Raw genomic sequence first — 763608 nt, forward strand, 5'->3', positions numbered from 1 at the left:
AATTTATCATGTAGTTGATCTAGAAAAAGGCACTGCTCAAAAGCTCCTCAATGGTGAAAAAATCATGTACGCCACACTTTCTCCGGAAAATGACAAAGTCGCTTTTGTCAAAGACAATAATCTTTTTGTCATAGAATTGTCTTCAGACCAACTTACCCAAATCACCGACGACGGAAATTGGAACCACGTGATCAATGGCGCAGCAGATTGGGTTTATGAAGAGGAATTCTCGATGTCAAAGGCTTTTGCTTGGTCACCAGATGGGCAAAAAATTGCTTTTATCCGATTTGACGAGTCTGAAGTTCCTGAATTCAACATGCAGCTTTGGGGTAAATTATACCCTCAGGATTATAAATTCAAGTACCCAAAAGCAGGTGAATCCAATGCCAAAGTCAGTATCCATTTTTATGACCTTGCCAGTAAAAAAACAGTGAAAGCCGATACCGGCACCGAGACAGACATTTATCTGCCTAGGATATATTGGACTGGGGAAGCTAATACATTGGCATTTTTGAGGGTGAATAGATTGCAAAACCAGATTGACTTATTATATGCTGATGCTCAAACAGGTCAGAGCAAAGTCGTCCTGGAAGAAAAATCAGAGACTTACGTCGATCTCAATTACAATGACGACCTGAGGTTTTTGGAAGATAATAAAGGTTTTATAAGGACTTCCGAACAGGATGGATTCAAACATATTTACCATCATGATAACCAAGGTAACCTCATCCGGCAGATTACCTCAGGCAAATGGGAAGTGACCAATCTGGTCGGCGTAGACGAGAAAGGAAAAAAAATCTACTATATCTCAACCGAGGCGTCACCACTGGAGAGAAATCTCTGTGTAATCAGCTTAGATGGTAAAAACAAAAAAATCCTGACTCCTGAAAAAGGCACTTACTCCATTAACATGAGTAAAGATTTCAAATATTTCATAGCCAATTTTTCAAATTCGTCCACCCCGCTCAAAGTGACTTTGAACGAAGCATCCGGTAAACTTCTCAAAGTCCTCGAAGATAATCAGGAGCTAAAATCAAAGCTATCGACTTTTGCAATGTCAGGTAAGGAGTTTTTCAGTTTCAATACAGTCGATGGTACTCCATTGAATGGGTATATGATCAAGCCGGCGGATTTTGATCCAAACAAGAAATATCCTGTCCTGATGTATGTGTATGGAGGACCAGGTTCCCAAAATGTGACTAATGCATGGGGTGGAACAAGGGATTTTTGGCATCATCATCTTGCCGCAGAAGGTTTCATTGTGGCTTGTGTAGACAACAGAGGAACAGGTGCGCGAGGCAGAAACTTCAAGCATTCTACCTATGCGAATCTTGGTAAACTGGAAACCGAGGACCAAATCGCCGGAGCCAAGTACTTAGGTTCACTTCCTTTTATTGATAAATCGAGGATAGGAATCTGGGGCTGGTCATATGGAGGCTATATGTCCTCTCTTGCATTGATGAAAGGAAATGATGTTTTCAAAGCAGCCATTGCAGTCGCTCCTGTGACGACTTGGAGGTATTATGATACCATTTATACGGAGCGCTATCTTCAGACGCCTCAGCAAAATGCCGCCGGATATGATGACAATAGCCCGATCACCCATGTGGACAAACTGAAGGGAAATCTGCTGCTTATTCATGGAACAGGAGATGACAATGTGCATTACCAAAATGCAGTAGACCTTGTCGATGCATTAATCAAAGCTGACAAACAGTTTGAAACGATGTATTATCCCAACCGGAATCACGGGATTTCGGGAGGCAATACATCATGGCATTTGTATTCCCTGATGACAGATTTTATCAGAAGAAAGCTCTAAATAGAATCAATTTTGAGCTAAAGAAAGGTTGATACAATTTTGTAGATTTTTCAGAAAAGAAAAGACGCATAAATTGGTTTTTACCAATCATTGGCTTTTTCCAGTTTTCATTGAATATAATTGTGATGCCAATCAGCAATATGGCCAAGGCAAAAAACACCTTGGTCCTGGTTCTTAGTCGAATTAACCATTAATCGACTTCAATAGCCATCCGTGTTTATTTTGTTTTTTACGCCAAATAATGGCCTTAGCTTTCGGGTTCGGAACTTAATTCAACCTGTTCGGTTATTACTTGGTCAAGATGAAAAACAGTATGTTGTATTACAAAACTTACAGGCATTCTACCAGTAATGAATGGGTGGTATTCATTCATGGGGCCGGAGGCTCGTCCTCAATTTGGCACAAACAAATCAGGGAATTCAAACAGGAATTCAATCTTTTGCTCATTGACCTGCGAGGCCATGGTAAATCCGCTGAATCCATAAGAAATATCTGGAAGGAAGAATACACCTTTCCGGCGGTGACAAAAGACATCATTGAAGTCCTTGATCATCTTAATTTGCCACCGGCACATGTAATGGGAGTTTCTTTAGGGACTATTTTGGCAAGGCAATTGGCAGAAATGGAACCCCGCCGGGTAAAGTCCCTGATCATGGCAGGAGCTATTACTAGGCTGACCTTCACCTCTCAAATTCTGGTGACTTTAGGCAATACATTCAAAAGCGTGGTTCCTTACATGTGGCTATATAGCTTGTTTGCCTGGATCATCATGCCAAGAAGGCACCATGCCGAGTCCCGAAATTTGTTCATCAATGAGGCAAAAAGACTTTGCCAAAAGGAATTTATCAGGTGGTTTAAATTGACCAAGGACATCAATCCCCTGTTGAAATTTTTCAAAGAAAAAGACCTTTCGATCCCTACGCTTTACGTCATGGGTGAGGAGGATATTATGTTTCTCGAAGCAGTAAAAAAAATCGTTAAAGAGCATAAACTTTCTATTCTCAATATTGTCAAATCATGCGGCCATGTAGTCAATGTCGAACAGCCGGAAGTTTTTAATCAATTGTCGCTCCAGTTTCTAAGAAATCAACAACCAGCCTTAAATGGATTTTCAGATTAAATAGAATGAAAAAACAAACCAAAACCGTTTTAATTATAGCCATAATACTAGTATTGGCAGTGATTTTTATTTACCCAAGGTGGGATCAGATTATTGGAAATACCAAAGAGGTAGCCTCTTCCTCCCAGCCAGGTGGACCGCAGGGGTCTGGTCAGCCCATCCCGGTCAATGTGGTGGAAATCCGTCCGGAAAGACTGGAGAACAACCTCAGCGTCACGGGTACCATTATTCCCAATGAGAGTGTAAACTTAAGGGCCGAAATATCAGGCTTGGTAAAAAAGATTTCCTTCAATGAAGGGCAGTTTGTAAAAAAAGGAACACCGCTTATTTATCTCAATGACGATGAACTGAATGCCCAATACCAAAGACTTGACTTCACCAGGAAACTTTTCCAAAGTCAGGAAAACAGGCAAAAGCAACTATTGGCCAAGGAGGCAATCAGTCAGGAAGAATACGATATTGTCCTTAACCAGTTTAATACCAACCTTTCAGACATCAAATTGGTAGAGGCACAGTTGACAAAAACAGTGATCCGAGCGCCTTTTGATGGGGTTTTGGGTTTGAGGATGATTTCAGAAGGAAGTGTCATCGGACCATCAGATGTCATAGCAAATATTGTCAATATTGACCCGATCAAAATCGAGTTTTCCATTCCTGAGCGCTATGCAAACCAAGTGAGCGTCGGTTCCAAAATTATCTTTTCCAATGAATCCGAAGGCAAAGATGTTGAAGGAACCGTATTTGCCTTTGAGCCTACAATTGACACCGGAACACGAACTTTAAAAATCAGAGCGCAAAGCCCAAACCGAGAACGTAAGTTTTTACCGGGGATGTTTGTAAGGATCAAATATATCCTCGGTGTAGAAGAAAATGCGTTGATGGTTCCGGCGGAATCTGTCATTCCTGAACTTGCAGGATATAAAGTGTTTATCGTCAACCAAGAAAGTAAAATTGAAGAAAGAAAGGTATCTATCGGAACACGTACGGAGAGTTTTGTACAGATTGTTGATGGATTGAAAGAAGGTGACTTGGTATTGAGCACCGGAGTATTGCAAGTGAGAACAGGAATGCCTGTCACTTACACTAAAATCAATTAGAAGATGGCTAGTTTATCAAGTATCAGTATCAGCAGACCTGTTCTTGCCATAGTAATGTCATTAACAATAATGCTATTTGGGATTATTGGGATCAGTTTCTTGGGTATTAGGGAGTTTCCAAGCGTCGATCCACCAATTATCAATGTAAGGACGACTTATGTAGGTGCCAATGCAGATGTTATTGAAGCCCAGATCACCGAGCCTTTAGAAGAAGCCATCAACGGTATCGCCGGTATCAAATCGCTGACTTCAACAAGTAATGATGGTACAAGTAATATTACTGTGGAATTTGATGTAGGAGCTGACCTTGAAGCTGCTGCCAATGACGTTAGAGATAAGGTTTCGGGTGCCCAAAGAAACTTACCTCCAGATACCGAACCTCCGGTAGTTTCCAAGGCGGATTCTGATTCACAGCCGATTGTCTTTTTGGCTGTACAGAGTGCGACAAGAAACCTATTGGACCTATCGGATATTGCTTCCAATATTTTTAAGGAAAGGTTACAGACCATTCCCGGAGTGAGTACCGTACAGATTTGGGGAGAAAAAAGGTATGCAATCCGTCTCCGGATGGATCCCTTAAAAATGGCTTCCTATGGTGTGACACCACTTGATGTACTGAATAAGGTTCAGAGCGAAAACGTCGAATTGCCTTCCGGAAGAATTGAAGGAGAGGCCATCGAACTTTCTGTCAGGACTAAAAGCAGGCTGAGCACGCCTCAAGAATTTAATTCCTTGATCATCAAAGAGGACCAAAACAACATCGTCAGATTTCAAGATATTGGAGCTGCTGAGATGTCGGCTTTAAACGAACGGACTGTACTCAAAAGAGACGGTGTGCCCATGGTTGGGGTAGTGTTGGTACCGCTTCCCGGATCCAATAATATTGAGATCGTAGATGAGTTTTACAAAAGACTTGAAACTATCAAGAAAGATTTGCCAAGTGATATCAGGGTCGATATTGGTTTTGATTCCACCACTTTTATCAGAAGCTCTATCAAAGAGGTTCAGGAAACTATTTTTATTGCCTTCATACTTGTGGTGTCGATTATATTCTTGTTTCTGAGAGATTGGAGGACAACTTTCATTCCGGTTTTGACCATTCCCATTTCGTTGATTGGGGTGTTTTTTATTATGTATTTGATGGATTTCTCCATCAATGTGCTCACACTTTTGGGTATTGTATTATCTATCGGACTTGTCGTAGATGACGCCATTGTCGTACTTGAAAATATTTATTCCAGAATTGAAAAGGGCGAAAATCCCGATACGGCAGCAGCAAAAGGTTCTGAGGAGATTTTCTTTGCAGTTATTGCCACCACAGTTGCCCTTGCAGCGGTATTCCTTCCTGTTATTTTCTTGACAGGTACTACCGGTAGACTCTTTAGGGAATTTGGAATCGTGGTAGCAGGAGCGGTCATTATTTCCTCGTTTGTCGCATTGACCATGACCCCAATGCTAAGTGCCAAGCTTTTGAAAAAAAGAGAAAAGCATAATGCCTTTTACAATTGGACAGAGCCCTTCTTTGTCTGGCTTAACAATCTTTATGAAGGCGCATTGGATAAGTTCATGAAAGTGAGATGGAGTGCATTTGCCGTTATACTCGTCATGGTATTTGGGATTTATTATTTTTTCAAAGTTATCCCTACTGAATTGGCACCTGTGGAGGATAGGGGTGAAATGAGGGTCAATATTTCCGGTCCTGAAGGAGCGACGTTTGGATACATGGACAAAGTCCTCGATGAAATGACAGCTGATTTTATGAATCAGATTCCTGAAGAAGAAAGAGCAGGAATTACAACAGTCACCTCACCGGGTTTTGGAACCTCAAGTACCAATTCGGGTTTTCTTAGATTGATTTTGGTTGATGCAGCAGATAGAGAGAGAAGCCAAATGGAAGTTTTTGGTCAGGTATCCGGAATGATCAAAAAATATACAGCAGTACGGGCTTTTGTCACCCAACCGCAATCAATCGGTGACAGGAGAGGTGGATTGCCTGTGCAATACGTCATCCAAGCTCCAACCTTGGAAAAATTGAAAGAAGTCATTCCCACTTTTATGGAAAAAGCCGGTCAGAGTCCTGTATTCAGTTTTTCCGATATCAACCTGAAGTTTACAAAACCTGAAATCGAAGTTGAAATCAATAGAGAAAAGGCAAGAAATGTGGGTGTTTCTGTTCAGGAAATAGCCAGGACGCTTCAACTATCCTACTCAGGTCAAAGGTTTGCCTACTTTATCATGAATGGGAAACAATATCAGGTAGTAGGTGAAATGCAGCTCGCTGACAGGAATGAACCTATCAATTTGAGAATGCTTTATGTAAGGGCTGATAATGGTCAACTGATCCAACTGGACAACTTGGTCACCATCAAAGAAAAAAGCACTCCGCCACAATTATACCGTTTCAACAGATTTGTAAGTGCAACTGTTTCCGCGGGATTGGCTGATGGATATACCATAGGAGCTGGTCTTGATGAAATGGACAGAATAGCTGGAGAGGTCTTAGACGATACTTACAGCACTGATGTATCGGGTCTTTCCAAGGAATTCAGGGAAAGTTCAAACAGTTTGATCTTCGCCTTCCTTTTTGCATTAGTGTTGATTTACCTAGTCCTTTCTGCTCAGTTTGAAAGCTTCATGGATCCGCTCACGATTATGTTCACCGTACCATTGGCATTGTTTGGTGCCTTGTTCTCCTTATGGATATTTGATTTTACATTAAATATTTTCAGCCAGATAGGGATCATCATGCTCATAGGTTTGGTGACTAAAAACGGAATCCTGATCGTGGAATTTGCCAACCAGCGGAAAGCTCAAGGCATGTCTATAGATGAAGCAATCATTGGAGCATCTGCAGCCAGGTTCAGACCGATTTTGATGACGAGTTTGTCCACTATTTTGGGTATCCTGCCGATAGCCTTGGCTCTTGGAGCAGGTGCAGAAAGCAGGGTTCCTATGGGAGTTGCTGTCATCGGTGGATTGGCATTTTCAACGATACTGACACTATTTATTATCCCGGCCATTTATACCTATTTAACATCCAAGAAAGGAAGATTAGCAAGAGTCTAATGAGAAAGTTACTTTTATTATTGGTGCTCAGTACTTGGGCAACGTTTTCTCTTTTTGCACAAGATGGAGAAATACTTGATTTGGAAAAAGCAGTTTTGATGGGTCTGGAGAAGAATTATGGGATCAAGATAGCTGCAAACAATGTGGTGATTGCCGAAAGGGACGTAAAAATTGGTATTGGAAGTTTCTTTATGCCAGTCATAGATGCCAATGCCATCCGCTCATTCAGTAACGAGGATGTTGAGCAGACTTTCGTTACCAATCCCGAAAATCCTACCAAGATTGATGGTGCAAAATCCAATACCGAAAACTATTCAATTGTTGGTTTTTACGGTTTTCGGCCTGAAACAATTTATACCCTCAGGAGATTGGGAGTCATGGCCGATATGAGTGATCTTCAAGCCAAAGTATTGGTGGAAAACACAGTTGCGGCAATTTCGAGTGCGTACTTTAGATTGGTACTCGAATCTCAGCGTTATAATGTATTGAGAACAACACTTGATCTCTCTCAGGCCAGATTGGATATTGCCAAAGCAAGGTATGAACTTGGTGGTGCCGGTAGGAGTGATTTCCTTACAGCCCAAGTAGATTACAATGCTGATTTGTCATTGTTGACCAATCAGGAATTGATTATAAAAAATGCCAAAATCAATATCAACGAATTGTTGGCTTTGCCCCCATCTACCAACTTTGTGGTAAATGATACGATTGTGATTGAAACACATTTGGGATTGGAAGATCTTATTGAAAATGCTGCTATGAACAACAAACTGTTCCTTTTGGCCCAAAGACAAGAAAATGATGCTTTTCTTGCACTAAAGGAAACACAGGCATTGAGACTTCCGACCATTAACCTAAACGGTGCATATAATAACAACACACTTAAATCAGAGGCGGGGTTCTTACTTCAAAATCAGAGGCAAGGATTTAATTATGGAGCCACAGTGTCTTTGAATATATTCACAGGTTTTACTCTCAACAGAAGAATCCAAAATGCAAGAGTCCAAAAACTGAATGCCGAACTTGCAGTAAAGGATATGGAGATCATGATGAATTCAGATATCCAACGAGCCTACAATACTTACCTTACCAATAAAGAACTCCTTGAGATTGAATACGTCAATTATGAGGTTGCCACAGAAAATGCTGACATTGCTTTGGAAAGGTTCAGGTTAGGTATTTCCGACTACCTTCAATTCAGGGATGCACAGCTCAATTTATTGACTGCGGAAAACAGGTTGTTGACGGCAATTTTTAACATCAAAGAAATGGAAATTGAGTTGATGAGGCTTTCAGGAAGGATTTTTTTCCAAGAAGGGAAAGAAAATTTTCAATTAACCATTGATTAATCGGTTTGGCCATAAATAATTGAAAATCAATATTATATAACACCAATGATTTTTCATTGGTGTTTTTTTATGCAAAAAAATGTATTTCATAACGTAAAAAATTTGGTATGTAATTTGCTTTGAACGATCTTTGTGTAAACCAAAGTCCTGAAAGGGACACAAATGGAATGAAAAAGACAGGAATCAATTTACTGTTTTTGATAATATTGACGATTTTTGGGTTTCAATGTACCCTATTTGAAAGAACCGAAACAGAGGTTAGTTTTTGGGATAATCCCGTTCAGTTGGATTTGGATGAAATTAAAAAAAGAGGCTACATCAGGGCTGTTGTCGATAATTCTTCCACCAGTTATTATATCTACAGGGGAAGAAGGATGGGTTATGAGTTTGAAATGCTTAAGTCATTGGCATCTTCCCTTGGAGTTAGGCTTCACCTTATCGTCAAATCGGACATAGAGGAAGCATTTTATTTATTAAACAAGGGTAAGGCTGACATCGTTGCAATGAACCTTGCTGTAAACGAAGACAGGAAAAAATTTGCTTCATTCACTTCACCGATTGGAACCATGGGTACAGTTTTGGTTCAAAAGGATGGTCCTTCGAAAGTAAAAGACCCAAAGGAATTGAATGGAAAGTTAGTCTACATCCAAAAAGACGCCATTTTTAAGTCTCAACTTTGTGCCTTGCAAAATGACCTTGGCATCAGTTTTTCGGTATTGGAGGAAAAAGGCAACAGTGATTACTTTGTTCATAAAATCAACAAAGGGGAAATCGAATTCACTGTGGTGGATAAGGTAGTCGCTATGGTAAATGAAACCTATTACAATGACCTTGATATAGATGTGGAGATCAGTCCAAAAGCCGACGTTGCTTGGGCAATCAGAAAAAATGCACCAAATCTTGAAAATGAAGTCAATCAATGGATTGAGAAAAAGAATAAATCCGGATATATCAGGACCTTGTATGCCAAGTATTTTCAGAATTCGAAAAATCACTATTACAGGGCAAACAGTTCCTTCTCTTCACTAGGAGGGAATAAAATCTCCCAATACGATGACCTAATCAAAAAGGGAGCAGAAAACCTAGGTTGGGATTGGAGGATGTTGGCCTCGTTGGTGTATAAAGAGTCGGGGTTTGATACCACAGCCACTTCCTATGCAGGTGCTACAGGCTTGTTGCAGTTGATGCCGGTAACTTTGGAGCGCTTTGGTGTTGAAAATCCCAATGACCCTGTTCAAAGTTTAATGGGAGGAGTAAACTACCTTAAATACCTGGATAAGTTTTGGAAGGAAAAAGTGCCCGAAAGCAATGAAAGGATCAAGTTTATCCTTTCCTCTTACAATGTCGGTCATGGACATGTTCTTGATGCATGGAACCTAGCATTAAAGTATGGTGGCAACAATAAAAGCTGGAAGGAGGTTGCCCATTACCTGACTTTAAAGTCTGACCCACAATACTACAAAGATCCCGTTGTCAGAAGCGGATATGCCAAAGGACACCTAGCAGTATCATATGTAGAAGATGTTTTGACTCTTTACGACTCCTACAGGGTGTTGATAGAGCCTTAATTTCCAGCGTAAAGAACAAACACTACAGGAATTTTGTGCAGGTCCAGTTGGGATTTTCTCCACTCCGAAACAGGTTTGGTTAGGATCATTTCATCTGGACCTGTCACATTTTTTGCAATACATAACTTTGTATCAGGATTGAGTGTACTCTTCAAATCTTCCATGAGGTGATTGTTGCGAAAAGGCGTTTCCATAAAGATCTGTGTCCTATTGTTTTTAGCAGATTCAGTTTCCAGGTTTTTTATAGCAAGAATCCTATCCTTCTTTTCGATCGGCAAATACCCGTGAAAAGCAAATGATTGGCCGTTGAATCCGGAGCCCATCAGGGCCAAAAACATGGAACTTGGACCAGAAAGCGGGACGACCTTGATCCCTTTCCCATGGGCATAGGCTGCAGCTGCCGAACCCGGATCCGCAATCCCCGGACAGCCAGCCTCAGACATGACACCCACGTCCTGTCCTTCAAAAAGAGGTTTCATAATTCTTTCCAACTCTCCGCCTTTGGTGCTTTTGTCCAAAATTTCAAATCGCAATTCCTCGATATTTAGCCCAAGCCGAAGACTGCTGATATATCGCCTTGCAGTACGCGTATTTTCCACCAAAAAATAACTTAGATTCTTCACAGTTTCTTTTACCTGAGGGCTGATGACCTTGTCAGCCGTATTCTCTGCCAGCACAGTTGGGATCAAAAACAGTTTTCCTTTACTCATAAATTTTTGAAATGGGACTGACAAAGATGCGGAAAAACTTAAACCCGATTACCAAAACCTTCATTTCATTTACATGGTTGGCAATTTTTAAACCGATTTTATTCTCTAAATTTTAAACTTCAATCTATCCGTATTTTCCATGAAAACAATGATTTTGAAAAAGGCATTTCGGGCGGTGACCCTTTTGTTTTTTATTTCCTCCGGAGTCCAATCCCAAAACATCAAAGCTCTTGTCGGAGGCACCATGATCGATGGCTTTGGTGGTCCGCCACTCCGAAATTCTGTCATCATCATCGAAAATGACCGAATTAAAGAAATCGGGCAGGTCGGGACCTTGGCGATTCCATCCGGTGCCGAAGTGATTTCCACCGAAGGAATGTCGGTACTGCCCGGACTTTGGGACATGCACGTGCACCTGATGCTCAACGGGCACAGCAATTATACCCATTGGGACAGTACCTATATCGATATCTTTGAGTCGGTCATCATGCCGTCTTCTGCTCATCAGCTCCTGATGGCGGGAGTCACAAGTGCCCGTGAACTCGGTGCTCCGCTTGAAGCCAGTATCAATGTCAGAGACCGGATCAATAAAGGAGAAATCCCCGGACCGACAGTCTATGTCTCCGGACCTTTTATTCAAAAAAAGCCATATCCAAGAACAGAGGAATTCCGATGGGGAGTGAATGGAGTCCAGGATGCGCGAAACAAAGTCAAGATACTGGTTGATGCGGGTGTCGATGTCATCAAGCTGATCGATCAGGACGAGATGACTTTTGAGGAAGCAAAAGCAGTCGTAGATGAAGCGCATAAATATGGCAAACCTGTCGTCGGACATTCCCATCGGCCTGACGAAATCAGGGTTGGATTGAAAATCGGGATTGATTGTTTTGAACATACCGGACTTTCTTCTGCGCCAGAATATCCTGCCGATATCCTTGAAATGATCAAAGAACGGACTGCCAAGATGAACATGGGACCTTTGTTTTGGACACCAACTGTGGAAGGCCTCTACAACTATGAGTACATGCGCAATAATCCTGAAAAACTTGATGACCCCTCTTGGCACCTCGATTTGCCGGACTCGATCATCAGAGATATCAGGGCTTCTTTGAGGTATCCTGGAAGAATGCCGTATTTCCAATTGACACCGGTACGCAAGCCGACCTTGGAGAAAAAGATCAACCAGCTCAAGGATGCCGGGGTGGTCATGATGATCGGAACAGATTCGGGTATTCCCATGAAATTTCATAGCCAAAGTACATGGAATGAGTTGGATGTGTGGGTCAATGAATTTGGATTTGACCCGATGCTGACCATCAAAGCCGCTACTTATTGGCCGGCAGTTTCAATGCGCGTTGACCAAGATTACGGGACCATCAGTGAAGGAAAATATGCCGACATCATTGCTGTCCGCGGGGATGTTTTGCGCTACATCAGCTTACTCCAAAATGTGGATATGGTGATCAAGCATGGGAAGAGAGTGAAATAAGGAATCAGTTCACAGTCGATAGTCCACAGATGCTTGTTTTGAACTTCAGACCAAATTTTTGATAGACAGGATTTTTGGCAAATGTTAAACAAAAAAATTATTGAAATTTAATCACAAAAGGCACAAAAGAAATTTTTCTTTTGTGCCTTTTGTGGTTTATCCAATCAACCTAAAAAAGCCCGAACTGTCTCAATCACCGCAGCGGGCTGTTCGGCGTGAAGCCAATGTCCTGCATTTTTGATATAGATGATGCTACTGTTTGGAAAAAGTCTTGCAATATCAGCTTTGTCACTTTCTTGGATGTAATCCGAATTTTCCCCTCCCATAAACAAGGTCGGATTGTCAAAGGGATGGTCGGAGTCGATTTCTTCACCTACAATCTCAATTTTCTCTGTAATGGTTTTAAGATTGATTTTCCATTCAAATCCCCCTTTTTCATTTCTCCCTAGGCTTTTGAGTAGGAACTGTCTGATCCCCATATTCCGGATATACCCGGCAAGGATATCATCCGCATCTTTCCGCGATTTGATTTTGTCAACAGGAATTGCATTAAGTCCTTCCAAAATAACCTGATGGTGAAGGGGATAGTACCTTGGCGCGATATCGGCTACGATCATTTTTTTTACTTTTTCGGGAAATTGCAGGGCAAATGCCATGACGGTCTTTCCCCCCATGGAGTGCCCCATCAGATAAGCGGCATCAATTTTCTGATCATCCATCAGTTCCATGAGATCTTCTGCCATTACCTTGTAATTCCAATCCTCACTTTGGGGAGAATCACCGTGATTACGCTGGTCGACAAGGTATAAAGTATAGTCTTTCTCGAGTTCTTTGGCAATGCTGAACCAGTTGTCCGCAGATCCAAACAGTCCATGAAGGATTATCAGCGGTTCGCCGGTTCCGGTTTTTTTATAGTTGAGTTTCATACAATTTAAGATTTTACAAAAGTTATTTCTTGGTCAAATTCAAATTACAGAAATCACCTTCTATTCCCAATCCATACCCCAAAAATCACCGCCACTATTCCAAAGTAATGCCCGGGTAACAAAACCTCCCCATCAAGCAATCCCCACATTATGGCTACTACGGGAATCAGGTAAGTGACAGAACTTGCAAAAACTGGAGTTGCTACTTTCACCATGATATTGAAAAGGATCAGGGCAATCGCTGTACCGAGTACACCAAGTAAGGAAATATATCCGGCAGCAGCTACAGCACCTTCAACATGGAGTATTTTGAAGGAAAACTGCGTAAATGCAAACAGGTAAATCAAAGCTGCAGGTAATACCATTAACAGGGAAAGTGCGGTAATGGCAACAGGTTTCAATTCTACAAAACGGTACTTGATGATATTCAGGTTAAATCCATAACAAAGACATGCTAGCAGCACATAAAAAGCGTAGGAATTGATCTCTGAAAAATCCCCGAAATAGGTTCCTTCCTTGACCATCAAAAGTATTACCACTCCGACAAAGGCAATAGCCAATCCTATTCCGTTTCTCTTGGTGATCCTTGCATTAAAAAAAAGTGCTCCTATAATGACCACAAACAAAGGCGTCATGGCATTAAAAACACCTGTCAGCGAGGAACTGAGTTGTGTTTGGGCTTTGGCAAATAGAAAGGCAGGGATAAAACTTCCCATCAATCCGACGATGACCAGATTTTTGACCTGTCTTTTTTTCAGATTCTTCAGCCTTGGAAGAGAGAGCGGCAATAAAACCATTCCGGCTGCTACGATCCTAAAGGCCCCAACTTCACCGGGAGAAAAAATTTCCAGTCCTCTTTTGATCAAAATAAAAGAACTTCCCCAAATCAGCGCCAACACAATGAGAAATCCCCATGCCCTAAAGGCGCCTTCTGCTTGGATATCTTTAGTCATGTTTTGAAACTGGGGAGGTAAGGAATGATTTTGATGGGGAAAATCGGGAATTTTTTACTGAAATTCTGCTTTAAAATTGATAGTCGGCAAAAACTTCACCTACTTCTTCCAAAAGGGCAGCTACTTCTTCATAGGTTTCTGCTGTCACCATCTGGCTTCTGTATGGTTTGAAATTGGGCATGCCACGGAAGTAATTGGTGTAATGCCTTCTCATTTCCAGGATTCCCTGCTTTTCGCCTTTCCACTTCACTGAAAAGTCAAGGTGTTTTTTGGTGACATTGATCCTTTGTTCAAGGTCTGGTCCGGCTAGTTTTTCTCCTGTTTCTAGGAAATGTTTGATTTCGTTGAAGATCCAAGGATATCCAATTGAGGCACGGCCGATCATCATACCGTCCACATTGTATTTGTTTTTGTATTCCTGGGCTTTTTCAGGCGTATCTATGTCACCATTTCCAAAAACAGGAATATGTAACCTTGGATTGTCTTTGACCAGGTTCAGGTATGACCAATCAGCATCACCTTTATACATCTGCTGACGTGTACGGGCATGGATGCTGATGGCTTGGATTCCCACATCCTGTAGTCTTTCTGCAACCTCTACGATACGTATGGTATCATGTGACCATCCCAATCGGGTTTTGACAGTGACAGGGATATTTACCCTCTTTACAATTTCTGCGGTCATGGAGACCATTTTATCTATATCGAGCAAAATCCCTGCTCCGGCACCTTTGCAGGCTACTTTATGTACCGGACAGCCATAGTTGATGTCCAATATATCCGGACCGGCAGCTTCTGCAATGGCTGCTGCTTCTCTCATGGATTCTATTTCTGCCCCAAAAATCTGAATACCTACAGGACGCTCATATTCAAAAATATCCAGTTTTTGGATACTCTTGGCAGCATCTCTGATCAAGCCCTCAGAGCTGATGAATTCTGTATACATCAAGTCTGCCCCGTTGTCTTTGCACACAGCCCTGAACGGCGGATCGCTGACGTCCTCCATTGGCGCTAGCAACAACGGGAATTCCCCTAATTCTAAGTTTCCGATTTTAACCACTTCCTAATTCTAATTTTCGTGTAAATTTACCGCAATTATGGATATATATAAAACCCAAGTACCCATCACTTCCAAAAGTAATTGGCTTTTGTCTATTGTTGTGATGGTTTTAGTCACATTTGGCGTATTAATTTTGTTGCAAGGCCTTGGGCTTTTACTTCTTCCCTTCCTTTTTGGTATTCCCCTCGAAGAGCTGACAGCCTTATTTACTGCAGAATCTGAACATCCAAACGGCCGGATGGCTTTCCTTTTTGTACAGGGACTCGGTGGAGGACTTGGGTTTTTGGTATCGGGATTATTGATTTCCAAGGTGATAGATAAAGCTGACATTGGTTGGCAACAACAGATGTCAAGGTTTAAGTTCATGGGATTTGCCCTTACCTTGGTAATCATGGTAGGCTCGGTTTTGTTTAACAGCCTTTTGATTGACTGGAATGCCAAAATCGTATTACCGGAATTTCTCAGTGAACTGGAACAGATGATGAAATCCAAAGAGGATGAACTGATGGCTTTGACCAAATATCTGACAGACTTTGAAAATGTGGGTGAGTTTCTGATGGGAATTTTGGTAATCGGAGTTTTGGCAGGAATAGGAGAGGAATTTTTATTTAGGGGAGTGCTTCAGCCCAAGCTTCATTTATTCACTGGGAATGCTCATGTGGCGATCTGGTTATCTGCTTTTATATTTTCTGCCATCCATTTCCAGTTTTATGGTTTCTTTCCCAGAATGATGCTCGGTGCAGTATTTGGCTACCTTTACCTGTATTCGGGCAGTTTGGTTTATCCCATAGTCGGACATATTCTTAACAATACTTTTACTGTTGTTTTGGTTTATTTGAATAAATTGGGCCAAGTTGAATTCAATATTGAAGAGACAGATCAGGTTTCTTTGCCAATTGCCATTCTTGGATTGGTGATTTTGGTGGTTGGATTCAAGGTATTCAAGGATAAAACCCAACATATAAAAACTGATGGATAACTGGCAGAAAGTGTTCTCTGATGGCTCGCCTGTAAGGGCTGAGATCGTCAAATCAGTCCTGGAGGAAAACGGAATCCCTGCAGTCGTGATGAATAAAATAGAATCTGTCTACCGGATACATGGACAGTATGAGGTTATGGTACCCCAGGTTGAGTTTTCAAAAGCACTAAATATTGTCAAGAATGAGATCTCCTTTTAGAGTCAGAGACAGATTTAACATTAACAATTACAGTAATCTTGGCCAAAGGGTAATCACAGGAATCATCGGAGCAGGCATCATTGTGGCAGGCTCGATCATCAGTCCTTGGCTTTATTTCTTGATATTTGGGCTGATTCTTGCATTTTCCCAAATGGAGTTTTACAAGCTTTCAGGCCTTGACGGCATGTTACCCCTAAAAAGTTTCGGGACGTTTTTAGGCTTGAGTATTTTTACACTTTCCTTCTTTATTGGCATGGAGCACCTGAATGAGAAGTATTATTTCCTGATTTTCCCTTTGGCCTCTCTTGTTTTCTTCATCAAACTATATAGAAAATCAGACAAGAAACCATTCACTGGAATTGCATATACATTCCTTGGTTTGTTTTATGTGGCTGTGCCTTTCTCCTTGCTCAATGTAGCTGCATTTTCGGTAGATGATACATTTCACTATGAGGTGATCGTAGGATCTCTATTTATACTATGGGCTTCAGATTCGGGTGCATATTTTGCAGGTACCAAATTTGGGAAAACCAAACTGTTCGAAAGAGTTTCTCCTAAAAAATCCTGGGAGGGTTTCTTAGGAGGAGCAGCATCCGCATTTCTTGTGGCGTATTTTCTTGGCAAAAACTTCAAATCCATTGAGGAGTGGCAATGGCTTGGAATGGCGACTATCATCATCATCGCTGGGACATATGGAGATCTGATAGAGTCACTTTTTAAGAGAAGTATAGAAATCAAAGACTCAGGAAAATCCTTGCCGGGTCATGGTGGGTTTATGGACCGTTTTGACGGATTGTTATTATCGGCACCATTTATAGCCGCCTTTTTGAAAATCTTCTAATTTTGCCTATAGGATATTAAAAAACTCCTTAATATTGTACCATAATCAACAGTCAACTAAATAAACCCAATATGGCTTACATTGAACCGGCTCCGATCAAGGATAAAGAAAATCCGCTGGAGTCCATGATGGAAAGGTTTCACATTGCTGCAGAAAAATTAGGCCTATCTGAAGAGGTCTACAACGTGCTAAAAAATCCCGCCAAACAAGTTATCGTTTCCCTTCCGATTACCATGGATAATGGTAAAATCAAGGTTTTTGAAGGAATCCGCGTTATCCATTCCAACATTTTGGGTCCTGCAAAAGGTGGAATCAGGTTTGCTCCTGATGTCCATTTAGATGAGGTAAGGGCACTTGCTGCCTGGATGACCTGGAAATGTGCCGTAGTGGATATTCCTTATGGCGGAGGAAAAGGCGGAGTGAGGTGTAATCCGAGAGAAATGTCTGCCGGAGAAATTGAAAGATTGGTAAGAGCCTATACCTTGGCGATGATCGACGTATTCGGGCCGGATAAGGATATTCCTGCGCCGGATATGGGAACGGGTCCAAGAGAAATGGCATGGTTGATGGATGAATACTCCAAAGCTCATGGAATGACTGTAAATGCTGTCGTTACCGGTAAGCCGCTGGTATTGGGAGGTTCGTTGGGAAGAACAGAAGCCACAGGTCGAGGTGTCATGGTGACTGCTTTGGCAGCTATGCAGAAGTTAAAGATCAACCCTTTTCAAGCTACCTGCGCCGTTCAGGGATTTGGGAATGTGGGTTCATGGGCAGCTCTTCTTTTGGAAGAAAGAGGTTTGAGGATTTTGGCTATATCTGATATTTCAGGAGCATATTTCAATCCCAATGGGATCAATATCCAAGAAGCTATTGCTTACAGAGACAGTAACAAAGGGACTCTTGAAAATTTTACAGGAGCTGAAAAACTGGCTGACGCCATGGATTTGCTTGAATTAGAAGTGGACGTGCTTGTCCCTGCAGCCGTGGAAGATGTCATTACGATAGCCAATGCAGATAAAATAAAAGCCAAATTAATCGTAGAGGGAGCAAATGGCCCCACTTCCGCTAAGGCTGATGCCATTTTGAATGACAAAGGAATCATGGCAGTTCCGGATATTTTGGCCAATGCTGGTGGCGTTACTGTTTCCTATTTTGAATGGGTACAAAACCGACTGGGTTACAAGTGGACTGCAGAAAGGGTAAACAGAAGGTCTGACCGAATTATGAAGGATGCTTTTGACCATGTTTATGAGGCTTCAGTCAAATATAAAGTACCTATGAGAATCGCTGCATACATTGTAGCCATCGATAAAGTAGCAAAAACCTATACCTTTAGGGGAGGTTTTTAAGGTCGAAAAAAAGATTTTACTATATTTGGGGCGTGAAAGTCAGCTTTCACGCCCTTTCAATTTTATAGCCCATGAGTATTCATAGAGAAGGTAGGACATTGTTATTTTGGCTGTTGCTCATCTTAGTAGCAGTCAATTTTGGATTGAACAGGTGGATTCCGGAACAGGAAACTGTCCTAAATATCGTTTTGCTGGTCAGTATTGTTTTATACCTCTTGATTTTACAGTTTTTCAGGAATCCTTTTGTCCAACTTCCAAACGAAGAAAAATTAGTATTTGCCCCTGCTGATGGTAAGGTGGTGGTCATAGAGGAAACTACCGAATCGGAATACTTGAATGACAGGAGAAAGCAGGTATCCATCTTTATGTCACCGATAAATGTCCATATCAACAGGTCGCCTATCGCAGGTGTAGTGGAGTTTTTTAAATACCATCCCGGAAAATACCTCGTCGCGTGGCATCCCAAATCCAGTACTGAAAATGAAAGGACTACCATGGTCTTGACTCACAAAAGTGGTGTAAAAATTCTTGTTCGACAGATTGCAGGTGCTTTGGCCCGTCGCATCAAATGGTACGTCAAAGAAGGGACGCCTCTTGCCCAAGGAGGAGAATTCGGTTTTATCAAATTCGGTTCAAGGGTAGATGTCTTTCTTCCTCTTGATGCCGAAATCTTGGTAAGCTTAGAGGAAAAAACAAAGGGTGGTAGGACGCCAATCGCAAGGTTGAAGTGATTTTCAACTTTTTAATTTTTTCCAATTCAAAAAAGCCAATACGGCTGTACTCAGGAATAATATAAAAGTCAGCCACTCATAGGTTCTGCTTTCAGATTTTTCTTCGATTACTAAGCCTTCCTTTTCTTCCAAGGCTCTTTTGAGCATGGCTATTTCTCTTTCCTGCTTTTGGGAAATGAATTTGTAGTCATTTTTTTCGTAAGTGATTTCGGTTTTTTCGATCTCGCTGAGCATCTTCAGTTCTTCCATGATCTGATTATCTTTTTGGATGATTCTTTCCATCCATTCGTTGGTTTCGATCATGTCTTTCTTGGTCCTATTGCCAAAAATTCCTGTTTTTTTGGACTCTGAGTCTTTCCAGGCCGCATGCATTTTTGTCCTTTCGGAGACAAGTTTATCAAGTTTGGCTTGTGCAAAAAGTGATATGGGAGCTAGCAGCAAAACGATCAAAAGGTATCTTTTCAGCATTTCAAGTTCTTTTTACTTAATCTCTTTCAAAAGTTATGCCGATAGTCAACCTACCTTGTTTTTAATTTTGTTCCGGTTTTCCGCTTTAATGTTCCTCTTCTCCTTTTTCCGTTGGTATAGAAATTATACATAAAATTGATAGCGAAAACTGCAATTGTCAGAGGTATAAATATACCTGGAGCCATAATTTTGATTCCAAAAAGGATCAATAGGGAAGCCAAAATTCCTGTTTTGAAAGTGGTGTGGCTTTCAGGGTATACTTTCCCGATCAAATAAAGACTCAACCCTTCTATCAATAGGATAACGATAATCAGGTAAGTCAACATGTCTTTCATGGTGGTGTCATTGGACCAGACCACCCAGGCCAGTCCTGCTGCCACCAGGATTAAACTTGCAGATTGTATCGATACATTTAGTCTTTCTCTCATAGGTTTTTTTGGGTTTTTCTTGTTTGATTAAGTTAGGAATTTACCATATAAATTCAAAAATCTTGCATTCACTTTTACATCGAGCTGAAATAGGTTTTCTTTGATAAATATTCAAAACTGAAATGGATCTTCAATACCCTTTAGAACTGATCGGTACTTTTGTATTTGCCATCTCGGGTGCATTGGCAGTCCGGGATCGGGAGCATGATATTTTTGGAGCGGGATTTACTGGATTCATTACCGCCATTGGAGGAGGGACACTCCGGGATGTATTGTTAGGGGCTTATCCATTGGTTTGGATTGGGGATGTTTATTTTCTGTATGCAATATTTGCAGGGATTTTTACAGCATTTATTTTCCCCAGAATTATGTTAAAACTCAGGAGAACCATGTTTTTGTTTGATACCTTGGGGATTGCTTTTTTCACTGTTTTGGGTGTAGAAAAATCCCTCAGTCTCGGAGTAAGACCTGAAATAGCTGCCATCATGGGCATGTTTTCGGCAGTGATGGGCGGTGTCATCAGGGACACACTAGTCAATGAAATCCCCATACTTTTCCGGAAGGAAATTTATGCTTCAGCTTGTTTGGCAGGGGCAGTCTTTTATCTGGTGCTGAACTATTTCGGTTTGCACCGGGATGTCAATCTGCTGATTTCCATTTCGGTGATCATTAGCATCAGACTGATTGCTGTTAGGTACAAGTTGAGCCTACCGAGGTTGGATTGAGAGAATAATGGCAGGTTTGGTATGAAAGCAGATTTTTTTCAATAAATTATTGATCATTACCATTTTGAAATACTTTCAGTTTCCAAACCCAAATGATCAAAAACCTAGTCTGTTGTTTGTTGGTTCTCTTTTCCTTGCCTGCCTGCAAGCAGGCGGGATTAAAAACCGATCCTGAATACACCATGCGTTTTGGGCACCTGGCCAATGAAAACAACATTTGGCACAAGGCAGCCCTGAAGTTTGCAGAAGAAGTTTTTATCAAATCAGAAGGCAGGGTACAGGTCAAAGTCTATCCTAACGAACAGCTTGGAAAAGAGATGGACATGTTGACAGGCATCTTGGGGGGAAGTTTGGATATCATGATTACGGGTGAATCTTTGGAAAATTGGAGTCTGCCCTTGGCAATTCTTTGTGCTACCCCTTTTGCAATCAGAGATTCGGACCACCTTAAGAAAGTAGCTAGTGGACCCATCGGTAAAGAAATCGAAGCTCATATTACCGAAGTGGCAGGTTTTAAACCTATTGCATGGTTTGAGCGGGGAGCGAGAAACCTGACCACAAATGTGCCTATCCGACACCCTGATGACCTCAAAGGATTGATCATAAGGGTTCCAAATGTTTCCCTATACGTCGCCACTTGGAGTGCTTTAAGCGCCAAACCTACTCCTATGGCTTTTTCTGAAGTTTTCACTTCTTTGCAACAATCCACGATTCACGGACAGGAAAATCCTTTTGCTTTGATCCGGAATGCCGGTCTCTATGAAGTTCAGAAATACTGTAACCTGACCGAACATGTCAAAGGCTGGGCTTATGTGGTCATGGGAAATAAGAAATTTGAAAGTATGCCTCCGGACCTGCAGCAAATTATTTTGGAATCTGCCGAAATCATGCAGGCCTATGAACATGAATTGTACCTTGAACAAGAAGAATTGGATTACCGGTTCTTGAAAGAAAAAGGGATGGAATTTATTGAAGTAGACAAAGTGGCTTTTGAAAAACTTGCAAGCGCAGCAGTAATGGCGAGTTTTACCGAAGAACAAAAAATGCTGTATAAAAGGATTCAGGATGTGAAATGAAAACAGCCATCGATAAAATATTGGAATGGGCCGTCACCATCAGTTTTATGTGGATGATTTTGACGGTGGTCATTCAGGTTGTTGGCAGATATGCTTTGCCATGGTCTCCACATTGGACAGAAGAAATGGCAAGATTCTGTTTTATCTACATGGTAAGCTTGGGTGCGGGACTTGCGGTCAAAGAAAGGGCCTATATAAATGTGTCCATTTTTCTTCATGGATTAAATTCCAAATGGAAAATTTGGATGGATTCTATAATCCTTTTTTCCATTATGGTTTTGATGCTGTTCATGTTGGTTTCTAGCATTCCTTTACTGAAAATAGTCAGCCTTCAAGATTCTGCCTCCATGAGAATCAATATGGGATTTATTTATTTTTCTATGACCTGCATGTCTTTTTTTGTTGCTTATTATTCTTTACTCGAGCTTATGAAAAACCTTGGAAAAATTCTTAGAAACCGATGACCATTCTCCTCTTTCTGATTTTTCTGTTGTTATTGGTTTTGGGTATTCCCATCGCATTTGCATTGGGTTTGGCCTCTTTTGTTTATATTCTTTTTTCGGATTTGCCTTTTATCGTCATCCCTCAAAAAATGTATGCTGGGCTCGATGTCTTTGTTTTGCTTTCCATTCCGGGATTTATTTTGGCAGGTAATCTGATGAATGCCAGCGGAATCACGAACAGGATAATCCAATTGTGTAATGCACTTTTTGGACACATCCGAGGAGGTTTGGGCTTGGCCAATGTCGGGGCCTCAATGTTGTTTGGTGGAGTTTCTGGAACAGCCATAGCTGATACGGCAAGCATCGGTTCGGTAATGATTCCGGCCATGGAAAAAGAAGGATATGATACTGATTTTTCCTGTGCTGTGACAGCTACCTCCTCGACCATCGGGCCTATTATCCCTCCAAGTTTGCCCATGATCATTGCAGCAACTTTGACAGGATTATCGGTGGGAAAGCTATTCATCGCAGGGATTGTTCCCGGATTGTTATTGGGACTTGGATTGATGTTGGTCACTTACTTCATTTCGGTCAAAAGGAAATATCCAAAAAGGACAAAAGCTTCATTGAAACAAATGGCAATAAGTTTTTACCAGGCATTTTGGGCAATCTTGATGACGGTCTTAATTCTTTTTGGGATTATTGGTGGCGTCTTTACCCCGACAGAAGCTTCCATTGTTGCAGTGGTTTATGCTATGGCGATTGGGCTTTTTGTCTACGGAGAACTCAAACTCAGGATGATTCCAAAGATCATCCTTGAATCCGCAAAGATGACTGCTTCTTTGATGGTTTTGGTGGGGTTTGCAAATCTTTTTGCTTGGATCATGACTGTGGAGGAAATTCCCCAACTGATCGCCCAAAGCCTATTGAACATCACCGAAAATAAGATTTTGCTCCTGCTGCTGATCAACTTGCTGTTGCTATTTGTTGGTGCATTTATGGAGACCATTGCCTCTTTGCTGATTCTATTTCCTGTTTTCCTTGGTGTGGCAGTGCATATCGGCGTGGACCCGATTCAGTTTGCTATGATTATGGTGATGAATCTGGTCATAGGACTGACCACTCCTCCTGTGGGAGTCTGCCTTTTTGTGGCTTCCAGTATCGGCAAAATCCCGATGGAAAAAATTGCAAAAGCCGGAGTTCCTTTTCTTTTGGTGAGTTTGTTGGTCTTGATGCTCGTGACCTTTGTGCCCGGTATTTCTCTTTATCTGCCTTCTTTGTTTTATGATTGAAAAAGGTCCTTAGACCACGGTCGACTGTCCACAGCAAATAAATAGAACTTCAATTCGGGTTTTATATGGTTACTTGAAAAAAGAATTAAAACAACTTGGATTGAAGTTCATTGGCCGTTGCTGTGGACCATGGACTGTGGACCATGGACTTTTTTGACCTTCCCCCATTTCCTACACTTCATCCACCTAATCCTACACTTCAGTCAGCTTTAATTTTTTGGATTTGCCTTTCTCCACACTTTTGGATCAAATATCAAAGCAATGAAGGCACTTTTCACTATCTGTTTGTTTTTTCTCGTCAACCTTACTCTGGCCCAAACCACGATCAAGGGTATTGTCAAAGACAGCAAGGGAGAGACTATTCCCGGTGTGAATATTTTCTTGAAAGGAACCTACGAAGGGACATCCTCGGAGGTCGATGGAAGCTACGAATTGGCAACTGACGAAACAGGAAAGTTCATTTTGGTTTTTCAAGCCATGGGTTTCAAATCTCAGGAATTTGAAATCGACCTGAACGGGTCAGCCCAGACCTTCAATCCCATCCTCAAGGAAACCATCAACGAGATGACTGCGGTAACCATCACAGCCGGCGCAATGGAAGCTTCGGATGAGAAAAAAGCCGTGGTCTTGAGACCGATTGATATTGTGACTGTGCCCTCAGCTATGGGCGACATCATCGGTGCTTTTCAGACATTGCCCGGCACAGCCAATGTGGGAAATGACGGCCGCCTTTTTGTCCGTGGCGGCGATGCATCAGAAACTTCGATTTTTATCGATGGGATGAAAGTCGGAAATGCTTTTGGTACCACGGCTTCCAATGTTCCCACACGAACACGCTTCAATCCCAATCTATTCAAAGGCTCTTTCTTCAGCACAGGAGGCTATTCGGCAGAATACGGACATGCACTTTCGTCGGCTTTGGCACTCAATACGATAGATATGCCGATGAGAAACCAAGGCGACCTCAGTATCATGTCCGTTGGGTTAGGTTATTCGCAGATTTTGGTTGGGAAGAAAAACAGCCTCACAGCTACCGCCAATTACATGGACCTGTCGCCCTATCAGGCCTTGGTTACCCAGAATTTTGATTGGGAAAGAGCTCCTTACGGCTTTGACGCTGAAGTCTCTCTCAGACAAAAGTGGGGCAAAAGCGGCATGGTCAAGGCCTATGCCCACACCGAATCAGGAGGAATGAAAATCTGGCAGAAAATCCCCGGTTCAGAAGGACGTGGACAATTGGTTGACCTCAAAAACCATTACACTTTCACCTCCGGATCTTTCAAACAAATCGGAAAAAATGACTGGAGTTATTATGGAGGCATTTCCTATTCCAACAATGTGGATGGATTTACATTGGACCAGATAGCCATCAGAAACCAAAACCAGGTAGTCCATGGAAAAGCAGTGGCAGTGAAAGGTTTCTCAGATAAATTTTCGCTAAAGACAGGTTTAGAATCCTACCTTTTCACCTATGAGGAAGGATTGAAATCAGAAAATCTGGTCAGGGATTTCAATGATCTGCAGACCAATATTTTTACAGAGGCAGATTATTATGTCAGCAACAAGCTGATCTTCAGAGGAGGACTGAGGGCAGGACATAGCACTTTGGCAAATCAGACCTGGTTGGACCCAAGGTTTTCTTTGGCCTACAAATTCGAAAATGAAGGACAGCTTTCCTTGGCGGCAGGTCAGTTCAGCCAAATGCCTGTAGAGGAACTTAGGATCGCAAAGCCTGAAGTTCAAAACACCATTGCGAACCATTTGATCTTGAATTATTTCCTGACCAAAAATGGCAGGACCGTCCGCGCCGAGGCATTTTACAAGGATTACAAAAAGATCCTCACCTACGAAGGAACCCAATATTTCTACCGAAACATCCAGCAAAACGGTTCGGGCTATGCACAGGGTTTCGACGTTTTCTACAGAGATCAAAAAACTGTCAAAAACACGGATTTCTGGGTGACATACAGCTTTGTTGACAGCAGGAGAAAGTTTGCACAATTTACCGAAATGGTGCAGCCGGGTTTTGCTCCAAGACATAATGCCTCGATCGTAGTGAAGCATTTTGTATCGGGATTGAAATCCCAACTCGGAGGTTCCTTTGCGATCAATGACGGCTATACTTATACCGATCCGAATTTTGCAGGACAGATGAATGCGAAGACCAAAGGATTCCAGGATTTGAGTCTGAGTTGGAGTTACCTGCCAAAACCAAATCTGATTATCCATTTTGCCTGCTCCAATGTATTGGGAAGGGACAATATTTTCGGGTATCAATTTAGTCCCACACCAAATGAATCAGGCAAATACGAGAGTCTGCCCATCAGACAGACTGCGCCGAGATTCATATTTCTTGGCATATTCCTGACACTATCCAAAGACAAAACAGCAAACAATTTAAACAACTTATAAAACTAGAAACCATGAAAAAGTACACACTAATTATCGCATTGATGATGTTCGTTGCCACTTTTGCCAACGCCACAAATGAAGCCTACGAAAAGGCTATGATGAAAGAAATCCAGGCTTTGGGCAAGGCAGGACCTGTTGCAGAACTGCAGAAATCCGCCAATGCATTTGCAAGGATCGCTGATATGAATGCAGGAGAGTGGCTTCCGAATTACTATGCTGCCTTGGCTTATGCCAATATGGGATTCAGGACTGAAGGTGGATTGGAAGAAAAAGACGGATACTATGCCCAAGCCAAAAAACACATTGAAAAGGCCACTGCCCTTTCTCCAAACAATTCAGAAATAGTGGCAGTGCAAGGCTACATCATCATGGGTGAACTTGCAGCAGATGCGAATTCCAGAGGACAAAGCCTTTCTGGATTGGCGATGCAGACTTTTGGCAAAGCCATCGAACTCAACAGACAAAACCCGCGGGCAATCATCCTGATGGCACAGATGGAATACGGAATGGCTCAATTTTTTGGTCAGGGACCTGAAAAAGCCTGTGGCTTGGTAAATGCTAGTTTGGAGCTTTTTGCCAAAGAAGCTGCTGAAGCCAAAGAAGGAAACCTCAATCCGTCTTGGGGAAAAGGTATGGCGGAAGAAATGAAAAATAATACCTGTAAATGATAATCTGACCTTCCTGAAATGATTTCAGGAAGGTTTTTCTGATTTTCCTCAGATTTGTAAATTTCTGATTCCCATGAAAACCACACTACTTTCCCTAATGATCTTGCTGTTTTTTAGCTCTTTGGTTTTTGCCCAAAAGCAAAAAAAGCCCAATTCCGGTCTTGGAGTTGGTTTCCAGCTCAGTCAGTTTCAAGATGATTTTGCCTTTGGACTGAATATGACCAGTCCTGAAGTTTTAAATGGAAATGCGGCCTTTCGGCTCAAAGCCAATCAGGTCTATTTTGAGCACCTGTTGGATGGCGAGTATGTTTGGAGCGGTTACCAAAATGTCTCCTTGGGTTTTGTGGGATATGGAGGGAAAGTTGGCCAAGACATCCGCCTGTATGGTGAAGGAGGCTTGGTTGGCATATTTCCTTCCGACAGATTTTCCTCAGAATCCTTTAGGATGAGTACCTATGGAACTTTTGGCTTTGAGTTTTTCCCAACTCCGAGGTTCAACTACTTCCTAGAATTAGGAGTGATGACCTCCCGTGCCAGAGCCGACAAAATCGCAGGAAGCCCATTTTATTCCAATGGATTTGTGGCAAGTGTTGGGTTCAGAATTAATCTCAAAGATTGAAAAATACCTTTTTGTAAAAATGAAAATCTGAATTATCTATGTCCAGTCTATTCAGTAGTGAAATCGGTTTAATCCATTTTATCGCCTCCGTTTTGGCTTTGGTATTTGGCTCGGCAGTGTTGCTGATGACAAAAGGAAGCAAAAGCCATATCCGGATGGGGTATTTCTATGTGGGAAGTATGGTTGTCCTGTTGGTGACGGCCTTTATGCTCTACAACTTATTTGGCAAATGGGGGATTTTTCATTATTTCGCAGTAATCGCTTCTGTCACTTTGGCTTTGGGAATGATTCCGATTTTCCTGCGAAATCATATCAAAAATTGGGCTTATCTTCATTTCTCTTTTATGTATTGGTCGGTGATCGGATTGTATGGGGCATTTGTGAGTGAGATGATGACAAGGATTCCTGAAGTGCCCTTTTACAATATGGTCGGAGTAGCCACTGGTGGAGTGATGTTGTTCGGTGGGATTTTGTTTGCCATCAACAAACCCAAGTGGATAAAAATGATGGCCGCAATATCTAGAAATTAGACAAACGTAATTGTTCCGAACCTTAAGGAATTGAATGTGTCCTAAAATAAATTGACTATGAAAAAGAGCCTTTGGAATGTTAAGTCAGGCAATTTTCTGATTGCCGTTTTGCTGCTGATCCTTACATCTTCTTGCGCCGAGAATGTACCTATTGACGAATGTCTGACCGGAGAGACTCATGGGTTTTTTTGGGGATTGTGGCATGGTTTCATTGCGCCGATCAGTCTGGTGATCAGTCTGATTGACAAGGATGTTGCCATGTTTGCCGTGAACAATGACGGCTTTCTCTATGGATTGGGCTTCCTACTCGGCTCAGGAGGTTGGGGGATCTTGGCTTCCAAAGCAAAAAAGGATTGATACATTCAGATTCAAATAAGAAACCCTCATAATAACCCTCATTTCAAGGAAAAACCCATGAAAAAAAGTTTTTATTATTCGGCCACAATCTTCAATTCTGCCAAGCGGTTTTTCCTTTTGAATTTTGGGATTTCAACTGTTTTGATGGTGATTTCGTGTCCAAGTTGTTTTTTGTCATTGGAAGGAATATCATCCATTATTCCCGATTGGGTTTTTTCATTTTTGATGTCTTCAGCATTGAGTTTGGGGGGGTTCAAGGTGGAAGAGTATTTTGACAAAAGGATTTCTTGGATCGAAAAACCTGTTAAGAGACTTGTCTTGACAGCGGCTTCCTACATGATTTATTCTTTTATAGTCAGCTTTATTTTAGTGTTGGGGTATGTTTTGGTGACTGTGGAGGAGGTCACGCTCTCGAATATCAGTTGGATCCGGATGTTGAACAATACCCTGATGCCAACATCCATCGCTTTGGTCATCATTACTATTTTCATCTCCAGGTCATGGCTGTATGAGTGGAGATCTGCGGCCATCGAAGCCGAACAACTCAAATCCGAGAAATTTGCCAGCCAATACCAATCCCTCAAAGACCAACTCAATCCCCATTTCCTTTTCAATTCCCTGAATGTCCTTTCCAACCTTGTCTATGAAAGTGCCGACAAGTCTGCGGAATTTATCCAACAGCTTTCAAAGATTTACAGGTATGTGCTCGATGTCCAAAACAGGGAATTGGTAGGCTTGGAAAAGGAAGTGGTGTTTGCTGAAAACTACCTGAGTCTACAAAAAATCCGCTTTGAACAAAGCTTGGAATATTACATTGATGTCAATCAGATGAAAGGTTGGAACATACCGCCGCTTTCTCTGCAGCTGCTTTTGGAGAATGCCATCAAGCACAACATCGCGAGTATGGAGAAGCCTTTGAAAATCTTTATCCAACAAACTCCGGATTCGCTGATCGTCAGGAATAACCTCCAACCCAAACTCACCAAAGAAGTCGCTGATAGCGGGATTGGTCTGGAGAATATAGAAAAGCGCTATGCACTGCTTAGTGACAAAAGCCCCAAAATCACCAAGACCGGAACAGAATTTATCGTCGAGCTGCCTCTGCTCAAACTGGAAAAATCATGAAAATCCTGATCATAGAAGATGAGCGGCCTGCAGCAAATAGGTTGAGGCAATTGGTGTTGGATTTGCTGCCGAATGCGGAGATTTTTGGACACCTAGACAGCATCACTTCAGCTGTGAAATGGCTGGAAACAAATGTGTTCCCGGACCTCATTTTCTGTGATATCCAATTGGCCGACGGGCAGAGTTTTGAGATTTTTGAAAGGGTAAAAGTCAGTTCACCGATTATTTTTACCACAGCCTTTGACCAGTTTGCCATCAAGGCATTCAAGTTGAACTCGGTCGATTACCTCCTCAAACCCATCGATCCCAAAGAATTGGCGCAGGCCATCCAAAAATTCCAATCCCAACAAGTCAGACCGGGCATCGAACTCCAGCAGATTAGGGAATTGCTTTCCCCCAATTCTAACCATTATAAAAGTAGGTTTTTGGTGAAGTTTGGCGAAAAGATCCAAAGCGTGCTGACGGAGGATATTTCCATTTTTTACAGTGAAGAAAAAGTTACTTTCCTGCAGACTGTGGAGGGTAGAAAATATATTTTGGACTATACGCTTGACCAGTTGGAATCCATGTTGGACCCAAGGAAGTTTTTCAGATTGAACAGAAAATATATCGCTTCCTTTTCGGCCATCGCCGAAATCCACACCTACTCCAACAGCCGCCTCAAAATCAAATTGGCAAATTGTTGCGACAACGACATCCTGATCAGCAGGGAAAAAGTCGGGGATTTTAAGGATTGGTTGAATGGATGAAAGGGAAGTACGAAGAACCAAGTAGTAAAAGGTATGAAAGTACGAAGTACCATGTACCAAGTACCAAGTATCGGAACTGAAAGTGGTTAGAGATGAAATTAACCTCGCCTTGTCATACCGACCAAAGGGAGATTTCTTTTTGAGTACCTTGAACCAAGAACGAGTTAAACTTTTGTAACTGAATATAGGACTAGGTAAATTATCCGATAATTTATCTATTGGACTAGTAAAAATATCGGATAATTTACCTAGTGCACTAGTAAAAATATCAGGTTTTGCTATCTATGGTAGTTTGATTTTTGTGTTCTATATTTAATTCTGATCGATAGGATTTTAATTTTTTGAGGAATCAACAACTTTTAACGTTTTGATTTTTGGATTTCATTACGAATCCACTATTTTTAGTTTTATCCTAAATTTTATGAAAAACTACCTGATACTAATTTCGATTCTTTTTCTCTTTTCTTGCGGAAGCAATACCGAAAAGCAAGCTGATTTCTCTCAAATGTCTTTTTCCTTGGATACGGTGATGGTGGATTCGAAGGATGAAATACTCGATCTGAAATCAGGGCTTTGGACTTCTGATTTTTCTGAAGACAAAAAATACCTCTACAATTTCAACAGTAATGACCACAGCATAGAAAAAATTGATCTTGATTTGCTTGAATTTGTGGGGAGATTTCCATTTGAAAAAGAAGGGCCAAATGGAATTGGTGATTATATCGGACTGATCCAGTATTTACCAGAAGAGCGATTCTATATCAACTCCAACCTCAAAAATGGCATTTTCAATCTGCTGGGTGAGAAGGTTGGAGACTTGAATTTTAAGTACGAGGAGCTTCAAGGTGATTCCTTGCCGATTCAACAGCGGTTGATGTATGGTTTTGTTTTTGATGACGAGCCCAAAAAGATCTTTGGGGTATTCAGGGATTGGTTCAACAACAAAACTTCTTTTGGAATTTTGGATGTTGATAAAAAGACCTATCTGGACAAACCCATCCCAGAGTTTGATTTCTTAAAGGATTTTACAACTGTGCTAAACGGGGATCAAGGTTTCCCTATCGCTTTTTTAGGTCCCTGGGTTTGGGCAAACAACGATAACGGCAAGATAATTATCGGGAATAATGCTTCTTCTGATCTATATATTTATGATGTAGCTTCTGATTCCCTTTTGTTTGAAACCTTTGAAAGTAAATTGACAGCCAATAGAAAGACGGGGACTTATCCGGCTGAAGCGGCATCCAAAGAAGAGTTTGATGCTTTAAACAGGACTTTTGGTGAAGGAATTACTTTCATGAATCCTGTTTGGGATCCGGAAAAGCAGGTATATTTTAGGTTTTCCTATTTGCAAGAATTCGCAGAAGTGGATGGCAATGGTGTCAATGAGAAGGCCGAAGTCTATTTATCCATTTTAGATTTAGATTTTAATTTGGTCTCCGAAACAGTGGTTGATGGGTTGGACAAAAGACCTAACTTCCATTTCGCCAAAGACGGCAAAATCTGGATTTTTGAAAATATCGACGATGAGTTGGCTTTTGTCCGCTTAAGTATCGATTCCAACTAACCCTCCGATGGTTACAAACATTTGGAGGGTTTGCAAAAATCCAATCATCAAATCAAACCATCAAACCACACACTTATGAAAAACCTACTCCTCCTAATTTCTGTCTTTTGCCTTCTATCCTGCGGGACCAATACCGAAAAGAATGAGGATTTCTCCCAAATGACTTTTTCCTTGGATACGGTGATGGTGGACTCCAAAGGGGAGATTTTATTCCTCAAATGGGATTTGACCAACGCTTCCATTTCTGCTGATGCGAAAAAACTATATAATTTCAATTCAGAAACTTTTGCCCTCGAAATCATCAATTTGGAATCGCTTCAATTGGAAGCAATCAATAAGTTTGAGAAGGAAGGACCTAATGGTATTGGCAATAGCATTCATGGGATGATTGACCTGGGAAATGAAAGGATTTACATGGGTGCTTGGCCTAGTCCTTCAATATTTGACTTAGATGGAAGAAAAATTGGAGGTTATGAAAATCTTGCCTCCATTAAAGAAAAGTATTTGTCAGCAGAAGAGTATTTCATGTACGAGGTTATCGATCCCAAAAAAGAAAAAACTGTTTATGGTTTGGTCAATGAGTTCCCCGGCAAAAACTTTCAATTGGGGATAATTGATCTTGAGTCTGATTCCCTTAACACAATTCCATTAAATGCTTTTGAAAAAATGACAGGATTTACCATCACCTATGATGATGGACAGATGTATGACCTCATGGGCCCTAGGTCGTTCCTGAAAGTGATTGGAGACAAAGTTTTTATTTCCTCCGATATTTCAAATGAATTATATTGGTTTGACCCCAATCTTGACAGCCTTTTTTACAAATCCTATCAAAGCCGGCTTACCAAAAATGAAAAATCCGGCAAGCATCCCAACCTGGTGTCGGACCCCAAGCAATTCAATGCCTTGTATAGAAGTATTTATGGCGAGCCTTCCTTCCTAGCGCCTGTTTTTGATCCTATGACGGAGCTGTATTATAGATTTTCTTATGAAAGTACCTTTGAACCCGAGACCGCAGAAGAAGACATGTATCCTAAGTTGAAAGGTGCAAAAGTATATCTTTCTGTATATGACAGTTCATTAAACTTGCTGGCAGAAAAGGAAGTGCCGAAAATGAATAAAATCCCCGGTTTCCACTTCGTCAAAGACGGCAAAATCTGGATTTTTGAGAATATAGACGATGATTTGGCTTTTGTCCGCTTAAACATCGATACCCAATAATAACCCTTCAAATGTTCGAATTCCTTGGAGGATTTCCCATAAACATTCTTTAAAATAAAACCATCAAGGCTGCATCCCATGAAAAATATACTCTTTGTAATATTCATTCTTTTTATCTTTTCCTGTGAGAACACAGTCAAAGAAGAGGTCAAAGATTATTCCAAAATCACCTTGACAATGGATACAGTGATGGTAGATTCAGGAGATGAAATCATCAATCTGAAATATAAACTATATACCAGTACCATGAGTGAAGATAACAAATTCCTTTACCTGTGGAACAATGGTGAAACCACTTTGGATAAAATCAACCTAGAGGAATTGCGGTTGGAGAAAAAAATTCAATTTGAAAGTGAAGGACCTAATGGAGTAGGTAGGTATGTGGGTTGGTTAAGTTTTTTAAATGAAAATGAGATTTTATTATCCGGTTTCCCATCGCTCATGCTATTTGATATGGAGGGTAACAAAACCAGAGAATATCCAATAATCGAAAAAACTGATTTTAAAGAGGTAAATTATTTTGAAAGAAACCCAATCTTATTGGAAAATGGAGAAGTAATATATGGATATTTAGGCAATCGGTTTAACAATACTATGACTTTTGTGAAGTCTGATTTTAAAGAAAAGAAGCTTACAAAAATTGAATTGCCGGGGATTTCCGAGCTGCCTGACTATCGCATTTTATTGGAAACGGAAAACATGGGATCCCTTGCAATACCTGAGAAATTTGTGAAAAAAGTAGGTGATAGGCTCATCATTTCCAGCACTGCCTACAGCACCTTTTATGTGTTGGACCTGAAAAATGATTCTGTTTTTCAAGTCAGCTATACCCCTAAGCTTACTCCCAAAGAAAAGAAAGGAGGATATCCTGAAAAAGTTGAATCTTTGGAAAGATTCAGAGAATTAATGGCAGAGATTGATACCGAGATCAATTTTCAGTCGCCCGTGTGGGATGAACAAAACCGCAAATTCTACCGCTTCTCATTTGAAGCCCTTCCTAGCGAAATCAACGAAGGGCCGGTGTTTTTAAGTGCTGACCAAAGACCAATTTCCAAGGTTTATCTCAGTGTTTTTAATGAAAGCTTTAACCTTTTGGGAGAGACACTACTAGATGGACTCAAGAATGTCCCAAATACTGTATTCGTCCGTGACGGCCAAATATGGTCCTACGTCAATGTGGATGACGAATTGGGTTTTGTGAGGATGACCATCAATTATGAATAACTAAAACCAATAAATTTGAATCAAAATCCCTAACATATGAAACATATACTCTTTGTCCTTTCAGTTCTTTTTCTCTTTTCCTGCGGTGGAGAAAATGAGGAAAAATCAGCAGAAGATTTCAGCAACATCACCTTTTCCATGGACACTGTCATGGTGGATTCAGGAGAGGACTTTATCAATCTTAGTGGAGGTCTTTGGGTTTCGGCCATCAGCAAGGACCACAAATACCTGTACAATTGGAATCAGGAAGCTTCCGAACTTGATAGAGTCAATCTTGATCAGTTGGTCCTTGAAGAGAAAATCAAATTCGAAAAAGAAGGTCCAAATGGCGTTGGAAATTACATTTCCTGGATTTCCCTTATAGGAAATAATGAGATCGTCTTTGCTAACTTTCAGGATATGGCCTTGCTCAATTTTCAGGGAGAAAAGTTGAGAACTTACAAACTCAATGGAGAGAAGTTTGAGGGAGATTCACTTGAGGCATACGAGAGCTTCACCAGAAGGGCCATTATTTCGGATGATGGAAATATTATGTATGGCATTTTGGGCAATTGGACAGGGAAAAACTTCTACCTAGCCAAAGTCGATTACCAAAACAAAGTCTTGAAGAAACATGAACTTCCTGGATTTGAAAAATTGGCGGATTATTCAGTTACGCTCAAATCAGATCAAATGATGATGATTTCTGCTCCTGACCAATTTATCACTGAAGTCGAAGGCAAATTAATTATTTCGAATTCGGCCTTCAATACCATCCTTGTCTATGAAGTGGCAAATGATTCCTTGTATCAGGTGGACTATGATACCAAGCTAACCAGAACTGGCAAAACCGGCAAATATGTAACTGAGGTCGAATCTGAAAAGGATTTTAACAATGCGATGAATGAAATCAATCAGGAGATCAATTTCAGAAACCCGATTTGGGATAGTAAAAACCAACGTTTTTACCGGTTTTCATATGAAACCCTACCAAAAGAAAACATCCTGGATGAAGAGGAAAAACAAAAGAGCAAAGTGTACCTCACTATTCTGGACAAGGACTTCAAGGTTTTGGGAGAGACCTTGGTTAAAGAGCTTTCAAAATATCCTTCGACGCATTTTGTCAAAGACGGCAAAATCTGGATGTATGAAAATGTGGATGATGAATTGGGGTTTATAAGAATAGGAATAAATTGATAACCAAGCCTCCAAGGGATTTGAACTCTTGGAGGGTTATTATTTTTTGGAATTCCAAGGAATTGGAACAAAAAACACCATCAATCATTTCTGTATGAAATTTTTATTCTTTACAGTTTCAGTCTTTATTCTTTTTTCCTGCGGAGCGAAAAAACAGGAAAAGTCGACAGAAGACTTTAGCAACATCACCTTTTCCATTGATACTGTAATGATTGATTCCAAAGAGCAAATTTTGTACTTGGAGGAAGACCTGATTAGGTCTGATTACTGTCTCCAAGACGGGTTTCTTTATAACTTCAACGGATTTGACCACAGCATTGAAAAGATAGACCTAGACAGGTTAGAGTTGGTAGAAAAGTTTCCTCTGGAGAAAGAAGGGCCTAATGGAACTGGGTTTTATATTTTTGGTCTCACAGGTATTGGTGGAGGAAAGCTGTTCCTGACTTCGGAGACCGGAGGATCAATTTTTTCTTTGGAAGGAAAGCTGTTAAGGAAATATGATTGGAGTAAAGTTACGCCTGCAAATGGAGGTATTGCTGAGGATGAATATTTACAACAGCATATAATGAACCCCAATTTTGATGAGTTTGTTTTTGCATTGGCGATGGATCAAGTTTTAAACAAGGTTTCATTAAAGAAACTAAGCGCCGATGAAAAACTGATTTCTAACTATCGAATAGATCCCAATGAAAATTTCAAAAAATTCACTTTGGGAGATCTTACGACTTTTAACAAATGGATTCCAAGAGTTTTTATAGGCAGTCAACATGATCGGATTATTGTTTCCCATGAGTTTTCAAATGATTTTTATGTTTATTCTCCAGAAACAGACCTTCTCCAAACCGTTTCCTATTTCCCCAGTTTGACTCCAAACATGGTGACTGTTGCAGCGGAAGGCGATCTCATTAATTCCATTGATGATAGGATTCTAGCTCTCGAATCTTACCTCGGTCAAGTAAGTTTTGGACAGTTGGTCTGGGATACCCAAACAAGGAAATACTATAGACTTTCTTTCTCAAGTAAATTCAATGATAAAAAAAGAGAAAAAAGGTTGCTTCATGAAACGGTCAATGTCAAGGTATTTCTAACCGTATTTGATGAGCAGTTTAATTTTATTTATGAATTTGAAATTCCTGATCTCAAAATCCTTTCACCTTCAAAATACTTCGCCAAAGACGGTAAGCTTTGGGTTTATCAAAACTTCTCTGATGAGTTGGGGTTTGTAAGAATAGGAATAAATTGATAACCAAGCCTCCAAGGGTTTTGAACTCTTGGAGGGTTGCTAGTTATTATCCAAGTTTAAATCTGATCGGAACCCTCATACTCATCCTCACAGGTTCTCCATCCTTGGTCCCGGGATTCCATTTGTAAGGATATTTTGTGACCACCCGTAAAGCTTCCCTCGCCAATAGTTCGTGAACTTCCTCCGGATTTATAACTTCTGCCTCTTCTATATTACCTTCTTCATCCACAATAAAATGGATGTAAACTGTTCCCTCAAAACCGGCCCTTCTGGCATCAATCGGATAGATCAGGTTTTTGCCAAGGAATTCATTCCATCCTTCCAATCCTTTCAACGCCATTGGGCTTACAAAAATTGTAGGAGGTACTTGATTGCCCGATTCATCATAGTATGTTTCTTCAAATACTTCTTTATTCCTGGTCTTGGTGAGGGATCTAATGTTTCCACTTTCAAAGTATTCAGTTCTTACTTTTACTACTGATTTGATATTTTCCTGCTCGATATATTCTAACACTCCCTTGTCTGAATATCCTTTTTTTAGTGCTCTGATAATGTTTCCAAGACTATCCTTTGAGAAAACATTTTCTTCCACCATGATCTTTTCCATTGTAAACACTTTTTCAACCAAAGTTCTCTCTCCTCCATTTTCTTGTATCAAGTAAAATTGGGGTTCATATTTTTTGGTATCATAAATCGGCTTTCTGAATTTGTTCAGATATATCAATTCCTGGGCTGTTGAGCTGAAGATCAAGGAAAATGAAAATATAAAAATTGCTGCTATGTGAAAGATTTTCATTCGGATGGTATTTTTGAATTTTACTGTACTTTTTCTTCAATGTTTTTTTTCGCTTTCGGTGGCTTACAATCTTTGCAGAAATCTCCCAATTCAGCAATTTCAGCCAAGACTTCTTGATGAAGTTCTTTTAAAACTTCTGATTTTATTCCGAGATTGCTTACCTCCCCTGCCTCTGAATGCCTTTCATTCAATTCTGATTGGATTTCATTATAAATCGGTTGGAAAAAAGTCGGATTGGAAAAGGCTCCTTTATTCTCATATAATTTTTGTCTGAATTTCCTTGCATACAGTTCCACCAAGTCAAATTGGTAATTGGCAAATGCCAATAAACTGTTTGCAATTTCAAGATTCGGAGCAACCAATACAGCAGCATTTTTATTAAATGTATTTGTGACTTTTGAATTAAAGTTCTTGGTAAACATCCATTCATAATTAGTCATTTGGAATGAAAATCCCATTCCGGCAGTGGAATTGATCTGATAAGTATCCCCAAATCCGATTTTTGTTTTTTTGGAAAGAAAATCATCAAAAGTCAGTTCATATTCCGGGCTCCAATCAATGATCTGCTGGGCTATAGTAGAATAAAGAGTGACAAAAAAAAAGAACAGAACGATGAATGAATTTTTCATATTTTGGGGGATTAAAGGTGCCAATTTAGTTGAAAATTTGATATTCAAACAGTGTTGGATTAATTTTTTAATAAAGAGATAAAGCGATTTTAATTTGCCATTTTCTTGATGTAAAATGTGCTTTTATTGGAATTATTACTCTATCAGGCTAAATTCGGATAAACCGATTCCTATGGCAATTTTTCCTTCCAAAGCCCGCTTGGCGCATATTGTTTTTGAACATAACGACAGGGCTTCACGTAATTTTGATGTATTTATTTTGGTCTTGATTTTGTCAAGTGTGACGGTGGTCATATTGGATTCGGAGCCGTCGATCAACAAGAAATACCATGATATCCTTCATTTGTTGGAATGGATTTTTACAGCCTTATTCACTGTAGAATATATTCTGAGGCTATGGCTGAGCAATAGAAAATGGGGATATATCACCAGCTTTTATGGGATTGTTGACCTACTGGCGATTATCCCGAGTTACCTCAGTTTGTTTTTGTTGAACACGCAGTTTTTGGTCGTGATACGAGGGTTGAGGTTGTTGCGGGTTGTCCGGATCCTCAAACTTGGCCGCTATGTCAAGGAAGCAGAAACTTTGAAAAGTGCTTTGAGAAGCAGCAGGGCCAAAATCCAGCTTTTTGTAGGATCAGTTTTGACAATAGTATTGATAGCCGGGACCCTGATGTTTATTGTGGAAGGGCCGACAAGTGGATTTACCAGCATACCGATGGCGATGTATTGGGCCATCGTGACTTTGACTACAGTCGGTTATGGAGATATCACGCCGGTGACAGCTTTGGGCAAATTCATCTCCGCCGTCATCATGCTGTTGGGTTATGCGATAATCGCTGTACCCACAGGGATTGTGACCTCCGAACTGACCCAAGTCAAAAGGGACCAAGCCGATGGTAAAAAGAAAAAATGCGGTACATGCGGTAATTTCAATGAGGCAGATGCCAATTATTGCAAGGTATGCGGAGAGGGATTTTAGGCCTATTTAATCCATACTCAGGACTGTTCTCAGGTCTTTGATATGGCCAAATAGCAAAAGGATATCACCTTCTTCGATTTTGGTATTTCCCGTGAGTACGCCCTGTACTTTTTTTACTTTAGTTTTATTCCCAAAAATGTTAGCCTTTTCCTCCATTTTGATAATGGTGAGGATATTGATATTGTAATTTTGCCTGATTTCGGTTTCCGCTACAGTCAGACCCACGTAACGGGCCGGAGTTTTTACTTCAATGATATTGTAATCCTCTGAGACATCCAAAGAGTCCAAAACATCCTTCATCTGAAGTTTTTTTGCCATTCTTTCTGCAGAATCCTCTTCAGGATGAATGATTTCGTCCACACCGATAGCATTAATGACAGTTTCGTGGACTTTGTTGATCGACCTGCTGATCAGTCTTTTGACTTTCAGTTGTTTGAACAAAGCCGTCACCATGATGGAAGCACCAAAATCCTCTCCAATGGCGACAATGACTACATCCACATCTTTGTAGGGCAGGGTTTTGAGGGCTTGCGCATCGGTGGCATCCATCATGATGACGTGTGTGATGCTGTCCTTTAAAAATTCGATTTTTGATTCCCGGGTATCAATCCCAATCACCTCATGACCCAAATTAGTCAGACGGGTAGCGAGATAACCTCCAAAATTCCCTAAACCAACGATGATATATTTCATAACTAAAAGATTTAAATCAGCTTATATAGACACTTTCTTCAGGATACTTATAATTTTGGCTCCTCGCTTTTTTGACCACGGCCACGAGTACTGTCAGCGTCCCGACCCTGCCCAAAAACATGATCAGGGTCACCACGATTTTGCTGCCCGTAGACAAACCTGCAGTGATGCCCAAGCTTAACCCTACTGTAGAAAAAGCTGAAAATATCTCAAATGCTACATCTAGGATACTCATTTCCGGGTTGAACATCATCACCAAAAACACACCCATTCCAATAACAAGAAAGGAAAGCTGTATTACTGCAAATGCTTTTTTGATGGTGTCGCTGCTGATTTCCCTGCTGAAAACTTCCACCCTTTCTTTTCCTTTGGCCACACTTAGGGTGTTGAGAACGGCTACTGCAAAGGTACTCGTCTTGAGTCCACCTCCCGTGGAACCGGGAGAGGCACCGATCCACATCAAGATCAGATAGATTAATATTGTGGGTAAAGCCAAGGCTGACATGTCGACTGTGTTGAATCCTGCCGTCCTAGGAGTGACCGAACCAAAGAATGCAGTTACAAATTTCCCATATCCCGACAATCCCTTGAGGGTATATTCAGACTCGAAATAGTAGTAGGAAACAAAGCCAATACACAATAAAATGAAAGTAGTGTAGACAATCAACCTGATATTGATATTTACAACCCTTGGAACATGTTTGAATTCTGTGCCTTTGAAGATCCTTTTACTCGTGCCTACAAAAACATGCTTAAGATAATTGATATAGCCGACGACTACAGGAAATCCGATTCCCCCAATAATAATTGTCAGGGCGATGATCAGATGGACATTGTATTGTAGTCTAAATCCCGATTCATACAATCCATTCTGTAAGGTAGAAAATCCGGCATTGCAGAATCCGGATATAGTATGGAAAACAGAGAAAAACAGCCTGTCTCCCGCCCCTTGAAACAAGCCTTTGTCCACAAGAGAATACACAAGCAGTGCTGCGACTCCTTCAACCACAAGGGTAAATACGATGATTTTGACAAGGGTAGAATTGATTTTACCAATATTGTCCTCATTGATGTAGTCCTTGAGGAAAAGCTGGTTTTGGAGAGAATAGCCCCCTTTGAAAAAGAATCCAAAGAAACTCGTAAATGTCATCATTCCCAATCCACCAACCTGAAAAAGAACCATGATGATGAATTGCCCCATAAATGTAAAGTCCTTGGAAGTGTCCAACACGATCAGGCCGGTCACACATACTGCCGAAGTCGAGGTGAATAGGGCATCTACAAAAGAAATTCCATCAATAGTGGCATTTGGAAGCATCAGCATTCCCGTACCAATGATGATGACTAGAAGGAAACTCAAAATGAATACCACAGCGGGATGTACTTTCAGCTTATTTATAGCCAAACTCAACCTACTCAATTCGATCAGAAAAAGGATGAAGATAAGAAGGTTTACCAAAAAAGACTTTATCTGAAGATTTGCAATCCTAAAATCTTTATCAAGCTGAATACCTGTAAGGTTCAATACTGCTGCTGTAAGCAAAAAAAGGATAATGGATATTTCGATGATTAATCTGGGAGTCTTGTATTTTTCAGATTTTGAAAACAACCGGATGGTATAGCCTAGAGAAAGTACAATCAACAAGATATTATAAAAAACCGCGAGTTTCCCGCTTTGGACGACTTTACTAAAACCGATATCGTAGACCAAAATCCCAAAAGCCAAAAAACTCAAAATCTGTAATATCCGGTCGTTCCAATAAAATCCCTTTTTGGTAAGGTTGATTTTTTGGTCAGGACTTTGAAAAAAAGGCAATTCAGGCATAGGTTTGATAAGTCACGAAATGTAGAAAAAATTTGGGGAACACGTAGAGAAATGGCGGGATTAATGAAATCTCAGGTATTCATTGGGCTGGAGAAGTACCAGATTAATTATCTTCAATCAGTTCTCCAATGCCAAAAAAACCATTTTTTGATGGACACGATCAGTGTAGATATAGAGCTTATTCTTGTCAATTTCGTACCGGATGGCATTTTGCAAACCGGCAAAATATTCTTCATCAGAAGCCTCTTCTTCCAACGTAGTGAAGTCTAATTTGTCTACGTAGATTTTCTCAGTAATGCTAAAGGAAATCAGTGGTTCGTTTGATACATTATAGCAACCTGATATTTTGGTTTTGAAACCTGTGGTCTCAAATGTTGGGAAGTCCTTACATGCTGGATTTTCCCCGGAAAATTTAGAGGGTTTTATCTCAAGAATGATTTTATAGACATTTTTCTTGTCCTCTCCGTCAAAGAAGAATTTGGCCCAACGAGCCGTACAGGTCAGGTTATCCAATGTATTGGATCGGGTATCAAAAAAACCTGCAAATTCCCATTTTCCTTCAAGTTCAAAAGTTCCCGCTTTATCGCTTAAATCAAATTCACAGACATTGAATCTTGCAGGTTTTGGGATTTCGGTGATGATTTCTTCTGAAATAATTGGATCATTATCCCTGAGACAGGAAAAAAGTATAAATGCCAGAAAAAGAAATGATACCCGACTCATAGCTGATCAATCTTGATATAAGTAATAAACGTAAGTTTGTGTCAATTTATTACATTTTCATGTTAGCTCAAAAAAAATCCCTTCAGATCTTAATCTGAAGGGATTTTGAATCAAACATTTTCTTCGCCTTCTATAAACTGCTTCTGGATTTCATCTACTTCTTCTTCTTTCTTGGGAGCCAGTTCTTCCTTGAAAAACCGCCCTTGGAATATCAGAATGATAGTAACTCCTACAAATATCGAAGCATCTGCAATATTGAAAATCGGCCAAAGGGCAGTATAACTTCCACCCCAAACAGGTACCCATTCCGGAATAAAACCTTCCCAGATATCAATGTAAAACATGTCAATCACCTGACCGTGAAGCCAAGGGGTAGGGGCATTGTATGGCGCATTATTTAGCCACACACCATAAAATACACTGTCCACAAGGTTCCCAATTGCTCCTCCCAAAATCATGGAAATACAGACGATATAAGCAGGATGAAGATTTTTCTTGATGATGTAATAAAGGTAGTATCCTATCCCAAACATGGCGATCAACCGGAAGGAGGTCAGCAGCAACTTGCCGTATTCGGATCCTATCTGCATCCCAAAAGCCATCCCAGGATTGGTGGTATAATGCAACTTAAACCAATCACCAAATACCTTAATCTGACCCGGTGTCCCAAAATCCATCTCGTAATGGACAATCATTTTGACAGCTTGGTCAATGATAATCACCAATAGGGCGATTGCAAAATATTTCAAATACTTCATCGATAGCATTATAAAGCCACAGATTTAAGGAATTTTTGTAGAATCTCCCCTATCTGTGGCGTGTTAATTTGATTTTATACTTTCTCTACCTTGACTGTCAATTCAAAATCATCCATGTCAAGTTGGGTTCCGTCACTCAAAGAACCGTTCACTTCCAACGAGAGCGCCTGTGTTTCGGTTTGGATATAGGAGGCAAAATTTGCCAAAGCAGCATTTACCATGTCATCATGTTTGGCCACTTTGATGGTGATTTTGTCCTGAACTTCCAATCCCATGTCCTTTCGGAGATTTTGGATCCTGTTGACCAAGTCTCTCGCGATTCCTTCCTGCTTCAGTTCCTCTGTCAAAGTCACATCCAAGGCGACCGTCACCCCATTATCAGAAGCAACTGACCATCCCGGGATATCCTGAGAAGAGATCAACACATCCTCCAAAGTCAAAGCAACTGTTTCTCCATCTAGGTCAAGATAATAAGTGCCGTCTTTTTCGATTGCAGAAATTTCTTCTTTTCCCCAGGCATTGATCGCAGCAGATACCTGCTTCAATTTCGGACCAAATCTTTTGCCCAATAGCGCAAAATTCGGCTTTACGGATTTTACCAAAATACCGGAAGTATCATCTATGTATTCGATATCCTTGATGTTTACCTCAGATTTGATCAGGTCATCCACATGTTGGATCTGTGCTTTGGTTTTCTCATTCAAAACAGGAATCAACACTTTTTGCAAAGGCTGTCTTACTTTGAGTTTTTCTTTTTTCCTCAATGAATGGACCAATGAAGAAATATCCTGCGCCAACTGCATGCTTGCTTCCAGGTCTTCTTTGATCAGTTTTGGATCAGCTGCATTCCAATCTCCCAAGTGGACGGATTCAGGCAAAACCTGTCCAGCTTCCCTGCTGCTTTCCGTGAGGTTTTGGTACAACCAATCAGCGTAGAACGGCGCAAAAGAAGACATCAACTGCGCAAGGCTTGAGAGACATTCATACAAAGTCTCATAAGCTGCCTGCTTGTCCTTGTTGATTTCTCCTCTCCAGAATCTTTTCCTTGCCAATCTAACATACCAGTTGGAAAGCTGATCGACGGTGAAATTCATGATCGCACGGGTGGCCTTGGTGGCATCGTAATTGTCCATGGCCGCTTCCGTTTCGGAGATCAGTGACTGAAGCTTGGAAATGATCCATTGATCCAGTTCCGCTCTTTCGAGTACAGGTACTTTTTTGGTAGGATCATAGACAAAATGATCAAGGTTGGCGTAGAGCGCAAAGAAATTATAGGTGTTTTGGAGTGTACCAAAGAACCTTCTCTGTACTTCTGCCACGCCTTCAAGGTTGAATTTCAGGTTGTCCCAAGGATTGGCATTGCTCAGCATATACCACCTGAGCGCATCTGGGCCATATTCATTCAGGGTTTTGAATGGATCCACAGCATTGCCCAATCGCTTGGACATTTTGTTGCCGTTTTTGTCCAAGACCAAACCGTTGGCAATCACATTTTTGAATGCTACCGAATCGAAGAGCATCCCCGCAATGGCGTGCAAAGTAAAGAACCATCCCCTCGTCTGATCCACGCCTTCGGCAATGTAATCTGCAGGATAATTGGCTTTGAAGATATCCTCATTTTCAAAAGGATAATGCCACTGTGCATAAGGCATTGCCCCGGAATCAAACCAAACATCTATCAAATCCGGTTCACGGAACATTTTTTCACCTTTCGCAGAAACCAACACTACCTCATCCACATAAGGACGGTGGAGGTCAATTTCTTTTCCTTCAAAAGGAGAAGCTGTCATAAATCCTTTAGAAATGGACTTCGCCATTTCTTCATTCAGTTCAGCGATCGAACCGATGCATTTCTCTTCTGTACCGTCTGCTGTTCTCCAGATCGGAAGCGGAGTACCCCAAAATCTGGAGCGGCTTAGGTTCCAATCCACCAGATTTTCTAGCCAGTTGCCAAATCGGCCTGTACCCGTTGCTTCGGGTTTCCAGTTGATGGTTTTGTTCAGTTCTACCAATCTGTCCTTGTAAGCTGTGGTTTTGATAAACCAGCTTTCCAAAGGATAATACAGGATCGGCTTGTCCGTCCTCCAGCAATGCGGATATGTGTGCTCATATTTTTCTACTTTGAAAGCCTTGTTTTCATTCTTCAGAATGATGGAGATGATCACGTCGGTGTTTTTGTACTCCTTGTTGCTCTCATCGTCTTCGAGGTAATTTTTGACATAGAAATCATTCGCTCCCAATTCCTTGTGGGCGCTGATGCCATGTTCTTTCATTTTTGCAGCAAGGTATTCACCTACCACAGGCAGGAATTTTCCTTGTCTGTCCACGACCGGAATCTCATTTCCCAAGTCGTCTTTGACAAAAACTCCGGGTATATTTTGTTGTACCAAAGTCCTGAAATCGTCCGCACCGAAGGCTTTTGCCAAGTGCACGATGCCGGTACCGTCTTCAGTGGTCACATAATCGCCCGCCACTACCGTAAATGCCGGATGCGGCAATGCCAAACCTGCAATTGGAAATAGCTGCTCATATTCCCAACCCAAAAGGTCTTTGCCTTTGTATTCCTCTATGATCTCATAAGGGATCAATTTGTCTCCGGCCTTGAAATCGGCCATGGCGATTTCCTGCGCCTTTGGATTGAGGTAAGCACCCATCCTGGCTTTTGCCAATATGACATTTACCGGTTCGAAGGTGTATGGGTTGAAAGTCTTGACTTTGACATAGTCGAGTTTTTCGCCGATGGCCAAAGCCGAATTGGAAGGCAAGGTCCAAGGCGTGGTCGTCCAGGCAAGGATGTAGGTATTGTCCTGTCCTTTGACTTTGAACTGTGCCGTGATGGAAGTGTCTTTGACGTCCTTGTAAGTGCCAGGCTGATTGAGTTCGTGCGAACTCAGACCCGTACCCGCAGCAGGTGAAAACGGCTGAATCGTATAGCCCTTATAAAGCAAGCCTTTGTCATACAGCTTCCTCAAAAGGCTCCAAAGACTCTCAATGTATTTTGGTTCGAAAGTGATATAAGGATCATCCAAATCCACCCAATAGCCTATTTTCTCGGTGAGGTCATCCCATTCATGTTTGAAACGCATGACCGTCTCGCGGCATTTTTGGTTGTATTCTTCGACGGAAATCTTCTTTCCGATGTCTTCTTTGGTAATGCCAAGCTCCTTTTCTACCTGCAATTCCACAGGCAATCCATGCGTATCCCAACCGCCTTTTCTCTTTACCTGAAATCCTTTGAGCGTTTTGTACCGGCAGAAAATATCCTTCAGGGTCCTTGCCATCACATGGTGGATACCTGGCGTACCGTTGGCAGACGGTGGTCCTTCAAAAAAAGTGAAGGTTTCGAAACCCTCTCTGTTTTCCACAGATTTTTTAAAAATGTCATTCTCTTTCCAGAATTGGAGGATATCTACTCCTATTTTGGGATAATCAACTTGTTTGAACTCCTGGTATTTTTTCACGGTATTCCTTGGGGTTTTATTTTTTCCCACCCAAAACTCCAGATTTCTGAATTGATCCTTGGGTGGATTTGTCTATATGAAAAGAGTCAAATAACTAACCCTTTCAAAAGCAGGCACAAAGTTAAGAGATTTTGGGCGAATAGGGATAGCTTCCCGCAGAATTCAGGTTTTTGACAGATAATTTTTGGTTTGAATTAATTTTTCAAAATGAGAAAAGCTTAAATTTAGAATTGTAACATCCCTGATTTTTGTGAAAAAAAGTGTTTTTATCCAAACCGATACGCAACAGTTGATCGATCGAGCCCATAATTTGAATCCTGTTACGAAAGCCAATTGGGGTCTGATGACCGCTACCGAGATGCTTGTCCACTGTAATTTGGCCCATCAGGGAATTCTCAAAGCTACCAAATCTGACAAAAGTGCGACATTCAGGCAGCTGATGTTCAAGTTTGTATTCTTCCATCTAAGAAGTGAATTCCCAAAGCTGGCCAAAGGTCCAAAGAGATTTCAAACTGTAGGAAATGCCCCTGACGCTTCCTTTGAAGAAGAAAAATCAAAATTTATTCACATCCTGAGTAAATACCCTAAAATAGATTATGCTTTGGAAGCGTCCCATCCCGTTTTTGGTCCACTGACCCATCAGCAATGGGGAATATTTGTGTGGAGGCATGTGGACCACCACCTCAGGCAATTCGGAGTTTAAAGCGGTAATTTTTTTGTCCGAATCAGGTGGCCGGAAGTGAAATACCTTTTACTCTCCGGTAAAGGGATAGCGCGTACCTGTCCGTCATTCCTGAAATAAAATCCACCAAAGCCCGAAGCAACGGATAGGGATTGACTTTGATTTCCCATCCATCTAAAGGAAAATCTTCCGGCAGCAACCTCAGGATACTTTTGTCTTTGCCTGAATACAGTTCGGTCTGATAGAATTTATGGTTCAGTGCTTTTGAAAAAACTTCCAATAAACCTTCCAAAACCTGAAAACCTGCAGCTTCTTTTTCCAAAACAGGTTTGGACCGATAGATTTTTTTCACAGAAAGGTGGGAGATTTTTTCAAGTGGTTTGGCGGATGGAATAATGTCAGTGAGTGCCTTGTCAAAGTCACCGCTAAGAATCGCCTCTTCATTGGCACAAAAAGCTTCGACCGCTTCGCTGATCAGACTTCCGATCGTCATGGCCCGCAGAATGGCCAATTTTTGGGAGTCTGTTTTGTATTTCTCTAATTTTTCAGGTTTGAATTTGTCCCCCAATATCTCGGCAAGCAATTCAATGGTCTGCTCAATACTTACCAAACCCATGGTGCAACCGTCTTCGAGGTCAATGATACTGTAGCAGATATCGTCGGCTGCTTCCACCAAAAAAGCAAGTGGATGCCTCAACCAACATTCTGCATTTATTTTGGTCAGCCCCAATTCTGAGGCGAGTTGGGCGTAGTCTTTTTGCTGGTCGGTAAAGAACCCAAATTTCTTCTGACTTCTGCGGTTGTGGTCTCTTTTGAAAATGTGGGATGGCCTTGGATATTTTGTAAAGGCAGCCAAGGTTGCATACGAAAGTTTCAATCCGTTATCCTTGGAAACCAACATCCTAAAGCCCTGGGAATTTCCTTCAAAATTTGTCAAATCATCCCATTCATGGGGTTTGACATGGGTGCGCCAAATGAAACCATAAGGATGATGCTTGAAAAAATCAGAAATAGCTTCCTCACCGGCATGTCCAAAAGGTGGATTACCAATATCATGTGCCAATGCCGCTGCTGCCACGATGGCACCAAAATCAGAGGAATGGATACCTTTTTCGGCGAGATTGGGATATTTATTGATGAGGTATTCACCGGCGGATTTTCCCAAAGACCTGCCTACGCTGGATACTTCGAGGCTATGGGTAAGTCTGGTATGGACAAAATCATTTTCAGGAAGCGGAAAAACCTGGGTTTTGTCCTGAAGATTTCTAAACGGAGCAGAAAAAATGATCCGGTCGTAATCTATTTCAAACTCACTTCTAAAAGATTCAGGTGAGGAATTTTCTTTTTTCGAAGAATCAAACCTGTCCGAACTCAATAATTTTTCCCAATTCATCATCTCCAAAAATACTAAAGCTATGTGTTTTAAGACCAATCATCGTCAAAAAATTAACCAAGAAATCATCTTGGCACAATGATTGGAAGTATGGCTACAAGTTAAAACCCATTTAAATTTTAAATTTTATGAAAAAACACATTTATTCTATCTCAGCAATGTTGGCTACAGTGTTCTTTTTGGTCTCTTGTGATGACAAGGATGACATGCAATCCTCTGCTAATGCAAAAGTGAATGTTTACCTGATTGACGCACCCGCAGCTTATGATGAAGTGTGGGTTGAGGTATTGGGAGTCGAATTTCTTCCAAAAGGCGAAAGTGAAGAAAATGGAAGTGCATGGATTACTTTGGGACATGAAGGAGAAGATAAAAAGCTTAATCTTCTTTCTTTGGTAGCTGATAACCCATTTTACTTTGGAGAAATTGAAGTCCCTGCAGGGGAAATTTCCCAAATAAGGTTATTGCTAGGCGATGACAATTACATCATGGATGGGGAGCAGCGCATAGACCTTACCACTCCTAGCGCCCAACAAAGTGGATTGAAATTGAAAATCGACAAACCATTAGAGGCAGGAATTTCTTATGATTTGGTGATAGATTTTGATGCTTCAAAATCAATTGTGAAAGCTGGGAATTCAGGTAATTATATCCTTAAGCCTGTTTTGAGAGTGATTGCGGAAGCCTCAGCGACTATTGAAGGGACCGTGTTGCCGCTGGAGGCATTCCCAGTACAGGTTTCAGCCATCATTGATGAAGACACCGTGGGCACTTTCACAGACGAGAATGGCATGTTTATGATCAGAGGATTGAAAACAGGGAGTTATTCTTTGCTCGTAGAACCTAATGAATTGTATCAAGTCAAAAAAATTGAAGGAGTAGAAACCACAATTGGGGTGGTTACAAAGCCGGAACCTATCCAACTTGATTTGGTTGTAATTGATACAGAGGATTAATCCTCATCATCTCATATATTTAATGTGAAAGACAGAGAGCCCGAAGTTGAAAAACTTTGGGCTTTTTTATTTCGTAGATGTCAAACTCCCATTGTGATAACTTTTCCTATTTTTGAAGTGTGAAAAAATTCTCTTTATTCATCCAGATTTTTATTTGTCTGTTTCTAACTTCCTGCATGACAGATGGAGAAAGAAGTACTGCGCTTGTCAACGTATTTGTGATTGATGCGCCGGGAGATTTTGAAGAAGTTTGGGTGGAAATTTTGGGCGTGGAAGTCAAAACCACCGGTACAAGGGGTCAGGACAATGCAAATCCTATCTTTTTTGAAAATGTCCAAAGCAATAAACAGGTCAACCTTTCAAGCCTTATTTTGGATAAACAGTTTTTGGTAGGTAGGGGAGAATTATTAGTTGGAGCAATCACAGAATTGACCTTAAAGTTGGGGACCAACCATTATGTCGTCATTGATGGAGCAAGGATTCCTTTGGTGATTGAAAATATTGAGAATCAAAATCCTTCCTTAACAGTCAATTACCCTTTAGATCCAGGAATTTCTTATGATATCTTTATTGATTTTGAAGTTTTTAGATCAATTACAGCCTCACCCAATCCTGCCAATGGCTTTGTTCTGAAGCCCAAACTTCGTTCCTTCACTAGGGTAGATACCGGAGAAATAGCCGGTTCAATCCTTCCATTGAAGGAAAACGCGGTGGTATACGCCATTCAAGGTCAGGACACAGTTTCTTCCACCGCAATCGAACTTTCCACCGGTAAATTCAAATTGAGGGGGATATTGGGAAATCATACCGTTTCGATCATTCCTTTTAATTCAGCTTTTCAATCTGAGACGATCACCAATGTGAGGGTTGAAAGCAGAAAAATCACCCAAATAAATGAAATTACACTCCGTCCAAAACCGTAATTCAATGACTCAGGATGAATTATACATGCGGAGAGCCATCGAATTGGCGGAGTTTGGGAGAGGGAATGTAAGCCCAAATCCCATTGTCGGTTGTGTCATTGTGCATGAAAATACAATCATTGGGGAAGGATACCATCAGGTTTATGGAGGACCACATGCCGAACCCAATGCCATCAATTCGGTTACTTATCAGGATTTATTATCGGAATCGACTGTTTATGTATCCCTTGAGCCCTGCGCCCATTGGGGCAAAACTCCTCCTTGCGCCAATCTTTTGATAGAAAAAAAGGTGAAGAAGGTTGTGATTGCAGCGGTCGACACCAATCCTTTGGTGGGAGGAAAAGGGATTCAGCTTTTGAAAGAAGCAGGAATTGAAGTTCTTTCGGGTATTTTGGAAAAAGAGGCAAGGGAGCAGAACAAGCGCTTTTTTACTTTTATCGAAAAGAAGAGACCTTATGTTATTCTCAAATGGGCCCAAACCCGAGATGGTTTTGTAGCTCGGGAAAACTTTGATTCCAAATGGATCAGCAACCAATATAGCCGACAGCTTGTCCATAAATGGAGGTCGGAAGAAGATGCAATCCTAGTCGGGACATCCACTGCCAAATATGACAACCCGAAGTTGAACGTGCGAGACTGGGATGGCAAAAACCCGGTTAGGATTGTTTTGGACAGGACTTTGAAATTGGATTCAACCTTGGATCTTTTCGACCATAGCCAAAAAACGATTTGCTACAATCAGGTCAAAACTGAAAATTCAGAGAACCTTGATTTGGTAAAATTGGATTCAGGATTTGGCTTGGAGAAGGTTTTGGAGGATTTGTACCAAAGGAAAATCCAGAGCCTAATCGTTGAGGGAGGGGCACAGGTTTTGAAAAGTTTTATTGAAAATGAACTTTGGGACGAGGCTCGGGTTTTTACAGGTCAGGTCCAATTTGGAAAAGGCATTCCGGCACCCTTGATCAAAGGTAAATTGCTTTCCGAATCAGAAATCGTGGGGGATAGGTTGGCTGTCTGGGAAAGAAATTGAAAGATAATTCAAATTATTCCTGTAAATGTCATTTCAAGTTGATAAAAATGGTTTTACAGAAAGGGGGATTATTCTTGGTGTGGCGTCATCTTGAATCCCAGGTACGAGGATGAAAGATCTCAAAAAATTAGAGACTCTTCGCTTCACTCAGAGTGACGGCCGCGACAACATCAGCCAACCGTAATCGCTCAACATTTAGTTATACCCACAAATTGTTTTAAACCATGTCCGAATCACTCTACTTACCCGAAGTCGCCACGAAGGCAGAAAAATACCAAGCGATTCTTCCACAGATTGAGGCTTTGATCTCCTCAGAGTCAGATAGCTATGCGAATCTTGCCAATGTCGCAGCAGTGTTGCGGGAAGCTTTTGGTTTTTTTTGGGTCGGATTTTACATTGTCAAAGCGGAACATTTGGTATTGGGACCATTTCAAGGTCCTTTGGCCTGTACGAGGATAGCTTTTGGAAAAGGTGTATGCGGGACTGCTTGGAAAGAAGCCAAGACCCAATTGGTACCGGATGTGGATGCTTTTCCGGGTCATATTGCCTGCAGTTCTGCTTCCCGGTCTGAGATCGTAGTTCCGGGATTTAAAGAAGGGAAAGTTTGGATAGTCCTTGATGTCGACAGTGATCAATTAGACGATTTTGACCAAAGCGATGCTTTTTACCTCGAAAAATTGATGGCCTTGGTGGACCGATACTGTTAAGTGAAGCCTACTTCACCTCCCACTTTTCGATATACTTTGGTTCAAAAGAACTCATTTTATCCAACAGTTCTACAGGATCGCTGCTGACAATCAACAAGTCCAACTGTGCTTGATGCAAAAATCCTTCTTTTGCCGAATGCTTTAGAAAAGTAATCAACCCATCATAATACCCATTGACATTGTACAGTGCCAAAGGCTTACTGATATAAGCCAACTGGTTAAGGGTCATGATTTCAAACAGTTCCTCAAATGTCCCGATTCCACCAGGCATGGCGATAAAACCGTCTCCTTTTTCGGCCATCAGCCATTTGCGGTCGCGCATGGTTTCGACGACAGTCAGTTCGGTCAATCCTCGATGAGCTACCTCGATGTCCACGAGTTTCTGGGGAATGATTCCATAGACATCCATCCCTGCTTCTAGCATGGCATCGGCTATGACACCCATCAACCCGACATTCCCGGCACCATAGACCAAAGCCATGTTTCTTTTGACCATTTCCTTTGCCAAAGCTTTTGCGCCTTCTTCGTAAACAGGATTTTTACCTTTGTTCGAACCGCAGTAGATGGTGATTTTTTTCATAAGTTGATTTTTGGACAAAAGTAATTGTATTTACCCTATTCTGCGAAGGTCTTCGAAATCCGCGGGAGTAATTTTTTGAATTCTGAGTATTTAAAGTCCCGCAGACATCGCAGATGTCCGCAAAATAAATAGAAGGTGTCCCGCGAAGATGCCAAGAAAAAAATTTACCTCAGAGGACGTGGAGGGCACGGAGAAAAAAATCATGTATTATATCACACTGAGAAAAAAAGAGCAAAACCCCTAAGAAATGCACCTTCCGGTAATAGCTAAACCATTTGGGTCATTGCGGTAAAAATTTTCCAGAATATCCAATTATCATCTGTGAAAATCTGTGTTCATCAGTGGTAAATATTTTTTCCCGCAGACTACGCAGATGTCCGCAGAACTTTTTTGGTAAATAAATTTGGATATTTTAATTTTCTCTGCGCAGGTCAGCGAAATCTGCGGGTGAATTTTTCATTACTTTCCACTGTTTACCCTTTTTCAATAATTCTCTTTATTTTCACCCCCATGAAAATCTGTTTTGCCACCAACAATAAAAAGAAAATAGAAGAGGTAAAATCTGCCTTGGGTGATCATTTTACCATTGTTTCATTGGAAGAAATAGGCTGTAGGGAAGAGCTTCCCGAAACAGGTGACACCTTGGAACACAATGCCTTCCAAAAAGCCAGGTATGTCAAAGACAACTATGGGGTGGATTGCTTTGCTGATGATACTGGTCTGGAAGTGGAAGCCTTGGATGGCGCGCCGGGAGTGTATTCAGGGAGATTTGCCGGCGAACCGAGAAGTGATGAGAGGAATGTAGACCTGCTTTTGAGCAAAATGGCAGGAAAGGAAAATAGGAAAGCGAGGTTCAGGACCGTCATTGCGCTTATTCTGAATGGGGAAGAGCATGCCTTTGACGGCATTGCGGAAGGAGAAATTATTCAACAGAGAATCGGAACAGGTGGATTTGGATACGATCCTGTATTTGTACCCAATGGATTCAAAAAAACTTTTGCAGAATTGACTTTGGAAGAAAAAAACCAAATCAGCCACCGTGGCAAGGCTGTAAAAGCTTTGGCAGACTTTCTCAAATAAATTTTTAAATTTGTACCCCATGAACAAACCATTTATTCTAGGGATTACCGGGGGAAGCGCATCAGGCAAAACTTTATTTTTAGACAAGCTGCTGCATTCATTTGAACCCGGGGAAGTTTGTTTGATCTCCCAGGACAATTATTATAAACCAAGGCATCTTCAGCCTGTAGACGAGAAAGGAATCCATAATTTTGATACCCCAAATTCCATAGATTTTGGACAATATGCCGAGGATATCAAAAAAATCCGGGAAGGCGAAACCGTCTACAGACAAGAATATACTTTTAATAATCCCAACAAAAAGCCCAAAACACTGGAATTTGCTCCCGCGCCTGTAGTGGTAGTGGAGGGAATTTTTGTGCTCTATTATCCCGAGTTGGCGGATTTGTTGGATCTGAAGGTTTTTATCGATGCCAAAGAATATATTAAACTAAAAAGAAGAATTGTCAGGGATAAAGTAGAGCGTGGCTATGACCTCGATGATGTTCTGTACAGGTATGAGATGCATGTAATGCCTACTTATGAAAAGTATATCGAGCCTTTCAAGAATGATGCAGATCTGATCATACCAAACAACAGGAATTTTGACCATGCCTTGGATGTAATCAGGACTTACTTGAGGTTAAAAGCAAAATAAGCGGAAATGTCTAAGGGTCAGTTTTTTTTAGTGTAGGCCTTTTGTAATTGCAAAACTTTATATATTTGCTCCCCCGTGAGAAAAGCAACCAAAAATATCGGCTTATTTAGACAGAGAGCAACAATTTTGTTGGTCCTGTTCTTTTGCATGCTGGTAAGCGGTACTGAATATTTTCCAAAACCTGCAGATAACGACAATAAATCCAAGCAGGAAAAATCACAGGAATCAGATTCTTCATCAGAAAATCAGACTTTTTTAAATGTTGCCGTTGACGCTGTAGTCCCGTTTGTGACTGTGGTTTCTCAACAGGTTTTTTACCTGATTTATGAAACTTTCACTATTGAAAAGCCTACAGTAAACGGGGTCAGTGTTACCCTTCCATTGAATTTTCCCTATTGGGAGATCCTATTGGAAAGGATTATTTCACCCAATGCTCCCTGATTTTTTTCATCTCAGAATACCTGAGCCGCTATCGGCATATCCAAAAATCTTAGAATAAATAATCAAACAATCAAAAATCAATCATATGCGTAACCAAGGAGTCATTGTGTTTTTGACCGTGGTAGTCACAGCTTTGTGCCTGTATTACCTGTCATTCACTTTCGTATCAAACAATATCCAGCAGAAGGCCGTGGAATTTGCCACTGACGATGCAGGGAATCTGGATTTTGCAAAAAAGCAATCCTACCTCGACTCTATCTACAGAGAGCCGGTTTATAATTTTCTAGGTGCCAAATTCACCTATAAAGAAATCAAAGAAACTGAATTGGGACTTGGCCTTGACTTACAAGGCGGTATGCACGTTACCTTGGAAGTTTCTCCTATTGAAATCCTTAAAGGTCTTTCTGGCAACAGTAAGGACCCTGCCTTCAATACTGCACTTGAAGAAGCAAATCAAGCATCTAAAACGAGCAACAGCAAGTTTGTAGATCTGTTTTATGGAGCATGGCAAAATCAGGCTCCCGGTCAAAAACTGAGTGCAATATTTGCTACCGCAGCTAACAGGGGCCGAATTTCATTGGAATCTTCTGATTCTGACATTCTTCAGATCATCGATACAGAGGTTGAAAATGCCATCGAAAGGTCATTCAATATCTTGAGAACGAGGGTTGATAGATTTGGAACTTCTCAACCAAATATTCAGAGAATCCAAGGTTCCGGCCGGATTCAAATTGAACTTCCCGGAGTGGACAATGCTACCAGGGTGAGAAATTTACTTCAAGGAGTTGCAAAGTTGCAATTCTGGGAAGTGGCTGAGGTGAATGAGTATTTGTCAGAATTAGAAGCTGCGAACAGCCTTTTGGTAGCAGAAGCTCAAGCAAAAAAAGCTGCAGTTCAGCCTGAAATTGCCGAGACAGATTCAGCTAAAGCTGCTGCAGCATTATCAGAACTTGAAAAGCAATTGGCCGGAACAGCAGATTCTACTGACGTTTCTACTTCTGTTTCACCGATTTTTTCTTTGACCAAATCCCAGCAAGGATTGGTATATGAAATCAGGGATACTGTAGCGATCAACAGGATTTTTGCCAGAGAAGATGTGAAAGCCGTATTGCCTAGAGATGTGAAATTCCTTTGGTCTGTTAAACCTGAAGTAGCGGATAACCTTGAATTATTGGAGTTATATGCCATAAAAAAGAGCAGAACAGGTGATCAAGCACCTTTGGAAGGGGATGTCATCACAGATGCCCGCCAGACTTTAGACCAGACTTCCCGTCCTGCGGTAAGTATGCAGATGAACGCTGACGGTGCCAGAAGGTGGAGAAAACTTACGGGTGATAATATCGGTAGAAGAATCGCAGTTGTATTGGATGATTTCGTGTATACTGCACCGATGGTTCAAGGAGAAATTCCTTCAGGTCAGTCAGAAATCACAGGAAATTTCACCATTGAGGAAGCTAAAGATTTGGCAAACATCCTAAAGTCAGGTTCCCTTCCTGCACCCACAAAGATCGTAGAAGAAGCAATTATCGGTCCGACTTTAGGTAAAGAGGCTCAAAGCCAAGGTATCATCTCCATGGTGGCAGGTTTGCTTTTGGTTGTGGTTTTCATGGTAGCATATTATGCTAAAGGTGGATTTGTTGCCATTGCAGCTTTGATATTCAATATTTTCTTCATCCTTGGTATTTTGGCTCAGTTGGGAGCAGCATTGACATTGCCCGGTATCGCGGGTATCGTGTTGACGATCGGTATGTCCATTGATGCCAACGTATTGATATTTGAAAGAATCAAAGAGGAACTAGCCAATGGCAGCGGTTTGATAGCTGCTATCAATGAGGGTTATAACAAGGCATTTTCCGCGATTTTGGATTCAAACGTTACAACCTTCTTGGTTGGCGCGATTTTGTACGCAGTGGGACAAGGTCCTGTTAAAGGATTTGCCATCGTATTGATGATCGGTATTGCATCTTCTTTCTTCTCAGCTGTATTTATCACAAGACTGATTGTGCACCTGATGAGCAAAAAAGGTGATGATAGCAGTATCTCATTCTCTACTCCTTTGGCTAAAGGTCTTTTGAGTAACCTGAATATTGATTTCATGAGCAAAAGAAAAGTAGCATATATTTTCTCTACCGGGATTATTGTCATAGGCCTTGCCATTGCATTGATCAGCGGATTGAAATTTGGTGTTGACTTTACAGGTGGTAGGTCCTATATCGTGACCTTTGCAGAGCCTGTGGTCGCTTCTGAATTGAAAGTGGGTCTTGATGGAGAATTTGACGGATCAGTGGAAGTCAAATCCTACGGTGCCAGCAACATCATGAAAGTGACTACTTCATATTTGATCAATGAGGATGATGATGCCTCCAATGCTGAAGTGGAAAGCAAAGTGAAAGAAGGCATTGCAAACATAATGGGACTGACTTATTCTACAGATGCAGCAAATATTCAGGATGGTCAGTTTTCTATTACAGGCTCTTCCAAAGTAGGAGCCACAGTCGCGGATGATATAAAAAAATCCTCTGCAGAAGCCATGTTCTTCGCATTGGTAGCAATTTTCCTTTACATCCTTTTGAGATTCCGCAAGTGGCAGTTTTCTTTGGGAGCGATCATCGCATTGGCGCATGACGTACTTTTTGTTATCGCAGCCTTTGCCATTGCAAGTGCCTTCGGAGCTACTTTCGAAATTGACCAAGTATTCATTGCTGCAATCTTGACAGTGGTGGGTTATTCCATCAATGACACGGTAATCATTTTTGATAGGATCAGGGAAAACATTGAACTTAGAGGTACATCCAAGTTGGTAAAAATGTTCAATGATGCGATCAACCAAACCATGGCAAGAACATTGATCACTTCACTGACAACGCTTATTGTTGTCTTGGTACTCCTTATTTTTGGGGGTGAAGTTTTGAGAGGTTTCTCTTTTGCGTTGTTCATTGGTATTGTGGTGGGTACTTACTCATCAATTTATATCGCTTCACCGATTGTGGTGGATTTGATGAAAAAAGAAATCGAAGCAGAAAGCGCTCAGGAAGTAGCAAAAAAGACAGTTTAATTTAAAGAATTTCAAAAAAATATAAGGAGTCAAAGCGATTTGACTCCTTTTTTTTGCCTTTTCCATAAAAAATACCCCAATCACGGGATTTTTTGGCATTTCTATTACTTATAATTTTGGGGAATAAAAATAGCTGATATGTCAGGGACGATTTACCTACTTGTGATTGGATTGAGTGTATTGCTTTCGCTCATTAATTTTGGTCTGAAAAAAAACAAGACTAGAGGCCAAGGTATTATTTTGGGTTTATTGATTTTGGTATTGGTATTTGAATCAATCGGTAGCTATACTGCGGATTTGAATATCAACAATTCCTTGCTTTATAATATCTGTTGGGTTTATGTAGAATCCTTGCTCTTGGTCATGTATTTCTACAAGTTTGAAATAAGCAAAACCGCTAAAAGATATATCATCACCACTTCATTTCTTTTACTCCTTTGGGGAATTGCCAATTCAGTATTTTTCCAGTCTATTTCCATAGTCTTTCAATTTTATTCTTTTTTTCCCATCAGTCTTTTTATTCTTACTCTCTGTGTCCGGTTTCTTTACAATATGCTGAATCTCCGGATTTTTAAGGATTGGAATTTGATAACTCTTCCTCATTTTTGGATCTGTACAGGCATTTTGTTTTTTTATGTTGAAGCGATCTTTGTTTTTGGACTATACCAGTTTTCTCCTCAATTCGTGATTGAAAATGTAGCTGTAATTTTTGGGTTTAACAGGCTTATGGCGGGAACAATGTACCTGATCTTTGGATTTTCATTTTTAATTCCTAAGGTATTCAAATCTTATTTTGATGAAGGAAATTCAGTGGTAGCATTATAAAAATCTATTAATTTTTTCTTTATTGGATATGTAAATCTCAAATGAAAGAAAATGACCAAAGATCATGTGGAGGCCTTTAGATTGGCATATGCAAAATCTGTAAAAAATTGCCTCAAAGGAAAAGACAAAAATGGAAAGGATATAGCAGAACAATCTGATTGGGTATTTTTGAAAGGAAGTTGATTCCTTATTTGCTTGATATGTGCAACAACCCCAAAGGCGGCGGCTTCAAATTGTTTTTGCACTATATGAAAAAATATTCTCGATATTCTGCCGGTCGACAGAAAGGACAGGGATGATTATATTGGAAGGATTTCCATCGTGATCGCTGCGGCAAATATTATCGAAAGTGAACTGCGACATAGAGACAGAATCAAAAAAATTCAACTGATTTAGCCTTTGATTTCGGTGCTCCCACGAGAAATGGAGGCAAACTTTGTTCCCTTAACTGCAAGCCATAATTCATATGAACTTATTCAATTGGTATACCATAATGATCCTTACGGGCTTGCTATTGAGTATACCCTGTTTTTTTTTAGATCTAAAAAATTTCAAAAAAGGGCACCAAATGGTTTTTTTTATTTTGGCTTTGGTGTCGATTGTTGAATTTTCTGGAGCATTTCTAGCAAGGCAAGGGATTAGAAATCATTGGGTTTATAATATTGGATTTGCTTACGGAGAAACGATTTTAATTTTAATTTATCTTTCTCTGGTTTTGAATGGCCAAAAAAGCAAAGTGATTTTGAATTTTACAGCTTTGCTATTTGGAATTTTTGGGATTCTGAATTCTCTTTTTTTTACCCCGATTGATAATTTCCATAATTATAGCCTCACAATTGGAAGTATTCTGATCATTTTTGGATGTTTTTATTTTTTCTTTGCTGTCATGACGGAGGACACCTATTGGGATGAAAAATTATGGCAGGTTCCTGATTTTTGGTGTGTATCTTTTTTTCTTCTCTTTTACAGCGCATCGATGCTTTTTTTTACATTTTTGTACAACATCATTGAAATGGAAGATGCCATGTGGAAGCAGTTAAATTTTGTTTTAAAAGTCATCGGTGGTACTATGTATCTGGTTTTTGGATTGGTTTATTATATTCCTGCTTTTTCAAAAAAATAGCTCTTTGTATTTTAATGAATTTGAAAAGTCAGATTTTAGATTTTTATTCGTCTATCATCTTAAAAAGAGTATTTTAATTTGAAATACTGATCAAATCATTTCAAATTATTCGTTTTTATTTTCTTTCTTAGGTGGCTGAAAAACAAATCAAAAAAAATATGACTAAAGAAGAATTAAAAAATTTTGTTTCTGTATATAATAAATCGGTCCGGAAAGGAATCAAAGGAAAAAACAAAGAAGGCAAAGATGTACAAGAACAGACCTCTTGGGCTTTTTTTACCAGAGAGGAAATAGAAAGACTTTTGGAGATAACTGATCCTAAATCCGGAGGAATAAAGATTTATTTCGGACAATATGACAAGGAAAACCTTGATTTGGTACCAAAAGACAGAAAAGACCGCGAGGATTATATAGGAATGGTTTCTTTGGCACTTTCTGCTGCAAATCAAAAAGAAGATGGTATTTTTGATGTTTTTGATAACCAGTCAGAAGAGGTTTCAAATACAAATTCAATCGCCAATGGTGGCAAAATCTGTCCCCCATATTGCCAGCCTCCGATAAATATTTAATCAATGTCTGATTATTTATATTCTGCTTTCTTATTTATTGGGATGCTCCTTAGTGTCCCATTATTTTTTGTTAGGGATTTCGAGTTTAGGAAATTACACCGCATCATGTTTGTTGTCATCTTTTTGATAACGATCCTTGAAACACTCGGAACTTACACAGCAAGCAATGGAATGCAGAATGTAATCTATTATAATTTGGCATTTGTTTATTTGGAGACAATTTTGATCTTATACTTCTTTCAAATTGCATTCTTATCGGATAAGGCAAAAAAAATTGTCTCTTTAGCCATTGGAGGGTTTTTCTTTTGGGCTTTATTTTATTCCATTTTCTTCCAATCCTTGTTTGTTTTCCATAATGTCTCTTATGTCATAGGAGGAGTTTTGTTGATTTCTTTTTGTATGTATTTTTTTTATGGCCTGATGAAAGAAGATTGGTATCAAGATAAAAATTTGCTTATCCTCCCAATATTTTGGATAGTGACCATGATCATGTTTTTCTACTCCGGATCATTGTTATATTTCGCTTCATTTAGGTTTATCTCAGGAGCAAATATTGAATTGATGATAAAAATCAACTACATTATCCAATTCCTAAGTGTGTTGATGTATTGGGTGATGGGAACTGCCTTTTATATCCCTTTTTGGTTGGAAGGAAAGCAACCCAATGTAAATGGAGGATTAAATACCCCTACCGAAGTTTTAAAATAACTCTAAGAATTCCCCTACCAAAGTTTTTGTTTTGCCACAAAAGTCCCTTTGGTTTTCAAATATGATTCTGCAATTTTGGATTATTCATCTTTAGTTTAAAAAAACACCCATGGAAAATGACGGCTCTGATCTTTTTTTAATCATCCTATTGGGTTTTTTCTTAATGATTGTGATGGTGTCATTTATCGTGATTATGGTTGTTTTTCACCGACAGCGTCAGATCAAAAACCAACAATTGGTTAAGGAAATCCAAGCTGAATATGAAAAGACCATTCTGAATGTAGAAAAAGAACTGAGAGAAGATATCCTTTCTTATGTTGGGCGAGAATTACATGACAATGTAGGACAGTTACTTTCTCTTGCTAAAATGAATCTCTCAAGTTCCAAACCTGAGAAAGTCAGCGAAGGGAAGGGTATAGTCAACGAAATCATCCATGAAGTCAGAGCCTTGTCGAAATCCTTGAATCTTGACTGGGTGGAAAAGATTTCTTTGGAGGATTACATCCAAAGAGAGCTTAAAAAATTGGAATCTGCCGAATTCTGTAAAGTTGCATTTCACCAATCAGGCGATATGCTCCACTTAGAAAAAGACAAGAAACTTGTTCTGATCCGAATCATACAAGAAAGCCTTAATAATGCCATCAAGCACGCCCAACCCAAAATGATTGAGATTTCAGTCGATTCTGATTCATCCCGATCTTTGATCAAGGTAATTGATGACGGCAAAGGTTTTGACTACACCGGCGAATCCTCAGGATCGGGAATTTATAACCTAAAAAACAGAATGGCCACAATCGGTGGTGAGATGAAATTACACTCTATCCCAGGTAAAGGGACAGAAATAAAACTAATATTGCCAAATCAAAAAGCTTGATTTATCTTCCTGCAACAATAATAAAGTTATGATCCGTATTGCATTAGCAGATGACCATAAAATGTTTGCCAAAGGGATAGCAAGTCTTTTGGATGATGATGACGATTTAAGGGTTGAAGGTGTTTTTTCAAATGGACTTGAGCTGCTTGAGTTTCTGAAGTCCAATGAAGTGGATGTGATCCTTACGGATATGAATATGCCTTTTTTGGATGGTGCAGGTGTAATAGAATCTGTCAAAAGATTGATTCCGAATTCAAAAATCATTGTCCTTTCCATGTATGATGATGAGGCCATTTTTCTAAAATGTCAAAAACTTGGCGCCGACGCCTATGTCTTGAAAAACGCTGATTCAGACGAATTGATCTATACCATCAAGGAAGTTCACGAAGGAAACCATATCATGAGTTTCCAGAAAGTGCTCCAACAGAATATTGATGACGGATATTCAGATTTTTATAAAGAAAAATTCAAACTCTCCAAACGTGAATTACAATTGGTGAGAATGATCAAACAGGGATTGACCAACAAGGAGATTGCCAAAGAACTCCACCTGAGTGTACATACTGTCGAAGCCCACCGCAAAAAAATCCATGCCAAATTGGGTGTAAGTTCTGTGGCTGAACTTGTAAAAAAAGCTTTTGAAATCGGGATATGAGCAAAATCAAAACAGCACTTGTAGGATATGGTTCTGTGGCTGAAAATTTCCATGCACCTTTGATTTCAGTGTGTGATGATTTGGAGTTGGTGGCAGTAGTGGAAAGAAGCCAACAGAAATCAAAAATTAAATATCCTGGTGTTCAGGTCTTCAAAAGTCTGGAGGAATTATTGGAAAATGATGCAGCGGATTTGATCGTGATCGTCACTCCCAATGAATTCCATTTTTCACAGGCAAAATTGGCTTTAGAAGCAGGCAAGCATGTAGTCGTCGACAAGCCCGTCACCATCCATTCCAAAGAAGCCAAGGAATTGAAAGAGTTGGCAGAATCCAAAAATTTGATCCTGTCAGTATTCCAAAACCGCAGGCTTGATGGAGATATCCTGTCCATCAAAAAAATCCTTAGGGAGCAGATCTTGGGAAGGATAGTCCATTTTGAATCTCATTTTGACAGGTTTAGGCCGAATTTGGTAGACAATTGGAGAGAAAAGGAAGTTCCAGGAAACGGCATCACCTATGACCTCGGAACTCATCTGATCGATCAGGTAGTGATGCTTTTTGGTAGGCCTGCTTGGATTTATGCGGAAATTCTGAAGCAAAGGACCGGTGCCGTAGCGGACGATTTTTTTGACATTACGATGATGTATGATGGGATCAATGTGAGGTTGACGGCAAGTGTTTTGGCCAATGCACCGATTCCGAGATTTTTGATTTTGGGAGAAAAAGGTTCCTATGCCAAATACGGGTTGGATGTGCAGGAGAAAGCTTTCAAAGCCGGACAAATCCCTGTAGGAGTCAATTGGGGAATGGAAAATTCAGAAGCTTGGGGCAAACTTCACTTGGAAAAAGCAACCGTTTCCTATCCAACAGAAAGGGGAGATTACAGGATTTTTTACCAAAATATCGCTGATGCGATCCATGGTAAAACATCCCTGGACGTAAAAATGAGTGAAGCCATTGATGTACTGAAAATCATCGAAGCAGCTTTTTTAAGCAACAAAGAAGGAAGAAGGGTCTACAAAGAGGAAGTATTTAGGTAATTGGTCTTTTGTTTTTTATTCTTCCCCTTGCTATTCAGTCATTTTCTTTAATTTTGCGCCCATGGCAAAAATTGAATCCAACACAGAAAATACGCAATTGAAAGATATAATCGCACATGCCAAAGAATATGGCTTTGTGTATCCTTCCTCTGAAATTTATGACGGCCTTCAGGCAGTATATGATTACGGGGCTTATGGCGTAGAGTTGAAAAATAACCTGAAGCGCCTTTGGTGGGAAACCATGACGAGGCTCAACGACAACATCGTTGGGATAGATGCAGCGATTTTTATGCACCCGACCACTTGGAAGGCTTCCGGACATGTAGACAGCTTCAACGATCCGATGATCGATAACAAAGATTCCAAAAAGCGTTATCGTGCGGATGTGCTTGTTGAGGAGCATGCAGCGGTTTATGAAAGAGCCGGAGACATTGAAAAGGCCAATAGTTTGACAGGGGCTTTGGCAAGGTTGCTTGAAGCCGAAGATTTGGACGGAGTTAGGGATTTGATCACCAATGAAGGTATCAAGTGTCCGATCAGCGGAACTTCCAATTGGACTGAAGTCCGTCAGTTTAACCTGATGTTCTCCACGCAAGTTGGTTCCGTAGCGGAGGATTCCACGACGATATATTTAAGACCCGAGACAGCTCAGGGTATTTTTGTCAATTTCCTGAATGTCCAGAAAACCGCCAGGATGAAGGTTCCTTTCGGAATTGCACAGATTGGAAAAGCCTTCAGAAATGAAATCGTTGCCCGCCAATTTATTTTCCGAATGAGGGAATTTGAACAGATGGAAATGCAGTTTTTTGTACGTCCGGGTTCGGAACTGGAATGGTACAAAGTCTGGGCTGATACAAGGATGAGATGGCACAAGGCTTTGGGAATTCCTGAAGAAAAGCTGAGAAGACATGACCACGAGAAGTTGGCACATTATGCCAATGCTGCCATGGATATCGAATATGAGTTTCCTTTTGGATTCAAAGAAGTAGAAGGAATCCATTCGAGAACGGATTTTGATCTGAAAAGCCATCAGGAATATTCCAAAAAGAAGCAGCAATACTTTGATCCGGAGATCAACCAAAATTACATTCCTTATGTCATTGAGACCTCAATCGGGGCGGATAGGTTGTTTTTGATGACTTTGTGCAATGCTTTTGTTGACGAACAGTCAGAAGAAAAGCAGCGGACTTATCTTAAATTGCACCCTGCCATCGCTCCTGTAAAAGCTGCCATCCTTCCTTTGATCAAAAAGGATGGACTGCCTGAAAAAGCAAAAGAGATCGTGGAATTATTGAAGTATGATTTCAATATCATCTATGAAGAAGCAGCCTCCATAGGAAAGCGATATACCCGTCAGGACTTGATAGGAACGCCATTCTGTATTGCTGTCGATCATCAGACATTAGAAGACAATATGGTGACGATAAGACACAGAGATACCACCGAGCAGGAAAGGGTGCTGATCTCTGACCTTCATGCAAGATTAAGTCATGCATGCAGCTATAAAAGAATCTTTGAAAAGTTTTAAGAAAGCGAATTGTTAAAATAGATCCCTTTGGAAGGCAACTTGCAGAGGGATTTTTGTTTAAACCAATCAATAGCAAGATTTCAAATATCCTTTTCAGTTATTTTTTGTTCTTTTACTTGGGTAAAGAGTAATTGCAATATGAATAAAAAATCGATCATCATAGGATCAGGAATAGCAGGTTTGGCAGCTGCCATCCGTCTCAGAAACAAAGGTTTTGAAGTGAACGTTTTTGAAGCCAATTCTTATCCTGGTGGCAAACTTTCAGAAATTATAATCCAAGGTTATCGATTTGACGCGGGGCCGTCACTGTTTACACTTCCCGATCAGGTCGAGGAGCTTTTTCATATTTCAGGGAAAGATCCGAAAGCCCACTTTGACTACATCCGCCTGCCTGTTGCCTGTCATTATTTTTGGGAAGACGGGACACAGATCAAAGCCTTTGGCGATACCAAAAAATTTGCTGCCGAGGTCGAGTCCAAGTTGGGCGAACCCGCCTCGTATGTTTTTGAATCGCTTCAAAAATCGGCTTTTATCTATGACCACCTTGCGCCCTTATTTATGCATAAATCATTGCATCGGTTTGGGACTTGGGCAAATAAAGATGCGATAAAATGCTATTTCAAATTGGGCAAATTGGGGATTTTTTCGACCATGAATAAGGCCAATGAAAAGCAGTTTTCAAACCCAAAAATGGTTCAGCTATTCAATAGGTACGCTACCTATAACGGCTCCAATCCTTATGAAACTCCTGCCACGTTAAATATCATCCCCCACCTTGAATTCAATATCGGGGCCTTTTTTCCCAAAAAAGGCATGCATGACATTACCCTGAGTTTATACAGACTAGCTTTGGACTTGGGTGTCAAATTCCATTTCAACGCCAAAGTTGAGGAGGTCATTGTCAGGGACAAAAAAGCAATAGGAGTCATCGTTTCCGGCAATTCCCATTTTGCAGATGTCATAATCAATAACATGGACATGGTCAATGCCTACAAGACCATCCTTAAGAAAGAAAAGCAACCAAACCGATTGCTTGACCAGCCAAAATCAAGTTCTGCACTGATATTCTATTGGGGAATCAAAAAGGTATTCCCTGAACTCGACTTGCACAACATCCTTTTTTCAGAAAATTACAAAGAGGAATTTGACCATATTTTCAATAAAAAGTCCATCTACCAAGACCCCACAGTCTATATCAACATCACCTCTGTCAACAAGCCGGACGATGCACCCGAAGGATGCATGAATTGGTTTACGATGATCAACGTCCCCAATAACCAAGGGCAGGATTGGGACAGACTCATCCAAGAGGCAAGGAAAAGCATCATCCAAAAAGTCAACAGGATCCTAAAAACCGACATTGAGAACCTGCTCGAAGTGGAGGAAATCCTAGAACCCAGAACGATTGAATCCAAAACCTCAAGTGCAAACGGGGCACTCTATGGTAACAGTTCCAACAACAAATATGCTGCTTTTCTTCGGCATGCTAATTTCTCTTCGGAGATCAAAAACCTTTATTTCTGCGGAGGCAGTGTACATCCGGGGGGAGGGATTCCCCTTTGTCTGCTTTCTGCCAAGATCATGACTGATATGATTAAGGGATAAAAAAATCCTCCAAAGGTTTTTTCGCCATTGGAGGATTTAATTTAGGATATCCAAAATTATCTCGCTGTACCTGACTGAATAGTCTGTCCAAAGAAGATGGCATTCAAAAACAGTTTGTTAGTACCAAACCAGAATCCCCTGAAATTGGGATTGTCCACAAATCCGATTACCCTGCCTCTCCCAACTCCTGATACTCGTATCGCTCCGGAATTTTTGATCTGTTCAAGGTTACTCGGATGGATGTAACCACTTGCCAAAGGGTTGGCCGTATACACCATCGGATTGGCATAAGCGTTTTCAGAAGGAACCATAAAGAGGTTATCACCTCTGAATGTGAACATTTCCGGTTTTTCGTAACCATATCCTATTGGGTGTGTAATGTCAAGATGGACATTGAAAATCGCTCCTCCTGTTACTTTTGCCCCCATTGCCCTTTCAAAATCAGCATATTTTCTTTGCACCACGGTGTCTTTGCCCTCCTCATTTTTAAATTTGAAGGCTGCAATTTCATTTTGACCAAACCAGTTCAAAGCTCTTCCTGTTGCGATGGCAGTTCCTCCGGCCCTAACCCAATCTTTCGTTTTTTCGACGCCTGATTTTCCAAGTTGGTTGTAATTGCCGTCAGAGAAAACAATGACATTGTACCTGCTCAAATCTGTAAAATTGAATCGGTCAACCGGAAGAAGTGTCGCAGGCATTTGGAATCTTTGGTCTAACAAGTGCCAGACTTCACCTGCATCACTGCTGCTGACTCCTCCATCTACCAAGATGGCGATTTCGGGTTTTTGTAGTACATCTATACTCGGCGAACCGATATTGACTCCTCCTGTATACCCGGTGGTTACTGCATGGATTTCTATTCCGGATTCCTCAGCTAATTTTACCAAGTCATTGTATAATTGTTGGTCGGTAGCATCTGATTGTCCCTTACCCACGATGATACTTCCACGTTTCATTTTGACGTCATCAGGCAAAGTGATTTCCTCATGAGCTACCCTTACCAAATATCCTTTGTCCATCAGCGCATACGCTGCTTTTGGAGCATAATATTCGCTCCATCCAAACATGTAGCTATAGGCTCCAGGTTGACCAATGACTTTTCCTTTTGCTTTTGGTGAATTTTTCGGCACTTCTTCCACATTGGCAAGATTTAGAATCTTACTGCTCAGTGCCATATAGTCTAAGTTAAAAGCCATAGGCATTGTCCAAGCCGATACATCGTAAAACAAGCTGTCAGTAAACGAAGTCCGGGTTTCAAACAAAGACTTGATCAACCTATACTGTGGCTGGTTGAGGGGCACGATATAGGCTTTTTCCTTTTTGAATTCTACACCGTTTACAGAGATGTCCTCTTTGAGGCTAAATAAATCTATGTCGTGCTGAAGGATCAAATCTGCCAAGTGGTAGGTTCTTCCGGCATCTTCTTTGGCTCCGAAGATGTAAGCTTTATTGGTATCGGCATCGTACTCGGTCTTAGCTTCTTTGTAAAAATCTCTTAGGTAGGTATTCAATTCCACCCGCATTTCCCTTGAGGCTTCGAAAGAAGAAAGGGTAGTGGTGAACTGGTTTCTGATCGTAAAAGCAAAAGACAATGGGCCATAGATGGTTTCCTGAAGGTGTCCCCTTGAGCTTGCCTGCTCAAAAAGAATCCCGATCGAACCCTGCACATCTGGATAGGTAGATCCTTTTCCAAAGTAGAAATCATCAAAATTTTCCTGAGTGTAATACAAAGAACCGATCTTATCCAAATGCTTTGCATGGTATTGTCCGATTTTTTCGGTCAGTTCAAAACTCTTCTTTGGTGTCAAAGGATGGTTTCTAGCAGGAACGCCAGGCTGAAAGAAAAAGGTACTGTTTGCTCCCATTTCATGGAAATCAAGGTGTACGTTAGGGAGCCATTCCTGAACTTTGGCCACACGGTTTCTTGATTCGGGATGCTGTGCAGGCAGCCAATCCCTGTTCAGGTCAAACCAATAATGATTTGTTCGTCCTCTTGGCCAAGCTTCATTGAGTTCGCGGTTGACCGGATCTCCGTTCATGTTATAACTTTTGTGCGAATTGACCCAAGAGGCAAACCTGTTGACCCCATCTGGGTTCAGTGCCGGGTCCAAAAGAATGACAATGTTCTCAAGGTCCCCAGCAATTTCGTTCGCAGCTGCAAAGTGGTAAGCTGCCAAAAGGGAGGCATTTACCGCACTTGGTTCGTTGCCATGGACAGAATATCCCGCCCACATGACCAATGGCATTTTTTCAATATTCACATTGGACGAAGGGTCCCGGAGCTTTTTTCTTTCAGATTTGATCTGTTCCAACTTGCCATGATTGGCCGGAGAGGTAATAGTCAGGACGATTTGCGGACGCATTTCATAGGTTCTACCTATGACTTCAATGCTCACTCTGTCCGATGCCGCTGCGACTGCCTGCATGTACATGACCACCTGGTCATGGGTGGCATGCCAGTCTCCGACTTCAAATCCAAGGACCTGTTTTGGAGTAGGGATGGCAGGATTATAGGTGTATCCTTCTGGCAGGTAATAGCTTAAGCTATTTTGTGCCTGAACAGGTAAGATCATCCATGCCATTAAGGCAATCATAAAAATTTTGGTGGTTTTCATGCTACAATAGTTTTTGATTGGGACCCAATTTTAAGGTAATGTTTTCAGAAAAATGAGTAATTTCGTTTAAGAGGTAAAAAAATGATGTACTATGGTGATGTTTATTTTAAATTTTCCGGGTGGTCTGATGATATTCGGACTATTGTTTTTAGCATTTTGGATTTATGCTTTGGTGGATGTGGTGAAGTCAGATTTCAAAGATCCAAACATGAAATTGATTTGGATCATTGTATTGCTTTTTGCCAATCCAATAGGGCCATTTGTTTATTTTGGCTTGGCAAAAAACCAAAAAGGATCACGCCGTCGCAGCAATTACTTTAACAGATAAAATATGTTTGGACTGGGATTTCTTGGATTGGCAATATATGTCTACACCATTTATGATGTAGTGAGCAGTAAGTTTGCCGGCAATAACGACAAACTTGTTTGGGTTTTAATCGTGATTTTTCTTCCATTGATTGGAACGATACTTTGGTTTTTGATGGGCAGAAAGACGGCGAGTAGGTAATAGGATAGAGAAAAAGGAATTCATTTTAATTTATAAAACTCCATTTTTGTACGATAAAATACCGTACATTTGTGAAAACGATAATATCATGGAAACACAATCTTCCCTGAATAAAGATGAAAGAATTGAAATTCGGCTATCATCTTCAGACAAGCAAGTATTTATGAAAGCGCAAAAGCTTAGTGGGGATAAGACATTTAGTAGCTTTATCGTCAGAGTCGTCAAAGAAAAGGCAGAAGAAATTGTTGCAAAAAATGAATCAATAATTGCTAGCGAAAAGGATAAAGAGAAATTTTTTGAGGCGGTATTCGGAAACCCCCAACCAAACCAAAAATTAATCGACGCAGCCAATAAGTATAAATCACAAACAGCGTTGTTGTGAAAATTGAATTATTGGGAAAAACCCACAATAGACAGGAATTTAATTGTGAGGAAGCATCATTGACTGATTATATCAAAAACCAAGTTAGCCAAGATATTAGAAAGCGACTTGCGACTTGTTTCGTTTCAGTCGATGAAGGAGGAAAAGTTTTAGGATACTATACACTTACAAGTGAAAGTCTTGGAAGAGACCAAATACCAGAAAAATACATCAAACAAATTCCCAAAAGCTACAATGCACCTGTTATTTTGTTGGGAAGGTTGGCAAGAGATATTTCTCAAAAAGGTACAGGGCTTGGAGAATTTCTGCTATTAGATGCCTTGTTTCGTAGCTTTGTTTTATCCAACGAGAGTATTGGCGCAATGGCAGTTGTCGTTGATCCTATCAATGAAAAAGCCGTAAATTTTTATTCAAGTTATGGATTTGAACTGCTTTCAGATAGTGGAAAAATGTTTTTGCCAATGAAAGTAATTGAGAAACTAGTTTAAGTAAATCTTTTGATTCCCCAAAGCTTAAAATTTGGACATTTGAGTTTCTTTTTTTGCTAAAATTCCTCCTCACCCATAAACCCCCTTCATCGCCCCATCCAATTCGGGATATTTGAATTCAAATCCTGCGGTCTCGATTTTTTTCGAAGTGACTTTGTTGCCTCCCAAGACCATCATGGCCATTTCTCCCAAGATCAATTTTAAACCAAAACCGGGAACACCAAAACCGATAAAGGGTTTGCCTGCATGCTTCGCAGCAGCCTTGGTCAGTTCCGCATTGGTAGCGGGATTGGGTCCTACAGCGTTGTAAGTCCCTGAGATTTTTTCATTTTTGACAGCAAAAGAAAACATCCGCGCCAAGTCATCGATTACGATCCAACTCATCCATTGCTTGCCGCTTCCGAGTGGCGCGGCAATGGGGGGTTTCATCATTTCTTTGAGCGCACCGCCGTCTTTGTCCAAGACAATGCCGATCCTTAGCAAGACTGTCCTTAAACCCAAATTTGCCATTTTCTTCACTTCATTTTCCCAAGCTACCACAACCTTTGCAAGAAAGTCAGTTCCGGGTTTTTCATTTTCAGCCACAGTTTTGTCTCCAGTATCAAAACCGTAATACCCCACCGCCGACGCAGAGATAAAAGCTTTAGGTTTATTTTTCGCGTTTTTTATCGCTTCGTAAAGTAGGGCAGAGGATTGGGTCCTACTTTCCAAAATGGCTTTTTTTCTTTCATCCGTCCATCTTTTTTCGGCAACGCCTTCTCCCGCAAGGTGGATAATCCCATCCGCCCATTCGATGGCATCCTTGTCAATGGTGTTTTTATCTATGTCCCAAGCAAAAGATTTTTGGGTGTATTTCTTGGGATCCCTACTTAGCCAGGCGACAGATAGACCTTCCGATTCCAATTTTTGGGTGATTTTTTTCCCAACCAAACCCGAACCTCCTGTGATCAATATATTTTTCATGTTTCTTTTTCTCTAGGTTATAAACCAATTGAAGGGCTTTTGTTTACTATTTTTAACCTACTTAGTAAATTCTCTTTGCAACAACCCAATTCACTTCGTCAACACATATCCCAAAAACACAGCCAATATTCCAATAACCACGCTTCCAAGAATATATGTCAAAGCAGTGAGGTAATTTCCTGTTTGCAATAAATTCAGGTTTTCAGATGAAAAAGTGGAAAATGTCGTAAACCCGCCACAAAACCCGGTGATCAACAGCAAAGACCAATCATTTGGAATATGTTCATTTTTGGTAAAATAACCCATCAACAGACCGATCAGAAGGCAACCAATGATGTTTGCGGAAAAAGTAGCGAGGGGAATATCTTCAGAAAATCTCGCGGTCCATATTTTGATCAGGTAACGGAATATACTCCCGACACCGCCGCCGATTCCTACCAAAATGATTTGTTTCATGAACTCAAATTTGTGTGAATGATGATTTTTAAGAATGTAAAAAACCTGTATGGAATTAAAATTAGAGAAATTAAATGGAACAAAATCTAAAAATGGCACTGTCCTTCCTAGGTTCATGAAACATTTTCCCGAAATTTTGACTTGATTTATAGTCCAATATCCAAAAATCCAACATCAAAGATGAAGTTCAAAAATATATACCAAGTACTCTTATTCTTTTTTTTACCCATTTTCTCACTTTTTGCACAGAGCAACTTTGACCAAAAAGTACCGCTTGATCCAAGGGTGAAGGTGGGAAAACTAGAAAACGGCCTGACTTACTACATCCAACAAAACCCAAAGCCTCAAAACAAAGTGGAGCTTCGGCTTGCAATCAATGCAGGCTCTATCTTGGAAGAAGACGATCAATTGGGTTTGGCGCATTTTACCGAGCACATGGCATTTAATGGAACGAAGAACTTTGAGAAAAATGAATTGATCTCCTATCTCCAATCTATAGGGATTCAATTTGGTGGGGACCTGAATGCCTACACAGGATTTGATGAGACCGTTTATATCCTGCCTATTCCTTCTGAGGACGAAGAAAAACTGAGAAAGGGGTTTCTGGTTATGAGTGATTGGGCAGGGGGAATTCTGATGAATGAGGAGGATATCGACAGCGAAAGAAGCATCATTGTCGAAGAGTGGCGCACGGGTCAGGGGTATACCCAAAGAATGCGCGACCAATATTTTCCGGTCATTTTTCACAATAGCCGCTATGCGGAAAGACTGCCGATCGGGAAAATGGATATCATCGAAAACTTCCAATATGAAACCATCAGAAGGTTTTACAGAGATTGGTATCGGCCGGACAACATGGCGGTGGTGGCAGTTGGAGATGTGGCACCGGAAAGGTTGGAGGCTTTAATTCAGGAATATTTTGGTAAACTTGAAAACCCTGCCAATCCTAAAGAAAGAAAGCTTTTTGAAGTTCCCGAGCACAAGGAGACCTTCGTCAGTATCGTCACAGACAAGGAAGCCCCGGGAATCCAAATCCAACTTTTTTATAAACATAAAGCCCTTCCTACCCAAACCAAAGCAGATTACCGCAACTTTTTGTTACGTACATTTTATGGAGGAATGCTGACACAAAGATTGGATGAAATAAGGCAAAAGCCAGATGCACCTTTCATTTTTGCCGGAACAGGATATGGGAATTTTGTCCGTGACCTCGACTATTTCTCTGCATCGGGCGTGGTCGCCACAGGAAAAATCGAAGCAGGCATCCAATCCCTGATTGTGGAAAATGAGCGGGTGGCACAGTTTGGATTTACCCAAGCCGAACTCGACCGGGTGAAGCGTGCAGTGCTCAACAATGCCGAGAGGTCTTTCAAAGAAATGGACAAAGCAGAATCCCGGTCCATAGTGAACCGCTATGTCAACCATTTTTTGGAAGGAAATTTTGCAGATGGTGAAGCGTGGAAATATGAGTTTTACAAAGAGATCATCCCAAATATCACACTGGAAGAAATCAATGCCCTTGCCAAGCAATTGGTCAGGGATGAAAACCGTGTGATCGTCATCACTGCACCTGATTCAGAAAAGGAAAACCTGCCCTCCAAGGAAGCTGTTTTGGCGCTTTTCGATGCCATAGACCAAATGGACCTTGAACCCTACCAAGAAAAATTATTGGCAGACAAGCTGATCCAAAACCTGCCCCAACCGGGTAAAATCGTAGAAATCAAACATGTGCCTTCTATCGACATCCATGAAATCCTGCTTTCCAACGGTGTCAAAGTATTTGTCAAATCCACCGATTTCAAGAATGACGAGATCCTGTTTACAGCTACGGGAAAAGGGGGAATTTCCCTGTATGGGGAGGAAGATCACCACACAGCCTATTATGCAGGGGTCTTGGTGAATGTGATGGGAATCGGGGATTTTTCGCCATCGGACCTGAGAAAAGTTTTGGCAGGAAAAACCGTGTCAGTAACACCAAATATTGGACTGTATTCTCAGAATATTGCCGGTTCATTTTCACCAAAAGAAATGGAAACGGCCATGCAATTGATCCACCTGAATTTTACTGCTCCTCGAAAAGACCAAGAGCTCTTTGATGTCTATATCGCCAACCAAAAGACCCAATTGGCAAGTGCACAGGCGAATCCGGATTACCAGTTTTCAAAGCAGGTAAATAAAATTTTGGCAGACGGACACCCACGGGCAGCCGGGATTTTTGATCCGGAGGATTTGGATAAAATTGACTTGGACAGGGGTTTGGAAATGTATGCCGAACGGTTTTCAAATGCTGCAAATTTTGAGTTTTTCTTCACAGGAAATATTGATTTGGAGACCTTCAAGCCAATGTTGGAACAATATATCGGAAGCCTTCCTTCCAATCCTGATTCTCTTGATACATTCAGGGATTTGGGGATCCGCACGCCAAAGGGTAGGTCTGAAAGCATTCATGTCGGTACAGATGAAAAGTCTCAGGTTATCATGCTTTTCACAGGGGAGACGGATTACGACCGAAAGAAAGCTGCGGATCTTATTTACCTTGGAGAAATCCTGACCATCAAGCTGATCGAATCCCTTCGGGAGGAAATCGGCGGAGTTTATGGTGTGGGTGCCAATGGAAGCATGGGAATCTTTCCGGTGGGGAATTTTTCTTTTTCGATCGGTTTTCCTTGCAGTCCTGATATGGTGGACAAACTGATCGAAGCAGCTTGGACAGAAGTCGGAAAGATCCAGGAAAGCGGTCCGACAGACGAAGACCTGAACAAAGTCAAGGAGAAAAGAAGGATATCTTTGGAAGAAAACCTCAAGCGAAATAATTATTGGCTTGGACAGCTTTCTGCGGTGAGGACGTACAATTTGCCTTGGGAAGCATTGTTGGACGGGCAAAAAGCCATCGAGTCAATGACCAAGGAAAGGATCCAAAAAGCAGCACAGGAGTTTTTGACAAAAGAAAACCTGTTGGAGATCAAGAAATTTCCTGCATTGAAATAAACTACTTGGTCTCATAGTCTTTTTATACCTTAATTCGCTCTATGGATTTACAATGGATTTGGGAAGGAATGAAGGCGGGAGTCGCGCAGATGACCTGGCTGGAGGCTTTTGCAGTATTTTTTGGGATTGCGAGTGTGTATTATTCCATCAAAAAAAACATCCTTGTTTTCCCGACCGGCATGGTCAGCACGATCATCTATGTCTATATCTGCCTGAAGTATAAACTGTATGCAGACATGGGCATTAACGCATATTACTTTGCCATGTCGATCTACGGCTGGTATCTCTGGAGCAGACCTACTGATGGTAAGGAAGAGTTGCCGGTCACATGGCTGGACAAAAAGGGCATCATTCAATCTGTGTTACTGTTTTTCGGATCATACGCAGTACTTTTTTTGGTGTTGAAAAACATTACCGATAGCGATGTGCCGGCATGGGATTCTTTTACGACTGCTTCAGCCTTTGTCGGTATGTGGCTGATGGCCAAAAAGAAAGTAGAAAACTGGATTGCCTGGATCGTTACAGATATTGTTTCAGTGCCTTTGTATTTTTACAAAGGACTGATGTTGACTTCTTTTCAGTTTTTGTTTTTCACAATTTTGGCCGTCCTCGGTTTGATTGCCTGGATCAAAACTGCCAAAGTAGAAAAGGAGGCATATGCTTAAAAAAGTGGTCATCATCGGTCCGGAATCTACAGGAAAAAGCACCTTGGCAAAAAACCTTGCAGATCATTTTGGCTGCCTTTGGGTTCCCGAATTCGCAAGAGAATACCTTGACAACCTGGACCGACCCTACGCCTATGATGATCTGACTGAAATTGCAAAGGAACAGATTGGTCTCGAGGATGAATTTGGCTTGAAATCCAAAGATCTCTTGGTATGTGATACCGACCTGAATGTGATCAAAGTTTGGAGTAATCATAAATACGGAAGAGTTCATCCATGGATTGAGGATCAGATCAAAACCCGCAAATACGATTTATACCTATTGACGGACATCGATATTCCTTGGAAGGATGACCCGCAACGGGAGCATCCTGATCCTTTCATGAGGAAATATTTCTTTGACCTTTACCAAAAAATCCTTCTTGAATCCGGGGTTCCTTTTGCTCTCGTATCCGGAAATCAGGAAGATAGGATGCAACTTTCCATAGATTTTATCCACGAAAAATTGATTTGAGTCAGAATCAAAAATACGGGATTAGTCAAAATTTTTTCAAAGGATGATTTTTGTCAGGATAAAATTGTAATTTATGGAATAGTTTTGAAGACTTTAACCAGTATAAAACCTTATGGAACGGTCTGTTACCTAGTTTTTCAAAAACACTTTTAAACTAACCCAAAATGAAAAAAACCATCATTCTGATCTTTGCCTTGGGATTGATTTTTTCTACCCAAGTTTTTTCACAAGACAAACCTAATCCCACCGAACCATCCCGATTGACGGGATATTTCAGTGTGCTCAACCCCTTGGTCAAATTCAGTGGAGGGGAGACTACCAATAATTTTAGTGATGGCTATGTCATAGGATTTCCGTCAGGATTTGTATTGATGGGAAAAAGCAATAAAGCCGGTTTTATCTTTGAATTGGTTCCTTTGATCCAGTTCAGTGAAGGGTCAAGCAGAATGGCAAATCTGGTTTTCAATCCCGGTGTTCAGTTTCATTATCCAAAAGGATGGAACTTCAATGCCTTATTGTCGTTTGAATCTTCAGGAAGGTATGGCTTTACACCCGTAATCAGCAAAACCATCAAAACAGGCCAGTTTAGCAGTTGGTTTGTGACAGTACCGATGCCGGTGAGATTTGGAAATGATGATCCCGGTTCTCTGGAATTTGCTTTGCAATTGGGAGTCGCCTTTTGATCAAGTTAAAAATCCTAACTATAGCGCCACTCATCATTCTTAATTTAGAATTATAATAAATAAGCCTACCTTTACATTTAACTAACAGAATTTCACCTGTTTTATAAAAATAACAAATACAAATTCTACAATAAATCATTATGCGTCCGCCTCGATTTAGCACAGCAACTTCCTTTCATGCCGATCTGAAGTCCAGAATCAAAAATTACTTTACCGAAAAAAACCTAGAACCAACCGGCAACGGTTCACTCTACTTCAAGGCCATCTTATTTGTGGTGTTGTTTGTGGCTGTTTATGTCCATCTTGTTTTCTTTACCCCATTTTGGGCCATAGCACTTCTTGAAGCAATCTTGCTTGGAGGTTTGGCCTCCGCCATAGGATTCAACGTGATGCATGATGGCGCACATGGAAGCTTCAGTAAAAGAGAATGGGTTAATGAACTTGCTGGAGTCACCATCAATTTTCTTGGAGCAAATGTTTTCATGTGGAAGACAAAACACAACGTCGCCCACCACTCCTTCACCAATGTGGCAGACCACGATGATGACATGAATGCTAGACCTTTCTTGAGGTTAAACCCATCCCAAAAACACTTCAAAATTCACAAATACCAGCATCATTACTTCTTGTTTGTATATGCATTGCTATACCTGTATTGGGTATTTGTTACAGATTATAAAAAATATGTCCAGAAAAGAGTCGGTTCCGTACCCATCCAAAAAATGAGTTGGAAAGACCATGTTTCTTTTTGGGGATTCAAAGTAACCAACCTTTTCCTGTTCATTGCTTTGCCCATTTACATGGTAGGTTTTATGCCTTGGTTGGTAGGTTTCCTTGTTTTTGGTGTTTCAACCGGCGTCTTCCTAAGCGTAGTATTCCAATTGGCGCATTCCTTGGAAGAGACAGAATTTCCCTTGCCGACGGAGGCTAATAAACTTGAAGATGAGTGGGCTGTCCATCAGTTGAGGACCACGGCCAACTTCGCTACAAACAATAAAATTCTTTCTTGGCTTGTCGGTGGTTTAAATTTCCAGGTAGAACACCATCTTTTCCCAAACATCTCCCACGTGCATTATCCTGCCATCAGCAAAATCATCAAGGAGACTTGCCTGGAATACAATATTCCTTACCTAGAGCATCCAAAGATGAGATTGGCTTTCTCCTCTCACGTGAATCATTTGAAGCACTTAGGAAATAACTATTAAAATAACAAGTTTTTCTTTTGAGAAATATAAATCAAGCCATGGACCAAATCCATGGCTTTTTTCTTTTCATGAAATAGTAAGGAAGTAAAAACCCAAGAGGTTCCTTCCGGATTTTTTTTGCATCTGATGCATTTCCGATTACATTTGCGTAAAGATCATTAGGGGTGCCTTAACAAATCGGGCTGAGATCATACCCACAATACCTGATCCGGGTAGTGCCGGCGAAGGGAAATGAGTAACTCAAATTAAATTATTGAACATAGGGGACTAAAGTTCGGATTGGGATGATTCCTGTCCAAGCATGCATGCAAAACACTATGTCGATTTTTTTGATTTGGGTAAAAGGGTAAACACAAAACAGAAAATCTCCCCTGGTTTTCTGATGTTTAACCAAATGTTGCTCAGGCAATATGTATTAAATTAACCATGAAAAAATCAGTATTTATGCTAGCCATTTGGCTGGTATCATTGTCTGCCTTTGCGCAGTCTAGCCTCCGGGGAGTAGTCAAAAGCACTTCAGGAGAAGGATTATTGGGGGCCAATGTGGTCCTCTTGGGAACGGGAAGAGGATCCAATTCCGACCTCAACGGAAATTTTGAAATCAAAAATATTCCTGATGGAAAATACACGCTGAGAATTTCCTACCTAGGTTTTGAATCATTTTCGCAGGAAATCCAACTACCAAATCCTACAGAACTCCAGGTAGTCCTTTCTCCAAGCAGCTTGCTCACTGAGGAATTTATCGTGTATGCAACCCGTGCCTCCGAGAGGACTCCCACTACTTTCAAAATGGTGGATAGAAGCGACATAGCCAAACTCAATTTGGGTCAGGACATCCCTGTTTTGCTAAACTTCACTCCTTCGGTAGTCAGCTTTTCGGATGCAGGAGCTGGAGTAGGCTATACCGGATTGAGGATCAGAGGCTCGGACCAGACCAGGATCAACGTTACCATCAACGGTATCCCCTTGAATGACGCCGAATCCCATGGTGTATTTTGGGTCAACAAACCGGATTTTGCCTCGTCTGTAGAGAATATCCAGATCCAACGCGGTGTCGGAACATCCACCAACGGAGCGGCTACTTTTGGAGCAAGTATGAATATCCAAACAGACAGCCATGAGAAAGAAGCTTACGGGGAGGTGGACAATTCCTTCGGTTCATTCAATACCCGGAGGCATATGGTCAAAGTCGGAAGTGGTTTGATCAATAATCGATGGGGATTTGATGCAAGGTTGTCTCAGATAAGTTCTGACGGGTTTATCGACAGGGCGTTTTCTGATTTAAAATCCTATTTCCTTTCAGGCGGATATTATGGAGAAAACCATGTCGTCAAGCTGAACATCATTTCAGGCAAAGAGCAAACCTACCAATCTTGGGAGGGCGTTCCGGAATCACTGCTCCAGACCAACCGAACTTTCAATCCCTACACCTATGACAACCAAACTGACAACTACCAACAGGATCATTATCAACTGATTTATACCGGTACATTGGGGAGCAATTGGAAAGCAAATGCCGGATTGCATTATACTTATGGAAGGGGATATTATGAACAGTTCCGGGAAGATGATGAGCTTTCTGATTATGGATTGGACCCGATACAGATTGGAGGAGAAAGCATTTCAAGAACAGATATCATCAGAAGAAGGTGGTTGGACAATGACTTTTTTGGAGGTGTTTTTTCCTTCAATTATGTCACGGATGATGATAAATGGAATGTGATTTTTGGCGGTGGTGCCAACCGGTATGACGGAGACCATTTCGGGGAAATCATTTGGATGGGAACAGCAGGCAATACCCAAATCCGTGACCGGTATTATGACAATACTGCTGTCAAAGATGATGTCAACCTCTATGCAAAAGCCACATTAGAAGCTTCAAAAGGATTGTTTCTTTTTGCAGACATGCAATTCCGGGGAATAGATTACTCTTTTGTCGGCGTCAATGATGACAGGAGAGATATTGAGGGAGACTATCAGTTGAGATTCTTCAATCCCAAATTAGGCTTGTCCTTTGAAACCGGAAATGGAGAAACCTGGTATGTTTCGTATGCCGTTGCCAACCGAGAACCTGTAAGAAATGACTTTACCGACAGTCAGGTAGACCGAACACCCAAACATGAAAATCTTCAGAATATCGAAGCAGGGATCCGTACCCAAAAAGGAAATCTGAGCTACAACGCTAACTTCTTTTACATGAGATACAAAGACCAATTGGTTTTGACTGGACAACTGAATGATGTCGGTGCATATATCCGTGAAAATGTAGCCAATTCTTTCCGCACAGGAATTGAGTTGGATGCTGCCTATAGGTTATCGCCAAAGTGGACGATATCCGGTAACCTGACTTTGAGCAGGAATAAAATCCAGGAGTTTACCGAATACATAGACGATTATTCAGTGGAGGATTTCAGACAGGAAGTGATTGTCCACACCAATACGGATATTGCTTTTTCTCCCAATATCATCAGTGCAGCCATCATAGATTTCAGACCTTTCAAAAACTTTGAAGTAAGCCTTCTTAACAAATATGTGGGGAATCAATTTTTGGACAATACCCAAAATGAAAGCCGGATGTTGAATGCCTTCATGACCAATGACCTCAGGTTCAATTATGCATTGAGACCAAGGTTTGTCAAAAACCTTGAATTTACGCTTTTGGTGAACAATATCTTTAATCGGATGTATGAACCAAACGGCTATACATTCAGCTATTTCCTGCCACTTGAAGGAACGGCTGGAAGAGAATTGGTTACCGAGAATTTCTTCTATCCCCAAGCCGGCACCAATTTTCTTGCAGGGGTTAAAGTGAGGTTTTAGGATTTTTATTTGACCCCAAACACGGAATTGAATCTTCTGGTTTGGGGTCAATTTTCAAAAAGAAAAATCAATTGAAATTCCATTTGATTTGGGCAAGAAATTTATTTGGTTTTCCCAATCAACTTCTGATAATCTTCGATGGTTACCATCACCGCGTTTTTCTCCTTTTCATCCGCCCACAATGGTTCCCAATTGTCTATTTGCCAAACTTCAAATGTGGCATTATCGATGAGCAAAGGAGTAATTTGTTCTGCAAATTCAAAATGAGCAAATTTATCCCCACCTTCAAAGGTAATTTCCCCTTCCTGATTTTTTTCAGGACCAAGCCACTTAAGACGGATAGGAAGATCTTCAAAATTGGGTTCTAAAAATATATAGGCTTCGTCATTGACTTGATTGAGAATGATAGAAAAAACAAGGGTTGGCTCTTCTGTATTTTTCGCACGCTTTCCATGCCGGTAGACAGTCATTCTTGCATCTCTCCGGTTTTCTATATCATAATAAGCTGAACGGACATTTTTGAAGTATAACCTCTCGGCATCGGTTATTCTCATTGGACTCGGTTCCTTCCCTGAGTTGTTGGCTCTTTTCTCATTGAAAAATGACATCACCAAAACAAAAACCAAAGATCCTATTCCGAAGATTTTTAATAATCGAACCAGTTCCGGTGATAGGGTGTCTTTGTTATTTTTTGCCAATGGAATAAACTTTATTGGTACACTATTTTGGAAGAGTAAGGAAATTGGAATATCAAATTCAAGCAAATGATCACCCTGAATAATGCGATGGATTCTAACCTTATTTCAATTTATTTCTATTTATATCAACCTTATATCCCTTTAATGTACATAGGAACCGGCATTGATATCTATCGTGCAGCCGGTAGCATGGTCCGCAAGACCTGAGCATAATAAAGTCACCATCGGGGCAATATCCTTTGGTTCGGTTAATTGATTAAGGGCAATGTCGTTCAATGCAAATTCCTCACCATATTGAGAAAGGATTTCATTGGCCATGTCAGTCCTAGTAAACCCAGGTGCTATTAGAAAAGCCTTGATTCCTTCTTTTCCATAATACCTGGCGATTGATCTGGTATAACTCACGATAGCGGCCTTGGAAGCAGCGTAAGCCAGATAATCAGGCGTATCTCCTCTAAATGCCGCACGGGAAGAAATGTTTACAATCCTGCCGTTTTTGTTTTTGCGCGCATGCTCTATGAACTCTTTGCTGATAATTGCCAATGCATGGATGTTGACGTCCATGGTTTTTTGCCAGACATCCAACCATTCTGTGGTAGGCGCATTGTCGGGAATTCCAATGGCGATACCGGCATTGTTTACTACAGCATCAATTTTTCCATATGTTTTGATGAGTTCGGGAATCCACCCTTTGACAGATTCTAGGTCAGATAAGTCACAGGGTACAAGGTGGGAAGGGTTGGGTAAAGAATCTTGAAGTTTTTTTGCTTCAGTGATATTCTTGTTGAAATGGAGTAAAACTTCTGCTCCGGAGTTTGAAAGCTGGGAGGCGATCGCTGCTCCGATTCCTCGGGAAGCTCCTGTGACAAGGATTCGGTGGTTACTCAGATCGATGTTCATATGGGTTAAGTTCTAATTGTTAACTTCAAAATTTACGGTTTCCTGAGATACCAATTTGACGGTTTGAGTAAAATCAGGGTGCAGAGGATTGATCAAGAGGTTATGTTCATCAGGAAAAGAACTTGCAGGAATCCAGCCGGAAGGGATCTGTAATGCTACAGATGCCATCTGTCTTGCCCAGTAATTTCCCAATTGCTGTGTGTTGACCGGATGTGGACGCCTTCTCCAATCTGAAGGCCAGTCAGAAGGTTCTAAATAAGGGATTTCCCCTGAGATATCCATGGTAACCAAGGACCATGATGCTCGGCTTACAGTGGGACCTTTGATGCTGAGCAATTCCAAAAAGTTAAGGGAAATTTGGTTGCAGGCATAAATCAAAGGCGTGCCATAAGGATTCCATCTACCTGCACCCATTCCAAAGCCCAAGGGGCTTCTTCCGGGCAGATTTTCTATAAGTCGGAAATATTTCAAGATGGAGATTACATAAAATTACCCCAAGACATAGCCTCCAATGCCTCCTCTACCAACTCCAAACCATAAGGATTGCGCATCATATCGGCAGGAATCCGGTCTCCCAATGAAACATTCGATGTGTGGAGCCATTCAGAAAACAATGTCTCAGAGCCAAAAATCCGGACTCCTTTAAATACGATCTTGTCCATATCCATGATACTTTTGGTTAGCAATCGGGTCAATGTTTTGTCTTCTTTTTTCCAACGGGAAAGGGTACTTGGATCCACTTCCATCAGCTCTGCCACCTCATGCTGACTGTATTCCAAATAATCAAACAACGGCTTGGTATCTGCAAAAGACATGGATACCTCCATATAGGCACTTGGCTCTGCTACCTTATCACTTGGAGCTTTGAAAAAATATTGAGAAGCAAATAAATCCAGAACATTGGAAGTATCCCGGTATCCTGAGAGTGTATTAGAGAAACTGATGGTCATAGCTGATCCATTGATATCCTCTTCAAAGATAATAAGATTTTGTTATTTGCAATAATATTATATTGCATTTGCAATAAATTTACAGAATCTTCTTAATATCTTCTGATTGTAGGTTACAGTTGATCCAACCGCTGTCTAGTTCTGAACCATACTTCTGATAGAAATTGATTGCCGGGGTATTCCAGTCCAATACTTGCCACATCATGCCGGTACAATTGGCTTCGATGCATTTTAGCATCGTACGGTCAAATAACAATTTGCCTGCGCCATGACCTCTTTCGGTTTCTGTGACCACGATATCTTCTAGGTATAGCCGCTTTCCTTTCCAGGTACTGTAGCGGTAATAAAATATTGAGATACCAATGATTTCACCCGTGCTATTTTTTTCAGCTACAAAAAGCCCAAATATGGGATTTGGTCCAAAACCGTCTTCTTGCATCATTTCCAATGTGTTGGTTACTTGCTCGGGTGCTTTTTCGTAAAGTGCAAGTTCTTTGACCAGTTCCAAAACCCTTGGCAGGTCTTCTATTTTTCCTTCTCTGATGGTATACATGATGGAAAATTACCAAAAAACACAAAGGCAAAAAATCAATTTATATATTTGGATATATGGCGCTTTGGTAAGGCGCCATACACGAACCAGAATACCTAACCTTGATAGAAGCATGTTTTTAGCGATTGACGCCGGCAATACCAACATTACCTTTGGGTTTTTTGATGAAGATTTAAAAAAATGGATCCATGAATACCGGATCAATACCCTGAAGGAACTCACTGTTCTTCAGATTGAACGCGAAATCCATTTGTTTTTCCTAGAGAAAAGTATCAAAACAGATAAAATCACTGCCATCGGAATTTCATCGGTTGTTCCAGAGATTAACCCGATTCTGCAGCAATTCTGTAAAGAATACCTTGAAAAAAACTGTTATCTCATCCAAGGGAAGAGCTATCAAAAACTCCAAGTCAGTACTTCAAGGCCAAATGAAATCGGTAGCGACCTGATGTGTAACGTGACTGCAGCATTCGATAGATTCAAATCTGCAACTATTATCGTGGACTTTGGAACCGCCCTGACCTTTACTGTGGTCGGAAAAGAAGGAAAAGTTTTGGGAGTCAACATTGTCCCTGGACTGAAAACGGCGATCAAATCCTTGTTTGCCAATACTTCGAAATTGCCGGAAGTGGAGTTGAAATTGCCCGAATCCGCTTTGGGTAAAAATACCATCCATTCCATTCAGGCAGGAATTCTTTATGGTTATTCCGGTCTTGTAAAGGGAATGCTTGAAACCATTCAAAATGAATTGGGCTATTCCTGTCACATCATTGCCACAGGAGGACTCTCTTCCATCATGTCCACTTTGGAAGGATCATTTGAAGTTATCGACCGCAACCTCACCTTAGAAGGGATCCGCCTCATCACTTTAGCTAATCAATGACCGATTAGGATTGCAGGATCAGGACAGATTAATTTATATTTTTCAATATCCCGATGTGAACATACTCCCGGAAAATCACCATGATTTCCCATCAAGTCCCACATCAGTTGAAAATGCAAATGCGGGGGCCAATCTCCGTTTTCAGGATAGGGGCCGAGATGGCAAAATTTTTCTCCTTTGGAAATGGCTTGACCAATTTTTAGATGTACCAAATCACTTTTGGCTAAGTGACCATACAAACTGAAAAATACTGTCCCTTTGATTTTATGCTGTAAAATGATGGTCGGGCCATAGTTACCAAAACCTGCATTGTCATGGAAACTGTGGACCATGGCATCCAATGGCGCAAATACCGGGGTTCCTGCCTCCCCCCAGATATCCACGCCCATATGGATATCCCGGAAATCTGATTCTTGCGTTGCAAAAACTGCACTCCTGCTGTAAATGACACGGTGTTCGAAATATCCACCATGGCCAAACCTTTTTCCGGCCTTTTCCAGCAATCCAAAAACATAGCGGTTAAAAGTTTCTGTATTGGAAATATCAACAGTTGGCAATTCTTTATTTTTAGGAGAAAAGTCCATTTTGATGGAATTGGAAGCATCCAACCATTTTCCCATTACCGGAAAAATCGAAACATCCAACAGTAAGTTTTCTAAAGAAGGCATGGCTTTCATTTTGCTGCAAGATAAAAATTTTGTCAGTTTTAAGACCTTCGCTTATCTTTATTTCCATGAATGACATTACTGTGTTTCCCACCATAGATGATATCATGGCTGCGCATCAAAGAATCCAGCCATTTATCCACCGTACACCTATCCTGACATCTGAAGCCATCAACCAAATCGCGGGTTGTGAGATTTATTTCAAATGTGAGAACTTCCAAAAAGTAGGCGCTTTCAAAGCCCGTGGTGCTGCCAATGCAGTAATGAAACTGACTGACGAGCAAAAGGTAAACGGCGTAGCCACCCACTCCAGCGGCAATCATGCTGCGGCTTTGGCTAGAGCGGCTTCAGTCGCAGGGATCAAGTCATACATTGTCATGCCTTCGAATGCACCCGAAATCAAGAAAAAAGCGGTTGCAGGATATGGGGGAGAAATCATCGAATGTGAACCCAATTTGATTGCAAGAGAAACCACCCTGAAGGAAGTGGTGGCAAGAACTGAGGCGGTTTTTATCCCTCCTTATGACTATTTGGATGTCATCGAAGGACAGGCAACCTGCGCGTTGGAAATGTGGGAAGAAGGAATTCCCTTTGATACCGTGATGGCTCCCGTAGGGGGCGGGGGATTACTCAGCGGAACCGCGCTGACTACCAAGTATATTTCGCCAAGCACAATGGTCATCGCCGGTGAACCTGAAGGCGCCGATGATGCTTACCGTTCCTTCAAAGGCAAAGAACTGATTCCGATGGTCGGTCCTAAAACAATCGCTGATGGCTTACTTACTTCCCTAGGAAAGATCAATTTTGAGATCATCATGGAATATGTCGACGATATCCTTACGGTCAATGAAGCAGAAATCATCGAAGCGATGCGCCTTGTCTATGAAAGGATGAAAATCATCATTGAGCCGAGTTGTGCGGTACCATTGGCAGCATTGCTCAAAAACAAAGAAAGATTTCAGGGTCAAAAAGTAGGGATTATCCTTTCGGGAGGAAATGTGGATTTGGGAAAATTGCCTTTTTGATTTATCCCCTACAAAATTTGATTTTGTAGGGGAATTTATATCAATAGGAAGCTATTTTTTGGACTGAAAGCGCTAATATTTCCTTATTTATTCCATCCCAAAGGACTTTTCTTGCCTCAAGAGCTTCCTTTGCCGCCTGTTCTGCCTCATTCCATTTTTGGGCATCATTACCACAGAGTTGCTCGAGCATCCTAAGCGCAAGAGGCCCGTGGTGGTCTTCATCAAGATGAATGTGCCTGTCAAAATAATATTTCAAAGTAGAAAGTTCAGAGGGTTTTGTACTGATAAGGTCATTGACCAACCTGCGGAACATATCCGGTATCAATTCCTCCCTTCCCAAGGTAAAGGAAGCGGCTATTTCATGGGCTTTACCCTTTTTCACTACCCTGTAATTTACTTCCAAAAAATGAAGAATGTGCTCAGGCAAGTCAAGTTCCTCGACAACTTTCTCCAGCTCTTGTCCCTCTGTTAGCATGGATATTAGGTCGGTAATTTTCTCAGTATTTGCTCCTGCTTCTTTCATGGACCGGAGGTATAACTCAAAATGACTGCAATAGCCACCTTTGCCATCTTCATCACTTTCCTCTGCAAGTACGATATCATTGATCAATCTGGTGATTATAGGGTCTGATGAAGGTATCCAAGGAATTGATGTTCCGGTAAGTTTCATTTGTAAAGCCTTCAAGAGGGTCATGAAATCCCATACGGCAAATACATGATTTTCCATAAATACCCGAAAATCTTTTAGGTTCTTTATTTCATTATAGACAGGATGGTTTAATAGAACCGCTCTGTATGGGGTTATTTCATTTAAAATTCTTTGAATATTTAGATTCATAAGTAAAGTTTTTAGACAAGTTTAATACCCGATCACAACATGATTTTGAATTAAATCGATTTAAAAAACACTCAGAATCTTCTTCAAATGAATTAAATAGTAAATAAAAAGACATCGGTAACCAACGAATTTTTTTTAAGCTAAAATGAGGAGCCCGAAATATGTCAGCGACAATAACTCACATAAGACAAATGCCTACAGGTATATTTGGCTCCATCTCATTTGAAACTTAATGTTGATGTCCACCTTCACCATGCACATGACCGTGGTCGATCTCCTCAGGGGAAGCATCCCTGACGGATACGATTTCTCCTTCAAAGTATAGATCCAACCCAGCCAATGGCGAATTGAAATCCATATGGACTCCTCTATAATCAATCTTTGTTATTTCACCCCTTAGCTGATTGCCTTGGTCATCCTGCATCGGAATAACCTGACCGATCCGTAGGGAATTCTTGGCTTTTTTGCCGTCTTCTTTGAAGTTGGCCTTGGGTACAATTACTTTTTTACTTTCGTCATAGTCCCCATAGCCATGTTCATAATCTATAAAAACCTCAAACTTATCTCCGGCTTCTTTTCCTTCAAAAGCAGCCTCTAAGGCCGGTAGAACATGGCCTGTTCCAAAAAGGAAATGAAAAGCCTGTTCTTTTTTGACGCTTTCAAAATGCTCCTTCCCGTTTTCCCCGTCGTCGACATGTAGCTCATAGCTGATTGCTACAACTTTATTTTTCTCTATTTTCATGATATGGTAGGTTGACAATTTTTTTCAAATTAAGCCAAAAAGGAATAAACCAGTTCAGCAAATCCGGGAAATCATTGGATTTCATTTTTATCTTTATTTGAAATTGAAGTAAAGCAACAATGAGTTGGATTAAGTTTTCAAATGAAAGGACAAATTTCCTCATCAGGAACATCCTGAAAGGTTTTTTCTTTTTGGCAATTTTGATTTTGGTTTTTTACCTCCTGAGAAGTGGTACCTCTGAGGAGGACAGGATGGTGTGGTTTGGATCAATCTACAATAACCCCTATCTGGTATTGACAGTTTTTATTGGGTCAGAAGTAATTTTCGGCATCATTCCACCCGAGATTTTTATGCTGTGGTCTATGGAAACAGGGTTTCTAGGCCCTTATTTTCTGAGTATAGGTACACTTTCTCTTATCTCTTATGGCGCGGGATTTTTAAACTTTACTTTGGGAAAAATGCTCAAAGAAAATTCAAAATGGCTAAACGGCAAAAACAAATACCTCATAAAATACAAAGAAATGTTCAACCAATATGGAAGCTATTTGGTAATCGTGGCTTCCGTCACCCCGATTCCTTTTTCGGCTGTTGCCTTGCTCGCAGGAGCCGGTGGATTGAACAAAACAATTTACCTCCTCTATAGCCTTTTCAGGATATTGAGGTATTTTGTTTACGCTTATATACTTTGGAAGATTGAGATGTAAACTTTCCAACAAATTACCTTTTGAGCTGTTGTTTGGGTAACTTTGCATTTATGAGTGTAAGCACCGAATTTCAATCTCCTTCCATAGAAAACCTTGATCCCAAGGAATACATCATCATCAAAAATGCCAAGGTCAACAACCTCAAAAGCCTGAGTGTAGCCATCCCGAGAAACAAACTTGTGGTAATTACCGGACTTTCAGGTTCAGGCAAATCCTCTCTCGCATTTGACACATTGTTTGCCGAAGGCCAAAGGATGTATGTAGAAAGTCTGAGTTCCTATGCGCGTCAATTCCTTGGCAGAATGGAAAAACCCGATGTCGAATACATCAAAGGTGTCTCCCCGGCCATAGCCATCCAACAAAAAGCAAGTACCAAAAATCCCCGGTCAACAGTGGGGACGACAACCGAAATATATGATTACCTCAAGTTGCTCTCTAGCAGAATCGGCAAAACAATTTCTCCTGTCAGCGGAGATGAGGTGAAGCACCACACCGTCACAGACGTGGTGGATTTTATCCACACTTTTGAAGAAGGAGAAAAAGTAATGATCTCCTGTCCGCTGCAGCAGATGAATGGCCGGACGATGCTTAAAGAGATGGAGCTGCTGCTTCAAAAAGGATTTACGAGGGTTTTGGTAGATGGAGATGCCTACTTTGTCGAAGATTTGGTAAGTGCTCCCTCACTCCCTAAGGGAAGTTACCAGATTTTGATAGACCGGATTTCTATCCAGAAAGATGATGAAGACAACCACTTTAGAATTGCGGATTCGGTGCAAACAGCTTTTTATGAAGGCCACGGTGAGTGTTTGATTACCATTCCCGGTAAGGAAAAGAAAACATTCACCGATCGTTTTGAATTGGATGGGATGAGTTTTGAACTCCCATCAGTCAACTTTTTCAGCTTCAACAATCCCTACGGGGCCTGCAAAAGATGTGAGGGATTTGGGTCAGTACTAGGACTTGATCCGGATCTGATCATCCCTGACAAAAGCCTCTCCGTCTATGAAGGGGCCATCGCCCCTTGGCGTGGAGAAAGTTCAGGCAAGTGGCTTGAGCCATTGATCAAAAAGGGAATCTACTTCGATTTTCCGATTCATAGGGCATACGAAGATTTGGATGAAGCGCAAAAAGAACTTATTTGGACAGGGAATTCCTACTTCCAAGGTCTCAATGACTTTTTTGCTGACCTTGAAACCAAAACACATAAAATTCAATACCGTGTCATGCTTTCCAGGTTCAGGGGCAAAACAACCTGTCCGGATTGTAGGGGGACGAGATTGAGAAAAGATGCCTCCTATGTCAAAATCAATGGAAAGTCGATCACAGATATTGTCCTTTTACCAATTGAAAAGGCGTTTGACTTTTTCAAACATATTGAGTTGACCGAGGCAGAACATAAAGTAGCAAACCGTCTCCTCAAGGAAATTCTAAACAGGTTGGAATATATTGATAAAGTAGGGTTGGGGTATCTGACATTAAACCGTCTCACTTCCTCACTTTCAGGTGGGGAATACCAAAGGATCAAATTGGCGACTTCGTTAGGTTCGGCATTGGTTGGCTCGATGTATATCCTTGACGAACCAAGTATCGGCCTCCACCCAAGGGATACTGACAGGTTGATTGAGGTGTTAAAAGCCCTCAGAGATATGGGCAATACCGTGATCGTGGTGGAGCATGAAGAAAAGGTAATGAAAGCAGCTGATCAAATCATCGATATCGGTCCGGATGCAGGTGTTTTGGGTGGGGAGTTGGTCTTTCAGGGAGATCTTTCCGAACTGATGATCAAGGGAAATACCTATACCGCCCGCTATTTGAAAGGCGAAGAAAAAATCCAAAATAAGGCCCAGAACCGAAAGTTCAGGGATACGATTATCGTCAAAGGGGCAAGGGAAAACAACCTCAAAAACCTGACTGTCAAATTCCCATTGAACACCCTGACCTGTGTCACCGGAGTCAGTGGTTCAGGAAAATCCACTTTGATCAAAAAAGTATTGTACCCGGCTTTGGGCAAAACTCTCGGAACCGTCATTGACGAAACAGGAAAGTTTGACAAATTAGACGGAAGCTATAAAAAAATCACGCAGATAGAATTTGTAGATCAGAACCCTATAGGAAAATCCTCTCGATCCAATCCTGTCACCTATGTGAAAGCCTACGATGCCATCAGGACCTTGTACTCAGATCAGACTTTGGCAAAGCAAAGAGGATATAAGCCGGCATTTTTCTCTTTCAATGTAGATGGAGGAAGGTGCGAAGCCTGTCAGGGCGAAGGAACCGTGACTGTCGAGATGCAGTTTATGGCGGACATCCACTTAACCTGCGAATCTTGCCATGGCAAGAGATTCAAAAATGAAATCCTTGACATCAAATACCAGGAAAAAGACATCGCTGATGTGCTGGATATGACGATCGATGAGGCCATGGAATTTTTCAAAGGGAAAACCCAAATCATCAACAAACTCCAACCGCTGCAGGAAGTGGGATTGGGGTATATAGGAATGGGACAATCATCCAACACGCTTTCCGGAGGTGAAGCCCAAAGGGTAAAACTCGCTTCATTCTTGGGAAAAGGAGGTACCAAACCTGGCGATCACATCTTGTTTATTTTTGATGAACCTACGACAGGACTTCACTTTCATGACATCAGAAAGTTGCTCCATTCTATCAATGCTTTGATAGATCAAGGACATTCGGTCATCATCATCGAGCACAATACCGAGGTGATCAAAGCGGCTGATTGGGTGATTGATTTGGGACCTGAAGGGGGAGAAAAAGGAGGTTTCGTAACCTTTGAGGGAACGCCGGAAGCCCTAATGGAAACGGAAGATAACTATACAGGTAAGTACCTGAGAGAATCATTTATCTAAAAATGTCATCCTGTGGTTTTGTGCCACAGGATGATAAATTTATTTGGCAAAGATCTGACTTTCGTCCTGAAAGGATTTGAACTCCAAAGCATTGCCGCAGGGATCCAAGAAGAACATGGTAGCCTGCTCGCCAATTTCCCCTTTGAACCTGATATAAGGTTCAATCACAAATTCGATCCTGTAATCCCGAAGCTTGTTTGCGAGTGAATGCCATTCCTCCCAAGGAAGGATTACTCCAAAATGCCTCACCGGCACATTTTTTCCATCCACTTCATTGGCTTTAGCAAGGGTAAGTTCTTCAGGCTTGATGTGCGCCGAAAGCTGATGTCCAAAGAAATTGAAATCTATCCACTTGTCTGTACTTCTGCCGATGTCACAGCCCAATAAATCTCCATAAAACTGACGCGTTTCCTCGATGTCTCTGATAGGAAATGCAAGGTGAAAAGGCTTGAATTGACCCATAATTGCTTAATTTCGTTTTTCGAAATAGAAAAGTAGCATTCATTTTTCATAATTTATTTAAACCATGAGCAAAAAAACAGTTTCATTGGTACTATCAAGTGGCGGAGCAAGAGGAATGGCACATATCGGAGTCATTGAGGCGCTTGAAGAATCCGGATATGAAATTGCGTCAATAGCAGGCTGCTCTGCCGGGGCCCTGATCGGAGGCATGCATGCAAGTGGCAATCTTCCCAAATTCAAAGATTGGATATGTAACCTTGACCGAATAGATGTATTCTCCTTGATGGATTTTACACTTTCAAGCAAAGGGTTTATCAAGGGAGACAAAGTTTTTGCTGCACTCAAAAAAATCATTGAAGACAGATTGATAGAGGAATTGGACATTCCTTTTGTTTGTACCGCTGTAGAAATTCCCACAGGTAAAGAACATGTTTTCCGAAAGGGAAGCATGTATGCAGCTATCCGTGCTTCAGCATCGATTCCGACGGCTTTTACTCCCGCAAAAATCCATGGTAAAGAATTCATCGATGGAAGTATTTTGAATCCGATTCCATTGAATCTGATTCCCAAGGAGAAGATTGCTGACTTGGTTTTTGCAGTTGATTTGAACGGTCCCAAAACTGCTTTTGTGGAAAATTTAAAAGAAAAAGAAAAGAAAGAAAGTGAAAATTCTAAAGTTAAGCTTCCCAATTGGCTGACAGAATACCGGCAAAAGTTTTCCACCTATTTTTCTTCCAATGAGAAAGAGGAAAAAATTAAAGGAATGAGTTCCTTAGACCTGCTCAATTATTCTTTTGATCTTCTCCAGGACAAACTTTCGGAGTTGGTATTAGAAAGACACCAAGTAGATATAATTGTTGAAATTTCACGAACCCAGGCAGGAACTCTGGAATTTCACAGGGCAGCCGAATTGATTGAAATCGGAAGACAAAAGGCCTTTGCAGCCATAGAAAAATACGAAAATGGACATTAATTCCCTCAACCGACTTCTCGGCAATATTGACATCTATCTGCTTGACCAAATTCTGAAAGGGAGATTTACAAAGGAAATGAAGATCCTCGATGCAGGTTGCGGAGAGGGTAGAAACACGATCTATTTTCTGCAGGGGGGCTACCAAATATTTGGTGTAGACAGTAATCCTATTGCCATCCAAATGGCGCGGATCTATGCCCAGACCATACAGAAGGACTATGATGTTTTCAGGTTTCAGACATCTTTGGTAGGGAACATGCCATTTCATAAAGGAGCATTTGATGTTGTCATCAGTTCAGCAGTGATGCATTTTGCCACAAGTGAAACCCATTTTTTGACAATGATGGATGACATGATGAGTGTATTGAAGCCCGGAGGCATTTTTTTCTTGAGAATGACTACAGGCCAGGGAGAAATGCAGGAAAAATCTCCGCATTTAGGAGATGGGGTTTATTTGTTACCGGATGGATCGGAGCGGTTTCTTTTGACTGATTCATTGGAAAAAGAGATTGTTTCAAAATACAAACTCCAATACATAGAACCTGCCAAGAGTGTTTTGGTACATGGCCAAAGGGCAATGGGGGTTTTCGTTTGGGAAAAAGGTTGATCAAGTTTTTGTTTTTTTTAATCTGTTGATTTTCATATATTTATTTGATGGTCATTTTGGCTTTAGCTGACCATATTGGAAAGAGATTGTGTAATACAAAAAGCTCCTATATTTTGTAATCTTATGAAAACAGTACTTCTAAATAGATCCTTAGCCTTATTTTTCTTGGGCTTATTTTTTGGAATTTCAGGTTGTAAAATCACACTTGTCCCAAGTTATGATGCACAACTCAAAGAACAGATTGAAAGTACTTCCAAAGAGATTGACAGGTTTTACCTGAATATGATGGACATGACTTCCAATGCGGAAGGTGGGCGGGCTTATGACCAATTCAGGGAGGGATATATCAATATTGAAGTTGAATTGCTTTCCCTTCTAAATAAGAATAAGGTAAGGCCACTTAATACCCACTCCACTCGGATATGTGAGATCACATTGCAAATCTGGAGAAAATACAAACAGGAACACAAGGAAGACGATGCCATCCCTGATGGCTTGATCAAATTAAACATGCTGGCCATGAATGACCTCATGTATGCTATGCTGATTGCCGAAAAAGGAAAAGCAATAGCTGATAATCCACCAAATTAACCTCTTAGAAAATGAACTTTGATATCAATGAAGTCCTGTTTCAGATGACAGATGCCATCAAGCAAAATGTGGCCGAAAACTGGGATGAAGTAAAAACTCCTGCCAATAATTTTCTTCAAAACCGCAAGGAACGCTATACTTTATTAGCTGATCTGTTGATCAATAAAGAGATATCCCAAGCAAGATTTGACTCTCGCATGGAGGATGAAAAACTGATTGCCGAGGCGGAGTTTCATGCCATTGCTGTGATTTCGAAAGCCATAGCACAAAAAGCTGCCAATGCTGCCATAGACATTTTTCAAAATGCAGTAAAAGCGGCTATAACCGTGGCAACTTGATACAGTCAATCAAAATTGAGATTTTATTTTTCGCAAATCTGATTTTTAGAATACATGGCTTTAAAAGACCTTTTCTTATCCTCTGAGCAGCTTTCACAAATAGAAGACATGGAGTCTTCTCTCATACGTCGCAAAAAAACCAGTTCGGTAGCGGGTTTTCTCACGATTATACTTGCGGTTTTACAGGTGGTTTTTTTGCTTTTAGAAAAGGGCCAAGAGCTATTTGCAATCGGATTACAATGGAAAGATTTTTTGGATTCTTTCTCTAGTCCTTACCAAGTGGTTTTCCTAGTGCTTTTTTTATTTTCGGCTATCTATTTTTTCTTGGCCAGGTATACAGGCTTGTTGCTTCAGGAATCCAAAGAGCCGTTTAGATATACATTTTGGATTGAGGGATTTCAATATTTTGATTCCGAGCTTAAGGTAGCTTCGCTTTGCAAAGGTGCCGACCAATTGAGCCTTTACCTCCACAGAGACCTGATGGAAATGCTCAATGAAAGGATCAGAAGGTTTTCAATCTTAGTAAAAGAAAGTAATTCCGGTGTATCAGAAAAACTTTCTTCTAGAAATAGAAAGTCCTCACATATCCATGTTCATGGTTCATTTGCACTTAGGGAGGATTTGGAAGGGAACTTATTTGTCCAGGTCAGCCCCATGGTCAGGATAGGACCTGAAGATGCTCCTTCTACTTTGGCAAGTCCAGTAAGATTCAGAATCGCAGAAAAAGGAGATATTGACCCTGACCTTAGTCCATCTGAATACAAACAGATTTTGGAGAGGGTTTATTCCAGGGTTTCAACAGAGATTTATGCTAGGATAGAGGAAGATGTAAAGGAAAAGATCAAACTTTTTCCTACAGATTTTCTCAAAGCTCAGGCTTTGTACTTTGAAGCAGATGATTTTGCAAAGTCCAATACAATTGATGGATATGAAAAAGCCATCGGTCTATTCAAGGAGGCTTTAGATTTATATGCAATAATCGGGATACCTTCCCATTGGTTTAGGAGGTTTTTGAGGTTGAGATGGAATTCTATCATCCACCACATTGATTTCAGGCATGCAAGGGCAATGGCAGTTATCGGATATTGCAAATGCAGGATTTACCGAAATTCTCTTGCAGGCCAATCAGGACGAAAAAGAAACCCCATTTTTTCCCTTCCTGAACTCCTTGAACCTGTAATCGAAAATATCACTGAACTATATCAGCGCGATGGACAAGTCAAGGAGCGAACCAAACTTGAATTTCTTCGCCGAAGTCTCGAATTCGGAAAACAACAGAATAGAAGAGTTTCTAATATATTTCAAAAACATTCAGAAGTGCTTTTAGAAGCGCACTTGGTTGCTTCTATGGCATCTTGTTTTTTGAACTCCCTGGATAAAGCAAAGGCACATCTAGAGTGGGTCGAAGCAATTGGACCCAATAGGACTTCTATAAATCCAATGTATCAGTTGGTCAAAGGTCTCTTGGAATCTGATTCCAATATGAAGTTGATCTACTTTCAAAACGCTATAGACCTGGACAGGAATTTTCAGATGTCGCATTGGTTTTTGGCCAATCAACTGGATTTCAATTTTAGACGCAGGGGAGAAATCACCCTTGACAGGTCTAAGCGCGTGATTCAGGCTTTTGAAAGGGTAATAGAAATCAATGCAGGAAATATAGCTTCTTTGGGTGCTGCCGCAAACCTTCTTTGGCTTGCCGGTGAAAATGAAAAAGCCAGAAAAATCCTGATTGAAGCGATAGACATCAAAGCGATTACCTCCCAGACTTTTATCGGTGAGCTCAATTATAGGCTTGCTCGAATTGCTGCTGAGGAGGGTGACTTTATGCTCTGTAGGGCAAAGTTTCTGGAAGCTATCGCTACTGATCCTTCATTAGGCTCTTTTAGCCTCTCAGAATATGGCGGATCCCACAACTCAGATTATGATTCCATCAGTTCTGAAATGCTGCTGAGATATGAAAAATTTGGGAAAACAGTTTCCTCCCATCTTAAAGCTTTTAAAGAAGAATCGGACAGCTCTGACCAAAAATTAATTCCTGAAAATGCATTCAAAACGTCTGAAGCCTTTGTTTTGAACGACCTTGGCAATGCCTACCTTAGGTATTTTCATCATTTTGGGGATCAGTTGATGTTACTCAAAGCCAAAGAATTGTACGAAAAAGCCGAGAACCTTTCTCCTGAAATAGCAGCTGTGTGGTCCAACTTGATCAATGTATTTGATTGGTTGGGAGAGTGGGAAAAAATAAAACTTTGCTATGAAAACGCCAAATTGATAGCACCGCATTGGAAGATGTTGGCTATCAAATCTGCGCCATATATTACTTCAGCAGCTTCAGAAAAGCTAATAAAGCTCCAAAAAGCCATTGACGACTCGGAGTATCGAACAAAACAAGCCGAAGCTGAAATTGACAAAATTGAAAAAGAATTAAATGAAATTTCCGAAAAGGAAAGAAACCCTAAAAAAAGAGCGGCAACAGTTTCAATAGATCAGGGATCAGATATCAATAGGATTTCAGATTTAAGGATGGAAAGGATTGATTTGGATCAATCCTCAGAATCCAAAAAATTGGAAGAAGACAAAGTCAATCTGTCAATAAAAAAAGCGAATCTCAAAAGCGAAATCAAAACCCTGTCAGAAGAGACATTTAAGCATTATCAAGAAAAAGAAAAATTTGAAAAAGAAGCCAAATTAATATTTCAAGAAGCCAAAGAAACTATAAAGAAACACAGCCGATTATCTTCTTTAATGGTGGATGATGATAATCTGCTGGTGGATTACTTTGTAAATCTACCTTCAGAACAACTTATCGAAGATGATTTTTTGGTAATTGAATCCCTCATCAATGTACTTTCGGGATCATATCTTGAAAAAAGCCAGGATAATGTCATTGCGCTTTGCCACAGACTTTTGGCAATCACTCCCCAAAATCACAACATTATTTTATCCTTAAACGCCGCTATTGTTAAAAAAATCTTTTTCAGATTATTAGACCAGCTTGAGACCTTATCCAATAATTTCTCCATGGAATCAAAAATATCCAGTGAGGATATTAAAGACTTAATGCAAATCTGGGAGCGGGAGAAATCCTTTGGATTTGACTCTGGAAAATTTTTTATCATGGATTCCACAGTGAATTTTCTCCAAAACCATCGTCAGGGATTACAGACCAAAATAGCGACACCCGAAGAAAGCTTACCATCCCACAATGGGTCCGGGATTGATTTGGATAAAAAACTGATTGCTGTTTTCATGGAATTGAATAAAGTATTTGGAAGCCATTCAGGATCAAATAAAAATATCTCCAAATCTGTTGAAAAATTGTTTCAGGATTTCGAAATCAACCGTCGTGAAATTCTTTCAATTGTTCGCATATGGAAGAATACCGAAAACGGAAGCTTCCTAAGTTTGTTCTGGTATTTTTATTACAATGAAAACAGGCATGAATCAGAAATTCAGGAAGTTGTTTCCAAATACTCTTTCAAATCAGCTTCGGTTATTAAAAATATTTTGGGAAATGTCTATTTGAGATTTTATATCACAGCCCGGGGAGATGAATTCTTAAACAAGTCCATGTTATTTTTTAATGAAGCAATTGCTTTGGATGATTCTAGACCGGAATGCCACGTAAACCTCAGTACTGCTAATTTTTATAAACTCAGCTGGAAAGAAGCCGTATTTTCCTTACGGGAAGCAATTAAAATGGACAAGAAATATTCATACAAAAGTGTTTTGGAAAGTGAGTTGGCAAAATCAATCAATAGGGCTGGAAATCAGTATTATTCAAATTCAGAATTTGAAGATGCTATTGATAACTGGAAGAACGCTATAGAATTGGACGGATCCCAAAGTTCGTATTTCCACAATTTGTCATTGGGGCTAGAAAAAAGAAACCTTAATGAATACCCAAATTCCATCAATGAAAATATAAATGCGCTTCAAAGGGCGATTACTTTGGATGGGAGCTTAGAAAATTACCGACCTAAACTGAATCAATTTAGGAGGAGATTGAAACTTATGGATTCTATTGGCAACGGCCCCTTGAAATTGGTCCCAGTGGTAACCCCGATTTTAGTGGAATACCATCCTGACTTGGATATGCTGATCATGAAAAAATCAGGGATTGAATTGCAGGAAGAGGTCACTCAGAAATTAAAGGAATTGAGGAATAAAATTGAAAATCGGTATGGGGTAAGGATTCCGGGAGTTCTATTTAGGCCAAATATTTACCTACATCCTGAAACCACCATCATGATAAGTGTCAATGAAATACCCTTGGTAAAAAATTTCATTTATCCTGATAGACTTTGCGGAATCTTAAAAGAGGAGGAAATCGGCAATTACCAGGATAAAATTGAGGCATTCAATCCTTTGCAAAACGGGAAATCATTTTGGATTCCCAAAAGTGAAATTCAAGAAAATTCTGCCATGAATTTCCTTGACCCAATAGAATACCTTTTCCTTTATCTTGAATACGTTTTCATCAGGAATTTTGGTGACCTGATAATTCTGGAAGACATCAGCATCAAATGTGAATTCAACCCAAACCAAGAAATCAAAGCAATTGTAAATTCTCCTGATCAGCTAATTGGATTGAATGAAGTATGCAAAGCATTGCTTGTCGAGCGTGTACCAATTCTGGATTTTAATGAAATCGCAGAATTTTTCTTAAAACAATTTGAAAAATCCTCTTTGGAGGAAATAATTGAATCATTAAGGATCAAAAATTCCATAAAGAAAAGACTTCCGGGCAATGATTTAATGGAGACAGCAAGTTGGCTGGGTCCAAGGTTCGAAGAAGTATTGAAAGAGAATCTCAAATTCACAGGCAAATTCCATTACCTCGCGCTCGAACCCCAGCTTTGTCAAAATTTATTGCTGAGTTTCAGGGATGGTGTTTTGGATCAAAATCCTAAAATCATCATCGTAACCGACCACAAAATCAGGATTCATTTGAAAAAGCTAATAGAGCTAGAATTTCCTGATTTGTTGGTCATGTCCCAAAGGGAAATCATCGGGGATTATGTAGCTGAACCTTCTAAAGTCATAGAATTCAAAGATTAATTTTTTGTTTTAAACCCATCTGACTATGGCCGAATCTTCTATAAAAATTGAATTGCTCCTAAATCCTGATGTCTCCAAGGAGATTCACAAGACTGGTATCAGTGAATTGGAGGGGTACTTTGAAAGGGTCTGTTTGCAAATTTCTGAAGATATGGGAATTGAGGCACCTGTTAAACTGGAATTGAGAAAAATAAAGGACCAGTCGGAATCCCTTATCATCAGAATCAACGAATTGGATTGTAGGTTTTCTTATGGGTTTCGAAATATAACTGATATAGATTCTGATTTTTTGAAATCCGAAGTACCCAAAATACTTTTTCAAAACCGGGAAAGTTTCATCTCTTCTGAAATTTCTGATGAAATTCGAAAGAGTATTGGACAGTATCGGCTGGAGAACAAGTTTCCAAATCTTTCAAGAATGGAATTCAAAAATTACCTACGGTCTTTTGTCAGGTATTTTTTTTCCATAAGAAAAGGCTTGGAACCCATAGAGTCCAAGAACAATGTCATTTTAATGGAAAATGGTGAAGAAATTTATGAGCATATCTCCAATGATTTACGTTTCTTGAAACTCAAATTATTTTTACCCGAGGTAATAAAAAATAAAAAGAATAAGCAAAGAATGAGGTTTAATGAGATGGGACCTTTGATGCAAGATGGCTTGTTTTTTGAGTTAGGAGTACGCATCCCAAAGATTGAAATAGTGTGGGACACAGCCATACCTCATAATCATTTCTGTCTTCAAATCAATGACTTTCGATTTCCTCCTTCGAAGACTATCGGAGAACAAGATGTAGTCTCGGATATTCCTCTTGATGAATTGACCAAATACCAATTAGAAGGAATTCCGATCCTAAATCCTGCAAATAATAGGACTTTGAGCTTGGTCACTGATAATGGCGGATTGCAACAAATGCTTGAAAGCAAAGGGTATATGACTTGGGATTGGGCGGGTTATGTGATCCTAATGGTCAGTGCCATAATTAGAAAAAATATTTCTGCATTATGGAATATGGAATTGCAGGATTATGAAATCGAAAATTTAAGGCAAACATATCCTAATCTTGTACAGGCAGTTTTAAAAAAATCCTCCCTTTTGTTTTTGGTAAAAACCATTAGGAATTTGTTGGAAGACCAGATTTCGGTAAGGAACTATATTGAGATACTTGAAACCTATATTTCAATAGACCAGCCCATTTTGGTGGATTCTGCAAAATACATCACTTTTATTCCTTATCAGTTCAACCCAATACTTTCCAGCCTCAATTCCAAAACATATACTTCGAGTGATTATGCCGATGCCATCAGGGTAAAATCAAAAAGATATTTGTCAAATAAGTTATCTAAGGGAAACAATACCTTACTTGCGTATTTACTTGACCCGACTGTAGAAGATAAATTTTTGAAGGATGAATTAAATGAGGCGGATAAGGATGATATTTTTTATGCCATCAATTCTGAGCTTTCTCATTACCATGATCCCAATAATTTACCATGTATTCTGACGATGGTAGAAATCAGGAGAAAAATACAAGACCTGATCAAATTGGAATTTCCAGGCTTGGAAGTGTTAGCTTATCAGGAGCTTTCACCTGAACTAAATATCCAAGCTATTTCTAGAATCACCCTACTTTGATAAGATATCAAAACAGGATTTTGAAATCCCAAAATCATTACTGATTTTAGCAGCCTCAAATCGGGATCTTAGCTCAGTTGGTTTAGAGCGCTGCTTTGACAGAGCAGAGGTCATGGGTTCGAATCCCTTAGGTCCCACTTTTTTTATTGCTGAATTAGCATTGATTATTTTACTGTTATTCCCCCTTATTTCACTAGCTATCCCCCAATCTTTGTTCCTTCAATCCAATTCTTTTGCAGGGTTTTGCAATTCCCCTTATCTTACCGCCCATTACATTCAAATATTCCTTTATGAGAAAAATTTACGCTTTGGTATTGGTCCTTTTCCTGACCTTCTCCGCATTTGCCCAAAAAAGCCCTGAAGAATTCCTTGGGTACAAATTGGGTGATCGATTTACGCCCCACCACCGTGTTGTGGCCTATTTTGAGCATTTGGCAGCTACGCTACCCAATGTTAAGCTGGTTTATTATGGTGAAACTTATGAGCACAGACCGCTCTTTGTTGCCATGGTTTCCACTCCTGATAATATGGGTAAACTGGAAGATATCCGCAAAGATAACCTTCGCAGGACCGGGGTTTTGGAGGGTACACCTTCCACCAAAGTTGCCCTGAATTGGATGCAATACAATGTCCATGGCAATGAAGCAGTGGCAACAGAAGCCGCCATGATGACTTTTTGGCAAATAGCAGATCCAAAAAATACCCAATCCAAAGAATGGTTGAAAAACCAAGTACTGATCCTCGATCCCTGCGCCAATCCGGATGGGAAAGACAGGTATACAGTTTGGTATAACCAAAAACAAAACAACAGGCTTCAACCTGATCCACAGTCCATGGAACATTCAGAACCTTGGCCAGGCGGACGCCCAAACCATTACCTCCTGGACCTCAACAGGGATTGGGCTTGGCAGACCCAACAAGAAACGCAGCAAAGACTGAAATTGTACCACGATTGGATGCCGCATCTTTTTGTGGATTATCATGAGCAGGGGATCAATGATCCGTTTTATTTTGCCCCTGCAGCACAGCCGGTCCACGATCAAGTTTCCCCTTTTCAAAATGAATTTCAGGTCATCTATGGAAAGAATACAGCCAAAAAATTTGATGAGCATGGTTGGATGTATTTTACCAAAGAACGGTTTGATTTGCTCTATCCTTCTTATGGAGATACCTATCCCATGTACAATGGAGCAATCGGAATGACCATCGAAAAGGGAGGTTCTGGCCGCGCAGGATTGGGAATGCTCAATGCCCTCGGTGATACAGTAACCTTGAGAGAAAGAATCGAGCATCAGCATACGGCAGGAATTTCCGCTGTGGAGGTTACCTCACAAAATGCGGAAAGGCTTGCAGATGAATTTGCCAATTACTTCAAAACAAGCAGTAGCAATCCAAAAGCCAAATACAAAAGCTTTGTAATCAAAGGTGACCAAAAACCGGAGCGTGTCAAGACGCTTTTGGCCTTGCTTGACAAAAATAAAATCCAATATGGCTATGCCAAAGCGGCCTCAGGTCTGAAAGGTCTGGATTATAATACCGGTAAAGCTGCGACTTTTGCCGCTACAGACAAAGACATTGTGGTCAATGCTTACCAATCGAAGTCTGTTTTGACACAGGTATTGTTTGAACCTGAAGCCAAACTGCAGGACAGCATTACCTATGACATCACTAGTTGGGCTCTGCCTTATGCTTATGGCGTGCAGGCTTATGCCTTGGAGACAAGGTTGGATGCAGGAAAGAAATTTGAAAAGACGCCATTTGAAACCAATAAGGTAGACGGAACACCTTTGGCATACCTTGCCCCTTGGAATGCAACACAACATGCCAAGTTTTTGGCGGCTCTGATCAATCACAAAATCAGGGTGAGGTTTGCAGAAAAAGCCTTTGACATCAACGGGAAGTCCTATCCCATAGGGACTTTGATCATCCACCGAAACGGTAACCAATATGTTTCCGACTTTGATAAGAAAGTAACTGACATTGCTAACAAGTTCGAGATAGCTTTGGACAGGAGTAATTCTGCTTATGTGGACAAAGGAAGGGATTTTGGTTCTTCGGAAGTCAAAATCATAGTAGCACCAAAAATTGCCATCATGAGCGGTGCAGGTACTTCTTCTTTGAACTTCGGTGAACTTTGGTATTTCTTTGAGCAGGAGCTCGACTACCCTGTAAGCATCCTTGATGCGGATGGCCTTGGCAGATTTGACCTGAGCAAATACAATGTGATCATCCTTCCTTCAAGTTGGGGCAGTTACCTTTCCGAAAACAACATGAAAAAGGTGATGGATTGGGTCAGGGCAGGCGGTAAATTGATCGCCATGGAAAATTCGCTGAATGCTTTTGCCGACAAAAACGGATTTGACCTCAGCCAATACGATACCGAAGAGGAGAAAAAAGCTGCCGAAAAAGAACAAAAGGAAATCCAGAATGTGGAAAGACTCGAACCTTATCAGGAACGTGAAAGGATGGGAATTTCTACCACTGCCGCAGGAGCCATTTATCAGGTGAAAATCGATCCGACACATCCGCTGGGATTTGGAATGGATGGCAAATTCTATACTTTGAAAAACAACGGTTCCCGCTTTGCTTACCTTGACAACGGTGTCAATGTGGGAATAATACCCGATGCTGCTGCCTATAGATTTGGCTACATAGGAAATAAAATCAAACCAAAAATGCCAAAATCAATGGTCTATGGTGTAGAAAACCAAGGTCGTGGTCAGATAGTCTATATGGCCGACAATCCGATGTTCAGGGCGTTTTGGGAATCAGGAAAGCTCTTGGTAGCCAATGCTGTATTCTTGGTGGGACAATGATTTTGAAACAAGAGCCGAGAGGCGAGAAACGAGATTGAAAAACCCTGCTTTGTGAAGACAAAGCAGGGTTTTGCTTTTTATCCCGGTTTAATATGTTTCCCAAAATAATTGGGATTAAATACTAGAACAGTCTAGTAAGGAAGTGATATTATTTGACGTAACTTTATAAGACTTTATGGGAAGTTAATAGCTGATCTTAAACACTCCAAACCTACCTTCTGAACTTGAACTACCTTCAGTTTGTCCGTAAAAACCGCGTGATGGTGATTTTTGGAATCATCATGACTGCCTTGTCAAGTTTTGGACAGACATTTTTGTTGGCCATGTATGTCCCGTTTTTGATGGAAGAATTCAAGCTTTCCAATGGATTGTTGAGTACTTTTTATGGGCTTGCTACCATCGGTGCTGCGGTTGCCTTACCCAAATTAGGGAAACTCATTGATTCCGTTCCTCTACCAAGATTCACCTTGGCCACCACTGCGACTTTTGTCATTTCCTTGTTTTTTCTAAGTATTTCTCAGGCTTGGTGGTATATCCTTATTGCTTTTTTTGGATTGAGATTGGCAGGTCAAGGACTCTATAACCATATCGCGATCACCACCATGTCCCGGTATTTTGAAGAAAACAGGGGCAAAGCCATCAGCCTGGCTTCATTGGGGCATCCCTTGGGACAGGCGGTTTTGCCTGCGATTATCTTGATTGTGATAGCGAACATAGGGTGGCGGGAATCTCTTTGGCTCAATGCGGCTTTGGTCAGTATGGTAGTAACAGTATTTACCTTATTGGTTTTGAAACCTGAACATTTGGTAAGCGAGTCGGGAGAGGTGGTGGTTACAGATTCAGATGAAAAAAAGGTGGACCGTGTCAGACAAAGAGACATCATGAAATCAAAGCCGTTTTGGCTTTTGGCTCCAAATATCTTTTTTATCCCATTTGCAGTTACAGGACTTTTCTTTTACCAATTTGCCATCATTGACTTCAAAGGTTGGAATATAGGATTGGCTGCTGCGGGACTTACTTCCTATGCTGTCGCTAGTTTTTTGAGCATCCTGCTTTCGGGTCCGCTGATTGACAAGTATAAGGCTAAGACCTTCTTCCCATTTTATCTTTTCCCACTAATGGTCGCCTTGTTGATCATTTGGATGATCCCCAATGTCTGGGGAATTTTTGTTTACAATATCCTGATGGGTTTTTCAGTGGGTTTTGGGAGCGCTACTGTTGCAGCCCTTCAGGTGGAGTTTTTTGGCCAAACCTATATTGGCACGGTCAGGAGTCTTTTTACATCCATTATGGTGTTGAGTTCGGCAATAGGACCTGCATTGTTTGGGATTTTTCTTGATTTGGGTTGGGGATTCCAAACGATTTTTCCTGTGATTTTGGGAATTCAGGTTTTGATTATGGTCCAATCATTTAGGGCTGTTCCCAAACATTCATGGGCAAAGTGGAAATACAAATACAAAAAAGTAACAGGCAAAAAAAGGAAATCCCCAAACCTTAGGATTGGGGATCGTTTTTGATCAGAGACCTCTGTTAAACATCTGGATGACCCGCAGGATTTCTGCATCCATCTCTTTGTTTCTCATAACATATTTTTCTTTGGAAATATAACCTCCCTTGATGCTTATGTAGTACACCATTTTTGTTTTGGAAGGAGCAAAAGTCACCGAAAGGTTATTAGCAGACTCGATTTTCAGGATGTTGTCCGTACTTCCCGCAAAGGAATTCACTTTATCTGTGAGGATATTGAATTTAACTCCTTTCTTATAATCAGTGACACTATTAAGAGGAAAAGTAGATTCAAGGGATTTTGGATTCTTCCTGAGGTTATCCATAATCGAAAGTAAATGCGACCGCTGTGCATCTGTATTTAAATCCACCGTAATGGTTTTTTCCTTGTAGAAGCCAAATTCATTGTAGATTTCCATCAGGTAATCAAAGAAAGTTTGCCCTGAAGATTTCAATTGATTTTCTTTTTGGGCGATCTCCACTATGATTTTGGAAAAGCCCAAAGCGGAATGGCAGACCTGTTGATCGATATTGAAAGCACAGATTGGGCTATTTTCATAGACCTTTTGAACCTCCGCCATTTTTGTTCTCAAATCTCCCGGTTCAATGATTTCGCTTTGGAATTTCAAACCTGATCTAATGGCCATATTTTCTATCAAGTCCGAAGTATGGATGGATTTTAGGCAAACCATGTCTTCATATTTCCCTGAATCTTTCCAGATTTTCAATAAAATTGCTGCCAATTGGTGGCTGTTGAGGATTACAAATCCACTTTTTTCATCCTTTTTGACAGCTATAGTCACTCTTTCGTTTGTCAAATCCGTACCGATGATCAGGTTATACCCTAAGTCGGTCGCTTGCTCGATAGCAGGTTTTAGGTTCATGAAATTGAAAACGGGATTGGGGTTTTCTTTTCCAGCATCCAACAGAATCTGATCATAGACAAGCTCAGAATCGTCTAAGAGGTTTGTAATTGGATCAATTTTTTCAAATGAGGCAAATAAGATTTTGGCTGTATCCATTTCGACAAGCTCTTCTGTTAGTTCTTGAACTGATGCTAAATTCATGATTATTCTTTTTGAGACGTTGGAATTACTATTTCAGATTTATTTCAATTACTAGGCATTCAACATAGTTTTTGCAATAAAATCAGCAAATCCAATGGCGGCAATAGGTGTTGGAGGAGTACCGGTAAGCGTTAAAAAATTGATAAAAGGTGGACTTTCCTACAAGATCAAATTTGAATTTCAAGTGCTTACATGACGTAAAGATACCAAATCAGGCTTGTAGAAAAAAGGATTAATTGATTTAGCTTTGATTGACCCAAAGTTTTGATAAATGATTTATGGCTAAATCCACTCAATCAAGATAATACACACGCTTTACCCGGCTGCTGATATTGGTGAGCAATTCATAAGGGATGGTTCCGATCCTTTCAGAAAGTTCTTTCAGGGAAATTCCGGGGCCATAGATAATTACTTCATCCCCTTCATTGGCCTCGATTCCCGTGATGTTGATCATGGTCATGTCCATGCAGACATTGCCGATGACAGGCGCCTTTTTCCCATCGATCAAGACAAAACCTTTACCGTTGCTGAATCTCCTGTCATAGCCATCTGCATAGCCCAAAGCGATGGTTGCGATCTTACCGTCTTCATCCATTTTTCCCTTTCTGCTATATCCGATTGTTTGACCTTGGGGGATTGATTTGATTTGGGAAATGGTGGTTTTCAGCGTACTGATAGGCTTGAGATGGGTTTCAAATTTCCCCGACACCTCGACGCCATAGAGACCGATTCCCAACCTGACCATATCCATTTGGTATTCAGGAAATTGGATGATGCCTGCCGAATTGAGTGCATGCCTCATAGGCTTATAATCCAAAGTACCGCTGATGGTATCACACATTTCTACAAAACTGCGAAGCTGCGCCAATGAAAAATCCCTGTGGATTTCCTCGTCTGCACCCACTAGATGAGTGTAAATGCTCTCAATGATCAATTGTGGATAACTTTTGATCATTGAAATCAATTCTTGAACATGTTCCTGTTCAAAACCGAGCCTATGCATGCCCGTATCCATGTCCAAATGGACCTTCATGGAGATATTCCTGTTTTGGCAAAATTTACCTAACTGCCTAAAAAAATCAGGACTGTACACTACAGGTTCTAGATCAAACTTTTCAAGGTGGATAAAAGACTCCTGAACAGGATTGAGCACCATAATCGGCAGTCGGATGCCTTCTTCCCTGAGTGCCACTCCCTCGTCAGTATAGGCCACAGCAAGGTAATCTGCACGTAATTGCTGCAGGTGGTTGGCGATTTCGGCTGCCCCACCACCATAGGCAAAGGCCTTGACCATGACCATGACTTTGGTGTTTGGCAAGATTTGGGTTTTGTAAAAATTGTAGTTATGGGTCAAAGCATTAAGATTGATCTCCAATGTTGTCCCGTGTATCCTTTGTTGCAGCCTATTGACAACCGCCTCAAATCCGAATTTTCTGGCCCCTGTCACCAACATCAGGTCATTATCAAAATCCTCTTGGGAAATATGGGACATCAATGCATCCGTATTTGGGAAAAACACGGATTTACCTTGGTAGCTATTGGTGACCAATTTTATTTTCTCCCCGACCCCGATGAAGAAATCGATTTGGTGGAAGTTCAGAAGTTCGCCAACTTCTGCGTAAACGAATTCGGCATTTCCGACCTGAAGCATGTCAGAAAGGACAATGACTTTCCTTCTTTTTGGCCTTTGGGCAGCCATAAAGTCCAAAGCCAACCTCAAACCGGCCAAATCATTGTTATAGGTATCGTCGATAATCAGACAGTCATTGATTCCTGGTTTTAAAGTAAGCCGCATCTCGACCGCCTTGAGATGGTTAAGGCCTTCCTGAATCAATGCCTCACCTAGCCCCAAAGAGAGAGAGGCCACAATCACATGTCTGATATTTTCCAAAGAAGCTTGGTCTGCAAAAGGCACCGAAAAAGTAAAAACACTCAAATCCGGCTTCATCAGCAGGATTTTGGATCGGTCTGATTCCTTTTTGATTGAAAGTGTATAGTCTGCTCCTGCCGTATCTGACCAAGAGATGAGTCTGTTTGAATCATATTTGGAAGTAAGCAAATCATGAATTTTTGAATGTTCCTTTCTGTAGATAATAAACTTGCTGTTTTCAAAAAGTACAGCTTTCTCAGCCAATTTTTGATCTTGGGATTCAAAACCCTCCTCGTGTGCAGTTCCGATATTGGTAAAAATCCCAATTTCAGGCCTGAGAATAGCTTCAAGTTTCATCATTTCCCTAGGCTTGGAAATGCCCGCCTCCATGATAGCAACCTGATGGTTTTGCTCTATTCCGAACACCGAAAGAGGTACACCAACCTGACTGTTGTAGCTTTTTGGACTTTTTGCCACAGCAAATTTCTGCCCCAAAACCTGCCCAAGCCATTCTTTGACAATGGTTTTACCATTGCTTCCCGTGATTCCGACTAGAGGACCGGAAAAGAGGGACCGCTCATAAGCTGCTAACTTTTGTAAAGCTTCATGTGGGTTATCCACAACAATGAAGGTACTGTCTGTAGTCAAATTATCTAAAACAGGGTTTCCTTTCTGAATCAAAAAGCTTCTCACTCCTTCCTCATATACAGATTTGATAAAATCATGTCCATCAAACTTCGCCCCTTTGAGCGCTACAAAAAGTGTTTTTGACGGTTCAAGGATATTTCGGGAATCAATGGAAATCCAAGCCACAAGCCCTTGCCCGGATTGGGAAATCACTTCACCATCCACCAATCCACTTATTTGATGAGTTGTGAGAGATTGGATCATAGAATAATATTAAGGGTTTGGCTTTATTCTTCTTTCTTTTTGAAAAATACCTGCTTGATCCATCTTGGTAGAAAAATGGCTCCTAATATCAGATAAGGATAGTAAGAAAGCATTCTCCAAAGAATACTAGTGACAAAAGTGTAGCCGTTCAGGAACTCTGCAAAGAACTGTCCAAAGAAAAACTCCGCAGTGCCGCTGCTACCGGGGGTAGGGGAAATCATCATCACGATCCACATGATTACCTGTCTTGCAAAAATCACTACATGCTCCGAAATGCTCAATGATTCATAAGCCCCGATCAAAGCATTGAGCATAAGGTACCTTGAGCTCCAAATAAAGATAGTAGCCCCAACAATAGGTAGCCAATATTTGTAATTTTTTCCTATCAGTTCCTTTGAGGCTTCGATGATTTGATTGCCGTATTCATTGGCTGAATGCTTCCATTTTTTAAGCCACCTGATTGAATAAATCTTAAGTAAAACCCATTTGAATACCCTTGGCTTATAGAATAATGCCAGAGCCATCACAAGAGAATAGGAGGCATAAAGGCCATAACTTACCCAAAACAATACTTCAAGGCTTCTTCCTAGCCTCATTTCCATCATTCTACTCGCCGGAAATATATGGCCTTGGGCAAAATAAAGGATGATGGGTGCGCCAATCACAAAGAATAAATTATCCAAAATGGCAGTCACCATGACATAGGCGATGGCCTTGCCAAGTTTGATTCCTTCCTTGTTTAAAATGAAAATCGCCACAGCGGAACCTCCCACCACAGATGGCGTCACTGCCGAGGCAAATTCCCAGAGGATGATGACATAAAGTGCACGTCCCCAAGTGAGTTGTTGGTCTGTGACTGCCCTGATCCGGTATATATATCCCAAATCCCGAAACAAAATGACAACAATGGCTAACAGAATCCACCAGATCGATCCATCAAATACACCTTTTAAGGTTTGGGCATTGATATTGGGATCGAGATAAAACATCAAAAAAACTATTCCCAAACCAATAAGTATCGGAAACCAGACCTTATTTGGGTTGAGGGTTGCAAAAATCTGCTTGTTATCTAGTTTCATATCCTATACCGAAGGAACTGTTTCTTGCTTTTCTACCCAAAAATTGTTGAACCCTTCACCTATAGTAATGGTAACCATAGATAATTGTAATAATTCCAAAATCGCCAAGAAAGTGTAAATCACAAAGATTTTTTCAGGCTTGTAGCTGATAAACTCAGTAAAAGCGACTCGGTCTTTCCATGACATTTTTTCGAGGATAAAGTCTTTTTGCTGCTCAATGGTATATGGATACTGTATGACGGTATGTTTTGTTTCATCAGTTCTTGAACTGTACTTTGACATGACCTTTTGAAATACTTTCAAAAGCTTGTACAGGTCCAAATCTTGCATTTCTGCATCGACATCATCTGCCTTAGCCAGCTGTTTGAGTTCTGAAAGGATGTTCCCTCTCTGCTGTTTGGCAAGCCTCGCCTCTTCCAGTTTCCCTAATTCGAGGATGACTGATTTGTACTTTTTATATTCCAATAAATGCCGGATCAATTCTTCCCTTGGATCAATTTCTTCCCCATTTTCGTCCAATTCTGGGCGGGGAATCAGCATTTTGGATTTAATTTTCATCAATGTAGCGGCAAAAAGGATGAAATCACTTGCCACCTCGATTTCCATTTTTTCAAGATGATGGATATAATCAAGAAAATCCTGAGTGATTTTTGAAATCGGAATATCATAAATATCCAGCTCATCCCTTTCGATGAAAAACAGCATCAAATCGAATGGCCCTTCGAAAAGTGGTAATTTGATTTCAAAACTCACTGTAAACTATTTTATTTTCTTAATTTTGCGCATTAATCTTGTCCAAAGATATCCAAATAATGGTAATTTATTCATTTGGGACATAAAAAGACCCTTTTTCAATCCTGATAAAATTCAAAGAAAATTTTGAAAAACAATTGAGGTTGACAAATGTTAATTACCTTTATTAAGAACCGTATTGCTGATGATCATCAAACCAGGAAAATTACTCGCAAAGATCGATTCACCCGCCGATCTTAAAAAGCTTTCTAAAGACCAATTGGTACAGATCTGTGATGAACTGAGACAGTTTATCGTTGACAATGTGTCTGTTTATGGAGGGCATTTTGGTGCGAGCCTTGGTGTAGTGGAGCTTACAGTAGCGCTGCATTATGTCCTTAATACCCCAGAAGATCAGCTTGTTTGGGATGTAGGGCACCAGGCATATGGACACAAGATTTTGACAGGAAGAAAAGGTCAATTTCATACGAACAGGCTTTATGGCGGACTATCCGGTTTTCCCAAAAGGAAAGAAAGCGTATATGATACTTTTGGAGTTGGGCATTCAAGTACCTCTATTTCAGCTGCCTTAGGCATGGCAGTGGCATCCAAATACAAGGGAGATTCTAAAAAACAACATGTAGCCGTCATCGGAGACGGCTCCATGACCGGCGGTATGGCTTTCGAAGCGATGAACCATGCTGGAGTTTCAGATACCAATATGCTGATTATCCTCAATGACAACTGCATGTCGATCGACCCTAACGTAGGAGCATTGAAAGATTATCTGACTGACATTACCACTTCCCATACCTACAACAAAGTCAAAGACGAAGTTTGGAATCTGCTTGGCAAGATCTCGATGTTTGGTTCCTCGGCGCAGGATATTGTATCCAAAGTGGAAGGAGCCATCAAATCCGCCGTCTTGAAGCAAAGTAACCTCTTTGAATCATTGAATCTCAGGTATTTTGGACCGGTAGATGGCCATGATGTCCATCATTTGGTAGAAATACTTGCAGACATGAGAGATATTCCCGGTCCAAAAATCCTTCATTGTGTCACAGTTAAAGGCAAAGGTTATGCCCCTGCCGAGACTGGAAACAAAACCACTTGGCATGCACCCGGGCTTTTTGACAAAGTGACCGGTGAGATTTACAAAAAAATCCCTACCACACCACAGGCTCCAAAATACCAAGATGTCTTTGGCCATACCATCGTTGAGCTTGCCGAAGAAAACGATAAAATCATGGGGGTTACCCCGGCGATGCCATCCGGTTCTTCCATGAATATCATGATGAAAGAAATGCCGGATAGGGCTTTTGACGTGGGGATAGCAGAGCAACATGCCGTCACCTTTTCAGCAGGACTTGCCACTCAAGGATTGATTCCTTTCTGTAACATATACAGCTCTTTTATGCAAAGGGCTTATGATCAAGTGGTCCATGACGTTTGTCTACAAAACCTCCAAGTGGTGTTTTGCCTGGACAGAGCGGGATTTGCAGGGGCTGATGGTCCGACCCATCATGGTGCCTATGACATTTCTTTTTTCAGATGTATCCCCAATATTGTGGTTTCTTCACCCATGGATGAGGAAGAATTAAGAAACCTGATGTACACAGCCACCAAATTTGAGGGTCCATTTTCCATCAGGTACCCAAGGGGTCAGGGGGTGATGGTAGATTGGAGAACCCCGATGAGGGAAATTCCAATTGGTCAGGCTAGGATTATTCGTGAAGGAGAGGACATTGCGATTTTGACGATTGGCCACATAGGCAATTACGCTGTGACCGCCTGCGACATGCTCGAAAAAGAAGGCTTCAATCCTGCCCATTATGACATGAGGTTTGTAAAACCTCTAGATGAGGCAATGCTGCATGAGGTTTTTAGTAAATTCAAAAAAGTAGTGACTGTGGAAGATGGATGCCTCATGGGGGGATTTGGGTCTGCAGTTTTAGAATGGATGGTAGATAACAGCTACCAAGCTCAAGTCAAAAGATTGGGTATCCCTGATAGGGTAGTGGAACATGGTGAACAAATCGAACTCCACAGAGAATGTGGCTTTGATCCTGAAGGCATTGCAAATGCTGTAAAGCAAATGGCTGAAACTGCGGTAGAAAAGTAACCAAAAAATTACCCCTAAAATTTAAATCCCGGCCATAAGCCGGGATTTTGTATTTTTGGACATATGATCAAATTTGTTTCAAACGGCAAAGGCAACCCCATCATTCTAATCCATGGTTTCTGTGAATCCAAGGAAATGTGGATAACTTTTTCAAGGGAATTGGCAAAAACCCATATTGTTTATTGTATCGATCTACCCGGTTTTGGTGAAAGTCCTTTGCAACAGGATAGCATAACATTAGAGGAAGTTGCTGTTATGCTTCATGATTGGATGGAAGAAGAAGGTATCCAAAATCCAGCCGTCATCGGTCATTCATTGGGTGGGTATGTTACATTGGCTTTGGCTGAGTTGATTGGAAATGACTTGGCAGCAATCGGGTTGTTTCACTCTACTGCATTTCCGGATGATGAAGAAAAAAAGAAGACCCGAAACAAAACCATCACTTTTATCAAAAAACACGGTGTGGATAAGTTTATTGATTCTTTCGTTCCCCCACTTTTTAGCGAACAGCACCGCATTACCCATAAAAATAAAATTGAAGAATTGACTGCCTTGGGTAAAAAAAGTTCCAAGAAAGGAGTCCTTGCCTATTTGGCTGCCATGCGGGATAGAAAAGACCGTATGGAAGTTTGGAAGAACTTCAACGGGAAGAAGCTAATGATCGCAGGAGTTTTGGATGGGGCAGTCAAAATTGAAGGTAGCCGCATGCACAAACCCTATACCGACGATTACTTTGAACTCCAAGAGGTCGGCCATATGGGGATGTTTGAGGCTGAACAAGAAACCCTAATCATCCTCCAAGAATTTCTAAGGAAACTGGGATAGCTTTAATTTTTAATAGCCACCCCTTTCTCCCTAGAAAAGAAAGCTACAATGGGATGTGGATAATTTGCACCCAAATGAACGCCATAAGACTTAAGTTCATTTTTGGCCAGGGTATTCGGTTGATGGATATCAAAACCGGGAATTTTGCTCAGTTCAGGAATCCAATGCCTGATATACTCTCCTTTTTTATCATAATTGTTGGCTTGCTTCAGAATATTGAAATACCTGTTTTCTCTTGGGTCATTGCCGACTCCGGCAACATACATCCAATTTCCCCAATTGGAACAGACGTCATAATCTATCAGTTGGCTTTCAAAATACATGGCTCCCCATCGCCAATCAATTCCCAAGTCATTGACCAGAAACGAGGCCACATTCTGTCTCCCTCTGTTGGACATAAACCCCGTTGCATTGAGCTCCCGCATATTGGCATCTACAAAAGGAACCCCGGTCTTTCCCTCTGCCCATTTCCGGAAAAGTTTTTCATCTTTTCGCCAGTTATCCACATGATTCTTGATGCCTTGTAGTCGGAAAATTTTGCTGCCGTGTTTTTTGCTTACAAACCTGAAATAATCTCTCCAAATCAATTCAAAAATCATCCAATAAGTGGAATCGTTCTTTTTTCTTTCATTTTCATAGCGCCCCACTTCTTCATAAATGTACTTGGGAGAAATACAGCCCAAAGCTAACCAAGCGGAGAACTTACTGCTGTAATCAGGCCCCAACAAACCATTTCGGGTTTCTTTATAGGTCTTCAGACAATCATTTTCCCAAAAATAGCTTTGGAGCCGTTGAATCCCGGCATCTTCCCCTCCAACAAATGGTAAAACACCTTTTTTAACAACTGAAGGTTCACTCAATCCAAATGTGGATAACTCAGGGATTTTTCCCAATTCAATACCAATTTCAGGAAATTTGATCTTTCTAGGCTTTTCAATGGACTTTCTGACCTGGCTGAATTTTTCGCACTCTTTTCTGAATTGGGTAAAAACCTCCGGTGTCTGACTGATAGGGAATGGCAAATCCTCAATATGAAACAAGGTGCTTTGCCAAAAAGTCTTGGTTTCAATTCCTTTTTTCCAAACCGCATTTTCAAGATTTTTTTCAACGGATTTTTCTTCCTGAGTCACTTCCTCTGAGTAAAAAATAGCTTCGGCCTGAAATTCAACTGCCAATTCAGGAAGCAATTCTTCGGGTTTTCCAATTCTGACTATCAGGTTGGCACCTGCTTTAATCAGGTTTTGTCTCAAGTTATCCACAGCCTCTATCAGAAACTTCGCCCTGAAAGGACCTGTTTTTTGGATTCCCAAATCTACTTTTCCAAATTGCCTTGGGTCAAAGCAATACACAGGAATAATTTCAGAAGACTCTTTCCAAGCTGAAAATAAGGCTGCATGATCATGCAACCTTAAATCATTTTTAAACCAAACTATTACTCTATTGTACTTCATTTGTAGGATGAACAGCCTGTATAATAAAAGTGTTTGGGCAAAACCCGTATATTGTAGAAGAAATCGATATAAAGTTTTCTATTAGCCACCATTAATTTTCCTTATGAAACCGTACTTATTTCTCCTATTGATTTGTTTTTTGAGCTCCCAAATTTCAGCCCAAGATAAAGAAGCCAATCAGGTTTTTTGGGAGTCATTAACAAAACATTGCGGGAAATCCTATGAAGGAATAGTAACCACTCCCATCTCTGAAAATGATCCATTTGCCGGCAAAAAACTTGTCATGCATTTGGTAGATTGTGGAGAAGGATTTATCCACATCCCTTTTTTTGTCGGGGAAGATAAATCCCGGACATGGGTTTTGACCATGGATAATGGTTTGATGAAATTGAAGCATGACCACAGACATGAAAATGGGCTACCGGACAAAATTACCCAATACGGAGGGACTGCATCCAATACCGGAATGGCAGGGACACAGTTTTTCCCCGCAGACCAAGAGACTGGCGATCTAATACCGGCTTCAGCAACCAATGTGTGGTGGATAACTTTAGATGAAAGTTCTTTTACCTACAATTTGAGAAGGATGGGGACCGACCGGTTCTTTTCTGTAAAATTTGACTTGACCAAAGAAGTCAAAAGCCCGGGGCCAGCATGGGGTTGGGAAAAATGAAAGTTAAAAAAATGGAATATTAGTTTTTATTGAATCAAAAAATGAAAATACCTATCACCATTAAAATGGGTTTAATTTCATGTTTGATTTTCCTGGGAGGGAAATCCCAAGGATTATCACAGGATCTTAATCTTTTTGATTCGGAGGAAATCCTCGAAATCTCTATGAAAGGTGATTTTGACAGGCTTTTTAAAGACACCAAGGGGGAACCGCAGTATTTTGATTTTTCGTTATCCTATGTGGATAACTCCGAAAAGAGCCCTGATATCCCTTTGAAAATAAGAACAAGGGGCCATTTCAGAAGGGAAATGAATATCTGTAATTTTCCACCGCTCTTGCTGAACTTTGCGAAGGAAACTACCATAAATACCGTATTTGAGAAGCAGGATAAACTCAAACTTGTCATGCCCTGTAGAGGGGAAAAGTATTTGTTGCGAGAATTTTATGTGTATAAATTATACAACCTGATCACCGAACAGAGTTTCAAAGTGAGGTTGGTCAGGTTGACATTTGAAGACCTATCCTCCAAGCCAAAAGATTTTGAACCCGTTCTTGCATTTCTGATAGAAGATGAAGACCGGATGGCCGAACGCAACGGGATGACTTCAATCAACCAAGAACTCATCCGACCTGAAAGTATTCCTGCACCTGATTTTCTTAGGATGGCAGTATTTCAATATTTGATTGGAAATACAGATTGGTCCATCCAATACCGACAAAACATCAAATTGATCAATGTGGATAAAGCCTCCCTGCCCATTGCTGTCCCATATGATTTTGACCATGCGGGAATTGTGGAGGCACCTTATGCCAAGCCTGCCCCTGAACTTAAAATGCTCTCTGTAACAGAACGGAGATATAGAGGCTATTGCATGGAAGACATGAAAGTATTTGATGAAACCATTGCCCTGTACAATTCAAAAAAAGAAGCGATTTACAATTTGTATGCTGAAAGCAAGCTTTTGGATGAAAAAACCATCAAATCAACTGTTAAATATTTGGATGGGTTTTATGATTTGGTGAACAATCCCAAAAGACTTAAAACTGAATTTCAATATCCATGCCTTGAAGAAGGGACTGGAAATGTAGTTATCAAAGGCCTCAAAAAATAGACCCCAAAGTCAAATGAAAAAGTTATCCACAATATTCTTTTTATTTTTTGTAACCCTGTCTTTTGCGCAAGAAAGAACTTTGGCCGAAAAACTTGGCTACACCAAAACCGATAAATTACTCATCATCCATGCTGACGATATAGGTTTGTCCCATTCTGAAAATATCGCTACCATTTCCTCTATGACCGAGGGTTTTGTGAATTCCACCAGTATTATGATGCCCTGCGCTTGGTCTACTGAAGTGGGAGAACTGATCAAAGATCACCCAAACCTTGATATAGGAGTGCATATTACCTTAACCAATGAGTGGTTCAATTACAAATGGGGACCAATGGCAGACAATGTGCCGGGATTACAAGGGCCGGATGGCTACATGTACCCCGATTGCGCCTCAGTAGCCAAAAATGCAAGTCCCGCGGAAGTGGAAAAAGAAATCCGTGCCCAAATCGAAGCTGCTTTAAGAATCGGAATCAAACCTACCCACCTTGATTCCCACATGGGCTGCATCTTCTATGGCAGGCCTGAGTTTCTTCACTCTTACCTCAAATTGGCAAAAGAATATGGTTTCCCTGCGATGGTTGTTCCTGAAATGGTCGAATCCATTATAAAAACTAACCCCGAATTGTTCAAAGACATCGATGTGGATAACTTGCTTGTCATTGATCAGGTAGCTATTGCCTCTTCAACTATCTATGATGAAAAAGGAATGGAAGGATTTTATTCGGATTTGTTCAGCAACCTGGAATCTGGTATCACTGCACTTCTAATCCATGTCGCCTATGATGATGAAGAAATGAAGGCGGTCACCGTTCGTCACCTCTATTGGAATTCTACTTGGAGACAGGCAGATTACGATTTCTTCACCAGTGAAAAAGGCCGGCAATTGATCAAAGACAACAACATCAAACTCGTTACCTGGAGAGAAATCGCATCAGTAAACTAGCTTTTATGGAAATAATTTATTTGATTGGTATCGGATTAAGCTGGCTATATAATTCCAACTTCATCTGATAATTTTAATTTACTATCTCGCAAAATATTACGGTTATGTTTAGAAATTCATTTATCAACACCTTGGGTGTTGGATTGTCGTTGCTTTTGATCACCTCCTGCGAAACCACCTGTAAAGACACCCTCTTTGAATTGGAAGAATTGTCAATGGTTCCAAGGACTATTGATGGAGCAGGAAACAGTATTTGGTACAATGATGACGCACTTCCCATCGACAGGCTGATTGTCAATATCCGAATGGTAAAACCAGTTCAGGTACTATTTAATCCAAGTCCTGAATGTCCCTTGGTTTACAAAAACAGTAATCCTGTCACTTCTTTCCAATTGGTCAGCAATGAAGATTTCAATGATGCATATCCTGCCGGTTCGGATTTGTTTGAAGTTGTAAGTTTTTCAGATTTAACAAAGACCTATACCAAAGAGGAATTTGTAGATAACTTTGTAAATGAATCCAATTTTGGCACCTTCTATTTCACATTTACCGAAAGTCCTGAAGTTTCTGAAATGCATTCCTTGAAAATTATTGCCAGGTTTCAAGATGGTTCTACCAAACAATCCTCCATCATTCCGGTATTGCTGACGCCATAAAATGAGAGTAAATAGAATCTTATCCACAATTTTTTCAATCATTTTCTTCTTCCAGGTGTTACCTGTTTTGACCTTTTCCTGCATAGAGGATTGTTCGGGTCAAGCACTGTTCCTACGATATAGTGACTTGTCGGCCATGCCTTTGGAGTATATTCCAAGCAATCCTGGTTGGAGGGTAGATGAATGGTCAAATCAAAAAAACCTGACGACAGGGAAGCTGTTAATTATGTTTGACTTGACCTATGAATCAATAGCGGAAGTTAAACAAACCACCTCGACATCGGGGTTGCCTTTTGCTTTTGCCTGTGATCCGGCAGTCAACTTTGAATCTCCTGTCAAAACATGGGAATTGAACAGCAATAAAAATTTCAACGACAATTATCCGGCAGGCGCTGTATTTAATGACATCGTTTTAATTGCGCCTAGAATAGGAGGACAATTTTTTCCATTTTCTGAATATCTTGATCCAATATCGGGAAATAGGGGTTTGGGCACTTCATTTGTTCGATTTTCAGAGTTATCCACACAGACATCTCCCTTTGATCTCACTTGTACCATCACATTAGAAGATGGAAGGGTTTTTTCAAACACAGTAGAAAACATCGTATTGAGGGTTGAATGAAAAGGCTTAACTTTATTACTTAGCCAATAAATCCAACTTCTATGAATCTTCGACCTTTGCTGTTTTTATTTGGGTTATTGCCTCTGTTTCTTTTTTCCTGTACAAGTAAAACCACCGAAAAACCCTTATTTTCTCAGTTAAATGAAGTGGAGGGCCTAATTGGAAAAGCCGAATACTTGTCCTCACCCTATGTCACCGCCGGAGACCGTGTCTATATGGTCGGCCATCAAGATGGTACATTTCCGGATTTGGGATGGCATGTCAAAGGCGAAATGGGAGGGATCTGGAACCACCCCATCAAACTCATGGATGGCTTTACGGCAGCAATCATAGAACAAGACAATTCCTTTTGTCTCGATGCAGCTCATCAGTTCATCAATTATCCCTTTGCCAACAAACACCTTTTTCAAACTCATATCCCAGGCTTGGAAGTTGAGAGGTTTCAGTTTGTCCCGGAAGGAGTGCAGGGTTTGGTCATCGAATTCACGTTTAGGAATGTGGATAAGTCCGATATTTCATTTGATTTTGAGTTTTCAGGCCATACTGACCTCATGCCGGTGTGGTTGGGAGAAAAAGCAGGCATGGTTGATTTTGAGGACCAACTTTCATTTGATGAAAGTAGACAGGCTTGGCTTGGAAAGGACCAAGGCAATGAATGGTATGCGATGTTTGGGTCAAACCAAAAAGCAATTCCTTCTGAAGGTCCATCTGCAGTTTGTAATTATGAACCACAGGGAAAAGGAAAAGCTGCCAAGTTGGGTTATGAAATCAACTTAAAATCCGAATCCACTCAAAGTATCCGGTTTTTTATCTCCGGTTCTTACACCTCTAAAGCCGATGCAGAGGAAACTTTTGACAAACTCAAGCTGAATGCGGAAACCTACCTCAAAGACAAACAAAAGCATTACAGGCAGCTTGCTTCAAAAGCCAAAATCACCATCCCTGACAAAGAACTTGAAAAAGCTTTTGAATGGATCAAATACAATACAGAATGGCTCGTGAGGGAAGTGCCTGAGGTAGGAAGAGGACTTGGGGCAGGCATGCCCGATTATCCTTGGTGGTTTGGTGTGGACAATGAATACACCCTGAAGGGCGCCATTGCTACAGGTAGAAAGGATTTGGTCTACAGCACCATCGAACTTATCCACAAACTTTCTGAAACCAATGGAAACGGAAAAATAATCCATGAAGTGAGCTCAAACGGGGTGATTTTCAATCCCGGCAATATCAATGAAACACCACAGTTTGCCTCATTGATTTGGTGGGTGTACCAATGGACGGGTGATAGGGAGTTTTTGGCTACATATTACCCAACTGTAAAAAAGGGTCTTCAGTGGCTGATGGATGAAAATGACAAAGACGGAAACCTCTTTCCTGTTGGCTATGGCATGATGGAAATCCATGGTCTCCAATCAGAGATGATCGACGTGGCTTCTTATACCCAAAAAGCCTTTGCAGATGCTGCGCATATCGCTTCAGTAATGGGTGAGGATTCGGTTTCTGTAAGTTATCAACATACCGCGGACCTGATTAAAGAGAAAATCAATAAGGAATTTTGGGTCGAGGAATTCAATGGCTACGCTGACTTTATAGGAACTCCTGCTGAAGCCATCCACCTCGTGGAGGCGGCAATCATCAGGGCGGATACGCTCAATAAACCATGGGCTGTAGAAGAATTGAAAGCTACAAAAAGAAAGTTATCCACTTATCCTCCAAACAAAAAGCAAGGTTTTGTGATTTTTCATAATTGGGTAGTCAATACACCTATGGAAATGGGGATAGCCGATTCTGACAAAGCCATCAGGGCATTGGAAAAAGGCCGAAAATTCACCAATCCATTTGGCGTCTTCGTCACCGGAATCGACAGGGATGAATCTTCTGAGATGGCTGACGGGACATTTGTAGGCAGCAAAGCCTTTTCATATACAGGTGCTGTGATGACTTTGCCTACCGGCGTATCTGCCATAGGAGAAAACAATTATGGAAATCCGGATCAGGCGCTTGATTACCTGAAGCGGATGACCAAGTCATTTGGATTTGCTCTCCCGGGTTCAATCTATGAAGTTTCTCCTGATTATGGCATGATGGCGCAGGCTTGGAACCTATACAGTTTTGGTGTGCCTATCGTGACCCAGTTCTTTGGTATTCAGCCCGAAGCTGCGAATAAAGTTATCCACATATCACCTGCCTTCCCTACTGACTGGAAGGAAGCAAAAATTGAAAATGTAGAAATCGGTGACAATGCCATTTCTTTTGAATACAAAGTGAATGAACTTGGGCAGGTGGAAGCATATCTCTCTCAGGAAAAAGAAGACTGGAGTATTGTGTTCTCTTGGCCTGCATCCATACATACCAATGCTGACCTCAATGGAAATAAAATGGAAGTAGAAAACCAAAAAGACAAAAACAGGATTACATTTACGGGCAAGGGCAATAAGATCAGGTTATATTGAGTTCTTAGGGATTTGATAGATCCCACTTTTGCAACCGCATGTAATTAACCTGACAATTTGATTTAAAATCCATTGGGTCTGATTGTCGGAAAAATGAAATTTGGCCACTAATTTTGGTAATTGTCAAAATACCATTTCACCACAATCTTTAAGATTAAAAATGATAAACAGAAGCTTAAAAACGTTTGGAAATGTTGAAGTTTCTTTATTGGATAGGATAGTGGAAGTGTTAAGCCTTTTGGTGTTGATAGGCTTATGGTCCTTGACCTATTATTTCCAACATCAAAGTCTGGATATAGTCCCTGAAGGATATGATTTTTTCAGTAATCCAAATGAATATTGGGCAAGCAGGATGACCTATTCTGTTCCTTTTGTAGCCACCATTTTATATGTAGGGCTGACCCTCTACAACAAAAGGGTTCAACATGGAGATTATGCGGTAGAAATAAACAAAGAAAATGGGCCGGCATTAAGACAGATCAACAAAAGGCTTTGGAGATGGCTCAAACTCAATATCCTGCTGATGTTTGTAGTGGTCGAATACTTTTCGTTCCACACAGGTTCCAATGCAGGCTCAGGGATCACAGGTTGGTTTATTTTTGTTTTTCCGCTATTACTCTTTGGTCCTGTCATCTACTTTTTTGTAGAATTCTCTAAAAATCAATTGAAGTAAATTTGATACTATTTTAACGATAATTGCCTCATTATCTTTTTGTCCAAGCCTTTCTGATCTCGATATTAAATCTCTTAACATGCCTGTTGTGGAATTCTAAGCACCAGTTCAGGATTTTTGATAATTTGATTTCCTTTCCAGTATCAATCAATATCTATCTTCCACACCCTAATAACCATTAACTCATAAACCCTATAACCAATAACCCTATAACCCAATAACTAATAACCAATTAACCCCCTTTTAGATATTGAACCAATAATTCAGCTTCATGACCAAAGCCCGCTGTTTTGAAATAAAAGTAGAAGGGAAATAATTGTCCGTATACACAATAAACAAATCTGAGACAGGTGCATAGCGCCATTGCAACCTAGTATTGATGTTGATATTGTCAATCTGATTGTTGTACTGAAAGAAGGTTGTCCAAAAAAGACTTTTGGTGAAAGTCAGGTCAATCCTTGGCCCGATTAGGAACAGGTCTGCATCATTTTGTGGTTCCGGCAGCCTGATGTTATTGTAACTGAAATTCATGGAAATATTGGCAATATAGCCCATCCTCCAACTCATCGTCCCTTGTATGGTTTTGATATCCCCCGTGAAATATTCCCCAAAATCACCTCTCAATGACACATATACCTTTTTTCGGGGATTACTGATATACCGAAACCCAATCAGGGAATTGGAATAATCTGTCCCTGCTAGCAATGGCTCGCCTCCGGTCCTAGTAGGATCAAAATCCGAAAACAAATACGTGTACCTGTTTGATGCCGTCACAGTCAAGATGGAGAGAGATTGGAACCGAATCCTGTAAAATAGTGAGTGAAGTCCATCTGTCACTCCCAAATCTTCATTCCACAATGTCTCCGTCTCTACACCGGGACCATGCCGGTTGATAAGTGTGGATCTTGGGAAAAATTGATATTCAAAGGTTGCGAAGCCCCTTTTGTAATCGTTTCGAGGTGTAAAACCAACAGCAGGATTATAATTTTCTCCCACTTGGGAAAAAGCCACCGAGGCGGTGATGGCCGGAGTTGCATAATTCAATGCCGCATGGGCAGTGGAAGATTTATCTAAATCCTCTTTTTCAAATGTCTTGTGGTAAAAAAACTTGCCAGTCCATTTGTTATCCTTCGAGGCAAGGTTATAGTCCACCCCGAGCAGCCTGTTGGAAAGGCTGTCATTGAAGAGGGGAATATCCAATTCCTGATTCAAAGTTTCCCTGTTGACAAAGATCACCCCGATGTTTGATCGGGTAAAAACCTTCCTCTGTATGGCTGCCACCGAGAAGTTTTTGCCAGCGATGCCCCTTTCTTCATCATTGGCAGTCTGCATGTTCATCGCTCCGATCCGCCAGTTGTCGTCAAGCTTTCCACTCAGCCTGCCCCCAAATAGTATCTGGTTCTGTACATTTTGACCGGTAGTTTCATCCCTGTCTACTCCGATCCTTCGGGAGAAAAAAGGGCGGAGGTTAGTGGCTCCAAAATCCGCAAACAAATCAGCGTTTTCAAGAAAAAACTGCCTTCGTTCCGGGAAAAAGATCTCAAATCGGTCTAGGTTGGTCACCTGTTCATCCACTTCTACCTGCGAAAAATCCGGATTTACTGTCAAGTCCATGTTCATCGCCGGTCCAATACCAATCTTGGCATCACCGCCAAAAGTAGGAGTCAACGGATTGGAAGTGCCTGTAAGGAAGTTTCTGTCAGTAGCCATCGCCGCATAAGGAATCAGGGAGAGGTTCGTACTTTCTTTTTTAAGGGGTTCAGAGAATATCAATTTTCTGCTAAAAGCCAGGTTGATCACGTTGAAGTTTCTCGGAATCGGTGACCATGTGCTTCTTTCATTGTACTTGCTGTCGATCCTGTAAAAATTCACATTCCAATTGCTAGCACCGTCATTGTACCTCAGGGTTGAAAATGGAATAGCAGCCTCTATTATCCAATGGTCCTCGTAAATCTTGGCCTCCGAATACCACTTATTGTCCCAGGCGAGGTTAAGGTCAGAGGACTGCATGCCGCCATTGGCGATCAGGGACTCCCGCTGCACTCCGAAGGGATTGATCCCAAACTGAAATCCACTGCTGTAATCATTGAAAGTGTCCAAGACAAAACTGACACCGTCATTTTGCTCCCCTCGGTAATCCCTTCTCAGGGAGGTACTCACATATTCCTGTGGAGTGCGGGGACCAAGGTTATACATCACCGCAGCGATATAAAGAAATTTTTCATCAAAGGCGATTTTTACCCTTGTTTGGGCTTTGGCGAGAGAGGTATCTGAAGGGAAAAACTGCTGAAAATCTTCCGCCCATCCTTCCTGCTGCCAGATGGGTTCATCCAAAACCCCATCCAACTTGATTTCCATTTTGATCTTGTCCGCTATGAGACCTGGTAGCGCCTTATCAGAAGTCTGGGCGAAGGACATACCAATATGTACAAAAAAGAAAAAGGTGAAAATGCGTTTCATGCAGGGGACTTTGTTACCGAAAATAGCCCATGGAATGTTGGGGGCTCCCCTGATTTATACCAAAGGCAAAAAAAAAGCATTTGAGGTATTTTATAACATTTTGAAGGGCTCCCTCAATAAGGCAGGCCAATTTCATCTTCTGCAACAAAATGATACTGGAAGCCCAGATTTTCTGTTTTACTCGCCCATGGCTGTAAGGACGATATTTCTTGAGCCCCCTCGGTCTCGGAATTCACACAGATAAATCCCTTGCCAAGTTCCAAGATTGAGACTTCCATCTGTAATGGGAACCTGTAGGCTGTTGCCAAAAAAACTGCTTTTGATATGGGCAGGCATGTCATCGTCTCCCTCATAATTGTGGATAAACTTCGGATAGCCTTCTGGAATCAGTTCGTTGATAAAGGTCTCGAAGTCTTTTCTCACCGTCGGATCTGCATTTTCATTGATGGTCAATCCGGCCGAGGTATGTTGGATAAATATATGAAGGATACCCATCTTGATCTGTCGTATTTCTGGAAAATGCATTTCTATAATAGAAGTGATGAGGTGAAATCCCCTAGGAAAGGGTTTGAGGCTTATGGTTTTTTGGATGGTCATGAGTATAATTAGGCTAAGGCTTTTTTCTATGCTTCATAAAATTAAAAAAATCCATCTTCTTTCATTTTGAAGGATTGTTTTCAATGTATTGGGCAATTCTTTGATAAGCTCCCTCATCCCTGATGATATGGTCATGGTATTTGGATTGCCATCCAAATTCAAATCCCAATCTGTTGGCATGTTTTGTTACAGCAGATTTATAAGATCTCAATATTGATGGGAGAGAATCTTTCTTTGGGGAAATAGCAGCCATATGTTGGGAGAATTCTGTAATTATGGGAGATTCCTTTCCTTTAAGGAATCCCCTTGTGGAAGAGAAATCCAATGTGGAGTCGTTGCATGCAACGACTCCACATTGGATTTCTCTTCCTTATCTAGATTTCTGGAATCCCCATCTTTATCCTGATTTCTAAAATCCCCATCTTCCTGATATCTGGAATAATTTTTCCCATTTTCTTCCTTTCTCTGATCCTCCTTTCCAAAATCATTTTTTTCTTCTTCCCTTTTTTCATCCGGCTTATTGATGATCAATATTCCATGGATATGATTGGGCATCACTACAAAGGCATCCAATTCTACATATTTGTGGTGATTTTTGATTTCATACCAAAATACATCGGCAAGCACTCCGGCCCCGGAAAGAATCATTTTCCCATTGCTCACCTTTCCAAAATAATGCCGCCTGTTTAAAGTGCAGATCGTGACAAAATAGGCTGCATTCCAGGTATAATCCCACCACTTTGCCCGGAAAGATTCAGTTCGGTATTTGTTTTTATATTTTTCAGCCATAAAAAAGACAAGGAATAGTATACAATGCTCCAATTTACCCCATCCCCATTCCTTCCCCAAATCAACAGCCGATCTTAAACGTTTAAGTTGAAAGGCAAAACTCCAATCCAATTTTAATCAAGGTTTATATTACTTTTGGTAAAAATGGCCATCAAAAAGGACATGTGGATAACTACCGGCTTTTTATTTTTGGATTGAAAATAGTGTTTTCCAAGATTTGTATTTGACTGATTTTTCGCCCAACTTTTGTTCATAAATCTATTTGCCCGATGGCTTACAAAAAATCCTTTCTGATTGCATCGATAGTATTGTTTCTTCCATTTGTCTCCCACTCCCAAGTCCTACAGTATTTCAACAGACATTTTATAGCCATAAAGGATACTGCTGTATACAAGCCTGTGTATTACCTGCAGCTAAGCGAAGGAGAACCGGATCCAACTTCCAAGTATTTCAGAATGGACAATTCCCTTGCTTTGGAACAAACCAATGAAAAAGATGCATCAGGAAAACTCATTCGAAGGAATACCGCCCGTTTTGCGGAGGACGGGTACCTCATTAGCAAAACCTTCAGGGATTATGTCAGAGACAGTATCGTGGAATTCACCTTTTTTGCAAACGGCAATCTCAAATCCTCCAAAACCACAGTAAAAAACGAAGTCCTTGAAAATCTTTCTTTTGATGAAAAAGGAACTCCAAGAACTGCCCCGACCTACGAAAATGCACTCCCGGTGGGTGGGATGGGAGCATGGAGAAATTTCCTCATCCAAAACCTCAAGTATCCAGAGCCTCTAATCGACGCTGGGATAGAAGGCAAAGCAGATATTTTCTTTGAATTAAATGAAATTGGTGAAATCACTTTCTATGAGGTCATGAATGTGGAATATGTACATCCCGATTTGGCCAAGGAAGCAATGAGGGTATTTGCCCTTTTTGCCAAAAAACCTTGGAACCCCACTAAAGTGGATGGTATTGCCGTCAAATCAACCATGATTTTGCCGGTTACTTTTAAACTGGAAAATTAATTTTTCTTTGAAGTAATGGAGCCCATCTATCATTTCAATACCTGCATATTGCCCAAATCAAGCAATTATGTAATTCTTATTTTTTTTCTGTAAGCCATAGACTTTTGTTTTGAGTCACCTTTGCGCCACGGATAAGATTCCTTATTGTGGGAATTACCCGCCCAAAAAAACAAAACAAAAACTTATGAAATTTTACCTCATTGGATTCATGATGGCTTTCATCCTGACAAGCAGCGCATCAGCCCAACATATCAACATTGGTGTCAAAGGTGGCCTGAATGTGTACAACATCACTGATGGAAGCCAATACAATCCCAAAGCAGGACTCAACTTGGGTCTCCTTGGTCATATTCACTTGACTGACCAATTTGCACTGCAACCCGAATTATACTACTCCGGCCAAGGCGCAAAAATTGATAACCTCAATACCAACCTCAATCTTGATTATATTAATGTACCTGTATTACTTCAATACATGTTTGACAACGGATTCAGGGTTCAGGCAGGACCGCAACTTGGATTTTTGGTGGCGGCCAAAACAAAATCTGGAGACACCTCCATCAATGTCAATGACCAATTTGAAAGCATCGATGTGGGCTTAGGAATCGGCGCAAGCTATATCAATCCTGCAACCGGATTTGGAGTGGATGCAAGATACAACCACGGGCTGAGCAATATCAGGGCTTCTAGCAACTCCGAATCAAGAAACAGAGGATTCCAGTTGGGTGTCTTCTACCTCTTCAAACACAAAAATTAATCTATTTTGCAAGAATATAGGGACAGCATTAGCTGTCCCTTTTTTTGTGTTTAAATTTTCGAACTGAATAGCACTCCGATTGGAATTAACTATAAGAGCTCGAAAAGTAAAAAGAAACGTTCCCTTTAAAACAGTCAAAAACCCTCCCAATCCCTCACCATCCCATCAGGGATTTCTCAGGCTAAAGGGATTCTGTATTTTCGACTAAATTTCTGACTACTGAAAACTGACCACTTCCTACTTTCTCGCTTCTTAATTCCTATTCACCTTCCCGATCCCTGAAACCTTCTCGCTGATGATGGTTGGATTGCCGGTGTAGTTGACCACCCCGATGCCATCAACTTTCAGGGTCAACTCACCTTCGCAATGAACGGAAACAGCTCCTATCCCTGAACTCGTAAGATCCACATTTTGCACCGAAAAATCAGAGGCATCAATATTCCCGATGCCTTCGTTGACAAGCGTCATTTCATTTGCCCTTCCTTTCAGCGTCATGTTGCCGACGAAGTTCAGCCTTGCATTAAGACTTTGTGCATCGAGATCCAAGGATAAATTTCCGACTCCGTTTCCTGCAATCAGCATCTCACCCACATCCAAAGTTCCTGAATTCTTGATATTGCCCACTCCTTCAAACCTGATTTCACTCAAGTCAGTAATATCGAGGTCTATCTGAAGCTCCTCTTTCATAAAAAATGCACCCGACTCTTCTTCATCCAAAGTCAATTCCAAAAGGTCTCCCGTCTGCACCACCTGAAGTTTATTGACAAGATCCTCATTGCCTGAAATCACCATGGATTCCTTACCCCCCTGAGATATATTGACACTGAAAATTCCTTTAAGCTTTAGCTTGCTGACGCCTTCTATGGCTTTTTCCTCAGTGTAACTGTTGTTATTGCTGTTGCAGGAAAACAGAAACATCCCTGTCAGAAAATAAATGATCAAAATTCCTTTGGCTTTCATATTGCTGTGGTTTAAAATTTAAAACAATGTCATGAAAATAAGGAATATCTCTGAAAATCATTGAAGTTAATGGATTGAAATAGAAGAGAATCAAATCTTATCATGGAATTCAGACAAAATCCCTGCTTTCGAGATTGGAGATTACAAGGCAGTCAATGGAATGGTATTTGCACTGTTTAACCCAGTTAATGGATTTGTAACCTTAAACGAAAGTAACCATGAAAACCAATGAATTGATTACCAAACTTCAAGAATGTGCCAATGCTTGTTTTCATTGCGCAGATGCATGCCTGCATGAGGAGGATGTCAGTCATATGGCAGCCTGCATCCAGACGGATCAGGTCTGCGGGTCAATATGCCTGACTACCAGTAAAATTCTTGCCAGTAATTTCAACGATGTAAATGACTTGATTAAATATTGTGCTAAAATCTGTGGAATATGTGCTGAAGAATGTGCCAAACATGATCATGCCCATTGTCAGGCTTGTGCCAAAGCATGTAAAAGCTGCAAAGAAGCCTGCTTGTCTTATCTGAATAATTAAACCAAAAATTGGAGCCTGATCCTGAAAAGATCAGGCTTTTTTTTGTCCTTGATCCATTCAAAATCCTTAAAAACCGAAAATTCTAAAAGTGAAAAACTTATCCTTTTTCTTAAATTTAAAAAAAGTATCCCCTCATGTCCGATAAAGCACTTAATAGAAGAAATTTCCTTTCCCAAACCATGGCCCTCACCGGTGCCGGCATTCTTGCACCCTCATTTTCATTTGGAAGTACCCCCGGCAGCACAATACAAAAAGGCGAAAGTTCCAGGAAAGTTTTCAAAAACGTCAGGATGGAAACAGGCTTTGTCCGCGACGAGATTGAAGTCATTGCGACCAAAACAGCACTTTTTTCCATGGTTGTCGAAAATGGAAAAATCACCGAAATTCTACCCAACAGTTCTGACCCTTCAGCCATCGATGCCAAAGGTTTTCTGATGCTGCCTGCCATGAAGGACATGCATATCCACTTGGACAAAACCTACTACGGCGGACCTTGGAAAGCCCGGGAAAGCAAGTTCAGAACGGTCAAGGAACTCATCGAACATGAAAAAGTGGTGATTCCAACACTCTTGCCACATTCTACAGAAAGGGCCGAAAAGCTGATCCAACTCCTCCAATCCAAAGGGACAGACTATGCCCGTAGCCATGTCAACATTGAACCCACATCCCAACTCGATTCCCTGAAAAACCTTCAATTAGCCCTTGAAAACAAAAAAGATTCATTCGGCGCCGAGCTTGTTGCTTTTCCCCAACATGGCATTTACTATTCAGGTTCTCAGGACTTGATGCGAGAAGCTGCACAGATGGACATTGACTATATTGGTGGCGTGGATCCATTTTCTCTGGATGGTCAAATCGAAAAAACCATGGATTTCACCGTCCAACTTGCTTTGGACTACAACAAAGGCTTGGACATCCACTTACACGAATCAGGAGAATCAGGTCTCAAAACGGTTCAGTACCTGATCGCCAAAGTAAACGAAAACCCTGTCCTCAAAGGCAAAACCTACCTGAGTCATTGCTTTGTGATGGGAAAATTGGATGAGAAAACGCTGAAGACGACCTGTGAAGCCCTGGCCCACGCGGATATCGGAATCACTACCACAGTTCCCATCGGTTACAATGTGATGCCCATTCCTGCTATGTTGGACCATGGCATCCGGGTCATGTCAGGAACAGACTGTGTGACCGACCACTGGCAACCCTTTGGCACCGGAAGTATGCTGGACAAAGCCAAAAACATGGCCGAACTCTATCGCTACAACCACGAGTACGGATTGTCAAGATGCCTGGGCATAGGTACCAAAGGCCTGACACCATTGGACAATCAGGGCAATCAGGTTTGGCCCAAAGTCGGTGATGAAGCAAGTTTCAACCTGGTAAATGCCTCTTGTTCCGCTGAAACGGTGGCTAGACTGTCACCTATCATGCAACTGTATCACCACGGAAAACTGGTTTTTGAAAACAGTGTACGGTAAAATCAATTAGGCAAAAAAAATGGTTTTCAATTATGTGTATCCACTTTCTTTCACGTAGCCAAACAAAAATTGGTTATAGGATCGATTATAGGCTCAGTGGACTGTGGTCTGTCGTTCGTGGACGAGTATCCGCATTCGAGATAGTCTCTTATAGCCCAAGGTGCAACATTGCGGATACTCATATTTTTAATTAAGTAGCAAGACATAAAAGATATACCCCCATGAAAATCTTTATTCCTATTCTTCTTTTGTATACGCTGGTCTTCTTTTCCTGCAATTCTGAAAGCCAAAAAGATCTCCCCCCGCCCAACATCCTGTGGATTTCCACCGAGGACATTGATCCGGCTTGGGGATGCTATGGTGATGAATACGCTACTACACCCAATATCGACGGTCTGGCAGCGGATGGATTTGTCTTTACAAGAGCAAGCGCTAACTCTCCCATTTGTGCCCCGGCCCGCTCTACGCTGATTACTGGCATGTTTGCCACTTCCTTGGGAACCCAACACCTACGTTCCGATGTGCCCCTACCCAATGACCTGAAAATCCTCCCTGAAATCCTCCGGGAGCATGGCTATTATACCTCCAACAATGTCAAAACAGATTACAACTTCAGTGCCGATGGCCGTTGGGATGATAGCAGCAAAGAGGCCCATTGGCGAAACAGGAAAGAAGGTCAACCATTTTTCTCCGTAGTCAATTTCATGATTACCCACGAAGGCCCCACCAACAATGCCGACCCCGAATCAGTAAAAAAGGACCTCAAGCTCAGACATGACCCTGCAAAAGCACCCATTCCGCCTTATTTTCCCGACACACCAAAAATGCAGGAAATCATGGCCCATGCCTACGACCTGATCAGCATATTTGACCAAGGAGTAGGGGAACTTGTCCAACAGCTCAAAGACGACGGGCTGTATGACAATACCATCATCTTTGTATTTTCCGATCATGGCTTTGGCCTTCCCCGACACAAGCGTTGGCTTACCAATTCTGGATTACACATTCCCCTCGTCCTCCATGTTCCGGAACAATACCGACACCTGGTATCCAATCTGAAAACCCGACAGGTGGATGACCTGGTGGGTTTTGTGGATTTTGCTCCTACTGTCTTGGGCTTGGCAGGCATAGCCCCTTCTTCCTATATGGAAGGCAATAATTTCCTAGGGCCCAATGCAGTGAAAAACCAGTACAGTTTTGGCTTCCGAAGCCGTGCGGACGATTGCAATGAGATGTCGCGTTCGGTTTCGGATGGGCGATACTTATATATCCGGCATTACCTGCCCCAACTTCCCTACATTCAAAATGCCATCATCTTCACCCAAGGCAAACAGGCCATGGAGGAAATCTACCGGGCTAGAAATGAGAAGGCCTTGCCTAATCACTTGGAACAATACTTTCATACCAAAATGACAATGGAGTTGTATGACCTGGAGGAAGATCCTTATGAATTGAATAACCTGGCGATGAAGCCCGAACATCAGGAACGTATCGGTCTATTCCAGAAAGAGCTGGATCAATGGATGGTCAAACACAGGGATTCCGGCATGCTCAATGAATCTGAATACATGCTTCGGGCAAAGGGAAGTTCTGTCTATGAAATCTTAAGGGATGATACTCAATTCGATCCAGAGAAAACCCTTGAAGCAATGAACTTAGTGGGCCAGATAGATGGCGGATCAATCCTACTTCGAATGCAGGATCAGGATCCCCTTGTCCGATATTGGGGCTTGATTGCTTTGGAATATGCCGGGTTGAATTCCAGCTTGTTAGTTCAGGAACTGGAAAACATATTGGATGACCCTTCTCCAATCAATGCCATTCAGAGTGCCAAAATGCTTATCCAACTCAAAGAAGATCCCAAAGCCTATCAAACATTGGGGAAATACCTTCAGGCGGAAGAGGAAACCACCGTCCTCCATGCAGCCATTGCCCTAAGATTACTGGAAGAAAAAGCCCAACCTTTGATCCCTTTAGTCAAAGATGAAATCTTTCCCAAATATCAAGGAGAGGTATGGGGCAGGTACAAATCCTGGAGCTACCCCATGTTTATCGGCATGGCCTTGGACCAAGTCAGAATCAATTGCGGCGAAGAAATTGCGGTGAGAAACTAAAATGTCCAAAAAGTCAAAACCTGCCATCCCCAAACCCTATCCCTTACCCAAAATCACAGTCCCCGTATTCTGTGAGGAAAACGGCTTCTATACCACCAAGCAGCGGTCCTACAACATGTCCCAAATCAAAGGCAAGGACACCAAACCCGAAAAACTCCTCAAAAAAGCCCTTTGGCATGCAGGACTCAGGTACCGCAGCAACAAAAGAAACCTACCCGGTAAGCCCGACATTTCATTGATCAAATACAGGTTCGTGATTTTTATCGATGGAGCTTTTTGGCATGGCCACGATTGGGAAAACAGAAAGCAAACCATCAAATCGAACCGTGACTTTTGGATTCCCAAGATCGAAAGGAACATACAGAGGGACAGCGAAATCAACCATTTCTACCGATCCGGTGGTTGGACCGTCCTCAGATTTTGGGATTTTGAGGTGGAAAAGGAGTTGGGGAGATGTGTGAAGAGGGTGATGGACATCTTAAGTGGACATGTCTAACCATATGCCCATTTTTTTTTAATAAATGAACATATCAAGTTTTTGCGTCCATTTTAAGGAAAGCCTGATATATCAATTTCAAGTGGTTGATTTTTATAGATGGGGCATACTGGAATGGGTATGATCGGGCAATTCCCTAATCCACCATCATATCCCACCAGGACTTCTGACCTTCAAAAATTGAACTGAAAAGGAAAAGCCCGGAGATCCACCATTACTACCAACTGATCCAAAGTCCCGGTTAACATCGTAATTGAAATACTAGAAAAACAAACAATAGTTTAATCCTTAGGGTTAGACTAATAAGTAAAGTAAAAAACACATCAAAATCGACAGTAGATCTTGAGTGAAAATTTAAAAAAATTATAATCCCATGAAAAAGAATCTATTAATCAATCGAATCAGACAAGGAGCCATCCTACTCGCAATGGTTCTGACTTTTGCAGCTTGTACTGACGACCCAAACCCAACTATTGATCCCGAAACAATTTTGACGGGCCAAACAAAAACTTATGTCTTAAAAGCCGTAGGAAATTCGGGGATCAGTGGAACTGCCTTGCTGGAAGAAACTTCAACAGGAAATTCCAAATTGACTATCTCTTTAACTGGAACGCCTAATGGAGGGTCCCTTCCTGCACACATTCACTTCAATTCTGCTGCTCAAGGCGGTGGAATAGCGGTCTCTTTAACTCCGGTAAATGGAACAACCGGTATCAGTGAAACAACTTTTTCCAAAGAGGATGATGGAACTCCTATAAGTTTCAGTGATGTTTTGGCCTATGATGGTTATATCAATGTGCATTTAAGTGCCACTGACCTCGCAACTGTTGTCGCTCAGGGTGACATTGGGTCAAATGAATTGACAGGTACATCCAAAACATACACGCTGAATAGTGTTGCGGACCCATCTATATCAGGCGAAATAACTTTTGAAGAAAGAATCAATGGTTTTGCTTTAGCGACAATTTCATTGACTGGAACTCCAGACGGTGGATCACACCCTGCCCACATACATGCCAATTCAGCAGCTATAGGAGGTGGAATAGAATTTACTTTCAATCCTGTGAATGGAACCACAGGAATGAGCAAAACAGACACAAGGGAAGGAATAATGGATGGAGAAGATGGTTTTACATACGAGGAAATATTGGAAGTTGATGGATACGTAAATGTGCATTTGAGCGCGGATAATTTAGGAACGATAGTCGCTCAGGGTGACATTGGGTCTAATGAATTGACAGGTACGTCCATTACTTATCCTTTGAATAGTGTTGCTGTGCCATCAATATCCGGGGAAATAACCTTTGAAGAAAGAATGAATGGTTTTGCTTTAGCGACAATTACCTTAACAGGTACACCGTCAGATGGCATGCATCCTGCCCACATCCATGCAAACAGTGCGGCTGTGGGTGGAGGTATCCTATATACTTTTAACCCCGTCATCGGTGCCACAGGAATCAGTGTAAGTGATACGAGAAAAGGAATGATGGACAATGAAGCTACGTACACCTACTCGCAAATCTTGACTGTAGATGGTTATGTCAATGTGCATTTAAGTGCAGAGGATTTAGGCACCATAGTTGGTCAAGGAAATATTGGCGCAAACTTTGAATAATAAATTAACCTTTCAAATTTAATTTTGAAAACACCCACAGAACATTTTTAAAATTGGTCTGTGGGTGTTTTTGTGTGATGCTTCACCATTTTCTGATTTTTGTTATATTCCCCTTCTTCAAGGCCATATCCAAAAAATCAAACCCTGCCATCATCAGGATAGGCCTTATATCATGAGCAAGCCATCCAATCCAACCGTGACCTTTGGATTCCTAAGATCGAAAGAAACATGCAGCGGGATGCCGAGATCAACCATTTCTACCGCTCAGGCGGTTGGACCGTCCTGAGGTTCTGGGATTTTGAGGTGAAAAATGAATTGGGAACTTGTGTGAAAAAGGTAGTGTATGTACTCAGTAGGTGAGGCTTGGGATATGCATTATCCTTCCAAGATTTTAATCTTGTATCTTCCGGATTTGGTGGACATATTTTGATCATATGTCCAATTTTTTTAATAAAATGGACATATCTGATTTTTATGTCCAATAAAATGAAAGGATTACATAGCAATTCATTGGCCTAAACAGACCCCAAGGATCGCTAAATCAACCTAACTTACTTTTTACCAATTAAACAAAATATCTACTTGATTTTTTCGTTAATACATTTTAAGAACTTACAATTGAAAATAAAAACGCCTAACCTAGCCATCCTTGTCAAAAAAAAGCCATGAAAAAAATCTACCTGTTGTTCCTTCCCATACTGCTTTTTTCTTGTATGGAATCTTCAGAAAACGTCGAAATGGAAAGGCTTCTGGGGGTTTGGATGCATGAATTCTCAAATGAGGATGAAACTATTGAATCGACGATTTCCTTTATAGCCGATGGCACCTATATTATTGAAAATAGAAGGGTCCAAAGTTCAGAAGGTTTTAACCCAGGGCTTATAGACGCCTATAAGGGCAAGTTTAGCCTAGAGGCTGGAAAGCTCACTTTTTCAGATAAAATATTTTTCTTCACTGAGGATTTTGTAAATCCTCCTGCCACTATAGAAGCCCTGCGACAGGGGGAAAATGTTAAATATCCAAAGCAAACGGCGAAGGTTTCATTTGAAGAAAACAACAAAGTCATGGTCCTTTTATATGACTGCCCCGGTCCTGAACCTGAAGAAGATGAGGTATTAGTCGAATGCCTCGACTTAGGCCCTCTGCCTTACAACCAGGTAAAGAATTTTTAAGCTCATTTATTCAAGATTCCTTCAGTTCAAACCTTTAGCAACCCTGAATTTTTATTCCCAAAATCGAAAGAAACATGCAGCGGGATGCCGAAATCAACCATTTCTACCGCACCGGAGGCTGGATCGTCCTTAGATTTCATATCCCTTTTCAATCCTTTCCAAAAATTCAGTTACATCTCTTTTATCAGTAACTTCTTCATCTGTCAATTCAAATCCATCAAATTCGTGCCATTCGTGATCAATTTCAGGATCATAGGGATGATGGTGAAGCCTTGGCAAACCCCAGTCTTGTGGAACAAAAAACTCATTTGAGATCAATTTTTCTCTTAATATTTCTGAAGCCTTAGTTGGCGAAAGAAAACTTGGATTAGGGAAAATGACAGCCCCAAATTGTTTGTAATTAGCTCCATCTCTATATAAATAATTCAACTTAAGATTGAGAGTTGTTTTTGCATTACCTATCGGTAGCTTTTCCAAAAAATCATCTAAATCTTTCTCCGATTCGAAAGATACAACTGGTTCAATCCCTGATTCAAAAAATTGGATCAATTCAATTAAACTTTCAAAAAACCAAAAATGCTTCCCTTCATAATTGTAAATATAGACCTGTTTATTCTCCTCAAACCTAACCAAGTTTAAGATTTCTATGGTTCGGGAAGGTGAAATGTATTCGGTAGAGAGCGAGAAGATTTTGTTCATAAAGTGAAAAGTTGTTTTACAAAAGTAGCACTAATTCTTTTTTTGTAGACTATAGTCCGTGGTACAATAGGCTACATTTTTTCAGATTGCAAGATGGACATCAAATTAGCTTATGGCGAAAAAGTCAAAGCCATCAGAAAAAGTCAGAATGTATCTCAGGAAAAGCTTGCTGAACTAGCTGAGTTGGACCGCACATACATTTCTGATATTGAAAATGGGAAAAGAAATGTTTCGATTGAAACAGTTTTTAAAATCGCTAAAGCCCTTAATTCTCCATTGATAAATTTTTTTGAATTTTAAAATTTTAAGTAATAAATGGATAGAAGTTATTACTCAAATTCTGTATCCGACTTCTTAATTGATAATAGAGATAAGATACTTGGACAGTTAATTAGAAATCATGATTTTCCTGCTGAGAACTTACAGCGAAATGCTTGGATAAAACAAATCGACATACTTAAAAGCGCACTCAAACCCTTTACAAGGGGACGCATTTATTTTGAGTTCGCAATACCCAGAATGGGAAAAAGAGTGGATAATATTTTGTTAATCGATGACTTTATTTTTGTTATCGAATTTAAAGTAGGTGACTTAGAATATCAAAAGTATGCAGTTGAACAAGTAGTGGACTACTGTTTAGATTTACAAAATTTCCATGAGGGTAGTCACCATGAAAAAATAGCCCCTATCCTAATTTCAACAAAAGCACCTAGTTTAGAAAACACGATTTCAGTAAAGGACAATTTATTTGAACCATTAAAGTGCAATCAAGTAAATTTTACAAAATTAGTTTCAGAAGTGCTTTTCTTTAGCGATGGATATAAAATAAACCACATCTTATGGGAAAACTCTATTTATAAACCAACACCAACAATAATTGAAGCTTCTCAGGCACTTTACAGAGGACATTCTGTTGAAGAAATATCAAGACATGATGCAGGCGCAAAAAATCTTACAAAATCAACTGAAACTATCAATCGTATAATTGAAAATTCAAAATACAATCATACAAAATCAATTTGTTTCTTAACTGGGGTTCCTGGAGCAGGAAAAACTCTTGCAGGACTAAATATAGCAAATGAAAGAAGAAAAGCCGATAAAGATGAAAATGCGGTTTTCCTCTCAGGAAATGGTCCTTTGGTATATGTTTTAAGAGAGGCACTAATTAGAGACGAAGTTCTTCAGGCAAAAGAAAAAGGAGAGAAATTAACAAAGAAAAAGTCTGCAATAAAAGCTAATGCTTTTATTCAGAACATTCATCATTTCCGTGATGACAATTTAATATCAAATCAGGCACCTGATGAAAAAGTTGTTGTTTTTGACGAGGCGCAAAGAGCCTGGACAAAAGAAAAGGCAACTTCATTTATGAAATCAAGAGGTAAAGATTTCGAAATGTCTGAACCTGAATTTCTAATTGATGTCATGAATAGACACGAAAACTACTGCACAATAATATGTCTTGTTGGAGGTGGCCAGGAAATAAATACAGGTGAAGCTGGGCTTTCAGAATGGGTTTTCGCTTTAAAAAATCATTATCCAGATTGGCATATATATTATTCAAGTCTTATCACAGGGGATAGTGACTATTTAAATGACGATATCTTAAAAGAATGGTTAAGTGAAAATGGAACAGAAGAAGAACATTTACATCTTTCAGTTTCCGTTCGTTCCTTTCGTTCAGAAAAAATTTCCAGTTTTGTTCACGCGGTGATTGCCGGAAATGCTAGTCAAGCCAAACTAATATTATCAGAAATCAATAATTTGTTCCCCATCCTCATTACACGAGATTTTAATGTGGCGAAACACTGGCTTCGAAAAAACGCAAAAGGATCAGAAAGAATAGGATTAGTTGGGAGTTCAGGGGGAAGGAGATTAAGGCCATTGGGTATTGATGTAAAAAATGAGATTACAGCAGAGGATTGGTTTTTAAATGATTCTTCTGATGTTCGATCCTCTCACTACTTAGAATTAGTTGCTACCGAATTTGATATTCAAGGATTAGAGATTGACTATGTATGCTTGGCTTGGGATATTAACTTTTATTTCAAAAACGATGAATGGAATTATCAATCATTTGAAGGGACAAAATGGAAAGGAATTATTAGTGAAATAGACAAATCATATTTAAGAAATGCTTACAGAGTATTAATGACAAGGGCAAGACAAGGTTTTATTATTTTCGTTCCTTTTGGTGATGATTTAGATCATACAAGGCCAAAGGAATTGTATGATAGTACATTTAATTTTTTTAAGGAATGTGGAATCCCTTCAATTTGAAAATTTTCTCATAAAACACCACATCCCGCCTAGAAAAACCATCCGCTTAGGATTCCTAAAAAAAAGTTAACAATTCAAAAAAGGGAAATTTTATTCTTTATCCCAAAATTGATCAATCTTACTTGAAACACCCCACCACCCCAATCGCACCACCTTCCTTCAGGGTATAAGTTTGGCCATTGACCACATCGATAAACTTGATACCTACGATTCCCAAAATCAGTCTGTGGCTTTGGGGAGTTTCAAAGGACAGTACCTTTTCTCCCAAGACCGAAAGGCTTTGTCTCCCATCCAAAATCTCACTTTCCTGCCAAACCACAACAGTTTCCGCATCTTCTGACAGGGACACCAAGCCGAAAATGACCTGACGTTGACCTTGCTGTTTTCCGGTAGTTGCTGAAGCCGTGACCTCTCCAAAGTCGAAGCTATAGGATTTGCCTTTCTTTATTTCTGCCATAACTGGAAACCCTCCCAATACAGAACGCAAGTTGCTATCTGCCGTAAAATTGACACCCACCAATTGGCTAACATCTCCTGCAGTGACTTTCCGCATGCCTTTGGGATTGATGGGGTCTGTCCCCAAGATGGACACAAAAAGTTTGGTAAACCTACCATTGAAATTCGGGTCCACGTTGGGACACGGCTTAGATAAAATCGCCCTTCTAAGTTTCCCAGCCACGCTACTTGCCGTCCCAAATTCCGAAGCATTTTTCCTCGAATTTTCAAAGGCATCGTCATTTTTGAATTGTTCGGTCGTCGGACCTGTCTTTGTCCGAACCATATCCACCCCCTCGCTTTGGTAAAAATCGAGGCCACCCATTTTGCCTTTAAAGCGAAATATTCCTGTCTGTCTAGCCATAGTTCCGTATACTTTCCGTTATAGTTCCCCTATACTTCCGTTATAGTTCCCTTACCCATACTCCGTGTCTGAGTTACCGATACTCCGTGTCAGAGTAGGGGATACTCCGTGTTTGCCTTACCTTAGCCTTACCTTTGATACCATGTGAAACTGACCCAGAGTGCTTGTAGGGGTGATCAAGAAACTCTGATTACTATAAACCTAGTAAAAAATATTTGAAAATCAAATTTTGTTTATTGCCTTTGTATCTTTCAAACTATCCTCCTTTTTCTAATGCTATTTTTTTAATTAATCTTAATTGATAACAGCGCGGAGGAATGATCCTGTAGCTTCGGGAGGCCGGCCTAGGCCTTGTGGGTTGATAGGATTTTGCCGTCTTGACTTTTTGGGCTACTTTTTTTTCCAAAGCCTGCCCCGTATTTATCGGGGAAAAAAAGTAGCTGTAAAAAAAGAGTTTAATTAAACTAAAGGGTTTAGAATATTTTATGCCTGATATCCTATAACCCTCTACTTTCCTTTCAACTCATTTATGGTTATAAAAAAAATTTACACCTCAACATTTCTTGCCTTCTTCCCGTCATGGTTTCAAAATCGTGACCCTATGAAAAAATCCTTTCCAATGCTCGCCATTTGTTTCCTGCTTTTATCATGCATAGAACAGGAAACGCTTGAATTAGAATCCGGTGAATTTCCCCTCGGTACCTGGACCAATATCCAATTTGAAGAAACCGGTTTTACTATGGACCGCAGCAGCAAACTTCCTGAGAATACCTACGGCTATGTTTTCCAAAAAAACGGCAAACTTATCCACCGTGCCAATTCAGGTTTCTGCGGAACACCTCCAATTGTCACTGCAGATTTTGCAGGAAAATGGACCCTCAAAGGAGATATTGTCGAAGTGGAGGTAAATTTTTGGGGCGGAAAATACAGGCAGGAATGGAAAGTAACCCAGCTTTCAGGCAAAACAGTAAAGGTCGAGCTGCTCAAGCAGGAATATTTTAACGATTAGATATCGCTATCTAGTACCCACTTTTCCTGGAAAGACTAGGTAGAATTTTTCGGATTAAAACTGATCCTCGTATGTTCTAGGCGGGGAGGAATGATTCCCTTATCATTTTGTATTGGCTACTTTTTTTGTCAAGAAAAAAAGTAGCTATAAAAGAGACGGTCTTTTTCATTTACACAATAAGAATCAATTTTAAGTTTAATTAATATTGTTATTACGAACCCTACCCAAACATCACCCTCCCCAACTCCTCAAAATCCCCCACCACCCCATCACAACCCAAGGACAGCAAAGTTTCCTTGCTTTCTGACGTACTGATCCCAACAACCTGTAATCCACCACGCTTTGCCGCCAAGATCCCTCCTTGGGAATCTTCGATGACAAGGCATTCTTCCGGCCTCAACCTGGCCTTTTCCATACTCAGCAGGAAAATCTCCGGGTCGGGTTTGCCCTTGCTGACTTCATGCCCGCCGGTGGTAAAGGAAAAATAAGAACGGATCTCGAGGCTGTCCAAAGTAAAATCAATATTGGGTTGGTCACCCATGGTGGCCAAAAGGGATTGGAGGCCTTTGGCTTTTATGGCTTGGAGAAATGCGGTCAGACCATTTACTTCCTGGATATGGGGGCGGTACATTTCTCGATAGGTTCGTTCCTTCTCCTGCCCGAGTTCATATAGCTGATGCGGATCTTCGATTTGGGGAAAAAACCGCTGCATCATTTCATCGATCGTCCCATGGTTTTGTGCATGGAATTGAGATGAATTGAGGTGGATTCCATGTTGCTGCAAAAACTCCAGCCATGCATCCCGGTGATAAGGAATATTATCCACCAAGGTCCCATCCATGTCGAAAATAATTGCTTTGGGTAGTTTCATGTTTTTTAAGATTGGAGATATGAGACCTGAGACTGAATTCTGGTAAGGTTAAGAGAGATTGTAAAATAAGAGTTTTAAAGTTAAAAAGTTGAAAGGTTTTAAAGTTGAGTCCAAAGGTCATGTTTGTCGGGTCCGTCACTCTGAGTCCCCAACATTTAGAAAATGTTCAGAAAAGGAATGACGGTTGGTCTTGCGTCATCTTGAATCCGAGGTACGAGGATGAAAGATCTCAGAAAAAAGAGACCCTTTGCTTCACTCAGGGTGACGATCAAGAGATTCACGTCATTGGTGGTGCAGCGAAGAGTCCCACTTAAAGTATATGAGATCCTTCAGTCGTACCTCCTTCAGGATGACGGGTAATTCTCTCCACCTCGGATACTTTGTACTTGGTTCATGGTACTTCGTACTTTTCCCACCTTGTATATCCAATCTTCTACCAACCAAACTTTCTAACCTTGAAACCTTCCAACCTTAAAAATTTCCCAATCTTCCAATTTTCCAATTTTTCAATCTTCCAACCCCTTCCAAACCGGATCCAGACCTGCGTCTTTTTGTTTTTTGAAATCCTTCAGTGCTGCCAAAGCAGGTTTGCGGAGCAGCAGGATGGCGATGACGTTGAGCCAAGCCATCAGACCCACGCCGATATCACCAAATGTCCAGGCCAATTCGGCTGTGCGCACCGAACCATAAAAGGTCGCCACCAGAATCAAAACCCTCAAGACATAAGTCGGCCATTTTTGCTTTCCTTCTTTTTGTAAATAACTCAGGTTGGTCTCGGCGATATAGTAATACGCCATGATAGTCGTAAAAGCAAAGAACATCAAAGCCACAGCCACAAAACCTGCTCCTATGGAAGGGAAGTGGTGACTGATGGCATTTTGGGTGTATTCTGCTCCGATGGAAACCCCAGGCATATTTTCTACAATAAATCCCCCTTCGGGATTGATGACGTTAAACTGTCCCGTAAACAAAATCATAAATGCCGTAGCTGTACAGACAAACAAGGTGTCGATATACACCGAAAATGCCTGCACCAATCCCTGCTTGGCAGGATGGCTGACTTCGGCGGCAGCGGCAGCATGAGGCGCGGTGCCCTGACCGGCTTCATTGGAATATATCCCCCTTTTTACTCCCCAGGCGATTGCCATCCCAAACACACCGGAGTAGGTAGCTTCGAGGTTGAATGCCGATCCGACGATGAGGCGGAAGACATTGGGTATTTCGGAGAAATTAAGAAAGATGATCGTCTGCGCCATCAGAATATAGCCCAATGCCATAAAAGGGACGACGATCTCAGCTACTTTGCCGATCCTTTTTACCCCGCCAAAAATGATCAGGCCAAGCAGCAGGCAGATAATGCCTCCGGTGATTTCAACAGGAATGGAAAATGCGGATTGGACACTCAGGGCAATGCTGTTGCTCTGTACACCGGGCAGCAGCAGTGACATACTCAAGATGGTGACAAAGGCAAAAAGGATTGCGTACCACTTGATTCCGAGACCTTTTTCTATGTAAAATGCAGGACCACCTCTGTATTGCCCATCTTTAACCTCACGGTACAAAACCCCCAAAGTCGCTTCGATATAGGCTGAAGCTGCCCCCAAAAAGGCAATCACCCACATCCAAAAAACCGCTCCGGGTCCACCCATGGCAATGGCTGTTGCCACGCCGGCGATGTTTCCGGTTCCGATTCTTCCTGACATCGCTATCGCAAAAGCCTGAAAAGAAGAAACCCCTTTGGAGGAGGATTTACCTACAAAAAGCAGGCGAACCATTTCCTTGAAATACCGCACCTGCATAAAACGGGTAACAACCGAGAAATAAATGCCGGCACTGAGACAAAGAAGGATGAGGGCATTACTCCAGACAATGTCATTGATAGAATAAACGATTTGCTCCATAAAGGGAATTCTGATTTTTAATGAGGTATGGTTTTTTGGGGAGGCAGGGTCAAAGAATCATAAAACCCTTTTGAGTTGCATTCAAATATATCACCTTCCGGAATTAAATTCCTCAAAATATTCCAAAAGTCCCAAATCGGTAATTTTTAGGTTTTGATCAGATCAAAAAAGTAAAGAAAAAGAGGTTTCCCAACTTCTCACCCCTTCCTTAAGGGGTCGTCACCCTGAGTGATGCGAAGGGTCTCTTATGAATGAGATCTCTGTCACCTCTTACCCATTCAGAATACTTTGTACTTGGTTCTTCGTACTTCGTACATAGTACCTTCCCCACCTCTCACCACTTACCTTTCACCCTCCTTACTTCCAAACTTCCCAACTTCCTTCAATTCCCATAAAGCACGCCAATCCCCGCTTCCTGCAAGGATTTGTTATAAGCAGGTATCGCGGTCTTCAACAGCTTTTCTCCTCTGGTCTTCAGGACTTCCCATTCTTTGGTCAGTTCATCGAGGCGGTCTCTGGAACCTTGATTTACCCTTGGGATCGAGCTTTCGGTCTGATTAATCAGGTAAAGGTAGTTGGCAGTGAATTTATTGGGGAAGTTTTCGACATCGTCATAGGCCTTGGACTTGCGCTGTATCATGTCTTCATCCCAAGCCTGCATTTCCTTCAGTAGGTTTGCTCCGGCAGTATGCAGTTCTTTTTTGGCTTCATCGCCTTTGATTTTAGCCAAAAGGGGCTTCAGTTGCTGTTGGTAAGCCATGGCTTCATTGATCATGTTATGCATGGAGGTGAGCTCGGCTTCCATCTTGGACATAAAGGCGTGGTATTCCTGATAGTCAGCAGTACTCAGTCCAAAATCCGGATTGTCCACGATCTTGGCCGTGTTGGTACTTTCTCCCAAATCTGATTTAAGGTAAAGAGAATAGCTTCCCGGAATGGCTTTGTGGCCTGAGAAACTTGCTTCCAAGTAGGCAGAAGGCACACCCGGCATGGTTGGATGCCGCATGTTCCATACAAATCTGTTTACTCCTTTTTTGACAGTCAAAACAGGTTCTGGAGAAGGGCCTCCGTCATATCTGATGAATTTGGGGTCTTTCTTGCTAGAAAAAGTCCTTACTAATTCTCCTTTTTCATCCCTGATCTCCAAGGTCAGTGCTGTCGAGTCATTCACAGATTCCGGCAAATGGTAATAAATCACCACCCCATTGGCAGGATTGACGCCTTCAAAAGGATGGGTTCCTTTGAAGTCCTCACTGTTTCCATTCAACGGCGAAGACCAGCTCCCGAGCATCGCATCATCAGGTTGGTAGAGAAGTGGTTTATCCACAGAGGGTTGAATCCCGCGGACAACGTTGAGGTCATCCAAGATCCAATAGGACCTTCCCGAAGTGGCGACGATCAGGTCATTGTGGGCTACTTTCAGGTCAGTGATGGGAGTGACCGGCATGTTCAACTGGAAAGGTTCCCAGCTCGTTCCTCCATTTTGGGAGAGGTAGATGCCCGTTTCTGTACCTGAATAGAGCAATCCTTTTACCACGTTGTCTTCCCGCACTACTCTGGTAAACGCACCGTAGGGGATTCCCTTACTGATATTCGTCCAGGTTTTTCCGTAGTCGGTGGTTTTGTACATAGCAGGAATATAGTCATTGAACTTGTAGCGGGTAGTAGCAATGTAGGCTGTAGCCGGATCATGTGGGGAAACTTCAATGGCGTTGATGAGACATTCTGTCAAGCCTTTTGGGGTCACGTTGGTCCATGTCTTTCCATTGTCACGGGTCAGGTGAACAAGCCCGTCGTCACTTCCTACCCAGATATGTCCTTTTTCGTGGGGAGATTCTATGATGTAACTGATGGTACCATAATTTTCTGCACCTACTGCCTCATTCGTGTAAGGACCTCCACCTTTTCCCTGCTTTTCCTTTTCATTTTTGGTCAGATCGGGAGAGACTACTTCCCAATTTTGGCCCATGTCTTTTGTCCTCAGGACATACTGCGATCCATGGTAATAGGTGTCGGGTTCATGTTGTGACCAGATGATCGGGGCATTCCAGTTGAACCTGTACTTCATGTTGCTGGCATTTCTGCCAAGGTATTGGATCGGCGCGATCATGATATTGGTACTTCCCAAGGATTTGTGGTCAAGCACTTCGATGGTACCGAGGTAGCTGCCTCCCAGGACGTATCTCGGATCATCAGGATTGAAAGCCAGGAAGGCACTTTCTCCACCTGCGGAGTAATTCCAATGCTCTTGAGAAATACCACCCCTTCCCAAGGCCATGCTGTTGATGACCAAAGACGTATTGTCCTGCTGTCCGCCATAGATACGATAGGGGATTTGGTTGTCGGTATTGATCCGATACATCTGCGCAGTCGGCATATTGGCTTGTGTGGACCAGGTTTTGGCACCATTGAATGAAATGGCCGCACCACCATCGTCTGACATAACCATGTTTTTTGAGTTTTTGGGATTGATCCACAGGTCATGGTAATCACCATGTGCACTTGGAAGTACTTCCCAGCTTTTGCCACCATCGATGGAGCGGAGTGCCGGGGCACTGAGTACATACACAGTATGCTCATCTTGCGGATCCGCAAAAACTTCTATATAATACCAGGCTCTTTGAACCAGTCTGTTGTCACCGCTGACCATAGACCAGTCAATGCCACCATTTTCAGAAACAAAAAGTCCACCCTGATCTTTGTCTGAATCACTTTCTATCAAAGCATACACCTTATCTGAATTGGCTCTAGAAACAGCAATGGCCATTTTCCCTTTTTCTTTGGGAAGTCCGTTGGAAAGCATTTTCCAGGTTTTGCCTGAGTCTGTAGACTTGTAAAGACCGCTGCCCGGCCCTCCGCTGATGACTTTCCATGGAAGACGCTGATGCTCCCACATAGCGGCATAGAGTACTTCCGGATATTTCATGTCCATGGACAGTTCCACGGCACCGGATTTATTGTCTACAAAAAGTACCTTCTCCCAAGTCTCACCGCCGTTGCTGGATTTGTAGACACCTCGATCTTCATTGGGTGCATGGAGCGCCCCTTGTGCAGCGACATAGACAATGTCTGGATTGGTAGGGTGGATGACGATCCTTGAAATGTGTTGGGTTTTTTCCAATCCCATTTTCTTCCATGTTTTGCCGGCATCGGTCGATTTGTAGATCCCATCGCCATAGGAGGTCATCACGCCACGGGGTGCATGCTCACCCATGCCGACATAGACGATGTTGGGGTTGGATTCGGAGACGGACACCGCACCAACCGACCCTGTCGTAAAAAATCCATCAGAAATGTTATTCCAATGCTGTCCGGCATCTTCAGTTTTCCAGACACCTCCGCCAGTGGTTCCCATATAATAGGTCAGAGGATCGCTGACCACACCGGAAGAAGTCACCGACCTACCCCCACGAAAGGGGCCTATGTTCCTGTATTTTAGGGTGTTGTTGATTTCTTTGAAATCCTGTGCCGAGAGTTGGAAGGCGCCAAGAAGGAGGATGGCAAGAATGAGTTTTTTCATCAGAAGATAGGTGGGTATTGAAGGCATTCAAGATATATAAAAATGTCGGTTTTAGAATAGGGTATTTGATGGATGACTTTTGGAGTAAAAAATACCTTTGCTTTCAGTCGTACTTCCAACCTCCAACTTCGTACTTCAAAAGATATCTCCCTCTGGTCGATATGAAAAGGTGAAGGCTAAACTACCTTTCACCTCTTACTTTTTACCGCCGTGTGGACCAAAAAAACCTTTAAACTTTCTAATCTTAGAACCTTCGAACCTTTCAACCTTAAAACCCCTTTCATCCCTCAACCCCCAAAAGCCTTCACCTCTCCATCCTCTTCTATGTGTTTGATTCCTTTGACTTTCAATTCCTGAAGGCTGGATTCATCCCCAAATATTTCCCCACAAATTACCCCGGTAAAAGAGAGGATATTGGTGATTTTACAGCCTTTTCCTTCAAGGGCTTGGGCGATATTCTGAATATTACCGATTTCATTTTCCTCTATCGAGGCAATGAATTTTGTGGGATGCTTTGCCATTTTTTACTATATCTATCTGGTTAAAATTACTGTGGGCTTTGGACAAGTCCTGCCCCTACATCAGTTTGCGGCAATCCGATGGGTCTTGCCGAGGACACAAGCAAGTCCCAAATCTGCTTGGGAGTTGCGTTTGGGTTTTTCTCCCACAACTGGGCTGCCACCCCTGCCACAAATGGGGTTGCCATGCTGGTACCGCTGATCGAAATGTAGTTTTGAGGTGCTTTATATGCGCTCATCACCGATACCCCTGGCCCGGCAATATTGATTTCCCCTCCGTCACCGTTGATGGCGCCGCAGGAAAAATCAGCAACTTTGAGGAACCTGTCTATTGCTGCTACTGCCATGATAGAGGGGCAGTTGGCAGGATGGCCGACAGGTTGGATAATATTGGAAGACCTTCGGCTTTCATTTCCTGCTGCTGCGATAATCAATGTGCCTGATCCGAGCGCTTTTTTGGCAATATCCTCATAAATCCGGGAATAACTTTGGCCGGGTCTTGTGGCCGCCCCCAAAGACATCGAAATTACCTTACATCCATTAGCCATGGCCCAATCCATACCTGCCAAGATGCCCGAGTCCGAACCGGAACCCGCATTGGACAGGACTTTTCCTATAAAAATCTTTGCTTCTGAAGATACCCCATACCTGCTGTTGTTGGAACCCCGCAATCCTCCTGCAGCTATTCCGGTACAGTGGGTCCCATGACCATTGAGGTCATTGACATCCTCTGCCGAAATAAAGGATTTTGTCTGTATTGTTCTTGTCTGAAAATCAGGATGTGCAATCAGGAATCCAGTGTCAAGTATGGCTACAGGGATGTTTTTCCCTGTATAGGGACTGCTCAAAGCCCTTACCGCCTGTACCCCCCAATACGCTGAAGCATTATCCGAATAAGAGTCAGGAAGTTTGGGATCTACAGGCTTAGGGTCGCTGGGTGGAGTAGTGACCGGGGGTTTGGGGCCGAACCCCAATAACCTTAAAAGCCATTGCCAAAAACCGCCTCCACCCGAGGCCCCAACCTCCGCCAAGGCATAAACAAAGCGCTCAGGTTCATCATAAAGGAATACACTTTTTGTTCTGGAGGCTGTCGTCAGGGTATTGATCTTTGCTTCATGGTTTTCATTGATGACTGCGACACCGAATCTTTCAAAAACAATCCCATCTGCCTGATCAAATGCATTGATATAATCTTCCTCGTGGGATTTGTATTCTGTAGAATTTGCAAGACGGAGAGAGGCATCCTCGGCCTGTGAGGCGATGTCACTGAATTTTGCATCAGGAGCAAGCATCACAAGACGCCTTCCTGTAAATTCAGGTTTTGATTGGAGCAATTCTGGTTGATCTGACATGGCTATGGGATTGAAAAGTGAATAGAATTAAAAACAGATCTAATTTACAAAAAAATATTATATTATTGATAATCAGAGGTATAATTGAAATTTAAGGTATTCGATTTCATTTTACCTCAAAGGACCCAAAGGTATCTCAATGGAATTTACCACAGCTCACGAATGGCTCACAGAAAAATGAAAATATTTCACGCAGAGACAAAAAGAGCAAAGTCTCTAAGAAATTAATCTTGCGTTCTTAACTAAACCATTGCGCACATTGTGGTTAAACATGTACCGCGAAGGCGCAAAAACGCTAAGAAAAAGCCTTAATAAAACCACCTTGTGTTCATATCAAACCTTATCGATCATTGCAGTAAAAATTGTCCAATGTTACCTCTAAGCATCTGTGAAAATCTGTGTTCATCTGTGGTAAAGATTTTTTCCCGCAGATAGCGCAGATTTACGCAGAAAAAAAGAGAATGTGTCCTGCGAAGGCGCGAAGACGCAAACAAAAAATTCAGCTCAGAGGACGCGTAAGACACGGAGAAAAAACTATAATTTATATCATGCGGAGTTAAAAGAGCAAAGCCTCTAAGAAATTCACCTTGTGTTCTTAGCGAAACCATTGCGATCAATGCGTTAAAGATTTTCCAATGTTACCTCTAACCATCTGTGAAAATCTGTGTTCATCTGTGGTAAAGATTTTTTCCCGCAGATAGCGCAGATTGACGCAGAAAAAAAGAGAACGTGTCCCGCGAAGGCGCGAAGACGCAAACATTAAATTCAGCTCAGAGGACGCGTAAGACACGGAGAAAAAACTATAAACTATATCATGCGGAGTTAAAAGAGCAAAGCCTCTAAGAAATTCACCTTGGGTTCTTAGCGAAACCATTGCGATCAATGCGTTAAAGATTTTCCAATGTTTCTAATAACCATCTGTGAAAATCTGTGCTCATCTGTGGTTAAATCTATTTTTCTATCAACTAGGACACGGGCACAGAGATCACAGCGTTTTTGTTTTTTCTCGGTTCAAGCCCTGAAAGGGCGAGATACCAAAGGGATGGGTGCAGCCCATCCTTAAATTCAGATTAGATCCTCATGAGCCCTGAAGGGGCGGAATAATCTCTTAGTCAAATCTCGCCCTTTCAGGGCTGAAGGGATAGCCGCAATTATCTACCACCGAGGGCATGGCACAGTGGTCACAGCGTCCATTTAGCATTCTAAATTCATCATTTTTAATTCGAATTCCCCACCAGCCTCTGATACATTTCTTCCAGTTTGCTGACAGCAATAACCCGAATCTTGTACTTGTCTACATCCAAACCCTTGATGGCATATTTGGAAACCATAATCCGCTTGAAACCCAATTTCTCCGCTTCTGCAATACGGTTTTCAACCCTGTTGACAGCACGGATTTCTCCTCCCAATCCCACTTCCCCTGCAAAACAGATGTCCTCCGGAACAGGATTGTCTTCATAAGAAGAAACCAGAGAAGCACAGACCGCAAGGTCCAAGGCAGGGTCCTCAACTCGCATGCCACCGGCGACATTCAGGAAAACATCCTGTTGTCCCAAGCGCATTCCCCCTCTTTTTTCCAAGACTGCCAAAAGCATATTCAACCGCTTGGCATCAAAACCTGTACTGCTCCGCTGTGGCGTACCATAGGTGGCAGGGCTGACCAAAGATTGGATTTCTATCAAAAGGGGGCGGTTCCCTTCGAGCATGGCACCGATGGCGACACCGTTGAGGACCTCTTCCCTTTGCGTCAGCAAAATCTCTGAGGGATTGGCTACCTGTCGCAAGCCTTCGGCACGCATTTCATAGATGCCGAGCTCATTGGTAGAACCAAACCTGTTCTTCGAAGTCCGGAGAATCCGGTAGGAGAGGTGTCTGTCTCCTTCAAATTGGAGAACCGTATCTACCATATGTTCGAGGACCTTGGGGCCTGCGATGGAACCGTCTTTGGTAATGTGGCCGATCAGAAAGACAGGCACGCCTGTTTCCTTGGCGAATTTCATCAACTCAGCTGTGCATTCGCGGACTTGAGAAACTGAACCTGCAGCCGATTCCACATATTGACTATGCAATGTCTGTATGGAGTCAATGATCAAAAGTTCAGGCTGAAGGATTTCTATCTGTTGAAAAATCTGTTGGGTATTTGTCTCGGATAGCACGTAGCAATTATCCGATTTGAAAGCCATCCGCTCTGCACGCATCTTGATCTGGGCCTCGCTTTCCTCTCCCGAGACGTAAAGTACTTTTACTTTTGGCAATGAAAGTGCAATCTGCAACATCAACGTGGACTTCCCAATACCCGGTTCACCCCCAATCAACACCAACGAACCCGGCACGATTCCTCCGCCCAAGACCCTGTCCAATTCAGCATCATGGGTCACCGTCCTCGGCATCTCTTCAAAGTTGATTTCAGACAGGCGCTTGGGTGTGGAGGCCCTTTTTTCTCTTGTTCCTATAGCTTTCCAATTTCCCTTGCCTGCTTCTTCCTTTTGGATGACTTCCTCTACATAGGTATTCCATTCCCCACAAGCGGGACATTTCCCAATCCATTTGGGGCTTTGCGCGCCACAGTTTTGACAGAAGAAGGTGGTTTTTGTTTTAGCCATTATTTAAGATGTGAGACGCAAGATGTGAGACAAGAGACAGATTTCTCGTGAATTGAAGATTTGGTGTAAAAGAAATTGAAATTTTTGGTTTTGAGTTTTGTGTGGATTTCTTCAAGATTAGGGATTTCTAATTTATAAGATTGCTTCTATTCCTTCGTAGAAACTATCTCAAATCTCATGTCTCACATCTTATGTCTTGTTAATGTGCTTGCAGCCAATCTTTTCCTATTCCTGTCTCGACCTCAAGTGGAACATCGATTTTGACGGCATTACACATGAGTTTGGGGATTTCTTTTTGCAGCAATTCCACCTCGTCCTTGTGGGCATCAAAAACCAATTCATCATGCACCTGAAGGATCATCTTGGATTTGAGTTTTTCCTTTTTCATCCATTGGTAAACATTGATCATCGCGACTTTGATGAGGTCGGCGGCCGAACCCTGAAGCGGGGCATTGATGGCATTCCGCTCGGCAAAGCCACGCATGGTCATGTTGCGGGAATTGATATCTCTGAGGTAGCGTCTACGCCCAAGAATGGTCTCTACATATTCATTTTTCCTGGCCTTTTCGATCGCGCCGTCCATATACTCTTTTACAGCAGGAAATTCTGTGAAATAGGCATCTATGATTTCTTTGGCTTCTGATCTCGGGATAGCCAGTCTTTGGGAGAGGCCAAACACCGATATTCCATAAATGATCCCGAAGTTGGCTGTCTTTGCCTTTCTTCTCATGTCAGTAGTCACTTCTTCCAAAGGGACTTTAAAAATCTTGGCAGCAGTAGTAGCATGAATGTCCCTGCCCTGTTTGAAAGCTTCGATCATGGATGCATCTTGGGAAAACGCAGCCATGATGCGCAGTTCGATCTGAGAATAATCGGCCGATAGGATCACATGGTTTTCATCTCTCGGCACAAATGCCTTCCTGATTTCACGGCCTCTTGCAGTCCGGATAGGGATATTTTGAAGGTTCGGATTGATGGAAGAAAGCCTTCCTGTGGCGGCGACAAATTGGTTGTAGGTGGTATGAACCCTTCCTGTTTTTGGATTGATCATGGTCGGAAGTGCATCCACATAAGTGGATTTCAGCTTCACCATTTGACGGTATTCTAGGATTGCCTCCGCAATTTCATGTTCGTTGGCAAGCTTGCTCAAAATCTCCTCTCCCGTGGCATATTGACCGGTTTTGGTTTTTTTGGCTTTGGGATCGAGTTTGAGTTTTTCAAAAAGTACCTCACCCAACTGCTTTGGGGAAGCGAGGTTGAACCGAACCCCGGCCAATTCATAAACCCTTTTTTCGATGACTTTACTTTCTTCATCCAAAAGAACTGAGAGTTCAGCCAAACTTGCAGTATCTATTTTTACTCCCTCAAATTCCATATCTGTCAAGACTTCAATGAGGGGGTTTTCAACTTCATGGAGCAATTTTTCAAGGCCATTCTCTTTGATGATAGGGTCAAATTTTTGCTTCAGTTTTAGCGTAATGTCAGCATCTTCTGCTGCATAAGCGACCACTTCGTCCACTTCCACATCCCTCATGTTTCCCTGGTTTTTCCCTTTTTTGCCAATAAGGGATTCGATGGATACAGGCTTGTAGCTCAGGTATTGCTGCGCCAGCCAATCCATGGAATGCTTTCCTTCAGGTTCGATCAGGTAATGGGCAAGCATCGTATCGTAGAGTTTGCCTTTGACTTCCATGCCGTAGTTTTTCAACACAAGCATGTCATATTTGATATTCTGACCTATTTTGGTGATGTTTTCATTTTCAAATATCCCCCGGAAAAGCTCAAGTTGTTTCCTTGCTTTTTCCTGATCTGAGGGGAAAGGAATGTAAAATGCCTCACCGGGAACATAGGCAAAGGAAAGTCCGACCAATTCGGCCTCATTGGGATTGAGTGAGGTAGTTTCGCTGTCAAAACAGAATTCATCCTGAAGCTCCAGATAAGAGAGTAATTCCTTAATGGCTGTTTCTCCCTCCACTTTATGGTAATCATTTGCCGTAGTGAGGATACTGTCATAGACTTGAGGGACTTCCGGAGTAGGAACTTCTTCTTCTGTCAATTCTTCTTCTTCTATGGCTGGGGAAACAGTTTTTCCTGAATCCACAGGTCCGAATAATCCCAACTGCTCACTGACTTTTGCCGGAGCCTTTTTCATTTTTTCTCCAAACACCCTTTGTGTCAAAGTCCTGAATTCCAATTCAGCAAAAATGGCTTTGAGTTTTTCTTCATTTGGTCCACCATAATGAAGCGCCACTTCATCAAAGTCAACCGGAACATCAATTTTGATCGTGGCGAGTTCTTTGGAAAGCAATCCCTGTTGGGCAAAGTTCTCCACATTTTCTTTTTGCTTCCCTTTGAGTTTATCCGTATTCTGAAGCAATCCCTCTACGGAACCAAATTCCTTTAAAAATTTTACTGCAGTTTTTTCACCTATTCCGGGGATTCCGGGAATATTGTCCACAGCATCTCCCATCAGTCCCAAAATATCCCTGACCTGATCCACATGCTCGATGTCCCACTTGGCACAGACTTCCTTTGGACCCATGACATCAACTCCGTTGCCCATAAATGCCGGTTTGTACAGGAAAATATGATCATCTACAATCTGTCCATAATCTTTGTCCGGCGTCATCATATATACCACAAAACTTGTCCGCTCTGCTTTTTTGGCAATGGTACCGATGATGTCATCTGCTTCAAATCCATCCATTTCAAGGATAGGGATATTGAAACCTTCCACGATTTTCTTGACCCATGGAATACCCACTTCAATATCCTCCGGCTGCTCAAGCCTGTTGGCCTTGTAAGCCTCAAACTGAATATGCCTGAAGGTTGGTGCTTTGGTATCAAAAGCCACAGCGATGTGGGTAGGTTTTTCCTTCTCCAAAACTTCTAATAAGGTATTGGTAAAACCGAGCATAATGCCGGTATTTAGGCCTTTGGAATTGATTCTTGGGTTTTTGCTGAAGGCAAAATGGGCCCTGTATATCAAGGCCATGGCATCAAGCAAGAAAAGTTTTTTATCTCCTTTTGGGGACATGAGGCAATTGGGTTGAGGTATATATAAGGTTATTCTGAAAAACCGAGTTTCAAAGATTGGCTAAATTACAAATAATAATCAAACCTTAGGAACCAAAAAACGGGTGAATGGCCACTTAAAATTCATTTTACTTGATTCTTGTTTGGCTTAATTATTGAATTTTGAAGGGATAATTCTATATTCAAACTATCTTAAGGACTCAATTAAAATCTAATCAACATGAAAAAGTTAATGTATGTACTGTCTTTTTTTGTAATGGTTTTTGCATTTGAGGTGGAAGCCTCAGCCGCTTCCAACAAAAAAGTGAAGGAAGAATTGTCACCGGAGCAAAAAGAAAGACTTTCCGAAATCGAAGTGAGGGTAGAAGAAATCAAAGCGATGGATTTCTCCGAAATGAGCAAGGAAGAAAGAAAAGAAGTAAAAAACGAACTGAAGGATATGAAAGTGGAAGCCAAGCAAATGGGAGGTGGTGTTTACCTTTCAGTGGGGGCGATCATCATTATTCTATTGTTATTAATTCTGTTGACTTAGAACCATCTGGAAACAAAAAATCCCGCAGAGATTTTTTTCTGCGGGATTTTTTTTGGGTTAAGTGGATCAGTTGATTTTTCCGTTCATAGCATCCACCAGTTCTCTTTTGAGTTTGCGCTCCCTCTCCAGTGTATTTTTTCGATGTTGGTCAAATTCCTCCAATGTGTCTGAAAGGTCTTTTTGTGCTTTTGAAATCAGCTTGTGGCTTTGGCTGTATTTGAATAAAAAAAACAGAAATGCGGCAGTCAAAGCAGCGACAATAGTCCACATGAGGTTATTGTATGCAGATTTGGAGATTGGCATTCCAAAAAATTCAAAATTGTCTCTAGCCGCCTCTGCAGTACTGAGTTGAACTTTTGTATCGGCAATTTCTTTCTCAAGTCCTGCAATTTTAGCTTGCTGTTCCCCCAGGTTTTGGTTGACAGTAACCAATTGATTTTTGAAAACATTCAGGGAATCGATGACATTGGATTTGAATTTTTCAATGCTTGTTTTTTTGATGACCTTATAGTCTTGATAATTATTGGAAGATTTCATCAGGAAATCAAACTGACTGCTGATACTGCCATTGCTTGATGAACTGATTGAATCTGGTTGTTGGGCAAACAAGGGCATTGATAAAAAAATAAACAGCGCTAGATAGATAAGATTTTTTTTCATTGAAATTGGTGTTTATAACTTTCTTTATTCGATTTTTAACTTTTCCCAGTTGCAAAGATAAGCAATAAATATGCCTGTATATTTAAAGAAAAGCAAAAAACACGGGATTCAAAATCTTTTTTTCCTGCCAACTTGTAAGTTTTTACAGATTTTTGCCCAAAAGGATTCTGCAGACAATAAAAATGGTAGAATGTCTGAATCAGTTTGTCATTTTGTTGATAATTGAAAATCACAGATCTTTTGTCTGCCGACAAGCAAATTCGGCTTAAGGAAATTTAGCAAGCGATCCACAATCAATGGGTATATATAGTTTTTCGAAGAAATGATGTTAATATCTTTTTGATTATCAACAGTTTTTGTATATTCAATCCTATTTTTAACCAAAATTTTTATGGGTTTTAAGAACTTCAAAATTTGGGGAGTCTTTTTGGTGGCGATTGTTGTCATTGCCTTTCTACTTTTTCAACAGTCAAATACCAATAAATTAGAGCTTGAAGGTCAGGCCATCAGAAATATGGAACTGGTGAAAGGTCATTTCCAATATGCCTTCCAATCCAATTTGGATAAGGTTTTGTTTAGTCTGCAAGGGAGAAAAAGCCAATTTAAGGGTGTTGTAGAAATTGAACTTGTCGAAGATGGTAACAAAGTACCTGACATCAGCATAAAGAATACTGAATTTACTTTTCCACTAAACAACCTTTTTGTAAAAATTGACAGGCATCAGTTTTTTGAAAAAATATTTTTGGCCGACACTTCCGGAAAGGTGATTTTTCCGCAAAGCGAGGTAGGAAAAATGCTCCCGGATTTTGATAAAGTTGACGCTGATCCATTTAGATTACCTGTCATCAAGCATGAAATAATCTATAAGGATGAGGTTTATCTACTTTATTTCACTCCTGTGGTGATTGAAAATATGCGGTTCTTTTTGGCTGGAGTGATCAAAAAATCATATTACGACTCCATAGGCCGTCGGGTAGACTTTACTAACCTTACCATTTTGGTGTTTTTGCTAGCCTTGATGCTTTTTTCTCTTCCCATCATATCACTTTTTGGCCTCCAGAAGGGAGACAAGCTGACCAAATTCAGGGTTTATAATGTGGGCCTTTCTCTGATTGGTATAATGGTAATGTTGGGATTTGGGTTTTCTTTTTTCAAACAGCACCACCCCATCGAAGAAGAAATCCATGAAAGGAGTGTTCTTGAAGTTAGAGAGGGGTATTCATCCTATTTGAATGAAAGGAAAGGTACAATCGAATCTTGGGATTCTGATCGGGGTGGATTCAATGAATTGATAGAGATCAAAAATGACGGTATCGTGTCCCGGCTTTACATCAATAACTTTGGATTGATTGATGACCCTTCATTTATCAACCTGAATCAAAGGGCGTATTTTCTTTTTTTTGGTAAGAAATCCTTTCCGGGAGAATTTGAAAAAGGCAAGGACCGGGTCAATTATATCGGCTCTCATTATTCGCTTGACAGTGCTATTATCGAGTCTGTCATCAGTAAGCTTGACTTTAAAAAAAACAGGATTGAAGCAATTACTTTTTCATGGGATAAATACCAAAGCCCCTATGATTCCATCAGAAGGTATATTCTTTTTAAGGAAGATGGCTTGGTCATCCATAAAAGCCAAAAAATAGATGCGCCATTGGATAACCTCAAAGAAATGCTTTCAGAGACGAAATGGAGAGAAATCACTTCCATCATGAAAGGAAACAGTGACAATGAAAGTGCATTGGAACATAGTTGGGAAATTCCGCTATATCTCGATGGCCATGCCTATGAGGCGGTTCTAGTTCCTGTCAAAAAACGGAATGAATACGACCAGCCATTATGGATGATTTATTTGGTAGACGGTCATTTGGAGCATGTTTTTTCTTCTTTGATCACTTTTGAAACTATGATTCTTCTTCTGGTTTATCTTTCCATATTGGCGTTGATTTCCTTTTTCAATAAGCTGATCAAACCGGAATCCAAATACAAGCAGTGGGAAAAGTTTGCCTATTATTACCTGTTTCCCAAACAGAAAAAGTCCTTTGAATTTATGGTCATGATTGGGTTTTTTGTAGTCTATTCATTCCTTTTGGTTTATTTTTATAACCAGCCCAATTTCCATTTTTTTGCCATGTATGTCCTCATTATTTTGGGCGCACTTCATACCAAAATGTTGATGTATATATGGCTGGGTCCTGTATGGGGTGGACCAAACCACCGGCAAGCGGTCAGTAACATACTTGCTCTTACGTTGATTCTGGTATTTCCTTTCTGGGGTTTGTTTTTTTTGGTAGGTCCTGGCACATTTTGGTTTATCCTGATATTTGTAGCGCTAACCCTCGTTGGTTCTATTTATATCAGAAAAATGATAAACAATGAAAACCAAAAAGAGGAAAGGCCTTCCGAAGAAAATCATAACACACTCCCCAAAGATCAAAGGACTCATTCCCCCTTTCATAACCTCTATGTTGCCTTTTTTATAATGTGGATTTTCCTCATTGGATTTATTCCTGGCTATGTCTTATTTTCCAAGGTATACCAATATGAAAAAAATCATTGGGAAGCAACAAAAGATACCAGGGATTCAGTTCAGCCAAATAGGTTTTGGAACTCTTATGACGAGGCAAGGAGGCTTATTTTTGGAAGTTTATCCACACAATATGAACCTGTTATTTCAGATTTTATTGCTTTGGACAAGTTGAAGGTTCAGCCAGATCCTGAAGCAAAATATGAAAGGGCTTCATTTGGGTTTTTGGGTACTTACTTCCATAACATTTCCCATCAACCATTTTTGTTTCTTTTCGTGAGTATTGTCTTTTTCACTTTCATAGTACTTGCAGTTTGGCTGGTAAGGAGCCTGACCAATAAGATTTATTTTTTAGACTTTAATTTTGATTTGATAGATTCTGGAATACGATCGTCCCAAAAGCACTTATCGCAAATATTTATTTGTGGGCTTGACTCTGACTTAAACCAGGAATGGGTGGTGGAAAAATTCAACAAAAAGCCTACGGACATTTGGGTCATTGATGCCGTCCTTAATCCCACACTTGAAAGGGGAGGAGAGGTGGAAGAGAAAATGAAAGGTAAATCAATTTGGCTTATCCAAAACCTCCATTGTATTGATCTTGGTGAGGAGATGATCAGACTTTTGCCCATCATTATGGAAGAAGCTAGACAGCAAAACAAAATCTTGGTATTGGGTTCAGGAATTTCATGGAAGGAAATGAATAAAAAGCTTGTCGACAAGTCCCAACAAATCCGCTTTTCGCAAATATTCAGCAATTTTTATTTTGAATATATACCGATTATAGCTCCTCAAAATTTCCATGATGAATCGGTTCCTGAATCGATCCTTCTTACAAACCAAAGGTCAAACAAGGCATTCTATACCAATATCTGGTCGGAATTGAGTTTTGATGAAAGGAAGGTTTGTTACTATTTCAGTATGGAGGGGTTTTTCAATTTTTCCAACAAAGAAGTCATTATTGAATTGCTTCAAAAGGGGATTCTCGTAAGAACTGAGGAACATGAAATGCCCAAACTGTTTAGTAAAACTTTTAGGCATTTTGTCGTCAGCCATGTCAGCCAAGAAGAAATCCTGATATTTAAAAAAGACGAGCAAAAGAATGGCAACGTGAGGACAATCCAAATAGCAGTTTTCAGCTTTATCCTTCTGACAGTTGCCATGATCAGTTATTTTGATAAAAATTTCCTAGACCAGGCTACCACTTTTGTGACGGGGATTGCCGGCGCATTAGGTGGGTTATATTCAATGTTTAGCAAAGCCATTCCAACTTTGAAATTTGGCAGCGGTGAATAAATCATTTCAGCTATGTCGGGTGAATTACTGAAAATGGCAGACCATTTTTTCATAGTCTTTCATACATTTTTGATTTGTTTCAATTTGTTTGCCTGGATTTGGAAGCCACTTCAAAAGTGGCATTTGGCTGTTATTTCACTGACTTTGGCCTCATGGGTTTTTCTTGGTATTTGGTATGGTTGGGGATATTGCCCGCTTACCGAATGGCATTGGGAAGTTCTCAGAAAATCAGGGATTCAAGATTTGCCTGATTCATACATAAGCTATATCCTACAAAGGTTGTTTGGATTGAATTTCAAAAGCAAAACAGTGGATGGATTTACTTTGGTCTTTGCTTTATTGGCTTTTCTGGTTTCTATCAAAGTAAATTTCTTTTCGAAGGGGTTATAAATTTTATGTTTTGATTAAAACCTTAATTTCTAATAGTCAATAATTAAAGCAAAAGAGTCAGAAAGGAAGTTTTCTGACTCTTTTGCTTTTGCATTCCTTTTTTAAATCAATCTATTTTATCCGATTTAATTTTATCTGATTGTATAAACTTCATTGGAATTTATTTCTTTATGAATTTGAAAATCCTTTGGTATCCATCTGAATTTACAAAGAGAACGTAGCTTCCTTGTTTTAGACCTATCCTTGAAATATCAATTGTAAACCTCCCTTCTTCGGTTTGAAGTTCTTGGTCAAATAACTTCAGCCCCTTCATATCAAAGATATTGACCTGGATTATATCATGCTTGAAATCCGAAAGTTCAATATGAATGACATCATCTACAGGATTAGGGTAAAGTTTGGTTGCATGTGGAGAATCAAATGCCAAGACTTCCTTTTCATCGTCTAAAACGTCTGATATATCCATTTCAATGAAATCTTCCGAATCTTCTCCGTCATCCATCATTCTAAAGGCAATTGTTTGATTTGGTAATTTTGATACCTCAGTTGCAGTCAAAGCCCTGTTGTAAAGCCGGATTTCATCAAGAGCACCGCTCCATAAATTAGCACCTTTTCTTGCTCCAATTTGAAGTTCGGAGGTATTTGTTTTGATTGTGGTTGAAGAATATGTTTTTGAAATATCTTGAACGCCGTTAAAATATATAGTGGATTTGGTTCCATCAAATGTAGCGGTTACATGTAACCATGTTTTACCGTCACTTGGATAGTTTTTATTTGAGAGGAGGGAATATGTTGAACCATTGCTTTCTCTATTAAATCTAAACTCCACCTTTCCTGATGATCTTGTTAACAGTTCATAACCATCAGTTCCTCCTTTTGAAATTATCTGCCTACCCAATTTGTCTGCAGGTCTAATCCATGCACTGATCGTTATTTGCTTTGAAATATTGATGGTGGAATTATGTGGAACTCTGCCATATTGGGCAATTGACTTATTCAGCAAAAGTGCTAAGCCACTTTTTCCGCTGATCCAGTTCCAATTAGAAGTAGAAGATTTGCTGGCATTATTTCCATTTCCTGAATGATCAATGAGCGTATTCCCACTTCCTTCATCCAATTTCCAAAATCCAACGAGGCTGTTTGTTGTGAATGACCTCACCTGAGACCAACTGGAGGTCCCTTTTTCGTTGACAGCAGCGACTCTCCAATAATATGTGACGTTATTTGTCAATTTTGGAGTTTTAAAGGAAGTCCCTGTTAAGCCTGATACATTAGAAATAAAAGATGTAAAGCCAGAACTGGTGGATAGTTGAATTTTATATGTACTTGCATACTGTGTAGTAACCCATGTTAGGGTTGGCGAAATGCTTATTTCTTTTGCGGAATTAGCTGGAGAAGTAAGTAAAGGTGCAGTCGGAATAGGAATTCCTCCAGTGACCAATGTGTTAATCTCGACCTCTGATAGGACTCTATTATATAGTTTTACTTCATCTAGATCTCCTACCCACCGATTGATGGAAGACCTTGCACCAATTTGCAGTTCTGTGGTATTTGATTTTATTGCTGTTGGGGCAAATGTTGCGGAATTGTCTTTCACCCCATTGATATAGATATGGGAATTTGTCCCATCGAATGTTGCGGCCACATGCATCCAAGTAGTTCCGTCGGTTGGGTAATTTTGGTTTGAATAAAGTCTATAAGTACTGCCTGAACTTTCGCGGTTGATCCTGAATTCAAATTTTCCTGTTTCAAAAATACTGAGCTCATATCCGTCAGGACCTCCTTTTGATAGAATCTGTTTCCTTGCCAATCCTGAAGTCCTGATCCATGCAGTGATTGTAATTGCATTTGTCATGTTGAGACTGGAGTTGGATGGCACGGTTGCGAATCTGTTGGAATTTCCATTTAGATTTAAAGCAAGTCCGTCTTTTCCCTGTACCCATGATACTCCTGAGGTCGTATTTAGAATTACTGCATTATTCCCGTTTCCTGAACTGTCTAAAAGTTTTGATCCGCTCCCCTCATTCATTTTCCAATGACCTACCAAACCATTTTCGGTTACATTACCTGAAATTGCCCAATAGAAAGTTCTTGATTCTTGATTAGGTACAGGGCTATTAGAGTCTTTTACAGTTAAGGTAACCTGATATGGACTATTCGCCGATGCTCCTGATGCAATGGTTCCGTAAATTCTTCCATTTACATCTTCAATAGTAACTCCCGGAGGAAGGTTTACCGCACTGTAAAACAGCTGGCCCACACCTCCTGAAGCGGTAAAAAATAAATTGCCATCAAGTATATCTCCGGTTTTATTCAATTGGTTTTGAATTTCACTCGTGACTACCAATGGGGCAGAGGTTTGGGTATTAATAATCTCAATGGCATTTACCAATGGATTTTGGATTTTTTTAACAAACTCAATATTCAAAACACCATCGGTAACTGTAATGTTGAATTTTTCCATTCCTCCTTTTTGATGTCCAAATTTTGTAACCAAATCCACATCAATAAGAACGTTACTACTTTCTGCTTTCACATCGAAAACCCGAGTACCAGCTGTACTTGTACCTGAATAGGAATTTCCCATGTACAGATTTACCTGATAGTCTCCATTTAAAATAGGGATATTGTAGGCCATAACCGTGGCATTATTATTATGCCTTTCATTTTTAAAGATTGATTCAAAAGTTGCCTTGTCAATATAACTTGGTATAGAGGTATGCTTATTATCAAATAACAGATTCCCGCTGTATGTTGAACCATTGGTAACGGTATAACCATCACCTGAATACGAGCCATTGATCTCATTTGCTTTCCAATTTGGTGCACCATTCAAGCCTGCGACAGCCGTTCCTCCTGCATTTATTCTGAACAGGATTTGTTGAGCGGGAATTACATCTACATTAAATGTTTGTTCAATAAACAAGGTAGACAAATCAGTAGCCCGGATAGTGATGGCCCCGAAATTTGGCTGAGAAGGGAAAGACAATGTCAAGATTTTCCCAACAATTGAAGCTCCGATGGTGGAGTTGGTATTTTTCGAAACTGTAAATTTAAGATTTTCAATCCCATCGCCATCATTGAAATATTCTCCAAGGTCAATTTGAATGGATTGGGATCCGACTTGTTTTGAAATATCCGGCAAGGTTTGGATAACATAAGGTTGTCCCCCAATAACCTTAAAGAAATCATAAGTTGCCAAAAACTCGACTCCCTGTGAGGCTGTTGTTCCAAATACACCTATTGCAAGTGGCTTGGTAATTTGCTGGACGGATTCCAGGACTTTACCTGTCAAGGATTTTGTTCCTAAACTGATCAGGTTTCGGTTTCCAATTTTGACCATTGGTTCTACAGTCCCCTGAACAGGTTTTACTTTAAGGATGAAATCTATATTCTCAGAACCAATTGGTCGATTGGAAGTAGATATGGGATATGTCAATGGAGCCGGATCAGGAATATTATTGACTTCCAAGCCTGCTAAAATTTGCGTTTTTGTAAAAACAAGTTTGAAAAAATTGCTTTGTGTCCCATCACCCATCTGAATCCCAATTTCCCCATTATGGGTTACGTCATAAAATAATTGAGGACCTGTTAAGCTCAGTAACCTTCCTGTAATTATGAATTCACCTGTTTCGTTGCCAACGTTTGCCCCAAACTGAAATCCTTTTTGTTGATTATTTGCTGTTCCGTTGGCTGAACCACCTGTTATTGCTATTTGTATCGCTCCTGCTGCTCCACCAAATATATCATTTGGAAGTGGACCGGAATTTGGAACGTCAAGCCAATAAAGCCAATTTGGATTACTGGCACCGTTATTCATGAGTCCAGTTAATCCTAATCCTAAATAGCCTAGTGGACGGTTAAGTTCATCTGTTTTGTCAGAAAATAATTCATTTTCAATTGGTAGGCTAGTTGGATTTCCCAATTGAAATGGATCTATTGAATCAGATAATCCATCACCGTCATCATCCAAATCATTTAAATCAGAGATAAAATCTCCATCAAAATCACTTGGTTTTGAAGCTGCGGAGCAGATATCCGTTCCGTTGTCTAATTCGTCTTGGTTCTTGAACCCGTCGAAATCATAATCCGCATTTGGATCAAAATCAGGATTGGATTGAAGTATGCAATTTGTTGAAATCTGTGGAGTCAAAACATGGACTCTATTGTCAAAGGTGGTTACCCAGATTGTGCCTGGGAAAATTTCTGTATCCCCATTTGAAGTAATTCCCAGTGCATTTCCGGAATTTAAATTCCATTTATTAGCCTCTAATTGCTTTAAACTACCATCAGGATTGAGTGATAAAAGATGAATGGTCCCGTTACTTTTTCCTGCTATTAATGCCCCTTTGAGGGCTCCGTTAAAACTGGATGCTTTATATTCCGCTATTCCATTTGTATTTATAGGAAATATTGTAACCACTTGTTTTTTAGGTCCGTTGGGATTTCCAAGATCCGGTGACCGATAATCCGCCTCATTGGGATTTGCCATTGCTTTTGGAACAGGAGGCCAGTTCACCGGAAGAGAATTTGCAGCATAAGAATCAAAACCGGCTTGACCGGGTGCTATCGGGGCAAGAATTGAAGTCCTAAAAACCTGATTTGGAGTATATAAAGGAGTTAGAGTTGACCAATTGGCATCATCTCCCAAAGATCTTGTGAAAAGACCTGCCCCACCCGGATTGAAGGGAAATGAGGATCCTAAGGTATATGAATTTCCTGGATTTGCCCGAATGGGATTAGGATGACCACCATAATAAGAGCCAAATGAATAATTACTAATATCCGATGTAATCATCATGAGATGGTCCTTGTTTGACACATATTCTCCGCTTGGTGAGGGGTTTGTGGAATTATTACCTGGCTCAGTACTCAAATATCTATTGGTAATAGTCAAAGGATTCCCTTCATTTTCTGGGAGGCCTCCCCAATTGGAATTGGCACCATTATCAGTTACATAGACTTTCCCACTTTCAGTTACGACAAGATCATAGGTATTTCTGTACCCGGCTGAAAAAATTTGAACAGGACCACCGGAAACAATCATTCCCATATTTAGTCCATCATTACCTCCAAAAGGGTCTCCAAGATCAATACCATTATATCCTGATTGGTTTGGATTATATATTCCATTGGCATTTGGTCGGGAAGGATCATCCAAAGTCGGGATATCATATTTATATTTCCTCCCTGATTCGAGGTCTGTTTTCAGTGGCAGGGCATCAATGGCATTCAGATCAATACTCAATACGGCTGCTGAAAGAGCATATTCTCCTAAATAAGCAAAATTTAAACTCGGTGAACCTGCATTGGTATGCCCCCCACTTGTAAGCAAGAGATATGGTTTTCCATTAATAATTGTATACTCCAGACCATTTGGAGAATGGTTTTCTTCAGATCTCGGTAAACCTCGTACAAGGTCAACTACATCCCAAGTGCTCCCTGTCCAAGTCAACCTTGAAATTATTCCTGAATTTGTATCTAAGGCTTTATCACCAGAAGGCCCTCCCCATTTGGGATCACTAGAAGAAATATAAATTATTGGGTTGGTCGCGGTCCCCACCACTGTAATACCTGTAGATTGGCGGTTACTTCTACCGTCTTTTGCCCTAGTTCCAATGTCATCATGGTTTGGGATGTTTTGAATGTCCAAAAGGGTAGTGGAAGCGACGACTTTATATTCATTAGCTATGGTTTTTTGAATGGTATAGATTTTTATCTGTCCGTTGAGTTGGGCAAGATACAGTTTCCCATCAGGACCAAACTTTAATGCAGTACCTTTGGATGGTGGTGAAAATCCATTGAACTGCAAAGTATCTAGGCCAAAACTAATTGTTTGACTAAAAATTTCCTGACTTACTGCCATGAAAACAATAAGCGCAGCAAAACTAATTTTTCTGAATAAAGAAAATGATGAGGTACTCATATTTGGCTTGGTTTTTAAAGAATCGAAACAAAAAATCAAAAAAACAACGATATTTAGTTGAGGCGGTTATTGGAGATAATGAAAGGGTGTTACCTTCCTATTTGAAGAGTTTATTTCTTATTAAAACAGGAATGAATGTATAAATAATTGTTTTGAATACAAAAAAATGTTTCTAAAAAAGATTAGAAAATCCAAAAGCCAATTTAATCCTGATTAATGTCATGAAATAACCTCTTGAAAATAGATTTATTGATTATAAAACCGTTTTAGAACAATAGCTCATAAGAAAAATCAGAGGATATATATTGTATGTAAGGCTATTTTAATGGATCACCCAACAAATCCTTTCATAGCCTGAAGCAATTCTCTTTTGGTCATGATACCTCCTTTTCTCCAAAGAATTTTCCCCCGTTTAAATAGAATGTAGTGTGGGATAGACCTTACGCCAAACTGTAAGCTTACTTGAGGATTTTTTTCAACATTCAGCTTGTAGAGTTTGATTTTTCCATCAAGCTCTTGGATTACATCTTCAAGGACTGGATTCATCGTCTGACAGGGTCCACACCAATCTGCAAAAAAATTCACTAAGATAGCTAATTCAGATTTTTGAATTACTTCCTTGAACTTCTTTTTTGCCATGGCCAAATTTATTTTCATACAAATTAAGGTGGATTTGTTCAGTTTTTTTGTTACCTATATCACATGTTGTGATTTTCCATTGAGAAGATGTTATCGAAAGCAATGATAAGGTTATAAAAACAAAAGACCTGTCTCGGAAGAGACAGGTCTTTTGTTTTTGCTTGCCGTAAATTATTTGCCTGCAGGAGTTGCAGGAGCAGCCGGTAATTCAATTCCTAATTTGGCCAGTACCAATTCAGTGAATTTGTCCTCGTCTCTAGTGTAAAGCAAGATCGGAGATTGACCTGCTGATTCAGAGAAAACGTGCGAATAGTTATTCTCTGCAGCTACTGCGTTGATAGCATTAAAGACTTTTTGTTGAACTGGTGCAAGAAGTTCCTGAAGCTTATTTTGATAAGATACTTGTGCATCTTGCTCATACTTCTGGAGATCTTGCTGAAGCTTTTGAAGTTCTTGTTCTTTTGCAGCTCTTGCATCTTCAGTCATGGTAGGTGCAGCTTGCTGATAAGCCTGTACTTTTCTTTGAAAATCCTGTGCTTTTGTCTGGATATTAGTCTGAAGTTGGGCCTGATAATCCTGAACATCGGCAGCGATTTGTTCCATTTCAGGCATGAGGTCCATCAGCAATTCCACATTGGTATAGCCGATCTTCAATTCCTGGGCTTGGGCTACGAATCCTACGCAAAAGAGTGCTATTGCGGAAAGGACGACTTTAATTTTCATCATTTTCGTTATTGAGTTAATTTATTTGTTTTCTATTCCTAATTCTTCTAATACAAATTCTGAGTAATCATGCCTTGGGTCTGTGTAAATCATCAGTGGTCCTGCAGCCTTGTCAAAGAGAATTACCAAGCTGTTTCTCTTACTAACCCTGTCTATGGCATCATAGATTTTGGATTGTAATGGTTGCAGCAATTCTGCTTGTTTTTGGTAGTACTGTCCATTAATACCAAAAACCCGGTTGTTGAATGCAACTGCTTCTTTTTCCTTTTCTTTTATTGTCACCAATCGTTCCTGGTACATTTCCTCAGTCAGAAGTACTTCTTCTGCTTTCAGGTTTGCATACATTGTTTTTATCCCTTGTTCCAAATCCTGTGCCTCTTTTTTCCACTGATTGCTAATAGATGTTAATTCATCTTGAACCAGTTTGTAGTCAGGGTGTTTGTTTAGGATATATTCAGAGTCGATATATCCAAACTTTTGGGCTTCAACTGACGTGACAGATAGGGTCAAGCCAATTATGGTGCACAAAATTAATAATATAATCGGTCTTTTCACCATTATCTAAATTGTTGTCCGATGGTAAAGTGGAATTGCGCTCCACTCCTTTGATTGGAACCGGGAATTGCGTCAAATCCATATCCCCAATCCAAACCAAGGAGTCCGAATGCCGGCATAAATATCCTTGCTCCAAATCCGGCTGATTTCTTAAGGTTATACGGGTTAAACTCCGCATAAGATCCCCAGTTGTTTCCTGCCTCTGCAAATCCAAGTAGGAAAATAGTTGCAGAAGGATTAGGAGAAACGAGGAATCTAAGTTCCATCACGTGCTTATTATAGACTATACCTCCATATCCTTCGGTTGAATTGGGATCATTTCTTGATTCTCTTCCAGGGGTGATGGACTGGTTTTCATATCCTCTAAGCCCAATGATTTCTTGTCCCAAGGCAAAGTTGTTCATATTCATTCCATCCCCTCCCATGACAAATCGTTCCAAAGGAATAATTCCTATCCTGTCACCATATGAACCCAAGAAACCCATGTGTGTTCTTGCACTGATGACCCACTTGGTTGATCCAAACAATGGAGTGTAAAATGTTGCATCAAACATCCATTTGTGGTATTCCAACCATTTATATTTTTCTTCATCCGGTGATTCTCTATCGATGTTTGGATTCAAAGAAGCGTAAGGAGGGGTTAGGGAGGTAACCAAAGAAATATTTGAACCCATTCTTGGATAGATTGGATTGTCTACGTTATTTCTTGCGACTGTAGTATTCAGTGCAATACTATTTAAAGTACCTGTCGCAAAACTTAAACCAAACTGCCTTCCAAACTCGAAGAAATCATAGTTTTGGTAGGAGAGCGCAGTGCTAAACATAAAGTAATCATCAGGCCAAGTGACACGCTTGGAAAGTCCAAGTGTCACACCGGTAATTTTGAAGAATCCTAGTTCCTGACCTCCTGGGTTACGGAAATCTAACTGTCTTTGAACTGACCTATTCAAACTAAAGCTTAATGCATTTGGCTTTTTTCCTCCAAACCAAGGCTCAGTAAGGGAAATGCTATAATTTTGGAAAGAACGCCCATTTGCTTGCACCCTAAGTGAAAGTCTCTGCCCATCACCTACAGGAAGTGGTCTCCATTTGTCAAAATTCCCAATATTTTTTAGGGAAAAGTTATTGAAAACAAGTCCTACCGTACCTACAAATCCAAAGAAACCTCCCCATCCACCGGACAATTCAATTTGGTCATTTGGTCTTTCCTCAAGCTTAAAAGTGATGTCCACTGTGGCATTTTCATAATTTGGGCGCATGTCAGGTTCGATCTTCTCAGGATCGAAATATCCCAACTGTGACAATTCCCGAATGGTCCTTACCAACAAACTCCTATTGAATTTTTGTCCAGGCAAAATCCTGATTTCCCTCATGACCACATGGTCCGAGGTTCTTTCATTCCCTTGGACGGTGACGGAGTTGACAGTTACTTGGGGACCTTCGAAGACCCTCATTTCTATATCAATAGAATCTTCTTTGATTTTGACTTCAACGGGCTCTATGGTGAAAAACAGGTAACCGTTGTCTTGGTAAAGTGAACTGACATCATCTCCTTTTTGAGGATCATAATTCAGTCTTTTATCTAATTTTTCTTTGTCATAGACATCTCCTTTTGCTATGCCAAGACGGTCTTGAAGTACGCTGTTTGGGTGTAGATAATTACCCACAAAAGTAATGTTACGGTAATAGTATTTCTTTCCTTCTTCCAAGGAGATGTCCACATTCACTGTATTGTCAGAAAACCTGTAGACCGAATCCATAAGAATCTCAGCATCCCTGTAGCCTTTGGAGTTATAATAGGCGATGACTTTTTCCTTGTCCTCTTTAAATTCTTTGGAGACAAATTTGGAAGCATTTAAGAAGTTAAGCTTGAAATTTTTGTTGATATACTCCTTCACTTTGGCATCCTCGACAGGAGTCATGTGGAATATGGCGTCAGCTGCAGATTTTGGGGTAGTATTGGAAATCCGTGAAGCAATGTCTCTTCCAAGGTACATTCTTGGGTGTTCCTTTGTTTTCTTCATTTTGGACTTTACCTTTTTGGCATCTATGCCTTCGGCTCCAAAAACCCTTACTTCATTGATTTTGACTTTTGTTTTTGGATCGACCTCAAACCTCAGTTTCACACTGTTTGGTAAGGTGGTATCTCTTTCCTGAATGACTTTTACATCGGTATTGAGGTAACCTTTATCAACAAAATATTGTCGAATATTCCTTTGGGATGTATTCAATACGTCATCTCTGACCACACGTCCACGGATTTTGATTTTATCCTTTAACTCACTTTCCTGAGTTTTGTTGACACCTGTAAACTCCACCCTACTGAACCTAGGCCTTTCCGTGAGTTCCATCAGGAGATAGACATCATCACCTTCAATTTTGGTAACAAGAATTTTTACATCACCGATAATTCCCTGTCCCCAGATTCTTTTCAAGGCTGTCGAAATCGCATCACCCGGGATTGAAATGACATCGTCTACCCTAAGGCCGGACAAAGAAATAATGGCTACCTCATCCAAAGTGGTTAACCCAACCGCTTTGATTTCGGCTATCCTGTATTTTTGTGGTTTGGAATAATTCAATTCTAAAATATCCACAGGCCTGGCAGGGGTATAGCGGCTTTGACCCAAACGGATCTGGGCTTGGGCGCTAAGGACCCATATCATAAGGCAAAGGATAGTAAAACTCTTTTTCATCAAAATTAAGGTTTAATCTGAGCTCCCGTTTTGCCAAATCTTCTTTCTCGTTTCTGATAATCGAGGATGGCGTCCACGAGATGCTCTTTTCTAAAATCCGGCCATAACACCTCTGTAAAATACAGTTCTGTATAAGCCAATTGCCAAAGGAGGAAATTGCTGATTCTTATTTCCCCGCTTGTCCTGATCAGCAGTTCCGGATCAGGGATGTTTTTGGTATTCAAGTTTGCAGCAATTACTTCCTGCGTGATATCTTCAATATTGAGTTGTTTTGCTTCTACTTTTTTGACAATCGATTTGACCGCATCCTGAATTTCCCATCTTCCACTATAACTTAATGCCAAAACAACTGAAAGACCTTTGTTTTCAGATGTCATTGAAATCGCTTCCTTGAGTTTTTCTTTTGCTTTTCGCGGAAGACTATCTGTATCTCCTATGGTAAGAAGTCTGATGTTATTTTTCATCATGTTGGGAACTTCTCCCGAAATGGTATCTACGAGGAGTTCCATTAATGCAGTAACTTCATCTTCCGGTCTTGACCAATTTTCGGTAGAAAATGCATATAAAGTCAGGAACTTTACCCCAAGTTCAGCAGAACCTTCAATGGAATCTCTCACGGCATTTATGGCGTTTTTATGGCCAAAAACCCTCATGGCTCCCTTTTGTTGGGCCCAACGTCCATTGCCATCCATGATAATAGCGATGTGATGGGGGATTTTCTCTTTGTCTAATGATTCTTTCATTTCGTAGGGATACGAAAGGGCCTTCGTTTTTTGGAGGTACAAAAATGCTATTTCTTTTTCAATATTCTATTTTTGGCAGAAATTAATAAGAATAACATTTCACCGAACTGAAAGTGTAACTTAGGGTGATGCCCAAAAAGTAATACCAGTCTTTGTCACTGTAATTGCCATAGTTGTACCCAGTCAAGGTATTGGGGTTGTTGGGGTCTGGAAAGCGTGGGATAAATGGCTCCTCTCCATACAGCTTGTCCAGAGCATCGGTAAAGGTTGCCCTTGCACCAAATTCTGCCGCAAGAATCCACTTGTCAGACAGTTTGTATTTGATTCCGATTCCAAAAGGAATAACCGGAGTCCCTACGTTATAGCCTGTCGGGTTGGGATCATCTTCGAATTTTCTTCCTTTTCCTACAAATCCAGAAAAACCCAAACCCAGAAAACCATATGGTGAAAACCTGAATTGGGCGTAGCGGTTTGTAAAATCAAGGAAGTGATATTCCATGACAACGGAAGCTTCAAAAAGAGATCCGTTGAAACCCGCATTTCTGTAAGCCATAACCGGATCAATTGGATTGATACTATCCGCTGCATTGAGCCTTGCAAATGATAACCCACCTCGGAGCGACCATACATTGTCAAAATTTCGTCTGCCAAATAACGTCCCTTGAATTCCGATCTGATTTGGATCTAGTCCCCGGATAATGTCACCCGAATAGGTGGCTATACCAAGACCTCCGCCTGCATCATATTTTTGTGCGATTGAACTTCCGGGCTTCAAAAAAGCCAGAGAAACCAAAAGAAATGACAAAGACAAAATCCAAAACTTATTCTTTTTCAAGACGATGCAATTTATGAACTAGACAACGATATAAAAACCCGTATAAGTATTTGCGGGGTTAATTTTTGTTAATGATAAGAAGTGTATCGGGTGTACTAAAACCGTATAAAACACTGTTATATTGGATATTAATGCTAATTAAGTAGCAATTATTCTTTTAATTCCGCATATCAAAGCCCCAATTGAGTTTTTGGCGAAGCGTATCGAAATAACTGTAGGAAGCGAACTTGACTAATTTTGCTGAAAATTCAGCTTTTTTCACTTTCAATTTTACACTGGCATCAATGGGAGTCGACCTTGAATCCAACGAAATCAAAAACTTCTCACTCCTTCCCTCAATTTTAAAGCTGATTTCATTGTCATCTGAGACAATTATCGGACGGACATTCAGATTATGCGGACTTACAGGAGTAATGACAAAATTTCTAGCTCCAGGAGTAATCAGCGGACCACCACAGCTCAGGGAGTATCCCGTAGATCCTGTGGGTGTTGCCACAATCAACCCATCCGCCCAATAGCTGTTGAGGTAGAGGTCATTGATATAGGTATGTACAGTAATCATGGAGGAAGTGTCCCGCTTGTGAATGGTAAATTCATTCAATCCAAAATTTAGACCATTGAATAAGGGAATATCTGATTCTAGTTTTAAAAGAGACCTAGACTCGATGGAATAGGAGCCGGAAATCAATTCCCCAATGCTGTTTTCAATGTTTTCTTTTGCTACAGTGGCCAAAAAACCCAACCTACCGGTGTTGACACCTAGGATAGGGATCTCATTTTCCCCGACAAGACAAACGGAATCAAGCAAAGTACCATCCCCACCGATGGAAATTACAAAATCCGAATCTTTGATTGTGTCATTTTGATTGATGGATTGTAGACCTTTTGTCGGGAATCCATTTTTTTTGAGTGATTTTAGCAGGGATTCCGTGAGGTTGATGTCAACGTTTTTTTCCCTTAGGACTTTGAACAGAAACCCTATCTGAGGAAGAAACTCTTTTTGAACACCTATCCCGTGTAAAGTGATTTTCATTAAAGGATAGGATTAGATCTGTAAAAATCTGAAAAGATTGTCAATACGTTCCTGCTCACCGCTGATGCCTTCCTCCTCTTGGAAATGGTCAAGAATCCGATAGCCAAACCGCTCCAGCGTGGCTTTGACATGTCTGAGCTCTGTTTTATCCAGTTTTAATGTCAATTTTATTTTGGAGTCATCAAGCGGGTCGCTTGATAAAAAGCTGCTCAATATTTTCGTGTTTTCGGATTCAATGATCCGGGCTATTTCAAACAGACTGTAATCGGTCATATTCATAGAAAGAACCAAGACAGCACCGTTGGATTGAATAGAAAGAGAATCTGCAAAAGCGCTGATGGCATCTTCCATAGTCACCACACCAAGGTAATTGTTTTCTCTATCTACCACCGCTATCATATTGGAATGAAATTCGGAAGCGACTTTGATAACATCATATATATGCTTGTCTTGGTAAACAAAACAAGAAACGTTGTCTAGGGAAATTTCCGCAATGCTGGTTTCAGGGTTGTTGATGGTAAAAACCAAATGTTCTGTAATAAAACCCAAGAACCTGCTGTCTTCTACTACAGGCAGAATATCCGTTCTGATTTCTTCCATCCAGTTCAAAGCTAATTTGACCTTGTCTTTGAGTTTCAAAGGAGGGATGAGGTTATTGATAAATTCGTAGGCCTGCATGCAATAAATATATTAAATAGGATTCGAAATATAAAACGAAGGGAGAAGGCAACAAGTTTGAAAGTATCGGTAATTACAGAAACAACCTATGTAATCCTAAAATCGATTTTGCTACAGCTAAGCCAATTTTCTATTATTTCTTTTCCAAATTCAGTCAGATAAGCCTCCGGATGATATTGGATTCCAAGGATAGGCATTGTTTTGTGAGCCATGGCCATGATTTCACCTTGGCCGGTTTGCAGAAGTATTTGAAGGCATTCAGGAATATTTTTGATTTCTAGGGAATGGTATCTTGTAACTGAAAAAGTTTCAGGTAATCCTTTCAGCATTTTATGGCTCTGCAAAGTCTGAAAAACAGAGTGAACCTTCCCGTGTACTGGTTTTTTACTTTTTACCAATTGCGCTTCAAAGTGCTCGCCGATGGCCTGATGCCCCAAGCAAATACCCAAAATAGGGATCTTACCCACATACCAATCGAGAATTTTCATAAGATTCCCAGCTTTTGAAGGGGATTCAGGACCGGGTGAAAGAATCAGACCATCCCAGGATTTTGAGGTGAGTTGCTCTAAGTCAACATCGTTTCTGACTATTTCCAACTCAATCCCAGTCTGTCGCAAATAATCTGCAAGAATATGGGAAAATGAATCAAAATTGTCAATCAGCAAGACCATCTGCTTTATTTTTCACCAAATCTTGAATCGAAGATATGGTGTTTTTGATAATAGGGGTAAAGCCATCAAATGCATCGATTAAAACGGGCGCTATCGGCTCGAGGTAGGTATAGGTCTTGGAATCTTTTGTCCAATCCTTGGGTAGTGAATAGTCAAATGAATCTGCCAGCCAAACAAAAAAGCTGAGAATAAAGACTGTTTTGAATAACCCCAAAATCCCTCCTGCCATATTATCCACAGCACCCAATATGGTAAAATCCAAAGTCTTCTTCACCAAAAATGCCAAGCCCCTGATGATCAGTATCACTCCCAAAAAGATCAAAATGAATGCTGCAAATGGCAACAGGAATGTCATTTCATTTACTTGTTTGGCAAGAAGATTTGCCCCCCAATTCATAAAATGAAAGGCAAGTATAATGGCAAATATGAATGCCACTATAGAAAGCAGACCTATAAACAATCCCTCCTTGTATCCGCTGTAAGCACCCAAGGCCAAAAAAACCACTATAAATACATCCAGGATATTCAAGGCTTATCAGGATAAAAGTTCCTTGACTTTTTGTGAAATCGCTTTTCCGTCGGCTTTTCCAGCGAGGGCCTTAGAGGCAATGCCCATCACCTTTCCCATGTCCTTAGGCCCGGTCGCTCCGGATTCAGAAATGATGGCTTTCAATTCTTCCACCAGTTCTTCATCAGTCAACTGCTTCGGCAAAAACTCACTGATAATTTCCAGTTCTGCCATTTCGACTGAATAGAGGTCTTCTCTGTTTTGTTGCTTGTAAATATCTGCCGAATCCTTCCTCTGCTTGGCAGCTTTGGTCAACAGCTTCATTTCATCTTCATTGGAAAGCTCAGCGCCTGCTCCTTCTTTTGTTTCTTCCAAGAGGATCAGCGATTTGATAGCCCTCAATGCCCTCAACCTGTCTTTGTCTCTTGCGAGCATGGCATTTTTTATTTCACTTTCTACACTTGCCTTTAAACCCATTGTCTTGTTCTTTGTGTTATAGGTGTAAATTTGTCACAAAATTATCTTTTAATCTAGGAAAATGACCAAACTGAGCGTAAATATTAACAAAATCGCCACCCTCAGGAATGCACGTGGAGGCAATAATCCGAATGTTGTAAAGGTGGCTTTGGATGCTGAGCGTTTTGGCGCACAAGGGATTACCGTTCACCCAAGACCAGACGAAAGACATATCAGGTATCAGGATGTCATCGACTTGGCTAAAGTGGTTACGACAGAATTCAACATTGAAGGTTACCCTGACCAAAGGTTTATGGATTTGATCAGATTGGTGAAGCCTGCCCAAGCTACATTGGTTCCTGATCCTCCCCAAGCAATTACCTCAAGTAGTGGTTGGGATACCATCAAGCATCAACTCCTACTTAGAGACATTGTTGCTGAGCTGCATGAGTCGGGTACTAGAGTCTCCATTTTTATCAATCCCGAATCCAAATATTTTGAACCAGCAAAAAATACCGGAACTGATAGGGTTGAGTTGTATACAGAGCCTTATGCTACGGCTTATCCCTCAAACAAAGAGGAAGCTATTAGGCCATATGTTGAAGTCGCTTTGTTGGCTAAAGAGTTGGATCTTGGTCTGAATGCAGGTCATGATTTGGATTTGCACAACCTAAAATTTCTAAAGGAAAGTATTCCATTTTTGGATGAGGTTTCCATAGGTCATGCGCTGATTTGCGATGCGCTGTATTATGGATTGGAAAATACCATCCAGATGTATAGGAGACAGTTAGAAGTGTGAGGTTTAAAAATTGGCAATTTGATTTTGTATTGCCAATTCCTCACTTTCCTTCAAAATTCTTGATTTCTTTTTTTGTCATTTCCTTTGTGATCATTTCAATAGGATGAGTTGAAACAACTTTTTTCCCATTTTCGGCTTGAATTTCACCTTTTTCATTGTCGTAAAGTTTGACAGGAAAAGATTCCCATTTCAACTCATTGTCATATTTTTTCAATCTTGATTGGATCATCCTCACGTGGGGACCGGATTCATATTTTTCTCCTGAGGACTCTGTCAAAGGTTGACCCGGGAATACAGTATCTCCTAGTTTCACTTTCGCAGATCCGGGTTTCAAAACAGACAATCTGGTGAAGGTCCCATCTTCATGGTAAATTTCAATAAAGTTGTCTAGGGAACTGTAAGAATAATTTTGACCTTTTAATTCTTCATCAATCTTGATTTGGCTTATCACTCCCTTTCTTGGAGAACATATTAAGGTTGGATTTTCAAATCTGAAAGAAATTCCAACATAGTTATTGTTATTTGTTTCGCCTTTTAAGGTATTGTTGATATCAGTCATGGGTTGAATTGTGACTTCGACACCTTCTGATACAGGAATTAAATATGCAACCTCTTCTTTTGATTTAGCCGAGTAGCTTCCTCTGTAGGATGTGTATTTGTAATTATATCCAACTCCCTCATTCACATTTATTCTTTTTAATCTGGATACAGCACCTCTGCCTGGATTTGCCACCGCATAAGTAATTGTTCCTCCTGAGGATTGAAGATTATTCAAAGTGGTGAATTCAATTTTGACAGTGTAGGGGACCAAGTCAGTATTGGTGGCAATGAGGGTAACATTTTCATTGGCATCTTTTTCAGCCTCTAATTTGACTTGTGCAGATAAATCCAACCAAGTGAAACAAAACAAAAAGAGAAAATAGCGCATACGTTTTGAAATTAAGAACTACTAGATTTCAAAAAAAGAAAAAATCCTGTACAATTAAAAATATAATTCAGGAGATTTAGAATCCATCCTTCAGACTGTTTCTCCAGGCAAAGGCCAACATGGGTAATTGTTGGTAGCTGTTGATGCCCGCTTTGACGCCTTGAGTTTTTAGAAAAAGGTCATTTGATTTTCGACTGATTTCCAGGTTCAAAGGTTTGATTTTTTCATTTTCCTTCTGGATAGAAATCAGATCATTTCGGATACCTGGTGGCAAAGTTTTATAAAAATCTTTGAATAAATCTTTGGACATCCTGTACATGTCATTCATTTGGTATTTCAACAACCTGAGTTGGCCGGAATACTGCAACAAGGGATCATCAGAATTGGAACAGATAACCCAGGCTATGAAATTTGCCTCCCCTTCATCCGTGACGCCATAACTGTGCGCCATTTCGTGTGCAATAGTGAATGGTTTTTCGAGATGATGCAATGTCGGATCAATATAACTTTCCCCTGTAAAAGGGAAATAGATTCCCAAAATGCCCATTTTTCTCATGAAGCCTGCTGGATAAAATTGCTTTGTCCTGGGATTGCCTGTAAAATTCAGCCCCAATAAATAGAGGTTTTCCCGCATATTGGCCCTGACCAATTTTTCCAGATCTGGATATTCTATGGTTTTTTTTATGGCTATGGTGTCTTCCTCAATATTGTAGCGAAGTTGGCTGAGAATATTTCGGGTAAGTTCAGTTTCTTTGATCAGTTGTTCCTCATTGAGTGGAATCGGTTTCAGTCCAATCTGTTGAAATATCGGAATTCTCTGGTAATTGTATCCCCAAAGAATCAGGAAAAAGAAAACTATTGCTCCCAAATAATTGAACAAAGACCTGATGGAATAGCCTAATTTATATTTCCAACCCTGAGTTTGATTTAGGCGGTAGAAATAAAAACCGATGAAAAATATGAGGGAGGCGATGAATACATAAACCGTAGCAAAAGGAAGCAGAGATAGGGAAAGGTCAATGACATTCCTGATTCCCGGAAAAAAGGACCTCGAATAAATTGCTTCGGTTTTCTCGGGGTATTTAATTGCAAAATGCCTGACCAGAAGACTGATCAGGCCCAATAATGTCCAGGTCCAATTTCCTCGCAACATCGGGAACAATTAAATTCCTTCCGCCTGAACCTCTTTGACCTCAGGAAGCATTCGAGTCAATAGATTTTGGATTCCTGCTTTCAGTGTAATCGTACTTGATGGGCATCCCGAGCAGCTTCCCTGAAGCAGTACCTTTACAATTCCTTCATTGAAACTGTGAAAAACGATAGCACCGCCGTCTTGTTCGACTGCAGGCCGGATGTATTCATCAAGGATTCCTTTGATTTTTTTTACGGTTTCAGAATCATTTTCATTGAAAAGAGGATCCTTCTCAAATGATGCCATCACGACGGCAGATTTTCCTGCTTCCAGGTATTTTTTGATATGGTCACGAATGATATCCTGGATTTCAACCCAATCAATATCCTCTTTTTTGGTGACCGTCACAAAATTTGCTGTGATAAATACTCTGTCTACGGCAGCAAAATTAAATAATTCATTGGCCAAAGGTGAAGTTTCCGTGCTTGATTGATCAGGGTAATCAAAGCTTACACCTTCATCCGTCAACATGAAATTTACTACAAATTTCAAAGAATTGGGATTCGGATTAGCCTCCATATAGATATGGACCGGTCTTTTTTGAGCTTGCAGCATAATTGATTTGTTTTACTACTTACATACCACCAAAACAAGGGATAAGTTCCTTTGTTTTTTATTTTTGGGTTTTCAATTTTGCAACTCGGAACAAATAGGTCAAAGTAAGTTCGATATTGGTAGAATTCATATCAAAAATCCGGTCTAAAGTTTCAGGTCTGCCAAATTCATACGAAAACCTCAAATCAGCTTCCAAAGTACTTTTTCCAAATAATTTGGAAAGTCCTGCTCCGGCTGTAAGTCCATACATGAACTTTCTGGGATTATCCTCCGGCATCCCATATGTCGGCAAGAAAAGAGGGCCTTCAAAATCTCTCTGTACATCGGTTGCATTCAGTAAATAACCAAAGTGTGGGCCGATTTTGATGTGAAATCTTCCACCTTTCCCGGCATAAAAGTTAGAGAGTACCGGCATTTTCAAATAATTCAATTCTGTTTGATTGGTACCTACAAGCAAGGTATCAGTTTGGATATACCCTAATGTAAGGTATTGGATCTCAATCTGGATTCCGGCATTTTTTCCTGCAAAATGTTCCATGACAAAAGCAAAAGTAGGGGCAGAAATACCGCCGGTCCTTACTGCCGGTCTTCCTGCAGAATACCTGTAAGACATGGATGAAACGGAATATCCTCCCCTGATTCCAAAACTTGTCTGCCCATTGACCAATATTGGCAAACTAAGTAGTGCAATTATGGATATGGTGAAGATTAATTTTTGCATTGCCAAAAATAGGGATTAGAATTTCAATATCTGAGCAAAAATCATTTTCCTGCTGGGAGACTATATTTTGCCTTGATCGGTTTTCCATCTATCGATATTCCTTCGATAATTATAGATTTGGGACTTTGTATGTCATTCATAAAGAATTCGATTAGAAGGCTTCCATTTTCACCGTCAGTGATCAGATATGGATTCCAGTATAGCGTAGCCCGCTCATCTGCTCCTACCGGCAAAGATTCCTGATCATTTTCATGGCTTAAACTATAGAAATTATTGGGAACCGAAAATCCCTCAATGACAAGGGTGTTCGTATTAGCTGAAGAAGCATTTAGAATAGGAGAAGGTTGCCCTCCTTTTTTGAGGTAAATGGCGATGACGCCATTTCTTCCCATATCACCCATTATGGAAGCCATTCTTGTCACCACCTCGATTCTTTCTACATCATTTTGGTTGATGGAATTGATGTTCGAAGCGGCGCTATTGCCCGGAAGGATAGCACCGTCCACCATTACCATGGGTTCCAATGAATTTGTACCTGAGGTAGCACCTCCCCTTAAAGTTACCTGACCAAAGGAATTGACATTCATACCAGGAACGTATGGTTTTAGACTTAGCAAAAGATCGGTAGAATTACCTCCCCGCATGAGAACGTCTCCTTGGATGACATGGTCTGCTTTTCCATATATGGCCATTGTTTTGTCTTTGGGTTCGTCTTCATTCACAATTACCTGTTCGAGTTCCACTGTCTTTTCTTCGATTTTTGAAAAAATTGATTCATTTGTACCCGTTATTTTTGGCATTATTACCGATTCAGGTACAAAAAAGGGAGGTTTCAATGGCGTGATGATCTGAAATTTTCCAAATGAATTTCCTTTTTTGTCCAAGGCCATAAAAGTAAAATCAAGGGGCCCATAGAAGTCCATGTCCTCGAGACTGAATTTGCCTTCCGCATCGGACTGAAGTTCAAGAGAAGCTGAAAAATTATTGAAATAGGCAGTAAAAGGCATTGATTCAGGTTTTCCTTTTTCATTGAAAAATTGTCCCGATACATTCATGTCTTTTTCAAGTGAGTAGGTAAATTTTTCTGTAGAAATGTGCTTGGGGACTTCTTTTATGGCCAATCCATTAAAAATGGTTGGATTCAAGGAAATAGGAGTGACCAAGTAATCATCAGTCACAGCTACTGAAAGATTAGCAGCAACAGGATTTCCGTTTTGATCCTTCAGTTCAACCGTCAAGCTGACTTTCTCCCTGGTCCGGTATTCGTTTTTATCCGGTTTGAAAATGGCCTCAATCTTCGAAATGGGTTCTTCAGAAGAAACGGTTTCTGTAATCCTGTCAAAATGACTCAGGACCGGCAGTGCTTTGACAAAGTAAGCGTCAGGACCATAATTCCTATTCCAATTGGTATACGAACGCAAATAATACTGCTTCTGATTGAGTGTGTCAGGTAAAAATATGTCTCCGACAGCGAGTCCATTTTCAATTTTCAGTTTTTTCTGAATGATAACATCCCTATTCTCAGAAATCAATTCTACATACAAAATCTTGCTTAGTTCCTTCTTAAGCGTTGGATTGGTGTAGTTCAGATAAGCTTTGAAAAATAATTGATCACCCTGATAGTAAAATGGTCTGTCCAAGTGAAGGTAAACTTTCTCTTGAAGGCCATTGGCATCTTTTGCCATTTGGGTATTGGATTCCAATGAAAATGGAGGAGAATAATCCATTGGCAAAAGGGTAGCCACTTTCCTTTTGTCCATATCACCGGAGAAGGTCACATCTTTCTGGTTCAGGACAATGCCGTTTGAATTGACATTGACATAATTGCCGTTGACTTCTAACCATGATATGGGATATGGTGCATCTTTGTAGGTATTGATGGTGCTGTAGCCTTTTTCATAGTGGACCTCGATCCTGCCTTTAAGGTAAATTCTATACTCGCCAGGCCTTCTTCCTGGAGTCACAAGGTTCTCAGGGTTATAGACTATGACGGATTTTCCCAGTTCATTTGAAAAAACATCAGACCGCATATTCAATGTTTCCGATCCGCCAGGTTTGTTTCCATAAAGCATAAATCCCTCCTGATTATGTAAGTTTTGGATCATGGCCCTAAACATGTTTGCAGCTGACTTTTTGTAGGTTTCTTGTCGGTTTTTACCCCAAGTTTGTTTTACGGTTTGGACACTGGTATCCATTTCCACAAATCTTGTGGCTCCTGCGATGATGTAGTATTGCGGCGTAAAATAAAATTCCCTGAGATCAAAAGTGAGGTTATATCCTAGTCCATTATTCTTGATTTCTATAGGTTGGATAGCGGTGGCCCGGAAGCTGTTTGTAGAATTGTCTTCGGGAAATTCAATAACCCAAGGATTGAGGATTTCGCATTGTGCAGCGAGGTTGTCATTTCCCAAAAACAGGTTTTTGAATCTTTTTAATTCTCTTTCCCAAGCCTTATCTCTCGTTGCTTTGATTTCGACGTCTGAAAGTTCTTGCTCAGAGGAAACCAAAGTCACATTAAGAATAAATTGTCCGCCAGGTTTGATGGAAGCGGGTTTTTGTAAGGCCTGATAGCCAATAAAAGAAAAGGCAACTTCCACTTCTCCCTCTGGAACATTTGCCAAGCTGAAGGTCCCGTCCATGTCAGTGACGGTAGACAGTGTAGTATTGTTGATAAAAACATTACAAAATGGGAGCGGTTCTCCGGTCTTACTGTCCGTAACTTTTCCTGTTATTGTCCCCGTGGTTTGTGAAAAACCTGCTAATGAAATCAAAATCAAAAAAAATGCTATTGGAAAAATTCTCATATCAGAATGTACTAATGATTAAGGCGAAATATAAAATATAATACGGTTAAGGGGAAAGTTTGATGAAAAAAAATGCACAAAATCTAAAAGATTTTGTGCATTGGTGCATTCAAAGAATATTAGCTCAAGATTATTTTTTCTTTTTGCCTTTGCCTTCTTTGATTTCTTCGATGTCCTCTCTGTCTTTCAGCTTCTTGTCATCGACATTTTTATTCAGAAATTCATTGAGTTTGTCAATAGAGAAAGTGCTTGAAATCTCTCCAAAGGTGTCAATGTTCATCTTGAATCCTTCCAAGTCTTTGTGGACTTTTGCGATTTCTTCTTTTTTAGGTTTTTTAGCCATAGGAGATTGTGATTTTTGGGATTTGTCAAACTACCTGCAAAGTATCTAAGGCAAATTTAATCCTTTTGGAAAGCTCTTCCTTTCCTAATATACTGAATACAGCCATCAGATCAGGACCGGCACCTACTCCTGTCACTGCCAAGCGAACTGCCTGCATGACCTTTCCTAATTTGATGCCATTTGCTTCTGCTGATTCCTCAAGAAGGGCCTTTGCTTTTTCAGGAGTGAACTCAGAAGAATAAGACGCGAGCTTTTCAATATATGTACCCAACACCATAACTACTTCGGCGTTCCATTTTTTGGCTGCGATATCTGTATCAAATTCGGAAGGGGCAACCAACATAAACTTCCCTTCTTTCCAAAGGTCAGCCGGAAAAGTGGCTCTTTCCTTCATGACTGCAGCTATTTTAATTGCTTTTGCTTTGTCAATAGAAAGCCCATCTTTTTCAATATCAGCGATTAAATATGAAGCCAATTCCTCATCGGATTTTGCCCTGAGGTATTGTTCATTGAACCATTTGGCTTTATTAATATCAAATTTTGTTCCTGATTTTCCTATTCTTTCGATCGAAAATGCCTCTACCAATTCTTCTAAGCTGAAAATCTCTTTGTGATCTCCAGGATTCCAACCTAAGAAGGCGAGGAAATTCAACATTGCCTCAGGAAGGTAACCGCCTTCTCGGAATCCCATGGCTGTTTCACCTGAATTCGGATCTTTCCAATCCATCGGGAACACTGGGAAACCATGTTTGTCCGCATCTCTTTTGGAAAGCTTGCCATTTCCGTCAGGCTTCAGCAATAGCGGTAAATGCGCAAATTCCGGCATGGTATCTTCCCAGCCAAAGTATTTGTAAAGCAAAACGTGCAATGGTGCAGATGGAAGCCATTCTTCACCACGGATCACGTGTGTGATTTTCATCAGGTGGTCATCCACAATATTTGCCAAATGATAGGTCGGCATTCCGTCGGATTTCATCAAAACCTTATCATCCAAAGTGCTGGAATGAACCATCACCCAACCACGGATCAGGTCATGCAATCTTACTTCTTCTTTTCTTGGGATTTTGACACGGATGACATAAGCTTCACCCGAAGCCAATCTCGCTTTGACCTCATCCTCAGGAAGAGTAAGGGAGTTTTTCATCTGTGTTCTGGTGATGGAATTATACTGTGGGGATACAACCCTTGCTGCAGTGAGTCTTTCCCGCATGGCATCTAATTCCTCAGAAGTGTCAAATGCATAATAAGCATGACCTTTTTCGATCAAGTCAAGGGCATATTGCATGTACATCGGCTTCCTTTCCGACTGCCGGTATGGTGCACTTTCTGCGGGGTTCCATGGGCTTTCGTCAGGAGAGATTCCGAGCCAATCCAATGCATCTTTGATATATTCTTCAGCGCCGGGGACAAACCTGTTTTGGTCAGTGTCCTCAATTCTCAAAAGGAATTTACCCCCTGTTTTTCTAGCATATAGGTAATTGTATAAGGCGGTTCTGACGCCACCGATATGTAGAGCTCCTGTTGGAGAAGGTGCAAATCTCACACGTACTTCTTTGTTCATGGTATTGGATTATATTTTAACAACCCTTGATAGAACAAACGGTTGTAAGGTTCAATCTATTTTGAGGGTGCAAATATAGGAAAAGATAGGGATTGGTCTAAAAAAAAAGGGAACCCGTTTGGATTCCCTTTTTGTTAAAAAGACAATTAAGCGTCTTTTCTGTGTCTGATTTTTTCTTTGATTTTGGCAGACTTTCCTTGACGGCCTCTCAAATAGTACAATCTTGCTCTTCTCACTTTACCTTCTCTCATCAATTCGATTTTGTCGATGGCTGGAGAAATGATAGGGAAAATTCTTTCCACACCCACACCGTTTGATACTTTTCTTACAGTGAAAGTTTCTCCGTTTGTATTTGGATTTTTTCTCTGGATGACGGTGCCTTGGAATTGCTGGATACGCTCTTTGTTACCTTCAGTGATTTTCACGTGGACGTTGATGGTATCTCCTGCTTTGAAAGAAGGGAATTTGGCTCTCGCCTCGCTGTATTCCGCTTCTACAATTTTAAGTAGTTCGCTCATAGCTATATATTTTATGTGCTTATAGCGACTGCGCCTCAGCGCAATCTTTTGTTAGACTCAATGGTATTACTTTCTTACGTATATCGCCTCAGATTTCTTTTCCTTCGAGAAGGTCAGGTCTTCTTTCTTTTGTCCGGCGAACCGATGCTTCAAATCTCCAGGTATCTATTTTGGCCTGATGTCCTGACATTAATATTTCCGGTACTTTCATTCCCTCATAATCTGCGGGTCTGGTATATACCGGTGGGGCCAAAAGCCCATCTTGAAAGGAATCTGTCAATGCCGAGCTTTCGTCATTGAGAACTCCGGGAATCAACCTGATAATGGCATCCGTCACTACCGCCGCGGCCAATTCGCCTCCTGAGAGGACATAATCACCGATGCTGATTTCTTTGGTTATCCATTTCAGTCTGACCCTTTCGTCGACACCTTTATAGTGTCCGCATAGGATAATGAAGTTTTCTTTGAGAGAAAGTTCATTGGCCATTTGCTGGTCAAATTTCTTTCCGTCAGGTGTCATGTAAATGACTTCATCATACTCCCTTTCGCTTTTGAGTGCTTCTATGCACTTGGCGATGGGTTCTATCATCATGACCATTCCGGCACCGCCTCCAAATGCATAGTCATCGACTTGCTTCTGTTTGCCGCCGGCATAATCTCTCAGGTTGTGGACCCTTACTGTAGCCAAACCTTTTTCTTCCGCTCTTTTGAGAATCGAATGTGAAAAAGGGCCTTCCAACAATCCGGGAACAACTGAAATGATGTCAATGCGCATCAGTCTTCCAAATATATGTCAATCAATCCATCGGGCAGGGAGCAGAAAACTTTCTTTGCTGCTTTGTCGACTTTCCGGATGATCTGGTCTTGAATGGGTATCAAAACCTCTTTTCCTTTATGTTCGACGCCCAATAAATCCTGGGTTTCCATGTCATAAATGACTTTAACCTCTCCGATAAGTCCGAGGGAATCATCGACTACCTCAAATCCTACCAACTCATGGTAATAATACTGGTCTTCTCCAAGCTCTGGAAGTTCACTCACCGGAAGGTATAAAGCCGATCCTACGAGTTTGCTTGCATCATCTACTGTGTCAAAATCCTCAAACTTTGCTAACACTTTGTTATTCGGTTGAGAAACAAAATGCTCAATAAAGAAAGGGACCAACCTAGTTTTTTGCTCGATAAAGACATGCTTCAGTTCTTCATAATCCTCAGGAAAATCCACATCGAGGACTACCATAACCTCACCATGAAGCCCATGAACTTTGGACACGTAGCCCAATTGGAAACAATTGTCTTTGTTCATGGTGTAAAAGGGTATTAAGCTTGGGTTTCTTCTCCTTCAGCAGATGCTTCAGGTGCTTCAACCTCAGCCGCCGGAGCTTCTTCTACTTTTGGAGTAGCAGCAGCGATGGCGTCATCTTCTCTTTTCTTGATTGCATCAAGACGGGCTTGGTTTTTAGCTGTTTCAGCCTCAAATGCCTTGGTTTTTGCGTCTTCTTTTTCTTTGGTCAATCTGTCCACTTTACCGCCGATGGCAGCTTCTTTGGAAGATTTCCAAGTTTCGAATTTTGCATCAGCCTGATCTTGAGTGATCGCGCCTTTCAATACACCGATTTGAAGGTGTTTTTGCAACAATATACCTCTGTAAGAAAGCATAGCCTTTACTGTATCAGTCGGCTGCGCACCGTTCAACAACCATTTAAGAGCACGCTCATTGTTGATGTTGATGGATGCAGGGTCAGTGTTGGGGTTATAAGTCCCGATTTTCTCGATAAAGCGTCCATCTCGTGGAGCTCTAGCATCAGCTACTACAACGTCATAGATGGCCATTTTTTTTCTGCCTCTACGCGATAATCTGATTTTTACTGCCATATTAATTTGATATTTAGTGAATTGATGGATCCCGTCCATCTTAAATTTTGGACTGCAAAGATAGCGTATTAAAAATGAAATGAACAAATGACCCTAATATTATTTGCGGAAATGAAGGGAATTGATTTAACTTGCGACCTGATTTAGAAGCGAGAGAGTAGAAGCGAGAAGCGGGTGAAGAAACAAAGCCAGATTTACATAAGGACTTTTGGAATTTTGTTTTCAAACACAAATTGCAAATCTAGTATCTTGTATCTCAGATCTAGCGGTCTAAATATGGCTTCGTAGTTCAATGGATAGAATAGTTGTTTCCTAAACAATAGATATGGGTTCGATTCCCGTCGAGGCTACCAACAGAAAAACCCTTCAGAAATGATGGGTTTTTTTATGGCTTGATACTAAAAACTTCAAACTCCCCATCGTTTTTGACAAAGAGAATCCATCTTTCATTTTTGACCTTGATGGACCGGATATGTTTGATATCTCCTTGGATACCGAGTTCCCCATTTTCCATAATTGAAAATCCACCCTTTCCGTTTCCTTTTAAAGCCAATCCATGACTCCCCTGATAAGCACCAAAATAAGGCGAAACGGCTGTCATATTTCCCCCCAACAGCAAATCCAATATTCCATCACCATCCAGGTCTTCCATCAAAATTGCCTGAATTGGAGCAAATTGGGCTTCAGTGGGCAGGGGTTGAATGGTGAATCCTTTTCCAACATTATTGAATAAAATCACGGATTCGAATTTTTTTGCTTCGAAAAGTTTGGCTTCCGCTAACTTGAAGTTCTTGAAAATCTGCTTCACTGTTTTGCCGGCAAAGTCTGAATGCCTGACAAAGTCTTTTTTGAGTAAAGGAATCTGTTTTACCAATTCATCCCTTGTGGCGATGGTATATTCTTTGCCGTCTTTATGGTAAGTCAGGATTTGTTCCAAACTGCCGTTTCCATCAAAATCCTTGACATACATCCTGACGGGAGCTTCTTCGGAGGTTTTTAGCCGGCTGTTCAATCCAAGATTTCCCAGCACCAAGTCCGGGAAACCATCACCGTTCAAATCCCCAATTTCAACCGTATTCCACCAGCCTGAAGTATTGGCTAACCCAAATTTGTCTGTTTCATTAATCAACCTCCCATCTCGGTGCATCAAAATGGTGATTGGTATCCATTCACCCACGACAACCAAATCCATTTTTCCATCCTGATCCAAGTCTACCCACGATGCTGATTTGACCATTCCGATAGCGCTTAAGTCAGGCGCAATTTGGAGAGTGATATCTACATACGTTCCATTTCCGCTGTTCTTAAGGATATAGCTTCTGGGAAGCTGTCCATATTTCCCAATGACATTTCTTCCTCCTACAAATAAATCCTCCAAACCGTCGCCATCCAAATCATGTGGAAGAGCAACCGAATATTGGCTTTCAGGATCAATGGGAAGATCAAGGGTAGCGGAATACGAACTTTGATTTTGGTGTAAGAGAATTTTATTTGAATGAGTGCTTGAAGGGTTATTTCCTCCATTCAGCAAAAGTAAATCTGCGTTATCCTTTGATTCACGTTGCAAAAAGGCAGCATAGGTTTCTTCCGATTCCAGATCTTTTTTTAGAATCTCTTGTTCTGATTGAAGGAATTTTCCGTTTTTGTTTTGGATAAACAATCGGGACTCCTGACCCTTTGCTCCCCCAATAAAAATGTCTTCCAATCCATCCCCATTGGAATCGCCGATGGCAAATGCAAGCCCTTCTTGGGAAAGTTTGTGCGGCAGCAGCGGCTCTTTATTGAAATCATTGTAATAATCTTCTAAGTGCAAAAACTCTAAGCCTGTTTCCTTGGAACTGAGTTTTTGAAAAAATGGAAGCGGTTGTTTTGGATCAGGAATTGGGGCAAATAATGCATTTTCCTCTTTTACAGTAATCAGTTTGTTTACTTCCAAATTCAGTAAAGTTTCTCTTTTTCCTGATGGCCAAATAGCTTTTAGGGAATCGATGCTAGTGGCTTTTCCCAATCCCAAATTGATCTCCGGCGCAACGGAGGATTGAAAACCCCTAGCAGTGAAGTTTTCCTGAATGATTTTTGATCCATTAATGTAGGCCTCCACCCGTGCCCCGATTCCAAATTTATTGTTTCCTGATCCCTCAAACCTGATTTTAAGAAATGATTGTGTTTCTGTTTCTCCGGATTGATTCAACTTATTTTCAAAAACTGAGGAAATCTTATTGATATGATTGACAACCAAATCCAAGTCTCCATCATTGTCCAAGTCAGCATAGACCGCACCATTGGAAATCGTAGCTTCGGATATTCCCCAAGCCTTACTTACATTTTCAAATGTCAGGTTTCCTGAATTTTTGAAAAAATAATTGGGGACTTCACCGGGAGGCATCTGACCAGAAATTTTCAAATCGCTGATATCCGGTCTTTGAACCAATCCATCTTTGATTTCCGGATTGGTGATGAAGTTGATATAATCCATGTCATTGGGTCGCCGTGCAATGCCATTGGAGATAAACAAATCTTTCCATCCATCATTGTCAAAATCTGCAAACAAAGGTGACCAGCTCCAATCCGTGGCATTGATACCCGCCAATTGGCCGATTTCCGAAAAAGTACCGTTTGCATTGTTGAGCTGCAGACTGTTTCTTGTAGTTTGTCTTCCGTATCCGAAATTGAGTTTGAGTTGGTAAATTTCATAACTGTCTTCACCCGCTGACATTTTTTGGACGATTTCATTTTCTGGTAACATGTCCAGGCTGATAATATCAATCCAGCCATCATTGTTGAAATCAGCCAAGTCGTTGCCCATCGAAAACCTGCTCATGTAAGATAATGCATCTTGGCTTGATTCTTTGAAGGTCCCGTCTTTTTGGTTGAGATAGAGGTAGTCGTTTTCATTGAAATCATTGGAGACATAGATGTCTGGCCAATCGTCATTGTTGACATCGGCTATTCCGATTCCTAACCCGTATCCTATCTGGCTGGAAAAAATCCCTGCCTCATTGGTCACGGGAGTAAACCTCTGTTCTCCTTTTTCTGCGTTGTTTCTGAAGAGTCTGTCTCCTTCAGGACCGCTATCCATATATCGAAGAGTAGCCCTGCCATAACTATTCTCGGTATGTACGGCATGGTTGAGAAGGTACATGTCCAAATCACCGTCCCTGTCATAATCAAAAAATGCGGCTTGTGTACTGAATCCCTGAAAATCCAATCCATATTGATTGGCACTTTCGGTAAAGGTCAAGTCACCATTGTTGATGTAAAGTTCGTTTTTGCCTTTAATGCCTTTCCAATCTCCAAGCCGGCAGACATAGATATCAAGTAGACCGTCACCATTGATATCCGCCATACTGATTCCTGTTTTCCAAGGGCCAAATGAACCAATACCACTCCGGTCAGTAATGTCCTCAAAAACCATATTTCCTTTGTTCAAATAAAGTTTGTTGGGAAGCTGATTTGCAGAAAAATAGAGATCCAACAACCCGTCATTGTTAATATCCCCGACAGCTACCCCGCCTCCGTTGTAAAAATAAAGGTATTCGATGATATTGAACTCCTCCGTTTCGGTGAGTTGGTTGTTGAAATCTATTCCGGATTTCTCCGCACTTAATTCAACAAAAAGTGTGGTTTGCTTTAATGGGTCAGTTTTTTTGGAACATGCTGTCAGGATGAAAAAAGCAAAAATCAAAAATGGCAAACAGGCATATTTCATCTGATATTTTTTTCATTGATTAAATCCGTTTAAGTCAATTGGAAGGTTCTTTTTCCTCGAGTTGACTTTTTTCAAATTCTTCTTTGAGCCTTTTTTCCACTTTCAAATCTGAGAAAACAGCCTGTACATGCTGTTCGTCCTTGACAAATAAGTTGATTCTTCTTTTGCCGTCGATTTTGTAATAGACTTTCCCTTGGGTAGGATGGTTGATCAATTTAAAATCATCACCATAGACCTCTTTGTATTTCTCCAAAACTTTAGGAAGCAATTCTTCAGCCCAATATTGTCTGTTCCATGGTGCCCATGCTACGTAAGAATAGGTAACTGGCATCTCGAAAATTTTTTCTTCTATAAATGTTGGAAAAAACCTCATGCTGATTTCGCTGTCATATTCACCGACAATTCGATATTCAACATTGGTCGTTCCACCTGGCCCTTGTGTGATTTTTTGTTGTTTGTTCAATTCAGTACAATGGTCAAAAAAATCCTTTTGAGCCATGCCTAAGTGAAATCCCAAAAAAAGACTGTCTGATTTACTGAAACCATCATCGGCTGCGGTATTAAATGAAGAGTCGCAGCTTTGAAGAATTGTACAAAGTATAATTATAGGGAGTAAGATAAATCTGAAACTATGCATAGGTGTATAAGGCATCAATTTTCTAGACAAGATAAGCCTGTTTCTTTATTTTCGGGCTAAAATTAAATGAATTTGAATCTATTCTTCAATCCTATTTGAAAGAATTTTGGAGAATAAAATAAAAAAAAAGCAAGCTGAAATAAATCTTCAGCCTGCTTTTTAATAATATATCAAACCCTAATTAATTGTATCCTGGATTTTGCACCAATTTTGGGTTGGCAAGAAGCTGAGGTGCCGGAATCGGGAACAATTCCAAGAAGCTACCCGGAGTATGTACTCTTTTTGGTCTGTTCATACCTGCAAAAGGCCACCATGCATCTCCATACTTTTTGAATCTGATCAAGTCCTGTCTTCTGGTCATCTCCACATACATTTCTCTGCCTCTTTCTGCCAAAAGATTTTCATCTGTCAGGGTAGTGAAAGGATCAAGATTACCGGCCCTGGCTCTGATCTGGTTGACTAAAGCCAATGCTTCTGAAGTTTGTCCCAATCTGAATCTGGCTTCAGCCAAAGAAAGAATCACATCAGAAAGTCTGAAGACCACGAAGTCATTGCTCATATTATTGGTTCCACCTCTTTCAAATTCATATTTTGCAATTCTAGCACCCGCCTGACGTAGACCTCCCGGAGATATTTCGTTGAGATATGGCATGAAAGTAAGTGGCGGGCCATTTGGATCGCCGTTTCTTCCTGTAGGGTCAGTAGGTTCTACTCCCGGATCAATCAAAGTAGATCCATCTGCACGAGTTTGTGGACCAACCAAGAAATTACTTAACCTTCCATCTCTAGTACCTGTGGTTTGGGCCAAAGCCAAACCTGTCCAAACCGGTCCTTGTACCCCTGGATTTTTGACAGGGTCTACATAAGAGTTATAGAATTCTTCTACAGTCTGATATCCATTCCAAGGCTGTTGGGTGAGGTTGAAGGTTGATTGGCTGACAATGTGAAGTGTCATCATCACCCAGTTAAATCCACCTGCAAAAACCTTGTCATAAGGATAGACGAATATGTTTTCGGTCGATTGGCTGTTGTTGATAGCAAAGTTATCTCTGTATGATGGCATTAAGCTGTAAGGTCCACTGTTTATGATTTCAGAAGCATCAGCTGCAGCAAGTGCCCACTGTGCAGTACCGGTATATACTTCAGCGTTCAGGTAAAGCTTCATTCTGATCATCAGTGCACTCCACTTTGTCATCCTTCCATAGGTTGTACCATCTTTCGACACAGGTAGCAGAGGAATAATTTCATTCAGCTCGGCCAATATAAAATCATAAACCTCTTTCCTTGACTTAGTAGCAGGGGCTTCCAAATCAGTAAAGTCAGTTACAATTGGAACATTTCCAAAAGCATCCATTGCCCAATAGTAATATAAAGCCCTTAGGGCCCTTAGCTCGGCGATAAATGCCGGAGAGTTAGGGTTGTCCAATTGCTCAAAAGAAAAGATCAACCTGTTACAGGTATTGATCCCTCCAAAAAGGAAGTTCCATGAGTTTTGGAAGAAAGGATTATCAGGTTGGAATTCATGTTGGTGCAATTGTAAAAGCACGCCTCCGTCAAACCAGTCACCACCTTTGTGTGAGACTACAATTTCGTCAGAAGCAATTTCATTAATGGACCATAGGCCTGAGTGGTTACCTAATCCCCCTAAGGAAGTATAGGCTTGTCCAAGGGCAGAAATAAATTCTTCCTCAGTTTGGAAGAAGTTGTCGGCTGTGACCTCGCTGAAGACTTCCTCTTCTAAATCGACACATGATGAAGCGAAATAACACATTCCCAGGCCAATCAAGAAGTATCGTATGTTGATTAAATTTTTCATGATATCTTTTGTTTTAGCTTAGAAACTTAAATTAAGGCCGAAAGTAGTGATCGTGGTAGTGAAATAAGTTGCTCTACGCTCGATACCTGGAGCAAGCGGATCATTGCCTGATTCAGAATCACCATATCTTACCTCAGGATCTACACCGGTATATCCGGTGATCATAAACGGATTTTGAACAGAGAGGAAAGTTCTGATTCTTCCGATTGTTCTACCCGGACCCAAATTAAAGTTATAACCAAGCGTTGCGTTATCCAAAACCACAAAGTCAGCTTTTTCTACGTGAGTGCTGTTATATTCCGCTTTGGTGATTTTTGGATCGAAATATTTGGTGTTTACAATATTCCAGTTTTGTACTGTAGTACTTTCGGTATTTTCGTAGAAACCTCTGTAGCTATTGATCAGATAATGACCGAATGAACCTCTAAAGAAGAAATTCAAGTCCCAGTTCTTATAGTTAAAGGTGTTATTGAAACCAAAATTCAAAGTGGGATAAGCGGTTCCCAATTGGGTTCTGTCATCATTACAGTTACAATAAACAGGATTTCCATTGGCATCAACAGCAGTACCATTGATTACTTTCATGATTGGAGCACCGGAATCACTTACCCCCTCTTGGATTGGTCCCCAAATTTGCCCGAGTGGGCCATTTTCCTGGATTCTTATCAATTGGGTAAGGTTTTGTCCAGGAGAACCAAAGTTAGATCGGTAATTAACTTCTCCAAATGATAAATCTCCTGAAGATAAGCTTCTAAGATTTGTTTTTAATGTGGAGAAATTGACACCTGTAGTCCATCTAAAATTAGATTTTTGAATAGCCTTATAATTCAACATCACTTCTAGACCTGAATTCTGCATTTCACCAATGTTCAGTTGAGTGGTAGAGAATAGATTTGGTGGAACCGGTACATTGATCGGTAAAATCATTCCTGTAGTTACTCTTGAGTAATAATCAATGGTACCATCCAATTTGTTGTTCAGAATTACAAAGTCCAAACCCACATTGTATTCGTCTTTGGTTTCCCATGCCAAATCTGGGTTTGCATTGGATACCGGTCCATATGACGGTACAAATTGTCCGTTATAGAAGAAGTTACCCTGACGTCCAAATCTTAATAATGAAATGTAGGATTGACCTGGCTGTGTACCTGTTCTACCATAACTTGCTCTGAATTTCATAGCACTTACGCCTGTCATGTCAATCAAGTTGGCAATGTTTACACCCGCACTGATCGCAGGAAACAAACCCCATTTGTTGTTCTCTCCAAATCTTGATGATCCTTCATACCTTGCACTGACGGACAAAAGGTAAGTATCTTCAATGTTGAAGTTGGCACGGCCAAAGAATGCTACCAATCTGTTCGTATTGGCATAACTTGAAACTGTTGCCAAACCATTGGCAAAATCAAGAGCTGCACCGATGTTGTTATATGTAAATGCATCTGTCAAGAAATTTCCTGCTTGGGTGAAGTTACCCTGATTGAAAAACTCCTGAAAAGAATAACCTGCCAAGAAAGCCATTCCGACTTTGCCTACAGTTTCATCATAATTAAGAGTAGTTTCGAAAAGGTCATTTAGCCTCACATTATTTTCTATTGTAGCTAAACCGTTTCGTCCAAAACCTCCTCCAAATTTCGCAGTCTTAGGAGAATAAGATCCTCTCCAGTCTGTTTCTCTCTGGCTGGCATAGAATACTGCACCTCTAAATTTGCTGGTGAAATTATACTCACCACGAATACTTGCAAGAAGTCTGCTATCTCGTCCATCTGCAATATTCTGTTCTGCGATGGAAACAGGGTTGAACCAATCGAAAATATCCCGCTCATAATAACCTCCAAAATTTGGACTCTGTGGGTTTGGATCCCTAACAGGTACAGTTGGGTTGCTTATGATTGCATATCTGAAAGAGTTTTCGTTACCCAATTGTCTGTCGATGGAGGTGTTGGAAACGTTTACTGTAAAGATGGCTTTGTCCTTTAATGCTTTTTGGGTCAAATTGATCCTTGCATTCAATTGATCAAAACCTGAATTGATGCCTACACCATTTACATTCCTTGAGTTGATAGAAACCCGGTAGCTAGTACTAGCACTGCCACCTCCAAGTGAAAGGTTATTGATAAAGCTTAATCCTGTGTTGGTCACTTCATCCATCCAATCAGTATTTCCTCCAAGGTCTCTTGAACCTGCAATTTGCTTGTATTCTTCAGCATTCATTACACTGATGGTTCTTGCGACATTTTCTACGGCAGCACTACTGTTGAATTCAACAACGGTTCTTCCGGTTTTTCCGGTTTTGGTAGTGACCAAGATAACACCGGCTGAACCCCTAGTACCATAGATAGCAGCTGCCGATCCATCTTTTAGCACATCCATTGACTCGATGTCATTTGGATCCACGGTACTCAAAGAACCACCGATCACACCATCAATTACAACAAGTGGCTCGGCATTTTCTCCAATTGAAGAGATACCTCTTAAACGCATGTTGAAACCGGCGTTAGGATTGCCACCTGGTCTGGCGATGTTTAGACCTGCAACTTTTCCCTGGAGCAATTGACGGGGGTCATTTACTGTACCTTGGTTGAAATCCTCAGCCTTGACACTAGTCACAGCACTTGTAATTTCCTTTCTTTCTTGGGTACCGTAGCCGACGACAATTACTTCGTTGAGGGCTTGAACAGATACTGCCAATCCAACATTGATGACAGACCTGTTAGCGACAGGCTGCTCTGCGGTGACGTATCCGATAAAAGAGAAGACAAGAATTTCCTCAGCGGCGGCCGCTATAGAGTAATTCCCATCCAAATCTGTAATTGCACCTCGAGTTGTGCCCTTTACCAAAACACTGACTCCCGGGATTCCTTCTCCCGAATCAGCATCCGTTACTTTTCCAGTGATTTGACTTTGCTGTGCAAAACTGAGATTTGGGATACTCATGCACACAAGGCAAAACAAAAGGAAAACAAAATTCCATTGTTTTTTCATGGGTTAATGGGGTTTGATTGTTTGTTTTTTTAATTGATGCTTCCCTATCTTTTTTCATTTCAATAATCATTCAATTATGGATTTTAAAAGAGAAAGGATAGAAAATGCAGTTTAATTTGAAGTTAAAAATTCTTAAAAACAACAATTTGCAACAATAGATTTGCTTATGGCAAATTTAATACCACATTCTTTTCAAAAATAAAGCTTTAGCCAAAGATTATTTCGGTTAATAAAGCTTAATAATATGATAATTATCAATAATGAATAAAAATATAATATGTAATAAATAGTTTAATTACATTTAAATTAGAATAAATTTAATTAAAATTATTTAAATGTATTTTTGACATTTTTTTTATCTCGAAACTTTTAAAGTGCAAAAAAATGCAACCTGATTTTTCTCTATTCAAGCTCAATTTTTTCATTGGCATTCTTAAAAATGAAATGTTTAAAACAATTTTTTTTCTATTCTTGTAAACAGAATCCTAATCAAGGAAAAAGGGAAAAACATGGGATTATTTTCAGCAATATTAGGCAATGCAGGTCACGCAAATAAAGAGGATCTTATCAAAGATTATGGGAGATTACTGATCGATGGTGAGGAAATTGAAATGGGCTTCAAACTTATCAGAGATGTTTTTATTTTTTCTACCAAGCGATTAATTTTGATAGAAAAACAAGGAGTCACAGGAAGCAAGGTGGAATATAAGTCGATTTCCTACAAAAGCATTTCAAGATTTAGTGTGGAGACGACAGGCACATTTGATTTGGATGCCGAATTGAAAATCTGGGTTTCTAGCGAACAAGAGCCAAGCATCAAAAAACAATTCTCAAAATCGGTCAATGTCTATGAGGTACAGAAGGTTTTGGCTACTTATGTCCTGAAATAAATTGGGTTTTGGACCAATTAGCTTTTTTCCAAATCAGAAAATAATTCAAAAAGCTATTATGACCAAGCTTTTCTTAAAAATCCAAGCCAATTACCAAACATGACTTTTTCTATGTCCTGAGCAGAATATCCTCTTTTGGATAGCAATCCTGTAAGATTTTGGAGGTCGGCAATACTTTCCACATCATAAGGACATTGTTCCCTGCCAAATGCCCCATCCAGATCAGAGCCAATTCCTATATGGTTGGCATTGCCGGCAAGTTGACAGATATGGTCCATGTGCTCAATCATCTTTTCCAAATTGCAGCCCATTTCTTTTGGATTTGACTTTCCTCTGACCCAGTTTGGTACCATCATCCATGCATCCAAAGCACCACCGATTACTGCCCCCCTTTCAATCAATGCTTTGATCTGTTCATCGGAAAATTGTCTGTTATGATTGACCAAAGTCCTACAATTATTATGGCTTGCCCATACATGCCCATTGAAATGATCCAAAGCTTCCCAAAAGCTGTCATCGCAAAGGTGGGTAGCGTCCAGAATAATATTCAACCGCTCCATTTCTTTTAGCAGCTCCCTTCCGTTCTTTTCCAATCCACCTGTAGCATCTGTACCATTGGCATATCTGCCGGGACCATAATGTGCCGGACCCAAAGCCCGGAGTCCCGATTCATAAGCTTTTTCGAGGTAACTGACTTTTATTATTGAATCTGCGCCTTCAAGAGAAAGAATGTAGCCGATGGGTTTGGTGGTCCAAGGAAGTTCGTGTAACCAAAGGTGAAGGTGTTTTTCCAAACTTTCAAGATCTTTGATTTGGGTCATTTCTCCTTCATCCTCCATGGCTTTGTACCATGCCAACTGACCTTGAGTCTGTGCCCATGCCTGCTCCGGTGAGTGCCATCCCGGTAAAGGATTGCCTTTTGCAACATACCTAGCAATCTGTGTGGCAACTACCAATCCTATATTTCCTTTTCGAAGTTCAGGAAGTGAAACCACAGCATTTCCCCGATCGGGCTTATCTTTCAAACCTTTCTCCCGAGAATTGATCTCCGATATAGATTTTGTGAGGTCCCTGTTCCATTCAAGGGCATTCATGCTGAGATCGAGGTGGGCGTCTATTGTGAACATTTTTTTAATTAATAGAAATACTATGGAAATACAATGGGAATATTATTGAAATACAATGGAAATAAGGTAGAAATAAATTGAAATAGGTTTGGGTCTTAAGGTTTGAAAACGACCAATCATTTTTTCTAATTTAAAGTATTATTGAATTTCAATGAGCAAAAAACTTCAAATAGCGTTTGAATTAGGGCCTATATCCATTTATATCAACAAAATATCGTGCAGCATATTTCAAGGTATTTCACGAAGTATATATCCATTTATTTCGCAAAGCATATATCAAAATATTTATTCCAATTCAAAAAGTGCCTCAATCTCTACAGGAATATTATCCGGCAAAGAACCAAATCCTACAGCACTTCTTACGCCGATGCCGTTTTCAGTTCCCCAAACAGCTGCAAACAATTCACTGCAGCCGTTGATGACATATGGATGTCTTTCAAAATCTTGAGTACAGTTCACCATTCCCAATACTTTGATGACGCGTTTGACTTTATTGAGCGAACCGATATTGGCTTTAATCGTGGCCAACATGGCGAGGCCAACTTGTCTTGCTGCCATTTTCCCTTCCTCCATATCCATGTCTTTTCCTACACGGCCGATGATAAGGGTTCCGTCTTCCTGAACGGTACCGTGTCCTGAGAGATATAGGTATTTTCCATCAATCAGACAGGGCTTATATACACCAAGCGGCTTCGGGGGAGGAGGTAAAGTCAGGCCTAATGCGGCAAAGTTTTCTTCAGGGGTTTTCATGAATTAAGAATTGAGATTTGAGACAGGAGATTTGAGATTCGTGAAGTATGATAGAAATGAGGTGGAAATATTATTAAAACAAAGTTAAAATAAGGTAGAAATAAATTGAAATAGTGTCCAGAACTAAGCTTTGATTAGGATCAATCATATTTTTGAATCTAAAGTTTCATGAACTGAAATATCCATAAGCCAAAATCTTCAAATAGAATTTGATTCAGGACCTATATCAACTTTATATCGCGATACATCTAACCCTTTATATCAATTCAAACAAATATATCCAAGATCAATACCCCTCCCAAACCCACTACCGCTACAATGGTTTCCATCAGGGACCAGGATTTGATGGTATCTTTGACGCTGACATTGAAGTATTCTTTATACAGCCAAAAACCGGCATCGTTGAAATGCGAAAACATTAGACTTCCTGCTCCGATCGCCAATACCAACAAATTTGGATCAACATTTCCCCCACTGACCATGGGCGCAATGATGCCTGCGGTAGTCAGTCCTGCGACAGTCGCCGAACCCACGCAAACCCGGATGATGGCAGTGATCGACCAAGCCAAAATCAATGGATGGACATCCCATCCCTGAAGTGAATCAGCTATCGTCTGACTGACCCCTGAGTCCATCAATACCTGCTTCAATGCCCCTGCCCCTGCAATGATCAACAAAATCATAGCGACGTCTTTGGAGGCCACGACATACAAATCCATCAATTGGGGAATTTTAAAATTCATCTTAATTCCCAAGGTAAAAGTAGCTAGCAACAAAGAAATCAACATCACCATTCCCGGATCACCTACAAATTTGAAATAGGGGAAAAGCGGATTGTCCGGAGACATCTGTAAGCCGATAATGGTAGTACCTACCAAAAGGAAAACAGGGAAAAGCGCGGAAAAGAAACTGTTGAAGGTACCGGGTAAATCCACTTCATCCCTTTGTTTGGCCTGAAAGGTTTGCAATGGTTTTGCATCAATATTTTTCAAAAATTTAGCGAAAAACGGACCTGCGATGATGATTGTCGGGATGACGACGATAAGGCCATAAGCCAGGGTAAGTCCCATATTGGCCCCAAACTGAGCAACCAATGCTGCAGGCGAGGGATGTGGTGGCAAAAATCCATGCGTAACCGAAAGGGCTGCCAACATCGGTATGCCAACATACACAGCAGGCAATTTGTATCTGTACGAAACAGAGAAAACCAAAGGGATGAGAAGCACGAAACCCACATTGTAGAATAACGGGATCCCTACCACCAAGCCTGTAAGCATCATGGCCCAAGTCACGTTTTTTACTCCAAAAATTGACATGAGGGTGTCTGCAATTCTCTGTGCTGCACCGCTTTCCGCGACCAACTTGCCCAGCATAGCACCCATCACGATGACGATGACCAAATCCCCAAGCAATCCGCCAATGCCTTTTTGAATGGAACCTGCGATTTGTTCAGGAGGTATTCCCAATAGAAATCCTGCCAATATTGAGGAAATCAAAAATGCCAAAAACGGATTCAGTTTCAGCCAGGTAATCAATAAGATCAATACCAAAATGCTGACAAAAACAAACAATATGGTCATAGGTTTCAGTTGGGTTTGTCGGACAAGTTAAAAAATTAATCTGTATGGCGGCTTTAGCACTGATCCATAATTTTACAAATGGCAAAAAATCAGGATTTATTTCTTTATAAGCTTCAATACATACTTTTTCTCTAATGAGACAAACTCAATAAGGTATACGCCTGGTTGGATCTTTTCCAAAAATTCCTCCATTTGTATTTGGGAATATTCCTCAAATAGAAAATGCAGCCCTTTCATATCTGAAATTCTAACAGAAAATCCCTGCTTATGGACTTCCTCTGGAAGTTCGATTTGGATAGGACCGCTTTCATAGGGGTTGGGCCAAATTGTTGCTTTCATTTTTTGATTATTTTCTTTTTTCCCTTCAAGCTTAAATACCTTGCTGAAAGATTTTTTGCCATCAAAATCCACTTGCTCCAATTGGAAGTAAACATGCTTGGAAACTGTTTTTTCAAAATAAGAGAACTCATAGTGCTGAATTTCATCAGCATCTCCTTTTGAAGCTATTTCACCGATAGTCTCGAAATTTTCAATGGTTCCAATGGACCTATTAATATAAAATTTTTGATTATTTGATTCCTGAGCTGTGGACCATGATATTTTTATATCCCTTTGGTTGAATTCCGCTCTCATTTCCAGCCAATTCACCGGAAGTACAGAAAGAAGCCGGAAGCTTCCGACCGTAAATGTGTTGTTGTTTATAGCTCCGAATTCAATATCCCTTCTTGCCCAAAGCAATGAAGGATCCAATCCGGGTAGGTGATTACCCTGGGCAGCTAATCCATTACCGGTAATCCTCAAGTCATCGACGTCATCTACTATAAGATTATCAGCCGAAATCCGCATTTCAATGGGATTAGTACTCGGACTCAATCCCGAAAATTCAAAATAGCTGTTCAGCTGATATAGAATTGGAGTCCCGTCTATATCGTCATAATTAGGATCATCGTTTCGGCCGGGGATTTCTAAGAAACGGGCTGAAATATTTCCTCCTGGAGAATTACCAAGTAGCTGAATTTTTCTTGTTCCACCCTGATATAGGTCTTCAAAAGGAAAGGTGGCATTTTCTGCGGTCAAAATTGAAGGGATATTATTGTAGTACAAATGATTGAGGTTGAGCCATTTTCCTCCTTGGTAGGACAAGGATCCCCCTCCTGATGTATTCACATACAAGTCAAATCCACTGAAATCCACCTGACCGTTTTTCATGATGAAATTGGTTTTGGATTTGACATCAGCATAGAAAAGTAAACTTCCTGAAGGCTTATTGACCTCCAATTGGTTGATATCCATATCAAACCCTATCACCTGTTGTATCCCTGATCCCTGAAACCTGAGGTAGGAGGGATTTTCTACGATATTTCCTCCGGTCAACCTTGCAAAATCCCCGTTGAGAAAAAGTGAGTCCGGTAATAGTTTGTTAGATGGATTTTCAAAAAGGATGTTATTGTAGGTTTTCGGATTTCCTGAAGTAGCAAAAGTAGTCCTGACTAAGCGCTGGTTTCCGGAATTGGAGCGGTAATACACATTGCCCTCAAAACGGAATTCCGCAACATCCATGGTAGGGTCATTGGCCAATAAAACCAAATTTGCTCCGGGTTTTAAATGAAAAAGGGCGGCGGGGATAGATGTTGATCTCCTTATTATTTGGTCCAAGGGTGCATAACACTGAGAAATAAAAGTAGCCCCTGGTTCAATGACAAAATTTCCATAAGGGCCAGATCCGTTAAAAACAGCTTGATTATTGAAAGAAAAAGTTGAGCATGCAGCGATTCCCATGGTATTGACAGTTTGAATCACTGTTCCTGATTGAATGATAAATGCGTTGGCCTTGAAAGCAGAATTTACTGTTAATGTTGCTCCGGGATCAGGATTGAAAACTACTATAAACCTACTGTTTGTGTTTGTTGCACTCCAAGAAGGACGATCTACCACTGTTCTTGTGCTTCCTCTGAATACTATTTTGCCTGTTTCTGGATAAATCCAATCCGTTGAGGCATTAGTCACATTATTCAAAATAAAATCAGCTCCCAATCTTTCTATGGCCCGCAATGCCCCATAAACCTGTAATTCAAAAGTCTGAAGATTCAGTTTTCTGCCAGGGCTTGCTGCGCTGAATAAATATACGTTTTTGGCTTCCTCATTTGCTGTCAATCTCATTTCATGTCCCTGATCAATGAAAATATTATTGTTCCTTTCAGGCTTTGCACTTGCCGCAATCCAAGCCACCCCATCCCAAATCTCCCAAACTGCAGGATTGTTGTAATCTCCGGAAGCTATACTTTTGTAGTCATTGAGTTCGTGAATGATTTGTCCCTGTGCGATGATTGGATTTACAAATATGAAAAAACAGATTACAAGATTATTCCCATAAATTCGTGATGAATTTAATAAGGCAAAGACGGAAAAACGTTTGCAAAAAGCCATATTTGAAAAATTTTGACTTATCCATGAAATTTAGTTTTATGCCTGCTCAATTGAAAAAATTCTTACTCACTTATTCGTTTATTTATTCGACTATTTTTTTTGCCTCTGCACAGGATTACCAAATCAGTCTTTTGACCTGTGATCCTGGAGATCAGCTTTACTCTGCTTTTGGGCACAGTGCCATAAGGGTTTTGGAAAAATCTACAGGGGAGGATTTGGTTTTTAATTACGGCACTTTTGATTTTAATACTCCTTATTTTTATGTCAAATTCACACAAAGGACTTTGGATTATATGCTGAGCGTGTCGACGTATGAGCGGTTTATTGCGGAATATAATTACTACCAAAGAGATGTCAGGGAACAGGTTTTGGATCTCAGCCCAGAACAGATTGAAAGGCTTGTCGAGTTTCTCCAGATCAATTATCGCCCACAAAACAGGTTTTACCGCTACGATTTTTTCTATGATAATTGTGCCACAAGGATCAGGGATGTAATGGACAGGGTTTTGGGAAAACAGCTTGACTGGAACGAAGAGCAAAATCCCGAACGCAAAACCTTCAGAAACCTGATCGATGAATATGTATATCCTTTGCCTTGGGCAGATTTTGGGATTGACCTGGCCTTGGGGTCAGTGATCGATGTCAATGCTTCTGAAAGGGAAAAACAGTTCCTGCCGGATTATATGGAAGCGGCTTTTGGGAAAGCCTTGATTGTCGGTGATGGTCCAACAAGGTCTTTGGTCAAAGAAAACAAAGTGATCTTAGAGTTTCCTGAAAGGCAATCTCAAATGGACTTGTTCAACCCATACATTCTTTGGTGGGTTTTTTCAATTCTCGTGATGGCCTTGACCTATTTTGGCTTCAAAATGAAGAGACTTTTCATCGGATTTGATATCGGATTCTTTACGGTTTTGGGTTTATTGGGACTCCTGATAACCATGCTTTGGTTCTTCACTTTCCATTCCCAGACCAAATACAACTGGAATATCCTTTGGGCTTTCCCCGGACATTTGATTCTTGCTTTCATGCTAATGAGAAAATCCATTCCTGCTTGGGTGAAGAAATACCTGCTTTTTGCACTCATTTCGGCAAATGTCGGTTTGGTGTTTTGGATCTTTGGATGGCAGTCTTTTCATCCTAGCATTGTGCCTTTGCTTTTGGTTCTGATTCTCCGAACCAATTTCTTGTATTATAATCTGGAAAAATTCAGACTGAATCCGAAAGGATAAAATTTCAGGAATCAAAACTATTTACCACCTGAAACTTGTTATCCACTTTCAATTGAGATCAAATGGAATTCAAATTAGTTTCGGAATACAAACCAACCGGTGACCAGCCGCAAGCCATCGAACTTCTTACCCAAGGCGTCAATGCCGGCGAGCCATCTCAGGTTTTGCTTGGTGTAACAGGTTCCGGGAAGACTTTTACCGTAGCCAATGTCATCCAGCAAGTTCAGAAACCTACTTTGGTACTGAGTCATAACAAGACCTTGGCAGCCCAACTTTATGGGGAGTTCAAACAATTTTTTCCTGAAAATGCAGTAGAGTATTTCATATCCTACTATGATTATTACCAGCCCGAAGCCTTTATTCCTACCAGCGGAACGTATATCGAAAAAGACCTTTCGATCAATGAAGAAATCGAAAAACTGAGATTAAGCGCCACTTCGGCTTTGCTGTCAGGACGGAGAGATGTTATCGTCGTTGCCTCGGTTTCCTGTATTTATGGTATCGGAAATCCCGAGGAATTTGGGAAAAATGTGATCAGGCTTCAGGAAGGTGATAGAATTCCAAGGAACCAGCTGCTTTTCAAATTGGTGGATATACTTTACAGCCGTGTAAATCATGACCTCAGCCACGGCAATTTCAGGGTAAAAGGTGATACGGTGGATATTTTTGTTGCCTATGCGGATTTTGCTTACAGGATTTTCTTTTGGGGAGATGAGATCGAAGCCATCCAAAGGATCGATCCCGCCACCGGAAAGAAATTATCCGATGAAAAAATCATTTCCATTTTTCCCGCAAACCTGTTTGTCACAGGAAGAGATGTAATCGATACAGCAATCCACGAAATCCAGGACGACATGATGGCTCAGGTGGCGTTTTTTGAGCGGGACATGAAGCTGATCGAGGCTAAGCGATTAAAGGAGAGGACGGAATTTGACCTTGAGATGATCCGTGAATTGGGCTATTGCTCAGGGGTGGAAAACTACTCGAGGTATTTTGATAGGAGAAAACCCGGAACAAGGCCTTTCTGTCTTCTTGATTATTTCCCCGACGATTATCTATTGGTAGTGGATGAAAGCCACGTCACTTTGCCTCAGGTAAGGGGAATGTGGGGGGGAGACCGATCAAGAAAGGTGAATCTGGTGGAATATGGATTCAGGTTGCCTTCGGCATTGGACAACAGGCCTTTGAATTTCGATGAGTTTGAAAATCTTATCAACCAGGCAATTTATGTCAGCGCCACGCCGGCGGATTATGAGCTGACCAAAACCGAAGGAATTGTGGTGGAACAGATTATCCGTCCGACAGGTTTGTTGGATCCGATCATCGAAGTGAAGCCAAGTGCCAATCAGATCGATGATCTGTTAGAAGAAATAGATGAACGAATTAAAGCTGGTGACCGGGTTTTGGTGACAACTTTGACCAAAAGAATGGCCGAAGAACTTCAGAAATTCCTCGAAAGAGCAGGAGTAAACAGCCGCTACATTCACTCTGAGGTCAAACCACTGGATCGAGTTGAGATCTTGCGAGAATTGCGTCTTGGGATTTTTGATGTGTTGGTCGGTGTGAATTTGTTGAGAGAAGGATTGGATTTGCCTGAAGTGTCTTTGGTGGCGATTTTGGATGCAGACAAAGAGGGCTTCCTAAGGAATGAAAGGAGTTTGGTACAGACCATCGGAAGGGCAGCAAGGAATGAAAATGGCAAAGTAATCATGTATGCTGATAAAGTCACTGACTCCATGCAGCTTGCTATTGATGAAACCAAAAGGAGAAGAAGCCTTCAGATTGCCTACAATACTGAGCATGGGATTGTCCCCAAAACCATTAAAAAATCGAAAGAAAAAATCATGGGTCAAACCACCGTGGCCGATAACAAACGAAATGCAAAACTATACGAAGATTCCATCGATTCTCCATCATTGATTGCAGCCGATCCACTAGTACAATATCTCAGTAAGGACAAATTGGAAAAACTCATTACCCAAACCCAAAAGCAGATGGAAAAAGCAGCCAAAGAACTCAACTTTATGGAAGCTGCAAGACTGAGAGATGAATGGCAGGGAATGAAAAACAGGTTAGAGGATCTGAATAGGGGAGTTTGATGAGAGAGACTAGAGGTTAGAAGCGAGAGACGCGAAGGCAGAAATTCGGATTTTTGAACCAAGTACAATGTACCAAGTACCAAGATCGGGGTATCCCTATAACTTGACAACCAGACATTGCGAAGCAGACAACAATTAAAACCACAACAACAATTACAACTTATCTCACTTCGTACTTCCAACTTCCCACTTCTTAAATGACCCTCCAAGAAATCCATAAAATTGCCCAACAAGGAGAAGGCTTGAAGGTAGAGTTCAAGAAAAAAGCTGCTTTTCCTGAAAAAATCGTCAGGGAAATCATTGCATTGGCTAATACTGAAGGAGGATATTTATTGATTGGTGTTGACGATGATGGGACAGTAAGTGGACAGCGGTTTATTGAAGAGGAAGTTTTTGTGATGCAAAAAGCTATAGCACAACACCTTCAGCCCAAGTTGGAGTATCAAGTGGAGATTATCAAACTCAATCCCAAAAAGGGAGTTGCTGTTTTTAGCATTCCAAAATCCGCGGATCGCCCACATTTTTTGATGGAAGAGAATAGGAGAAAAGCCTTTGTCAGGGTCAAAGACCGCAGTATCCAGGCAAGCAAGGAAATGTGGGAGATATTGAAAAGAGGGAAAAACCCAAAAGATATGGTTTTCACTTATGGGGATAAGGAGAATATCCTGATGAAATTCCTAGGAGAAAAAGAAAAAATCACTTTGAATGAATTTCAGTTTTTGGCCAAATTACCTAGATTTTTGGCATCAAAAACTTTGGTCAGGCTTGTTTTGGCCAATGTCATCAAAATCGTCCCCCAAGAGAAAGAAGACATTTTTATACTCAAAGAATCATAGGGGCAAGGAAGTGCCCAGCCGTTGGTTAAATCCTGCGATCCCTTGCAAGCCTCCTGAATGAATAGCCAAAATATGGGATCCTTTCTCAAAAAAATCCTTTCTGATCAGGTCAATAATCCCAAACATCATCTTTCCTGTGTAAATAGGGTCCAAAGGAATTTGGGTCTCCGAATAAAACCATTTTATAAAATCAAGCAGTTCAGCTCCTGACTTTCCATATCCCCCAAAATGGTATGCGTCAAAAATGCTGTATTTCCCTAAAGGATTGATGAGGTTTTCCTCTAGCAGGTGATTTGTTTCCGAATGGATAAAATCCCCTTTCAAGGAAGAAAATCCCAACAAATGTTGGTGAGACAGTATACTTTCTGCCAAACCTGCGAAAGTTCCTCCTGTTCCGATAGAACAGCCAATGTGGGTAAATTCTGCATCTTCCTTTCCCAAGATTTCCTTTGTTCCTTTTATCGCCAAGGAATTTGTTCCTCCCTCGGGGATCAGATAAAAAAACCCGAATTTTTCTTTCAGTTTTTCAATAAATGAATCTTCTGCCTTTTTTCTATAATCCTCCCTGTTTATAAAGTCGAGTTGCATGCCTTCCGACTTTGCAAAAGATAGGGTTGGGTTCGAAGGGATTGTTTCTTCGCCTCGGATGATTCCAATTGATTTGAATCCTTCAACTCTTGCTGCTGCGGCTGTTGCATGGATGTGGTTGGAAAATGCCCCTCCAAAAGTCAACACGGTGGAAAATCCCGACTTTTGGGCTTCTTCAAGGTTGTATTTCAGTTTATAGAATTTGTTCCCGGATACGAGGTTATGGACCTGATCCAACCTCTTGATTGAAAGCCTGATTCCATTTTCCTCAAGGAGAGGTAGATGAATTTCTTGGGTTGATATGGGATTTGGGAGAAGCAATGTTTTTTCAATATTCCTGCAAATAACCAAATCTTTGGCAAATGCCCTTATTTTTGCAGGATGGCAGACATGATGGATCAGGATAATTTTGATGAGGAAGAGTTGGAAGTAGAACTCTTTGAGCACTTTAGTTTTACGATTGACAAAGGCCAGACCCCGACTAGGGTAGATAAATTTTTAACTGACAGGTTGTCAAATGCCACCCGAAACAGGGTTCAGAATGCAATAGACGCAGGTTTTGTTCAGATCAATGGGAATCCAACCAAGGCAAATTATAAGGTTAAGCCTTTGGATGAAATCAAGGTTTTTCTTGAAAAACCGCCTCGGGACACTGAGGTCATTCCGGAGGATATTCCTTTGGACATTGTATTCGAAGATGAGTACCTGATGATTATCAACAAACCTCCTGGGATGGTCGTCCATCCTGCTCATGGCAATTGGACAGGAACTTTGGTCAATGCTTTGGTTTACCATTTTAACCAACTACCTACCATGCCTGGTAATTCTGGTAGGCCTGGATTGGTCCACCGGATAGATAAAGACACTTCCGGATTGCTTGTGATTGCAAAATCTGAAACTACCATGACAGATCTTGCCAAGCAGTTTTTTAACCATGATATAGACAGGACCTACTTGGCTTTGGTATGGGGAGAACCTGAGGAGGACCAAGGGACTATCATCGCCAATGTGGGTAGGAGTGTCAAGGACCGAAAAGTGATGGACACTTTTCCTGATGGTTCTCAGGGAAAGCATGCGGTAACCCATTGGAAAGTGATCAAAAGGCTGCGCTATGTGACCTTGGTGCAATGTAACCTGGAAACAGGCCGTACCCATCAAATCCGCGCCCATATGAAATATTTGGGTCACCCTTTATTCAATGATGCCATGTATGGTGGAGACAAAATCCGAAAAGGGACGCAGTTTTCGAAATACAAAATGTTTATCCAAAATTGCTTTGACCTCATGCCAAGGCAGGCTTTGCATGCGATGTCCTTGGGATTTATCCATCCCGTGACCAAAAACAGGATTTACTTCGAAACCCCGCTTCCTGCAGATTTTTCGGCTGTTCTTGAAAAATGGGAGAACTATGTCAAATATGAAGAGTAATTTTTCACTATTGTCCTGTTTTGGAGGGACTTAATTTGCCTTTTCCTTGCATAATTTGATTTTAAGCTTGACGATTTGACTAAAATCCGGAAGAAAAATATGGAGTCATTATGTTTGAAGTGGAAGAGGTTGGGTAAAAAAATTATAAAAGTGGACGGTAATTACATGAAAATTTAATAATTGGTTGGTTGGAAACCCAAAACCCATTATCAAGTATTCAAAAAACTGGTTTCCGCAATCGATGTAGATTAATGAATGATTAAAAAATGTATCTTAAAATAAATATACTGTAAATTTTTAGCTAAATATTTATATTATTATTAAAGAATCAGATTAGGTGTTAATTTTGTCATGTAATCAATTGGAAAAAAGTCCAGTTGTATTGTAGGATTGAAAGAGTGGTGGGGATTTCCCCGGAGGTTCGAATCCTTCTCCTACATCTGGTTATTTTGGGTTTATTGTTAATTGACTAAAGCTGTGAGATTTTGTTTCACAGCTTTTTTGATTTTTAGGCCGTTAAAGATTCTTCAATAAAATCGAATAAATCGCTTCAAGATTGTTCAATTGGTAATTATTTATATTTAATTTTAAATAAAATATAAAAAAACGTATATTTATTTAAATTAATTTTAATAAATGGATCGGTTTGTTAATTTTGACCCGCTACAAAGCAAAGGGCTTTGAAAAATTACATCTTGTAGGATGTTGAAACTGGCAGACATGCCCTCCTGTCTCGGGGGTGGAGTACCTGATTCTTATCAGGATTGGACAAAGCACACAAAGAGCTCTTTTGTTGCCTAACTTCTCCGTGGAGGTTCGAATCCTTCTCCTACAGCATCATTTATATTTGGGCTATTTAATTATTGAGACACTCGCGATTAGTCAGCAAATATCGGATTGTCTCTTTTTTTGTCCTTTAGGAAGTGTATCCTTTCATTTAAAAAATTTATCAATAGGTGCTTTTTTTCGCATTTTTGACTTCGAAATCATTTTTTTTTAAATCAGAATTGCATTTCACTTTATCGCTTTCTAATTATCGGGGATATCAAAATCTCTCCTAGAGTCGGATTATTTTCTGATCCTTTTGTATTACTTTTAGTAACTGTTTTAGGTTTATGGAAGAAAATCAAAATCAAGAATCTCTGCCTCCAAAAAGGAAAAAAAAGTACTTGCGCTTGGCAGGAATAACCCTTTTGGTTTTGTTTTCACTTCAGGTAGTTTTTTACTTCGGTTCTGATCTTTTACTTCGCAATTTCCTAAAAGAAAAAGTCAACGTTGCCTCCGGAAATAAATATGAGATTGACTTTGAGGAGTTTCATATTTTGTTTTTGCAAAGGGGAATTACCTTCAAAGGATTGAAGTTGAATCCGGTCGAAGGTCAGTTTCAAGACTTAGACGATATCCCATATTATCGGATTTCAATTCCTGAAATAGACATTACAGGACTCAATTACCGTTTTTTTAAAAAGGAATTTATCATTGGGACCATAGAATTGGTCAATCCTGATGTGGATTTTAAGTTGGTTAAAAAAGATACTTCCGATGTTTCAAAGCCTACCGTGTCACCTATTTCCATACTTCAGGAGGAAATCAGGAAGTCATTTTTGAGTTCTCAAGTCAAGGAAATAAGGATCAACAGGCTAAAAATAGACGAGGCAGACTTACTTTTAAAAAATTTCATTTCCCAAAAGGCCATCAAAGCTGAGAACACAAGGCTTTTGATGGAGGATATCCAACTTTTGCAGGAGAGAGTACCGGCCACACCTTTCAATGCCAAGGGTTTTTCTTTTGGCTTTGATAATTTTGAAGTTTTGTTGGCTGACAGCATCCATACTATCCAGGCCAAAACGGTCAATGTATCTTCCCTAGAACAGTTCATCAATGCGAAGGAGGTCAAAATTATTCCTGATTTCAGCAAAACAACAAAAACTTATTTTCAACTTGATCTCGATGAACTGCTGTTGAAAGATGCGGATATCAATAGGGTTTTTTATACTTCAGAGGTTGCCGTGGGGCAATTGAAAATCGAAAATCCTGAATTTAACCTTTTCACCCGAGAGGTCTTAAAACAGGACCGGGGTACGGAACCCTTTGATTTATACGCTTTGATTGATGGTTTTTTGGCTTCTATTCAGATCCAAGATTTAGAGATTGAAGAAGGGAAGTTTGGTAAGAGATTGGCTGAGGACAGGGATACCTACATGATAAAGACAGACCGGATTGACTTCAAAATGGAGGACTTCTATGTCGGTCCCGATATCTCTAAAAAACAGGATCAGTTTTTTTACGCTGACAATGCTTCTGTAGAATTACATCAGGTTGAATTTGCTCTCAATGACAGCATCCACCTGTTGGTGGGAGATTTTGTCAGACTTTCCTCTTTCGATGACAGGATAGAGATTGATGGATTTAAACTTTACCCAAAAGAAGGACTTGAATTTGATGGTAAAAAGGCACATTTGGATATCAGCGTATCTAGCTTGGCTATTTCAGATGCCAATCTTAAGAAAGTCTACAATCTTGGCATTGTAGATTTGGAAGAAGTGATATTAGACGAACCGGAAATATTTCTTAGGAACATAAAAGGCGGAAAAGAGAATGAATCAAAATTGGATCTCAATGAGATTTATAAAGAATACCTTGACGGGATTTATGTAGAAAGATTTGAAATTCGGCAAGGATCTCTCGTTCTTGACAACAGGGTCAGATTGAGACAGGACAGTCTTTCTTTTGGAAAAATAAACCTGGTCTTGGAAAATTTTGCACTGGACGAAAAGACTGAAAATGCTGAATCCAAAGGCGTGTTTTTGGCAGAAAACCTACAGCTTGAAATTGAGGATTATGCCCTCAAACTTGCTGATAACCTACATATCTTCAAAGCAGACAGGATTTTTTTGGATACCAAAGGATATTTGATCGAAATCGACGGTTTTGCAATCCGGCCACTTTATCAGACACAGATTCAAAAGACTTTGGATAGATATGGCAAAAGTGCGACTTTGGATATTTATGTTCCAAAATTTATGGCCAAAGGAGTGAATATTCCCCAAGCGTATTTTGATGGCATTTTGAGGATCAATGAGATTTTGATTCCTTCTCCTGACATTAAACTCTATCGATACAAACAAAAAATTCAGGATGGAGATGGAAATGAGCTAAGGAGAGGAGAAATTTTAGAGTTGTTGACAAATTATTTTTCTGAAATCAAGGTGGACTCGATCAATGTCAAAAAAGCAAAATTGAATTACCAAAACTTTATCGCCGATAAGACAAGAAGCTTTTCAGAGGATGAATTAACGGTTTCTGTCAAGAATTTTTTTATAGATGAGTCAACCGTATCTAACAAAATTAACTCCTTTTTTTCTGAAGAATTTGATCTGAATTTGAGCAATTATGTTTTCACCGTAGGAAATGGGAAATATACCATTCAGGCTGATGGGATCAACTTTAACACAGCAAGGGAGGAGATCATTACGAGGAATGTGAGGTTAAGTCCAAGCAGTAACTTCTCTGATAAAACCAAAGTGACAGCTAAAATCCCTGTACTTTCTTTCAAAGGAGTGGACTTGGAGGCCTTTCTTTTTGACAATTCACTAAGACTTCAAAAACTTGGATTGCTTGGGTCTTCGGTGGAATTGCTTATTGACAATGATTGGAAAGAAGAGGAAAATCAAGCCATTAAAAACAGAGTTAGAAAAGAAAGAAACCTTCCAAAAAACATTGGAAATGTTGCTATTGATACCATTGAGACTATCGACGCCAAATTCAGTTTGGGATTTAAGGAACAAGGCACACAAAGCGAACTTATAAATACCCAAATTAACCTGAATGTGTTTGATTTTTTGCTGGATTCAGCAAACATCCAAAAAGGAGAAATTGCCGGATTTTTTGACGGAATTACATTGGAATTGGATGAATTTTGGTTGACACTGAACGACAGTGTCCATCAGGTGACTTTTTCGAAAGTTGAACTGGACACCAAATATGATGGGATTTTGGTAAATAACTTCAGGGTGATTCCAAGGGACTTGGGTGGAGTTCCGGGATTTCCGGTTTTTTCAGGCCATATTCCAACAATCCTGATTAAAGCAAAATCACTATCAGAAATACAGGGAAGCAAAGATCTTTGGCTCAAACAACTCAGGTTATACAAGCCCGATATGGAAGTGTTTCTTGATGAAGTAAAAATGCCCAAGAAGGAAAAACAACAAAAGGAAGACAATAAGGGATTGTTTGAGTTTTTTATGGTAGATGACTTTGAAATAGTGGAAGGAAATTTTTCGGTTTTTGATAAAGACGGTTCGAAAAAACCCACAAAATTCGCTGCCGCCAATTTTGAGGTATTCGGAACCAAGATAGATTTACAAAATCTGGATAAGCTCGATAAAGCCTCCCTGATAAAACAAGACTTCAAATTTTCCCTTCCCAATTACGAAATCCTGTTGAAAGACAGTCTAAACAAACTTAACATAGGACTGATATCAGTTGATAACAATCAAATAAAAATAAATGACCTGGTTTTCTCTCCAAGGGTAGGTAGGTACCAATATGGACGGGCAGTTGGAAAACAGACTGATGTCATGAATATCCATGTCCCTTTATTGGTTTTGGACAAACCTGATTATAACAGGTTTCTAGAAGAAGAGATTTTGGCTGCCAAATCCCTAAAAATAACCGATGTCGCTGCTACCATGTTTAGGGATAAAAGATATCCGCGGGAGGAAGGTATTTTCCGTCCCATGCCACAGGAGTTGATGAGCAAAGCAGATATCGAATTAAGGCTTGATACTTTTGTGATTGAAAATGCCACCATCAGGTATTCAGAGTTTTTTGAAAAGGGAATGGTACCTGGAGAACTTTATTTTACAGACATCAACGCCGGCTTGTATCCATTTCATTTGTCCAAAGGTGAAAATGCCTATCCTTTGGAGGAATCTTTCTTGCTAGCTACTACGAAATTAAATGGTGTGGCTGAATTGAACCTTCAAGGCCATTTGTTTTTCCAAGAGCCATATCCGATGAGAATCAATGCACAGCTTGGGGAATTTGACATGAGGACATTAAATTCAATTTTAGAAACCAATGCTTTTGTTACCATCAAAAGAGGCACAGTAAAAGGTGCGGATTGGTCATTTGTCGCTGATAATGACAAAGCTGTGGGTCAGATGGAGTTTTTATACTCGGATTTGCACCTGATTTTATTGAATCACAGGACTCTTGAAAAAGCAAAAGGCAGAGATGCGATCCTGACTTTTGTTTTGAATTCATTTGCCGTAAGGTCAAACAATCCAAGAAGATACCTCAGAAATCCGATAGATGGGAAGATTTATCAAGAACGGGATAAAGAAAAATTCATTTTCAATTATTGGTGGAAAACAACTTTTAGTGGCCTCAAAGGAAGTCTAGGTCTTGGGCAGGCAAAACCTGAAAAGCCGAAAAAGGAACCTAAAGGAAAAAAGAAAAATGAAGGGATAAAGGAGGAGGAGTGATCCGAGTCAGTTGACAGTATTCGGTCGCAGTGGTCAGTTTGCAGTTTTCAAATCCAAAATACAGTGGTGGTGAAGGACCTAACTTTTTAACTTTAAAACCTTCCAACTTTCCCAACTTTCAACCCTTAGTCCCTCTCACCATCTCGTTTTTTCCCGGAGGGCCGGGAAGGGTTTCGACAGTCAGTCCCAATTCTTGAAGATCCCGTTTGAGTTTTCCTGTCGCACTGTAAGTGACAAAAATTCCACCCGGATTCATCGCGTCAACTACCTTATCCAAAATTTCTTTCGTCCAAAGCTCAGGTTGCTTTTTGGGTGCAAAGGCATCGTAGAAGACCAAATCAGAAGGATAAAGAACTGCTTTTTCTAAGGTAGTCTGGTCCTTTTTCATGTTGAAATATTCTGAGTATACCAAACCCTGGTCCCAAGGTGAAAGGTGCAGTTTCTTGAAAAAATGGGCATAATGGTAAATAGTAGTATCTACCTCGGTATAATTCAGTTGCTCAAAAATCTCTTTTTCCAAAGGAAATGGCTCTATGGAATGGTACAAAACAGGGACTTTGTATTGCTCGGCCCAAACAAGTGTCAGCCAGGCATTGAGACCTGTTCCAAACCCTACCTCAAAAATCCGGATTGGAAATCTGTCAGGATTGCGCATAAACCAAGCCTCGAGTCCATAGAGCATAAAAACATGGATGGATTCCCTGTATGCTCCATGAAAAGAATGGTAGGATTCCTTCAGTTCAGGTAGATAGAGTGAGTGCGAACCGTCCTCGGTAGTGATGATTTTGACCTCTCTTCCCATGTATTAGACTTTATGGATAAGTACCACACAATAAGCGGAAATTCCCTCTTGCCTTCCTACAAATCCCAACTGTTCAGTGGTAGTGGCTTTGATAGAAATATTTGAAATGGGTGTTCCCATCACTTCAGCAAGGCAGGCTTTCATTTCGGGAATATGCGGGTTCAGTTTTGGAACCTGAAGACAGACAGTGGAATCTATGTTACCCACTTCGAATCCTTCATTTCTGACCAGCTGCATGACCTCTCTGAGGAGAATTTTGCTGTCGATCCCTTTGTATTTGGGGTCTTTGTCTGAAAAATGGTATCCAATGTCCCTCAAATTCGCCGCACCCAAAAGTGCATCACAAATTACATGGATGAGTACATCTGCATCTGAGTGCCCTACAGCGCCTTTTTCGTGTTCCAATTTGATACCTCCCAGCCAAAACTCGTAGCCTTCCCGGAGTTGATGCACGTCATAGCCGAAGCCGATTCTGAAGTTTGTCATAAAATAGACTTTAGATGTTAGACTTGAGACACAAGATAAAACCTAGTTACTTTCTTTTTTGGCTTTGTAATAAACTACGGAAGAGTTTTCTTCTACAAGGATTTTATTCGCCTGATTAATAATTTCCTCCGAAGGAATCTTGATTTTCTTTTCGTATTCCAATTGTTGGTAATCAGGGTTGCCGAGGTGGGCATTATACGCCAGACTCATGGCCCTGTTCAAAAGTTGCACAGATTCATAGGTTTTCATGGCCTCTGCCTGATTTTTGATTTTGATCAGGGTGTTTTCAGAAACTGTCGAACCGAGAAAGTTAGCCACGACTTCATCCAAAGCCTTTTCGGCAAGTTCCGCAGGCTGGCCTTTTTCCATTTTGCCTGAAAAAACCAACAATCCCGGGTCCACCGTTCCGAAGATATAAGCCCCGATGGAGGCAAACAGATTCCCGTTTTTGACCAATTTCTGTTCAAGAATGGAAGATCTGCCTAACCCAAGAATATCTGTAATCAGATCGGACTCAAGAAACCCATCCTGTAATTTTCCCGGCATGTGATACACTTTGTATAAGGCATCTGTGGGAACATCAGCTTCCACGTATTTCACTTTCTTTTTTATCTGTGGAGGTTCCTGAACAACAATATTTTTTTGGATTTTTCCTGAGGGAATATCCCCAAACCATTTTTCAGACAAAATTCTCACCTGTTCCAAAGTCACATCACCTGCCACCACCATGACTGCATTATCAGGCCGATAATGCGTGTAGTAGAAATCTTCAACGTCTTCTTTTTGATAATTAATGATATCCTCTAAATTTTTGCCGATCGTTGGCCATTGATAAGGATGCTTTTCGTATGCCAAGCTACGTATATGGTGGTGGACATCTCCATAAGGTTGGTTGATATACCGCTGCTTAAACTCCTCTATGACCACTTTCCGTTGTGCTTCAATGGTTTTTTCAGAGAGATTGAGTTGGAGCATCCTGTCAGATTCCAGCCAAAAGGCGGTTTCGATATTGGACGCAGGCAGGGTGATATAAAAGTTGGTAATGTCTGTATTGGTAAATGCATTACAGGAACCGCCCACCTTTTCCAGTTCTGTGTCAAATACTGGGACATTCTTTGAACTACCAAACATCAGGTGTTCAAAATAATGCGCAAGCCCTGTTTTTCCTGCAACTTCATTCCTTGACCCTACTTTGTACAGAATGTTTAGCACGGCGATTTTTGTACTCCTGTCCTCATGGACGAGCACTTGAAGGCCATTATCCAGTACAAATTGTTGGTAGTTGATCATTTCAAATTTTGGGCAAAGCTAAGAAATAAAAGCAATTTGGAGGTCAATTGTTTTAGGAAAGCAGTTCTCCTTTGTATCCGGCGGTTTCAAGTGCATGAATGATTTCAGTAGCACCTTTTTCACTTTCTACCGTGAGGATTCTGTCTGGATGGGTCAAGTCCACCTGCCAAGATCCGGCTGCGATTTTTTCCATTTCCGGAGTGATGGTAGCCACACAGGCACCGCATTTGACGTTAGTTTTGAATTGCTTTTTCATATTAATAGATTAAAGATTTGAGACCTGAGATTTGAGACAAGCCCTTCGGTTTCGCCTAGGGACCGAAAGGTCCAAGAAATCGGATGGCTTGAGACAAGTCTTCGGATTATTTTCTAAGCCGAAGACTATTGCTGACTACTGAGACCGAACTCAGTGCCATTGCTGCCCCTGCAATCATGGGATTGAGCAGGAATCCGAAGGCGGGATACAAGATTCCCGCCGCAATCGGAATTCCAATAATATTGTAAATAAAAGCCCAAAAGAGATTTTGACGGATTATTTTGACTGTTTTTTTCGTGAGATGAAGGGTTTTTGGAATTTGAGAAAGGTCTGAATGGACCAAAGTAACTTCTGCAACTTCCATCGCAATATCGGTTCCCTTCCCCATCGCAATGCTTAAGTCCGCTAGACTCAATGCCTCGCTGTCATTAATCCCGTCCCCTGCCATGGCCACGTGAAGACCTTTACTTTGTAATGCTTTGAGGTAGGAGGCTTTATCCTGAGGTAACATTTCTGCTTTGAAATGTTCTATTCCTGTTTCTTTTGCTACCCAAGAAGCTGTTTTGGTTTGGTCTCCGGTGAGCATGTGGATGTTTATTCCCATTTGTTTCAATTCCTGAATGGCCTGAATCGATGTTTGTTTGATCGGATCAGCGATTTTGAATACTGCAACCAATTCCCTGTTTTTTGCAGCAAAAACCACAATAGCACCCTCTTCCAAAGCTTGGGAAGATTCTTTAACCAAAGGTCCGGTCATCTCCACTTGCAATGATGAAAGCCATTTGGAAGTTCCGATATGGAAGGTGTCTTCACCGCTCTTGGCACTGACTCCTTTACCTGTTTCACTCCTGAATTCTGACAAATTGTTTTCGGGGATTGTTTTCTCAAAATAATCCGAAATGGCAATAGCCAAAGGGTGCTCGCTTTTGGATTCTATGGCTTTGATGGCGGAAGCATCTTTTTCATTCCAGTTTTCACTGAAATTAGTGCCGATGACTTTTGGATTTCCTTCGGTAATAGTCCCTGTCTTGTCCAGGATTAGGGTATTTATGGATTTTCCTTTTTCCAAACTTTCGGCATCTTTGATCAAAATCCCCATTTCCGCTCCTTTGCCCATTGCGGCCATTATTGCGGTAGGAGTAGCCAAACCCAAAGCGCATGGACAGGCAATTACCCAAACAGTAATCAGAGCCAGCATTCCTCGCAGCCAGGAATCTTGTACTCCGCTGAATCCCCAAACAAAAAATGTCAGGAGCCCGATTGCCAAGACTACAGGAACGAAAATTCCAGCGACTTTATCTACCGTTTTTTGAATAGGAGCTTTGGATCCCTGTGCTGACTTTACCCTTTGGATGATTTGGGCAAGAAAAGTTTCGCTTCCAATTTGCTCAGCAACAAAAGTGAAACTACCGGTACTGTTAATGGTTCCGGCAAAAACCTTGGCATCTTTTTCTTTGAGAACTGGAAGTGGTTCACCGGTAAGCATACTTTCATTGACATAGGAAGAGCCCTCTAAGACTTTGCCATCCAAGGGAATTTTTTGACCTGGTTTGATCAGAACAACTTCACCGGTTCGGACTTCTGCGGTCTTTTTAGGGATTTCTTTTCCTTCTTCCAAAACTATGAGGTCGCTTGGCTGAAGGTCCATCAGCTTTTTGAGTGCTGCTCCTGTTCCGGCTTTTGCGCCGGATTCAAGGGTTTTTCCCAAAAGAATAAAAAAAATGATCACTGAGGCTGCTTCAAAATACACATGTACCTCTAGTCCTTTTGAAGCAAGGAATTCAGGGAAAAAGGTGTTGAAACTACTGTATATATAAGCTATACCAGTACTCAGGGCCACGAGTGTATCCATATTGGCTTGTCTGTTTTTTGCCAATTTCCAGGCTTGGATAAAAAATTGCCTTCCCATGACCAGTAAGACCGGTGTAGTCAAGGTCCACATAATGTAATTGCCATAAGGCATTTCCATCCAAAACATGCCGATCAGAAAAACAGGCAATGCAAGTATTCCTGCATAGGTTGTTTTTTTCTTAAGCTTTTGGTAGGCTTCGAGCTGCATTTTTTCCAGGTCTTCACGCAATACGTCTTCGATCATCAAGCCATATCCTGTGGATTGGATTTCTTTTTGAAGTTTTTCCAAAGACACTACCTCTTCTTCCCATTCCAGCAATGCTACATGGTTGGCATAATTCACAGAGGCTGATTTGACTCCAGGACTATTGGAAAGCGTTTTTTCTACAGAAAGTGCACAAGCCGCACAACTCATTCCCGTAACCGGTATTTCTTTCTTTTTCATTTTCTTTAAATTTTACAAACAGTCCCAAATCCTCAACTTCCCACTTCCTAACTAGTACTTCATACTTTCACCTTCCTACTTCATTAACTCGTAACTCGTACTTCATAATTCACTTCCTTCCTTTACCCTTCACCCTTTATTCTCACAAATTTAGCCTATCAAACCTGCAGGGATCTCATATAATTTTTGAAAAAATTAAACAGTAAATCTGCCGTTCTTGTATTAAGAAAAAAAATGCGAACTTTATCATTTGTTGCGAAGTTACACTGACTTGTATCGCCAAAGAGAACGTTGAACCCCAAATCCATGATAAAAAGCACAGTTGATCCGGATTGTACCGGACAATTTTCGGCCTTATTTTTAGATTATATCCATCAAAAGCCTGAGGTTTCCCCATTTTTTAATCAGTATCCAACAATCGGAAATTTCAAAAAACTGATGGATGGGAAGAAATTCAAAGATTCTCACAGGAAAGTTTTGTTGGAGCGCCTCAACTTTCAATACCAAGGAATTAAGCTTTCTGAGGTTACAGATCGACAAATTCAATCGTTGGCAGATTCTACCACCTTTACAGTAACAACAGGACATCAGCTCAACCTGTTCACGGGCCCGCTTTACTTTATATATAAAATTGTATCGACGATCAACCTCGCTGATCAATTGAATCAGGCGTATCCTGAAAAGCATTTTGTGCCTGTTTATTGGATGGCAACTGAAGACCATGATTTTGATGAAATCTGCTATTTTAAACTTGATGGTAAAAAATACCAATGGAAAACCAACCAAAACGGAGCTGTAGGTGATTTTGAATTGGATGAAAGTTTCAAAGCGTTTTTCAAGGATGTTGTCGGGTTTGTTCCTGATTTTTTTAAAGAGGCTTATCAAAGCTCTGAGAAATTATCGGAGGCTGTCAGGAAATATGTCCATCATTTATTTGGGGAAAAGGGTCTCTTGATTGTAGATGGCAATGATGCTGCATTGAAAAAGATTTTTGTACCCGTGATACAGGAAGATTTATTCCAGCATACGCCACAGGTACTCGCAGATACCCAAACAAAAAAACTGGAAGAACTTGGATATAAAAGCCAGATATTTCCCAGGGAAATCAACCTTTTCTACATGGATCAGGGGATTAGGGAAAGAATAGAAAAATCAGGCACTATATATAAGGTGTTGAATTCAGAGATTTCCTTCACTGAAAAAGAGTTGATGGAACTCGTGGAGACAAATCCGGAAAGGTTCAGTCCAAATGTGGTTCTTCGTCCCATTTACCAGGAAATGATCCTTCCAAACCTTGCGTATTTGGGCGGTCCTGCAGAAGTGGTGTATTGGCTTCAGTTGAAAGGGATCTTTGACCATTTTGAAGTTCCATTTCCTGCTTTGATGCCAAGGAATTTTGCTGTTGTTTTAGATGGGGCTATTGATAGGAAAATCCAAAAACTTGGGCTTTCAGATGAAATGCTTTTTCAGACTGTAGAAGAATGGAAAAAGAATTTCATTTCAGCACACGCTTCCATGGATATCAAACTTAAACATGAAAAAGAAGCGTTGAGCTTGGTTTTTGGGGAAGCAGGAAAAACAGCCTCAGTACTAGAGAAAAGTCTTGGAAGTGCATTTGAAGCTGCTGAAGTAAGGGCCCTTAAGATTTTGGATCAACTTGGCCAAAAAGTAAGAAAAGCAGAAGAAAGAAAGTGGGACATTAAAATCAAACAGAGAGAAGCAATCTTCGCTTACATGAATCCGGGTGGAAGTCCGCAGGAAAGGGTGGAAAATTTCATCAGATTTTATCTTGAGGATCAGGATTTCATCCCAAAACTCCATGAACTTTTTGATCCTTTTGATTTTTCATATATGATATTAAAGCCGGATCATGGATAAATCAGCCATCAGAAAAGAACACCACGAACTGAGAAAGGCAATTTCAATTGAAAAAAGAGAGGATTTTTCTGAAAAGATTTCCAACAAGGTACTGGATTATCTCAAAGCGAATTCCTCCATCAGGCATATCCATATTTTTCTTACCATTTCGAGACTGAACGAAATCAACACTTTCCCATTAGTAAAAAAGCTAAAAGATTTGGGATACTTTTTGTATACCTCTTATGTCAATCCAGAAACGGGCGTTTTGGACACATTGGATATCACTCATTCCAAAGAATTTAAATCAGATGCTTTTGGTATTCCACTTCCATCAGATTTTAAAAAAGGACAAAATGCAAACATTCAATTGGTCCTAATTCCCCTTTTGGCATTTGACGTGAAAGGCAACAGATTGGGTTATGGCAAAGCTTACTATGACAAATTTTTAGCCACCTTTCATCATAAAATAATTAAGGCAGGTTTGTCGTTTTTCCTTCCGGTTAAAGAAATCCCCACTGAAGCACATGATATTGGGCTTGATATTTGCATTACACCCGAAAAGACATACTATTTTAACCATCTTTGATGGAAATTATTTAAAGAATTAATTTAATTCGCCCATTCTTAAACTTAAATCCATTTGAAAATTTATGAAAAAGTCCATTCTATTTCTCGCTGTTTTGATTTCCTTGGCTTTTGTCAATGAATCCATGGCCCAGTATAATACCGGTATCGGGCTTAGACTCGGTTCAGGAAACGGTATCACTGTAAAGCATTTTATCCAAAATGGAGCTGCCATCGAAGGTATTCTCTATACAAGGTGGCAGGGTTTTATCATCACCGGCTTGTATGAGGTACATAAGGATATTGATGGCGCAAAAGGTTTACAGTGGTTTTATGGTGGTGGTGCCCATATCGGTTCTTGGAATTCAACCAAGCGCAATACACCTTGGGGTGATAATGGAACAAGTTCAACAGTAGTAGGATTAGATGGCATCATTGGTTTGGATTATAAATTTGATAATGCACCCATTAACCTTTCACTAGATTGGAAGCCTGCATTCAATATCAGCGACAATGGAGGACTTTGGTGGGATGAAGTGGCATTATCAGTGAGGTTTGCTTTTTAATTGAAGTAGAAATTATAGGAATTACACTTTCTGAAATTAATAAGGATAAAGTATAAGCCGTATTGCTTGTACTTTATTTTTTTGTTCTAAAGTGTACAAACAGGTTCATTTTTCGATGAATGTATTTCCAAATTTTATTTTGTCGTTTTGTGGGTTATTTTTTGACTTATCTTCTGATTCTAGATTCAAAATTGAACCTTCATTTTCCTGAATTTTAAAAAAAATTAATCTGAGGTAAAAATATTACCCCGAAATACATTTTTCTGTGGATTATTCTAAAAAACATGATGGAAAACGCCATAATTCATCAGGGGATAAAAAATTTTTTGCAATATGTAAATCAAAGAATGATTCTTTTTTATTCTATTGGTTCTGATTTTATGGAAAATAAGAAATATCCCTAAAAAATTATCAATTAGTTAAAATTTAGCCTTATACAATAACAAATATGTATTTAAAGTAATTTTTTTTTAAAAAAAGCAAAATAATTTTTTCAAACTTATTCAGAATAAAATTTTGCGTATTGATCCTTGAATCTATTTTAATAAAACTGATCGTTCGAAATAAATTTGATTTCCAAATTTTCCACTTTTTTGACTGCTTTTGTAAGTATTTACCCTAAGGGATCATTTTAAATTCATTAATTTAACTTTAACAATAATTAACATTGATGATATGGACTTAAAATATGTTAAAATATTAAATAAACAATAAAAAGATATACAAAACAAATATAAATTTATGGATTTGACTCATTTTGAAATGTGGAGGAAATAAATTTTCTTTACACATCAACTAAACTAAAATACCTTATGAGAAAAGCTTTACTCTTTGTTATTGCGCTTTTCACCATGACACTCAGTATCGAGGTGTCGGCGCAACAACGGGTAATTACCGGAAAGGTAATTTCCGATGAAGATGGTCAGGGCCTCCCAGGCGCTACCGTCCTCGTGAAGGGTACAACAGTAGGTACTACCACCGATTTGGATGGTAATTACTCTATTAATGTACCGGAAGGATCTAATGTATTGATTTACTCTTTTGTGGGTTTGAAAACCCTTGAAGAAGCGATCGGTAACAGATCCGTTATCAACGTAACGCTCACTACTGATGCGTCCCAACTATCCGAAGTGGTAGTTACGGCAATCGGTATTGAGAAAGAAAAGAAAGCCTTGGGCTACGCGGTAACCACTGTAGGGGATGAGCAAATCCAAAACAGACCGGAAGCTGACGTTGCAAGGGTTCTTCAAGGTAAAGTGGCAGGTGTGAATATCACTGCTACTAACGGTAACTCAGGTGCTGGTACAAACATCATCATCAGGGGTTATTCTTCAGCCACAGGTTCTAACCAGCCTTTGTTTGTTGTAGATGGTGTTCCATTCAACACAAATACTAACGCTCAATCAGGATTTGGTTCAGGTGGTGCTACTACTTCAAGCCGTTTCTTGGATATCGATCCAAACAACATTGAAAACATCTCCGTGTTGAAAGGTCTTTCTGCTACAGTATTGTATGGTGACCAAGGTAGAAACGGTGTTATTTTGGTAACCACCAAATCAGGTTCCAGAAAAAGAAAGCAAGCTGAAGTAACTGTTAACCAGTCTTTGTTCTCAAACAACGCTGCTTCACTTCCTACTTTTGGTCAGGTATATGGTAATGGTTTCCAGCAGCAGCCAGGTTTGTTCTTCTCTAACTTCGGTCCTAGATTGGACATTGGTTTGCAGATCAATCACCCTGTAGCCAACTCTTCATTATCAAGTATTAGAAGTGCTTTCCCTGAGTTTTTTGAGAAAGATGCCAATGGAAATCCTACAACTACGCCTATTAAGTATGATTACAAGGCGTATGATGATCCTAGCAAAACTTTCTTCCAAACTGGATTGGTAAGTAATACTTCCGTACAGATCCAAGGCGGTTCTGAAAGCACAGGTTACAGTGCATCTTTTGGTTACACTTCAGACGAAGGTTTCCTTCCTGGTAACAAGTTGACCAAGTACAACTTTGGTTTGGGTATCAACTCTGCTATCAGCGAGAAATTCACCATCAACTCTTCCTTTACTTTTGCTAGAACAGGTGTAGATTCTCCTCCTGTAAACGCGGCGTTTGGTTCAGGTCCTAATGGTGGTATCCCTTCTGCGTATGCCCACATTTTGTTTTCTCCAAGATCCCATGACTTGGGAGGCTTGCCTTTCGAAAACCCTGTGGATAGAAGCTCTGTTTATTATAGAGCAGGTAATGATATCCCTAACCCACTTTGGGTAGTGAAGAATTACAAGAATACATCTGAAGTAAACCGTTTCTTCAACTCTACTTCTTTGAACTATGACTTCAACGACAACTTCTCAGTAACTTACCGCTTAGGTTTGGATACTTATACTGAAGTACAGGAAGCTAAATATAACAAAGGTGGAGGTGCAGGTGTAGCTTTGGAAGCAAGACAAGGTTATTACAGAACTATCAATATCCAAAATACCATTTGGAACCAGGATTTGATTTTGAACTGGAGAAAAACAATTTCTGAAAAAGTGGGAGTAAGTGCACTTTTGGGTGGTAACTCAAGATATGACAACTACCAGCAGAACGGTATCTCTTCAACAGGCCAATTGGCTTTTGACCTTTTCAGACACACTAACTTCCTGACTTCTGCAAACATTGACCCACTTGGCGCAGGCCGTATGGATTATTTGGTAGAAGAAAGAAGGATGGGTGTTTATGCCAACTTTACTTTTGATTACAGCAACTATTTGTTCTTGAATGTTTCAGCTAGAAATGACTGGACCTCAACAGTAGAGCCTGAAAACAGAAGAATCCTTTATCCAGGAGCTTCAGTTTCATTTATTCCTTCTGATGCTTTCAATTGGAATTCATCCACTGTGAATGACTTGAAATTGAGATTGGGTTATGGAACCTCAGCAGGTTTCCCAAGACCATATCAGACAAGAAATATTTTGGGTCAGTCTTCAAGAGCCTTCCAAAATTCTGGTGGAACTTTATTCCAAACACAATCTTTGAGCAACACTTTAGGTAATCCAAACTTGAAGCCTGAATTGCATGAGGAATTGGAATTTGGTATCGAAACAGCCATGTTCAATAACAAAGTGAGATTTGACATCTCTTTGTACCAGAAGAACACCAACAATTTGATCACTTCTTCACCTATTGATCCTTCAACAGGTTTTACCAACACAACCATCAACATCGGTAAAATCAGAAACAGAGGTATAGAATTCCAAGGTACTGCCACTCCAGTGACTACTGCAAGTGGATTTAGCTGGGAGACTATCGTAAACTGGACTGCTTACAGAACGGTTACCATGGAGTTGGGTGAAGGTCTTGAAGAAGTTGTTTATGCAGGTTTTACCAACTTGGGTAACTTTGCAATCCCGGGACAGCCTTTCGGTATCATCAAAGGAACTGTTTTTGCCCGTGATGAGCAGACAGGTCAGCCTATTGTTGATAACGTAGGTACTTACCTTGAAGATACTGAAATCGGAATCTTGGGTGATCCAAACCCTAAATGGACTGGATCATGGATCAACACCTTGAGATACAAAGGTTTCTTCATGAACTTCATGTTGGAATACAGAAGAGGTGGTATCATCTTCTCTAACACAGTTACTGCTACACTTGCTAGAGGTGTGACCAAAGATCCAGTGGTGGACAGAGAGATGAGTTTCATCCTTCCGGGTGTGAAGAGAGACGGTACTCCAAACGATATTCAGATCACTGCTTCTAACTATTTCTTTGATGGATACCACGTAGGTGCTGATGAATCAAACGTATTTGATGGTTCAGCTGTGAAATTGAGAGAATTGTCATTCGGATATGACCTTCCATCTTCACTTCTTTCCAAGACTCCTTTCAAGCGTGCCTCTATCGCACTTAGCGGTACTAACCTTTGGTTTAGAGCACTTAACTTCCCTCCAAACATGAATTACGATGTGGACGTTTTGGGTGTAGGTGTTGGTAACGGTTTGGGCTTTGACTTTGTAACGGGTCCAAGTTCAAGAAGATTCGGTGGTACTTTAACATTGGCATTCTAAACCACTAAATTTTACGACAATGAAAAGAAAAATATATAGTCTGATTGTTGCATTTACAATGGTATTTGCTTCATCATGTGATCTTGATTTATTGGATTCACCAAACGAGGTAACGGCCGCTACTGCGGATCCAAGTTGGGTTCTCAATCAAGTGCAGTTATCTTATGCAGGTATGTTTGAAGGAATCAGTAATACCGGTGCACAACTAACTAGAATTTTGGCCCAGCCAAACGTAAACTACCAAAATGCCTACAATGCTACCGCGTTGAATGGTGTTTGGAGTACTTCTTATGCAACTATTTTGAGTGATATTCAATTTATTGAAAATGAGCTTAATACTGAGGAAAGACCTATTCCAAGACACGTTGCAATTGCAAAAGTGATCAAGGCTATGGTTTTGATGCATTTGGTGGATCACCTTGGAGACGTTCCTTATTCAAAGGCACTCAATCCATCTGATTTCGCTCCAACTGTTGACAGTGCTGAAGATGTGTACAAAGTGGCTTTGGATGAATTGGTAGCAGCAAGAGCAGCTTTTGCAATTGCTACAGCAGCGCTTCCAACTGATTTGTATTACAACAACAACGTTACAAGATGGCAGCGTTTGGTAAATACTTTAGAATTGAAGTATTACCTCAATACCAAATTGGTCAACAGTGGTTCAGCAGCAAGAATTGCAGCATTGGTTGCAGAGGATAACTTGTTGAAGGATGGTGATGATTTCGTTTTCAGATATGGCACAAGTCAAACTAACCCTGATTCAAGAGCGCCAAAATTCGGTCAGTACGGTGGTGGCGGTGGTGACTATCAAAGTACTTGGTACATGTACCACTTGACTGAAGCCAAAGGTTTTGATGACCCAAGAGTAAGGTATTACTTGTATCGTCAGACTTTGACAAATCCAACTGATCCTGATGAATTGAGATGCTTGGGTGAAATTGCTCCAGGCCACTATTTGGCAAACAATTTCCCTTTCTGCTTACCTGATTTCAGTCCTACAGGAAGAGGTTATTGGGGAAGAGACCACTTGAACAATGAGGGTATTCCACCGGATGGTTTTAGAAGAACCATGTATGGCTTGTATCCTGCAGGTGGTAGATTTGATGAGAACTCTGCTTCTCCTGTCAATTCACCAACTTTAGGTGCAGGTGGTGCAGGTCTGCAGCCGATTATGTTGTCTGCTTATGTTGACTTTATGGTAGCAGAAGCTATCCAAACTCTTGGTGTACCAGGTGATGCGAAAGCAAGGGTTGAAAGTGGTATTCGTAAGCACATGAACTTTGTAAGGGCATTTGCACTCGCTTCTTCTCAGGGTGGTGTTGTGACTGCGTTCCAACCTAACGCTACTTGGACATCACTCGTTGATTCTTATGTTGCTGCTGTCAACACTGAATGGGATGCGGCTCCTGCCAACAGAAAAATGACCTTGATTGCAAGGGAATATTGGCTGTCTCTTTTCGGTAATGGGGTAGAATCTTATAACCTTTACAGAAGAACAGGCCAGCCTGATGGCATGCAACCTGGTCTTGCTGTTGACCCAGGGTTATTCCCAAGATCTTTCTTGTATCCTACAGTATTTACTGTAACAAACAAAAATGCTCCGGCACAGAAAGCCAATCTTGGTCAAAGAGTGTTCTGGGATACAAATCCTGAAGGTAACGGCTGGATTAACTAACCTCTAAAATTGCTAAAATATGAAATTGATAAAATATAGTTTAGGAATGTTAGTTACCATGTTGGTTTTCATAACCTCATGTACTGACTTCGTTGACCCAAGGATTCCTTATTCTACATTTGATACAGGTGCTTATCTTAGGACTGTGGCCCGTACAAGTGATACCTTTAACTTCTTTGATTTGGGTAACTCCAAGTTTGACATTACCGTTGAAGCTGTTGATGCTGAAAATGGTGCTACTGTCGAATCTGTAGAAGTAAGGGTTAGACGTAGAAGACTGATCCCTGGAGTAGGTTTGGAATATATTCCTGTTGGAACAGGTACTACTGTAAATGATGTACTTGTCAAAACGCTTTCTGCTTCAGACTTTGCTTCCACTACCGAGAGCAAATTTTTGAGAGCCGGTATTGTTGTTACTTCTGCAGAAACATTGTCAGCTTTGGGATTGACCCAATCGCAGATAAATGGTGGTGATGTGTTTGAATTCCGTCTTAAAATGACTGACAAGTCTGGACGTGTATTCAATGATGTCAATGCAAGTGCGGATATCAAAGGTGGTGCTTTCTATGCATCCCCTTTCTTATACAACGTTTCTGTTGTTTGTCCTACTGCTTTGGCAGGAACTTATGAATTCACTTCTTCTGAAATGAGTTCTCCATTTGGATCTTGCCCCGGTACTATCACAGGAACTGTAACATTTACTGCTATTGCAGGTACTACTTCCTATGGTGTTTCTGATGCAACTTTTGGATTCTGGGATTGTTATGGTGATACCTTTGGTGGCAACGTCAGGTTGAATGATGCCTGTGGTTCTTTGTCTTTCTCAGGTTCTGATAAGTATGGAGATACTTACACCTTTAACTTCATCAGTGTTTCACCTGCTGAATTGGTATTCACATGGGTAAACACTTCTGCTGAAACAGGTAGAGTTGTATTGAAATCCAATGCTGGTAAGCCATGGCCTCCCGGATTGAGATAATATCCATTGATAAAAATTAATTGAAAAAAGTAGCACCTTAGGGTGCTGCTTTTTTTTTGTCAATCGCGATTTGTGTCACATTCTTGTTTTGTTTTTTTAATTTGTATAACCGTTTTAACGGTTTTTAAATGTCTTTTTTTGGGTTTACATTTGTCTTGTTGACAATAAAACCAATGGATAAATTCTCCTACATCTCAAATGCACATGTAGCTTATATCGATGAGCTCTATTCTGATTATAAAAATAACCCTGATTCAATAGACCCGAGTTGGAAGGTATTTTTTGATGGCTTTGATTTTGCCATTGCTAAATATGGCGAAGACCATGATTCATTACCACAATCAAAAAGTGCTGAGTTAGCAAAAGAAGCAGTAAATGGTTCATTGCTTACCCCAGGTACGATTATGGATATGGAGCAATTGCCCAAGGAAATCAAAGTCCGGGCTCTGATACATGCATATAGATCCCGTGCCCACCTAAGATCCAAAACCAATCCGGTAAGGGAAAGAAGGGACAGAAAAGCTTTGTTGGATATTGAAGATTTTGGTTTGGACCAAAATGACCTCCATACAGAATTTCAGGCCGGGAAAGAAATCGGTATCGGTACAGTGAAGCTTTCAAAACTGATTGAATCCTTAAAAATCATCTATGAAGGGGCTATCGGTTTCGAATATACTTATATCAGAGATCCTGAAATGTTGGATTGGTTGAAAACCAAATTCGAAAAAGAAGCTTTGTCTTTTAATCCTAGTGTGGATGCTAAAAAAAGAATCCTTTTCAAATTGAACCAAGCTGTAGTTTTCGAGAATTTTCTTCACACCAAATACCTTGGTCAAAAAAGATTTTCTTTGGAAGGAGGCGAAAGCACCATCCCATTTTTGGATGCAGTCATCAATACAGCTGCAGAATTTGGAGTTGAAGAAGTAATGATAGGCATGGCGCACAGAGGCAGGCTCAATGTGCTCTCCAATATCATGGGTAAAACTTACGAGCAGATTTTTTCTGAATTTGAAGGTACTGCCAAGCCGGATCTAACTATGGGAGATGGTGATGTGAAATACCATATGGGCTATTCTTCCGACATCATTACCACAGGGGATAAGAAAGTGAACCTCAAGCTTGCTCCCAACCCTTCACACCTTGAAGCAGTGAACCCGGTCGTTGTTGGGTTTATGAGGGCTAAGATTGATTCCCAGCATAAAAACGATTCAAATAAGGCGCTTCCGATTCTCATCCATGGCGATGCCGCAGTTGCCGGACAAGGGATAGTTTATGAAGTGACTCAGATGGCAGGATTGAAAGGATATAATACTGGAGGTACCATTCATTTTGTCATCAATAACCAAGTTGGGTTTACCACAGATTTTGATGATGCTAGAACTTCTATTTATTGTACAGATGTAGCCAAAATCATCGATGCTCCGGTTATCCACGTAAATGGGGACAATGCCGAAGCGGTGGTATTTGCCGCTAATATCGCAGCTGAGTTCAGACAGAAATTCAAGAAAGACATTTTTGTCGATATGGTATGCTATAGAAGGCATGGTCATAATGAGTCAGATGAGCCTAAATTTACCCAACCTGAACTTTATAATATTATTTCCAAACATCCCAACCCAAGAGAAATCTATGTCAAGAGATTGACTGAAAGAGGAGATATCGATGCAGAGATAGCCAAGGTCATGGATGAAGAATTCAGGCAATTGCTTCAGGACAGACTGAATCTGGTCAAAGAAAAACCTTTGCCTTACCAATTCACCAAATTCGAAAGGGAATGGCAGTCATTGAGAAGATCCACTCCTGAGGATTTTGACCAATCTCCTGAAACTGGTATTTCTATTGATAAAATAGAGAAAGTAGCAGAGGCTTTGACTACAATTCCAAAAGGATTCAAGCCTATCAAACAAATTGAAGTGCAGCTCAAACAAAGGAAGGACATGTTCTTTACTGCCAAATCCCTCAACTGGGCAGCGGCCGAATTGTTAGCATATGGTTCTCTTCTTCTCGAAGGCAAAACAGTAAGAATCACCGGTCAGGATTGTCAGAGAGGAACATTCTCCCACCGACATGCTGTGGTCCACGATGCAAATACCAATAAGCCCTACAATTTCCTAAAAGAACTGAAAGACAGCAAAGGTCAGTTTCATATTTATAACTCCCTGCTGTCAGAATATGCAGTACTCGGGTTTGAATATGGATACGGAATGGCTAGTCCACATTCTCTTACAATATGGGAAGCTCAATTCGGGGATTTTGCCAACGGTGCGCAGACAATGATAGACCAGTTTATTTCTTCAGGAGAATCAAAATGGGGTAAGATGAACGGTATTGTCATGCTATTGCCTCACGGTTATGAAGGTCAGGGACCTGAGCATTCCAACGCCCGACCCGAAAGATTCCTTCAACTATCAGCAGAATACAATATGGTGGTGGCCAATATCACAGAGCCATCTAACTTTTTCCACCTTTTGAGAAGGCAGCAAGCTTGGGATTTCAGAAAACCATGTGTGGTCATGTCTCCCAAATCCTTATTGAGACATCCAAAAGTGGTTTCTCCTTTGGAAGAGTTTACAAAAGGTGAATTTAGAGAGATTTTATTGGATCAGTCTGTTAAGGCCAATGATGTAAAAAGAGTCCTACTGTGTTCAGGAAAGATTTTTTATGACCTGGATGAGGTAAGAGAAAAAGAAAAAGTGACTGATGTGGCAATTATCAGAATTGAGCAATTACATCCTTTTCCGAAAAAACAGATATTGGATGCCCTTAAGGCATATAAAGATGCAGAAATCTTATGGGTGCAGGAAGAACCTGAAAATATGGGGTATTGGAACTACATGTTGAGAATGATGTACAAGGAACTTCCAATGGACATTATTTCCAGAAAACCATCTGCCTCACCTGCCACAGGTTACAATAAAGTCCATGTCGAAGAACAGGGCAAGATTGTCAGGAAGGCTTTGAAACTTTCATAACCTGAGTGGTATTAAGAAAACTTTGGCCATTCTTGGCATAAAAAAACAAAACAATGAACCTAGAAATGAAAGTCCCTACCGTAGGGGAGTCAATAACCGAAGTTACCATTGGTCAGTGGTTTAAAAAAGACGGTGACCAAGTCCAAATGGACGAGGTGATCTGTGAGTTGGAATCTGACAAAGCCACTTTTGAGCTGACAGCGGAAGCTGCAGGTACATTGAAAATCAAAGCCCAAGAAGGGGACACTTTAGAAATCGGGGCAGTTATTTGTGTGATTGATACAGAATCAAATTCAGAAAGCAAAGAAGAAAAAACAGCAGTTATGGAAACAGCAAAATCAAGCCAAGGAGGCAAAACAGGTGAAATCAAAGACATGATTGTACCTACAGTAGGAGAATCAATCACTGAAGTGACTTTGGCTTCTTGGTTAAAAGCAGACGGTGATTATGTGACTTTGGATGAAATCATCGCTGAAGTTGATTCCGATAAGGCTACTTTTGAATTGCCTGCTGAAGCCAATGGAATTCTTCGGCACGTTGCCAAAGAAGGAGACATTTTGGAAATTGGCGGCTTGATCTGCAAGATAGAAGTTGTCGAAGGCGGCGCTCCGGCATCAGCTGCCTCTGCCCCGGCAGAAGCAGAACAGGCTAAAGCAACTCCTTCAGGTAACGAAACCTATGCTACCGGCCATGCTTCTCCAGCTGCCGCCAAGATAATCGCCGAAAAAGGAATCAGTTCCGATGATGTCAAAGGAACAGGCAAGGATGGACGCATCACCAAGGAGGATGCCATCAGCGCTGAAGGCAAACCAAAAGAAGCTCCAAAAGCTGCTGAGGCAAAACCTTCAGCTCCGAAAGTAGAAGCACCTTCAGCTCCAAAAGTTGCAGGATTCAGGGAAAGCAGGAGAGAAAAAATGACTTCTTTGAGAAGAACTGTATCCAGAAGATTGGTAGCAGTGAAGAATGAAACTGCAATGTTGACCACTTTTAACGAAGTCAACATGGGACCCATCATGGATATCCGTAAGAAATACAAAGACCAGTTCAAAGAAAAGCATGGTGTCAACCTTGGCTTTATGTCTTTCTTTACCAAAGCTGTTTGTGTGGCACTTCAGGAATGGCCAGCTGTCAATGCCATGATCGATGGCAACGAAATCATCTACAATGATTTCTGCGACATCTCCATCGCAGTTTCTGCTCCAAAAGGATTGGTGGTACCGGTGATAAGAAATGCTGAAGCTATGAGCTTTGATCAGATTGAAAAAGAAGTAGTAAGATTGGCAGGCAAGGCTAGAGACAACAAATTGTCGATAGAAGAGATGACCGGAGGTACTTTTACCATCACTAATGGCGGTGTTTTTGGTTCCATGATGTCTACCCCGATCATCAATGCACCTCAGTCTGCAATCCTTGGAATGCACAATATCGTGGAAAGACCAATGGCTGTAAACGGTGAAGTCAAAATCTTGCCAATGATGTATCTTGCCCTTTCTTATGATCACAGAATCATCGATGGTAGAGAGTCAGTCAGTTTCTTGGTGCGTGTCAAACAATTGCTCGAAGATCCGACAAGACTGCTTTTTGGAGTTTGATAAAGTTGGAAGTAGGAAGTAGGAAGTAAAAGGTAATTGGTTTAACCGTTAATTCCTTCTTTACTTTCGTCTTTTTACTACAGAATATATAAAATTTGGTGTAAACAAGTCTCACATCTTGTGTCTCACATCTAAAATCTATTTTAAAAATGTACGACGTCATAGTAATCGGTTCAGGCCCGGGAGGATATGTAGCAGCTATCAGGGCAGCACAATTGGGTATGAAAACCACCATCATTGAGAAATACCCCACGCTCGGAGGAACATGCCTCAATGTAGGCTGTATTCCTTCCAAAGCACTTTTGGACTCTTCCGAGCATTACCACAATGCCGCCCATACTTTTAAAACCCACGGCATCAACCTTGACAACTTGGGGGTTAACCTGGAACAGATGATTGCCCGCAAAGCCGAGGTGGTCAAGCAAAATGTGGATGGCATCCAGTTTTTGATGAATAAAAACAAAATTGATGTACACCACGGTTTGGGTTCATTTGTAGATGCCACAACCGTCAAGGTGACGAAAGACGATGGTTCATCTGAAGAGATCAAAGGAAAAAACATCATCATAGCCACCGGATCTAAGCCCGCTACTTTGCCATTTATCAAAATCGACAAGGACAGGGTCATCACCTCTACCGAAGCTTTGAAGCTTAAAGAAATTCCCAAGCACATGATCGTCATTGGCGGCGGAGTGATTGGTATGGAATTGGGTTCTGTCTATGGCAGACTCGGAGCAAAAGTATCGGTGGTAGAATACCTCGATGCCATCATTCCTTCCATGGACCGTACTATGGGCAAGGAACTTCAGAAGTCACTGAAAAAATTGAATTTTGACTTTTATCTGAAGCACAAGGTAACTGCTGTAGAAAACACCGGTAAAGAAGTAATCGTCAAAGCAGAAAACAGCAAAGGAGAAACCATCGAAATCGTAGGAGATTATGTCTTGGTTTCCATTGGAAGAAAAGCCTATACTGAAGGACTGAATGCCGAGGCGGCAGGAGTGAAGATCACCGAAAGGGGATTGGTCGAGGTGGATGCACATCTGAGAACAAATGTGCCAAATATCTACGCCATCGGAGACGTGGTCAAAGGCGCGATGTTGGCACACAAGGCAGAGGAGGAAGGCGTCTTTGTAGCAGAAACTATCGCCGGACAAAAGCCACATATCAATTACCTTTTGATTCCTGGGGTAGTTTACACTTGGCCGGAAGTGGCTTCCGTAGGATATACCGAGGAGCAACTCAAAGAACAGGGAGTCAAATACAAAACCGGGAAATTCCCTTTTATGGCCTCAGGCCGTGCACGGGCTTCCATGGATACGGATGGCGTAGTCAAAGTTTTGGCTGATGCCAATACAGATGAGATCCTTGGTGTACACATGATCGGACCAAGGACTGCCGACATGATAGCCGAGGCGGTCGTTGCGATGGAATTCCGGGCATCGGCTGAGGACATTGCAAGAATGTCCCATGCGCACCCCACTTATACAGAAGCTTTCAAAGAAGCCTGCCTGGCCGCAACGGACAACAGGGCTTTGCATATATAGAACCTAAACCTTTGAGGTCTTTTTTTGACCTCGAAGGTTTTTAAAAAATAAAAAACCTTCAATTTTAAATGGAGGGCATCTTAACCTGTCAGCATTCAATTCTGACAGGTTTTTTTGGAATCTATTTAAAGTATTTTTTTTATGTGTATCCGTATGTATGCAAGTCGCCAAACAAATAGTCGTTGGAGAACGATTTGGTGGTACTATGGACAGTGGACTGTTGTCCGTGGACGAGTATCCGTATTCGATAAAGCCTCTTAAAACCGAACGTGCAATATTGCGGATACTCATATTTTTTTTCTATTCACCATATCCTCATTTACATCACCTGCTGGGAAATATCAATCAATATCCAATATCCATGAATATCCATTTTTAAGGTTCATTCAAGGATAAAAGATTGAAAATCCAATTATCTTCGAATCCATGATAACAGTTGATAATATCCTCAAACTCGGTGATCCCCGCCTCTATGAAAATTGTGCGCCACTGACCCATGACGAACTTCCTTTGGTAGAAAATTGGGTGAAAGACCTGCACGAAGCCATGCAAGATATCCGGAGGAAATATGGGTTTGGGAGAGGGATTGCTGCACCGCAATTGGGAATTATGAAACGGCTTTTTTACCTCAATCTTGACAAACCCTACATCATCATCAATCCCGAAATCACCTATCCAAGCAAGGACATGTTTGAGCTTTGGGATGACTGCATGAGTTTTCCCAATCTGCTCGTCAAAGTCAAAAGACACCAATCCTTGACCTTGGAATACTTGGATGAAAATTGGGAAAAGCAATCTTGGACCGTAGAAGGTGCCATCTCAGAACTTATCCAACATGAATACGATCACCTAAACGGCGTACTCTGTACCATGCGGGCCATTGATGATAAGTCGTTTAAGTGGAAGGAGTGAAGTTTTTCAGGTTTTGGCTCTTTGACCAACAGCCCGGAAGTGGGCTGAAATATTATGCGATAGCCATCGGGATGCAATTGGAATTAAATCGCCTATCCCAATCAATAGGGAAATCCTCTCCTCCAACAAAAGATAGTTCCAAATATTCCGATTTACAAATCGTCTCCATTCACATAATCTTTCTGCCCTTTTTTTGGATATGGTCGGGCTACTTTAAATTATTTCCCTAATTTTGGACCAATTTAGCCGTAAGTAATTAAACCTCTTAAAACCTCTTTTGGAATGCCTAAGGAAACAAGCATCAAGCACACACTCATCATCGGTTCAGGCCCCATTGTCATCGGTCAGGCTTGCGAATTTGATTATGCCGGTTCGCAGGCTTCAAGGTCACTCAGGGAGGAAGGCATCAAAGTCACTTTGATCAATTCCAATCCTGCGACGATCATGACGGATCCGGTGACTGCCGACAATGTGTATTTGTTGCCTCTCGACAAAAAATCCATCATCAAAATCCTGCAAGAGCATCCGGATATTGATTCTGTTTTGCCGACTATGGGTGGACAGACAGCGTTGAACCTTGCCATTGATTGCGACAAGTCAGGCATTTGGAAAAAATACGGTGTCAGGATGATCGGCGTGGATATCGATGCGATCGATACAGCCGAGAACAGAGAAAAATTCAAAGCACTGATGGAAAAAATCGGTGTAGGTGTCTGCAAAGGAGATACCGCTACTTCTTTTCTTCAGGGAAAAGAAATCGCACAGGAGATTGGATTTCCTTTGATTATCAGGGCTTCTTATACACTCGGAGGTGCTGGCGGTGCATTTGTTGAAAAAGAAGAAGATTTTGAAAAAGCCCTTGTCGCCGGACTTCAGGCTTCACCTGTTCATGAGGTGCTCATCGAGCAAAGTATCATGGGCTGGAAGGAGTATGAACTTGAAGTCATGAGGGACAATATCGGCAACATGATTGTCATCTGTTCCATCGAAAACTTCGATCCCATGGGCGTACATACCGGTGATTCCATCACTGTGGCGCCTGCTATGACTTTGCCGGATACGGTTTACCAAAGGATGAGGAATTACGCCATCACGATGATGAACAGCATCGGGAATTTTGCCGGAGGCTGTAATGTACAGTTCTCTGTCAGTCCTGACAATACCCAGATCATCGGGATCGAAATCAACCCAAGGGTTTCCCGATCGTCTGCATTAGCCTCCAAAGCCACCGGATATCCAATTGCCAAAGTAGCAGCAAAATTAGCAGTTGGGTATAACCTCGATGAGCTGACCAATTCCATTACTGGAAATACCTCTGCGTTTTTTGAGCCTGCGATTGACTATGTGATTGTCAAAATCCCAAGATGGAACTTTGACAAATTCAAAGGTTCGGACAGGAGATTGGGACTGTCTATGAAAGCCGTCGGAGAAGTGATGGGCATAGGGCGCAATTTTCAGGAGGCTTTGCAAAAAGCCTGTCAATCACTCGAAATCAAGAGAAACGGCTTGGGAGCAGATGGTAAAGAACTCCGTGACCAACAGAAGATTTTATATAGCCTTGCCAACCCAAGTTGGGACAGGCTTTTCCATATTTACGATGCCTTCAAATTGGGCATTTCATTCAGAACCATCCATGACCTGACCAAAATAGACAAGTGGTTCTTAAGGCAGATTGAGGAATTGATCCATATCGAAGACCAGATAGAGAAATTCAATATCAATACCATCCCAAGGGAATTGATGGATACAGCTAAGAAAAAAGGTTATGCTGACCGTCAATTGGCTCATCTATTGGGTTGTTTGGAAAGTGAAGTCTTTACCAAACGCTACGATGAAATGGGCATCAAGCGGGTTTACAAACTAGTAGATACCTGCGCCGCTGAATTTGATGCACAGACACCTTACTACTATTCTACCTTCGGGGAGGAAAATGAATCTCCGGTTTCCAACAAAAAGAAAGTGGTTGTTTTAGGTTCAGGCCCCAATAGGGTAGGACAGGGGATTGAGTTTGATTACTCCTGTGTCCATGGTGTGTTGGCAGCCAAGGAATGCGGCTACGAAACCATCATGATCAACTGTAACCCCGAAACTGTTTCCACGGATTTTGATATCTCTGACAAGCTGTATTTTGAGCCGGTCTTTTGGGAACATATCTATGAAATCATCCTGCACGAAAAGCCCTTGGGTGTGATCGTACAGTTGGGTGGGCAGACTGCTTTGAAGCTTGCAGAGAAGTTGGATAAATACGGAATCAAGATCATCGGTACAAGCTTCGAAGCATTGGATTTGGCAGAAGACAGGGGAAGATTTTCCACCTTGCTGAAGGAAAATGAGGTTCACTATCCTGAATTCGGAACTATCCACAATACTGACGAAGCCTTGGAATTGTGTAAGACCATCGGGTTCCCGCTTTTGGTGAGACCTTCCTATGTATTGGGAGGTCAGGGAATGAAGATTGTCATCAATGAAAAAGAACTCGAAGAGCATGTTGTAAAAGTGCTTAGAGATATTCCAAATAATGAAATCCTTTTGGACCATTTCTTGGAAAATGCGATTGAAGCAGAAGCAGATGCCATTTGTGACGGGGAGAATGTATATATCATTGGTATCATGCAACATATAGAGCCTGCAGGAATCCACTCTGGAGATTCTTATTCGGTACTGCCTCCATACAATCTTGGAGATTTTGTCATGCGACAGATTGAAACCTATACCAAAAAAATTGCCTTGGCACTCCGCACAGTCGGTTTGATCAATATCCAATTTGCGATCAAAAACGACAAAGTCTATGTCATCGAAGCCAATCCAAGGGCCTCAAGAACAGTTCCTTTTATCTGTAAGGCATATCAGGAACCTTATGTCAATTATGCCGTAAAGGTGATGTTGGGCGAGAAAAAAGTGACTGACTTTGAATTCAATCCGGTCAAAAAGGGTTATGCTATCAAAGAACCGATTTTCTCTTTCCACAAATTCCCCAATGTCAACAAAGAATTGGGTCCTGAAATGAAGTCAACGGGTGAAGCGATTTACTTTATTGACGATTTGATGGATGATTATTTCTTGAAGATTTATTCTGAGAGAAACCTTTACCTAAGTAGATAAAGAGCCAAGAACCGAGAAGCGAGAACCGGGATTTGTCTCGATTCTCGCTTCTAAAATCTAAAAGTCTAAAAAATGGGATTTATTTTCAAATTTCTTCTTATAGCGATTGCCCTTTCCTGGATCTTCTCCAAGTTGCTACAGTTCTTTGTAAAAAGTAAACTCAAGCAGTTTGTAGACCATGCCAATGACCTAAAGCGGGAGGATGATAGGAGGAGAAAACCGCCAGGAGCAAATGTAAATGTGGACCATATTCCAAAGGAATACGAACAAAAAAGGTCAAAGGAAATCAAAGGCGGTGATTATATCGATTATGAGGAAGTGAAGGAATAATCCTTCACTTTTTTTTATAATCCTTTAGTCTTTGATAGATTCCCATTCAGATTTAAGACTGTCCAGGATTTTGGATACTTCCATGATGGTGGTGTTCACCACCGATTTACTTTCTTCCTCCAAATCGATCAACAATTCCACAGCCGAGGAAGTAGCTACCAGTTCCTTGAAGTCGAGATTTAGCCCCACTCCTTTGAGTGCGTGCCCAGTTTGCTTGACCCCGTGGAGGTGGTTTTCTTCCAGATTAGATATCAAGGTTTTTTGAAGCTTTTCGATATTTGAAATGCTTACCTCTAATAATTCTTTAAAAAATTCAGGATCAGATAATCTGTATTCTTCAAATTTGGACGAGGCGATAACCTGTGTTGCGCTAGGAGCAGATCCGAGGTGTTTTTCAATCATTCCGGAAATATCTGAAACCAAAACAGGCTTGCTGAGGTAATCGTCCATGCCTGCCTCTAGACACCTTTGATATTCCCCTTTCACTGTACCTGCAGTCAAGGCAACAATAGGAGTCCTGACCTCAGTCTCAATCTTTCTGATTTCTTTTGTAGCTTCATAGCCGCTCATTTCCGGCATTTGAATGTCCATAAAAATCAGATCAGGTTTTTCTTTTTTATATTCTTCCAAAGCTTCCAGACCATTGTATGCCTCAAAGATTACAGAGGTAGGAAGGAGTTTTTTTACAATCGCTTTGGCCAATAGCATATTGACCGGATTGTCATCTACCAACAAAACTTTGAAGATAGAAGAAGATACTTTTTCTTTTTTAGAAGTGATAGGCATACTACTGCCATTCATTTTCTCTTCAAATTTTGGTTGTACCGTTTCTTCAGAGACAGAAAGGTCAAGCTTGAAATAGAATTTACTTCCTTTACCAAGGCTGGTTTGAAGTTCAAGTTTACTATCCATCAATTCCAGCAACTTGCTGCAAATGGTAAGGCCCAAACCTGTACCTCCGTATTTTCTTGTGGTTGAATTATCTTCCTGTGCGAATGCTTCAAAAATTGTCCGTTCTTTTTCTTTTGAGATCCCGATTCCGGTGTCTTCCACGGAAAAGACAATCGGCATGATTCCATCCTCAGTTTCGGTACCATCAAGGGTAACCCCCAACTCTATGTAACCTTGATGGGTAAACTTTCCGGCATTACTGAGCAGGTTTATCAGTACTTGTTTGACCCTTGTAGAATCTACAAAAACAGATTTGGGAAGTTTTTCATCCAGATTCAGGTTGAGTTTCAGATTCTTTTCGGTAGCGATCGGCTGAATGATTTTCAGGGTATCTGAAACCAAGTCCTTGATATTGACCCATTCTGGGCTCAATTCCAGTTTGCCGGCTTCTATTTTTGAAAAATCAAGAATGTCATTGATCAGGTCCAAGAGCAATGTGCCTGACTGTAAGATAGATTGAAGGAAACCCCTCTGGTTTTCGTCCAGATTGGTTTTCATCAATAAATCCGAAAAGCCAATGACTCCGTTGAGCGGAGTTCTGATTTCGTGGCTCATGTTTGCCAGGAACTCTGATTTTGCAATACTTGCCTCATTTGCCGCTTCCATAGATTGTACGAGGTTTCTTTCCATGTTTTTCCTCTCTATGGCATTGGAAATACTGTCCGCAAAGCTTATCAATAAGGCTGTTTCTGCTTCACTCCATTTTCTTTCATTGGTACAATCATCGAATCCGACAAATCCCCAAAAGTAATCTTCCACATAAATTGGAATCAAAAGAATGGATTTGATATCCTGACTTTGAAGAAGTTCTTTAAGTTCAGGGTCTGTCTCCATTTGGTCTACTATGGCTTGGTACAGTTTGTTTTGAGCCATTACCCGCGATCCTTCACCAAACAAACCTATGGGAAGACCCTGCAGGTTAGGATTGTCGATTTCTGCCGGTACTCCCAATGCGCTCCACTCAAATCTTTGTGAACTGAGTAGATTTCCGTTTTCATCGAGGCTGTTCTCAAAAAGATACGCCCTGTCTACTCCTGCCCCGTCCCCTAGCAAAGTAATGGCTTTTTGGGTCGCTGTCGCAAAATCGTGGTTCGAAAGTAGTTCCTTCGTTGCAAATGCAATCGAGGTCAGCATTTTTTCATTCCTGATCAGGTTGCTGTTTACATTCTGTAAAGTCAGTTCATTAGCCTTAATCAGTTCTTCTGTTGATTTCTGCTCGGAAATGTCCCTCAAGAATAAGTATTGAAAATTGGGTGTTTCCAGATCAAAAGAATCTTTTTCAATATTTTTAAGGTAAACTTCAAAGATTTTCTTCTCTTCGGGGATAGCGATTTCAATTTTATAATTAGGGGAATTGGCAGTAAACAGGCCCTCAAAATCTGAAGAAATTGAGATCAATTGGTCTTTTTTGTAGATTTTCTGAGGGCTTAGCTTTGAGAAAAATTTTCTAGCCGCATAATTCAAGGCTACTACATCACCTAGTCTGTCCAAAATCAAAATTCCGTCAGAGATGTTTTCGAAGATAGTTTTAAAGGCAATTGGATTGGCTCTGAACAGTTGGTATTGAAACAACGCCCAAAATAAAGTTACCCCGCTGATGGCAAGACAGAAAGGAACAGGATCCAAGCCGAAAGGATAAAAACCAAAAACGACAAATAAATAAGCAATCCATGGTATCAAAGTTCCAAAAAGCATGATCAACACCTGGCCTCTGTAAATTTCAGGAATTGAAAAAAGCATTCTGAAAAGCAGAAGGTTAGAGAATATGATTAGTATCGAATTGTAACTGGCGTACATCCAATGCAAAAGACCCCGATCCAAATAAACTGACAAAAAGTAGGAATTATGTGCGGCAGATATTTCCTTGTAAAAAAGGTTGTGATAGTCATTTGTAAATACCATTAAAAGAAAAAATGCTGAAATCCCAAAAATCAAAACCAACCAATTATTGCTGATGAACTTCGCGCGGTCAGTATATTTTAATACAAAGAGAAATAAAAAGGGAGTGACAAATGTGCCTCCGATAAACTCAAGAATGTAAAATAACTTGATCCCTTCGGGGGTAGTGGAAATTAACTCGATACCGTAAAAGAAAGAATAAAAAAAGCAACTTAACATGAAGAATGAAAAATATCGTTCTCCATGTTGGTTGTCTTTACTGAAGGAAAAAAATGCCAAAGTCACAAATAGCAAACTTGTCAGAAATATCGGAGTGGCAAAGGGATTATAAGAAAATTCGAGGTTCATAAATCGCTAAAATTCAAAAGAAGAAGGAATTTAACTATTGGGATTTTGTAGATTAAACTTAGTAAAAATAATTCTTTTACCATCTTAAAAAAACAATATAAGGTAAAATTAAAATTTTTAAAATAAACCTACCGTACAACTTAATTTTTGATTATAAAATTTAAGTAAAATGAATTTAATAGTACTGTTAATTTTGCTTTGATTTCTTATGTATTAGTTGTTTTAATATCAAACATAAATATATTTTAACAATTGACTAGTGCCAAATTCCTTATTCATTTCTTCTGAAGTGATTCCTCCCCTTAATTCTTCTTTCAAGAAACTATATATGTCAAAAAGTCCATTTTTTTGTAATTTACCAAGAGTTCGTAAGACATAATTTCCGATTTCAGGCTTTTTTTACCTTTGGTTAACATTTTGATTGATGGGCAATTGTAACCTAAATGCAAGAAATAATCAGCTAATTAACCAACCTAACCAACTATAATATGGACTTTAAACAATTCACAATAAAATCACAGGAGGCCATCCAAAAGGCTGCTGAACTGGCTTCAGCCGAACAGCAACAGGCGATTGAGCCAGTGCATATTCTTAAAGGAATATTCTCGGAAGATGAGAATGTCACTGATTTTTTGTTTAAAAAGCTTAATGTCAATAAAGGGCTTGTTGCACAAAAAACAGATGATATCATCAAATCTTTACCAAAAGTAAGTGGACAACAGCCCTACCTTTCCAATGCTTCCAACCAGGTTTTGTCCAAAGCAAAGGATTATCTCAAGACATTCGGGGATGAGTTCGTGGCCATTGAGCACCTGCTTTTGTCTATATTGGGAGGATCGGATAAGACCGCCCAGGTCCTAAAAGAAAATGGTCTATCCGAAAAACCGCTAATTGAAGCAATAAAAGAACTTAGAAAAGGAAATAAAGTGACCGATCCAAACGCAGAATCAAAGTATAGGGCTCTGGAAAAATATTCTAAAAACCTGAATGAACTGGCAAAGAAAGGAAAGATTGACCCTGTTATTGGCCGGGATGAAGAGATCAGACGAGTTTTACAGATTTTGGCAAGAAGGACCAAAAACAACCCCATTCTCCTCGGTGAACCGGGTGTGGGTAAAACTGCCATTGTGGAAGGCTTGGCCCAACGTATCGTAAGTGGAGACGTGCCCGAAAACCTCAAAACCAAAACTTTGATTTCACTTGACATGGGTTTACTCGTGGCAGGTGCCAAATACAAAGGTGAATTTGAGGAAAGATTAAAAGCAGTCATCAAGGAAGTGACGGACTCAGAAGGTGAGATCATCCTGTTTATCGATGAAATCCACACCTTGATAGGCGCGGGCGGAGGAGGAGAAGGTGCGATGGATGCTGCCAACTTACTGAAACCGGCTTTGGCAAGAGGCGAATTGCATGCCATCGGTGCTACCACTTTAAAGGAGTATCAAAAATATATTGAAAAAGATAAAGCCCTCGAAAGGAGATTTCAGGCTGTCATGGTCGATGAACCGGATGCTGCTGATGCGATCTCAATTTTGAGAGGAATCAAAGACAAGTATGAACTCCATCATGGTGTCAGAATCAAAGACGATGCGGTTATTGCAGCCGTGGAGCTCTCTCAAAGGTATATCTCAGACAGGTTTCTTCCTGACAAGGCAATTGACTTGATGGATGAAGCTGCCGCAAAACTGAGAATGGAAATTGACTCACTTCCACAGGAATTGGATGAACTCAACAGGAGAATCATGCAGCTTGAAATCGAAAGGGAAGCCATCCGAAGAGAGAACAACAAGGATAAGGAAACTGTCCTGAGTAAAGAAATCGCTGAACTTTCTGAAAAAAGACAGAATGTCAAAGCAAAATGGGAAAGTGAAAAAGCCGTGATCGTAGGTATCAGAAATGAAAAAGAGAATATCGACAAACTCAAACTTGAAGCCGAACAGGCTGAAAGAGCAGGAGATTTCGGTAAAGTTGCAGAAATCAGGTATGGAAAAATTGTAGAGTCTGAAAAAAGATTGGAAGGTTTTAAATTCCAACTGGAGGAAATGCAGCAAGGATCTCCGTTATTGAAAGAAGAAGTCGACAATGAGGATATCGCGGCGGTTGTTTCCAAATGGACGGGAATCCCTCTTTCCAAAATGATCCAAAGTGAAAGAGAAAAACTCCTTCACTTGGAGGATGAGCTTGGAAAAAGAGTGGCAGGACAGCAGGAAGCCATCGTTGCTTTGTCTGATGCTGTCAGGAGAAGCAGGGCAGGATTGCAGGACCCAAGAAGACCTATTGGATCATTCATCTTCATGGGTACAACGGGTGTCGGAAAGACAGAATTGGCCAAAGCCTTGGCTGAATATCTCTTTAATGACGACAATGCCATGGTGAGAATAGACATGTCTGAGTATCAGGAAAGGCATTCCGTAAGCCGCTTGGTAGGAGCGCCTCCGGGATATGTGGGATATGATGAAGGAGGGCAATTGACTGAGGCGGTGAGAAGGAAACCTTATTCTGTGGTGCTTTTAGACGAAATCGAAAAAGCCCATCCCGATGTTTTCAACATTCTGCTTCAGGTCCTGGACGATGGCCGATTGACTGACAATAAAGGTAGGATTGCCAACTTCAAGAATACGATTATCATCTTGACCACCAATATCGGGTCACACCTGATTCAGGAGCGATTTGCCGAAATGGAAGAATGGAACAAGGAAGAGATCATGGAAAAAACCAAATCAGAAGTCTATGATTTGCTCAAAAAATCCGTAAGGCCTGAATTCCTCAACAGGATTGACGAGACGATCATGTTTGAACCTTTGAATAAAAAGGTAATTCGAAAAATTGTCGATATCCAATGGCGAGAGATCCAAAAACGCTTGGCTGAGTCCAATATTGAGATAGAGGCAACCAAAGAAGTTTTGGATTATTTGGGAGAAGTTGGTTTTGATCCAAATTTTGGTGCAAGGCCATTGAAGAGGACTATCCAAAAACTGATCTTGAATGAACTATCCAAACAGATTCTTTCAGGATATATTAAAAATGACTCGGCTGTCTTGGTGGATTTGGATGCTGACCATCAGGTCTATTTCAAAAATGTAGAAAATGTCGAAGTAGTCTAATCGACTAAAGCGGTAAAGGTAAATTTGATGCAAAAACCTGCACGGAATTTGATTCCGTACAGGTTTTTTGTTTGGTATTCAAACCAATACCTTTGGTTGGAGTTTTGATTTTATACCGTTTTAGATATAATATGCTTTTCACCCAAGAGAATTCATTGGAAGAAATATTCCAATCAATAAAACATGAATTAAACAGAGGAGCTTTGGATCCAAAGCATCCGTTTCGTTTTGTTACACTTGCCACCAAATCTGAAAATGGTATTGATGCCAGGTATCTTGTTTTGAGATCAGTGGATGAAGCGTTGAATTTTTATCTTTTTACTGATGCCCGAACCTCAAAAGTACAGCAGTTGACTGTTTTTCCTGATGCAGTTCTTTTGTTTTATCACCCGGGCAAAAGGATACAGGTTAAAGTGAGAGGAAATGCAGAGGTCAGAATAAATGATGGGTTGACGGCTTCATTTTGGTCAAAAGTCCAAGGCGATGCCCGAAAAGCATATAACCAGAAAATGGCTCCCGGCACTACAATTAAAGCTCCAAAAGAAGCATTTGACTGGCAAGAGCCCTTGACAGAATCCAATTTTGCCATCATCAAAATAAAGCCTGAAAAAATTGAAGCACTTCAGTTGAATCGCATGGAGCATCTCCGCATTGTCATGAATTCAAAAGAAGGAAATTGGGATATTTCTTGGATCGCTCCTTAAAAAATGAAAATGAAGCCAATGCTGGATTTGTTGAATAATTATTTTGTAAATTCAGGATTGACAAAACAATAAACAATGGAAGAAATAATACCTGTAAAGAAAGAAAAGGATAAAACCGAAAGAGAAAGACAGACTTTCTATCGGGTAACTTTCAAAAACAACTGTAACCTCCTACAGATCGCGGATAACAAAGCCAATATGATCATCAGCATCAATGCGCTCGTCATTTCCTCGATTATTGCCATCACAGGATACGGTACGATTTCCCACCAATTGGATGTACAGGGACCCATGACGCTTATCCCCATTTTGTTATTGCTTTCCACTTGCCTTGCCTCAACCATTCTCGCTGTCCGTGCTGCAAAACCAAAAATCTTAGGCAAAAACCAAAAGACCCAAGAAAAAGGAAAATCAAGTATGCTGTTTTTTGGAGAGAGTGCTACCTATAACCTTGACGAATACCTCAAAGAAATCGATAGGATTTTACCATCGAAGGAGGAAATAAACCAACAAATGTCAATTGCACTTTTTTATCAAGGCAAAGTTTTGAACAGAAAATATAACCTCCTAGGACATGCCTACAACGTTTTCATCCTAGGATTGGGAGTAGGTGTGGTTACATTTTTGGTCCATCTGATCGTGGCTTCATGATTGGATGGGACTTTGGTAATGAATTCAGATTTTCACAGTATTTAATATATGAATGACTTATGGAAAAATCATTTTTAGTACCGGCATTTTCGATTTCTAAACCAACCAAAATCCTGAAAGTACCTACATGGATTTTTCCCGCTTTCTTAATTTTTGCCTTTTTGGGATCAATTTCAGAATCCAATTCTCAGGAAGATGACGTATCAAAACTTTTCAGGACAGAAGAGATATTGGATATCAGGTTGGGTTTTTCTTTTAAGGATGTGAAAAAATCCGATAAAGAAACTTCCGTTTCCCAAGAATGGCTGTATTACAAAGATAATTCCGGTGAGTGGGATTCACTCCAGGTTGAATTGTTTGCCAGGGGTAACTTCAGAAAAGACCATTGCTTTTTCACACCCCTCAAAATTAAGATAGACAAAAAGGAAAGGGAAGGGACTGTTTTTAAAGGAAACAAAACATTGAAATTGGTAATGCCATGTCAAAACAACAAAGCAGCAGATGACCTGACTTTAAAAGAATACATGATCTACAAAATGTATGAGGAGGTCTCTCCCTATCATTTCCACACCAGATTAGTAAACCTCAGCATTTCTGACAGAAGCGGTAAGCAGGAAAAAACGTATCAGATCAAGGCTTTCCTGATAGAAGATGATTCTGAAATCGCGGATAGGTTTGAAGCCTCCATGAAAAAAGACGTTCAGCTGAATCCCTACAGATTCAAGGACACGGTTTCGATCAGACAGGATTTTTTCCAATACATGATCGGAAATACAGATTGGTCCACTGTAGTCCAACATAACATTGCTGTCATGCAGCTCGCCAACAAAGATTACATTCCCTTATGCTACGACTTTGACATGTCGGGATTGGTAAATGCCCCCTATGCCGTGGTCAATCCGTTGATTCCGATCAATTCCGTGACCGAACGCTACTATTGGGGGGTCTGCAGAGAGGAGGAGTTATTTAAAAACACCAGAGAATATTACCTGTCCATAGAGCCAAATATCTGGGATTCCTATGGGAAAATAGCTTCATTATTGAGTACGAATGAACAGGAAGCCACCAAAAAATTCCTGACTGCCTATTTTGATATCCTCAAAGACGACAAAAAATTCAGGGACAATATTTATTCCAATTGTAGGAAATAAACCATCTGACTCCATTCATCTTCCTTTCCACGATGGCTTGTTTTGCCTTTATGCAAAAGGGCTTTTGATTAAAAAATCCCGAATAGAATCAATGTATTTTTTTCAATTCATCTTATAAAAGAATTTTAGGAAAACTTTACTGTAAAAGCAGAATAACTATTGTTTGGTTATTGAATACTTCCTACTTTAGGAATAGGAAGTCTGTTTTTTGGACTTTGTCAAGCCAACACTGCCCGCTGCCCCGATACCTTAATCTAAGATGGAGTCCAGAGACCATAACAAACGGGGCGTATCCGAAAAGCCATACGATTAGGAAAAGATTTTACCCAACTAGTGTTATGGATTATTTCATCAGTGCAATGAAAAATTATGCGACTTTTACCGGAAGAGCAAGAAGGAGCGAGTATTGGTTTTTTTATTTGTTTTATTTTATTTTTCTTGTTTTGGCTGTAATACTTGACAATTTGCTTGGCATTACCATCGAGGACACCGGAATCGGGCCTCTTTACTTTGTATCGATATTAGCCATGATCATTCCGGGCTTGGCAGTAACAGTGAGAAGGCTTCACGATGTGGGGAAAAGTGGATGGTTTTATTTCATCGTACTCATTCCGATTATTGGGAGCATTTGGTTATTGGTATTGATGGTGACCGACGGTCAGCCCGGCCGAAATAAATATGGCAAAAATCCCAAAGGAATTGGGAATGAAGTGGCACTTTCGTAGAATCTTCTCAAAAAATCAGAAAAGCATGATGCCGCAAGGGTATCAGGCTTTTTTTTGGATTTCAAGTAGGGCTTCTATAAAGCAGTAAATAAAAAAAGACCCACATTTCTGTGAGTCTTTGGTGGAGGATAACGGATTCGAACCGATGACCCCTACACTGCCAGCGTAGTGCTCTAGCCAGCTGAGCTAATCCCCCTTTTTTAATTGATCTGCAAATATAGAAATGCTTTTGGATCAGACAAAAGAAAATCGCTATTCGGCCGAATAATTTACACGTGTCAGAATACTCCTTCCCAAGGTCACTTCATCAGTATATTCCAATTCTCCGCCTACAGGGATTCCCCTCGCTATGGTACTGACTTTGATGCCAAACTCCTTAAGTCTTCTGGTTATGAAAAATGAGGTGGTGTCACCTTCCATGGTAGCGGGAAGGGCAAGGATGACTTCTTTTACTTTTTCATTTTCCGGACTTTGGGCGATTCTGTTGATCAGGCTTTCGATCTTTAAGTCATCGGGCCCAATGCCCTGTATGGGAGAAATTACCCCGCCGAGAACATGGTATAAGCCATTGTATTGGGAGGTGTTTTCGATGGCAAGGACATCCGGAATGTCCTCTACCACACAGATGATGCCTCTCTCTCTCCGCTTACCTGCACAGATGCTGCATACATCGGAGTCGGAGATGTTATGACAAATGCCACAATATTTGATGTCTTTTCTGAGGGAAAGCAAAGATTTTGTCAACTCTTCGGTGACATTTTCTTTTTGCTTGAGGAGGTGAAGTGCAAGCCTAAGCGCTGTCTTTTTGCCTATTCCCGGCAAACGGCTGATTTCATTGACTGCTTCTTCAATCAGTTTGGAGGGGAAATTCACTTTTCCGGATGGGTTAGACGATGGCTGCTTGGATGCCGGCATCCAAAATTGCCTCGCACATGGGTTTTAATTTGGAACGGCTTCCTTTTTTGACGGTACATTTTCCTTTGTAATGAATAATCAAAGTGCACTGTTCAGCCTGTTCGGGGCTATGCTGACATACTTTGATAAGGATCTTGGCGACATGTTCAAAGGTGTTGATATCATCATTGAACACTACCAACTCACACTCTTCAATGTCGATCAATTCCTCCAAAAGGACTTCAACCTCTTCCAACATGGGATATGCCTGTGTATGGTAATTCATTTTGCAAATTTAATAATTATGGGCAATTTAGCGAAATCTACCCTTAAGCCACTATGGACCCAAAGTTAGTTTTAATCGTCATAACATCATATTTTGCGCTCTTGTTTTTGATTTCTTGGTTTACCTCAAGAAATGTTTCCACTGACACTTTTTTTACAGGAGACAGACAATCACCTTGGTTTTTGGTTGCATTCGGGATGATAGGTGCCTCGCTTTCAGGAGTGACATTCATATCCGTACCCGGAGAAGTGGGCAATACGAGTTTTCATTATTTTCAGGTCGTCTTGGGGTATACCTTGGGGTATTTTGTGATTGCAAAAGTGCTGCTTCCATTGTACTATCGGTTAAACCTTGTTTCCATTTATTCCTATTTGGATGAGAGGTTCGGATTTTGGTCATATAAGACGGGAGCTTTTTTCTTTATCCTTTCCCGGACATTGGGTTCTTCTATCAGGGTCTTTCTTGTGGCAGGAGTTCTGCAATTGGTATTGTTTGACAATTGGGGCATTCCGTTTTGGGTTTCTGTATTGATTACAGTATCCTTGATTTGGTTATATACTCACCGTGGAGGTATCAAAACAGTGGTTTGGACTGATACCTTGCAGACCCTGTTTATGTTGCTTGCAGTGGTCATCAGCATTTACCTGATAGGAAAGGATTTGGGAATTTTGACAATCAAACAATACATAGGAACCATTACCGATGATCCCCGGTCCGAAATTTTCAATTGGGATTGGAAATCGGGCACAAATTTTTTCAAGCAGTTTGCCTCAGGTGCATTTATCACCATCGTGATGACAGGATTGGATCAGGACATGATGCAAAAAAACCTTACCTGCCGCAATATTGGGGATGCCCAGAAAAACATGTTTTGGTTTACCATCATCCTGGTGGTAGTCAATTTACTCTTTTTGTCATTGGGAATTTTGTTATATCTATATGCTGAAACAAATGGGATAGCGATCCCTTCCAAATCAGACGATTTATATCCTTTGCTGGCGACTTCTTATTTCAGCTCTTTTGTTGGAATTGTTTTTATCTTGGGTATTACAGCGGCTGCCTATTCGAGTGCAGACTCCACACTTACAGCCTTGACAACTTCTTTTTGTTATGATTTTTTGGAAATCGAAAAAAAATATAAAAAAGAGGATCAGGTTAAGATCAGAAAAAGGGTTCACATCGGTTTTACCGCCCTGATGTTTTTAGTGATTTTGATGTTTAGGTGGATCAATGACCAAAGTGTCATTAATTCAGTTTTTGTCATTGCAGGGTATACCTATGGGCCGTTACTTGGCCTATATGCATTTGGCTTATTTACCAATTGGAAAGTCAAGGATAAATTCGTGCCTTACCTTGCTGTTGCAGCACCCCTTTTGACCTTTACGATCAGCCAAAATTCACAACACCTGCTTTGGGGTTATAAGTTTGGTTTTGAAGTTTTGATCCTCAATGGGCTTCTGATGTTTTTAGGTCTTTATTTGATCAGAAAAAAATAATCAGAGTTCTTGTTTTGCGATCAGTTCATTGATTTTCTTCAATCTTTGAATATTGCTTTCCAATTTCCCTGAACTGCCATCCAAGTCCACCAATATTGAAACCAATCCGCTTTGTTTTTTTTGTGTTTCATGTCCATTATTGACGGATGGAATTTTTGAAATCAATTCCTGTACATCTACTTCATACAAATCGGCAAGTCGGATAGCATCTTCCATTTTGAGATTGGATCTGCCTTGTTCATAGCGAGAATAAGCTGTGTAATCCTTTTTGCCAAGGTATTCGGCGATGTATTCCTGGGTATAACCTCTAAGCACCCTGTGCTTCCTTAGGTTTTCTGCGATATGACTTTTCAATGCTGTTTCCATAATCAATGAATTTTGATTGGATATTGCAAAAAGCATACACTTTTGTGCCAACTGGGTAAAAAATCTGTGAAAAAAACGAATAATACGCTCAAATGCCTTAAAAAAGAGCATTTATTCTTCTAATTTTATTTCATTGGGACTCCAGAAATGTTTTTCGAAATCCTGTATTTTATCATTCACTATCCTGATTCCTTCGGATTCCAAAAGCTGTTGCATTCTTTCTGGCGGAGAGAAGTGGTGTTTTCCGGTCAGCAATCCATTTCTGTTGACTACGCGATGTGCGGGTACATCAGGTTGAGAATGACAGGCGTTCATGGCATAGCCGACCATCCTCGCACCGCTTTTCAATCCAAGATAATTGGCAATGGTTCCATAAGAAGTCACCTTCCCTTTTGGAATCAACCGGACGACCTGATATACCAGATCAAAATAATTTTCCTTTTCAGTTTTCATTTACTAGATCTAAAAGGTGCTGATGGAGTTCTGATTTTATTTCATTTTCCTGATGGATTGCGGCTTCTAATGAAACTTTGATGGTATAGACTTCCTTTTGGATGGCCACCAATTCAACTTTGATATTAGCGACTTCTTTTTCCTTTATTCTTTTTCCAAAACCCGCCAATAAGTTCGATTCTATTCCGGCAAGATTAAACTTTAGATGATAGGGCAATTCCATATGAAAATCAATTTTTCTGTGGTCCAATCTGCTTAAATTGGTCACCTGAACGCCAAGAACAAGGTTGTTTGGGATAATGGTTTTGTATCCGTCGTCTTTTTTGATCACTACATTCAGAAGGGTGATGTCTTCAATAACCCCTGTGTTTTCACCTATTTTGATGGTGTCACCCAGAGAAAACTGATCGGTAAACATGATGATCAAACCATTGATGATATTATTGACGTAATCTTTGGTAAGGATGGCTATTGCTGCAGCCACGATAGTCAGGCTTGTAAGAAATTCCAAGGGTCTGATATCAAAAGCAAGCATCAATGCTATGACAAAAACCACTGAATTGAGTATATTCGAAATCCAAGCTATTCCAAGGAGGAAGTTGCTGTGGATCTTTTCGTCTATGCTTTTTCTTAAATAAATGCGGGCGGTAAGCAGTCTGGCCAAGGATATGAGGATATTGCCTCCCAGTAAAAAAAGCATTGCTCGGTGGATACTGTTCAGATTGGGATATCGGCTGAGGTAATCCTGAATTTCGGGAATTAACCTTGCACCCAAAAGAAGTAACAGGTAAATGACCAATTTCAGAATAAAGACCCTTTTCTTTTTGGACTCGATGGTTTGAAGTAGGGATTTTTGTATTTCCATGGAAAAGAAAAGTATAGGTTAACTTTAGTAAAAGTAATAGAAACAAAAAAAAGATTGATTTATGGAAAGGAATTTAATTATCACGGGTGCTGCAGGAAATCTGGGTAAAGCAGTCGTTGAAAAATTTAAGAGGGAAGGTTATAGAGTAATTGCGACCGTTTTGCCTGGTTCGGGCGAGTCCGTAGAGGAAGCCGACGATGTCTATGAGGTGGATGTCACGGATGAAACGGCCGTAAAGGATTTTGCAAATGATTATGTCATGCAATATGGAGAGGTTGATGCTATTGGATTATTGGTTGGGGGATATGCAGGAGGAGATATCGAGCATACCGGTTTGGAAGACTTGGATAAAATGATCAAACTCAATTTTTATTCAGCATTCAACATGGTCAAAAACTTTTTGCCTTTGATGAAGAAAGCGGATTTTGGAGATTTTTTATTCATTGGGGCCCGTCCTGCCCTGCAACCTGAAGATGCAAAAAACGTTGTGGCATATGCATTGAGTAAAAGACTCGTGGTAGAACTTGCCAATTTTGTAGCCGAAGATGCGAAAAATAAAAAGGTTAGGGCACATGTCTTTGTTCCAAGTATCATCGATACGCAGGCAAACAGGGAATCAATGCCTGATGCCGATTTTTCAAAGTGGGTAAGTCCTGCTGAGATCGCAGAAGCGATGCACTATGCAGTCAATAATCCTTCTTTAAGGAATATGACATTCAAACTATATGGTGGAATCTAAACCAAACTTTAAATATGAATATGAAAATTAAACTCATTCTGATTGCCTTTTTAGCAACTTTAGGGATTTCAAATGCCCAAACTCAAAATGATAGCAGGCAATTGCGCGATTTTAATGTTGTAAAAGTTTCCAATGCCATCAAGGCCGAATTGGTCAAAGGAGATGTTAATAAAGTAGAAATCACTGCGAGTGGAATTGATGTCGGGAAAGTAGAAACCTCAGTGGTAGGAGATGCATTGGAAGTGAGGTTGGCAAGGGGCAATTATAGAAATCATTCCGTAAGAGTCGTAGTGACTTATGTGGATATTCAGGGAGTAGAAGCTACATCAAGTGCACAGGTAGTAGCCAAAAGTAAGATCGAAGCATTGGAAGCGTATTTGGCTACTTCTAATAATGCCTATCTGGAGGCTAACGTTGAAGCGGATAAGCTAAATCTAGAGGCAGCTACCAATTCAAGGATTTTCATAAAAGGAAATGTCAAACAACTTGAAGTAAACGCCTACACCAATGCACAGGTGGACGGAATGAATCTCGTGGCTCAAAAAGTCAATGTATTGGGCAATACCACGGCGAGTATCAGTTTTACAGCAACGTCTTCCATCAATGGTTCTTTGGCTACTGCTGCCAAAATTGTATATGATGGCAATCCATCAGAAGTGAATGTCAAAACAGGCACAGGAGGAAGCATCAAGAAAAAATGAAAAGGATCTTTATAGCTTCGTTGATTGTATTTTCTTTTTCTTCAACAAACCTTTTTGCACAGCAAAGTGAGGAGGTAAGGCAAGTGATTGCTTCTATGTTTGAAGGGATGAAATCAAAAAACACCGATTTGATCAAAGCCGCTTTCCATCCTGATGCGACGATGCAGACCGTAAAATCAGGTGAAAATGGATCAGAATTGGGTTCTAATTCGGTTGCGGATTTTGTAAATAGGATTGGTTCTTCTCCTGCCACAACGATCTTGGACGAACGGATTCTTGACTATCAAATCAAAGTCGATGGGGACATGGCAGCTGCTTGGACACCTTATGAATTTTATGTCAATGACAATTTCAGCCATTGCGGGGTCAATTCATTCCAATTGATCAAAACAACCGAAGGTTGGAAAATCACTTATATCATCGACACAAGAAGGAAAGAAGGCTGCAAATAAATTCAAATTTTGGATATGAATCTATTTGAAATGAATATCAATTGATTCTACAAAAAACAAAAAAAGGAGAGGTCATCCCTCTCCTTTTTTATGTTAATCTTATTGCTAAATATTTCATTCTTTGATTTCAATTACTTTGAATTCCGTTCTTCTATTGGTCTGATGTTCTTCTTCGGTTTGGGCATTTTCGATAATGAGTTGTCGCTTGCCATAACCTTTAGCCACTAACCGGCTCGCATCTATCCCCTGAGAAACAAGGTAAGCCACCGCAGATTCAGCCCTTCTTTGTGTCAGGGCATCGTTGTATTCATCTGTGGCCCTTGCATCAGCATGCGAACTCAGTTCTATTCGGATACTTGGATTGTCCTTTAAGATCTTGACCAATTTGTCCAACTCCAATGCTGCATCAGCACGGATGTCCGCTTTGTCAAGGTCATAATAAATATTTTCGAGCACAATGGATCTTTCCAAAATCAAAGCATCCAAAACTACTGTGGTATCGAGTGTGATGTTGGTTACCTCTTGGATCAGGTCTTCAGTTCTTGGGGTTTTGCCGACTGTGGAGTAAGTGATACTCTTGCTGAAATAACCGCTTTTGGAAGCAATGATAGAGAAGTTTGCATTTAGAGCAAGCGTAAATCTCAACCTTCCGTTTTGGTTGGAAAAGTCACCACCAATATTTTTATTAGCTCCGTCATACAATACTACCCTGGTCTGAGGCAAAATGACCTCAGTTCCGTCGTCTTTCTTTTCTTTGGTGGTCACGTTTAAGAAAACGTTTACGATTTTTGGTTTTGGGGTTTTGTCTTCAAAGAAGTAAATGTCGTCATCTCCCAAACCGCCTTCCCTATTTGAAGAAAGGAATCCTTCTGTCGGATATTTGGAAAAAAAGATTCCAAAATCATCGGCCACAGAATTGATGTTGGGACCTAGGTTAGTTACTTCCCATCCTTTTTCGGTTCTTTCAGCTACAAAAAGGTCCAATTTTCCAAAACCGGCATGCCCGTCAGAAGCAAAAAATAGCTTTCCGTCAGGTGCGAGGTAAGGAAACATTTCATTGCCCGGAGTATTGATTTGGTTTCCCATGTTCACTGCATTTCCAAAATCCCCATTGGCGAGTTTGGTTGCTTTATACAAATCCAAACCTCCTTTGCCATCAGGTCTCAAAGAAGAAAAATATAACTCGTTGCCTTCAGGACTGAACGCAGGAGTAGTGTTGGTATAAAATTCATCTTCGTTTACAGGCATCCAAATTGGTTGGGTATATCCTCCTCCTCGGAAGTAGGAAACAAATAGCTGTACATCAGGCAGGTCTTTCGTTGAAGTGGAGTTTCCCCTAGCATAGACAAGGGTATTTCCGTCCGGGCTTACCGCCATTGAACCTTGGTTGAGGTTTTCTTCATTCCTGAATTCTGGCAATTGTTGTACACTTTGAACATCTACTTTGATCCCTTCTGCTCTCGTCCTAAACATTTTTAGGTACGGTGTGCCTGTGGCAAGGTACATTCCGCTGCTTTGTCTATTGCTTGTAAAATACAGCAAACCATCGTTTACTACAGGGGAATATTCAGCAAGCGGTGTATTCAACAACTTGTAATTTTCCACTTGCATGAATTCCCAATAATTCTGGATTTCACCTATTTTTTTGAGATTGGCAATTTCCAAGTCTACGATCTGAAGGTTTTTGTCATCTAATGTCAGACCTTTGGCTTTTTCAAACGCTTCAGTAGCTTTTTCATATTCGCCTTGGCCTTTTAGACTTTGACCCAATCGAAAGAAGGTTTCATAAGATTCTTCGGAAGCGGCGACTTTTTCATAGTATTGATGGGCTTCCTCAACTCGGTTTGTAAGTCTATAGCTTTCTGCTACATAAAAATTGGCTTGCTTGTTTTCAGGTTCTTTTTCAAGAACCTTCGAAAAAGTGTTGATTGCCACTTGGTATTCGCCGGAAGCAAACTGGTTTTGGCCTTTTTGGTACATACTTGTACATGCACCTAGCAGTATGGGTATCAAAACAAGAAATAAAGCAATTCGCTTCATAGATATCTTGGATAGTTTTCTAAACGATTTAAATATAGGGGATTTATAAAATTAATTTTCAAAGAATTTGCCCAACCAACTTTCTTTGGCTTTGATTTTCCAGTTTTTTTCCAAATCCGACTTACTTTGGACCACAGGATTCAATACGATTGTTTCGGCCTGAAGGATTCCTTCTGTTACTTTTGATTTGATCCCGAGGATAGAATTTACTTCCAAGTCCCCTTCACTTTTGATAAATGAAACTTTCCCTTGATTGAGCAGGTCGATGTCCATTTCATTTTCTATGTCCCTCAAAACTCTGACTGAAGAGTCTATCGAGCAGCCACTTGCGCCTAATTGGCTTTCATCTACAGCTAATATGATTACCTGATCAAACACGATTTCATATGATGTGGGCATCAAAGCACCATGGGTATTCCATTGCTCACAAAAAGCAGACAGTTTCGATGATAAAATCTCCACTTCACTTGCGTTCAATTTCCTGTTTGATGTATATGTCCAGATTCTGGAGTGGGCAGGCATCTGATCAAATGGTTTGTACATAATCTCTTTTGGTTGACATTTAGGGAAAAGGAATTCTTAAGGCTTTTGTTTCTTTAACCTAACGGTAATTTTTGAGAAATTGGTTCTTTTGACCAAACAAAATTCAAAAATAAACCCCAAATTTTAAACTTGGGGTTTGGGCGCAAAATTTTAAACTTTTTTAGATGCCCATGTCCTTGGCCAGCATTTCTGCCAGGTCATACACTTTTACCTCATTTTCTTTTTCTTTGTTTTTGACACCATCGGACATCATCGTCAGACAAAAAGGACAGCCGACAGCTATGGCACTTGCACCTGTTGCTAAGGCTTCTTCTGCTCGTTCCACATTGATGTCTTTCTTTCCTGGCTCAGGCTCTTTAAACATTTGTGCACCGCCGGCTCCGCAGCACAGCCCTTTGGTCTTGCAGCGCTTCATTTCTACAAGTTCTACATCCAATGCCCTGATGACATCACGGGGTGCTTCATAGACATCATTTGCTCTCCCAAGATAACAGGAATCATGAAATGTGATTTTCTTTCCTTTAAATTCCCCACCACCTTGAAGGACAATTTTTCCTTCATTGATCAGTTGTTGGAGAAATTGGGAATGGTGGATCACTTCATAGTTTCCGCCAAGGGCAGGATATTCATTTTTGATGGTGTTGAAGCAATGGGGACAAGCCGTCACCACCTTTTTGACTTCATAGGCATTCATCACCTGAATATTGGAAACCGCCTGCATCTGGAATAGGAATTCATTTCCTGCCCTTCTTGCAGGATCTCCTGTGCAGGCTTCCTCAGGTCCGAGAACTGCAAAACTCACTCCGACTTTGTTTAAGATTTTTACAAAAGCTTGCGTGACCGCTTTGTAACGCTCGTCGAACGAACCTGCACAACCTACCCAAAAAAGAATTTCGGGAGTTTGACCAGAAGAGGCCATTTCGGCCATGGTTGGTACTTTATATGTTGACATTATTTTAGATTTTAAACATGAGATTTTAGACATGAGACTGATATGACCAAAGAAATTGACATCTTGATTCTTGTCTCTTGCTTCTATTTTATTTCTTCATCCTTGACTTTTTCTGCCCAATTGAACCTGTCAGAGGGAGGAAATTTCCATGGAGAAAAGGCCGTTTCCATATTTTGAAACATGGCGTTCCACTGTGCAGGCGCTGCGGATTCTTCCATGGATACATACCTTCTCATCTGAAGTATGATAGACAGCGGATCTATATTGATCGGGCAAGCTTCTACACAGGCATTGCAGGATGTACATGCATTGATTTCCTCTTTTGTGATATAATCTCCAAGCAGCGATTTGCCATCTGCCAAGCCGGGACCGCCTGAATCGATGCTTTTACCCACTTCCTCAGCTCGGTCCCTTACATCCATCATGATTTTCCTAGGAGAAAGCTTTTTGCCGGTGATATTGGCAGGACACTCTGCTGTACAGCGACCGCACTCAGTGCAGCTGTAAGCATTCATGACATTGACCCAAGAGAGGTCATTGATATCTTTGGCTCCAAATCTCCCTATTTCAGTAGGGGGTTCCTGATTCGTTTCTGAAGCTATTCCCAACATCATATTGACTTCGTTGGTTACCTCAGGCATGTTGATCATTTCACCTTTGGGCTTGAGGTTGGAATACCATGTGTTGGGGAATGCCAGGAAAATATGCAAATGCTTGGAATAAGTCACATAAACCGCAAAAGCCAAGATTCCTACGATATGAAACCACCAGGCAAAACGCTCAATGAATACCAATGATCCATCAGACATTCCCTGAAAAATCGGCTGAAGGAAACTACTGAAAAACAAGCCATTCAATAGCGTATAATGCGGAATTCCGCGGGAAGCCAGGATTTGATCCGTAGCATTCATGGTGAGAATGGCAAACATCAAAATGATTTCAATAACCAGAATGAGATTGGCATCCATGGCAGGCCAACCGTTCAATTCAGGTTTGGTGAAGCGCTCGACCTTCATGACATTTCTCCTGATCAAAAAGGCAACACAAGAAACCAACACGGCGATGGCCAGAAACTCAAAAATATTCATTGCCACTCCATAGGCTGATCCTAGGAAAGGAGCAAAAATCCTGTGCGTTCCGAATATCCCGTCGATTACAAATTCCAACACTTCTAGATTAATGATGACAAATGCCACATAAATCATCAGGTGCAATATTGCAGGGATGAATTTTTTAAACATTTTCTGCTGACCAAAAGCAACAAGCAACATGGTTTTCCAACGTTGCTCAGGGAGGTCATTTCGTGTTTCTCTTTTTCCTAAGAAAATGTTTCTTCGGAGATAGCTTACTCTTTTAAAAAGAATATAGCCTGCTACCGCAAAAACAAGGAGAAAAATTACTTGTGGTAAAATGCTCATATTGTTTGTATTAGCGTTTTTGGGTTGGAATAAGTCTAAATTTTTTAATCAAATGGTTTGTATCAATGGTTCAAATACCTACATTTGCATCACTTTAACGGAATCGGTGATATAGCTCAGTTGGTAGAGCATCGGACTGAAAATCCGTGAGTCGGTGGTTCGAGTCCACTTATCACCACATGCCCTGAATATTTCAGGGCTTTTTTTATGCCCAATTGGTATTTTTTATGCTCATGATTGGTTTTCATTTATTGAAACTTTGCATTGCAAAATAATAAATAGTAGGCATGCATACTATTTTTTGATTAATTTAAATTCAATCTAAAGTTTGAATATTTTTTACAACTTGCTGTAACATTCCAATTTCCCGATCATTATCTACCCGAATGAAAACTTTTTTTGAAGCACACATCTGGTCGCTAAAAAATAAACTGTATCGCATGGCTTTCCTCTGGGTCAAAGACCGGGATGTGGCTCAGGACGTGTTGCAGGTTGTTTTTGAGAAAGCATGGCTTCGAAAAGAGGAGCTTCAAAAAATGGAAAATCCTACCGGATGGATGGTGAGAAGTCTAAAAAATGAAAGCCTTCAGCACTTTCGGGTTTCAAAAAAGTTTGATTCCGTAGGAGATTTTGATATTGAATCAAATGAAGAAGAAAGTCACGATAGAAGTGAGGAGGTGAGGATGGTTTTCAGGTTTTTGGAATCAATTCCTGAAAAACAACGTGAAATATTTCAGTTGAGAGAGGTAGAAGGATTGACTTATGAGGAAATCGCGGAGTACCTCGAAATTTCCATGGATCAGGTGAAGGTCAATTTACATAGAGCGAGAAAGACTTTGAAAGAATATTTGTTAGAGCAGCGAAATGAAAAATAGGCTAGATAGTTTGTTAGATAAATATTGGGAGGGAGATACTTCCCTTGAAGAGGAAAAAGAAATAAAAACCCTTCTCCAAGAAACGGAGGATTATGAATCTGAAAAAAGATTTTTCCAAGGGATTAAAATTTTTGCAAATCAAAAACCTGAGGAATTTGCATTATTGGAGAAGAGAAAAAAAGGATTTGGGTTGTGGTTAAAAATCGCAGCAATATTTATCATCTTCCTCGCTGTAGGTGCTGCTATTTTCAGATACCAAGAAAAAAAGGCTGAAAGAGAGGCTTTTGAACAGGTAATGCAGGCTTTCAACATGATTCAAACCAATATGCAAAAAGGAACCCAAAGCCTTGGAGTGATGGGTGAGATGAAGCACTTGAATACGACACAAGAAATATTCAATCTAAATGACATAGAAAAATGATGAAAAGAATAATCCCAATTATAGTACTGACACTCTTGGTGACAGGGGTCAATGCACAGGATGATGCCATCTCCAAATTTTTTTCCAAATATATGGAAGACGAGAATTTTTCAAGGGTATACATCAGTCCAAAAATGATGCAGATGGCCGGTGGATTTTTGAAATCTGCCAGCGATGATTCAGATCAGGAAGCAGAAGATTTGGGTGAATTGATATCCAAAGTAAGGGGGATAAGAATCCTTTCCACTGAAACAACCAATGGGAAAAGCCTTTACCAAGAGGCTATGAATACCCTTAACAAAAACAAATATGAAGACCTGATGGATGTGGCTGACAAAGGATCAAATGTCAAATTTATGGTCAGGGAGGAGAATGGCTTGGTCAAAGAATTTCTGATGATATCCGGTTCAGGCGAAAGTTTCACTTTGCTGAGTATGTTAGGAAATTTTACATACCAAGACCTCAATATGCTAGCAGAAAAAACAAACATGCCTGGCATGAAAGAGTATCAAGACGGAAATAAAAAGAAATAAACAAACTATAAACCAATGAAAAAACTACCCTTAATTATCTTTCTTGCCATGTTTACCCACTTGTCCATGGCCCAAAGTAAAAGTGTTGATGCACTATATCAAAAGTACAAAGCCAATGAAGATTTCTTTCATATGGATATAGGAGGTAACTTTATGAATTTTGCCGAAGGATTCAATGTGAAATTGGATGAAGCTAAAGTAGAAGGTATCGTTAAATCCCTTGAAAGGGTTAAACTTTTCAAACTTCCCGAAAACAGCCCTACAGGTCAGGCAGAGTTCAAAACTTTGCATAAAGCTTTGGAAAGAGAAAAGTATGAATTGATGATGGAAACTTCAGATAAGGGAAATGGATTATTGATTTTTACAAAAGGAGACAGGATGATAAGTGATGTGGTCGTCCTTCTGAATGACAAAGAGGGTGACCTGATGGTGGTAGAATTGCTTGGAAATTTTGATTCCAAGGCTTTGGCAGAAGCCGGAAAAGGGATAAAATAAAGCTGAAAAAGTTAAAAATACATTAACCTACAAGGAGCAAAGTAACAGTACTTTGCTCCTTTTTTTTGATTTTGAAGGTATTTGGAATTATTTCTTTTTGATTTTATATGTCTATACATAAAAAAATATTATTTGGTTTTTTCCCGAAATACAACATATCGGTTTTAAATGACATCGATTCCGAGAAAATAAAAGTTAATTGTTGAATCATTAAAATTTATTTTATTTTATTACCAAATATTCAATAAAAATAATTTTTGTTGAAATATTTGCAATGAACGAATATGTTGTCTAAGTTTGTATCGAAGTCAAATACAAAATGACTTCAACTCACCCCCGAGTAACCGACCTCAAATTGTTTAAAAATGGAGAAATCCAACCGAGGTTAACATCATAAAAAATTTCTTAAACCAACTAAATTTTATTACCATGAAAGCATTCATTGCAACAATGATTCTTGCTGCAAGCGTTTCAGTAAGCGCTATAGCAAACGAGACAGATTTTGAGAAAACTGCAAAATCACCGGTAACACTTAGAAAAGTGGATGAAAGCAAAGTTCAGCTAATTTATGGCCTGAACGAAGCGAAAACAGTAACAGTAAAGATTTTTGACGAAAACAATTTCCTTGTCCAAAAAGACAAAATTGTGTCCGATAATGCCTTTGCGAAGTATTATGATTTTTCAAAACTAAAAGCAGGAGTTTATTCTATGGCAGTTTATGAAGATAATGTTGTCATGGACAAATTGGAAGTGGACCTCAATGTGGCAGTGCCTTCTCCTTTGGTCTATACCAAACTTGAGAAACTTGAGAACAACAGTTACAAGTTACTTGTAAATGCACTTCTTCCTTCTGATTTGTCAGTTTTGGTCTTTGAAAATGATAGATTAGTCCATGAAGAAAAAGTTGACAATTCCGTTGGTTTTCAAAAACTATACAGAATGGAGAGAGTTAATCCTTCTGCAAGGGTTGAATTCTACGTAAGAAGCAGCGATGGCTTTGCCCAATTGATGGCGGCGAAGTAATCTTGATTACTAAACCAACTATAAAAAAGAAAGGCCTTGGAGAGATCCAAGGCCTTATTTTTTGCTTATTTTACTGATCAAAGGAAATATTTGAGTTGAATGACTTCTTTTTCAGTAAGGAACCTGTATTTTCCTCTAGGTAAGTCTTTCTTGTCCAGACCTGCGAAAATAACCCGATCCAAAGCTTCCACTTCGTATCCGAAATGGGCAAAAATCCTTCTTACAATCCTGTTTCTGCCAAGGTGGATTTCCAAGCCTAGAATAGTCCTGTCTTTGGACAGCACTTGCATGTCATCCACTTTTGCTGGTCCATCTTCCAAAGTTATTCCTTCGAGGATTTCTTTTTCGTCATTTGCGGTCAACGGCCTGTTTAAGGTAACCTGATAGATTTTCTTCACATTATTGGAAGGATGCGAAAGTTTTGCGGCGAGTTCACCATCATTTGTAAACAGCAACAAACCTGTTGTATTTCTATCCAATCGTCCTACCGGGAAAACCCTTTCTTCACATGCATTGGAAATCAAGTGCATGACCGTTTTCCTGTCCATTGGGTCTTCTGTAGTCGTAATAAAATCCTTAGGCTTGTTCAAAAGCAGGTAAACCGGCTTTTCGGGATTGATGTTTTTGCCTTTGTAAATTACTTTATCGGTCCTGTTTACTTTATGACCCAATTCTGTTACCACCTCTCCATTGACTTGGATTTCTCCGTGTTGGATTAAAACATCCGCTTCTCTCCTGGAACATATTCCGGAGTTGGCGATAAACTTATTCAACCTGAGTGAATCGGATTGAATTTTTGGGTTATGATTTTTCTCCAGTTTTTCAAAATTGTATTTTGGCCTTTCTCCAGAGATATCGTCAGTAAATGGCTTTCTTATCTTTTTTTGAAATCCTGATTCTTTTGGAAGGTCTGCCTTTAAAACCCTTTCATAAATGGGTTTTTCATCCTTGCCTCTTCCCCTGTATACACTTTTGAAATCTTCTTCAGCGGCAGGTTTTTTGTTAAAATTTCCCTCTGAGTCTCTTTTTCCAAATGCAGGTTTATCTTCTTTCGAAAAACGGTTTGGTTTTTTGAAATCAGTATTTTCGGCCGATCTATCTGATGAGCTTTCTTTTTTTCTATCAGGGAATTGTCCGTCATATTTTGACTTTTTTGGCCCTTTTTTTTCAGAGAGATCTCTTATCCCTTCAAACTCCTCTTCATTTTTATCCAAAAAAGGCTTCCGTTCTAATTTGGGATATTCGTTTCTGCTTTCTGCCCTTTTTGCTGCCCTCTCCTCATCCAATCTAGGTTTTCTGGGACCTTTTTTGTTTGAAGTTTCATTGAAATCTTCGAACTCATCAAATTCATCTGATCTCTTTTTAGCCAATGGGGCATCGTTTCTGCTTCCAAACCTTTTTTCAGGTTTTTCGCCTTGTGATTTTGAAAAAGGCTTCTTCTCGGAATAGTCTTTTTTTCCTTCGTATCTCCCTTTGTCACCATAAGGACGTGATGAACTTTCATCTTTGGAATAACCCGGTTTTTTGTCAAATTTTCTTTCCCCGTCAGGTTTTGGACCTCTGAATTCTTTTTTGTCAGAATAGTCTTTTTTTCCTTCGAATCTTCCTTTGTCGCCATATGGACGGGAAGTACCTTCACCTTTGGAATAACCAGGTTTCTTGTCAAAATTTCTTTCTCCGTCAGGTTTTGGTCCTCTGAATTCTTTTTTGTCAGAATAGTCTTTTTTTCCTTCAAATTTACCTTTTTCCCCATAGGGGCGGGGTGAACCTTCGCCTTTGGAATAACCAGGTTTTTTGTCAAAATTTCTTTCTCCGGTTGGCTTAGAACCACCGAAATCTTTTTTGTCAGAATAGCTCTTTTTTCCTCCGGAGTTTCCTCCCTTGTAGAGCTTTGGGCTGCCGTCGTTTCTTGAGCCCGAACTTCTGTTATTGTCTTTTTTCATTGTGTTGCAGCATCTCTGCTGTATTAAGATGTAATCTTTTTGATTCAGGTACTAAGTCGCTGAATTTAAAAGGGATGCAAAGATAAGAAAAGTTAGATTATAATCAGAGTCCGGTTCCACTCTTTTGAAAAAAGGCCTCTACTGCGGCACGAACGGATCCATATCTCAAAAGCAGATCCCCGGCTTCATTCTCAGGGCTGCCTGTTGCTTCCATGATCATGCGGATTCCTCTGTTAACCAGCTTTTTGTTGGAAAGTTGCATATCCACCATTTTGTTGCCTTTCACCCTTCCTAATTTGATCATCGTCGAGGTTGAGATCATATTCAACACCAGTTTTTGGGCTGTTCCTGCTTTCATTCTTGTGCTACCTGTGACAAACTCTGGTCCTACAACTACTTGAATGGGAAACTGAACCTCTTTTGAAAGTGGAGAATCATCGTTGCAGGTGATGCATCCTGTAAGTAAGCCTGCTTCTCTTGCTGCTTTTACTCCTCCTAACACATAGGGTGTTGTTCCCGATGCTGCGATACCGATGACTGTATCTTCTTTGTTGAAACCGAATTTTTGGATATCAGGCCAAGCTTGATTGGAATCATCCTCCGCATTTTCGACTGCCTTTCTGATGGCTGTGTCACCGCCTGCAATGATACCTACAACCCAATCATGGGGTACGCCATAAGTTGGCGGGCATTCTGAAGCATCCAGGATTCCAAGTCTTCCACTTGTACCTGCCCCGATATAAAAAAGTCTACCGCCTTTTTTCATTCTTGGAACGATCTGTTCCACCAAGGCTTCTATTTCTTTGATTTGTTTTTCGACAGCAAATGCGACTTTTTTATCTTCCTCATTGATTTTTTCCAATAATGAAAAAATATCCATCTGTTCAAGATTGTCATAGAGAGAGCTGCTTTCGGTAGTGTTCATAGTAGTTCTTTGTGGTATAGGGTTAATCCTGCAATCGGTCCTTCCAAAATTAAATTGACTTGAATGTCTGCATCATAAGCAGCATTTCTCAAAATGTCACTGTTGTAAAATGCAATTGAACCGACGAAGCTGACAGGTTTTTTTTTATAATCATCATATTTCATGACTGTTTTTTTGAAAAAATCCTGAAAAGAATTATAATAAAGCATATAGCAATATGGATCTGCTGCATGCTCGGTGATGAATCTGCAAAAACTCGCCATGTATCTGCCGGGAAATGGTCTTTGGTAGACATTTTCTATGATGGTTTGGTTATCAAGCTGAAATTTCTGCAAGACTTTTTCTCTGAGTTTTTTCGGCATCTCTTCATGGATAAAATCTTGAAGGAATTTTCTTCCTATATATGCACCTCCCCCTTCATCGCCCAGAATATACCCCGGTGCAGGTCTTTTGTTGATGATAATTTCACCATCATAATCGCAGCTATTGGATCCAGTTCCCAAAATACAGGCAATTCCAGGTTGATTGCCACAGGTCGCTCTGGCAGCAGCCATAAGGTCATGGTCCACATTTATTTCAGCTTTTTTGTAAATGCTCCGGAGTGCATTCGTTACCTGAAGCCTGTTTTTTTGAGAAGTACATCCGGCACCGTAGTAATAAATGGTGTCGATCTGACCTCTTAGGTTCAATAAATAATCGTCTTGTAGCTCATTCGCCATTTCTTCAGCCGTTTGGTAATTTGGATTGAATCCAATACCCCGATGTTGACTGATTTCACCATTTTTGTTTATGACTCTCCAGTCTGTCTTACTGGCTCCGCTATCCGCTATCAATATCATATCATTCTGTCAAAAGCCCAATAGTTTTAAATTTTCTAAATACCTCAGCTGTATGTGGTGCATCCGGAAGTTCATCGGTAAGGTCTTGGCCTGCCCAATGCTCATAATGCTTCCCGTTTTTCCAAAGTCTGGAATCTGATACATCATAAATCTCTCCTCGGTATGCCACCCAAATTTCAGGTTTGTCCTGACCATTGCGAAGTGCCAATTGTTGCCTTGTATAAGTTTTCATCAAAGAAGCTTTAACTGGGCATTAATCCATCTTTCAGGGATTTCTCCCGATTGGGCCAACTGGTAGTCTTGGTAGCTACAAGGAATGATTGTATTTCGATCAAATTTATCCTGATCTTGATGTGGAATTTCCATCCACCATTTTTCACTTCTTTTGCTTTTGTAAAAAACCAAGGTCGATGGTTTTAGGTCTAGAGATACAGTGTACTTAACATAGTCATTGCCTTTGAATGATAGGGTGTCTTTTCTGTCATAGAATCCCTCAATGAAATACCAAACCATGGTAGCGATGACAGAGGCAGTCTTATTTCTGTTGTCGTCATAGTAGGGTTGGTATCCAAAAACCCCAAAAGAGGAAAGTTTTTCATTCATACCTGCAAACTTACAGATCTGACAAGCCTCCTCTCCTGAAATCCCAAATGGCTGGGCATCTGCAGCACCGGGTGCATCCGAGGATTGAATGGCACAAACATCAAAGCTCAACAAATCTGAATTTCTGATAATGGGTTCTATTTCCTTGAAATTACTCCGCAGATGTCCCAATCGGATATGGTCAAAATATAGCTTCTCCATCACTCCGGTAAGGTCTTTGTCAACCAAAAAACTCTGATAGCCTATGTGGCTGTAATTGAAAAGGAAGTTAGGCTGGTGCAAAATAATTTCCTGTGAATGGTTGTCAGATGGCATTCCTTCCTCTTCCATGTCTACTTTTGCATCGACAGTCACCATAGAAACAAGCTTTTCCAAGTTTTGATAGGAAAGATATTGGCCCATATCCAGGTCGTGTGTACCTCCTATAAACACCGGCAAAATCTGTTTTTTGATTAAATATTCACCCACAACAGCCATGATTTGTATGGATTCTTCTCTGGTTTGCCCCATTTTCAAATCCCCCAAGTCCGCTATTTTGTAAAGTCCGTGTCCTTTTTTTAAGTGGAAGAGTTTATCGCGAACCTCAGAAGCACTCCTTTCTATACTTTCACCTTTTGGTATGCCCCGATTTTCGACAAGCCCTATTATGGCTATTTGTAAGCCTTTCAAATCTGGGAAAGTTTCTCCGTGAAAGTGAATAAAATTGAAAAAAGAATTGGAGCTGTATTTCTGCGTGGTGATGAATTCAGGTATTGGATCAAAGTATTGTCTAATATTCATGGACTTGATGTAAAGGCTATCCAAAAATAATTAAAAAATCCAGAGAGAAATAAAAAAGTCCCGCTATTGCGGGACTCTATCATTTTGGATTAACCTCCAAAGTCATCAAACCTTATATTCTCTTTAGGAATCCCCATGTCGTCCAACAGTTTAAGAACTGCTGCATTCATTAATGGAGGACCGCAAAGGTAATATTCGATTTCATCTGGTTCAGGATGGTTTTTCAGATAGTTGTCATAAAGCACTTGGTGGATAAATCCTACATATCCGTCGGCTTCAACATCATTGAGGTTTTTTTTGATTTTCCAATTATCCTCTGGTAGGGGCTCTGATAGACCGATATTAAAGGTGAAATTTGGGAAATCTTTTTCAATGGCACGGAATTGGGGGGTGTAAAACAATTCCTTTTTTGACCTTCCTCCATACCAATAAGACACTTTTCTGTCGGTCTTTTCAGTGTGAAACAAATGGAAGATATGAGATCTTAATGGAGCCATACCTGCACCACCACCAATATAAATCATTTCCCTTTGTGTTGGGTTGATGTGGAATTCACCATAAGGACCTGAAATAGTTACCTTATCACCGGGTTTTCTTGAGAATACATAAGAAGAACACACACCGGGATTGACATCCATCCATTTGTTGTTGGCTCTATCCCAAGGCGGGGTTGCTATACGAATGGTTAGCATTACGATGTTTCCTTCAGCAGGGTGGTTGGCCATTGAGTATGCTCTGAAGAGCTCTTCATCATTTTTCATCACCAAATCCCAAAGACCAAATTTATCCCAATCACTTTTGTATACATCTGCAGGGTGTCCTAAATCCGGATGAGGAGTGATGTCCATTTCTTTGAAATTGACTGTAATTACAGGCACATCAATCTGAATATATCCACCGGATTCGAAATGAAGTGTTTCACCCTCTGGTAATTTCACTTTAAATTCTTTGATGAAAGTAGAGACGTTATAGTTGGACATAACTTCACATTCCCACTTTTTGATTCCGAAGATTTCTTCTGGAATCCTGATCTTCATGTCTTGTTTGACCTTAACTTGGCATGAGAGTCTCACATTGCCTTGTTTTTCAGCACGGCTTAAGTGTCCTTCTTCTGTAGGTAGAACTTCACCACCGCCTTCTTCGATGACACACTTACACATGGCGCAAGTACCACCACCACCACAGGCAGATGGCAAGAAGATTTTTTTGCCTCCAAGTGTGCTCAAAAGGGTCGAGCCCGCTGACGCAACAATCGGGTTACTTTCGTCCCCGTTTACAATGATTTTGACATCACCTGAAGCAACTAGCTTAGACTGGGCAAACAACAGGATAAAAACGAGTAGCAATATGATAAGCGTAAATGCTACTATTGAGGTAATAATTACTGAACCCATTTAATGATTATTTTACTTTTTAATTTCAGTATTAAGCCCGAATCGGGAACACAAATATATTTATTAATCAATATAATCGACCAAAAAGACCCTGATTTTTGAGGTAATCCTTTTTTCCGATTTGAATGGATAACTTCCTAATTCCTCAGAAGGTTTAGAAGTGTAGTCAATCTGTTTTTCAACTGCCTCCTATCGATGATAAAATCCAAGAACCCGTGTTCCAACACAAATTCAGAGCTTTGAAATCCTTTTGGCAAATCTTTGCCGATCGTCTCACGGATAACCCTTGGTCCTGCAAATCCAATTAATGCCTCCGGCTCAGCAATATTAAAATCTCCCAACATGGCATAGGAAGCAGTCACCCCACCTGTGGTAGGGTCGGTCAAAAGAGAAATGTAGGGGATAGCAGCTTTTTCCAATAATGCCAGCTTCGCCGAGGTCTTTGCCATCTGCATCAGGCTGAATCCAGCTTCCATCATCCTAGCACCGCCTGACTTAGAAATCATCAAAAATGGAATTTTATTTTTTAAGGAATGGTCGATAGCTCTAGCGATTTTTTCACCCACAACAGAACCCATTGACCCCCCGATAAAATTGAAATCCATACAGGCTACGACAAGATCCAAGTCATTCATCTTTCCGACTGCCGTCCTGACCGCGTCATTCAACTCTGTTTTTTGTATAGTCGCAGTAATTCTGCCTTTATAAGGTTTGGTATCCACAAAATTCAGTGGATCACCTGATTTCATATCTGCATCAAGTTCTTTAAACTTGTTTCCATCAAAAAGAATTTCAAAGTATTCTTTTGAACCGATTTTGACATGGAAGTCATCATCAGGACACACATATGAATTATTTTTGAGCTCTCTTGTATGGATGATATTTCCTTGGGGTGTTTTAAACCACAAACCATCCGGAGTGTCTTTTTTTTCCTCTGTTGAGGTTTTTATTCCTTTGTCTGTCCTTTTGAACCAAGCCATATTATATTTTATTTAGACCAAAAGCTGCGTTTCGGGGAGTACAAATTTATAGCTATTATCCATTAAATAAAATTTGGTAAGGAACTTCATTTTTTCAAACTGGTCTATGCAAGTGGTTGAAAGAGGGAAATTCAGTACTTATTATACTCCCGGGCTTAAAACCTGAGAATAATATTTGTTATTTGATTGAATTGAAGGAAATTCAAGGTTTATTAACCCAATTAAAAATGACCTTACCAGTTTTATTAATCATATCGGGAGTTATCCTTGTGGTAGCTTATTTTACTTACGGGAAATTTGCTTATAAAAGGTTTGGCCTAGATGACAAAAGAAAAGCTCCATCTCACCTTTACAATGACGGTATTGATTATGTCCCAAGTAAACCCGTTGTGGTTTTAGGGCATCATTTTGCGTCTATTGCCGGGGCGGGACCTATCGTAGGTCCAATTATAGCAGTGACATTTGGTTGGATTCCGGCTGTGATTTGGATTTTGGTTGGAGGGATTTTCTTCGGTGCTGTACACGATTTGGGAAGTATGGCTGCATCCTTGAAAAACCAAGGAAAATCAATCGGAGTGATAATTCAAAACAATATTGGGAAAAGCGGTAAACAGCTTTTCATAATTTTCAGTTTTTCTACACTGATTCTGGTTATTGGTGTTTTTTCGGATATTATTGCCAAGACCTTTGTCAGTAATCCCGGTGTGGCTTCTGCCTCCATTTTATTCATGGTGCTTGCCATTGTTTTTGGTTATGTCAACAAATTCTTTGGAGGAAGCAAAACTGCATTTATCATCAATACCACCATTGGTGTCGTGTTAATGTATTATTTTGTGTATTTGGGAATGCAGCTTCCATTTGCTCTTGATTACCAGCTTTGGGTTTATTTGTTGCTTGGATATGCTTTTTTTGCTTCAGTAACTCCTGTGACTTTTTTGCTTCAACCAAGGGATTATTTGAATAGTTTTTTACTATACGGGTTGATGATTTCTGCTGTTATCGGAGTATTTATCTCCAATCCTGAAATCAAAATGGACAACCAAATCCATATTTCAGCAGATAATTTGGGGTATTTGTTTCCGGTTTTGTTTGTGACCATTGCCTGTGGTGCGATTTCAGGTTTCCATTCTTTGGTCGCTTCAGGTACTACCTCCAAGCAACTTGACAAAGAGAGTGATGCCAAAATAGTCGGCTATGGCGGGATGTTGATTGAATCTTTTTTAGCAATTATCTCGGTTGGCGCAGTGGTAGTTTTGAGTAGGGGAGAATACCTGAGCAGACTTGGGAGTGAAGGGCCTGTAAGCTTGTTTTCAACAGGATTGGGAGGAATGATTTCTACGATGGGAATTTCAGAACAATTTGCAATAGGTTTTGTCGCCCTCACTGTTTCTGCTTTTGCCTTAACGACTTTAGATACCTGCACGAGATTGGCTAGATTTACTTTGCAGGAATATTTTGAAGATGTAAAAAATCCTGTGGGGAACAAACTTTCCCAGAACAGGTATTTGTCCACTTCAGTAGTTGTTATTCTTTCGGTTCTGTTGTTAGCATCTGGAAGCTTTACTACTTTATGGCCGATTTTTGGTTCTGCAAATCAGTTATTGGCAGCTTTGGCTTTGTTGACGATCGCGGTATGGCTGATCAGGCAAAAGGTTGATGCTACCTTCGTGACCATCCCGATGTTCTTTATGTTTACTGTTACGTTGACCTCTTTGGGACTATTTGCTTGGAATAATTTCAAGCAGGAAGTATATGTGCTGTCAATAATTGCTGCCTTACTTTTTGTCCTTTCGATTGCTTTGATTGTATTGGCATCTAAGAGCCTTAGAAAGGAAATAGATCAGCCTGTCAAAGTTGGATAAAAAAAACAGCCCCGGTCTACTTGGATAGCAAATGACCGGGGTTGTAAAGTAATCAAACCCTTTTTAATTATTTACTGAGCGCCATCATTTTTTGCCCGATTGACCGCATATGCACCTACGTTTTTACCTTGGGAGATTCCCACATCAGCGTCGAACCTGTAATGGATTCCTCCATAAAGTCTGGAGACTGCAGCTTCTTCTGCCCATGCCCTGAATTGTGCTGCATCGGCAGGGAAGAAATGGGCGAGTACTTCAGCTCCTGCGGCAGAGAATGTACTATGGCCTGAAGTATATGCGGGGAAGTTTGGAGTACCAAGGATTGTTTTGAATCCTGAAATTGTTTCAATCGGTCTTGGATAATGGTAGTAGTATTTTGCATCCCAACAAGCCACTCCCGCGTCCATGATGGCGGTATTCATATAAGCAAATACCCTTGCAGACCGAAGTGGATTGAGTTTGGCCTTCACAATTGCTTCTTTAGCAAACTTGTTCCAATGTCCAGGAGGTGTATAAGAACCTATTCCATCTTCCCACCAATTGGCAATCCTACGCTGACTGATGGTCATATGGGCTGCAAATTTTTTTATTTCTGCGGCGTTGGTTTCAAATTCCTTTGATCCCGGAGCAGGTGGCGGTCCTGGCCTTACTTCTTCTACCGAAGGCACATTCCACATTTTGACTTGACCAAAAAGTGGTGTCAATCCAACAGGCCTTTTTGGAGTTTCCATATTTTCCCATTTCCATCCAAATCTCTCGAAAGCTGCATTGGCTATGGAATCTGATACATTCTTTGGAGTTTGGGCTTTTGCCATGCCGTCCGAAGAGGCACGCTGTTTTGCTAATTTGATGACTTCCGATCCGATGATATTACCTGCATCTATATCGCTTTGGACATTGATACCAGCATGGACAAGACTTTCGATATGCTCTTGGTATTTATCCTCAAGATAATTGGCTTCAAGGGGAAACATTAACTTCAGTATTTCTTTTGAGACAGTAGCTACCGTGGCTCCATCTGATGGATAGGAAGGCAGTTGGCTTGACGCATATGCCGGCTTTATTGTATTGTCGGTCAAGTAAGGTGCGGGTCTGTTAAATTGGAATTTGTAATGCCATGTAACTACCAAGGCATCAAATTGGGCTACGCTTAAATACGCCAACATTCTACTTGTATAGGGAGGATGGGCAAATGGAAATGCAGGTGGACCTACAGGATTGGCCGGATTTGGAAGAGTATAGGTACCATCAGCATTTGGACCTGGAATCAAGTTATACTTAGCTGCCAATTCTAAGGCAATTTCATTCCATCTCAAGACCGGATTGTTTGTCCAATATTTGACAGCTTGGGTTTGTGCAGGTGTCAATCCTGACATCTGTTGTTTCAATGCTGACAATTCAGCTTGGTATTGTAAGGAGTTCGTTGACTCAGGTTGAGGAATGTCGATTTGGGATGGATCGGTTACCAGAATTGTTTTCCAAGATCCTCCTTGTGCATCGAGATTTTCAAATTGATATCCTTCAAATTCGAGGTAATTTGGAGTTTCCTCTATACAGGAACCTGCTGTTAACAAAATTAACGTCAGATATAGATAAGATATATTTAGATTTTTCATTGCTTCATTGAGATTAAAATGCTTTGAACTGATAAGTGAGTCCGATACCAAATGTGGTGGCTTTACCCATGTTTCTGCCACTGACTGTTTGATTGAAATAGGCTAGAGCACCCAAACCCCGATCAGATTTGATGAAATATTGGACCCAAGCTCCAACTTGGCTTACTTCCATTTTGTTGGTTGGCTGAGGCCTGTTGTACGAACGGATGTCATCTCCTGTGAGGCAGTTGAGACTCATGAATGTCGCTTCCATTCTAAGCCTGTTATCAAAAGCCCAATACCCAACCGCTGCATGTAAATTCAGTGCATTTGGGACATTCATAAAAGTTGAATACACACTGCCATTGTCATAGTAGTAATCCCTTTCCACTTCAGTCTGTCCACGCCATAAGTAAGCAGCAGCAGCCCTGAATACAATTCCATTATCCATTTTATAGCCTCCTATACCTCTTAAACCGATTTCGGGAGCTCCTGCGCCAAGGCTAAATGGCATGTAATCTGAAAGGTAATTACTGGCGGGGGTGCTAAAGTGTGCATTGGTGAGAAAAAGAAGTTTACCCTTTCCCACTTGTTTTTGAAGCCAATCCACTTTTGCAGCGATGCTTAGGTCTTGGATTCCTGACTGTCCTGCCTGGGTTCCACCCGAAGCTTTAGTATTGATATAGGGTAAACTTGCTATAATGTTGATTTTTTTCGAGATGCCCATGGCTATCATTGGCATTATTGTCTGACGGGTAAAAGTGCCGATATTGGCGTTTTCACGGAGATATGTGCCTTCCCAATATTGATCCCATGAGGAATGTTCATATATCAATGCTGTACAGATTTCTCCCTTGCCCATCATGACTTCATCCCAAGGGGTTTGGGCGTAAGAAGCCATGCTAAGACATATTGTTGTCGCCGCTATTGCAGTTAAGCGTATAAATATTTTCATCTTTTGATGTTGGTTAGAATGATAGATTATTTACCCCTATTCTTTAGAAAGGGGTTTCGGGCAGCTTTTTTCTTAAAATTCAAATCATTAACAGACACATCAAAATGAAACTGTACCTGCCTAGATTCTCAAAAAATGAGAACTTGGGTATAGAGTCAATGCTTGTCTTAAGAAGAATAGAAAATGTGAAGCCCAAAAGGTTCAAATCAGGCTAACTCAGGGGGAGGGGAATTAAGATGGAAATAATTGTTTTCGTAAGATGAAAAAATGAAACCTATGAAATCTTGTTCAAGTTCTGAAGCAACCGGAGAATAATCGAAATCATTCGATACCGGAGTATAATCTTTAATGAAAAGCTTTACCAATAAAGAATTATTTCCTGCGTCTGGGAGATCGTCTTGAACCAGAGAACTTACCCACTGCTTGATGGTATTGTCCAATATTCTTTTGGCGGTATCAGGGACATAAACAATCTGAAGGGTGTCGTTTACGTATCTTTGTTTGATTGCTCTGAAAGTTTTTCCATCTTTTTCAAATGAGGTGTTTGTTGGTCTAAAATCCTCTTCATCAGCCATGTAGGGCACAGAGAGGGGGATTTCCATTAACTTTTCTTCCAAACCCTCCTGATTGTCACTGTAGATTTTCTCCATCCAATCGCTTTCGATTTGGAAGCGAAAAGAAAAATAAGCCACATAATATCCAAAATGGTACAATGCGAAGCAGCACAAAAGGAATATGGAAATGACTTTTTTCAATAGAATTGATTATAGGAATTTAAATTTAGACTTTTTTTCCAAAAAAAAATGATCCTTGTCAGGTTTTTATAATCTTACTTTTAAGGCAGGTTGGAAAAAAAATCAAATGCCATCAAAATCAATATTAAGATAATAGCAATTGTTCCATACATCTTTAAAACTTTTAGTCTGTTGAATCTATCTAAAAACCATAGGACCAAAACAGGCCGATAAAGACCTAAAAAAAGGCAAATAAATGAGAGGCAAATCAGAATTTGGATTAATATGTGTAATGCATTCAACATAAGGCTCAAAAATAAAAAAAGGAACAGTTTACACCGTTCCTTTTTCTTTAAATCATTATAAATGTTTTACTTTTTCTTTTTGATTTCCTGCATCATGTAGCCTTCCATGGTATCATCGATTTCGATATCATTGAAATTTTTGATGGAAATACCACATTCGTAGCCGGCTTTCACCTCTGAGACATCATCTTTGAATCGCTTCAATTGGTCGATTTCTCCATCATGAATTACGATTCCTTGACGGATGATCCTGATTTTATTCTTTCTGGTGATGAAACCGTCGGTGATATAAGACCCGGCGATAGTTCCGATTTTAGATATTTTGAATACCTCTCTAACGAGCACGTTACCTGTAATGATTTCCTCAAACTCAGGCTCAAGCATACCTTCAATCGCATCTTTGATCTGGTTGATGGCATCATAGATAATGGAGTAATGCCTGATTTCAATTTCTTCCTGCTCCGCAAGTTTTTTGGCATTGGTAGATGGTCTCACATTAAATCCTAGGATGATCGCATCTGAAGCGGACGCCAAAAGGACATCTGATTCGGATATCTGACCGACACCTTTGTGGATGATACTGACAGATACCTCTTCTTTGGAAAGTTTCAATAAGGAATCAGAAAGTGCCTCAACTGACCCATCCACATCACCTTTGATGATGATGTTGAGTTCTTTGAAACTTCCGATTGCGAGCCGCCTTCCGATTTCGTCCAAGGTAATGTGCTTCTTCGTACGCATACTTTGCTCCCGAAGAATCTGTTCTCTTGAATTGGCGATTTCTCTGGCCTCTCTTTCAGAATCGTAAACTTTGAAAGTATCACCAGCCTGTGGAGCACCTGCCAATCCCAATACTTGAACTGGTGTTGAAGGACCCGCTTTGGTAAGTTTCTTTCCTTTGTGATCTGTCATCGCTTTGACACGGCCATAGTGTGGACCTGCAAGCATAATGTCTCCGATATTCAAAGTTCCTGCCTGAACCATTACTGTAGTCACGTATCCACGACCCTTATCAAGAGAAGCTTCTATGACAGTACCAACTGCTTTTTTGTTGTAATTGGCTTTCAATTCAAGAATTTCAGCTTCCAACAACACTTTTTCAAGAAGGTCATCTACTCCCAAGCCTGTTTTTGCAGAAATGTCTTGGGACTGGTATTTTCCACCCCATTCTTCTACCAAAAGATTCATATTGGCCAATTCCTCTTTGATTTTATTAGGATTGGCATTTGGTTTATCAATTTTATTGATTGCAAAGATCATTGGAACACCTGCTACCTGAGCATGGTTGATCGCTTCTTTGGTTTGAGGCATGATGCTGTCATCAGCCGCAATTACTATGATAGCAACGTCGGTAATTTTGGCACCCCTTGCTCTCATGGCGGTAAAGGCCTCGTGACCCGGAGTATCCAAGAAAGCGATTTTGTGTCCGTCAGCAGTAGTTACATCATATGCACCGATGTGTTGGGTAATTCCACCTGCTTCATCAGCAGTTACTTTTGATCTTCTTATAAAATCAAGCAATGATGTTTTTCCATGATCGACGTGACCCATTATGGTCACTATAGGAGCTCTTTCTTGAAGATCTTCTGCAGTATCGGCGATTTCTTCTACTTCAAACTCTTCATCAGGTTTGGTAAATTCCACCTCAAATCCGAACTCATCTGCAATGATGGTAATGGCTTCAGCATCAAGTCTTTGGTTGATGGAAACAAACATACCTAAAGAAAGGCAGGCAGAAATTACTTCATTTACAGACACATCCATAAGTGAAGCCAAATCATTGGCAGAAATAAATTCTGTTACACGAAGAATTTTAGAATCTTCGATTCCTTCCTGTTCTTCCCTGTACCGTTCCGCTTTCTTGTCTCTCCTCTTTGATTTTCCGCCGCCTGATTTACCACCTCCCTGCAATCTTGCAAGGGTTTGTTTAATCTGATCTTGGATTTCCTTTTGAGTAGGTTCCGCTTTTTGTATTCTATTAGTATTTTGCTGAGGCTGCCCCGGTCTTTGTGGACGCTGTTGCATTGGTTTTCTATCCCTTTGGCCAGGACCGGAAGGTTGTCCTCCTTGTCCTTGTCCTCCTTGACCTTGACCGGCAGGTCTAGGCTTATTGGCATCTGTCTCAGGACCTTTTGGTGCAGGACCGCCTTTTTTATCAATTCTTTTTCGTATTCTTTTTTTCTTATCCTTTCCTTTCTCGTCAGAAGAAGCTACAGGTTTCCCTTTTTTCTTTGATTTGTCATCAGGAAGTTCAATTTTACCCAATACAGTAAGCCCCTTCAAAGCATCTGCTTTGGCTGCTATCACTTTCTCCTCAGGCTTAGGTTCGATTATCTCAATAGGTTTTTCTATTTTTTCGACCTTCTCTACAACTGGTTTAGGTTCAGGGTTTACGACTTTTGGTTTTTCCTCAAGAGGTGCTTTTACAGGAACTGGAGATTCCTGGACTTTTTTAGTGATGTCTTCAGTGTGAGGCTTCACAGCCTGAGGTTTCGGTTCCACTTTTTCTTGGACCGGCTTTTCTTCTTTTACAACAGGAGTTGCTGGAGGTAATACAGGTGCTTGAGGCTGAGGTTTAACCTCTTCCCTTTTTTGGGATTGCTTTTGGGCATCAAGGTCAATTTTTCCCAAAACTGTTATTCCCTGTAATTTGGGAGCTTCTATTTCCACTTTCTCAAGTGGCGGTTCTTCAGTTTTTGGAGTTTCAATGATAGGCTTTACCGGCTCAGGTTTCTTTACTTCTGCAACAGGTTCAACTTTCTTTTCCTCTTTTACTTCAGATTCTGCTTCTATGGTAAAAGTTTCATGATGCCTCTTACCTATCGAAAGGTGAGAGGCCTCTTCCTTTTCCTGAGCAGAGGATTTAAACTCCTTTGCCAGCATATCAAATTGCTCTTGGCTGATTTTGGAGTTGGGATTATTTTCGACATCGAAGCCCTTCTTAGCCATAGATTCCACAATAGTAGAAATGCCTACATTGAGTTTTCTGGCTATCTGGCCCAGTCGCATCGTTTTTTCTTCTGACATACACTAAAGCACTTTCTTAATTTGATGGCAAATATAGGCCAATTATTGGGTAAATCTGACCTAAATTACTGTTCAAATTCTTGTTTTAATATTCTGAATATTTCGTCAATTGTTTCTTCTTCAAGTTCTGTTCTTCTCAAAAGATCTTCTTTTGTTAGTGAAAGAACGCTCTTTGCAGTATCCAAACCGGTTTTTTTCAATTCGTCAATAACCCAATTGTCGATTTCATCACCGAATTCCTCAAGATCCACATCCTCCTCTTCATAGTCATTGAGTTCTCTGAATACGTCTATTTCAAATCCGACCAATCTTGAGGCAAGTCTGATGTTAAATCCACCTTTTCCGATGGCCATAGAGACTTGGTCCGGCTTCAAGTAGACTGAAATTCTTTTATTTTCTTTATCAACAGTCAATGAGGAAACCTTTGCGGGGCTCAATGCTCTTGATACATATAGGTCAAGGTTATCGGTGTAGTTAATTACATCGATGTTTTCATTCTGAAGTTCCCTGACGATTGCATGAATACGGCTTCCTTTCATACCGACACAGGCACCTACCGGATCAATCCTGTCATCGTAAGATTCTACAGCTACTTTTGCTCTTTCACCCGGTTCTCTTACGATTTTTCTGATGGTAATCAGACCGTCAAATACTTCAGGAACTTCATTTTCAAATAATCTTTCCAAGAAAATCGGAGATGTTCTGGAAAGAATGATACGTGGGTTGCCATTTACCATTTCAACTTTATGGACAATGGCTCTGACGCTGTCACCTTTTCTAAATCTGTCTTTTGGAATTTGCTCTCCTTTTGGAAGGATCAATTCATTGCCTTCTCCATCGATAAGCAGGGTTTCTCTTCCCAAAATTTGATAAACTTCGGCTGAAATGATTTCACCTACCAATTCTTCATATTGATTGAAGAGTAAATCTTTTTCAAGGTCTTTGATTTTTTGGATCAAAGTCTGTCTTGCCATCATCACAGCACGTCTTCCGAATTCTTCCAATTCGATTTTCTCATAGACATCTTCACCGACCTCAAAATCCGGCTCTATTTTTCGGGCATCAGTAAGGCTTATTTTATCAAAATCCCAAATATCTTCGGAATTGTCGTCAACAATTTCCCTGATTCTCAGGATTTCGAGGTCACCTTTGTCTGCATTGATGGTTACATCGAAATTTTCATCAGTTTCGAATTTTTTGCGAATCATCGCCCTAAACACGTCTTCTAGTATGCGGATCATGGTGGGACGGTCCACATTTTTAGACTTTGCAAATTCTGCAAATGATTCTATGAGTACTTTAGCATCCATTTTGTTTATTTGAAAGAGACTAACACGATTGATTTTTTTATCTCGTCGAGGGGGATGTTGATTATCCTGTCCTCAGCTTTTTTTCCTTTTTCCTTTATTTTGCAAAGAATTTTTACTTCTGAATTTCCTACTTCCTCGAGTTGCCCTTCCAGTTCTTTTCCGTCATTTAGGGTCAACTTCAATTTTCTTCCCACATTTTTGGTATATTGTCTTTTGGAAGACAGCGGAAAGTCCAAACCCGGCGAGGAAACTTCCAAAATGTAGGCCTCAGACAAAAGCTCCTTTGCTTCGATTTCCTCAGCTACCTGTCTGCTTACCTTGGCACAAGCCTCGATACTGACACCGTGGTCGGCATCTATGAGGATTGTCAGTTGAGATTTTGGACCTTTCTCTACCAGTTGGACTTCTACTAAATAGTAGGACTCATCCGGAAGATGTTTAGAAACAATCTCTTCAAGTGTACTTTTTAAGCTCATTTGTTCAGGTATATGAAATAAAAGAGGGGACTTGTGTCCCCCCTCAATTCTGGTAATACAATGCAAAGGTAATAAATTTATTCCCACAAAAAAAAATTGGATTCTTGTAATAAATTGGGAATTAGATAATAATTTTGCCCACCCACGTTAGAAGTTCTGCGCTTCATTGCTAAATTTATAAGATTATCTATCATCAACTCAATCAAAAAATAATGGGATTATTCGATTTTTTTTCAAGTGATATCGCTATTGACTTAGGTACTGCAAATACCCTTATTATACACAAGGATAAAATTGTGGTTGATGAACCATCAATCATTGCGATTGACAGGACAAATAACAGGGTCCTTGCAGTGGGAAAGGACGCAATGAACATGCATGAAAAAACGCATGAAAATATCAGGACGATCAGACCACTCAAAGACGGTGTGATCGCAGATTTCTATGCAGCAGAGCAGATGATTAGAGGATTGATCAAAATGATCCCCGGTCATAAGAAAGGTATGTTTCCAAAATCCCATAGGATGGTGATTTGTATCCCATCAGGAATTACTGAAGTGGAAAAAAGAGCCGTCAGGGACTCTGCTGAGCATGCCGGAGCCAAAGAAGTGTACATGATATACGAACCTATTGCGGCTGCCATTGGGATTGGGATTGATATCGAAAAGCCGATGGGTTCGATGATTGTGGATATCGGAGGAGGTACTACCGAAATTGCACTAATTGCCCTTTCAGGAATAGTTGCAGACCAATCAATCAGGGTCGCAGGAGATACCTTCACCAAGGATATCCTGGATTATATGAGAAGACAGCACAATTTATTAATTGGTGAACGTTCAGCTGAAAAAGTAAAAATTGCTATCGGATCCGCATTGACAGAACTTGATGATGCTCCCGAGGATTATGAGATCAGGGGTAGGGATTTGATGACAGGAATTCCAAAGGTAATTAAGGTTTCCTATTCCGAAATCGCTTTTGCCTTGGACAAATCAGTTTCTAAGATAGAAGAGGCAGTATTAAAAGCATTGGAAATTGCCCCTCCGGAACTTTCTGCGGATATCTATGATAATGGAATCCATCTTACCGGAGGAGGGGCACTTCTGAAAGGTCTTGATAAAAGGCTTCACCAAAAAACTAAATTGCCGATCCACATTGCTGAAGACCCACTTAGGGCTGTAGTCAGAGGGACAGGTACAGCACTGAAAAACATCAATAATTTCAGAACAGTTCTGATGACTTAATGATTGGATGCAGCGGATATTCCTATTTTTATACCGAATAAGGGCGTTTTTGTTGTTTGTATTATTGGAGGCCATAGCCATTTCGCTGATCGTCTCAAATAATACTCAACAAGGTTCCGCTTTCTTTAATAGTTCCAATGAATTGAGCGGATCTGTTTTTCAGACTCAGAGCAATATCGTTGATTATTTTTCACTTTCTTCTGTGAACAAAAGCCTGATGGAAAAAAACGCACAGTTGCTAAGCGAATTAGAAGCGCTCAGAAAACCCGCGGATTCCATTTTTATTCCTCTCGACACTGCAATGTATGCCACAATGCAATTTAAGGGAGCTAAAGTAATCAATAACTCATTAAGGCTTTCTCAAAATCACCTTACCATCAATAAAGGGTCCAATCATGGTGTCAGGACAGGTATGGGCGTCATCAATGAACAAGGAGTAGTGGGAAGGGTTAAAAGCGTGAGTCGCAATTTTTCTACAATCATATCCCTCTTACACACCGAGTTATTGGTATCCTCCAAAATTCAAACAAATGATGTATTCGGCTCCACAAAATGGGACGGTCTAAATCCACAGCAAGCCAAACTCATGTATGTTCCTCGACATGTCGTGGTAGAGATTGGAGATCAGGTTGTCACTTCAGGATACAATTCAATATTTCCGGAGGGGATTCCGATTGGAACAGTGATTGAAGTAATGCCCGGAACTGATACCAACTACCTTGATATAACTTTAAAGCTAGACACAGATTTTTCAAAAATATCTTATGTCTATTTGGTGGAAAGTTTTCAACAGAAAGAGCTTGACTCTCTTTACCAATCAACCGGAATAAGTAATGAATAGTATAAGGGTAATTTCAATCTTGCTTTCCGGATTCCTTTATCTGTTGTTTCAAATATTGGTACTCAAAAATCTTGTCCTTTTCGGAACTGCTTTTTGTTTTCTATATGTAACCTATATTATCTTACTCCCTCTCGACATTAAAACCATCCCTGTGTTATTAATCAGCTTTTTCTTGGGGATAGGTGTAGATCTGTTTTATGATACTTTGGGGATTCATACCGCTGCCTTATTGGTTATAGCTTTTATCAGGCACAGATGGCTTCTGGTATTGGTGCCTACAGGAGGGTATGAAGATGACCTTCAGCCAAGCATGTTGAACATGGGCTTAGGTTGGTTCCTGTCTTACAGCGTGCCATTGGTACTTATTCACCATGTTTTGTTTTTTTATATCGAAAGTTTGGGTACAGATTTATTCCTTACATCTCTTCAAAAAGTAATTGCTAGTGTTATTTTTGTGCTGGTAATGAGTATTATTGTTCAACTGTTATTTTACAGGAGAAGGAGAGGGATTTAATGAACGAGCAAAGGCCGATTACAATTATCATCATCATCATCATCATTGGAGCTGTGCTCCTGACAAAATTATTTTTGATTCAGGTTGTTGATGATAGTTTTTTAAAAAAGGCAGAAAGTAACGCAATTCAAAGGGTAGTGGACCATCCCTACAGGGGTTTGGTGTATGACCGTACAGGCAAAATATTGGTGTATAACTATCCGATTTTTGACCTTATGGTAATTCCAAGAGAATTTCAAGTAGGTGATACCACAAGGTTTTGTGAGATTTTTAAGATAAGCAAGGAATACCTTGTTGAGACCTATACCGCTGCAAAGGAATATTCTTCAGTCAAACCTTCACCTTTGATCAAACAGATTTCGACTACTGATTTTGCAAGAATCCAGGATTTTTTGATTGATTACCCCGGCTTGTTTGTCATGACCCGTTCTGTGAGGTCATATCCTCAGCAAAGCGCTGCCAATGCCTTGGGATATATCGGTGAAATAAGTTCAAATCAACTTGAAAAAGATTCTTCAAAGTATTATAAACAAGGGGACTATGTCGGATTGAGCGGTATTGAAGGCTATTATGAAAATGAGCTCCGTGGAGTAAAGGGCGTAAAATACAAACTTGTAAATGTCAGGGGTGTAGACAAAGGATCCTTCAAAGACGGGGAATTTGATACAGCTTCTGTTGCTGGAAAAAACCTTGTCTCCACTATTGATCTTGAACTGCAACAATACGGGGAGATGCTTATGGCAGGTAAAAGAGGATCTGTTGTAGCAATAGAGCCTAAAACAGGTGAAGTCCTTGCCATGATTTCAGCTCCGACATATGATCCTAATTTGTTGACAGGTGCCCTTTTTGGTAATAATTATATGGATTTGAACAGGGATGAAAGCAAGCCATTGTTCAACAGACCAATAATGGCCATGTATCCCCCCGGATCCATATTCAAAATTGTTCAATCTTTAGTTGGCCTTCAGATGGGTGTATTGACTCCAAATACTACCTATAGTTGTAACAGGTCTCTTGTGGCTTGCCACAATCACCCTAGTCCAGTAAATTTATTTGGAGCCATTAGAAATTCCTGTAATCCCTATTATCACCAAGCATACAGGGCTATGATAAACAGGGAAGTGTCCTCCAACACCTTCAAAGACACTGAAATTGGGTTGAATACCTGGAGAGAATCTGTGTTGAAATTTGGATTGGGATCACCTTTAGGTATTGATATGAAAAATGAAAAAGGTGGATCAATACCTTCCTCAGTATTATATGATAAAAAATACGGAGAGGGAAGATGGAAATATTCAACAATTTATTCACTTTCGATAGGCCAAGGGGAAATGCTGGTCACTCCACTTCAGATGGCCAACCTAGCCGCGATATTTGCAAACAAAGGGTATTATTATCCTCCACATATGATCAAAGCCATTGATGGAGATCTAAACAAAATACCTGAAGAATTCCGTACACGAAAAGATGTAGGAGTAGATGCCCATCATTTTGACATGATTCAGGATGCTATGGCAGAAGCCATATACGGTACTGCTGCAAGAGCTGCTATTCCGGATATTACTATTGCAGGCAAAACTGGTACTGCCCAAAATCCCCAAGGAGAGGATCATTCTGTTTTTATAGCATTTGCACCCAAAGAAAATCCCCAGATAGCCATCGCTGTATATGTCGAAAATGCCGGTTGGGGAGGAAGAGCAGCGGCGAGCACTGCAAGTTTGATGATAGAAAAGTATATCAGAAGAGAAGTGAAAAGACTCGCTCTGGAGGAATATGTCTTGGTAGGGAAATTTATGTAACGTGAGACAAGACGACCTTTACATCAACAAAATTGACTGGATTTCGATAGCCATATATGCCGTTTTGGTTATTATTGGATGGATCAATATCTATGCGGCAGTCTACGACGAGCAATCCATAAAGAGCATTTTTGATTTTTCGATCAATTCAGGAAAGCAATTGGTTTGGATTGGTACTGCTGTCCTTTTGATAACAGTCATTATGGTGGCTGATTACCGCCTTTTTGAAAATCTTGCTTTGATTTTATATGGGTTTTTTATCATCCTTCTCATTATTACCCCATTTATAGGAAAGGAAGTTAATGGGCAGATACTCTCAGTCGGATTCGGTAATTTCCGTATCCAGCCTGCGGAGTTCGCTAAATTTGCTACTGCATTAGCACTTGCTAAAGTTATGGAAAGGCCGATTTTTGATTTAGGCCAAATAAAATACCAGATTAAAGCCATTGCAGTGATTATGGTTCCAGTCATATTGATCATGCTTCAGCCTGACACGGGAACAGCGATGGTTTATTTTGCATTTTTTATCATGCTTTACAGAGAAGGAATGCCTCAGTGGTATTATGTTTTGGGATTATCTTTTGTAGCAATTACTTTACTTTCTCTTGGTATTGAAAATAATTTGTACCTCGCAATTGCAGTAGGAGTGATCATTTTGATCCTGATCTTACTTGGGAAAAAGAAGATCCCAAGAATTCTTAGCCTAATTGGAATAGGGATATTGATTGTAGGGTATTCCTACAGTATTGACTATGTAGTATCTAAGCTTCCGGAGCATCAGCAAAATAGAATCATGGTATTGTTCAATCCTAACCTTGACCCCCTTGGTGTTGGATGGAATGTAACACAATCGAAAATAGCCATCGGGTCAGGAGGATTTTTCGGAAAAGGGTATTTGGAAGGTACCCAAACCAAATTTGATTTTGTACCTGAGCAGCATACGGATTTCATTTTTTGTACGCTAGGAGAGGAATTTGGTTGGCTGGGCAGCTTTGTGGTTATTGGATTATTTTGCGCCTTATTGATAAGGCTGGTTATGCTAGCAGAGAGGCAAAAAAATAGATTTTCAAGAATTTATGGGTATTGTGTGATTTCAATTTTGCTGTTTCACTTTATGATCAATATTGCGATGACAGTGGGGTTATTTCCTGTTGTAGGGATACCTCTGCCTTTCTTTAGCTATGGAGGTTCGTCCCTTTGGTCTTTCACCATTCTACTTTTCATTTTTATTAAACTTGATTCTCACAGGATTCAGTTACTTAGTAGGATAGGTTAATAATTTTCGTTTTTTAAGATATAATTAAGCCAAAACTGCTTTTTTGGCTCACGGTTTTTTCTTGCAAATTCAGTATGGAAAGTGTGGCTGTTCAAGAATCTGATCTGAAGCTCCACCCAATCTTCTCTGGTTTTGATCACATTGGTAGATTTTAATTCTTGATAAAGCTTGCCACTGATTTCCACATAATCTTTTCTCCCAAGATAATCAAGATCTGAATCACAGATTATCTTTTGCAAATCGGTTTTGGGATTTTGTGGGATTTTGGTTGCCATCACCAATCCTTTTACCGTTTCGATATGAGCAGGATCCATTTTTAATGATTCCATTATATTTTGGGCCATTTCAGCACCTACTTCTTCATGATTTTGTGTGGATTTGGTAAATCCCAAATCATGTACAAGTGCGCCTATTCTTAGGAGATATGCGTCCGTACCTTCGATTTTGAACCTTTTGATATATTGGTTACAGACACCCAAAACATCCAACACATGATTTACATCGTGGTATGTTAAATTTTTGGGGAGGCCATTTTTCAATTGCTCCAAAACTATGCGCCTTAGCTTAAAATAACCTGTCATTAGTACATTATGATTGCATCAAAAAGTCAACTTGTTGACAATGCGGTTTGAATATTAATAAATATAAATATTAAAACTACACTTTGAGCTAAAAATTTTATTGAATCTATGGATTTATTGATCCAAAGTATTGGACGGACCTGAAAATAATATCCAATTCTAAGCAATCAATGGGTATAGTATTTTTTATCTCAAAATATGGGAGTGGTAAATGGGTTGGTTTTTTGCTTGGATTAGCCTCTGACATCAAACTTCCTGAATATAAGTTGGAGGAATTCATCCACGACATCAGAGTCTTTGTTCCAGCCTAATTCTCCTACATACCTTTCGTTCAAAAGATGAATTGCTTCCACGAAGCTTTCACATTCATCTATCGATTTTAAGGCATGTTTTAATAAATCCGGATTACCATCAAATAGATCCTTGGTAAACATAAATCTTTGGTTCAGCCCGATGCTTTCTGACAGTTCCTTGATGCTTCCTTTCATGATGGAGTATTGTTCATTTTCAAACCTGGCCCAAACTTTGGAAGGGTCTATTCCCTGATCGGGTCTGATGGTTTTGAAAAGTTTTTCGGTAGGTATGTTTTCAAGAACCTGCTCTTCTTCTTGAAGCAAACTTTCTTCAAATTCTTCTTTGAGACCCGAGTCTTCCCGAATTTCAAATTCTGAATCTTTGATTTCTTCCAAGGAGTCGAAGTAAGATGCATCTGCCTCTTTCAAAGCAGGAATAGCTTCAACTTTCTTTTCTGATTTTGACTTGATAAAATCAACTTCTGCTATCTGGTCAAAGTCAAGAAAAACTACCTGTCCCATGCTGTTCAGTAGGATTTTAAATGATTCCAATTTTTCTTTTTGAATCAGAAAATTATTACTTAATGCTTCCTGATAAGCTTCGTGTGTGTATGATAATCCTGCTTTATCAATCAGATTGGTGATCAAATTGGTGTGCCACTTGATATACTTCTTATTTTCTTTTAGGTATTGGTTGATTTCATGTCCCTTTAATTTTCCAAATTCATTTTTATAAAATTCCAAAGGGTCAACTGCCAAAAGGATAGAGTCTTGTACCGATTGCTCGAGTAATGGTTCAAAATGTGTCCTCTCAATTTTAATGGTTCTGGATAACACGTTCATAAACTCCCTCAGGGCTTCGTGAACAGTCTTATCTCTATAATCAAAAAAGGGATTGCTTTTTAATTTTTCTAATTCCAATTGCCAAGCTTCAAAAAGGGTTTTGATAATGAAAAAGTTGACTTGAACACTTGGAGTGAGTGTGATGATATCTTGTCCTGTCATGTACTTTTTGGTAGGAAAATACCCTTCACAGACTTTTTTACTGAATTCCTTGGCGTAGTTTTCTACGTATTTGCTGTTTACCTTAGCGGACATATGTATTATTTGTATTTTTTATGAATTAAGCACAAACCATGCTGAAAATTGTCATTCAAAATTTATTTCAAAAGGAGATTATTTCCCCCATTGAGGAGCGTAAAGTTATTGATTTAATCCATGAAAACCGCATCGATTGGATGCATGCATGTGGAAAAAAAGGAAGATGTACCACATGCAAAATTATCGTCCATGAAGGGATGGAAAACCTTTCTCCACTTACTGAGAGGGAAGAATTTTTCATGGGAATTGGCAGGTTAAAAAGCCATGAAAGGTTATCTTGCCAAGCAAAATTGATAAAAGGGGAAATCCTCGTTTCTGTCGCAGAAGAAAATAAGTTTCCCCATATGGATTACAGTGAATAGCATCAAATGTTTATAGAAAGCACTATCGGCAAATCAAGAAACCAGGAAAGGAAAGGACACATAGAGGTCATTTGTGGGTCTATGTTTTCGGGTAAAACTGAAGAACTGATCAGAAGGCTTAACAGGGCTTTTATTGCCAAACAAAAAGTAGAGATTTTTAAACCGTCAATTGATAAAAGATACCATGATACAGATGTTGTATCTCATAACGACAATGCCATCAGGTCCACTCCCGTTCAATTTGCAGACGATATTATTCTGCTAGCTGGAGACTGTGATGTGGTTGGGATTGATGAAGTGCAGTTTTTTGACAATAGGATTGTACATGTTGCCAATGTATTGGCCAATTCAGGAAAAAGGGTAATCCTTGCGGGACTCGATATGGATTTTGAAGGCAATCCTTTTGAACCTATGCCCCAATTATTGGCTGTTGCTGAATATGTAACCAAAGTCCATGCGATCTGTATGAAATGCGGTGATTTGGCTTCATATTCCTTTAGACTAGTAAATATCAAAGAAAAAGTGGTACTTGGAGAAAAGGAAACATATGAGGCAAGATGTAGAAAATGTTTCACCGAAAAACTCTAAGAAAGGTTGAATCAATCATTTAGAGCAGGGATTTTGTGTTTATTCAAAACTGAATTCGGCAATTATTTTCAGAAAGAAAGCGTATCCTTATGAAGGCGGTAAATTTCTACTAACGTGAGGCTGAAAAAAACAAAAGGTATTGTATTGTCTTATATCAAATACAGTGAAACCTCTATTATAGTAAGGGTTTTTACTAGAGAATTTGGGCTCAAATCTTATATAGTCAATGGGGTAAGGTCAAAATCCACGAAAAGCAAGATGGCAATTTATCAGCCTTTGACACTTTTGGATTTGGTGGTCTATGATAAGGAGGGGAGTAATTTAAACAGGATCTCTGAAGCAAAATTGCTAGCGCCATTTCAACTTGTACCTTTTGATTTTTTGAGGTCCGGTATTGCCATGTTCATGGCAGAAGTAATGGGTAAATCAGTTTTTGAAGGTTACCAAAATGAGGAATTTTACGATTTCCTTGAATCAGCCATCCAATTGTTAGATGATCCACAGACCCTACTTAAGCACTTTCCATTGGTTTTTTTGTGGGAAAGCTCAAAATACCTTGGGTTTGCTCCTGAGGATTCGGAATCCTTTTTTTTTGAATTAAAGCAATATCCAGAAGGTCCGGATGTCATGGAAGAAGAAAAAGATTACCTCAGGAATATCATCGCCCAATCGTTTTATTGTGAGGACAAGTCAACTTCAAAAACGAGGAAAAATATGTTAGATCATTTTCTGATTTTCTATGGCAACCATCTTGAATTGGCTGGCGATTGGAAATCTATAAAAGTTTTGAGGCAAATGATGTACTAAAATAAATCTGCATCTCAGCGTAAATATTTGTTATTTAATTAATGAAACATTAATATTGTAGCATCATAGTATCGCAAAATCCTTCTCCCCTTGGATTTTACCTATTCTGAATCCCTTTTTCATTCAGTTCAGAAATACTCAAGACACATCATCACACAATTACACATCTTATTTATTATTCCATAAGCTTTTTATGTATAACATAGAAGAATTAAAAATCAGGCTACTTTCTGAATTGAAGGAAATTGCTGAAGAAATGGGCGTAAAAAACTTTAAGACGCTGAAAAAAGACGAGCTTGTATATGCCATTTTGGACCAACAAGCCATCACAGACGAAAAAGCACTTCCTAAAAAAAGGCCAACGGTAGTAGAAGTTGAATCCGTCGAACCAAAGGCAAAGCCTGAATCAAAAGAATCTCCCGAATCACCCCAAGCTACCTCTCAGGAGAACAAATCAAAATTCAGAAGAGAAAATGTAACTGCAATTCCCAAAGAAGAAATTCTGGCAGAGGCAGAGGCTAAGCCGATCAAAAGAAATGAGGAGAAACCTTCCCAAAGAAATGAAGAACGTCCTGTAAAAAGGAACGATGATCGACCAATAAAAAAAGCAGAAGATCAACCTTTTAGGAAACAAGAACAGGTTAAGCATGAAAGGCCGGTTGTTGTAGAACCTGTGAAACCAGTAACAAAAGATTCAGTTCCTGTATTTACTGCTGAAGATGAAAAGCCAAAGTTCATCAGGCCAAGAAGGAAAGTTGTAGACGATCCCGAGCCTATTGCCTTTAACAATTCCTCAGAAAAGACTTCACATGTACATGAGTCAGAAGCAGAAATTCCAAAAAGGAAAAATTTTAAAGACATAGAAGAGGTTCATATTCCTACCGCAGAAGTTTTTCAATCAAAGAGAAAACCTTATGTCAGTGTGAAGGAATTTGAAGGAATCATTGAGAATGAAGGGGTATTGGAGATCATGCCTGAGAGCTATGGTTTCCTCCGTTCATTGGATTACAATTACCTTGCTTCTCCGGACGACATTTATGTATCACCTTCCCAAATCAAACTTTTTGGACTCAAAACCGGAGACCACATCAAAGGGTCAATCAGGCCTCCAAAAGAAGGAGAAAAATATTTTGCTTTACTCAAGGTCATCACTGTAAACGGAAAGACATCAGAAGAAATCCGTGACCGGGTTCCTTTTGAATACCTTACGCCACTTTTTCCTGAGGAAAGGTTAAAGCTTGCTACCAAGCACGACAATTATTCCACAAGGATTTTGGATTTGTTTGCTCCGATTGGAAAAGGGCAGCGAGGTATGATTGTAGCCCAGCCAAAAACAGGTAAAACCATGCTTTTGCAGCAGATTGCAAATGCTATTTCGGAAAACCATCCTGAAGTGCACCTGATGATCCTTTTGATCGATGAAAGACCTGAAGAAGTTACTGATATGGCAAGATCTGTAAAAGCAGAGGTAATCTCCTCTACTTTTGATGAGCAGGCAGAAAGGCATGTGAAAGTGGCTTCCATCGTATTGGAAAAAGCAAAAAGAATGGTTGAATGCGGTCATGATGTCGTCATTCTTTTGGATTCCATTACCAGACTTGCAAGAGCCTATAACACTGTAGTGCCAAGTTCAGGTAAAATCCTATCAGGTGGTGTTGATGCCAATGCATTGCATAAGCCAAAGAGATTCTTTGGAGCTGCCAGAAATGTTGAAAATGGAGGTTCTTTGACCATTATTGCGACTGCTTTGGTGGAGACAGGATCCAAGATGGATGAAGTTATTTTTGAAGAATTCAAAGGGACCGGTAACATGGAATTGGCTTTGGATAGAAAACTTTCCAATAGAAGGATTTATCCTGCCATTGATGTAACGGGATCCGGTACCAGAAGAGAAGAACTCTTGATGGACAAAGAGGAAATGCAGAGAGTCTGGATTTTGAGAAAACTTATGTCAGACATGACCTCCCAAGAAGCGATGGAGTTCTTGCTTCAAAGAATGAAAGGTACAAGAGATAATATAGAATTTTTAATCAGTATGAACGGTTAAATTCAAAATTTAACTTTCTGATAAATACCCTTGTCCAAATGGATAAGGGTATTTTTTTTATCTAAAAAATGGATTTTGCAGCGGTTTTTCTGTCTTGTAAACTAATAATTTGTTTAATTAATTTCCTTTGATTTATTTCAATAAGATTTTTAATGGAGGCATTCCGATGTCCATTGACTTTTAGGGTCACCCAAACTATTTAGAATAACTCAAAATGATATTGATTTTTAACGAAATATTGAATTCCCATTTTTTGAAATCAAATGGTTTCAAAGGAATATATTTTGGAATAGCTTTTTTACTCATTGCCTCCTTTACATTTGGAGAAGGATCCGGGAATTGGGGTACCCAAAACAGCCGGCAAAGTATGCTGTGGTATCCCGGCAATTCCGGAGCGGGAGGTTTTGGCAACCGAGGTTATATGCTTTTGCCTTCAAATGTTTCTGGTTATAATGGAGGTCACAGGTTGTATGTTTATGCAAAAGCCGGGGAAACAGTTTTTTGGGGGTTTAGAAGATTTGGTTCCGGAAATATTAGGGTGAGGTGGTTTTATGATGCGAATTCTTCAGATTTTTTTTCAACAGGAACTTCAGGTTCATCGAGGACACAGATTTCTTCCCAAGATTATGATGCGCATAGTTTCGGGGCTTCGCAAGGAAGGCCTGGTACAGCAGCAAATGCTTTGGATGGGCCATCCCAAATTACTGGGACAGGATATCAAGGATTTTCATTTACAAATAACACAGGTGCGGATAGGGCATTTTGGGTAGAGATTTCAAATACCTCAAATAACCACATCACAGCGGGGTTTAATATTAACTTCTGGGATATTACTGTTGCCTCAAGTTCTTCGGGTGGATACAATGAACATACAGGACGAGTATATTCCAGATTCTGGAGTATTGCCAATTCAAGACAAGATCCAAATAATACCACTTTGACTCTTACCAAGTCTTCACCGGACAGCTATTCATTTCATGACAATTTTGGATTTTATGTTCCTGTGGACAATACCTTCTCCGCATCTGGAGATGATTATTTTGTCAAGTACATCAATTTTGGAGGATCGAGTGGAGGATGGACCAATTTTTTTGCAAACAAAGATGGACCTAGAAATGACCTGTCTTTTGAAGAGAATAGAAAATCTAGGGTAGGAACCTCCTCTAATTTCCAATATCCTTTGTTTATAAGTGACCCTGATCATTCTATCTGGAAATCTACAGCACCACCTTCTGCCAGTCTTCTGATAGAATATGAGCCAAAACCTGCACCCGAAGTTGGGGGTGAGGCCACGGTAAACTTGACCATCAGCTTGCCAGCAGTGGTGGATGTTTTGATAGATCTAAATGGAAACCTTTCTTACGATGAAGGAATAGACATTGTAATTTCTGAAAAATATGATGCTCCCGGAACCTACCAGATTTACTGGAATGGTGAGGATGCGGATGGAAATGTGGTTCCTCCAGACAGTGATGTAGAGGTTGTCGCAACAGTCGTTTTCTTTCCGGTTCACTTTCCGATTTTTGATCTGGAGCAAAGCCTCGGTATGAAAGTGACGAATATCAGACCGGGTTCAGTAGTAAACAACAGCATATTTTGGGATGATTCTCTGATACCAAGAACTGGATTGACTCCGAGTGATAGTCCGCAATCTCTGATGGTAAATACCACAGGGGTTTTGGGTCCTGACCATATTTGGTGGGCATCTGGCGACAATGGGTTCAGCAATAATATCACAATCAATACCTGGGCCGGATCTTATAATACTGAAGTTCAGGGGTCCTTTAGAATATTACCTGTCCAATGGCTGTATTTCCGTGGCAAATCAACTGAGAATCGCATTAGATTGGAATGGGGGACTGCTCAAGAAAAAGACAATGAAAAATTTGTGATCCAACGTTCCAAAGACGGCAAATCCTGGACAGACATTTCAGAGGTAAAAGGAGAAGGGCTTAGCGAAAAACCGGTTTATTATTTAGGCTGGGATGATAGCCCAATGGTAGGACCAAACTATTATAGGCTCCAGCAATTGGATTTCAATGGTAAGGATGATTACACCAGTGTCATCAGGGTTGACTTTATCCCTGACTGGGAAATTCATCTCTATCCAAATCCTGTATCTGATGAACTTTTTATCCAGACCAAAGATGTAGATAAACTCGAGGTAGTACTCGTGTCAAGTAATGGCAACAAGATTCCGCTTAAGGCAAAACTTTTAAATGAAGACAAATTGGTCTTTGACTTGAAAGAGATTAGTGGAGGACTGTATCTCATCTATGTCTACAACGAAGAAAAAACATTGGTAAAAAAACTGATTAAGCGAGATTGATGAAATACATCTTTTTCTGTTTCATCTATTTTGCATTTAAAATTACATTTTAACTATTTATTTTAATATTATTCAAAATTTTAAACATGCGTAAATTACTGTTTTTTATCATTTTGATAGTTGGCATTATTTCTTGTCAACCTGATGTAGATGGACCTGTCAGGGATTCTACAGTTTTGATCAATACTGATTCAGGACCACTGAATTCAAGATTTACCCTTGAAGGTGCAGGGGTTGTAGGCATAATTCCTTCTGATGTTATCAACGGCCGATTGAAGGAGGATGAAGAACTCGCCGGCAAAGTACCTTTAATGATGGTTTCGCAGGTTGACCCTCCTATATATGAGGGTAAAGTCCTCAAAGCAACACATGTGGATATTGCCGAAAATTATGCTTATGTAAGTTATAACACCGAAGGAGCTGAATTCCTTGGTGCAATTGAAATATTCGATATTACAGACCCACTTTACCCAAAAATCACCAGTCAGGCTATATTCAAACATGGGGATATCAATTCAATAGCTTACAAGCAGGGAAAACTTTATGCCGCAGGAGCTTTCGATATTGACAATGAACCCGGGATAAAGACTGCCGCACAATTAATAGTCGTCAGTGTGAGCAATGGTTCTTTTACTTCTGACTTTTCAAAATTTGATATTGAAGGTTGGGCAGCAGTAGACGTGTCTCCAACCGAAAATGGGGTAATCGTAGCAAGTGGAAGCAATGGCTTGGTGGGTTTGTTTGATTCAAAGGGACAAATGAATGGAGAATTTCCCCTTACCGACCTAAGGTCCGTAAAATACGGGAATGGGGTTATTGGGGCTTTGAGCGGAACAGAAGGCATCAAAATTTTGGATCCTTCATCCCTTAAAGTTATTTCCTCCATCAATCTAGAAAAAGATATTGCTGAATCGAAAAGAACATTAGATATGTCTCCAGGACTGATGTTTGCATCAGAAGGACCAAAGGGTGTAGGTATATATTCAATCGAAAAAGGGTCAATTTTACAAAGACTTTCCATCCCATTGAAACCTGATGGTGTTGAAGAAGGAGATATTGTGACCAATTCAGTTTCTTTTGACGATGGTAAAGTTTATATGGCCAATGGAGGTGCAGGTATTTCGGTTTCCCAATTGGTTGAAAATGACGTTTTAGAAGAAATTGGGATTTTGGGAATCAATGGATCTTCCAATTTTATTAAATCTCATAAAGGATACATTTTTGTCGCTTCCGGCGCTCGGGGACTTCAGATTTTGAATCTACAGGAGAAAGATGAATTGGCTTTGAATCCTGGAATAGACTGCGGAAGTCTTTCACCTTACTCAGGGAGTACAAATTTAAATGTCAATTCAAATGAGCAGTTTGGATTTTCAGGGGCGGCCTCGATGAAAAATGTAAATATTGGAGGTCAATTGACTTTCTGTGGTTCATTGGCCATAGAAAATAGTCTGAATCTGAATAGCGGAGGCGTTTTTATGATGAATGGCTCTTTTGTGTTTGGTCAGTATAACCGAAATAATACTCTTTCAATCAATAGCGATGCCGTGATGAAAATTTCAGGTTCTATGGTGATTTATGGAGATTTAAATCTCAATTCAGGGGCTACTTTGGAATTCATTGGTGAAGGGAATAGCGTTACTGTTTTTGGAAGGGTTCAAAAGGGAGCTAATAGCAAGATCGTAGGTGATTTTGTTGATACAGAAAATAAATTAAAATAAGATTTTAAATTTTTTATATACACAATAGATTGGGGTTATTTAAATACAAATAACCCCAATCTATTTTTTTTATTTTCTATGATTTAGAATTTAGATTTATCAACATAAATTCGCATTTAAGATGTTTCTATAAAGAGAATAACTTGATCTTTTTATTCTTATAATTTTTAGCTATTCAATTTATGTTTGAATAGGGAAAATTTTGCACTTTTTCTCCTTAATTTACAGCAAATCTTGACTAATAAGTCCCAAATTTTGGTTTAGAGCTGTATTATTGTTATTTTTGAACAATCCCCAATCCGAATTAAATAATTACCTCAGTCGCCTTTCAATCCACAGATTTTCCAAAAAGGTTTATAAGTTTCTTTTTTTAAAATATTTATATGATAATATAAATATTAAGTATTGAAAAAGACCATGAATTTTAAATCATTAAGCATATTTCTTACCATTTTAACCTTAATTATTTCTCCAATACAAGGGATAATTTTTGCACAATGTGCTAGTTGTACTATAAATGTTGGAGCTTCAGGAAACCCATCTATTTCAAACAATGATATTGTCTGTATCAATGCAAATAGATCTACCCCAATAAATTTAAATAACAGGACCGGATTAACTGTCTGTATTGCAAATGGCATCACCATGTCCGGTGCACTTCAAAATATCGGTAACCCTATCACCATTAATGTTTATGGGAGTAATTCATCTGCATTGAGTTTAGGAACCGGAAGTACTCTAAATGTTTTTGGCAGCCAAACGGGAAATATCACATCAAATAATGGGGCAGATATCAATAATTCCGGTACAATCTCGGGAAATATTATACTTAATTCCTCAGGTGCTTCATTCAATAATTCCGGTACCCTAACCGGGGCCCTGACTATGAATGATGGAAGTGATGTTGTCAATTCCGGTATTTTTAATCTGTCAGGATTAACCTTTAATAGTGGCTCAATTTTGACCAATTCTCTTTCAGGTGAAATCAGTGTTTCTGCATCAGTTAGTATAAATGGTTTGCTTAACAATGACGGAAATATTTCGATTACCGGAAATCTAACTTCTAATGGTGGATCCCAACTGGATAATTCAGGTAATTTGTCAATTTCGGGTTCCCTCACTAACAATAGTCTGATCAATTCTGATTCCGGTGCAATCAATGTTGGGGGCAACCTTACCAATAATGGTGGCGGTATTTTAAATATTGTAAGTGGTTCTGTAGGGGGGAATGCCACCAACAATGGTTCAATTAATATAAATGGTGAATTAGCGATTAACGGAAATTTAACAATAAATGGAGGTTCTAGTATTTCTGCCGCAAATGATCTTCAGCCTAATTACTTATCAGTAGGAGGCACTTTTTCTGGAGCAGGTTGCCTTAATGGAACCACTGGGATATTATTTGTCGATAAATTTCAATCAGGGGGATCTTGCCTTAACGGTGAAGTCTATATAGGAGGTAATCCGGATTGTTTAGAATTGATTGAAATTCCATATATGTCAGGCGGAGAAGATTTTGTGGAAAGGATTTACATATTTAGGTGTAGTACTGATTGGACTATTCCTGATTCTTCTATTCCCGGTGAAATCTTAATTGATGCAGAGGTATTGATAGTTGCAGGAGGTGGCGGCGGCGGCCGGGGTCCAAGTGCAGGTGGCGGAGGGGCTGGCGGGTTACTTCATTTTTCCACTTATTCATTGAGCCCTGGAACAACCATTCCTGTGATTGTCGGGGTGGGTGGATTGGGGTCAACTTCTGCCTCATCCCGTGGGGCAAATGGAGGAAATTCTGAATTTATTTCAGATGTAGCTATCGGTGGTGGCGGTGGAGGTTCTACCAATGCATCAGCTAGGAATGGAAATAGTGGAGGATCCGGAGGGGGTGGCGCTTTTGTTGGTGGAAGTCCAAACGGTGCCTCTGGTACAGGTTCTCAAGGAAATGGTGGCGGTAATGGAAACAGAACTTCACCTCCAGGAAGGAGTTTTGGCGGCGGCGGCGGCGGAGCAGATGGAAATGGGGGCTTAGGTCCAGATGGATCTGCTCAGGCAGGAGCAAGAGGTGGAAACGGAAGGGTGTTTGGTATTTCAGGTACAAATGTTGTCTATGCCGCTGGAGGAGGAGGAACTTCCACAGGACCTGGAGTATCCCAAGGGATTGGAGGTTCATCCGGAGTAGGAGGGACTGCTAATGCTTCTGGAAATTCCAGAAATGGGCAAAACAACACAGGTTCAGGCGGTGGAGCAACTATTAGTGGAGCTGGAGGAAATGGTGCAGCAGGTGTTGTTATAGTGAAGCAGTCTTTCAGGATTTTACCGGTCGATTTTCTTAATTTTAAAGGGGATTTCAATGATTCAAACCGTGAAGTGGTTTTGTTTTGGACAACTGCAAAAGAGTGGAATAATTCACACTTTGAGATAGAAAGGTCTACTGATAATACCCGGACTTGGCAAATTATCGGAAGTGTAAATGGAATAGGCTGGTCTGATATTCCACAAGAATATATATTCACGGATGATAAAATTTCAATTTCAGGTGGTTTGATTTATTACCGATTGAAGCAGGTGGATTTTAGTGGCACTTTTTCTTACAGTAAAACCATCTCAGTCAAATCTAATACCACTTCTTCAAATTCAGGTCTTTCTTGGAGAGTTTATCCCAATCCTGTTAAAGGAGACAAGCTTACATTAGAAAGTTTAGATCCGTCTTTTAATCAGGATGAGGAAATTTTTGTTACATTGATTAATACCTCAGGAAGTCGTTTGGTTAATTTATCGGGCAAGAGAAATTCTATTTCTGACTTGTTATCAGAAGAAATTCGAAAATCAAAACCCGGCGTTTATATTCTTGAAATCACTGAAGGAAGGAAAGTGGAATACATAAAAATATTGAAATTGTAATTTCCCCTGCTTTCAATCCTCTACTTCACTTTTTTCTAATTGTATTTTTTAGCTTTTCGTCCCATACATAATTATTGGCCTGGGAATATTTTTGTCAAAAATTACCTTGCTCTTACAAAAGAATTTAATCCTCCTTTAAAAGGAAAGCTCTTGAGCAAACCTCTTTTCCCAAGAATGAAAAATAAACTATAACCCAAATTTGTGTTTATAATTTACCTCCAAAATTGTTGGGATTTTCCCTAATTCAATTATTCTCCAGGTTAATTATTACCAAAATGGACATTTTTTTATGTGATTTTATCGCCTTAAAGCATAAAAGGGTAAATAAAAAGCATTTTTTAAATTTTTGTTTTGATATATGAAATACAAAAATGTATATTTGTAATACATTTATATATCTATCTCACTCATATGAAAGCTTTTTACTTCTTTTTCTTGGCTCTTTTGTTTTTCGCTTCTATTGAAGGTGCCCATGCACAGGTCACCTACACCTCCCAAGCATGTACCCCTAGTTCAGGTAATCCTTTCACATCATCTTCTTGTTGGGTTAGGACAGGGAATTGTAATTCCTCTTTGTTCCCGCCTAATTCAGGAACCACATCTTGTCCTATAGTAATTGTTGTAAACAATGAAATGACAATCCCTAGTTTAAGTCTAGGAAGTAATATTACTTTAAGGGTTATTTCAGGAGGAAAGCTTACCATCACCGGGAACTTAACCCAACAAGCATCAAGAATATCAACAGTGTCCTTAAATGGAGGTGAGTTAATAGTCGAGGGAAGTTTAATTTTATTAAGTGGAGGTCAAAATTCAAAAACAAGAATGACTGTTGACATCCGGAATGGTGGATCTTTTGATGTCACAGGAGGATTAATGGATATTCAGAATGATTCAGAGTTGATAATTGATGGTGATGGCGATGCGCTGAGCACTTTAAATGTAAAATCATTCAATTTTGGTCAAAGGTCAAAAGTTGATGTATTAGCCGGTGGCGGATTATTTGTAGAGGGAGATGTTGATTACCGTGGAAATAATTCATCAATAAACATTTATGGGTTCTTTAGAACTGCAGGTAGTGTTTTGATTACAGGTGGTTCTGGCAATCAATTAAATGCCTATGGCAATGCCGAGGTAATGATAGAGCAAAATCTTGATGTTCGAGGCACTAGTGACATCACCTTTGGAGGCTCAAGCGAAACTGATATTGGCGGAGACATTTTGATTGCAGGAAATTCTAAAGTTATTGCTACCGATCAAGCTGTAGTTTATGTATGTGGTTCTTTCCCAATTCCATGTGATGGAAATAATTGCAGCACACAAGAGGTGATTCAGGGCACCTTTTCTGAATCTTGTAGAATCCTTCCTGTTGAAATAATTTACAGCGAAGCAAAAATCTCTCATTCTGAAAGGAATGTAAACATAATTTGGGCAACAGCAAAAGAAGCAAATAACAGTCATTTTGAAATAGAAAGATCAATAGATGGAATCAAGGATTTCCAAAAAATAGGTGAGGTACAGGGAATGGGTTGGAAGGATTCTATCACAGAATACGGATTTGTGGATAGTAATCTTCCTTTGACCGCAAGCAATGTTTTTTATCGCATTAAGCAAGTGGACTTCGACAGCAAACATACATATAGCAGCGTGTTTTCAGTGAAAGTATCAAATATCCAGTTTTCAAAAGGAGTATGGAGAGCTTACCCAAATCCAACTTTGGGCAATGAGTTGAAAATCAGCCTTCTTGATAAATCTCAGTACCAACTAGAAACCATTACTTTTAGAATTATTCATCCAAGCTTTATTTCTGAAACAGTAACAGTCGACTCAGAATATGCCATGAATGAGTACTTGACCCGATTTCTTCCATCTATACCTCTCGGGGTATTTGTAATAGAAGTTTCTTGGGGAGAAAAAGTGGAGCATATCAAAGTATTGAAGAAAGGATAAATGTGGTCCCTTTTTTTAGAATTATCTATTAAAAATTTAGATTTAATTTTTGTATAAATTCATATTGAAATGAAATGAAGAAAAAAGAAAATTAAAAGCGTTTGTTTGATTATAAAAATCAAAATACTATATTCGAAAAGTTTTAAAACCTTATTTAACTAATAAAATAATGTTTAAACTTTTTAAAGTATTTTTGATTTTTACCATGCTTTTTTTAGCTTCTAGGGAGTCCTATGGGCAGGCAGTTTACACGACAAGTGGTCTCTGTCCACCAAATCAATCAAATTATTTTGGAACGCCACTTTGTTGGATTAAATCAGGTACTGATTGTCCTCCTCCTCCTGCTCCCCCTTCTCCTTCCTCACCACCTGTTTTTGGTACTTTAGCCTGCCCAGTTACAATAATTATTAATCATCCGATTGATATTCTTACTTCTTTTAATTTAGGAACTCGAGTAAATTTGATAGTAAATGTTGGGGGAGAGTTTAATGTTTCTGGAAATTTGTTTTTACAAGGTCAGGCAGTCTCGAATTTAGTTATTGATGGTGGACAATTAAATGTAAATAGTTCAATACTTATGAATCAAGGAACAACCTCAAATAATACTATAATTAACATTCAAACAATTAACTCAGGAGAATTAAATGTTAATACTGCTTTGGATTTGCGCAACAATACTTTGGTACAGATATCTGGAGATGATACCGGAAAGATGGAAGTTGGAAATATTGATCTTGGGCAAAAAGCAATAATTGATGTTTTAGATGGTGGAAGATTAATTTCAAATGGTGATACTGAATATGCAGGGAATGATTCAGAAATCAATGTTTGGGGTTATTTTAATACTGCATCTCTTACTGTAAGTGGAGGTTCAGGGAAGCAATTGAATGTATTTGGGGATGGGGATGTATTAATTGATGGAGATTTAACAATAGCTGGAACTAGTCAAATTACATTTGGGGGAGATAGTAATGTTTACATTGAAGGTGACGTAATTATAAATGGTTCGGGTGATAGGTTAATCATAAAGGAAAATGCAAAAGTTGCTGTCTGCGGGAATAATACCGATACAGATCCGCCACCGGGAACTGTTAATAAAGAGGGGCTAAATGAATGTAGCGATCCTAATAATTGCCCTACAGGAGGATATTATGTTAGTTGCCGCATCCTCCCTGTCGACTATCTCTATATAGAATCCGAATATTCCAAAGCATCAAATTCTGCATTACTTTCTTGGGCTACTGCCAAAGAATGGGAAAACAGCCGCTTTGAGATCGAAAGGTCATTGGGGGATATCAGTGATTTTATAAAAATAGGGGAAGTATCCGGTATGGGTTGGAAAGACACAATTACCGAGTACGAATATGTGGATGCTAACCTTCCTTTGGCCGGTGGAAATATTTATTATAGGCTGAAGCAGGTGGATATGAATGGGAAATTCTCTCTGAGTAAAGTGTTGTCAGTAAAAATGCCTTCAATGCAGTTTACTCAAGGGGTTTGGCGTGCTTACCCCAATCCAACGGACGGTCACCAATTCCGAATAGGCTTGCTTGATATTTCACAATACAGCCAAGAAAAGATATCCTTCAGGATAATTCAGCCAAATCATGTTACTGAAGTTGTTACGGTAGATTCAGAAGCCGAAATGAATGAATATTTAATTCAAATCTTACCAACAATTTCAAGTGGAATTTTTGTGGTAGAACTTCAATGGGGCCAAAAAATTGAACACATCAAAGTATTAAAACAAAAATAGATTAGCCTTTTTATTTGTGGAATATATTTTTTGCAATACTGTTAACCAACAATCTGTTCTTCTGAGGATACAAATAAGGGAGTTGGAATCTGATATTTTTTGAGATAAATATTGCTGCTTTTTTAAAGATACTGTATGGATGCCTCTATGCATTTTAAAAAATCAAAAAACATTTTCGATCCTCTTTGTACCATTCATTATCAAATAAATACTATTAATTTATTTAATTACTATCAACATAAATTTTTAATATGAATAAAATATTTAAAATGTAACAAAAATTTTTTTATAAATAAAAAATATAAATAAAATAATAAAAAAATATAATTAAAATTAAATTCAAAAATCTGTTCCCTCAAGTTTTATTTTTAAATTAATTTTAAAATGCGTTAATTTGTATTTGAATTACAGTAAAATAAATCTGTAATTTTTTTTTCTGAATACAATCACCCCCAAATAATGAAAAAAACTCACTTTCTGCCAAGCATTCTCATTCCGGTTTTATTCTTGGCCAACAGCTTCTTTTTTGCTGAAAAAGCTTTTGCTCAATGTGATCCAATTGGACCGATAACCACCACAGGTAGTGGAGAATTCATAGTTCCGGATGGTGTAACTTCTATAACAGTGGAGGTTTGGGGTGCAGGAGGAAAAGGAGGGTCAAGAACTTCAAATGGCAGAGGCGGCGGCGGCGGCGGCGGTGCTTATTCACAAAGTGTTTTCACCGTAACTCCAAGGCAAATTTTTAATTACAATGTTGGTGCGGGAAGTAACACGACAGCTGCCGGTGAAGATACTTGGTTTGGTTCTGCCACTACACTGATGGCTAAAGGGGGAGCTAGTGTTCCAAATAACAATATAAATGGTGGACAAGGAGGTCAGGCTACAGCAGGTTATGGTGATGTAAGGTATAGTGGAGGAAATGGGAGTAACGCTTCAAACTCAGGAACAGTTTTCTCAGGAGGTGGAGGATCTTCTGCTTCCAGCTTGGGTGATGGAACAAATTCTACTTCAAATACCGGAGCCAGTGCTCCATTGGGCGGGGGAGATGGAGGAAATGGTACAGTCGGAAATGGAAATTCAAATGGTCAAGACGGTGATGCCCCTGGAGGTGGCGGAGGTGGAGCAAGGAGAAATAATCAAACCAGAAATGGAGGTAATGGAGGTAACGGTCAAATAATCATTTCATATACCTGCCCATGTTTTACTGTTTTGGATAATGGCAACCTGACAGGTGTGACTGTAATCCAATTCAATGAAAATTGTACTTGGGAAGCTCCTGAAGGTCTTTTGGATTTTGAGGTGTTGGTAATTGGCGGCGGCGGTGGAGGAGGATTTGGAAATGGCGGCGGCGGCGGCGGCGGCGGTATAGTGCACGCGAGAGTTAATGTCGAAGACAGGATAGTGACAGGATTACCTGTAGGTACTAATTTCGAAGTTTTGATTGGAAATGGGGGGATGGGTTCTACTGACGAGGAAGAAGAAGGCCAAGACGGCGGAGACAGCACGTTTGACTTGGGAGGATTATATGAGATTATTGCCGGCGGTGGCGGTGGCGGTGGTTCGCAAGATGAAGGAGATGGTTTAAATGGACGTACTTCTGTATTTAATTCTTCGACTGTTGGTTTTAGCTCTTTGCTTTTAAGAGGTGGATCCGGAGGCGGCGGTGCTGATGATGAAGATGGTGGAAATGGGAGTAATGGCGCAGGAAATGGAGGAGAATCTGAAGACAATGAGGCTGGAGGCGGTGGTGGGGGCGCATCATCCAACGGTCAAGATTCTGATGAGGATGATGAGGAAGGGGGAAATGGCGGAGCCGGTTTACAGTTTTCTAGTTTTGACATTTCGCTCAATCGTTTTTTTAGTGCCGGCGGTGGCGGAGGCGGACAAAGTGATGGAGGAAATGGAGGAAATGGGGGAAGCGGCGGTGCTGGAGGAGAGGGAGAAGAAGACGATGACCCGTTGTCAGAAAGAATTGGTAGAGATGCAAGTACACCTGGTTCCGGTGGAGGTGGAGGCGCTGAAGACGCAAGAGGTGGAAATGGTGCTAGGGGTATCGTTTTTATTGGTTATGCCAATTCAAGAATTTTACCAGTAGAATACATTTTCCTAGAGGCGGAGTTTGATGCTGAAGAGAGAATGGCAGAACTGACTTGGACTACTTCCATGGAAAGAGAAAATTCCCATTTTGAAATCCAAAGATCAACTGACGGATTGAAAAGCTGGGAAGTGATTGGAAATGTCGATGGAATGGGTTGGTCTGATGCGCCTGTGGATTATAGATTTGAGGATGTGAATCCAATCATTGCCGGAGGAACAGTTTATTACAGATTGAATCAAGTTGATTTTAACGGCAAATCCACACTAAGTAAAGTTTTATCTGTTAAGGTTCCAGGAGTTCAGTTTACAGAAGGTGTTTGGAGAGCATATCCAAATCCAACAAACGGGGATCAGTTGCGTGTCAACCTGCTTGACAAGTCCCAATACCATCAGGAACCAATTACCTTCAGGATCATCCACCCAACATCAATATCAGGAGAACTCTCTGTCAATTCCGAGAATGAAATGAACGAAGCTATCTCCCAAATGGTAGGAAGAATTCCAAAAGGAGTCTTTGTCATTGAAGTAAAATGGGGTCAAAAAATCGAGCATATCAAAGTTCTTAAAAAGTGATCATATCCCATTTTGAAATAAAGCCTGTAAAAGTCATTAACTTTTACAGGCTTTTTTGTTGGCTTATTGAGTGAAAGTGATGCTGTTAGGATTTGAAGTGTCCGCTTATCAGCAACAGTTTTAACCTATTAACCAAATTATCCATTTCCTTTTATTCATCTTTTTTCTTCATACCAAGTCTTATGGACGATTTTCCATTTACCTTCTATTTTGATAAGGGTCAAATAATCGTAGTAGTAAATGCCCGGCCAAAATAACTCTGTTTTGGCCAAAGCAGTATTCCCTTTGATTTCGATTTCCAAAAGCCTGTTTTCAAATTTTGAAGGGTCTCTTTTTTCGCCATTTGCTGTACCGTTGGCCCAATCCTCAAATGAAGTAATGGTCAGGTTCTCTCCCCGGTATCCGATCAACCTTGCATCAGGAAGGAAAGCTTGTTCAAGTTTCCCCTTGTCCCTTTGGATCATCCCATCAAAATACAGTTGCACAGTGGCAGCAATATCCTCCTTTTCTTCTTTTTCTGATTGGCAAAAAATCTGCAATGGGAAAAGAAGAAGATATATGATGAATAGATATTTCATTGACCTAGAAAGTTTTGTTTGAAAAAAAATCCCAAAGTTTTTTGACTTTGGGATTGTATAAGGATTTATTATCCAATGGTATCAAATCCAAGATAGGGAACCAATACTTTTGGCATCTTGATTCCGGTTTCAGTTTGGTTGTTTTCCAAGATTGAGGCTACGATTCTAGGCAATGCCAATGCACTTCCATTTAAGGTATGGGCCAATTGGGTTTTTTTGTCCTCAGTTTTAAAACGGAGTTTTAACCTGTTTGCTTGAAAGGACTCAAAGTTGCTGACTGAACTGACCTCAAGCCACCTTTCCTGCGCAGCAGAGAACACCTCCATATCATAAGTAAGGGAAGAGGTAAAGCCCATATCTCCTCCGCAAAGTCTCAAAACCCGATAAGGCAATTCCAGTTTTTGCAGCAATCCCTGTACATATAAACTCATTTCTTCCAAAGCCTCATAAGAATGGTCAGGATGTGAAAGATGGACGATTTCCACTTTGTCAAACTGATGGAGTCTATTTAATCCCCTTACATGTGCGCCCCAACTTCCCGCTTCTCTTCTAAAGCAGGGAGTATAGCCCACATTTTTGATAGGAAAATCTGACTCATTCAAAATTACATCTCTATAAATATTTGTAATTGGAACCTCTGCCGTTGGGATAAGGAAAAGCCTGTCCACTGTAGCCTCATACATTTGGCCCTCTTTGTCGGGTAATTGCCCAGTGCCATAACCTGAATCTTCATTGACCAAAATCGGAGGCTGGATTTCCAGATAACCTGCTTTCAATGCCTCATCCAAAAAGAAGTTGATCAGTGCACGTTGCAATCTTGCACCTTTTCCTTTGTAAACAGGGAATCCGGCACCTGCTATTTTGGTTCCAAGCTCAAAATCGATGATGTCATATTTTTTGATCAGCTCCCAATGTGGCTGTTTGTTGTTTGGCAAAGCAGGTATTTCCCCATTCGAAAGCACGATCTCATTATCCTCAGCAGATTTTCCTTTGGGTACCGAAAAGTGGGGAATATTGGGAATGGTGTACAAAATCTGCTTGAGTTCTTCTTCAGTTTGGGAAAAAATATCCTCCAAGGATTTTACCTTCTCCTTAATTTCCGAAGTAAAAGTCTTGATTTTTTCGGCTTCCTCTTTTTTCCCCTCTCTCATCAAAATACCTATTTCTTTTGAATAGTTATTCGATTCTGCCTGTAGTGAATCCCTTTGGGATTGTGTCTCTTTTCTTTTATTGTCCAAGTCCAAAACCTGGATCAAAACATCCTCAGCGTTGTGGAAATTACGTTTTTGTAATCCCGCCAAGGTGATTTCAAAGTTATCCCTGATTGTATTTACGAGTAGCATGGTGTATGATAATATGATCTGTTGCTGGAGCAAAGATAAGGATGTTCCCCAAATCCACTTGGGAAAGAACTACATATCTCCAAGTAGTTTATTGGACTGTGATCGATTTTTGAGCACTTGAAAATGGTCCTGCCAACTGCTTTCCATCCTGGTATGAAAGGTTCAATTGGATGAGGTGCTCACCCTTTGGAAGATTTGAAATCCTGACAGGATTGATTTCGGTAATATCATAATGGAAATCACCCACCTTGATTTCCACCTGTAAGTTATCCAGGAGCATATCACCTCCGATGACTAAAAAATCTATGGTTACTTCTTCCCCCTCCAAATAAGCCTGCCCGTTGATTGGCAGATTTAAGGCGAGGTAGGGTTCTGCAGAATATGGAAATGGACGTGTATTGCCTACCATAAACTCCCGGTCCACATAATTTCCAAATTCTTTGAGTGCCAAACCCTGACTGTCTACCAAATATGCGACGATTCTATATGTGCCTTCATTCAGTTCTTGTTGGAAAATCGGTGAATTGTGGCCTACAGGATCTCCTGAATTCAGTATTGTATTTAATTTAAAACCATCTATTTCCTCACCAAAAGGATAATTTTTGATATTGAACTCAAAGGGAATCCTACCCGGGCTGAATTTTTGGTTGCTTAGTGGGGCATACATTTCGATGATGGCGTCCGGATATTCTTTTTCCTCCTCATAGAAATAGAAACTCACCTCTTTTTTTTCTACTTCCAGACTGTCTGCCCCTGTCATTTCGAAGATTTTCTCCTCTCTTTTTTCTTTCAAACTACAGGATGCAGATACCAAAATCAGGAATAGGAAACAAAAATATGGTATTGATTTTTTCATAGTGATGAAGGTCTGGAAGCGAAATTATCTAAATTTGGGATATATTGCTGAATAATAAAAATCAAAGTTTTGAAGATGAAAGATATTTTATACAATGAAATCCCCTCTTTAGACCTAGCGGATTTCACATCTGGGAGTTCTGACAAAAAGCAGGCATTTGTTCAAAAGTTGGGTGAAGCATACAATAATATCGGATTCGTTGCGATCAAGAATCATGGGCTCGACAAAGAGTTACAGGACAAGCTTTATGCTGTGATCAAGAAGTTTTTTTCATTGCCTGATGACGTCAAGTCTAAGTACGAAAAGCCTGAAATAGGTTTTCAGAGAGGATATACCGGCAAAGGAAAAGAACATGCGAAGGGAAGAAATACCGGTGACCTAAAAGAGTTTTATCATGTGGGTCAGGAGTTGGACAGCATCCCTGACAGCGATGAGACAAAAAAAGAATATCCTGATAATATCTGGCCTTCTGAAGTGCCTGAATTTAAAGAAATCGCAAATGAAGTGTATAGAACTTTGGAAGCGGCGGGAAAAAACATGCTCAAAGCGATTGCGCTTTACCTTGATCTTGAGGAAAATTACTTTGAAGATAAGGTTGCTTTCGGAAATTCCATCTTGAGACAAATCCATTATTTCCCTATCGAAAATCCGGATGATGTGCCGGCAGACGCAGTGCGTGCTGCCGAACATGGTGATATCAACCTGATCACTTTGCTCATGGGGGCAAGTGCTGATGGCTTGCAGGTTTTGAGAAAAGACGGCAAGTGGATTCCCATCACCGCACTTCCAGACCAATTGGTCGTCAATGTGGGCGATATGCTGGAGAGATTGACCAATAAAAAATTGAAATCAACCATCCACCGTGTAGTGAATCCACCTCGCGAAATGATGCATACCAGCAGGTATTCCATTCCTTTCTTTATGCATCCGAGATCCGAAATGGACCTGACTTGTCTTGACAGTTGTGTGGATGTCGATCATCCCAAGCAATTTGAAGATGCTACCGCCGGGGAGTTTTTGGAAGAAAGGCTCCGTGAACTCGGTTTAAAGAAATAAGCCGTGTCTGTCAGGAAGGTCAGGTATTACCTTTATCTCAAAGATGTTTTATTACTGTCTCTGACGGCTTTTGGGGGACCTCAGGTCTTCCTTGCCATGGTTTTGGATACCATGGTGACTAGGCGGGGATACATCAAAGAACAGGAACTTTGGGAATTGAATGCACTTTGCCAAATCCTTCCTGGTCCAACTTCCACTCAGACCATCTCTGCAATAGGATATAGAGTAGGCGGGCCAAATCTCGCCTATCTTTCTCTTTTTGTCTGGATTTTGCCTGCTACCCTTCTGATGATTGTAGCGGCTTTCTTGATTGATTTTTTACAGGAAAATACGCCCGGGGCATTGAGTTTTGCAAAATTCATTCAGCCTATGGCCATCGGATTTATTATCTATGCTGCCCAAAAGACGATTTTCAAAATGGTCAAAACCACCGAGGCATCTGTCCTGATGATGTTTTCGACTTTCATTTCCTTTTTCTATAATTCCCCTTTTCTTTTTCCTTTGTTGCTTCTCGTAGGAGGGGTGACCACTTCCTTGAAGTACAGAAATGAACCCAAAGAAGAGGGTGACAAAAAGCTTGTCATTGATTGGGCCAATTTCTACTTATGGGGAGGGATCCTAGTTTTTGCAGCTATTCTGGGTGCTTTGACAAAAAATCAGGCGGTGCTTCTGTTTGAGAATTTTTATAGAAACGGAAGTTTGATCTTTGGAGGAGGGCAGGTCTTGGTTCCTTATTTGTTCACGGAATTTGTGGAGTTTAAAAAATTCCTTACCTCACAGGAGTTTTTGACAGGCTATGCCTTATCGCAGGGTATTCCCGGTCCTACTTTCAGTATCAGTGCCTATGTGGGCGCATTGTCTATGCGGGACCAAGGTGTGTTGGGATTGTTGACAGGAGGATTTATTGCCTCCGCAGGCATTTTCCTTCCAGGTACATTTCTTATTTTCTTCGTCATCAAATTTTGGGACAAGTTGAAAAAATTCCGTCCTGTCCGTGCCGCTTTGGAAGGTATCAATGCAGTCAGTTGTGGGATGTTGATTGCTGCAGCTTATTTGCTTTTTGAGCCATTAGATCCTGATTTTTTTAATATCGCAGCGATTTTGGGTACCTATCTTTTATTGAATTTTACAAAAATTTCGTCACCTCTGATAATAGCTTTGGGGGTTTTGGCAGGAATTGGATTCAATCTTTTGTTTCCATAAACCCATACGGGGGTTCTAAATGCCGCTCTGAAAGTAAAAAGCTGAAAGACAAAAAACTATTGAAAAATAAAATCCCCGCTTTCGGCGAGGATCTCATTGCTTATTGGTTGGCTAAGACGACTTTTTCTTTGAATTTTTTGAGTTGTCTGCGGAGGCCCTCAATGGCTTCATCTGTTGCGGCCTCAAATGATTCGCTTTGATGCTTTGAAAAAAGAGTTTTTCCCGGAACATTCATTTTAATTTCAACAATTTTATTTTCTTTTTTTTCATGGTTATCAAGTCTCATAAAAACTTCACCGTCGATTATTCGATCAAAATAGGTGTCAAGTTTATCGGCTTTTTTCTGGATAAAATCGATAAGCTTTTGGTCAGCATCGAAATGGATGGAATGCATTTGAAGTTTCATAATGTAAATGGTTTAAAGTTAAACTTATATTAAGCTTTCGGATGTGCCTGTTCAAACACAGCCTTAAGTTTTTCCATAGAATTGTGTGTATAGACCTGCGTAGCAGCAAGGTTTGCATGTCCAAGAAGGTCTTTGACAGCATTGAGATCAGCTCCTTTGTTGAGTAAATGTGTTGCAAATGTGTGCCTCAAGAGATGTGGACTTCTTTTGGTAGTCTGAGCAAAAAGGTCTAAATGTTCTCTCACAATGCGGTAAATCTTCATCGGGTAAGCCTGTTCCTTGTGGTTTATAACGATAAAATAGTCACTATCTTGTAGATTTGAAAACCTTTCTTCAAATACTTTTCTGTACGAAACAATATTCTTTTTGAGGCCTTTTGTGATCGGAATTATTCTTTCTTTCTTCCGCTTTCCGAGAACTTTCACTCCTTCCCCCGCCAAATCAATGTCTTTCCACCTGAGTTCCAATAATTCGGATAATCGTACCCCGGTGAGATAAAGAAACTCCATGACCATCTTGTCACGCTGTCCATCAAAATCGGGCTTGAACTGCAACTCATCCAAGACTTTGTCGATAGCATCTTCCTGCACAAATTCCGGCAATCGCTTTGGCGTCTTCAGTGCACGGAGTTTATAGGTCGGGTCTTTGGTGATTTCTCCCGAGCGCATTAAGAATTTATAAAATGATCGGAGGGTTGCGATTTTTCTATTTATTGAGGTTGAACTCAGTCCCTGATCGACGAGGTCGATGATCCACGCACGTATTTCAGGATGATCTGCGTTGCTGATGTCTTCTTTCTCGAAGGAGACTAAACAAAATTCACTGAATTGCTCTAGGTCCTTTCTGTAAGCCAAGACAGTATGTCGGCTTGCCCTTTTTTCGAATTCTAAATAGTTGATAAAGGAATCGGTCATTGAAGCGAGAAAGATGTTTGAATGAAGTTAGCATAAAATCCCCAAGAAATGAATCAATTAAGGATCATTGAATTAGAATTTTTAATTAGGATAAAATGAATAAGATTTGCGAAAAAAAATTAAGGCTTTGAGCTATCTCATTCAGGGGTTTAAAAAATTGCCTAAAACTAAGCAAGAAAAAAGCGCATCCACTTTCGTAGATGCGCTTTTTGTTTTATTTCAAAAGTTGGAATGAATTACTTCATTTCTGCCTCTTGCATTTTTTGCTTGTATGCTGCTTTGATAACTTGTTCTCTGTTTTTTACAGATGGCTTTACAAAGTGCTGTCTCGCTCTGAGCTCTCTTACGGCACCTGTTTTATCAAATTTCTTTTTGAAACGCTTTAGCGCCTTCTCGATTGATTCGTTCTCTTTTACGTTGACAATGATCATATGTATACACCTCCTTTCAGGGTTGCAAAAGTAGGATAATAATTTACCAATACCAAAATATTTCCATTGATCTTCTGGCTTCAATTATCAAATGATTTTCAGAATTGGCTTTAAAAAACAAAACCCGGCTTTTCAGTCGGGTTTTGTTTCTATTTAGGTTAATATTAATCAATAACTTTCTCAGCAAGGAGGACAATTTTATTGTCTTTGACTTCCACCACACCACCGTCGATGATATGGCTTTTTTTCCCTGCTTTGGTGGTATAGGATACCGTTCCTTTTCCCAATGCGGAAACAATCGCCGCGTGGTTGTTCAATACCTGAAAAGAACCGTTGGCCCCCGGAAAAGTAGCCTCCGAAACTTCACCTTCAAATACTTTTAGGTCCGGTGTTATGATTGTCAATTGTATCATGATGCGTTTAAAACCTTATATGTCCGATGGATCGGAATGAAAATTACATTACTTCAGCAAGCATCTTCTCACCTTTGGCAATCGCATCTTCAATAGATCCTACCAAGTTGAAGGAAGCTTCCGGCAAATGATCCAATTCTCCATCGATGATCATGTTGAATCCTCTGATGGTATCTTTGATATCCACAAGCACACCTTTCAAACCGGTGAATGCTTCAGCAACAAAGAACGGCTGGGAAAGGAAACGTTGAACCCTTCTTGCTCTGTGTACGACTAATTTGTCCTCGTCAGAAAGTTCTTCCATACCCAAGATGGCAATGATATCCTGAAGTTCTTTGTATCTCTGAAGGATCTCTTTTACTCTTTGGGCACAACCATAATGCTCATCTCCCAATACCAATGGATTCAAAATCCTGGAAGTAGAATCCAATGGATCCACAGCAGGATAGATACCCAATTCGGCGATTTTCCGGGAAAGTACGGTAGTAGCATCCAAGTGCGCGAAAGTAGTCGCCGGTGCAGGGTCCGTCAAGTCATCGGCAGGTACGTAAACGGCCTGTACCGATGTGATTGAACCATTCTTGGTGGAGGTAATTCTTTCCTGCATCTGACCCATTTCAGTAGCCAATGTAGGTTGGTAACCTACCGCAGATGGCATCCTTCCCAAAAGGGCTGATACTTCTGAACCTGCCTGGGTAAATCTGAAGATGTTGTCAATGAAGAAAAGGATATCTCTTCCTGAACCTTCACCATCACCATCTCTATAATATTCTGCCAATGTCAAACCTGTCAAGGCAACCCTTGCACGGGCTCCAGGAGGCTCGTTCATCTGACCAAACACGAAAGTAGCTTTGGATTCTTCCAATTTTTTCATGTCTACTTTGGAAAGATCCCAACCACCTTCAGTTTCTAGTGAATGAAGGAAATCATCACCATAAGTCACAATGCCTGATTCGATCATTTCTCTCAAAAGGTCATTTCCTTCACGGGTTCTTTCTCCGACACCCGCAAATACTGAAAGACCTGAATATGCTTTTGCAATGTTGTTGATCAATTCCTGGATCAATACTGTTTTTCCAACTCCTGCACCTCCAAAAAGACCGATTTTACCACCTTTTGCATAAGGGCAAACCAAATCCAATACTTTGATTCCTGTGTAAAGGATCTCAGTCGCTGTGGAAAGGTCTTCAAACCTTGGGGCAGAGCGGTGGATTGACATTCTTTTGGTTGACTTCACTTCAGGAAGACCATCGATAGCCTGTCCAATTACATTGAACAATCTGCCTTTGATAGCTTCACCAGTAGGAACAGAAATAGGACCTTCCAAATCGGTAACTTCCTGACCTCTAACCATACCTTCAGTCGCGTCCATCGCAATGGTCCTGACTCTGTCTTCACCTAGGTGCTGCTGAACTTCCAATACGACTACCAAACCGTCTTCTTTGGTAATGGAAAGGGCGTTCAGAATCTTTGGTAATTTTCCTCCTGCGAAGGAGACGTCCACCACCGGGCCGATTACCTGAGTTATCTTACCAATATTTGCCATTTTTTATTTTGATGTAAAAAGGATTGATGCTTTTAAAATTCGAATGCAAAATTAATTATAAAAGCTTAATACCAAAGGATGTTTGGAAATATAATCCATATTGTTTTGTACCATTTAAAAGCCAATTTGATTTTTTGAAAAGGAGCTTAGTGAAACCCTATTCTTTTTGAGATAAAAATCCAAAAAAAGTAAGACGCTCAATTTTTGACTCTTAGAGATTCCTATTGAAAGGTATTTTTTCTGAACTGACGGACCAATAGAGGGGGACTATCAAATCACCAATCTATTAATGGGATAATAGTTTTCAGTTTTTAATAGAAATTATCAATCAAAATTAATTTGGATTAAATCCAAATAGACTGATATTTGTCATGTTATTTTAAATTAATCTAAATAATGACAAGAAAAATAAGTCTTTTCCTTTTTGGAATAATACTCTTCGGATGTTCTGAAAAAAGGCCTGAAGCAGTGACAAAAGAATATAAAATAATCACTGCAGGAGGTACCGTTACAGAAGTGGTCAATGAATTGGGTTTCGGTGATGATATTATAGCCACTGATATTACTTCTACCTATCCGGCCAAAATGCAGGCTTTGCCCTCAATAGGTTACCGCAATCAAATCAAAGCGGAAGGGATTTTGGCATTGGGTCCGGACTTGATATTAGCAGAGGAAGGTTATATGTCTCCGGACGTAGTCAATCAATTGATAGCTGCAGGGCTTCAAATCCGGTTTTTTGAAAAACCCAAGGATATTTCTGGAACCTATAAAATTGTGACTGAAATCGCCGACTTCCTTGAAGTTCCTGAAAAAGGAAATGAAATAAAGGCTTCAATTGAAGCTGATATGAAAGAATTAGGGAATTACCTTCAATCCCAAACTTCCAAACCAAGCATGGCATTTGTCATGGCAAGAGGAATGGAAATGGTCTTTGTGGCAGGCGAAGAGACTTTTGCTGAGTCAATGGGTAATATGGCAGGGATAAATTATGTCGGAAAAGGTTTTAAAGAATTTATTCCCCTTACTCCAGAGGCTTTGGTGGCTATGAATCCTGATTTCCTCCTCTTTTTTGAATCAGGAATCCAATCTATCGGAGGTATGGATGGGGTGAAGAATATCAGAGGAATTGAAAACACCTCCGCCTTCAGGAAGAATCAAATTATTTCTATGGATGGCCAATACCTTTCCGGTTTTGGCCCAAGAGTAGGAAAAGCCGCTTTGGAACTCGCAAAAGCTGTCAGAAAATAAGTGGCATTGATACAGACACTCACATACCGCAAAACAAAATACCAAAATCTAGTCCTTGGATTGATGGGTATCGCTTTGGCATCAGTGTCTGTTTTGTCCTTGTCGATAGGTGCATTCCATATTCCAATAAGCCATGTTTTAGGGATTTTGGCAGATACCTTGGGATTAGGATTTATTGATTATAGCCAACAAGAATACAATGTGCTCCTTCAAATTCGCCTTCCAAGAATAATGATGGCGATTTTGGTTGGAGGAGGGTTAGGAGTGACCGGGGCTGCTTTGCAGGGATTGTTCAGAAACCCTTTGGTCGAGCCTGGCTTGATTGGAATCAGTAGTGGAGGGGCATTGTTTGCGGTAGTATTTATTGTGTTTGGCAGTAGCCTTCCATTTTTAGGTTATTTCGGGGGAATTGGCTTACCACTTTTTGCTTTCCTTGGAGGCCTGATCAATACTCTGTTGGTGTATAAAATGGGGAGTACGACTGGTAAGACAGACATTTCTTTATTGATTCTCGCAGGTGTTGCCTTGAATGCACTATCGGGGGCACTGATAGGTTTGGTGATTTTCTATGCCGATGATGCGGCATTGAGGAATTTTACATTTTGGAGCTTGGGAGATGTAGGTGGAGCCAATTGGAGCAAAGTTGGGATTTCCTTCTTGCTGATTTCCGGTCCAGTCATGTTGGTCCTTTCTCAGTTCAAAAACCTCAATGCTCTTTCAATCGGCGAAAATGAAGCTTTTCACATGGGGGTAGATGTCCAAAAAGTGAAATATATCCTGCTCTTTTCGAGTGTGATGATCGTAGGAACAGCTGTCGCCTTTACGGGAACAATTGGATTTGTCGGACTGATTGTTCCCCATCTCATCAGAATGATGTTTGGTGCCGACCATAGGTTGGTACTTCCAGGATCTTTACTGCTCGGAGCATTTTTATTGACTTTCGCGGATTTATTGGCGCGAACCATAGTCATGCCTTCAGAGATGCCCATCGGAATCATCACAGCCATCATCGGTGCCCCATTTTTTATCTGGCTCATTATCAATGTTAAAAAAATAAGATCCTGATATGTTACAAGCCCAAGACATCCATTTCTGCATCCGCAGCATGCCGATCATAAACAAGGCAAGTATTTCGCTTGCACCGGGGGAACTCACAGTTATCCTCGGTCCAAATGGAGCAGGTAAATCCACATTGTTTAAAGTATTGGCTGGGGAGATTCCCTGCAAATATGGTAAAGTGGTATATAACGGTTTTCCGATCAGTGGTTTTTCTGCAAAAAACCTAGCCCTTGTCCGGGCAGTGATGCCTCAGCACAGCTCTTTATCTTTTCCATTCAAAGCCTTGGAAGTTGTCGAATTGGGCTTATTGGCGAGCGGGAATTCTTATCGGCCTGACCTCGTCGAAGAAGTGATGGAAGAAACCCAAACCTTGCACCTGAAGGAAAAACTCTACGGAGATCTTTCGGGAGGTGAAAAACAAAGGGTGCAGCTCGCTAGAGTTTTGACTCAGATCTGGGACAAGAAGCCTTTTTCAAGGTACCTGCTATTGGACGAACCTACATCGAGCATGGATATAGCATTACAGCACCATGTATTGAGGATCATCCACAAAATCAAAAAAAGAAACATCGGAGTACTCGCAATTCTCCATGACCTCAACCTCGCTGCAAACTATGCAGATAAAGTCATTCTGCTCAAAAAAGGAATTATCATTCACCAAGGTTCGGTACGGGAAGTGATGACTTCCAAAAATCTAGAGGAAGTATTTGAGCATCCTATTCAGGTGTTTCCTGACATTGAGGACGGACACATCATCGTCCAAAGTATCCCATTCATTCAAAATCATTTAGAAATCAAACTTGCATAAACTATGGAATCCACCATGCAATTTTCCTCAGTAGCTTCTTTGAAAGAAGCTTGGGAAGACCTGAAAAAAAACCAACCTCATTTGAGAATTAGAGACGCAGCCTCCCAACTTGGTGTTTCTGAAGCGGAATTGCTTGCTTCTACAATAGGGCCAGATACTGTCAGGTTGAAATCCGATTGGACAGAGCTGATTCTTGCCTGTAAAGGACTAGGCAAAGTTATGTCTTTGACAAGAAATGAGGGATGTGTTCTTGAACACAAAGGCAATTTCCAAAAAATCGACATCATGGGTAATGTTCCAAATCAGATGGCGACTGTGATTGGACCGATCGAGCAGCGGATCTTTTTCAGTGCATGGAAATTTGGATTTGCAGTGACCAATCATACCCCAAGGGGAACCATGAGAAGCTTTCAGTTTTTTGACAAAGCAGGAGATGCTGTATTGAAAATTTTCTTGCAGGAAAAAAGTAATCTCGACGCTTATGATCAAATCCAGGTTGATTTCAAAAGTGAAGACCAAAGTATGGAATTGGAATTGGAAGCTTATCCCAAACCTGAATTCGCCAAAAAAATTGATATGGAAGCTTTTACCTATGACTGGGAAAACATGAAAGATACCCATGATTTTTTTAGTATGCTGAGAAAGTACAATGTCCATCGACTTGATGCCGTGAAGTGGATCAATGACAAATGGGCCTACGAAGTGGACAGGCTTTCTGCGAGGAAAATAGTAGAAACTGCTTCGGCAGAAAAAATGCCGATCATGATTTTCGCAGGCAATAAAGGCAATATCCAGATCCATCAGGGGAAGGTGAGGACTATCCGTCAGATGGGTAATTGGCTCAACGTGATGGATCCTGATTTCAATATGCACCTCAATGAAGAAATCATTGAATCTGCCTATGTAGTGCACAAAAACACCTCGGATGGATTGGTTTCATCTTTGGAGCTATTTGACAAAGAAGGTGAAATGATCGCTCAGTTTTTTGGATTGAGAAAGCCGGGAATCCCACAGTTGGATGCTTGGAAGCAGCTTATTGATTGCTTATAAAACCTCTTGGGTGGGGAATTCTACCCGCCTAAAAAATTTTCCTCTAATGAATAGAATTAATCTAAATAAAATTAAGAACCGGATTCTACTGTTTGCCCTACTCTTTTCTTTTCATCATGTGTTGGCAGGTAAGGAGATCAAAGGCTTTGTTGTAGATCAAAAGGGTAGGCCGGTTCCTTTTGCATCTGTGCTTTTTTCCGATGGGAAAGGGACAATTGCCAATGCTGAGGGAGCTTTTTCATTTGAACCTCATTCCCAAAATCAGAACATCAAAATCTCTGCTGTAGGGTTTGATCCGGTGATTTATAGTCTAAACCAAAACGAAGCTACCATTAGGATTGAATTGAAAGAGGCAGTATCTGAACTCAATGAAGTCGTGGTAACAGGAAATATCAATATGGAATCTGTCAAAAATTCCGTCTACCAAGTCAGGTCCATCGAAAAGCTTACTATTCAAAACCGGGCGGCCAATAATCTTCAGGAAGTACTCAATACTGAACTGGGAATCCGGTTTTCCCAAGACAATGCACTCGGCACCAGCAACCTTGAAATGATGGGAATGTCAGGACAGAATGTAAAAATCCTGATTGACGGGGTACCAATGGTCGGTAGACAGGGAGTTTCCAATGAAGTCAATATCAATCAAATTGACATCAATACCATCGAAAAAATAGAAATCATTGAAGGCCCCATGTCTGTGGTGTACGGCGCAGATGCTTTGGCAGGTGTGATCAATATCATCACCAAAAACCCCAAGCAAGTATCAGGTTTTTCTATTCAGGCAAGGGTTCAGGAAGAGACAGTGGGAGAATCCTACAGCCCTTTGGCAGGAAATGGTAACCACATCCGAAACATTTCAGGGAGCTATACTTTTAAAAAACCATGGAAAATCGGTGGGGGATTTACCCAAAACAGATTCGGTGGTTGGAAAGGTAAGTACACAGGAAGGCAATTTGAATGGCTACCAAGAGATCAGGATATGGGAAATTTCTTTGTTGGCACAAGCTTCAAAGGTTTTGACATAGATTATGCCTTGGACATATTGAGCGAAACCATCACTTCTTATGGTCCGGAAAACAGGCTGGAGGTGATCGACAGAAATTTCATAACCACGAGGTGGATGCACCGGCTCAATGGGAAATGGGATTTGTCACCGACTTTCAAACTTTCTTGGCAAGGGGCATACACAGATTATGGACGAAGGACGGAGACTTGGGTCACCAATGTCCGGACTAATCAATCCAATCTCTCAGCTGCACCCGATTCTCAGGCTGCGATTTCCTACTCAGGGTTTACTTGGCGGGTTTTGGGTCTTTTGCTGATTTCCCCAAAACTCAATCTTCAGCCAGGAATAGATATCAATACCGAAAGAGGTTCGGGTGAAAGAATCAGTGAGAATGAAGGTATCCAAGATTATGCAGCGTTCCTGACAGGGGAATGGTCTCCTACCGACAAAATCAAATTCAGACCTGGATTGAGAAAAGCTTATAATTCGGCCTACCAAGCACCTCCTGTAATCCCATCAATCAATTCGAAATTTGTACTTTCTCAAAGTTGGGATCTAAGGTTGGCCTATGCAAGAGGTTTCAGGGCACCATCTATTAGAGAATTGTATTTTGATTTCTTTGACGCTAGCCATTCAATCATTGGAAACCCAAGCCTAAAGGCTGAGACCTCCCATAGCTTTAACGGTTCCCTTAACTTCCAAAAGGAAGAAACAGGAAGCATTTTCGAGAAGGTAGTTTTGAGTGGTTTTTACAATGAGGTTTCCGATAGAATTTCCTTTGGTGTAGATCCCAATGATCCAAGAATTACCACACTCTTTAATATAGCGTCATTTCGAACCGTCGGTTTGATGCTCAATCAGAAAATTGCTTTTGGAAGCTTTTCCGGAGAATTGGGTATTTCCAGGATAGGAAGATATAACCAGCTTTCCGCAGAACAGGCAGGCATTCCGGAGATGCTCTTTACGACAGAAGTCAATACGACAGTTTCTTACTTGATTCCTTTGATCAAAACCCATGTCAATGTTTTTTATAAATGGACAGGGGCCTTACCGGGCTTTGAGATGGCCACTGATTTGAACGGAAATCAAATTCCAAATGAAATCAAGTTGGATGGGTTTCATTGGATTGACCTCACATTTAGAAAGCCCATCGGAAACGACCTTTCAGTCAATTTTGGTGCAAGGAACATCATGGATATTACTGATATCCAAAGCACGTCAGGTGTAAGTGGTGGTCATGGAGGTGGCCCACAAAGGCCTGTCGGCTATGGGCGATCTTACTTCTTAGGATTGACTTACAGATTTTCACAATAAACAAATTCAAATCACAATTAATATGAGCAGATTACAATCATTAGCCAGCAGTTTAGCAGCGATAATGGTGACAGGAAGTATAGTTTCCTGCGAGCCTAAAGAAGAACCTATTGTCGACCTTCCGGCTGTTGAAGAAGGTCTAATCGAGATCAACGGCGGAGGCGCCACTTTTCCCAATATGGTGTTTGTCAGCCTTCGAAGCGAAGAACAGTTGGCCGTAGCAAGAAAAAATTGGGACTTGGCCTTTGACACAAGTTCGGATTTCAAAGTGTTGATCAATGGAACCACCGGTGCCATGGCATATGAAACCACCTCTTCTGATATCAATGCAGTCGGTGAAATACAGGCAGAGCCGCTAAGGACTGAAGGTCAACTTGAATTGACTTTCACCAATATGAATAGTATACTCTATGTAGACCATGTGGAAAATCCTCTTTCTTCGCCTGTCATCAAGGCCATCTCCTCGATTGATGCAGAAAACAAAGTTTATATTCTGAACAGGGGAAGCAGTGGAGCGGATGTAAGGCCTTGGAAAAAAATTCGGATATTAGAAAAAGATGGAAAGTATGTTTTGCAACATGCAGATATCTCTTCTGCCAATTTTTCTTCTATTGAGATTTCCAAAAACCCAAGTCTCAATCTAGTTTACTTTTCCTTTGAAAGTGGAATAGTGACAGTGGAGCCTGAAAAGCAAAATTGGGATTTTGTCTGGACTGCGGGCACTTCTTCCACTCCTTTCCCTCAAGCTTTAAATGGTACCTTAGCTTATTACTTTCAGGATTTGGTTTACCACAATTCCTATGGCGGCGTCAGTGTAGTCCAGGTTTTGGAATCAGAAATTGGTTTTGAAAACTTCACTGAACAAAACCTTTCCAACCTGACCCTGAATTCTGAAAATAGACTTTCCATCGGGTCAAGTTGGCGCTCGGGCGGAGGACCCACTTCAGCACCTTCCATCAGAAATGACAGGTATTATATTCTCAAAGATGTCAAGGGTAACTATTACAAAATAAGATTCTTAGCGCTGACCAAAGATGGAGAAAGGGGAAAGCCATCTTTTGAGTATGCATTGGTAAAAGCAGGATAATGGATGTTTCGATTAGTTAGTAGTCTACCACAGGTTTCAGAAATGGAGCCTGTGTTTTTCTTTGTACAGGTAACACAGTAATCCTAGACAATCAATCAATACCTATTTAACTCAATAAACAACCTAAAAAATCCTCCTCCCAAATAAAAACGCTTTAGTCCAATAGGATTGGCTGAGATTGTCTTCTGTGACGCCAAGCGAGGTGGAGGAATGAATAAAAATGATGTTCCCCTTTGACGTATCCGTGACAATCCCGGCATGGGTCACTTGGTTTTTTTTCTTGCCTGTAGCAAAAAAGAGGACATCGCCTTTTTCGAAATTTTTCCCTGAAACCTTTTTCCCCTCCTTGCTTTGAGCTGCCGAATTGCGTGGCATGGTAATGCCGACACTATAAAAAGAATGGTAGACCAAAGCCGAGCAATCCATCCCCGACCTGGTAGTGCCTCCATAGCGGTAAGGAGTACCACGGTAGCTTCTTGCCGTTTCGATGACCTTGTTCACATTCTGTTTCCTGAGATTTTTACTGGATGAGCACGCTCCAAGAAGTAGCAGACAAAAAAGTAACGGCAATATTTGGTGTGAAAAGAACCTTAATTTTTCTCTTGGATTTGTACTCATTTGTAATCGAAATATTTTAAATTCAATAATACATTCCTATTTCCTGCTTTCAAAGGTTTTTCAAGCTTAAAATTTTGATTCATATGTTAAAGAAAATCGTTTTTTACGGAATCTTGCCACTTTTTTTCATTTCCTGTAGCCAAAAGGAAAAGGAGAATAAAGTTATTTACTTAGAAGAAATTTCTCCTGAAACAAAAGTGTTTCAGGCAATTGGCCTGCTGGGGGATTCGCTTTTCACAGACATCGATTCCGCTTTGCAGCAAGCGCAAATCGAGAAACTTGAAGAAGCTGAAAACCTGTATGGCGAAGATCCAAGTCTTGAAAATCTGATTTGGATCGGTAGGAGAGAAGCCTACCTCGGAAGGTATGACTTAGCCATCCGGACTTTCAGCAAGGCAGCCAAACAGTTTCCTGAAAATTTTGAACCACTGCGGCATAGGGGACACAGGTTTATTTCAATCAGGGAATTTGACCGTGCTATTCTTGATTTTTTGAAAGCAGCGGAACTGATGGAAAACCTTCCCCTACAGATCGAACCTGATGGGATGCCCAATAACCAGAACATCCCGCTTTCCAATGGACAATTTAATGTTTGGTACCATTTGGGATTGGCGTACTATCTGAAAAATGATTGGGAGAAAGCTTTGGAGGCTTACCAAAAGTGTCTTGAAGTATCTGACAACGATGACCTGATTGTAGCGACATTGGATTGGTACTACATGACTTTGGTCAAAATGGGAAAAACCAAAGAGGCCCAAAGCCTGATCAGGGCTGTAAATACCAAGATGACTATCATTGAAAATGATGCGTATTTCAAAAGAATATTGATGTATAAAGGAGAACTGAAACCGGAAGCGCTGATGGATACGGAGGATTTAAAATCGGAAGATCAAAAGCTTCAATATGTGACACAGGGATATGGATTGGGCAATTATTACTTGTCCAAAGAGGATACCGCCAAAGCAAAATCCATTTTTGAAAATGTCCTTGCAACTGGATATTGGTCGGCTTTTGGCTATATTGCTTCAGAAATGGATTTGGCAGGATTAAAAAATGAGTAAAGAAGATTTCAAAATATTACCGCTTCACAAAAAGATCCACATGCTTTATACAGAAGGGACATTTGTAGTGGGAATTCGATATTATACGCACAAAGTAAATCTCTATCTACTTGAAGATGAATACATAGAGGTTTTTTATAATCATAAATTGGATAAGATTGACAAAATAGATTTTTTGGACCACCAACATACCCGCATGAAATTCTATCTCGATCAGATTCAGTTGTCTGTCTGAATCTGTTAAAAAATCAAAGATTCAAAAGTTGATGGTGGATTTCCATAACTTGGGGAATCAGTAGCTTGTTATCAGTATTTTTGATGACGAAATCTGCCAATTTGTTTTTTTCCTCATCAGGAAGCTGCTTGTCAATAATATCGTTTACCTGTTTTTCATTCCGGTGTGGGTCCCTCATCAATACCCTAGAAATACGGATTCTGATCGGTGAGGATACATTGATGACCTTGTCAAGGTCTTTGTACGACCCGGTTTCAAAAAGCAAAGCTGCCTCTTTGAGTACATAGGGGGCTGTTTGGGCATTTGCCCAATTTTCAAAGTCAGCTTTGACGGCAGGATGGACAAGCCCATTGATGATTTTTACTTTTTCCTCATCCGAAAAAACCTGTGAAGCCAAAAATGCCCTGTTGAGCACTCCTGCTTCTGAATAACTTTCTTGTCCAAAGTTATCTTTTATCTGTTCTTTCAAAGCCTCATCATTGGCCATGAGCCACTTTGCCCTGTCATCGGCATAATAAACAGGGATTCCCAAAATTGAAAAAATCCTGGCAACAGTGGATTTCCCTGACCCGATTCCTCCTGTGATCCCTACCAAGATTGGTTTATGGTTTGTCATACTTCAGTTTCAAAACCTCAGGTTCAAACTTGATTTTTTCTAAAAATACCGGTTTCGGCTTAACTTCCACAAAAATGGTACTGTCTTCCCTGTCTCGGTTATTGTAATTTAGAATTGCTTCAAATTCATACTCGCTGAGCTCTGTCACTTTTCTTTCATCAATGAAATATGACATGATGATATTGGAGGGCTCTTGGGCAAGGCTGACATTTTTTGGAAAATTGAGCATTTTAATTTTCAATCTCTTATTACCTTCCAACATTTGGAAAACCTCAAATTTTACCTGAACACTTTCATCCTCTAAAGTTAAAAAATCAGTATACGCCGAAGGCAAAGTCAGGGGTATGAGTTTGTTGAAGTCTTTATTGATTTTATCTTCCCCTAAATTCACTTTCAAGACCCCGTCCAATTCCTGAAGGATAGAAGTCGGGCCTTTGATATCAACAAAAGGCGGATCTATATTAATGGAGCTTCCGAGTCTGAAATTCTGGGCAAGGGTAGTCGAAGTAGTATCAATTTCAATTTTGACTTTCCTTGTGACGATTTTATCAATATTGAATTTGATGGTGTCAGTAACCATCGATACCAAAACCGAAGGAGTAAGGTTTTCGGCAAGCGTTCTCCTGAGTTCGGATGTCAGGATATAATTTTTTGTGGAGGGGTTATTGATTTCGATCAAAAATGGACTTTCATTGATTTTGAAGTACTTCCTCAATAAATCCCAACCATTTCCATTGATCTCGATTTTGATTCGTTTTGGCAATTCTTCGACAGGCATAAACTCCGTATCATCGAAAACAATTTCGATGGGATAATCCACGACAGTATTGTAATTGTCTTTGTTGAGTGCATTTAAAAGCCAAAAAGTGGCGGCTGCGAGAAAACACAGGGCCGCCACTTTCATGTTTGCAATCTTTTGCGGATTAATGTTGGTAAGGAGTTTCTTAAGCTTGGCCAAGTTTATTTTATTTGGTTCCTGTTGCTTTTTTGGTGAAATCAGCTGAGATGGCAGATTTTTCAACCTTCAATTTCATTCCTTTATCCAATTCCAATGTAACCGTATCACCTTCAATGGAATATATTTTTCCATGGATTCCTCCGATTGTGACTGCGGTATCTCCCTTCTTGATGGATTCAAGAAAGTTTTTGGTTTCTTTTTGTTTTTTCTGCTGAGGTCTGATCATGAAGAAATACATGATAAGGATGATGGATCCGAAAAGAAATACCTGACCCATTATTTCAGAACTCAAAAACGACTGCAATAAAACCTGGTTGTTCATAAATTATTTTTTTACTGGACCCAATTGGGCAGGACCGGCACTAGCCAGCTTTGGTGTTACATTTCCTTTTAATCTCAATCTTGTCACATTAGGGTTGGTATTGGCCTGAATGGTAACAGTAGGAGCCTGAGTTCCGGTTTTAGCAGTGGAGTTAAATACCACTTTGACAAATCCTTCTTCACCAGGTTTTACTGGAGTTTTGGTCCAGTCAGGGCTTGTACAGCCACATGAAGCAGTGATATTGGAAATCACCAAAGGTGCTTGGCCTTCATTGGTGAATTTGAAAATATGTTCCACAACTTTTCCTTCACTGATGGTACCAAAATCAAATTCCATTTCAGAAAAACCAAACTGTCCCAAAGAACTAGGGTCGGCATCGACAACATTGGTGACATTGGCAGGAACAGCTGCAGGCTGTGCTGCTTCAAGTTTTGCCAGTTTCTCTTCCAATGCAGCAATTTTGTCTGATTGGTCATCTTTTTTTGTTTCGCAACTTGCAGCCATCAAAGCTACTGCAAGAGTCAGGGCCGATAATCTGAAATATTTCATAATAAATAGGGGTTAATTAGCTTCTCTGTTGATTTGTTCGATAAGTTTATTGACGTCGCTGAGCAAATTCTCTGCTTTGTTTTTAGCATCCGAAATTACTTTGTTTCCTTCTGATTTTGCTTCGTTGAACGGAAGATTTTTTCCATCAATCAAATCATTGATCAATTTTTCCAATTCTTCCTTGTATTTAAAAAGCTGATAGGAAAGTTTGTCCCTCGTGTTTTTGCCTGTATCGGGAGCAAACAAAATCCCTAATGCTGCACCAATGCCAGTCCCGACAAGTAATGCAATCCATGCGTTAGAATTTTTGCTCATTGTTATGATATTTTTATTTGTTGTCCAATAATCCTCTTCCACTCTTACGGATTTCTCCGGATTCTGTTAATTCCTTTGACAAAACGTCCAAAAGTCCGTTTACAAATTGTTTGCTTTTTGGGGTACTGTAGGTTTTTGAAATGTCAATGTATTCGTTGATACTCACTTTGACGGGAATACTCGGAAAATTTTTCATTTCTGTAAGCGCCATCGAAATGATGATTTTATCCGTTTGGGCTACCCTTTCAATATCCCAGTTTTGTGTTCTTTTGGATATTAATTCTTTATTGATTTCGTCATTTTCGACGGTCAAGTTAAAGATATTTTGGAAAAATTCCTTGTCATCTTCCCAGTTGATGGCGATTTCTGGAAGCACTTCTCCGGCGGAATCGTAGTGATCTTTGACGTTTTTAAGCACTTTTGATGCCAAGCTTCTTACGATAGACTTGTTTTCCGTCCAATTAAAATCTTTTTCTGAAAAGAAATTCAAAACCGCATCTGTTTTAAAAATTACCTTCTTCAAAATCTCATCAGCTATCTCAAAATCATCCTCTAAAGTCGGATCTGAGATTTTGATATAGTTTTGATATGATTCCAGAGGCTTAATATAATCTCTAAACCATTCTTTGATCTCCAATTCGAGTTCACCTATATCCACATGCTGTCTTGTGACGGCAGATTTATATTCGGCAGAATTTCTGATTTTTTGGAGTATTTTATTTTTTGCAAAATTCAGATCACCTTCAGTAGGTAGTATTTTGTCTGTTGCATATTTCTTTTTCTTCTCAGCTTCACTTGCAACATGGTCTGTAAATGCAAGGAGAAGTTCGATCGAATACAGGTAGAGTTGTGGTAATCTCTCGGCCGACGCGATCATGTTTTTTGACAAAAAATCGAAATCCTTTTTGTTTGAAGAATGGTAAAAGTTGATGGCGCGTCTTGCCTCTTTTAGAATTCTTTCATTGGTATCGCTTTTTGAGGTCAGTTTGTCGCTGTTCAGGTTGTTGATAAAAATCTCTGTGCTGATCGCGGACTCTTTTTTAAGTAAATTTTTGTCCTGCACTTCCATACTGTTAAGATCAGGCAAAAAGGCATCTTTGATTTGGTCTTTTGCGAGATTGAAATTGGAAGCCCTGCACTGTTCGTAGGCATAAAGGTTTTGAAAAGCCTTGACCCTAAGTATTCGTCTGTTTAACATACCTGAAATAAAAGAACGTAAATATAATTCAATTTGGGGAAGGTTAAGGAATGAATGGCACTTAAACCTTTCAAGAATACAAAAAACCACCTGATTCAGTTCAAAATTTGAAAAATCAGGTGGCTTTTAATAGAAGTTTACCAATATGGCAATTTTACTTTGCCGATGGCTTCAATCCTGTTCCAAGCCATTTCTGTTGCAGCCTGTTGTGATGGAATATTTTCTTTTTCTGATTTGTCCAAAATGGAGGTACAGATATCATAGATTTTTTCTGCATGCTTATAGGTGAGGTCTCTGTTGTATCCTCCTACAAATTCCGCATAGACATTGATCAATCCGCCAGCATTGATCAAGAAATCCGGTGCATAAGTAATCCCTTTTTCCAAAAGCATTTTTCCATGTACAGCTTCGTCCTGAAGTTGGTTGTTGGCGGCACCAGCAATTACCTGGCATTTTAACCTGTCAATTGTCTGGTCATTGACAGTCGCTCCCAAGGCACATGGGGCATATATGTCCATTTCCAAATCATAAATCACATTTGGGTCCACTACTGTAGCTCCGGTATCTTTGGATACTTGCTTTAGCCTGTCTTCAAAAATATCTGTGATGAAAACATGTGCATTTTCTTTGACTAGGTATTCTACCAAGTATTTGCCCACCTGGCCAATTCCCTGAACAATGATCTTTTTTCCTGTAAGGCTGTCTGAACCGTAAGCTTTTTTTGCAGCAGACTTCATACCCAAATATGTGCCATATGCCGTGACGGGTGATGGGTCACCACCTCCACCTCTAACCTCAGGCAAACCTGTCACATATTTAGTCTCCATGGCGATATATTCCATATCGCTGGTTTTCATATTGACATCTTCCGCAGTAATATATCTGCCTCCGAGGCTGTTTATAAACTTACCGAATCTCCTGAGATAGGCTTCGTTTTTCAACTTTGGATCACCGATCAAGACCGCTTTGCCTCCGCCGATATTGAGTCCTGAAATGGCCGCTTTGAAGGTCATGCCTCTGGATAAGCGCAAGACATCTGTAATGGCTTCAGCCTCGGAAGTATAATTCCACATCCTTGTGCCGCCGAGTGCCGGTCCCAATACAGTATTATGTATGGCAATGATTGCTTTTAAGCCTGTCGGTTCGTCGTAGCATACGACTAGCTGCTCATGGCCGAGAGAGGTGATCTGTCCATATATGGAGCCTTCCCTCACTTTTTCCTCAGTTTTAATCTCTAGCATTTGAACTTGGAATTTTATATTGTGTTATATTTGGGATTGGTGTTTGAAAACGCGGGACAAAATTATATATTTTGAATGAGGTTTTCTAACGCAATTAAAAGAGTATTATAAAACAAATCAAGAGTTTTAAAAATTTTTCTTTCGTGAAATCACTTTGGCGCCTTAATAAATATTTTGTAAAATATAAGGGATATCTCCTGATGGGAATTTTATTTACCATCATTTCCAATGTTTTTGTAATTATTCCCGCCCAGCTTGTAAGAATTGCCATAGATTATGTGGTGGAGAGTTTTGCCTTTTATCGGGTATTTGCAGATGGGGAATTGGCCTCTGTTGCCCGGGGTCAGTTCATGAATTTCATCCTTATTTTTGGAGTTTTGATTTTGGTAATGGCGCTTTTAAGGGGTTTTTTCCTTTTTCTGATCCGTCAGACAATCATCATCATGTCGAGACTCGTCGAGTATGATATGAAGAATGAAATCTTTGAACACTACCAAAAGCTTCCGCTGAGTTTTTACCGCAAAAACAGCACCGGTGACCTGATGGCAAGGATCACTGAAGACGTCAGCAGGGTAAGGATGTATCTTGGTCCGGCTATCATGTATGGTATGACCCTATTGTTTTTATTTCCAATGGTAATAGGCTATATGCTGACGGTCAATGTAGAATTGACCATCTATTCTTTGTTGCCATTGCCGATCCTTTCTATCAGTATATATTATGTCAACAACCTCATCAACGAAAGGTCTGAAAGAATCCAAAGAAGCCTTTCTGGACTGAGTACGTTTGTTCAGGAAGCATTTTCGGGAATCAGGGTGATCAAAGCATTCGTAAGGGAGGAGGACAGTACTGCCCAATTTACCAAAGCAAGTGAAGAATACAAGGACAAGTCCATCGATTTGGCCTTGGTCAATTCTCTGTTTTTTCCTTTGATTATGGGATTGATCGGAATCAGTACCTTGATCACTGTTTATGTAGGAGGAATGCAGGTTATTGAGGGGACTATTGGTTACGGCGTCATCGCTGAATTTATTCTTTATGTCAATATCCTGACATGGCCTGTGACCTCTTTGGGATGGGTCACGAGTATCATCCAGCGTGCGGCTGCCTCCCAGACGAGGATCAATGAATTTATGGATGAAAAAAATGACATCCTCAGCACGGATTACCTTATCGATGAAATCAAAGGCGACATTGAAGTCAAGAATGTAAGCTTCGTTTACCCAGATTCTGGGATTAAAGCTTTGGATAAGGTCAGTTTTTCCATTGATTCAGGCGAATCCTTGGCTATCATAGGTACCACAGGTTCAGGTAAATCTACCATTGCCAACCTCCTCATGAGAATGTATGATGTGACTGAAGGCAAGATTTTGATAGACAAAAAAGACATCAAAACCTATGACGTAGCATCCCTGAGAAGACAGATTGGCTATGTACCGCAGGATGTTTTTCTTTTTAGTGACAGCATTGCCAATAATATAGGATTTGGACTGGATACAATTGCTGAGGGCAAAGTGGAACAAGCCGCAAAAGACGCTGATGTATATGACAATATCATCGATTTTCCGCAGGGATTCGAGACCAAGCTAGGAGAAAGAGGTATTACGCTTTCAGGTGGACAAAAGCAAAGGGTTTCTATCGCGAGAGCTATTGCAAAAGAACCGAGCATTTTGTTGCTTGACGACTGTCTTTCGGCTGTAGACACCAAAACAGAAAACGCGATTTTGAATTCACTTAAAAAGATCATGGAAAACAGAACGTCCATCATCATTTCTCATCGGGTTTCTTCCGCTAAACTGGCTGATAAAATCATTGTGCTTGATGATGGGAAAATGGTCGAGCAGGGGTCTCATGAATACCTTTTGAATCTCAAGGGAGTTTATGCTGAACTCTATGAAAAGCAGACCCATTCGGTGGACGCTGTCGAGGAATAATTAGCCAATGTCTTTGTTTTTGGCAAAGAAATCAAATCCTATTTTTTGAGGATTTCCCAACCCTGAGGTATGCTCGATTTTTTGCTGATAAGTGATCAACATGATATCAGTAAATGACGGCGCCAAGAGGTCATTTTCCAATGCAGAAACCACGAGTTGTTCGACAAAGTCACGCATTTTCTCAGGACTAACTATGTTTTCCTTCAGTTCGGGAAAATTGAAAACGATCTTTCTGTCTCCTTCTAAAAAGAATTTATTTTCCCGATTCAAAAGTACCCTGCCTATCAAGTATCCGGGGTCTTCAAGCCTGCCAAAATCAACGGTGTCACTCAAGAAATTATAAATGAGAATCTGTCCAAAATACCTTAGTGTCACATCATCTTTCAAATACTTTGATTTGCTGAGATAGTTTTCGTCAGGAAGCCTGACGATATTGCTCTGTAGGATGAAAATAAGCACATCTCCTCCGATCCTGAATATAAATTCAAATGGATTTGTCCTTTCCACTTTGATGGGAACGGGGGTTTCCCCCTTATTTGCCTCATAGATTTCAATTGCCAGTTGACCGCAAATTTTTTCTAGATCCTGAAAAAGAGCCTCGGTCATCTCAAACAAATTATACTTGAGTTTGCTGGTAGTTTGTAGCTTAGTTAGTATATTCGAGACCATTGTATTTTTTATATTTAATCAAACAACACCATTATGGAAGCCAAAAAATCAGGATTTGAAGAAGTAGAATCTATTCTTCGGGATATAGGTACTAAAATAGAGGAATTAATTGAAAAAGGAACTCAAGCCGGCGGAGAGGCCAAAGTTGAGATTGAAAAAAAGATTGATGACCTGAAAGAAAAAAGGACGACTTTGGAAGCTGAGTTCAAAAAAGGCAAAGAAAAAGTTGAGCAATTGTACCAAGAAAAGAAAGAAGAATTTGAGCCTAACATCTCTGAATCCAAAGAACATTTCAAAGAAGGATTCAAGCAGTTGTTGGAAGGGGTAAAAACCCTATTAGGCAAAAAATAAATTACTCCTCCCTTTGGGTCACCTCACCGGTTATTTTGTGTTTCAAAATCAGTTTGCTGACTCCTGAAGGGAGGATTTCTTTTTTGATCAGGAAATGATACTCGTCAAAATCCTGAAATTTTTCGGATATAGCACTTGCTTGCTCTCCGCGCCAGTCCTCAATAATTACAGCTTCCCATTTTTTGGTTTTGGCAGAAAGAAATGCAGCGTCCAAAATGGCATTGACAATGTACCCATCATAAAAAGTCTCCCTTGGAGGAATTCCTTTTTCCATGGAATCAAACATATCAGTAAACATATGGGGATAGCCAAGTTCGTGCGCTTCATCGCCGACAGGAAAGAGCCAACCTGAGTTTGACTCCGCTTTTTCAGCTACATAGCTGTTTCCCTTCCCGGTGGTAAACATCTCAAAACCTGTCCGCAAAAAACTGTTGAGCCATATAGTACCTTCTGTTCCCATCACTTCATCCCTCAAATCCATTCCTCCTCTAAATGTCCAGCTAACTTCAAATTGGCCGATGGCACCATTGTTATATTTGACCAAACCGATGGCGTGGTCTTCCGCTTCTATCGGGTGCACTTGGGTATCTGCCCAACACATTACTTCGAGTGGTCTGATTTCTTTTCCTATAAAATTCCTGCTAATTTCTACACAATGACAGCCAAGGTCTATGATGGCACCGCCTCCTGATTTTTCCTTATCCCAAAACCAATCGCTGTGAGGTCCCGGATGGGTCTCCCTTGATTTGGTCCAGAGAACCCTGCCTATGTTACCGTCTTCGATACTTTTTACAGATTTGAGAAATTTTGGTGTGTAGCACAGGTCTTCCAAATACCCCGCAAAAATCCCTGCATCTTCCACAGCATCCAACATCTCCTTGGCTTCTTTGGCATTTCTTCCCAGAGGTTTTGTACACAAGACGGCTTTTTTTGCCTTTGCACATGCGAGGACTGCTTCCAAATGAAGGTGATTGGGCAAAGCAATCAGTACAACTTCCGTCTCGGGATGGGAAATAGCTTCCCACATATCAAAGGTAAAATGGTTTAACTGATAGTCTACTGCAAATTTCGCAGCATTGGACAGGTTTCGGGAGTATACCATATGGATATAATCCTTTCTCCTTTGGGAATGGAGTGATTCGGCATAAAATCTTGCAATGAACCCTGATCCTAAAACTGCGATTTTCATAGGAGTATGCTTCTTTTAATTATTGTTGATTTGTATTGGGCAAAGAAAATGCTACATAAGCATCTCCTGACTTTGTTCCTTTTCCACCGCCACATGCAATGACAATGTATTGTTTACCGTTTTTCATATAGACTGCAGGAGTTGCATGTCCGGCAGCGGGGAGTTTGGCTTCCCAAAGGACTGCTCCGGTATTCTTGTCAAATGCCCTGATTTTCTCATCTTTGGTCGCGGCGATGAAAACCAGTCCACCTGCTGTTGTGACGGGTCCTCCGTAATTTTCCGTGCCGGTAGGTGGAATCCCTTTTGCTGTCAGTTCGTCAAATTCACCCAAGACCGATTGCCATTTGATTCTTCCTGTATTCATGTCAATGGCCGTAAGTGTACCCCAAGGTGGATTGATTCCGGGATAACTGTCCTCAGTCAAAAGCCTTGAATAACCATTCATATAGTATTGAGGGTTGAGTCTTTCTTTTCCGCCTTCAAGTTCTTTCTTTTCAGCATTAGCATATTGCTCTAAGCCTAATAGATAATCTACCAATAATCTCCTTTCACTTTCTTGAATATGGGCAAATGCCGGCATAGCTCCTTTTCCGTTTCTGATCAAGTTGGCAAGTGAATCTTTGGAGAATTTGTCCTTAAGGTTTTCTATGGAGGGCACAGTCGGAGGATTTCCTTTAAGAGACATCCCATGACAGTTGGCACAATAGTTTACGTAAATACCTTGACCTACATTTTCAAATTTGGGATTTGCTGTCATCCGGATCACCCAAGGGATCTGATTTGCATTGATATACATGGTTTGGGTAAATGGATCAAAAGAAGAGCCTCCCCATTCTGCGCCTCCGTCCATTCCGGGAAAAAGTACAATGCCGTGATCTTGGCTCGGCGGTAGCCACATGTGACCATATTTGACATTTTCGAGTTTTTTGCGGATATCCTGTTCCCACTCGGGGGTAAGGTTCAGGATATCTTTTTCCTCATATACCATCCTCATATAAGGTTCAGGCAAAGTGGGATGCGGTTGGGTGGGCCAACTTTTGTCACCGGGGATTTCAGATTGGGGAACCTCTCTTTCCTCTATGGGCCAAATCGGATCGCCTGTAATCCTGTCAAAGGCGTAGATATATCCCTGTTTGGAAGTTTGTGCGACAGCGTCTGTCCACTTTCCGTCTTTTTTGATTCGGATCAGGTTAGGATTAGCAGGAAAATCCCGGTCCCAAATGTCATGGTGAACGGCCTGAAAATGCCAGATCCGCTGTCCGGTGTTTGCATCCAAAGCGACAAGCGAATTGGCAAAAAGGTTTTGCCCGTGTCGGTATCCTCCCCAAAAATCATAGGTTGCTGAACCTGTTGGGACATAGACGATTCCTCTTTCTTCATCCAGACTCATTCCCGCCCAGTTGTTGGCTCCACCGATCAACTCCCTGTATTCTTCTTGCCAGGTATCATTACCAAATTCTCCTGGATGAGGGATGGTATGGAAAATCCATTCTCTTTTTCCGGTTTTGATGTTGTATGCGCGAATGTGCCCGGGTGCAGCATCCAATCCTTCCGAAAGCCGCATGCCCAAGATCAATTTGTCTTTATATACGACTCCAGGCGTATTGGAAACAATCAGGAATTCTTCCAAATCTGTGTCTAACTCCTTTTGTAAATCCACTTTTCCACCTTCTCCAAAAGTGGGGATTGGTCTTCCGTCATCGGCATTCAGAGCCATCAGCCAATTACCCGCAGAAAAAATAATTCGCCGGTCTTCACCTTCTTCCCAATAGGTCACGCCTCTGTTGGTTCCGGCCCAAGAATTTTCGCCTCCTAGCAACTGATAGGGATTGAACCTCCAAAGTAATTTACCTGAGGCGGCATCCAAGGCAAAAACATTCAATTGCGGACTAGTTGCGTAAAGAATTCCATTCGCTACAATTGGCTGGCATTGGATTTGAGACCGGGCTGTTGAATCTGAGGTATTATAGGTCCATGCTACTTCCAGATTTTTGACATTCTCTTTGTTGACCTGATCGAGGGAAGAGTAACGTGCGGCGTCTTTGGTGCCTCCAAAAGTTTCCCAACCAGAGTAATCGAGGTGTTTATGGGAATCAGTTTCTGAACAGGAAATTAGAAAAAAACTAAGAAGGAGAATCAATGGTATTTTGGGGAGTTTCATATTCAAAATCAGTTTTGAATTAATTGGATGCTATAAGAGATCCAATTTAAAAATATTTTTGGGTAGAAATAATTCATTTCCATTGAAGGTGATATAGGTTGGTTTTACCTGTCATTCGCTTTCCGCAGTAGCACCCTTTTTATGATATTTTTGAGACAAGGAAAAATGATAAAAGTTCTTATTAATAATTAAGCCATTCACTCCTCTAAATTTTTTGAGTCAAAGAAATGAATGGCTATTTGATTTTTTTGCAAAAATTTCAATCCTATAAAAGCATAATCAAGGGTTGAATTTTAATCAATATCAATAAATATCCTATATCAATTAATATCTGATTAAATATCTACCTGTCATTTGTTCCATCAACAGGTGTTCTTTCAGCCCTGTTGGCCAGATCCCAAGCGGTATGGAAAATCAACTTTGCCCTTTTGGTCATCAAAGGAAATTCGATCTTCTCCACAGTATCTGTAGGCTGATGGTAATCATCGTGAACGCCATTGAAGAAGAAAATCACAGGGATATTATGCTTTGCAAAATTGTAGTGATCTGATCTGTAATAAAATCTGTTTGGATCATCTGCCGCATCGTACCTGTAATCCAGGATCAAATTGGTGTAAGTAATATTGTTGTACTCATTGATGACTTTCAGGTGGGAGGAAAGCATCTCTGAACCGATCACATAGACATAATCTTTGTTCTCGGCATTTTGATATTCATAATCAATCCTGCCTACCATGTCAATGTTGATGTTGTTGACTGTATTGGCCAAAGGGAAAATCGGGTGTTCAGAATAATATTCAGAACCCAACAACCCTTTTTCTTCCCCTGTTACATTCAGGAACAAGATGCTTCTCCTTGGCTTCTTACCTTCTTTTGCTGCCGTAGCAAATGCTTCGGCGATTTCCATGACGGAAACTGTTCCCGAACCGTCATCATCAGCACCGTTGTTGATTTCACCTTTGCTGTTGATGCCAACGTGGTCATAGTGTGAAGAAATCACCAATACTTCTTCTTTCTTATCGGTTCCTTCAAGGTAGGCCATGACATTTTCTGTAGGCACGACTTTGTTTTGTTTTTTGACAAGGTAACTCGCTTTCTGTGCCTTGATGGATTCAGGATTGTTTTTAGCAGCTTCTTTCAATGTTTCCACCGGGGTGTCAAACAATGCCGCCATTTTATCGCTGCTCACCAAGAAAACAGGTTCCTGCTTGGTAGGTTCTTCAAAACCCAACCTGCCCGTTCCGCTGAGTGATTGATACCTGTTGGCAATTCTGTCAAAGTTTGCCTGTCCTTCCATCGTCACGATGACGATTCCCGAAGCACCGGCTTTCATGATGTCCTGGATTACAGTCTGTGAACGAGCACCAATGGCCCAAAGCCCAACCAATTTTCCTTTTACATCTACTTTCTTCATATTTTCCTCAGAGGCAAGACCAAGGAAAACCAATTCCACTTTTGCAGCTTTTTTCAGGTCTCCATCTCCAAGAAATACGAAATCTTTATTGTTTACCAGTTTTTGTTTTCCAACTGTCAATGTAACTTCAGGATAGGAGACAGATATAAGGTTGAACTTCTGTAGGTATGATCCATCCACAGGACCTGCCAAACCCAAACCTTTATAAAATTCAACAAGGTATTCAGCTGCCATTTTTTGACCTTTGTCACCGGTGTTTCTGCCTTCCAATTCATCGGAAGCCAAATAAGTGAGGTGTTTTTCAAGGTCAGAAGCGGTAATTGTTGAAGCATATTTTACGACTCCTGCGTCTTGCGCAGATAGATTGAAGGAAAGCAAAAAGCTTAATGCTCCCGATATCCAAATTCTTTTTTTCATAAGTTATTTTTGAGACTATTCAAATTAAGGCATTAAACATAGAAATAATTTGAATTACATTAAAACCGTTTATCAATTCAGATGTTAATAGCTCGTATTTCTTTGTCTTTGAAATTCAATATGATTCAATAATTCTTACCTTTGCACAACCAAAAATCGAGCGGAATATAACCCAAGTAAATCCCCCCTTATTTATCGATATGAAGATTAATCTTAATCCCTCTACCAAGTTTGAAAATAGGCACAACGGCCCTTCAGCCGATGAAATTGCCGTCATGTTAAATAAAATCGGAGCGGCTACCCTGAATGAACTGATTGACCAAACGATCCCGAAATCCATCCAATTGGAGAGACCATTGGACCTTCCGGAGGCAAAATCCGAAGCAGGATTTCTAAAGGAGTTTCAGAAACTGGCATCCAAAAACAGGATTTTCAAATCCTATATTGGGATGGGTTATTATGATACCATTGTGCCGGGGGTGATTTTGAGAAATATCCTTGAGAACCCGGGATGGTATACTGCTTACACTCCTTACCAAGCAGAGATCGCTCAGGGTCGTTTGGAAGCGTTGATCAACTACCAGACAATGGTCATGGACCTGACAGGAATGGAGATGGCAAATGCTTCCCTTCTTGACGAAGCCACTGCTGCTGCCGAAGCCATGACGATGCTCTATGCTTCCAAGCCGAAGGAAAAGAAAAATGCACACACCTACTTTGTAGATGAAAAAATATTCCCTCAGACTAGGGATTTGCTGATCACCCGTTCTGCCCCAATCGGAATCGAATTGGTGATTGCACCGCTTTCCACTTTGGACTTGACTGATCCGAATCTTTTTGGGGTAATGGTCCAATATCCAAACCTCGATGGGGAAGTTATCAACCATGCTGATCTGGTTGCAGCTGCCAAAGAGAACAATGTTTTGACTGCTTTTGCTTCTGACTTATTGAGCTTGACTTTATTGACTCCTCCAGGGGAAATGGGCGCTGATGTAGTCGTCGGAACAAGCCAAAGATTGGGTGTCCCAATGGGTTATGGCGGTCCGCATGCAGCCTTTTTTGCTACCAAAGAAGCTTATAAAAGACAGGTTCCTGGTAGAATTATCGGTGTTTCTGTAGATAAGGACGGAAACAAAGCCTACAGAATGGCGCTTCAGACCCGTGAGCAACATATAAAAAGAGAAAAAGCAACTTCCAATATCTGTACGGCGCAAGTTCTCCTTTCTGTGATGGCAGGAATGTATGCGGTTTATCATGGTCCAAAGGGATTGAAAGAAATCGCTTTGAGAACACATGGCTTAACACAGTTGACAGCCAAGGCACTTGCAGAAATCGGTTTTGAGCAGACGAACAAAACCTATTTTGACACCATTAAAATAAAAACCGATTCAGTTCAGCAGTCAAAAATCAAAGCATTTGCTGTTTCTTCAGAATTAAATTTCAGGTACGAAGAAGGTGCTATTCTGCTTTCTTTCGATGAGGTCAAAACTTTGAAGGATGTCAAAACACTTGTGGAGGTTTTTGCAAAATCCACCAACCAAAAGATAAAATCAACTTGGGAGGAACTGGTCGCAGGACTGGAAATCAACCTTCCTGAAGGTATCAATAGGAAGTCAGAATACCTGACTCACCCGGTTTTCAACCAATACCATTCAGAGCACGAGATGCTCAGGTATATCAAAAGGCTTGAAAACAAAGATCTTTCCTTGGTTCATTCGATGATTTCCTTGGGTTCATGTACCATGAAACTCAACGCCACTACCGAAATGATCCCTGTGACTTGGCCTGAATTCGGTCAATTACATCCTTTCTGCCCACAGGATCAGGCAGCAGGGTATTATGAGATGTTCCAAAACCTTAGAAATTGGCTGACTGAAATCACAGGTTTTGCAGATACTTCTCTCCAGCCAAACTCCGGTGCTCAGGGTGAATATGCAGGTTTGATGGTCATCAGAGCTTATCACATCAGCCGTGGCGATCACCACAGGAACATCGCTTTGATCCCAACTTCTGCCCATGGTACCAATCCTGCTTCTGCTGTCATGGCAGGAATGAAGGTTGTTTTGGTGAAATGTGACGAAAGAGGAAACATCGATGTCGCTGACCTGAAAGCCAAAGCTGAAGAGCATTCCAATGATTTATCGGCATTGATGGTCACTTATCCTTCCACCCATGGGGTATTTGAGGAGGCTATCCAGGAAATCTGCCAGATCATCCATGACCATGGCGGTCAGGTCTATATGGATGGAGCAAATATGAATGCGCAGGTTGGTCTTACCAGCCCTGGCAGAATCGGTGCAGATGTCTGTCACTTGAATCTCCACAAAACATTCTGTATCCCTCACGGTGGTGGTGGCCCTGGAATGGGACCTATCAGCGTTGCCAAGCAATTGGTCCCATTCCTTCCGGGAAATCCTGTTGTTGAAACAGGGGGAACCCAGGCAATCCACGCGATATCCGCTGCACCTTTTGGCAGTGCAAGCATCCTTCCGATTTCCTATGCCTACATCGCAATGATGGGAGGAGAAGGACTGACCAATGCTACCAAAATCGCCATCCTAAATGCCAACTATATCAAAGCCAGACTTGAAGCGCATTATCCGATCCTTTATACAGGGATTCATGGCAGGGCTGCTCACGAGATGATTTTGGATTGTAGGGCTTTCAAGGAATTTGGCGTAGAGGTAGAAGACATTGCGAAAAGATTGATGGATTATGGATTCCATGCTCCTACTGTTTCTTTCCCTGTGGCCGGAACCTTGATGATCGAGCCGACTGAGTCTGAGACTATGGCTGAACTTGACAGGTTCTGCGATGCGATGATCGCTATCAGACATGAAATCCAGGAAGTTTCCGACGGCAACGCAGACAAAGAAAACAACGTCTTGAAAAATGCACCGCACACAGCGGCACTGGCTTTGGCAGATAATTGGGATTTCCCATACTCAAGAGAAAAAGCAGTGTATCCGTTGCCATATGTGAAAGGGAATAAATTCTGGCCAACCGTCAGAAGAATCGATTCAGCCTTCGGTGACAGAAATTTGGTTTGCAGCTGTATTCCTGTTGAGGAATATGTCGAGGCAGAAGCCTAACAAATGATTATAATACTATTTATAAAGAAAGGAGCCGAGAGGCTCCTTTTGTGGTTTGGGAAATATTTTAATTTTGATTATTCTAATACGAAAAATATGACAGTAGTTATAGATAAAAACAATTTAAAGCAACTCTCAAAGATTCTCGCTGAAAAGTTGGGCGAAAGCAAGGCACCTGGGAATCTGTCAAACCATTTCGGGAAACTGAAAAGAAATATTGATGGCTTGGATTACCAGATCGAAATGAGGAAAAATGAAGATTGATTTTGTAGCTGATACCAATTTTCAAAATTAAGTCCATGAGGGACAAAAAATTGTCAAACCTTTTTTAAATAGATTTTCGAAAACTATCTTTTCGACTACTTTTAGATAGGTAATTGAGTCTCTTCTCTTTTTCAAATATTCCTAGTTAAAAACATTCCTTTTCTTTTTTACCTCTCTTTTCACCAAATTGAATCTCGGTATTGCAATTCCTACTACCTATTCCAAAACCATGAAGCGCATATTATTTCTATTTATAATTCTGCTCTACTCAAACTTCGCTTTCTCTCAAATCCAAAAGAACTGGGCTTGGGGTGGGCCGATTGATCCTTTGCAGGCAAAGTTTCAGGTGGTGCACTACCACCTTGAATTGGAGATTTTTCCCGAAAAACAGGAAATCCAAGGCTTCAACCGGGTTTCTTTTTCTTCTCAAGAGAAATTGGACACCTTGAGACTAAATCTCATCGAGGAATACACCGTCAGCAAAATCGTCATGGATGGAAAGGAAATCGCTTTCCGTCATTTTGGGGATACTTTGGATATTTTTCCCATTGATTGCACCTGTCAGGATGTGGAAATCCACTATGGGGGCAAAACCCCGATCGCCGTCCGTCCCCCATGGACCGGAGGTTTTACGTGGGAAATCGATCAATTGGATAACCATTGGATGGGGTTGTCTTCCCAAAACGAAGGGGCTAAAATCTTCATGCCCAGTCTTGACCATCCTTCTAGCGAACCGGTAAATGGCGTGGACCTTATTTTTACCGCACCTGAACCTTATTTTGTCGCTTCCAATGGCCGACTCGTGGATACCAAAAAATCCGATGAAAAAATCACATATCATTGGACGACCCAATATCCAATCAACAATTACAACATCAATTTTACTTTAGGTGTGTTCCATCAAGAATCCAAGATTTTCACAAGTTCCGACGGTACCGAAATCCCCATGTTTGTGTATGTCTTACAAGAAAACAGGGGCAAGGCCAAAGCGCTTTTGGATGTGTTGGACAACTCTGCAAAGACCTTGGAAAAATACTTAGGACCTTATCCGTTTCCCAATGATAAAATCGCAGTAGTCGAAACTCCTTACCTCGGTATGGAGCATCAGACCATCAATGCCTATGGCAATAATTTCCAGTTTGTACCCATGGGGACGGTTCAATATGATTGGTTGCTGCACCACGAACTCGGTCACGAATGGTTTGGGAATAAGGTTTCTGTAAAAGATTGGGCTGATTTCTGGTTGCACGAAGGGTTGACGGCTTATGGGGATTGGCTGTTTTTCCTCGAGCATGGGGGTGAAGATGCCTACCTAGAAAAAGTCGCCTCCGTCCGCAAGGGAATCGCCAATGCGAGACCGGTGGTTTCTCCGCGAAATTCCACTTCGGATTATGCTTACCATCCTGAGATTTATACCAAGGGAGCTTTTATCATCCATTCATTGCGGTATTATCTGGGAGATGAGGTCTTTTTCCCGATGCTCAAAGCCTTTGCTTCGGACGAACGATTTATCTATGAAAACCTTGTAGAGACGGCCGACTTCACAGGTTTTGTGCAGCAATATACTGGACAGGATCTGGAAGGGTTTTTTGATATGTACCTGAAAAGTATCCGCATTCCGAAAGTGAAAGTGTCCAAAAAAGGAAAGAAAGGCTATGCTGTGAGTCTTCCGAATATCACATTTTCGATGCCTGTCGAGATCAAGACTTCGAATGGAATGGAAAAACATGTCCTTTCCTCCAAGCCTGTGATGGTCAAAAGTGCAGGTCCGATTGAAGTTGATCCGCGTGGGTGGTATTTGCTGGAAAAATAAAGCCCACGAAGACACGAAGGCACAAAGAATGGCTCGCAAGGTCGATTTTGTGGTTCCCGCAAAAACGCAAGGGCGCAAAGATTTGTAGACGTGTGGCTTAAAGCCTTTAGACTTTATAACTCGCAATCAATAAGCGAACAATATCAAATTTATTCGGATTCTTACTTTGGAATGAACCTGCTTTTTGGATAAAAATAATTACTTTCATTCCCAAACCATTTGTGACTTTGTGCCTTTGCGTGAACCCTCATCTATGAATTCAAAACTACTCGTCCGGCTCTCCCTGATTTTCAACTACATGGTATTCGCTGTGTTGCTCAACTCAGTGGGAGCAGTCATCCTGCAGGTTCAGCGGACTTTTGATGTCAGCAAGGCTGAAGCTTCGGTTTTGGAAGGTTTCAAGGATTTGCCTATCGCCATTTTCTCATTTATTGTAGCCTCATTTCTTCCAAAACTTGGGATCCGAAAAGGCATGTTGATCGCTTTGTTTGCAGTGGCGGCCATGTGCTTCTTGATGCCGGTGATTGCCGATGAGTTCTGGTATTTCAAGGTGTTGTTTGCCGTGGTTGGGGTCTCCTTTGCGATCATCAAAGTCAGTGTCTTTGCATCGATCGGCTTGGTGACTGACTCGCCAAAAGAACACAGCAGCCTGATGAGCACCATTGAGGGTTTCTTTATGGTCGGGGTATTGCTTGGCAATGTATTCTTCAGCCTTTTTGTCAACGACAGCGACCCTACCTCCCAATCCTGGCTGAACATTTACTGGTACCTCGGAGCGATGACTTTGGTAGCTGCTTTGTTGCTGTTTTTTGCCCAAATCAATGAAACTGAATCCAAAAGGGAAAACACCAAGGCTTCGGATGAATTCTTCGACATGATAAAGCTTGTCGCCAAACCGCTTGTGTTAGTATTCGCGGCATCGGCCTTTTTGTTTGTACTGATTGAGCAAAGTTTCATGACCTGGACACCGACATTCTATCAGGATGTATTGAAAGTCCCGGCAAGTATGGGAATCCAAGCGGGTGCGGTTTTGGCAGGAGCATTGGCTATCGGAAGGTTGTTGGCAGGATTTGTATTGAAAAAAATCCATTGGCTCACCTTCACACTTACTTGTACCATTCTTGTTGGAGCCTGTGTTTTGTTGACTTTGCCGCTCACTTCCGATCTTCCGGTCATGAATGAAACAATTACTTGGTTCAATGCTCCTTTCGTCGTTTACCTTTTTCCCATATTGGGAATCTTCTTGGCACCGATTTATCCCACGATCAATTCTGTGGTATTAAGTGCACTGCCAAGGTATATGCAAAGTTCCATGTCTGGCCTGATTGTGGTGTTTTCTGCCTTGGGTGGGACAACAGGATCGATCATCACCGGAAATATATTTGAAGCATATGGTGGCACCACCGCATTTTATTTTTCGCTGATTCCTATTGTAGGACTTTGCATCATATTAATTTTGTTGAACATTCAAGTCAGGAAACAAGCAGCATGAAATTTTACGAGCAACCGGAAGACATATACCTGGAACTTTTTGAAGTGATCCAGATGAGCGGGGTTTTTCCTGATTCCAAGACTTTCGTGGACAGCATTCCCAAGCGGGATGTCCATGACATTTTGAAGGATTTTTACGAGGAAATAAAAACCCCGGGATTTGACCTGAAATCATTTCTTGACAAAAACTTTGATTATCCTGAAGAACCGGAATACAAAAAACTCAATCTCCCCAAAGCCATCAATCTAGAGGACAGGCTCAAGTTGCAATGGGATCTCCTTACCAGAGAAGCGGATGAAGAGGTAGAAAATTCCAGTCTGATACCTTTGCCACATCCCTACATTGTGCCGGGAGGAAGGTTTCGGGAGATCTATTATTGGGACAGTTATTTTACCATGCTGGGGTTGAAAGTCTCGGGAAGAACTGACCTGATCGAAAACATGGTGGATAATTTTGCCCACCTGATCCGAACCGTCGGCCATATTCCCAATGGAAACAGAACTTACTTCCTGTCCAGATCGCAGCCTCCCTTCTTTGCCAAAATGGTGGAATTGCTGTCTGAAGCAAAGGGAGACGAAGAAATCATCAAGAAGTATCAACCTGAGATATGGATGGAATACCTCTTTTGGATTGAAGGGGAAACAGAGATTCCTTTGCCCGGAAAATATTATAATCGTGTGGTCAGGATGGATGACGACACCGCGCTTAACAGGTATTGGGATGATGAAAACACCCCGCGAGCAGAATCCTTTGTGGAGGACGTGGAACTTTCTGACCAATCCACCCGCTTCCCAGAAAAGGTTTTCCGCAACTTGAGGGCTGCCTGTGAATCAGGTTGGGACTTCAGTTCAAGATGGCTTTATGATCCCAATGACCTGAGAAGTGTACAGACCATTGCCTTGATTCCAATAGACCTCAATGTGCTGCTTGCCGAAACGGAGCGGATCATTATTAGAGGCATGAAACTAGAGAAAGAAGATTCCAAGGAAATCACGAGGATGGAACTGTTCCACAAAAACAGGATGGAGGGAATTGAGCGCTATTGTTGGGAAGAGGAAAGGGGAATCTATTTGGATTACCATATCAAGTTTAAGGAAAAAGTAGAGCGACCTTCTTTGGCCATGCTGTATCCCCTGTATTCCGGAATGGCCACTTCAGAACAAGGAGCTCGGGTATTGGAATATGTTGAAAAGAATTTCCTAAAGCCGGGAGGATTGGTAACGACCAATTTCAATACCGGACAGCAATGGGATGCTCCAAACGGATGGGCGCCGCTTCAGTGGATAGGTTTTCAGGCCATGCTCAACTATAGCAGAAAAGACCTGTCCAAAACCTTGGCAGAGAGGTGGACTTACCTCAACGAATCTGTTTTTGACCGAACCGGAAAGATGATGGAAAAGTATAACGTAGAAGACCTTAGCCTCGAAGCCGGAGGCGGAGAATATCCTGTTCAGGATGGATTCGGTTGGACAAATGGCGTGTACCTTGCAATGAAAGAGTGGCTAAGGGAAAATCAATAAAAATTCCAAATAACCCATCAAAAATTGCAATCATAATTTTTCTAATGGGCGATTCACAAAAAGTTAATGAAATGGAATGAGTTCAAATTATGTAAAAGGAATGAAATCTAAAAAATGGACTCCAATCTCAATTTCTGAACTTCAAAAATTGATTGAGTTAGGAATTTCTAAAATGTCAATCTATGAAATAGATCTTTGGAATAAATTTTTAATCAAACCAACTAAATGGAAGGAAGTCTTCAATGGAGAAGAAGGAAATGGGTTTTGGGTTGTTGCAATCTTCGATAACAAAGTGATTTGGTATAATGATATTGAAGAAGGTTTTAATATTTCTACATATACTAAATATGGAGAAATTGATGAGTATTGCGCTGAACAAGATGAGCTTCAATGGACGATTAAAAAAATAATAAATGCAACAAATTTACCCAAATAGCTTATGATTGGTAAACTGTTAAATTCAAGGTTTTCAGCTCTTATCCAAATTCAATAAAACGCCAAAATTGCATCAAGTCATATTCAAAATGATAAAATTTCCTTTCATTTTTTAAAAACCTGTTTTTTGCCGTTAGCTTTAGATTCCAATACCAACCATTTCCTCCCATGACAAAATTCAAAAGAACTCTTTTCCTGCTAAGCTTTTTCCTGATCGCTCAGTTAGGCTTTGCCCAAACTGAACCTCATGCTTTTTACCTTACTTGGACTTCGGATCCGACTACGACGATGGATGTGGATTGGCACATGGATGACATCAATCCGACTACATTGTATTTCAGAAGAAAAGGAACAGAGAAGTGGCATTCATTCGAAAGTGATGTGCTGCCTTATCCTTTTTCGCCAAGGTATATCCATCGGGTTGGGATTCAGGGTTTGAAGCCCAATACCGAATATGAACTCAAGTTTGCTTCATCGGAATCGGTCTATTATTTCCGGACCCTTCCAAAAAACCTCAACAACAAATCCCTCAAGATCGCCATCGGTGGGGATTCCATGCATCAAAAAGAATGGTTGGAGAAAACCAACCGTGTTGTGGCTGCCCAGGATCCGGATTTTGTGATCATCGGCGGAGACATGGCGTACGAAAATGGCCTCGCGGAAAATATCCAAAGAATTTATGATTGGTTTGATGCCTATAAAAATACTTTGGTCAGGGAAGACAAGAGGATTCTACCATGCATTGTTGCCGCAGGGAATCATGAAGTGGTTGGCGGATATTATACCAAGCACGAAGGCTATGTCCAAAACAATGAATTCAGGGCACGCATCGCTCCGTATTTTTACAGCCTATTTTCTTTCCCCGGCCAACCCGGATACAATGTCCTGGACTTTGAGGATTACCTGAGTTTGATCATTTTGGACACAGAGCATTCCAACCCGATTCCCGGAGCACAAACTGACTGGTTGACAAAAACTTTAGAAGAAAGGAAAAATGTAAATCATAAAATTCCGATTTACCATGTTCCAGGTTATCCCTCCGTGAGGGAATATGGTGATAGGGTACAGACTTTGGTAAGGGAAACTTGGACACCGATATTTGAAGCAAACGGCGTGGAGATCGCCTTTGAAAATCATGACCATGCTTACAAAAGGACCTTTCCGATCAAAAATATGGAAGTCAACGAATTCGGAATAATCTATGTAGGGGACGGTTCGTATGGAGTCACACCAAGAAACATCCATCCGGTCGACAGTACTTGGTACCTTAACAAAGCCCAATCCATCAGGGCATTTACGCTACTTACTGTAGAAGAAAACCGTTGGAGTTTTGTCTCGATAGACGAAGACGGCAATGTGATCGATACTTTTCCTGAGATTCCTTTGGCAGTCAAAAAAGAAGACTAAATCACTTTTTCTTTCCTTTTGCTTGGATTAAAAAACAATCCAAGCAAAAAACCCACCATGAAAATAGCCATCGTCCCAAAGACGATGGCTAAATTTTTATGCAGCGTGAAGGAGGGTTTGATCGCGTCGGGAAGGAATTCTCCCAAACTGATCCACGCGATCACTGCCAATCCCGAAATGACTGCGGAAATGGCAGGAAAGTTTGTTTTGGTTTTTCCCAAAAGTGCCAAAAAGAACAAACCCAAAATGCCTCCGCTAAAAATCGAAGCCAAAGCCCACCAGGCTTCCAAAGCACTTTCCACGCCGTTGAAGGCGAGCCCCATAAGGATACCCAAAATTCCCATTCCCAAAGAAGCCGCATACAAAACCCTTATCTGGGTGTTTTGAGAGGGGTTGGGATGGATATATTTTTTGAAATGATCTTCGAGAATAACCGTAGCCGAACTGTTGATACTCGTAGAAACCGTACTCATCCCTGCGGCAAAAATGGCGGCAATCACCAATCCCGAAATTCCCGGCGGCAAAACAGTTGCTATAAAGTAAGGAAAAACTTTATCGGCTTGCTCAATACTTTCGAGTTCAGGCGGCAAAGAGTCGGAGAATACTTGGTAATAAGCGTACAGACTCGTCCCAATCACGAAGAACAACAAGGAGACAGGAATGTAAAGTAAGCTTCCGAACCAAGTGGACTTTTTGGCGTCCTGATCCGTTTTGGCACTTTTGTAGCGTTGGATATAACTTTGGTCAATGCCAAAATTCTGAAGGTTGATGAATAAGCCATAGACCAAAACCACCCAAAAGGTACTTTGGCCAAGGTCTGAGGAAAGACTTCCCAAAGAGAGTTTGCTGTCTTTCTGGGCGATATCCCAAATCTGCTTGATTCCTTCCGGCATATGGGAGACAATCAAAATAAAACAACCCACAGCACCTGCAATCAGGACTATTCCCTGTACTGCATCTGTCCAAACTACTGCCGAAACCCCGCCCATAGTCGCATAAACCACCACTCCTAATCCGGTAAAAAGGATAATCAAAGAAATACTCCAACCAAACAACACCTGCATTGGCAAAGCCAAAAGGTACAAGATGGCGCCCATCCTCGCGAGTTGGGTCAGGAGGTAGCAACTCGATGCATAAATCCTCGCCCACGGCCCGAACCTTTCCTCCAAAAAAGCATAAGCCGAAGGGCTTTGGAGTTTTCGATAGAGGGGGACAAAATACCTGACAGCGATGAAGGCAGCTATAGGAATGGACAAGCTAAAAACAAACCCATTCCAATTGCCTTGGAAAGCGCTTCCTGGCAATGCCAAAAAACTGATGCTGCTCACGTAGGTGGCGAAAATCGACATGCCCAAAGCCCAAGCCGGTAACTTCCCGCCGCCGGTGACAAAGTCAGCTGCCGAGTTTTTTCTGAAGTAAAAGGAAACCCCAAAACCAACGATTCCAAACATATAAATCAGGAATACAATCAGGTCGAGGCTGTTGATTTTCATTGTTTTGGGACAAGTTGGATCAAGATGCTATACCGTTTTTACTTTAAGTAGAATTTTTTCAAGGTTATGGATAATGTCTTCTTTGTGTTTCCTGTCGACTGGGAGAAGCGGAGTTGCGAGATGCGGTTCACATATTCCCAAAAAATAGAGGCTTTCCTTGACGCCACAAAGGTAACTTGAGCTCTTTGGACTGGAATTGTATAGGCCGTTTGAAATCTCTAAAATCAATGATTGAATCTGATCGACTTTTTCAAAATCCTTCGCTTTCGCTGCCTCAAACATCTTTACATACAGCGATGGGAAAATGTTGGCACCGCCATTGACTCCACCGTCCGCACCTGAAAAGATGGCTTGCCCCAACATTTCTTCAGGGCCGACAAGCAAGGAAAATTCAGGATATTCCTGTTTGATAGGGATCAATTTCTGGAAGTAAACCCCATTGCCCGAACTGTCCTTCAATCCGATGATATTGGCGTGCTTGGCAAGTTTTATCACAGTTTCCGGGGCAATATTAGACTTAACCATTGCAGGGAAATTATATAAAAACAAAGGCAACGGGCTTTGGTCGGCTAGCTTCACATAATAGTGGAAGATATCATCCTGATCCAAGGCAAAATAATATGGCAATGCAGCTACCACCGCCACGGCGCCGTTTTCCTTGGCAGATCTTGCCAATTTGAGGCTGACTTCCAAAGATGTATGGGTAATCCCTACAAAAACGGGTGTTTTTCCATTGGCTTCTTTGCAGGAGATTTCGATCAGGTCTTTTTTTATCGCCGGCTTCAGACTTGCTGCTTCACCGGTAGTCCCAAGAATGAATATACCCTGAACGCCTCCATTGGCCAAGTGTTTGACGACCCTTTCGACTCCCTTTTTGTCCAATTCCCCATTGGAAAGTAAAGGTGTCACCATCGGAACCATGATGCCTTCAAAGGCCGGGACATTGCTGCTTTCAGTCATTATCTAAAGTTTAAAGAAGAATATCAAAGATTAGCCCATTATAATTTGGGAAGGGTCACAATTTATAAAATTAAATATGATTTTCCTTCTGGCGCTCTTAAAGACCCCATATTTATCAGAGATGAATGACGGTAGTTCCTCCGTCATCCGGAGTCCTCAGCATTTTAATTTTTAACGATGTTATGTCGGAGTCGTCACACTGATCCGCCGCGGCGGATCAGTGTCTCATTATTCTAAGATCTTTCTCCCGTACAGCTGTCGGGATCGTACCTCGGATTCAAGATGACGCTACACCAACCGTCATTCCTTTTCTGAAAATTTGGATTTACCGATTTCAAAAAACCAAAAAGTTTACGCTACAAAAGTAAATGAGTTTACATTGCCACCGTAAACGAGTTTACTTCCGTAACGTAAACTTCTATTAATCACTTTTTAACCTTGGTGATTATTTGAATTTATTAATTCTAATCAAAAATTAAACTTTGCGCTCAACAAGAAAATCCTTGTTTCCCTCTTGGCATAAAAATCCTGAGAAAATGACGCAGTCCTGTTTTCACCTGCAAATCTCCGCGTGTCGAAAATATCACGTACGCTCAATGCAAGACTTCCTCTATCTTTAAAGAAATTTCTCATCACGTTGGCATCTATAAAATATTGGGCAAGGTCTCTTCCTTGGGCTTCAATTTCAGGAGAATCATAATTTGCCACAATCTGGAAATTGATTCCTAGTGGAAGTTTGAAATCACTGGTAAGTTTGGTATTCCAAGCAAAACCTTTGTTTATCGATCCATTTTCGACATTGGAACCGTCGACGATGATCCTAAACATCGTCAGACCTCCGCTGATATTCCACCACGGTTTGATTTCTCCCAATCCTATAAATTCTAAACCATAAGAAACAGCCGTGTTGAGGTTCTCCGGCTGGATGTAGGAAATCCCATCCTGAATGATGGTAATCATGTCTTCCTGCCCATCTACATGTCTAAAAAATGCATTGGTGGTAAAGCTTGACTTAGCTCTATTTAGCATGTGCCCGAATTCCAAAGAATGGATTTTTTCCGGCTGAAGGTTGGGATTACCTCTTCTGATACTGAGTGAATCGGTGATATCCGGAAATGGATTAAGTCTCCAAGGTCTTGGCCGGTCGATTCTTCTGCTGTAAGTAAATTTCAGTGAATTTTCCTCGTTCAACTTGTACAGCACCTGCGCACTTGGAAACAAGTTGAGGTAATTCTGCTTGTTGATCTCATTCGTGTTGATGAGTTCGGTGTTGAGGTTGGTATATTCTCCCCTTAACCCAAATGAGTAATCAATTTTATCCGAAGATGCTGCGTAAATGAAATATCCTGCATACACCTTATCTTTGTAGATAAACCTGTTGCTGATGTTGGGATCGGTGACAAAATCCTGGTTTCCTTCCTGAAATCTCTGAAAAATGAAATCATTGTCAAATTCCCTTAAAATGGATTTCAAACCGGTTTCAATTTTCTTTTTTTCTGACAATGGATGGATATAATCCGCCTGAAAAACGTAGATGTTTCTTTTTTCGTCCGTAAATCCACGCTCCTGACCTGTAAGGTTTTCTTCAGTTGCTTCAGTTGAGTTAGTGAAAACATCAATATTCTGAACTTTATATTGGTTTCTGTAAGAACTGCTCGCCAAAAAACGGAATGACTGATCGGGATTGTCAAATGTCCTTTCATAGATAATCGCGTTGTCTACGCCATCATCGTCTTCAGTTTCATTGTTTCTCCTGACAAAATCCAAAATCGGTGCTCCGGTGGAGTTTCTGCTGAGTTGCGAATAAAGGGTGTTTATCTGATTGTCTACATTGGTAGTGAAAACTCCCTCGTAGCTGATGATATTCTTACCAAAATAATAATCCCCGCCGTAGTTGAAGGTATGCCCGATATTTTGGGATTCCGAATCAGTTTCCTGTAAAAGCCTTTCATCTTCTTCGAAAAGAATACGGTCAGAAGTTCTCTTTCCGACATCCCTCCAGTCCCTGTAATTGTATCCACCAAATACATTGTACTTTATGGTTCGGTGGTTGAATCTTGCTCCGGTATTCATCCTTCCCCGAGTGCCATAAGTCAATTCTGCGCTTCCGTTTGTTCCGAGGTCTTCGCCTTTTTTGAGGATAATATCTATCACGCCGCCTTCCGCATCGGCATCAAACCTTGCATTGGGATTGTTGATGATTCTGATCTGATCCACTGCACTTGCCGGTAGTTGATCGAGGTTTTGAGTCAGGGATGAGTTGCGGCCATTGATAAGGATATTTGTTCCTGTACTTCCTCTCAAAGCAATCGTCCCGTCATCACCCACACTTACAGAAGGGGTATTTCTCAAAATGTCAAGCAAAGTTCCGCCGAGGTTGGACATGTTCGCTTCGGGATTGATGGTAATGCCTTCCAGATCTGCCCGAAGGGGAATTTTGGAAGTCTGTACGACCACCTCTGCCAGGTTTTGGTTTTCGCTTTTGACCTCGATTTTCCCTAAGTCGGTATTGCTGTTCAGGCGAATGTCGGCAATGGTTTTTTTGTCATAACCGATCAGGTAGAAATTCAACACATAAGTACCATTAGGTGCAGAAAGGGAAAATTCCCCATTATCCTTGGTATCCGAAAAGGTCACCGGAGTATCTTCGCCGGGCTTGAAAAGCGCCACTTGCATAAAGACCACAGGTTGCTTGGAGTCGGCATCAATGACACTTCCTTTAATGGTTAAGGAATTGCCTTGACCATATGAAATCATTGGAATTAGAATTAAAAATGCTGAGTATAAATACCTGCAAAAAACTGTACGGGGTAAAATTTTCATGGAAATTGCTATCAAAATAGTGTTTGTGCACTTTTACTAACCCATTGAAACCCTTTGTGGTTTGGAAAATCCGGAGTTTTTATTCTAATGGGGAAATATATTCCATCAGTGGAAGGAATCTCTCAGTGATTATTTAAACAAGAATCCTTTTTCATTTACCTTAACACACTTTTTAATTCTCGCGTGTAAAGCGCAGTAAAATCTGGAAACACCTTTAACAGGAATTTGAAGCTTTGATAAGATTTGGTTGCTTTGAATAAAGTGGTTGGAGAATTCTGTTAATTTTATCCAACCAAGACTCCAACCCACAATTAGCAGTAAAAGGAAACCATGATTTCAAATCTCCTCGACTTTGTAAACCAACCTTATCCTTTTTATTACAAAGGCAAGCAGCTTTTTTACTTTGCTTTACTGATTTTTATGATGAGTGTGTTCTTCAATTATTTTTTTGAGCCCTTCGATAATTATGTGCCGGAACACAAAATGGATTTCTTTTGGATCAGCGTGATCCATTCGGTCAATGCCGCTTTGGTAGTTTTGCTCCTTTTTGGACCAATCGGCATGAAAATAAATGAGGACAAATGGACGGTCAAAAAAGAAATGGTACTTGCCACTGCCTTATTTGTAACCATTGGGATTTCCCAGTTTCTGGTTAGGGATTTGATCTATGACAATCCCTATAATTGGACTTGGGGATACCTTTGGGAAGAGATCCGAAATACCTGCCTCGTGGGGATTTTGTTTTTTGCGATCATCGTCCCGATCAATTTTATCCGACTGAAAAGCCAACATGCAGAACTCGCTTCCCAATTCAATGCCAAGCCACATCCGGAAATGTTGGTAGACAAAAAGGAATCTGTTGCTATCCAAACCCAACAAAAAAGTGATGACTTTTCCCTGGATCCCAAAATGTTTCTCTTTGCCAAAGCTGACGGCAACTACCTCGAAATCATGGTCAGCCAAAATGGAGAAATCCAAAAACTGCTGAAAAGGATGACGCTGAAGGAGTTTGAAACCCAACTCAAAGCGCCGGACCATATCATCAAAACCCACCGGTCTTACCTTGTCAACCTCCATCATGTAAGCGATATCAGGGGAAATGCACAGGGCTACCAACTTCATTTGACCCATCATCCTGAGACGATTCCGGTTTCGAGAGGGATGATTCCTTTGTTTGAAAGCCGCATCAATGCCTAGACTTTGTCATTCATCACAAAACCTTGACAGCCATCCCAAGGCCGTTTTTTTCTCTTTTTTGATTTCTACATTTGACCAAAAGAAATGAAAATGCGCAGATACGATTTGGATTGGCTACGGGTCATCGTTTTTGGATTGTTGATATTTTACCATGTGGGGATGTTTTTCGTTCCTTGGGGTTGGCATATCAAAAATGACATCATCTACCCCAACCTCCGTTGGCCGATGCTTTTTGTCAATCAATGGCGTCTGCCCATCCTGTTTGTGATTTCGGGAATGGGGACATATTACGCGCTGTCAAAGAGAAGCGGCGGCGCTTTTGCCAAAGAAAGGATCGCAAGGTTGCTGATTCCATTGATCGCCGGCATTATCCTGATAGTACCGCCACAGGTATACTTCGAGCGCTTGGACAAGGGGCAGTTCAGTGGAGGTTATTTCGACTTTTGGCCATCTGAAGCATTTATCGGAGTCTATCCGGAAGGAAATTTCTCCTGGCACCACCTTTGGTTTTTGCCTTATCTGCTGTTGTTTTCTTTGGTATTGATTCCGGCCTTTTTGTACTTCAGAGACCATCCGCAGGCGGGGATTCTGAGAGGAATGCGGAAGTTGGCGGCAACACCCTTCGGTCTGTTTTGGTTGGTCATACCGCTTTACATCTGGGAATCTCTGGTCGAACCTTTCTTTGAATCCACCCATGCTTTGGTCGGGGATTGGTTCAATATCATCAATTTCATCACTTTCTTTTTCTATGGTTTTCTGCTGATATCCGTCAGGGAGATTTTTTGGAAAACAGTTCTGGAAAACCGTCGCAAGTACCTGTATCTGGGATTGGTAGGATTTACGCTGATGGTTGGTTTGAGGCAGCTATATGAAGATTCGGTTGTGGTGCATTTTGTCGAGGCGGGATTCAAAGTCATCAACCTTTGGGCTTGGATTTTGGTGTTGTTTGGGTACGCTGTGGCTTATTTGAATAAACCGAGCGCACAACTTACTTACGCCAATGAGGCGGTTTATCCGTTTTACATCCTCCATCAAACCATCACAGTCGCATTGGGATATTACCTGATGCATGCAGATTTGGGGCTTTTTGTCAAATTTTCCCTAATGTCAATCGGAACTTTTGGAATAGCCTGGCTGATCTACGAATTCGGCATCAGGAGATGGAATTGGGTCAGGCCCTTGTTTGGCTTGAAGGGGAAATTTAAAGAGTTGAAAATTAATTCTTTGGAGGGTTCCAGGATTTAAAAATTCATTTTAATGATTTTTAACAGGAAATTTTCAGTTTCTTTAAGAATAAATAAAACCCCATTCTTTATAGAAAGGGTTTTGCTCCAATAGTGGCTTTATGAGAGACTTTAATATTTTTTCCATTCCTAGGTTTCATCAATATTTTTCTGAAATAGGTGAAGATAAATTATTGAAAATATCTGATAAAAAGTGGAGTGAACTAATTGATAATATCCAATCTCTTGAAGAGGATTGGAATAAATTCTCAGAATCACTTGAAGAAATTTCAATATGCGGAAGGGTGATTAATCGGTCTGCTTTAGCTAACCCCTATAGCCTACGCACCGAAATAAATATGGAAAACAGCAAGGATAGTTTGGTTATCTGTCTGAGTAGCTTGGGTGAATTTTATGGATTCTACTACTATTCCTTTTCCAAAGAAGCAGCAATTCCGATTAGATATTATTCAAAAGACTTTCGGGATTATTCGAAAATTATTGAAAAAGTCGATTCAAGAATAAGCTATTTCCCGTTTTCAGAAGGGCATGTAGAAGCTACTTTGGAGGTTGAAAAACAAATGAAAAGATGGTTTCCTAGATTTGAAAAACTGGACCCATTCACGGCTCATTTTAAAGTGGAGAATATCATGATTCAAGAGGAATTTTATCCGAAACTTGATTTGTTCCAATTGATTTTCATTTATGAACCAGTTGCGCTATAAAATTATCCTTGCATGCTGTGCCTTCTTTTTTCTTAGTTCTTGTGGGATGGGAGCAAAGGAGGTTTGCAAAACATTTACTTTAATGTCTGATAAAATTAAGGTCGACACCTTGGTTATAAATTATCCCGAAAGGAATCAGATTTATTCCACAGAACTTCGAATGAAAGGAGAGGTATCTGAAACGGTTTTGGTAAATATTGAAGGCATAAAGAATCTTCAACTTCCACCCGGGATTTATGATAGTTTGATCTACAAGGGAGACTGGTACGGAAACCCTATGGTTCTCGAAGTCAAAGGAAATTCCGGTACTCAGCTTGAATTTTGCGCCAACTTCTATTTTTAGGAAATGTAAAACCCCTCTTGAAATCCTTCCTGAGGTGTTTATCTTTCATATACTATCTTTTTTAGGATTGGATCAAACAGCCTTGGGTGGAAGGGGAAATTTAAAGAACCGCTAAATAATACTTTGCAGAATTCCGAGTCATGAAAAGGCTTCTTGAGTTGAAATTAACTATGGAAATCCTATCTTTAAAGAATTAAACTCACCGATATGACAAGTGTGGAATTGAAGAAAATATTGATTCAAAGAATTGCCGAGATCAATGATGAACAATTTTTGAAGGCAATTAGAACCATTTTAGACACCAAAATAGAATCTGAGATAATGCTATTGTCTGAGGGACAAAAATTGGAAATTCAAGAATCCAGGAAAGAAATTGTAGCCGGTAAATTTGTTGATCAAAGTGAACTTGAAGATGAATTTGGCAAATGGCTAAAAGAAAAATAATCTGGTCCCATAAGGCAAAAATCAAACTTTTTGAGATTCTTGATTTTTTTGCAGAAAGGAATGGGAATACTTTTTACTCGAAAAAATTATTTTCGAGATTTTCTAAAGAACTTAACCTTCTAAAAAAACAGCCTGAAATTGGTGTAATTACTGATCTTGAAGGTGTGAGAGGTCTCATTGTCGGAGATTACATTTTATACTATGAAATAACTCCCGAATCAATTGTGATTCATACAGTTTGGGATGTTAGGCAAAATCCTGAAGACTTAAAGATTAAATGAGGTTTTCCTTCTAAATCCATTTTGATTTTGGATTAAAAAGATCTTCAAAAAAGGAAGATTGTAATTTCGGTTCTTTTTGGGTAATTTATTGACCTTCAATATCGTAAGCCCAATGGATCAATCCAATAAAATCAACCGAAGAGAATTTATCGGTTCGGCAGCTGCCGTCGCAGCGTCCATCTCCATCGTCCCGTCCCATGTCATCGCCGGAAGCGGCAAAATTCCTCCCTCTGATCAGATTACCGTGGCCAACATTGGCTGCGGCACCCAAGGCCTGCGTGAAATGGGTGACCTGCTCCAAAACCCAAAAGTCAGGGTGGTGGCAGTCTGTGATTCCAACAAATACAGCACCGACTATATCGATTGGTCCGCCAATGGCATCCGCAATGACATCCGCAAAGTCTTGGGAGATGACACTTGGTGGGACAATGTTCCCGGAATCCCCGGAGGCCGGGATGTCGGACAGGCTTATGTGGAGCAATATTATAGCAAAAACAAACCTGCCAAAAAATACAAAGGCTGTGCCTCCTATGAAGATTTCAGGGAAATGTTTGCCAAAGAAAAAGGGATCGATGCCGTCAAAATCATGACACCTGACCATACCCATGCGCCGATTGCTTTGGCGGCCATGGCTCAGGGAATCCATGTGGTGACCCACAAACCGATTTCTAACCGGCTATTGGAAGGGAGAAAAGTCATCGAAAAAGCAAAGGAAACGGGGGTGATTACCCATCTTTTGGCATGGTCAGACCGGCCTGAATACCGGCAGATGAAAGCTTGGATGGATGAAGGTCTGATCGGCGACCTGACCGAAATCCACAATTGGTCCTACCGTCCTGTGTGGCAACAGTGGACTAAAAGACCGACCGAACCGAAGACAATTCCCGCAGGACTCAATTGGGACCTGTGGCTAGGGCCTGTTCCCGATATGCCTTACCATCCCAACTATACCCACAATGTCTTCCGTGGATGGTATGAGTTTGGTGGAGGTTCAGTGGCTGACATGGGACATTACAGTTTGTTTCCTCTTTTTGAGACTTTGGGAATCACCAAATCCCCTTTGAGTGCAAGGGCTTTTGGCACCACTTCCCGCGAGGAAATCAACCAAGTCTATCAATGGGTCAAAAACGATGTCGCATTTCCCGCGAGCAGTATGATCAAATGGAAGTTTCCCGAACAGGCATCTCTGCCGGCATTTGACCTGTTTTGGTACGATGGCGGGATGAAGCCATTTGCTCCCGAGGAACTAGAAATGGATGGCAGGGATACTCCTGAAGAAGGTTTGATGCTTGTGGGGACAAAAGGTAAAATCCTTGGAGGTTTCCGGGGTGAAAATCCTGTGCTGCTTCCTGAAAGGAAAATGAGCCAAAGACCTGCTTCGGAGCGGATAGATTCGAGGGCGGTTGTGCGGAATACTGACGCTTGGGTCGAGGCCGTCCTGTCGGGCCAACAAACTCAAGGAAGTTTTATCCGTGCCCAAACCATCACCGATACCATCAATCTCGGGGCAGTAGCCTTGCGGGCAAATAAAAAAGTGGACTTTGACGCCGATGCCCTGAAAATAACCAATGATGAAAATGCCAATAAATTCCTGACCCGTGACTACAGACCCGGTTGGGAAATCTGATTTTACATAATAAAAAGTAAATGAAAAAAGATGCATGTTTCCATGCCAAAGAGTCGGTGACACCGGTCTTCTGTCTTCCGACTTCCAACTGTTTTGGATCAGAATTTTCTGCTTATAGGCTCGATTTGAGTTCCTAATAAATTAACTTTTAACCAACCCTAACCAAAAAAAATGAAAGACAGACGAGAATTTATCAAACAAGCCGGAGTCGCTGCTGCAGCACTGACTTTTGGCCTTCCCCAATTTGCATTTTCTATGAAAAATGAAGATCCTTTATTCAAGATTTCACTTGCCGAATGGTCGGTAAACAGGTTACTTTTCGCCGGAAAAATGGACCACCTTGATTTTGCCATGCTGTCCAAGAAACATGGCATCGATGCGGTGGAATATGTCAACCAGTTCTTTATGGACAAAGCCAAAGACATGAACTACCTCAAAGAGATGAAAACCCGTGCAGAAGGCGAGGGAGTCACTTCGGTTTTGATCATGTGTGACAGGGAAGGCATGCTGGGTGCAGCCACTTCCGAAGAGCGTAAGCAGACAGTCGAAAACCACAAAAAATGGGTGGAGGCCGCCAAATTTTTGGGATGCCATTCTATCCGTGTCAATGCTTACACCGCCGTACCATGGAGCGAGGATCCAAAAGCGGAGAAGCAGGCGATTGATGTCTGCAGTTCAGGATTGAGGCAACTGTGTGAGTTTGCCGATGATTTTGACATCAATGTTGTGATCGAAAACCATGGAGGGTTTTCAAGTAATGGGAAGTGGCTTGCCGAAATGATCAAACAGACAGCCCACAAAAGAGCAGGTACCTTACCGGATTTTGGTAATTTCAGGATTCATGCTGATGACAAAAGAGTGGTTTCCTACGATTCCTACCGCGGTGTGGACGAACTTATGCCCAAAGCTACTGGAGTCAGCTTGAAGCCAACCGTATGGGATGACCGTGGCAATGAATCTGCCTTGGATTATAACAGGATGATGAAAATAGTGCTTTCCCATGGCTACCATGGCTATGTAGGTATTGAGCATGGCGAAAAAGACCGTGAGTGGGAAAGCATCGTCGATATCCGAAATACCTTGACCGAGTTGAGGAATTTGATGAAGGGGTGATTTGGTTTAAAAGGCCTTAGTGAAATTGGGATTGGATATTGATTGATACTAGATATTAATCGATATTCCGGTCCTAATTTTTCATTTTTTCTAAATCTCTGGAGAAATAGAGTCAGTAAAGGAAAAATCAACAATTTGGAATGAAATTTCGTGAATGAAGGTGTCATATTTTAAACCTTCAAACCGTCAAACTTTCCAACCTTAAACCCTAATTTTCCAATCTTCCAATTTTATAATATTTCAATCCTTACCTTTGCAACATGGACAGTACGGCAAAGAAAGACATCAGAAAATTCACCTTGGAGCAGTTGGAGGAATTTTTTATCGAAAAGGGTGAAAAGAAATTCAGGGCCAAGCAGGTATATGAATGGCTTTGGAATAAGTCTCTCAAAAATTTTGATGACATGAGCAACATCTCCAAGGAAACCAGGGAAATGCTCAAAGCCAACTTTATCATCAACCATATCCACGTCGACCTGATGCAGCACTCAGCAGACGGCACGATCAAAAACGCTGTCAAGCTATTTGACAGCAAAATCGTGGAATCTGTCCTGATTCCCACTTCCAAGCGGATTACAGCCTGTGTTTCCTCGCAGGTAGGTTGCAGCCTCGACTGTAACTTCTGCGCCACTGCTCGGCTGAAGCGCATGCGCAACCTCAACCCGGACGAAATCTACGATCAGGTAGTTGCCATCAAGGAAGAAGCAGAAACCTACTTCAACCGCCCCCTGACCAACATCGTCTTTATGGGCATGGGCGAACCACTGCTCAATTATGCCAATGTCATCGAAGCCATTGACAAAATCACCTCACCTGAGGGTCTCGGTATGGCGGCAAGAAGGATTACCCTTTCGACAGTCGGCATACCTAAAATGATCAAGAAAATGGCCGATGATGAAGTCAAATTCAACCTTGCCATTTCGCTGCATTCCGCTATCAATGAAACCAGAAGCCAACTGATGCCGATCAATGATGTCAATCCTTTGGAAGACCTTGCGGAAGCTCTGAAATATTGGTACCAAAAAACCAAGCGAAAAGTCACGTATGAATATGTGATATGGGATGGCATCAATGATAACGAGGAACATGCCCGAGCCTTGGCCAAATTCTGTAAAATCATCCCTTCCAAAGTCAACATCATCCAATACAATCCGATCGATGAAGGAGAATTCCGTCAGGCATCCAAAGATGCGGTGGAAATGTATGTGCGCATTTTGGAACAAAACGGGATCGTCGCTAAAGTCCGCAAATCCCGTGGTCAGGACATTGATGCGGCCTGCGGTCAGTTGGCCAATAAAAACGAAGTAGCCCAATTGGAGTAGTCGTCACTCAGGTATATAAATCCCCTCCTTTTTTCCAGTCAAACCATTTTCCCAATTTTTTTGACCTTGTTTTTCGTTTGAATAAAGTATTTGTAAAAATTAAAACTAAATTCAACTGTAAAACAAACCTTGAAGAAAGTTGGCCGTAATGGTTAATATCTTTCATTGTAAAACCGTCTAATCCAAAACCCAGATCACAAATGAGCAGCGTAAAGTATCCCTTATTTTTATTGATTTTTCCTTTTTTTTATTTCTTTCCCCCATTTCAAAAGCAGTCCAATATCACCGAGCTCTCGGAGAAAATTCTCAAAATGACAGAAAGTTATGTCAATGATTTTCCTGAGGAAAAGGTTTTTGTCCACTTGGACAAAAGCACTTACGCTGCCGGTGATATGATTTGGTTTTCGGCCTATGTTACTGCAGGAAGCCCTGATTTGCCATCGCCTTTGAGCAAAACCGTATATGTGGATCTTTTGGATAACCGTGGAAATCTGCTCCAACAGCGTACAGTCAAAATTGACGAGGGGCAGGGGAACGGGGATTTTAAACTGGATAATTTTACAAAAGAGGGTATTTACCAAATCAAAGCATATTCTTACTGGTCAAAGGGATTCGGGGCCGAATCAGTTTTTGAGACAAAAATTGAGGTTTTTGAGCCATATAACTTGAAGTTTCAGCCTTCAGTTGTTTTTGAAAAAACAGAAAACGGCAACGAAATTCAATACCAAGCTAAAATTACGGCAGTAGACCGCAGCTTGGCTCCACTCAAAAACGAAAATCTTGAATATGAATTTGCAAATGGCGGAAATCTGATCAAAAAAGGAACAATTAAACTGGATGAAAATGGGTCAAATACACTTGGACTAACTTTGCCTGTTTCTGCTTCTGACAAAGTTTCTGAATTGATTTTGACTTGGAATGAAAATGAAGAATACGGTATCGCCAGAAAATTCATTTTACCTTTTCCTTCAGGAAGTATAGACATTCAGTTTTTGCCGGAGGGTGGTGACCTGATTTCGGGGTTCAATAATAAAGTGGCTGTAAGGGCAGTCTATCCCGATGGTTCACCGGTACAGCTCTCTGGAAAAATCAATCTTGGAGAAGAAGAAATTGATTTTGCCACCAATGAATGGGGGGTGGGAGCTTTCAGTTTTATCCCCAAAGAGGGTCAAAGTTACTTGGCCAAAATTACTGTCAAGGATCAATCTTTTGAGAAAACACTTCCTCAGGTCAAGTTGCAAGGAATTAACCTTGCTGTCGACAATACCAAGGATTTGGTCCTGAATATATTGATTCAGGCCAATGATTTCAAAGCAATTTCACCCACAGGAGAAGGCTTACTCGTGGTACATGCACGAGGGCGTATCGGTCACATGCAGGTCATCAACCTATCCAATGGTGTCACAGGAGCCCGGATCAACAAAGCCAATCTTGCTCCGGGAATCAATCAGGTTACGATTTTTGAACCAAGTGGTAATGCCTTGGCTGAACGCTTGGCCTACATTCCCCATCCTGAAAGGAAGATTACCCTAGATTCCTCAAAGGTTGTGTTGGAGCCACGGAAAAAAAATTCCTGGAAGCTTAGCCTTGATGGAGAGGGATTTGAAAAAGGTGCTTATTCTGTATCAGTTACTGATTCGGAGGGTTATTCGGATAGTTTCTCTTCAAACATCATTTCATACCTTAAAATGGAATCAGAACTCCGCGGAAATATCCATGCGGCAAAGTATTTCTTTGGAGAAACAAAGGATCTTGAAGGCCTTGACTTGATCATGCTGACCCATGGCTGGAGACGGTTTGATTGGGAGAAAGTATTGGAAGGGAAATTTGAAAACCCGAATTTCATCGAACAGGGAATCAATATTACCGGTACTATCAAGCCTAAAGCAAATACCAAAAAAAGTGTAACCGGCGGGATGATCAATGTATTCAGCAAAGGGAAAGAAGATGATTTTATTGCTGTCGAATACAATGAAACAGGCAAATTCATCATCGATGATTTGATATTTTCTGACACCACGCTCTTGACAATTTCCATCAACGACAAAAAAATGAAGGAATTTGTGGAATTGGATTTGGATGATCCTATTGCCAAATATGATTCATGGGAAGGATTCAAGCCAATAGTCAAAGGCTTCCAACTTAATCCATTTCTTAGAGAATACCTTTCCAATGCAGAGAAAAGAAGGCAGGCCTCTGCTGCATTTGATGAGATGGAATTGGTGGATATTGAGGAATTTGTAATCCAATCCCGGAAATATGAGGTTGCAAATGATGAAGTGACCCGTGTCTATGGAAAAGGCGACATGACCCTTGTTCCTGCCGAAATCGGTGGATTTGAAGGGTATTTTGACATTTGGCAATTGCTTCAAGGCAGATTCCCCGGTGTGCAGATCAAACCCAATCCAATGGGTTCACCTACGATCACGATCCGGGGTGCAGGTTCATTGAATGCCCTTTCACCTATATTTTTGCTGGATAATGTCCCTGTGGATGCCCAATTTTTAAGTGCGATTTCGCCAAGGGACATGGCTGCCATTGATGTTTTCAAAGACGGGGCAAGTTTGGCCATGTTTGGTTCGGCAGGTGCCGGAGGTGTAATCGCGGTTTATACCAAACGGGGAAACGGCATTGTCGACACTGGTGAGGGGATTTTCAATATCAGATTTCCGGGATATTCCACTCCCAAAGAATTTTATATGCCAAAATATGATACAGAAACTTCTGCCAAACCGGATTACCGATCCACATTGTACTGGAATCCCAAGTTGAAAATGGTTGGAAATACTGCCAAAATTGAGTTTTTCAATAATGACATTGTCCAAAAATTCAAAGTAGTCATTCAGGGAATCGATCAATTTGGAAAGCTTTCCTATTTGGAAACCGAAATTGGGTCATAGGATTTTTATTTCTCGCAAAGACGCAGAACCCCAAAGGAAAATAAAGAAACAAAGTAAAAGCTTCCAGAAATGGAGGCTTTTTGCTTTAAATTACCCTTTACAATTTTTTACTTAGTAAGCCAAGACTGAAAACTGCTTACTGAAATACCGACTACTGAAAAAAACCTACTTCTTACTGAATTCAAATAGTTTGCGTTTCTCTTCCTTACTGAGTGCCTCATAGCCTTTGGCTGCTATTTTGTCCAAAATCAAGTCAATTTCCTCTTGTGTGGCGACTTCAACTTTCGTTCCGCTGGATTTCGTAGTGGAGGTCTTGGTATAATCCTGCCCTGAAGAATAGGTTTTGCTCTTGCGGTAGGTGACTTTTACAGAAGATTTTCTGGAGAAAATTCCTTTGAAAAAATTTCCTATGGCCTGTATCCATGAGCCGATATCCCTGCCTTTTTGGAGCTGATATACATACAAAAATCCCAAAGCGGCACCTCCCAAATGTGCCAATTCCCCGCCGGCATTGTTCCCTGTCGAATTGACAAATGCGATCAGGACATAAAATATGGCAATATATTTGATTTTGACCGGACCAAGTAACAATAAAAAAAAGGTAGTGTTTGGTGCCAAGGTAGCTGCTGCGACCACCACGGCATACACGCCGGCACTTGCTCCCAACATCCGCGCGCTAGCCAAGGATTCCGCAAAATACGGGGAGATATTGTACATCACAAGGTAAAGCACCCCACCTGCTAAGCCACCCAAAATATAGATATTGGCTAATTTTTTACTTCCAAGGTATTCAGTAAGCAACAATCCAAACCAATACAAAAACAGCATATTGAAAAGGATATGGAAAATCCCTTCATGGAAAAACATATAAGTCAATACTGACCACGGCTGGATTATCAGCTGTGGGATGTCCGCCGGCATCATCAGCAAAGACCTGAAACTTTCGTATATATTTCCTGCCCCCGAGAAGGTTAAGATCACCCGGACAAAAACCATTACAAAAAACACCAGGATGTTGATCGCCATGATCTTGTACAAGCTGTTGTTTTGAAGCTTAAATGCGTTTTTGAGGTTATACCAGAATCCTTCGTACATAGTCAGTTTTAATAAAAATCTTTCCTACTTTTTTTCCAATAATACACCAATCCAGCTCCCACTATCAAACCACTGAGGTGGGCAAAGTGCGCCACATTGTCCAATGGGTTGTTGTTAACAACGTTGTAAATGGTGTAAAGGCCGTAAAACAGCACCAGATATTTGGCTTTGACTGGCATAGGGGGAAACAATAAAAACAGCTGTGTGTTTGGAAACAGCATCGCAAAAGCAATTAATACTCCAAATAAGGCACCAGAAGCACCCACCATGGGGACATTGGCTTGGTTGTCCCTAGTGGCAGTCATATTTTCTTTTGCCCTTTGGATAAGTGCTGGATCTTCAGGATTTCGGCTGTAGGCATCAATAAAATCAAAGACAGCAGGTTTGAAATGGTGTCTGTTTTCTATTACAAACCGGTTGAATAGTTCTGGACTAGGCTCTTCATAAAATTCACTGATTTTATTATCGAGCTTGTTCATCTGAAAAGCTGTATAGCCTGAATACAACAATCCTGAACCCACACCACATACCATCCAAAGTGTCAAAATCTTTTTGGGTCCAAGAAACTGCTCCAACAAAGGTCCGAAGATAAATAAACCAAACATGTTGCTGAATAGATGCCATCCATCGGCATGCATAAACATGTACGTCAAAAATTGGGTAGGGATAAATCTGTTGCTGTTGACATAGTACAAAGCAAGCAAGCCATTCAGTTGTGGCATCAAAAATGCCGTCACCGCATAGACTGCCACAGTAATAATTAAAATGTTTTTTACTACTGGAGTAATATTTCTAAACATATACTATCTGGTAAAGAAGCCATGAATTTGTTGTAAATCAATTTTGACAAAAGTTTTGTTCCCTGAAAGCCCATAATTTGGATTTTGGCAGGCAAATAGCTGGCCAACAATAATTTCCATCTCTGACATGTCCAGCTTGCTGCCTCGTTTGATGGCTGATCTTCTGGCAAGAGACCGGGCGAGATTTTCTCTTTTGTCTAGGGAAAGCTCTGATTTGAAATGTTTGAATTGCTCAAGCAGTCCTTCAAACAGCGCCTTTTCATTGTTTACCTGAATGTCTGCCGGCACTCCCTGGATCAAAACAGTGTCCTTGCCAAATTCCACGATCACAAAACCAAGACTCATTAGCTCGTCTTTGATGTCCATCACCAAGGCAAAATCCGTTTGGCTCAACTGGACATGGGGAGGAAACAAGCATTGCTGAGAGGCACCTGCCGTCTGCATAAGTTGCTTTCGGTACCTTTCGTATAAGATCCGCTCATGTGCCGTCTGCTGGTCAATAATCATTAGGCCGGTGGACATTTGAGCCACAATATAATTGTTTTCAACTTGAAATGTTGCCCCGGTGGCATTCACTTCAGGAAATTGGAGTACATCTTCATTGGCTTTGGAAGAGATGGTAAGGATTTCCTCTTCGTCAATATTCCTGATCTCTTTCCCTCTCGAAATCTCTGTGGAATTCCCCCCCCCCTCAAAAAGTCTTTCCCAACCTGAGACAGATTGCCTTTGAAAAGCAGGAGTTTGGAACATTTTGTATTTGTTGTCCTGAGTTAGGGAATCAGGCTTAAGAGTATTTTCGGTATGGACAGCCTCGTTTTGCTCGCTATTGGATTTCCAGTTTTCAGTAAAATTCACATCAAAGCTGAAGTCCAAGGCAGGCACCACATTATGGGCACCAAGTGATTGCTTGACTGCTGACCTTACCACCGCATAAACGGTCCTTTCATCGTCAAACTTAATCTCGGTTTTGGTTGGATGAACATTGATGTCAATATGGCTCGGGTCAATTTCCAAAAACAACACATAAAATGGCTGCATGTCGCTTGCCATGAGTCCTTCAAAGGCATTGCTGACTGCGTGGTTGAGGTAGTTGTTTTTGATAAATCTGTTGTTCACAAAAAAATACTGCTCTCCACGGGTTTTTTTGGCAGATTCCGGTTTGCCGATATAGCCACGGACATTCAGGTGTGGCGTTTCTTCTAGGCAGGATACCAATTGTCCCTGATAGGATTTCCCGAAAATTCCCAAAATCCTGTGGCTCAGTTTTCCTGGTAAAAGTCTGAAAAGTTCAAGGTCATTTTGGATGAAAGTAAATCCAATTTCAGGGTAGGAGAGGGCTACCCTTTGAAACTCTTCCACCATGTGACGCATCTCTACGGGATTGGATTTAAGAAAATTTCTTCTGGCTGGAACATTAAAAAAAAGATTTCTAACCGATATCGAGGTTCCTTCAGGGCATGAAACGAGTTCTTGTTTTTTCACCTCCGAACCTTCCATCACAATTATGGTCCCCAATTCAGCACCGCTTTGACGGGTTTTCATCTCTACCTGGGCAACAGCCCCGATGGAGGCCAAGGCTTCCCCTCGAAATCCAAAAGTTCGGATCGAAAACAAGTCTTCTGTATTTCTGATCTTGGAGGTGGCATGCCGCTCAAAACTCATTCTCGCATCCGTCATGGACATACCTTTTCCGTTGTCTATGACTTGTATGAGGGTTTTTCCGGCATCTTTTACGATCACCTGAATATGGGTGGATTTTGCATCCACTGCATTTTCAAGGAGTTCTTTGAGGGCCGAAGCCGGACGTTGTACTACTTCTCCTGCCGCAATTTGATTGGCTATTGCATCCGGGAGAAGGTGAATGATATCACTCATTGTTTGAGCCTTCCCTTAAGCTTGACAATCAATGATACCAGCAAAACTCCTGTTGCAAAATAAAGCAGGTAATACACAGCATCAGGCCCATAATAAACATAACCAAATACAAGGGTGATCAAAACCAAAAAAATCAATAGCCTCAAAAATCCGGTATTCGAAAAAGGAGTGGAGGTTTTACCCTTGATGGGACTCCCTTGAGTAAAAGCGCCTCTGATGGCCGAACCCCGGAATGAATCATTTTCAGGGTCATATCCTTCTTCATAAGGTAATTTTCCTTCAGCCTGCAATTCTTTTTTGATCCTTGCAGTCCTTTGTTCGATTTCCTCCTTGACAGGATCATAGAACCGAGGCTTGATATCAAACCGCATGGGTTGGGCTGTTCTGAATAAAGAAGGTAATTTCATAGGACGGTTAAATTCAATTTGGTAATCATTCAATTATAAAACATCTGTCCCAATCATCACATATTGATACTTTGGGCTTCTTTTTTTCGTATATGTTTGTACAAATTGATGTATATTGATACAAAGTTATTTTAAAATTTAAGCAATAAAAATTAAACAATAGCATGCGGGTAAAAGTTTGGGGTGTCCTTCTTGGGTTGTTGGTGATTTTTCAGTCGGATGCGTTGATGGGTTGGGAAAAATCCGGCTTGGATTCAAAATTGGATGAAAAGGACCCGCTTCTGTCAGAAAATCTTGGAAGGCAGATGGAGTGGGTGGACAGTGTATTTGAAACCAACAGTTTTGAGGATCGGTTAGGGCAGCTTTTCATGGTAGCCGCGTATTCCAATAAGGATGAAAAGCATACCGAGGAAATTGCCAAACTTGTAACCGAGCAAAATATTGGAGGATTGATATTTTTTCAGGGTGGACCTGTGCGGCAAGCTAACTTGACCAATTATTACCAGTCGATTGCCAAAATGCCGCTTTTTATTGCCATGGATGCAGAATGGGGAGTCAATATGCGCTTGGATTCCATCATAGGATTTCCCAAAGCCATGACCTTAGGAGCCATTCCCGATGAGGATCTGATCTATGAAATGGGAAAGGAAATTGCCTTTCAGTTCAAGGAATTAGGTATGCATATCAATTTTGCTCCTGTGGTGGATGTGAATTCAAATCCCGAGAATCCTGTGATCGGATACAGGGCTTTTGGAGAAGAAAAACATTTGGTCGCAAGGAAATCCCTTGCGTATATGAAAGGTTTGCAGGATAATGGGGTCATGGCTAACGCCAAACATTTTCCAGGCCACGGAGATACAGAGACAGATTCCCATTACACCCTTCCCGTCATCAAACATTCCGAAACAAGAATTAAGGATATTGACCTATACCCGTATAGAGAATTGATTGAAAATGACTTGATGAGTGTCATGGTCGCTCATCTGCATGTGCCCAGCATGGATAGCGAAACCAATAAAGCCACCACACTTTCCAAATACGTAGTCACTGATTTGCTCAAAAAGCAAATGAATTTCAATGGACTTGTTTTTACTGATGCCCTAAACATGAAGGGGGTTTCAAGTTACCTGAAACCCGGTGAAGTGGACCTTTATGCCCTTTTGGCGGGAAATGATGTGCTGCTGTACTCACAGGATGTACCCAAAGCAAAGGCATTGATCCTTCAGGCGATCAACGAAGGAAAAGTCAGCCAAGAGGAGGTGGATGAAAAGATCAGAAGAATCCTAAAAGCCAAATTTTGGGCAGGTTTGGATCAAAGGAGGCCCATTGAAACTTACAAGCTAGCCGAAAGAATCAATAGGCCCGAGGCAGATTTGTTGGTAGAAAAACTTTATGAGAGAGCCATCACTGTGACCTCCAACAAGGATAATCTTCTCCCTCTCAAACATCTAGACATGCAGCATTTGGCTTCGCTTACCATTGGCGGAGATGGCGCAGAGTTTCAAAAAAAGCTTGACAAATATGCCAGGATAGACCACTTTCAAATCAGCAAAGGTTCTGACCAAGGAAGTCTCAGTGACATGGCTGCCAAGCTGAATGACTATCCAACCGTCATAGTCGGAATGATGGGAATCACCAATACCCCAAAAAGGAATTTTGGGGTAAGTATGACTGATTTTGAATTCATCCAAAAACTGAGCGAAGAAAAAAATGTGATTTTGGCTGTTTTTGGAAGTGCCTATTCCATTAAATCTTTGCCGGAAATGCCGCATACCATCGTGGCTTTTGAAAATAATCCAGTCACACAAAAGCTTGTCCCTGAAATTATTTTTGGAGCAAGAGATGCACATGGCTTGCTTCCTGTTTCGGTCAACCTGACCCTGAGGCAAGGGACCGGGGGTTATTTAGAGGGATTGGGAAGGCTGTCATACAGTATTCCGGAAAGCCAAGGGCTTGACAGCAAAAAATTGGCAAAAATCGATACCATCATGGCCAAAAGCATTGCAAAAGAAGCTTTCCCGGGCGGGGTTATTTTGGTGGCCAAAAGTGGAAAGGTAGTCTTTGAGAAGGCCTACGGCTATTATGATTACAAGAAAACAAAGCCAGTAACCACAGAGACGGTGTATGACCTTGCCTCCATCACCAAAATATTGGCGACGACACAGGCGGTCATGTTTTTGGAAAGCCGGGGTATGATCGACATGAACAAGCCAATAGGACGATATATTCCGGAATTGCGAAATACCAATAAGGAGCATCTTATCCTAAAAGACATCCTAGCCCATGAAGCAGGTCTTGTTGCTTTTATGCCCCATTACGCAAAAACTGTAGAGGCGGGAAAATGGAAGTCTGAATATTACAGGACTGCCGCAGAGCAGGGATTTTCACTTCCTGTTTCCAATGATATGTTTGCAGTGAATTCCCTCCGTGACAGTATATGGGCTTGGACAGTGAAATCTGAGCTCAGAAAACCCGAACCCAATAAAAGGAAGTACGGCTATGTTTATTCTGATTTGACAATGTATCTGATGCAGGCTTTGGTTGAAGAACTGACCAATCAGCCGTTGGATGAGTTTTTGGAACAAAATCTATATGGACCCCTAGGCCTCTATACCATGACGTTTAATCCAGTCAACAAATATTCCATCGACCTCGTGGCACCGACAGAAGATGATGTGGTATTTAGAAAACGACAAATTCAAGGCTATGTACATGATCCGGGTGCCGCCATGTATGGGGGAGTTGCAGGTCATGCAGGACTATTTGGCAAAGCAAATGATCTCGCAGTAATGATGCAGCTGATGCTCAACGGAGGAAAATATGCAGATGTGGCATTTATAGATGAGGAAACGGTTCATGAATTTACCAAAAGGCAATCAACCCAAAGCAGGAGAGGATGGGGATGGGACAAGCCGGAACCTGAAAAAGGCAAAGGCGGCAGCGCTGGGAATCTTGCACCTAAAAGTACTTTTGGTCATACCGGATTTACCGGAACATGTGTTTGGGCTGATCCCGAAAACGACCTGATTTATATATTTCTTTCAAACCGTGTCCATCCTTATGCCGAAAATAATATCCTGCTCAAAGATGGCGTCCGTCAGGAAATCCATGATGTCATATACCAAGCCATGAATAATTGATTTTGAGGGAATTTTGAGAAAAACATAATTGAATTCAATGAAGACTGCTTTTCCATAAAAATATTAAATCGAAATAATTGAACAATTTAATACAAAAAGCGTGTTTAATTTTTTGTTATAAACATTCATTTGACCCATCATGAAAATAGGAATCGTTTGTTATCCTACTTTTGGAGGTAGTGGAGTGGTAGCCACAGAGTTAGGAAAAGCCCTAGCCAAAGAAGGCCATCAAGTCCACTTCATCACATACCGACAGCCTACAAGGCTTGACTTTTTTAACCAAAATCTCTTCTACCATGAAGTGGATATCAAAAGCTATCCTTTGTTTGAACATGCGCCCTATGAACTTGCCCTTGCGAGTAAGATGGTGAATGTTGTGAATTTTGAGAAGCTTGATCTCCTACATGTGCATTATGCCATTCCCCATGCTTCTGCTGCATACATGGCCAAGCAGATTCTCAAGGAACAGGGGATATATATTCCTGTTGTCACCACGCTGCATGGGACTGACATCACTTTGGTAGGCAAAGACCCCAGCTACGAGCCGGTGGTAACCTTTAGTATCAATCAATCCGATGCTGTGACAGCTGTTTCGGAAGATTTGAGAAAAGCGACTTATGAGCATTTTGCTGTCAAGAAAGAAATTGTGGTTATCCCGAATTTCATTGATCTTGAGCGCTTTAAGAGACAAAAGAAAGAGCATTTCAAATTGGCCATCTGTCCAAACGGTGAAAAACTTTTGGTGCACACTTCGAATTTCAGAAAAGTCAAGCGTGTAGAAGATGTGATCCATGTTTTCTATGAATTGAGGAAAAAAATACCTGCAAAACTGTTGTTGGTAGGGGATGGTCCTGAAAGGGACAAAATGGAAAGGCTCTGCAGGGAATTGGGTACCTGTGATGATATCAGGTTCCTTGGCAAGATGGAAGCGGTGGAGGAAGTCCTTTCTGTCGCGGATCTGTTTGTGATGCCTTCTGAAAAAGAGAGTTTTGGATTGGCAGCATTGGAAGCCATGGCCTGTGAAGTCCCTGTCTTGAGTTCAGATGCCGGAGGGATTCCGGAGTTGAATATCGATGGGGTGACAGGATTTACCTGTAAGATCGGTGATATAAAAACCATGACCGAAAAAGCCCTTGAAATCTTGGATGACAAAAACCTGGAGGGCTTTAAAGAAAGAGCACTCGCAAGGGCAAAGGAATTTGATGTTTCCAAAATACTTCCCCTGTATGAGCAGGTTTATGTGCAGACATTGGAAGAAACCAAGTATATAAGCACAAAATTTGCATTGAATGATTAGGGAATTTTAGTTCTTGAATAAAAAATATTATGTTTTAAATGTAAATTTGTGAACCTAATAAGGATGAGTTCCACAATGCTTTATCACCAGAGATTGCAAAGTGATATTATTCAGTAACTCAAATGTTTAAACTATGCCAACAAGTACAAGTACATTGAAAAAAATCGGAAGATTGGAAAGACCTGACAATACAGGTTCTGCCCATATGTTTCAGAACCCTATTCTGGAAAGGCTTTCAAGAACGCATATTTCAGTTCCAATTGTCCTTTTCTTTTTGGTTTCTTTGGTTTGCTTCTATTTTGCGATTACCAATACCAATATCAGTATCGGGGTAGGGATTTTGGTTGTACTTGCAGGAATTTTCGTATTTACTTTTGTGGAGTATATGATGCATAAGCATTTTTTCCATATGGAACCTGATACCCCCATCAAAGACAAGCTTCAATACAGTGTGCATGGTGTTCACCATGATTATCCCAGAGACAAAGACAGATTGGCGATGCCTCCATTTGTAAGTGCTGCCTATGTTTTGGTTTTCTATGCTGTTTTCACTTTGATCATGGGGGATTATGCCTTATTCTTCTTGCCCGGCTTCCTGATTGGCTATTCTTCTTACTTAGGGGTTCACTACATTGTACATGCATACCAGCCCCCAAAGAATTTCTTGAAAATCCTTTGGGTAAATCATGCCGTGCACCATTACAAAGATCCGGATGTGGCTTTTGGGGTTAGTTCCCCACTATGGGATTATATCTTGGGGACCATGCCCAAAAAGGAAAAGTAATTTAGAATCCCTCTTTCTGATTGAAAGAGGGATTTTTATTTGGATTTATTTCTCTTGGAGAAACGCTTCAGAAATTCTTTTTTGAATTCGCTGTAGGATAATGAGTCCCTGATGCTGAGAAAAAAATCCTTTGGAATTTCCATCCTGTTGTAACGTATAGACTCAAGGCTGTCTGTTAGGGTAAAGGAATCATCGGTATCTTCTGTAATTCGCCAGATTCTTTCAATTCCTGCCTCATTGCTCACTACCAGCAGATTTTCTTCGACACGATAATCATACCCAATCGGACCGATTTCGTGGTGGTGCAGGACGATCAGGGAGTCATTGACATAAAGTTCATAATAAGTAGAATCCTCCTCAAAGCCATACCAATTTCCCTGTATGCGGTTTTTTGTATTGGAGAAATTGCAGGCAGAGAAAGTAAAGGCAGTCACTATTCCTATAACCCAAAAGTTAGGTTTGAATAGGAGGTTTTTAAAAAGAAGCTGCAACCTGATTTTCATTTTGGATTACCTTTATCTTTGTCAGACAGTCAAATTACCAAATATTTGAAAATTTTACCACAGTTTTTTATGAGTTCAATATCTATCATCGGATTGGGTTGGTTGGGAGAGCCTTTGGCATGGCATCTTTTGGAAAAAGGGCACTTGGTCAAAGGGAGTACGACCTCTCCCGATAAGTTATCCGGATTGCAATCCAAAGGGATAGAAACCGCTTTGTTGAAATTTAATCCCCATCCTGAAGGTATAGGATTTAGGTCTCTTTTTGAAACTAATGTGCTTTTTGTCAATATCCCCCCAAGGTCAAAATCTGTTCCTGAAGGTTTTTATGCAGAGCAGATCAAATTTGTAAAGGAATTGGCTGTACAGTCCAAAGTAAAGAAAATCATTTTTGTCAGCTCCACCTCAGTTTATCCGGATTGGAATCAGAAAGTGGATGAATCCTTTCCATTGACTTTTGAAAATACAGGGAGCCAAGGTATTTTGAGGGCCGAACAAATTCTCCAATCCGAAAAAAGCTATGAGCTGACTATACTCAGGTTTGGCGGATTGTTGGGAGTGGACAGGATTCCGGGAAGGTATTTTTCCGGAAAGTCAAACGTGACAGGAAACAGCCCTGTCAATTATATCCATCAGGTAGATGCAGTCAGACTGTCTTCTTGGATTATAGAAAAAAACCTTTGGAATGAGACCTTCAATGGTGTGGCACCAATGCATCCCTTGAGAAAAGATGTTTATGAAAAGAATTCGCAGGAACTAGGCTTTGCTCCACCAATAAGCTACGCCGAAGATGGGGAAGCGATGTGGAAAGAAATTTCCTCTGATAAAATCTTGGCTACCGGTTTTCAGTTTCAGATGCCGGACCCTTTGGATTTTTGGTATAAGCCATAAAAAAAGGGATCAATCGATCCCTTCCAATTCGCTCAGTTCAAGCCACCTCATTTCGAGATCCTCCAGCTCTTTTTCTATTTTTTGGATTTGTTTGGCCCAATCGATCATCAGCTGATGGTCTTCTGAACCGGTATTGATTTTGGACACCAATCCGTCTTTTTCATTGGTCAGAGTTTGGATTTTGGCATTGATTTCTTCGTATTCTTTTTTCTCCTTGAAGCTTGCCTTAGATTTTCCCGGATCGATGTTGGTTTTTTCAGCTTTTGGAGCTGACATTGTTTTCTCCTCCTTTTTTGCAGATTTTTCTTCTTTTTCCCACTCTCTGAATTCAGAATAGTTGCCTGGAAAATCTTTGATAATTCCTTCTCCTTCAAAAACAAACAAGTGCTCCACCAACCTGTCCATAAAATACCTGTCGTGGGATACGATGATCAGGCAACCCGGAAAGTTGTCTAAAAACTCCTCCAAAGTATTCAGCGTTACAATGTCCAGGTCATTGGTCGGTTCATCGAGAATCAGGAAGTTGGGACTTTTAATCAATATCATAAGCAGCTGCAATCTCCTCCGTTCTCCACCACTCAACTTTGCAATCGGGGTATGTTGCTGTTTGGGAGGGAAACCGAATTTGGTCAGAAACTGGGAAACAGAAATAGTTGCTCCACCAGCCACAGTCACCACTTCTGCGACTTCTTTCACGATATCCAATAATCTCTTCTCTTCGTCAAAGCTGTCTTCTTCCTGCCTGTAATAGCCGATTGCAGTGGTCTGACCGATGCTGATTTTTCCGCTGTCAGGCGGAAGCATGCCTGTGATCATATTCAAGAAAGTGGTCTTTCCGGCACCGTTGGGTCCGACGATGCCGATTTTATCCCCTTTCTTGAAGGTATAACTGAAGTCCCGGAGGATCTTTTTGTCCTCAAATGATTTGTTCAGCTTTTCTATTTCGATGATTTTGTTGCCTAACCTTTGAGAAGTGACTTTGAGTTCGATCTCGCGTTCTTCCTTTTTCATAAAGGCTTTTTCCTTTGTCTCCTCAAAGGCATCTACCCTGTATTTGGCTTTGGTACTCCGCGCTTTAGGCTGTCTTCTGATCCAATCCAGTTCTTTTTTGTAAAGGCTTTTGGCTTTTTCCTGTTCGGTGGCTTCTATCTCTCTTCTCTCTTCTTTCTTTTCGAGAAAATAACCATAATTCCCCATGTACCTGTGAATGCTGCCATTGTCAAGTTCAAGGATCTGATTGGTAACTTTTTCGAGAAAATACCTATCGTGCGTCACCATAAACAGCGCAAGGTTGGCTTTGGAAAGGTAATCTTCCAGCCACTCAATCGTCTCCAGATCAAGGTGGTTGGTAGGTTCATCCAGCAGCAAGAGGTCTGGTTTTTCCAAAATTGCTTTTGCCAAGGCAACACGCTTTCGCTGACCGCCACTCAGATTGCTGACTGCCATTTCTGTGTCGTGGAGACCAAGTTTACCAAGAACTTCATTTATCTGGTATTCAAAATCCCAAGCCTGCAGGGTATCCATTTTTTCAAAAATCTTCTGCATCTCATCGCCGTTGTCTTTGCCGTGCTCGGCATCCAACATGGCTTTGTGGTATTGCTCAATCACTTGGAGTGTTTCGTTTGTGCTTCCATCAAAAATGGTTTGAAAGACACTCATATTTCCCGAAAAGACAGGATTCTGATGCACATAGGCCACTTTGACCTGTTGGTTGATGGCTACATTGCCGGTGTCGGCAACTTCCTGACCCATGATGATTTTCATCAAAGTGGACTTTCCTGCCCCGTTGATGCCCACTAGGGCGATTTTTTGGCCTTGGTCTATGCCGAAGGAAATGTTTTGAAAAAGTTTGCGCTCGCCAAATGACTTGCTGAGATTTTCTACTGAAAGGTAATTCATGCCGCAAAGATAGAAGGAAAAGGTTTTAATTTGGTAGGTTAAAAGGAATTAAGGTTAAGAGGCCGTCTCAGGTCTAAATATTCAATTTTCGACGATTCATTCATCATTATTAATCCTTCATTATTTTTTCTTCCCCACAATATCCTTTACAATTTGCTCGGCATGGACGATGGAGTTTTCGATAAAGAATTCTCTCGTGTTGAGTCCACCACAAACTACGCCTGCGAGGTAAACCCCATGTACATTTGATTCCTGATTGGTTTGATCATAGCAAGGTTGGCGTTTTTCATCCAAGCTGAGCTCCACGCCCAATTGGTCCAACAAAGCGAAATTTGGCCGGTAACCTGTCATCGCCAAGACAAAATCGTTTTCAACTGTAACTTCTCCTTCAGGGGTATTGAGTAGCACTTCCTTTTCCCGGATTTCTTTGACTGTCGAATGGGCAAAAGCCTTGATCGAACCTTCTTTAATGCGGTTTTCGATATCAGGCTTGACCCAATATTTGACATTGGAATCGATGCCTTCGTCCTTCAGCACCATCGTGACTTCAGCGCCTTTTCTCCAGGTTTCAAGTGCCACATCTACAGCGGAATTTGCTCCACCAACCACCACAATTTTCTGACCGATGTAGGGCCAAGGTTCTTTGTAATAATGGGTCACTTTCGGTAGGTCCTCTCCGGGTACTTTCATCAGATTTGGGAGGTCATAAAATCCTGTTGACAAGATGATGTTTTTGGTATGGTATTTTGCCTTGGAGGTAGTGATTTCAAAAACATCCTCTTTTTTAGTAACGGTTTTGACTTCCTCGTACAGGTTGATTTTCAGTTTCCAGGTTTTGGCTACCCTGCGGTAATACTCCAATGCTTCTGTCCTCGTAGGTTTGTGGGCGATGGACATAAATGGAATACCGCCCATTTCGAGTTTCTCGGAAGTCGAAAAAAATGTCATGTTGAGTGGATAATTGAAGAGGGAATTGGTCAAAACTCCTTTTTCGACAATGATATAGTTGAGGTTGGCTTTTTCACATTCAATCCCACAAGCCAATCCTATCGGTCCACCACCGACAATAAACACATCCAATATTTCCATCGCAAAGAGAATTGATTAATCCGAAACAAAGGCTTTTAATCCCACAAGCCGGATGATGGTAAGTTACAAAATTTTGGGGGATACCCACCCAAGGGATAACAAGCTTATCCTATTTTCTGTTCGCGGACACCTTCCATTAAAAAGCTCACCTGATTCTCTTCGATGCGGTTTTCTGCCTGAAAATAGCGCACTTCCTTGATCTCCACTTCTCCGGAGTGCTTCCAAAGCAATACCGTGGTATTTATCGTGCCATAGTAATTGCCCACATTGATAAACTGCGAAGAAAGCAAGCGCTCCTGCTCCAAAGTCGCCCCGGTAGCAGGCAGAAACCTGTCCGGTTCCATTTCCCTTGACAGCAAAACCTCCCTCAAACCATCTAAGTCTATTTCGTTATGGTCAATCTTGGCGTGCAATTTTTCTTTGGCTTTCACGAGTTTTGCCCAAGGTGTTTCCAACAGCGCATTGCTCAAACCATAAAGTCCATTTTCCAAACGGTAAATTCCTTCTTTTTTATTTGACAGATAAAACAAATCATCACATTCTCCGACCAAAAGATTGAAACCTTCATATTGGTCTTTTTCCTTTGCTATTTCAAGCAGGTATTCCAAAGGACTTGAATTTCCTTCCAAAAAATTCTTGACCAGATCGCCACGGGATTTTGCGTTTTGTTTGACATTTTTGAGATCACGGTAATTGGTCAAAGTAGCAAAACGGCCGTTTGGATTTAATCCCAACCATGTCCCGCCGGCTTTGAGGTCTTTTCCGGCGTAGAATCCCTGCTCCCAAAGATGAATAGAGGCCGTAGGCCGCTCAAAAAACTCATCCCTGTTAGCTACCAAGATGAATTTATAGTCGGGGTGGTTGTTCCAATTGAAAGCTATTAAACACATGCGCGCAAAGTAACAAAAAGGCCGAAATATTTCGGCCTTTTTGTGAATTAAACATGCTCCTGTTCCTGATAAGAAGGATAATCGGTATACCCTTTTTCTCCCGGAGTATAGAAAGTAGCGGTGTCATATTCAGCCAAAGGGTCATGATTTTCGAACCTTTCCACCAAATCGGGATTTGAAATAAATGGCTTGCCAAAAGCTACTGCATCCGCAAAGCCATCCTTTATCACCTGATTGCCTTTTGCTTGGTCAAAAGCGGAATTGATGATGATCGTTCCTTTATAGATCGGCCTGTATCTTTTTGCGATTTCTTTTTCAGCATAAGGAATGGAAGACACGTCTGTAAACGGCTCTGATAAATGCATGTAAGCCAAATCGTATTCGTTGAGTTTGTTGATGATGTAATCGAAAGTCGGGATAGTCTCCTCATCCATCGTCATACCAAAAACCCCATTCAGGGAAGGATTCAATCTGAGTCCGATCCTGTTTTCCGGCATCACTTCTTTGATTGCATCGATCACCTCAAACAGGATTCTTGCTTTGTTTTCGATGGTGCCACCGTATTGGTCGGTTCTCACATTGGAAGTACCGTTGAAAAATTGGTGAAAAAGGTACCCATTTGAAGAGTGGATCTCCACCCCGTCAAAACCTGCATCCATGGCATTTTTTGCGGCATTTTTGAAATCAAGAACTGTTTGCTTGATTTCTTCCAAAGTCATTGCTTTTGGAGTCACAGTTTCTTTGAATCCTTCAGGAGTATAGGATTTTGAATGTGGATTGATGGCAGAAGCTGACAATGGAAGATTGCCATTATGAAAATCAGGATGTGACATCCTGCCTACATGCCACAATTGGATAAAAATTACGCCGCCTTTTTCGTGCACTGCTTCTGTGGTTTTTTTCCAACCTTCTACTTGTTCTTGTGAATAAATCCCCGGAGTATTGATATACCCAACAGCGATTTTGGATACCTGTGATCCTTCTGTAATCAATAATCCTGCAGAGGCTCTCTGTGAATAGTATGTGGCCTGAATTTCCGTTGGGATATTTCCCGGATTGTCTGCCCTGTTTCTGGTCATCGGCGCCATGACGATCCTGTTTTTCAACTCCAGATCGCCCAATTGTAATTTTTCTAAAAGTGGTTGTATACTCATCGTATTTTATTTTTGTTGGTTTAATTCAATGTATATACAACTAATTTAATCCTGGTATGGTTCAGTCATTCGGGGAATATTAAAAAGTAGAGTCTTCATCCGTTTTCCTGCAGGATTTTGAAAAATTATGAAAAGAGAGTGTGTTCAATCCCTATTTTTTAAAAAAATATCATAATCCGCTTGTCATTTGCCACAATGATTTTGGAAAGTTTCAACAGTTTTTACCCCAAAAATTCAGGTGTCTTAGAATGCATCCGGATCAAATCTCCAAAACTCAGTATAGTCTGCAAACTGCAGTGACCGCAAAAAGTAAAGCTGTCCTTCATGTTCAAAAATCGCGGTGTTCTCGGCCTTTATTTCTCCGGGGAAAGGATTTTTTGCCGCCCATTCAAATGTCTTCAAGTCAAGCTCCCAAAATTCTCTTACACTGTTGTACATACCGATGTATGCCTTGTCTCCTTTCACTATTGCCAATCCTCCAAAATCCGAAACGGTTTTGATAAAAGGAGAAGGATATACAGTTTTGGCCACTGCGGAGGCGGTACTTGGGTCATGTTCCCACAAAATCTTATCCTTGTCAATGATGTACAATTTGTTTTGGTAGGTGAAATTCAGCATGTCCCCTGTGACATCATAGGGAAGATTGGGTAGGTTATTCCAATTTCCTAGGAGTGGATTGAATTCTCTGACCAATGACCCTACTTCTAAAAGGCCACCCATAGCCAAGAATTTTCCGCTGACCTCAGACCCTAGTCCATCCGCAAATCTAAAATTAGGAGAAGCAATGGACTGATATTCTCCGTTTTCATATTTCCAAAAATCCTCCGAATAGGGTGCTGATGTCCCAAAACCTTTGTATCCGCCGCCAAAAAAACCAGTATGCGAATAGATTGCTTTTCTTTTTGGTTCACCAGGATATCCGGTTGGCTTCCATTCATTATCCCCTGGTGTGAAAGAATAGATTTCCGGGATGAAATTACTTCTAAAATCTACTCCCAAACCCACAAAAAATCTGCTGCCTTGCTTAAAATAAACATTATTTCTAAACCTGATCTGGTCAATGCGGATATCGAGCAGTTCATAGGTTCCGGTTGGGTATTTAAATGGTCTTTCGGCAAAAGCTACTTTGGCACCGGTAACCACCTTGACAGGGACGGATATGGAGGCCTGTCTCGGCGGTACCCTCACCCTGATTTGTGAACCAAAAGCCACATCAATGACTTGACCTTTTGCATCGCCAAAAAATACCTCAGAAGTACTCTCAAATCCCCTACCTAAAACTGTGATGATTTCTCCTGCAAATTGAGTTGCCGGAAAAAACTTCTCTACTGTTGGCTCCAAGGTAAAAAATGAAAGTACATTCCCATAAATCAGACCTGATTCCGTCTGGGCAAATCCCCGCACAAAATATTCCCTTCCCAATAAGAGTAATTCAGTTTCTCCCACAAAGTTGCCAGGACGGGACCTTTCTCCCAGTTTTACATCTATAGCATCTGAAAAATCAGCAGTCAATGCAAACTGGAACCCATGTTCTTGGATGGCGACATTTTGAAAAGCTAAAATCCTGCCCAAAATAATCGCCCGCGTTCCATTGACATTTACAATTTCCTCGGTCAATAAAGTAAACCCACCCTCTGCTTCTTCTTCACAGGAGAAAAAAGAGAAGCAATAAAGCAGAAAGATAAATGGATAAAAATGTTTCAAGTGGAATTTTTTTAATGACAAGAGAGGCAATTTTTTAGGGTTTGTTTTTCGGATCAAGGATTCCAATCATCCGGCGGATCGACAGGTAGCAAAGGCGGAATGATGGGATTTCTACCCAAACCATCCATGGCACGTAAGTATTGCCTGCAATCAAGATAAATCTTAGAAAAAGGGGTTTTTACAAATTCCAGCCGGTCTTTGTGAATATATACCCTCATGAACTGCGCATCAGCTGCTAAAAAATAACCCAATACCTGCTCTTCGGGATCATCCAAACTGATCATATTTCCCCTGATATTGGCTGGGGGAGGATCAAAAACACTTCCTGTCAGGCTGAGTTGCTGATTGGTCAGCCTAAGAAATGAGTGGGCCCTTTGGCTTACGCTGAGGTGTAAAAAGTCTAACCTGTACGTTTCCTTGAACCTTACACCATCATCTACCACATACGCTACAACTTTCCGCTGATAAAGACCGTCCACATCCTTGTCGTCATAGGTGATGACATTGGCAGGCTGGGGAATGTCGGTATGGAAGCACCTGGCACAGCAGCTTATCGGGGCATTGTTTGTTCCTTCTGCATCCGGTTCTGTGATAAATACAAAGGTGGATTTCAGTGGTCGCCAATGGTAATAATTTTCAATGCCCTCGGGGTCTTGAAAATGTGCCGTGACCTGAACGCCAACTTCCCCGATGTACTTATTGGTCGTAGCTGTTCTCACTGCCTTATAAGTGAGAGAATCCACCTTCGGTACTTCTGCAACAGTTTCTGGTCTGGAGATATATCTTTTGCCGGAAAAAAGTTCCAACTCAAGGTTATACGTCCTGCCCACTTCTGCACTGAAGTCGGGATCAGAAAAGTAGACCCCCGGCCGGTTTGGATCTTGCGATTCAGTGAATACAAAAGTCCTACCTAGATCGTCCCTTAGCGCTACTTTGGCCAATATTTCAGGTCTGTTGATACCCACAAATGACAAACCGTAAGGTGCATTTCTGGTGAGTTTGACTTCTTGTGGCCCCGGAAGTGTAGTGATTACAGCTTCTACTGTCAAACCCCGGTCAGGCACATCCACTTCAGCATTGTATGGTTCAATGCAGGATGAAAAAAGCAATAAAACAATTATGATGGAATAAAATTTTCCCATTTCTCATTAAAACTTTAGATGCAATATAATGATTTAGAAGGTTTTTCGATTTATACGAAAAAAATCGTATAAATATTTGCATTACGATTCTCTTCGTATAACTTTGTACGAAAGTAATCGTATAGACCGATATGCAAGCTAAACCGACTGAATCCGAACTTGAAATTTTGGCCATACTATGGCCCATGAAGCAGGCTACTGTAAGGGAAATCCACGAGAAACTTGCCGAAACCAAAGACACCGGCTACACCACTACCCTCAAGACCATGCAGATCATGCATGCCAAAGGACTCCTCCGCAGGGATGAGCAGAACCGTACCCACATTTACTTTCCGGCGGTAGACGAGACCGTCACTCAAAAAAACCTGGTGACCAATTTTATGGCCACAGCATTTGGCGGCTCTGCCAAAAACCTGGTGATGCAGGCTCTCGGACAGGGCAATCCCTCCAAGGAGGAATTAGATGAAATCCGCGCTTTCTTGGACCAATTGGAAAATGAACAATAATGGAAACTTTATCCACTTTTATCGCTGAACCCTATTTGCTCGCACTCGGTTGGATGATCGTCCATGCCCTGTGGCAGATCGCAAGCGTGGGTCTGATACTTTGGCTTTCCCTCAGGTTTTTTGGCAAAAAGTCCGCTGCTTTCAAATACAGGCTGAGCATTTCAGCTCTTATATTGATTACTGTATTGGCTTTGGCAACCTTTATTTATGCTATTCCGGAGTCCGGCACGATTCCATCTCATGCATTGGCAAATCCTGAAGATGCGGCTCAATGGCAACAAACTTCCTCCGATCACCTGATCGATGCCCCTTCGGATTGGATGATCGTATCCAAAAGGATAGAAAATTGGCTTCCAACCTTGGTGCAGGTTTGGTTTTTGGGGGCCATGCTGTTTTTGGTAAGGTTGGCGACCTCGCTTGCCGACATCCGCAATCTCCGGCAAAAACGGCATGAGACCGTAGAATCTCATTGGGAGGAAGTATTGGAAAGGCAACTCCAATCGCTTAAAATCTCCAAGCCTGTACAGCTTCTCAAAAGCATCCATGTGGACATGCCGATGACTTATGGCGTGTGGAAACCTGTGATTCTTATTCCAGCAGCACTTTTTTTCCAGCTTTCGCCCCTGCAGCTCGAGGCCATCATCGCCCATGAACTCTCCCATATCAAGCGCCACGATTACCTCGTGAATCTGATTCAATCAGTCTTGGAAGTGTTGTTCTTTTTCCATCCCATATTCTGGTGGATCAACAAAACCGCAAAAGAACAACGGGAGAATGCCTGTGACGACCTGGCGATCAGCATGGGGATTTCTCCAAAAGACCTTGCTTTTGGACTAGCGAATGTGCTGAACTACGCCAAAAATCCGACCCCGGAAATCGCCATGGCTGCTGCCAAAAGCGATAACCCCACACTAAACCGAATCAAAAGAATAATGGGAGTCAAAACCTCCTCTTCACAACCAACTACTATAACCAGCATGACCATGATGATCACACTTTTGCTTGGCGCTACCCTGATGGTAGGCGCAAGCGACAAACCTACCACTGAGTCCTTTGAGGATTTGATGGCCACCGAAATCAATATTAATACGATAGAAGGCAATTGGACAGGCCAATTTGCTTATCCCCAGAAAGACACCGTTCCTCCAAAAGGTCCTGTCATCATGGAAATGGATTGGGAGAAAATGACACCGGAGCAAAAAGAGAAGTTCCAAAAGGAAATGGAAAAGCTCAAGGATCTGGGTGTAGTATTTAAGGATATGAAACCAGTCTTTGAAGGGTTGGGTGATTTAGGATCCTATTTTAAAGCCTTTTCGATAGCACCTTTCGATTTCGAATCAGCACCGATTCCCCCGATCGAATTTTCAATGGCTCCTTTCCCACCTTTGGATTTTGATATGGCGGGAATTCCCGAATTTGATATGGGTGATATTCCTGTAATGGAAATACCCTTGGCGCCGATTTTTGATTTCCCTGATTCCGCTTTGTTTATGGCTGCGCCTATGGCCATGTATTTCCCCGGTGATTCTACTAAGAGTTTTAAGTTTAAATATAACTACCAATACAACTTCGACACGACCAATATGTCCAAAGCCGAAATCCAAAAGAAAAAGGCAGAGATGGAAGTCAAATGGGCAGAGGCAGATAAAAAAAGGGCAGAAGCATTGGAAAAGTGGCAGGAACAAAACAAAGACCGAATAGCTCAATGGCAGCAAAAGGCTGAAGCATGGGAAAAGGAATTTGAACCAAAAGCCAAAGAATTTGAAGCGAAAATGAAAGAATGGGAGGAAGCCAACCGACCTAAAATAGAGGAATTTGAGAAAAAAATGGCCGAATGGGAAAAGGCCAACGCTCCAAAAATGGAAGAGTACGAACAAAAAATGAAGGCTTGGGAGAAAGAAAACCAGCCTAAAATGGATGAATTCCAAAAGAAGATGGAAATCTGGGAAAAAGAGAATAAGGTAAAGCTGGAGGAGTTTCAGAAAAAAATGGAGCAATGGCAAAAGGAACATCAGGAGAAAATGCAGGAGATCCAAAAATCAATTCAGGAATCAACCAAAAAAGAGGACAATTAGTCCTCTTTTTTTGTGGTTTAAGTTATAAACATTATGTCAGTACTTTAACTTAACTGTTAGAATCAAAAACTAAAGTAGAGATTCAATGAATTGTTTGGCAGTCATTATAGGCAAATTTGAATTTTTAAAATCTTTCAGATTTCTCGTTACGATTAGATCCTGTCCATTCTCAATTGCGGTAAAATACTGAAGTCCATCTTCAAAATCTGTGAAAGATTCGTCATTCAAAGCCAATCCGATAACTTTATCATCTAAAGGTAAAATATTTACTATAAGTTTAAGTTTTCGTAGGACGGCCTTCGTTTGATTAGCGTTCATTTGTCTCAATAAAGTGTAACCGGTATTTGCTATAGTCAGGGATGATATTGATAATTCAATAATTTTATTGTCAGCCAGAGAAAATAATTCCGCGGCTTCTTCAAAAAATGGTTCTCTCCTTGACAGTAAGTCAATTAATATATTGGTATCAACAAAAACCTTTTTCATTGATACTTTTCATTTAAAAAATCTCTGTATTCTTTTTTATAGTTAAAATCAGAAGGCAAACTAATAACTCCACTCAAACTTTCAACAAGTGGGGTAATTTCAATTTTTTTGGCATTGTCTTTTTGATTGGAAATGCTGTCCAGGTAAGATTCAATCAATTTTGATAAACTAATATTATGAATCCGAGCATATACTTTGGCCCGTTCTATGACTTTTTCATTTAGCCGCAATGTTAACTTTGTTTCCATAATTACGATAAGTTAGACGTGCAATATTAATTATTCTATACGTCAAAGACAAATTTTTTTTATTCTTTTCTCTTTGATTTGAGGTTAATGAAAAAGGGTAGATTACATTCAAAATATAATTTCAATTTTACAAGGCAACATTTCCCTGCTTTTGGGATGAAATTTCAAATTCAAAAAATAATAGTGAATTTCTTAAGGTGGATTTATCGAATACCTTTTCACCCAATCATTAAGTATTAGAAAGAAAAGGAGGGGTTTAATTACTGCTTTTTGCTAGACCGATTTTTACAAAGCCGACTTCCATTTCCATCTCAATAAATAATATTCCATTGTCAAAGCTAAATGGTACTTCCTCTTTTTTACCTTCTTGGTCTATCATTATTATTTTTTTATTGGTTTCATCTACCTCATATTTTCCGCTTGTAATAGTGCCCATTGCTTGATGATTGAGATCAAAATTACCGCTGTTGTCAAATTTATAAGTGATAGGGAAAATCAAAAACTCAGCTGTTTCTATAAAGTATTCAGCATTTTCTTTTCTTGAAGCATCTTTAAATGAAATTGAATCCGTGTTTTTATTGTAATAAACGATTTCATCTTCATAGGAGATTACTTTCCAATTTCCGGTCAATTCCGGTGAAGTAAGCTTAAAGCTGAATAAGAAAATTATGAATAGCAGTCTTATCATATTAAATTGGGAAAGCTGTTTGAAAACGGTATGAGCGAATGACTATTGGCGATTTTTGGAGTAATTTCTTGTCGGCCCTAATCTTGATGAAAAGCCGAAAAAAATGAATTTTTTATTCTTCAATTCAAGTGACGTTTTTTTAAGACCTCTTCCAAATCCTTGTTCTTATTTGGATTTTTAATCATTCTGTAAATAAAAACAATAGGAATTAACATGGGAATAAGAAATCCCACCTGTTTTTTGGGAGATAAACTCCAGGCAACAAATCCGAAAATGAGTATTCCTGCAAGAAAACCGATGGATGCTGCATGGAAAATTTTAGAATTTTTCAGCTTCTTTTTTTCGGCTAAAAGCTCTTTGTCCGTTAGCTTGTAATAGTCCTTTTTTTCCATTTCAGTTTATTTAATTGGATTTTTACTTTTTAGTGAAGTAACGTGATTCAGCTTGGAGACGGCGGGCATTCGGAGCCGCAATCTTCAAGCTTACTCCTAACTTCTTAAAGATAGTAAACTTTCAATTTACTTTGAACCGCCAGCTGTATCCAAGGTGATGTTATGCACTGGGTTCTTCTTCTTTGTCCATTTACCTGTCTGTTGCTTTTGTCTTATCCGACATTTATCCGACATATCAGACATCTATGAAGCTAATTCATAATAAGCACCTTTTTTTTCACCTATTCGCTTAATGATTTTCAATTCAATCAGTGTTTCTAAATCCCTTAATGCAGTCCTGTCTGTTGTATTGTTTATTTCCTGATATTCTTTGTTAGTGATTCTACCTTTCTCTTTCACATATAACACCGCTTTTACTTGTCGTTCATTCAAGTCAAGTGATTGAAGATGTTTTTCATTGTAAATATCTTTTCTGAACTCTACGGAAATATCGCTTGAATCGTATGTAAAAACTGGTTCGGGGATTCCTGCTTTTTTACATTCGTTGATGATTTTAATAGTTCCTCGTCCCCAAGATTCAATGTATCCACTGCGAAACAAAGCATGTGCAATGTCGGGGTTGTATGGTCGGGAGGCGTGTTTTTCCAATAGGTTTTTAACTGTCCAATTTTCAGGCAGTTGTCCTTCGTTCCAAATCATTAACTTGTCATTATAAACACTGATTTGAATTGGAACACCACCTGAATAGTCTTTATGGGCAACAGCATTTAGCAATGCTTCCCTGATTGCTTCCTTTGGATACTCGTATGTTTCCACACGATTCAATCCTTCATAGCTTATCAAAGCCTTGATGTATTTTGTGAAAAGCAACTCTGTGGTCTTTTCAATTTGTTCAAAAAGATTACCGTGGATTTCATCCTGAAATCTCAAATCACTGTCACTTTCGAAAAATCCAATTTTTATATAAGCCCCTGTTACATATTTTTCAGGATTTGTATAAAAAAGCAGGATAGAGGCACGCTTAAGAAATTTTCCTTCCTTGAGTTGAAGGTTCTCAATAAGGTGGTCATTACTATCAGCTAAACTTTCTTCATCAATTCTTTGGCTTCTGAATGCTCGTTTGCGAAAAAAATCAAATGTTTCTTGCTTAAGGTCATTAGTTGAAACATTCGGAACAGGAACTCCATCCCATCTTTTCCCTTTTTTCTGAAGAAGAAACTTATCAAGTGCCGCTCCTTTTAATTCCTGTTTGGTACTTCCACTTCTATAATGATATTGCCCTTTGTAATTGACTGGATAAGGATATTGCTCAACTAGAATTTCAATAAATTTCCCTTGGTCAGTTTGGTACAGATTAACATCAACCAAAATCCCCAAAGTGTCTCTGACCTTATTTGGGATTTCTTCTAAAAGCTTTTTAGCATCCTTCAAGTCAACTACATTTCCTGAGTCGTCTTTTCCAATAAAAATAATACCTCCATAAGCATTTGCAAAACCACAAATCCATTTTAGGTACTCATCTCTCCAGGTTAATTTAAACTCAATATTTTGCGATTCTGATGTCACTGCTTATAATTAATAATTTTTGAGTAAGAAATTTACTCTTTTTTCTAATGTCATTTTGATGTTCGGGTTTTCTACACTGAGCGATAACGTTTGACAATATGGCCAGTAAGGGATTGCGGGCGATTTCCTATCAGGTTACACGAAACGTTGAAGCGGGCTACAAACCTTCGCATACCTCTGAAACCCTTATTGGCTATATTGTGTGTTAGGCATAGTTTTTATTCCGCTGTTGTTTTTATTTCAGTTTCTTTTTTCAAAAAATGTCTTACATAAATTAGCACTAAAATAGGAACTATGACCAATCCACTGACAAAATTCAATAATGAAACCCAATCAGTCAATTCATTTCCGCCTTTTGAAATTAGAACTATTTCGCCCAAAGGTCCTTTTGAAAATATGGTGTTGTATATAATATTCCAACCCAAATGAAGTCCGAAAGAAAGCATAATTGATTTAGTTTTTGAAAAAGCCCAAGCCCAAGCGTAACCCATTAATCCAGTTCCGATAAAAACTAAAATCATTGCCATTACGTTGCCCAAAACTCCGTATGAGAACCAATGATAAATTCCGAATGCGATTGCGGAAATCAAGATACTTTTTCTTGAGCCTATTTTTTGGATGAGAATGTAAAGTAAAGCTCCACGAAAAATCAGTTCTTCTGTCAATACAGATTTAAAATCCCACCAAAATGATTTTAGTATAATTCCGCTCGTAATATCTTTATTCAAAATCCAAGTCGAAGATTTTAGATACGATTCTAAATATTGAACAAAAACGCAAAGTATTCCAGTAATTAAAAATCCGATTAAGAATTGTTTTAATCTTTTGCCAAATGGAAGAAATCCTAATGCTAAAATACTCTTCTTTTCAATCAGATATAAAAGCAACCACGAAATGGCAATTGCTACTAAAATTCCTATCATTTACTTGGTTGGTTTTAAATTATGCCTAACGTTTGCCTTACGCCATTTATGGCGCCAAATATTCCTATGGGAAGCAATGACGCCATAAGTGGCGGATATTTTCAGGTTACCTAAAGTAATTATTTTTTTAAAAGTCTAACCTATCTAATGGACTTTTAATTTGATCAAAGCCTTTGGTGGTTATATGGGTATATATTTCAGTTGTTTTGGAGCTTTCGTGGCCCAATAGACTCTGGATATACCTTAAGTCTGTGCCATTTTCCAACAAATGGATGAAAAAGTCCTTATTGCTCTGGTTCCGACCAAGCTTCAGGAGAACCCGGATGGCAGTAAATTCCTTCCGGATAAGCAGGATAACCGGTATAATTTAACCTGTTGGGTGGTTTATAAAAAATTAAAGCCCAATCTTAAACGTTTAACTTTTTATCCTGAAATCGCCTAGAGTTCCCTATACTTTCCCCTACACTTCTCCTAACCCCTAGTATACCTTCCCCTACAGATACTCCGTGTATCTCCTAGGGATACTCCGTGTCCTAGCTAGGGATACTCCGTGTCTGGGTTACCCTTTAGCTAAGGATAGGTTGAGTATTAGGTACATTTTAGCTTAGTCTAACCCAATTCAGAATTATGAATTCAGAATTATTATTTTTCTCGTTTCTTTTGATAAAGAGATCTTTCATCCTCTTACCTCGGATTCAAGATGACGACAACCTACATTCAGAATTATGAATTCAGCATTCTGAATTAAATCCAATCACTCGTATTTCAGCGACTTGATCGGATTGGTTGTGGCTGTCTTCAAAGAATGAAAAGCTACCGTAAAGAATGCGACCAACAATGCCAATACTGTCACGCCCAAAAATGTGAAGTAATTCAAAGGGGTCTTATAAGCAAAATTCCCCATCCAAAGGTCAATGATATACCAAGCTGCCGGAATGACTAGAATCCCTGCAAGGATCACCAAGAGCATCACCTCTTTGTAAAGCAGGTAAATGATCCTTGGAATGCTCGCTCCATGGACTTTGCGGATGCCGATCTCCTTGGTACGCTGTGTCGCAGTAAATGCCGAAAGTCCAAGGAGCCCCAAAAGTGAAATGAAAATACAGATGTAGGAAAGGATGGAAATGAGCTTGTATTGGATCTCATCAGATTTGTACTGCTCATCAAAGCGCTGGTCCTGGAAAAAGTATTCAAAAGGATGGTTGGGATCAATTTCCGCCCATTTGGTCTGGATGAATTCCAAAGTCTCAGGAAGGTCGTCGCCTGCCACCTGAAGGTGGAGAAAACCACCTTCTTTCCTGGACTTGACGATCAGCAAGGGCTCTACGATATTGTGGAGGGACATGTAATTGAAATCTTCCACCATGCCGATAATGGTGCCGTCTTCCTCTCCGTGGAACCAACGCACTTTTTTGCCCTCCGGATCATCTCCCCAACCCATCAGTTTGGCAGCTGCACGGTTACACATAAAAACATTGTTGACATCAATCCCGCTTCCCGGCTGGAATTCCCTGCCTGTCAGGAGGTCGATCCCCATGGTTTTGAAATAATCATCTCCCACTGTGATCATGTTGAAGCGCTGCTGCACCATTCCTTCAGGACTTTCGGCATGCATCACGGGCCCACCTGTACCCATTCCCAGTACTGCATAGGAGGTAGTGGCATTGGTGATTTTTGGGTTTTGGAGCAGTTCATTTTTGATGGGCTCAATCCTGTTTTGTACCAAAGTGTCCTGTATTGGAAGAATCAGGATATTTTCTTTGTTAAAACCAAGGTCTTTGTTTCTCACAAAAGAAATCTGATCGCGCATAAAGAAAGTGCAGACCACCACAAATATCGATATGGCAAACTGTGCCGTAGTCAGTACTTTCCTCAGTCGGAGACTTGATTTCTGGTTTTTGAAGGAGCCTTTCAGTGCAGAGATAGTCGGAATGCTGGGTAGGTAAAATGCCGGATAAAGTCCCGAAACAATCCCGATCATAACTGCTACGCCCAGCGATCCAAAGAGCAAGGTTTTGTTGTTCCAAAAGTCCACAACAAGGTTTTTCTGGATCAGGCTGTTGAAGGAAGAGAAATTCAATATCAGGAAGACCAATACTATTGCAAGAACAAGGGATACCAAAGAAAGAAAAACCGATTCTCCCAAAAATGACAACACCAATGATTTTTTGTCACTCCCAAGCGTTTTTTTCATGGCGATTTCAGAAGCGCGATTGACAGACTTGGCAGTAGACAGGTTCATGTAATTGATACAGGCCAAAAGGATAATGAATATCCCGATCGCAGAGAAGGCATAGAGGTAAGCCATATTCCCCGTGGGCTCATCGTCAATCAGGGTAGAATCAAAATGGATGCTTGCCAAAGGCTGCAGGATGGCCTCATACTGTCCGCCCACCTGATCTCCAAATGATTTAAAAAACTTGTCAAAGATCAGGGGAAACTTGTCATAGAAGCGCTGAGGATCGTAATTTTTAGTCATCAAAAAGTAGGTGTAGACATCAGGATTCCAAAATGCCTCGGACTTCACCTGACCCTGATCGATTACCCATTCCCTACTTTTGAGCAATCCCGAAAGCAGGAAGTCAAAACGCATATGGGTGTTGTTTGGTAAGTCCTCAATGACCGCAGTGACTTTCCAGCTTTCTCCGTCTATCAAAAGTGTTTTGTCTAAAGGATCTTCCGAACCGAAATACCTTGCCGCCGCCGAGGCTGATATGACGACAGAATTTAGATCTTGCAATGCAGTTGCCGGATCCCCTGCTATAAAATCGTGCTGGAATACCTTAAAGTAAGCAGAATCTGTACGCACGACATCTTCCTCATAAAAAGATACCTCTGCACCATTTTTCTCATACTTGATCAAAGTATGGTCCCAGGTATTGGCACTTGTCACGGCTTCCACTTCCGGGAATTCGTCCTTGATAATTCCTCCTAACTCTCTTGCTGACCTTGCTCCTCGGATGTCAATTCCTGTTGCTTTGAGGTGACCACCAAGTCGGTAGATCCGCTCATGATTTGCAAAGTGCTGGTCATAAGACAGGTCATGCTGCAAGATCAGGAGCAAGATGATGCTGACAGCGATTCCCATGGCCAGGCCTAGGATATTGAGCAGGGAGAAAAACTTGTCTTTCAAAAAAACTCGGACAAAGAACTTGAGATGGGTACCAAACATAGGAGGGTAGTATTTAGAGTTGTGGTTTAACCTAAAAAATCATGTAAGAATGATGTCAAAAACGATACCAGCTGCATAAACCTAAAAATTGGACAATATAGATGCATTTGCCTGATAGAAAGTGGTCATGAGCGTACACTGACGGTTGTATGCGGACAAGAACAAGGATTCAATTTTAATATTTTAAATTTTGTAAATTGACTTTTCAATGTCTCTTTAGGGAGATGGTGTTGGAGGGAAAAGCAACATATGAACCGTACTTTCCCAAGGAACTTCGATCCGGTCCAATTACCTAAAAAAATGAAAGCCTTGATTTTATAATGCTTTTCCCAATGGGTGGAACAATAGGTTGGATTGGAGCTTCTTACTTTTTTTGATTCAAAAATACCTGTTTAGGAAAATACGAAAATTGCAATGCCTCTTTCTCTACTGCACCAGTTGCTCTATAAAATTCAACGGCTCCAATATCTTCTGTTTCCGCCTGAACAAAGACCTCTTCAAATCCATTTTTGAAACAATGATCTGTGAAGCTGGAAATCAAGGCTTTTCCGATTCCCTGTCTCTGAAAATCTGGTTTGACTCCCAAGTCATACAGGTAGGCCAAAGGCTTCTGGGAATAATATTGGTCTAAGGTATATGCTGTCATACCTCCCAAGACCTCTTGGTCTTTCTCTGTTACCCAAACCATAAAGTTTTTCATTTCTAATACTTTGGATAAATGAGATTTTGGAGGAATATTGAAATTTTCCATTTCAAAGACGGTTTCAAAGATTCTGATAAGATCAATGAATTTGTCAGTTTCTGTTGGATTCAGTTTCCTTATTTCCATAAATTATTTAACGGAAAAATTCCTTTACCTTACCTTCTTCGCATTCAGTTCTTCAAAAAATATATCATCATTGGGAACCTTAAATTCCAGACCTGTAATTTTCATGTCATTGTCAGTCTGGAATTTGACCGTCCCAAAGCTGAACCAGGCATGTTTTTCATCCCATACGATTTCCCAAACATCATAATGCCAATGCCTGAGCTTGGCGGTAAGTCTTGGTGCATTTTCGAATTCAAGAATCATATCGTCTCCATCCATCGACACGCTGATGTTACCATAGACTGGGGCAAAATAATAACCGGTATAGGCGTTAAGCGGCAATGAAGGCTCGGTACCCATGACGCGCCTGGCTTTCATGTCGCTGATCCTGGTATCATTTTTTAGGTTTTCATTGGTACGTGCCAAAAGGTCTGCAGACCAGTCCTTGGTCCCTGTTCCCAAAAATTGGTCAAAAGCATAGTAGGTGGCTGCCATGATGGGGCTTTTGTGGCCGTTGGTCAGGACCACGATGCCGAGGTTTTCTTCAGGAATCATTGTCACCGCAGTGATCATCCCGTCAAATCCCCCTGTATGTCCCACCATAAATTTGCCATGGAAATCTCCCAGATTCCAACCCAGTCCATATCCCGAGAAATGCCTGCCCAAGTCGTTTTTTGAAGTGTGGTCTACCATAAAATTGTTGTGCGGTGTCCAGACCAAATTTCGGGTAGGCTTTGTCAGTAGTGTATCCTTACCATTAATTCCGTGATTCAAATTGAAGATCATCCATTTTGCCACGTCGTTTACGGATGAAACAATACCTCCCGTGGCAGCGATTTCACTCCAGTCCTCAAACTCAATTGGAAAATTCACCTCATTCTCTCTGCCATGTGGGGTTGTTACGTTATCCATATCGTCTAAACCCCTAGCAGAGGTCAGTGTCCTTTCCATTCCCAATGGATCTAAAATTCTTTCTTTGACATTTTCTCCCCAAGTTTTACCTGTGATTTTTTTGATGAGTTCGCCGGCGGTGATATACATCAGGTTGGAGTACCCATATCCGGCGCGGAAGTCATAGGCCTGAGGGAGTTTGCCTGCGAGTTTGATCATGTTTTCTGCACTCATTTCTGATTTGTACCAGATTACATCACCGCTGAATGTACCCAAACCCACCCTGTGACTGAGGATATCCCGCACTGTCACCTGACTGCTGATCCAAGGGTCATTGTAAAGTGAAAAATAGGGGAGATGGTCTTTGATTTTGTCGTTCCATTTGAGTTTTCCTTCCTGCACAAGCATCCCGATGAGGGCAGAAGTGAATGCTTTGGAATTAGAGGCAATGGCATAGAGTGTATTTTCATCAGGTTTCTCAGGTTTGCCTGTTTCGATGAGGCCATAGTTTCCCGTAAAAACCAGTTTTCCGTCCTTGACTATCCCGATACTTGCACCCGGGACATCCCAATCCTGAACCATTTTGGCAAAATAGGCATCGAGTTTTTTGAAGTCAGGGGATTTTTTGGATTGGGCAAAAAGGCTGACTGAAAACAGGAGAAGAAGACTGACAAGTGACAGGGATTTTTTCATTTCTCAGAAAAGGGATGGTTGGAAAAAGAGAATAGGGTACAATATCAAATTCTTTGTCCAAAAAATCAATCCATAAAAATTCCCGAATATTTATTCTGTGATTTAAAAAATCCGCCGATCACACAATTGGGAAGGAAAGTGTGGTAAAAATCGCCTAATCGGAACCAATTGGGTGAATTTACTCCAAAAGCCCCGATTTCTCCTTGCTGACCAATCCTTCCGTAAGCTTGTTTAGCGCCTCGACTTTGTATTCAAAATCTCCTTTTAATGTCTTCCTGTATTCATTGATGTTTTCTACCAATTCATTGATATCTTCCGGTATGACTTCTTCAAGGAGCTGACGCAATCTCTTGGCTGTAGTAGGAGATTTGCCGTTGGTGCTGATGGCGATTTTGACATTGCCTTTGCTGACTATTCCTCCCAAGTAAAAATCACAGAGGTCCGGTGTATCCGCCACATTGACCAAGAGAAACCTTTCTTTGGCATCGTCATGGATTCGTCTGTTGACGGCTTTGTCGTCTGTGGCGGCGATGACGATATGCTTTCCCCCAAGATATTTCTCATGGTAGACATCCTGGATCAACGTGACATAAGGATTGTCTTTTGCCAAAGCCAAAAAATCTTCATTGAATTCTCTTGAAACAGCCGTCACCTGCGCTTTTGGACTGCTTTTGAGCAGGAAAGCCAATTTCTCCGTACCCACAAATCCCCCACCAACCAAGAGGGTATTCAATTGGTGGACTTTAAGGAAGATGGGGTAGAGGTGGTTCATATTCAAGGTTGATATTAGTTGATAATAATTGATATTATTTGATACTTGTTTCCGCCTAATTGAGAAGATATGAAGTACCGTTTCCGGAAAAAATATCTATCAATATCCAATATCAATTAATATCGAACTTACGATTGCACAAAGTATTTGGTTTTGGGTATAAAAGAGGGTATAGATTGGACTCAATATCGCGAAGCAAATATCCAATATCCATCAATATCAATTTTTTAAAACCTCAATTTTAGAATGATAAATTTCCATCAACTGATAACTTTCCTTCACCACTTCCCCAATTACAATTACAGCAGGGCCACCGATACGGCTGTCGGATACTTTGGATTGGATGTCGTTGATCGTTCCTGCTACTATTTCTTGCTCGATGGTCGTTCCGCTTTGGATCATGGCGATAGGAAGCTTGCCTTTACCTGCTTTTTGATAGACTTTGACGATTTCCGAGAGTTTTTTGGAACCCATCAAAACCACTACCGTAGCCGTAGATTGGGTAGCCAAATGCAAATCGCGCGACAGTTCCCCGGAACTAGTGGTTCCCGTGATCACCCAAAAACTCTCCGCCACTCCACGCTTGGTCACCGGAATTCCTGCCGCAGCAGGAACAGCCACCGAAGAAGATATCCCCGGAACCATTTCCGTTGGAATCCCGAATGCTGAGATGAAATCAATTTCTTCCGCTCCTCTTCCAAAAACAAATGGATCTCCACCTTTCAACCTGACCACATGGCCGTATTTCAGGGCATATTCCACGCATAGTCTGTTGGTGTCTTCCTGTGGATTCACTTGGCTTCCTTCCCGTTTTCCAACAAAAACCTTGATGGCATTGTCAGGTGCATGCTTCAAGAGTGCCTTGTCAATCAAAGCATCATAAAGGACAACATCGGCTTTGTTCAGCGCCAATACACCCTTCAAAGTGATCAGTTCGGGGTCTCCCGGACCCGCACCGACCAAGGTTACTTTTGGTTTAATGGCTTGAATCATGCTGTTACCTCCTGTTCTCTATAAGCGCTGATCGCGTCAAATACTTTGATGGCCTCTTTGAAATAAGCTTCTGCAAATTCTTGGGAAGGCTCATTTTTGCTGATTTCATATACAATCGAAGCCAAGTCTTTTTCCAAGCCGATTTTACCTGTTTGGGTGAATGTCTCGTCAAACAAAGCCACGATGTTTGCATAGGAGTTGGTGCTTTTGCTTTCGCTGAGCAAGATTGCTTTTGCGGCATTTACGATCGCAGCATAGGTATGATAGATGCTGTCAGACCATCTTTTCTCTACCAATCCTTCTTTGGAAAGCTCGAGTTTTTCCCTCGCTTCCAACAAAAGTGTAGCTACCAAGTCAATCACCACCCCGGCACATTCGCCCACACCTACGGCTACCTTGTATGCTTCCTCGTGTCCCCAATCAACCTGATCGGCTTCGGTGATGGTGGAGGTTTCTGTCAATACTTTCAGTATGTCGTAGAAATAAATATGTCCAAGTCGGTCATAATAATCCAAAAAGGATTCAGTGCCGTTGCCATTTTTCTCAAAATCCGCTATCAGAATCCGCAAAGCATCCGGTCCCCGGCGGCTTGGAACTTTGATGACTTTGTCTGCAAATCTTCCCTGTCCATTGCCCAATGTTCCGCCTCCTAGTAAAACCTGAAGTGCAGGAACTACCACTTTACCGACTTTCATGGACATGCCCTGAAAACCGATATGCGCCATGTTGTGTTGTCCACAGGCATTCATACAGCCTGAGATTTTGATGGTCAGGTCTTTGTTTTTGAGGTATTGGGGATATTCTGCCAAGATTACTTTCTCCAATTCTTTGGCAATTCCGGTACTGCTCGCAATGCCAAGGTTACAGGTATCTGTTCCCGGGCAAGCGGTGATGTCTCCAAAGGTATTGTATCCCGCATCCGCCAAACCTATTTTTTTCAATTCCTGATAAAAGAAAGGAATGGCTTTTTCCTGGACATCCCGGATAAGGATATTTTGTCTGAGTGTGAATCTCAGCTCATTGTTTGCATATTTTTTGACAAGGTCCGCTATCTGCCTTGCTTGGGGGGTGTAGAAGTCTCCCAAAAGGACTTTCACACCGATCGATACAAATCCTTTTTGCTTTTGGGGAAGGACATTGGTGAGTTTCCATTGCTCATAAGCGAGCTCCAAAGGCTCTTCCAACTCGGGAACTTCCGGTTGGAAAAGCTGTTTGGAATCCTCATAGTCGTTGTGGTTTATGGGATATTTTTTGAATGGAAGGGCTTTTTGTTCTTCTTTGACCAAATCCAGAAAAGCCTCCAATCCGATATCTGAAATCAAAAATTTCATCCGTGCTTTCAGCCTTCTTGCCCTTTCTCCATGTCTGTCAAAAACCCGCAAAACACCTTCGATAAATGGAATCAATTCGTCTGTGGGAAGGAATTCCGTAATCAAATCGGCATGTCTCGGCTGGGAACCCAATCCGCCGCCAAGCATCACTTTAAAGCCACGGATTTCTTGGCCGTTTTCAGTTTTTACTTTTGGGATAAAACCCAAATCGTGGAGGTAAGCCAATGCTGTATCTTCATCAGAAGCTGAAAATGCCATTTTGAATTTCCTGCCCATTTCCTGGCAAACTGGATTTCTCAAAAAGTATTTGAATACCTCATCGGCATATAATGTCACATCAAAAGGTTCATTGGGATCGACACCTGCAGTCTCGGAGGCGGTGACATTCCGTACGGTATTGCCGCAGGCTTCGCGCAAAGTCACATCGTCTTTTTCGAGTTCTGCCCACAATGCCGGAGTTTCATCCAAACTCACATAGTGGATCTGAATATCCTGACGGGTAGTGATGTGGAGTCTGCCTGTAGAATATTTGTCAGAAACATCTGCTATCCGTTTCAGCTGCTCGCTTGTGGCTTTGCCATAAGGAAGTTTGATCCTGATCATCTGCACGCCCGGTTGCCGCTGTCCATAGACGCCACGGGCAAGGCGGAGGCTTCTGAATTTTTCCTCGTCAATCTTACCTTCTCTAAAAAGTCGTATCTTTTTTTCCAGTTCGAGAATATCTTTCTCAACAATGGGATTTTCTATTTCTGTCCTGAAACTTTGCATCTTAAATTAGATTTGAGATTTGAGACATAAGACACAAGACCTTCGTGCCATCTCATCTTTATTTTGATTCACTTTTCCCAAGAATTCTTTCTTGGTACTTGGTACATTGTACTTCGTACAATTAGTCAATAAACCCAACTCCTACCGTATCATAACTTCCTTCGTCGATCAGGATAAACCTGCCGTTGGATTTGTTGTCATGGTAAGTGTCAAAGTGGATAGGCTTACTCAACCTGAAGTTCACCTTTCCGATGTCATTAAGCTTGAGTTGGGAGGCGGGTACTTCACCCGAGAAATCCGTGTGGATCACCGATTCGATGCTCTCAACCTTTGCCAAAACCCTGTTGATGCCATGCTGAAGGGTATATTTATCTCCCACTTTCAAAGGCTTGGAATTGACCTGGCATATAGTGGCAGTGATCTGCTTTTCTGATTTTGGCAGTTCAGAAGATTTCACCAACATGTCACCGCGGCTGATGTTGACTTCATTTTCCAAGGTGATCGTGATGGAAGCGCCGGGCAATGCCTCAGAATATTCCTGGTCAAAGAAATGGATGGTTTTGATTTTGGATTCGGTGAAGGAAGGCAATACCGTCACTTCGTCGCCCACCTTAAGGCTTCCGCCATAAAGTTTGCCGGAAAATCCCCTGAAATCATGGAAAGCTTCCGTCCTAGGTCTAGTGACATATTGGATCGGAAATCTTGCCACCGTGCTTTCATGTAAATCCGATGGTTCCAATACTTCAAGATGGTCTAAAAGTGTATTTCCGACATACCATGGCATGAGTTCCGAATGCTTCGCAATATTTTCTCCTTTCAATGCTGAGATAGGAATGAAAGTGATCTGATCTGTTTTGAAGTCACTTTTTTCTACCAAAACTTCAAAGTCAGCTTTGATTTTAAGGAAAATATCTTCGTCGTAATTGACAAGATCCATTTTGTTGACTGCCACAACCACATGTCCGAGACGGAGGAGGTTGCTGATGAAGAAATGCCTGTTTGTCTGCTCAATCACACCTTTTCTAGCATCAATCAAAATGATCGCGACCTGCGAAGTGGAGGCTCCTGTCACCATATTTCTGGTATACTCCACGTGTCCGGGAGTATCTGCAATGACAAAATTGGTCTTTGCGGTATTGAAATAAATATGTGCCACATCGATGGTAATGCCCTGCTCGCGCTCTGCAATCAAGCCATCGGTAGCCAAAGAAAAATCAAGGTAATCAAAACCACGTTGACGGCTGGTTTTTTCGATTGCTTCCAGTTTATCAGTAGTCAGGGATTTGGTGTCATACAAAAGCCTTCCGATCAGGGTGCTTTTGCCATCATCCACCGAACCTGCTGTTGCGATTTTTATAAGTTTTCTATTGTGTGTCATGGGAAAATGGTAAATGAGTTAATGGTTATTGGTCCTCGGACAACTGACGACGGACTATGGCTGAATCTAATTTTTTGACCAATCTGTCTCACGTCTCATGTCTCTTTAAAAATAGCCGACTTTCTTTCTGCTTTCCATGGCTGCTTCTGAGCGTTTGTCGTCGATCCTTGCGCCCCGCTCGGAGATGGTCGAATCCCTGATTTCTGCTACCACTGCATCCAAAGTGTCTGCATCCGAAAGTACAGCTGCAGTACAGGTCATGTCGCCGACAGTCCTGAATCGGACCATTTTCTCAAATACTTCCTCGTGGGATTCCCTGTACACATGCTCGTTGGCTGTCCAAACCATGCCGTCGCGGAAGAAAACTTCCCTTTTGTGCGCGAAATAGATGGAAGGAATCGCGATGTTTTCAGTTTTGATATATTCCCAGACATCGAGTTCAGTCCAGTTAGAAATCGGGAATACCCGCACGTTTTGTCCTTGATGAATCCGGCCGTTAAGCATGTCGAATAACTCGGGCCGCTGGTTTTTTTCATCCCACTGACCAAAATCATCTCTGACAGAAAAGACCCTTTCTTTGGCCCTTGCTTTTTCTTCATCCCTTCTCGCACCTCCGATACAGGCGTCAAATTTGAATTCTTCGATGGCATCCAAAAGGGTAGTGGTCTGAAGGGTATTTCTGCTGGCATACCTTCCTCTTTCTTCGGTGACTTTCCCTTGGTTGATGCTGTCCTGCACGTTGCGAACGATCAGTTCAAGACCCAATTCGGCGACCAATTGGTCACGGAACTCGATGGTCTCCGGGAAATTATGTCCTGTGTCAATGTGCAGCAAAGGGAAAGGAATCCTCGCCGGGTAAAATGCCTTTTGGGCCAATCTGACCAAGGTGATAGAATCTTTTCCTCCCGAAAAAAGCAGAACAGGTCTTTCAAACTGCGCCGCCACTTCCCTCAGGATATGGATCGATTCTGCTTCTTTGGGATTAGGTATTAATAGGTTAGACATGTCTTTTACTTTTGTTTCTCAAATCTTTTTTCTCGAATCTCGCTTCTCATCTAGCGTGTAGTCCACATTCCTTTTTGGAATCTTCCCACCACCATCTCCCTGCACGGGCATCTTCTCCGGGCATGATTGCCCGGGTACAAGGGGCACAGCCGATACTGACAAAGCCTTTGTCATGGAGCGGGTTGTAGGGAATATTTTTTTGGTTGATATAGGCTATTAATTCTTCATATGTCCAATCCAATAGTGGGTTGAACTTGATGATCTGATTGGCTTCGTCCCATTCGATTTTTTTCATATCGCTTCGATTGGCACTTTGTTCTGCCCTCAATCCGGTTACCCAAACACTGTTTCCTTTCAAAGCCCTTTTCAGGGGTTCAACTTTCCTGACAAAGCAGCAGGATTTCCTGTTATCTACAGACTCGTAAAACCCATTGATTCCCAGTTTTTCCACCAGATTTTCGACCGTTTCACGTTCCGGGTATAGGACTTTGATTTTGGTGTTGTATTTGGATTCAGTTCTTGCTATCAAGTCAAGTGTCTCTGGAAAAAGTCTCCCTGTATCCAATGAAAATATATGTATGGGAAGAAAATTGTCGGCGATCATTTGGGTGATAACCTGGTCTTCTTGGCCCAATGAGGTAGAAAAAACCACTTTCCCTCTGAAAAGATCAGAAAGAAATGCCAATCCCTCAACTGGAGAAAGGTTGTCGATCTTTTCGCTGAGGTTATGCAAATTCTTTTTTAGGCTCATCTTTTTCAATTTTTGTTGCACTTTCCCATGCCCTTTCATGAAAGTAGTAGAGAATGATTTTGGTGACCACCTCGATGGATCCTATTGATATCGCCATCACCAACTGCCCGGTGACAAAAAAAGAGATCACCATGGTATCCAAAGTCCCGACGATTCTCCAGGAAATGGATTTCATAAAGCTCTTGAAATTGGAGTCTTTGCCCTGTTTGGTTACAAACCACTTTTTGATCGGCTGGTCTAAAATCATATAGTTAACATTATAACACTTTTACAAAAGTATATAAAGTCTATAAATATTATAGGGTATTAGGGTAAAAAATTTTATTCTTTGTCCAAAATGTCAGCCAATGACTTGTTTTCCAACACATTGAGCATCTCGTCGCGAACCTGGATCATGACTTTATTGAGCCCGCAAAGTGCTTCGCTTTTGCATTCCACACATGGTTCGTAATAATTGAGACTAACACAGGGCAGCAGGGCAATAGGGCCGTCCAGTAGGCGGATGACTTTAGAAAGGGCAATTTCTTTGGGGTCTTTGATCAAATAATATCCTCCGCCCTTACCTTTTTTGCTTCCGAGTATGCCTGCTTTCCTAAGTTCCAGGAGGATGTTTTCCAAAAATTTATGTGAGATGCCATACTCTTCAGAAATATCCTGGATCAGCACGGTTTTTTGGTCACGGTGCTTGCCAAGGTAAGTCAGGGCGTGAAAAGCATATTTGGTTTTTTTGGAGAGCATGGATACAAAAATAAGGGAAAAAACGAAAATGGCTACATGACCAAGGCCTTATCGAAAAGGGGTATTCTGATTGCAATGAATTGCATTGATTTTTTACAACCAAATATTCACAAACTCCGTACCTGCATCTTGGTCCTGCAAAGGGACATTCACGACCATCCGTTGCTACTTTCTTGGATTTGCATTAAGTTGCAATCTTGAATGCACCTGTACCAACCTGAATGGGTTATTATGAAGAAGCTATCATATTCATTTTTATTTTTCCTGGTTATCTTCTTCCACGGGGGCAAGTCTTTTTCACAAAATATCATCAAACTTGATAGCCTGCAGTTGGCACTGAAACGTGCCGGTTCAGATACTGCAAAATTCAACACCTTGATGCAGCTTTCTAATCTCTATAATGGTACCGATTACTTGAAGGCGTTGGAATTTGCACGTGAAGCAAAAGAATTTGCCATTGAAAAAAAACTCAAGAAAAAAGAGTTGTTGGCAGAAACAACCATCGGAAATGTAGCCATAAGCCAAGGAAATTATAAAATAGCGGCTACCCACTATTTTAATGTTCTAAAAGCCTACGAGGAAATTCAGGATACCTCAGGCATTATTTCGCTCAACAACAATCTCGGCGCTGCCTATGACCGAATGGGTGAATTTGACAAAGCGCTTGCAAGTTTTTTTAAAGCACAAGAATACCTGAATGCTTCCAATAATGGTGAAAACAAAAAATTGGTCCTTCCTTCTATCTATAACAATATAGGGAACATTTACCAAACCAAAGGAGACCCTAATTCAGCTTTGACTTACTATGAAAAAGCACTTGACCTCGCCCTTCAGGTACCCAAACTCAAAGCCCAGGGCATTGCCTACAATAATATCGGAAAACTCTATTTCAATGAATTGAATCAGCCCGAGAAAGGATTGGAATATTTGACAAAGGGACTGGCTTTCAGAGAAGAAATAGGTGATTTGGGAGAAGTGGCAAGGTCTCTCGTCATCCTGAGTAATTTTCACTTTCAGCAAAAGGAATATGCAAAAGGAAAACAATACGCCCAAAGGGCACTCGAAATCGGTGAAAAAATAGGTTCTCTGGACATTCAAAGTTCAGCATTTGGCCGCCTTTCAGAAATTGCAGAAGCAAATGGTGATTTTCAGACCGCCTTGGTTGCATTCCGTAAATCAAAAGAATTTAACGACAGCATTATCAACCAGCAGGCAAGTCGGGAGATCACCCGTCTCCAACTGCAATATGATTTTGAAAAAGAAGAAAAAATTCGGTCAGAAGAAGCCAGTCAAACCCGCTTCAAATATCTTCTTACCATTACGGCACTATCGGTTGGGCTGATTTTAGCGGTATTGATCACCTTTATCATCCGGTCCAAAGCCCGTCAGACAGAAATGAACCAAAAAAACCTGGCTTTGGATGTTGAGATCAAGAATAAGGAACTCACGACCAATGTCATGTACCTGATCCGCAAAAATGAACTGATCAACAACGTCGCTGAGCGTTTATTGAAGCTTCAGCGTCGTGTTCTTCCCGAAAACCAAAAAGTGTTTCAGGAGATAATTTTGGATCTTCAGCGAGAAGCAGACAATGATTCATGGAAGGAATTTGAACTCCGGTTCAATCAGGTGCACAGTGAGTTTTATACCACGCTGCGCAAACTTTATCCTGATCTTTCTCCTGCAGACGAGAAGCTCTGCGCTTTCCTGAGGCTTAATATGAGCTCTAAAGAAATTGCTGCAGTAAGTCAGCAAAGCATCAAAAGTGTGGAAGTGGCTAGGGCCAGGCTGCGCAAAAAACTGAATCTTACCAATACCAATTCCAATTTGGTATCCCATTTGGCCAATTTATAGCAGGTTAAAAGCGATTATTTTTCCTATGGAAGATTTGTTTCTATTTTTTTTCAATACACTGAAATACAAATATTTATATTTTTTTGCTAAGGTGATGTTAAGGTTATTTTAACTGTTTTCGGTATTAATTCTAAGGTTTATTTTTTTCTGGTAGTAGTTATTCAAAGGTCCAATAATTTTTTGCTGTCCTAATCCAAACTTTCTTTAACCACCAAAAATAAAGGAAGGTCCTTATGGAAGAAAAGAGCCCAAATGAAGAATTGATTGACCAACTGATCAAAAAAAGAAAGCTTGAGATTGATGCCTTTGTGAAGCTTCTCCATGCGATCAAGGATAAAAATCCTGCTATTCCCCAACCTGAAAAGGCCACAATTAAATCTAAAAAATAAACCATGATTGGATTGGGAAATGTAGCGAATGCTGTTGGGGTTCCGTCCTCTCAGAATGTTTTAAAACCCAGATTTCAATAAATACTAATTCAAAACACAGCACTATGAATAAATCTCTACTAATGGGCAGGAGCCTGGTTTTGATTACTCTGATTATTGTTTTTTGCTCGATCACAGCGATCGCGCAGTCACAATTTGACAAAGGAATCAAAAAAGGTATGGTGAAGGTGAAATTTACTCCCACCACTACCGCACCGCTTCCCCAGAGCAAAGTAAACGCAAGGAACAACAGACTGACAACCGGGATGGCTACCTTTGATGCTGCGGCCAATTCAGTACAGGCGCATACCATGTACCGGATGTTTCCATACGATGCCAAAAATGAGCAGAAGCTTAGAAAACATGGTCTGCATCTTTGGTATATCATTGAAATAGATGAAAGTGTAGACCCTAAGTCAGCCGCAGGACAATTCAAGCAGCTTGGGGAAGTTGCTGTTGCAGAAGTTGAGCATGAGAAGGTCTTGGCGCCTTATGCTGTAAAGCAACATACACTTGGAGCGAGTACTTTTTCCGCTATGCCTTTTAACGATCCTCTTTTGGTGGACCAATGGCACTACAATAATGCACTACAAACAGGTACAGACGATGCCGATATCAACCTTTTTGAAGCTTGGGAAAAAACCACCGGCTCAAATAACATCATCGTAGCTGTCCACGATGAAGGAGTGGATGTTAACCACGCAGATTTAAAGCAAAATATCTGGGTAAATCAGGCAGAGCTCAACGGACAGCTCGGAGTCGATGATGATAACAATGGCTATATAGATGACCTCAATGGTTACAATTTTGCCAAAAACAAGGCAGCTATAGATCCACAATACCATGGTACTCACGTAGCAGGTACGATTGCCGCTGTCAATAATAATGGGATTGGTGTTGCCGGCGTAGCAGGGGGAAATGGAACAGGCAACGGTGTCAAAATCATGTCACTTCAGATTCTTGGAGGATCAGGTTCCATTGAGCGGTCTTATGTTTACGCTGCCGAGAACGGTGCAGTCATTTCCCAAAACAGCTGGGGATATACCAACCCGGGAGGATTTGACCAATCGGTATTGGATGCCATTAATTACTTTGTAGCTGAAGCGGGGGATTTTCCTGGCAGCCCTATGAAAGGTGGAATTGTGATTTTTGCAGCAGGCAATTACAACTGGGATGGGGAATGGTATCCTGGATATTTTTCAAGTACGATTGCAGTCACAGCATTGGGGCCGGAATGGAAGAAAACATCCTACTCAAACTTTGGAACCTGGACGGACATAGCAGCACCGGGAGGAGACTCAGAATATGGTGTAAAATACGGTGTCCTCAGTACGATCCCAGGTGATAAATATGCCTATCTGGATGGGACTTCCATGGCATGTCCACATGTCTCTGGGATTGCTGCTTTGGCACTTGCCAACAGAACAAAACAACTTACAAATACTGAACTACGGTTGAAATTACTGACCGGGGTAGTAAATATAGATGAGCAAAATCCTGATTACATTGGGAAGTTGGGTTCAGGCGCAGTAAACGCTGAACTTGCGATTAGAAATGACCTCGGAATAGCACCGATGAAAATAGGCAACCTGAGCGTAGATGGTATTTCTCAGGAATTCGCCAACCTTTCCTGGACTGTTCCTGTGGATACTGATGATGATGTTCCAACTTCATTCCAATTGTTTTATCATACTGACAGCATCACGGCAGCGAACCTGACTTCAGCATCCAAAATCACAATACCCAACAAATATGCTGCGGACAGTACCGTTACTTTTGAGGTAGCAGGACTTTTGGGTCTTACCAAATACTACTTTGCAATCACTTCGACTGACAGGTGGGGAAATACCTCTGAATTGTCCCAAGTGATCAATGCGACTACCAATGAAGGTCCGAAAATCAGCCTTGATGCAGAAAGCCAGGAAATAAATCTTTCCATTGATGCTTCCAACAGCACTTCAGCAAGTCATAACCTTACGATTTCTAATGGAGCAGCAGGTATTTTGAGATGGAATCACCTCATGCGTCATCGGAATACCGCCCTTTCCTACAACAGTGGCAGACTCAATTATCCTATAAGTGGCAGAACCAAATCCGCAAGGGAAGGAAATATCGGAAGGCAGGTTGTACCAGGCAACCAACTTCAGCTGAGAAGCAATGAAATTACCACGATGGCTTTTACGCCGGTCGATAAAGACTATGCTTATTGGCCAACCAATATCATTGGCGATACGGATATTAATTTACCCAACTCCGCTGCTGCAAAGTTTACAGTCGATGAACCGCAAGGTTTTAACCTTACCGATGTGCGGATGTACCTCAAGCATGATCCTGTAAAAGGACCTGTGATCATGGAAATATATCAAGGAGACAGTCCTGAAAAAGAAAACCTTATCTATTCCCAGGAGCATAGCAATTATGACAACAATGAGGCTTTTGCCTACATCAAGCTCAACGAACAGATTTATTTTGAATCAGGAAGTACATTTTGGATTGTATTCCATGTGCCTTCAGGAAATAAATTCCCATTGGGAATCGGATTTGAAGCGCAGCCTAATTTCTCTGAAAACTGCTTCATGTCATTTGATCTAGGAGCCTCTTGGGCACCATTAAACGACTTGCTCGATGCGACTGAGTTTGCTTGGTCATTGACTGCTAGTAGCTACAATGAGCATTTGGGGACCTACCTTCACCTTGAGCCCGGATCAGGAGATGTCAACGGTTTTGAAAACAGTGCCGTGACATTGACAGCAGATGCTTCGACACTTATCAACGGCGATTATGCAGCCAATCTGATCATTACATCCAACGACGCAGCCAACAGAGAATTGAGGATTCCAGTTAACCTATTAGTCAGCGGACATCAGCCAAAATTGAAGCATGTCAATATCGTTGATTACGGAAGTGTGTTTATGGGCGATTCAAAAAGCTTTGAAGTGGTTTTGGAAAATATCGGCTATGGCAATTTCAATGACCCGGTAATCACCACCAATTCTTCCGCATTTGAATTGGATTGGAACCTGCCATGGCAGATCAAGGCCCGTGAAGAAGGAATCGTAAAAGTTACCTTTAAGCCAACAGCACCTGGAAACACCAACGGTATTCTGACTGTCACCAATGGTTCTCAGACTTATGAGATAGCTTTGTTTGGAGTCGGTGCAGAGACAGCCAAAATAGCTGTATCACCCGAAACTCAAAAAGTGGAAAATCTGACTATTGGAGAAGAAGTAACTGCCAAAGTCACCATCGAAAACAAAGGGGTATTCCCATTGAAATATTTCATTCCGGGTTATGACACAAACGGAATCAGCGAGAACTGGCCATCAGTTTACCACAATTATGGATACACCCTGAGGTCCAACAATCCTACCGAAGCCAATCCAATCAATTATGATTTCCAGGACATTTCCGGAACAGGAATCAATATCACCAAGACTTTCTTTGATGATGCAAGCTATGTACCTGTGGACATGGGTTTTCAGTTTCCTTACTATGGGGAAAACATGCAGATCCTATATGTCACCAAAAAAGGTTTTACGGTATTTGATAACAGTGTGCGGGCAGTAAATGTCCCTGTTCCCAACAACCCTTGGAGTCCAAAAGGATTTATTTCTATCCTTGGAAGCCAATTTAACTATTTGACAAAAGGGGAGATTTTCTACAAAGTAGAGTCTGATAGGGTCATAGTCCAATACCACAACGTTTGGGATGGATGGACAGAAGGTGAAAACATCACAGCCCAAATGGTATTGTTTGCCAACGGAGATATTCGCTTTTATTATGAAGACCTCAGTACTCCTGATTATAACAAGCAGTTCTTGACCATTCTCATTGAAGACATGGGACAAAGTGACGGGGTTTTGATCAATTCTTATGATAAACCTATTAGTTTATACAGTGGCCTTGCTATGGGATTGGATTATCCTGGCCCTACCATTATCACCGATATTGTCAATGGGTCAGGCCTTCTCATGCCAGGCACATCGCGGGAAGTGGAGATCAAAATGAACACGAGCCCCTTATCCGAGGGCATCGTCAACAGGTATGTCAGCATCATCAACAATGATCCCGATCAAAGACAAAAGAATGCGCTAGTCCAATTGGAAATCATTGCCGGAGGCGTGGCTAAACCTGAAGTTTCTGCTGACACCTTGAAATTTGGAAATATTTTCCAAGGGGCTATCCGCAGTTATCCTTTCACTATCAAAAATCCGGGAACTGCAAGTTTGGATATTACAGGCATGCAATTCGCAGATTCCGAATTTGAATTGACCGGGGATCAACCTACAGAGATTAAGTCGGGATTGTTTAAGAAGTATAGTATTGAGGTTCCTACCTCAGCTTTGGCGGATTTTGAAGATTGGCTGCTCATCAGCTATGCTGATGGATCGCAAGATACTGTCTATGTGACCGCTACGGTGGTGGATGCGCCCGCTATAAATGTGGACCTCAGTCCCGTCTCTCATACTTTGGCTTTTGGTGAAAAAGCAGAACTCCCGATTACTATAGAAAACACCGGAAAGGCTCCATTGCAGGTTGCGCCTGTGGGTGGAGGAAATTGGTTGAGTTTTAATTCACCTACCGCACCAAGCAACGGCCTACCTGATTTTACCTATACCTATGAAAAATATAACAATGGGGAATTTTATCAGTGGGTAGAAATACGGAAGACAGGCACCCAGATGAGTTTTGTGGATTATGAAAATTTCGAAAATACATTTTGGAGGGAACTTGAGCTCCCCTTCCCCGTGGAGTTTTATGGTCAAAAGTATGAGTCTTTCAAGGTAGGTGACAATGGAATAATCTCTTTTGGAGAAGATCCGGCAGCGGATTTCTTCACGGATTACATACCCTCCAATAACCACTCCGATCCGAGAATTATGCCTTATTGGACATTCAGTAGCTTTACTGATTTTTCACACCCCAAAGAGGATATCGGGATTTTCTACCAATTCTATGATGACAAAATCATTATTACCTGGAGCACTTTTGTGAACAACTTCGGTGGGATGGGTGATCCGGTTTCTGCCCAGATCATCTTCTACAAAGACGGAACCATTAAGTTTCAATACAAAAGAGAAGACGGCGGAGCGGACTTTACGTCCCAGGCTTCTACCATTGGCCTGCAGAGAAACAGCTCGGATGGGATAGCAATTTCCCAATACCAGTCTTTGGACCACGGTTCGGGATTGGCTTATGTCATCGTACCTTCCAGACGCTACACCATTGCCCCGGGATCAACCCTCTTAGGAAACATTTCCCTGGATGCCACCAATATTTATGGTGGGGTTTATTCACAAGCGCTCAAGATCCACTCCAATGCGCCAAACTCAGAATTATTGGAAAAACCAGTGGAATTGACAGTAACAGGAGAAGCCAATATTTTGATGGCTGATACTGTGAATTTTGGAAGCAAGTTGGTCGGCTTTGAATCGATCTATCCAATTTCCAATACCATAGACGTGGTGATTGAAAATGATGGGGCAGCGCCATTTGACATCAGTTATGCTTCATTGGCAGACGGGACAGGACCACTCAACCTGATGATGTTGGTCAATGGATTCTGGGGTCCGGAATGGACAAGGATCAATGAAATCTGGTTTTGGCCAATATATACCATCAAGCCTGGTGACAAGCTGATGGCAAGAGCTGTCTTTGAACCATCAATGGAAGGGGATTATGCTGATGAAGTGATTTTGAGCACAAGCTTGGGTGAAAAGAGGTTTGTACTTACAGGTACTGCCTTCGAACCTGCTAAAATCAAAGTGGTATCTGATTCCATATTTGTCTCCATGAACACCATCCAAACGGAGCTTAGGGAAATCCCTTTTGACAATACAGAAGGTAAGTCAAATCTCAACTATCAGGTAAGCATTGATTACCAAAGAGAAACTGAGGCAGCAGGCGCGAGCTATGAAAAATTGGCGGATAAGTCTTCTACTCCTGCCATTACTTTGGCTTCTTCCCCTTCAGCCGAAAACACCTCTTTGGCTAGAAATGATGCGGACTATAACAGGACCATTTCGCATACCGACAAACAAACCCCGGACACCTTTATCGGAACCGGAGGAGCGGCGCCGTTTACCCTCAGTACCAAATTCAATGCAGGACCTGAAGGCTTCAACCTATCTCATGTGGAGACCTTCCTCAGAATGGAAACCTTAGCATCAGCAGAAATTGAGGTAGAAATCCGTGCAGGAGGAAGTTCTATCGCCAATGCCAAACTTCTAACAAAAGGAAGCTTGACCATTACCGGAAACGGTTCTGATGAAGTTGGGGATTGGTATAGGATTGCCTTGGATGAAGCGGCCGGAATCTATCCTAATGAGGATTTCTATGTCATTGTGACCCATCCTTTTGGCAATCAGTTTCCTCAAGGTACCATTACTGACTCAGAAAATGTACCTGGCAGGTATGCTTACCTGAATGAAGGTGAGTGGTATGAAGTACAGGAAGGAAGCATGTCCAATATAGGTTGGCTGATGTTTGCCGGAGAAATGGAAGCCGCAAATTTTTCTTGGCTTGAAATAAAATCCGGTCAGGAAGGGGTTTTGGCTAAAGGCGAATCCGGTAAAGTGGAAGTAAGTGTAGACGGTACTTTTGCCAAAGAAGGTGATCAGATGGCACATATCGTCATTGCATCCAATGACCCTGCCAAACCTGTGGTACGTGTACCGATTACATTGCATATGAACGAAGCGCCATATTTTATGAGTGCGCCTTTGTCTATTGTCATTGGAGAAAATGATTCTACTTCTATACAGATGCGGGTGATTGATGTTGAAAAAAACAGTATTTCCGTCAATGGGGTTATCGGCAATGATTTTTCATCATTCAAATTTAAGTCCGATTTATTGGAACTTGTCTTCAGGCCTAAGTTTGGAGATGAGGGCAATTACCTGTACAAATTGACAGCAACAGATGAACATGGTGCAAAGCGGGAATTGACTATCCCTGTAGAAGTGCTCCATACCAATCAGGCGCCTGTTTATATCGGTGAAAATGATGCTTTTTCAATCCTCAAGCCGGGCATTTTGACAGAATATGATTTGTCAGCCTATTTTGCAGATCCTGACGGAGATGAGTTTACTTATACGGTAAGCAGCAGCAACGATTCGGTACTGACCGTATTTGCCTCAGCCAACAAGTTCATCATCAAAACCGCCGAAAACGGTGAAGCCGTCATGACCTTTACACTTACCGATAAATTTGGTGCGGTGAAGAAAATCGACATGACTGTCAAAGTCGATCTGATCAGCGGTCTTGAAGATTTGGATATCCTCTTCAGCATCACTGCCTATCCAAACCCAACCTCAGGAATCATCAGGGTAAATGTAAAAGGAGAAATCAGCAGCACCTATTCACTGCGATTGGTCAATAGTTTGGGCGTGCCACTTATCAGCAAAGAAGAATGTGACCCGACTCAGGAGACAGTCGTGGACCTGAGTACATTACCTACCGGAGTATACCTCTTGGAAGTGACCGACAGGAGAGGAAAGAGCATGAGAAGAATTGTAAAAGAATAAAGGACCTAGAATAAAAGTCTTGATCAAAAACAGGAAGGTTGTTTGATTCACCCAAGAGGTCTATGGACCTATTCGATTACATTAATAATAGTTTAAGTTCAATTATGCAAAAAGGCCTCCGAGATATCGGGGGCTTTTTTTTTGTTTTAGGCAAAATAGTGGAAGTATAAGACCCATCTATTTCCAATTTCATTCCAAAACAAAAGCCCTTGAAAACCGGAATTTTCAAGGGCTTGATTCTTATTTGAGGTTTCTGAAAAACTCGAAGAATGGAATTTATAAAAAGTTGAAATATCAAAATTTAAAACGCTTTCACTTTTCCAATCAGCAAAATCGGATTGTCATCCAAGTAATCGGTCGGGATATACTCAGAGATTGAAGCTTTTTGTTCCTCCGTGAGATTATTGATATACTCGATATTCAAACTTAAAATGAATCGGTCGTCAGAAATTTGCCCAATTATTATGGATTCTAGTTCTACTCCCCTGATTTTAATACCCTTAAATGTTTTTGAATTTTTGGAATCTTTATGGATCAAGGTATTCAAAAAATCACCTCTCATGAGTGACCCCAAATAAAATGAGACATGGTAAAAATTCTCTGTTTCCAACAACCCAAAAGAATGCGCTTTCTTATTTTCATCATTTTGAATAAGTTCGAAAAATAGATTTGGGTTATTACTCAAATTCTTTAAGTCTGATTTTAGGATTTCAAACTCGCCAAAATCAAGATCAATGGAATCTGTCTTAATAAAATCATAGGTATTTTGGAAGATTGTACTTTCTACCGAATAAATGGAAGAAAATCCATCTTTATTTTGGGCAATCTGTCTGTCGTTTCCATAATTCAGGTCATGATAAGCTGAATCCAAAAGTTGGAACAATTCGTATCCATTTTTATCCACAAATACTTTCAAAAATCTATGGTTTTTTCCGCCAACAATGTCCAAAATGATTTCATTTTTCGGTCCATGGAAAAAATTGCCATAAGACGCTGCGAATCCAGGTTTAATTAGAAAACTGTTTGAAAATTGGCCTTCATTTGTAAAATTATGGAGGGTCCTTTGAACATTGTCAAAAACCATTAGCTCGCCTGAATTGTGGTTGAATTCAAAGTTTCCGATGGATTTGTATTCTTCAGGACCTTCTCCTGAGGCTTGAAGGAAAATATCTAAGTCCCCATTTTCGTCAAGTTTGAAAATCCTGTCTTTCCTTCCGTCCAGTAAAAATAGGTCCCCATTATATTCCTTTACCCTAAAGATCGAAGGAATCAATTCATCATACTTCAAATGGATGAATTCAAATTCAGAAAAAAGCTCTGAAATCTCTGTTTTTTCAGTAGATATGGAGACTTTGATAGTTTTATTTGGTTCTTCCTCACCATTCTTTTGGCAAGAAACCAATAAGATAAATAACAGGATCAAAGTACATTTTGAATTCATAAGAGGAAGTCCTTTTTTAAGATTAGAGGAAAATCTATTTGGTTTATTCTATTTGATGGTGGGTATCCTGTTAAGATTGGAGGCTTGTCGTTTAACCTAATCCTTGATCCAATTTAAAGAAAAACCAGTAAAAACAAAGGTTTAGGTTTAATTGTTCTTTTTTATATAGATTTCAGCTTGATTTTCAGATCAAAAAATTACTAACGATCTAAGATTAAACGAAAAAGCCCTTGAAAACCGGAATTTTCAAATGTATTTAATTTTTTTAGTGCTTGAATTATTTTGGGTTTTTGACTTTTAACAAAACCAACACGGTTTTATCCTGATTTAGCAAATGGGAGTTTTTAGAAATGAAATCATGGATTGAAGCATTTGGGAATTTTTTTTCTGCTTTGTCAAACTTCTTATTGTAATCATCCAAGAACTCATTGGAGTTGATTTGAAAAACAAGATGTTCATTGGTGCTAGTCCAAGGAACATTTCGGATTGTCATTCCATCAATATCATTTTTTAAATTGTTAGATTGACTGGTGACTTTAAAATTTTGATCCAAAAAAACGTAATTGAATTCATTTCCCCCTCTTTCAAAAAAAGCAAAATATTGTCGATCAAAGGGGAAAAAACTGCTTATCATTTCTGTCAAACCTTCTTCCTTTACAATAGCATAGTCAAGGGTTCCATTCCGCAATTTAATTCTTTTGTCCAAGTCTATCCCTGAATCCTTTAGGTCAAATTCAATCGTATTTTTAAACTTTCCTAAAGTATCGAAAAAGGCTATTTCATAAGAAAATGGTATTGTAAAGATAACTTCGTTCTTGAAATTGTTCTTTTTAAAACTGTTAGCAACAGCCATTCTAGCGTCTGACAATCCACCTTTTATTTTCACTTGTCTATCAATGACTTTGTCTTTGGATTTTACAATAAAATTAAATCCTCCGTCTGAAAGGTTGTTGTTCATAAAGTGAGTTGTAAATTCGTTCGAAAAATAAAAGTTGTAAGATGGGAGATCCTCTTTCAATTCAAACTTGAAATTCCCATCAAAGTCGAAGGCAATAATTTTCATCAACCTATTGTCTTTTATTAAAATTTGGTCATCAAAAACTTGGAAATCGTTGATTTGTATGAATTCCTGAGGACCTGTTCCGGTTGATTTGATTACTTTCAAAACTTTCCCATCGGAAGAGAAAACAAAAATATTTTCCAATACCCGGTCATTTACAAAAATATAGTTCTTGTGAAAAATGAAATTGAAGGGTTGAACCATCGGAAGGGAATCCTGATAATCAAGGAGAATGTATTTTATTCCTTCAAAGTTCTCAGATAATAATGACCTTTTCGATTCCTTTAAATTTAGCTCAATTCTTTCGGGAGTGTTTTGTTTTTCTTGGCCACAAGAGATTAGAATTATACAAAATGTAATAATGATTAGAGTCCTCATGAGTTTTGGGTTTTTTGTAAAAACAAAGGCAAATGGTGGATTTGCCTTTGTTTAAGTTAATCATTGAATTGGGCCGCCTCCTCCACAGGAGGTTTGAGCACTGACATCACATGAAGCAGCATCATTCCATCTGCACCTTTTTTGAAATCCACCTCTAGTGCAAGGTTCATCCATCATTTCATAGCCCATCAATATTGAGCTATTCGCTTCATTGGGATATGTAAAGACTATAGATGAAACCATGAATACAAAAACAATTCTGAGTTTTTTCATTTTTTTAAATTTTAAGATTGAAAATTGATTTTATTACTGATTTGAATTAAAAATTGTCGGCAAAACTAATTCTTGATCTAATGTAAAAAAAAAAAAATGATAAAATCAACGTCTTAGTTGCATAAATAGCATGGAAATTATTTAATAATATTAATAGTTTTCATTAAAATTATTAAACTCTTAATGATAAAATGAAAAAGCCCTTGAAAACCGGAATTTCCAAGGGCTTGATTGTTCTTTGAGGTTTCTAAAAACCGTGAAGAATTGAATTTATCAGAAACCTTTGAGGTCTCCAAGACCTCGAAGGTTTAATGATCAAATATGCTATTAGTGGATTGGATTGTAAATTGTAAGAAAACATAAAACCCTCGAGGTTTAGAAAAAAACCTCAAGGGTTCTGAGATTATAAGAAATCTTCGAGGTCTGGAAGACCTCAAAGATTAAATCAATTCCACACTTCGCTTCACAAAGGCAGTCAGGTCTTTACCGGTAAGCATACCCTGTGACAGCAAGGCTAAATCAAACGCCTGCTTGGCAAGTTTGGTCTGCGCCTCTTCATCCTCGGTTTTGAGGAGTTTGTCGATCACAGGATGGTTGCCGTTGATGGCTACTTTGTAGTTGTCCGGAAGTGAACCATAGAAGCTCATCCCGCCGCCCATCTGCGCCATGTCCTTCATCCTGCGCATAAACTCATCCATGGTCACGGTCACAGGCATTTCCTCAGGGCTGAGTCCTGCCACGTCCACGCTGTAGGTGGCGTTGGAGATCGCTTTTTCGAAGATTTCCTTCACCTTTTTGGATTGGTCTTCGGTAAGGAGGTTGGCATAGGAATCCTCCTTCTCGATCAGTTTCTCAGCTACATCCGCATCTACACGCTTTAGTTGGGTTTTTTCCTCTTTCATCTCGAGGTGTTGGATGAAGTGGCTGTCGATCGGAGAGTCCATCACCAGGACATCGTAATCTTTTTTGTTGGCAGATTGGATAAATCCGTCCTGCTTGTTGACATCCGTGGCGTAGAGATAGACGGTTTGGTCATTTTTGTCTGTCTGGATCGCCTTGACTTTTTCTTTGTATTCAGGCAAAGTGAAATATTCACCTTTGGTATTTTTGAGCAAAGCGAAATCTTTTCCTTTTTCGGCAAATTTGTCTTCGCTGATCATGCCATACTTGACAAAAAGGCCGATGTCATTCCACTTTTCTTCGTAGACTTTTCGGTCTTTTTTGTAAAGTTCTCCAAGCTTGTCAGCCACTTTTTTGGTGATGTAGCTGTTGATTTTCTTCACATTGCTATCCGCCTGTAGGAAGCTTCTTGATACGTTAAGCGGAATATCCGGCGAGTCGATCACCCCATGAAGCAACATCAAAAACTCAGGGACAATGTCCTTCACCTCATCGGTGATGAATACCTGACGGCTGAAGAGTTTGATTTTGTTTTTCTGCATTTCGAAGTCGTTTTTGACTTTCGGGAAATACAGCACCCCTGTCAGGTTGAAAGGATAATCCACATTCAGGTGAATCCAGAAAAGAGGATCCTCGCCCATTGGATAGAGTTCTTTGTAAAATTTCAGGTAATCCTCGTCCTTCAGGTCGTTGGGTGACTTGGTCCAGATCGGGGAAGTGGTGTTGATGATGTTGTCTTTTTCGACAGACTTCCATTTCTTTTTGCCATCGGCATCTTCACCGTCTTCTACAGAATCAGTTTTTGTACCAAACTTGATCGGAACAGGAAGGAATTTGCAGTATTTGTCCAGGATGCCCTGAAGCTTCCATTTGTCCAAAAACTCTTCAGAATCGGCGTTGATAAACAAAGTGACTTCTGTTCCCCTTTCGGTACGGTCTCCGGCGCTGATTTCAAATTCGGTGCTGCCGTCACAGGTCCAACGTGCCGCTGCTGCGCCTTCCTGATAGGAAAGGGTGTTGATTTCCACCTTGTCAGCCACCATAAATGCGGAGTAGAAACCCAAACCAAACTTGCCGATGATTTCATTGGCGTCTTTGGCATCTTTGAATTTCTCCACAAATTCAGCCGCACCGGAGAAAGCAATCTGATTGATGTACTTTTTGATTTCCTCGGCAGTCATGCCAAGTCCACGATCGGAGATGGTGATGGTTTTTTTGTCTTTGTCAAAAGCCACTTCGACAGTGATGTCGCCAAGTTCGCCGTTGTATTGGCCCAAAGTCGCCAATCTTTTGATTTTCTGTGTGGCATCTACCGCATTGGAAACCAGTTCACGGAGGAAGATTTCATTGTCAGAATATAAAAACTTCTTGATGATCGGGAAGATATTCTCGGTATGTATCGAGATGGTACCTTTTTCCTGCATAGCTATTTTCGTTTTAGTGAATACAAATTGATACAAAGCCTTTATCAATGCTTGTTCCAATTAGCTGAAAATGTCATTTTGGCAGAAAATCAAAAAATACCCGAAATTTTGTCGAATATTGTAGTCCGCTACGGAGTATAGGTTGGGTCAGTAAAATAAACTATTTTACTTCGTACATGAAGTCACCCATAGTATCTCGCAATAATGAATATAGTAATCATCAGTCAGTGTTCCCCTAGGGAAAAAATTTTCGTACATGAAATTGTCAAAAACTTCGATCATGTGACGCTTGTACATTCAGGCCAAAGACAGGGCTTGGTTGGAAAACCCCAAAATCAAGCGAAATCAGGAAAAAAAAACCGATCACAATCATTTTTAGATAGGAATGGATTGAGGTTTTTCCATAAGTTCCATAAGATCTCGATACACAATAAAACCAAGCATATTAAAGCCGAAAACCATGATTTCAAAAAGGTTAGCTTTCCCTTTGCCGAAATCAATACAGAAAAAGGACTTGAATTTTTGAAGTCTCTGCAGCCTGACATTTTGTTTACTTGTAATGCGCCAATTTTGAAGGGAGAAATTCTCAATATCCCCAAGATCGCGGCCATCAATGTGCATTATGGGATGCCGCCGCACTATCGTGGCAATGACACGCTGTTTTGGGCCTATATAAAAAAAGATTTCGACAACCTTGGCGGATGCCTGCACTATACCACCAAAGGCGTGGATAGGGGAAATATTTTGGCTGAAGTATTTCCTTCCTTGGATCCGAAAGACAGCCTTGTCCAGGTAGACATCAAGACCTCCGAATTGCTTGCCAAGGCAGCAGTCAAAATACTGAAAGACATCGAAAACTGTGATGAAATTCCTACCGGAAAAGTGCAGGTAGAAAAAGGGAGAAACTACAAACTTTATGAAAGGACGCTGTTTCACCATTTGGGATACCTCGCCCAACAGAGTTTAGGCCTTCTCAGACCAAAGGCGCGGAAAGAAAAAATAGTATTTCATCATGGCCAAAAGGTAGTATCGGTTTGACCGATGAATACACCAAACTTTTTATCTTTGCCTCATGCTCAAAGAAATTGCTGTTCTGATCCAAAAAGAAATCACCCTCGAATGGAGACAGAAGTATGCGCTCAATGGCATTCTTTTGTATGTCGTATCGGCAGTTTTTATCACGTATCTCAGCGTGGGAGCGAAGCAGGGCAATATCGGAGTTCCGACGTGGAATGCACTGTATTGGATCATTATCCTGTTTTCGGCAGTCAATGCCGTGGCCAAAAGCTTTGTGCAGGAACATCAGGGCCGACAACTCTATTATTATATGATTGCTTCTCCCGAAGCCATCATCATTTCCAAAATCATCTACAATACACTTTTGACACTAGTTCTGGCATTGTTGGGATATCTGGTTTTTAGTGTGATTTTGGGCAATCCCGTTCAGGATCAGGGGATGTTTTTGTTGAACCTCATATTGGGAGCGGTTGGTTTTTCGGCCTGTCTGACGATGGTATCAGGGATAGCGTCCAAGGCGAGCAACAATGCCACTTTGATGGCGATATTGAGTTTTCCGGTAATCATCCCTATTTTGCTGATGGCCATCCGGGTGTCAAAGAATGCCATTGATGGGTTGGATTGGTCAGTGAGCTTGGATAAGATTGTAACGCTTATGGCGATCAATGTTATCGTGGCTGTGACGGCGTATATCCTGTTTCCATATCTGTGGAGGAGTTAGGGACTGTCCCGCAAAGTCGCAAAGGTGCAAAGAAAAAATAAGTCAGAAGGTTATAGGCTGTCAGACTATGGTTAGCAAAATTTTTCCCGCGAAGCCGCAAAGACCCAAAGAAAAAATAAGCCAGTCGGAGGACTACAGGCCGGTATACTTTGGCAAAGAAACTTTTTCCTGCAAAGCCGCAAAATCGCAAAGGGATTTTAATTCAAAATGATAGGTTAACATCAGTTTATTTACTTGTAATTATTTCTTCGCGTCTTCACGGGGAACAAATCAAACATTCTCAATTTGGGTCTCAGCGTCTTCGCGTGAGATCTTCCCGTTTAAATACTTGGTTTTTTCACGTTCCAAAACTACTTTTAGTTTCTGTGGTTTATTCTGAACCAACACAACCAAACCAAATTTCCCATGAAAGCAGCAAAGCCCCTTATCTTGATTTTTGCATGTATAGCGGTTTATTTTTTCCAGATTTCTTTTGGCCTTGCCCAGACTATACAGGGAGTATATTCCGGCAATATAGCGAGCGAACTTTCAGTCATCACTTTGGAGCAAAAAGGGGAGATGGTCTATGGTCAGCTATATGACAGGCAAATGAAAAAAAGTGAATTTTTTGGGGCAAAAGAAAAGTCAGGTTTTAGGGGAGTGATGGAAATATCTGGAGAGGAGAAGGAGGTGTCAGCAAAAATCGAAAAATCAACCCTTTTATTGACAGTCAAAAGCAGCGGGGAGGTTTTTACGATGGACTTGGTTTCAAAAAATTTGGCCTATGATTTTTCAAAGCTTTTTCCGGAGCAGTTTGATGACATTAAAAACAAGCTGACCGGTGTGTGGATTCTGAAGGAACAATATAAAATTGACGAAAAAGGAGATAAAGTAAAGGGTGAGATGACAGGGAAGGATTATATGTTTGCCTTTATGCCTGATGGGAAATACGTGATGGATATAAGGGGTTTAAGGGATGCCCAAAAGGAGATCCCGGCAGAATACAGAATGAGTGGTTCCGAAATGTTTGAGGCCGCCAATATGATGTCATGGCGGATTCTGAATGATAAAATCAACATCTATCCAACCAAGGCAATCCCAGGTTCCCCGGTCAATGACGGATTTTCAAGATATTTTGAATTTAAGGGCAATGAATTGATTTTAAGAGGCGATATGCCAAATGGTTGGACGGAACATTATGTAAAGAAAGATTAAGGAGTCAGAATTATTTAACTTCAATTCTCAATTATAAGCGAGGGCACTGAACTAATAGGAGGAACTGGATTTTTTCCCCGCAAAGCCGCAAAAACCGCAAAGATATTTTAACGAAAAAAAGGCAGGTTAACATCGGTTTATTCACTTACTATTTTTTCTTTTGCGCCTTAGCGTCTTGGCGGGAAACAAATCAAACCTTCTAACTTTATGGATTAGCGTTTTTTCGAGATTCCTTTTCTTTATGCCTAATCGAAATTGAGTAAGTTCCTTTATTTCCTTTGTTCTTACCGTCTTTGTGGGATTATCAAACTTATCTTTCTTTGCGCTTTAGCGTCTTTGCGAGAAACTGTGCATTAGAAACCAACATATCTCATGAAAAGTACAGGAATGAGGAACTTATGCCTTATTTTTGCGCTTGAAAAATCAAACCCATTATAATGAGAGCATATTGGTGGAAAATCCTGACTGTAGCCCTGTTGGCATTTACCCTGACAGCCGGACTTCTCCTTGACGTACCGAGGTTACCCATCCTGAATGAGACGATCAGGGCACTGCATTTCCATGTCACGATGTGGTTTGGAATGATATTGATGCTGATGGTTGCGGTGGTTTTCAGCGTCAAATTTCTACGAAGCAACGACCTCAAGCATGATGACATGGCGCTTGAGTTTACCAATGCGGCGATCTTGTTTGGTGTATTGGGAATTGTCACAGGCATGCTTTGGGCCAAATTCACTTGGGGGGATTATTGGAGCGGTGATCCAAAACAGAATGCTTCCGCCATCGGGCTTTTGATGTATTTCGCCTATCTTATTTTGAGAAATTCACTCACTGATGTCCATCAAAGGGCCCGAATCGGTGCTGTCTATAACATATTCGCATTTGCGGCTTTTATACCATTGATATTTGTTTTGCCAAGACTGACAGATAGTCTCCATCCCGGCAACGGTGGCAATCCCGGATTCAATGCCTATGACCTGGACAGCAAACTCAGGATGGTGTTCTATCCGGCAATTATTGCCTGGACACTGTTGGGAACTTGGATCAGTACCATAAGGGTCAGGCTGAGAAGAATTGAAAGGAAGTTAGAAGATAAATTGATCAATCAGGTATCATGAAAAAGTGGTTAATAATATTGTTCATGGCATTCAGTCTGAGTGCTTTCGGACAGGAGAAAATTGAAATCAATGAAAACGATTACCAAAACTCCACCGTTGAAATGGCGGATGTGATGCGGTCCGAGGGAAAAATCTACGTTTTGGTAGGCATCATCGGGATCGTTTTTGCGGGATTATTGGTTTATGTGATCAATACGGATAGGAAAGTAACCCGTCTTGAAAAACAATTGAAAGAAGAATAACATTAATAGGGAGGAAGGAAGTAAAATCTAAAAGAATTTGCTCCTGAACCCATCAAAAATATAATCTACCAAAATGAAAAAGGGACATATAATTGGTTTGGGAATCATAGCTGTCGCGATCATCATCATCATGTCAATGATCGGGGATGCCAGTACTTACGAAAGTTTTTCCAACGCCAAAGCCATGAAAACCAAAGGCGATGACAAGGCCATCCACGTGGTGGGTCAACTGAAGAAGGCCCAAACCGGTGATGTTGTCGGGATCGAAGTCAATGAGGATAAGACTTCATTCTATTTCCTGATGGTGGACAATGAAGGCACAGAACAGAAGGTCTTTTACAATGAACCGGTTCCGCCGGATTTTTCAAGGGCTGAACAAGTGGTGGTCATCGGTGCTTATAAAGACCAAGACCTGTTTGTTGCAGACAAAATCCTGATGAAGTGCCCTTCCAAATATCAGGAAACCGAGCTCAAGACAGCCGGAATGTAAATTAGTTTTCCCTTTGATTCCATTTAATATGATCAATACCTTTATAGGTAATTTAGGCCACTTTGCATTGATTCTTGCTTTTGTCAGTGCCTTGATTACTGCCTACTCTTATTATCAATACACGATTGCACAGGAATTGGACAAAGCCAATTGGCGACAGTTCAGCCGGGTTACTTTTTACATTCATTCTTTTGCAAGTATAACTGTGGCATTTGCACTTTTTGAGATTATCTATAACCACAGATTCGAATATTTCTACGCCTATTCCCATTCTTCCAAAGCGCTTCCAGTCCATTATATGATCTCCAGTTTTTGGGAAGGTCAAGAAGGGGCATTTATCCTTTGGATAGTTTGGAATGTGGTTTTGGGATTGGTTTTGATCCATACCAACAAATTCTGGGAAGGTCCTGTGATGATCGTATTTGCTTTGGTTCAGGCATTCCTTGTATCCATGATTTTGGGTGTGGTGATCGGAGATTTGAAGATCGGTAGTTCGCCGTTTATTCTTTTGAGAGATGCTGTCTCCGCACCGATTTTCCAGATCAATCCTGACTTTAAGCCGGAAGATGGAACCGGTCTGAATCCTTTGCTTCAAAATATCTGGATGGTGATCCACCCTCCGACTTTGTTTCTCGGATATGCTTCCACTTTGGTTCCGTTTGCCTTTTTGATGGGTGGATTGGCTACCAAAAGATATTCTGAGTGGGTGCGTCCTGCATTACCTTGGGCACAGTTCTCTGCCATGATCCTCGGAATGGGGATCATCATGGGTGCTTATTGGGCATATGTCACCTTGAATTTTGGTGGCTATTGGAATTGGGATCCTGTCGAAAATGCCGTTTATGTCCCATGGCTGATCATGGTAGCAGCAATCCATACCATGATCACTTTCAAGAAAAGCAGTACTGCATTGAAGTCTTCCATCGTCTTGGTCATTGCCTCTTTCATTTTGGTATTGTATGCCACCTTCCTCGTGAGGAGTGGGGTATTGGGTGATTCTTCGGTTCACTCCTTTACAGACTTGGGTTTGTCAGGTCAGTTGTTGATTTACATGCTGTTCTTTCTTGTCATTGCAGTTTTTCTGGCAGCAAAAAACTGGAAACATATCCCGACTTCTGACAAAGAAGCTTCTGTTTATTCCCGAGAATTCTGGATTTTTATTGGTGCAACGACGTTGGCCTTGATGGCCTTTCAGGTAATCCTCCCTACTTCCATTCCTGTTTGGAATGCTTTGGTAGAAAGTTTCGGAGGCATCTCCAACATGGCGCCTCCTGCGGATCAGATTGGTTTTTATACCAAATTCCAACTTTGGTTTGCAGTGGCAGTGGCTTTGCTGACAGCTGTAGGACAGTTTTTTTGGTGGAACAAAATGGATCCAAAAGCCCTGCGAGAAGCCCTTGTAATGCCTTATATCATCTCGGTAATCATCTCGGCGCTGATCATTGTTTTTGGTAAAGTTTATGACATCCCCTACATCATAGTTGTTTTGGCCTCTGTATTTACCATCGTCGCCAATTCCTCCATTTTGATCAAACTAGTAAGAAAATCTACTTTCAAATTGGCCGGTGGTTCTTTGGCACACATCGGTCTTGGGATGATCTTGATCGGAATCATGTTTTCCTCGGGATATTCAGAGATCATTTCTTACAATTTATCAGGATTGACTTATAGTAATTCGTGGGAGGAAGAAATGAACAAAGAGCACGTCCTGCTTTGGATCAATAAGCCCACGCAAATCAAAGATTACACTGCAGTCTATCGTGGCAGACAGAAAAAAGTGGTTGGTGTACCCGGATTTGTGAACGTCAAGCAACTCAAATCTACTGGGGAAATCAATGAGGCCATTGCCTTGGAAGATATCATGGCTAGGGGTAGAACCTATTTTTCTAAAGGAGATAAAGTGAATATTGTCTTGGAAGAAAATGATTATTTCCAGATAGATTACTACAAGGATTCAGTCTACCAATTTTCATTAAATCCCATGTCGCAATTCAATACCTCCATGGGTTTGATATCCTCTCCGGATTCCAAAAGGTTTGTAAACAGGGATTTGTACACATACGTCTCTGCGATCAATGATTATGAAGATCCGGAATGGCGGGAAGATGAATTCTATGAAGTAGCTCCGGGGGAGACGTTCTATATCTCTGACTTTGTGACCACATTTGAAGGTGGAGAAGTTCTCAGTCAGGTCGACGGTTTGGATTTAAGAGAGGGAGATGTAGCAGTAAAAGCCAAGTTGGTGGTCATGGATTATGATGTTGAAAAGCGTTTGGAGCCTGTTTTCATCATCCGGGACAATCAGGTCGGAAAGATTGCCGCCATAGACAACGAACTCGGTGTCAAGGTTGAATTGGAGAATATCAAACCGGAAACAAATACATTTTCTTTCAAAGTCAACAGGTACCAAAAAGACTATGTGGTATTGAAGGCCATATTGATGCCTCAAATCAATATCCTTTGGGCAGGAACGATCCTGATGCTGATAGGCTTTTGTGTAGCCATCTACAGAAGGTATGATGAGTTCAAAAAAATGAGGGATAAAGGAATGGAAGCCTAAATTCCTGACTAAGTTCAAAACCATAAAGCCCTAAGGATACCTTCTTTAGGGCTTTATGGTTTTTTAGAATCACGGTAAAAGGTATATATTTCATCTATGAAATTTAAGATTGCGATATTGGGAACCGGCAACGTTGCCTGGCATTTGGCACCTGCCTTGGAAGAAGCAGGTCATACCATTACAGAAATTTATGCACGGAGTCTTGCGGACGCCGAAAAACTAACTGCAAGGTTATATACTGCAGATGCAAAAGATGACCTCGATTTTTCAGAATCAGAGGCCGAGATATTTATTTTGGCTGTAAGCGATCAAGCTATTTCTGAAATTGCAGATGAAATCATTTTGCCGGAAGAAAGTATCCTGGTGCATACTTCAGGAGCAGTGCCATTAGATGTGTTGGGCTATAGTTCAGCGACTTTTACAGGAATCTTTTACCCCTTACAGACATTCAGCAAAGAAAGAAAAATTGACTTTGGCGATGTCCCGTTTCTCTTGGAATCTGAGGACCAAGCCGCGCTCCAAAAATTAAAAAAACTTGCAAAATCATTGTCCCCTAACCAATATCTGATCAAGTCCAAAGACAGAATGGCTTTGCATGTAGCGGCGGTTTTTGCCAGTAATTTTTCGAACCACATGTTGAGAATATCAGAAGAAGTCATGGCGCGTCAGGGTTTGGACTTCGAAATGCTCAAACCACTTATCATAGAAACCATCAGTAAAAGTCTGGAATTGGGTGCCAAGCGCGCACAGACAGGACCGGCAAGACGGGTGGACTTTAATACCTTGGATGCCCACTACCAATTTTTGAACTACAATGAACAGATAGCTGAGTTATATAAGCTTATTTCCCAGGATATTATCGATTCTTATTAAAAAATACCCCCTTTAGGGTATTTTTTAAAGGTTGAAGATCCGGTATATTTGATACGGGTGATTAAGCAACTTTTTCAGCTTTACTGTTTTAATAAATGATTTTAGTTTAGGATTTTTTAATATATCGGGTGGCTGCCTTTCAAAGGGCAGCCACACATTTTTTTTAATGTTTCCAAGTTCCAAATTTCCCTTGCTGATAATCGCGGTATGCCTCCATGATTTCCTGTTGGGTGTTCATGACAAATGGCCCTTGGGCTACCATGGGTTCGTTGAAAGGTTTCGCATGGCCAAAAATCAGAACCGAATCTTCAAAAGCTTCTACAGATAAATTTCCGCCATCGTTGGTAAATTCCACAAGATTTCTGAAAGGGATTTTCTCACCCAAAATCTTGACCTCTCCACGGACTAAATAGAAAAATACGTTTTCTCCAACAGGAATTGATTTATTGAATTTACCTCCTTTAGCCATGGTGATGGTGCTCAGGAACATCGGACTCAATGTTTCAAATGAACCTTGATTTCCATCCCAATCACCAACAATCATTTGAACAGATACTTTTCCTTCGGATAGTTCGAAATGGTTGATTTCTTCTTTTTGCAGACCAACGTATCTTGGTTCGGTCATTTTCAGCTTAGCAGGAAGGTTGATCCAAAGCTGCAGTATTTCCAGATCACCGCCTTCCTTTTTGAATGCAGAAGAAGAGACTTCTGAATGAATCAGTCCCCTTCCGGCCGTCATCCATTGAATCCCACCTGATGCTATAACTGATTCATGTCCTCCCGAATCCTGATGCATAATATCACCGGCAAGGATAAAAGTGACCGTTTCCATTCCTCTGTGGGGATGTGGCCCAAAAGGAAGTCCACGGTTATTCTTTGGGTAGGTTTGGAAGCCGTGGTGGTTCAAAAATATAAATGGATCAATTTGCCTGAGCTTCTCAGAGGGAAGCGGGTTGTAAGTAATGAGATCTGCAATGGGATGGTAGCTGGCAGGATGTATTTCTTTGATGGTCATGGCTTTAATTGTATGTATAAACATTCAATATGTTTTCATTCATAATTGTTCCCCTCAAGGCAAAAAAAAACCTGAATTTCTTCAGGTTCTGTTTATTATTTTAACCAAGCTAGGGAGATTTCATCAGGTGCTTTCATCCTGTCGGCCAGTCTCATATACCTGTCCGAAAGATGTGCAAGGTAATCCTGCGCTTTGGAGGCCACATCGTTCAAGCCGGTGAGGTTTTGAATGTCCCAAAGTTTGACCAGGTGTTCGATGATTCGGGCATAGTCCCAACCGGTGTAAACACCGATTTTTTGGGTAATCGCAGAGAATTGATCAAAAAGAGTAGGGTTGCTGCTTCCTTTTCCCATCAAGACTGCAGGCATGACGATCTGTTTGCGCATCATTTTCTCAAATGCAAGAATAGCTCCGTTCGGGTCAATTTCAAAAATTTGACTCATGAAGCTTTTATAGGCCTTTTCATGTCTTGCTTCATCTCCTGCAATGGTTTTGCAGATTCGTGAAAGTACATCATCTCCGGCCTTGTCCGCCAATTTACCGGTATTGACATGGGATATTTTGGTGGCTCTCTCCTGAAATGAGGTATAAATCATGGCCTGGTAAGGATCCTTTTCTGATTTTGGATCAAATCCGTTGTAAATCAGCCTGTGTATAGTCTGCTCTACTTTTTTCATATCCGCACGTGCTGAGAGGTAGAGGTATTTGTTGAGAAGGTCACCATGACGGTTTTCCTCTGCAGTCCATGCTTTTGACCATCTTACCCAACCAGAGTTGCTCAGAAGACTTCCTTCTACATTGATTCCTTCCAATAAGTTGAAATAGGTCTGATAGCTTGGAAGCGCCTCTTCGGTAATCATGTTGCCGATGAGAGAAGTGATGATAGTATCCGGGATTCCGGCTGCTCTTTCCTGTAGTTTTTTGACCTCGTCAAAAGCATCAGGTTGACCCATGTCGGGTAAAAAATCAGAGGGTTGCCAGCATTCATCCGGGTCTACCAATATTGTTTCAACAGCATTGTTGACGAAGCCATCCAGCTGGGAAATGACCTCCATGTTTTTTTCTAGTTCGTAATTGATATTTTCTGAATTATTCATGACTTTTTATTTTTTGCCTTTAAAACCCTCCTTGCCAAGTTGGGATGGGGTATTCATAAAAGGCTGCAATCGTATAATTTATATAAATTCTAAGTAAAGGTAATCACATTTAGTGTCATTAGGTACTAAGAAACCCAATTTCTGAAACGGGTTTCTCTATTTTACAATTGATTATTTTGTCAGTGTCCAGGTTTTTTGGTTGAAATTAGAAGGTGCCGTCTCTTCGAGTCTTTTGCCGATTTTGTCTAAATACATGGTATTGTACCTGAGGCGGGTGATATAATTTGGTTGTGTAGGGTCACCGTTCCAACAGTGTTCGGCGCGGTCCCCGTATTTAACCTCACCGCCATAATAAGGTTCAGAAGTTTTTTCGAGGAACTCCTCAGTAAGATAAACGGCATTATTCAGGTAGTAATTATCCATATCCCCGCAGTAAATGTGGATTTTCCCTTCCAAATCCTTCCCCAACTTAGACCAATCCCTTTCCATGATATAGCGAAGGTCAAAATTTTCTTTCCAATGGTTGGCCACTTCTTTGTCAATTTCTCCGGAATACCTGTCCCAAATCGGTTTTGGATAGCCATCTTCTCCGACAGGGGAGTAGACTGCCTGCCAAACATCCCATTGGTCGCCGGACCGGGTTTTGGTACCGCCGAGAGCTAGTTCCTTGTGGTTCATGTCTTTGACCATAGCAGATACATGTCCTAGGTAATTTCTTTTTCCAACACGGTCGGTAGTTCGAAATGGTCCATTCAGGTAATAGGCATTTTGATCTTCATAAATGTTTACAGTAGTAAAGGCACGGAAATCAATCGGATCAGGACAAGCAGCAAAGCAGCCGTTGTATTCTTTGGGATACATCACTTGTACAGCCAAAGCTTCCCATCCTCCGGTCGAACCCCCATAGGTGAACCTTGCCCAGCCTTCTCCGATTCCCCGGAATTGCTCCTCAATATGTGGGATCAGTTCGTAAGTGATGGCGTCTCCATAAGGACCAATATTTTGGGAATTTACAGCATAGCTGTCATCATAGAATGGATTGGCATGTTGGATTTCTATGACGATAAATTTTTTGAAATCTGGGGAAATCCATTTCTGGTAAAAATCATAAGCCTCCTGCTGTTCAATTTTTTCATAGCCGTAAATGTTGAACCTCGCATTGTAGGTTTCTTCGATGTTTTCGTCAGGTGGAGTGGTCCTGAATCCTCCAAAATCAGAGGGGAAATGCCCATGATAAATCATCAAAGGATAATATTCATTGGGATTCTTATCAAAATCCCTAGGTAATAAAACGTGGGCGCCTAGGTAAATATCCCTTCCCCAAAAGTCAGAAAGCAACTCACTTTTGAATTTGATGTGCTTGATAAATTCTGTGTCTTCCGGTTCAGCAACAGGGGGAATAATTTGGTCAATATGGATGTCTACCCCTGATTCTCCATCCCAAGAGATTTTTTGTGGAGTGCTGTAGACATTTCCTGGAGTTCTTGCCCACTGTCTGCCTTCCCATTGGTCGACAGGCATCTTGATGACATGCCCACCTGCCCGGTTGAATGTCTCGTGCTTTACAATAAAAGCCTGCACCCAATAGTCTCCTGCAGGGATTTCCTGCCAGTTTTCGATGGGATATCCAAATGTTCCAAAATCAAAAGACAATGAGTTCCCAGCCTGATAATCTTCAAAATCCATCCCCATCACTTGGGCAGAAGTGACATCATCTGACACCGCAAACCTCGGCTCTGTTTTTTCATCATGGTGAAAAAGCAGCAACAGCCTACCGTCTTTTATGCCTTCGGCTAATTCCGGCTCGATTGTAATCTTGGCAGATGGGGTAGTCGGGGCATTGCACGAAACAATCAGCAATAACATCAGGAAAGACAGCAGCCTCATAGGAATCTTCTTTGGTTTCTTTCAATTTAGCCAAATTTCCATTTATAGGATTCAAGTAGAAAAATCTATTACATAAACGGATATAAAATCCTTTTTTTATCAAATTCTGACCGTCTGTCAATCAGGGAAAATAAATTATCCTGAAATTTTTACTTTAATATTTTAAATTGACCTGCTATGAGAAAACCCCTGCTTGTATTGATTGCCTCAGCTTTTGTTTTTGGCTGTGCCCAAAAAACCGAAACCATAGATTATACCCTGCTGTCAGATGAGGAAAGACTCGCTGCCGCTATAGAAATGGCCCAAAATACCATCATGGTAGATGGGCATGTGGATCTTCCATACAGGATGAAAGTCGGTGGTTTTACCCTACAGCGGGAGATCTTGGATGTATCAGTCCGGACTGATGGCGGTAATTTTGATTTTCCTAGATCAAAAGAAGGGGGCTTGGACGCGCCGTTTATGTCGATTTATATTCCTTCAGGCTACCAAGACAGGGGAGGGGCAAAGGTTTTGGCGGATTCATTGATTTTGATGACAGAAAGGTTGGTAAATACATGGCCTGACAAATTTGCAATGGCTTATTCTCCTTCGGATATTGAGAAAAATACCCAGGAGGGTAAGGTTTCATTTCCGATGGGAATGGAAAATGGGGCTGCGCTCGAAGATGACATCAACAATGTCCAATATTTTTATGACCGTGGGATCCGGTATATCACACTCACCCATGGAACGGACAACCTGATCGGGGATTCCTCTTACGATACCACGCGGACGCACAATGGCTTGAGTGACTATGGAGTAGCCGTTGTCAAAGAAATGAATAAGGTTGGGATCATGGTGGACATTTCACACGTGTCGGACAGCACATTTTACGATGTGATGAAAGTGACTGATGTTCCCGTCATCGCGTCCCACTCCTCAGCAAGGAAATTTACTCCCGGGTTTGAAAGGAATATGGCCGATGACATGATCAAAGCCCTTGGCAAAAACGGTGGTGTGATCATGATCAACTTTGGGGGAAGCTTTGTCGATGGAGAATATAATGAAAAGTCCGGAGCAGTTCGGGAGCATATTGTCAATTGGCTTGCAGAAAACGGTCTAAGCAGGACTGATTCGGCAGCTGTGGCCTATATCGAAAAATACTCTGCAGAGAATAATCCATTCCCAAATGTGGAAAAAGTGGCTGACCATTTTGACCATGTAGTGGCTTTGGTAGGAATCGACCACGTGGGTTTGGGTTCTGATTTCGACGGGGTGGGGGATAGCCTGCCAACCGGACTCAAGGATGTATCGATGTATCCCAACCTTATAGCTGAACTTCTCAAGCGTGGATATTCCAAAGAAGACATCGAAAAAATCTGTTACAAGAATATTTTCAGGGTTTGGGATGCGGTGATTGCGGCTTCAGGGAAATAAGTTATGGATCAGATATCTGTATTTCGCCCTGATATTGGTCGATACTAAATTGATATTGGGATATTTCTTGGACCGGACCATAAACTAACAGCCCCATCGGGGCAAAATATCGGTAGCCCTGTGCAAGGTGCTAATCTGATTTTATACTTTCACCAATCTGGGTGCACCGTCGCACGAGGTTAAAAGAAATATGATTCTCTTTGTATTTCGGTCACAGATTTTCTAAGAAGGAGAATCATCTACACCGAAATGGGAAGGGAATTCTCTTGGTTCCGGCCTGAACCCTTACTATATCAATTTGTCCATACTCACCACCGGAATATCCTTATTCCCGATTTGCTTCAATGGCTTGATCTCTGACTTTGGGTATTCAAATCCATTGTCGGACAATTCCCAAAGCAAAGGCGCCAAATTCTGCACTGCAGCTTTGCAGCCTTGGACAATAGCTCCCATTTTTCCTGTTTGCTTGGACAATTTGGCCTCATTCTCGATTTCAAATGGTCCTGAAAAACCTTTTTCCTTCAGGATATTGACAAAGGCTCTCCAATCCATGCTATCCCCCAACCCAAAACCAGGTAAAGTCGCCTCGTAATGGTGTCTGTCCCATTCATTTTGACTAGATGGGATTCCTGCTTTTGCCGCCCATTCGGGTTTGACCCGTTGCATGGGGTACATATTTCCCCAAAATGGATCTGAATTGTTTCTCGTCGACTTCACATGGATGCGTTTTAGCCTTGACATATCGGTATGTCTGATCACTTCCAAAGGATCGGTATGCTGCCAGACATCATGCGAAGGGTCATAGATTTCCCCGTGGTTTTTGCTTGGGATCAGGTCGTACATGATTTTCCTGGCCGCTAGGACTCCTGTCAGGTTGTTGTATGTCGTGGAGTAACCTGAAGAGCGCCAACCTTCCATGGGACAGTTTTCATATAAGACGGTGACGCCAAGGTCTTCCGCATATTTGATGATGGGAGTGAAAACCTTTTGGTATTCTTCGAGATTTTTCTCGTAACCATTTTCTTGGATGCCCAATTCATGGTTGTAACCCACAAAAGTTCCCACTTTCACATCATTCTCATCTCCGCCCATCAGGTAAGCCATCCGGATCAGTTTCAGCAGGTGGTTTTGGTTTTTTACCTTGTGAAAAGGATCTCCGCCAATCAGGTTTTCAAAAGCACCGATGGAAAGCCGAAGTCCGGCGGCATTGAACTTGTCGATCATCTTACTGGCAGCCTCGGGATCGAAGTTTTCATAATCCATATGAGTTGCCACAAAGTCATCCCTAGTACCGTCTTTTCTGAAAACACAGACATCCAATCCCTGAACTCCGATTTCGGTTGCTTTGGTGATGGTTTGATCCAAATCCAATTGGTCAAATGCGGAAGTCATGATCCAAATCTGATTGCTCATAGTAGTAGTTTTTTTTAAAGATAAATACCCTGTTTTGGTTTTAAAAGCCAAATCCTGCCAATGCCGTCCGCTTATCAAATCGAAAAAACATTTTCAGGGATAATTGCTTAATTTTGAGGATAATCTACTCACCAAAAAATGAAAACACTTAAGAACTTATCTTTTATTTTGGGAGGAAGCCTTATTTTGGGTTTTTCTTCCTGTTCAAATAATACTCAGCTTGAAGAAAAAGTTGAACCTAGTCCCTATGCAGTGGTGACGGAAAAACTTACCATCCAGGTTGATACCCTTTACACGCAATTTGAAAATCCTTGGGGCATGACTTGGCTTCCTGATGGAAGAATGTTGGTGACCGAAAAGAAAGGTGAAATCCTGATTTTCAAAGATGATAAATTTACCGGAGAGAAATTAACAGGAGTTCCTGAGGTAAGTACTGTCAATCAAGCCGGCCTTTTAGATATAAAGGCTCATCCAAAGTATGATGAAAACGGTTGGATATACATGTCTTATGCTAAAAAGCAAGGCAAAGGAGAAGTCTTAGTCATCGCAAGAGCAAAACTGAACGGTAATGCATTGGAAGGATTGGAAGAGGTCTTTGTCTGTGGACCTGAGTGGGAAGGCGGAAGACACTTTGGTTCAAGGATAGTCTTTGACAATGACGGCTATTTGTATTTCTCCAATGGAGACAAAGGGTCAAGACCTGCCAACGCACAGGAATTGGACAATGACCACGGAAAAATCCACAGAATCTATGATGATGGCAGAATTCCGGAAGACAATCCATTTGTCAATACTCCCGGTGCTTCTCCTTCGATCTGGACTTACGGAAACAGAAATCCACAAGGCATGATTTATGACAAGGCCAACAACCGTCTTTGGGCTGTCGAACATGGACCAAAAGGTGGTGACGAATTGAACCTGATCGAAAAAGGCAAAAACTACGGTTGGCCGGTCATCTCTTACGGGATCAATTATGACGGAACCATCCTGACTGAATTGACCGAGAAAGAGGGCATGGAACAGCCTGTAACCTATTGGGTGCCTTCCATTGCAACATGTGGATTGGCGATTGTGACTTCAGACAGGTATCCTGAGTGGAAAGGAAACATATTGGTAGGAGGTCTTGCGGGAATGCAGATTGCAAGAGTTGAATTGGACGGCACTAAATATGTTGGTCAGGAGACATTGTTGAAAGACATCGGACGTGTAAGGCAAGTGTCTGAAAGTCCTGATGGTTATATTTATGCAGTGACTGAGGCAACAGGCCTCATGGTGAAGCTGATTCCTCAGCGATAATAAGACATTTTGTATATAATAAGCCCTGTCAGATTAAATGATGACAGGGCTTTTTAGATTCTTTTAAGGTAGGTCTTCAGGCTAATTCCAGCTTTTTTCAATCCTTCATTTATTGGACTAGTTTTGGTAAGGCCCCCGGTTAGTGCCTCCACTAACCGTAGGAACCATTTTCCAACCTTTTTCCTTCGTATTTCAAAGTTGACTTTCCTCAGGCCACCTTTTTTAAATTTAATTCTTAGTATCAAACCATCCTAACCTGCTTCTCAAATCCACTTTAAACCTGTTTTAAAGTAGGAGCAAAGCCGTACCAAAGTAGTAGCAAAGTAATACCAAAGTAGTACCAAAGTAAGGGATAGTGCGAGCTTACCCCCCCTGATATTCCTATATAGTGGATTCTTTTACTGATTCTCTTGTTATTATCAATTTTTCCGACGGAATTCTTATCCAAATAAATATTTCCTATTAACCAATAACCCCAAACCTACTGGATCTTAACAACCGCTGATTTTGCGATTTCAATATCATAAGCCACCTCATCCCTGATCAATGCCCAATGAAATAAGTTGTTTTCATTCCTGTCGTGACTGCTGCCATTGTAATGGGCGAGGGGCATATCTTTGTATATCGGTCTGGAAATAGCAATGATTTTGTCCCAATACTCAAGGGCATTGGTAAAGGAGGTTACAGCTTCAGCCTGATGATTCGCTCCAAGACCTTCCCGGTAGGATTGTAGCGAAATTGATCCTTTAATTTTCTCTGCCAAGTGTAGCCCAAGATTCGCCCAGATTTTTATATCCGCCAATTCATACATCAAAGAATTGTTGTCTTTGGTTGAAATCTCCTTGATAAGTTCCAATGCCTTTATGCAATCACTTTCCAACATCTCTACCAAAACCGTAGGGGTGATTTTCTCCTTCCCAAATTCCTTTCCTGATTTTTTGGCTAAAACATAATCTTTGACAGACACATAATCGGGATCGAGCGTGGGCTGATTGATCAGGATATCGGCGGAAATATAATTGGTGCTGTCACCGACCAAGGCCATCAATCCTTCTCCATAGAGTGTAAAATCCCATCTTGAATCATAAAGAGAACCGATTTTCATTTGAGTGGAGGAAGCCAAAGACATTGCTTCCAATAATTTATCCCCATCCACTCCATATTTATTGGTATAGGTAGCTGCAAAAACTTCATCAGGAGTTTCTGGATTGTACAGCAACCTTCCCCATATTTTGTAAAAAAGCCATTGTCTCTGAAAAGCAAAATCCCAATCAACCGGACCTTCTACAGCTGTAAAATAATCTTTGGCGGGGATATAAGTTTCTGAACCCACAAAATAGCCACCAACATAAGAATGGCTATTCAGGGCAATATGGTCTCTGACAAATTGTGGAACTCCCCATCTCAAAGCAAAGAAATCCTCATTCCTTGCAGTATAGGTAATCTTATAGCCTTCCGGCAAGGGATTGTAAAAAGTGTCAAACATTTCTCCACCGTGAACTTTGACAAGCTTGGGAGTGGAATGGGCATGTGACCAGTTATACTTCAGGTCTGCCCAAATCGGACCATCTATAAAATCCAGTTTTGCCTCTTTTTCAATCGCTTTACGTGTCAGTCTTTCCAGATCTACACTGGTTGCCCCAAGAGATTCCGTAGTACTTGAAAAGGGAATACGGTGTACCAATTTGGACGGTCTGCCGGCCAATCGCATGCCCTCAATATAAGTATCAAACATCCAATCTTCACGTTGCTGAGGAGTCATTCCTGCCATCCCTTCGCCGAGAGTCAATCCAAATCCTGTCAGTTCTGGGTATTCCTGCAGGACTTGCGTGACACTTTCTCTTGTGTATCTTTTTACCAATTCTGAAGTATCGCCTGGTACGTAATAATTTGGATAAACATTCTTTTGGGCAATATTGTGCGCATTGGCAAACTCGTGGCTGACAAAAATATTGAAAGGGATAATATAGGTTTCTATCGCCCTTTCCTTTGCCATTTTGAAAATTGATTTATGCAGCTTTTTCCATTCCTCCATTTCTTTGGGAGAAAAGGGACTTGCCTCGGGAAAATTCTTTGCCTGAATCATAAACACAAAAGGGTGTAGGTTCCAGATTGAAAGCGAATTGAACCGGTTTTCTACCATCATATCCAAAAATGCTTCCCAATATTTTACGTCCTTCAAGGTTTCAGTGTGTAGGTCAAGGGCTGAACTAGGCCTGTATGAATACCAGGAGGTATTGTGTTTTATTGCCCTTAAGGGAAAATGTGGTTTTTCGGTTTTATACTCTATTTCTTTCAGGGATGATCCATTTCTCAAAGATTCCGTCAAGGAAAGCGTCCCATATATCATCCCTCTAGCATCACTGCCTAAAACGGAAATTTTATTCCCTTCTCTTTTGATCTCAAATGATTCAGGACCATTTGCTGAAGGTGCAATTCCTATGTTGATAAGGTAATGGTAATCCTTTGGTGAAGTAGTCAAGGTGTACTTTTTAGACGCCAATTCAAAGCTTAGTTTTTCTGCGGCATAATTTGCTTCAGCAGAGGATTTGTCAAAAAGGAGATAAACCGATTGGCTATAAGTTTCTGATATAAAAAGTAAAGCCAAAAGGAAAGTGATCAAAGTAGGTTTCATAGGGTTCTATTTAGTATTATCCGAATCTATTCATTTAAAATATTTCGTAAAATGGGTTTTCCAAACACGGTAACAAAAGCCGGGAAATTTGAAAGATTTCAAAAAACAAAAAGCCCGACTATAAAGCCGGGCTTTTCAATATTAACAGGGATGAGATTAATATCCGGGATTCTGATCTGCATTGGTTAAAGCAGAGTTATTGTCGATTTCACTTAATGGGATAGGAAGTTTATCAAAACGGACATTCCAGTTTGGAATAGGCTCACTCGATAATAAATTCTGTCTTCTCCATCTTCTGATATCTTTGTTCCTTATTTGTTCACCGGCTAATTCTACCCTTCTTTCATGTTGAATTGCTCTAAACATCTCAATCTTGCTACTTGTAGGATATTGGGCCGTTGGATATGGAGGCATTGCTACATCAGCTCTTGCTCTAACCTGATTAATATATGGCAATGCAGCGGAAGGACCTGAAAGTTCATTTTCAACTTCAGCCATCATTAACAAAACATCAGCATATCGGATTGCCCTGAAGTTGATACCTGATTGGGTATTTTCTGCACCTCTTTTATAAATCATCTGGTATTTTCTCCAGCTTGCTCTTTCGGTATCTCCTTGGACTTTATCTACAGTCAATACCTCAGATCCACCATTAAAAGGATCCCCAATTCTAAAGAAATTATAACTGATTCTTGGATCGTCTTTGGCTGCTCCATTTGCAACCCTTTCATAATCATTAAAAAGAGGCAAGCTTGGAATTACATTCCTCCACGCTGTTGGACCATATTCCTGACCTCTAAATGTTACCTCAGCGATTCCATTACCGTTTCCATTCCAAGCTCCCGCAGTTCCAAAGGCTTCTGAGAATTGGATTTCCCATACGGATTCAGAATTGTTCTCGTTTTCTTCTTCAAAATTATCCAAATACCTATCTACAAGGCTATATTGGTTGGAAGAAACGATTTCCAGTAAGAATGGCCTAGCAGCTGAGTAATTTCCTCTAAACATATGAGCTTTAGCGGCAAGAGCTTGTGCTGCACCTTTTGATGCTCTTCCCGAATCAGAACCGGAATAAGCACTTCTTAACGGTAATCTATTAATAGCCTCAGTAAGGTCAGCAAATAGGACAGCATAGACCTCATCTTCAGAGGCTCTAGGATTGCCGTCAGGAGATTCTGCGGTATTTAACATTAACGGAATTCCACCCCATTGGGTAACCAATTCGTAATGTGCCAACGCCCTAAGGAAATAAGCCTCACCAATAACCCTGCTTCTAAGGTCCTCTGTGATTTCTTCTGTAGCCTTATCAGCATTTTCTAAAACAAGATTGGCTCTATGAATGACTCTGTACCATCCTCTCCAATTTGCTTCAACCAATGGGTTAGAACCATCGAATACATGATTTAGAACCTGAGCCCTTGCGGCTTCTAATTGTGGTCCACCTGTGTCACAATCATCTGACAATAAATCCTGTAAAAAGAAATATTCTCGGTTGTAGAGATTGTTAGCTTGGAGTCCTGCATATACCGAATTAATAGCAGCCACCAATTGAGGACCTGTCCTGTAGAATGTCTCAGACCCCAATTGATTTGGATTTGTAGGACTCAATCTATCCTCGTCACAGGAGTTAAATCCTACCAAAATAATAATTAATGTAAGAATAAATCTCGTTTTCATATTCTTAAGCTTTTGATTTTGAGACATAATTAAAATGTAAACTGTATACCACCTATGAATGTTCTTGCGGCCGGGAACTGACCATAGTCAATACCTGTACCTAGTGATGTGTTGATACCTGTTCTAACCGCAATTTCAGGATCATATCCGCTATATTTGGTAAAGGTTAGTGGATTTTGGGTTAAGAAATATATCCTCAACCGGCTTACATAACCATTTGTAATAGTATTAAGTGTGGCAGTTGGAATCGTATAACCGATGATAATATTTTTTACCCTCATGTAGGATCCGTCTTCCACAAACCTAGAACTTGCCCTTGCATTTCTGTTTGGATCTCCGGATACAGCCCTAGGTACGTTTGTATTGGTATTATTTGGAGTCCACCTGTCCAATACAACAGTAGAGGCATTGAACAATCTAGTCATTCCTTCGGTGTGAAACCTCAGGTTATTGAAAATTTCATTCCCCTGAACTCCTTGTAGGAACATGGTAAAGTCAAAATTCTTATAACTTCCATTGAAATTGACACCATAAGTGAAATCAGGGAGATAATGTCCAAGGTTAGTTCTGTCATTTGCATTTATGATACCATCATTATTGATGTCTCTAAACTTGATATCACCCGCAGCGGCATTTGGTTGTGCTGATGTACTTTCGCCAGTTTGGTAGATTCCATCTGCAATCCATCCGTAAAAATAAGCGATAGGTTGTCCCTCCTCTGTAAATGTATAAGGATCACCATTGAATGCAGGTCCGAAAATTGTATTTCCCGATCCAAGGGAAACCAGCTCATTGTTCACAAAACCCATATTTCCATCTATTGAGAATTGAAAATCGCCTGTATATTTTCTATAGCCTAAAGTGAATTCCAATCCATTATTTCTCACAGTACCCACGTTAGCAACAGGAGCGCCGTCAAATCCCAAAGAAGGAGGGATAGGAACACCTAGAATCATACCTTCCGTTTTATTGTCAAAATATTCAAAAGAAAGATTAAACCTGTCATTGAATAATCCCAAATCCATACCGATGTTTTTCATGATAGTACTTTCCCATCTCAGGTCAGCGTTTGCAAGAGAGCTGATAGTACTTCCTCCTTGGAGGCTTCCATTAAAATTATAAAAAAGGTTACTATCAATTGTACCTTGGTATACATAATCACCGATTCTATCATTTCCTGTTTCCCCATAACTCGCTCTGATTTTCAAATCACTGATCGCAGTTAAGGATTGCATGAATGTTTCCTGACTCAATCTCCATCCTACCGAAACAGATGGAAATGTCCCCCATTTGTTACCCGGTCCAAATCTTGATCCACCATCTCTTCTAACAGAAGCACTGAAAAGGTACTTTTGATCATAATCATAGTTGATTCTTCCAATGTAAGAGATCAATGCATAATCTGTTTGGCTTCCTGAAGTAACCTGATTTTGAACACCTTGAAGTACACGAACATCATTGGTTAGGTTATTTTGACCGGAACCGCTGAGGTTTGTAGACCTGAATGCTTGCTGTTCGATAACTGCCAAAACATCAAAACTATGTTTATTGATGGTTTTTCCATAGGAAAACTGGTTACTGAATAGCGGAGAAACAAATGTAGATCTGGTCTGGGCAATGGTAGCAAAAGGCTGGTTGTTAAAATCGCCGGCAAAGAACCTTGGAGTGTATTGGTCATTGGTTCCGATTCCAATGTCAATACCTGCAAGGAACCTGTACTTGAATCCTTCAAAAGGCATCACATCTATGTAAGCTGTTCCAAGAATTTTAAAATCTTGCTGCCTATTGGTTCTTAATTCTGCATTCAATACAGGGTTTTCGGGATCTGAACCGTCAACTCGGTCTGGAGCTCTAAACCCACCTAACCTGGTTTCGTCCCTAACGGGGATATAAGGCACTTGCTTTACAATGTGTTCCAATTGGCTTCTGCCACCGGTAAAGGGCTCGTTGTTTCTATTTGAATAGGCAAAAGTCAAGGTCTGACCGAAACTCACATATTTGTTAATTTTAAAATCTGTATTTGAACGGAAGGAGATCCTTTCAAAATCAGTTCCTTTCATGATACCCTCCTGAGAAAAATAACCCAAAGATACATTATACAAGACACTTTCAGTTCCTCCTGAAATGGCTAGGTTGTGGTCTTGTATAGGGGCAGACCTGAACATCTCCCCTTGCCAATCAGTCTCAACATTAGCGAGATCGCCAAGATTGTCAAATCTTTGAGGAGCAGGCTGGTTTCCGTTTGCCAATAATTCACGGCCAAAAGCAATGTACTGATCACTGTTTAATAGATCAAGTTGTTTCCAAGCTTGTTGTGTACCGTAATAGGAATCCAAAGTTACCTTTGGCTTTCCAATCACCCCTTTTTTGGTAGTGACAAGAATTACCCCATTGGCAGCCCTAGAACCATAAATGGCTGCTGCTGAGGCGTCTTTTAATACCTCAATGGATTCGATATCTGCTGGGTTGATCTGATTCAATCCTCCTGCAGGTACTCCGTCGATTACATAAAGCGGGTCATTGTTACCCACAGTACCGATACCTCTCACCCTTACGATGGGGTCTGTTCCCGGTGCACCTGCATTCGTAACCTGTACACCTGCTGCACGTCCTTGAATGGCAGATGCCAAGTTTGGTACCGGAAGTGCTCTGATAGCCTCGGATCCTACAGAAGAGATAGCCCCGGTTACCTTGGCCCGCTCTTGCGTGCCATATCCAACAACAATGACTTCGGAAAGATTGGACATGTCAGGCTCCATCGTGATAGATAATGTGGTCATGTTGCCCACACGAACTTCTTGCTGCTTGAACCCAATAAAGGAAAAGACCAACACAGCGTCAGAAGAAGGGACTTCAATGGAGAAGTTACCGTCAATGTCTGTGGCAGTGCCTTGGGTTGTTCCTTTGATAAGAACGTTTACTCCGGGCATTGTCTCTGTCCCATCTCCTGATTTGACGGTGCCTTTGACCATAAATGATTGAGCCATGGCACTAAGTGGGAGTAGCAATGATCCCAAAATGAGCAATAAGGCCAGCAACGAATTTGCTTTTTTCGGCGGCCCAAACTTTTTACTGTAAATTTTAATGTACATAGGTTTTAGGGTTTATGTGAATAATTAATTTGATATATGGTATTTTAAAATTGAATGAAAATCAGAAACAAGCATATTTCTCCTTATTGTAAGCTGGTAAAATTTTTGAATTGGAGAAAAAACAATAAAAAGGTTTTGGGAAAAGCCAAACCAAAAAATATGTGTCCAGAGAGATTTTAAAAAAAAGGATTCCATAATCGGTTATTTGGGTACTGTTAATTTTTTGATAATTAAACAAAGAAGCCTTAAACGCTTTATTGTCATGACATTAAATACGTCAAGGATTATCAGTTTTATAAACTTCTAAAAAAATAATTGTTTATGCAACCGATTTCATAAAATATTTTTTTCATGATCAAAAATCATTTTAAAAGCACTGATTGATTCAATTTTATAAATGCTTCTTCTAGTTGAAAAATGAATGGTTTTGAATTTTTACGGAATAATATTTTTTATTTTCTTTAAATTGTGCGTAAAAATGTTTTTTTTTCAATGAAATATTTTAAACTTAATGTATAAAGTTGAACATCTGGGTTGTTGTAATTGGATATTATTAAAAAACTTATTTAACTTTATTTAAATTTTTAAATAATTGATGGAAAGTAAAAATTGTAATAAGTAAAAAATTCAACCGATTATATATTATTATTTATATTTATCTTATTTAAATTATATTACAACCGATTTCATAAATTCATTCTATTGGTTAAAAAATTCATCTTCAATCTATTTGTTCTGATATTCCAATATTCCAATTTTTGGAGCATTTACCGGCATTAAGCAATAAACCCAAATAAGCTGTGCTTGATCTTATAGATATGAAAAACTCTCTATAAAACCCAAATGAATAAAGAAACAACAATTTATGATATTGCTAAGGATCTTGGTGTTTCTCCTACTACAGTTAGCAGGGCTCTTAACAACCATCCTGCTGTCAATGAAAATACCAGAAAGAAAATATTTGATGCTGCAAATAAGAGTGGTTACCAATCGAATGTTTTTGCTGCAAACCTTAGAAACAAAAGGACAAAAAAAATAGGTGTGATTGTTCCCCGGCTCAATTCCAGTTTCCAGTCTTCGGTTCTTGCCGGAATGGAAAAGGTTGCCAATGATTCAGGTTTTAATCTAATCATCAGTCAATCCCTAGAATCTTATGAAAAAGAAGTAAGTAATGCATTAACAATGTTCAATAGCCGTGTTGACGGATTACTTGTTTCAATAGCCGGTGATTCCGAAAACATGGACCATTTTACTCCATTTCTGAGAAAAGGAATTCCTTTATTATTTTATGATAGGATTGCTGATTATTCCAATACCGCAGGAATTACAATTGATAATTTTCAAGCTGCATATAATGCCACAAAGCATTTGATAGAACAGGGCTGCAAAAAAATTGTACACGTCCTCCGCTCAACCAAAAACAATGTATATGCGGACAGACTCAGAGGTTATAAATATGCCTTTTTGGAAAATGAAATTCCATTCAATCCGGATTTGGTGATTTTTACAGACCTTATTGAGGAGAAAGGTGAAGAAATTGTAAAACAAATCCTTAAGATGAATCCATTGCCGGATGGACTTTTTGTCTCTAATGATTCTTTTGCCGCAAATTGCATTCGCCATTTAAAGTTGGAAGGTATCAGAATACCTGAGGACATCGCTGTTGTGGGGTTTAACAATGAAGCTATTTCAAGGCTTGTCGAGCCTAACATCACCACGATCAATTATCCAGGCTATGAGATGGGGGAATTGGCTATGAAAAATCTGATCAACCATCTTGAAAATCCCTCTGAAGGGATGTTGCATAACACGAATAAAATTACCTTGAGGTCAGAATTGATAATTCGAGCTTCATCAAAGAAGAAATAAGCTGGGATAATTTAACTGATAGCAATCAAAGTAAGATTGATTTATTCTAGCCATTTAACCAAATTTATATCCTATATAGAATTGGATTTGGGATTGTTGAGGCGTAAAAATTAGATTATTTCTATTTCTTTCTCAAATTTTATTAGTACACGTTTTAAGTTTGAACTTCATGAGACTATCATTTTTTTATTTACTAAGTTTTGGCTTTCTGATTTTAAGCTGTTCTCAAAACCCAGAAATAGAAAATAAATTTGAGTTGTTATCTGCCGACTACACCGGGATTGAATTTAATAATAGGATTGATATAGATGAAAGCTTTAACGTTTTGGATTTTGACTACATCTACAATGGTGGAGGAGTAGCGGTTGGAGATTTTAACGGTGACAGCCTCCCTGATATTTTTTTTACGGGGAATATGGTTTCGTCTAAACTTTACCTCAACATGGGAGAATTTAAATTTAAAGATATCACCGAAATAGCGCAGACAAATACAAATTCCTGGACTGAAGGAGTGACGTTGGTCGATATCAATAATGATGGATTATTGGATATTTATGTCAGCGTATCAAACAGGGATAATAGCTTTCCAGATCCAAATCTCCTTTTTGTAAATCAAGGTTTAAATTCAGAAGGCATTCCTTTATTTAAAGAAATGGCTTCTAATTATGGAATAGCAGACAGGGGATATAATACCCAAGCAGCTTTTTTTGATTATGACCGGGATGGGGATTTGGATTTGTATATTTTGTCCAATGCTTTAGAGAGTTTTCAGAGAAACCTATCAAGACCAAAAGAAAAAACAGGGAAAGGAAAAAGCAATGACAAGCTTTACAAAAACAATGGTGATGGTACTTTTATCAATGTAACCACTGAGTCGGGAATATTGATCGAAGGCTATGGTTTGGGGCTTGCCATCAGCGACATCAATCAGGACGGATGGCCGGACATTTATATCGCCAATGATTTTATCACCAATGACCTCCTATACATCAATAACCGGGACGGTACTTTTTCAAACCGCATTGGGGATATGATGAATCACCAAAGCTTCAATGCAATGGGGGTAGATGTGGCTGATTTCAATAACGATGCTTTGCCTGATGTGGTGGCTTTGGATATGTTTCCTCCGGATAACCTGAGACAAAAAACCATGTTTGCCCCGACTGAAAACTACGATCTTTATCAGACAAATTTGGATAGGGGTTATGAACCGCAATATGTGAGGAATACCCTTCAGCTTAACCGTGGAAACGGTACATTCAGCGAAATCGGGTTTTTGTCAGGGATATTTCAGACCGACTGGAGTTGGTCTCCACTTTTGGCAGATTTTGATAATGATGGCAACAGGGACTTATTTATAAGCAATGGTTATGGAAAGGACGTGACTGACCTTGATTATATCAATTTCACCCAAAACCTTGGACCTTTTTCCACACCGGATGAAAGGAGAAAATTATTGATGCAGGGGCTGGAATCTCTGAAAGAAGTCAGGCTACCAAACTACGTGTTCCGAAACAATGCCGACCTAACTTTTGGGGATAAAAGTAAAGAGTGGGGAATTACCCATCCAAGTATCTCCAATGGGGTAGCTTATGCCGACTTAGACAATGACGGTGACCTTGATTTGGTAATCAATAATCTTAATGAAACCGCCTTTGTCTATAAAAATACCACAAGGGAAAAACAACCTGAATCAACCAATTACCTTAAAATATCTTTTGAAGGGCCATCCCAAAACAAGAACGGAATCGGTGCAAAAGTGTACCTCAACTTTGCTTCAGGAGATTCACTCACCACCCTATACCATGAACATTACTCTACCCGAGGATATAAATCCTATGTAGAATCAATAGCCCATTTTGGGATTGGTAAGACAAAAACTATAAATGAACTCAAAGTAATATGGCCGGATGGAAAAACCCAGCTGATAAATGACATACCTTCAAATCAAAAAATTACCTTAAACTTTAATGCGGCGGTTGAACCAGAATTAGGCGATGATGAGGTTTACTCCATTCCGGAATTTATCGAAGTCAGCGAGGATTTGGGGATTGATTATTTTCACCATCATATTTCTTACAAAGACTTTAACAGGCAAAGGTTACTCCCCCATAAGCATTCTGAAAATGGCCCCGGGATTGCCGTAGGGGATGTCAATGGCGATGGAATGGAAGATTTTTTTATCGGTGGATCAAAAGACCATCCCGGAGAATTTTTTATTCAAGCAAAAGATGGCCGATTTACCAAGAAAAAACTGGACGACAATTCCCCGTTTGACGATATGGGTTGTCTTTTGTTTGATGCAAATGGTGATGGAAATCTTGACTTGTATGTGGTAAGCGGAGGAAGCAGGTATCAAGAATCATCACCTGAATATCAGGACAGGCTGTATACCAATGATGGTAAAGGAAATTTCAGAATTATTCCGGATTTGATCCCGGATATGGCATTTAGCGGGTCTGTAGTGACAGCGGCAGATTATGATGGAGATGGGGATTTGGATCTTTTTGTTGGTGGGCGAGTCAAGCCTGGGCAATATCCTTTATCTCCAAAATCAGTGATTTTAGAAAACCGAGGAGGTAAATTTTCAGATGTAAGTAATTCTTTATTTGCCGGACTTGATTCCTTGGGAATGGTGACAGCAGCACTTTGGACTGATTTTGACTTAGATGGGTTGTTGGATTTGATCGTGGTAGGTGAATGGATGCCAGTCAAATTCCTTAAGCAAAATCGAAAAACAGATGGTGCTATCAAACTACTGGATGTTTCAGCCGATTTTGCACCTCAAAAATCAACAGGATGGTGGAACAGCATCATTTCCGTAGACCTAAATAAAAATGGAAAAAAGGAGTACATTCTCGGAAACCTAGGCCTAAATTCAAGGTGGAAAGCCAATCCTGAACAACCCCTGATTATGATTGCTAAGGATTTTGATTCCAACAAGAGTGTGGATCCAATCATGTTCCAATACCTTCAGAATGGATTTTTTGCTGCTCCCGGGCGAGACATGGTAGTCAGTCAAGTTCCATCTTGGAAAAATCGGTTTCTTGTTTATTCCGAATATGCAAACAGGACACTTAATGATTTTTTCGCTTCTGAAGCTTTGAAAGGTGCACACCGGTACGAAGTGGATTATTTTCAAAGTGCCGTAATGGAAAATAATTTGGGTAATAAATTCTCACTTAAATCCTTACCCGTAGAAGCTCAGTTTGCTCCCCAATACGGAATAATTGCTTTGGATAATCCTATCAGAAAAAATCAATCCTTACTTATGATAGGTAATTTCTACGGTAACGAGACTGTAACCGGAAGGTATGATGCCTCCAAAGGTCTTCAGGTAGAAATAAATAATGGTGAATTGAAGTCCTTGTCCTTAAGAGAAAGTGGATTAGTGGTAAATGGCCAAGGAAGGGCTTTAGCAGTTTTAAGGGATCAAAATGGCAACCCGTTTATCCTTGCAGCCCAACATGGGGACAGTTTGAAGGTATTTAAAAATAGAGAGGTCCAAGCTTACAGACAAGTTATAAAGCTTGGACCTCTTGATTATTTGGCTGAAATCACTTTCAAAGATAGCTCAAAATCCGTCAAAGAATTTTATTATGGAGATGGATATCTTTCCCAATCTTCGAGAATTTTTCCAATTTTGAAAGATTACCAAAAAGTAGAAATTTCAGATTATAAAGGGGGAAAAAGAGTCGTCTTTGGAAATTGATTTCCGAAGTATCAATCCTCAAAATCAATCAACTCCCATTTTTTGAACAAGTCAAAATTCAGAGAAACATAAAAGATGTTGGCGTCTAATCCTGCGTAAGGTTGGAAGGTGCCACCATTTCCATCTGAAGCTGTAAAGTTTCTATTGAAGAAAGTATTCAGATAATACTTTGCTTTGATACTTGTTCCCTTTGGTAATGTATAGCCGATGAACAGAGCATGCTGCAATGTATTGACCCTGTCACTGAACCATACACTGAATCTTTCAGTCCTTTTTTCATCGACAAAAGTTCGCTCACGGTAATTCATGGCAATCTCGAGTTCGTACCCAGCGAAGAAAAACCGGTCCTCCATATGACCAAGCTTTATACCTACCGGGATACCCAGATTGTAATTTCTGACTTTTTTTCTCACCGAAGCAGATTCGTCAAAAATAAAACCCACGTTGCGGATATTGACTCCTGTGAACCATCCAAAAGATTCACTTTGGTCAAAATTAAGAAGTGTCTGAAGATTAATCACCGGAGAAAATCTCAAAACATTGTTGTTGTTTTGTAACGTTCCTGTAGAAAAGATCCATTCCCCACCTGAAGTGAAATAAGGCTTGCCTTCTTTTGTCACTGTTTTGGTTTGGGCAAATGACATGGAAATCATGCAGGAAACAATAATAAGTGTTGTGTAGATTTTTTTCATATATCAAATTTTTTTGGCTTAAAACAAATATCTAAAACTAAAATTAAATCAAATAATTTAAGTATGATTAATTCGGTATTATTTAGAAATATTTTTGGCAACAGAATGGATCCCAAAAATCAATAATCCTAAAGTTGTCCAAAGAACAGTATCCCAAATTTCTTCTGATTTGGTACCTGAAAGCAGCCAAAGCGTAGCACCTATCCCGGCTATGGCAAAGTAATTACCAAATGGGATTTTGAAAAATTCGCCTTCGGGATTGGTTTTTCTAAGCTTGATCAAGGAAGCACAGACCAAAGCATACAAAATCAGCCGTGAAATTACCGAAACAGCTAATGAACTCATAAATCCCCATACTATGGCCACAAAAGCTACCAAGGCTGAGAAAAACAAAATAGAGACATATGGAGTAGCAAATTTTGGATGGATTTTTCCGAATAATTTTGGCAATTGATCTTCTTGACTGAGTGCAAAAGGTAATCTCGATCCACTCAAGATCTGAACATTCAGTGTCCCCAAAATGGAAATAACGGCACCGACTGTAATAAATAGCCCTCCATACCAACCCATAAATATTGATGCTGCATCGGCAAGGGGTTTTTCGGAAGAAGCCAAATCAGGAAGTGTTCCAATAGAAACTATCTGGATCAAGATATAAAATCCGGCAATGACTGCTGCTGCTGTCAATAATCCAAAGGGCAGGTTTTTTCTGGGATTCACAATCTCGCCGCTATTGACCAAGCCGGCCTCAAAGCCCCCGAAAGCAAAAACCAACAATAAGGTTGAAGCAGAAAAATCCTTCAATGTAGGAATAGGATGGCCTTTCATCAGATCAAAATCGATGGAAAATAATCCTACGATGATAAATATGGCTAAGGGAAAAAGCTTTGCCACTGTTAGTACATTACTTACCCTTGCGGTATTTTTTACCCCAATCCAATTGAAATAGGCAATTACAGCAGTGATGAAGATGATAATGGCAATTCTTATTTCGGGTTGATTGAACTTGTCAGAGAAAAATGAAAGGTATAGCACCATCAGATTGATCAGGGTGGCATAGCTAAAAAGCCTCGTCAGCATCAGGAGCCAACCTATAATAAAGGCGGGAACAGGCCCAAAAGCAGTGTAAACATAAAGGTAAGGCCCACCCGTCTGTTCAAAACGTGAACTGACTTCTGCAAAGACCAAAATCAAAACAGCCATCACCAAGGCACAGACCACAAAGGCCAAAATGGAGTATACTCCTGAAAGCGCAAAAACTTTGGCAGGCAATGCGAAAATCCCCGCTCCGATGACAGAATTAATAATCAGGAAAACCAAATCCCATCTTTGGATGCCGCGCTTGAGTGTTGTGGGAGAATTTGTCAATTTGCTTTCTTTTGGTTGTTTACTTTCCTAATCCCCTCCTGATTCAGCTCCACAAATAAACAAATAAACAATAAATCAAATAACCACTTAAACAATAACCAAATTCTACAAGAAATCCACATCCACGCTAAACGGATATTTCATCAGGTATTGTAAAGCATCTTCAATCTTGAGGTCTTCAAAGAGGACTTTATATAGGTTTTCCGTGATGGGCGCCCGCATTCCAGTTCCCTCTACAAAAGCTTTGATGAGTTTGATGGTATTGACACCTTCTGCTACTTCCTCCATGGTATTCAGGATATCGTCGAGTTTCTCTCCTTTTGCCAATCTAAATCCAACGGTGTAGTTTCTTGACAAGGTAGAATTGCAGGTAGTCACAAGGTCCCCGATTCCAGCCAGGCCGATAAAAGATTTCAGACTTCCTCCAAGGGCATTCCCAAGGTACACCAGTTCCACCATACCTCGTGAAATCAGAAGTCCTTTTGCATTTTCTCCCAAACCCATTCCTGCAAGAGCACCGGCTGCGATGGCGATGATGTTTTTGAGTACACCGCTTAGCTCGACTCCGACAATGTCAGAATTGCCATAGACTTGAAATTTATCTGTACGGAGCAACCGCTGTCCCTCCAATATCACTTCGTTATATTTGCTGGCTACCACGGTGGCGCCCGGCTGACCGAGATAAAGTTCCCTCGCCAGGTTGGGGCCCGCAAGACATCCGACTCTAACTACAACAGTTTCCTTCATGATGACCTCGCTCATGGTAAGGATATTTTCTCTGTTGATTTTTCCCATTTCCTCTAGGGTTTTCCCCTTTGGAAGGTTGAGACAAAGGCCCTTTGTGCCATGAATGATCAGGTGGTAGGGATATAAAAAAGGAGAAAAAGAGCGGATTACTTCCTGGAAAGCTGAAGAAGGAACCATAAAAAAAATGGTGTTACACGATTTACACAAATGTTCAGGATCTTGGGTAGCAAATATTTCAGCGTTGATCTGAGCCCCATCGACGGTATGTTTCTGGTTGATTTCATCGACCACTTCGGCCCGTCTGACAAAGGCAATTACCTTACTTTTTTCGGCAAGAATATTGGCTATGGCAGTACCAAAGCTTCCCATGCCCACGACACCAACTGATATTTCTTTAGAAGAGTTTTTCGAGGTCATATCCATAAAGTCTGTTGTGGTAATAATACAGGAGATTCAAATCCTGGGTTTCAATATTCCCCATGCTGTTTTTGACTAATGGTCTCTTGGCATGGTACATTCCGACGTTAGCCAATCCATGGTCAATGATGCTGTCAATATCCATTTTCATATGGGGAGCGATCTGAACTTTTGACTCAGCTTCCAGTTCTTGGATTTTGTCCAGTACTTTTTGACATTCTTCTTTGAATTCATTGTAAATGATCACCACATCTTCTTCAGGTAACCTGAGAAGGTTGTAGAGATCCATTTTTTTATTTTCTCTTTTGATCATCTGAAAAGCAGTAAATGCAACGAGATGAGAACTGAAGACCCTGTTGATTTTGTGAAATTCCTCAACGATGCGTTTTCCAAGATGGTAGGTGTATTCTTCCTCCCTTTGGGCATCCACGGTGACTTTTCCATTATAAAGGAAGTAATCTTTAGTATCTATTTTTCTTCCGTTTCTGTCTATGCTGTTTCCTTCGTTGTCCACATAGTTGCCCAATACATCCAAGGCCTTCCCGACAGAAACAGAAATGTCTGAACCTTTTGTAAAGAACTTGACCAGGAATTTAGAGATTTTGTAGGAGGTGGAAAACTCGTCAGACTCCTTATAATAGCGTTCCTGACCTGTCAAAGCCAGGTGTTCTTGGATAAGACTTGGTGCCTCTAGAACGAAGTGGTAGTTGATCGTGACAGGGACAATGAAAATCTTTCCACTTACATCATCTTCGCCTTTTTCAAAATTTGCTCTTTGGGCTTCCACCGCGGTACTCAACAAACCGAGTTTGAGTTTTTTCTCAATCATTCCACTTCTCGAACGCGTACCTCCGGGAAAGAAAAGACTATGTACGCCAAACTGCAATGCTTCTGAAGAATATGTTTTTAATGTCTCAAGATAAATGAGGTTTTTCTTTCTCCTGTCAACCTTGTAGGCACCAAGGGCATTCATGAAGTAGGCAAAAATACTGATGTTGAAAAGGTTCAATCCGGCTCCATAGATGAATGGGGGCAAACCCAAAACAGATATAATCCAGCCTATCAAAATGCTGTCTAGATTGGAAAAATGGGTAGGAACCATCACAATTGTTCCTTTTGAAGCGAGTTCTCTGATCTGATCGGTTTCCCCTACGATCTGGATTTTATCCTGAAGGCTAAATTGGTTGCTAAATATTGATTTAAATCCTTTGACCCGAGCTGCATTCAACAGACGTGAAAATCCAAAAGTAACTATCCTCCGGGTGACCTTATAATGTGTATGGACAAAATTACTTGCGATTTCCTCCGAATACCGCATAGTAATGTCGTCGAGGATTTCGAGGTATTTTTTCTTCTTTTGTGTTTTGGTCAGACTGCTGTCGGCGCTGAGTTGGACGAGGCTGGATTTTACTTTTCCCCAAAATTCTTTTTCATCATCCGGATCCACAGCCCAAGGGTTTTGCTTCATCCTCAGTTTTTCACGGTAAAGGGTTGTTTCCAACTCCTCCCTGAGCAAATCCATATTTTCTGCGGTAATTTCTAGGACTGATGTTTTGCTGGCATCAGCCACTTTCCTTACAAAATCCTTCCTGTTTTTGCTGAGTTTTACAACGGGCCATTCATCCTTTTTTGGAAGGATTGGTTCGTATTTGTGTTTGATATAAGTATCAGCCAAGTGATTTTCTATTTTGGATGGATAGCAAAGATAACAAAAATCACCACGTTGGTACACGCAGATTTGGGCGTTTATAATCCGATTTTGAAGGGACAAAGAAAAAAAGTGGAATAGCCAAAACGATTTTAACTCGGGGCAGTTTGTTTGGTAATATTTCATCATGGGTTTTGTGCTGCTAAGAATCCATTGTATTATTGCAGCAGCATTGTTTTATGAAGCCTGACCTCAAACAGATTCAAGCACCTATAGCCACAGAGATGGAGGAATTTGAAATCAAATTCCGTGACTTTATGAAAAGTAAAGTCAAACTTCTCGACCATATCACCAATTACATAGTCAGACGTAAAGGCAAGCAGATGCGGCCTATGTTTGTTTTTTTGACTGCGGGAATGACCGGTGGGATTACTGAATCCACATATAGAGGAGCTGCTTTGATCGAACTTTTGCATACCGCTACGCTTGTTCACGATGATGTCGTAGACGATTCAAACTATCGTCGCGGATTTTTTTCTATCAATGCACTTTGGAAAAACAAGATAGCGGTCCTAGTAGGCGACTATTTACTTTCAAGAGGGCTGTTGCTCAGTGTGGACAACGGTGATTTTGACCTGCTCAAAATCGTCTCCAATGCCGTACGCGAAATGTCTGAAGGTGAATTGCTTCAAATGGCTAAATCCCGAAAACTTGATATTACCGAAGAAGTCTATTACACCATCATCCGTCAAAAAACTGCGAGCTTGATCGCTTCCTGTTGTGCTGTCGGGGCATCAACTTCCGGGGCTGCAATAGAGATAATTGATAAGATGCGGACTTTCGGAGAGAAAATCGGAATGGCATTTCAAATTAAAGACGACCTTTTTGACTATGGAGAAGATGAGATCGGAAAACCTTTGGGTATTGACATCAAAGAAAAAAAGATGACGCTTCCCCTTATCTATGCCCTCAATAATGCCTCTTGGCTGGACAAAAGGAAAATAATCTACCTTGTCCGCAATAAAAACGAGGATAAAAAATCTGTGAATGAAGTCATTGAATTTGTCAAAAAGTCCGGCGGCTTGGCCTATGCAAATGAAGCCATGAACAGGTATTTCGAAGAGGCGATGACACTATTGACCGAATTTCCTGAATCCGAATATAAGACTTCACTCGAAGGTCTGGTCAGGTACACCATCGAGCGGAAGAAGTAACATAGCTCGAAAGATTTTATTTCCCCGGTCTACTGTGACTGAAAACTGCCTACTGCGACTGCAACCTATTCCTCCACCAATTCCTTCACCAGCGCTTCATGTTCAGCAACCCATCGGTCATAGTAATCACCCGTACCGGGTCCAGTAAATCCAGTATGTATCTTCCTGACTTTTCCTTTTTTGTCCATATAAATCAGGGTAGGAAATGCCAGAACTTCATTCAAAGCAGGTAAGGCCTCTGAAGCCTTTTCCTTGTCACTGACCCCTGCGATCAGAAAAGTGTAATTGGCATTCAGCCTGTCGATTGTTTTCTTTACCCTTGTGCTTGCATAGTCAAACTCGGGCTTGCTTTCGAATGCAAGACCAATGATTTCAATACCGCGGTCTTTATTTTTTTCATACCAAGGGCCCAAAAACTTGGTTTCATCGACGCAGTTTGGACACCAGGTCCCAAAAATCTGCACCAATACCACTTTATCTTTAAATTTCTCATCTTGATTGGAAACAGGATTTCCATTTACATCAGGGAATGTGAATGAAAAAGTATCATAACCTTCTTTGAGGTAATTAAGAGAGAAAGCATCAGGAAGTTCATAATCCTCATCTCTGTTTGCTGTAAAAGTTTCTTTGCTTTTAGGCCCGCTTCGGAAGCGACCTTTCACAGACCCATTAGCCTGAAGTTCTCCCGAAAACAGGAATAAATGGTTGCCATCAAAGGTGCTCAGGAAAAAAGTATTACCCGATACGTTGCCTTCTAGGTAGCGGTAATCTCCAAGTTTGGTAAGGAATGTCCCTGTGATATTATCTCCGTTTTGGGTGAAAATCCCAACAGCAGGATAGGTATCTCCATCTTCCTCGAGAAATTCTGTTTTCCACTTTCCGGAGAAATCCGTCGAGGGTTTTTCAGTCACTTCAAACCTGGTGATTTCTCCCTTTTCAGCTTTGAATGGCACGAAGTAATCTTTTGCATAATTTTTTGTGAACACTCCCTCTATCAGGTTGTTACCAATGATTTTTGCCCGAATCTCTGCATCAAAAGTTCCCATTGTAACCTTGATAGAATCACCGGTAACCGCCACCTCATCAAAGGTCAAAATTTCCTCTGCATGATAAGCTTCCATAGTCCATTTTTCACCGTTTTGAATAAATCCTATTTCAAAGGGAAGGAGGTCACCGCCAAGATCGAGCTCAGCATGCCACTTGCCTTTGAGATTGGGATTTTCAGTTTTTTTGTTTCCGCATGAAATAAGAAAAATAGCCGAAACCGAAAGGGTAAAAACAGAAAGGAGCTTCATTGTGAGTTGTGGAGTTTTTTGGTGCAAATAAAATCAAAATCTATTAACCTACTGGTTTTGTGTGGTAAAGATTTTTTTTTGCCAAAAGGTTCATTTCGTAATAATTGACTTTTGTTTTGGGGAATTTCTTCTGAAATACCAAAACCTTTGGGAAATTGCTCCACTTTTCTCCCAAATTGGAAATAATGGATTTGATCCCGAATATTTTTCATTTCATTTAACAGAAAAACGCTGTTTTTGAATTGTTTTTGAAGTTTTTTCTCGGGAGAGATTTTTCCCAAGTGGCTGAGCACCAAATAAAAAAAGGCTGAATTTTTTGAACATTTATTGTAATAAATCAAACTTTTGAATAGTTTTAAGAAAAAGTGGAGAAAAGTGGGGGAAAGTGGTGGATTGTGTAATTGCTTTTCTTACTTTTGTCTTTGTAGTAAATCCAAGATAAGCCCATGGGAATGTTCAACGGTCTGTATGAATGCAAGGTGGATCCGAAAGGACGTCTGGCATTGCCTGCCAAAATGAAGGCGGCAATTCCTGACTCCAACGGTGATACCCTCATTTTACGCCATGGAGACGATGGATGTCTTGCGTTGTACACCCAAGTAGAGTTTAAAAAACTTTTACATCAGATCAATGCGCTTTCAGACCGCGATCCTATCCAAAGAAGGATCAAGAGAGGATTTTTTGAAAGCATGACTGAAGTGGAGCTGGACAGTGCAGGCCGTTTTTTGATCCCCAAAACTTTTCTACAAAAGGCTGGCATTGATAAAGACGCCACTGTATTGGGTTATGGCTCTTTTATCGAAATCTGGAATCCTGAAAAATACGGTCAAAATTCTATAAAAGACCAGGATGAGCTGTCGAGCTTGATGGACCAATATCTTTCCTGACTATGACAGCCCTTCCTTATCATATTCCCGTGATGCTTGGCCCCTGCATTGAAGGATTGGCTATTAATCCCAATGGGATTTATATAGACCTGACTTTTGGTGGTGGCGGACATTCGAAAGAAATACTCAAGCATCTTGAAAAAGGACATTTGTATGGATTTGACCAAGATGTAGATGCTGAAGAGAACATTCCAGAAGATGACCGCTTTTCATTCATTCAGGCCAATTTCAGGGATTTTAGAAAATATCTCCGATTGTACGGGGTAAATCAGGTAGACGGGATTCTTGCTGATTTGGGGATTTCTTCCCATCAGATCGATGAACCTAAAAGGGGTTTTTCGACACGTTTCGAAGGAGAGCTTGACATGAGGATGAGTAGCGGGATGGACATTTCTGCAAAGGATGTCCTGAACACCTACGAGGAAGGGAAGCTTCACAAGATTTTTGGCATTTATGGAGAAATCAAAAATGCCAAAACTCTAGCACAGGCGGTCGTCTCCCAAAGAGCGGCAGCACAATTTGAAACAACAGCAGATTTCAAAGCGCTACTCCAAAAATATGCGCCGCGAGGCAAAGAGTTCAAATACTTCGCCCAGGTGTTTCAGGCATTAAGGATTGAAGTCAATGATGAGATGGGAGCCTTGGAAGATATGCTGAAACAAACAGTGGATGCATTGAAGCCCGGAGGAAGGTTGGTCATTATGAGCTACCATTCCTTAGAGGACAGGTTGGTGAAGAACTTTATCAACAAAGGAAAATTCCAGGGTGAGGTTGAAAAAGATTTCTACGGCAACCTGATCAGACCTTTGGAACCGATACATAGAAAGGCACTCATCGCTGATGAGGAAGAAATACAGAGAAACAACAGGGCACGCAGTGCCAAACTGAGAATAGCTGAAAAGAAATAAGATGAGCCAAAATACTTTCAAGAAGAAAATCCAACAAGGTTCTTCTCCAAAGGGGAATGGTAAAAACATCTTTACCATGATCGAGGAGAAGCTGAATGTGACCGGTATTCTTGGCGAAGGTGTTCCGGTCCATTTTGCACCGCCTTTCTTCTTCGCGGCTTTCTTAGCGCTCATTTATATATGGAGCAACCACCGTGCAGACAATATGATCCGCAAGATCGAAAAACTGCAACAGGAAGTTGAGGACGTCAGGGCAGATGTCACCACGCTCGAAGCGGAGTTTATGCTGAGCAGCAAACAATCAGAAGTAGCAAAGAAAATTGCGCCTTTGGGCATCGTAGAAATAGAAGAACCACCGATTAAAATCATTGTTGACTAGTGAATATAAAACGTTCCATAGTACTGCGTGTAAGGATAGCCTTCATTTTGGTGGCTTTGTTTGCCGGGGCAATCTTCTACAGGATTGTCCATTTGCAGTTTATGGAGGGTGAAAAATGGCAAACAAAATCTGAAACCCTTAATTTCCAGTATAGACAAGTAAGCGCCACCAGAGGCAATATCTATGCGGCCGACGGTAGCCTGTTGGCGACCAGCCTTCCTTTTTATAGGGTGGTGATTGATCCCATGATGGCTAAAGAAGATGTGTTTTCAAAAGGCATTGACTCTTTATCCTACTTTTTGTCTTCCCACTTCAAGGACAAATCCGCCAATTCTTACAAAAGGATGATCAGGGATGCCCGCTCGGAGAAGAAAAGATACGTCATCCTCAACCGTACCCAAATCGGTTATCAGGACATGCAGAAAATGGCCAAATGGCCGATTTTCAGAAACGGGCGCTCCGGTGGTGGGGTGATCTTCGAAAAAGTAGAAAAAAGATACAGACCCTTCAATAACCTTGCAAGCAGAACTGTGGGATTTGTCAATGAAGACAAAAACGGAGCAGGAATAGAATACAGTTTCAATAATTTTTTGGAAGGGAAAAATGGAAAAGCCCTTTTTCAAAGAATTGCCGGCGGCTCTTGGAAGCCGGTTTTTGATGCGGAAGACATCAAGCCTGATGATGGCTATGATATCCTCACCACCTTGGATGTCAATATTCAAGATGTAGCAGAATCTGCGCTTTTGAGACAATTGACAAATAAAGATGCTGAGTTTGGATGTGTGATCGTGATGGAAGTGGCTACCGGCCAAATTAAGGCATTGATCAATCTTCAAAAAAACAAAGACGGATTTGGATACGGGGAGAACTACAATTTTGCTATTGGGGACCAGGGTTTGACAGAACCGGGTTCGACATTTAAGTTGCTGTCAATGCTTGCCCTGCTTGAAGAAAGTAAAATCAACCTCAATGATTCTATCGATACAGGCAAAGGAACTTTCAAATTCTATGACAGGAATATGAATGATTCCAAAGAAGGTGGCTATGGCAAAATCACGATCAAAGAAGCATTTGAGAAATCTTCCAATGTGGCTATATCCCGGCTTGTAGAAGATAATTTTGGACACAATCCAAGCAAGTTTGTCGCCTACATTGAAAAAGCAGGACTCGACAAGCCGATTGATTTTCAATTGAAAGGCGAAGGGGTTCCTTATTTCAAAAAGCCCGGAGAAAAGAATTGGTACGGAACCACGCTTCCTTGGATGTCAATCGGCTATGAGGCCAAGTTGACACCTTTACACACCCTCATGCTATACAATGCCATAGCAAACGATGGTAAAATGGTCAAACCAATGATCGTTAAGGCTGTAGCTAGGGGGAATCAGATAGAAGAAAAATACGAAACAGAAGTGGTACGTAGGAGCATTGCTTCCTCCAAAACCATTGACCAATTGAAAGAATTGTTGGAAGGTGTGGTAGAAAACGGCACCGCCAAGAATGTCTATACAGAAGAATACAAGATCGCCGGCAAAACAGGTACCGCCCAAAAGCTGATTGGTGGCAGGTACACACAAAAATATTACACATCATTTGCAGGATATTTTCCTGCAGACAACCCAAAATATTCGGCCATTGTGGTGATTGACAGTCCCAAAGGTTTTGCTGCCTACGGTGGAGATGTTTCAGCTCCTGTGTTTAAGGAAATTGCTGACAAAATATATGCTCAGGACCTTGGATTGAACGATAAAAAATCGGAGAAAATCTACCTGACTTCCAATTCCGGACCTTTTCCTTTGATTCAGTCAGGGAATATGGAAGAGCTGCAGATGATCTGCAACAAGTTTGGAATATCCAACCATGTTTCAGGTGATATTGAAGAGGAATGGGTCAAGTCTACCCCGGTCAACAAAGCCGTGATCTGGAAGGCAAATAAAACAGATTCGCCAACAGTGCCTGATGTGACGGGCATGTCCTTGAGGGATGCTTTGTATGTATTGGAAAACAAAGGAATACGCGTGGTCTATCAGGGTAAGGGAAGGGTCAGAGGCCAATCTATCAATCCCGGTACTCCAGTCAATAATGCTTATGTAATCAATTTAGTATTGGGATAAATGAAAGTACTGAAAGACATATTGTACAAAGTCTCCCTGACTTCTACCATTGGAAACATGGAAGTGGAGGTAGGCGATATTGTCTTTGACAGCCGCAAAGTCCTTTCGGGAACGGTTTTCGTAGCCATTTCCGGAACTCAGGTTGACGGCCATGCTTTCATCGAAACAGCCATAGAAAAAGGAGCTGTAGCCATAATTTGTGAAACGATGCCTGAAAAGCTCCAAGGAAATGTCACCTATGTTCAGGTGGTTAATTCCTCCAAAGCATTGGGAATCATGGCATCCAATTATTTCGAAAATCCATCTGAAAAGTTGAAGCTCGTGGCGGTAACAGGTACCAATGGGAAAACCACTACCGTCACGCTTCTTTATCAGTTATTTATGGAAATGGGGTATCAGACAGGTTTGCTTTCCACAGTGGAAAACAAAATCAACGAACTGACCATCCCTTCCACACATACAACACCTGATGCGCTGAGCATTCAGAAACTCCTTCGTCAAATGGTAGATGCAGGCTGCACCCATTGTTTTATGGAGGCAAGTTCTCATGCTATCGTCCAGGAAAGGACAGCGGGTCTGACGTTTGCCGGAGCCTTATTTACCAATATCACACATGACCACTTGGATTACCATGGTTCTTTTGACGAATACATCAAGGCCAAGAAAAAGCTATTTGATGAACTGCCAAAAGACGCTTTTGCACTAGTCAATGCAGATGACAAGCGGGGCATGGTCATGTTACAAAATTTCAAAGGCTCAGGCCATACTTTCGGGTTGAAATTCCCCGCTGACTTCAAAGCCAAAATCATTTCCAATACCCTCGAAGGACTTGAACTTGAGATTGACAACAGACAGGTTTGGTTTAGGATGATCGGTCAGTTCAATGCTTATAACCTACTTGGGGTATTTGCCATCGCGGTGCTGTTGGGCGAAGAAGAGGAAGAAGTGCTGATGCAGCTTTCCAAAGTTCCCGGAGCGCAGGGTCGTTTCGACAAAATCGCCATGTATGGCATCACTGCCATCGTCGATTATGCCCATACGCCTGACGCACTCGAAAATGTCCTCAAAACCATACAAGGTGTTAGGACCGGAGGAGAACAGGTAATCACGGTCGTCGGCTGTGGCGGCAACAGGGACAAAACCAAAAGACCTGTAATGGCCAAGATCGCAACCCAATTTTCGGACAAAGTGATCCTAACTTCAGATAATCCCCGAGACGAAGAACCTATGTCCATCCTGAGAGAGATGGAAGCAGGAATCAATCCTGTGGATTTCAAAAAAACACTGGTGATAGAAGATAGAAGAGAAGCCATCAAGACGGCCGCTGTCATGGCGAAAAAGGGAGACATCATCCTTGTAGCAGGCAAAGGACATGAAACCTATCAGGAAATCAAGGGAGTGAAATATCCTTTTGATGATCGTCAGGTTGTGGCCGAATTACTTAATCTGTTGAATAAAGACTGATATGCTATATCCTATTTTTGATTATTTGGACTCAGTATTGGACATCCCGGGAACGGGGGTCTTCCGCTACATCTCCTTCAGGGCAGGGATGGCGGCGCTTTTTTCATTGATCATCACCATCACCTTTGGCCATAGGATTATCAATTGGATCAGAAACAAACAAATCGGGGAAACGGTCCGCGACTTGGGTCTCGAAGGACAGACCGCCAAAAAAGGAACACCTACCATGGGTGGACTGATGATCATGGCCGGTATCATTATTCCGACTTTGCTTTTTGCCAATATCAACAACGTCTACATCATCCTTCTCCTGATCACTACAGTTTGGTTAGGGACCATTGGATTTGTGGATGATTACATCAAAGTATTCAAAAAGAACAAAGACGGTCTAGCCGGAAGGTTCAAAATCGTAGGTCAGGTTACCATCGGGATTATCGTGGGTGCTACCCTTTACTTTCATGAGGATGTCGTGATCCGGGAATTTACCAATCCGGTTTCTATCGAGGAAGGCGTAGTCGAAACCCCGGCATTCAAAGATGTGAAAGTCGCAAAGACTACCATCCCTTTTGTCAAAAACAATGAACTGAACTACGAGACTTTCCTGGGTTTCATGGGGGAAAGCATCACTCCTGTGCTGTATATCCTTTTGGTGATTTTCATCATCACGGCCGTTTCCAACGGAGCCAATATCACCGACGGTATTGATGGATTGGCAGCGGGGACTTCTGCGATCATCGGACTGACGATTGCCATATTCGCATACGTTTCCGGCAACGCCATTTTCTCCCAATACCTCAATGTAATGTTCATCCCCAACTCAGGAGAGTTGGTGATTTTCTGTGCTGCATTTGTGGGTGCATGTGTCGGTTTCCTTTGGTACAATGCCTTTCCTGCACAGGTTTTTATGGGAGATACAGGAAGTTTGATGTTGGGTGGAGTGATCGCTGTCCTGTCCTTGACCTTGAGAAAAGAACTGTTGATTCCTATCCTTTGCGGGATTTTCTTGGTCGAAAACCTCTCTGTGATCATGCAGGTGAGCTATTTCAAATATACCAAAAGAAAATATGGAGAAGGCCGCAGGATATTCCTGATGTCTCCTTTACATCATCATTACCAGAAGAAAAATATCCATGAAGCCAAAATCGTAACCCGATTTTGGATCACAGGGATTCTTTTGGCTATCATCACTTTGGCAACATTGAAACTGAGATAAATGAAAAAACAGATAGCCATATTGGGTGCAGGCGAAAGCGGATTGGGAGCAGCATTGCTCGCCAAGAAGCATGGCTATGCGGTATGGGTATCTGATGCCGGGACCATCAGCGCATCCAGAAAACAAACCTTGACAGAGAACGGGATTGGTTTTGAAGAAGGAATGCATTCGGAGGAAAAAATCCTTTCTGCCGGCGAAATCATCAAGAGTCCCGGGATTCCGGAAAAAGTAGCCATTGTCCAAAAGGCTTTGGAAAAAGGAATTCCGGTAATCGATGAATTGGAATTCGCTTTCAGGTATTCCAAAGGAAAAGTAATCGCGATCACGGGTACAAACGGCAAAACCACGACTACGCTCCTGACTTATCACCTGCTCCAAAAAGGAGGTTTGAATGTAGGATTGGGAGGAAATGTAGGCGAAAGTTGGGCTGCACAATTGGTGGACGGAGACAAAGATTGGTGGGTATTGGAAGTCAGCAGTTTCCAGATTGACGGCTTCAAATCTCTGAAACCCTCAGTGGCGGTATTGACAAATATCACTCCTGACCATTTGGACAGGTACAATTATAAAATTGAAAATTATATCGCTTCCAAAGTCTCCCTGTTCAAAAATATGGATGAAAAGGATGCGGCAATTTATTGGCTTGACGACCAACTGATTAAATCAGGTTTTGAAAAAGTGAATTTGAAAGCAGATCGGTTACCATTTTCACTCAAAGAACCGCAAAACAAAGGCGGGTATTTTGATGGAAATGCCATCACGGTACAAGCCGTCGGAAAGAAATTAACAATAGACCCAAAAGATATTATCCTGAAAGGAACCCACAACATGCTCAACACCATGTGTGCCTCTTTGGCAGCAACATTGGCAGGCGTGTCGGAGCAAGCCATCAGGGAAGGATTGAAGGATTTCCAAAATGCGGCACACAGGATGGAACCGGTGGCTACTATCAAGGGAATTGCTTTTATCAATGACAGTAAGGGGACTAATGTCGATGCCACAGCCTACGCGCTTGACAGCTTCAAACAACCCCTGATTTGGATTGCCGGTGGAGTGGACAAAGGGAATGATTATGCAGCCCTATACCGGCTGACAGATGGAAAAGTAAAAATGCTGATCTGCCTCGGCGTGGATAATGAGAAGTTGAAAAAAGCATTTTCGGGAAGGATTCCTGAAATCAAAGAAACACAAAGTATCGCTGAGGCAGTGGCTTTGGGACTGGAATTTGGGAAGGAAGGCGATGTGGTTTTGCTTTCTCCGGCATGTGCAAGTTTCGACTTGTTCAAGAATTATGAAGACAGAGGAAATCAGTTTAAAGCCGCAGTGGCAGAATTAACCGCGACAGTGAAATGATGGAGAACATAAAAATATGGTTTGACAGAAATCTGAAGGGTGACCCGATCATTTGGGGCATCGTGATCATTCTTTCTGTCATCAGCATCGTGGTGGTTTATTCTGCCACGGGTTCTTTGGCATACAAATACACCGGAGGCAATACGGAAAAATACCTGATCGATCATTCTATGATGGTGCTTGCTGGCCTATTGGTCATGTGGGTTGCCCACAAAATACCATACAAGACTTATGGTCTTATCGGAAGGTTTCTGCTATTGGTATCCATCCCCCTTTTGTTATTCACATTCTTGTTTGGCTCTACTGTCAATGAAGCTAACAGGTGGATCACCATTCCTGTGATCAACAAAGCATTCCAACCTTCGGATATCGCAAAATTGGCATTGATTGCAACCTTGGCTTCTTTGCTCGCCAGAAAGCAAAAGAATATTGACGATTTCAGAAACGCCTTCCTTCCGATGATTGTAGTTATAGGTTTGGTTTCCGGCCTGATCGGATTGGCAAATATGTCAACGGCGGTTCTTTTACTGTCGACTTGTTTGTTACTGCTTTTCATTGGCCGAGTGCCGATGAAGTATATCCTGATGGTGGTTTTGGTTGGTGGATTATTCCTGACTACTTCGGTTTTCTTGGGACAAAGGGGAGGAACATTCTTTTCACGGATAGAAAAATTTGTTTCAGGGGATGAAATTCCTTTTCAGGCAGAGCAATCATTTATCGCCATTTCCACAGGAGGAATCACAGGCAAAGGTCCGGGAAAATCCGAACAGAGAAATACACTTCCGCATCCATATTCTGATTTCATCTATGCCATCATCATCGAGGAATACGGGATGGTTGGCGGTGCGACGGTATTGTTCCTTTATCTCGCGCTACTGTTCCGGGGAATGCGGATTGTCGCTTCCTCGACCAAGCCGTTTGGAGGATTGCTTTCGGCAGGACTGAGTTTCGCACTCGTGCTGCAGGCTATGGTCAACATGGCGGTTGCCGTGGGATTGGGCCCGATTACCGGTTTGCCATTGCCCTTGCTGAGTATGGGAGGGACATCATTGGTATTTACAGGATTTTCACTGGGAATCATATTGAGTGTAAGCAGGGGCGACCATCAGGAACAATTGGACAGCCCCTCCGAGGGAAGCAATAAAGTGAGGAAGACATTTCAAACAGCATAACAGAAAGTGGGAAATAGCACACCATATAGAATCATGATCAGCGGAGGAGGCACAGGAGGCCATATCTATCCGGCACTTGCGATCGCAAATGCCTGGATGGAAAAGCATCCTGATACGGAGATTCTATTTGTCGGTGCAGAAGGAAAGATGGAAATGCAAAAAGTCCCTGAAGCAGGATACCGGATCGAAGGACTCAAAGTAGCAGGATTGCAGCGAAGTCTCAGCCTTTCCAACCTCAGCTTTCCTTTCAAATTATTGGCAAGTCTGAACAAGTCCAAAGAACTTCTCAGAACATTCAAACCCAATGCCGTGGTCGGAGTCGGTGGCTATGCAAGCGGTCCACTCTTGTATTCTGCCCAAGGTAAAGGAATCCCGACATTGATTCAGGAGCAAAATTCCTATGCCGGATTGACCAACAAGATTTTGGCAAAAAAAGCAAAAAAGATCTGTGTGGCTTATCCGGGCATGGAGAAGTTTTTCCCTGCTGATAAGATCCAATACACCGGTAATCCTGTCCGCAAAGACATCCTTCATTTGGAGGGTAAAAAGGAAAAAGCATTCCGACACTTTGGATTGGAAGAAGGCAAGAAAGTCCTGTTGGTGTTGGGAGGAAGTCTTGGAGCGCGCACCATCAATCAGGCGGTATTGGCTGATATGGAAGGTCTCGAAAAAGAAGGCTACCAAGTTCTATGGCAAAGTGGGAAGTTTTATTTCTCCGAAATGTCGGAAAAAGTAAAGGCTTCCGGACTAAAACACATCCAAGTCCTTGAATTTATCAGGGAAATGGATTTGGCTTATGCGGCCGCAGATTTCGTGGTATCAAGGGCCGGAGCGCTTTCGGTTTCCGAACTCAGCCTTGTTGGGAAGCCGGTGGTATTTATCCCTTCTCCCAATGTGGCCGAAGACCATCAGACCAAAAATGCCATGGCCTTTGTGCAGGCAGATGCAGCGGTCCTATTGAAGGACAGCGAAGCAGTCGGGAAATTGAAATCGACAGTAAACCAACTCATGGCGGACGATAACAAAGTCCGGTCATTGGGTGAAAATATAAAGAAACTGGCCAAGCCAAAAGCAGCCGAAGAAATTGTAAAAGTATTGGAAAGCATCATTCAATGAATCTGAAAAACCTACATAGCGTCCATTTCCTTGGAATAGGTGGCATCGGCATGAGTGCTTTGGCGAGGTGGTTTAACCATGTCGGCATCAAAGTCTCCGGCTATGACCGTACTCCTTCTCCATTGACAGATGCATTGGTGGCAGAGGGAATGGAGATTGTGTTTGAAGATACTTTGGAAAATATCCCGTCAAGGATCCGCTATGACAAAGTCCATACTTTGGTCATTTGGACTCCGGCGATGCCAAAGGATTCTATTCAACTGAACTTCTTCCAAAACAACGGCTACAGCATCAAAAAAAGAGCTGCAGTTCTCGGGATGATCACTGCTGACCTTCCGACGATAGCCGTAGCGGGAACACATGGCAAGACGACAACTTCTTCCATGGTCGCTCACCTGCTTAAGTCAGGAGGAAAAAATATCGCTGCCTTTTTGGGTGGATTGACACAAAATTACAATTCCAACCTCATCCTCCATGACGAGGAAAGTGGAGACGCAACGGTGGTCGTTGAGGCAGATGAGTTTGACCGTTCTTTCCTCCACCTACATCCCAATGTGGCTGTGGTCACCAGTGCCGATCCCGACCATTTGGATATCTATGGAGATGATGCACAGATGATGGATGGCTTCAGGGCATTTATTGACCTGATTGCTGCCGACGGGTCATTGTATATCCATGCTAAGGCCTTCCAAAAACTCGGAGCTCCGACATCCAAATCGGTTACTGTAAAGCAATACGGAATCAACATCGGAGAGATCCAAGCCAAAAACATCGTGGCAGGACCTGCGGCTTTCACCTTCGATTATGTTAGTGGAGACAAAGAAATCAAGGGATTGAAGATGTACATGCCGGGATTTCACAATGTGGAAAATGCCCTGCCTGCCATTACGGTCGCTTTGGATTATGGCATAGAAGAACAAGCCGTCCGAGAAGGATTGGCAAGTTATAAAGGAGTAAAAAGAAGGTTTGAAATATGGGTTCAGGAAAAGGATAGGGTATTCATCGATGATTATGCCCACCATCCTGAGGAGATCCGCGCTTTTCTTTCATCTGTCAAAGCCATGTATCCTAACAAAAGGTTGACGGCAATTTTCCAGCCCCACCTTTTCACCAGGACCAGGGATTTTGCGGCAGGATTTTCAGAGAGTCTTTCTATCGCTGATGAAGTGGTGTTGCTGGAGATTTATCCGGCAAGGGAACTCCCTATCGAGGGAGTAAATGCAACGATGCTGTTGGAAGGAATCACTTCCGCCAAAAAATCCCTACAATCCAAAGAAGGATTGTTGGATTACCTCAAAGAGGTTAAGCCCGAGGTTTTGGTTACCATCGGTGCCGGAGACATTGACAGATTGGTGTCACCTATCGCAAACTGGATGAAAACGCTATGAAAAAGTTCAGGATCAAAAAATCGTTGATTTTCGCCGCTTTGACCTTGGTTCTGATCGGCTTTATAGGATTTGTGGAGAAAAAAGATTCTGAGAAAGTCTTCACCGGGATTGAAGTCAGGGTCAAAGGAATTGCAGATGTCTATTTCGTAAATGAAAAGGACATTTTAAAAAATATTCAGATTGAATTTCCGCTGATGCAAAATGGTGTATCCATGCAGGAAGTGGATTTGAATAAAATTGAAAAGAAGGTAGAGACTTATGCTTTTGTCCGCAATGCAGAAGTATTCGCAGACCCCAAAGGACATGTGATGGTTGAAATCACCCAGCATATCCCGATTGCAAGGATTGTGCGACCAAGTGCAGCGGACGGCTACATTTCTTCGGAAGGAAAAATATTACCTACATCCAATTCATACACCACCAGGGTGATGACGCTTGAGGGTGCTTACGCAGAAAGTCTTTTGAAGCTCGAGGATATTTCCGAAAGCCACAGCGACCTCATGGCAATGATCAATTTTATCAATGCCGATGAGTTTTGGAAAGCGCAGATCTCCGGGATGGATATTTCCCGAAAGACGGACATCAAACTTTACCAGCAGGTAGGCAAGCAGGTAATCGAGTTTGGGGAAGCCAAGGATTTAGAAGAAAAATTTGAAAAGATAAACCTGTTTTATGAAGAAATCATCCCCGCAAAAGGATGGAATGCATACAGCAGAGTGAGTGTAAAATATAAGGGCCAGATTGTTTGTGAATAATTGAAATCGCTATGGAAAATAACAAATTGATTGTAGGACTTGACATCGGAACCACCAAAATCTGCGCGATCATCGGTCGCAAAAACGAATTTGGAAAGTTGGAAGTTCTCGGCATGGGAAAGGCCGTATCCGACGGGGTCATCCGTGGTATCGTCACAAATATTGACAAAACTGTCAACGCCATCCAAAAGGCGATGCAGGATGCGTCAGACATGGCTGACGTGGATATTGTGGAAGTGATTGTCGGTATTGCCGGACAGCATATCCGCAGCACCATCCATCACGGTGTCATCATCCGTCAGCCCAATCAGGATGAAATCACTGTAGAGGATGTCAGGAGACTTTCCAACGACATGGAAAACATAGTCGTGCCTCCCGGAAATACCATCATCCATGTCATGCCACAAGATTACATTGTGGACTATGAAGATGGGATCAAAGATCCTGTCGGGATGTCCGGATCCAGATTGGAAGCTGATTTTCACATCATCACCGCACAAACAACAGCCATCAACAACATCAACCGCTGTGTAAAGCGTGCCAACCTCGTATCCCAAGACCTGATCTTGGAACCTTTGGCTAGTTCTCTGTCTGTACTTAGCGAGCAGGACAAAGAAGCCGGAGTTTGCTTGGTGGATATCGGAGGCGGCACTACAGACATTGCGATTTTCTACGACAATATCATCCGCCATACCGCGGTCATTCCTTTGGGAGGAAATATCATCACAGCCGATATCAAAGAAGGCTGTATGGTACTTCACCATCAGGCTGAATTGCTCAAAACCAAATTTGGTAAAGCCATTGCCGAAGAAGCCAATCCAAATGAAATCGTGTCCATACCGGGACTTCGCAACAGACAGCCTAAGGAGATTTCCATCAAAAACCTGGCAGCCATCATTCAGGCAAGGATGGAAGAAATCATTGAATACGTGCAGAATGAATTGGTAGCAAGCGGTCATTACAAGAAGCTAACCGGAGGTATTGTCCTCACAGGAGGCGGTTCACAGCTGCAGGGAGTTTCCCAACTCTTTGAATACATGACCGGACTCGATACCCGGATCGGCTATCCAAATGAACACTTGGGCAAATCCAAAATCGAGGAAGTGAAAAGTCCGATGTACGCCACTTCAGTAGGATTGGTTTTAGCAGGATTCAAGTCTCTTGACGAAAGGGAAAACCTTTACAGACTAAGAAAGGAAAGCGTGAACAATAACACACAAAAAGTACAGGCCAAACCTGTAAAAACAGAATTTGGCCCGAACATTTTCTCTAGCATAGGTAAGAAACTGAAGGATATCATCACCAATGATATTCATGATGACAATAATTACTAGGGCTTATCATACTAGGGAGGTAGAAGATTTTGTCTTCTACTTCCCTTTCAATACAAAAACCATACTAAAAAGGAAAACAAATTCACCAATAGATAAAAAATGTCAGATAACATGAAAGATTACAAATTTGATCTTCCAAAAAACCATAAATCAATCATCAAAGTGATTGGTGTTGGAGGAGGTGGTTCCAATGCTGTGAACCATATGTACAACCAAGGAATCAAGGACGTGGAGTTCGTCGTGGTCAACACAGACGCACAGGCTTTGAAAAGCAGTCCGGTTCCTTTGAGGCTTCAATTAGGTGCAAATCTAACCGAAGGACTAGGTGCAGGTGCCAATCCTGAAAAAGGGAAAAGCGCTGCATTGGAAAGCAAAGAGGATATCAGGGAATTGCTTTCAGACAATACCAAGATGGTATTCATCACTGCCGGCATGGGTGGTGGTACAGGTACAGGTGCTGCACCGGTGATCGCCAAGATCGCCAAGGACATGGACATCCTTACCGTGGGTATCGTTACCGCTCCTTTTGTATTTGAAGGAAGAAAGAAAATGATCGCCGCACAGCAGGGCATCGAAGCTTTGAAAGAAAGCTGCGATACAGTATTGGTTATCCTCAATGACAAACTGAGAGAAATCTATGGCAACCTTGCCATCCGTTCGGCATTTGCCAAAGCCGATAACGTGTTGACAACTGCCGCCAAGTCTATCGCCGAAATCATAACCATCCATCAGGATGTCAACGTGGATTTCGAAGATGTGAAAACAGTCATGAAAAATGCCGGTGCTGCCGTGATGGGTTCTGCTACCGAAGAAGGTGAAGGACGTGCCATCCGTGCAGCCGAAAAAGCCATTGCTTCTCCGTTGTTGAACAACGTAGATATCAAAGGCGCACAGAAAATATTGCTTTCTATCATGTCCGGTGAGGACGACGAGCTCTCCATGGACGAGTTGAGCGAAATCACCGAATACATCCAGGAAAGAGCCGGTGACGATGCCGAGGTGATCTTCGGTCAGGGTATTGACTCTGAACTGAGCAAAGGAATCCGTGTTACCGTCATTGCCACAGGTTTTGAAATGGACAGATTGACTACAGCTTCTCCTTCAGGTAAGAAAGAAGAAGTGGTTGTTGCCGCTGTCATGGAAGAAGATACCAGCAAAAAAGTAATCGACCTCGAATCAGGCAAAACTTCCAAAGTAGAGGAAGATGCCACTCCGGCACCGGGTCAGACTTTCACCTTTACTTTCAACAAGCCTTTGTTTACTCCGGCCAATGAAAGTAAGCCTGAAGAAATCAAGCCAAAAGTGGAAGTTCCTGCCCCTGTATTTGAAAAAGAAGAAGAGATGGAAATGGAACCTCAGTTTGAGTTTGTTCCTGCCAAGTCTGAGTCTAAGAAAGTGATTTTTGAATTGAATACCGAAGAAGAAATCACAGAGGAATTGCCAAAGGCAGAAGAAAAAGTGGAAGAGAAGCCCGCACACAGCAATGATTATTATGAACAGTTAAAATTGAAAGCGATCCAAAGGGCGCATGAGCGTTTTGAAAAGCTGAAAAGCATCAAGACTTATAATCAGAACCCTGAGGAATTCAAAGATAAATTAGAGACCCCCGCTTACCTCAGAAAAGAAGTAAAATTGGCTGATGTGCAGCACAGTTCTGAGAGAAGCATATCAAGGTACAACCTGACTGACGAAAATGAGTTTCTGAAGAACAACAGGTTTTTGCATGACAATGTTGATTAACTCTAAAAGTTAATCAACATTTCTGCCTGGGTATGTAGTAATTCCATGTACAGCCTGTTGGTGAGCAGGTTATCTGACATATTGTCCTCGATCTTGGCTAGTTTGGGCTTGAGGGCAAGTACATTCATACCTACGTAGTGGAAGATGTCGGTGAGGTGGCTCAAAGCGATGCCACCCCCGCCTATTCCAGATGAAATGCCGACCAAGGCACATTTTTTATTACGGAAAGAGTTGGGATAAGTCATCCCGTCTATAAATCCTTTCAAGATCCCGGGGAAAGAACCGTTGTATTCCGGTACGACGAAGACAAATTTCGTCCCTTCTTTGACTTTTTGGTGAAAGCTATTGTAGCCCTCGTTTTTGCCGTTGTTATGGTAAAGGGCCGAAAAAATAAAATCATGCGGCAAATCTTCCAATAATAAAATCTCCGATGGCGTATCCATATTGGCCAAAAGATCCTGATATATCAATGCTATTTTTTTTGAGACGGAATTTCTGCGGTTGGTACCGACGATGATCTTGATCATGCAAAAGGTGCTTTCTGTTGATTTGAGGTAAATACAATCTAGAAAGTCAATAAGTTTCAGGAATGTTTAAAAATCAAAGGCGGTATTTCACACAAAGGCACAAAGACGACAAAGATTGACGTTTCCCGCAAAGTCAGCAAAGACGGATATAAATACCTCTCGCAAAGACGCGAAGCCGCAAAGAAAAGGATGAAGGCTGAGAGCTGACAGACTTTTTTGGAACAAACATCTATCGTCAAATTAATAAACCCGAGAAAGATTCTATTATTTTGAAATACCATTCACTTTTTTGATATTACTTTTAGTTTTACAAAACTTAATCATCGGGTATTTTTAAAAAAGTCTTCCAAATATGGAGTTAAAGAAGGTTCTCTTGCTACCATCCTATTTAATGAAGGTCAATAATCAATGGAAGAAACTTCAAGCTATGCAATCGCTTTATTCGGAAAAAAAATGGCTAGAATCCATCGCCTTGGCCAATGAAATGGTCAATTCTATGGAAGATGATTTTTATGGGTTCTATTATCGCGGTTTATGCAATTTTCAGCTTAAATTTTTCGAAGAAGCAATTGAAGATTTTAAACGGGCCATTGCCAATGCCGAAAAGAACAAGTTCCCCAAAGTGATGCAAGAATCTATTTTTGACTGTAATCTTCGAATCGCTATGGTTCACAGGGTTCAAAGGAATTATGATCTTGCTCTTGAATTAATTAATTCAGCCATTAAATTATTTCCTGATTCCATAGATGGGCATATTTTGAAGGCACAAATTTACCAAGATTTAGGAAGGACAATTGATGCACTTGACTGTATCAACAGCGGCTTGATTGTGAAACCTAAAAATTCTGATTTGTTGACATTCAAGGATAATCTGGTATATCAATATTCAAGGGAACAAAATGAAAAAAGAAACGGCACTGAAATTTAAAAAAAACTAGCTGGGGGATTAAAAGAGTGGAATAATAAGTCCTACCAAGTCGCAGCATCTAAGATTGGGACTAAAGATCAGGGAGGGGCTAAAAAATAACTTAAACTTATGGAATGGTATAATTTGATTTTCTTTCATGTATTTAAATTCTATTTTAAGGACGGAAATTATAAAAATGATGTACCGTGGTTTACTGCTGCAAGTTTAATTTCGACTTCATTTTGGGTTTATTTTTTTAGCAGTACGATAATTATAACTAGTTTATTTAATCTTGATGGATTCCAAACAGAAAATAGGCCTATATTTATTTCATCTGGCTTTATTTTTCTTTTTGCTAACATTTTTTGGTTTAAAGGCAGTGATAGGTACTTAAAAATTTATAAAAAATATAGAAATTCACCTCAAGATATAGGGATAATTAGTATTATTTCCTGGGTTATTGTAATTGGGGGATTTCTATCATTACCAATAATTCTTTTCCTATAGAAAAGTTCAATATTCTACAAAGTAACCCCTCCCATTTCAGAACTACTCCTTACCGCCGGCAGAGAGAATTTGGTTTACCTAGAAATTGATCTCAAAAGAAACATTTGGCGTAATTCCCATCAGGGGCACATAAGTAGTCGCAAGAATTTGATCCCTGTTGTTCCTCCTATCTCGGGGAGCGACCACTGAAACCTTGGTGTCGAGAATATTTTCTCTGTTGTAGAGGTTAAAAATACCCAAAGAAACATTGGCTCTGGACTTGCCGAGATCTAGAAAATACCTCGCACTTACATCCAACCTATGGTATGCCGGCAATCTTTCGCCATTCCGTTCAGGAATCTGTAACTGAATTATCTGAGGGCCATTTTGGGAATTTGATGGCCTGGTGACAACCTCCTCAAAGGAGGAAAACGGCTTTCCTGAACCATAAATCCAAGTAGCCGAAAACTCAAAATTCTTGAATGCATATACCCCAAACCAATTGATCTCGTGACGCTGATCGTGGTCTGCAAAAAAGGCCCTTCCCTGATTTATCCTTGGAAATGTATATTTAACCTGAGACAGGGTATAGGTCACCCAACTTGAAAAATTTCCCAAATCTCTTTTGACCATCATTTCCACTCCTTTAGCTACCCCGTCTCCTGAAGTGAAAATCCTGTTTTGGTCTTCAAATTGGGTAATCAGACTCCCATTTCTAAACGCGTATTCCATCAATCCCTCAAAGTTTTTTTGGAAAAAACTCAAAGTGAAAAGATTTTTGTTTACAGCATATTCAATCCCCAACAAGCCATGCCAAGCTAGCTGGACCGGAACATTCTTGCCATTGGCCAAAATCCAGAAATCACGGCTTCCCTCCAGGACATTCTTGGTATTGGATTGGTTGATAAACTGGTTATAAATTCCTGTCGCTCCCTTTAATTGAAGTGACTCATTAAGCTTATGGATAAATGAAAATCTGGGCTCAAAATAAATTTTACCCGTGGTAGAGAAATAGCTGCTGCGAAGTCCCGGAGAGATGGAGAAGCTAGGGCTCAGGATAAAAGTCCCTTGTAAATAATGTGCCAAAAGGTATTCGTTTAGCTCGGATTTGTCTACCAACAAGGAATCATTTGCCACATATTTCAGCTGATTGTTATACAGAGAACCTGATATTCCTGTTTCGATGGTGCTCGAATTTCCAAGAGTCCATTCATGATCGAGTTTGATGGAAAAATCCTCGATGTTATTGAGCTGATCCTGTGATGCTACATTTTGGAAATTACCCTGACCGGATGATTTGATTTCAGAAGTTGCGATTTCCTGAAAAGTACTTTCATAAAATGAATAAGAAATAAGGGCACTTGAATGGTTGGTGCTGTTCCATTGCCTGGAAAAATTCAGGGAGGTTCCCACGTTTCCCCAATTTATTACCCCCAGCTTTTTTGTTGACACTGAAAGGGTGTCTCTAAAATTTACCTGTGAATTTTCCGTATAGTTCAGCAGGTCATTGCTGTCATAAAAGCTAAATGAAATTTGATTTTTGGCGCCTACTTTGGAAGATATTTTGAAGTTGATATCTGAATAGTAAAAATCAGGTTTTACCTCGGATTGGATCGTCCGCGGGAATAAAGGGCCCCGCGGGCCTTCAGTTATGCTGCTCTCGAAGATGGAAAAAATATCCTCAAACAGCGAAGAAGACCACACATCAGTGTAAGACCTTATACCCGAAAAGAATAAAGTGGCGCCTTTGTCTGACAAGGGAACTTCCAGGGAGGTGTTGACGCTGAGCAAATTAAAACCCAAAGAACCTTTTGTCTCATTTCGGTTGCCATCCTTTCCCGAAATATCGACCACACTTGACGCCCTACCACCATACTTTGCTTCAAAACCGCCTTTGTAAAGTCTCAAAGACTTGATGGCATAAGGATTAAAAGCACTGAAGTACCCAAAAAAATGGTCAACGTGATAGACGGTGAATCCATCGAATAAAAACAGATTCTGGTTGTTGGTCCCGCCATTGATATTGAGTCCGGAAGAAATTTCATTGGTCGCATTTACGCCGGGCAATAACTGAAGAGATCTCAATACATCCACCTCTCCCACGGAAGGAGTCTGCCTCGCATTGATGGGGTTGTAAGTGATTTTGCCCGCCTGACCTCCAGTGCTGAAATGGTCAATTTCCTGATCTGCAATAATGTATTCTGCCAGCTCTGTCACCTTGGCTTTTAGCCCAATCTGTAATCTTTTATGTTGGTTTTGTTCGCTGAGTACGAGAACAGTATCCTGATATCCAAGATAGGAAACTCGGATCTTGTTGATTTTTCTGGTATCAGAAATGAAAAAATAGCCCTCCTCATTTGACAGAAAGTTCGTTTGGTTTTCCTCATTCCAAACAGCCGCGTAAGGTAAGTTTTCACCTGTCATGGCATCACTGATGACTCCTGAAAATTCAGAGAGAGCAGGCGGTTCATTTTGCTGTTGCTTCTGCTTTTTGATGATGATGGTATTCTCATCTATAAGTTCAAAGCTGAGGTTTGTATTTTCCAAAATCTTCACAAAGGCTTCCTCAATCGAAAGATTCTGGATGCTTACATTGACCAAAACATCCCGGACATTTTTGTCACTGAAAGCGACCTTGAGTCGGTAGTTTCTTTTCAAAACCTGAATGGCGTCTTTGAGAGGAACATTTCTAAATTCCTCATTGACCACAGTTGCCCGATTTGCCAACGTGACATTGGTAATTAGAAGAAAAAAAAGGACAGGAAAGAGGGTTTTCAGCATGCGGGTTTTCGATGATTGAAACTCATTTTGTTGTTGAAACAACAAGCCCTAAGGGAAGCAGACATCAGTATTTTGGATTTAGATGATATTTTGATCTGTTGGTTTATTTGGTAAATGTAAATTCCAATGAATTGCCCTTGCGGACGTACTGTAATCCCAAAGGTTCACAAACCAATTTGAGTGCTTTGTCCAGGTCCTTATTGTCGAAGTAGCCTGTATATTTTTGATTTCTTAATTCCTCAGGAAACGAGATTTCAAGGTCAAATTGTCTTTCTAATTCTGAGATGACATCTTCAACATTCTCCTCTTCAAAATAAAATTCACCTTTGAGCCATGTGGGGCTTGTTGGAGAGGAAAGGGAATAAGACTGCAGATCAGATTGGTTTATAGCCACCCCATCACCCGGTAAGAGCATCACTTTTTTCTGGGTGGCATTGGAAGTGACCGCTACCTTGCCGCTGAGGCATTCCACTTCATATTTTCCCGGACGGGAATAAATATTAAAGCTCGTGCCCAGGATTTGAGTCGTTCCTAAAGTGGAATAGATTTCGAATTTTTCACCTTTTTGGATTTCAAAGAATCCTTCTCCCTCAAAGATTACTTTTCTACTGAAATTCCATAAAAATTTATTGTAAGCGATTCTGGAATCAGCATTCATATGGACGATAGATCGGTCAGGCAATTCCACTTTTTCAAATGCCATTTTGCCCACTTCGACAGTTACTTCATTGAATGCGATCAGGGCATAAAGGGAAATGACAATTAAGGTCAATGAGGCTGCGATTTTATAGACAATGTGAATTGGTTTTTTGTTGTCAGCTAGGGGATTTAGGATTCGGGTTTTGGACTCCAAAGGAAGCGCCTGATCAAGCAAATCCATCATGTTTGATACGGCATCATCATTTGGCTTTTCCTCAGTAGGATAAGATTGTAACTTGTCTTTAATTATTTTATCAAACTTTTCCATTTTTCTTTAATTGGATTTTTCCAAAATTGCCCGCTTTAATTTTGATCTTGCAATGGACAGGTTGGATTTTGAAGTCCCTTCAGAAATCCCGAGTTTCTCTGCGATTTCATGATGCTTGAATCCTTCCATGACATAGAGGTTGAAGGTTATTTTATAGGAAGGTGAAAGACCTTGAACCAGCGCCATTATTTCCTCTGCCGAAAGCGCTTCCAATGCATCTTCAGATCCGCTTGACACATCGTATGCCTGATCGATATCATCCTGGAAGTAATGTTTTTTATTCTTTCTGAAATGATCTATGGCCGTATTGACAAAAATCCTGTTCATCCATGCTTTGATTTCCAGTTCAGGATTGTAGGCTTCTATGTTGGTAAATACCTTCAAAAAGCCATCATTGATCATTTCTTCGGCTTCGGCCCTGGAGTGGGAATACCTCAGACAAATACTCATGGCAAAGCCATAATATTTCCTATAAAACGCTGCTTGTGCATTTCTCTGGTTGGACTTGCATCCCAAAATCAAGTGCTTTTCCTCTTCTGTCATTCGAAATGTTGAAATGACTCCGGGAACATTTCGACCCCCGGAGTCAAAGCCAAACCAAATATATACTTATCCTTTATGCATTCCACAGGTTTTCAATTCAATAAACTCGCCGCTTTCATCAAAAATCAAAGCGCCTACGCCGGCCACCAAGACATGAATTTCAACTTCTCCTTTTCTCGTACCCTTGCGTGCCCTTAATATTTCATTGTCGGGATAATTCTCCGCGATGTAGGAAGTAATGCTTTCAGGAAGGTCTTCAATTTCAATTTTTTGGAAATTTGGGCAGATCCTAACCGGTTTTTCCCTCAATTTCAAAAACACCCCATCTGCATCGAAAATCACGATCCCTATTTCCTTGACAAGGACATGGTATTGATTCAGCGCCTCCCTCTCAATGAAAATGACCTTAATTATTTCATTTTCTGAGTAATTTTCCCTCAAGTATTCTTTAGCAGCATCCGGCAAATCGTCAGGGTCGATAACATTTGGCTTAGGTCCATCTTCTCCCGGCTTTCTCGGAGGACGGCCAAAGCCACCTCTTCTCCTGTGTCTTCCTTCGCAGTCCACTTCCGCGCCATCTTCCCCGAATGCTTGGATCCGGCCATTTTCGGAAAACACCAAATTCATCTGATTGGTGAGATTCGCTTCAAATGAAACTTCCTTTCCGTCGGTAATCCGAAAAGCGGAAGTTACCACCTCTCCTTCAAAATTTTCTGCAATAAAAGTCGTGGCGGATAAAGGAAGGTCAACCTCGGTTATTTCAGTGACTGTTAAATCCTCTCCTGGCAATCCTTCTTCCTGTTGGCATCCACTTATAATTCCCATAAAAATGGAAGCCATTAAAATTTTCTTTAACATGTTGTTTTCAGTTTTGTGGAACATAAAATTTTTGAATTTGAACCATTACGGAAGGTACTTGGGAAATGGTTGGTTGGGTTGTAAAAAATATTTTTCTCTGGTATAATTTTAAATCAACCGGAGTTTTAATCCGACTCCGTATTTTCATTCGAAAACGCTTTCAGGTTAATTGGAATCTTATATCTCAATTTTTTCTATTCCTTATTTTTGTCAGACTGGGTTAGGTTTCCAATAACTCAAGAATTCCTACCTTGGGGAAATTTTAAAATATGAATTCAGCATCCACTCTTTCGTATTCAGAGCAAATCGATTTTGCTTTTGACTATATCAAAAAATTATATCCCAAAACTCCTCAAGTGGGTATTATTCTAGGCACCGGATTGGGACAATTGATCCAAAATATTGAGATTGAATTGGAAGTGTCCTATGATACAATACCATTTTTCCCTGTTTCCACGGTAGAAAGCCATAAAGGAAAATTGATTTTTGGGAAGTTATCCGGAAAATCTGTCGTCGCCATGCAGGGAAGATTTCATTATTATGAAGGTTATTCCATGAAGGAAGTGACCTTTCCGGTGCGAGTGATGAAAAAATTGGGGATCGGACATCTTTTTGTCTCCAACGCGGCAGGAGGTTTAAATCCTGATTACAACATCGGAGAACTCATGATCATCAATGACCATATTGATCTTTTTCCCGAAAACCCCCTCCGAGGCAAAAACCTTGATACATTTGGGGTGAGGTTTCCGGATATGTCCGAACCCTATGACCTGTCTTTGGTCAAAATAGGGATGGAAATCGCAGCTGCAAATGGGCTAATCGTCCATCAGGGAGTTTATGCGGCTGTGCAGGGCCCAAATCTCGAAACCAAAGCCGAATACAAATACCTCAGGACGATCGGTGGTGATGCCATCGGTATGAGTACGATTCCAGAAGTCATCGTAGCGAGACATATGGAATTGCCTGTTTTTGCCATATCCGCAATTACAGACCTTTGCTCTCCCGGAAAGGTCAGGAAAATCAGCCTTGCGGAAGTCTTAGCGGGGGCTGCCAAGGCCGAACCGGGCATGAGTCTGATCATCAGGGAATTGGTAAAATCACTTTGACATTGACTATCTGATTCACTCAATGCTATGATAAAAGAACAGGCTGCAGTTGATTTTTTGAAATCAAAGAATATCGAATTCCCCGAGACTGCCATCATCTTGGGTTCAGGTCTTGGAGGATTGGTGGATGAAATCGACATTGAGAAAAGGATTCCTTACTCGCAGATTCCCCACTTTCCTGTTGTGACCGTCGAAGGTCATGGTGGGGATTTGATTTTTGGAGATTTGGAAGGTGTAGCCGTTTTGGCAATGAACGGTCGCTTCCATTATTATGAAGGTTACGACATGGCAGATGTGGTTTTTCCCATGCGGGTGATGAAGTTGATGGGGATCAAAAGATTGGTCATCACCAATGCTGCCGGGGGATTAAACGAAGATTTTGAAGTAGGGGATTTGATGCTCATTGAAGATATGATCAGTCTGCTCCCGGAAAATCCCTTGCGAGGAAAAAACAGTGAAGAGTTTGGTCCGAGGTTTCCTGATATGAGCGAACCATTTGATCTGGACTGGTTGGAAAAGGCAAAGTCCGCGGCCATTAGATTGGGGGTCAAGCTAAGAACCGGAACATATATCGGATTGCAGGGGCCAAAGCTGGAAACCAAGGCTGAGATCAGGTATTGTAGAATTATAGGGGGAGATGCTGTCGGGATGAGTACGGTGCCTGAGGTTATTGCAGCCAACCATATGGGCTTAAAAGTTTTGGGGATATCAGTGATAACCAATGAAAGTATTCCAAAAGTTGCCAAAGAATTTACCCATGCTGACGTTGTGGCTACTGCAAATAAAGCGGGAAAGAAGTTGGTGGAGTTAGTGAAAAATATTTTATAATTAAAGTATAGATCAGGTTTACTACAAACGCAAAAAGGCTTCTTGTCATCACAGGAAGCCTTTTTATATAAATTTATCTTCGATCAAACAGTCATGATCTCATGTTCTTTCTTCACAAGAAGTTCATCTATTTTGGCGGAATAACTATCCGTGAATTTTTGGACCGAATCTTCCGCTCTTTTGATTTCATCCTCAGATGCTCCTTCTTTCTGAAGTTTTCGCAGTGATTCGTTTGTTTCTTTCCTTACGGTTCTGATAGAAATTTTTCCTGATTCACATTCGTTTTTTGCTTGCTTTACCAGGTTTTTTCTCCTCTCCTCCGTCATAGGTGGAATAGTCAGGATGATGATTTCTCCGTTGTTTTGGGGAGCAAGGCCAAGGTCAGAGTTGATGATAGATCTTTCGATTTCATTGATCAGGTTTCTTTCCCATGGCTTGATGGTGAGGGTTCTCGCATCCGGAGTCGTCACTGAAGCTACTTGCTGAAGTGGCGTCGGAGAGCCGTAATAAGCGACCATGATTCCATCCAATAGGTTAGGCATTGCTTTACCGGCCCTGATTTTTAACAGTTCAGCAACTGTGTGGTTGACCGCTTTTTGCATCAATTCTTTGGCTTCTTCCAGGTACAGCTGAATTTCTTCCATAGTTTTGTCTGTATTAGTTTGAAGTGATTAATGTTCCGATATCTTCTCCGATGACAATTTTGTCAAGATTGCCAGGTTTGTTCATGTCAAAAACGATGATCGGCAAGTTGTTTTCCTGACAGAGGGTAAACGCCGTCATGTCCATGATATTGAGGTTTTTTTCGTAAGCTTCCTGATAGGAAAGCGAACTGTATTTGGTTGCGTTTTTGTCTTTTTCAGGATCTGCTGTATAGACTCCATCTACCCGGGTTCCTTTAAGGACCACATCAGCTTCGATTTCTATTGCCCTTAAAGCTGCGGTCGAGTCAGTAGTAAAATACGGGTTGCCGATACCTGCTCCGAAAATGACAATTCTGCCTTTTTCCAGGTGACGGATTGCTCTTCTCCTGATAAATGGCTCGCATACACTTTCAACTTTGATACCTGACATCAATCTGGTGTACATGCCTCCCTGCTCAAGTGCGCTTTGAAGAGCCATTGCATTGATCAATGTGGCAAGCATTCCCATGTAATCACCCTGAACCCGGTCGATTCCGGCATTTTCTGCTTGAACTCCTCTAAAAATATTGCCTCCTCCGATGACAATTGCGATTTCTACTCCCAAGTCCTTGACTCTTCGGATTTCTTGGGCATATTGTTCAAGTCTTTTGGAGTCAATCCCGTAGTTTTTTTCTCCCATCAGCGCCTCTCCGCTTAGTTTCAGCAATATCCTTTTGTACTTCATTGTTGGTTTTTAAATGTGAAAAAGAGCTAACTCAATCAGGTTGGTAAATTGATAAATCCGACAAATATAAAGCCTTCCATTAGAAATCTAAACCCATGACTTCTTAAAATTGGATCAGGACCTGATTTTTCTCCACGCTTTGTCCTTTTTTTATTTTGATGGCTTTGACGGTTCCGTCTCCGGGGGATTTCAAGATGTTCTCCATTTTCATGGCTTCTAGAATCAGGACTGCATCTCCTTTTTTTACCTCATCACCTTCTTTGACTTTGATATCAAATATAAGCCCGGGCATAGGAGCTTTTATTTCCTTGGCAGTTTGACTCTTTAGGTTGTTCATTCCAAGTTTTTCCAGCAAGAGGTCAAATTTATCTTTGATCGTTACCTCACAGAGTTTGTTGTTAAGTTTGAGTTTTACTGTTTTGGTTTCTGCATCCAGACTGACCAATTCCAGGTTGAATGATTGACTATTGTAGAGGACATGGTAGTGTCCGGCACGGATTTCAGAAATATCCCAATCAAGAATATTTCCGTTTACAGCTACAGTTTCTTTTGATTTTTCTACCTCAAAAACCGAATTCTTGATACTAACTGAATACATTTCCTTTATTTTGCGCTAAATATACAATTAATCTTTAAAAAGCATTTTCATGGTATTCAATAAACCCAAGGCACTTTTCGCAATTTCAGTTTTCTTGATTTGGTCATGTCAAAGTTCCAAACCTGTAGCGGATCAGGAGCTCCAAAAGGTTATTGAGACCACCAATGAGGCAATTGAAGATCCTGTTTCAATCGACTCTTCCTCAATCAAAGCTTTGATTCCGGCACTGGAAAATAAGATTGCTGCCTATAGAGCATCTGACACGAGGCATTTTGACCTGTTGCATACTGCTTTGGATTTGTCATTTGACTACCAGAAAGAATGGGTAAATGGAGTTGCTGTCCTTACCTTGAAACCCTATTTTTATCCCCAAAACCAACTTTTCCTTGATGCACAAGACTTTGATATCCATGTTTTTTCTTTGATAACTAAAGGAAAGGAAAGTGAGTTGAATTTTCGCTATGATGGACAGATTGTCACGGCTTATTTGCCACAGGCCTACACTGCCAAAGACACGATCCAAGTCAGGATAAAATATACTGCCAAACCAAATGAGAATCCCGAATTGGGAAGTGCAGCCATTACCGATACCAAAGGGCTTTACTTTATTAATCCCCGAGGAGAAGACCCAAATAAGCCCACACTTATTTGGACGCAGGGGGAGACCGAACATAACTCAAAGTGGTTTCCGACTATTGATTCTCCCAATGAAAGGATGACACAAGAAATCCGAATGACGGTTGATAAAAAATACAGGACAATCAGTAACGGTCTTTTGAAATCAAGTAAGGAAAATGCAGATGGGACGAGAACTGATCATTGGGTGATGGACTTGCCACATGCACCGTATTTGGCGGCGGTGGTTGTTGGGGACTATGTAGAGATCAAAGACGAATGGGAAGGAATGCCTGTGAGGTATTATGTTGAAAAAGAATTTGAAGAAGGAGCTAAGATGGTATTCCAAAATACACCGGAGATGATCGGATTTTTCTCCAAAATCCTTGGAGTCAGGTATCCTTGGCAAAAATATGATCAGGTTGTGGTCCGGGATTTTGTCTCTGGGGCAATGGAAAACACTACCATTTCAGTTTTCATGGAAGAACTTAATCTTGATGCAAGGGCAGCCATTGATTCAGAATGGGACGGAATCATTGCACATGAGCTGTTTCACCAATGGATAGGAGATTACGTCACCAATGAATCATGGGCAAACCTGACATTGAATGAAGCCTTTGCCAACTATTCAGAATATCTTTGGTATGAATACAAAAACGGGAAAGATGATGCCGACATGCACCATATATCCGAAATGGAAATGTATTTTGAAGAATCTCAAGAAAAACAGGTTGACCTGATCAGGTTTTACTATGACAATTCAGAAGACATGTTTGACAGTCATTCCTATGCAAAAGGCGGACGAATTCTCCATATGCTTAGGAGACATATCGGGGATGAGGCATTTTTTGAAGCTATTAGGCTTTATTTGACCAAACATTCGTTTTCAAGTGTTGAAGTGCATGACCTAAGAATGGCCTTTGAGACGGTTACAGGTCAGGACCTGAACTGGTTTTTCAATCAGTGGTTTTTAGCTTCAGGCCATCCTAATTTGGAATATGAGGTAGATTACAGTCAGCCTGAAAATCTCCTACTGACCGTTTCACAAAAACAAGACCTGACTTCTACACCCCTTTACAAGATTCCGTTCAAAGTGAGCTGGTATTATGATGGAAAGAGATATGAAAAAGAATTGGTCTTGGACAAGGCTTGGCAGCAGTTTGCAATAGAAAACAAAGTTCCTTTGACCCATTTGTATGTGGATGAAGCCTTGGAGTTATTGGCGCAAAAAAAATCCTCTAGAGGAGCTGATCATTTCAAAAAGCAGTTCAGTATTTCAAATTTGGGAGTATCAAGATTCGAAGCATTGGACAGTTTGGCTAATTCATATGCAGATGATCCCGAAGTAGCTTCCTTGGTAGGAAGAGCATTGAATGATTCTTTTTGGGCAATTAGGGAAGCTGCAATCATGCATATTGCCCAGCATCCTGAATGGCTTTTGGAGATTTCCGGTCTTGAACAGCGGTTATTGGAATTAGCAGAGTCAGATCCGAAAAATACCGTGAAACAGGGAGCTATTGAAATGCTAAGCTTGATTGATCCGGATAAGTACGCACCATACTTTCTGAAATGGATGGAACAACCTTCCTATTATGTGGCAGGCGCTGCTTTGGCTGCTTATTTGGAAAATGAAAACAATGCGGATAGAGAAAGCATAGCAATAAGATTTGAATCTGAGAAAAACATCAGATTATTGGTTCCGGTAGCCGAATATTATATTACAAATTTGGTGGAGGGTAAATCTGACTGGTTTCACAATAACCTAAGCGCGCAAAGTGGGCAGTCACTTTATTATTTCCTCGGATATTACAGCGAATATTTTGTACAAAATCCTGGAGAAGGAACCGAGAAAGCAATTAATAATTTATATGCCATTGCAAAAGATAACACCTCCAATTATGTCAGGATTGGGGCCTTTATGGGATTATTTGGATTCATAGATGAGCCGGGAGTATTGGATAAAGCAAAAGAATTGTTTTCTCTTGAAAAGGATGAATTAGCCAAAAGGTATGAGGAATTTTTCCTCTCTCAATACCTTGAAAAAAATTAAATCATTGATTTTTATGTGATTAATGCAGGCATTCAAAAAATACTTTGAAATTTTCAGGCATAATTTTGAATGTTTAGGAAAAGGGTATAATTTTGCCATCCGTTAAGAATACGAAAAGCTATTTTGGCGTCTTTTCTTAGCAATAATCAGTTGGGGGAATACCAAAGCGGCCAACTGGGACGGACTGTAAATCCGTTGACTTATGTCTTCACAGGTTCGAATCCTGTTTCCCCCACAAAGTGTGAATTGCAAAATAATTTATTACTTTTGCACAGCATTTCAAAAGCGGGAGTAGCTCAGTTGGTAGAGCGGCAGCCTTCCAAGCTGCAGGTCGCGGGTTCGAGCCTCGTCTCCCGCTCTATGCTTTTATAAGCAGAGCGAATGTTATCAGCCGACGTAGCTCAGGGGTAGAGTACTTCCTTGGTAAGGAAGGGGTCACGGGTTCAATTCCCGTCGTTGGCTCTGAAACATTTAAAAAAATTAAATAAATTATAACCTTAACTAAAACAGAGGATTTTCACGCATGGCAAAAGCAACCTTTGACCGTTCAAAACCGCACGTTAACATCGGTACGATTGGTCACGTAGACCATGGAAAGACAACTTTGACTGCTGCCATTACTACAGTTTTGGCGAAAAAGGGTCTTTCTGAATTAAGAGATTTTTCTTCTATCGATAACGCGCCGGAAGAAAAAGAAAGAGGTATCACTATCAATACTTCTCACGTAGAATACTCTACGGAGAAAAGACACTACGCACACGTAGATTGTCCTGGACACGCTGATTATGTGAAAAACATGGTTACAGGTGCCGCTCAGATGGACGGTGCTATTCTAGTAGTAGCTGCCACTGATGGACCTATGCCTCAGACAAGAGAACACATCCTTCTTGCTCGTCAGGTAGGTGTTCCTGCACTTGTTGTATTCATGAATAAAGTTGATATGGTGGATGATCCTGAGCTACTTGAGCTTGTGGAAATGGAAATCAGAGAGCTTCTTTCATTCTATGATTTTGATGGAGATAACATCCCTGTAATTGCCGGTTCTGCTCTTGGTGCACTCAACGGTGAAGCTAAGTGGGAAGAAACTGTTATGCAGTTGATGAATGCAGTTGATGATTATATTCCGATTCCTGAGCGTTTGATCGACAAAGATTTCTTGATGCCTGTGGAAGACGTGTTCTCAATCACCGGACGTGGTACTGTTGCTACTGGTAGAATCGAAAGAGGTGTAATCAACTCTGGAGATCCTGTAGATATTATCGGTATGGGTGCTGAAGGATTGAAGTCTACTGTAACAGGTGTGGAGATGTTCCGTAAAATCCTTGACAGAGGTGAAGCAGGTGATAACGTAGGTCTTTTGTTGAGAGGTATTGAAAAATCTCAAATCAGAAGAGGTATGATTATCTGTAAGCCAAACTCTGTGAAGCCACACGCTCACTTCAAGGCTGAAGTTTACGTTCTTTCTAAAGAAGAGGGTGGACGTCATACCCCATTCTTCAACAAATACCGTCCACAGTTCTACTTGAGAACTACTGACGTAACTGGCGAGATCATGCTTCCTGAAAACGTTGAAATGGTTATGCCGGGTGATAACGTGACTATTGAAGTTAACTTATTGAACAAAGTTGCACTTGAAAAAGGACTTCGTTTCGCTATCCGTGAAGGTGGTAGAACTGTAGGTGCCGGCCAGGTGACTGAAATTCTTGACTAATTGTCTTAGAATTTATAAAATTTCAAATGCGATCCTGAATAAATTTTTAGGATCGCATTTGTATCTCATCCCATTTCTGACTACCTTTGCGTTCCTTTTGGGGACTTAAAATTCTACGGGCATAGTTCAATGGCAGAATAGCGGTCTCCAAAACCGTTGATGGGAGTTCGAATCTCTCTGCCCGTGCACAAAATGTAGTAAACCATGAATATTAAGAGTTTTGTTATCGAATCAATCGACGAAATGAAAAACAAGGTCACATGGCCTTCGTATTCGTTTTTGCAAAACAGTGCTGTTTTGGTAATAGTCGCATCTCTCATTTTTGCTCTTGTTATTGGAGCGATAGACTTGGGATTCGAGAAATTGATGAAATGGTTTTACGATCTATTCTAATTGAATAATACTGATGGCTGAACATAAGTGGTACGTACTTAGAGTGGTAGCCGGACAAGAGAAAAAAACCAAGTCTTACTTGGATAATGAAATTGTCCGTCAAAAACTTGAGGAATTTATTCCTGAAGTCTTGATACCCTCTGAAAAAGTTTACGAAATGCGTAATGGTAAAAAGAGAGTCCGTGAAAGAAACTTCTTTCCCGGCTATGTTTTGATCAATGCGGATTTGACTCACGGTGAAGCCAATCACGTTATTACAAGTATCCCGGGTGTTATCGGTTTCTTAGGATCAAACCAGGGGGGAGCTTCCAAAACCCCTGAACCATTACGCCAATCTGAAATCAACAGAATCTTAGGACGAGTTGAGGAGATTGATGAGTTTGCCGTGAAACTTGATACACCATTTATAGTTGGAGAGACTGTCAAAGTAATGGACGGTCCATTCAGTGGGTTCTCGGGAATTATTGAAGAGGTGTTTGAAGACAAGAAGAAATTGAATGTTATGGTCAAGATCTTCGGTCGAAATACGCCGGTAGAATTAAACTTTATACAAGTAGAAAAACAAGATTAAGAAATGGCTAAGGAAATCACAGGTTATGTGAAATTACAGGTGAAAGGTGGCCAGGCAAATCCATCACCTCCGGTTGGTCCGGCTCTTGGTTCCAAGGGTTTGAACATCATGGAGTTCTGTAAGCAATACAATGCCCGTACCCAAGATAAAATGGGTCAGGTATTGCCTGTTTTGATTACTGTTTTCTCTGACAAAACATTTGAATTCGTAGTAAAGACTCCTCCTGCAGCAAACATGTTGCTTGAGGCTGCGAAGATTAAAAGTGGTTCAGCAGAGCCAAACAGGAAAAAAGTAGGTTCCGTTACTTGGGATCAAGTTAAGGAAATTGCTCAGGTGAAAATGCCTGACTTAAACGCTTTCAAAGTGGAATCTGCCATGAAAATGATCGCAGGTACCGCTAGAAGTATGGGTATCACTGTTTCGGGTAAAGCCCCTTGGGAGGTATAATTATACAAATATGGCTAAGTTAACAAAAAAGCAAAAAGAAGCTCTTTCTAAGTACGACTCAAGCCAGCTGTACTCCCTAGAGGAAGCTTCTTCTATCGTTAAAGAAATTACCAGTTCAAAATTTGACGCTTCTGTTGATATTGATGTCCGTTTGGGCGTTGATCCGAGAAAAGCAGATCAAATGGTGAGAGGTGTAGTGGCTTTGCCACATGGCACAGGTAAAGATGTAAAAGTCTTGGTGTTATGCACACCTGACAAAGTAGAGGAAGCCAAAGAAGCTGGTGCTGATTATGTAGGTCTAGACGACTACATAGCTAAAATTGAGGGTGGTTGGACTGATGTAGATGTCATCATAACCATGCCAAACGTTATGGCTAAAGTAGGTAGATTAGGTAGGGTTTTGGGTCCCAGAGGCTTGATGCCAAATCCAAAATCAGGTACAGTTACCTTAGAAGTTGGTAAAGCAGTTAGAGAAGTAAAAGCTGGTAAAATCGATTTTAAAGTTGATAAATTTGGAATTATCCATGCGAGTGTAGGAAAAGTTTCTTTTGAACCTGAAAAAATTCAGGATAACGTCAAAGAACTTATCAATACAATATCCAAATTGAAACCATCTTCTTCTAAAGGAACGTATTTCAGGAGCATTCACTTGTCAAGTACGCAGTCTCCTGGAGTGAAAGTAGATAAAGGAAGTTTTCAAGGTATTTAATCATGACTAGAGAAGAAAAATTAGAAATAATCGAAGGTCTTACCGAGAAGTTTAAGGAAAATCCCTACTTCTATATCACTGATGCTTCAGGGTTTACAGTGGCCCAGGTAAATGCCTTCAGAAGAGCATGTTTTGAAAAAGGCGTAGAATACAAGGTTTATAAGAATACGCTGATTAAAAAAGCGTTGGAAAATCTTGATGCAGACTACACTGAATTTTCAGAAGTAGCTTTAAAAGGATTCACAGGTATTATCTTCTCAAAAGAGACTGGTAATCTTCCTGCAAAAGTTATCCTAGATTTCAGAAAGAAGCTTGGTAAAAAAGAGGTTAGACCTTTATTCAAAGGTGCTTCAATAGATTCAGGAATTTTCTTAGGCGAAGATCAGTTGGATTTATTGTCCAATTTGAAGTCAAAACAAGAACTTCTTGGAGATGTTATTGCGCTTCTTCAATCTCCTGCGAAAAACCTTATTTCTGCCCTTCAAAGTGGACAGAATACATTGGCAGGGCTTGTAAAGACTCTTTCTGAAAAAGAATAAAAAATAAGTTATCAAATTAGTTAAAAAAAAATCAACAATTTAAATATTAATACAATGGCAGATCTTAAACAACTTGCTGATCAGTTAGTAAACTTGACTGTAAAAGAAGTAAAAGAATTGGCTGATATATTGAAGGATGAATATGGCATCGAGCCTGCAGCTGCTGCTGTTGCTGTTGCTGGTCCTGTTGGCGGTGCCGGTGCTGGTGCTGCTGAAGTGGAAGAAAAAACTTCCTTTGATGTAATCTTGAAAGCTGCTGGCGGTCAGAAATTGGCTGTTGTGAAGCTAGTGAAAGAATTGACTGGTCTTGGCTTGAAAGAAGCTAAAGAATTGGTTGACGGAGCTCCAAAAGCTGTGAAAGAAGGTATCGCCAAAGATGAGGCTGATGCTTTGAAGAAGTCTCTTGAAGAAGCTGGTGCTGAAGTAGAGATTAAATAATTTGAATAACCTTTCCCTTTAGGTAAAGGTTATAAATTAGGACCTGACTGAATAGTCAGGTCTTTTCCTGTTTGTGCACAGGTAATAAATTGCATTATTCTAAGCGAAAATTGTCGCATTTAGTTATTCATTATCACTAAAACATATACTGCCTTGGCTATCCAGAATCAAACCGTAAGGAAAAGTTTCTCATCTATTAAGGTAGTCAAAGACTATCCGGATTTCTTAGATATCCAATTACAATCTTTCAAAGACTTTTTCCAATTGGATACTCCCGCTGAAAAAAGAAGGCAAGATGGTCTGTTTAAGGTATTTTCAGAGAATTTTCCAATTTCGGATTCCCGTGAAAATTTTACCCTTGAATTTATTGACTACGCAGTTGATCCTCCAAAATATAGCGTTGAGGAGTGCATTGATAGAGGCCTAACTTATTCTGTTCCTCTTAAAGCAAAACTACGTCTTCTCTGTCATGATGAGGACAATGAAGATTTCGAAACTATTGAACAAGAAGTATTCCTAGGAAATCTTCCTTACATGACCGAAAAAGGGTCATTCGTAATCAACGGTGCAGAAAGGGTTATTGTATCTCAATTACACAGGTCTCCGGGCGTTTTCTTTGCGCAGAGCAAGCATACTAACGGTACCAAGCTTTATTCTGCCAGAATAATTCCTTTCAAAGGGAGCTGGATAGAATTTGCTACAGATATTAATAATGTCATGTATGCATACATTGACAGAAAGAAAAAATTTCCTGTTACAACCTTGCTAAGAGCCATTGGTTTTGGTTCTGATAAGGAAATTCTTGATTTGTTTGGCCTTTCAGAAGAAATCGATGCAACAAAAAACAACCTTAAAAAAGTTTCAGGTAGAAAACTTGCTGCAAGGGTACTCCGCACTTGGGTTGAGGATTTTGTGGATGAGGATACAGGTGAAGTAGTGTCGATCGATAGAAATGAAGTCTTGTTAGAGAGGGATTCCATTCTAACAGATGAAGATATATCTCTGATATTGGAATCAGGCGCTAAGTCAATTATTCTTCACAGAGAAGATGTGAACGTCGCTGATTTCTCTATTATTTATAATACCCTACAAAAAGACAATTCCAACTCAGAGAAAGAGGCTGTAGAGGTTATCTACCGTCAATTGAGGAATACGGAGGCTCCGGATGAGGCAACTGCCCGAGAAGTTATTCATGGTCTTTTCTTCTCTGACAAAAGATATGATCTTGGAGAAGTTGGTAGATATAGAATTAATAAGAAGCTTGGATTACAGATTGATCCTGAGAAAATTGTTTTGACAACTGAAGATATCATCAGCATTGTGAAGTATTTGATTGGATTGATCAATTCCAAAGCTGTAGTCGATGATATTGACCACTTAAGTAATAGAAGGGTTCGTACAGTTGGGGAGCAACTTTACAGCCAGTTCGGAGTTGGTCTTGCACGTATGGCAAGAACAATCAGAGAAAGGATGAACGTCCGTGACAATGAAGATTTCAAGCCTGTTGACTTGATCAATGCACGTACTTTATCCTCTGTCATCAACTCCTTCTTTGGTACCAACCAACTTTCTCAGTTTATGGACCAGACCAATCCACTTGCAGAACTTACTCACAAGAGAAGGTTATCTGCATTGGGTCCAGGTGGTCTTTCACGAGAACGAGCCGGATTTGAAGTTCGTGACGTTCACTACACGCACTACGGTCGTTTGTGTACTATCGAAACTCCGGAAGGTCCAAACATTGGGTTGATATCCTCACTTTGTGTTCATGCTAAAGTGAACTCAATGGGTTTCCTCGAAACTCCATATAGAAAAGTGAAAGAAGGTAAAGTAAGCATGAATTCCAATGATATTGTTTTCTTGACTGCAGAAGAAGAAGATGACAACAACATTGCACAGGCAAATGCACCATTGGATGCCAATGGAATCTTTATCAACGAAAAAGTAAAAGCAAGATTTGAAGGTGATTTCCCGGTTTTAGAACCAAAGGAAATCAGCTATATGGATGTTGCTCCCAATCAAATTGTATCAGTGGCAGCATCTTTGATTCCTTTCTTGGAGCATGATGATGCTAACCGTGCCTTGATGGGATCTAACATGCAACGTCAAGCTGTACCATTATTGAAGCCTGAGGCTCCAATTGTTGGAACTGGCTTGGAAGCAAAGGCTGCTACTGATTCAAGATCTTTGGTATTGGCTGAAGCAGACGGTGTCGTAGAATATGTCGATGCAAGCAAAATCACAATCAAATACGATCTTACCGAAGATGACCTTTTGGTCAATTTCAGTGATGAGTATAAGACTTATGAATTGGTAAAATTCAGAAGAACCAATCAGGATACTACCATCAACATTACTCCATTAGTACTTAAGGGAGAAAAAGTAACCAAAGGACAGGTACTAGTTGAAGGTTATTCCACCAACAACGGTGAGTTGGCTCTCGGTAAAAACCTGATGGTAGCTTACATGCCTTGGCAGGGATATAACTTCGAAGATGCGATCGTAATTTCTGAAAGAGTTGTAAGAGAAGATGTGTTCACTTCAATTCACATAGAAGAATTCCAGCTTGAAGTGAGAGATACCAAAAGAGGTGAAGAAGAATTGACTTCTGAAATTCCTAACGTTTCTGAAGAGGCAGTAAAAAACCTTGACGAAAACGGTATCATCAGAGTCGGTGCAGAAGTGAAAGAAGGCGATATCATTATTGGTAAAATCACTCCAAAAGGCGAAACTGATCCTACTCCGGAAGAGAAGTTATTGAGAGCAATCTTTGGTGACAAAGCCGGTGATGTTAAAGATGCTTCTTTGAAAGCTTCTCCTTCATTGAATGGTGTTGTGATAGAGACCAAACTATTCTCAAGACCTAAGAAAGACAAGGACCTTAGGGCCAAGTCAAAAGCTGAGGTTGAGAAATTGAAAGGGAAATATGCCAAAGACCTTTTGGGTATCCGTGCAAAAATGATCAACAAATTGGTCACTCTTCTTGACGGAAAAACTTCTCAAGGTGTTAGGCATAAGTTCGGCGATGAGATTATCAGCAAAGGGGTTAAGTTCAATTTGAAAAATATTGAGCAAAATCTCTTCCCTGCGAAAAATCCTTATAGAGATGAGTCAAACTACAATGTACCTGAAGAGGCCAATTTGATTTCCGATATCATTCTTGATGATTGGACTGAAGATGCACACACGAATGTTTTGATCCAGAAATTGGTTAAAAACTATGTGAACTCCAGAAACGAGATTTCAGGAAGATTTAAAAGAGATAAATTCACCCTTGAAGTAGGGGATGAACTTCCTGCCGGAATCGTTCAACTTGCTAAAGTTTATGTTGCCAAAAAACGTAAACTGAAAGTAGGAGATAAGATGGCGGGTCGTCACGGTAACAAAGGTATTGTGGCCAGAATCGTAAGAGAGGAAGATATGCCTTTCTTGGAAGATGGTTCACCGATGGATATCGTACTCAACCCACTTGGTGTACCTTCTAGGATGAACATCGGCCAGATCTATGAGACAGTTCTTGCTTGGGCAGGTATGAAGCTTGGAAAGAAATATTCGACTCCAATCTTTGACGGTGCTACAATGGAAGAAGTATCTCATGAACTTGATCTTGCAGGATTGCCTTCTTATGGTAGGACATACCTATACGATGGGCTTTCAGGTAAAAGATTTGATCAGCCGGTGACAGTGGGGATTACCTACATGTTGAAACTTGGTCACTTGGTAGATGACAAGATGCACGCAAGGTCTATCGGTCCATACTCTTTGATCACGCAGCAGCCTTTGGGTGGTAAAGCCCAGTTTGGAGGTCAGCGTTTTGGAGAAATGGAAGTTTGGGCTCTTGAAGCATTTGGAGCATCACATGTGTTGCAGGAAATCTTAACTGTGAAATCTGATGACGTGGTGGGTAGAGCCAAGGCATATGAGGCTATTGTAAAAGGTGAAAACCTTCCTAAGCCAAATATTCCTGAATCATTCAACGTATTGGTTCACGAGCTTAGAGGTCTTGCACTAGAAATTACCCTTGATTAATAAAATTTCAATGGGCCGCAAGGCCCTTCACATACTCTTCGACAATTATGGCGTTCAGAAAAAACAAAAAACTAAACAACGACTTTTCCAGAGTCACTATTAGTTTGGCCTCTCCAGAATCCATTCTGGATAGTTCACATGGTGAAGTAACGCAGCCCGAAACAATCAACTACAGAACTTACAAGCCTGAAATGGGAGGTTTGTTCTGCGAGCGGATTTTCGGTCCTGTAAAAGACTGGGAATGTCATTGTGGAAAATATAAGCGCATAAGATATAAAGGTATCATCTGTGACAGATGTGGTGTTGAAGTTACTGAAAAGAAAGTAAGAAGGGAGAGAATGGGACACATCGAATTGGTGGTTCCTGTTGCTCACATCTGGTACTTCAAATCCCTTCCCAACAAAATCGGATACCTATTGGGTCTTCCAACCAAAAAACTGGATCAAATTGTCTATTACGAAAGATATGCTGTCGTTCAAGCTGGTCTAAAAGCTGAAGACGGTGTGCAATATCTTGACTTCCTGACTGAAGACGAGTACCTGGACATCATGGATAAACTTCCAAAGGAAAACCAGATGCTTGATGATGATGATCCTAATAAATTCATAGCCAAAATGGGTGCAGAAGCAATCGAAATGCTTTTGTCCAGACTGGATTTGGATGATCTTTCTTACAGCTTGAGACATCAGGCAGCTACAGATACTTCTCAGCAGAGAAAGGCTGAAGCTTTGAAAAGACTTAAAGTTGTTGAGGCTTTTAGAGAGGCAAGAACCAGAATTGAAAACCGTCCTGAATGGATGGTGGTAAGAATGGTTCCTGTTATTCCACCTGAATTGAGACCATTGGTCCCTTTGGATGGCGGTAGGTTTGCTACCTCTGATTTGAATGACCTTTACAGAAGGGTTATTATCAGAAACAACCGTCTGAAGAGATTGATAGATATCAAAGCTCCAGAAGTCATTTTGAGAAATGAAAAAAGGATGCTTCAGGAAGCTGTCGATTCCTTATTTGACAATTCAAGAAAAGTAAATGCCGTAAGATCGGATGGTAACCGTGCTTTGAAATCTCTTTCAGATATGTTGAAAGGAAAGCAAGGCCGTTTCCGTCAAAACTTGCTCGGTAAAAGGGTTGATTATTCAGGCCGTTCGGTTATCGTCGTTGGACCTGAATTGAAACTTCACGAGTGCGGTCTTCCAAAAAATATGGCTGCAGAGCTTTTCAAACCATTTATCATCAGGAAGCTGATCGAAAGAGGTATTGTAAAGACAGTAAAATCTGCCAAGAAAATTGTAGACAGAAAAGATCCCGTAGTATGGGATATTCTTGAAAACGTATTGAAAGGACACCCGGTATTGCTAAACCGTGCTCCAACTTTGCACAGGTTAGGTATCCAGGCTTTCCAACCAAAATTGATCGAAGGAAAAGCAATCCAGCTTCACCCATTGGTATGTACCGCATTCAACGCCGATTTTGACGGTGATCAGATGGCTGTTCACGTACCACTTGGACATGAAGCGATTTTGGAAGCTTCTACTTTAATGCTTTCCTCACATAACATCCTTAACCCTGCCAACGGAGCGCCGATCACGGTTCCTTCTCAGGACATGGTTCTTGGTTTGTACTATGTGACAAAAGGAAAGAGATCTACTCCTGAAGAAATTGTCCTTGGAGAAGGTATGACTTTCTATGGAGAGGAAGAAGTGATCATCGCATTGAACGAAGGCACCATTTCCCAACATGCATTTATCAAATGTAAAGTACATGTGAGAGATGAAAATGGCCAATTGGTTGAAAAAATCATTGAAACTGTAGCTGGTAGATTGATTTTCAATCAGTTTGTTCCTGAGGTTGTAGGCTTTGTCAATGAATTGTTGACTAAGAAAAAATTGCAGCAGATCATTTCAGAAGTAGTTAAGATTTGTGGTGTTTCCAGAACAGCCCAATTCCTTGATGATATCAAACACCTTGGATTCCAAATGGCATACGCCGGTGGATTGTCCATGGGATTGAATGATGTAATTATTCCTGTTGAGAAAGATCCATTGATCGCTAAGGCGAAAGATGAGGTTGATCAGGTTTGGAACAACTACCTCATGGGTCTGATAACAGACAATGAGAGATATAACCAAGTAATTGATATTTGGACTAGAACTAACTCCTTCCTGACCAACATCCTGATGAAACAGATGGAAGAGGATAAGCAAGGATTCAACGCCATCTACATGATGATGCACTCAGGAGCCAGAGGTTCAAGAGAGCAAATCCGTCAGTTGGGTGGTATGAGAGGCTTGATGGCCAAGCCACAGAAAAACCTTCAAGGTTCTGTAGGTGAGATCATTGAAAACCCGATCCTTTCGAACTTCAAAGAAGGACTCGATGTATTGGAATACTTCATCTCTACACACGGTGCACGTAAAGGTCTAGCCGATACTGCATTGAAAACTGCAGATGCTGGTTACCTAACAAGAAGACTTGTTGACGTTGCTCAGGACATGATTATTTCTGAAGAGGATTGTGGTACTTTGAGAGGTCTAGTCGTTCAGGCTTTGAAAGACAATGACGAAATCGTTGAACCGCTTTCTGAAAGAATTCTAGGTCGGGTATCTGTGCATGATGTATATGATGCGGTGACAGAAGAACTCGTTGTACCTGCGGGAATTGAAATTACTGAAGAAATCGCCAGAAAAGTAGACGAATCTACCATAGAGGAAGTCGAAATCAGGTCAGTACTTACTTGTGAAACAAGAAGAGGTGTTTGTGCAAAATGCTACGGACGTAACCTTGCCACAGGTAGAATGGTACAAAACGGTGAATCTGTAGGTGTAATTGCCGCACAGTCTATCGGTGAACCAGGAACTCAGTTGACATTGAGAACCTTCCACGTAGGTGGTACAGCTTCCAACATTTCTGTTGAAGCAAGCATCACTGCCAAGTTTGAAGGTGTTGTTGAATTTGATGAGGAATTGAGATGGATTGACACTACTACCAAAGAAGGCGAACCGGTTTCTATGGTTATGGGTAGATCAGGTGAGATCAAAATCAACGATGCTAAGACTGGAAAAACTTTGGTTTCAAACCACGTGCCTTATGGTGCTACCCTGAATGTTAAAGACGGACAAAAAATCGGTAAAGGTGAAGCACTTTGTAAGTGGGATCCATACAATGCTGTGATTCTATCTGAATTTAATGGTGAAATCGAATTTGATTCTATAATCGAAGGCATTACTTTCAAAGAAGTGGCCGATGATCAGACAGGATACAGAGAAAAAGTTATCATTGATACAAAAGATAAAACCAAAAACCCTGCTGTTGTTGTGAACTACGGTTCTGACGAGAGTAAGTCTTACAACATTCCTGTGGGTGCCCACTTGGCTGTTGAAGCAGGTGAAACTGTTAAATCAGGTCAAATCTTGGTAAAAATCCCAAGATCTGTTGGTAAAACAAGAGATATCACCGGTGGTCTTCCAAGAGTAACGGAATTGTTCGAAGCGAGAAATCCTTCTAACCCTGCTGTTGTTTCTGAGATTGATGGTGTTGTTACTTATGGTGGCATCAAGAGAGGTAACCGTGAAATCTTCATCGAATCTAAAGATGGTGTGAAGAAAAGATACATGGTTTCTCTTTCCAAGCACATCCTTGTTCAGGAAAATGACTTTATCCGTGCAGGTGAAGCTTTGTCAGATGGTGCTATCACTCCAAGTGATATTCTTTCTATCAAAGGACCAACTGCAGTTCAGGAATATCTGGTAAATGAAATTCAGGAAGTTTACAGACTTCAAGGGGTAAAAATCAATGACAAGCACATCGAGGTTATTGTAAGCCAGATGATGCAGAAAGTTGAAATCCTTGACGCAGGTGATACTGGATTCCTTCAAAACCAAGTGGTGGACAAATGGGCTTTCAGAGAAGAGAATGACAATATTCTTGACAAGAAAGTTGTTATGGATGCTGGAGATTCTTCTACATTGAAGCCAGGTATGATCATTACTTCAAGAAGATTGAGGGATGAAAACTCAAGCTTGAAGCGCAAGGATTTGAAACTTGTGCAGGTTAGAGATGCAGAAACAGCCGTATCTCAACCAACTCTACAAGGTATCACAGCAGCTTCTTTGGGTACTGAAAGCTTTATCTCGGCTGCTTCCTTCCAGGAGACAACCAAGGTATTGAGTGAAGCTGCCATTAGAGGTAAGCGTGATGAGTTGTTGGGCTTAAAAGAAAACGTAATTGTAGGACATTTGATCCCTGCAGGTACAGGACAGAGAGGTTTCGCAGAAATCATAGTAGGTTCTCAGGAGGATTATGACAGACTTTCTGCAGAGAAGGAACGGTCATTCAACAAATCTCGAGAAACAGTTAAATAAGTATTGTTTTATTCATAAATAAAAGGCCTGTATTCCAATACAGGCCTTTTTTAATCAAACCAATTCACTATGGAAGACGGTAAAGGACAAAAACCTATAATGGATCAACAAATTAATGTTGAGCTTTCCGAAGAAATTGCAGAAGGGATTTATAGCAACCTGGCTATGATAGCCCATTCCAATTCGGAATTTGTGATTGATTTTATCAGGCTAATGCCGGGAGTGCCAAAAGCAAAAGTAAAATCTAGGATCATCATGACCCCAGATCATGCTAAAAGACTCTTAGCAGCATTGAAGGATAACATCAGCAAATACGAACAGGCTTTTGGAAAAATAGAGGGAGGTTCAGAGGGACCTAGCTTTCCCCTAAATTTCGGGGGGAACTTTGGTGAAGCTTGATAAAAATATAACAGCTTAATTTTGTTTGTTTTACCTATTTGCATACCTTTGCAGTCCAAAATTCACAAGTTAAAGGAAGAAAAATAAATTTTATCAGTTAATGCCTACTATACAACAGTTAGTAAGAAAAGGTAGAACCACCCTTGAGACCACATCCAAATCGAGAGCTTTGGATTCTTGTCCTCAAAGGAGAGGTGTTTGTACCAGGGTGTACACTACCACGCCTAAGAAGCCTAACTCAGCGATGAGGAAAGTGGCCAGGGTAAGATTGACGAATGGTAAAGAGGTAAACGCCTACATTCCTGGTGAAGGTCACAATTTGCAAGAACACTCTATCGTATTGATCAGAGGTGGTCGTGTTAAGGATCTTCCGGGAGTACGTTACCACATTATCAGAGGTGCATTGGATACAGCAGGAGTAAAAGACCGTAAGCAAGGTCGCTCCAAGTACGGTGCTAAGAGACCTAAGCCAGGTCAAGCTGCTAAAGGTGCCCCAGCAAAAGGTGCTCCAGCAAAAAAGAAATAATAAAAACTAGTTAAAGAAATGAGAAAAGCGAAACCAAAGAAGAGATATATTCTTCCTGACCCGAAGTTCGGCGACACCTTGGTAACCAAGTTCGTGAACTGTCTGATGGTAGATGGTAAGAAGAGTATTGCTTACAAAATCTTCTACGACGCAGTCGAGAAGGTAGAATCAAAAGTAGGTGAGAACGGTCTTGAGGTTTGGAAAAAAGCGCTTAACAATATAACTCCAGCCGTAGAGGTGAAGAGTCGTAGAGTTGGTGGTGCTACATTCCAGGTTCCAATGGAAGTTAGACCTGAAAGAAAAACGTCCCTAGGTATTAAGTGGATGATCACTTACGCCAGAAAAAGAGGTGAGAAGACAATGATGGACAGACTTGCAGGTGAGATCATCTCTGCTTCAAAAGGCGAAGGTGCTGCAGTGAAGAAGAAGGATGATACACACAGAATGGCTGAAGCAAACAAGGCATTCTCACATTTTAGATTTTAATCAGTAATGGCAAGAGATTTAAAATACACTAGGAACATTGGCATTGCCGCGCATATTGATGCCGGTAAAACAACTACTACAGAACGCATACTCTACTATTCAGGTGTCAGCCATAAAATCGGTGAAGTTCACGATGGTGCGGCTACCATGGACTGGATGGCACAAGAGCAGGAAAGAGGTATTACCATTACTTCTGCTGCGACCACTGTGTTTTGGAATTACAGAAAAAACAAATATCAAGTTAACATTATCGATACTCCCGGCCACGTTGATTTTACCGTTGAGGTAAACCGTTCCTTGAGAGTTTTGGATGGGCTTGTATTCCTTTTCAGTGCTGTTGATGGTGTTGAACCACAATCAGAAACTAACTGGAGACTTGCCGATAACTACAAAGTAGCCCGTATCGGTTTTGTTAATAAAATGGACCGCTCAGGTGCCAATTTTCTTGACGTGTGTAAGCAGGTTAAAGAAATGTTGGGAAGCTATGCAGTTCCATTACAGCTTCCAATTGGAGCAGAGGACAATTTCAAAGGAGTTGTTGATTTGATTAACAACAGAGGAATTGTTTGGAATGAAGAGGATAAAGGAATGACTTTTACAGAAGTTCCTATTCCTGATGACATGCTTGAGGAAGTTGCTGAATACAGAGAACATTTACTTGAAGCAGTGGCTGATTACGATGAGTCATTGATGGAAAAGTTTTTTGACGATCCTGATTCCATTACGGAAGCTGAGATTTTATCAGCATTAAGAAGAGCAACCATTGACATGAAAATTGTTCCGATGGTTTGTGGTTCTTCATTCAAGAACAAAGGCGTGCAAACCATGCTTGACCTTGTAATGGAATTACTTCCTTCTCCTTTGGACAAAGATGACATCATCGCTACAGGACTTGATTCTGAAGAGGAAGTTGTCATCAGACCTGACGAAAAAGAACCATTTACAGGATTGGCTTTCAAAATTGCAACTGATCCATTTGTCGGACGTCTTTGCTTCGTAAGAGCTTATTCAGGCATTTTGGAATCTGGTTCTTACATCTTTAATAGCCGTTCAGGAAATAAAGAAAGGATTTCGAGGGTTTTCCAAATGCACGCCAACAAGCAAAACCAAATCGAAAGATTGGTTGCCGGTGATATCGGTGCTGTCGTTGGTTTCAAAGACATCAAAACAGGAGATACTCTTTGCGACGAAAAACGCAAGGTTGTTCTTGAATCTATGGTGTTCCCGGAACCGGTTATAGGATATGCCATCGAGCCAAAAACTCAGGCAGATGTTGACAAATTGGGTATGGCAATCTCCAAATTGGTAGAAGAAGATCCTACACTTCAGGTAAATACTGATCAAGAAACTGGTCAGACTATCCTAAGAGGTATGGGAGAACTTCACCTTGAAATCATCATTGACCGACTTAAGAGGGAATTTAAGGTTGAAATCAACCAAGGTGCACCTCAGGTTGCTTACAAAGAAGCTCTTTTTGGTTCAATTGAGCATAAAGAAGTGTACAAGAAGCAGACAGGTGGTAAAGGTAAATTTGCAGATATCGTATTCGAACTTGGACCAAAGGATCCTGATCCTGTTACAAATGAAATCAAGCCTGGTCTTGACTTTGTGAATGGTATCGTTGGTGGTGTGGTTCCAAGAGAATTCATTCCTGCTATCCAAAAAGGATTTGCTGAAGCGATGAAAAATGGACCTTTAGCCGGGTATCCAATCGAATCAATGAAGGTAAGGTTGTTTCATGGTTCATACCATGATGTTGACTCCGATGCACTTTCATTCGAATTGGCTGCAAGAATTGGTTTCAAGGAAGCAGCTAAAAAATGTAAGCCTCAACTTCTTGAGCCAATCATGGCTGTAGAAGTGGTTACTCCGGATGAATATACAGGTCCAATTACAGGTGACTTGAACAGGAGAAGAGGAATGATGAAAGGTATGGATACCAAAGGTACCTCTACTGTAATAAAAGCTAACGTTCCTTTGTCTGAGCTGTTTGGATATGTTACCGACTTGAGAACAAACTCTTCGGGTAGAGCTTCTGCATCATTGACATTCTCTCACTATGAGCCGGTGCCAAATAACATTGCAGAGGGTGTGATTGCAAAAGTAAAAGGAGAAAAAGCCTAAATCTCGACAGAAAATGAATCAGAAAATCAGAATAAAATTGAAATCATACGATCACAGCCTGGTGGACAAGTCATCTGAGAAGATCGTAAAGGCGGTTAAAGCAACCGGAGCAATTGTGGTTGGACCTATTCCTTTGCCAACAAAAAAAGAGAAATTTACAGTGTTGAAATCTCCTCACGTAAATAAGAAAGCAAGAGATCAATATCAACTTTGTACTTACAAAAGATTGGTTGATATCTACAGCAACAGCTCAAAAACAGTTGACGCTTTGATGAAGATCGAACTTCCAAGTGGAGTTGATGTTGAAATCAAAGTCTGACGGATAAAAAACATATTGATGAAAAACCTGTACCAATCTGGTGCGGGTTTTTCTTTTGCCCACACTAATTTGAAAGTATGTTTGGAGAAAGAATAGCTTTTGTGGCAGTTTGCTGAATTTATTTTCATAAATAATTGAAAATATTAAAGTTGGGATTTGTAAGCTGGGGGAAAAACCCTAACTTTGCAGTCCTTAAAAAAGCACCTAAGTACTTAAAAACTTGGGTTTCAAGATTATTATACAACAGAAGATGTCTGGAATAATAGGTAAAAAAGTAGGAATGACTAGCATTTTCAGTGCCGATGGACGAAACGTCGCATGCACGCTAATAGAAGCTGGTCCTTGCGTAGTGACGCAAGTAAAAAATGTTGAGACAGACGGGTACAACGCTGTTCAATTGGCATATGGTGAGCGTAAAGAAAAAAACACGCCAAAACCATTGATGGGTCATTTTAAAAAGGCCGGAACTACGCCAAAGCAGAAAGTTGTAGAATTCAGAGACTTCAGAGTAGAATTTGAAGGTCAGGTTGATCTAGGAAAGACAGTGAAAGCTGACGAGGTATTTATCGAAGGTGACTTCGTTGATGCTATCGGGACTTCCAAAGGTAAAGGTTTCCAAGGTGTAGTAAAGCGTCATGGTTTTGCTGGTGTCGGTGGACAGACCCACGGTCAGCATAATAGGGCAAGACACCCTGGATCGATTGGTGCCTGTTCTTGGCCATCCAGAGTTTTCAAAGGAATGAGAATGGCTGGTAGAACCGGGGGAGATAGGGTTAAGGTAATCAATTTGAGAGTCCTTAGAATCTATCCTGATAAGAACCTTCTACTTGTTAGCGGTTCCGTACCAGGTCCAAAAAATTCTTTCGTTATTCTAGAGAAGTAAGAAAATGGAATTAGCAGTATTAAAATATAACGGTGAAGACACAGGTAGAAAGGTTAATCTTTCTGATGATATTTTCGCGATCGAACCTAACGATCATGCGATCTACCTGGATGTAAAGCAATATTTGGCGAATCAAAGACAAGGTACGCACAAAGCAAAGCAAAGAAATGAGATTGCAGGTTCTACCAAAAAAATCAAGAAGCAAAAAGGAACAGGTGGAGCAAGAGCAGGCTCTATCAAATCTCCTTTGTTTAGAGGAGGAGGTAGAGTTTTTGGTCCAGTTCCAAGAGATTATTCATTCAAATTGAATAAAAAATTGAAGCAATTGGCTAGAATATCTGCTTTGTCATACAAAGCAAAAGAAAATTGCGTGATGGTTTTAGAAAACTTCTCTTTTGAAGCTCCTAAGACAAAAAGCTATATAGCAATGTTAAACGGACTTTCTTTGTCAGATAAGAAGACCTTGTTGGTTCTTCCAGAACTAAATAAAAATGTCTATTTATCAAGCAGAAATCTTCCAAAAGCTAAAGTGATCACTGTTGACAGTGTAAACACTTATGAATTGTTAAATGCTGACAATTTGGTATTGTGCGAAGGTTCAGTAAGTATGTTAGAAACCCTTTTATTGAAGTAAGAAGATGGCAACACTTAAAAAACCTTTGATTACAGAGAAGATTTCAGCAATGAATGAACAAGGTGTTTATGGATTTGCAGTTGAGAAAACTGCTACTAAGCCTGAGATCAAAAGAGCCGTGGAAAATATGTATGGTGTAAAAGTTTTGGATGTCCGTACCATGAGGTATGCAGGCAAACCAAAAACAAGATATACCAAAACAAAGATTGTTTCTGGCTTTAGCACACCTTACAAAAAAGCTATCGTAAAAGTGGCAGAAGGAGAAATAATTGATTTTTACGGAGAAATTTAATTGAATCAGAATCATGGCAGTTAGAAAATTAAAACCTGTAACACCAGGAACCAGATTCAGAGTAGCACCGGCATTTGATGAGATCACTACATCAAAGCCTGAGAAATCTCTTTTGGCTCCGAAACCAAAGTCAGGTGGTAGAAATAACACCGGTAGAATGACCAACAGATATATTGGTGGTGGTCATAAGCAAAGACTTAGAATAATTGATTTCAAAAGAAATAAATTCGGCATTGTTGCAGAAGTTGTTTCTGTAGAATATGATCCAAATAGAACTGCACGTATTGCTTTGTTGCAATATGCTGACGGTGAAAAAGCTTACATCATCGCACCAAACGGTCTGAAAGTTGGACAAACTATCATTTCTGGTGAGAGTGTAGCCCCAGAGATTGGAAATGCAATGCATTTGGTAAATGTTCCTTTGGGTACAATTGTCCATAACATTGAGCTTAAGCCTGGAAAAGGTGGTGCTATGGCACGTAGTGCAGGTGGATATGGTCAAGTAGTAGCAAGGGATGGAAAATATGTCACCATCAAATTGCCATCAGGAGAAATGAGACTAGTGCTCGGAACTTGTATGGCTACTGTTGGAACTGTTTCCAATGCAGACCACATGAACGTGGTGCTCGGAAAAGCTGGGAGGAACCGTTGGTTAGGAAGGAGACCAAGAACTAGAGGTGTCGCAATGAACCCTGTTGATCACCCAATGGGAGGTGGTGAAGGTAGATCTTCTGGAGGTCATCCTAGGTCAAGGAAAGGTTTGCTTGCAAAAGGCAAGAAAACCAGAAGCCCTAAAAAGTATTCTAACAAATTCATTATCAGCAAAAGAACCAAATAGATATGGCACGTTCATTAAAGAAAGGTCCTTACATAGAGCACCACTTATTGAAAAAAGTGGATGTAATGAACGAGTCCGGAAAAAAATCTGTAATCAAGACTTGGTCAAGAAGATCAATGATTTCACCGGATTTCGTGGGCCATACATTCGCTGTGCATAACGGCAATAAGTTTATACCTGTATTTGTTACAGACAATATGGTTGGACATAAACTTGGAGAATTTGCACCTACTAGGAACTTTAGAGGTCACATCGCCAAGAAAGATAAAGGAAAGAGATAATCATGGAAGCAATAGCAAGATTAAACAACGTTCCTACTTCTCCTCGCAAAATGCGATTGGTAGCTGACCTTGTAAGAGGAAAAAGAGTAGGTCAAGCATTAAGCATTTTGAAGTTCACTCCAAATAGTGGAGCTGCTAAACTTGAAAAACTTCTGCTTTCTGCTGTGGCCAATTGGCAGGCGAAAAATCCTGATGAGAAGATTGAGGAAGCGGATCTGTTTCTGAAAACAATCTTCGTTGACGAAGGCCGGATGCTAAAAAGACTAAGACCTGCACCTCAGGGAAGAGCTCATAGAATCCGAAAAAGATCAAATCATGTAACTTTAATTGTAGATTCCTACAGCTCAAACGTTACCGCTGATAATGTAGAAACAACAGAAAAATCTAATTAAAATCAGACTATGGGACAAAAGATAAACCCAATTGGTTTTAGACTTGGTGTAATCAAAGGTTGGGATTCCAACTGGTATGGCGGAAAAGATTTCGCTGAAAAGCTGTATGAAGATCAGCAAATCAGAAAATATGTAAACGCCAGGATTCCAAAAGGAGGAATCTCAAAAGTTGTCATTGAGAGAACTTTGAAGAGGATCACTCTTACCATTCATACTGCCCGTCCGGGTGTAGTTATAGGAAAAGGTGGAGCCGAAGTTGATAAGCTTAAAGAAGAATTGAAAAAATTGACCAGCAAAGATGTTCAAATTAACATTTTTGAAATTAAACGTCCTGAATTGGATGCGAAATTGGTTGGTGAATCAATCGCGCAGCAGCTTCAAGCTCGAATTTCATTCAGAAGAGCAATGAAACAATCCATTGCCGCTTCTATGAGAGTAGGTGCAGAAGGTATCAAAGTAAAACTTTCAGGTAGATTGGGAGGAGCAGAAATGGCAAGATCTGAAATGTATAAGGAGGGAAGAATTCCTTTGCATACGCTTAGAGCTGACATTGACTATGCTGTTTCTGAGGCGAATACTGTATATGGTATCATCGGCATTAAGGTTTGGATTTTCAAAGGTGAAGTCTATGGAAAGAGAGATTTGTCTCCAAACGTAGGTGCAGCCAGTGAGCCAAAAACCAATGCTTCTGCAGCAGCTAGAGGAAAGCGAAGAGAAGGTGGTCCCAAGAGAAGAAAGAGAAATAACTAATTTTCACCCATAAGTGAGAAATCATGTTACAGCCGAAAAGAACGAAATTTAGAAAAATGCATAAGGGTAGAGTCAAAGGACTTGCTCAAAGAGGTCACGAACTCTCTTTTGGCAACTTTGGTATCAAATCCCTCGAGCCTGGATGGATAACTTCCCGTCAGATAGAAGCAGCTCGTATTGCTATGACAAGAGCGATGAAAAGAGAAGGTCAGGTTTGGATCAGAATATTTCCTGATAAGCCAATTACCAAAAAACCTGCAGAGGTTCGTATGGGTAAAGGTAAAGGTGCTCCTGAATATTGGGTAGCAGTTATTAAGCCTGGAACTATCCTTTTCGAAGCAACCGGTGTTAGTCTCGAGGTGGCAAATGAAGCTTTAAGATTAGCGCAGCAGAAACTTCCAGTAAGTACAAGATTCGTAGTACGTAGAGATTACGTAGGATAATAGAAACTATGAAAAACGCAGAAATAAGATCACTTTCCGAAAGTGAAATAATGGAACGCATAGCCTCTGAGCAGACCAATTTATCCAAATTGAGTTTTGCACACGCTATCTCTCCAATTGAGAATCCAAATAAAATAAAAGAATCAAGGAAATTAATCGCGAGATTAAAAACATCCTTGAAGGCAAAACAACTAGCTAAATAATAACAATATGGCTACTGCTGAGAGAAATCTTCGTAAAGAAAGAACAGGAAAGGTAGTGAGCAACAAAATGGATAAGTCCATTACTGTGGCTGTAGAAAGGAAAGTTAAGCATTCCATCTATGGTAAGTTTGTTGCTAAGACTACAAAATTTATGGTTCATGACGAGAAAAATGAAGCTAATGAAGGAGATGTTGTCCTTATTAGTGAAACTCGTCCGCTGAGTAAGAATAAGCGTTGGAGATTGGTTGAAATAATAGAAAGGGCTAAGTAATCATGATACAACAAGAATCTAGACTAGGTGTTGCGGATAATTCAGGTGCTAAAGAGGTACTTGTAATCCGTGTATTGGGAGGTACCAAAAAAAGGTATGCTTCCATTGGTGATAAAGTTGTCGTAACTGTTAAATCTGCACTTTCTTCAAGTAATATGAAAAAAGGAACCGTTTCAAAGGCGGTGATCGTAAGAACCAAAAAAGAAATCAGAAGAAAAGACGGTTCTTATATTAGATTTGAGGATAACGCAGCTGTTCTTTTAAACAACAATGATGAGCCAAGAGGGACCCGTATTTTCGGACCTGTTGCCAGAGAGTTGAGAGAGAAGCAGTTTATGAAGATTGTGTCTTTAGCCCCAGAAGTATTGTAATCATGGAAAGAAAATTCAACAAACAACCAAAATTGCATGTCAAAACCGGAGATACCGTTAAGGTATTGGCTGGTGATGATAAAGGCAAATCAGGTAAAATACTTTCTGTCGATCCAACCAAGAGAAGGGCGATAGTTGAAGGTATCAATATGGTAACCAAGCACGTTAAGCCAACTGCTTCCAATCCTCAGGGAGGAATCGAAAAAAGAGAGGCTTCTTTGCATTTAAGTAATCTTATGCTGATAGATCCTAAAACAGGGGAAGCTATCAGAACAGGAAGAAAAGAAAATGACAAAGGTAAACTAGTTAGGTATTCTAAGAAAACTGGGGAGGTAATCAATGGCTAATCCAAGAGTAAAAGATAGATATATGGCTGAAATAGTTCCTGCATTGAAGGAAAAATTTCAGTACAGTTCAGTAATGGAGGTTCCTAAGTTGACCAAAATTGTGATCAATAAAGGTATTGGTGCTGCAGTTGCGGATAAAAAACTTGTAGATCAAGGAGTTGAAGAACTTTCTTTGATTACCGGTCAAAAAGCTGTTGCAACAAAAGCAAAAACTTCAGTTTCCAACTTTAAGTTGAGAGAAGGAATGCCAATCGGAGCAAAAGTTACTTTGAGAGGAAACAAAATGTATGAGTTCCTTGACCGTCTTATGACTATTGCCCTACCTAGGGTGAGAGATTTCAAAGGAATCAATGACAAAGGTTTTGATGGAAGAGGTAATTATACTTTGGGTGTAACTGAGCAAATTATTTTCCCTGAAATCAGCATCGAAAAAGTGAATAAGATTTCAGGAATGGATATCACTTTTGTGACTACTGCCAGTACAGATGAAGAAAGCTACGCTTTGTTGAAAGCTTTCGGTATGCCTTTTATAAACAAAAATAATTAAGAAATATTATGGCAAGAGAGTCACTAAAAGCTCGCGAGCGTAAAAGAGAAAGTCTTGTAGCAAAATATGCTAAAAAGCGCGCTCTTTTGAAAGCAGCAGGGGATTTTGCGGGATTGGATAAATTACCTAAAAATTCTTCAGCAGTAAGACTACATAACAGGTGTAAATTGACAGGTCGCCCAAAGGGTTATATGAGGAAGTTTGGAATCAATAGGGTAACCTTTAGAGAGATGGCTTCAGCAGGAAAAATCCCTGGAATTACTAAGTCTAGCTGGTAAAAATCAAACAAGAGTTTTTATTCTAAAAATCATTGTGTAACTTTGCACTCCCTTAGCGGGAAAGTGCAGTTAGACTTATATAATTATGACTGATCCAATAGCTGATTATCTGACAAGATTGAGAAATGCCATCAAGGCTGCTCATAGAATCGTTGAGATGCCTGCTTCTAACATTAAGAAGGAAATCACGAAGGTGCTTCATGATAAAGGTTATATTCAAAACTATAAATTTGAAGAAAATGGACCTCAAGGGGTCATCAAAATAGCTTTGAAATATAATCCATCAACAAAGCAAAATGCCATCGTAAGCCTAAGCCGAGTTAGTAAGCCTGGTCTTAGAAAATATGTAAAACATGAAGATCTTCCTAGAGTCATCAATGGCTTGGGAATCGCCATCCTTTCCACTTCCAAAGGTGTAATGACTGATAAAGAAGCCCGTACAGAAGGTGTGGGAGGAGAAGTACTTTGCTACGTTTATTAATATACCGTCATGTCTAGAATAGGTAAAAAACCAATAAATATACCTACGGGTGTTACTGTAGACGTAACTGCATTTAATGTTGTTACTGTTAAAGGTCCCAAAGGTGTTCTAAGTAGGGATGTGAATCCCGACATTGCTGTAAAGGTTGAGGGTAAGGAAATTATCCTAGAAAGACCTACAGATTCAAAAAGACATAAGTCGCTCCATGGCCTATATAGGTCTCTAATCAACAACATGGTTTTAGGTGTATCCGAAGGTTACAAAAAAGACCTTGAGCTTGTTGGGGTGGGTTATAAGGCGTCTAACCAAGGTCAGGTTCTTGAACTTTCCCTAGGTTATTCACACAATATCTTTTTTGCGCTTCCAGAATCAGTTGCTCTAAAGACTGAGACTCCTAAGGGTAAAAATCCTGTCATTACATTAGAAGGGATAGATAAAGAATTGGTTGGCCAAATTGCAGCCAAAATTAAATCTTTGCGTAAAGTTGAGCCTTATAAAGGCAAGGGTGTACGTTTTGTCGGTGAAATTGTTAGACGTAAGGCTGGTAAAACTGCCGGTAAAAAATAATTGATATGGCCTTTAATAAGAATTTAAGAAGAATTAGAATCAAAAAAAGTATCAGAAGAAAGATTTCGGGTACTGATTCTAGACCTCGTCTGTCTGTATTTAAAAGTAATACTGGAATTTATGCCCAACTTGTAGATGACCTTAAAGGCCATACACTTGTTCAGGCATCTTCCAAAGAACTCGGTTCAGTAAAAAATGCTAATGTATCTGTTTCAAAAGAGGTGGGTAAGAAGTTAGCTGAAAGAGCTGTTGCGAATGGAGTCACTGATGTTGTTTTTGACAGAAGTGGTTATTTATATCATGGAAATGTTAAAGCTCTTGCTGATGGTGCAAGGGAAGGTGGCCTTAAATTTTAATAGATATTATGTCTCAGGTAAAAAGAAAACCAATTAGGGCAACAGATACTGAATTAAAAGAGAAAGTTGTTGCTATCAACCGTGTTGCTAAAGTAGTAAAAGGTGGTAGGAGATTTTCGTTCTCTGCTATAGTTGTTGTGGGAGATGGAGCTGGTGTTGTAGGATATGGACTTGGCAAAGCCAATGAAGTAACAGATGCTATCACTAAAGGAATTGAAGACGCAAAGAAGAACCTTGTAAGGGTTCCGGTATTGAAAGGTACTATTCCTCACGAACAATTAGGAAAATTCGGTGGTGGTTTTGTCCTAATAAAACCTGCTGCCGCTGGTACAGGTGTAATCGCAGGTGGTGCGATGCGTGCAGTACTAGAAAGTGCAGGGGTAACTGACGTTTTGGCCAAATCAAAAGGTTCTTCTAACCCACATAACGTGGTTAAAGCTACTATTGATGCCTTAGTACAGTTAAGAGATGCTATTGCAGTTTCTCAGCAAAGAGGAGTTAAAATGTCTAAAGTCTTTAACGGTTAATCAAAATGGGAAAGATCAAGATTACTCAGACAAAAAGTACCATAAAGAGACCTAAGGACCAAAAAGCAACTATTGTGGCGCTTGGACTTGGTAAGATCAACAAATCTGTAGAGATTGAAAGCAATCCTGCAATTGTTGGAATGGTTAGAAAAGTTAGTCACCTTGTAAAAGTGGAGGAAGCTTAATTATGAAATTACATACATTAAAACCGGCAGAAGGCTCGATTAAATCAAGTAAAAGAATCGGACGAGGAACTGGATCAGGAAAAGGTGGGACCTCAACAAGAGGTCACAAAGGTGCCAAATCAAGGTCAGGTTATAAATCAAAGCTTGGATTCGAAGGTGGTCAAATGCCACTTCAAAGAAGGGTTCCAAAGTTTGGGTTCAAAAGTCTTAACACTACTGTTCATAAGCCGATCAACTTGGATGTAATCCAAAGTCTGGCTACTGAATTCAACTTGAATACTATTTCATTTGATACTTTGGTAGAACATGGATTGGTTTCAAAAAAAGATGTTGTAAAAGTGTTAGGTAGAGGCGAACTTACAGCTAAATTAAATGTAAGTGCACACTTATTCTCTGCTTCTGCTGTGGAAGCTATTGAAAAAGTTGGCGGAACAGTAAACAAGCTTTAAATAAATGAAAAAGTTTATCTCAACAGTTAAGAATATCTTTTCTATTGAAGATCTAAGGATCAGGATACTAAATACAATTGGGTTCCTAGTTGTATTTAGATTAGGGTCCTTTATTGTATTGCCTGGTGTAGATCCTTCTAAACTAGGTGATGCTCCGGAAGGTATTTTTGGTTTGATAGATACTTTCTTAGGTGGAGCATTCAGCAATGCTTCTATCTTTGGGCTAGGTATCATGCCATATATCTCCGCTTCAATTGTGCTACAGTTATTGACTGTTGGAGTTCCCTATTTTCAAAAACTTCAAAAAGAAGGTGAATCTGGTAGGAAAAGAATCAATCAATTTACTAGGGTTCTCACAATTTTGATTACCATTGCCCAAGGTGTGGGCTATATTACTGCTACAATCCTCCCAACAGGGGCGGTAATGGTATCGACTACCCTCTTCATGTTCAGTTCTCTTGTACTTCTTACAGCCGGCACCATGTTTTGTATGTGGCTTGGGGAGAAGATTACCGAAAAAGGAATTGGAAATGGTATATCAATGTTAATTATGATTGGTATTATTTCGAGATTTCCCGGTGCAATCATTGCAGAGGTTTTATCTAAAGGTACTTCAGGGATGCTCTTGCTCTTGATAGAAGCTGCAGTATTGTTCTTTGTTGTTCTTGGCGTCGTTGCTATGACTGAAGCCACAAGAAGAATTCCGGTTCAATATGCAAAACAGGTTGTTGGTGGAAAGGTTTATGGCGGACAAAGACAGTATATACCAATTAAGGTAAATGCCTCTGGAGTTATGCCTATCATTTTCGCTCAATCTCTGATGTTTTTACCGGCTCTTATTGCTCAAATTTGGTCTTCTGAAAGTGACATAGCCAATTATATCGGCAGTACATTCAGTGATTTCACCTCATGGCAATATAACCTTGTATTTGCTACCATGATTATTCTCTTTACGTTCTTTTATACAGCAATCACAGTTAATCCTGAACAAATTGCTGAAGACCTTAAGAGAAATGGAGGATTTGTACCTGGTATCAAACCTGGAGCTCCTACATCAGATTTTATAGACAATATAATCTCAAGAATCACGCTTCCTGGATCATTGCTCCTCTCCATAATAGCTATACTTCCTGCTTTCGCAATCATTGCAGGAGTTGGTGGTGAATTTGCTCAATTCTATGGTGGCACTTCCCTTTTAATCATGGTAGGTGTCATTATGGATACTCTAAGACAGATAGAAAGTTATTTGTTGATGAGGCACTATGAAGGAATGATGAAGAGTGGAAATATGAAAAATAATCCTACTAATTACGCTGCAGCAGTATGATTCATTATAAAACTTCTGAGGAAGTTCAAATAATCAAACAAGGTGCTCAAATTTTAGGAAAGGCCCACGGTGAAGTGGCCAAACATATTAAAGAAGGGGTAAAGACCTCTTTTCTTGACAAAATAGCAGAGGAGTATATTCGTGATAATAACGGTATACCTTCCTTTAAAGGCTACAATGGATTTCCATCTTCTCTATGTATCTCAGTCAATGAGGTAGTGGTACATGGTTTTCCCGGTAGTTATGTTTTGAAAGATGGCGATATAATCTCAGTAGATTGTGGAGTCTTTCACCAAGGTTTTCATAGCGATAGCGCTTATACTTACCCTGTCGGTGAAGTTTCTCCCCAAGTATTGTCATTGCTCAAAGCAACGAAGGACTCTTTATATTTAGGTATTGAAAAAGCCGTATTTGGCAATAGAATTGGTGACATAGGATTCTCTATTCAAAAATTTGTAGAGGCAAAAGGCTACACTGTTGTTAGAGAATTGGTAGGTCATGGTTTGGGCAAAAGCCTCCATGAAGCTCCTGAAGTTCCTAATTATGGAAAAAAAGGAAGTGGACCTCTTCTTAAGGCAGGTATGGTTTTAGCCATCGAACCGATGGTTAATCTGGGTACCAGGAATATTGTTCAAGAAAGAGATGGATGGACTATCAGAACGGCAGATAGGAAGCAGTCTGCTCATTACGAGCATACTGTAGCAATATTTGAGGATAGAACGGAAATTTTAACTACACATCAATACATAGAAGAAAATTTCAAATTCTAAATATGGCTAAACAGACATCGATAGAGCAAGATGGTACAATAGTAGAAGCATTGTCTAATGCAATGTTTAAAGTGGAACTTGAAAATGGTCATCAGTTGATTGCACATATTTCAGGTAAAATGAGAATGAATTATATCAAGATCCTTCCTGGAGACAAAGTGAAATTAGAACTTTCTCCATATGATCTTTCAAAAGGTAGAATCGTTTACAGATACAAATAAAATGTCATGAAAGTAAAGGCATCAATCAAAAAAAGAAGTGTTGATTGTAAAGTTATCAGAAGAAATGGAAAACTTTATGTAATCAACAAGAAGAATCCTAAGTTTAAACAAAGACAAGGTTAATCATTATGGCAAGAATTGCAGGTGTTGACATACCAGACAACAAGCGTGGTGAGATCGGCTTGACCTACATCTTCGGAATCGGTAGGAGCTCAGCGAGATCTATCCTGAACAAAGCGGGAATTTCTTTTGACAAGAAAGCAGGTGAGTGGGATGATGATGAATCAACCGCTATCAGAACAATAATTGCTGAGGAATTCAGAACCGAAGGCGCTTTGAAGTCTGAGATCCAATTAAACATCAAAAGATTGATGGATATTGGTTGTTATAGAGGTTTGAGGCATAGAAAAGGTTTACCTGTCCGTGGTCAAAAAACCAAAAATAACGCGAGAACAAGAAAAGGTAAGAGAAAGACTGTTGCTAATAAGAAAAAAGCAACTAAATAAATCTTGAATTAGATTATGGCTCAGAAAAGAAACGATAAAGCTAAAGGTAAAAAAAGAGTAGTTAAAGTTGAGGCGGTTGGGCAAGTGCACATCAAAGCTTCTTTTAACAACATCATCATCTCTATTACCAATAATTCTGGTCAAGTGATCTCTTGGGCTTCTGCCGGTAAAATGGGATTCAGAGGCTCAAAAAAGAACACTCCTTATGCAGCACAAATGGCCGCTCAAAATTGCGGACAAGTTGCATATGACCTTGGATTGAGAAAAATTGAGGTTTTTGTAAAAGGACCAGGTGCAGGACGTGAGTCTGCAATCAGAACTTTGCAAAATGTAGGATTAGATGTAACCACCATCGTGGATGTGACCCCACTACCACACAATGGATGTCGTCCTCCAAAACGTAGAAGAGTATAATTTCTTAAAGAAGATATATAATGGCAAGATATACAGGTCCAAAGGCAAAGATAGCCAGAAGATTCGGTGAGCCTATCGAAGGATATAGCAAAGCTCTCCAAAAGAAAAATTACCCTCCGGGAATGCACGGAAGAGGTAGAAGAAAAAAACAATCTGAATATGCTATTCAGCTTGCTGAAAAGCAGAAAGCTAAATACATCTATGGTGTATTGGAAAGACAGTTTGCAAAAATGTTTGATATTGCTTCAAGAAAACAAGGTATTACTGGTGAAAACCTTCTTCAGTTGCTAGAATCAAGATTAGACAATACAGTTTATAGATTAGGTATCGCCCCTACGAGAAGGGGAGCAAGACAACTTGTCTCTCACAAGCATATTCTCGTCAATGGTGAACTAGTCAATATTCCATCTTATACCCTAAAGCCGGGTGATGTAGTTTCTGTTAGAGAGCGATCAAAATCTCTAGAAGCTATTACTAATAGCCTTGCAGGTAGAAGTTCGCGTTATTCTTGGCTAGAGTGGGATAATACCTCTTTGGCAGGTAAGTTTGTATCGATTCCAAGCAGAGATGATATTCCTGAGAATATCAAGGAACAGTTGATCGTCGAACTTTACTCTAAATAATTACTTTCAGACTTAAACAGAACTATTGATATGTCCATATTAGCATTTCAAATGCCCGAGAAAGTGGTAATGGAAAAAGCCGATGATTTTCACGGTCTATTCACCTTCAAGCCTCTTGAAAAGGGCTACGGGGTCACCATCGGTAATGCCTTGAGGAGAATACTTTTATCCTCATTGGAAGGTTATGCGATCACTTCTGTGAAGCTTCCTGGGGTAGTACATGAATTTTCTACAATCGAGGGCGTTGTTGAAGATGTGACTGATATCATTCTGAACCTCAAACAAGTTAGATTTAAAAAAGTCCACGATTCTATCGACGGAAAAATCACTGTTGAGGTTAAAAACCAGTCTGTTTTCACTGCAGGAGATATCGCCAAGTTCACTTCTTCTTTCGAAGTATTGAACCCGGAGCTGATTATCTGTCATCTTGATGACAAAAAGAGTTTCGAAATTGAATTGACAGTTGAAAAAGGCAGGGGTTATCTTCCTGCTGAAGAATCTAAACCAAAAGAGCAGATCTTCGGAGTAATTCCAATCGATGCCATTTTCACACCTATTAAGAATGTGAAATATAGCGTGGAAAACACCAGGGTTGAACAAAAGACTGACTTTGAAAAGTTAATCTTGGAAGTGACTACTGACGGTTCCATCCATCCAGAAAAAGCACTTCAAGAATCAGCTAAAATCCTTATCCAACATTTCATGTTGTTTTCTGACCAAACCATGGTCTTGGATTCAACAGGTGTTTCTGAACCAGAACCAATCGATGAAGAATTCCTTCACATGAGAAAACTCCTTAAAACTCCTTTGAGTGATTTGGACCTTTCTGTTAGGGCATTCAACTGCCTGAAAGCTGCAGATGTGAGAACACTAGGTGATCTTGCTAAACTGGAGATTTCAGATATGATGAAGTTCAGAAATTTTGGAAAAAAATCACTTGCAGAATTAGAGCAATTGATTCAGGAAAAGAGCCTGACCTTTGGAATGGATTTGTCTAAGTATAAACTTGATGAAGAATAATTTAAAATGAGACACGGTAAGAAATTCAACCACCTTGGCAGGACAGCCAGTCATAGGAAGGCAATGCTTTCAAATATGGCAACTTCCCTGATTCTTCATAAGCGTATTTCTACTACGCTTGCCAAGGCAAAGGAGCTAAGAAAATATGTAGAGCCTCTGATTACCAGAGCAAAAGAAGATACAACCCATAACCGAAGGATAGTATTTTCCTACCTTCAAAACAAAGAAGGTATCAAAGCCTTGTTTGGAGATGTTGTAGAAAAAGTTGGAACTAGAACAGGTGGTTACACAAGAATCATCAAAACAAACTTCCGACTTGGTGATAATGCAGAGATGTGTATCATTGAATTGGTGGATTTCAACGAATTGATGTTGAAAGACGCTCAGCCTGCTAAAAAGACTACAAGAAGAAGTAGAAGAAGCACTCCTAAAGCTACTGATTCTGTGGATGCACCTGCAGCTAAAGCTGATGAAACCAAAGAAGAAAATACTGGTGAATAATTCATGTCAGGAAATTCTAAATATAAGGGGATTGGACTTTGGTTCAATCCCTTTTTTTATTTCCTGTTTAAATTACCAAGGCTAATACTCCAAAAATCCTTAACTTTGACAAGTCCAAAAAATAACGATGAACAAACAAAAAGCAACTCTTCTTTTGGCTGATGGTACTATTTTCCATGGATCTCTCATTGGAAGAAAAGGTACCAACGGCGGTGAAATTTGTTTTAACACAGGAATGACCGGGTATCAGGAGATCTACACCGACCCATCATATACCGGGCAAATAGTTGTCACCACAACCTCTCATATCGGAAATTATGGTGTCATAGATTCGGAAGTCGAATCAGACCATCCTACAATTGCGGGTATTGTAGTAAATAGTTTTTCTGAAATTTTTAGTAGACTGGACGCCAACGGTTCATTGCAAGATTACCTAGTAAAATATGGAATAACCGGTATTGCAGATATAGACACAAGGAAACTTGTAAGGCATCTCCGTTCCAAAGGCGCTATGAATGCCATTATCAGCTCCGAATTTGAGGACGATTTAGCAGGTCTTAAAGCTGAATTGAATCTAGTTCCGGACATGAATGGATTGGAACTTTCATCTCAAGTGTCCACAGGTGTTCCTTATTTTTTTGGTGAAGAATCTTCAGCCATCAAAGTCGCGTGTCTTGATTTTGGCATCAAAAGAAATATTCTTAGGAACCTAGCTGACCGTGGGGTTTACTGTAAAGTTTTTCCGGCAAAAACATCTTTAGCTGAAATGGAAAAATGGAATCCTGATGGGTATTTTCTTTCTAATGGTCCTGGTGACCCTGCTGTAATGGAATACGCGGTTAAAACAACCAAAGACATTTTGGATACAAATAAACCGTTGTTTGGGATTTGTCTTGGGCATCAGATCCTTGCTGAAGCCTGTGGTATTTCAACCTATAAAATGCACCATGGTCATAGAGGATTGAACCATCCAATTAAAAACCTTCAAACCGGTAAAAGTGAAATCACTTCCCAAAATCACGGATTTGTGGTCAATAGAGAGGATGTTGAAAAAAGCGATATCGTAGAAATGACCCATGTTCACCTCAATGACAATACCGTAGCAGGGATTAAATTAACGAATAAACCTGCTTTTTCGGTACAATATCATCCTGAGTCCTCACCCGGACCACATGATTCAAGATATCTATTTGATGATTTTATCTCTTTAATCAATAAAAATTAAAACTCTTAAACCTTTAACATTATGACATTGATTCAATCGATTCATGCAAGACAAATTTTAGATTCCCGAGGAAATCCTACAATTGAGGTGGATGTATATACCGAAACCGGAGCTTTTGGAAGGGCGGCAGTTCCGAGTGGCGCCTCAACGGGTATAAATGAAGCAGTAGAACTTCGCGATGGAGATAAAAGTAAGTACCTTGGAAAAGGTGTTTTGAAGGCTGTTTCCAACGTAAATGATGTCATCGCTCCGGAACTTCTTGGAATGAGTGTTTTTGAGCAAAATTTCATAGATCAAATCATGATTGATTTGGATGGAACGCCTACCAAAGGCAAACTTGGTGCAAATGCAATCCTCGGTGTTTCGCTTGCAGTAGCTAAAGCTGCCGCTATGGAGGCAGGTCAGCCCTTATACAGATACGTTGGCGGTGTCAATGCCAATACACTTCCTGTACCTATGATGAATATCATCAACGGAGGTTCTCACTCTGATGCACCGATTGCCTTTCAAGAATTTATGGTAAGACCAGTGGGTGCTTCAAGTTTTTCAGAAGCAATCAGAATGGGTGCTGAGATTTTCCACCATTTGAAAAAAATCCTTCATGATAAAGGATTAAGCACAGCTGTTGGTGATGAAGGTGGTTTTGCTCCGAATTTTTCGGGTGGAACTGAGGAAGCTTTAGCTTGTGTATTGGATGCAATCAAAAATGCCGGCTACAAAGCGGGAGAGGATGTTACTATAGCCCTTGATTGTGCGGCTACTGAGTTTTACAAAGATGGGAAATATGATTATACCAAATTTGAAGGACCAAACGGGAAAATAAGAACCCGTGAAGAACAAGTTGAATACTTGACAGAGTTAACTCAAAAGTATCCGATTGATTCTATAGAAGATGGCTTTTCAGAGGACGATTGGGCAGGATGGGCGATGCTAACCGCTAAAATCGGTGATAAAGTACAATTGGTTGGAGATGATGTTTTTGTAACTAATGTTAAATTCCTTGAAAGAGGTATTAAAGAAAAATCTGCCAACTCTATTTTGGTGAAAGTAAATCAGATTGGAACACTGACTGAAACTTTGAAGGCTGTATCTATGGCTCATAAAGCAGGATTTACTGCCGTTATGTCTCATAGATCCGGAGAAACCGAAGATGCTACAATAGCTGATTTGGCTGTTGCGACCAATTGTGGACAAATCAAGACCGGTTCTGCTTCCCGTTCTGATAGGATGGCAAAGTATAACCAATTGTTGAGAATTGAAGAGCAATTGGGTGATTCTGCCATTTTCCCTAAGAAAAAATCCTGAGAAATTATTTGAAAATAAATTGAACAAAAAGCAGCTGAAAAGCTGCTTTTTGTTTTTATGGAAGCTATCTAGATGTATTTCTGAATTTTTGTTTTTTAAAATCTGTAGCCAATTAATACAAATACTTTATTGGTAGGAGATGATAATGATGGGATATCAGACATACCATTTCCGTTTTCATAACGGATCTCTCCTGATATTTTACCGAGACGAATCCCTGTTCCAAATAAAAACCCCATTTCTCCAACTCTGAAAGTGTCCACCGCTTTCCGGGTTTCAGATGTTACCGTTTGATAAAAAAAAGTCTGGATGTACTCCTGATTAGTTTCACTGACAGCAAATCCAAAGGACATCCCACCATGGAAAAATAGCTCAGTTGAATTCAAATATATGCTGTATTGTAGCATGCTGTTGATTTTGATTTGGGTATATTCAAATTTAGTCTCGGAATGCTCTATTAGGTAATCGGTGATTTCGTTTATGTTGTTTCCTTGGAATTGGTACCCTGCCAACATTAATTCATTTGAAAATCCCCATTTTCTCATATTTCTTGGGAAAATAAAATCTACTGATAAACCAAGGACCGGGTTAATTGAAATACCATAGTCAGCTTCGGTCAAATTTGGATGGTTGGCCCCTGTGAATGATAAACTAGTCATCGATACCCCTCCCAAAACCCCAAATTTGGTAAGTGTCTTTTCTTTCGGTTTTTCAAATTTGATTTCAGTGCCGGTACATTCATTATACCTGACGATCAACCTGCTTAAGCTTTCCTTTTTATATTGTGTGATATTGATGTCTTATTGAATATCAGGACAACCATTCAGATATGCCCCAAGTTGTCCCAGAAAGAATTTGTTTTCTGCTGTGTAGCTTCGGGTTGCCCCATTTACAGTTTGCACTTTGTTGTATTTCTTGTATTTGAGTAAATAATACTCCCCGTTATCTTTAATATAGAAATTTTCCCTTGAAGCCTCATTTTTATATAAAAACAAGCTTTTTTCTCCTGCTATTATAGTCTGTAAAAAAACAGTTTCTAAGGTCGTTTCAATGGTAGGGCTTTGGTCAAATTGATTGTTTCCAATCCTCTCGGTTTCCACCCTTGCACTGAGATATACTTCATCAGAAACCAAAAAGCTTTGAATGTCTTTCGGGGTGAATTCTAGTATTTCCTTTTGATCAAGGCTTTTAAAGGTGATTTTGTTCGGATTTTTATCCCAATTTCTGTAATCAATTTCTCCTTGGATTGTGTCACCTATAGCATTTACAATCTTTGCGGACAAAAAATTGCTCTGAGCAAATACAGGATTCTTAAGAATAAATAATAGGCTAAAGAGTAAAATGATTTTTACTTTTTTCATAAAATGATTTTTCCGAAAAATACAGTTAAAAATCAATTTCACAAATAAGTTAGTTAATAGAAATTTGTCTTTTCAAAAAATTTAAAAATCAATTTCTAAACCTTAATTATATGGAAATGGAAAGTGATTTCCTCAAGACAGGATTTTCAATAAAAAAGCCATTGTCAAACAATGGCTTTTTTGAAATTCAATAAAGAAAGTTTAATTAATGTTATCCAATCAGATTTCCCTCATCGTCCCAAACAGCGACTGTTGCCCTTTCTTCAGGCTTTAAGTAAAGAGGAATGTATTTTTCCTCGTAGGCAAAGCCATGTTTTTTCATGACTTCCTCAGGAACACCATCCCATACATTTGGTCTGTTTCCTACATATCCCAAGTAATTGAATCCTATCTCAGAAGTGAAATATCCCGTTGAAGTTAAGTTTCTGAGCATGTTGAAGAACTTGACGCCGCCTTCCATTTCAGGTTTTGCTTTTTCAGGCCAAGCGATCAAATCAATGATTTCCATTCTTTCAGTTTCTGAAAGTTCGAGGAATTTTTTTCCGTAATTATCATCGCTATAATGGTCCAGCCACATCAATCCACCGCGCATCGGTGTTTGATAGGCAGTATAATCTTTCATCATAAATTCAATGAAATCAGGAACACCTGCATCAGTTGCACTGCCTGAATCCTCACCTGCGGGCATAATAATATCCACCAGGAGATCAAGTTTTTTTCTTTCTTCCTCTGTAAAGAAGGTTTCCGAAAGGAGTTTTTGATCTCTGATATTTTCAGCTTCAATTCTTCCTCCCATAGTACCCCCGGAAATCTGCGGACTCATATCTGCAGCTTTGTCCTCCGGTTTACAATTGGTCAAAAGGAATCCGGATGCCAATGACCCGGCAAAAAGGAGTTTGAGGTTGTCTCTTCTATTCATAGCTCCTGAATTATATGTTTTTCTTTTTCAATTCACTGATAATAAAATCTGAAGTTCTCCAAGACAAGGCCAAAATGGTCCAAGTTGGGTTTTTATCTGCTTGTGATACAAACGGACCTGCATCCACCACAAATAGATTTTTGCAGTCGTGGGCTTGGCTGTTACTGTTCAAAACCGAAGTTGCAGGATTATTCCCCATCCTTGTGGTTCCGACTTCATGGATGATCCTTCCTGGCGTGGCCAATCCATACATGGTATCAGCTCCCGGTTTTTGACCCAATAGGACAGCACCAGAATTGGTAAGGATTTCTTCAAAGGTATCCTGCATGTGTTTTGCCTGCTTGATTTCTTGGTCAGACCATTTGTAATGGAATCGTAGCACAGGTATGCCGAATTTGTCAACCACATTTGGGTCGATTTCACAATAGTTTGTCTCTCTTGGAATACTTTCACCTCTTCCTGACATGCCCACCATAGACCCATATGATCTGCGTATATCCTTCTTCAAGCCTTCGCCATATCCCCCGTTTGGACTTGGGTTGCCAAATTCATCCTTCAAATATTTTCTCATGGTATCCATCGAAAATCCTATTCCATAGGATGGCATCGACATTCCTCCCCAATATTCAATATGGTAACCTCTTGCAAAATCAAGCTTCTTGTTGTCCAGCCACCAAGGTGTATACACGTGCATGCCGCCGACACCGTCCTCGTTGTATCTTTCTCTATCGATCAAGTCAGGAAGAATTCCCATTCTATCCGCACCTGTGGAATCATGAAGATATTTCCCTACTACCCCGCTACTGTTGCCGATTCCATTTGGATGGGATTTTGATTTGGAGTTGAGCATTATCCTGGAAGATTCGCAGGCTGATGCGCCCAAAACAACCACCCTAGATTTAAGCTTGTATTCCTTCATGTCTATTTTGCTGACATAGGAAACGCCGGTGGCTTTACCGGTATCATCGGTTGTGACTGCCCTGACCATGGCGTTGGTGTATAACTCCACTTTGCCTTTTTTCATAGCAGGCTTGATCAAGACTGTTCCTGAGGAAAAATCCGCATATGCCTGACAGGCCCTGTTGCATTGATTACAGAAAAAGCAAACTCCTCTTTCATTGTTTATCGGACGGGTCAGCATTGAAAGCCTTCCGGGAATTACCGGCATATTTGCTTTTTTTGCTCCTTTCATGATAAACATTTCATGTAGCCTTGGCTTCGGAGGAGGAAGGAAAAATCCATCAGGTTCATTGTAAATCCCCTCTTTTGAGCCAAAAACCCCGATCAGTTTATCTACTTTATCATAATATGGCTTGACATCATCATAACCTATCGGCCAATCATCTCCCATCCCATCAATACTGCTTCTTTTGAAATCATTGGGACCAAAACGTAGCGAAATCCTTCCCCAGTGATTGGTTCTGCCGCCCAGCATTCTAGATCTGAACCAATCAAATTGGGTTCCTTTGACATTAGTATAAGGTTCTCCTTCGATGTCCCAACCGCCAATAGCCTGGTCAAAATCACCAAAAGGCCTGATCCTGGTTCCGCTTCCCCTTCTCGGAGATTCCCAAGGTGGTCTCAATTGGGTCCTATCCTCGTCTTTTGCCGGATCAAAATCGCCTCCTGCTTCCAATACAGCAACTGATAGTCCTGCCTCAGAAAGAATTTTGGAAGCCATACCGCCACCGGCACCGGAACCTACGATAATCACATCATAAGCTTCTCCAGATGATTTGATTTCAAAACTCATGTTTTATAAAATTTTTATGTTTGTCTTACAAGTTAAATAAAAAAATGTAAAATTTACAAACCTAACTTTTGGAGAATTTCAGAAACTCATCTTGAGAATGGGAGAAAATTGGAATATCAAGTCAATAAATTTTATGATGGCATCGAAATATCATTTTCAAAATAATTGAGTTGGCTAATCAGCGAGGAGATTGATTCAAATCGGATTATTTCTGTATTAGTCTTTAAAATATAGGAAATTTGATTACCATCTTTTTCAATAGAAATAGATTTGCCCTGCTGATTGATTTTATTTTTCCTTAAAGCGGATTTCACCCATTTCACGGTTTCCTCCGGCCCATCAATTTGCGGGTATCTGAAAATTGTTGATTCTTGAACTTTCCCTACAGATATATCGAATTTGAGGGTTTCATTTGGAAGTAAAAGGTCGATGCTTCCTTGGAGTATCAGGTCTTCAGGACTTCCACAGACCAAAGGCATTCCACATTGCATTAACCAAAATTCATCGGCTGTATCGATGGCTATGTCTAGGTCGTGTGTCACCACGAGCACGGCTTTGTTTTCATTTTTTGCGATATCTCTGAGCAAATGCATGATCTCAAACCTGTTTATGAGGTCTAAATGTGCCGTGGGTTCATCCAAAATCAATATTTCGCCATCCTGTGCCAATGCCCTTGCAATCATTACTTTCTGCAATTGGCCATCACTGAGTTCGCTTAATGGTCTGTCCTGAATGTAATTGATATGCGTAGAACGGATTGCTTGGCTTACTTTTTCCCGATCATTTTCTGATAAATATCCAGACCAACCTGTATGTGGAATTCTGCCCAAAGACACAATCTCTTCAACCGTGAGATTGCCGCTGCTGATTTTTTCTGTTAGGACGACAGCTATTTTTTTTGCCAGGTCTTTGATTGAAAATAAATCTGTGGGTTTATTGTCCAAATAGACCTGATTTTTCAGAGCAGGAACCTGTCCCATGATTGTCTTGATCAAGGTGGATTTACCAACACCATTTGGGCCAAGCAGACAAGTGAGTTTTCCTTTTTTTAAAGAAAAGGAAATTTGCTCTGCAACAATATTAGACTTCTTGCCTTTTTTATACCCTAAGGAAAGATCGTTTGCCTGCAATATGGAATTTTGAATGGACAAGGTTAATTATGTTGGTTATGGTTTTTCAAATCTTATATTTTCAATTTTCCTAAAACTCCTTACTGAAATTCCTCTTTAGAATCAACCAGATGACCATCGGTGCACCCACCAAAGAAGTGACTGCATTGATTGGTAAAGTCTGTGCACTGCCGGGTAACTGACTGATCGTATCGCATGCCAATAGAACTGCAGCGCTGATCAAAGCTGAGGCGGGAAAAAGGATCCGGTGATCCCCTGTTTTGAAAACCAACCTCGCCATGTGCGGAACAGCAATTCCGATAAAGGCGATTGGCCCACAGAAAGCTGTCACTGACCCCGCCAAAATCCCTGTACTGACAATCATAGCCCATCTAAGCTTTTGGATGTTTATACCCATGCTGACTGCGTATGCTTCGCCGAGAAGCATGGCGTTAAATGATTTGAGATTGATCAACAAAGGAATCAATCCCAGTAAAACAACAATTAAAAAAGCCAATAACTGATCAGGTTGGGTACTTCCGAGACTTCCCATAGACCAGATGGTAAACATCTTCAGTTGCTCTGCCCCCGAAAAGTACGATAATACTGAAATCAAAGCCGAAACAGCAGAGCCAAACATCAAACCTACGATGAGTAATGTCATGCTGTCGTTGACTTTCCAGGCTGTAACACTCATCAATAACAAAACCAAAATCGACCCGGCAGTGGCAGAAAATACGATTGCCCAGATTCCAAATCCTCCCGAATACATGGACCATCCAAAAGCCGAACCTGCCATGACCAATAGCGCAACTCCCAAGCCTGCACCAGAACTGATTCCCAACACATATGGTCCTGCCAGTGGATTTCGGAAGAAAGTCTGCATCTGAAGACCACTCAAAGAAAGCCCGATTCCTGCTAAAATCGCTGTAAATGCTTTGGGTACCCTATAACCCATTACGATGGTTTCCCAAGAACTTTTTGAAAATCCTCCCCCGATAAACCTCCCCATCACCTCTTGAATCGGAATCAAAACTGATCCACTCGCCAGATTCACTGCGAAAAGCAGTAGGCAAATAAAAATGCCGGACAGAAAAAGGAAATAGGTGGGTTTATTTTTCATCCAGTTTACTATAAAAATACAGGGAATAATCCGGTAATAAATCTGGATGCAGAATTTTGATCAAATCCCGAAGAATCAAATCCGGCCTTAAATACCCCAACTCGAAGTATTCCAAACCGCCTGTCGGACCTTTTTTTAAGGTATAGGTATATACGTTTCCATTTTGGAAAGCATCAAAATGAGAATATCTTGGGTCTGCATACTTCATTTCAACCAATGTCTTGAAATCCGAAGCTCCCAGCCAAAAGTCCGATTCTTGGGCCACTTCTAATACATATTCATAACTCAACTGTGCGCTTCCTGTTCCTTTTTGGTCTTTAAAAAGGTATTCACCACCTGCTACTTCCAGCAATCTTGCTCCCCAAGAGTCCGCTCCAGGTACATACCAGATGTCCTTATACATGACTCCTGCCATTACTTTTGGTTTGTTTTCCGGCAATTCTTTTACCAATTCCGAAGCTTGATTGTATTCGGATTCGATTTTGGAAAATACAGTTTTTGCTTCTTCTAATTTCCCCAATAATACCCCTGTAAACTTGATCCATTCTGCCCTACCTAGAGGGTGTTGCTCTACGTATTCTCCATTAATGAATGCAGGAATTTTGGCTGATTTTAGGATTTCTATGTTTTTCAAGTCTTCCCCCAAAGTTGAAATCATCACCCAATCTGGATCGAGTTCAATGATCTTTTCAATATTCGCCTGAGCTCCTTTACCTAAATCGGAGACTTTTCCGGCGTCAATCAATTTTCTTGTCTTTGGAGAGGAAATCAAATCCAGATCAGGAAATCCTCTCAATAAATCTGAAGCCTCCAAATAATCCAAATGAGGAATGTGGGTCGTGGAAGTCAGCACTACCTTCGATATTGGCAGTGAAATAACAGCATCAAACCCGGCCTCATCCAATTTCAAATCAGAATTTTCTTTGACCAAATAACGAAAAGGAGGATGTTTATCCGGAAATGCATGCCGAACCTCAAGAACTTTAAATCCTTCTCCCTGAAATATAGCAAAGCCCTTTGCATATGAATTTGGGATTTCGACCAAGTCAAGTTCTTTGATTTCTTTTGGAGATTGACAGGAAAAAAGGATTATAAAAATGGGAAAGGCGAAATAGAAGCAAGAATAAAAAGAATGAAGCAGGGGGATTTTCATCTCGAAAGTGTCAGCAAATGTTTTCCAAATATAACACCCGAAGCCAAAGTCTATTTTCAATTGTGGCTTTTGTACAAAAAATAATCACACAATTAACCTGTCTAAAAATATCTTTGGCTATGTTTGTTTCAGAATTATGGTTCCCGAACCTTCATCAGGCTCTCGGGATGAAAAGGGAATTCGGTGAAATACCGGAGCTGTCCCCGCAACTGTAACCCCATTCTGAACCAATCGGAATAGTGATTTACCCTCCTCCATTGCCATTGTGTGATGCGTCGCACAAGAAGGCCGGTAAATCCAGGGAAGCCAGGAGACCTGCCATTTTTCATATTGTTCAAAGCTTTCGGGTGAAGGGCTGAGGTAAAAGCAGGTGGTTTTCACAAAAACAATTGGCAAGAATGGGATTGTCCTTTGATGGCTTTCCAATATTTGGGTTTTGAATCCTTTAAATTCAAAATTCTTCATTCTCAATTGGGTGAACCTTTGGTTTTCTTCTCTACCAATTTCTAGCATTTGGCTTTGGAATAAATAATTGTTCTATTCGAATCATTTTAAAGTTGTTGGTTTTCCTGTTTGTTTGCTTTTTCCGGACTTTGTCACCTCAGTATTTAAATTCTGAAGAGTCAAGGTGGTTGGGTAATGGAACTGAAATATCAGATCCGGATACTGTTTCTTTGCCTTCCGTGGAAGTTTTTTCACCTGAAATTGAGAAATATACATTTGGAAATAAGGTCAATACAATCACTGAAGCTGAATTGATAAATTTCCAAGGCTTACCATTTTCAGATTTCTTACAGCAGCGGACGGGATTGTTTCTCCGCCAATATGGATCAGGTATGCTATCTTCTTTGACTATGCGGGGTACTTCAGCCGGACACAATGCTGTATTTTGGAATGGACTTCCGATAAACAGCCCCTCATTGGGGCAGTCGGATTTTTCAATTATTCCTGTTGGAGGATTTGATCAGGCTTCTGTCCATTTTGGGAGTGGAGGGGCGCTTTACGGAACGGATGCTATTGGAGGAGCTGTGCATTTGACCAATAAACTTAAATTTGGCGAAGGTCATCAGGTCCGGATTGGATCTTTATTTGGGAGTTTTGGGAGATGGAACCAACAATTAGAATATGGCTTTTCGAACCAACAGTTTTCAGCTAGAACAAGGGTTTACCGGAATTTCTCAGAAAATGATTTTCCGTTTCTGAACATCACAAAATTCGGTACACCCATGGAAAGGCAGGATCATGCCAAGGTGATCCAGCAAGGTGGAATCCAGGATTTAGCGTGGAAAATCAATTCCAAAAACTTCATCAGTTCATCGATTTGGTGGAATGGGACCGAAAGGGAAATCCAACCGATAATGGGATCCAATACCAAAGACTTTCAGACTGATACTAATTTGAGGTGGGTTTTGGATTATTTTCATTTCTCAAAAAACAAAGTTTGGAACCTAAAAAGCGGCCTGGTAAGAGATGATCAGGTTTTTAATACTTCACGCAATCAGACGATCCAATATTTTCTTGCAGCAGATATGGATTGGGAAATCGGCAGAAATTGGAATTCAAAAACCGGTATCAGATATACCTATATTGTTGGTAATTTGAGCACCTTTCGAGCCCAAGAGTCAAGGATAGAATTATACCAATCCACCAATTTTCAGCCTAATGAAAAGTTGTCTTTTTCTTTCAACCTCAGGCAAATGGTGTTTGATAGAAAAATTGCACCATTTACGCCGAGTCTTGGAGGCGAATGGCAAGTGTGGGAAAATCAATCTAGCCAAATTCTCTTCAAATCCAATTTGGCAAGAAGTTTTAAAGTTCCGACATTGAATGACCGATTTTGGGTACCGGGGGGAAATCAGGATCTGAAATCAGAAAAGAGTTGGAGCGGAGAAATGGGTCTGGTCTATTCCTTCAAAAAAGACAATTTTGATCTGAATCAAGGAATGACCTATTATAGAATGAAAGTTGATAATTGGATCATATGGCTGCCTAAAGGAAATTTATGGAACCCTCAAAACATCAGGGAGGTGCAAAATTCAGGTATTGAATATAGCTTGAAGTTAAGTCAAAAAATCCGAAATTGGAATTTGGCATTGACTACAAACTATGCTTGGACACAAGCCATCAACCAAACAGATATTTCAGAAAATGACCGAAGCAAAGGAAATCAATTGCCATTTACCCCTGAACAAAAGTTCCAATCTTTATTCAGTATTGGAAAAGGGGTATTCAGTACTTTCCTTAATTTTCAAAGAGTAGGGGAGCGCTTTACCGGAACAGATGGTTCCGGAAGATTGGAACCATATCAACTTTGGGATTTAGGAAGCAATTGTAATTGGTCATATAGAAAACTTTCAGGAAATATTGGATTCCAAATCAATAACTTATTCAATACTGATTACCAAGTGATGCCTCTCCGGGCTATGCCCGGGAGAAATTATCAATTTAATTTAAATGTTAGAATATGAAAAATTCACGCTTTCTGCTGCCATTGGTTTGGCTTACGATTTTTGCTTCCTCATGTACCACAAATACTACTGATCCTGTTGATTTGCCAAAAGGTGAATTTGAAGACGGGGTTTTGATAATGAATGAAGGTGCTTTTGGCGTCAATGACGGTGAAGTTTTTCATTATGGTCCTGCTACGGGAGTGATCAAGGAAAATATTTTCCGGACAAAAAACAGCAGACCTTTTGGTGGATTGATCCAGGATATGGTAGAAGCTGAGGGGAGACTGTATCTGGTTGCAAATACCGGGAAGGTAGAAATTGTGATTCCAAAAGACTTCAGTCTTGTAGGTGGCGTTAGTTTGGGATTAGATAATTCAAGGTCCTTGGTTTCTGTCAATCAAAGACTTTTTATCAGTGATTGGGGGCCATATGATGGTGATTTTAACAACCCTGATTCATACATCGCAGTGGTCAATGACTTGAATGGAGGGCCAATAGCAAAAAAAATCCCTGTTTCAAGCCGTCCTGAAGGGATGATTGTGGCCGGAAATTTCATTTATGTTGCGTGTTCTGCAGCCAAAAAGTTTGATGTGATTTCGATAGCTTCCGAAACTTTGGCTGCTAGTGTTGCAGTAGAAGGAACTCCTTCAGAGTTTTTGCAAATTGAAGGGAGATTGTTCCTCTATGCCACAGACGAGAATAATGTATTTTTTCATGAAGTAAATCCCGGAAACTATACCGTGGTGAAAACCACAAAAATCCCTTTGACAAATCCAACGCCAATAATCGCATTGGGAGAGGGCAGTGAGGTATTTGTCGTGACCTCTACAGGTTGGCCGGATTATGATGATGCAGTAGCAAAAGTTTCAGTAAATAATGGACAAGTTACAAACCCTTCCTTTTATGTCGGTAATGGCATCTATGGAATCGGATTCAAAATAGAAGGCAAAGAAATTTATGTTGCTGAGCACAATGGTTTTCAAGGAAATGGAAGCGTTTTCATATTAAGTCCTCTTGGAATTCTTGTCAAAACATTGACAGTCGGAAAAGGACCCTCAGGGTTTATATTTAAATAAAAATTATCCTATAGATCAAAAAAAAACATGGTGAGGCAGTAAATGTCTCACCATGTTTTTTTTTGGGATTACCTGACTCCAGCCAATAAATACAGCACCGCCATCCTTATGGCGACTCCATTTTCTACCTGTTGTAAAATTATGGAATGCTCTCCATCAGCAACATCAGAATTCAATTCCACACCTCTGTTGATCGGACCTGGATGCATGATGACGATTTTTTTGCCAAGCCCGTCCAGCATTTTTTTATTGATGCCAAAATAAAGTGAATATTCCCGCAAAGATGGGAAGTATTTGATTTGCTGGCGTTCAAGCTGGATTCGGAGAACGTTGGCCACATCGCACCATTCCAATGCTTTTTGGACATCATATTCCACTTTTACCCCTAGGCTGTCTATGTGTTTTGGGAGCAAAGTGATCGGCCCGCAGACCATGACCTCGGCACCGAGTTTTTGCAGGCAGAAAATATTGGAAAGGGCTACCCTGGAGTGAAGGATGTCTCCAATGATGGCAACTTTTTTACCTGCTACATCCCCAAGTTTTTCCCTGATTGAAAAAGCATCCAAAAGTGCCTGTGTAGGATGCTCGTGGGTGCCATCTCCGGCATTGACCACATTGGCCTGGATGTTTTTGGAAAGAAAGTGTGGAGCACCGGGACTTGAATGTCTCATCACCACCATATCTACTTTCATGGAGAGTATGTTATTGACGGTATCGATGAGCGTCTCTCCTTTTTTGACTGAACTATTGGAAGAAGAAAAATTGATCACATCTGCTGAAAGCCTTTTTTCTGCCAATTCAAAGGATAATCTTGTGCGGGTAGAATTTTCAAAAAAAATATTGGCAATGGTGATGTCTCTCAGTGAGGGTACTTTTTTGATCGGTCTGTTGAGTACATCCTTGAAATTGTCCGCTGTCTCAAAAATTAGTTGGATATCATTTTCACTGATGTCTTTGATGCCTAATAAGTGTCTTGTGCTGAGTTGTGACATGTGTAGTTTATGCTTTTTCTGTTATCCAAATGGCATCTTTTTCAAATCCTTTTTCCACCCATTCCACCGAAACATATTGGCTTTCAAGGGTGTTGACTTTCACCCCGCAATAGTCAGGCATGATGGGATAATCTCGGGTATATTTGCGATCTATCAAGATCATCAGTTCCACTTTTTGTGGCCTGCCAAATGCAATCATGGCATCCAATGCAGCCCTGACGGAACGGCCCTTATAAAGAACATCATCGATCAGTACGACTTTCTTACCCTCGATCAGAAAATCTATTTTGGTTTCGTTGGCTTTCAATGGGAAATCCCTTCTTCTGAAATCATCCCTGTGGAAGGTCGCATCAAGATATCCGAAAGGAACTTTTACACCTGCGATTTCTTCCAATAACCTGACGATTTTATCCAAAACTATAGGGCCACGTGGCTGTAAGCCTAAAAGTACGGTATTTTCAAAAGTATCGTGGTTTTCAATCAACTGATGGCAGAACCGCTTGAGAATGATCGCGATTTGCTGTTGGTCCAGAACAAGTCTTTTTTGCATGGCTTTGCTTTGTGTGCAAATATAAAAAGTTTCAAGGTGTTTGGGTTGAAAAATTTGAAATTTGAAAATTAAGATTGTCAGTTACTTTACCTCTAGCAAAAAACAACATTTAGAGTTACGGTCATTCAGAACATAGCCAATAAAATGGTTCTTCACTCCAAGTTATATATGGTTTTAATCCAGATTGCAGGTATTCACATCGAGGGTTTTTGAATTTCTTAGCTTTAATACTTCTTACAGACCATTGCTGCCACCCGCTGTGAACTGGGACTGCTACCTGCCAACCATCGCTTTCAAATTTCAGTTTTTTCCCAAGTCTTCTTCATCTTCAGGCACATATTGGTCTCCATCTACTTTGATTTTGGTCAAGAAAAATACCTCTTTGGTTTCTTCTTTGTTTTCAGCATTTAGGTACCTGACTTTCTGTTTTCCTGTCAGCAAAAAGTAATTGCTATACCAATGGGTAAGTGAAAGACTCCCATCTTGGGTTTCTCTGATCCTTTCCTCTTCGTTGATCAATTCGATTTCAAAAGTTTTGTTTTGGAATATCACTTCTCCGTTTTTGATATAACTCATGTAGATTTGGATATCATCCAAGTAAAGGAAATGAAGTTTTTCTCCATCAAAACTTATCTCTCCATACTTTCCGGGATTGTTGGTGGTGTTCCCGGTGAGGTCAAGGGAATTGTCCCAAATTACTTCGCCTGACCTGTTTAAGAATAGAAAATACGAAGACACAAATTCGTATTCCCCCTCTTCCTGCCATACATAAGTACCTCCGTATCTTGAACCGGGAAAGCTGTTGCCATAGCGTCCCAATCCATAGCCAAGTTGGTCCATCATTAACCTATTGGCACTGTATCGATAGGCTTCGTTGGCATAGACACCATCCCGTTGCATATATCGGGGATTGGTGGCTAAAAAGTGATCGCTGTAGACCAGATAGCCTTGGTCAAGTGTAAGGACTTCCCTTGCCGAAAAAACAGGTTTGATGGAAGGTGTCTTTCCCTTGGCAAAAGATTTTTCTAGTTCCTGAAGTTTTTTTTCCTTTTGCTTTTCTTTCATATAATTAAAGAAATTGGGGAAATTCTCCAGGGTCAAGTATTTTATTTTGTACTCGCCAAATTCATTGATATCGCCAAGGTAGATTCCCTGATATGCCTCTCTTTTCCTGTTTCCAAAGGTGCCAATAATAGACTGTTGGTAGTTTTGAATGGGAGTCATAATACCTTCTACCAATTCCATGTCTTGGTCTTCAAGTTTTTCGATGACAACTTCCCTTATTTTGTTTCCATTATCATCAAAAGTCAGCAAGGAAATTTGTTTCATTTTATATTTATCCCGGCGGCTTACCAACAGATCGAGTACCCCCAGTTCACTCTCTTTTTTTAGTTGCAGGATTTTGGTGTCTTTGAAATATATCCCCTGTACAGTAATAACATTGTTTTCTTGGATATCAAAGATCTGCACGATGGGTCTCAAGTCAGCATTTCCCATAAAAATGGCACTTCTGTTGAGTACAAAAAACTCCTGAAGTTCCATGGAATATATGTTTTCAAGAAGGACTTCTTGGGCGACTTCACTCTTTAAGTCTATTTCAATCAGGTATCTTTCTGAGGTGGCCACGCTGCCTTTTTGCATCAGGATATAAAGGAATTCGCCTTCAAGGTCATAGCCTACCAAATCATAGCCATCCCTGACTTTGATTTCTTTAAAGTTGTCTGAATTCAAATTGAAGTCAGTCAAAAAATATTGAAGATTGGACTTAAAGTTCAATCCTTTTTCAGGCTGAACACGAAAAGCTACCAAACCACCCTGTTTGGCCACGACAATGAAATCTTTCTCTATAAAATTGCTCGGAATCTCAAAACGATCCACAAACATCACCTGTGAAAAAGCGGAAATCTCGAATAGAAGAGAAAAGAGCAATATAAAGACATGTTTTTTCATGAACCAAGTAGCAAAATATGGTCAAATTGGGATTTTTCTATTGGCATTGTTGACAACCTTGATTGCTTTAGCAACGGAAGGGAAGACAATTTTTCGTTGGATTTGATCTGCGCTAATGAAACGGGATTTTTCAGGTCTAGATGTGGTTTTAATTTTACCGCAACCCAACCTTTATCTTCGCCTTCTTCTAAGTCCGGAAATGCCTCTTTGGAAACTTTGGCTACCCCGATGATTTCTTTGTTTTTGCCGCTGTGGTAAAATAGAACCAAGTCACCTGCTTTCATTTCCTTCAGGTAATTTCGCGCTTGATAGTTGCGGATTCCATCCCAGACATCCTCTCCTTTGGTGACAAGGTCCTCCCATCCATATTTGCTTGGTTCTGATTTGACTAGCCAGTAATTCATAATTTGGAAAATTTTGATTGGCTTAAGTTAAGGCTTAAGATTTTATTTTGAAACAATAATTGATGACATTTGTCTATCTCAGGAACAAACATTTTCAAGATTTTGGACCAAAAAACAATCCTTCGCCTTCTCAAACGCAGCATCCAACTCATGGAACTGCATGATGAAAACTCCTTTAAAATCAGGAATTACCAATCCGCTCTGAATAACATAGACCGGAACGACATCTACATCGTCGATAAGTCAGTGGAACAGTTGCAGTCTGAGGCAGGTATGGGCAAAAGCATCGCCGAGTTTGTCTTTTCATTGTCTACCAGTGGAACACATCCTTATTTGGAAGAGCTTTTGGCAAAGACGCCAACAGGCATTTTGGAAATTTTGGAAATCAAGGGACTTGGTCCAAAAAAGGTAAAGGCGCTTTGGGAAGACCTGAACATTACTTCTACTCATGAGTTGCTCGAAGCCTGTCAATCCGGTCAGGTGGCAAAAGCCAAAGGATTTGGAGAAAAAACTCAGGAAAGCATATTGGCTTCACTTCAGTTTAGAGAAGCTAATCAAGGAAAATGGCTTTATGCAGATATTGAGGTATTCGTTGCAGAATTTATCAAGAATGTAAAAGGCCTAAAAGGAGTAAATGAAATCATTTCTGTTGGGGATTTTGGGAGGAAAATGGAAATCATTGAGACAGTAGAATTTCTAGTGTCGACCGAAAACCAAAGTGAAACCATATTAGAAATTTCCAGCTTGGAAAGTCTCGAAAAAGACCGCAAATCCTCCAGTCCATTTAAATGGAGGGGAAAGATGATCGAACCTGAAATCAATTTGCTCATCCATTTTACGAAACTTCCCCATTTTGTGGAAGAAAAAATAGTGAGGACAGCGACCAAAAACCACTTGCTTTATCCTGTGATTGGAGAGAAAACTTTGATAGAGGTGCTCAGGGAAAATTCTCCGCTTGCCTCGGAAAATGAACTTTTTGAAAAATCCGGATTGCCTTGGATTCCGGAAGAACTTCGTGAAGGATATATCGAATTTGACCTAGCCAAAGCCGGAAAAATCCCGCAACTTCTGGAAGAAAAAGACCTGAAAGGGATTTTGCACAATCACTCCACCTACAGTGATGGCAAGCATACTTTGAAGCAAATGGCTGAATATTGCAAGGAATTGGGCTATGAATATCTGGGAATCTCTGACCACAGCCGTACGGCCTTCTATGCGGGAGGTTTGGAAATCGAAAAAGTGCAGAAGCAACAGCAAGAGATCGATCAGTTGAACAAAGAATTGGCACCATTCAGGATTTTTAAAGGGATCGAAAGTGATATCCTGACAGATGGAAGTTTGGATTATCCCGAAGAAGTGTTGGCTAGCTTTGATTTTATCGTTTCTTCCATCCATTCCAATTTGGGAATGGACAGGAAAAAAGCCACAGCAAGATTGATCAATGCAATCATGAATCCATTTACGACCATATTGGGCCATCCCACCGGAAGGCTATTGTTGCGTAGAGAAGGCTATCCGATTGACCATAAAGCGGTCATTGATGCCTGCGCCATTCACAATGTGGTGATTGAAATCAATGCAAATCCCTGGCGCCTGGACTTGGACTGGAGATGGGTGAACTATGCCATGGACAAAGGCGTGAAGCTCTCCATCAATCCCGATGCCCACGAAATGGAAGGCTATGCAGATATGAAATTCGGTGTGATTGCGGGGAGAAAAGGAGGTTTAACAAAAGACATGACTTTAAATGCTATGTCAGCGGATGAAATCGGGAATTATTTTCAGGATAGAAAAAATAAAATCAAATAAAAGATAAGAAGGATGAAGTGGTTAGATAAGGATGAGAATCTGCTCCTGCAGCGTTCTTTTATTTTTGGAGTGGCAGGTATTGTGATTTGTTTGGTACCGCTTTTCAATGGGTACTTTCAGTTTTTGAACGCACCAATGGGACCGCTCAACGGTATAGGATTGTTGTTTCAATTTTTTGGGTTGAGTATAGCCATCATGGTTTTGAAGAAAAGAAAAATCTCCGAACAGGCCAAGGACAAAGCCAAAAAAATGATCTTGGTGTTGGGAGTAGCCTTGGTGTTCTTTTTTATGGTGATATAATAGTTTACAGTCCATAGTCGACAGACCGCGGCTGCTTCATTCATAATCAACACTAGACTAATTGAATTGAAAATTTGATAAATAGTATGTCACAAACACTGTAAATCAATGAAAACTTTGAATTTCCTATTTTTTTCAATGGCATTGATGATTCTGGGTTTTTCATGTAGCCCAAAAGAATTCTCTTGGCAACAAGGCGATATCCTGTTTCAAGACGGGGATTGTGGGGATTTCTGTGAAGCCATCCGAAAAGTAACTGAGGGCTATCAGGGCATTGAGTTTTCACACAATGGCTTGCTGATGCAGGAAAACGGGGAATGGTTTGTTCTTGAAGCGATCGGAAAAGGAGTAAGCAAAACGCCCTTACAGGAATTCCTCAACAGGCACCTCGATGAAAATGGAAAGCCAAAAGTGATGGTCGGAAGGCTTAAGGCTGAATACCAGCATTTGATTCCGGAAGCAATTTCAGAAGCTAAAAAGCACCTTGGCAAACCGTATGATTCGGCTTTTAATTTTGAAAATGAGGCGTACTACTGTTCTGAATTGATCCACTTTGCCTTCAAAGCAGCAAATGGAGGTTCGGATCTTTTCCACCCCAAACCCATGACCTACAAAGACCCTGATACAGGGGAATTGTTTCCGATTTGGGAAACCTATTTTCTGGAGTTAGGGATCCCAATTCCGGAAGGAAAACCTGGTTTGAATCCGGGCGGAATGTCCTTGGAACCTGTTTTGGAGATGATGGAAATTCAGGACAATTGAATTGAAATATTTACTCCCTCGCCATCTCCAGCGCCTTCGTTGTAGTATAATACTTCACAATCATATTTGGCACTTCCCAAGTCGGCATTTTTCCTGATTCATAATATTCTAAAAACTTCTCCGTGACCTGCCCAAAATGCGCTTCATGCCCGATATGGTAGCTCTCAGGAATGACAATCAGGTATTCTCCGTTTTTTTGTTTTTGAAGTCCAAGCCCGGGGTATTTGACTTGAAGGGTTGAGGCTATCGCATTTTCGAGTGCTTGGTCTTGCCCTTCCAAAAGTGCTACATACAAAGTCGGTTTGAAGTTTTCTTCTTTTCCCTGCCGGATAATGAGGTTTGCTTTGGTGCCGCGCATCATGCTGTAATGCGTATCTCCGGCACCTTCCGGCGCCTCAAAATTCCAGATGACGCTGACTTTGGCATGCTTTCCTTTCAGTGTGTAATTCATCTCTCCATTGCAAAAGACTTCAAGATTTCCATTTTTCAGGTTCTTTTGCAAAAATTCCGGAAACGCGGTTTTGCCGGTGACTTTGCTGAATTCATCCAAAGTCAGAGAATTGGGCCATCTCTTGGCATTCAGCATCTGAACATCTGTAGTATCCAAAATGACCTCAGGAAAAGCTTCCCATTGGATCAGATCCACCAAGTGTGTTGTCACATCGACAATCCCTTCCCCTTCTTTGGTCACATCAAAAAACCAATCGGGACGCACCAAAGGATTTCCGGAAACATACTTGAAAAAGTGGTGGACGCTTTCTTTGGTGATGGCAGGATTTCCCAAGCTACCGTTTTCCAATTCTCCAAAAACAGCTGGCAACATCGAAAGCTCGCGCTGAAGCTGAGAAGCGATCTCAAACCGCTCGGTCATGATGTCATACAGGAGGAGATTTTTTTCTGAAGATGCTTCAAATGCTCTAACCAATTTCTGAAAACCTTCCTGATTGATGACGAGAGGCTTGTCAGCATAGACATGGATTCCATTGGCTATGGCAGCGCTGATATAGTCGATTTTTTGGTCATTTTTTCCGGCGACTACCATCACGTTGCCCGGCTTTTTGGAAATCATTTTTGAAAAAAAGTCATCCCCTTTTTCCACTTCTATGTTCCATGCTGTCGGGGATTCCTCGCGAGAGTTGTATCCTGCGATCCTCTTGATATAGTCATCCAATTCTGCCCCTTCAGGCGCAAAAACATACACAGTCGAATCAACCTGAGGGTACATGGTCTTGTGGATGAGCCCTGCATGGAAATGCCCCGGGTCAAGACTCATGATCGTTACTTTGCCTTTATCCGGAAGTTCCATTTTTTCATTATTTGGAGCACTGCAGTATTGGAAGAAAATCAAAAAAACCAAGAATGGAATAGTTAGAAAACTCTTTTTCATCTGATTAGACTTTGATGTGATCTGTTCCATAAGGTGCACGCTGTGGCCTGCTTAAGTGGGAGTTTGCCTCCTCGTCATTAACAAAGCGTTCCGCTTTTGGATCCCATTCGAGTTTCCTTCCCACTTTCATGGCAACATGGCTGACTAGGCAAACAGAACAGGCACGGTGACCGATCTCGGCAGGGGAAAGTGGTTGTGCACCTGATTGGATGCAATCGAGCCAATTGCCGTGGTGTTCTTCGCTTTCGTATAAGTGTATTTCTCCCGCTCCGATTTCGGATTGAAGGATTTTTGGATCTGAAGCATCCAAAGCTTTGGCGTTGTTTCCTTGCGCGACAGGGTCACTTGCCGATGCGGTATAATTTCCTCTTGAAACCCAAATCCATCCCTCCGAACCCTCATATCGGATTCCGTTGGGATAGCCGCCGCTTGTGAGCATGGTGATTCCGTTGTCATATTCTGCTTTGACCATAAAGTCGCCGTGGACATTCCAAAGTCCCGAGCGAGGAAATTCTGCAACTGCTTCGATAAATCTCGGTCCTGTCAATTCAGTGTCCATCCCCCAAGCAGCGGAATCAAAGTGATGCTGTCCCCAACCTGTGATCATTCCTGCGCCGTAATTTTCAAGACGGAGCCATCCTGGACGGCTATAATCGTGCTGGGGGTGAACGCCGATTTCGGTGTAGGGTACTTCCGGCGTAGACCCAAGCCACATGTCAAAATTCAGGTTTGTCGGGACCGGCATTGCAGGAGCTTCAGGTCCTGATGGATCACCTGGCAAGCCTATCCTGACGGTGTGCAGCTTTCCTATCCTGCCGTTTCTGACCAATTCCGCAGCGCGCCTGAACTGAAAACTGGAACGTTGTTGGGTCCCGAGTTGCAGGATTACTTTGGTTTTATTGATGGTTTCTACAAGTTGCCGGCCTTCCTTGATGGTCAGAGAAGTCGGTTTTTGGAGGTAAATATGCTTACCCGACAAAGCTGCTTCCATGGCAGGCTGGGAATGCCAATGATCCGGAGTGCTGATGATGACAGCGTCAATGTCTTTGTTTTGGAGCATCTCATGGTAATCCGCATATTGCTTCACATCAAGATAAGAACTGCCCATTTTTTTGGTGTAATATTGCTCGATCAGTTCCTTTCCTTCACGCATCCGCTTGCTGTCTACATCCGAGACGGCTACGATCCTCGCCACATCATGTTGCCATGTTCCGGGCAGGTCATGTTCCCTTGCGATCCGCCCACAACCGATCTGTCCTATATTGATTTTGTTACTTGGGGCATTTTTTCCAAAAACCGAAGAGGGGACGATTGTAGGGAATCCGATAATTGCTGAAGCCATGGCGCTGTTTTTTATAAAGTTTCTTCTTTTCATGTGGAGGAGCTATGGTTAGGTTATGGTCATTTTTTTGCGAAAGATTTCCAATATTCGTCTGCTTCTGCAGCCGTCATATTTCCGTCAAAGACGACCATTCTGTAATGGAGCGTATATTTTTTGCCTGGAAGGATTTCCCATGATTCATGACGGATCGGACAAAATTCGATGAAGACATTTTCTTTTCCTTCATTGGAATCTTCCGGCCAAACCCTCATCGGTTCGGGGTGAGACTTGTTAGCAGGATGGCTTAGAAATAGGATACCGCTTTGGCCTGAAGGGGATGAACTTTCACCCTTTACGATCAGCCATTTGGCAAAAGTCCCGTCTGCCGTTTTTCTGTCATTTCCTTCGGAAGTCAAAATGGTACTGTTGGTGTGGTCCCACTTTTCCGTAGCACGAAAACCTATTCCGCCACCGTATCGATAAGCTTCCAACATGACACTTGACTTCAATGGTGTGGAGATCGTCGTGGAATAATCGACAAGATATCTTTCTCCTTCCTTGTTCCAAACCCGGATGGAAAGGTCTTCCTCGAGGGCCAATTGAGGGCCTTTTGGTGCCAATAGGTCCATGTGGTTTTGCCTGATTACCAATTCTGAATACTTGGAGTTTGTCTTTTGTGAAAGGATCCTGTCAAAATCCACCCTTCCTTTTCCATCTCCAAGATTCCAAAAATCCACTTCCCGGCCTTCTATGGTGGTTTTGGTCCAAGGTCCCCAAATGCCATAATGGTGGTAATGATCCGGCGGCTGTATTCTCGTAAGTACTTGACCAGAGGGCGAGGCAAGTGGATGGATAAATCCTGATTTGCCAAACTCAGGTTTTATACCTGCAGGAACAGCAGCCGTAGCAGTTTGATAAGTCAATAGGAGTTGGTAGGCTGCTTTAAAATCTATTCCGTTTGAAGTTTCTTCCATAGTTATCTTTTGGGAAAAAGCATTGCCGATAAAAATAAATGAAGCGAAGGTGATAAATAAAAGTCTTTTGAATATCATCGGTTTTTAGGTTATTGGGAAGTGTAATTTATTAAATTCCATAAAAAATTTAGCCACCGTTTATACGATTTCACCAATGAATAAAAAGATTGTATTAGCATTACTTCTTTTGCTTCAGGTTTCTTGGGCGCAGGGACAGGACCTTCCTGAAGTAAAACTAGACCAAACATGGAAGGAAAAGATTTATGGTCTTGCTCCTGAGAAAGCCACTTTTCCTGTTTCTGAGAAAAAGAAAATCCTTGTTTTTTCCCTTCATACAGGATATGAACATTGGGTGATTCCGCATACGGAGCAAATGATCAAGATAATTTCTGAAAAGAGTGGTGCTTTTGAGGTTACAGGAAGTAAGGATATCAGCATGTTTGAAGCAAAAAACCTAGCTAAATATGACGCCATCGTACTCAATAACACCTGCTCGAAAGGAGATCATCGCAACCTCTTTTGGGATAAACTCCGGGCTGATTCAGATGCTGATAGCGCTGTTTTGATGAAAAAAGCCCTTCAGATGGAAGAGAACCTGCTTCAATATGTAGAAAAAGGTGGAGGCCTGTTATTGGTTCATGGGGCGGTCACAACCCAAAACAATTCCCGCGCATTCAGCAAGTTGGTGGGAGCAAGTTTTGATTACCACCCGCCACAGCAAGCCATTCAGATTAGGTTAGCGGATCCAAAGCATCTTTTGGTGCAGGCATTTCCCGCCACAGGTTTCAACCATGTCGATGAACCTTATTTTTACAAAAATGCCTATGCAGATTTGGATTTTAAGCCTTTGCTGTACTTCAACAATGCAGAAATAGTAAAACAGAAAAACCCATTAACTGAAGGAAAAACTTACGTGGCTTGGATCCGGGCGCAGGGCAAAGGTAAAGTGATGTATTGCTCACCTTCCCACAATGCACAGAGTTTTGAAAATCCCGATTTGCTCAGGTTCTATTTGAACGGGCTGCAATATGTGGTCGGAGATGTGGAATGCGACGAGACGCCGGTAGGGAAGGGAAGCCTTTGAGGTTTTTCACTATTATATTACTTATTCAGACGTTGAAGATTTTCCTCTTGGGCTTTTCCCGGCTTCGGCCACCGTATGTAACATTACGTCAATTGTAGGAGTACGCGTCAAAAATAGGATTGTACAAAAAAAGCTTCCGTTCGGAAGCCTTTTACTGATGGGGTGTAATCGTCATCAAATAGGCTTGATTGCCTTTGGCTTGAAGAAGTTTTCGATGGATTTGGTAAAGCCACCGCAGCTTATAATCTCGCCTCTATCACACAAAGTAGTGGCAAAGACAGTTTCATCGTCAAGTTGTAAGACAGACGTGATATAACCATTTCCCATGCCATCATTCTCTAACTCGATTAGAGCGATCTTTTGGCTGTTCATTGTCACTCGGTAGATACGGTCGAGATGCCTTAAAATAATAACTCCATCGACACTGTAAATATCATCGGCCATTTGGGTTAACAAAAACTTGTCCAAAGTTGAAATTTCCACCGAACCATAGCTGCCGATCAGCTCGTTATTCTCTCCCGAAAGGTCGGATTTGTAAACTTCAAAATCGTTGCTGTCCAATGGACCTAATTGTGCAAATGTGATGATTTCATTGCCGACCTGTACCGACTTAGAAAATTTCTCAAAACGCAGTTCCAAGTTTCCTTCACTGTCGATGTCAAAGGTCTTGCCATCAATGGTGACCCGCGTAAAATCGGGAAAATTCTTCATGATGCGGATGGTGGCAATTCCAAGGAAATGCTCTTCTTTGATCAGTTTTTGTTCCAGAATCGTAACTTTCCCATCGTTGACCAATGTTTTGAGCAACAAGAAATCGGGGGTATTTTTCTGAATTCCATCCTTTGCTGACCGGTAAGGGACAAGAATATTCCCATTTGCATTGATACTGATTTGCTCACATAGGTAATAATGCAAAAAATGAAAACCAGTAAATTCAGGGTCAATTTCACGCATATTCAAGACCAAAGCGTCATCTTGGCGGGTACTTCCCGCAGGCAGGATCGAAACTTCGGCTGTATTGATTGCAACCATCAATTTATCTGACAGGGGTAGCCTATATGGAATCTCGCCTTGTATGAAAAGACTTAGATCATTGAAATCACTTGCCGAGCCTTGGGTTTTGGCATCGGCATAAACCCCAGACCTAGAGGAAGCAAAGAGTGCTCCATTGATCTCTTTGGCATGAGACAAGCCTTCTTTGAACGACCCAGCGATTTCCCATTTCTCAGAGACCTCGATCACAGGTTCTTCTTTTGGTTCACATGAGATAATACATACGGTGCAAATCGATAATAATAGGAAAAGGATGTTTTTCTGAAGCATGGTGAGAAAGTTATGTATGGGAAGACTGACCTAAAATGAATTTACATTTAAAGGTAAAAAAATAATTTTTGTTATTCTTAGTTAATAGTCGATAAATTCAGGTAAATATTTTCAATTCACGAATGACTATGAAAAAAAGCTTCTTGCCTTCTTGAATAGATTTTGAAATGAATTCCCGGTTACTGAATTCCGATGCTAACAGTGCTGTATTGATGAAAAAGGTACATGAGCCGGAAATGAAAAAAACCTTCGAGGTTTCAAAAAACCTCAAAGGTCTTGGAAAAGAATTAAGCCTTAAAAGGTAACTGATAGATCCTTTCTCCTGTCAGCTTGTACATCGCGTTGCACAAAGCCGGGATGTAAGGCGGTACCGGAGGTTCGCCGACACCGGTTGGTTTTTCCATACTCTCTATAATATGGATATGGATTTTCTTGGGCGATTGGGGCATCCTGATGATCTGATAGCCATCAAAGTTGTTTTGCTGTGGGATTCCATTTTCGAATGTGATGGCTGAAGTGGTCGCCAAACTTGTCGCAAACTGTGCCCCGCCTTCAAACTGTGAGCGGATTCTGTCTGTATTCACCCCTATACCACAATCCACCGCATAGAAGACTTCAGGGATGGAGATTTTGCCCGAATTGTCTTTTTCCACTACCACTATACAAGCAACATAGGTCAGGAAGCTCTTGTGCGCTGCAAAGCCAACCGCTTTTCCTTCAGCCAGCTTTTGGTCCCAATTGGCTTCTTTGGCCACCCTCTCAATTACTTTTTTCATCCTTCCTGTATTCCATGGAAAAGATTCGATTGGCTCGCCATAGTTTTCATATTTCCCTTCAGTTTCAGGTTTGAATTCGATATTGCGGTCCTCACCAAGCATCTGAAGGGCGTGCTTCACGGGATCTATACCTCGGGTTTCAGCGATTTCATCCATCATACATCCGATGGCAAAAGCGTGGTGGATATTGCTGACGGACCTTAACCAACCGATTCTGGTATGGGCAGTTGATTCGTGGGTCTCTATCCTGATATTGGGGACATCATATGGGAAATCCGTACAACCCAAACCCAATTCACCATCAGAGGGATGAAGTTCAGTTGTACTGCCTGTTGCTCCGATGGCGGGAAAAACAGTATGGTGGTTCCACCCGGTGAAGTTGCCGTTTTTATCCAGAGTTGCTTTGATCCTTTGGGCACTGTGTGAGTGGAAAAAGTCAAAATGGAGGTCGTCCTCCCTTGTCCACTGAACCTTGACAGGTGACTTGGCGGCCTTGGAAAGAATAGCTGCTTCCACCACAAAATCAGGCTTGGACTTTCTTCCAAATCCTCCTCCGAGCAAAGTGACATTCATCTTTACCTTATCCAGATCAAGTTCCAAAGCTGTTGCTACTGCCTGTCTTGCCCATTGTGGGTGTTGGGTCGGTGCCCAGATTTCACAAATGCCGTCTCCTTGATAATGGGCGATGGCAGCAGGTGGCTCAATGGTAGCATGTGCATAGAAAGGTGCCAAATAAGTTCTTTCCAAAACCTTTCCTGCAGCCCTTTGCGCTGTCGAAAAATTGCCTCTTTCCCTTCTGACTTTTCCATCCTGGGCAGTACTTTGAAGCATTTCTTCCAATTGTTTGGCAGAATTGTAAGTTTGGTTTGGTCCCAAGTCCCATTCTATTTCCAATGCCTCCCGACCTTTCATTGCGGCCCAGGTATTGTCGGCTATTATAGCAATACCCTCCAAGGCTTTGTCCAATCCCGGAGGAATTCCAGCACCATCTATCTTCACTACCCTATTTACTCCCGGCACTGCCAATGCTTTGGCATCATTGAAAGAAATGACTTTGGCGCCAATAACTGGACTTCTACGGATTACCGCCACCTGCATTCCAGGCAGATCTACATCGGCTCCAAAAACAGCCTTCCCGGTGGCAATGTCCCTTGCATCATAGATTGCAACATCTTTACCGATAAGTTTATAGCTTGAAAATTCCTTCAAAGTGATACTTGCCGGGTTCGGCAATGGCATTTCTTTAACCTCAGCTATCAAATCCCCAAAGTCGATTTTCTTTCCGGAGGAATGGATCACCTGCGAGTTTTCAGTATGACACTCCTCGGGATTTACTTCCCATTTTTTGGCTGCTGCAGCGATAAGCATGTGTCTTGCCGTTGCACCGGTTTTCCGCATGGGCTCATAAAACATCCTGACAGAAAAAGAGCCGTCGGTATTCTGGTTTCCATATTTCTCTTCATCGCCTTCTGCCTGCACAATTTTCACCTTGGACCAATCCGCTCCCAATTCGTCGGCCACAATTTGAGGCAAAGAAGTCCGGATTCCGGTCCCCATCTCAGAGCGGTGGGCGACAATGGTGACTTCATTGTCAGAAGTGATGCTGACAAATACATTAGGGGCAAAAGTGATGGTTTCACCTTTGGGTCCAGCGCATTGGAAATTGACCCCTAAAAGAAATCCTCCGGTAGCCAGGGAACTGAGTTTCAAGAAATCCCTGCGTGAAGGAACAAAGACTTCGCTTTTGTCTTCAGCTTTTTTGTTTTTTAAAAACGGGAAGTTCGGCATCATATATTTTGATGTTTTGGGTTCAGGATTAATGGGATTTTGATGCGGTAAGTATTGCTTCTTTGATACGGTTATAGGTACCGCAGCGACAGAGATTTCCGGCCATGGCTTCCTCGATTTCAGTTTCTGATGGGTTTGGGTTTTTCTTAAGTAAGGCGGCCGCATTCATGATCTGACCAGTTTGACAATAACCGCATTGGGGAACTACGTGCTCCACCCAAGCGTCCTGAAGAGGATGATGGCCTTCCTCATCCAATCCTTCAATGGTGGTGATTTTCTTGTTTCCAACAGTTGAAATTGGAGTACTGCAGGATCTGATGGCTTCATTGTCCAAATGAACCGTGCAGGCTCCGCAAAGTGCTTGGCCGCAACCGAATTTGGTCCCTTTCATCGAGAGCAAATCTCGTAAAACCCAAAGCAGTGGCATGTCTGGGTCGGCGGTTACTTCCTGCTTTTTGCCATTGACAGATATAGTGAATTTTTCCATAGTGGTTGGATTGGTCTTTGTTGTTTGATGGGTAAAAGTTAATGATTATGAAGAAATTATGCACCGATGAGGTTCCATTTTTCCCTGTATGGTCTGAATAACAATTCATTGGCACCGCCATCTTTTAGGAACAGTTCTTTCTTGGCATCCCATTTCAAAGATTTTTCCTGTTTGTATGAAATCAATGCCAAATGCATTGGAAGGGTCATTCCTCTCGCATATTCAAGATTGGATTCAGGTTGCTGACGGGATTTGACGGCATCGAGGAAATTCTGTTGGTGGCCTGGAGATCTTGGGATGGATTTGGCGATTTCTGGAATATCAGTCAATGTTTGGCCATTCATGTGGATGGCTATCGTACTGTAATCACAGATGAGATTTCCTTTTGTGCCTTCGAAATAAGCACCTATTCCCATTTTGTCGGCACCTTGAACCGGTGGAGGCGTGGAGGTCCAATGGATTTTGAGTTTTTTGAATTTGAAATCCACATCGATCCATTTTGGGGTATCGCCTACGCCTTCCGATTTTTCACCTTTTGCTGATATGGATTTCAAGCCGGTAGGCGCAATGGACATCCACACCACATCTGCAATATGGCACCAAAAGTCCTGAAAAACACCTCCCGAATACTCCATAAAATATCGGTAAGTGAAATGACATTTTTCAGGGGCGTATTCTGAATAGGGGGCAGGTCCTAGCCACATGTCCCAATTCAGGTTTGGCGGAGGGGTTTGATAGTTGAGCTTTTCGATGAGAGGGGGTTCGCCGGTTTTCCAAAGCCTGACCGTTTTGATTTTCCCCAACTCCCCGGATTGGATGAGCTCGGCCACACGGTGGTAATTATCTCCGGCGTGGATCTGTGTGCCCAACTGAAAAACCCTGTTGTTTGACTTTTGCGCAGCCAACATCAACTGTCCTTCTCTCAGTGAGTAGGAAAGCGGCTTTTCTCCATAGACATCTTTGCCGGCTTGGAATGCCAAAATAGCGATCTGTGCGTGCCAATGGTCCGGAGTGGCGATGGTGACAGCGTCGATATCCTGCCTTTCCAGGACTTTTCTGAAGTCAGTATAAATCTGGGCTTTAGTATCAGGATGGATCTTTTTGAGCTGGGATAAAGCTTCCCCGGCGTGTTCTTCGTCGACATCACAGAGGGCAACAATCTCAGCTTCGGGTAAGTTGGCAAACCAATTCATATGTGCCAACCCCATTCCCCCCAATCCGATGTGGGCTATCCTGACCCGGTCAGAGGCGGCTGCTTTCAGACCCTGGAATGGTAAAAACTGAAGTCCCAAAGCAGTAAGGACAGAGTAGCGTACAAAATCCCGCCTATTGATGTGTTGACTCATAAGATTGGTTTTTTGGTTGGTGGCTGAATTATTGGAACTTCATTTACATTTTTGATCTCAATTTAAAAAAAATACATGTGTGATTTTTATCTCCTTCCTCAAGATTGGCTTTTGTTTATATTTATTGAAATATAAACGGGTAAAAGTTGCCATAAATGGCTGATAACCAATTTTGAAAATAGGTGTTGTATAGATATGATAAAGAAGCTTTTTGATTTGCAGATTGGAACTTTCGATTTATTGGATGAACACTGGGAAAGCGACTCCGTGTCAAAATGGATCAGCAATATAGTCGTTCTATTTTTTGTAGGAGGTTTGCTGATGGGGCTTCTTTCCTACCTTAATATTCTTCATTTTGGGGAGAAGTTTACTGCCTTCTTTGCAATAGAACTGGCTTTCAACGTGCTTCTGGTATTTGAAGTGTTGGGATTGATTTTTCTGATTCCAAAGTCTGTCGCGGATTCTGTAGGAAAGCAGTTTGAGATTGTTTCCTTACTCTTGCTGAGGGATGCATTCAAGGAGTTTGGGCATTATCTGGGAGACATGACCTGGGAGGTTGGGTTTTTGATGGAACTACTCCCCATTGTGTCCGATGCCTTTGGAGCGGTCCTGATTTTTTTGATCACAGGGCTTTTTTATCGGGCACAAAAACATATCCGAATTACCAGGACATACGAAGAGCAAAAAGGATTTGTATCCATCAAAAAGCTGATGTCCATTTACCTGACAGTTTCATTTATACTTTTGGGGATTTATGACATTTTCACGGCCTATCAGACCCATGAGTTTATTTACAGCATCAAGCTGTTTTATACACTGTTGATATTTACGGATGTGTTTATCCTTCTTTTTTCACTGAGGTACACGACCAAGTATTATAACCTTTTCAGGTATTCCTCCTTTGCTTTGGCGACGATATTCCTGAGACTGACTTTGTCTGCCCCGGCTTATTATAATGTTTTGTTGGCGGTGATTGCTGGCTTGATGGTTTTGGGAGTTACCTACATCTATAACAAGCTTTTGGTAAAGCAAGTGGGGGAGGCGAAGGAATAAGAAGTGTGTGTAGGGATAAAAAATAAAAATAAGTCCCTGATTTATAGGAATAATTAATTTGCAGTTGATATTATTCCAATTTTTTTGTGGAGTCAGTTTGGAAAAAATGGCTTAACCTGCTAATATTGCATCACCTTAGACCAAAGGGTCTAATAAAATCAATAAAATTCCTCCTTAGCTCAGTTGGTTAGAGCACATGACTGTTAATCATGGGGTCCTAGGTTCAAGCCCTAGAGGGGGAGCAAAAGCCTCAGAGAAATCTGAGGTTTTTTCGTTTAAAAAGGGCTTCAGAACGTGATTCTGAGGTCTTTTTCCTTTTCAAGGGCAGTTGCTAATTTAACAAATGTTGCAACACACGGGATGGAGAAAAGCGCTGATTTTGGTGCTTTTTTTCTCACTTGCGTTCAAATGCGTGCAACTTTTTAGCGTGCCGAAAGCCACAACTTCAAACGTTATGGCAGTTATATAAATCCATTTCATTATTCCTTTGATTTGATAAACAGATATTTTCACTAAATAACTTTGAACAAAGTTTTTAATTTAAGAAATATAGGGTATGAAAAAATGGTTTTTACTTTCACTGATCCTGATTTTCCCCCGGTTTTCATTCTGCCAAAACGGAACAAATTCGATAAAACATGTGGATAAGATGAACTTAAAAGGGGCTGTCAAAACTATTAAACACACAGCTTATGAACCGATAAGTATTGAATCCGACAGCATTAACCTGCTAAAGTTCGACTTTTTTGGCATGCATAATTATATCCATAAATTCGATATACAAGGTTGGCTTCTTGAAAAAACTGAATTGAAACTTAGGGAAGATCAGCTAATTCCTTCTGGGATTTGGACCTATGACTATGATGAAGAACATCGGCTTGCCAAAGAATCTTACATTTTTGATGCAATTGACGGTTCTGATACAGCAACCTTCGAATATACTTATCCTTTTGATAGCTTAACTACTGTTGTTGAAAAACGAAAAGGTGAATTCCAAAGAATCTATCACTATAAACTAGAAAACAGGACCGAAGAATTTATCACCATCAACAGTGATAGTTCTTATATTAGTAAATCTTTCTTCGAAATGGATGCCCAAAGAAGAATCATAAGAAAAGAGGATTACAGCAATGTTTCCAGATTACAAAATTTGACCATCAATTTTTATCAAGATGAAATTTTCAGGACACCTAATAAGGTCTTGATAACCCACTTCAAAAGTGGACAAGTTTATCTCACTGAAAATCTACTCGATGAGCAAGGTAATATTACCAGTCAAAAAAATATCTCTTTGAATACTGGAGAATTCAAAACAACAACCTATACCTATATTTATGATACAACTGGCAATTGGATAGAAAAAAAAGAATTTATTGACAATCGCCCAAGAAAGGTCTTTCGTAGAGAGATTGAGTATTACTTATATTAAGTAGCAGATATCAAATTTGCTACAAAAGTATAATCCATAATAGAGGAAAATGGCGAAAACGCAATTATAAAAATTCATGATTTCGATATTTTAGAATTATACAAATACGGATGAGTCTCAAATAGAATTAGCAGAAAAAATTTTTGCAAAGGCCAAAGAAATAGGAGGTCTACCTGATGAAATGTTTGCACAGGTCATTTTGACGCCAAATCAACAAAATGATCCTAGAAGAATTAAGGATGTAAAATTTATCATTGAAGTTTTAGTGCATGAAGGTCTATTAACTTCAGAACCAAAAAAGAATAGTAATTTTATATAACCTTCACCCAACTCTATTCATTTTGATGATTATTCTAAATTTTTACATTTTAAAAAAGAAGAACAGGAGAAGGAGAAAATAAAGGAAGAAAGAGATCAAAAAAAATATGATCTTGAAATATAAAATCTTCATTTACAAATAGATACCCAAAAAAAGTGGTTCTGGATTGCTATTGTGACTGCCGTAATTGTTGAAGTGGTTAGGATATATTTTTCATGGAAGTAACATTAAAAATATATCTTTAAAGTTTTCTTTTAGTGAACTTTTTGTAATTTTGACTGTGTTTAATATTGTCACAAGAAAAACTCTTTTGGAATATTCCATAAAATACCCTCAGGCAGCCTCTGCACTGTTTGAATGGTATCATGAAATCCTAAAGTCGGAGTTTAAAAGTTTCAACGATTTAAAAAGTGTTTATAGAAATGCAAGTCTTGTTGGCGACGATAGAGTAGTATTCAATATTATGGGCAACAAGTACCGCTTAGTTGTGAGGTTTGTCTTTGATTTCAAAGTTGTTCAAATCAAATGGTTTGGTACCCATAAAGAATATGACAAAATAGATGTAGCATCAATAGTCTTTAAGAACAAATAATATGGAACTGACAATAATTAAGTCTGATGTTCAATATGAGGAATATTTGAATTGGATAGATGAAATGTTTAACAAACAAATAACTCCTGATACTGCTATAGGGAAGCAAGTAGAAGTAGCGCTGTTATTGATCAAGGATTATGAAGATAGAAACTTCCCCATCCCATTACCCGATCCCATAGATGCGATCAAATTAAAGATGGATGAATTGGGAATGAAAAACAAAGATTTGGTAGGGAAGGTTGGGAGTAAAAGTTATATCTCAATGATTTTAAACCGTAAAAAGCCACTTACTTTGGATTTGGCCAAACTATTTCACAAGGAGTTGAAAATTCCTGCAGAAATACTCCTTTCTTGATTCCCGGAAAGGTTTTTAAACAATAGTTTTATTTTTAGAGGCAGTGTCCTCAGATTCCAAAACCTTTTGACAATCTCCCCTACACCACCCTTGTCTCAGAATACAGGTCGTAAGCAGCTACCAAAAGTTGATGGTCGGGAGCCTGACCATAGCGGGCAAAATTTTTCAGTTCGCTCCGCTGTTCGATATAAACCGGGATGTAGGTGCGGTCCAGTTCATCCCAAATGACCAATAGATAGGCGAAAGGTGTTTTGCTCAATCGGCCTTTTGCGAGCCATTCCTCAAAAACCGATTCATCTAACGCATTAGGATAGCTTGGGCCTTCAAACATGATTTGATTGTTTTATTATGAATTTCAAAGATAAGGATTGGTTGAATTATCCATTCCAAAAGGTGACGAATGAGGTCTTGCTGATTTGTGGTAATTTGAAAGTTTTTTTCCCTCACCGGAAGGCAAAAAATCAAATCACTTCTTACCTCCCGGATTATAAATCTCTTTCGCTGTTTTCAGGACTTCGGCCTTATCCAAAGTCATTGGCTTTAATTTTTGACCGAGGAAAAGTTCCATCTGATCATCAAAGTGGGGGCTGTCAGGGTCATTGCTTGCTCCGAAGACATTGATGGTTTCGATCTTTGGAAGTCCCGCACCGAAGCGGACCATCATAATGTAAGATTCTCCTTGTGTTCCTTTTCTCATCCCGTTTTCCCAAGGCAATGAACGCATGGCTGTAATCACATCGTCGATTCCCTGCAGCGGTAGCGCCTTGTCTCCTCTTACGAGTTTTTGGTATTCTCCCAAAGTCACCAATTCCTTTCCAAAATGGGTTTTAAAATGATTTTTGGCAGCTTTGAGACTTTCCACAGATTCTTCTTCTGTAAGGATGGTTTCCCAACTCCTCCCATTTTCAGCAAATTTGTCCCACCAATAGTAGTATACAAAAGCAAAAACTGCCGCGCCTTCACTTTCGATTCCTGAGCGTTTGTCCCAGTTGTTGATGGTTTCGATCTGCTTTGCGATTTCGGGATATTTGCTTGGGTTTAGGCCAAAAAGAGATTCCATATTGGTACGGAAAGCCAGTTTTTCGGGCAATTGTCCATCGTACTTGATTTCTTTGAAATGCTCGTAGGAAATCCTCCCCGTGTCGGGCATCAATTCACGGAATCGGGTCGATCTGTTATTGTCCCGCAAGAGGTAATCCATGGATTTGGGGTAATTGTCCGGATTGAGATTGTCTGCCAATCCACTCGCCTTAAAAGGAGAATGGTTGGTGTTGAATAAAAATCCCGAACCCGGATTGTATTGCTGTGGCAAATCTTTGAAGTCATGGTACTTGGTCCATAAGGCTTTTTTGGTATTTCCGGCCACCGTTCCGGTGAAATCTATGGATGGATCTCTGATGGGGATCAGGCCATTGCTGACATAAAAAATCGTATCATACTTGTCTGCATATACCGTGTTGAAACTTGTAAGTTCCATCCGTGACATGGCTTCGCTGAATTCTCTAAAATTCCTCGATTTGTTCATTCTCCACCATTGCTCCGGTGCTCCGATTCGCTCCAAGGCACCCAAGCGGATTGAAAATGTTCCTTGTTCAGTAACCAAGGTAGGACCGTAAATGCTTTTCCAGATTTTCTTTGGAAAGGGAATCGTGATCAAATCCCAGAGTTTTACCCTAAGCCAAACTGTCTCTTTTTCCAATTCCAACCATTCTCCATCTACTTGGTATTGATCCTCATTTTCGGGATTCATTTCCAATTGGTACAGATCCAAGAGATCGGGGAAATTAACCGTGTGTGCCCATCCAAGATTTTCATTTACTCCATGAAAAATCATCGCTCCACCCGGGAAAAGTCCCCCAAGAATATTCCATCCTTCCTCTGAATGGAGGTGTGCTTCATACCAAGCTACAGGTCCGTCCAGGGGTTGGTGGGAATTGATGGCTAGAAATGCCTCACCGGAGTCTGTCCGGGAAGGGTGAATGGCAATTGCGTTTGAGCCTTTTGGATCGGCATCAAATGGTACGGTTTCTACTTTTCCGGAGACGATTTGTTGAACCGCCCGATCTGCTCCTGACATCTGTGCAAGGGAGAGAATATATGCCGCCGTTATTTCTTTGGTATTGACAGGAAAGGCTTTTTCGAATAAAACTTCTTCAGGATGTGCCAATGCAAAGTCATTCATTCCGGCAGCATAGGCTTCTAAAATCGCTTTGAATTCCTCTGAATAGGCCGATTCATATTTGGCCTCTGCGATTTCAACGGTTTGGAGTAAATGTCCAAAAAAATCCACCGCAGCTCCGTCTTGACCATAAACCCTTCCCAACATTCGCTTCCCGGCAAGCAATGTTTTTTGGATAGTTTCAAAATCATCTTCGGCATGTGCCCAAGCCAAACCGTAGGCGACATCGGAATCTGTTTGTCCGAAAATATGCGGCACTCCAAATTCATCGCGAACGATTTGGACCTTTGAGGTATCCCAACCTGAATGATCATATGGGGAGTCACAAGAAAAAATTAAAAAGTGAAAGAGCAGGAAAAGCCTGGATCGGAAGATTTTCATAGGTGATGATGGATGTAAAGAATACCGTGCAAAATGCGTTTTTATTGTAAACAAAAAAAACGGCCACGTGGCCGTTTTTTAAATCAAGATTTGATTCCTACAGACCCGAAGAGGTATGTAGCATTGCAATTTTATTTCCATGAAGAAAAAACATATTAGAAATAATAATGAAACATATCTTAATTCATATAAAGTATAAATCAATGTTTAATTAACTCCCATTTCAAAAGAAAAGATTGCCGTAAAGGCAAGTTATATTCCTCATTTTCTTTGTCCGGCCTTGATCCGTAGGTTTGGGATAGTCTGGAATGCATATTCCTGGATGAACATTGCATGGGATTCTTTATCTGCCTGCAATTTTACCCATCCATAATGGTATTCACCGTTGACTCTTACACTGAGACCCACAAAATAATCCCCGTCAGGTGCCCACGGACCCGACCATTGGTCAGGCTGATTCTCGGTTATGGTCCTGACCATCATGGAACCGGTAAACACACTCCACGATGATCCTTCAATTGCAGATGCTTCACTGATTTCCAGACATGAAGTCAACGGGGCGATCTCTTCGTTGGTCAACATTACCTTCGAATCTCTGAGAGAATTAATCTGAAAATACTCCCTGACTCCCTGATCAAACCCCACAGACATGACATTGATCGAAAAATCCGGGATATCGTCTTCGTTTAGGTCTAGGAGATAGGTTTGGTGCCGATGGACGGGATATGCTTCTTTGAGCACATGGTGGTTTATTGTCACAATAGTAGGTGCGTCCATGTCTTCATTGCAGGAAGAGAGTAGGAAGGGTATCATCACAGGTAAAACTGCCCATATCCTGCTTTGAGAAAATACCTTGTTGGCTTTGCACTTTCCTATCAAGAAGACAAATGCCTTGATCAATTTAGAGAAGGCAGGGCCTTGATTTAAAATAGTAGGTTTCATTTTTAAGAATAGTTGGTTTAAGGATTGAGTATTCGATCAATTGTGGTATTTCTAAGTCAGGAAACGAATAGAGATTTTTTTTCCTTTTAGCCAATCACTTCCTGCAGCAGCAGGGCAGTGCAGATATTTGCCATCAAAAACCTTTCTTCTTTTCCCAATCCCTGTACAAAATAGACTTGACCTTTGTCGGCAAGATTGACCGCAGCAAGAGGCCGGCCCGAAGGGTCACGAATTTCCAGCCCAATGGACCCAAAAGGCATTTCCATAGCTTTTCCATTTTGATTCAGGATACTCGTCACCGGGTAAATACTGTAGTATTCTCCGCTGCTTAGGGAAACTATTCCTCCCTGATTTTTGGGTTGTCGCTGAACCCTGTCGTTGTCCAAAATCAGTTGCCAAGGTTCGGAGGTGTTACCGGAATAGATCTGAGCAAAATAGATACTTGACGAATTCCCGTTTTTTAATTCAAGCAAGTCTATTCCAAAAGAAAGAGGCCCTTGGTCGTTACCGATCATGAGGTCGGCTGCTTGGAATCGTGAAACGCAGAAAACAGAAGAAGCTTGCTGTCCTCCGTCTGAAAGGTCAAATCGGATTGTTTGCTTTCTGTCAATATACTCTCTCCCGATAATATTCAAATACTCCCCTGTGACAGGGCTACCGATACCAAATCCGGCGTAGCTGTTAGTACCTTTGGTCCAAGAGCGGTTAACATCTGTGGTGTGGAAATCCCCAAAAGCTAATTTTTGGTTGATCAAAAGCCCGGTTCGACCTTGGACAGGCAAGCTTTCATGTCCTTGCCAATAGTCACCTCGCAGGGCTAAATTAACTTGGCCACAACCGGCAAAAAGAAGAAAGCAAAAGAGTATGATGAAATATCTGTTCATAATTTTCCCAATTGAAACTAAAATGGTTAGAATATTATATATCGACATTTTGATGTCCTAAAGGTCTATTTCTAGCGTCACAATGGTTTGGTCCCGAGGAATGGTTTCTCCTTTTGCTTCCATCCAAGTAGCATTGTTTCTGTCAAAATACCTGATGATATGGGAAAACCTGAGCACTTCGTTTGCCTTTACCATTTCGGAAATATTTTTTTGGAAAAGCAGAGGTGAATCTGGATTTGGAAATTCCCTCAGTTCGCGAAGGTTGAATGCGGTATCCCACAGGATGGTGTTTTTGCCATCTTCCATGTTTTCAAGAGATAAAGTCAGTTGAAGAGAGGCTTTTGTACCGTCAAAAATTTCTTCACTGTAATCTTTAGCCTTTGCGACTCTAAAATCAATCTGATGATCCATTTGTTCTAATGGATATTGAGGTAAAAGATCATCTCCGGGACTACATGCCAATAAGGATGTAATGACGACAATAGGTAGAAAACACAGGTTTTTCCTGTTTTTGGGGGATTTGTACCGTGTATTTAATTGAAGCGGGAGGGAATGTGTTTCCGGCGGATTTGAAAGACTTCCTAGGGTTTTTTCCCGAAAAATAGTTGGTTTCATTTTTTTAAGAATTATAGTTGGTTTAGAATTTTTTTTCCATCGAAATGGATAAAAATATTTCTTCAAATTTTGCTCCTAATTTTTAATAATCTGTTAATCAATAAGTTAAATCAAAAAACGGATTGATATATATGTGCGTTTATGAACAGATTGTTTCTGGATTGGAACAAATCAAACACATAAATAAATTTTTTATTAGAATTGATCTAAATAAATTTTGGATAAAAAACTGTCATTTCTTAATATTGTATTCTTATTTAAAATTAATCCAAATAAATACTATAGTTATAAAATGAAACTGGTTTTTTCGATAGTAAGTGCATTGTTAATAGGGATGAATGTCTCATTTGCCCAAAAGAATATGTTGAAAGGAAAGGTCTTGGATGAGACCAATCAGGCTGTTCCCGGTGTGGCTTTAATCTTAGAAGGTACAGTGAGAGGTGTACAATCTGATCTTTCAGGAACCTACACGATGAGGGATATTCCTGGAGGTGATTACGTGCTCAAGGTCAACATGCTTGGCTATGAGGAAATCAAGGTTCCTTTTTCGATAAAAGATGCTGAAAACCGAGAACTGAACATCACCTTGAAAGAGGCACCACTTTCTTTGGATGCGTTTGAATTTACTGTAAGCAGAGGAATCATGGGACAAGAACGGCTTCCTGAGGTCGACCGTTTTCGGATAAATGCCGGAAAGAAAAATGAGGTAATCCGGGTGGGAGAGATCAATGCCAATCTTGCTATGAACAATAGCCGTCAGATTTTTAGCCGGACGCCGGGTATTTCCATTTGGGAAAATGACGGTTCGGGCATACAGTTGGGAGTAGCAGCCCGAGGTTTAAATCCAAACAGGTCTTGGGAGTTTAATGTCAGGATGAACGGATATGACATTACCCCTGATCCTATGGGATATCCAGAGGCATATTTCACTCCTCCCATGGAAGTAGTGGAACAGATTGAAATTGTCAGGGGTGCGTCCTCTATTCAATATGGCTCGCAATTTGGCGGATTGATGAACTTCGTGATGCGTAAGCCTGATAAATCCAAGCGGTTTACTTTCGAAACATTAAACACTGTAGGGAGCAATGGACTTTTCAGTACTTTCAATTACCTGGGAGGTACCGAAGGTAAATGGAATTATACCGCTTATTATCAAAAGAGGGTAGGGAATAGCTGGCGAGACAACAGTTATTTCAATACTGACCATGCACATGTGGAAGTAAATTATGCCGCCAACAACCGCCTTTTGATCGGCCTCGAAATGACCTACATGACTACAGAAAGCCAACAACCTGGTGGTTTGACAGATGAGCAGTTCAATAGTGATCCAAGAAAAAGCACTCGTGAAAGGAATTGGTTCAGCACACCTTGGTTTATTCCTGCATTGACAGCGGAATATATCTTGACTGAAAATACCAAGCTGAGCTGGAAAGCTTTCGGGACTTTTGCGGAAAGGAATTCTGTGGGTTTTATGCGTCCCATCAACCAAGAGGATGATTTGGGCAATAGACAGGTAGACAGGGATTTTTACACGACCTATGGATCTGAAGTAAGAATGATCACCGAGTATTCATTGTTTGGCAAATCAAATACCTTGGCAGCCGGACTGCGCTATTTCAATGGATTTATTGACAGAAAGCAATTAGGTACAGGTGACAATGGTACCGAAATGAACTTTGACCTTATAAGCGGAGGTGTTTTCAGAAGGGATTTTGATTTTACCAATATCAATCAAGCAGCATTTGCTGAGAATGTATTCAGGTTTTCAAACAAATGGCTTTTGACCACCGGGCTGAGGTATGAAAGGATTTCTTCCAACATGGAAGGGTTGTTTAATATCGTCAATGAGCAAGAGCAGATTTTGCTACCTCAAAACAGAACAAGGAATTTCCTTTTGGTAGGAATTGGTTCAGAGTATAAAATCACACCTTCCATGGAGTTTTATACTAATTTTTCCCAAGCATATAGGCCTGTTTTGATTTCTGACCTTACTCCGCCGGCCACTACTGATATTATCGATGAAAACCTGCAGGATTCAAGGGGTTTCAATTTTGATTTTGGATACCGAGGAGCAGTACAGAACTGGATGAAGTTTGATGTCGGGTATTTTTACCTGAACTATGCAGACAGGATTGGCACCATTGCACAACAGAATAATGATGGCACGATCAATCAGTTTAGGACTAACTTGGGCAACTCGGTAAGCCAAGGCTTTGAAGGATATGTGGAGTTTGACCCCGTGACAGCATTGACCAAAACGTCTAAGTTTGGTTACCTTCACCTTTTTGCATCACTTGCTTTTGTCGATGCGAGGTATGGTGATTTTGCTACGACTTCGGTTAGGGAAGGTGTTGTCGTCGAAGGCAATCTAAAAGGAAACAGGGTGGAAAATGCTCCCCGAAAAATCAACCGATACGGAGTGACCTACCGATACAACAGGTTTTCTGTAACCTGGCAGCTGAGCGATGTCGGAGATGCATTTTCTGATGCTTCCAACACCGTTGCGCCAAATGCTGCCTCTACCGTTGGACTGATTCCTGCCTACCGGGTACAGGACATTTCTGCCTCCATGGATATAAAGAGAAAGTATATCCTGAAGGCAGGAGTCAACAACCTAACCAATGAAATGTACTTTACCAGAAGAGCGGGAGGTTACCCGGGACCGGGAATTATGCCTGGGGAGGGCAGGACAATTTATTTCACCTTTGGATTGAAATTGTAATTTGTGAGCTATATTCAAAAAAGCCAGTCTCTAAGGACTGGCTTTTTTTTTATCTGATTCTTTACCTAGGGATATATGACTTTTTGATAAGCACTTTGGCTTAAAACCCCTGAAATGATTCTTAACAGATTCGCCTGTCAACTTTTTTTAGTAATTGCTAATCAATATATTAGGGATTATCCAAAAGCCACTTCTCTGCAAAATGAATAAACCCATTTCCTTTTTCCAAGCATTGCTGCTGTTTCTCTTTCTTTTTGGATGCAATCCAAATCCCAAAAACCAAGAAATCGAATCACCGACAGGATTTATCCTCAAGGAATCAGACCTCCCCGAATATGAAAGAGACATAGACCATAAAGGCCTCCTCACTGCATTGGGCGACAGGCATGATGAATCCATCAGGACCGGAGAACATATTTACAACAACATCTGCTTCAATTGCCATGGAAATCAGGAACAGGTGGGATCGATTCCTACCGCATTCAAATTTTGGGAAGATACCTTCAAAGTGGGGAAAGATCCCTATTCGATCTATCAGACCCTTACCCGAGGATATGGGTCCATGCCTCCACAGGTCAACCTTACTCCAGTAGAGAAGTATGATATCATCAATTACCTGCGGGAAACATACCTACAAAAAGACAGTTCAGAGCGGTATTTTGAAATCGATTCAACCTATTTGGCAGGCTTGCCCAAGGGAACAACCACCGGGCCTGCCCCAAAGGAATTCAAACCTTGGGCTGAAATGGACTATGGCAACTTTCTGATCAATACCTATGAATTAGTTGGCCTGAATGCCCCTGAAAGGGAAAGGTCCTCCGGTCCTTCGCCGCTTCCTGACGAAAACCTGATCAATGCCAATTATGCCTACAAAGGAATTGCCGTCAGACTCGATTCCGGAGAAGGTGGAGTGGCTGCAGGAAATGCATGGATGATGTTTGACCATGACCTGATGAGGGTGGCAGGGGCTTGGACTGGAGAAGGTTTCATAGATTGGCAGGCTATCCTATTTAATGGAAGTCACAATATTTCCCCAAGGACTACGGGAGATTTACATTTTGAAAATCCCGTGGCACCTGCTTGGGCAAATCCAAATACCGGAAAATTTGATGATCCTAGGTTTACAGCGAGAGACAAAAGGAAGTTTGGACCATTGCCTAAAGAATGGTCGCATTACAAAGGACTGTACCAATACCGAGATAGGGTTATCATTTCCTACACGGTAGGGAATGCCAAAGTATTGGAAACATTCGGTTTGGAAACTTTGGATGGGAAATCTGTTTTTACCAGAACTTTAAACATTTCTCCTTCTGAAAAACCTCTGAAAATGAGAATTGCGCCAAGCGGTACATCGGTTGCCGCCTTGGGAGAAGGTGTGGTTTTAAAAGAAGAGAAGGGATTTACAGTGATGGAAATTCCATCCTCCCGATCCTATAAAATCAAATTATTGGTAGGAAAACCCGGAATGAATGGCCTTCAGCAGTATGCCAAAACTTCCAATCCTCCTGAAGATCTGTATCTGCTGATCAAAGGGGGACCGGCGAGGTATCCACAAAAATTGACAACTTTAATCCAACAGGGAAGCCAGGAAGGTCCTTTTCAGGTGGACATCATGAATCCACCTTTTGACAGTCCATGGAAGAATCAATTCAGGTTGAGCGGTCTTGACTTTTTGAAAGACCCCAACAAAGGTGTGATTTGTTCTACCGATGGAGATGTTTGGCTGGTGGAAGGATTTACCAAAAATTCCGAAAAACTCACCTGGCAGCGAATCGCCTCAGGTTTGTTTCAGCCTTTGGGAATAAAAGTGATCGATGAGGAAATTTTTGTCACTTGCAGGGATCAGATTGTCAGACTGCATGATTTCAACGGAGACGGGGAAACCGACTTTTATGAAAGTTTCAACAATGACCATCAGGTCACGGACCATTTCCATGAATTTGCGATGGGGCTGCAGGCAGATGAAGAAGGGAATCTCTATTATGCAAAAAGTGCCCGTCATGCCAGGGAGGCCTTGGTACCCCAACATGGAACTTTGATCAAAGTGAGTAAAGATGGTCTGAACACCGAAATCATTGCTACCGGATTCAGGGCTGCAAACGGCGTATGCCTCAACCCTGACGGCACTTTCATTGTGACTGACCAGGAAGGGCATTGGAATCCTATGAACAGAATCAATTGGGTGAAAAAAGGAGGGTTTTATGGAAATATGTTTGGCTATAATCCACCTGCTGACAGCACTGAAGCAGGCATGGAACAACCTTTGGTATGGGTGGACAGAGAAAGAGACCAATCACCCTCCGAACTTTTGTGGGTGGACAGCAAAAAGTGGGGACCTCTCAATGGGAAGTTGCTTAACTTTTCCTATGGCTATGGAAAAATCTTTGTCGTTCCTTTTGAAAAAATCGGGGAGCAAGTTCAGGGAGGTATCTATGAACTGCCGATACCGAGGTTTTCTACGGGAGTAATGCGTGGGCGATTCAATCCGGGCGATGAGCAACTTTACCTCTGTGGCTTGTCGGCATGGGGTTCCACCCAACCACAGTTGGGAGGGCTTTACCGAATCCGAAGAGTAGATAAGCCAATGGTAATTCCTGTGGGAATCAAAGCTACTACCAAAGGGATTGAGTTAAGCTTTACAGATGAATTGGATGCACGAAGTGTCGCCGATACAGCCCACTTCACAGTGAAAACCTGGGATCTGTTGCGATCAAGAAAATATGGGTCTAAACACTACAATGAACAAACATTGTTAGTCACCAAAGCAGTATTGGGTAAAGACAAAAAATCAATCCAATTGACCATTCCAGATATCAAACGCACTTGGGGAATGGAAATCCAATACCGGATCAAGGATGAAGATGGCAAAGACTTAAAAGGATTGATTCAGAATACGATCCATCAATTGGGAGGAAATTAACAATTCTTGTAAAAATACTTCTGCGTCAATCTCGCCTCGATTTCCTTGGCCGTCTTGGTGATAGACAATCCTCCGAGATTGGTACATCTCAGGGTATTGGGGATACTTTTTCCCACTTCATACATGGTCTCAATGACTTCATCCAAAGGAATGAGATGGTCATAATCTGCCAAGGCCATATTGGCACAGGAAAGCGCATTGGAGGCTGCCATCACATTTCTGTTGAGGCATGGAGCTTCTACCCTGTTCCCAATCGGGTCACAAATCATTCCCAAAGAACTCTGCAAAGCCATCGAAGCTGCAGAAATACTTTGGTTTAAATTGCCTCCGGCCAAATGGACAATCGCTGCTGCAGCCATTGTGGCACCCGAACCACACTCGGCCTGACAGCCTCCCACTTCTGCTGCAAAGGTGGAATGCGCCGCTATAAACACCCCGATTAAACCTGCAATCATTAAAGCTTGGACGGTTTCCTCATCAGAAAGCCCCAAAGAATCTGCAACCCCAAGAACTGCACCCGGCATCGCACCGCAGGAACCTGCGGTCGGGGCGGCGACGATCACGCCCATGGAACTTTTGACTTCCATGATCGCTGACACATACATGATGATCCGGTTCAGAACATCCCCGCTGATCAGTTTTCTGTCCTCCATCATGGATTTGAATTTCACAGATTGAGGACCCAAAATTCGGTCTTCGAATTGAGTTCCTTTCAAACCTGTTTCCACCGCATTTTTGAGGATAATGCGGATTTGTTCCATTTTGGCAAGCACTTCTGCTGAGGTAATATTGCCACGGATACTTTCATATCTGACTGCCAATTCCCAGAGACTCAAATTCTTGTCTTGGTTGTATGCCATCATTTCATCGCAGGTAATGAATGGTACGGTTTGGTTTTTTCCTGTAAGGACAGGAAGCACAGGCTTGATCTGTTTCACTTGGGAAACTCCTTCCATTGCCTTTATTTCCTCAATTAGGGTTTCATTCAAGAATGCAGATGATTTGATTGCTAAAAAATCCCCTTCGTCTGTTTGGATTTCAAGCTCTTCGAAGATACTGGATTGTTGTAAGTAGGTTTTCAGCTTTTGCTTATCGGTCGCGTAAATCAAGGTCAAAAAACAATCACCGGCCAAAGAAACCTTTGTCCCATCAATTTCGATCACTTCTATCATCCCTCCGCCTGTTGAAATGGCAATTACCTGATGGGTCTCCCAAGGATTGCTCAGGGTGATCTTGTAGGTATTGGGATGCTCGGCCTGTATGTCCTTGATCTCGATATTCACTTTGATCCCTGCTGCACCAAGGTGTATTTCGGAATGAACCAAGCGCTCGTCATAGGCTTCCCAACCCAAGAATCCACCAAACAAACCCATATCAGAACCTTGTTCTTTGTGTGTGGTCGCCAAGGAACCGTTTGGATCAAAATCAATCTGGATTTCAGAAATCCTGCCGTCCATCAAGTCATGGCAGATCCTTCCTATTCTCAAAGAAGCAGCACAATGAGAACTCGAAGGTCCCCTCATAACTGGTCCGATGACGTCATTAAAAATGCTTGGGTAGTTCATGGGATATTTCTTTCACGTTAATTTAATGAATTTAGGGAGTATTCATTAAATCGGTCAATATAATTTTGTCCCCGTATGTGTTGACTGCCAACAGTTTGTTACTCAAATTTCCAAATGAATCCTTCCAATCGAAGTTTATTACCCATTTCATCCAGTCACCATGAATGGTAATAACTTATCCAACCCTTACTTTTTCTTCTGCGCGGCCAGCCATTCCATGATGGTGACCGGTCGTCCGTTGAGTATGACTGGAGATCCGTCCAGATCCGTTCTGGCGGTATTGGCATGGGAATAAATCCAAGACCAATGTCCGTTGTAGCGGTAATTTTCTCCTCCATAAAATCCCGTGATGTCGGTGACATGGTCATAATAGGACAAAATCACATTTTTTGCACCGGCCTGTTTTAGTCTTTTGTATAGCGGAACGACTGTTTCCTCCGGTTTGGTGGTCCCATCATCTTTGGAATGGATAAACCACATCGGCACGTTTTTGATTTTTTGGACCTGAGCATCAGAGATAAATTCATTGGAATAAGCCAAAGCACTGATGTAAGCTGCGGCAAAATAATCAGGGTGCTCCAATATCAGTTTGAGAGACATATAGCCTCCATTGGAACAACCGCCTACATAGATCCTCTTTGGGTCGATACCGGGGTTTTTGGAAACATAATCCTGGATCAAAGCAAATACTGCTTCATTGTAAATGTCGTTGTCTTTTCCACGGGTCATTCCTTCCGCTGCCTGCATCCAAAATGTGGGCGCTTGGGGTACCAATACATATGCTCCACCAAAGAGGACCTGAATTTCAGGAGAAGCGTAATTGGCAGCTTTGTTACCAAGCAATGCAATGGTAGGGTCATTTCCTCCTTCACCCCCTCCATGCAGCCAAATGAGCAACGGGGCTTTTGCTGAGGGATTTTTAGGGGCAAAAGAAGCATAAGACAGGTTCAGTCCATTCTCATATTGGAATGTTTTGGTCAAATCAAATTGGTCCACCATGGGCATGACTTTTCCTGTCGGTCTATTCCAGACATGCCCGGTTTTGGTATGGACAATGGTCATTTTGTAATCCACCCAATAATTGGAGCCGCGATTGTTGATTCTCGTATATTGAAAAGCCGAGCCTATTGGCATGACAGGACTAACCGCCAAAACCAAGGTGATGTACCCGCCTTCGCTCAGCCTGTTTCCATTTTCATCAGAAACATAGGCATATACTACATCCCTGTTTCCTGACGCGCTTTCATCCGGAATCTGCGCTCCTTCCAGACTCCGAGTTGCAAATACCTGATAGTTAGCAGCACTGGTTTCCTTGACGGTTTCATCCAAACTGAGAATGACTTTGTTGATGGCAGGACCCCAATCAAAGCCTTCGACCACCCATCTGTATTCACCGGGCGAAGTTGAGGCATTGATCTGTTTTTCATTGGCATGGGCAAGGGCTGTATTACTGGAAAAATGGACAAGTAAAGCGGCAAACAGGAGGAATAGAAAATATTTTTTCATAGCAGGTAAAATGGGTTTGGTTTGATCTGTAAAAGTTAAATCAAAGCAATGAGCTTGGACAGTGGATTTACAGGAATGGGAGGTTTGTGGATTTGATAAAAAAAAACCGGCAAGTTTCAAAAACCTGCCGGGTACAATTTTATTTAGAATGTTCCAATCTTCGTATCCATCCAATTGGCTCTTTGACTGAGAAAGTTTTGGAGGTCAAGGATGGATTGGTCGTAAGTTCGGTCCGCATTCACCTCCCATTTGGAATAATTTCTAACCACGGCTTTATTGTCTTGAAGGTATTTAGACGTGTCGGACACCAGTTTTTGGAGGTTTCCATTGCTTAGGGTGCTGCTTCTCAGACTTGTCCACCGGGATTTTACAGCTTCGCGGAATATTGGGTCTTCCATCAGCCTGTTCCACCAAAAAGGCATCATCCAAGCGTCTTGGTTGACATAGTTGTTGTAATTGATGACCCAATCGTCCATCGGAATCCTTCCTCCTTCGTCAAAACCAATATTGAAATCCCAAACCGGCCCCATAGCCAATTTTCCATCCCGGTCTTTGACCAAAAATGTACTGATGCGGTAGGCATCGACATTGCGGCCAAGTTCATTGATAAGGAAGTAGTCCACAAAACTTCCGATATCGATATAGTTGGCATATGTCCTTTCGCCTGCCCCAAAATCATCCTGGAGTAAGGCGGTTTCAAAATCGTCAAGATAGCCGGCGATATAAGACTTTTGGGCATCGGTGATGTCTTCCGCTTTTGGATACTCATACATGAAGTAGGTTTCCAAATAAAGGTTCGGGTGGTACGGTGAACCGAATGCCGGGAAAGTAATGGGATTTCTTAAGATATCATACGTACTGCGAAAGCTGTTTTGGGCAGTATATCGCGCATCATCATCCCAATTGTTGAGAAAATAGGAAAGCGGTTTTCCATCGTGTTCAGGGCCTGCATCAGCCTTGTCTATTTTGAGAATATAGCCTCCTGTGAGGTTGGTGGAGGAAGTATTGAGGGATTTGATGTCTATTCTTTTGCTGTCCCTTTTTACTTTTTCACAAAGGTAATATACGCCCATATACTCCCCATTCACCTCGATTTCGACAAATTTTCCCCTGCTTGCATATTTTCCAATCTGATTGGACAGTTCATAAGCAATGTGGTTGAACATCAGGCTTCTGTCCCAAATATACCTTTCGGGAATATTGACTACATGGCCGATAAGCCTCCAATCTTCCTCTTCCGGAAGACCAAGGATTGAGACATCCTCTCCTTCTCCGGCATCGTCTACAGTTTCAAAGTTGAATGCCTTTTTGTCTGAGAGGCGAAAGGATGTCTTGCCTCGGTATTCGATATCAATGAGTTGGGTTTGGATCAGTTTTTTCTCTTGATAGATTTTCATTTGACCCTGCACCCCCGGTTCATAGGGAATCGAAGCACCGCGGGTGTCGATCACCACATAGGGGATTTCGCTGTCTTGGGTGTCGATGGCAAATACCTGCCCATCATCTCCTTTTGGAATAAGAACTTCTAAAGGTTCCTTACAACCTGTCCATATAAACAAACTGACAATTCCAATCCAAAAAATGTTTCTTACTGTACCTTGCATATTTTTTTATTTTTGGTAAACAAAATTAGTTGAAATTTACGGATTGCCATAGACTTAAGTTTTATTCAAGGCTTTGCCTGCAACAATCCCTTTGGATGGCAGTTTGGATAATGACGCAAAGATGTCGCATGCTTGGCGTTTTGGAACAGGATTATAAACAAGATATTTGACCGTGAATCCAGAAGAAAAAATCAAATCCCTGAGGCTTGCCAAAGGACTTACGCAGCAGGAACTTTCAGACCAAAGCGGCATTTCCCTGCGGACCATCCAAAGAATAGAAAACGGGGAAGTCAAACCAAGCCTTTATTCTTTGAAGAAACTTTCCGAGGTACTGGAAGTGGATTTGGTTGGTTTTTTTAAGGATTCTGAAAAAGAAACCTTTGTTCCAAATTCTAAACATTCCAAAACCATGAACGGCTTATTTTCCTCTTTTACTCTGTACAGAATTCCCCTGTTAGGATCGCTTTCGCTTGTCGGATTGTCTATTTTGACATTCTTATTTTGGCCAAATAGTAGACCAAATGAAAGTCAAGAATCCCAAAATTATGCCTTTGAAGTAGCCACAGTGAATTGCGGTTCTGAGACCGAGTGCGATATTGAAGTCACCAAGAAAGATCACGGAGGAAATATCCTCTGGCAAAAAACCTACGGTGGCACAAGCTATGACAAAGCATCCCAAATCCTTCCTACCGAAGACGGCGGTTGCTTGGTATTGGGTTCCACAAGCTCATTCGGGGCCGGTAATTATGATGTTTTACTTTTGAATATTGATGGTTCAGGTCAGTTGGTTTGGCAAAAGACCTACGGAGGATTTTTCAATGAATACGGAGAAAAGCTGAAATCAACCTCCGACCACAATGGCTATGTAATTGAAGGAACCAAACAAACTTGTCCCGGGGCAAATGTATCTGCAGATTGCAGAGATTTTATCTGGACTTTTGAGATAAACAATCAGGGAGATGAAAATGGGATAAAGACTTTAGGTGATAAATTTGATTGATCAAATCCACCATAAATCCTGAGCCAAGGCAATCTTCAGCTCTATTTCTTTTTTTCAGGATGGAAATAATTAACTTGGAATACCCAAAATAATTCCTCCATCCTATGAAAAAACTAGCCTGTTTTTTAATTCTGAGTACCTTGTTGGTTGCATGTTCCCAAACTGACTCTTCTCAGGAATCTACCGTAAAATCCCATTATCTTGTCAACCGCGCACCATTGGAGCCCACCCCTTACCTTGAACTGCCCCTCGGAAGTATCAAGGCCGAAGGATGGCTGCAGGACCAACTTCAGCGCATGGCCAAAGGACTGACCGGACACCTGGACGAGGTTTACCCCGAGGTGGTAGGTGCGCGCAATGGATGGCTTGGCGGAGATGGAGATGGATGGGAACGGGGTCCCTATTGGATAGATGGTCTGTTGCCTTTGGCCTATATCCTCGATGATGAGCGCCTCAAGGAAAAAGCACAAACCTGGATTGAGTGGACGCTGAACAATCAGGCGGAATCCGGCTACCTTGGACCAATTCCTTTTGAGACCGAACCGGAAACCGAAAAAGGAATCCAAAAAGGGCCAAGGGAGGATTGGTGGCCGAAAATGGTCATGCTCAAAGTCCTGCAGCAATACTATCAGGCTACAGGCGATGAACGGGTAATTGCTGCTTTGACCAAATATTTCCAATACCAATTAAAAACCCTTCCCGAAAAACCGCTGGATTACCTTTCCCTTTGGGCAAACCGCAGGGCAGGGGATAACCTAATGGTCGTCTATTGGCTGTATAATATCACCGGAGATGCATTCCTGTTGGAATTGGGGGATTTGATTCAGGAACAGACTTTTCCTTGGCAGCAGATTTTTACCAATGCGGAAAATGCTGTCCAATATCAAGATGTCTGGCATTACAATAAAATCAAGCGCTTTCCTTTTGATCGGGAAGAAATCGGGAACCTGACCCTGTCAAAAGTCCCCGGACTGCATACTGTCAATGTCGCCCAAAGCCTCAAGCAGCCGATGGTTTATTTCCAAAAAAGCAAAGACTCCCAAGCCTTGCCTGCTGTCAAAAAAGCACTTCAAGACCTGCAGCAATATCACGGGCAGGCACAGGGAATGTATGGAGGCGATGAGCCCCTTCACGGAAATAATCCTGTTCAGGGAGTTGAGTTGTGCTCCATCGCCGAAGAAATGTTTTCTCTGGAAACCATTCTCAAGATAACCGGCGACATGGAATTCGCAGACCTGCTGGAAAAAATCACTTACAACGCCCTCCCGACACAGGTTTCGGATGATTACCAGACAAGGCAATATTTTCAGGCAGCTAATCAAGTGGAACTCACCGATCAGCTTGAAACTTCCTTTGAGAAAACCAATCACGAGGGGACGGATTTTGTGTTTGGGGTGCTCTCGGGTTATCCTTGCTGCACGACCAACATGCAACAGTCTTGGCCAAAATTTGTACAGAATCTATTCTATGCGACGCCGGATGGAGGAGTGGCTGCTTTGCTATATGCCCCGAGCAGCGTAGAAATGACCGTTGGCCACGGAGCCACGCTCAAAATCAAAGAAACCACCGGATTTCCTTTTCGTGAAACCACCCATTTCGAAATGGAGCTTTCGGAAGATGCGTTATTCCCTTTTCACCTCAGGATTCCGGATTGGTCCCAAAATCCCAAAATTGAAATCAACGGTACCGAGGAGAAATTTGAAGTTATCGGTCAAGTGGCTGTGCTGAAGCGGACCTGGAAGAGTGGTGACAAGGTTACTTTGACCCTGCCCATGGAATTGACGTACTCTACTTGGTATCGGGACTTGGTGTCTATTGAAAGAGGACCTTTGGTATTCAGTTTGAAAATCGAATCTGAAAATAAAATCAAAGACAGAAAAGACCGCTTCCGTGCTTTTTGGGAAGTTTTTCCGAAAAGTGATTGGAACTTTGCCCTTGAAGCCAACACCCTTTCGAATCTGAGCGGCAATATCGAAATCATCGAAAATGACTGGAACGGGGAATTTCCATGGAATCTGGAAAACGCGCCTATCGAGCTGAGATTAAAAGGTGTTCATGTGCCGGAATGGAGAACTGTCAACAGTGCGCCACAGCTCCCGGAAAACCTTCCCAAAAGCATGTCTTTGAATGAAGTAACCCAAAGGCAAAAGGAGATTACTCTTGTTCCTTATGGCTGTACGACGCTCAGGATCACAGAATTCCCGGTCGTCAAAGTGGAATGAACCGTGGAATATTGGGTTTTTGATTAGCCAACTATCGTTCTGAAGGTCAGGTTGACTCTTGGTCTTTTGACCAACTTGGTGGGAGGTAGCCGGTGGAGCCAATGCGTTTGGGTTTTACCTGCCATCACGAGCAGGCTTCCGTGTTCGAGAACCAATTCCACTTTCTCGGCGGTTTCTTTGTGTTTGAAGGCAAATTTCCGCTCGGCACCAAAACTTACCGAACCGATCGCGCCGTCTTTTTTGAGGTCTGTTTCCCCGTCGCTGTGCCAGGCCATACCTTCCTCTCCGGTATGGTAGAGATTGAGCAGGCAGGAATTGAAAGTCTCCCCGGTTTCTTTTTCGATGGCTTCTTTAAGCGTCAGCAGTTCCTTGGTCCATGGCAGGGCTGTCTTGGTAGCATTGGAGTAAGTGTACTCAAACTCCCGGTCTCCATACCAGGCTACTTTACGCTTGGTGATGATCTTTTTCCCAAAAATGTGTGCCTCGTCATTTTTCCATTCGATGGTATTCAGGAGAACCTCATAGTAAAAATCAGCTTCTTTGGGATTGAAAATTTTCCCGTAATAATTGACAATCCCATCTTTTGGGAGTAGGTTATTGGTTGGGTTGGTACTCGGTTCGAAGAGGTTCAGATTCATGGCAGCAAGTTGGGAATAAAAAATAATAATGATAAAACAACCCTTAAGGTTTTGGAATGAGGCTGGCTTTTTAATTCTTTTTCAAAAAAAAAACGATCTACACTTGTAGATTTAAAATTAATATCTACATTTGTAGATATCGATCTTAAATCTAGACAATGAAACTTTCCCCAACCGAAGAAGAACTCATGAACCATCTCTGGAGCCTTAAAAGGGCTTTCATGAAAGACCTTTTGGATGCCTATCCAGAACCAAAACCCGCATCGACGACAATCTCCACTTTGCTAAAACGGATGCAGGAAAAGGAATTTGTGGCCTACAAGACATTTGGAAATTCGCGGGAATATTATCCTTTGGTGACCAAAGAAAATTATTTCTCCAAGCACATCAATGCCTTGATAAAAAACTTCTTCAATGATTCACCGGCTCAGTTTGCCTCTTTTTTTACAAAAAAGACCCAACTCAGCGATGAGGAACTCATCGAAATCAAAGCCGATATTGACAACCTCCTAAATAAAAAATAATGGCACTTTACTTCATCAAATCCGCGGTCTGCCTACTTCTCCTTCTGTTGTTTCACCGTTTGGTGTTGCAGAAAGAGGCCATGTATCATTTCAACAGGTTTTACCTCCTGTTTTCAGTGGTGGTGTCATTCCTGATACCCTTGATTACCATTGAAGTTGCTGCCACACAGCCGCTGTTTGAACCTGAAGTGCCAACCGAATTTGTACCTGCCGTGGAAAGCTTGGAAATGCAGCCGGTCGTTTCCCAAGCCGAAAAAAGCTTAGATTGGAAGCTGGTCCTGATCCTTTTTTATGGGTTGATCACATTTGCATTGTTGGTCCGGTTTATAAGGAACATCAACATTTTATTTGAAAAAGTAAACCGGAATGTTTTGATCAAATACCGGGGGGAAAACCTCGTGATGCTCCATGAAGATTGCCCTCCCTTTTCTTTTTTGAAATATATTTTTGTCTCCCATTCAGATTTTGAAAGCGGAAAATTTACGGATGCGATACTGATTCATGAGTCCACCCACGTGCAGGAAAAGCACAGTTGGGATAACCTTTTGGTCGAATTTCTTTTGGTTTTCTTTTGGTTTCACCCAGGATTGTATTGGGTCAAGACCGCCATCAAATTGAACCATGAATTTATCGCTGACCAAGCTGCTTTGAAAATGATTCCTGTCGAAAAATATAAACTTGAGCTTTTATCTATGGTTTTGACGGGACAAAATTTTGGTTTGGCAAGTAGTTTGAATTTTTCACTCACCAAAAAAAGACTGGAAATGATGAAACATAACACCACAAGATCGATGAAATGGATCAAGATTATAGCCTTGCTACCTGTACTCGGGGCTTTGGTTTATTTCGTCAGCGAACGGGTCATTGCCCAGAAAGTTGAAGGAATGCCCAGGACGACGAACTATCTTGACCTAGGAGAGGATAAAAGAGATGATGTTGACATTCACTTAAATTATATAGAAAGCGATGTAGTATCAGTTGATAACAAGACCTACCCATTGGCCCGGACTAGTGAGATTCTCAAACAGGTTCCCAAAAAGGAAAATGGCCTTGTTGCGAGAGTATCAGTAAACCAAGGCATTTCTACCGGAGATGTTTTTGATTTACAGATGGCGCTTTTTGATAATGGTGTAACCCACGTTGAATTGGTTAAGTCTGAGAAAAAAACAGTTCCTTCCGACTCAATTCCATCAGGGAAAAAAGATTTGTATTACGAACACACCACCTTTTACATTCAGGATAAAAACGGCAACAAAACCCAGAAATTCTATTCCGATCTTTCTGAATCTGAAAAAGCCAGATTACCAGAACCACCCCCTGCACCAAAAAAAGCAAATCCAACTTCCGAGACTTTTGAAGGTTGGAAAGATTCCAAAAAGTTTGCCCTTTGGTTAGACGGAATCCACATTCCAAACTCTAAATTGGATGAAATGAATGCTTCACAAATTGTACATTTTTTTTCAAGTAAAATTTATAAAAATGCCCTTTCAGAAAGGTTTCCACAGGATTACCAAGTATATCTATATACGGATGAAGGGTTCGATAAGGCTTTTGGTCCTAATTCTGATTTACCCATAAAACCTTTGGGAGGGTACACAATTTTGTATACTTATGATTAGATTTCAAAGAAAGGCATTAACCGCCCTTATTCAATTTCACCATCAATTCATCTGAATACCCTACTTCCACATTTTCTATTTTGCCTGACTCATCGATCAGAAAAAAGGTAGGGTAGCCGCTTACACCGTATGCTTCTCCCACCGATTTGGCGTCGATGAGGACAGGAAATGGAACAGTCACTCTTGAAACGTATTTCTCCATTTTTTCCTTGGGATCTACGGGATTGATATACAAGGGAACCATGTTGGCTGCAAATTCGAAATTCGGTTTGCTGAATTCTTCCAATGCGACTTTGCACCAACCGCAATTGATCATTGAGAAGTCAAGCAAAACCTTTTTACCTCTGAAATCTGAAAGTTTGACCGTATTCCCGTCAAGGTCTTTGAGTTCAAAATCAGGAGCAATTTCGCCTTTAGCCAATATTTTGGGAGATTCTTTGTCAGTCTGTCCATCGATTTTTGAAAGGTAGCCCTTGGGTGGATTGATCCTCAAAGAGTCTTTAATTGCGGAGAATTCATATTCCTCAAAAACATTTTCAATCAATTGGCTTCTTTTTCCATCGTGGTACAACCTGCGCGATAACAAATTCACAGTCAGGTTGGCAGGATTGATAAACATGTTGTTTTCTAGGTAAATCTTCTTTTCACTGATCATAGTATCCATTTCTACCCAATAGAAGTTCAGGTGGGTTTTTCCATTGATTGCCGTGTCCTGTTTATAAATCCATGGTGACTTTTTTAAAAGATTTACAGGAGAAAAATCCAGGTAGGTATTTGAACTCGCAAAATTTTCATTTCCAGGTTTGGTTTCCTCTGAATGAATCGTCACAGTGCTGTCCTTGTGATTGATGGTGGTCAATACATCATCCAGATAGGATAATTCTGAATCTTTTCTCCTGCCTATGTAATTGTATTCAAAAAATATATTTGGATGTTTTTGAAGCTTCAACTCATATAAAAACGTATCGACTTCTCCCAATAAAGGATTTTCCCACAGCATCACCTGTTTAAAGCTGACTTGCTCTGCAGCATAAAATTTTTCTTTGGCCCCCTGAAAAACCTCCTCAGGAGTTTTTTCTTTAGCACATCCAAATATCACAAGAGCCAAAAAGAGAAGTAAATAATTTTTCATAGTCACAACAAGCTGATTTAATGAAATTCAATTTATAAGAAACTGTTTAGTTTAAAAAATATTTAGTCTTACTTGGTTTATTTTCTCTTTGAATATTTGGCTTCCTGATTTTCTATTTTAGAGTTATCTGAAGAAATTTTATTTTATCCTGATCGCTAGGAAATCCTTATACGCGGATTTTTGGATATTTGAATCCCCGATTTTGAAAGATTGGAATTTCTTCCAATTTTGCGCCATGCTGGCTTTTTATGGATTGTTGACTATTGGGGTATTGTTGTTTTTGGTTATTTCCAAAAAAGCCTCGCCTGTGGTAGCGCTGATTTTGGTGCCTCTGATTACGGGTTTAGCGGCTGGATTTGCTTCTGAATTATCGGCAATGGTGGGAGAGGGGCTCAAAGGCATTGCGCCAACAGCCGTCATGTTTGTTTTTGCCATTTTGTTTTTTGGGGTGCTGATGGATGCAGGGACTTTTGATCCGATCATTTCCCGGACCTTGCAATTGGCAGGAAATGATCCTGTGAAAATAACCATTGCCACTGCGTTTTTGGCCATGTTGGTCCATTTGGATGGTTCAGGCGCCACTACCTTCCTCATCGTAATTCCTGCATTGCTTCCAGTCTATGATGCGATGGGAATGAAAAGACTCACACTTGCCACTATTGTGGCCATCGCTGCCGGGACGATGAATATCCTGCCTTGGGGAGGTCCCACTATCAGGGCGGCGGCATCTTTGAAAGTGGAGGTGATGGACCTGTTTTTCCCTATCATGATTCCAGTAATCATTGGATTATTGACCGTATTGGGTATCGCCTTTTACCTTGGCAAAAAGGAAAAAAACAGGCTAGGTACAGAAATGATAAAGATGGCTGAGGGATATGCTGCTCTGGAAAAAGACAACAAGCTGATCCGTCCAAAATTATTTTACTTCAACCTTGCTTTGATTCTATTGGCCATTACAACCATGATGGCAGCTTGGGCTCCGCCTTATGTGGTATTTATGTTGGCATTTGCTATAGCGATCACAGTCAACTATCCCAAAATGGAAGACCAAAGGCACCGCATCGATGCCCATGCCAAATCGGCCTTGCTGATGGCATCCATTCTATTTGGGGCAGGGGTTTTTACAGGAGTTTTAAAAGGAACAGGGATGATGGATGCCATGGCGGCAGGTATCTCAGACATTTTGCCACAGACTTTGGGGATGCAGCTTCCCCTTATCACGGGGATTTTGGCTATGCCTGCAAGTCTGCTTTTTGATCCGGATTCATTTTATTTTGGGATGCTGCCGCTTTTGGCCAATACCGCTGAGACTTTTGGAAGCTCGGGTATTCAAGTGGGAAAAGCTGCGATTTTAGGTCAGATGACCACTGGTTTTGCCGTAAGTCCTTTGACAGGCTCCACATTTTTGCTGATCGGGTTGGCCGGCGTGGACCTCGGGGAGCATCAGGTCAAGACCATCCCTTGGGCTTTTTTGGTTACCTTGGTGATGCTCTCAGTTTCCATTTTGATGGGGGTAATAGTTGTTTAATTCAGGAATATGAAAAAATCAATCAGGATTGGCAGCGGTGCGGGTTTCTCGGGAGACAGGATAGAACCTGCTCTCATCCTCACCGAAAAGGGCAATCTGGACTACCTGGTGCTGGAATGTCTTGCCGAAAGGACCATTGCCTTGGCACAAAAGCAAAAGCAAATCAACCCCTCACTTGGTTATGATCCACTGCTTGAACGAAGGATAGAAGGACTGTTGCCCTTACTGGTAAAGCACCGTACACGTTTGGTTACTAATATGGGTGCAGCCAATCCTTTGGCCGCAGGAAATAAAATCATTGAAATTGCCAAAAAGCAAGGACTGAAAGTGAAAGTTGCCGTGGTGCTTGGTGACGATGTTTTGTCACTTTTGGATCCAGAAGAAAACTGCCTCGAAACGGGTTTACCGCTCCAGTCTCATGGCAAAATCGTCTCTGCCAATGCCTATTTGGGAATTGACGCGTTATTGCCTGCTTTGCAATCCGAGGCGGATATAATTCTGACCGGAAGGGTTGCGGATCCTTCACTTTTTTTGGCTCCGATGGTGCATGAGTTTTCTTGGGATAGCAATAATCCTGTGTTGATGGGAAAAGGAACTGTCATTGGGCATTTGTTGGAATGCGCAGGACAGATCACGGGTGGATATTTTGCAGATCCTGTCAGCAAGCCTGTTGATGGGCTGGAAAACCTTGGATTTCCATTTGCTGACATTCTCGACAACGGAACGGCTACCATCTCCAAAGTACCAGGAACAGGAGGGAAGGTAAGTGTCCAAACAGCCAAGGAACAGATTTTGTACGAAGTCATTGATCCTGGTAATTATATTACGCCTGATGTGGTGGCAGATTTCAAGGAAGTTACTATTGATCAAATTGAAAATGATACAATACAGATCTCTGGAGGAAGCGGCAAATCCAAACCTGAAAAACTCAAAGTCAGTGTAGGTTATGAAGCAGGATTTGTGGGTGAAGGGGAGATTTCCTATGCAGGTGCCAATGCCTTGACAAGGGCCAAATTAGCCGGGGTCATCATTGAAAAACGGATCGGCCACCTGTATCCTGAATTCCGAATCGACTACATCGGTCTGAATTCACTCCATGGTACTGATTTTGGAAACGTAACCACTCCCTATGAGATCAGGCTGAGGGTCTCAGGAAAATCCAAGGACCAAAAAACTGCGGCACTTATCGGTGAAGAGGTCGAAGCACTTTATACCAACGGGCCTGCAGGGGGAGGGGGAGCAAGGAAAAGCGTCCGGGAACTTTTAGGAGTAGTGTCAGTTTTGATGGACCGGAACAAGGTCAAAACAACTTTTGAAATTTTAGAATCATGATCAAACTTTCCAAAATAGCTCACAGCCGGGCAGGAGATAAAGGAAATATCCTGATGCTTTCTCTCATTCCTTTTGAGGAAAAGCATTATGGATTGTTGTTGGAGAAAGTAACTGCCGAAAAGGTAAAAGAACATCTTTCACATCTGATTAAGGGTGAGGTGATCCGCTATGAAATTCCAGGGATTCATGCCTTACAATTTACCTGCTATCAGGCTTTGGGGCCGGGTGTGACCACTTCTCTGGCCTTGGATGCCCATGGGAAATCTCTGAGTTATGCCCTATTGGAAATGGAGATTGAGTAGTGCCAAAAGATAAAATTTAGATTTTCTAATTTTTTTCAAATCGTCATACCAATCAAAAGTTTACCATCATTTCATCTACTTTTTTCCGAAGGAAGATTATTTTCCTGCCTGCTCTATTTTACTCCTTCTTTCCTTAATTGCTTCGACTTTTTCCTTGGTAACGCCAAACACTTTGCCGTCGGCTGCATCCTTCATAAAGTCATCGATATAGCGTTGACTGAGTTGGGAGTTGTCCTTGTATTTTGCCCTCAGTGCTTCTAGCCGCTTATGAAGATCTTCCCTGATCTCGGCATAGGCCGGATCTTGGTAGACATTGCGGAGCTCCATGGGATCATTTTTACGGTCGATCAGTTCCCATTGGTCTTCTACATAGTAGTAATGGATCAGCTTGTACTCCTTTGTCACGATGGCATAATGACGGTTGACCATGTGCTCCGCGGGGTATTCGTAGTAATGATAGTACACGGCATCCCTTGTCCATTTCTCTTGCTGTCCTGTGAGAAGCGGAACCAAGCTTTCCCCCTGCATGTCCTCCGGTGCTTGGACGCCTGCAGCCTCCAAGAATGTCTGGGCAAAATCAAGGTTTTGAACCAGTTCATCTGAGCGGGTACCGGCCTTCACCTGCCCCGGCCAAGCCACCAAAAGCGGGGTTTTGAAAGATTCATCATAGATGAAGCGCTTGTCATACCAGCCGTGCTCCCCCAAATAAAAACCCTGATCCGAAGTATAGACGATGATGGTATTCTCCATCAGGTCATTGGCTTCAAGGTAATCGAGAAGCCTTCCGACATTTTCGTCAACAGCCTGGATAGTTCCAAGATAATCCTGCATGTACCGTTGGTATTTCCATTTCATCTTGTCCTGATCGGTCATGGAGGGATAAGCTTTTTTGAAGTCTTCATTGACTTTGGAATAGGCCTTCATGAAACTGGCTTCTTGGGAAGGAGTGAAGCGGCTGTACTCATTTTCATAGCGGCGTTTGTCAAACCCGATTTCGGGTATCCCCAATTCATCCATCACTTCAGGAAAAACCTTATTGTCCCCCGCCCAACTCATGTGCTTCAGGATATTCATCTCTGCCTCTCCCGCCGGAGAGGTCCTGCCTGCATAATCATCAAAAAGTGTAGCAGGCTCCGGAAAAGTCCGCGTCGTGAATTCCTCCAAATGACGCTCAGCCATCAGCCAAGACCTGTGTGGCGCCTTGTGCAGGTACATCAGCATAAAGGGCTGCTCTGCTTTTCGTTCATTTTGGAGCCAATCCAAGGTCATATCCGTCACGATGTCCGTCACATAGCCGTCTAAGGTGATATTGCCTTCGTTTTTGGTGATAAATTCCGGATTGTAATATGCCCCCTGACCGGGAAGTATTTTGAACTGGTCAAAGCCTTTGGGATTGTTACCAAAATGGAGTTTGCCAAACATGGCGGTCTGGTAACCTGCCTCCTGAAGGAGCTGTGGAAAGGTCACATTGGTGGTGTCGAAATGGAAATGGTTGTCCACTTTCCCGTTCATATGGGAATGTTTTCCGGTCAATATGGTGGCCCTGCTTGGCGCACAGATCGAATTTGTCACGCTTGCATTGGTAAAGAGCATGCCCATTTTTGCAATCCTGTCGATATTGGGAGTCTGGATCAAGCGGTCATCATAGGCGGAGATGGCTTGGTAAGCATGGTCATCCGACATGATAAAAATGATGTTGGGGCGCTTTGGAGCCTGCTCTTCTTCCTTCGCAGGATTGCAGCCAATCATGGCGACCGAGATTAAAACCAAAACTAATTTTAATAGTGACTTCATAATAGCAGGTTTTTGGGGTTTTTTAAAATTAGGAAAACATTCCTGAAAAGCTTTCGAACATATCGGCAATTACATGGAAGGAATGTTTTTTAAAGATTTTCGAACAAATGGATAATGTTGCCTGACATCCTTGAATAAACCTTATGTATTTTCCCCATCAGCAATTGTTTGAAAATCGTAATTTTTGCTTTGAAAAAAGTTAATATTACCATTTCTCATTTGGTAATTTTGTACACTCGAACTAAGTAAAAAGCATTCAAAAACAGGAACATGACGCAGTATTTCCAAAATATAGGAGAAGAACCATCGCCAAAACCACAGGAAAGACACTATTTGATTTTTGGTCTTGATAGGTTGGCCTTGAGAAAAGCGATGATCCTTTTGGTGTTCGTTCTATTTATAAGTACGGGTGTTTTTGCTCAGGATAATTCCGGAAAAGGACCAAGCTATTTCCGTGGCAATATCAGTGTGACCAACAACGGACTTTCTCTCATTCCGGCATTTTCGCTTGGGAGACCGGCAGCGATTTTCGAAATGTCGATGGGCGGCGAAAGGCTGAGTTTCGATCCCGAACTGCGTTTCGCATTGGATGGTAAGCCTTGGTCTTTTGTCTTTTGGTGGCGGTACAAAATCGTCAAGTCCGGTAAATTTAACCTGCATGTCGGCGCGCATCCTGCCTTTATTTTCACTACTACCATGGAGCCTGATGCCAATGGTCAGATGGTCGAAACCACCAAGACCCAAAGGTTTTTTGCAGCAGAAATCTCGCCCTCCTACACCATCAGTCCAAAAACCAAACTGAGTTTTCTCTACCTCGCAGGGAGAAGTTTGGGCAAAGTCCCTTATTCACTCAATCAATTTGTGACCATTGGGCCTTCATTTACCAATATTCCTATTTCCCAGAAATATTTCTTCAATGCCCGTCCTCAGGTGTTTTACCTCAAGATGAATGAAAAAGATGGATTCTTTGCCAGTTCATCCATGGTCATAGGAAGGAAAAATTTTCCGATATCTCTGGGAGGAATTGTCAGTAAAGTGATAGTGTCTGAGATTGAAGTGGACAACTGGATCTGGAACATCAGTCTGATCTATTCCTTCAACAATGAATTTGTCAAAAGATCGAATCCGATACTTTAAATAGATATTAGTGGATACTGGATATTAATTGATATTGGTTGGAGTCAAAGAAGAAATATGGTGGAAATAAATAGAAATAAAGTTGAAATAGGTTGCGGAACTTAAGCCTCAATTTCTGCCACTCAGGCTTGATGCTTAAAAATTATATCGCCGCAGGCTTATATCAATATATATCGCACAGCTTATATCATTTCTATATCGCCGAAGGCTTATATCAATATATTTCGCGCAGCATATATCTTTCAAATATCACCGCAGGCATATATCTATTTCCCCGAAGGCATATATCATTAAAAACATGGACAAACCCGAAAGTCTTGAAGAATTTTACAAAAGGAAATTCAATTGGCTTCCTGAGAATATCAGGAACGACATCGGGCATTTCAACATGTTCCGGTTGGAACCTTATACCCAAGGAAAAACCACCTCTATACCTTACCGGAGACGGGATTTCTATAAGGTCATGTTGGTAAAAGGCAAAAGTGAAGTGTTCTATGCGGATCAGGTCATCGAGGTCAAAAAGCAGGCATTGGCATTTTCCAATCCTTTGATCCCCTACAAATGGGAGCACCATGAGAACCTGAAAGGCCAATACTGCATCTTCAACCAACATTTCATGCATGACTTTGGCAATATCAGCCAATATGAAATCTTCCAGCCAACCGGCAACCACGTCTTCGAACTTTCCGACCAACAGGTGGAGGAAGTGGAGGCGGTTTTTAAGAAAATGGAAACCGACTTCAGCTCGGAATACAAATACAAGTATGACAGCATCCGAAGTCTGATCCTGGAACTCATCCATTATGGACTCAAGCTGCAGCCCAATACCTTGGCCGACAGACAGCCATTCAATGCCGCCCAAAGGATATCCGCCATGTTTTTGGAATTGCTCGAAAGGCAGTTTCCCGTCGAGGACAACCATCCCCAAATCGACCTGCGCTCAGCTTCCGAATTTGCTGAGCACCTCAATGTCCACGTCAACCACCTCAACCGCGCCGTCAAAGAAACCACCGGTAAAACCACCTCACAGGTGATCGCTGAAAAGCTAATACAGGAAGCCAAAGTCCTGCTCAAACACAGCAAATGGAATGTGGGAGAAATAGCATTTGCTTTGGGATTTACTGAAGTGACCCATTTCAACAACTTTTTCAAAAAACACCTGCAGACCAGTCCGTTAAAATTCAGAGCAGGACAGTAATTCCATAAGTTTTTTCAACCCCGGATGCTTTTGACTTCCGACAGACCAAGAGTCAGATGATGAACCAACATCTTAAAGTAGACTCTCGCTTTGTCAAATGTACTCTCGATTTTTTTAAAGAGGTGAAGCTTCGCTGATTGGGATTTTACTTTGTGTGACCACAATATTTTAATTATAACCTGAGTGAGAAATTTCTTCCTTTTGCCAACTTTTGGACCTTCTCCTTGTTAGGTCTCAAATTATTTGAGACCTCAAAATATTCCATTTGAGGTCTCAAAACATATTTTAAGGCGATTGGTGAAAATGTATGGGTTTTCTTTGGACATCAAATCAGACACAGGTGTGTCAAAAAACTTAAACACGAAAGAAAAATGAAAACACTCACGCTCCTCACATCTATGCTTTTTGCTACCGTATTGATGGTAAAAAACGAAAAAATTGAAATCGGCTCTATGAAGTCCGTAGAACTCACTTATCCGGAATTTGCTACTTATGATGTCAACCTGAGCAACTCCTCAGGAACGCCTATTGATGTTTCGGTCATTAACCCAATCACCAACAAGCAAGTAAAGGGGTTTGGCCTTGGCGGATACGGGAATGCAACCGTCTCTGTAGACGAAAACCACATTCTCAAGCTCAGGAATAATTCCTTGAAAAACATGAGTCTTTCCATTGATTTTGTAAAGAAGAAGCCTGATACCTATAATCCCGAAAATGCCCCTACAGTGAATTTTACACTACACAATTCTTCACTCAAATCAATCCCGTTGATCATTCCTGATGTAATGAACCCAAACCTGTCCCCCATGTCCAATAGTGGCGTTTCCCTCAAAATGGGCCAGAAGATTTACTATAAAAGCGGTTCAAAAAAAGTGGTGCTGCTCACCGTGGATGATTCTATCCGGCCGGGTGATAAAATTGATGTAGCCAAATTGATCCGAGACATCAAAAAAGATTGATAATTTAGAACCCAAAGGTTTGAAGTAAGCCAACCCCCTCAAAGGTTGGCTTACCTCTTGCCGCACCTCTCATTCCAAATACATGTCAATTTATACCACACCCCTTCAGTTCGGCTATTTTTTCAGCCTTTTACTCTGGATTCTACTCCTCATCAGGGGCTACAAAAACCAACGGCTTTCAGACAAACTACTTGGGTGGATCATGTTTATCCTCGCCATGGAATTGCAGGATTATACCTTTGGTTTTGCGGGGATTAATTTCCTTTGGAATGAGCTGAATGGTTTTCCAAGAAGTGTGAGCCTGTTATTTGGTCCCATCGTTTATTTCTATTTTTTAGCCCAGACCAACCGTTCTTTTGTTCTCAAAAAGACCCATTTATGGCATTTCCTTCCCTATGTGGCATACGTTCTTTACAAGCTTTTCTTCTTTTTACAAGGACCTGAAAGGGTAGAAATCCTGCACCAATCTACCCTCGACCTTGTGATGACTTATGTGCTGAGGATCTGTCTGATTGGTTCTTTTGTTTATTACTTGTCTAAATGTTCGTCCATTTACAGAAAATACCGAAAGTGGAGCCTCGATCAGTTTAGCAACCTCGAGCTTATTGATTTCAAATGGTTTCGGAATTTCATCTTTTGTATGATTTTCTGGCTGATTTTTAGAGAATTTATGCATGTGATGGATGTTATTTTTGAGTTGGATTTTTATCAGGATTGGTGGTGGAACCTCGCCTTGGCAGCCGTGGCCATATATATCGGTCTGAAAGGTTTTTCCCAAAAGCAGCCTGCAAGGATCAGTTTTGACCTCGATAAAGTTGATAGTTTTATAAAACATGAAGCTTCGGTATTGCCGGAGAAAACGGTCAGTACCAAAGGTGTGGATTCCGAAAAGGTTCAAATAGCCAAAAAGCTTAAAGAAATCATGGAAAATGACAGTCTTTATCTTCAACCTGAATTGAGCTTACAAGAACTTGCCCAATACCTACAGACCAATCCTGCCCTTCTTTCAGCAGCCATCAACCAGGTTTTTGGCAAAAACTTCAATGAATATATCAATGGCCTCAGGATTGACGAATTTGTCAGAAAGTACAATGCAGACAGCAACCATAGGTTTACACTATTGTCACATGCCTTGGATTCCGGCTTCAATTCCAAAGCAACTTTTAACCGGGCCTTTAAGAAAATAAAAGGGAGCTCACCACAGGAATTTTTGAACTCGCAGTAATTGAAAGGAAGTGACTCTCAAAAAAACGTCAATTATTTCAGGGATTGATAAATGATGAATGAAATCTCTTCGCCCCATTTTTACCTTCACTAACCGAATTTTATAATTAATCTGTCATTTCAGAAAATATGGGCTAAAACAATTACTGACTTCATTGTCCGGTTGACTTCCTTCCAATTTTTTCAACCAATAGCTTGATTACAAGAATAATCTGTTTGATTTCCGTAAGAAATTGACCATCATAAAAACCTATCTTTAGACTTAAATTTCAATTCTATGGCAACGATAAACCTAAACGTCAACAGTAAAAAGCAGACAATAGACGTGGACCCCAACACGCCTGTCCTGTGGGTGTTGAGAGACCACCTCAACCTGACCGGTACAAAATATGGTTGTGGCATCGCACAATGCGGGGCTTGCACCATTCACTTGGGAGGCATAGCCGTCCGTTCCTGTCAATTGCCTGTTTCGAGTGTAGAAAATCAGGAAATTACGACCATTGAAGGGCTTTCCGAAAACGGAGACCACCCTGTGCAGCAAGCTTGGCTCGAGCATGATGTTCCTCAATGTGGCTATTGTCAGGCCGGTCAAATCATGACTGCCGTGGCTTTGTTGAAAAACAACCCAACTCCGAGTGATGCGGAAATTGAAACCGAAATGAACGGAAACATCTGCCGCTGCGGAACATACCTCAGAATCAAAGAAGCTGTGAAAACCGCCTCCAAATCATTGTAAATCCAAGGACCATGAAATTAGCAAACAAGCATATCAATAGAAGGTCTTTCCTCAAAGTATCTGCACTTGCAGGCGGGGGAATGGTGCTCAGTTTTAGCTGGTTGGCGGGTTGTAAACCTACCACTGAGGAAGAACTTTTAGCCATGCCAAAAGAATGGTTTGAAATGAACAGTTACATCAAAATCGGAGAAAACGGAACAGTGACCCTTTTCTCCCCAAATCCGGAATTTGGCTCCAATGTCAAAACTTCCATGCCGATGATATTAGCTGATGAGCTGGATATTGATTGGAAAAAGGTAATGGTCGAACAGGCTGATTTTTTCCCTGCACGATATGATAGGCAGTTTACCGGAGGAAGTCAAGGCATCCGTCAAGGATGGACACCATTGCGAACTGCGGGTGCCACTGCACGTCAGATGCTCGTCAACGCAGCTGCACAGACTTGGCAGGTTCCCGCCGAAGAAATCACCACCGAAGCAGGAAATATCATCCACAAAGCAAGGAACAAGAAAGCAGGCTATGGAGAAATGGCTTCCTTGGCATCCACAATGCCTGTGCCTGAGGAAGTCAAATTGAAAGAAATCAAAGATTTCAAAATCATCGGCAACAGCAAGAAGAATGTAGAAGGTCAGAAAATCGTGACCGGAAAACCTCTTTTTGCCATCGACCATAAGGTGGATGGAATGCTTTACGCTGTCATCGTCCATCCTCCGGGATTCGGGATGAAGCTGAAAGCCTTTGATGGAGCTTCCGTAAAGTCCATGCCCGGTGTCAAAGATGTGTTTTCTATCAAGGTATTCAATAATGACTATGAAAGGAATTTCTTTGATACAGCTACTTTTGACGAAATGGTAGCCATTGTCGGTAATTCCACATGGGAAGTACTGAATGCCAAAAAAGCTTTGAAAGTTGATTGGGAAAAAGCACCGGAGTCTTCCTTTGCGGTGGATGCACGTGGAAACAAAATCACCATCAAAGTGCCTGCAGGATTGGAAAACTCTGCGGACCACAAAGCCAAAATGACAGAGTATTCCCAAAAGCCCGGCAATATTCTCAGAAGGGACGGCGACCCTGAAGCTGCATTCAAAAAAGCGGCAAAAATCATCGAAAGCACCTATACTGCCCCTTTCCTGGCCCACAATACCATGGAGCCGTTGAACTGTTTTGCCCATGTGACGGCGGATCAGGCGGTCATCTATGGACCTACACAGGCACCGGAATTTATCATCGGGACACTTTCCAACAGGCTTGGATTGCCCAAAGAAAAAATCCAGATCAACCTAGCCCGCATGGGAGGAGGATTTGGACGCAGGGCTTACAGCCACCAAATGGTGGAGGCAGCCTTAATTTCCCAAAAAGTAAATGCGCCTATCAAAATGACCTACACCAGGGAGGATGACATGACCTCGGGTGTTTACAGACCTACTTATTCTGCTACTTATCGTGCGGCTTTGGATGAAAACAACAACCTGACCGCATTTCATGTGAAGGCAGGAGGGATTCCTGAGACCCCGATTGCGCCAAACAGGTTTCCTGCCGGAGCGATTGACAACTACCTTGCGGAAGGTTGGGAAATCAATTCCAACATCACCATCGGTGCTTTCCGTGCGCCAAGGTCCAACTTTATCGCCAGCGCGGAGCAATCCTTCCTCGATGAATTGGCCGAAGAAATGGGCAAAGATCCGATTGCATTCAGACTTGAACTTCTTGATCGTGCTAAAACCAATCCTGTTGGAGAAAAGAACGATTACGACGCTGCCCGCTATGCAGGCGTATTGGAACTCGTCCGGGAAAAATCAAATTGGAATACCCCCGAGCCAAATGTACACCGCGGAGTTTCAGCATATTTCTGCCACAATTCCTATGTAGCCGAGGTATTGGGTATTGAGATCCAAAACAACAAACCTGTGGTCAAGAATGTCATTGCGGCAGTAGACTGCGGCATCGTGGTCAACCCGGATGCAGCAGCAAATATGGGAGAAGGTGCCATCGTGGATGGTATCGGCAATGCCTTCTTTGGCGAGCTGTCTTTCAAGGACGGGATTCCCGAAAAGTCAAACTTTGACAAATACAGGATGATCAGACAGATGGAATCACCAAAATCCATTGAAGTCCATTTCGTGAAAAACGACATCGATCCTACCGGACTTGGCGAACCGCTTTTCCCACCTGTCTTTGCGGCATTGGCCAATTCCCTGTACAAAGCCACCGGAATAAGGTATTACGACCAGCCTTTTCATCCCCAAATGGAATTGAAGGGTTTGAATATGTAAGAGTGTAAACATCCCCTAAACCAATAACCGCATTCCATTCATTTGGACGCGGTTTTTTTGTATTGGCCATTCCTATTTATATTTGATTGGCTTCAGAGATCGGGATTTTCTATTTATGTATATCAATTCAAAAACATCAACCTGCAAACCACTCCTCGATTATTTCGGGAAACTGATTCCTTTGAAGCGGGAGGAGAAAGAATTGGTTGAAGCAAAATTCCATCCCCACACTTTTGCAAAAAAGCAGTTTGCCTTACATGAGGGTAAAGTATGTGACCATTTTGATTTTGTGGTAAAAGGATGTCTCCGGCTTTTTAAAGTGGATGAAAAAGGAGATTACCACGTTTTTCAGTTTGCGACAGAGAATTATTGGATTCTTGATCTCACAAGTTTTCATAAAAGAATCCCATCCTCCTTGAATATTGAAGCATTGGAAGATACCCTGGTACTTCGTATCACACACCGGGATTTGCTTGATCTGTATATACAGGCCCCAAAGTTTGACAGGATTTTTCGGGTATTGTTGGAAAACCACTTTATGCAGCAACAGGAGCGGATCGGACAGCTGTTTAGTTCTACGGCTGAGGAACGGTACCTGAGTTTTTTGGAACAATATCCTCATCTTTTTAACAGGATTCCCAATACACAGATAGCCTCCTATCTCGGGATTACCCCTGAGTTTTTGAGCAAAATCCGGAAGAACCTCCAAGCCAAGGGCTGATTTCTTAACCTAGTTTAAGGGTATAGGCCGTTGATTATGTTGACCTTTGTAAGGTTATCATCATCAACAAAGAATATCATGTCATTAAAAAAATCCCAATTCATACTTCTGTTGGCATTTTTCACCTTGGGTGTCAACGCGCAAAACCTGAAACTCAAAAACCAGGAGTTTGAACTTCACAATGTCACCGGCGAGGTGGTGAAATTTCAAGGAAAAAAAGTCTTAAAAATCGAACGGGATTTAAATGCCCTCCCTTTTGATTCGACACGCGTAGAGGCCACGGTGGATGAACCACATTATGCTCGGCTTGTAGGATTGGATGACTTCGAAAACGGAACCATTGAAGTCAAGATGTACAGCCAATTACAAAACCCTGCCCCGTACTCAGGCATCGCCGGATTTATCGGTCTTTATTTCAGGATTCAGGAAGATGATTCGGCCTTTGAAAGTATTTATGTGAGACCAAAAGTCGGAAGGTCCGATAACCAACTGCGAAGAAACCACACCGTACAGTACTTCTCTTATCCCGACTTTAAATTTGACACCTTACGGAAGACTGCCCCATTCAGGTATGAAGGTTCTGCCCCAGTGGCCCTCGATGAGTGGATTACCATGAGGATAGAAGTCAATGGTGAATCTGCCGAAATGTATATCAATGACATGAAGTATTCCTCCTTTATCGTAGACAAAATGCTGGGCAAAACCAAAAAGGGATTTGTAGGACTGTATGTGGATATCGGTACGATCGGTTATTTCAGAGATTTGAAAGTTACCAAAAGGGCACTTCAGGTAAAGAAACCTGGAGAAAAGGAAACTGCTATCTGACAGAAAGTATGTGTTGAACTTCTCAGAATGAGGATTTTAAATCCTAAAAAATAAAAGGGTGAGATTACAAATCCCACCCATTCCTAAATCAATTGCATAAACTACTCTCAGACAGGGACAAAAGCATAAGCAATAATTTGGCTTTCCAACAAAAACTAAGAATTGCGAATTTCTACTTTCTTTAGCTAGCAGCTTGGTTTTGACTTTGGTTGTCACCGGCTATGGCTTGGTGGATCATAAATGATAAGGGGCATTTGGGCTTTAGCCGAAAGTATTGCTGGAATTAAATGCTTATGGCTATTTGGCACAAACCCCTAAAGGTTATCACTGTCAAAAAATTTAATCTTTGATACAGCGACAAGATAAACCATAGTTTTTGTATAAGATACCTTTGCCGAAACGCCCATCATTATTCCCACCTTCACCTGCGTAAACAACTCTTCTTGGCGCCCAGTGGACATTTTCCTCTGTGGAGCTCCACCAATGAGTAACATATCCCTCAAACTCAAATACTCCAAGATATGTCCGATAACCAGCGGGAAGAGCCGAAAAACCTGATTGATTTGTTGCAAAAATATTAGTACCACTCCATCCTGTGACTGATTTTATTTTACCTCCGGAAACATTATCACCTCCCAGATAATTTGATAAAGTTGTCCATTCTTCCTCTGAAGGAATATGCCAGCCTGGAGGACAAAGAGATCCAGTTGCTACTGCATACCAGTTATATAACTTGCCGTAAATGGCATCAAAACCTGGATTATTGTTGTAATAGCTCCAAGCAGGCTGTTTTGTTGGATTTACAACATTATCTGAATTGACAAACATTCCTGCCCATGCACTTTCCGAAGGCACCTGTGTTATTCCTCCGGAATAGCGGAGATTTTCTGTAAACCAAGTTTGAGTACCTATCCTAATTACCTTGTAAACATTTCCATCCCTAGGATCGGTAATTGTTTCAACCTTGGCAGTTAAGGTAGCTTCATTCATGAATTCTATATTTCCAAAGACCGAAAGCCCAGAAATTTTATAATCATAAATCAAATAGAAACGAAATGTTTCTACCAAATCTTCATTCGAAGAGAACTTAATAAATAACTTACCATCTTCTTTGGTGATTTCTGCTGAAACTTTAGGATTTGTTATTTCTCCTAAACTCAATTGGTCACTGTGCACCCTTCGATTGGTTGTTTTATAGGTCGAAATAGCCGTATAATCTGTTGGTATGAAGGCAAAATCTAAAGGAATTTTTGATTTTAACTTTTCCCATTCGGTAATCATTGTTTTGACAGCACCCATAAAAGCGGTGACATATGGTACAGTAGAATTCACATCCTCACTGTAAACAGTCCTGTAATTTCTTGATACAAAAAGCTCTGTGGATTCATTGTTTTGGAAGGAATAAACGGTTCTCAGGTTGAATTCTAATATATTATCGGCTACAACCTGCACAAAATCCGCCACTGACTCAATATTTGCCAATAGTTCTTTAATATCCAATAGCATATTCCCAACCGAAATTCCCAAACCTATGGCTGCCCCGACTGAACTTCCAATGATGGGGACAAAAGAACCGGCAAGAAAACCTATCGACACCGCAATTGCGATTTTTCTAATGTACTTGACCACTTTTACAACTGAAGCCACATATTTTCCAGAAACCCTGTTTCCCAAGGCCTCAATGTTTGTCACCACCTCACCAGCAATGCGGGCATTTGGAAAAGAAGCGTTGAGTTCGTTCACAGCCGCAGACAATTCATCCATCCATTCTTTATTGGCCTCGATAAAAAATGCCATTTCTGCCAATTCATTGTCTTTCAACAAGGCTGCTTTGGCATATTGCTCGTCCAAAAATTTCTTAAGGATTGCAATGTCTTTTTCCATTTCAATTTTCTTTTCTCCGACAAGTAAGTCTTTGGTCTTTTCCATGCGGTCGACCTGATTTTGGGACTTGTCCAGATAGGTTTGGATATAATTGGCGGGAGTTTCTTTTAAACTGTGGGCCTTGACCTGAAAAGCGATGTTGTAAGGTTTATTTTTTTCTTGGAATACAAGTTTGTAAGATCCCTGATTGAGTTTGGGAACCATAAAAGTCATGGTGTTTTCAAAAATAGTCAGGTCTATGGTCTCCCCTTCCACATTTCCTTCGATTTCTCCATTGGAAAATTGCCCCTCGGGTAGGTTAATGGTGACTATTTCAAAAATGGAAAGATTCAAGTCTTGGTTGTCCAATTCGACTGCTTCTCCTTCTCTTTTTTCTTCCTCGCTTTCCAACAAAGAACAGCTTCCAAATAGGATAAAAACAAAAACAAGGCAATGATTGATGGCTTTTTTCATATAAGACAAAATTATATGCTTAAATATAAAATAAATGGATCAGTACCATCAAAGCTTCCCAAAAAGTTTTACCAGTGGAGATAAAAGAATAAATGAATAATTCTGAATTAATTTTAGTATCAGGATGGCAATAGTTAATTGCCACCTGCTTTAGCTGATGGATTAAAAAAATTAAAAGAGTCATTTGGGCTTTAGCCAAAAGAAATGGAATAAAAGAAAACCATGGGAGACTCAACGAGGATTAAACTTTTCATAATTTGGAATTAAAATCCCAAAAAATAAAAGGGCAGAATTTGTAATTCCACCCGGCGGGGGTGATCTGTTCAGTAAATCAGCGTGTTCCTCGTCACTCTTTTTTTGCGAAATGCTGTCCGACCAAATAACTGAATTCTCTCACAATATCCACTCCATCACATGCTAATTTTAAATCAATTAATTTTAACCCTAAAAACAACCAAATTAAATTATGCGGTCAATGCGAGAAAAATTATTAATCCTGTGAATTTTTTAGAATAAAAAATATTCAGTTCAAATTGGTTAAAACCTACCCTAATCTTTCTCAAGAGAATCAAATCCTCTATAACAGGAAATTTTCTCAAGCTAGTTGAAAAAGCTGTCATTTTTTACTTAAAATAACAACACTTAATAGGAGGGAGACTCGTCCCAATCAATCAAACCTCAATCAGTCCCAACTTTTTCCCTTCTTCGAGATCAGCCCTATTATTGATAGCCTCAATCAAATCATTCAATACCGCCAGACCTTTCTTTTCAATCGGATCCTTCATTTTTTTGGCAACAAATTCCTTTAAAGCTTCCTTAAAACAGGCTACCAATTCCGGGCTACACTCACACAGATAAACCGGAATAAACATGCTTGCCGACAATTCATAATTGTGCAATTCATAGGTAGCCTCATCACCGTATTCAAAATAAAAATTCAAAAAAACTTCAGCAGCAGATTTGTAGTTTTCCTCTGCCAAGAGCCCTATTCCATAATCATGGAATTCAATCATAAGACCATTCATCAATATCGGATTAGCCAATAACAATTCCATATCAGAAAATCTTAAATTAAGAAGCCTCCCTTTGATATCATCTGATAATACCCTGAATACATCAATATGACTCAATAGATTACATGCGTTTAGTACATCTTCTTCAGAAGCTTCTTTTAACCTCAGGTTATATTTTGAGATCAGATTTTCTTTGTTTTTTTCAGGCAAAGAAAACCAAAGTATCCTCAATCCATAACCGAAAGAATCAGCAACTAGGTCTGAATAGCAGTCTAGGAGGTATTCATGAAATAACTTCTCTGCAGTTTCTTCTTTTTCCTTATCTGAGAATTTATCGACCATAGGTTTTAGCATACCTATAAGGTCATCCAACTCGGAATTTCTGACCATAAAGAAAAACCGATCTTTCCAATTCCATTTCTCAAGTTTGGGCGTTTCAAAAAAAATATGGACTGCAAGAAGCACCTCCTTGATCTTTTTTCTTTGTTTTTTGCTTGGCAAAACATTCATTTTGGCTTCCAGCAAAGATATTTCCGATTGGACAGCAAAGAGACATCTTTCTTGCGTAGGGGTGATGGCACCCATATATATGGCTATTACCATCAAGTCCATATTATCGACCTTGTTTTCCAAATCTTTTTCGGATTTAAGCCTTAGCCCCATGCCGTTTTCTGAATTGAACACATCAATCCCAAAATGCATCAACCTATGCCGCAGTTCCCTGACCATCAATTCTTGAAGCTGATCAAGAAATTCCACATAATCTCCCGAATGCAGACTCAACAGCATTCCAACCCTGCTATCCTCATATTTGTGAATCTCAGGTATCAAAAGGTTGATATGAGTGATCAAGCCCTTTTTGAATTTGGTTTCATCGTCATGAGGTAATAATTCCAAAAAGTCATCAATTTCCATGTAGACCGGTTTTAAGTCTTTTAATAGGCAACCTGATTAAGGTACACCCAATATACCTATCTTTTTAAATCAATTAACTATGCAGTAGAGTTTTTTTGAGTCAAAGGGTTGATTGTGGACTGGGGGTACCGATGGCTTTCGGCATGTAACTCTGCCCTATTATCCTTACAATTGGTTTTTGGAAATAAGTAGCCAACCCCAAACTTAAGGGCAATTCTCGAAGCTCCGAATTACTCCTAAAAGCTGAAAGGGATATCTATGTATAAAAAACATATTTGCAAAATAGGCTTAGCAGGGGAGGACTTCTAATTCCCTGATTTGTTGAGGGAAGAAATGAGGTCTACATCCACAAGTTCTAATGAAGTTACCATGTTTTTGACCGTCTCTTTGTATTTCTGAAAATGGGCCGTGGTAATATGGGATTGGTAGGCAGCAGTATCCGCATAAATTTCCAATATGGTGATTTTTGAGGGGTCACTTTTATCGGCAACAGCATAGTAGGTCAATACACCGGGTTCTTTCAGAATTGCAGCATTCATTTGTTCTTTTAATGCGGCATGATATGCTTCTATTTGCAAGGGGTCAACTTTGATGATTGCCAACCTTACCATCTGATTTTTTTCCTGTGCATACGCTCCATTACCAAACGAAAGAAAAAAAAACAGACATAGCAACAAACCTTTCACCTTTTGTATTTTTTCCATGTGGGTTTCAAAGTTGATTATTTTCATATCCTTGGTGTTTTTAAAGTGTCATTATTTCCCTCCCACTATCCTAATCTGCTCCTCCATAAATCAATGAAAACCTTTTCAATGGTTTTTGTTTCATCGGTGCATCTATATATATAGCCCATGGTTTAAACCATGGGCTATAAAACATTCCGTTTATTTCCGTAAAATAGATTTATCCATATCCTTCCATCATTCTAATCTCCTCCTCTTTCAATCTAAAAAAAACATGGGCTATAAATTCTGATTCTCATCTATCTTATTCAATTTCATAAACTCCTCGTATTCTTGATTGAACGATTTTTTCTGGTGGTGCGCCTTCTGATTTTTGATATAGGTATAAACCTTCTCTACAATGGATTCAGAAACAGAATATGCTGCATAACCTGTTTGCCATGAAAACTTTTCCCCTGTAAGATCATTTTGGTTGATATAATGAGAGCTGCTTCCTTTTACCTGTTTGATAACTTCCGTGATAGATTTTTGGGGATTCAATAAAAATAAACAATGTATATGATCCGACATACCATTGATAATCCTTACCGGACATCCTGATTCACGAAACTGTTCTGAAATGAATTGATGAATCTTAGGCTCTGCAACTGAATTGATCAATGGCATCCTTTCTTTTGTTGCCCAAATGGCGTGGATCCATAATTTGTTAAATGAATGGGACATATTGGTTGGGAATTTTTTAAAATTTTAATGTCATCCAGAGGTAAATTAAACCATTGAAATGGTTTTTGTTCCATCGTTGCACCTATATATAGCCCATGGTTTTAACCGTGGGCTATGGATCATTCCGTCTATTTCCGTAAAATGGATTTATCCATTTCCTTCGACAATCTATTCTCCTCCTTGGCAATCAAACCATTGAAATGGTTTTGTTCTTTGACGCACGTTCCATAGCCCACGAATTAATTCGTGGGCTATATTAAATTACAAAATTTCCTCAAAATGGATTTATCCATTTTCTTCCATTATTCTAACCTTCTCCGCAACAATTAAAACCATTGAAATGGTTTTTTTTCTTGATGTACATACCGTGTCCCATGGTTAAAACCATGGGCTAGGTTTAAACTTTGCCCACGGTTTTAACCGTGGGGGCTATGGTCATTCAGATCATTTTCAAAGAAATGGATTTATCCATTTCCATCCATTATTCTAACCTTCCCCTCAATAATTAAAACCATTGAAATGGTTTTTGTTCCTCGATGTGTATCCCATGCTCCATGGTTAAAACCATGGGCTAGGCAGGATTCTAATTTGTTTTGTAAAATGGATTTATCCATTTTCTTCTATTATTCTAACTTCTCCTCAACAATTAAAACCATTGAAATGGTTTTTTTTGTTGCACGTTCCATAGCCCACGGTTTAAACCGTGGGCTATGGAACGTGCAAAGTCTTAAATAAAATGGATTTATACATTTCCTTCCACCACCCTAATCTCCTCCTCAGTCAATCCATACAACTCATACACCAATGCATCGATCTCGCGGTCGAGGCGGTTGATGTCGGATTGGAGGGATTGGGCTTTGGCTTTTTGTTCATGGAAATACGCCATCCATTCCGCTTCTTCTGAAAGACTCAACTTCACCTTAGCCTTAGCCAACTCTCCCAAAAACCCCTTGAAGTCCAACTCAGGCCAGTTCTGGAGTTTGGTAGAGGGTTTATTCAATTCGTATTTATTTACCAATAGAGATACCAATTTTGAGTTCAATTCCTTTAATTCTTTTGAGATAGAAACAATTGCATTCACCATATCGGTGTATATGTTTTGAGATTCTAGATCAAGAACTTTGATTGGAAATAATTTGGCATCCTTGATAAGAATTTTTTGAAACCTGTCTTTGAATTCTTCAAGGAATTTCTTCTTATGATAAAAAGACATCAAGTTACTATTGATAAGGGCAATTAGATATTCACCAGTAAATTCAGGCTTAGGTAGTAGATTAAATGCATTCTGGGTATTATAAAATTCTTCTTCAGTCAAGGCAGCCCAAATTCTTTTATCTGACCAATCTATGATCTGTTTTACAAGGATTCTTTTGTTTGTAAAAAACCTGCTTTCTCTTGGAGCTCCCAACCAATCTCCATAACTGATCCATTCCTCACCTCCCCACTCCACGATATATCTTCGAATATCATTACCGGCTAAAAGCTTTTTAAAAGTACCATCTTTTTGAAATGTCGAGTGGAAAATTCTGTTATTTATGGTTTCAGGGGTATGACCCTTATATTTGTCATATGGAGTTAAACCAAGACAAAAGTCGGCGCAATCAATTAGATGTATAGATCCTTTTTCGATTTTCTTGACAATCTCTTCAGATTTTGAATTGGTGTTAATTTTAATAATTGATTCAGAATCTTCACTCCATTGATTTTGATTTAATTCAAAATGTATGTCAGCATTTAATTTTGATATTTCACTTATTCTGTCAAATCCTTTGTATACAATTACCTCAGTTTTCTTCCCCTGAATTCTTTTGTTTAAAAAGGTGATAATTATGGTATCGACTTTAACCTCACCTGCACTACCTCCAAAAGATTCGTTGGGAAGCCTAACAATGTTTTCAATTGAAGTTTCTTTCAAGAGTAATGCTCTTAAATCTTTATAGGAGCTTTGAGTTAATATTGAGGAAGGGATTATAAAGGATAATCTTCCGCTTTGATCTATCAAATCAATTGATTTTTCAATAAATGTTGAATACAGATTTACTCTATTATTTGAAGTAATAAATTTTTTGAAAATGTAGTTTACAATGTCATTATCAAGACCTTTTAAATCTACATATGGAGGATTCCCAACCACCACATCAAACCCTCCTTTGGCAAAGACCTTGGGGAATTGGGCTTGCCAATCAAAGGCCAGGTCCCCGGCTACTTCAGGGTCATCGATCAGGGAGTTGCCGACTTTGATATTGGAACTGAGGGTACTGAGTTTTCTTCCCTTCTGTGCCGTGCGCAGCCACAAGCTGAGACGGGCGATCTCCACAGATTCTTCATTGATATCGACACCGAAGATGTTGTTTTCGAGGATATGGTTTTCCACATTGGGGAAGACGATGCTGCTTTCGAAAAGCATGGATTCGAGTTCGTCCAGGTACCGGTGCTCGGCCATCAGGAACTCCAGAACCTGATTCAGAAAAGCACCCGAACCGCAGGCAGGATCACAGATGGCAAGTTGCAGTAGCCATTCCCGATAAGCTTTGAGTTGGGCGACAAGCTTCTGCAGCGTGTCTTTCTTCCTCCCGGCTTTCCCCTTGGCAAATTCTTCATCGACAATGCCGAGTTCGGCTTTTTTCTCTGTGCAGAGTTTGCCGACGGTATTGTCTACGATGTATTTGGTGATGTACTTGGGCGTGTAGAATACCCCGTCTTTCTTCCGCTTGGTTTTGCTTTTGTCCACCTGTGTCCCTTCGAGGGAAGCGCGGACGTTCTCGATATCGTTCAGACTATGTTCGAAGATATGCCCTAGGATATTGGTATCCACTTCGGATTCGAAGTCGTACTCGGTGAGTTTGGAGACATGCTTTTTGAGCAGGGCATCGGAGATAGTCAGGCTGTCAAGCAGTTCATCCGGCGCGAAGAGTCCGCCGTTATAGGCATGGATTTCGGCTTTGCCGGGAAGCACACGACCGGTATTCATATAGCCGAAGTACTTTTTGAACCTGTCATACAGCGGCCGGTACTCGTCCATTTCGGTGAGTTTGTCCCATTGCTTGACGATCTCGGAGATGGAGTTTGGCGGAAGCAGTCCCTTGTCCTCGGCAAAGAAAATAAATAAAAAGCGGTCAAGCAGCCTTTGGCTTTTCTTATAGAGCAGGAGTTCGTCAAGTCCCGGATTATTGGCCACGATGTCCTGCCAGAGTTCCTGCTTGAATGCCGAATAATCAGCATAAAGTTTCTTGGTGACCTGCTCTTCTACTAGGAGCGATTCGGTCTTGATCTGTTGCGGGATTCCTGCTAGGAGGTTGTCCTTTTGGAGCAGCAGCCACAGCAACCTGAATTCCTCCTGTTGCATCTGCAGGATGGAGAACTCCACATAATCTACCGCATTGTGGATATAGAAGCGCAGCTTTTCAAAGTTGCTCGTGATGACATAGATACATTCGGGATGGTTGTTTTTGTAATTGAAGGCCTGATCCCTGATTTTTTCCAGGTCCTTGGTATCCGTTCCTTTGAGTTCGATGACGGCAATGGCTTTGCCGTCCTTGAGGATGGCCCCGTCGGTTTTCTTACTGTCCTTGATGTTTTTGAGTTCCGTGGTCAGGTTGTAATCCGGATCAGGATTGATTGTATACCCGAGGATATTGACAAAAAGCGCCCTAAGAAAACCCTCCTGATATTGTTCCTCTTTCGATGCCCGGATATTTGCCCTGCGCATAGGATCGTGGAAATAAGTCAGGTAAGCCCCAAAAGCAGCATGCATGGAAGCAGGGTCCTGACCTGCAAGGTATTTCTTAACAACTGAATTCTGAAAAAGAGGCATAAGATAAATCCGTATCAAAAAGGGTTTCAAACTAATTGGTTTTTGAAGATAAGGAAGGAAATTATGAATGAAAAATTAAGAATGATAAATGAAATCCAGTTGCAAAGCTTGGTTGGTTTAAATTGTCTCCTGCTTTAGCTGAATTGCCACCTGCTTTAGCTGGTGGATAGAAAAATGAATATAGACATTTGGGTTTTGCCGAAGAAGGGAAGAATTCAGAATGTTTGTGAAGACACAAACATTGGAGAGCGTAATCTTTTCAGAATAGGGATTTCAAATCCCAAAAAAATAAAAGGGTAGGATTATAAATTCCCCCCAGTTCAGTTTTAATTGTCTAAACTACTCTCAGACGGGGAATCATTCAATCCTTTTTCGACAAGATTAGAGTGGGCAGATTTCATGCTTTTGCCTGTGTAATTCATCGGAGAACCAAAGGCTTAAGCAAGAAATGCTTTTTGTTTACCTAATTGCTCCATCATATTGCTGCATTTAAATAACCCTTTGATTTTTTCGTTTGCCATCACTTTTTTATAAAAGAAATCAACAGCAGCATTTACTACGTCCATTCCTCCGATTTTTTCAAAAACAGTTATTGTTTGACATTCCATCATTTGTAAATTTTTTGCGGATAAAATTTGTTGATTTATGCCGGCAAAGGTAAATGGAGTTGAAAAATTGCTTTGACAATGATCTCCCAAAAATTAAAAGTCATGTAACAATTGATTTTTATTTTAATCTTTTTCGGTTACCCTCTAATTTTCGCCCCACTGATTCATGATTTCAGGAAAGTCAGGATAATAGAAATGAATCAGGATTTGTTTTTTAAATTTTTGAATATTATCAAATAAAAGTGGCAAAAACATCATGTGTATTTATGCCTTTTTTTTCCTAAGCATTAATTTGTTCCTACCTCCAATTTTGAAACCTAACAAAGTTTTTTCAGCTAACTCAACCCCCTCTGTAAAGGAGTATTCAAAAGAAAAATTCTAGATTAGCCATAAACACCAATCCCGAGGAGCCTACATTGGTGGGAAAAGCCAGATAACCTACAGGTGATTTTTCCACTCTAATCAATTCAGGGTTTAGTCTAATGACGCGCGTTTGAGATGGAAAGTAGTTTAGCCCAAAACCAATCTCCCAAGGATCGCCATATTGACCGAAAATTTTTGAGCCATGCAAATATGCCTGTAATAGCTTGGGTTTTATCATTCCGGAAGCACGGGTGGTAAAACCATGGTCAAAAAGACTTTCCACAGGTAAGGGGTTTTTGGATTTGAAATTAGATAACCACCTCAGGTAGTATTCCAAGTCAAGGGAAAACCCTTTGTATTTCGCTCCTGTATTAATAGCTACCATCTCATATTTTGCCTCATCTACTCCTAAACCTTCCCCAAAGGCATTCCGGTTAAAAATAATAGTACCATCTGAAAGTCTCAATTGAGTGTTCTCAGGTTTATCCGATCCGGGTTGGGTTTGCTCGGTTTCAGTACTGTGGGTATAGGAAGCCCCAAAAACAGTGGAGAACGCTTGGGTATTTTCAAAATCTCCAAAAGGCCCCAATCTACCATAAGCCCCTGTAGTCCACCAAAGTGTTCCTGAAAAGGTGTCAAAACCGTTATCCAATTGGTTGCCATTGACGCCCAATTGACTGAGATTGTTTCCCAGCATGGTTTTATAAAACAACCTGTTCTGGACCAATTCACCTTGTACCCAAATACCAGTAGTAAAAGAAGCCCTAAAAAACTCCTCTGCCATTGGCCTGGCATCATTCCTTAGCCAAAACGGCCATTGCCCTAACATTCCACGGGTGGAAGGCAATCCGCCAATACCCAATCCAATATCTATCATTTTATGAAACTGATACTGAAAATTACCCCCAACTACCACATGTGCTGGAAGACCAAGATTTGGATTAGCGGTCCAAGTATAAAACAGGTATCGGAACTTAGGAGTATAAACCCATCCTTTAAAATAAATCATCACTTTTTGGAACTGAATGTCATTTCTTCTTTTGACACTGAAATCCCTTTCAAAGAAATCTGTATAAGTCGAATCGATTCCGTTTTGGTTTAAGTACCTCACCACAGAATAAAAACTAATGGAAAGTGTGCCCTTATCACCTTCAAATACCTGAAATCCTAATCCTGGAATATGAAAATCAGGATCCCTTTCCACACTTGGAGGATTAGAAGGAATTTGGGCAAAAGTTTCATATGAGGCGACATTGTGCAGAAATAGACAAAGAATCGCCACAACCTTTGAATATAAACCACTTGAAAATTTGAATCGGGCTTTATCTAAGACAAGCATGTTGGCTTGGCTTTTTTTAACCATTAATTTTTGTTTGCCTCTTCCCATGCGCGCACTTTTTTGGCAGATTGGTCGAATAACCTTTCATAATTTCCTTTTAACACTTTTTCTCTGGTCTCAGGGAAAAGTTTATCCCAAAGTGGTTCGTACATCCGATAGACTCCCATGTACATTTCCTTATCCTTTGGTGCCACAACATCAGTACCGAACAATATCCTATCAGGAAATTTATTGATCAATCTTGCAGTGCCTTCAATATTTTCAGGAGTGGAAATGATGTATTTGGCTACCTCATCCCATGAGATATCGAAATAAAGGTTTTGGTATGCTGGATTTGACAAAGTCTCTTCGATCAATTCCATTTGGTTTGGATATCTCACAGGTCTCATAATTCCCCTGGAATCCCTAACAGGATGAACGACTCTGCCCAATCCGGTATGTGCCCAAATGATAGTTGTATTGGGATGTCGACTGACCATATCGACCATTTGCCGGTAATAAACAGCCTCACGGCCCTCTTTTTGAAAAGGGATGTCAATGTCATTGTGAATGATCACCAACAAACCCGTTTCAGCGCAGGTTTCCATGATCCTATCCAAAGCAGGATTGGTCAGACTTGCTGTTTCTCCTGCCACTTTTGGTGAAACAAATTCCTTATGGATCGTAAATTCACCAATTCCGGTAAAAACCCCAGGGAATGCCAATAAGACCCGTTTAATATGGTCAGCGGCATACATGTCCGAAGGATTAAATCCTGTAATCATAGGGTCAAACCTTTTTTTCTCCTTTTCGGAAAGGGATAAATATTCGAGTGCGATATGAGCATCCGTAAAAGAATAGTAATACAATGGAGCATCAGACTCCAAATAATAGGTAGGTGCAAAATCCCCCGAATTGCCATATGACCACGTCTGCTGCAAGGGTATCCCAAACAAAGCTACCCTACCTACATCCTCACCAATCAAATTCAAAAAATCCTTTATTCCGAGACCTTCCTGAATATAATTGGTCAAATGGAAATGGGAATCGTTAAAAAGGTAATCCTGTCTTTGGGCTTGGGCTTCAAATCCCAAATGGATCAAAAATCCCAAAACTAATAAAGAACACATTTTTTTCATATGTTTCTTATTTATTGTCTATGGATATCAATTTTTGTCTCAAAAGGATCGATCTGTTACTTATCCTTCATGAAAAAACTCCATTCAGGCCTAAGAGCACTATTTCCTAGGCTGCACATAAAAAGGGTTGGACCCCAACTCGGCAACGATATTTTTGATGGATTCCTGTGCCCTGACACTGTTGCCTGCTGCATCAAGACGGGGAGAAATTACCGCAATTCCAAACTGTCCAGGATAAAAAGCAATAATTCCTCCACCTACTCCGCTTTTGCCGGGTAGGCCTACATTGTAAATCCATTGACCGGAGTCATCATACAGTCCGGCGGTTGCCATGACCGGGATGACATGGGCAACGGTCTGATATGAAACCACTTTCTTTTTGGTAACTGGATTGGTACCGCCATTGGCAAAAGTGGAGGCCATGGTTGCCAAATCTTTCACATTGACAGCAATAGCACACTGTTTGGTATAAATGTCAGTGGCTTCTGCTGGATCAAAATACATCCTTTCGTATGCGTTCAACAACATGGCAATAGCCTGATTCCGCTGATTAGTAGCTGCCTCACTTTCATATACCGGTTGGTCAATATTCAGCTTTCTTCCGGCAAAATCATCAAAAGTAGTTTTTATCAGATTCCATTTTTCCTCGTAGGTATCACCGTTGATCAAGCTTGTCGTTGCAATAGCCCCCGGATTGACTAAAGGATTGATTTCTTTACCCTGATTCAATTCGATTGCTATGATAGAGTTGAAGACCATACCTGTGGCATCCACCCCTACTTTTTCCAATATTTCATCCGAACCTGAATCCTCAATTACTTTTGCCATGGTAAAAACCTTGGAAATAGACTGTATAGAAACTTCGGTACTGATATTTCCTTCTGTAAAAATCTTGCCATCAGTAGTCACTATTGCCAATCCGAAAAGCTCCGGATCCACTTTGTCCAACTCCGGGATGTAATTGGCGTTGGCACCTTCCTTATAGTCTTTGAATTTTTCATAAGCGTTTTTCAAAGCTGTCTTAAACTCAGCATCGGTCCAGGATTTCCGTTGTGCCAATCCAACATTGTTATTTAAAAAAAGGAATATGGCTACCAAAAACAACTTAAGAATACCATGATTTCTAAATTCTGCTTTCATAACAATGAAATTTTAGTGGGAGAATATGTGAAATTAAATTGTGGTTCTTTCTGAAATGAAAACCTCTGTACCGTTATGCCGCTTCAAAACAAACATGTTTAAGGTAAAAATATTCATTTAATATTTATATTTTAGAAATAATTTTTTTTTAGATTTTTTTACACCTAATTGTATCCAATATTTCTAAAAAATCATTTTTTCTTTTAAATATATTAGTTTTTTCCTCATAATAAAATTTAAAAGTTTGTTTTTTTGCCAATTTAATATTTATTTAATAATCATAATATTGTATTATCTATTCATATTTAAATATATTTAATAATTATTTCAGTATAAAAAAATCAAAACTCATTCACATTTTTACCTATTCACAGCTATGTTTTAAAAAATTTGATGCTCATCTAAAACTACATACTCATGAAAACAAAATTCCTATTGATTCCCTGTTTTATGGCATTCATTATATGGGAAGTTCCTTTGTATGCACAAAATGAAGCAGACAGATATCCTCAAAGATTCAGATACAGGTATACAGAACCCGGGGCTTTTCAGGACACCACAAAAACTGCAGGGTTTGATCCCTCCTTGTACCACCCCTTCTTTATCAAAAGCAAAGACGGGCAATACTCTCTGAATATCGCTGCCTATGCACAATTGAGATACAATGCAGCTTTTTTAAGCAATACTCCTGAGGAGATGAATTCCACTGATTTGGGTTATAATCTTGGAAGGTTCAGGACATTTTTGGAGGGGAATCTTACGGATAAATTTTACTATCATCTCAGGACCAATGTCAACCCTTCAGGTAAATTTGAATTGATTGCTGCCTATATCCAGTATAACATTGACCACAAAAACTGGTTGAGGTTTGGAAGACAGTTTATGGCACTCAGCTTGGAAGATTGGATGTATCCATTGGATTTGGCCTCCATAGAATTTTCGGCTATGGATTTTGAATTCGCCATATGGAGTTCATTTGGATTGCAATGGAGACATGTTGCAAACGACAAATTCAGAACCTATGCCTCAGTCGGAAATGGGTCATATGGTGGAAGGAGGGATTTTCCTGCACCTGCGGCATCCGATTTGGCATTGATTGCAAGGGGAGAATGGAATATCATGGGAGGTACTTGGGGAAGGTGGGATGACATGGTGGGGAGGAGGAACAAGTTCCCGATTGGGATGTTGCTGGGATTCAGTGTCGGAAATCAATTCAGGTTTGACAAAGAGGTCATCCAGACAGAAGCAAACGGAGGAACTCAAGTCAATATGGATTTTAGTATACAGGGAAAAAATGTCCACTTCTTCTCTGCTTTCAACAGGACTTGGAAACGGTATGAAACAGGGGTAGGTCAAAACTCATACAGAGAAGGCTTCTACACTACTTTGGGTTTCTGGCTCGACAACCAATGGTTCTCTTATGCAAGGTTTGATTTTGTGGGAAAAGGGAGCACCCCTGACCCACAAAACACCCTAAAAAACTATGCTGCGCCCGGGGCCGGGATCAGTTATTACCCCTTCTTTTTCAACAACAAAGTACGGTTCACTTTAGAATTCAACCATTTATCCAATCCAATAGACCAAACGACCGTGGCACCGGACGGGCAGTTGGGGTTTGTCCCCACACCTTATGGAGGACAATCCTCTATTAGGTTCCAGGCCCAATTCGGTTTTTGATTTGTCTCAAAAAGACCAGCCTGAAATCAATGTGTAACCTTTTATTTATTTGAATTATGGAGTCAAAAAATAAAAACAGCCGAAGAGACTTTCTTAAAATTGGTGGTTCAGCGGCAATTGGTTTACCGGCCATGCAGCTGATCGGATGCAACAATCAGGTAACAGCCCTTGAAAAAAAAGAGCTCTCCCAAAATGATTCCATCCGAAAATTTCCGGATAATTTCATTTGGGGAACAGCCACGGCTGCTTATCAAGTGGAAGGTGCCGTGAATGAAGATGGAAGAGGAGTTTCAATTTGGGACACCTATTCCAAGATTCCGGGAAAAATTAAAAACAATGATACCGGGGATGTCGCCTGTGATATGTACCACCGGTACAAGGAAGATGTCCAATTGATGAAATCTATCCATGCCGGCGCATACCGGTTTTCGGTTTCATGGCCACGCGTTTTTTCCAATGCTACCGGAACCCCCAATCCGAAAGGGCTTGACTTTTATAACAGGTTGATTGATGAATTACTGGCCAACGGGATTACTCCTTATGCCACGCTTTACCATTGGGATTTGCCCCAAATACTTCAGGACAAATATGGAGGATGGCAATCAAAGGAAACTTCAAAGGCCTTTGCTGAATATGCGGCTTATGTCACGGAAAAAATCAGCGACCGCGTCAAGCACTATTTTACACTCAATGAATTTTACTCTTTCACTGACCTCAGTTATGGACTTGGCCAATTGGCGCCCGGCTTAAAATTGCCCCAAAAAGCAGTGGCCCAGGTGAGGCATAATGCGGTTTTGGCACATGGCATGGGCCTGCAAGCGATGAGGCAGGTTACAAAATCCACCTTGGAAATCGGGGTCGCCGAAAACATCGTCACTGCAGTGCCGATCATCGAAACCCAAGAAAATATAGAAGCTGCCAAAAAAGCAACCCGTGAACTGAATGCCGGGCTTTTGACAGTGATGATGGAAGGGAAATATACCGACAATTATCTCAACAGCTTGGGACCTGATGCCCCTGATTTCACCGAAGAAGAACTGAAACTCATTGCGGAGCCTTTGGATTTTGTAGGAATCAATGTGTACCTGGCCAATAAATATGTACTCGCAGCCAATAATGAAACCGGTTATGAGCTGATTTCCCACGCGAAGAACCATCCCACCATGGCTTCGCCTTGGCACCTGGTGAGTCCCGAGTGTTTGTATTGGGCACCAAGGCTTGTCAAGGAATTATGGAATCCAAAGGAAATCTATATCACCGAAAATGGGTGTGGAGCGACTGACGAACTTTCTGATGAAGGCCAAATTATGGATACGGACAGGGTGATGTTCATTAAAAATTATTTGACCCAACTTCATCGTGCCACCAATGAAGGTATTCCCGTCAAAGGATATTTTCACTGGAGCTTGATGGACAATTTTGAATGGATATTCGGGTATGGGATCAGGTTTGGATTGTTTTATATGGATTACAAAACATTGGAGCGAACTCCTAAACTCAGCCCTGAATATTTTAAAACCATTGCAAGAGACAATATCCTTGTTTGATGCAAAGCTTCCTGGATTGGTTCCCTTTCTTCTATTTTCATATCAACCTTTGGATAAAAAATGATAAAACGCATACTGATTATTTTGGTTTCCCTTGTAGCCTTTGTTGTTTTGGCTTTTAAGCTCTCCCCCTATCCCACCATATGGGTTGTAAGGTATGCGTTTAACAAGGAAGCCATTAAAGTGAATAAAGCACTGGAGAAATATGTTCCTGAAAAAATTGAAACCATCACCGACCTGAATTATGATGAAAATGATAAAGATGCCTATTTGGACGTCTATTTTCACAAGGAATGGGCTCAATCCGGGAAGAAATTACCCGTGATAGTTTGGACCCATGGAGGCGGGTTGGTTTCGGGTGATAAAAGCCAGGTGAGCAATTACTGTAAAATACTGGCTTCCAAAGGTTTTGTGGTGGTATCTATTGATTATACCATTGCCCCGGAGGCAAAATTCCCCACTCCTGTCCAGCAACTTAACAAAGCCCTGAAATTCCTGTCGGATCAGGCAGATCAGTTCCATGCTGACAACACTTTTTTTGTACTGGCCGGGGATTCAGCGGGGTCTATGATTTCAGCTACCACCGCCAATGTCATCACCAGTCCGGAATACGCCCGGCTTATCAATATCCCACCAGGTCTGAGACCGGATCAGATCAGGGGCTTGTTATTGTACTGTGGGATCTATGATATTACCAACCTGAATACGGATGGTGATTTTGGCTTTTTCTTAGAGGCTGCTGCTTGGTCTTATTTTGGCAAAAAAGACATTTCCCAGGATCAAGAGGCCAAAATTTCATCTGTCACTGATTTTCTTACCGAATCATTTCCACCCACCTTTATCTCAGCCGGCAATAATGATCCGCTGTTGGCCCAGTCCCAATTATTGGCACAAAAACTCTCCGCATTGAATGTCCCTATCGACACCCTATTTTTTTCCAAAGATCATTCCCCTGCATTGAATCATGAATACCAGTTTAATTTGGATTCTGATGGAAAACTAGCACTGGATCGGTCTATGATTTTTATTGATTCACTTAAAAAATAACCTGGCAAATTTCCTGATTTCCAATCCATGTTCAGAAATCACTAATCTTTAATCGGGATCTTTAACTATCCTGTGACTCAGATAAGTTTCCCTCACTCTTTGACTTTATTGATCACAGGAGGTTGCCAGGTTCCGTTCAAGGCAGGCTCTTCAGGACCATAAATCCTCAAAACAAGATAAAAAGGTTCGGCAGGGGCAGGAAGCCAGTTAGCCAATTGTCCTTTATCTGTTGGAGCCTCATGCTGGAGGTAAATGGAGAAATTACCATCCTTGTCTTTCACCAAACCTTGTGTGGTAGAATTGATCAGATAGCGGTTGATCGGGTTTTCTACCATATATCCGGCAACCCCATCAGCCTGCTTATTATACATGGTCACAGACCAAAAATATTTGGCAGGGGGAGTGTTGGCCGGTGTGAAGTCAATCCTGTATTGGTGCTTGCTCCCATCCAAAACCTCACCATCTGCATCAACATATGCAATGGGATAAAAAGCTTCCTCCTTATCATTGGCATAAATACCCACCATCACAGCTGCGGCCCGCAAAAGCCTATCTCCTTTGTAAAAACTCCGTGACCCAAAGGCATCCATCATGTTCCACCCATTGACCTGTTTGGCAATATTGGTAGCTTTTTGCTGTATGGAGTCAATGCCATCTTTGATTCCTGCATTGATGGCTGACAGGACTTCCGGGGAATAATTGGCACTGTCAAACCCTGCCCCCGGCTTGATTCCGATTTTTTCAAACCTTTCTAATTCAGCGGAATCCTCCTCATGAAAAGGCTCCAACATGGAAAGGTAAAAATTCACATATTTGATAAATCTTGCATCACCAAATTCCTTTGGATCTAAGGGAACCCAATCCACTTCTAGTGAAGGTTTGGCAGGTTTGCCTTCAAAAACACTGAGAGGTTGCAGCTTATAGCTTTTTTGAATTTCGAGTACATTGGGCAAGTCATCATTTCCTTTGAGTTGTGTCCTTCCGATAATACTTATAAACTGGCTTTCGCTGTAAAATACGGCTTTGAATTTTTCCTTTGGAATGTCTCCCTCCCATCCCGGTCCAACAAAAAGAAAATCCCCGGGCTCGGTTCCTGTGGTGCGGGTGCCAATGAAAGCAAAATTGTGCGTGAACAAATCAATGCATTGAAACACGTAATACCGATCCTCAATTTTTGATACAGAAAGCACCATGGGCTCGGCTCTCAAATCCAGACCAAATGCAGAATAAGGCGTATCACCATTCATCGTAACTACATCTATCCGTGTGTGGTCAGCAGGTTCGGTATCATGCGAGACCTCATTCAAAGGCGCACGGTAGCCGGGGCTTTCAGGAACAGATCTATAATATTGAGCTTGGTAACCCATCAATAACGGGTAAGAAAAAATATAAGCGTCTTTGGCAATTTGCCGGGCCTCTTCAGGGGATAAATTATCTGTCTTCGTTTTAGGGCTGCAAGCGGTGAACATAGCACCTAAAACAAATAAAGTTGCTATAAATATTCTGTTCATGATATAAATTATTTGTTCTGTTTAACCATTTTTGGACTTACCCAAGTACCTTCCAACACAGCCTCTGTTGGCCCATAAAGTCGCATAATACAATAAAAAGGGCCATTGGGAGCCGGAAGCCAATTTGCTTCGAGGTTTGCTCCCGGAGATTCATGCTGGACATACAAAGTGACGGAACCATCGTTGTTTCTCACGAATGCATCCTTCATCGTGGAATTTAACAAATACTTGTCCAATGGATTATCGACCAACAACTGGGTTTTGCCATCATACATTGTCAGGGACCAAAAAGCTTTGACCGGAGGCATTTGATTGGGAGCAAAAGTCAATGTGTAAGTATTTTTAGATCCATCCAATGGATTACCTTCAGCATCAACAAAAAAAGCCGGATAGATCGCTTCTGAAGCAGAGTTGCCAAAAATACCCAAATGTGCCCCAACCGCCCGGATAAGATGGATATTATCTAAATTATAATGCTCCTTGGCACTTTTTTCCAAAGTTTCTCTGCTTCCAAAAATATAGGCACTTCCCAAAGGGTCAGTCGAATTTTCTTTTATGAATGCCTCCATCTCAGCAAAGCCATCTTTAACCCCTTGTTTGATGGCATTTTGAATATCTTCCTCAAAGTTATTGAAGCTATAGCCTTCTTCTGTGCCCAGTCCCAATTTGGCGAAATCTTCCATTATGGCTTTTTCTTTCTCTATTGGTTCTCCTATAAACTTTAGCATAGCATCCAGGTATTTAAAAGATGCTTCGGAAAATTGCTCTCCTTCAACCCATTGAGGAAAAACATCGTCATGTTCTTTTTTTGCAGAAGGATTTCCCAAATATTCGCTCAGGGTTTGCAGTTGATATTGGTCCTGTAGATGCTGCACATTTTCCAAATCATTGGCATCAAATAACTGAGTACGAACAATAGTGAAAAATATCCCTGTTTCACTTCGAATTACTTCTGTGATACCCTCAGGAATTTCTCCCTCCCAGTTTTCATTTGCCACTAAATATTTTCCGGCTTTGTTGCCTGTGGTCAAGGAACCTATATAGGCAAAATTATGGGTATACAGATCTATAAACTGAAAGCTGTAGTACCTTATTGAATCGACCTCAGGAACTGTAAAAACAACGGGTTCTTCCCGAATATCACTCCAGAACATACAATAAGGAGTATCTGAGTTAGGGGTGACTATTGCCTTGTCTTCCGGTGTGTACAACCTTGCGTCGCATGACAATGCGTTGATTTCACCTTTATAATCCCCGGAATTTTTGTCAATGGCGTTTACAAACAAGGTTTTATAATTCATGACCATGGGAAATCCATAGATGTAAGCTTCTTTGGCTATTCGTCTGGCTTCTTCAGGACTTAATTTTTTGTCGGGTTCCTGGCAACCTGAAATGAAAATGAGGATTGCCAATGTCAGTAAATTGAAATTTGCTTTCATAGATCCGGATATGATTACAACAGTAACTGGCTTTGTGAACGGAGCATCATCATAAAAATGAATTGTGATATTCTCCTGCAATGATCAGTTTAAAATTATAAAAAATCTTGCAAAAATCAGAAAGGACCAAAGACTTTAACTTCAAAGTGTGAAAATTAAACCCCTTTTAAGCCTTGTTGAACTTTCTTTTTCATTCCATTTAAAAAAATCATTCACCACATGCCCAAGGTAAAAAGAGAAAGAAGGGTTATATCGGAGTTGAAATTGCCACCTGCTTTAGCTGGTGGTTGAATATATGATTAGATGCAATTAGGCTTTAGCCAAAAGAATAAATAATTCAAGATGATGAATGAAAAATTGGAGGCGACTGATCACATCGAAATCAAATATGGCTAGTCCCGAGTAAGGAACACAACACAGGGACATGATAACAAGACGATACCGGTTTTTAGCCGTAATAATAAAAAGAGAAAAAATCCCTTTCCGCCAAAAACAGGGAAGGCAAAATCCCTTGCGACCCTTTAGAGAACCTTCTTTTCCATTGCGGTAAAAGGTTTTTCAGCACAAAGTCCCCGAGGAAAAGGAGAAAAAAAGGAGAGGAGATGATATTTTTATGAACACAAAAAGTCAAAACTGCTATATTTCTAATACTCAAAAGTCAGGTGATAACCCTTCACACTGATGAAATATAAATCAGAATGTTACCAAAATAGGGGTATATTTAATTTTCTGTTCCTCCAATTATTGAAAATTCAGCCAAAATAATTGAATAGTACATATCCAATGAAATGTCAAACTTCTCCTCCAGTCCAAAAACATACTTAACAAGATCTTTTAAGGGATTTTCTCTGTTAAGAAAGGCAACATCCAGCTGATTACTTTTTCTATTGTGGAAATAGACCGCATGTAATTCTCCTCCAAATAAAAGCCTCAGTTCGTAATCGAGCTCATCAACAAAACTCCATCCGGACGGAAAAAATGATTCCAAAAATGTAATATCATCCCTCAAGCCGAGCTGATAATCTTTGATCAAATTTATGAGGATATCTTGATTCATGGATATTATGACGGGACAAGTGTTCAAAATAAAAAGAATAATCTCACAAATCAGCCATCTTTTATCAATTTTTTGCTAAGACAGGCATCCATTCTTAGTAGAAATCTTTAGGTGGTGAAAGGTGTATAAAAACCGTGACCGGAGTAATTCTTTCAAAATAAATTCCATTGTAAGCTGGAGGAAAAAAGGGAGCAGAATAGATTTTAAAATCAATTTTTTCAGGATTAATTGCCTTTAATCAATATTCTGAGTACTTCGGTGGTCATGGATCGATTGTGAAATGGAACCCTATAATAGAAATGAATTTTAATAAAATCCTTCTGATTAGCGGTACTTCTGATCTTGAATCCTCTTCCTCATCACAATCCTCCCATTTCCACCAAAAACCCCCTTCAGGGGGCAGGGGGTATCAACTCTAAGTCCAAGCTGATAGTCTTTGATCAATTTTCTGAGTGCTTCAGTGGTCATGGATCGAATGGTAAAATGAAATCCCAAAATAAGAACGAAGTTTAATAAATCCTGATTCGTTTAATTGATTTGCAGCAATTTCATAATACTTTAAGCATTCTTCATCTCATTTTACAGGATTAGCTGTTAAAAAAAGCGCCCTATTCAGTTATTGACTTAGCTGAAATTTATTTATACTTTGGCAATAAAAAATTTGTTAAAATATTTGAAAATAAAATATTGTCATCTAATCTCACAATAGAATTATTGTCAAAAATCCATATCCAATATTCTGGCTTTGGGTTTGGTTTCTCATTCGTAGATCGAAACCTCCCTATCCCTCCTTTCTTCTTCAGCACTTCTTCCACAAAATAAATCCATCCACCCCAGAATCCTCCTATTTCACCTACGACTCCCTCAATGGTGCAGGGGGTAAAAATACCCCATTCACGGTATTTTTTTATTCCTATACTTTTCTTTATTGGCAGCTCAATTTCTATAATAGTCTTTTCTAAAGCTCAGATGCAGTACCAAATAAATTGTTTTTCCATGGTTCATTTCCTCCAATTGAATATTCAGATGAAATGACACCATACTGATATTTCAATTCCCGTAAAGTTGGATTGAATTCTTTAATAACCTTAGATACCTTGTTATCTCGTTTCTTGGACTTATTGGAAATATTATTTGGAGAAGTTATAAAAAGGTTACTTGACAATGATTTATATTTTTCAATCATTTTTTCTTCCGGTAATTTTTTATTCCTATTCCAAGGAGTCAATGTGCTGATTGGATTACTTTTTATTAAATTTTTCCAAATATTTTCATGATAACCATTTTCACTTCCATGGTGCGGTATTTTAAAATAACTAGCTTTTGGAAATTTGCCGATTACAACAGATTTTTCAATTATATCATTCCAACCAATTTCCGGATCACTATGTACCTCCAAATCAGATCCGAGCAATGCAATTTCATCATTGAATCTCAATAATATTACAATCGATCTATCATTTGGGGTGTATGTTGTTATTTTTCTGTTATTGGGTCCATATTCATTGATTAATTTTGAAATTTCCAAATCAAACAAATTTGAACTTTTATCAGAAGGTGAAAGTGAATAGACCTCGACAATAAATTCTTTTTGGGGATTTGAATAAAGGAGCCTATCTATCGCAGCTAACTTGTTTATCCTTTTCGAATTATTCATTATCTCCAGGCATTTATTAAACTCTAATGTGGAACAATTTGAAGCCTTGGATTTTAATTTTCGGTAGTCTAACGATACACATTGCAAGAATTTTTTTAGATCATTTACTCTTCCAAATGAAAAAAATGCTTTGGGACAATTTTCCAAAAGTGTAGATATTCCTCCTATATGATCATCATGCCAATGGGTACAAATAATTAATTTTACATTTTCCAAATCGACACCCCTGTCCCTTAAATAATTTAATGGTAAAGAAACACCTGTATAAGGATCTATGCAACTATCGATTACTATCCAGTCTCCATTTCCTAAATGGATCACAAGGCTCTCTCCATAGCCACCACCGGTTCCGATTAAATTAATCTCTATGGAAGGTTTATTCAATTTTATTCAAAAATTAAATTTTCAAAAAGTTCTGAGGCGCGGTCCGCTGCAATATTATAATCGTCTAAATCCCAATCAATTAGCCTTTGAAACCTGATTAATGACTCTTTTGTAATTTGGCCATTTGTCATTCTATAACCTACGTTCCAATAAAAAGCAGCCCCTAGTTGAACTAGTTTTTTATCATCTGGGGAAACTGTATCCAAATCAAAATCAGCGATTTCTTTTGTTCCACCAAGAGTAAGGTCCTCCAGTTCACCAACAAACGAGCCCTCGTTGATTTCAATAACGACTCCCTTCCAGCTTTGTAAAACAGTGGAATAATTTTTTGAAAACCTGAGATCATTTATCATAAATTTTGATTCAAATCTATTGGGCATCACAAAGTATTCCTTGATAACCTCATCATTTTCAAAGTCAGAGATTTTTGAATCCGAAGTTTCCAATTTTGACTTTAGAAAATTAATTTTGGAATTAATTGTGAAATCCATCGGAGAGTTTTGTCTCCCTATTTTGTCTCCAACGTTGGTCAAATTTGCATCGACAATGACTTGGCGTGCAAATGTTACACTTTTAAATTCTTCCATAAATTTATATAGGTAGTTTTAGAAAGTTCCATTGATTTATCCCATGTGCTTTGCAAAATGTCTATTAATTCACTAGCTCCTGTACTATTACTTTTCTTATCAAAATGGTCATTTAGATTAATACTAACACCATAAGGACGGAGCAGTTCCGAAGGTAAAACTCTAATCCTGACCTGTCCGGCATACCCATCTTCTCTTGATTCAGAAGTCATTTCAAGTTGTAAAAGTTTTGGATTAGAAAGAATTCCATCCCAATTACTAAATACCACCAATTTTTTTCCAATTTCTATGTATTTAGATTCATCGAATTTAAAATGCAAAATGTGATTAATCCCCAAATTTTTTAATGGTGTATCTTTTAGTATTTTAAATATACTGATTCCAAGATCCTTAACCATAGGAAAATGTGATTGTTTAGTAGTCTTTAGTAACAATCTTTGCCTGGTTATTTCAAAAGTTACCCAATCTAAATCAAACTTTACAACTTCCGGATGTATAAGCTCAACTTTAGCATTTTCACCTTCTGTTTCTTGGATCAGTCCCTTGCTTACCAACCAATAAGGTTGAATAATTACTGGATTGATGTCTCCTACAAATACAACTATTAACTCGTAAATTTCAGGATCCTTCATTTTGAATAAGAAATTAAAATTCTAATATATTTATTATATCGATAAAGGAAAAAAATAGATGTCCTAATTTGATGGGAATTTACACTTATACTTTTAACAAATAATATTTTTCTTGGCTTTGTCTTACTAAAATCATTGCCATTTTTAAACCTTGGTCAAAATTTTATAATTAGGGCTGTTTCAAACCAATTCCTTTTTCAATAAAATCTTGGTCTTTATAAAGGATGGTAATTATCCTCTGCCATTTTTATTTTTCCAAATCAAACTTTTCACGAGGCGGGGGGTAATTCTCCTCCCGCACATCGGCTAGTAAAAATACCCCATTCACGGTATTTTTTAATCCCTATTCTTTTCTTTTATTTTAGAATCAACTAAAGAAAAATGGTTGAGGATTATAAATAAGGGAATTGTAAAGAAACAATTACAAATTCTTTGTCTAAAAAGATGTAATTTCAAATATGTAAAAGAATGGGTTGAAAAGAAATTTTCTTTGATCCAATACAAACTAAAAGCATTAACAAATTTATCTCAAAGTTCTTTTATTGTTTAGACCAATAAAAGAACTTTGCTATTTGGATGAAATGCGAGTAAATAAATACCATATAGAAGATTTTTGAGGTACCATGAGCAAAATGTTTGCAGAAATAAAAAGAATTGTAGATGAGGATATTAGTAGTCGTGTTTCACAATATGATGTAATTTTTGAAGCTATTACAAACGCAATTCATGCAAACGCAACCTTTATCGAATGCATCCTAAATTCATATGATAATCCGATTAAGGAAAATGAGACAGAAATCTTAAAGAAAAAAGTTAATACCATAACTGTTCGTGATAATGGTGATGGATTACATGATAAAAACTACGATTCTTTCTGTAAATACAGAACGGAATACAAAAAAGCTTTGGGTTGCAAAGGTGTTGGTCGGTTTGTTTTTCTAAAAGTTTACAATTATGCAAATTTCAAAAGTTCAATAGTTAGTTACCAAGTAGTCAGAAGTTTCAGATTTGACTTTGACTTTGATACTGATAATATTGAAAACACCCCAAATAAAGTAGAAGAAAATTTAACTGAGGTAACTTTAACCGGCCTTTCTGATAGCTACTTTAACCATGAAAAGCATATTGACAGAAGGATAGAATTGGATTTGGAAGCAATCCGAGAAAAGGTATTGCTAAATCTGATCCCTACGTTATTCTTTTACAAGAAAAAGGGAGTTGAAATCAACATAAGCTTTATAGACCAAACCACATCTTCAGCAAAATTCATTAAACCTACTGATGTACCTGACTTCAAGGCACGCAAATTCCTTTTAAAGGATAGAGAAGCCAATGAATTTGAGTTTATTTTAAATCATAGAATTGAAAATGTAAATGGTGATTTGTATGCTTTTTACTGTGCCAATAACCGGACAGTTTGTGACTTTTCTGAAAAAGACCTAAAACTCAATTTCCCTTATGGATATTCTGGATTTTTGTTACTTGAATCAACTTATCTAGATACAAGAGTGAACCACGAAAGAAATGACTTTGATATTAAACCATTTCGAACAGATGCTTTTACAACTCTTTCATGGGATTTAATCAATGAAGAATTAAAAAAAACTATAACGGAATTGGTAAAAGAAGGCATTCCCGAAACAATGGAAATTAATAAAACGAAAATAAGAGAAATTCATGAAGAAAGACCTTATCTAATTAACTACATTGAGGAAACAGATATTGAAATTGCTGGCTTCATGGATAAGAAAAAACTCATTGATAACGCTAAGAAAAAGTTTGACATTGCAAAAGAGAAAATACTCACCACTGCAGGTAAAGAGGAATACACTGACACTGAACTCTACGAAGCAATAGAATTGGCTCATAATGAATTAGTTTCATACGTCAATGACAGGGTTTTGGTAATTGAGAGGTTGAAAAAATTAATCGATGATAAAGAAACAGTTGAAGCCATAATCCATAATTTGTTCATGGAAATGCGAACTGATGATGATTATTATGCTGTCGGTAAGAATAATCTATGGCTTCTGGATGACAGATATACAACATACAGTTATGCAGCAAGCGACAGGCGAATTAGGGAAGTTTTAAAAGGTATTGATATGGAGAATGGCGACACCGATATTTTGGATGACAAACCGGACTTATCTTTGTTTTTTTCTCATAACCCCAATAAACCAGAAAGATTAAAATCGGTTATGGTTGAAATTAAGCCATTCGATTATGCATCAAAGCCAAATCGGAAAAAATTTGCTGGAATACAACAGCTTTTAGATTATGTTGAAGCATTTCAAACCAAGGAGAAAATTGAAGAAATCTCAGCATTTCTTATAACTGAAATCGATGAAAAATTAGAATCAATGTTAAGGAGAGATTCATATGTGCCATTGTTTTCAACAGAATCACCCATATTTCATCGTTTCTATACTGAAAGCGGTATTTCTGTTTTTGTAATAAGTGCCTCGACATTAATTAAGGATGCAGAAGCAAGAAATAAAGTGTTTTTGGACATCATCAAAAATCAAAGTAAAATCAAAAAAATATTTTTGAAATAAATATTGCTACCAATACAACCCACTATTTTTTTTGGTTTAAACATTTTATCAATCCCTACCTCCCCTCCAGTATCTTCTTAATAGCTTCATTCATCTGCATCATCGTTTCCATCATCTTCATCATCACCTCGGTTTGATTCTTGTCAGCATAGTTGGCTTTAACATTTCCAGTTATTGAAAATGGTGAATTTGTAAGATGTTCAATAACATAACCCGGATTGGCACTTACGATTTGCAATGGATCAACGTTTAAAAATTCAGCTACTTTTTGGATCAGATCAATGGTGATTTGGCTTTCCCCCCTTTCATACTTGGTGTAGGCAGCTTCCTTTAACCCAAGATGCTCCGCAACCTCCATGGCTTTCCTATCCCTCAATTTTCGGAATGTAGCTAGGTTCCTGCCTATATTCTTGTTTTCCAAAACTGTAAATCCATTGTCATCTTTGTCTTCCATCACCATTATTTTTATCTAATATAAAATCTAAATCACAAAAATTAAACAAATTAAGCTGCACTTTTAGTAATATTTTTGGTAACTCTTGCAAAAGTAAAATCAAACTACTTTAAGCAATGGCTAAACTACTACTAGAAATCTTTTTTTCAAATTTTTATAGATAGAATTGTGAATGATATTAGTTCAATGCAAAAAATCATACTGGAGTAAACCAATGAATCCAAGAATACTTTCCATTTCCGAGATCCAAAAAAACATCATCAAATCCCCTGTTTGAACCTATTTTCCCCTGATTCGTCGGCATATGATCCACTACCTGACCAAGACTCCCTTTTTCCGCCGGCAATCCGATTTTAGAAGCAAGATACAAGACACAAGTAGCAAGACCTAAATGTCCTATTTACCAAACTCTTGATACTTGATACTTGATACTATCATCTCGTTTCTCGTCTCTCGCTTCTTCTTAATTCTTTCCTCTTATTTCCAAATCTAACCTTATTCCCATGAAGCCATTCCTAAAAAACTGCTTCCAGGCCGTCCTATGCCTATACCGAAGCCATCCTTCCTACCACCAACCCACCCCTTCAAGGGGGCAGGGGGCAGAAACCCCCTCTAACTCTGCACTCAGAACCCCCTTCAGGGGGCAGGGGGTAGAACACCCCTTCAGGGGGCAGGGGGTAGGGCAGGGGGTCAGTCTCCACGCCCTTGCCTACCTCGGTTCCCGCTACCCTTGCCATCTCAAATCCCTAAACCAACTCGTTTCATTCATTTACCACCTTAAAGCAGCTCACCGCTTTGTACTTGGTTCTTTATACTTTGTATTTCGTACCAATATAAAACATTTCACAACTTACCCCATAATCAAACCCCTCTTGTCTCTCGCATCTCGTTTCTCGTCTCTCCTTCCTACCTCGTCCTTCTCACTTCGTACTTTGTACTTCGTACTTCGTACCTCCTCCAAACCAGTCACCTCTTACCTCATTCTCAAACCCCTCTCGTCTCTCGCTTCTCGCTTCTCGTCTCTCCTCCCCACATCGTACTTGGTACTTCGTACTTCAATACTCTTTCTCCTATTAAGCCCAAAAGTTGCCTTCACCCAATCCACCGGAGATCTCTCAATACCCCCCGCTCCGGTGGTGATCTACGGGGAGATTACTTCGAAGCAACTGACCGACTCCATCTCTGTATTTGTTCACGCAGACTTTTTGGGAGAATCGGTATTTATGCCTCCCCCTCAGGTTTTTACGATTGTTCCACATCTTGGAGATGGCACCCAAGGGCTCCCGGGAACCCTCGCATTCAGCTTTCAGACCGAGCCCATACAGGACTTTGCCTACCTCCATATTGCTGCCCTGGAAAACGATATCCTGATGGATTATTTTCTTGCACTGCCCGGAGACTCAGTCGGAATCAAACTGGACAGGATCAAGAACTCCCTTGTATTCTCAGGACCGGATGCGGACAGGTACAACATCCAACAGGAAATCATGCTTGCCCATCAGCGGTACCTTTTCGAAAGACCCGCCTCCATTGTGGTCGCCGACAAAGAAAAATTCCTAGCTAAAAACACATTGACTACTGAGCGGGCTTATGGCCTCAGGTACTTTACACCAATCCAAAAAGAAACCGAGGAGTTAGGATACATCGCTTCCATTCTGAAGGAGGATCCCTTTGAGCATCCCGGATTCAAGGTGATTGAAAGGTACAAAGGACAGTTGGACAATGAATTCCTCCAAATCCTCGAAGCCAATCTCTATGGGATGATCCAGAAAACAGGGGTATTCCGGTTCAACTATTCCAAAAAAGCCAATAAAGAAAATTGGGTTTCACTTTATAGGGAGTCCATCAAAAACATCCCCACGGACCTCTTTCCTCCCCATACCACATACAGGGCCTACCACCTGACAGACCTGATTCTGGAAAAGGACATTGCAGGGTTCTATGCAGGGGAAGCCCATCCTTACCAAAAGCTAAAGGAAACAGCCGACCCACTTCTCCGAGACAGGTTGGTCACCAAATACCTCGTCAAATACTTTGACAGGATCGCCAAAAGGGAAGAATACATCAATGAGGCGATTACTTATGTCACGGACCCTGCTTCACTTGGCATATTGCTTCAATATAAAAACAACCTCTCCATAGGCAAAGAGGCCTTTCCATTTAGCCTTACAGATACCAAAGGAAACAAGGTGACCCTGGAGGACCTCAAAGGCAAGGTGCTGTTTATGGACTTTTGGTTTACCGGTTGTCAAGCATGTGTGGGGTACTTCAGAAACTCCCTGCATCCTGCTGAGCTGCACTTCAAGGATAACCCTGATATCCTTTTCGTTTCTGTTTCCACGGACAAAAGCAAAAGCAGGTGGCTCAGCAGTGTGGAGGGAGGAAAGTACACTTCTCCCGAAGCCATTAACCTCTTTACAGAAGAACAGGGAATCAACCATCCCTTTCTGCAGCATTACAACATCCATGCATTTCCCTACCAGTTGCTCATCGACAGGGAAGGGAAGGTGCTGAAGCTTTCAGGCATGCAGACCGGCACGAAGGAGCTTATCGGAATCCTGGAAGATGCAGTTTCAAGGTGATGCATGAAGAGAAAAATTAGGATTGACGGGGCGCGTCATTCTGAACCGCAGCTTGCGGAGGTGAAGAATCTCTTTAGACTTTGAGACTCTTCGCTTCACTCAGAGTGACGCCTACTAAGTGAAGGGTTTCTAAATAATGAAATCCTTCAGTTCCCGAAGAAATCGGGACAGGCAATACCTCCTTCAGGATGACGCCAACCAGACAACAATGACAACGCGAAGCAGACAACAATTACAAACGCTCAAACCATTACAACAACTACAACAATTACAACCAAACCAACTAACTAATTAAGCAAATAACCTCTAACCAAACAACCAATTAACCATGAAAATACTCCTACAACCCCTCCTCCTCCTGCTGTTTCTCGCGCACATGGCGCATGCGCAGCAACCCCGAACCTTCCTGATCGAAGGCAGCATCAGCCTGCTTCCCGAAAAATCCCCTGCCATCGGGGCTTCGGTGGTGGTCAAGGGTACCAACTTCGGTGCAGTGGCAGACCTTGACGGCAGATTTTCCCTTTCCCTTACGGCAGGAAACTACACCCTTTTGGTAAGTTCCATCGGTTACATCACGCAAGAAATTTCTCTTGAGCTTCAGGGGGGAAACCCGAGACCATTTACTGTACTTCTTTCTCCCGACCAAATCTCGCTTGAGGGAGTTGATGTTGTATCCACAGGATACCAGGAGATCCCCAAGGAAAGAGCAACGGGATCTTTTGTGCAGGTGGACAACAAATTGGTAAACAGGCGCATCAGTTCCAATATCCTTGACAGGCTTGAAGACATCACTCCCAGTCTGATTTTCAACAGGGACAGGCCCGACCTGGAAAACAACATCAGCATCAGGGGAACGGCCACCATCTTTTCAGACACCAGACCCCTGATAGTCATTGACAACTTTCCCTATGACGGTCCCATCGAAAACATCAACCCCAATGATGTGGAGTCCATCACCGTCTTGAGGGATGCGGCCGCAGCTTCCATCTGGGGAGCAAGGGCAGGAAACGGGGTGATCATCATCACCACCAAAAAAGGCATCAAAGGTTCCGCACCAAGGGTCAGCCTGGTTTCCAACATGACCTTCGTCGAAGAAAGGGACCTGTTTTATGAGCAGAACATGTCCGTTCCGGCATTCATAGAGGCCGAGACAGCGCTCTTCAACAGGGGACAATTCAGGAGCAGGGAAAACAACAACTCCAAACCGATCCTTTCCCCGGTGGTGGAAACTTTGATCAAACAAAGAAATGGAACAATCACTTCCGGAGAAGCTGAAAGGATCATTTCCGGATTTGCAGGGGGAGACCTGAGAAGGGACCTTGAAAAATATTATTTCCAACCGGAATTCAGACAGCAGTACAGTCTGGGTATCAGAGGGGGAGGACAGGCACACAGCTATTCAGTCTTTGCCGGGCTCGATGCCAACAGGGAAGGGGTGGTGGAAAACCGAAACAACAGGTATACGCTCAATGTACAAAATAACTTCAGTTTGCTTTCTGACAAGCTGACCATTGGTTCGGGGATCTATTTTGCCAACAGCAACAGGAACTCGGGAACTTCCGCCCCCTCCTCCTTCTATCCTTATGAAATGCTTGCCGACGGCAATGGAGACCACCTGCCCTTGGTATTCGGCTACAATACCAGATTCACCTCTACCGCCGAAGGCAGGGGACTGCTCAATTGGGATTATGTGCCTTTGGACGAAATCGGGCTTTCTTCCCTTACCAATGCCGAAAATGACATCAGGATCAATACCTCCATCGCTTATAAAATCACTCCGGCCCTGAAAGCAGAAATCCTCCACCAATACTGGGCAAACAGCAGCAGGGTAGAAAATTTATTTGGAAGAGAGAGTTTCTTTTCAAGGGACCTCACCAACCTTTTTTCTGTTATCAATCCGGATGCCTCGGTGACCAGAAACATTCCCTTAGGTGCCGTCAGGGACCTCAATACCTCAACGGCATCAAGCAATTACCTCAGGGCACAGCTGCAATACAATGAAGACCTGGGTCCAAGGTCATTCTTCTCCGCCCTATTGGGAGCAGAAGTCAAAGACCTTTCGATAGACGGAACCGGAAACAGGCTATACGGCTATGATCCCGAATTCGGAACCAGTCTGCCGGTGGATTATGTGACAAGGTTCAGAAGGCTCCACAACAACAGCTTTGCCAACATCCCCAGACAGGACAGGGTCACCGGCACGGTAAGCAGGTTCATTTCCTACTATACCAATATGGCCTACACCCTTGACAGAAAATACACGGTCAGCGTCAGTGCCAGACAGGACGGCTCAAACATCTTCGGTGTAAACTCCAACCAAAGACTTGTACCGCTATGGTCATCCGGCCTGTCATGGACACTGAGTGAGGAGGGGTTTTATAACTGGGGAGTATTGCCATTTGTCAAACTCAAAGCCACCTATGGCTACAACGGAAATGTCAACAGTGCATTGAGTGCCTATCCCACTGCATTTTACAGACAGGGATCCATGATATCCAACCTGAGATACCTTGCCCTGAATAGCCCCGGCAATCCTGACCTGAGATGGGAAAGGATCAGGATCATCAATTTCGGTCTGGATTTCGAATCCAAAGATGCTGTATTGGCCGGAAACATCGAATTCTTTGTCAAAAACGGACAGGATCTGATCGGAACCATTCCATTTGCTTCTTCTGCGGGAGTCTTTGATTTCACAGGAAACTTTGCAGATACCCGGACCCATGGTCTTGACATTGCATTGAATTCCAAAAACATCGACAGGAAATTCAAATGGAATACAGCTTTGATCTTCACCACGGTCAAAGAAGAGGTGACTGATTACAAAGGGGAGTTTTTCATCACCCAGTTCCTTGATTACGGTTCAGGCGGTGCGGGCATTGCTCCAAGCCCTTTGGAAGGATATCCATTATTTTCCGTGTTTTCCCTGCCATATGCCGGACTTGATCCTGATACTGGCGCCCCTGTCGGATTTTTGGACGGTGAACCAAGCATGGATTACAACGGGATTATCTCCAATACCAGACCGGAAGACCTGATCTACATGGGTTCGGGAAGACCTACGGTTTTTGGAGCGATCCGGAACGATTTCCATCTCGGCAACTTCAGTCTGTCTGCCAATATCAGTTACCGCCTGGGATATGTTTTCAGAAGGCCCACGGTCAATTATGCCAACCTGCTCAACGGGTTCACCACACATAGGGATTATGAAAACAGGTGGCAGAATCCCGGGGATGAACTCATCACGGATGTGCCATCCCTGCCTGCTGCCAATAATGCAAACAGGGAGACGCTGTACAGAAATTCAGCAAGCCTGATTGAAAAGGGAGACCATTTCAGGTTTCAGGACATCCGGCTGTCCTACAGCCTTGGCTCAGAAAATCCGGGATTACGGAAAATAGGAAGCGCCGAAATCTTCCTCTATGTCAACAATATCGGGATCCTCTGGAAAGCCACTGACCTGGACATCGATCCCGACTTCAGGACCATCAGACCGCCTGCCAGCTTCTCCCTCGGCATCCACCTAGGATTATGACCTGACTGTCGTCTGTAGACTGTGGTCCATGGACTGTGATCCGTGCACCAAAAAAACTCCCTTCCAAGAACTGCCTTTGTTTTCTTCATAATGGTTTAAAGTTGATAAATAGCCCAAATGTAGCTTCGGATTCACACAAGGTGACGATACTACCCGGCAGTGCCCCTTCCTTTCGGAGGGGGTTTTGGAAGGGATTACAAAAAACCTGACAAACTCGGTGGGCGACCTGTATTTCCCACACCGTACAGAACCCACCCTGTTTTCAGGCCTGTTTCAATATTCAAAAAATGCCCATTTACTAAAAAATATAGAGATGAAAACCCTCAAAAACACCTTATGTCTTTTCCTGTCCATATTGTTATTGACAGGATGCGACCAATTTCTTGATGTCAAGCCCGACAAAGCCATGGTGGTACCCCGATCCCTGGAAGACCTCGAAGGGCTTTTGGACGATGATGTCCTCAGAAACATGAATACCGGTCCCGGAATCCCAGTCCTGAGTTCTGATGATTTATATACCACAGACCAGGGCTTCATATCCTTATCCAATCTTGAACGCAATGTCTATGCCTGGCAGGAAGAAGTTTTTGCCGGGGAACCGATCATTTCCGAATGGGCCATACCATACAGACAGGTATTGAATGCAAATCTTGTATTGGAGAATATAGAAAAGGTTGATCCAAAATCCCCCCAGGAACAGACAAAGAAGAACACCATAAAGGGCAGGGCACTGTTCTACAGGGCTTTTGCATTCCACCAGCTGATGGAAGCTTTTTCCCTTCCCATTGCAGAATCAAACCCATCTACTTTGGGGATATTGCTTAGAAAATCAGCAAATATAAATATCCGGTATCAAAGGGCCACATTACCGGAAACCTATGAAACGATTATAGAAGATTTGGAGGAGGCATCAACACTTTTACCCGATTTGCCTGATTTCAAATCCAGACCCTCAAAGGCAGCTGCCCATGCGCTTTTGTCAAGGGTATTTCTGTTCGGAGGGGAATACCAGAAATCACTGGAACAGGCAAACCTTGCATTGGCACTTTTTCCTGAATTACTGGATTACAACAGTGTAAACCCAAGTGCTGCATTTCCATTTTCGGGATACCAGGATGAAGTGATTTTCCAGCAGATGGTGACAGGCTATGGCTTTCTTTACTCCAATGAGGTTTTTGTTTCTGAAGAGCTGTTGGACTTCTATGAGGAAAATGACCTCAGAAGAACCCTGTTTTTTACAAACGGGGACAGCATGGCGAATTTCCGTGGCAACTATACCGGACAGGTTTTCTTATTTACGGGGATGGCCTCAGATGAAATCAGATTCAATAAAATGGAATGCCTTGCAAGATTGAATAGGGTAGCAGAAGCCGCTGATATGCTCAATGAATTTTTGGAATCAAGATTTGTTTCAGGGACTTTTGAACCTTTGGATCTTTCTGTTTCAGGGAGTGCCTTGGAATCAATTTTGAGGGAAAGGAGAAAGTCTCTGCTCTTCAGGGATATCAGGTGGATGGATTTGCGAAGGCTGAATTCTGACCCTGTTTTTGCAATAGAATTAAAAAGAGAGCTAAACGGAGAGACATTCACTTTGGCTCCAAAAAGTCCGAAATATACTTTTCCAATCCCGGATGATGAAATCAGACTGAACAATGTAATTCAAAACCCCAGAAATTAGAAATAAAAGCGGGTTGGACTCCAACCCGCCTTTTTTAAATACTACATCGGACTGAGGGTAATGGGTACAAACACCCCGTTACTGACCACAGGTGCATTGGGCTGAGGTGCAGACCTCAGACAAACCTGGCTCAAAGGGTTGTCACAGCGGTAATCGATCCCGATCTGGGCATCAGTGGCATCATACCACTCCCCGTTTGCATTTCCATACTTTTCATCCTCGGTGGATACAGGGGCAAATGCAAATGCAAATACCGCTGCCAACACAAATACCCCTGCACGTAGCAGGTTCATTCCGTTTTTTTTCATAGTTTTACTTTAAGGTTAAATTGTAACACCGGTCGTTTTGGTTTGCACACCTTCCGAGAGGGACGGCCGGTTTTTCCCCCTACTGTCGCCAAGCAGATACCCGTACCCGCTGTGGCATTTCCATATCTTTGATTTTTCTAAACTTCCTTCAGCATTTTTCATTATCAATTCTTCCTCATCCTTTATTCTCAATTATTCATTCCTCCATTCTTCTATCCCGACACCCCAACAACCCTGACACCTGTCCGCCGTGGCGGAACCATTAAACCTGTCCGCCGTGGCGAAACAACTACACCTGTCCAACTTGGCAGAGACCCTCAATCCTACATTATTATTTCCCACCTTCGGACATACATCATCCTACCTACCACAAATCCATTTTTAATTCTTCATTCATAATTCTTAATTATTCACTTTTCCCAACTTCCAACCCCCTACACCTATTCCCAAAAAAATCAGATTGAACACCAGATGCTCCCACCACCCTAGGGAATCAATCACCCCTCCGCAGCTGCAGGGAACCCTTCCAAAAATTCCTGTCAATACCAATCCTATATAACCGGAAAAACAGGCCATTAAAATAATTGATATTCTGAATCCGAAATGCCGGGTTTTTGGGATCATCAGAAGGAGAGAAGTTCCTATTTCGAGCACTGGCAAGCTAAAGAGCAGCATATCTGCCATCCACTTTGGGAACACTTGATTGTACAGCCCGGATTTTGTCCCTTCCCAGTCAAAAAGCTTACTTAGTCCCGTATAAAAAAATAGAAAACAAAGCAGTACTGCTGCTACATCAGTGGCCAAATGCCTATGCTTTCTTAATTTGCCATGCCCAATCATACCTTTTTATTTTGACTGAAATAAAATTAAGGCACTGCAGGTACCAATGGAAAAATACCTGGCAGGAAAATAAAATGACCTGTAAAATTCTGCCTGTAGGCGGGATTTTTGGGTATGTACCAAATATTTTCGTAAATAAACTTGCGTTTTTCGGTATTTGTATTTTAAATTAAACTACTTTAATAAGTAGATGAAGCAGGTGTGGGCCTCCTTCTTGGTGGAAAGAAGAAAGTTTTTCATCATTTTCTTTTTTCAGTTATACTGCTTCCGGTTCTTTTTGACCATAAAGCAGGAAATCTTATCGGTTTTAAAACTTTTGCTGCTGTACAAATGGAATCTTTAATGGTTAAAATGAAAAATGATTATGATTCTTTAATGGTAATTCCACTGGAAGAATATTTAGAACTCATGCCTTACCTTACTTTCAAAAAATACCCCAAAAACACCGTCCTTAAGGGTGCTTCTGATGTGGAATCTGTGAGTAGATACCTTTTTGAGGGGCTGATCGGACTTTTTGAAAATAGAGAGGAGGACACTGTTTGTAGAAGGATTTATTGCCCTAATGACACAGTATGTGACTTTGATTCCTACCTCAACCGGGCTAAAAATAACCTATCCCTGATCACTTATACAGAATGCATGGTTGCGGAATTCACTCAGGAAAATGAAGTTCTTGTCATTAAAAACCTAAAGAATTTTGCTGAACTGGGACTTAAAATCAACCATAGAATTACATCCAGAGATGCACAATGGAAAAAGCTCTATTGGCTTGAACCAGTTCAGCGATACGATCACCTCTATAGAATCTGTCCCTGCTTGGGAGAAGTCAAAATCAAGGATGTCTGTGGCATCCTGAACCTTCCGGAAAGGACAGTTTCAAGATTGCGTGTTAAAAAATAAACTATACCTCTAAACAAAAAAATGTTTTAGCTATGAGTATTATATATCCCTTTCCATCGCAGGTCAATCCTTTGGTAAATACGGTAGATCCAATTATTTTGACTTGGGCAAAACAAAAGGGTCTATTGCCTTCAGCACAAATTGAAGTAGCATTTGACCAGTCAAAAATCAATTGGTTTGGCGCATATATCTATCCAAATGCGGATAGAGAATGGCTCACTTTGGTTTCAAAACTATTTTGCATTTTGTTTTTAATCGATGATATCATGGATTCTATGAATCATAAAGAAGCATTAAAATGGGCAAAAAACTTTGAATCGAAAACTTCATCCTTCTTGAAAAGCGGAGAGGAACATGAAAAAAATATTTCCTTTATCCTGGCTTTTTATGATTTTGCGAGGTCTTTGGAAGAAAAGTGCGGATCTGATGTCTTGAATAGTTTTTCTGAGGTTTGGTCTGAATTCTGTCACGCATTGATTTGGGAATCATCAAACAAAGCCAAAGGAATCATTCCAGATATAAATGAATATAATAGCCATAGATTATATTTTTCAGGAGTTTATATCGCAATATTCTTTTTAAAATATATGTTGAGTAATAAAGACCTTCCTACTTTTTATATGTTGGAGGCCAAGAATTTAAGTTTTCATGCTGCAAATCTGATTTGTCTGGCAAATGACCTTTGCTCATACCCGAAAGAATTAAATTCCGGTGATTTTCATAACCATGTTATTATTGCTATGAAAATTTTCAATTTCACAGAAGGTCAAGCTGTTGAATGGGTAAAAAAAATCCACGATAATCACTTGAAAGATTTCTTTGTTGATTTTCCCGCTATTAAGGCAAATCCACTGTTGACTCAATTTTTCCAAGGACTTAAAGAAATTGTAGTCGGTAGCAATGCTTGGTCCAACATGGAGACTGACCGATACTTGGCAGGATCAAATGGCTCGATTATCAGTTAGCCTGGGACTAATAAAATCAAATTGAACATCAATGATCTTTTTCACCCAAATTTTTGACTTATGTTCCTTAAGAAATGTGTCATATATCCAAAAGATGTACAGCTGATCACGGGTAAAAGTGAGAGGTATGGACAGGAACTCCTAACCAAAATCAGGGAGCATTATAACAAAGAACCCCATCAATTCATAACTATCTATGAATTCTGCGAATTTTCCGGCATCCCCCTTCATGAAGTTGAAAAATATTTATAAGAAACGAGAGGCTTGAAAAAGACACAAGATGGAAGCCCCAAGACCCAAGACATTGATATCATGACAATTCCCAGAACATGATAACGCACAGCTGATAACCTGACAACTTGACTACAACTAGAACAATTACACCTGTCCACCATGGCGGAACCAAACCAAACTTATGTTTTCTATGTCCCTATGTGGTAAAAAAATTGATATTGTTCCATCTGTGAAAATCCTGTCCATCTGTGGTTAAATTCTCCATCCCTGTTTTGGAGTAAAAAGAAACAAAATGTAAGACCCAAGATCTCAGACTTGATTCCCTGATAACTTTCTCAACACGATAACCCGACAACGCGTAGCCGACAACCTGACAACGCGCAGCCGACAACAACTAGAACCACTACATCGATTACACCTGTCCGCCGTAGCGGAACCTATCCACCCCTATGTTCCCTATACCTCTTTGTGGTAAAAATTCATACTAGTCCATCTGTGAAAATCCTGTCTATCTGTGGTTAAATTCTCTATTCCTGTTCTGGAGTAAAAAGACACAAAATGCAAGACCCAAGACATAAGACTTGATTCCCCAACAACAATTACAATCAAACTTAACAACCTATCCACCCCTATGTTATCTATGTTTCTACATGGTAAAAAATCTGTGAAAATCATTTAAATCTGTAGTAAAAAAAACCTTCCCTGTTTTGGCGGAAAGCTAAATTCCCAATCACCCATTAAATTAGCCAAAACCAAACCCAACTCATTTCACATTTTTTCTATAAACATGTCACCCCTTCGGGGTTTTTCAACCTGACACCCAGACAACAATGACAACCATTACAACAACTAGAACGACTACAACTTTTACAACTTTTTCCTCCTTTCTTCCCGACTTCCTTACCTCAAAATTCTATAAAAAATTCAATACCAACTACCTTCGAAAAAATCAATTTTTTTATAAATAATCATATTAATTTTCTCAAAATCGGCATTTTTACCCCACTTTCCCCTATACTTCTCCTAACCTTCTCCTAGGGACCCGTTATACCCTCCCCCACCATTCGTTAACTTTTGACCAATTTCCAAGAAAACATATAATTATTCCGATAATTTAAAGTCTTGTACTTTTCCAAGAAAGATCTTCATGCTCTTTGGCTGCCCACTTTTACCTTTTAATCCACTCATTAATCACAATCCTACTGTGGACCATGGACTGTGGTCTGTGGACAAAAAATCAACCAACAATATTCCAACACCTCAGCCTGCCCGAAAACCTACGAAATCCGCAGAATCCGCAGAAACAGTACTTTTCCGCAGAATCCGCAGAATCCGCAAAAACAGTACTTTTCCGCAAAATCCGCAATATCCGCAGGATCCGCAGATTGTTTTTTATTCCTTCACTAGCCTTCCCAAATTTGACCATGTTTCACATAAACCACATCAAAAATGGCAAAGCAAACAAGTATCATCACACTCAACGGTAATGTAGGAGGATTGTCTTTCTACAAAACCAAGGACGGCCACATGGCCAGGGAAAAAGGAGGCGTCTCCAAAGACAGGATCATGAACGATCCCAAGTATGCAAGGACCAGGGAAAACCTGAAGGAATTCACCGAGAATATCAGGTCTGTCAAATTGGTCCAGGATACCATCCGACCAGCCATCATCCGAATAGCTGATCCCAAACTTTACCAAAGAATGGTAAGGCAGATGATGAAAGTTCTCAGAACAGATCCTGTTAACGGTCGGGGTCAGAGGGTTGTCGCAGAAGGGGACTGGAACCTGCTCCAAGGTTTTGAACTCAATTCCAATGCAATTTTGTCTGGCACGATCAGGACGGAATTTACCGTGACCAATACACCTACGGACTGGACCTGCACTGTTCCTGCCTTTTTGCCGGCTGACTACCTTGTCATCCCACAGGGAGCTTCACATTTCAGGTTAATGGCAGCCGGTGCATCCTTTGACCTGACCACAGGGACTAAGAACTTTCTCTTGGAAACCGGATCGGACAATCCGATAGAGCAGCTGACTGCCCCCATTACCCTGACTATCCCTAAAGCAGGCCTGCCCGAGCCACACAAGATGTTCATCTTCGGGATTGAATTCCTGCAGATAGTCAACGGGCAGCAATATGCAATGAACAACGGGGCACACAATTCCGCGGCTTTCATCACAGTTGAAAAAGCCTAAGGCCATGAAGTTGCTCTTAAAAAGGGAGTATAAAAAGCACTTGACTAGAGGTACTTTTTACCTAAACGGAAAGCTGCTTTGCAAAACCCTTGAACCTTCGATTCATTTAAAAAGCATCCCCTGTCCGGAAGGAAATTACAGATTGGAATGCGAATACGACGAAGAATGCGGTTGGTACCTTTATTTTGAAGCAGATGGGAGACGCTTCGAAATTAGGGTCAGTTCAGAAACAGGTGCTACGGATACTATCGTCCCGGTCACCTTTTTCAAAAGAAGCATACCGTTGTTTACCCGACTTGCATGTAAGATACTGACGGACAAGGTCATCCATTACATGGGAGAAAGGGAGGAGGTATGGCTGGAGATTTACAGTGATGTTAAACCTTCAAAACAGAACCTATGGAAATTGAATCCGCAGAATACCTTGCTGGGGCAGGAGGCGTAATTTCATTGATGCTATCCGTTATTGCCTATCTGTTGAAGTTCCTCTTGCAGGACTTCAGGGCACTGCAACAAAACCTCTATGAGGTGCAGACCAGGTACCAGTTGATGGAAGCCGCCATGCAGACCATGTCCAAGGACCTGAATGCACTCAGGCTACAGCTACAGAAAAAAGCCCCACCTGTTTAGTAAATTTTAGAAAATGAACTCTTTGACTTTTCATCCCTATCTTTTTGAGATGGGGATGATTTTTTATGACAAAAAATAAGGTGGAAATTTGCTACTTACATGTTCAAACTTTTATTGATGCGACTTTGCAGGTGTGAATAACTTTCGGCAAGGAATCAACACTTTTTTCAACATATCCACGAAAGCCACCGGTATACAATTGGGCTGAATTGGTAAAATCTTTATATTAAGTTGATTCTGAATTAGGAGAAAGACCCCACCGGTTTTCCGGGACCGGGCACATGAAAAGTGTAAATACATCAATAGTTACCTTAATATGCTCTAGGCTCAGATAAATTGCACTCTGGGGGATCAAACTACAATGTTGCCTTTTATACTGGTTATGGTCTCTGACCCAAAATCTCTAAAATCAAATGTCCGGCATAGTCCTTTAACCCTCAGGTAGGGCTTGCTTTTGGAAATAAGACAACACAGGCCTGCATTTATTACTCCCTTCAGGTAACCATTGCGCCTGAAAGATTCATTGTTGACTGTAGTTTCCAATCTTGAAAAATTACAGGATTAATAAAATACCCATCCAGGTTGACTGCAATTTTTGTATCACTATTCAATGAAAAAAAGTATCAAAATTCTGCATATAATTGTTTTTTTAAATTAAAAACCTTTTTATATTACATAAGACAAAATTAATTTGAAATCCTCGTAATGATTTCTTTACATTAATTCCTTACTGTGATCTTTTTATTTACTCTTTTAACCACAACTTAACACAACAGTAACATGAGAAAAAGTACCAGTATTCATTGGCTTAAAATCCTTTTTATGCCAATGCTGTCCCTCCTACTTTTTGGAGGAATTATTTCTCCATTAATTGCCCAAGAAAGGGAGTTTTTGGAAGGCAAGTATGCGGTCACACGAAGTGACAATCAGGTCTTTATTTTTAGCTTCAGTAAAGATGGAACGGTCATAGTCACCGAAAAAAACTCGGAAGACAAAGATTTCAAGGAAAAACAGAAGTATGAATTGATCGGAGACAAACTGACCATCATGCCGATTTGGCCGCCAAGCGTCATCGACGATTTCAATGATGTCACCATGACCAAAGCAGGAGAGGGTTTGTTCACTTTTTCCAAAGACGGACTTGATTATGAAGTGCAGGAGCATTCCAATTGGCCTGCCATCATGCATACCTCGGCTGTTTTGATTGCATTGTTGATTTTCAATTACCTCTGCAGGTGGTCCAAATGGTTTGTATGGGCTACTTGTGTCATTCTCCCACTTTATCTTACGATTTATGTTTGGCCCATTACCACGGTAGGTACTGCAGTTGATACCTGGTTTCACGTAGCCAAAGTATGGTCAGCCCTCGCCGGTTCGGTATTTTTTACATTGGTCAGATTTACCAAATTAAACAATTACAAATGGGCAAAATTTGTAGTGGCAGCCATTTTGGCCATCAATATTGTGGAAGCAGTATTAAGGGATTTTGAATTGGGTACAGGATTTGGAGGCATCTATCACTTTTTAAACGGTACTGCCGGAATCCTTTCAATCATCACTTTGTCAGGTTGGTTGACCATCAAAGCCGACAGCTCAAAATGGAAAGACATGGTGTGGCCTGACATGACCTTGCTTTGGATCATCGCTTATGACGTTTGGAACTGGAGTTACATCTGTAACTGCATCCCTGAACATGCGGTGATGGGCTTGATCGTGCTGTTATCTTGTACCATCCCTGCCTTTTACAAAGTGGGAACATGGCTTCAGGCAAGGGCTTACACCTTATCTGCTTACATGATGTACATCATGAGCGGTTCCAAATGGATCAGCCATCCATTAAATAATGTGTTGCTTCCTGATGACCCCACTTTCATCATCATTTTGGCAATGTGCAGTCTTGGTATCAATGTCTACAATGCTTACATCCATTTTGGTATGATGATCAGAAGAAGAGCTTGGGGATTTGGTCAGCCTGTTTTGACTGTAGCAGAACAAGATGCTATCGTGGCCACCAACAAAACCTTCCCCCATTTTATCAAACTGGCTTGATATTGAGAATTAGTCTTTTCCAACTGTTATTTCGCTGACGAAAAAAGGCTACCGTAGAGGTAGCCTTTTTTTTTATTCAAACAAATGGAATGCATTTAAAACATTTCATTCAGGTTAAGGAAAATTGCTGAAGCCCCGTGAATCCCTCGTCCATAATCCAATCCAATATTGACCCTGTTTTTTGGACTGATCATATATCGCAAACCTGCTCCGTATCCAGCTTGAAAATGGCTGAACAGTTTTACATTGTCTGTCCTGCTACTGGCGGAAGTTGCATTCACAAACACAACACCCCCAAGTCTATCTTTTGTCTTTTGAAGCGGGAATCTCCATTCCGCCTCAGTATAAGTAAGATCCTCCCCACGGAATCTGCCCATGGTATAGGGTCTAGCGGATCTACCAAACATATCCCAGCCAGTGGCCGGCAAAAACATATAAGGAACTTTTCCACCAGTGACAAACCATCCATAAGCCCAGACCGCAATCAGGTTTCTTGGTCTTTCGGGATTTAAGTTAAAATAATCCCTGTATTCTAACCACAATTGACTTGCGCCCTCAGTACTGCCCAAAAATTCAGGATTAAGTCTCAGAGAAGCAAAGGCTAATCTGCCATCATAGGGATTGGCAACGTTATCACGGCTATCAAGAGAAGCATTTAAAGAAACACCTGATTGAGTGTAACCTTCCAAAGGCATGTCCTTTAATGATTGGTATTGATAGTGATATGTCAATCTTTGAGGATCAGATTCAAGATCCAATTGCTTGTCATCAATACTAGACATGATGTCTAAATGGTAACCAACACCATAGAAAAACCTTGTGTCAGCATGCCTTCTAAGGGCTGTTTGATAAAACCTGAAATGATTAAAACCCATCATTTCATTTTCAGGGGGACCCTTGACCAGATCATCAGAGACTTCTCCATCTTCTCCCAATACAGTATGATACATGTACGAAGCATCAGTACTCAATCCATAAGTTGGCTGACTGTTTAAATTATACCTTAAGTCCGTCATCATCATCCAACGGTCATCTTCCAAAAACACATTTCCTCTTACCTGGAGAAACAATTGGTTTTTTTGGGTATAGAGAAAAGTTCCCAATACACTTGTCATGCTGGTGGTTTCGGGATTTCCATTGAACCAATTAAACCCTGGAGCAACACCATAAACCAATCCAGTCGTGGGGTTGGCCGCTATGACTGGCATAGGGATAATGGTTACTTTTCTTTCTTTTTTCCCTTCAAAAAGGGAATCTATTTCCTGACCTTTTGCCAAAGTAACAATGCCCAAAAAAAGAATCAGTAAAATTATTTTCTTTTGAAATTTCATATTTATCAAGATTTAAAAAATATGGAAATTTCAATTAAAGAACTGACTCACTTTGTCCAACTTCCAAAGAAGCCGGGGCTTTTCCGGTAAATCTCCACCTGTAATGGAGGATAAAATAGACTGCATTGAATGCCAAGCTGATCAATGCCATGATCAAAACCAAGTTTTCAGACCTTGGCATCGGGATCACAAATGTCAATCCCAAACTGTTGTCCGCAAAGGCTTTAAAGCTGAATAAATACATCATATAAATTGCCAATGTATAAGCTCTTGCCTGAAGATAGGTCCCCTTTTTAATCCATATTGCAGCCACTGTCGGCGCTAGTAGCACTATAAAGGACAAGGCAACAGTATTTGGAAAATTAATATAAACAAAAGTGATGTTCCAGATATCATAGGCCAATACCCATAACGTGGTCATTCCCGGCCACAACATGTCATGGGGCTTTTGCTCGTCTTTCTTGATACCCATCCAGCGTGACATTGTAATCATACACAATACACCGGCGATGGCATTCAATAAATTTGGCATATCTGGTTGGGAAAAATCCTGCATTACCGCCTCAGCTATGTTGATACCTAAAATCAGCATCACCACAAACTTTGCCCAAGTCTTTCCATCAATGCCATTAAACCTAAATAAGGTAAAAAATACACCACCTGCTACCGCTGAATACAATTTGATCCATCGGAACCAGCCATCAAATCCAGCATTAAGCCATAATGGAATCAGGACGATCGGCAATACAAAGTACAACACATAAGGTGCAATCTTGTAATACCTTGAAATCTCATTGCCTACCATCAAGATCACAAACAGAAATACCAAATGCATCCATGACCAAAATGGCTTGCTTTTCCGTATTTCTACATCTGTTACTCCGTCTACATGTTTGAATTCAAACTTCGTTTCATCAATGTAGGTGATGGTTCTGCCAGAGAGCTCCCCTATAGGACCGGCTGCATCTCCTGATAAAACTACGTTAGCTCCTTCCATCGACCAATTGAAGGTTTGCTTAAGTTTGCGGACCGTCATACTTTTTTCCACATCGACGGTTCCATCTTCATTAAACTGAAAATCATACACTAGGCCACTCCCTTGGGAATCGACCATAGAGCCTTCCAAAGTCCCTATCCAGCGGGCATGATCACCGGGTAAACTTTGGGCTTGAGATTGCAGAAACCCTGCAAAACCCAAAAAAATGGTAATTAGAAAAACCCTCAAAGGGTTCCCCTTTAGATGAATTTTAAACATAAAGCTTGTTAGTTTGAGGTTGATAAAATAAAACTTAGTGTTGCAATTTAATGATACTGATAAAATTTGGTAATCAATTAGATAAAAATTTTTTAAAAAAATAGGTGATTAGAACCAGTTAACAGTCATTTTAATGATTTTAATCATGTTTTATAGGTATTAATTATCAGGATGAAATTTATTCATCAAAACAAGTGCTGCTAAAATCAATAAACTGGTAATATGATACATGTTATTTCATCATGTGTTAAAGAATAAAAAATATAAATTAATCAGGAGTTAGAAATGATCTTTTAAGTACAAGAATATTGTTTATAAAAAAAAGAGCCACATTAATAATTGTGGCTCTCCAATCATGTTATTTATTATAAAGAATACCTTAGGATTCCGGCAATCGCAGCACTTTCATCCGGCATCATATCAGGTTCTACGAGGTAGACCTTGCCTTTGAAATCAATCACCCTGGCGGCAGCCTCATCTATCAGGCAGTGCATTCCCGGTTCTTGGGTTTCCGAAAGGGTAATTTGGTGGGCACTTTCATCATATGTTCCCCAGAGATGCACATGATTTTTATCTACCAAAAGTGTATCCACTGCACCTGTGAGCGCAGCCTTGATCAGTTTTAGTTTGTCATTGTTGATCGCAAGACCATTGGCGAGGTAAGAACCGAAGCTTGACTTTCTTTCGAGTCTTTCTGTTTCAAAATACGGCGCCGCAACTTCCCATGATTTGGCATGGAGAACCATCATGTCATTGTGGTTGAATGCTCCTGTAATCTTGCCCTCCATCAGGTATCCGTAACTGTTTGCCTCCCTGTATATCGGGGCAAGGTATTCTACCCCTGCTAAGTACAATGGCAAGGGGTTGCGGTTAAGAACCGGTACCAATTTGTTGTTTACCCTGTGAAAAAATTGGAGCAACCTCTTTTTCCTCTCCTCGTCAGAATTTTCGCTATGCCCATGAAACTGTGAACCTGTCCCCGCACCCCTTGCCTGAAAACCTTTATCTCCCCTTGCTTCTTCTTCATCTTCTGTAAATGAAGAGGCAATATCCTCCTCATCTATTTCCTGAATCCCGTTTCTCGTCGCCTCATAGAGGTAGATATGGTCAAGGTTCAATAGCAGTAAATAATAGTGACCATCATCCGAAAGCTCAGGAATTAAAGGAAGAAGCATCGGTTTGGATCCGATAAAATGGCTGCTTTCCGCTACTTCAAGGGGTAACTGAAAAACCTCCATTTCCCCGTCACGAAGGAAGACGGCCAACATGTCGGAATTGTGCTCCCAAAATTCATCCTTATCCAAAAGTTCATTGGCAGGGGCAAGAATCCTATCGGCTTCCTTCCAAGCCAAACCCTTCTCAGAAGTCAGTCTGCTGTTGATCTCCTGTAGCTGGTTTTTGAAATGGGTTTTGTCATCCTTATAAGCGGTGGTACTCAACCGCGAGGTAGGGGTGTAAATAGAAATAAAAGGATATCCTGATTTCTTGGATAGGGCAACAAACTGTTCTTTATCAAAAATCTTCATTTTGTTTTTGGTTTATGAATAAAGTAAAATTAATTTTATAACGGGTAATTTGAATTTCAAATTAAAACATTCAGGGAGAAATAGCCAAATAAAATACTATAAAAATTTTGCAAATAGACCCTATTCAACTGCTTTTTTAAATCTCGCCTACATATCAGTCCGACAGAATTTAGAATTAGAAAATATTATAAAGTTTTTCATTTCTTTGAGTTTAGGATAGCCACCATCATTACTAATGTCTATCTGATCTATCCATTTTCATGACCAAGTCTGCTAAATGCCTTAAGAATGTTTTTTCATTTAATGGCTGAATTAGAAGATTTATACAAACTTTGAGAGGATGGAAACATTGGAGACGAGGTCCAGCCACGTAGTGGTCAAATATTGGTATCCACGAGTAATCCCGATTTTGGGAGATATTCGAGGTAAGAAACGAAACAAGCGAATTCGGTTTTTGGCCGAGGAAATTCAAATTGGGAATTTAAGTTTCCTATAAAAACAGGGAAGGTCAAACTGAAATTAACTCAACAGACCTTCCCAAAATTAATTTAATCCCTGTCTGCGGCAAACAGGCCTTCGGGGTTGGCTTGACAACATTCATTTTTTAATCCCTATCCAATGCTTTTCGGGAGAAATCTAGGGCTATTCAATGTTTGACCCCTTGGTGTCTGTTTTGATTCCTCATTTTCACTCCATGCACTTATGATTCTTCTTTGAATAAATCATCAATCCCCTTTCCGATACCTTTGCAGTTGAAAATAAATCTTTAAAGTGTTTCAATTACAATAGGAGATTATACCGTGGAAATAACAATCGGTTATCCTTTATTTTGAATTGTTTTCCTATATTTAGGTAACACTATATCTTCCCGAGATGGCCTCCTACGAAATAGAGATTATCCTCAACCGTCAGCTTGCCGATTGTCTGTCGATTCCTGTCTTTATCACAGATACGGTAGGTAACCTGATATTTTACAACGAGCCTGCGGATAAAGTCCTCGGGACTTCCTTTGAAGATACCGGGGAGATGAAGGTGGAGGAGTGGTCGACAATATTCAAACCTTTGGATGAAGATGGGGCTCCGCTGCCTCCTGAGGGCTTGCCCTTGGTAAATACCTTAATCGATCAGCTTCCGCATCATAAGGTATTTTGGATTGAAAGTTTGAAAGGAGCCAATGAAAAGATTTCGGTAACTTCCTATCCCATCATCGGCCGCACCGGCAAATTTTTGGGTGCAGTAGCTATTTTTTGGAATTCCCAGGACACATGAAAATATCAATCAAAGGAGTCCGGGGATCAATTCCCACCTCAAGTCCCGAAACATCTTTTTTCGGCGGACATACCTCCTGCGTGACTGTAAAGGAAGGTGATTGGCAACTTATCCTTGATGGCGGTTCGGGAATCCAAAAGGTGTCTGCACCCGAAGGGATTGATAGGTTGGACATTTTACTGACACACCTCCATATGGACCACATACAGGGATTGGGTTTTTTTAATCCGCTTTTTGATCCTTCCAAGGACGTGCATATCTGGGCTCCTGTCAGTGCGACCCAAAGTTTGCGGGCAAGACTCAACAGGTACTTATCACCGCCTTTATTTCCTGTCCATATCCGTGACCTGCCTTGTAAACTGACCCTTCATGATATTTCCAACAGCAGTTTTGAGATCGGGCCGTTTGTCATTTCATCTAAGTTTGTGATCCATCCGGGACCGACAGTAGGGTTTCGTGTCAGCTGTGGAGGTGCCGTGATGGCTTATATCCCTGACCACGAACCGGCCTTGGGACCAAAGGGATTGGTAAATGACCCAAAATGGATTTCCGGTTTTGAGCTTGCAGAGAGTGCAGATCTTCTCCTGCATGATGCGCAGTTTACCAAGGAAGAATATAAAGGAAGAATAGGGTGGGGACATTCCTGCATGGAAGACAGCATTCAATTTGCCGGGTATTCAGGTGCAAAAAGGCTATTGATGACCCATCATGATCCTTCCCACAGCGACAGTAATCTCAAAGAATTCTTGGCTATGCTGAAGTCCAATCATAGCGGAAAGCTTGACTTTGGACTTGCGAGGGAAGGGATGGAGATTGAATTGGGGTAGCGAAAATAAGAAATAATTCTATTTTGGATTTTTAGAAAATTGGAAATCTCTCTCCAATTTTTTTTGCATACAATAATTCGGAGTTTTTTTGATTTTGATAAACAAGCCTGAATTCAATCGACAGTTACAAATCAAACTTTGTATTGGTATTTTTTGAAAAGGCTTTGATTGAGCTGCCAATTCCAACAGGTTCTTTTCAACTCAAATTCCTGAATTCCAACGGTGTCTGTCCGGTTTTTTGCTTGAAGAGTTTGTTGAAATATTGGGGATATTCAAAACCCAGGTTATAGGCGATTTCATTGACGGTTTTGTCAGAGTTGATCAAAATGTTTTTCGCAGCTTCGATCAAGAAATAATGAATATGCTCTTGTGCATTTTTTCCTGTTTCCTTTTTGAGTAAGTCGCTCAAATAGCTTGCCGATAGATTGACTTTTTCAGCCAGGTATTTGACTGTCGGGAATCCCTTTTCGCTGATCTCGTTGGATGTAAAGTGTTGGTGGAGGATCCCTTCGACTTGGGACACGATGGTTTTGTTGGTGTTGCTCCTTGTGATCATTTGTCTGCCATAAAATCTGGAGCAAAAGTTCAACAACAATTCGATCGTAGAGACGATGATATTTTGGCTGTGGACATCAATATTTTCTTGCAGTTCTGTCCTAATCTGCTGCACGCATTCATACAGGATGTTTTTTTCCTTGTCAGATAGATGAAGAGATTCGGAGATTTCGTAGGTGAAAAAACTGTAGTCCTTCATTTTCTCATTCAAAGACGTGGCCCGGATCAGATCGGGATGAAAAAATAAGCCCCACCCCATCATATTCTCCGTGGATTCCACTTCGTCGTCCATTTCGATCATTTGGTTGGGAGCAATGCAAATCAGACTTCCATCGTGAAAATCGATGTTTTTCCGGCCATATTTGATCGTGTTTTTGCAGTAATTCTTAAACATGATCGAATAAAAATCAGTGCTGATCCTGGTATGCTTTTCTACATGCTCACTTACTTTACTAAAATCCAACACAGCCACCAAAGGATGGTGATTTGGTCCCAAACCAAATAATCTGTAGAGGTCTGAGATGGTGGACAGGTGGATGATCGGCTTCATATTTTATCAATTAAACTGTTTAAATACTCCAGATAGAATTGACCTCTTCTTTCTGCAAAAAAATCCAATCCCAATACAATACCTGCTTTGATAAAGAAGCCCAAACCAATGCCTTGCCAGAAGGTATCGATTGGTGTGGTATACATCAATACGATGCCAAAGATAATCAATGCAATTTCCACATACCTGTAAATCACAAAATTACGCAGGACCGTTTCCATTCTCGGGATTTCATCTGTTTTGATTTTTTCCGGCTCGTTTTGGACAAACTTTTCTGCCCTGATCATGTCATTTTCACTGCGGGTTACAATCGTAAAACCCACGATAACTTCTAGGATCGCCACCACCACAAAAGGAATGGCAACCCCTTTCCAAAAGGATGTTTTTAAACCAAAAACGAAATAGAGAGCCATAGCCAATGCAATGACTCCGACAAGGAGGAAGATATAGCTTTCAGCTTTTTCTCCATTGAAATACTTGATAATCGGATTCATATAGGTGTGATTTTAGAGCCCAAACTGTGCCTTAATTCCCCCGATAAATGTAGCATCATCATATTGTTGGCGGTTTGCAATCAACATTTTGGCATCTTCGCCCGCTGTATACCGCAATTGATTTTTGCCATCCGTTACGGCTTCAAAGATCACCTCTGCCACCACACTTGAGGGAGAAGCATTTTGTGCCATTGCTGGCATTGCACCCATTAATGCACCCACGATTTTTTGGTATTCGACCATCGAGTCATCATTGCTAAAGTCAAATGACCTGCCCGAAAATTCTGTTGCGATCATCCCCGGCTCTACAATTTTCACCTGTCCGCCAAACTGTTCCACTTCATAATGCAACGATTCTGAGATGCCTTCCACGGCAAATTTTGTCCCGTGATACAATGCACCCAAGGGGAAGGTCATCTTGCCACCTATGGATGAAATGTTGATGATCAATCCTTTTTTGTTTTGTCGGAAATGCGGAAGAACTGCTTTGGTTACATCCAAAAGACCAATTACATTGGTATTGAACTGACGTAAAATTTTGTCTCTCGAAAATGATTCCAAGGGCCCGTAAGCGCCATAGCCTGCATTGTTGAGCAAGACATCAATTCCCCCAAATTTTTGAATGCCTTCAGATACGGCTTTTGTGATAGAATCCAGATCCAACACATCAAGCTTGGTAACCCATACATTTTCCAATGTGTTTAATTCGCTTTCGCTGTCCGGATTTCGCATGGTAGCGATTACGTTCCAACCTTTGGCCTGAAATAATCTGGCAGTTTCTTTTCCGATTCCGCTGCTTGCCCCTGTTATTAAAATTGTCTTTGTCATGTTGCGTAAAGTTTTAATTACGGGACAAAGTTGCCGCTATCTGCCTTCTGACAGGTAATACAAATTCAGGTTGTTAGTATACTTTTTGCGGTAATTCTTCCTGTATTGGAGTCAGGTTGGGTGAGGGAGAAATTAACCGGGCGATATAGGATCGACTCAAAAAGTGCCACTACAAATCACCAGATAGCCCAGTGCTGATTTTTTTCAGAAAGGATTGGGTGTTTTTTTCTATCCCCAACTTGGTGGTTATTGTAGATATAAAATTAAAGAAGCCGATTGCCTAGAGGGGAAGGTTATTACCTTAGGAAAAAACTTCTTCCATATAAATTTCGAAAAACCCACGTCAAACCCTCCTATACATCACATACGCCCCCACCAATCTCTTTTCCGGGTGGCGGTAGGCTTCGGGGATTTCTCCGATGATATCGAATCCTAGGGATTGCCAAAGCTTTACGGCAGCTTGGTTGGTGCTTAATACAAAGTTGAACTGCATGGCGAGGTACCCCGCTTTTTTGGCTTCTTCCAAAGCAAAAAGTCCCATCTGTCTGCCGATGCCTTTGCCGCTTTCCTTTTCATCGACCATAAATCCCGCATTACAGACATGGTTTCCCAATCCGGGTTGGTTTGGTTTCAGGTAAAAAGTTCCTACGATTTTACCGTCCATTTCCGCCACAAAAGTGCTTTTGTCCGTACCCAACCAATACGCCATCATTTCCTGCTCGGAGATATCTGGGGAAAAGACATAAGTGCCTCCTTTGCGAATAATTGGCTGAATAATTTCCCAAAGGGAATTGTGGTCTTTTGGGTTGGCTAGTCTAAAAATTGGATTCATTTTCAGATCGATTTATTTGAAGAAGACTCAATGGCAAATTGATTGATTATTCTGAAAAACCTGTAAAGACTACCCAAAAAATCTATAATAAATTAAAATAGAATTTATTTCAGTTTTTCTAAATTTTGGTGTCTTATCCATAATTTATAGAGTATTGGATAATATTTTTTACAAGAATTTGATCAACTATATTAATCAGTTATTATTGTGTTTACCCTTGTAAATCAGAATAAATATGAAAAGATTAATATTCTCCATGTTGTTTGGATTTTTAGCCATTTTGGAAGTTGCAGGACAAGAACTATACCATGAAGAATATGCTGTCATCAACGAGAAATTCAACCCAAGTAATTTCAAGGTTTATGGTGATAAGGTTGAATTATTTTACCATACATCAGAGATCAGGTTTTGGGTAGGCCTATTACGTTCAGAGCGAAATATAATTTTAGGTGAAGGTTGTCCTGAGGTTGAGGAATTTATAAAGGCAAATATTGGAAAAATCGAATACCTAAATCATTCAATCCCAAATTTAAGACTTGATCCTTCAAGACTTAAAGGTCGAATTGAACTTACAGAAAGTTATTCTACAAAAGCCAGAAAAATAACCTTTCCTCTAATTATTGATGATTATGCCTTTTTTTTGATGTTTTTTGAAACTGACCAAATAGTAGTTGTTCTGAGGAAAGATCCGGAATTAGGCTGGCGTATAAGTTGTAATATTATTCTTTATGTTGCTCCACTTACTGATATAGTTCCTATAAAGAAAGAATAAAAGAATCCATAAAATCTGTTTAATATTTTTATGTAGTGTAATTCAATACCATAGAATCTTGTCCAAGTTGAAACCAATGCCTTTTTTACTTATGGTTTTTGTTTGGTAATTCAATCCTCTTCGACTTACTTTCCACTTTTGAATCTGATGCATGGAAGTAAAACCTACAAACCTTAGAACTGAAATCCTGGCAGGAACGAGCACTTTTCTTGCGGCTTTCTACATCATCATCGTCAACCCGGCCATCTTGGCGGAGGCAGGCATGCCTTTTTCGGGAGCATTGACAGCAACGGTTTTGGTGTCTGCTTTCGGCAGTCTGATGATGGGATTGTATGCCCGCAATCCGATCGTCGTTGCACCCGGCATGGGAATCAACGCATTCTTTACCTACACCGCAGTCAAAGGTTATGGATTGACATATGAAGAAGCTTTGGGTGCAGTATTTTGGTCAGGCGTGATCTTTCTGTTGCTTTCAGTTTTCAAAACCCGTGAGAAAATCATCGCATCTATTCCTGTTGCGCTGAGACATGCGGTGTCGGCAGGCATCGGTTTATTTATCTGCTTTATCGGATTTCAAAATGCCCACTTCATCGTGGACAATACCGCCACACTCGTAGGAATGGCCGCTTTCAAGGATCCCATCAGCCTGACATTTATGACAGGGTTATTGGTGACGGGCGCTTTGATCAGCCGCAAGGTTTCGGGGGCGATCATTTACGGGATTATCTTCACGACCCTTTTGGCTTGGCCGATCGGTAGGTGGTGGGGAGATGCTTCTGCCGTCAATTTCGGAGTGGCCACCATGGTCAATTATACCGGTTTGTTTGCCTTGCCGGACTTTAGTCTGGTGGGAAAGGCGGATATTTTGGGTTCGCTCCGATACGCCTATGTGCCGGTGATTTTTGTATTTACCTTCACGATTCTGTTTGACGGGATTTCCACATTTGTGGGTTTGGCGGAAGCTTCGGGACTGAAAGATCCTGATGGCAGTCCAAGAAATATGCGGAAGTCTTTGCTGACAGATTCGATGGCAACACTTTTTGCCGGCTTGGTGGGAAGCAGTTCGGGAACAGCCTATATCGAATCCGCAGTGGGAATCGAAGAAGGAGGAAGAACAGGGGCCACAGCCGTGACAGCCGGACTGCTGTTTTTACCTTTTATGTTTTTCTCACCGCTGCTGTCTATCATTCCATCCATCGCAAGTTCCATTGCCCTGGTCTTGGTGGGTTCCTTTATGGTAATGCCGCTGACCAAAATCAACTGGCGAAATCCGGACGAAGCGATTCCCTCTTTCCTCACCATTACTTTGATACCGTTTACCTACAGCCTTTCTGTGGGGATCTCATTTGGCTTTATCAGTTGGACTGTTTTGAAGTTATTGACCGGCAAAAAATCCGAAATCAACCCGATTCTCCTTGTCATCACCATCCTTTCTATTTTCTTTCTTTGGCTATGAAAAAGTTATTACTCCTATTACTGATTGTTGGTTTCTCATTTTCTGCCTCCGCCCAACGGATTGCGCTGATGGGCGCTTTGGATCAGGAGATCGCCATTTTGCTCGATTCCATGCAGGGACAAAAGAAAGTAAGTAGGGGCGGAATTGATTTTTACAAAGGAAAACTGAAAGGCAAGAAGGTTGTCATTCTTAAAGCCGGCGTGGGCAAAGTCAATGCTGCTTACAGCACGGCCGTACTTACCGAGAATTTTAAAATTTCAACGCTGATTTTTACCGGAGTGGCAGGAGGCTTGGATCCTGAAGCATTGCCCGGAGATTTGGTGATCGGTGAAAAGTTGGTGCAATATGACTTCGGGAAAGTGGATTCTTTGGGATTTTCTGTTGCGCCATTCAGGAAATTAAGTGGAGGTGCGCATGATGAATTGTTCATTGATTCCGACAAGGATTTGCTACGGATAAGCGAAAGTGCAGCGCAAAAGGTGGTTTTTGTTCCGATTGCCAACAGGCAGCCAAAGGTTTTCAGCGGAGTGATTGCGACAGGGGATATTTTTGTCAGCAGCAACGAAAAGGCAAAATGGCTTTATACCGAATTTGAAGCTTTGGCTACCGAGATGGAAGGGGCGGCAGTGGCACATATCTGTAGGACATTGAACATCCCCTTTATCGTCATCCGAAGTTGCAGCGACAATGCCAATAACCACGCCCGCATGAATTTTAACCAATTTGTAGGTCCTGCTTCAGAAAATTCCGCAAGGTTGGTTTTGGCTATTTTGGGGGAAATGGAGTAGGGTAGATAGGGGAGTTGTGTATTTCAAAATTGTCCACTGACCACGGTCGACGGTCCACCAAAAGCATTTGGACTTCAATCCATGAGTTTATTCGGTTTTTGCGAGAAAATAAAAATACCTTGATGTAATCAAGACTTGCCTTATTGCTAAAATGCCGTGAACATCCGTCATCCGTCATCGGTCAGTTTTCTCATTTCCATATCCTCATTTTTCACCAATCAAAATCCCAAGATAACCTCCCTGAAATTTATCTGGCAGCAAGTGAAAATTATTGCTAAGTTGTTCAATCTTAAACCCTATTGAACAAATAAAAATCAATTTTCATGAAGAACAGAAGGGAATTTCTCCTCAAATCCGCCATCGGCGCTACCGGCTTGGTATTGGCGCCAACTTGGCTGCAAGGTGCTCCGGCATTGATCAAGTCATACAACAAACCCGATTCAAAAATCAACGGCGTGCAGATTGGCTGCATTACGTATTCTTTTCGCTCCATGCCTGACCAAAGCCTAGAAGCAAATATCCGCTACATCAAGGAATCGGGTATCAGCGCCGTAGAAATGATGGGAGAACCTGTGGAGTACTTTGCAGGGATGCCACAACCGACATTCAATAGGATGAGGGGTTTTCAGTTGGGCGGCAAACAGAGAAGGGGGGAGGAGTTGACTGAAAGTGAAAAGGCCGAATTGGCTGATATCAGACAGCAATCTGAGGCTTATGCCAAAGTGGCCTCCGATTGGAGAACAAAAACTGATTTTAAGAAATTTGAGCAGGCAGGAAAATTGTTCAAAGAAGCGGGAATTACCCTTTATGCCTTCAAACCAAATGCTTTTGGTGTCAATAATTCGGATTTAGATGTGGCCTATGGCATGAAAGCAGCCAAAGTCCTCGGCGCCAATCATGTGACTTTGGAGCATCCTTCGGACGACGTGCAGACTATGAGGTTAGGAAAATTGGGAGATACCCACAAAATGAAAGTGGGTTACCACGGCCATGAGCAACAGACTTTTGGTTTTTGGGATACTGCTCTTTCCCAAAGCAGCAACAACGGATTGAATTTTGATGCCGGTCACTATATCGCCGCCGGCCACACAGATATGATGGAACTGATCCAAAAACAGCAGGGAAGAATCTGGAGCATGCATGTGAAGGACCGTCAAACACCCCCAAACGGAAAAGGCAACCTCCCTTGGGGTACAGGGAACACACCAATCGCTGACATCCTCCAAATGATTCGGGACAAGAAATACAAATTTCCCGCCACCATAGAATTGGAATACCAGGTTCCCGAAGGTTCGGATGCTGTCAAGGAAGTGCAGAAATGCCTGGAGTTTTGCAGAAAAGCATTGGCTTAATAGATGATGCGGTTCTCCACAATTGTCAGCGCACAACCATTTAAGAAATTTTCCAATTTCAAAAACCCATTAGACCATGATAAAATTCTACAAGATAAATTACCGATTAAACGCGGTTTTTGGACTGGCCATTTTGCTCAGCCTGATTTCCTGTCAAAAATCTGAAGACGCCTCTATCAAGCCAGAGGACAACCGGTTTACCAAAGTCGTCCTGACCGAAGGTATGGACGAGCCGATGGAAATGACTTTCCTCCCCCAAAACAAAATCCTGTTGGTGGAGAGAAAGGGCGGTGTCAAGATTTTTGATGAGAAAACCGGGGAGATGAAGCTTATCGCTACCATTCCTGTCAATACCAAATACACCAACAAAGAAGGAAGGGTAAGGGAAGCAGAAGAGGGATTGATGGGCGTGATTGCGCATCCTGATTTTGCCAAAAACTCCTGGATCTACATGTATTACGCAGACCCTGCGGAAGCCAAGCATGTCCTTGCAAGGTGGGAATTACATGGCGATTCGCTGTATGCCGATACCAAAAAAGTAATTTTGGAAGTTCCGACCCAAAGGGAGGAATGTTGCCATACCGGTGGGGGGATGGTTTTTGACAAGGAAGGAAACCTTTTCCTGACCGTAGGCAATAACACTGTGAATCCACGGGTAGGATCCTCCAACCTTGACGAGCGTCCCGGAATGGAGAGTTCAGATGACCAACGCGCTCCTGGCAATACCAATGACCTGAGGGGAAAAATCCTTCGGATTCATCCTGAAGATGATGGAACCTATACGATTCCGGAGGGAAATTTATTTCCGGTAGGAACAGAAAAAACCAGACCGGAAATCTATACCATGGGCCACAGGAACCCATGGAGACCAACTTTGGACAGTGAGACAGGGTATCTTTATTGGGGAGAAGTAGGGCCTGATGCCTCCATCGATTCTATTTGGGGGCCAAAAGGATACGATGAATTCAATCAGGCAAAAGGGCCGGGATTTTTCGGTTGGCCATATTTTATCGGAAACAACCAACCCTACAACAAACATGACCTTGCCACCAACACTTATGGAGCACCATTTGATGTGAATAGCCCGGTCAATGAATCGGTAAACAATACCGGTCTCAAGAATTTGCCCACACCTGTAGTGCCTGCGATGATCTGGTATCCTTACGGGGTTTCGGAGGAGTTCCCCATGTTGGGAAGTTCGGGTAGAAGCGCTACAGGCGGACCTGTTTTCCGCAAGGCGGATTTCAAAAAAGAAGCGCCTTTTGTATTTCCTGCTTATTATGAAGGCAAGTGGCTGATTGTGGATTTTATGCGGGGATGGATTATGGCGGTGACCATGGATGAAAATGGAGACTACAAATCCATGGAGCGATTCCTACCCAAAGAAACTTTCAGCTCGGCGATAGATATGGATTTTGGTCCGGATGGCGCATTATATGTCTTGGAATACGGTAGCGCCTGGTTTCGTGGCAATGCCAATTCCCGTATTGTCAAAATCGAATACAACGCTGGCAACCGCAAACCAAATGTCAGTGCTTCGTCGGATAAATATGCCGGTGGAGTTCCCCTGACTGCCAAATTATCCGCTGAGGGGACTTCCGATTATGATGATTATGATCAGGGTAAACTGGGTTTTGAGTGGAGTTTGACTTCCGCCAGTGGATTCAAGCAGGTATTGAAAGATCAAAATCCGGAATTTACCTTCACGGAAGCAGGAACATATCAAGTGTTGCTTACCGTCACCGATACTAAGGGAGAGAAAAATTCAGCCACTTTCGAAATCGTTGCCGGGAATGAACCTCCTGTTGTTTCGATTGATTTCGGGGGATTGAACAAAACCTTCTATTTCGGGGAAAAGGAATTTGCCTATACTATTCAGGTTGAGGACAAAGAAGATGGGACATCCGCTGAAGGAAAGATCAAGTCCGAGGAAGTCGCTGTGACTTTTGATTATGTGCCGGCAGGTTTTGACCCGATAGAGATCGCTTCCAAGCAAAGTGGTGCTGAGAACATGGCGATTTTGAATATTGGCAAAAACCTGATTGAAGCAAGCGACTGCAAATCCTGTCACCAATATGACAAAACTTCCATTGGTCCTAGTTACACTGCGGTGGCGGCTAGGTATCCCAAAACAGAAGAAAACACCAAATTGCTCATCGGGAAGATCATCAATGGAGGCAGTGGCGTATGGGGTGAACACGGGATGAGTGCCCATCCGCAGTTATCTGAGGCAGATGCACGGCGAATGGTGGATTTTATCCTCAGTATGAATGAAACCAAACCGACAGTGGCTTCTTTGCCACTCAGCGGAAAAGTCACGCCTGTGGTTCCTGAAGGGGAAAATGGTCAGGGAGGCTATCTTTTGAGGGCATCCTATGCTGATAAAGGTGCAGGAAATGTGGGTTCCCTCTCTGGGGTGGATTACATTGCTTTGCGAAATCCGTTCCTTGACCCGCAACTTTCTGACTTCAGAAAAGGGGTGAATCTGATGACTACGCCGAGAGTCAATTTCTTTATGATCGGAGACCAATCCCACATAGGTTTCAAATCCTTGGACTTGACAGGGGTGCAGCAAATCGATCTTTATGTGGAGGTAAGTCCACGCAATGATGCTATTGGTGGTTCTGTGGAAGTGAGGGTTGGCTCCCCGACAGGTCAGCTGATCGGACAAAGCGAATCCATGTTACCTAAAGAGGCTGAATTCAGAAGACCTCCCGAAGGAGTCAATCCTGTTGAGTGGAGAAGGCAAAATGCTACTAAAGCCCAGGTGGTTTTGAAACCAATTACAGGGAATCAGGATGTGTATTTCATCTTCAAAAATCCAAAAGCCAAAGGGGAAGAAATCCTGATGAGTATCTCTGAGATTGAGTTTAGGGATAAATAAATATTGTCGACAGACCACAGTCAATAGACCATAGCTGCTTAAATTGAACTTCGGTTAAGCTTCCCTTGGTTGAAGATTGAAGTTGGAAATTGATGATTAACATTTCCTTCAGAAAATGAAAGTAAAAAAAAGCAGAGGCCTTTTGGGGTCTCTGCTTTTTTGTGTGAAAGCGAATCTATCAAAGTGCTTCATCAGGCGGATGGATATAAAAGCAAAAGCGGGAAAGATTCTTTCGAATTTTTCCCGCTTCATCACCTGAAGACCGTAATCTTCAAATCATGTCAAGCTGCAGTTATTGTGACTTTTCCCCCAGTTGCCCGGGTTCATAACCTTAGGTTTTCCGACTCTGATTCCGCCGCCTTTCGACTTTGGTCCACGATTCCAAGACTTCTGCGGTTGCCCTTCTCAGACTTTCTACGTTGCCGTTTTCAGCCCCTTCATCTTTTCATCTTAAGTTTTTGACCCTAGTCTGAAATTTTACTTTCAGCCTTTTATCTCTCACTTGATACAATCAAATTTATGCCTCAAATATTTGATTTCCAATAAATTGAGCAATAATTTCTGCACAATTTCTCCACTGGAAATAATGCTTAAATCACAATTTATCCACATTACGGTTTCAATCATTCAAAACAACCTAAAACCATCTTTTACCGTAAGAAGATTAGTATTCCTAAACCCTGTTTTTATGAAAAAGCTCCTTCTTCTATTGGTTTTTGTGTTGGTCGCAAATTTCAGTTTTTCCCAAAGTAAAGTCACGCTCAAGGGGTACGTCATCCGGCCTTTTGGGGAATATGCAGTCGGAGATACTGTGACTATCAGGGGAACCAGAAAAAACATCAATACCGGTGCTAACCAATATTATATCAGGTCCTCATTTGGAGAGTATCGTTATTTCAATGAGGACAGGATTTCCCTTCTTGGCAACGACCTTGATTTTTGGGAAAATGTATGGATGGAAAACAGGGCAGAAACCATCAATAAAAAAGGATGGGAAAGTAAGCTGAGGCAAGAATTGATAGAGGATGCTGTGGATTATTATACACAGGCCCTTGCCAACAATATGGTTTTGCAGGATGACATGCTCTATGATTATGTCTATCAATTGATCTATTCCATCCACCCTTATTCCATGCTTAAGGATAGGGCTTCGGATTTCAGTTTGGTCATTCTGAACTCTACCGAACATATTGCTTTTTCTTTTGACAATGGAATGATAGTGCTTACCACAGGCCTGATTGCGAGTACTGGTTCTGAAAATGAGCTCAACCTGATTTTGGCCCAATGCATTGCCCATGCTGTACTCGAACATAATCTTGTAAATTTAAACGAAGTGATTCGTGCTGAACGGAGAGCCAGGATATGGGGTACAGTTGCCACTGTAGCAGCTGCAACAGCCATGGCAGTTGATGAAGTCAACAACGGCGTTTACCATGATTATAGCTTGGCAGCGGATTTTGGAATGTCTGTTTATTTCCTTTCATCTCAAGTGCTAGATAACTTGGGGGCAGGTTATACTTCCGAACAGCAATTGATGGCTAAAAAAATTGCTTCCCAATTTATGGATGAGCATCCTCAGGTTAATTTTTTGGATGACCAACAGTACCTCAACACGATTGCAAGTGCTGTTTCCATTACCGCATGGCAGGAATATCAGCTCAAGAATTATAGCTATGCGCAATTACTCGCTTTGAAACTTGCAGAATCGGGTATGGCTTCGGATACAGATTACCTTTTGCTAAGCAGGATCCAAAGGAGAAAATCCAATGAATTTGAATCTAACCAGTTGGCAATGGAATATCTTAAGACAGCCAGGAAATTGGCTTTAGACCCCTTGCCTGAATTGGATAAAGAAGAAGGGCTGATATATGCCAGGCTTCAGCAACATGAAAAATCTATTGCAGCTTATCTGAAATACCGTGATAGCCTATTGGAACTTAAAGTAGAGGGAAAAAATGTGGAATCTGAATTGAGGATGATCAACCAATACCTGCAACGGAACTTAGGTCAAAAAGCTTCGGCTATGCTGAAAGAATCCGATGAATTGGATTGATAATTTAAAGTTTACGGAATCCTGATATAATTAAGTGAAAATGGGTAAAAATTCAATTTGACTTTTTTCGGTTTAATTTCAAGTCTCAAAGGAGTGTTGACTCTACCACTTCCGACTTCCTGATTTCATTAAAATTATCGTGTGATAGCATAAAAAAATTACTAGGGCCTAAAAGCAAAAGCGGGAAGAAATTCTTTCGAATTTTTCCCGCTTCATCACCTGAAGACCGTAATCTTCAAATCATGCAAGCTACAGTTATTGTGACTTTTCCCTCAGTTGCCCGAGTTCATAACCTTAGGTTTTCTAACTCTGATTTCTCCGCCTTTCGACTTTGATCTATGATTTCAAGACTTCTGTGGTTGCCCTTCTCAGACTTTCTACGTTGCCGCTTTCAGCCCCTTCATCTTTTCATCTTGAGTTTTTGGCCTTAGTCTGAAATCCTACTTTCAGCCTTTTATCTCTCACTTGATAGAATCAAATTTATGTCACAAATAACTGAATTCCAATAATTTAATTAATAATTTCTACACAATTTCTCCACTGGGAAAAAGCTTAAATCACAAAGTTATCCACAATTAAGAGCCCTGGAATTTCCACAAAATATTGAAGGTCCAAATTGGCCTGCAATCCATTCTATCCAAGTCTCACTTTCATCTTGGCGACATTGATTTTTCTTTTGTTTTTTGATATCTTGAACATCCCAAATAACCCTTCATGAAAATCTTTCATTACCTCATTGCCTTACTTTTCATCAATTTTATTCCTGAGGCATTTTCCCAAGAAAGACCTTTAAGGATCATAATGATCGGTGCCCACCCGGATGACTGTGACATCAAAGGCGGAGGAACCGCTGCACTATTTGTTCAAATGGGCCATCAGGTCAAGTTTGTCTCTGTGACCAACGGAGATGCAGGGCACATGAAAGAGGGCGGCGGGATGTTGGCCAAAAGAAGAATGGCCGAAGCAAAAGAGGCAGGCCGGAGGTTGGGTGTGACTTACAATGTTTTGGACCACCACGACGGTGAATTGCTCGCCACCTTACCCATCAGGTTGGAAATCATCCGCCTTATCCGTGATTGGGATGCAGATGTGGTCATTTCCCACCGTGCCAATGATTACCATCCGGACCACCGCTACACTGCCATTTTGGTTCAGGATGCGGCGTATATGGTTGGGGTTCCCAATATTGCCCCTGATACACCGCCTCTGAGAAAAAACCCTGTTTTTCTTTATTTCCAGGACAATTTCCAAAAGCCTTATCCTTTTGAGGCGGACATAGCTGTCGACATTACTACTGTTTTGGATAAAAAAATAGATGCGATGGATGCCCATGAGTCGCAGTTTTATGAGTGGCTGCCATGGATCGGGAATTATGTGGCAGAAGTACCTGCAGACAAAGTGGAAAGAAAAGCATGGTTAAAAAGCAAGCGCATCGGTGCTCCAAATTCGGCTGTCCTTGAAGCTTTAAAAACCTGGTACGGAGAGACTAAAGTACTAAACATCAAGTACGCTGAAGCTTTTGAAATTTGTGAATATGGTGCCCAGCCCTCTAAAGAGGAAATTAAAAGGCTTTTTCCGATGCTGAAAAATTAATCACATAAACCTTCATCCACTTCTATGAAATCTGCTTTTAAATCCCTTTTTCCCGTTCTTCTGTTTGGTTCTATGATCTTATGGGTTTCTTGTAATCCAAGAAATCCCGGAAAAGAGGAACTGACTCAAGAGATCAACTTTACGATGCCCACTTTCAAACTCATAGAAACAGACACTTTCTTCTTCAATAATTTTGTCGACTGCAATATGGCTGAAGTTTGGGTTGGAGATACGCTCAGGATTTTTCCTGGTAAATACGGAGAGGATCCTGTGTGGGGATTTGCAGAAGACCTGAAGTTTGCAAGCGGATCCAATGCCGATGAGGTCTTCAGTACACCTGCAGCCGAATACATTGCCCCCAAATTGCCTGTCAATGCCCCTGTCGGAGAACCGGGATTGCATGGGGCAGTATGGTTTGAGACCGTTTATCAAGATGAAAAAGATCCGAGCGGAAGGACCTTGTACGCTATCTACCACAATGAAAATTATCCTGAAACCCTCCCTTACAATGAAGCAACCGGAGAAGGCTATATCGACAAGGACTGGCCTTTAGGTCTGACTGAAAGAATCACACCTGCGGCAGTTTGTAGGATTGGAGTCATGAAATCTACGGACGGTGGTTGGAGTTGGGAAAATAAAGGCCTCTTTCTAGAAGACAAGCAGCCCCGAATGATTTTGAAGCCACACAATATTTCCAAGACTTTTGCCGGTGGAGTCGGTGATCCATCTGCTGTGGCGGTTGGAGATTACCTGTACCTGTTTTATGGGGAATATGGATATCCGGGGACATACGATGCTGCTTCCTATGATCCCATCAAAGAATGGAGTGGGCAATGCATCAGTATCGCCCGAATCCGGATCGACGAACTCGATGATCCGCAGGGCAAAGCTAAGAGATGGGATGGACAAGGTTTCAATTCGGATTGGGATGGAATCGGTAAACCTGTGGCTTCCCTCCAAATGCCTGTCGAAAATGGTGGCGGTCCGGCATCTTCCCCAACAGGTGGATTTCATTGGGGACCATCTGTCAGTTGGAATACTTACTTGGAGTGTTGGGTGATGATGATGGGAAAAGTGGAGGGTCAATCCTGGGTAGGAGATGAGCTGTATATTTCATTCAATCCCCATAAGGAATTGGGTGAGGGGAATAATTCACAAGCTTGGACAAAACCTCAAATACTCCTGGAAAAACCCGGACATGTGCTTTGGTACCCTTCTCTTCAGCCGCTGAATACCCCTGATGACATTGCCAACAAATACACGAGTCTGCGGCTTGGGAAGCAGGCAAGATTGTTTTTCAAATATTCTGATTTGGGAAAATACATGTCCGAATATATCGTCGAGTTTGAAAAATAAGCCAAAATGCCATATACCAAATCGAAGATATCTTTTGTGGTAATTTTATTATTAACCATGTCATTTGCCGGATATCCTCAATCCAAAAAACCGAATATCCTTTTTTTATTTGCAGATGACCAGCGGGCGGATGCCCTTGGCATCAGTGGCAATCCTTATATCCAAACTCCCAACATTGACCAATTGGCAAGGGAAGGAAGTCGATTTACCAACGCCTATGTGATGGGGGGACACCACGGTGCGATCTGCGCTCCAAGCAGGGCGATGCTCTTGAGTGGAAAAAGTCTTTTTCAAGTTTATGACCGGCTCAATGGGGTCAATACCATGCCGATGGATTTTTCAAAAGCAGGCTATACAACTTTTGGTACAGGCAAATGGCACAATGAAAAAGAGGCCTTTGAGGCGACTTTTCAGCAAGCCAAAAATGTCTATCTGGGCGGTATGGCCGATCATTATGCCATTGCGCTTAGGGACTTTGATGAAAATGGGAAACTGGGAGATCCTCAAATCAAAGGATTTTCCACGGAGGTTTTTACAGAAGGAACCATTGAATTCATCCAGAACCATTCAAAAAACGGCGCAGGGAAGCCTTTCTTTTGCTATGTAGCCTTCACAGTCCCCCACGATCCCTATTCGCCCGCTCCAGAATTCATCAACTATTATCCTGATGGAAGCTTGCCACTTCCGGGAAATTATATGGGGCTTCACCCTTTTCAGTTTGATCAATTGAACGTCCGTGATGAAAACCTGACTGGTTGGCCACGAAAGCCTGAAGTGATTCAGATGATCCTCTCTGACTATTATGGATTGATCACCCACTTGGATCAGCAGATCGGGAAAATAATTTCTGTTTTGAAAGAAAACGGGCAATACGATAACACAATCATCGTCTATGCTGCTGACAATGGTCTGGCAGCCGGAAGCCATGGCCTGCTTGGGAAGCAAAACCTGTACGAGCACAGTACCAAAGTCCCCCTGATCATCAAAGGACCCGGCATACCCGAAGGAAAGGAATTCGATGCGCTTACGTATCTGTTTGATTTGTATCCAACTTTGTCTCAATTGGCAGGATTGCCAAATCCCGAGGGGATCTCAGGTAAAAGTTTGGTTCCGATTCTTAAGGGAAAGGAAACCCAAGTCAGGGGTTCTCTTTTTACAGCTTACAGAAATACGGTTCGGGCCGTTCGGGAAGGAGATTGGAAACTGATCCGCTACCCTGAGCGGGATTTTACGCAATTATTTGATTTGAAAAGAGATCCTCTGGAGTTAAATAATTTAGCTTTTGAGGATGATTATATAGAAAAGAGAGAAGCGCTTTTGAAGCTGATGAAACTTTGGCAAAAAGAAACCGGTGACACCACTGAGTTAACAGCCAAAGTCATCAAGCCTATGGAATACGATCCTAAATCAATCTTAAGGCAACCTGATCAATGGCAGCCTGATTATACTAAAAAACGGTATTTTGAAAAAAATCATTAAAATTAACCGCACAGGACTATTTGTATCCCTTCTATTTCTTGGGATTTGGAGTCAAGGATTCTCTCAAGAAACTATTGTTTTTGAGGGAGGAAAAGAAGGTCACAAGATATATAGGATTCCAGCTATCATCGACCTGCCAAATGGAGATTTTTTGGCTTTTTCCGAAGGCCGGGTCAACGGTTCTGATGATTTTGGAGATGTCAACCTTGTCATGAAAAGGAGTGAAAATGGAGGAAAGACCTGGTCAGCACTCCAAATGCTGGTGGATTATGACAAGTTGCAGGCAGGAAATCCCGCGCCTGTGGTGGATTTGCATGATCCTGCTTATCCTGATGGAGTGGTTTATCTTTTTTACAACACCGGAAACAACCATGAATATGATATCCGCATGAACAGGGGAGTAAGGGAAGTGTGGATGATGAAATCTTTGGATTTGGGAAGAAGTTGGCAAGAGCCGGTCAATATCACGCAGCAAGTTCACCGTCCAAACAACCCTGCATTCAATGCCGCATATGAATCAAAAGAAGATTGGAGGCACTATGCAAATACTCCCGGGCATGCTTTTCAGTTTCAAAAAGGGAAATACAAAGGAAGGATTTACGTCGCCGCCAACCATTCAGTCGGTCTGCCGCAGGAGGATTTTATGGAATACCGGGCACATGGATTTTTCTCGGATGATCATGGCAAGACGTTCCAATTGTCTGAGTCCATTGAAATTCCTGGTTCGAATGAGGCTATAGCTGCAGAACTTTCAGGCGACAGGATGATCATGAGCGTAAGAAATCAACGGGGCAATATCAGAAGCAGGATCTTGGCCTATTCTTCTGATGGAGGCAAAACCTGGGATGAAGCCTATTTCGAAGAAGCGCTTCCCGATCCGGTCTGTCAAGGTTCCATTCTTCCTATAGGTGAAATAAATGGGAAAACCATTTTGGCCCATTCCAATGCTGCACATCCCAAAGACAGAAATAACCTTACGCTCAAGGTAAGTTTTGACGAAGGGAAAACCTGGGAAAAATCGATAGTAATTGACCGAACCGATGATCCAAATAGGCCTGCTTGGACGGCCTACAGCGATTTGGTCAGGCTTGATGAAAATTCTGTGGGAGTACTATACGAACAGGATAATTACACAAAGATTATTTTCAAAGAGATCAATTGGAAGGATTGAATTCAAAGTCCTTTCCGGTAAGATTTGGCCTAATTAATAATTGCTATAAATTTTAAAACCCTAAAACATGAATACCCGAATCCAAGAATTGGTAGAAAAACTACAACTCAAGCCGCATCCTGAGGGAGGTTATTATTCCGAAACATACCGATCACGCTTGGATACTGCAGGTGCTGAGCGGTCTTTGGCGACATGCATTTACTTTTTGATGACTTCTGACAATGTCTCCAAATTCCACAGCATCGCGGGGGATGAAATTTGGTTTTACCATGAAGGCAGTCCGCTAACTGTTCATATCCTTTCTGAAAAGGGCTATGAAAAACTCTTGGTAGGCCCACTTGATAATGAAGGCCACCGACCGCAGCAATTGGTTCCTCCCGGAGTGATTTTTGGATCTACGGTAGAACAGCCGGATTCTTATTCCCTTGTTTCCTGCATGGTCGCTCCAGGCTTTGATTTCAGAGATTTTAGGTTGTACAGTGCCGACGAACTCCTAGCCAAATGGCCTGAAGCAAAGGAGATAATTGGAAGGTTGACTTGAAAGTTATGGAATGCTAACCCGCTCCTTTCACATAAATTCTTTTCATAAAATTGAAAATACCCTTTTTTTCAGACAACTTATTATCGCTTTAATTTTTAAGCAGTAAAATAATGAACCAATGAACCCAAAAAACTCCTTCTTCGAATTGAAAGCTTTTTTTGTTGGTATACTGGCAATGGGTTTATATTTACCTATGTCAGGTGCTTTTGCCCAAAGTGCCACTTTCCCCAAAATAGGTGCATGTGCAGGATACAAGGATGGGGAAATTTTAGCCAATGCCGGGTTCTCCTTTATCGAAGAAAATGTGCAGTCTTTTCTTGTTCCGACCAAAGGTGAGGAAGAGTTTGACCAAATTTTGCAAGCCTCCAAATCATCTCCATTGCCCATCCAAGCATTTATCATTTTTCTTCCCGGAAGCTTAAAAAGTGTAGGTCCAAATGCCCTTCATGCAGAAATTCTGAACTATGCGGAGGTTGTTTTTCGCAGGGCACAAAAAGCAGGAGGGAGGTTGGTGGTATTTGGAAGCAGTGGGTCCAGGTCTGTTCCTGACGGGTTTTCGAAAGAAGAAGCTACCGCTCAAATGATAGCACTGGGAAAACTACTCGGACCAATCGCCGCCAAGTATGATATCACCGTGGTGTTGGAATCTCTCAATACCAAAGAATGTAATTTTATCAACAGCCTCAGTGAAGCCGGGGAGATCGTGAAAGCTGTCAACCATCCCAATTACAGGTTGCTCGCGGACATCTACCATATGAAAATGGAGGGCGAAGGACCCGAAAGCATCCTGAATTACGGCCATCTCATCAAACATGTCCATGTGGCGGAGAAAGAAGGCCGGGCCGTTCCCGGAACCCACGGAGAGGATTTGAGCCTTTATTATCAGGCTTTGAAATTGTCAGGTTATGAAGGGTTGATTTCTTTGGAAAGCCGTTGGGAAAACATGGAAAATCAGGCGGCCAAAGCCATTGAAACGATAAAAAAGCAATGGTAAATAATTTAATGTCAAAATTTTGAATGGATTTGTTAGATTAAAAATCCGGTTTTGAATTTTGTCCAAAATTCTATGTATGAAAAAGGAATTCCTTCTATATGGACATTTCTTTTTGACAACTTAGCTAATGAAAATTCTCCTCTTTAAATTACAACTATCCCTGATTCCAAAATTCCAATTAAAATGAAAAAACCCAAAAAGGAAACTTCTGACCAATCAAGGCGGAATTTTATAAAAAATGCAGCCATAGCTTCTTCCATATTCATTGTTCCCCGTCATGTCTTGGGAGGTGTTGGATTTACTGCCCCAAGTGACCAATTGAATCTTGCGGCTATCGGTGCAGGAGGCAAAGGATCAAGCGACATCTTCAATGCCTCTGTTAATGGCAGGGAAAGGGTCGTTGCACTTTGTGATGTGGACTTTTCGGGTTCTGCCAAAAAATCCATTGAGAATTTTCCCAAAGCAAAACTCTATGCGGATTACAGGAAAATGCTCGATAAAGAGAAGGACATCGATGCTGTGACCATTTCCACTCCTGACCATGTGCATGGACCTGCGGCTTCTTTTGCCATGCAAAGAGGGAAACATGTCTATGTTCAGAAACCCATGACTCATAACATCAAGGAAGCGAGGATGCTGACAGAGATGGCAAGATCCCAAAAAGTTGTCACACAAATGGGCAACCAAGGGGGTTCAAATGACCTGCTGAATATGGTCCAAAAGTGGATAGACTCTGATAAATTGGGTAAAATATCAAAAGTGCAGGTCTGGACCAACAGGCCTGTTTGGCCTCAGGGAGGACCATTTCCTGCTTCAGACCCAAGTTCAAAACCAAGTGCCCTTAATTGGGACTTGTGGTTGGGACCTGCACCGGAGATTCCCTTTACCCCAAACCTCCATCCATTCAACTGGAGAGGCTGGTGGGATTATGGAACGGGTGCATTGGGAGATGTTGGCTGTCATTTGATCGATATTCCTTTTAGGACACTTGGACTTCATTATCCTACAGATGCCGAATGCAGTGTTGGTTCAGTGTTTAGCAAAATGTGGACCCCTGATTACAATCCCCAAGGTTGCCCAGCTTCTTCTTTTATCACTCTGCATTTTGCAGCTACGCAAAAAAGTAAATCACCTATCGAAATGACCTGGAGTGATGGTGGTATCAGACCTTCGCATCCCGATATCATTCCTGCAGACCATGATATTGGAGGTGCCAACAGTGCCAACGGGGTTTTGATCATCGGCGAAAAAGGAATCATCTCCACAAATATCAACGACAGTTCGCCACTCATGCCAAAACTATATCTCAATGACGGAACCAATGAATTTGGACCAGAAACAGAACCAAACATTGAGCCAGAATATGGCCACCAAAGAAAGTGGGTTGATGCATGTAAAGCTGGATTTGGCAGTGCCGAACATAAAGGTCTGACTTCCTCTTTTGACTATGCAGGACCAATGACCGAAACGGTTTTGATGGGAAATCTTGCCATACGTAGTTATATGCTGAGAAGGGAAAACAGCAAAGGGCAAATGGAATTTTATGGCAGGAAAAAGTTGCTTTGGGATGGTGAAAATCTTAGGATTACCAATCTCGAGGAGGCGAATCAGTTTGTAGGTAGAGAGCATAGGAGTGGTTTTGGGATGTAATTCCCAAAACTTTCCCTTTCTTTTTTTTAAATTAACTCAACCCAAAATACCACTATGCTGACCCTTTTGACCATTTTATTTGCCTTGGCCCTGATCCTGATTGCCATTGTCAAGTATGATATTCATCCGTTTTTAGCGCTTTTTGTAGGAGCGATTCTATATGGTTTACTTTCAGGGATGCCGGTAGACCTGATTCTCAAATCAATCACGGATGGCTTTGGGGGTGTTTTGGGAAGCATAGGCTTGCTGATTTTATTAGGCGTAATCATGGGTACATTTCTCGAAAAAACGGGAGGTGCCCTTGTTATCGCGGAGAAGATCCTTTCTTGGATCGGGGAAAAATCCGTGACCGTGGCCATGTTATTCAGCGGTTATATCCTCTCCATTCCGGTATTTGGAGACAGTACTTTTATCATGTTGAATCCCATCAGCAAATCTCTTTCACTTAAAAGTGGGGTTCCCTATGCGGCGACTACCATAGCAGTAGCTTTGGGAGCAACAGCGAGTCATTCTCTTGTTCCACCTACACCAGGACCCATAGCGACCGCGGGAATATTGGAAGCAGATTTGGGCATGATCATATTTTGGGGTTTGATTGTCAGTTTGATTACGCTGATCCCAAGCTACTTTTTTATAAGAAAAGTTTGTTTGAAAATCCCCCTTGAACCCAAAGTTGCTGAAGTGGAGGTTGGGAAAACTATTCCAAAACCTCCAACCGCTTTCAATTCCTTCCTCCCCGTCATCGTACCTCTTGTTTTGATTATTTTGGCTTCAATTGCCAAGTATCCAACTTTGCCTTTTGGGGAAAATATGTTTACTACTGTAATCCTGTTTGTGGGTAGTCCGGTAATCGCCTTGCTGATAGGAGCATTTTTATCTTTCACTTTACCTGCAAAGTTTGACAGGAAGTTATTATCTTCCTCGGGTTGGATCGGTGAGGCCATGTTGATTGCTGCGCCTGTGATATTGATAACAGGTGCAGGAGGGGTTTTTGGCAAAATGCTTCAAAACTCAGGAATCGGTGACATGGTAAGCGCTAATATGAGCAGTGCCAATTGGGGGATTTTCCTTCCTTTTTTGATTGCATTTTCACTGAAAACAGCTCAAGGTTCCTCCACAGTGGCGATGATCACCACAGCTTCAATCATAGCTCCACTTTTAGTGAGTTTGGGTTTGGATTCAGAGACGATGCGGGTTTTTGCAGCATTGTCCATCGGTGCAGGGGCTATTGCAATTTCGCACGCCAATGACAGTTTCTTCTGGGCAGTTACCCAATTGTCAGGCCTTTCGATCAAGCAGGGAAATAAAACCCATAGTTTGGGAACGCTCATCATGTCCCTTACGGCAATTTCGGTGATTTATTTGATTACACTTTTTGTTTGAAATAGGAATTGAGTGAATGGGTAAATTCATCAATGATAAAATTTCCTTCTGAACATATTATAACTTAAAAACCCCAACCAAAAATTCGATTTGGTTGGGGTTTTTCAATTCTTCATTTTTCATTCCTAATTCTTCATCAACGTGCTGTCCAACCACCATCGACGGTCAGCATCGAACCTACCATATATGTTCCGGCTTCACTTGCCAACAATAAGGCTGCACCCTGGATTTCTTTCAGATGGCCCCATCTTCCCAAGGCAGTGGCTCCCACCACAAATTTCTTTCCCTCCTCGGTATCTGCAATGGGCAAATTCATTTCTGTGAGAAATGGCCCTGGACAGATAGCATTGACCGTGATATTGAAAGGGGCCAATTCCAATGCCAATGCGCGGGTCATTTGGACAACCGCTCCTTTGCTTGAGGCATACGGGGTCCGGTTGGCCATTCCTACCAAACCGAGCGTACTCGCCATGTTGATGATGCTGCCTTTGCCGGCTTTTTTCATAAATGGAGTCACAGCCCGATTGCACAGCCATGTTCCGGTGACGTTTACATCCATTACTTTTTTGAAATCCTTCTCATTCAATTCGTCAATTGCGCCACGGATATTGATCCCGGCGCTGTTTATCAGGATGTCTATCCTGCCAAACGCTTCCATGGCGGCATTGGCCATGGCTTCTGTCTGCTCTTTGGAGGAAACATCAGCCGAAAAAGAAATGGCTTTGATGCCATAAGCTTTTTCCAGTTCCAAGGCGGACTCAGCTCCGACAGCCCCGTCCCGACTGACCAACATGACATTGGCACCTGCTGAAGCCAAGCCTGCAGCCATGGCCAAACCGAGCCCTTTGGACCCTCCGGTGATGATGGCGGCTTTGCCACTCAGGTCAAAAAGTTTGATTCCGGGTAATTCACTGACTGAAGTATTCATATTTTTATCTTAAATGAATGTTGATTAATTTTTATTCCAATTTATTTGCCAAGCCCCAATTCGCTTTTGCTGTATCTGAGACTCGCGAGCACATTGGCTTCTTCGTAATCCAGCCGCTGCTCTGGGTCCAGGTTTCTTGTATAAGGCAACTCACCCGAAAAGGATTTTTCCCTTACCATTTTGAGAATTCCGGCAAGTTCAGGGCCAGATATGTTATTAAATGTGGCCCAATATCCCTCTTCCAGACAAGGGATTTCCAAAGGGTCTCTTGTGATCATTTCCAAGTTGAAGGTAATGTCGGGGTTATATTTCCTGCAAAGTTCAATTCCTTTTTTGAGGTCGACGATGCCTTCTCCCAATGGTACTTCAGAAAGCAAAAGCCCTTTGGAATAGGATTTGACGCCCATATCCTTAATATGGGTGGAAAATGAATAAGGAGCCAAAAGGCCGATGACATCTTCCGATTTTTCAAGAAGTGAATAATTGTTCCCAAAATCCAAAGTGACCCCGATCCATTCGCTGTCCATTCCTTTGATGATTTCGACCAATTCAGCCGCACGCCAGTCTTTGTGGTTTTCGACTGCCAATTTCATTTTATGCTTTCTGACAATGGGCTCTACCAATTGAAGTGAAAGGATAGATTTGGCTTTGAAATCAAGAAATTCAGCCTCTGTTTTGAAATTTTCATATCGCCTTCCTCCTAAACAAACGGTCCTCAGAATAGTGGCTCCGGCTTCTTTGGCTGCCAAAACTTCTTTTTCAAATTTGTCAAGTTCTTCCTTAGATTTTGGAAGCCCAATGCTTCCTTCTAAGTACATACCATGCTTTTCCCTTTGGTCCCTGACTTTTTTGGCAAAATCCGAGGTCCAGTTATTGACTCCGACTTGTACGCCCCCAGCTCCGATCTGATGGCAGTGTTCTATAAGTTGGAGGGCATTTTCAAAACCAGGATATTTTTCGCTTGGGACTTTCGAATTCCACCTTGCACCATAGGAGTGGACCACTATTCCCATCGAAACCCCTTCAAAATTCATGGAAATAGAAGGCAATGGAAAAGCCATAGCCAATGCTGCCAATCCTGTTTTTTGAAGGAAATTCCTTCTCTGAGGGGAAAAGGAAGTGGTGAATTTGTTCGAGGATTTCATGTTGGAGAAATGGGTTTCTAGTTAGGTTTGAGGACAGACAAGGAATCGGTATGCTTGATAAGTTCCGGGGCAGTCCAAGGATACACCCTTCCCTGCGAGGTATGCCGCGTAGAAGAAACAGTCCTGCCGCTGATGGCAGGGGCTTGATTTCCCCACTCGTTACGGATGTAAGTCAATATTGCTGCAATAGAAGCATCATCCATGGTCGAATGGGAAGGCATAATCGGAAGGATTTCCGGGGCGTCATATTTTTTACCTGATACTTCCAATGGACCTTCCATGCCATGGAGGAGGATAAGTGAAAGCCGGATTTCATCACCGATCACCCATTCCGAAGCCGCCAACGGCGGTCCCATTCTATTGACCCCGGCACCGTCCGATCCGTGGCAACCGGCACAGGTCACTAGGTACTTTTGTCTGCCCAAAGCAAATTGCTGCATGCCTTTTTCATCAAGAGAGTTCGCTGATCCTTCAGTCAATTTCGGTGTATACCCCGGCCAAGAAAACATCGATTTCAGCATCTCTACTCTTGCAAGTTCGATTTTAAGGTCAGTTCTTTTAAAGAGCGGAGGTTCTTTTTTCAAAGCCAATGGCCCTTTCGTCCTGCTGTTTGCCGCTTGAATGGCCATTCCGGTAAGGATGACCTGCTGTTTCCAATCCGAATCCTTAGGAGAATTATCTAATATTGTTAGCAGGCTTTCCAGTTCCTTTGGATCTCTTTTCTTGACAATGGCAACAGTCAGCATTTCCAACAATATCTCTTTGGCCGGGTCGGAAGTTTTCCAATTTTCAGATGCCCATAATTTTTGCAAGAAATCAAATTCTCGGTTACCAAGACTACTCATGACCGCATCCCTGACCAATGCATTTTCCCCAAAGCGGGAAATTGTTTTTTCCAAGATTTCTGAAGCATCCTCTATATTTAGGGCATAAGCACTCAAAGCCATTTGCATGGAAACTTCAACAGGAGCATCCATTACTTTGGAGGTCAATAATTGTCCGAGTTTGGTCTGAATGGAATTCTCTTGGAGAGCAAAGTTTTCCAAAAGCCTTATTGCGGTATTTTGTTGCAAAAGAGAAGAATCATCGAGTAAGTCGAAAAGCAAATCAGGCGTTATCAAACCCAAACCTTCCAATGTCCAAAGTCCATGGAACCTGCCCAATTCTGATTTTCCGTTTCGGACCAAATCTTCCAAATCCGATTTTATGGATAGATCTTCCCGCTCGACCAACAGTCTTTGGGCCATGTCTCTGTGCCAGCCGGCAGGGTGGGAAAGACGCTGAATAAGTTGCATTGAGCTTTCTTTGGAAATTTTGGGGATAGGGGAAGGTTCCCAATCCTCAGGAACAATCCGCCAGATTCTCCCCATATGAACAGGTAAAACCAAACCTCGCTTCAAGGTCTGTTCTCGCAAATAAGGCGTCACATAAGACCCATGTTGCACCATTCCCCTATACATGTCAGCAATATACATGGCGCCATCCGGTCCGATTGTTGAATTAACAGGCCGGAAGCGTTCATCCGTCGAGGCCAAAAATTCCTTTCCGGGATTTGGGTCATAAGCTTCCAAAAGGAGATCTTTTTGGATGACAACATTCCTTTTTACAAGGTTTCCGGCATTTTCACATACAAAAGCATTCCCATAATATTCCTTTGGAAATAATGTGCTCCTGAATACGAGTGGAGAGCATGCTGATGTAAACTCCAAAAGCTTCCCTTCCTTATCCAAAGTTCCGGGGATATAACCCCTATTCACAGCGGGATTGGGTCTTATCGGGAAAATCTTTCGGTCTATTGTCAATCCATGGTCAATGCCTGTGGAAGGGGAGTGGTTTTTATTTCTGGAAAGGTAATTGGCAGGGACAAGGTCGGCATGCAGCTGTGACCAATTGTAATTGTAAAACAACCTTCCCTGATCGTCATGGCTGATACCCCATTGCCCCCGGGCTTCAGTGCTGTCACGCAACCATTCTCCGCCTTGGTTTCTATAACGCAGTTTGGACTTTACGTTGTAGTACCAGTTGTCGATGTTTCTCATCAGACCATTGTCAGAATGCTCTGGAATACCATTTTGGGAATAGGTAGAATCCAAAAGTACTTTTGAATCCGCTTTGAGGTCACCATCCATGTCTTTTGTGATCCAAAGGGAATTGTTCTCGGCAACCAACGCACCGCCTTTGACCAGGCCCAAAGCCCTTGGCATAATGAGACTGTCAAGGTAGATTGTGCTTTTGTCCATCACCCCGTCGCCATTTTCGTCCTCCAAAACAGAAATTCTACCGAGAGGTTGCTGCTCTTCAGTACCATCGATGTCGGTCATGAATCCCCTCATTTCGACTACCCAAAGCCTGCCATCTTCATCGAATGTCAGGGCTATCGGATCCTGCACCATGGGTTCAGCTGCAACCAAATGGATTTTAAATCCCTTTTCGATTTCGAAAGTCTCGAGTTCTTCTTGGGGAGATTTTGGCGGGGAGGAATCTTCCAGAATAGGAGCCTTCTTTTCTGAGCAATGGCTCAGAATCAACAGTGAAAACAGGATTAAAAATTTCCGGATAATAGGCATGAACGGGTTTATTGCTAATCGGACCAAAATTTGATTTCCAGTGAATTAAATCCCTGAAAATCAAAATACAGCTCAAACCCAAATTGCAATTTATTCCCCTGATACACAAGTAACTTTTACAGAGGCGGACAAAATTCTGATCGGCTTAAAAATTATTGCCTGAATAGGTCCAAATTTCTTTCAAAAACAAACTTAAAATTCCTTACAAGCAGTAATTTCCTTTCTTCCAATTTTTGGTATTTCCAACCAATCTGTGATTTTGAAATCACTTGAGTGGCAAAAAGGACAAGAATGTACCATTCCCAATGCATCTACATAAAAGCTAAATTTCCCTCCCGACATACAGCCAACGCGTCTCTGGTGGTATCCATGATACATGACAGGAGGAAAGTGGTTGTTTTTCGGATCGTGATTGAATTCCACAAATAACTCTTCCAAAATGGTGATTTGATCAGGTTGAAGCATCACTTCTTTGTCTCTGAAATGGCCTTCAGCCCTTGGTTCAAGCCATTGAATGAAGTCAGCCCCAAGGCTTTCACATAAGGTGGTGTGGTTCATCAAAAATTCCCTATTGGCATTTTCCCTTGTGACACATACAGAAATGGCGAGAGAAAGTCCTGCCTTTACAGTTGCTTCTGCAGCTCTGACCGCGTGTCCAAAAGCATCTTTGTGCCCTCTGAATTTATTGTTTATTTCAGGATCATGGTGGTCAAGACTGATTACAATTCCTGTAGCTCCTGCTTTTTTCAACTGGATTGCTTTTTGGTCAGTCAGGTTAAAACCTGAAGTTAAAACCCACCACTCAGTACTTTTTTCTCCGGATTTGATTAGTTCTAACATATCCTCAAAACGTACCAGGGGTTCGCCGCCACTAAGTGAGATATGGCCCAGACCATTATTTTGAAGTTTTTTGACAATTTCCTGAAGTTGGGAAAGGGAAAAGGTTTCACGTAAATTAAGGTTATCCCATTCGAAGCAATGTTCACAACGCATCGGACATTTGGTAGTGATGGCAAAATTGACCTGTTGATAGGCATTGATGGGCAATGAGTGCGGGACGTAGCGGTTTAACTCTGTCAGGATCAGCCTGTCAAAATTTCTGGAAGGAAATGGAGGAACGTATAGGCCAAACCAGTATTGGTTGTTTTTCACACTGAATTTTCTTCTCCCGTTTTTTCCAAATGCTTTTCTTTTGAATTCCTGTAATCCACCCAGGGCAATCTTGGTTTTTTTTAATGAAGCATAAGCACGGAGAGCCAATATAGCAATATGGAAATTGACCCAAATGCGAATGAATATTCTTGTAAAATACCCGGGAGCATTTCTCTTGATCGATAGATTCAAGCCAGAATAGGATTCTTCACCTGTGTTTGTAAGGTTGGGATTGATGGTCCCTGTAGATTTGATGACAGTTTCTTCCATAGCATCCCTTTATTTCGCTACCAAATAGGCAGATTGCGTTACTTCCTGGTATTTGTATTTACTAAAATCAGGAAATGCCCCAGGTTCCCTGAATTTGGTAAGGAATTTTTTATTCGTAGGCCCTTCGAATTCACGGATAGGCTCATAGTAACCTTTTGTATAAAAGAAAGCTGAATATTCCTTTTCCTTTGAAAAATCATTCACCTGATAGGTAAGATAAGCCCTGTTTCCAATTTGGAGCTGCTCAAGGTAGATCCCATCCTTTTCAATAATTGGACTTAAAATATCTCTGTCTTTTTCATCTCTCGCCTTGTAGGGTTTGAGAACTTGGATTGCACTTTCTGCTACAGGGCTCACTTCAGTCAGAGAAATCCTGTCTATTTCCCAAAACATAAATCCTGTTATAAGAGAGATTTCTATTGGCTCGCTTCCTAGATCGAAACCTTCAAGAGAAATGGCTACTTCACGGTTCATAAGTGGGCCTATAGTTTTTACTTTTTCTACCAATTTCCATCCGTCCTTTGTCTTGACTGCAACAGTGAGTGGCATATTTTGATTTTCCTGCCAATCAATGAAATCCTGTGCAGGTCGCTTTTTTTGTTCTTCCACCCAGCTTACATACCGGCTTCCGAAGTTGCTTGTGAATTCAGCCATCAAAAAATCCAACCACATCGAATTCCTCATATCGACCTGCAGAACAAGTTTTTTCTTTTCTCCAGGATTGTCAAAATTCAGTACAAGTTCATTGACTGAAGAAGCATGCGAAAGGTCATTAAAGGAACAGGGGATATTATCTGTAGCTGAAACCTGATCAAGCATATCGCTTCTGCCATTGAGAGTCGCTGAGATTGGTTTTATATTTTGTTTGGCTAAATACAATTGACCATCAGGACTGACTAAAATCTGGTCACCGGAATTATGTTCTACCAAAATCAGGTCAGCCATGTCAGTATATTGCCTTTCTTTCAGCTCATTGCTGATTTGGACTTTTATTTCCCTGCCAATGGCTGCCGCGGGTAAGGGTACAAAATCCTCCCTAGCCAAAGAAGGATAGATGGCACCACCAAAAGTTTCACCTTGTAAAGCATAATTTTCGCCATCATGGACGCTTACAAAAGGACAAGAACTTTTCGTCAAGGCTACTATGGCAGAAATGACAGCAAGCGTGCCTACAGTAATTCCGACTACAGCCAAAACGGTGTTTCCACTGCTCCTTTGCTTATCCCTTTCGATCAATTCAATTCTATTGATATTTTGAACCGGAATTACCACTTGGTCCCCAAGGCGCTTTTTCTCGTCAAGATTTGCATAAACATGGACTTCATGAAGAACATTGGGCGATTTGGGATCATATTTGAATTTTCCTGTATCATCCATGAGATAAGTTTGATGGATCATTGGAACTTCCTCTAAAGTCGCCTCGAGTTTTTGTTTTTCCTTATTGATATAGGTATTTCTCATCAAAAACACCCTATTCTCAATATGCAGAATAAATGTCTTTTGGCTGAGGGAATCTATCTGATCTACTTTTGTTTCAGGCGAAGCTGACAAGTTTTTGGTGACAGGCTTGTAGTAATTGCAACCATAAAACAAGAAGATTGCAAAAACAAAAACCAGGCTTGACATTCGGGAAATTAGTTTCTCATTCATGACAATTTGATTTGGGTTTAAAATTGTATTTGACAAATGATAAAAAATAACTAAATGCGTTTTATTCTAAATTTAACCAAAATAGATAAGAGTAAAAAGAATTATTTTTGGTAAAAAATGCAAATACAGCTAATTATGATAATTAATTTTTCAAATAAAAAATTTTATTAAAGTTCAGGGTATCAAACTAAAAAATACAATTTTATTAATTCAAAGGCTATTTTTATCAACCAGACATTCTACATTGGAATGCAACCATAAAAAAGAAGCCGGACATTGGGTAGATATTTTTCTCTCTAAAATCTGCTGGATTGCTTCCTGTTTGCCTTTGCCGGTGATGAGAAAAATTACTTTCCTTGTCTGCATGATATCTTTCATCCCGACACACAATCCATATGCAGGTTCCGGACCTTGTGACAATGCAGGGTCATGCTGGATCGTAGAAGGTGCCAAAACAGCATTATGAAAATATGGCTGCAAAAAATCAGCAGGTTCATTGAAAGCAATGTGGGCGTTTTTTCCCAATCCCAATATACAAATGTCAAAAGGCCCTTGATCGCTGATAAAGTTTTGCATTCTCGTGCACTCGGCCACTACCGATTCGGGTGCAGTATCAAATCCAACATACCTTTCAGCCGGGATTTCCAAAGGTTCCAAGACATGTTTTTTGATGTAGGATTCGCAGGAATCAGGATGGGAGAGCGGAATGATTCCCCATTCGTCCATTTTGACGACGCGCATCCGGTCAAAGAGGGATTTGTTTTTTGCCATTTCGGCGTACATTCCGGTAGGAGAATTTCCCGTAGCGGCACAAAACAACAGGTCTCTTTTAAGCTGAACTTCATCCATGACAAGTTTTGCAGCATATTGACTGAGGGAGTCGTAATTTTCCAGGTAGCTGATCTTCATAATCCAAATCTATCAAAAGCATTTTTGAATACTGCAATCCATTCTGCAACCTTTTGCACAAAAACTGAGATTTTGGATCCTTTGGGGAGAAATGCAAAGCCTTTTTCATAGAACAGACCGCTTGTCATTCCAAACCTTTCAAAATTGACACAATTGGATATATTTGTAAAGGAGGCTTTTGTATGCATCAAACCGGATTGCTTCCCTCACATATCCCAATACCAATAACCCATGAAAACCAATGTTGTCCTTTTTTTTACGGCAATTCTGATAAACCCTGTTTTTGGCCAATCAGAATTGAAAAAACTTACCCCAATCAGTTACTCGGAAGTGACGATCACAGATGCTTTTTGGAAACCAAAACTGGAAAAAGTAGCCAACTCAGCTTTGCAGGTATGTATCCAACAAACAGAGGTGGAGACCGGGCGGATCCGCAATTTTGAGAAAGCTGCAAGAAAATCAGGAGAGCAGCACGAAGGGATTTATTATGATGACAGTGATGTCTATAAAGCCTTGGAGGCCATTGCCTATTCCCTCAAAAACCAATCTGATCCTTTACTCGAAGCCAAGGCGGACGAATGGATCGATAAGATCGCAGCAGCGCAGGAGGCCGATGGCTATATCAATACTTTTTACACCTTGACCGGATTGGAAAACAGGTGGACAGACATGGACAAACACGAAGCATATTGCGCTGGCCATCTGATCGAGGCGGGTGTGGCTTACTACCAAACTACCGGAAAGAGAAAACTCCTGGATGTCGGTATCAAGATGGCCGACCATATTGATCAGACTTTCAGACAAGCCAACAGGCCTTGGGTTGTCGGCCATGAGGAAATCGAACTCGCTTTGGTCAAATTGTATAAAGTCACCAATGAAGAAAGATACCTTGAACTTTCAGATTGGTTTTTGGACCAAAGAGGACGTGGACATGGTGTAGGGGGAATTTGGAACAATAAAAACTGGGGTCCAAAATATGCGCAGGATGATGTACCAGTCAAAGAACAAAAAGAAATCACAGGACATGCCGTCCGGGCAATGTATCTCTACACCGGTGCTGCAGATGTAGCGGCAGCAAAAAATGATGATGGGTATATGAATGCCATGAAGACCGTTTGGGAAGATGTTGTCTACCGAAACATGTACATCACAGGAGGGATAGGTTCCTCGGGCAGCAATGAAGGTTTTTCTGTAGATTATGACCTGCCAAACGAAAGGGCTTACAGTGAAACTTGTGCCTCGGTAGGAATGGTTTTCTGGAATCAGCGCATGAATTCCCTGGAAGGGGATTCCAAATACATCGATGTCTTGGAGAGGAGTCTTTACAATGCAGCTTTGGACGGTTTGAGCCTACAGGGCGACAGGTTTTTTTATGGAAATCCGCTGGCTTCCAATGGGCAACATTCCCGCATGGCATGGTTCGGAACTGCCTGCTGTCCTTCCAATATTTCCCGCTTGGTGGCTTCTGTCGGTGATTATATCTATGCTACCTCGGATGACGGTATTTGGGTTAACTTATTTATCGGAAGTCAGACCAATATCCAAATGGGAAAGGTAAATGTGCCGGTCGAAATCAAAACCAATTTCCCAATGGATGGGGTGGTGAACATCGCCATGAATCCTGAGAAAAAAACCACCTACAGCCTCAATTTAAGGTTGCCGGGATGGGCTAAGGAACAGCCGGTACCCGGGGATTTGTATCGATTCGAAGGTACAGCCAAAGAAAAATTCACCGTAACACTTAACGGCAAGCCTGTGGAATACACACAGGAAAATGGATACATCACCATATCAAGAAAATGGAGCAAAGGTGACATTGTCCAATATTCGTTGCCTATGGAAATCAGGAAAGTAAAATCAAGAAATGAAGTGGAAGCCAATCGGGACAGGATTGCTTTACAAAGAGGACCTTTGGTTTATTGTGTGGAGGGAGCTGACAATGCCGGAAGGGCTTGGAACATTGTGGTTCCGGCGAATACCGAATTTCAGGAAGTAGAATATCAGGTCCTGAATGAAAGGGTGATGGCAATTCAGGCAAATGTGCCGGTGGTGACCGTTTCGGAGGATGGGTCCACTGTAAAAACTGAAACCAAGAGCATCACCGCCATTCCCTATTACACTTGGGCCAACCGTGGAGCAAGTGAAATGCAGGTTTGGCTACCGACCAAGGTGAAAGAACTGAAGGTGAATTATTGAGAAAAAATTGCTGCCATTTAATAATAAAAACTTTCTTTCTTGACATAACCCAAAATGAAAAAAAGAACCTTCCTAAAAAACTCTTCCCTCCTCGTTGGAGGGGTTTTGATCCAACCGATATTATCTTGCTCCCCCCAAAAACCCGCAGAAACCATGACACCCGACTATTTGAAAAACTGGGCTGAAAATTTTGAATTCAGCACGACCAATGTTCATTATCCCAAAACAGTGGAGGAAGTACGGGATTTGGTCAAAAAATGTAACAAACTGAGGGTGTTGGGTTCCAGACATTCCTTCAACAGGATTGCTGACAGCAACGATAACCTCATTTCTTTTCAAAATCTGAACAAAATCATTTCCTTGGACAAGGAAAAAAACCAGGTTACGGTGGAAGGAGGTATCAAGTACGGTGAACTCTGCGCCTACCTCCATCAAAACGGATATGCCCTCCACAACCTCGCCTCTCTGCCGCATATCTCTGTTGCCGGAACAATAGCCACAGCCACCCATGGCTCGGGAGTCGAAAACGGAAACCTTTCCACGGGAGTTGCTGCCATTGAGTTTGTCAACGCCAAAGGTGAGTTGGTTCAGCTTTCAAAAGAAACAGATCCTGATTTTTTTGGTGCCGTAGTTGGTTTGGGAGGATTTGGACCTGTTACCAAAGTGACTTTGGACCTGCTTCCGACTTTTGAGGTCGCTCAGGTCGTGTATATGGATATGCCTATGGATGTCCTAAAGGACAATTTCCAGGAAATCATGGCTTCAGGGTATAGTGTAAGCTTGTTTATTGACTGGAAAAGTGACAATGTCAATGAAGTCTGGGTAAAGCGAATAATAGTCCCTGGTGTGGCGCTTGATTTTCCTGAGGAGTTTTTCGGAGCCAAACAAGCAAAAGTGCATATGCATCCTGTGCAGGAAATGTCTGCTGAAAGTTGCTCTGAGCAGTTGGCGATTCCCGGCCCTTGGTATGAGCGCTTGCCACATTTTAAGATGGAATTTCAGCCAAGTGCTGGCAAGGAATTGCAGTCAGAATATTTTGTACCTATGGAAAATGGATATGAAGCACTCATGGCAGTGAAGGAAATGGCAGATCAAATCTCTTCTCACCTTTTCATCTCCGAAATCAGAAGTATCAAAACGGATGAATTGTGGATGAGTACCTGCTACCAAAGGGATTCCATTGCAGTCCATACCACTTGGAAACAAGAAATTCCAGAAGTCCAGGCACTATTGCCTCAGATGGAAGCCAAGTTGGAACCCTTTAGTCCAAGGCCGCATTGGGCGAAATTATTCACCATTTCTTCCAAAAAACTCCAAGAGCGGTACCCAAAAATGGAGGAATTCAAATCCCTTCTCGCCAAACACGACCCCGAAGGAAAATTCCGAAACGGGTTTTTAGATGAACATCTTTATGGCGTATAGAATTGTAAAAAGTCAAATCAGTTTTTTGGGCAGATTATACCACTGTTTAGGAAAAAAGAGGGATTCCCATCTGAGAATCCCTCTTTTTGATTGTTCAGGATTTATCCTTTTTGCCAAGAGCATATTGGACCGGTAGCCTCATTCGGGATCTGACTATTTTACCGTCTTTTTTTCCAGGGTTCCAGTTTGGTGAAGCTTTGACAACCCTCAGCGCTTCCTCATCACAGCCTCCTCCGATTCCTCTTAGAATCTCTGCATCGCTCACTGAACCATCTTTATTGATGATAAAAGTAATGTAGACTGTTCCTTCAATGCCCTTGTCTTTCGCGGATGCGGGGTATTTCAGGTTGTCCTTCATGAAATTTCCCCAAGCCTCGATCCCGCCGGGAAATTGCGGAAATTCATCCACCATATCAAAGACTTCATCTGATGATCCTTGAGCAGAATTTTCACCCATCGGAATGTCCAAGGTTTTTGAAAAAGCGGAATCTTTGGAGCTTTTGCAGGAGATAACAAATACCATCATGGACAATAAGATGATGACCAACAGGAAATTGTTTGTACTTTTTGATTTTGATGAGCTGGTGTTCATTTAGGGAAGGTTTTTGATTGCTTAAATTGATTTTACAAAAGGTGATTTATGGAAATGGTTTATGAACTTTAAGCGATTACCTCTTTTTCCCCGAGTTTGAATTTGATCGGAACCCGCAACCTGACATTGACAGTGTGTCCTTTCTGCTTGCCGGGAGTCCAATTGGGAGATTGCATGATGACGCGTTTGGCTTCCTCATCACAACCCGCACCGATTCCTTTCAATAGTTCTACATTTTTCACCGAACCGTCTTTCCTTACTTCAAAGACCACATACACAGTGCCTTCAATTCCCATTTCCCTGGCTTTTTCAGGGTATTTGAGGTTATTCATAAGGAATTCATTCCAAGCTTCCATGCCACCGGGAAACTCCGGAGAATCTTCCACGACATCAAAAATTTCATTAGTTTCTATGTTCTTGCTTGTCACTTCGCCATTTTCCAATACTACTTTCTCGTCATATCCCTGAAAGTCACAGGAAAAAAATACCATCATCAGTCCCATTAGCGGGAGGACGGTGAGAAGATTGCTTTTGTAATTTGGGGTTGAATTGTTTGCTTTCATCTTGTGGTTAGTTTATATGGTTGATTTATTTTGAATATCTGGTATGCTTTTTCGATAAGGATTTAACCCAACTGAAACCTGATCGGTATCCTCATCCTGACGTTGACCAATCTTCCCCTTTGTTTTCCCGGGGTCCATTTTGGAGACTCTCCTATCACTCTTTTCGCTTCCTCATCACAGCCTGCACCGATTCCTCTTAACAATTCTATATTGTGCACACTGCCATCGGTCTTGATTTCAAAGACTAAATAAACGGTACCTTCTATGCCCATTCGCCTTGCCTGACTTGGATATTTAAGGTTGTCTTTCAAAAAGTTATTCCACGCCTCCATTCCACCTGGGAATTCAGGAGATTCCTCGACTACATCAAAAACCTCATCTGCATCCAAAATCTTTGAATTGATTTCATCAGGAATGGACGGAGCTGTTTCCTCCTTTGACATCGGTATTTCCATGACTTCTGAAAAAGAATTGTCAGCACCCTTTTCACAGGAAAAAACAAAAATCATCAATCCAAGAACAGGCAATGCAAGCAAAAATCTCCATTTATGGATTAATCCGGATTTTGCGGTATTCATCATGATAATCCGTTTTTTGAGCTGAAACTGGTTGAAGTTGTTAACAAACTGCTGCTCTTTTTTGGTTGCTGTCAGGTTCAACAGGAGTTGGGCATATTCTTTTTTGGGATGAAAAGTGGTCACCTTGGTATCGGCCTGAAATTCATGGACTTCATGGATACTGGACTCGAAAAGTTTGATCAATGGATGAAACCAGAAAACCGATTTGGTAAGCTGCATGAAAATCAAGTCCAGTGTATGGAATTTTGAGGCATGCTCCGATTCATGGAGAATGATCAATTCCTGGGCTTTATTCCCTTCTTGATAAGCCGGCAAAAGAATAAAATTGAAGAATGAAGAAGGTGGAAATTTTGGATTTACCACAATTGTCAAATCCTTGTGGCTGAATTTCTCTGAGGATTTAATCAAAGAAAAGGTTTTGAAAATTCCCAATACCAATCGGCTAATGGTCCAAAGAAGTCCGGAATAGTAAATAAGGATAGCTCCATAAACCAAAATAGATTTGGCGGAAATCCCATCTTCTGGAGTCAGTGCAAATTCAGGTAGGTAATAAGTAAAAACCTCAGGGTTCAAGGCTGAGATAGAACCTGGACCCAACTCAAATGAGAGTAAAGGAATGACCAATGCCAATCCCAAAGAACCTAATAGGTATACCCTGTTCCATCCAAAAAAAGTGAGTTTGGAAAGAAATATGACATAAAAAGCATAAAGTAGCAGCAGGATAATGCTGCCTTCCAAGAGGTAGTTGAATATGGTAATCATGGCTGTGAGGAGTTACCCATGTTGTCAATCAATTTTTGAAGTTCTTCCATATCTTTTTCAGATAACCCTTTTTCCTTGACCATGAATGACAAAACATTCTCCACCGAACCTTCAAAATAGTCTTCCAATAATTCGTTGAAACTGGTTTTCCTATATTCTGTCTGGGTAATGGTGGGAAAGTACTCATGGATGTTTCCGTAAGTCCTGTGGTCTAAATATCCTTTTTTTTCCAAAAGCTTGATATTTGATGCAAGCGTGGTGTAAGGTGGCTTGGGCTCTGGCAGTTCATTCAAAACGTCTCTTACCAAAGCTTTATTCAGCTTCCAGAATATCCGCATCAGGCTTTCTTCGTATTTCGTCAATGTTTCCATAAAATAAATTTAAAAGAAACATTTTAGACTTCCTACGAAAATTTCGTAATTCTACGAAAAAAACATTTTCGCCTTATCTCTCTAAATAGAATTTCCTTTTTTCCCCTTTCAAAATCCCTGCTATATAGAGGGATATACATCATGTTTTGGATTGACCTAGATCATGTTTTTTTGGGGTTTGATGTGGTAATATCGTGCATCAATAAACAAAAAACCTATGGATCAAACTTCCAGATTTACCTCATTGCAAACAAGCAGCTTGGTACTGCTCCGTTTGCTGATCGGTTGGCACTTTTTGTACGAAGGTGTTATCAAATTGTACAGTCCCTCCTGGACTGCTAAAGGATACTTGCTCAGCGCGAGTTATATGGAGTCTTTTTTCAAATGGATGGCAGGCGAATCCATCATCCCCATCATTGATACCCTGAATATCGGGGCTTTGCTCTTGGTTGGGTTTTGTCTGATAATAGGATTCAAAACCAGGTGGGCAAGCATCATTGGCATTGGACTTCTGCTGTTGTATTACCTGGCACATCCCCCATTTCCGGGATATCCTCAAGGTCCAAGTGAGGGAAGCTATTGGCTTGTCAACAAAAACCTGATAGAAGCAGCGGCTCTTTTTGTCCTCTTTTTATTTCCTACAGATTATTCTTTTGGAATTGCAAGGCTCTTTGCAAAACCTAAGACCGTATCCACAAACCCAATCCCCTGAAGCATATGGCAACTGACAAGAATTTATTCAAGGGCTTTTCCCGAAGGGAATGGCTCAAAATACTCGGAGGTATTCCGATTTTTGGGGCAGTGTGGACAGCAGGTTTCAGGTCCAATGAAAAGGCATTGAGCGAGCGTAATCTTTTGCTCGAAACCCTTAATATCAAAGCATCCGCACCTCCCGCTTCAGGCCCAATGACCGGGGAACCGCTAAGGGTCGGCCTGATTGGGTTTGGGATAAGAGGCGAGCAATTGATGCGTTCTTTGGGTTTTGCTACCGTAGAATGGCTCGATGACATGGCCAAATCCGCAGCAGAAAATCCTAATGATACCCGATTGGCAGAATTTAAAGCCCAAGAGGGACTTAACGTCAGACTTACCGCAATCTGTGATATTTTTGATGTCAGGGCAGAAAAAGCCCTTCGGTCTTTCAATACCAAAGAGAATCCATGTAAAAGGTACAAAACACATTTGGATTTATTCAACAGCGGTGAGGTGGATGCAGTCATCATTGCGACACCGGACCATTGGCATGCACCGATGGCCATTGCCGCCATTGAGGCAGGCCTACATGTATATGTTGAAAAACCTATGACCCATACCATTCAGGAGACCTATGACCTGAGGGAGGCTTGCCGTAAAAACCCGGATATCAAATTTGCGGTCGGACATCAGCATCGTCAAACCCAGAGTTTTTTGACTGCCCAAGATGCCATTGCCAAAAATACCTTAGGCCATGTGTCTTTGGTCGTGACGGCTACCAACAGAAATGACGACAACGGTGCCTGGCAATATGACATCCATCCGGATGCTTCTACCGAGACCATTGATTGGAACGCCTTCTTAGGCACCGCTCCCCAAATCCCATTCAATGCCGAACATTTTTTCCGGTGGAGAAAATGGTGGGCTTATGGTTCAGGATTGTCAGGGGATTTATTGACTCATGATTATGATAGGATCAATTGTGTTTTGAAAATGGGAATTCCCAAATACATCACAGGTTCCGGAGGGGTTTACACCCACAGGGACGGAAGAAATGTCCCTGATGTGATGCAGATCAATATGGATTTTCCGGAATTCAGTACTGGTACTAGTCAGACCCCCGGCAAAGAAAAAGGGATGACATTGGTCTACAGTGCTACTTTGGGCAACCAATTTGATAGGGGCACGGTATTGATGGGACACGATGCTTCCATGGAATTGGGAAATATGGTCACGATCTATGCCGATCCAAGGTCCACCAAGTACAAAGACCTGATCAAAGAAAACAGGGTAGATCCCTCCGTACCGATATACCAATATGACCCAAGTGCCAATGGCGTAGATGCGGTCACTTCCGCCACAGCCAAATACTTTGCCAACAAGGGTTTGCTTTGGACTTATAGGGATGGCAAAAGAGTGGACTCAACTTTCCTTCACCTCAGAGAGTGGATGAGCTGTATCCGTAACGGCGGCAATCCAAGCTGTGGGATCACTGAGGGTTTTGAAGAAGCCATCACAGCGCATATGGGCGGCCTATCTTACAAAATCGGCAGACGAATAGAATGGGATTCCGAGAATGAACAAATCATCGCCCTACCCGGAGAAAACCTCGATGAAATCCTTCTCAACAATGACGATGTTTTCATTTCTTGAAAAACGGGATTTTGAAATTTGCTTTAGAAAAAAGGGTTGTCCGTAAATGGCAACCCTTTTTTTCTTAAATATTTTCAAATTCAATCTAAGCAAAAGGCTTATCAATCGCCGGACTCGGAGCGCTGAAGAACTTGGGGCCTGAGGCAGACATGTAAAAACAATCCTCCACCCTGACGCCAAACTCACCCACGATGTAGATCCCGGGCTCATTGCTGAAACACATTCCTTCCTGAAGTGGGGTTTTGTTGCCACGCACCAGATTGGTCCATTCGTGGACATCAAGGCCGATCCCGTGCCCAAGCCGGTGGCTAAAATATTTGTAATCAGGTCCAAATCCACCTTTGCTGACAATTCCCCTTGCCACAGCATCCATTTGCTCACAGGTAGTCCCCTGTTTTGCTGCAAGTTCTATCGCTTTTTGCTGAGCCTCCCTTGCGATGTTCCATACCTGCGTATGTCGGGCTGTTGGTTTTCCAAAAACAATGGTACGGCTGATGTCTGAGGTATATCCTTCTATTTTGCAGCCGCCGTCTGCCAAGATAAGGTCGCCTTCTTTGAGTTTCTGTGGAGTGCTGCTTCCATGCGGGAATGCAGACCATTCCCCAAAATTAGCACCTATGGAGCCTTTTGCTCCCAAAGCCTGATGCGCCTCGGTGGCAACCCTGCTGAAATCCGCTTGGGTCATGCCTTCAAAAAGCGAATCAAAAAGTACTTTGTAGGCAGCAATCGTGATGTCATTGGCTTTTTGCATCAGGGCTATTTCAGCAGGTGATTTAAACATCCTGCATCCCGCGGTGATAGGATCTGCAAGGACAAAATTCAGCCTTCCACTTTCTTTTTTGATGCCATCATATAGAAAAAACCTTGAACGCTCTTCAATTCCGACGGTCTGATTTGGAGTGCCTTTGTCCTTCAAGATTCCCGCAACCACCTGATAAGGGCTTTCATGCTCTTCCCAAGTGCGTATGTCGGAACCGAATTTTACCAATTCTGTTACTTTGTCTTCTTCAAACTTTGGGCAGACATAAGCAATTTCTCCTTTGGCAGGAATCACGGCTGCAACCATCCTCTCGGAAAGAAAAAAGTCGAAATCCAAAAAGTAAGCCATACTTGTCCCCGGTTCGAGAAACAGCGCATCTACTTTGTTTGCTATCATCAGACTTTGTGCTTTGGCTATCCTGCCCAACCTTTCCTCACGACTGATGGGAACAATGTCCGCGATCATGGGCTTTAACCCTTTCAAAGCCTTTGGAAGGTCGTTTTCCTGGCTGTTTGCAAAACTTAATGAAGGAATAGCCAGGCCGGGGGCCAATGAGGCGATTTTGAGGAAATTGCGTCTGTTGAATGTCATATGGATGGGGCTAATAAATTCTTACTAAAATAGGCTTTGATTGTTGAATATTGCAATCAAGTTGGATCAAATAAATGATCGCCTTTTGGGACTTGCACCATTTTTTAGCTTCGACACCAACAATCGATTGAATTTCGGTTTAATTTAAGCCTTCCAAAAAAAAACCTATTATGCTTCGACTCATTGAAAACGCCAAAAGGTTTGCAACCAAGTGCGCCATTGTGGACCAATCTGATTCATATTCTTTTCAAGACCTTTTGGACAGAAGTGAAGCGATTGCCTTGCATCTCCTGCAGGGAAAAGAGGACCTTGGACAAATGCGGATTGCCTTTATGATAGCGCCGGGATTTGATTATGTGGCGGTGCAATGGGGGATATGGCGGGCTGGAGGCATAGCAGTACCGCTTTGTGTCACTTATCCTTTTCCTTCTCTCCAATATGTTGTGGAAGATACGGTTGCGGAAATGGTCATTTGCGGACCTGAATATGAAGATATCTTGTCTCCTTTTTCTATGATACCCAACATCCGGATTATCCGGATGTCAGGTTTATCTATAAATGAATCTGGGAATTTACCTGAAATAGAAAACCAAAGAGGCGCGATGATTCTCTATACCAGTGGGACGACAAGTCTTCCAAAAGGAGTTCTGACAACCCATGCGAATATCGAAGCGCAGGTCAGTACCTTGGTAGATGCCTGGCACTGGAGTTCTTCGGATTACACCCTTTCGATCCTGCCCCTGCATCATGTACACGGTATTATCAACGTCAATTCCTGTGCGCTTTGGTCTGGAGCGACGGTGCAATTTTCACAAAATTTTGATGCCAAAAAGGTTTTTGAAATTTTCATGGAAGGCAAGGTCAATGTTTTTATGGCGGTTCCCACCATCTATTTCAAGTTGATCGCTTACTATGAAAACCTCTCTCAGACTGAACAAATGAAGGTTACTGAGAGGTTGAAGCAATTCAGGCTCATGGTATCGGGTTCGGCCGCCTTGCCGGTATCAGTGATGGATAAGTGGCACGGGATCTCGGGACATTACCTGCTCGAAAGGTACGGCATGACCGAAATCGGCATGGCCGTCAGCAATCCCTACGAGGGGGAGCGCCGCGCAGGATACATTGGGATGCCTCTCAAGGGAGTGGAGATCAGACTTTGTGATGAGGCCGACAGGGTAATTCCATTGGACCAACCCGGTGAAATCCAGGTCAGGGGCGGCAATGTATTCAAAGAATATTGGGGAAAACCAGAAGCCACAGCAAAAGCATTTACATCTGACGGTTGGTTCAAAACCGGAGATATCGCCGTCGTGGAGGATGGGTATTTCAAGATTCTCGGAAGGGATTCTGTTGACATCATCAAATCAGGAGGATACAAAATCTCCGCTTTGGAAATCGAGGAAGTCCTTCGGAAATATCCGGGTATCAAGGACTGTGGTGTCATAGGAATTCCGGATGAGGAATGGGGGGAATTGGTAGCAGCAGCTTTGGTGACAGAAAAAAATATAGATTTAAGTGTCCTTAATGCTTGGATAAGAGAAAGGATGCCTGCCTACAAAACACCGAGAAAGTTTCTGGTAGTGGAGGATTTACCGCGGAATGCCATGGGGAAAGTCACCAAAAATGAATTGAAAAAGCTGTTTTAACCTGAAAATATGAAAATAATTTACGGAGTCGCCCTTTTGGCACTTTCCTATCTGATCGGGCAGTGGTTGGGTGAGTTCTTTGGAAACCTGCTTGGCATCAATGCCAATGTTGGGGGAGTAGGATTTGCGATGATTATCCTGATGCTATTGAAGGAGTGGTTTGTCAAAAACAACTGGATGAGTCCTGATATAGACCTTGGCATAGACTTTTGGAACAAAATGTATATCCCCGTGGTCATTGCGATGGCGGCAAGCCTCAATGTCAAATCTGCAGTTTCGACAGGAACTTTGGCTGTTGTGGCCGGGGCAATTCCTGTGCTTGCGGCATTTTTTGTTTTCCCTTTGATCCTCAAAAAATTCCATAAAATCTGACATGGAGATATTCCTAAAATTGGTAGAGAAAAACGGCCTGATCGTTGGCTTTTTGGTGATTGGGATGATTGTGGCCTTTTCTGAGCTTTTTTCCAAAAAAGTATTGAACTCCAAAATTCCGGGATCGGCAATTGCCATTTTCTTGGGGTTGGTTCTCGGGTATGTGGGCGGAGTATTTACAGGAGGAGAAAAAGGGTTGTCAGACATTGCCATTTTCAAGGGAGTCGGGATCCTGGGCGGTGCCATGTTCCGCGACTTTGCGATCGTTGCAACTGCTATCGGAGCTAGTTTTTATTTGGTGCGCAAAGCCGGTTTGTTGGGAATGATTTCTTTGTTTTTTGGAATAGGTCTGTTCTTTATTATGGGTGTTATCCTTGCCTATGCCTGGGGATATCGTGATGCTGCAAGTCTTTGTACTATTGGAGCGGGAGCCTGCACCTATATAGTAGGCCCGGTGACCGGTGCGGCTGTTGGGGCAAGTTCGGAGGTGATTGCGCTGAGCATTGCCGCAGGCGTGGTCAAGACTATCGCGGTCACCATCATTACGCCAATTGCTGCCAATAAAATAGGACTGAACAGCCCGGAATCTGCCATGGCATTTGGAGGATTGATGGGGACATCGAGTGGAGTGGCTGCCGGATTGGCAGCTACAGATCCCAAATTGGTACCCTACGGGGCGGTGACTGCAACTTTCTACACAGGTTTAGGTTGCCTGATCTGTCCTTCGCTGTTTTATATTTTGTTGGAGATGATTTTTTGAGGAGAGAATTGAAAGATGACAATCAAAGAAGTTTCTATAGATCAAATCCTCCCCATCCGCCAACAGGTCATGTGGCCTGATAAGCACATTGATTTTGTTCGGGTTCCTGAAGATGAAAACGGGATCCACTTTGGGTTGTTTGTGAAGGAGAATCTGGTTTCGGTAGTTTCGGTTTTTATCCACGGGCAGGAAGCCCAATTCAGGAAGTTTGCCACCTTGGAACAGTTTCAGGGAAAAGGATATGGATCAAAACTCCTTCAGTACATTTTTGATTTTTTGGAAGAAAAAAGCATCAGCCGAATCTGGTGCAATGCAAGGATTTCAAAAGCAGGTTTTTATCAAAAATTCGGAATGACCACCACAGCAGCCACTTTTGAAAAAGAAGGGATGGAATATGTGGTGATGGAAAAGATTTGAGAAAGGCAAGATTTTTGATTTTATCCAAAAAGAATTTCACTGATTTTTGATTTTTTTTACCAAAAAACAGTGGATGTCCATTAATTTTCCGCAACCGTTATAGATCAGTTAAAAAGCGGGATTTGGGTTTGGTACCTCCTCGAAAAACGCTGTCTAGGTGCTGTTTAGCCATTTCATCGTTTTTCATAGGATGAATTTTTAGAAGATTATTTTTCTATTTTAGAATTCCCAAAATGGGGTTTCCTCATTTTTGGATAACAACTCAAAGTTACCTGACCCAATTAACCTCCCTTGTATGAGTAAACCACGGCTTTCCTTTCAACAGATCATCAATATGAATGTCGGCTTTTTTGGCATTCAATACAGCTTTGGATTGCAGCAGAGTGCAGTCAACCCGATCTATGACATGCTTGGGGCTCAACCGCACGAAATTCCCATCCTGAACCTTGCAGGACCGATGACGGGATTGCTCATACAGCCGATTATCGGGGCGTTGAGTGACAGGACATGGAGCCCAAGATTTGGCAGAAGGAAGCCTTTCTTCTTTATAGGTGCGGTTTTTTGCAGTATCTGTCTCTTTTTATATCCGTTCAGCAGTTCGCTTTGGATGGCAGCAGGCTTGCTTTGGGTCTTGGATGCAGCCAACAATACCGCGATGGAACCTTACCGTGCCTTGATTGCTGACAAACTTCCTGAAGAACAGTATGCCACAGGTTTTCTTTCCCAAAGTTTCTTTACAGGTTTGGGGATCACACTTGCCAACATTTCACTTTTTATATTCCAGATGTACATTCCGGGAACTGCCGGTTCTCTCCCGGTCTGGGTGTATGCCTCCTTCTTTTTAGGTTCAATTTGTTCGATTACTTCGGTGGGATGGAGTATCTACAAAACTCCCGAGATTCCACCGACTGACCAGGAGTTGCGGGTTTTGAACGAGAAAAACAAAGGACTTCCTCATCCTGCCATCCAGTTTTTCCTCTCCTTGATTACCTCCTTATTGGTGTATATTCTCTTTGCCCTGCTTTTGATTCCTTCGATTTTTGACAGGACTTTGATTCCTCGTCTGATTACCTCGATGGAGAAAAACAAATATTCCCGAGTTCTTTTTGGTGAAAACCTGGAAATCATCCACTCCGTCGTCGACATGCCTTCGGTGATGTGGAAACTTGCATTGGTGTATCTTTTCCAATGGTATGCGCTCTTTGTCTATTGGCAGAATGCCGCCAAAAGCATTGCCCAATCGGTTTGGAAAACTTCTCCCGCGGAGGACATGAAATTGTTTGAAGAAGCGGTGGGATGGACAGGCCTGGTCAATGGTTGGTACAATATTGTCACCTTTTTGTCAGCTTTTGCATTGGTAGGTGTAGCCAAAAAATTCGGCCCTCGCAAAGTCCATTTCATTTGCCTCATCCTTGCAGGGGTTGGCTTGCTGGCATTTCCCCATATCGAAAACAAATATGCCCTGCTCGTTCCCATGACCGGATTTGGGATAGCTTGGGCGAGCATGATGGGTATTCCTTATCTCCTTGTGGTCAATGAAATCCCCAAAGAACGATATGGAGTCTATATGGGAATCATCAACATGATGATCGTGATTCCGATGATCTTGCAGACCTTGAGTTTTGGATTTATATCCAAATATTTCCTCAGCAACAATCCCGGGTTTTCCATCACTTTTGCCGGGGCATTGTTGCTTTTGGCAGCATTGGCCACTTTGAGAATCAAAGAAACCCATGATATCGATACCGTATCAGCCCCGATGGGAGGCGGACATTGATGTAGATGCTGTTTTCAATTACTTAATCAAAAAGAAATAAATACCCTTTTCCATGGCCACAGACCATTCATTGACAGACTTCATCCGAAATATTCTTTCCGCCAACGAGCTTAAATTATCCATCAAAGACAAAGCTTTTATTGCGCGGCTGAATGCCGGAATGGCTTCCATCACCCACTTATACTATCAGATTTACAGTACCCATCCCAAAAAAGATGAACTCTTTGAGCAATTAATAGCCACGCTCGTCCGTGCCTATCAATCCCGTGAAAAGGTCCTTCGCAAAAGGGATGAAGAAAAAGCCAAGAAAGGACATTGGTTTTTGAGCAATGAACTTGTCGGTATGAGTCTCTATGTGGACCGTTTTGCAGGGAATCTGCCGCAGCTTAAAACCAAACTTCCCTACCTGGAGGAACTCGGAGTTAACTTCCTTCACCTCATGCCGCTATTTGAAAGCCCTGAAGGCGAAAGTGATGGTGGATATGCTGTTTCGGATTTCCGAAAGGTGGACAAGAAGTTTGGCACATTGGAGGATTTGATTGGTTTGAGAAAAGAAATGCAGAAAAAGGGGATGTACATGATGCTGGACATTGTCCTCAACCACACTTCCCACAGGCATGAATGGGCCGAAAAAGCCAAATCCGGAGATCCTTATTTTCAGGATTTCTTTTACATGTTTGACAACAGGTGGATTCCTAATCAATATGAGGAGAAGATGCCTGAGATTTTCCCCGAAGCAGCACCCGGCAATTTTACCTATGTCGAGGAATGCCAAAAATGGGTCATGACGGTTTTCCATAATTACCAATGGGATCTCAATTACATGAATCCTCTGGTCTTTAGGGAAATGTTGGACAACGTCCTGTTTTATGCCAATCTCGGCGTGGATGTGCTGCGGGTAGACGCTCCGGCATTTATCTGGAAAGAAACAGGAACCACTTCTCAAAATCTTCCTCAGGTACATACACTGCTACAGTTGATCAAGGAATGCGTTCTCGTGGCCGCTCCTGGAATGGCGATATTGGGAGAAGCCATTGTCGCACCAAAGGAGATCATCAAATACTTTGGGACAGGGGATTACACTGCAAAGGAATGTGATTTTGCCTACAACGCCACCCATATGGCGGTGCAGTGGGACATGCTTGCCACCGGCGAAACCGACGTGATGCTTGCCGCCCAACATGCGATTTTGGAAAAGCCATTTGGAACCTCTTGGATTTCTTATACCCGATGTCACGATGATATCGGGATGGGATATGAAGATTATATGATTGAAATGACCGGTAAAACACCCTTCAGGCACCGCAGGTATTTGATGGATTATTATTCCGGAAACCTTCCCGGCACCCCTGCTAGAGGAGCACTATTTTCTTTCAATCCCAAAACCGGCGATGCCAGAATCAGCGGCACCTTGGCTTCTTTGTGTGGGCTTGAAAAATCACTGTATGAAAATGATTCCTACGGACAAGATATTTCCATCCAAAAAATCATCCTCATGCAGGCGCATTCCCTATTTCTTGGTGGCTTGCCGATGCTGTACTATGGAGATGAAATCGGGTACACCAATGATTACAGCTTCAGTGATGATCCGGGAAAAAGCTACGACAACAGGTGGCTGCACAGGCCTTTGATTGATTGGGAAAAAGCAAACAGAAGAAATGAAACAGGAACGGTCGAAAACAGGATTTTCTCCCAAATGCAGGCCCTGATCAAAATCCGAAAGAACCTGCCTGTGATCGGAGATTACAAAAACCTCACTTGGATATCGCCACACAACATCCACATCGCGGCTTTTTTAAGATCTTTTGAAGGAAAGCCATTTTATGGGATTTTTAATTTCAGTGACAAATACCAGAACCTGACTTGGTATGCATTTAGAGAAAAGGGAGAGTCACCTGAATCACTGTTCGATCATTGGTCTCAAAGGGAAATTCAGGTTGGTCCTGACCATGAGTACCTTTGGCTCGAACCTTATCAGTTTTGTTTGTTGGAGCCAAGATAGTAGGGGTGGCATTTTGTGATTTAGGTTTTTTGCAATTGTATTTGTTTAAAAGTAGTGAAACAGTATAAGGGAGTCTGAAAAATTCCACTGATCAAAAATCAATTCATTGATGTGTTTAATTGTAATACATTGTAGTGAGCAAGCTAAAAAATCGAACTGCGAATGAAGTTTAGTCTGACTTTTTTTCTTTTTCTAATAATTAAACTAAACGTATTTGGTCAAAATCTAAATATGGTAATTGAAGTAAATGAAAGGCTAGTTACGACCGAAATTTCTGGTGCTTATCTAAATTTTGAAAACACAGATGGAATTAAAAGCAGAAATATTGTGGGATATTATCCCGGAGAATTAGTCCTTGAACCCGAAGATTGGGAAAAGATAAACTCTGATTTGACTAAAAAAATTACTCTGACTTTTGACTACAATACTTTCAAACGGAATGGACACCAGATCGGGAATTTTGGAATTGAAATGCCAAAATTCCTTTTCAGTCAAGAATATTTAATTTTAAGAGTGTACGATTTTAGGGAGCGAAAATTTAAAAAACGATATGGATGTTTAACCAAAGAAAACTATATAGCTGAATTGGATTTTCCGCAAGGCGGAATTTTAATAAGATGTAGATAAAATAGGCCTACTTAAAATGTATAGCCGCAATTATGGGGGATTTAACTACCTCCAAATCACTCGGAATCGCTACCGTCTGTACCAAACCGAGAATTAGCGGATATTTTCCCGTAACTTCATTTATATTAACTGTCTTCAAATGGTATTTCGGTAAACCTGTATCGCTTTCTTCAAGCCTATTTGATAAACCTAATTTCAGACCTTACTTTGAATCCGCACCTGAATCAATCAAAAACCCGATCCAAGGTTTTGGTTTTCATCCTTACCTCAATTTTCCTTTTATTCTTTTCTTCCCTTGAAGCACAGCAGGGAGGCAAAGGAAAGGTGACAGGGAAAATCACAGATGCCAATTCAGGAAATCCCCTTTCTTTTGCCACAGTAGCCATTTACAAAAGTCCCGAGCAACTGGTCGAAGGGAATATTACGGATGACAAAGGCGAATTCACCATTGATATTCCTTTTGGAACATACTATGCTTTGATAGAATTTATGGGTTTTGAGCCTTTCAAAAGTTCTGAATTCCAAGTTTCAAAAGAGCAGCCGGTATACCGTTTTGAATCTCTGAAGCTCAGTCCGACCATGAGCAACCTGTCAGAGGTGGTGGTGGAAGGTGAGAAGGCTTTTATGGAGCTTGCTCTGGACAAAAGGGTATTCAACGTCGGTGAGGATCTGGCCAATGCCGGTCGGACGACAGCTGATATTCTGATGAACCTGCCTTCGGTGTCGGTAGATACGGAAGGAAATGTCAGCCTGAGAGGATCAGGAAATGTGCGGATCCTGATCGATGGGAAGCCTTCAGGTTTGGTCAGTTTCAAAGGCAGCCGTGGTCTGCAGCAACTACCGGCGAGTATGGTCGAAAGTGTCGAGGTCATCACCAATCCCTCAGCAAAGTATGAAGCAGAAGGGATGGCGGGCGTGATCAATATCATTCTGAAAAAAGACAACAACCAAGGCTTCAACGGTTCTTTTGAAGCTACAGTGGGCGATCCGCTCAATCTTGGATTAGCTGCCAACCTGAATTACAGGCACAAGAAAATCAATTGGTTTGTCAATTATGGCTTGGCCAAAAGACGACAGCCGCGCAACGGGACCTTGTTTCAGGAAGCTTTTGGAGGAGATACTCTTTTCATTTCTGACCAATCCACCACAGGTGTTGTCAATAGTCTGAACAACAATATCCGGGCGGGATTGGATTATTATTTCAATGAAAAAAGCATCCTGACAGGTTCTTATCTGTGGAGGAGAAGTGATGCGCATAGGATCACCGATATCAGGTATGACGATTACATTTTTTCCAAAGACAATCTCCAGAGCTACAGCAAAAGAAGGCAGGACGAGACCGAAATGGAACCCAATTCAGAGATCATCGTGAGTTATAAGCGGTCCTTTGAACAGAAAGGTCACGAGTTTGTGGCAGCCTTTACTTATTTGGATTATTGGGAAAATTCCGATCAGTTGTTTACCGAGGACACTTTTTCTCCCGAGGGAGTGATGGACCCAAGCCAATCATTGGTACAGACATCTGTCAATGATGAGTTTGAAAAGCAATACCTCATACAGATCGATTATACCAAACCGATTGGTACCGGCGGCGGAAAATTTGAAACTGGATTGAGGAGCAGTTTTAGGAATATGGAAAATGATTTTACTGTGGAGGAAAAGAATGAGAACGGTGATTTTTTTCCAATTCCCGGGCTTGACAATATCTTTCTCTATGAAGAAAATATCCATGCCATTTATGGCATTTTGGGTAACAAATCCAACAAATTCAGCTATCAGGGCGGGTTGCGTGCGGAATTAACGGATGTGACGACTTCTTTGGTCAAAACCAAAGAAGTCAACCCGAGGAATTATGTCAATCTCTTTCCAAGTGCACACCTGACCTACAATGTCAACAAGGAGAATGCTGTACAGCTGAGTTATAGCCGCAGGGTCAGAAGACCGGTTTACAATGACCTGAGTCCGTTTGTGACTTTTTCAGATGCAAGAAATTTCTTCAGTGGAAATCCAGACCTGGAACCGGAATTTACAGACGCATTTGAACTCGGTCACATCAAGTATTTTGAGAAAGGATCACTATTTTCAACCATGTACTACCGCGATACAAAAGACAAAATCGACAGGATCAGGACAGTCGATAACCAAGGAAATGCCATTACAATCACAGAAAACCTGAATTCGGAAAGGGCATACGGGATTGAATTCACGACTGACTATGCCTTATTCCCATGGTGGAAAGCAGATATCAATTTCAACTTTTTCCATGCTAAAATCGATGGAAGCAACATTCAGGACGATTTTGTGGCGACCACATACTCATGGTATGCAAGACAAAATTCCAGGTTTATTTTTGGGAAAGGATATGATATCCAGTTGCGGGCAAATTACCAGGCAAGACAAAAAACAGCTCAGGGGGTAAGGAAATCGATATTCTTTATGGACCTGTCAGGAAGCAAAGATGTGTTGAAAGGGAGGGGAAAACTGATTTTGACCGTTGCAGATATTTTGAATTCTCGGAGAGACAGGTATATTGTCGAAGGAACAGGATTTATCACTACGGGAGATTTCCAAAATGTGGTCAGGCAGATCAATCTGACCTTAAATTATAGAATCAAATAGGTCCCAATTTCCGGGTCCTTTTTTCAAGTTTTACGATTTTTTCCTGAAACTGTAGCTCCAACTCATCGATAAAGGTAAGCGGATCTTCATAATTTTTTAATACATGGTAAAGGTAATTGGCCTCCAGTTCTTGAAGTTTTTTTGTCAAGTTTCCTTTTTTTGAAATCAGCGACTCCAACCTGATTTTTGGATTCACATTTGGCATTTCAAATGGCCTGTTTTCTGAGGAGGGATTGGCAAGGATGATAGTTTGGTAAAAATCCAACAAGGCCTCCAAGTCACCGTTTTTGTAGATGCCATTCAGTTGGGCAGTGAGGTCAGTAGCGTTTTTGATGGCATCCTTTTCCTGACTTGTCCCGATTTTGTCAGGATGAACATGGACCACTGCTTCTTTGTACAATCGTTTGAGTTCTAGGGCTTCTTCTTGGTTGGCAGGTTTTTCTGTTTTGTTTATTTTTTTGGTTGTAATTGATTGGATCGGTTCTTTATAGTTTTTCCCACGCTTCTTTTGTTCGAGTCTTTTTTCTTTTTTCAATTGTTGTCTTTCTTTCATTTTATGGTTGAGAACAATCAGCCGGGAAATGAGAAGATTAAGCTTTGCTCGGATGGTGTTTTCGAAGGTCTGGATTTCAGTTTTGATGACAGAGATATTGGCTTCGAGTCCGGTTATTTCTTCCAATAATTTTTGGATCGAATCCGGATTTTTTGGAGACTCAGTTTTGCTTAATTCACCCATACTTTTTTTTTCTTAATATTGACTATTTTGAACTGAGTCAGAATGGAAATTGGAGAAAATTTTTGATAAAATTCCTCTCAACGAGGGTCGAGGGAAAAAAAATATATTTTTTTTCAAAAAAAAATTTGAGTGGATTTTCAACAAATCCGAGAATTTGTAAAAAAGCTGGAATTTTTGTTTTGTCACTTTTTTGGAATTCATCACTACTCCTTTGCACTTTATGCCCCTACGGCTTAAAATCGCCATTTTACCAAAAATTAATTTGAATGATTTCCTTTTTCCGTAGTGCTTTTTTGATAATATTTCCATGGATAAGATTCTTGTTAAAATATTATTTTTTCCAAACTATCTATGTACTTTAGCCCAATAAATGATCTATCTGTCATTGTTTGGCAAGTCACCCGAAGTGCCAATAGTGGGAAATTAGCCTAAAAGCCCCTAGTAAAAACTCGACCTGGATTTATGAAAATCGCTGTTAGAGTTGCCTATTTTAGTTAATAAATTTCTACCCTAAATAAGATTGTTCATGAAGCAATTTTGCAAACAATCTGTTTTGCTTGTAGTCCTGATTATCTCCTGGTTTCAGGTCCATGCCTACTCAGATTTTTTTCATTCTCATTTAATCCCTTCCTTTTCTGAAGAAAAAATGGAAGCTGGTGCTGATGTGCTTTCAGGAGCCAATTCCTATACTTATAGTGTTGATGCTACAGGTGAGGCTGCAGCAGGATTGGAAGTTTTTAAAGTTTCCAATGTGATTATAGTGCAGGCGGGGGGAGAGATTCTCTATACGATCAATGTGGTGAATAATGGACCTGATGCCGCCACCAATGTCACTGTTACTGATGTGCTTCCTGTGGGGACATCCTTTGTTACAGCTACCAATGGAGGTACATTTCAAGCTGGGACTGTGACTTGGGAATTCCCCAGCATAGCCGCAGGTGAAACCCAAGTATTGACCGTCAGGGTATTGGTCAATCTAGGTGTAACAGAAGGAACTGTTCTAATCAATAAGGCACAGGCTTCAAGTCCCGACGATCCTGCTTCTCCGAAGGTTTCCAATAATGCCCAAGTGACAGTCCTTAAAGGTATCAAGCCAATTATTGATATCACCAAAACCTCAAGTGGAAGTACCGTAAGGCTTGGAGAAACCATTACTTATACCATTAGGGTATCGAATTCCGGAAATGCCTTTGCCACTGGAGTGGCTATTTCGGATGTGCTGCCGACAGGAACTACTTTTGTATCTACCAATAGGGGAGGAGTCCATTCAAATGGAACAGTGAATTGGAACATAGGCCTGCTTTCCCCCGGTCAGACCATTGATATTACATTAGTAGTTTTGGTAAATGGAAACTTTGTGGGAGGTGAAGTCCTCAGCAATATAGCAACAGCAGTAAGCCCTTCAGATCCTGATACCCCAAAGAACTCTGCCCCAAGTCAGGTTACTGTAGAAGAAGTCAAACCTGAAATCGAGGTTACAAAAAAAGCAAATGCTCCTACCGTTTTTGCAGGCGAATTTATTTCCTACACCATTGAAGTAACCAATTTTGGTACAGCACCTGCCACCAATGTCACTATCACAGATCAATTGCCGGCAGGTACATTTTTTATCTCTGCTGACAATTCCGTAACCCACAATGCAGGTACAGTTACCTGGACTGTGGGGACAATCAATCCCGGAGTTACTGTACAGGTGAATCTTGTCGTCCAGGTCGGACTTACAGTGCCAAACGGTACAGTTATCATCAATGGAATCAGGGTGGAAAGCCCAGATCTCGCAAGTCCTATACTAAACCAACCTGATCCTGACAACGAAGTTACTGTGGTTTCCTTGCCCGAACTTGTTGTCACCAAATCAGCTGCATCTCCAAAAGTCAATCCCGGTAATACCATTTCCTATACCATAACGGTTTTTAACCTTGGTACCGCAGACGCCCAAGATGTCCTCATTACGGATGTTTTGCCGACCGGGACTACTTTTTTGAGTGCGGATAATGGAGGTGTTCATAATAACGGAACCGTAACCTGGACCATCGCAGACTTGCCGATAGGAGAGCAGGTAGTACTTATACTCACTGTCACTGCCGATCAAAATCTTACTGATGGGACTCAAATAAGTAATATTGCATCTGCTGTCAGCCCCGCCGATCCGGCCAATATCACCAACTCCGACCCAAGTGTAGTTACTGTAGAGGTTATTGCGCCAGTTTTGGATATCAACAAACTCCCGGGAAGCTTTACTGTCAACGCAGGAGAGGATATTACCTATACCATCTCAGTAAGGAACACAGGAAATGCCCCTGCCACCAATCTGACGGTGACAGATCCTTTGCCTGCGAATACCACTTTTGTTTCAGCTGACAATGGAGGTACTGTCTCTGCAGGCGTGGTAACATGGACTTTGGGAACTTTGGACGCAGGAAACACCATTGATTTGATTTTGGTGGTAAAAGTTGATCCAAGTACAGTTGCCGGAACCAAAATAAAGAACATAGCAACTGCGGACAGTCCGGACAACCTTGAGGGACCTATTGAAAGCAGTGCAGATCCAAGTCTGGAAGTTACGGTTGAAAATTTGGCCACTTTGGAAATATCCAAAGCGGCCGACAGACCGACCATCCGTTCAGGTCAAAATATTGTCTATACAATTTCGGTCATCAACAATGGGCCTAGTGATGCACTTGGAGTCATAGTGGATGATGTGCTTCCTGCGGGTACAGTTTTTGTAAGTGCCACGAATGGAGGAGTCTTTGCAAACGGGATAGTCCAATGGTCTTTGGGTACAATTGAGGCTGGAGACCAAATCAACCTTCAGGTAACAGTGACTTCTTCGGCTGCCCTTCCAGATGCCACAGTAATCAGTAATACAGCTGAAGTCAGCAGTCCTTCAGATTTAACAAGCCCTAAATCCTCCGAACCAAGTATAGTCACCATAGACAACAGCTCGCCAATTCTCGAAATTACCAAAACTCCTGATGCCAATACCACCCTTGCAGGAGATGAAATAATTTACACCATTACAGTCAGCAATACGGGAAATGCACCTGCTACCAATGTTGCGGTTACAGACGTACTTCCTGCAGGGACTACTTTCATTGCCACAGGGAATGGAGGAACCCATGATGCCGGTATAGTCACATGGCTTTTGGGAACCATCGAGCCAGGAGAATCTATCGTTTTGGTTTTGGCTGTGAAAGTTGGGGAAGATGTCTTAGCAGGTACCAAAATCCAGAATATAGCGGAAGCAGATAGTCCTGATGACCTGAATGATCCGGTTGAAAGTAGCTCAGATCCTGCTTTGGAAGTCGAAATCATTACTTCTGCCGAATTGACGATCACCAAAACTACTCCTCTTCCGGAAGTTTTGGCTGGAGCAGAAATTGTATATACCATTTCCATTCAAAACAATGGTCCAAGTACAGCTAGAAACATCACTGTTTCTGATGCCCTTCCTGCTTCGACTGCTTTTGTCAGTGCCGGCAATGGAGGCGTAAATGCAAACGGAATAGTGACATGGACAATCCCAACCCTCAATGTAGGTGAAAAGCTAGACCTTATTCTTACTGTAAATGCATTGGACGGGCTTGCTACAGGAGTTGTGATTTCAAATATTGCCTCTGCGACTTCCCCAACTGACCCCGATAGTCCCCATATCTCAGAACCAAGTATAGTCACGATAAACAATTCGCTTGAAGATACTGAAGTCACTGTTTCAAAGGAGGTTTCAGTTGCCTCAGCTTCCCCGGGCGATATGGTGGAATATACCATTGAGGTGACCAATATTGGGGATTTTGATGCCAAAGATTTGGTAATCACCGATACGATTCCGGACGGATTGATGCCATTGTCTGCTTCAAATCAAGGAGTCATTGAAGACAATACCGTCACTTGGAATATTCCAACGATCCCAACTGGAGAAACCCTCACTTTGACAGTTTCTGTTATGGTAACTTTGGAAGAGGGTTCCATCATCAATAAGGTGCAGGTCACAGGCTCTAATTTTGAGGATGTAGAAGCGGCCTCTCCTGCTTTGACACTGAATCAGGTAGACCTTCAACTTTCCAAAGAAGTATCCGCCAACGTCGTAGCCAAGGGAAGTACTTTTCTTTACAAACTGACAATGGAAAATATCAGCGATACCAAAGCTACTCTTGTAATCCTGACTGACACTTTACCTGAGGGAGTTAAGTACAAAAATGCAACAGCCTCAAAAGGAACTCCAAATTATGACATCGCAGAGAATGCGGTCATTCTGGAAATAGAAGAAATCCTTCCGGGCGAAAAAGTCATCCTTGAAATAGAAGTAACCGCTGAGGTAGTTGCAGATGTCACCAATATCGCTGATGTGGTTTCGAATGAAAAGGATTCAAATGACTTGGATAATCAGGCCTCAGTTTCTCACCGTCAATTAGAGTTCTTGATACCAAACGCATTTTCACCTAATGGGGACGGCATCAATGAAGAATGGGTAGTCAAAGGACTTTTGGATATATATCCAAGCAATAAATTGGTAATTGTAAACAGGTTAGGGGTAGAAGTATTCAGAACCGACAATTATAAGAATGATTGGAGCGGTCAAGGTGTAGGCGAGGGTACCTATTTCTATCAGTTGACCCTTTCAGGACAGGATGGCAAGGAAGAAGTTTTCACCGGTTATCTGACCGTAATTAAGTAGCGTTATGAAAAAATTATCCTTTGTATTTTTCTTTATGCTGTTGTTTTCCCAATACTTGGTGGGTCAGCAGGTGCCGCAGTTTAGCCAATACATGTTTAATCCACTATTTATCAATCCTGCCTATACAGGTTATAAAGAGCAGCTTTATGTTCAAACCTACTACCGCAAGCAGTGGTCTGGAGTGGACGGAAGTCCTGAGACATTTGCGATCGGAGCGGATGGATACTTGCCGGAATCGAGAATCGGAGTAGGGCTAGTTGGCATTAGCGATAAGATCGGTGCGCAGCGTACCAATGCTGTCTATGGCAATATTGCCTATCACCTTCACATTGCACAGTCGAGCTACCTGAGTTTTGGAATCGGGGTCGGTTATATAGGTTCTATGATAGATGGGAGCATGCTGTCTACAGGTAATCCCAATGACCCGAGCATTCCTGCTGTAAAAAACCAAATCTCTTATCCTGATCTGAAGTTGGGAATGTTTTACTACGATGACAGTAAGTTTTTTGGGGTAGCGATTGACAATATGATTACACCGATGAATGAATCCGGCACTACTGATATTTTTGTAGAACCAAGGACGCATTTATACCTCTCAGGTGGTGGTTTAGTAGAATTATCTCCTGATATTGCATTGCGCCCAACATTCATGATGATTGAAGATTTTAACGCTCCTTCTAGACTTGACTTGACCGCCTCCATGGTTTACAAAGAGAAATTCTGGTTTGGTACTACTTACAGAACTGCGCTTGATTATGCCAACAGAGCAACGTCTGATAATTTGAAAAAAGGAACAGCCCTAGTATTCCTTTTTGAGTTTTTTGTCAAAAACGGACTCAGAATCGGTTACGCATATGATCATAATATTACAGGCTTTGATGTCAGGAATTTTTCCACCCACGATATTTCCATCGGGTATATGTTTGCCCCTAACCTCGTAAGGGTGGTTTCTCCAAGACATTTTTAAATAACAATACCATGAACAAAAGATACCTACACCTCCTATTTTTAGCCCCAATCATAATTGGGACATCGTGCTCTTCGTACAACAGCAGTATCAAAAGAGCAAACCAACAGCTCGAATTGTATAATTTCAAAGATGCGGCCTACGAGTTTAGCCAAGCATGGGAGAAAAAAGAAGACAATGAAACTGCCCGTGGGCTTGCCTATTCCAACTACAAAATGAGAGATTTTGGAAAAGCTGCTGCATGGTACAGTTACTTGGCTGACAAGGATGAGCTTACTGCCGAGGATTCTTATCGCTATTCAGAATCACTGATTGCCAATTCCAAGTTTGATGAATCTGCCAAGGTATTGGACAATATGATTTTGAAAAACGGTGAAATAAGCAAAGATGAAAAGTGGATGATGCTCAGAAAATCTGCAGGAGAAGCCAAAGCCATCTTGAATACGCCTACAAAATTCCAAGTCAAACCATTGAAGTCTTTGAATACTTCTTTTTCGGAATTTGGTCTAACCATTGACGAAGGCGTGATTTTCTTCAGTTCAGACAGGATATCTGATAAAAAAGCAGGGGTAGTCATGACTGATAACCTCAAAAACCAAAGGTATGGCTGGACCGGCAATGGCTTCCTTACAGTATATGAAGCCAATTTGAATAAAACCAATGATGACTTGGAAAACATCACCCTTTCAAAAGTTTTCCAAAATGAAAACCATATCGGACCGGTCCACAAGTCTGGAAGCATGATGTTTTATACCGTGACTGAAGCAGGGAATGAAACAAACAAAAGAGAGGGAAGGCGATTTGGAACAACACTTTATCCTGAAATCCTTTATAAAGAAAAGAAGGCTGACGGGACATTTGGCGAAGCCAAACCGCTCAATGTCAATTCCTCACTGAAATATGCCGTCGCAGATCCTTTTTGGGATGAAAGCAAAAAACGACTTTATTTTTCTTCTGACATGCCGGGAGGTTTTGGAGGAAGTGATATTTATTACGTGGATTATTTGGGAAGTGACAAATGGTCCTCACCGGTAAGTCTTGGAAAAGACATCAACACCTTTGGAAATGACAGGTCTCCATTTATCTATGATGATATCTTTTACTTTTCATCTGAAGGTTTGGGAGGATTGGGAGGATTGGATATTTATAAGTCAAGTATGGTTGGGACTTCATTTTCTACTCCCGAAAACCTTGGTGTACCATTCAATTCCAACAAAGATGATTTCTTCTTTTTCAAGGATAGATCCAGAAACGGGCAGGTTTTCCTTACCTCAGACAGAAATGGCAGCAAGGGACTTGATGATATTTATTTCATAGAGGAATTGAAAGAAGAATTTTTCACAGTGACAGGAGTCGTCAAGGATAAAGAAACCGGAGAACCTATTGAAAATACCGTAGTGACCCTCACGGACACCGCTACAGGAGTCAATACCTCAGTGGTAAGTGATGAAAAGGGAGGATTCGCCTTCATCCTGCCATTGAACAATACCTACACCATCGAGACAATTACCTCAGGATATTTCAATCAGATCAAGGAAGGCTTCTCAACCAAGCCTAACCAAAACAACAAACTCGACTTGAATGTCTACTCTGAGAAAGTTTCCTTTGACAAAGGAATCAGGATTTTTGATATCTATTACGATTACAACAGCGCCGATATCAGGTCTGATGCTTCTGTTGAGCTGAGGAAAATCATTGAGGTGATGCGTGACAACCCGCAATTCAGACTTCAGATGTATTCTCATACTGATTCAAGGGGTAAGGCAGATTACAACGAAAAGCTTTCTGAATCGAGAGGTCTTTCAGTTGTCAACTTCTTAAGTTCAGAAGGAATTGCTTCCCGAAGGGTAAGATCAGTTGGAATGGGAGAATCCAAACTTGTCAATGACTGTGTAGATGTGGTGGAATGTTCTGAAGAAGAGCATCAAAGGAACAGAAGGACGGAATTTGTCATCATGAACCTTGCTTCATTTGAAAAAAATCTTCCTTATGAATCTTTTAAATTTGAAGATCCTGATCAGAAAGAAAGAATCGAGACACTGGCTGTGCCTGAATTGCAGGCTGTACCGGTCAATGTTGAAATAGTAGTTTCTGAAGAAGAGATAGAAGTAGACCCTGCCATAGAAGGCGCTTATACAGTGGCTCCATCAAACAATTACAACCACTACATCATCATCGAAAGCTGGCAGACCGAATACATGGCAAGCTTGAGGGCTAAGGAACTTTCCGGTACCTACAAAGTCAACGTGATACCTCCTACAGACGGAACCTCCAATTTCAGGCTTTCAGTAGCAGTGTATCCAAGCATGGAAGAAGCTGCAAAAAATATTAACAGGTTCAGAAGAGAATTCAATGACGAAACGATTTGGATATTGGCTTATTGATGGGGAAATAATTCCAACTTAAGCTTTATCTAAAAAACAAATTCCCGCAGTTCATGAATCGTAAAAGGCAAAACCTGTTGGGATTCGGAAACTGCGGGATTTTTTTATTGGAAGGTTTGGAAATGAATGAGAGATAGATGAAATGTAGGTTTATTACTCACAGCCATCTCCTCAATAATGGTATAGTTGTTATAATGTTCTCTTTATCAAATTATAAGGGATATGTTGTGGGATTATGTTTAACCTTCTCATTGCATAAACGCCCAGATTCATTGTATAATTATTTTTATCGATTGATTGAATTACTAAGCACTTTTCTTGAAAATTGCCAAATTCATTCCCATCTAGATTTGAACCTAGAATAACCTTTCCGTCAATTATGTGAATATCATCTTTTAAGTCTTCAACTGATTTTAGATTCTCATTTATGGCACAAACAATCTTTCCATTTGGATAACAGGCAACTTCAAATAAGAAGTACTCGCCAATTTTATCTTCAATGTCCGAAATAATAGTTTTGTTTGAATTTTTGGTTGAAACTTTGGAAATAATCTTTGTTTTCTGTTGCCAAATGGATATGTTCAGTTCATCATTCTTTCTGTGCCCATATGACATAATTAAATTTCTATTTGAGTTGTTTTTAACCATTATTTCAATGCAAAAGTGTATTCCTTTATTTTTTTTTGCTCTTATTGGAAACTGCATATAAGCTTTATCAAATAATATTCCATCAAGAATTTTTCCTTGATCAACTATAATAGCTTGATAGTTAACATTTGGTGAATGACCATTATTATCTCCAACAGATAGACTATATAATTCATCGTAAATATCAAGAAGTACTTTTGAAATTGACTTTGTCAAATCAAAGCAAAAATCAGGTTGAATGAGAAATAGTTCTTCATAAAGAATCTTTACCTTTTCTTCATTTTTATCTGGAATCATATGAATTCCACCATTGTACCCCAAAGTCATAATAAATTCTTTAACCGTGAACTCTTTCCCTTTACTCTTCAAAATATTGCTAGAAAAAAAATCGTCAAGTTTAATTTCACAAATGTCCTTTTTAGAATTTGGATTTATCTTTTTGTATTCAAATTCTGCTATTTGAATTAGTTGATATTTCTCAAATTCAGCCGAAATAGTTGCTAAACGAATAAAATCGAAACGATTAATTTGGTTAACCCACGGATTTGGCTGATCCAAATACATAATCCGATAGAATAGGGGCAAACTATTAAACAGCCTATCTGACTCATTCTCAAAGTCACTCTTAAAATGGAGATAATGATTAATCCCGCGGGTTTTTCTATTGAGGTCTTTTTTCATTTAATTATGTGCCCTACGGATTGCTTGGCCTATTATTGCAACCCTTGCAGATATATCTGAATTAACTAAACATAAAACTAATATTCTAAATATCCAATCCGTCCATTTGACTTTTTTTGGAAGAAAACTTCTGAGTGATATAGAAATGAAAAAACCCGGTTTTGAAGGCACATTTGGTGAAGAAGTCTAATCGCAGTTTTTATTGGAAAAGTAAAAGCCGGGCATTTACCCGGCTTCCAATTATCCACTTATTATTTTTCAACTAGACAATCAACATAATAAACAAAACCAACCAAGCTCTAAAGTTCAGAAGAAACATCTATGGACTGTGGACCATGGACTGTCAAACTTTCCCTCAATCATCCACCAAAGTGAAAACCATCTGACGGAATTTCCAGCCTGTTTCCTCGCTGATTTGTTGGGTTTGTTTCATGAGGATGCCGATGATTTTTTCTTCCGGATCGGCAAAGTATTGGGTGTTGAAATAGCCTCCCCAATCGAATGTTCCCACACTTCCTGCACCTCCTTCGGCGATTCCTTTTTCATTGACCACACCAAAAGCCAACCCGTAATGCTTCCCGCCGCCCCAAAGATTCCCGGTCTGATTTTGCATCATGGTTTCGATGGTAGTTCGGCTAAGGATTCTGACACCGTTGAGTTCGCCGCCATTGAGGTACATCTGAAGGAAAGTGGCGTAATCTTTTGCCGTGCTGGAAAGTCCGGCCCCTCCTGAGAAGAATCTTTTTGCACCTGTTATGGGGTAATTTGGATCATAGAAAGTGGTCGGAAAACCTTCCCATTTGCCATTTGCTTTACGGTGGATGGTAACCAATCTTGAGGATTTTGCCTCAGGAAGGTAAAACCAGGTATCCTGCATCCCCAAAGGCTCAAATAAGCGCTCTCTCAAAAACTGATCGAATGGCTTGCCCGAAACGATTTCTACCAAATATCCCAATACATCCAATCCTTCTGAGTAGGTATATTTCTCACCGGGATGATGGTGGAGTGGCAGTTTGGCCAACTTCTTTACATTATCCCCGATGCTGATATTTTCGGTAGTGTAGAGGTCGATGATTCCGGCTTTGTTGTAGATCATCCGCATCCTTTCGTCTCCATCGATCACGCCATATCCCAAACCTGAAGTATGTGTCAGCAGATGGCGGATGGTGATTTCCTTATTGGCAGCAACAGCCGTGTAGGTAGTATCGCCATAGCGGAAATTCTGCAAAACCTGCGGGTTTTTGAATTCAGGGATAAATTTCGATATCGGATCGTCCAACCTGAATTTCCCTTCTTCCCACAGCATCATGACCGCGGTGGAAGTGATGGCTTTTGTCTGCGAAGCAATCCTAAAAATCGCATCTTTTTGCATGGCTTTGCCGGATTCCACATCTGCAAAGCCTTTGGCAGAATGGTACACGATTTTACCGTTGCGGACGATGAGCGCTACCAAACCAGGCAATTCTTCATTTTTGATGGACTCCTCCAACATGGCATCCAATTTCTTTAAGCGCTCGGTAGAAATCCCCGCACTTTGGGCTGCAGCCTCAGATAAGGGTGGAGATTTTTTGATGGAAGTGGTTTGAGCCAATAAGCTTGAACTGACCAAAAAGCAGAGAAAGAAGAATAAGATTGATCTTGGGTTGATGTTCATAGGAATGGGATTATAAATGGATTTTTAAGATAGTCAAAAAGTCTATTTTTTGCTGTCAATAATATTTGTAGGGTAGTTTATTTATGTTTAAAATTTTCTTTTAAAGAAGCTCCAATTTTCAAAAAAATATAAATACCAGAATTTAATGCAAATTTCCATTCTTGATGGATCAGGTTGAACAGTCGTCATTTTTTATAGCTACTTTTTTTCTTGACAAAAAAAGTAGCCAAAAAAGTCAAGACGGCGGAATCCTATCCACGCACAAGGCCGGAGCCGGCCCGGTCCGCCGTCACTCCTCCCCGCAACTAACATACAAGATTTATTTATGGATTAAGGGATCATTGGAATTTGATAACTTTCAATTTTTGAATTGACTGGAAAAAGGGATAGTAAGATTTAATGAAGGGTAAAATTTTCCTATTCTAGGACTTTTAATAATTCTTTTTTCAATACATAATCCCCCTTTTTTTCTTTGACCATCATGTCTAAAAGTGAAATGTCCTCATCTTCTTCCAAATCAATCTCGACAGATTCATAGCCAAGTTTTTGAAGTAATTCTTTCAAAAATGCCTTTTCTTTTTCGGTTCCGGGATTAATGACTAAGTGACTCATGGTTTTTATAAATCTAAAATGGAAATGAACATCAATTTAATACCGATAAGCAAATAACAAAACTATTCAGTTCCAATTTTGCTATTTTCAATCTTGAATCCACTTGAAAATCTCCATTCATCAATTACCCAAAATTGAAAGAGCATGTTGTTAAATTTTAAAATCCTGTCTGTTTTTCTGTTGTTACTGAATAATCTCTTTTCCACTGAAGAGACCCACATCCGCATCAACCAACTCGGTTACCTTCCTTCCGATACCAAAGTTGCGGTTGTTTTCAGTAAGAATACTGTCAAAGAAAACTTCCAACTTATCAACCAAGCCACAGGAAAAGTAGCTTTGGAAATCAAGCCCGAAAGACTCCAAACCAACGAATGGGGAGGTTTCCTGTATTGGGAAGCGGATTTTTCTCAAGTAACCGAACCCGGTGCCTATTTTCTCCAAGGGAAAAAAAGCAAAACCCAATCCTCGGTTTTTCCGATCGGGGAGGGGACATACACCGGACAACAGGAATCTCTTTTGGAATTTATGAGGCAGCAGCGCTGTGGTTACAATCCTACTTTGGACATGGTCTGCCATGCAAAAGACGGACGGACATTTTTTGGACCAATGGCAGACAGCACCTATGTGGACCTGAGTGGCGGTTGGCACGATGCCGGCGACCAACTCAAATACCTCATCACTTCCAGCTATGCGACTGCACACATGCTGATGGCGTATGAATTGTATCCCGACAGGTTTGAGGACATGGTAAATGCCTTGGGTCAATCCGGCCCAAACGGAATCGCGGATGTATTGGATGAAGCCAAGTGGGGCCTTGATTGGATTCTCAAAATGCATCCGGCACCTGACCAATTATTCCATCAGATAGCTGACGACCGTGACCACAGGGGTTTTAAGATTCCAAACCAGGACAACGCGGATTATGGTTGGGGTGCCAATTCTTACCGCGCAGCATACTTTGCAACAGGAAAGCCACAGGGCTTGATGAAGTACCAAAGCGAGGCGACCGGAGTGGCCAACCTTGCCGGAAGAAGTGCTGCGGCTTTGGCTTTGGCGTCAAGGATCTGGGAAAAGGATTTGAAAGATCCGGAATTTGCCGGGACATGTCGGAAAGCTGCAATTTCACTCTACCAAATGGGCAGGAATCAGGAAGGCTACCAGCAGGGTAATTCCTACGGTGCGCCATATCGATACAATGAAGAGACTTGGGCGGATGACATGGAGTGGGCTGCCGCTGAATTGTATAAAACCACCAAGGACAAAAACTACCTGGAGCAAGCCAAGAAATATGCAATACTGAGCAATACAGCTGACAGTTGGACCGTCAAAGACTCTGCTTCCCATTACCAGTTGTATCCATTTATCAACATAGGACATTTTTCACTTCATGGCGTTGTGGATGCTGATTTCCAAAAAACCTTGGAAGGATATTACCTTGACGGAATCAAATATACCCTGAAGCGGGCGCAGCAAAACCCCTTTCATGTGGGAGTTCCTTTCATTTGGTGCAGCAATAATCTCTTGACAAGCTTGGCAACTCAGGTGATTTTGTATGAGAAAATGAGCGGGGACAAACAGTTTGAACCCTTTTTGAAAGCCCAACGGGATTGGCTTTTTGGTAGAAATCCATGGGGAACATCCATGTTTACCAAAATGCCTGAAGGAGGAGAATATCCGGTCGAGGTGCATACAGCGCCTTATGTGTTGTTGGATATGCAGGTGCCCGGAGGATTGGTGGATGGACCGGTCTATACTTCGATTTACAACAATCTACTTGGTTTGCGGCTTTTGAAACCGGATGTTTTTGCCCAATTCCAAAATGAACATGTCGTCTACCATGACGATGTGGGCGATTACAGCACCAACGAACCCACCATGGACGGCACCGCCGGGTCGATTTTGATGATGACGCATTTTAGTAGGTGAAAAAGTCCATGGTCCACAGTCCATAGTCCACCAACATCAATTCTTTAGAAATCATGTTCCTAAAAATTAAGCATAAAAAAATGTTCCCCTAAGGTAAAAATTGAAGAAAGAGTAAGAAATCTAAAAAGCCCCAAATCGGGGCTTTTTATATAGTTATACGGGTTTACAAAAACGACTAAAGCATTTAATGATATTAGTGGATATTGGGATACGATTTGAAATTACTTCAATTAATTAACCAAATAACCAATAACCATTAACCAAATAACCATTTTTCAAATCGACTTACTGAATCCAAACTTCCTTTCCTCTTTTTCCTGCATCCTGAGGTCAAAAACCATGCATACGTTGCGGACAAATGGAAGTCCTGTAGCCAGGATTTTGATTCCCTTGGCGTCAAATTCGATGATTCCCTCTTCAGCAAATGTTTTGAGTTTGTCCCAATTCCTCTTTCCCAATACAGAATAGTAACAGAAGTTCCAATCCGCTTCATGGTTGCAGATCAGTTTCAAAATCAGGTTTCTGGTTTCGATGTCTTCCTTGGACATGATGTGTCCTTTGCTGATGGCAAAATGTCCCAAGCTGATTTGTTCTTTGTAAAGGTCAATTTCCTTGGTGTTTTGGGCGTAGGCATAATACACATCGGAAATGGAACTGTTGCCCAAGCCCAACAATATCTTGGACGGCGAGGTGGTATAACCCATGAAATTACGGTGGAGGGTTTTGTTTTTCTTGGCGATATAAAGCGGGTCATTTTCCAAGGCAAAATGGTCCATTCCAACTTCTAAGTACCCCATCTCGGTGAGGATCTGTTTTCCTTTTTCGTAGAGATTCCTTTTTTCGGATTCCTTGGGGAGAAATTGCTCAAAACTTTTTTGGGCAGGAAATGCCGATGGCAGGTGCGCATAGCTGTAGAAGGCAATGCGGTCCGGTTTGAGTTCCGCGACTTTCTCAAAAGTAGCACTGATCGTCTCGGCTGTCTGATGTGGTAGGCCATAGATCAGGTCAAAATTCACTGAAGTATAACCGATTTCCCGTGCTACATCGGTGGCTTCCTTGACACGCTCAAAGGGCTGAATGCGGTGGATTGCTTTTTGGACTTCCTCATTGAAATCCTGAATGCCGTAACTCACCCTGCGGAAACCCAAATCAAACAAAGTCTGCAAATGTCCGCGGGTGGTATTGTTGGGATGTCCCTCAAAACTGAATTCTGCATCGGGCATTACTTCCGAACTTCCGGTAATCAAACTGAGCATTTCTTCCAATGATTCAGGGGAAAAAAATGTGGGTGTCCCCCCTCCAAGGTGGATTCCGGCAAGTTTGGGTTTTGTATCCAATATATTCAGATAAGCATCCCACTCATTCATGATCGAAGTGATGTAGGGCGTTTCTACAGCGTGGTTTTTGGTGATCCGCTTGTTGCAGCCGCAGTAGGTACAAAGGCTTTCGCAGTAAGGAAGATGGATATAGAGCGTGATTCCTTCAGATTCCCCAAAGTCCTCATAGGCCTTTTTGACCAAACTGATCCAACCTCGTTCTTTGAGGTCGTCGGCCCAAAGAGGTACTGTCGGATAGGAGGTATAGCGTGGTGCCGGTACGTTATATTTTTGGAGAAGTCGTGGTGCGATTGCTGTCATTGCTACAAATATTTCCCACAAATTTCACTTTTTAGGCTGCGGATTTTCATGACCAATACTGCTGGAGAAGATGATAAATGTCATGGTTTTGTTTTGGAGGCATGATTTCCTTCCATAAAAAAATCTGATTCTACCCGAAAGAAAAGGATGGACAATAAAACTTAATTTGATATTTTTAAGATCAACCAACATTCTAACCCATGAAAACCCATTCCACTGATTCTTCACGAAGAAAATTTTTAGCAAAATCCGCAACACTCGCAGCAGGTTCAGTTTTTCTCAATGGCATTGCAGAAGCTCTTACCCTCCATGACAATCCTGCTGCAAAAATGAAAATTGCCCTCGTTGGTTTGGGAGTTCGAGGAGCCAATATGTTTGGGAGAGACGTCCAAAATGTCTACAAGGACCAGGTTGAATTTGTAGGTCTTTGCGATATCAATCCCGGTCGCTTGGACTTTGGAAAAAAGTACCTTGGAGTGGAATGTCCGTTATTTACCGATTTTGACCAAATGTTGGTTGAGCGTAAACCTGACGTAGTCATCGTCACCACAATGGATTCGACCCACCACATCTTTATCATCAAGGCCTTGGAAGCAGGGATCAATGTCATCACTGAAAAACCGATGACCACAGATGAAGACAAGTGTCAGGCTATTCTAGACGCCGAGCGTAAATCCGGCAAGAAGGTCATCGTCACGTTCAATTACCGCTATTCTCCCCACCGTCAGCGGATCTATGAAATTCTCCGCAACGGTGAAATCGGTGACATTACGTCTGTGGATTTTCATTGGTACCTGAATACCTCCCACGGGGCAGATTATTTCCGCAGGTGGCATGGGTACAAAGCAAAAGGAGGTACCCTACTAGTCCACAAATCCACGCACCACTTTGACTTGCTCAATTGGTGGTTGGACTCAGATCCGGAGGAAGTTTTTGCCTATGGCGCTTTGGAGTTTTATGGAAAAAACGGCCCTTTCCGAAGCACCAATTGCCGTCCCTGTCCGCACAAATCCAAATGCGATTTTTATTGGGACATCACCAAAAGCAAGCACATGGTGGAACTTTATGTCAATAATGAGCACCATGACGGTTACCTGCGAGACGGCTGTGTTTTCAGGGAAGACATTGATATTTATGATAAAATGGCCGTTCAGATCCGGTATATGAATGGGGTGCAGGTGAGCTACTCGCTTACGACATATTCACCCTATGAAGGTTACCGGATTGCCTTTAACGGTACCAAAGGCCGCGTGGAGGCTTGGATCAAGGAAAGCCAACCTTGGGAGGAAAAGGAGGAGGACGAAATCCGCCTGACCAAAAACTTTGGAGAAACAGAATTGATCGTGATTCCCCATGGCGGCGGTGGTCACGGAGGTGGGGACACACGTCTCAAAGATAAACTTTTCCTGGATCCCAATATGGCCGATCCTTACCGCCAATCCGCCGGAACCCGTGACGGAGCCATGTCCATCCTCGTCGGCATCGCCGCCCGCAATTCCATCGAATCCGGCAAACCCATCAAAGTCGCCGACCTGACAGATATTGAATTGAAGAAGAGTGGGAGGGGGAAGTAGGGAAGGACGGAAGTCGGAAGACGGAAGTAGGGTGGTTTAGAGAATGGGATCGAGTTTTCATTTAAAGATTCGAGATATGATTGTCCATTTTGAACCCCGAAGGAGTGATAATATTATAGGAAAAGATTATTGTTTTACCATCAAAACCCCGAAGGCGTGATATGCTAAATAACCTAAACATTTCTGCAATTTTCATTCTAAATGTATTCTCTATTTTGAACCCCGAAGGGGTGATAGTATTATAGAAAAAAAATTATTGTTTTACCACCAAAACCCCGAAGGGGTGATATGCTACATGCCTGGAACATTTTCCCAAATCTATATTCAATATGTATTTGCCGTGAAGGGCAGAGAAAACCTCTTGCTAAATCCTTGGCGAGAGGAGGTGTTTAAATATATGGCAGGAATTATAAAAGGTAAAAACCAGAAACCTATAATTGTAAATGGTGTAACTGATCACGTACATGTTTTTGTTGGACTTAAACCTGCGATGTCAATATCTGATCTTATCAGGGATGTTAAAAACAATTCTTCCAACTTCATCAATGAAAATAAATTTGTAAAAGGGAGGTTCGAATGGCAGGAAGGATATGGTGCGTTTTCTTATTCCCATTCCCAATTGGATAATGTTTATCAATATATTTTAAACCAAAAAGAGCATCACTGGAAAACATCCTTTAAACAGGAATACATTTCATTTTTGAAGAAGTTTGAAATTCAATATGAAGAAAAATATTTGTTCGATTGGATTCAATGAAACATGTCACCCCTTCGGGGTTTTTGCTTATGAGATCTTGGTTTTCTATAATCTTGACACCTCTTCGGGGTTTGTCAAATCTTGATTTTCACCAAACTCTCGAATCCCTTATCTATTCACTCTTTCAACCTCCCATCCATATCTTTTCTGTCTTTTTCTGGGAATAGGGGGAATTTGATGGGTTTGTTGTCGCGGGTAGAGCGGTAGATGGCAGTGAAAAGCTCTACTGTTTTTCGTCCCTCTTCGCCTGTGATGAGGGGTTCTCTTCCTGCAGTAAGTGCGTCCAAAAATTCCTCGATCTGCTTTTCGATATAATGGACTGTGGGATCGATGCTGTTGAATATCTCTGTGTCTTCTTTGGTCCATTGTTCGATGAGGTGTTCCTCCCCCGGAACTGTCCAAAGGTCATTGACCGGTGGCCCTGCGATGCCCGATACGCCTGCGATAAACATGGCGCCGGCTTCAGGGGTGACACCTACTGAAGCGCCATTGCTGCCGTGAATCTGTACTTTGGTATGGATTCCCGGTTTTTGGCAATTGCTGAGGAAGATGCTTCCGAGGCCACCGTTTTTAAATTTTACAATTGCTAAAGCTGTGTCTTCGACTTCGATATAAGGATGGGTCATATTGGCCCAAGTACCATATACTTCATCGATTTCTCCCATCAGCCATACAAGCAGGTCAAGTTGATGTGGTGCCTGATTGACCATCACGCCGCCGCCTTCATGTTCCCACGAACCTCTCCAAGGGTCGGATTTGTAGTATTTCTCATCTCTCCAACTCAGCATGTTAATGGTGCCGAGGATGGGTCTGCCGATTTTGCCATCGTCAATGGCTTTTTTCAACCTGATGACCGGTTCATAGAATCGCCTTTGGCTGATTGTTCCCAGTTTCTTGTTGTATTTTTTTCCCGCAGCAATCATCACATCACAGTCCTCCAAAGTTGAGGCCAAGGGCTTTTCGACAATCACATGTGCGCCTGCTGCCATGGCTTCGAGCGTTGGATCGAGGTGATTTGGATGCGGCGTGCAGACCATGACAAGGTCGAGTTTTTCCTTTTCCACCATCTCCGTGATATTGTCATAGGCATTGACTCCATATTCAGAAGCAAAAGATTTTGCTTTGTCTAAAGTCCTGCTGTATACTGCCGCAAAATCCGATGTTGGCAGGTGTTTCAATGCTTTAGCGTGGAGGTGGGCTACTTTGCCGCATCCGATGATTCCGGTTCTATACATGTTGGTTAGGTTAGGGTTGAAGGATTACTTTGTTCAGTCCGGGTTCTTTGGCATAAAGCCTTTTGAACCAATCTGCACCATCTTCCAATGGGGCTGTAGCGCTAAGCAATGAATCTACATCGACAAGTCCTTTTTCGATCAATTCGAGCACAATGCCGTATTCTCCCGCGATGGCACAACTGCCCTGCAACCGGACTTCCCGGGTGACAACAGCCTGAAGCGGGATTTCTACTTTTGGAGAAATATTGCCCACCAAAGTCACAGTCGCCGCTTTTCTTACATTTTCAATCGCCATTTTGATCGTCGCACTGACTCCGACCGCTTCGAAAGCGACATCGGCGCCACGGTTGTGGGTGAGTGCCAAAATGGATTCATGGATATTGGAATCTGTTGCAGAATTGAAAGTATGGTCTGCGCCGAATTTTTTGGCAAGGGCCAGTTTTTGGTCATCGATGTCAATAGCGATGATGGTACCTGCATTGGAAAGTTTGAGCAACTGTACCAAAAATAGCCCAATCATACCGGTGCCTACTACCAAAGCCGTGTCACGGAGGTTTATGGGAGTGAGGTCGATCGCATGTGCCGCGACTGCTACTGACTCCACCATCGCCGCCTGCTCAAAAGTCACCGAATCCGGTAAATGGTAAAGGATGTGCTCGGGTACAACAACATATTCCGCAAAAGCGCCATGCCTTTTATATTCCTTGGGAGAAACGCCAAGAACCATTCGGCTATCGCTGAGGTTGTATTTTCCTTTGAGTGTGTACCAATCGTCAAGGTCGTAAACAGTAGAGTCGAAAGTGACCCGGTCGCCGACCTTGTAGTTTTTAACCGCCGAACCAGCTTCGACTATCACCCCGGATGCCTCGTGTCCCATGATAAGGGGTGGATTTCTCCTCCCCGAACTCCCGTCAAAACCGTGGATATCACTTCCGCAGATCCCGCAGGCCTTGACCCTAACCAAAACCTCATTGGGTTTATATTCCGGTTCGGGCATGTCTTTATACACCAGATTATTGTAGGATTCAAGTACCAGCGCTTTCATAGTCAGGGGCAATGAGTTAGAAATTAAAAATAAGGGAAATTTTGAAGAAAAGGGAAAGCTTCTGGTCGAATGGAACAATTAGATGCGGAAAGGATTCCGTTCCATTAATTTCTTTAAATTCTAGTACAAATAAATGGTAAGAATTTCGATGAACGAGATTTATTGAATCTTTTTGTAAACCAATTTTTCGTAAAAATCCTTACATTCAATTAAAGTTACGGCCATGATTAAAGAAACTGAGTTAAGAAACAGGCTTTCCAAAAAAATCAAACAGATACCTTCAGATAAACTGGAGTTGTTGGAGAATTTTATCCTTAAGCTTGAAAATCCTGCCTTATATAAAGAAGAGATTTTATCTTTTTCTGGTTCTTGGAATGATTTGGATAAGGATACAGTAAATGATTTTACTGAAAGATTGATTTCCAGAAGGGTAAATAGCAATTGAATTAAGAATTTATTTTTTGCCAAATAATGTGTGATATTTAAATACAATTTTTCGCACTCATTTTAAAACTCTTAAGATCAAATAATGAGTTGGTAACAGAAACAATATCAATGAGTATCCAATATCAATTAATATCTAATAGCATTGAATTGTATTTGGAAAGTGTCAGAATTGCAGATCAACCAAAAAATATATAGAACCTCTAAGTATGCCTTCCTATTTCCAATCCCAAACTTTCACCAGTGCTGATTTCGAATCCAAACTTTTCAAAAAAGGAGAATATGAGTCATGTACATTCAAGGGTGCCGATCTGGCAAATGCGGACTTGTCAGGATCGGTTTTTATTGAATGTGAATTTTTGGGTTGTAACCTGAGCATGGCAAACCTCTTCAAAACTGCATTTAGAGAGGTGGTTTTCAAAGACTGCAAGTTATTGGGTTTGCGTTTTGACAAATGTGAAATTATAGGTCTGGTATTGGGATTTGAGAATTGTGTTTTGGACCATGCTTCATTTTTCAGAACAAAGCTGCAGAAGACGGTAATCAAAAATTGTAGGTTGAAGGAATCTGACTTTTCAGAAGCAGATTTCAGTGCATCCGTTTTTGACGGTTCTGATCTTTCAGGAGCGGTTTTTGACAATACCGTTTTGGAAAAGGCTGATTTCAGGCTTGCTTTCAATTTTAATATCGATCCCGACCGGTGCAGGATCAAAAAGGCAAAGTTTGCCCTTGACGGACTGCCAGGATTATTGGGGAAATATGGGATTGAAATTGGGTAGTTCAAGCATAGTTCAAGTCTTTGGACTTGGACTTCCTAATTCACTTCCTGATTTTTTTTACCGCAATGGACACGAAGGTATCGCAATGGTCGCAAAAAGGGGATTTCGAAATTTTATCACAGAGTGCCCAGAGGAAACAGAGCAGCAGATTCATTCATAATTGAATTCATCATTTATTTTCCTCTGCGTCTTTGCGTGAGCTAAAAAATCATCACATTTCCTTAAACTCCACCTTGCTTATGATATCCAAGGTCACGTGCAGCATCACTGCTGCCACAATGAATATACCCATGCTGACGCCGGTCATCGCAAATATAAATTGTCTAGAAATGACAAACCCAAATACTCCTGCCGCCAGAGAAGGAAGAATTCCAAACAAAAACACCCCTCCAATAATAACGGGCTTGATCAGCTTCCGGTCCCATCCTTCGTCAAAACCCACTTGTGTAGTCAGTGTTATGGCAAAGCCGGTCAGGTAAAATGCTATCATACAAAAGGGAAAAAGGAACATCAATCCCCAGCTCAAATCTGCGATTAGCACTGTTGGGATAACCATAATCACCGACATAATCAATGTCTGATAAATATCAAGTTTGATCATGTTCCAGAATTTGGAAGTCCAAGAAGCAGGAATCAAAATGAAATATGGCTTTTTGAGATCTCCAATACTTGTCCTTCCCATTCCAGCCATAAAGTACATACCAACCATCATGATCAAATAGCCATAAATGATCTTATGAGAAAACCAATCAAAATTGGATAAAATAGCCATAATGATGGCAATGGCTGAAAATCCCAAACCATATAGCCCAAATAAAGGGTGAAAATCCTGTCTTGAACTGTGAACGTAATTTCTCCAATACAAAGCCGTGGCACCGGTTCCGAAGTCTTTCAGTTCCAGTTTCTTGTTGAGGTTGAGACTTCCTGTAGATTCAGAAGCCTGCTGTTTTCCTTTTGCTTTTTCCTTAACCTCCTCATTGGATTGGGTAGAATCGAGTACATCTTCGTAATAATATCCTGCGTGGGTCAGTACCAATTGCACAATTATCAAAAAGGAAAGAAGATAAACGCCGATAAAGCCGAGGGAAATCCAGATATTATTATGACTGACAAAAGTGATAATTCCACGGCTCCAACCAACCAATGGAAAGAAATCAAACCAAGGAGAACTGATCCAGGCAAACATTCCCTGCCAGAATTTCTCCGCCATAAGACCTGGGATCAAGATCATCAGGAGAAGGATCACCCCAAGTGCAAAAACCCCGTTTTTGATATAACACAAGATATTGTACTTGGTATTGAGGGTGTAGATCAGAAACTTGATTGGTGAAAGAATAAAGAAGAACATGGTCACTCCGATGGACATCAAGATCAGATTTAAAGGAGTGAGGTCAAAAACATCATTGAGTTGGGCAGTGCTGTAAATTACAAAAATAAAAGAGCCTCCAAGCGAAGGAACAATTGACCGTATCATGTAATACATCAATAACTTTGGAGGGGAAACGGGAGAAGTGAAAAGCAAGTTCACATCTGCCATACTGAAGAAACTGATATTTTTCTTTGTGGCTCTATAAAGCTGAAACATCAAAAAAGCCAAAGCCAAAAGGGTAATTCCCCCGGCAATATTCTGAACAGCAAAATCAACCTGTTCGAATTGCCCGGCAGCGTCCTGAAGGTTTCCGATTTCCTCGGTATTGATTTCAGACTTTTTTCCACTTCTACGGAAATAGAAAAAACTGAAATAGCCCAATACAAATATGTAAGGTAACAGCCTCAGGGGATTTCTAAGGATCAGCTTTATATTGTTGACCAGAATAAAAAGGTCTTTGCGGATTAGAAGTTTGAACTCATTCATCTTTGGTCAATTCTAAAAAGAGGTCTTCTAAACTTGAATCGCCGGCACTGCTAAAGGCTGTCTTGAGATTAGATATGGTATCATTTCCGATGATATTGCCGTCTTTCATGATCATAATCCGATCTGCGATTGTTTCCACACTATCGATGAGGTGTGTACTAACCAAAATGGTTTTTCCTTGGTCTTTGAGCTCCTTGAATATTTTTTTGGTGTTTTTGATGGCTTTTGGATCAAGTCCGATCATTGGCTCGTCAAAAAACAAAACCTGTGGATCCGGCAACAAGGCACAGCAGATAGAAACTTTTTGACGCATGCCTTTAGACAGATCACGGCCAAGTTTGTCTGCTTTGTCCGTCAGGTCATAGATTTCCATCAGTTCGGTTGCTTTGTCTTTCCAATCCTTGATGCCATAAGCCTGTGCAATAAACTGCATGTGTTCTTTGACGGTCAGCAGGTCATAAACATGTGGTGTTTCAGGGATGTAGGAAAAATATTTTTTTGCCGCTACCGAAAGATGGTCATGACCAGCGATCTGAATTTCACCTGCGGTTTTGCGAAGCAGACCCACGATACATTTCATCGTGGTACTTTTACCGGCTCCGTTTGGACCTAATAGCCCGACCACTTCACCGCCTTGTAATGAAAAACTGATGTTGTTGACGGCGTTTTGCTTACCGTATTTTTTGATTAATCCTGAAACCTCAAGCATGATGGCGTACGTAAAAGTTTTTGATCTTCGGCAAATGTAACGCCTTCGGCGGATTTTGGTTTAAGACTTGAAGATAAACGTCGATTTTCTTACATTAACCAACATAATTCAAGACCACATGAAAAAAATCATCATTACACTTTTAATAGTACTCAGTGTGAATCTGGCTTTCGCACAGCAAGAAGACAGGTTTAGAGTAGGAATGGATTTTGGCTTCGCTGTTCCGAAAGCCGGAGGTGGAGGTGCATTATTATATCTTGAACCTAAATATAATTTCAAATCCAACATGAATATCGGATTGAGATTTGGGGTAGTAGGCATGGCGCGAGACGTGGTTTACAATACCTCCAATGAAACAGTCAAAGGAGAGGTTTCAGGCAATGGATCATTTGCCCTGACTTATGACTATCATTTCCACAAAGAAGGAAGTAATTTTGCACCGTTTTTAGGAGCGGGTGTTGGTAGGGCCTTGTTCTCAAACCTAGCTATTGAGGACCCAATAGGTGATGGAGATGATATTGGGCAGCTTTCTACAAATTCCGCAACTTTTGGAATGGTCCGAGGCGGTTTTGAAACAGGTAAGTTCAGGCTTTCCCTAGATTATAATTTTTTACCTGTCAGCGATATTGTGGATGTGAGTAACAATGTCATTGGAGAAACTGAGAACAGTTATTTCGGAATTTCGCTGGGTTTTTTTGTAGGAGGAGGAAGGTGGAGGAATTCCAGTTTCTGATTTAAAAATCAAAATCGCATTGGTCTAGAATAACCAATGCGATTTTTTATTTTTCCCTGAATTTTTTTTCCGTCTCAATAAGTACCGCAAAATCTTATTTGAAGGTTATTGAGATTTCATTTTTGTCCGATAAATATTCAGATCAGAATATCAAGCCCCATTTAAGAACAAAGCTGTTGAAAACATATTCTTCTTTGCGTACCGAAATGAATCCCGGTGGGATGGAAGGATCTCTAAAAGATGAAAATCCAATTTCTTTGGACCCCTCATAAAAGTTTGCTTCCTGTCTTTTGTATCCAATACTCAAAACCGAAGAATGCTTCCCTTTTTTTGAGTTGCGTCCGATTCCTATGCTGGGGTTCAAAAACAAACCTCCTTCATACCAGGATTCTGTCCACTCTGTTTCCACTTTTTTTTCCAACATGGTTGAGGCAGCCCCCAAATCCATACCTGCAAATAAGGTATGTCTCTTGCCTTTGTCCAAAAAACCACGCCAACCCAAACCGATTGGCATCAAGGTAAAATTTGGATAGGTATCTACTCCCAGCAAAAATCCCGTGGCATGGTATTTATTGATCCACACACCATTCAATGTTTGGAATGAAAAATTTACTCTTTCAGTATATCCTTCAAAATCTGTCTTTACTTGTCCAATGGATAATCCAAGATCTGTTTGATTGAAAAAAGTCTTTTCTTGGGAATATGTTTTTCCCAAAAATGAAAAAAGGATCAAAATTAGAAACAGTATTTTCTTCATCGTCTAGTTTTTGAAAGGACTTCAAACCCTCCGGGGTTTTTAACCCTTGAAGTTTTTTTTATCAAACAATCACCGGATTCTTAACCTGGATGCAGCTAAGCGGCTTGAGTACAGAAGGAGTGGAATAATCAAACTGACAGACTCCGTCAGGACCGATCACAATCAGAGATTTTGGACCAGGGATGATGTCCACTGATTTCATGGATTTCAAAAATTCTAGTTGGTTTTTATCGATGTTCATGACGTCCGCAACATTGAAGCTTTTGAGTCCGTGCTCACCTTCTGCGATATAAAGAAAATCCCCTGCAAGGCCCAAACCGTGAGGATTCAGCATTTCATAGGCTTTCAATAGCTTTGGATTGTAAGGGTCTTTGATGTCCAATACCTGTAGTTCATTGACACCTTGTCTGCAAAATTGACCATTGCGGAGCGTCACAAAGGCATAATCTTCGTTGACAACTACAGGGTCACAGGCAGTGAAATGTGAATACTCAGCCATTTTCTTTGGGTCTGAAGGAACCCTTGCATCATAGATATGCATTCCTGTATTGGAACCGATGAAAAGTTTTTCTTGAAAAGGGAAAATTGTTTCAATTCCCCAACCTAGGTCAATATTTTTGATAAAAACAGGCTCATCTTCTTTGTTGACATCAAAGACTCTAAGACTATATTCATCCACAGCATACAAGTGTCCGCTCATCAATGTGAACCTTGCCATTGAGCCTCCTTGACCATAGCTTTGACCTCCGCCTTTGCTACCGGCATCATTCGCCATTGCCAAAAACTCAGGACGGCCCCACCATCCTCCCCAACCCCACATCATATCAGATTCACTTGTCAGGACTGTATCTTTCCAAGTGATGATTTGTCCCGTATCAAAATTGCTATACATGTTTTTAAAAACATCTTCTTCCCTATCTACCATTTTGATACTCCTGACATCGCTGATATCAAAAGAAAGCAGGTCAACGTAATTGTCGGCATATAGGATTTCGCTGTTGACAGCCAAGTCCACATTACCAGGGATGTTGATAAAATTGATGTTTTTTGGAGATGCAGGGTTTGAATTATCCAGAATGTGGATCCCCTTCTGTGGCTCATTGATAAAAAGGTAATCCCCATAAATGTAGATTTTTCCTGGGTTGTCCAGTTCCTTTCCCGGTTCGATGATGATGTCGGCTTGCCTTACTGTACTCATTTCCAGATAAACCGGATAGGATGTTTTGTAAGTATACGTGTTGGTGACCTCATCATGGCAGGAAGGTAAAACCAAAAACATCATGAACGCCAAAACCAAATGCAGGTTTTTTCCGATAGTGGGGTTACTCTTGTTTTTCATGGTAGTTTGGAAAATAGGTTAATTGTTGAATACTAAGCTCAAAAGGCCATATCTCCTTGACGGTTATTTTGGCGTTTGTGCTACAGGGACAATAAAAAAATGTGAAAACTTCCTGAAAAAGTTTTTAGCTAGGTTATCATCTAATTTACCCAACCAATATTTTGTAGCTAGCCTGACATTTACTTCAAACTTAATCCAGCTTGTTTTTGAGCTTTCTTTCAAAATTTTCCAAAAGCTTGATATATGTCTTGGAGATGTTTTCGGCAAATTCACCTTGGAAATCTTCTGTATAAAGCGGGTTGAATTTAATCCTTTCGATGATCATTTCCAGCCAACCTTTACCGTCGTCAATCAGTTCTTCATTAAAAGCCTCAACAGTTGCATCCCGTGAACCTGAAAATGGCTGAATCCGACCTTGTTTTTTGAAATATTCCGCAATGGTTTTTAATGCCAATTCATGGGTAAGCTCAAATGTCCGGATCACCCTTTTTTGGTTTTTAGGTTCATTCGGAGCGGTTTTATAAAGCTTGACAACATCATGTAGCTCATTTAGAGCATCCTTATAGTCTTCAAAACACTTTTCGCAAGAGGGAGGAGTTATTTTCATAAGTAGTGGTGTCTATTTTGGAGTACAATTCATCTTGAAGATGTGGATTGCAAAACCTTAATTTAGGAAAATTATCTCACATTATAGGACTGCATAAAGGGTTGTCCGCTTGGGGTGATGCCCTCTAGCCTTAATCTGCCACTGAATTTTTCAAGATATTGGCCTACTTCATCAGGATTTTTGGCGGGTTCTCCGTTGATCATGGTGATCACAAAACCATTGTTTAATCCCAGATCCCTCAAATATCCCCTTGTCATTGAAGTAATTTTGATGCCATAGTTGATTCCGAATTTATCTTTTTCTATGGTATTGACAGTCTCAAGTTTCGCCCCAAGCAAATTGGAAGTGTAATATTCCCTTTTGATGACTCCGGTAGTTCCCTCCAGATTTTGGAGAGTAAGTGTAGCACTCTTGAGTTCAGTGCCTCTTTTAAATTGGACACGGACTTTATCGCCTGGTTTATAATAGGACAATACTTCCTCAAAACTTCCTTTTCCTGTAATGTCAATGTTTTCTATCCAAGTCAGGACGTCATTTTTTTGCATTCCTGCTTTTTCTGCGGCACCTTCCCGTACTACGTGTGTTATGATCACCCCATCCAAAGAAGGTAATTTCATATCTTCTGCAAGTTCGGGAGTGATTTCCACCACTTCAAGTCCGGGAATGGCTTTCTGGACTTCACCGTATTTGATCAGGTCATTGGCGATTTTCATGGCAATATCCACCGGCACTGCAAATCCATATCCTGTATAAGAACCTGTTCTGGAAAGGATCGCGGTGTTGATCCCAACCAATTCCCCATTAATATTGACCAGAGCACCGCCAGAATTACCGGGATTGATCGGGGCATCGGTTTGGATAAAGGACTCCAAAGGAAATTCACCGCCCAAAATATTGATCTGCCTTTCTTTGGCTGAGACAATTCCCGCTGTTACGGTGGATGTCAGATTGAAAGGATTTCCTACGGCAATGACCCATTCCCCAATTTTTAAGCTTCGGCTTGTCCCCAATTGGATGGCAGGAAGATTGGCTGCCTCAATTTTCAATACCGCAATGTCAGTATTCTTGTCCGTCCCGATCAATTTGGCAGGGTAGGTTCTTTTTTGGTGGACGATTTCGATGGTTTCTGCACGGTCGATGACATGGTTGTTAGTGATGATGTAGCCGTCAGAACTGATGATTACTCCCGAACCGGTACTGACTCTTTGAGTAGGTTCAGTTCCAAAAAAATAGTCAAACATGCTGTAGCGTCTTTGGTCAGTTCCCGAAAAATTCTTGATGAAAACGACTGATGGAGTGCTTTTCTCCGAAGCCTCTACAAATGATATCGGGGCATTAGTACTTGGCAAAGGCTGTGAATTATAATTGACATTATAATTTGGACTCTCGGGAATTTCAATCGTTCCATTCTGTGGAATTTTGTCATTTGTACCAAATTCCTGAAAAGCCCAAGCCCCTAACAGACCTGCTGAAAAGGCCAAAAGAATTGTCTTCGCATTTTTTATCATATCTGCCATAACGAATTGCTCTAATTTTGGGTTAGTTCTTTTGTAGCACTATTAGATGTATACACCGATTTATGTGCCAAAATTACCCCTTTTCAAAAAGACTGAAAAATTTGGAGGAAAAGTCCATTAACCTTGTAATTTTGTCATGTCTTAAAGGGAATTTATCAGACAGATAGACTTTGTCCCTTGATCATGCAAATTGAATTAATGTCAGGAAAAAAGAATGTAGCCATCCTTGGCTCGACAGGGAGCATAGGAACCCAGACCCTCGAGGTCATCAGATCTCATACCGAAAAATTTCAAGTTGAAGTCCTGACTGCCCAAAATAACGCTGATTTATTGATCAATCAGGCCATTGAGTTTCAACCCAATTGTGTGGTGATCTCCAATGAAGGACTTTACGAAAAGGTAAGGGATGTTTTACTTCCATTGGGGATTAAAGTTTTTGCAGGGGAAAAAGCCTTAGCTGACGTGGTTACCATGGAATCTATAGACATCGTATTGACAGCCCTTGTCGGATATTCTGGACTGATTCCTACCATGAAAGCCATTGAGGCTGGAAAAGCGATTGCGCTAGCCAATAAAGAAACCTTAGTGGTTGCCGGTGAATTGGTTACTAAATTAGCCCGTGAAAAAGGGGTTAACATTTATCCTGTTGATTCAGAACATTCTGCGATTTTCCAATGTTTGGTAGGAGAGTTTCACAACCCAATTGAGAAAATCATACTTACTGCTTCAGGAGGTCCTTTCAGAGGAAAAGACCGATCTTATTTGGAAACAGTGACCAAGGCCCAAGCGCTCAAGCATCCCAATTGGGATATGGGAGCAAAGATTACCATAGATTCTGCTTCACTGATGAACAAAGGTCTGGAAGTAATCGAAGCCAAATGGTTGTTTGGGTTGTCCAAAGATCAGATTGAAGTGGTTGTTCATCCTCAATCCATTATCCATTCTTTGATTCAATTTGAAGACGGAAGTATCAAAGCACAACTTGGATTGCCCGATATGCGTATTCCTATTCAGTTTGCTTTGAGTTACCCTGATAGGTTAAAAGCAGACTTCCCAAGGTTTGATTTTGCCAGATATCCAAACCTGACTTTCGAAAAACCTGATATCCAAACATTCCGTAATTTGGGTTTGGCTTTTGAAGCACTTGAAAAAGGAGGAAATGCACCTTGTATTTTAAATGCCGCCAATGAAATCGTTGTGGCTGCATTTTTGAGGGAGGAAATCGGATTTCTTGAAATGTCAGACATAATTGCCGAGACCATGGTGAAAGCTGATTTCGTAAGAAAACCTACATTAGAAGATTATGTAAATACGGACAAAATGTCTCGTATCATCACTGAAGAATTAATAAAGAGTAAAGTATAATGGATACACTGATTATGGTAGCCCAATTGATATTGGGTTTGTCAATTTTAGTAGGCCTGCATGAGTTAGGTCACTTGCTTACAGCCAAAATGTTTGGAATGCGTGTGGAGAAATTCTCCATTGGATTTCCTCCAAAAATCATCGGTTTTCAATGGGGTGAAACAGAATATTCCATAGGAGCGATTCCTTTGGGAGGCTTTGTCAAAATCTCCGGAATGGTCGATGAATCCATGGATACAGAAATGCTCTCATCCGAACCTCAGCCTTGGGAATTCAGATCAAAACCTGCTTGGCAAAGATTGATTGTAATGCTCGGGGGTATCATTGTCAATGTGATTACGGGGATCATAATTTTTGTGGTTTTGGTACACCAAAGAGGAGAAACTTATTATTCACGCGACCAAGTCATTCAGAATGGAATAGTTGCTCTTGAAATCGGCCAACAGATTGGTTTTCAGGATGGGGACAAAATTCTTGATATCAATGGCTTACCATACGAAAGCATCAATGAACTGAGTGGTGGAGAGGCTTTATTGAGCAGTGGAGGTTTTTATACAGTGGATAGAGGAGGAGAAATTCTAAAAATCGAAATTCCAAGAGGGTTTATCAATTCCTTCAACAGTGAACAGGCAATGTCCAGCTTCATCAATATCAGGATTCCTTTTGATGTCAAAGAAGTAAGTCCAAATTCTTCAGCAGAGAAAATAGGCTTGAAAGCCGGGGATAAGATAGTAGGAGTAAACGGTTCTCAGATTGCTTATTTCAATGAATTGCAAAGCTCTCTTGCAGATCTAAAGGGAAAAGAAGCCACTTTGGTGGTTGAAAGAAACGGTGAAACCTTAGAAAAAACAGCCCAAATATCAGATGAAGGAACAATCGGTATTGCGGTGAATCCTTTGTTGGAACCTGTTGTCAAAAAATATGGTATTGCGGAGTCTATCACCAAAGGAACTCAGCGGGCATTTGGAGTAGTTATTGTCAACGCAAAGGCTCTTGGAAAAATGTTTACCGGAGAGGTGTCAGCCAAGAATGTAAGCGGTCCGATAGGTATGGCAAAAATCTATGGCAACAGTTGGGATTGGGTTAAATTTTGGAGTATCACCGGTTTGATCTCCATGATTTTGGCATTTATGAACCTCCTTCCTATTCCCGCACTCGATGGTGGACATGTTATGTTTCTACTTTATGAGATGGTTTCGGGTCAGGCGCCTTCCGATAAGTTTTTGGAAAATGCACAAAAAGTTGGGATGGTTTTACTCCTAGCCTTGATGGTTTTTGCGATTGGGAATGACATCCTGAAATTATTTACAGGGCCTTAATTTGGTCAAAATCCAAGATTTCAAAGGGGATGAAAATTTTTTTCATCCCCTTATTTTTTAATATTACTTTTTTGGGTATCATTGTTCGATTTAAAATTTGATCGCCCATTTATGAAGATATTTGCCGCCATTATTTTGGTTTCGACATTGCATTTTTTTGTTTTTTCCCATTTTGCCACAGCACAGTCAGATGATTACATCATCCTAAAAGACGGCTCCAAAGTTTATGGTAAAATCGAAAAGAAGTTTGACTATGAATCTTATGATAAAATCCGTTTTTCAAAACCGGTTGAAAAACCCAAAACCCTTTTTCCAAGTGATATTGGTGGATTCGGGTTTGAAAACGGATGGCAATATTTGGTAAAAAAATTAGCCGAGGAAAAAGAACCTGAATTCGTTCAGGTTTTGATTTCAGGGAAGTTAACCTTATTGAGAAGCCAGAATATTTTTTACATAGACAACGGCACAGATATCATAGAATTGGTAGCCCACTACGAGGAGGAATCAATAAATGGCAGGGAGTTCAGTGACTTCAAGAGACCATATATCGCTACCCTGAATATGTTGATGGCGGGAAATTGCACCAATGAATTGTATCAGGATATCTTCAATTTAAAATATGAAGAATATGGTTTTATTTCAGTTTTGTCAAAATATCACCTTTGTGAAAACCTGCCTTTTGAGCTCCATTTCAAGAAAGAACCATTTACCAGGATTTCTCCTGTGATTTCTGCAGGGATGTCTTCTATAGTGCTCACCCCATCTACTATTAGCGGAAACAGAAAAGATGCTTTTGAGACCAGTATTTTTCCCATTTTTCAGATAGGTGTCAAAGCACATCAGTTTAGAAAATGGCCAAGGTTGTCTATGGATGTTTCTATTGCTTATCTCAGGCAGGACAATACAGTCCTTTCAGAATATGTTTCTACCGAGCAATACATGACAGCTACTGAGAATTATGCTGCAAGCACCATCATGGTCCCTGTAACCATTAACTATACCTGGATCAGAATGGGGAATGTCGATTCCTATATCGGATTGGGGGTTGTGTCCAATTATAACAAGATCGAAAGTGAATTTTCCATCATTGACCAGACATTGAATTCAACCGGAATCACCACCCTTTACGAAGAACCATTGACAGATATCAAAAGAAGGTTTGTCAGTCCTGTTGCAAAGCTTGGGAGTGTCATCAACTTAAGCAAAAAACTCGCTTTGATCGCAGAGTTTCAGATTACACAAAATTCCGAAGTGATGAGTGTAAGCCTTCCTTTCAATGTGGTAATCTATGACAGGATGGTCAGTTCCCTTCTTATTGGTTTACGTTTTTAAGTGGAGAAAATTATGAAAGCAAGAATAATAGCATTGTTGGTATTAGGAGTTTCAGTCTTTTACTCCTGTCAAAAGGAAGAAGATGTCAAGCCTGCCACAAATCCGAGATTTAGTGTGGCTCAAATCCAAGAAACCAATACGCAAGGTATTTCTGTGGCGGCAAATGTTTTTGATTATGGATCTGATGAGATTATTGAGTATGGTTTTGCTGTGTCTGTATTGCCACAACCCAAGATTCAACCCTTGAGTGTAACCAAGAAGTCGGGAAAACCTGAATTATTTTTTGATTTGGTCATCACCTCATCACTCACAAAAGGTGTGACTTATTGGGTTGCAGCTTTTATTAAGACAAATAAAAATATTGTTTATTCAGAACCGGTTTCTTTTGTCAGTACCGGTTCAGGAGGGTTTTTTGTTGAAAAAATTAATTTTAAAGACGAGGTTTATTATGGGGATACAGTGGAGGTTATTGGAAATAATTTCAGCGATGGAATGGCAAATAAATCTGTAAGTGTCTCTGATGCGGAGGCACAAGTGATTTATGGAGACCAAAACGGTATTAAGTTTATTTTGCCGAAGGAATTGGCAAATCAAATCAATAAAAAGAACTTAGAACTTTCAATCAAAATCTCTGATGGAGTTCTAGAAAAAGAATTCAAACGGGTTTTTACATTTGTTGACCCTATTTTTGAGGTTCAAGGTTTTCAAAGTTTTAATTTTGGTGATACTTTAACTCTCCAAGGGTCATTTTTTCTTGGTCAAGACATTTTTGTCAAATTTAATGGAAATCAAATTCAACCCATCTCAACTTCAGAAAACGAAATAAAATTCAAGGTTTTTGATTTAAATCACCCGCTTGAAAAGCCAAACCTAACAATTAATGTAAGGGGCAAAGATTATAATTTAGGCCATATTTTTGGGATTAAACCCACTATAGTTAATCCAGGTCAAGAAATTGATGTTTATTTTTTCTCCAGCTCAATAATTGCAGGGGAGAATTTCGCCCCGGATCTTTCAGGGTTTAATCAATTAATAGATGAAAATGGATTTCAAATACCCTTTAACATGGTTTTTGTAAACCAAAATGAATTGCATATTAATTTCAATTCCGATTATATTTTTCCCCAAAGGTCAGGGAAATTTTTCATTAGGAATTTCGATAAATTATCTGAAAATGGGGTGAATTATAAAATCATAAGTCCATTATTTTTAGTTGCTAAATATAATGAGCAACAGTATGGGATAGATAGTGAATCAATTGTTTTAGGAAATAAGGGGTATTTTGTTTCCGAAGATAAATTATACAGTGTCCTGTTGGAGAGTAATTTTAATCAAAGTCTTGAACTTCAAATTCCATTTTATTTCCATAATTCTACCATGTTCAGGCAATTTGGCGGGAAGATTTACATGGGAGGAGGTGTGTCTGATGAAGGTTTTGATATCAAGACCTTTTACGAAATTGATCCGATCTCTAAATCCGTAAGAAAGTTGGCTGATTTTCCTGAAAATTTCGGGAGACCCACAAAAATTTATGAGCATAATGGCGACATAATTTTTGAAGGAGGATCTTTTCAAAATTCACCCGAGCAGCAAGGATTTACTAACAAGAGATATAAATATTTGGTACAGCAGGATGCGTGGGCCAAACTGGATGATTTAGCAGAAAGTGTAGATTTCTATAACTTTCAGGAAGATTTAATTTTTGAATATAAAAATGAAATTTTTGCCTTAAGAAATAATGCTACCACATACAGGAAGGAGCTTAAAAAGCTGAATAATAATACCCTATTATGGGAAAATTTGGCAATATATGATGTGTACGAATCCTTTAGGATGAATGAAGTTCTTATATTTAAAGAATATGCATATGTCAGGTTTCAATCACTTTTTATCAAAATAAATCTTGAGAACTACTCCTTTGAATATTTAAATACCCACCCTAGTAATCCCTTAAGTTTAGGATTTAGAGGTATTTTACTCCAAAATAATGATAAAGGCTATTTTCACTATGGCGATTTACTAATTGAGTACGATCCTTATTTCGGAAATTAACCTACCATATAGTGTGTTCTAAGTTAACTAAGATGATTTTTTTAAAAAAAAACTCGAGGTTTATGATTCTTGAACCAAAGCATAAGTTTCAAAAGGGTCCTATTTGGGCCTTATTCACAATAAAAATTATCATATTTTAAAAATCACATGAAAAAAATAATTACCCATTTACTATTGATAGCTTTTTTTGGTATTATCAACAATTATAGTTTTGCTCAAATTGACAAAAAAGATTACGTTATTTATTTAACAGGGGAAATTATCCGAGGCGAAGTAAAAAAGCCATTGGATCCTAGAAGGTATAAGGTTTTGGAATTTTCAGATGAAGGAATTTTTGACACAATATTCAAACCTGAAGATATCCGAGGATTTGGGCTTGCCAATGGTGCAAGATATAGATCCGCAAGTCATCCAAATACAGGAGAAATTGTTTTTTTTGAAGAGATCATTGTAGGGAAAAAAAGTTACTTAAGTTACAAAGATCAGCTATTTATAGAACTTGAGGAGGGTTTGAAAAGACTTGAATTTAAGCAAAATAAGGAAGTAAATATGAGGCAGGTTAAAACTGAATCATTCGGATATATAGGTTTGTTGACTTATGGGCTCGGAACAGGAATGGAATACGACTTTGTTGAAAAAATCAGAAATGTTCCACCAAAAAAAAATGCGATTAAAGAATTATTTGAGGAATATCATAAATTGAATGATTACGATTATGAAGAGTTTGGCGCCAAATATCCTTTGCTCAAAATCAGCCCCAATATAGGTGTGGGATATTACCAAATGTTTCAAAGTGTAAATGGTACTTATTCCTCAGTTCAACCTGTCAGTAGTTCTTTAGGGATCAACGCCTTGTTGGATTTTCACTTGGTCAGGGATGCTCCTAGAGTTTTTATAACTTCAGGACTTATTTTTCAAAAATTTCAGACTTCAATGGATATTAATTTTCCGGTATTGGGTGGACGTTTTATTATCTATGAGGATTTTGATATCAGCAGTTTTGGTATACCTTTATTGTTCAATTATTATCTGGCAGGGAATGATAAGTTTAAAGTTCATACAGGAATAGGGATGAATTATAGATTGTTGAATAAAACTACCAATGCGATCATTGCTGAAGCCAGAAAGACTAACGGAGAATTGATTGAATCATTTAACCCCCAAGAACTAGATGTAGGCAATAATATTGGATTGCTTATTAGATTGGGATTAACCACAAAAATCACAACAAAAACAGCTTTGGTTTTGGAGGGCCAAGTCCATAGAATGGGACGTTTTGGGGAGATTTTCGCTTCTGCCCCGGGAGCGCAGGCTTCGGGTCATTATAAATACACTTTGAATGGTTATTCTTTGGTTGCTGCGATTAAATTTTGATTGTTTTAGTGTTTTGAAAGAAATCAAATCGAATTCAATTGATATTAATACTTATTAACCTGCCAATTTGTACTTAAAATATCCTTGGCATGTTCATTGATTTTATTTGAAGAACCTTCTTAAATTGAGGGTTCTTCTTTATTTTATTATTTACTTGACAGCTTGTCTGTCATATTGTCCTTTATGAAGAATTTTGAAAACCAATTATACCAATCGATGATAACAGGTGATTATGCCGGAGAAGGCGATTTAATTCAGCTGATTGCTGACGATGAAGACGAAAGCCTACAGCAGCCGGAAAATTTTTCTACTGATATCCCGATTCTTTCTGTTCGCAATACTGTCTTGTTTCCCGGGGTAGTCATCCCGATTACCGTCGGTAGGCAGCGCTCTATAAAATTGGTCAAAAAGGCTCAAAAAGGGGACAAACTTATTGGAGTTTGCGCCCAAATCAATGCCCAAAACGACGATCCATCTTGGGAGGATATTTACCATGTAGGTACTTTGGCCAAGATCATCAAAATGATCATTCTTCCTGATGGCAATACTACCATTATTATCCAAGGAAAAAAGAGGTTTCGCATCACCGAAACCGTCACTGAGGATCCATATTTTATGGCCAAAGTTGAATACCTTGAGGAGAATTTTCCAAAAAACAGCAAGAAAATAAAGGCATTGGAGGAATCACTGAAAGATTCCGCCGCCAAGATTTTACACCTCAATCCTGAGATTCCAAGGGAGGCTCAAGTGGCTTTGGACAATATTGACAATACCGCCTTCCTCACTCATTTTCTTTCCTCTAATATCAATGCGCCTGTTGAGGCAAAGCAAAAATTACTTGAAATCAACGATGGCGTAGAGAGGGCCACGCTCTTGTTGGAGTTTATGATGAAGGACATCCAAATGCTCGAACTCAAAAGCGAGATTCAAAAGAAGGTCCATACAGACATCGACCAACAGCAGCGGGATTATTTTCTCCGACAGCAGATGAAAGTTCTTCAAACCGAGTTGGGTGAAGAAGGACCTGAAAAGGAAGTGGAAGAACTCCGTGCCAAAGGATTGCTTAAGAAGTGGCCAAAGGAAGTTGCCAGACATTTTGAAAAGGAACTTGACAAAATCCTGAGAATCAATCCCTCTGCGGCTGAATATCCGATCGCTTTGAATTATGCAGAAACATTAGTGGAACTCCCATGGAATGAAACTACAGAGGATAACTTTGACCTCAAAAGGGCAAAGGCTATTTTGGATAAAGACCATCACGGTATCGAAAAAGTCAAAGATAGGATTATCGAATACCTTGCCGTTCTCAAATTGAAGAAAGACCTTAAGGGACCGATTTTGTGCCTTTATGGACCTCCGGGAGTTGGTAAGACTTCTTTGGGTAAGTCCATCGCTACGGCGCTGGGAAGGAAATATATCAGGATGTCACTTGGCGGATTGCATGATGAAGCCGAAATCCGCGGACATAGAAAAACCTATGTTGGCGCTATGCCGGGAAAAATTATTCAGAACATGAAAAAAGTCAAATATTCCAATCCTGTATATGTATTGGATGAAATTGACAAATTAAGTTCAGATTTCAGGGGAGATCCATCTTCTGCTTTTTTGGAAGTTTTGGATCCCGAGCAAAACAGCACTTTCGTAGACAATTATTTGGAAGTGGAGTATGACCTATCCAAAGTTTTATTTATTGCCACAGCCAACTCCCTTGATACCATTCAGCCTGCACTCCGGGATAGAATGGAGATCATAGAAGTAACAGGATATACCCTAGATGAGAAAATTGAAATCGCTAAAAAACACCTTATTCCCAAGCAAAGACAGGAACATGGTCTCAAAGCAAAAGATATATCATTTGATAGGGCAGCGATCTCAAAAATCATAGAGGATTATACCCGGGAATCGGGTGTAAGAAATCTCGAAAGAGCCATTGGCAAAGTGGTCAGAAACCTGGCAAAATCTATTGCCATTGAGGAGGAATATGACAAGAAAATCACACCCGAAATGGTAAGGAAAATTCTTGGTGGAGAAATTTTCGACAAAGAAATGTACCAAGATAACAGTACTGCAGGTGTAGTGACTGGCTTGGCTTGGACATCCGTAGGCGGGGAAATACTCTTTGTAGAAACTTCCCTAAGTAAAGGAAAGGGAAAATTGACACTTTCAGGTCAATTGGGAGAAGTGATGAAAGAATCTGGAATGACAGCACTTTCATACCTCAAATCCAAGGCTGATAAATTGGGAATTGATGACCGTTTGTTTGATTATTATGATCTTCATATACACGTTCCTGCGGGAGCAGTTCCTAAGGACGGGCCTTCTGCGGGTATTACCATGCTGACAGCAATGGCTTCCATTTTTACCCAAAGGAAAGTGAAATCCAAAGTGGCTATGACAGGAGAGATCACTCTTCGAGGCAAAGTTATGCCCGTGGGTGGGATCAAAGAAAAAATCCTTGCGGCAAAAAGAGCGGGAATAAAGGAAATCATCCTCTGCAAAAATAACAAAAGAGACATCGATGAAATTGACAAGGAGTATATCAAAGGCGTAGACTTTCACTTTGTAGACAAAGTGGAGGAAGTGCTTGAGATAGCTTTGATGAAATCCAAAGTGGATGATCCAATGATATTTTCTTTCCCAAAAGAATCTGAAAACAGCAGGCAAATAGCATGAGGTGATTTTAAGCTGAAGAAATTTGGCTGATATTTTCTAAACCCCTTTTTTGGAAGGCATGCATCATACAAATCATCCAAAAGCCAAGCGTTCTTACCATTTCAGAATGTTTTGCAAAGTACCCTGTGGATCAAATGTTTTCAGTATCCACCAAATTAAATGAATGGAGAACGTTTTAACGTCAACAATATGAGAAATGATTTTAGTGATTTGACTCCAAAACAGATTGTTGTGGAGCTTGATAAATACATTATAGGGCAGCACGATGCCAAACGAAACGTAGCGATTGCCCTTAGAAATAGAATAAGGCGAATGAATGTGAAGGGAGATATTCAAAAAGATATTGTCCCCAATAACATCCTTCTGATAGGATCTACAGGCGTTGGTAAAACAGAGATTGCAAGGAGATTAGCAAAAATCGCAAATGCTCCATTTACCAAGGTGGAGGCATCTAAATTTACAGAAGTTGGGTATGTAGGGAGAGATGTGGAAAGTATGGTCCGTGATCTTGTAGAGCAATCCGTCCATTTGGTAAGAGAAAAGAAAAATGAAGAGGTAAAGGGTAAAGCAGCAGAAGCTGTAGATGAAGCAATTCTTGATATTCTGATCCCACCGGTAAAAACCGCAGGCTTTGTACGTCCTTCCACCTCTATTTCAATAGATTTTAATCCGGAGCAGTCTCCTGACGATGAGTTGAATGAAAGAACGCGAGACCGATTCCGGGAAAAACTGAAAAATGGAGAACTCGAAGACCGCAAGGTAGAAATCAATGTTAAGCAAAGTCCTCCTGTTGGAATCGGAATGATAGGCAACGGTATGATGGATGATGCAAGCATGGCCGGAATTCAGGATATGATCAGCGGGATGATGCCAAAGAAAACCAAAAAAAGAAAGGTTACCATAGGCGAAGCTCGAAAAATCCTGATGGAAGAGGAAACCTCAAAATTGGTAGATTTTGATGAGGTTAAGGAAGAAGCGCTGCGTTTAGCAGAAAATAATGGGATTATATTCATCGATGAAATAGATAAGATCGCTTCAAAAAGTGGAAAAGGTGGATCAGGACCTGATGTTAGCCGCGAAGGTGTACAGCGTGATTTGCTGCCGATAGTAGAAGGAAGTGCTGTAAATACCAAGTATGGAATCATCAATACAGATCATGTTTTGTTTATAGCTGCAGGAGCTTTTCATGTTGCAAAACCATCGGATTTAATTCCGGAGTTGCAGGGAAGATTTCCTATAAGGGTAGAATTAAACAGCTTGACTGAGAATGATTTCTACAGAATTTTGAAAGAGCCTAAGAATGCCTTGACCAAGCAATATCAAGCGTTGTTTGAGTCAGAGGAAGTCTATCTTGACTTCAATGATGACGCAATCCGTGAGATTGCCAAACTGGCTTTTCAGATCAATGAGGAAGTGGAAAACATTGGGGCAAGAAGGCTCCATACCGTCATGAGTCACTTGCTTAACGATTTCCTTTTTGAAGTTCCTGATACCATAGAGGCAAATTCAAAAATCATGATTACCCAAGAAATGGTACAAGAAAGATTGACTTCTTTGGTCAAAAACAGAGACCTTTCACAGTATATCTTGTAAATAGATTATCTAAATCTCAATTTCAAAACTCCAGACTCCAAAGCATTTCTCTGTTGATGTCTGGAGTTTTTTTTATGTATAATTTCTAAAATCAATATCTTTGAATCATGTCAAAAGGATCACTTTTTATAATTACCGGTACTAGTAAAGGTATTGGCGAGGCTCTGGTGAGGCAGGTCCTTCAAAAAAATCCATCCCTTGTCATAGGTATTGCCCGAACCAAATCTCAAGTATCCCATTCAAATTACCGCCATGTGATCTGTGATCTGGGGGATTTAAAGAATCTGGAAAGCAAACTTGATGATATCTTCCCCAAAGGGGATTTTGATCAAATAGTGATGATCAACAATGCAGGTATAATTGGTGATATTGCGCATCTGGGCAAATTGGGAAGCCAAAGTATCCGTCAGATTTTCGAGATCAATACGATTGCACCGGCCATTTTGATGAATGCCTTTGTTAAGAAATATGCGCTATTGGAGGAAGTGAAAAAAATCGTCGTAAATATAAGTTCAGGTGCGGCATCAAAGGCAATTGATGGATGGGCAGGTTATTCGGCTTCCAAAGCTGCCTTGAATATGTTGACCCAAACAGCCCAAAATGAAACAGACCTTGATCGCAATGGAATTCGATTTTTTGCAGTGGCTCCGGGAGTGGTGGATACCGCTATGCAACATCAAATAAGGAATTCTTCTGCTGCTGATTTTTCTTCACTGCCAAAATTCTTATCGCTTAAAGAAAATTTGAAATTGAGTAGTCCGGAATTTGCGGCTGAAAAAATACTGTACCTGATAGAAAATACAGATAAATTTGAGGGGGTGATTCAGGACGTTAGAGAATTTTAATTTTTTAAGGGCCTTTTTTGCAAAGATCAATCCTTTTTTGGAAAGTCAAAAAACCAGAATTTTGCATTTTTTGAATTGATTTCATCCCAGTTTTTTATATCGAATTTTAACCCAAATTGCCCCGCAGTCGGAAGGTTATCAATTTCACCGCCAAATTTCCAAATCAAATCATTTAAACCGGGGTTATGGCCCACTAAGAATAAAGTCTTGACTTCATCTCGGGTTTTTTTGATTTCTGACAATAATTGATTCACTGAGCAATGGTATAAATCTTTCTTGAAATCTATCTTTTTTGGTGAAAAATCCAGATATTCTGCGGTAATGATGGCAGTTGCTTTTGCCCTTTCAGCATCTGAAGAAATGATGGCATCGGGGTAGATTTTTTCTTTATTTAACCTCTTTGCCATCTTTGGGGCATCTTTAAGTCCCCTCTCAGCAAGTGGTCTGTCGTGGTCATTTAGAAAGGGATCATCCCAAGAAGATTTGGCATGCCTGATAATTACAAGCTTTTTCATATGGCCAATTTAGCAAAATAAATTTTTGTTTTGTCATCTAGTATATTTACATTTAAAGGACATTTAACCACAAAATTCTAAAATTTATCATGCTTACCGGAACAGTAAAATTCTACAACGATGCAAAAGGATTCGGCTTTATCGTTGATGACGAGTCTCAAAATGATGTATTTGTCCATGCCACAGGACTTGTGGACAAAGTAGCCCAAAATGACAAAGTAACCTATGATGTTAAAGATGGCAAAAAAGGCCTAAATGCAATTAACGTAAAAAAATTATAGAAGTAGCTTTGCTTTGAAGTATAAAAAAAGGACTAAAATGAAATTTTTAGCCCTTTTTTTATGCACTTGTTGGAGTGACTTTCTTAAGCTTTGTTCTTTCGAATACTGAAATTGATTCAAATTTTTCATCAATATCTACTCCTGAAAGATAATCATTGATCAATTCCCGTAATTCTTGAAAAGAAAGGTTGTGGAGTATTTTTCCGTTTTTCGCCAAAGAAACCTGTCCTGTTTCTTCTGAAATGATCAATACCAAAGTGTCAGTTGCTTCTGACATGCCTATACCGGCACGGTGCCTCAGACCAAACTGGGCCGGTACTTCCCTTTCTGTCACAGGAAGGATACACCTTGCAGCTTTTACCTTTCCATTATAGATGATTACTGCTCCATCATGCAATGGGCTATATTTATTGAATATTGAAATCAGAAGTCGTTTTGAAATCTGTGCATCCAGAATATCTCCGCTTTCAGCATAAAACTTCAATTCGGTATTGCTAGACAAAACCATCAAAGCACCGGTATTTGTACCTGAGAGACTTTTTGATGCCTCGATTATTGGATTAATGTTAAATGCATGACTTTCTCTTTTTTTCCAAAAGAGCAATTCCTGAAAGAAATTTTCATTGGATAGGAAAGAAGACCTGCCTATTATCAAAAGAAATTTACGGATTTCCGGAGCAAATATGATGATTGCGGCGATCACACCTACTCCCATAAATTGGCCCAAGATAATCGAAAGGAGTTCCATCCTCAGAGCACTTACCATGAGATAAATCAAATATATGGATAAGAAGCCAAGGAAAATTTTGATCGCCACGCTACCTCTCAAGAGTTTGTAAACCTGATATATAAGGATACTCACCAATGTGATATCTATGATATTCACAATGGATATTTCTAAAAATCCTATTTTGAAAAGTAATGTCAAGGGTAAATTTCTTTATATAATTTGATGGTTTCTTTTGCTTCTTTCACGTCATGAACTCTCAAAATGTTTGCTCCGTTTATCAGGGCGGCCATATTCAAGGCAGTTGTTCCATTTAGTGCATCTTCAGCCGTAACTCCAAGGATTTTTTGAATCATGGATTTCCTTGATACCCCAACCATTATCGGAGCTTGAATTCTTTTAAAATAAGCCAAATTTTTGAGAATCCAATAGTTTTGTTCCAAAGTTTTGGCAAATCCAAATCCAGGGTCAATCCATACATCTTTAATGCCAGCTTTCTTGCATAGGTTCAGTTTATTAGAAAAATAATGCATTATTTCTGATAAAATATCCTCGTAATCAGTTTTTGTTTGCATCGTCTTTGGGTTGCCCTTCATATGCATGGCTATGTAGGGGACATTTAACTTTCCGACTAGCTCAATCATTGAAGGATCAAGTTCTCCGGCGGAAATATCATTGACAAAATCTGCGCCTGCAGCAACTGCCTCTTCGGCAACTTTTGACCTGAAAGTATCTATTGAAATTAGGATGTCGGGAAATTCCCTTTTGATTTTTTCAATCGTAGAAATGGTTCTTTTCAATTCTTCGTCAATTGAAATATCCTCAGCCATTGGCCTGCTTGAGTAGCCACCGATATCTAAAATGTCTACACCTTCGAAAATCATCCTTTCTGAAACTTTCAAAAAACCTTCTTTTGATGTAAGTAACCTGCTGTTTTCAAAAAAGGAATCGTGAGTCACATTTAATATTCCCATAATCCAGGGTCTATCCAAAACCAATAGCTTTCCTTTGGAACAGAATGTTATTTTTGTGGGAAATAATATATCTTCGGAGGCGGAAGTCAGTTGAAAATCAGAAATCATTAAAATCGGAAATACTTTGAAAACGCAAACTGTCAGCGAATATAATCAAGTTATCGGCCATTGTAAAGAACTCTTTAAGAAGAAAACCCAAGATTATGGGACAGCATGGAGAATCCTTCGGCTTCCTTCCATCACGGATCAGATTTTCATAAAAGCGCAAAGAATTAGATCGATTCAGGAAAAAGGGAACCAAAAAGTCAATGATCCGATTGCAGATGAGTTTGTCGGGATTATTAATTATTGCATTATCGCTTTGATTCAGATTTCTTACCAAAATGACACACGTCTTGAGATCCCATTTAGTGAACTTGAACCATTTTATGACCATTGGGTTGAGGCTACCAGAAGTTTATTGGAAGACAAGAACCATGATTATGGAGAGGCCTGGAGAGACATGAGAGTAGCGTCCATGACTGATATTATTTTGATGAAACTCTACAGGGTAAAGCAAATCGAGGACAATCAGGGAAAGACTTTGGTTTCAGAAGGAATTGAAGCCAATTATCAGGATATGATCAATTATTGTGTTTTCTGTTTAATTAAATTGAATTATCATGCTTAAGCAAACCATGCTATATATTATCAGGTTCTTGGTAGGAGGGCTGTTCATTTTTTCAGGATTGATCAAAGTTAATGACCCGGTAGGCACCGCCATTAAATTGGAGGAATACTTTGATGTGTTTTCCAATGATATTGCCTCATTCTTCTCTATTTTTAAAGATTATGCATTAGAAATAGCAGTTTTTTTGGTTGTAGCGGAAGTTGTACTGGGTGTGATGCTAATTCTTGGAGTGAGGTTAAAGCTTACCGTTTGGGCATTAGGAATCATGCTTTTGTTTTTCACCTTCCTTACTTTTTATTCAGCCTACTTCAACAAAGTTACCGACTGTGGATGCTTTGGAGACGCTATTAAGCTGACACCTTGGGAGTCATTTACCAAGGATGTGATTTTATTGGTGCTGATAGGAATCCTGTTTTTTTTCAAAAATGATCTTTCAAATCAGAGTCCAAATTGGGCCAAATGGGTGGTTAGGTCTAGTTTGCTCCTTTCTTTTGTTTTGGCCATTACTGCCATCAGAAATTTACCTTTTATTGATTTTAGAGCTTATAAAGAAGGTGTCGATATCACGACAGCAATGAAGCCTTCAGCCCCTTTGCAGTATAATTATATCATGAAAAAGGATGGAAAGGAGGTAGTTCTAGACCAATATCCAACCGATGAATCTTATGAGTTTGTGGACATGGTTTTGGTAAATGAAGATGCGTTGCCTAAGATTTCAGATTTTGCTGTTTGGAATGAAGAAGGTGATTTTACCGAAGGTATTTTGACGGGCAATAAAGCGGTGATTTTTGTGACATTCATGGCCAAAATGAATACAGATCATCTTGGGAAAATTGATGAAATGATAAATGGTCTTCAGGGAAGCGGCATCACGCCGGTTTTGGTTGCAGCCTCTTCAGTAGATGAAATCGAAGCATTAATTTCTTCCCGGAACTGGGGAATAGAAGGTTATCAGGGAGATGCCACAGTTATCAAAACCATCATGCGTTCCAATCCCGGGATTATGCTGATTCGGGAAGGTGTGGTACTCAAGAAATACCATTACAGGAATACACCTAGTCCTGATGAGATAAAAAGTCTTTTTGCCCAATGAAATCACCATTGAAAATTGTATTGGTAGGAATGCCCGGTTCAGGAAAATCTACCTTTGGAAGACAGATTGCTAAGCAACTTAATTTCACATTTATTGATTTAGACCAGCTGATCGAAAAGGAAACCGGAAAGAAAATAAGAGAAATTTTTACTTTGGAAGGAGAAGGAAAATTTAGGGAGTACGAGACTTTTTTTTTGGAAAAAACTTTAGCTTCTGAAGACGGGCTTGTTCTATCAACAGGTGGGGGAACTCCCTGTTTTAATGACAATATGGAGGTCATTAACCAAAAAGGTGTTTCGGTTTATTTAGATGTTAGTTTGGAAGAGATCAATAAAAGATTATTGAGGGATCAAACAGGAAAGAGACCCATGTTTGCCGGATTAGATGAGGGGGAAATCACTTTAAAATTGAAAAATCTTATTCTTCAGCGCGAATTTTATTACTTAAAATCAAAAATAATACTCAGCGGAGAAGATATTTCCACTGATCACTTGTTATCAGCATTAATGGGATTTTTTAAAAATTGAAACCAAATGTCAGGATTCCGGAAGTGATGTTGTTTCTGATTTCGGTAAAGGGGCCTATATTGAATCCACCCTCCTCCACAGGAAAAGAATTGTAGAGTTGATCAAAATTGGTTGAAGTCAAAGCAAAATCAACGTACATGGCTTGTAACCTTACACCAAGTCCTCCTGAATACTGTTGGGTTCTTCTGTCAAAACTACTGTTAACAAAAGGATCTCCATAAAACCCGTACCCGCCTCTTACTCTCCAAATGTCAAATCTGAATTCACCTCCGACTCTGTAATTCAAAGTTTGGCCAAACAATGCACGGATTTGTTGATTATCAGCACCTGCATTGAAGTCTCTTGAATTTATTCTGCTTTTACTGTAGTCAAGATAGTCGATATCTGCAGTAATAAAGCCGCTTTTTCCCAAGAAAATTGTCGCCCCTCCACTCAACCTCAAAGGTGTATTTAGGTTATAATTGCCAATGGTGATTGGAGATGAGGCTTCTTCTCTGGTTAGTGTTATGTTTTCATCTTCAAAGAAAAAATTGTCAAAATTATTGACCATCCTAGCCTCATATTGTTCATTGAAATTATACCAAGTTGGAGATTGGAAATTGACCCCTAAGTTTAGCTGGTCTATTGGCTTGAATATTATTCCAAGGTTGATATTGGCACCAAAACCACTCATGGTGAGTCTTTCATCTATTGTGGAATTCAATAAAGGTTCATCAAAAAATTCTTCTCTATAATTCTTTCTTGAACTGTATCTTACTGACGATAAGCCCAATCCGCCACCAATAAAGAATTTGTTGAGGAAGTTTGCTCCATAAGAAATGGATGTTTGACTTATTCTTCCATCAGTGATTACTGTTTCATCCTGAAAAGGAAAGCCTAAAACAAATGAATCATATTGGCTAGGGTTGTTTATAGGATTTCCGTTGGAATCGAAGGCTATGGGATTGATGAGGAAAGTCTGATAAGCCAATCCTGTTAGTCCAAAATTTTCAATTTGACTTTCCGGTATTCCATTTGCCTGCTGAAGAAAGAAATCAATTATGGAAACATCTCCTTCAATATCTGAAAAATAGCCGAATTGGCTATTGAAATGATTCATTCTATTGAAGCTGATACCAAATGATCCACCTTTAAATGCATTGGTATTTAAAGCTCCCTGTCTAGGATTGCTGATGACCAAACTCAAATTAGGAATAGAAAAATTTCCCGTACGGTCATCTTGGATTTGACCCAAATAATTGGATTCTGTATTCCATGTTCCAAAAGCTGATGAGAAACTAAACTCTGACCTTCTGAAAAATCCGAGTCCTGCAGGATTGGTGTGGATATTTGAAATATCGCCACCCAGAGACATTTGAGCTCCTCCTAAACCAATTATTCTGGCTGAGCCTGTTGATCTAAACTGGCTGAATCTAAGTGCATCTTCATAATATCCAAACTGGGCTAGTACCGTAGAAGTACCTAAAAAAACCATAAAAATTCCTAGCAATAAATGTTTTTTCGAAATCATATAAGGAATATGGAAATTTGACTTAGGGTATTAAACAAGAGAAGATTTAAAATTTCAACTTCATTAAGGCTCTATAAAAAAAGGGGAATTATCTTCCCCCTCTGCCTCCTCTAGAACCACCGGAGCTCATTCCGCCTCCTCGACTTGCTCCTCCCATACTGCTTCCACCGCTTCTACTTGGTGAACTGAACGAAGGAGATGAACTTCGACTTGGGGCTGACATACTGCCACCCCTTGATGGAGCTGACATACTTCCACCTCTCGATGGTGTTGTAGATCTATTATTATTCATTGTGTTACCTCTGTTGTAAGAAGGGTTTGCACCTCTGTTTGTATTTGTTGTTCCTCTGTTGTTGAAACTTGGAGAGGTGGTGCCACCTCTATTGACAGTTCCGTTTGACATTCCGGAATTGCCCCTGGAGTTATAAGTTGGGCGGGCATTGTCAATCCCGGTCCTATTACTTGGTCTTGTTGCTGCGGCTGATCCTACATTTCTATTTCCGGTAGCTGCGGAATTAGCAACCCTACTTCTTGAGCTATTGTAGTAATCATTTTGTGATCTACCAAAATCCCTTCCGGCAGTCCTATTGCTAGCTCCGACAGACCTGTCAGGACTTACAGCATCTCTTCTGGCTGATCTTGCAGTAGATGGATAATTTGTTCCTGGTCTGTTCCCCACTGAAGCCATACCGGAGTCTCTACCGGGTCTACCCCCTCTTACTACTTGACGGCCGTTTTCACCGCCCCAATTTCCTCCGCCCCATCCTGGAGCTCCCCATCCCCATCCTGGCATACCCCATCCTGGTCGTCCCCAACCCCACATTCCGCCACCCATCCATGGGTTCATCCAAGGATTCATCCATGGGTTACCCCACATTCCTCCCATTCCCCATCCGATTCCCATATTCCATCCCCACATTGAGTTCCATCCCATTCCCCACATTGGCATTCCCCATCCCATTCCCATACCCCACATCGGAGCACCGAAACCCATGCCGAATCCAACATTTACGTTAAGTCCAGTGTTCCATCCTGCCCCATTCACTCCCGCACCTGAACCGTAGAAATTATTATAAACATTTACATTTGGATTTGATTCTTGTACCTCATTGTCGTCAAAATATACCTCACCGGTATTTTGGGATGCGTTCTGAGATTGATATTTGGCTATATATTCGGGATTTACATTTCTTGCTGAAAAATTTTCTTGCTCAAATTCAGCCGGATTTACAGTGTTTAATTCTCTGAAACTCTCCGGATTATTATTTGAAACTGCAAACTGGGTGGCTACCTTGACATCTGAAGCCATAAAGTATAGATCGTCGGTTTCTCTACCCCTTGTTGCTGTTTGACTAGTGCTGCAAGAAGAGAGGATAAGAACTGTACCTGCTCCAAGGATCAATATTTTGTTAAGATTTTTCATTTGTTTGGCTTTTACTAATTACCGTTATATACGAGTCATATAAGAGAGGGTTATCATTTTTTGGATTATATTTGCCCCCTACAGTAATTAGCGAAGATAATTAGATTTTTGAAATCAAAAAACACTATGAGTAAAGGATTGCCAAAAAGGAGTGAAGACTACTCTCTGTGGTACAATGAATTAGTAAAACGGGCTGATTTGGCTGAAAATTCCCCTGTAAGAGGTTGTATGGTTATCAAACCATATGGGTATTCTATCTGGGAAAAAATGCAGGCAGAGCTCGATAGAATGTTTAAGGAAACAGGGCATACAAATGCTTACTTCCCTCTTTTCATTCCAAAATCTTACCTTTCCAAAGAAGCCAGCCACATTGAAGGATTTGCAAAAGAATGCGCGGTAGTGACCCATTACCGACTCAAAAACTCTGAGGATGGAAAAAGTGTGATCGTCGATCCGGAAGCCAAGTTGGAAGAAGAATTGATAGTCAGACCCACCTCTGAAACTGTGATTTGGAGTACTTATAAAAATTGGATACAATCCTATCGGGACCTGCCGCTGTTGGTAAATCAATGGGCAAATGTGGTCCGATGGGAAATGAGAACCAGGTTGTTTTTAAGGACAACTGAATTTTTGTGGCAAGAGGGACACACTGCACATGCTACAAAGGCAGAGGCAATTGAGGAAACTGTTAAAATGATGAATGTTTATGCAGAATTTGCAGAATCATTTATGGCCCTTCCCGTTGTAAAAGGAGTAAAAAGTGCCAATGAAAGATTTGCAGGAGCTGAGGACACTTATTGCATTGAGGCATTGATGCAGGATGGTAAAGCCCTGCAAGCGGGAACTTCCCATTTTCTTGGTCAAAATTTTGCCAAAGCTTTTGATGTCAAATTTGCAACAAAAGAAGGAGGACTAGAATATGTTTGGGGAACATCCTGGGGAGCAAGTACCCGATTGATGGGTGCTTTGATAATGGCGCATTCGGATGACAACGGATTGGTTCTTCCGCCAAAGCTTGCACCAAACCAAGTAGTCATTGTTCCGATATATAAAGGTGAGGAGGAATTAGATAAGATTTCTGCTAAAGCCAAAGAAATCATCGGTAAACTTAGGAGGAAAGGCATTTCCGTACATTTTGACAACCGAGACACACATAAGCCAGGATGGAAATTTGCTGAATATGAACTCAAAGGTGTTCCACTCAGGATAGCTATGGGACCTAGGGATTTGGAAAACAATACAATAGAACTGGCAAGACGTGATACCCTTACCAAAGAAACCGTAAATCTTGGAGAAATAGTATTGGAGGATTATATCAGTAACTTGCTTGATGATATCCAAGAAACCATCTACAAAAAAGCATTCAATTTTAGAGAACAGATGACCACTGAGGTCAATTCATGGTCTGAATTTGAAGAATTATTGGAGTCCAAAGGTGGATTTCTATCTGCCCACTGGGATGGTACTTCTGAAACAGAAGAAAAAATCAAAGAACTAACCAAAGCGACTATCAGATGTATTCCCATAGACAGAAAGGAAGAAAAAGGGAAATGCATCCTTACCGGAAATCCTTCCCAAGGTAGAGTTTACTTTGCAAGAGCCTATTGATAAATGTAAAACCTTAAAGGTGCCTTCTCATTTTGATGGGAAGGCATTTTTTTTGCTTTAATTTTATTTTCGATTTTTCTCGATCAAAAAACTGACTAATTTCAAGGAAAATAAAAGAAATGGTTTGGTTTATCTTAAGTACGCTCCTCCTGATTGGATTGATCTTGGTGATCGCTGAAATCCTTTTTGTCCCCGGAACTACAATTGTGGGAATCATCGGTGTTTTTGTGACTGCAGTGGGGATTTATTACGCCTTTGTGACTTTTGACAGGCAAGTAGCGAGTATGGTTTTGGTGGCTTCCCTTGTTCTTAATTTTGGGGCATTGATCTATGGCTTCCGTACAGGAGCCTGGAAGAAATTTGCACTTAAAAGCGCAATCAAAAGCAGGGCATTTGATGACCGGCTCAAAGGCTTGGAAGTAGGAATGAAAGGAATCACTATTTCTGATGTCAAACCAATTGGAAAAGCTGAAATCGGTGAAGGGATTTATGAGGTCAAATCAGAATCAGGTTTTATTTCGGTAGGCACCTCAGTTTTTATCACTAAATTGGAAAACAATACAATCATCATTAAATCATAATTTATGGACATGTCAAATTCGGCCATTATTTTGTTTACAGCATTTGCCGCGCTGATATTGCTTTTTGTGTTTTTATACTTTATCCCTGTCAATTTATGGATAACAGCCATTTTCTCAAATGTTAAAGTGGGGATCGGAGAGTTGATAGGAATGAGAATCAGGAAAGTGCCTCCCGGAGTTATTGTCAATTCGTTGATTACAGCCACTAAAGCAGGGCTTGACCTGACAACAAACGACCTCGAAACACATTACCTTGCCGGTGGCAATGTACCAAATGTAATCCGGGCACTGATTTCCGCCGATAAAGCAAATATTACATTGACATTCAAACAAGCTACCGCAATTGATCTTGCAGGAAGGGATGTTTTTGAAGCTGTACAGATTTCTGTAAATCCTAAGGTCATCAATACGCCAAATGTGGCTGCAGTGGCTGCGGACGGAATTCAGCTGATTGCCAAAGCAAGGGTGACAGTAAGGGCTAATATTGCCCAGCTTGTAGGTGGTGCCGGAGAGGAAACCATTTTGGCAAGAGTAGGAGAGGGTATTGTAACCTCAATAGGTTCTTCTTTGAACCATAAGAGTGTGCTGGAAAACCCTGACAAAATATCAAAATTAGTGCTTCAAAGAGGCTTGGATGCAGGAACAGCATTTGAAATCCTTTCAATAGACATTGCGGATATTGATGTCGGAACCAATATCGGAGCCAAGTTGCAGATTGACCAGGCTTCTGCTGACCTAAAAGTAGCAGAAGCTAAAGCGGAAGAGAGACGTGCTATGGCAGTTGCATTGGAGCAGGAAATGAAAGCAAGAACGGTTGAGATGAGGGCTCTTGTAATCGCTGCTGAAGCAGAGATCCCCAAAGCTATTTCTGAGGCATTCAGAAGCGGCAATCTTGGTGTCATGGATTATTATAAAATGGAAAACATCAAATCTGATACTGAAATGAGGTCTTCAATAGCTGGTACTGATGTCGCAAGCGGCACCGAAGGGGGTAGAGGAAAACAAGGAGACAAGAAATAATAATATTTTAAATAAAAAAGGCCTGATCCGATTTCAAATTCGGGTCAGGCCTTTTCATTGCCAATAATCTAAGGTTTGGTTCATGTACCCTTTTTCTTTTTGTTATTAATGTTTTCGATGGGTTCTAGGGGCGCAAATTGATAGTCATCTTCAGCCAGAATTTGATTGGTGCCGACATCGAATACTATACTTTTATAATAAACGGGGAGGATATAGTCGCCATTTTCATCCAAAATCCCATATTTATCCCCAAGCCTTACCAAGATTTTATTTAAATCTTCTCTTCTAAGTTCTTCAAATTTTGGTTCCACTATTTCTTTTCCTTCAGGTGAAATCAAACCAAACTTTTCATCATTTTCAGTAATAAAATAACTGTCGGCAGCCAATGAAATCCTGTCGAAAGTTTTTTCTAAAATTGGGAGACCGTCCTTGCCAACCAATAAGTACCTGCCTTCACGCTTAACAATAGCTTTTCCTTTATTGAAATCTGAAACATGCTCATATTCTGCCTCTAAGATTATAGTACCTTTGTTGTCAATATAGCCCCAATTCCCATTGAGCATGAATGCAGCGATTCCTTCTTTGAACTTCCTAACTTCTTCAAAGCGGTTTTCAACTACCCAGTTTCCTGATTTATCGATGAAACCAAAAGCACCGGATTTTTTTGCCGGGTAAAGGCTTTCACTTCCCTGAAGGATCAAATCAACTTCCGAAATGGGGGAAACTTCCCATCCATTAGGTCCTAAAAGACCCACTTTATTATCTCTCAGCCAAACATTGTAATGCTTTGACCCAACATCCGAAACTTTTTCCATCCCAACTTGATCCAAAAGAATCCCATCATTATCCATTACTCTCCGCAGCTTTCCGTGAATATATTCCAAAAGCATTCCGTCCTCAAGTGTAATTTTATGGTATGATGTATATTTGATATCTGCCCTTTCTTCAAGGCATCTGACAAGCATGTATTGTTTTCCATCAAATGCATAAAAATAATCACCTTCAAGATAGACCATATGGTCTATAATAGGATCTAAAATGTAATCACCATCTCTGTTTATCAATCCGTATCCCGTACTTTCTTTTGAAATCAAGAAACTTTCATTTACCTCTTGAAGATGTTCATATTGCTTATCAGGAGTTTCGGAAATAGGTAACAAATAGTAACCCTCAGGATTCTTAGCGATTACCTGGCCGTTCATTGCCAATTTTGCTTCGAGAAAAACCCCTAAATATTCGGTTTTTCTTGAGGAATGATAATAAATCCAAAATTCATTTCCTTTTCTGGCAAGCAGCCTGGTATACAAAATCTGAATTTCATCATATTCAGTAGCAAAAATTTCTTCACCATATTCATGAAATGCTCCTTTTCCGTTGGGGCTTTCCACGACTATCCAAGGTTGTTCGTATTTGTATACAGAAATTGCCTTTAAGTCTACAAATGGCTTATATTCCTTGCTTAGCAGTTTAAGTTGGTTGTTGGAAGTGCTTATCCTTACAGATTCTCCCAAAATACTGATTTGGTCAAATTCAATTCTCGACTTTAGTTTAAGGTTTTGGTCAAAAACTTCATAGGTCTGGGATTTTACTGTTTCCGCAGTGATTGTTACAAAAATGAGATAAAGAGGTACTGTCCAATAAATTTTAAGCTTCATAAATCTAGAAATTGACGAAGGTAAAATAAATGGATTGAATCTGTAATTCAAGATAGTGCGGGGAATATTCTAGACCTTTTTTTCTGGATCTTTTTCAAGATCAAAAAGATCCGATAAGATTCCGATCATTTTATCCGCTTCGTCTCTTTGGCATGCAGCGCGAAGCTGAACCACAGGGACTTTGAGGATTTTTTGCATCATGCTTTTGGTGATTTTATCAATCATAGCAACCTGTGCCTCATCAGCATTTTTAAGGAATCTTTCCATTTCTTCCAGACGGATTTGTTCCAATGCATTTTTAAGCTTATTGATGGTCGGAGAAACCATCATTTCTTTTTTCCAGTTAAAAAAGTCTTCAATACTTTCAGTTATAATTTTTTCGACTTGTGGAATAGAAGCAAGGCGTTTCTCGAGAGTTTCAGTTGCCTTACTTCTTATATTGTCTACGTTATAAAGCATCACCCCGGGAATTTCCTCCAGGTTTGTTTCTATGCTTCTCGGTACCGATAGATCTACGAAAAGCTTATAGCTGTTGATTTCGATTTCAGACACCATCTTCTTGGTGATATATGGCTCTGATTTCATGATTGAGGAAACAATTACGTCGGCCTCTTTCATGGCTTCAAAGCAATTCTCAAAGGGAATCACTTCAAATCCCATTTCATCTGCCAAAGCCTTTGCCCTTTCAAAAGTTCTGTTGGTGATAGTGACTTTAGCATCAGGGATGTGTACCATATTTTTGGCAACATCTTCGCCAATTTCACCTACGCCAATAAGTAAAACCCTTGGTTGGTAAGTATTAGAAGTAAGTTCTTCGATAAGTTCGACGGCTGCATACGAAACTGACGCTGCCCCATCACGGAAAGCGGTTTCTTGTACAAGCCGTTTACTTGTAAAGAAGATCATGTGCATCAATCTGTGCAAAAAAGGCCCTGCCATGTCCAAGTCAGCGGAAGCCTGATAAGCCCGTTTTACCTGATTGGAAATTTGCATATCACCTACCACTTGGGCCTCAAGACCCGTTGACACCCTAAACAGATGTTCGATGGCATCTCTGTCCTCGTTATGGATTTTGAAATATTCCATGTAATCAACCACATTGGTCAAGCCTTTTTCCAGACCGATGAGTTTGATGATTTCTTCATTAAGGTCAATTTCGTGGGAATAATATACTTCTGTCCTGTTGCAGGTGGATAGGATAAGCGTGTCTGTAATGCTGAAAAAATCTTTCAGTTTAAGTAAAAGAGAATGGATGGAACCCTCATCGAGTGCGATGACTTCCCGTATTTCGACAGGAGCACTTTTGTGCGATAAACTGATGGCTCTAAACGTTTTTTGCATTTTAGATACTTTTGCGTTACAAATTTAATTCAGATTAGATAGCAAAAGATAATTTCCCTTTACTTCCGTTCAATTTAAATTCGGTCTAAATAAAAAAGACAAAACTTAAATTTTTGGTTTTCAATTTCAAATTTCGTAATAATTGTAAAATAATTCCAATCGAATTACTTTATCAGGGATAGATACGATTTATCGGTTGCGATTGGATTATGTTTTTCAATAATTATATCAAATGGCTAAAATTTATTTTTTTCTGAAGTCGTATTTTGGATTCTCCAAAAGGGAATCAAGAGGTTTCGTTTTGGTTGTGCCTGCCCTTATTGTCCTTTATCTTATTCCCTTAGGCTATGATTGGTTAGTCAGAAAGAAAAATGAAGAGAAATATTTAGCCTACTCTATTAAAATAGACAGCTTGGTGATGGCCGGATGGAAACCTTACCAGAGTAATTTTCAAAACCAATTGATTGATTTCAAATCAGACACAGTCAAAAAGGCCAATACATATCAAAAACCCAAAAGTCCACAACTTAACAAAATATTATTCTCGGATGCTGACTCTGTTGTGCTTCAGATTGTACCCGGGATTGGTCAGACGATGGCAGGAAGAGTGGTCAAATACCGTGAAAATATGGGCGGTTTATATAGCAAGGACCAATTATTGGAAGTCTACGGAATGACGCCTGAAGTTTTGGAAAAGGTTTTTGAATATTTTGAATTTGTCCCTGAAATCAAAAACAAAATCCTGATCAATCAGGCTGATGTGAATGATTTGGCAAAACATCCGTATATCAACTACGGATCAGCCAAAGTCATTATTGCATTTAGGGAGCAGCATGGACCTTATCAATCAGCAGACGACTTGCTCAAAATCAAAATATTCAATAAAGAATGGGTGGACAGACTCAAACCATACCTGGAATTTTGACTCTTTTTAGATTGCGAAGTTAATAAACCTTTTTCCCGCCAACGAATGTTCCTGAGATTTTGATTTCTCTTAACTCATTTTCAGGCGCCGTCATGATGTCTTTTTCCAAGACTACAAAGTCCGCGAGTTTGCCCGGTTCAATGCTTCCTTTTAGATTTTCTTCAAAGTTGGCAAATGCAGCCCAAATGGTCATACCTTTTAAAGCATGCTCTCTTGTGATTTTGTTTTCAGGCTGAAATCCATCCTCAGGCCAATTTTTTGCATCTTTTCGTACTACACCAGAATGAAAGCCATAAAGTGGATTGATATGTTCTACCGGAAAATCACTTCCTAAAGCCAATATGCCATTTTGATCCAAAAGCTCTTTGTAGGCATATGCTGTTTTTATCCTAAAAGGGCCAAGCCGTTGACCTGCCCAATACATATCAGAGGTGGCATGGGTAGGCTGAACAGATGGGATGACGCTGTATTGTGCAAATTTGGGCATATCTTCTTTGCTTACCACTTGTGCATGCTCGATCCGCCACCTGAGGTCATTTTTTCCTTTCAGGTATTTGGCATAAATGTCCAATAACGTTCTGTTGGCTGAATCACCTATACAATGGGTGTTCATTTGGAAGCCGTTTTCGTACATTTTTTTGGCGAGTTCATCAAATTCCTCCGGATTTTTGAGAAGGAACCCGTAGTAATCTGCATGATCATGATAAGGTTTGAGCAATGCGGCACCCCTTGAACCCAAAGCGCCGTCTCCATAAATTTTAAAACTCCTTACTGTGAGGTTGTCATCTTGGTATATTCCAGTTTTGAAATAATGCGCCATATTGGCTTCGGTTGGGTTAATCATTGCATATACACGCATGGTCAAAGAACCGTCTTTGTGCATCTCGGAGATCAAGTCGATAGTTTCTTTATCCAAACCTGCATCCACTACTGTAGTCAGTCCTACCGCAAAACAGTTTTCTTGGGCGCTAGTCATGGCTATCCGGGCTTCTTCTTTGCTTGGATCCGGAACTTTCGAGGAAACTAATCCAATGGCATTGTCAATCAAAACTCCTGTCGGCTTGTTTCCGATTAAAATAACCTTTCCACCGACCATTGATGTGGATGAAGTGATCCCTCCAAGATCCAAAGCTTTTTGGTTGACCAGGGCGGCATGACCATCAATTCGCGTCAGAAGTACAGGTTTGTCAGGAAAAAGCGAGTCTAATTTAGTTTTGGTTGGAAATTCCTTAGACTCCCAAAGGTTTTGGTCCCAACCCCTACCTAATATCCATGCAGCCTCAGGGTTATTTTCAGCATGAATCCTTACCCTTTCCACCAATTCTATTTCTGATTCTGCACCAAGTAAATCAGCGACCTGTAATCCTAATCCATACCTATAAAAATGGGAATGTGCATCTATAAATCCTGGATAAATTGGTTTTCCTTGTAAGTCAATGATTTCCTCGGAGTCATATTTTGAAAGTATGGCATTGTCATTGCCTACTGCCACAAATCGGTTGTCCTTGACAGCAAATGCGTTTGTTATTGTGAAACCTTCATCTACTGTGTAAACAATACCGTTATGTACTATGAGATCAACTTTCTCCTTTGTAGTACAAGAAAAAATTGAAAAAGTAGAATACAAAAGCGATGAGAAAATAAATTTCTTCATTTTAGAGAGTTTAGTGGATGTTTCTAACAAGAAAGCGGACATATTTGCGGAATGGTGGAGGATAGGTATGGTTTTATGCAATTTGCCCTCAATTTTCCGGAATTTGAATTCAAAATTCAGGAATCTGATGGGAAATTAAGCATTTTCGATTCCCTTCGAAAGAAATATTTGATATTGACCCCTGAAGAATGGGTAAGACAGCATATGATTTCTTTTTTGGTCCAACATAGGAACTATCCCAAAGGACTTTTTTCTTTGGAAAAAGAAGTAATATATAACTCTCTTCAAAAAAGATTTGATATTTTGGTGTTAGATAGAACTGGAAATCCATTCCTATTGATCGAATGCAAGGCACCCGAAGTCAAGCTTTCCAAAAAAACAGTAGAACAGGTGGCGGTCTATAACAAGACAATTGGGGCTGCCTTCATGGGAATTAGTAACGGTAGGCAGCATTTGTTCTTGAAATACAATTTTGAAGTAAATTATTATGAACAAATATCAGATTTACCTCAATTTCAACCTTGATTAATGTGATATTTGTCATGTAATCAATTATATTTATCATTTAAGTTTGTTCAGCGGTTTTAACCAATTGATATGAAAACGATAGAAAAAAGTACTCCATGTGAGCTTTGCATGAGCAGAAAATTTTCACTCTTCGCCAATCTTTCTGAACCACATTTATGCCATTTATCGGATCATAAAAATTTTATCACACACAAAAAAGGTCAGATTTTATTTTATGAAGGGACCAAACCCTTGGGTGTTTTCTGCATCAATGATGGGGTAGTAAAGGTTTATAAAACCGCATCCAATGGGAAAGAGCAGATTATCAGACTAGCAAAAAAAGGTGATTTTTTAGGATATGCTTCCCTGCTTGGTGAAGAGTCATATTCCAATTCTGCCACAATTGTAGAAGATGCCAAAATCTGTTTTGTCCCAAGAGAATCTTTTTTAAAGGTATTGGCCGAAGACACAGAATTCCATAGAAGAGTAACCAAAGCACTTTGCCATGATTTAGGAATCATGGAGGACAAACTTACAGATGCCACACAAAAGTCAATAAGAGAAAGGCTAGCCTTTACGCTATTGAAACTCAGTGAGACTTACGGGATAGATGGGAATGCAGGTGAGAAAATTGACATTGTACTCACAAGAGAAGAAATCGCAGGCTTGGTGGGTACTGCAACCGAAACGGTAATCCGACTACTTTCTGAATTCAAAAAGGACGAGTTGATCGACTTTGAAGGAAAGAAAATCCTTGTTCTTGACAAGAGAGGTTTGGCAAGGTTGTCTGATTTCTATGGATGAAATTTCTTAAACTGAAAAATAACCATCCTTGCTGACAGTTGTTGAAATCAGTTTTTTTAGGCTAATCCAATCATTTATAATTTTTTTTTGTTTACAAGAAAGTATTCACTGACTAGATCCAATTTTGGAATTTAACAAGTTCAATCTCATGCGAATCCGTATTCTTGGAATTTTCCTCCTTGGATTCTTATTTTATTTCCCTGCTTTCAGTCAAAGTTTTGCATATAAAACCATGCTGAATGGGATTTATGATAATGAATTTCCATTGGTGTATTTGGACCAAGATGAAATTCTTGGAAAGGCAATTTTGCTCGACACCAGAGAAAAAGAGGAATATGAAGTGAGCCACCTGAAAAATGCAAGATGGGTTGGCTACGATACTTTTTCATTGGAAAGCATAAAAGATGTTGCAAGAGATAAACCGATAGTGGTTTACTGTTCGGTAGGTGCACGAAGTCAGGAAATTGGTAAAAAACTCAAAAGCGCAGGATATAAAGAGGTTTATAACCTTTATGGAGGGATTTTTCATTGGATTAATGAAGACCGTCCTGTGTACCAAGATCAAAAGAGGACAAACCGCATCCATACCTACAACAGAACGTGGAGCATTTGGGTAAATAAGGGAGAAAAAGTCTTCTGATCACTTTTTTCCGTCCCAAATAGAATCGGTATTTTTCATATTGCGATGCAACTGAGAAATGACGCTTTCGTACTTTAAAATTATCTCCCTATTTTTAGCCGCTTAATTAAAAATATGACTATGGATATTCTGGAAGTCAACAGTCCAGCGCTTGAAAGAGAATTTTTGGAAATGGCCGTAAGGCTATATAAAAATGAGAAAAACTGGATAAGACCTCTTGATAAAGACATACAGGGATTGTTTGAGCCGGAGACAAATAAGCTGTTCAAGCAAGGCGGAAAAGCCAAAAGATGGCTTGTCAAGGATCAAAAAGGAAACACTATTGGAAGAATTGCCGCCTTTATCCATCCCAAATGGAAAGAAAAGCAACCGACAGGTGGAGTTGGTTTCTTTGAGGCAATAAATGACAGCAAAGTTGCCTTCCTTTTGTTTGACACTGCAAAATCCTGGCTTGAAAAGCAGGGTATAGAATCGATGGATGGTCCGGTCAACTTCGGTGAGCGTGATAAATGGTGGGGCTTATTGGTTCAGGGTTTTTCGCCTCCTAATTACAACATGCCTTGGAATTTTCCATATTATAAAAAATTCTTCGAAGATTACGGGTTTCAAGTTTATTTCAAACAGTATACCTATATGAGGCCTGTACAAGGAGGAAATTTTGATGCCAAAATGGTAGAAAGAGCGAACAAAGTTTTGGCTGATCCGGATTTTTCATTTAGACACCTGACGGGGAAAGAGCTTTCAGAAAAAGCCCCAGAATATTTTATGGAAGTCTATAACAAAGCTTGGGCAAAGCATATGGGGAAAAGTCTCACACTTATGGAAACCCAATTGATGTTTGCCAAATTAAAACCTATCAGAGATCCCCGATTGGTCTATTTTGGCTTTTATAAAGGCGTACCGGTTTCTTTTTTTATCAATATTCCGGAGATCAACCAGATATTCAAATATGTGGATGGGAAATTAGATTTAATTGGAAAACTCAAATTTCTATGGTACAAAACTTTTTTCCCACCCAATAAAATGTTGGGCTTGGTATTTGGAGTAATTCCGGAATTTCAAGGGAAAGGTGTGGAAAGCGCAATGATTATGGCCTACAATGAAACTTTTGCACGTCATGATTCTTTTCCTTACAAAACAATTGAAATGAATTGGATTGGTGATTTTAATCCCAAAATGATGCGCGTCTGTGAGCAACTGAATGCTAAGATTTATAAAACCCACCATACCTACAGGTATTTATTCGATAGATCGCTGCCATTTGAAAGGCATAAGATTTTTGAATGAAAAAGGTCTGCTTTTGTGGGATCGCCCTTTTGGCATAAATAAACCAATTATTAATAAATCAACAAAACATGAAAAAATACGATGTAACGGGCATAGGCAATGCTCTTGTAGATATAGAATTTAAAGTATCCGACCAGTTTTTTTTTGACAATCACGTTGAAAAAGGCCTGATGACACTGGTTGATGAAAACCGTCAAAATGCTCTCATGAAGGTGATAAATACCAAAGAAGCAAAAAAACAGTGTGGTGGATCTGCAGCGAACACAGTCATTGCGGTGAGCCAATTTGGTGGAAATGCCTTCTATTGTTGTAAAGTGGCCAATGACGAATTGGGGTATTTTTATCTTGAGGATTTAAAAAATTCCGGAGTAGACAACAGCCTGGAAGGTAAAGTCCCCCAGGATGGAATTACAGGCAAATGTCTTGTAATGGTTACCGAAGATTCTGAAAGAACTCTGAACACATTTTTGGGAATTACCCAAAATTTTTCCGTTCAAGATCTGAGTGAGTCGGCTATCAAAGATTCCAAATATTTGTTTATCGAAGGCTATTTGGTTACCTCTCCAAACGGCAGAGAAGCCATGGTCCATGCCAAGAAAACTGCAGAATCAGCCGGCACTAAAGTCGCTCTGACGTTCTCAGACCCTGCAATGGTAAAGTATTTTCATACCGGTTTTGATGAAGTAATCGGTCCGAGTGTTGACTTGCTTTTTGCCAATGAAGAGGAGGCCATGCTTTTTACAGGAAAGGAAAACATTCTTGAGGCTAGGGAGGAATTGAAAAAGGCTGCCAAACATTTTGTAATCACACAAGGAAAAAATGGCGCTATGATTTGGGATGGAGACACATTTATAGACATAGAACCTTACAAAACAGTGGCAATCGATAGCAATGGAGCAGGAGATATGTTTGCAGGTGCATTTATGTATGGGATTACCAATGGACATAGCTATGCATCAAGCGGAAAATTGGCCTCAATGGCAAGTTCTAAAATTGTGAGTCAATTTGGCCCTAGACTGAAATGGCATGAAGCCAAAGAAATACTCGGTAGGTTATTGCCCTGATTCCAAAATGAGATTTATGGGAGTAAAGAAATTGACTGAAAATATTTAGTTGGAGATTTGTTCAGTTATTGATTGTGTTATATTTTTCGCAGAAATAACTTAAAAATTTCTTCACCGGTATCCGTTTTTATTCTTTTATCCTTTTTTGATAAACAAATCTGATTAAAAAAAGTAAAACTTACATGAACCAAAAACTAAATCCAAGTATATGAGAAAGTTTACCTTTACGCTGTTGGCGGGAGTCTTTTTGACACTTTCGGCGATAGCCCAAAACAAGATTGATTTCAAGGAATTTACCTTGGACAATGGTTTGAATGTGATTATGCACCAAGACAACAGTACTCCAATTGTGGCTGTATCTGTTTTGTACCATGTCGGGTCCAAAAATGAAAAACCGGATCGGACAGGTTTTGCCCACTTCTTTGAGCATTTGCTTTTTGAAGGTACAGAGAATATCGGCAGGGGTGAATATATGAGCAAAATCCAGTCTATCGGTGGTACACTCAATGCTTTTACATCAAACGATGTGACGTACTATTATGAGATTGTTCCTTCCAATCAATTGGAAACTGCCTTATACATGGAATCTGAAAGAATGCTTCATCCTAAAATCGATCAAATCGGTGTCGATACCCAAAGAGAAGTCATCAAAGAGGAAAAAAGGCAATCTTATGACAACCGTCCATATGGTACAATTCTTCCTGAGACAATGAAAAGATCTTTTGTCAAGCATCCTTATATGTCACCTGTGATCGGATCCATGGAACATTTGGATTCAGCCAAATTGGAAGAATTTATGGCTTTTCATGAAGCTTATTATGTGCCGCGAAATTCCACCCTGACTATTGCAGGAGATATAGATTATGGTCAGGCTGAAAGGTGGGTTAGAGATTATTTCGGTGAAATCCCGTCAGGCCCATCTGATTTTTACCGTCCAAACATCACAGAACCGAAAAAAACAACTGAAACCCGTGACGTCATTTATGACAATATCCAGATTCCTGCTGTGATCCAATCCTACAATCTCCCTCCAAAAAACCATCCTGACTCATATGCCCTTTCTATGCTTTCGACCTACTTGGCGGGAGGGAATTCTTCCTTGATGACGAAAGAACTGGTGGACAAACAACAAAAGGCATTGGGAGTAGCTGCTATTCCATTGGATCTAGAAGATGGAGGTGTGTTTTTGATGTATGGCATTGCAAATATGGGAGTTGATCCAAAAGAACTTGAAAATGAAATGGATGTCATTTTAGCCAAGGTTCAGAAAGAAGGTATCTCCGACAAGGATTTTCAAAAATTAAAAAATATCATCGAAAATGACCTTGTCACTAAAAACAGTTCAATGGCAGGAATTGCACAAAATCTCGCTGAGTCAAAAGTGTTCTACGGGAAGACAGATTATATCAATCAGGAGATGGAATATTACTCAAAGGTAACTCCTGAAGACATAAAAAGGGTAGCCAATGAGTACCTTTCGTTGAACGGAAGGGTAGTTTTGTATTATCTGCCAAAGTCAGCACAAGTTCCTGAAACTCCTGCAGGAGCATCGATGAAGGAAAATAAAAATTGATAAAAGATACTTTCCCAATCACTTTTATTCATACTATCAGAAAACATGAAAAATATAATCCTATATATATTATTAGCCTTTGTTGTTCAATCAGGCTTTGCACAGATTGATAGGAGTTCCTATCCTGAACCGGGTCCGGCGAGAGAAATCAAACTTGGAAATGCAGACTCCTTTACCCTTCCAAACGGACTAAAGGTATTTGTTGTCGAAAACAGGAAATTGCCAAGGGTTGCTTTTTCATTAGTCTTGGAAAGAGATCCCATTTTCGAAGGAGATAAGGCCGGAATGCTCAATATGGTAGGTCAGATGATGACCGGAGGAACTTCCAACAGAACAAAAGACCAATTGGATGAGGAAATTGATTTTATCGGTGCTTCCATCAATGCCAGTGCTTCTTCCATTTATGCAGCCTCATTGAAAAAACACCAAGAAAAAGTGCTCGAATTGATGACGGATGTATTATACAATCCTGTTTTTCCGCAAGAAGAATTGGATAAACTTAAAAAACAGACGATTTCAGGCTTGGCCGCAAGCAAAGACGACCCAAATTCCATCTCAGGAAGGTTGACATCCACACTTAATTTTGGAACAAACCATCCTTATGGAGAATCAGAAACTGAAGCTACTGTCAAAAACATCACGGTGGAGGATATCAAGTCTTACTACGATATTTATTTTAAACCTAACATCGCATACCTTGCCATTGTAGGGGACATCAACAAAAAAGAGGCAGAAGCTTTGGTCAAGAAGTATTTCAGTAAATGGGAAAAAGGAAATGTTCCGACCCATTCCTATGAAAAACCAACTCTTCCTGCAAAAAATACCGTAGCATTAGTGGACAGATCAGCATCCGTACAGTCTGTCGTAGATGTGACTTATCCGCTCGAAATGAACTTGAGCAATTCTGATTATCTGGCTTCAAGGGTATTGAATTACATTCTAGGTGGAGGTGCATCCTCAAGGTTGTTTATGAACCTAAGAGAGGAAAAAGGCTACACTTATGGGGCTTATTCCTCAATCGGTGCTGATAAATTGATCACAAGTTTTTCTGCAAATGCAAGTGTAAAGCAAACTGCGACTGACTCAGCAATCACAGAGATAATTTATGAGATCAGAAACCTAAGAGACAACGGCATTACTGAAGAAGAATTAATCAGTGCAAAGGCCAATTTGAGTGGTTCGTTTGGTAGATCATTGGAAAGTCCTTCCACCATCGCCAATTTTGCTATTAACACTGAGAGGTATAAGCTTCCACAAGATTTCTATGCCACTTATCTTCAGAAATTGAATGCCTTGACTGTAGCCGATATCAATGCTGCAGCAAAAAAATTCATGAAGCCTGACAACATGTACATTACGGTCGTAGGAAACGGGGCCGCAATCGAAAAAAGTTTACTTGCTTTTGGTGAAGTAAAAAGATTCACCAACACAGCGGAACCTGAGAAGCAAATTACCATGAATACAGAAATGACCGCAGATCAGGTGATTGAAAATTACCTTAATGCTATCGGTGGTGAAAGCAAAGCTAAAGGCATAAAAACATCCAAAATGGAATCTGTCGCTGAAATACAAGGAATGACATTGAATTTCGTAGCTGTTTATGATGAACCAAAATCTGCATTTGCCCAAAAAGTAATGATGATGGGCAATGTGGCATCCAATACTGTTATCAAAGATGGAAAAGGTTCAGTTACAGCAATGGGACAATCTACCGCACTCACTGACGAACAATACGAGGCTGCCAAAATGAGTATGTTTATTTTTCCTGAGTTACATTATGAGGAATTGGGATATTCTATGGTTTTGGAAGGAATCAAAGATGTAGAAGGAGAAAACGCATACAAGGTGATCGTATCTAATCCTACAGGTTCCAAGCAGGTCAACTACTATAGTGTAGAGTCCGGATTGAAAGTCAAAACGGAAAGTGCTGAAGCAGGCGATATGTTTTTTAGCGAATACAAAGAAATCGATGGGGTAAAATATCCAATGATGATGTTGTTGAAATCCCCGATGATCCCGATGCCTTTGGAAACAAAGGTTGAAAAAATCGAATTCAATGTTACTATTTCTGAAGACGATATAAAATAAATTTTAAGGAGGGATTCAATCCCTCTTTTTTTATTTAAATTTCAAAAATTTAACCAAGAGAAAATGAAGAAATTATTTGTTGCCGCACTAGCATTGGGTGTAGTTCTGATCGGCTCAGATGTCAAGGCAAACATTACAGACAAAGAGCCATCAAAAGACCATTCATATGTTGAGAATGATCCTGCTTCTATTATTGAAAATTATATCAAAGCGGTAGGAGGCAAAGCTAATGTTGAAAAAATCAAAAATTCGGTTTTGCTAATGGAAGCAGAATTTCAGGGGGCGACCATAGTGATTAAAGGAATTTCTGACCAAGTCAACAGCAGGATGCTTCAAGAAACATCCGTGATGGGTAATGTTGCCCAAAAGACGGTTTTGGTAAATGGCAAAGGTAAAATATCCGGTATGGGGCAGGAGCAAGAACTGACAGAGGAAATGGTCACTATGCTAAAAGCACAAACATATGTTTTTCCTGAGATGCATTACATAGACCTTGGATATACTATGGAGGTTCAAGGTACAGAAATTATTAATGATGAAGATGCCAATAAGCTGATCATCACTGCACCAAACGGTATGAAAACCGTAGAGTATTATTCTGTAGCTTCAGGTCTTAAGTTAAGAACAAGCTCTGATGCAGCGGGAGATATCACTTATATGGATTATTCTGAAATAGACGGAGTCAAAATCCCTATGAGGCTTTCGATCAAAAACCCAATGTTACCTGTGGCATTGGAAGCAAAGATGGTATCAATGAAATTCAATCAGGAACTTTCTGACGAAGATTTCAAATAAATGAAAAACATCAAATAAGAAAAAGGGCCTCCGGATTTTTGGATGCCCTTTTTTTATTCCACTTACCTTTTTAAACCTATGGATTTCTTATAAAATCCTTTATAAGCTTTTTTTGAGAATTCCTTCTGAAATCCGAAAGACAGTTATTCCCCAAGTAGTTTATTGAGACAGACACTGTGATCTTCTTTAATTTGGATTATAAATTTCGGAAAATACTTTTTCTTGTTCTTTGATAATGATACTTCCTTGATTTTTCCTAATCTCTCTATTTTGAAATTGATTTGATCATTGGTTGCATTTTCAAAATCATATTCCAGAATTTTGTCATTTTTCATTAGGATGGCGTATGCCCCAGAATCGGGATGAAGTTGTGTGATGATTCCTGATTCATCCTTTCGGATTCCCCAATGGTGCAATAGACCATCTCCTTCAAAATTTTCAATGATTTCGATTCCTATCTGTGCTAATAATTCTTTTATCAGCGTTAGTAAATCTTCCTTTCCAAAAACAAAGCTTTGGAAAAACGAAGTTATTTTTTCCCCTTCTTTTGATAGACTTCTAATTAGATTTTCAAAATCTCCAAGGTTATATCCAACTCTGGTTTTCCCAAATTTCTCCCACATTTCCTTCATTAATTCAGAAAGTGAGGAACCAGATGATTTTAACAACAGATCTAGGCAAAGAGAAATTAGTGCACCTCGGTTATAAATACTGACTTTTTTGTCAGGGATACCAGCCTTGTATCCGTCTAGCCATAAGTCAAAACTTGATTCAACTATTGATTGATGCTGCCATCCAAAGCTGTCAAATTCACGTTGGATCTGTTTTTGAAGGAGATCGAGGTAATCTTCCAACTTCAAATATCCTGATTTCAATAGATAATAATCTCCCATGTATGTGGTTACTCCCTCCATAACCAATCCTTCGTTTAAATAAACTTCTTTGGAAAGATCATAGGTAAGAATACCGGTTGGCCTAATTCTACATACATTCCAAAAGTGATAAAGTTCATGAGAACTTACTCCAATAAGTTCATCTAGTTTGGATTTATCCGATAATGCATGCGCAGGACCATAGGCGATAACTGTCGAAAAGGCATGCTCTACTCCGTGAAAATGTCGATAAGGCAATAGTTGAAAAATAAAATGGTAATCCTTTGCTGGAAATTCTCCAAAGTCCTTGATTTGAGAATCAGTGATTGATTTCAAAACAGATTGAAAATAAGTTACATCAAAATGGATTTCTCCTTGGATCCATACGTGGAATTTGGAATCCAGGGCATCATACGAAAAATGCTTTAAACCTGCACTTGCCAAAAATGGACTGTCCATCAAGTGTTGAAAAGAACTGGCTTTCCATTTATTGCCTTCGATTTTTTCAAGAGCGGTCGCAACTTGATAATCATTTGGCAATTCAATTGTAATATAGATTTCTTCATTTTTTCTTTCCTGAATATCAAAAATAAAATTTGAGAAATTGAGGTATAATTGTTCATCATCAGACCAACATCCTCCAGCATCCATTTGGTTACAGTAATACTCGTATTGAATTACATATAATCCGGACACCGGGGCAATAAACTCCCAAAGGTCTTTACTCGTTTTTTTCCAAGGAAGCTTCGTCTCATGGTAAGTCAATTCAAAATTTCTGATTTTCTGTGCATAATTAGCCAACTCATATCTTCCAGGCCTCCAAGCCGGCAATTGGAGATGGATTATTTGCTTTTCAAAGCAATTAATCTCCAACCGGATTTGGATAAATTGGGAAGTAAAGGATTTTCTGAAAATGGAATAATGCATATGCCTTTGACTTAGGATTCAAAACAAAAGTAAATCTACGGTTTGTAAATAAAAAAAGGTTATCTATCTTTGCAGTCCTTTAAAGGGAGACCTTCAGGAATTCTACAAGCAAAGCACAAAATATTAAATAGATAGCGTCATGAAAAGAACATTTCAGCCTTCTCGAAGAAAAAGAAGAAACAAGCATGGATTCAAACTTAGAATGTCCACTGCCAATGGAAGAAGAGTATTGAAATCCAGAAGAGCAAAAGGAAGGCACAAGCTTACAGTATCTTCTGAAAAGACTTTGAAGAAGTAATTTTGAGCATTCTGTTTCGTATGTTTAATACGTAAATCAAAATGCAATGAATTTCCGACTTCACAAGAATGAGAGATTACATTCTAAAAAGTTAATAAAGGAACTTTTTGACAAAGGTTCCTCTTTTTTTTTATATCCCTTTAAGGTAATGGTTTTGGAAATCAATTTTGAAATTCCAGAAACCAATCAGGTATTGTTTTCCGTTTCAAAGAAGAAGCTAAAAAAATCTGTCGATAGAAACCTGATCAAACGTAGGATGAGAGAGTCCTATAGACTCAATAAGCAAATTCTAGGAGAAATTAATGGGGGCAAAAAAATAATTGGCCTTATATACGTTTCTTCAGAAATTGTTACATTTCAGGTCATTGAGAACAAAATCAAAAAAATACTTACCACTATTAAGGAAAAGCCGCTTTCCGAAAAAAACAATCCATGAATAAAAATTTCAAAAAGCCTGTAATTCTACTTCTTGTATCATTCCTCACTTTAAGTTTGCTGTTTTCTTTTGCCACAAAAAATGACAAGCTATTTGCCATCGCAAAGAACCTTGACATTTTCGCTTCACTTGTAAGGGAACTGGACTCCTATTATGTGGACGAAATCAATGCAGATGAACTTGTGACCATCGGTATCAATGCCATGCTTGAGGAGTTGGATCCCTACACTGAATTTATTCCTGAAGAAAACTCAGATGATTTTAGGATGATGACTACCGGTGAATACGCAGGCGTAGGTGCATTGATTGGGAATAGAATTGGCTCGAACATGATCTTGATGCCCTATAAGGGTTTTCCGGCACAGTCTGCTGGATTAAGAATTGGTGATGAGATTTTGAAAGTAGATACCGTCAATGTAGTCAACAGTCTGACATCCGATATTTCAAAATTGTTAAAAGGCCCTGCCAATACAAATGTCTTTGTTCAGGTTAAGAGGGGTACAGACACCATTTCTGTAAATCTGACAAGAAAGAAAATCGTCATTAGTAATGTGCCATTTTATGGTAAACTTGATGACCAAACAGGCTACATCAAACTTTCAGACTTTACTACCAACGCTGCTTCAGATGTCAGAAATGCATTGGTTGATCTTAAATCACAGGGAATTACAAGGCTGGTTTTAGATGTGAGAGACAATCCGGGAGGGATTTTGAAAGAAGCGGTAGACATTGTCAATTTATTTGTACCGAAAGGGAAAGAGGTAGTTCGGACAATAGGAAAGCTGGAAAATGTAAATTCAGTATATAAAACGACTAAGTCACCTGTGGATAAAGATATTCCAATGGTGGTTTTGATCAATGAAAGAAGTGCCTCAGCAGCTGAAATCGTAGCAGGTGCGCTTCAAGATTATGACAGGGCCGTTTTGATAGGAAGAAGGACTTTTGGAAAAGGATTGGTACAGACAACAGTACCGCTTTCCTATAACGCACAAGTAAAAATCACAACTGCCAAATATTATATCCCAAGTGGCAGGTGTATTCAAGCCATTGATTATAGCCAGGAGAACAGGGATGAGAATGGTAATTCTATTTCAATACCTGATTCCCTGAGAAAAGAATTTAAAACCAAAAATGGCAGGATTGTTCTTGATGGTGCGGGAATTGAACCAGACCAAAAAACTGAATCAAAATCATTTGCCCCTATTACCTATAGTCTGGTAGCTAGAAACCTTGTATTTGAATATGGTAACAAATTTTTCTTGGAAAATGAAATGATCTCCAATCCTAGGGATTTTGTGGTAACTGACGAAATCTATGCTGATTTTGTAGCCTCTTTAGAAGGAAAGGATTATGACTACACTACTTATGTTGAAAAAACCCTCGATGATCTTGAAAAATATGCCTTAAGGGAGAAGTTTTTTGATGATATCAAACCAACCATAGAAGACCTTAAGAAAAAGGTGAGCCATAATAAAGAGCAGGATTTAATCACTTTCAAATTTGAGATCAAAGAGGCGCTTAGAGAAGAATTGGTGTCAAGATATTATTTTCAACAAGGTATAGTTGAAGCATCTCTGGTTAATGATGAAGATGTAATTGCTGCCTTGGGAATCCTTTCAAATCCTGCTGAGATCAATAGGGTTTTAACAGCCTCGGCAAAATAGAAAGTATAAAAACATGGCGTTGATTTTGTCTATTGAGTCCGCTACTTCCATTTGTTCTGTCGCACTTCATCGTGACGGTGAGATGTTGTTGTTATCTGAATATGACCAAGAAAATGCCCATGCGAGACAATTAATGCTTTTGATTGAGGGGATTTTTAAGGAATTGGGTATGAAACCGTCTGATCTAGCAGCTGTGGCAGTTTCTTCAGGCCCGGGTTCTTATACAGGTTTAAGGATAGGAGTTTCAGTAGCAAAAGGGTTGGCATTTGCATTTGGGCTGCCCTTGATTGCAGTGGATACATTGGAAGGATTGGCCTCGCAAGCTTTCTTTTTATGTGGCAAAAATGATTTTGTGATTCCATTATTAGATGCAAGAAGAATGGAAGTTTATACTAGTGTATTTGATGGAGCAGGTAAATTGATTGAACCATCTCATCCTCTCGAAATTATTGAAAATCCATTTTTAAATTATCATGAAATTGGCAAGGTATATTTCTTGGGAGATGGCCTTGCAAAACTTACCGGTATCCTGAGCCATGAGAAGGCTGTTTTCTTACCAAATTTAAACTCTGCTTCTTCGATTGGTTCATTGGCTTTCAAGAAATACCTTCATAATGCTTTTGAAGATATTGCATATTTTGAACCGAACTACCTAAAGGAATTTAGGGTTTTAACTTCAAAAAAGAATCCCCTGTTACTATGAGTGAAATTGTCAATAGAGTAGCGGCTAGCCCAATTATTACAATAGATCTTGAGACGTTGTATCGACATGAAGAAAGAGTGGGGTTTGATCTCAAGGAATTTCTTTTTCAGGAATTGGTTTTGAGAGAAAAAGATTTCCGGTCAGATTTGAGTAAAATTGATTGGGATCTTTACCGAGGTAAACTTGTTGCGGTTTTCTGTTCTGCAGATGCCATAGTCCCCAATTGGGCCTTCATGTTAGTAGGAACTTTTCTTTCCAAGGCCGGAATTGAATATGTAATTGGGGGAATGGATGACCTTGAGCAATACCTATTTGAAAAGGCAATTTCAGAAATCAATCCGAGAGAATATGAAAACAAACCTGTTGTTATTAAAGGATGCAGTAGATACCCTGTCCCCTTATATGCATATGGTAGAATAATGGCCGTCATTCAGCCTTATGCGAAATCAATCATGTATGGTGAACCATGTAGCACTGTACCCTTATATAAGGGTCCCAAGTAAAAACATTCATCTTGTATACAGATACTTAGGTTATGTATGCAGTTTTTTTAACATCACAGTTTGGTAATATTCATTCAGTCTGCTAAGTTTGCAATCCAATTACGGCTAAGATCACCCAAAAGAGGGTGAATAAGGTTGAAAAATCAAATCTCAATTACTGGTCAAAAATAAAAAATCTTTTTTTTGATTTAGATTTTGAAAGTTCAAATTTATATCCCGATATTTGCACTCGCTTTTAAGACAAGGGTCTTACATTACTGTAAAAAGAAGCAGTAAAAGTTCATTGAAGTACTGGAGAAATAACACAAAATACTGTCTGTATTAAAATACAGTCAGAATCAATAGGGCTAGGAAACGATTCTGCAGTGATGCAGAGAAAAAAAACTATACAATGGAGAGTTTGATCCTGGCTCAGGATGAACGCTAGCGGCAGGCCTAAT

General features: G+C 40.8%; 634 protein-coding genes, 9 tRNA genes, 1 pseudogene and 2 riboswitches (1 of these 646 cut by a window edge). Of the genes and pseudogenes, 372 read left to right on the top strand and 272 right to left on the bottom strand.

The window, feature by feature from the left end; translation table 11 throughout:
* The 6 genes from NK987_RS04845 to NK987_RS04870 form a co-directional block, all read left to right on the top strand.
* A protein-coding gene (locus tag NK987_RS04845; protein WP_420841173.1) for a S9 family peptidase crosses the window boundary here: on the top strand, positions 1 to 1822 show its 3' portion. 350 nt of this gene lie to the left of the window's left edge; the window shows 1822 of its 2172 coding nt (coding positions 351–2172); its start codon lies off the left edge, out of view; it ends in the stop codon at positions 1820 to 1822.
* Between the two features lie 313 nt (positions 1823 to 2135).
* Complete coding sequence (locus NK987_RS04850; protein WP_259262959.1) at positions 2136 to 2942, top strand: alpha/beta fold hydrolase; 807 nt, start codon at positions 2136 to 2138, stop codon at positions 2940 to 2942.
* A gap of 5 nt (positions 2943 to 2947) precedes the next feature.
* Entirely contained in the window at positions 2948 to 4039 is a 1092-nt protein-coding gene (locus NK987_RS04855) for an efflux RND transporter periplasmic adaptor subunit (protein WP_259262960.1), read from the top strand.
* Between the two features lie 3 nt (positions 4040 to 4042).
* Positions 4043 to 7105: an efflux RND transporter permease subunit gene (locus NK987_RS04860; protein ID WP_259262961.1), complete on the top strand. Its 3063-nt coding sequence runs from the start codon at positions 4043 to 4045 to the stop codon at positions 7103 to 7105.
* Complete coding sequence (locus NK987_RS04865; protein WP_259262962.1) at positions 7105 to 8454, top strand: TolC family protein; 1350 nt, start codon at positions 7105 to 7107, stop codon at positions 8452 to 8454. Before NK987_RS04860 ends, NK987_RS04865 begins: the two co-directional genes overlap by 1 nt.
* Positions 8455 to 8621: 167 nt before the next feature.
* Positions 8622 to 10022, top strand: coding sequence for an MltF family protein (locus NK987_RS04870; protein ID WP_259262963.1), 1401 nt, complete (start codon positions 8622 to 8624; stop codon positions 10020 to 10022).
* Here NK987_RS04870 and NK987_RS04875 read toward each other — a convergent pair.
* Positions 10019 to 10732 (bottom strand): SAM-dependent methyltransferase, encoded by a 714-nt coding sequence (locus NK987_RS04875; RefSeq protein WP_259262964.1) that lies wholly within the window; start codon positions 10730 to 10732, stop codon positions 10019 to 10021. The two genes, NK987_RS04870 and NK987_RS04875, sit on opposite strands and share 4 nt — an antisense overlap.
* A 139-nt stretch (positions 10733 to 10871) precedes the next feature.
* Between NK987_RS04875 and NK987_RS04880 the strand changes: the two genes are divergently transcribed.
* On the top strand, positions 10872 to 12221 hold the full coding sequence (locus NK987_RS04880) for an amidohydrolase family protein (RefSeq protein ID WP_259262965.1): 1350 nt from the start codon (positions 10872 to 10874) through the stop codon (positions 12219 to 12221).
* Positions 12222 to 12385: 164 nt separating this feature from the next.
* On the opposite strand, the gene NK987_RS04885 is transcribed toward NK987_RS04880, so the two are convergent.
* The 3 genes from NK987_RS04885 to dusB all read right to left on the bottom strand — a co-directional run bounded on the left by NK987_RS04885 (position 12386) and on the right by dusB (position 15160).
* Positions 12386 to 13147: an alpha/beta fold hydrolase gene (locus NK987_RS04885; RefSeq protein ID WP_259262966.1), complete on the bottom strand. Its 762-nt coding sequence runs from the start codon at positions 13145 to 13147 to the stop codon at positions 12386 to 12388.
* Between the two features lie 53 nt (positions 13148 to 13200).
* The gene (locus tag NK987_RS04890; RefSeq protein WP_258424701.1) at positions 13201 to 14100 is read right to left on the bottom strand and encodes a DMT family transporter; all 900 of its coding nucleotides are present in this window, start codon (positions 14098 to 14100) and stop codon (positions 13201 to 13203) included.
* A gap of 70 nt (positions 14101 to 14170) precedes the next feature.
* Entirely contained in the window at positions 14171 to 15160 is a 990-nt protein-coding gene (dusB, locus tag NK987_RS04895) for a tRNA dihydrouridine synthase DusB (RefSeq protein ID WP_259262967.1), read from the bottom strand.
* A 37-nt stretch (positions 15161 to 15197) separates the two neighbouring features.
* Between dusB and NK987_RS04900 the strand changes: the two genes are divergently transcribed.
* The 5 genes from NK987_RS04900 (at position 15198) to NK987_RS04920 (ending at position 19259) form a co-directional block, all read left to right on the top strand.
* Positions 15198 to 16139, top strand: a complete 942-nt coding sequence (locus NK987_RS04900; protein ID WP_259262968.1) for a CPBP family intramembrane glutamic endopeptidase — start codon at positions 15198 to 15200, stop codon at positions 16137 to 16139.
* Entirely contained in the window at positions 16132 to 16338 is a 207-nt protein-coding gene (locus NK987_RS04905) for a putative signal transducing protein (protein ID WP_241125481.1), read from the top strand. The genes NK987_RS04900 and NK987_RS04905 overlap by 8 nt, the downstream gene beginning before the upstream one ends.
* A complete protein-coding gene (locus tag NK987_RS04910; RefSeq protein ID WP_258424704.1) occupies positions 16322 to 17179 on the top strand; it encodes a phosphatidate cytidylyltransferase in 858 nt (285 codons plus the stop codon). The genes NK987_RS04905 and NK987_RS04910 overlap by 17 nt, the downstream gene beginning before the upstream one ends.
* Positions 17180 to 17250: 71 nt before the next feature.
* A complete protein-coding gene (locus NK987_RS04915) occupies positions 17251 to 18528 on the top strand; it encodes a Glu/Leu/Phe/Val family dehydrogenase (protein ID WP_258424705.1) in 1278 nt (425 codons plus the stop codon).
* A gap of 71 nt (positions 18529 to 18599) precedes the next feature.
* A complete protein-coding gene (locus NK987_RS04920) occupies positions 18600 to 19259 on the top strand; it encodes a phosphatidylserine decarboxylase family protein (protein ID WP_258424706.1) in 660 nt (219 codons plus the stop codon).
* 3 nt (positions 19260 to 19262) lie between these two features.
* Here the strand turns inward: NK987_RS04920 and NK987_RS04925 are convergent, their stop codons facing one another.
* Together NK987_RS04925 and NK987_RS04930 are read right to left on the bottom strand one after the other, a co-directional pair.
* Positions 19263 to 19727, bottom strand: a complete 465-nt coding sequence (locus NK987_RS04925) for a Clp protease ClpB (RefSeq protein ID WP_338021193.1) — start codon at positions 19725 to 19727, stop codon at positions 19263 to 19265.
* Positions 19728 to 19777: 50 nt separating this feature from the next.
* Positions 19778 to 20155: a hypothetical protein gene (locus tag NK987_RS04930; protein WP_259262969.1), complete on the bottom strand. Its 378-nt coding sequence runs from the start codon at positions 20153 to 20155 to the stop codon at positions 19778 to 19780.
* Between the two features lie 122 nt (positions 20156 to 20277).
* Here NK987_RS04930 and NK987_RS04935 point away from each other — a divergent pair, with 122 nt between their 5' ends.
* The 16 genes from NK987_RS04935 (at position 20278) to NK987_RS05010 (ending at position 36579) form a co-directional block, all read left to right on the top strand.
* The gene (locus tag NK987_RS04935; RefSeq protein ID WP_259262970.1) at positions 20278 to 20880 is read left to right on the top strand and encodes a trimeric intracellular cation channel family protein; all 603 of its coding nucleotides are present in this window, start codon (positions 20278 to 20280) and stop codon (positions 20878 to 20880) included.
* A 92-nt stretch (positions 20881 to 20972) separates the two neighbouring features.
* Positions 20973 to 21956 carry a TRAP transporter substrate-binding protein gene (locus tag NK987_RS04940; RefSeq protein WP_259262971.1) on the top strand — a complete coding sequence of 328 codons (984 nt, stop codon included), beginning with the start codon at positions 20973 to 20975 and terminating at the stop codon, positions 21954 to 21956.
* Positions 21953 to 22420, top strand: coding sequence for a TRAP transporter small permease (locus NK987_RS04945; RefSeq protein ID WP_259262972.1), 468 nt, complete (start codon positions 21953 to 21955; stop codon positions 22418 to 22420). The genes NK987_RS04940 and NK987_RS04945 overlap by 4 nt, the downstream gene beginning before the upstream one ends.
* Entirely contained in the window at positions 22417 to 23691 is a 1275-nt protein-coding gene (locus tag NK987_RS04950; RefSeq protein ID WP_259262973.1) for a TRAP transporter large permease, read from the top strand. Before NK987_RS04945 ends, NK987_RS04950 begins: the two co-directional genes overlap by 4 nt.
* A gap of 261 nt (positions 23692 to 23952) precedes the next feature.
* A complete protein-coding gene (locus NK987_RS04955) occupies positions 23953 to 26103 on the top strand; it encodes a TonB-dependent receptor (RefSeq protein ID WP_259262974.1) in 2151 nt (716 codons plus the stop codon).
* A gap of 11 nt (positions 26104 to 26114) precedes the next feature.
* Positions 26115 to 26771, top strand: coding sequence for a hypothetical protein (locus tag NK987_RS04960; protein WP_259262975.1), 657 nt, complete (start codon positions 26115 to 26117; stop codon positions 26769 to 26771).
* A 73-nt stretch (positions 26772 to 26844) separates the two neighbouring features.
* The gene (locus NK987_RS04965) at positions 26845 to 27390 is read left to right on the top strand and encodes a hypothetical protein (protein WP_259262976.1); all 546 of its coding nucleotides are present in this window, start codon (positions 26845 to 26847) and stop codon (positions 27388 to 27390) included.
* A gap of 38 nt (positions 27391 to 27428) precedes the next feature.
* A complete protein-coding gene (locus NK987_RS04970) occupies positions 27429 to 27920 on the top strand; it encodes a DUF2306 domain-containing protein (RefSeq protein WP_259262977.1) in 492 nt (163 codons plus the stop codon).
* A gap of 57 nt (positions 27921 to 27977) precedes the next feature.
* Complete coding sequence (locus NK987_RS04975; RefSeq protein ID WP_259262978.1) at positions 27978 to 28277, top strand: hypothetical protein; 300 nt, start codon at positions 27978 to 27980, stop codon at positions 28275 to 28277.
* Between the two features lie 57 nt (positions 28278 to 28334).
* Positions 28335 to 29402, top strand: coding sequence for a sensor histidine kinase (locus NK987_RS04980; protein WP_259262979.1), 1068 nt, complete (start codon positions 28335 to 28337; stop codon positions 29400 to 29402).
* The gene (locus NK987_RS04985; protein WP_259262980.1) at positions 29399 to 30151 is read left to right on the top strand and encodes a LytR/AlgR family response regulator transcription factor; all 753 of its coding nucleotides are present in this window, start codon (positions 29399 to 29401) and stop codon (positions 30149 to 30151) included. The genes NK987_RS04980 and NK987_RS04985 overlap by 4 nt, the downstream gene beginning before the upstream one ends.
* Before the next feature lie 421 nt (positions 30152 to 30572).
* The gene (locus NK987_RS04990) at positions 30573 to 31715 is read left to right on the top strand and encodes a DUF4221 family protein (RefSeq protein WP_259262981.1); all 1143 of its coding nucleotides are present in this window, start codon (positions 30573 to 30575) and stop codon (positions 31713 to 31715) included.
* Between the two features lie 75 nt (positions 31716 to 31790).
* The gene (locus NK987_RS04995) at positions 31791 to 32936 is read left to right on the top strand and encodes a DUF4221 domain-containing protein (protein WP_258424721.1); all 1146 of its coding nucleotides are present in this window, start codon (positions 31791 to 31793) and stop codon (positions 32934 to 32936) included.
* A 78-nt stretch (positions 32937 to 33014) separates the two neighbouring features.
* The gene (locus NK987_RS05000; RefSeq protein ID WP_258424722.1) at positions 33015 to 34160 is read left to right on the top strand and encodes a DUF4221 family protein; all 1146 of its coding nucleotides are present in this window, start codon (positions 33015 to 33017) and stop codon (positions 34158 to 34160) included.
* A 36-nt stretch (positions 34161 to 34196) separates the two neighbouring features.
* The gene (locus tag NK987_RS05005; protein WP_259262982.1) at positions 34197 to 35336 is read left to right on the top strand and encodes a DUF4221 domain-containing protein; all 1140 of its coding nucleotides are present in this window, start codon (positions 34197 to 34199) and stop codon (positions 35334 to 35336) included.
* A gap of 94 nt (positions 35337 to 35430) precedes the next feature.
* Positions 35431 to 36579: a DUF4221 domain-containing protein gene (locus NK987_RS05010; RefSeq protein WP_259262983.1), complete on the top strand. Its 1149-nt coding sequence runs from the start codon at positions 35431 to 35433 to the stop codon at positions 36577 to 36579.
* A gap of 46 nt (positions 36580 to 36625) precedes the next feature.
* Here NK987_RS05010 and NK987_RS05015 read toward each other — a convergent pair whose 3' ends face one another.
* Positions 36626 to 37375 (bottom strand): energy transducer TonB, encoded by a 750-nt coding sequence (locus NK987_RS05015; protein WP_258424727.1) that lies wholly within the window; start codon positions 37373 to 37375, stop codon positions 36626 to 36628.
* A 20-nt stretch (positions 37376 to 37395) separates the two neighbouring features.
* Positions 37396 to 38004: a hypothetical protein gene (locus tag NK987_RS05020; RefSeq protein WP_258424728.1), complete on the bottom strand. Its 609-nt coding sequence runs from the start codon at positions 38002 to 38004 to the stop codon at positions 37396 to 37398.
* Between the two features lie 172 nt (positions 38005 to 38176).
* On the opposite strand from NK987_RS05020, the gene NK987_RS05025 reads away from it, so the two are divergent.
* A complete protein-coding gene (locus NK987_RS05025) occupies positions 38177 to 38986 on the top strand; it encodes an ion transporter (RefSeq protein WP_259262984.1) in 810 nt (269 codons plus the stop codon).
* A 6-nt stretch (positions 38987 to 38992) separates the two neighbouring features.
* Here the strand turns inward: NK987_RS05025 and NK987_RS05030 are convergent, their stop codons facing one another.
* From NK987_RS05030 to ileS, 5 genes are all read right to left on the bottom strand, one after another.
* Positions 38993 to 39679: a potassium channel family protein gene (locus NK987_RS05030; protein ID WP_259262985.1), complete on the bottom strand. Its 687-nt coding sequence runs from the start codon at positions 39677 to 39679 to the stop codon at positions 38993 to 38995.
* A 16-nt stretch (positions 39680 to 39695) separates the two neighbouring features.
* A complete protein-coding gene (locus tag NK987_RS05035; protein WP_259262986.1) occupies positions 39696 to 41504 on the bottom strand; it encodes a TrkH family potassium uptake protein in 1809 nt (602 codons plus the stop codon).
* A 117-nt stretch (positions 41505 to 41621) separates the two neighbouring features.
* Entirely contained in the window at positions 41622 to 42227 is a 606-nt protein-coding gene (locus tag NK987_RS05040) for a lipocalin/fatty acid-binding family protein (protein WP_259262987.1), read from the bottom strand.
* Between the two features lie 110 nt (positions 42228 to 42337).
* Entirely contained in the window at positions 42338 to 42985 is a 648-nt protein-coding gene (locus NK987_RS05045) for a lipoprotein signal peptidase (RefSeq protein WP_259262988.1), read from the bottom strand.
* A gap of 74 nt (positions 42986 to 43059) precedes the next feature.
* The gene (gene ileS / locus NK987_RS05050) at positions 43060 to 46446 is read right to left on the bottom strand and encodes an isoleucine--tRNA ligase (protein WP_259262989.1); all 3387 of its coding nucleotides are present in this window, start codon (positions 46444 to 46446) and stop codon (positions 43060 to 43062) included.
* Between the two features lie 250 nt (positions 46447 to 46696).
* On the opposite strand from ileS, the gene NK987_RS05055 reads away from it, so the two are divergent.
* Positions 46697 to 47149 carry a DUF1569 domain-containing protein gene (locus NK987_RS05055; RefSeq protein WP_259262990.1) on the top strand — a complete coding sequence of 151 codons (453 nt, stop codon included), beginning with the start codon at positions 46697 to 46699 and terminating at the stop codon, positions 47147 to 47149.
* A gap of 22 nt (positions 47150 to 47171) precedes the next feature.
* Here NK987_RS05055 and NK987_RS05060 read toward each other — a convergent pair whose 3' ends face one another.
* Positions 47172 to 48524 carry a deoxyguanosinetriphosphate triphosphohydrolase gene (locus tag NK987_RS05060; protein ID WP_259262991.1) on the bottom strand — a complete coding sequence of 451 codons (1353 nt, stop codon included), beginning with the start codon at positions 48522 to 48524 and terminating at the stop codon, positions 47172 to 47174.
* Between the two features lie 125 nt (positions 48525 to 48649).
* Between NK987_RS05060 and NK987_RS05065 the strand changes: the two genes are divergently transcribed.
* From NK987_RS05065 to NK987_RS05080, 4 genes are all read left to right on the top strand, one after another.
* Entirely contained in the window at positions 48650 to 49474 is an 825-nt protein-coding gene (locus tag NK987_RS05065) for a DUF4382 domain-containing protein (protein ID WP_259262992.1), read from the top strand.
* Positions 49475 to 49650: 176 nt separating this feature from the next.
* Positions 49651 to 50397 (top strand): DUF4382 domain-containing protein, encoded by a 747-nt coding sequence (locus NK987_RS05070; protein ID WP_259262993.1) that lies wholly within the window; start codon positions 49651 to 49653, stop codon positions 50395 to 50397.
* Positions 50369 to 51427 (top strand): bifunctional diaminohydroxyphosphoribosylaminopyrimidine deaminase/5-amino-6-(5-phosphoribosylamino)uracil reductase RibD, encoded by a 1059-nt coding sequence (gene ribD, locus NK987_RS05075; RefSeq protein WP_420841161.1) that lies wholly within the window; start codon positions 50369 to 50371, stop codon positions 51425 to 51427. Before NK987_RS05070 ends, ribD begins: the two co-directional genes overlap by 29 nt.
* A 224-nt stretch (positions 51428 to 51651) precedes the next feature.
* Entirely contained in the window at positions 51652 to 52134 is a 483-nt protein-coding gene (locus tag NK987_RS05080; protein WP_259262994.1) for a GAF domain-containing protein, read from the top strand.
* A gap of 7 nt (positions 52135 to 52141) precedes the next feature.
* Here the strand turns inward: NK987_RS05080 and NK987_RS05085 are convergent, their stop codons facing one another.
* Positions 52142 to 52714, bottom strand: a complete 573-nt coding sequence (locus NK987_RS05085) for an LOG family protein (RefSeq protein ID WP_259262995.1) — start codon at positions 52712 to 52714, stop codon at positions 52142 to 52144.
* Positions 52715 to 53224: 510 nt separating this feature from the next.
* On the opposite strand from NK987_RS05085, the gene NK987_RS05090 reads away from it, so the two are divergent.
* The 14 genes from NK987_RS05090 to crtD all read left to right on the top strand — a co-directional run bounded on the left by NK987_RS05090 (position 53225) and on the right by crtD (position 66854).
* Positions 53225 to 53794, top strand: coding sequence for a non-canonical purine NTP diphosphatase (locus NK987_RS05090; protein WP_259262996.1), 570 nt, complete (start codon positions 53225 to 53227; stop codon positions 53792 to 53794).
* Between the two features lie 19 nt (positions 53795 to 53813).
* Positions 53814 to 54431: a uridine kinase gene (gene udk / locus NK987_RS05095; RefSeq protein WP_258424743.1), complete on the top strand. Its 618-nt coding sequence runs from the start codon at positions 53814 to 53816 to the stop codon at positions 54429 to 54431.
* Positions 54432 to 54506: 75 nt separating this feature from the next.
* Entirely contained in the window at positions 54507 to 54872 is a 366-nt protein-coding gene (locus NK987_RS05100) for a hypothetical protein (RefSeq protein WP_259262997.1), read from the top strand.
* An 85-nt stretch (positions 54873 to 54957) separates the two neighbouring features.
* Complete coding sequence (gene secDF / locus NK987_RS05105; RefSeq protein WP_259262998.1) at positions 54958 to 57927, top strand: protein translocase subunit SecDF; 2970 nt, start codon at positions 54958 to 54960, stop codon at positions 57925 to 57927.
* A 138-nt stretch (positions 57928 to 58065) separates the two neighbouring features.
* Positions 58066 to 58752, top strand: a complete 687-nt coding sequence (locus NK987_RS05110) for a hypothetical protein (protein ID WP_258424746.1) — start codon at positions 58066 to 58068, stop codon at positions 58750 to 58752.
* 51 nt (positions 58753 to 58803) lie between these two features.
* Positions 58804 to 58935 (top strand): hypothetical protein, encoded by a 132-nt coding sequence (locus NK987_RS05115; RefSeq protein ID WP_258424747.1) that lies wholly within the window; start codon positions 58804 to 58806, stop codon positions 58933 to 58935.
* Positions 58936 to 59320: 385 nt separating this feature from the next.
* Entirely contained in the window at positions 59321 to 59875 is a 555-nt protein-coding gene (locus tag NK987_RS05120) for a hypothetical protein (protein ID WP_258424748.1), read from the top strand.
* A gap of 158 nt (positions 59876 to 60033) precedes the next feature.
* On the top strand, positions 60034 to 60444 hold the full coding sequence (locus NK987_RS05125) for a hypothetical protein (RefSeq protein WP_259262999.1): 411 nt from the start codon (positions 60034 to 60036) through the stop codon (positions 60442 to 60444).
* A gap of 3 nt (positions 60445 to 60447) precedes the next feature.
* Positions 60448 to 61152, top strand: a complete 705-nt coding sequence (locus NK987_RS05130) for a hypothetical protein (RefSeq protein ID WP_258424750.1) — start codon at positions 60448 to 60450, stop codon at positions 61150 to 61152.
* A 109-nt stretch (positions 61153 to 61261) separates the two neighbouring features.
* Entirely contained in the window at positions 61262 to 62026 is a 765-nt protein-coding gene (locus NK987_RS05135) for a sensor histidine kinase (RefSeq protein ID WP_259263000.1), read from the top strand.
* A 28-nt stretch (positions 62027 to 62054) separates the two neighbouring features.
* Positions 62055 to 62681, top strand: coding sequence for a response regulator (locus NK987_RS05140; RefSeq protein ID WP_258424752.1), 627 nt, complete (start codon positions 62055 to 62057; stop codon positions 62679 to 62681).
* Positions 62678 to 63721: an oxidoreductase gene (locus NK987_RS05145; protein ID WP_259263001.1), complete on the top strand. Its 1044-nt coding sequence runs from the start codon at positions 62678 to 62680 to the stop codon at positions 63719 to 63721. The genes NK987_RS05140 and NK987_RS05145 overlap by 4 nt, the downstream gene beginning before the upstream one ends.
* A gap of 61 nt (positions 63722 to 63782) precedes the next feature.
* The gene (locus tag NK987_RS05150; protein ID WP_258424754.1) at positions 63783 to 65249 is read left to right on the top strand and encodes a glycine--tRNA ligase; all 1467 of its coding nucleotides are present in this window, start codon (positions 63783 to 63785) and stop codon (positions 65247 to 65249) included.
* 138 nt (positions 65250 to 65387) lie between these two features.
* Positions 65388 to 66854: a 1-hydroxycarotenoid 3,4-desaturase CrtD gene (gene crtD / locus NK987_RS05155; protein ID WP_259263002.1), complete on the top strand. Its 1467-nt coding sequence runs from the start codon at positions 65388 to 65390 to the stop codon at positions 66852 to 66854.
* A 56-nt stretch (positions 66855 to 66910) separates the two neighbouring features.
* Here crtD and NK987_RS05160 read toward each other — a convergent pair whose 3' ends face one another.
* On the bottom strand, positions 66911 to 69469 hold the full coding sequence (locus NK987_RS05160) for a M14 family zinc carboxypeptidase (RefSeq protein ID WP_259263003.1): 2559 nt from the start codon (positions 69467 to 69469) through the stop codon (positions 66911 to 66913).
* Between the two features lie 97 nt (positions 69470 to 69566).
* Here NK987_RS05160 and NK987_RS05165 point away from each other — a divergent pair, with 97 nt between their 5' ends.
* The 4 genes from NK987_RS05165 to NK987_RS05180 all read left to right on the top strand — a co-directional run bounded on the left by NK987_RS05165 (position 69567) and on the right by NK987_RS05180 (position 70847).
* A complete protein-coding gene (locus tag NK987_RS05165; protein ID WP_258424757.1) occupies positions 69567 to 69797 on the top strand; it encodes a PLD nuclease N-terminal domain-containing protein in 231 nt (76 codons plus the stop codon).
* A 3-nt stretch (positions 69798 to 69800) separates the two neighbouring features.
* Positions 69801 to 69977 (top strand): PLDc N-terminal domain-containing protein, encoded by a 177-nt coding sequence (locus tag NK987_RS05170; protein WP_259263004.1) that lies wholly within the window; start codon positions 69801 to 69803, stop codon positions 69975 to 69977.
* 88 nt (positions 69978 to 70065) lie between these two features.
* Complete coding sequence (locus tag NK987_RS05175; protein WP_258424759.1) at positions 70066 to 70359, top strand: type II toxin-antitoxin system TacA family antitoxin; 294 nt, start codon at positions 70066 to 70068, stop codon at positions 70357 to 70359.
* Positions 70356 to 70847, top strand: coding sequence for a GNAT family N-acetyltransferase (locus NK987_RS05180; protein WP_259263005.1), 492 nt, complete (start codon positions 70356 to 70358; stop codon positions 70845 to 70847). Before NK987_RS05175 ends, NK987_RS05180 begins: the two co-directional genes overlap by 4 nt.
* 69 nt (positions 70848 to 70916) lie before the next feature.
* Here NK987_RS05180 and NK987_RS05185 read toward each other — a convergent pair whose 3' ends face one another.
* Positions 70917 to 71810: a TIGR01777 family oxidoreductase gene (locus NK987_RS05185; RefSeq protein WP_259263006.1), complete on the bottom strand. Its 894-nt coding sequence runs from the start codon at positions 71808 to 71810 to the stop codon at positions 70917 to 70919.
* 90 nt (positions 71811 to 71900) lie between these two features.
* Positions 71901 to 72266 carry a fluoride efflux transporter CrcB gene (gene crcB / locus NK987_RS05190; protein ID WP_259263007.1) on the bottom strand — a complete coding sequence of 122 codons (366 nt, stop codon included), beginning with the start codon at positions 72264 to 72266 and terminating at the stop codon, positions 71901 to 71903.
* 180 nt (positions 72267 to 72446) lie between these two features.
* Here crcB and NK987_RS05195 point away from each other — a divergent pair, with 180 nt between their 5' ends.
* From NK987_RS05195 to NK987_RS05220, 6 genes are all read left to right on the top strand, one after another.
* On the top strand, positions 72447 to 75254 hold the full coding sequence (locus NK987_RS05195; RefSeq protein ID WP_259263008.1) for a M16 family metallopeptidase: 2808 nt from the start codon (positions 72447 to 72449) through the stop codon (positions 75252 to 75254).
* Between the two features lie 41 nt (positions 75255 to 75295).
* Positions 75296 to 75919 carry a nicotinamide riboside transporter PnuC gene (gene pnuC, locus NK987_RS05200; protein ID WP_258424764.1) on the top strand — a complete coding sequence of 208 codons (624 nt, stop codon included), beginning with the start codon at positions 75296 to 75298 and terminating at the stop codon, positions 75917 to 75919.
* On the top strand, positions 75912 to 76433 hold the full coding sequence (locus NK987_RS05205; protein WP_258424765.1) for an ATP-binding protein: 522 nt from the start codon (positions 75912 to 75914) through the stop codon (positions 76431 to 76433). The genes pnuC and NK987_RS05205 overlap by 8 nt, the downstream gene beginning before the upstream one ends.
* A 164-nt stretch (positions 76434 to 76597) precedes the next feature.
* Complete coding sequence (locus NK987_RS05210) at positions 76598 to 77116, top strand: hypothetical protein (protein ID WP_259263009.1); 519 nt, start codon at positions 76598 to 76600, stop codon at positions 77114 to 77116.
* A 140-nt stretch (positions 77117 to 77256) separates the two neighbouring features.
* Positions 77257 to 78321: a fatty acid desaturase family protein gene (locus NK987_RS05215; protein ID WP_259263010.1), complete on the top strand. Its 1065-nt coding sequence runs from the start codon at positions 77257 to 77259 to the stop codon at positions 78319 to 78321.
* Between the two features lie 150 nt (positions 78322 to 78471).
* Positions 78472 to 78568: riboswitch (TPP riboswitch) on the top strand.
* 179 nt (positions 78569 to 78747) lie between these two features.
* The gene (locus NK987_RS05220; RefSeq protein ID WP_259263011.1) at positions 78748 to 81141 is read left to right on the top strand and encodes a TonB-dependent receptor; all 2394 of its coding nucleotides are present in this window, start codon (positions 78748 to 78750) and stop codon (positions 81139 to 81141) included.
* Between the two features lie 101 nt (positions 81142 to 81242).
* Here the strand turns inward: NK987_RS05220 and NK987_RS05225 are convergent, their stop codons facing one another.
* The 5 genes from NK987_RS05225 to NK987_RS05245 form a co-directional block, all read right to left on the bottom strand.
* A complete protein-coding gene (locus NK987_RS05225; RefSeq protein ID WP_259263012.1) occupies positions 81243 to 81839 on the bottom strand; it encodes a hypothetical protein in 597 nt (198 codons plus the stop codon).
* A gap of 141 nt (positions 81840 to 81980) precedes the next feature.
* Positions 81981 to 82739, bottom strand: coding sequence for an SDR family NAD(P)-dependent oxidoreductase (locus tag NK987_RS05230; RefSeq protein ID WP_259263013.1), 759 nt, complete (start codon positions 82737 to 82739; stop codon positions 81981 to 81983).
* Positions 82740 to 82751: 12 nt separating this feature from the next.
* The gene (locus NK987_RS05235) at positions 82752 to 83210 is read right to left on the bottom strand and encodes an RES family NAD+ phosphorylase (protein WP_259263014.1); all 459 of its coding nucleotides are present in this window, start codon (positions 83208 to 83210) and stop codon (positions 82752 to 82754) included.
* A gap of 8 nt (positions 83211 to 83218) precedes the next feature.
* Positions 83219 to 83689, bottom strand: coding sequence for an MbcA/ParS/Xre antitoxin family protein (locus tag NK987_RS05240; protein ID WP_259263015.1), 471 nt, complete (start codon positions 83687 to 83689; stop codon positions 83219 to 83221).
* A gap of 79 nt (positions 83690 to 83768) precedes the next feature.
* Positions 83769 to 84242, bottom strand: a complete 474-nt coding sequence (locus NK987_RS05245) for a GNAT family N-acetyltransferase (RefSeq protein ID WP_259263016.1) — start codon at positions 84240 to 84242, stop codon at positions 83769 to 83771.
* Positions 84243 to 84354: 112 nt separating this feature from the next.
* On the opposite strand from NK987_RS05245, the gene NK987_RS05250 reads away from it, so the two are divergent.
* Positions 84355 to 85125, top strand: a complete 771-nt coding sequence (locus tag NK987_RS05250; RefSeq protein ID WP_259263017.1) for a type III pantothenate kinase — start codon at positions 84355 to 84357, stop codon at positions 85123 to 85125.
* Here NK987_RS05250 and NK987_RS05255 read toward each other — a convergent pair.
* On the bottom strand, positions 85119 to 85793 hold the full coding sequence (locus NK987_RS05255) for a peptidoglycan DD-metalloendopeptidase family protein (RefSeq protein WP_259263018.1): 675 nt from the start codon (positions 85791 to 85793) through the stop codon (positions 85119 to 85121). The genes NK987_RS05250 and NK987_RS05255 overlap by 7 nt on opposite strands.
* 65 nt (positions 85794 to 85858) lie before the next feature.
* Here NK987_RS05255 and NK987_RS05260 point away from each other — a divergent pair, with 65 nt between their 5' ends.
* Positions 85859 to 86815 (top strand): threonine ammonia-lyase, encoded by a 957-nt coding sequence (locus NK987_RS05260; RefSeq protein WP_259263019.1) that lies wholly within the window; start codon positions 85859 to 85861, stop codon positions 86813 to 86815.
* Between the two features lie 40 nt (positions 86816 to 86855).
* Here NK987_RS05260 and NK987_RS05265 read toward each other — a convergent pair whose 3' ends face one another.
* Positions 86856 to 87653, bottom strand: coding sequence for a DUF3050 domain-containing protein (locus NK987_RS05265; protein ID WP_259263020.1), 798 nt, complete (start codon positions 87651 to 87653; stop codon positions 86856 to 86858).
* Positions 87654 to 87882: 229 nt separating this feature from the next.
* The gene (locus NK987_RS05270; RefSeq protein WP_259263021.1) at positions 87883 to 88395 is read right to left on the bottom strand and encodes an FKBP-type peptidyl-prolyl cis-trans isomerase; all 513 of its coding nucleotides are present in this window, start codon (positions 88393 to 88395) and stop codon (positions 87883 to 87885) included.
* 119 nt (positions 88396 to 88514) lie between these two features.
* Here NK987_RS05270 and NK987_RS05275 point away from each other — a divergent pair, with 119 nt between their 5' ends.
* The gene (locus NK987_RS05275; RefSeq protein ID WP_259263022.1) at positions 88515 to 89099 is read left to right on the top strand and encodes a YqaA family protein; all 585 of its coding nucleotides are present in this window, start codon (positions 88515 to 88517) and stop codon (positions 89097 to 89099) included.
* A gap of 50 nt (positions 89100 to 89149) precedes the next feature.
* Positions 89150 to 91966: an excinuclease ABC subunit UvrA gene (gene uvrA, locus NK987_RS05280; RefSeq protein ID WP_259263023.1), complete on the top strand. Its 2817-nt coding sequence runs from the start codon at positions 89150 to 89152 to the stop codon at positions 91964 to 91966.
* A gap of 39 nt (positions 91967 to 92005) precedes the next feature.
* Here uvrA and NK987_RS05285 read toward each other — a convergent pair whose 3' ends face one another.
* Positions 92006 to 92428, bottom strand: a complete 423-nt coding sequence (locus NK987_RS05285; protein WP_258424781.1) for a VOC family protein — start codon at positions 92426 to 92428, stop codon at positions 92006 to 92008.
* Positions 92429 to 92492: 64 nt separating this feature from the next.
* Between NK987_RS05285 and NK987_RS05290 the strand changes: the two genes are divergently transcribed.
* The 9 genes from NK987_RS05290 to NK987_RS05330 all read left to right on the top strand — a co-directional run bounded on the left by NK987_RS05290 (position 92493) and on the right by NK987_RS05330 (position 105970).
* Positions 92493 to 93401: a patatin-like phospholipase family protein gene (locus NK987_RS05290; RefSeq protein WP_259263024.1), complete on the top strand. Its 909-nt coding sequence runs from the start codon at positions 92493 to 92495 to the stop codon at positions 93399 to 93401.
* Positions 93391 to 94008: a methyltransferase domain-containing protein gene (locus NK987_RS05295; RefSeq protein WP_259263025.1), complete on the top strand. Its 618-nt coding sequence runs from the start codon at positions 93391 to 93393 to the stop codon at positions 94006 to 94008. The genes NK987_RS05290 and NK987_RS05295 overlap by 11 nt, the downstream gene beginning before the upstream one ends.
* A 123-nt stretch (positions 94009 to 94131) precedes the next feature.
* The gene (locus NK987_RS05300) at positions 94132 to 94599 is read left to right on the top strand and encodes a hypothetical protein (protein ID WP_258424784.1); all 468 of its coding nucleotides are present in this window, start codon (positions 94132 to 94134) and stop codon (positions 94597 to 94599) included.
* 11 nt (positions 94600 to 94610) lie between these two features.
* Positions 94611 to 94937, top strand: coding sequence for a hypothetical protein (locus NK987_RS05305; RefSeq protein WP_259263026.1), 327 nt, complete (start codon positions 94611 to 94613; stop codon positions 94935 to 94937).
* Between the two features lie 54 nt (positions 94938 to 94991).
* Positions 94992 to 100001 carry an FHIPEP family type III secretion protein gene (locus tag NK987_RS05310; RefSeq protein WP_259263027.1) on the top strand — a complete coding sequence of 1670 codons (5010 nt, stop codon included), beginning with the start codon at positions 94992 to 94994 and terminating at the stop codon, positions 99999 to 100001.
* Positions 100002 to 100026: 25 nt separating this feature from the next.
* Positions 100027 to 101637 carry an FHIPEP family type III secretion protein gene (locus tag NK987_RS05315; protein WP_259263028.1) on the top strand — a complete coding sequence of 537 codons (1611 nt, stop codon included), beginning with the start codon at positions 100027 to 100029 and terminating at the stop codon, positions 101635 to 101637.
* 62 nt (positions 101638 to 101699) lie between these two features.
* Positions 101700 to 101774: transfer RNA gene (locus NK987_RS05320), tRNA-Val, on the top strand.
* Positions 101775 to 101927: 153 nt separating this feature from the next.
* Positions 101928 to 104453, top strand: coding sequence for a M14 family metallopeptidase (locus NK987_RS05325; RefSeq protein WP_259263029.1), 2526 nt, complete (start codon positions 101928 to 101930; stop codon positions 104451 to 104453).
* Between the two features lie 224 nt (positions 104454 to 104677).
* Complete coding sequence (locus tag NK987_RS05330) at positions 104678 to 105970, top strand: MFS transporter (protein WP_259263030.1); 1293 nt, start codon at positions 104678 to 104680, stop codon at positions 105968 to 105970.
* Here the strand turns inward: NK987_RS05330 and NK987_RS05335 are convergent, their stop codons facing one another.
* The 4 genes from NK987_RS05335 to NK987_RS05350 form a co-directional block, all read right to left on the bottom strand.
* Positions 105971 to 107026 carry a phosphohexose mutase family protein gene (locus NK987_RS05335; RefSeq protein WP_259263031.1) on the bottom strand — a complete coding sequence of 352 codons (1056 nt, stop codon included), beginning with the start codon at positions 107024 to 107026 and terminating at the stop codon, positions 105971 to 105973. It lies immediately after the preceding gene.
* 292 nt (positions 107027 to 107318) lie between these two features.
* The gene (locus NK987_RS05340) at positions 107319 to 109787 is read right to left on the bottom strand and encodes a bifunctional UDP-N-acetylmuramoyl-tripeptide:D-alanyl-D-alanine ligase/alanine racemase (RefSeq protein ID WP_259263032.1); all 2469 of its coding nucleotides are present in this window, start codon (positions 109785 to 109787) and stop codon (positions 107319 to 107321) included.
* Between the two features lie 23 nt (positions 109788 to 109810).
* Positions 109811 to 110866 carry a lysylphosphatidylglycerol synthase transmembrane domain-containing protein gene (locus NK987_RS05345; RefSeq protein WP_258424792.1) on the bottom strand — a complete coding sequence of 352 codons (1056 nt, stop codon included), beginning with the start codon at positions 110864 to 110866 and terminating at the stop codon, positions 109811 to 109813.
* A 3-nt stretch (positions 110867 to 110869) separates the two neighbouring features.
* Positions 110870 to 111619, bottom strand: a complete 750-nt coding sequence (locus NK987_RS05350; protein WP_259263033.1) for a segregation and condensation protein A — start codon at positions 111617 to 111619, stop codon at positions 110870 to 110872.
* Between the two features lie 184 nt (positions 111620 to 111803).
* Here NK987_RS05350 and dxs point away from each other — a divergent pair, with 184 nt between their 5' ends.
* Together dxs and NK987_RS05360 are read left to right on the top strand one after the other, a co-directional pair.
* A complete protein-coding gene (dxs, locus tag NK987_RS05355) occupies positions 111804 to 113720 on the top strand; it encodes a 1-deoxy-D-xylulose-5-phosphate synthase (RefSeq protein ID WP_259263034.1) in 1917 nt (638 codons plus the stop codon).
* Positions 113721 to 113783: 63 nt separating this feature from the next.
* Positions 113784 to 114545, top strand: a complete 762-nt coding sequence (locus tag NK987_RS05360; protein WP_259263035.1) for an alpha/beta fold hydrolase — start codon at positions 113784 to 113786, stop codon at positions 114543 to 114545.
* 2 nt (positions 114546 to 114547) lie between these two features.
* Here NK987_RS05360 and NK987_RS05365 read toward each other — a convergent pair whose 3' ends face one another.
* Positions 114548 to 115996, bottom strand: coding sequence for a DASH family cryptochrome (locus NK987_RS05365; RefSeq protein ID WP_259263036.1), 1449 nt, complete (start codon positions 115994 to 115996; stop codon positions 114548 to 114550).
* A 139-nt stretch (positions 115997 to 116135) separates the two neighbouring features.
* On the opposite strand from NK987_RS05365, the gene NK987_RS05370 reads away from it, so the two are divergent.
* The 7 genes from NK987_RS05370 to NK987_RS05400 all read left to right on the top strand — a co-directional run bounded on the left by NK987_RS05370 (position 116136) and on the right by NK987_RS05400 (position 123128).
* The gene (locus NK987_RS05370; RefSeq protein WP_338021194.1) at positions 116136 to 116669 is read left to right on the top strand and encodes a hypothetical protein; all 534 of its coding nucleotides are present in this window, start codon (positions 116136 to 116138) and stop codon (positions 116667 to 116669) included.
* A gap of 41 nt (positions 116670 to 116710) precedes the next feature.
* Entirely contained in the window at positions 116711 to 117781 is a 1071-nt protein-coding gene (locus tag NK987_RS05375; protein WP_259263038.1) for a hypothetical protein, read from the top strand.
* A 13-nt stretch (positions 117782 to 117794) separates the two neighbouring features.
* Positions 117795 to 118724: a polysaccharide deacetylase family protein gene (locus NK987_RS05380; RefSeq protein ID WP_259263039.1), complete on the top strand. Its 930-nt coding sequence runs from the start codon at positions 117795 to 117797 to the stop codon at positions 118722 to 118724.
* A 104-nt stretch (positions 118725 to 118828) separates the two neighbouring features.
* A complete protein-coding gene (locus tag NK987_RS05385; RefSeq protein ID WP_259263040.1) occupies positions 118829 to 119380 on the top strand; it encodes a DUF5034 domain-containing protein in 552 nt (183 codons plus the stop codon).
* Between the two features lies 1 nt (position 119381).
* Entirely contained in the window at positions 119382 to 120002 is a 621-nt protein-coding gene (locus NK987_RS05390) for a hypothetical protein (RefSeq protein WP_259263041.1), read from the top strand.
* 41 nt (positions 120003 to 120043) lie between these two features.
* Positions 120044 to 122455: an alpha-L-rhamnosidase-related protein gene (locus tag NK987_RS05395; RefSeq protein ID WP_259263042.1), complete on the top strand. Its 2412-nt coding sequence runs from the start codon at positions 120044 to 120046 to the stop codon at positions 122453 to 122455.
* Between the two features lie 160 nt (positions 122456 to 122615).
* Positions 122616 to 123128 (top strand): hypothetical protein, encoded by a 513-nt coding sequence (locus tag NK987_RS05400; RefSeq protein WP_259263043.1) that lies wholly within the window; start codon positions 122616 to 122618, stop codon positions 123126 to 123128.
* Positions 123129 to 123371: 243 nt separating this feature from the next.
* Here NK987_RS05400 and NK987_RS05405 read toward each other — a convergent pair whose 3' ends face one another.
* The 4 genes from NK987_RS05405 to NK987_RS05420 form a co-directional block, all read right to left on the bottom strand.
* Positions 123372 to 125588: a carbohydrate binding family 9 domain-containing protein gene (locus NK987_RS05405; protein WP_259263044.1), complete on the bottom strand. Its 2217-nt coding sequence runs from the start codon at positions 125586 to 125588 to the stop codon at positions 123372 to 123374.
* 177 nt (positions 125589 to 125765) lie between these two features.
* A complete protein-coding gene (locus NK987_RS05410) occupies positions 125766 to 126185 on the bottom strand; it encodes a secondary thiamine-phosphate synthase enzyme YjbQ (RefSeq protein WP_259263045.1) in 420 nt (139 codons plus the stop codon).
* Positions 126186 to 126246: 61 nt separating this feature from the next.
* Positions 126247 to 126438, bottom strand: coding sequence for a transposase (locus NK987_RS05415; RefSeq protein ID WP_259263046.1), 192 nt, complete (start codon positions 126436 to 126438; stop codon positions 126247 to 126249).
* A 20-nt stretch (positions 126439 to 126458) separates the two neighbouring features.
* Positions 126459 to 126974 (bottom strand): transposase, encoded by a 516-nt coding sequence (locus NK987_RS05420; RefSeq protein ID WP_259263047.1) that lies wholly within the window; start codon positions 126972 to 126974, stop codon positions 126459 to 126461.
* A 269-nt stretch (positions 126975 to 127243) separates the two neighbouring features.
* Here NK987_RS05420 and NK987_RS05425 point away from each other — a divergent pair, with 269 nt between their 5' ends.
* On the top strand, positions 127244 to 127996 hold the full coding sequence (locus NK987_RS05425; RefSeq protein ID WP_259263048.1) for an energy transducer TonB: 753 nt from the start codon (positions 127244 to 127246) through the stop codon (positions 127994 to 127996).
* 184 nt (positions 127997 to 128180) lie between these two features.
* On the top strand, positions 128181 to 128753 hold the full coding sequence (locus NK987_RS05430; RefSeq protein ID WP_259263049.1) for a porin family protein: 573 nt from the start codon (positions 128181 to 128183) through the stop codon (positions 128751 to 128753).
* 252 nt (positions 128754 to 129005) lie between these two features.
* On the opposite strand, the gene NK987_RS05435 is transcribed toward NK987_RS05430, so the two are convergent.
* Entirely contained in the window at positions 129006 to 129713 is a 708-nt protein-coding gene (locus NK987_RS05435) for a GIN domain-containing protein (RefSeq protein ID WP_259263050.1), read from the bottom strand.
* Positions 129714 to 129931: 218 nt separating this feature from the next.
* Between NK987_RS05435 and NK987_RS05440 the strand changes: the two genes are divergently transcribed.
* The 7 genes from NK987_RS05440 to NK987_RS05470 all read left to right on the top strand — a co-directional run bounded on the left by NK987_RS05440 (position 129932) and on the right by NK987_RS05470 (position 137130).
* Positions 129932 to 130255 (top strand): four-helix bundle copper-binding protein, encoded by a 324-nt coding sequence (locus NK987_RS05440; protein ID WP_259263051.1) that lies wholly within the window; start codon positions 129932 to 129934, stop codon positions 130253 to 130255.
* Between the two features lie 134 nt (positions 130256 to 130389).
* The gene (locus NK987_RS05445; protein ID WP_259263052.1) at positions 130390 to 131733 is read left to right on the top strand and encodes an amidohydrolase; all 1344 of its coding nucleotides are present in this window, start codon (positions 130390 to 130392) and stop codon (positions 131731 to 131733) included.
* A gap of 221 nt (positions 131734 to 131954) precedes the next feature.
* Positions 131955 to 133847: a sulfatase-like hydrolase/transferase gene (locus NK987_RS05450; protein ID WP_259263053.1), complete on the top strand. Its 1893-nt coding sequence runs from the start codon at positions 131955 to 131957 to the stop codon at positions 133845 to 133847.
* A 1-nt stretch (position 133848) separates the two neighbouring features.
* Positions 133849 to 134343 (top strand): very short patch repair endonuclease, encoded by a 495-nt coding sequence (locus NK987_RS05455; RefSeq protein WP_259263054.1) that lies wholly within the window; start codon positions 133849 to 133851, stop codon positions 134341 to 134343.
* A 373-nt stretch (positions 134344 to 134716) separates the two neighbouring features.
* A complete protein-coding gene (locus NK987_RS05460) occupies positions 134717 to 135958 on the top strand; it encodes a CHRD domain-containing protein (protein ID WP_259263055.1) in 1242 nt (413 codons plus the stop codon).
* A 228-nt stretch (positions 135959 to 136186) separates the two neighbouring features.
* A complete protein-coding gene (locus NK987_RS05465) occupies positions 136187 to 136318 on the top strand; it encodes a DUF559 domain-containing protein (RefSeq protein ID WP_259263056.1) in 132 nt (43 codons plus the stop codon).
* 305 nt (positions 136319 to 136623) lie between these two features.
* Complete coding sequence (locus NK987_RS05470; RefSeq protein ID WP_259263057.1) at positions 136624 to 137130, top strand: hypothetical protein; 507 nt, start codon at positions 136624 to 136626, stop codon at positions 137128 to 137130.
* A 129-nt stretch (positions 137131 to 137259) separates the two neighbouring features.
* On the opposite strand, the gene NK987_RS05475 is transcribed toward NK987_RS05470, so the two are convergent.
* The gene (locus tag NK987_RS05475) at positions 137260 to 137829 is read right to left on the bottom strand and encodes a hypothetical protein (RefSeq protein WP_259263058.1); all 570 of its coding nucleotides are present in this window, start codon (positions 137827 to 137829) and stop codon (positions 137260 to 137262) included.
* 93 nt (positions 137830 to 137922) lie between these two features.
* On the opposite strand from NK987_RS05475, the gene NK987_RS05480 reads away from it, so the two are divergent.
* On the top strand, positions 137923 to 138129 hold the full coding sequence (locus NK987_RS05480) for a helix-turn-helix domain-containing protein (RefSeq protein ID WP_259263059.1): 207 nt from the start codon (positions 137923 to 137925) through the stop codon (positions 138127 to 138129).
* A gap of 15 nt (positions 138130 to 138144) precedes the next feature.
* Positions 138145 to 140106 (top strand): DUF2075 domain-containing protein, encoded by a 1962-nt coding sequence (locus tag NK987_RS05485; RefSeq protein WP_259263060.1) that lies wholly within the window; start codon positions 138145 to 138147, stop codon positions 140104 to 140106.
* A 118-nt stretch (positions 140107 to 140224) separates the two neighbouring features.
* Here NK987_RS05485 and NK987_RS05490 read toward each other — a convergent pair whose 3' ends face one another.
* On the bottom strand, positions 140225 to 140965 hold the full coding sequence (locus NK987_RS05490) for a hypothetical protein (RefSeq protein WP_258424820.1): 741 nt from the start codon (positions 140963 to 140965) through the stop codon (positions 140225 to 140227).
* 601 nt (positions 140966 to 141566) lie between these two features.
* Here NK987_RS05490 and NK987_RS05495 point away from each other — a divergent pair.
* On the top strand, positions 141567 to 141974 hold the full coding sequence (locus NK987_RS05495; RefSeq protein ID WP_258424821.1) for a hypothetical protein: 408 nt from the start codon (positions 141567 to 141569) through the stop codon (positions 141972 to 141974).
* Between the two features lie 220 nt (positions 141975 to 142194).
* On the opposite strand, the gene NK987_RS05500 is transcribed toward NK987_RS05495, so the two are convergent.
* Positions 142195 to 142845, bottom strand: coding sequence for an HAD family hydrolase (locus tag NK987_RS05500; protein ID WP_259263061.1), 651 nt, complete (start codon positions 142843 to 142845; stop codon positions 142195 to 142197).
* Between the two features lie 219 nt (positions 142846 to 143064).
* Between NK987_RS05500 and NK987_RS05505 the strand changes: the two genes are divergently transcribed.
* Entirely contained in the window at positions 143065 to 143205 is a 141-nt protein-coding gene (locus NK987_RS05505) for a hypothetical protein (RefSeq protein WP_259263062.1), read from the top strand.
* Positions 143206 to 143351: 146 nt separating this feature from the next.
* Here the strand turns inward: NK987_RS05505 and NK987_RS05510 are convergent, their stop codons facing one another.
* From NK987_RS05510 to polA, 6 genes are all read right to left on the bottom strand, one after another.
* Complete coding sequence (locus NK987_RS05510; RefSeq protein WP_259263063.1) at positions 143352 to 144746, bottom strand: alanine/glycine:cation symporter family protein; 1395 nt, start codon at positions 144744 to 144746, stop codon at positions 143352 to 143354.
* Positions 144747 to 145128: 382 nt separating this feature from the next.
* Positions 145129 to 148266, bottom strand: a complete 3138-nt coding sequence (locus tag NK987_RS05515) for a WD40/YVTN/BNR-like repeat-containing protein (RefSeq protein ID WP_259263064.1) — start codon at positions 148264 to 148266, stop codon at positions 145129 to 145131.
* 287 nt (positions 148267 to 148553) lie between these two features.
* Positions 148554 to 148787 (bottom strand): hypothetical protein, encoded by a 234-nt coding sequence (locus NK987_RS05520; protein WP_259263065.1) that lies wholly within the window; start codon positions 148785 to 148787, stop codon positions 148554 to 148556.
* Between the two features lie 26 nt (positions 148788 to 148813).
* The gene (locus NK987_RS05525; protein ID WP_259263066.1) at positions 148814 to 150136 is read right to left on the bottom strand and encodes a S8 family peptidase; all 1323 of its coding nucleotides are present in this window, start codon (positions 150134 to 150136) and stop codon (positions 148814 to 148816) included.
* Between the two features lie 1217 nt (positions 150137 to 151353).
* A complete protein-coding gene (radA, locus tag NK987_RS05530; protein ID WP_259263067.1) occupies positions 151354 to 152739 on the bottom strand; it encodes a DNA repair protein RadA in 1386 nt (461 codons plus the stop codon).
* Between the two features lie 199 nt (positions 152740 to 152938).
* Positions 152939 to 155776 carry a DNA polymerase I gene (polA, locus tag NK987_RS05535; protein ID WP_259263068.1) on the bottom strand — a complete coding sequence of 946 codons (2838 nt, stop codon included), beginning with the start codon at positions 155774 to 155776 and terminating at the stop codon, positions 152939 to 152941.
* 219 nt (positions 155777 to 155995) lie between these two features.
* Between polA and NK987_RS05540 the strand changes: the two genes are divergently transcribed.
* Positions 155996 to 156307 (top strand): hypothetical protein, encoded by a 312-nt coding sequence (locus NK987_RS05540; protein ID WP_258424830.1) that lies wholly within the window; start codon positions 155996 to 155998, stop codon positions 156305 to 156307.
* Positions 156308 to 156373: 66 nt separating this feature from the next.
* Here NK987_RS05540 and NK987_RS05545 read toward each other — a convergent pair whose 3' ends face one another.
* Positions 156374 to 156967 (bottom strand): hypothetical protein, encoded by a 594-nt coding sequence (locus tag NK987_RS05545; protein WP_259263069.1) that lies wholly within the window; start codon positions 156965 to 156967, stop codon positions 156374 to 156376.
* Positions 156968 to 157358: 391 nt separating this feature from the next.
* Here NK987_RS05545 and NK987_RS05550 point away from each other — a divergent pair, with 391 nt between their 5' ends.
* Both NK987_RS05550 and NK987_RS05555 read left to right on the top strand, forming a co-directional pair.
* Complete coding sequence (locus NK987_RS05550; protein WP_259263070.1) at positions 157359 to 160787, top strand: hypothetical protein; 3429 nt, start codon at positions 157359 to 157361, stop codon at positions 160785 to 160787.
* A gap of 12 nt (positions 160788 to 160799) precedes the next feature.
* A complete protein-coding gene (locus tag NK987_RS05555; RefSeq protein ID WP_259263071.1) occupies positions 160800 to 161177 on the top strand; it encodes a DUF2784 domain-containing protein in 378 nt (125 codons plus the stop codon).
* A gap of 160 nt (positions 161178 to 161337) precedes the next feature.
* Here the strand turns inward: NK987_RS05555 and NK987_RS05560 are convergent, their stop codons facing one another.
* The 12 genes from NK987_RS05560 to NK987_RS05615 all read right to left on the bottom strand — a co-directional run bounded on the left by NK987_RS05560 (position 161338) and on the right by NK987_RS05615 (position 176661).
* A complete protein-coding gene (locus tag NK987_RS05560) occupies positions 161338 to 167103 on the bottom strand; it encodes a LamG-like jellyroll fold domain-containing protein (protein WP_259263072.1) in 5766 nt (1921 codons plus the stop codon).
* A gap of 330 nt (positions 167104 to 167433) precedes the next feature.
* The gene (gene trxA / locus NK987_RS05565) at positions 167434 to 167742 is read right to left on the bottom strand and encodes a thioredoxin (RefSeq protein WP_259263422.1); all 309 of its coding nucleotides are present in this window, start codon (positions 167740 to 167742) and stop codon (positions 167434 to 167436) included.
* A gap of 171 nt (positions 167743 to 167913) precedes the next feature.
* Entirely contained in the window at positions 167914 to 168468 is a 555-nt protein-coding gene (locus tag NK987_RS05570; protein WP_258423074.1) for an OmpH/Skp family outer membrane protein, read from the bottom strand.
* 18 nt (positions 168469 to 168486) lie between these two features.
* Positions 168487 to 169023, bottom strand: coding sequence for an OmpH/Skp family outer membrane protein (locus tag NK987_RS05575; RefSeq protein WP_258423073.1), 537 nt, complete (start codon positions 169021 to 169023; stop codon positions 168487 to 168489).
* A complete protein-coding gene (locus NK987_RS05580) occupies positions 169023 to 171716 on the bottom strand; it encodes a BamA/OMP85 family outer membrane protein (RefSeq protein WP_258423072.1) in 2694 nt (897 codons plus the stop codon). The genes NK987_RS05575 and NK987_RS05580 overlap by 1 nt, the downstream gene beginning before the upstream one ends.
* A 5-nt stretch (positions 171717 to 171721) precedes the next feature.
* Entirely contained in the window at positions 171722 to 172459 is a 738-nt protein-coding gene (locus NK987_RS05585; RefSeq protein WP_259263073.1) for an isoprenyl transferase, read from the bottom strand.
* 82 nt (positions 172460 to 172541) lie between these two features.
* A complete protein-coding gene (porG, locus tag NK987_RS05590; protein WP_259263074.1) occupies positions 172542 to 173294 on the bottom strand; it encodes a type IX secretion system protein PorG in 753 nt (250 codons plus the stop codon).
* Between the two features lie 157 nt (positions 173295 to 173451).
* Positions 173452 to 174327 carry an NAD kinase gene (locus NK987_RS05595; RefSeq protein ID WP_259263075.1) on the bottom strand — a complete coding sequence of 292 codons (876 nt, stop codon included), beginning with the start codon at positions 174325 to 174327 and terminating at the stop codon, positions 173452 to 173454.
* 12 nt (positions 174328 to 174339) lie between these two features.
* Positions 174340 to 175005, bottom strand: coding sequence for a CBS domain-containing protein (locus NK987_RS05600; RefSeq protein ID WP_259263076.1), 666 nt, complete (start codon positions 175003 to 175005; stop codon positions 174340 to 174342).
* An 86-nt stretch (positions 175006 to 175091) separates the two neighbouring features.
* Positions 175092 to 175676: an anthranilate synthase component II gene (locus NK987_RS05605; protein WP_259263077.1), complete on the bottom strand. Its 585-nt coding sequence runs from the start codon at positions 175674 to 175676 to the stop codon at positions 175092 to 175094.
* A complete protein-coding gene (locus NK987_RS05610) occupies positions 175660 to 176205 on the bottom strand; it encodes a CvpA family protein (protein WP_259263078.1) in 546 nt (181 codons plus the stop codon). Before NK987_RS05610 ends, NK987_RS05605 begins: the two co-directional genes overlap by 17 nt.
* A 6-nt stretch (positions 176206 to 176211) precedes the next feature.
* Positions 176212 to 176661: a GatB/YqeY domain-containing protein gene (locus NK987_RS05615; protein ID WP_258423065.1), complete on the bottom strand. Its 450-nt coding sequence runs from the start codon at positions 176659 to 176661 to the stop codon at positions 176212 to 176214.
* 61 nt (positions 176662 to 176722) lie between these two features.
* On the opposite strand from NK987_RS05615, the gene NK987_RS05620 reads away from it, so the two are divergent.
* On the top strand, positions 176723 to 177439 hold the full coding sequence (locus tag NK987_RS05620; protein ID WP_259263079.1) for a pyridoxine 5'-phosphate synthase: 717 nt from the start codon (positions 176723 to 176725) through the stop codon (positions 177437 to 177439).
* A gap of 40 nt (positions 177440 to 177479) precedes the next feature.
* On the opposite strand, the gene NK987_RS05625 is transcribed toward NK987_RS05620, so the two are convergent.
* The 11 genes from NK987_RS05625 to NK987_RS05675 form a co-directional block, all read right to left on the bottom strand.
* A complete protein-coding gene (locus NK987_RS05625; protein WP_259263080.1) occupies positions 177480 to 178367 on the bottom strand; it encodes a M23 family metallopeptidase in 888 nt (295 codons plus the stop codon).
* 76 nt (positions 178368 to 178443) lie between these two features.
* Positions 178444 to 179520: a DUF3810 domain-containing protein gene (locus NK987_RS05630; RefSeq protein WP_259263081.1), complete on the bottom strand. Its 1077-nt coding sequence runs from the start codon at positions 179518 to 179520 to the stop codon at positions 178444 to 178446.
* Between the two features lie 9 nt (positions 179521 to 179529).
* Positions 179530 to 180114, bottom strand: a complete 585-nt coding sequence (locus NK987_RS05635; RefSeq protein ID WP_258423062.1) for a NifU family protein — start codon at positions 180112 to 180114, stop codon at positions 179530 to 179532.
* A 58-nt stretch (positions 180115 to 180172) separates the two neighbouring features.
* Positions 180173 to 180835 (bottom strand): outer membrane beta-barrel protein, encoded by a 663-nt coding sequence (locus NK987_RS05640; RefSeq protein WP_259263082.1) that lies wholly within the window; start codon positions 180833 to 180835, stop codon positions 180173 to 180175.
* Between the two features lie 41 nt (positions 180836 to 180876).
* On the bottom strand, positions 180877 to 183639 hold the full coding sequence (locus NK987_RS05645) for a TonB-dependent receptor (protein WP_259263083.1): 2763 nt from the start codon (positions 183637 to 183639) through the stop codon (positions 180877 to 180879).
* A gap of 130 nt (positions 183640 to 183769) precedes the next feature.
* A complete protein-coding gene (locus NK987_RS05650; RefSeq protein WP_113924211.1) occupies positions 183770 to 183982 on the bottom strand; it encodes a hypothetical protein in 213 nt (70 codons plus the stop codon).
* A 25-nt stretch (positions 183983 to 184007) separates the two neighbouring features.
* The gene (gltX, locus tag NK987_RS05655) at positions 184008 to 185543 is read right to left on the bottom strand and encodes a glutamate--tRNA ligase (protein ID WP_259263084.1); all 1536 of its coding nucleotides are present in this window, start codon (positions 185541 to 185543) and stop codon (positions 184008 to 184010) included.
* A 146-nt stretch (positions 185544 to 185689) separates the two neighbouring features.
* The gene (gene rplS, locus NK987_RS05660) at positions 185690 to 186061 is read right to left on the bottom strand and encodes a 50S ribosomal protein L19 (protein ID WP_113923857.1); all 372 of its coding nucleotides are present in this window, start codon (positions 186059 to 186061) and stop codon (positions 185690 to 185692) included.
* Positions 186062 to 186149: 88 nt separating this feature from the next.
* Complete coding sequence (gene trmD, locus NK987_RS05665) at positions 186150 to 186836, bottom strand: tRNA (guanosine(37)-N1)-methyltransferase TrmD (protein WP_259263085.1); 687 nt, start codon at positions 186834 to 186836, stop codon at positions 186150 to 186152.
* Positions 186836 to 187366 (bottom strand): ribosome maturation factor RimM, encoded by a 531-nt coding sequence (gene rimM, locus NK987_RS05670; RefSeq protein WP_259263086.1) that lies wholly within the window; start codon positions 187364 to 187366, stop codon positions 186836 to 186838. The genes trmD and rimM overlap by 1 nt, the downstream gene beginning before the upstream one ends.
* 14 nt (positions 187367 to 187380) lie before the next feature.
* Positions 187381 to 187935 carry a 30S ribosomal protein S16 gene (locus NK987_RS05675; RefSeq protein WP_259263087.1) on the bottom strand — a complete coding sequence of 185 codons (555 nt, stop codon included), beginning with the start codon at positions 187933 to 187935 and terminating at the stop codon, positions 187381 to 187383.
* 278 nt (positions 187936 to 188213) lie between these two features.
* On the opposite strand from NK987_RS05675, the gene NK987_RS05680 reads away from it, so the two are divergent.
* Positions 188214 to 188288: transfer RNA gene (locus NK987_RS05680), tRNA-Arg, on the top strand.
* Between the two features lie 32 nt (positions 188289 to 188320).
* On the opposite strand, the gene NK987_RS05685 is transcribed toward NK987_RS05680, so the two are convergent.
* From NK987_RS05685 to NK987_RS05700, 4 genes are all read right to left on the bottom strand, one after another.
* Positions 188321 to 191644 (bottom strand): VCBS repeat-containing protein, encoded by a 3324-nt coding sequence (locus NK987_RS05685; protein WP_259263088.1) that lies wholly within the window; start codon positions 191642 to 191644, stop codon positions 188321 to 188323.
* 34 nt (positions 191645 to 191678) lie between these two features.
* Positions 191679 to 192311, bottom strand: a complete 633-nt coding sequence (locus NK987_RS05690) for a hypothetical protein (protein WP_259263089.1) — start codon at positions 192309 to 192311, stop codon at positions 191679 to 191681.
* Between the two features lie 151 nt (positions 192312 to 192462).
* Entirely contained in the window at positions 192463 to 194097 is a 1635-nt protein-coding gene (locus NK987_RS05695) for a RagB/SusD family nutrient uptake outer membrane protein (RefSeq protein WP_259263090.1), read from the bottom strand.
* 18 nt (positions 194098 to 194115) lie between these two features.
* Positions 194116 to 197082, bottom strand: coding sequence for a SusC/RagA family TonB-linked outer membrane protein (locus tag NK987_RS05700; RefSeq protein WP_259263091.1), 2967 nt, complete (start codon positions 197080 to 197082; stop codon positions 194116 to 194118).
* A 509-nt stretch (positions 197083 to 197591) separates the two neighbouring features.
* Here NK987_RS05700 and NK987_RS05705 point away from each other — a divergent pair.
* The gene (locus NK987_RS05705; protein WP_259263092.1) at positions 197592 to 197972 is read left to right on the top strand and encodes a PH domain-containing protein; all 381 of its coding nucleotides are present in this window, start codon (positions 197592 to 197594) and stop codon (positions 197970 to 197972) included.
* A 56-nt stretch (positions 197973 to 198028) separates the two neighbouring features.
* Here NK987_RS05705 and NK987_RS05710 read toward each other — a convergent pair whose 3' ends face one another.
* The 4 genes from NK987_RS05710 to NK987_RS05725 form a co-directional block, all read right to left on the bottom strand.
* Positions 198029 to 199099 (bottom strand): dipeptidase, encoded by a 1071-nt coding sequence (locus NK987_RS05710; RefSeq protein WP_259263093.1) that lies wholly within the window; start codon positions 199097 to 199099, stop codon positions 198029 to 198031.
* A 285-nt stretch (positions 199100 to 199384) separates the two neighbouring features.
* The gene (locus tag NK987_RS05715; RefSeq protein WP_259263094.1) at positions 199385 to 199849 is read right to left on the bottom strand and encodes a RidA family protein; all 465 of its coding nucleotides are present in this window, start codon (positions 199847 to 199849) and stop codon (positions 199385 to 199387) included.
* A gap of 266 nt (positions 199850 to 200115) precedes the next feature.
* Positions 200116 to 201429, bottom strand: a complete 1314-nt coding sequence (locus tag NK987_RS05720; RefSeq protein WP_259263095.1) for a GntP family permease — start codon at positions 201427 to 201429, stop codon at positions 200116 to 200118.
* 96 nt (positions 201430 to 201525) lie between these two features.
* Entirely contained in the window at positions 201526 to 203856 is a 2331-nt protein-coding gene (locus tag NK987_RS05725; RefSeq protein WP_259263096.1) for a T9SS type A sorting domain-containing protein, read from the bottom strand.
* 38 nt (positions 203857 to 203894) lie between these two features.
* On the opposite strand from NK987_RS05725, the gene NK987_RS05730 reads away from it, so the two are divergent.
* The 3 genes from NK987_RS05730 (at position 203895) to NK987_RS05740 (ending at position 208020) form a co-directional block, all read left to right on the top strand.
* Positions 203895 to 205085 carry an Lnb N-terminal periplasmic domain-containing protein gene (locus NK987_RS05730; RefSeq protein ID WP_259263423.1) on the top strand — a complete coding sequence of 397 codons (1191 nt, stop codon included), beginning with the start codon at positions 203895 to 203897 and terminating at the stop codon, positions 205083 to 205085.
* A gap of 62 nt (positions 205086 to 205147) precedes the next feature.
* Complete coding sequence (gene uvrB / locus NK987_RS05735; RefSeq protein ID WP_259263097.1) at positions 205148 to 207184, top strand: excinuclease ABC subunit UvrB; 2037 nt, start codon at positions 205148 to 205150, stop codon at positions 207182 to 207184.
* A 197-nt stretch (positions 207185 to 207381) separates the two neighbouring features.
* A complete protein-coding gene (locus tag NK987_RS05740) occupies positions 207382 to 208020 on the top strand; it encodes an AlbA family DNA-binding domain-containing protein (protein WP_258423044.1) in 639 nt (212 codons plus the stop codon).
* Here the strand turns inward: NK987_RS05740 and NK987_RS05745 are convergent.
* Positions 208015 to 209055, bottom strand: coding sequence for a 1-aminocyclopropane-1-carboxylate deaminase/D-cysteine desulfhydrase (locus NK987_RS05745; RefSeq protein ID WP_338021195.1), 1041 nt, complete (start codon positions 209053 to 209055; stop codon positions 208015 to 208017). The two genes, NK987_RS05740 and NK987_RS05745, sit on opposite strands and share 6 nt — an antisense overlap.
* On the opposite strand from NK987_RS05745, the gene NK987_RS05750 reads away from it, so the two are divergent.
* Together NK987_RS05750 and NK987_RS05755 are read left to right on the top strand one after the other, a co-directional pair.
* Complete coding sequence (locus NK987_RS05750; RefSeq protein ID WP_420841162.1) at positions 208999 to 210036, top strand: RluA family pseudouridine synthase; 1038 nt, start codon at positions 208999 to 209001, stop codon at positions 210034 to 210036. The genes NK987_RS05745 and NK987_RS05750 overlap by 57 nt on opposite strands.
* Positions 210037 to 211211: 1175 nt before the next feature.
* Complete coding sequence (locus NK987_RS05755; protein WP_259263099.1) at positions 211212 to 215525, top strand: hypothetical protein; 4314 nt, start codon at positions 211212 to 211214, stop codon at positions 215523 to 215525.
* 118 nt (positions 215526 to 215643) lie between these two features.
* On the opposite strand, the gene mnmC2 is transcribed toward NK987_RS05755, so the two are convergent.
* The 5 genes from mnmC2 to NK987_RS05780 all read right to left on the bottom strand — a co-directional run bounded on the left by mnmC2 (position 215644) and on the right by NK987_RS05780 (position 220655).
* Entirely contained in the window at positions 215644 to 216327 is a 684-nt protein-coding gene (gene mnmC2 / locus NK987_RS05760) for a tRNA (5-methylaminomethyl-2-thiouridine)(34)-methyltransferase MnmC2 (RefSeq protein ID WP_258423041.1), read from the bottom strand.
* A gap of 3 nt (positions 216328 to 216330) precedes the next feature.
* Positions 216331 to 216813: a 2-C-methyl-D-erythritol 2,4-cyclodiphosphate synthase gene (gene ispF / locus NK987_RS05765; protein ID WP_258423040.1), complete on the bottom strand. Its 483-nt coding sequence runs from the start codon at positions 216811 to 216813 to the stop codon at positions 216331 to 216333.
* Between the two features lie 42 nt (positions 216814 to 216855).
* A complete protein-coding gene (locus NK987_RS05770) occupies positions 216856 to 218103 on the bottom strand; it encodes a M16 family metallopeptidase (protein ID WP_259263100.1) in 1248 nt (415 codons plus the stop codon).
* A gap of 52 nt (positions 218104 to 218155) precedes the next feature.
* Positions 218156 to 218359: a heavy-metal-associated domain-containing protein gene (locus tag NK987_RS05775; RefSeq protein ID WP_258423038.1), complete on the bottom strand. Its 204-nt coding sequence runs from the start codon at positions 218357 to 218359 to the stop codon at positions 218156 to 218158.
* A gap of 106 nt (positions 218360 to 218465) precedes the next feature.
* Positions 218466 to 220655 (bottom strand): heavy metal translocating P-type ATPase, encoded by a 2190-nt coding sequence (locus NK987_RS05780; protein WP_259263101.1) that lies wholly within the window; start codon positions 220653 to 220655, stop codon positions 218466 to 218468.
* A 306-nt stretch (positions 220656 to 220961) separates the two neighbouring features.
* Between NK987_RS05780 and bshC the strand changes: the two genes are divergently transcribed.
* The 12 genes from bshC (at position 220962) to NK987_RS05840 (ending at position 240797) form a co-directional block, all read left to right on the top strand.
* The gene (bshC, locus tag NK987_RS05785) at positions 220962 to 222533 is read left to right on the top strand and encodes a bacillithiol biosynthesis cysteine-adding enzyme BshC (RefSeq protein ID WP_259263102.1); all 1572 of its coding nucleotides are present in this window, start codon (positions 220962 to 220964) and stop codon (positions 222531 to 222533) included.
* Complete coding sequence (locus NK987_RS05790) at positions 222526 to 223101, top strand: 5-formyltetrahydrofolate cyclo-ligase (RefSeq protein ID WP_258423035.1); 576 nt, start codon at positions 222526 to 222528, stop codon at positions 223099 to 223101. Before bshC ends, NK987_RS05790 begins: the two co-directional genes overlap by 8 nt.
* A gap of 64 nt (positions 223102 to 223165) precedes the next feature.
* Complete coding sequence (locus NK987_RS05795; protein ID WP_258423034.1) at positions 223166 to 223645, top strand: hypothetical protein; 480 nt, start codon at positions 223166 to 223168, stop codon at positions 223643 to 223645.
* 812 nt (positions 223646 to 224457) lie between these two features.
* On the top strand, positions 224458 to 227688 hold the full coding sequence (locus NK987_RS05800) for a SusC/RagA family TonB-linked outer membrane protein (protein WP_258423033.1): 3231 nt from the start codon (positions 224458 to 224460) through the stop codon (positions 227686 to 227688).
* Between the two features lie 19 nt (positions 227689 to 227707).
* Positions 227708 to 229363 carry a SusD/RagB family nutrient-binding outer membrane lipoprotein gene (locus tag NK987_RS05805; RefSeq protein WP_258423032.1) on the top strand — a complete coding sequence of 552 codons (1656 nt, stop codon included), beginning with the start codon at positions 227708 to 227710 and terminating at the stop codon, positions 229361 to 229363.
* Positions 229364 to 229382: 19 nt separating this feature from the next.
* On the top strand, positions 229383 to 230342 hold the full coding sequence (locus NK987_RS05810) for a hypothetical protein (protein WP_258423031.1): 960 nt from the start codon (positions 229383 to 229385) through the stop codon (positions 230340 to 230342).
* Positions 230343 to 230515: 173 nt separating this feature from the next.
* Positions 230516 to 233314: a 2-oxoglutarate dehydrogenase E1 component gene (locus NK987_RS05815; RefSeq protein WP_259263103.1), complete on the top strand. Its 2799-nt coding sequence runs from the start codon at positions 230516 to 230518 to the stop codon at positions 233312 to 233314.
* A gap of 53 nt (positions 233315 to 233367) precedes the next feature.
* Positions 233368 to 234906: a 2-oxoglutarate dehydrogenase complex dihydrolipoyllysine-residue succinyltransferase gene (gene odhB, locus NK987_RS05820; protein ID WP_259263104.1), complete on the top strand. Its 1539-nt coding sequence runs from the start codon at positions 233368 to 233370 to the stop codon at positions 234904 to 234906.
* Positions 234907 to 235055: 149 nt separating this feature from the next.
* Positions 235056 to 236453 (top strand): dihydrolipoyl dehydrogenase, encoded by a 1398-nt coding sequence (gene lpdA, locus NK987_RS05825; protein WP_259263105.1) that lies wholly within the window; start codon positions 235056 to 235058, stop codon positions 236451 to 236453.
* A 426-nt stretch (positions 236454 to 236879) separates the two neighbouring features.
* Positions 236880 to 237365 carry a peptide deformylase gene (locus tag NK987_RS05830; RefSeq protein ID WP_259263106.1) on the top strand — a complete coding sequence of 162 codons (486 nt, stop codon included), beginning with the start codon at positions 236880 to 236882 and terminating at the stop codon, positions 237363 to 237365.
* A 282-nt stretch (positions 237366 to 237647) separates the two neighbouring features.
* A complete protein-coding gene (carB, locus tag NK987_RS05835; protein ID WP_259263107.1) occupies positions 237648 to 240467 on the top strand; it encodes a carbamoyl-phosphate synthase large subunit in 2820 nt (939 codons plus the stop codon).
* Positions 240468 to 240539: 72 nt separating this feature from the next.
* On the top strand, positions 240540 to 240797 hold the full coding sequence (locus NK987_RS05840) for a DUF4834 family protein (RefSeq protein ID WP_241140030.1): 258 nt from the start codon (positions 240540 to 240542) through the stop codon (positions 240795 to 240797).
* A 24-nt stretch (positions 240798 to 240821) separates the two neighbouring features.
* On the opposite strand, the gene NK987_RS05845 is transcribed toward NK987_RS05840, so the two are convergent.
* Positions 240822 to 243995, bottom strand: a complete 3174-nt coding sequence (locus NK987_RS05845) for a histidine kinase N-terminal 7TM domain-containing protein (RefSeq protein WP_259263108.1) — start codon at positions 243993 to 243995, stop codon at positions 240822 to 240824.
* A gap of 488 nt (positions 243996 to 244483) precedes the next feature.
* Between NK987_RS05845 and clpB the strand changes: the two genes are divergently transcribed.
* From clpB to NK987_RS05870, 5 genes are all read left to right on the top strand, one after another.
* Positions 244484 to 247099, top strand: a complete 2616-nt coding sequence (gene clpB, locus NK987_RS05850) for an ATP-dependent chaperone ClpB (RefSeq protein WP_259263109.1) — start codon at positions 244484 to 244486, stop codon at positions 247097 to 247099.
* Between the two features lie 131 nt (positions 247100 to 247230).
* On the top strand, positions 247231 to 247803 hold the full coding sequence (locus tag NK987_RS05855) for a pyridoxamine 5'-phosphate oxidase family protein (RefSeq protein ID WP_259263110.1): 573 nt from the start codon (positions 247231 to 247233) through the stop codon (positions 247801 to 247803).
* A gap of 75 nt (positions 247804 to 247878) precedes the next feature.
* Complete coding sequence (locus NK987_RS05860; protein WP_259263111.1) at positions 247879 to 248454, top strand: Pycsar system effector family protein; 576 nt, start codon at positions 247879 to 247881, stop codon at positions 248452 to 248454.
* Between the two features lie 59 nt (positions 248455 to 248513).
* Positions 248514 to 249605 (top strand): hypothetical protein, encoded by a 1092-nt coding sequence (locus tag NK987_RS05865; RefSeq protein ID WP_259263112.1) that lies wholly within the window; start codon positions 248514 to 248516, stop codon positions 249603 to 249605.
* Positions 249606 to 249943: 338 nt separating this feature from the next.
* Positions 249944 to 250330: a DUF805 domain-containing protein gene (locus NK987_RS05870; RefSeq protein ID WP_259263113.1), complete on the top strand. Its 387-nt coding sequence runs from the start codon at positions 249944 to 249946 to the stop codon at positions 250328 to 250330.
* Positions 250331 to 250449: 119 nt separating this feature from the next.
* Here the strand turns inward: NK987_RS05870 and NK987_RS05875 are convergent.
* The 3 genes from NK987_RS05875 to NK987_RS05885 form a co-directional block, all read right to left on the bottom strand.
* Positions 250450 to 250526, bottom strand: a tRNA-Ala gene (locus NK987_RS05875).
* A gap of 56 nt (positions 250527 to 250582) precedes the next feature.
* The gene (gene recR, locus NK987_RS05880; protein ID WP_258423083.1) at positions 250583 to 251203 is read right to left on the bottom strand and encodes a recombination mediator RecR; all 621 of its coding nucleotides are present in this window, start codon (positions 251201 to 251203) and stop codon (positions 250583 to 250585) included.
* A gap of 13 nt (positions 251204 to 251216) precedes the next feature.
* The gene (locus tag NK987_RS05885; RefSeq protein ID WP_259263114.1) at positions 251217 to 251510 is read right to left on the bottom strand and encodes an ATP-dependent Clp protease adaptor ClpS; all 294 of its coding nucleotides are present in this window, start codon (positions 251508 to 251510) and stop codon (positions 251217 to 251219) included.
* A 53-nt stretch (positions 251511 to 251563) separates the two neighbouring features.
* Here NK987_RS05885 and NK987_RS05890 point away from each other — a divergent pair, with 53 nt between their 5' ends.
* Positions 251564 to 253006 carry a sodium:solute symporter gene (locus tag NK987_RS05890; protein WP_259263115.1) on the top strand — a complete coding sequence of 481 codons (1443 nt, stop codon included), beginning with the start codon at positions 251564 to 251566 and terminating at the stop codon, positions 253004 to 253006.
* Here NK987_RS05890 and NK987_RS05895 read toward each other — a convergent pair whose 3' ends face one another.
* The 3 genes from NK987_RS05895 to NK987_RS05905 all read right to left on the bottom strand — a co-directional run bounded on the left by NK987_RS05895 (position 253007) and on the right by NK987_RS05905 (position 254690).
* Entirely contained in the window at positions 253007 to 253372 is a 366-nt protein-coding gene (locus NK987_RS05895) for a helix-turn-helix domain-containing protein (protein WP_258423016.1), read from the bottom strand.
* 111 nt (positions 253373 to 253483) lie between these two features.
* On the bottom strand, positions 253484 to 253825 hold the full coding sequence (locus NK987_RS05900; protein WP_259263116.1) for an MGMT family protein: 342 nt from the start codon (positions 253823 to 253825) through the stop codon (positions 253484 to 253486).
* On the bottom strand, positions 253815 to 254690 hold the full coding sequence (locus tag NK987_RS05905; protein ID WP_259263117.1) for a mechanosensitive ion channel family protein: 876 nt from the start codon (positions 254688 to 254690) through the stop codon (positions 253815 to 253817). Before NK987_RS05905 ends, NK987_RS05900 begins: the two co-directional genes overlap by 11 nt.
* Positions 254691 to 254751: 61 nt before the next feature.
* On the opposite strand from NK987_RS05905, the gene NK987_RS05910 reads away from it, so the two are divergent.
* From NK987_RS05910 to NK987_RS05920, 3 genes are read left to right on the top strand one after another with little or no spacing between them, the layout of a single operon-like run.
* Positions 254752 to 255429 carry an SDR family NAD(P)-dependent oxidoreductase gene (locus tag NK987_RS05910; protein WP_259263118.1) on the top strand — a complete coding sequence of 226 codons (678 nt, stop codon included), beginning with the start codon at positions 254752 to 254754 and terminating at the stop codon, positions 255427 to 255429.
* Between the two features lie 20 nt (positions 255430 to 255449).
* The gene (locus NK987_RS05915) at positions 255450 to 256130 is read left to right on the top strand and encodes a head GIN domain-containing protein (protein ID WP_258423012.1); all 681 of its coding nucleotides are present in this window, start codon (positions 255450 to 255452) and stop codon (positions 256128 to 256130) included.
* On the top strand, positions 256127 to 256582 hold the full coding sequence (locus NK987_RS05920; RefSeq protein ID WP_259263119.1) for a nuclear transport factor 2 family protein: 456 nt from the start codon (positions 256127 to 256129) through the stop codon (positions 256580 to 256582). The genes NK987_RS05915 and NK987_RS05920 overlap by 4 nt, the downstream gene beginning before the upstream one ends.
* Positions 256583 to 256696: 114 nt before the next feature.
* Here the strand turns inward: NK987_RS05920 and NK987_RS05925 are convergent, their stop codons facing one another.
* From NK987_RS05925 to NK987_RS05940, 4 genes are all read right to left on the bottom strand, one after another.
* On the bottom strand, positions 256697 to 258622 hold the full coding sequence (locus NK987_RS05925; protein WP_259263120.1) for a CHU_0125 family OmpA-like outer membrane integrity protein: 1926 nt from the start codon (positions 258620 to 258622) through the stop codon (positions 256697 to 256699).
* Between the two features lie 51 nt (positions 258623 to 258673).
* Entirely contained in the window at positions 258674 to 259165 is a 492-nt protein-coding gene (locus NK987_RS05930) for a hypothetical protein (protein WP_259263121.1), read from the bottom strand.
* A gap of 160 nt (positions 259166 to 259325) precedes the next feature.
* Positions 259326 to 260117 carry a (Fe-S)-binding protein gene (locus NK987_RS05935; protein ID WP_259263122.1) on the bottom strand — a complete coding sequence of 264 codons (792 nt, stop codon included), beginning with the start codon at positions 260115 to 260117 and terminating at the stop codon, positions 259326 to 259328.
* Between the two features lie 83 nt (positions 260118 to 260200).
* Positions 260201 to 261535: a 4Fe-4S dicluster domain-containing protein gene (locus NK987_RS05940; RefSeq protein ID WP_259263123.1), complete on the bottom strand. Its 1335-nt coding sequence runs from the start codon at positions 261533 to 261535 to the stop codon at positions 260201 to 260203.
* Positions 261536 to 261640: 105 nt separating this feature from the next.
* On the opposite strand from NK987_RS05940, the gene NK987_RS05945 reads away from it, so the two are divergent.
* From NK987_RS05945 to NK987_RS05970, 6 genes are all read left to right on the top strand, one after another.
* Positions 261641 to 261713: transfer RNA gene (locus NK987_RS05945), tRNA-Phe, on the top strand.
* A gap of 208 nt (positions 261714 to 261921) precedes the next feature.
* Positions 261922 to 262410, top strand: a complete 489-nt coding sequence (locus tag NK987_RS05950) for an RNA polymerase sigma factor (protein WP_259263124.1) — start codon at positions 261922 to 261924, stop codon at positions 262408 to 262410.
* Complete coding sequence (locus tag NK987_RS05955) at positions 262400 to 262831, top strand: hypothetical protein (RefSeq protein ID WP_259263125.1); 432 nt, start codon at positions 262400 to 262402, stop codon at positions 262829 to 262831. Before NK987_RS05950 ends, NK987_RS05955 begins: the two co-directional genes overlap by 11 nt.
* Positions 262831 to 263364 (top strand): DUF4252 domain-containing protein, encoded by a 534-nt coding sequence (locus NK987_RS05960; protein ID WP_259263424.1) that lies wholly within the window; start codon positions 262831 to 262833, stop codon positions 263362 to 263364. Before NK987_RS05955 ends, NK987_RS05960 begins: the two co-directional genes overlap by 1 nt.
* A 15-nt stretch (positions 263365 to 263379) precedes the next feature.
* Entirely contained in the window at positions 263380 to 263859 is a 480-nt protein-coding gene (locus tag NK987_RS05965; protein WP_258423004.1) for a DUF4252 domain-containing protein, read from the top strand.
* 429 nt (positions 263860 to 264288) lie between these two features.
* On the top strand, positions 264289 to 264882 hold the full coding sequence (locus tag NK987_RS05970; protein WP_259263126.1) for a hypothetical protein: 594 nt from the start codon (positions 264289 to 264291) through the stop codon (positions 264880 to 264882).
* A 77-nt stretch (positions 264883 to 264959) separates the two neighbouring features.
* Here NK987_RS05970 and NK987_RS05975 read toward each other — a convergent pair whose 3' ends face one another.
* The 7 genes from NK987_RS05975 to accD form a co-directional block, all read right to left on the bottom strand.
* Positions 264960 to 266825 (bottom strand): pseudouridine synthase, encoded by a 1866-nt coding sequence (locus NK987_RS05975; RefSeq protein WP_259263127.1) that lies wholly within the window; start codon positions 266823 to 266825, stop codon positions 264960 to 264962.
* Between the two features lie 103 nt (positions 266826 to 266928).
* Complete coding sequence (murQ, locus tag NK987_RS05980; RefSeq protein ID WP_259263128.1) at positions 266929 to 267750, bottom strand: N-acetylmuramic acid 6-phosphate etherase; 822 nt, start codon at positions 267748 to 267750, stop codon at positions 266929 to 266931.
* Positions 267747 to 268589: an N-acetylglucosamine kinase gene (locus tag NK987_RS05985; protein ID WP_258422999.1), complete on the bottom strand. Its 843-nt coding sequence runs from the start codon at positions 268587 to 268589 to the stop codon at positions 267747 to 267749. Before NK987_RS05985 ends, murQ begins: the two co-directional genes overlap by 4 nt.
* 1 nt (position 268590) lies before the next feature.
* On the bottom strand, positions 268591 to 268821 hold the full coding sequence (locus NK987_RS05990) for a cytochrome b5 domain-containing protein (protein ID WP_258422998.1): 231 nt from the start codon (positions 268819 to 268821) through the stop codon (positions 268591 to 268593).
* Positions 268821 to 269972, bottom strand: coding sequence for a formimidoylglutamase (locus NK987_RS05995; RefSeq protein WP_258422997.1), 1152 nt, complete (start codon positions 269970 to 269972; stop codon positions 268821 to 268823). The genes NK987_RS05990 and NK987_RS05995 overlap by 1 nt, the downstream gene beginning before the upstream one ends.
* Before the next feature lie 89 nt (positions 269973 to 270061).
* A complete protein-coding gene (gene nqrF, locus NK987_RS06000; protein ID WP_258422996.1) occupies positions 270062 to 271366 on the bottom strand; it encodes an NADH:ubiquinone reductase (Na(+)-transporting) subunit F in 1305 nt (434 codons plus the stop codon).
* A gap of 137 nt (positions 271367 to 271503) precedes the next feature.
* The gene (gene accD, locus NK987_RS06005) at positions 271504 to 272346 is read right to left on the bottom strand and encodes an acetyl-CoA carboxylase, carboxyltransferase subunit beta (RefSeq protein WP_259263129.1); all 843 of its coding nucleotides are present in this window, start codon (positions 272344 to 272346) and stop codon (positions 271504 to 271506) included.
* Positions 272347 to 272573: 227 nt separating this feature from the next.
* Between accD and NK987_RS06010 the strand changes: the two genes are divergently transcribed.
* A complete protein-coding gene (locus NK987_RS06010) occupies positions 272574 to 274208 on the top strand; it encodes a carbon starvation CstA family protein (RefSeq protein ID WP_259263130.1) in 1635 nt (544 codons plus the stop codon).
* A gap of 71 nt (positions 274209 to 274279) precedes the next feature.
* On the opposite strand, the gene NK987_RS06015 is transcribed toward NK987_RS06010, so the two are convergent.
* From NK987_RS06015 to NK987_RS06040, 6 genes are all read right to left on the bottom strand, one after another.
* Complete coding sequence (locus tag NK987_RS06015; protein WP_259263131.1) at positions 274280 to 275821, bottom strand: vanadium-dependent haloperoxidase; 1542 nt, start codon at positions 275819 to 275821, stop codon at positions 274280 to 274282.
* 13 nt (positions 275822 to 275834) lie between these two features.
* A complete protein-coding gene (locus tag NK987_RS06020) occupies positions 275835 to 276755 on the bottom strand; it encodes a transporter (protein ID WP_259263132.1) in 921 nt (306 codons plus the stop codon).
* Positions 276756 to 276961: 206 nt separating this feature from the next.
* Positions 276962 to 277510 (bottom strand): hypothetical protein, encoded by a 549-nt coding sequence (locus tag NK987_RS06025; RefSeq protein ID WP_258422991.1) that lies wholly within the window; start codon positions 277508 to 277510, stop codon positions 276962 to 276964.
* Between the two features lie 350 nt (positions 277511 to 277860).
* Positions 277861 to 280821, bottom strand: a complete 2961-nt coding sequence (gene infB / locus NK987_RS06030; protein ID WP_259263133.1) for a translation initiation factor IF-2 — start codon at positions 280819 to 280821, stop codon at positions 277861 to 277863.
* Positions 280822 to 280886: 65 nt separating this feature from the next.
* Positions 280887 to 282131: a transcription termination factor NusA gene (gene nusA, locus NK987_RS06035; protein WP_258422989.1), complete on the bottom strand. Its 1245-nt coding sequence runs from the start codon at positions 282129 to 282131 to the stop codon at positions 280887 to 280889.
* Between the two features lie 5 nt (positions 282132 to 282136).
* The gene (locus tag NK987_RS06040; RefSeq protein WP_259263134.1) at positions 282137 to 282607 is read right to left on the bottom strand and encodes a ribosome maturation factor RimP; all 471 of its coding nucleotides are present in this window, start codon (positions 282605 to 282607) and stop codon (positions 282137 to 282139) included.
* A gap of 212 nt (positions 282608 to 282819) precedes the next feature.
* Here NK987_RS06040 and NK987_RS06045 point away from each other — a divergent pair, with 212 nt between their 5' ends.
* From NK987_RS06045 to rodA, 5 genes are read left to right on the top strand one after another with little or no spacing between them, the layout of a single operon-like run.
* The gene (locus NK987_RS06045) at positions 282820 to 283848 is read left to right on the top strand and encodes a rod shape-determining protein (RefSeq protein WP_084118681.1); all 1029 of its coding nucleotides are present in this window, start codon (positions 282820 to 282822) and stop codon (positions 283846 to 283848) included.
* A gap of 7 nt (positions 283849 to 283855) precedes the next feature.
* Positions 283856 to 284689 (top strand): rod shape-determining protein MreC, encoded by an 834-nt coding sequence (mreC, locus tag NK987_RS06050; RefSeq protein ID WP_259263135.1) that lies wholly within the window; start codon positions 283856 to 283858, stop codon positions 284687 to 284689.
* Positions 284682 to 285203 (top strand): rod shape-determining protein MreD, encoded by a 522-nt coding sequence (locus NK987_RS06055; protein ID WP_259263136.1) that lies wholly within the window; start codon positions 284682 to 284684, stop codon positions 285201 to 285203. Before mreC ends, NK987_RS06055 begins: the two co-directional genes overlap by 8 nt.
* The gene (gene mrdA, locus NK987_RS06060; protein WP_259263137.1) at positions 285203 to 287002 is read left to right on the top strand and encodes a penicillin-binding protein 2; all 1800 of its coding nucleotides are present in this window, start codon (positions 285203 to 285205) and stop codon (positions 287000 to 287002) included. Before NK987_RS06055 ends, mrdA begins: the two co-directional genes overlap by 1 nt.
* Position 287003: 1 nt before the next feature.
* Positions 287004 to 288278, top strand: a complete 1275-nt coding sequence (gene rodA / locus NK987_RS06065) for a rod shape-determining protein RodA (RefSeq protein WP_259263138.1) — start codon at positions 287004 to 287006, stop codon at positions 288276 to 288278.
* On the opposite strand, the gene NK987_RS06070 is transcribed toward rodA, so the two are convergent.
* The gene (locus NK987_RS06070) at positions 288275 to 288859 is read right to left on the bottom strand and encodes an HD domain-containing protein (RefSeq protein WP_258422983.1); all 585 of its coding nucleotides are present in this window, start codon (positions 288857 to 288859) and stop codon (positions 288275 to 288277) included. The two genes, rodA and NK987_RS06070, sit on opposite strands and share 4 nt — an antisense overlap.
* A 233-nt stretch (positions 288860 to 289092) precedes the next feature.
* Positions 289093 to 290250 carry a hypothetical protein gene (locus NK987_RS06075; RefSeq protein WP_259263139.1) on the bottom strand — a complete coding sequence of 386 codons (1158 nt, stop codon included), beginning with the start codon at positions 290248 to 290250 and terminating at the stop codon, positions 289093 to 289095.
* 38 nt (positions 290251 to 290288) lie between these two features.
* Between NK987_RS06075 and NK987_RS06080 the strand changes: the two genes are divergently transcribed.
* From NK987_RS06080 to NK987_RS06125, 10 genes are all read left to right on the top strand, one after another.
* Positions 290289 to 290615 (top strand): 2Fe-2S iron-sulfur cluster-binding protein, encoded by a 327-nt coding sequence (locus tag NK987_RS06080; RefSeq protein ID WP_258422981.1) that lies wholly within the window; start codon positions 290289 to 290291, stop codon positions 290613 to 290615.
* Positions 290616 to 290621: 6 nt separating this feature from the next.
* Positions 290622 to 291203: a thymidine kinase gene (locus NK987_RS06085; protein WP_258422980.1), complete on the top strand. Its 582-nt coding sequence runs from the start codon at positions 290622 to 290624 to the stop codon at positions 291201 to 291203.
* A 114-nt stretch (positions 291204 to 291317) separates the two neighbouring features.
* Positions 291318 to 292010, top strand: a complete 693-nt coding sequence (recO, locus tag NK987_RS06090) for a DNA repair protein RecO (protein WP_259263140.1) — start codon at positions 291318 to 291320, stop codon at positions 292008 to 292010.
* Positions 292011 to 292203: 193 nt separating this feature from the next.
* Positions 292204 to 294057: a transcription termination factor Rho gene (rho, locus tag NK987_RS06095; protein ID WP_259263141.1), complete on the top strand. Its 1854-nt coding sequence runs from the start codon at positions 292204 to 292206 to the stop codon at positions 294055 to 294057.
* 214 nt (positions 294058 to 294271) lie between these two features.
* On the top strand, positions 294272 to 296386 hold the full coding sequence (locus NK987_RS06100) for a T9SS type A sorting domain-containing protein (RefSeq protein WP_259263142.1): 2115 nt from the start codon (positions 294272 to 294274) through the stop codon (positions 296384 to 296386).
* Between the two features lie 86 nt (positions 296387 to 296472).
* Entirely contained in the window at positions 296473 to 298104 is a 1632-nt protein-coding gene (locus NK987_RS06105; RefSeq protein WP_259263143.1) for an LVIVD repeat-containing protein, read from the top strand.
* A gap of 645 nt (positions 298105 to 298749) precedes the next feature.
* Entirely contained in the window at positions 298750 to 301002 is a 2253-nt protein-coding gene (locus NK987_RS06110; protein ID WP_259263144.1) for a glycine-rich domain-containing protein, read from the top strand.
* A gap of 411 nt (positions 301003 to 301413) precedes the next feature.
* A complete protein-coding gene (locus NK987_RS06115) occupies positions 301414 to 302949 on the top strand; it encodes a translocation/assembly module TamB domain-containing protein (protein ID WP_259263145.1) in 1536 nt (511 codons plus the stop codon).
* Positions 302950 to 303118: 169 nt separating this feature from the next.
* Positions 303119 to 304705 carry a hypothetical protein gene (locus NK987_RS06120; protein ID WP_259263146.1) on the top strand — a complete coding sequence of 529 codons (1587 nt, stop codon included), beginning with the start codon at positions 303119 to 303121 and terminating at the stop codon, positions 304703 to 304705.
* A 459-nt stretch (positions 304706 to 305164) separates the two neighbouring features.
* On the top strand, positions 305165 to 307375 hold the full coding sequence (locus tag NK987_RS06125) for a T9SS type A sorting domain-containing protein (protein ID WP_259263147.1): 2211 nt from the start codon (positions 305165 to 305167) through the stop codon (positions 307373 to 307375).
* 155 nt (positions 307376 to 307530) lie between these two features.
* Here the strand turns inward: NK987_RS06125 and NK987_RS06130 are convergent, their stop codons facing one another.
* The 3 genes from NK987_RS06130 to NK987_RS06140 form a co-directional block, all read right to left on the bottom strand.
* Positions 307531 to 307953: a nuclear transport factor 2 family protein gene (locus NK987_RS06130; protein WP_258422971.1), complete on the bottom strand. Its 423-nt coding sequence runs from the start codon at positions 307951 to 307953 to the stop codon at positions 307531 to 307533.
* Positions 307954 to 308021: 68 nt separating this feature from the next.
* Positions 308022 to 309296: a serine--tRNA ligase gene (serS, locus tag NK987_RS06135; RefSeq protein ID WP_258422970.1), complete on the bottom strand. Its 1275-nt coding sequence runs from the start codon at positions 309294 to 309296 to the stop codon at positions 308022 to 308024.
* 88 nt (positions 309297 to 309384) lie between these two features.
* Positions 309385 to 310152, bottom strand: coding sequence for a hypothetical protein (locus NK987_RS06140; protein WP_259263148.1), 768 nt, complete (start codon positions 310150 to 310152; stop codon positions 309385 to 309387).
* 75 nt (positions 310153 to 310227) lie between these two features.
* Here NK987_RS06140 and NK987_RS06145 point away from each other — a divergent pair, with 75 nt between their 5' ends.
* Positions 310228 to 311208 (top strand): isopenicillin N synthase family dioxygenase, encoded by a 981-nt coding sequence (locus NK987_RS06145; protein WP_259263149.1) that lies wholly within the window; start codon positions 310228 to 310230, stop codon positions 311206 to 311208.
* 3 nt (positions 311209 to 311211) lie between these two features.
* The gene (chrA, locus tag NK987_RS06150; RefSeq protein WP_259263150.1) at positions 311212 to 312411 is read left to right on the top strand and encodes a chromate efflux transporter; all 1200 of its coding nucleotides are present in this window, start codon (positions 311212 to 311214) and stop codon (positions 312409 to 312411) included.
* 100 nt (positions 312412 to 312511) lie between these two features.
* Here chrA and hpf read toward each other — a convergent pair whose 3' ends face one another.
* The 5 genes from hpf to atpD form a co-directional block, all read right to left on the bottom strand.
* Positions 312512 to 312817, bottom strand: coding sequence for a ribosome hibernation-promoting factor, HPF/YfiA family (gene hpf, locus NK987_RS06155; RefSeq protein ID WP_258422966.1), 306 nt, complete (start codon positions 312815 to 312817; stop codon positions 312512 to 312514).
* Positions 312818 to 312846: 29 nt separating this feature from the next.
* A complete protein-coding gene (locus tag NK987_RS06160) occupies positions 312847 to 313731 on the bottom strand; it encodes a tyrosine-type recombinase/integrase (protein WP_259263151.1) in 885 nt (294 codons plus the stop codon).
* Positions 313732 to 313967: 236 nt separating this feature from the next.
* The gene (rpsU, locus tag NK987_RS06165; protein WP_241124273.1) at positions 313968 to 314162 is read right to left on the bottom strand and encodes a 30S ribosomal protein S21; all 195 of its coding nucleotides are present in this window, start codon (positions 314160 to 314162) and stop codon (positions 313968 to 313970) included.
* 164 nt (positions 314163 to 314326) lie between these two features.
* Positions 314327 to 314575 carry a FoF1 ATP synthase subunit delta/epsilon gene (locus tag NK987_RS06170; protein WP_113923959.1) on the bottom strand — a complete coding sequence of 83 codons (249 nt, stop codon included), beginning with the start codon at positions 314573 to 314575 and terminating at the stop codon, positions 314327 to 314329.
* A 43-nt stretch (positions 314576 to 314618) separates the two neighbouring features.
* Positions 314619 to 316121, bottom strand: a complete 1503-nt coding sequence (gene atpD / locus NK987_RS06175) for a F0F1 ATP synthase subunit beta (RefSeq protein WP_258422961.1) — start codon at positions 316119 to 316121, stop codon at positions 314619 to 314621.
* A gap of 396 nt (positions 316122 to 316517) precedes the next feature.
* Between atpD and NK987_RS06180 the strand changes: the two genes are divergently transcribed.
* Genes NK987_RS06180 through NK987_RS06205 form a run of 6 tightly spaced genes read left to right on the top strand, consistent with a single transcriptional unit; the run spans position 316518 to position 323693 of the window.
* The gene (locus NK987_RS06180) at positions 316518 to 317369 is read left to right on the top strand and encodes a heme/hemin ABC transporter substrate-binding protein (protein ID WP_259263152.1); all 852 of its coding nucleotides are present in this window, start codon (positions 316518 to 316520) and stop codon (positions 317367 to 317369) included.
* The gene (locus NK987_RS06185; protein WP_420841163.1) at positions 317370 to 318434 is read left to right on the top strand and encodes a FecCD family ABC transporter permease; all 1065 of its coding nucleotides are present in this window, start codon (positions 317370 to 317372) and stop codon (positions 318432 to 318434) included.
* Between the two features lies 1 nt (position 318435).
* A complete protein-coding gene (locus NK987_RS06190; RefSeq protein WP_259263154.1) occupies positions 318436 to 319236 on the top strand; it encodes a heme ABC transporter ATP-binding protein in 801 nt (266 codons plus the stop codon).
* A gap of 3 nt (positions 319237 to 319239) precedes the next feature.
* Positions 319240 to 320286 carry a hemin-degrading factor gene (locus NK987_RS06195; RefSeq protein WP_259263155.1) on the top strand — a complete coding sequence of 349 codons (1047 nt, stop codon included), beginning with the start codon at positions 319240 to 319242 and terminating at the stop codon, positions 320284 to 320286.
* A gap of 46 nt (positions 320287 to 320332) precedes the next feature.
* Complete coding sequence (locus NK987_RS06200; protein WP_259263156.1) at positions 320333 to 322606, top strand: TonB-dependent receptor; 2274 nt, start codon at positions 320333 to 320335, stop codon at positions 322604 to 322606.
* A gap of 22 nt (positions 322607 to 322628) precedes the next feature.
* On the top strand, positions 322629 to 323693 hold the full coding sequence (locus tag NK987_RS06205; RefSeq protein ID WP_259263157.1) for an HmuY family protein: 1065 nt from the start codon (positions 322629 to 322631) through the stop codon (positions 323691 to 323693).
* Between the two features lie 123 nt (positions 323694 to 323816).
* Here NK987_RS06205 and NK987_RS06210 read toward each other — a convergent pair whose 3' ends face one another.
* Positions 323817 to 324311: a C40 family peptidase gene (locus NK987_RS06210; RefSeq protein WP_259263158.1), complete on the bottom strand. Its 495-nt coding sequence runs from the start codon at positions 324309 to 324311 to the stop codon at positions 323817 to 323819.
* A gap of 83 nt (positions 324312 to 324394) precedes the next feature.
* On the opposite strand from NK987_RS06210, the gene NK987_RS06215 reads away from it, so the two are divergent.
* Positions 324395 to 325372 (top strand): tetratricopeptide repeat protein, encoded by a 978-nt coding sequence (locus NK987_RS06215; RefSeq protein WP_259263159.1) that lies wholly within the window; start codon positions 324395 to 324397, stop codon positions 325370 to 325372.
* Entirely contained in the window at positions 325365 to 325607 is a 243-nt protein-coding gene (locus NK987_RS06220) for a hypothetical protein (protein WP_113923963.1), read from the top strand. The genes NK987_RS06215 and NK987_RS06220 overlap by 8 nt, the downstream gene beginning before the upstream one ends.
* 13 nt (positions 325608 to 325620) lie before the next feature.
* Here NK987_RS06220 and coaE read toward each other — a convergent pair whose 3' ends face one another.
* The 7 genes from coaE to NK987_RS06255 all read right to left on the bottom strand — a co-directional run bounded on the left by coaE (position 325621) and on the right by NK987_RS06255 (position 330806).
* Entirely contained in the window at positions 325621 to 326223 is a 603-nt protein-coding gene (gene coaE, locus NK987_RS06225) for a dephospho-CoA kinase (protein WP_259263160.1), read from the bottom strand.
* Positions 326210 to 327181 carry a YbbR-like domain-containing protein gene (locus NK987_RS06230; protein WP_259263161.1) on the bottom strand — a complete coding sequence of 324 codons (972 nt, stop codon included), beginning with the start codon at positions 327179 to 327181 and terminating at the stop codon, positions 326210 to 326212. Before NK987_RS06230 ends, coaE begins: the two co-directional genes overlap by 14 nt.
* A 7-nt stretch (positions 327182 to 327188) precedes the next feature.
* Complete coding sequence (yajC, locus tag NK987_RS06235) at positions 327189 to 327503, bottom strand: preprotein translocase subunit YajC (protein ID WP_259263162.1); 315 nt, start codon at positions 327501 to 327503, stop codon at positions 327189 to 327191.
* Positions 327504 to 327506: 3 nt separating this feature from the next.
* The gene (locus tag NK987_RS06240) at positions 327507 to 328052 is read right to left on the bottom strand and encodes a DUF1573 domain-containing protein (protein WP_113923967.1); all 546 of its coding nucleotides are present in this window, start codon (positions 328050 to 328052) and stop codon (positions 327507 to 327509) included.
* 12 nt (positions 328053 to 328064) lie between these two features.
* A complete protein-coding gene (locus tag NK987_RS06245; RefSeq protein WP_241124258.1) occupies positions 328065 to 328367 on the bottom strand; it encodes a YtxH domain-containing protein in 303 nt (100 codons plus the stop codon).
* A 13-nt stretch (positions 328368 to 328380) separates the two neighbouring features.
* The gene (gene nusB, locus NK987_RS06250; RefSeq protein ID WP_258422948.1) at positions 328381 to 329565 is read right to left on the bottom strand and encodes a transcription antitermination factor NusB; all 1185 of its coding nucleotides are present in this window, start codon (positions 329563 to 329565) and stop codon (positions 328381 to 328383) included.
* A gap of 137 nt (positions 329566 to 329702) precedes the next feature.
* Positions 329703 to 330806, bottom strand: a complete 1104-nt coding sequence (locus tag NK987_RS06255; RefSeq protein WP_259263163.1) for a Glu/Leu/Phe/Val family dehydrogenase — start codon at positions 330804 to 330806, stop codon at positions 329703 to 329705.
* Between the two features lie 143 nt (positions 330807 to 330949).
* Here NK987_RS06255 and NK987_RS06260 point away from each other — a divergent pair, with 143 nt between their 5' ends.
* Entirely contained in the window at positions 330950 to 332740 is a 1791-nt protein-coding gene (locus NK987_RS06260; protein ID WP_259263164.1) for an ABC transporter ATP-binding protein, read from the top strand.
* On the opposite strand, the gene NK987_RS06265 is transcribed toward NK987_RS06260, so the two are convergent.
* Positions 332741 to 333346 (bottom strand): hypothetical protein, encoded by a 606-nt coding sequence (locus NK987_RS06265; protein ID WP_259263165.1) that lies wholly within the window; start codon positions 333344 to 333346, stop codon positions 332741 to 332743. It abuts the gene before it with no gap.
* A gap of 96 nt (positions 333347 to 333442) precedes the next feature.
* On the opposite strand from NK987_RS06265, the gene NK987_RS06270 reads away from it, so the two are divergent.
* Positions 333443 to 333760, top strand: coding sequence for a sll1863 family stress response protein (locus NK987_RS06270; protein ID WP_258422944.1), 318 nt, complete (start codon positions 333443 to 333445; stop codon positions 333758 to 333760).
* Between the two features lies 1 nt (position 333761).
* Here the strand turns inward: NK987_RS06270 and NK987_RS06275 are convergent, their stop codons facing one another.
* The 3 genes from NK987_RS06275 to NK987_RS06285 form a co-directional block, all read right to left on the bottom strand.
* On the bottom strand, positions 333762 to 334949 hold the full coding sequence (locus NK987_RS06275) for a Gfo/Idh/MocA family protein (protein ID WP_259263166.1): 1188 nt from the start codon (positions 334947 to 334949) through the stop codon (positions 333762 to 333764).
* 19 nt (positions 334950 to 334968) lie between these two features.
* Entirely contained in the window at positions 334969 to 337110 is a 2142-nt protein-coding gene (locus NK987_RS06280) for an outer membrane protein assembly factor BamB family protein (protein WP_259263167.1), read from the bottom strand.
* Positions 337111 to 337453: 343 nt separating this feature from the next.
* On the bottom strand, positions 337454 to 338941 hold the full coding sequence (locus tag NK987_RS06285) for a M28 family peptidase (RefSeq protein WP_259263168.1): 1488 nt from the start codon (positions 338939 to 338941) through the stop codon (positions 337454 to 337456).
* 200 nt (positions 338942 to 339141) lie between these two features.
* Here NK987_RS06285 and gcvP point away from each other — a divergent pair, with 200 nt between their 5' ends.
* From gcvP to NK987_RS06320, 7 genes are all read left to right on the top strand, one after another.
* A complete protein-coding gene (gcvP, locus tag NK987_RS06290) occupies positions 339142 to 342033 on the top strand; it encodes an aminomethyl-transferring glycine dehydrogenase (protein WP_259263169.1) in 2892 nt (963 codons plus the stop codon).
* A 3-nt stretch (positions 342034 to 342036) separates the two neighbouring features.
* Entirely contained in the window at positions 342037 to 342297 is a 261-nt protein-coding gene (locus tag NK987_RS06295) for a hypothetical protein (protein ID WP_259263170.1), read from the top strand.
* Positions 342298 to 342526: 229 nt separating this feature from the next.
* Positions 342527 to 344110 (top strand): M1 family metallopeptidase, encoded by a 1584-nt coding sequence (locus NK987_RS06300; RefSeq protein ID WP_259263171.1) that lies wholly within the window; start codon positions 342527 to 342529, stop codon positions 344108 to 344110.
* Between the two features lie 253 nt (positions 344111 to 344363).
* The gene (locus NK987_RS06305; protein ID WP_259263172.1) at positions 344364 to 345602 is read left to right on the top strand and encodes an MFS transporter; all 1239 of its coding nucleotides are present in this window, start codon (positions 344364 to 344366) and stop codon (positions 345600 to 345602) included.
* Positions 345599 to 347122, top strand: coding sequence for an alpha,alpha-trehalase TreF (treF, locus tag NK987_RS06310; protein ID WP_259263173.1), 1524 nt, complete (start codon positions 345599 to 345601; stop codon positions 347120 to 347122). Before NK987_RS06305 ends, treF begins: the two co-directional genes overlap by 4 nt.
* Positions 347123 to 347198: 76 nt before the next feature.
* Positions 347199 to 347558, top strand: coding sequence for a hypothetical protein (locus tag NK987_RS06315; RefSeq protein WP_259263174.1), 360 nt, complete (start codon positions 347199 to 347201; stop codon positions 347556 to 347558).
* A gap of 167 nt (positions 347559 to 347725) precedes the next feature.
* Entirely contained in the window at positions 347726 to 348964 is a 1239-nt protein-coding gene (locus tag NK987_RS06320; RefSeq protein WP_259263175.1) for a purple acid phosphatase family protein, read from the top strand.
* Here NK987_RS06320 and NK987_RS06325 read toward each other — a convergent pair.
* The 3 genes from NK987_RS06325 to NK987_RS06335 all read right to left on the bottom strand — a co-directional run bounded on the left by NK987_RS06325 (position 348961) and on the right by NK987_RS06335 (position 354174).
* The gene (locus NK987_RS06325) at positions 348961 to 350457 is read right to left on the bottom strand and encodes a sodium:solute symporter family protein (protein ID WP_259263176.1); all 1497 of its coding nucleotides are present in this window, start codon (positions 350455 to 350457) and stop codon (positions 348961 to 348963) included. The genes NK987_RS06320 and NK987_RS06325 overlap by 4 nt on opposite strands.
* Positions 350458 to 350484: 27 nt before the next feature.
* Positions 350485 to 351417, bottom strand: a complete 933-nt coding sequence (locus NK987_RS06330) for a dihydrodipicolinate synthase family protein (RefSeq protein ID WP_258422933.1) — start codon at positions 351415 to 351417, stop codon at positions 350485 to 350487.
* A 468-nt stretch (positions 351418 to 351885) separates the two neighbouring features.
* Positions 351886 to 354174, bottom strand: coding sequence for a TonB-dependent receptor (locus NK987_RS06335; RefSeq protein WP_259263177.1), 2289 nt, complete (start codon positions 354172 to 354174; stop codon positions 351886 to 351888).
* A gap of 396 nt (positions 354175 to 354570) precedes the next feature.
* Between NK987_RS06335 and NK987_RS06340 the strand changes: the two genes are divergently transcribed.
* From NK987_RS06340 to NK987_RS06385, 10 genes are all read left to right on the top strand, one after another.
* A complete protein-coding gene (locus NK987_RS06340) occupies positions 354571 to 355437 on the top strand; it encodes a LytR/AlgR family response regulator transcription factor (protein WP_259263178.1) in 867 nt (288 codons plus the stop codon).
* Positions 355438 to 355527: 90 nt separating this feature from the next.
* Complete coding sequence (locus NK987_RS06345; protein ID WP_259263179.1) at positions 355528 to 356682, top strand: acyltransferase family protein; 1155 nt, start codon at positions 355528 to 355530, stop codon at positions 356680 to 356682.
* Positions 356683 to 356782: 100 nt separating this feature from the next.
* Positions 356783 to 357385 carry a hypothetical protein gene (locus NK987_RS06350; protein WP_259263180.1) on the top strand — a complete coding sequence of 201 codons (603 nt, stop codon included), beginning with the start codon at positions 356783 to 356785 and terminating at the stop codon, positions 357383 to 357385.
* Between the two features lie 82 nt (positions 357386 to 357467).
* Entirely contained in the window at positions 357468 to 357728 is a 261-nt protein-coding gene (locus NK987_RS06355; RefSeq protein WP_259263181.1) for a hypothetical protein, read from the top strand.
* A gap of 216 nt (positions 357729 to 357944) precedes the next feature.
* The gene (locus NK987_RS06360; protein WP_259263182.1) at positions 357945 to 358172 is read left to right on the top strand and encodes a hypothetical protein; all 228 of its coding nucleotides are present in this window, start codon (positions 357945 to 357947) and stop codon (positions 358170 to 358172) included.
* Positions 358154 to 358453 (top strand): type II toxin-antitoxin system RelE/ParE family toxin, encoded by a 300-nt coding sequence (locus tag NK987_RS06365; protein ID WP_259263183.1) that lies wholly within the window; start codon positions 358154 to 358156, stop codon positions 358451 to 358453. The genes NK987_RS06360 and NK987_RS06365 overlap by 19 nt, the downstream gene beginning before the upstream one ends.
* A 112-nt stretch (positions 358454 to 358565) precedes the next feature.
* Positions 358566 to 360080, top strand: coding sequence for a Gfo/Idh/MocA family protein (locus NK987_RS06370; protein WP_259263184.1), 1515 nt, complete (start codon positions 358566 to 358568; stop codon positions 360078 to 360080).
* A 171-nt stretch (positions 360081 to 360251) separates the two neighbouring features.
* Positions 360252 to 361193, top strand: a complete 942-nt coding sequence (locus tag NK987_RS06375; RefSeq protein WP_259263185.1) for a sugar phosphate isomerase/epimerase family protein — start codon at positions 360252 to 360254, stop codon at positions 361191 to 361193.
* A gap of 260 nt (positions 361194 to 361453) precedes the next feature.
* Positions 361454 to 362515: a dual-specificity RNA methyltransferase RlmN gene (rlmN, locus tag NK987_RS06380; RefSeq protein WP_258422923.1), complete on the top strand. Its 1062-nt coding sequence runs from the start codon at positions 361454 to 361456 to the stop codon at positions 362513 to 362515.
* 200 nt (positions 362516 to 362715) lie between these two features.
* A complete protein-coding gene (locus NK987_RS06385; RefSeq protein ID WP_259263186.1) occupies positions 362716 to 365415 on the top strand; it encodes a TonB-dependent receptor plug domain-containing protein in 2700 nt (899 codons plus the stop codon).
* 165 nt (positions 365416 to 365580) lie between these two features.
* Here NK987_RS06385 and NK987_RS06390 read toward each other — a convergent pair whose 3' ends face one another.
* The 4 genes from NK987_RS06390 to NK987_RS06405 are packed head-to-tail and all read right to left on the bottom strand — an operon-like array spanning position 365581 to position 369592.
* Complete coding sequence (locus NK987_RS06390) at positions 365581 to 366510, bottom strand: rhomboid family intramembrane serine protease (protein WP_259263187.1); 930 nt, start codon at positions 366508 to 366510, stop codon at positions 365581 to 365583.
* An 8-nt stretch (positions 366511 to 366518) separates the two neighbouring features.
* Positions 366519 to 367310, bottom strand: coding sequence for a rhomboid family intramembrane serine protease (locus NK987_RS06395; RefSeq protein ID WP_258422920.1), 792 nt, complete (start codon positions 367308 to 367310; stop codon positions 366519 to 366521).
* A gap of 3 nt (positions 367311 to 367313) precedes the next feature.
* A complete protein-coding gene (mutL, locus tag NK987_RS06400) occupies positions 367314 to 369185 on the bottom strand; it encodes a DNA mismatch repair endonuclease MutL (RefSeq protein ID WP_259263188.1) in 1872 nt (623 codons plus the stop codon).
* Positions 369182 to 369592 (bottom strand): hypothetical protein, encoded by a 411-nt coding sequence (locus tag NK987_RS06405; protein ID WP_258422918.1) that lies wholly within the window; start codon positions 369590 to 369592, stop codon positions 369182 to 369184. The genes mutL and NK987_RS06405 overlap by 4 nt, the downstream gene beginning before the upstream one ends.
* Before the next feature lie 164 nt (positions 369593 to 369756).
* Here NK987_RS06405 and NK987_RS06410 point away from each other — a divergent pair, with 164 nt between their 5' ends.
* The 3 genes from NK987_RS06410 (at position 369757) to NK987_RS06420 (ending at position 374813) form a co-directional block, all read left to right on the top strand.
* Positions 369757 to 372732 (top strand): serine hydrolase domain-containing protein, encoded by a 2976-nt coding sequence (locus NK987_RS06410; RefSeq protein ID WP_258422917.1) that lies wholly within the window; start codon positions 369757 to 369759, stop codon positions 372730 to 372732.
* 139 nt (positions 372733 to 372871) lie between these two features.
* Positions 372872 to 374029 carry an N-acetyl-alpha-D-glucosaminyl L-malate synthase BshA gene (bshA, locus tag NK987_RS06415; RefSeq protein ID WP_259263189.1) on the top strand — a complete coding sequence of 386 codons (1158 nt, stop codon included), beginning with the start codon at positions 372872 to 372874 and terminating at the stop codon, positions 374027 to 374029.
* A 133-nt stretch (positions 374030 to 374162) separates the two neighbouring features.
* On the top strand, positions 374163 to 374813 hold the full coding sequence (locus NK987_RS06420) for a sterol desaturase family protein (protein ID WP_259263190.1): 651 nt from the start codon (positions 374163 to 374165) through the stop codon (positions 374811 to 374813).
* A 35-nt stretch (positions 374814 to 374848) separates the two neighbouring features.
* Here the strand turns inward: NK987_RS06420 and NK987_RS06425 are convergent, their stop codons facing one another.
* Positions 374849 to 375316 (bottom strand): hypothetical protein, encoded by a 468-nt coding sequence (locus NK987_RS06425; protein ID WP_259263191.1) that lies wholly within the window; start codon positions 375314 to 375316, stop codon positions 374849 to 374851.
* A 69-nt stretch (positions 375317 to 375385) separates the two neighbouring features.
* On the opposite strand from NK987_RS06425, the gene NK987_RS06430 reads away from it, so the two are divergent.
* Positions 375386 to 376204, top strand: a complete 819-nt coding sequence (locus NK987_RS06430; RefSeq protein ID WP_259263192.1) for an NAD(P)-binding domain-containing protein — start codon at positions 375386 to 375388, stop codon at positions 376202 to 376204.
* 9 nt (positions 376205 to 376213) lie between these two features.
* Here NK987_RS06430 and NK987_RS06435 read toward each other — a convergent pair whose 3' ends face one another.
* From NK987_RS06435 to NK987_RS06460, 6 genes are all read right to left on the bottom strand, one after another.
* Positions 376214 to 378103 (bottom strand): ABC-F family ATP-binding cassette domain-containing protein, encoded by a 1890-nt coding sequence (locus NK987_RS06435; RefSeq protein ID WP_259263193.1) that lies wholly within the window; start codon positions 378101 to 378103, stop codon positions 376214 to 376216.
* Positions 378104 to 378223: 120 nt separating this feature from the next.
* Positions 378224 to 379192 carry a YpdA family putative bacillithiol disulfide reductase gene (locus NK987_RS06440; protein WP_259263194.1) on the bottom strand — a complete coding sequence of 323 codons (969 nt, stop codon included), beginning with the start codon at positions 379190 to 379192 and terminating at the stop codon, positions 378224 to 378226.
* Positions 379193 to 379296: 104 nt separating this feature from the next.
* A complete protein-coding gene (locus NK987_RS06445) occupies positions 379297 to 380082 on the bottom strand; it encodes an NRDE family protein (RefSeq protein ID WP_259263195.1) in 786 nt (261 codons plus the stop codon).
* 47 nt (positions 380083 to 380129) lie between these two features.
* Positions 380130 to 381236: an alkene reductase gene (locus NK987_RS06450; RefSeq protein ID WP_259263196.1), complete on the bottom strand. Its 1107-nt coding sequence runs from the start codon at positions 381234 to 381236 to the stop codon at positions 380130 to 380132.
* Positions 381237 to 381479: 243 nt separating this feature from the next.
* Complete coding sequence (locus NK987_RS06455) at positions 381480 to 382940, bottom strand: IPT/TIG domain-containing protein (protein WP_259263197.1); 1461 nt, start codon at positions 382938 to 382940, stop codon at positions 381480 to 381482.
* Between the two features lie 53 nt (positions 382941 to 382993).
* On the bottom strand, positions 382994 to 384082 hold the full coding sequence (locus tag NK987_RS06460) for a DUF4249 domain-containing protein (RefSeq protein WP_258422907.1): 1089 nt from the start codon (positions 384080 to 384082) through the stop codon (positions 382994 to 382996).
* 131 nt (positions 384083 to 384213) lie between these two features.
* Between NK987_RS06460 and NK987_RS06465 the strand changes: the two genes are divergently transcribed.
* On the top strand, positions 384214 to 384588 hold the full coding sequence (locus NK987_RS06465) for a BlaI/MecI/CopY family transcriptional regulator (protein WP_259263198.1): 375 nt from the start codon (positions 384214 to 384216) through the stop codon (positions 384586 to 384588).
* Positions 384588 to 386663, top strand: coding sequence for a M56 family metallopeptidase (locus NK987_RS06470; protein ID WP_259263199.1), 2076 nt, complete (start codon positions 384588 to 384590; stop codon positions 386661 to 386663). The genes NK987_RS06465 and NK987_RS06470 overlap by 1 nt, the downstream gene beginning before the upstream one ends.
* Positions 386664 to 386732: 69 nt before the next feature.
* Here NK987_RS06470 and NK987_RS06475 read toward each other — a convergent pair whose 3' ends face one another.
* The 18 genes and pseudogenes from NK987_RS06475 to NK987_RS06560 all read right to left on the bottom strand — a co-directional run bounded on the left by NK987_RS06475 (position 386733) and on the right by NK987_RS06560 (position 404266).
* On the bottom strand, positions 386733 to 387149 hold the full coding sequence (locus NK987_RS06475; protein WP_259263200.1) for a type II toxin-antitoxin system VapC family toxin: 417 nt from the start codon (positions 387147 to 387149) through the stop codon (positions 386733 to 386735).
* Positions 387146 to 387397 carry a DUF6364 family protein gene (locus NK987_RS06480; protein WP_259263201.1) on the bottom strand — a complete coding sequence of 84 codons (252 nt, stop codon included), beginning with the start codon at positions 387395 to 387397 and terminating at the stop codon, positions 387146 to 387148. Before NK987_RS06480 ends, NK987_RS06475 begins: the two co-directional genes overlap by 4 nt.
* A 256-nt stretch (positions 387398 to 387653) precedes the next feature.
* A complete protein-coding gene (locus tag NK987_RS06485) occupies positions 387654 to 388028 on the bottom strand; it encodes a hypothetical protein (RefSeq protein WP_259263202.1) in 375 nt (124 codons plus the stop codon).
* Positions 388029 to 388204: 176 nt separating this feature from the next.
* The gene (locus NK987_RS06490) at positions 388205 to 388477 is read right to left on the bottom strand and encodes a hypothetical protein (RefSeq protein ID WP_259263203.1); all 273 of its coding nucleotides are present in this window, start codon (positions 388475 to 388477) and stop codon (positions 388205 to 388207) included.
* Between the two features lie 243 nt (positions 388478 to 388720).
* The gene (locus tag NK987_RS21450; protein ID WP_259263204.1) at positions 388721 to 390043 is read right to left on the bottom strand and encodes an ATP-binding protein; all 1323 of its coding nucleotides are present in this window, start codon (positions 390041 to 390043) and stop codon (positions 388721 to 388723) included.
* Positions 390044 to 390261: 218 nt separating this feature from the next.
* Positions 390262 to 390966 carry a CPBP family intramembrane glutamic endopeptidase gene (locus NK987_RS06500; protein ID WP_259263205.1) on the bottom strand — a complete coding sequence of 235 codons (705 nt, stop codon included), beginning with the start codon at positions 390964 to 390966 and terminating at the stop codon, positions 390262 to 390264.
* Positions 390967 to 391093: 127 nt separating this feature from the next.
* Positions 391094 to 391246 (bottom strand): annotated as a pseudogene (locus NK987_RS06505) (tyrosine-type recombinase/integrase); the annotation flags it as partial.
* A 474-nt stretch (positions 391247 to 391720) separates the two neighbouring features.
* Positions 391721 to 394138 (bottom strand): ABC transporter permease, encoded by a 2418-nt coding sequence (locus tag NK987_RS06510; protein WP_259263206.1) that lies wholly within the window; start codon positions 394136 to 394138, stop codon positions 391721 to 391723.
* Positions 394139 to 394502: 364 nt separating this feature from the next.
* Complete coding sequence (locus tag NK987_RS06515; protein ID WP_259263207.1) at positions 394503 to 394967, bottom strand: GNAT family N-acetyltransferase; 465 nt, start codon at positions 394965 to 394967, stop codon at positions 394503 to 394505.
* A gap of 24 nt (positions 394968 to 394991) precedes the next feature.
* The gene (locus NK987_RS06520) at positions 394992 to 396530 is read right to left on the bottom strand and encodes a serine hydrolase (protein ID WP_259263208.1); all 1539 of its coding nucleotides are present in this window, start codon (positions 396528 to 396530) and stop codon (positions 394992 to 394994) included.
* Positions 396531 to 396708: 178 nt separating this feature from the next.
* Positions 396709 to 397302, bottom strand: coding sequence for a precorrin-2 dehydrogenase/sirohydrochlorin ferrochelatase family protein (locus NK987_RS06525; protein ID WP_258422896.1), 594 nt, complete (start codon positions 397300 to 397302; stop codon positions 396709 to 396711).
* A gap of 219 nt (positions 397303 to 397521) precedes the next feature.
* Positions 397522 to 398295, bottom strand: a complete 774-nt coding sequence (gene cobA / locus NK987_RS06530; protein ID WP_258422895.1) for a uroporphyrinogen-III C-methyltransferase — start codon at positions 398293 to 398295, stop codon at positions 397522 to 397524.
* A complete protein-coding gene (locus NK987_RS06535; RefSeq protein WP_259263209.1) occupies positions 398292 to 400394 on the bottom strand; it encodes a HEPN domain-containing protein in 2103 nt (700 codons plus the stop codon). Before NK987_RS06535 ends, cobA begins: the two co-directional genes overlap by 4 nt.
* A gap of 121 nt (positions 400395 to 400515) precedes the next feature.
* On the bottom strand, positions 400516 to 401772 hold the full coding sequence (locus tag NK987_RS06540; protein WP_258422893.1) for a sulfate adenylyltransferase subunit 1: 1257 nt from the start codon (positions 401770 to 401772) through the stop codon (positions 400516 to 400518).
* Between the two features lie 105 nt (positions 401773 to 401877).
* Positions 401878 to 402777, bottom strand: a complete 900-nt coding sequence (gene cysD, locus NK987_RS06545; RefSeq protein WP_258422892.1) for a sulfate adenylyltransferase subunit CysD — start codon at positions 402775 to 402777, stop codon at positions 401878 to 401880.
* A gap of 46 nt (positions 402778 to 402823) precedes the next feature.
* Positions 402824 to 403528: a phosphoadenylyl-sulfate reductase gene (locus NK987_RS06550; protein ID WP_259263210.1), complete on the bottom strand. Its 705-nt coding sequence runs from the start codon at positions 403526 to 403528 to the stop codon at positions 402824 to 402826.
* Complete coding sequence (locus NK987_RS06555; protein ID WP_258422890.1) at positions 403503 to 403775, bottom strand: DUF2061 domain-containing protein; 273 nt, start codon at positions 403773 to 403775, stop codon at positions 403503 to 403505. The genes NK987_RS06550 and NK987_RS06555 overlap by 26 nt, the downstream gene beginning before the upstream one ends.
* A gap of 74 nt (positions 403776 to 403849) precedes the next feature.
* Positions 403850 to 404266 carry an RrF2 family transcriptional regulator gene (locus NK987_RS06560; RefSeq protein ID WP_259263211.1) on the bottom strand — a complete coding sequence of 139 codons (417 nt, stop codon included), beginning with the start codon at positions 404264 to 404266 and terminating at the stop codon, positions 403850 to 403852.
* Positions 404267 to 404497: 231 nt separating this feature from the next.
* Between NK987_RS06560 and NK987_RS06565 the strand changes: the two genes are divergently transcribed.
* The 3 genes from NK987_RS06565 to NK987_RS06575 all read left to right on the top strand — a co-directional run bounded on the left by NK987_RS06565 (position 404498) and on the right by NK987_RS06575 (position 414074).
* Positions 404498 to 406120 carry a tetratricopeptide repeat protein gene (locus tag NK987_RS06565; protein ID WP_259263212.1) on the top strand — a complete coding sequence of 541 codons (1623 nt, stop codon included), beginning with the start codon at positions 404498 to 404500 and terminating at the stop codon, positions 406118 to 406120.
* A gap of 233 nt (positions 406121 to 406353) precedes the next feature.
* Positions 406354 to 406509 carry a hypothetical protein gene (locus NK987_RS06570; RefSeq protein ID WP_258422887.1) on the top strand — a complete coding sequence of 52 codons (156 nt, stop codon included), beginning with the start codon at positions 406354 to 406356 and terminating at the stop codon, positions 406507 to 406509.
* 104 nt (positions 406510 to 406613) lie between these two features.
* A complete protein-coding gene (locus NK987_RS06575; protein ID WP_259263213.1) occupies positions 406614 to 414074 on the top strand; it encodes a S8 family serine peptidase in 7461 nt (2486 codons plus the stop codon).
* Positions 414075 to 414375: 301 nt separating this feature from the next.
* Here the strand turns inward: NK987_RS06575 and NK987_RS06580 are convergent, their stop codons facing one another.
* The 3 genes from NK987_RS06580 to htpG form a co-directional block, all read right to left on the bottom strand.
* Complete coding sequence (locus tag NK987_RS06580) at positions 414376 to 415515, bottom strand: 6-bladed beta-propeller (RefSeq protein WP_259263214.1); 1140 nt, start codon at positions 415513 to 415515, stop codon at positions 414376 to 414378.
* 277 nt (positions 415516 to 415792) lie between these two features.
* Positions 415793 to 416953 carry a 6-bladed beta-propeller gene (locus NK987_RS06585; RefSeq protein ID WP_259263215.1) on the bottom strand — a complete coding sequence of 387 codons (1161 nt, stop codon included), beginning with the start codon at positions 416951 to 416953 and terminating at the stop codon, positions 415793 to 415795.
* A gap of 713 nt (positions 416954 to 417666) precedes the next feature.
* On the bottom strand, positions 417667 to 419550 hold the full coding sequence (htpG, locus tag NK987_RS06590) for a molecular chaperone HtpG (protein WP_259263216.1): 1884 nt from the start codon (positions 419548 to 419550) through the stop codon (positions 417667 to 417669).
* A 204-nt stretch (positions 419551 to 419754) separates the two neighbouring features.
* Between htpG and NK987_RS06595 the strand changes: the two genes are divergently transcribed.
* The 8 genes from NK987_RS06595 (at position 419755) to NK987_RS06630 (ending at position 427765) form a co-directional block, all read left to right on the top strand.
* Positions 419755 to 420588, top strand: coding sequence for a formyltransferase family protein (locus tag NK987_RS06595; protein WP_259263217.1), 834 nt, complete (start codon positions 419755 to 419757; stop codon positions 420586 to 420588).
* A gap of 34 nt (positions 420589 to 420622) precedes the next feature.
* Complete coding sequence (locus NK987_RS06600) at positions 420623 to 421288, top strand: heme exporter protein CcmB (protein WP_113924047.1); 666 nt, start codon at positions 420623 to 420625, stop codon at positions 421286 to 421288.
* A 405-nt stretch (positions 421289 to 421693) separates the two neighbouring features.
* Positions 421694 to 422482, top strand: coding sequence for a hypothetical protein (locus NK987_RS06605; RefSeq protein ID WP_259263218.1), 789 nt, complete (start codon positions 421694 to 421696; stop codon positions 422480 to 422482).
* A 437-nt stretch (positions 422483 to 422919) separates the two neighbouring features.
* Positions 422920 to 423600: a cytochrome c biogenesis protein CcsA gene (gene ccsA / locus NK987_RS06610; protein WP_258422881.1), complete on the top strand. Its 681-nt coding sequence runs from the start codon at positions 422920 to 422922 to the stop codon at positions 423598 to 423600.
* Entirely contained in the window at positions 423597 to 423842 is a 246-nt protein-coding gene (locus NK987_RS06615; RefSeq protein WP_241139887.1) for a CcmD family protein, read from the top strand. The genes ccsA (NK987_RS06610) and NK987_RS06615 overlap by 4 nt, the downstream gene beginning before the upstream one ends.
* 73 nt (positions 423843 to 423915) lie before the next feature.
* On the top strand, positions 423916 to 424332 hold the full coding sequence (locus tag NK987_RS06620; protein WP_113924050.1) for a cytochrome c maturation protein CcmE domain-containing protein: 417 nt from the start codon (positions 423916 to 423918) through the stop codon (positions 424330 to 424332).
* Between the two features lie 28 nt (positions 424333 to 424360).
* A complete protein-coding gene (ccsA, locus tag NK987_RS06625) occupies positions 424361 to 426892 on the top strand; it encodes a cytochrome c biogenesis protein CcsA (protein WP_259263219.1) in 2532 nt (843 codons plus the stop codon).
* A 96-nt stretch (positions 426893 to 426988) separates the two neighbouring features.
* Complete coding sequence (locus tag NK987_RS06630) at positions 426989 to 427765, top strand: Rossmann-like and DUF2520 domain-containing protein (RefSeq protein WP_258422878.1); 777 nt, start codon at positions 426989 to 426991, stop codon at positions 427763 to 427765.
* Positions 427766 to 427928: 163 nt separating this feature from the next.
* Here NK987_RS06630 and NK987_RS06635 read toward each other — a convergent pair whose 3' ends face one another.
* From NK987_RS06635 to NK987_RS06645, 3 genes are all read right to left on the bottom strand, one after another.
* Positions 427929 to 428804 carry a pirin family protein gene (locus NK987_RS06635; RefSeq protein WP_259263220.1) on the bottom strand — a complete coding sequence of 292 codons (876 nt, stop codon included), beginning with the start codon at positions 428802 to 428804 and terminating at the stop codon, positions 427929 to 427931.
* Between the two features lie 71 nt (positions 428805 to 428875).
* A complete protein-coding gene (locus NK987_RS06640; RefSeq protein ID WP_258422876.1) occupies positions 428876 to 429877 on the bottom strand; it encodes an acyl-ACP desaturase in 1002 nt (333 codons plus the stop codon).
* Between the two features lie 171 nt (positions 429878 to 430048).
* Positions 430049 to 431764: a hypothetical protein gene (locus NK987_RS06645; protein WP_259263221.1), complete on the bottom strand. Its 1716-nt coding sequence runs from the start codon at positions 431762 to 431764 to the stop codon at positions 430049 to 430051.
* A 177-nt stretch (positions 431765 to 431941) separates the two neighbouring features.
* Between NK987_RS06645 and NK987_RS06650 the strand changes: the two genes are divergently transcribed.
* On the top strand, positions 431942 to 433183 hold the full coding sequence (locus NK987_RS06650; RefSeq protein ID WP_259263222.1) for a dipeptidase: 1242 nt from the start codon (positions 431942 to 431944) through the stop codon (positions 433181 to 433183).
* A gap of 288 nt (positions 433184 to 433471) precedes the next feature.
* On the opposite strand, the gene NK987_RS06655 is transcribed toward NK987_RS06650, so the two are convergent.
* Positions 433472 to 434596 (bottom strand): sugar phosphate isomerase/epimerase family protein, encoded by a 1125-nt coding sequence (locus NK987_RS06655; protein WP_259263223.1) that lies wholly within the window; start codon positions 434594 to 434596, stop codon positions 433472 to 433474.
* A 138-nt stretch (positions 434597 to 434734) separates the two neighbouring features.
* On the opposite strand from NK987_RS06655, the gene NK987_RS06660 reads away from it, so the two are divergent.
* The gene (locus tag NK987_RS06660) at positions 434735 to 435892 is read left to right on the top strand and encodes a PQQ-dependent sugar dehydrogenase (RefSeq protein WP_259263224.1); all 1158 of its coding nucleotides are present in this window, start codon (positions 434735 to 434737) and stop codon (positions 435890 to 435892) included.
* Positions 435893 to 436373: 481 nt separating this feature from the next.
* Here the strand turns inward: NK987_RS06660 and NK987_RS06665 are convergent, their stop codons facing one another.
* The 3 genes from NK987_RS06665 to NK987_RS06675 all read right to left on the bottom strand — a co-directional run bounded on the left by NK987_RS06665 (position 436374) and on the right by NK987_RS06675 (position 443296).
* Positions 436374 to 438527 carry a hypothetical protein gene (locus NK987_RS06665; RefSeq protein ID WP_259263225.1) on the bottom strand — a complete coding sequence of 718 codons (2154 nt, stop codon included), beginning with the start codon at positions 438525 to 438527 and terminating at the stop codon, positions 436374 to 436376.
* Positions 438528 to 438683: 156 nt separating this feature from the next.
* Entirely contained in the window at positions 438684 to 440204 is a 1521-nt protein-coding gene (locus tag NK987_RS06670) for a RagB/SusD family nutrient uptake outer membrane protein (protein ID WP_259263226.1), read from the bottom strand.
* A 29-nt stretch (positions 440205 to 440233) separates the two neighbouring features.
* Positions 440234 to 443296: a SusC/RagA family TonB-linked outer membrane protein gene (locus NK987_RS06675; protein WP_258422868.1), complete on the bottom strand. Its 3063-nt coding sequence runs from the start codon at positions 443294 to 443296 to the stop codon at positions 440234 to 440236.
* 843 nt (positions 443297 to 444139) lie between these two features.
* On the opposite strand from NK987_RS06675, the gene NK987_RS06680 reads away from it, so the two are divergent.
* On the top strand, positions 444140 to 445165 hold the full coding sequence (locus NK987_RS06680) for a LacI family DNA-binding transcriptional regulator (protein WP_258422867.1): 1026 nt from the start codon (positions 444140 to 444142) through the stop codon (positions 445163 to 445165).
* Between the two features lie 169 nt (positions 445166 to 445334).
* Positions 445335 to 448877, top strand: coding sequence for a VCBS repeat-containing protein (locus tag NK987_RS06685; protein WP_259263227.1), 3543 nt, complete (start codon positions 445335 to 445337; stop codon positions 448875 to 448877).
* Positions 448878 to 448888: 11 nt separating this feature from the next.
* Here the strand turns inward: NK987_RS06685 and NK987_RS06690 are convergent, their stop codons facing one another.
* The 4 genes from NK987_RS06690 to NK987_RS06705 all read right to left on the bottom strand — a co-directional run bounded on the left by NK987_RS06690 (position 448889) and on the right by NK987_RS06705 (position 453776).
* Positions 448889 to 449569 (bottom strand): hypothetical protein, encoded by a 681-nt coding sequence (locus NK987_RS06690; protein ID WP_259263228.1) that lies wholly within the window; start codon positions 449567 to 449569, stop codon positions 448889 to 448891.
* Positions 449570 to 449647: 78 nt separating this feature from the next.
* Positions 449648 to 450937 carry an APC family permease gene (locus NK987_RS06695; RefSeq protein ID WP_259263229.1) on the bottom strand — a complete coding sequence of 430 codons (1290 nt, stop codon included), beginning with the start codon at positions 450935 to 450937 and terminating at the stop codon, positions 449648 to 449650.
* A 105-nt stretch (positions 450938 to 451042) separates the two neighbouring features.
* Complete coding sequence (locus NK987_RS06700) at positions 451043 to 452101, bottom strand: NAD(P)H-dependent glycerol-3-phosphate dehydrogenase (RefSeq protein WP_259263230.1); 1059 nt, start codon at positions 452099 to 452101, stop codon at positions 451043 to 451045.
* Complete coding sequence (locus tag NK987_RS06705) at positions 452079 to 453776, bottom strand: 1-acyl-sn-glycerol-3-phosphate acyltransferase (RefSeq protein WP_259263231.1); 1698 nt, start codon at positions 453774 to 453776, stop codon at positions 452079 to 452081. The genes NK987_RS06700 and NK987_RS06705 overlap by 23 nt, the downstream gene beginning before the upstream one ends.
* A gap of 212 nt (positions 453777 to 453988) precedes the next feature.
* On the opposite strand from NK987_RS06705, the gene NK987_RS06710 reads away from it, so the two are divergent.
* Positions 453989 to 454963, top strand: a complete 975-nt coding sequence (locus tag NK987_RS06710) for a polyprenyl synthetase family protein (RefSeq protein ID WP_258423079.1) — start codon at positions 453989 to 453991, stop codon at positions 454961 to 454963.
* Positions 454964 to 455028: 65 nt separating this feature from the next.
* Here the strand turns inward: NK987_RS06710 and NK987_RS06715 are convergent, their stop codons facing one another.
* Entirely contained in the window at positions 455029 to 456258 is a 1230-nt protein-coding gene (locus tag NK987_RS06715; protein ID WP_259263232.1) for a peroxiredoxin family protein, read from the bottom strand.
* Between the two features lie 446 nt (positions 456259 to 456704).
* Between NK987_RS06715 and mraZ the strand changes: the two genes are divergently transcribed.
* The 13 genes from mraZ (at position 456705) to ftsZ (ending at position 472078) form a co-directional block, all read left to right on the top strand.
* Positions 456705 to 457145 carry a division/cell wall cluster transcriptional repressor MraZ gene (gene mraZ, locus NK987_RS06720; protein WP_258422860.1) on the top strand — a complete coding sequence of 147 codons (441 nt, stop codon included), beginning with the start codon at positions 456705 to 456707 and terminating at the stop codon, positions 457143 to 457145.
* A gap of 2 nt (positions 457146 to 457147) precedes the next feature.
* Positions 457148 to 458053 (top strand): 16S rRNA (cytosine(1402)-N(4))-methyltransferase RsmH, encoded by a 906-nt coding sequence (gene rsmH, locus NK987_RS06725; RefSeq protein WP_259263233.1) that lies wholly within the window; start codon positions 457148 to 457150, stop codon positions 458051 to 458053.
* A 1-nt stretch (position 458054) separates the two neighbouring features.
* Positions 458055 to 458432, top strand: coding sequence for an FtsL-like putative cell division protein (locus NK987_RS06730; protein WP_259263234.1), 378 nt, complete (start codon positions 458055 to 458057; stop codon positions 458430 to 458432).
* Positions 458432 to 460543: a penicillin-binding transpeptidase domain-containing protein gene (locus NK987_RS06735; protein ID WP_259263235.1), complete on the top strand. Its 2112-nt coding sequence runs from the start codon at positions 458432 to 458434 to the stop codon at positions 460541 to 460543. The genes NK987_RS06730 and NK987_RS06735 overlap by 1 nt, the downstream gene beginning before the upstream one ends.
* Positions 460544 to 462007 (top strand): UDP-N-acetylmuramoyl-L-alanyl-D-glutamate--2,6-diaminopimelate ligase, encoded by a 1464-nt coding sequence (locus NK987_RS06740; RefSeq protein ID WP_258422857.1) that lies wholly within the window; start codon positions 460544 to 460546, stop codon positions 462005 to 462007.
* Position 462008: 1 nt separating this feature from the next.
* Positions 462009 to 463220, top strand: coding sequence for a phospho-N-acetylmuramoyl-pentapeptide-transferase (gene mraY / locus NK987_RS06745; RefSeq protein WP_259263236.1), 1212 nt, complete (start codon positions 462009 to 462011; stop codon positions 463218 to 463220).
* A complete protein-coding gene (gene murD, locus NK987_RS06750) occupies positions 463221 to 464573 on the top strand; it encodes a UDP-N-acetylmuramoyl-L-alanine--D-glutamate ligase (protein WP_259263237.1) in 1353 nt (450 codons plus the stop codon).
* Positions 464573 to 465745, top strand: coding sequence for an FtsW/RodA/SpoVE family cell cycle protein (locus NK987_RS06755; protein WP_259263425.1), 1173 nt, complete (start codon positions 464573 to 464575; stop codon positions 465743 to 465745). Before murD ends, NK987_RS06755 begins: the two co-directional genes overlap by 1 nt.
* 6 nt (positions 465746 to 465751) lie before the next feature.
* Positions 465752 to 466861, top strand: a complete 1110-nt coding sequence (gene murG, locus NK987_RS06760) for an undecaprenyldiphospho-muramoylpentapeptide beta-N-acetylglucosaminyltransferase (protein WP_259263238.1) — start codon at positions 465752 to 465754, stop codon at positions 466859 to 466861.
* Complete coding sequence (gene murC / locus NK987_RS06765; RefSeq protein WP_259263239.1) at positions 466858 to 468249, top strand: UDP-N-acetylmuramate--L-alanine ligase; 1392 nt, start codon at positions 466858 to 466860, stop codon at positions 468247 to 468249. Before murG ends, murC begins: the two co-directional genes overlap by 4 nt.
* Positions 468246 to 469004 (top strand): cell division protein FtsQ/DivIB, encoded by a 759-nt coding sequence (locus NK987_RS06770; RefSeq protein ID WP_259263240.1) that lies wholly within the window; start codon positions 468246 to 468248, stop codon positions 469002 to 469004. Before murC ends, NK987_RS06770 begins: the two co-directional genes overlap by 4 nt.
* An 11-nt stretch (positions 469005 to 469015) precedes the next feature.
* Positions 469016 to 470338, top strand: a complete 1323-nt coding sequence (gene ftsA / locus NK987_RS06775) for a cell division protein FtsA (protein ID WP_241128038.1) — start codon at positions 469016 to 469018, stop codon at positions 470336 to 470338.
* A 111-nt stretch (positions 470339 to 470449) separates the two neighbouring features.
* Complete coding sequence (ftsZ, locus tag NK987_RS06780) at positions 470450 to 472078, top strand: cell division protein FtsZ (protein WP_259263241.1); 1629 nt, start codon at positions 470450 to 470452, stop codon at positions 472076 to 472078.
* Between the two features lie 2 nt (positions 472079 to 472080).
* On the opposite strand, the gene NK987_RS06785 is transcribed toward ftsZ, so the two are convergent.
* Complete coding sequence (locus NK987_RS06785; RefSeq protein WP_259263242.1) at positions 472081 to 472605, bottom strand: NADPH-dependent FMN reductase; 525 nt, start codon at positions 472603 to 472605, stop codon at positions 472081 to 472083.
* Positions 472606 to 473101: 496 nt separating this feature from the next.
* Here NK987_RS06785 and NK987_RS06790 point away from each other — a divergent pair, with 496 nt between their 5' ends.
* Positions 473102 to 473533, top strand: coding sequence for a tetratricopeptide repeat protein (locus tag NK987_RS06790; protein ID WP_259263243.1), 432 nt, complete (start codon positions 473102 to 473104; stop codon positions 473531 to 473533).
* Between the two features lie 564 nt (positions 473534 to 474097).
* On the opposite strand, the gene NK987_RS06795 is transcribed toward NK987_RS06790, so the two are convergent.
* From NK987_RS06795 to NK987_RS06810, 4 genes are all read right to left on the bottom strand, one after another.
* Positions 474098 to 476779 (bottom strand): TonB-dependent receptor, encoded by a 2682-nt coding sequence (locus NK987_RS06795; RefSeq protein ID WP_259263244.1) that lies wholly within the window; start codon positions 476777 to 476779, stop codon positions 474098 to 474100.
* A 103-nt stretch (positions 476780 to 476882) separates the two neighbouring features.
* Positions 476883 to 477746, bottom strand: coding sequence for a FecR family protein (locus NK987_RS06800; RefSeq protein ID WP_259263245.1), 864 nt, complete (start codon positions 477744 to 477746; stop codon positions 476883 to 476885).
* 6 nt (positions 477747 to 477752) lie between these two features.
* Positions 477753 to 478289, bottom strand: coding sequence for an RNA polymerase sigma factor (locus NK987_RS06805; RefSeq protein ID WP_259263246.1), 537 nt, complete (start codon positions 478287 to 478289; stop codon positions 477753 to 477755).
* Positions 478290 to 478355: 66 nt separating this feature from the next.
* Positions 478356 to 479147: a PepSY-like domain-containing protein gene (locus NK987_RS06810; RefSeq protein WP_259263247.1), complete on the bottom strand. Its 792-nt coding sequence runs from the start codon at positions 479145 to 479147 to the stop codon at positions 478356 to 478358.
* A gap of 269 nt (positions 479148 to 479416) precedes the next feature.
* Between NK987_RS06810 and NK987_RS06815 the strand changes: the two genes are divergently transcribed.
* A complete protein-coding gene (locus tag NK987_RS06815; protein ID WP_259263248.1) occupies positions 479417 to 480253 on the top strand; it encodes a purine-nucleoside phosphorylase in 837 nt (278 codons plus the stop codon).
* A 27-nt stretch (positions 480254 to 480280) separates the two neighbouring features.
* A complete protein-coding gene (locus NK987_RS06820; RefSeq protein WP_259263249.1) occupies positions 480281 to 481081 on the top strand; it encodes a purine-nucleoside phosphorylase in 801 nt (266 codons plus the stop codon).
* Positions 481082 to 481164: 83 nt separating this feature from the next.
* Here the strand turns inward: NK987_RS06820 and frr are convergent, their stop codons facing one another.
* From frr to NK987_RS06835, 3 genes are all read right to left on the bottom strand, one after another.
* On the bottom strand, positions 481165 to 481725 hold the full coding sequence (gene frr, locus NK987_RS06825) for a ribosome recycling factor (protein ID WP_259263250.1): 561 nt from the start codon (positions 481723 to 481725) through the stop codon (positions 481165 to 481167).
* A 13-nt stretch (positions 481726 to 481738) separates the two neighbouring features.
* Entirely contained in the window at positions 481739 to 482449 is a 711-nt protein-coding gene (gene pyrH / locus NK987_RS06830; RefSeq protein ID WP_258422840.1) for a UMP kinase, read from the bottom strand.
* A gap of 103 nt (positions 482450 to 482552) precedes the next feature.
* Entirely contained in the window at positions 482553 to 483047 is a 495-nt protein-coding gene (locus tag NK987_RS06835) for an acyl-CoA carboxylase biotin carboxyl carrier protein subunit (protein ID WP_259263251.1), read from the bottom strand.
* 49 nt (positions 483048 to 483096) lie between these two features.
* Here NK987_RS06835 and NK987_RS06840 point away from each other — a divergent pair, with 49 nt between their 5' ends.
* From NK987_RS06840 to eno, 50 genes are all read left to right on the top strand, one after another.
* Positions 483097 to 485712 (top strand): M1 family metallopeptidase, encoded by a 2616-nt coding sequence (locus NK987_RS06840; RefSeq protein ID WP_259263252.1) that lies wholly within the window; start codon positions 483097 to 483099, stop codon positions 485710 to 485712.
* A 152-nt stretch (positions 485713 to 485864) separates the two neighbouring features.
* Positions 485865 to 485947: transfer RNA gene (locus tag NK987_RS06845), tRNA-Tyr, on the top strand.
* A gap of 50 nt (positions 485948 to 485997) precedes the next feature.
* Positions 485998 to 486070: transfer RNA gene (locus NK987_RS06850), tRNA-Gly, on the top strand.
* A gap of 32 nt (positions 486071 to 486102) precedes the next feature.
* Positions 486103 to 486174 (top strand) — tRNA-Thr (locus NK987_RS06855).
* 61 nt (positions 486175 to 486235) lie between these two features.
* Positions 486236 to 487423, top strand: a complete 1188-nt coding sequence (gene tuf, locus NK987_RS06860) for an elongation factor Tu (protein ID WP_259263253.1) — start codon at positions 486236 to 486238, stop codon at positions 487421 to 487423.
* 115 nt (positions 487424 to 487538) lie between these two features.
* Positions 487539 to 487609 (top strand) — tRNA-Trp (locus NK987_RS06865).
* Between the two features lie 18 nt (positions 487610 to 487627).
* Entirely contained in the window at positions 487628 to 487816 is a 189-nt protein-coding gene (secE, locus tag NK987_RS06870) for a preprotein translocase subunit SecE (RefSeq protein ID WP_241127414.1), read from the top strand.
* Between the two features lie 13 nt (positions 487817 to 487829).
* Positions 487830 to 488387 (top strand): transcription termination/antitermination protein NusG, encoded by a 558-nt coding sequence (gene nusG / locus NK987_RS06875; protein ID WP_113924091.1) that lies wholly within the window; start codon positions 487830 to 487832, stop codon positions 488385 to 488387.
* Between the two features lie 3 nt (positions 488388 to 488390).
* Complete coding sequence (gene rplK / locus NK987_RS06880) at positions 488391 to 488834, top strand: 50S ribosomal protein L11 (RefSeq protein WP_258422836.1); 444 nt, start codon at positions 488391 to 488393, stop codon at positions 488832 to 488834.
* A 10-nt stretch (positions 488835 to 488844) separates the two neighbouring features.
* Positions 488845 to 489543, top strand: a complete 699-nt coding sequence (rplA, locus tag NK987_RS06885; RefSeq protein ID WP_258422835.1) for a 50S ribosomal protein L1 — start codon at positions 488845 to 488847, stop codon at positions 489541 to 489543.
* 2 nt (positions 489544 to 489545) lie between these two features.
* Positions 489546 to 490082, top strand: coding sequence for a 50S ribosomal protein L10 (rplJ, locus tag NK987_RS06890; RefSeq protein WP_258422834.1), 537 nt, complete (start codon positions 489546 to 489548; stop codon positions 490080 to 490082).
* A gap of 54 nt (positions 490083 to 490136) precedes the next feature.
* A complete protein-coding gene (gene rplL, locus NK987_RS06895; protein ID WP_241127421.1) occupies positions 490137 to 490520 on the top strand; it encodes a 50S ribosomal protein L7/L12 in 384 nt (127 codons plus the stop codon).
* A 153-nt stretch (positions 490521 to 490673) separates the two neighbouring features.
* Complete coding sequence (rpoB, locus tag NK987_RS06900) at positions 490674 to 494549, top strand: DNA-directed RNA polymerase subunit beta (protein ID WP_258422833.1); 3876 nt, start codon at positions 490674 to 490676, stop codon at positions 494547 to 494549.
* A 47-nt stretch (positions 494550 to 494596) separates the two neighbouring features.
* Positions 494597 to 498910 carry a DNA-directed RNA polymerase subunit beta' gene (gene rpoC / locus NK987_RS06905; RefSeq protein WP_259263254.1) on the top strand — a complete coding sequence of 1438 codons (4314 nt, stop codon included), beginning with the start codon at positions 494597 to 494599 and terminating at the stop codon, positions 498908 to 498910.
* A gap of 69 nt (positions 498911 to 498979) precedes the next feature.
* Positions 498980 to 499309: a DUF3467 domain-containing protein gene (locus NK987_RS06910; protein ID WP_258422831.1), complete on the top strand. Its 330-nt coding sequence runs from the start codon at positions 498980 to 498982 to the stop codon at positions 499307 to 499309.
* Between the two features lie 100 nt (positions 499310 to 499409).
* Complete coding sequence (rpsL, locus tag NK987_RS06915; protein WP_113924099.1) at positions 499410 to 499835, top strand: 30S ribosomal protein S12; 426 nt, start codon at positions 499410 to 499412, stop codon at positions 499833 to 499835.
* 18 nt (positions 499836 to 499853) lie between these two features.
* Complete coding sequence (gene rpsG / locus NK987_RS06920; RefSeq protein WP_113924100.1) at positions 499854 to 500321, top strand: 30S ribosomal protein S7; 468 nt, start codon at positions 499854 to 499856, stop codon at positions 500319 to 500321.
* Between the two features lie 6 nt (positions 500322 to 500327).
* Entirely contained in the window at positions 500328 to 502445 is a 2118-nt protein-coding gene (gene fusA, locus NK987_RS06925; RefSeq protein ID WP_258422830.1) for an elongation factor G, read from the top strand.
* Between the two features lie 13 nt (positions 502446 to 502458).
* Positions 502459 to 502764: a 30S ribosomal protein S10 gene (gene rpsJ / locus NK987_RS06930; protein WP_009183381.1), complete on the top strand. Its 306-nt coding sequence runs from the start codon at positions 502459 to 502461 to the stop codon at positions 502762 to 502764.
* A 250-nt stretch (positions 502765 to 503014) separates the two neighbouring features.
* Positions 503015 to 503647 (top strand): 50S ribosomal protein L3, encoded by a 633-nt coding sequence (gene rplC, locus NK987_RS06935; protein ID WP_259263426.1) that lies wholly within the window; start codon positions 503015 to 503017, stop codon positions 503645 to 503647.
* 4 nt (positions 503648 to 503651) lie between these two features.
* Positions 503652 to 504281 (top strand): 50S ribosomal protein L4, encoded by a 630-nt coding sequence (rplD, locus tag NK987_RS06940; RefSeq protein WP_258422829.1) that lies wholly within the window; start codon positions 503652 to 503654, stop codon positions 504279 to 504281.
* A 4-nt stretch (positions 504282 to 504285) separates the two neighbouring features.
* Entirely contained in the window at positions 504286 to 504573 is a 288-nt protein-coding gene (gene rplW, locus NK987_RS06945) for a 50S ribosomal protein L23 (protein WP_258422828.1), read from the top strand.
* A 13-nt stretch (positions 504574 to 504586) separates the two neighbouring features.
* Positions 504587 to 505411, top strand: coding sequence for a 50S ribosomal protein L2 (gene rplB / locus NK987_RS06950; protein WP_258422827.1), 825 nt, complete (start codon positions 504587 to 504589; stop codon positions 505409 to 505411).
* 2 nt (positions 505412 to 505413) lie between these two features.
* Positions 505414 to 505692 carry a 30S ribosomal protein S19 gene (gene rpsS, locus NK987_RS06955; RefSeq protein ID WP_008203028.1) on the top strand — a complete coding sequence of 93 codons (279 nt, stop codon included), beginning with the start codon at positions 505414 to 505416 and terminating at the stop codon, positions 505690 to 505692.
* Positions 505693 to 505694: 2 nt separating this feature from the next.
* Complete coding sequence (rplV, locus tag NK987_RS06960; protein WP_258422826.1) at positions 505695 to 506084, top strand: 50S ribosomal protein L22; 390 nt, start codon at positions 505695 to 505697, stop codon at positions 506082 to 506084.
* A gap of 9 nt (positions 506085 to 506093) precedes the next feature.
* Complete coding sequence (gene rpsC, locus NK987_RS06965; RefSeq protein WP_259263255.1) at positions 506094 to 506834, top strand: 30S ribosomal protein S3; 741 nt, start codon at positions 506094 to 506096, stop codon at positions 506832 to 506834.
* A 23-nt stretch (positions 506835 to 506857) separates the two neighbouring features.
* Positions 506858 to 507277: a 50S ribosomal protein L16 gene (gene rplP / locus NK987_RS06970; RefSeq protein WP_258422824.1), complete on the top strand. Its 420-nt coding sequence runs from the start codon at positions 506858 to 506860 to the stop codon at positions 507275 to 507277.
* A gap of 8 nt (positions 507278 to 507285) precedes the next feature.
* Positions 507286 to 507480: a 50S ribosomal protein L29 gene (gene rpmC, locus NK987_RS06975; protein WP_259263256.1), complete on the top strand. Its 195-nt coding sequence runs from the start codon at positions 507286 to 507288 to the stop codon at positions 507478 to 507480.
* 7 nt (positions 507481 to 507487) lie between these two features.
* A complete protein-coding gene (gene rpsQ, locus NK987_RS06980) occupies positions 507488 to 507751 on the top strand; it encodes a 30S ribosomal protein S17 (RefSeq protein ID WP_258422822.1) in 264 nt (87 codons plus the stop codon).
* A gap of 2 nt (positions 507752 to 507753) precedes the next feature.
* On the top strand, positions 507754 to 508122 hold the full coding sequence (gene rplN / locus NK987_RS06985; RefSeq protein WP_009183371.1) for a 50S ribosomal protein L14: 369 nt from the start codon (positions 507754 to 507756) through the stop codon (positions 508120 to 508122).
* A gap of 2 nt (positions 508123 to 508124) precedes the next feature.
* Positions 508125 to 508469 carry a 50S ribosomal protein L24 gene (rplX, locus tag NK987_RS06990; RefSeq protein ID WP_259263257.1) on the top strand — a complete coding sequence of 115 codons (345 nt, stop codon included), beginning with the start codon at positions 508125 to 508127 and terminating at the stop codon, positions 508467 to 508469.
* The gene (rplE, locus tag NK987_RS06995; RefSeq protein ID WP_258422820.1) at positions 508462 to 509016 is read left to right on the top strand and encodes a 50S ribosomal protein L5; all 555 of its coding nucleotides are present in this window, start codon (positions 508462 to 508464) and stop codon (positions 509014 to 509016) included. Before rplX ends, rplE begins: the two co-directional genes overlap by 8 nt.
* A gap of 8 nt (positions 509017 to 509024) precedes the next feature.
* Positions 509025 to 509294 (top strand): 30S ribosomal protein S14, encoded by a 270-nt coding sequence (gene rpsN / locus NK987_RS07000; protein WP_241127440.1) that lies wholly within the window; start codon positions 509025 to 509027, stop codon positions 509292 to 509294.
* 85 nt (positions 509295 to 509379) lie between these two features.
* The gene (gene rpsH / locus NK987_RS07005) at positions 509380 to 509775 is read left to right on the top strand and encodes a 30S ribosomal protein S8 (protein WP_258422819.1); all 396 of its coding nucleotides are present in this window, start codon (positions 509380 to 509382) and stop codon (positions 509773 to 509775) included.
* 9 nt (positions 509776 to 509784) lie between these two features.
* Positions 509785 to 510342: a 50S ribosomal protein L6 gene (rplF, locus tag NK987_RS07010; RefSeq protein ID WP_259263258.1), complete on the top strand. Its 558-nt coding sequence runs from the start codon at positions 509785 to 509787 to the stop codon at positions 510340 to 510342.
* 5 nt (positions 510343 to 510347) lie between these two features.
* Complete coding sequence (rplR, locus tag NK987_RS07015; RefSeq protein WP_259263259.1) at positions 510348 to 510698, top strand: 50S ribosomal protein L18; 351 nt, start codon at positions 510348 to 510350, stop codon at positions 510696 to 510698.
* Between the two features lie 8 nt (positions 510699 to 510706).
* Positions 510707 to 511225, top strand: a complete 519-nt coding sequence (rpsE, locus tag NK987_RS07020; protein WP_113924118.1) for a 30S ribosomal protein S5 — start codon at positions 510707 to 510709, stop codon at positions 511223 to 511225.
* Between the two features lie 5 nt (positions 511226 to 511230).
* Positions 511231 to 511410 (top strand): 50S ribosomal protein L30, encoded by a 180-nt coding sequence (gene rpmD, locus NK987_RS07025; RefSeq protein ID WP_258422816.1) that lies wholly within the window; start codon positions 511231 to 511233, stop codon positions 511408 to 511410.
* Positions 511411 to 511412: 2 nt separating this feature from the next.
* Positions 511413 to 511859 (top strand): 50S ribosomal protein L15, encoded by a 447-nt coding sequence (gene rplO / locus NK987_RS07030; protein ID WP_258422815.1) that lies wholly within the window; start codon positions 511413 to 511415, stop codon positions 511857 to 511859.
* Positions 511860 to 511863: 4 nt separating this feature from the next.
* A complete protein-coding gene (gene secY / locus NK987_RS07035; protein ID WP_258422814.1) occupies positions 511864 to 513186 on the top strand; it encodes a preprotein translocase subunit SecY in 1323 nt (440 codons plus the stop codon).
* Positions 513183 to 513956, top strand: a complete 774-nt coding sequence (gene map, locus NK987_RS07040; protein ID WP_259263260.1) for a type I methionyl aminopeptidase — start codon at positions 513183 to 513185, stop codon at positions 513954 to 513956. The genes secY and map overlap by 4 nt, the downstream gene beginning before the upstream one ends.
* Before the next feature lie 2 nt (positions 513957 to 513958).
* Positions 513959 to 514177 carry a translation initiation factor IF-1 gene (gene infA / locus NK987_RS07045; RefSeq protein WP_009034195.1) on the top strand — a complete coding sequence of 73 codons (219 nt, stop codon included), beginning with the start codon at positions 513959 to 513961 and terminating at the stop codon, positions 514175 to 514177.
* Positions 514178 to 514183: 6 nt separating this feature from the next.
* Positions 514184 to 514300, top strand: coding sequence for a 50S ribosomal protein L36 (rpmJ, locus tag NK987_RS07050; RefSeq protein WP_014772314.1), 117 nt, complete (start codon positions 514184 to 514186; stop codon positions 514298 to 514300).
* Between the two features lie 5 nt (positions 514301 to 514305).
* Positions 514306 to 514683, top strand: coding sequence for a 30S ribosomal protein S13 (gene rpsM / locus NK987_RS07055; protein ID WP_241127457.1), 378 nt, complete (start codon positions 514306 to 514308; stop codon positions 514681 to 514683).
* Between the two features lie 15 nt (positions 514684 to 514698).
* Positions 514699 to 515097, top strand: a complete 399-nt coding sequence (gene rpsK, locus NK987_RS07060; RefSeq protein WP_084118500.1) for a 30S ribosomal protein S11 — start codon at positions 514699 to 514701, stop codon at positions 515095 to 515097.
* Between the two features lie 20 nt (positions 515098 to 515117).
* Positions 515118 to 515720, top strand: a complete 603-nt coding sequence (gene rpsD, locus NK987_RS07065; RefSeq protein WP_258422812.1) for a 30S ribosomal protein S4 — start codon at positions 515118 to 515120, stop codon at positions 515718 to 515720.
* A gap of 30 nt (positions 515721 to 515750) precedes the next feature.
* Positions 515751 to 516740, top strand: coding sequence for a DNA-directed RNA polymerase subunit alpha (locus NK987_RS07070; RefSeq protein ID WP_258422811.1), 990 nt, complete (start codon positions 515751 to 515753; stop codon positions 516738 to 516740).
* A gap of 6 nt (positions 516741 to 516746) precedes the next feature.
* The gene (gene rplQ, locus NK987_RS07075) at positions 516747 to 517241 is read left to right on the top strand and encodes a 50S ribosomal protein L17 (protein ID WP_258422810.1); all 495 of its coding nucleotides are present in this window, start codon (positions 516747 to 516749) and stop codon (positions 517239 to 517241) included.
* Between the two features lie 127 nt (positions 517242 to 517368).
* Positions 517369 to 518466: a glutamine-hydrolyzing carbamoyl-phosphate synthase small subunit gene (gene carA / locus NK987_RS07080; RefSeq protein ID WP_259263261.1), complete on the top strand. Its 1098-nt coding sequence runs from the start codon at positions 517369 to 517371 to the stop codon at positions 518464 to 518466.
* A gap of 21 nt (positions 518467 to 518487) precedes the next feature.
* Positions 518488 to 519771, top strand: coding sequence for a phosphopyruvate hydratase (eno, locus tag NK987_RS07085; protein WP_259263262.1), 1284 nt, complete (start codon positions 518488 to 518490; stop codon positions 519769 to 519771).
* Positions 519772 to 519866: 95 nt separating this feature from the next.
* Here the strand turns inward: eno and NK987_RS07090 are convergent, their stop codons facing one another.
* From NK987_RS07090 to NK987_RS07120, 7 genes are all read right to left on the bottom strand, one after another.
* Entirely contained in the window at positions 519867 to 520529 is a 663-nt protein-coding gene (locus NK987_RS07090) for a PorT family protein (RefSeq protein WP_259263263.1), read from the bottom strand.
* Between the two features lie 42 nt (positions 520530 to 520571).
* The gene (locus tag NK987_RS07095; protein WP_259263264.1) at positions 520572 to 521132 is read right to left on the bottom strand and encodes a hypothetical protein; all 561 of its coding nucleotides are present in this window, start codon (positions 521130 to 521132) and stop codon (positions 520572 to 520574) included.
* A 211-nt stretch (positions 521133 to 521343) separates the two neighbouring features.
* Entirely contained in the window at positions 521344 to 522051 is a 708-nt protein-coding gene (locus tag NK987_RS07100; protein ID WP_259263265.1) for a gluconate 2-dehydrogenase subunit 3 family protein, read from the bottom strand.
* Positions 522052 to 522061: 10 nt separating this feature from the next.
* Positions 522062 to 523804 (bottom strand): GMC oxidoreductase, encoded by a 1743-nt coding sequence (locus NK987_RS07105; protein ID WP_258424582.1) that lies wholly within the window; start codon positions 523802 to 523804, stop codon positions 522062 to 522064.
* Between the two features lie 131 nt (positions 523805 to 523935).
* Positions 523936 to 524955, bottom strand: coding sequence for an ABC transporter ATP-binding protein (locus NK987_RS07110; protein ID WP_259263266.1), 1020 nt, complete (start codon positions 524953 to 524955; stop codon positions 523936 to 523938).
* Between the two features lie 49 nt (positions 524956 to 525004).
* Entirely contained in the window at positions 525005 to 526036 is a 1032-nt protein-coding gene (locus NK987_RS07115; RefSeq protein ID WP_259263267.1) for an iron ABC transporter permease, read from the bottom strand.
* Positions 526026 to 527189 carry an ABC transporter substrate-binding protein gene (locus NK987_RS07120; protein WP_259263268.1) on the bottom strand — a complete coding sequence of 388 codons (1164 nt, stop codon included), beginning with the start codon at positions 527187 to 527189 and terminating at the stop codon, positions 526026 to 526028. Before NK987_RS07120 ends, NK987_RS07115 begins: the two co-directional genes overlap by 11 nt.
* 120 nt (positions 527190 to 527309) lie before the next feature.
* Positions 527310 to 527526, top strand: a riboswitch (cobalamin riboswitch).
* Positions 527527 to 527782: 256 nt separating this feature from the next.
* On the opposite strand from NK987_RS07120, the gene NK987_RS07125 reads away from it, so the two are divergent.
* Positions 527783 to 529657: a TonB-dependent receptor gene (locus NK987_RS07125; protein WP_259263269.1), complete on the top strand. Its 1875-nt coding sequence runs from the start codon at positions 527783 to 527785 to the stop codon at positions 529655 to 529657.
* A complete protein-coding gene (locus tag NK987_RS07130) occupies positions 529654 to 530715 on the top strand; it encodes a YncE family protein (protein WP_259263270.1) in 1062 nt (353 codons plus the stop codon). The genes NK987_RS07125 and NK987_RS07130 overlap by 4 nt, the downstream gene beginning before the upstream one ends.
* 68 nt (positions 530716 to 530783) lie before the next feature.
* Here the strand turns inward: NK987_RS07130 and NK987_RS07135 are convergent, their stop codons facing one another.
* The 4 genes from NK987_RS07135 to NK987_RS07150 all read right to left on the bottom strand — a co-directional run bounded on the left by NK987_RS07135 (position 530784) and on the right by NK987_RS07150 (position 534611).
* A complete protein-coding gene (locus tag NK987_RS07135) occupies positions 530784 to 531707 on the bottom strand; it encodes an aspartate carbamoyltransferase catalytic subunit (protein WP_259263271.1) in 924 nt (307 codons plus the stop codon).
* 7 nt (positions 531708 to 531714) lie between these two features.
* Complete coding sequence (pyrR, locus tag NK987_RS07140) at positions 531715 to 532257, bottom strand: bifunctional pyr operon transcriptional regulator/uracil phosphoribosyltransferase PyrR (RefSeq protein ID WP_258424591.1); 543 nt, start codon at positions 532255 to 532257, stop codon at positions 531715 to 531717.
* A 300-nt stretch (positions 532258 to 532557) separates the two neighbouring features.
* Positions 532558 to 534207 (bottom strand): transcriptional regulator, encoded by a 1650-nt coding sequence (locus NK987_RS07145; protein ID WP_259263272.1) that lies wholly within the window; start codon positions 534205 to 534207, stop codon positions 532558 to 532560.
* Positions 534204 to 534611, bottom strand: a complete 408-nt coding sequence (locus tag NK987_RS07150; protein ID WP_259263273.1) for an EVE domain-containing protein — start codon at positions 534609 to 534611, stop codon at positions 534204 to 534206. The genes NK987_RS07145 and NK987_RS07150 overlap by 4 nt, the downstream gene beginning before the upstream one ends.
* Positions 534612 to 534713: 102 nt before the next feature.
* On the opposite strand from NK987_RS07150, the gene NK987_RS07155 reads away from it, so the two are divergent.
* From NK987_RS07155 to NK987_RS07165, 3 genes are all read left to right on the top strand, one after another.
* On the top strand, positions 534714 to 536420 hold the full coding sequence (locus NK987_RS07155) for a helix-hairpin-helix domain-containing protein (protein WP_338021196.1): 1707 nt from the start codon (positions 534714 to 534716) through the stop codon (positions 536418 to 536420).
* Between the two features lie 12 nt (positions 536421 to 536432).
* Positions 536433 to 536720: a hypothetical protein gene (locus NK987_RS07160; protein ID WP_259263274.1), complete on the top strand. Its 288-nt coding sequence runs from the start codon at positions 536433 to 536435 to the stop codon at positions 536718 to 536720.
* A 108-nt stretch (positions 536721 to 536828) separates the two neighbouring features.
* Complete coding sequence (locus NK987_RS07165) at positions 536829 to 537482, top strand: YiiX/YebB-like N1pC/P60 family cysteine hydrolase (RefSeq protein WP_259263275.1); 654 nt, start codon at positions 536829 to 536831, stop codon at positions 537480 to 537482.
* 10 nt (positions 537483 to 537492) lie between these two features.
* Here the strand turns inward: NK987_RS07165 and NK987_RS07170 are convergent, their stop codons facing one another.
* Genes NK987_RS07170 through NK987_RS07180 form a run of 3 tightly spaced genes read right to left on the bottom strand, consistent with a single transcriptional unit; the run spans position 537493 to position 541242 of the window.
* Positions 537493 to 538869: a putative oxidoreductase C-terminal domain-containing protein gene (locus NK987_RS07170; RefSeq protein ID WP_259263276.1), complete on the bottom strand. Its 1377-nt coding sequence runs from the start codon at positions 538867 to 538869 to the stop codon at positions 537493 to 537495.
* Positions 538870 to 538873: 4 nt separating this feature from the next.
* On the bottom strand, positions 538874 to 540244 hold the full coding sequence (locus NK987_RS07175; protein ID WP_259263277.1) for a Gfo/Idh/MocA family protein: 1371 nt from the start codon (positions 540242 to 540244) through the stop codon (positions 538874 to 538876).
* A 26-nt stretch (positions 540245 to 540270) separates the two neighbouring features.
* A complete protein-coding gene (locus tag NK987_RS07180; protein ID WP_259263278.1) occupies positions 540271 to 541242 on the bottom strand; it encodes a DUF6807 domain-containing protein in 972 nt (323 codons plus the stop codon).
* A gap of 76 nt (positions 541243 to 541318) precedes the next feature.
* Between NK987_RS07180 and NK987_RS07185 the strand changes: the two genes are divergently transcribed.
* Entirely contained in the window at positions 541319 to 542248 is a 930-nt protein-coding gene (locus NK987_RS07185) for a ThuA domain-containing protein (RefSeq protein WP_259263279.1), read from the top strand.
* Between the two features lie 174 nt (positions 542249 to 542422).
* Here NK987_RS07185 and NK987_RS07190 read toward each other — a convergent pair whose 3' ends face one another.
* From NK987_RS07190 to NK987_RS07205, 4 genes are all read right to left on the bottom strand, one after another.
* Positions 542423 to 543571, bottom strand: coding sequence for a hypothetical protein (locus tag NK987_RS07190; protein ID WP_259263280.1), 1149 nt, complete (start codon positions 543569 to 543571; stop codon positions 542423 to 542425).
* 287 nt (positions 543572 to 543858) lie between these two features.
* A complete protein-coding gene (locus tag NK987_RS07195) occupies positions 543859 to 546138 on the bottom strand; it encodes a xanthine dehydrogenase family protein molybdopterin-binding subunit (RefSeq protein ID WP_259263281.1) in 2280 nt (759 codons plus the stop codon).
* Between the two features lie 25 nt (positions 546139 to 546163).
* Positions 546164 to 546622 carry a (2Fe-2S)-binding protein gene (locus NK987_RS07200; RefSeq protein WP_259263282.1) on the bottom strand — a complete coding sequence of 153 codons (459 nt, stop codon included), beginning with the start codon at positions 546620 to 546622 and terminating at the stop codon, positions 546164 to 546166.
* A gap of 56 nt (positions 546623 to 546678) precedes the next feature.
* Complete coding sequence (locus NK987_RS07205) at positions 546679 to 547968, bottom strand: Gfo/Idh/MocA family protein (RefSeq protein ID WP_259263283.1); 1290 nt, start codon at positions 547966 to 547968, stop codon at positions 546679 to 546681.
* A gap of 195 nt (positions 547969 to 548163) precedes the next feature.
* On the opposite strand from NK987_RS07205, the gene NK987_RS07210 reads away from it, so the two are divergent.
* The 5 genes from NK987_RS07210 (at position 548164) to NK987_RS07230 (ending at position 551719) form a co-directional block, all read left to right on the top strand.
* Positions 548164 to 549021, top strand: a complete 858-nt coding sequence (locus NK987_RS07210; protein WP_259263284.1) for a hypothetical protein — start codon at positions 548164 to 548166, stop codon at positions 549019 to 549021.
* 168 nt (positions 549022 to 549189) lie between these two features.
* Positions 549190 to 549263 (top strand) — tRNA-Asn (locus NK987_RS07215).
* 314 nt (positions 549264 to 549577) lie between these two features.
* Positions 549578 to 550450: a hypothetical protein gene (locus tag NK987_RS07220; RefSeq protein ID WP_259263285.1), complete on the top strand. Its 873-nt coding sequence runs from the start codon at positions 549578 to 549580 to the stop codon at positions 550448 to 550450.
* A gap of 629 nt (positions 550451 to 551079) precedes the next feature.
* Complete coding sequence (locus NK987_RS07225) at positions 551080 to 551361, top strand: type II toxin-antitoxin system HigB family toxin (protein ID WP_275982423.1); 282 nt, start codon at positions 551080 to 551082, stop codon at positions 551359 to 551361.
* A 1-nt stretch (position 551362) separates the two neighbouring features.
* On the top strand, positions 551363 to 551719 hold the full coding sequence (locus NK987_RS07230) for a helix-turn-helix domain-containing protein (RefSeq protein WP_258424607.1): 357 nt from the start codon (positions 551363 to 551365) through the stop codon (positions 551717 to 551719).
* A gap of 79 nt (positions 551720 to 551798) precedes the next feature.
* On the opposite strand, the gene NK987_RS07235 is transcribed toward NK987_RS07230, so the two are convergent.
* From NK987_RS07235 to NK987_RS07255, 5 genes are all read right to left on the bottom strand, one after another.
* Positions 551799 to 552050, bottom strand: coding sequence for a hypothetical protein (locus NK987_RS07235; RefSeq protein ID WP_113924153.1), 252 nt, complete (start codon positions 552048 to 552050; stop codon positions 551799 to 551801).
* Between the two features lie 135 nt (positions 552051 to 552185).
* Positions 552186 to 554279 carry a penicillin acylase family protein gene (locus NK987_RS07240; RefSeq protein ID WP_259263286.1) on the bottom strand — a complete coding sequence of 698 codons (2094 nt, stop codon included), beginning with the start codon at positions 554277 to 554279 and terminating at the stop codon, positions 552186 to 552188.
* 261 nt (positions 554280 to 554540) lie between these two features.
* Positions 554541 to 555221, bottom strand: coding sequence for a hypothetical protein (locus NK987_RS07245; protein WP_259263287.1), 681 nt, complete (start codon positions 555219 to 555221; stop codon positions 554541 to 554543).
* Positions 555222 to 555307: 86 nt separating this feature from the next.
* Positions 555308 to 556105: a hypothetical protein gene (locus NK987_RS07250; protein WP_258424611.1), complete on the bottom strand. Its 798-nt coding sequence runs from the start codon at positions 556103 to 556105 to the stop codon at positions 555308 to 555310.
* A gap of 57 nt (positions 556106 to 556162) precedes the next feature.
* The gene (locus NK987_RS07255) at positions 556163 to 556720 is read right to left on the bottom strand and encodes a hypothetical protein (RefSeq protein WP_259263288.1); all 558 of its coding nucleotides are present in this window, start codon (positions 556718 to 556720) and stop codon (positions 556163 to 556165) included.
* A 292-nt stretch (positions 556721 to 557012) separates the two neighbouring features.
* Here NK987_RS07255 and NK987_RS07260 point away from each other — a divergent pair, with 292 nt between their 5' ends.
* Entirely contained in the window at positions 557013 to 559442 is a 2430-nt protein-coding gene (locus tag NK987_RS07260) for a TonB-dependent receptor (protein WP_259263289.1), read from the top strand.
* 202 nt (positions 559443 to 559644) lie between these two features.
* Positions 559645 to 562362, top strand: coding sequence for a DUF6797 domain-containing protein (locus tag NK987_RS07265; RefSeq protein WP_259263290.1), 2718 nt, complete (start codon positions 559645 to 559647; stop codon positions 562360 to 562362).
* Here the strand turns inward: NK987_RS07265 and NK987_RS07270 are convergent.
* From NK987_RS07270 to NK987_RS07280, 3 genes are all read right to left on the bottom strand, one after another.
* Positions 562359 to 563927 (bottom strand): L-serine ammonia-lyase, iron-sulfur-dependent, subunit alpha, encoded by a 1569-nt coding sequence (locus tag NK987_RS07270; RefSeq protein WP_258424615.1) that lies wholly within the window; start codon positions 563925 to 563927, stop codon positions 562359 to 562361. The genes NK987_RS07265 and NK987_RS07270 overlap by 4 nt on opposite strands.
* A 186-nt stretch (positions 563928 to 564113) precedes the next feature.
* Complete coding sequence (locus NK987_RS07275) at positions 564114 to 565433, bottom strand: prolyl oligopeptidase family serine peptidase (RefSeq protein ID WP_259263291.1); 1320 nt, start codon at positions 565431 to 565433, stop codon at positions 564114 to 564116.
* 143 nt (positions 565434 to 565576) lie between these two features.
* Positions 565577 to 567037: a CotH kinase family protein gene (locus NK987_RS07280; protein ID WP_258424617.1), complete on the bottom strand. Its 1461-nt coding sequence runs from the start codon at positions 567035 to 567037 to the stop codon at positions 565577 to 565579.
* A 172-nt stretch (positions 567038 to 567209) separates the two neighbouring features.
* Here NK987_RS07280 and NK987_RS07285 point away from each other — a divergent pair, with 172 nt between their 5' ends.
* Positions 567210 to 568037 (top strand): helix-turn-helix domain-containing protein, encoded by an 828-nt coding sequence (locus tag NK987_RS07285; RefSeq protein WP_258424618.1) that lies wholly within the window; start codon positions 567210 to 567212, stop codon positions 568035 to 568037.
* A 104-nt stretch (positions 568038 to 568141) separates the two neighbouring features.
* Entirely contained in the window at positions 568142 to 570259 is a 2118-nt protein-coding gene (locus tag NK987_RS07290) for a glycoside hydrolase family 127 protein (protein WP_259263292.1), read from the top strand.
* Between the two features lie 23 nt (positions 570260 to 570282).
* Here NK987_RS07290 and NK987_RS07295 read toward each other — a convergent pair whose 3' ends face one another.
* Positions 570283 to 570891: an alpha-ketoglutarate-dependent dioxygenase AlkB family protein gene (locus NK987_RS07295; protein WP_259263428.1), complete on the bottom strand. Its 609-nt coding sequence runs from the start codon at positions 570889 to 570891 to the stop codon at positions 570283 to 570285.
* Between the two features lie 164 nt (positions 570892 to 571055).
* Between NK987_RS07295 and NK987_RS07300 the strand changes: the two genes are divergently transcribed.
* Complete coding sequence (locus NK987_RS07300; protein ID WP_259263293.1) at positions 571056 to 571421, top strand: BlaI/MecI/CopY family transcriptional regulator; 366 nt, start codon at positions 571056 to 571058, stop codon at positions 571419 to 571421.
* Entirely contained in the window at positions 571421 to 573040 is a 1620-nt protein-coding gene (locus tag NK987_RS07305; RefSeq protein ID WP_259263294.1) for a M56 family metallopeptidase, read from the top strand. The genes NK987_RS07300 and NK987_RS07305 overlap by 1 nt, the downstream gene beginning before the upstream one ends.
* Positions 573041 to 573056: 16 nt before the next feature.
* Here NK987_RS07305 and NK987_RS07310 read toward each other — a convergent pair whose 3' ends face one another.
* A complete protein-coding gene (locus NK987_RS07310) occupies positions 573057 to 574172 on the bottom strand; it encodes a peroxiredoxin family protein (RefSeq protein WP_258424623.1) in 1116 nt (371 codons plus the stop codon).
* Positions 574173 to 574407: 235 nt separating this feature from the next.
* On the opposite strand from NK987_RS07310, the gene NK987_RS07315 reads away from it, so the two are divergent.
* Genes NK987_RS07315 through NK987_RS07325 form a run of 3 tightly spaced genes read left to right on the top strand, consistent with a single transcriptional unit; the run spans position 574408 to position 577334 of the window.
* On the top strand, positions 574408 to 575700 hold the full coding sequence (locus NK987_RS07315; protein WP_259263295.1) for a CitMHS family transporter: 1293 nt from the start codon (positions 574408 to 574410) through the stop codon (positions 575698 to 575700).
* Between the two features lie 9 nt (positions 575701 to 575709).
* Positions 575710 to 577032: an acyclic terpene utilization AtuA family protein gene (locus NK987_RS07320; protein WP_259263296.1), complete on the top strand. Its 1323-nt coding sequence runs from the start codon at positions 575710 to 575712 to the stop codon at positions 577030 to 577032.
* On the top strand, positions 577029 to 577334 hold the full coding sequence (locus NK987_RS07325; protein ID WP_259263297.1) for an AtuA-related protein: 306 nt from the start codon (positions 577029 to 577031) through the stop codon (positions 577332 to 577334). Before NK987_RS07320 ends, NK987_RS07325 begins: the two co-directional genes overlap by 4 nt.
* Before the next feature lie 96 nt (positions 577335 to 577430).
* Here NK987_RS07325 and NK987_RS07330 read toward each other — a convergent pair whose 3' ends face one another.
* A complete protein-coding gene (locus tag NK987_RS07330) occupies positions 577431 to 579083 on the bottom strand; it encodes a sulfatase family protein (RefSeq protein ID WP_420841174.1) in 1653 nt (550 codons plus the stop codon).
* Between the two features lie 315 nt (positions 579084 to 579398).
* Between NK987_RS07330 and NK987_RS07335 the strand changes: the two genes are divergently transcribed.
* From NK987_RS07335 to NK987_RS07370, 8 genes are all read left to right on the top strand, one after another.
* Positions 579399 to 580265 carry a hypothetical protein gene (locus NK987_RS07335; RefSeq protein WP_259263299.1) on the top strand — a complete coding sequence of 289 codons (867 nt, stop codon included), beginning with the start codon at positions 579399 to 579401 and terminating at the stop codon, positions 580263 to 580265.
* Between the two features lie 298 nt (positions 580266 to 580563).
* A complete protein-coding gene (locus NK987_RS07340) occupies positions 580564 to 581463 on the top strand; it encodes a helix-turn-helix domain-containing protein (protein ID WP_259263300.1) in 900 nt (299 codons plus the stop codon).
* A 371-nt stretch (positions 581464 to 581834) separates the two neighbouring features.
* The gene (locus NK987_RS07345; protein WP_259263301.1) at positions 581835 to 582422 is read left to right on the top strand and encodes a hypothetical protein; all 588 of its coding nucleotides are present in this window, start codon (positions 581835 to 581837) and stop codon (positions 582420 to 582422) included.
* A gap of 82 nt (positions 582423 to 582504) precedes the next feature.
* Complete coding sequence (locus NK987_RS07350) at positions 582505 to 583647, top strand: helix-turn-helix domain-containing protein (RefSeq protein ID WP_259263302.1); 1143 nt, start codon at positions 582505 to 582507, stop codon at positions 583645 to 583647.
* 276 nt (positions 583648 to 583923) lie between these two features.
* Positions 583924 to 584382, top strand: coding sequence for a (2Fe-2S)-binding protein (locus NK987_RS07355; protein WP_259263303.1), 459 nt, complete (start codon positions 583924 to 583926; stop codon positions 584380 to 584382).
* Positions 584383 to 584393: 11 nt separating this feature from the next.
* Entirely contained in the window at positions 584394 to 586655 is a 2262-nt protein-coding gene (locus NK987_RS07360; protein ID WP_259263304.1) for a xanthine dehydrogenase family protein molybdopterin-binding subunit, read from the top strand.
* A gap of 115 nt (positions 586656 to 586770) precedes the next feature.
* On the top strand, positions 586771 to 587376 hold the full coding sequence (locus NK987_RS07365; RefSeq protein WP_259263305.1) for a Crp/Fnr family transcriptional regulator: 606 nt from the start codon (positions 586771 to 586773) through the stop codon (positions 587374 to 587376).
* Between the two features lie 78 nt (positions 587377 to 587454).
* Entirely contained in the window at positions 587455 to 588201 is a 747-nt protein-coding gene (locus NK987_RS07370; RefSeq protein ID WP_259263306.1) for a DUF1080 domain-containing protein, read from the top strand.
* A gap of 339 nt (positions 588202 to 588540) precedes the next feature.
* On the opposite strand, the gene NK987_RS07375 is transcribed toward NK987_RS07370, so the two are convergent.
* The 9 genes from NK987_RS07375 to glsA all read right to left on the bottom strand — a co-directional run bounded on the left by NK987_RS07375 (position 588541) and on the right by glsA (position 602254).
* Entirely contained in the window at positions 588541 to 590538 is a 1998-nt protein-coding gene (locus NK987_RS07375) for a fibrobacter succinogenes major paralogous domain-containing protein (protein ID WP_259263307.1), read from the bottom strand.
* A gap of 671 nt (positions 590539 to 591209) precedes the next feature.
* Positions 591210 to 592466: a hypothetical protein gene (locus tag NK987_RS07380; RefSeq protein WP_259263308.1), complete on the bottom strand. Its 1257-nt coding sequence runs from the start codon at positions 592464 to 592466 to the stop codon at positions 591210 to 591212.
* 305 nt (positions 592467 to 592771) lie between these two features.
* Positions 592772 to 593197 (bottom strand): putative quinol monooxygenase, encoded by a 426-nt coding sequence (locus NK987_RS07385; RefSeq protein ID WP_259263309.1) that lies wholly within the window; start codon positions 593195 to 593197, stop codon positions 592772 to 592774.
* A gap of 231 nt (positions 593198 to 593428) precedes the next feature.
* Positions 593429 to 593872: an IS200/IS605 family transposase gene (tnpA, locus tag NK987_RS07390; RefSeq protein WP_259263310.1), complete on the bottom strand. Its 444-nt coding sequence runs from the start codon at positions 593870 to 593872 to the stop codon at positions 593429 to 593431.
* Positions 593873 to 594614: 742 nt separating this feature from the next.
* Positions 594615 to 597716, bottom strand: coding sequence for a BREX-1 system adenine-specific DNA-methyltransferase PglX (locus tag NK987_RS07395; RefSeq protein WP_259263311.1), 3102 nt, complete (start codon positions 597714 to 597716; stop codon positions 594615 to 594617).
* 407 nt (positions 597717 to 598123) lie between these two features.
* Positions 598124 to 598384: a globin domain-containing protein gene (locus tag NK987_RS07400; RefSeq protein ID WP_259263312.1), complete on the bottom strand. Its 261-nt coding sequence runs from the start codon at positions 598382 to 598384 to the stop codon at positions 598124 to 598126.
* Positions 598385 to 598658: 274 nt separating this feature from the next.
* On the bottom strand, positions 598659 to 600020 hold the full coding sequence (locus NK987_RS07405) for a hypothetical protein (protein ID WP_259263313.1): 1362 nt from the start codon (positions 600018 to 600020) through the stop codon (positions 598659 to 598661).
* Positions 600020 to 601105 carry an amidohydrolase family protein gene (locus NK987_RS07410; protein WP_259263314.1) on the bottom strand — a complete coding sequence of 362 codons (1086 nt, stop codon included), beginning with the start codon at positions 601103 to 601105 and terminating at the stop codon, positions 600020 to 600022. Before NK987_RS07410 ends, NK987_RS07405 begins: the two co-directional genes overlap by 1 nt.
* Positions 601106 to 601213: 108 nt before the next feature.
* The gene (glsA, locus tag NK987_RS07415; protein ID WP_259263315.1) at positions 601214 to 602254 is read right to left on the bottom strand and encodes a glutaminase A; all 1041 of its coding nucleotides are present in this window, start codon (positions 602252 to 602254) and stop codon (positions 601214 to 601216) included.
* Between the two features lie 417 nt (positions 602255 to 602671).
* Here glsA and NK987_RS07420 point away from each other — a divergent pair, with 417 nt between their 5' ends.
* From NK987_RS07420 to NK987_RS07430, 3 genes are read left to right on the top strand one after another with little or no spacing between them, the layout of a single operon-like run.
* Positions 602672 to 603931, top strand: a complete 1260-nt coding sequence (locus NK987_RS07420; RefSeq protein WP_259263316.1) for a hypothetical protein — start codon at positions 602672 to 602674, stop codon at positions 603929 to 603931.
* 56 nt (positions 603932 to 603987) lie between these two features.
* Entirely contained in the window at positions 603988 to 605478 is a 1491-nt protein-coding gene (locus tag NK987_RS07425; protein WP_259263317.1) for a GH1 family beta-glucosidase, read from the top strand.
* Positions 605479 to 605538: 60 nt separating this feature from the next.
* Complete coding sequence (locus NK987_RS07430; RefSeq protein WP_259263318.1) at positions 605539 to 606525, top strand: alpha/beta hydrolase; 987 nt, start codon at positions 605539 to 605541, stop codon at positions 606523 to 606525.
* Between the two features lie 92 nt (positions 606526 to 606617).
* On the opposite strand, the gene NK987_RS07435 is transcribed toward NK987_RS07430, so the two are convergent.
* The 6 genes from NK987_RS07435 to NK987_RS07460 form a co-directional block, all read right to left on the bottom strand.
* Positions 606618 to 608036, bottom strand: a complete 1419-nt coding sequence (locus tag NK987_RS07435; RefSeq protein ID WP_259263319.1) for a DUF1254 domain-containing protein — start codon at positions 608034 to 608036, stop codon at positions 606618 to 606620.
* 8 nt (positions 608037 to 608044) lie between these two features.
* Positions 608045 to 609475, bottom strand: a complete 1431-nt coding sequence (locus NK987_RS07440) for a DUF1254 domain-containing protein (RefSeq protein ID WP_259263320.1) — start codon at positions 609473 to 609475, stop codon at positions 608045 to 608047.
* 721 nt (positions 609476 to 610196) lie between these two features.
* Positions 610197 to 610532, bottom strand: coding sequence for a hypothetical protein (locus tag NK987_RS07445; protein WP_259263321.1), 336 nt, complete (start codon positions 610530 to 610532; stop codon positions 610197 to 610199).
* A 958-nt stretch (positions 610533 to 611490) separates the two neighbouring features.
* Positions 611491 to 612573, bottom strand: a complete 1083-nt coding sequence (locus tag NK987_RS07450) for an MBL fold metallo-hydrolase (RefSeq protein WP_259263322.1) — start codon at positions 612571 to 612573, stop codon at positions 611491 to 611493.
* Between the two features lie 2 nt (positions 612574 to 612575).
* Positions 612576 to 613160, bottom strand: a complete 585-nt coding sequence (locus tag NK987_RS07455) for a hypothetical protein (protein ID WP_259263323.1) — start codon at positions 613158 to 613160, stop codon at positions 612576 to 612578.
* On the bottom strand, positions 613139 to 613792 hold the full coding sequence (locus tag NK987_RS07460) for a hypothetical protein (RefSeq protein ID WP_259263324.1): 654 nt from the start codon (positions 613790 to 613792) through the stop codon (positions 613139 to 613141). Before NK987_RS07460 ends, NK987_RS07455 begins: the two co-directional genes overlap by 22 nt.
* A gap of 632 nt (positions 613793 to 614424) precedes the next feature.
* Between NK987_RS07460 and NK987_RS07465 the strand changes: the two genes are divergently transcribed.
* Complete coding sequence (locus tag NK987_RS07465; protein ID WP_259263325.1) at positions 614425 to 616350, top strand: hypothetical protein; 1926 nt, start codon at positions 614425 to 614427, stop codon at positions 616348 to 616350.
* A 55-nt stretch (positions 616351 to 616405) separates the two neighbouring features.
* On the opposite strand, the gene NK987_RS07470 is transcribed toward NK987_RS07465, so the two are convergent.
* Positions 616406 to 616804 carry a helix-turn-helix domain-containing protein gene (locus tag NK987_RS07470; RefSeq protein ID WP_259263326.1) on the bottom strand — a complete coding sequence of 133 codons (399 nt, stop codon included), beginning with the start codon at positions 616802 to 616804 and terminating at the stop codon, positions 616406 to 616408.
* Between the two features lie 503 nt (positions 616805 to 617307).
* Between NK987_RS07470 and NK987_RS07475 the strand changes: the two genes are divergently transcribed.
* From NK987_RS07475 to NK987_RS07485, 3 genes are all read left to right on the top strand, one after another.
* A complete protein-coding gene (locus tag NK987_RS07475; RefSeq protein WP_259263327.1) occupies positions 617308 to 619386 on the top strand; it encodes a TlpA family protein disulfide reductase in 2079 nt (692 codons plus the stop codon).
* A 328-nt stretch (positions 619387 to 619714) separates the two neighbouring features.
* A complete protein-coding gene (locus NK987_RS07480) occupies positions 619715 to 622918 on the top strand; it encodes a SusC/RagA family TonB-linked outer membrane protein (RefSeq protein WP_259263328.1) in 3204 nt (1067 codons plus the stop codon).
* A gap of 313 nt (positions 622919 to 623231) precedes the next feature.
* Positions 623232 to 624596, top strand: a complete 1365-nt coding sequence (locus NK987_RS07485) for a RagB/SusD family nutrient uptake outer membrane protein (protein ID WP_259263329.1) — start codon at positions 623232 to 623234, stop codon at positions 624594 to 624596.
* Between the two features lie 41 nt (positions 624597 to 624637).
* Here NK987_RS07485 and NK987_RS07490 read toward each other — a convergent pair whose 3' ends face one another.
* Together NK987_RS07490 and NK987_RS07495 are read right to left on the bottom strand one after the other, a co-directional pair.
* The gene (locus NK987_RS07490) at positions 624638 to 624904 is read right to left on the bottom strand and encodes a hypothetical protein (RefSeq protein ID WP_259263330.1); all 267 of its coding nucleotides are present in this window, start codon (positions 624902 to 624904) and stop codon (positions 624638 to 624640) included.
* Positions 624905 to 625306: 402 nt separating this feature from the next.
* Positions 625307 to 625744 (bottom strand): MauE/DoxX family redox-associated membrane protein, encoded by a 438-nt coding sequence (locus NK987_RS07495; protein WP_259263331.1) that lies wholly within the window; start codon positions 625742 to 625744, stop codon positions 625307 to 625309.
* Positions 625745 to 626086: 342 nt separating this feature from the next.
* Between NK987_RS07495 and NK987_RS07500 the strand changes: the two genes are divergently transcribed.
* From NK987_RS07500 to NK987_RS07530, 7 genes are all read left to right on the top strand, one after another.
* Positions 626087 to 626644, top strand: coding sequence for a hypothetical protein (locus tag NK987_RS07500; protein ID WP_259263332.1), 558 nt, complete (start codon positions 626087 to 626089; stop codon positions 626642 to 626644).
* 32 nt (positions 626645 to 626676) lie between these two features.
* Complete coding sequence (locus NK987_RS07505; RefSeq protein WP_259263333.1) at positions 626677 to 627609, top strand: terpene synthase family protein; 933 nt, start codon at positions 626677 to 626679, stop codon at positions 627607 to 627609.
* 60 nt (positions 627610 to 627669) lie between these two features.
* A complete protein-coding gene (locus tag NK987_RS07510) occupies positions 627670 to 627861 on the top strand; it encodes a hypothetical protein (protein WP_259263334.1) in 192 nt (63 codons plus the stop codon).
* Between the two features lie 1431 nt (positions 627862 to 629292).
* Positions 629293 to 630039 carry a hypothetical protein gene (locus tag NK987_RS07515; protein ID WP_259263335.1) on the top strand — a complete coding sequence of 249 codons (747 nt, stop codon included), beginning with the start codon at positions 629293 to 629295 and terminating at the stop codon, positions 630037 to 630039.
* Positions 630040 to 630043: 4 nt separating this feature from the next.
* Positions 630044 to 630484 (top strand): DUF5675 family protein, encoded by a 441-nt coding sequence (locus tag NK987_RS07520; protein ID WP_259263336.1) that lies wholly within the window; start codon positions 630044 to 630046, stop codon positions 630482 to 630484.
* Positions 630439 to 630669 carry a hypothetical protein gene (locus NK987_RS07525; RefSeq protein WP_259263337.1) on the top strand — a complete coding sequence of 77 codons (231 nt, stop codon included), beginning with the start codon at positions 630439 to 630441 and terminating at the stop codon, positions 630667 to 630669. The genes NK987_RS07520 and NK987_RS07525 overlap by 46 nt, the downstream gene beginning before the upstream one ends.
* A 780-nt stretch (positions 630670 to 631449) precedes the next feature.
* Positions 631450 to 632718 (top strand): DUF5692 family protein, encoded by a 1269-nt coding sequence (locus NK987_RS07530; RefSeq protein ID WP_259263338.1) that lies wholly within the window; start codon positions 631450 to 631452, stop codon positions 632716 to 632718.
* A 95-nt stretch (positions 632719 to 632813) separates the two neighbouring features.
* Here NK987_RS07530 and NK987_RS07535 read toward each other — a convergent pair whose 3' ends face one another.
* The 3 genes from NK987_RS07535 to NK987_RS07545 form a co-directional block, all read right to left on the bottom strand.
* Positions 632814 to 634049, bottom strand: coding sequence for an outer membrane protein assembly factor (locus tag NK987_RS07535; protein ID WP_259263339.1), 1236 nt, complete (start codon positions 634047 to 634049; stop codon positions 632814 to 632816).
* 34 nt (positions 634050 to 634083) lie between these two features.
* Complete coding sequence (locus tag NK987_RS07540) at positions 634084 to 635304, bottom strand: DUF5692 family protein (protein ID WP_259263340.1); 1221 nt, start codon at positions 635302 to 635304, stop codon at positions 634084 to 634086.
* Between the two features lie 365 nt (positions 635305 to 635669).
* Positions 635670 to 636830, bottom strand: coding sequence for a baeRF7 domain-containing protein (locus tag NK987_RS07545; protein WP_259263341.1), 1161 nt, complete (start codon positions 636828 to 636830; stop codon positions 635670 to 635672).
* 873 nt (positions 636831 to 637703) lie between these two features.
* Between NK987_RS07545 and NK987_RS07550 the strand changes: the two genes are divergently transcribed.
* Positions 637704 to 638099 (top strand): transcriptional regulator, encoded by a 396-nt coding sequence (locus tag NK987_RS07550; RefSeq protein WP_259263342.1) that lies wholly within the window; start codon positions 637704 to 637706, stop codon positions 638097 to 638099.
* Entirely contained in the window at positions 638096 to 638926 is an 831-nt protein-coding gene (locus NK987_RS07555) for an MBL fold metallo-hydrolase (RefSeq protein WP_259263343.1), read from the top strand. Before NK987_RS07550 ends, NK987_RS07555 begins: the two co-directional genes overlap by 4 nt.
* Positions 638927 to 639122: 196 nt before the next feature.
* On the opposite strand, the gene NK987_RS07560 is transcribed toward NK987_RS07555, so the two are convergent.
* The 4 genes from NK987_RS07560 to NK987_RS07575 all read right to left on the bottom strand — a co-directional run bounded on the left by NK987_RS07560 (position 639123) and on the right by NK987_RS07575 (position 642185).
* Positions 639123 to 640031: a helix-turn-helix domain-containing protein gene (locus tag NK987_RS07560; protein ID WP_259263344.1), complete on the bottom strand. Its 909-nt coding sequence runs from the start codon at positions 640029 to 640031 to the stop codon at positions 639123 to 639125.
* Complete coding sequence (locus NK987_RS07565; RefSeq protein ID WP_259263345.1) at positions 640028 to 640525, bottom strand: hypothetical protein; 498 nt, start codon at positions 640523 to 640525, stop codon at positions 640028 to 640030. The genes NK987_RS07560 and NK987_RS07565 overlap by 4 nt, the downstream gene beginning before the upstream one ends.
* 12 nt (positions 640526 to 640537) lie before the next feature.
* Positions 640538 to 641353 (bottom strand): SDR family oxidoreductase, encoded by an 816-nt coding sequence (locus tag NK987_RS07570; protein WP_259263346.1) that lies wholly within the window; start codon positions 641351 to 641353, stop codon positions 640538 to 640540.
* A gap of 343 nt (positions 641354 to 641696) precedes the next feature.
* Positions 641697 to 642185 (bottom strand): GNAT family N-acetyltransferase, encoded by a 489-nt coding sequence (locus tag NK987_RS07575; protein ID WP_259263347.1) that lies wholly within the window; start codon positions 642183 to 642185, stop codon positions 641697 to 641699.
* A gap of 235 nt (positions 642186 to 642420) precedes the next feature.
* Here NK987_RS07575 and NK987_RS07580 point away from each other — a divergent pair, with 235 nt between their 5' ends.
* The 14 genes from NK987_RS07580 to NK987_RS07645 all read left to right on the top strand — a co-directional run bounded on the left by NK987_RS07580 (position 642421) and on the right by NK987_RS07645 (position 661657).
* Entirely contained in the window at positions 642421 to 642957 is a 537-nt protein-coding gene (locus NK987_RS07580) for a hypothetical protein (protein WP_259263348.1), read from the top strand.
* Between the two features lie 151 nt (positions 642958 to 643108).
* Positions 643109 to 644413: an NCS2 family permease gene (locus NK987_RS07585; RefSeq protein ID WP_259263349.1), complete on the top strand. Its 1305-nt coding sequence runs from the start codon at positions 643109 to 643111 to the stop codon at positions 644411 to 644413.
* Positions 644410 to 645201, top strand: coding sequence for a 5'-methylthioadenosine/adenosylhomocysteine nucleosidase (locus NK987_RS07590; RefSeq protein ID WP_259263350.1), 792 nt, complete (start codon positions 644410 to 644412; stop codon positions 645199 to 645201). Before NK987_RS07585 ends, NK987_RS07590 begins: the two co-directional genes overlap by 4 nt.
* Positions 645202 to 645524: 323 nt before the next feature.
* On the top strand, positions 645525 to 646553 hold the full coding sequence (locus NK987_RS07595; RefSeq protein WP_259263351.1) for a sugar phosphate isomerase/epimerase family protein: 1029 nt from the start codon (positions 645525 to 645527) through the stop codon (positions 646551 to 646553).
* A 76-nt stretch (positions 646554 to 646629) separates the two neighbouring features.
* The gene (locus NK987_RS07600) at positions 646630 to 649437 is read left to right on the top strand and encodes a PQQ-dependent sugar dehydrogenase (RefSeq protein WP_259263352.1); all 2808 of its coding nucleotides are present in this window, start codon (positions 646630 to 646632) and stop codon (positions 649435 to 649437) included.
* Positions 649438 to 650125: 688 nt separating this feature from the next.
* Positions 650126 to 651490, top strand: coding sequence for a M48 family metalloprotease (locus NK987_RS07605; protein ID WP_259263353.1), 1365 nt, complete (start codon positions 650126 to 650128; stop codon positions 651488 to 651490).
* 714 nt (positions 651491 to 652204) lie between these two features.
* On the top strand, positions 652205 to 653083 hold the full coding sequence (locus NK987_RS07610) for a PIG-L deacetylase family protein (RefSeq protein ID WP_259263354.1): 879 nt from the start codon (positions 652205 to 652207) through the stop codon (positions 653081 to 653083).
* A 24-nt stretch (positions 653084 to 653107) separates the two neighbouring features.
* A complete protein-coding gene (locus NK987_RS07615) occupies positions 653108 to 654439 on the top strand; it encodes a hypothetical protein (RefSeq protein WP_259263355.1) in 1332 nt (443 codons plus the stop codon).
* A 57-nt stretch (positions 654440 to 654496) separates the two neighbouring features.
* The gene (locus NK987_RS07620) at positions 654497 to 655918 is read left to right on the top strand and encodes a sulfatase family protein (protein ID WP_259263356.1); all 1422 of its coding nucleotides are present in this window, start codon (positions 654497 to 654499) and stop codon (positions 655916 to 655918) included.
* Positions 655902 to 657089, top strand: coding sequence for a sialidase family protein (locus NK987_RS07625; RefSeq protein ID WP_259263357.1), 1188 nt, complete (start codon positions 655902 to 655904; stop codon positions 657087 to 657089). Before NK987_RS07620 ends, NK987_RS07625 begins: the two co-directional genes overlap by 17 nt.
* A gap of 67 nt (positions 657090 to 657156) precedes the next feature.
* Positions 657157 to 657630: a cupin domain-containing protein gene (locus NK987_RS07630; protein WP_258424655.1), complete on the top strand. Its 474-nt coding sequence runs from the start codon at positions 657157 to 657159 to the stop codon at positions 657628 to 657630.
* A gap of 118 nt (positions 657631 to 657748) precedes the next feature.
* A complete protein-coding gene (locus NK987_RS07635) occupies positions 657749 to 658624 on the top strand; it encodes a sugar phosphate isomerase/epimerase family protein (RefSeq protein WP_258424656.1) in 876 nt (291 codons plus the stop codon).
* Positions 658625 to 658807: 183 nt separating this feature from the next.
* The gene (locus NK987_RS07640; protein ID WP_259263358.1) at positions 658808 to 660274 is read left to right on the top strand and encodes a Gfo/Idh/MocA family protein; all 1467 of its coding nucleotides are present in this window, start codon (positions 658808 to 658810) and stop codon (positions 660272 to 660274) included.
* A gap of 54 nt (positions 660275 to 660328) precedes the next feature.
* Positions 660329 to 661657: a GntP family permease gene (locus NK987_RS07645; protein WP_259263359.1), complete on the top strand. Its 1329-nt coding sequence runs from the start codon at positions 660329 to 660331 to the stop codon at positions 661655 to 661657.
* Between the two features lie 136 nt (positions 661658 to 661793).
* On the opposite strand, the gene NK987_RS07650 is transcribed toward NK987_RS07645, so the two are convergent.
* The 6 genes from NK987_RS07650 to NK987_RS07675 form a co-directional block, all read right to left on the bottom strand.
* A complete protein-coding gene (locus NK987_RS07650) occupies positions 661794 to 662585 on the bottom strand; it encodes an SDR family NAD(P)-dependent oxidoreductase (RefSeq protein WP_259263360.1) in 792 nt (263 codons plus the stop codon).
* Between the two features lie 41 nt (positions 662586 to 662626).
* Entirely contained in the window at positions 662627 to 663730 is a 1104-nt protein-coding gene (locus tag NK987_RS07655) for a sugar phosphate isomerase/epimerase family protein (protein WP_259263361.1), read from the bottom strand.
* Positions 663731 to 663747: 17 nt separating this feature from the next.
* The gene (locus tag NK987_RS07660; RefSeq protein WP_259263362.1) at positions 663748 to 666297 is read right to left on the bottom strand and encodes a DUF7133 domain-containing protein; all 2550 of its coding nucleotides are present in this window, start codon (positions 666295 to 666297) and stop codon (positions 663748 to 663750) included.
* Positions 666298 to 666489: 192 nt separating this feature from the next.
* Positions 666490 to 667719: a radical SAM protein gene (locus NK987_RS07665; RefSeq protein WP_259263363.1), complete on the bottom strand. Its 1230-nt coding sequence runs from the start codon at positions 667717 to 667719 to the stop codon at positions 666490 to 666492.
* Between the two features lie 9 nt (positions 667720 to 667728).
* Positions 667729 to 669369: a hypothetical protein gene (locus NK987_RS07670; protein WP_258424664.1), complete on the bottom strand. Its 1641-nt coding sequence runs from the start codon at positions 669367 to 669369 to the stop codon at positions 667729 to 667731.
* A 210-nt stretch (positions 669370 to 669579) separates the two neighbouring features.
* Positions 669580 to 670278, bottom strand: a complete 699-nt coding sequence (locus NK987_RS07675; protein ID WP_259263364.1) for a 6-phosphogluconolactonase — start codon at positions 670276 to 670278, stop codon at positions 669580 to 669582.
* Between the two features lie 231 nt (positions 670279 to 670509).
* On the opposite strand from NK987_RS07675, the gene NK987_RS07680 reads away from it, so the two are divergent.
* A complete protein-coding gene (locus NK987_RS07680) occupies positions 670510 to 672474 on the top strand; it encodes a glycoside hydrolase family 127 protein (protein ID WP_259263365.1) in 1965 nt (654 codons plus the stop codon).
* A gap of 54 nt (positions 672475 to 672528) precedes the next feature.
* Positions 672529 to 673896 carry an FAD-binding protein gene (locus tag NK987_RS07685; RefSeq protein WP_259263366.1) on the top strand — a complete coding sequence of 456 codons (1368 nt, stop codon included), beginning with the start codon at positions 672529 to 672531 and terminating at the stop codon, positions 673894 to 673896.
* Between the two features lie 94 nt (positions 673897 to 673990).
* On the opposite strand, the gene NK987_RS07690 is transcribed toward NK987_RS07685, so the two are convergent.
* From NK987_RS07690 to NK987_RS07710, 4 genes are all read right to left on the bottom strand, one after another.
* Positions 673991 to 674488: an energy transducer TonB gene (locus NK987_RS07690; protein ID WP_258424668.1), complete on the bottom strand. Its 498-nt coding sequence runs from the start codon at positions 674486 to 674488 to the stop codon at positions 673991 to 673993.
* Between the two features lie 68 nt (positions 674489 to 674556).
* Complete coding sequence (locus NK987_RS07695; RefSeq protein WP_258424669.1) at positions 674557 to 675051, bottom strand: energy transducer TonB; 495 nt, start codon at positions 675049 to 675051, stop codon at positions 674557 to 674559.
* 62 nt (positions 675052 to 675113) lie between these two features.
* Entirely contained in the window at positions 675114 to 676391 is a 1278-nt protein-coding gene (locus NK987_RS21470; RefSeq protein WP_420841172.1) for a TonB family protein, read from the bottom strand.
* On the bottom strand, positions 676388 to 676762 hold the full coding sequence (locus tag NK987_RS07710; RefSeq protein ID WP_258424670.1) for a BlaI/MecI/CopY family transcriptional regulator: 375 nt from the start codon (positions 676760 to 676762) through the stop codon (positions 676388 to 676390). Before NK987_RS07710 ends, NK987_RS21470 begins: the two co-directional genes overlap by 4 nt.
* 217 nt (positions 676763 to 676979) lie before the next feature.
* Here NK987_RS07710 and NK987_RS07715 point away from each other — a divergent pair, with 217 nt between their 5' ends.
* Together NK987_RS07715 and NK987_RS07720 are read left to right on the top strand one after the other, a co-directional pair.
* A complete protein-coding gene (locus tag NK987_RS07715; RefSeq protein ID WP_258424671.1) occupies positions 676980 to 677474 on the top strand; it encodes a DoxX family protein in 495 nt (164 codons plus the stop codon).
* 5 nt (positions 677475 to 677479) lie between these two features.
* On the top strand, positions 677480 to 679108 hold the full coding sequence (locus tag NK987_RS07720; RefSeq protein WP_259263367.1) for a Gfo/Idh/MocA family protein: 1629 nt from the start codon (positions 677480 to 677482) through the stop codon (positions 679106 to 679108).
* Positions 679109 to 679193: 85 nt separating this feature from the next.
* Here NK987_RS07720 and NK987_RS07725 read toward each other — a convergent pair whose 3' ends face one another.
* On the bottom strand, positions 679194 to 680459 hold the full coding sequence (locus NK987_RS07725; protein ID WP_259263368.1) for a M24 family metallopeptidase: 1266 nt from the start codon (positions 680457 to 680459) through the stop codon (positions 679194 to 679196).
* A 170-nt stretch (positions 680460 to 680629) separates the two neighbouring features.
* Between NK987_RS07725 and NK987_RS07730 the strand changes: the two genes are divergently transcribed.
* From NK987_RS07730 to NK987_RS07765, 8 genes are all read left to right on the top strand, one after another.
* Positions 680630 to 682105 (top strand): acyl-CoA synthetase, encoded by a 1476-nt coding sequence (locus tag NK987_RS07730; protein WP_259263369.1) that lies wholly within the window; start codon positions 680630 to 680632, stop codon positions 682103 to 682105.
* A 9-nt stretch (positions 682106 to 682114) separates the two neighbouring features.
* Positions 682115 to 682477 carry a malonate transporter subunit MadL gene (gene madL / locus NK987_RS07735; RefSeq protein ID WP_259263370.1) on the top strand — a complete coding sequence of 121 codons (363 nt, stop codon included), beginning with the start codon at positions 682115 to 682117 and terminating at the stop codon, positions 682475 to 682477.
* A 1-nt stretch (position 682478) separates the two neighbouring features.
* Positions 682479 to 683237, top strand: coding sequence for a malonate transporter subunit MadM (gene madM, locus NK987_RS07740; protein ID WP_259263371.1), 759 nt, complete (start codon positions 682479 to 682481; stop codon positions 683235 to 683237).
* A gap of 15 nt (positions 683238 to 683252) precedes the next feature.
* Positions 683253 to 683654: a GNAT family N-acetyltransferase gene (locus tag NK987_RS07745; RefSeq protein WP_259263372.1), complete on the top strand. Its 402-nt coding sequence runs from the start codon at positions 683253 to 683255 to the stop codon at positions 683652 to 683654.
* 295 nt (positions 683655 to 683949) lie between these two features.
* Complete coding sequence (locus NK987_RS07750) at positions 683950 to 685431, top strand: MFS transporter (protein WP_259263373.1); 1482 nt, start codon at positions 683950 to 683952, stop codon at positions 685429 to 685431.
* 52 nt (positions 685432 to 685483) lie between these two features.
* Positions 685484 to 687433, top strand: coding sequence for an amylosucrase (locus tag NK987_RS07755; RefSeq protein ID WP_259263374.1), 1950 nt, complete (start codon positions 685484 to 685486; stop codon positions 687431 to 687433).
* 231 nt (positions 687434 to 687664) lie between these two features.
* Positions 687665 to 688060, top strand: coding sequence for a hypothetical protein (locus tag NK987_RS07760; RefSeq protein ID WP_259263375.1), 396 nt, complete (start codon positions 687665 to 687667; stop codon positions 688058 to 688060).
* 258 nt (positions 688061 to 688318) lie between these two features.
* Positions 688319 to 690679, top strand: a complete 2361-nt coding sequence (locus NK987_RS07765) for a TonB-dependent receptor (RefSeq protein WP_420841175.1) — start codon at positions 688319 to 688321, stop codon at positions 690677 to 690679.
* Here NK987_RS07765 and NK987_RS07770 read toward each other — a convergent pair.
* Entirely contained in the window at positions 690672 to 691415 is a 744-nt protein-coding gene (locus tag NK987_RS07770) for a hypothetical protein (RefSeq protein ID WP_259263376.1), read from the bottom strand. The genes NK987_RS07765 and NK987_RS07770 overlap by 8 nt on opposite strands.
* A 526-nt stretch (positions 691416 to 691941) precedes the next feature.
* Between NK987_RS07770 and NK987_RS07775 the strand changes: the two genes are divergently transcribed.
* The 3 genes from NK987_RS07775 to NK987_RS07785 are packed head-to-tail and all read left to right on the top strand — an operon-like array spanning position 691942 to position 699441.
* Positions 691942 to 696090, top strand: coding sequence for a DUF7507 domain-containing protein (locus NK987_RS07775; protein ID WP_259263377.1), 4149 nt, complete (start codon positions 691942 to 691944; stop codon positions 696088 to 696090).
* A 4-nt stretch (positions 696091 to 696094) separates the two neighbouring features.
* On the top strand, positions 696095 to 697057 hold the full coding sequence (locus NK987_RS07780; protein WP_258424683.1) for a PorP/SprF family type IX secretion system membrane protein: 963 nt from the start codon (positions 696095 to 696097) through the stop codon (positions 697055 to 697057).
* Between the two features lie 11 nt (positions 697058 to 697068).
* Complete coding sequence (locus tag NK987_RS07785; protein ID WP_259263378.1) at positions 697069 to 699441, top strand: OmpA family protein; 2373 nt, start codon at positions 697069 to 697071, stop codon at positions 699439 to 699441.
* Positions 699442 to 699630: 189 nt separating this feature from the next.
* Here NK987_RS07785 and NK987_RS07790 read toward each other — a convergent pair whose 3' ends face one another.
* The 3 genes from NK987_RS07790 to NK987_RS07800 all read right to left on the bottom strand — a co-directional run bounded on the left by NK987_RS07790 (position 699631) and on the right by NK987_RS07800 (position 703036).
* Positions 699631 to 700770, bottom strand: coding sequence for a hypothetical protein (locus NK987_RS07790; RefSeq protein WP_259263379.1), 1140 nt, complete (start codon positions 700768 to 700770; stop codon positions 699631 to 699633).
* Positions 700771 to 701125: 355 nt separating this feature from the next.
* On the bottom strand, positions 701126 to 702424 hold the full coding sequence (locus NK987_RS07795; protein ID WP_259263380.1) for a serine hydrolase domain-containing protein: 1299 nt from the start codon (positions 702422 to 702424) through the stop codon (positions 701126 to 701128).
* Between the two features lie 417 nt (positions 702425 to 702841).
* Positions 702842 to 703036: a hypothetical protein gene (locus NK987_RS07800; RefSeq protein ID WP_259263381.1), complete on the bottom strand. Its 195-nt coding sequence runs from the start codon at positions 703034 to 703036 to the stop codon at positions 702842 to 702844.
* A gap of 144 nt (positions 703037 to 703180) precedes the next feature.
* On the opposite strand from NK987_RS07800, the gene NK987_RS07805 reads away from it, so the two are divergent.
* A complete protein-coding gene (locus tag NK987_RS07805) occupies positions 703181 to 704962 on the top strand; it encodes a glycoside hydrolase family 9 protein (protein WP_259263382.1) in 1782 nt (593 codons plus the stop codon).
* Between the two features lie 275 nt (positions 704963 to 705237).
* Here NK987_RS07805 and hemN read toward each other — a convergent pair whose 3' ends face one another.
* Complete coding sequence (gene hemN / locus NK987_RS07810) at positions 705238 to 706599, bottom strand: oxygen-independent coproporphyrinogen III oxidase (RefSeq protein WP_259263383.1); 1362 nt, start codon at positions 706597 to 706599, stop codon at positions 705238 to 705240.
* 200 nt (positions 706600 to 706799) lie between these two features.
* Here hemN and NK987_RS07815 point away from each other — a divergent pair, with 200 nt between their 5' ends.
* A complete protein-coding gene (locus tag NK987_RS07815; RefSeq protein WP_259263384.1) occupies positions 706800 to 708173 on the top strand; it encodes a Gfo/Idh/MocA family protein in 1374 nt (457 codons plus the stop codon).
* A 295-nt stretch (positions 708174 to 708468) separates the two neighbouring features.
* Positions 708469 to 708930, top strand: a complete 462-nt coding sequence (gene tnpA, locus NK987_RS07820; protein WP_259263385.1) for an IS200/IS605 family transposase — start codon at positions 708469 to 708471, stop codon at positions 708928 to 708930.
* Between the two features lie 116 nt (positions 708931 to 709046).
* Here the strand turns inward: tnpA (NK987_RS07820) and NK987_RS07825 are convergent, their stop codons facing one another.
* Positions 709047 to 710165, bottom strand: a complete 1119-nt coding sequence (locus NK987_RS07825; RefSeq protein ID WP_259263386.1) for a Gfo/Idh/MocA family protein — start codon at positions 710163 to 710165, stop codon at positions 709047 to 709049.
* A gap of 10 nt (positions 710166 to 710175) precedes the next feature.
* The gene (locus NK987_RS07830; protein WP_259263387.1) at positions 710176 to 711210 is read right to left on the bottom strand and encodes a galactitol-1-phosphate 5-dehydrogenase; all 1035 of its coding nucleotides are present in this window, start codon (positions 711208 to 711210) and stop codon (positions 710176 to 710178) included.
* Between the two features lie 223 nt (positions 711211 to 711433).
* Here NK987_RS07830 and NK987_RS07835 point away from each other — a divergent pair, with 223 nt between their 5' ends.
* Positions 711434 to 711655 carry a hypothetical protein gene (locus NK987_RS07835; RefSeq protein WP_258424692.1) on the top strand — a complete coding sequence of 74 codons (222 nt, stop codon included), beginning with the start codon at positions 711434 to 711436 and terminating at the stop codon, positions 711653 to 711655.
* A 208-nt stretch (positions 711656 to 711863) separates the two neighbouring features.
* On the top strand, positions 711864 to 712433 hold the full coding sequence (locus NK987_RS07840) for a pentapeptide repeat-containing protein (RefSeq protein ID WP_259263388.1): 570 nt from the start codon (positions 711864 to 711866) through the stop codon (positions 712431 to 712433).
* 211 nt (positions 712434 to 712644) lie between these two features.
* Here the strand turns inward: NK987_RS07840 and NK987_RS07845 are convergent, their stop codons facing one another.
* Together NK987_RS07845 and NK987_RS07850 are read right to left on the bottom strand one after the other, a co-directional pair.
* Positions 712645 to 714288 carry a putative ABC exporter domain-containing protein gene (locus NK987_RS07845; RefSeq protein WP_259263389.1) on the bottom strand — a complete coding sequence of 548 codons (1644 nt, stop codon included), beginning with the start codon at positions 714286 to 714288 and terminating at the stop codon, positions 712645 to 712647.
* Positions 714281 to 714997, bottom strand: a complete 717-nt coding sequence (locus tag NK987_RS07850; protein WP_258424695.1) for an ABC transporter ATP-binding protein — start codon at positions 714995 to 714997, stop codon at positions 714281 to 714283. Before NK987_RS07850 ends, NK987_RS07845 begins: the two co-directional genes overlap by 8 nt.
* Positions 714998 to 715115: 118 nt before the next feature.
* On the opposite strand from NK987_RS07850, the gene NK987_RS07855 reads away from it, so the two are divergent.
* Entirely contained in the window at positions 715116 to 715730 is a 615-nt protein-coding gene (locus tag NK987_RS07855; RefSeq protein ID WP_259263390.1) for a hypothetical protein, read from the top strand.
* Between the two features lie 142 nt (positions 715731 to 715872).
* Here the strand turns inward: NK987_RS07855 and NK987_RS07860 are convergent, their stop codons facing one another.
* The 4 genes from NK987_RS07860 to NK987_RS07875 form a co-directional block, all read right to left on the bottom strand.
* A complete protein-coding gene (locus tag NK987_RS07860) occupies positions 715873 to 716487 on the bottom strand; it encodes a hypothetical protein (RefSeq protein WP_259263391.1) in 615 nt (204 codons plus the stop codon).
* 61 nt (positions 716488 to 716548) lie between these two features.
* Positions 716549 to 717826 (bottom strand): hypothetical protein, encoded by a 1278-nt coding sequence (locus NK987_RS07865; protein WP_259263392.1) that lies wholly within the window; start codon positions 717824 to 717826, stop codon positions 716549 to 716551.
* A gap of 190 nt (positions 717827 to 718016) precedes the next feature.
* Entirely contained in the window at positions 718017 to 718433 is a 417-nt protein-coding gene (locus NK987_RS07870) for a nucleotidyltransferase substrate binding protein (RefSeq protein WP_259263393.1), read from the bottom strand.
* Positions 718434 to 718504: 71 nt separating this feature from the next.
* Positions 718505 to 719950 (bottom strand): trypsin-like peptidase domain-containing protein, encoded by a 1446-nt coding sequence (locus NK987_RS07875; protein ID WP_259263394.1) that lies wholly within the window; start codon positions 719948 to 719950, stop codon positions 718505 to 718507.
* A gap of 198 nt (positions 719951 to 720148) precedes the next feature.
* Here NK987_RS07875 and NK987_RS07880 point away from each other — a divergent pair, with 198 nt between their 5' ends.
* The 8 genes from NK987_RS07880 (at position 720149) to NK987_RS07915 (ending at position 732503) form a co-directional block, all read left to right on the top strand.
* On the top strand, positions 720149 to 721315 hold the full coding sequence (locus tag NK987_RS07880) for a 1-deoxy-D-xylulose-5-phosphate reductoisomerase (RefSeq protein WP_259263430.1): 1167 nt from the start codon (positions 720149 to 720151) through the stop codon (positions 721313 to 721315).
* The gene (gene rseP / locus NK987_RS07885) at positions 721315 to 722634 is read left to right on the top strand and encodes an RIP metalloprotease RseP (RefSeq protein WP_259263395.1); all 1320 of its coding nucleotides are present in this window, start codon (positions 721315 to 721317) and stop codon (positions 722632 to 722634) included. The genes NK987_RS07880 and rseP overlap by 1 nt, the downstream gene beginning before the upstream one ends.
* Positions 722635 to 722745: 111 nt before the next feature.
* Positions 722746 to 723966 (top strand): hypothetical protein, encoded by a 1221-nt coding sequence (locus NK987_RS07890; RefSeq protein WP_259263396.1) that lies wholly within the window; start codon positions 722746 to 722748, stop codon positions 723964 to 723966.
* A 12-nt stretch (positions 723967 to 723978) separates the two neighbouring features.
* Positions 723979 to 726018 carry a Kelch repeat-containing protein gene (locus NK987_RS07895; protein WP_259263397.1) on the top strand — a complete coding sequence of 680 codons (2040 nt, stop codon included), beginning with the start codon at positions 723979 to 723981 and terminating at the stop codon, positions 726016 to 726018.
* A gap of 147 nt (positions 726019 to 726165) precedes the next feature.
* Positions 726166 to 727392, top strand: coding sequence for a hypothetical protein (locus tag NK987_RS07900; protein ID WP_259263398.1), 1227 nt, complete (start codon positions 726166 to 726168; stop codon positions 727390 to 727392).
* A 183-nt stretch (positions 727393 to 727575) separates the two neighbouring features.
* Positions 727576 to 730065 carry an endopeptidase La gene (lon, locus tag NK987_RS07905; RefSeq protein ID WP_259263399.1) on the top strand — a complete coding sequence of 830 codons (2490 nt, stop codon included), beginning with the start codon at positions 727576 to 727578 and terminating at the stop codon, positions 730063 to 730065.
* A 189-nt stretch (positions 730066 to 730254) separates the two neighbouring features.
* The gene (hslU, locus tag NK987_RS07910) at positions 730255 to 731658 is read left to right on the top strand and encodes an ATP-dependent protease ATPase subunit HslU (RefSeq protein WP_259263431.1); all 1404 of its coding nucleotides are present in this window, start codon (positions 730255 to 730257) and stop codon (positions 731656 to 731658) included.
* Positions 731659 to 731765: 107 nt separating this feature from the next.
* Positions 731766 to 732503, top strand: coding sequence for an SDR family NAD(P)-dependent oxidoreductase (locus NK987_RS07915; RefSeq protein WP_259263400.1), 738 nt, complete (start codon positions 731766 to 731768; stop codon positions 732501 to 732503).
* Positions 732504 to 732529: 26 nt separating this feature from the next.
* On the opposite strand, the gene NK987_RS07920 is transcribed toward NK987_RS07915, so the two are convergent.
* Positions 732530 to 733018 (bottom strand): SixA phosphatase family protein, encoded by a 489-nt coding sequence (locus NK987_RS07920; protein ID WP_259263401.1) that lies wholly within the window; start codon positions 733016 to 733018, stop codon positions 732530 to 732532.
* Positions 733019 to 733107: 89 nt separating this feature from the next.
* Here NK987_RS07920 and NK987_RS07925 point away from each other — a divergent pair, with 89 nt between their 5' ends.
* Positions 733108 to 733299, top strand: a complete 192-nt coding sequence (locus NK987_RS07925; protein ID WP_113926186.1) for a cold-shock protein — start codon at positions 733108 to 733110, stop codon at positions 733297 to 733299.
* Between the two features lie 58 nt (positions 733300 to 733357).
* Here the strand turns inward: NK987_RS07925 and cdaA are convergent, their stop codons facing one another.
* Both cdaA and folP read right to left on the bottom strand, forming a co-directional pair.
* Positions 733358 to 734227 (bottom strand): diadenylate cyclase CdaA, encoded by an 870-nt coding sequence (gene cdaA / locus NK987_RS07930; RefSeq protein ID WP_258425277.1) that lies wholly within the window; start codon positions 734225 to 734227, stop codon positions 733358 to 733360.
* Positions 734224 to 735108 carry a dihydropteroate synthase gene (gene folP / locus NK987_RS07935; protein ID WP_259263402.1) on the bottom strand — a complete coding sequence of 295 codons (885 nt, stop codon included), beginning with the start codon at positions 735106 to 735108 and terminating at the stop codon, positions 734224 to 734226. Before folP ends, cdaA begins: the two co-directional genes overlap by 4 nt.
* 16 nt (positions 735109 to 735124) lie before the next feature.
* Between folP and NK987_RS07940 the strand changes: the two genes are divergently transcribed.
* From NK987_RS07940 to NK987_RS07950, 3 genes are read left to right on the top strand one after another with little or no spacing between them, the layout of a single operon-like run.
* Positions 735125 to 735670: a DUF1599 domain-containing protein gene (locus tag NK987_RS07940; protein WP_258425279.1), complete on the top strand. Its 546-nt coding sequence runs from the start codon at positions 735125 to 735127 to the stop codon at positions 735668 to 735670.
* Positions 735663 to 736763: a BT_3928 family protein gene (locus NK987_RS07945; protein WP_259263403.1), complete on the top strand. Its 1101-nt coding sequence runs from the start codon at positions 735663 to 735665 to the stop codon at positions 736761 to 736763. Before NK987_RS07940 ends, NK987_RS07945 begins: the two co-directional genes overlap by 8 nt.
* A complete protein-coding gene (locus tag NK987_RS07950) occupies positions 736760 to 737290 on the top strand; it encodes a shikimate kinase (protein WP_259263404.1) in 531 nt (176 codons plus the stop codon). Before NK987_RS07945 ends, NK987_RS07950 begins: the two co-directional genes overlap by 4 nt.
* Here NK987_RS07950 and NK987_RS07955 read toward each other — a convergent pair.
* Entirely contained in the window at positions 737280 to 738800 is a 1521-nt protein-coding gene (locus NK987_RS07955) for an OmpP1/FadL family transporter (protein ID WP_259263405.1), read from the bottom strand. The genes NK987_RS07950 and NK987_RS07955 overlap by 11 nt on opposite strands.
* A gap of 88 nt (positions 738801 to 738888) precedes the next feature.
* Positions 738889 to 740223 (bottom strand): hypothetical protein, encoded by a 1335-nt coding sequence (locus NK987_RS07960; protein WP_258425283.1) that lies wholly within the window; start codon positions 740221 to 740223, stop codon positions 738889 to 738891.
* 126 nt (positions 740224 to 740349) lie between these two features.
* On the opposite strand from NK987_RS07960, the gene proS reads away from it, so the two are divergent.
* The 3 genes from proS to floA all read left to right on the top strand — a co-directional run bounded on the left by proS (position 740350) and on the right by floA (position 743432).
* Positions 740350 to 741831, top strand: a complete 1482-nt coding sequence (proS, locus tag NK987_RS07965; RefSeq protein WP_259263406.1) for a proline--tRNA ligase — start codon at positions 740350 to 740352, stop codon at positions 741829 to 741831.
* A 119-nt stretch (positions 741832 to 741950) separates the two neighbouring features.
* Positions 741951 to 742412, top strand: a complete 462-nt coding sequence (locus NK987_RS07970; RefSeq protein WP_259263407.1) for an NfeD family protein — start codon at positions 741951 to 741953, stop codon at positions 742410 to 742412.
* A gap of 3 nt (positions 742413 to 742415) precedes the next feature.
* Positions 742416 to 743432, top strand: a complete 1017-nt coding sequence (gene floA, locus NK987_RS07975; protein WP_241127918.1) for a flotillin-like protein FloA — start codon at positions 742416 to 742418, stop codon at positions 743430 to 743432.
* 80 nt (positions 743433 to 743512) lie between these two features.
* On the opposite strand, the gene NK987_RS07980 is transcribed toward floA, so the two are convergent.
* Together NK987_RS07980 and hemA are read right to left on the bottom strand one after the other, a co-directional pair.
* Positions 743513 to 745087, bottom strand: a complete 1575-nt coding sequence (locus tag NK987_RS07980; RefSeq protein ID WP_259263408.1) for a WG repeat-containing protein — start codon at positions 745085 to 745087, stop codon at positions 743513 to 743515.
* Between the two features lie 69 nt (positions 745088 to 745156).
* On the bottom strand, positions 745157 to 746428 hold the full coding sequence (gene hemA / locus NK987_RS07985; protein ID WP_259263409.1) for a glutamyl-tRNA reductase: 1272 nt from the start codon (positions 746426 to 746428) through the stop codon (positions 745157 to 745159).
* A 232-nt stretch (positions 746429 to 746660) separates the two neighbouring features.
* Between hemA and NK987_RS07990 the strand changes: the two genes are divergently transcribed.
* Entirely contained in the window at positions 746661 to 747353 is a 693-nt protein-coding gene (locus NK987_RS07990) for a ComEA family DNA-binding protein (RefSeq protein WP_259263410.1), read from the top strand.
* A gap of 19 nt (positions 747354 to 747372) precedes the next feature.
* Here the strand turns inward: NK987_RS07990 and NK987_RS07995 are convergent, their stop codons facing one another.
* On the bottom strand, positions 747373 to 749007 hold the full coding sequence (locus NK987_RS07995) for an amidohydrolase (RefSeq protein WP_259263411.1): 1635 nt from the start codon (positions 749005 to 749007) through the stop codon (positions 747373 to 747375).
* A 75-nt stretch (positions 749008 to 749082) separates the two neighbouring features.
* Between NK987_RS07995 and NK987_RS08000 the strand changes: the two genes are divergently transcribed.
* The 8 genes from NK987_RS08000 to NK987_RS08035 all read left to right on the top strand — a co-directional run bounded on the left by NK987_RS08000 (position 749083) and on the right by NK987_RS08035 (position 757765).
* Positions 749083 to 749532: a type I restriction enzyme HsdR N-terminal domain-containing protein gene (locus tag NK987_RS08000; protein ID WP_259263412.1), complete on the top strand. Its 450-nt coding sequence runs from the start codon at positions 749083 to 749085 to the stop codon at positions 749530 to 749532.
* 72 nt (positions 749533 to 749604) lie between these two features.
* Positions 749605 to 750318 (top strand): Crp/Fnr family transcriptional regulator, encoded by a 714-nt coding sequence (locus NK987_RS08005; RefSeq protein ID WP_258425292.1) that lies wholly within the window; start codon positions 749605 to 749607, stop codon positions 750316 to 750318.
* Positions 750319 to 750466: 148 nt separating this feature from the next.
* Positions 750467 to 750958: a rhodanese-like domain-containing protein gene (locus NK987_RS08010; protein WP_259263413.1), complete on the top strand. Its 492-nt coding sequence runs from the start codon at positions 750467 to 750469 to the stop codon at positions 750956 to 750958.
* Between the two features lie 120 nt (positions 750959 to 751078).
* Positions 751079 to 752245: a hypothetical protein gene (locus tag NK987_RS08015; protein WP_259263414.1), complete on the top strand. Its 1167-nt coding sequence runs from the start codon at positions 751079 to 751081 to the stop codon at positions 752243 to 752245.
* 68 nt (positions 752246 to 752313) lie between these two features.
* Positions 752314 to 753309: an adenosine kinase gene (locus NK987_RS08020; protein WP_259263415.1), complete on the top strand. Its 996-nt coding sequence runs from the start codon at positions 752314 to 752316 to the stop codon at positions 753307 to 753309.
* Positions 753310 to 753517: 208 nt separating this feature from the next.
* The gene (locus tag NK987_RS08025) at positions 753518 to 754882 is read left to right on the top strand and encodes a M16 family metallopeptidase (RefSeq protein WP_259263416.1); all 1365 of its coding nucleotides are present in this window, start codon (positions 753518 to 753520) and stop codon (positions 754880 to 754882) included.
* Between the two features lie 45 nt (positions 754883 to 754927).
* Complete coding sequence (locus NK987_RS08030; RefSeq protein ID WP_259263417.1) at positions 754928 to 756970, top strand: insulinase family protein; 2043 nt, start codon at positions 754928 to 754930, stop codon at positions 756968 to 756970.
* A 63-nt stretch (positions 756971 to 757033) separates the two neighbouring features.
* Positions 757034 to 757765 (top strand): LolA-like protein, encoded by a 732-nt coding sequence (locus tag NK987_RS08035; RefSeq protein ID WP_258425298.1) that lies wholly within the window; start codon positions 757034 to 757036, stop codon positions 757763 to 757765.
* A gap of 143 nt (positions 757766 to 757908) precedes the next feature.
* Here the strand turns inward: NK987_RS08035 and NK987_RS08040 are convergent, their stop codons facing one another.
* Positions 757909 to 759564 (bottom strand): M61 family metallopeptidase, encoded by a 1656-nt coding sequence (locus tag NK987_RS08040; protein WP_259263418.1) that lies wholly within the window; start codon positions 759562 to 759564, stop codon positions 757909 to 757911.
* Between the two features lie 139 nt (positions 759565 to 759703).
* Between NK987_RS08040 and rpmH the strand changes: the two genes are divergently transcribed.
* The 5 genes from rpmH to NK987_RS08065 are packed head-to-tail and all read left to right on the top strand — an operon-like array spanning position 759704 to position 763168.
* A complete protein-coding gene (rpmH, locus tag NK987_RS08045; protein ID WP_113926163.1) occupies positions 759704 to 759862 on the top strand; it encodes a 50S ribosomal protein L34 in 159 nt (52 codons plus the stop codon).
* 46 nt (positions 759863 to 759908) lie between these two features.
* Positions 759909 to 760298 carry a ribonuclease P protein component gene (gene rnpA, locus NK987_RS08050; RefSeq protein ID WP_258425300.1) on the top strand — a complete coding sequence of 130 codons (390 nt, stop codon included), beginning with the start codon at positions 759909 to 759911 and terminating at the stop codon, positions 760296 to 760298.
* Positions 760295 to 761962, top strand: a complete 1668-nt coding sequence (locus NK987_RS08055) for a S41 family peptidase (protein WP_258425301.1) — start codon at positions 760295 to 760297, stop codon at positions 761960 to 761962. The genes rnpA and NK987_RS08055 overlap by 4 nt, the downstream gene beginning before the upstream one ends.
* Positions 761963 to 761975: 13 nt before the next feature.
* Complete coding sequence (tsaB, locus tag NK987_RS08060) at positions 761976 to 762665, top strand: tRNA (adenosine(37)-N6)-threonylcarbamoyltransferase complex dimerization subunit type 1 TsaB (RefSeq protein ID WP_258425302.1); 690 nt, start codon at positions 761976 to 761978, stop codon at positions 762663 to 762665.
* Complete coding sequence (locus NK987_RS08065) at positions 762662 to 763168, top strand: DUF2480 family protein (protein WP_258425303.1); 507 nt, start codon at positions 762662 to 762664, stop codon at positions 763166 to 763168. The genes tsaB and NK987_RS08065 overlap by 4 nt, the downstream gene beginning before the upstream one ends.
* The last annotated feature ends 440 nt before the right edge of the window (positions 763169 to 763608 follow it).

Origin of the sequence: Aquiflexum gelatinilyticum, from assembly GCF_024813435.1 — a bacterium.
GTDB lineage: Bacteria > Bacteroidota > Bacteroidia > Cytophagales > Cyclobacteriaceae > Cognataquiflexum > Cognataquiflexum gelatinilyticum.

What these genes read in the sequence shown, in the direction of transcription:
- NK987_RS07920 (WP_259263401.1), bottom strand. Translation starts at nt 733,018, where the DNA reads ATGAAAAAGCTTGTAATTATCAGGCATGCCAAATCTTCTTGGGATGAT.
- NK987_RS07980 (WP_259263408.1), bottom strand. Translation starts at nt 745,087, where the DNA reads ATGAAGCTTAAAATTTATTGGACAGTACCTCTTTATCTCATTTTTGTA.
- NK987_RS06800 (WP_259263245.1), bottom strand. Translation starts at nt 477,746, where the DNA reads ATGGAAAAGTTTGATAAAATAATTAAAGACAAGTTACAATCTTATCCT.
- NK987_RS05215 (WP_259263010.1), top strand. Translation starts at nt 77,257, where the DNA reads ATGCGTCCGCCTCGATTTAGCACAGCAACTTCCTTTCATGCCGATCTG.
- NK987_RS07260 (WP_259263289.1), top strand. Translation starts at nt 557,013, where the DNA reads ATGAAACTGGTTTTTTCGATAGTAAGTGCATTGTTAATAGGGATGAAT.
- NK987_RS07325 (WP_259263297.1), top strand. Translation starts at nt 577,029, where the DNA reads ATGATCAAACTTTCCAAAATAGCTCACAGCCGGGCAGGAGATAAAGGA.
- NK987_RS05705 (WP_259263092.1), top strand. Translation starts at nt 197,592, where the DNA reads ATGGGATTATTTTCAGCAATATTAGGCAATGCAGGTCACGCAAATAAA.
- NK987_RS06140 (WP_259263148.1), bottom strand. Translation starts at nt 310,152, where the DNA reads ATGAAAAAATCAATACCATATTTTTGTTTCCTATTCCTGATTTTGGTA.
- NK987_RS07290 (WP_259263292.1), top strand. Translation starts at nt 568,142, where the DNA reads ATGAAAAAACTAGCCTGTTTTTTAATTCTGAGTACCTTGTTGGTTGCA.
- NK987_RS04930 (WP_259262969.1), bottom strand. Translation starts at nt 20,155, where the DNA reads ATGAGAGAAAGACTAAATGTATCGATACAATCTGCAAGTTTAATCCTG.
- NK987_RS07815 (WP_259263384.1), top strand. Translation starts at nt 706,800, where the DNA reads ATGAAAACCCATTCCACTGATTCTTCACGAAGAAAATTTTTAGCAAAA.
- treF (WP_259263173.1), top strand. Translation starts at nt 345,599, where the DNA reads ATGAAATTTTACGAGCAACCGGAAGACATATACCTGGAACTTTTTGAA.
- NK987_RS07950 (WP_259263404.1), top strand. Translation starts at nt 736,760, where the DNA reads ATGAAATCACCATTGAAAATTGTATTGGTAGGAATGCCCGGTTCAGGA.
- NK987_RS05400 (WP_259263043.1), top strand. Translation starts at nt 122,616, where the DNA reads ATGATAAACAGAAGCTTAAAAACGTTTGGAAATGTTGAAGTTTCTTTA.
- NK987_RS07440 (WP_259263320.1), bottom strand. Translation starts at nt 609,475, where the DNA reads ATGAAAGCAAATTTCAATTTACTGACATTGGCAATCCTCATTTTCATT.
- NK987_RS21470 (WP_420841172.1), bottom strand. Translation starts at nt 676,391, where the DNA reads ATGATTACCATATTCAACTACCTCTTGGAAGGCAGCATTATCCTGCTG.
- NK987_RS06375 (WP_259263185.1), top strand. Translation starts at nt 360,252, where the DNA reads ATGAAAGACAGACGAGAATTTATCAAACAAGCCGGAGTCGCTGCTGCA.
- rplP (WP_258422824.1), top strand. Translation starts at nt 506,858, where the DNA reads ATGTTACAGCCGAAAAGAACGAAATTTAGAAAAATGCATAAGGGTAGA.
- NK987_RS04865 (WP_259262962.1), top strand. Translation starts at nt 7,105, where the DNA reads ATGAGAAAGTTACTTTTATTATTGGTGCTCAGTACTTGGGCAACGTTT.
- NK987_RS05500 (WP_259263061.1), bottom strand. Translation starts at nt 142,845, where the DNA reads ATGAAACTACCCAAAGCAATTATTTTCGACATGGATGGGACCTTGGTG.
- NK987_RS05260 (WP_259263019.1), top strand. Translation starts at nt 85,859, where the DNA reads ATGAATGACATTACTGTGTTTCCCACCATAGATGATATCATGGCTGCG.
- NK987_RS06560 (WP_259263211.1), bottom strand. Translation starts at nt 404,266, where the DNA reads ATGCTCTCCAAAAAAACCAAATATGCTTTTCACGCCCTGACTTACCTT.
- NK987_RS06325 (WP_259263176.1), bottom strand. Translation starts at nt 350,457, where the DNA reads ATGAAAATCAACAGCCTCGACCTGATTGTATTCCTGATTTATATGTTT.
- NK987_RS06740 (WP_258422857.1), top strand. Translation starts at nt 460,544, where the DNA reads ATGAAAGTACTGAAAGACATATTGTACAAAGTCTCCCTGACTTCTACC.
- NK987_RS05485 (WP_259263060.1), top strand. Translation starts at nt 138,145, where the DNA reads ATGGATAGAAGTTATTACTCAAATTCTGTATCCGACTTCTTAATTGAT.
- NK987_RS07220 (WP_259263285.1), top strand. Translation starts at nt 549,578, where the DNA reads ATGAAAAAATGGTTTTTACTTTCACTGATCCTGATTTTCCCCCGGTTT.
- NK987_RS05920 (WP_259263119.1), top strand. Translation starts at nt 256,127, where the DNA reads ATGAAAAGGATCTTTATAGCTTCGTTGATTGTATTTTCTTTTTCTTCA.
- NK987_RS06170 (WP_113923959.1), bottom strand. Translation starts at nt 314,575, where the DNA reads ATGATACAATTGACAATCATAACACCGGACCTAAAAGTATTTGAAGGT.
- eno (WP_259263262.1), top strand. Translation starts at nt 518,488, where the DNA reads ATGACATTGATTCAATCGATTCATGCAAGACAAATTTTAGATTCCCGA.
- NK987_RS06840 (WP_259263252.1), top strand. Translation starts at nt 483,097, where the DNA reads ATGGTATTCAATAAACCCAAGGCACTTTTCGCAATTTCAGTTTTCTTG.
- NK987_RS07640 (WP_259263358.1), top strand. Translation starts at nt 658,808, where the DNA reads ATGAAAAAACCCAAAAAGGAAACTTCTGACCAATCAAGGCGGAATTTT.
- NK987_RS06650 (WP_259263222.1), top strand. Translation starts at nt 431,942, where the DNA reads ATGAGAAAACCCCTGCTTGTATTGATTGCCTCAGCTTTTGTTTTTGGC.
- NK987_RS07545 (WP_259263341.1), bottom strand. Translation starts at nt 636,830, where the DNA reads ATGAAGATTTTTGATAAAGAACAGTTTGTTGCCCTATCCAAGAAATCA.
- NK987_RS07230 (WP_258424607.1), top strand. Translation starts at nt 551,363, where the DNA reads ATGGAACTGACAATAATTAAGTCTGATGTTCAATATGAGGAATATTTG.
- NK987_RS06435 (WP_259263193.1), bottom strand. Translation starts at nt 378,103, where the DNA reads ATGAATTACCTTTCAGTAGAAAATCTCAGCAAGTCATTTGGCGAGCGC.
- rplF (WP_259263258.1), top strand. Translation starts at nt 509,785, where the DNA reads ATGTCTAGAATAGGTAAAAAACCAATAAATATACCTACGGGTGTTACT.
- NK987_RS07915 (WP_259263400.1), top strand. Translation starts at nt 731,766, where the DNA reads ATGTCAAAAGGATCACTTTTTATAATTACCGGTACTAGTAAAGGTATT.
- NK987_RS06365 (WP_259263183.1), top strand. Translation starts at nt 358,154, where the DNA reads ATGGCTAAAAGAAAAATAATCTGGTCCCATAAGGCAAAAATCAAACTT.
- NK987_RS06100 (WP_259263142.1), top strand. Translation starts at nt 294,272, where the DNA reads ATGATATTGATTTTTAACGAAATATTGAATTCCCATTTTTTGAAATCA.
- NK987_RS05915 (WP_258423012.1), top strand. Translation starts at nt 255,450, where the DNA reads ATGAAAATTAAACTCATTCTGATTGCCTTTTTAGCAACTTTAGGGATT.
- NK987_RS07445 (WP_259263321.1), bottom strand. Translation starts at nt 610,532, where the DNA reads ATGAATCAAGATATCCTCATAAATTTGATCAAAGATTATCAGCTCGGC.
- NK987_RS07145 (WP_259263272.1), bottom strand. Translation starts at nt 534,207, where the DNA reads ATGAAAAAACATGTCTTTATATTGCTCTTTTCTCTTCTATTCGAGATT.
- NK987_RS07505 (WP_259263333.1), top strand. Translation starts at nt 626,677, where the DNA reads ATGAGTATTATATATCCCTTTCCATCGCAGGTCAATCCTTTGGTAAAT.
- NK987_RS07300 (WP_259263293.1), top strand. Translation starts at nt 571,056, where the DNA reads ATGAAACTTTCCCCAACCGAAGAAGAACTCATGAACCATCTCTGGAGC.
- NK987_RS04850 (WP_259262959.1), top strand. Translation starts at nt 2,136, where the DNA reads ATGTTGTATTACAAAACTTACAGGCATTCTACCAGTAATGAATGGGTG.
- NK987_RS05900 (WP_259263116.1), bottom strand. Translation starts at nt 253,825, where the DNA reads ATGAAAACTGAAAAGGAAAATTATTTTGATCTGGTATATCAGGTCGTC.
- NK987_RS07120 (WP_259263268.1), bottom strand. Translation starts at nt 527,189, where the DNA reads ATGAAAATCCCCCTGCTTCATTCTTTTTATTCTTGCTTCTATTTCGCC.
- floA (WP_241127918.1), top strand. Translation starts at nt 742,416, where the DNA reads ATGGACATGTCAAATTCGGCCATTATTTTGTTTACAGCATTTGCCGCG.
- ftsA (WP_241128038.1), top strand. Translation starts at nt 469,016, where the DNA reads ATGGAAAATAACAAATTGATTGTAGGACTTGACATCGGAACCACCAAA.
- NK987_RS05495 (WP_258424821.1), top strand. Translation starts at nt 141,567, where the DNA reads ATGAAAAAATCCTTTCCAATGCTCGCCATTTGTTTCCTGCTTTTATCA.
- NK987_RS07610 (WP_259263354.1), top strand. Translation starts at nt 652,205, where the DNA reads ATGAAAATCTTTCATTACCTCATTGCCTTACTTTTCATCAATTTTATT.
- murD (WP_259263237.1), top strand. Translation starts at nt 463,221, where the DNA reads ATGAAAAAACAGATAGCCATATTGGGTGCAGGCGAAAGCGGATTGGGA.
- ispF (WP_258423040.1), bottom strand. Translation starts at nt 216,813, where the DNA reads ATGACAAACTTCAGAATCGGCTTCGGCTATGACGTGCATCAACTCCGG.
- NK987_RS06805 (WP_259263246.1), bottom strand. Translation starts at nt 478,289, where the DNA reads ATGACAGAAGAGGAAAAGCACTTGATTTTGGGATGCAAGTCCAACCAG.
- NK987_RS05865 (WP_259263112.1), top strand. Translation starts at nt 248,514, where the DNA reads ATGGAAAAATCATTTTTAGTACCGGCATTTTCGATTTCTAAACCAACC.
- rpsQ (WP_258422822.1), top strand. Translation starts at nt 507,488, where the DNA reads ATGGCTACTGCTGAGAGAAATCTTCGTAAAGAAAGAACAGGAAAGGTA.
- NK987_RS05000 (WP_258424722.1), top strand. Translation starts at nt 33,015, where the DNA reads ATGAAAAATATACTCTTTGTAATATTCATTCTTTTTATCTTTTCCTGT.
- NK987_RS07265 (WP_259263290.1), top strand. Translation starts at nt 559,645, where the DNA reads ATGAATAAACCCATTTCCTTTTTCCAAGCATTGCTGCTGTTTCTCTTT.
- NK987_RS07925 (WP_113926186.1), top strand. Translation starts at nt 733,108, where the DNA reads ATGCTTACCGGAACAGTAAAATTCTACAACGATGCAAAAGGATTCGGC.
- NK987_RS04935 (WP_259262970.1), top strand. Translation starts at nt 20,278, where the DNA reads ATGGATCTTCAATACCCTTTAGAACTGATCGGTACTTTTGTATTTGCC.
- rplQ (WP_258422810.1), top strand. Translation starts at nt 516,747, where the DNA reads ATGAGACACGGTAAGAAATTCAACCACCTTGGCAGGACAGCCAGTCAT.
- bshC (WP_259263102.1), top strand. Translation starts at nt 220,962, where the DNA reads ATGATAAAAAGCACAGTTGATCCGGATTGTACCGGACAATTTTCGGCC.
- NK987_RS05620 (WP_259263079.1), top strand. Translation starts at nt 176,723, where the DNA reads ATGACCAAACTGAGCGTAAATATTAACAAAATCGCCACCCTCAGGAAT.
- NK987_RS05635 (WP_258423062.1), bottom strand. Translation starts at nt 180,114, where the DNA reads ATGCTGCAAGCTCAAAAAAGACCGGTCCATATCTATATGGAGGCTAAT.
- NK987_RS06490 (WP_259263203.1), bottom strand. Translation starts at nt 388,477, where the DNA reads ATGGAAAAAAAGGACTATTACAAGCTAACGGACAAAGAGCTTTTAGCC.
- NK987_RS04855 (WP_259262960.1), top strand. Translation starts at nt 2,948, where the DNA reads ATGAAAAAACAAACCAAAACCGTTTTAATTATAGCCATAATACTAGTA.
- NK987_RS04910 (WP_258424704.1), top strand. Translation starts at nt 16,322, where the DNA reads ATGAGATCTCCTTTTAGAGTCAGAGACAGATTTAACATTAACAATTAC.
- NK987_RS05195 (WP_259263008.1), top strand. Translation starts at nt 72,447, where the DNA reads ATGAAGTTCAAAAATATATACCAAGTACTCTTATTCTTTTTTTTACCC.
- NK987_RS05515 (WP_259263064.1), bottom strand. Translation starts at nt 148,266, where the DNA reads ATGAAAAAACTCATTCTTGCCATCCTCCTTCTTGGCGCCTTCCAACTC.
- NK987_RS05455 (WP_259263054.1), top strand. Translation starts at nt 133,849, where the DNA reads ATGTCCAAAAAGTCAAAACCTGCCATCCCCAAACCCTATCCCTTACCC.
- NK987_RS07500 (WP_259263332.1), top strand. Translation starts at nt 626,087, where the DNA reads ATGGTTAAAATGAAAAATGATTATGATTCTTTAATGGTAATTCCACTG.
- NK987_RS07650 (WP_259263360.1), bottom strand. Translation starts at nt 662,585, where the DNA reads ATGAATACTTCAGTCAGTGAATTACCCGGAATCAAACTTTTTGACCTG.
- NK987_RS05305 (WP_259263026.1), top strand. Translation starts at nt 94,611, where the DNA reads ATGAACTTTGATATCAATGAAGTCCTGTTTCAGATGACAGATGCCATC.
- secE (WP_241127414.1), top strand. Translation starts at nt 487,628, where the DNA reads ATGAATATTAAGAGTTTTGTTATCGAATCAATCGACGAAATGAAAAAC.
- NK987_RS05375 (WP_259263038.1), top strand. Translation starts at nt 116,711, where the DNA reads ATGAAAATACCTATCACCATTAAAATGGGTTTAATTTCATGTTTGATT.
- NK987_RS05255 (WP_259263018.1), bottom strand. Translation starts at nt 85,793, where the DNA reads ATGCCTTCTTTAGAAAACTTACTGTTGGATGTTTCGATTTTTCCGGTA.
- NK987_RS05060 (WP_259262991.1), bottom strand. Translation starts at nt 48,524, where the DNA reads ATGATGAATTGGGAAAAATTATTGAGTTCGGACAGGTTTGATTCTTCG.
- NK987_RS07630 (WP_258424655.1), top strand. Translation starts at nt 657,157, where the DNA reads ATGAATACCCGAATCCAAGAATTGGTAGAAAAACTACAACTCAAGCCG.
- NK987_RS07095 (WP_259263264.1), bottom strand. Translation starts at nt 521,132, where the DNA reads ATGAAAAAAGTAAAAATCATTTTACTCTTTAGCCTATTATTTATTCTT.
- NK987_RS07805 (WP_259263382.1), top strand. Translation starts at nt 703,181, where the DNA reads ATGTTGTTAAATTTTAAAATCCTGTCTGTTTTTCTGTTGTTACTGAAT.
- NK987_RS05250 (WP_259263017.1), top strand. Translation starts at nt 84,355, where the DNA reads ATGTTTTTAGCGATTGACGCCGGCAATACCAACATTACCTTTGGGTTT.
- rpsS (WP_008203028.1), top strand. Translation starts at nt 505,414, where the DNA reads ATGGCACGTTCATTAAAGAAAGGTCCTTACATAGAGCACCACTTATTG.
- NK987_RS07680 (WP_259263365.1), top strand. Translation starts at nt 670,510, where the DNA reads ATGAAAACCAATGTTGTCCTTTTTTTTACGGCAATTCTGATAAACCCT.
- NK987_RS07600 (WP_259263352.1), top strand. Translation starts at nt 646,630, where the DNA reads ATGATAAAATTCTACAAGATAAATTACCGATTAAACGCGGTTTTTGGA.
- NK987_RS06575 (WP_259263213.1), top strand. Translation starts at nt 406,614, where the DNA reads ATGAATAAATCTCTACTAATGGGCAGGAGCCTGGTTTTGATTACTCTG.
- NK987_RS07270 (WP_258424615.1), bottom strand. Translation starts at nt 563,927, where the DNA reads ATGAACTACCCAAGCATTTTTAATGACGTCATCGGACCAGTTATGAGG.
- fusA (WP_258422830.1), top strand. Translation starts at nt 500,328, where the DNA reads ATGGCAAGAGATTTAAAATACACTAGGAACATTGGCATTGCCGCGCAT.
- NK987_RS07580 (WP_259263348.1), top strand. Translation starts at nt 642,421, where the DNA reads ATGAAAAGATTAATATTCTCCATGTTGTTTGGATTTTTAGCCATTTTG.
- madM (WP_259263371.1), top strand. Translation starts at nt 682,479, where the DNA reads ATGGAGATATTCCTAAAATTGGTAGAGAAAAACGGCCTGATCGTTGGC.
- NK987_RS06280 (WP_259263167.1), bottom strand. Translation starts at nt 337,110, where the DNA reads ATGAAACTCCCCAAAATACCATTGATTCTCCTTCTTAGTTTTTTTCTA.
- NK987_RS06685 (WP_259263227.1), top strand. Translation starts at nt 445,335, where the DNA reads ATGAGACTATCATTTTTTTATTTACTAAGTTTTGGCTTTCTGATTTTA.
- NK987_RS05675 (WP_259263087.1), bottom strand. Translation starts at nt 187,935, where the DNA reads ATGGCAGTAAAAATCAGATTATCGCGTAGAGGCAGAAAAAAAATGGCC.
- rpoC (WP_259263254.1), top strand. Translation starts at nt 494,597, where the DNA reads ATGGCGTTCAGAAAAAACAAAAAACTAAACAACGACTTTTCCAGAGTC.
- NK987_RS06350 (WP_259263180.1), top strand. Translation starts at nt 356,783, where the DNA reads ATGAGAGACTTTAATATTTTTTCCATTCCTAGGTTTCATCAATATTTT.
- ribD (WP_420841161.1), top strand. Translation starts at nt 50,369, where the DNA reads ATGAAATTACACTCCGTCCAAAACCGTAATTCAATGACTCAGGATGAA.
- NK987_RS05015 (WP_258424727.1), bottom strand. Translation starts at nt 37,375, where the DNA reads ATGAAAATCTTTCACATAGCAGCAATTTTTATATTTTCATTTTCCTTG.
- NK987_RS05955 (WP_259263125.1), top strand. Translation starts at nt 262,400, where the DNA reads ATGAAAAATAGGCTAGATAGTTTGTTAGATAAATATTGGGAGGGAGAT.
- NK987_RS07315 (WP_259263295.1), top strand. Translation starts at nt 574,408, where the DNA reads ATGCTGGCTTTTTATGGATTGTTGACTATTGGGGTATTGTTGTTTTTG.
- rpsK (WP_084118500.1), top strand. Translation starts at nt 514,699, where the DNA reads ATGGCTCAGAAAAGAAACGATAAAGCTAAAGGTAAAAAAAGAGTAGTT.
- NK987_RS06690 (WP_259263228.1), bottom strand. Translation starts at nt 449,569, where the DNA reads ATGAAAAAAATCTACACAACACTTATTATTGTTTCCTGCATGATTTCC.
- NK987_RS06640 (WP_258422876.1), bottom strand. Translation starts at nt 429,877, where the DNA reads ATGAATAATTCAGAAAATATCAATTACGAACTAGAAAAAAACATGGAG.
- NK987_RS08025 (WP_259263416.1), top strand. Translation starts at nt 753,518, where the DNA reads ATGAGAAAGTTTACCTTTACGCTGTTGGCGGGAGTCTTTTTGACACTT.
- NK987_RS06450 (WP_259263196.1), bottom strand. Translation starts at nt 381,236, where the DNA reads ATGAGTATACAACCACTTTTAGAAAAATTACAATTGGGCGATCTGGAG.
- NK987_RS05630 (WP_259263081.1), bottom strand. Translation starts at nt 179,520, where the DNA reads ATGTTGCGAGGAAATTGGACCTGGACATTATTGGGCCTGATCAGTCTT.
- tnpA (WP_259263385.1), top strand. Translation starts at nt 708,469, where the DNA reads ATGCCTGGAACATTTTCCCAAATCTATATTCAATATGTATTTGCCGTG.
- NK987_RS07745 (WP_259263372.1), top strand. Translation starts at nt 683,253, where the DNA reads ATGACAATCAAAGAAGTTTCTATAGATCAAATCCTCCCCATCCGCCAA.
- NK987_RS08035 (WP_258425298.1), top strand. Translation starts at nt 757,034, where the DNA reads ATGAAGAAATTATTTGTTGCCGCACTAGCATTGGGTGTAGTTCTGATC.
- NK987_RS06570 (WP_258422887.1), top strand. Translation starts at nt 406,354, where the DNA reads ATGGAAGAAAAGAGCCCAAATGAAGAATTGATTGACCAACTGATCAAA.
- NK987_RS06335 (WP_259263177.1), bottom strand. Translation starts at nt 354,174, where the DNA reads ATGATTTCATATGGTCAAGGCAATTCCTTAACCATTAAAGGAAGTGTC.
- bshA (WP_259263189.1), top strand. Translation starts at nt 372,872, where the DNA reads ATGAAAATAGGAATCGTTTGTTATCCTACTTTTGGAGGTAGTGGAGTG.
- NK987_RS06620 (WP_113924050.1), top strand. Translation starts at nt 423,916, where the DNA reads ATGAAAAAGGGACATATAATTGGTTTGGGAATCATAGCTGTCGCGATC.
- NK987_RS06730 (WP_259263234.1), top strand. Translation starts at nt 458,055, where the DNA reads ATGAGCCAAAATACTTTCAAGAAGAAAATCCAACAAGGTTCTTCTCCA.
- NK987_RS05595 (WP_259263075.1), bottom strand. Translation starts at nt 174,327, where the DNA reads ATGAAAATCACTTTACACGGGATAGGTGTTCAAAAAGAGTTTCTTCCT.
- rpsD (WP_258422812.1), top strand. Translation starts at nt 515,118, where the DNA reads ATGGCAAGATATACAGGTCCAAAGGCAAAGATAGCCAGAAGATTCGGT.
- NK987_RS06355 (WP_259263181.1), top strand. Translation starts at nt 357,468, where the DNA reads ATGTCTGATAAAATTAAGGTCGACACCTTGGTTATAAATTATCCCGAA.
- hemA (WP_259263409.1), bottom strand. Translation starts at nt 746,428, where the DNA reads ATGCAAAAAACGTTTAGAGCCATCAGTTTATCGCACAAAAGTGCTCCT.
- NK987_RS04960 (WP_259262975.1), top strand. Translation starts at nt 26,115, where the DNA reads ATGAAAAAGTACACACTAATTATCGCATTGATGATGTTCGTTGCCACT.
- NK987_RS06085 (WP_258422980.1), top strand. Translation starts at nt 290,622, where the DNA reads ATGTTTATAGAAAGCACTATCGGCAAATCAAGAAACCAGGAAAGGAAA.
- NK987_RS07375 (WP_259263307.1), bottom strand. Translation starts at nt 590,538, where the DNA reads ATGAAAAAAGCCATCAATCATTGCCTTGTTTTTGTTTTTATCCTATTT.
- NK987_RS07510 (WP_259263334.1), top strand. Translation starts at nt 627,670, where the DNA reads ATGTTCCTTAAGAAATGTGTCATATATCCAAAAGATGTACAGCTGATC.
- rimM (WP_259263086.1), bottom strand. Translation starts at nt 187,366, where the DNA reads ATGAACAAAGACAATTGTTTCCAATTGGGCTACGTGTCCAAAGTTCAT.
- NK987_RS07370 (WP_259263306.1), top strand. Translation starts at nt 587,455, where the DNA reads ATGTCATTAAAAAAATCCCAATTCATACTTCTGTTGGCATTTTTCACC.
- secY (WP_258422814.1), top strand. Translation starts at nt 511,864, where the DNA reads ATGAAAAAGTTTATCTCAACAGTTAAGAATATCTTTTCTATTGAAGAT.
- NK987_RS04945 (WP_259262972.1), top strand. Translation starts at nt 21,953, where the DNA reads ATGAAAACAGCCATCGATAAAATATTGGAATGGGCCGTCACCATCAGT.
- NK987_RS07555 (WP_259263343.1), top strand. Translation starts at nt 638,096, where the DNA reads ATGAAAATATCAATCAAAGGAGTCCGGGGATCAATTCCCACCTCAAGT.
- NK987_RS07520 (WP_259263336.1), top strand. Translation starts at nt 630,044, where the DNA reads ATGAAGTTGCTCTTAAAAAGGGAGTATAAAAAGCACTTGACTAGAGGT.
- NK987_RS06295 (WP_259263170.1), top strand. Translation starts at nt 342,037, where the DNA reads ATGATTATAATACTATTTATAAAGAAAGGAGCCGAGAGGCTCCTTTTG.
- NK987_RS05210 (WP_259263009.1), top strand. Translation starts at nt 76,598, where the DNA reads ATGAAAAAAACCATCATTCTGATCTTTGCCTTGGGATTGATTTTTTCT.
- NK987_RS08030 (WP_259263417.1), top strand. Translation starts at nt 754,928, where the DNA reads ATGAAAAATATAATCCTATATATATTATTAGCCTTTGTTGTTCAATCA.
- NK987_RS06045 (WP_084118681.1), top strand. Translation starts at nt 282,820, where the DNA reads ATGGGATTATTCGATTTTTTTTCAAGTGATATCGCTATTGACTTAGGT.
- NK987_RS08040 (WP_259263418.1), bottom strand. Translation starts at nt 759,564, where the DNA reads ATGCATTATTCCATTTTCAGAAAATCCTTTACTTCCCAATTTATCCAA.
- NK987_RS05830 (WP_259263106.1), top strand. Translation starts at nt 236,880, where the DNA reads ATGATAACAGTTGATAATATCCTCAAACTCGGTGATCCCCGCCTCTAT.
- NK987_RS06550 (WP_259263210.1), bottom strand. Translation starts at nt 403,528, where the DNA reads ATGAGCCTAAAAAAGAATTTGCATAACCTCAGCGAAAAGATCGACAAC.
- NK987_RS07785 (WP_259263378.1), top strand. Translation starts at nt 697,069, where the DNA reads ATGAACAAAAGATACCTACACCTCCTATTTTTAGCCCCAATCATAATT.
- NK987_RS07835 (WP_258424692.1), top strand. Translation starts at nt 711,434, where the DNA reads ATGATTAAAGAAACTGAGTTAAGAAACAGGCTTTCCAAAAAAATCAAA.
- rplV (WP_258422826.1), top strand. Translation starts at nt 505,695, where the DNA reads ATGGAAGCAATAGCAAGATTAAACAACGTTCCTACTTCTCCTCGCAAA.
- NK987_RS06790 (WP_259263243.1), top strand. Translation starts at nt 473,102, where the DNA reads ATGGAAGATGATTTTTATGGGTTCTATTATCGCGGTTTATGCAATTTT.
- NK987_RS05940 (WP_259263123.1), bottom strand. Translation starts at nt 261,535, where the DNA reads ATGAGCATTTTACCACAAGTAATTTTTCTCCTTGTTTTTGCGGTAGCA.
- rplL (WP_241127421.1), top strand. Translation starts at nt 490,137, where the DNA reads ATGGCAGATCTTAAACAACTTGCTGATCAGTTAGTAAACTTGACTGTA.
- NK987_RS05970 (WP_259263126.1), top strand. Translation starts at nt 264,289, where the DNA reads ATGAAAGCATTCATTGCAACAATGATTCTTGCTGCAAGCGTTTCAGTA.
- NK987_RS06010 (WP_259263130.1), top strand. Translation starts at nt 272,574, where the DNA reads ATGACCTTACCAGTTTTATTAATCATATCGGGAGTTATCCTTGTGGTA.
- NK987_RS07660 (WP_259263362.1), bottom strand. Translation starts at nt 666,297, where the DNA reads ATGCCTATTATCCGGAAATTTTTAATCCTGTTTTCACTGTTGATTCTG.
- NK987_RS05475 (WP_259263058.1), bottom strand. Translation starts at nt 137,829, where the DNA reads ATGAACAAAATCTTCTCGCTCTCTACCGAATACATTTCACCTTCCCGA.
- NK987_RS06385 (WP_259263186.1), top strand. Translation starts at nt 362,716, where the DNA reads ATGAGCAGCGTAAAGTATCCCTTATTTTTATTGATTTTTCCTTTTTTT.
- NK987_RS05345 (WP_258424792.1), bottom strand. Translation starts at nt 110,866, where the DNA reads ATGAAACTAGATAACAAGCAGATTTTTGCAACCCTCAACCCAAATAAG.
- rsmH (WP_259263233.1), top strand. Translation starts at nt 457,148, where the DNA reads ATGACAGCCCTTCCTTATCATATTCCCGTGATGCTTGGCCCCTGCATT.
- NK987_RS08005 (WP_258425292.1), top strand. Translation starts at nt 749,605, where the DNA reads ATGAAAACGATAGAAAAAAGTACTCCATGTGAGCTTTGCATGAGCAGA.
- NK987_RS05520 (WP_259263065.1), bottom strand. Translation starts at nt 148,787, where the DNA reads ATGGCAAAGCATCCCACAAAATTCATTGCCTCGATAGAGGAAAATGAA.
- NK987_RS07770 (WP_259263376.1), bottom strand. Translation starts at nt 691,415, where the DNA reads ATGGGTGAATTAAGCAAAACTGAGTCTCCAAAAAATCCGGATTCGATC.
- NK987_RS05615 (WP_258423065.1), bottom strand. Translation starts at nt 176,661, where the DNA reads ATGGGTTTAAAGGCAAGTGTAGAAAGTGAAATAAAAAATGCCATGCTC.
- NK987_RS05995 (WP_258422997.1), bottom strand. Translation starts at nt 269,972, where the DNA reads ATGAATATTAGACAATACTTTGATCCAATACCTGAATTCATCACCACG.
- NK987_RS07190 (WP_259263280.1), bottom strand. Translation starts at nt 543,571, where the DNA reads ATGCTTCAGAAAAACATCCTTTTCCTATTATTATCGATTTGCACCGTA.
- NK987_RS06195 (WP_259263155.1), top strand. Translation starts at nt 319,240, where the DNA reads ATGGAATCCACCATGCAATTTTCCTCAGTAGCTTCTTTGAAAGAAGCT.
- rplR (WP_259263259.1), top strand. Translation starts at nt 510,348, where the DNA reads ATGGCCTTTAATAAGAATTTAAGAAGAATTAGAATCAAAAAAAGTATC.
- NK987_RS04985 (WP_259262980.1), top strand. Translation starts at nt 29,399, where the DNA reads ATGAAAATCCTGATCATAGAAGATGAGCGGCCTGCAGCAAATAGGTTG.
- NK987_RS07185 (WP_259263279.1), top strand. Translation starts at nt 541,319, where the DNA reads ATGAATAAAAAGATTGTATTAGCATTACTTCTTTTGCTTCAGGTTTCT.
- NK987_RS06395 (WP_258422920.1), bottom strand. Translation starts at nt 367,310, where the DNA reads ATGTTTAGAAATATTACTCCAGTAGTAAAAAACATTTTAATTATTACT.
- NK987_RS06345 (WP_259263179.1), top strand. Translation starts at nt 355,528, where the DNA reads ATGCGCAGATACGATTTGGATTGGCTACGGGTCATCGTTTTTGGATTG.
- NK987_RS06475 (WP_259263200.1), bottom strand. Translation starts at nt 387,149, where the DNA reads ATGAAAAAGGTTTTTGTTGATACCAATATATTAATTGACTTACTGTCA.
- NK987_RS05420 (WP_259263047.1), bottom strand. Translation starts at nt 126,974, where the DNA reads ATGGCTGAAAAATATAAAAACAAATACCGAACTGAATCTTTCCGGGCA.
- NK987_RS05360 (WP_259263035.1), top strand. Translation starts at nt 113,784, where the DNA reads ATGATCAAATTTGTTTCAAACGGCAAAGGCAACCCCATCATTCTAATC.
- rplO (WP_258422815.1), top strand. Translation starts at nt 511,413, where the DNA reads ATGAAATTACATACATTAAAACCGGCAGAAGGCTCGATTAAATCAAGT.
- NK987_RS05365 (WP_259263036.1), bottom strand. Translation starts at nt 115,996, where the DNA reads ATGAAGTACAATAGAGTAATAGTTTGGTTTAAAAATGATTTAAGGTTG.
- NK987_RS04890 (WP_258424701.1), bottom strand. Translation starts at nt 14,100, where the DNA reads ATGACTAAAGATATCCAAGCAGAAGGCGCCTTTAGGGCATGGGGATTT.
- NK987_RS07590 (WP_259263350.1), top strand. Translation starts at nt 644,410, where the DNA reads ATGAAAAAGTTATTACTCCTATTACTGATTGTTGGTTTCTCATTTTCT.
- atpD (WP_258422961.1), bottom strand. Translation starts at nt 316,121, where the DNA reads ATGGCAAATATTGGTAAGATAACTCAGGTAATCGGCCCGGTGGTGGAC.
- NK987_RS07760 (WP_259263375.1), top strand. Translation starts at nt 687,665, where the DNA reads ATGGTAATTGAAGTAAATGAAAGGCTAGTTACGACCGAAATTTCTGGT.
- map (WP_259263260.1), top strand. Translation starts at nt 513,183, where the DNA reads ATGATTCATTATAAAACTTCTGAGGAAGTTCAAATAATCAAACAAGGT.
- NK987_RS07330 (WP_420841174.1), bottom strand. Translation starts at nt 579,083, where the DNA reads ATGATTGGCTGCAATCCTGCGAAGGAAGAAGAGCAGGCTCCAAAGCGC.
- NK987_RS05445 (WP_259263052.1), top strand. Translation starts at nt 130,390, where the DNA reads ATGTCCGATAAAGCACTTAATAGAAGAAATTTCCTTTCCCAAACCATG.
- NK987_RS07675 (WP_259263364.1), bottom strand. Translation starts at nt 670,278, where the DNA reads ATGAAGATCAGCTACCTGGAAAATTACGACTCCCTCAGTCAATATGCT.
- NK987_RS07460 (WP_259263324.1), bottom strand. Translation starts at nt 613,792, where the DNA reads ATGAAGGATCCTGAAATTTACGAGTTAATAGTTGTATTTGTAGGAGAC.
- NK987_RS06055 (WP_259263136.1), top strand. Translation starts at nt 284,682, where the DNA reads ATGAATAGTATAAGGGTAATTTCAATCTTGCTTTCCGGATTCCTTTAT.
- carA (WP_259263261.1), top strand. Translation starts at nt 517,369, where the DNA reads ATGAACAAACAAAAAGCAACTCTTCTTTTGGCTGATGGTACTATTTTC.
- NK987_RS06265 (WP_259263165.1), bottom strand. Translation starts at nt 333,346, where the DNA reads ATGACCGAGGCTCTTTTTCAGGATCTAGAAAAAATTTGCGGTCAACTG.
- NK987_RS06835 (WP_259263251.1), bottom strand. Translation starts at nt 483,047, where the DNA reads ATGTATTCAGTTAGTATCAAGAATTCGGTTTTTGAGGTAGAAAAATCA.
- tnpA (WP_259263310.1), bottom strand. Translation starts at nt 593,872, where the DNA reads ATGTCCCATTCATTTAACAAATTATGGATCCACGCCATTTGGGCAACA.
- NK987_RS05560 (WP_259263072.1), bottom strand. Translation starts at nt 167,103, where the DNA reads ATGAGTACCTCATCATTTTCTTTATTCAGAAAAATTAGTTTTGCTGCG.
- glsA (WP_259263315.1), bottom strand. Translation starts at nt 602,254, where the DNA reads ATGAAAGCAGAATTTAGAAATCATGGTATTCTTAAGTTGTTTTTGGTA.
- NK987_RS05845 (WP_259263108.1), bottom strand. Translation starts at nt 243,995, where the DNA reads ATGAACCTCGAATTTTCTTATAATCCCTTTGCCACTCCGATATTTCTG.
- NK987_RS05120 (WP_258424748.1), top strand. Translation starts at nt 59,321, where the DNA reads ATGGTTTTTTTTATTTTGGCTTTGGTGTCGATTGTTGAATTTTCTGGA.
- NK987_RS07235 (WP_113924153.1), bottom strand. Translation starts at nt 552,050, where the DNA reads ATGTTTGAAGGCCCAAGCTATCCTAATGCGTTAGATGAATCGGTTTTT.
- cysD (WP_258422892.1), bottom strand. Translation starts at nt 402,777, where the DNA reads ATGTCTAACCTATTAATACCTAATCCCAAAGAAGCAGAATCGATCCAT.
- rplD (WP_258422829.1), top strand. Translation starts at nt 503,652, where the DNA reads ATGGAATTAGCAGTATTAAAATATAACGGTGAAGACACAGGTAGAAAG.
- NK987_RS07070 (WP_258422811.1), top strand. Translation starts at nt 515,751, where the DNA reads ATGTCCATATTAGCATTTCAAATGCCCGAGAAAGTGGTAATGGAAAAA.
- cobA (WP_258422895.1), bottom strand. Translation starts at nt 398,295, where the DNA reads ATGATTCAAGCCATTAAACCAAAAGTAACCTTGGTCGGTGCGGGTCCG.
- NK987_RS06910 (WP_258422831.1), top strand. Translation starts at nt 498,980, where the DNA reads ATGGAAGACGGTAAAGGACAAAAACCTATAATGGATCAACAAATTAAT.
- mrdA (WP_259263137.1), top strand. Translation starts at nt 285,203, where the DNA reads ATGAACGAGCAAAGGCCGATTACAATTATCATCATCATCATCATCATT.
- NK987_RS07550 (WP_259263342.1), top strand. Translation starts at nt 637,704, where the DNA reads ATGGCCTCCTACGAAATAGAGATTATCCTCAACCGTCAGCTTGCCGAT.
- NK987_RS05325 (WP_259263029.1), top strand. Translation starts at nt 101,928, where the DNA reads ATGAGAAAAATTTACGCTTTGGTATTGGTCCTTTTCCTGACCTTCTCC.
- NK987_RS05815 (WP_259263103.1), top strand. Translation starts at nt 230,516, where the DNA reads ATGGATAAATTCTCCTACATCTCAAATGCACATGTAGCTTATATCGAT.
- NK987_RS07255 (WP_259263288.1), bottom strand. Translation starts at nt 556,720, where the DNA reads ATGAAACCAACTATTTTTCGGGAAAAAACCCTAGGAAGTCTTTCAAAT.
- NK987_RS07870 (WP_259263393.1), bottom strand. Translation starts at nt 718,433, where the DNA reads ATGAAAATAACTCCTCCCTCTTGCGAAAAGTGTTTTGAAGACTATAAG.
- NK987_RS07490 (WP_259263330.1), bottom strand. Translation starts at nt 624,904, where the DNA reads ATGAAAAAAAACGGAATGAACCTGCTACGTGCAGGGGTATTTGTGTTG.
- NK987_RS06270 (WP_258422944.1), top strand. Translation starts at nt 333,443, where the DNA reads ATGGAAGCCAAAAAATCAGGATTTGAAGAAGTAGAATCTATTCTTCGG.
- NK987_RS06255 (WP_259263163.1), bottom strand. Translation starts at nt 330,806, where the DNA reads ATGCTAGAGATTAAAACTGAGGAAAAAGTGAGGGAAGGCTCCATATAT.
- NK987_RS05790 (WP_258423035.1), top strand. Translation starts at nt 222,526, where the DNA reads ATGGATAAATCAGCCATCAGAAAAGAACACCACGAACTGAGAAAGGCA.
- rpsL (WP_113924099.1), top strand. Translation starts at nt 499,410, where the DNA reads ATGCCTACTATACAACAGTTAGTAAGAAAAGGTAGAACCACCCTTGAG.
- NK987_RS06670 (WP_259263226.1), bottom strand. Translation starts at nt 440,204, where the DNA reads ATGAAAACGAGATTTATTCTTACATTAATTATTATTTTGGTAGGATTT.
- NK987_RS05985 (WP_258422999.1), bottom strand. Translation starts at nt 268,589, where the DNA reads ATGATATTGATAGCGGATAGCGGAGCCAGTAAGACAGACTGGAGAGTC.
- NK987_RS05810 (WP_258423031.1), top strand. Translation starts at nt 229,383, where the DNA reads ATGAAATTGATAAAATATAGTTTAGGAATGTTAGTTACCATGTTGGTT.
- NK987_RS07840 (WP_259263388.1), top strand. Translation starts at nt 711,864, where the DNA reads ATGCCTTCCTATTTCCAATCCCAAACTTTCACCAGTGCTGATTTCGAA.
- NK987_RS07410 (WP_259263314.1), bottom strand. Translation starts at nt 601,105, where the DNA reads ATGTGTTCTTTATTAGTTTTGGGATTTTTGATCCATTTGGGATTTGAA.
- NK987_RS06710 (WP_258423079.1), top strand. Translation starts at nt 453,989, where the DNA reads ATGAAGCCTGACCTCAAACAGATTCAAGCACCTATAGCCACAGAGATG.
- NK987_RS07320 (WP_259263296.1), top strand. Translation starts at nt 575,710, where the DNA reads ATGAAAAAATCAATCAGGATTGGCAGCGGTGCGGGTTTCTCGGGAGAC.
- NK987_RS07195 (WP_259263281.1), bottom strand. Translation starts at nt 546,138, where the DNA reads ATGATGCCGAACTTCCCGTTTTTAAAAAACAAAAAAGCTGAAGACAAA.
- NK987_RS05065 (WP_259262992.1), top strand. Translation starts at nt 48,650, where the DNA reads ATGAAAAAACACATTTATTCTATCTCAGCAATGTTGGCTACAGTGTTC.
- rpsN (WP_241127440.1), top strand. Translation starts at nt 509,025, where the DNA reads ATGGCAAGAGAGTCACTAAAAGCTCGCGAGCGTAAAAGAGAAAGTCTT.
- NK987_RS05860 (WP_259263111.1), top strand. Translation starts at nt 247,879, where the DNA reads ATGGAAGAAATAATACCTGTAAAGAAAGAAAAGGATAAAACCGAAAGA.
- NK987_RS05505 (WP_259263062.1), top strand. Translation starts at nt 143,065, where the DNA reads ATGAAAGATCTCAGAAAAAAGAGACCCTTTGCTTCACTCAGGGTGACG.
- NK987_RS05525 (WP_259263066.1), bottom strand. Translation starts at nt 150,136, where the DNA reads ATGTCAGATCAACCAGAATTGCTCCAATCAAAACCTGAATTTACAGGA.
- NK987_RS04995 (WP_258424721.1), top strand. Translation starts at nt 31,791, where the DNA reads ATGAAAAACCTACTCCTCCTAATTTCTGTCTTTTGCCTTCTATCCTGC.
- murQ (WP_259263128.1), bottom strand. Translation starts at nt 267,750, where the DNA reads ATGAACACTACCGAAAGCAGCTCTCTCTATGACAATCTTGAACAGATG.
- NK987_RS07515 (WP_259263335.1), top strand. Translation starts at nt 629,293, where the DNA reads ATGGCAAAGCAAACAAGTATCATCACACTCAACGGTAATGTAGGAGGA.
- NK987_RS07795 (WP_259263380.1), bottom strand. Translation starts at nt 702,424, where the DNA reads ATGAACATCAACCCAAGATCAATCTTATTCTTCTTTCTCTGCTTTTTG.
- NK987_RS06665 (WP_259263225.1), bottom strand. Translation starts at nt 438,527, where the DNA reads ATGAAACCTACTTTGATCACTTTCCTTTTGGCTTTACTTTTTATATCA.
- NK987_RS05625 (WP_259263080.1), bottom strand. Translation starts at nt 178,367, where the DNA reads ATGCGCTATTTTCTCTTTTTGTTTTGTTTCACTTGGTTGGATTTATCT.
- NK987_RS07960 (WP_258425283.1), bottom strand. Translation starts at nt 740,223, where the DNA reads ATGAAAAATCTTAACAAAATATTGATCCTTGGAGCAGGTACAGTTCTT.
- NK987_RS08010 (WP_259263413.1), top strand. Translation starts at nt 750,467, where the DNA reads ATGCGAATCCGTATTCTTGGAATTTTCCTCCTTGGATTCTTATTTTAT.
- NK987_RS06445 (WP_259263195.1), bottom strand. Translation starts at nt 380,082, where the DNA reads ATGTGTTTAATAGCTTTCAATTGGAACAACCACCCCGACTATAAATTC.
- NK987_RS07825 (WP_259263386.1), bottom strand. Translation starts at nt 710,165, where the DNA reads ATGTATAGAACCGGAATCATCGGATGCGGCAAAGTAGCCCACCTCCAC.
- NK987_RS07890 (WP_259263396.1), top strand. Translation starts at nt 722,746, where the DNA reads ATGAAGATATTTGCCGCCATTATTTTGGTTTCGACATTGCATTTTTTT.
- NK987_RS05950 (WP_259263124.1), top strand. Translation starts at nt 261,922, where the DNA reads ATGAAAACTTTTTTTGAAGCACACATCTGGTCGCTAAAAAATAAACTG.
- NK987_RS07485 (WP_259263329.1), top strand. Translation starts at nt 623,232, where the DNA reads ATGAAAACCCTCAAAAACACCTTATGTCTTTTCCTGTCCATATTGTTA.
- NK987_RS06525 (WP_258422896.1), bottom strand. Translation starts at nt 397,302, where the DNA reads ATGAACCACCTCTACCCCATCTTCCTTAAAGTCCACCAATTGAATACC.
- NK987_RS07475 (WP_259263327.1), top strand. Translation starts at nt 617,308, where the DNA reads ATGAAGCCATTCCTAAAAAACTGCTTCCAGGCCGTCCTATGCCTATAC.
- NK987_RS05750 (WP_420841162.1), top strand. Translation starts at nt 208,999, where the DNA reads ATGATGGATCAGGATAATTTTGATGAGGAAGAGTTGGAAGTAGAACTC.
- NK987_RS07350 (WP_259263302.1), top strand. Translation starts at nt 582,505, where the DNA reads ATGTCAATTTATACCACACCCCTTCAGTTCGGCTATTTTTTCAGCCTT.
- coaE (WP_259263160.1), bottom strand. Translation starts at nt 326,223, where the DNA reads ATGACAAACCATAAACCAATCTTGGTAGGGATCACAGGAGGAATCGGG.
- NK987_RS06210 (WP_259263158.1), bottom strand. Translation starts at nt 324,311, where the DNA reads ATGAGTACAAATCCAAGAGAAAAATTAAGGTTCTTTTCACACCAAATA.
- mutL (WP_259263188.1), bottom strand. Translation starts at nt 369,185, where the DNA reads ATGAGTGATATCATTCACCTTCTCCCGGATGCAATAGCCAATCAAATT.
- NK987_RS07800 (WP_259263381.1), bottom strand. Translation starts at nt 703,036, where the DNA reads ATGAGTCACTTAGTCATTAATCCCGGAACCGAAAAAGAAAAGGCATTT.
- NK987_RS07990 (WP_259263410.1), top strand. Translation starts at nt 746,661, where the DNA reads ATGGCTAAAATTTATTTTTTTCTGAAGTCGTATTTTGGATTCTCCAAA.
- NK987_RS05780 (WP_259263101.1), bottom strand. Translation starts at nt 220,655, where the DNA reads ATGAAAAAGAAAGAAATACCGGTTACGGGAATGAGTTGTGCGGCTTGT.
- NK987_RS05715 (WP_259263094.1), bottom strand. Translation starts at nt 199,849, where the DNA reads ATGAAAACCCCTGAAGAAAACTTTGCCGCATTAGGCCTGACTTTACCT.
- NK987_RS06615 (WP_241139887.1), top strand. Translation starts at nt 423,597, where the DNA reads ATGAAAAAGTGGTTAATAATATTGTTCATGGCATTCAGTCTGAGTGCT.
- NK987_RS05395 (WP_259263042.1), top strand. Translation starts at nt 120,044, where the DNA reads ATGAATCTTCGACCTTTGCTGTTTTTATTTGGGTTATTGCCTCTGTTT.
- hemN (WP_259263383.1), bottom strand. Translation starts at nt 706,599, where the DNA reads ATGACAGCAATCGCACCACGACTTCTCCAAAAATATAACGTACCGGCA.
- NK987_RS06315 (WP_259263174.1), top strand. Translation starts at nt 347,199, where the DNA reads ATGAGTTCAAATTATGTAAAAGGAATGAAATCTAAAAAATGGACTCCA.
- rplC (WP_259263426.1), top strand. Translation starts at nt 503,015, where the DNA reads ATGTCTGGAATAATAGGTAAAAAAGTAGGAATGACTAGCATTTTCAGT.
- NK987_RS06405 (WP_258422918.1), bottom strand. Translation starts at nt 369,592, where the DNA reads ATGAAATTACCTTCTTTATTCAGAACAGCCCAACCCATGCGGTTTGAT.
- NK987_RS07310 (WP_258424623.1), bottom strand. Translation starts at nt 574,172, where the DNA reads ATGAAAAATTATTTACTTCTCTTTTTGGCTCTTGTGATATTTGGATGT.
- NK987_RS05645 (WP_259263083.1), bottom strand. Translation starts at nt 183,639, where the DNA reads ATGAGAATTTTTCCAATAGCATTTTTTTTGATTTTGATTTCATTAGCA.
- udk (WP_258424743.1), top strand. Translation starts at nt 53,814, where the DNA reads ATGAACAAACCATTTATTCTAGGGATTACCGGGGGAAGCGCATCAGGC.
- NK987_RS05965 (WP_258423004.1), top strand. Translation starts at nt 263,380, where the DNA reads ATGAAAAAACTACCCTTAATTATCTTTCTTGCCATGTTTACCCACTTG.
- NK987_RS06130 (WP_258422971.1), bottom strand. Translation starts at nt 307,953, where the DNA reads ATGAAATATCTATTCATCATATATCTTCTTCTTTTCCCATTGCAGATT.
- NK987_RS07645 (WP_259263359.1), top strand. Translation starts at nt 660,329, where the DNA reads ATGCTGACCCTTTTGACCATTTTATTTGCCTTGGCCCTGATCCTGATT.
- NK987_RS05090 (WP_259262996.1), top strand. Translation starts at nt 53,225, where the DNA reads ATGAAAATCTGTTTTGCCACCAACAATAAAAAGAAAATAGAAGAGGTA.
- NK987_RS05570 (WP_258423074.1), bottom strand. Translation starts at nt 168,468, where the DNA reads ATGATGAAAATTAAAGTCGTCCTTTCCGCAATAGCACTCTTTTGCGTA.
- NK987_RS05030 (WP_259262985.1), bottom strand. Translation starts at nt 39,679, where the DNA reads ATGAAATATATCATCGTTGGTTTAGGGAATTTTGGAGGTTATCTCGCT.
- NK987_RS06755 (WP_259263425.1), top strand. Translation starts at nt 464,573, where the DNA reads ATGGAGAACATAAAAATATGGTTTGACAGAAATCTGAAGGGTGACCCG.
- NK987_RS06470 (WP_259263199.1), top strand. Translation starts at nt 384,588, where the DNA reads ATGGAAACTTTATCCACTTTTATCGCTGAACCCTATTTGCTCGCACTC.
- mreC (WP_259263135.1), top strand. Translation starts at nt 283,856, where the DNA reads ATGCAGCGGATATTCCTATTTTTATACCGAATAAGGGCGTTTTTGTTG.
- NK987_RS06370 (WP_259263184.1), top strand. Translation starts at nt 358,566, where the DNA reads ATGGATCAATCCAATAAAATCAACCGAAGAGAATTTATCGGTTCGGCA.
- gltX (WP_259263084.1), bottom strand. Translation starts at nt 185,543, where the DNA reads ATGAACAAAGAAGTACGTGTGAGATTTGCACCTTCTCCAACAGGAGCT.
- lon (WP_259263399.1), top strand. Translation starts at nt 727,576, where the DNA reads ATGAAGAATTTTGAAAACCAATTATACCAATCGATGATAACAGGTGAT.
- NK987_RS06595 (WP_259263217.1), top strand. Translation starts at nt 419,755, where the DNA reads ATGAATATAGTAATCATCAGTCAGTGTTCCCCTAGGGAAAAAATTTTC.
- dxs (WP_259263034.1), top strand. Translation starts at nt 111,804, where the DNA reads ATGATCATCAAACCAGGAAAATTACTCGCAAAGATCGATTCACCCGCC.
- NK987_RS05230 (WP_259263013.1), bottom strand. Translation starts at nt 82,739, where the DNA reads ATGAACATCGATCTGAGTAACCACCGAATCCTTGTCACAGGAGCTTCC.
- NK987_RS05975 (WP_259263127.1), bottom strand. Translation starts at nt 266,825, where the DNA reads ATGAAAAAAGACAATAACAGAAGTTCGGGCTCAAGAAACGACGGCAGC.
- NK987_RS06075 (WP_259263139.1), bottom strand. Translation starts at nt 290,250, where the DNA reads ATGTCCGCTAAGGTAAACAGCAAATACGTAGAAAACTACGCCAAGGAA.
- NK987_RS05600 (WP_259263076.1), bottom strand. Translation starts at nt 175,005, where the DNA reads ATGCAGGCCTACGAATTTATCAATAACCTCATCCCTCCTTTGAAACTC.
- NK987_RS07615 (WP_259263355.1), top strand. Translation starts at nt 653,108, where the DNA reads ATGAAATCTGCTTTTAAATCCCTTTTTCCCGTTCTTCTGTTTGGTTCT.
- NK987_RS05080 (WP_259262994.1), top strand. Translation starts at nt 51,652, where the DNA reads ATGTCCGAATCACTCTACTTACCCGAAGTCGCCACGAAGGCAGAAAAA.
- NK987_RS05125 (WP_259262999.1), top strand. Translation starts at nt 60,034, where the DNA reads ATGACTAAAGAAGAATTAAAAAATTTTGTTTCTGTATATAATAAATCG.
- NK987_RS08065 (WP_258425303.1), top strand. Translation starts at nt 762,662, where the DNA reads ATGAGTGAAATTGTCAATAGAGTAGCGGCTAGCCCAATTATTACAATA.
- NK987_RS08055 (WP_258425301.1), top strand. Translation starts at nt 760,295, where the DNA reads ATGAATAAAAATTTCAAAAAGCCTGTAATTCTACTTCTTGTATCATTC.
- NK987_RS05925 (WP_259263120.1), bottom strand. Translation starts at nt 258,622, where the DNA reads ATGAAGCGAATTGCTTTATTTCTTGTTTTGATACCCATACTGCTAGGT.
- infB (WP_259263133.1), bottom strand. Translation starts at nt 280,821, where the DNA reads ATGTCAGAAGAAAAAACGATGCGACTGGGCCAGATAGCCAGAAAACTC.
- NK987_RS07335 (WP_259263299.1), top strand. Translation starts at nt 579,399, where the DNA reads ATGACGCAGTATTTCCAAAATATAGGAGAAGAACCATCGCCAAAACCA.
- NK987_RS06285 (WP_259263168.1), bottom strand. Translation starts at nt 338,941, where the DNA reads ATGAAAAAAAGAATTTGGATATCGGGAGCATTAAGCTTTTTGCTTTCC.
- uvrA (WP_259263023.1), top strand. Translation starts at nt 89,150, where the DNA reads ATGAGTGTAAGCACCGAATTTCAATCTCCTTCCATAGAAAACCTTGAT.
- rpsC (WP_259263255.1), top strand. Translation starts at nt 506,094, where the DNA reads ATGGGACAAAAGATAAACCCAATTGGTTTTAGACTTGGTGTAATCAAA.
- NK987_RS06585 (WP_259263215.1), bottom strand. Translation starts at nt 416,953, where the DNA reads ATGAGGACTCTAATCATTATTACATTTTGTATAATTCTAATCTCTTGT.
- NK987_RS05725 (WP_259263096.1), bottom strand. Translation starts at nt 203,856, where the DNA reads ATGGCTTTTTGCAAACGTTTTTCCGTCTTTGCCTTATTAAATTCATCA.
- NK987_RS05430 (WP_259263049.1), top strand. Translation starts at nt 128,181, where the DNA reads ATGAAATTTTACCTCATTGGATTCATGATGGCTTTCATCCTGACAAGC.
- NK987_RS04860 (WP_259262961.1), top strand. Translation starts at nt 4,043, where the DNA reads ATGGCTAGTTTATCAAGTATCAGTATCAGCAGACCTGTTCTTGCCATA.
- NK987_RS06015 (WP_259263131.1), bottom strand. Translation starts at nt 275,821, where the DNA reads ATGAAAAATCTAAATATATCTTATCTATATCTGACGTTAATTTTGTTA.
- NK987_RS07405 (WP_259263313.1), bottom strand. Translation starts at nt 600,020, where the DNA reads ATGGTTAAAAAAAGCCAAGCCAACATGCTTGTCTTAGATAAAGCCCGA.
- NK987_RS06635 (WP_259263220.1), bottom strand. Translation starts at nt 428,804, where the DNA reads ATGTTTATACATACAATTAAAGCCATGACCATCAAAGAAATACATCCT.
- ccsA (WP_258422881.1), top strand. Translation starts at nt 422,920, where the DNA reads ATGAGAGCATATTGGTGGAAAATCCTGACTGTAGCCCTGTTGGCATTT.
- NK987_RS08000 (WP_259263412.1), top strand. Translation starts at nt 749,083, where the DNA reads ATGCAATTTGCCCTCAATTTTCCGGAATTTGAATTCAAAATTCAGGAA.
- proS (WP_259263406.1), top strand. Translation starts at nt 740,350, where the DNA reads ATGAGTAAAGGATTGCCAAAAAGGAGTGAAGACTACTCTCTGTGGTAC.
- NK987_RS05240 (WP_259263015.1), bottom strand. Translation starts at nt 83,689, where the DNA reads ATGACCATCAGTTTCTCTAATACACTCTCAGGATACCGGGATACTTCC.
- NK987_RS04870 (WP_259262963.1), top strand. Translation starts at nt 8,622, where the DNA reads ATGAAAAAGACAGGAATCAATTTACTGTTTTTGATAATATTGACGATT.
- NK987_RS07365 (WP_259263305.1), top strand. Translation starts at nt 586,771, where the DNA reads ATGTATATCAATTCAAAAACATCAACCTGCAAACCACTCCTCGATTAT.
- NK987_RS06160 (WP_259263151.1), bottom strand. Translation starts at nt 313,731, where the DNA reads ATGACCGATTCCTTTATCAACTATTTAGAATTCGAAAAAAGGGCAAGC.
- NK987_RS07540 (WP_259263340.1), bottom strand. Translation starts at nt 635,304, where the DNA reads ATGTTTAAAATTCATCTAAAGGGGAACCCTTTGAGGGTTTTTCTAATT.
- NK987_RS07850 (WP_258424695.1), bottom strand. Translation starts at nt 714,997, where the DNA reads ATGCTTGAGGTTTCAGGATTAATCAAAAAATACGGTAAGCAAAACGCC.
- NK987_RS06300 (WP_259263171.1), top strand. Translation starts at nt 342,527, where the DNA reads ATGAAGCGCATATTATTTCTATTTATAATTCTGCTCTACTCAAACTTC.
- NK987_RS05045 (WP_259262988.1), bottom strand. Translation starts at nt 42,985, where the DNA reads ATGAAGTATTTGAAATATTTTGCAATCGCCCTATTGGTGATTATCATT.
- NK987_RS05930 (WP_259263121.1), bottom strand. Translation starts at nt 259,165, where the DNA reads ATGTACAAACCATTTGATCAGATGCCTGCCCACTCCAGAATCTGGACA.
- NK987_RS07865 (WP_259263392.1), bottom strand. Translation starts at nt 717,826, where the DNA reads ATGAAAAACAAGAGTAACCCCACTATCGGAAAAAACCTGCATTTGGTT.
- NK987_RS05085 (WP_259262995.1), bottom strand. Translation starts at nt 52,714, where the DNA reads ATGAAAAAAATCACCATCTACTGCGGTTCGAACAAAGGTAAAAATCCT.
- NK987_RS07305 (WP_259263294.1), top strand. Translation starts at nt 571,421, where the DNA reads ATGGCACTTTACTTCATCAAATCCGCGGTCTGCCTACTTCTCCTTCTG.
- NK987_RS07775 (WP_259263377.1), top strand. Translation starts at nt 691,942, where the DNA reads ATGAAGCAATTTTGCAAACAATCTGTTTTGCTTGTAGTCCTGATTATC.
- NK987_RS07690 (WP_258424668.1), bottom strand. Translation starts at nt 674,488, where the DNA reads ATGAACACCAGCTCATCAAAATCAAAAAGTACAAACAATTTCCTGTTG.
- pnuC (WP_258424764.1), top strand. Translation starts at nt 75,296, where the DNA reads ATGGATTTACAATGGATTTGGGAAGGAATGAAGGCGGGAGTCGCGCAG.
- NK987_RS04880 (WP_259262965.1), top strand. Translation starts at nt 10,872, where the DNA reads ATGAAAACAATGATTTTGAAAAAGGCATTTCGGGCGGTGACCCTTTTG.
- NK987_RS07945 (WP_259263403.1), top strand. Translation starts at nt 735,663, where the DNA reads ATGCTTAAGCAAACCATGCTATATATTATCAGGTTCTTGGTAGGAGGG.
- rpmH (WP_113926163.1), top strand. Translation starts at nt 759,704, where the DNA reads ATGAAAAGAACATTTCAGCCTTCTCGAAGAAAAAGAAGAAACAAGCAT.
- rpmD (WP_258422816.1), top strand. Translation starts at nt 511,231, where the DNA reads ATGGGAAAGATCAAGATTACTCAGACAAAAAGTACCATAAAGAGACCT.
- NK987_RS06655 (WP_259263223.1), bottom strand. Translation starts at nt 434,596, where the DNA reads ATGAGCAATCAGATTTGGATCATGACTTCCGCATTTGACCAATTGGAT.
- NK987_RS07970 (WP_259263407.1), top strand. Translation starts at nt 741,951, where the DNA reads ATGGTTTGGTTTATCTTAAGTACGCTCCTCCTGATTGGATTGATCTTG.
- NK987_RS05440 (WP_259263051.1), top strand. Translation starts at nt 129,932, where the DNA reads ATGAAAACCAATGAATTGATTACCAAACTTCAAGAATGTGCCAATGCT.
- NK987_RS05175 (WP_258424759.1), top strand. Translation starts at nt 70,066, where the DNA reads ATGGAAACACAATCTTCCCTGAATAAAGATGAAAGAATTGAAATTCGG.
- NK987_RS05840 (WP_241140030.1), top strand. Translation starts at nt 240,540, where the DNA reads ATGGGATTTATTTTCAAATTTCTTCTTATAGCGATTGCCCTTTCCTGG.
- NK987_RS05460 (WP_259263055.1), top strand. Translation starts at nt 134,717, where the DNA reads ATGAAAAAGAATCTATTAATCAATCGAATCAGACAAGGAGCCATCCTA.
- NK987_RS06480 (WP_259263201.1), bottom strand. Translation starts at nt 387,397, where the DNA reads ATGGAAACAAAGTTAACATTGCGGCTAAATGAAAAAGTCATAGAACGG.
- NK987_RS05245 (WP_259263016.1), bottom strand. Translation starts at nt 84,242, where the DNA reads ATGTATACCATCAGAGAAGGAAAAATAGAAGACCTGCCAAGGGTTTTG.
- NK987_RS05135 (WP_259263000.1), top strand. Translation starts at nt 61,262, where the DNA reads ATGGAAAATGACGGCTCTGATCTTTTTTTAATCATCCTATTGGGTTTT.
- radA (WP_259263067.1), bottom strand. Translation starts at nt 152,739, where the DNA reads ATGGCTAAAACAAAAACCACCTTCTTCTGTCAAAACTGTGGCGCGCAA.
- NK987_RS05470 (WP_259263057.1), top strand. Translation starts at nt 136,624, where the DNA reads ATGAAAAAAATCTACCTGTTGTTCCTTCCCATACTGCTTTTTTCTTGT.
- trmD (WP_259263085.1), bottom strand. Translation starts at nt 186,836, where the DNA reads ATGCGCATTGACATCATTTCAGTTGTTCCCGGATTGTTGGAAGGCCCT.
- hpf (WP_258422966.1), bottom strand. Translation starts at nt 312,817, where the DNA reads ATGAAACTTCAAATGCATTCCATCCATTTCGATGCTGACCAAAAGCTT.
- NK987_RS05720 (WP_259263095.1), bottom strand. Translation starts at nt 201,429, where the DNA reads ATGACCATATTGTTTGTTTTTGTCAGCATTTTGGTATTGATCTTATTG.
- mraZ (WP_258422860.1), top strand. Translation starts at nt 456,705, where the DNA reads ATGGGAATGTTCAACGGTCTGTATGAATGCAAGGTGGATCCGAAAGGA.
- NK987_RS07180 (WP_259263278.1), bottom strand. Translation starts at nt 541,242, where the DNA reads ATGATATTCAAAAGACTTTTATTTATCACCTTCGCTTCATTTATTTTT.
- NK987_RS05895 (WP_258423016.1), bottom strand. Translation starts at nt 253,372, where the DNA reads ATGGAAACAGCATTGAAAAGTCATATCGCAGAAAACCTAAGGAAGCAC.
- NK987_RS06180 (WP_259263152.1), top strand. Translation starts at nt 316,518, where the DNA reads ATGACAAGAAAAATAAGTCTTTTCCTTTTTGGAATAATACTCTTCGGA.
- NK987_RS06675 (WP_258422868.1), bottom strand. Translation starts at nt 443,296, where the DNA reads ATGTACATTAAAATTTACAGTAAAAAGTTTGGGCCGCCGAAAAAAGCA.
- NK987_RS06815 (WP_259263248.1), top strand. Translation starts at nt 479,417, where the DNA reads ATGAATTCAGCATCCACTCTTTCGTATTCAGAGCAAATCGATTTTGCT.
- NK987_RS06390 (WP_259263187.1), bottom strand. Translation starts at nt 366,510, where the DNA reads ATGTACGAAGGATTCTGGTATAACCTCAAAAACGCATTTAAGCTTCAA.
- rseP (WP_259263395.1), top strand. Translation starts at nt 721,315, where the DNA reads ATGGATACACTGATTATGGTAGCCCAATTGATATTGGGTTTGTCAATT.
- NK987_RS06340 (WP_259263178.1), top strand. Translation starts at nt 354,571, where the DNA reads ATGATTTCAAATCTCCTCGACTTTGTAAACCAACCTTATCCTTTTTAT.
- NK987_RS07280 (WP_258424617.1), bottom strand. Translation starts at nt 567,037, where the DNA reads ATGCAAGGTACAGTAAGAAACATTTTTTGGATTGGAATTGTCAGTTTG.
- NK987_RS07620 (WP_259263356.1), top strand. Translation starts at nt 654,497, where the DNA reads ATGTCATTTGCCGGATATCCTCAATCCAAAAAACCGAATATCCTTTTT.
- NK987_RS05300 (WP_258424784.1), top strand. Translation starts at nt 94,132, where the DNA reads ATGAAAACAGTACTTCTAAATAGATCCTTAGCCTTATTTTTCTTGGGC.
- accD (WP_259263129.1), bottom strand. Translation starts at nt 272,346, where the DNA reads ATGGCTTGGTTCAAAAGGACAGACAAAGGAATAAAAACCTCAACAGAG.
- NK987_RS05265 (WP_259263020.1), bottom strand. Translation starts at nt 87,653, where the DNA reads ATGAATCTAAATATTCAAAGAATTTTAAATGAAATAACCCCATACAGA.
- NK987_RS05270 (WP_259263021.1), bottom strand. Translation starts at nt 88,395, where the DNA reads ATGAAAATAGAGAAAAATAAAGTTGTAGCAATCAGCTATGAGCTACAT.
- NK987_RS06215 (WP_259263159.1), top strand. Translation starts at nt 324,395, where the DNA reads ATGTTAAAGAAAATCGTTTTTTACGGAATCTTGCCACTTTTTTTCATT.
- NK987_RS07725 (WP_259263368.1), bottom strand. Translation starts at nt 680,459, where the DNA reads ATGACATTCAACAGACGCAATTTCCTCAAAATCGCCTCATTGGCCCCC.
- NK987_RS05145 (WP_259263001.1), top strand. Translation starts at nt 62,678, where the DNA reads ATGAGCAAAATCAAAACAGCACTTGTAGGATATGGTTCTGTGGCTGAA.
- ftsZ (WP_259263241.1), top strand. Translation starts at nt 470,450, where the DNA reads ATGAAAGATTACAAATTTGATCTTCCAAAAAACCATAAATCAATCATC.
- NK987_RS05450 (WP_259263053.1), top strand. Translation starts at nt 131,955, where the DNA reads ATGAAAATCTTTATTCCTATTCTTCTTTTGTATACGCTGGTCTTCTTT.
- mraY (WP_259263236.1), top strand. Translation starts at nt 462,009, where the DNA reads ATGCTATATCCTATTTTTGATTATTTGGACTCAGTATTGGACATCCCG.
- odhB (WP_259263104.1), top strand. Translation starts at nt 233,368, where the DNA reads ATGAACCTAGAAATGAAAGTCCCTACCGTAGGGGAGTCAATAACCGAA.
- NK987_RS05650 (WP_113924211.1), bottom strand. Translation starts at nt 183,982, where the DNA reads ATGGCTAAAAAACCTAAAAAAGAAGAAATCGCAAAAGTCCACAAAGAC.
- NK987_RS06785 (WP_259263242.1), bottom strand. Translation starts at nt 472,605, where the DNA reads ATGATCAAGATCATCGTCGGTACCAACCGCAGAAATTCCGTCTCAAAA.
- NK987_RS06240 (WP_113923967.1), bottom strand. Translation starts at nt 328,052, where the DNA reads ATGAAATATTTCAGATTATCGGCCCTGACTCTTGCAGTAGCTTTGATG.
- rplA (WP_258422835.1), top strand. Translation starts at nt 488,845, where the DNA reads ATGGCTAAGTTAACAAAAAAGCAAAAAGAAGCTCTTTCTAAGTACGAC.
- NK987_RS06515 (WP_259263207.1), bottom strand. Translation starts at nt 394,967, where the DNA reads ATGGAAATAAGGAAACTGAATCCAACAGAAACTGACAAATTCATTGAT.
- NK987_RS04975 (WP_259262978.1), top strand. Translation starts at nt 27,978, where the DNA reads ATGAAAAAGAGCCTTTGGAATGTTAAGTCAGGCAATTTTCTGATTGCC.
- NK987_RS05335 (WP_259263031.1), bottom strand. Translation starts at nt 107,026, where the DNA reads ATGAATTTAGCATCAGTTCAAGAACTAACAGAAGAGCTTGTCGAAATG.
- polA (WP_259263068.1), bottom strand. Translation starts at nt 155,776, where the DNA reads ATGTCCCCAAAAGGAGATAAAAAACTTTTCTTGCTTGATGCCATGGCC.
- NK987_RS07200 (WP_259263282.1), bottom strand. Translation starts at nt 546,622, where the DNA reads ATGGAAAAATTCACTATATCTGTCAATGGCAAAAAGCAGGAAGTAACC.
- frr (WP_259263250.1), bottom strand. Translation starts at nt 481,725, where the DNA reads ATGGAAGAAATTCAGCTGTACCTGGAAGAAGCCAAAGAATTGATGCAA.
- NK987_RS05540 (WP_258424830.1), top strand. Translation starts at nt 155,996, where the DNA reads ATGAAAAAGTTAATGTATGTACTGTCTTTTTTTGTAATGGTTTTTGCA.
- rplN (WP_009183371.1), top strand. Translation starts at nt 507,754, where the DNA reads ATGATACAACAAGAATCTAGACTAGGTGTTGCGGATAATTCAGGTGCT.
- NK987_RS07635 (WP_258424656.1), top strand. Translation starts at nt 657,749, where the DNA reads ATGAACCCAAAAAACTCCTTCTTCGAATTGAAAGCTTTTTTTGTTGGT.
- ccsA (WP_259263219.1), top strand. Translation starts at nt 424,361, where the DNA reads ATGATCAATACCTTTATAGGTAATTTAGGCCACTTTGCATTGATTCTT.
- NK987_RS05580 (WP_258423072.1), bottom strand. Translation starts at nt 171,716, where the DNA reads ATGAAAAAGAGTTTTACTATCCTTTGCCTTATGATATGGGTCCTTAGC.
- NK987_RS04980 (WP_259262979.1), top strand. Translation starts at nt 28,335, where the DNA reads ATGAAAAAAAGTTTTTATTATTCGGCCACAATCTTCAATTCTGCCAAG.
- NK987_RS06540 (WP_258422893.1), bottom strand. Translation starts at nt 401,772, where the DNA reads ATGACACACAATAGAAAACTTATAAAAATCGCAACAGCAGGTTCGGTG.
- rpmC (WP_259263256.1), top strand. Translation starts at nt 507,286, where the DNA reads ATGAAAAACGCAGAAATAAGATCACTTTCCGAAAGTGAAATAATGGAA.
- NK987_RS04965 (WP_259262976.1), top strand. Translation starts at nt 26,845, where the DNA reads ATGAAAACCACACTACTTTCCCTAATGATCTTGCTGTTTTTTAGCTCT.
- NK987_RS07205 (WP_259263283.1), bottom strand. Translation starts at nt 547,968, where the DNA reads ATGAGTCAACACATCAATAGGCGGGATTTTGTACGCTACTCTGTCCTT.
- NK987_RS07880 (WP_259263430.1), top strand. Translation starts at nt 720,149, where the DNA reads ATGTCAGGAAAAAAGAATGTAGCCATCCTTGGCTCGACAGGGAGCATA.
- rplS (WP_113923857.1), bottom strand. Translation starts at nt 186,061, where the DNA reads ATGAGCGAACTACTTAAAATTGTAGAAGCGGAATACAGCGAGGCGAGA.
- NK987_RS07830 (WP_259263387.1), bottom strand. Translation starts at nt 711,210, where the DNA reads ATGAAAGCGCTGGTACTTGAATCCTACAATAATCTGGTGTATAAAGAC.
- NK987_RS05770 (WP_259263100.1), bottom strand. Translation starts at nt 218,103, where the DNA reads ATGATCAACTACCAACAATTTGTACTGGATAATGGCCTTCAAGTGCTC.
- carB (WP_259263107.1), top strand. Translation starts at nt 237,648, where the DNA reads ATGCCTAAGGAAACAAGCATCAAGCACACACTCATCATCGGTTCAGGC.
- NK987_RS05490 (WP_258424820.1), bottom strand. Translation starts at nt 140,965, where the DNA reads ATGGCTAGACAGACAGGAATATTTCGCTTTAAAGGCAAAATGGGTGGC.
- NK987_RS05425 (WP_259263048.1), top strand. Translation starts at nt 127,244, where the DNA reads ATGGCTTACAAAAAATCCTTTCTGATTGCATCGATAGTATTGTTTCTT.
- NK987_RS05740 (WP_258423044.1), top strand. Translation starts at nt 207,382, where the DNA reads ATGACCCTCCAAGAAATCCATAAAATTGCCCAACAAGGAGAAGGCTTG.
- NK987_RS05035 (WP_259262986.1), bottom strand. Translation starts at nt 41,504, where the DNA reads ATGCCTGAATTGCCTTTTTTTCAAAGTCCTGACCAAAAAATCAACCTT.
- NK987_RS06200 (WP_259263156.1), top strand. Translation starts at nt 320,333, where the DNA reads ATGAATAGAATTAATCTAAATAAAATTAAGAACCGGATTCTACTGTTT.
- NK987_RS07530 (WP_259263338.1), top strand. Translation starts at nt 631,450, where the DNA reads ATGAGAAAAAGTACCAGTATTCATTGGCTTAAAATCCTTTTTATGCCA.
- NK987_RS07585 (WP_259263349.1), top strand. Translation starts at nt 643,109, where the DNA reads ATGGAAGTAAAACCTACAAACCTTAGAACTGAAATCCTGGCAGGAACG.
- NK987_RS05555 (WP_259263071.1), top strand. Translation starts at nt 160,800, where the DNA reads ATGTCGGGTGAATTACTGAAAATGGCAGACCATTTTTTCATAGTCTTT.
- NK987_RS07710 (WP_258424670.1), bottom strand. Translation starts at nt 676,762, where the DNA reads ATGGAAACATTGACGAAATACGAAGAAAGCCTGATGCGGATATTCTGG.
- NK987_RS07470 (WP_259263326.1), bottom strand. Translation starts at nt 616,804, where the DNA reads ATGGAAGACAAAGATGACAATGGATTTACAGTTTTGGAAAACAAGAAT.
- NK987_RS07150 (WP_259263273.1), bottom strand. Translation starts at nt 534,611, where the DNA reads ATGAATTACTGGCTAGTCAAATCAGAACCAAGCAAATATGGATGGGAG.
- gcvP (WP_259263169.1), top strand. Translation starts at nt 339,142, where the DNA reads ATGAAGATTAATCTTAATCCCTCTACCAAGTTTGAAAATAGGCACAAC.
- NK987_RS05585 (WP_259263073.1), bottom strand. Translation starts at nt 172,459, where the DNA reads ATGAAAGAATCATTAGACAAAGAGAAAATCCCCCATCACATCGCTATT.
- NK987_RS07105 (WP_258424582.1), bottom strand. Translation starts at nt 523,804, where the DNA reads ATGAGTTTTGAAATCAAATCATCTGGAGAAGCTTATGATGTGATTATC.
- rpsE (WP_113924118.1), top strand. Translation starts at nt 510,707, where the DNA reads ATGTCTCAGGTAAAAAGAAAACCAATTAGGGCAACAGATACTGAATTA.
- NK987_RS04900 (WP_259262968.1), top strand. Translation starts at nt 15,198, where the DNA reads ATGGATATATATAAAACCCAAGTACCCATCACTTCCAAAAGTAATTGG.
- NK987_RS07210 (WP_259263284.1), top strand. Translation starts at nt 548,164, where the DNA reads ATGATAAAGAAGCTTTTTGATTTGCAGATTGGAACTTTCGATTTATTG.
- NK987_RS06660 (WP_259263224.1), top strand. Translation starts at nt 434,735, where the DNA reads ATGAAAACACTTAAGAACTTATCTTTTATTTTGGGAGGAAGCCTTATT.
- NK987_RS04955 (WP_259262974.1), top strand. Translation starts at nt 23,953, where the DNA reads ATGAAGGCACTTTTCACTATCTGTTTGTTTTTTCTCGTCAACCTTACT.
- NK987_RS06810 (WP_259263247.1), bottom strand. Translation starts at nt 479,147, where the DNA reads ATGTTAAAGAAAATTTTAATGGCTTCCATTTTTATGGGAATTATAAGT.
- NK987_RS06040 (WP_259263134.1), bottom strand. Translation starts at nt 282,607, where the DNA reads ATGAGCTTAAAAAGTACACTTGAAGAGATTGTTTCTAAACATCTTCCG.
- NK987_RS07875 (WP_259263394.1), bottom strand. Translation starts at nt 719,950, where the DNA reads ATGGCAGATATGATAAAAAATGCGAAGACAATTCTTTTGGCCTTTTCA.
- NK987_RS07340 (WP_259263300.1), top strand. Translation starts at nt 580,564, where the DNA reads ATGGACAAACCCGAAAGTCTTGAAGAATTTTACAAAAGGAAATTCAAT.
- NK987_RS05285 (WP_258424781.1), bottom strand. Translation starts at nt 92,428, where the DNA reads ATGGGTCAATTCAAGCCTTTTCACCTTGCATTTCCTATCAGAGACATC.
- NK987_RS05800 (WP_258423033.1), top strand. Translation starts at nt 224,458, where the DNA reads ATGAGAAAAGCTTTACTCTTTGTTATTGCGCTTTTCACCATGACACTC.
- NK987_RS05890 (WP_259263115.1), top strand. Translation starts at nt 251,564, where the DNA reads ATGGACCCAAAGTTAGTTTTAATCGTCATAACATCATATTTTGCGCTC.
- NK987_RS07115 (WP_259263267.1), bottom strand. Translation starts at nt 526,036, where the DNA reads ATGAAAAATAAACCCACCTATTTCCTTTTTCTGTCCGGCATTTTTATT.
- NK987_RS07685 (WP_259263366.1), top strand. Translation starts at nt 672,529, where the DNA reads ATGAAAAAAAGAACCTTCCTAAAAAACTCTTCCCTCCTCGTTGGAGGG.
- NK987_RS06410 (WP_258422917.1), top strand. Translation starts at nt 369,757, where the DNA reads ATGCGGGTAAAAGTTTGGGGTGTCCTTCTTGGGTTGTTGGTGATTTTT.
- NK987_RS07165 (WP_259263275.1), top strand. Translation starts at nt 536,829, where the DNA reads ATGAAAACTTTGAATTTCCTATTTTTTTCAATGGCATTGATGATTCTG.
- NK987_RS06555 (WP_258422890.1), bottom strand. Translation starts at nt 403,775, where the DNA reads ATGATTTTAGACCAGCCGATCAAAAAGTGGTTTGTAACCAAACAGGGC.
- NK987_RS06020 (WP_259263132.1), bottom strand. Translation starts at nt 276,755, where the DNA reads ATGAAAATATTTATACGCTTAACTGCAATAGCGGCGACAACAATATGT.
- NK987_RS07895 (WP_259263397.1), top strand. Translation starts at nt 723,979, where the DNA reads ATGAAAGCAAGAATAATAGCATTGTTGGTATTAGGAGTTTCAGTCTTT.
- NK987_RS06460 (WP_258422907.1), bottom strand. Translation starts at nt 384,082, where the DNA reads ATGGGAAAATTTTATTCCATCATAATTGTTTTATTGCTTTTTTCATCC.
- tsaB (WP_258425302.1), top strand. Translation starts at nt 761,976, where the DNA reads ATGGCGTTGATTTTGTCTATTGAGTCCGCTACTTCCATTTGTTCTGTC.
- NK987_RS05315 (WP_259263028.1), top strand. Translation starts at nt 100,027, where the DNA reads ATGGCCGAATCTTCTATAAAAATTGAATTGCTCCTAAATCCTGATGTC.
- NK987_RS05730 (WP_259263423.1), top strand. Translation starts at nt 203,895, where the DNA reads ATGCCTGCTCAATTGAAAAAATTCTTACTCACTTATTCGTTTATTTAT.
- NK987_RS06190 (WP_259263154.1), top strand. Translation starts at nt 318,436, where the DNA reads ATGTTACAAGCCCAAGACATCCATTTCTGCATCCGCAGCATGCCGATC.
- NK987_RS05340 (WP_259263032.1), bottom strand. Translation starts at nt 109,787, where the DNA reads ATGATCCAATCTCTCACAACTCATCAAATAAGTGGATTGGTGGATGGT.
- NK987_RS05150 (WP_258424754.1), top strand. Translation starts at nt 63,783, where the DNA reads ATGGCAAAAATTGAATCCAACACAGAAAATACGCAATTGAAAGATATA.
- NK987_RS07595 (WP_259263351.1), top strand. Translation starts at nt 645,525, where the DNA reads ATGAAGAACAGAAGGGAATTTCTCCTCAAATCCGCCATCGGCGCTACC.
- pyrH (WP_258422840.1), bottom strand. Translation starts at nt 482,449, where the DNA reads ATGAAGTACAAAAGGATATTGCTGAAACTAAGCGGAGAGGCGCTGATG.
- NK987_RS05990 (WP_258422998.1), bottom strand. Translation starts at nt 268,821, where the DNA reads ATGAAAACTTATACAAGGCAACAATTGGCACTTCGCAATGGTCAGGAC.
- NK987_RS05165 (WP_258424757.1), top strand. Translation starts at nt 69,567, where the DNA reads ATGTTTATTTTAAATTTTCCGGGTGGTCTGATGATATTCGGACTATTG.
- NK987_RS06715 (WP_259263232.1), bottom strand. Translation starts at nt 456,258, where the DNA reads ATGAAGCTCCTTTCTGTTTTTACCCTTTCGGTTTCGGCTATTTTTCTT.
- NK987_RS05885 (WP_259263114.1), bottom strand. Translation starts at nt 251,510, where the DNA reads ATGAATTACCATACACAGGCATATCCCATGTTGGAAGAGGTTGAAGTC.
- rplX (WP_259263257.1), top strand. Translation starts at nt 508,125, where the DNA reads ATGGAAAGAAAATTCAACAAACAACCAAAATTGCATGTCAAAACCGGA.
- NK987_RS05140 (WP_258424752.1), top strand. Translation starts at nt 62,055, where the DNA reads ATGATCCGTATTGCATTAGCAGATGACCATAAAATGTTTGCCAAAGGG.
- NK987_RS07455 (WP_259263323.1), bottom strand. Translation starts at nt 613,160, where the DNA reads ATGGAAGAATTTAAAAGTGTAACATTTGCACGCCAAGTCATTGTCGAT.
- NK987_RS05405 (WP_259263044.1), bottom strand. Translation starts at nt 125,588, where the DNA reads ATGAAACGCATTTTCACCTTTTTCTTTTTTGTACATATTGGTATGTCC.
- NK987_RS05545 (WP_259263069.1), bottom strand. Translation starts at nt 156,967, where the DNA reads ATGAAAAAAAATCTTATCTATCTAGCGCTGTTTATTTTTTTATCAATG.
- rplK (WP_258422836.1), top strand. Translation starts at nt 488,391, where the DNA reads ATGGCTAAGGAAATCACAGGTTATGTGAAATTACAGGTGAAAGGTGGC.
- NK987_RS05550 (WP_259263070.1), top strand. Translation starts at nt 157,359, where the DNA reads ATGGGTTTTAAGAACTTCAAAATTTGGGGAGTCTTTTTGGTGGCGATT.
- rlmN (WP_258422923.1), top strand. Translation starts at nt 361,454, where the DNA reads ATGGACAGTACGGCAAAGAAAGACATCAGAAAATTCACCTTGGAGCAG.
- NK987_RS04990 (WP_259262981.1), top strand. Translation starts at nt 30,573, where the DNA reads ATGAAAAACTACCTGATACTAATTTCGATTCTTTTTCTCTTTTCTTGC.
- NK987_RS07170 (WP_259263276.1), bottom strand. Translation starts at nt 538,869, where the DNA reads ATGAAAAAGAGTTTTCTAACTATTCCATTCTTGGTTTTTTTGATTTTC.
- NK987_RS05805 (WP_258423032.1), top strand. Translation starts at nt 227,708, where the DNA reads ATGAAAAGAAAAATATATAGTCTGATTGTTGCATTTACAATGGTATTT.
- folP (WP_259263402.1), bottom strand. Translation starts at nt 735,108, where the DNA reads ATGATTTCTGATTTTCAACTGACTTCCGCCTCCGAAGATATATTATTT.
- NK987_RS07245 (WP_259263287.1), bottom strand. Translation starts at nt 555,221, where the DNA reads ATGAAACCTACTATTTTAAATCAAGGCCCTGCCTTCTCTAAATTGATC.
- lpdA (WP_259263105.1), top strand. Translation starts at nt 235,056, where the DNA reads ATGTACGACGTCATAGTAATCGGTTCAGGCCCGGGAGGATATGTAGCA.
- rpsH (WP_258422819.1), top strand. Translation starts at nt 509,380, where the DNA reads ATGACTGATCCAATAGCTGATTATCTGACAAGATTGAGAAATGCCATC.
- NK987_RS07160 (WP_259263274.1), top strand. Translation starts at nt 536,433, where the DNA reads ATGAAGTGGTTAGATAAGGATGAGAATCTGCTCCTGCAGCGTTCTTTT.
- NK987_RS07845 (WP_259263389.1), bottom strand. Translation starts at nt 714,288, where the DNA reads ATGAATGAGTTCAAACTTCTAATCCGCAAAGACCTTTTTATTCTGGTC.
- hslU (WP_259263431.1), top strand. Translation starts at nt 730,255, where the DNA reads ATGAGAAATGATTTTAGTGATTTGACTCCAAAACAGATTGTTGTGGAG.
- mnmC2 (WP_258423041.1), bottom strand. Translation starts at nt 216,327, where the DNA reads ATGGGAAGAGAGGTCAAAATCATCACTACCGAGGACGGTTCGCACTCA.
- rpsU (WP_241124273.1), bottom strand. Translation starts at nt 314,162, where the DNA reads ATGATCATTGTCAACGTAAAAGAGAACGAATCAATCGAGAAGGCGCTA.
- infA (WP_009034195.1), top strand. Translation starts at nt 513,959, where the DNA reads ATGGCTAAACAGACATCGATAGAGCAAGATGGTACAATAGTAGAAGCA.
- NK987_RS07175 (WP_259263277.1), bottom strand. Translation starts at nt 540,244, where the DNA reads ATGAAAAGAAGAAACTTTATAAAAAACAGCGCCATGGCTTCAGCAATT.
- NK987_RS05795 (WP_258423034.1), top strand. Translation starts at nt 223,166, where the DNA reads ATGAAAAAGTCCATTCTATTTCTCGCTGTTTTGATTTCCTTGGCTTTT.
- NK987_RS05700 (WP_259263091.1), bottom strand. Translation starts at nt 197,082, where the DNA reads ATGAAAAAACAATGGAATTTTGTTTTCCTTTTGTTTTGCCTTGTGTGC.
- rho (WP_259263141.1), top strand. Translation starts at nt 292,204, where the DNA reads ATGTATAACATAGAAGAATTAAAAATCAGGCTACTTTCTGAATTGAAG.
- serS (WP_258422970.1), bottom strand. Translation starts at nt 309,296, where the DNA reads ATGCTACTCGTAAATACAATCAGGGATAACTTTGAAATCACCTTGGCG.
- NK987_RS06220 (WP_113923963.1), top strand. Translation starts at nt 325,365, where the DNA reads ATGAGTAAAGAAGATTTCAAAATATTACCGCTTCACAAAAAGATCCAC.
- NK987_RS06500 (WP_259263205.1), bottom strand. Translation starts at nt 390,966, where the DNA reads ATGATAGGAATTTTAGTAGCAATTGCCATTTCGTGGTTGCTTTTATAT.
- NK987_RS07275 (WP_259263291.1), bottom strand. Translation starts at nt 565,433, where the DNA reads ATGAAAAAATATTTTCTATTCCTCCTGTTTGCCGCTTTACTTGTCCAT.
- NK987_RS05040 (WP_259262987.1), bottom strand. Translation starts at nt 42,227, where the DNA reads ATGAGTCGGGTATCATTTCTTTTTCTGGCATTTATACTTTTTTCCTGT.
- NK987_RS05905 (WP_259263117.1), bottom strand. Translation starts at nt 254,690, where the DNA reads ATGGAAATACAAAAATCCCTACTTCAAACCATCGAGTCCAAAAAGAAA.
- NK987_RS05010 (WP_259262983.1), top strand. Translation starts at nt 35,431, where the DNA reads ATGAAATTTTTATTCTTTACAGTTTCAGTCTTTATTCTTTTTTCCTGC.
- NK987_RS06680 (WP_258422867.1), top strand. Translation starts at nt 444,140, where the DNA reads ATGAATAAAGAAACAACAATTTATGATATTGCTAAGGATCTTGGTGTT.
- NK987_RS05465 (WP_259263056.1), top strand. Translation starts at nt 136,187, where the DNA reads ATGCAGCGGGATGCCGAGATCAACCATTTCTACCGCTCAGGCGGTTGG.
- NK987_RS06420 (WP_259263190.1), top strand. Translation starts at nt 374,163, where the DNA reads ATGCCAACAAGTACAAGTACATTGAAAAAAATCGGAAGATTGGAAAGA.
- NK987_RS07955 (WP_259263405.1), bottom strand. Translation starts at nt 738,800, where the DNA reads ATGATTTCGAAAAAACATTTATTGCTAGGAATTTTTATGGTTTTTTTA.
- NK987_RS07525 (WP_259263337.1), top strand. Translation starts at nt 630,439, where the DNA reads ATGGAAATTGAATCCGCAGAATACCTTGCTGGGGCAGGAGGCGTAATT.
- NK987_RS05855 (WP_259263110.1), top strand. Translation starts at nt 247,231, where the DNA reads ATGCTTTTCACCCAAGAGAATTCATTGGAAGAAATATTCCAATCAATA.
- NK987_RS07250 (WP_258424611.1), bottom strand. Translation starts at nt 556,105, where the DNA reads ATGAACAGATATTTCATCATACTCTTTTGCTTTCTTCTTTTTGCCGGT.
- NK987_RS05870 (WP_259263113.1), top strand. Translation starts at nt 249,944, where the DNA reads ATGGATTATTTCATCAGTGCAATGAAAAATTATGCGACTTTTACCGGA.
- secDF (WP_259262998.1), top strand. Translation starts at nt 54,958, where the DNA reads ATGCGTAACCAAGGAGTCATTGTGTTTTTGACCGTGGTAGTCACAGCT.
- NK987_RS05295 (WP_259263025.1), top strand. Translation starts at nt 93,391, where the DNA reads ATGGACATTAATTCCCTCAACCGACTTCTCGGCAATATTGACATCTAT.
- rplW (WP_258422828.1), top strand. Translation starts at nt 504,286, where the DNA reads ATGGCAACACTTAAAAAACCTTTGATTACAGAGAAGATTTCAGCAATG.
- NK987_RS07100 (WP_259263265.1), bottom strand. Translation starts at nt 522,051, where the DNA reads ATGAATAGAAGAGACAACCTCAAACTCCTTTTTGCCGGGTCATTGGCA.
- NK987_RS07480 (WP_259263328.1), top strand. Translation starts at nt 619,715, where the DNA reads ATGAAAATACTCCTACAACCCCTCCTCCTCCTGCTGTTTCTCGCGCAC.
- nusA (WP_258422989.1), bottom strand. Translation starts at nt 282,131, where the DNA reads ATGGATGCTAAAGTACTCATAGAATCATTTGCAGAATTTGCAAAGTCT.
- NK987_RS06630 (WP_258422878.1), top strand. Translation starts at nt 426,989, where the DNA reads ATGAAATTTAAGATTGCGATATTGGGAACCGGCAACGTTGCCTGGCAT.
- NK987_RS07730 (WP_259263369.1), top strand. Translation starts at nt 680,630, where the DNA reads ATGCTTCGACTCATTGAAAACGCCAAAAGGTTTGCAACCAAGTGCGCC.
- NK987_RS04920 (WP_258424706.1), top strand. Translation starts at nt 18,600, where the DNA reads ATGAGTATTCATAGAGAAGGTAGGACATTGTTATTTTGGCTGTTGCTC.
- htpG (WP_259263216.1), bottom strand. Translation starts at nt 419,550, where the DNA reads ATGCAGGAAAAAGGTACCATCTCGATACATACCGAGAATATCTTCCCG.
- NK987_RS05290 (WP_259263024.1), top strand. Translation starts at nt 92,493, where the DNA reads ATGAGCAAAAAAACAGTTTCATTGGTACTATCAAGTGGCGGAGCAAGA.
- NK987_RS05170 (WP_259263004.1), top strand. Translation starts at nt 69,801, where the DNA reads ATGTTTGGACTGGGATTTCTTGGATTGGCAATATATGTCTACACCATT.
- NK987_RS07420 (WP_259263316.1), top strand. Translation starts at nt 602,672, where the DNA reads ATGAAAACAAAATTCCTATTGATTCCCTGTTTTATGGCATTCATTATA.
- NK987_RS06565 (WP_259263212.1), top strand. Translation starts at nt 404,498, where the DNA reads ATGAAGAAGCTATCATATTCATTTTTATTTTTCCTGGTTATCTTCTTC.
- NK987_RS05275 (WP_259263022.1), top strand. Translation starts at nt 88,515, where the DNA reads ATGAGTTGGATTAAGTTTTCAAATGAAAGGACAAATTTCCTCATCAGG.
- crcB (WP_259263007.1), bottom strand. Translation starts at nt 72,266, where the DNA reads ATGAAACAAATCATTTTGGTAGGAATCGGCGGCGGTGTCGGGAGTATA.
- NK987_RS05110 (WP_258424746.1), top strand. Translation starts at nt 58,066, where the DNA reads ATGTCAGGGACGATTTACCTACTTGTGATTGGATTGAGTGTATTGCTT.
- NK987_RS06425 (WP_259263191.1), bottom strand. Translation starts at nt 375,316, where the DNA reads ATGAAAATCAGGTTGCAGCTTCTTTTTAAAAACCTCCTATTCAAACCT.
- NK987_RS05385 (WP_259263040.1), top strand. Translation starts at nt 118,829, where the DNA reads ATGTTTAGAAATTCATTTATCAACACCTTGGGTGTTGGATTGTCGTTG.
- NK987_RS04950 (WP_259262973.1), top strand. Translation starts at nt 22,417, where the DNA reads ATGACCATTCTCCTCTTTCTGATTTTTCTGTTGTTATTGGTTTTGGGT.
- NK987_RS05935 (WP_259263122.1), bottom strand. Translation starts at nt 260,117, where the DNA reads ATGTCAACATATAAAGTACCAACCATGGCCGAAATGGCCTCTTCTGGT.
- NK987_RS06205 (WP_259263157.1), top strand. Translation starts at nt 322,629, where the DNA reads ATGAGCAGATTACAATCATTAGCCAGCAGTTTAGCAGCGATAATGGTG.
- tuf (WP_259263253.1), top strand. Translation starts at nt 486,236, where the DNA reads ATGGCAAAAGCAACCTTTGACCGTTCAAAACCGCACGTTAACATCGGT.
- NK987_RS04885 (WP_259262966.1), bottom strand. Translation starts at nt 13,147, where the DNA reads ATGAAACTCAACTATAAAAAAACCGGAACCGGCGAACCGCTGATAATC.
- NK987_RS05070 (WP_259262993.1), top strand. Translation starts at nt 49,651, where the DNA reads ATGACAGATGGAGAAAGAAGTACTGCGCTTGTCAACGTATTTGTGATT.
- NK987_RS06600 (WP_113924047.1), top strand. Translation starts at nt 420,623, where the DNA reads ATGCTCAAAGAAATTGCTGTTCTGATCCAAAAAGAAATCACCCTCGAA.
- trxA (WP_259263422.1), bottom strand. Translation starts at nt 167,742, where the DNA reads ATGGCAAAAAAGAAGTTCAAGGAAGTAATTCAAAAATCTGAATTAGCT.
- NK987_RS07655 (WP_259263361.1), bottom strand. Translation starts at nt 663,730, where the DNA reads ATGAAATCCTCGAACAAATTCACCACTTCCTTTTCCCCTCAGAGAAGG.
- NK987_RS07790 (WP_259263379.1), bottom strand. Translation starts at nt 700,770, where the DNA reads ATGAAAAAAGACCTCAATAGAAAAACCCGCGGGATTAATCATTATCTC.
- NK987_RS07780 (WP_258424683.1), top strand. Translation starts at nt 696,095, where the DNA reads ATGAAAAAATTATCCTTTGTATTTTTCTTTATGCTGTTGTTTTCCCAA.
- rplE (WP_258422820.1), top strand. Translation starts at nt 508,462, where the DNA reads ATGGCTAATCCAAGAGTAAAAGATAGATATATGGCTGAAATAGTTCCT.
- NK987_RS05480 (WP_259263059.1), top strand. Translation starts at nt 137,923, where the DNA reads ATGGACATCAAATTAGCTTATGGCGAAAAAGTCAAAGCCATCAGAAAA.
- NK987_RS06465 (WP_259263198.1), top strand. Translation starts at nt 384,214, where the DNA reads ATGCAAGCTAAACCGACTGAATCCGAACTTGAAATTTTGGCCATACTA.
- NK987_RS06115 (WP_259263145.1), top strand. Translation starts at nt 301,414, where the DNA reads ATGAAAGCTTTTTACTTCTTTTTCTTGGCTCTTTTGTTTTTCGCTTCT.
- NK987_RS07130 (WP_259263270.1), top strand. Translation starts at nt 529,654, where the DNA reads ATGAAAAATTCACGCTTTCTGCTGCCATTGGTTTGGCTTACGATTTTT.
- NK987_RS07670 (WP_258424664.1), bottom strand. Translation starts at nt 669,369, where the DNA reads ATGAATGAGAAACTAATTTCCCGAATGTCAAGCCTGGTTTTTGTTTTT.
- NK987_RS05410 (WP_259263045.1), bottom strand. Translation starts at nt 126,185, where the DNA reads ATGACCATCCAAAAAACCATAAGCCTCAAACCCTTTCCTAGGGGATTT.
- NK987_RS04875 (WP_259262964.1), bottom strand. Translation starts at nt 10,732, where the DNA reads ATGAGTAAAGGAAAACTGTTTTTGATCCCAACTGTGCTGGCAGAGAAT.
- NK987_RS07755 (WP_259263374.1), top strand. Translation starts at nt 685,484, where the DNA reads ATGGCCACAGACCATTCATTGACAGACTTCATCCGAAATATTCTTTCC.
- NK987_RS07355 (WP_259263303.1), top strand. Translation starts at nt 583,924, where the DNA reads ATGGCAACGATAAACCTAAACGTCAACAGTAAAAAGCAGACAATAGAC.
- NK987_RS07360 (WP_259263304.1), top strand. Translation starts at nt 584,394, where the DNA reads ATGAAATTAGCAAACAAGCATATCAATAGAAGGTCTTTCCTCAAAGTA.
- NK987_RS06770 (WP_259263240.1), top strand. Translation starts at nt 468,246, where the DNA reads ATGAAAAAGTTCAGGATCAAAAAATCGTTGATTTTCGCCGCTTTGACC.
- NK987_RS04970 (WP_259262977.1), top strand. Translation starts at nt 27,429, where the DNA reads ATGTCCAGTCTATTCAGTAGTGAAATCGGTTTAATCCATTTTATCGCC.
- crtD (WP_259263002.1), top strand. Translation starts at nt 65,388, where the DNA reads ATGAATAAAAAATCGATCATCATAGGATCAGGAATAGCAGGTTTGGCA.
- NK987_RS07565 (WP_259263345.1), bottom strand. Translation starts at nt 640,525, where the DNA reads ATGAATCCGATTATCAAGTATTTCAATGGAGAAAAAGCTGAAAGCTAT.
- rnpA (WP_258425300.1), top strand. Translation starts at nt 759,909, where the DNA reads ATGAATTTCCGACTTCACAAGAATGAGAGATTACATTCTAAAAAGTTA.
- NK987_RS07535 (WP_259263339.1), bottom strand. Translation starts at nt 634,049, where the DNA reads ATGAAATTTCAAAAGAAAATAATTTTACTGATTCTTTTTTTGGGCATT.
- NK987_RS07430 (WP_259263318.1), top strand. Translation starts at nt 605,539, where the DNA reads ATGATAAAACGCATACTGATTATTTTGGTTTCCCTTGTAGCCTTTGTT.
- NK987_RS05310 (WP_259263027.1), top strand. Translation starts at nt 94,992, where the DNA reads ATGGCTTTAAAAGACCTTTTCTTATCCTCTGAGCAGCTTTCACAAATA.
- NK987_RS06795 (WP_259263244.1), bottom strand. Translation starts at nt 476,779, where the DNA reads ATGCTGAAAACCCTCTTTCCTGTCCTTTTTTTTCTTCTAATTACCAAT.
- NK987_RS05710 (WP_259263093.1), bottom strand. Translation starts at nt 199,099, where the DNA reads ATGTTCACAATAGACGCCCACCTCGATCTCAGCATGAATGCCCTTGAA.
- NK987_RS05025 (WP_259262984.1), top strand. Translation starts at nt 38,177, where the DNA reads ATGGCAATTTTTCCTTCCAAAGCCCGCTTGGCGCATATTGTTTTTGAA.
- NK987_RS05775 (WP_258423038.1), bottom strand. Translation starts at nt 218,359, where the DNA reads ATGAAAAAGCAATTCAAAACTAACGTCAAATGCGGTGCCTGTGTGGCT.
- NK987_RS05415 (WP_259263046.1), bottom strand. Translation starts at nt 126,438, where the DNA reads ATGGCTGCTATTTCCCCAAAGAAAGATTCTCTCCCATCAATATTGAGA.
- NK987_RS07240 (WP_259263286.1), bottom strand. Translation starts at nt 554,279, where the DNA reads ATGAAAATCTTCCGATCCAGGCTTTTCCTGCTCTTTCACTTTTTAATT.
- NK987_RS05510 (WP_259263063.1), bottom strand. Translation starts at nt 144,746, where the DNA reads ATGGAGCAAATCGTTTATTCTATCAATGACATTGTCTGGAGTAATGCC.
- NK987_RS05130 (WP_258424750.1), top strand. Translation starts at nt 60,448, where the DNA reads ATGTCTGATTATTTATATTCTGCTTTCTTATTTATTGGGATGCTCCTT.
- NK987_RS07345 (WP_259263301.1), top strand. Translation starts at nt 581,835, where the DNA reads ATGAAAACACTCACGCTCCTCACATCTATGCTTTTTGCTACCGTATTG.
- NK987_RS05390 (WP_259263041.1), top strand. Translation starts at nt 119,382, where the DNA reads ATGAGAGTAAATAGAATCTTATCCACAATTTTTTCAATCATTTTCTTC.
- NK987_RS07860 (WP_259263391.1), bottom strand. Translation starts at nt 716,487, where the DNA reads ATGAAGAAAATACTGTTTCTAATTTTGATCCTTTTTTCATTTTTGGGA.
- NK987_RS07560 (WP_259263344.1), bottom strand. Translation starts at nt 640,031, where the DNA reads ATGAAGCCGATCATCCACCTGTCCACCATCTCAGACCTCTACAGATTA.
- NK987_RS05605 (WP_259263077.1), bottom strand. Translation starts at nt 175,676, where the DNA reads ATGGTCTTGCTGATTGACAATTTTGATTCATTTTCCCATATTCTTGCA.
- NK987_RS05435 (WP_259263050.1), bottom strand. Translation starts at nt 129,713, where the DNA reads ATGAAAGCCAAAGGAATTTTGATCATTTATTTTCTGACAGGGATGTTT.
- NK987_RS06510 (WP_259263206.1), bottom strand. Translation starts at nt 394,138, where the DNA reads ATGTTTGGTACCCATCTCAAGTTCTTTGTCCGAGTTTTTTTGAAAGAC.
- NK987_RS06080 (WP_258422981.1), top strand. Translation starts at nt 290,289, where the DNA reads ATGCTGAAAATTGTCATTCAAAATTTATTTCAAAAGGAGATTATTTCC.
- NK987_RS05220 (WP_259263011.1), top strand. Translation starts at nt 78,748, where the DNA reads ATGAAAAAATCAGTATTTATGCTAGCCATTTGGCTGGTATCATTGTCT.
- NK987_RS05640 (WP_259263082.1), bottom strand. Translation starts at nt 180,835, where the DNA reads ATGCAAAAATTAATCTTCACCATATCCATAATTGCACTACTTAGTTTG.
- NK987_RS07995 (WP_259263411.1), bottom strand. Translation starts at nt 749,007, where the DNA reads ATGAAGAAATTTATTTTCTCATCGCTTTTGTATTCTACTTTTTCAATT.
- uvrB (WP_259263097.1), top strand. Translation starts at nt 205,148, where the DNA reads ATGGAATTCAAATTAGTTTCGGAATACAAACCAACCGGTGACCAGCCG.
- rpmJ (WP_014772314.1), top strand. Translation starts at nt 514,184, where the DNA reads ATGAAAGTAAAGGCATCAATCAAAAAAAGAAGTGTTGATTGTAAAGTT.
- NK987_RS06120 (WP_259263146.1), top strand. Translation starts at nt 303,119, where the DNA reads ATGTTTAAACTTTTTAAAGTATTTTTGATTTTTACCATGCTTTTTTTA.
- rplB (WP_258422827.1), top strand. Translation starts at nt 504,587, where the DNA reads ATGGCAGTTAGAAAATTAAAACCTGTAACACCAGGAACCAGATTCAGA.
- NK987_RS05205 (WP_258424765.1), top strand. Translation starts at nt 75,912, where the DNA reads ATGCTTAAAAAAGTGGTCATCATCGGTCCGGAATCTACAGGAAAAAGC.
- NK987_RS06535 (WP_259263209.1), bottom strand. Translation starts at nt 400,394, where the DNA reads ATGCAAAGTTTCAGGACAGAAATAGAAAATCCCATTGTTGAGAAAGAT.
- NK987_RS06070 (WP_258422983.1), bottom strand. Translation starts at nt 288,859, where the DNA reads ATGACAGGTTATTTTAAGCTAAGGCGCATAGTTTTGGAGCAATTGAAA.
- NK987_RS05960 (WP_259263424.1), top strand. Translation starts at nt 262,831, where the DNA reads ATGAAAAGAATAATCCCAATTATAGTACTGACACTCTTGGTGACAGGG.
- rpsJ (WP_009183381.1), top strand. Translation starts at nt 502,459, where the DNA reads ATGAATCAGAAAATCAGAATAAAATTGAAATCATACGATCACAGCCTG.
- nusG (WP_113924091.1), top strand. Translation starts at nt 487,830, where the DNA reads ATGGCTGAACATAAGTGGTACGTACTTAGAGTGGTAGCCGGACAAGAG.
- NK987_RS06245 (WP_241124258.1), bottom strand. Translation starts at nt 328,367, where the DNA reads ATGAGCAAAAATTCTAACGCATGGATTGCATTACTTGTCGGGACTGGC.
- NK987_RS05020 (WP_258424728.1), bottom strand. Translation starts at nt 38,004, where the DNA reads ATGAAAAATTCATTCATCGTTCTGTTCTTTTTTTTTGTCACTCTTTAT.
- NK987_RS04915 (WP_258424705.1), top strand. Translation starts at nt 17,251, where the DNA reads ATGGCTTACATTGAACCGGCTCCGATCAAGGATAAAGAAAATCCGCTG.
- NK987_RS05160 (WP_259263003.1), bottom strand. Translation starts at nt 69,469, where the DNA reads ATGAAAACCACCAAAATTTTTATGATTGCCTTAATGGCATGGATGATC.
- NK987_RS05695 (WP_259263090.1), bottom strand. Translation starts at nt 194,097, where the DNA reads ATGAAAAATTTAATCAACATACGATACTTCTTGATTGGCCTGGGAATG.
- NK987_RS06440 (WP_259263194.1), bottom strand. Translation starts at nt 379,192, where the DNA reads ATGGAAATATTGGATGTGTTTATTGTCGGTGGTGGACCGATAGGATTG.
- NK987_RS06275 (WP_259263166.1), bottom strand. Translation starts at nt 334,949, where the DNA reads ATGAAAATCGCAGTTTTAGGATCAGGGTTCATTGCAAGATTTTATGCC.
- NK987_RS04925 (WP_338021193.1), bottom strand. Translation starts at nt 19,727, where the DNA reads ATGCTGAAAAGATACCTTTTGATCGTTTTGCTGCTAGCTCCCATATCA.
- murC (WP_259263239.1), top strand. Translation starts at nt 466,858, where the DNA reads ATGAATCTGAAAAACCTACATAGCGTCCATTTCCTTGGAATAGGTGGC.
- NK987_RS07425 (WP_259263317.1), top strand. Translation starts at nt 603,988, where the DNA reads ATGGAGTCAAAAAATAAAAACAGCCGAAGAGACTTTCTTAAAATTGGT.
- NK987_RS07605 (WP_259263353.1), top strand. Translation starts at nt 650,126, where the DNA reads ATGAAAAAGCTCCTTCTTCTATTGGTTTTTGTGTTGGTCGCAAATTTC.
- NK987_RS05685 (WP_259263088.1), bottom strand. Translation starts at nt 191,644, where the DNA reads ATGAAATATGCCTGTTTGCCATTTTTGATTTTTGCTTTTTTCATCCTG.
- NK987_RS05115 (WP_258424747.1), top strand. Translation starts at nt 58,804, where the DNA reads ATGACCAAAGATCATGTGGAGGCCTTTAGATTGGCATATGCAAAATCT.
- rplJ (WP_258422834.1), top strand. Translation starts at nt 489,546, where the DNA reads ATGACTAGAGAAGAAAAATTAGAAATAATCGAAGGTCTTACCGAGAAG.
- NK987_RS07435 (WP_259263319.1), bottom strand. Translation starts at nt 608,036, where the DNA reads ATGAACAGAATATTTATAGCAACTTTATTTGTTTTAGGTGCTATGTTC.
- NK987_RS06125 (WP_259263147.1), top strand. Translation starts at nt 305,165, where the DNA reads ATGAAAAAAACTCACTTTCTGCCAAGCATTCTCATTCCGGTTTTATTC.
- rpsM (WP_241127457.1), top strand. Translation starts at nt 514,306, where the DNA reads ATGGCAAGAATTGCAGGTGTTGACATACCAGACAACAAGCGTGGTGAG.
- NK987_RS07750 (WP_259263373.1), top strand. Translation starts at nt 683,950, where the DNA reads ATGAGTAAACCACGGCTTTCCTTTCAACAGATCATCAATATGAATGTC.
- NK987_RS05575 (WP_258423073.1), bottom strand. Translation starts at nt 169,023, where the DNA reads ATGGTGAAAAGACCGATTATATTATTAATTTTGTGCACCATAATTGGC.
- rpsG (WP_113924100.1), top strand. Translation starts at nt 499,854, where the DNA reads ATGAGAAAAGCGAAACCAAAGAAGAGATATATTCTTCCTGACCCGAAG.
- nqrF (WP_258422996.1), bottom strand. Translation starts at nt 271,366, where the DNA reads ATGGGTTCAGTAATTATTACCTCAATAGTAGCATTTACGCTTATCATA.
- NK987_RS07570 (WP_259263346.1), bottom strand. Translation starts at nt 641,353, where the DNA reads ATGACAAAGACAATTTTAATAACAGGGGCAAGCAGCGGAATCGGAAAA.
- NK987_RS06110 (WP_259263144.1), top strand. Translation starts at nt 298,750, where the DNA reads ATGTCCGGTGCACTTCAAAATATCGGTAACCCTATCACCATTAATGTT.
- yajC (WP_259263162.1), bottom strand. Translation starts at nt 327,503, where the DNA reads ATGAACAACCAGGTTTTATTGCAGTCGTTTTTGAGTTCTGAAATAATG.
- NK987_RS05005 (WP_259262982.1), top strand. Translation starts at nt 34,197, where the DNA reads ATGAAACATATACTCTTTGTCCTTTCAGTTCTTTTTCTCTTTTCCTGC.
- NK987_RS07135 (WP_259263271.1), bottom strand. Translation starts at nt 531,707, where the DNA reads ATGTCACAACTCAGCACAAGACACTTATTAGGCATCAAAGACATCAGT.
- NK987_RS07665 (WP_259263363.1), bottom strand. Translation starts at nt 667,719, where the DNA reads ATGGAAGAAACTGTCATCAAATCTACAGGGACCATCAATCCCAACCTT.
- NK987_RS05910 (WP_259263118.1), top strand. Translation starts at nt 254,752, where the DNA reads ATGGAAAGGAATTTAATTATCACGGGTGCTGCAGGAAATCTGGGTAAA.
- NK987_RS07855 (WP_259263390.1), top strand. Translation starts at nt 715,116, where the DNA reads ATGAAAAAAATCATCATTACACTTTTAATAGTACTCAGTGTGAATCTG.
- NK987_RS05185 (WP_259263006.1), bottom strand. Translation starts at nt 71,810, where the DNA reads ATGAAAAATATATTGATCACAGGAGGTTCGGGTTTGGTTGGGAAAAAA.
- NK987_RS08015 (WP_259263414.1), top strand. Translation starts at nt 751,079, where the DNA reads ATGGATATTCTGGAAGTCAACAGTCCAGCGCTTGAAAGAGAATTTTTG.
- pyrR (WP_258424591.1), bottom strand. Translation starts at nt 532,257, where the DNA reads ATGCAAAAAAGACTTGTTCTGGACCAACAGCAAATCGCGATCATTCTC.
- NK987_RS06145 (WP_259263149.1), top strand. Translation starts at nt 310,228, where the DNA reads ATGAAAGATATTTTATACAATGAAATCCCCTCTTTAGACCTAGCGGAT.
- NK987_RS06430 (WP_259263192.1), top strand. Translation starts at nt 375,386, where the DNA reads ATGAGTTCAATATCTATCATCGGATTGGGTTGGTTGGGAGAGCCTTTG.
- NK987_RS07900 (WP_259263398.1), top strand. Translation starts at nt 726,166, where the DNA reads ATGAAAAAAATAATTACCCATTTACTATTGATAGCTTTTTTTGGTATT.
- NK987_RS06305 (WP_259263172.1), top strand. Translation starts at nt 344,364, where the DNA reads ATGAATTCAAAACTACTCGTCCGGCTCTCCCTGATTTTCAACTACATG.
- NK987_RS06580 (WP_259263214.1), bottom strand. Translation starts at nt 415,515, where the DNA reads ATGAATTCAAAATGTACTTTGATCCTGTTATTTATCTTATTGGTTTCT.
- NK987_RS06320 (WP_259263175.1), top strand. Translation starts at nt 347,726, where the DNA reads ATGACAAAATTCAAAAGAACTCTTTTCCTGCTAAGCTTTTTCCTGATC.
- NK987_RS07495 (WP_259263331.1), bottom strand. Translation starts at nt 625,744, where the DNA reads ATGATTGGGCATGGCAAATTAAGAAAGCATAGGCATTTGGCCACTGAT.
- NK987_RS05380 (WP_259263039.1), top strand. Translation starts at nt 117,795, where the DNA reads ATGAAAAAGTTATCCACAATATTCTTTTTATTTTTTGTAACCCTGTCT.
- NK987_RS04905 (WP_241125481.1), top strand. Translation starts at nt 16,132, where the DNA reads ATGGATAACTGGCAGAAAGTGTTCTCTGATGGCTCGCCTGTAAGGGCT.
- NK987_RS07465 (WP_259263325.1), top strand. Translation starts at nt 614,425, where the DNA reads ATGTTTGCAGAAATAAAAAGAATTGTAGATGAGGATATTAGTAGTCGT.
- madL (WP_259263370.1), top strand. Translation starts at nt 682,115, where the DNA reads ATGAAAATAATTTACGGAGTCGCCCTTTTGGCACTTTCCTATCTGATC.
- NK987_RS06700 (WP_259263230.1), bottom strand. Translation starts at nt 452,101, where the DNA reads ATGACCTCGAAAAACTCTTCTAAAGAAATATCAGTTGGTGTCGTGGGC.
- NK987_RS06330 (WP_258422933.1), bottom strand. Translation starts at nt 351,417, where the DNA reads ATGACTGAAAGCAGCAATGTCCCGGCCTTTGAAGGCATCATGGTTCCG.
- NK987_RS07385 (WP_259263309.1), bottom strand. Translation starts at nt 593,197, where the DNA reads ATGAAAATAATCAACTTTGAAACCCACATGGAAAAAATACAAAAGGTG.
- NK987_RS08020 (WP_259263415.1), top strand. Translation starts at nt 752,314, where the DNA reads ATGAAAAAATACGATGTAACGGGCATAGGCAATGCTCTTGTAGATATA.
- nusB (WP_258422948.1), bottom strand. Translation starts at nt 329,565, where the DNA reads ATGTTAAACAGACGAATACTTAGGGTCAAGGCTTTTCAAAACCTTTAT.
- NK987_RS06645 (WP_259263221.1), bottom strand. Translation starts at nt 431,764, where the DNA reads ATGAGGCTGCTGTCTTTCCTGATGTTATTGCTGATTGTTTCGTGCAAT.
- clpB (WP_259263109.1), top strand. Translation starts at nt 244,484, where the DNA reads ATGGACTTTAAACAATTCACAATAAAATCACAGGAGGCCATCCAAAAG.
- NK987_RS07695 (WP_258424669.1), bottom strand. Translation starts at nt 675,051, where the DNA reads ATGAAAGCAAACAATTCAACCCCAAATTACAAAAGCAATCTTCTCACC.
- NK987_RS06605 (WP_259263218.1), top strand. Translation starts at nt 421,694, where the DNA reads ATGAAAGCAGCAAAGCCCCTTATCTTGATTTTTGCATGTATAGCGGTT.
- NK987_RS07380 (WP_259263308.1), bottom strand. Translation starts at nt 592,466, where the DNA reads ATGGAAATTGATGACTTTTTGGAATTATTACCTCATGACGATGAAACC.
- NK987_RS07715 (WP_258424671.1), top strand. Translation starts at nt 676,980, where the DNA reads ATGGATCAAACTTCCAGATTTACCTCATTGCAAACAAGCAGCTTGGTA.
- NK987_RS06520 (WP_259263208.1), bottom strand. Translation starts at nt 396,530, where the DNA reads ATGAAAAAATCCCTGTCACTTGTCAGTCTTCTTCTCCTGTTTTCAGTC.
- NK987_RS07720 (WP_259263367.1), top strand. Translation starts at nt 677,480, where the DNA reads ATGGCAACTGACAAGAATTTATTCAAGGGCTTTTCCCGAAGGGAATGG.
- NK987_RS07575 (WP_259263347.1), bottom strand. Translation starts at nt 642,185, where the DNA reads ATGAATCCAATTTTTAGACTAGCCAACCCAAAAGACCACAATTCCCTT.
- NK987_RS04940 (WP_259262971.1), top strand. Translation starts at nt 20,973, where the DNA reads ATGATCAAAAACCTAGTCTGTTGTTTGTTGGTTCTCTTTTCCTTGCCT.
- NK987_RS06820 (WP_259263249.1), top strand. Translation starts at nt 480,281, where the DNA reads ATGATAAAAGAACAGGCTGCAGTTGATTTTTTGAAATCAAAGAATATC.
- NK987_RS06105 (WP_259263143.1), top strand. Translation starts at nt 296,473, where the DNA reads ATGCGTAAATTACTGTTTTTTATCATTTTGATAGTTGGCATTATTTCT.